The organism is Myxococcales bacterium, from assembly GCA_016712525.1.
GTDB lineage: Bacteria > Myxococcota_A > Polyangia > Polyangiales > Polyangiaceae > JAAFHV01.
In genome coordinates, this window is sequence record JADJQX010000006.1 from 56,798 (window position 1) to 979,543 (window position 922,746).

General features: G+C 69.5%; 768 protein-coding genes, 4 tRNA genes, 1 other RNA gene and 8 pseudogenes (1 of these 781 running past the window's edge). 470 read left to right on the forward strand and 311 right to left on the reverse strand.

Annotation, left to right across the window (positions count from 1 at the left end; genetic code table 11):
* Together ssrA and IPK71_12215 are read right to left on the reverse strand one after the other, a co-directional pair.
* Positions 1-13: a transfer-messenger RNA gene (ssrA, locus tag IPK71_12210) on the reverse strand; it reaches 346 nt to the left of the window's first position.
* A gap of 77 nt (positions 14-90) precedes the next feature.
* The gene (locus tag IPK71_12215) at positions 91-546 is read right to left on the reverse strand and encodes a hypothetical protein (protein MBK8214497.1); all 456 of its coding nucleotides are present in this window, start codon (positions 544-546) and stop codon (positions 91-93) included.
* A 96-nt stretch (positions 547-642) separates the two neighbouring features.
* On the opposite strand from IPK71_12215, the gene IPK71_12220 reads away from it, so the two are divergent.
* Entirely contained in the window at positions 643-1,176 is a 534-nt protein-coding gene (locus IPK71_12220; protein MBK8214498.1) for a DUF1697 domain-containing protein, read from the forward strand.
* 505 nt (positions 1,177-1,681) lie between these two features.
* Here IPK71_12220 and IPK71_12225 read toward each other — a convergent pair.
* The 4 genes from IPK71_12225 to IPK71_12240 all read right to left on the reverse strand — a co-directional run bounded on the left by IPK71_12225 (position 1,682) and on the right by IPK71_12240 (position 5,441).
* A complete protein-coding gene (locus IPK71_12225) occupies positions 1,682-2,293 on the reverse strand; it encodes a hypothetical protein (GenBank protein MBK8214499.1) in 612 nt (203 codons plus the stop codon).
* A complete protein-coding gene (locus IPK71_12230; protein ID MBK8214500.1) occupies positions 2,290-3,246 on the reverse strand; it encodes a hypothetical protein in 957 nt (318 codons plus the stop codon). The genes IPK71_12225 and IPK71_12230 overlap by 4 nt, the downstream gene beginning before the upstream one ends.
* Positions 3,247-3,278: 32 nt before the next feature.
* On the reverse strand, positions 3,279-3,953 hold the full coding sequence (locus tag IPK71_12235) for a hypothetical protein (GenBank protein MBK8214501.1): 675 nt from the start codon (positions 3,951-3,953) through the stop codon (positions 3,279-3,281).
* A gap of 90 nt (positions 3,954-4,043) precedes the next feature.
* Positions 4,044-5,441, reverse strand: a complete 1,398-nt coding sequence (locus IPK71_12240; GenBank protein MBK8214502.1) for a hypothetical protein — start codon at positions 5,439-5,441, stop codon at positions 4,044-4,046.
* Between the two features lie 160 nt (positions 5,442-5,601).
* Between IPK71_12240 and IPK71_12245 the strand changes: the two genes are divergently transcribed.
* Complete coding sequence (locus IPK71_12245; protein MBK8214503.1) at positions 5,602-7,035, forward strand: DUF1565 domain-containing protein; 1,434 nt, start codon at positions 5,602-5,604, stop codon at positions 7,033-7,035.
* A 159-nt stretch (positions 7,036-7,194) separates the two neighbouring features.
* Here IPK71_12245 and IPK71_12250 read toward each other — a convergent pair whose 3' ends face one another.
* Positions 7,195-8,307 (reverse strand): DUF4272 domain-containing protein, encoded by a 1,113-nt coding sequence (locus tag IPK71_12250; GenBank protein ID MBK8214504.1) that lies wholly within the window; start codon positions 8,305-8,307, stop codon positions 7,195-7,197.
* 136 nt (positions 8,308-8,443) lie between these two features.
* Between IPK71_12250 and IPK71_12255 the strand changes: the two genes are divergently transcribed.
* From IPK71_12255 to IPK71_12290, 8 genes are all read left to right on the forward strand, one after another.
* The gene (locus IPK71_12255; GenBank protein MBK8214505.1) at positions 8,444-8,731 is read left to right on the forward strand and encodes a rhodanese-like domain-containing protein; all 288 of its coding nucleotides are present in this window, start codon (positions 8,444-8,446) and stop codon (positions 8,729-8,731) included.
* Positions 8,732-8,805: 74 nt separating this feature from the next.
* A complete protein-coding gene (locus IPK71_12260) occupies positions 8,806-10,185 on the forward strand; it encodes a hypothetical protein (GenBank protein ID MBK8214506.1) in 1,380 nt (459 codons plus the stop codon).
* Positions 10,186-10,290: 105 nt separating this feature from the next.
* Positions 10,291-11,358 (forward strand): hypothetical protein, encoded by a 1,068-nt coding sequence (locus tag IPK71_12265; protein MBK8214507.1) that lies wholly within the window; start codon positions 10,291-10,293, stop codon positions 11,356-11,358.
* Between the two features lie 133 nt (positions 11,359-11,491).
* A complete protein-coding gene (locus IPK71_12270) occupies positions 11,492-12,901 on the forward strand; it encodes a protein kinase (GenBank protein ID MBK8214508.1) in 1,410 nt (469 codons plus the stop codon).
* A gap of 408 nt (positions 12,902-13,309) precedes the next feature.
* Complete coding sequence (locus IPK71_12275) at positions 13,310-13,963, forward strand: heme-binding protein (protein MBK8214509.1); 654 nt, start codon at positions 13,310-13,312, stop codon at positions 13,961-13,963.
* Positions 13,964-14,451: 488 nt separating this feature from the next.
* A complete protein-coding gene (locus tag IPK71_12280; GenBank protein ID MBK8214510.1) occupies positions 14,452-15,504 on the forward strand; it encodes a PEGA domain-containing protein in 1,053 nt (350 codons plus the stop codon).
* A gap of 10 nt (positions 15,505-15,514) precedes the next feature.
* Positions 15,515-17,668, forward strand: coding sequence for a hypothetical protein (locus tag IPK71_12285; GenBank protein ID MBK8214511.1), 2,154 nt, complete (start codon positions 15,515-15,517; stop codon positions 17,666-17,668).
* Between the two features lie 17 nt (positions 17,669-17,685).
* The gene (locus IPK71_12290; GenBank protein ID MBK8214512.1) at positions 17,686-19,836 is read left to right on the forward strand and encodes a hypothetical protein; all 2,151 of its coding nucleotides are present in this window, start codon (positions 17,686-17,688) and stop codon (positions 19,834-19,836) included.
* On the opposite strand, the gene IPK71_12295 is transcribed toward IPK71_12290, so the two are convergent.
* Complete coding sequence (locus IPK71_12295) at positions 19,837-21,492, reverse strand: FAD-dependent oxidoreductase (protein ID MBK8214513.1); 1,656 nt, start codon at positions 21,490-21,492, stop codon at positions 19,837-19,839. It abuts the gene before it with no gap.
* A 122-nt stretch (positions 21,493-21,614) separates the two neighbouring features.
* Between IPK71_12295 and IPK71_12300 the strand changes: the two genes are divergently transcribed.
* Entirely contained in the window at positions 21,615-22,781 is a 1,167-nt protein-coding gene (locus IPK71_12300) for a hybrid sensor histidine kinase/response regulator (GenBank protein MBK8214514.1), read from the forward strand.
* An 18-nt stretch (positions 22,782-22,799) separates the two neighbouring features.
* Positions 22,800-24,773, forward strand: a complete 1,974-nt coding sequence (locus IPK71_12305; GenBank protein MBK8214515.1) for a PAS domain S-box protein — start codon at positions 22,800-22,802, stop codon at positions 24,771-24,773.
* A 43-nt stretch (positions 24,774-24,816) separates the two neighbouring features.
* Here the strand turns inward: IPK71_12305 and IPK71_12310 are convergent, their stop codons facing one another.
* Positions 24,817-25,305, reverse strand: coding sequence for a hemerythrin domain-containing protein (locus IPK71_12310; GenBank protein MBK8214516.1), 489 nt, complete (start codon positions 25,303-25,305; stop codon positions 24,817-24,819).
* A gap of 137 nt (positions 25,306-25,442) precedes the next feature.
* A complete protein-coding gene (locus IPK71_12315; protein MBK8214517.1) occupies positions 25,443-25,868 on the reverse strand; it encodes a universal stress protein in 426 nt (141 codons plus the stop codon).
* A gap of 228 nt (positions 25,869-26,096) precedes the next feature.
* On the opposite strand from IPK71_12315, the gene IPK71_12320 reads away from it, so the two are divergent.
* The 10 genes and pseudogenes from IPK71_12320 (at position 26,097) to IPK71_12365 (ending at position 37,623) form a co-directional block, all read left to right on the forward strand.
* Complete coding sequence (locus tag IPK71_12320; GenBank protein ID MBK8214518.1) at positions 26,097-27,473, forward strand: sigma-54-dependent Fis family transcriptional regulator; 1,377 nt, start codon at positions 26,097-26,099, stop codon at positions 27,471-27,473.
* An 80-nt stretch (positions 27,474-27,553) separates the two neighbouring features.
* On the forward strand, positions 27,554-28,957 hold the full coding sequence (locus tag IPK71_12325) for an MBL fold metallo-hydrolase (GenBank protein MBK8214519.1): 1,404 nt from the start codon (positions 27,554-27,556) through the stop codon (positions 28,955-28,957).
* A 221-nt stretch (positions 28,958-29,178) separates the two neighbouring features.
* Positions 29,179-29,550, forward strand: a complete 372-nt coding sequence (locus IPK71_12330) for a CBS domain-containing protein (protein MBK8214520.1) — start codon at positions 29,179-29,181, stop codon at positions 29,548-29,550.
* A 102-nt stretch (positions 29,551-29,652) separates the two neighbouring features.
* Positions 29,653-32,088 carry a heavy metal translocating P-type ATPase metal-binding domain-containing protein gene (locus tag IPK71_12335; GenBank protein MBK8214521.1) on the forward strand — a complete coding sequence of 812 codons (2,436 nt, stop codon included), beginning with the start codon at positions 29,653-29,655 and terminating at the stop codon, positions 32,086-32,088.
* Positions 32,076-32,207: pseudogene (locus tag IPK71_12340) on the forward strand (cytochrome oxidase). The gene IPK71_12335 and the pseudogene IPK71_12340 overlap by 13 nt, the downstream one beginning before the upstream one ends.
* Before the next feature lie 65 nt (positions 32,208-32,272).
* Entirely contained in the window at positions 32,273-34,627 is a 2,355-nt protein-coding gene (gene ccoN, locus IPK71_12345; GenBank protein MBK8214522.1) for a cytochrome-c oxidase, cbb3-type subunit I, read from the forward strand.
* A gap of 3 nt (positions 34,628-34,630) precedes the next feature.
* Positions 34,631-34,804, forward strand: a complete 174-nt coding sequence (locus IPK71_12350; GenBank protein ID MBK8214523.1) for a hypothetical protein — start codon at positions 34,631-34,633, stop codon at positions 34,802-34,804.
* On the forward strand, positions 34,794-35,381 hold the full coding sequence (locus IPK71_12355) for a c-type cytochrome (protein ID MBK8214524.1): 588 nt from the start codon (positions 34,794-34,796) through the stop codon (positions 35,379-35,381). Before IPK71_12350 ends, IPK71_12355 begins: the two co-directional genes overlap by 11 nt.
* Positions 35,378-36,892 carry a cytochrome c oxidase accessory protein CcoG gene (ccoG, locus tag IPK71_12360; protein MBK8214525.1) on the forward strand — a complete coding sequence of 505 codons (1,515 nt, stop codon included), beginning with the start codon at positions 35,378-35,380 and terminating at the stop codon, positions 36,890-36,892. Before IPK71_12355 ends, ccoG begins: the two co-directional genes overlap by 4 nt.
* The gene (locus IPK71_12365; protein MBK8214526.1) at positions 36,889-37,623 is read left to right on the forward strand and encodes a sulfite exporter TauE/SafE family protein; all 735 of its coding nucleotides are present in this window, start codon (positions 36,889-36,891) and stop codon (positions 37,621-37,623) included. The genes ccoG and IPK71_12365 overlap by 4 nt, the downstream gene beginning before the upstream one ends.
* Before the next feature lie 77 nt (positions 37,624-37,700).
* Here the strand turns inward: IPK71_12365 and IPK71_12370 are convergent, their stop codons facing one another.
* From IPK71_12370 to purE, 3 genes are all read right to left on the reverse strand, one after another.
* A complete protein-coding gene (locus IPK71_12370) occupies positions 37,701-38,318 on the reverse strand; it encodes a hypothetical protein (GenBank protein MBK8214527.1) in 618 nt (205 codons plus the stop codon).
* Positions 38,319-38,464: 146 nt separating this feature from the next.
* On the reverse strand, positions 38,465-39,547 hold the full coding sequence (locus IPK71_12375) for a 5-(carboxyamino)imidazole ribonucleotide synthase (protein ID MBK8214528.1): 1,083 nt from the start codon (positions 39,545-39,547) through the stop codon (positions 38,465-38,467).
* Between the two features lie 38 nt (positions 39,548-39,585).
* A complete protein-coding gene (gene purE / locus IPK71_12380; protein ID MBK8214529.1) occupies positions 39,586-40,083 on the reverse strand; it encodes a 5-(carboxyamino)imidazole ribonucleotide mutase in 498 nt (165 codons plus the stop codon).
* Between the two features lie 464 nt (positions 40,084-40,547).
* Between purE and IPK71_12385 the strand changes: the two genes are divergently transcribed.
* From IPK71_12385 to IPK71_12405, 5 genes are all read left to right on the forward strand, one after another.
* Positions 40,548-41,177: a hypothetical protein gene (locus tag IPK71_12385; protein MBK8214530.1), complete on the forward strand. Its 630-nt coding sequence runs from the start codon at positions 40,548-40,550 to the stop codon at positions 41,175-41,177.
* Between the two features lie 83 nt (positions 41,178-41,260).
* Entirely contained in the window at positions 41,261-42,457 is a 1,197-nt protein-coding gene (gene kbl / locus IPK71_12390; protein ID MBK8214531.1) for a glycine C-acetyltransferase, read from the forward strand.
* A gap of 95 nt (positions 42,458-42,552) precedes the next feature.
* Positions 42,553-44,205, forward strand: coding sequence for an alpha-glucosidase C-terminal domain-containing protein (locus tag IPK71_12395; protein MBK8214532.1), 1,653 nt, complete (start codon positions 42,553-42,555; stop codon positions 44,203-44,205).
* 80 nt (positions 44,206-44,285) lie between these two features.
* Positions 44,286-45,485 carry an acetylornithine/succinylornithine family transaminase gene (locus tag IPK71_12400; protein MBK8214533.1) on the forward strand — a complete coding sequence of 400 codons (1,200 nt, stop codon included), beginning with the start codon at positions 44,286-44,288 and terminating at the stop codon, positions 45,483-45,485.
* Positions 45,486-45,715: 230 nt separating this feature from the next.
* Positions 45,716-48,121 carry an HAD-IC family P-type ATPase gene (locus IPK71_12405; protein ID MBK8214534.1) on the forward strand — a complete coding sequence of 802 codons (2,406 nt, stop codon included), beginning with the start codon at positions 45,716-45,718 and terminating at the stop codon, positions 48,119-48,121.
* Here IPK71_12405 and IPK71_12410 read toward each other — a convergent pair.
* Positions 48,099-48,317, reverse strand: coding sequence for a heavy-metal-associated domain-containing protein (locus tag IPK71_12410; GenBank protein MBK8214535.1), 219 nt, complete (start codon positions 48,315-48,317; stop codon positions 48,099-48,101). The genes IPK71_12405 and IPK71_12410 overlap by 23 nt on opposite strands.
* A 268-nt stretch (positions 48,318-48,585) precedes the next feature.
* Here IPK71_12410 and IPK71_12415 point away from each other — a divergent pair, with 268 nt between their 5' ends.
* Positions 48,586-51,435, forward strand: a complete 2,850-nt coding sequence (locus IPK71_12415; GenBank protein MBK8214536.1) for a protein kinase — start codon at positions 48,586-48,588, stop codon at positions 51,433-51,435.
* A complete protein-coding gene (locus IPK71_12420) occupies positions 51,432-55,052 on the forward strand; it encodes a hypothetical protein (protein MBK8214537.1) in 3,621 nt (1,206 codons plus the stop codon). The genes IPK71_12415 and IPK71_12420 overlap by 4 nt, the downstream gene beginning before the upstream one ends.
* 36 nt (positions 55,053-55,088) lie before the next feature.
* Here IPK71_12420 and IPK71_12425 read toward each other — a convergent pair whose 3' ends face one another.
* Positions 55,089-56,258 (reverse strand): serine/threonine protein kinase, encoded by a 1,170-nt coding sequence (locus tag IPK71_12425; protein ID MBK8214538.1) that lies wholly within the window; start codon positions 56,256-56,258, stop codon positions 55,089-55,091.
* Positions 56,259-56,366: 108 nt separating this feature from the next.
* Here IPK71_12425 and IPK71_12430 point away from each other — a divergent pair, with 108 nt between their 5' ends.
* Together IPK71_12430 and IPK71_12435 are read left to right on the forward strand one after the other, a co-directional pair.
* Complete coding sequence (locus IPK71_12430) at positions 56,367-57,470, forward strand: hypothetical protein (GenBank protein ID MBK8214539.1); 1,104 nt, start codon at positions 56,367-56,369, stop codon at positions 57,468-57,470.
* Between the two features lie 84 nt (positions 57,471-57,554).
* A complete protein-coding gene (locus tag IPK71_12435; GenBank protein MBK8214540.1) occupies positions 57,555-58,472 on the forward strand; it encodes an RluA family pseudouridine synthase in 918 nt (305 codons plus the stop codon).
* A gap of 16 nt (positions 58,473-58,488) precedes the next feature.
* On the opposite strand, the gene IPK71_12440 is transcribed toward IPK71_12435, so the two are convergent.
* Entirely contained in the window at positions 58,489-59,682 is a 1,194-nt protein-coding gene (locus IPK71_12440) for an FIST C-terminal domain-containing protein (protein MBK8214541.1), read from the reverse strand.
* Positions 59,683-59,894: 212 nt separating this feature from the next.
* On the opposite strand from IPK71_12440, the gene IPK71_12445 reads away from it, so the two are divergent.
* The gene (locus IPK71_12445) at positions 59,895-62,474 is read left to right on the forward strand and encodes a hypothetical protein (GenBank protein MBK8214542.1); all 2,580 of its coding nucleotides are present in this window, start codon (positions 59,895-59,897) and stop codon (positions 62,472-62,474) included.
* A gap of 665 nt (positions 62,475-63,139) precedes the next feature.
* The gene (locus IPK71_12450) at positions 63,140-64,000 is read left to right on the forward strand and encodes a hypothetical protein (GenBank protein ID MBK8214543.1); all 861 of its coding nucleotides are present in this window, start codon (positions 63,140-63,142) and stop codon (positions 63,998-64,000) included.
* Positions 64,001-64,155: 155 nt separating this feature from the next.
* Here the strand turns inward: IPK71_12450 and IPK71_12455 are convergent, their stop codons facing one another.
* From IPK71_12455 to IPK71_12475, 5 genes are all read right to left on the reverse strand, one after another.
* The gene (locus IPK71_12455) at positions 64,156-65,694 is read right to left on the reverse strand and encodes a hypothetical protein (protein ID MBK8214544.1); all 1,539 of its coding nucleotides are present in this window, start codon (positions 65,692-65,694) and stop codon (positions 64,156-64,158) included.
* 175 nt (positions 65,695-65,869) lie between these two features.
* Complete coding sequence (locus tag IPK71_12460) at positions 65,870-66,469, reverse strand: rhodanese-like domain-containing protein (protein MBK8214545.1); 600 nt, start codon at positions 66,467-66,469, stop codon at positions 65,870-65,872.
* The gene (locus tag IPK71_12465; protein MBK8214546.1) at positions 66,469-68,055 is read right to left on the reverse strand and encodes a sulfurtransferase TusA family protein; all 1,587 of its coding nucleotides are present in this window, start codon (positions 68,053-68,055) and stop codon (positions 66,469-66,471) included. Before IPK71_12465 ends, IPK71_12460 begins: the two co-directional genes overlap by 1 nt.
* An 8-nt stretch (positions 68,056-68,063) precedes the next feature.
* Positions 68,064-69,650, reverse strand: coding sequence for a serine/threonine protein kinase (locus IPK71_12470; protein ID MBK8214547.1), 1,587 nt, complete (start codon positions 69,648-69,650; stop codon positions 68,064-68,066).
* Positions 69,651-70,189: 539 nt separating this feature from the next.
* Positions 70,190-71,275, reverse strand: coding sequence for a DUF882 domain-containing protein (locus tag IPK71_12475; protein MBK8214548.1), 1,086 nt, complete (start codon positions 71,273-71,275; stop codon positions 70,190-70,192).
* Between the two features lie 306 nt (positions 71,276-71,581).
* Here IPK71_12475 and pilM point away from each other — a divergent pair, with 306 nt between their 5' ends.
* The 33 genes from pilM to IPK71_12640 all read left to right on the forward strand — a co-directional run bounded on the left by pilM (position 71,582) and on the right by IPK71_12640 (position 108,708).
* Positions 71,582-72,637, forward strand: a complete 1,056-nt coding sequence (gene pilM / locus IPK71_12480; protein ID MBK8214549.1) for a type IV pilus assembly protein PilM — start codon at positions 71,582-71,584, stop codon at positions 72,635-72,637.
* A complete protein-coding gene (locus IPK71_12485; protein MBK8214550.1) occupies positions 72,634-73,329 on the forward strand; it encodes a PilN domain-containing protein in 696 nt (231 codons plus the stop codon). Before pilM ends, IPK71_12485 begins: the two co-directional genes overlap by 4 nt.
* A 1-nt stretch (position 73,330) precedes the next feature.
* Positions 73,331-74,023 (forward strand): type 4a pilus biogenesis protein PilO, encoded by a 693-nt coding sequence (pilO, locus tag IPK71_12490; GenBank protein ID MBK8214551.1) that lies wholly within the window; start codon positions 73,331-73,333, stop codon positions 74,021-74,023.
* Complete coding sequence (locus IPK71_12495) at positions 74,020-74,637, forward strand: pilus assembly protein PilP (protein ID MBK8214552.1); 618 nt, start codon at positions 74,020-74,022, stop codon at positions 74,635-74,637. Before pilO ends, IPK71_12495 begins: the two co-directional genes overlap by 4 nt.
* A 347-nt stretch (positions 74,638-74,984) precedes the next feature.
* Positions 74,985-77,318, forward strand: coding sequence for a type IV pilus secretin PilQ (gene pilQ, locus IPK71_12500; protein MBK8214553.1), 2,334 nt, complete (start codon positions 74,985-74,987; stop codon positions 77,316-77,318).
* Between the two features lie 108 nt (positions 77,319-77,426).
* Positions 77,427-80,051, forward strand: coding sequence for a M1 family metallopeptidase (locus IPK71_12505; GenBank protein MBK8214554.1), 2,625 nt, complete (start codon positions 77,427-77,429; stop codon positions 80,049-80,051).
* Between the two features lie 48 nt (positions 80,052-80,099).
* On the forward strand, positions 80,100-80,795 hold the full coding sequence (locus tag IPK71_12510; GenBank protein MBK8214555.1) for a TetR/AcrR family transcriptional regulator: 696 nt from the start codon (positions 80,100-80,102) through the stop codon (positions 80,793-80,795).
* A gap of 80 nt (positions 80,796-80,875) precedes the next feature.
* Positions 80,876-81,811, forward strand: coding sequence for a metallophosphoesterase (locus IPK71_12515; GenBank protein MBK8214556.1), 936 nt, complete (start codon positions 80,876-80,878; stop codon positions 81,809-81,811).
* Positions 81,812-81,847: 36 nt separating this feature from the next.
* Positions 81,848-82,639, forward strand: coding sequence for an enoyl-CoA hydratase/isomerase family protein (locus tag IPK71_12520; GenBank protein MBK8214557.1), 792 nt, complete (start codon positions 81,848-81,850; stop codon positions 82,637-82,639).
* A 118-nt stretch (positions 82,640-82,757) separates the two neighbouring features.
* Positions 82,758-83,465: a hypothetical protein gene (locus tag IPK71_12525; protein MBK8214558.1), complete on the forward strand. Its 708-nt coding sequence runs from the start codon at positions 82,758-82,760 to the stop codon at positions 83,463-83,465.
* A gap of 345 nt (positions 83,466-83,810) precedes the next feature.
* Positions 83,811-83,981, forward strand: coding sequence for a hypothetical protein (locus IPK71_12530; protein MBK8214559.1), 171 nt, complete (start codon positions 83,811-83,813; stop codon positions 83,979-83,981).
* Between the two features lie 50 nt (positions 83,982-84,031).
* Positions 84,032-84,187, forward strand: a complete 156-nt coding sequence (locus IPK71_12535) for a Flp family type IVb pilin (protein MBK8214560.1) — start codon at positions 84,032-84,034, stop codon at positions 84,185-84,187.
* 86 nt (positions 84,188-84,273) lie between these two features.
* Positions 84,274-84,414, forward strand: coding sequence for a Flp family type IVb pilin (locus IPK71_12540; GenBank protein MBK8214561.1), 141 nt, complete (start codon positions 84,274-84,276; stop codon positions 84,412-84,414).
* A 49-nt stretch (positions 84,415-84,463) separates the two neighbouring features.
* Positions 84,464-85,009: a prepilin peptidase gene (locus IPK71_12545; protein MBK8214562.1), complete on the forward strand. Its 546-nt coding sequence runs from the start codon at positions 84,464-84,466 to the stop codon at positions 85,007-85,009.
* On the forward strand, positions 85,006-85,518 hold the full coding sequence (locus IPK71_12550; GenBank protein MBK8214563.1) for a hypothetical protein: 513 nt from the start codon (positions 85,006-85,008) through the stop codon (positions 85,516-85,518). Before IPK71_12545 ends, IPK71_12550 begins: the two co-directional genes overlap by 4 nt.
* The gene (locus tag IPK71_12555) at positions 85,518-86,957 is read left to right on the forward strand and encodes a hypothetical protein (protein ID MBK8214564.1); all 1,440 of its coding nucleotides are present in this window, start codon (positions 85,518-85,520) and stop codon (positions 86,955-86,957) included. The genes IPK71_12550 and IPK71_12555 overlap by 1 nt, the downstream gene beginning before the upstream one ends.
* Before the next feature lie 11 nt (positions 86,958-86,968).
* Positions 86,969-87,472, forward strand: coding sequence for a hypothetical protein (locus IPK71_12560; GenBank protein ID MBK8214565.1), 504 nt, complete (start codon positions 86,969-86,971; stop codon positions 87,470-87,472).
* Positions 87,473-87,503: 31 nt separating this feature from the next.
* Positions 87,504-88,505 (forward strand): hypothetical protein, encoded by a 1,002-nt coding sequence (locus tag IPK71_12565; protein MBK8214566.1) that lies wholly within the window; start codon positions 87,504-87,506, stop codon positions 88,503-88,505.
* Positions 88,502-88,846, forward strand: a complete 345-nt coding sequence (locus IPK71_12570) for a hypothetical protein (GenBank protein MBK8214567.1) — start codon at positions 88,502-88,504, stop codon at positions 88,844-88,846. Before IPK71_12565 ends, IPK71_12570 begins: the two co-directional genes overlap by 4 nt.
* Before the next feature lie 53 nt (positions 88,847-88,899).
* The gene (locus IPK71_12575) at positions 88,900-90,369 is read left to right on the forward strand and encodes a protein kinase (protein ID MBK8214568.1); all 1,470 of its coding nucleotides are present in this window, start codon (positions 88,900-88,902) and stop codon (positions 90,367-90,369) included.
* A 51-nt stretch (positions 90,370-90,420) separates the two neighbouring features.
* Complete coding sequence (locus IPK71_12580; protein ID MBK8214569.1) at positions 90,421-93,339, forward strand: PEGA domain-containing protein; 2,919 nt, start codon at positions 90,421-90,423, stop codon at positions 93,337-93,339.
* A gap of 176 nt (positions 93,340-93,515) precedes the next feature.
* Entirely contained in the window at positions 93,516-94,319 is an 804-nt protein-coding gene (gene cpaB / locus IPK71_12585; protein MBK8214570.1) for a Flp pilus assembly protein CpaB, read from the forward strand.
* Positions 94,316-95,650, forward strand: a complete 1,335-nt coding sequence (locus IPK71_12590) for a hypothetical protein (protein ID MBK8214571.1) — start codon at positions 94,316-94,318, stop codon at positions 95,648-95,650. Before cpaB ends, IPK71_12590 begins: the two co-directional genes overlap by 4 nt.
* A 17-nt stretch (positions 95,651-95,667) precedes the next feature.
* A complete protein-coding gene (tadA, locus tag IPK71_12595) occupies positions 95,668-97,467 on the forward strand; it encodes a Flp pilus assembly complex ATPase component TadA (GenBank protein ID MBK8214572.1) in 1,800 nt (599 codons plus the stop codon).
* Between the two features lie 26 nt (positions 97,468-97,493).
* The gene (locus tag IPK71_12600) at positions 97,494-98,345 is read left to right on the forward strand and encodes a type II secretion system F family protein (GenBank protein ID MBK8214573.1); all 852 of its coding nucleotides are present in this window, start codon (positions 97,494-97,496) and stop codon (positions 98,343-98,345) included.
* Between the two features lie 3 nt (positions 98,346-98,348).
* Positions 98,349-99,275: a type II secretion system F family protein gene (locus IPK71_12605; protein MBK8214574.1), complete on the forward strand. Its 927-nt coding sequence runs from the start codon at positions 98,349-98,351 to the stop codon at positions 99,273-99,275.
* A 55-nt stretch (positions 99,276-99,330) separates the two neighbouring features.
* Positions 99,331-100,203 carry a hypothetical protein gene (locus IPK71_12610; GenBank protein MBK8214575.1) on the forward strand — a complete coding sequence of 291 codons (873 nt, stop codon included), beginning with the start codon at positions 99,331-99,333 and terminating at the stop codon, positions 100,201-100,203.
* Complete coding sequence (gene tadA / locus IPK71_12615; protein MBK8214576.1) at positions 100,143-101,969, forward strand: Flp pilus assembly complex ATPase component TadA; 1,827 nt, start codon at positions 100,143-100,145, stop codon at positions 101,967-101,969. Before IPK71_12610 ends, tadA (IPK71_12615) begins: the two co-directional genes overlap by 61 nt.
* 6 nt (positions 101,970-101,975) lie before the next feature.
* A complete protein-coding gene (locus tag IPK71_12620) occupies positions 101,976-103,541 on the forward strand; it encodes a hypothetical protein (protein ID MBK8214577.1) in 1,566 nt (521 codons plus the stop codon).
* A 1,313-nt stretch (positions 103,542-104,854) separates the two neighbouring features.
* The gene (locus tag IPK71_12625) at positions 104,855-105,268 is read left to right on the forward strand and encodes a hypothetical protein (GenBank protein ID MBK8214578.1); all 414 of its coding nucleotides are present in this window, start codon (positions 104,855-104,857) and stop codon (positions 105,266-105,268) included.
* Between the two features lie 80 nt (positions 105,269-105,348).
* Positions 105,349-106,608, forward strand: a complete 1,260-nt coding sequence (locus IPK71_12630; protein MBK8214579.1) for a DUF1549 domain-containing protein — start codon at positions 105,349-105,351, stop codon at positions 106,606-106,608.
* A gap of 17 nt (positions 106,609-106,625) precedes the next feature.
* The gene (locus IPK71_12635) at positions 106,626-107,312 is read left to right on the forward strand and encodes a hypothetical protein (protein MBK8214580.1); all 687 of its coding nucleotides are present in this window, start codon (positions 106,626-106,628) and stop codon (positions 107,310-107,312) included.
* Positions 107,313-107,325: 13 nt separating this feature from the next.
* Positions 107,326-108,708 (forward strand): hypothetical protein, encoded by a 1,383-nt coding sequence (locus tag IPK71_12640; GenBank protein MBK8214581.1) that lies wholly within the window; start codon positions 107,326-107,328, stop codon positions 108,706-108,708.
* Between the two features lie 128 nt (positions 108,709-108,836).
* Here IPK71_12640 and IPK71_12645 read toward each other — a convergent pair whose 3' ends face one another.
* Both IPK71_12645 and IPK71_12650 read right to left on the reverse strand, forming a co-directional pair.
* Complete coding sequence (locus IPK71_12645; GenBank protein ID MBK8214582.1) at positions 108,837-109,655, reverse strand: hypothetical protein; 819 nt, start codon at positions 109,653-109,655, stop codon at positions 108,837-108,839.
* A 120-nt stretch (positions 109,656-109,775) separates the two neighbouring features.
* Positions 109,776-111,293, reverse strand: coding sequence for an MATE family efflux transporter (locus IPK71_12650; protein ID MBK8214583.1), 1,518 nt, complete (start codon positions 111,291-111,293; stop codon positions 109,776-109,778).
* A gap of 223 nt (positions 111,294-111,516) precedes the next feature.
* On the opposite strand from IPK71_12650, the gene IPK71_12655 reads away from it, so the two are divergent.
* The 6 genes from IPK71_12655 (at position 111,517) to IPK71_12680 (ending at position 118,787) form a co-directional block, all read left to right on the forward strand.
* Positions 111,517-112,251, forward strand: a complete 735-nt coding sequence (locus tag IPK71_12655) for a phosphatase PAP2 family protein (GenBank protein MBK8214584.1) — start codon at positions 111,517-111,519, stop codon at positions 112,249-112,251.
* Positions 112,252-112,834: 583 nt separating this feature from the next.
* A complete protein-coding gene (aepX, locus tag IPK71_12660) occupies positions 112,835-114,463 on the forward strand; it encodes a phosphoenolpyruvate mutase (protein MBK8214585.1) in 1,629 nt (542 codons plus the stop codon).
* 91 nt (positions 114,464-114,554) lie between these two features.
* On the forward strand, positions 114,555-115,703 hold the full coding sequence (gene aepY / locus IPK71_12665) for a phosphonopyruvate decarboxylase (protein ID MBK8214586.1): 1,149 nt from the start codon (positions 114,555-114,557) through the stop codon (positions 115,701-115,703).
* Positions 115,704-115,720: 17 nt separating this feature from the next.
* Entirely contained in the window at positions 115,721-116,806 is a 1,086-nt protein-coding gene (locus IPK71_12670) for an aminotransferase class V-fold PLP-dependent enzyme (GenBank protein ID MBK8214587.1), read from the forward strand.
* Between the two features lie 101 nt (positions 116,807-116,907).
* Positions 116,908-117,954 (forward strand): CDP-alcohol phosphatidyltransferase family protein, encoded by a 1,047-nt coding sequence (locus IPK71_12675; GenBank protein MBK8214588.1) that lies wholly within the window; start codon positions 116,908-116,910, stop codon positions 117,952-117,954.
* A 17-nt stretch (positions 117,955-117,971) separates the two neighbouring features.
* Complete coding sequence (locus tag IPK71_12680; GenBank protein MBK8214589.1) at positions 117,972-118,787, forward strand: NTP transferase domain-containing protein; 816 nt, start codon at positions 117,972-117,974, stop codon at positions 118,785-118,787.
* A gap of 16 nt (positions 118,788-118,803) precedes the next feature.
* Here IPK71_12680 and IPK71_12685 read toward each other — a convergent pair whose 3' ends face one another.
* Positions 118,804-119,697: a hypothetical protein gene (locus IPK71_12685; protein ID MBK8214590.1), complete on the reverse strand. Its 894-nt coding sequence runs from the start codon at positions 119,695-119,697 to the stop codon at positions 118,804-118,806.
* A 156-nt stretch (positions 119,698-119,853) separates the two neighbouring features.
* Between IPK71_12685 and IPK71_12690 the strand changes: the two genes are divergently transcribed.
* Genes IPK71_12690 through IPK71_12700 form a run of 3 tightly spaced genes read left to right on the forward strand, consistent with a single transcriptional unit; the run spans position 119,854 to position 123,463 of the window.
* Positions 119,854-120,834 (forward strand): hypothetical protein, encoded by a 981-nt coding sequence (locus IPK71_12690; protein ID MBK8214591.1) that lies wholly within the window; start codon positions 119,854-119,856, stop codon positions 120,832-120,834.
* Positions 120,831-122,483: a serine/threonine protein kinase gene (locus IPK71_12695; protein ID MBK8214592.1), complete on the forward strand. Its 1,653-nt coding sequence runs from the start codon at positions 120,831-120,833 to the stop codon at positions 122,481-122,483. The genes IPK71_12690 and IPK71_12695 overlap by 4 nt, the downstream gene beginning before the upstream one ends.
* On the forward strand, positions 122,480-123,463 hold the full coding sequence (locus tag IPK71_12700; GenBank protein ID MBK8214593.1) for a tetratricopeptide repeat protein: 984 nt from the start codon (positions 122,480-122,482) through the stop codon (positions 123,461-123,463). Before IPK71_12695 ends, IPK71_12700 begins: the two co-directional genes overlap by 4 nt.
* A gap of 68 nt (positions 123,464-123,531) precedes the next feature.
* Here IPK71_12700 and IPK71_12705 read toward each other — a convergent pair whose 3' ends face one another.
* Complete coding sequence (locus IPK71_12705) at positions 123,532-124,491, reverse strand: SPFH domain-containing protein (GenBank protein MBK8214594.1); 960 nt, start codon at positions 124,489-124,491, stop codon at positions 123,532-123,534.
* A gap of 118 nt (positions 124,492-124,609) precedes the next feature.
* Positions 124,610-126,706: a hypothetical protein gene (locus IPK71_12710; GenBank protein ID MBK8214595.1), complete on the reverse strand. Its 2,097-nt coding sequence runs from the start codon at positions 126,704-126,706 to the stop codon at positions 124,610-124,612.
* Between the two features lie 173 nt (positions 126,707-126,879).
* Here IPK71_12710 and IPK71_12715 point away from each other — a divergent pair, with 173 nt between their 5' ends.
* Positions 126,880-127,347, forward strand: coding sequence for a hypothetical protein (locus IPK71_12715; GenBank protein ID MBK8214596.1), 468 nt, complete (start codon positions 126,880-126,882; stop codon positions 127,345-127,347).
* 15 nt (positions 127,348-127,362) lie between these two features.
* On the opposite strand, the gene IPK71_12720 is transcribed toward IPK71_12715, so the two are convergent.
* The 7 genes from IPK71_12720 to IPK71_12750 all read right to left on the reverse strand — a co-directional run bounded on the left by IPK71_12720 (position 127,363) and on the right by IPK71_12750 (position 135,956).
* Positions 127,363-127,436 (reverse strand) — tRNA-Arg (locus IPK71_12720).
* Between the two features lie 45 nt (positions 127,437-127,481).
* A complete protein-coding gene (locus IPK71_12725) occupies positions 127,482-127,979 on the reverse strand; it encodes an NUDIX domain-containing protein (GenBank protein MBK8214597.1) in 498 nt (165 codons plus the stop codon).
* Between the two features lie 9 nt (positions 127,980-127,988).
* Entirely contained in the window at positions 127,989-129,464 is a 1,476-nt protein-coding gene (locus tag IPK71_12730) for an arylamine N-acetyltransferase (protein MBK8214598.1), read from the reverse strand.
* Positions 129,465-129,532: 68 nt separating this feature from the next.
* A complete protein-coding gene (locus IPK71_12735) occupies positions 129,533-130,402 on the reverse strand; it encodes a hypothetical protein (protein MBK8214599.1) in 870 nt (289 codons plus the stop codon).
* A 96-nt stretch (positions 130,403-130,498) separates the two neighbouring features.
* On the reverse strand, positions 130,499-131,830 hold the full coding sequence (locus IPK71_12740) for a hypothetical protein (GenBank protein MBK8214600.1): 1,332 nt from the start codon (positions 131,828-131,830) through the stop codon (positions 130,499-130,501).
* A gap of 10 nt (positions 131,831-131,840) precedes the next feature.
* A complete protein-coding gene (locus IPK71_12745; protein MBK8214601.1) occupies positions 131,841-133,949 on the reverse strand; it encodes a hypothetical protein in 2,109 nt (702 codons plus the stop codon).
* Positions 133,950-134,159: 210 nt separating this feature from the next.
* Complete coding sequence (locus tag IPK71_12750) at positions 134,160-135,956, reverse strand: hypothetical protein (protein ID MBK8214602.1); 1,797 nt, start codon at positions 135,954-135,956, stop codon at positions 134,160-134,162.
* 519 nt (positions 135,957-136,475) lie between these two features.
* Between IPK71_12750 and IPK71_12755 the strand changes: the two genes are divergently transcribed.
* The 3 genes from IPK71_12755 to IPK71_12765 all read left to right on the forward strand — a co-directional run bounded on the left by IPK71_12755 (position 136,476) and on the right by IPK71_12765 (position 140,815).
* A complete protein-coding gene (locus IPK71_12755; GenBank protein MBK8214603.1) occupies positions 136,476-137,462 on the forward strand; it encodes a hypothetical protein in 987 nt (328 codons plus the stop codon).
* Positions 137,459-139,027 carry a hypothetical protein gene (locus IPK71_12760; GenBank protein MBK8214604.1) on the forward strand — a complete coding sequence of 523 codons (1,569 nt, stop codon included), beginning with the start codon at positions 137,459-137,461 and terminating at the stop codon, positions 139,025-139,027. Before IPK71_12755 ends, IPK71_12760 begins: the two co-directional genes overlap by 4 nt.
* Before the next feature lie 99 nt (positions 139,028-139,126).
* The gene (locus IPK71_12765) at positions 139,127-140,815 is read left to right on the forward strand and encodes a serine/threonine protein phosphatase (GenBank protein ID MBK8214605.1); all 1,689 of its coding nucleotides are present in this window, start codon (positions 139,127-139,129) and stop codon (positions 140,813-140,815) included.
* Between the two features lie 179 nt (positions 140,816-140,994).
* Here the strand turns inward: IPK71_12765 and IPK71_12770 are convergent, their stop codons facing one another.
* The 12 genes from IPK71_12770 to IPK71_12825 all read right to left on the reverse strand — a co-directional run bounded on the left by IPK71_12770 (position 140,995) and on the right by IPK71_12825 (position 161,455).
* Positions 140,995-142,065 carry a hypothetical protein gene (locus tag IPK71_12770; protein ID MBK8214606.1) on the reverse strand — a complete coding sequence of 357 codons (1,071 nt, stop codon included), beginning with the start codon at positions 142,063-142,065 and terminating at the stop codon, positions 140,995-140,997.
* A gap of 389 nt (positions 142,066-142,454) precedes the next feature.
* On the reverse strand, positions 142,455-143,672 hold the full coding sequence (locus tag IPK71_12775; GenBank protein MBK8214607.1) for an MFS transporter: 1,218 nt from the start codon (positions 143,670-143,672) through the stop codon (positions 142,455-142,457).
* Positions 143,669-145,273 carry a M15 family metallopeptidase gene (locus tag IPK71_12780; protein ID MBK8214608.1) on the reverse strand — a complete coding sequence of 535 codons (1,605 nt, stop codon included), beginning with the start codon at positions 145,271-145,273 and terminating at the stop codon, positions 143,669-143,671. Before IPK71_12780 ends, IPK71_12775 begins: the two co-directional genes overlap by 4 nt.
* Before the next feature lie 220 nt (positions 145,274-145,493).
* Complete coding sequence (locus tag IPK71_12785; GenBank protein MBK8214609.1) at positions 145,494-148,721, reverse strand: right-handed parallel beta-helix repeat-containing protein; 3,228 nt, start codon at positions 148,719-148,721, stop codon at positions 145,494-145,496.
* A 56-nt stretch (positions 148,722-148,777) separates the two neighbouring features.
* A complete protein-coding gene (locus IPK71_12790) occupies positions 148,778-150,091 on the reverse strand; it encodes a hypothetical protein (GenBank protein MBK8214610.1) in 1,314 nt (437 codons plus the stop codon).
* Positions 150,092-150,532: 441 nt separating this feature from the next.
* The gene (locus tag IPK71_12795; GenBank protein ID MBK8214611.1) at positions 150,533-150,895 is read right to left on the reverse strand and encodes a DUF559 domain-containing protein; all 363 of its coding nucleotides are present in this window, start codon (positions 150,893-150,895) and stop codon (positions 150,533-150,535) included.
* 356 nt (positions 150,896-151,251) lie between these two features.
* Complete coding sequence (locus tag IPK71_12800; GenBank protein ID MBK8214612.1) at positions 151,252-152,223, reverse strand: M15 family metallopeptidase; 972 nt, start codon at positions 152,221-152,223, stop codon at positions 151,252-151,254.
* A 361-nt stretch (positions 152,224-152,584) separates the two neighbouring features.
* Positions 152,585-155,743 carry a hypothetical protein gene (locus tag IPK71_12805; protein ID MBK8214613.1) on the reverse strand — a complete coding sequence of 1,053 codons (3,159 nt, stop codon included), beginning with the start codon at positions 155,741-155,743 and terminating at the stop codon, positions 152,585-152,587.
* Positions 155,744-155,765: 22 nt separating this feature from the next.
* The gene (locus tag IPK71_12810; GenBank protein MBK8214614.1) at positions 155,766-157,256 is read right to left on the reverse strand and encodes a hypothetical protein; all 1,491 of its coding nucleotides are present in this window, start codon (positions 157,254-157,256) and stop codon (positions 155,766-155,768) included.
* A gap of 292 nt (positions 157,257-157,548) precedes the next feature.
* Positions 157,549-157,911, reverse strand: a complete 363-nt coding sequence (locus IPK71_12815; GenBank protein MBK8214615.1) for a DUF559 domain-containing protein — start codon at positions 157,909-157,911, stop codon at positions 157,549-157,551.
* A 357-nt stretch (positions 157,912-158,268) separates the two neighbouring features.
* The gene (locus IPK71_12820; GenBank protein MBK8214616.1) at positions 158,269-159,219 is read right to left on the reverse strand and encodes a M15 family metallopeptidase; all 951 of its coding nucleotides are present in this window, start codon (positions 159,217-159,219) and stop codon (positions 158,269-158,271) included.
* Positions 159,220-159,532: 313 nt separating this feature from the next.
* A complete protein-coding gene (locus tag IPK71_12825; GenBank protein MBK8214617.1) occupies positions 159,533-161,455 on the reverse strand; it encodes a hypothetical protein in 1,923 nt (640 codons plus the stop codon).
* 359 nt (positions 161,456-161,814) lie between these two features.
* Between IPK71_12825 and IPK71_12830 the strand changes: the two are divergent.
* Both IPK71_12830 and IPK71_12835 read left to right on the forward strand, forming a co-directional pair.
* A pseudogene (locus tag IPK71_12830) lies at positions 161,815-163,356 on the forward strand (IS21 family transposase).
* Positions 163,357-163,374: 18 nt separating this feature from the next.
* Positions 163,375-164,124 (forward strand): ATP-binding protein, encoded by a 750-nt coding sequence (locus tag IPK71_12835; GenBank protein ID MBK8214618.1) that lies wholly within the window; start codon positions 163,375-163,377, stop codon positions 164,122-164,124.
* A gap of 2 nt (positions 164,125-164,126) precedes the next feature.
* On the opposite strand, the gene IPK71_12840 is transcribed toward IPK71_12835, so the two are convergent.
* The 3 genes from IPK71_12840 to IPK71_12850 form a co-directional block, all read right to left on the reverse strand.
* Positions 164,127-165,305, reverse strand: coding sequence for a hypothetical protein (locus IPK71_12840; GenBank protein MBK8214619.1), 1,179 nt, complete (start codon positions 165,303-165,305; stop codon positions 164,127-164,129).
* 46 nt (positions 165,306-165,351) lie between these two features.
* Complete coding sequence (locus IPK71_12845) at positions 165,352-166,542, reverse strand: hypothetical protein (protein ID MBK8214620.1); 1,191 nt, start codon at positions 166,540-166,542, stop codon at positions 165,352-165,354.
* Between the two features lie 615 nt (positions 166,543-167,157).
* On the reverse strand, positions 167,158-167,454 hold the full coding sequence (locus tag IPK71_12850) for a DUF559 domain-containing protein (protein ID MBK8214621.1): 297 nt from the start codon (positions 167,452-167,454) through the stop codon (positions 167,158-167,160).
* Between the two features lie 1,553 nt (positions 167,455-169,007).
* Between IPK71_12850 and IPK71_12855 the strand changes: the two genes are divergently transcribed.
* The 3 genes from IPK71_12855 to IPK71_12865 all read left to right on the forward strand — a co-directional run bounded on the left by IPK71_12855 (position 169,008) and on the right by IPK71_12865 (position 173,784).
* Complete coding sequence (locus IPK71_12855; protein MBK8214622.1) at positions 169,008-171,053, forward strand: hypothetical protein; 2,046 nt, start codon at positions 169,008-169,010, stop codon at positions 171,051-171,053.
* A gap of 99 nt (positions 171,054-171,152) precedes the next feature.
* Positions 171,153-172,703, forward strand: coding sequence for a hypothetical protein (locus tag IPK71_12860; protein MBK8214623.1), 1,551 nt, complete (start codon positions 171,153-171,155; stop codon positions 172,701-172,703).
* Between the two features lie 115 nt (positions 172,704-172,818).
* Positions 172,819-173,784 carry a hypothetical protein gene (locus IPK71_12865; GenBank protein ID MBK8214624.1) on the forward strand — a complete coding sequence of 322 codons (966 nt, stop codon included), beginning with the start codon at positions 172,819-172,821 and terminating at the stop codon, positions 173,782-173,784.
* Positions 173,785-174,066: 282 nt separating this feature from the next.
* On the opposite strand, the gene IPK71_12870 is transcribed toward IPK71_12865, so the two are convergent.
* Positions 174,067-174,450 (reverse strand): DUF814 domain-containing protein, encoded by a 384-nt coding sequence (locus IPK71_12870; protein ID MBK8214625.1) that lies wholly within the window; start codon positions 174,448-174,450, stop codon positions 174,067-174,069.
* Between the two features lie 147 nt (positions 174,451-174,597).
* Here IPK71_12870 and IPK71_12875 point away from each other — a divergent pair, with 147 nt between their 5' ends.
* The 6 genes from IPK71_12875 (at position 174,598) to IPK71_12900 (ending at position 183,102) form a co-directional block, all read left to right on the forward strand.
* Positions 174,598-175,773, forward strand: a complete 1,176-nt coding sequence (locus tag IPK71_12875; protein ID MBK8214626.1) for a hypothetical protein — start codon at positions 174,598-174,600, stop codon at positions 175,771-175,773.
* A 76-nt stretch (positions 175,774-175,849) separates the two neighbouring features.
* Positions 175,850-176,332 carry a DUF3565 domain-containing protein gene (locus IPK71_12880; protein MBK8214627.1) on the forward strand — a complete coding sequence of 161 codons (483 nt, stop codon included), beginning with the start codon at positions 175,850-175,852 and terminating at the stop codon, positions 176,330-176,332.
* A 31-nt stretch (positions 176,333-176,363) separates the two neighbouring features.
* Positions 176,364-177,113, forward strand: a complete 750-nt coding sequence (locus IPK71_12885) for a glutathione S-transferase family protein (protein ID MBK8214628.1) — start codon at positions 176,364-176,366, stop codon at positions 177,111-177,113.
* Positions 177,114-177,556: 443 nt separating this feature from the next.
* Positions 177,557-180,061, forward strand: coding sequence for a PBP1A family penicillin-binding protein (locus IPK71_12890; GenBank protein MBK8214629.1), 2,505 nt, complete (start codon positions 177,557-177,559; stop codon positions 180,059-180,061).
* A 197-nt stretch (positions 180,062-180,258) separates the two neighbouring features.
* On the forward strand, positions 180,259-181,608 hold the full coding sequence (locus IPK71_12895) for a hypothetical protein (protein MBK8214630.1): 1,350 nt from the start codon (positions 180,259-180,261) through the stop codon (positions 181,606-181,608).
* A gap of 456 nt (positions 181,609-182,064) precedes the next feature.
* Entirely contained in the window at positions 182,065-183,102 is a 1,038-nt protein-coding gene (locus tag IPK71_12900; GenBank protein ID MBK8214631.1) for a hypothetical protein, read from the forward strand.
* Between the two features lie 23 nt (positions 183,103-183,125).
* Here IPK71_12900 and IPK71_12905 read toward each other — a convergent pair whose 3' ends face one another.
* On the reverse strand, positions 183,126-186,920 hold the full coding sequence (locus IPK71_12905; protein MBK8214632.1) for a DEAD/DEAH box helicase: 3,795 nt from the start codon (positions 186,918-186,920) through the stop codon (positions 183,126-183,128).
* Positions 186,921-186,995: 75 nt separating this feature from the next.
* Here IPK71_12905 and IPK71_12910 point away from each other — a divergent pair, with 75 nt between their 5' ends.
* Positions 186,996-188,333: a hypothetical protein gene (locus tag IPK71_12910; GenBank protein ID MBK8214633.1), complete on the forward strand. Its 1,338-nt coding sequence runs from the start codon at positions 186,996-186,998 to the stop codon at positions 188,331-188,333.
* Positions 188,330-188,815 carry an AgmX/PglI C-terminal domain-containing protein gene (locus IPK71_12915; GenBank protein ID MBK8214634.1) on the forward strand — a complete coding sequence of 162 codons (486 nt, stop codon included), beginning with the start codon at positions 188,330-188,332 and terminating at the stop codon, positions 188,813-188,815. The genes IPK71_12910 and IPK71_12915 overlap by 4 nt, the downstream gene beginning before the upstream one ends.
* 20 nt (positions 188,816-188,835) lie before the next feature.
* Here the strand turns inward: IPK71_12915 and IPK71_12920 are convergent, their stop codons facing one another.
* Entirely contained in the window at positions 188,836-189,849 is a 1,014-nt protein-coding gene (locus IPK71_12920) for a hypothetical protein (GenBank protein ID MBK8214635.1), read from the reverse strand.
* Between the two features lie 189 nt (positions 189,850-190,038).
* Between IPK71_12920 and IPK71_12925 the strand changes: the two genes are divergently transcribed.
* A complete protein-coding gene (locus IPK71_12925) occupies positions 190,039-190,677 on the forward strand; it encodes a hypothetical protein (GenBank protein ID MBK8214636.1) in 639 nt (212 codons plus the stop codon).
* 52 nt (positions 190,678-190,729) lie between these two features.
* Here the strand turns inward: IPK71_12925 and IPK71_12930 are convergent, their stop codons facing one another.
* Genes IPK71_12930 through IPK71_12940 form a run of 3 tightly spaced genes read right to left on the reverse strand, consistent with a single transcriptional unit; the run spans position 190,730 to position 193,438 of the window.
* Positions 190,730-191,854 carry a hypothetical protein gene (locus tag IPK71_12930; GenBank protein ID MBK8214637.1) on the reverse strand — a complete coding sequence of 375 codons (1,125 nt, stop codon included), beginning with the start codon at positions 191,852-191,854 and terminating at the stop codon, positions 190,730-190,732.
* Positions 191,851-192,327 carry a hypothetical protein gene (locus tag IPK71_12935; GenBank protein MBK8214638.1) on the reverse strand — a complete coding sequence of 159 codons (477 nt, stop codon included), beginning with the start codon at positions 192,325-192,327 and terminating at the stop codon, positions 191,851-191,853. Before IPK71_12935 ends, IPK71_12930 begins: the two co-directional genes overlap by 4 nt.
* A gap of 43 nt (positions 192,328-192,370) precedes the next feature.
* Positions 192,371-193,438 (reverse strand): GNAT family N-acetyltransferase, encoded by a 1,068-nt coding sequence (locus IPK71_12940; protein MBK8214639.1) that lies wholly within the window; start codon positions 193,436-193,438, stop codon positions 192,371-192,373.
* Between the two features lie 56 nt (positions 193,439-193,494).
* Here IPK71_12940 and IPK71_12945 point away from each other — a divergent pair, with 56 nt between their 5' ends.
* Entirely contained in the window at positions 193,495-195,009 is a 1,515-nt protein-coding gene (locus IPK71_12945; protein ID MBK8214640.1) for a PLP-dependent aminotransferase family protein, read from the forward strand.
* Positions 195,010-195,019: 10 nt separating this feature from the next.
* On the opposite strand, the gene IPK71_12950 is transcribed toward IPK71_12945, so the two are convergent.
* Positions 195,020-195,256: a hypothetical protein gene (locus IPK71_12950; GenBank protein ID MBK8214641.1), complete on the reverse strand. Its 237-nt coding sequence runs from the start codon at positions 195,254-195,256 to the stop codon at positions 195,020-195,022.
* 62 nt (positions 195,257-195,318) lie between these two features.
* Between IPK71_12950 and IPK71_12955 the strand changes: the two genes are divergently transcribed.
* A complete protein-coding gene (locus IPK71_12955; GenBank protein ID MBK8214642.1) occupies positions 195,319-196,749 on the forward strand; it encodes a hypothetical protein in 1,431 nt (476 codons plus the stop codon).
* A gap of 6 nt (positions 196,750-196,755) precedes the next feature.
* Here IPK71_12955 and IPK71_12960 read toward each other — a convergent pair whose 3' ends face one another.
* Complete coding sequence (locus IPK71_12960) at positions 196,756-198,351, reverse strand: hypothetical protein (protein ID MBK8214643.1); 1,596 nt, start codon at positions 198,349-198,351, stop codon at positions 196,756-196,758.
* A 134-nt stretch (positions 198,352-198,485) separates the two neighbouring features.
* Between IPK71_12960 and IPK71_12965 the strand changes: the two genes are divergently transcribed.
* The gene (locus IPK71_12965) at positions 198,486-200,144 is read left to right on the forward strand and encodes an MBOAT family protein (GenBank protein MBK8214644.1); all 1,659 of its coding nucleotides are present in this window, start codon (positions 198,486-198,488) and stop codon (positions 200,142-200,144) included.
* Between the two features lie 81 nt (positions 200,145-200,225).
* The gene (locus IPK71_12970) at positions 200,226-200,795 is read left to right on the forward strand and encodes a hypothetical protein (GenBank protein MBK8214645.1); all 570 of its coding nucleotides are present in this window, start codon (positions 200,226-200,228) and stop codon (positions 200,793-200,795) included.
* Between the two features lie 43 nt (positions 200,796-200,838).
* Here the strand turns inward: IPK71_12970 and IPK71_12975 are convergent, their stop codons facing one another.
* Positions 200,839-202,326 (reverse strand): RtcB family protein, encoded by a 1,488-nt coding sequence (locus tag IPK71_12975; protein MBK8214646.1) that lies wholly within the window; start codon positions 202,324-202,326, stop codon positions 200,839-200,841.
* A gap of 10 nt (positions 202,327-202,336) precedes the next feature.
* Positions 202,337-203,104 carry a hypothetical protein gene (locus IPK71_12980; GenBank protein MBK8214647.1) on the reverse strand — a complete coding sequence of 256 codons (768 nt, stop codon included), beginning with the start codon at positions 203,102-203,104 and terminating at the stop codon, positions 202,337-202,339.
* 137 nt (positions 203,105-203,241) lie between these two features.
* Here IPK71_12980 and IPK71_12985 point away from each other — a divergent pair, with 137 nt between their 5' ends.
* Together IPK71_12985 and IPK71_12990 are read left to right on the forward strand one after the other, a co-directional pair.
* The gene (locus IPK71_12985) at positions 203,242-204,477 is read left to right on the forward strand and encodes an aspartate kinase (protein MBK8214648.1); all 1,236 of its coding nucleotides are present in this window, start codon (positions 203,242-203,244) and stop codon (positions 204,475-204,477) included.
* A gap of 79 nt (positions 204,478-204,556) precedes the next feature.
* Positions 204,557-205,285 carry a hypothetical protein gene (locus tag IPK71_12990; GenBank protein ID MBK8214649.1) on the forward strand — a complete coding sequence of 243 codons (729 nt, stop codon included), beginning with the start codon at positions 204,557-204,559 and terminating at the stop codon, positions 205,283-205,285.
* Between the two features lie 15 nt (positions 205,286-205,300).
* Here the strand turns inward: IPK71_12990 and IPK71_12995 are convergent, their stop codons facing one another.
* The 7 genes and pseudogenes from IPK71_12995 to IPK71_13025 form a co-directional block, all read right to left on the reverse strand.
* Positions 205,301-205,873, reverse strand: a complete 573-nt coding sequence (locus tag IPK71_12995) for an outer membrane beta-barrel protein (protein MBK8214650.1) — start codon at positions 205,871-205,873, stop codon at positions 205,301-205,303.
* Positions 205,874-205,979: 106 nt separating this feature from the next.
* A complete protein-coding gene (locus IPK71_13000) occupies positions 205,980-207,965 on the reverse strand; it encodes a thioredoxin domain-containing protein (GenBank protein MBK8214651.1) in 1,986 nt (661 codons plus the stop codon).
* An 89-nt stretch (positions 207,966-208,054) separates the two neighbouring features.
* Positions 208,055-210,008: pseudogene (locus tag IPK71_13005) on the reverse strand (thioredoxin domain-containing protein).
* Between the two features lie 303 nt (positions 210,009-210,311).
* A complete protein-coding gene (locus IPK71_13010) occupies positions 210,312-210,836 on the reverse strand; it encodes a hypothetical protein (GenBank protein ID MBK8214652.1) in 525 nt (174 codons plus the stop codon).
* A 116-nt stretch (positions 210,837-210,952) separates the two neighbouring features.
* Positions 210,953-211,885 carry a fibronectin type III domain-containing protein gene (locus IPK71_13015; protein ID MBK8214653.1) on the reverse strand — a complete coding sequence of 311 codons (933 nt, stop codon included), beginning with the start codon at positions 211,883-211,885 and terminating at the stop codon, positions 210,953-210,955.
* Between the two features lie 26 nt (positions 211,886-211,911).
* On the reverse strand, positions 211,912-212,187 hold the full coding sequence (locus IPK71_13020; GenBank protein MBK8214654.1) for a hypothetical protein: 276 nt from the start codon (positions 212,185-212,187) through the stop codon (positions 211,912-211,914).
* On the reverse strand, positions 212,184-212,744 hold the full coding sequence (locus IPK71_13025) for a phosphatase PAP2 family protein (GenBank protein MBK8214655.1): 561 nt from the start codon (positions 212,742-212,744) through the stop codon (positions 212,184-212,186). The genes IPK71_13020 and IPK71_13025 overlap by 4 nt, the downstream gene beginning before the upstream one ends.
* A 68-nt stretch (positions 212,745-212,812) precedes the next feature.
* On the opposite strand from IPK71_13025, the gene IPK71_13030 reads away from it, so the two are divergent.
* The 9 genes from IPK71_13030 to IPK71_13070 all read left to right on the forward strand — a co-directional run bounded on the left by IPK71_13030 (position 212,813) and on the right by IPK71_13070 (position 219,985).
* Positions 212,813-213,949, forward strand: a complete 1,137-nt coding sequence (locus tag IPK71_13030) for a prephenate dehydrogenase/arogenate dehydrogenase family protein (protein ID MBK8214656.1) — start codon at positions 212,813-212,815, stop codon at positions 213,947-213,949.
* A gap of 147 nt (positions 213,950-214,096) precedes the next feature.
* On the forward strand, positions 214,097-214,438 hold the full coding sequence (locus IPK71_13035) for a flagellar biosynthetic protein FliO (GenBank protein MBK8214657.1): 342 nt from the start codon (positions 214,097-214,099) through the stop codon (positions 214,436-214,438).
* On the forward strand, positions 214,435-215,193 hold the full coding sequence (locus IPK71_13040; protein ID MBK8214658.1) for an EscR/YscR/HrcR family type III secretion system export apparatus protein: 759 nt from the start codon (positions 214,435-214,437) through the stop codon (positions 215,191-215,193). Before IPK71_13035 ends, IPK71_13040 begins: the two co-directional genes overlap by 4 nt.
* Before the next feature lie 49 nt (positions 215,194-215,242).
* Positions 215,243-215,779, forward strand: coding sequence for a hypothetical protein (locus IPK71_13045; GenBank protein ID MBK8214659.1), 537 nt, complete (start codon positions 215,243-215,245; stop codon positions 215,777-215,779).
* 52 nt (positions 215,780-215,831) lie between these two features.
* Positions 215,832-215,904, forward strand: a tRNA-Ala gene (locus IPK71_13050).
* A gap of 100 nt (positions 215,905-216,004) precedes the next feature.
* On the forward strand, positions 216,005-216,397 hold the full coding sequence (locus tag IPK71_13055) for an MAPEG family protein (protein ID MBK8214660.1): 393 nt from the start codon (positions 216,005-216,007) through the stop codon (positions 216,395-216,397).
* Between the two features lie 143 nt (positions 216,398-216,540).
* Entirely contained in the window at positions 216,541-216,852 is a 312-nt protein-coding gene (locus tag IPK71_13060) for a TerB family tellurite resistance protein (GenBank protein ID MBK8214661.1), read from the forward strand.
* A 60-nt stretch (positions 216,853-216,912) separates the two neighbouring features.
* Positions 216,913-218,700, forward strand: coding sequence for an alkaline phosphatase family protein (locus tag IPK71_13065; GenBank protein MBK8214662.1), 1,788 nt, complete (start codon positions 216,913-216,915; stop codon positions 218,698-218,700).
* A 130-nt stretch (positions 218,701-218,830) separates the two neighbouring features.
* On the forward strand, positions 218,831-219,985 hold the full coding sequence (locus tag IPK71_13070) for a serine/threonine protein kinase (protein ID MBK8214663.1): 1,155 nt from the start codon (positions 218,831-218,833) through the stop codon (positions 219,983-219,985).
* Positions 219,986-220,009: 24 nt separating this feature from the next.
* On the opposite strand, the gene IPK71_13075 is transcribed toward IPK71_13070, so the two are convergent.
* The 4 genes from IPK71_13075 to IPK71_13090 all read right to left on the reverse strand — a co-directional run bounded on the left by IPK71_13075 (position 220,010) and on the right by IPK71_13090 (position 223,612).
* On the reverse strand, positions 220,010-220,264 hold the full coding sequence (locus IPK71_13075; protein ID MBK8214664.1) for a hypothetical protein: 255 nt from the start codon (positions 220,262-220,264) through the stop codon (positions 220,010-220,012).
* Positions 220,265-220,441: 177 nt separating this feature from the next.
* Positions 220,442-222,061 (reverse strand): hypothetical protein, encoded by a 1,620-nt coding sequence (locus tag IPK71_13080; protein MBK8214665.1) that lies wholly within the window; start codon positions 222,059-222,061, stop codon positions 220,442-220,444.
* Entirely contained in the window at positions 222,055-222,426 is a 372-nt protein-coding gene (locus IPK71_13085; protein ID MBK8214666.1) for a hypothetical protein, read from the reverse strand. The genes IPK71_13080 and IPK71_13085 overlap by 7 nt, the downstream gene beginning before the upstream one ends.
* Positions 222,427-222,451: 25 nt before the next feature.
* Positions 222,452-223,612: a serine/threonine protein kinase gene (locus IPK71_13090; GenBank protein ID MBK8214667.1), complete on the reverse strand. Its 1,161-nt coding sequence runs from the start codon at positions 223,610-223,612 to the stop codon at positions 222,452-222,454.
* Between the two features lie 85 nt (positions 223,613-223,697).
* Between IPK71_13090 and IPK71_13095 the strand changes: the two genes are divergently transcribed.
* Positions 223,698-224,363 (forward strand): polyphenol oxidase family protein, encoded by a 666-nt coding sequence (locus IPK71_13095; GenBank protein MBK8214668.1) that lies wholly within the window; start codon positions 223,698-223,700, stop codon positions 224,361-224,363.
* A 7-nt stretch (positions 224,364-224,370) separates the two neighbouring features.
* Here the strand turns inward: IPK71_13095 and IPK71_13100 are convergent, their stop codons facing one another.
* From IPK71_13100 to IPK71_13120, 5 genes are all read right to left on the reverse strand, one after another.
* Positions 224,371-225,042, reverse strand: coding sequence for a DNA mismatch repair protein MutH (locus IPK71_13100; protein ID MBK8214669.1), 672 nt, complete (start codon positions 225,040-225,042; stop codon positions 224,371-224,373).
* Positions 225,039-225,953, reverse strand: coding sequence for a hypothetical protein (locus tag IPK71_13105; GenBank protein ID MBK8214670.1), 915 nt, complete (start codon positions 225,951-225,953; stop codon positions 225,039-225,041). The genes IPK71_13100 and IPK71_13105 overlap by 4 nt, the downstream gene beginning before the upstream one ends.
* Before the next feature lie 14 nt (positions 225,954-225,967).
* Entirely contained in the window at positions 225,968-226,417 is a 450-nt protein-coding gene (locus IPK71_13110; protein ID MBK8214671.1) for a hotdog fold thioesterase, read from the reverse strand.
* Positions 226,410-226,547 (reverse strand): hypothetical protein, encoded by a 138-nt coding sequence (locus IPK71_13115; protein MBK8214672.1) that lies wholly within the window; start codon positions 226,545-226,547, stop codon positions 226,410-226,412. The genes IPK71_13110 and IPK71_13115 overlap by 8 nt, the downstream gene beginning before the upstream one ends.
* A gap of 1,578 nt (positions 226,548-228,125) precedes the next feature.
* Positions 228,126-229,721, reverse strand: a complete 1,596-nt coding sequence (locus tag IPK71_13120; protein ID MBK8214673.1) for a methyltransferase domain-containing protein — start codon at positions 229,719-229,721, stop codon at positions 228,126-228,128.
* A 104-nt stretch (positions 229,722-229,825) separates the two neighbouring features.
* Between IPK71_13120 and IPK71_13125 the strand changes: the two genes are divergently transcribed.
* The gene (locus tag IPK71_13125; protein ID MBK8214674.1) at positions 229,826-230,527 is read left to right on the forward strand and encodes a molybdopterin-dependent oxidoreductase; all 702 of its coding nucleotides are present in this window, start codon (positions 229,826-229,828) and stop codon (positions 230,525-230,527) included.
* Complete coding sequence (locus tag IPK71_13130; GenBank protein MBK8214675.1) at positions 230,520-231,194, forward strand: PepSY-associated TM helix domain-containing protein; 675 nt, start codon at positions 230,520-230,522, stop codon at positions 231,192-231,194. Before IPK71_13125 ends, IPK71_13130 begins: the two co-directional genes overlap by 8 nt.
* Before the next feature lie 93 nt (positions 231,195-231,287).
* On the opposite strand, the gene IPK71_13135 is transcribed toward IPK71_13130, so the two are convergent.
* Entirely contained in the window at positions 231,288-232,673 is a 1,386-nt protein-coding gene (locus IPK71_13135) for a hypothetical protein (protein MBK8214676.1), read from the reverse strand.
* A 133-nt stretch (positions 232,674-232,806) separates the two neighbouring features.
* Between IPK71_13135 and IPK71_13140 the strand changes: the two genes are divergently transcribed.
* The 3 genes from IPK71_13140 to IPK71_13150 all read left to right on the forward strand — a co-directional run bounded on the left by IPK71_13140 (position 232,807) and on the right by IPK71_13150 (position 234,799).
* Positions 232,807-233,643, forward strand: a complete 837-nt coding sequence (locus IPK71_13140) for an NAD(P)-dependent oxidoreductase (protein ID MBK8214677.1) — start codon at positions 232,807-232,809, stop codon at positions 233,641-233,643.
* Positions 233,644-233,871: 228 nt separating this feature from the next.
* Complete coding sequence (locus IPK71_13145; GenBank protein ID MBK8214678.1) at positions 233,872-234,045, forward strand: hypothetical protein; 174 nt, start codon at positions 233,872-233,874, stop codon at positions 234,043-234,045.
* A 19-nt stretch (positions 234,046-234,064) separates the two neighbouring features.
* Positions 234,065-234,799 carry a lamin tail domain-containing protein gene (locus IPK71_13150; protein ID MBK8214679.1) on the forward strand — a complete coding sequence of 245 codons (735 nt, stop codon included), beginning with the start codon at positions 234,065-234,067 and terminating at the stop codon, positions 234,797-234,799.
* Positions 234,800-235,117: 318 nt separating this feature from the next.
* On the opposite strand, the gene IPK71_13155 is transcribed toward IPK71_13150, so the two are convergent.
* The 4 genes from IPK71_13155 to IPK71_13170 form a co-directional block, all read right to left on the reverse strand.
* Positions 235,118-235,435 (reverse strand): BolA family transcriptional regulator, encoded by a 318-nt coding sequence (locus IPK71_13155; protein MBK8214680.1) that lies wholly within the window; start codon positions 235,433-235,435, stop codon positions 235,118-235,120.
* Positions 235,436-235,521: 86 nt separating this feature from the next.
* A complete protein-coding gene (locus IPK71_13160) occupies positions 235,522-236,709 on the reverse strand; it encodes a sigma-70 family RNA polymerase sigma factor (protein ID MBK8214681.1) in 1,188 nt (395 codons plus the stop codon).
* 409 nt (positions 236,710-237,118) lie between these two features.
* Entirely contained in the window at positions 237,119-237,823 is a 705-nt protein-coding gene (locus IPK71_13165) for a leucyl/phenylalanyl-tRNA--protein transferase (protein ID MBK8214682.1), read from the reverse strand.
* 316 nt (positions 237,824-238,139) lie between these two features.
* Positions 238,140-240,254 carry a hypothetical protein gene (locus tag IPK71_13170; protein MBK8214683.1) on the reverse strand — a complete coding sequence of 705 codons (2,115 nt, stop codon included), beginning with the start codon at positions 240,252-240,254 and terminating at the stop codon, positions 238,140-238,142.
* A gap of 118 nt (positions 240,255-240,372) precedes the next feature.
* Between IPK71_13170 and IPK71_13175 the strand changes: the two genes are divergently transcribed.
* On the forward strand, positions 240,373-241,176 hold the full coding sequence (locus tag IPK71_13175; protein ID MBK8214684.1) for an acyltransferase family protein: 804 nt from the start codon (positions 240,373-240,375) through the stop codon (positions 241,174-241,176).
* Positions 241,173-242,111 (forward strand): SDR family oxidoreductase, encoded by a 939-nt coding sequence (locus IPK71_13180; protein MBK8214685.1) that lies wholly within the window; start codon positions 241,173-241,175, stop codon positions 242,109-242,111. The genes IPK71_13175 and IPK71_13180 overlap by 4 nt, the downstream gene beginning before the upstream one ends.
* Before the next feature lie 109 nt (positions 242,112-242,220).
* Here IPK71_13180 and IPK71_13185 read toward each other — a convergent pair whose 3' ends face one another.
* From IPK71_13185 to IPK71_13195, 3 genes are all read right to left on the reverse strand, one after another.
* Positions 242,221-243,288, reverse strand: a complete 1,068-nt coding sequence (locus IPK71_13185; GenBank protein MBK8214686.1) for a hypothetical protein — start codon at positions 243,286-243,288, stop codon at positions 242,221-242,223.
* A 243-nt stretch (positions 243,289-243,531) separates the two neighbouring features.
* Positions 243,532-244,563, reverse strand: coding sequence for a hypothetical protein (locus IPK71_13190; protein ID MBK8214687.1), 1,032 nt, complete (start codon positions 244,561-244,563; stop codon positions 243,532-243,534).
* Positions 244,560-245,528: a hypothetical protein gene (locus IPK71_13195; GenBank protein MBK8214688.1), complete on the reverse strand. Its 969-nt coding sequence runs from the start codon at positions 245,526-245,528 to the stop codon at positions 244,560-244,562. The genes IPK71_13190 and IPK71_13195 overlap by 4 nt, the downstream gene beginning before the upstream one ends.
* 171 nt (positions 245,529-245,699) lie before the next feature.
* Here IPK71_13195 and IPK71_13200 point away from each other — a divergent pair, with 171 nt between their 5' ends.
* Together IPK71_13200 and IPK71_13205 are read left to right on the forward strand one after the other, a co-directional pair.
* Positions 245,700-247,037 (forward strand): VWA domain-containing protein, encoded by a 1,338-nt coding sequence (locus tag IPK71_13200; protein ID MBK8214689.1) that lies wholly within the window; start codon positions 245,700-245,702, stop codon positions 247,035-247,037.
* A gap of 73 nt (positions 247,038-247,110) precedes the next feature.
* Positions 247,111-247,560, forward strand: a complete 450-nt coding sequence (locus tag IPK71_13205; protein ID MBK8214690.1) for a hypothetical protein — start codon at positions 247,111-247,113, stop codon at positions 247,558-247,560.
* A gap of 62 nt (positions 247,561-247,622) precedes the next feature.
* Here IPK71_13205 and IPK71_13210 read toward each other — a convergent pair whose 3' ends face one another.
* From IPK71_13210 to IPK71_13220, 3 genes are all read right to left on the reverse strand, one after another.
* Complete coding sequence (locus IPK71_13210) at positions 247,623-249,746, reverse strand: M4 family metallopeptidase (GenBank protein ID MBK8214691.1); 2,124 nt, start codon at positions 249,744-249,746, stop codon at positions 247,623-247,625.
* Positions 249,747-249,920: 174 nt separating this feature from the next.
* Positions 249,921-250,949, reverse strand: a complete 1,029-nt coding sequence (locus IPK71_13215) for an NADP-dependent oxidoreductase (GenBank protein MBK8214692.1) — start codon at positions 250,947-250,949, stop codon at positions 249,921-249,923.
* Between the two features lie 62 nt (positions 250,950-251,011).
* Positions 251,012-251,506, reverse strand: a complete 495-nt coding sequence (locus IPK71_13220; protein ID MBK8214693.1) for a hypothetical protein — start codon at positions 251,504-251,506, stop codon at positions 251,012-251,014.
* A gap of 183 nt (positions 251,507-251,689) precedes the next feature.
* Between IPK71_13220 and IPK71_13225 the strand changes: the two genes are divergently transcribed.
* The gene (locus IPK71_13225; GenBank protein MBK8214694.1) at positions 251,690-252,409 is read left to right on the forward strand and encodes a TSUP family transporter; all 720 of its coding nucleotides are present in this window, start codon (positions 251,690-251,692) and stop codon (positions 252,407-252,409) included.
* 100 nt (positions 252,410-252,509) lie between these two features.
* Positions 252,510-253,541, forward strand: a complete 1,032-nt coding sequence (locus tag IPK71_13230; GenBank protein MBK8214695.1) for a serine/threonine protein kinase — start codon at positions 252,510-252,512, stop codon at positions 253,539-253,541.
* Between the two features lie 9 nt (positions 253,542-253,550).
* Here the strand turns inward: IPK71_13230 and IPK71_13235 are convergent, their stop codons facing one another.
* Both IPK71_13235 and IPK71_13240 read right to left on the reverse strand, forming a co-directional pair.
* Positions 253,551-254,093 carry a peroxiredoxin gene (locus IPK71_13235; protein MBK8214696.1) on the reverse strand — a complete coding sequence of 181 codons (543 nt, stop codon included), beginning with the start codon at positions 254,091-254,093 and terminating at the stop codon, positions 253,551-253,553.
* 89 nt (positions 254,094-254,182) lie between these two features.
* Positions 254,183-254,635, reverse strand: a complete 453-nt coding sequence (locus tag IPK71_13240; GenBank protein MBK8214697.1) for a hypothetical protein — start codon at positions 254,633-254,635, stop codon at positions 254,183-254,185.
* 95 nt (positions 254,636-254,730) lie between these two features.
* On the opposite strand from IPK71_13240, the gene IPK71_13245 reads away from it, so the two are divergent.
* Positions 254,731-256,563, forward strand: coding sequence for a sulfatase-like hydrolase/transferase (locus IPK71_13245; protein MBK8214698.1), 1,833 nt, complete (start codon positions 254,731-254,733; stop codon positions 256,561-256,563).
* A gap of 77 nt (positions 256,564-256,640) precedes the next feature.
* Here IPK71_13245 and IPK71_13250 read toward each other — a convergent pair whose 3' ends face one another.
* The gene (locus IPK71_13250; protein MBK8214699.1) at positions 256,641-257,603 is read right to left on the reverse strand and encodes a hypothetical protein; all 963 of its coding nucleotides are present in this window, start codon (positions 257,601-257,603) and stop codon (positions 256,641-256,643) included.
* A gap of 182 nt (positions 257,604-257,785) precedes the next feature.
* Here IPK71_13250 and IPK71_13255 point away from each other — a divergent pair, with 182 nt between their 5' ends.
* The 3 genes from IPK71_13255 to IPK71_13265 all read left to right on the forward strand — a co-directional run bounded on the left by IPK71_13255 (position 257,786) and on the right by IPK71_13265 (position 261,437).
* Positions 257,786-258,853 carry a hypothetical protein gene (locus IPK71_13255; GenBank protein MBK8214700.1) on the forward strand — a complete coding sequence of 356 codons (1,068 nt, stop codon included), beginning with the start codon at positions 257,786-257,788 and terminating at the stop codon, positions 258,851-258,853.
* Complete coding sequence (locus IPK71_13260) at positions 258,853-259,659, forward strand: hypothetical protein (protein ID MBK8214701.1); 807 nt, start codon at positions 258,853-258,855, stop codon at positions 259,657-259,659. The genes IPK71_13255 and IPK71_13260 overlap by 1 nt, the downstream gene beginning before the upstream one ends.
* A 131-nt stretch (positions 259,660-259,790) precedes the next feature.
* Positions 259,791-261,437, forward strand: a complete 1,647-nt coding sequence (locus IPK71_13265) for a serine/threonine protein kinase (GenBank protein MBK8214702.1) — start codon at positions 259,791-259,793, stop codon at positions 261,435-261,437.
* 84 nt (positions 261,438-261,521) lie between these two features.
* Here IPK71_13265 and IPK71_13270 read toward each other — a convergent pair whose 3' ends face one another.
* Positions 261,522-262,043, reverse strand: coding sequence for a DUF962 domain-containing protein (locus IPK71_13270; GenBank protein ID MBK8214703.1), 522 nt, complete (start codon positions 262,041-262,043; stop codon positions 261,522-261,524).
* A gap of 132 nt (positions 262,044-262,175) precedes the next feature.
* Here IPK71_13270 and IPK71_13275 point away from each other — a divergent pair, with 132 nt between their 5' ends.
* The 3 genes from IPK71_13275 to IPK71_13285 are packed head-to-tail and all read left to right on the forward strand — an operon-like array spanning position 262,176 to position 265,556.
* Entirely contained in the window at positions 262,176-262,751 is a 576-nt protein-coding gene (locus IPK71_13275; protein MBK8214704.1) for a DUF4920 domain-containing protein, read from the forward strand.
* Positions 262,752-262,789: 38 nt separating this feature from the next.
* Positions 262,790-263,380 carry a hypothetical protein gene (locus IPK71_13280; GenBank protein MBK8214705.1) on the forward strand — a complete coding sequence of 197 codons (591 nt, stop codon included), beginning with the start codon at positions 262,790-262,792 and terminating at the stop codon, positions 263,378-263,380.
* Positions 263,381-263,417: 37 nt separating this feature from the next.
* Positions 263,418-265,556, forward strand: a complete 2,139-nt coding sequence (locus IPK71_13285; GenBank protein MBK8214706.1) for a hypothetical protein — start codon at positions 263,418-263,420, stop codon at positions 265,554-265,556.
* A gap of 33 nt (positions 265,557-265,589) precedes the next feature.
* Here the strand turns inward: IPK71_13285 and IPK71_13290 are convergent, their stop codons facing one another.
* From IPK71_13290 to IPK71_13300, 3 genes are all read right to left on the reverse strand, one after another.
* Positions 265,590-266,654, reverse strand: coding sequence for a type IV pilus twitching motility protein PilT (locus IPK71_13290; protein MBK8214707.1), 1,065 nt, complete (start codon positions 266,652-266,654; stop codon positions 265,590-265,592).
* 4 nt (positions 266,655-266,658) lie between these two features.
* Positions 266,659-267,798, reverse strand: coding sequence for a PilT/PilU family type 4a pilus ATPase (locus tag IPK71_13295; protein ID MBK8214708.1), 1,140 nt, complete (start codon positions 267,796-267,798; stop codon positions 266,659-266,661).
* Between the two features lie 1,048 nt (positions 267,799-268,846).
* Positions 268,847-271,012 carry a sulfatase-like hydrolase/transferase gene (locus tag IPK71_13300; GenBank protein ID MBK8214709.1) on the reverse strand — a complete coding sequence of 722 codons (2,166 nt, stop codon included), beginning with the start codon at positions 271,010-271,012 and terminating at the stop codon, positions 268,847-268,849.
* A 252-nt stretch (positions 271,013-271,264) separates the two neighbouring features.
* Here IPK71_13300 and IPK71_13305 point away from each other — a divergent pair, with 252 nt between their 5' ends.
* Positions 271,265-274,420, forward strand: a complete 3,156-nt coding sequence (locus IPK71_13305; protein MBK8214710.1) for a hypothetical protein — start codon at positions 271,265-271,267, stop codon at positions 274,418-274,420.
* 3 nt (positions 274,421-274,423) lie between these two features.
* Here IPK71_13305 and IPK71_13310 read toward each other — a convergent pair whose 3' ends face one another.
* The gene (locus tag IPK71_13310) at positions 274,424-276,496 is read right to left on the reverse strand and encodes a hypothetical protein (protein MBK8214711.1); all 2,073 of its coding nucleotides are present in this window, start codon (positions 276,494-276,496) and stop codon (positions 274,424-274,426) included.
* A 135-nt stretch (positions 276,497-276,631) separates the two neighbouring features.
* Positions 276,632-277,561 (reverse strand): ArsA family ATPase, encoded by a 930-nt coding sequence (locus IPK71_13315; GenBank protein ID MBK8214712.1) that lies wholly within the window; start codon positions 277,559-277,561, stop codon positions 276,632-276,634.
* A 76-nt stretch (positions 277,562-277,637) separates the two neighbouring features.
* Here IPK71_13315 and IPK71_13320 point away from each other — a divergent pair, with 76 nt between their 5' ends.
* Complete coding sequence (locus tag IPK71_13320) at positions 277,638-279,272, forward strand: ribonuclease J (protein MBK8214713.1); 1,635 nt, start codon at positions 277,638-277,640, stop codon at positions 279,270-279,272.
* A gap of 26 nt (positions 279,273-279,298) precedes the next feature.
* On the opposite strand, the gene IPK71_13325 is transcribed toward IPK71_13320, so the two are convergent.
* Together IPK71_13325 and IPK71_13330 are read right to left on the reverse strand one after the other, a co-directional pair.
* Complete coding sequence (locus tag IPK71_13325; GenBank protein MBK8214714.1) at positions 279,299-279,934, reverse strand: hypothetical protein; 636 nt, start codon at positions 279,932-279,934, stop codon at positions 279,299-279,301.
* Between the two features lie 108 nt (positions 279,935-280,042).
* Positions 280,043-280,615 (reverse strand): peptidylprolyl isomerase, encoded by a 573-nt coding sequence (locus tag IPK71_13330; GenBank protein ID MBK8214715.1) that lies wholly within the window; start codon positions 280,613-280,615, stop codon positions 280,043-280,045.
* Positions 280,616-280,724: 109 nt separating this feature from the next.
* Between IPK71_13330 and IPK71_13335 the strand changes: the two genes are divergently transcribed.
* The 5 genes from IPK71_13335 to IPK71_13355 all read left to right on the forward strand — a co-directional run bounded on the left by IPK71_13335 (position 280,725) and on the right by IPK71_13355 (position 290,052).
* Positions 280,725-281,339 (forward strand): hypothetical protein, encoded by a 615-nt coding sequence (locus tag IPK71_13335; GenBank protein MBK8214716.1) that lies wholly within the window; start codon positions 280,725-280,727, stop codon positions 281,337-281,339.
* 133 nt (positions 281,340-281,472) lie between these two features.
* Positions 281,473-283,200, forward strand: a complete 1,728-nt coding sequence (locus IPK71_13340) for a PEGA domain-containing protein (protein MBK8214717.1) — start codon at positions 281,473-281,475, stop codon at positions 283,198-283,200.
* A gap of 11 nt (positions 283,201-283,211) precedes the next feature.
* Positions 283,212-285,797 (forward strand): hypothetical protein, encoded by a 2,586-nt coding sequence (locus IPK71_13345; GenBank protein MBK8214718.1) that lies wholly within the window; start codon positions 283,212-283,214, stop codon positions 285,795-285,797.
* Positions 285,794-288,388 carry a hypothetical protein gene (locus IPK71_13350; protein ID MBK8214719.1) on the forward strand — a complete coding sequence of 865 codons (2,595 nt, stop codon included), beginning with the start codon at positions 285,794-285,796 and terminating at the stop codon, positions 288,386-288,388. Before IPK71_13345 ends, IPK71_13350 begins: the two co-directional genes overlap by 4 nt.
* Complete coding sequence (locus IPK71_13355) at positions 288,385-290,052, forward strand: serine/threonine protein kinase (GenBank protein MBK8214720.1); 1,668 nt, start codon at positions 288,385-288,387, stop codon at positions 290,050-290,052. The genes IPK71_13350 and IPK71_13355 overlap by 4 nt, the downstream gene beginning before the upstream one ends.
* Before the next feature lie 51 nt (positions 290,053-290,103).
* Here IPK71_13355 and IPK71_13360 read toward each other — a convergent pair whose 3' ends face one another.
* The 8 genes from IPK71_13360 to IPK71_13395 form a co-directional block, all read right to left on the reverse strand.
* A complete protein-coding gene (locus tag IPK71_13360) occupies positions 290,104-290,523 on the reverse strand; it encodes a hypothetical protein (GenBank protein MBK8214721.1) in 420 nt (139 codons plus the stop codon).
* Between the two features lie 340 nt (positions 290,524-290,863).
* On the reverse strand, positions 290,864-291,862 hold the full coding sequence (locus IPK71_13365; GenBank protein MBK8214722.1) for a radical SAM protein: 999 nt from the start codon (positions 291,860-291,862) through the stop codon (positions 290,864-290,866).
* A gap of 1 nt (position 291,863) precedes the next feature.
* Complete coding sequence (moaD, locus tag IPK71_13370) at positions 291,864-292,106, reverse strand: molybdopterin converting factor subunit 1 (protein ID MBK8214723.1); 243 nt, start codon at positions 292,104-292,106, stop codon at positions 291,864-291,866.
* A 64-nt stretch (positions 292,107-292,170) separates the two neighbouring features.
* Positions 292,171-292,542 (reverse strand): hypothetical protein, encoded by a 372-nt coding sequence (locus IPK71_13375; GenBank protein ID MBK8214724.1) that lies wholly within the window; start codon positions 292,540-292,542, stop codon positions 292,171-292,173.
* A complete protein-coding gene (locus IPK71_13380) occupies positions 292,539-292,862 on the reverse strand; it encodes a hypothetical protein (protein MBK8214725.1) in 324 nt (107 codons plus the stop codon). The genes IPK71_13375 and IPK71_13380 overlap by 4 nt, the downstream gene beginning before the upstream one ends.
* A 237-nt stretch (positions 292,863-293,099) precedes the next feature.
* Positions 293,100-294,047: a hypothetical protein gene (locus tag IPK71_13385; GenBank protein MBK8214726.1), complete on the reverse strand. Its 948-nt coding sequence runs from the start codon at positions 294,045-294,047 to the stop codon at positions 293,100-293,102.
* Positions 294,044-296,425: a molybdopterin-dependent oxidoreductase gene (locus IPK71_13390; GenBank protein ID MBK8214727.1), complete on the reverse strand. Its 2,382-nt coding sequence runs from the start codon at positions 296,423-296,425 to the stop codon at positions 294,044-294,046. The genes IPK71_13385 and IPK71_13390 overlap by 4 nt, the downstream gene beginning before the upstream one ends.
* 29 nt (positions 296,426-296,454) lie before the next feature.
* Positions 296,455-296,703, reverse strand: coding sequence for a hypothetical protein (locus tag IPK71_13395; GenBank protein ID MBK8214728.1), 249 nt, complete (start codon positions 296,701-296,703; stop codon positions 296,455-296,457).
* 356 nt (positions 296,704-297,059) lie between these two features.
* Between IPK71_13395 and IPK71_13400 the strand changes: the two genes are divergently transcribed.
* The 9 genes from IPK71_13400 to IPK71_13440 all read left to right on the forward strand — a co-directional run bounded on the left by IPK71_13400 (position 297,060) and on the right by IPK71_13440 (position 304,963).
* Positions 297,060-297,653: a hypothetical protein gene (locus tag IPK71_13400; GenBank protein ID MBK8214729.1), complete on the forward strand. Its 594-nt coding sequence runs from the start codon at positions 297,060-297,062 to the stop codon at positions 297,651-297,653.
* Positions 297,646-298,545 (forward strand): 4Fe-4S dicluster domain-containing protein, encoded by a 900-nt coding sequence (locus IPK71_13405; protein MBK8214730.1) that lies wholly within the window; start codon positions 297,646-297,648, stop codon positions 298,543-298,545. The genes IPK71_13400 and IPK71_13405 overlap by 8 nt, the downstream gene beginning before the upstream one ends.
* A 9-nt stretch (positions 298,546-298,554) precedes the next feature.
* Complete coding sequence (gene nrfD / locus IPK71_13410) at positions 298,555-299,898, forward strand: polysulfide reductase NrfD (protein MBK8214731.1); 1,344 nt, start codon at positions 298,555-298,557, stop codon at positions 299,896-299,898.
* A complete protein-coding gene (locus IPK71_13415) occupies positions 299,895-300,998 on the forward strand; it encodes a hypothetical protein (GenBank protein MBK8214732.1) in 1,104 nt (367 codons plus the stop codon). The genes nrfD and IPK71_13415 overlap by 4 nt, the downstream gene beginning before the upstream one ends.
* A gap of 128 nt (positions 300,999-301,126) precedes the next feature.
* On the forward strand, positions 301,127-302,341 hold the full coding sequence (locus IPK71_13420; GenBank protein MBK8214733.1) for an NnrS family protein: 1,215 nt from the start codon (positions 301,127-301,129) through the stop codon (positions 302,339-302,341).
* Positions 302,342-302,343: 2 nt separating this feature from the next.
* A complete protein-coding gene (locus IPK71_13425) occupies positions 302,344-302,850 on the forward strand; it encodes a DUF4149 domain-containing protein (GenBank protein MBK8214734.1) in 507 nt (168 codons plus the stop codon).
* Positions 302,844-303,161 (forward strand): metal-sulfur cluster assembly factor, encoded by a 318-nt coding sequence (locus IPK71_13430; protein MBK8214735.1) that lies wholly within the window; start codon positions 302,844-302,846, stop codon positions 303,159-303,161. Before IPK71_13425 ends, IPK71_13430 begins: the two co-directional genes overlap by 7 nt.
* The gene (locus IPK71_13435; GenBank protein ID MBK8214736.1) at positions 303,149-304,240 is read left to right on the forward strand and encodes a hypothetical protein; all 1,092 of its coding nucleotides are present in this window, start codon (positions 303,149-303,151) and stop codon (positions 304,238-304,240) included. The genes IPK71_13430 and IPK71_13435 overlap by 13 nt, the downstream gene beginning before the upstream one ends.
* Positions 304,241-304,321: 81 nt before the next feature.
* On the forward strand, positions 304,322-304,963 hold the full coding sequence (locus IPK71_13440; GenBank protein ID MBK8214737.1) for a Crp/Fnr family transcriptional regulator: 642 nt from the start codon (positions 304,322-304,324) through the stop codon (positions 304,961-304,963).
* Positions 304,964-305,104: 141 nt separating this feature from the next.
* Here IPK71_13440 and IPK71_13445 read toward each other — a convergent pair whose 3' ends face one another.
* From IPK71_13445 to IPK71_13460, 4 genes are all read right to left on the reverse strand, one after another.
* Positions 305,105-305,926 carry a hypothetical protein gene (locus tag IPK71_13445; protein MBK8214738.1) on the reverse strand — a complete coding sequence of 274 codons (822 nt, stop codon included), beginning with the start codon at positions 305,924-305,926 and terminating at the stop codon, positions 305,105-305,107.
* A gap of 72 nt (positions 305,927-305,998) precedes the next feature.
* Positions 305,999-307,108 (reverse strand): TIGR04053 family radical SAM/SPASM domain-containing protein, encoded by a 1,110-nt coding sequence (locus tag IPK71_13450; protein MBK8214739.1) that lies wholly within the window; start codon positions 307,106-307,108, stop codon positions 305,999-306,001.
* Positions 307,105-308,541, reverse strand: a complete 1,437-nt coding sequence (locus tag IPK71_13455) for a sigma-54-dependent Fis family transcriptional regulator (GenBank protein MBK8214740.1) — start codon at positions 308,539-308,541, stop codon at positions 307,105-307,107. Before IPK71_13455 ends, IPK71_13450 begins: the two co-directional genes overlap by 4 nt.
* Positions 308,538-309,806 (reverse strand): hypothetical protein, encoded by a 1,269-nt coding sequence (locus IPK71_13460; GenBank protein MBK8214741.1) that lies wholly within the window; start codon positions 309,804-309,806, stop codon positions 308,538-308,540. Before IPK71_13460 ends, IPK71_13455 begins: the two co-directional genes overlap by 4 nt.
* Positions 309,807-310,200: 394 nt before the next feature.
* Between IPK71_13460 and nosZ the strand changes: the two genes are divergently transcribed.
* From nosZ to IPK71_13520, 12 genes are all read left to right on the forward strand, one after another.
* A complete protein-coding gene (gene nosZ, locus IPK71_13465; protein MBK8214742.1) occupies positions 310,201-312,183 on the forward strand; it encodes a Sec-dependent nitrous-oxide reductase in 1,983 nt (660 codons plus the stop codon).
* Positions 312,184-312,191: 8 nt separating this feature from the next.
* Entirely contained in the window at positions 312,192-312,962 is a 771-nt protein-coding gene (locus IPK71_13470; GenBank protein ID MBK8214743.1) for a hypothetical protein, read from the forward strand.
* The gene (gene nosD / locus IPK71_13475) at positions 312,959-314,278 is read left to right on the forward strand and encodes a nitrous oxide reductase family maturation protein NosD (GenBank protein MBK8214744.1); all 1,320 of its coding nucleotides are present in this window, start codon (positions 312,959-312,961) and stop codon (positions 314,276-314,278) included. Before IPK71_13470 ends, nosD begins: the two co-directional genes overlap by 4 nt.
* Entirely contained in the window at positions 314,275-315,186 is a 912-nt protein-coding gene (locus tag IPK71_13480) for an ABC transporter ATP-binding protein (protein MBK8214745.1), read from the forward strand. Before nosD ends, IPK71_13480 begins: the two co-directional genes overlap by 4 nt.
* Positions 315,183-315,596, forward strand: coding sequence for a hypothetical protein (locus IPK71_13485; protein ID MBK8214746.1), 414 nt, complete (start codon positions 315,183-315,185; stop codon positions 315,594-315,596). The genes IPK71_13480 and IPK71_13485 overlap by 4 nt, the downstream gene beginning before the upstream one ends.
* On the forward strand, positions 315,593-316,429 hold the full coding sequence (locus IPK71_13490; protein MBK8214747.1) for an ABC transporter permease: 837 nt from the start codon (positions 315,593-315,595) through the stop codon (positions 316,427-316,429). Before IPK71_13485 ends, IPK71_13490 begins: the two co-directional genes overlap by 4 nt.
* A gap of 48 nt (positions 316,430-316,477) precedes the next feature.
* Positions 316,478-316,897, forward strand: coding sequence for a c-type cytochrome (locus IPK71_13495; protein MBK8214748.1), 420 nt, complete (start codon positions 316,478-316,480; stop codon positions 316,895-316,897).
* Positions 316,898-317,206: 309 nt separating this feature from the next.
* Positions 317,207-317,623, forward strand: a complete 417-nt coding sequence (locus IPK71_13500) for a hypothetical protein (GenBank protein ID MBK8214749.1) — start codon at positions 317,207-317,209, stop codon at positions 317,621-317,623.
* 96 nt (positions 317,624-317,719) lie between these two features.
* Positions 317,720-319,351 carry a B12-binding domain-containing radical SAM protein gene (locus IPK71_13505; protein ID MBK8214750.1) on the forward strand — a complete coding sequence of 544 codons (1,632 nt, stop codon included), beginning with the start codon at positions 317,720-317,722 and terminating at the stop codon, positions 319,349-319,351.
* Positions 319,352-319,388: 37 nt separating this feature from the next.
* On the forward strand, positions 319,389-319,757 hold the full coding sequence (locus IPK71_13510) for a type II toxin-antitoxin system PemK/MazF family toxin (GenBank protein MBK8214751.1): 369 nt from the start codon (positions 319,389-319,391) through the stop codon (positions 319,755-319,757).
* Positions 319,758-319,830: 73 nt separating this feature from the next.
* The gene (locus tag IPK71_13515) at positions 319,831-322,956 is read left to right on the forward strand and encodes a hypothetical protein (protein ID MBK8214752.1); all 3,126 of its coding nucleotides are present in this window, start codon (positions 319,831-319,833) and stop codon (positions 322,954-322,956) included.
* A complete protein-coding gene (locus tag IPK71_13520) occupies positions 322,953-323,852 on the forward strand; it encodes a mechanosensitive ion channel family protein (protein ID MBK8214753.1) in 900 nt (299 codons plus the stop codon). Before IPK71_13515 ends, IPK71_13520 begins: the two co-directional genes overlap by 4 nt.
* 199 nt (positions 323,853-324,051) lie before the next feature.
* Here IPK71_13520 and IPK71_13525 read toward each other — a convergent pair whose 3' ends face one another.
* A complete protein-coding gene (locus IPK71_13525) occupies positions 324,052-325,152 on the reverse strand; it encodes a hypothetical protein (protein ID MBK8214754.1) in 1,101 nt (366 codons plus the stop codon).
* A 152-nt stretch (positions 325,153-325,304) separates the two neighbouring features.
* A complete protein-coding gene (locus IPK71_13530; GenBank protein MBK8214755.1) occupies positions 325,305-325,463 on the reverse strand; it encodes a hypothetical protein in 159 nt (52 codons plus the stop codon).
* Positions 325,464-325,535: 72 nt separating this feature from the next.
* Here IPK71_13530 and IPK71_13535 point away from each other — a divergent pair, with 72 nt between their 5' ends.
* The 3 genes from IPK71_13535 to IPK71_13545 all read left to right on the forward strand — a co-directional run bounded on the left by IPK71_13535 (position 325,536) and on the right by IPK71_13545 (position 329,765).
* On the forward strand, positions 325,536-326,954 hold the full coding sequence (locus tag IPK71_13535) for a HAMP domain-containing histidine kinase (GenBank protein ID MBK8214756.1): 1,419 nt from the start codon (positions 325,536-325,538) through the stop codon (positions 326,952-326,954).
* Between the two features lie 32 nt (positions 326,955-326,986).
* Positions 326,987-328,303 carry a sigma-54-dependent Fis family transcriptional regulator gene (locus tag IPK71_13540; protein ID MBK8214757.1) on the forward strand — a complete coding sequence of 439 codons (1,317 nt, stop codon included), beginning with the start codon at positions 326,987-326,989 and terminating at the stop codon, positions 328,301-328,303.
* A gap of 211 nt (positions 328,304-328,514) precedes the next feature.
* Positions 328,515-329,765 (forward strand): sodium:proton antiporter, encoded by a 1,251-nt coding sequence (locus IPK71_13545; protein MBK8214758.1) that lies wholly within the window; start codon positions 328,515-328,517, stop codon positions 329,763-329,765.
* Positions 329,766-329,815: 50 nt separating this feature from the next.
* Here the strand turns inward: IPK71_13545 and IPK71_13550 are convergent, their stop codons facing one another.
* Positions 329,816-330,961 carry a sulfatase gene (locus tag IPK71_13550; protein MBK8214759.1) on the reverse strand — a complete coding sequence of 382 codons (1,146 nt, stop codon included), beginning with the start codon at positions 330,959-330,961 and terminating at the stop codon, positions 329,816-329,818.
* A 303-nt stretch (positions 330,962-331,264) separates the two neighbouring features.
* A complete protein-coding gene (locus IPK71_13555; protein MBK8214760.1) occupies positions 331,265-332,635 on the reverse strand; it encodes an NAD-binding protein in 1,371 nt (456 codons plus the stop codon).
* 47 nt (positions 332,636-332,682) lie between these two features.
* Here IPK71_13555 and IPK71_13560 point away from each other — a divergent pair, with 47 nt between their 5' ends.
* The 5 genes from IPK71_13560 to IPK71_13580 all read left to right on the forward strand — a co-directional run bounded on the left by IPK71_13560 (position 332,683) and on the right by IPK71_13580 (position 339,456).
* Positions 332,683-334,884, forward strand: coding sequence for a trehalose-6-phosphate synthase (locus tag IPK71_13560; protein ID MBK8214761.1), 2,202 nt, complete (start codon positions 332,683-332,685; stop codon positions 334,882-334,884).
* Complete coding sequence (otsB, locus tag IPK71_13565) at positions 334,881-335,645, forward strand: trehalose-phosphatase (GenBank protein ID MBK8214762.1); 765 nt, start codon at positions 334,881-334,883, stop codon at positions 335,643-335,645. The genes IPK71_13560 and otsB overlap by 4 nt, the downstream gene beginning before the upstream one ends.
* A gap of 4 nt (positions 335,646-335,649) precedes the next feature.
* Complete coding sequence (locus IPK71_13570) at positions 335,650-337,554, forward strand: glycoside hydrolase family 15 protein (GenBank protein ID MBK8214763.1); 1,905 nt, start codon at positions 335,650-335,652, stop codon at positions 337,552-337,554.
* Positions 337,555-337,564: 10 nt separating this feature from the next.
* Positions 337,565-337,795 carry a hypothetical protein gene (locus IPK71_13575; protein MBK8214764.1) on the forward strand — a complete coding sequence of 77 codons (231 nt, stop codon included), beginning with the start codon at positions 337,565-337,567 and terminating at the stop codon, positions 337,793-337,795.
* A gap of 1,187 nt (positions 337,796-338,982) precedes the next feature.
* A complete protein-coding gene (locus tag IPK71_13580) occupies positions 338,983-339,456 on the forward strand; it encodes a hypothetical protein (protein ID MBK8214765.1) in 474 nt (157 codons plus the stop codon).
* 9 nt (positions 339,457-339,465) lie between these two features.
* Here the strand turns inward: IPK71_13580 and IPK71_13585 are convergent, their stop codons facing one another.
* Both IPK71_13585 and IPK71_13590 read right to left on the reverse strand, forming a co-directional pair.
* Positions 339,466-340,713, reverse strand: coding sequence for a serine/threonine protein kinase (locus IPK71_13585; GenBank protein ID MBK8214766.1), 1,248 nt, complete (start codon positions 340,711-340,713; stop codon positions 339,466-339,468).
* A gap of 364 nt (positions 340,714-341,077) precedes the next feature.
* Positions 341,078-341,719 (reverse strand): hypothetical protein, encoded by a 642-nt coding sequence (locus IPK71_13590; protein ID MBK8214767.1) that lies wholly within the window; start codon positions 341,717-341,719, stop codon positions 341,078-341,080.
* Positions 341,720-341,882: 163 nt separating this feature from the next.
* Between IPK71_13590 and IPK71_13595 the strand changes: the two are divergent.
* Together IPK71_13595 and IPK71_13600 are read left to right on the forward strand one after the other, a co-directional pair.
* Positions 341,883-343,426, forward strand: a pseudogene (locus IPK71_13595) (IS21 family transposase).
* Between the two features lie 18 nt (positions 343,427-343,444).
* On the forward strand, positions 343,445-344,194 hold the full coding sequence (locus IPK71_13600) for an ATP-binding protein (protein ID MBK8214768.1): 750 nt from the start codon (positions 343,445-343,447) through the stop codon (positions 344,192-344,194).
* Between the two features lie 2 nt (positions 344,195-344,196).
* Here the strand turns inward: IPK71_13600 and IPK71_13605 are convergent, their stop codons facing one another.
* On the reverse strand, positions 344,197-344,646 hold the full coding sequence (locus IPK71_13605) for a LysR family transcriptional regulator (protein ID MBK8214769.1): 450 nt from the start codon (positions 344,644-344,646) through the stop codon (positions 344,197-344,199).
* Positions 344,647-344,922: 276 nt separating this feature from the next.
* Between IPK71_13605 and IPK71_13610 the strand changes: the two genes are divergently transcribed.
* The 3 genes from IPK71_13610 (at position 344,923) to IPK71_13620 (ending at position 347,546) form a co-directional block, all read left to right on the forward strand.
* Entirely contained in the window at positions 344,923-345,870 is a 948-nt protein-coding gene (locus IPK71_13610; protein ID MBK8214770.1) for a universal stress protein, read from the forward strand.
* 184 nt (positions 345,871-346,054) lie between these two features.
* Complete coding sequence (locus IPK71_13615) at positions 346,055-346,900, forward strand: universal stress protein (protein ID MBK8214771.1); 846 nt, start codon at positions 346,055-346,057, stop codon at positions 346,898-346,900.
* Between the two features lie 85 nt (positions 346,901-346,985).
* Entirely contained in the window at positions 346,986-347,546 is a 561-nt protein-coding gene (locus IPK71_13620; GenBank protein ID MBK8214772.1) for an OmpA family protein, read from the forward strand.
* A 171-nt stretch (positions 347,547-347,717) separates the two neighbouring features.
* Here the strand turns inward: IPK71_13620 and IPK71_13625 are convergent, their stop codons facing one another.
* Positions 347,718-349,493 carry a chloride channel protein gene (locus IPK71_13625; GenBank protein ID MBK8214773.1) on the reverse strand — a complete coding sequence of 592 codons (1,776 nt, stop codon included), beginning with the start codon at positions 349,491-349,493 and terminating at the stop codon, positions 347,718-347,720.
* A 325-nt stretch (positions 349,494-349,818) separates the two neighbouring features.
* On the opposite strand from IPK71_13625, the gene IPK71_13630 reads away from it, so the two are divergent.
* From IPK71_13630 to IPK71_13665, 8 genes are all read left to right on the forward strand, one after another.
* Positions 349,819-350,514, forward strand: coding sequence for a response regulator transcription factor (locus tag IPK71_13630; protein ID MBK8214774.1), 696 nt, complete (start codon positions 349,819-349,821; stop codon positions 350,512-350,514).
* The gene (locus tag IPK71_13635) at positions 350,511-353,201 is read left to right on the forward strand and encodes an HAD-IC family P-type ATPase (protein ID MBK8214775.1); all 2,691 of its coding nucleotides are present in this window, start codon (positions 350,511-350,513) and stop codon (positions 353,199-353,201) included. The genes IPK71_13630 and IPK71_13635 overlap by 4 nt, the downstream gene beginning before the upstream one ends.
* 406 nt (positions 353,202-353,607) lie before the next feature.
* A complete protein-coding gene (locus IPK71_13640; protein MBK8214776.1) occupies positions 353,608-354,237 on the forward strand; it encodes a hypothetical protein in 630 nt (209 codons plus the stop codon).
* A gap of 369 nt (positions 354,238-354,606) precedes the next feature.
* Positions 354,607-356,535, forward strand: coding sequence for a PQQ-dependent sugar dehydrogenase (locus IPK71_13645; protein MBK8214777.1), 1,929 nt, complete (start codon positions 354,607-354,609; stop codon positions 356,533-356,535).
* A gap of 187 nt (positions 356,536-356,722) precedes the next feature.
* The gene (locus tag IPK71_13650; GenBank protein ID MBK8214778.1) at positions 356,723-358,687 is read left to right on the forward strand and encodes a hypothetical protein; all 1,965 of its coding nucleotides are present in this window, start codon (positions 356,723-356,725) and stop codon (positions 358,685-358,687) included.
* A 48-nt stretch (positions 358,688-358,735) separates the two neighbouring features.
* Positions 358,736-359,521: a hypothetical protein gene (locus IPK71_13655; protein ID MBK8214779.1), complete on the forward strand. Its 786-nt coding sequence runs from the start codon at positions 358,736-358,738 to the stop codon at positions 359,519-359,521.
* A gap of 341 nt (positions 359,522-359,862) precedes the next feature.
* Positions 359,863-360,780 carry a hypothetical protein gene (locus IPK71_13660; GenBank protein ID MBK8214780.1) on the forward strand — a complete coding sequence of 306 codons (918 nt, stop codon included), beginning with the start codon at positions 359,863-359,865 and terminating at the stop codon, positions 360,778-360,780.
* 305 nt (positions 360,781-361,085) lie between these two features.
* A complete protein-coding gene (locus tag IPK71_13665; GenBank protein ID MBK8214781.1) occupies positions 361,086-362,315 on the forward strand; it encodes a hypothetical protein in 1,230 nt (409 codons plus the stop codon).
* A gap of 51 nt (positions 362,316-362,366) precedes the next feature.
* Here the strand turns inward: IPK71_13665 and IPK71_13670 are convergent, their stop codons facing one another.
* A complete protein-coding gene (locus tag IPK71_13670) occupies positions 362,367-363,377 on the reverse strand; it encodes a hypothetical protein (GenBank protein MBK8214782.1) in 1,011 nt (336 codons plus the stop codon).
* Positions 363,378-363,653: 276 nt separating this feature from the next.
* Here IPK71_13670 and IPK71_13675 point away from each other — a divergent pair, with 276 nt between their 5' ends.
* The 6 genes from IPK71_13675 to IPK71_13700 all read left to right on the forward strand — a co-directional run bounded on the left by IPK71_13675 (position 363,654) and on the right by IPK71_13700 (position 370,364).
* A complete protein-coding gene (locus tag IPK71_13675; protein ID MBK8214783.1) occupies positions 363,654-364,649 on the forward strand; it encodes a hypothetical protein in 996 nt (331 codons plus the stop codon).
* 111 nt (positions 364,650-364,760) lie between these two features.
* On the forward strand, positions 364,761-365,912 hold the full coding sequence (locus IPK71_13680) for a hypothetical protein (protein ID MBK8214784.1): 1,152 nt from the start codon (positions 364,761-364,763) through the stop codon (positions 365,910-365,912).
* Between the two features lie 120 nt (positions 365,913-366,032).
* Positions 366,033-367,112, forward strand: a complete 1,080-nt coding sequence (locus tag IPK71_13685; GenBank protein ID MBK8214785.1) for a hypothetical protein — start codon at positions 366,033-366,035, stop codon at positions 367,110-367,112.
* A gap of 202 nt (positions 367,113-367,314) precedes the next feature.
* On the forward strand, positions 367,315-367,884 hold the full coding sequence (locus IPK71_13690) for a hypothetical protein (GenBank protein MBK8214786.1): 570 nt from the start codon (positions 367,315-367,317) through the stop codon (positions 367,882-367,884).
* A gap of 67 nt (positions 367,885-367,951) precedes the next feature.
* A complete protein-coding gene (locus tag IPK71_13695) occupies positions 367,952-369,250 on the forward strand; it encodes a hypothetical protein (protein ID MBK8214787.1) in 1,299 nt (432 codons plus the stop codon).
* 7 nt (positions 369,251-369,257) lie between these two features.
* On the forward strand, positions 369,258-370,364 hold the full coding sequence (locus IPK71_13700; protein ID MBK8214788.1) for a hypothetical protein: 1,107 nt from the start codon (positions 369,258-369,260) through the stop codon (positions 370,362-370,364).
* A 35-nt stretch (positions 370,365-370,399) separates the two neighbouring features.
* On the opposite strand, the gene IPK71_13705 is transcribed toward IPK71_13700, so the two are convergent.
* Positions 370,400-371,446: a hypothetical protein gene (locus IPK71_13705; protein ID MBK8214789.1), complete on the reverse strand. Its 1,047-nt coding sequence runs from the start codon at positions 371,444-371,446 to the stop codon at positions 370,400-370,402.
* Positions 371,447-371,532: 86 nt separating this feature from the next.
* Between IPK71_13705 and IPK71_13710 the strand changes: the two genes are divergently transcribed.
* Complete coding sequence (locus tag IPK71_13710) at positions 371,533-372,852, forward strand: protein kinase (GenBank protein MBK8214790.1); 1,320 nt, start codon at positions 371,533-371,535, stop codon at positions 372,850-372,852.
* 59 nt (positions 372,853-372,911) lie between these two features.
* Entirely contained in the window at positions 372,912-373,883 is a 972-nt protein-coding gene (locus IPK71_13715) for a hypothetical protein (protein MBK8214791.1), read from the forward strand.
* Between the two features lie 25 nt (positions 373,884-373,908).
* Here the strand turns inward: IPK71_13715 and IPK71_13720 are convergent, their stop codons facing one another.
* Complete coding sequence (locus IPK71_13720) at positions 373,909-375,117, reverse strand: hypothetical protein (protein MBK8214792.1); 1,209 nt, start codon at positions 375,115-375,117, stop codon at positions 373,909-373,911.
* A 68-nt stretch (positions 375,118-375,185) separates the two neighbouring features.
* On the opposite strand from IPK71_13720, the gene IPK71_13725 reads away from it, so the two are divergent.
* Entirely contained in the window at positions 375,186-376,661 is a 1,476-nt protein-coding gene (locus tag IPK71_13725; protein MBK8214793.1) for a sigma-54-dependent Fis family transcriptional regulator, read from the forward strand.
* Positions 376,662-376,667: 6 nt separating this feature from the next.
* Here IPK71_13725 and IPK71_13730 read toward each other — a convergent pair whose 3' ends face one another.
* From IPK71_13730 to IPK71_13745, 4 genes are all read right to left on the reverse strand, one after another.
* Complete coding sequence (locus IPK71_13730; protein ID MBK8214794.1) at positions 376,668-377,240, reverse strand: hypothetical protein; 573 nt, start codon at positions 377,238-377,240, stop codon at positions 376,668-376,670.
* Between the two features lie 193 nt (positions 377,241-377,433).
* Positions 377,434-378,450: a hypothetical protein gene (locus IPK71_13735; GenBank protein ID MBK8214795.1), complete on the reverse strand. Its 1,017-nt coding sequence runs from the start codon at positions 378,448-378,450 to the stop codon at positions 377,434-377,436.
* A gap of 65 nt (positions 378,451-378,515) precedes the next feature.
* Complete coding sequence (locus IPK71_13740; protein ID MBK8214796.1) at positions 378,516-379,277, reverse strand: hypothetical protein; 762 nt, start codon at positions 379,275-379,277, stop codon at positions 378,516-378,518.
* Between the two features lies 1 nt (position 379,278).
* Complete coding sequence (locus IPK71_13745) at positions 379,279-379,920, reverse strand: glycoside hydrolase family 104 protein (GenBank protein MBK8214797.1); 642 nt, start codon at positions 379,918-379,920, stop codon at positions 379,279-379,281.
* A 141-nt stretch (positions 379,921-380,061) separates the two neighbouring features.
* Here IPK71_13745 and IPK71_13750 point away from each other — a divergent pair, with 141 nt between their 5' ends.
* Positions 380,062-380,415 carry a hypothetical protein gene (locus IPK71_13750; GenBank protein ID MBK8214798.1) on the forward strand — a complete coding sequence of 118 codons (354 nt, stop codon included), beginning with the start codon at positions 380,062-380,064 and terminating at the stop codon, positions 380,413-380,415.
* Positions 380,416-380,594: 179 nt separating this feature from the next.
* On the opposite strand, the gene IPK71_13755 is transcribed toward IPK71_13750, so the two are convergent.
* Complete coding sequence (locus tag IPK71_13755) at positions 380,595-381,581, reverse strand: hypothetical protein (protein MBK8214799.1); 987 nt, start codon at positions 381,579-381,581, stop codon at positions 380,595-380,597.
* Positions 381,582-381,864: 283 nt separating this feature from the next.
* Positions 381,865-382,692 (reverse strand): hypothetical protein, encoded by an 828-nt coding sequence (locus IPK71_13760; protein MBK8214800.1) that lies wholly within the window; start codon positions 382,690-382,692, stop codon positions 381,865-381,867.
* A 221-nt stretch (positions 382,693-382,913) separates the two neighbouring features.
* On the opposite strand from IPK71_13760, the gene IPK71_13765 reads away from it, so the two are divergent.
* Positions 382,914-383,057, forward strand: a complete 144-nt coding sequence (locus IPK71_13765) for a hypothetical protein (protein ID MBK8214801.1) — start codon at positions 382,914-382,916, stop codon at positions 383,055-383,057.
* Between the two features lie 51 nt (positions 383,058-383,108).
* Here IPK71_13765 and IPK71_13770 read toward each other — a convergent pair whose 3' ends face one another.
* Positions 383,109-384,260, reverse strand: coding sequence for a hypothetical protein (locus tag IPK71_13770; GenBank protein ID MBK8214802.1), 1,152 nt, complete (start codon positions 384,258-384,260; stop codon positions 383,109-383,111).
* Positions 384,261-384,388: 128 nt separating this feature from the next.
* Positions 384,389-385,516 (reverse strand): hypothetical protein, encoded by a 1,128-nt coding sequence (locus tag IPK71_13775; GenBank protein ID MBK8214803.1) that lies wholly within the window; start codon positions 385,514-385,516, stop codon positions 384,389-384,391.
* A gap of 378 nt (positions 385,517-385,894) precedes the next feature.
* Between IPK71_13775 and IPK71_13780 the strand changes: the two genes are divergently transcribed.
* Entirely contained in the window at positions 385,895-386,965 is a 1,071-nt protein-coding gene (locus tag IPK71_13780; GenBank protein ID MBK8214804.1) for a polysaccharide deacetylase family protein, read from the forward strand.
* A gap of 218 nt (positions 386,966-387,183) precedes the next feature.
* Here IPK71_13780 and IPK71_13785 read toward each other — a convergent pair whose 3' ends face one another.
* From IPK71_13785 to IPK71_13795, 3 genes are all read right to left on the reverse strand, one after another.
* A complete protein-coding gene (locus IPK71_13785) occupies positions 387,184-387,924 on the reverse strand; it encodes a hypothetical protein (GenBank protein ID MBK8214805.1) in 741 nt (246 codons plus the stop codon).
* Between the two features lie 96 nt (positions 387,925-388,020).
* Positions 388,021-388,818 (reverse strand): hypothetical protein, encoded by a 798-nt coding sequence (locus tag IPK71_13790; GenBank protein ID MBK8214806.1) that lies wholly within the window; start codon positions 388,816-388,818, stop codon positions 388,021-388,023.
* Positions 388,815-389,381: an RNA polymerase sigma factor gene (locus tag IPK71_13795; GenBank protein MBK8214807.1), complete on the reverse strand. Its 567-nt coding sequence runs from the start codon at positions 389,379-389,381 to the stop codon at positions 388,815-388,817. The genes IPK71_13790 and IPK71_13795 overlap by 4 nt, the downstream gene beginning before the upstream one ends.
* A gap of 459 nt (positions 389,382-389,840) precedes the next feature.
* Here IPK71_13795 and IPK71_13800 point away from each other — a divergent pair, with 459 nt between their 5' ends.
* Positions 389,841-390,581 carry a hypothetical protein gene (locus tag IPK71_13800; GenBank protein MBK8214808.1) on the forward strand — a complete coding sequence of 247 codons (741 nt, stop codon included), beginning with the start codon at positions 389,841-389,843 and terminating at the stop codon, positions 390,579-390,581.
* Positions 390,582-390,606: 25 nt separating this feature from the next.
* Here the strand turns inward: IPK71_13800 and IPK71_13805 are convergent, their stop codons facing one another.
* Together IPK71_13805 and IPK71_13810 are read right to left on the reverse strand one after the other, a co-directional pair.
* Complete coding sequence (locus IPK71_13805) at positions 390,607-392,301, reverse strand: hypothetical protein (protein MBK8214809.1); 1,695 nt, start codon at positions 392,299-392,301, stop codon at positions 390,607-390,609.
* Positions 392,302-392,445: 144 nt separating this feature from the next.
* The gene (locus IPK71_13810; protein ID MBK8214810.1) at positions 392,446-392,847 is read right to left on the reverse strand and encodes a hypothetical protein; all 402 of its coding nucleotides are present in this window, start codon (positions 392,845-392,847) and stop codon (positions 392,446-392,448) included.
* Positions 392,848-393,049: 202 nt separating this feature from the next.
* On the opposite strand from IPK71_13810, the gene IPK71_13815 reads away from it, so the two are divergent.
* Positions 393,050-395,050 carry a protein kinase gene (locus IPK71_13815; protein MBK8214811.1) on the forward strand — a complete coding sequence of 667 codons (2,001 nt, stop codon included), beginning with the start codon at positions 393,050-393,052 and terminating at the stop codon, positions 395,048-395,050.
* Between the two features lie 56 nt (positions 395,051-395,106).
* On the opposite strand, the gene IPK71_13820 is transcribed toward IPK71_13815, so the two are convergent.
* Positions 395,107-395,616: a hypothetical protein gene (locus IPK71_13820; protein ID MBK8214812.1), complete on the reverse strand. Its 510-nt coding sequence runs from the start codon at positions 395,614-395,616 to the stop codon at positions 395,107-395,109.
* 300 nt (positions 395,617-395,916) lie between these two features.
* Here IPK71_13820 and IPK71_13825 point away from each other — a divergent pair, with 300 nt between their 5' ends.
* The 4 genes from IPK71_13825 to IPK71_13840 all read left to right on the forward strand — a co-directional run bounded on the left by IPK71_13825 (position 395,917) and on the right by IPK71_13840 (position 397,772).
* Positions 395,917-396,318, forward strand: a complete 402-nt coding sequence (locus tag IPK71_13825; protein MBK8214813.1) for a hypothetical protein — start codon at positions 395,917-395,919, stop codon at positions 396,316-396,318.
* Positions 396,319-396,391: 73 nt separating this feature from the next.
* Positions 396,392-396,757, forward strand: coding sequence for a polymer-forming cytoskeletal protein (locus IPK71_13830; protein ID MBK8214814.1), 366 nt, complete (start codon positions 396,392-396,394; stop codon positions 396,755-396,757).
* A 34-nt stretch (positions 396,758-396,791) separates the two neighbouring features.
* Entirely contained in the window at positions 396,792-397,106 is a 315-nt protein-coding gene (locus IPK71_13835) for a polymer-forming cytoskeletal protein (protein MBK8214815.1), read from the forward strand.
* An 84-nt stretch (positions 397,107-397,190) separates the two neighbouring features.
* Complete coding sequence (locus tag IPK71_13840) at positions 397,191-397,772, forward strand: polymer-forming cytoskeletal protein (protein ID MBK8214816.1); 582 nt, start codon at positions 397,191-397,193, stop codon at positions 397,770-397,772.
* A 650-nt stretch (positions 397,773-398,422) separates the two neighbouring features.
* Here IPK71_13840 and IPK71_13845 read toward each other — a convergent pair.
* The 5 genes from IPK71_13845 to IPK71_13865 all read right to left on the reverse strand — a co-directional run bounded on the left by IPK71_13845 (position 398,423) and on the right by IPK71_13865 (position 406,330).
* Positions 398,423-398,737: a hypothetical protein gene (locus IPK71_13845; GenBank protein MBK8214817.1), complete on the reverse strand. Its 315-nt coding sequence runs from the start codon at positions 398,735-398,737 to the stop codon at positions 398,423-398,425.
* Between the two features lie 2,875 nt (positions 398,738-401,612).
* On the reverse strand, positions 401,613-403,007 hold the full coding sequence (locus IPK71_13850) for a hypothetical protein (protein ID MBK8214818.1): 1,395 nt from the start codon (positions 403,005-403,007) through the stop codon (positions 401,613-401,615).
* A gap of 278 nt (positions 403,008-403,285) precedes the next feature.
* Positions 403,286-404,302: a response regulator transcription factor gene (locus IPK71_13855; GenBank protein MBK8214819.1), complete on the reverse strand. Its 1,017-nt coding sequence runs from the start codon at positions 404,300-404,302 to the stop codon at positions 403,286-403,288.
* A gap of 4 nt (positions 404,303-404,306) precedes the next feature.
* On the reverse strand, positions 404,307-405,302 hold the full coding sequence (locus tag IPK71_13860; GenBank protein ID MBK8214820.1) for a helix-turn-helix transcriptional regulator: 996 nt from the start codon (positions 405,300-405,302) through the stop codon (positions 404,307-404,309).
* Entirely contained in the window at positions 405,302-406,330 is a 1,029-nt protein-coding gene (locus tag IPK71_13865) for a hypothetical protein (GenBank protein MBK8214821.1), read from the reverse strand. Before IPK71_13865 ends, IPK71_13860 begins: the two co-directional genes overlap by 1 nt.
* 180 nt (positions 406,331-406,510) lie before the next feature.
* Here IPK71_13865 and IPK71_13870 point away from each other — a divergent pair, with 180 nt between their 5' ends.
* The gene (locus IPK71_13870; GenBank protein ID MBK8214822.1) at positions 406,511-406,783 is read left to right on the forward strand and encodes a helix-turn-helix transcriptional regulator; all 273 of its coding nucleotides are present in this window, start codon (positions 406,511-406,513) and stop codon (positions 406,781-406,783) included.
* A 51-nt stretch (positions 406,784-406,834) separates the two neighbouring features.
* Here the strand turns inward: IPK71_13870 and IPK71_13875 are convergent, their stop codons facing one another.
* Positions 406,835-407,974: a hypothetical protein gene (locus tag IPK71_13875; protein MBK8214823.1), complete on the reverse strand. Its 1,140-nt coding sequence runs from the start codon at positions 407,972-407,974 to the stop codon at positions 406,835-406,837.
* Between the two features lie 140 nt (positions 407,975-408,114).
* On the opposite strand from IPK71_13875, the gene IPK71_13880 reads away from it, so the two are divergent.
* Complete coding sequence (locus IPK71_13880) at positions 408,115-408,522, forward strand: hypothetical protein (protein MBK8214824.1); 408 nt, start codon at positions 408,115-408,117, stop codon at positions 408,520-408,522.
* A 7-nt stretch (positions 408,523-408,529) separates the two neighbouring features.
* Here IPK71_13880 and IPK71_13885 read toward each other — a convergent pair whose 3' ends face one another.
* Positions 408,530-410,428, reverse strand: coding sequence for a hypothetical protein (locus tag IPK71_13885; protein ID MBK8214825.1), 1,899 nt, complete (start codon positions 410,426-410,428; stop codon positions 408,530-408,532).
* 112 nt (positions 410,429-410,540) lie between these two features.
* Here IPK71_13885 and IPK71_13890 point away from each other — a divergent pair, with 112 nt between their 5' ends.
* From IPK71_13890 to IPK71_13905, 4 genes are all read left to right on the forward strand, one after another.
* On the forward strand, positions 410,541-411,176 hold the full coding sequence (locus IPK71_13890) for a sigma-70 family RNA polymerase sigma factor (protein ID MBK8214826.1): 636 nt from the start codon (positions 410,541-410,543) through the stop codon (positions 411,174-411,176).
* Positions 411,169-412,665 carry a serine/threonine protein kinase gene (locus tag IPK71_13895; protein MBK8214827.1) on the forward strand — a complete coding sequence of 499 codons (1,497 nt, stop codon included), beginning with the start codon at positions 411,169-411,171 and terminating at the stop codon, positions 412,663-412,665. The genes IPK71_13890 and IPK71_13895 overlap by 8 nt, the downstream gene beginning before the upstream one ends.
* 47 nt (positions 412,666-412,712) lie before the next feature.
* The gene (locus tag IPK71_13900; protein MBK8214828.1) at positions 412,713-413,723 is read left to right on the forward strand and encodes a tetratricopeptide repeat protein; all 1,011 of its coding nucleotides are present in this window, start codon (positions 412,713-412,715) and stop codon (positions 413,721-413,723) included.
* 377 nt (positions 413,724-414,100) lie between these two features.
* Entirely contained in the window at positions 414,101-415,018 is a 918-nt protein-coding gene (locus IPK71_13905; protein MBK8214829.1) for a transposase, read from the forward strand.
* A 74-nt stretch (positions 415,019-415,092) separates the two neighbouring features.
* Here the strand turns inward: IPK71_13905 and IPK71_13910 are convergent, their stop codons facing one another.
* Positions 415,093-416,049 carry a hypothetical protein gene (locus tag IPK71_13910; GenBank protein MBK8214830.1) on the reverse strand — a complete coding sequence of 319 codons (957 nt, stop codon included), beginning with the start codon at positions 416,047-416,049 and terminating at the stop codon, positions 415,093-415,095.
* Positions 416,050-416,135: 86 nt separating this feature from the next.
* Between IPK71_13910 and IPK71_13915 the strand changes: the two genes are divergently transcribed.
* Positions 416,136-416,543 carry a hypothetical protein gene (locus IPK71_13915; GenBank protein ID MBK8214831.1) on the forward strand — a complete coding sequence of 136 codons (408 nt, stop codon included), beginning with the start codon at positions 416,136-416,138 and terminating at the stop codon, positions 416,541-416,543.
* A 13-nt stretch (positions 416,544-416,556) separates the two neighbouring features.
* Here IPK71_13915 and IPK71_13920 read toward each other — a convergent pair whose 3' ends face one another.
* Complete coding sequence (locus tag IPK71_13920) at positions 416,557-416,955, reverse strand: hypothetical protein (GenBank protein ID MBK8214832.1); 399 nt, start codon at positions 416,953-416,955, stop codon at positions 416,557-416,559.
* A gap of 381 nt (positions 416,956-417,336) precedes the next feature.
* Positions 417,337-418,827 (reverse strand): hypothetical protein, encoded by a 1,491-nt coding sequence (locus IPK71_13925; protein MBK8214833.1) that lies wholly within the window; start codon positions 418,825-418,827, stop codon positions 417,337-417,339.
* 55 nt (positions 418,828-418,882) lie between these two features.
* Here IPK71_13925 and IPK71_13930 point away from each other — a divergent pair, with 55 nt between their 5' ends.
* The gene (locus tag IPK71_13930) at positions 418,883-420,106 is read left to right on the forward strand and encodes a hypothetical protein (protein MBK8214834.1); all 1,224 of its coding nucleotides are present in this window, start codon (positions 418,883-418,885) and stop codon (positions 420,104-420,106) included.
* A complete protein-coding gene (locus tag IPK71_13935) occupies positions 420,103-422,007 on the forward strand; it encodes a glycosyltransferase family 39 protein (GenBank protein ID MBK8214835.1) in 1,905 nt (634 codons plus the stop codon). The genes IPK71_13930 and IPK71_13935 overlap by 4 nt, the downstream gene beginning before the upstream one ends.
* A gap of 7 nt (positions 422,008-422,014) precedes the next feature.
* Here the strand turns inward: IPK71_13935 and IPK71_13940 are convergent, their stop codons facing one another.
* Together IPK71_13940 and IPK71_13945 are read right to left on the reverse strand one after the other, a co-directional pair.
* Entirely contained in the window at positions 422,015-422,233 is a 219-nt protein-coding gene (locus IPK71_13940) for a CDGSH iron-sulfur domain-containing protein (GenBank protein ID MBK8214836.1), read from the reverse strand.
* 53 nt (positions 422,234-422,286) lie between these two features.
* Positions 422,287-422,988, reverse strand: coding sequence for an RNA methyltransferase (locus IPK71_13945; GenBank protein ID MBK8214837.1), 702 nt, complete (start codon positions 422,986-422,988; stop codon positions 422,287-422,289).
* Positions 422,989-423,046: 58 nt separating this feature from the next.
* Here IPK71_13945 and IPK71_13950 point away from each other — a divergent pair, with 58 nt between their 5' ends.
* From IPK71_13950 to IPK71_13970, 5 genes are all read left to right on the forward strand, one after another.
* Positions 423,047-427,609: a translocation/assembly module TamB domain-containing protein gene (locus IPK71_13950; protein ID MBK8214838.1), complete on the forward strand. Its 4,563-nt coding sequence runs from the start codon at positions 423,047-423,049 to the stop codon at positions 427,607-427,609.
* 69 nt (positions 427,610-427,678) lie between these two features.
* Entirely contained in the window at positions 427,679-431,083 is a 3,405-nt protein-coding gene (locus IPK71_13955; protein MBK8214839.1) for a BamA/TamA family outer membrane protein, read from the forward strand.
* A 56-nt stretch (positions 431,084-431,139) separates the two neighbouring features.
* The gene (locus IPK71_13960; GenBank protein ID MBK8214840.1) at positions 431,140-431,958 is read left to right on the forward strand and encodes a BtpA/SgcQ family protein; all 819 of its coding nucleotides are present in this window, start codon (positions 431,140-431,142) and stop codon (positions 431,956-431,958) included.
* Positions 431,955-432,851, forward strand: coding sequence for a carbohydrate kinase family protein (locus IPK71_13965; GenBank protein MBK8214841.1), 897 nt, complete (start codon positions 431,955-431,957; stop codon positions 432,849-432,851). The genes IPK71_13960 and IPK71_13965 overlap by 4 nt, the downstream gene beginning before the upstream one ends.
* A 33-nt stretch (positions 432,852-432,884) precedes the next feature.
* Entirely contained in the window at positions 432,885-435,236 is a 2,352-nt protein-coding gene (locus tag IPK71_13970) for a serine hydrolase (GenBank protein ID MBK8214842.1), read from the forward strand.
* A gap of 60 nt (positions 435,237-435,296) precedes the next feature.
* Here the strand turns inward: IPK71_13970 and argG are convergent, their stop codons facing one another.
* The gene (gene argG, locus IPK71_13975; GenBank protein MBK8214843.1) at positions 435,297-436,619 is read right to left on the reverse strand and encodes an argininosuccinate synthase; all 1,323 of its coding nucleotides are present in this window, start codon (positions 436,617-436,619) and stop codon (positions 435,297-435,299) included.
* Positions 436,620-436,801: 182 nt separating this feature from the next.
* Here argG and IPK71_13980 point away from each other — a divergent pair, with 182 nt between their 5' ends.
* Positions 436,802-437,821: an alpha/beta hydrolase gene (locus IPK71_13980; GenBank protein ID MBK8214844.1), complete on the forward strand. Its 1,020-nt coding sequence runs from the start codon at positions 436,802-436,804 to the stop codon at positions 437,819-437,821.
* A 60-nt stretch (positions 437,822-437,881) separates the two neighbouring features.
* Here the strand turns inward: IPK71_13980 and IPK71_13985 are convergent, their stop codons facing one another.
* Entirely contained in the window at positions 437,882-440,752 is a 2,871-nt protein-coding gene (locus IPK71_13985) for a DNA translocase FtsK (GenBank protein ID MBK8214845.1), read from the reverse strand.
* 267 nt (positions 440,753-441,019) lie between these two features.
* Between IPK71_13985 and IPK71_13990 the strand changes: the two genes are divergently transcribed.
* The 6 genes from IPK71_13990 to rdgB all read left to right on the forward strand — a co-directional run bounded on the left by IPK71_13990 (position 441,020) and on the right by rdgB (position 448,015).
* Positions 441,020-442,663 (forward strand): hypothetical protein, encoded by a 1,644-nt coding sequence (locus IPK71_13990; protein ID MBK8214846.1) that lies wholly within the window; start codon positions 441,020-441,022, stop codon positions 442,661-442,663.
* Between the two features lie 310 nt (positions 442,664-442,973).
* On the forward strand, positions 442,974-443,792 hold the full coding sequence (locus IPK71_13995; protein MBK8214847.1) for an FHA domain-containing protein: 819 nt from the start codon (positions 442,974-442,976) through the stop codon (positions 443,790-443,792).
* A gap of 14 nt (positions 443,793-443,806) precedes the next feature.
* Positions 443,807-444,985, forward strand: a complete 1,179-nt coding sequence (locus tag IPK71_14000) for a (Fe-S)-binding protein (protein MBK8214848.1) — start codon at positions 443,807-443,809, stop codon at positions 444,983-444,985.
* Entirely contained in the window at positions 444,982-446,523 is a 1,542-nt protein-coding gene (locus IPK71_14005; protein ID MBK8214849.1) for a HAMP domain-containing protein, read from the forward strand. Before IPK71_14000 ends, IPK71_14005 begins: the two co-directional genes overlap by 4 nt.
* A gap of 77 nt (positions 446,524-446,600) precedes the next feature.
* Entirely contained in the window at positions 446,601-447,368 is a 768-nt protein-coding gene (rph, locus tag IPK71_14010; GenBank protein ID MBK8214850.1) for a ribonuclease PH, read from the forward strand.
* A gap of 8 nt (positions 447,369-447,376) precedes the next feature.
* Positions 447,377-448,015, forward strand: a complete 639-nt coding sequence (gene rdgB / locus IPK71_14015) for an RdgB/HAM1 family non-canonical purine NTP pyrophosphatase (protein MBK8214851.1) — start codon at positions 447,377-447,379, stop codon at positions 448,013-448,015.
* Positions 448,016-448,096: 81 nt separating this feature from the next.
* Here the strand turns inward: rdgB and IPK71_14020 are convergent, their stop codons facing one another.
* The 5 genes from IPK71_14020 to IPK71_14040 all read right to left on the reverse strand — a co-directional run bounded on the left by IPK71_14020 (position 448,097) and on the right by IPK71_14040 (position 454,877).
* Positions 448,097-448,678, reverse strand: coding sequence for a superoxide dismutase (locus IPK71_14020; protein ID MBK8214852.1), 582 nt, complete (start codon positions 448,676-448,678; stop codon positions 448,097-448,099).
* 234 nt (positions 448,679-448,912) lie between these two features.
* The gene (locus IPK71_14025) at positions 448,913-449,422 is read right to left on the reverse strand and encodes an ureidoglycolate lyase (GenBank protein ID MBK8214853.1); all 510 of its coding nucleotides are present in this window, start codon (positions 449,420-449,422) and stop codon (positions 448,913-448,915) included.
* Positions 449,423-449,531: 109 nt separating this feature from the next.
* Positions 449,532-449,618 (reverse strand) — tRNA-Ser (locus IPK71_14030).
* A 67-nt stretch (positions 449,619-449,685) separates the two neighbouring features.
* Entirely contained in the window at positions 449,686-451,995 is a 2,310-nt protein-coding gene (locus tag IPK71_14035) for a sulfatase-like hydrolase/transferase (protein MBK8214854.1), read from the reverse strand.
* A 38-nt stretch (positions 451,996-452,033) separates the two neighbouring features.
* The gene (locus IPK71_14040; protein MBK8214855.1) at positions 452,034-454,877 is read right to left on the reverse strand and encodes a response regulator; all 2,844 of its coding nucleotides are present in this window, start codon (positions 454,875-454,877) and stop codon (positions 452,034-452,036) included.
* Between the two features lie 110 nt (positions 454,878-454,987).
* Here IPK71_14040 and IPK71_14045 point away from each other — a divergent pair, with 110 nt between their 5' ends.
* From IPK71_14045 to IPK71_14060, 4 genes are all read left to right on the forward strand, one after another.
* Positions 454,988-456,205, forward strand: a complete 1,218-nt coding sequence (locus IPK71_14045) for a GNAT family N-acetyltransferase (GenBank protein MBK8214856.1) — start codon at positions 454,988-454,990, stop codon at positions 456,203-456,205.
* A 46-nt stretch (positions 456,206-456,251) separates the two neighbouring features.
* Positions 456,252-457,028: a hypothetical protein gene (locus IPK71_14050; protein ID MBK8214857.1), complete on the forward strand. Its 777-nt coding sequence runs from the start codon at positions 456,252-456,254 to the stop codon at positions 457,026-457,028.
* A gap of 62 nt (positions 457,029-457,090) precedes the next feature.
* Positions 457,091-457,873: a hypothetical protein gene (locus tag IPK71_14055; protein MBK8214858.1), complete on the forward strand. Its 783-nt coding sequence runs from the start codon at positions 457,091-457,093 to the stop codon at positions 457,871-457,873.
* A complete protein-coding gene (locus IPK71_14060) occupies positions 457,870-459,000 on the forward strand; it encodes a hypothetical protein (protein MBK8214859.1) in 1,131 nt (376 codons plus the stop codon). The genes IPK71_14055 and IPK71_14060 overlap by 4 nt, the downstream gene beginning before the upstream one ends.
* Before the next feature lie 43 nt (positions 459,001-459,043).
* Here IPK71_14060 and IPK71_14065 read toward each other — a convergent pair whose 3' ends face one another.
* Complete coding sequence (locus IPK71_14065; protein ID MBK8214860.1) at positions 459,044-460,207, reverse strand: VWA domain-containing protein; 1,164 nt, start codon at positions 460,205-460,207, stop codon at positions 459,044-459,046.
* Between the two features lie 198 nt (positions 460,208-460,405).
* Between IPK71_14065 and IPK71_14070 the strand changes: the two genes are divergently transcribed.
* A complete protein-coding gene (locus IPK71_14070) occupies positions 460,406-463,432 on the forward strand; it encodes a carboxypeptidase regulatory-like domain-containing protein (protein ID MBK8214861.1) in 3,027 nt (1,008 codons plus the stop codon).
* A gap of 85 nt (positions 463,433-463,517) precedes the next feature.
* Here IPK71_14070 and IPK71_14075 read toward each other — a convergent pair.
* Positions 463,518-463,591, reverse strand: a tRNA-Gln gene (locus IPK71_14075).
* A 109-nt stretch (positions 463,592-463,700) separates the two neighbouring features.
* Between IPK71_14075 and IPK71_14080 the strand changes: the two genes are divergently transcribed.
* The 6 genes from IPK71_14080 (at position 463,701) to IPK71_14105 (ending at position 471,334) form a co-directional block, all read left to right on the forward strand.
* On the forward strand, positions 463,701-464,369 hold the full coding sequence (locus IPK71_14080) for a hypothetical protein (protein ID MBK8214862.1): 669 nt from the start codon (positions 463,701-463,703) through the stop codon (positions 464,367-464,369).
* 76 nt (positions 464,370-464,445) lie between these two features.
* A complete protein-coding gene (aceK, locus tag IPK71_14085; protein MBK8214863.1) occupies positions 464,446-466,197 on the forward strand; it encodes a bifunctional isocitrate dehydrogenase kinase/phosphatase in 1,752 nt (583 codons plus the stop codon).
* A complete protein-coding gene (locus tag IPK71_14090; protein MBK8214864.1) occupies positions 466,194-467,045 on the forward strand; it encodes a cytochrome c in 852 nt (283 codons plus the stop codon). Before aceK ends, IPK71_14090 begins: the two co-directional genes overlap by 4 nt.
* Positions 467,042-468,043 (forward strand): hypothetical protein, encoded by a 1,002-nt coding sequence (locus IPK71_14095; GenBank protein ID MBK8214865.1) that lies wholly within the window; start codon positions 467,042-467,044, stop codon positions 468,041-468,043. The genes IPK71_14090 and IPK71_14095 overlap by 4 nt, the downstream gene beginning before the upstream one ends.
* 13 nt (positions 468,044-468,056) lie before the next feature.
* On the forward strand, positions 468,057-470,084 hold the full coding sequence (locus IPK71_14100) for a hypothetical protein (protein MBK8214866.1): 2,028 nt from the start codon (positions 468,057-468,059) through the stop codon (positions 470,082-470,084).
* A 62-nt stretch (positions 470,085-470,146) separates the two neighbouring features.
* The gene (locus IPK71_14105) at positions 470,147-471,334 is read left to right on the forward strand and encodes a hypothetical protein (protein MBK8214867.1); all 1,188 of its coding nucleotides are present in this window, start codon (positions 470,147-470,149) and stop codon (positions 471,332-471,334) included.
* A gap of 82 nt (positions 471,335-471,416) precedes the next feature.
* Here IPK71_14105 and IPK71_14110 read toward each other — a convergent pair whose 3' ends face one another.
* On the reverse strand, positions 471,417-472,193 hold the full coding sequence (locus tag IPK71_14110; protein MBK8214868.1) for a hypothetical protein: 777 nt from the start codon (positions 472,191-472,193) through the stop codon (positions 471,417-471,419).
* 569 nt (positions 472,194-472,762) lie between these two features.
* Here IPK71_14110 and IPK71_14115 point away from each other — a divergent pair.
* Positions 472,763-473,599, forward strand: coding sequence for a hypothetical protein (locus IPK71_14115; protein ID MBK8214869.1), 837 nt, complete (start codon positions 472,763-472,765; stop codon positions 473,597-473,599).
* A gap of 139 nt (positions 473,600-473,738) precedes the next feature.
* The gene (locus tag IPK71_14120; GenBank protein MBK8214870.1) at positions 473,739-474,527 is read left to right on the forward strand and encodes a hypothetical protein; all 789 of its coding nucleotides are present in this window, start codon (positions 473,739-473,741) and stop codon (positions 474,525-474,527) included.
* Between the two features lie 8 nt (positions 474,528-474,535).
* On the opposite strand, the gene IPK71_14125 is transcribed toward IPK71_14120, so the two are convergent.
* The gene (locus tag IPK71_14125; GenBank protein ID MBK8214871.1) at positions 474,536-476,083 is read right to left on the reverse strand and encodes an FAD-dependent oxidoreductase; all 1,548 of its coding nucleotides are present in this window, start codon (positions 476,081-476,083) and stop codon (positions 474,536-474,538) included.
* Positions 476,084-476,306: 223 nt separating this feature from the next.
* Between IPK71_14125 and IPK71_14130 the strand changes: the two genes are divergently transcribed.
* The gene (locus IPK71_14130; GenBank protein MBK8214872.1) at positions 476,307-476,570 is read left to right on the forward strand and encodes a hypothetical protein; all 264 of its coding nucleotides are present in this window, start codon (positions 476,307-476,309) and stop codon (positions 476,568-476,570) included.
* A 44-nt stretch (positions 476,571-476,614) separates the two neighbouring features.
* Here IPK71_14130 and IPK71_14135 read toward each other — a convergent pair whose 3' ends face one another.
* Positions 476,615-477,250, reverse strand: coding sequence for a hypothetical protein (locus IPK71_14135; protein MBK8214873.1), 636 nt, complete (start codon positions 477,248-477,250; stop codon positions 476,615-476,617).
* A 76-nt stretch (positions 477,251-477,326) separates the two neighbouring features.
* Here IPK71_14135 and IPK71_14140 point away from each other — a divergent pair, with 76 nt between their 5' ends.
* From IPK71_14140 to IPK71_14150, 3 genes are all read left to right on the forward strand, one after another.
* Complete coding sequence (locus tag IPK71_14140) at positions 477,327-479,429, forward strand: thioredoxin domain-containing protein (protein ID MBK8214874.1); 2,103 nt, start codon at positions 477,327-477,329, stop codon at positions 479,427-479,429.
* Between the two features lie 459 nt (positions 479,430-479,888).
* Complete coding sequence (locus IPK71_14145) at positions 479,889-480,947, forward strand: FHA domain-containing protein (GenBank protein ID MBK8214875.1); 1,059 nt, start codon at positions 479,889-479,891, stop codon at positions 480,945-480,947.
* A gap of 4 nt (positions 480,948-480,951) precedes the next feature.
* Positions 480,952-481,362, forward strand: a complete 411-nt coding sequence (locus IPK71_14150; GenBank protein ID MBK8214876.1) for a (deoxy)nucleoside triphosphate pyrophosphohydrolase — start codon at positions 480,952-480,954, stop codon at positions 481,360-481,362.
* Positions 481,363-481,368: 6 nt separating this feature from the next.
* Here IPK71_14150 and IPK71_14155 read toward each other — a convergent pair whose 3' ends face one another.
* Positions 481,369-483,678, reverse strand: a complete 2,310-nt coding sequence (locus tag IPK71_14155) for a WD40 repeat domain-containing protein (protein MBK8214877.1) — start codon at positions 483,676-483,678, stop codon at positions 481,369-481,371.
* Positions 483,679-483,905: 227 nt separating this feature from the next.
* Between IPK71_14155 and IPK71_14160 the strand changes: the two genes are divergently transcribed.
* From IPK71_14160 to IPK71_14185, 6 genes are all read left to right on the forward strand, one after another.
* On the forward strand, positions 483,906-484,667 hold the full coding sequence (locus IPK71_14160; protein ID MBK8214878.1) for a hypothetical protein: 762 nt from the start codon (positions 483,906-483,908) through the stop codon (positions 484,665-484,667).
* Positions 484,668-484,773: 106 nt separating this feature from the next.
* Positions 484,774-485,091 carry a hypothetical protein gene (locus tag IPK71_14165; GenBank protein ID MBK8214879.1) on the forward strand — a complete coding sequence of 106 codons (318 nt, stop codon included), beginning with the start codon at positions 484,774-484,776 and terminating at the stop codon, positions 485,089-485,091.
* A gap of 240 nt (positions 485,092-485,331) precedes the next feature.
* Positions 485,332-486,789: a hypothetical protein gene (locus IPK71_14170; GenBank protein ID MBK8214880.1), complete on the forward strand. Its 1,458-nt coding sequence runs from the start codon at positions 485,332-485,334 to the stop codon at positions 486,787-486,789.
* Complete coding sequence (locus IPK71_14175) at positions 486,722-487,144, forward strand: hypothetical protein (GenBank protein MBK8214881.1); 423 nt, start codon at positions 486,722-486,724, stop codon at positions 487,142-487,144. Before IPK71_14170 ends, IPK71_14175 begins: the two co-directional genes overlap by 68 nt.
* A 77-nt stretch (positions 487,145-487,221) precedes the next feature.
* Complete coding sequence (locus IPK71_14180; GenBank protein ID MBK8214882.1) at positions 487,222-488,481, forward strand: hypothetical protein; 1,260 nt, start codon at positions 487,222-487,224, stop codon at positions 488,479-488,481.
* A gap of 284 nt (positions 488,482-488,765) precedes the next feature.
* On the forward strand, positions 488,766-489,086 hold the full coding sequence (locus IPK71_14185) for a hypothetical protein (GenBank protein MBK8214883.1): 321 nt from the start codon (positions 488,766-488,768) through the stop codon (positions 489,084-489,086).
* An 18-nt stretch (positions 489,087-489,104) separates the two neighbouring features.
* Here IPK71_14185 and IPK71_14190 read toward each other — a convergent pair whose 3' ends face one another.
* Both IPK71_14190 and IPK71_14195 read right to left on the reverse strand, forming a co-directional pair.
* Positions 489,105-489,896, reverse strand: coding sequence for a hypothetical protein (locus tag IPK71_14190; GenBank protein MBK8214884.1), 792 nt, complete (start codon positions 489,894-489,896; stop codon positions 489,105-489,107).
* A gap of 68 nt (positions 489,897-489,964) precedes the next feature.
* Positions 489,965-490,840, reverse strand: coding sequence for a hypothetical protein (locus IPK71_14195; GenBank protein MBK8214885.1), 876 nt, complete (start codon positions 490,838-490,840; stop codon positions 489,965-489,967).
* A gap of 386 nt (positions 490,841-491,226) precedes the next feature.
* Here IPK71_14195 and IPK71_14200 point away from each other — a divergent pair, with 386 nt between their 5' ends.
* The 9 genes and pseudogenes from IPK71_14200 to IPK71_14240 all read left to right on the forward strand — a co-directional run bounded on the left by IPK71_14200 (position 491,227) and on the right by IPK71_14240 (position 500,038).
* Positions 491,227-491,529, forward strand: coding sequence for a hypothetical protein (locus IPK71_14200; GenBank protein ID MBK8214886.1), 303 nt, complete (start codon positions 491,227-491,229; stop codon positions 491,527-491,529).
* Positions 491,526-492,536, forward strand: coding sequence for a hypothetical protein (locus IPK71_14205; GenBank protein ID MBK8214887.1), 1,011 nt, complete (start codon positions 491,526-491,528; stop codon positions 492,534-492,536). The genes IPK71_14200 and IPK71_14205 overlap by 4 nt, the downstream gene beginning before the upstream one ends.
* Entirely contained in the window at positions 492,533-493,228 is a 696-nt protein-coding gene (locus IPK71_14210; GenBank protein MBK8214888.1) for a hypothetical protein, read from the forward strand. Before IPK71_14205 ends, IPK71_14210 begins: the two co-directional genes overlap by 4 nt.
* Positions 493,229-493,308: 80 nt before the next feature.
* Positions 493,309-493,641, forward strand: coding sequence for a hypothetical protein (locus tag IPK71_14215; protein ID MBK8214889.1), 333 nt, complete (start codon positions 493,309-493,311; stop codon positions 493,639-493,641).
* 129 nt (positions 493,642-493,770) lie between these two features.
* Entirely contained in the window at positions 493,771-495,786 is a 2,016-nt protein-coding gene (locus tag IPK71_14220; protein MBK8214890.1) for an SUMF1/EgtB/PvdO family nonheme iron enzyme, read from the forward strand.
* A gap of 265 nt (positions 495,787-496,051) precedes the next feature.
* A complete protein-coding gene (locus IPK71_14225; GenBank protein ID MBK8214891.1) occupies positions 496,052-496,999 on the forward strand; it encodes a hypothetical protein in 948 nt (315 codons plus the stop codon).
* 54 nt (positions 497,000-497,053) lie between these two features.
* Positions 497,054-497,655, forward strand: a pseudogene (locus tag IPK71_14230) (tRNA-(ms[2]io[6]A)-hydroxylase).
* On the forward strand, positions 497,652-499,217 hold the full coding sequence (locus IPK71_14235) for a hypothetical protein (protein ID MBK8214892.1): 1,566 nt from the start codon (positions 497,652-497,654) through the stop codon (positions 499,215-499,217). The pseudogene IPK71_14230 and the gene IPK71_14235 overlap by 4 nt, the downstream one beginning before the upstream one ends.
* On the forward strand, positions 499,214-500,038 hold the full coding sequence (locus tag IPK71_14240) for a hypothetical protein (GenBank protein ID MBK8214893.1): 825 nt from the start codon (positions 499,214-499,216) through the stop codon (positions 500,036-500,038). The genes IPK71_14235 and IPK71_14240 overlap by 4 nt, the downstream gene beginning before the upstream one ends.
* Positions 500,039-500,136: 98 nt before the next feature.
* On the opposite strand, the gene IPK71_14245 is transcribed toward IPK71_14240, so the two are convergent.
* Entirely contained in the window at positions 500,137-501,027 is an 891-nt protein-coding gene (locus tag IPK71_14245; GenBank protein MBK8214894.1) for a tetratricopeptide repeat protein, read from the reverse strand.
* 142 nt (positions 501,028-501,169) lie between these two features.
* On the opposite strand from IPK71_14245, the gene IPK71_14250 reads away from it, so the two are divergent.
* The 7 genes from IPK71_14250 to IPK71_14280 all read left to right on the forward strand — a co-directional run bounded on the left by IPK71_14250 (position 501,170) and on the right by IPK71_14280 (position 511,931).
* Entirely contained in the window at positions 501,170-501,715 is a 546-nt protein-coding gene (locus tag IPK71_14250) for a DUF3575 domain-containing protein (GenBank protein ID MBK8214895.1), read from the forward strand.
* A gap of 59 nt (positions 501,716-501,774) precedes the next feature.
* Positions 501,775-504,480: an ATP-binding protein gene (locus IPK71_14255; GenBank protein ID MBK8214896.1), complete on the forward strand. Its 2,706-nt coding sequence runs from the start codon at positions 501,775-501,777 to the stop codon at positions 504,478-504,480.
* On the forward strand, positions 504,477-504,758 hold the full coding sequence (locus IPK71_14260; GenBank protein ID MBK8214897.1) for an ATP-binding domain-containing protein: 282 nt from the start codon (positions 504,477-504,479) through the stop codon (positions 504,756-504,758). The genes IPK71_14255 and IPK71_14260 overlap by 4 nt, the downstream gene beginning before the upstream one ends.
* A 195-nt stretch (positions 504,759-504,953) precedes the next feature.
* On the forward strand, positions 504,954-507,296 hold the full coding sequence (locus IPK71_14265) for a glycosyltransferase family 4 protein (GenBank protein ID MBK8214898.1): 2,343 nt from the start codon (positions 504,954-504,956) through the stop codon (positions 507,294-507,296).
* 225 nt (positions 507,297-507,521) lie between these two features.
* A complete protein-coding gene (locus IPK71_14270; GenBank protein ID MBK8214899.1) occupies positions 507,522-508,478 on the forward strand; it encodes a glycosidase in 957 nt (318 codons plus the stop codon).
* 196 nt (positions 508,479-508,674) lie between these two features.
* Positions 508,675-510,933 carry a carboxy terminal-processing peptidase gene (locus tag IPK71_14275; GenBank protein ID MBK8214900.1) on the forward strand — a complete coding sequence of 753 codons (2,259 nt, stop codon included), beginning with the start codon at positions 508,675-508,677 and terminating at the stop codon, positions 510,931-510,933.
* 38 nt (positions 510,934-510,971) lie between these two features.
* Positions 510,972-511,931 (forward strand): CPBP family intramembrane metalloprotease, encoded by a 960-nt coding sequence (locus IPK71_14280; protein MBK8214901.1) that lies wholly within the window; start codon positions 510,972-510,974, stop codon positions 511,929-511,931.
* A gap of 72 nt (positions 511,932-512,003) precedes the next feature.
* On the opposite strand, the gene IPK71_14285 is transcribed toward IPK71_14280, so the two are convergent.
* Entirely contained in the window at positions 512,004-512,699 is a 696-nt protein-coding gene (locus IPK71_14285) for a YebC/PmpR family DNA-binding transcriptional regulator (GenBank protein MBK8214902.1), read from the reverse strand.
* A gap of 86 nt (positions 512,700-512,785) precedes the next feature.
* Between IPK71_14285 and IPK71_14290 the strand changes: the two genes are divergently transcribed.
* From IPK71_14290 to IPK71_14305, 4 genes are all read left to right on the forward strand, one after another.
* Entirely contained in the window at positions 512,786-513,166 is a 381-nt protein-coding gene (locus IPK71_14290; GenBank protein ID MBK8214903.1) for a hypothetical protein, read from the forward strand.
* A gap of 839 nt (positions 513,167-514,005) precedes the next feature.
* Positions 514,006-514,818: a hypothetical protein gene (locus tag IPK71_14295; protein ID MBK8214904.1), complete on the forward strand. Its 813-nt coding sequence runs from the start codon at positions 514,006-514,008 to the stop codon at positions 514,816-514,818.
* Entirely contained in the window at positions 514,730-516,274 is a 1,545-nt protein-coding gene (locus IPK71_14300; protein MBK8214905.1) for an Rne/Rng family ribonuclease, read from the forward strand. The genes IPK71_14295 and IPK71_14300 overlap by 89 nt, the downstream gene beginning before the upstream one ends.
* A gap of 9 nt (positions 516,275-516,283) precedes the next feature.
* Entirely contained in the window at positions 516,284-516,619 is a 336-nt protein-coding gene (locus tag IPK71_14305; GenBank protein MBK8214906.1) for a PilZ domain-containing protein, read from the forward strand.
* A gap of 48 nt (positions 516,620-516,667) precedes the next feature.
* Here the strand turns inward: IPK71_14305 and IPK71_14310 are convergent, their stop codons facing one another.
* The gene (locus tag IPK71_14310; protein MBK8214907.1) at positions 516,668-517,519 is read right to left on the reverse strand and encodes a hypothetical protein; all 852 of its coding nucleotides are present in this window, start codon (positions 517,517-517,519) and stop codon (positions 516,668-516,670) included.
* Positions 517,520-517,627: 108 nt separating this feature from the next.
* Here IPK71_14310 and IPK71_14315 point away from each other — a divergent pair, with 108 nt between their 5' ends.
* Positions 517,628-519,214: a hypothetical protein gene (locus IPK71_14315; protein MBK8214908.1), complete on the forward strand. Its 1,587-nt coding sequence runs from the start codon at positions 517,628-517,630 to the stop codon at positions 519,212-519,214.
* Positions 519,215-519,287: 73 nt separating this feature from the next.
* Here IPK71_14315 and IPK71_14320 read toward each other — a convergent pair whose 3' ends face one another.
* Positions 519,288-520,193 carry a hypothetical protein gene (locus IPK71_14320; GenBank protein MBK8214909.1) on the reverse strand — a complete coding sequence of 302 codons (906 nt, stop codon included), beginning with the start codon at positions 520,191-520,193 and terminating at the stop codon, positions 519,288-519,290.
* Between the two features lie 83 nt (positions 520,194-520,276).
* Positions 520,277-520,594: a cytochrome c gene (locus IPK71_14325; GenBank protein MBK8214910.1), complete on the reverse strand. Its 318-nt coding sequence runs from the start codon at positions 520,592-520,594 to the stop codon at positions 520,277-520,279.
* Between the two features lie 324 nt (positions 520,595-520,918).
* Here IPK71_14325 and IPK71_14330 point away from each other — a divergent pair, with 324 nt between their 5' ends.
* A complete protein-coding gene (locus tag IPK71_14330) occupies positions 520,919-522,091 on the forward strand; it encodes a radical SAM protein (GenBank protein ID MBK8214911.1) in 1,173 nt (390 codons plus the stop codon).
* A gap of 43 nt (positions 522,092-522,134) precedes the next feature.
* Positions 522,135-522,986: a CDP-alcohol phosphatidyltransferase family protein gene (locus IPK71_14335; protein ID MBK8214912.1), complete on the forward strand. Its 852-nt coding sequence runs from the start codon at positions 522,135-522,137 to the stop codon at positions 522,984-522,986.
* 3 nt (positions 522,987-522,989) lie between these two features.
* On the opposite strand, the gene IPK71_14340 is transcribed toward IPK71_14335, so the two are convergent.
* Together IPK71_14340 and IPK71_14345 are read right to left on the reverse strand one after the other, a co-directional pair.
* Complete coding sequence (locus IPK71_14340; GenBank protein ID MBK8214913.1) at positions 522,990-523,550, reverse strand: hypothetical protein; 561 nt, start codon at positions 523,548-523,550, stop codon at positions 522,990-522,992.
* Positions 523,550-524,392 carry an MBL fold metallo-hydrolase gene (locus IPK71_14345; GenBank protein MBK8214914.1) on the reverse strand — a complete coding sequence of 281 codons (843 nt, stop codon included), beginning with the start codon at positions 524,390-524,392 and terminating at the stop codon, positions 523,550-523,552. The genes IPK71_14340 and IPK71_14345 overlap by 1 nt, the downstream gene beginning before the upstream one ends.
* Positions 524,393-524,593: 201 nt before the next feature.
* Here IPK71_14345 and IPK71_14350 point away from each other — a divergent pair, with 201 nt between their 5' ends.
* Complete coding sequence (locus IPK71_14350; GenBank protein ID MBK8214915.1) at positions 524,594-525,106, forward strand: YdcF family protein; 513 nt, start codon at positions 524,594-524,596, stop codon at positions 525,104-525,106.
* Positions 525,103-527,328, forward strand: a complete 2,226-nt coding sequence (locus tag IPK71_14355) for a peptidylprolyl isomerase (GenBank protein MBK8214916.1) — start codon at positions 525,103-525,105, stop codon at positions 527,326-527,328. The genes IPK71_14350 and IPK71_14355 overlap by 4 nt, the downstream gene beginning before the upstream one ends.
* Positions 527,329-527,343: 15 nt before the next feature.
* On the opposite strand, the gene IPK71_14360 is transcribed toward IPK71_14355, so the two are convergent.
* Positions 527,344-528,153: an amidohydrolase gene (locus IPK71_14360; GenBank protein MBK8214917.1), complete on the reverse strand. Its 810-nt coding sequence runs from the start codon at positions 528,151-528,153 to the stop codon at positions 527,344-527,346.
* 95 nt (positions 528,154-528,248) lie between these two features.
* On the opposite strand from IPK71_14360, the gene IPK71_14365 reads away from it, so the two are divergent.
* Both IPK71_14365 and IPK71_14370 read left to right on the forward strand, forming a co-directional pair.
* Positions 528,249-529,019, forward strand: a complete 771-nt coding sequence (locus IPK71_14365; protein ID MBK8214918.1) for a type III pantothenate kinase — start codon at positions 528,249-528,251, stop codon at positions 529,017-529,019.
* Position 529,020: 1 nt separating this feature from the next.
* A complete protein-coding gene (locus IPK71_14370; GenBank protein ID MBK8214919.1) occupies positions 529,021-530,025 on the forward strand; it encodes an iron ABC transporter permease in 1,005 nt (334 codons plus the stop codon).
* A gap of 24 nt (positions 530,026-530,049) precedes the next feature.
* Here the strand turns inward: IPK71_14370 and IPK71_14375 are convergent, their stop codons facing one another.
* The 4 genes from IPK71_14375 to IPK71_14390 form a co-directional block, all read right to left on the reverse strand.
* Complete coding sequence (locus tag IPK71_14375; protein ID MBK8214920.1) at positions 530,050-530,931, reverse strand: hypothetical protein; 882 nt, start codon at positions 530,929-530,931, stop codon at positions 530,050-530,052.
* Between the two features lie 115 nt (positions 530,932-531,046).
* Positions 531,047-532,618 carry a protein kinase gene (locus IPK71_14380; protein ID MBK8214921.1) on the reverse strand — a complete coding sequence of 524 codons (1,572 nt, stop codon included), beginning with the start codon at positions 532,616-532,618 and terminating at the stop codon, positions 531,047-531,049.
* A 148-nt stretch (positions 532,619-532,766) separates the two neighbouring features.
* Positions 532,767-533,885, reverse strand: coding sequence for a hypothetical protein (locus IPK71_14385; GenBank protein ID MBK8214922.1), 1,119 nt, complete (start codon positions 533,883-533,885; stop codon positions 532,767-532,769).
* Between the two features lie 85 nt (positions 533,886-533,970).
* The gene (locus IPK71_14390) at positions 533,971-534,279 is read right to left on the reverse strand and encodes a hypothetical protein (GenBank protein ID MBK8214923.1); all 309 of its coding nucleotides are present in this window, start codon (positions 534,277-534,279) and stop codon (positions 533,971-533,973) included.
* Between the two features lie 46 nt (positions 534,280-534,325).
* Here IPK71_14390 and IPK71_14395 point away from each other — a divergent pair, with 46 nt between their 5' ends.
* Positions 534,326-535,666, forward strand: coding sequence for a hypothetical protein (locus IPK71_14395; GenBank protein ID MBK8214924.1), 1,341 nt, complete (start codon positions 534,326-534,328; stop codon positions 535,664-535,666).
* An 18-nt stretch (positions 535,667-535,684) separates the two neighbouring features.
* Here IPK71_14395 and IPK71_14400 read toward each other — a convergent pair whose 3' ends face one another.
* Positions 535,685-537,685 carry a TonB-dependent receptor gene (locus IPK71_14400; protein ID MBK8214925.1) on the reverse strand — a complete coding sequence of 667 codons (2,001 nt, stop codon included), beginning with the start codon at positions 537,683-537,685 and terminating at the stop codon, positions 535,685-535,687.
* 103 nt (positions 537,686-537,788) lie between these two features.
* Between IPK71_14400 and IPK71_14405 the strand changes: the two genes are divergently transcribed.
* A complete protein-coding gene (locus IPK71_14405; protein MBK8214926.1) occupies positions 537,789-538,847 on the forward strand; it encodes a site-2 protease family protein in 1,059 nt (352 codons plus the stop codon).
* 8 nt (positions 538,848-538,855) lie between these two features.
* Here IPK71_14405 and IPK71_14410 read toward each other — a convergent pair whose 3' ends face one another.
* The 3 genes from IPK71_14410 to proC form a co-directional block, all read right to left on the reverse strand.
* Positions 538,856-541,585, reverse strand: a complete 2,730-nt coding sequence (locus IPK71_14410; protein ID MBK8214927.1) for an ERAP1-like C-terminal domain-containing protein — start codon at positions 541,583-541,585, stop codon at positions 538,856-538,858.
* An 81-nt stretch (positions 541,586-541,666) separates the two neighbouring features.
* Entirely contained in the window at positions 541,667-541,909 is a 243-nt protein-coding gene (locus IPK71_14415) for a hypothetical protein (protein ID MBK8214928.1), read from the reverse strand.
* 75 nt (positions 541,910-541,984) lie between these two features.
* Positions 541,985-542,830, reverse strand: coding sequence for a pyrroline-5-carboxylate reductase (gene proC / locus IPK71_14420; protein ID MBK8214929.1), 846 nt, complete (start codon positions 542,828-542,830; stop codon positions 541,985-541,987).
* Between the two features lie 224 nt (positions 542,831-543,054).
* On the opposite strand from proC, the gene IPK71_14425 reads away from it, so the two are divergent.
* The gene (locus IPK71_14425; GenBank protein ID MBK8214930.1) at positions 543,055-543,426 is read left to right on the forward strand and encodes a hypothetical protein; all 372 of its coding nucleotides are present in this window, start codon (positions 543,055-543,057) and stop codon (positions 543,424-543,426) included.
* 21 nt (positions 543,427-543,447) lie between these two features.
* Here IPK71_14425 and IPK71_14430 read toward each other — a convergent pair whose 3' ends face one another.
* On the reverse strand, positions 543,448-544,566 hold the full coding sequence (locus IPK71_14430) for a hypothetical protein (protein ID MBK8214931.1): 1,119 nt from the start codon (positions 544,564-544,566) through the stop codon (positions 543,448-543,450).
* Positions 544,567-544,668: 102 nt separating this feature from the next.
* On the opposite strand from IPK71_14430, the gene IPK71_14435 reads away from it, so the two are divergent.
* Positions 544,669-545,178 carry a hypothetical protein gene (locus IPK71_14435; GenBank protein ID MBK8214932.1) on the forward strand — a complete coding sequence of 170 codons (510 nt, stop codon included), beginning with the start codon at positions 544,669-544,671 and terminating at the stop codon, positions 545,176-545,178.
* 20 nt (positions 545,179-545,198) lie between these two features.
* Here IPK71_14435 and IPK71_14440 read toward each other — a convergent pair whose 3' ends face one another.
* The 4 genes from IPK71_14440 to IPK71_14455 form a co-directional block, all read right to left on the reverse strand.
* Positions 545,199-546,050, reverse strand: a complete 852-nt coding sequence (locus IPK71_14440) for a DUF4412 domain-containing protein (GenBank protein MBK8214933.1) — start codon at positions 546,048-546,050, stop codon at positions 545,199-545,201.
* A 2-nt stretch (positions 546,051-546,052) separates the two neighbouring features.
* On the reverse strand, positions 546,053-547,744 hold the full coding sequence (locus IPK71_14445) for a glutamine--tRNA ligase/YqeY domain fusion protein (GenBank protein ID MBK8214934.1): 1,692 nt from the start codon (positions 547,742-547,744) through the stop codon (positions 546,053-546,055).
* A gap of 55 nt (positions 547,745-547,799) precedes the next feature.
* Complete coding sequence (locus IPK71_14450; GenBank protein ID MBK8214935.1) at positions 547,800-548,675, reverse strand: Uma2 family endonuclease; 876 nt, start codon at positions 548,673-548,675, stop codon at positions 547,800-547,802.
* A 72-nt stretch (positions 548,676-548,747) separates the two neighbouring features.
* On the reverse strand, positions 548,748-549,575 hold the full coding sequence (locus IPK71_14455) for a kinase/pyrophosphorylase (protein MBK8214936.1): 828 nt from the start codon (positions 549,573-549,575) through the stop codon (positions 548,748-548,750).
* Positions 549,576-549,801: 226 nt separating this feature from the next.
* Between IPK71_14455 and IPK71_14460 the strand changes: the two genes are divergently transcribed.
* Together IPK71_14460 and IPK71_14465 are read left to right on the forward strand one after the other, a co-directional pair.
* Positions 549,802-550,038, forward strand: coding sequence for a CPXCG motif-containing cysteine-rich protein (locus tag IPK71_14460; GenBank protein MBK8214937.1), 237 nt, complete (start codon positions 549,802-549,804; stop codon positions 550,036-550,038).
* A 212-nt stretch (positions 550,039-550,250) separates the two neighbouring features.
* Positions 550,251-551,942 (forward strand): hypothetical protein, encoded by a 1,692-nt coding sequence (locus IPK71_14465; GenBank protein MBK8214938.1) that lies wholly within the window; start codon positions 550,251-550,253, stop codon positions 551,940-551,942.
* A 139-nt stretch (positions 551,943-552,081) separates the two neighbouring features.
* On the opposite strand, the gene IPK71_14470 is transcribed toward IPK71_14465, so the two are convergent.
* Entirely contained in the window at positions 552,082-552,735 is a 654-nt protein-coding gene (locus IPK71_14470) for a hypothetical protein (protein MBK8214939.1), read from the reverse strand.
* A gap of 172 nt (positions 552,736-552,907) precedes the next feature.
* Between IPK71_14470 and IPK71_14475 the strand changes: the two genes are divergently transcribed.
* Positions 552,908-555,856, forward strand: a complete 2,949-nt coding sequence (locus tag IPK71_14475; GenBank protein ID MBK8214940.1) for a DUF11 domain-containing protein — start codon at positions 552,908-552,910, stop codon at positions 555,854-555,856.
* On the forward strand, positions 555,853-557,343 hold the full coding sequence (locus tag IPK71_14480; GenBank protein ID MBK8214941.1) for an FHA domain-containing protein: 1,491 nt from the start codon (positions 555,853-555,855) through the stop codon (positions 557,341-557,343). Before IPK71_14475 ends, IPK71_14480 begins: the two co-directional genes overlap by 4 nt.
* 27 nt (positions 557,344-557,370) lie before the next feature.
* On the opposite strand, the gene IPK71_14485 is transcribed toward IPK71_14480, so the two are convergent.
* Positions 557,371-558,561 carry a hypothetical protein gene (locus IPK71_14485; GenBank protein ID MBK8214942.1) on the reverse strand — a complete coding sequence of 397 codons (1,191 nt, stop codon included), beginning with the start codon at positions 558,559-558,561 and terminating at the stop codon, positions 557,371-557,373.
* A gap of 138 nt (positions 558,562-558,699) precedes the next feature.
* Between IPK71_14485 and rsmD the strand changes: the two genes are divergently transcribed.
* From rsmD to IPK71_14510, 5 genes are all read left to right on the forward strand, one after another.
* On the forward strand, positions 558,700-559,275 hold the full coding sequence (gene rsmD / locus IPK71_14490) for a 16S rRNA (guanine(966)-N(2))-methyltransferase RsmD (protein MBK8214943.1): 576 nt from the start codon (positions 558,700-558,702) through the stop codon (positions 559,273-559,275).
* An 81-nt stretch (positions 559,276-559,356) separates the two neighbouring features.
* A complete protein-coding gene (locus IPK71_14495; GenBank protein MBK8214944.1) occupies positions 559,357-559,947 on the forward strand; it encodes an AgmX/PglI C-terminal domain-containing protein in 591 nt (196 codons plus the stop codon).
* Between the two features lie 44 nt (positions 559,948-559,991).
* Entirely contained in the window at positions 559,992-560,234 is a 243-nt protein-coding gene (locus IPK71_14500) for a hypothetical protein (GenBank protein ID MBK8214945.1), read from the forward strand.
* Complete coding sequence (gene truA / locus IPK71_14505; GenBank protein MBK8214946.1) at positions 560,227-561,018, forward strand: tRNA pseudouridine(38-40) synthase TruA; 792 nt, start codon at positions 560,227-560,229, stop codon at positions 561,016-561,018. The genes IPK71_14500 and truA overlap by 8 nt, the downstream gene beginning before the upstream one ends.
* A 10-nt stretch (positions 561,019-561,028) precedes the next feature.
* Positions 561,029-562,075 carry a GNAT family N-acetyltransferase gene (locus tag IPK71_14510; protein ID MBK8214947.1) on the forward strand — a complete coding sequence of 349 codons (1,047 nt, stop codon included), beginning with the start codon at positions 561,029-561,031 and terminating at the stop codon, positions 562,073-562,075.
* 12 nt (positions 562,076-562,087) lie between these two features.
* On the opposite strand, the gene IPK71_14515 is transcribed toward IPK71_14510, so the two are convergent.
* On the reverse strand, positions 562,088-562,945 hold the full coding sequence (locus IPK71_14515) for an SDR family NAD(P)-dependent oxidoreductase (protein MBK8214948.1): 858 nt from the start codon (positions 562,943-562,945) through the stop codon (positions 562,088-562,090).
* Positions 562,946-563,088: 143 nt separating this feature from the next.
* Here IPK71_14515 and IPK71_14520 point away from each other — a divergent pair, with 143 nt between their 5' ends.
* From IPK71_14520 to IPK71_14535, 4 genes are all read left to right on the forward strand, one after another.
* Entirely contained in the window at positions 563,089-564,171 is a 1,083-nt protein-coding gene (locus IPK71_14520; protein ID MBK8214949.1) for a pyridoxal-phosphate dependent enzyme, read from the forward strand.
* 55 nt (positions 564,172-564,226) lie between these two features.
* On the forward strand, positions 564,227-565,603 hold the full coding sequence (locus IPK71_14525; GenBank protein ID MBK8214950.1) for a trypsin-like peptidase domain-containing protein: 1,377 nt from the start codon (positions 564,227-564,229) through the stop codon (positions 565,601-565,603).
* A 51-nt stretch (positions 565,604-565,654) separates the two neighbouring features.
* Positions 565,655-566,632: an NAD-dependent epimerase/dehydratase family protein gene (locus tag IPK71_14530; GenBank protein ID MBK8214951.1), complete on the forward strand. Its 978-nt coding sequence runs from the start codon at positions 565,655-565,657 to the stop codon at positions 566,630-566,632.
* Between the two features lie 129 nt (positions 566,633-566,761).
* Positions 566,762-567,685 carry a tetratricopeptide repeat protein gene (locus tag IPK71_14535; protein ID MBK8214952.1) on the forward strand — a complete coding sequence of 308 codons (924 nt, stop codon included), beginning with the start codon at positions 566,762-566,764 and terminating at the stop codon, positions 567,683-567,685.
* A gap of 25 nt (positions 567,686-567,710) precedes the next feature.
* On the opposite strand, the gene IPK71_14540 is transcribed toward IPK71_14535, so the two are convergent.
* Positions 567,711-568,724 (reverse strand): D-alanyl-D-alanine carboxypeptidase family protein, encoded by a 1,014-nt coding sequence (locus IPK71_14540; GenBank protein ID MBK8214953.1) that lies wholly within the window; start codon positions 568,722-568,724, stop codon positions 567,711-567,713.
* A 62-nt stretch (positions 568,725-568,786) separates the two neighbouring features.
* The gene (locus IPK71_14545; GenBank protein MBK8214954.1) at positions 568,787-570,175 is read right to left on the reverse strand and encodes a rhodanese-like domain-containing protein; all 1,389 of its coding nucleotides are present in this window, start codon (positions 570,173-570,175) and stop codon (positions 568,787-568,789) included.
* Between IPK71_14545 and IPK71_14550 the strand changes: the two genes are divergently transcribed.
* The 6 genes from IPK71_14550 (at position 570,159) to IPK71_14575 (ending at position 578,799) form a co-directional block, all read left to right on the forward strand.
* On the forward strand, positions 570,159-570,782 hold the full coding sequence (locus tag IPK71_14550) for a hypothetical protein (protein MBK8214955.1): 624 nt from the start codon (positions 570,159-570,161) through the stop codon (positions 570,780-570,782). The two genes, IPK71_14545 and IPK71_14550, sit on opposite strands and share 17 nt — an antisense overlap.
* Positions 570,783-570,840: 58 nt before the next feature.
* Positions 570,841-571,479 carry a hypothetical protein gene (locus tag IPK71_14555; GenBank protein MBK8214956.1) on the forward strand — a complete coding sequence of 213 codons (639 nt, stop codon included), beginning with the start codon at positions 570,841-570,843 and terminating at the stop codon, positions 571,477-571,479.
* Between the two features lie 154 nt (positions 571,480-571,633).
* Positions 571,634-574,672 carry a preprotein translocase subunit SecA gene (secA, locus tag IPK71_14560; protein MBK8214957.1) on the forward strand — a complete coding sequence of 1,013 codons (3,039 nt, stop codon included), beginning with the start codon at positions 571,634-571,636 and terminating at the stop codon, positions 574,670-574,672.
* A gap of 139 nt (positions 574,673-574,811) precedes the next feature.
* On the forward strand, positions 574,812-576,038 hold the full coding sequence (locus tag IPK71_14565; GenBank protein MBK8214958.1) for a patatin-like phospholipase family protein: 1,227 nt from the start codon (positions 574,812-574,814) through the stop codon (positions 576,036-576,038).
* A gap of 399 nt (positions 576,039-576,437) precedes the next feature.
* Positions 576,438-577,436, forward strand: a complete 999-nt coding sequence (locus tag IPK71_14570; protein MBK8214959.1) for a hypothetical protein — start codon at positions 576,438-576,440, stop codon at positions 577,434-577,436.
* 73 nt (positions 577,437-577,509) lie between these two features.
* Positions 577,510-578,799, forward strand: a complete 1,290-nt coding sequence (locus IPK71_14575) for an AI-2E family transporter (protein ID MBK8214960.1) — start codon at positions 577,510-577,512, stop codon at positions 578,797-578,799.
* A gap of 55 nt (positions 578,800-578,854) precedes the next feature.
* Here the strand turns inward: IPK71_14575 and IPK71_14580 are convergent, their stop codons facing one another.
* The 4 genes from IPK71_14580 to IPK71_14595 are packed head-to-tail and all read right to left on the reverse strand — an operon-like array spanning position 578,855 to position 582,855.
* Positions 578,855-579,934, reverse strand: a complete 1,080-nt coding sequence (locus tag IPK71_14580) for a hypothetical protein (protein ID MBK8214961.1) — start codon at positions 579,932-579,934, stop codon at positions 578,855-578,857.
* The gene (locus IPK71_14585) at positions 579,931-581,055 is read right to left on the reverse strand and encodes a hypothetical protein (GenBank protein ID MBK8214962.1); all 1,125 of its coding nucleotides are present in this window, start codon (positions 581,053-581,055) and stop codon (positions 579,931-579,933) included. The genes IPK71_14580 and IPK71_14585 overlap by 4 nt, the downstream gene beginning before the upstream one ends.
* Positions 581,056-581,082: 27 nt before the next feature.
* Positions 581,083-581,502, reverse strand: coding sequence for a hypothetical protein (locus IPK71_14590; protein MBK8214963.1), 420 nt, complete (start codon positions 581,500-581,502; stop codon positions 581,083-581,085).
* A 15-nt stretch (positions 581,503-581,517) separates the two neighbouring features.
* The gene (locus tag IPK71_14595) at positions 581,518-582,855 is read right to left on the reverse strand and encodes a hypothetical protein (GenBank protein ID MBK8214964.1); all 1,338 of its coding nucleotides are present in this window, start codon (positions 582,853-582,855) and stop codon (positions 581,518-581,520) included.
* Positions 582,856-582,936: 81 nt separating this feature from the next.
* Between IPK71_14595 and tesB the strand changes: the two genes are divergently transcribed.
* From tesB to IPK71_14615, 4 genes are all read left to right on the forward strand, one after another.
* Complete coding sequence (gene tesB / locus IPK71_14600) at positions 582,937-583,797, forward strand: acyl-CoA thioesterase II (GenBank protein ID MBK8214965.1); 861 nt, start codon at positions 582,937-582,939, stop codon at positions 583,795-583,797.
* Positions 583,798-583,878: 81 nt separating this feature from the next.
* A complete protein-coding gene (locus IPK71_14605) occupies positions 583,879-584,397 on the forward strand; it encodes a hypothetical protein (protein MBK8214966.1) in 519 nt (172 codons plus the stop codon).
* 81 nt (positions 584,398-584,478) lie between these two features.
* Positions 584,479-587,340, forward strand: coding sequence for an aminomethyl-transferring glycine dehydrogenase (gene gcvP / locus IPK71_14610; protein ID MBK8214967.1), 2,862 nt, complete (start codon positions 584,479-584,481; stop codon positions 587,338-587,340).
* A gap of 10 nt (positions 587,341-587,350) precedes the next feature.
* Positions 587,351-587,782 (forward strand): PQQ-binding-like beta-propeller repeat protein, encoded by a 432-nt coding sequence (locus IPK71_14615; protein ID MBK8214968.1) that lies wholly within the window; start codon positions 587,351-587,353, stop codon positions 587,780-587,782.
* 206 nt (positions 587,783-587,988) lie between these two features.
* Here the strand turns inward: IPK71_14615 and IPK71_14620 are convergent, their stop codons facing one another.
* On the reverse strand, positions 587,989-589,875 hold the full coding sequence (locus tag IPK71_14620) for a hypothetical protein (protein ID MBK8214969.1): 1,887 nt from the start codon (positions 589,873-589,875) through the stop codon (positions 587,989-587,991).
* A 222-nt stretch (positions 589,876-590,097) separates the two neighbouring features.
* Between IPK71_14620 and IPK71_14625 the strand changes: the two genes are divergently transcribed.
* The 5 genes from IPK71_14625 to IPK71_14645 all read left to right on the forward strand — a co-directional run bounded on the left by IPK71_14625 (position 590,098) and on the right by IPK71_14645 (position 593,866).
* On the forward strand, positions 590,098-590,685 hold the full coding sequence (locus IPK71_14625; GenBank protein MBK8214970.1) for an AhpC/TSA family protein: 588 nt from the start codon (positions 590,098-590,100) through the stop codon (positions 590,683-590,685).
* Between the two features lie 50 nt (positions 590,686-590,735).
* The gene (locus IPK71_14630; protein MBK8214971.1) at positions 590,736-592,292 is read left to right on the forward strand and encodes a hypothetical protein; all 1,557 of its coding nucleotides are present in this window, start codon (positions 590,736-590,738) and stop codon (positions 592,290-592,292) included.
* A 2-nt stretch (positions 592,293-592,294) separates the two neighbouring features.
* Positions 592,295-592,831 (forward strand): AHH domain-containing protein, encoded by a 537-nt coding sequence (locus tag IPK71_14635; protein MBK8214972.1) that lies wholly within the window; start codon positions 592,295-592,297, stop codon positions 592,829-592,831.
* The gene (locus IPK71_14640; GenBank protein MBK8214973.1) at positions 592,779-593,114 is read left to right on the forward strand and encodes a hypothetical protein; all 336 of its coding nucleotides are present in this window, start codon (positions 592,779-592,781) and stop codon (positions 593,112-593,114) included. The genes IPK71_14635 and IPK71_14640 overlap by 53 nt, the downstream gene beginning before the upstream one ends.
* Positions 593,115-593,326: 212 nt before the next feature.
* A complete protein-coding gene (locus IPK71_14645) occupies positions 593,327-593,866 on the forward strand; it encodes a hypothetical protein (GenBank protein ID MBK8214974.1) in 540 nt (179 codons plus the stop codon).
* Positions 593,867-593,970: 104 nt separating this feature from the next.
* Here IPK71_14645 and IPK71_14650 read toward each other — a convergent pair whose 3' ends face one another.
* The 4 genes from IPK71_14650 to IPK71_14665 all read right to left on the reverse strand — a co-directional run bounded on the left by IPK71_14650 (position 593,971) and on the right by IPK71_14665 (position 598,141).
* Positions 593,971-594,600, reverse strand: coding sequence for a hypothetical protein (locus IPK71_14650; protein ID MBK8214975.1), 630 nt, complete (start codon positions 594,598-594,600; stop codon positions 593,971-593,973).
* Complete coding sequence (locus tag IPK71_14655; GenBank protein MBK8214976.1) at positions 594,597-595,289, reverse strand: hypothetical protein; 693 nt, start codon at positions 595,287-595,289, stop codon at positions 594,597-594,599. Before IPK71_14655 ends, IPK71_14650 begins: the two co-directional genes overlap by 4 nt.
* A 38-nt stretch (positions 595,290-595,327) precedes the next feature.
* Positions 595,328-597,487 carry a DUF3570 domain-containing protein gene (locus IPK71_14660; protein ID MBK8214977.1) on the reverse strand — a complete coding sequence of 720 codons (2,160 nt, stop codon included), beginning with the start codon at positions 597,485-597,487 and terminating at the stop codon, positions 595,328-595,330.
* A gap of 417 nt (positions 597,488-597,904) precedes the next feature.
* Positions 597,905-598,141, reverse strand: a complete 237-nt coding sequence (locus IPK71_14665; GenBank protein ID MBK8214978.1) for a DUF4266 domain-containing protein — start codon at positions 598,139-598,141, stop codon at positions 597,905-597,907.
* A gap of 175 nt (positions 598,142-598,316) precedes the next feature.
* Between IPK71_14665 and IPK71_14670 the strand changes: the two genes are divergently transcribed.
* Both IPK71_14670 and IPK71_14675 read left to right on the forward strand, forming a co-directional pair.
* A complete protein-coding gene (locus IPK71_14670; GenBank protein MBK8214979.1) occupies positions 598,317-598,889 on the forward strand; it encodes a hypothetical protein in 573 nt (190 codons plus the stop codon).
* Positions 598,890-598,952: 63 nt separating this feature from the next.
* A complete protein-coding gene (locus tag IPK71_14675) occupies positions 598,953-599,756 on the forward strand; it encodes a hypothetical protein (protein MBK8214980.1) in 804 nt (267 codons plus the stop codon).
* A 156-nt stretch (positions 599,757-599,912) separates the two neighbouring features.
* On the opposite strand, the gene IPK71_14680 is transcribed toward IPK71_14675, so the two are convergent.
* From IPK71_14680 to IPK71_14695, 4 genes are all read right to left on the reverse strand, one after another.
* The gene (locus IPK71_14680) at positions 599,913-600,359 is read right to left on the reverse strand and encodes a hypothetical protein (GenBank protein ID MBK8214981.1); all 447 of its coding nucleotides are present in this window, start codon (positions 600,357-600,359) and stop codon (positions 599,913-599,915) included.
* 13 nt (positions 600,360-600,372) lie between these two features.
* A complete protein-coding gene (locus IPK71_14685) occupies positions 600,373-600,972 on the reverse strand; it encodes a hypothetical protein (GenBank protein ID MBK8214982.1) in 600 nt (199 codons plus the stop codon).
* An 84-nt stretch (positions 600,973-601,056) separates the two neighbouring features.
* Complete coding sequence (locus IPK71_14690) at positions 601,057-602,040, reverse strand: NAD(P)H-quinone oxidoreductase (GenBank protein ID MBK8214983.1); 984 nt, start codon at positions 602,038-602,040, stop codon at positions 601,057-601,059.
* Positions 602,041-602,106: 66 nt separating this feature from the next.
* Positions 602,107-602,649 carry a hypothetical protein gene (locus IPK71_14695; protein MBK8214984.1) on the reverse strand — a complete coding sequence of 181 codons (543 nt, stop codon included), beginning with the start codon at positions 602,647-602,649 and terminating at the stop codon, positions 602,107-602,109.
* A 114-nt stretch (positions 602,650-602,763) separates the two neighbouring features.
* Between IPK71_14695 and IPK71_14700 the strand changes: the two genes are divergently transcribed.
* Genes IPK71_14700 through IPK71_14710 form a run of 3 tightly spaced genes read left to right on the forward strand, consistent with a single transcriptional unit; the run spans position 602,764 to position 605,640 of the window.
* A complete protein-coding gene (locus tag IPK71_14700) occupies positions 602,764-603,234 on the forward strand; it encodes a tRNA (cytidine(34)-2'-O)-methyltransferase (protein MBK8214985.1) in 471 nt (156 codons plus the stop codon).
* A gap of 57 nt (positions 603,235-603,291) precedes the next feature.
* Positions 603,292-604,644: a hypothetical protein gene (locus IPK71_14705; protein MBK8214986.1), complete on the forward strand. Its 1,353-nt coding sequence runs from the start codon at positions 603,292-603,294 to the stop codon at positions 604,642-604,644.
* A gap of 51 nt (positions 604,645-604,695) precedes the next feature.
* Positions 604,696-605,640 (forward strand): bestrophin family protein, encoded by a 945-nt coding sequence (locus tag IPK71_14710; GenBank protein MBK8214987.1) that lies wholly within the window; start codon positions 604,696-604,698, stop codon positions 605,638-605,640.
* A gap of 14 nt (positions 605,641-605,654) precedes the next feature.
* On the opposite strand, the gene IPK71_14715 is transcribed toward IPK71_14710, so the two are convergent.
* The 4 genes from IPK71_14715 to IPK71_14730 all read right to left on the reverse strand — a co-directional run bounded on the left by IPK71_14715 (position 605,655) and on the right by IPK71_14730 (position 610,976).
* Complete coding sequence (locus IPK71_14715; GenBank protein MBK8214988.1) at positions 605,655-606,161, reverse strand: hypothetical protein; 507 nt, start codon at positions 606,159-606,161, stop codon at positions 605,655-605,657.
* Positions 606,162-606,252: 91 nt separating this feature from the next.
* Positions 606,253-607,698: a hypothetical protein gene (locus tag IPK71_14720; GenBank protein ID MBK8214989.1), complete on the reverse strand. Its 1,446-nt coding sequence runs from the start codon at positions 607,696-607,698 to the stop codon at positions 606,253-606,255.
* A 313-nt stretch (positions 607,699-608,011) separates the two neighbouring features.
* Positions 608,012-609,175, reverse strand: coding sequence for an acyl-CoA dehydrogenase family protein (locus IPK71_14725; protein MBK8214990.1), 1,164 nt, complete (start codon positions 609,173-609,175; stop codon positions 608,012-608,014).
* Between the two features lie 88 nt (positions 609,176-609,263).
* The gene (locus IPK71_14730; protein ID MBK8214991.1) at positions 609,264-610,976 is read right to left on the reverse strand and encodes a serine/threonine protein kinase; all 1,713 of its coding nucleotides are present in this window, start codon (positions 610,974-610,976) and stop codon (positions 609,264-609,266) included.
* Positions 610,977-611,090: 114 nt separating this feature from the next.
* Between IPK71_14730 and IPK71_14735 the strand changes: the two genes are divergently transcribed.
* From IPK71_14735 to IPK71_14770, 8 genes are all read left to right on the forward strand, one after another.
* Complete coding sequence (locus IPK71_14735; GenBank protein ID MBK8214992.1) at positions 611,091-612,956, forward strand: hypothetical protein; 1,866 nt, start codon at positions 611,091-611,093, stop codon at positions 612,954-612,956.
* Between the two features lie 100 nt (positions 612,957-613,056).
* Positions 613,057-613,803, forward strand: coding sequence for a TetR/AcrR family transcriptional regulator (locus tag IPK71_14740; protein ID MBK8214993.1), 747 nt, complete (start codon positions 613,057-613,059; stop codon positions 613,801-613,803).
* A 19-nt stretch (positions 613,804-613,822) separates the two neighbouring features.
* Complete coding sequence (locus IPK71_14745) at positions 613,823-614,080, forward strand: hypothetical protein (protein MBK8214994.1); 258 nt, start codon at positions 613,823-613,825, stop codon at positions 614,078-614,080.
* A 200-nt stretch (positions 614,081-614,280) separates the two neighbouring features.
* Positions 614,281-615,390 carry an alanine dehydrogenase gene (gene ald, locus IPK71_14750; protein MBK8214995.1) on the forward strand — a complete coding sequence of 370 codons (1,110 nt, stop codon included), beginning with the start codon at positions 614,281-614,283 and terminating at the stop codon, positions 615,388-615,390.
* Positions 615,391-615,449: 59 nt separating this feature from the next.
* Positions 615,450-616,124 (forward strand): HAD family hydrolase, encoded by a 675-nt coding sequence (locus IPK71_14755; protein MBK8214996.1) that lies wholly within the window; start codon positions 615,450-615,452, stop codon positions 616,122-616,124.
* Positions 616,125-616,187: 63 nt separating this feature from the next.
* Positions 616,188-617,261 carry an isocitrate/isopropylmalate dehydrogenase family protein gene (locus IPK71_14760; GenBank protein ID MBK8214997.1) on the forward strand — a complete coding sequence of 358 codons (1,074 nt, stop codon included), beginning with the start codon at positions 616,188-616,190 and terminating at the stop codon, positions 617,259-617,261.
* A 304-nt stretch (positions 617,262-617,565) separates the two neighbouring features.
* Positions 617,566-618,084: a hypothetical protein gene (locus IPK71_14765; protein MBK8214998.1), complete on the forward strand. Its 519-nt coding sequence runs from the start codon at positions 617,566-617,568 to the stop codon at positions 618,082-618,084.
* A gap of 95 nt (positions 618,085-618,179) precedes the next feature.
* On the forward strand, positions 618,180-619,034 hold the full coding sequence (locus IPK71_14770; GenBank protein MBK8214999.1) for a S1 family peptidase: 855 nt from the start codon (positions 618,180-618,182) through the stop codon (positions 619,032-619,034).
* Between the two features lie 16 nt (positions 619,035-619,050).
* Here the strand turns inward: IPK71_14770 and IPK71_14775 are convergent, their stop codons facing one another.
* Positions 619,051-619,950, reverse strand: coding sequence for a hypothetical protein (locus IPK71_14775; GenBank protein ID MBK8215000.1), 900 nt, complete (start codon positions 619,948-619,950; stop codon positions 619,051-619,053).
* Positions 619,951-620,083: 133 nt separating this feature from the next.
* Here IPK71_14775 and IPK71_14780 point away from each other — a divergent pair, with 133 nt between their 5' ends.
* Positions 620,084-621,022: an alpha/beta hydrolase gene (locus tag IPK71_14780; protein MBK8215001.1), complete on the forward strand. Its 939-nt coding sequence runs from the start codon at positions 620,084-620,086 to the stop codon at positions 621,020-621,022.
* Positions 621,023-621,028: 6 nt separating this feature from the next.
* Here IPK71_14780 and IPK71_14785 read toward each other — a convergent pair whose 3' ends face one another.
* Positions 621,029-621,412 carry a hypothetical protein gene (locus tag IPK71_14785; protein ID MBK8215002.1) on the reverse strand — a complete coding sequence of 128 codons (384 nt, stop codon included), beginning with the start codon at positions 621,410-621,412 and terminating at the stop codon, positions 621,029-621,031.
* A 25-nt stretch (positions 621,413-621,437) separates the two neighbouring features.
* Here IPK71_14785 and IPK71_14790 point away from each other — a divergent pair, with 25 nt between their 5' ends.
* The 5 genes from IPK71_14790 (at position 621,438) to IPK71_14810 (ending at position 629,373) form a co-directional block, all read left to right on the forward strand.
* Complete coding sequence (locus IPK71_14790) at positions 621,438-623,168, forward strand: hypothetical protein (protein MBK8215003.1); 1,731 nt, start codon at positions 621,438-621,440, stop codon at positions 623,166-623,168.
* A 63-nt stretch (positions 623,169-623,231) separates the two neighbouring features.
* Positions 623,232-624,305 (forward strand): phenylalanine--tRNA ligase subunit alpha, encoded by a 1,074-nt coding sequence (gene pheS, locus IPK71_14795; GenBank protein ID MBK8215004.1) that lies wholly within the window; start codon positions 623,232-623,234, stop codon positions 624,303-624,305.
* A gap of 24 nt (positions 624,306-624,329) precedes the next feature.
* The gene (locus IPK71_14800; protein ID MBK8215005.1) at positions 624,330-626,753 is read left to right on the forward strand and encodes a phenylalanine--tRNA ligase subunit beta; all 2,424 of its coding nucleotides are present in this window, start codon (positions 624,330-624,332) and stop codon (positions 626,751-626,753) included.
* 100 nt (positions 626,754-626,853) lie between these two features.
* On the forward strand, positions 626,854-628,008 hold the full coding sequence (locus IPK71_14805; protein ID MBK8215006.1) for a hypothetical protein: 1,155 nt from the start codon (positions 626,854-626,856) through the stop codon (positions 628,006-628,008).
* A 78-nt stretch (positions 628,009-628,086) separates the two neighbouring features.
* Positions 628,087-629,373, forward strand: coding sequence for a serine/threonine protein kinase (locus tag IPK71_14810; protein ID MBK8215007.1), 1,287 nt, complete (start codon positions 628,087-628,089; stop codon positions 629,371-629,373).
* Between the two features lie 34 nt (positions 629,374-629,407).
* On the opposite strand, the gene IPK71_14815 is transcribed toward IPK71_14810, so the two are convergent.
* A complete protein-coding gene (locus IPK71_14815) occupies positions 629,408-630,346 on the reverse strand; it encodes a peptidase (GenBank protein MBK8215008.1) in 939 nt (312 codons plus the stop codon).
* A 227-nt stretch (positions 630,347-630,573) separates the two neighbouring features.
* Between IPK71_14815 and IPK71_14820 the strand changes: the two genes are divergently transcribed.
* On the forward strand, positions 630,574-631,116 hold the full coding sequence (locus IPK71_14820; protein ID MBK8215009.1) for a DUF1232 domain-containing protein: 543 nt from the start codon (positions 630,574-630,576) through the stop codon (positions 631,114-631,116).
* A 208-nt stretch (positions 631,117-631,324) separates the two neighbouring features.
* On the opposite strand, the gene IPK71_14825 is transcribed toward IPK71_14820, so the two are convergent.
* The 3 genes from IPK71_14825 to IPK71_14835 all read right to left on the reverse strand — a co-directional run bounded on the left by IPK71_14825 (position 631,325) and on the right by IPK71_14835 (position 635,721).
* The gene (locus tag IPK71_14825; GenBank protein MBK8215010.1) at positions 631,325-632,737 is read right to left on the reverse strand and encodes a hypothetical protein; all 1,413 of its coding nucleotides are present in this window, start codon (positions 632,735-632,737) and stop codon (positions 631,325-631,327) included.
* 319 nt (positions 632,738-633,056) lie between these two features.
* The gene (locus IPK71_14830) at positions 633,057-634,772 is read right to left on the reverse strand and encodes a protein kinase (protein MBK8215011.1); all 1,716 of its coding nucleotides are present in this window, start codon (positions 634,770-634,772) and stop codon (positions 633,057-633,059) included.
* A gap of 238 nt (positions 634,773-635,010) precedes the next feature.
* Complete coding sequence (locus IPK71_14835; GenBank protein ID MBK8215012.1) at positions 635,011-635,721, reverse strand: hypothetical protein; 711 nt, start codon at positions 635,719-635,721, stop codon at positions 635,011-635,013.
* Positions 635,722-635,889: 168 nt separating this feature from the next.
* Between IPK71_14835 and IPK71_14840 the strand changes: the two genes are divergently transcribed.
* The 5 genes from IPK71_14840 to IPK71_14860 all read left to right on the forward strand — a co-directional run bounded on the left by IPK71_14840 (position 635,890) and on the right by IPK71_14860 (position 640,757).
* Complete coding sequence (locus tag IPK71_14840; GenBank protein MBK8215013.1) at positions 635,890-636,852, forward strand: hypothetical protein; 963 nt, start codon at positions 635,890-635,892, stop codon at positions 636,850-636,852.
* 88 nt (positions 636,853-636,940) lie between these two features.
* Positions 636,941-637,180: a twin-arginine translocase TatA/TatE family subunit gene (gene tatA / locus IPK71_14845; protein ID MBK8215014.1), complete on the forward strand. Its 240-nt coding sequence runs from the start codon at positions 636,941-636,943 to the stop codon at positions 637,178-637,180.
* 109 nt (positions 637,181-637,289) lie between these two features.
* Positions 637,290-638,489 carry a pyridoxal phosphate-dependent aminotransferase gene (locus IPK71_14850; protein ID MBK8215015.1) on the forward strand — a complete coding sequence of 400 codons (1,200 nt, stop codon included), beginning with the start codon at positions 637,290-637,292 and terminating at the stop codon, positions 638,487-638,489.
* 300 nt (positions 638,490-638,789) lie between these two features.
* Positions 638,790-640,010: a hypothetical protein gene (locus tag IPK71_14855; protein ID MBK8215016.1), complete on the forward strand. Its 1,221-nt coding sequence runs from the start codon at positions 638,790-638,792 to the stop codon at positions 640,008-640,010.
* 315 nt (positions 640,011-640,325) lie between these two features.
* Positions 640,326-640,757 (forward strand): hypothetical protein, encoded by a 432-nt coding sequence (locus IPK71_14860; protein MBK8215017.1) that lies wholly within the window; start codon positions 640,326-640,328, stop codon positions 640,755-640,757.
* A gap of 141 nt (positions 640,758-640,898) precedes the next feature.
* Here IPK71_14860 and IPK71_14865 read toward each other — a convergent pair whose 3' ends face one another.
* On the reverse strand, positions 640,899-641,816 hold the full coding sequence (locus IPK71_14865) for a DUF4388 domain-containing protein (GenBank protein ID MBK8215018.1): 918 nt from the start codon (positions 641,814-641,816) through the stop codon (positions 640,899-640,901).
* A gap of 220 nt (positions 641,817-642,036) precedes the next feature.
* Here IPK71_14865 and IPK71_14870 point away from each other — a divergent pair, with 220 nt between their 5' ends.
* Complete coding sequence (locus tag IPK71_14870; GenBank protein MBK8215019.1) at positions 642,037-643,086, forward strand: L-erythro-3,5-diaminohexanoate dehydrogenase; 1,050 nt, start codon at positions 642,037-642,039, stop codon at positions 643,084-643,086.
* Between the two features lie 34 nt (positions 643,087-643,120).
* On the opposite strand, the gene IPK71_14875 is transcribed toward IPK71_14870, so the two are convergent.
* Entirely contained in the window at positions 643,121-643,342 is a 222-nt protein-coding gene (locus IPK71_14875) for a hypothetical protein (protein MBK8215020.1), read from the reverse strand.
* An 89-nt stretch (positions 643,343-643,431) separates the two neighbouring features.
* On the opposite strand from IPK71_14875, the gene IPK71_14880 reads away from it, so the two are divergent.
* A complete protein-coding gene (locus tag IPK71_14880; GenBank protein MBK8215021.1) occupies positions 643,432-645,099 on the forward strand; it encodes a formate--tetrahydrofolate ligase in 1,668 nt (555 codons plus the stop codon).
* Positions 645,100-645,130: 31 nt separating this feature from the next.
* Here IPK71_14880 and IPK71_14885 read toward each other — a convergent pair whose 3' ends face one another.
* The 4 genes from IPK71_14885 to IPK71_14900 form a co-directional block, all read right to left on the reverse strand.
* Positions 645,131-646,066, reverse strand: a complete 936-nt coding sequence (locus tag IPK71_14885) for a DMT family transporter (GenBank protein ID MBK8215022.1) — start codon at positions 646,064-646,066, stop codon at positions 645,131-645,133.
* A gap of 8 nt (positions 646,067-646,074) precedes the next feature.
* Positions 646,075-648,189: a GAF domain-containing protein gene (locus tag IPK71_14890; GenBank protein MBK8215023.1), complete on the reverse strand. Its 2,115-nt coding sequence runs from the start codon at positions 648,187-648,189 to the stop codon at positions 646,075-646,077.
* 127 nt (positions 648,190-648,316) lie between these two features.
* Positions 648,317-648,604 carry a hypothetical protein gene (locus tag IPK71_14895; protein ID MBK8215024.1) on the reverse strand — a complete coding sequence of 96 codons (288 nt, stop codon included), beginning with the start codon at positions 648,602-648,604 and terminating at the stop codon, positions 648,317-648,319.
* A gap of 1 nt (position 648,605) precedes the next feature.
* Positions 648,606-652,109, reverse strand: a complete 3,504-nt coding sequence (locus IPK71_14900) for a sigma 54-interacting transcriptional regulator (GenBank protein MBK8215025.1) — start codon at positions 652,107-652,109, stop codon at positions 648,606-648,608.
* Between the two features lie 555 nt (positions 652,110-652,664).
* Between IPK71_14900 and IPK71_14905 the strand changes: the two genes are divergently transcribed.
* Both IPK71_14905 and IPK71_14910 read left to right on the forward strand, forming a co-directional pair.
* Positions 652,665-653,681 (forward strand): hypothetical protein, encoded by a 1,017-nt coding sequence (locus IPK71_14905; GenBank protein MBK8215026.1) that lies wholly within the window; start codon positions 652,665-652,667, stop codon positions 653,679-653,681.
* Positions 653,682-653,774: 93 nt separating this feature from the next.
* Positions 653,775-655,607 (forward strand): sulfatase, encoded by a 1,833-nt coding sequence (locus tag IPK71_14910; GenBank protein MBK8215027.1) that lies wholly within the window; start codon positions 653,775-653,777, stop codon positions 655,605-655,607.
* Between the two features lie 55 nt (positions 655,608-655,662).
* Here the strand turns inward: IPK71_14910 and IPK71_14915 are convergent, their stop codons facing one another.
* From IPK71_14915 to IPK71_14925, 3 genes are all read right to left on the reverse strand, one after another.
* On the reverse strand, positions 655,663-656,508 hold the full coding sequence (locus IPK71_14915) for a DUF2520 domain-containing protein (protein MBK8215028.1): 846 nt from the start codon (positions 656,506-656,508) through the stop codon (positions 655,663-655,665).
* A gap of 99 nt (positions 656,509-656,607) precedes the next feature.
* A complete protein-coding gene (locus IPK71_14920) occupies positions 656,608-657,171 on the reverse strand; it encodes a nicotinate-nicotinamide nucleotide adenylyltransferase (GenBank protein ID MBK8215029.1) in 564 nt (187 codons plus the stop codon).
* A 3-nt stretch (positions 657,172-657,174) separates the two neighbouring features.
* Positions 657,175-657,786 (reverse strand): hypothetical protein, encoded by a 612-nt coding sequence (locus tag IPK71_14925; GenBank protein MBK8215030.1) that lies wholly within the window; start codon positions 657,784-657,786, stop codon positions 657,175-657,177.
* 152 nt (positions 657,787-657,938) lie between these two features.
* Between IPK71_14925 and IPK71_14930 the strand changes: the two genes are divergently transcribed.
* The gene (locus tag IPK71_14930; GenBank protein MBK8215031.1) at positions 657,939-659,213 is read left to right on the forward strand and encodes a (2Fe-2S)-binding protein; all 1,275 of its coding nucleotides are present in this window, start codon (positions 657,939-657,941) and stop codon (positions 659,211-659,213) included.
* Positions 659,214-659,239: 26 nt separating this feature from the next.
* Here IPK71_14930 and IPK71_14935 read toward each other — a convergent pair whose 3' ends face one another.
* Genes IPK71_14935 through IPK71_14945 form a run of 3 tightly spaced genes read right to left on the reverse strand, consistent with a single transcriptional unit; the run spans position 659,240 to position 661,492 of the window.
* Positions 659,240-659,851, reverse strand: coding sequence for a 50S ribosomal protein L11 methyltransferase (locus IPK71_14935; protein MBK8215032.1), 612 nt, complete (start codon positions 659,849-659,851; stop codon positions 659,240-659,242).
* Between the two features lie 23 nt (positions 659,852-659,874).
* Complete coding sequence (locus IPK71_14940) at positions 659,875-660,576, reverse strand: heme exporter protein CcmB (GenBank protein MBK8215033.1); 702 nt, start codon at positions 660,574-660,576, stop codon at positions 659,875-659,877.
* Between the two features lie 58 nt (positions 660,577-660,634).
* Positions 660,635-661,492: a hypothetical protein gene (locus IPK71_14945; GenBank protein MBK8215034.1), complete on the reverse strand. Its 858-nt coding sequence runs from the start codon at positions 661,490-661,492 to the stop codon at positions 660,635-660,637.
* A gap of 301 nt (positions 661,493-661,793) precedes the next feature.
* Here IPK71_14945 and IPK71_14950 point away from each other — a divergent pair, with 301 nt between their 5' ends.
* On the forward strand, positions 661,794-662,768 hold the full coding sequence (locus IPK71_14950; GenBank protein ID MBK8215035.1) for a hypothetical protein: 975 nt from the start codon (positions 661,794-661,796) through the stop codon (positions 662,766-662,768).
* Positions 662,769-662,852: 84 nt separating this feature from the next.
* Here the strand turns inward: IPK71_14950 and IPK71_14955 are convergent, their stop codons facing one another.
* Together IPK71_14955 and IPK71_14960 are read right to left on the reverse strand one after the other, a co-directional pair.
* Entirely contained in the window at positions 662,853-663,356 is a 504-nt protein-coding gene (locus tag IPK71_14955; GenBank protein MBK8215036.1) for a DUF2505 family protein, read from the reverse strand.
* Between the two features lie 82 nt (positions 663,357-663,438).
* Positions 663,439-663,831 carry a hypothetical protein gene (locus tag IPK71_14960; protein MBK8215037.1) on the reverse strand — a complete coding sequence of 131 codons (393 nt, stop codon included), beginning with the start codon at positions 663,829-663,831 and terminating at the stop codon, positions 663,439-663,441.
* Positions 663,832-664,019: 188 nt separating this feature from the next.
* Between IPK71_14960 and IPK71_14965 the strand changes: the two genes are divergently transcribed.
* The 8 genes from IPK71_14965 to IPK71_15000 all read left to right on the forward strand — a co-directional run bounded on the left by IPK71_14965 (position 664,020) and on the right by IPK71_15000 (position 671,490).
* The gene (locus IPK71_14965) at positions 664,020-664,874 is read left to right on the forward strand and encodes a DUF4349 domain-containing protein (protein ID MBK8215038.1); all 855 of its coding nucleotides are present in this window, start codon (positions 664,020-664,022) and stop codon (positions 664,872-664,874) included.
* Complete coding sequence (locus IPK71_14970; GenBank protein ID MBK8215039.1) at positions 664,871-665,392, forward strand: serine/threonine protein kinase; 522 nt, start codon at positions 664,871-664,873, stop codon at positions 665,390-665,392. The genes IPK71_14965 and IPK71_14970 overlap by 4 nt, the downstream gene beginning before the upstream one ends.
* A 106-nt stretch (positions 665,393-665,498) precedes the next feature.
* Positions 665,499-666,440, forward strand: coding sequence for an ADP-ribosylglycohydrolase family protein (locus IPK71_14975; GenBank protein MBK8215040.1), 942 nt, complete (start codon positions 665,499-665,501; stop codon positions 666,438-666,440).
* A gap of 57 nt (positions 666,441-666,497) precedes the next feature.
* Positions 666,498-667,937, forward strand: a complete 1,440-nt coding sequence (locus IPK71_14980) for a glutamate--tRNA ligase (GenBank protein ID MBK8215041.1) — start codon at positions 666,498-666,500, stop codon at positions 667,935-667,937.
* 130 nt (positions 667,938-668,067) lie between these two features.
* On the forward strand, positions 668,068-668,901 hold the full coding sequence (locus tag IPK71_14985; protein ID MBK8215042.1) for a CPBP family intramembrane metalloprotease: 834 nt from the start codon (positions 668,068-668,070) through the stop codon (positions 668,899-668,901).
* A gap of 114 nt (positions 668,902-669,015) precedes the next feature.
* A complete protein-coding gene (locus IPK71_14990) occupies positions 669,016-669,501 on the forward strand; it encodes a hypothetical protein (GenBank protein MBK8215043.1) in 486 nt (161 codons plus the stop codon).
* 38 nt (positions 669,502-669,539) lie between these two features.
* Positions 669,540-670,196: a lytic transglycosylase domain-containing protein gene (locus tag IPK71_14995; protein MBK8215044.1), complete on the forward strand. Its 657-nt coding sequence runs from the start codon at positions 669,540-669,542 to the stop codon at positions 670,194-670,196.
* Positions 670,197-670,344: 148 nt separating this feature from the next.
* Complete coding sequence (locus IPK71_15000; GenBank protein MBK8215045.1) at positions 670,345-671,490, forward strand: YncE family protein; 1,146 nt, start codon at positions 670,345-670,347, stop codon at positions 671,488-671,490.
* A 9-nt stretch (positions 671,491-671,499) separates the two neighbouring features.
* On the opposite strand, the gene IPK71_15005 is transcribed toward IPK71_15000, so the two are convergent.
* A complete protein-coding gene (locus IPK71_15005; protein ID MBK8215046.1) occupies positions 671,500-672,717 on the reverse strand; it encodes an ATP-grasp domain-containing protein in 1,218 nt (405 codons plus the stop codon).
* A 330-nt stretch (positions 672,718-673,047) separates the two neighbouring features.
* On the opposite strand from IPK71_15005, the gene speA reads away from it, so the two are divergent.
* The 4 genes from speA (at position 673,048) to IPK71_15025 (ending at position 678,640) form a co-directional block, all read left to right on the forward strand.
* Positions 673,048-675,021, forward strand: a complete 1,974-nt coding sequence (gene speA, locus IPK71_15010) for a biosynthetic arginine decarboxylase (protein MBK8215047.1) — start codon at positions 673,048-673,050, stop codon at positions 675,019-675,021.
* Between the two features lie 170 nt (positions 675,022-675,191).
* Entirely contained in the window at positions 675,192-676,685 is a 1,494-nt protein-coding gene (locus IPK71_15015) for a DUF2252 family protein (GenBank protein ID MBK8215048.1), read from the forward strand.
* Positions 676,682-677,968 carry a hypothetical protein gene (locus IPK71_15020; GenBank protein MBK8215049.1) on the forward strand — a complete coding sequence of 429 codons (1,287 nt, stop codon included), beginning with the start codon at positions 676,682-676,684 and terminating at the stop codon, positions 677,966-677,968. The genes IPK71_15015 and IPK71_15020 overlap by 4 nt, the downstream gene beginning before the upstream one ends.
* A gap of 12 nt (positions 677,969-677,980) precedes the next feature.
* Positions 677,981-678,640, forward strand: a complete 660-nt coding sequence (locus IPK71_15025) for a lamin tail domain-containing protein (GenBank protein MBK8215050.1) — start codon at positions 677,981-677,983, stop codon at positions 678,638-678,640.
* A 127-nt stretch (positions 678,641-678,767) separates the two neighbouring features.
* Here IPK71_15025 and IPK71_15030 read toward each other — a convergent pair whose 3' ends face one another.
* From IPK71_15030 to IPK71_15055, 6 genes and pseudogenes are all read right to left on the reverse strand, one after another.
* On the reverse strand, positions 678,768-679,454 hold the full coding sequence (locus IPK71_15030) for a hypothetical protein (GenBank protein MBK8215051.1): 687 nt from the start codon (positions 679,452-679,454) through the stop codon (positions 678,768-678,770).
* Between the two features lie 117 nt (positions 679,455-679,571).
* Entirely contained in the window at positions 679,572-680,108 is a 537-nt protein-coding gene (locus tag IPK71_15035; protein MBK8215052.1) for a hypothetical protein, read from the reverse strand.
* Positions 680,105-681,250, reverse strand: coding sequence for a radical SAM protein (locus tag IPK71_15040; GenBank protein ID MBK8215053.1), 1,146 nt, complete (start codon positions 681,248-681,250; stop codon positions 680,105-680,107). Before IPK71_15040 ends, IPK71_15035 begins: the two co-directional genes overlap by 4 nt.
* Positions 681,251-681,310: 60 nt before the next feature.
* Positions 681,311-683,754 (reverse strand): annotated as a pseudogene (locus IPK71_15045) (DEAD/DEAH box helicase).
* Positions 683,755-683,799: 45 nt separating this feature from the next.
* Positions 683,800-684,900: a hypothetical protein gene (locus tag IPK71_15050; GenBank protein ID MBK8215054.1), complete on the reverse strand. Its 1,101-nt coding sequence runs from the start codon at positions 684,898-684,900 to the stop codon at positions 683,800-683,802.
* 3 nt (positions 684,901-684,903) lie between these two features.
* Positions 684,904-686,886, reverse strand: a complete 1,983-nt coding sequence (locus IPK71_15055; GenBank protein MBK8215055.1) for a VWA domain-containing protein — start codon at positions 686,884-686,886, stop codon at positions 684,904-684,906.
* A gap of 156 nt (positions 686,887-687,042) precedes the next feature.
* Between IPK71_15055 and IPK71_15060 the strand changes: the two genes are divergently transcribed.
* Positions 687,043-687,933: a histone deacetylase gene (locus IPK71_15060; protein MBK8215056.1), complete on the forward strand. Its 891-nt coding sequence runs from the start codon at positions 687,043-687,045 to the stop codon at positions 687,931-687,933.
* 78 nt (positions 687,934-688,011) lie between these two features.
* Positions 688,012-689,937 carry an NAD(+) synthase gene (nadE, locus tag IPK71_15065; GenBank protein MBK8215057.1) on the forward strand — a complete coding sequence of 642 codons (1,926 nt, stop codon included), beginning with the start codon at positions 688,012-688,014 and terminating at the stop codon, positions 689,935-689,937.
* Between the two features lie 22 nt (positions 689,938-689,959).
* Here nadE and IPK71_15070 read toward each other — a convergent pair whose 3' ends face one another.
* Both IPK71_15070 and IPK71_15075 read right to left on the reverse strand, forming a co-directional pair.
* A complete protein-coding gene (locus tag IPK71_15070; GenBank protein ID MBK8215058.1) occupies positions 689,960-690,463 on the reverse strand; it encodes a GNAT family N-acetyltransferase in 504 nt (167 codons plus the stop codon).
* A 13-nt stretch (positions 690,464-690,476) separates the two neighbouring features.
* Complete coding sequence (locus IPK71_15075; protein ID MBK8215059.1) at positions 690,477-691,595, reverse strand: helix-turn-helix transcriptional regulator; 1,119 nt, start codon at positions 691,593-691,595, stop codon at positions 690,477-690,479.
* A gap of 215 nt (positions 691,596-691,810) precedes the next feature.
* Here IPK71_15075 and IPK71_15080 point away from each other — a divergent pair, with 215 nt between their 5' ends.
* Positions 691,811-693,067, forward strand: a complete 1,257-nt coding sequence (locus IPK71_15080) for a 2-isopropylmalate synthase (protein ID MBK8215060.1) — start codon at positions 691,811-691,813, stop codon at positions 693,065-693,067.
* A gap of 36 nt (positions 693,068-693,103) precedes the next feature.
* Here the strand turns inward: IPK71_15080 and IPK71_15085 are convergent, their stop codons facing one another.
* Entirely contained in the window at positions 693,104-693,967 is an 864-nt protein-coding gene (locus IPK71_15085; GenBank protein ID MBK8215061.1) for a galactose mutarotase, read from the reverse strand.
* A gap of 126 nt (positions 693,968-694,093) precedes the next feature.
* Between IPK71_15085 and IPK71_15090 the strand changes: the two genes are divergently transcribed.
* The gene (locus IPK71_15090) at positions 694,094-694,363 is read left to right on the forward strand and encodes a hypothetical protein (GenBank protein MBK8215062.1); all 270 of its coding nucleotides are present in this window, start codon (positions 694,094-694,096) and stop codon (positions 694,361-694,363) included.
* 49 nt (positions 694,364-694,412) lie between these two features.
* Here the strand turns inward: IPK71_15090 and IPK71_15095 are convergent, their stop codons facing one another.
* Complete coding sequence (locus IPK71_15095; GenBank protein ID MBK8215063.1) at positions 694,413-695,393, reverse strand: serine/threonine protein kinase; 981 nt, start codon at positions 695,391-695,393, stop codon at positions 694,413-694,415.
* A 98-nt stretch (positions 695,394-695,491) separates the two neighbouring features.
* Between IPK71_15095 and IPK71_15100 the strand changes: the two genes are divergently transcribed.
* Positions 695,492-695,932 carry a hypothetical protein gene (locus IPK71_15100; protein ID MBK8215064.1) on the forward strand — a complete coding sequence of 147 codons (441 nt, stop codon included), beginning with the start codon at positions 695,492-695,494 and terminating at the stop codon, positions 695,930-695,932.
* A 17-nt stretch (positions 695,933-695,949) separates the two neighbouring features.
* Here IPK71_15100 and IPK71_15105 read toward each other — a convergent pair whose 3' ends face one another.
* The 3 genes from IPK71_15105 to IPK71_15115 form a co-directional block, all read right to left on the reverse strand.
* The gene (locus IPK71_15105; protein MBK8215065.1) at positions 695,950-696,951 is read right to left on the reverse strand and encodes a hypothetical protein; all 1,002 of its coding nucleotides are present in this window, start codon (positions 696,949-696,951) and stop codon (positions 695,950-695,952) included.
* A 102-nt stretch (positions 696,952-697,053) separates the two neighbouring features.
* Positions 697,054-697,494 (reverse strand): hypothetical protein, encoded by a 441-nt coding sequence (locus tag IPK71_15110; GenBank protein MBK8215066.1) that lies wholly within the window; start codon positions 697,492-697,494, stop codon positions 697,054-697,056.
* Positions 697,495-697,578: 84 nt separating this feature from the next.
* Positions 697,579-698,781 carry an aminotransferase class I/II-fold pyridoxal phosphate-dependent enzyme gene (locus IPK71_15115; protein MBK8215067.1) on the reverse strand — a complete coding sequence of 401 codons (1,203 nt, stop codon included), beginning with the start codon at positions 698,779-698,781 and terminating at the stop codon, positions 697,579-697,581.
* An 86-nt stretch (positions 698,782-698,867) separates the two neighbouring features.
* Here IPK71_15115 and IPK71_15120 point away from each other — a divergent pair, with 86 nt between their 5' ends.
* From IPK71_15120 to IPK71_15130, 3 genes are all read left to right on the forward strand, one after another.
* On the forward strand, positions 698,868-700,427 hold the full coding sequence (locus tag IPK71_15120; protein MBK8215068.1) for a hypothetical protein: 1,560 nt from the start codon (positions 698,868-698,870) through the stop codon (positions 700,425-700,427).
* 167 nt (positions 700,428-700,594) lie between these two features.
* Entirely contained in the window at positions 700,595-701,797 is a 1,203-nt protein-coding gene (locus tag IPK71_15125; protein MBK8215069.1) for a hypothetical protein, read from the forward strand.
* Positions 701,794-702,567, forward strand: a complete 774-nt coding sequence (locus IPK71_15130; protein ID MBK8215070.1) for a hypothetical protein — start codon at positions 701,794-701,796, stop codon at positions 702,565-702,567. Before IPK71_15125 ends, IPK71_15130 begins: the two co-directional genes overlap by 4 nt.
* A gap of 49 nt (positions 702,568-702,616) precedes the next feature.
* Here IPK71_15130 and IPK71_15135 read toward each other — a convergent pair whose 3' ends face one another.
* The 3 genes from IPK71_15135 to IPK71_15145 all read right to left on the reverse strand — a co-directional run bounded on the left by IPK71_15135 (position 702,617) and on the right by IPK71_15145 (position 706,160).
* Positions 702,617-703,090: a hypothetical protein gene (locus tag IPK71_15135; GenBank protein MBK8215071.1), complete on the reverse strand. Its 474-nt coding sequence runs from the start codon at positions 703,088-703,090 to the stop codon at positions 702,617-702,619.
* Positions 703,091-703,094: 4 nt separating this feature from the next.
* Positions 703,095-705,632 carry a hypothetical protein gene (locus IPK71_15140; protein MBK8215072.1) on the reverse strand — a complete coding sequence of 846 codons (2,538 nt, stop codon included), beginning with the start codon at positions 705,630-705,632 and terminating at the stop codon, positions 703,095-703,097.
* A 231-nt stretch (positions 705,633-705,863) separates the two neighbouring features.
* Positions 705,864-706,160, reverse strand: coding sequence for a hypothetical protein (locus IPK71_15145; GenBank protein MBK8215073.1), 297 nt, complete (start codon positions 706,158-706,160; stop codon positions 705,864-705,866).
* Between IPK71_15145 and IPK71_15150 the strand changes: the two genes are divergently transcribed.
* The 4 genes from IPK71_15150 (at position 706,159) to IPK71_15165 (ending at position 709,653) form a co-directional block, all read left to right on the forward strand.
* The gene (locus IPK71_15150; GenBank protein ID MBK8215074.1) at positions 706,159-706,443 is read left to right on the forward strand and encodes a hypothetical protein; all 285 of its coding nucleotides are present in this window, start codon (positions 706,159-706,161) and stop codon (positions 706,441-706,443) included. The genes IPK71_15145 and IPK71_15150 overlap by 2 nt on opposite strands.
* A complete protein-coding gene (locus tag IPK71_15155; protein ID MBK8215075.1) occupies positions 706,440-707,813 on the forward strand; it encodes a PQQ-binding-like beta-propeller repeat protein in 1,374 nt (457 codons plus the stop codon). Before IPK71_15150 ends, IPK71_15155 begins: the two co-directional genes overlap by 4 nt.
* 87 nt (positions 707,814-707,900) lie before the next feature.
* Positions 707,901-708,698: a hypothetical protein gene (locus IPK71_15160; GenBank protein MBK8215076.1), complete on the forward strand. Its 798-nt coding sequence runs from the start codon at positions 707,901-707,903 to the stop codon at positions 708,696-708,698.
* 91 nt (positions 708,699-708,789) lie between these two features.
* On the forward strand, positions 708,790-709,653 hold the full coding sequence (locus IPK71_15165; GenBank protein ID MBK8215077.1) for a hypothetical protein: 864 nt from the start codon (positions 708,790-708,792) through the stop codon (positions 709,651-709,653).
* A 29-nt stretch (positions 709,654-709,682) separates the two neighbouring features.
* On the opposite strand, the gene IPK71_15170 is transcribed toward IPK71_15165, so the two are convergent.
* The gene (locus IPK71_15170) at positions 709,683-710,936 is read right to left on the reverse strand and encodes a GAF domain-containing sensor histidine kinase (protein MBK8215078.1); all 1,254 of its coding nucleotides are present in this window, start codon (positions 710,934-710,936) and stop codon (positions 709,683-709,685) included.
* A gap of 119 nt (positions 710,937-711,055) precedes the next feature.
* Complete coding sequence (locus tag IPK71_15175; protein ID MBK8215079.1) at positions 711,056-713,380, reverse strand: UvrD-helicase domain-containing protein; 2,325 nt, start codon at positions 713,378-713,380, stop codon at positions 711,056-711,058.
* 172 nt (positions 713,381-713,552) lie between these two features.
* Between IPK71_15175 and IPK71_15180 the strand changes: the two genes are divergently transcribed.
* The 7 genes from IPK71_15180 (at position 713,553) to IPK71_15210 (ending at position 722,196) form a co-directional block, all read left to right on the forward strand.
* On the forward strand, positions 713,553-714,125 hold the full coding sequence (locus IPK71_15180) for a nucleotide exchange factor GrpE (GenBank protein MBK8215080.1): 573 nt from the start codon (positions 713,553-713,555) through the stop codon (positions 714,123-714,125).
* Positions 714,126-714,165: 40 nt separating this feature from the next.
* Positions 714,166-715,992, forward strand: coding sequence for a molecular chaperone DnaK (gene dnaK, locus IPK71_15185; protein ID MBK8215081.1), 1,827 nt, complete (start codon positions 714,166-714,168; stop codon positions 715,990-715,992).
* Positions 715,993-716,040: 48 nt separating this feature from the next.
* The gene (locus IPK71_15190; protein MBK8215082.1) at positions 716,041-717,948 is read left to right on the forward strand and encodes a potassium transporter Kup; all 1,908 of its coding nucleotides are present in this window, start codon (positions 716,041-716,043) and stop codon (positions 717,946-717,948) included.
* Between the two features lie 109 nt (positions 717,949-718,057).
* The gene (locus tag IPK71_15195) at positions 718,058-719,737 is read left to right on the forward strand and encodes a HAMP domain-containing protein (protein ID MBK8215083.1); all 1,680 of its coding nucleotides are present in this window, start codon (positions 718,058-718,060) and stop codon (positions 719,735-719,737) included.
* Between the two features lie 94 nt (positions 719,738-719,831).
* Positions 719,832-720,542: a queuosine precursor transporter gene (locus IPK71_15200; GenBank protein ID MBK8215084.1), complete on the forward strand. Its 711-nt coding sequence runs from the start codon at positions 719,832-719,834 to the stop codon at positions 720,540-720,542.
* A 144-nt stretch (positions 720,543-720,686) separates the two neighbouring features.
* Entirely contained in the window at positions 720,687-721,172 is a 486-nt protein-coding gene (locus IPK71_15205) for a hypothetical protein (protein MBK8215085.1), read from the forward strand.
* Between the two features lie 49 nt (positions 721,173-721,221).
* Positions 721,222-722,196 (forward strand): peptidyl-prolyl cis-trans isomerase, encoded by a 975-nt coding sequence (locus tag IPK71_15210; GenBank protein MBK8215086.1) that lies wholly within the window; start codon positions 721,222-721,224, stop codon positions 722,194-722,196.
* A gap of 22 nt (positions 722,197-722,218) precedes the next feature.
* Here the strand turns inward: IPK71_15210 and rnc are convergent, their stop codons facing one another.
* Together rnc and IPK71_15220 are read right to left on the reverse strand one after the other, a co-directional pair.
* Positions 722,219-722,983, reverse strand: a complete 765-nt coding sequence (gene rnc / locus IPK71_15215; GenBank protein MBK8215087.1) for a ribonuclease III — start codon at positions 722,981-722,983, stop codon at positions 722,219-722,221.
* A complete protein-coding gene (locus tag IPK71_15220; GenBank protein MBK8215088.1) occupies positions 722,980-723,279 on the reverse strand; it encodes a 4a-hydroxytetrahydrobiopterin dehydratase in 300 nt (99 codons plus the stop codon). Before IPK71_15220 ends, rnc begins: the two co-directional genes overlap by 4 nt.
* Before the next feature lie 211 nt (positions 723,280-723,490).
* On the opposite strand from IPK71_15220, the gene IPK71_15225 reads away from it, so the two are divergent.
* The 4 genes from IPK71_15225 to IPK71_15240 all read left to right on the forward strand — a co-directional run bounded on the left by IPK71_15225 (position 723,491) and on the right by IPK71_15240 (position 726,884).
* Positions 723,491-724,225: a hypothetical protein gene (locus IPK71_15225; protein MBK8215089.1), complete on the forward strand. Its 735-nt coding sequence runs from the start codon at positions 723,491-723,493 to the stop codon at positions 724,223-724,225.
* Positions 724,222-725,139, forward strand: a complete 918-nt coding sequence (locus tag IPK71_15230) for a hypothetical protein (protein MBK8215090.1) — start codon at positions 724,222-724,224, stop codon at positions 725,137-725,139. Before IPK71_15225 ends, IPK71_15230 begins: the two co-directional genes overlap by 4 nt.
* A gap of 184 nt (positions 725,140-725,323) precedes the next feature.
* Positions 725,324-725,917 (forward strand): hypothetical protein, encoded by a 594-nt coding sequence (locus IPK71_15235; protein MBK8215091.1) that lies wholly within the window; start codon positions 725,324-725,326, stop codon positions 725,915-725,917.
* Positions 725,918-725,963: 46 nt separating this feature from the next.
* Entirely contained in the window at positions 725,964-726,884 is a 921-nt protein-coding gene (locus IPK71_15240; GenBank protein ID MBK8215092.1) for a hypothetical protein, read from the forward strand.
* Between the two features lie 13 nt (positions 726,885-726,897).
* Here the strand turns inward: IPK71_15240 and IPK71_15245 are convergent, their stop codons facing one another.
* A complete protein-coding gene (locus IPK71_15245; GenBank protein MBK8215093.1) occupies positions 726,898-727,554 on the reverse strand; it encodes a YkgJ family cysteine cluster protein in 657 nt (218 codons plus the stop codon).
* A gap of 46 nt (positions 727,555-727,600) precedes the next feature.
* Here IPK71_15245 and IPK71_15250 point away from each other — a divergent pair, with 46 nt between their 5' ends.
* Positions 727,601-728,974 carry an MFS transporter gene (locus IPK71_15250; GenBank protein MBK8215094.1) on the forward strand — a complete coding sequence of 458 codons (1,374 nt, stop codon included), beginning with the start codon at positions 727,601-727,603 and terminating at the stop codon, positions 728,972-728,974.
* Between the two features lie 67 nt (positions 728,975-729,041).
* On the opposite strand, the gene IPK71_15255 is transcribed toward IPK71_15250, so the two are convergent.
* On the reverse strand, positions 729,042-730,337 hold the full coding sequence (locus IPK71_15255) for a homogentisate 1,2-dioxygenase (GenBank protein MBK8215095.1): 1,296 nt from the start codon (positions 730,335-730,337) through the stop codon (positions 729,042-729,044).
* Positions 730,338-730,549: 212 nt separating this feature from the next.
* Between IPK71_15255 and IPK71_15260 the strand changes: the two genes are divergently transcribed.
* Positions 730,550-731,362: a hypothetical protein gene (locus IPK71_15260; protein ID MBK8215096.1), complete on the forward strand. Its 813-nt coding sequence runs from the start codon at positions 730,550-730,552 to the stop codon at positions 731,360-731,362.
* A 3-nt stretch (positions 731,363-731,365) separates the two neighbouring features.
* The gene (locus IPK71_15265) at positions 731,366-732,166 is read left to right on the forward strand and encodes a zf-TFIIB domain-containing protein (GenBank protein ID MBK8215097.1); all 801 of its coding nucleotides are present in this window, start codon (positions 731,366-731,368) and stop codon (positions 732,164-732,166) included.
* On the opposite strand, the gene IPK71_15270 is transcribed toward IPK71_15265, so the two are convergent.
* On the reverse strand, positions 732,167-733,084 hold the full coding sequence (locus tag IPK71_15270) for a hypothetical protein (protein MBK8215098.1): 918 nt from the start codon (positions 733,082-733,084) through the stop codon (positions 732,167-732,169).
* A gap of 85 nt (positions 733,085-733,169) precedes the next feature.
* Positions 733,170-734,183, reverse strand: coding sequence for a PD40 domain-containing protein (locus tag IPK71_15275; GenBank protein ID MBK8215099.1), 1,014 nt, complete (start codon positions 734,181-734,183; stop codon positions 733,170-733,172).
* A 159-nt stretch (positions 734,184-734,342) separates the two neighbouring features.
* Here IPK71_15275 and IPK71_15280 point away from each other — a divergent pair, with 159 nt between their 5' ends.
* From IPK71_15280 to atpG, 6 genes are all read left to right on the forward strand, one after another.
* Positions 734,343-736,637 carry a protein kinase gene (locus IPK71_15280; GenBank protein MBK8215100.1) on the forward strand — a complete coding sequence of 765 codons (2,295 nt, stop codon included), beginning with the start codon at positions 734,343-734,345 and terminating at the stop codon, positions 736,635-736,637.
* A gap of 306 nt (positions 736,638-736,943) precedes the next feature.
* Positions 736,944-737,459 (forward strand): H(+)-transporting ATPase, encoded by a 516-nt coding sequence (locus IPK71_15285; protein MBK8215101.1) that lies wholly within the window; start codon positions 736,944-736,946, stop codon positions 737,457-737,459.
* A complete protein-coding gene (locus IPK71_15290; protein MBK8215102.1) occupies positions 737,456-738,205 on the forward strand; it encodes a hypothetical protein in 750 nt (249 codons plus the stop codon). The genes IPK71_15285 and IPK71_15290 overlap by 4 nt, the downstream gene beginning before the upstream one ends.
* Entirely contained in the window at positions 738,202-738,750 is a 549-nt protein-coding gene (gene atpH / locus IPK71_15295; GenBank protein MBK8215103.1) for an ATP synthase F1 subunit delta, read from the forward strand. Before IPK71_15290 ends, atpH begins: the two co-directional genes overlap by 4 nt.
* A 99-nt stretch (positions 738,751-738,849) precedes the next feature.
* A complete protein-coding gene (locus IPK71_15300) occupies positions 738,850-740,499 on the forward strand; it encodes a F0F1 ATP synthase subunit alpha (protein ID MBK8215104.1) in 1,650 nt (549 codons plus the stop codon).
* Positions 740,500-740,502: 3 nt separating this feature from the next.
* Positions 740,503-741,432: an ATP synthase F1 subunit gamma gene (gene atpG, locus IPK71_15305; protein ID MBK8215105.1), complete on the forward strand. Its 930-nt coding sequence runs from the start codon at positions 740,503-740,505 to the stop codon at positions 741,430-741,432.
* A 98-nt stretch (positions 741,433-741,530) separates the two neighbouring features.
* Here atpG and IPK71_15310 read toward each other — a convergent pair whose 3' ends face one another.
* On the reverse strand, positions 741,531-741,977 hold the full coding sequence (locus IPK71_15310) for a hypothetical protein (GenBank protein MBK8215106.1): 447 nt from the start codon (positions 741,975-741,977) through the stop codon (positions 741,531-741,533).
* 91 nt (positions 741,978-742,068) lie between these two features.
* On the opposite strand from IPK71_15310, the gene IPK71_15315 reads away from it, so the two are divergent.
* Positions 742,069-743,877 carry a UbiD family decarboxylase gene (locus IPK71_15315; GenBank protein ID MBK8215107.1) on the forward strand — a complete coding sequence of 603 codons (1,809 nt, stop codon included), beginning with the start codon at positions 742,069-742,071 and terminating at the stop codon, positions 743,875-743,877.
* 33 nt (positions 743,878-743,910) lie between these two features.
* Here the strand turns inward: IPK71_15315 and IPK71_15320 are convergent, their stop codons facing one another.
* Positions 743,911-744,336 (reverse strand): hypothetical protein, encoded by a 426-nt coding sequence (locus IPK71_15320; GenBank protein ID MBK8215108.1) that lies wholly within the window; start codon positions 744,334-744,336, stop codon positions 743,911-743,913.
* Between the two features lie 50 nt (positions 744,337-744,386).
* Positions 744,387-746,126: an NADH-quinone oxidoreductase subunit H gene (locus IPK71_15325; GenBank protein ID MBK8215109.1), complete on the reverse strand. Its 1,740-nt coding sequence runs from the start codon at positions 746,124-746,126 to the stop codon at positions 744,387-744,389.
* Positions 746,127-746,246: 120 nt separating this feature from the next.
* Here IPK71_15325 and IPK71_15330 point away from each other — a divergent pair, with 120 nt between their 5' ends.
* Positions 746,247-747,266 carry a hypothetical protein gene (locus IPK71_15330; protein MBK8215110.1) on the forward strand — a complete coding sequence of 340 codons (1,020 nt, stop codon included), beginning with the start codon at positions 746,247-746,249 and terminating at the stop codon, positions 747,264-747,266.
* Here IPK71_15330 and IPK71_15335 read toward each other — a convergent pair.
* Positions 747,196-748,458, reverse strand: a complete 1,263-nt coding sequence (locus IPK71_15335) for a D-alanyl-D-alanine carboxypeptidase family protein (protein ID MBK8215111.1) — start codon at positions 748,456-748,458, stop codon at positions 747,196-747,198. The genes IPK71_15330 and IPK71_15335 overlap by 71 nt on opposite strands.
* Before the next feature lie 167 nt (positions 748,459-748,625).
* Between IPK71_15335 and IPK71_15340 the strand changes: the two genes are divergently transcribed.
* Together IPK71_15340 and IPK71_15345 are read left to right on the forward strand one after the other, a co-directional pair.
* Positions 748,626-749,705 carry a mannose-1-phosphate guanylyltransferase gene (locus tag IPK71_15340; GenBank protein MBK8215112.1) on the forward strand — a complete coding sequence of 360 codons (1,080 nt, stop codon included), beginning with the start codon at positions 748,626-748,628 and terminating at the stop codon, positions 749,703-749,705.
* 101 nt (positions 749,706-749,806) lie between these two features.
* On the forward strand, positions 749,807-750,079 hold the full coding sequence (locus IPK71_15345) for a hypothetical protein (GenBank protein ID MBK8215113.1): 273 nt from the start codon (positions 749,807-749,809) through the stop codon (positions 750,077-750,079).
* A 73-nt stretch (positions 750,080-750,152) separates the two neighbouring features.
* Here IPK71_15345 and uvrB read toward each other — a convergent pair whose 3' ends face one another.
* Both uvrB and IPK71_15355 read right to left on the reverse strand, forming a co-directional pair.
* Positions 750,153-752,306, reverse strand: a complete 2,154-nt coding sequence (gene uvrB / locus IPK71_15350; protein ID MBK8215114.1) for an excinuclease ABC subunit UvrB — start codon at positions 752,304-752,306, stop codon at positions 750,153-750,155.
* A 53-nt stretch (positions 752,307-752,359) separates the two neighbouring features.
* Positions 752,360-754,024 (reverse strand): hypothetical protein, encoded by a 1,665-nt coding sequence (locus tag IPK71_15355; GenBank protein ID MBK8215115.1) that lies wholly within the window; start codon positions 754,022-754,024, stop codon positions 752,360-752,362.
* Between the two features lie 125 nt (positions 754,025-754,149).
* Here IPK71_15355 and IPK71_15360 point away from each other — a divergent pair, with 125 nt between their 5' ends.
* Positions 754,150-755,055, forward strand: coding sequence for an NAD(P)-dependent oxidoreductase (locus IPK71_15360; GenBank protein MBK8215116.1), 906 nt, complete (start codon positions 754,150-754,152; stop codon positions 755,053-755,055).
* A 21-nt stretch (positions 755,056-755,076) separates the two neighbouring features.
* Here the strand turns inward: IPK71_15360 and IPK71_15365 are convergent, their stop codons facing one another.
* Entirely contained in the window at positions 755,077-756,378 is a 1,302-nt protein-coding gene (locus IPK71_15365; GenBank protein MBK8215117.1) for a bifunctional ornithine acetyltransferase/N-acetylglutamate synthase, read from the reverse strand.
* Positions 756,379-756,513: 135 nt separating this feature from the next.
* On the opposite strand from IPK71_15365, the gene IPK71_15370 reads away from it, so the two are divergent.
* Positions 756,514-756,972: a hypothetical protein gene (locus IPK71_15370; GenBank protein MBK8215118.1), complete on the forward strand. Its 459-nt coding sequence runs from the start codon at positions 756,514-756,516 to the stop codon at positions 756,970-756,972.
* Between the two features lie 54 nt (positions 756,973-757,026).
* On the opposite strand, the gene IPK71_15375 is transcribed toward IPK71_15370, so the two are convergent.
* The gene (locus IPK71_15375; protein ID MBK8215119.1) at positions 757,027-757,839 is read right to left on the reverse strand and encodes a sigma-54-dependent Fis family transcriptional regulator; all 813 of its coding nucleotides are present in this window, start codon (positions 757,837-757,839) and stop codon (positions 757,027-757,029) included.
* A gap of 203 nt (positions 757,840-758,042) precedes the next feature.
* On the opposite strand from IPK71_15375, the gene lepB reads away from it, so the two are divergent.
* Positions 758,043-758,642: a signal peptidase I gene (gene lepB / locus IPK71_15380; protein MBK8215120.1), complete on the forward strand. Its 600-nt coding sequence runs from the start codon at positions 758,043-758,045 to the stop codon at positions 758,640-758,642.
* 21 nt (positions 758,643-758,663) lie between these two features.
* On the opposite strand, the gene IPK71_15385 is transcribed toward lepB, so the two are convergent.
* The 5 genes from IPK71_15385 to IPK71_15405 are packed head-to-tail and all read right to left on the reverse strand — an operon-like array spanning position 758,664 to position 763,859.
* Positions 758,664-759,812 (reverse strand): formimidoylglutamate deiminase, encoded by a 1,149-nt coding sequence (locus IPK71_15385; protein ID MBK8215121.1) that lies wholly within the window; start codon positions 759,810-759,812, stop codon positions 758,664-758,666.
* A 31-nt stretch (positions 759,813-759,843) separates the two neighbouring features.
* A complete protein-coding gene (locus IPK71_15390) occupies positions 759,844-761,802 on the reverse strand; it encodes a VWA domain-containing protein (GenBank protein MBK8215122.1) in 1,959 nt (652 codons plus the stop codon).
* A 49-nt stretch (positions 761,803-761,851) separates the two neighbouring features.
* Positions 761,852-762,325 (reverse strand): hypothetical protein, encoded by a 474-nt coding sequence (locus tag IPK71_15395; GenBank protein ID MBK8215123.1) that lies wholly within the window; start codon positions 762,323-762,325, stop codon positions 761,852-761,854.
* Positions 762,326-762,361: 36 nt separating this feature from the next.
* The gene (locus tag IPK71_15400) at positions 762,362-763,393 is read right to left on the reverse strand and encodes a US12 family protein (protein ID MBK8215124.1); all 1,032 of its coding nucleotides are present in this window, start codon (positions 763,391-763,393) and stop codon (positions 762,362-762,364) included.
* 43 nt (positions 763,394-763,436) lie between these two features.
* Positions 763,437-763,859, reverse strand: coding sequence for a transcriptional repressor (locus tag IPK71_15405; protein ID MBK8215125.1), 423 nt, complete (start codon positions 763,857-763,859; stop codon positions 763,437-763,439).
* A 195-nt stretch (positions 763,860-764,054) separates the two neighbouring features.
* Here IPK71_15405 and IPK71_15410 point away from each other — a divergent pair, with 195 nt between their 5' ends.
* The 15 genes from IPK71_15410 to IPK71_15480 all read left to right on the forward strand — a co-directional run bounded on the left by IPK71_15410 (position 764,055) and on the right by IPK71_15480 (position 782,774).
* Positions 764,055-764,858, forward strand: a complete 804-nt coding sequence (locus tag IPK71_15410; GenBank protein MBK8215126.1) for a phosphatase PAP2 family protein — start codon at positions 764,055-764,057, stop codon at positions 764,856-764,858.
* Between the two features lie 256 nt (positions 764,859-765,114).
* Entirely contained in the window at positions 765,115-766,722 is a 1,608-nt protein-coding gene (locus IPK71_15415; protein MBK8215127.1) for a serine/threonine protein kinase, read from the forward strand.
* A gap of 104 nt (positions 766,723-766,826) precedes the next feature.
* Complete coding sequence (locus IPK71_15420) at positions 766,827-768,674, forward strand: 3-deoxy-7-phosphoheptulonate synthase (protein MBK8215128.1); 1,848 nt, start codon at positions 766,827-766,829, stop codon at positions 768,672-768,674.
* A 26-nt stretch (positions 768,675-768,700) separates the two neighbouring features.
* The gene (locus IPK71_15425; protein MBK8215129.1) at positions 768,701-769,459 is read left to right on the forward strand and encodes an SDR family oxidoreductase; all 759 of its coding nucleotides are present in this window, start codon (positions 768,701-768,703) and stop codon (positions 769,457-769,459) included.
* Positions 769,456-769,962, forward strand: a complete 507-nt coding sequence (locus IPK71_15430) for an acyl-CoA thioesterase (protein MBK8215130.1) — start codon at positions 769,456-769,458, stop codon at positions 769,960-769,962. The genes IPK71_15425 and IPK71_15430 overlap by 4 nt, the downstream gene beginning before the upstream one ends.
* 254 nt (positions 769,963-770,216) lie before the next feature.
* Positions 770,217-771,074: a PEGA domain-containing protein gene (locus tag IPK71_15435; GenBank protein ID MBK8215131.1), complete on the forward strand. Its 858-nt coding sequence runs from the start codon at positions 770,217-770,219 to the stop codon at positions 771,072-771,074.
* Between the two features lie 28 nt (positions 771,075-771,102).
* Positions 771,103-772,338 carry a hypothetical protein gene (locus IPK71_15440; protein ID MBK8215132.1) on the forward strand — a complete coding sequence of 412 codons (1,236 nt, stop codon included), beginning with the start codon at positions 771,103-771,105 and terminating at the stop codon, positions 772,336-772,338.
* 77 nt (positions 772,339-772,415) lie between these two features.
* Positions 772,416-773,894, forward strand: a complete 1,479-nt coding sequence (locus IPK71_15445) for a hypothetical protein (GenBank protein MBK8215133.1) — start codon at positions 772,416-772,418, stop codon at positions 773,892-773,894.
* Positions 773,895-773,902: 8 nt separating this feature from the next.
* Positions 773,903-775,609 carry a hypothetical protein gene (locus tag IPK71_15450; GenBank protein MBK8215134.1) on the forward strand — a complete coding sequence of 569 codons (1,707 nt, stop codon included), beginning with the start codon at positions 773,903-773,905 and terminating at the stop codon, positions 775,607-775,609.
* Positions 775,606-776,397: a class I SAM-dependent methyltransferase gene (locus IPK71_15455; protein MBK8215135.1), complete on the forward strand. Its 792-nt coding sequence runs from the start codon at positions 775,606-775,608 to the stop codon at positions 776,395-776,397. Before IPK71_15450 ends, IPK71_15455 begins: the two co-directional genes overlap by 4 nt.
* Positions 776,398-776,493: 96 nt before the next feature.
* Entirely contained in the window at positions 776,494-777,660 is a 1,167-nt protein-coding gene (locus IPK71_15460) for a glycoside hydrolase family 1 protein (GenBank protein MBK8215136.1), read from the forward strand.
* A gap of 81 nt (positions 777,661-777,741) precedes the next feature.
* Entirely contained in the window at positions 777,742-778,710 is a 969-nt protein-coding gene (locus IPK71_15465; GenBank protein MBK8215137.1) for a hypothetical protein, read from the forward strand.
* A 14-nt stretch (positions 778,711-778,724) separates the two neighbouring features.
* Positions 778,725-780,305: a 4-alpha-glucanotransferase gene (gene malQ, locus IPK71_15470; protein MBK8215138.1), complete on the forward strand. Its 1,581-nt coding sequence runs from the start codon at positions 778,725-778,727 to the stop codon at positions 780,303-780,305.
* A 43-nt stretch (positions 780,306-780,348) separates the two neighbouring features.
* Positions 780,349-781,638 carry a TCR/Tet family MFS transporter gene (locus tag IPK71_15475; protein ID MBK8215139.1) on the forward strand — a complete coding sequence of 430 codons (1,290 nt, stop codon included), beginning with the start codon at positions 780,349-780,351 and terminating at the stop codon, positions 781,636-781,638.
* A 611-nt stretch (positions 781,639-782,249) separates the two neighbouring features.
* On the forward strand, positions 782,250-782,774 hold the full coding sequence (locus tag IPK71_15480; GenBank protein ID MBK8215140.1) for a glycosyltransferase family 1 protein: 525 nt from the start codon (positions 782,250-782,252) through the stop codon (positions 782,772-782,774).
* A 31-nt stretch (positions 782,775-782,805) separates the two neighbouring features.
* Here the strand turns inward: IPK71_15480 and IPK71_15485 are convergent, their stop codons facing one another.
* On the reverse strand, positions 782,806-783,306 hold the full coding sequence (locus tag IPK71_15485; protein ID MBK8215141.1) for a GrpB family protein: 501 nt from the start codon (positions 783,304-783,306) through the stop codon (positions 782,806-782,808).
* A 116-nt stretch (positions 783,307-783,422) separates the two neighbouring features.
* Between IPK71_15485 and IPK71_15490 the strand changes: the two genes are divergently transcribed.
* Positions 783,423-784,652 (forward strand): MFS transporter, encoded by a 1,230-nt coding sequence (locus IPK71_15490; protein MBK8215142.1) that lies wholly within the window; start codon positions 783,423-783,425, stop codon positions 784,650-784,652.
* 140 nt (positions 784,653-784,792) lie between these two features.
* On the opposite strand, the gene IPK71_15495 is transcribed toward IPK71_15490, so the two are convergent.
* The 3 genes from IPK71_15495 to IPK71_15505 all read right to left on the reverse strand — a co-directional run bounded on the left by IPK71_15495 (position 784,793) and on the right by IPK71_15505 (position 789,096).
* Positions 784,793-785,641: a GrpB family protein gene (locus tag IPK71_15495; protein MBK8215143.1), complete on the reverse strand. Its 849-nt coding sequence runs from the start codon at positions 785,639-785,641 to the stop codon at positions 784,793-784,795.
* Between the two features lie 93 nt (positions 785,642-785,734).
* Positions 785,735-787,711: a glycoside hydrolase family 3 C-terminal domain-containing protein gene (locus IPK71_15500; GenBank protein ID MBK8215144.1), complete on the reverse strand. Its 1,977-nt coding sequence runs from the start codon at positions 787,709-787,711 to the stop codon at positions 785,735-785,737.
* On the reverse strand, positions 787,708-789,096 hold the full coding sequence (locus tag IPK71_15505) for an isochorismate synthase (protein ID MBK8215145.1): 1,389 nt from the start codon (positions 789,094-789,096) through the stop codon (positions 787,708-787,710). The genes IPK71_15500 and IPK71_15505 overlap by 4 nt, the downstream gene beginning before the upstream one ends.
* A gap of 102 nt (positions 789,097-789,198) precedes the next feature.
* Here IPK71_15505 and IPK71_15510 point away from each other — a divergent pair, with 102 nt between their 5' ends.
* Positions 789,199-789,426, forward strand: a complete 228-nt coding sequence (locus IPK71_15510; protein ID MBK8215146.1) for a hypothetical protein — start codon at positions 789,199-789,201, stop codon at positions 789,424-789,426.
* Between the two features lie 37 nt (positions 789,427-789,463).
* Here the strand turns inward: IPK71_15510 and IPK71_15515 are convergent, their stop codons facing one another.
* Positions 789,464-790,900, reverse strand: coding sequence for an AMP-binding protein (locus IPK71_15515; GenBank protein ID MBK8215147.1), 1,437 nt, complete (start codon positions 790,898-790,900; stop codon positions 789,464-789,466).
* Here IPK71_15515 and IPK71_15520 point away from each other — a divergent pair.
* Positions 790,899-792,257, forward strand: a complete 1,359-nt coding sequence (locus IPK71_15520; protein MBK8215148.1) for an FAD-dependent oxidoreductase — start codon at positions 790,899-790,901, stop codon at positions 792,255-792,257. The two genes, IPK71_15515 and IPK71_15520, sit on opposite strands and share 2 nt — an antisense overlap.
* A 7-nt stretch (positions 792,258-792,264) precedes the next feature.
* Positions 792,265-793,377 carry an o-succinylbenzoate synthase gene (gene menC / locus IPK71_15525; GenBank protein MBK8215149.1) on the forward strand — a complete coding sequence of 371 codons (1,113 nt, stop codon included), beginning with the start codon at positions 792,265-792,267 and terminating at the stop codon, positions 793,375-793,377.
* Here menC and menD read toward each other — a convergent pair.
* The 5 genes from menD to IPK71_15550 all read right to left on the reverse strand — a co-directional run bounded on the left by menD (position 793,364) and on the right by IPK71_15550 (position 799,812).
* Positions 793,364-795,115: a 2-succinyl-5-enolpyruvyl-6-hydroxy-3-cyclohexene-1-carboxylic-acid synthase gene (gene menD / locus IPK71_15530; GenBank protein ID MBK8215150.1), complete on the reverse strand. Its 1,752-nt coding sequence runs from the start codon at positions 795,113-795,115 to the stop codon at positions 793,364-793,366. The two genes, menC and menD, sit on opposite strands and share 14 nt — an antisense overlap.
* Before the next feature lie 53 nt (positions 795,116-795,168).
* On the reverse strand, positions 795,169-796,083 hold the full coding sequence (locus IPK71_15535; GenBank protein ID MBK8215151.1) for a 1,4-dihydroxy-2-naphthoyl-CoA synthase: 915 nt from the start codon (positions 796,081-796,083) through the stop codon (positions 795,169-795,171).
* Between the two features lie 115 nt (positions 796,084-796,198).
* Positions 796,199-797,332, reverse strand: a complete 1,134-nt coding sequence (locus IPK71_15540) for a serine/threonine-protein phosphatase (GenBank protein ID MBK8215152.1) — start codon at positions 797,330-797,332, stop codon at positions 796,199-796,201.
* Positions 797,333-797,341: 9 nt separating this feature from the next.
* Positions 797,342-798,028: a hypothetical protein gene (locus IPK71_15545; GenBank protein ID MBK8215153.1), complete on the reverse strand. Its 687-nt coding sequence runs from the start codon at positions 798,026-798,028 to the stop codon at positions 797,342-797,344.
* Positions 798,025-799,812, reverse strand: a complete 1,788-nt coding sequence (locus IPK71_15550; protein ID MBK8215154.1) for a serine/threonine protein kinase — start codon at positions 799,810-799,812, stop codon at positions 798,025-798,027. The genes IPK71_15545 and IPK71_15550 overlap by 4 nt, the downstream gene beginning before the upstream one ends.
* Before the next feature lie 273 nt (positions 799,813-800,085).
* On the opposite strand from IPK71_15550, the gene IPK71_15555 reads away from it, so the two are divergent.
* The 4 genes from IPK71_15555 to IPK71_15570 all read left to right on the forward strand — a co-directional run bounded on the left by IPK71_15555 (position 800,086) and on the right by IPK71_15570 (position 804,579).
* A complete protein-coding gene (locus IPK71_15555; GenBank protein ID MBK8215155.1) occupies positions 800,086-800,592 on the forward strand; it encodes a hypothetical protein in 507 nt (168 codons plus the stop codon).
* Between the two features lie 57 nt (positions 800,593-800,649).
* On the forward strand, positions 800,650-801,660 hold the full coding sequence (locus IPK71_15560) for a hypothetical protein (protein MBK8215156.1): 1,011 nt from the start codon (positions 800,650-800,652) through the stop codon (positions 801,658-801,660).
* 10 nt (positions 801,661-801,670) lie between these two features.
* Entirely contained in the window at positions 801,671-802,375 is a 705-nt protein-coding gene (locus tag IPK71_15565) for a thioredoxin (GenBank protein MBK8215157.1), read from the forward strand.
* 236 nt (positions 802,376-802,611) lie between these two features.
* The gene (locus IPK71_15570; protein MBK8215158.1) at positions 802,612-804,579 is read left to right on the forward strand and encodes a hypothetical protein; all 1,968 of its coding nucleotides are present in this window, start codon (positions 802,612-802,614) and stop codon (positions 804,577-804,579) included.
* 12 nt (positions 804,580-804,591) lie between these two features.
* Here IPK71_15570 and IPK71_15575 read toward each other — a convergent pair whose 3' ends face one another.
* Both IPK71_15575 and IPK71_15580 read right to left on the reverse strand, forming a co-directional pair.
* Entirely contained in the window at positions 804,592-805,620 is a 1,029-nt protein-coding gene (locus IPK71_15575) for an ABC transporter permease (GenBank protein MBK8215159.1), read from the reverse strand.
* On the reverse strand, positions 805,617-807,164 hold the full coding sequence (locus IPK71_15580) for an ABC transporter permease (protein ID MBK8215160.1): 1,548 nt from the start codon (positions 807,162-807,164) through the stop codon (positions 805,617-805,619). The genes IPK71_15575 and IPK71_15580 overlap by 4 nt, the downstream gene beginning before the upstream one ends.
* Before the next feature lie 96 nt (positions 807,165-807,260).
* Here IPK71_15580 and IPK71_15585 point away from each other — a divergent pair, with 96 nt between their 5' ends.
* Both IPK71_15585 and IPK71_15590 read left to right on the forward strand, forming a co-directional pair.
* The gene (locus IPK71_15585; GenBank protein ID MBK8215161.1) at positions 807,261-809,018 is read left to right on the forward strand and encodes a phospho-sugar mutase; all 1,758 of its coding nucleotides are present in this window, start codon (positions 807,261-807,263) and stop codon (positions 809,016-809,018) included.
* Positions 809,019-809,520: 502 nt separating this feature from the next.
* Positions 809,521-810,306, forward strand: coding sequence for a class I SAM-dependent methyltransferase (locus tag IPK71_15590; protein ID MBK8215162.1), 786 nt, complete (start codon positions 809,521-809,523; stop codon positions 810,304-810,306).
* A gap of 101 nt (positions 810,307-810,407) precedes the next feature.
* Here the strand turns inward: IPK71_15590 and IPK71_15595 are convergent, their stop codons facing one another.
* Positions 810,408-811,334 carry a hypothetical protein gene (locus tag IPK71_15595; GenBank protein ID MBK8215163.1) on the reverse strand — a complete coding sequence of 309 codons (927 nt, stop codon included), beginning with the start codon at positions 811,332-811,334 and terminating at the stop codon, positions 810,408-810,410.
* A 157-nt stretch (positions 811,335-811,491) separates the two neighbouring features.
* On the opposite strand from IPK71_15595, the gene IPK71_15600 reads away from it, so the two are divergent.
* Both IPK71_15600 and IPK71_15605 read left to right on the forward strand, forming a co-directional pair.
* Entirely contained in the window at positions 811,492-812,289 is a 798-nt protein-coding gene (locus tag IPK71_15600; GenBank protein MBK8215164.1) for a UDP-3-O-acyl-N-acetylglucosamine deacetylase, read from the forward strand.
* Positions 812,290-812,366: 77 nt separating this feature from the next.
* Positions 812,367-813,560 (forward strand): MFS transporter, encoded by a 1,194-nt coding sequence (locus tag IPK71_15605; GenBank protein MBK8215165.1) that lies wholly within the window; start codon positions 812,367-812,369, stop codon positions 813,558-813,560.
* Positions 813,561-813,622: 62 nt separating this feature from the next.
* Here IPK71_15605 and IPK71_15610 read toward each other — a convergent pair whose 3' ends face one another.
* From IPK71_15610 to IPK71_15620, 3 genes are all read right to left on the reverse strand, one after another.
* Positions 813,623-815,287, reverse strand: coding sequence for a CTP synthase (locus IPK71_15610; protein ID MBK8215166.1), 1,665 nt, complete (start codon positions 815,285-815,287; stop codon positions 813,623-813,625).
* A gap of 256 nt (positions 815,288-815,543) precedes the next feature.
* A complete protein-coding gene (locus IPK71_15615) occupies positions 815,544-816,080 on the reverse strand; it encodes a hypothetical protein (protein ID MBK8215167.1) in 537 nt (178 codons plus the stop codon).
* A gap of 83 nt (positions 816,081-816,163) precedes the next feature.
* Positions 816,164-816,721, reverse strand: coding sequence for a hypothetical protein (locus tag IPK71_15620; GenBank protein ID MBK8215168.1), 558 nt, complete (start codon positions 816,719-816,721; stop codon positions 816,164-816,166).
* A gap of 172 nt (positions 816,722-816,893) precedes the next feature.
* Between IPK71_15620 and IPK71_15625 the strand changes: the two genes are divergently transcribed.
* The 4 genes from IPK71_15625 to IPK71_15640 all read left to right on the forward strand — a co-directional run bounded on the left by IPK71_15625 (position 816,894) and on the right by IPK71_15640 (position 821,820).
* Complete coding sequence (locus IPK71_15625) at positions 816,894-817,718, forward strand: hypothetical protein (protein MBK8215169.1); 825 nt, start codon at positions 816,894-816,896, stop codon at positions 817,716-817,718.
* Positions 817,709-818,206 (forward strand): hypothetical protein, encoded by a 498-nt coding sequence (locus tag IPK71_15630; GenBank protein ID MBK8215170.1) that lies wholly within the window; start codon positions 817,709-817,711, stop codon positions 818,204-818,206. The genes IPK71_15625 and IPK71_15630 overlap by 10 nt, the downstream gene beginning before the upstream one ends.
* Before the next feature lie 7 nt (positions 818,207-818,213).
* Positions 818,214-820,592 carry a serine/threonine protein kinase gene (locus tag IPK71_15635; protein ID MBK8215171.1) on the forward strand — a complete coding sequence of 793 codons (2,379 nt, stop codon included), beginning with the start codon at positions 818,214-818,216 and terminating at the stop codon, positions 820,590-820,592.
* Between the two features lie 61 nt (positions 820,593-820,653).
* Positions 820,654-821,820 carry a VOC family protein gene (locus IPK71_15640; GenBank protein ID MBK8215172.1) on the forward strand — a complete coding sequence of 389 codons (1,167 nt, stop codon included), beginning with the start codon at positions 820,654-820,656 and terminating at the stop codon, positions 821,818-821,820.
* 9 nt (positions 821,821-821,829) lie between these two features.
* Here the strand turns inward: IPK71_15640 and IPK71_15645 are convergent, their stop codons facing one another.
* Positions 821,830-823,296 carry an ABC transporter substrate-binding protein gene (locus IPK71_15645; GenBank protein MBK8215173.1) on the reverse strand — a complete coding sequence of 489 codons (1,467 nt, stop codon included), beginning with the start codon at positions 823,294-823,296 and terminating at the stop codon, positions 821,830-821,832.
* 48 nt (positions 823,297-823,344) lie between these two features.
* On the opposite strand from IPK71_15645, the gene dacB reads away from it, so the two are divergent.
* Complete coding sequence (gene dacB / locus IPK71_15650) at positions 823,345-824,832, forward strand: D-alanyl-D-alanine carboxypeptidase/D-alanyl-D-alanine-endopeptidase (protein ID MBK8215174.1); 1,488 nt, start codon at positions 823,345-823,347, stop codon at positions 824,830-824,832.
* A 112-nt stretch (positions 824,833-824,944) separates the two neighbouring features.
* Here the strand turns inward: dacB and IPK71_15655 are convergent, their stop codons facing one another.
* Positions 824,945-826,411, reverse strand: a complete 1,467-nt coding sequence (locus IPK71_15655; GenBank protein MBK8215175.1) for a sigma-70 family RNA polymerase sigma factor — start codon at positions 826,409-826,411, stop codon at positions 824,945-824,947.
* Positions 826,412-827,029: 618 nt separating this feature from the next.
* On the opposite strand from IPK71_15655, the gene IPK71_15660 reads away from it, so the two are divergent.
* Positions 827,030-828,649 carry an ATP-binding cassette domain-containing protein gene (locus tag IPK71_15660; protein ID MBK8215176.1) on the forward strand — a complete coding sequence of 540 codons (1,620 nt, stop codon included), beginning with the start codon at positions 827,030-827,032 and terminating at the stop codon, positions 828,647-828,649.
* On the opposite strand, the gene IPK71_15665 is transcribed toward IPK71_15660, so the two are convergent.
* From IPK71_15665 to IPK71_15685, 5 genes are all read right to left on the reverse strand, one after another.
* Complete coding sequence (locus tag IPK71_15665) at positions 828,639-829,007, reverse strand: hypothetical protein (protein MBK8215177.1); 369 nt, start codon at positions 829,005-829,007, stop codon at positions 828,639-828,641. The two genes, IPK71_15660 and IPK71_15665, sit on opposite strands and share 11 nt — an antisense overlap.
* Positions 829,008-829,090: 83 nt before the next feature.
* Complete coding sequence (locus tag IPK71_15670) at positions 829,091-830,623, reverse strand: DUF362 domain-containing protein (protein MBK8215178.1); 1,533 nt, start codon at positions 830,621-830,623, stop codon at positions 829,091-829,093.
* A gap of 56 nt (positions 830,624-830,679) precedes the next feature.
* Positions 830,680-831,477 carry an alpha/beta fold hydrolase gene (locus IPK71_15675; GenBank protein MBK8215179.1) on the reverse strand — a complete coding sequence of 266 codons (798 nt, stop codon included), beginning with the start codon at positions 831,475-831,477 and terminating at the stop codon, positions 830,680-830,682.
* 23 nt (positions 831,478-831,500) lie between these two features.
* On the reverse strand, positions 831,501-831,884 hold the full coding sequence (locus IPK71_15680) for a hypothetical protein (protein ID MBK8215180.1): 384 nt from the start codon (positions 831,882-831,884) through the stop codon (positions 831,501-831,503).
* Entirely contained in the window at positions 831,881-832,438 is a 558-nt protein-coding gene (locus tag IPK71_15685; GenBank protein MBK8215181.1) for a TrmH family RNA methyltransferase, read from the reverse strand. The genes IPK71_15680 and IPK71_15685 overlap by 4 nt, the downstream gene beginning before the upstream one ends.
* A 70-nt stretch (positions 832,439-832,508) precedes the next feature.
* Here IPK71_15685 and IPK71_15690 point away from each other — a divergent pair, with 70 nt between their 5' ends.
* The 5 genes from IPK71_15690 to IPK71_15710 all read left to right on the forward strand — a co-directional run bounded on the left by IPK71_15690 (position 832,509) and on the right by IPK71_15710 (position 837,174).
* Positions 832,509-833,717: a hypothetical protein gene (locus tag IPK71_15690; GenBank protein MBK8215182.1), complete on the forward strand. Its 1,209-nt coding sequence runs from the start codon at positions 832,509-832,511 to the stop codon at positions 833,715-833,717.
* 90 nt (positions 833,718-833,807) lie between these two features.
* Positions 833,808-834,656, forward strand: coding sequence for an undecaprenyl-diphosphate phosphatase (locus IPK71_15695; protein MBK8215183.1), 849 nt, complete (start codon positions 833,808-833,810; stop codon positions 834,654-834,656).
* 99 nt (positions 834,657-834,755) lie between these two features.
* The gene (locus tag IPK71_15700) at positions 834,756-835,544 is read left to right on the forward strand and encodes a hypothetical protein (GenBank protein ID MBK8215184.1); all 789 of its coding nucleotides are present in this window, start codon (positions 834,756-834,758) and stop codon (positions 835,542-835,544) included.
* Positions 835,541-836,497 (forward strand): hypothetical protein, encoded by a 957-nt coding sequence (locus tag IPK71_15705; protein ID MBK8215185.1) that lies wholly within the window; start codon positions 835,541-835,543, stop codon positions 836,495-836,497. Before IPK71_15700 ends, IPK71_15705 begins: the two co-directional genes overlap by 4 nt.
* Positions 836,494-837,174 (forward strand): hypothetical protein, encoded by a 681-nt coding sequence (locus IPK71_15710; protein ID MBK8215186.1) that lies wholly within the window; start codon positions 836,494-836,496, stop codon positions 837,172-837,174. Before IPK71_15705 ends, IPK71_15710 begins: the two co-directional genes overlap by 4 nt.
* A gap of 35 nt (positions 837,175-837,209) precedes the next feature.
* On the opposite strand, the gene IPK71_15715 is transcribed toward IPK71_15710, so the two are convergent.
* From IPK71_15715 to dctP, 4 genes are all read right to left on the reverse strand, one after another.
* A complete protein-coding gene (locus IPK71_15715) occupies positions 837,210-837,542 on the reverse strand; it encodes a hypothetical protein (GenBank protein MBK8215187.1) in 333 nt (110 codons plus the stop codon).
* 91 nt (positions 837,543-837,633) lie between these two features.
* On the reverse strand, positions 837,634-838,029 hold the full coding sequence (locus IPK71_15720; protein MBK8215188.1) for a YbgC/FadM family acyl-CoA thioesterase: 396 nt from the start codon (positions 838,027-838,029) through the stop codon (positions 837,634-837,636).
* 68 nt (positions 838,030-838,097) lie between these two features.
* A complete protein-coding gene (locus IPK71_15725; protein ID MBK8215189.1) occupies positions 838,098-839,012 on the reverse strand; it encodes a hypothetical protein in 915 nt (304 codons plus the stop codon).
* A gap of 3 nt (positions 839,013-839,015) precedes the next feature.
* Positions 839,016-840,050, reverse strand: a complete 1,035-nt coding sequence (gene dctP / locus IPK71_15730) for a TRAP transporter substrate-binding protein DctP (protein MBK8215190.1) — start codon at positions 840,048-840,050, stop codon at positions 839,016-839,018.
* Positions 840,051-840,178: 128 nt separating this feature from the next.
* On the opposite strand from dctP, the gene IPK71_15735 reads away from it, so the two are divergent.
* Positions 840,179-841,825, forward strand: a complete 1,647-nt coding sequence (locus IPK71_15735; GenBank protein MBK8215191.1) for a hypothetical protein — start codon at positions 840,179-840,181, stop codon at positions 841,823-841,825.
* A gap of 85 nt (positions 841,826-841,910) precedes the next feature.
* On the opposite strand, the gene IPK71_15740 is transcribed toward IPK71_15735, so the two are convergent.
* The 4 genes from IPK71_15740 to IPK71_15755 form a co-directional block, all read right to left on the reverse strand.
* Positions 841,911-842,216, reverse strand: coding sequence for a hypothetical protein (locus IPK71_15740; protein ID MBK8215192.1), 306 nt, complete (start codon positions 842,214-842,216; stop codon positions 841,911-841,913).
* 23 nt (positions 842,217-842,239) lie between these two features.
* A complete protein-coding gene (locus IPK71_15745) occupies positions 842,240-843,157 on the reverse strand; it encodes a hypothetical protein (protein ID MBK8215193.1) in 918 nt (305 codons plus the stop codon).
* Positions 843,158-843,160: 3 nt separating this feature from the next.
* Positions 843,161-844,552 carry a hypothetical protein gene (locus IPK71_15750; GenBank protein ID MBK8215194.1) on the reverse strand — a complete coding sequence of 464 codons (1,392 nt, stop codon included), beginning with the start codon at positions 844,550-844,552 and terminating at the stop codon, positions 843,161-843,163.
* A 73-nt stretch (positions 844,553-844,625) separates the two neighbouring features.
* Positions 844,626-845,735, reverse strand: a complete 1,110-nt coding sequence (locus tag IPK71_15755) for a hypothetical protein (protein MBK8215195.1) — start codon at positions 845,733-845,735, stop codon at positions 844,626-844,628.
* A gap of 348 nt (positions 845,736-846,083) precedes the next feature.
* On the opposite strand from IPK71_15755, the gene IPK71_15760 reads away from it, so the two are divergent.
* Together IPK71_15760 and IPK71_15765 are read left to right on the forward strand one after the other, a co-directional pair.
* Positions 846,084-846,944 (forward strand): hypothetical protein, encoded by an 861-nt coding sequence (locus IPK71_15760; GenBank protein ID MBK8215196.1) that lies wholly within the window; start codon positions 846,084-846,086, stop codon positions 846,942-846,944.
* Between the two features lie 50 nt (positions 846,945-846,994).
* Positions 846,995-847,942 (forward strand): hypothetical protein, encoded by a 948-nt coding sequence (locus tag IPK71_15765; protein MBK8215197.1) that lies wholly within the window; start codon positions 846,995-846,997, stop codon positions 847,940-847,942.
* A gap of 94 nt (positions 847,943-848,036) precedes the next feature.
* Here IPK71_15765 and IPK71_15770 read toward each other — a convergent pair whose 3' ends face one another.
* Together IPK71_15770 and IPK71_15775 are read right to left on the reverse strand one after the other, a co-directional pair.
* Positions 848,037-849,887 carry a c-type cytochrome gene (locus IPK71_15770; GenBank protein MBK8215198.1) on the reverse strand — a complete coding sequence of 617 codons (1,851 nt, stop codon included), beginning with the start codon at positions 849,885-849,887 and terminating at the stop codon, positions 848,037-848,039.
* Positions 849,888-850,070: 183 nt separating this feature from the next.
* Complete coding sequence (locus IPK71_15775) at positions 850,071-852,155, reverse strand: elongation factor G (GenBank protein MBK8215199.1); 2,085 nt, start codon at positions 852,153-852,155, stop codon at positions 850,071-850,073.
* Between the two features lie 233 nt (positions 852,156-852,388).
* Between IPK71_15775 and IPK71_15780 the strand changes: the two genes are divergently transcribed.
* The 12 genes and pseudogenes from IPK71_15780 (at position 852,389) to IPK71_15835 (ending at position 862,017) form a co-directional block, all read left to right on the forward strand.
* Positions 852,389-853,120: a hypothetical protein gene (locus tag IPK71_15780; protein ID MBK8215200.1), complete on the forward strand. Its 732-nt coding sequence runs from the start codon at positions 852,389-852,391 to the stop codon at positions 853,118-853,120.
* Between the two features lie 161 nt (positions 853,121-853,281).
* Entirely contained in the window at positions 853,282-853,773 is a 492-nt protein-coding gene (locus tag IPK71_15785) for a hypothetical protein (GenBank protein ID MBK8215201.1), read from the forward strand.
* Between the two features lie 110 nt (positions 853,774-853,883).
* Positions 853,884-854,531 carry a hypothetical protein gene (locus tag IPK71_15790; GenBank protein ID MBK8215202.1) on the forward strand — a complete coding sequence of 216 codons (648 nt, stop codon included), beginning with the start codon at positions 853,884-853,886 and terminating at the stop codon, positions 854,529-854,531.
* A gap of 340 nt (positions 854,532-854,871) precedes the next feature.
* Entirely contained in the window at positions 854,872-857,016 is a 2,145-nt protein-coding gene (gene fusA, locus IPK71_15795) for an elongation factor G (GenBank protein MBK8215203.1), read from the forward strand.
* A 56-nt stretch (positions 857,017-857,072) separates the two neighbouring features.
* Positions 857,073-858,261 (forward strand): annotated as a pseudogene (gene tuf, locus IPK71_15800) (elongation factor Tu).
* A 3-nt stretch (positions 858,262-858,264) separates the two neighbouring features.
* Positions 858,265-858,579, forward strand: a complete 315-nt coding sequence (gene rpsJ, locus IPK71_15805) for a 30S ribosomal protein S10 (GenBank protein MBK8215204.1) — start codon at positions 858,265-858,267, stop codon at positions 858,577-858,579.
* A 14-nt stretch (positions 858,580-858,593) separates the two neighbouring features.
* On the forward strand, positions 858,594-859,241 hold the full coding sequence (gene rplD, locus IPK71_15810; protein ID MBK8215205.1) for a 50S ribosomal protein L4: 648 nt from the start codon (positions 858,594-858,596) through the stop codon (positions 859,239-859,241).
* Positions 859,238-859,534 carry a 50S ribosomal protein L23 gene (gene rplW / locus IPK71_15815; GenBank protein MBK8215206.1) on the forward strand — a complete coding sequence of 99 codons (297 nt, stop codon included), beginning with the start codon at positions 859,238-859,240 and terminating at the stop codon, positions 859,532-859,534. Before rplD ends, rplW begins: the two co-directional genes overlap by 4 nt.
* A gap of 4 nt (positions 859,535-859,538) precedes the next feature.
* Positions 859,539-860,372: a 50S ribosomal protein L2 gene (rplB, locus tag IPK71_15820; GenBank protein MBK8215207.1), complete on the forward strand. Its 834-nt coding sequence runs from the start codon at positions 859,539-859,541 to the stop codon at positions 860,370-860,372.
* A 3-nt stretch (positions 860,373-860,375) separates the two neighbouring features.
* A complete protein-coding gene (rpsS, locus tag IPK71_15825) occupies positions 860,376-860,660 on the forward strand; it encodes a 30S ribosomal protein S19 (GenBank protein MBK8215208.1) in 285 nt (94 codons plus the stop codon).
* Between the two features lie 125 nt (positions 860,661-860,785).
* Positions 860,786-861,205, forward strand: coding sequence for a hypothetical protein (locus tag IPK71_15830; GenBank protein ID MBK8215209.1), 420 nt, complete (start codon positions 860,786-860,788; stop codon positions 861,203-861,205).
* A gap of 113 nt (positions 861,206-861,318) precedes the next feature.
* Positions 861,319-862,017: a hypothetical protein gene (locus tag IPK71_15835; protein ID MBK8215210.1), complete on the forward strand. Its 699-nt coding sequence runs from the start codon at positions 861,319-861,321 to the stop codon at positions 862,015-862,017.
* Positions 862,018-862,044: 27 nt separating this feature from the next.
* Here the strand turns inward: IPK71_15835 and IPK71_15840 are convergent, their stop codons facing one another.
* A complete protein-coding gene (locus IPK71_15840) occupies positions 862,045-862,329 on the reverse strand; it encodes a DUF1294 domain-containing protein (protein ID MBK8215211.1) in 285 nt (94 codons plus the stop codon).
* A gap of 381 nt (positions 862,330-862,710) precedes the next feature.
* Between IPK71_15840 and IPK71_15845 the strand changes: the two genes are divergently transcribed.
* Together IPK71_15845 and IPK71_15850 are read left to right on the forward strand one after the other, a co-directional pair.
* The gene (locus IPK71_15845) at positions 862,711-863,115 is read left to right on the forward strand and encodes a hypothetical protein (GenBank protein ID MBK8215212.1); all 405 of its coding nucleotides are present in this window, start codon (positions 862,711-862,713) and stop codon (positions 863,113-863,115) included.
* A 57-nt stretch (positions 863,116-863,172) separates the two neighbouring features.
* On the forward strand, positions 863,173-864,111 hold the full coding sequence (locus IPK71_15850) for a hypothetical protein (GenBank protein MBK8215213.1): 939 nt from the start codon (positions 863,173-863,175) through the stop codon (positions 864,109-864,111).
* Between the two features lie 180 nt (positions 864,112-864,291).
* Here the strand turns inward: IPK71_15850 and IPK71_15855 are convergent.
* Positions 864,292-864,954, reverse strand: a pseudogene (locus IPK71_15855) (spermidine synthase).
* A gap of 156 nt (positions 864,955-865,110) precedes the next feature.
* On the opposite strand from IPK71_15855, the gene IPK71_15860 reads away from it, so the two are divergent.
* The 14 genes from IPK71_15860 to IPK71_15925 all read left to right on the forward strand — a co-directional run bounded on the left by IPK71_15860 (position 865,111) and on the right by IPK71_15925 (position 886,526).
* Positions 865,111-865,548: a hypothetical protein gene (locus IPK71_15860; protein ID MBK8215214.1), complete on the forward strand. Its 438-nt coding sequence runs from the start codon at positions 865,111-865,113 to the stop codon at positions 865,546-865,548.
* A gap of 438 nt (positions 865,549-865,986) precedes the next feature.
* Complete coding sequence (locus IPK71_15865) at positions 865,987-866,565, forward strand: RNA polymerase sigma factor (protein ID MBK8215215.1); 579 nt, start codon at positions 865,987-865,989, stop codon at positions 866,563-866,565.
* A complete protein-coding gene (locus IPK71_15870; GenBank protein ID MBK8215216.1) occupies positions 866,555-867,151 on the forward strand; it encodes a hypothetical protein in 597 nt (198 codons plus the stop codon). The genes IPK71_15865 and IPK71_15870 overlap by 11 nt, the downstream gene beginning before the upstream one ends.
* Positions 867,152-867,695: 544 nt before the next feature.
* Positions 867,696-867,902: a hypothetical protein gene (locus IPK71_15875; protein ID MBK8215217.1), complete on the forward strand. Its 207-nt coding sequence runs from the start codon at positions 867,696-867,698 to the stop codon at positions 867,900-867,902.
* Positions 867,899-871,162 carry a DEAD/DEAH box helicase gene (locus IPK71_15880; GenBank protein MBK8215218.1) on the forward strand — a complete coding sequence of 1,088 codons (3,264 nt, stop codon included), beginning with the start codon at positions 867,899-867,901 and terminating at the stop codon, positions 871,160-871,162. The genes IPK71_15875 and IPK71_15880 overlap by 4 nt, the downstream gene beginning before the upstream one ends.
* 3 nt (positions 871,163-871,165) lie before the next feature.
* On the forward strand, positions 871,166-875,155 hold the full coding sequence (locus IPK71_15885) for an N-6 DNA methylase (protein ID MBK8215219.1): 3,990 nt from the start codon (positions 871,166-871,168) through the stop codon (positions 875,153-875,155).
* A complete protein-coding gene (locus tag IPK71_15890; GenBank protein ID MBK8215220.1) occupies positions 875,156-876,187 on the forward strand; it encodes an AAA family ATPase in 1,032 nt (343 codons plus the stop codon).
* Between the two features lie 17 nt (positions 876,188-876,204).
* Positions 876,205-877,035, forward strand: coding sequence for a hypothetical protein (locus IPK71_15895; GenBank protein ID MBK8215221.1), 831 nt, complete (start codon positions 876,205-876,207; stop codon positions 877,033-877,035).
* Positions 877,032-878,618: an AAA family ATPase gene (locus IPK71_15900; protein ID MBK8215222.1), complete on the forward strand. Its 1,587-nt coding sequence runs from the start codon at positions 877,032-877,034 to the stop codon at positions 878,616-878,618. Before IPK71_15895 ends, IPK71_15900 begins: the two co-directional genes overlap by 4 nt.
* Positions 878,615-879,508: a hypothetical protein gene (locus IPK71_15905; protein ID MBK8215223.1), complete on the forward strand. Its 894-nt coding sequence runs from the start codon at positions 878,615-878,617 to the stop codon at positions 879,506-879,508. The genes IPK71_15900 and IPK71_15905 overlap by 4 nt, the downstream gene beginning before the upstream one ends.
* A 49-nt stretch (positions 879,509-879,557) precedes the next feature.
* Positions 879,558-882,959, forward strand: coding sequence for a helicase (locus IPK71_15910; GenBank protein MBK8215224.1), 3,402 nt, complete (start codon positions 879,558-879,560; stop codon positions 882,957-882,959).
* Positions 882,956-884,791, forward strand: coding sequence for a DUF1998 domain-containing protein (locus IPK71_15915; protein ID MBK8215225.1), 1,836 nt, complete (start codon positions 882,956-882,958; stop codon positions 884,789-884,791). Before IPK71_15910 ends, IPK71_15915 begins: the two co-directional genes overlap by 4 nt.
* A gap of 14 nt (positions 884,792-884,805) precedes the next feature.
* The gene (locus IPK71_15920; protein ID MBK8215226.1) at positions 884,806-885,606 is read left to right on the forward strand and encodes a phospholipase; all 801 of its coding nucleotides are present in this window, start codon (positions 884,806-884,808) and stop codon (positions 885,604-885,606) included.
* A gap of 212 nt (positions 885,607-885,818) precedes the next feature.
* On the forward strand, positions 885,819-886,526 hold the full coding sequence (locus IPK71_15925) for a hypothetical protein (protein MBK8215227.1): 708 nt from the start codon (positions 885,819-885,821) through the stop codon (positions 886,524-886,526).
* 64 nt (positions 886,527-886,590) lie between these two features.
* Here IPK71_15925 and IPK71_15930 read toward each other — a convergent pair whose 3' ends face one another.
* The 3 genes from IPK71_15930 to IPK71_15940 all read right to left on the reverse strand — a co-directional run bounded on the left by IPK71_15930 (position 886,591) and on the right by IPK71_15940 (position 887,633).
* Positions 886,591-886,821 carry a hypothetical protein gene (locus IPK71_15930; GenBank protein ID MBK8215228.1) on the reverse strand — a complete coding sequence of 77 codons (231 nt, stop codon included), beginning with the start codon at positions 886,819-886,821 and terminating at the stop codon, positions 886,591-886,593.
* An 81-nt stretch (positions 886,822-886,902) separates the two neighbouring features.
* Positions 886,903-887,040, reverse strand: coding sequence for a hypothetical protein (locus IPK71_15935; protein MBK8215229.1), 138 nt, complete (start codon positions 887,038-887,040; stop codon positions 886,903-886,905).
* A gap of 155 nt (positions 887,041-887,195) precedes the next feature.
* Positions 887,196-887,633 carry a hypothetical protein gene (locus tag IPK71_15940; GenBank protein MBK8215230.1) on the reverse strand — a complete coding sequence of 146 codons (438 nt, stop codon included), beginning with the start codon at positions 887,631-887,633 and terminating at the stop codon, positions 887,196-887,198.
* 416 nt (positions 887,634-888,049) lie between these two features.
* Here IPK71_15940 and IPK71_15945 point away from each other — a divergent pair, with 416 nt between their 5' ends.
* Positions 888,050-889,522: a hypothetical protein gene (locus IPK71_15945; protein ID MBK8215231.1), complete on the forward strand. Its 1,473-nt coding sequence runs from the start codon at positions 888,050-888,052 to the stop codon at positions 889,520-889,522.
* A 52-nt stretch (positions 889,523-889,574) separates the two neighbouring features.
* Here IPK71_15945 and IPK71_15950 read toward each other — a convergent pair whose 3' ends face one another.
* Positions 889,575-890,111 (reverse strand): hypothetical protein, encoded by a 537-nt coding sequence (locus tag IPK71_15950; GenBank protein MBK8215232.1) that lies wholly within the window; start codon positions 890,109-890,111, stop codon positions 889,575-889,577.
* Positions 890,112-890,592: 481 nt separating this feature from the next.
* Between IPK71_15950 and IPK71_15955 the strand changes: the two genes are divergently transcribed.
* On the forward strand, positions 890,593-892,950 hold the full coding sequence (locus tag IPK71_15955; GenBank protein ID MBK8215233.1) for a hypothetical protein: 2,358 nt from the start codon (positions 890,593-890,595) through the stop codon (positions 892,948-892,950).
* 307 nt (positions 892,951-893,257) lie between these two features.
* On the opposite strand, the gene IPK71_15960 is transcribed toward IPK71_15955, so the two are convergent.
* Positions 893,258-893,707: a hypothetical protein gene (locus tag IPK71_15960; GenBank protein ID MBK8215234.1), complete on the reverse strand. Its 450-nt coding sequence runs from the start codon at positions 893,705-893,707 to the stop codon at positions 893,258-893,260.
* A gap of 300 nt (positions 893,708-894,007) precedes the next feature.
* Between IPK71_15960 and IPK71_15965 the strand changes: the two genes are divergently transcribed.
* Positions 894,008-894,661, forward strand: a complete 654-nt coding sequence (locus IPK71_15965; protein MBK8215235.1) for a hypothetical protein — start codon at positions 894,008-894,010, stop codon at positions 894,659-894,661.
* Between the two features lie 226 nt (positions 894,662-894,887).
* On the forward strand, positions 894,888-895,607 hold the full coding sequence (locus IPK71_15970; protein MBK8215236.1) for a hypothetical protein: 720 nt from the start codon (positions 894,888-894,890) through the stop codon (positions 895,605-895,607).
* A gap of 164 nt (positions 895,608-895,771) precedes the next feature.
* Here the strand turns inward: IPK71_15970 and IPK71_15975 are convergent, their stop codons facing one another.
* From IPK71_15975 to IPK71_15990, 4 genes are all read right to left on the reverse strand, one after another.
* Positions 895,772-896,383 carry a hypothetical protein gene (locus IPK71_15975; GenBank protein MBK8215237.1) on the reverse strand — a complete coding sequence of 204 codons (612 nt, stop codon included), beginning with the start codon at positions 896,381-896,383 and terminating at the stop codon, positions 895,772-895,774.
* Positions 896,384-896,643: 260 nt separating this feature from the next.
* Positions 896,644-897,840 carry a PH domain-containing protein gene (locus tag IPK71_15980; protein ID MBK8215238.1) on the reverse strand — a complete coding sequence of 399 codons (1,197 nt, stop codon included), beginning with the start codon at positions 897,838-897,840 and terminating at the stop codon, positions 896,644-896,646.
* 28 nt (positions 897,841-897,868) lie between these two features.
* Positions 897,869-898,624 carry a hypothetical protein gene (locus IPK71_15985; protein MBK8215239.1) on the reverse strand — a complete coding sequence of 252 codons (756 nt, stop codon included), beginning with the start codon at positions 898,622-898,624 and terminating at the stop codon, positions 897,869-897,871.
* A 77-nt stretch (positions 898,625-898,701) separates the two neighbouring features.
* Positions 898,702-898,893, reverse strand: a complete 192-nt coding sequence (locus IPK71_15990) for a hypothetical protein (GenBank protein ID MBK8215240.1) — start codon at positions 898,891-898,893, stop codon at positions 898,702-898,704.
* 127 nt (positions 898,894-899,020) lie between these two features.
* Here IPK71_15990 and IPK71_15995 point away from each other — a divergent pair, with 127 nt between their 5' ends.
* From IPK71_15995 to IPK71_16020, 6 genes are all read left to right on the forward strand, one after another.
* Positions 899,021-900,457 carry a hypothetical protein gene (locus tag IPK71_15995; protein ID MBK8215241.1) on the forward strand — a complete coding sequence of 479 codons (1,437 nt, stop codon included), beginning with the start codon at positions 899,021-899,023 and terminating at the stop codon, positions 900,455-900,457.
* 119 nt (positions 900,458-900,576) lie between these two features.
* A complete protein-coding gene (locus IPK71_16000) occupies positions 900,577-901,782 on the forward strand; it encodes an efflux RND transporter periplasmic adaptor subunit (protein ID MBK8215242.1) in 1,206 nt (401 codons plus the stop codon).
* Position 901,783: 1 nt separating this feature from the next.
* Positions 901,784-903,004, forward strand: coding sequence for an ABC transporter permease (locus IPK71_16005; protein ID MBK8215243.1), 1,221 nt, complete (start codon positions 901,784-901,786; stop codon positions 903,002-903,004).
* Complete coding sequence (locus IPK71_16010) at positions 902,997-903,692, forward strand: ABC transporter ATP-binding protein (protein MBK8215244.1); 696 nt, start codon at positions 902,997-902,999, stop codon at positions 903,690-903,692. Before IPK71_16005 ends, IPK71_16010 begins: the two co-directional genes overlap by 8 nt.
* A 43-nt stretch (positions 903,693-903,735) precedes the next feature.
* The gene (locus tag IPK71_16015; GenBank protein MBK8215245.1) at positions 903,736-904,164 is read left to right on the forward strand and encodes a nuclear transport factor 2 family protein; all 429 of its coding nucleotides are present in this window, start codon (positions 903,736-903,738) and stop codon (positions 904,162-904,164) included.
* Between the two features lie 18 nt (positions 904,165-904,182).
* Entirely contained in the window at positions 904,183-904,605 is a 423-nt protein-coding gene (locus IPK71_16020) for a hypothetical protein (GenBank protein ID MBK8215246.1), read from the forward strand.
* A gap of 19 nt (positions 904,606-904,624) precedes the next feature.
* Here the strand turns inward: IPK71_16020 and IPK71_16025 are convergent, their stop codons facing one another.
* Positions 904,625-905,338 (reverse strand): DUF4230 domain-containing protein, encoded by a 714-nt coding sequence (locus tag IPK71_16025; protein ID MBK8215247.1) that lies wholly within the window; start codon positions 905,336-905,338, stop codon positions 904,625-904,627.
* A gap of 111 nt (positions 905,339-905,449) precedes the next feature.
* On the opposite strand from IPK71_16025, the gene IPK71_16030 reads away from it, so the two are divergent.
* Positions 905,450-906,322, forward strand: a complete 873-nt coding sequence (locus IPK71_16030; protein ID MBK8215248.1) for a 1-acyl-sn-glycerol-3-phosphate acyltransferase — start codon at positions 905,450-905,452, stop codon at positions 906,320-906,322.
* Positions 906,323-906,532: 210 nt separating this feature from the next.
* On the opposite strand, the gene IPK71_16035 is transcribed toward IPK71_16030, so the two are convergent.
* Positions 906,533-907,432: a hypothetical protein gene (locus IPK71_16035; protein ID MBK8215249.1), complete on the reverse strand. Its 900-nt coding sequence runs from the start codon at positions 907,430-907,432 to the stop codon at positions 906,533-906,535.
* A 319-nt stretch (positions 907,433-907,751) separates the two neighbouring features.
* Here IPK71_16035 and IPK71_16040 point away from each other — a divergent pair, with 319 nt between their 5' ends.
* The 3 genes from IPK71_16040 to IPK71_16050 are packed head-to-tail and all read left to right on the forward strand — an operon-like array spanning position 907,752 to position 910,455.
* On the forward strand, positions 907,752-908,984 hold the full coding sequence (locus IPK71_16040) for an NAD(P)/FAD-dependent oxidoreductase (protein MBK8215250.1): 1,233 nt from the start codon (positions 907,752-907,754) through the stop codon (positions 908,982-908,984).
* Complete coding sequence (locus IPK71_16045) at positions 908,981-909,946, forward strand: TusE/DsrC/DsvC family sulfur relay protein (protein MBK8215251.1); 966 nt, start codon at positions 908,981-908,983, stop codon at positions 909,944-909,946. Before IPK71_16040 ends, IPK71_16045 begins: the two co-directional genes overlap by 4 nt.
* Before the next feature lie 32 nt (positions 909,947-909,978).
* Positions 909,979-910,455 carry a DsrE/DsrF/DrsH-like family protein gene (locus IPK71_16050; protein MBK8215252.1) on the forward strand — a complete coding sequence of 159 codons (477 nt, stop codon included), beginning with the start codon at positions 909,979-909,981 and terminating at the stop codon, positions 910,453-910,455.
* 25 nt (positions 910,456-910,480) lie between these two features.
* Here IPK71_16050 and bla read toward each other — a convergent pair whose 3' ends face one another.
* The gene (gene bla / locus IPK71_16055) at positions 910,481-911,260 is read right to left on the reverse strand and encodes a subclass B1 metallo-beta-lactamase (protein ID MBK8215253.1); all 780 of its coding nucleotides are present in this window, start codon (positions 911,258-911,260) and stop codon (positions 910,481-910,483) included.
* A 230-nt stretch (positions 911,261-911,490) separates the two neighbouring features.
* On the opposite strand from bla, the gene IPK71_16060 reads away from it, so the two are divergent.
* Positions 911,491-912,087, forward strand: a complete 597-nt coding sequence (locus tag IPK71_16060; protein ID MBK8215254.1) for a hypothetical protein — start codon at positions 911,491-911,493, stop codon at positions 912,085-912,087.
* Positions 912,088-912,095: 8 nt separating this feature from the next.
* On the forward strand, positions 912,096-912,641 hold the full coding sequence (locus tag IPK71_16065; GenBank protein ID MBK8215255.1) for a hypothetical protein: 546 nt from the start codon (positions 912,096-912,098) through the stop codon (positions 912,639-912,641).
* 66 nt (positions 912,642-912,707) lie between these two features.
* On the opposite strand, the gene IPK71_16070 is transcribed toward IPK71_16065, so the two are convergent.
* From IPK71_16070 to IPK71_16080, 3 genes are read right to left on the reverse strand one after another with little or no spacing between them, the layout of a single operon-like run.
* On the reverse strand, positions 912,708-914,111 hold the full coding sequence (locus IPK71_16070) for a sigma-54-dependent Fis family transcriptional regulator (GenBank protein ID MBK8215256.1): 1,404 nt from the start codon (positions 914,109-914,111) through the stop codon (positions 912,708-912,710).
* Entirely contained in the window at positions 914,105-915,034 is a 930-nt protein-coding gene (locus IPK71_16075; GenBank protein MBK8215257.1) for a hypothetical protein, read from the reverse strand. The genes IPK71_16070 and IPK71_16075 overlap by 7 nt, the downstream gene beginning before the upstream one ends.
* Positions 915,021-916,298: a serine/threonine protein kinase gene (locus IPK71_16080; GenBank protein MBK8215258.1), complete on the reverse strand. Its 1,278-nt coding sequence runs from the start codon at positions 916,296-916,298 to the stop codon at positions 915,021-915,023. The genes IPK71_16075 and IPK71_16080 overlap by 14 nt, the downstream gene beginning before the upstream one ends.
* 78 nt (positions 916,299-916,376) lie before the next feature.
* Between IPK71_16080 and IPK71_16085 the strand changes: the two genes are divergently transcribed.
* From IPK71_16085 to IPK71_16110, 6 genes are all read left to right on the forward strand, one after another.
* Positions 916,377-917,366, forward strand: coding sequence for a hypothetical protein (locus IPK71_16085; protein ID MBK8215259.1), 990 nt, complete (start codon positions 916,377-916,379; stop codon positions 917,364-917,366).
* Between the two features lie 158 nt (positions 917,367-917,524).
* Positions 917,525-919,246, forward strand: coding sequence for a patatin-like phospholipase family protein (locus IPK71_16090; GenBank protein MBK8215260.1), 1,722 nt, complete (start codon positions 917,525-917,527; stop codon positions 919,244-919,246).
* A gap of 138 nt (positions 919,247-919,384) precedes the next feature.
* Positions 919,385-920,584 (forward strand): urate hydroxylase PuuD, encoded by a 1,200-nt coding sequence (locus IPK71_16095; GenBank protein MBK8215261.1) that lies wholly within the window; start codon positions 919,385-919,387, stop codon positions 920,582-920,584.
* Between the two features lie 193 nt (positions 920,585-920,777).
* Positions 920,778-921,677, forward strand: coding sequence for an MBL fold metallo-hydrolase (locus tag IPK71_16100; GenBank protein ID MBK8215262.1), 900 nt, complete (start codon positions 920,778-920,780; stop codon positions 921,675-921,677).
* Positions 921,674-922,219 carry a DUF3365 domain-containing protein gene (locus IPK71_16105; protein MBK8215263.1) on the forward strand — a complete coding sequence of 182 codons (546 nt, stop codon included), beginning with the start codon at positions 921,674-921,676 and terminating at the stop codon, positions 922,217-922,219. The genes IPK71_16100 and IPK71_16105 overlap by 4 nt, the downstream gene beginning before the upstream one ends.
* 55 nt (positions 922,220-922,274) lie before the next feature.
* Positions 922,275-922,508 (forward strand): hypothetical protein, encoded by a 234-nt coding sequence (locus tag IPK71_16110; GenBank protein ID MBK8215264.1) that lies wholly within the window; start codon positions 922,275-922,277, stop codon positions 922,506-922,508.
* Positions 922,509-922,746: the final 238 nt, after the last annotated feature.

A 922,746-nucleotide genomic window follows, 5' to 3' on the forward strand; every position in this document is an offset into this window, starting at 1 on the left:
ACCGATCGCCCCCGAAGGTGGGGTCGTGGTGGAGAGACCGTACGTCGACGCGAGCCCGGGCGCAAGGGCCCGCAACGCCGCTCGAGCCGGCTACGGGGCGCAGTCCTCCAGGGAGTCGTTCCCGTCCAAGCCGAGCCGGGTGCACGTCCTGCCGCGCGCGGTGTACGTCCGGTAGGAGGACGAGATGCTCCCGTCCGCGTAGGCGACGTCGATCTCCACGTGGTGCTCACCGGGGGCGACGACGAACCCGTGCTCGACCTCCTTCCCGTGCGCGAGCGCGTCGAGCACGCCGGGCTTGGGGTCGACCGCGACGGTCTCGCCGTCCACGCGGATGCAGTAGTCGACCACGCGGTTCGAGGTGTGGATGCGCAGCAGCGATTCCGAGCGCGGGTTCTCGCTGGCCCGCCTCGAGGCGCGGCACAAATGCGTGAAGCTCTGCACCGGGCGCGTGGCCGCGTACGTGGGCACGGAGTAGGTGCCCGAGCCGCAGCCAGCCAGAGAAGCGAGAGACGCGAGGGCAACGAGGAGGACGACGGGGAAGCGCATCGTGGTCCTTCGACGACCCTCCCGCAGGCGAATTCACGGGTCTGCGAAGAAAGGTCATATCTTACGGGTGGGCGTCTTTCGTGGCATCCTCCGGGCATGCCCACGGCCATCGTGCTCCTCCGCGCCGTCAACGTCGGCGGCACCGCGAAGCTCCCCATGGCCACGCTCAAGGCCACGCTCGAGGGGCTCGGATGCACCGACGTTCGCACCCTGCTCGCGAGCGGCAACGCCGTCGTCACCACGAAGAAGAAGGGCCCCGCGCTCGAGAAGGCGCTCGAAGAAGCGCTCGCCACGTCGCACGGCCTCGCGACCGACGTCATGGTCCGGACCCCCGAGGCGTGGGCCGAAGCGCTCGCGAAGAACCCGATGCCCGCCGAGGCCGAGGCCGATCCGTCGCACTTCGTCGTGGTGGCCTTCAAATCCGCGCCGAGCGCGTCCGACGTGGCGGCGTTCGAGGCTGCCAAGGCGAAGGGCGGGTGGGGCGAGCCCGTGCACGTCGTCGGCGCGCAGGCGTACGTGCACTTCCCAAAGGGTCAGGCCCGGACGAAGCTCTCGCTCGCGAAGCTCGGTCTCGGCACCGCGCGCAACTGGAGCACCTGCCAGAAGCTCTTGGCCATGGCCGCGGGGTGAGGGGTGGGGAGGGCGCGGCTCGGTCACGCGCCCGCGCCGGCGGGGTGGATGCGGCGTGTCGGGCCACGTGCGAACGCGACTTTTCGGGTTCCGATCGCGATCACATCGGGTGCAAAGGGGACGCAACGCGGCGACGTCGCGTTTGCATCAGGTGCGGACGCGATTTGCAGCGTTCGGATCGCGAACACATCAGATGAAAACGCGATTTGCAGCGTTCGGATCGCGTTTGCATCCGGTGCGAAGGGGACGAAACCTCGCTCCGTCGCGTTCGCATCCGGTGCGGAGGGGACGAAGCGCCGCGAGGTCGCGATCGCATCGGGTGCGGAGGGGACGAAGCGCCGCGAGGTCGTGGTTGCCTCACGTGCGGGGGCGAGGAGGGGGCTCGAGGCCGCGAACCCGGGAAAGATCCGACCGACGTTGGCGCCAAGTGTCCGAAAAGATTCAAAAGTGACCCTCGGCACACCGCAGGCCAGAGTCACGCCATCCCAGCCACTCCCAACCCCCCTCACCGGCTCCACGCCCACGCCGAGTACCCCTTCAACCAGAACCCCACATGGAGCTGCGTCCCCAGGTCGAGCTCGTGGGTGAACCGCAGGAACATCGGCCCGAGCCCGAACGTGACCTGCGGCCCGTGCGTCTTGTCGAGCGGGTTCCACACCCAGCCCGCGGCGAGCGAGAACAGATCGCGCCGCAGCTCGGCCTCGGCATACAGCGGCCCGATCGTGCGCCCGAGCGGCCTCGCCGCGGTGAACCCGAGGTTCGCGCCGAAGCCCGACTCCATCGTCGGCCAGAAGAATGCGTCGGGGCGCGCGTGCCTCGTCGTCCCCTTGGCGATGCTCACCTCGGCGCCGGCGACGTACGACACCTTCGCCGGATCTCCCGGGCCCCCCGCGCCTCCCACGCCCGCGAACCCTCCGTAGCTCGCGACGATCATGTGGCCTCCCGGATCCTCGGGAGGCTCGGCCGCGTGAGGGGCCGCGCCGGGGTACGAGCGCGTGCCGGGAGGCGGGTCGGCCGGGCGCTCGCGGATGTTCGCGATGCCCGGCGCGTTCGTGTCGAGGTGCGTGATACCACACCCCACGAGCGCCACACTCGCCACGACGAGCGCGCGTCTCATAGGGAAATTCCCGCGTCGTTCTCGTCGCTCGTGCTCTCGGGTGGCACGGCGAGCGGCATCGGCGGGGCCGAAGAGCGCGGCGGCGCCACACCCGGAGGCCCCGAGCGATCGTTCGTCCACACGTGCTCGAGCCGCAGGTGGAGCTCCGAGGGCACGCCTCCCGTGACGAGCGAGAGGCGCAGCGTGCCCTCGCGTTGGTTCTCGTTCCAGAGCTTCTCGTTGTCGAAGAGGAAGGGCAAATAGGCCTTCCCGCCCGGGTGCACGGGCTCACGTGGCAGCTCGGCGGGGGCGTAGGTGCGCCCCGCGATCTCGAGCTCGGCGCGGACGATTTGCACGTCGCACGTCGACTGCGCGTCGGCTCCGACGAAGAACCCCGCGCCCTCTTTGCCCGACTTCGCCACCCACACGTCCACGCGCGCGCACCCGATCGCGCGCCCCTCGCCCTTGCCCTCTTTGACCTGCCACGCCGTGAACGGGCGCGGCGCGGGCGACGTGGCGAGCGAGGCCAACGCCGCAAAAACGAGCCCTATGCGCTCGAACGCCGATGCACGCCCGCGGCTCGTTGCCGCACCCGCGCCGACCTTCGCGACGCGCGTGACATACATCCACGCCGCCACGAGCGCGGGCAACGCGAAGAGATCCGACGGATCGCACACGGTGGGTGTGCCGTGCGCCGTGAGCCACGCGCACGCCGCGGGGCTCGTCTTGATCGCCGCAAACACGAGGCCCACCGCGCACGCCGCGCCCGCCGCGACACGAGACAGCGCGCGTCCCCTCACCCCGAGCTCCGACGCGAGCCCCGCCACGAGCACAGGTACGACGAAGAGCCCCGCGACGTCACTCAGCTTCCCCGTGAGCACGGAGGGCAGCGTCGCGCTCCCTTTGAGCACGTGATCGTTCAGGGCCAGCGTGACCGTGGCGACGAGCGGGAGCGGACGCGAGACGAGGCGCATGCGCTCTCGAGGCTACACGGTGACGGCGCTTTTCAGGGCTTTCCTCGTGCCTTGATTCGCCCGTTGATGGTGCACAAATCGCCGCTCGTCGACGACTGCAGCACGACGTCTTTCAAGACGATGTCGAGCTCGGCCGACGCCGTGTCGTAGCGGTTTACGGTGACGAGACCCCCCACCGGATCGTTCGAGTAGAGCTTGGTCGCCGTCGAGTAGGTGCACGGCCCCGCGGTCACGTTGCAGGTGTTCTGAAAGAGCTGCCCCTTCGCGAAGACCGCGAGCACGTCCCCGTCGGCTTGGCGCTGGTTGGTCGAGAGCGCGATCGTGCCGTTCAGCGTTTTTCGGGCGAGCGAGAGGTACTCGCCGGTGGCCGTCGTGCGCACGCCCATGCTGGTCATGATCTGAGGCGGCCCCTGGAAAATCGCCGTCGTCCAGGTGACGTCGCACACGCCGCTCATGACCACCTCGATCTGAATCGGAGGCCCCGCGTCCTCTTCGGTCGCCGCGTCCTTCGGCGTCGCCGTGTCGGCTCCCGCGTCGACGCCACCCTCGGGCGAAATCGCCGCATCGACCTCCGCGTCAGGCGCGCCCGCGTCGTCGGAGGTGCCCGCGTCCTCCCCCGCTTTCAGCACCGTGCACGCGCCGAGCAGCGCGAGCGCGGCGGCCCCGAAGCCAAAAGAGAGGTGCCTCGTGTGTGAAGAAAAAGCCATGGTTCTCAAGAGGATAGCAGCCCTCGAAGGAACGTTCGGTACCGTCGACAGGGTCGTACGTGGCGGCGCGCCCCGATCTTCCTCGGCGCCTCAGTTCTCGGGCACGGGGAGGTCGACCTCGTTCGGGTCGAGCAGGCTCCCGAGGTTGTTCACGAGGGTGTCGCGTGCCTTGAGCTGCCCTGTCTCTCCGGTGAAATTCCATTCGAGAAACTTCACGATCGACGAGTGCTCCAGCACGACGTGCGACACGTGCCCCTTCTTCGCGAAGCGCCCGATGGCGAAGATCGGCACCCGGGTGCCCAGCTCCTCTCCGTCGATGGGGCTCTTCGCGGGCGGAGGCGCCACGTGATCGAAGTACCCGCCGCCCTCGTCCCACGTGAGCAAGATGAGCGTGCTCTTCGCGAAGGGGGACGCCAAAATCTTCGATGCGGCCGCGTCGATCCACGACACACCGACCGAGATGCTCGTGCCGTAGCCGGGGTGCTCGGTGTGGTAGCCGATGGGTTTGATGTAGCTCACCTCGGCCAAGTCGCCGGCGGCGAGGTCTTGCTCGAACCTCGACCAGTCCATGAGGAACGACGGGTTGTCGGTGAACTGCTGGTAGTAGTTGAAGGGGATGTCCGAAGGGTCGTACGCGCACGGGTAGCTCGCGAAGACCGGGTTCGCCCCGCGGCAATCCGGCGGGTGGGGAGGGCACGTGCTCGCCGCGCGCATCACGTCGTAGCCCTCGGCGTAGTAGCGCACCCGCTCCCCGTGGTTGATGAGCACGTCGGCGACCGTCGACTCGGACACGTTGCGCATCTTCGGCGTGAGCGGGTTCGAGCACCCTTGGCCGATGGCGTTGGGGATGAACTCGTTGTCCGTGAAGACCTTCTTGGCGACGGCGAAGTACATGTCGTTCGCCGAGGTCTGGCCCACGATCGACTGGAAATACCGGTCTCCCACGGCGTACTTCGTGGCGTAGTCATGGTACGGGGCGACGACGGCGCTCGGCGCGATGGCGAAGTTCTTCGCGTTCGAGCACGAAGCCCCGGTGACGAAGCGGTCCATCTTTCCGCCGTTCATCTCGGCGCGCTCGCACGGCTGCGAGTGATCCGGATCGTAGTCGGCGTTCGCTTGGTCGGTGAGCTCGCGCGGGCTCGCACCGGAGGGCTCCGTGGCCGGCGCGGCCTCGCAGCACGCGGGGCCCTTGGTGCAGGTCGGGTTCGAGCCGGGCGCCGCCGTGCACCACCGCCCGAGGTACGTGTCGAACGTGTGGTTCTCCTGCATGAGGATCACGACGTGCTCGATGCGGCCTTTGGGAGCCGGCTTCGCGCCCCCTTCTCCTCCCGGGCCTCCGTCGAGGCCGAGGCGCGTCGGATCGTCGGCGTCTCCGGGCAACCCCGAGGGGTCGTCGGTCGTGCCACCGCCACCGTCCGAGCCGCACCCCGAGAGCGCACACGACGCGAGGACGAGTGCCGTGGCCGAGAGCCGAAGTGCCGAGCGCATCTCCGCAGCGTAGCGAAAGCCGGCGCTCGGGGAAGGGCGCGTCGCCGTCTCTGACGGAACGGAAAGAAGGACGTTCGCCGACATGTGCGCAAAAAAACGACGGGCCGCGAGCGTGCCGAGGCGGAGGACAACGCCGCGCGCGTCCCGTACGTTGGGAGAGATGGCGGTGTGGCGCGACCGAACGATCCTCGCGGCGGCTTCGATCGCGGTGCTCTTGCTCGCGGCGTGTGGCTCGGAGGATCGCTGCGCCAGCGGGGCCTGCGAGGCCGACCTCGACGTGTACGTCGCACCCGACGGAGACGACACGGCGCCCGGCACACGCGAGCGCCCCGTCCGCACCGTGCGCACCGCGCTCCGCCTCGCCGCGCACGCCACGCGCCCCGACGTCCGCCTCGCGCAAGGCGTCTACACCGAGACCGAGCCGCTCGTGCTGCCCGACGGTCTGCGGCTCAGGGGTGGGTATGTGCCCGGAACGTTTGAAGAAAGTGAAGCGCTCTCCGAGCTCCGTGGCGCGTCTCTCGCGGTCGTCGTGCGCGATCCGAAGACCTCGGGCAGCCTGCGCGGTCTGCGCATCGTCGCGGCCGACGCGGCCGTCCCCGGTGAGGCCTCCATCGCGCTCTGGACGCGAGGCGCGCGCGGCTTTCGTCTCGATCACGTCGAGCTCCGCGCGGGTCGTGGGGCCGACGGTGCGGACGCCATCGTGACCGGCAGCGCTCCGTCGCGCGATGGGGCACCCGGCCAAGACGGCCGAGGCGGCGCGATCGACGGCGAAAACGGCGCGGGCCGAGGCGGCGACGGTGGCCAGAACCCGACCTGCCCCGAGGCGCGTGGGGGCGCAGGCGGCAGCGGAGGTCAGCGCTACACGGCGTTCTCGGGTGTCGACGGACGCGCGTCCGCGGCGGGCGCGGCGGGCGGCAAGGGCGCCCCCGAGAGCGGGTGCACGGGGCGCGCGGGGGAGAGCGCCGCCACGGTCCCGAAGCTCGGGGAGGCTGGAAAACAAGGCGCCCAAGGCCTCGAGGTGGGCTCGTGGGACGGCGCGAACGCGCGCTACGTCGCGGCCCGTGGCGGTGACGGAACCGCCGGAACGAGCGGCGCAGGTGGCGGAGGCGGCGGAGGCGGCGCGGGCCAAACAGGTGCACTCTGCACGGACGGCGCGGGCAACGGCGGCGGCGGTGGTGGCGCGGGCGGATGTGGCGGCGCGGGAGGCCTCGGAGGCGGCGGAGGCGGCGCGTCGATCGCGTGGCTCGTCGACGACGGCGCGCCCCTCGCGTTCGACGTGCGCTTCGTCACGGCGGGCGGCGGTCGGGGTGGCGCGGGCACGTCGGGCACCCCGGGTGGCAAGGGCGGCGCGGGCGGAAAAGGCGCGGCCGTCGGGCTCTCCGAGATCGGGCGCGGCGGCGACGGTCACGCGGGCGCCGAGGGCGGAAACGGCGGGAACGGCGCGGGTGGGAGCGGCGGACCGAGCCTCGCTCTATGGGTCCTCGCGGGCAACGCCGAGATCGCGAGCGCCACCTACGAGCTTGGTCCCGGAGGCGCCGCGGGCCAAGGTCCGCTCGCGGGAGCCCCAGGAAAACGAGCCGAGCGCTATCCCTAAATCAGCAGTCATGATCTTCGATCAAGACCGCTGATTTAGGCTGACTTGTCATCGGAGGACGCTGTCCTCCGCCCCACGGGCAAAGCCCGCTGGGGCCCCACCTCCTGGTTTTGGGTCCCGGCCCAAAACGGCCGACGTTCTGCTCTTCTCTCCGCGGTGTCAGGTCGGCGTGCTCACCTCGTCCCACTCGGCCTCCTCGAACCGCGTGAGCCACGAGAGCGCGTAGTGACGCTCGAGCACCACGCCGGGCTCGACCCCCTCGATCTCCATGTCGGGGTGCAAACGCGCCTCGGTCGTGAGCCAGTGCAGACGGTACGCGTGGTCGAGCGCGCCCAAGATCTCGGGGACCGGCCGCAGGCGCGCCTCGGCGAGGAGCCTCTTGGCGTCGAGCTTCAGCATGGTCTCGGCGAGGGCCGACACGTCGACGATGGCCGAGGGGAAGGGGAGCGCGGGTTCGCCGTTCACGCGGAGCGCCCACACGAGCACCGCGAGCGCCTCGTACCGCCACACCTGGTTCGCGATCTCTTGAGGCGAGGGCTCGCCTCCCATGAGCTCGCGCTCCTTCGGCGAGAGCGCCTCGAACGCGAGGGGGAGCCGCTTCTTCAGGTCGGCGACGGACACGGGCTCCTTGGCAGCGAGCGACTCGGCCCGCACCGCGCACGCGAAGAGCGCGAACGCCCTCGCGACGACCTCGGCCGGGTCGCGCAGCGCGACCTCGAGCTCCGAGACCACCGGCGGTAGCACCGCGGGCACGTGAAGCCCACGTTCGGCGAGCTCGGCCTCGGTGATCGCCTTTCTGTGCCGCGCGTCCTCGGGGTGCGGCACGACGGCGCCCGGCTCCGGATCGCCCGTCTCCGGCGACACGAGCACTTTTCCGTCCGGAGCGCGTACGGCGGTGTCGGTCGAGAAGACGAGCCCGTTCACTTCGAGGGCCCAGGCCTCGAAGCCCGGCATGTGCGCCTTCTCGACCTCGATCGCGAACTGGTGGCGCACGCGCTCGAGGTGCCGCAGCACGTGGTACCGCGTCGACGTCATCGGCCGCTCGCCGTTCGCCATCACGAAGCCCATGAAGCCCTGGAGATGGTGAAAGAGCTCCCGGTCGGTGACGTCGCGGTAGCTCCGGAGCACGTGGGGAAAGGCAGGGCGCTTGGGCGTGCGCACGGTCGCGTAGACGTTGAGCAGCATCGTGGGCGAGAGCTTCTCACGCCCCGTCGAGCGCGCCTCGGCCTTTCCGTGCGCACGAATTGCGCTTCGTAACGTTCTGATCTTCATGCGATTTTCGTCGCTCGTGCGAAATCGACCTCGGGGCACGAACCCTCGCGCGGGTAGGGTGGCTCTCTCGGGCATGGATCTCTCGAACGTCGTCACCGTCGTGCTCGTCGCCCTGCTCGTGTGGCAGGTGAGCCGCATGTTCTTGGGCAAGGTCTCGCCGCAGAAGGCGAAGGAGCTCGTGGCGGAGGGCGCGCGGCTCGTCGACGTGCGCACGCCCGGCGAGCACAAGCAGGGGCACATCGAGGGCTCGATCAACATCCCGGTCCAAGACCTGGGCTCGCGCCTCGGCGAGGTCGGTGACAAGGCCAAGCCCGTGGTCGTGTACTGCGCGAGCGGCGCGCGATCGGCTTCGGCGGCAGGGGCGCTCAAACGCGCGGGGTACACCGTGTACGATCTCGGCTCGATCGCACGCTGGCCGGGCTGACGCACTTTCTCCGCAGGGTGCCTTGCGTGGCGACCCGCGAGGCCCGAAGGTTCTGGGCACGAAGGAGCCGCCCCATGCCTCTCGTCTCGCCTCCCGCGCGCCGCCTGCTCTCGCGTGTCCTCGAGGACCCTCGCCTCCCGCAACGTATCGCGAGCCTCCCTGCGCGCGAGCTCGGTCGCCTCGTCGACAAGGTCGGCCTCGAAGATGCCGGCGAGCTGCTCGCCTTCGCCACGGTGGCCCAGCTCCGCGACCTGTTCGACGAGGATCTCTGGGCGCCGTCGGACCCGGGCGACGACGCGACCTTCGACTCCAAGCGCTTCCGCGTGTGGCTCGAGGTCATGCTCGAAGCGGGAGACGCCACGCTCGCCGCGAAGCTCGTCTCCCTCCCCGAAGACCTGGTGACGCTCGCGTTCCATTCGTCGGTGCACGTCGTCCCGCTCGAGGCGCTGCGTGAGGCCGTCGAGGACGACGACGACGATCGCCTGGAAAAAACGCTCGCCAACGCGCTCTCGGAGGAGATCGGCGACTTCGTGATCGTGGCCCGCGACCCCGACGGATGGGACGCCGTGCTCGCGGCGCTGCTCGCGCTCGATCGTGATCACGCGAGCTACCTCGCGGGGCTCCTCGAGCGGTGCGCGGCCGCGACGCTCTCCCTCGCCGAGGACGACGACCTCTCCGAAGTGCTCTCGAGCGCCGAGACGCTCATGGCCGACGCCGCGGCCGATCGGGCCGATCGCCGCGCGAAAAAGGGCCACCTCGCGCCGTCCGACGCCCGCGCGTTCCTCGCGCTCGCCCGCGAAGGGCACGACGTGGGCGCGCGCGACGCCATCACCAAGGCCTATTTCCGAGAGCTCGATCGGGCCGCCCTGTCGACGGCGCACGGCACGTCCTCCGAGCGTGTGGCGCGGGCCCTCCCCGCGAGCCCCGCGCTCGAGGCTCTCCTCGCCGAGCCCCGAGACACGTCCCCTGCCGCGTCGCTCGGTCCCGCTTCGGGGCACACGCGTTCGCTCCTCGAGCGAGCCCTCGCGAAGCTCTCTCCGGAGGTGCTCGAGGCACGCGCCGACGAGCTCGCGTACCTCGCCAACGTCACGGCCGAGGGCGTCGTGGTGCTCGGTCGAAGGCTGAGGCCCGCCGAGGCCGTGCGCGCCGCCATGGCTACGGTGAGCCTCGGTCTCGAGGTGTCGCTGCACGAGCACGGCAAGAAGAGCTCGGACGAGCTCGCCGCCCATCGCCTCGAGACGCACACGGCCGACGCCCTCTTCCGAAAAGGCCTCGCGCACCTCGTCACGGTCGCCCAGCGCGCGGCCGACAAAGCCAAGAACGCCCCCGCGCTCGATCTGCGCGCGGCGACCGCGCCCTTCCCGTACCGCGTCGCGGAGGACGAAGAGACCGTGTCGTTCGTCGATGGGCTCTCGGCGCTCGAGGCCCTCGAGGCGCGCCTCGCCGGAGCCTGACCTCGCGCACCATCAGGCTCGTAGGTGCTCAAATCTCCTACCCTTTCGACGTCCGTGGACCACCCTGCGCGAGACGCGGGCGCGCGCGTGTGCTTCGCTTTCGTCATGCTTGCCACAGTCTTTCGTCGCGCACGTTGGGTCCCCGTGGTGCTCGGTGTCTCGGGCGCGGTGGGGCTCGCGGTCGCGTGCGGCGGTGACGATCCCGCCGTAGGTCCCGACTCCGATGGCGGCCTCGAGGGTGGGCAGATCGTGACGCTCCCGGACGGCGCCGTGGTCGTCGTCCCACCGGGAGGAGACGGGGGCGCCGACTCGGACACGCCCTTCGACCCAGGGCCCGACGCGGGAGGCACGGGCTGCGGAGGCACGGCCGCCGATCCTTCCGGCGCCGCGATGGTCGAAGGCTACATGGACGCCCTCCCGAACCCGCCACCGGCAGGCGCGACGCGCACCGAGGCCGTCGACGCCATCTTGCGCACGTGCGAGGTCTTCGGCCCCGATCCGGCCAAAAACGCGGGGTGGAAGAAGGAGTACTGCTACGCCCACCTCGCGGCCTCGATCTCGAAAGAGTCGGCCTACAACCCCACCGTCAAGGTGAACGACGCCTACGCGACCCGCGCCATCGGCGCCCAGCGCGCCAACGACCCGGTCGTGGGGCTCCTCCAGATTCGTTTTTCGTCGACGGTCCACGAGGTCGTCGCGCTCGGGAACCTCGAGCGCCTCGCGTGCGTCGGCTGCCCCATCCCGGCGAGCGTCTCGTCGCGCGCGTCGGAGCCCGGGAACAGCGCCTTTTGGGCGGTCACGGGCCCCACGCAGAACATGTCCCTCATGACCAACGTGGCCTGCAACGTCGCGATGGGCGCGTGGTTTTACTACGTGGCCTCGATGGGCAACGGCAAGCCGAGCGCGGTCACCTACCCCGACGCCTACTGCGCCGGGAGCGGCACGGGCGGCAACGTCATCACCGGGCTGCTCTCGCACCTCAAGGGCTTCGAAGGGGGTCGCGGCTTCATCGCGAACCAGGCCGGCCTCAACGCGCTCCAGGGCTCCGATCCGGGCGGCTACCAGTACGTGACCCAGATCAAGACCATGTTCGACGGCATGGTCGGCCCCATCGCCGGCGCCCACCCGTTCTTCGCGAGGCTCTCGCCGGACACCGCCGCGCACTGCAAGTAGCCGTTTTCTAAGTGTAAATCGCCGGGGTCCCGATCTCGCCCCGAGGGGCACGCCGCGCCTCCCTTCGTGCGCCGCATGGGCTACCATGGAGCGCGAGGGGTCCGCCGGGCCCCAGGTCCGCCGAATGTCCTCCATGGTCACGCAAGAAGGCGCCACGGTCGCCGGAAAGTACGTCGTCGAGCGGGTGCTCGGCGAGGGAGGCATGGGCGTCGTGGTCAAGGCCACGCAGACCCAGCTCGGGCGCACGGTCGCCATCAAGTTCTTGAAGCCCGAGGCCATCGAGAAGCCCGCGGTCGTCGAGCGCTTCGACCGCGAGGCCCGCGCCCTCGGGCGCCTCGCGAGCGATCACGTCACGCACGTCATCGACGTCGACAAGCTCGACGACGGCTCGCCCTTCATCGTCATGGAATACCTCGACGGGGAGGACCTCGCGACCGTGGTGGAGCGCGAGGGGCCGCTGCCCGTCCCGGTCGCCGTCGGGTACGTGCTCGAGGCGTGCGAGGCCATCGCCGCGGCGCACGCGATGCGCATCGTGCACCGCGATCTCAAGCCGTCGAACCTGTTCCTCGCGCGCCGCCCCGGCCAGAAGCCCATCGTGAAGGTGCTCGACTTCGGCATCTCCAAGGTCATGGACGAGGACGTCTCGCTCACGAAGACGTCCTCGGGGCTCGGCTCGGCGCTCTACATGGCCCCCGAGCAGATGCGCAACGCCAAGGGGTGCGACGAGCGCGCCGATCTCTGGGCGCTCGGCATCATTCTCTACGAGCTCCTCACCGGCGTGCCCCCGTACGACGGCGAGTCGGTGCACGAGGTCGTGGCGAACGTGCTCGAGCAGAACCGGGTGAAGCTCTCCGACCGCCTCCCGTCCGTCCCGCCCGAGCTCGACGCCCTGGTCGAAGAGTGCCTCGTGCTCGACCCGAAGAAGCGCATCGCCTCGGTCGCCCACGTGGCCGAGCGCATCGCGCCGTTCGGTCCGCCCGGGAGCGCCGAGTCGGTGGACCGTGTGCGCGCGCTCCTCGGGGTCCTCCCGTCCGCCCCGCACGTCTCGCCCGGTCCGGCCACGCAGCGCTCGTCGCAGCGGGACGTCGACGCGATCGCCACCGCCAAGACCGAAGAGCACCTCGGTGTGCCCATGTCGGCCGCCCGTCCGCTGTCGGGCAACGGTCGGCTCGCGCTCGCGGGAGCCCTTGTTTTCCTGGGGATCGCGGGTGTCGCGGTCGCCCTCGGGCTGCGCCGCCCCGTGGCGGTCGCGGGTTCTCCCGAGCTCACGTCGGCGACGTCGGTCGTGGCCACCGCTCCCCCGTCCGTCACGAGCGCGCAGGCCTCGGCCGTACCCACGCCCTCTGCCGCCGCGCCCTCCGCGTCGATCGAGAGCCCGCCGGTGGTCGCGAGCGCGCCGCCCAAGAAGATCGACAAACCCGCGCAGGTCGCCGTGGCCGCCTCCACGTCGCCCCAACCCGGCTCGGCGCCCCCGCCCACGTCGCGCCCCACCGCGCCGGCCACGGGTGGGATCGTCCCGATCTCGACCATGGGCATCAAGTAAGCGAGAGACCCCGCGCGCCCGCGCGAAGCATCGCACGAGCATGACCTCGGTCCAGGTCCGTGCCCGCTCTCGCTCGCGCCCTCTTTCTCTCTCGTGCCGGCTCTCGCCCCCGTGCCCGTGCCCGTGCCCGTGCCCGTGCCCGCACCCGTTCTCGTGCCCGCTCTCTCTCGCCCCCGTGCCCGTGCCCGCACCCGTTCTCGTGCCGGCTCTCGCCCCCGTGCCCGTGCCCGTGCCCGTGCCCGTGCCCGCACCCTCTCTCTCGTGCCGTGCCCGTGCCCGTGCCCGTGCCCGTGCCCACTCCCACTCCCACTCCCACTCCCACTCCCACCCTCTGCCTCGTCACGCCTGTCACACGAAGTGACGAGTATGCCTTGCCCCCCGCGATGTCCGTGCCCACCTTGAGGTCCCATGGCTCCCCGTAGGTCGCCGCTCTTGCTCGGTTTTGTCGCTGCTCTCTCCGCCCTCGCCACCGCGTGCGCCGGCGTGACCCGCGTGGCCGAGCCTCCCTACGCCGTCGAGTTTCGCGAGGGCCCCCTCGAGGTGCGCACGTACGGGCCGCGCGTGGTCGCCGAGACCGAGGTCGCCGGATCGTTCGGAGAGGCAGGCAACGAGGGCTTCCGTCGCCTCGCGGGCTACATCTTCGGCAAGAACAAGCGAAAATCCGAGATCGCCATGACGGCGCCGGTCGCGCAGGCCTCCTCGAGCGAGCCGAAGAAGATCGCCATGACGGCGCCGGTCGCGCAGCGAGGGACCCCGGCCGCGTGGACGGTGGCCTTCACCATGCCCGAAGGCGAGACCTTGGCGACGTTGCCCGTGCCCGACGACCCTCGTGTCGTGCTCCGCGAGCTGCCCCCATCCCGTGTCGCCGTGGTGCGTTTCTCGGGCCGCTGGACCGACGAGAACATGGGCTCGCACGAGGAGCTCCTCCGCGGCTGGGTCGAGCGAAACCGCCTCCCGGTCACCGGCAAGGCCGAGGTAAACCGCTACGATCCGCCCTTTTTGCCCTGGTTTGCGCGCCGAAACGAGATCTGGCTCCCGCTCGCCATCGAGCCGCGCGGCTAGCCGCCCGTAGACCCTCGAGAGCGAGGCATGGTCCGTCGCCTCGTGTGCCGTCCGAGCGAAAGGCTCGCGTGATCGCGCGCCGGGCCGACGCGAGGTCTGCGCGGCGATCGGGGCAGGTTGGCGCGTGTCGTCCGATTGGGGACATCGACGGACCCTCCTCGGCCACGTAGCGTGAAAGGTCGGCGAGCTCTTCGCCGGAGAGGAGATCCCCGAACGCGCATGACACGGCCTCGTGCGACCCCCTGCGACGTGGCGGGACCGTCCCGGCAAGGAGCGGCTTGGCATGGCTATCCAGGCCCGCTCGAGGGAACTATGCTCGGCGCGCCATGGCGAGGGGATCGGAGCGAGGTCGAGGCCCAGGGTGGCCGCGTCTCCGGCCCATGCCCCGTCGTCCCGGCTCTTTGCCCTCAGACCTCGGAGCTTCGCATGACCTCGCCGTGCCCCCCGCCGTTCCCCGCCCTCCGCGTGCTCGCTCGAGGTGGCGCGCGATGAGGGCCGCTTCTCCGCGCTTCGTCGCTCTCGTGGGGCTGCTCGTGCTCGGCACGTGGGGCGGTCACGCCGAGGCCCAAGGGCGAAAGGCTCCTCCCACGAAGAAGGGCGCACCTCCCGCCGCGGCCCCAGCCACGCTCCCCGCGCCCCCGGGCCCTCCCGTTTCGGCCATCCCGCCCCTCTCGGAGACCCTCAACGACGGCGCGCGCCGCGAGTACGAGGCCGCGAAGGCCCTCTACGCGATGAACGACTCGAAGGGTGCATTCTACAAGTTCCAAGCCGCCTACGAGCTCTTCGCCGACCCGCGCCTCTTGTGGAACATGGCCACCTGCGCCAAGAACCTCCACCAGTACGCCGACGCCCTCTTGCTCGTGCGCAAGTACCAGAAGCTCGGCGGTGGCCTCTTGACCGACGAGGACCGCGCCGAGGCCGCTGCCGTCGAGCGCGCCCTGTCCGCCCTCACGACGACGTTCGTCTTCCGTGGGCTCGTGCCCGGCGCCGAGGTCTCCCTCGACGACAAGCCCGTCGACCGCCCGCAAGAGCCCGTGGTCGCCGATCTCGGACCGCACCGGATCGCCGTGAAAAAGCCGGGGTTTCATCCCTTTCATGTCACCGTGACCGGGCGCCCCATGGCGGAGATCCCCATCGACGTGCAGCTCGCCCCGGAGCTCCATCAGGGCACCATCGTCGTCAACGCGCGCGCCGGAGACGCCATCTTCGTCGATGGAAAGAGCGTCGGGCTCGGCACCTACCGCGGCACGGTCTCGTCCGGTGGTCACCAGGTGCGTGTCACCGCCAAGGGCATGCAGCCCTTCCAACAAGAGATCATCCTCCGGGACGACGAGACGCGCACCGTCCCCGTCACGCTCGAGGCCGAGAAGTCGGGCGTCCCCGCGTGGATGTGGGTCGCAGGCAGTGTGCTCGTGGCCGCGAGCGCCGCGACGATCACGGCCGTCATCATCGGCGGCAGCGGCGGCACCGAGGTCGTCGACAAGTCGCGCGGGGTTCCCCCGGGGTCGATCCAGCCGGGCGTCGTCGTCACGAGCTTTTAGGAGGTAGTCGATGAAGGCACGTCGCATCGTCTCGTTCGCCGCGCTCGCGATGGCCCTCACGACAGGGGCGCTCGCGGTCTCGCAGGCCGCGTGTCGTACGGCCGCCGTCGAAGAGGCACCCTCCGCCCTCTTCCTCGGAGTCTCGACCGACCTCGTGGTCGACGACGACTTCGACTCCATTGGCCTCTTCGTGTCGGTGCGCGGCGAAGTGAAGCTCGCGCGGGTCGAAGAGGTCCGTCCGAACGGCACCGTGGGGCTCCCGGGCACGCTCTCGATCACGCAGCCGGCCGATCCGTCGACGCCGGTGCACATCCGCGTCGCGGGCTACAAAAAAGGGCAGGTCATCGCGATCCGTGACGCGATCAGCACCGTCCCGACCGGGCGCATCAGCCTGCTCCGGCTGCCGATCCAGTGGCTCTCGTCGGGCGCGCGTGTCTCCGGGACGCAGCGCAGCGACACGGGCGTCACCCCCACGAAAACGGGTGTCGAGCTCAAGGCCGAGCCCCTCGGGGCGGCCGCCAATTTTCCCGAGTTCGCGCGCTACTTCGAGAACCTCGTCGTGCCATGCGCGGCGGGGGAGACGCTGGTGAACGGCGCGTGCGTCTCCGTCGAGGTGCCCCAGGAGCAGCTCGTCGTCTCGACGGGCAACGAGCACGTGGCGCAGATCTTCGGCGGTGCCGTCGGGGTCGACGACAAAGGCCAGCCGCAAGGAGGCGCGTGTTTCCCGGTCGAAGACTGCTTCGGGGGCTCGCAGGAGATCGCCCTCGCCGACCTCGGGCCCGACTGCACCGTGCCCAAGGCCGCGGTCGACGTCGGCCAGGTCAACTTCGGTGTTCGCAGGAAGACCAAGGGCGACACCAAGTTCGTCGTCCCGCTCGATTACGCGGCCGATCCGAGCCGCGCGTCGTCCGTCGGGTGGTACGAGCGTGACGGGCGCTACCATCTGCCCAAGGCCATTTGCAGCGCCGACGCGGGCCGCCGAGGCGACATCGCCGGGGTCGTGGTCACGACGACGTGCAAGGCCAAACACATGGCCGTGCCCACATGTGGGGCGTGGTCGGTGGTCACCGAGAAGCAGCCCATGCCGCCCTCGGTCGGCCCGTACTTCTCGAGCGGCGACGCCGGCACGGACGCCCCTTCGGTCCTCGCCCGGTGGGCCGAGACCAAATTCTCGGCGGTGGCGATCGAGCGCCCGTCGGCCATCGCTGTCGGCTCGAAGCACCTCTGGGTCGTGGGCGACAAGGGAAAGGGTCTCGGTGTGCCCCTCGCGCCGACCGACACCACCGTCGACGTGTCGTATCCCCCCGGAGTGGGCATCGACGCGGGGACATTTCCGACCACGAGTCGGTCGTCGGTCGCGGCGCGAGGCGACACCGTGGTCGTCGCCTATCCCGCAGAAGGCGCGAACGCGTCCGCTCCCATCGTGAGATTCGCCACTTTCACTCTCGGAGACGCGAACCTCAGCTTCTTCGCGAGCGCGCCCACGCCTCGCGCGACGGTCCTCTTCGGGTCGGACGACATACCCTTCATATTCTACTACGACACGAGCTCGGCGACCCTCCAGTACAAACGAATCGTCGGTGCCACCCCCGAGAGCGCCTATCTGAGCTCGATGGGGAGCGGGTCCACGCAGCCCCATTTCGGGGCAGCGCTCGACGCGACTGGCCGAATGTACTTTACGGCGGGGCTCAATCTCTACCGCTCGGTGGCGTTCAGCCCTGGGCAGCTATCCACCGAAGCCACGTTTCTGGCCCCCGCGGGCCACAACCAAGACAACATGGCGCTCCCGCTCGGCGTCCTTCTTCAGGGCACGAACGTGTACTGGGAGAAGGAGGCAGACGATGGGACGTCGTCGATCTTGCGGGCGGACGTGACCCGACCCTCGAGCGTCGAGGTTTGGATCTCGGGCATTCCGCGCGTCTCGCAGCGGATCGACAACGTCGTGCCCGCCCTCGTGACCAACGGCTCCCACCTCATCTTCTCGAGCGGGTCCGTCATCTACGCGAAACGGTTCACGGATGGGCGAGGGGCTCTCGCGTCGGCGACGCCCGTCTCTCGTGGCCTCGAGGGCTCGGGCACGTTCGCCCTCGCCTATGCAGGAAACGAGCTCTTCGCCGCGTCGGCCGACGGCCAACTCTACCGCGGTCCGCTGGTGCTCCCATGATGCCAAAAGGAGGAACGATGTCCCTGTTTCGTACCAAGAAGGCCATCGTCGGCGCCGGTCTCTTCGTCTGCGCGGGGGTCGTCTCGGGCCTCGTCGCGTGCCGTGGCACCACCGCTACCGCCGAGCCGTCGGCGCTCTTTCTGGGTGTATCGTCCGACTTGGTCGTCGACGACGACTTCGACTCGGTGGGCCTGTTCGTCTCGGTGCGCGGCGAGGTGAAGCTCGCGCGGGTCGAAGAGGTGAAGCCCACGGGCTCGGTGGCCCTCCCGGGCACGCTATCGATCACGCAGCCCTCCGACGCGGCGACGCCGGTGCACATCCGCGTCGCGGGCTACAAAAAAGGGCAGGTCATCGCGGTGCGTGACGCCGTCACCACCGTGCCGACGGGGCGCATCAGCCTCTTGAGGTTGCCGGTCCAGTGGCTCTCGTCGGGCTCCAAGATCTCCGGCAAGCAGCGGAGCGACACCGGCGCGACGCCCGCGGGCGCCGGGGTGACCCTCAAGGCCGACCCGATCGGCGCTGCGTCGAACTTCCCTGAATTTGCCCCCTATTTCGAGGGCCTCGTCGTGCCCTGCGCCGCCGGAGAGACCTTGGTCGACGGCACGTGCGCGCCCATCGACGTCTCGGGCCTCCTCATCCCCTCGACGAACAACGAGCACGCCGCGCAGCTCTTCGGCGGCGCGGTCGGGATCGACGACAAGGGCGCGCCCCAAGGCGGCTCGTGTTTCCCCGTCGAGGAGTGTTTCACGGAGTCGGAGGAGGTCTCCCTCGAGAGCCTGGGCGCCGACTGCGCATTGCCCATTTCGTCCGTGCCCACGTCGCAAATCAATTTTGCCATTCAGCGGAAGACGAGGGGGGAGATGAAGTTCGTCGTCCCGCTCGACTACGTCGAGACGCCGGGCAAACACACGAGCGGCGGTTTCTACGAGAAAGAAGGCAAATACCACCTCCCCAAGGCCATCTGCGAACGCGCCCTCGGCCGCCGCGACGACATCGCCGCGCTGCGCGTCTCGACGACGTGCAAATCGAAGACCGCCGCCACGCCCACGTGCGGCCCTTGGTCGGCGGTGAACACGAAACAACAGGCCGCGCCTTCGGCCGGCAAGTACTTCACGGCAGACGCCGGGACGGACGCAGGCGACGCCGGGGACGCGGGACGACCGCTCTGGCGTGCAGACGTATTCACCACGGTTACGGACATTCAGGGCCTCTCGGGCTTGGCCGTCTCCGACTCGCGCGTGTGGGTGGCCGGGGGCCGCAAGTCCATGGGCCTGCGGATCGGTGACCCTGCCGATCGTGTCTTCCTTCCTCAATTGCTCGGAGACGCGGCTGCGATGAGCAATTACCCAACGGGCGTCGTGGCAGGAGGTGATGTAGCGGCCGTCATGTTCCCGTTCGGCTCGGGCAACGTCGAGCTCGTTCGTCAACACGCCGCTCAGGTATGGCGCACCGAGCCCTCGGCCGACAGCGTCGCTGCAGCTGCCACGACGAAAGACGACGTGGTCATCGCGTTCACGTCTGGCACGATGGGAACCTTCATCAAGGTGTACTCTGGTGAACAGCTCGATGGCGATCTACGTGGCTTGAGAGATGGCTCGGACCAAAGCCTCCCGTCGCCACCCGTCGCGCTCTCGTTCCTTCCGGGCGCTCGTGATGGGTACTTGACGGCAGGGGTAGGCATCTATTCGGTGAGCGCCCCCGAGTTCATCGGTGGTGTCACTAGCGGCACGGTCCGGACTGCGCTCTTCGGCGGACTCCCAAGTAGCATCTCGAGTGACGTGACCGGTGCCCTGGGCGTGCTGGCTACGTCGGATACCGTCATCTGGGAGGTGAAGCGGTCCATCGCTGGCGGCGGCGAAGCGTACGCCCTGGTCCGCACGTCTCGTTCCGGATCCCTTCAGTCCACGGTTTGGGTGTCCGGGCTCAAGGCTAACGGGTTCGATGTGCATGATGTACCCCCCATCGTCGGTGACGGTACCTACGTCTTCTTTACCGACGGCAAGGCCATCTACGCACGCAGCACGAGCGATACCTCGAGTGTCGACCTTGGCGCCCTGGCCCCCCTTCATGTGGTGCAAAGTGGCAGCGTTCGCGGGCTCGCGTACCGAGGGGGCCGTCTCTACGCGCTCACGAGTGGAGGACAGATTCTCGCCGGGCCCGTGCAGTAGCTACGACGCGGCCTCTTCGGACGCCGCGTCCTCGCTGCCCGCGTTCGGCCCGTGCGTGGCGAAGTACTCCGTGTATTTTGCATCGGCCTCTTCGCCGAACAAGATGCGACAAGCCTCTTTGAGGCCCTCGGCCGCCAGGAGATCCTCGTGTTTCACGACGAGGGACATCTTGGAGCGGCGGCGCAAGAAGTCCTCGAGCTTGTGGATCATCTCGCGCCGCGCGGCGTGCTCGATCTCGCACCGGAGGTACTCGGAGCTCTCGATGAGCAGCTCGGCCATCTTCGGGTCGCGCCGGATCTCCTCCAGCATGGGGAACGCCGCGGCCGCGTACCTGCGCCAGAGGCGCGACGAGAGCTTCTCGCTCGAGGTCTTGGGCGTGAGGCCGTCGAGGTCCATGAGCTTCGCCTGGTGGAAAAACTCTTCGCGGACCTCTTCGCTCGGCTCGCCGTACCACACGCGATCGGGGTAGGGCACGGGCACCCCGAGGCTCGCGCAGACGTGCGCGATCTCCTCGCCCACGTTGAGGCAATCGGTGAGCTTGCCGCCGTAAATCGAGATGTGCTTCTTCGCCGTGTCCACGTCGATCGCGTGTTTGCGCGAGAGCTGGAGCCAGTCCTTCGTGTCGCCGCCTTTGTTCTCGACCACGAGCGGGCGCACGCCGCAGCGCTCGGCGATCACGTCGGCCTCGGTGAGGGGCTTGTCGAGCACGAGGCGTTTGTTGATGTTCGAGAGCACGAACGCGCGATCTTCGGCCGTCACGTGGCTCTCGGGCGAGGGCATGCGGGTGTCGGTCGTGCCGATGCAGGTGCGCGGCCCCATGGGGATCACGAAGAAGAGGCGCCCGTCGTCCGCGAAGAACGTGAGCACCCGGCGGTGCTTCGTGAGCTTCGGCACGATCAGGTGAATCCCCTTGGAGAACACGTGTTTATGGGCCGTCGTGATGCCGCTCTTTTCGTTCTCGGCGTCGACGAAGGGCCCACACGCGTTCAGCAAGATGCGTGAGCGCACCGTGTGCGTCTCGCCCGTGGCGTGGTCGACGACACGGGTCTCCCAGGTGTCACCCACGCGCGTGGACCCGAGCGACTCGGCGTAGTTCACCGCCGCGCACCCGTGGTCGATCGCGTACCTCACGAAGTTCCACACGAAGCGCGCGTCGTTGTCGTGGAGGTACGCGTCCGAGTACTCGAAGCCGCCGTCGACGCCGTCGAGCCGCACGATGGGCTCCTCGGCCGCCATGTCGCGCGTCGAGAGGAGGCGCGGCGTCTTCGTGAAGAACCGCCCGAGGAGCCAATAGAGCCAGGTGCCGAGCACGAGCTTCCACAGGCCGTGGCGGAACCCCTTCGTGTGGGCCGTGAAGAAGCGGATCTCCTGCACCGTGGACGGGTAGGCGCGGAGGAGCTGGTTGCGCGACCCGCACAGCTTCGTCACGAGACCCATCTCGAAGGTCTCCATGTACTTGATGCCGCCCCACGCCAGGTTCGACGACTGCTGGCTCGTGAAGCCCGCGAAATCGCCCCGATCGACGAGGGCCACCTTGAGCCCTCGCGCGGAGAGGCAGGCCGCCGCTACGGCGCCGTTGATGCCGCCGCCGGTCACGAGCACGTCGAACGTCCCGCGGCCGAGGCGCTCGACGCTGCTCTTTCGTAGGGAAGACATGGACTTTTCGGGGAGATAGCGGCCCACACGCCCGGTGCCAAGGGGCATCGACGTTTCCGCCACTCGGATACACGCTTGCCTTTCCGTCGCGTCGCGGCTTTGGTACCCCTCGGGGGGATTTCATGGGACCTGAAGCAACCAAATCGGCGCTGGCGCCCGCGCAGGTGTGCGTGCTCGTCGTCGACGACAACGAGGCGAACCGCGCGCTCGCCCAGCAAACGCTGGAGGACGAGGGCTACACCGTGCGCCTCGCGAACGACGGCGCCTCGGGCCTCGCCGCGTTCGCCGACGGTCCACCTCCCGATTGTGTGCTGCTCGACGTACGCATGCCCGGCCTCGACGGTTTCACCGTGTGCGAGCGGCTGCGGCGCCTCCCCGAGGGGGCCGAGGTGCCCATCATTTTCCTCACGGCGCTCCGCGACGTCGACACGTTCGACCGCGCGCTCGCCTCCGGCGGGGACGACTTCCTCACGAAGCCCGTGCGCCCGACCGAGCTCGTCGTGCGCGTGCAGACCGCCCTCGAGCTCCGCCGCACGCGGTCCGAGCTCCGCGAGCACTACGAGCTCTTGCGGGGCCAGCGCGATCGCCTCATGCGCGTTCAGCTCATGAAAGAGCGCCTCATGGCGTTCGTCGTGCACGACCTCAAGAACCCGGTCAACGCGATGGACCTCCACGCGCAGCTCGTCTTGCGGGACAAAACGCTCTCCGCCGAGAGCCGCCATTCGGTCTCGCAGATCCGCAGCGAGGCCCGGAACCTGAACCGCCTCATTTTGAACCTGCTCGACATCGCCAAGGCCGACGAGGGCAAGCTCGAGGCGAAGCGCGCCCCGGTCGATCTCGCGGCGCTCGTCACCGACGTGCTGTCCGAGCTCGAGCCCGTGGCCGCCACCAAAGGCGTGTCCCTGGTCTCCGACCTGTCGGTCCGCGCGCTCGAGGGAGACGCGGATCTCTTGCGCCGAACGCTCGCGAACCTCGTCGAGAACGGCGTGCGCCACACCCCCAAGGGCGGCTCCATCACCGTGACCTCGAACGAGGCCGACGGACTCGTGTGTGTGCGTGTGCGCGACACCGGCCCCGGCGTGCCCCAAGCCATGTGGGACAAGGTGTTCGACCCCTTCGTCCAGCTCGAAAACGACCCCCAAACGGGCCGTACTTCGCGTGGGGGCAGGGGGCTCGGGCTCGCGTTCTGCCGGCTCGCGGTCGAGGCGCACGGCGGCACCATCGCCGTCGAAGATGGCGCACCAGGTGCCGTTTTTCGTTTGTGCCTCCCGGCGCATTTGCCAAGGTAAGGGCGCCCGAGCCTCCGCATGTCCACGCACGACCGCACGACCGACGACTTTCGCGGTCCCGTCTCTTCGGCGGGCGATCGCTACCGCCAGATCCTCGACACCGCGCCCGACGCCATGGTGGTCGTCGACCACACCGGTACGATCTCGTTCGCGAACCTGCAGACCGAGACGATCTTCGGGTACCGCCGCGAAGAGCTCGTCGGAAAGCCCCTCGAGGTGCTCATCCCCGAGCGCTTCCGCGCCACGCATGGTGGCCACATGGCGCGGTACTACGCGCAGCCGAGCACGCGCCACATGGGCTCGGGGCTCGCGCTCTTCGGTCGCAGGGCCGACGGCACCGAGATGGACATCGAGGTGTCGCTCGCGCCCGTCCACACCTCGGGAGGCATGCTCGTGTGCGCGGCCATCCGCGACATCTCGGAGCGCAAACGCATCGAGGCGATGGTCAAGCTCGGCGCCGAGCGGCTCGCGAGCGCCGTCGAGAGCATCAAAGATCCGTTCGCCCTCTTCGACGCGGGCGATCACCTCGTGCAGTGCAACAGCGCCTACCGCACGCTCCTCGGCTCGCGCCTCGGCTCGCTCGTGGGGCGGCCCTACCGCGAAATCCTCGACGCCTGGCTCGACGACCTCGCCTTCCCCGACGAAGCCACGCGCGCGGCATTCCACGTCGATCGCCTCGCGCGGCGTTCGGAGCCGACGTCCACGTTCGACGTGCGCACCAAGGACGGCCACGCCTTCCGCGTGAGCGACCGCCGCACCGCGGAGGGCGGTGTGGTCACGACGGTGTGGGACCTCACCGAGGTCGAGCACCGCGCCGAAGAGCTCAAGACCGCGAGGTTGGCGGCCGAGGCGGGGAGCGCTGCAAAATCGGACTTTTTGTCGTCGATGAGCCACGAGCTCCGGACGCCGCTCAACGCCATCTTGGGCTTCGCGCAGCTCCTCCGGAGGGACAAACGCGAGCCGCTCTCTCCCCGTCACCGCGAGCGCGTCGACCACATTTTGAAAGGTGGGGAGCACCTCCTCCGCCTCATCGACGACATCCTCGATCTGTCGCGCATCGAGGCCGGGGGTGTGTCGATCTCACCCGAGCCCGTGGACGTCGCCGACGTGCTCTCCGAGGTCGCCACGACCCTCGAGCCGGCGGCCTCGCGCGCGCAGGTCGCGATCGAGGTCTCCCCGATCGATCCGAGCCTGCCGCACGTGGCGACCGATCGCACCCGCTTCGTGCAGATCCTCATGAATTTCGGCTCGAACGCGGTGAAGTACAACCGCGAGGGCGGCAAGGTCACCTTCTCGGTGCGCGGCGAGGGCACGAAGGTGCGGGTCGTCGTCGCTGACACGGGCATGGGCATCCCGGACGACAAACAGGACAAGCTCTTTCAGCCCTTCCAGCGCGCCGGACAAGAGACGGGGCCGATCGAGGGAACGGGCATCGGGCTCGCGATCACGAAGCGCCTGGCCGAGCTGCTCGAGGGGGCGGTGGGTTTCCGCAGCGTGGCGGGCGAGGGCTCCGAGTTCTGGGTCGAGATGCCCGTCCACGCGAAGAGCGCGGTCCCGTCCTCCGTGCCTCACGCGCTCGACCCCCTTCGCGGCGGCGGCGAGGTGCGCGGCAGCGTGCTCTACGTCGAGGACAACCCGGCGAACGTCGTCTTCATGCAAGACCTGCTCGGCGGCTTCGAGGGCATCGAGCTCATGATCGCGCCCACGGCCGAGATGGGTGTGCAGCTCGCGCGCGCTCGAAGGCCCGACGTCATCTTGATGGACATCAACCTCCCGGGGATGAGCGGCCTCGACGCCCTCAAGATCCTGAAGGAGTGGCCCGAGACGAAGGACATCCCGGTGATCGCGCTCACCGCCGCGGCCTCGGAGCGTGACCGTCAACGCGGCGAGCGTGCCGGCTTCTACCGCTACCTCACGAAGCCCGTGCGCGTCGACGAGCTCGAACGCGCGCTCGAGGCCGTCCTCGTCGACGACCTACCGCGCTCGAGCTGACCCTCCCGGGGTGAGCAGTGCGCAAAAAGCCGATAAGAATCGGCTACTTGGTGTGCTTGTGTGCCTTCCGCCGCTCGAGCCTCTCGCGCACGGCGTGAGCCATCGCCTCGAAGATGCCTTCGTGCTCCTCGTACGGGATGGTGTCCTCGGCGATGCGGTAGAGCATCTCGTCCTCGTGGCTCGCGTGGGCGCGGAGGTCGTCGATGAACGAGCGCGCCGTCTCGGTGCGGATCGTGTGGAGGTCGACCGCAGCGCCGAGCTCGACGAGCCTCGTGCGAATGTGGCGGTGCTCGGACATGATGGCGCGCGCCTCACGCTCGTTCGTGCGCATGAGCGCAGGCACGAGGTACCGGTCTTCGGTCTCGAGGTGGCCCATGACTCGCGCGTCGAGCTCGCCCCAGGCTTCGCTGATGCCCTCGCGGTCGTCGCGCTCGCAGGCCTCGAGGATGCGCGCCATGAGCGCCTCGAGGTCGTGATGGTCGTCGAGGAGGCGGGAGCGGAGAGAGCTTTCGGGCTGCGAGACGGCGTGCATCGGAAAACACCCAGCAACCCGCGTGCCGCAAGGCCGATCGGCACGTTCGCGTGTGTGCGCCGCGCTCCCACGGTCGAAACGGCCCGCGCGAGCCCGCTCGCGGCGCAATCTTTGCACCGAAGCGCCTCGATTGCGCCTCAGGGGCGGGACGGGCGGAGCACGACGACCGAGCGTGTGCAGTGGCGGACGACCTTCTCGGCCGTGGTGCCGAAGAGCTTCTCGAGCCCCACGGTGCCGTGCGAGCCGACGAGCACGAACGACGCGTCGATGTCCTCGGCGGCCTGGCAGATCACGCGCCACGCCTCGCCCACGCCCGCGCGCACCGAGTCGAGGTTCTGCTTGGGAAAGTGGCTCGCGAGCTCGGTGAGGCTCCTCCGCGCCTCTTCGGCGGCCTCGTGCGTCTTCGGGTCGCTCTCCGCGTCGGGGAGGGTGAGGCCGTGGTCGGGCACGATGACCTGCAGGAGCACGGCCTTCGCGTTCATTCGCTCGGCAAAATGGCGGGCTTCGGAGAACACGAACGTCTCTCGCTCGGAGTGGTCGAGGCAGACGAGAATGCGCTTCATGAGCGCCCTTTTACCAAGAGCTGCGCGCGTGTCGTGCAGAGGATCGCCCGCGCCCCGACGAAAGGCCTGCGCCAGGTGGCCCCACTCTTGCTCAGGGCGGGCGCACGGTGCGACCGAAGGTGGGCGTACCTGCCAATCTTTCGTTGCAATGAATGTCCGAGGCGCGGAATCTGCAGATGCCGCGCCGTCACGTGGGGGCGGTGTCGGATGATCCCAGGAGCAAGCCAGATGAGCCGTGCCAAGAAGGAAAAAGCCTACGTCCTCCTCGTCGACGACGACGTGACGGCGCGCGAGGCCCTCGCCAAGTTCCTCGAGCAGAACGGCTATGTCGTCGATCAAGCCGACGATGGCGTCGCGGCGCTGGAGCGCCTCGTCGAGCGACCGGCCGACGTGGTGGTGACCGATCTCATGATGCCGCGCATGGACGGCATGGCCCTGCTCACGTCGATTCGTGAGCAATATCCCCATCTTCCTGTCGTCATGGCGACCTCGTCCGAGGAACTCGGGACGGCCATCACCGCGATGCGAGCCGGCGCCGAGGACTACCTCACGAAACCCGTCGACCTCGACGCCCTCGAGGTCGCCGTGGAGCGCGCGCTCGAGCGCCGCGAGGTCCGCGTCGAGGCCGAGAACCTCCGTCGTCAGATCCGCGAGCGCGACTCGGAGGGGCTCCGTGGCCTCATCGGGACGAGCCCGGCGATGCAGAAGGTCTATCGCGTCGCGCGGCAGGTGGCTCCTTCTCGCGCCACGGTGCTCATCACCGGCGAGAGCGGCACCGGCAAGGGCGAGCTCGCCCGCGCGATCCACGCGCTCTCCCCCCGCGCCGACAAGCCCTTCGTCGCGCTCCACTGCGCCGCGCTCGCCGAGTCGCTCCTCGAGAGCGAGCTCTTCGGTCACGAGAAGGGCGCGTTCACGGGCGCCGAGCGCCGCCGCGCGGGCCGCTTCGAGCAGGCCAACGGGGGCACGCTCTTCCTCGACGAAATCGGGGAAATTTCCCTTCAGACGCAGGTGAAGCTCCTCCGCGTGCTCCAGGAGCGTACGTTCGAGCGCGTCGGCGGAAACGAGCAGGTCACCGTCGACGTGCGCCTCGTCGCGGCCACGAACCGCGACCTCACCGCCGCCGTGCGGGACGGCAAATTCCGGGAGGACCTCTTCTACCGCCTCAACGTCGTGCACGTCGAGATGCCGCCGCTCCGCCTCCGTGGTGGTGACGTGCTCGTGCTCGCCGACCACTTCCTCCGCAAGTACGCGCTCGAGAACCACCGCCGCATCGATGGTCTCTCCGAAGGGGCGCGCGAGAAGCTCCTGCAGTCGCGCTGGCCGGGCAACGTCCGCGCCCTCGAGAACGCGATCGAGCGCGCCGTCGTCTTGGCCGCGGGGCCGATCATCGAGGCCGACGATCTCCCGATCGAGAGCACCCTCGACGGCCTCGGGCCGCTCCGTATCCCCGGCTCCACCATGGCCGAGATCGAGCGCTACGCCATCGTGAAGACGCTCGAGGCCGCCGGGGGCTCCACGTCGAAGGCCGCCGAGCTCCTCGACATCAGCGTGCGCACCATCCAGTACCGGCTCCACGAGTACGGGCTCACCAAACCCAAGTCCTGACGGCGGGCGGCGGCGCGACACGATCGCCGTCGCTCGAGGGGGGCGGCCATCCATCTCAGCGAAAGAAGAAGCGCCCATTCATGGAGATCATCAGCGTCGGTGCGGCCGGTACCGTCACCGGATCGAAGCACCTCGTCCGGACGTCCAGCGGGACGGTGCTCCTCGACTGCGGCCTCTTCCAGGGGAGGCGCCGCGAGTCGATCGAAGAGAACCGAACGTTGGGCTTCTCGGCGCGTGACATCGACGCCGTCGTGCTCTCCCACGCGCACATCGATCACTCGGGGGCGCTTCCGATCCTGGTGAAACAAGGCTTTCGTGGGAGCGTGTATTCTACACCTGCGACCCACGATCTCGCCACGGCCATGCTGAAGGACGCGGCCAACATCCAAGAGCAGGACGCGCGGTACGTGAACAAGGTCATCGACCGCGACGGCATCGACATGCTCCCGGTCGAGCCCCTCTACGACGAGGCCGACGTCGACAGGACGCTCACCCACTTCGTGCCGGTGTCGTACCGTGTGCGAAAGACGATCGCGCCTGGCTTCTCGATCGTCTTCTACGACGCGGGTCACGTGCTCGGGAGCGCGGTCACGTGCCTCGACGTCGACGACGACGGCGAGAAGAAGCGCGTCGTCTTCACGGGCGATCTCGGCCGGCGCGGCACGCCCATCCTGCGCGACCCGGAGGTCGTGTCGGGCGCGAACCTGCTCATCATGGAGAGCACCTACGGCGACAGGGTGCACCCGCCCTACGCCGGCCTCGAGAACGACCTCGCCGATGTGATCACACGGGTCGTGGCTCGCGGCGGCAAGATCGTCATCCCGACGTTCGCGCTCGAGCGCGCCCAGGAGGTCGTGTACGCGCTGAAGCGCCTGCGAAAAGCGAAGCGCGTCCCGCTCGTGCCCGTCTACGTCGACTCGCCCCTCACGGTGAAGGTGACCGAGGTCTTCCAGCGCCACCCCGACTGCTTCGACGAAGAGGCACGCGAGCACCTCACGGGCGACGACTCCCCGTTCGACTTCGACGGCCTCCGCTACGTCTCCGAGAAGGTCGACTCGCAGGCGATCGACGTGGCCGACGGCCCGGCGATCATCCTCTCGGCGAGCGGGATGTGCGAGGCGGGGCGCGTGCTCCACCACCTGCGCGCCACGGTCGAGGACCCGAAGAACGCCGTCATCATCGTCGGCTTCCAGGCGCAACACACGCTCGGGCGTCGCATCGTCGAGCGCCGCCCCCGCATTCGTATCTTCGGGGTCGAGCGGGACCTCCGCGCCGAGGTCGTGGTCTTGAACGGCTTCTCGGCGCACGCCGACCGCGACGACCTGCTCGCCTACGCCGAGGCCACCCGCGAGCGCGGCAAGCTGCGCGAGGTCGTGCTCGTGCACGGCGAGGACAAGTCCCTCGCGGCCCTCCGCGAGTCGCTCCTCGAGCGGAGCTTCCCCACGGTGCACATCGCGCGCCCCCGCGAGACACACCGTTTCTGAGGCGGCGGGGCACGTCGAGCGACGGCCCTCCTCGCGCGTTTCGTGCGCGTCGCGCGAAGCTCGTGCGTGTCACTCGAGGTGAAAATCCGCCTCTTCGTGCTGTCAAGTGGCTTGGCAACGGGGTTGCATCCGTGGCCCGCATGAGCGAGTCCCCGACCAAAGATGCCTCCCAGCGGTCCGTCGCGTTGCCCTCGGCGCGCGCGGTCACAGTTCGTCACTGGATGACCCCCACCCCGCACTCGGTGGGCAAGGACCAGCCGCTCGCCACGGCCCAAAAGCTGATGCACGACAACAAGTGCCGGCACCTCCCGGTGCTCGAGCACGGCAAGCTCGTGGGCATCGTGTCGGAGCGCGACATCCTCTACGTGCAGGCGATCCCGGGCGTCGACATCCACAAGACCACGGTGGAGGACGCGATGACCCAGAGCGTCTACTGCGTGCCGCCGGAGCAGCGTCTCCGCGCCGTGGTGCAGGACATGGCCGAGAACCGCTACGGGTGCGCGGTCATCGTCGAGGGCGCCAAGGTCGTCGGCGTCTTCACCACCACCGACGCGCTCGACGTGCTCGCACAGCACCTCGGCAAAGACTACTGACGCACGGCCTTCGGCGCGACGCACCGATTGCGCTCTCGAGGTCGCGTTCGGGCGGAAATCGCGCCAAAGCCGAGCGGCACGAGGATTGTAAGGCGGTGCGTCATGCAGCTCCGGGCCCCCTTGAACGACGCGGTTTTCTCGGCGAAGTCCGCGGTCGAAACGTTGCCCGCGAAACGTCCTGAAGCGTGCAAGCACTGCGGCACTCCGCTCGACGCAAGCGATGCGGGCCCCTTCTGCTGCACCGGCTGCGAGACGGTCTACGGCATTCTCACCTCGGAGCACCTCGAGGCCTACTACGACCTCCGTGGAGAGCGCGGGCAGCCGGCCCGTGACGCCGGCGCCCAGCGCGGCGCGCCCTTGTGGCTCGAGCCGATCGAGAAGTCCCTCGCCGAGGCGCAAACCGCCCAGCGCATCGAGCTCGATATCCAAGGGCTTCACTGCACGGCCTGCGTGTGGCTCATTCAGAACCTCGCGAAGCGGCACGACGGCGCGATGTCCATGGTGGTCGACCCGTCGGTCGGGAGGCTCCACCTCGTCGCCGAAAAGAAGCTCGATTTGCCCGCCCTCGTGGCCGACGTCGAACGCTTCGGCTACCGCCTCGGCCCTCCTCTGAAGGACACGGAGCGCAAGTCGAACGAGATCGTGTTCCGCATGGGCATCACCATCGCCCTCGCGATGAACGCGATGATCTTCGCGATCGCTTCGTACGCGGGGCTCAGCGAGGGCCCCACGTTCGTGCTCTTCGAGCGCATCACGTTCGGCATCTCCACGCTGAGCGTCATCGTGGGCGGGCCCGTGTTCTTCCGGTCCGCCTTTCGAGCGCTCCGCGCCGGCGTGCTGCACATGGACCTGCCGATCGCGCTCGGCATCGTGCTCGCGTATGGCGGTTCTCTCGTCTCGTTCCTCCGAGGCCACAGCCGTGGCGTCTTCGTCGACACGCTCGACGTCTTCATCGCGCTCATGCTCGTGGGCCGGTTCCTCCAAGAGCGCGCGCTCGAACGAAACCGCCTCGCCCTGCTCGCGAGCGACGGCGTCGAGGGCCTCCGCACCCGCCGCGTCGAAGGCGATAAGGTCACGACCATCCGCGCGACCGAGCTCCGCCGAGGTGACGTCGTGCACGTGGCCCCCGGCGAGGTGCTCCCCGTCGACGCGAAGCTCGAAGGCGAAGGCGAGGCGAGCTTCTCCCTCGACTGGGTGAACGGCGAGAGCGAGCCCCACGCCTACGCGGTCGGCGCCACGATCCCGGCGGGCGCGTTCTCGGCCTCGGACGTGCCGCAAACGCTCGTTTCCATTCAAGATTTCGCCGACTCTCCGCTGGTCGATCTGCTGCGCACCCCGGAGAAGCGCCACGGCGAGGAGGCCCAGAGCCTCCCGTTCTGGGACAAGCTCACGAGGTACTACGTGGCGGCCGTGCTCGTCGCGGCGGCGGTCGGCTTCGTCGGCTGGTACTTCGCCACGCGCGATCTCGCGCGGGCGCTCGAGGTCACCACCGCGGTGCTCATCGTCACGTGCCCCTGCGCGTTCGGGATCGCCACGCCGCTCGCGTACGACCTCGTGCAGAGCGGTCTCCGGCGCGCCGGGCTCTTCGTGCGCTCGGCGGGCTTCCTCGATCGCGCCGCGCTCGTGCGGACCGTCGTCTTCGACAAGACGGGCACGCTCACGACGGGCGCGCTGACCGTGCGCTCGCGCGACCTCGCACCGGGCTGCGACGCGGACAAGTTGGCACTTCTTGCGTCACTCGCCGGCCAGAGCACGCACCCGAAGTCCATGGCCGTGCACGACGCGCTGGTCGCCGAGGGCGTCACGCCGCGGGCGCTCTCGGGTGTCCGTGAAGAGGTCGGGCGGGGCGTGGTGGTCATCGAGGGCGGCGTGGAGTACCGCCTCGGCGCGCCCGCGTGGGCTCTCTCTCTCGGCGATTCTTCGGCTCCCGGCGCGGCCGACGTGGTGTTCGCGGCGAACGGCGAGAGGCTCGCGTCCTTCGTTACCGAAGAGGCCCTGCGCAAAGACGCGAAGGCCGAAGTCGACGCGCTCGGCCGCGACGGCATGTCCGTGTACCTCCTCTCGGGCGACGATCCTGCACGCGTGGCGCAAACCGCGCGTCTCGCGGGAATTCCCGAAGAAAAGGCCGTGGGAGGCCGCACCGCCGAAGGAAAAGCGGAGTGGGTCGACGCACACGACCGCAAAGACCTGCTCATGGTGGGTGACGGCATCAACGACGCGCTCGTCGTAGCGCGCGCTTTTTGCGGCGGCACGCCGGCGGTCGATCGCCCGTTCATGGCCGCCCGCAGCGATTTTTACTTCACCACGCCGGGGCTCGCGCCCATTCGGCTCGCCCTCCGTTCGGCGCGCGAGCTCGATCGGGTTCGGCGCAGAAATCTCGCGATCGCGTTGGCCTACAACCTGCTTTCTGTCTCGCTCGCGTATGCCGGTTTGCTGTCGCCCCTCGCGTGCGCGGTGCTCATGCCCCTGAGCTCCCTCACCGCCATCCTGTCGACCACCCTCTCCCTCTCACCGAAGGCCGCCCTGTGGAAGTCCTAGGTCTCCAAGTCTTCGTGAGCCTCACGCTGGTGCTCGGCTCCCTCATCCTCTTCGCCAAATCGTGGAAGGCGCGTGACTTCGATCACGCCGACCGGCTCGCGCTCTTCCCGCTCGACGACGGCGAACCTCAAGCTCCCGCCCGCAAATCCGCCGAGGTCTCCCCCTCCTCGCACGAAGGAAAGTCATGAACGCCGAAGCCATAACCAACGACGACGCGCCGCCCGACGGCGACGCGTCCGCGCCCAAGAAGGTGCGAATCACCTACAACGACGGGATCACGCGACAGTTCGTGTTCGCGTCCGTCCTGTGGGGCGTGGTCGGAATGCTCGTCGGGGTGCTCGCCGCCCTCCAGATGGCCTTCCGTCCCGCGAACATCGACCCGCACCTCGCGTTCGGTCGAATTCGCCCGCTCCACACGAACGCCGTCATCTTCGCGTTCGTCGGCAACATGGTGTTCGCGGGCGTCTACTACTCGTCGCAGCGCCTCCTCAAGGCGCGCTTGCCGAGCGACCTCCTCGCGAAGGTGCACTTCTGGGGCTGGCAGCTCATCATCGTCGCCGCCGCGATCACGCTGCCTCTCGGCTACACACAAGGCAAAGAGTACGCGGAGCTCGAGTGGCCTATCGACCTCTCGATCGCCGTCATCTGGGTGGTCTTCGCCATCAACTTCTTCTGGTTGCTCGCGAAGCGCACCGAGAAGCACCTCTACGTCGCGATCTGGTTCTACATCGCCACGATCGTCACGGTCGCGGTGCTCCACATCGTGAACTCGCTCTCGATCCCGGTCTTCGGTCTCAAGAGCTACTCGATCTACGGCGGCGCCAAAGACGCCCTCGTGCAGTGGTGGTACGGGCACAACGCGGTCGCCTTCTTCCTGACGACGCCCGTGCTCGGCATCATGTACTACTTCCTGCCGAAAGCGGCGGGGCGGCCGGTCTACTCGTACCGGCTCAGCATCATCCACTTCTGGGCCCTCATCTTCGTCTACATCTGGGCCGGCCCGCACCACCTCCTCAACACCGCGCTCCCCGAGTGGGCGCAGACCCTCGGCATGATCTTTTCGCTCATGCTCTGGGCCCCGAGCTGGGGCGGCATGCTCAACGGCCTCCTCACCCTCCGCGGCGCGTGGAACAAGCTCCGCGAAGATCCGACGCTCAAGTTCCTCGCGGCGGGCGTCACTTTCTACGGTATGGCCACCTTCGAGGGGCCGCTCCTCTCGATCAAGGCCGTCTCGGGCCTCGGCCACTACACCGACTGGATCGTCGGTCACGTGCACGCGGGCGCGCTCGGCTGGAACGGCTTCATGGCCGCCGGCATGTTCTACTTCCTCGTCCCGCGCCTCTTCGGCACCAAGCTCTGGTCGACGCGCGCCGCGAACCTCCACTTCTACATGGGGACGTTCGGCATCCTCCTCTACGTCTTCTCGATGTGGACGAGCGGCATCACGCAGGGCCTCATGTGGCGCGCCACCACCGCGGACGGCGCCCTCAAGTACCCGAACTTCGTCGAGACGCTCGAGGCCATTCGCCTCATGTACTGGATGCGCCTCGCGGGCGGCACTGCCTACTTCGTCGGCATGATCATCATGGGCGTCAACCTCGTGAAGACGGCGCTCTCCGGCAAAGCGGTCGACGGTGAGGCCGACGTGCTCGTCGTGACCGAGACGAAGCCCGAGACGCCCTGGATCAAGATCGTCTTCGGCAAGCCCATCCTCCTCGTCCTCGTGGTCGGCGGCCTCTCGGCCTGGTTCGGCCTCGCGAACGGGTACGCTGGTGTGTTCTTCATCGTCACCGCGCTCGCGGTGGCCATTCTCGGCACCCTCGCGCTCACCTCGTCGAAGGACCACGACTCGGCCTGGCACCGCATCCTCGAAGGCCGCGCGGTCATCTTCACCGTGCTCACCGTCATCGCGGTGCTCGTCGGTGGCATCGCCGAGCTCGTCCCCGCGCTCCTGGCCTCTCCCGACGCGAAGGCGGCCGCGGCCTCGAAGCCGTACCGCGCCCTCGAGCTCGAGGGCCGCGACATCTACCTGAAAGAGGGTTGCTACAACTGCCACTCGCAGATGATTCGCCCCTTCAAGTGGGAAGAGCAGCGCTACGGCCAGCCCTCGACGATGGCCGACTCGCAGTACGACCACCCCTTCCAGTGGGGCTCGAAGCGCACGGGGCCCGACCTCGCCCGTGAAGGCCAGAAGTACCCGAACCTCTGGCACGTCAAGCACCTCATGGACCCGCTCACGGTCTCGCCGGGCTCGAACATGCCGGTGTACGCCCACCTCGCGAACGAGAAGGTCGACTTCGAGAAGACCCAGGCCAAGCTCTCGGCGATGAAGGCGATCGGTGTGCCCTACACCGACAGCCAGCTCGCCCACGCGAGCGACGACGCCAAGGCCCAAGCCGCGCAGATCGCTGCCGATCTCAAGGAGAGCGGTCAAGAGGTGGCGGCCGACTCGGAGATGGTGGCGCTCGTGTCCTACCTCCAACGCCTCGGAAAGCAGCCGGAGCCCGAGAAGCGCGACGGCATCTCGCAGAAGGAGTGAGCCATGCACAAAGAGCTGCTCTCTCAGACCCCCTTGCTCGCGCTGCCCCTCCTCGCGCTGTTCCTCTTCATCTTCGTCTTCGCGGCGGAGACGGTGAGGGCGATGCGAAGGACGACCGCCGAGGTCGATCACGACGCCTCGTTGCCCCTCTTGGAGGACGAATCCCATGACGGCTGACAAACACTCCTCCGATCACGGGGAGAACAAGAACGAACCCCCGGTCCACATCTACGACGACGATCTCGTCGAAGAGGACAACAAGCTCCCCCTTTGGTGGCTCTATACCCTCTACGGCACGGTGGCCTTCGCCATCTTCTATTGGTACGGAGAGCACAAAATCGGGGCTTGGAAATCTCAAGAAGAGTCCCATCAAGAGGAGATGGCGGTCATTCGCCTCGAAGAGGCCAAGAAGGGTAACGTCTCGGCCGACACCATCATCGCCCTCTCGAAGACGCCCTCGTCGATCGAGAAAGGCAAAGAGGTCTTCGTGGCGACGTGCGCTGCCTGCCACCGCGCCGACGGCGGCGGCAACATCGGCCCCAACCTCACCGACGCCTATTGGATCAACGGGGGAACGGGCGACAAAATCTATCAAACGGTCCGCAAGGGCGTGCCCGCCAAGGGGATGCCCGAGTGGGGGCCCCAGCTCGGCGACGAGAAGGTGCTCGCGGTCTCGGCGTACGTACTCACGCTGAAAGACACCAACGTGCCCGGTGGCAAAGCGCCACAAGGTCAGATAACGGCAGGCCCATGAGCAACGCACCCGAGAGTCGCCCCGCCCAGAAGGCAGATCCCGTTCCCGTCGGGGCGGGCGGCTCCGGGGGGGAAGGCCCAGAACGCGGCGCCTCTGCCACCGCCAAAGAGCGTCGTCGTCTCGCCATCGTGCACGACGACGGCCGGGGGCAGGGGGCCGTCCGAACGGACGGCAAGAAGCCGAAGATCATCCCGTCCGACGTCCACGGGCGCTACGACATCGCGCGAAAGCTCGCGTTCGTCGTGCTCGTGGTCCTCTGGGCGGTCCTTCCCTGGGTCAAGATCGGTGGGAACCCGGCCGTCTTCGTCGACGTCGAGACCCGGAGGTTTTTCCTCTTCGGGGCGACGTTCAACGCCCAAGACGGCTGGCTCCTCTTCTTCCCGCTGAGCGGCTTCGGCTTCACGCTCGTCGTGCTCACGGCCGTGCTCGGTCGTGTGTGGTGTGGGTGGGCGTGCCCTCAGACCGTGTTCATCGAGGGGGTTTACCGCCGCATCGAACGCCTTATCGAGGGCTCCGCCGAGGAGCGACGCAAGCGCGACGCGGGGCCGTCCACCTTCGGGCGCTCGGCGCGTCACATCGCGAAACACGCGGCGTTCATTGCCGTGTCGTCTCTCCTCGCGCACGTGGTGCTCGCCTACTTCGTGTCGATCCCCAAGGCCTTCGCCATGGTGCGTGGCGCCCCCTCGGCGCACCCCGAGGCCTTCGCGTGGATCTTCGCCCTGACCGGGATCCTGTATTTCAATTTTGGCTGGTTTCGTGAGCAGTTCTGCGTCGTGATGTGCCCCTACGGGCGCCTTCAGTCGGTGCTCGTCGACGAGGACTCGCTCGTCGTGGGGTACGACGCGAAGCGCGGCGAGCCTCGCGGAAAGAAAGGCAAAGCCGAGGGCGACTGCGTCGACTGCGGTCGGTGCGTGGCCGTGTGCCCGACAGGGATCGACATCCGGGATGGCCTCAAGCTCGACTGCATCGCCTGCACGGCCTGCATCGACGCCTGCGACGACATCATGGACAAGGTGGGCCGCCCCCGCGGGCTCGTCCGCTACGACTCGACGAACGGCCTCGAGGGGAAGAAGCGGCGCTTCTTCCGCCCGCGCCTCGCGCTCTACGGTGTGCTCGGCCTGATCGGCGCCGTCGTCGCGACCTTCGCGTTCCGCTCCCGCACCGACTTCGAGGCCAACGTGCTCCGCCTCCGCGGCGCGCCGTACACCTTCGAGGGCGAGAACGTGCGCAACGCGTTCGACGTGCACCTCGTGAACAAGCGCAGCACGACGACCACGTTCCGGCTCGAGGTCCAGGCCGGTGCGCTCCCCAATGGCAAGGTGCCCGTGATCAAGACCACCGTGTCGACCCCGACGGTCACGCTCGGCTCGCTCGAAGACCGCCACGTGCCCATCTTCGTCGAGCTCCCGCGGGCGGACTACGCGGGAGATTTCCCGGTGATGGTCGTCGTGTCACCCGAAGGTGAAAAAGAGAAGCCCTTCAAGGCCACCTTCCTCGGAGCCAAGAAGTGAACCTCGCGGTCGTAGGGTCGGCGCTCTTGATGGGCCTCCTCGGCAGCACCCACTGCGCCGTCATGTGCGGTGGCGTGGTGTCGGTGCTCTCGGGAGGTCTCGTGCAAATCGGCACGAAGAAGAGCGCGTCGGGCCCTGCGATCCAAGTGGCCATGAGCATCGGCCGCGTCACCATGTATGCGCTGTTCGGCGCCGTGCTCGGCGGCCTTGGCTCGATGCTCGACAGGTTCGAGGCCCTCCGCGCGGCCCAGGTCGCGCTTCGGCTCGGCGCCGGGCTCCTCATGGTGCTCGTCGGGCTCTACATGTCGGGCGCGTTCACGAAGCTCCGCGCCATCGAGAAGGTCGGCCTCCCGGTGTGGCGTCGCGTCGAGCCCCTCGCGAAGCGCCTCCTGCCCGTGCGCACCGTTCCCTCGGCGTTCGCGCTCGGGCTCACGTGGGGCTTCATGCCTTGCGGGCTCGTGTACGGCGCGCTCGGCCTCGCCGTGGCCACGGGCAAGACCTCGGACGGCGCGGCGACGATGCTGGCCTTCGGCTTGGGTACACTGCCGATGATGCTCGCCGTGGGCGCGTTCAGCCGACTCGTCGCCAAGCTCGCGACGGCGCCTTGGGTGCGCCGTGCGGCGGGGCTCGCGATCGTGTTCTTCGGCGCGGTGAACGTGGCGACCGCGACGGCGCAAGCGGGTGTCGCGGACGTGCCAGGCGCGTCGACCTGCTGCGCGACGAAGAACTGACCACGACCCTCCTTGGTCGATGGGGCTTCGCGCTCACCTCCCAGCTGGTGGCGCTGAACCTCGAACGTCGGTCGGCGTCAGCGACCCGCCATCTCCCACACCACCAGCGCGGCGAACGCTGCGACGACGAGGACCACGAGCGCGAGCAGCACGGTGCCGACGGTGAGCGTCTTCCGAGGCTCGCGGACCGGAAGAAACCCCTCGGGCGAAGGTGAGCTCACGAAGATACCGTGCGCCGTCTCGACGACCATGTGGGGAGGCTCGAGGCGCGCGAGCGCGGCGGCGTGGGCGTCGGGCGAGAGGGTAGGGACCATGTCGAACGAGGGAACCGCGGGGAAATCCTCGACCTCGGCCACGGTCGGCGCCGACGGTTCTGGTACGGACGGGGGCCTGCGGCTCGCGGGCGCGACGATCGGCTCGACCTCGGCGATGCGGCGCTCGGAGCGGTCCTCGCGCACGAGCATGGCGGCTGGCGGGGTCGACGGGGTGCGTTGAGCGGGAGGCCGGTCCGAGGCGCGTGCGACCCGCTCGTGCACCCCCGAGATGGGCGGGGGAGGCCACGAGCTCGGACGCGAGGGCTTGTCGTACGGGCTCTCTTCCGTGGGGGCGTCCGTGACCGAGTACCGGCCGAGCGACAGGTTGTGCGCGCGGACGACGGGCTTGCGTTCGGGCTTTTTGTCGGCGGGCGATGACATGGTGCGTTAGTGTAGGTGGGTCTATCACACGGTTGCCGAAACGCACGCCCGAGCGCACAGATTCTTGGGAGATCTTGGGGTTCCTCAGGTGGAAGGGAGGACCACCGAGGTCCTCAGTGCGGTGGATTCGACGCGGTGCGGCTCGGTTACCGGTGAAGGGGCAGGCGGTCCACGAGCTCGGGGCACACGCGCCGGGCGACCTCGGTGAGCTTCTCGTCGAGCGCAGCCTCGGTCGTGGCGCGCACCGTGACGTGGCCCACCTTGCGACCCGGTGAGGCCGACTTGCCGTACGCGTGCACGTGCACGTCGGGCATGGCGAGCAAGGGGCCCATGTCGGGCACGTGGCCGAGCAGGTTCACCATCGCCACAGGCGCGAGCTGCGACGTGTCCCCGAGGGGCAGGCCCAGGATCGCGCGCACCTGGTTCTCGAACTGCGAGGTGCGCGACCCTTCGATCGTGTGGTGCCCGCTGTTGTGCGTGCGCGGGGCCATCTCGTTGGCGACGAGCCGCTCTCCCACCACGAACATCTCGACGGCCAACACCCCGACGTAGTCGAGCCCCTCGAGCACGCGCTTCACGTGCGATTCGGCCAGCTCCTGCAGCTTCGGCGTGACGGGCGCGGCTACCGGCCGCGAGAAGCGCAAGACGCCCTGGTGGTGCACGTTCACGTTGAGCGGGTAGTACCGCACCTCGCCCGTGACGCTGCGCGCGGCCACGAGCGACACCTCGGCGTCGAATGGCACCGCGGCCTCGAGCACGAGCGGCACCTTGCCGAGCGCTTCCCACGCGGGGCGCACGTCGCTCTCGGCGCGGAGCACGCGCTGCCCACGCCCGTCGTACCCGAAGACACGAGTCTTCAAGAAGCACGGAAAACCAAGCTCCCGTGTCGCCCTCTCGAGGTCTTCGTACGAGCCGACCTCGCGAAAATCGGCCACCTCGATGCCGAGGTCGCGGAACGCGCGCTTCTCGTTCAGGCGGTCGCGCGCCGTCGCGAGCGCGTGAGGGCTCGGGTGCACCGGCACGAGCGCGGCGAGGAAGCGTGACGCGTCGGGCGGCACGTTCTCGAACTCGATCGTCACCACGTCCGAGCGCCGGGCGAGCTCGACGAGGCAGGCTTCGTCGTCATACCCGCCCACGATGCGGCTCGCCACGTCGCCCGCGCACGAGGTCGACGACGGATCGAGCACCACGAACCGGCACCCGAGCTTCGCGCCCGCGACCGCGAGCATGCGCCCGAGCTGCCCGCCGCCGATGACCCCCACCGTCGTCACGGCGTGCTCCTCGGATCCGGATCCGACAACACGGCGTCGCGCTGCGCCTCTCGGTAGGCGTCGAGCTTCTTCGCGAGCGCCTCGTCCGTCGTCGCCAAGATCTGCGCGGCCAAGAGCCCCGCGTTCTTCGCGCCGGCGTGGCCGATGGCGAGCGTGCCGACCGGGATTCCGCCGGGCATTTGCACGATCGAGAGCAGCGAGTCGAGGCCCGAGAGCGCCTTCGACTGCACGGGCACGCCGAGCACGGGGAGCGTGGTCTTCGCGGCGATCATCCCGGGGAGATGCGCCGCGCCGCCCGCGCCCGCGACGATCACACGGATGCCCCGCGCCCGCGCCCCCTCGGCGAACGTGAAGAGCAGGTCGGGCGTGCGGTGCGCCGAGACGACCTTCACCTCGTGCGGCACGCCGAGCTCTTCGAGCACCGTGACGGCGTGGGCCATCGTCTCCCAGTCGGACTTGGACCCCATCACGACGGCGACGAGCGGGCTCGACATGGCGCGAGAGGCAATAGCGGGGAAGCTCACCGCGTCATGTGACGATTCGGAAACGGGCGCGAGGCGAAGCGGAGTGCGCGTGCGCAGTGAGCCGCGGAAAGAGCCGCGTTTTTCGTCGTGACGGGGCTCCCTGGAGCCCTCGGGGGCATCGGAAGTACGGAGGGGGGGGAGCGAGGAAGGCTGCCGTGAGCCCTTCGGGCATCGAAAACGGAGCGGGAGGGAGGCTGCCGTGAGCCCCTCGGGCATCGGCATCGAAAACGGAGCGAGGGAGGCTGCCGGGAGCCCCTCGGGCATCGAAAACGGAGCGAGAGAGGCTGCCGGGAGCCCCTTGGGCGTCGAAAACGGAGCGAGAGAGGCTGCCGGGAGCCCCTCGGGCGGGAGCCCCTCGGGCATCGAAAACCGAGCCGACGAATTCGGTGACCATGGTCCGGGACGAGCTTCGCGATCGCGACTAGAACCAAGCCGTGTCGCCTCTCCGTGCGTTCGTCGTGGTCACTTTCGCCAGCGTGCTCTCCGCGGTTTCTCGGCCCGCGCGCGCCGAGGAGCGCACCTTCGGCGTCGCGGTCCACGTGGCCGAGCCCGAGGGAACGCCCGTGCGCGACGACGCGTGGATCGACGCGCAGCTCGCCGAGGCCGAGCGCCTCTTCGGCCCTTTGGGCGTGCACTTTCGGTGGGTCGTGCGGACGATCGGAAAGCCCGGAAAAGGCAGGGTCGACGTCGAGACGCGCGAAGACCGTGACGCCTTCGCCGACGGCATCGAGCCGCGCCTCGTGAACGTGTTCGTCGTGCGCTCGCTCATGGATGTCGACGAGCCAGGGCGTGTGCGTCGAGGCGTCACGTGGACGCAGCGCAAGGACCGCCGGAGGTACATCGTGCTCTCGTCGATCGCGATGCCGTCGGTGCTCGCCCACGAGCTCGGTCACTTCTTCGGCAATGGGCACACCACGGTGGTCGACAACCTCATGAGCTACGAGCGCGGCGGCGGCGTGGTGTTCCTCTCCGCGGAGCAAAAGAGCCGCATCGCCGAGGTCGCCACGCGGTTCGCGACCACGGGGTTCTTGGACGTCCTCGGTCCTCCTCGCGCCTTCCATTGACGCGACGGGCCGGTGCGTCATCGCGCGGCGTGGCCTTCGGCAGGGCTTGAGGCGAAGCGCCGCGGGCGTCTATGGTCCGCGCCATGTTCGACGCCGCGAAGTCCGTCTACGAAAAGACCCTCTCCGAGATCCGCGAGGCGGGCCTCTACAAAAACGAGCGCATCATCACGAGCCCGCAGTCGGCGAGCATTCGCGTCGGCGAAGGCGCGCCGCAGGAGGTGCTGAACTTCTGCGCGAACAACTACCTCGGGCTCTCGTCCCACCCCGAGGTCATCCGCGCGGCGCACGCGGCCATCGACTCGCACGGGTTCGGCATGAGCTCGGTGCGCTTCATCTGCGGCACCCAAGACCTCCACAAGCGCCTCGAAGAGAAGATCTCGGCCTTCTTCGGCACCGAGGACACCATCCTCTACTCGTCGTGCTTCGACGCGAACGGCGGCCTCTTCGAGACCGTGCTCGGCGAGGAGGACGCCATCATCTCCGACGCGCTCAACCACGCCTCCATCATCGACGGCATCCGCCTCTGCAAGGCCGAGCGCCACAGGTACCCGAACGGCGATCTCGCCGCCCTCGAAGAGGCCCTCAAGAAAACCCAGGGCAAGCGCCTCCGCATGATCGCGACCGACGGCGTCTTCTCGATGGACGGCTACCTCGCCCAGCTCGATAAGATCTGCGATTTGGCCGAGAAATACGGCGCCATGGTCATGGTGGACGACTCGCACGCGAGCGGCTTCATCGGCAAGACCGGCCGCGGCACGCCCGAGCACTTCGGCGTCGCGCACCGCATCGACGTGATGACCTCCACGCTCGGCAAGGCCCTCGGCGGCGCGGCCGGCGGCTTCACCACGGGCAAGAAGGAGATCATCGCGATGCTCCGGCAGCGCTCGCGCCCGTACCTCTTCTCGAACTCGATCCCGCCGGCGATCGTGGGCGCGTCCATCGCCGTGCTCGACCTCCTCGGCCGCACGACCGAGCTCCGCGACAAGGTCATGGCGAACGCCCTCCGCTTCCGCGAGGGCATGACGAAGGCCGGCTTCACCATCAAAGAGGGCATCCACCCGATCGTGCCCGTGATGCTCGGCGACGCGCGCCTCTCGCAGGATCTCTCGGCCGCGCTCCTCGAAGAGGGCATCTACGTGATCGGCTTCTACTACCCGGTCGTCCCCAAGGGCGAGGCGCGCATCCGTGTGCAGCTCTCGGCGGACCACTCCTTCGAGCAGGTCGATCGCGCCATCGCCGCGTTCACCAAGGCCGGCAAGAAGCTCGGGATCGTCTCCTGAATTTGTAGTATTTTCAGTGGTTTACGAATGGCGTGCCTTCCTCGGGGGGCGCGCCATTTCCGTCTCCGAGGGCCGATTCGTGCCACGATGCTGGCATGCGACGAAGGCTCCTCCCGCTTGCCGCTCTCGCCTCGCTCGGGCTCGCGTGCTCCTCGGTCGACGATTCCCCAGCGCCTCGTCCCGTCGCGCCCACGTCGCCGAGCGCGGAGCAAGAGGCCTCGGCCGCGAAGCTCCTCGAGGGGCCCGACTGGTACCGCCACGCGGTCTTCTACGAGGTGTACGTGCGCTCGTTCCAAGACTCGAACGGCGACGGCATCGGCGATCTGCCTGGGCTCACGTCGCGGCTCGACGATCTGAAGCGCCTCGGCGTCGACGCTCTATGGCTCATGCCCATCTTCAAGAGCCCCTTCAAGGACTCGGGCTACGACGTCTCCGACTACGACGCCGTGTCGCCCGAGTACGGCACGAACCAAGACCTCGAGAAGCTGCTCTCCGAGGCGCACGCGCGCAAGATGCGCGTCTTCTTGGACCTCGTCTTCAACCACACGTCGTCCGAGCACCCGTGGTTCCAAGAGTCGCGCGCGAGCAAGACGTCGCCCAAGTCCGACTACTACGTGTGGAGCGACACGCCGTCGGCCGAAGGCAACGCGTGTGGCCCGTTCAACTCCACCTTCGGCACCGTTCCGTGGACGCTCGAGCCCCAGCGAAATCAGTACTACTTTCATAGGTTTTACCCCGGTCAGCCCGACCTCAACTTCGATAACCCGAAGGTCGTCGACGAGACCCTGGGCGTCGCGAAGCGCTGGCTCGAGAAGGGCGTCGACGGGTTTCGCTGCGACGTGATCGGCCTCCTCTTCGAGACGCCCGTGCCGAAGGACTGCGGCGCGCTCCAGCCGAAGACGGCCGAGTACGTGAAGAAGCTCCGCGGCGTGCTCGACGGCTTCCCCGAGCGCGCGATGGTCGCCGAGTCGGTGCTCTTCGACACGCCGAAGCCCTACTTCGGGAACGGCAAAGACGCGTTCCAAATGGCCTTCCTCTTCGACTACGGCTACCTCTGGCCGCTCGCCTTCCAGAGCGAGAGCCGCTCGGGCATCGACAAGGCCTTCACCGTCGCCGAGACGTTCCCGGAGGGGGCGCAGAGCGCGCTCGTCATCGGCTCGCACGACGTGGGCCGCGCGTACGCCGTCGCCCAGGGGAAAGAGTGGAAGCAGCGGCGCGCCGCGGAGATCCAGATGTTCGCGCGCGGCACGCCCTACATTTACTACGGCGAGGAGCTCGGCCTCCGTCACGGCACCGAGCGCGTGGTCGACGCGCGCGACGTGGCCCGCACGCCGATGCCCTGGACCCGCGCGCCCGGGCACGGCTTCACGACGGCACAAAAGCCCTGGATCGCGTTCGGTGAGGCCGCGGCCGACACGAGCCTCGAGGCCGAGAAGGACGATCCGGCCTCGATGTTCACGCACTACAAACAGATGCTCGCGCTCCGCCGTGGGCGCGCGGTGTTCGGCACCGGCGCCATGCGCCTCGTCGACGTGGGCAACCCGAGCGTCTTCGCGTTCACCCGCAGCGACGCGAACGAGGCCTACGTCGTGGTCGAGAACCTCACCGAGAGCGAGCAATCTGTTTCGGCCGAGGTCGAGGGCACGGCGTCCGAATGGAAGCTCGGCGAGGGAACGGCGCGGCGCGAGGGCGGAAAGCTCGTCGTCACGCTGCCCCCGACCGCCTCGTACGTCGGCAAGATCCGCTGACGGATCCACCTCGGCCTGCGGTTTGTCGAAACTGGATCTCGACGTCGGGCCGATTTGGTCCGAAATAAGGAACCAGAACCATGCCCACGAACGCCGAGCTCCTCGACCTCGCCAAGACGTATCTCTACGGAAATTACCGCCCCGCGCCCTTCGTGCTCACGCGCGGAAAGGGCTGCGAGGTGTGGGACGTCGAAGGCAAGCGTTACCTCGACATGGCCGCGGGCGTCGCCGTCTGCGCGGTCGGCCACGCGCACCCCAAGTACGTCGCGCGTATCGCGGAGCAGGTCGCGCGCCTCGGGCACGTGTCGAACTGGTTTTACAACGACGAGAACATCTTCCTCGCGAAGGAGCTCGCCGAGAAGTCGGGCCTCGCGCGCTCGCTCTTCTGCAACTCGGGGGCCGAGGCCAACGAGGCGCTCCTCAAGCTCGCGCGCCGGCACGCGTTCAATCGGGGCGACTCGGCCCGCACGAAGCTGCTCGCCTTCGACAACGCGTTCCACGGGCGCACCATGGGCGCGCTGAGCCTCACGGGGACGCCCAAGTACCGAGAAGGATTCGGAGAAGTGCCCGGGATCGTGCACGTCCCGTACGGGGACCTCGACGCGGTGAAGCGTGTGCTCGACGCCTCGTTCGCCGGCGTCGTGGTGGAGCCGGTGCAAGGCGAGGGCGGCGTGCTCCCGGCACCCGCGGCCTTCCTCGAGGGCTTGCGTGAGGCATGCGACGCCGTGGGCGCGCTCCTCCTGGTGGACGAGGTGCAGACCGGCGTCGGTCGTACGGGGACGTGGTTCGGCTTCCAGCAGACGGCCGTGAAGCCCGACGCGATCGCGCTCGCGAAGGGCCTCGGCGGAGGATTCCCCATCGGCGCGATCGTGACGAGCGAGGCCCTCGGCGGAGCGCTCCCTCCGGGCACGCACGGCTCTACGTACGGTGGAAACCCGCTCGCGTGCGCGGCCGCGCGAGCCGTGATCGCCATCCTCGAAGAAGAGAACCTCGTCGAAGGCGCGCGCGAGAAGGGCGACCACCTCGCGGGCGAGCTCCGGGCCCTCGTCGCCGAGCTTCCGAACGTGTGCGAGCTCGAGCGCGGTCAGGGCCTCATTCGCGGGCTCATGCTGCGTCCGGGGTACGTCGCGCGTGACGTGGTGGCCAAAGCCGCGCTCTCGGGGCTCTTGCTCACGGGCGCCGGGGAGCGTGTGCTCCGTTTCGTGCCGCCGCTCGTCGTGACGAAATCGGAGCTCTCGGAGGCCGTGAAGATGCTCCGCGGCGTGCTGACCTCGCTCTGATCCCCGGGGCCCGCGCGCTCGGCGCCGAAGGGTGGGGGCTCGGGCCCGCTTGCGCTTCGCGCCGAGGCGCGGCAAAACGCGCGTCGCTCATGTCGTTCCCCGCGCAGTCTCCCCCGACGGTGGAGTGTCTCGGCTGTGGCAAGCCGACAGACCCGTTGCGCGCGGGGCACGTCGCCATCCTCGACGGGCGATTCCGCTACTTTTGCGGCCTCTCGTGCAAAGCGGCGTATATGTCGACGTCGCCGGAGGGGCAGGGCTCCCTGGATCGTACCGCCGATCCCCCGCGGGTCTCCGGTGTCGAGCGCACGGCGGCTCCGCCTCGTGTCCTTCGCAAGACGGAAGAGCCCCCCGCCGCGCTCGGTGCGCCCTCGACGCTCGAGGCACCGGCCGCGGCTCCCTCGAGCCGCGAGGTCTCGGCCGACTCGGGACCTCGCGCCCGGGTCGCGTCCGAGCCCGACGGGACCGCTGCGCGTGACATCGACGAGCCCGACGAGGACGACTCCCCGGAGACGGGCGCGCGCCCGACGATGCGCAGCTCTCCGGCAGCGGCCGAGGTCGCGCCCGTTCGGGTGTTGCCGGCCGCCGTCCCGAGAGAAGCCGTCGGAGAGGCCGAGCCCGCTTCCATCACCTACATGTCGGAGGGAGACGAGCCTCCGGCGTCGGATCCCGCGATGGTGGAGACCGAGCCCGTCTCGCTACCGGCTCCGCTCACGCTGCGGTCGACCTCGGCGCCCGCGTCGGTGGCTCCCGTCTCTCGCGCGGAGCCTTCTGGTGGTGGGGTTCTCGTTCCGCTGCTCACCATCGCGCTCGGTGTGGCCACGTTCGTCGCGCCGCTCGCCGGGTTTTCGAGCCTCTACCTGCGCCTCGGGCTCTCTTTCCTCGGCGCGCTCGCCTTCGCCGTGTGGGCACGCACCAAGCCGCGCACGTTCGCGGGGGGCGAGAGCCTCGTGTCGGTCGTCGCGCCGCTCGGCCTCGTCGCCGTCGGTGCCTTCGCCGTGATGCGTGGGTCGTCGCAAGCGGGGGTCGTCGTGAGCACGGCCGGTGCGGCGCTCGCCTTCGAGGTGCTCGCCCACTTGCTCGTCGTTCGTGCCGAGTCCGACGTCCGCGCCTTCGCCGACGATCTCGCCGCGCTCCTCGATGGCGACGCTCGTAGGCGAAGCGGAGGCGGAGCCCCGCCCTCGGTGGTCCCTGCGAAACTGCTTCGTTTGGGGGACGTCGTCGTCGTCCGTGAGGGCGAGACGCTCGTCGTCGACGGTGTGGTCGAACGTGGCACGGCCGTGGTGCTGCCCTGGGTGAACGCCACGACGGAGGCTACGCGTCGCGCCGGCGACGCCGTCATCGCGGGGCTCCGCGTCGTATCGGGCGAGCTCGAGGTGTTGGCGACGGCCGTCGGTCGCGAGCGCCTCGCCGCGCGTCCGTTCGTCGGAAAAGAATCGTCGGGGCTCTTCGGTCTCTTGCGCACATGGACCCCTCGCTCCCTCCCGCTCGTGTGTGTCCTCGTCGGCGCAGCCGAGCTCGCGAGCAACGCGTCGTCGATCGTGGTCGTGGCGGCGTCGCTCGCGGCGGGCTCGGCGCTCTCGATCGTCGGCGCGCTCGCGACGCTCTCGCAGTCGATCGCGCGAGCGCATCATGACGCGCTCGCGAGCGGGATCGTCTTTCGCGATCCGCGCGCGCTCGAGGTCGCCGGAATGACCGACGTCGCGGTGCTCTGCTCGCGAGGCACCGTGCTCATGGGGGAACCCGAGGTCATCGCGACTCGTTCGGTCGTGCCGGCGTATCCGCAGGGGCGGATCCTCGCGCTCGCTTCGGCCTCCGAGGCTTCGTTCGGCACCCCTGCGGCCAAGGCGTTGGCCGGCGCCGCGATGGCCGAGGGGGCGCGCCAGGAGCCGCTTCGGAGCGTCCTCCGGCACGAGGGGCTCGGGGTCACGTCGCTCCTCGCGAGCGGGGAGCCGCTGGTCGTCGGCAGCCGCGCCCTCCTGCTCAAAGAACGAATCAGCGTGGCGGCGGCCGAAGATCGCGTGCGCGAGCTCGAGGGGCAGGGGGCGAGCGTGATGCTCGTCGCGGTCGGCGGCAAGCTCGTCGGGTTCGTCGGGCTCCAAGATGCGCTCCGTCCCGGCGCGCGTGCGGCGATTCAGCGGCTCCTCGAGGCTCGTGTGGAGCCGGTGCTCGTGAGCGGTGAGACCCGCGAGACCTGCGAGACGCTCGCGCGCGCGCTCGACATCGAGCACGTGCGCCCCGAGGTGCTCCCGCATGATCGCGCCGACGAAGTGCGCTCCCTCGGGGAAGGCGGGCACGTCGTGGCGGTCCTCGGCCGGGCCACCACCGACGAGGGCGCGCTCGCGGCGGCGGACGTCTCGATCGCGCTCGGCTCTGTTGGCCAAGTAGGCGACTTTTCAGTAGTTTTGGCCTCTGACGACGTCCGCGCGGCCGCGCATAGCTTGGCGTTGGCGAGGGCCCTTCGCGAGCGCGCGCGGCTCGGGGTGGTGGCGGCGTTCGCGCCGACCGTCGTCGCGGTGCTCGGCCTCGGGTTCGGGGTGATGCCCTTCGTGCTCGCGCCGGTGGCGGGGTTCCTCTCGGCGGCGCTCGGGCTCCTCGTGGTTCGCCCGCTCGGCGCTACCGAGGACCCGCGACCGTAGCGGCGAACCCCGCGCGCTCCACCGCCGCGATGGCCGGCTCTACGGCGCCGTCCCAGGCTGAACCGAATCGCAGTACCGCGTGACCGAGGCTCACGTCGAACGACTCGGCGTGGGGCACGCGACCGAGCACGTTCTTCACCGCCTGGACGCATCCGCCGCACGTCATTCCTTGAATATCCAGCTCGACGACCGTCATCACTTGCCTCCGGCTCGACACTAGCGCGGCCTACGTCCGCCGACGAGCCGAACCCGTAGCACCTCATGCCCTGGTGGGGGGGCCTGTGGAAAAGTCGCTCGGAGGGGGCCGGTCCCGCTCGGACCGACCCTCGGGCCCGTTTCCGCTCGAAAGCTAAAAACTTCGCTTGGGTACGGGATGGAAGGGTCGCTATCCTGAGTCCATTCTGGTCCTCCTCGTCGGCGCTCGTGCCGTCCACGGAGGCTTCCTTCATCCGGTGGTGCAGAACGTGGCGGACAAATCCCAGACGGACGCGGCAAACCCGGCAGCCCGGGTCGGCCAAGTCATCAAGGGAAAGTGGACGATCGAGGCCTTGCTGGGCGTCGGTGGTATGGCGGCCGTGTATTCCGCCGTGCACCGCAACAGCACGCGCGCCGCCCTCAAGATCCTCCACGCCGACTTCGCGCGTGAGAAGACCGTCGTCGAGCGCTTCCTCCGCGAGGCCTACGTCTCGAACAAGGTCGGTCACCCGGCCACGGTGCAAGTCCAAGACGACGACGTCACCGAGAACGGCGAGCCGTACCTCGTCATGGAGCTGCTCGAGGGCGAGACCGTCCGCGACGCGTGGAAGAAGTGCGGCCGCACGATGCCCGTGGTCCGCGTCCTCCAGATCGCCGAGCGCGTGCTCGACTGCCTCGTCGCGTGCCACGCGATCAACGTCATCCACCGCGATCTCAAGCCCGCGAACATCTTCATCACCGACATCGGTGACATCAAAGTGCTCGACTTCGGCGTCGCCCAGATGCGCGACGCGACGAGCGAGCGCACCGCGACCGGCACCGCCCTCGGCACGCCCGCGTACATGTCGCCCGAGCAGGCCATGGGCCTCGTCGACCAGCTCGACGGCCGCGCCGACCTCTTCTCCGTCGGCGCGATGATCCACGCGCTCGTCACCGGCCACCGCATCAACAACGGGCGAACCGAGCAAGAAGCGCTCGTCATGGCCGCCACGAAGCCCGTGCCCTCCGTCGCGCGCCTCGCGCCGAACCTCCCCCTCGAGGTCATCGCCCTGACGGACAAGTCGCTCCAGTGGGATCGGCGTAACCGCTTCGCCGACGCCGGCGAGATGCAAGCCGCGGTGCTCGAGGCGCTCGCGAAACAGGGCGGTGAGCCGCTCACGTACGGAGGCGCGGCCGCGCGCCGTGGCAAGGGGCCCGCAGGTCCCGCGCAACCGCAGCCGGTTCCGCAAGCCCCGCAGCCCGTACCGGCGAACGAGCCTTCGCACGGCGGCACGAGTGGATCGTCGCCGCAAGCCAACGCTCCGCTCGCCTCCGGCTCTCACGTCGCCGCCCGAGGCGATGGTAGCGGCGCCAAGCCCGCACCTGCCAAGCCCGCGCCCGCGCCGGCCGTCGCCGCGCCCGAGGTCGCCGAGAACGATCCGCGTGTCCAGGGCGTCAAAGATCTCTTCCGGCACTTCGACCGCGTTCTACCGAGCGTACGTCAGTTCGGATGGCAGCACCCCGCGACCGACCGGGCGCTCCGCACCGCGCACGACGCCTTCCGGGATTCGCTCATGCGCGAGCCCGAGCTCATGAAGTTCACGGTGCGCCCGTACTCGTTCGTCGTGTTCGGGCACAACGTGTGGGAGCCTCAGGCCCCGTACGACTCGATCCCGTACAACCTCTTCGCCTGCGGCATCCGCGAAATGCGCATCGGCGCCACCATCACGCTCGAAGAGCTCCGCGAGTGCCTCACGCTCATGAGCCTCGATCCGGGCCGCGATCTCCCCCCCGAGGACGACATCGCCGCCGCGTTCTGGGAGAAGAACCTTCCGAGCGTGAGCTACGAGTGCGCCGAAGCGTTCGCCGAGGGCGACGCCGGGGAGCGCGAGGCCTTCTTCGAAGAGGCCGATCAGCTCGAGCAGCAAGCCGAGAACGCCACGCGGCAGAACGTCAGCCGCATCGAGACGCGCACCATGGCGATCTCGACCGACAAAAACGCGCTCGTCGCGCCTCGGACCCAGAGCGTGCTCGCGCTCGACGAGGTCGTGAAAGGTGCGATGTTGAGCCAGTTCGAGATGAGCCGCGACCAGTGGGCCGACAGGTTCGTCGACTGCTTGGTCGATGGCTTCCTCGACGCCGCCGCCAACCGCGACGCGCCCCTCGTGCTCGCTTCGCTGCGCAAGTCGGGGCAAGACTTGGTGGTCGCGGGGCGCGTGGACGTGCTCGTGCAGCTCTACAACACGGTGGTCGAGCGGGTGGGGCACCGTGTGTCGAACGCCGAGAACCAGCGCAAGCTCGCGATGGTGCTCACGAGCGCGATGTTCGGAGGCGAGACCTTCGACCTCGTGATCCGGAAGCTGCGCGACGATCCCTCTCGGGTCGACGTGTTCCTCCCCATCATCGCGCTCCTCCCGCCGTCGGAGATCCCGGTCGTGCAGGCGGCGCTGCGCGAGCCCTCCCCTCCGCAGGTGAGGTCGCTCCTCGTGGGGTACCTCGAGCGTCACCTCGCGGGGCGCGAGGGCGAGATCGCTCAAGTGGCCCTCGGCGCCGACTCCGAGGTCGCCGCGGCGATCGTCGGCCTGCTCGGGCGCGCGGGCACCCCGGCCGCTCGCCAGGCGCTCGGGAGCCTCGCCCAGACGGACGACGTGAACGTGCGGGTCGAGGCGCGGATCCTGATGATGGGGTCGCCCGATCAAGCGGTGGGCGAGGTGTCGCGCATGCTGGACAACCCGTCGGCGCTGGTTCGCATGGCGGCGCTCCGAGCGATGATTCGCTACGGCCTCCGCGGCGCGTGGGTGGCCGTGCAGAGGGTCGTCCAGTCGAAGCCCTTCTTCGATCTCGGGAGCGACGAGCGCAAGGAGCTCCTGCGGGCGCTGTTCATCCTCGGCGCCGATCGTGGTGAGCCCATGCTGATCGAGCTCGTCAAGAAGGGTGGAGTGCTCGCGTCCGAGTCGCGTGAGTCGACCCGCGCCATCGCGTGCGAGGTCCTCGGAGACTTCTCGCGCTCGAGGCTCGCGATCGCCGCCCTCAACGAGGTCTTCGCCTCTCGCTGGGGCACGGCCGAAGAGACACGTCAGGCCGCGACCGCCGCGCTCGCCAAGATCGCGGCGCGCGTCGAAGGAGGTTCACCGTCATGACGATGCGGCTCGACATCGTCACGAACGATGCGGGAGAGCTCGTCCGCCGCGAGCACGCACGCGACCAAGGCGCCGCCGCGCTCATGGCCGTGTACAAGCTCGCGAAGCTCGCTCAGGTCCACAACCTGACGAACCAAGCGTTCCTCCAGCAGCTCGATCAGACCGTCGCCATCGTGGCCGACTACTGCATCCGCTCGGGCGCGAACCTCAACATCCTCTTCGCGCACAAGGCCGCGTTCATCACGGGGCAGCTCCTCAAGGGCTCCCGTGGCGTGTACCAGCTCGCCTCCGAGCTCGGCGAGATCTTCGAGTGGCTCGGCGGCTCCGAGCTCATCATGCTGCGCGACATCTCTCGCGAGGAGATGCTCGCCTTCGCCGAAGAGATCTCGCGGTGCATGCGCACCGAGCGCGGCTCGTTCCGGTCTCCGACACCCAAGATTCGCCTCCGTAAGGTCGCCGACGCGGCCCGTCTACGCGGCATCGAGGTCGAGCAGCTCGATCAAGAGCAGCGCATTCGCCGCACGTACGCCTCGGCCGTCGTGGTCATGCGCAGGTTCTACGAGGACCTCCAGGAGAGCCACTACATGCTCCCGCGGCGCATCAAGCGCGTCGCGCAGAGCCTCGTGGACCTCTCCGAAGGCAGCACGGCCGCGTACCTCGGCGTGACCGAGGCGCGCAACGCGAACCACGACGAGGCGGGCCGCGCCGTCAACTCTGCCATCCTCGCCGTCGCCGTCGCCCGCGAGGTCACCCAGGACCGCGTGGTGCTCGCGCAGGTCGCCATGGCGGCCATGATGCACGACGTGGCCCGCCCCAGGGCGTTCGCGCTCGCGAAGTCCTCGGCCGGCGAGTTCGCCCCGATGATGACCACGCTCTCCGAAGACCAAGAGGACCGCCTCGCCGCAGGGACGGCCGCGGTGCTCACGGCGCTCGGGCGCGTGAACGAGCCTTCGATCACGCGCACCGTGGTGGCTTACGAGGCGCAGTGGATGCGGCGCCAGCAGTGGATCGGCGCCGTGTACCGCGGGAAGCGTCCGCCCACGATCCACGCGCGCATCATGCGCATCGCGCGCCGCTACAACGACCTCCTCACGCCCGAGCCAGGTCTACCTCCACCCACCACGGACTACGCTGTCGCCCAGCTCGACGAAGACCTGCCCGATCCGTCCGACAAGACGGTCCTGCGCATGCTCGTCTCGGCGCTCGGTCTCGTGCCCCTCGGTACCGTGGTGCAGCTCTCCACCGGTGAGATCTGCGAGGTCACGCGTGGAGCCACGGGCCCGCTCGACAAGCCCAAGGTGAAGGTCGTCATGGACGCCCGCGGTGGCGTCGTCGCGAACGGCCCCGAGATCGACCTCGGCAAGCCGAACCCCCGCGAGCCGCCCCGGCAGATCAACCGGGTGATGAGCATCGACGGCTGGAAAAAGGGCCTCGAAGGCTTCCGCCGCGAAGATGGCAACGCGGGTGGTGGCTCCGACTACCCCCCCGCCGACTCGGCTCCGCCGCCGCCTGCGCCCGCACCGAAGCCTGCGCCCGCGCCCGCGTGGGTGCCACCCGTGCAGGCCGCGAAGCCTCCGCAAGAGACCTGGGATCCGATCCAAGAGTCTCCGCGGGGCCCGCGCGCGCCCATCGAGCTCGGGCTCGATCCGGCGAGCTCTCCTCCGGCGTCTCAGGCCCAACCCGACTACTCCGCGTGGGGCGACTCTCCGGCCGGTGACCGCAGCAGCTCGAGCGGCGTCAGCACCAGCGGCGTGAGCGCGTCCGGCATTTCGATGGGCACGAGCCCTTCCCGCGTGGGCATGTCGCTCGGCTCTTCGCAGGAAGGTCGTGTCGCGCAGCCCCCCGGCGCGAGCCGGCCTCCGTCCCATCCCGGGCGAAGGTCACCAGCTGCCACGGCCGCACCGATGGGGCGCATTCGTCCTGACGGCGTCGCGCCGACGGCCGAAGGTGTCCTCTCGGCGACGCCGCTCGTGCACGTCCTCGTGTACATGCTCGACCACTCCCTCACGGGGACGGTGATCTTCGCCGAGGGCGAGTTCGAGCACGCCGCCTACTTCATCAGCGGCGTCCCGGCCAAGGTGCGCCTCGCGTACGGCGGCGTGAAGCTCGGTGAGGCTCTGGCCCGTCTCGGTCAGCTCGATCCGAACGAGCTCGATGCGATCTCGGCGGAGGCGAAACAGCAGGGGCTCCTGTTCGGTCAGTACCTGACCGAGCATCGTGGCGTGAGCCAGCAGGTCATCGGGCTCGGGCTCGAGCTCCAACTCCTCGAGAACCTCGCCGCGCTCACGAACCTCCAGCCCGAGACGACGTACTCGTACTTCTACAACGTGAACTCGCTCGAGGGGTGGGGGGCGGGAGACCTGTCTCTCCAGGGCCCGCTCAACTCGATCCTCACGTCGACGCGCCAGTGGCGAGATCGCTCGCGCATTCGCGCCACCCTCACGCGCATCGCGAAGCACCCCCTCGTCTTCTTCGACGAGTGCGATTTCGAGTCGCTCGTGCTCACGCCCGAAGAAGAGGCCGTCATGGCCGTCTTGCGAACCGAGAGCGTCACGTACGGGGATCTCGTCGATCGCGGTGTCGTCGACGAAGAGGTCGTGAACTCGCTCGTGTACACCTTCGCGGTGACACGTCAGTTCGCCTTCAAAGGCCAGAAAAAAGGCCCGATGGCGGCTCGGGGCTCGCGCAAGGAGATGGCGCGGCCTTCCGTGTCTCCGCCCACGCAGATCGTCACCTCGCCTCGCGCGCCTCGTGTCGCGGTGCCGGTCCTCGAACCGCCCCCGGCGTCACAGTCGCGTCCCCAACACTCGGTGCCGCAGCCGTCGGTGCAGCAGCCTCCGGCGAGCCTCGGGAGCACGGGGCAAAACGCGGCGATGAAGCGTCCCGCGATTCGGCCCATCCGGCCCGCGGGTGCCCCGTCGGCCCCGCAGATCCGACCGATCGCACCCGCGGCGCAGACGCCCTCCCGTCAGGCCCCGTCGGCGCGTATGCCGGTGGCCACGGCGCAGCCGAGCCCCAAACCGCCGCCCACGCAGCCGGAGCCGCACCCGACCGAAGACGACGACGAGAAGACGGCGATCGCGACCGCGCGGCCCAACTTCGCGGCCATGCGGCCCAACGTGCCTCGTCCCGCGGCGAAGCCAGTCCAGCAGAGCGCGACGGCTTTCGCTGCCCGGCCGACACAATCCGGCCCGGTGGACCTCGACGAGGTCGAGATCGAAGAGGGAGGCATGGCCGACGCCGAGCGCGCGCTCGAAGCCATGACCGACTTCCGCCTGGCCGATGCGGCGCTTCAGCGCGGCGATCTGCCCACCGCCGAGACGCTCGCCGAGAAGGCCGTCGAGGGGGATCCCTCGCAGGCGGAGTATCGCGCGCTGCTCTTGTGGATTCGATCCCAGGGGCGCCCGAACGAGGTAGCCGACATGCTCGGTGAGCTCGATCTCGTCCTCGCCGACGATCCCGCGTGCGAGCGCGCGCACTTCTACCGAGGCAAGTTGCTGAAGGCGCTCGGCCGGCACGTCGACGCGCTCGCCGCGTTCGAGGACGTGCTCACACTGAACCCCCAGCACCGCGAGGCCTCGACCGAGGTCCGTGTCCTGCGCGCCCGGCGCCCCTGAGCTGTCGTGCGCAAAATCTAGTGTAGTTGCGGGTGTTTAGTGTGCCCCGGGTTGGGGCATACCCATCGTGCGGTACCCTCGAACGAGGGCGTCGCGCGCGGCCTGCATCTTGGCCGTGCCGCTCTTCGATGCGGTCGCCTTCGCGAGGTCGGACAGATCCTTCTGCGCTTGCCAGGTTGGGGAGGGCGCGATGCCGAACGCTGCCCGAAACGCCTCGCCCATCTCGTGTGCGGTCCGAAATCGTGCGTTCGGATCCTTCGCGAGCGCTCGCGCGAAAAGCGCCTCGAGCACGGGGGGCGCTTGCGGCAGATAGCGGCGAACGGGGGGATGCGCGGTCTCGACTTGATCGCGGCGCACCTCGTACTCGCTGCGATCGGCGGTCGGGAAGGGCAGCCTCCCGGTCAGCGTCTCGTAGAGGACGATGCCGGCCGAGTAGAGGTCGCTTCGGCCGTCGAGCGGTTGCCCGAGCACCTGCTCCGGTGACATGTACGCGCCCGTCCCGGGGGCGTTCTTCGCCTCTTCGGCGGTCGGCGGCGCTACGCGCGCGATGCCGTAGTCGGTCAGCTTCACGATGCCGTCGTTCCGGATGAGCACGTTCGAGGGCTTCACGTCGCGGTGCACGATGTCGAGGGCGTGGGTCGCGGAGAGGGCGCCCAAGAGCTGCTCGACGTAGTGCCAGGCGCGACGAAAAGGCACTCCGGGGAGCCCCGCCGGGCCGGCGAGCTTGGCGCGAGCGACGTGGCGGGCGATGACGTCCTCGAGCGTCCCGCCGTCGACGTACTCGAGCGCGAGCGTGAGGGTAGAGCCCACGCTCGACGGCCCCGCGCTCGACTCGGCAGGCACCCACTCGAAGAGCTCGTAGAACCCGACCACGTTCGGGTGGGAGAGGCGCCGGAGGGCGTCGGCCTCGCGCAAGAAGAACGTGGTGAACTGGTTGTGCAGGCTCCCGTGATGCTTGAGCTGCTTCAGCGCGACGAGGTGCGGGGCCTTTCCAGCGTGGGGACCTCCGGGCGCGTAAAAGAGCCATGCCTTCCACACGACGCCCATGGCGCCGGCGCCGAGGCGACTCTCGACGACGTACGTCCCGAAGCCTCTGTCGATGCGCGTGCCCGGGCCTACGAGCGGGGCCTTTCGGCGCGACGGCTGGAGCGACCGGCACGACGGGCACACCACCGTTCCGGGGGCGATCGGGGTTTGGCAGCGCACACAGGGAGTCAAGCTCGTCCGAGTGTATCCGGGCTCTCGGCGTCGCGCGGCATTCTTGGTGCTCGCTCGGAGGTGGCCGAACGGCCTCGGGGCGGTAACGTAGGAGGGATGCGCGGAGCCCCCGAGCCAGGCGACGACCCCTTGCTCGACGACGAGGAGGACGAGGCGACACCGTCCTCGGGCCCGGTCGCGCGCCTGCGAGACGTTGCCTCGCGCGTCTCCGATCCTTCCGGGAAGCCCCCTCCGGACTTTCGCTACGTCGCGCTCGAGCCGGCGAAGGGCGCGCGCCTCTCGCGAGCCCTCGTGCTCGGCGGCGCCGCGGTGGCCGGGCTCGGGCTCGTGGTCGCTCACGGGGGGAGCGGCATGGTGCTGTCGTTCGTGGGCGCGTGCATGTCGTCCATGGGGCTCGTGCTCGGGGCGCGTCGTCGCGACGACGGCCCGGCGCTCGCGCTCGTCCCTTGGGGGCTCATCGTCGAGTCCGAGAGCGAGCCCCGCGCGCTCTTTTGGTCTTCGGTTCGCGCGGTGCGTGTCACGACGGCGCACGGCCGCGACGGGGGGAACACGACCACCGTCGCGACGTACGTCACGGTGGAGACCTCCACCGAGACGTTCTCGGGGCGCACTCCGGGCGAGGCCAACCTGGAGCGCCTCGAGGCTCACCTCGCTTCGTATGCCGAAGAACAAGCCGCCCCGCTCGCGCTCGATCTGGCGGGGACCCGGCCGTGCGAGATCACGGACGCCGACGGCGGGGAGCGCGTGGTCCGGTCGGCGCGCTCGTGGCTGGGGTCGGCCGAAGCGCACGTCGAGCTCGGGCTCGAGTCGGGCACCTACCGCGCCACGAGCGTCCGCGCCGCGAGCCCCCTCGCCGACGCGCGCCTTCGCGCCGTGTTACGCGCTCCCGTCGAGAGTGGGCACGCCGACCCTCGCGCCTTCGCGGCCGTCGTGGCGGCCGAGCTCGGCGCGTTCGACGTCGTCCCCGAGCTGCTCGCCCTCGTCCAGTCACCTCACCCGCTCGTCGCCGCCTTCGCCAAACAAGCGGCCCGGAGGCTCGGCGCGCCCACCTCTCGGGTCGGCTCGCTCGACGAGGTCGCGCCGTTCCTGCGCGCCGACGACCTCCGCGTGCTGCGCGACTGGGGCGGCGACACCGCGCACGAGGCGGCTGCGGGAGATCAGCCCGAAGCGCTCGAAAGAATTGAGCTTTCCCCTGGATGAAGCCCGCTCGGTTCCGCCCGCGGCCCCACCGAACGAGGCACCCGGCCGCCTCGACGTTCGTTGTGCTACACCCACGGCGTGTCCATCCATGAAGTAAAGGTACCTGACGAGCTCGACGGAGCCCGCCTCGACAAGGCCCTCGCCGCGCTCGTTCCCGGTGCTTCGCGCGCCCGCGTGAAGGCGGCCATCGCCGAGGGAGGCGTCCGGGTCAACGGGCGCCGTATGCCCAAGGGTGGGGTCGTCGGCGCCGGCGATACGCTCACCGTCGAGCTCGGCGACTTTTCGGCTCCCGAGTCTCCTCCGGTCCCCGAGGACGCTCCCCTCGACGTGCGCTACGCCTCACCCGCGATGCTCGTGGTCGACAAACCTGCGGGCCAGCCCTCGGCGCCCCTCCGCCACGGCGAGACGGGCACGCTCGTCAACGCGCTCGTCTTCCACTACCCCGAGACGCTCGGCGTCGGTTACGGCGTGCGCGAGCCGGGCCTGCTCCACCGCCTCGACAACGACACGTCGGGGCTCCTGCTCGTCGCGCGCACCGCGGCGGCGTTCGACGAGCTCCGCGACGCGTTGAAAGGCGGCGCGATCGTCAAAGAGTACCTGCTCATCTGCCGTGAAGAGGGCCTCCCCGACGAGGGCACCATCGCGTTCCCGCTCACGAATCACCCCAAAGACCAGCGCCGCGTCTACGCGTGCGTGCACCCACGGGACGTGATCCGTTACACCCCTCGTGAGGCCTCGACCGACTACGTCGTGCTCTCTCGGAAAGACGGGCTCGCTCTCGTGCGCGTCGTCGTGTCCCGCGCGCTGCGGCACCAGATCCGAGCCCACTTCGCCGCCATCGGCCATCCCCTCGTGGGAGATGCTCTCTACGGCGGAGATCCCATCCCCGGGCTCGCGCGGCACGCCCTCCACGCGTCGCGCATCGCCCTCGAGACGGGCACCCCGGGCCTCTCGTTCGACGTGACGAGCGACCTCCCTCCCGAGCTCGCCGCGCTCGTCTGAGCGTGGCGCGCGCCCGTCACTCGGGGAACGCGACCACCACGGCCGACGAGTTGTAGAACCCGTTGGCGTCGCGGTGGCCGAGCGCGATCTCGCCGTTCACCGCGGTCCCTCCGAAGGGGACCCCGAGCGTCTCGGCGAGCCCGCGGGGCTCTTTCGCGTACGACTCACCAAGCACCAACGTACGGCCCGTGCAGACGAGGCCCATGGCCCCCGAGGCGCGCCCATCGACGCCGTGGAGGGCGTTTTTGGCTGCCAGCCTCGAGGCGGCGAGCATGCTCTCTTCGGTCGCCGTGACGAGCTGCACGTCGGCGCCCTCGGGCACGCTCCCGAAGAGATCGACCGAGCCGTCGTCGTGGATGTGCCTCGAACCGCGCACGATAGGCTCGCTCCTGCCGTGCCCCTCGGTGCCCAAGATCGCGAGCTCGTAGCGGGACGCGAGGTAGAGGGCCACGTTCGACTCGGGCAGCTTGGCCCCATGCGCTCGGGCCTCTTCCAGCCACACGTCGATCGCGGGTCGATCGTCGAGGGTGACGAGGCGCGCGCCGTCGGCTCGGGTCACCTTGTGGGGCCGTCCGATCGGGCTCCACCCGTGTCGCGCCGAGATGCCCACGGCGCGCTCGGTGAAGAGCCCCGCGATCACTACCGCGGTCTCGCTCGTGTCGCACCCGTCCGACCACACGAGGCCCCCCGAGGTCTCGTCGTCGTGCGAGAGAAGCCCGCCCGCGAGCTGGGCCCGCGCGGATGCGCCCTTCTTGAGCGCGGCCACGAGGGAGTCTCCGACGATATGCCGGCTCGTGGCGAACGCGAGGCAACAGAGCTCCCCGCGCCCTCTCGGGGTCTCCTGGTCCGAGCGCGCCTGGAGGTCACGAGCCGCGGCGACCACCTCGAGCAGCTCGACGTTCGTGGGGACGACGGCGCGTGTGGTCACCTCGACGTCGTCGCCGCCGAGGAGCGACACGGAGATCCCGACCTTCGCGAAGGCTCCCGGGCCGAAGACGCACGACGCCCCCGTGCCCCCCACGAAGGCCGCCCCGGGGAGGTGGGCGCGGAGGAGGTGGCTCATGCGCGAGAGCCCCTCGTACCGCTGGCTCGCGAAGACGACGGCGAGCTTCGGCGGAACCACGAGCGACGCGCGCGCCTCGTCGAGCGCGCGGCCCAAGGCCGTCTCGAGCGCCGTATCCGTCGCGGTTGCCGTCGCGAATCGAGTCATCCCCCACCTTCAAGAAGACCGCACCCACGGACGCTCCGCAAGAGGTTCCCCTCGCGAACCGCCCTCGGACCCATCTAGGCAGAAATCCTCAATGGTTCAAGGAAGTTCTGCCTGGAGGAGGGGACCCTCGCCGTGGCCGACCGCGTGCGCCCCGTGACCGCGCCCACGCAGAGCTTGACGGAGGCGCACACCGTGCCGCAATAGGGCGACCGGTGACCCTCCCCGAACACGAACCGCCTCCGGGCCTCGCGCGAAAGCGAGCCGCGCTCGCGACCTTCGCCGGGCTCGGCCTGGTCGCGGCGTTCTTTCGGCCCGGCCCTTCGGAGCCCACGTCGGCTGGGGTCGCCGAGATGCTCGGGCGAGCTGCCGGAAAGGTCGTCGATCCGCGCGAGTTCCGCTGGGAGCCCAGCCGTGGAGCGTTGGTCGACGCGTTCTTCGGCCGGCGTGTGCTGTTTCTAGGTGCGTCGGTCGCTGGTGCTCCGCGAGACGTGCTCCGCGCGCGTGTCCGCGTGACCCTGGAGGGCCGCCCGCTCGACGTCCGCGACGTGCGAAACCTCACTTCGACCGACCTCGGCGACGACCACGCGCTCGTCGTGCGTGGGGATCGGGCCGCCTACGCCACGTACGCCTTCGGTCACGAGCAGAGCGTCACGTACCTGGATCTCTCGGGGGAGGGCGCGAAGAACATCACGGTCAAGCTGCACGATCGGGCCATGGCGGCCGTCACGAACGCCCAGCAGACGGGCTCGCTCGAGGGCATCGGCCGGGTCGACGTGACCCTCGAGCAGCCCGCGCGCGCGGTGGGCCTCGCGCTCGACGACACGGGGCTCGCCGTGTCCCTCGCGGACGACGCCGGGACACGCTCGTTCCACGTGCTCGCCGCCACGGGAGAGCTTGATCACGAGGTCGAGGCCGTGCACGCGCAGGCCTCTCAACACCTCCCGAAGCGGCTCGTCTTCTGGGCGGTCGACACGGTGCGCGCCGTGCCCGAGATCGGGCCCGCGCCGATCGCGTGGCTCGAGGAGCGCGCGTTCTTCTTGCGCGATCAGGGACGGAAGCTCTCGTACAAGGTGGGCGGCGAGGGGGGCGAGCTCGCTCAAATCGCTCCCGAGCCTCCGAAGCTCCTCTCGGCCGAGAGCGCGGGCGAAGGCGCCGCCGATTTTCCTCCGCCGAACATCCCGTCCATCTGGAAGAACCCTCAAGAGGGCGAGGGCGTCTGGGTCACGCCGACGCAGCCGTGGCTCAAGCGGTTCCCGTCGTTCGGGCAGGCCGGCGAGCCCGCGCCCACCATGTTCTACCGCACGTTCGTGCGGCCCGACGAAGAGCGCGCGTACGCCAAGGTGCTGCTCGTCGCCATGGACATGCGCCAGCTCGATCTGGGCATGGAGGGCGGCATGGAAGATCCGAAGCCCGCCGTCGGGCCGCCGGGAGCGGGCCGAATCCCACGTGACCCGGAGATCTTCACCAAGGTCGCCGTGTCGTTCAACGGCGGCTTCAAGACCGAGCATGGCAGCTACGGCATGATGGTGAGGAAGCGCGTGCTCCTTCCCCCGCAGCCCGGCGCCGCGTCCGTCGTTCTCCTCAAGGACGGTCGCGTCGGCATGGGCTCGTGGGGCAACACCACCAAAGTCTCGGGCCTCGTCGACATCGCCGACGGCGACATCCTCTCGTTCCGCCAGAACCTCGACCCGCTCCTCGACGGCGACAAGGTGAACCCGAGCGGGCGCTCCCTCTGGGGCTTCACGTTGCCCGGCACGAGCATGCAGACCGAGCGCTCGGGCATCTGCGTCACGCCCGCCGGTCACTTGTATTATGCATGGGGCGATGACGTCTCGGCGACGACGCTCGGGAAGGCCATGAAGATGGCCGGGTGCACGTACGGCATGCACCTCGACATGAACCCGCACCACACGGGGCTCGTGTTCACGAACATCACCGAGATCAAGGGCAAGCAGTACAAGACCGAGCTCCTCTCGAACCAGATGGAGATCTCGCCCGACAGGTTCATCGACTTCTCCCCGAAGGACTTCTTCTACCTGACGGTGCACGACCCGACGCCGCCGAAGCTCGCGGCCGACGTCACGGCCAAGGCTTGGGCCCCCGACCTGGGCGTTCAGCCCGCGCCCGCGTGGTCGCCGGGCCTGTGGTCGACGTCCACGTCGTCGGGCGTCGAGGTGCTCTACGCGTCGTCGGGCCGCGCGCTCTACCACGTGCGCGCCGGCAAGAACGAGGTCGGGGCCGGCGCGACCGAGCTCTCCGAAGACGACAAAAAGCGGGTCGTGTTCGCCCTCACGCTCGGCAACTCGTCCGAGAAGCACCCGCTCGGCCTCGCGACGGACGGCAAGGTCGTGCGCGCCCCGTCCGCGTCGGCCGAGCACGCGGTCGTCGTGATCTCGCCTTCGGGCGGCGTGACCCTCGTTCCCGCGTCCGAGGCCAAACCCGGCGAGAAGGACGACGCCGTGGAGCTCCCGCTGCTCGTCGCGGAGGGCAAGGCGCTCGCGAAGAGCGCACGGGCGGGGCTCGGTGTGGCGCCGGACGGCTCGCTCGTGGTGGCCCGGAGCGCGGCCGCGTCACGTGCCGTCGCGGATGCCCTCGTCGCAGCGGGATGCAAGGTCGCGGTCGCGCTCGATCGAGGCGCGGGTGACCCGGTCTTCCTCCATCGCACGGGTACACCTACACCGCCCCACGTCACGTACGAGGCGACGACGCTCTACGCGATGGCCAAGCCGCTCGTGCCGAAGGGGTTCCGGTTTCAGCCCGTGAGCCCCGTGCCGCCCCCGACGAAGAAGTGACATCGGGCAACGCGCGTCGCGTAACTGCTTGATCCTTGGTCGGGAGATCCGACCGAGGTCGGGAGATCCGACCGACGTTGGCGGCAATGCCATGATATTCCTCACTTGTTGTCCTAAGTGCGCGATATCTCGTAAACGCACCCGGTAGACACTTCGAGCGCCACCTAAAGCCGCCAACATCACGGACACCTTGGCGATGATGTCGGAATGTTGGCCCCTAGGTGAGTTCTAGGTTGACCAGGTGGGATACTAAGCTACATAAGCGGCGCACCCAGGGAGGACTTTCCAAAATGCGTACCTCGATCTTCGCGCTCGCCACCGTTTTCTCCGTCTCGATGCTCGCTGCCTGTGCGGCCGATACCACCGTGTCCGACGATGGCATCGAAGAGGAGGTCACCGGCGAGACCGAGGACGCCCTCTCCGTCAACGGCAACTACGGCTTCTACGTCGTGACCCGTCGCGACTTCCGTCGCTGTGTCTCGCCCCTCTGCGGCGGCGTCTACGTGAAGCGCGCGAACCAAGCCCTCACGACCTGCGCCGACGGCACCCGCCAGGCCGAGTGCTACGTCGGTAGCTACGACTTCCGCGCGACCGGCCTCGACGACAACGAGCAGGCCGACTTCCGCGGTCTCTTCGAGGCGAGCCACGCGGTCGTCCGCGGCACGATGGTGTCGACCCGCTTCAACGGCCAGCGCATCGGCAAGCTCCGCGTCGCGGAGGCCTGGAAGGGCGCGGCCGAGGCCGACGTCACCGGCACGTTCTACCGCGCGGCCGACAACGGCATCCGCTGCATCAAGGCGCCCTGCCCCAGCACCACGGCCTACACGCTCAACTCGCGCGACCAGCAGAACGTCATCCGCGTCGGTATCGACTCGGTCGGCGCATCGCGCGACGAGGTGGCCGCGGCCCGCGCTGCTCTCGCGACCCGCGAAGGCATCCTCGTCGGTGGCGGCGTCGCCATCCCCAAGTGCCTCCCCTCGTCGATCAACTGCGGTCCCTTCCTCACCGCCGAAGACTTCTACCTCCGCGTGAAGCACCAGGCTGGCCCCGCCGCGTGCGGTGGCATCGCGGGCCTCGGCTGCAAGGCCGGCGAGTACTGCTCGTTCGCTCCCGGTGCGATGTGCGGCGCCGCCGACCAGATGGGCACCTGCGCGAAGCGCCCTGACATCTGCACCAAGGAGTACCGCCCGGTCTGTGGCTGCGACGACAAGACCTACGGCAACGCCTGCATGGCCGCGGCCGCTGGCGTCTCGGTCGCGAAGGACGGCGAGTGTGTCACGGGTCCCACGCCCGGCGCGTGCGGCGTTCGTGGCGGCGTCCAGTGCAAGGCCGACGAGTTCTGCTCGTTCCCGGCCGACGCCCAGTGCGGCGCCGCCGATCGCCCCGGCTCCTGCGCGAAGCGCCCCGAGGCGTGCATCCAGGTCTACCAGCCCGTCTGCGGCTGCGACGGCCGCACCTACGGCAACGCGTGCTCGGCCGCGAGCGCGGGCGTCTCGGTCGCCAGCAACGGCGAATGCGCGAAGTGAAGCGAGTCTAGTCGCGCGAGCGACGAACACGAGGCGGGCGTGGTGACCGAGAGGACGCCGCGCCCGTCGCGCATTTGCGTACCTTCCACCTATGCCTTTCGGGGGGGGCGCCTCGCCGTGGGCCGACGTCGAGAGAGTCGAAAGGAGACGATGTGCTACTTGCGAGCGGCGTCTCTGGCAGCGCGTACTTTGCCGAGAAGTTGCACGTATTTCCCCGCATGAACGCTGTCCGGGACGATCGCGAGGCCGTGCTCGAGCTCGGCTACCGCCTCTCCGAGGCGCCCTGCGGCGAAGTGGGCCTCGGCGAGGATGACGTGTCCGCCGAAGTAACCAGGATCGAGCGCTACGGCTCTCTTCGCCGTCGCGAGCGCCGCGTCGAGCGCGTTCCCCTCCGTCTGCGACCTGGCGACGAGGAGGAGCTGATCGGCCGTGCGCGCATGACTCTCGAGCCGCGCGAGCGCGTCGCGCTGTCGGCTCGCCGCGGCCTCCGGCATCGACTTCCCTTGCCACTCCCGCGCGATGGCCAGCACCTCACCGAAGAGGGCCCTGGGATCGTCGGGGGTCCGCACGAGCACGTCGTGGAAGAGGGCGCGCGCCTCCGTAGCGTTGGATCGTAGCGCCATGCACGCAGCGCGGTAGGCGACCTCCGGCGAGTCGAGATCGTGCGAGCGAGCGGCCTCTAGCGCCGCCTTCGCGAGCTCCTTCCCGTCCTTCTCTCCCCACAAGAGGCGCGCCCACATCAGATCGATCTCGTAGTCCGCGAGCGGGCGAGTCTTCTCGATCGGCGCGATCTCGATTTTTGGTGCATCATACACAAATCGATCCCAGCTCCACCCCGAGGTGTAGCGTGCGAACTGGCCCTCGAGACCCTCGAGGGGGATCTCTCCGACGCTCTTCGCCCAGCTCTCCACGAACGACTTGCCGTCGCCGAGCGAGGTCCGGAGGAGGCGGAACCGCGCGCGCAGCGCGTCGTCTCCATTGCTCAGCATGTGAACGAACGCGAAGGCCGCGTGGTAGTAGAGCGCCACGACCTCGTCTCGCCGATAGGGAACGGCGACGTCGTTCGCGTAGAAGGTCGATTGATCCGCGTCGAGCAAAGCGCGCACGTTCGGGGCGACCCCCGGCGGCACGTACGCTCCCGGCACGACCTCGCCGAGGGTCAGCTTGCCGTTCTCGACCTTCAGCGTGGAGTAGTACTGCGCGAGCCCTTCGTTGAGCCACATGGGGACCGCGCCGTACGTGTACGCGACGAAGCGGTGCGTGAGCTCGTGGAGGAACGTCGCCCTCACCGCAGGCGGATAACCCGACCCGGCCAAGACCAGCGTCGGCGTGTGCTCGATGTCTCCCCCGAGCCGCTCCGCGGAGAAGCCCGAGTACTTGGGCCAGTACTCCGACATCTCCCGTTGGTCGTGGAGGAGCACGATCCCTAGCCTCTCGGCGCCGCCCGCACCGCGGGGGAACGCGGCGGCGGTGAGCTCCGAATACCCTCTCTCGAGCTCGGTCACCGCGCTCGCGACCTGCGTGGCCTCGACGTCGGTGCGCACCACGAAGTGCTTGGTCGTCACTTCGTACCAAGGGTGCCCGCCGTGGGCCGGGCAGCCTGGCTGCGCGACGTTCTTCACGCACCCCGTCGCCATGACGAGCGCGACGAGGCTGGCGGTGGAGGTGGAGAGCCTCGAGCGTGGGCCGAGCATTCGTCCCCACTAAGCGCGAAGCGGATTTTTCGCAATATGATGCTTGAAGCCCGGATCGGACGGTGCGCGGATCGTGTCGCCATCCGGGCGCGGCCCGCCTGCACCGCTCCGTGCGTCCGTGTCTCCGTGCGGCCCCCCGGTGCGCTCCGCCGCGCCGAGTCCGGACGGGAGCCCGTCAACGCATCGGGAAGAGGCGCAGTACGAAGGCCCCGATGCGCTCGCTGTCGCCCCCGAGCGCCCGTAGCGTAGCCGCGGCTCGGTCGACGAGCGTGCGCCGCGTGGTGAGCGGCGTGCGCGCGGTGACCTCTCCGGGACGAACCCCGGTGGCCGCGTGGATGCGCTCGTACGCGGCCATCGGGTCGAGGTCGTCGCGGTCGAGCGCGAGCTCCACGAGCTCGGCCAAGAACGCCGAGCGGAGCTCTTGCGCCAAGTCGTGGACGGGCGGGCCGTGCGGCTCCGGGTAACACATGGGGAACCCGGTCGCGCCCCACGCGAGGAGGCCGCCCTCGAGGTGCATCGTGGTGCCGAGGAGCGGCTCGAGGGCCCGAATCGCGTCTCCGCTGCGTCGTCCGCTGACGCACGAGAGCACGACGGGCCCCTCGCTCGAGAGGAGGGACAGCTTGCCGGCGAACGCGCGGAGGTCGTCGCCGAGGTAGAGCGAGATGGAGCCGGGGATGAACCCGAGCTCCGAGACACGCTCGTCGAGGGGGCGAATATCGACGAGCACGAGCGATCGATCGCGCTCGAGGTCGATCGGAGAGAGCCCGACCAGCATCAGAACACGAGGCTCATCTTGCTCGTCTTCGCGGCGTCGACGAACGTGGCGACGCCCGCGAACTCGAGGTTCTTGTACGGGTGGAGATCGCGCTTGGTGATGCCCATGACGCCCATACTCATCGTGCACGCCACGAAGCGCACCCCGAGGTCCTCGGCCGACGCGAGCAGCGAGGGGAGCTCGGAGACGTTCTGCTTTCGCATGATCCCTCCCAGGATCGCGGAGCCCATGCCGCCGAAGTTGAGCTGGCCGAGCGCCATCTTGCGCGGCCCACGCGGCATGAGCTTCTTGAAGACCCACTGGAAGAACGAGACCTTGCCGTGCTCGGCGTCGCGGTTCGGGCGATCCCCTCGGAGGGTGTTGAGCCCCCAAAAGGTGAAGAAAATCATGACCTTCATGCCGGCGGCCGCGGCCCCGTTCGCGACGATCAGCGCCGCGAGCAAGACCTCGAGATCGTTGTGGAGCACGAGGAGCGTGCACTCGGGCCCGTCGGTGCGTACGGCGAGGCCAGTGCTCGTGCCCGTGAGCCGAGCGACGAGCCGCGAGGGCGCGCCGACCGTGAGCTCGACGATCTCGTGCCCGCGCGCCGAGAAGGTCTTCAGCACGGCTTGAGCCGTCGGTCCGTCGGGCAAGACGAGCTCGGCGAGTAGGCCGGACCCGAGGGTGGCGACGCGCTCGGCCTCGGCGAGCGCCATGGCACCGCTCATCGCGGTGAAGTCGAAGCGCGCCGAAGGGCCCTCGGTCGAACGTGGGGCGGCCACCGGCACCATGGCGACTTGTGCGGGAGGGGGCGTCGGCGTGAGCGCTGCGGCCCCGATGCGCTTCGCCGTGCGCAGACGTACGCGCAGGACCGGCCCCTCTTGCGAGCGCAGGAGCTCCGTCGCGCCCGACGACCGGCAGTACGACTCGACGTCGGCCGGGAAGGCGGGATCGTCGGCCATGATCTCGACCTCGGCGCCGGGGTTCCCGCGGGCGAACCGCGCGAGGGCGAGCACGGGCTCGGGGCACTGTTTTCCGCGGCAATCGAGGGTCGTGATGGCCCCCGGGGGCGCGCTCGGCACCTTCCCGACGGTCGACGCCGGCGCCCTCGACGAGCCCGCGGGGATCTCGAGCCTGGCGCGAAACGTCGCCCCTTCGCGGACGAGCGAGACGAGGCTCGCGCCTGCGCTCCTGCACCACGCCTCCACGTCGGCGCCGAACGCCTCGTCGTCGGCGAGCACCTCGACGGGGCCGGGGGTGGTGCGGGCGTGCCGCGCGATGGTCAGCACCGGTTCGGGGCATTGTTTGCCGCGGCAGTCGAGCACGGTGGACTGCGCGATGGCCCCGGGCGTCGCAGGAGACGTGGGCGTCGCGTCGTGCTTCTTGAGAACCTGGATCACGGCGCGATGCGCGCCCGAGACGTCGTCGAGCGCGACGAGCGTCGCCCCGGAGCTTCGGCACCACGAGCGCACGTCGGCGGGGAAGGCGTCGTCGTCGGCGAGCACCTCGAACGTCCCCCCGACGTTCGAGAGCTGGCGGGCGGCGCGGGCAGTACGGAGCACGGGCTCGGGGCACTTTTGGCCCCGGCAGTCGATGGTCTGGGTCATGATGTCTCTCAGGGGGAGAAGGGGGTTCGAGGGGTCCTCACGCCGCTGCCGGACGAAGGCGCCCGGTCGCGCGTCGCGCGCACGAAGGCAGCCTCGATGTCGGTGACGAACGTGAGGGGCGAGGCGAGATCGCCCGAGCCGTGAAGCACGCGGAGGGTGTGGCAGAGCGTCTCGACCTCGCGTACGCCGACGTCGCGCGCGAGCGACTCGATGGCGTGGCACGGCGTCGTGATGTCGCTCCCGTCGGAGAGGGCGCCCTCGAGCTCGAGGAGCAAGTTGGGCATCGCGCCGACCCAGCGGTTCCACTCTTCGGAGCGCCGTGGCGGCGCGCTCCTCGGGACCGACGTCGGCGCGTCCATCGTCGCGCGTGTCTCGAGGTGGCTCGCGAACGCGGGCGGCGCCATCGTGCGGCGATCCCGGAGTTGCTCCCCGAGGTCGTTCAGGCGGTACGCGCCCCCAGGCAAACGGATGCGCGCCTCGAAGGGAATGTCGTCCCAAGCGACGACGCCCGTGCCCGTGGCGACCACGAACGCCGGCGTGTCGGGGCACACCTGCGCGAGGTGATGAAAGGTGGTCGCGGCGCTCGGGGTCTTGATGTGCGCGCCGATCAAGAACGCTCCGAACGAGCCGTCCTGGCGCGAGGCGAGGCGAGGATCCGCCGTCGAGAGGACGCGCACGCCGAAGGGCGAAAACGCTGATTTCAGCGGCCCCACGAGAGAGCCGTCGTCGTCGATGACGAGCACGCGCCGCTTCACCGACTGCGCCCCCGGGACGAGCAGGAGCTCGAGCTCTTCCCGCACCTCCTCGAGCGTCGGCCGGAACGATGGCACCGGATCGAGCAGGTTTCGGAGCAGCCTGTCGAGCGCGGGCGAGATGTCCGGGCAGACGTCCTTCGGGTCGGGCGCTTGCTCGAGGTTCTGCACCGCATGAAAGAGGCGCTCGGGCTCCCGGATCTCCTCGAGCAGCTCGCGCCCCGTCGCCGCCCACCAGAGGAGCGCCCCGAAGCTGAAGACGTCCGAAGCCGACGTCGCGTTGCCCGAGAACTGCTCGGGCGCGGCGTACCCTGGTGTGCCGGCCACGAACTCGCCGGAGGCCCGCTCGGTGAGGCGCGCGATGCCGAAGTCGACGAGCTTCACGACGAGCTTCCCGTCGTGGTCCATCGTGAGCATCACGTTGTTCGGCGTGACGTCCCGGTGGACGATCTTGTGCCCGTGTACGAGCTCGAGCACCGTCGCGAGCTGGACGAAGGCATCGACGAGCTCTCGTGTCGGCATCGGCCGGCCCTGGAGGCGCACGAGGCGGCTCCGGAGCGTCTCCCCGTCGATGTATTCCATCGCGATGGCGGGGAGGTGGTCGCTCGTCTCGCCGAACGTGTACACGGTGCACAGCCCGGGGTGACGGATGCGTGTGGCGGCGCGGACCTCGGCCGCGAACCGCTGCTTCAAGTAGGGCCCCGCGGTGCCGCTCTCGGCATGGGCGATTTTCACCACGGCGAGGCGCTCGGTGCCGAGCTGCTCGGCGAGGTAGGCCGCCCCGAACGCACCCTCACCGAGGACGCGGACCAGGCGAAAGCTCTCGAGCTCGATGTTTCCGATGCGGGACGATGCGTTCTTCTTTCGTGGCTCCGGGTTCGGTGTTGACGGTTGCGCTCGAGGTCCCCCAGACCCTCGACTTCGGAGGTGGGTTCGGCGCGGCTGTCTCTCACGCCTCTATCAAGGGGTCGGGGCCGATGTAGGCACAAGAGCAAAAAAGCTTGAATTCTTGAGCGTTTAAGTTACCCCCTCGAAACAATTTTGAAACCTGCCAAGGCGGCAACGAAACGGGTTGAAACGGTCGGTCGGGTTACCAGTTTGGGGGCCCGCGCACGGTGCTCGACCCACCCTCGCGCACATCCCTCGGGCGACGAAATGGCCGGCCCGTCACCGCTCGGCGCCCGACGTGAAGTGGCAACGTTGCACACGATGCACGCGTGTCCCGCCTCGCGCTCGCTCTTGCTCGCATCCGTGTCCGGAGGACGTGCGCGACCGGATCGGCGTCACACTTCGAGGCGCGAGGGACGAAGCCGAAGTCACGGGCTGCCACGAGGCACGTGAGCCCGCTCACGGCCCCGAATCCGAGTCGCGCGCCGGGGGCCTCAGGGCTTCGTCGCGGGGGCGCCGGGCGAGGGCTGAGGCATCTCGACCTTGGGGGCGTCGGTCTTGGGAGCGTCGGCCTTCGGAGCATCGGCGCCGGGGGCTGCGGGCGCTTCGGTCGGGGCCGCCGGCGCAGGGCCGTTCAGCGTGGGGTGCTCGGCGTGCACGTCGCTCGTGCCTTCGTCGGCGTCGACGTTGGGCGCGTGGTAGCGCGGGGGCTCGCCGGGCTTCGAGTAGTCGATCCAGAAGGCCGACTGTGGGCGCACGTCGAGGTGCACGAAGACGCTGTTCGGGTAGTAGCCCACGCCCACGTCGTGGAGCGTTCGGCAGAAATCACGCAGCACGGTGTTCGGCACACCCTGCACGCGGAAGTCCATCGCGCGGCCGTGGTTGTGGTTCGAGTGCGGCGTGTACTGCTTCGGGCTGAAGGGGCGGAAGCCGCTGATGATCTCGATCTTTCGGCCGCCGAAGTGGTTCGACACGATGCCGAGCAGCGCGACGAGGCGTGCGTCGGGAGAGAGCGTCGCCCCCGAGGTCGAGTGCATGATCTTCTTGAACTGCTCGAGCGCGGCGCCCGGGACCTTGCCGCGCGCGCTCACGTTGACCGTGGCCTCCTCGCCCGTGCCGAACCGAACGAGGTGGACCACGTTCGGGTGCTTGGGCTTCGCGGCGTAGCCGTCTTTTCCTTTGCCGACGGGGGGCGGGGGAGGCGCGCTCGTGGTGGCGGGGCCGTGCACCGAGCCGGCGGGCGCCGTCGTCTTTCCTTGGGGGGCGGCCTTCGCTTGGCCCTCGCTCTTCGGAGGCGCGGCCTTGTCTCCGGCCTTGGGGGCGACGCCGGGGATGGTGAGCGTCTCGCCGATGCGGAGGCGCTTGGGGTTCGCCTTGGGGTTCGCGTCGGTAATCGACTTCGCGCTCACGTGGTAGCGGGCGGCGATGGTCGCGATGGTGTGACCCTTTCCGACCACGTGGGACACGTCGGCCTGGGCGACGCTCGGGCCAGCGAAGCCCGCGAGGAACGCGAGGACGCCCGCGAAGGCGATGGGCGCGGAGGACGAGAGGCTGTCGCGAACGGACCTTGGAGACCCCATGGGCCGCCTCTTAGCGCATCCGCCAGCGAAGGCTACCCCGGACGACGGCATGACGGTCCCGAAAGGTCGTCGCGAAGGAGCGTGCAGATTTCGCGTTTCTCTCGGACGAAAACGGCCGTGGGCCGCGCGGGTCGGGCTGAAGGGCCGTTCAGCGGTCGCCATCGGGTGCGACCAAGCACCCCGCTTTTTTGACGCCCTTCGCCGCGGATGAAACAATTCGTAGGTCCGCTGGGCCCTTGGCCTCTTGGCGGGCGACAGGCCCCGGTTCGAGGGCCGCCATCCGGGATCGAAGAAGGAATCGAGAACATGGGCGAGGGCAAGAACCTGGTCGGCGTCGACATCGGGGCAAGCTCCATCAAGGTCGTCCAGCTCAAGGAGTCCCGGAAGAAGTTCCAGGTCGTCCGGTACGGGTACGCGCCGCTCCCTCCGCAGACCATCGTCGATGGCCACGTGATGAGCGCCGGCGTGGTCGTCGACGCGCTGCTCAAGATCTTCCAAGAGCAGAAGATCACTCAGAAAGACGTCGCCATCGGCGTGTACGGTCAGTCCGTCATCGTGCGAAAGATCACCGTGCCGATGATGACCCCGGCCGAGCTCGAGGAGCAGATCGGGTGGGAGGCCGAGCAGCACATCCCGTTCGACATCAAGGTCATGTCGATCGACTACGAGGTGCTGCGAAAGCGACCCGAAGCGGGGCAGATGGACCTCCTCCTCGTGGCCGCCAAGAAGGACGAGATCAACGACTACGCCGGCATTTTGCGCGAGGCGAACCTCAAGCCCATCGTGGTGGACATCAACGCCTTCACCATCCAGAACATCTTCGAGGCGCAGTACGGCCTGCCCGAGACGGGCACCATCGCGCTCCTCAACGTGGGCGCGGCGGTGTCGTCGCTGAACATCATCTCCGGCGGGGTGTCTGCGTTCACACGAGAAATTGCGAACGCGGGCAACTCGATCACCGAAGAGATCCAGAAGCAGTGCAACGTACCCTTCGAGCAGGCCGAGGCGTACAAGTGCGGCGGCGGGCCGGGGCAGATCGTGCCGCAAGAGGTGCACGAGGTGATTCAATCGGCGTGCGACGGGCTCGCGGGCGAGATCCAGCGGTCGCTCGACTTCTACCTGGCGACGAGCGGCGAGTCGGAGATCTCGCAGATCCACGTATCGGGGGGCACGGCGTACCTCGCCCCTCTCTGCAAGGCGATCGAGAAACGCGCCCGCGTTCCGGTCACAGTGTTCGACCCGATGAGCCAGCTCACGGTCGACCCCAAGTTCGTGAACGAAGCGGAGATGCGCCATCGCTCGGCCCAAATGGTCGTCGCGCTCGGCCTCGCCCTTCGCTGCGACAAGGAGCGTAGGGCATGATTCGCATCAACCTCCTGCCCAACAAAAAGCAGGCTCGAAAGAACGACTTTTTCAGCTTCTCCTTCGGCGGGGGAGGCACGAGCTCGGCCTCGTCCTCCGAGGGCGGCAGCCAGGCCTGGCTCGGCGTGGTGCTCGGTGTGGTGCTCGTCGAGGTGCTGATTCTCCTCTTCGTCTACAAGACCAAGAGCGATCAGCTCACCAAGGCGAAGAACAAGAACCTCGAGCACACGACCACGATCAGCACGATCCAGGGGAACATCTCGCAGCACGAGAAGATCAAGGCCGAGCTCAAAGAGCTCCGCGAGCGCGAGGAGGCGATCCAGAAGCTCCAAGCGGCGCGCACGGGCCCGACGGCGACCATGCTGGAGCTGTCGAAGATCCTGAGCTCCGGGCGCGGCCCCACCGTCGACCGCGACAAGCTCGAGCAGCTCCGCCGCGACAACCCCACGGCCGTGCCGAACCCGAACTGGGACACGCGCCGCCTCTGGCTCACCACCTACGCCGAGAAGGACCGCGTGGTGAAGGTCGGCGGGCTCGCGCGGGACGGAGAGGACGTGTCCGAGTTTTTGCGTCGGCTCTCGCTGTCCGACTACTTCTACGAGGTGCGGCTCTTGCCCGCCCAAAAAGACATCGACGCTACGACGAAGCTCGAGCTCGTGAAGTTCGAGTTCAGCGCGAAGGTGAGGTACTGACATGGCCACGCTCCCAGGCACCACTCCCGGCGCAGCGGGCGGGCTCTCGAAGCTCTCTCTCCCCGTCAAAATCGCGGTCGGATTCCTGCTCGTCGTGCTGGTCGGCGCGGGGTACTACCTCGTGCTCCACACCGACGTGACGGCCAAGATCGAACAAGAGGTCCGCCGCACGAAAGATCTGGAGACCCAGATCGCCACCTTGCGGCAGGCCGAGGCGAGCTACATCCAGGACCGCGAGGAGCTCGCCATGCGCCAGCAGAAGCAGCGCGAGCTCAACAAAATCCTCCCCGCCGACACCGAGGCCGCGGCGTTCCTCTCGGCGATCCAGCAGGTCTCCAACATCAGCGGCATCAACCTCAAGGCGTGGCAGCCTCGCGAAGAGGTCCCCTCGACGTTCTACGCGAAGGTGCCGATGCAGCTCGAGCTGACGGGCAAGTTCCATCAGATCGGCAAGTTCATGTTCGAGATCGGCAAGCAGGACCGCATCATCAACCTGGAGAACGTCGAGCTCTCGGACCCGAAGGTCGAGGGCGAGGATGTGGTGCTCAAGGCGCGGTGCCTCGCGACCACCTTCCACCTGCTGAAGAACAAGCCCGTCCAGCCGGGCCAGCCCGGTCAACCGGCTCAGCCCGGACAAGCGCCGGCGCCTCCTGGCCAGCCCTTCAACCCGAACGTATCCGGGGCGCCCAAATGAGCTCAAACGCAAAACTCACCGTCGCCCTGGCGGCGCTCCTCGCGGGGCTGTCGCTCGTGGCCTGCTCCGACAACAAACCCGCTCCGCAGCAACAATTCTTCGGCGGTTCGCAGGCCGCCGCAGGCGACGGTGGCGTCGGCGCGGGCGACGGAGGGCTCCCTCCGAGCGAGGTCGTCAAGGTGCAGTACACCGAGAGCGACTTCGTCGAGTCCGAGGGGAACCGCGATCCGTTCCGGTCCTACGCGAGCCTGTTCGACGAGTCGAAGCAGCAGAAGAGGGCCACGAACCAGCGCGCCGTGCTGCTCTCGCAGTACGGGATCGACGAGCTCAAGCTCGCCGCGATCGTGATGGCCGGAGACTATCCGCGCGCCATGGTCATCGACCCGGCGGGCAAGGGCTGGGTCCTGAAGCGAGGAGACTTCCTCGGCCGCTCGGAGACCGTGCACGTGGGCGGCGCGACCGGCACCGACTACCAGCTCAATTGGCGAGTCGATCGCGTGCGCGACGGGGACGTCGTGCTCGTCCGCGAGGACCCGGCGCAGCCGAACGTGCCGCCGTCGACGCGCGTGCTCGCGATGCGGCCCGAGGGCGAGTCCAAGAACCCGCTCGACTGAACACTTGTAACTATCCGTAAGGATTGGATGAATCGCCTCGGGTACGCCACCCGGGGCGGTTTCGTTTTTGGTCGTCTTCGGGGGGGGCACCACGCCGAGCTCGGGGAGCGCGGCTTGGGCAAGAAGGCGGGGCCGGGGCCTGTTCGTGCACACGAAAGCCTTGGCCGAGCGCGGGTTCGCGAAAAATCGTCCGCCACAAATTGGTCCCTCGACGATGGCTCGTTTTACCGTCCTCCCTGCGTAGCCTCACTCGGAGGCTTCGATGCGGGTCGCACGGGTCGTGCGTGCCTCGCGAGTCTGCGCGGAGCTATTCCGCGTCGAGGGAGTCCCTGATGCATCGGTGGAAAATGCGAACGTCCCGAGCCTTCGGCGCCGGGGTCCTTGGAGCCGTCGTCGCGGCCACGCTGCTCTCGCACGGAACGGCCTATGCCGCCGGCTCGGAGGCACCGAACCACGTACGCGAGGTCGCGCTCTCGGGCATCACGTCGACGTCCGGAGCCGGCACCGAGATCGTCGTGCACGGCACCGAGGCGCCCGTCTTCGCGGTGCGCGTCGAGGGTGGCGGCAAGAAGCTCGTCGTCGATCTCTCGAACGCCGACGTCGCCGGTGCCAAGCCCGCGATGACCGACTCGGTCGGCGTCGTGGGCGGCGTGCTCACCCAGGCGTTCCGCACGGAGGCCGGGCAGCTCACGCGCGTTACGGTGAACCTCGTGAAGACCGCGGCCTACCGCGTCTACGCCGACGGCAACGACCTGAAGATCCAGCTCGCGCCCGCGTCGGCCACGGCCCCGGCGGCCCCGTCGCTCTTCGGTGGCCGCGCCGAGGTCGAGGCCGCCCGCGGTCCCGAGCTCTCGGACGTGCGCTTCGAGCGCAAACGAGCCGGAAAGAGCCTCGCCGATCGCATCGTCATTCAGGCGAGCGAGCTGCCCGCGTACCAGCTCTCCATGGGCGACGCCGGAAAGCTCCGGCTCACGATGAAGAACGTCCGGGTTCCCGAGAAGCTCGCGCGCGCGCTCGACGTGGCAGGCTACGGCGGCCACGTGCGAAAGGTCGCCACGTCGTTCGACGCGCGCACCGGCACTGCCGTGATCGAGATCGAGCGCACGGGCGACGACCAGGGCGTGCTCTCCGTCGAGGGCAAGCAGATCGTCTGGTCGTTCGACGCAGGCGAGGCCACGCCCGAGAAGGCCGTGCAGGCCAAGAAGCCGGGGCCCCGCGACACCTCGAAGACGGTGGTCGTGGCGCGCGAGAAGGACCTCGCGGGCGACAGCCCCAAGGTCGAGACGAGCATCCGCGGCGGGCAGGACGGCCTCGACGTCGAGGTGTCGGGCGGCGGAGAGGCCGGCTTCACGTCGACCATGAACGCGCAGGTCGGGAGGTACTCCGGGCGCCGCATCGACCTCGACCTCAAGGACGCCGACATCCACAACATCTTGCGTCTGCTCGCGGACGTAGGCCGCGTGAACATCGTCACGGCCGACGACGTGCAAGGCAACGTCACGATCCGTATGCGCAACGTCCCGTGGGACCAGGCGCTCGACGTGGTGCTCCAGGCCAAGGGCCTCGGCATGGTCCGCTCGGGAAATCTGATCCGCGTCGCGCCGCTCGCCACGCTGCAGAAAGAGCGCGAGCTCCGCCTCGCCGCCGCGCGCCAGGAGTACGAGCTTACGCCGCTCGAAACGCGATTGATTCCGGTGAGTTACGCTCGTGCGGACGAGCTCCAGGCTCGCGCCCGCGATCTCCTCTCGCCGCGCGGCACCATCGCCGTCGACGAGCGCACGAACGTGCTCATCGCGCGAGACATCTCGGGCAGCCTCGACAACATCGAGCAGCTCGTCCGGGCCCTCGACACGCAGACCCCGCAGGTCCTCATCGAGGCGCGCATCGTCGAGGCCACGAGCCGCTACCAGCGCGACATCGGTATCCAGTGGGGCGGCGACGCGACCTTCTCGGAGGCCACCGGCAACCCGACGGGCATCGCGTTCCCGTCGAACGTCGGCCTCGCCGGCGGTAACTACGACGGTCAGAGCCCGACCCAAGGTCTGTCTCCCACGACGGCCCAGGTCGCGAACCCGAACTACGTCGTGAACCTCCCGGCGGCGGTCGGTACCGGGTCCGGTGGTGCGCTCGGCCTCTCGCTCGGCTCGATCAACAACAACTTCAACCTCGGTGTCCGCCTCTCGGCGGCCGAGGCGAGCGGTCTCCTCCGCATCGTGTCGAGCCCGCGCATCCTGACGCTCGACAACCGCGAGGCCCGCATCAGCCAGGGCACGCTCATCCCGTTCTCGCAGCTCTCGGCCCAGGGCGTCCAGACCACGTTCCAAGAGGCGAAGCTCCAGCTCCTCGTGCGCCCGCACGTGACCGCCGACGGGAGCGTCTCGATGCACGTCAAGATCAACCGAGACGAGCCCGACTTCAACCAGACCTCGGCGCGTGGCGATCCGACGATCCTGAAGCGCGAAGCCGAGACGGATCTCCTCGTCATGGACGGTCACACCGCGGTTATCGGTGGAATCTTCACGAGGAACACGGGACGAAACCTCGACCAGGTGCCGTTCTTCGGGGACATTCCCATCCTGGGCGTCCTCTTCCAGCGCCGTCGCGCGAGCGACACGCGCAACGAGCTCGTGATCTTCCTCACGCCGCGCATCGTGAACCGAGCCGAGGCGCTCGGTCGCTGAGCCTGCCCCGGGGCTTGGCCCCGCTCCCCGTAACCCGCGTCCCCGCGCTCGCCTTCTCGGTGGGGCGGGGACGTTTCGCATCCGAGCCCACATCATGCCGAGGAACCCGTGACGGTCGAGCACCGCCTTCACGCACGCTGCCGCTGCCACTCTTCGCGCGAGGCCCACGAGGCCCACGCGGTCGGGGCGGCGGGGCGACCGTTCGCCTTCGCGTCGAGCCCGCGAAACTTCGAGCGCGACAGGCCTTTCCTTGTCGAGCACCTCGCCCTCGACGTCGCCCTCGATCTCGAGAAGAAGCGGGTCTCGGCGACGGCTACGCTCAAGGTGCGCCGCGTGAGCCCCACGGCCACGGCGATCGTGCTCGACGCGGTCGGGTTCACGATCGAGCGGGTCGAGGTGTCGGGAAAGTTTGCAGATTACACGTACGACGACCGTGAGCTGCGGGTCGAGCTTGGCGCCGTCGAGGACGCCTCGGTGCGGGTCGTGTACACCTGCGCTCCGCGCCGCGGCCTCTACTTCATCGAGCCCGACGAGCACCGACCGCACCTGCCTCGCCAGGTGTGGACCCAGTGCCAAGAGGAGGATGCTCGCCATTTCGTCCCCTGCCACGACAAGCCTCACGTGAAAATGACCACGGAGCTCTCGGTGGTGGTGCCGAACGGGTGGGAGGTGCTCTCGAACGGCCGCCTCGTCTCGCGCGAGCCGCACAAAGGCGGGACCCGCTTCCATTGGAAGATGGACGAGCCGCACCCGAGCTACTTGCTCACCCTCGTGGCCGGTGAGCTCGCGGTGCTCGAGGCCGACGTCGACGGCGTCCCGCTCACGTACTACGTGCCACGCGGGCGGGAGGCCGACGCGCTGCGAACGTTCGCCAATACGCCCGAAATGATTCGATTTTTCGGGAAGCGTTTCGGCGTCACGTACCCGTGGAACAAGTACGCCCAGGTGGTCGTCTCGGACTTCTTCTTCGGGGGCATGGAGAACACCACGGCGACCACGCTCTACGAGCACGTGCTCCTCGACGAGCGGGCGGCGATCGACGTCACGAGCGACGACCTCGTCGCGCACGAGCTCGCCCATCAGTGGTTCGGCGACTACGTGACGTGCCGGGACTGGTCGGAGGCGTGGCTCAACGAGGGGTTCGCCACGTTCTGCGAGCACCTCTTCCGTGAGCACCTCGAGGGCCGCGACGCCTACGAGTACGGCCTCCGCACCGACCTCCAGAGCTACCTCGCCGAGTCTCGCGGTCGGTACAGGCGCCCGGTCGTCTGTCAAGACTACGACGCGCCCCTCGACCTCTTCGATCGTCACCTCTACGAGAAGGGTGGCCTCTGCCTGCACGCCCTCCGTCGCACCCTCGGGGACGACGCGTTCTTCGCGGGCGTGTCGCACTACCTGAGGTCCCACGCGAAGGGGCTCGTCGAGACGCGCGACCTCCAGCGCGCGCTCGAGCGTGTCTCCGGCAAGAGCCTCGGCCGCACGTTCGAGGAGCTCGTGCACCGCGCAGGGCACCCCGAGGTCGAGGTCTCGATCGCCTGGGACGACGGGGTGCTCACGCTCGTCACGCGACAGACCCAGAGCCACGCCGACGGCGTACCTCAGGTGTTCCACGTGCCCCTCGTGATCGACGTCGGCCACGGCGACTGGACCGAGCGCTTCGAGCTCGCCATCGACCAAAAAAACCAAACGTTTTCGGTGCCTTGCGCGAAGCGGCCTCGGTTCGTCGTGGTCGACCCCGACATGCGGGTCGTGGGCGACGTGGTCGCGCGGGCGCCGAACGATCTCTTGCGGAACCAGCTCGCCGAGGCCCCGACCGCGCGTGGCCGGTGGCTCGCCGCGGTGGCGCTCGGGAGGTCGTCGGACGTGCCCGCCATCGAGGCGCTCGCGTCGCGCCTCGCGGACGACGCCGAGTTCTGGGGCGTTCGCGCCGAGTGCGCGTCGGCGCTGGGGCACATTCGTCGCGACGCGGCCTTCGAGGCGCTCTCGGCGAACGTGGCGACGGCCCACGCCAAGGTGCGCCGGGCCGTGGTCGACGCGCTCGGTGCTTTCCGTACCGCGCGCTCGGCCGAGCTGCTCGCCTCGTGTGCTCGGAGGGACGCAAGCTACTTGGTGGAGGCGGAGGCGGCCCGCGCGCTCGGCCGCACGAGGCAACCGTCGGCGCTCGACGATCTCGTCGAGCTGCTCGATCGACCGTCATGGGCCGAGGTCGTCCGCGCGGGGGCGATCGATGGGCTCGCCGCCCTCCGCGACGCGCGAGCCGTGCCCCATCTTCGCGCGAAGACGCGGTACGGGCAGCCCCCACGGGCACGCCGAGCCGCCGCGCTCGCGTTGCCGAAGCTCACCGAGGCGCGTGACGACCGCGAGCTGCTGGAGGAGCTCCTCGACGATCGGGACCCGATGCTGCGGCTCGACGTCGCCCGCGCGCTCCTCGACCTCGGAGACACACGTGCGCGCGGAGCCCTCCGCGCCCGTGAGTCCATCGAGGACGACGTGCGCGTGAGGCGCCGCATCCGCGAGGTGCTCCGCGATCTCGGGGCCGACAAGAAGGCCTCCCACGCCGAGATCGACGGCGAGCTCGAGAAGCTCCAGAAGCTCACGGCCGACCTCGAGGCGAGGCTTCAACGTCTCGAAGCGAAGGCCCACCCTTCCCGCGGCGTCGCCGTCGAGCCCAAGCCCAAGCCCAACAAGCCCGCTCGGGCCGCCGCGGCACGCGGTCGTGGCAAGAAGGCCTGAGCCGTCCTTGACGCGCGTGGCTCGGGCAGGGAAGGTGGTCTCGGGCGAATGACGGCTCCGCCGAAGACCACGAAATCCACCGTGCCCGAGGCGCGTTCGGGGCGCGAGGCACGTCGCGAGGAGAGGGTCCGCGCGATGCTCGATCGCGCCATGACCCTCACGCGCGAGGGGGGCATCGAGGGCCTCACGCTCCAGAAGCTCTCGGCCTCTCTCGGGTTCGTGACCACCTCGGTCTACCGGTATTTTCCCTCGAAAGACGCCCTCGTCGCGGCCCTCCAACGCGAAGCGATCGCCCGTATCGGGGTGCGCATGGCCGGAGCCCTCCCCCCGATCGCCGCGCGGTTCGCCCGGGGGGGCGTCGCGCCTCCGCTCGCGGCGCTGCTCGCCGCCGCCGAGGTCTACCTCGAGCTCCCCCAGACGGAACCGGACGCGTTCGCGCTCGTCGCGACCCTGCTCGGAGATCCGCGGGAGCACCTCTCGGACGACGAGGCCGCGAAGACCGCCCCGGTGCTCGCGAGCCTGCTCTCGTCGATCGCCACCGGGTTCGACGAGGCCGCCGCGGCGAAGCTGCTCGAACCGGGCTCGTCGGTCGAGCGAACGCTCGCGTATTGGGGCGCCATCCACGGCGCGCTCTGCCTCGAGAAGGTCCGGCGCGGATCTCCGCTCGTGCCGCCGGCCCGTGTCGTCGGGATGACGTCGGCGCGCGCGCTCCTCCGCGGGTTCGGCGCGACCTCGCTCGGGTGAGCTCGCGTGAGGCGCGGCGCTTCCGTACTTCCCAAGGCCCCGAGGGCGCGCTACGTCTTGCCCGGGGAGCCTCGGAACACATGAAACGCTTGGTTTTGCTCACGATCCTCGCGCTCTCGGCGTGCGACAAAAAGGCCCCCGAGCCCCCGCACGAGGTGCCCATGCCGACGACCAACGTCGCGCCGAAGGCGGCACCGAAGCTCACGGTCCACCCTGCGGTCGACAGGCTCGTCGCCATCGGCGACCTCCACGGCGACCTCGCGGCCACCCGCCGCGCGCTCAAGCTCGCCGGCGCGATCGACGACAAAGACGAATGGAAGGGCGGCTCGCTCGTGGTCGTCCAGACCGGCGACCAGATCGACCGCGGGGACGACGACCGCGCCATCCTCGACCTCTTCGACGCCCTCGCCGAGAAGGCCAAGAAAGCCGGAGGAGAGGTCCTCGCGCTCTCGGGCAATCACGAAATTATGAACAGTATGGCGGACTTCCGCTACGTGACGCCCGGCGGTTTCCAGGCCTTCCACGACTCCGACGCGACCCCACCCTCCGAGAAGGGGCGCACCACCGCGTTCGCCCCCGGTGGCCCCTACGCGAAGAAGCTCGCCACGCGACCGGTGGTCGCGGCGGTCGGAGACACCGTGTTCGTGCACGGCGGGGTGCTGCCGAAGCACGTCGCCTACGGCCTCGACCGCATGAACACCGAGATCGGCGAGTTTTTCTTGGGCAAGATCAGCGCTCCGCCCAAGGTCGTGGTCTCCGAGGATGGCCCGGTGTGGACGCGCATGTACTCGGCCGCGGCCGGTCACGAAGAATGCGAGGTGCTCGCGGCCACGCTGAAGTCCCTCGGTGCTGCGCGCATGGTCGTCGGCCACACGGTGCAGCGAGGGGGCATTTCGCCCGCGTGCGACGACAAGGTCTACCGAATCGACACGGGCATGTCGCGGTTCTACCAGGGGCCGGTCGAGGTCCTCGCTATCGAGAAGGGCGTCCCGCGGATCTTGAAAGAGTCGAAGTAGTCCTCGCGCGGGCGCTTCGGGTATACCGTCGGCCCCATGGCAGACGAGGCATTCCCGGTCGAGGTCGAGCAACGCGGCACGGTGTCGGTCTTCACGATCGCGCGGCCAGAGCGCATGAACAGCCTGTCACGCGCCACGTTGCGCGCGCTCGGAAAGCTGACGCGCGAGGCGATCGCGAACCCTTCGGTGCGCGCGATCGTGGTCACCGGCTCGGGCGACAAGGCCTTCTGCGCGGGAGCGGATCTCAAAGAGCGTCAGGGTATGTCCGAGAACGACGTGCGCGCGCAGGTCGAGCTTTACCGCAGCGAGCTCGGCGTGCTCGATACGTCGCCGAAGCCCGTCGTCGCGGCGATCAACGGCGTCGCGTTCGGAGGTGGGCTCGAGCTCGCGCTCATGTGCGATCTGCGGGTGTGTGCGTCGCACGCCCAGCTCGCCCTGCCGGAGACCACCCTCGGCATCATCCCTGGAGCGGGTGGTACGCAGCGTCTCCCCCGCGTGGTCGGCGAGGCGCGCGCCAAAGAGATGATCCTCCTCGGGCGGCGCCTCGGTCCGGCCGAGGCCCTCGCGTGGGGCCTCGTCAACCGCATCACCCCCGAAGGTGTCTCCGTGGTCGACGACGCCATCGCCTTCATCCACCCCGTGGCCGAAGGGGCGCCCGTGGCCCAGGCGGCGGCCCTCGAGGCCATCGACCGCTCCTTCGACGTGAGCCTCGCCCTCGGCCTCGAGCTCGAGAAGGTGAGCTACGACAAGGTGCTCGTGAGCGAAGATCGCCGCGAGGCGCTGGCCGCGTTCGCCGAGAAACGGAAGCCGCGGTTCAGCGGTCGCTGAGCCGACCACCCCGCGTTCGGTGTGCTTCGCGGCGCGGTGGATCCTCATGGACCTGAGCCAGTTCTTGTCCATGCGCCCCGGCTTGACGGACCTCGCAGGACCAGCAACCCTTAGCTCTATGAAGGCGAGATCCGTCCGCGCTGTCTCCTCCCACGTCGCGCTCGTCGGCGCGGTGTCGCTCGTCGGCTTGCTCGGCGCGGGCTGCGGAAAACAGCTCGACGCGCCGCCGCCGCCGCCCTTCAAGCTCTCCATCAAGGTCGACTCCGACCCGAACCACCCCCTCGCGGGCGCGAAGGTCCTCCACCAGGATCACGAGGTCGGCGTCACCCAAGCGGACGGCCGTGCCCTCGTCACCCTGAAGGGAAACGAAGGCGATACGGCGCAAATCACCGTGCGTTGCCCCGAGACGAACCAGCAGCCCCCGCCGTTCACGGTGGCCCTTCGGCGCCTCGCCGACAACAAGGTCCCCGAGTACGCGATCCAGTGCGCGCCGCTGCTTCGGCGGGTGGTCGTGGGCGTCCGAGCCGACAACGGCGCGAACCTCCCCGTCATGTTCCTCGGCAGCGTGGTCGCCCGCACCGACGCCTCCGGCGCGGCCCATTTTGCGCTCGACGTGAAGCCCGGCGAGCAGTTCGAGGTCTCCCTCAAGACCGACGATCAGCCGAAGCTCCTGCCGAAAAACCCCATCCGCACGTTCGTCATGCCCCCGAGGGACGAGGTCGTGGTCTTCAACCAAGCCTTCGCGTTCGAGAAGAAGAAGGCCGTCTACCACGGCCCCGCGAAGCCCACCGGGCCGCGCCCCGTCGTCGGGCTGAACAAGCTCTAAACCGCCGAAAAAACCTGCGATTCGCGAGAGATGGCCGCCCCCAGGGGTGGCCATCGTCGTTTCCACCGACCACGGATCCGTTCCAGCCTCACCGGATTGTTCCATTCCCACCGGATCAACAAAAGACCATGGGTGAATCCATTCGGATCCTGCGTGAGTGTCGTACACAGGGTTACAAAGGTGCTGCGGACGGCGAAAATCATCAATGATTTCGTGTGGAAGCCGCTGCTCGCGCTCGCCGAGCCTCGCGAATGGGCTTGGCACGAGTGTTGGATATAGAGAATTCGTGCGGGCGACGCCGCCCCGCTCCTCAAGCTGATACGCTCCTCCGAGGAGACCCCCACCATGAAGAGCCCCCGCCGAACGACCCGAAGCCGAGCTGCCGTACTCGTCGAGTACGCCCTCCTCCTCACGTTCGTCGTGGTGCCGACCATGGCAGGGGTAGCCCTCGGCGGTCAGCGGATGCTCACCAGCTACCAGCGTTCTCGCGCACTGATTCTGTCTCCGATGCCGTAGCATCGGAGGCGAAACGAACGAAACCCAAACCCAACCGCTCGGAGTTCACCATGAAAAAGACCACCCTTCGTTCCAAGTCCCGCGGCGCTTCGCTCGTCGAGTATGCTCTCCTCCTCGTCGGCATCCTCCTCCTCGCGGCCGCCGCGGTGAAGGCGCTCGGTCCCAAGGTCTCGACGGCCGCGTCGAACGCCGGCGGCCAGCTCTGATAGGAACGTGCCCGCCTCGTACGAACGAGGCGGGCGTTTTCGCCCCCTGTCGACGTGATGGAGAGTGCACGATGAAGAAGGCAAACATGAGCCGTGGCAAGCGCGGCGCCTCGTTGGTCGAATATGCCCTCCTCCTGGTCGGCATTCTCCTGCTCGCGGCCGCGGCCGTGAAGGCGCTCGGCCCGAAGGTGGGCCAGGCCGCCACGAACGCCGGCGGACAGCTCTGAGCCTGGCTCGCACGCCGGCTCCGTCACTCCTCGAAACTACCGCTCACGAATGTTCCCCTTTCTCGTCGCTGCCGTCGTCCTCACCGGAGTTGCTGCGGCGTTCGATCTCAAGAAAGGGGAAATCCCGAACTGGCTGACCCTTCCGGTGCTCCTCCTCTCGCCGATCGCCCACGCGGCGACCACCTCGGTGAAAGGGCTCGGAGCCGAAGAGGCAGGCTGGGAGGTCGGGTTCTCGATCGCGGGTGCGGTCATTACGGCGTCCGTACCCCTGTTCCTTTATCGGCAGAACGCCATTGGCGGCGGCGACGTGAAGTTGCTCGCCGCCCTCGGTGCTCTATGCCAGCCGTCTCTCGGCCTCGAGGTCGAGCTCTACGGCTTCTTGAGCGCGGTCATCGTGGCTCCGGCCATACTCGCCTACGAGGGGAAGCTCCTCCGGACGCTCAAGAACACGGGGACCTTGGCGCTCAACGCCATCATGCCGAAGGCCAAGCGGAAAGAGGTCGAATCCGAGGCCATGTCCTGGTTCCGCCTCGGCCCCTGCATCTTCCTAGGGGCCCTCGTCACCATCGCATTCCACTGGGGAAGCAAGCCATGAAGACGAACGACATCCGAGATTCACACCGCACCTTGGTCCGAGACCAACGTGGAGCGGTGCTGGCCGAGTTCGTCATCGCGGTGGTCCCACTCATGATGACGTTCTTCGGCTTTTTGCAGGTCACGAAGCTCTTCACGGCCGGCCTCGGTGTTCGCCACGCCGCCGTCATCGCCGTGCGCGCCGCGTCCGTGTACGCCGCCGGGAAGGACAACAACCCCGGAGAGAGCGGGGACGGGAAGAGCCAGGCGGAGCAAGCCGCGCGAGGTGCGCTCGCCGTGTGGCTCTCGGACGGTTCGATCTCGAACGTCAACGTCACGCTCGACGACCGGTCGAGCCGCTCCGACCCCTACGGTCCGGTGCAGGTCCAGGTGACCGCGACGTACAACTGCCGCGTCCCCATGATGGGGCGTGTCATCTGCAGCGGTGGTCGAAAGACGATTTCGACCCAAACCATGGTCGGGTTTTCGGCGCAGATGCCTCACCAGGGCGCCAAATACGAGGTGGAGTGATGTCGCACGCTGCCACGGCCGAACGGCCCCAGAACCTGCTCGACGATCAGCGCGGCGCAATCATGATCATGGGCCTCTTCATGGCCACGATGATCATCGGCGCCATGTGGTACATGAAGGGTATCGGCGACGCGATCGTGTTCCGCGACCGCATGCAGGAGAGCGCCGACCACGTCGTGTTCAGCGCTGCCGCGGTCCACGCGCGCGGGATGAACCTCATCTCGATCATCAACATCGTCATGTACGTGTTGACGATCATCCACGTGGTCCTCGCCGTCCTGAAGTACGCGGCGTACGTGTGCGCCGCGCTCATCGTCACCGCAGAGGTCTGCCTACCGATCGCTCAAGGCCTGGAGAAGGCCGAGAAGATCTACGACAACACGGTCATCAAGGTCGGCCTCCCTGCCCTGAGCGGCGTTGGCACGGTCGTCGCGGTCGGCTATCCCTGGTACGGGTCGTACGCGGGCTACAACGTCGGCTCGACCTACAAGACCATGGGAGTCGCGGTCGGGGCATCGAATATTCCGGGCCTATCGTTCTCCCTGCCTCTTGGTCAATCGCTCTTCCCCGGAAAGAAGTCTCCTGTCGGAGGCAATACCAACCAAGCCGGGAACATCTTCTCGAAGAGCGGCTCGGGCGCGACGAAGGGTAACGGGGCAGAGTTCTCCGTCGACATGAAGCTCGGCCTCCCTGTGACGCTGGCCGAGAACAGCGAGCTCTGCGACCGCGCCATCGGTGTCGTCGCCGACTTCGCCGGCCCGCTGTCGTTCCTCATCGAGTGGATCGGCGGCGCCGCCGACGACTGCGACGGCTTCCCCTGGGAGACGAAGGCCGTCGGCTGGAAGAAGATGTACGGGCAAGCGAAGAACGGCAATATGTGGCTCCAGGTGTGGAGCTTCGCCTTCCCCGAGCAGTACGACGAGAACTTCGCGGAGAGTAAGGTCGCCTTGGCGATTGGCGGCACCAAAGGCCCCGTCCGAGCGGCAGCCCTCAAGGGCAGCCAAGTCTCGCCCCCCACGTACTTCGCCCAGTCCGAGTTCTACTACGATTGTGAGAAGAAGTGGGACGACGACTCCTGCAACGGCGAGGAGACCGAGGCCACGTTCGGGATGCGATGGCGCGCCCGCCTGCGGCCGGTCACCACCCCGGACATCATGGGGGCGCTCCTTGGTGCCCTTGGGGATGGGTTGCTCGGCGGTCTCATCGACTTCGCGGGTGACGCCGCGGCCGAGCGTATCAAGCAGTCGAAGGTGTTCCGCGACGCGACGGCGTCTCTGACGAGAGCCGCGAGGGGGCTGGGATCGTCCCTTGGTGGCCCAGCGAACGGTGCTCTCGGTGATGCTCTCGACACGGGCGTTGGCGCCATCGGAGACCTCCTGAAAGACGCGATCGGTGGCGGAGCAGGAGCTGGAACGGCCATCCCAAGTGTGTTGCACTGAAGGAGCGGACCATGAAGATTCTACGCAACCGAACGCGCGCCGCGGCGATGGTCGAAGCCGCGGTGGTCATCCCGGTGATGGTCTCGTTCCTCGCGGTCATCGGCCTGATGAAGAACGGCTACGACCGCAAGATCACGCAGAACCAGCAGACTCGCTCGCAGGTGCTCGACTACGCTTCGCACAACTGCAAAAGCCAGACGATCCAGTACTCGGGTACGTCGTCCTCGAGCGGCGCGGGGCTCAACACCGGAGCGACCTCGGCGGGCGAGTCGACGGCGGATGGCGCGCAGGGCTCGGTCGGTAGCCCGAAGTCGTCGGGCATCATGGCCAAGGCCGAGGTGAAGTCGCAGGATGGCTCCGTCGGCAGCACTCGGGCCGGCATCAAGGGCCGCGGCCTCTCGCTGCGCGTACGCGGCGAAACCTCGGCCGCGCTCTGCAACGAGGAGCCGGAGGATGGCTCCCTCTCGGGGGCGTTCAGCTACGCCAAGAACAAGCTTGGTTCCCTCTTCCCCTGAGAGTTAGCTCGGTACTCGGAGAATCGCCATCATGATGATCCATCTCCTCCTGGCCCAAGCGTGGCGCACCACTCTCGCGAAGGATCCTCTTCGGTCGAAGAAGTTCCTCGGTCCGGTGCGCGTGGCTGGCTGGCTCGCGGTCGTCGGCGGCATCGTGGGCCTCGGCATCGCGCGCTCCGCCCACGCGGACATGCAGTCGAGCAGCCTCGCGTTCGGCAAGGAGATCGGCTCCCTCGTCGACCAGAGCGGCTCCGAGAAAGAGAACCTCGAGCTCAAACTGAACGGTCAGTCGGTCTTCGTGCACCAAGGCTACGAAGCGCGAACCGTGCACGAGGTCGTCGCCGAGTACGACAAGTTCTGCCACGAAAACCCCTCCTCCCTCGGCGAGATGTGGGGCAAAGGTCCGTACGTCCACGCGAAGACGGGCAGGGAGGCCCATCTCCCGGCGGGCCTCGAGGCCGGCGTCATCAAGGAAGAGGGGGCCAAAGAGGGCATGATCATTTGCCTCGCGAAGGGCGCCAACAGCGCACCGACCCTCGCGGAGGCCGTCAAGCGCTTCGACAAGTCCCAAGATCTCGGCGACTTCGGCAAGCTCCGCTACATGTACGTGAAGGCCAGCGGGAAGACCGATTCGCGCGTGAAGGTCCTCACGGTGTGGACGGAGGACAGCTTCAAGATCAAGGACCTCGCCCTCGAGGGAGACGCGGAAGCGATCGGCTCCGAGGGGCAGGTCCCGCGTCCGCCTGACGCGCGCCGCGTCCTCAACGTCGAGGTCGTGGGCACGCCCTATCAGGTGCGTGTCTACGAGGTGAAGCAGGACAAGGCCAAGGTCGCTGGCTACTACGACGACTGGGCCAAGAAGAACAGCTTCCGCGCCCTCGCTCCGGAGGGCGACTCGTCGCAGCAGCTCCGCGGCTACTTCCGCGATGCCTCGCAGGTCATGCTGGGGGTCTTCACGAACCCCGACGGGAAGACGTACGCCTCGGTGGCCGAGGTCTACCCCGAGCGCCACGGAGTGGAGACGAAGCCGTGACCTTGAAGCGCCTCGTCGTATCGCTCGCGGCCCTCGGCGCGATCGTCGTTGCGGCCGCGCCCGACGTCATCGAGAGCAACGCGGAGGCTCAGGTCTACGGTCAGGACGAGGCCTGCGCCGAGCGCTGTCGCTACGGCATGAAGTACTGCTTCACGGAGTGCCAAAAGCCCCTGAAGGAGTGTGTGGCGAAGTGCGACATCGATCCGAAGCACAAGTCGCCCAAGCAGTTCACTCGTAAGGAGCGGGAGTGCGTGAAGGGTTGCACGACGAAGACGGTCCCGTGCTCGAAGGGGTGCGACGTCCAGCAGCACGCCTGCTTCAAGAAGTGCCAGCCGCACTGACCTCGCGGCCGAACGTTGATGATCGTCGGCGCGCGGCCTAGTATCGTGAAGAGATGACCGCCTCCGCGGGCAAATACCGCCTCTTGGGCGAGCTCGGACGTGGTGGCATGGCCACCGTGTACCTCGCTGCGGTCGACGGACCCAGCCGGTTCACGAAGCTCGTCGTGGTGAAGCAGCTCCACACGGAGCTCGCCGCCGAGCTCGAGTTCCGCGAGATGTTCCTCGACGAAGCGCGCCTCGCCGCGCGCCTCTCGCACCCGAACATCGTGCAGACCTACGAGGTCATCGAGGGCGCCGGTAAGTTCCTCCTGGTGATGGAGTACCTCGAGGGCCAGCCGCTCTCGAACGTGCGCTCCCGCCTCGCGCGTCGTCGGCTGCTCACCATCCCCGACCAGGTCCGCATCATGTGCGACGTGCTCGAGGGCCTGCACGCGGCCCACGAGGCGACCGACTGGGACGGCACGCCGCTCGCGGTCGTGCACCGCGACGTGAGCCCGCACAACGTGTTCGTCACCTACGACGGGCTCGTGAAGGTCGTCGACTTCGGCGTGGCCAAGGCGAGTACCTCCTCCCAGCGCACGCAAACAGGCGTCATCAAAGGGAAAATCTCCTACATGGCGCCCGAGCAGGCCTTCGGCAAGAAGGTCGATCGCCGGGCCGACGTGTTCGCCGTCGGCATCATGCTGTGGGAGGCGATCGCCGAGCGGCGCATGTGGAAGGACGTCCCCGATCCGGGGATCATGCACTACCTCGCGAGCGACCAAGTCCCGAAGCTCTCGGAGCACGCCAAAGACGTGCACCCGCTGCTCCTCGCCGCGTGCGACAAGGCGCTCGCCACCGATCCCGAGCAGCGCTTCGCGTCGGCCGCCGAGTTTCGTGCGGCGCTCGATGGGTATTTGGCCACCTTGCCCCAGAAGCCCGACGCGAGGGCGTTCGGCGCTACGGTGGCCGAGGCCTTCGCGGAAGAGCGCGCGAAGATCCGAGGCGTCATCGAGCGTCAGCTCACGCAGGGGCCCATGCTCGCGACGGGAGAGATCTCGTCGATGGGCCTGCCGCAGCTCCCGACTCCAGAGCTGTCGGGCGCGAGCGGCGTGACGGCGGCGGCGTCTCCGCAGGCCCTCACCCCGGTCCCGATGAACACGGGCACCGGGCTGTCGATGAGCTCCGCCGTGGCCCCGGCGCCCGAGGCGGCGCGCTCGCGCAACTGGCCGCTCGTGCTCGCGATCGTCGCGCTCGCCGCGGGAGTGGTCACGCTCGCCGTGGTGATCTTGACGCGTCTTCCTGCGCCGAAAGAGGGCACGAGCGCCGGTGGCGGGCCGACCGCCGCGCCGCTCCCGAGCGTCCCGGTCGTCCCGTCGAGCTCGGCCGAGGGGCCCAAACAAGAGCCGGCCGGGTCGGCCTCGGTCGCGCCGAGCGCGCACGCGAGCACCAAGGGGCCGAAGTGGGCGCCTCCTCCGAAGCCCTCGGCGACGGCCACGGCCGTGCCCACCCCGAAGCCGCCCGACATCCACCTGAACCGCTGACAGCGCGGCTTTTTTCCGCGAAAAGTCGCGCTTTTGCGTAAGGTAGGGGCGATGCGATCCGCCCCCCGAAAGCTCGGCCTCGCGCTCGTCGCTCTCGCGCTCGTGTCGTCCCTCGCGCGCCCCTCCGCCGCCGACGACGTCGCCGACGAGGCCGACCTCCAGTTTCGCCTCGCCGCGCGCAAGTACGAGACCGCCGACTACCAGGGAGCGCTCGAGCACTTCCTCGCGTCGAACCGGCTCGTCCCCAACAAGAACGTCGTCTTCAACATCGCGCGCACGTACGAGCAGCTGAAGCAGCCCGCCGACGCGTACCGCTACTACCAACGCGCGCTCGAGGGCGAGACCGACGCGGGCGCTCAGAAGCGCATCCAAGAGGCGCTCGCGCGCATTCGCCCGCTCGTGTCGGTGGTGCGCGTCGTGTCGAGCCCGCCGGGCGCCACCGTGTACCTCGATCGGAAAGACCTCGGCGCGCGCGGCCAGACGCCGCTCGTCTTGGCCGTCCCTGCGGGAAAATACACGTTCCTCGGCGAGCTCGCGGGGCACGAGTCGGGCAAGGCCGAGGCCGTCGAGCTGCGCCAAGGGAGCGAGACCGAGGTGCGCATCCCGCTCGTCCCGATCTACGGGACGCTCGTGCTCGGCGGCGAGGCGGGCGCCGAGGTACGCGACGGCGTCGACGCGACGAGTGTACTCTGCACTATTCCGTGCAGCGTGAAGGTGCCGGTCGGAAAGCACGTGCTCCGGATCACGAAGGCCGGGTTCGAGCCGTCCGACACCGTGGTCGACGTGGCCGCCAACAGCACGGTGCAGGTGCGCCCTCGGCTCGACGCCGTCTACGGCACGCTGCTCGTCGCGTCCGACGTGCGCGACGCCCTCGTCACGGTCGACGGGAAGGCAGAAGGTTACACGCCCGCCGTGCTCACGCTCCCCGTGGGCGAGCACGAGGTGAAGGTCACCAAGTTCGGATACGAGCCTCATAACCGTAAGGTTTTGCTCAAGAAAGGCGCGCAGACCCAGGTCGAGGCCGAGCTCGTCCAGGCCAACGAGGTCGCCGCGGCGTCACGCTCGCTCGAGTCGGCCGAGAGCGCGCCCGCGTCGGTCACCATCATCAGCGGCGCCGAGCTCCGCGCCATGGGGTACCCCACCATCGCCGAGGCGGTCCGCGGCATCCGCGGTATGTACGTGTCCGACGACGGCTCCTACGAGACGGTCGGTGTGCGCGGGTTCTCGCGCCCGGGCGACTACGGGAACCGCGTGCTCGTCACGATCGATGGGCAGCCCACGAACGACAACTACGCCGGGAGCTCGCTCGTCGGCTTCGACGGCCGCGTCGACTTGGACGACGTGGAGCGCATCGAGATCGTGCGAGGCCCGGGCTCGGTCGTGTACGGCACGGGTGCGTTCTTCGGCGTCATCAACTTGGTCACGCGGAGCCGCCAAGTCCGCACCCACGCGGAGCTCGCGGGGGGCACGGCGCTGAACGGTGCCGGACGCGCGCGCGCTACGGCGGTGCTCCGGCTCGCGGAGGACGCGGGCGTCTGGACGAGCGTGGCGCTCGCTCGCGGGGCCGGTAGAGACTACTTTTTCCCCGAGTACCGGGCCGACGCGACCTCGCCCAACCCCCAGCTCGACGCGTCCGGGCAGCCTTCGACGGGCGTCGTGCGCGACTCGGACGGCTTCAGCGCGGGCACGTTGAGCGGTCGCGCGTGGTGGCGCTCTCTCACGGTGCAGACGTTCTACACCACGCGCGCGAAGGCGTTCCCGACGGGCGGCTTCGAGTCGACGCCGGGAGATCCGCGCAGCAAGCTCCGCGATACTCGCGGGTTCGTCGAGCTCCGGTTCGAGCCCAAGCTCGGGCAGTCCGTCGAGAGCCTCACGCGCGTGCACGGCAACGTCTACCGCTTCTACGGCACCTACGGCGCCGAGCCCCCCTCGGGCCTGTCCACCGAGTACTTCATCGGGCGGTGGCTCGGCGGCGAGCAGCGTTTCGTCATCAAGCCCACCGACTCGCTCAAGCTCACGGTGGGTGCCGAGGTCATCGGTCACCTCCACGCCCGCCAGACGTCGGCCGACGAAACGGCGGTGTACACGGATCGCAACGACCCCTTCGCCAACGTTGCCGGCTACCTCGTGGGCGACGTGCTCCCCGCGAAGGGCGTGAAGATCTCGGCCGGAGCGCGCTTCGACTACTACTCGAACGTGAAGCTCGACGCCGTCGGCGCCACGAACCCGCGCCTCGCGCTCCTCTTCGACACCTGGAAGGGCGGGAAAATCAAGGTCCTCGGCGGCAAGGCGTTTCGATCGCCGAGCATCTACGAGCTGCACTCTTCCGGCAACGACAGGCTCCCGGCCGCCGAGCTCAAGCCGGAGCAGGTCGTGTCGGGCGAGCTCGAGGTGTCCCACAGGTTCACGCCGACCGTGGTCGGTATCGTTGCAGGATACACGAACTACGTCTCGAACCTCATCGAGCTCAAGTCGGTGGGCGTCGATCAGATCCGCTACGAGAACAGCTCCGCGCCGGTGCTCGTCGTCGGCGGCGAGGCCGAGGTCCGGCGTGACTTTTTGCAGGGGTTCATGGCCGGCGCCACCGTCTCCGTGCAGAAGGCCCAGTACCTCGACGCGCCCGAGCTCCGGAAGGTGCCGAACTCTCCCTACGTGCTCGGCTCGCTGAAGGGTGCGGCTCCCATCGTCGGAAAGTCCCTCATGGCGATGGCCCGTGTCTCGGTCGAGGGGCCACGCTTCGACACGTTCACGGGCACGACCGACGTCGAGCCCCAGCTCCAGTCGCGCTTCGGCGTGGTGGGCGATCTCGTGTTCTCGGGCGAGATCGACAAGCTCTCCGCGCGCTACACCGTCGGCGTCTACAACGTGGCCGACTCGCGCTACGAGGCCGCGCCGAGCCGAGAGTACCGCCAGCGCTTCTTCCTCATGAACGGGCGTACCTTCTTGGCGAACGTGGCCGTGAGCTTCTGAGCGCGCCCGCCTTTTCGGCACGGGTTCCAAGCGCGCTGGAAAGATCGCTCCTCACGGTAATCATGGGGCGCTGAACCGGCGTACATCGCCGCGAGGGGACGTGCACACGGCGAGGACGTGACCGTTCCTTCGTCCTTCCTGGGCCGCGCGATTCTCGCTACCTTAGCGAGACCCCCATGAATCGCCGCGCCTTCGCCATCGCTCTCGTCGTCGGCATCCTTGGCATCTTCTTGCTGTTCCTCTACCAGCGGCGCTTCGAGGTCGAGGCCTCGGGTGGTGAGCGCATCCGTGTGCTCACGGTCATCAAGCAGGTCGATCGAGGCAAGCCGCTCACCGACGACAACATCGCCACACGCGAGATCCCGATCGCGTACATCGAAGAGCGCTCGGTCAAAGAGGCCGAAAAGTCGAAGATCCTGAACCTGCGCGTCGGCACCACGGTGAAGGCCGGGCAGACGCTCATGTGGACCGACCTCGCCAGCGCGAACGAAGATCGCAAAGAGCTGAGCGTGCTCGTGCAGCCTGGCTACCGTGCGGTCAGCATCCGCACCGCCAAGGAAGACTCGAGCATCGCGCTCATCCGCCCGGGCGACTACGTCGACGTCATCGGCGTCCTCGGGGCCGGCAGCAGCATGTCCGAGGCGAAGGCGTCGGTCGTGCTCCTCCAGCGCATCCTCGTGCTCGCGACCGGGCTCGATACCTCGGTCGAGGCGAGCGAAGGGCGCGACAAGACCGCCGACCGCGAGAACCTCCTCACGCTGTCGCTCACGCTCCCCGAGGCGCAGATCCTCGCGCTCGCGGCCGAGCGTGGGCGCCTCGCGGTGGCCGTGCGTAACCCCGAGGACAACAAGACCACGGCGGGCCTCGTCGACATCAACATGGATGCCATCCTGAAGCCCGAGCAGCGGGCGACCATTCCCGGAGTGCGCACGCCGAAGGGCCCGACGGTCATCGGTGGTGGCGGAGGACAAAACCAGTGAAGCTTCTCTCGAAGCGCGGGCTCTCTCGCGCACAAGGTATCCTCGCTCTCGTGCTCGCGGCCTCCGCCGCGGCGGGCGTCGTCGTCGTCCCCAGGTCCTCGTACGCGCAGAGTGTGAAGCGCGAGGACATCGCCCTCGCGATCGGCGAGACCAAGACCATCTCCGCGGTCGGCATCGACCAGTACACCGAGGGCCAGTCGGGCATCGTGAGCACCCAGCTCACCGACGACAAAACCCAGTTCGTCATCCGCGCGGTCAAGCCCGGCAACACGACGCTGCTCCTCATCCGAAAGGACAAGTCGCAGGTCACCTACGACATCTCCGTCGCTCAGCGCCCGCCTGCGGTCGTCGAGAAGGAGCTCCAGCAGCTCCTCGAGGGCATCCCCGGCATTCGTGTCCGCCGCGTCGGTGGCCGCGTCTTCATCGAGGGTGGCGTCACGAGCGAAGCCGACGCGAAGCGCATCACCCAGATCGCCTCGCTCTACCAGGGCCAGGTCGAGTCGGTCGTGACGGTGGGGCAGGGCGCCGCCGACCGTAAGCTCTTGATGCGACTCGACTTTTACTTCGTCCAGTACGAGAAGACCTGGAACTACACGGTCGGCATCGGGTGGCCCGCGTCGATCGGTGGGCAGAGCGGGCAGGGTGGCGAGATCATCCAAAGCCGCATCGACTTCGACTTCATCTCGAAGACCGCGACGCGCGCCGAGGCGAGCATCGTGAACCAGCCCATGCCGAGGCTCGACATCGGGTCGCGCTACGGCTGGCTCCGCGTGCTCAAGCAGTCCACGGTCATCACGTCGAACGGCTCCGAGGCCACGTTCCAGAGCGGCGGCGAGCAGAACTTCCAGCAGGTCACGGCCAACGCCATCGGCCTCGTGAAGGTGCAGTTCGGCACGAACGTCACCGTGCTCCCGCGCTACGACGTGAACAGCAAGGACGTCGAAATCAAGCTCAACGCCGACGTGGCCGACCTCACACCCGCCGCGTCGGGCACGGTGCCGGGTCGCGCCACCACGAAGCTCGAGACGCTCGTCACCCTCAAGCTCGGTCAGGCGCTGGTGCTCTCCGGCATCAAGACCCAGACGCGCCGCCGCGACAGCGTGGGCCTCCCCGGGCTCGCGCAAATCCCCATCGTCGGAGCCCTCTTCGGCAGCCAACGCTGGGACAACTCCGAGACCGAAGGCGCCGTCTTCATCATCCCGAGCGTCGTCGACTCGGTGCCCAAGAGCTCGCTCGAGATCATCAACAACGCCCTCAACAGCTTCAAGGACTACGCAGGCGACATCGACAACGTCGAGGCATTCCCGAAGGTGCCGCCCTCGGCCAAGTAGGCCGGTGCAAGGAGCTCATGACCGCGGTACGGGTGCTCATTCAGTCCGAGTCCCAGGGGCAGCGCCAAGAGACGATGCCCGTGAATGGGCCGATCTCCATCGGGCGACACGCACAATGTGTGCTTCGTCTCGATAGCGATCTCGTCTCGCGCCAGCACGCGGTCGTGCAAATCGGTCCTCAGTCGATCCTCGTCGAGGACGTGTCGACGAACGGCACCCTCGCGGGGGGCGTGCTCTTGCGGCGCGAGGCGATCGAGGTGCCGTTCGGTACACCGGTCGTCCTCGGGGACTTCACCGTCGCGTTCTTCCCGCTCGAGGCCGCGCCCCCTCCGCCCCCTCCGCTCCCGAGCGGGAGCCGCAGCCGCGCTCCGGGTCCGCCCGGTCCTCCCGGTCCGCCGCCTCCTCCCATGGCGCCCCCGATGCGCGCCGGAGGTGGGCTCGCGCCGCCCATCCCGCCGCCGATGCCTCCGGGGGCACACGGTGGTCAGCCCGCGAACCCCGCGCTCCAAGCGCAGCTCATGCCCTCGCGCCCGAAGGACGAGGCGCGTAAAAAAGAGGTCGAGCTCCGCCGCGACATCCACAAGGCGCTGCTCGAGCACCTCGACCTCGCGACGATCGACGCGAAGAAGCTCGACGATCCGTCGATGCGCCCGAAGGTCCTCTCGGCGCTCCGCACCATCGTCGGCAACATGGCGATGCGCATCCCCCCCGAGGTCGATCGGGACGCGCTCATCGGCGAGCTCTCGGACGAGGCGCTCGGTCTCGGCCCGCTCGAGCGGTTCTTATCCGACCCGAAGGTCAGCGAGATCATGGTCGTCGATCCGAACACCATCTACATCGAAGATGGCGGAAAGCTCCGGCTCTCCGAGGCTCGGTTCACGGACGACGAGCGTGTGCGCGCGGTCATCGAGCGCATCGTCACGCCCCTCGGCCGCCGCATCGACGAGTCTTCTCCGCTCGTCGACGCGCGCCTCAAGGACGGCTCCCGCGTGAACGCGGTCATCAAGCCGATCGCGCTCCGTGGCGCGTGCATCACGATCCGAAAATTCTCGAAGGTGCCGCTCACCCTCGAGAAGCTCACGGGCTACGGCTCGATCACCCAGCAGATGGGGCGCTTCCTGACCCGCTGCGTGGTCGCCAAAAAGAACATCGTCATCTCTGGCGGTACGGGCTCCGGAAAGACGACCCTGCTCAACGTGCTCTCGGCCTCGATTCCCGAGGAAGATCGCATCGTTACCATCGAAGACGCCGCCGAGCTCCAGCTCCAGCAGCCGCACGTCGTGTCGCTCGAGACGCGCCCCCCGAACCTCGAGGGCCGAGGCGAGTACACGATCCGCGACCTCGTGAAGAACGCGCTCCGTATGCGCCCCGACCGCATCGTCGTCGGCGAGTGCCGTGGCGGCGAGGCGCTCGACATGCTCCAGGCCATGAACACCGGCCACGACGGCTCGATGACCACGACGCACGCGAACTCACCGCGCGAGGCCATCGCGCGCCTCGAGACGCTGGTGCTCATGTCGGGCCTCGATCTCCCGGTGCGCGCCATCCGCGAGCAGATCGCGGGCAGCGTGAACATCATCGTCCAGCAGAGCCGCCTCTCGGACGGCTCGCGTAAGGTCACGGCGATCTCGGAGGTCGTGGGCATCGAACGGGACACGTCCGAAATCGAGCTCCGGCCCATCTTCCAGTTCGTGCGCACGGGCACGGGCCCCGGTGGCAAGGTCATCGGCGAGTTCCGCGCCACCGGCTATTTGCCTTCGTTCCTCGATGTTTTCATCGTCATGGGGCTCGTGAAGCCTGGGGAGCCATTCGTATGATGAGCGGAAAATTGGGCGTGGCTCCGATGACGGAGATGCTCAAGTGGGCGAGCGCCGGGGTGACCGGTCTCGGTCTGTTCGTCGCCACGTGGGCCGCGGCGGCCGACCAATCGGGGCCCGCGTACCGCTACTGGGCGCGGTACAACTCGCTCCTCGAGCAGAAGCTCCGGCCGATGTTCATCTTCATCCCGGGGCAGAACATCACCCTGGGGCAGCTCGCGGCCGCGTTCTTCTTGGTCACGGCCAACGTGCTCTTCTCGATCCCCATGTGGTACGCGGGGCTCGTCCTCATCGCCGTCGTGCCGCTCGTGTACATCGAGAATTTGAGGCGCAAACGCGTCGAGGCGATCGAGGAGCAGCTCGACAACTTCATGCTCGCGCTCGCGAACGCGCTGAAGACCACGCCCAGCATCGGCGCGGCGCTCAACAACGTCGCCTCGGTCATCACCGATCCGATGCGCCAAGAGCTCGACCTCGCCCTCAAAGAAATGAAGGTCGGCTCCACGCTCGATCAGGCGCTCTTGCACATGGCGTCGCGCGTCGGTAGCCGGCAGCTCGACTCGGCGCTGTCGTCGGTGCTCATCGGTCGTCAGGTCGGCGGCAACTTGCCGCGCGTGCTCGAGTCGACGGCGAACACCCTGCGCGAGATGCGGCGCCTCGAGGGCGTGGTCCGCACGAAGACGGCCGAGGGCAAGATGCAGCTCTGGGTCATCGCGCTCATGCCCTTCGGTCTGCTCGTGGGCTTGAACCAGCTCTGGCCGGGCTACTTCGATCCGCTCACGAAGACCCTCATCGGGTACATCATCAGCACTCTGTGCGTCATCGCCTGGGCGGCCGCCATCGTGCTCGCTCGCAAGGTTCTCGCGGTGGACATCTAAGCCATGCAGCCCACGACCCAAGCCGCCCTCAGCACTCAGCTCCTCGTGCTCCGCTACACGTGGATCGTCGCGCTCGCCGGCGCGATCGTCACGCTCGTGTACACGCTCCTCAGCGCGCCGACGCGCCAGGTGAGCCGGTACGGTCTCCGAGGCTTGAAGCGCCAGCGCGCCCTCGCCAACAACGACCTGTGGGCCACCGTCGAGCCGCTCGTCCGCTGGCTCGGCGTGCGTGTCTCGGGTATCCCGACCGAAGAGCAGCGCGCCGAGCTCGACAAGCAGATCGGCCTCGCCGGCGACTTCATGGGCATCACCGCGGACGAGTACATCGCGCTGTCCATTCTCTCCGCGGTCGGGGGGGGCATCGTCGGGCTCTTCGGCGGGTTCGTGCTCGACCTCGGAAACATTGCTGTTATCGCGGGGTTGGTCCTCGGTGGGTCACTTCCCTACATGCAGATCAGCGGTGAGGCGCAGGAGCGGCTCAAGTCCGTGAGCCGCGGTCTCCCGTACGTCATCGACCTCATGGCGCTCTCGATGGGCGCTGGCCTCGACTTCCCTGGCGCGGTTCGTCAGGTCGTCGAGAAGTCGAGCAACCCGAACGATCCCATCGTCGAAGAGTTCACCCTGGTTCTGCAGACGCTCAGCCTCGGTCGAACCCGCAAAGACTGCCTCCTCGAGTTCGCCACGCGTTGCCCGTGCGAGGCCGTCATCGAGTTCGTCAACTCGCTCGTCCAGGCCGAAGAGCGCGGCAACCCGGTCGCGGAGGTGCTCACCATCCAGGCCGGCGTGTCGCGCCAGCGCCGCAGCGTGCGCGCCGAAGAGTCGGCCGCGAAGGCAGGCGTGGCCATGGTCGGCCCCCTCATGTTGGTGTTCTTCTGCGTGATGGGCCTTATCATGGGGCCGGCGATGATGAACCTCCAGAACGGTCTCTGATGCCGCCCGAGAGAGAGACCGACGTGCGCTACGCCAAGCGATCCCGGAGCAACCGATGCGCGTCCTAAGGTTCCAGATCCGCCTGCCCCACGGGGCCATCGAGCAGGTGAACATCGAGTCGGAGCGCGTGCTCATCGGCAGCGGCGGCCACTGCGAAATCCGCCTCCCGCTCGATCAAGCTGCCGTCGAGCACGTGCTCATCGAGCTCGGCCCCGCGGGCGTGTTCGCGCGCGCGCTGAACTTCCAGCCGTCGCCCACGATCAACAACGTCCCGTTCATGCAGGCGCCTCTCCCCCAAGAGGCGATCCTCGGCGTCAACCAGACGCAAATCGCCGTCGCGGTGGCCGACTCGGCCGGCCTGGGTGGGCAGGCGCAGCAGAAGAAGAAGGGGAGCAACCCGCTCGCGCTCATCGGGCTCGCCCTCATTCTCCCGGCGGCCGGCTATCTCTTCCTGATGCCCGACGAGGGCGGCGGTCCGAACCTCGGCAAAAAAGAGGCTCCGCCGCTGTGGGCGGGGCCCGTCACCACGTGCCCCGTCGGTGGGCCCCAGGCCCTCGCCCGCGCGCGCGAGCGCATGGGGATCGCCGACGCCAAACGCGAGCGCCGCCCCTTCCATGTGGTCGATGGTGTGCAGGCCGTGCCGCTCTTCGAGGAGGCGGCCGCGTGCTACCGTGCCGGGGCCGATGGTGCTTCGGCTGCCGTCGCCGACGAAGCCGCGCGTCTCATGCGCATCGACTTGAACGAAGACTACCGCACGCAGCAGGTCCGTCTCGAGCACGCGCTCGGTGTCGAAGACTGGACCCTCGCGCAGCGCCAGGTCAGGATCCTCCAGCAATTCACCCTCGGAAAGACCGGCGACTACGTGACATGGCTCTCGAACCTCGACAGGAAGATCAAGCTCAAGATCGGCGAGACGAAGAAGCCCTGAGCGCCGCTCGAGCCGTCGCCGCGCCGTCGCGTCGCGAAGAGCTCGGGCTCGCGCCGTCTCGGTTCTCGTCGAGCGTCGCTTCGCTCGTGTGCTCGCTCGTGCTCGTCGCGTGCGGCGGTGGATCCCAGCAAATTCGGCCCGAGACCATCCAGTCCGACGTGGCCACGTACAACCGCGAGCACACCGCCGACAAGCTCGTCTCGCGCGGTAAAGGCTTCGCCGCCGTGGGCGACTACCTTCGCGCCGAAGAGTACCTCGCCGACGCGATGGCCCAAGGGGCCGACCCGAAGAAGGTCATGCCGCTCTTGCTCGAGGTCTGCATCAAAGAGGGGCGCTACCGCCTCGCCGCGCAATACGCGAAAGACTACCTCGTCTCTCATCCGAACGACGTCCCCGTGCGGCTCGTGCTCGCGTCGCTCTATTCGGCCACGGGCGACACCAAGCTCGCGAGGAACGAGTTCGAGAGGGTGCTCGAGGCCCGCCCGAGCGACGCGCAGGCGCACTACGCGTTCGCGGTGCTCCTCCGCGACGCCGAACAAGATCCCGTCGCCGCGGACTTTCACTTCCGCGAGTACCTGAGGCTCGCTCCCCAAGGGCTCGCACGCCGAAGAAGCGCGCTCGTCCATGCTGCACCGAGTGAGCGAGGCCCCATGATCCCGAAGGAAATTTTCGAAGAGTCGCTGCTCCAGTTCTTCGCGCCCATTCGCCCTCTGCTCGACGATCCGGGCGTGAGCGACATCATGATCAACGGGCCGAACCAGGTCTATTACGAGAAGAAGGGCACGCTCCACCTCGCGGACTCCAAGTTCGAGAGCGTCGAGCACCTCACCGCCGCGCTCCGAAACGCGGCGCAGTACGTCGGCAAGCACATCGACGAAGAGCGCCCGATCCTCGAGGGCCGCCTGCCCGACGGCTCACGCATCGAGGCGGTCCTGCCGCCCGCCGCCCCCGACGGCCCGTGTGTCTCGATCCGCCGGTTTTTCAAGGAAACGCTCACGGTTCAGAAGCTCATCGGCTTCGGCGCCATGACGGAAGAAGTGGCGCAGTCGCTCTCGGCCTTCGTCGCCTCGAAGCTCAACATCCTCATCGCCGGAGGTACGGGCTCGGGCAAGACGTCGATGTTGAACGCGCTCTCCTCGTTCATCCCCGACGGCGAGCGCGTCGTCATCATCGAAGACTCGCGCGAGCTCCAGCTCCAACGCGAGCACGTCTGCCAGCTCGAGGCGCGCCCACCGGACCCGAAGGGCCGCGGCGAGGTCAAGATCCGCGACCTCTTCAAGGCCACGCTGCGCCTCCGCCCCGACCGCATCGTCGTCGGCGAGATCCGCGGTGGCGAAGCGCTCGATCTCATCCAAGCGATGACCTCGGGTCACGGCGGTTGTCTCTCGACGCTCCACGCCACCTACCCGCGCGACACGATCTCGCGCCTCGAGACGATGGCCATGATGAGCGACCTCGGAATGCCCCTCCAGGCCCTCCGCATCCAGCTCGCGTCCGCCGTGAACATGATCTGCCAGGTGTCACGCCTGCAGGACGGGAGCCGCAAGATCACGCACATCAGCGAGGTCTTGGGGTATGATATCAATACGAACAGCTATCAAATGCAGGACATTTTCGTGAGGGAGTACACGGGGTTCGATCCGTCCGGTAAGATCGAGAGTCACATCGGTCCGACCGGCATCATGCCCCGCTGCATCGAGCAGCTCCACGAGCACGGCATGGACCTGCCTGCCTCCGTCTACGAAGCGGCCCAGCGCCGGCGCTGACCTTTCATGGGTACCCACGTCATCGAGATCATCGGCGGGATCGGGGAGCCGGCGTTCGTGCCGCTCACCCTGGGGAAGGAGTCCCCGACGCTGAGCATCGGCCGCCGTGGGCAGTGGAAGGTCGAGGGCGCGGGCATCTTGGACGTGCACGCGTACGCCTACTTCGACGGGCAGAGCCTCTTTCTCCAGAGCGCCGACGGCAACAACGCCGCGTGCGTCGATGGCTTCCCCGTCGGCACCTCGTGGACCGAGGTTCGGCCCCCGTGCATGATCGAGCTCGGCGGCGCGCGCCTCGAGTACCGCGAGGAAGACTCGGCGGACGACGCCACCCAGGCCATCGCCAACCCCGCGCAGATGGCGCCCCGTCCCCCAGCTCCGCTCCCCGCGGCCGGTCGCGCCCCGGACCGCCCAGGGCCCTCCGGCGCTCCCCCACCTCCACCTACACCGACGAAACCGCCGCCCGCCCCGGTCGGGAGCGCTCCGGGGGCCGTGTCCATGTCGACGTCGCGCCCGTTTCAGCCAGGGGCGTTCTCGAACCGCCCGGCCGAAGAGGACGCGGGCGAGTCGACCCGCGTCGCCCCGCTCGACGTCTCCACGTCTCGAGCGGGTCCGCGGCCGGCCGCGGGGTTTGCGGGCATTCAGCAGCCGATGGCCCCGGCGTTCCCTCAAGGCCCGATGATGGCTCCCCAGCCACCCGGGATGCAGCCCGGGATGGGCATGCAGCCCGGGATGATGCCACCGGGGATGCAGCCCGGGATGGGCATGCAGCCCGGGATGCAGCCTGGGATGGGCATGCAACCCGGGATGGGCATGCAGCCTGGAATGCAGCAGCCCGGCATGCAGCCGGGAATGGGCAGCGGGCCGTATCCGATGCAGCCCGGGTTCGGGTCGCAGGCGGGCAACCCGTTCGGCGATCCGTCGTTCGGGGGGCAGCCGCAGCCCATGGGGCCAGGGGGGCAACCGCCCGGTCAGCCCGGGGCTCCCCAGCAAGAAGACGCCCTCAAGAAGCTCGCGGCAGACTTCCAAGCCGCCCCGCCGCTCCGCAAGGCGATCTACGTCATCTTCCCGCTCGCCATGATCGCGGCAGCCGTGATGCTCCTCAGCGACGACCCTCCCGCGCCGCAGCCGGCCAAGAAGCCCGACGCAGGGGTCGAGGCCGGGGTCCAGGCGCTCCCGGAAGCCGGGGTCGACCCGATGCTCGGCCAGACGCAGATCCCCATCCCGGCGACGGTGCCCACGCCGGTGCCGACTCCCGTTCCTACGCCTGCAGCTCCAAGCGGAAGCACACCGACCCCGACACCTGCCCCTTCCGCGGCGGACGCGGGCGCAAAAGGGGCTCACGTCGCCACCCTCGAGCGCAGGGCCATCGACGAGGTGTTCCGAGGCGACATCGCGAAGGCCGCCGAGACCTACGAGCAGCTCGCGCGAGAGCAACCGCAGAACCCCTCCTATGCCTACGCGGCCAAGATCCTCCGGGAGCGCTTGGCCGCGGCGGGAGGGGCGCCTCCGCCTCCAACGGCCCCGGCGCCCACCGCTCCAGCTCCAACGGCTCCCCCGGGGGCGCCCCGGTGAGCTCTGTCCGGCCCTCCTCGAGCCAGCCTCGATGGGCCGGTGCTAGGCCGTGGCTCGCTCGTGGGGCATGCCCCCGCACCGTCGGGGGCCACGGTCCCTCGTGGCGATCGGGGCGTCCATGGACAACCCAAGGCGACCAAGGGGGTGAGGGCCTCTCCCCCGCACGAACGAGGGCCACCTCCCCCGTGGGGCAGGGGCTCCCCAGCCCGATTTGGTCTGTCCTACACCGTCGGCATATGTCGCACTTCGTGGGGCAAGCTGCGGGGATCACGGCTCTTTTCGATGATCGGGTGGCTTGCCGCTCCCCTAGGGGATGCGCCCCTCCCCATGGAGGGGGCGGCCCCTCGTGGGTTTCGAGAGATCCACGTTCGGTGGGGGCTCCGAGGCGCGCGGGTTGCGCGTCCGTGCGGTCGGCCGTGCGCCAAGTTCGCGAACCCAGGCGAAATTTGGTCCCCTACATGTCGCATATGTCGCAATAACGTTCGTCTTTTCGTGGCGTTACGGCTTGGCCTTTGGCGTGCATCCCACCCCCCGACGAGGTCCCTCATGAAGCGGTTTTCTTCGCGCTTGGCGTTTGCGGTGACGGCTCTTTTCGTGGCGGCGGGCGTCGGGGCCTGCGATGACTCCGACCCGACCCTGCAGAAAGCTCCCACGGGCGGTGGTGGCCCTGGTGGCGGCGCCGCAGACGCGGGCCCGGGCGGCACGCTCGAGCAAAAACAGGCCTACGCGGAGAAGCTTTACCGGGAAATCGAGCCCCAGCTCAAAGAGGCCTGCGGCAAGCAGTGCCACGAGCTCGGCGTGTTCGTGCCCGAGCCGCCCAAGTTCCTCGCGGGCCCCGACTCGTACGTATCTATCCGAAAACACCCGGGAATCGTCGTAAAGGACGCCTTCCAGAGCGGCCTCGTCACGAAGGGCGCGCACGCCGGCCCGGCCATCGGATACACGGCGGGGCTCGAGCAAAAGGCCATGACGTGGCTCGAGGCCGAGGCGCTCGCCCTTTCGGCCGCGAAGCTCCCGGGGACCGACCCTTTCACCGTGAAGGCAGGCCCGAACGAGGTCGACATTTCGAAGGCCTCGCAGGGCCTCACCGGCGTGAAGCTCAAGTTCGACGCGAGCGTGATCGGCGGGGTTTTGTCCCTGAAAAACCTGAAGCTCGTGGCCCCCGCGGGCACCGACGTGCACGTGAGCGCCCCGCGTTTCGTGCGCATCAAGCCCGTCGTCGACCCGAAGGCCCCGAGATCGCGGACGCGAGCTTCTCGAACGTCGATCAGACCCTCCAGGGCGGCACCGAGGCCGATCTCGGACCGGGCTCCGTGTTCCTCTCGGGTGAGGGCTGGACCCCGTTCGACATCAACGCCGACAAGCTCCGCTTCGACGCGAACAAGCTCGAGAAGGGCACCTATCAGCCCCCTCCGGCTATCAAGAAGTGTAAAGATATCAACGCGTTCGCGACGACCATCCTGCCCGCGTTGCGCGGCCAGGGCGTCGGCGCGGGCTCGACCTGCAACAACTGCCACGGCGCTGGGCTCGCCGGGCTCTCGCTCAACGGCAACGACAACCAGGCGATTTGCGACTCGGTGCTGTCGAAGCTGAACGAGGCCAACATCCCCCAGAGCATCCTCGTCTTGAAGGCGGCCGCTCAGGGAACGCAGCACAACGGCGGCAAGGTCACGAACGGCCAGGGGTTCACCGACCTCTTCAATAACAACAAGGCCATCTTCTTCTGAGCGACCGTCGAGAGGCCCGGAGGTTGGCCCGGCGATTGCTTAAGGAAAGTCACAGGGATTCGCAGGAGAAAGGGAGACACATGCGCACGCTCCGAAACACAGCCTGGTCGCTCGCCGCAATGGGGCTCGTCGCTGGGCTCGCGGCCTGCTCGAGTGAGGGAGATCCGAACTCGCTCGGCAACCCGCAGAACGTTCTGAACCCTGGGGACCCGTTCGTCCCCGGCCCCGGAGGAGTGCCTGGTGGCGGCTCCGGTGGCGGAGAGGAAGGTCCTCCCGTTCAGCTCGAGCAGCGCAAACGTGACTACGGTGAGTCTCTCCGTGCCGCGTCCCTCAAGCTCGTGGGCGAGCTCCCGACCCTCGCCGAGATCAACTCGATCGCGAACGCCCCCAACGAGGCCGAGCAGAAGAAGGTCTACGAAGCGCACGTCGACCGTCTCGTCGCCGACCCGCGTTTCGCCGCCAAGATGGTCGACTTCTGGCGCGACACCCTCCGCACCGCTCAGGTCGGTCAGGTGCAGCAGAACCAGCCGAACCGTGACTTCGCGGCGAACTTCGCGGCGCTCGTGACGGTGCAGGGTCGCCCCTACACCGACCTCTTCACGGCGACGACGGGCACGTGTCCTACCTTCGACCCTGCGACCAACGCCCTCACGGCGGCCGACTGTGCGGCGAACAACGGCGCGCCCAACGTCGGTATCCTCACCGACCGCGGCATCCAGGCGCAGTACTTCTCGCCGATGGCCTTCCGCCGCACCCGCTTCGTCCAAGAGACGTTCGTCTGTGCGAAGTACCCGACCGAGTTCACCGACAAGCCCACCTCGATGGGCCTCACGGTGTACACGAGCCCCTGGCCCTTCGACAGCATCACCGGCGGCACGGGCGCGAACATCCGCGTGAACTTCAAGGACACGTCGGCGGTCAACTGCGCGAACTGCCACACGACGATGAACCACATCGCCCCGCTCTTCGCGAACTTCGACGCGAACGGCGCGTACAACGCCACGCAGATTCAGGTGCAGGTGCCGATCGCCGGCAACCCGCGCGCGAACCTCGTCGACTGGCTCCCCGACGGGCAGCAGCAGCTCGGCTGGCGCTTCGGCCAGAACGTGACCGACATCGCCGGCCTCGGCCAGGCGATGGCCAAGGACCAGGACGTCGCGGCCTGCGCCGTGACCCGCGCCTGGAACTACGCCTTCTCTCGCGGCGACGTCGTCGGTGACCTTGCCACGGTGCCCGCTCAGGTCACCAAGGCCGAGGTCGACGCCTTCAAGGCCGGCAACATGAACTTCAAAACGACGCTCGCTCGCATCTTCAAGAGCGACGACTACACGATGTGGTGAAGGAAGGAGTGAAGACCATGAAACACGTTTTGCTCACCTTCGCCGCCGTGTCGGCCATGGGGCTCCTGGCCTGCGGTCAGGGAACCTCCGACGAGCTCCTCCCCGGGGGCGGCACCTACTCGAACAACCCCAACTACACCGCGGGTGGCTCCGAAGAGAGCACCTTCAACCACACGAACGACCCGGGCGGCGTGGCCGATGGTCCGCTCCCGGATCCGGGCCAGCGCGCCCTCGAGACGGCAGCGGCGGGCGGTGCGGTGGCCTCGGCCCGTATGCACTCGTGCGGCAAGCTCTCGCTCCGCGGCATGCGCAGCCTCATGGCGACGCGCGGCACGTCGACGCAGACCCAAGGCCTCGTGACCAACGCTGCGAACGCGGCGGCGCTCGGCGGCCCGAACTACACCGGTCGTATCCCGGAGGCGCCCTTCGCGTCGACGTCGGCCCTCTCGAAGGCCTTCGACATCTACGTCTCGGCGTCGACCGACATCACGAACGCCAACTGGAACCCGACCGCCTGCCCGGGCGTGAAGCTCGTCGACGGTGGCAAGTTCACCAAAGACGGTGTCTCGTGCCTGATCGGAAAACCGGCCCGTCCCGAGCACATGGCGCTCGCCGACGACCTCGTGGCGCAAGCCGCGACTCCCGCCGAAGGTCAACGAATTGCCGTGTCGGCGCTGCTTGCGGCGGCCCACACCTGCGAGTGAAGGAGAAATCGTCATGATCGATGAGCGTCTCAAGAATCTCCGCGGTGCGAGCCGGCGTGACTTCATCAAGTGGTCGACGGTCATGGCCGCCGCCCTTGGCCTCGAGCGGTCGAAGATGTTCGACGTGTTGAACGACACCGCGGGCTCGGCGATGGCCGACTCGGCGGCGATTCGTCCCACCGCGTTCACCATCTTCCAGCACGAAGGAAACGGCGGTCTCGCCAACTTCCAGCTGCTCTTCCCCCAGACGCGTGTCGCGACGGGCAACAACCCCGCGTACCCGTTCCACGCGATGGGCAAGGCCATCAAGGTCGAGGGCACGAACAAGGACATGTACGTCGCGCCCGAGATGGCGAACGCCATCAAGTCCGCGAAGTACCCGTTCACCGCCTTCATGTGCGGCCGAAACGAGACCCACACGGGCAACCCGACCTCGACGAACAACCTCGGTGGCGCAGGCAGCTTGCTCGCGAACACCGCGGCCATTCAGCAGAAGGTCCCCACGCTGCTCCCGTTCATCGCGGTCGGCAACATCACCTTCGGCACGGCCGATGGCGCGCCCGCCCCGGCCCTCGTCGCCAACGCCGGCGGCATGGTCGATCTCTTCAACAGCAACGCCTCCAAGACGCTGCTCAACACCCCCAAGAACGCCGGCCTCGCCGAGGCCTACTACAAGGCCTTCTTGAACCTGAACGCGGCCTCGAACCGCGCGACCATGGTCCGCGGGAACGAAATCGGCCGCGTGTCGATGAACCTCCTCGGCAAGAACCTCGCGGCGCAGCTCCAGCCGACCACGGCCGACCGCGCCCTCTTCGGTCTCAACAACGCCGGTGTGCCCGCCGCGGCGATGAACGTCGGCAACGCCATCATCACGGCGATCAAGGCGTTCGGTCTCGGCCTCAGCGCCGGCGTGGCCATCTCGGGCTTCCGCAACGACCCGCACGGCATGTTCGCCAACGGCGACGCGCAGGCGCAGGGCGTGGCGAAGGCGATGGGCGACGTGCTCGACGGCATGTTCAAGATGGCGAAGGCCACTCCGGACCCGGCGTCGACCACGAAGACCATCCTCGACAGCCTCGTGTGGGCCGTCTTCGGTGACACGCCGAAGTCGTACACCGCGCGCGGCGGTTGGCCCGACGGCTCGGCGATGGGCTCCAACATGCTGATCGCCTACGGCGCTGGCTTCTTGAAGACCGGCTGGTTCGGCGGCCTCGGCGCTCAGGACAACCAGGTCGACGGCTTCGACCCGGCTACCGGAAACGCGGCCCCGTACGACCAGAACGCCACGGGCCTCGCGGCTTCGGCCGCCGTGGCCTACGCGGTCGCGAAGGGCGACGCGCGCGCGGTGAACGCTCGTGTCGACATGGCGGGCCTCACGAACCTCGTCGTCATCTGACGTAAGAGGTAAGTCGAGCGACGGGCGGTCCCTGAAGAGGCCGCCCGTCTGCTTTTTGTGCGCTCGCGCTCCGAGGCCGAATCGTCGTCCTCGTACCGACCCAGGGCGCTCTCGGCCGCCGCTCGCGGTCAGCGCAGCGGCACGTCGAGCGTGGTTTGCGGGAGGTAGGAGCCCTGGCCCGCGCCACACCCCGAGCCGAAGATCCGCGCCGAGACCTGGAGCGTCACCGTCGCTCGATCGCGGGAGGGCGCGAGCTGGAAGGTCAAGGAGGTCGACGAGAAGTCCACGCGGTAGTTGAGCCCCCACCGGTTGTAGAGAGCTTCGAGCTCGCGGCTCTCGGCGAAGGTCGCGAGGCCCGAGGGGGCGACCAGGGCGCAGGCCGACGTGCTCGCCCCCACGAGGCAAACGCGCTCCGAACCGGCGGCGGTTGCGAGCGTCACCGTGACGGGCGCGCTCGCCGACGCGGCTGTCTCGGCGAAGCAGCAGCTGCCACCTGCGTTGAAGCCGAGCGGGGTGGACGTGCTCGAACCTGCGGGGCACGTCTTCGCGGGGGAGTTGGGGGGGCTCGCTTGCCCCACGTAGGCGAACCGCCGAAAGGCGATGGGGACCGGGAGCTCCCCCATGGCGATGATGGTCCCCGCGTCTGCCCAGGCGTCGGGGGAGGCGTCGAGGGCGCCATCGAGACCGGCGTCACCTCCGCCCGTCGAAGAGTCTACGCCGGCGTCCTGGCGCGGGTCGGGCGCCGATCCGTCGGGGGGTGGGGCCGTCGGGCTCGCCGCGTCGGTCGAGGGGGAAGGGTAGGCGGCGTCGATCCGAGCGAGCGGCTCGAACGGTTCGTCGACGGTCGGGTCCGGCGCCGCAGGGGCGCAGGCGGTGGGCATGGCGAGGAGCGTGAGCTGGAGGGCGAGACCGCCGAGGGCGGCGCCGCGCAGGGAGAGGTTATTCACACGCTTGTTACGCAAACGCCCGGGCGGGGTCGCGCCGTCTCTACGAAAATTCCATGCGCGTCCGTAGCCGCGATGGCTCCTGGGACGGCTCTCCACGTGACGCGAACGCCGATCCGGCGTTCAGGGGCGAGCTTCGCCGACGGCCTCGTCGTGGGCTTCGGGCGCGGGTGGTTCGTGTTTGTCCGTCTCGGCTTCGGGGGGCGCGTCGTGCGCACGGCCCTCGGCGACCCAGTGCCCTCGCAGGTACACGGCGCCGTACGCCAGCGCGCCCGCGAACGCGGTGGCCGCGACACACTGGAAGAGGCCGAGCAGGCTCACCTTCAGGACGAGCACCGCGACGAGGCACACGGGGAACTGGAACGCGAGCAGCACGCCCACGTCGACGCGGAAGGCCGTTTTTGCGGCCTTCGCGGCGGTGATCGCGTTGCCCAGCACGACGCCGATGCCGAGGCCGACGTAGCTCTTTCCGACGATGCGGAGGTAGTCGAGGCCGATCGCGACGGGCGCGTCTTCTTTGCCGAAGAAGCGCAGCACGTGCTCGCCGTAGTACCCGAGCAGCACGAAGAACGCGACGTTCATGAGGGCGTCGTACGCGGCCGCCACGAGGCCCGCGCGTTTGGCCCGCGCGTCTTGGTGCGCGCCGAGGTTCTGCCCGACGAACGTCTGCGCGGCGCCGCCCCAGCCCATCGCCACGAAGAGCGCCACCGAGTCGACCCGGAAGACGAGCCCCATCGCGGTGGTCGCCGTCTGATCGGCCTCGGTCGAGTAGAACCGGGCGACGAGCGAATTGACGAGCAACATCGCGGTGATGCGCAGGACGAACTGCGCGCTCGTCGGCCACGCGAGGCGCATGAGCTCGCGGATCTCTTTGCGGTCGGGCCTTCGCGCCTCGGGCTTGGGGACGACGTCGAACCTTCGCGTGAGCACGAAGAAGCTCGGCACGAGGACGAGCGCCCGCGCGATGACCGTGGCCCACGCCGCGCCCGGCATCCCCATGGCCGGCACGCCGAACGTGCGCGCGATGCCCCCCGCGAAGCCGAGCGCGCCCTCGGGGGGCGTCGGGCCGAAGAGGCACAGCACGGCGAACACGACGTTCAGCACATTTCCGAGGACGAGCAGCGCGACGGGCGTCTTCGAGGATCCGAGCGCCCGTTGGATGCTCGTGACCTGGAGCAGCATGAACATGGTGCCGCTGCCCGCGAGGATGACCCGCAGGTACTTGGTGGCCACGTCCGCGGCGGCGCCCTTCAGGCCGATGACACCCGACACGATGGGGCCCGCGAAGAGGCCGAGCACGCCGAAGAGCGCCGACAAAAAGCCCACGACGATGAAGGACTGCCAGGCGGTGCGTTTGACGGCCTCGACGTCCCCTTTGCCGCGGTGGTTCGCGACGATCGTGGCGGCGGCCGTGGACACTCCGTAGCTGAAGATGGTGCCGACGGCCGCGAGCTGGTCGCACACACCGAGCGCGCCGATCGCCGGGCCGACCTCGGCCTTCGGGAGCTGCGCGATGAGGTACGCGTCGACCAGGTTGAAGGTGGTCTGGAGGATCGCGCCGATCGCGAGCGGGATCCCGAAACGGAACACCTCCCACGCCAGCGGCCCCTCGAGGATGCGCTTCTGCGCGCGGTCGACCATCGTCTCGCCACGTAGCACTTTCCTGGCCCGCGCGCGCCCTCGGAGTGGGGACCTCCGTTCGACACCCCCTGCGAACGTGGGTTGACGGTTTAGTGGTTGAACCAGTACACAGGTTGGGTGACATTCGGACCCTCGGCCGACCCGCAACCCCAAGAAACCCGCGATTCTGCGGGGGTACCGGGTGTGGAGCGCCCGGGGCATAGCCGCTGCAAAGGCAGGAATCGTGAGCCCCGAGCCCCACTCCTCCACGTTCCCGGCCCCCTCCACCGTCGTGCTCGCGGGTGCGCGCTCTGCGTCGTCCCCCGAGCTCCCGGGCGCCCCGCCGAAGCTCCGGGAGTCGCTCTTGGTGACCGTGATCTCGGTGGCCGCGATGGTGGGCCTCTACTCGGGCCTCGACGCGCGCAACACGCGCCTGCTCGCGGCGGGGGAGACGCTCTTCACGCCGCTCACCCCGCTCGACGCGGCCATCCCGCTCTTCGTGCCGTTCGTGTGGATCTACTACACGTATTTCCCCCTCACGCTGTCGCTCCACGTGGTGACGCACACGCGGCGCGAGTGGCTCTACGAGGCGCTCTCGGGCTACCTGTTGCTGGCGGTCACGGGCTTCTGCTTCTTCGCGCTCGTGCCCTCGCAGATGCCTCAGCCGAGCCTCGCCGCGTGCGCCTCGGCCGACTGCCGCGCGCTCGATCTCATGTACCGCTCGGACGACGGCTTCCACGCGTTCCCGAGCATGCACGTGGCCTACAGCGTGTATGTTGCACTGTTTTTCCGCGATCATGCGCCGAAGAAGGCGTGGCTCCCCACCCTGCTCGCGCTCGCGATCGCCGCGTCGACGCTGCTCTGCAAGCGGCACTTCGTGGTCGACGTGCCGGTGGGCGCGCTGCTCGCGTTCGCGGCGCGGCCGATCGCTCGGCGCGTGCGAGGGGCGACGGCGCGCGTCTTCCGGTTCGCGGCCTGAGGTCTCCGGCACACGCGCCCGGGCAGACTAGCAGCCCGTTGATTTTCTCCCGTCGGCCGCTCCCCCGTCGGGGACTTCCAAGGGTCGTCGCCGCCGCATCCCGACCGCCTTCGTTGCGATCCTCCGGTGCGTCCCCCGTCGGGGACTTCCAAGGGTCGTGCTCACCTACAAAAGTAGGTTCCGCGCGCTCCTCGGATCGCGCCTCGGCGGGTCGGGCGCGGACGTCGAACGGCCTCGGTCCGAAAGATCAACAGGCCGCTAGGCGCACCGAATACCGACGGATCTCGGGGCCTTGGGCCGGCGCGAACGTTCACGTCGTGTGCCGCGAAGGCGGTTGCGCGCCAAAACCCCTGAAATTCCGCGGAATATCGCCCCGGGGCCGCCGTTCTTTTGGCCGGGAGCGGGCACGTCGCTCGCGCGTGTTCCCCCGATGAATTGGTGCTATTCCGCTGCCCGGGTCCCGCCCGAAGCGCGCTCGAAAGGCGCGCGCGTCGAGCGCTCCCGGGTTCTATGCCGCGAAGCCATCGTCTGCGCGGCGATCGTTCCCCTCCCGTCCCGAGAGACCCTCTGCCACGAGGCCATCATGTCGCAGCCGAAGCCCAAGAAGACCACGCAACTCAAGCACCTCGTCACGAGGCCCGAGCTCTCGTTCCTCATGGAGGCGCACAACGGCCTCTCGGCGAAGATCGCCGAAGAGGCGGGCTTCGAGGGCATCTGGGGTAGCGGCCTCTCGATCTCGGCGGCGCTCGGCTGCCGTGACAACAACGAGGCGAGCTGGACGCAGGTGCTCGAGGTCGTCGAGTTCATGGCCGACGCCACGACGATCCCGATCTTGCTCGACGGCGACACCGGCTACGGCAACTTCAACTCGATGCGCAGGCTCGTGAAGAAGCTCGAGCAGCGCGGCGTCGCGGGCGTCTGTATCGAGGACAAAATCTTCCCGAAGACGAACAGCTTCATCCGCGGGAGCGCGCAGCCCCTCGCCGAGATCGACGAGTTCGCCGGCAAGATCAAGGCGGGCAAAGAGGCCCAGACCGACTCTGACTTCGTCATCGTCGCGCGCGTCGAGGCGTTCATCGCGGGCTGGGGCCTCGAAGAGGCGCTGAAGCGCGGCGAGGCGTACCGCAAGGCCGGCGCCGACGCGATCCTCATCCACTCGGCGCTCCGCTCCCCCGAGGAGATCCTCGCCTTCAAGAAGGAGTGGGGCGACAGGCTCCCCGTCGTGATCGTGCCGACGAAGTACTACTCGACGCCGACCGACGTGTTCCGCGACGCGGGCTTCTCCACGGTGATCTGGGCGAACCACGCGATGCGCTCGGCCATCACGGCCATGCAGAAGACCGTCAAGCAGATTTACCAAGACCAGAGCCTCCTCAACGTGGAGAGCGAGGTCGTCACGGTGGCCGAGGTCTTCCGCCTCCAGGGCGAGGCCGAGCTCGAGCAGGCCGAGAAGCTCTACCTGCCGAAGCACGGCAAATCGACGCGCGCGATCGTGCTCGCGGCGTCGCGCGGGCAGGAGCTCGGCGACCTCACGAAGGACAAGCCCAAGGCCATGCTCGACGTGAAGGGCCAGCCCATCCTCTCGCACATCGCGGCGACGTACCGCGAGGTGGGCGTGAAGGACATCACCGTCGTCCGCGGCTACAAAAAAGAGGCGTTCAACGTCACGAGCCTCTCGTACGTCGACAACGACGCCTACGAGTCGACGCAAGAGGTCGTGTCGCTCGCGCGCGCGAAGGACGCGCTCTCGGGGCAGACCGTGATCTCCTACGGGGACGTGCTCTTCAAGAAGTACATCGTCCAGGAGCTCACCGAGACGACCGACGACTTCGTCATCTGCGTCGACGCGGCCTGGCAGACGAGCCGCAACAAGGGCCGCTCGGCGGACTTCGTCACCTGCTCGCAGCCGAGCTCGAAGCGCGCCTTCTACGAGAAGGTCACCCTCAAGGACTTCGTCACCGACGGCGAACGCGCCGACGTGACCGGCGAGTGGATGGGCTTCCTCAAGGTGAGCGACGCGGGCGCCAAGGTGCTCAAGGCGACCCTCGAGAAGCTCGAGAAGGACGACAAGGCCCGCTTCGACACGATGAAGATCCCCGATCTCCTCCGCCAGCTCACGAAGGATGGCCACGAGGTGCGTGTACTCTACACGACCGGCCACTGGCTCGACGTGGACGCCGTCGAGGACGTGGTGCTCGGCGCGAGCTTCTGAGGCTCTCCACGGGGCGCGGTGTGGCATGGCCCCCGCGCCCCGGCTCGATTTTTGGCGTCGCGCGACGCCGTTACTCTCACGACGAGGACGCATGATCACTGCCGAGAGCTTCATTCAGGCCGCGAAGGGCCACGGGTTTTCCCTCTATACGGGCGTGCCTTGCTCGTACCTGAAGCCGTTCATCAACTACGTGATCGACGCCGAGGACCTCGAGTACGTCGGCGCGACGAACGAGGGCGACGCGGTGGCGATCGCCTCGGGGGCGGAGCTCGGCGGCAAGCGCGCCGTGGTCATGTTCCAGAACTCGGGCTTCGGCAACACGGTGAACCCGCTCACCTCGCTGAACATGATCTTCGACATCCCGTGCCTCGTGATCACCACGCTGCGCGGCGAGCCCGGCGGCCCGAAGGACGAGCCGCAGCACGCGCTCATGGGCCAAATCACGACGGGGCTCTTCGACCTGATGCGCATCCCGTGGGAGTACTTCCCCACCGAGGAGAGCGAGGTCGCCCCGGTGCTCGAGCGCGCGACGAAGCACATGAACGAGAAGAAGCAGCCGTACGGCCTCGTCATGAAGAAAGACAGCGTCGCGCCGCACAAGCTCAAGACGAAGGCCGAGCCTCGTGACGTGCACGCGGCGCAGCTCGCGGCGTCGTTCACGTGGCCCAAGGAGCGCCCCTCGCGCACCGAGGTGCTCACGGCCGTGCAGAAGTCGCTCCGCCCCGGGGACGTGGTCGTCGCGACGACGGGCCACACGGGCCGCGAGCTCTACGCCCTCGAGGACAAACCGAACCAGCTCTACATGGTGGGCAGCATGGGCTGCGCCGGCAGCTTCGGGCTCGGCCTCGCGCTCGCGCAGCCGAACCGACGCGTGATCGTGCTCGACGGCGACGGGGCCGCGCTCATGCGCCTCGGCGCGCTCGCGACGATCGGCTTCGAGCGCCCGAAGAACCTGCTCCACATCCTGCTCGACAACGAGCTCCACGAGTCGACGGGTGGGCAGTCCACGGTGTCGCACTCGGTCGACTCGGCGCTCGTCGCGGCTGCCTCGGGCTACCCGAAGGTGCTGCGCGTCCCCACGACGGACGGCGTCGCTTCGCTCGTCGCCGGCGAGACCAGCGAGCTTACGTTCGCGCACGTGAAGACGCGGCCCGGCTCGCCCGAGGACCTCCCTCGCCCCACCGTCACGCCGGTGCAGGTGAAGGATCGCATGATCGCGTGGATGAAGGAGAACCCGTGATGAGCGGCGAGGCCCCGATGAAGCTCCTGAACCCCGGGCCGGTGACGCTCACGGCCCGCGTGAGGGCCGCGCTCGCGCGCCCCGACATGTGCCACCGCGAAGGAGAGTTCGCGGATATGTGCTCGAAAATACTGAGCAAAATTGGCTCGGTGTACCCTGCATCCAAAGCCGGGTACACGCCGGTGCTGCTCACGTCGTCGGGTACGGGGGCGGTCGAGGCGATGCTCTCGGTCGTACCGCGCAAAGAGCACGCGAAGGGCATGCGAACCCTCGTCGTCGCGAACGGCGTGTACGGCGAGCGCGCGGCGGCCATGCTCGCGGCGCAGGGCAAGGAGCACGACGTCGTCTCGTCGCCGTGGACGCGCCCGATGGACGTCACCAAGGTCGACGAGCTGCTCTCGAAGGGCGAGTACGCTCACGTCTTCGCCGTGCACCACGAGACCACGACGGGGCGCCTCAACGACCTGCCGGCGCTCGGCGCGATCTGCAAGAAACACGGCGTGAAGCTCCTGCTCGACGCGGTGTCGAGCTTCGCCGGAGAGGACATCCGCTTCGATGAATGGAACCTCGAGGCGTGCGCGGGCACGGCCAACAAGTGCATCCACGGCGTGCCCGGGATCGCGTTCGTGCTCGTGGCCAACGAGGTCTTCACGTCCCGCGAGACGGGCGCGACGAGCGTCTACCTCGACCTCTTCCGGTACCGCAAAGAGCAGGCGAAGGGCTTCTCTCCCTTCACCCAGTCGGTGCACGTGCTCTTCGCCCTCGACGAGGCCCTCGACGAGCTCGCCGAGCAAGGCGGCTGGGAGAAGCGCCACCAGAAGTACGCAGCGCTGACGAAGCAGGTGCGCGAAGGCCTCTTCGCACTTGGCATCCAGCCCTTCCTCGAGGACGCCGACTCGACCGGGGCGACGCTCTCGAGCTACCGACTGCCGAAGGGGCTCACCTACGAGAAGCTCCACGATCACCTGAAAAACAAGGGGTTCGTGATCTACGCGGGCCAAGGGCCGTTCTCGGGCGAGATGTTCCGCATCGCCGTCATGGGCGACGTGGACGCGGGCGACATGACGCGCTTGCTCGGGGAGATCCGCGCGACCCTGGCGTGAGCTTTGCTGGTGTGAGGGGGGCACGCCGGCGCGGCACGTCGCGGAGCTGGTCGCGCCCGGGGGGCGTGCTAATCCGTGCGCTCTTGACGGTCAGGTCGCCGATGTCCCTCGAAACGCTCGACACGCATTCCCCCTCGAAACCGGTCGTCGCCGTCGCTCAGGTGGCCACGCCGGGCGACGTCGTCGAGCCTCGTTCGCTCTCGGCCGTCGAAGAGCACGGCCCGCTCCCCGCCGAGGACGTCGACACGATCCTCTACGAGATGACGGACCCGCTGAACCGATACTACCGGTACCCGGTGGCCAAGGGGATGTTGCCGCTCTTCATGCGGCTCCCGTTCACGCCGAACCAGATCACGGCGTTCCACGCCTGCCTCGGGCTCACCGCGGGCGTTCTGATCGCGCGGGGCACGCCGAGGGATCTCGTCGTGGCGTTCTTCCTCGCCGAGGCCCGCATGATCTTCGACTGCCTCGACGGCGTCGTCGCGCGCGCGAAGAAGCTCGGCTCGCCCATGGGCCGCACGATCGACGAGATGGGCGACATGGTCGGCTACGTGGGCATGCAGATCGGCACGCTCGTGCACATCCACCGCCACTACCCCGACGAGAGCCTCGTCTTCATGCTCGCCGCCGGCATGCTCGTGCCGGGCTGGATGGCGATGACGTACGACTACTACAAGCGCACCTTCACGAGCTTCCTCAAGGGCACGAACGACGGCCCCGCGGAGGAGCTCGTGCGGCGGAGCGCCAAGCGCGCGCGAGAGGGCGGGGGAGGGATCGTCGTCCGCTTCGCGCTCATGTTCGAGTGGCTCCAGGCCACGCTGCTCACGCCGTTCGCGCTGCCCCAGCTCGTCGAGCGCATCCGCAAAGAGACGGCCGTGCCTGGCGCAGGGGTGACCGATCCCGAGCTCGAGGCCGCCGCGCGCGGGGTGCGTAGGCGCGCGAAATCGCCCGGGTTCCGCAGGCTCTTGCGCTTCACCTCGATCGTCACGGGCGACAACGCCATCACCTTCTTCAATTTCGGCCTGCTCACGTTCTCTCTCGCCAAGGTCGAGAAGACGATGATCGTGGCCGGCTTCGTGACCTTCGTCGTGGTCGCGCTCACGTGCGCGGCCTGGGTGAAGAAGGGCACGAGCGACGACGCGGCGTGAGCCGCACGGAGCCTCGCATGATCGACAAAGCCGTCATTTTGGCCGCAGGTCTCGGCAACCGCATCTCGGCCGTCGCGAAGGACGTACCGAAGCCCCTCCTGCCGCTCTCGGGCGAGCCCGGCTCGCACCCCACCTTCCTCGACTGGCACTTCCGCGCCCTCGAGCGCGCGGGCTGCAAAGAGGCCTACTTCGTGGGCAACGCGAAGACGTACGGCACGAAGCTGCCCGAGTCGAAGACCATGAAGAGCGCGTGGATCCTGAACCCGACCGAGGACGTGTCCACGTCGGGCTCGGGCCACTCGGCGTGGTTCGCGTGGAAGAGCGAGCACGGCATCCTCGACGGAAAATCGCGCGTCGTGCTCATGGACGCCGACATCCTCTACGACCCCTCGATCTACGAGGCGCTCGCGGCAGGACCGAGCACGGGGCCGTCGAAGACGCTCGTGTGCACCGAGTTCCGCGACACGCAGGAAGAGGTGCTCGTGTTCGCCGATCCGAAGGCCCCGAGCGTGCCCGTGATGCACGGCAAGGGCCTCTTGCGCACGCCCATGACCGAGAAGCTCCAGTGCGTCGGCGAGGCGACGGGCATCTTGCTGTGGGAGCCCGGCGATCACGAGGCGCTCGCCCAGGTGACCGACTGGGTCGTCCGCTACTCGACCGCGAAGGCGCGGAGCGAGCACGAGGACATCACGCAGCGCATGATGATGGCCGGACGCATGCAGATCGCAGGTTTCGCCCGGCACGTGCCCTTCATGGAGTGCGACACGCCGGACGAGTACCACGTGCTCACGACCGAGATGTTCCCGCGGCTGCGGGGCACGCTCGGCTTCTGACCGCGCGCGTAGGAGCTCAGGTCCCCTTCGGTCCTCGGCCCGCGAGACCTCGCTTCTTTCCGCGTCCGCGTGTGCCCTGCACGATGAGCGTGGGATCGCGGGGCACGGGCTTCGTGCGGTCGAGCGACGCCTTGATGCGCTCGGCCTCTTCGCCGTGGCGCTCCTTGAGCTTCTTGGCGATCCCGAGGGCGATCTGTCGAAGCGCAGGATCGCGCACACTTCCCCACGCCTCGATCTCGGCCGTCACGAGGGCGGGGTAGCGGCGGGCCACGCGGGGCGGCGAGAGGAGCAGGGCGTCCATGAGGGCCTTGTGGCCTGGATACCTGGACGCCGAACGCGGCGCATCTTTGACGAGCTGGAACGCCTGACGGAGCCGCTCGACGACGAGCTCTCCGTCCGTGGTGGCGTCGAGGAGCTCGGGGCGCCCGAGCGCGAGGGTGGCGGCCGCGGCGTGGAAGTAGCCGTCCATGAAGGGAAAAATGTCGGTCACCAGGGCGTCGCCGGCGACCTCGCCGATCTTCGCGAGGGCGACGGGGACGGCGTCCCGCACCCGGAAGCGGAGGTCGTCGCACGCGGCATGGAGGAGGTTCAGGCAGAACGCTCGGCTCGCCGCGTCACGCCCACGCAGGCCGAGCACGTGCACGGCGCACACGGGCACGGCCTCGAAGGCCGACCCGCCCGGGGCGAAATCCGCGTCGAGCACGATCATCGCGTGGAGCAGTTTGTCGGCCTTTTTGCCGAGCGGCGTGACCTCCACGGCGAAGGCGTCGAGCATGCCTTGGTTGACGCGTTGCCCCGGGAGGCCCGAGAGGCGGGCGAGAAGCTTGTAGAGTGCATCGGTGTTCCCCGAGAGCGCGGCCTCGAGGGCCTCGGGGAACGTACGTTCACGGAATCCTTCGCGAGTTTTCATGCGAGGACCTTCCTGTACCTCAGGGGACCCTGAGATGCCTGACGAAACTGGACGTTGCGGGTTGGCGGCACGCCATCCACACGGTTATGCTTGATAAGCACCTGTGGGGGACACGGCGCAGTTCCGTCGACCACCCCTTCATGCGGAAGACAGAACATGGTTCGACCTCGTACGACGAGCATCGCCTTTCTCGCAACCGGACTCATCGCGCTCACGAGCGCGGCGTGCTCCGTCCTCTTTTCGACGAGCAAGGAGCAGTGCGCGACCGACGACGACTGCAAGAACCGGGGGGCCGGCTTCGAGGGATCGAAGTGCTCCCTCGATAACGTGTGCGTGGGAGGCTCGGTGGTCGTCCCCGGGGAAGACGCCTCGAAACCCGACGCCCCGGCCGGTGACGGCGCGGTCGACCCGTTCGCGTGCGCGAGCGAGCCCCTCGCGAGCCCCGATCCCAGCCGCAAGATCGACGTGGGGATCAAGTACACGGACTTCACCAACGGGCAGCCGGCCGTCGGGCTCGCGGTCCGCTTGTGCGCCCAGACCGATCCTCTCTGCGCGAGCCCTCGCACCACGCTCGAGGGGGCCGGCCCCGCCGACGCCGGGGTCGCCGACGCAGGCGCGGGGCTCGTCGCCACGCGGGCCGACGGCACGGTGACCTCCAAGGTGGAGTACGGCTTCGAGGGCTTCTTCGAGGTGAAATCGCCCATTTTCGCGCCGACGTACCGCTACACGTCGCCGCCCCTCAAGGGCAGCTTCGTGTTCGAGCAGATCTTGCTCCGCCCGGCCGAGATCAACTTCCTCGCCGACCAGGCCCTCGGCAAGACGAACGCCTACGAGTCGGTCGGTCACGGCCTCGTGTTCCTCTTCGCGCGCGATTGCGAACAAAAGCCGCTCGCGGGCGTATCGTTCACGACGAGCGCCCAAGACCCCATCATGGAGCGGTTCTTCATCATCAATACTTCGCCCTCCAAGACCGACACCCAAACCGACGGGCTCGGGCGCGGAGGTTTCGTGAACGTGCCCCCGGGGCTCCACACCTTCACGATGGAGCAGGTCGCCACCAAACGTCGGCTCGGCGCCGTACGAATTCTCGTCCGCGCCGGAGCCGCCACCACCGTCGCCATCCTACCGAGCCCATGAGCCGCCCCAACCGCACAGCCACGGCCGACGAGCTCGTCGTCGTTCAAGCCCTCGAAGCCGGCGACCTCCATTTCGAGGCTGCGCTCGGCAAATACCGCCTGCTCGGCACGCTCGGGCACGGAGGCATGGCCGACGTCTACCTCGCCGTCGCCGACGGACCCGAGGGGTTCCGCAAGCTGTGCGTGCTGAAGACTCTCCGCGACTCGATGGCGCAGGACGAGGACTTTCGCGCCATGTTCCTCGACGAGGCGCGGCTCGCGGCGCGCCTCAACCACCCCAACGTGGTGCAGACGTTCGAGGTGGACGACAGCGAAGGTCGCCTCTTGCTCGCCATGGAGTACGTCGAGGGGCAGCCCGTCACGCGCGTTCGGAGGCGCCTCTCGCCCGAGGATTTCCCGCTCACGGCCCATATTCGTGTTTTGTGCGACGTGCTCGACGCGCTCGACTACGCCCACCACCTGACCGACTTCGACGGCTCGGTGCTCGGCATCGTCCACCGCGACGTGACCCCGCACAACATCCTCGTCGGCTACGACGGGCGCGTGAAGCTCGTCGACTTCGGCATCGCCAAGAGCTCGGCGGCCGTGCAGATGACACAAGCCGGGGTCCTCAAGGGCAAGGTCGGTTACATGGCGCCGGAGCAGGCGAGCCTCCAAGAGATCGACGGGCGCGCCGACGTGTTCTCGGTCGGGGTCATCTTGTGGGAGGCGATCGCGGGAAAACGCCTCGCCGAGGGGCTCTCCGCGCGCGATGCGCTCCTCCGTCGCGTCGAAGGGAAGGACCCGAAGATCGCCGAGGTCGTGCCCGAGGTGGATCCGGAGCTCGCCGCGATCTGCGATCGCGCGATGGCCCACAAGCCGGCGGCGCGGTACGCGGGCGCCTCCGAGCTCCAAGCCGATCTCGAGCAGTGGCTGCGCAAGCACGGTGAGCTCCCGCGAAAAAAGTGGGCAAAATCCCTCAAAGATGCGTTCGCGCCGGAGCGCCAACAGCTCCGATCGGTCGTCGAGCAGCGCCTCACCGATCCGCGCTTCAGCGGCATTCGGAACGCGCTGCTCGCGTCGACGGGGGCGGGGCGTGCGGCCGACTCGGGAGGGACCCCGGCGCTCACGTCGTCGGGGGACGGACCGACCGTCGCCGCGCTGCGTTCGTCAGGGTCGATCTCGGGCGTTCATCCTTCGTTGGTCGGCGCTGGGGCGCCGGCGGTGCCCGAGGCGTCACGCTCGTACCCTGTCGCTGAAGGTGCGCAGAAGCCAAAACCTCCCTACCTCGGTTTTGCCCTGGGGGGGCTCGCCGTCGTGTCGGTGATCGCGGGCGTCGCGTTCTTCGCGATGAGCTCGCGCGCCCAGAAGCCCGATGTCCCGCCGCCGGTGCCGTCGTCGACCGTGGTCGCTTCGCCGAGCACACCCGCGAGCGCCTCGGCGGCGCCCACCGAGCCGACGCAGGTCGCGGCCCCCACGAGCGCGAGCCCTTCGGCCACCCACGCGCCGGGCAAGCCAGGGTTCCACTATCCCATCCCCAACGTGAAGCCCGTGGTGGGCGCGGCGACCGGCGCGACGCCACCGACCACTCCCGCCACCACCACGCCGACGGCCACCCCACCGAAGCCGACGGCCCGCCCGCTCGACGACAAGGACCCCTACGCCCCATGAGACCTTCGATCGCACGTGTGGCCCTCGTTTCGCTCGTCGCCGTCACCGCGGCGACCACGCTCGTCGCGAGCACCGAGCGCGTCGCGAGCGCGCAGGGCGTCGACGAGGGGCGCCAGCGTTTCACGCGCGGCATGGAGCTCTACAAGGAGGGCAACTTCCACGCGGCGCTCGCCGAGTTCCGCGCGGCGTACGCGGCCGCTCCGTCGTACCGCCTCCTCTACAACCTCGGTCAGACGCTCTACCAACTGCAAGACTACGCGGGCGCCGTGCGCGCCTTCGAGCAGTACCTCTCGGAGGGCGGCGATCGCGTCGAGGCCGAGCGCAAAAAAGAGGTCGATGGCGAGCTCGTGAAGCTTCGTCAGCGGGTGGCGACGCTCAACTTCGTCGTCAACGTGCCCGAGGCCGAGGTCACCGTCGACGACGAGCCCCGCGGCGCCTCGTCGAAGCCGGTCCTCGTGAGCGCGGGTCGGCGCAAGCTCTCCGTCACGGCCTCGGGCTACCAGACCGAGACGCGCGTCATCGACGTGGCCGGCTCGCAGAAGGTCGAGGTCAAAATCGAGCTGAAGCCCATCGGAGGCGTCTCGCGGGATCCGGGCTCGGGTCAGCCCGTGAAGCCCGAGAGCCACCCGAAGAGCCGCACGCCGTTCTACATCGGCTTGGGCATCACGGGCGCGCTCGCTGGCGGCACGGCCGTGTTCGCGATCGTCGCCTCGGGGAAACACTCCGACTTCGAGAAGGCCATCGAGACTCCAGGCAGCACCAAGACCGTCATCGACGACGCGCGCAGCTCGACGCGCACCATGTCGCTCGTGGCCGACATCTTCGCCGGCGCCACGCTCTTGTCGGCGGGCCTCACCGTCATGGCGTTCGTGCTCACCTCGGGCGAAGAGGCGCCGACCACCGGCAAGCTCGTGCTCCCGAAGGTCACCGCCAAGCCGGTCTTCGGCCCGGGCTCGCTCGGGGTCGTCGGCACGTTCTGAAGGTAAAACGAGTCGTGGCGTAAGTCTTCGCCACGACTCGCTTTTTTGTGTGCCCGTGCCGACGGCCGTCAGAGTCGCTGCGTGCGCGGGCCGCCCGCGGGCGTGCTGGCCGCGAGCTGGAGCGCGCTCATCTGCTGCATCGTGCGCTCCATGCCCTGGGGCGAGCCGTCGAGGAAGATCACGTTGCCGCGACCGTTCTCGGCCACGTGCTTGAGCGACTCGGTCCACATCTGGAAGAGGATGAGCGACGGGTCCATGCCCGCGGCTTCCATCTCCTTCACGGCGACGCTCATGCCCCGGCCGGCCTCTTCGCGGAAGAGCGCGATGCCCTCGCCGCGGAGCTTCTGCGCGACGCGGTCGGCCTCGGCCGAGATGCGGATCGCGTTGCCCTCGGCCTCGGCCTGGCGCGTCTTCGTGACGAGCAGGGCGCGGCCCTCGTTCTCGGCGGCCGAGAGCAGGTTCTGCGAAGCGACGACGCGCGCCATCGACTCCATGACGGGGCCGTCGAACACGATGTCGTTCATCTGAAGATCGGCGAGGTGGTAGCCCCACGACTCGAGGCTCGTGTCGAGGTGCTCCTTCACCGAGCTCACGATCTCGCCGCGCAGCGCGAGGATCTCGGTCTGGCGCTTGGTGGCCACGAAGCTGCGCACCGCGCCCTCGACGGTGCGCACCATGGTCTGGTGGAACGCGCTCTCGTCGATGAACTTGAAGGCGACGTTGACGATGGTGCTCTCGCGCTGGTCGAGCACCGAGTAGAGCAGCATCGCCTTGAAGTAGACGTTGGCCTGGTCCTGGGTGATGGCCTGGAACGTGAGCTCCATGGAGCGGTTCTGCACCGAGATGGTGGTCTTCACCTTCTCGACGAACGGCACGACGAAGTTGAGGCCCGGGTAGAGGAGCCTTCGGTACTTGCCGAACATGGTGACCACGCAGATGGTGCCCTGCTCGACCGAGCGGAGGCTCTTGATGAAGAGCCCCAGCGTGAGCACGAACGACGCGACGAGGAGCGGGACGACGACTTCCATGCGCCTGACCGTAGGCACGCGAAAATCGCCGCGCCACGAAACCGGACGTGCCGATTGTCCGATTTCGCGGCCGATTTCGTCGAATATTCCCGGCGAACGTGCGTCCCCGGGCGCTCGGTCAGGGCGCTTCGGGGCGGAGGCGCACGGTGGCGAACGGGGTGTAGCTCGAGCTCGAGTTGCTCCAGGGCTGGGCCTGCACCACGATGCGCTCGCAGACGCCGAGCGTGATGCCGGCGCCGTTCGCTTTGGTGAGCCCAGGGCACCAGTTCGAGCCGCCGGCCTCGGGGCTCTCGTAGCCGTTCATGCCGCTCGCGCCTTCGCTCACGAAGCCCGTGCAGGCGCGGCGGTCGGCGTCGGCCGTCGGCACCGTGGTGCGGCGGTAGAACGCGAGGTAGCCGTCGTCTTGGCGGCCCGCGGCGGCGTCGCTCGTGCAGACGGCCCACGCCGAGAGCACCACGGGCACGCCCGCGGTGTTCTGGACGACCCACGAGCGCACCGGTTGGGTGGTGGTGGTGAGCGTCGTGGGGCAGGTGCCGGCCGACGAGTAGCGGTTGTACGCTGGCGCGGCGCCGAAGGTCGTCGAGAGGGTGGTCGTGTTGTTGATCGCGCCGAGGGTCACGTCGACGCCGGTGCTGTTGCAGCCGACGGCGAGGTTGAACGCGCCGCTCGTGCCGCCGCCCGGGTTCGGGTTCGCGACCGTGATCGAGACGTTGCCGGGGTTCACGAAGTACGTCGACGGGACGATGGCGGTGAGCGTGGTGCCGGAGACGAAGGTGGTCGTGATGGGAGTGGCGTTCGCGCGCACCGAAGAGAGCGGCACGAAGCCCGAGCCGGTGACCGTGATCGTCGTGTTGCCGGCGCCCGCGACCACGCTCGTCGGGTTGATGCCCGTGACGCTCGGGGCCGGGTTCTGCACGGTGAACGACTGCGTTCCGGTGAGGCCTCCGCCGGGCGCCGGCGTGCTCACACGGACGGCGATGACCCCGCCGTTCGCGAGCTGGGCGGCCGTGAGGGTCGCGCGGACCTCGGTCGGGCTGACGTAGGTGGTGGTGGCCGCGACCCCGTCGAACGTGACCTGCGAGGCGGGGTAGAAGCCGGTGCCGGTGAGCACGACCTGGGTGGGGCCCGAGCCCGCGTTCGCGGCCGACGGCGCGATAGAGGCGAGCGTCGGCGCGGCATATTGCACGCGGAACGACACGGGGTTGCTCGTGCCGCCGCCGGGGGGCGGGTTGCGCGCCGTGATGGGAAGATCGCCCACGGTCGTGAGCGAGGCCGCGGGGATCGTGGCGTTCATGCGCGTCGAGTCGACGTACGACGCCGTGATGGCGACGCCGTTGAAGAGCACCTGCGTCGTGGGCAAGAAGCCCGTGCCGACGAGCTGCACGGAGGTGGCCCCCGAGCCCACGATCGCGCTCGCCGGCGTGACCGTGGAGAGCTGGACGGCGGGCGTCGAGACCGTGAACGAGAGGGCCGTCGTGGTGCCGCCGCCCGGGGTGGGGTTCACGACGAACACGTTGAACGTGCCTGCGGTCGCGAGCTGCGCCGCCGGAATGGTGGCCTCGACCGACGTCGGGCTCTTCACGGTGGTGACGAGGTCGGTGCCCGCGAAGACGATCTTGGTGCCCGTGACGAAGCCCGTGCCCGTGACGGTGAGCAACGTGGCGGGCGCGCCGACGACCGCACCGAGCGGCGAGAGGCTCGTGGCCGTGGGAGCGGGGTTCTCGACCGCGAACGTGAGCGGCGCCGAGCTTCCTCCGCCGGGGGCCGGTGTGTTGACGACGACGGCGAGGTTCTTGACGGCCGAGAGCATGGCCGCGGGGATGGTCGCCTGGAGCTGCGTCGCGCTCGCGTACGTGGTGGCAATGGCGGTGCCGTCGACCTCGACCACCGAGGTCGTCTCGAAGTCCGCGCCGGTGATCGTGACCGTGACGGGTGCGGTCGAGATGGGCGATTTCGCCGGGGCGAGCGCGGTGAGCTTTGGCGCGGGCGCGCCGGTCGCGGAGTCTCCGGCTTGGCCGTCTTTCTTGGACGCGTCGGTCTTGGTGCCGCCGTCTTCTTCGGGGAGGACCGGAGTCGCTCCGTCGATCTCGGGCTCGGGGAGGGTGCCGCCGTCGTCGTCGACCGCGACGTTGCCCGTGGCGCAGGCCGCGCCCACGATGGGGAGGCCCATGCAGAAGAGAAGGATCGCCGAGACGCTACGAACGTGAGAGCTCATCACCGCACCTACTATTTCCAGTCGAATTCGAGCGCACCATGGCATGAGTCGCGGGGCGAGGCCAGCGCGTGGGGTACGAATTGGGCCCTGGAAAACGCCGATCCTGAACGGGTGCGCGTCCTCTCCGCTCGTGCGACTTTCGCGGCCGCGATCGCAGGATCATGCCTGTGAGCATGGACGATCCGACCCGAGACGCCGACCCGCCTCCCGACCCGACCTCGTCGCGCCTCGCCGAGCTCGCCGACACGCTCGTGCTCGGCGCGCTCCTCGCGAGGGTCGGGCCCTACGAGCTCCTCTTTCACCACGCGCAGGGCGAGTTCCACCACGACGTCGCCGTGCGCTGCCACGGTCGGGCGCTCGGCCTTCCGGGGGACGTGCTGGTCGTCGCGACCAACTGCAACGGCGGCGTGAAGGAGGTGCTCTCCTTCGACGAGCCCCCGACCCCTTCTGCCCTGTGGCGCTGGCGGTGCCCGGAAGTGGTTGAATTCAAAGGCAAAATGCCCCGTCTGCTCGGGCGGGCCACGACCACCCACTGGTTCCCGCCGTGCGAGCTCTTGCGCCCCGACGCGCGCAGCGAGCTCCGGGAAGAGGCACGCGAGCGGCAGCCCGGCGGAGGGTTCCGCTTGAAGGGTGGGTGCTGACCCTCGCGACGTGGGCACGCCCGGCAGGAATCGAACCTGCGACCAACGGCTTAGAAGGCCGTCGCTCTATCCAACTGAGCTACGGGCGCAATTCGCCCATGGCATACCAGAACCTCGCCGGCCGTGCACTCCCCTCAGACGTCGGTCCGGCCTCGCCCTCTAAGCCAATCGCGTACGGCGTGTCCGGTTCCGAACGGCCAGGGACGGAGCTTCGCCTCCGAGACGAGCTTCACCCCCTCGAGCTCGTCGGCCACCGTGATCTCTCCGGCGGCGCGCACGTGGTAGGTGACGAGCAGCTCGTTCTTCATCTCGAAGGTGTGCACGCCCACGAGCCCGACGACCTCTCCCACGAGGCCGAGCTCTTCTTTCACCTCACGCAGCACGCCGACCTCGGGGGCCTCTTGGGCCTCGAGGTAGCCCGTGACGAGGCCGAACATGCCCTCGGGCCAACCTTTTCCACGCGCGAGCACGATGCCGTCGGGGTGCTCGACGATCGCGGCCACGACCGGCACGGGGTTGCCGTAGTGGACGTAGCCGCAGGTCGACGCGGTGCATGTGAGGCGCTCGCGCCCTTCGGCGTCCGTCTTGGTCGTGAGGGGGGCGCCGCAGCGCAGGCAAAATGAGGCTTTCAAGGGGCTCCGTCAGAGGCGGGTCACGTCGATGTGGCCCACGTAGTGGTAGGTTCCGTACTGCACTTTCGAGGCGAAGAGCTCGACGCGATGTGCTCCCTTCGCCTCGACGGGACACGTGCCCGTGACGCGCGTGCCGTTCCTCGTGACGGCGCAGTGCACCTTCGCGTCGGAGACGATCATGTAGAGCCCGCGCGGGTTCTCGAGCTCCACGGTGAACGGGCCCGTCGTGCTCACCTGCGAGCGGTCGGGCTCCCGGAGCTCGAGGCCGTCCGCGTAGAGCTCGGCCGACGTCATGGGCCTCCGGAAGAACTCGCCGCGGTCGATGGGTTTGTCGGCGAGCTGCCAGGCGGTCTCGTCGGGGAAGTGGTCCACGCGAAAGACCTCGGGAGGCGTCGCGAAGTAGACCACCTTGGTGCGCTTCACGAACGTCGCGCCCTCGAGGTAACCGGCGTCCCACGTGGTGTCGACGAGGTACCACGCGCCCTCGATCTTGACGGCGTTCCACGCGTGCGACTCGCCGTCGGGGCGCATGTCGGCGCCGCGCACCGTGCCCACGACGTACTTGGCCTCGAGGCCCGACGCCTTGGCGATGGCCGCGAAGAGCTTCGCGTAGCCTGCGCACACACCGACGCGTCTCTTGAGCACGCTCACGGCGTCTTGAGGCGGGTAGAGGCCCGCGCGGTACGAGGGCCCGTCGTAGGCGATGCGATCGGCGACGTAGTCGTGTACGGCGCGGGCGCGACCGAGCTGCGTGGGCGCGTGCGCGGCGATGTAGGCGCCGATCGTCTCGGGGCTCGCTTCGGCCTCTTGGGGCATCGTCGTGACCACGGGAGAGAGCTTGTCGTCCGAGTCCGGCCAGGTGGGCTTGGGTCGCGCGACGGGCTCGGGCGGCGTGGCGCTCGTCGACGGGAGCGGCGTGGCAGACGGAGCGGCTGAGGGGGTGGGCGTCGGGGTCGGCGCGGCCGAGGGCGCCACGGTGGGCACGGGCTCGGGGGCCTCGTCGCTCGTGTCGAACGGGCGGTCGCGTGTGAGCAGGTAGAGCCACTCGAGGCCTCGCGCGGCGCCATGCGCGACGCTCCGCCCTCGGTCCGCGAACGCGCCGCTGCGTCCGTCGAAGAGGAAATCTCCGCGTGTGGAGAGCGCGGTGAACGCCGTCTTCGGGAAGGCGACGAGCAGGACCGCGAGGAAGGCGAGGCTCACGGCGAGCGTGCGCAGCACCAGGCGATCACGCGTCTCGAGCCAGCGCTTCTTGTCGCCATGCAACGTCGACGCGACTTCCCAGACCACCGGCACGACCGGGAACACGACGAAGCCCGCGAGGAGCGACGGCCACACCCCGCGGTGACCGTACGCCGCGAGCGACGCTGCGAGCCACGTGCCGAGCAGCGGAACGGTGAGGACGACGAGCCACGCGAGGGTCGATGCCACGACGGCCGCCGCCGAGGTGCGCTTCGGAGCCGCTCGGGGCGCCTGAGATGCGGCCATTGGCCTTCACCTTAGCAAGACGCGGGGTGGAAGCCGAAAGGTGCGAAAAGTGTAGAAGCTGCGATGGCTTACGGCCGACCGACGAAGCTGAAATCGTCGAGCTCGACGTGGAAACCGCTCCCGCCTTGGGTGCCGCCCGGGAAGAAGATGCGCCCGACGGGGAGGTGGTCGTAGACGCGCTCTCCCGCACCGTCGAGTGTCACGGCCTCGACGCCGTCGACCAGCGCGCGCGCGACGGGGACACCGGGCCGAGGGGTCGAGGCGTCGCTCATGAATCGGATCTCGTAGTCTCGCCCCAGCTCGAGCGAGACCGTCGAGTCGTTCGAGCGCGTCTGCGTGCCTTCGAACTGGGACATGACGAAGAGGGCGAAGCGGGTCGCCGAGCGCTTCTTGAGGCCCACGCGGATCGTGTGGGCGGGCCCGGTGCCGCCGTCGGGGCCGCCCGTGTCGAGCCGGAAGCTGAGGAGGTTCAAGGTCTCGTTGGTCCCGCCGTCGCTCTGGTCGAAGCCTGCGATTCGCAGCTTGAAGGTCGACTCGGAGCGCAGCACGTTCGCTCGGAACCCGCGCACGCAGGAGGCTTGCGAGCCCGTGCCGATCTCGGTGTCGGACGAGAGGAAGCGCGAGCGACCCCCGTCCGGACCCTGGATGGAGAGGGCTCCGCGCGTGACGTTGGTCTCTTCCCACGGAGGAACGAGCGCGCCGTCGGGTCGCTCGAAATCGTCCGAGAACGTGTAGGTCGGCGCGCCGTCCGTGCCCGAGTCGCCCTCGGGGGTGGTTCCGGAGTCTTCGGGGCTCGCCTCGGGGACGATCGTCGTGGGGAGGCTCGTCGGGACCGCGGCGTCTTCGCCCGAGGGGGCGCTGCCCGAGAACGCGCTCGCGCACGCTACCGCCGAGGCGGAGCCCAGTGCCGAGAGGAGCCACACGCGCGCGCGCCGCATTGCCGTTCGAGCATACCCGAACGAAGCTCTACTGCACGCGCTCCCGTTCGCCGCGGCGTGAAATTCGCGGAACGACTAAGTCTTTTGCCTAGCAGCCTACGGCGTGAGCGCGCACGTCGTGGCGTCACCGGCGGCGTAGAAGGGCTCGCTCTCGACGGGCTTGAAGCCGAAGAGGGGCTTCGTGAGGACGGGCGTACCGAGGCCGGGGATCTGGATGCGACCTTGCGCTTCGGCGCGGAGCCCGTGCTTCTCGTAGAGGACGAAGCCGCCGCTCGGGTTGCTCGTCACGCACGCCTCGGCGGTGACGCCCGAGAACGGGCCGAGCTTCGCCTCGATGCCGATCGAGTCGAACGCGAGCAGGCTCACCACGCCTTGTATCGCGCACTCTCCCGAGAGCCCGGCCTTGCCCCGCACGCCCACGAAGCGCTGCGAGGCCTCGAGCGTGGGCGTCTTCGAGGTGGAGCGGAGGTCGAGCCCACCTCGGTAATCGAAGGCCGCGGCGGCGTGCCCTCGGAGCTCGACGTGCGTGGTGACCGTGACCTCCCCCTTGAGGGTCACGCGGCAGCCGATCTCCGGGCGGAGGCGCACCGTGAGGGGAATGGGTCCGCCCACGGGGATAGGCACGCTCGGGCCCTGCCAGGTCGTGTCGAGCGAGCCGCCCGCCTGCGACTGCGCGGACGTGGCGCGCACGCCGTACTCGACGTCGGCGGCGAAGCTCGGATCGAGGTCGAGCGAGAGGTTCGCGCGCTGCACGCCGAGCGGTACGCCGAACGCACGGCGGAGCTGGATCTTGCCGTCGACCTTGGCGCCGAGGGCCATCTTCGTGTTGGAGAAGGTCACGACGGGCGCGAAGGCGACGTCTTTCGCGAGGCTCTCGAGCTTGGTGTCGGCTTTGGTCTCGCCGCTCCCGACCGACGCGCCGGTCGGCCCCTTGGTCGTGACGCCGGCGGTGTTCTCCGGCGCATCGTCGAAGATCGAGCGCACGGGCGACGCCGACGAGAACACGAGATCGCCCTGGTCGATGAGCTCGTTCAACGTGGCGCGCTTCGTTCGGATCTCGACCTTGTCGCCCGCGGGCGTGATCGACACGATCTTTCGCAAGTAGCCCGACGGGTTCTTCGAGAGGCGGAGATCGGCCGTTCGCGCGTCGCGGTTGCCGGCGATCACCATGCCCACGGAGAGCCCATCGAGCACCGCGCGCGTGGCCCCGTTCGACGGGACCACGAGCGACTCGTCGAGCACCTCGACCTCGTCCGAGAAGACCTGGGGCATCTTCTTGGCGCTCCCGCCCGATCGCAGCGCGACCGGCTTTTCGGCGGCGAAGTCCTCGTCGGTGCCCTCTTCGGGCTCCGCTTCAGCCGAGCACGCAGCGACGGCCGAGACGGTGGCGACGAGGGCTAGGGCGATCGACAGTGAACGACGGTTCATTCGGCTCTTTTCAGTCGGGGATGCGGGGGCTCTGCTTCGGGTCCTTCGCGACGTCCGGGCCGACCGACTCGAGCAGGCACTCGGTCGGGTCGGGCGTGACGAGCGAGTACACGAAGCCCTTCGGCACGAACTTCGCGGGGAGCGCGGCGCCGTTCAGGTTGAGATCGAAGCTCTCCGCGTCCCACGCTTGGTAGACGGCGTCGTTCGCCTTGGCCGAGGCGGCGAGCTTGTCGAAGAACGCGCCCGAGGCGTCGGGGGCGGTCTCGCCGAGCATGTTGGTGAGGATGCGCTTGCGGGCGGCCGAGACGACGGCCTTGTCGAGCACGGCGACGTTGAGCTCGCCCTCGTAAAGGACGCCGCGGTTGTTCTTGTTGGCCGAGCCCACGCTCATGAAGCGGTCGTCGACGATGAGCATCTTCGAGTGCACGTCCATCGCGGCGAACTCGCCCTTGGTCTCGTCGATGCCGAAGCTCGGGCCGGTGTCGAACGCGCGGAGCTGGAGCAGCAGGAAGCGGTTCGGGAAGCCTTTGCGGAACTGGTCGGCGCTCTTGTACGTCCAGAAGCAGCCCGGGTCGGTGTACTCGTTGATGGGCTTCGTCACGACGATGAGCTTGAGCGAGGGGATCTCGTTCATCCGCGCCGCGATCGCGTCGTTGAGGATCGGCATGCGGAAGTACTGGTCTTCGATGAAGATGTAGTCCTTCGCTTGGCGGATGGCGTTGTGCCACGACTCGAGGATGCCGTGCTCGGCGAGGGGCTCGGGCATGGTCGCCGTGATCTGCGCCATGACGCCGTTCGGGTCGGCCACCTGCGTGCGCTCGACGACGAAGTCGCTCGCGTTCTGCGAGTACTCGACGCGATCCTTGAGGGCGCGCTCCCAGCGCTTGTGGAAGAGATCGGTCACGTCGGCCGCGGCGGGGCCGTCGACGCGCATGATGTAGTCCTTGCGGGGGCCGGTGTCGGGCTTCTTGTTCTTGGCGGCGACCGCGTTGCGATCGGCCTCGGTGGCGTCGAAGAGCATACGGCGCGAGTCGAACACCTTGTGCTCGTTCGTGTCCCAGTCGACGCGGCGGAGGTTCATGCCGCCGACGAAGGCCGTCTGATCGACGACCATGAACTTCTGGTGCCACGAGGCGTGGGGGAGATCGACCTTCACGGGCCACTGGGTGAGGTCGACGTCGGTCTTGGGGGCGTCGGACGCGACCTTGGCCTCGAAGGAGAACTGCGCGTCTTTTTGCGTGGGATCCTGGGCCTTCACGCGGTCGACGAACGACACGGGACCGACCGCGAAGGCGAACTTGCCGCTCGTGGCGTTGGCTTGGCCGAGGTACTCGAAGTTGTCGCCGCCCTTCTCGCCGTGCACCTTGAGCTCCGAGTCGACGTTGAGGCCGGCGACGAAGCTGTCTTGAGCGAGGAACTGGTTCACGAGCACGCGCTTCGTGGCGGGGCTCGCCTCGAAGAGGCCGATGACGGTGTTGGCGCGGCGCTGCTCGGGGGTGAGCTTGGCGTGGGTCGCGGCGGGGCGAACGAGCTCGAAGCGGCTCTCCCACCACCACGTCGAGGCGAGGATCTGCTTCTTCGCCTTGACGATCTCGGAGTGCACGTTGGCCCACGCCTCTTCGCCGTCCATGAGCATCGTCACGCGGTTGCCACGGCGTGCGGGGCGCGCCTCGGAGGAGAACCAGAGGTGACGGATGCCGATCCACACTTCGTGGTCGGTCTTGCCGGCGACCTTCTTGATCGCGACGCCCGCGCGACCCTCTTTGGGGCTCGTCGCGGTGAGCGCGCCGTTCGGGGCGAGCACGAGGTCGATCTGGGCCTCTTCGAAGTCTTCGGCGGAGGCCGTGATGCGCACCGGCGCCGTCGACGTGACCGAGAGCTTGATCTTGTCGCCGTCGGTCGTGATCGCGATGGGACGGCCGGCCTGCGACGCTTGGACCTTGAGCTCGCGCTCGGGGATGGGCTGGGCCCACACGTCCCGCACGCGGAGGATGACGGCGGACGTGGCCGTCTGCGCCTGCTCGGACGGGTCGTCGGACCCATCGCCTTCTGCGGAGCACGCGGCCAAGAGCGAGATCCCGACGAAACCGAGGGCGAGAGCGAAGCGACGGTGGGGCATGGTTTGGTCCTCAAGCATACGGGGTGCCATGTTCGATCCTCCAGGAAACCTCGAGGAACTTGCCGGATCGGAGGCCACCACGACACCTACATGGTCCCACAGCGGGGGTAGGGTGATCCACGGCCCCGGGGCGCGGGTGTCCGAAATGGTTCGAGGCCCGCACGAACGAACGCGCGAGCCTCGAGAGGGGACCCTTCGGTCCGGGTCAGGTCAGTTGCACTGGTTGGCCTTGGCGGACTCGGTCAGCGCGTCCTCGGTGACGGCGCGCTGCTCGCAGCGCTCGTCCTCGGTCCACTCCTTCCAGTCGGCCGCCTTGCCGATCGACGCGGCGTGCTGCTTCCAGAGGTCGTAGCCGGCCTTGCCACCGGCGCCGTTCTTGAAGACCGTGAGCTTGCAGATGCGCTGCACGTCCGCACGCGCCTGCTCTTTCTGGGCGTAGTCGAGCACGATGCTCGCCATGGCGGCGTTCGTCGAGTTCCAGCAGCAGGTCTTCGACTTGGGGTAGTCGAGCTCGGCGAACACGTAGTCTTCGAGCTTGCGGAACTCGCTGTCGACCGCCGCCTTGTTCTTGCCGAAGTTCTCCTGCATCACGCGGTAGAGGCTCTTGAAGGCCTCTTCGCGGGCCGTACGGCCGGAGCAGGTGGCGGGCGTCGCGCGGAGACGCGAGCGCGAGTTCTCGATGAGGCGGAGGGCGCCGTCACGCTGCTCCTCGGGGGAGCCGGGCGAGAGCAGGCGGTCGAACTCGGCCGGGCGCGCCGCGATCGCGGCGATGTCGTCGTCGTTGATCCAGTCGCCGCGCGAGGCCACCGGGACGATGTTCTGCCAGCGGCCGTTCTGGACGACCGGGGTGCGGAAGCGGCGGAGGCCACCACCGAGCTTCGCGTAGGGGGTGCCGTCCGAGCCGTTGCCCGGGCCGCCGAACGCGGGGTTCGTGAACCAGTGGATCGAGTCCTCCGGCATGTCGACGATGGCCTGGCGGCGGGGCATGCTGCCCGAGGCCGTCGTGATGCGCATCTTGTCGGGGCCCGAGTTCTCGACCGCGACCACGGGGACGGTGTGGCCGATGCCCTGGCGCTGGAAGCGCTCGATCATCGCGTCGCCCGACTTCGCGGCCTTGGGCTTCACGTGGAACATGTTCTGGCCGTCGGCGAGGTTCACGCTGCCGAAGTAGCCGTCGAGGATTCGGAGGAAGTAGCCGACGCGCTTGTTGAGGAGCACGTCGTCGTACCAGGCGCCGGCGCCGGCGTCGGCCGGGTCGTTGATCCACGGCACGCGGTCGTCGGTGCCGATGTGGCGGCCGCGGAGGTTCGCGTCCTTGGGCCACGAGCTCTGGAAGCTCGCGAGGGGCGCGTCGCCCGCCTTCCAGCCCGAGGGGGTCATGTCCTTGTAGAGGGTGCGGAACGTCGGGAAGCCGCCGACCGGGGTGCCCTCTTTGGTGACGAAGCCGAAGTGACCGGCGTACATCGAGCGGTTCCCGCGCGAGTCCCAGCCCGTCATGTAGAAGGGCAGGCCGTACCACGACGAGAAGAGGACGCGCATGACCATGGCCGTGTCGGCGCACTCGAACACGCCGGCCTTGGTCACCTTGCCGAAGGGCGTCGGGAACTCCCACGTCTTGGAGTTGCCGCCCCATCCGCCGACCTCGGCGGGGATGATTTTGAAGCTCTTGTACCAGGCCTGGTACTTCTCTTCCCAGGTGAGGCCCGAGTTCGCCGGCCACGAGATGCCCGCGCGCTTCGCGTCGGCCGTGTCCTTGTCGGCCCACTGGTTGCGGATGTCCCACACGGCGGCCGAGTTGCTCGCGAAGGCGACGTTCGTCGGTCCGCCGGCGGCCTCGCTGACGGCCTCGAGGCTCTCACCGAGCTCTTGGTCCGCGAGCTTGTGATCGTCGCCCGAGCCGGCCTCTTCGCCTTCGCCGTCGCCGACCTCGGCGCTACACCCGGGGAGCGCGGCGAGCGTGAACGGAGCGCAGAGGAGAAGAATGGGCAAGAGACGCTTGAGCGACATGAGGGCCTCGTAGGGTGAAGGGACGACCGTGGGTCGGCCTGGCAAGCAAAAAACGGCCAGACGCCCGACTTCTTAGCATCGCTCCATTCGGGGGCGATGGGGAACACTTCGATCGCACCGGAGGATCGATTCGATCCGGGTTCCGGAGCTTCTGTCCCCCTTCAGCAAGCCTCAGGCCAAAGGTGTGCGCTTGTCTTACACGGTGGTTTTCGTGGGCCACCTGGGGCGCCTGGATCGGCGAGGCTGGAGCAGCGCTTGTCCATGCGAGCGCTCGTGCGTGCCCGCGCCCTCACGGTGGCCGAGGAAATACGGCGCGCGACGTGCCAGGGCGACGTGCCTTGGAGGCATGCTTTTTCGCGGGGGCGAGGATACGTCCGTTCCTTGACCGCGGGCGTGTTTCGGGTCAGGTAGGCGGCGCTCGGCGAAGGTCCCCATGGGGTGGGCTCATCGGTCGGCCTCTTCGGCGGGCACGTGGGTCGAGCCCGGCCATTTCCCCCGGGCGAACGAGGCGTTTTTCGGATGAAAGCCCTGACGAGTTTGGTCTTGGTTGCGACGTGCGCCCTCGCAGGCTGCGCGACGGAGCCCTCGAAGAGCGACCTGGGTCGCGCCCGCGCCGCGTTGTCCGAGTCGGGCGCGCGGGTCGTCCCGTTCGGCGAGAGCGGCATGTCCCTCGGGTACATGCCGGCGGTGCCCGAGCGTGCGGCGCTCGGCGCTCCGTCGTTCGCGCGCACGGCCTCGGGCGAGACCCTCGTGCTCGACGCGCTGAAGTCGCGCGTCGTGAAGGTCGCGGCCGACGGCACGCTCTCCGAGGTCGCCAAGGTCGATCGTGACGCGGTCGATCTCGCGGTGGCCGACGACGGCGCGTTCGCCGTGAAGCGGGGCGGGGCCCCCAAGGTCGTGGTGTACGGCCCCGATGGGGCGCGCCAGGGCGAGCTGTCGTTCGCGATCCTGCAAGACGTCGAGCGCATCGCGCTGCTCCCGTCGCGCCGCGTGGTCGCCATCTCCGCGCACCAGGAGCGCTACGTGCTCGGGAGCCCCACGTTCCCCTCGCGTGACGCCGAGGTGCTCCACTCGAAGGAGGAGGGCGTCGTGTCCCGGAAGGACGGCGCGGGCGTGTCGCTCGTGCGTGAGGCCGACGGGTCGCTCGTGCTCGTGTCGACCGCGAAGGGCGCGGGCGACGAGCGCGCGCACGAGGTGTCTCGCGTGACGTTCGGCAAGGGCGACGCGGCCCGCATCGTGGGCGGCGCGGGCGACGTCGTGTGCATGCGTGTCGAGCACGCCGGTGCGGCTCGCACTGGGGAAATCACGGTCGATCGTGAGGCCGTGTGCGCCGACGCGACGACCGGCGCCGTGACCTTCCGCGCGCCCCTCGGGGAGCCGGGCCTCTACGTGCCGCGGCGCGAGCTCTCGTTCGAGCGCGGCGCGCTCACGTTCGTCCGCCCCGAGACCACCAAGTCCGGCGCGGGCCTCTCGATCACGACGTTCGCCGTCACGGAGAAGAAATGAAGCGCGCCATAGGAGCCCTCGCGGCCGCCCTCGTTTTCGCGAACGCCGCCTCGGCGAGCGCCCTCACGCGCGACGAGATCATGTCCCGCGCGAAGGGGTTCACCTACCACCCGTGGCGGAGCGCCGCCGCGAACCAGCGTGGCACGTGCGCCTCGGAGAACGCGAGCTACGCGTCGCTCTCGAAGCCCGGCGACTACGTCGGCCTCCCCTACGACTGGGGTGGGTACATGTCGCTCTTCACGTTCGACCAGGGCATCGCGCGCGGCCTCGGCGCGGGCTCGCAGTCGACCGACGGCATCCTCCAGTGCACCGTCGGCCTCGACTGCTCCGGCTTCGTGAGCCAAGCGTGGGGCGTGGGCCACTTCACCACGTCGAGCCTCGATCAGACGTCGGGCGCGATCGCGGCCTCGGCCCTCCTCCCCGGCGACGTCTACAACAAGGCCGGCTACCACGTGGCGATGTACAGCCACAAGCTCGCGAACGGCGAGCCCGTGCTCTACGAGGCGCTCGGCAACAACGTGCACATCAACCAGTACGGCGGCCTGTCGCACGTGGCCGGGTACACGCCGCGCCGCGCGAACAACGTCACCGGCACGACCGCGACCGAGCCCGTCGGCACGGTGAACAACCCCATCGCGATCACGAGCTTCCCCTTCACGGACTCGCGTGACACGCGCCAGTCGATGAGCGACATGCTCGACGGCTGCTCCCTCGACGCGACCAAGCAGCAGCGTGGCCCCGAGTACATCTACAAGGTCACCTTCACGCAGCCCGGCACGCTCACCGTGTCGGTCTCGGACGACGCCGCGAGCGACATCGACGTGCAGCTCCTCGGCGCCCTCGACACCAACGCGTGCCTCGCGCGGAACGACTCGACCTTCACGCAGCAGGTCGGCTGCGGCACGTACTACGTCGTCGCCGACACGTTCGGCGCGGACGCGACCAAGGCCGGGCCGTACACGCTGTCGGTGAGCTTCACCCCGAGCGGCCAGGCGTGCTCGGCCGTCCCCGGGCCCGCGCCGTACGCGCCCAAGGGCAAGCTGGGCGACGCGTGCCGCTTCCCCGGGAACGCGAACCTGCCGTACTGCAACCCGAATTTGGGTGGAGATACGTGCATTTACACCCAGACTGACTCGTTCTGCTCGAAGCCCTGCGCCGTGGCGAACGACTGCGCCGACCTCCCCGGTGGCGCGGGCTGCTGCGAGGACCTCGGCCAAGGCGAGAAGTACTGCCTCAAGGCCTCGCTCTGCGGGAGCGGCGCCCCGAAGCCCGGCAAGGACGACGCGGGCCCGGTCGGTGACGCTCCTCCGCAAGGCGAGCCTGGCACCCCCGAGCCCGGCACGCCCGGCGCTCCCGGCACGCCCGGGGCTCCTGGCGACGGCACGACGCCGCCGGCCGCCAACGGCGAGACCGTGACGACCACGACGTCGGGCTGCCAAGCGATGCCCGGGGCGGTCTCCTCGTCGGACGCCGCGCTCGCCCTCGGCCTGCTCGGCCCGGTGGTGATCCTCGTGCGTCGTCGCCGCCGCGCGCAGCGCTCGCTCCCCCCGCTCGCGCTGGGCTGATCCCGCCGGCCGAAGCGCCCGCGCCGAAAACTACAGCAAATTCAGGCTCGAACGGCCCTCTTCCCACGCCGGGAAGGGGGCCGTATCGTTCTCGGCATCATGTTGAAATTCAGTGACGATCCCGACATCGCCGAACAAGAGATGAACGCGATCATCTTCTACCTGGTCACGTTCGGGTACATCGACGGGGACTTCGACGCGAAAGAGAAGACGTTCGTTCGGCAGTACATCGAGCGCCTCATCGACGGCCGCGCGCAGCACGCCATGCCCGACGCGCCCGCCGAGGTCCGCAAAGAGATCGTCACGAAGTACACGCGCCACTTCCACGAGGTGTTCGAGGGCATCGACGCCAACGTGAAGGAGCTCTTCACCGAGTCGGTCTCGACGGACGAGGACCCGACGGCCTTCGTGCACGGGCGCCTCAAGTCGAAGTGCTTCGAGATCTTCAAGTCGTTCGATCGCGGGAGCCAAGATCAGCTCATGGCGTCGATCGACGAGCTCCTCATGGCCGACGGTGAGGCCCACCCGGCCGAGGTCGCGTTCCGCGCCGAGCTCGCGCAGCTCCTCGAGGCCGATCTGGACATCGAGCTCGTCCACGAAGACGAGCCCGTGCCGAGCCACAGGACGAGCGTCACGCCCGTCGTCGACATCCCGCGCTCCGAGGCGAACCACGTGTTCTTCGAGCCGATGGAGCAGCACTTCTCGAAGGATCGGGAGCGCATCCTCTCGCAGGTCGAGAAGGACCGGAGCCTCATCGACCGCGCGCTCGACGTGCTCGCGCGGCAGCGCAAAGAGGGCGCGGGCAAGCTCGCTGGCAAACAGCGGGTCGACGAGCTCGAGGGCGCCTTCACGGACGGCCACGTGGTGGTGCGGAGGCCGCGCAAAGACCAAAAACACGAGCTCATCGTGCTCGGCGATCTGCACGGTTGTTACAGCGTACTCAAGGCCGCGCTCATGCAGTCGCGCTTCTTCGAGAAGGTCGACGCGTACCGCTCCAACCCGAAGGAGAACCCGTACCCGATCTTGGTGCTCCTCGGCGACTACATCGATCGCGGGCTCTTCAGCCTGAACGGCGTCTTGCGCCTCGTGCTGCAGCTCTTCGTGACCGCGCCCGACCACGTGGTGGTGCTGCGCGGAAACCATGAGTATTACATCGAGCACAAGGGCAACATGTACGGCGGGGTGAAGCCGGCGGAGGCGATCAACTCGCTGAAGCCCCACCTCGACATCGACGTGTTCCGCCACTACCGCACGCTCTTCGAGGCGCTGCCGAACGTGTTTTTGTTCGACCGCATCTTCTTCGTGCACGGCGGCATCGCCAAAGATCGCCTGCTCAAGGAGCGCTACAAAGACCTCTCCAGCTTGAACGACGAGGACATCCGCTTCCAGATGATGTGGAGCGACCCTTCGGCGGCCGACGTCATCCCCGCCGACCTCCAAGACAAGGCCTCGCGGTTCATGTTCGGGCGCATGCAGTTCAAGGCGTTCATGCAGAAGGTGGGCACGACCACCATGATCCGCGGCCACGAGAAGGTGAACGCGGGCTACCACGTCCAATACGACGACGACCGCGCGCGCCTCGTGACGCTCTTCTCGTCCGGTGGCATCGACAACGCCGATCTGCCCGCCGAGAGCACGTACCGCTCGGTCACGCCGATGGCGCTCACGATCACGCACGACGGCTCCGAGTCGCGGATTACGCCCTGGGCGCCGCACTACGGCTCGTACAACGACCCCGAGCGCAACGCGTTCTTCAAGATGCCGCCCGAGATCGAGCACCGCGCGTAGAAGAAGAGAGAAGAGAGAAGTGGTGCCCCCACCCGCGGGTGCTCGGCCTAACGGCCTGCGCGCCCGCGACCTCCCCCAAACCGCGAGCTCCGCTCGCGGAGGGGGAGGCAGAGAAGGCTGAAACACGAAAGCCCCGCGGGCTGGGCTCGCGGGGCTCGTGGCATGTGGGTCACAGTCAGTCACTCGTCGTCGTCGACGAGGTCGTCCGGGATGCGGTCGTCGTCGTCGGTCGGGCCTTCCAGCGGAGCGGGCTTGGCGGGTGACGGGAGGGCGTCCGGCTTGGGGCCTCTCTCCTTCGCGGCGCGGCGCCGCTCGCGGTGGTGGGCGCTCGCCGCGGACTTCAGGATGCTCGGGTGGTCGGCGAACGTGTAGCGCAGGACGAGCCGGAGCTTCTTCGCGCGAGCGCGCACGAGGGCGACGATCGCGTTTCGGCGCGCACCGATCGTGCTGGTCGCGGTGCGAGGGGCGGCGCTGCGGCTCACGAGGAGCCCCGCGATGGAGGACGCCTCGTCGATGAGGGCCATGTCGAACCCCGGAAGCGCCCGAAGCTCCGTCGCGAGGGTGCGGCACATGCCGGCGTACGCGGCGAGCCCGCTCGCGAGCTTGGCGATCGTCTTCGGCGTGCCCTGGTGTTGGCGCCGGAGAGCCGCGACGGCCACGTCTTTCTGGTCTTCGATCCCGTCCTCGACGACGACCTCGAGCGCCATACGGAGCCGACGAAACACCACGACGCCGCGCTGGACGGTGCCATCTTGCGTGGGGACGCGCCCTTGGCTCGCGAGGATCTCGGCCTCCGCGCCGAGCTTGCAGAGCAGGAGGATCTGGGCCGCGATGTCGCCCCCGAGGCGCGCCGCGTGTGGAGCGAGGCTCTCTTTGACGATGCCCCGCGGCACCGCGTGCCACTCGGCCAAACACGCGAGCGCGCTCGCTTCGTGGAGGAAGCTGTCGAGCGGCATGCTGAGCTCGATCTCCGGCCCGGAGTAGCCCGCGATCTCCTCCTCGAGGGCGTCGCTCATGCGGGCGTCGAAGCGCGCCGAGATGCGCGCCACGAGGTCGACCTGACGGCGGTCCTCGCCGGCGGGCGCGACGAGGACGGTGGCAGGCAGCTTGGCCCCCACGATCGCCTCCGACGCCGCGGGCGCGTTCTTGGCGGAGGCGAGCCGCGACGCGGACGAGGGCGCCTTGGGTTTCTTGGATGGAGAGGAAGGAGACGAAGGGGACGACGAAGCCGAAACCGAACGACGAGCCATGATTCACCTGCTGTTCGTCGAAGCGCGACATGCGCCCGACACCACGACGTCGGCAGGCCCCCCTCGGCCGTTGCGCGGATTCTTGCGGGCTGGGTCGATTGTTGAAATGTCTCGTGATTTCGGCCGGTTATATCGCGTCCAGAAGGGCCCGACGGCGTCAGGTGAGCTCCCGACAGCGTCAGGTGGGCTCCCGACAGCGTCAGGTGAGGTCCTGACAGCGTCAGGTGAGGTCCTGACAGCGTCAGGTGAGCTCCCGACGTCGTCAGGTGAGCTCCCGACGTCGTCAGGTGAGCTCCCGACGTCGTCAGGTGAGCTCCCGACGTCGTCAGGTGAGCTCCCGACGTCGTCAGGTGGGGCCTGCTGGGCGTCCGGCCGGCGTTCCGACGTGCTCACCCCTCTTCGCGGCGGTGCTCGGCCTCGTGCGCGCGGAACACCGCGAAGAGCCCGAGGTCGTAGGCGATCTTCACGGTCGCGGCGAGCACCACGGGGACGGCGAAGCTCTGGGCGGCGAGGAGCGCGCCGGTCATCACCGGGCCGAGCGCGTTGCCTGCGCTCTTCGCGAGGGACGTGACGACCGAGGCTTGCGTGCGCTCTTCTTCGGGCACGGCGCGCATGACGAAGGCCATGCGGGCGGGCACGTCCATCTGGGCGAGGCAGTAGCGCAGGCACACGAGCGCGAGGGCCACGGTGCCCGTGGGCGCGAAGGCGAGCGCGAGCAAGAAGAGGTTCGCCGGGATGTGCGTCGCGACCATGGTCGCGAGGAGCCCGATGCGCTTCGCGAGCCGCGCGGCGACGAGGGCCGAGGCCGCCGACAGCAGGTTCACGACGAAGAACAGCGTGCCGAGCGTGGACGTGCCGAACCCGAAGCGGAGGTGGAGCCAGAGGGCGAGCGCGCTCTGGAGCACGAGCCCGCTGCCGAACGAGTCGAGCGCGAAGAGCACCGACAGGACGCCCACGATCTTGCGCGATTTCTCGAGCGGACGGCGAGGGGGCGGGGACTTCGCCTCGATGCCGCGCGAGAGGCCGAGGAGCGGCAGCGAGCCCACGAGCACGAGCGCCGACGCGCCGACGAACACGGCGCTCGGGCCGAAACGGGCGGCGAGGGTGCCTCCGAGCTTGGAGCCGAGCGCCACGGACGCCGAGCCCATGAAGCTGTACCATGCATACAAACGTGGGCGTTCGCTCGCGGCCCGCGCGCTCGCGAGCGCGGCCTGTTCGACGGCCGTCGCGGGCCCCGCCTCTCCGCCCGAGGGGCTCAAGATGCCGACGGTGGCCGTCACGAAGAGGACCCAAGGGGCGCGCGCGAGGCCGAACACCACGAGGCCCGCGGCCATGAACAGGGCGCTCGCGACGAGCAGGCGCTTTCTCCCGAGGCGCTCGCCGAAGAGGCCCACGAGGAGCGTGAGCGCGGCGTCTCCCACGAGGGTGAGCGACACGAGCAGGCCTATTTTAGCCTCGCCGAAGCCGCGCGCGGCCAAGTGGAACGCGAGCGCGACGGACGTGGCCCCGAACGCGACGAGGCGCGCCGCACGGGAGACGAAGAGCGCGGTTACGTCGTCGTGCGATGTGCCCGAGGGGCTCGCGTCGGTCGTGTCGCCCTCGCTCACGGCTTCGGAGCCACGCGGACGACGGGGCCTTCGACGCGGCCGCCCTTGAGCACGGCGACCTCGAGCTCGCCCTCGAGCTTCGGGAGCGGCGCGAGGAACGCCTTTTTGCCGCTCGGCGCGGGGAGGAGCAGGTTCGCGCGGTTGTAGGTGCGCCCGACCTGCGGCTCGCCGAGGCCGAACGTGTACGGGAACGCGGGGCCCGAGCCCACGACACGAACGCCCACACGCACGGCGCCTGCGAGGGCCGGGTACGCGCGGGGCTTCGTCTGCGGGAGCGGGACGAACGCGCTCGTCGTGATCGACGTGTCGGCGAAGCCAGGGCCGGGGAGGCCCACGAGGGGAGGCTGCGTGAGCGTGTGCTCGGGCACGTCGAGCTCGACGGAGAGCACGGCGCCGGACCAGCCCTTCGCCTCGGGGGGCGCGACGAGCTTCGCCGCGGTGATCGTGGGCGCGCTCGCGCTCGTCTTCGGGAGGCCCGAGGTGTCGAGGGCGATGGCGCGTGTTCCGCACGCGTTGGCCTCGTCGAGGCTCGCGCACGCGCCGCAGTTGCAGCCGTCGCACACGGAGACGTCGGTGTCGCCGCGGAGGCCGCGCTTTTGGCGGATCCACTGCTCGAGGGAGATGGCGTCGGGGTCGTGCGGGTCCTTCGCGGACTCGGCGGCGTGGAGCTCGCGCGCGGCGTCTTTTCCGATGTAGCGCACGTGCCAGTGCTCGTAGCGGTAGCCGGTCTTCGGGTTGATGGGCACCTCATGATCGCCCCGGGGGATGCAGGTCTCCTTCTCGTGGAGGTCGTCGGGGTGGATGGGATAGGGGAAGACGAAGCCGTGCTCCCAGGCGTGCTCGACGAGCCACTTTCCGCCCTTGGTGCAGCCGAAGCCCTGGCGGAAGACGGTCTCGCCCGAGGCCTTCCACTCGGCGGTGAAGAGGTCGATGGTGGTGCCGAGCTGGTGTTGGCTATGGCCCGGGAGGGCGGACTGCTCTGCGGCGGAGCAGAAGTCGCTGCGCTTCACCCAACCTTGGAAGGTGACACACTGGGCGAGGTAGCTGCGGTAGACGGACTCGATGTGGCCGGGGACGCCGGCGCGCGCCATGGCGGCGAGGAGCTCCTTCATGGCGCTCGCCGCATCTTTGCGGAGGCACTGGTACTTTTCGCAGTCGGCGGGGGAGCGGGGCTGGAACTTGACGATGTCGACCATGTCGGTCGGTGCGTAGTCGGGTGCGAGTGCGCCTTGGGGGGAGCGGTTGACGAGTGCGAGGAGATCGTCGCCGTCGACGAAGGAGGCCTTGAGGTCGCGCGGGGCGAGGAAGTTCTTCTGGGCGCCCTTGGCGAGGACGGCGCAGGCGATGCGGGCGCTCTCTTTCATGGCGCCGTAGGGGTCCTTCGGGAGGGCGGTCTGGGGCTCGCCGCTGGCGTCGTCCGGGGTCGTCGCGTCGGCCGAGGCGCTCGCGTCCATGGCGAGGGCGGCGTCGCGGGGAGAGGCGTCGACGGCGGCGTCGGCCGCGGGCTCTTGAGGGGCCTGGGGTGTGCTCTTGGCGCACGCGCCGAGCGCGACGAGCGCGGTCGTCAGGGCGAAGGGCAGGGCGCGCAGCGAGGACCTCATGGGGCCTCTCTCATAGGCGAAACGGCGGGAGATGAGAGGGGGTTCGTGGGGGCGCGGCCGAAGCGCGTGCCGAAAAGGGGGAGAGCAAGGTGCCGCCAACGCGCGGGTGCTCGGGCTTGCCGATGGTCGCGAGGGAGAGAAGGTGCCGCCAACGCGCCGGTGCTCGAGCTTGGCGGTGGTCGCGAGGGAGAGAAGGTGCCCCCCCTCGCAGGTGCTCGGCCTACGGCCTGCGCGCCTGCGGTCCCCCCCAAATCGCGAGCTCCGCTCGCTCAGGGGGACGCAGAGAGACGCGCGAAGGAGCGCTACATGACGCGGACGCAGGCGGCACCGTCACTGAGGAGGTGGTAGGCGCTGCCGGCGGGGACGACGATTCCGGGATCTCCCGCGCTGGCCTTGATGGTGGCGTCGTCGGCGGTGGCGTTCCAGACGACGCGAAGCCAGCCTTCGGCAGGACCGGGGGGGTAGGGTGAGGTCGAAAGCGGCGCCGGGGGGCGCCGTCGAGCTTGAGCCGCTCGAACTGAGCCTCGTTCTCGGTGAGGGTGGCAGACCCCGCGACGGTGTAGACGCCCAGGAGCTCGGACTGGGAGAGAATGGGCTCGATGACGGAGGGGCCTTGGGGGCCGACGCACTCCCAGGTGACGTCGTTGTCGACGATGGTTCCGCCACGAGTGGTCGGCCAAGGAGTAGGCTCGGCAGCGCCGGCGGTTCCGCGAGAGAGGGCGCGGTAAACGTACCCGTTCGGGACGGTAGGCTCGACGGACTCGCCCGGAGAATACTGCCTGCCGGTGACCCACGGCGTGTTGGGCCCAAAGAGGCCCATGGACCAACCGCCGGACTCGACGGCGCGCCAGGCGGCCGGGAAACGCGTCGTGTTGGAGCGATTGACAATGAGGTCTCCGGCGCTGAACCAGCCGACGAAGCCCGTATCCGTGCCCGTGCCCCCGAGCCAGTCCGTGCTGCCGACAGCGTGATCGGCAGATGCACCGGTGAGCCGGTTCCACCCTTGTGTTTGCGTGCCGAACCAGACGCCGTCGTCGAAGGTGACATGCCCCGGCCGCGGCAGGCTGTAGCGGCTCGCGAAGTGCATGCCGATAAAGTAGCCACTTCCGCCCCAGCGAAGATCCCACTGGCCGGTCTCCGGGTTCCAGACGCACTGATAGCCTGCGTCGGTACCCTCAACCAACGGGAACTGCTGGTGTGACCAGGCGAATGCGGCTTTGGCGTCGACCTTGGACCCGGCCTGGAACGAGGTGATCCGACCACCTTCGGAGGAGCCGAACCACACGTTGTCGGCGGAGTAGTATCCCGGGGTGAAGACGGCAGCGAGACCGGTGGTGCCGAGGTTGACGAAGCCGGGACCGAGGTTGTACGCGTCGTGCGTCGGCGGGATGGGAAACGGCCCGTTCCAGGTGGTGCCGTCGTCGATGGACCATCGGTATTCGGCGGAGGCGCCAGCGGCTTCGCCCCAGGCGTTCTTGCCATCGGGGTAGCCGGCCGTGGTGACCTCGATGCGAACGGCGGCGTAGGGCTCGATGAGGTACCCGCGAAGGCGCAGGGTGGGCGGGTTCGTCCCTTGGGCGGTCAGTGCTGGGCCGGTCGTCGATACGAAGGTGACGGGCTGGGCCTGATGGGCGTAGCCTCCGTAGTAGGAGGACCGCGGGGTCTCGCCAGCCTCACCGAACCCACCGAGTACCGTGAGATTGTTGGCCTCGAAGGCATTCGGAGGTTGATCGCCTTCGTGGTAGCAGCCGACGAAAGTCGAGGCCCCGGGCAGACCCGGGGCCACGCAAAAACCACCTTTGAGGTTTTCGGCGGTGTGGCAAGAGATGTAGGTACAGCCGAGAGCTGAGGCCTCGTAGATCCCGTAGCCCTTGTTGCCCTGGGCGTCAAAGCCGATGGCCAGGCCGACGTTCGAATTGAAACCGACGGTGTGGAGCCCGTCGCCGCCGTTCTCGGTCGCCCGCGACCACTGGATCTGCCAGTTCGAAGCGGATCCGCCGGCGGTCGTGTCGATGCGAATTCCGTGGGAAGAAAAGCCAGCGAACGTGCACCTGTTGATGAAGGTGGCCGTAAACATCTCGAGGCCGCACGCCCCGGGGACGGAATGGCCGACGGCCTGGCACATCAAGTCCTCGATGGCGCAGCCGTCGGCGATAAAGTCGTCCGGTAGGCCCATGCTCCCATGCCAGGTCCGAATGGCCGTGACCCCTTCGTCCGCGAGGAGCACGCTTCGGGGAGCGTAATCACCGTAGCGATGCGAGCCAGCGCCGCGGAGGAGCACCCCACGCCCGATCTCGAGGGTGGAGCCGATGCGGTAGTACCCCGGGGGGACGTGGACCACCGCGCCGAGCGCATACCCCGGAAGGTTGGGGACGGCGTCGATGCAGGCTTGGATAGCCGGCGCGGAGTCTGTCATTCCGCCGACGATCGCGTCGTACGGGACGGCGCCGAAATTGACGACGTTGAAGCTCGGGAACGAGGCGGGGCCGACCGATACGGCACGCCGCGTGGACCAGGTGTAGCTCGAGCCGGCCACGTAGACGCCCGCTGGAAACGCGGCAGTGATGCCGGTGGCGGGAAAGGTGAAGATGCTGCCGACGGGGAGGGTGAGGGGAGCCGCCGGAGGAGCGGGAAAGTACGAAGTGCCGCCATCGAGTGAATAGCGAAACAGGGAGCTATTGCCTGCGTCGATGGCGACGACGAAGTCGTAGTCGCGAGCGGGCTCGCCGGAGATCGTGACGACGGGGAGCATCGCACCGCTCGGAGTGACCGCAGAACGAAAACCGGTTCCGCCGAAGAGCGTCTGGTTGGGGTGCGCGAGGATGCGACCCTCGATGGTGACGGAGGCGCCGTTCGGCTCGAGCGTAGCGCCTTCGTCGAAGAAGACCTGTACGTTGGCCGGGATCGTGAGCGTCGAGGCCGGAGAGGTGACGTAGGTGCCAGGTGGAAAGTGGAGAATGCCGCCGGACGATGCAGCCGCAGCGGTAGCGGCAGCCGAAATCGCTGTTTCGTCGGAGCCAGCGCCGGTGACGCCGTAGCTCCTGACGTTGAACATGAGGCGCGCCGAGGTGTCGCGGGAGGCGCGCGGCTGGATCGCGAGGTTCCCGCCCTCGTCGCAGGTGCCGACGACGTATTCGCTGCCGTCGGGGCGCTCGACGCGGATGAGGCGACATTGGTCGGCCGCCGTTCCGGCGTTCACGTCGGTCGCGACGACGTAAGAGGTGCCGGCACCGCCTGCGCCGAGACTCGTGACCGCCTGTTTCGCAACCTCTCCGGCCACGAGAACACTTGCGGTGCCCGCCCCGCCATTCACGGCCTCAGTCACGCCGAACACGGTTTTCGAGGTCGCTAGGTTCAGCCTGGTAGCCCGTGCAACCTCGGCCCGATTCGCCCCAGTGTCCCAGCCAACCACGCACACCGCATCACCCGCGACGATCACGCCGACCATCGTACAAGTCGTTGCCATAGAGTCGTCCCCCTCTTCCTGTAAGCATCCTGTGTGGACTAGAGCCGCAGTCGAACCACTCCGATGGCGGTGTCGGAAACGGCATTCAAGTCGTAGATCCAAGTCCCTGTAGCCAAAATCGAGCAGCCCACAATGGCTCCGGCGCTAACCCCGGTTTGTGCATTTGCAGGAGGCGGAAGGAATGTGGTGCCCGCCGAGCCGAACGTCGGATCTCCGATTCCGTTCGGTAGGTAGCGCGCGAAGCTGGCGCCGTACGTGTCGCTTTGACCGCCCACGCCGCTCAATCCGAGCGCCAGGATTCGCCCGTCGTCTTGGCCAAGAATCTGTACGCTGCGATCCACGCGACCTGAGAAGTCCGTCCTGACTACACCGCCATCGCCAAAGCCAAGGTCCAATGCTCCCGAAGGGCCGAGTCGCAGTACTGCAAAGTCGTCAGGTTCGGGTCCGCCGGACCAGCCTCCAACGAGAACGTGCCCGGTTGCGTCGCGGGCCACGCTGTTTGCTCGCTGCGTGCCGCTTCCGAACGCGGAAATGTACTTCCCGGCCACACCAAATGACGGATCTGCCGTGCCGTCGTCCTTTAGGCGGGTCGCAAACATGTCGTACCGCCCGGTGAGTGCCGCGGTCTCCTTCGTGCTGCCAGCGAGGACGATGGTTCCACCCGGCCCTAACGCTAGCGCTCCCGTGCGGTCGTCGGTTCCACGAACATCTACCGTTACGCGGCCCGAGCTTCCGAACGTGGGGTCTGGGGTGCCGTCGCTTGCGTAGCGGACTAGCTCGAAGTTGGCGCTCCCCACCGTGTCGTCCTCGCTGTGGCCGGCGACAATGATCTTCCCGCCGGGCATGACTGTGAGCGAGTTGGCGTATGCCTGGCGACCCGGGTAGGTTGTTGTGACGATGCCGTCAGTGCCGAATGTCGTGTCTAGTGCCCCGTTTGGCATGTACCGCAGCACGACGAACCGAAACGAACCACCAGTCGGCCGCGAGAACCCCGCGGCGACAATCCGGCCGTCCGGTTGCAGTGCTACCGCATGTAACTCCAGGTTAACGTCGCCGACTTTCGTCTCGACGAGACCGCTCGTTCCGAAGCCTGGATCAGGAGCTCCGCTCGTTAGCAGGCGCACGAGCGCAAACGTGCCGCCTGAGCCTCCGGTGTAACCTGCGACGATGATCCTGCCATCAGGTTGCGCTGCAATGGCGTGAGCGCCGGATGTTGGGTACTTCAACCACACGACTCCGCCGTCCCCGAACGTCGGATCGAGCGTACCGGCCGGTCCGGTGCAGTTGGTGCTCGTGTCGGAGGCATCGTTCGCGTCGAGTCCACCATCGCCGGGGGCGTCCGGTGTCGTCATGCTATCTGTTGCCGCGTCGGAAGGGACGGACGCCTCAGCGTTGGGCGGTACGCACCCCGGGCCCTCGCACGCCGGTGGCTCGTCACTGCCGCAAGCGAAGACGACGGCTGCGCACAGCGCCGCGGCACCGACCGCGCACAAAGCGCCCCGCCCGACCCTTCTCTCGTTCCACATCCTCATCGACGCACCCTTCTTTCGTGGACGGCACGCCCACGTCTCTTGGGGTACGTCAGGACGGCGACGTTGTCGCGCGCCGGACGAGAATAAGTCGTTCGTACCCCCCCCCGAGTCATCGTGGACTAGGTTTAGCTTCGAATGGCGTAGCGTCAAGCCGTCAACGGGGCAGCTCGACGAATCGGGCGGACGCTCAGGCAGCGGTCCCTTCGTGGACCCTGGGCCCGGCCTTTCCGTGGGGCGCGCGAAGCGCGCCCCCTTCTGCTCTCACCGGAGCGCCGTGCGAATGCGCACGAGAACCGCGTGGAGCTCGCGCTCCACGTGCCACGCCTTCACCCGAACGACGCGCACGCCGTAGCTCGCGAGGTATGCGTCCCGCTGGCGGTCCTGCCGCTCGCGGCCGATGTGCGCGGAGCCGTCGACCTCGACCGCGAGCCTCGGCTCCGGCGCAAAGAAGTCGACGATGACAGTGCCGAGGACGACCTGGCGCCGGAACTTGACGCCGAGCCGGCGCCCGCGCAGTGCCTCCCAAAGGATGCGCTCCGACGGCGTGGGGTTGCGCCCGGAGTACTGGGCGCACGGGGTGAGAAAGGTGCGATCGTGGTGCAGGGACGGAAAGAGAAAACGCATAGGGCCTCCGTGCCGGCGAGGGCGCCGGCTTCGTGCCCCACCGGCGCAGACGCCGTGACAGCGGCAATTTCGTCTCGCACCTGACCCCGATGCCGCTGGCGCGGCGTGTGCGCCACGGCACGACGCCGGCGCCCTCGTCGGCACGGAGGGAGTGAGTCTCGAGCCTGTCGATCGCGCAGCTCGCGGCGATCGCAAGGGTACCTTGACTCGTGGGAGATCGAGGGGTCCGAGCCGCGCCGCGTTTCTGCGCCTCCCCCTCCTCGCTCGCAGGCTTCGCGCGAGCGAGTGTCGCGAGGAGCCGTGGGAAAGCGAAGCCGAGAACGAGGTTTGGGGGAGGCCGACCGGCGAGGAAAAGCTCACACCGAGAAACGCGCCGAACGAGAGAACCCGCGAAGACCTCGAATCGCAATTGGGCTTTTGCTCGTCGGGCGGGTGGGGGCAACGCTGCTAACGCTGCTCTCTCCCTCATGATCGCCCCGCGGGATGCACGTCTCCTTCTCGTGGAGGTCGTCGGGGTGGATGGGATAGGGGAAGACGAAGCCGTGCTCCCAGGCGTGCTCGACGAGCCACTTTCCGCCTTTGGTGCAGCCGAAGCCCTGACGGAAGACGGTCTCTCCGGAGGCCTTCCACTCGGCGGTGAAGAGGTCGATGGTGGTGCCGAGCTGGTGTTGGCTATGGCCCGGGAGGGCGGACTGCTCGGCGGCAGAGCAGAAGTCGCTGCGCTTCACCCACCCTTGGAAGGTGACACACTGGGCGAGATAACTCCGATAGACGGACTCGATGTGTCCGGGGACGCCCGCGCGCGCCATGGCGGCGAGGAGGTCCTTCATGGCCATGGCGGCCTCTTTGCGGAGGCACTGGTACTTCTCGCAGTCGGCGGGGGAGCGGGGCTGGAACTTGACGACGTCGACCATGTCGGTCGGGGCGTAGTCGGGAGCGAGGGCGCCTTGGGGGGAGCGGTTGACGAGGGCGAGGAGGTCGTCGCCGTCGACGAAGGAGGCCTTGAGGTCGCGCGGTGCGAGGAAGTTCTTCTGGGCGCCCTTGGCGAGGACGGCGCACGCGATGCGGGCGCTCTCTTTCATGGCGCCGTACGGGTCCTTCGGGGGCGCGTCCGTGGCCTCGGCGCTCGCGTCGGCCGAGGCGTCGCCCGTGGGGAGGGCCGCGTCGTTGGCAGAGAGCGCGGAGAGTGCGGCGTCGCGGGGAGGGGCGTCGAGGGCGGCGTCGGCGGGGGGCTCTTGAGGGGCCTGCGGCGCGCTCTTTCCGCACGCGGCGAGCGCGACGAGCGCGGTCGTCAGGGCGAAGGGCAGGGCGCGCAAAGAGGGCCTCATGGGGCTCTCTCATAGGCGAAACGGGGGGAAATGAGAGGGGGTTCGTGGGGGCCGGGCAGGAGCGCGTGCAGAAAAGGGGGGAGAGCGCGCGAGGTGCCCCCCTCGCAGGTGCTCGGCGATGACGTGCACGCGAGAGGGAGAGAAGGTGCCCCCCCTCGCAGGTGCTCGGCCTTCGCCGGCGTGCGCGAAGAGAGAGAAGGTGCCCCCCCTCGCAGGTGCTCGGCGATGACGAGAGAGAGAGGGAGAGAAGGTGCCCCCCCTCGCAGGTGCTCGGCCTACGGCCTGCGCGCCTGCGGTCCCCCCCAAATCGCGAGCTTCGCTCGCTCAGGGGGGGACGCAGAGAGCGCGGCGCGAAGGAGCGCTACATGACGCGGACGCAGGCGGCTCCGTCGCTGAGGAGGTGGTAGGCGCTTCCGGCGGGGACGACGATTCCCGGATCTCCAGCGCTGGCCTTGATGGTGGCGTCGTCGGCCGTGGCGTTCCAGACGACGCGAAGCCAGCCATCGGCGGGGCCCGGGGGTAGGGTGAGGTCGAAAGCGGCGCCCGGGGCGCCGTCGAGCTTGAGGCGTTCGAACTGGGCTTCGTTCTCGGTGAGGGTGGCCGATCCCGCGACGGTGTAGACGCCCAGGAGCTCGGACTGGGTGAGAATGGGCTCGATGACGGAGGGGCCTTGAGGGCCGACGCACTCCCAGGTGACGTCGTTGTCGACGATGGTTCCGCCACGGGTGGTCGGCCAGGGAGTAGGCTCGGCACCGCCGGCGGTTCCGCGAGAGAGGGCGCGGTAAACGTACCCGTTCGGGACGGTAGGCTCGACGGACTCACCCGGAGAATACTGCCTGCCGGTGACCCATGGGGTGTTGGGGCCGAAGAGGCCCATGGACCAACCGCCCGACTCGACGGCGCGCCACGCGGCAGGGAAACGCGTCGTGTTGGAGCGGTTGACGATGAGGTCGCCGGCGCTGAACCAGCCGACGAAGCCGGTGTCGGAGCCGGTGCCGCCGAGCCAGTCGGTCGTGCCGACGTCGTGATCGGCCGAGGCGCCGGTGAGCCGGTTCCAGCCCTGAGCTTGGGTCCCGAACCAAACTCCGTCGTCGAAGGTGACGTGGCCGGGCCGCGGGAGGCTGTAACGACTGGCGAAGTGCATGCCAATGAAGTAGCCGCTCCCGCCCCAACGAAAGTCCCACTGTCCGGTCTCTGGGTTCCAGACGCATTGATAGCCTGCATCGGTACCTTCGACGAGAGGGAACTGCTGATGCGACCAGGCGAATGCGGCTTTGGCGTCGACCTTGGAGCCGGCCTGGAACGAGGTGATTTGACCACCGTCGGAGGAGCCGAACCACACGTTGTCGGCGGAGTAGTACCCCGGGGTAAAAACGGCAGCGAGACCGGTGGTGCCGAGGGTAACGATGGCGGGACCGGCGCCGTACGGATCATGGGTGGGCGGGATGGGAAAGGGCCCGTTCCAGGTGGTGCCGTCATCGATGGACCATCGGTACTCGGCGGAGGCGCCAGCGGCTTCGCCCCAGGCGTTCTTGCCGTCCGGGTAGCCGGCCGTGGTGACCTCGATGCGAACGGCGGCGTAGGGCTCGATGAGGTACCCGCGAAGGCGTAGCGTAGGTGGGTTCGTCCCTTGGGCTGTCAGTGCGGGCCCGGTCGTCGAGACGAAGGTGACGGGCTGTGCCTGGTGAGCGTAACCTCCGTAGTAGGAAGACCGCGGGGTCTCGCCAGCCTCACCGAATCCTCCGAGCACCGTGAGGTTGTTGGCCTCGAAGGCATTCGGAGGCTGATTGCCTTCGTGGTAGCACCCGAGGAAGCTCGATGCTCCGGGGGAGCCTGGAGCCACGCAATAGCCACCTTTGAGGTTCTCGGCGGTGTGGCAGGAGATGTAGGTGCAGCCGAGAAACGAGGCCTCATAGACCCCGTAACCCTTATTGCTCTGGGCGTCAAAGCCGATGGCCAAGCCGTTGTTCGAATCGTTGCCGACGGTATGGAGTCCGTCGCCGCCGTTCTCGGTCGCTCGCGACCACTGGACCTGCCAGTTCGAAGCGGATCCGCCGACGATCGTGTCGATGTAGATTCCGTGGGAAGAAAAACCAGCGAAGGTGCACCTGCTGACGAAGGTGGTCGTGTGCATCTGAAGGCCGTAGGCGCCCGCCACGGAGTGGCCGACGGCCTGGCACATGATATCCTCGATGGCGCAGCCGTCGGCGCGAAAGTCGTCCGGTAGACCCATGCCGCCATGCCAGGTCCGAATGGCCGTGACACCTTCGTCCGCCAGCAGCACGGTACGGGGAGCGTAGTCGCCGTACCGATGCGACCCAGCGCCGCGGAGGAGCACCCCGCGCCCGATCTCGATCGTGGACCCGATACGGTAGTAGCCCGGAGGGATGTGGACCACTGCGCCGAGGCCATATCCAGGGAGGTTCGGGACGGCGTCGATGCAGGCTTGAATAGCCGGCGCCGAGTCCGTCATTCCGCCGACGATCGCGTCGTAGGGCACGGCGCCGAAATTGATGACGTTGAAGCTCGGGAATGAGGCAGGGCCAACCGACACGGCGCGCCGAGTGGACCAGGTGTAGCTCGAGCCGGCGACGTAGATACCCGCTGGGAACGCGGCCGTGATACCGGTGGCGGGAAAGGCGAAGATGCTGCCGACCGGGAGCGTGAGCGCAGCCGCGGGTGGAGCGGGGAAGTACGATGTGCCGCCGTCGAGCGAATAGCGAAACAGGGAGCTATTGACTGCGTCGATGGCGACGACGAAATCGTAGTCGCGCGCGGGCTCGCCGGAAATCGTCACGACGGGTAGTCCGGCACCGCTCGGCGTGACCGCGGAACGAAAACCGGTTCCGCCGAAGAGCGTCTGGTTGGGATGCGCGAGGATGCGACCCTCGAGGGTGACGGAGGCTCCGTTCGGCTCCAGCGTGGCGCCCTCGTCGAAGAAGACCTGCACGTTCGCTGGGACGGTGAGGGTGGAACCGGGCGAGGTGACGTAGGTGCCGGAGGGGAAGTGGAGAATACCTCCGGTGGACGCGGCGGCGGCCGATGCCGCAGCCGAAATGGCCGTTTCGTCGGAGCCGGCGCCGGTGACACCATAGCTCCTCACATTGAACATGAGCCGCGCCGAGGTGTCGCGGGAGGCGCGGGGCTGGATCGCGAGGTTCCCGCCCTCGTCGCAGGTGCCCACGACGTACTCGCTGCCGTCCGGACGCTCGACGCGAATGAGCCGGCATTGGTCGGCAGCCGTTCCGGCGTTTACGTCGGTCGCGACGACGTAGGAGGTGCCCGCGCCGAGAGAGGTGATTGCATTCCTTGCTGCGTCGCCTGCCACGAGAACCTGGATCGGATCGTTGTTCGCGGCGTCGTCCTCCGCGACGCCGTAGACCGTCTTCGAGGTGAGCAGTACCGCACGCGTGGCCCGCGCCACTTTCGGCTTGTCGGTGCCGCCATCCCAGCCGACGACGCACAAGGCGTCTCCCTTCAGTACCCCCGTTGCGTCGTTCACAATGCAGCCGACCGCCATGCTCCACCTCTTTCGCTACTCTTCACCGCCGAAAGCGTGCAATCCCAATTGTTGAAAGCCCAAGAGCGTCGGAGCTCCAGCCCCCTACGACGACGACCCCGCACGGAGCGAGCGCCGCACCGGCAATCGCAGTCCCGCTGAACCCGGCGGGAAGCGAAGTCAACGTACGTCCCATCGTTCCGAATGTCGGATCAAGGCCACCACCAGAGAGATGGCGTGAGAGCGCCATGCGTGGCTCAAGGGTCGGAGAGGCCGGGAGGCTGCTACCCGCAAGGAGATATCTGTCCCCCGGTTCGATCAGGAGCGCATTTCCGAAGTCGTCCCGGCCTTGGAAGTCGGACGTGGCGACACCGCCGTCTCCAAACGTCGGGTCGAACGCGCCGGCCTCCGTGAGGCGAATCGCGATGAAATCGCGGGGGGCCGTTGTGCCGTAGAACCCACCGAGCAACGGGCGTCCAGCGGTGTCGACCACGACCGTCTGCGCGGTCTGCGAACCGGGGCCTCCGAAATTGGTCAGAAAGAAGCCCGCGTTGCCGAAGGTTGCGTCCAGCGCGCCGTCGGCGCTGAGACGCACGGCCACCATGTCTGTGCGACTCGCTGCGGGATCCCGGCTGATTCCGGCGGCGAGGATCTTCCCTCCCGGCACTAGTGCCACACTTCTCGCCTCGTCGGGCGTGCCCCGCACATCGACCATGGCGCGCCCGCCGCTTCCGAACGTCGTGTCCAGTGAGCCATCGGCGTTGTATCGAGCGAACGCCATGTCAGCGACGGTGAGGTCATCGGTGAGCGTCTGGCCGGCGACCAGAATGCGCCCATCGGCCATGAGCGCCATCGCCATCGCCTGGTCGGTCCGCGTTGCAAAGTCGGTCAACACGACGCCCCCGTTGCCGAATGTCGAGTCGAGCACCCCATCGGACGAATAGCGGAGGACCGCGAAGTCGAAGTTCTGCCCGACGAAGCGGGTGTAGCCCGCGATGAGGATCTTCCCATCCGGCTGCAACGCGATGGCTCTCAGAACATGGCTCGTATTTCCCACCTTCGTCTCGACGAGGCCCGCGGTTCCGAACGCGGGATCGAGACTGCCGTTCGACAACAGGCGAACAACCGCGAAGCCATCCCCGTTGTTCGTCTTCGTTCCGCCCACTACGATCTTGCCGTCACCTTGGATAGCTACCGCGCGCGCACTTGCGGTTTCGTTCCCGTAGGAGAGCACGACCATCCCCCCGTCCCCGAAGGTAGGGTCGAGGGTCCCGGCGGGCCCGGTGCAGGCGGAGCCGGTGTCGGACGCGTCTCCCGCGTCGGGGGCGGCGTCGGCGTCGGGGGTGTTGGTGTCGGGGCCGTCGGGGCCGGCTTCTGTAGGCGAGCTCGCGTCCGGGGTAGCGACGTCGGCGCAGGCCGCGCCGTCGCAGGCGGGCGGGGGTTCGGTGTTGCTGCCGCAGGCGAAAGCCGCGAGCGTGAGGGCGAGCGAGGCCCCGGCGCCGTACAGGGCCGCTCTTCGTTTCGGCAGCATCATCGCCCCACCCTTCCTTCCACGCTTCTCTCGTTCCACATCCTCATCGACGCACCCTTCCTTGATGGGCGCATCGCCCACTCCTCATGGGGTACGTCAGGACGGCGACGTTGTCGCGCGGCGGACGAGAATAAGTCGTGTGGACCCCCCCCGAGTCATCGTCGGCTAGGTTTAGCTTCGAATGGCGTGGCGTCAAGCCGCGGGCGGTGCAGCTCGACGAATCGGGCGGCGACTCAGGCAGCGGTCTCGGCGGAGGCCGTGGGGCCAGGGCGCGCGAAGCGCGCCCCTCTCGTGCTCACCCGAGCGCCGCGCGGATGCGCACGAGCACCGCGGGGAGCTCCCGCTCCACGTGCCACGCCTTCACGCGAAGGACGCGCACGCCGTAGCTCTCGAGGTACCCATCCCGCTCGCGGTCGCGCCGCTCGCGGCCGACGTGGGAGGCCCCGTCGACCTCGACCGCGAGCCGCGGTTCCGGCGCAAAGAAGTCGACGATGACCGTGCCGAGGACGACCTGGCGCCGGAATTTGACGCCGAGCCGGCGCCCGCGCAGTGCCTCCCAGAGGATGCGCTCCGACGCCGTGGGGTTGCGCCTGGAGTACTGGGCGCAGGGGGCGAGAAACGTGCGTTCGTGACGGAAAGACGGAAAGAGAAAACGCATAGGGCCTCCGTGCCGGCGAGGGCGCCGGCTTCGTGCCCCACCGGCGCAGACGCCGTGACAGCGGCAAACTTCGCCCCGCGCCTGACTCCGATGCCGCTGGCGCGGCGTGTGCGCCACGGCACGACGCCGGCGCCCTCGCTGGCACGGAGGAAGTGAGTCGCGAGCCTCTCGATCACGCGGCTCGCGACGATCGCAAGGGTGCCTTCACTCGTTGGAGATCGAGGGGCCCGAGCCGTGCCGCGGTTCTGCGCCTCCCCCTCCTCGCTCGCAGGCTTCGCGCAAGCGGGTGTCGCGACGAGCCGTGGGAAAGCGAAGCCGAGAACGAGGTTTGGGGGAGGCCGACCGGCGAGGAAAAGCTCACACCGAGAAACGCGACGAACGAGAGAACCCGCGAAGACCTCGAATCGCCATGGGGCTTTTGCTCGCCGGGCGGGTGGGGGCAACGCTGCTCTCTCCCTCGTGATCGCCCCGCGGGATGCACGTCTCCTTCTCGTGGAGGTCGTCGGGGTGGATGGGATAGGGGAAGACGAAGCCGTGCTCCCAGGCGTGCTCGACGAGCCACTTTCCGCCCTTGGTGCAGCCGAAGCCCTGACGGAAGACGGTCTCTCCGGAGGCCTTCCACTCGGCGGTGAAGAGGTCGATGGTGGTGCCGAGCTGGTGTTGGCTATGGCCCGGGAGGGCGGACTGCTCGGCGGCGGAGCAGAAGTCGCTGCGCTTCACCCACCCTTGGAAGGTGACACACTGGGCGAGATAACTCCGATAGACGGACTCGATGTGGCCTGGGACGCCCGCGCGCGCCATGGCGGCGAGGAGCTCCTTCATGGCCATGGCCGCCTCTTTGCGGAGGCACTGGTACTTTTCGCAGTCGGCGGGGGAGCGGGGCTGGAACTTGACGACGTCGACCATGTCGGTCGGGGCGTAGTCGGGAGCGAGTGCGCCTTGGGGGGAGCGGTTGACGAGGGCGAGGAGGTCGTCGCCGTCGACGAAGGAGGCCTTGAGGTCGCGCGGGGCGAGGAAGTTCTTCTGTGCGCCCTTGGCGAGGACGGCGCAGGCGATGCGTGCGCTCTCTTTCATGGCGCCGTAGGGGTCCTTCGGGGGCGCGTCCGTGGCCTCGGCGCTCGCGTCGGCCGAGGCGTCGCCCGTGGGGAGGGCCGCGTCGTTGGCGGAGAGCGCGGAGAGCGCGGCGTCGCGGGGAGGGGCGTCGAGGGCGGCGTCGGCGGGGGGCTCTTGAGGGGCCTGCGGCGCGCTCTTTCCGCACGCGGCGAGCGCGACGAGCGCGGTCGTCAGGGCGAAGGGCAGGGCGCGCAAAGAGGGCCTCGCGAGGGCCTCTCATAGGCGAAACGGGGGAGATGAGAGGGGTTCGTGGGGCGGGGCCGAAGCGCGTGCGGAAAAGGGGGAGAGCAAGGTGCCGCCAACGCGCGGGTGCTCGGGCTTGCCGATGGTCGCGAGGAGAGAAGGTGCCGCCAACGCGCCGGTGCTCGAGCTTGGCGGTGGTCGCGAGGGAGAGAAGGTGCCCCCCCTCGCAGGTGCTCGGCCTACGGCCTGCGCGCCTGCGGTCCCCCCCAAATCGCGAGCTCCGCTCGCTCAGGGGGGGACGCAGAGAGAGACGCGCGAAGGAGCGCTACATGACGCGGACGCAGGCGGCACCGTCACTGAGGAGGTGGTAGGCGCTGCCGGCGGGGACGACGATTCCGGGATCTCCCGCGCTGGCCTTGATGGTGGCGTCGTCGGCGGTGGCGTTCCAGACGACGCGAAGCCAGCCTTCGGCAGGACCGGGGGGTAGGGTGAGGTCGAAAGCGGCGCCGGGGGCGCCGTCGAGCTTGAGCCGCTCGAACTGAGCCTCGTTCTCGGTGAGGGTGGCAGACCCCGCGACGGTGTAGACGCCCAGGAGCTCGGACTGGGAGAGAATGGGCTCGATGACGGAGGGGCCTTGGGGGCCGACGCACTCCCAGGTGACGTCGTTGTCGACGATGGTTCCGCCACGAGTGGTCGGCCAAGGAGTAGGCTCGGCAGCGCCGGCGGTTCCGCGAGAGAGGGCGCGGTAAACGTACCCGTTCGGGACGGTAGGCTCGACGGACTCACCCGGAGAATACTGCCTGCCGGTGACCCATGGGGTGTTGGGGCCGAAGAGGCCCATGGACCAACCGCCCGACTCGACGGCGCGCCACGCGGCAGGGAAACGCGTCGTGTTGGAGCGGTTGACAATGAGGTCTCCGGCGCTGAACCAGCCGACGAAGCCGGTGTCGGAGCCGGTGCCGCCGAGCCAGTCCGTCGTGCCGACGTCGTGATCGGCCGAGGCGCCGGTGAGCCGGTTCCAGCCCTGAGCTTGGGTCCCGAACCAAACTCCGTCGTCGAAGGTGACGTGGCCGGGCCGCGGGAGGCTGTAACGACTGGCGAAGTGCATGCCAATGAAGTAGCCGCTCCCGCCCCAACGAAAGTCCCACTGTCCGGTCTCCGGGTTCCAGACGCATTGATAGCCTGCATCGGTACCTTCGACGAGAGGGAACTGCTGATGCGACCAGGCGAATGCGGCTTTGGCGTCGACCTTGGAGCCGGCCTGGAACGAGGTGATTTGGCCGCCATCGGAGGAGCCGAACCAGACGTTGTCGGCGGAATAGTACCCCGGGGTGAAGACGGCAGCGAGGCCGGTCGTGCCAAGGGTGACGATGGCGGGGCCAGCGCCGTACGGATCATGGGTGGGCGGGATGAGAAAGGGCCCGTTCCACGTCGTGCCGTCGTCGATGGACCACCGGTATTCTGCGGAGGCGCCAGCGGCTTCGCCCCAGGCGTTCTTGCCATCCGGGTAGCCGGCTGTGGTGATCTCGATGCGAACGGCGGCGTAGGGCTCGATGAGGTACCCGCGAAGGCGTAGCGTAGGTGGGTTCGTCCCTTGGGCTGTCAGTGCGGGCCCGGTCGTCGAGACGAAGGTGACGGGCTGTGCCTGGTGAGCGTAACCTCCGTAGTAGGAAGACCGCGGGGTCTCGCCAGCCTCACCGAATCCTCCGAGCACCGTGAGGTTGTTGGCCTCGAAGGCATTCGGAGGCTGATTGCCTTCGTGGTAGCACCCGAGGAAGCTCGATGCTCCGGGGGAGCCTGGAGCCACGCAATAGCCACCTTTGAGGTTCTCGGCGGTGTGGCAGGAGATGTAGGTGCAGCCGAGAAACGAGGCCTCATAGACCCCGTAACCCTTATTGCTCTGGGCGTCAAAGCCGATGGCCAAGCCGTTATTCGAATCGTTGCCGACGGTATGGAGTCCGTCGCCGCCGTTCTCGGTCGCTCGCGACCACTGGACCTGCCAGTTCGAAGCGGATCCGCCGACGATCGTGTCGATGTAGATTCCGTGGGAAGAAAAACCAGCGAAGGTGCACCTGCTGACGAAGGTGGTCGTGTGCATCTGAAGGCCGTAGGCGCCCGCCACGGAGTGGCCGACGGCCTGGCACATGATATCCTCGATGGCGCAGCCGTCGGCGCGAAAGTCGTCCGGTAGACCCATGCCGCCATGCCAGGTCCGAATGGCCGTGACACCTTCGTCCGCCAGCAGCACGGTACGGGAGCGTAGTCGCCGTACCGATGCGACCCAGCGCCGCGGAGGAGCACCCCGCGCCCGATCTCGATCGTGGACCCGATACGGTAGTAGCCCGGAGGGATGTGGACCACTGCGCCGAGGCCATATCCAGGGAGGTTCGGGACGGCGTCGATGCAGGCTTGAATAGCCGGCGCCGAGTCCGTCATTCCGCCGACGATCGCGTCGTAGTGCGTATTTCGGACCATCGCGATCGGACAAAACGGCGCATCGCGATCACCCAAAACGGGGGATGCCGATCACCCAAAACGGGCATCGCGATCGCGGCATGAGGTGACGGTCTCCTGGGGGCTCCAGCCCATGGCGTCTACGACGGCGGCATGGCGACCGAGAGACTTCCGATGCACCGTCTACGAGAGATTTTAAGGCAAAGCTGGCCCTCGGCCTCAGCCACCGGGAGGTCGCGCGCTCGGTCGGCGTGAGCCCGAGCACCGTGGCGGCGGTCTTCGCCGACGCGAGGTCGCACGGGCTGACGGCGGCGAGCGTGGAAGCGCTCTCCGACGCGGAGCTCGAGACGTACCTCTATCCCCCAGCTCCACCGTCGTGCATGCGTCCTGAGCCCGACTGCGCGGCGTTGCACGTCGAGCTGCGGCGACCGGGGGTGACGCTCGCGCTCCTGCACATGGAGTACCTGGCGGCCCAGCCGGACGGGCTACGGTACACCGCGTTCTGCGATCGCTACCGGGCGTGGCAGAAGCGACGCTCACCCGTGATGCGGCAGACGCACGTCGCGGGCGACAAGATGTTCGTCGACTACGCCGGGATGCGTCCGCGATTCGTGGAGCCCGAGACGGGAGAGGTCGTCGAGGTCGAGCTGTTCGTCGCCGTTCTCGGGGCGAGCAACTACACGTACGCCGAGGCGACGCGGACGCAGCAGGTGCCCGACTTCGTCGCGAGCGTTGCGCGGGCGCTCACGTTCTTCGGCGGTGTGCCGCGCGCGATCGTGCCCGATCAACTCAAGAGCGCCGTGGTGAAGGCGTGCCGCTACGACCCTGGCGTGCAACGCACCACCGCCGAGCTCGCGCGCCACTACGGCACCACGATTTGCCGGCGCGGCCGAAGTCGCCGCGCGACAAGGCGAAGGTGGAGGTCGGCGTCCAGGTTGCCGAGCGGTGGTTGCTCGCGCGCATCCGGGACGAGGTTCTCGAGCCTTGGCGAGCTCAACGCGCGCCTGCGTGAGCTCGTTTCGGACCTCAACACGCGGACGATGAAGACGTACAAGGCGAGCCGCCGCGAGCTCTTCGAGCGCCTCGACAAGCCTGCCCTCGGGCCGCTCCCCAGCAGGGAGTTCGAGACGCAGACGTGGAAGAAGGTTGGCCTCAACGTCGACTACCACGTCGCGTTCGACGGCCACTTTTACTCGGTCCCGCACGGCCTGCGTCATGACGACGTCGAGCTCTGGCTTCGGGCGACGCCAAGCGCGATCGAAGTCTTCCACGGGCGCGAGCGCGTTGCCGCGCACGTGCGGAGCTACAGCCGCGGAGGCTTCACGACCACGACCGAGCACATGCCGAGCAGCCACCGTGCTCAGGCCGAGTGGACCCCCTCGCGCATCCTCGACTGGGCCGAGCAGATCGGCCCCTCACACACGCAGCCTCTGCGAAGCCATCCTCGGAGGGCGTCATCACCCGGAGCTGGGCTACCGCTCGTGCCTCGGACTGTTTCGGCTCGCGAAAAAGTGCGGGAACGAGCGACTCGACGCGGCCTGCCGTCGAGCGCTCTACGTGGGCGCGCGCAGCTACCGCTCCGTGCTGACGATCCTGAAACACAACCTCGACACGCAGCCGCTGCCCCAGCCCGAAGCCCCCGCCGCGACCGGTCCAGTCCACGAAAACGTCCGCGGCGCCGACTACTACCACTGAGAGAAACAAGGAGAAGACATGCTGAGAGAACCGACTCTAGAGAAACTTCACGCCATGCGGTTGGGCGTGCTCGCCTCCGCCTGGCTCGAGCAGGACAAGTCTCCCGACACCCTCGCGATGGCCTTCGACGATCGCTTCGCACTCCTCGTCGAAGCCGAGATGCTCGCTCGCGAAAATGCTCGGCTCGCGAAAAATCTCCGCGACGCGAAGCTCCGGATCACCGACGCGTGCATCGAGGGAATCTCCTTCGCCCGTGAGCGTCAGCTCGACAAGCCCATGGTGCGCCGGCTCGCGACATGTCGTTGGGTCACCGAGCACCAGACGGTGATCGTCACGGGAGCCACCGGGACGGGCAAGAGCTACCTCGCATGCGCCCTCGCCCATGAAGCGTGCCGCAAAGGCTTCCGCGTCGTCTATCGACGCGTGGCGCGGCTCTTCGACGAGCTCCGCATCGCGCGCGCGGACGGCAGCTACCACCGCGTCCTGTCTCGGATCGCGAAGGCGGACGTCCTCGTGCTCGACGACTTCGCGCTCGCTCCCCTTACCGAGGAGGCGCGCCGAGATCTGCTCGAGATCCTCGAAGACCGCTACGGCCTTCGCGCGACCGTCTTCACGAGCCAGATCGGACCCGACCGATGGCACGCGTACCTGGCCGACCCCACCGTCGCGGACGCCATCTGCGATCGTGTGCTCCACGGCGCTCACAAGATCGCGCTCACCGGGCCCTCGCGGCGCAAGACGCAGGAAGAATCGAAGTCAGAAACTTGAGCTCAGCAAGGCGGGCCGCTTACCCTGCTCGCGAGCCTGGAACCGATCATCCAGAGCCTCAGGGAGACGTCGCTTCGCTCCGATCGCGATGACCCGATTTCCGTGATCGCGATGCGCCGAAACGGCCGATCGCGATGGGCGAAATGCGCATCGTAGGGCACGGCGCCGAAATTGATGACGTTGAAGCTCGGGAATGAGGCAGGGCCAACCGACACGGCGCGCCGAGTGGACCAGGTGTAGCTCGAGCCGGCGACGTAGATACCCGCTGGGAACGCGGCCGTGATACCGGTGGCGGGAAAGGCGAAGATGCTGCCGACCGGGAGCGTGAGCGCAGCCGCGGGTGGAGCGGGGAAGTACGATGTGCCGCCGTCGAGCGAATAGCGAAACAGGGAGCTATTGCCTGCGTCGATGGCGACGACGAAATCGTAGTCGCGCGCGGGCTCGCCGGAAATCGTCACGACGGGTAGTCCGGCACCGCTCGGCGTGACCGCGGAACGAAAACCGGTTCCGCCGAAGAGCGTCTGGTTGGGGTGCGCGAGGATGCGACCCTCGAGGGTGACGGAGGCCCCGTTCGGCTCCAGCGTGGCGCCCTCGTCGAAGAAGACCTGCACGTTCGCTGGGACGGTGAGGGTGGAACCGGGCGAGGTGACGTAGGTGCCGGAGGGGAAGTGGAGAATAGCTCCGGTGGACGCGGCGGCGGCCGATGCCGCAGCCGAAATGGCCGTTTCGTCGGAGCCGGCGCCGGTGACACCGTAGCTCCTCACATTGAACATGAGCCGCGCCGAGGTGTCGCGGGAGGCGCGGGGCTGGATCGCGAGGTTCCCGCCCTCGTCGCATGTGCCCACGACGTACTCGCTGCCGTCCGGACGCTCGACGCGAATGAGCCGGCATTGGTCCGCTGCTGTCGCGGCGTTCACGTCGGTCGCGACGACGAAAGATGTGCCCGCGCCAGCCCCGACGTCGAGGCCGGTGAGTGGGCCATCCGCGACTTCGCCTGCGACGAGGACGGAAACGTCAGTGCCAGTAACCGTCTTGGCGACTCCAAAGACCGTTTTTGATGTCGCGAGATTGGATCGCGATGCGCGCGCCACTTCGGGTCGGCCGAGTAGTCCGTCCCATCCCGTAACGCATACAGCATCGCCCGTGGCGATTGAGCCCACGACGGAGCATAGTGTTGCCATTCGCCTTTCCTCCCCGACTTGTTGTCTGAATGTTCGTCGTGGCGACCTATCGCCACATGCGAAGTACTCCAATGGCACTTTTTGACAGTGGAGAGCCTAGGTCGTACTCCCAGGTGCCAGCCACGAGCGTGGTGCATCGCGTTAGGGATACGGCCGTCGCGGACAGCCTGGAGTTCGCAGGGGGGGGCACGAAAGTGCGGCCTGCGCTGCCGAACGTAGGGTCCAGAGCGCCGTTGGGAAGCAACCGAGCGACGCTGGCCCCGTAGGTGTCGGGTTGACTGCCGTTTCCGCTGTTTCCAACGGCGAGGATTCTGCCGTCTGCCTGAAGCACTAGCTTGAGGCTCGCGTCGCCACGGCCCCCGAAGTCGACCGTCGCGAGGCCGGACGTGCCGAAGGATGGGTCAAGTGTACCTGCGGCGCTGAGGCGAATGAGCGCAAAGTCCGCGTTCGTCCACCCGGTCAAGATCGCAGCTCCAGATGGCGTGAGGACTACGTCGTTGGCAAGTTGGCTTCCAGCTCCGAACGCAGATATGAACTTCCCTGCGTTGCCGAAGCTCGTGTCGAGTGAGCCGTCGTCCTTCAGGCGGGCCGCAGCGAAGTCGAAGCGGCCTGAGAGCGCGGAGGTCTCTTTCGAGCGGCCAGCGATGGTGATTGCGCCCGCCGGCCCGAGGGCGATGGCGCCGCCCTCGTCACTGGTCCCACGCATATCGAGGGTGACACGACCGGAGACGCCGAACGTTGCGTCGGCCGTGCCGTCGCTGTTGAGTCTTAGTACTTCGAAGTCCGATGTTCCGGCGGGAGTCTGGGCGTCTTCGCTAGTGCCCCCAACGATGATCCTCCCGTCAGTCCGGACCGTTAGCGCGTTTGCGAAGGCTTCACGCCCGGGGTACTCGGCGATCACAACCCCTGCGACGCCGAACGAGGGGTCGAGCTCGCCTCCCGCCAGATGGCGAGCGACCGTGATTCGACCAGCGGTGCCGGTGGTTCGGGAGCTTCCTGCAACGAGAACCTTCCCGTCCGGCTGCAGTGCGATGGCCTTCGTTGCCGTACCGAATCTCCCGGTAAAGCTCTCGACGACTCCGGATGCGCCGAACGCTGCATCGGGAGTGCCGTCTGGGAGTAACCGGACGAGGATCGCGCTCCGTCCTCCGTTCTCGGCGCCGGCTACGAGTACCTTCCCATCGTCGAGCGCCAAGACGGCGTCAGCACTGGGCGCAGGGAGCTTGAGCCATATCATACCCGCGTCGCCGAAGCTTGTGTCTAGCGTGCCCGCTTGCGCTACGCATGGCGAGCTACCGTCGTCGGCGTCCGGGCTTCGCGCGTCGAATGCGTCGCTGAGCCCGCCATCGGGGGGCTGGGAGCTCCCGTCTGGTGCATCAGGGGGCGTGGCCGTGTCGACGCTGACGTCGAGGCACCCCGGGCCCTCGCACGCCGGTGGCTCGTCACTGCCGCAAGCGAAGACGACGGCTCCGCACAGCGCTGCGGCACCGACCGCACACAAAGCGCGCCGCCCGACCCTTCTCTCGTTCCACATCCTCATCGACGCACCCTTCCTTGATGGGCGCATCGCCCACTCCTCATGGGGTACGTCAGGACGGCGACGTTGTCGCGCGGCGGACGAGAATAAGTCGTGTGGACCCCCCGAGTCATCGTCGGCTAGGGTTTAGCTTCGAATGGCGTGGCGTCAAGCCGCGGGCGGTGCAGCTCGACGAATCGGGCGGCGACTCAGGCAGCGGTCTCGGCGGAGGCCGTGGGGCCAGGGCGCGCGAAGCGCGCCCCTCTCGTGCTCACCCGAGCGCCGCGCGGATGCGCACGAGCACCGCGGGGAGCTCCCGCTCCACGTGCCACGCCTTCACGCGAAGGACGCGCACGCCGTAGCTCTCGAGGTACCCATCCCGCTCGCGGTCGCGCCGCTCGCGGCCGACGTGGAGGCCCCGTCGACCTCGACCGCGAGCCGCGGTTCCGGCGCAAAGAAGTCGACGATGACCGTGCCGAGGACGACCTGGCGCCGGAATTTGACGCCGAGCCGGCGCCCGCGCAGTGCCTCCCCAGAGGATGCGCTCCGACGCCGTGGGGTTGCGCCTGGAGTACTGGGCGCAGGGGCGAGAAACGTGCGTTCGTGACGGAAAGACGGAAAGAGAAAACGCATAGGGCCTCCGTGCCGGCGAGGGCGCCGGCTTCGTGCCCCACCGGCGCAGACGCCGTGACAGCGGCAAACTTCGCCCCGCGCCTGACTCCGATGCCGCTGGCGCGGCGTGTGCGCCACGGCACGACGCCGGCGCCCTCGCTGGCACGGAGGAAGTGAGTCGCGAGCCTCTCGATCACGCGGCTCGCGACGATCGCAAGGGTGCCTTCACTCGTTGGAGATCGAGGGGCCCGAGCCGTGCCGCGGTTCTGCGCCTCCCCCTCCTCGCTCGCAGGCTTCGCGCAAGCGAGTGTCGCGACGAGCCGTGGGAAAGCGAAGCCGAGAACGAGGTTTGGGGGAGGCCGACCGGCGAGGAAAAGCTCACACCGAGAAACGCGCCGAACGAGAGAACCCGCGAAGACCTCGAATCGCAATTGGGCTTTTGCTCGTCGGGCGGGTGGGGGCAACGCTGCTAACGCTGCTCTCTCCTCATGATCGCCCCGCGGGATGCACGTCTCCTTCTCGTGGAGGTCGTCGGGGTGGATGGGATAGGGGAAGACGAAGCCGTGCTCCCAGGCGTGCTCGACGAGCCACTTTCCGCCCTTGGTGCAGCCGAAGCCCTGGCGGAACACGGTCTCACCCGAGGCCTTCCACTCGGCGGTGAAGAGGTCGATGGTGGTGCCGAGCTGGTGTTGGCTATGCCCCGGGAGGGCGGACTGCTCGGCGGCGGAGCAGAAGTCGCTGCGCTTCACCCACCCTTGGAAGGTGACACACTGGGCGAGGTAGCTGCGGTAGACGGATTCGATGTGGCCGGGGACGCCGGCGCGCGCCATGGCGGCGAGGAGCTCCTTCATGGCGCTCGCCGCATCTTTGCGGAGGCACTGGTACTTTTCGCAGTCGGCGGGGGAGCGGGGCTGGAACTTGACGACGTCGACCATGTCGGTCGGGGCGTAGTCGGGAGCGAGGGCGCCTTGGGGGGAGCGGTTGACGAGGGCGAGGAGGTCGTCGCCGTCGACGAAGGAGGCCTTGAGGTCGCGCGGGGCGAGGAAGTTCTTCTGGGCGCCCTTGGCGAGGACGGCGCACGCGATGCGGGCGCTCTCTTTCATGGCGCCGTACGGATCCTTCGGGAGGGCGGTCTGAGGCTCGACGCTGGCGTCGTCCGGGGTCGTCGCGTCGGCCGAGGCGCTCGCGTCCACGGCGAGGGCGGCGTCGCGGGGCGAGGCGTCGAGGGCGGCGTCGGCCGCGGGCTCTTGAGGGGCCTGGGGTGTGCTCTTGGCGCACGCGCCGAGCGCGACGAGCGCGGTCGTCAGGGCGAAGGGCAGGGCGCGCAGCGAGGGCCTCATGGGGCCTCTCTCATAGGCGAAACGGCGGGAGATGAGAGGGGGTTCGTGGGGGCGGGGCCGAAGCGCGTGCCGAAAAGGGGGAGAGCGCGAAGCGGGCCTCCGCGCGCGGGTGCTCGGGCTTGCACGGTGCCCCACGGCTCGAAGGTCCGCGCGCGAGCTGGTTTTGCGCTCCTCGACGATTCTTCGCAACGGATCTCCGTGGGCGGCCGACGTACCCGGCGAAAGGCAGGCCCCATGAAGACGAAGCTCTCCCCCATCGTAGGACTCGCAGGTCTCGTTCTCCTCTCAGCCGCGTGCGGCGGCGAGGGGGATCCCGCCCCCCTCCCGCTCGGGAAGGGCGACCTCTCGCAGTCCCTTGCCGCCAAGACCGGCGCGACCATCCTGACCCTCCGTGACGAGAAGGGAAACGCTTATGGGTACGTCGCGACCGACGGCGGGCATCCGGTCGCCCCCTCGCACGCCGCGGAGTCCGACATGCGCGCCTTCCTCGCAACGTTCGGCGACGAGCTACCGCTTGGAGCTGCCGCTCGCACCGCTCCCGGCCTCGGTGACATGGGCGGGGCCGGAGGCGCGGCGATCCGTCTGCGCAAGGTGGTGCCCGGCACGGAGGTCCCCCTCCTCGACGAGAGCCTGTCCCTCGGCCTCCGCGAAGATGGCAGCTTTGCCTTCCTCGCCACCGGCACGTCCGAGCTCGGCGCCCTCGACCTGACCGCGACGATCGACGAGAAGGCGGCTATGCAGGCAGCCCTTGCCCGTGCCGGGCAGAACGCGATCGTCCCTGGCGCGCCCGAGCTCGGGGTCACCACGCGCGCCGCCCCCGCGAGGCTCGTCTACCGCCTCGACGTCGCCGACGACGAAGGCTCGCTGCGCGTCGACGTCGATGCCAAGTCGGGGACCATCGTCGCCGAAGGCCGCACCGACGTGCACGCCCTCGCTTACGCGGCCGAGAGCTACCTCAGCGGAATCAACGACCGCTCCGTCCCTCGGAAGACCCTGGACTGCTCCGTGAAGAACGGGAAGCTCGTGCGCGACACACGGGGCGGGCGGGTCGAGGTATTCGACGAGCGCTCTCGCGCCGCCATCACGGCCACGAGCTTCCCGGGCGATACGTGGGTGGCCGACACGAACATTCCGAGCGACGCACTCCCGAATTTTGCACCGGGCATCGCGATCAATGCTCAGTACCATGTAGGGAACGCGGCCACCTTCTTCGCCAACTCGCTCGTAGGGACGTTCGGGGGCCGGGACGGCCGCATCCCCGTCTACGTGCACAACCGCCTGGACTCGGCCTTCGGCGAGTACGTTCCAGCGCTGAACGCCATCGCCGTGACCGACGGCATCGTCGAGGGCGACGGTCGCGAGAAGCGCGAGGCCAAGTACCTGCGCTACCCTGCGGCCATGGCGTACGACATGATGGCCCACGAGTACGCACATGGCCTTCTCCACAACCGCGGTTTGTCCGCCCCGAGCACGGCGACGGCGTTTCGCAGCGAAGCCGCCTACGTCGAAGCGAAGGCCATCCACGAGGGATTGGCCGACGTCTTCGCCATGGCGGCCGAGGGCGCGGGCGGCCAGATATCTTGGAACGCCGCCGTACTGTCCTTCGGCGAAGGAGCGCTCCCACGGTCGTCGGCTCCCTATCGGAATCACCTTCACCCGAAAGCGGCTTTGGCCGACCAGATGACGACGGGCCACGCCACGGAACCCTTTCCTCCCCCCCCTGCCACCTTGGTGCGTCCCGATCAGATCCTCAATCGCCGTGGATACTTCCGGTCCGGGCTCGTCTCGCACGCGTTCGCGCTCATGGCCTATGGAGGAGCCAACGAGACATCCTTCGTCGGCGTCGAGGCGCCACTCGGCATGAGCCCCGCATTCTATGCCTTTGCGCTCGGTTCGATGTTCCTCGGCAAGGACGCCACTATCCTCGATCTCGCGCACGCGACGGTCGGTGCGCTTGCCGTCCCCTCGCATCGCACGAACGCGGCGTGCGCCTGGGTCGCCGTGGGCGTGCTCTCGCCTGGCGACGCCATGTCGCGGTATGGGGCGACGTGCCGAAACTTCAGCGGAAGCACCTGCGCCGGAATGGCGGACGGGACCTACTGCAACGCCAAGACCACCACGGCGTCCTATGTTTGCAGGAATGGGCAGGTCGCGGGTGGCAACACCTGCAGGACGGGCCTCCACTGCCAGCGGAGGGGCGGCTCGTTCGCGTCACCTGCGCTACTCGACGTCTCCGGAAATGCTCGATGCGGCGCCGAAACGGACCCGTTCGGCCCGTGAATCGCTCGGGCCCGGAAACCAGCCGGGCCCCGAGCTGTCCTCCTGTGACCTCCTCCGCCCTCCGCCCTCCGCCCTCCGCCCTCCGCCCCCGAGAGCCCCATGCCCCGCCTCCTCCCTTCGTGTTTTGCCCTGGCCGCGGCGCTCCTTCTCCTCGCCCTACCGAGCGTGGCGTGGGCCGCGGGGCTCTCCGCCGACCCGAGCCTGCCGACGTCGGCCATCGAGCAGGTCGTCGTGCACACCCAGGGGGACGAGGCCATCGTCATCGTGTGGCCCAAACGCGCCGGGAAGGTCTACGTGCTCCCGAAGCCCGAAGGCACCACCCCCTGCGGGGTCTCGGTCGTCCCGAGCGCGGGGATGACACGGCTCGATCGCGAGACGGCGCCCGCCCTCGTCACGGCGCGTGTCGCGAGCTCGAAGCCACGCTGCACGACGTTCCTCGACCCTGAGCTCATGGCGGCGCCGCCCCTCCCGATCGAGCGCCCGCTCACCTCGAGCCAAGAGGAGCTGCTTCGCTCCATGACACACTGGCCCGAGGGCATCGAGGGCGGGAGCTCTCCCCGGGTGCCGTGCGCGGAGCCCGAACCCTCGTCGATCCGCGTCGTCGGCGCCACGGACGCGACCCTCGCCGACACGGTGAAGGCCCTCGGGGGAACGCTCCCCGCCGCGTTCTCCGCGAAAAAGGGAAGCTCCTATTGGGTCTTTCCGAACCTCGGCAACGCGCTCCTTCGTTATCGCACCGTCGGCGCGTTCACGATGCCCCTCGTCCCCGAGAGCCGCGGGGGCTCGCACGAGACCTTGGTCATCACCCTCATGGGACCGACGGGAATGCTCCCGAAAGAGGTCGCGCAGCTCCCCATGGGGGGAATCTTCGCTCCCCCGCCCAGGCTCTCGTCCGCCGAGGCCGAGGCCACGTTTGCCGAAGCTCGGTATGCGGCGGGGGCGAACGCGGTCGTCACGAACGTCGTCGGAATGAATGGCGAGCACCTGTCGTTCGACGTGTGTGGTGTCATCGGGCACCCGGGTGGCAGCTCCGCCGACGCCCGCACCGCCGTTCGCGCGCGGGTTCGTTCCCTCGACGCGCTCACCTTCGCGGAGCGTGTGGCCGTGCCCCTCTCGCCCGGCGGGATGCTCACGGCGACAGGGGCCGACGGACGCCTCGTCCCACCGAGCCCCTCGACGTGCCTTCTCCGCACGCGCGCCACGCCTCCGGGCGCGGCCGTCGTGCTCGGCACGGGGGCGGTCCGGGCCAAGCTCGACCCCGTGTGGCTCCCTGTGGCGCCGCCTCCCGCCGCGCCCCCTGCCGCCCCCCGTGTCGGGGCAGAAGGTCGACGTCGGGCTGTCGCGCGCGAGCCTCGCCAAGATCACCATGGTCACCGCCGGCGACGACACGTGGGTCGGCTCCGAGGCGCCGGGCGCGCCCTTCGGCCCGACCACGGTGCGCGTCGTGGCGTTGCCCGACGGGGCGACGGATATCCACCTCGGGGCCTCGGCCGAAGTGGCTTATCGGGGCACCGCTCCCCGCGGGTTCCGAGTCGAGCAACCTCCGCTCTGCGACACGACGTGGTCGTGCGACACCCCGCGTGGTCCGAGCGAAGCCCCGGACCCTTATTCCCGGCCGCCACTGACCGCGGCGCCCTTGCCGAGCCGTAGCCCGACCTGGGTCGGGACGCTGCGCCGCGAAGCGCCGTCGCGCTGCGAGCAGCCTTGGCTCAGGGCGCCAACGTCGGAGCTTCGCGTCGTTGGGCGTGACGCCGTGGTCGCGACCGTGCGCGAGCTCGCCCAGCCGCGCGCCACCGAGGACGTGCCGGGCCTCGCCCCGCCCAAGACCTCCGCCTCGCGGTATGCCGTGGTGCGAGGTCCCGAGGCGCTCGTCTTTCGTGTACGCGGGCCCTTCACGTGGCCCGGCGCTCCCCACGCCGAGGAGGGCGCCCAAGAGACCGTGATGATCGTGGCGACGCCCTCGCTCGCGCCCCAAACCACCACGCTTTTTCCCCGTGGGCTCCTCCGCGCGGAGCCGCCGAGGCTCTATTTGGCAATCACCAAGGACGCCACACACATGGCGGGCCTGCTCGCCGACCAGCTCGCCGCCGAAGGCAAACCGGTGCACCTCGAGCGCGCGGCCACGCTCGACACGAAGGACCGCACCGAGCCGAACGCCTCGGTCGTCGAGGGGCTCGGGCTCCTATCGTTGCCTATCCCGAATAGGCCATCGAGCTTCCGTATCCATCGATACCGCTTCCGGGGAGTGCCCGATATCGGGCTCTCCCGCACCCGCGCCGAGGAGCTCCCGCGCCCGCGCGAAATCGCGACGGCCTTCGTGTCGGTCGAGCCCCATGAAGGCGAGCCCGGCGATCCCAGATGCCCAGGGAAGTACGGCGCATGTTACCGGCCCGCCCGCTCCGAAGGAGAATGGCGCGTCGCGTTCGACGAATCGCGCCCGAGCCCTGGCGCTTCGGGCGTGCGGCTCGTCGAGGCGCCCTTCGGCCTCGTGACGGGGGTGGCACGCGACCCCTCGCCGCTCGGCGGCACGGCAGCCTCGCCCTCTGCGGACACCCCCTCCTCGACACGACCGCCCGCGCTCTCCGCCCCCACTCCAACGCCGCCCGGTCCGCGCGGCTGCGGATGCGACACGTCCCAGGCGACGCGCTCGCACACCGAATGGCTCACGGGTGCCGTCGTCGTCACGGTGCTCCTCGCGCGGCGCCGCGGGAAGCGACGCCCTTCGCCCTGACCGGCTTCGCGAGGTTCTCGTGGTGAGCCGGGGAGGTGCGGCCGCCCCACGGTCTCTCGACCTCCCCCTCCTCGCTCGCAGGCTTCGCGCAAGCGAGTGTGCGTGACGGCGCGGGGGAGAGCGAAGCCGAGAACGAGGTTTGGGGGAGGTCGACCGGCGAGGAAAAGCTCACATCGAGAAACGCGACGACCGAGGGAACCCGCGAAGAACACGAAGCGCAACGAGGCTTTTGCTCGTCGGGCGGGTGGGGGCACCCCTGTCTCGTTCTCGTTCTTCTCTCGCTCAGTCGCTGCCCGCGGGCGCCTTCGGGGCGACGCGGAGGGACTTCCACGAGGTGAGCTCGACGAGGCCTGCGGGGGCGCCGCGAGGCTTCTTCACGTGGGAGGCGAGGCAATAGTCGACCTCGACCTTCGCGGCGCCGCGGGCCTTGGAGTAGTGGGCCGTATAGGCGGCGACGGTCTCGAGCACGTCGCGCGGGATGGGCTTTTTGTCGGGGTTGCGGATGACGACGTGGCTGCCGGGGGTGCCGCCGCCGACGTGGAGCCAGGTGTCGTGGGGCTCGGCGACGTGGAAGGTGAGCGCGTCGTTCTCGTCGCTGCCGCGCCCGATGAAGACCTCGAACTCGCCCACGACGACCGTGCGGTAGGGTTTCCCTTTGCTCGCCATGGCGGCACCGTCTACCACCTTTGCGCCCCGAACGAGCCTCTCGATGGGGCTCCTCCGGACCAGCGCGCCATGATGGCGAAACCGTCCCCGTGTGCCGTTGCGGCAGGGTGGGGAAGGTCTTCACGACACGTGCCGTACGCGTCGGCCATGAAGACGTTCTCGGTGCTCCACGGGCTCTCGCTCACCGCCATGGCGATGCTGCTCGCCGCATGCGGGTCGCCGAGCTCGCGCGTAGTCCCGGAGGAGGGGCCGGCCACCTCACCGCCAGAGAGCGCAGACGCGACGCCGGGGGCGCCGGTCGACGGGGGCCCGGATCGGCCTCCCTCGGACGGGGGAGTCGGGAGCGCCGGAGGGGGAACGGCGGACTCCGGCCCGACTGCACCACCCTCGTCGAACGCGGTCGTCGATATCGCGATCGGCCCCTCGCACGGCTGCGCCCTCTACCGGAACGGGGACGTTGCCTGTTGGGGCGACAACACGATGATAGGCTCTTCGGCCTCTGGACAGACGCCCACTCCCGTTCGCGTGAGCACGATTCCACCCGGGTTTCTGGCAAGTGCCCTGCGGGCAGGGGCGACGGGGACGTGTGCGCTCGGGGCGACGGGCGCCGTTTGCTGGGGGCCCCTCCCTTCGCCGGAGCTGGCCTCCCTCGCGGCGAAGGACGTTTCGTTCTCCTTCGGTCATGCGTGCGCCGTCATGTCGACGAACACCGTTCGGTGTTGGGGGATCAACTCGTTCGGGCAGCTCGGCGACGGAACTACCGAGCCTCGGCCCGCCGTCGACGTGCCGGGAATCGCACCAGGCGCAGACTCCGTCTCCGTTGCCCAATCGGCGAGCTGTGCGGCCGCGATCGACGGCCGTGTGCTGTGCTGGGGCCAAGGGTACGGACCGACGCCGAGAGACGAGGGAATTCGTGGCGCGATACGGGTGGCGCGTGGGCGTGGCCACGTCTGTGCGCTCACCGGGGCGGGGGCCGTCGCGTGTGCGGGGGCGAATGCGTTCGGGCAGTCGGGAAGCCTCGATTCGCCTCCGAACCCGACGCGAACGGTGCTGACCGGAGTCGCGCAGATCGTGGCGGGCCTCGATCATACCTGTGCGCTGATGGCCGCGGGCGACGTGAAGTGTTGGGGTGACAATTCGTATGGCCAGGTTTCGACCAACGTCACCAAGACGTCGACTCCGACGGACGTCACGGGGTTGTCGGGAGTGACGCGGCTCTCCGCGACGTATTCCCGGACGTGCGCCCTCTCGGGATCGAACCGTGTGACCTGCTGGGGAGACTCGAGCCCCGCCGGTCGCCCCTGGGAGATCGTCGGTCTCTGATCTGACGTCGGCCGCGGTGATGCATGGTGATCGCTACGGTCTTCCCCATGAGGCCGCGAGGGTGCACCATCGTGCCATGGCCGACTCGCCTCCGCTCTCGCCCATCGCGGGCTTCCACACCGACTCGGAAGGCTATTTCGTGGCCGATTTGGCCTGCGGGCACACGCACCACGTGAGGCACAGGCCGCCGCTCGAGAGCCGCCCGTGGGTGCTCACGGAGGAGGGGCGCGCGTCCAAGATCGGGGCCGAGCTGCCGTGCCCGCCGTGCCTCATGCCGAAGCTGCCCGCGGGGCTCGAGGAGTACAAACGCACCTCCGAGTTTACGGACACGACGGTGCCGGAGGGCCTCACGAAGACGCACACGCTCAAGGAGGGCACGTGGGGCGAGCTCGTGGTGCTCGAGGGGCACGTGCGTTACGTGCTCGAGGATCGTGGTGGGGCCGTGGTGGTCCTGCGGCCCGAGCTGTGGGGCGTCATCGCGCCGACGGCGCCGCACCACGTGGAGCCTGCGCCGGGAGCGCGCTTCTTCGTGCGCTTCTTGCGGCAAAAGGGCGTGTAGCGCGCGGTTCGGGTGCGCTACCGTGGCGTGCATGAAGCTCCACGGATTCGCCATGTCTCCCAACACGAAGCGCGCGATGCTCGGCCTCGAAGAGGCGGGGCTCGTCTACGAGCACGTGCCCGTCGACCTCATGAGCGGCGAGCACAAGGGCGAGGCCTACCGCGGCCTGAACCCGACGGCCCGCGTGCCGACCCTGGTCGATGGCGACTTCCACCTGTGGGAGTCGAACGCCATCTTGGAGTACGCGGCGGCGCTCGCGCCCGGCAAGCGGCTCGGCGGGGAGAATCCGCGCGAGAAGGCCGAGATCGCGCGTTGGATGTTCATGGGGGCGGCGCACCTCTCGCCCAATGTGGCGCGCATCTTCGCGCACACGATCCGGCTGCCCGAGGACCAGCGGAACCCGAAGATCGTGGAAGATGCACGCACCGAGGTGGACCGCTGCCTCGTCGCGCTCGACATGCGCCTGCAGAAGCACGAGTGCCTCGTGGGGGATCGCGTGACGATCGCCGACCTCTCGATCCTGCCTGCGCTCGCGAACGCGGGATGCTGCGCATCGACCTCACGGGGTTCTCGGGCGTGGTCGCGTGGATGGAGCGGCTCATGGCGCGCCCCTCGTGGAAGAAGGCGAACGGGTAGTCACTCCTCCGCGGGGGGCTCCTCGGGGGCGCTCGCGTCGAAGGTGCGTGGGCTCTCGCCCGTGAGCTCCTCCCACGTGAGGGGCTCGTCGGGGGAGGCGAGTGCGCCGCGTTTTTGCCGGACCGGGTTCGAGGTGTCGGGCTGACGCTCTCCGGACGCGCCGCACCCTCGGGTGATGCGCGGCGTGCTCGACGAGGTGCAGGCGCACAGGCCGAGCCACACGAGGAGCGTGAGCGTGCGGCCTGCCGTGTGTGTGAACCTCCGTCCGCGTGCGGGGCCGAGCGCTCGTGGAAGATGAAACGAGATCATGGGGTTACGCGCTCCTCCGCGGGCCGCCGCGTGCGGCCTCGACGTCTCGAAGAGCGACACGAGTGCCAAAGCGGGCGCCCGCGCAGATTCGAGCGAGCGCCATGCCTCACGGTCTGCGCGTTTGCGCAGTGCCGACCCCCACCAATTCGGCCCTTTGCGCGGCGCGTAGTAAGACCGGGAGGGCCCATGGGATCCTCGTTTCCGCCGCCGAAATCGAACCGTCCCCCGCCGAATACGCGGAGCGGGACGCGGTCGCGTGGCTCGGGCGTTCCAGACGACGTGAACGAGGCACGGGCAGAGGGGCTCGCCGAGCGTGGGGCTCCGAAGGGTGAGAAGGCGAAGGCCGACAAGGCGCCGAAGAAGCGCACGTTCGGGCAGGTCGTCTGGCGTGTCACGAAGGCCGTGGCGCTCGCTGCCGTGCTGCTCGCCGTCGCGGGGGTCGTCGCGATCGTGCTCGTCATCCAGCACTACGAGAAGGACCTGCCGAGCGTCATCGACGTGAAGTCGAACTACCGGCCCCCGCAGACGACGCGCGTGCTCGCGAAAGATGGCACCCTGCTCGCCGAGCTCTTCACCGAGCGGCGCACGGTCATCCCCTTCAAAGACGTGCCCGTGCACACGCGCCTCGCGGTGCTCGCCGCCGAGGACGCCGGGTTTTACCAACACAAGGGCGTCAACTGGTTCGGCATCGCGCGCGCCGTCGTCGTCAACTTGCGCTCGGGGCGTGTGCGGCAGGGCGGCTCGACGATCACGCAGCAGGTCTGCAAGAACGTGCTGCTCGACGCGGAGCACTCGTACCGCCGCAAGGTGCGCGAGGCCATCTTGGCCGGTCGGCTCGAGGAGCAGCTCACGAAGGACGAGATCTTCGAGATCTACCTGAACCACATCTACTTCGGGCACGGCCGCTTCGGCATCGAGGAGGCCGCGCGCGGCGCGTTCGGCAAGGCGGCGCGTGAGCTCACCATCGGCGAGAGCGCGCTCCTCGCGGGCACGATCGCCGGGCCCGAGTCGTTCTCTCCGAGGCGCGATCTGAAGCGCGCGCTCCAGCGGAAGAAGTTCGTGCTCGACCAGATGCGCGAGAAACACTTCTTGGACGACGCGCAGTACGAAGCGGCCCTCGCCGAGCCGGTGCGCCTCGTGCCCCTCGTGGAGCCGCAGAGCGAGCTCGCCCCCGAGGCCGTCGCCATCGCGCGCCGCATGCTCCTCGAGCTCGAGCCCGATCGCGCCGGGCGCGGCGGGTTCACCATCACGACCACGATCGACCCGAAAATGCAGGCCGCGGCGCGCAAGGCCGTGCGCGAGAACCTGCTCGCGTACGACAAACGCCACGGGCTCACCGGGGGCCTGCGCGCCCCCAAGGCCGAGGAGCCGCCGAAGAAGGGCAAGAAGCCCGCGCCCAAGGGCAAAGAGCCGCAGGCCTTCGAGGGCACGCCGAGCTTCGAGTCGCACAAGGTGTACGTCGGCGTCGTCACGGGGGCCGACGACACGGCCGGCACGGTCGACGTGCGCGTGGGCACGGCCTCGGGCTATTTCAAGATCGCGGAGCTCGAGCGCTACAACCCCGAGCGAAAGCCCGCGAGCGACTTCGCCCCGGTCGGCGCGAGGGTGCGCGTGAGCCTGCTCGCGCCCGTGCCCTCTCCCGAGGACGAGAAGGTGCACAAGGGCAAGGTGCCGCTCCGCGTGGAGCTCGGGCCCGAGTCGGCGTTCGTCGCCGTGGACGTGCGCACCCGCGACGTGCTCGCGCTCGTCGGGAGCTACGAAGGCCAGGCAGGGACGCTCGATCGTGCGACGCAGGCCCGCAGGCAGCCAGGCTCCACCTTCAAGCCCATCGTGTACTCGTACGCGCTCTCGTCGCGCAGGTTTACTCCGGCCACGCTCGTCGACGTGAACCCGGCGCCTTTCGGACCGTACAAGCCCACGAACTACGAGGGCTACACCGGCAAAGACCCGCTCCGCCTGCGCGAGGCGCTCGCCAACTCGGTGAACGTGGTCGCCGTGCGAGTGCTCGAGGACGTGGGCCCCGCGAACGTGGTCGATTGGGCGCGCGCGATGGGCATAAGGTCCACGTTGAAGCCCGATCTGTCGCTCGCGCTCGGCAGCTACGAGGTGGAGCCGATGGAGCTCGTCGGGGCGTACGCCACGTTCGCCGCGGGCGGCGTGTACGACGAGCCGCGCGTGGTGACCAAGATCGTGGGGCCCGACGGCAAAGAGATCGATCTCAAGCCCCCTCCGCCCTCGCGGCGCGTGCTCGACGCGGAGGTCGCGTACCTCACGACGAGCCTCATGACGAGCGTCGTCGATCACGGCACGGCGCAGCGCGCGAAGGTGCTCGGGCGCCCGGTGGCCGGCAAGACGGGCACCAGCAACGACGCCAAAGACACGTGGTTCGCCGGGTTCTCGACGGACGTCGCGGCGGTCGTGTGGGTCGGCTTCGACGACTCCAAGTCGCTCGGGCCGCAAGAGGCCGGCGGCGTCACGGCGCTCCCCGCGTGGATCTCCTTCATGAAGGCCGCGCACGAGGGCAAGGCGAAGAGCGATTTTCCGCGGCCCGCGGGCATCGTCGAGGCCAAGATCGACACGCACTCGGGCAAGCTCGCCTACCCGGGCGACGAGGACGTGATGACCGAGGTGTTCCTCCAGGGCACCGAGCCCACCGAGGTCTCCGAGCCCTACGCGGGCGACGGCGGCGCCGAAGGTGGGAGGCCGCTCGAGGCCGACGCCGGTGCGCCTACGCCCACGTCCGAGCCCGACGCGGCCCTCCCCGCGCTCCCGAAGCCGGAGTGACCCTCGGGCGCGGTCTACGCGCGTCAGCACATCTGTGACGGCAAACGCACGTGGATCGAGCGCTTCGACGCGAACGGGAACTGTGAGCGCGAGGGGAAGGGCCTCCCCTCGGACGACCCGCTGGCCGCCACGAAGTAGCGGTACGTCGGGACGAAGTCGCTCCTCGTCGTCGGCCTTGCGCTATGGTGCGTAGCGTCATGTCCTCGGCCCGACGCGCTCTCTTCTCCGTGTGGTTCGGGCTCGCGGCCGTGTCGCCCCTGGGAACGGCGCGCGCCGACGAGCCGCCTGCGCGCGCGCAGCTCTCGGCGCTCTCGCTGCTCGCCGAAGGGGCAGCTCAAGGGCTCCCGTCGGTGCCTCGTGGTGCGCTCGTCGTCGCGGCGCCCATGAAGAGCGGCGAGCCGCTCTCCCGGGGGGACGAGCTCGCGGCGCGCGTGGCGCAGGTGCTCGCAGGTCGGCTCGGTGTTCGTGCGCACGACAAACCCGCGGCGCTCGGCGTGGCGCGTGGCCTCGCGGGGCGCGCGGCGTCGCTCGTGTTCGTGCAGCCCGAGCTCGAACGCGGCGAGGTGCGCGTCGTCGTCGACGTGTATCCGGTGGTCGACAACAGCTGGGAACGATTGAAAAATCCGGCGCCGGCGCCCAAGGCCCACGCCTTCGCCAAGGCCCCGGTCGACGCCGAGGTGCGCGCGTTCCTTCCGACCGTCCCGCTCGAACAAGCGAAGGTCACCAAGGCGAAACACGCCGAGGGCGAGGTGCTCGCGGTCGCGTGCGGCGACGTGGACGGCGATGGGTCGCTCGAGGTCGCGCTCGTCTCGAGCGCGCGTGTCGCGGTGGGCAGGCTCGCGCCGCCGGACGCGAAGGGGCTCGTCTCGTTTCGTGTCGAGCGAAGCGTCGCGCTCCGGGAGCTCTTGCCGCGCGTGGCCGTCCCGTTGCGCGAGCCGCTCGCGGGCGCGTGGGTCTCGGGTGGGCTCTCGCACGGCGGGCTCCTCGTGGGAACGTCCGATCGCGGCGGCGCCTCGCTCGGCCCCGATCTGACCGTGCGCCACGTGCTCGCCGGGCTGCCCGTGCCGGGTGGGCTCTCGTGCGCGACCGTGTCGGCAGAGGCCGGCGCCTTCGATGGGCTACGGCCGTGCAGCGCGGCCCATGGGCCCAAAGAGCCCTTGGCCACGCCGCTCCCCAAGGTGTTCGACGCGATCTCGGAGCTCGCGTACGTGGACGCGACCGGTCGTGGTCACGCCGCCCGCGCCGTGCGTGAGCCCTCGGCGAAGCTCCGTGTCACGGTGGACGGCGCCGAGGCGCTCGTGACGGAAGGTGCAGGCGCGCAGGTGTTGCTCGCGGATCTCGATCTCGACGGCACCCCCGAGCTCGTCACCACGGCGAACGAGGGAGACGATCGCCTCGTCGTGACGAGCCTCGGCGCGAAGCCCACGCCGCGCCTCCGTCTCGACGCCAAAGAGGGCGTGCGCGCGCTCGGCACGTGCCCCCCCGAAGCCCAAGGCCGCCCCGTGCTCGTCGCCGCCGTGGGCCAAGAGGTGTGGCTCGTGCGGTGAGGGCTCGCGGGGCCCGCTAGGCGCGAGGACGTCTTGCGCCGACCCCGCACATCCGCGTCGACGAGATCCCGCGGTCGGAAAGCCACCGCGTATCCATCGACGACGAGGAGCTCAACCCCGGCGAGGGCGAGCTCCTCCAACAGATCTTTGAAGTCGGGGGGCAGGTCCGTCGTCGCCCATCATCGCACGCATCTCGTCGACGAGCTCCGTGACCGCCCGGAGGCGCTCGGCCGGAGTGGCCGCAAGCCAGAAGGGCGCGGAGGTCCCGGTGCGCTGCGCGGACATCCAGAAGGCCCCAGCCAGGAGCTCGGAGCTCGCGCGCGCGGCCACCGGGATCCGGCCGGTCGGGCCCCGTTTGGATTCTTTTTTCGTCAGGAGGTTCACACCGGCGTCGTCGCGCGCCTCTCTCCGTGCGAGCCCGCGTCGTGGCGGAGCCACCTTCCAAGGAGAGCGTACATGCGTCAGGTCATGAAGAGGATGATGGGGCTCGGTGCCGTGGCGGTCGTCGCGATGCTGGCCGACGGCGGAGTAGCCTCCGCGCAGAGCGCCATCTCCGAGCACGGCTATGCATGGTTCGACGGCACCGGGGCCTCCCCGCTCTACCAGTTCAGCTCACGGCAGCCGACCTCGACCACGTCCATCCGCGCGGCACGTACGGCTGTCGGTCGATACGACGTCTTCTTCTCCGGGATGACCCTCTCCGGTGGAAATATCCAGGTGACGCCCTACGGCGCGAACAACCAGAGCTGCAATGTCGTGAGCTGGGCCAAGGAACCATCCGGCGTTCGCGCGTACGTCGCCTGTTTCGCGGCCGCCGGTGCACCGGCCGACTCGCCGTTCGCCATCCAGTACGTCAACATCGGTGAGCCGGATCGAACCGGGCAGGTGGCCTACGCGTGGTCGTCGAACGTGGTCTCGGGCGACAGGACCCCTTTCAACGGGACGTACCTCCGGGCGGGCGCGGGGGCTTGGGTTCAGCGCCTCGACCGTGGGTACTACCTCGCGAATCTCCCTTTCCGGAGCAGCACGATGGGGACGGGGTTCGGGCACATCGCCATCACGACGTACGGCGCGTCCCCCGTGCGCTGTGCCGCTGCACCGCCGCCTTCCATCGCGACCGATGTCGTCTACGTGAAGTGTGTCAACGCCTCGGGCGCGCCGACGGATGGGATGTTCAGCCTCGCACGCTCGCGCAACACGACCACCTTCCCGACTGCGGTGGGTGGCTACGCGAGCTTCGAGGGAGGGCGCTTGACCGAGTCGTGGAGCTCGTCGAACCGCGGCGTGACGTACGCCAACGTGAACGGACAACATCGGCTGACGTTCGCCGGCCTCGGCGGCCCGGGAGGCACGGCGGAGGTCAGCGCGATGCAGGCGGGGCCGAACTGCCAAGTCGTGAGCTGGACCCAGTCCGGGGCCGACGCGGTGGTGAACGTCGCGTGCGCCGGCCCGTTCAAGGTCGAATTCGGGCGCATGGATCCGCTCGGGCGCTGAAGCGCGAGCGGCCCGACGGGCTGCTACCCCCCGAAGCGCACCAGGGCGAGCAGCTCTTCGGGCTCGAGGACGCGCGGGGACGATTTGCCCTCGAGCACTGCGGCGGCCAAATCGCGTTTCTTTCCGTGGAGATCCAAGATGGCCTCCTCGAGCGTGCCGCGGCTGACGAGGCGCACCACGGTGACGGGCAACGTCTGCCCCATGCGGTGCGCGCGGGAGGTCGCTTGCTCCTCGGCGGCGGGGTTCCACCACGGATCGAGGTGGATGACGTAGCTCGCGGCCGTGAGGTTCAAGCCCGTGCCGCCCGCCATGAGCGAAACGCACAGCACGTCGAGCTCGCCTCGTTGGAACGACGCGACGAGCTCGGCGCGGCGGAGGGTGGGCGTCTCGCCCGAGAGCAGATCGACGCGGAGGCCGGCTTTGGCGAGCAGCTCGCACGCGTGCTCGAGGAGCGTACGAAACTGGCTGAACACGAGCGTCTTGTGGCCACCCTCGGCGATGGCCGACGCGAGCGACACGAGCTCACGGAGCTTGGTCGACGGGCCGGCGAACGAGGGGTCCACGAGGGACGCGTCGCACGCGATCTGACGGAGGCGCGTGAGGGCCGCGAGCATGGCGACGCGGGTCTGCGCGGCGGTCTCGTCCTTCGAGCGGTTCCCGAGGGAGAGCTCCGTGGCGCGGCGTAGTGCGGCGTACCTCTTGGCTTCGTCGTCGGACAGCTCGACGAAGCGCGTGGTCTCGGAGCGCTCGGGGAGCTCCTCGAGCACGGCTTTGCGCGTGCGCCGCAGGAGAAACGGCGCGAGCAGCGCGGAGAGCACGGTGAGGCGCTCTTCGCCCACTCCTGCCTCGATGGGCCTGCGGAAGCGCTCGCGGAACGACGCCTCGGGGCCCAAGAGGCCAGGGAACACTTGGTCGACGAGGGCGTGGAGCTCGCCCAAGTGGTTCTCGAGCGGAGTGCCCGTGAGCGCGATGGTGAACCTGCGCTTCGTGCCGCGCGCGGCGAACGAGCGCTGCGCGAGGGCGTTCTTCAGGAACTGCGCCTCGTCGAGCACCACCGTGGCGAAGTCGATGGGCTCGAGGTCCTTGGCGACGCGCGCCAGGAGCCCGTACGACACGACGAGCACGTCTCCCTCTCCGAGACGCGAGAGATCGGCCTCGCGATCGGCGGCGAGGAACACGACACGCAGGCTCGGCACGAAGCGTCCGAGCTCGGCGACCCAGTTCGACGTGACCGACGCGGGGGCGACCACGAGCTGCGGTCCGAGCTTCTTCCGCGCGAGCATCACGGCGGCCGTCTGCACGGTCTTCCCGAGGCCCATGTCGTCGGCCAGGATGCAGCCCGGGGCCCACTCGGCGAGGTCGAGCATCCAGCGCGCGCCGTCGATTTGATACGGGCGGAGCTCTCCGGACTCGATCTTGGGGCGCACCTTGCGCTTCTTTTTTCGGGCCTCCGCGAGGGCGCGCGCGTGCGCGACGACGTCGAACCCGAGCGATCGCGTGAAGAGATCTTCGGCGTCGGCGAGGGTCGTCGAGAAGGCCTCGTGCACCTGGCTCGTGTCGCCCGGGGCCTCTTGGGCGAGCTCGGTCGCGGTGGCCACGGCGAGCAGCTTGTCGCGGATGGCGCGCGGGATCTCGAGGTAGCTGCCGTCTCCCATGGGGACGTACTGCTTCGCGAGGCGCACGGCCTCGAGCACCTCGCCGAGCGAGAGACGTTTGTCGCCGAGGCGCACGTCTCCCGAGACGGCGAGCCACTTGCCCGCGCGCTCGACGCGGAGCGTTCGATCGGTCTCGACGAAGGGCACCGACGACGGCCGCGTGCCGACGCGTGTCTCGATGCGCAGCGCGGGCCCTTGGGCCTCGAGGAAGGTGCAGAGCGCAAACGTGCCCTCGAGATCCTCGGTGCGGCCGCGTGTGCCGGCCGTGAGGTCCCACTCGACCACCTCGGGGAAGGTGTCGCGGGCAGCCTCCAACATCGCGATCTCTTTGTCGAATTCGCGCTCGGTGAAGACCCTGCGCCCCTCGTGCGAGAAGGTGAAGAGCTCGGGGCCACGCGCCGGCGCGACGAGCGGAGCCGAGGGGTGCACGCTCACGCAGAGCTCGAGGGCTGCCGTGCCCTCGGGGCGCCACTCGACGCGGAGGCCGGGGATCATCGCGGCCTCGAGCTCGACGCCGAGGGCCTCCCGGGGGACGGCGAACGAGCCCTTCGCGAGGTGCGGGGCGATCTTGGCGGTGACCTTGGGGAGCGCCTCGGCGGGGAACGCGAGGGCGTCACCGAGCTCGACGGCCGCGCGCACCCACGGCCGCGCCTCGGGGGCCACCGCGCCCGACACGACGAGGCCCGGCTCGAGCTTGGCCACGAACGGCGCGGTCTGCGGATCCCGCGAGGCCAGATCGTCCCGCTCGAGGGTCACGTCGCCGACGCGGAACACGGGGCGGATTTCGCCGTTTTCGTCGGGCGCGAGCACGACGACCAGATCGTCGGCCACGATGGTCATGGGCGCGAGCGTCTCTTGGCCTTTGGGCTCTCCGTCGACGAGGCGCGGGAAGATGGAGAGCGCACGGAGCACCTCGTGACCGGCCGGGGTGCGCGCGTCGACGACCGCGTGTTTTCCGTCGACCGCGAGGCCCGCGAGGAGGCGCGCGAGCCTTCGCGTCGTCTCGTCCGCAGTAGGGACGACGTGGGGGAGCTCGTCGAGCGCAACTCTGCGCCACGTGAGCTTCTTCGTCTTCGTGGTGAGCGTCCTCAGGTACGGCCGCACGGAGAGGTGCGCAGGGCCGACCTGCGACATCGCGAGGTGGAGCGCGCCTTCGCCGGTGTCCTCGGGGGCGACGCCCGGATCGATGTTCTCGAGGATGCGCTCCCACGCGGGGCGCGCAAGATCCCTCGCGAGGGGAAGGAGCGCGCCATCGCCCGCGAGCATCGCGAGGAGGAGCGCGCGCAGGGCGAACACCTCCCACAAATCGGCGTCCCCGTGGAACGTGGAGCGGGTCCCGACCTCGGGCGGTGTCGCGTCGTCGAGCGGGATCTGGAACGCGAGCCTGCGCGGCGAGAGAATGTACGGGCTCGCCTTCTCGCGGATCGAGAGCGTGCGCGTCGGGACCTCGAACTGGACGATGAACCCGGGGTGGCGCGCGTCGAGCGGGCCCGGCAAGGACTCGAGCAACGTGGCGCGCCGCGCGAGGCCTACGTACGACCGCGCGAGGTGATCGTAGAGCGGGAAGAGCGGGTCTTCGCGGCTCGGGAAGGCTGGGGGCTCCCACGCACGGAGCGCGTCGATGTCGCCGAGGATGTCGTCGTCGAACGCGAGCATCGCCGCGTCGAGCACGATCGCGATGCTGCGCGCGCCACCCTCGGCGAAGTGATCGCGAAGGAAGCGCCACGCGTCGCGCGGCTGGGGGACTGGCTTTCGTACGTAGAGCGAGATGCGCGTCGCGACGGCGCGGAGCGGCGCCACGGGGAAACGCTCGGCGAGCTTCGGGGTCTTGCTCGCCGGCCGTTTTCCGGCCGTGGGCTCGGTGCCCGCGCCGAGCGCGAAGAGGACCGCCGCGACGTGTTTGCACGGGCCCTGATCGTGCGCGGGGCACGTGCACGACGAGAGCAGCGCCCCGCGAGAGCGCATGAGCACGACGTCGTACGTGCTGCTCCCACGAACCTCGGCGCGAATGGACTCCGAGCTCACGGTGCACCGCGAGACCCGCCCGCCCCGGGCATAGTCGAGCCCCCGCGTGCGTACGAGCCCCGGAATACGCGCGAGGAGACCCTGCATGGGGGCGGCCAGCGCGGCGCGATGCTCCGGGGGTACGGCGTAGGTTGCCACGGTCTTCGGCCCTTAGCACGCCGGCGCCCCGCGCGGTGCGGAGCGCTCGTGAAAGTCTGCTAGCGTCGTCGAGTGATGGTCGAAAAGCGCCCTTCGCGTCGCGCGCTGCTCGCGGGTCTCGGTGCCGTCCTCGCCGCCTCTGCGCTTCCGGGGGCCGTGGAGGCGCGTGGCCGTGGGGTGTACGGCGGGCGGCTCGCCTTCCGTGTGCCTTGGTCGCTCACGCGGCTCGACCCTCACGACGTGACGAGCTTTACCGCGGCGCTCTTCGCCCCCGCGTGCTTCGATACGCTCTTCGCGAGGGACGAGGCCGGCGCCATCGTCCCGAGCCTCGCCGAGCACGAGCCCGAGGTCTCCGGAGCCGACGTCGTGGTCACGCTCCGCGAGGGGCTCAAGTCTGCGCGGTCTCGTCCCGTCGGTGCGAAAGAGGCGGCAGCGTCCCTCTCTCGTGCACGAGCCGCGGGCCTCGGAGGGTTTTGGGCCGACGTGGCCCCGCCGCGCGTCGAGGGAAATCGGCTCCGCTTTTCTTCCAAAGATCCCGCGAAGATAGCCAAGGCCCTCGCGTCTCCGCTCGCCGCCATCGTGCCGTTCGGTTTCAGTGCCGACGCCCCCGACGGCACGGGCCCTTTCCGTGCGACGTTCCGCGGAGGGCAGCTCGTGCTCGCGCGGAACCCACTCGCGGCGCGTGGCCCGGCGTACCTCGACGAGATCGTCGTGTCGCGCGCGGACGACCTCAAGGCCTCGCTGCGCGCCTTCGAGACGGCCGCCGACGATCTCGGGTGGCTCGGGATGGGTCTCTACGAGCCGCGCCCGGGCGCCAAGCCGTTCGATGCGGGGGCGCTCGGCTACGTGGGCTTCTTCGTGGGGAGAGACGCGGGGAGCTGGGACGCCCCGGGCATCGCGCAGCGGGTCTGTGACTCGATCCCGCCCGCGCGGCTCGCGGGGTTCTCGCTCGGCGCGCCGTGGACCGTCGATTCGAGCGACGGCTGGGGTGGTCCGAGCGGGCCCCTCCTCGTCCGCGACGACTCTCCGTACCTCGTCGAGCTCGCGCGCGCCGTGGCCGGCGTCCTCTCGCGGCCGGATCACGAGCTCACGGTGAAGCCCGTCCCCGCCGAGGAGCTCGCGCAGAAACGTGCATCTCGCATGTTCTGCGTCGCGCTCGACGTGGTCCGGCCCGTCGCGGCAGGGGCCCTCGGCGCCATGCTCGGCCTCGTCCAGGCCGCCGACGCGGGGCGCGCGCGTGAGCTCGGGCTCCACCCTCCGAAGCTCGGCGAGGTGCCCGTGCGCTCCCTCACGCGTACGCTTCGTGTCGGTGTCCTCGGGGAGCTGCGCGCCCAAGGTGGCCGCGTGCCCGACGTTATCCTGCCGAACGGCGCGCTCGAGTGGGGCGCGGTTCGGCGCGCGAAGCGGCCATGACGAGCGTGGTCGACGCTGCCCGCGCGGTGCGTGTGGCCACGGTCGTTCGTCTCGCCTTTGTCGCTCTGGTCGTCGCGTCGCTCGTCGGCTGCGCACCGAGGGCACCCGCGTCGGTAGGCCCGTCCCGCACGAACGAGGGCGGCGCGACCCCACGCAAGCACGGACGGATCGAGCCTGTCGTGATCCAGCGCGTCGCGCGCGCTTCCTTCGGGAGCTTCACCCGCTGCTACGAGGCGGGCCTCGCTCGGGACCCCAAGCTCCAGGGGCGCGTCTCCACCAAGTTCGTCATCGAGCTCGACGGCTCCGTGAGCCAAGCGGCGGTCGGGGCCGCCACGACGTTGCCCGACAAGGCCGTCGTGTCCTGCGTGGTCGAGGTGTTCGGCAGGTTGCGATTTCCACGGCCCGAAGGCGGCATCGTCGATGTCGTCTATCCCTTGTCGTTCTCTCCCGAGGTGGACGAAGGCGAGCCCATGTTCCCCTGAGGTGGCGCGCCCCTCCGCGCTCACTCGACGAGCTCGAGTCCCGTGAGGAAGTAGCGCCCCGTCTTCGTTCCCTTGATGTCCGACAGCAAGACTCCCGTCCTCACCCGGCCGTTCGCGGGGAGCTGCGTCCCGCTGATCCGCGCGTGAGGCGCGTCGGCCGAGCCCGGGTCGAGCACGAGGGGCTCGCCGTCCTGGAAACCCACGATGGTGACCCAGTGATCGCCGCGCTGATCGTCGTCGTTCTCGTAGTCGACGGAGCCCAGCATGGGCTCTCCGCGCTGGTCGTCGCAGAAGTGCTTGCGCACGAAGGCGACCATCTCCGGGTTGTGCTTGTTCCCCGCGGCCGTCCCGCTCTTGCGGACGTATTTGCCGCCGCCCGTGAGCGTCTCGAGCGCGCGCGCGGAGGGGTGGGTCTTGACGTCACGCCAGCCGTTCATGGCGTCGAGCTTGTCGCGGAGGGTCGGGGGCGTGAAGCCTTGCCCGTAGTAGCCGAGCGCCGTGGTCCACGCCGTGAGGTGGCAGGCCGTCCGGCCGAACGTCATGTACCCGGGGTGAACGCGGTCGTCGGCCCAGCTCCCCGTGTACTGCTTGTAGTTCGTGTACTCGACGTCCGGCGCGCACCGCATCCCCGTCGCGGTGCGGGTGACGACGGCGGGCTTGCCCTTCGCGCCACCGGAGGCCGCGGGCGAGGCGGGCGCCGTGGAGGTCGTTGTGCGGAACGCGTTCGCGTCGTCGCACCGGACGAAGCCGCGCTTGCCGCGATACTCCACCTGACAGAAGGTGCCAGTCGCGCCGAACGTCCCCTGGACGGCGACCACGGTGACGCGCGTGGGTGGCTGGAGGTAGTTTAGGTTCGCGAGGACCGGCGTCGCGCTCAGGGACGGTCCGGTCCGGAAGCCGAGGGGCTTCACGAGCTCGAGCTCGGCGGGGAGCTTCGTCGGGGCGGCGACCTGGGCGGTCGCGCTCGTCGAGGCGGCGAGGGCGGTGAGCGTTGCGGCGGCGAGGGTGAGGGCGAAGAGGCGGCGGTGCGGCATGCCCACCCCCGAGCAACCGGAGTGCCACCCTGGTTGCTCAGAAACCTCGAGAAATCACGGACTAAGGCGCGGGCGCGCCCGGGGCGCGGGCGGGCGAGGCGCGCGGCTCCGCCGATTGGCCGATGGTCCGTCCCGTCGCGACGAACCAGAACCAGGGAGCGCACGCCGCGCCCCTTCGAGGAGCCCTTCATGACCCGTCGCACAGTCGCCGCCCTCGTCCTCCCGTTCCTCGTCTTGCTCGGTGCGTGCAGCGCCGCCGTCGAGGAGGAGCCCACCACTTCGGGGAGCAGCGAGGACGATCTCACGAAGGAGCCGTCCCTCACGTTTGGCACGTGGAAGAGCGTCACTTGCGAGCCCGTCGACGCCGACACCTTCCAACTTCGCACCTACCGGATCGCCGCGAACGGCGTCTTCGCCGATTGGAAGCGCTACGCGTCGCCCACGTGCGCGGCCGGCACGGAGCTCATGACCGTTCGGATGGGAGGGAGCTCCACCGTGGACCGCCTGTCGCGGGTGGTCGAGCACGCGGCCGAGATCCGGGTATTCATCGACGAGAAGGCCATCGTCCCGCTCTCGTCGGCCGGCCTCGAGCGGCTCGCCAAGGCGTGCCCGTCGGCGGAATGGACCCTCGGAGAGGAGCGCGACGTCACGACCGCGGGCTGCGGTGCGATCGTCCCTGCGCGGGCCGCGTGCCCCGTCGAATACGACCTCATGCGCCTCCGCGGCGGGCGGCTCTACTTCGGGGATCGCTCCGCGCCGCTCTGCACCGAGGCGACTCGCCCGAAGAAGCTAAGCGTGTGGGGGATCGGCTTCGCGCACCCGCTCTGACGCCTCGTGCCCGTGCACGTACGAATTCGCGGTCGTAGCCCCGCCTGCGCCTTCACACCTCGTTCGGCACGTCGCCGCCCTTCGTGAAGCTCGCGACGAACGCGACGAGGGGCCAGAAGGGGAAAAATAGGGGGATCGTCCGCGTGAGCATGGCGGCCGCGGCGAGGCCCGTGGCGCGCGAGCCGTCGCGGCGGACGATGACGAGCGTGTGCCGGCTCGCGAGCCCGTCGACAGCCCACGGGCTCACCGCGTAGCGCCCGAGCCAGTCGGTCGCGCGGACGAGCGTGGCCACCGCGCGGCCGAGGCCGCTCGCAGGATCGAACCGCACGGATCGCGCTTGGGTGTCGCCTTTCGCGAACGCGACGAGCAGCGCCGCGGCCAGCACCGAGAAGGCCGGAGCGTGCCCGATCGCGAGCAGGCACAGCCGCAGCACGACCGCTGCCGAGAGGGCCGGGATGCGCGTCCGCCCTCCCAGCGCGAGCCCTGCGACCGCGAGGGCCGCCACGATCATCCCCTTGGCCACGAAGCCCACGACGGGTCGCTCCGCGAGGGACGTGAGCGCGCCCGGGGACAGAACGAACGTGCCCCCCGCCGCGGCTGCTCGGAGGAGATGCTCGCGCAGCACGGCTCCGGCGCGTGCGTCGGAGTCACGGAGCCACGCGAGCGCAAACGCCGCGTGGAGAGTCACGGAGAGGACCCGCAGCAAGAAGACGCCGTACGCGAAGCCGACCGCGGGTGGGGGAGGGGGCGCGTCGTCCGCGGCCACGAGCGACGTGCGCGGCTCGCACGGCGTGAGAGCGAGGAGCCCCGCCGTCACGGCCAAGAGGTACCGCGCGTCGTCGAGGCCTACGGCGTCGGCGAGCAAGACGTGGATCGCGAGGGCGCTCGAGAGGGCGAGGGCGATGCGTGCGCGTGCCCCCACCACGACGAGCAGCGCGAGCACGAGCCGCGCCGCCACGAGCGCCGTGTAGACCGCCTTCGACGGCACGAGGCGGTCCGAGAGGAGCGGGAGGTGGAACGCGTCTCCGAAGTAGCCCACCGTGGCGAGCTCGCGCGCACGCACCGCAGCGTCCAGGGCGAGGCCGAGCCCCACGACGACGCGGAGCGGAGCGAGGAACGTGCCGTCCACCGTGGCGTCGAGCGCGCCCCGGAGGCGTGAGAGCCAGCGCGGCGTCATCGCGGACCTCGCACGGCGCGGGTCGTCGTGCGGATGCGCACGGCGTCCTCGAGCTTGCCGTTCTTGCGCAGGGTGAGCACCAGCATGAGCTGCGACGTCTCGTCGTCGGCTTGGGCGTGCTCCCACACGTCGTCGAGGGCGGCGCGGAGCTCGGCCTCGTGGCGCGCAGAGCCGTGAGGCAGCTCGACGAACCGGCCGCTCGGGGCGAGGCGAGGCTCGAGGACGCGCTCGCGCCAAGAGAAGTGCCTCAGCGTGCCCAGGGGATCGAGCGCGTTCCACTCGCCCGCGGGCACGAGGACGAGGTCGGGCCCGACCTGCCTGTAGAGCTCCGCCCGCGCGACGCTGGTCTCTCGAAATGGCGCAAGATCTCCGATCCCTTTGGACCACCTCCCCGGCGCGACGGCGAGCGCGCCTTGCCCCGCGACCACGAGGGCCACGAACGCGAAACGCGCTTTTCGCGAGCCGTCCAGCACGAGGCGACGCTACCAAACCGGCGCCACGCGGGCGGCGCCTTTCTCACGTCGAGGCGATCGCGCGCCGCCGGGCCATCTCGATGACCGGGTATTTTCGGAGCGGGGCCTCGCGCACGTCCGCGAAGCCGAGCTTCGCGTAGAGACCTGCGGCGTCCCGTGTGCCTAGGCGCACGACCTGCGCGTCGCGCACGGCGGGGTGCCCGAGCAGGAGCTTCACCAGGGCCATCGCGAGCCCGCGGCCCCGCGCCTCGGGCGCGACGATCACGTCGAAGATCCACGCGACACGCCCATCGCTCGTGGCCCGCGCGGCGGCGACGAGGCGCCCATCGCTCCCCGCGTCGCCGACCCTGACGCGGGAGCTCCGGAAGGCGCCGAGCACCGTCTCGCGCGCCACCCCTTCGAGCCAGTACGCCCCCTCGAGGAGCACTGCGGCCTCCTCGATGCGCGCCTCGTCGAGGTCGGCGAAGAGCGGCGTGCCGTCCTCGGCGAGGAGCGCTGGGGGCCGTGTGTCGTCGGGGCTCGCGCCGAGGATGGCCTCGATCGCGGCGTAGTCTCCCGGCTCTCCGCGGCCGAGGAGCCCCGCGTAGAGCCGCGCGCGCTCTGCCGGCGTGCGGTTCTGACCGAGCTTCTTCTTCCCCTGGATCACGTCGGGCACGAGGCGCACCACGTCGATGCCGGCGAGGGCCTTCGTGTAGAGCGGCGACTCGGCCGTGATCGGCACGTAGCCCCCCTCGGGCTGGAGCTTCTTCATGAGCGCAAGGAGCGCGCGAGCCTTCTCGTCGGGCTCGACGACCCGGTCGAGTCGTCCGTGGAGCTGCACGGAGCGGTAGAGCGTGGTGGCCGGGCATGCCCGCTCGGGGTCGAGGAAATGGCTCGGGATCCGGGCCACGTCCTCCACGGCCGAGAGCACGGCGAGCGCCCCGTAGGCCTCGGTCTTCTCCCCGACGGGTGCGCCATGGAAGTAGAAGGCCCGCCCCACCCGCACCACGTGGAGCGCGCGGAGCACGGGCTGTCCACCCTCCCCGAGCGAGGCGAGGTGCATGGTCTCCGCGCGGTCGGTGAGGGCGAGGGCCTCGTCCTCGGGCATGTCGAAGAAGGTGGCTTTGCGCATGGCTTCACCATGGCGCGGCGATGGTCTACGAATAAGGTCCAATCTGGAGAAAACCAATGGACCAGTCCAGGCGCCGCCCCGGAACCCCGACGCTCTCCCTCGTCCCCGCCGAGTCCCCCCGCGAGACGCTCGTCGCGCGCGTGCGCCGCAGCATCGTCTCGGAGGTGCGTCGCGGTCGTCTCCGGCCCGGCCAGGCGCTCCCCGGCAGTCGCCCGCTCGCAGCCGCCCTCGGTGTGCACAGGAACACGGTGCTCGCAGCGCTCCGGGAGCTCGAGAGCGAGGGCTGGGTCTCGGCGTCGCCGGCCAAGGGCACGTTCGTGTCCGAGGCGCTCCCGGAGCGGAGGCCGCGCGCCGAGGTGCCCGACGCAGCGCCGGATCGCCCGGGGTTCGACGTGCCCGAGGATTCCTGGGTCCCCTCGAGGCCGGCGCGCGCCCTCTCGTTCTACGGCGGCATCCCCGACGTGCGCCTCGTCGATACGGCCCTGCTCGCGCGTGCGCTGCGGCGCGCCCTCCGTGATCCGTCGACGCTCCGATACGGCTCGCCGCTCGGCGATCTCCGGCTTCGCCGCGCGCTCTCTCGGCTCCTCTCCGACACACGTGGTGTCCCTCGCGCGGAGGACGAGATCCTCGTCACGTCCGGAAGTCAGATGGCCATCGATCTCGTGGGGCGCGCGCTCGTCCCGCGTGGGGCGGTCGTGGCGGTCGAGGCCCTCGGGTACCGGCCGGCCTGGGACGCGCTGCGCCGCGCGGGTGTCGAGCTCGTTCCGGTGCCCGTCGATGGGGAGGGCCTCGACGTCTCCGCGCTCGAGCGGATCGCGAGGAAGAAGACCCTCGCCGGGGTGCTCCTCACGCCGCACCACCAGTGCCCGACGACGGTCACCCTCTCGGCGCCGCGGAGGGTCGCGTTGCTCGAGCTCGCGAGGCGCTCACGCTGGATCGTCCTCGAGGACGACTACGACCACGAGTTCCACTACGAAGGGAGGCCCATCTTGCCCCTGGCGAGCGCCGATCCGGGCGGCAACGTGGTGTACGTCGGCACCCTCTCGAAGGTGCTCTCCCCTGGTCTTCGCGTGGGCTACGTGGCCGCCCCGCGCTCGGTGGTGGCCAGGCTCGCGGCGCTCCGGGCGTCGACGGATCGCGAGGGCAACCACGTCGTCGAGCGCGCCGTGGCGGAGCTCCTCGAGGACGGCGAGGCCGAGCGCCACGTGCGCCGCGCACGAAAGGTGTATCATGCACGACGTGACGCGCTCGTCGGTCTCTTGGCGACCACGTTCGGGGAGTCTCTCTCGTTCCGCGTGCCGGGTGGGGGCACGAGCATCCACGCCACCGTCGGAGGAGACGTGGACGTCGAGGCCGTGGTCGACCGCGCCTACGAGCTCGGGCTCTCGCTCCAGTCGCCGCGCACCTTCGCGTTCGACGGTCGAACCAAGCCATTTCTGAGGCTCGGGTTCGCCCAACACGACGAGGCCGAGCTCGCGAAGGCGGTCGCGATCCTGGCTCGCGTGCTGCCCCGCGCGAAGCCGAGACGCCCTCGTGCTGGTCCATCCCCCGACCGCGCTGCGGCACCCTGAGCGACCGCCCTCACTCCCCGAACGGGTCGCCCTCGAGGTAGGGATCGGTGTAGGTCGAGGTCGTCTCGCCGAAGCGCGGGAGCCGCGGAGGCTTCGGAAATACGAACGAAGGGCTCACGAGCCAGCTCGTCTCGGGGCCGGGCCGCCCGGTCTCGCCGTCGACCTCGGGGCCGAAGGAGTCCGCGTACGTAGGCTCGTCGTAGGTGCGCTCGGCCATGAGGTCCCTAAGGTGCAGCTTTCGTTCCATGCCCCGGCACGGCAGGAAGAAAACTTGGGCGCGGTCGGTTGGCGTGACAGGATGAACCCGTCGTGAGGTCGCTCGTCTCAGGTCTCGTCTCGGTGGTCGCGCTCTCCTCCCTGCTCGGCGGGGCGGGGTGCAACGACGCCGTGGCGAAGGCCAAAGAGCCCAGCGCCAAGGCCCCGGGCGACGAAGGCATCGCCTTCTCGAGCGCCACGCGCCCCAAGCCTCCGCCGGTCGACATCGTCACCAAGGCGCCGACGCCCAAGGTCGAGAACGTGGGCGCGCTCGACGGCGCCGACGCCCTCCGCCCCTTCTACGAGGCGCTCGCCAAGCTCGAAGAGGGCCGAGCCCAAGACGACGTGCGCATCGTCCAATTCGGCGACTCGCACACCGCCGCCGACCTCGAGACCGCGGCCATTCGCCACGGGCTCGTCGCGCGCTTCGGCGACGGCGGCCGCGGCTTCGTCCAGCTCGGAAAACCCTGGAAATCCTACGTCCAAGAGGGCGTGCGCACCGGGATGGTCGATTTTTCGGCCGCGCGCACCACCAAAAAAGAGCGCCTCTACCCCGGCAGCGAAGGCCACCTCGGCCTCGGCGGAGGCGCCGTCGCGAGCAGCAAACGCGGGGCGCGGGCGTGGGCCGATCTGTCGGGCCGCGCGTCGGCGTTCGAGCTCTCCTATCTCCAGCAGCCCGTGGGTGGCTCGTTCGAGCTCTTCGTCGATGGCACCCGCGTCGCGCGTGTGTCTACGAAAGGGCCCACGTTCGAGTCGGCCTTCCGCGCGTTCGAGGCCCCCGAGGGGCCGCATCACGTCGAGGTGCGCGCCGTCGGAGACGGAGACGTCCGCATCTTCGGCGTCACGGCCGACGCGAAGCCCTTCGGTGTCACCCTCGACGCGCTCGGCATCAACGGGGCGCGCGCGACTACGCTGCTCTCGTGGAACGAGGGCCACGCGGCCGAGCAGCTCCGGCACCGTGCGCCCACGCTCGTGGTGCTCGCGTACGGCACGAACGAGTCCGGCGACGACGCCACCCGCGAGGCCTACGAGCGCCACGTGGTCGACGCCCTGGGCCGCGTGATGCGCGCCGCGCCCACGGCTGCGTGCCTGCTCATGGGCCCCCCCGATCGCGCCACGTCGGACGGGAACAAAGAGGTCTGGTCGACCCTCCCGAAGATCGTCGAGATCGTCGAGTCGCAGCGGCGCATCGCGAAGGCCGCGCGCTGCGCGTTCTACGATCAGCTCGCGGCGATGGGCGGAGAGGGAAGCATCGCCAACTGGGCCCTCGAAGAGCCCCCGCGCGCCCAGAAGGACCGCGTGCACCTCTCGAAGGACGGGTACGCCCAGCTCGGCGCCACGTTCGTCGCCGATTTGCTCCGTGGTTACGCGAACTTCCGAGCTTCGAAGGGCCTCACCGCGTCGCCCGCGATGACGAAGCCCGTGCCCGCCGTCGTGCCCACGCACGAGCCCGAGGGCGACCCTCACGCGCCCGACCCGCACTGACCTCGATCACGGCGCGCGCGAGACGTACGCCTCGAAGCCCGTGACGAGCGCCTTCTCGAAGAGCTCGCCTATCACCTCGGCGCCCGCGGGCGTCGGGTGGGTGAGGTCCCACGAGGCGAGCTGCGGCTTCGCCTTCACCCATTTGGCCATCGAGCCCTCGCCGCCCATGGCCTCGTACGTGTTCCAGAAGGCGCACCCGTTCGCGAGCGCGACCTTCTTCTGCGACGCGACGATCTTCGGGATGATCTTCTTCGTGCGGAGCTCGCCGGCCTCGCGCTCGGCGCGATCGAGCGGCGCGACGAGCATGACCGACGCGCCCTCGGCCGCGGCCTTGACCTTCTCGAGCACGTGCGTGAGCGTCTTCTCGTAGGATTTCTCGCCGAAGACGGGGGCCTCGCTCTCGTTCGTGCCGAACTGGAGGATGACGAGCGCGGGCTTGCGCAGGGCCATTTGGTCCTTCCAGTGGGTGTCGTCGACCGGCTCCCACAAGAGCGACTGCGCGCCGTTCGCGCCGAGCGCGTCGTACACCACGCCGGGCACGTCCCGCTCGAGCGCCACGCCGAAGAGCCTCACGTCCCCTCCGCCCGCCGACCGGAGCTGCATCTTGCGCGCGCCGTCCTCGACCGAGAACGAGAACACCTTCGAGGCCTTCTGCTCGGCCTTCGTCGACACGCGCTCGACCTTGTCGCCGCTCTTCACCTCGAAGTCGCCGCCCTGCGGTTGCGCGAGGTAGTACACGTCGAAGCGCGACACCTTGGTGCCATAGTCGCCCTTCTCCATCGCGCCGAAGGTGGCCGTGGCGCCGGGCGCGCCGTGGAACGTGACGCCGCCGAGGCCGTACATCTTGTCGTTCGTGAAGGGCCCGGTGATGCGGTTCGCGTTCCAGCCCTCGCCGGCGTAGTGCACGACGTCGTTGTGGAAGTACCACTCCCACGGGTTCGCCACGAGGATGAACCCGTGCCCCGCGTCCCCGTAGCGGCCCTGGAGCTTTCGCCGCAGGGTTCCCGAGATGTAGTCGCTCGTGATGACCGAGTCGCCGTAGTGGAGGATGCGCGTGACCGCGCCGGGCTCCTTCTTTTGGGTCGCGGCGAGGTGCTTGTAAAATGCATCGAGCGCGTGGCCCGTCGGATCCTCGATGGCCTTGGAGCCCGCGGTCTTCGCGAGGACCTCCGGGTCGAGCGCCACCTTGTCCCCCTTCGACTGGGGGAGCGCGTTCGTCACGGAGCCCTGGTTTCCGGCGGCCTTCAGGGCCGTCTCTCCCGATTCGCCCGAAGGCGCGGGCCGCTCGGTTTTGTCGCCGTCGCCGCTCGCGAGCACCACTTCGGTCTCGTGTTTGGCTTCCCAAGGGAGGCGCCCGATGCGCGCCTTCTCGAGGCCGGGCACGAGGTGCGGCACCGCGAGCAGCGCGAGCATGGTCGCGATCGCGACGTGGGTCTTCTGCTTGAAAAAGGGGGCCTCCGGGGCCGCGGTCGTCGAGGCGGTCGTGGCCGTGGGCTCGGCCTCCGGCGCGCTCGTGGGCACCTCCGAGGGCACAGGCTCGTCCACGCCGCCCCCGTCCGCAGGGCGGGCCTCGGGAGCGTTCGTGGTGGGTTCGTCCGCCATGGCCCTCTCCTTATCGCCTGTGGGTGGGCCCCGTCCACGACGCGCGCGTTCCGCTGCGCACTTGTCCATGCCTCTCGCACGGGGTTGCAAGCCTTCCCCGCCTCGGGATAGTCGTCGGCGCTCGGTCTTCCGCGATGCTCTTCAACAGCGCCCTCTACGGAGTCTTCCTCCTCGCGACCTACGCGGTCTTCTGGGCGCTCACGCCTGCTCGTGGGGGCGAGCCCGTCTCCCCGCAGAAGATCGCGCAGCGGAGGCTCCTGCGGGCGCTCTTCCTCGTCGGCGCGAGCTACGTCTTCTATTTTTACGGCACGTACGACGCGGCCCTCGAGCAGAACGTCCCGCTCGGCCCGCTTGGCTGGAGCGTGCTCTGCCTCGGCATCATCTTCGTCGGCAGCACGCTCGACTTCGTCATCGGAAAGAAGCTCGGCGAGACGGAGGACCCGAAGAAGCGGAAGGCCCTCTTGCTCGCGTCGGTCACGTACTACCTCGGCGTGCTCGCGCTCTTCAAATACTGGAATTTCGGCGCCGACACGCTCGTCGACCTCGCGAAGCTCGCGGGCGTCACGATCTCTCCCGTGCACCTCCGGCTCGCCCTGCCGTTCGGCATCTCGTTCTTCACGTTCGAGACGATGAGCTACACCATCGACGTCTACCGGAAGGAGATCCCGCCGGCGAAGCGGTACCTCGACTACCTCCTCTTCGTCGCGTTCTTCCCGCACCTCGTCGCAGGCCCCATCGTGCGCCCGCACACGATGCTCCCCCAGTTCGAGCGGGAGCCCGTCGCGAGCGACGACACGAAATCCCGCGGCATGTTCCTCATCGCCACGGGCCTCGCGAAGAAGATCGTCATCGGAGACACGCTCGCCGTGAACCTCGTGGGCCGCGTGTTCGACAACCCCGAGCGCTACTCGTCGCTCGAGGGCCTCGTGGCCGTGTACGCGTACGCCATCCAGATCTACTGCGATTTCTCGGGCTACACGGACGTCGCCATCGGCAGCGCGCTCCTCTTCGGGTACGAGCTGCCGAAGAATTTCGATGCACCCTACACGTCCCAGGATCTCCAGGAGTTCTGGCGGCGCTGGCACATCTCGCTCTCCACGTGGCTCCGTGACTACCTTTACGTACCCCTCGGCGGAAACCGCCAGAGCACCTGGAAGACGTACCGGAACCTCATGCTGACCATGCTGCTCGGCGGCCTCTGGCACGGCGCGAGCTGGAACTTCGTCATCTGGGGCGCGCTCCACGGCGGTGCCCTCGCGGTGAACCGCGCGTGGCAGAGGGCGCGCGAGGCGTCGCAGAAAAAGGCCGAGAAGGCCACCGCGTACCGCACGGCCGCCGAGCCTGATGCCCGCCACGAGAAGGTCCTCCGCGCGAAGGAGAAGGCCCCGTCGAAGGACGAGCCCATCACGCTCCGCACGGTGCTCTCGGTCCTCGCGACGTTCCACTTCGTGTGTGTCGCGTGGATCTTCTTCCGCGCGCAGACGTTCGCGCAGGCGAAGCTGCTCCTCCTCCGCACCATCGGCGTGCGCGAGGTCATGGACCCCGTGACCGCCGAGCTCAAGACGGTCCTCTCGTTCACGGTCACCTCGCCGAACCTGTCGGCCAAGGTGCTCTTCGTGCTCGCACTCGGGTTCGTCACGCACTTCGTGCCGAAGAGGGTCTTCGAGGGCGCGTACGACGTGTTTCGTAGGCTCCCGGCCGTGGCGCAGGGCGTCGTGCTCGCGCTCGTGGCCTACGGTCTCCACATGGCCTCGGGCGCCAAGAGCGAGCCCTTCGTCTACGGGCAGTTCTGACGCGGTTCGTGTACCATGCACTCCACGGGAGCGCTCGTGCGCCCGTCTTCGCCTCGCCGGTACCGTCTCGCAGGAGATCTTATGAACACAAGGCTCGTTCTGGGTGCGTCTCTCTCGTTTTCGCTCGTGGGCGCGGTCCTCGTCGCGTGCTCGTCGATGCCCACGCTCGAAGACTACTGCGGCAAGCTGAAGGCCCGCTACGACGCGTGCCCGAACACCGGCACCACCAACGCGGATCCGGCGCCGCTCCCCGACGGAGGCGTGGCCCCGAGGCCCGCGCGGCCCGCGTTCAACGACGCCGCGTGCACGAAGAGCCACTCGTGCCTCACGGCGCTCTTCGACACGGCGATGGTCAACAAATTCCTCGACTGCGCCTCGAACACCGACTGCTCGGTGAACGTCTCGCGGTGCGACGACGACGCGATCGCCGCGGGACCGAACGCGACCGACGCCGACACCTGCGCCAAGAAGTATGCAGAATGCAAGGCGGGCCCCAAGGGCTTCGACGACGACATCTGCGTGAGCATCCGCGGGCTCAACTCGGACGCGCTGTCGAAGGTCATGCCCTGCCTCGACAAGCCGTGTGACCAGATCGACGACTGCGTCGAGGCCACCGTGAACACCATCGCGCCCGGCTGCGACATCGACTGATCGCCTTCGAAGGAGCCCGAGAGGCGTGTGCCTCTCGGATTCGTCATCGCCTCTTCCCTCGCCGTTCGGCGTCGCGCGCTCGATCGCGGTCTTTTTTCGTCTTCTCGTGGGTGCGGTAGGCCTCTTTCTTTCGAGCCTCTTCGTTGCCCTTGAGCGACGCGAGCGGGTAGAGCGTCTCTTCGATGCGCGCGAGCCCCGCGCCCACGACGGCCGCCACCACGTCGGCGCTCGGCTTGTAACAAGCCGCGGACTCGTCGAGCGGCACCTCGAGGTCCGTGTTCACCACGATGCCCTCGCGCGCGTACTGCTCGTTCACCTTTTCTTGGGAAAGTACACGCTTCGCCTCACCGCGCGAGAGCCTGCGACCTGCCCCGTGGTTCACCGAGTAGCCGCTCTTCACGGCGCCGGCTTCGGGCCGAAGGATGTAGCTCGTGTCGCGGTTCGAGCCCGGGATGAGCACGGGGTGCCCCTCGTGCTCCCACGGCGTGCCCACGAGCGCCGGGTGCCCGGCCGGAAACGCGCGCGTCGCCCCTTTGCGGTGCGTCCACACGGGGCCCACCTCGGGGTGGTCCTCCGCTTGCACCAAGTTGTGGCTGATCTCGTAGACCAGCTCGAGGTCCTCCTTGAAGACCTTCCGGAAGGCCTCGGCCACGAGCGAGAAGATGGCGAGGCGGTTCACGATGGCGAAGTTCGCGCCCGCGGCCACGGCGTCGAGGTACTCCTCGAAGTGGCGCGAGTCGGGCCGGAAGTAGCCGAGATCGATGTCCCGCACCTCGGGGTTCTCCTCGCGCGCGAGCTCGAAATAGTTCGTCGCGAGGCCGTGCCCGAAGCCTCGGCTCCCGGTGTGCACCTGCACGAAGAGGTGCCCCGAGGGCTCTCCGCGTTGGAGCTCGATGAAGTGGTTCCCTCCGCCCAAGGTCCCGAGCTGATCGAGGCCGCGCTCCGGCGAGCCCTTGCCTCCCCAAGGCACGTCCCACGTGTCGCGCACGGGCACGCGCTGCCGCTCGGCGCGCGTATGGGAGACGTCGGGCCGGTGTTTGTCGACGTAGTGCTCGGCGCCTCCGCGCACGATCTCTTGGAGCTCGCGCTTCGAGAGGCGCCCTCCCACGCTCGCGCCCCCGGCGCCGAGCGCGACGCGTTTCTCCACCTCGCGGTTGAAGGCGAGCCTTTTGTCCCACGTGGCGGCCTCGGCGGGCACGCGGCTCTTCGCGCTCATCATGCCGCAGCCGATGTCGAAGCCTACCGGTCCCATGGCGACCGAGCCCTCGTCGCGCGAGGTCAAGATCACCGAGCCCACCGGCACGCCGTAGCCGTAGTGCACGTCGGGGGTGATGCACACGAGCTTCGTGCCCGGGAAGCGCGTCGCGTTCACGATCTGGCGGTAGAGCGTGGGCTCCGCCTCGGTCAGGAGGCCCTGGGTGAGGAAGAGGCGCACCGGCACGTCGCCCGTGTCGCGTGTGGCGAGCTCGAAGTAGCCGCCGGTCTCGCGCGCGAGCCTCTTCCAGTCGTCTTGGTCGAGCAGATCGGTCACGCGCGTGCGCTCACTTTCCGGCGTCTGCGCCCTTCGGGGGGGCCTTGGCCTGCGGGTCGACGAGGGTCGACAGCACCTTGTCGGCGAGGCCGAGCTGCCAGCTCTCGGGGTGCCAGTTCGAGGGAGAGATCCTCGACTTGAGCTCCTCGCCCGCGGTCTCGATGCGGGCCACGAGCGAGCGCTTCGGCCCGAGGTCGACGACCACGACGCTCGCGTTGAAGCCGTGCACGATCGCGCGTTGCATGTACGCTGCATGGTTCGCGACCACGAGCTTCTTCGCGAGCCCGGTCGCCTCCACGAAGCTCTCGACCTTCCCGTCGGGGAACATCGTCGGCATCTTCTCGGCCTTCGCGGCGTCGACCGCGCCGAGCGGCTTCACCGAGATGCGAATACGGAACTGGTAGGGCGGCGGCGCGTTGCCGGCGTCGTCGGGGATCGACTCGACCGAGATCGGAGACGTGAGCAGCGTCGACGTCTTGTCCTCGTCCATGAGGAACACGTCGCTCGGGTATTTGTAGGTGATCTTGGTCCCGGGGAGCGTGCCCGTCGACCACTCGGCGACCTTGCCGTAGGGCTCTCCGGCGTCGGGGGTGTCGTCGGGCACGAAGCCCTTCGGCGGCATCACGAAGCCTTGAGGTCCCTGCGAGCCGAGCGCGGGCGGCTCGATCGACGCGTCGGTCTTCGGCGTACCTTGAGCGGGCGGAGGGTCTTTCTTGCCGCAGCCTGCGCCGAGGGCGAGGGCCGCGGTGACGAGGGCATACGGGAGGAGGCGTCGCATGGCCGGCCTAGCGTAGCGCGACTACGCGGTCCCCGTACCGGTAGGTATGGAGGTGTAGGGAGAGGGCGCCCGAAAGGGAAATGGCGGGTCGGCGCGTGTTGACGCGCTGCACCCTATCTTCTAGGAAGGCGCTCCTCGTGGCCCTCATCGTCCAGAAATTCGGCGGAACGTCGGTCGGCTCGATCGACCGCATCAAGAACGTCGCTCGGCGCTGCCTCAAGGCGCAGGCCGATGGCAACCAGGTCGTCGTCATCGTGTCCGCCATGAGCGGCGAGACGAATCGGCTCCTCGGCCTCGCGCACGAGGTCACCAAGGTGCCGAGCGCCCGCGAGATGGACGCGATCGCCGCCACGGGCGAGCAGGTCGCGGCCGGTCTCACGGCGCTCGCGATCGAGGCCGAAGGTGGCAAGGCGCGCTCGCTCCTCGGGCACCAGGTCCGCGTCCTCACGGACGGCGCCTTCACGAAGGCCCGCATCCGCGCGATCGATCACTCCAAGATCCAGTCGACCCTCGAAGCCGGCGAGATCGCCGTGGTCGCCGGGTTCCAGGGCGTCGACGAGGACGGCAACATCACGACGCTCGGCCGCGGGGGCTCCGACACGTCCGCCGTGGCCATCGCCGCGGCCATCCAGGCCGACGCGTGCGAGATCTTCACCGACGTCGACGGGGTCTACACGACCGACCCGAACGTGTGCCCCTCGGCCCGCAAGATCGAGCGCATCTCGTACGAAGAGATGTTGGAGCTCGCGTCGCTCGGGGCCAAAGTCCTCCAGATTCGCAGCGTGGAGATCGCCATGAAGTACCAGGTTCCCGTTCACGTGAGGTCCTCCTTCAGCGACGTGCCCGGCACGTGGGTCACCGGCGAGGACAAGTCCCTCGAAGAGGTGGTGGTCGCCGGCGTCGCCTACGACAAGAACGACGCTCGCGTGCACCTCGTCGGCGTGCTCGACAAACCCGGCGTCGTCGCCGAGGTGTTCTCCGCGATCGCCGAGAAGAACATCTCGGTCGACATGATCATCCAGAACGCCACGAGCAACACCGAGGGCCGCGCCGACGTGACCTTCACCGTGTCGAAGACCGACCTCGTGCGCGCGAAGCCCTTCATCGAAGAGGTCGCCGCCAAGGTGGGCGCGAGCGCCGTGAAGTACGACGACGACATCGTGAAGGTGAGCATCGTCGGCCTCGGCATGCGCTCGCACGCCGGCGTCGCCGCCAAGATGTTCAAGCTCCTCGCGAACGAGGGCATCAACATCCAGGCCATCTCGACGAGCGAGATCAAGGTCTCGTGCATCGTGCACCAAAAGTACACCGAGCTCGCGGTGCGCACCCTCCACGACGGCTTCGGCCTCGCGCAGCCCGCCGCCGCGCCCTGACACGCCAAAACCTGTAGCGTTTTCAAGTGCTTGTGCGAGCCATGAGGGCTCGTTCGTGGGCGCGGCTATCCTTCTCGGGATGCGGCGCCTCCTCGTGCTCGGTCTCGTCGTCGCGTGCGGTCCTTCCGGGCGGCTCGATGTGCCCGTGCTCACGATCCCACCACCGTCGAGCGCTGCGACCGTCGTCTCCGTGACGACGCCCGAGGCGCCGAGCGCCGAGCCGGTACCTCGTTCGCCCGCGCTCCCGACGTGCGCGTCTCATCCGCGTGATCCAAGGGTGCAGCCCGTCCCCCGGGCGACGGCGCTCGTGGCCGCCGAGCACGCCGCGCTCACGCGCCTCTACGACGCCACCCGAGACGGCTCGCCCGACAAAGCCCTCGTCGCGCTTCGTCTCGCGGACGTGGAGATCGAGCTCTCGCGCGCCGAGCCGTCGCGGGAGTCTCTCGCGGGGGACGCGGCGGTCCACTACGAGGTCGCGCGTCGCGAAGGCAAAGGTGCCCCGTACGAAGCCTCGACGTACAGGCTCGCCCTCGACGCCGAGTGCCGCGGCGACACGGCGACCGCCCGGAAGCTCGCCTTCGAGATCGTGTCGCGCGCGCCGAGCTCCGTGTGGGTGCCGCACGCATACCTGCTCTTCGGGGAGCTCTTTTTCGCGGAGGGCGCGAAGGATCCGACGAAGCTCGAGCTCGCTCGGATGGCCTACCTCGAGGCCGCGAAGCGTCGAGGTGACGCGGGCATCACGGCCCTCGTGACCGAGCGGCTGCGCGCGCTCCCCACGAAGCCCGAGCCCGAGCCCGACGACCCTTGATGGCCGAGGGCCCCGTCAGTAGCCCCAGACGTACTCGGCGCGAATCTGAGCGAGCGTGTACGACGGGTACGTCGAGAGCTCGGTCGCCAAGAACCCCTGGCGCACCGCGAGGCCTACGGCGAAGTGGCGCCCGATTTGGTAGTCGAGCCCGGCCGCGAGCGCGACGCCCACGGCGACCTTGCTCGACTCGAGCGTGCCGCCCGAGAGCACGAACGTCTGCCCGAGCACGCCGAAGTACGGCACCCAACGGAGCACGTCGAGCACGTAGCCCACGCCGACGCCCACGTGATCGACGCGCGCCGGGTAGGTGCGTGGCGTCTCGGGCGTGTCGAGCTGCTGATCCGCCGCGACCACGTGCGAGCCACCCTCGACCATGAAGTTGAACTGATCGGTGAGGCCGTACGCGTAGTGCAGCGAGAGGCCCGCGCCCACGCTCGCGGTCGACTTGTCGGCGACGTTGAGCACCGCGAGCGCCGGAGAGAGCCCGAGGTGGTGCTGCTTCTCGAACGCGTGGGCCGTGCTCGGCGCGAGCGCACCCACGGCGAGCGCCGCGAGCACGAGGACTTTGGAGGCGAACCCTCGAGACATCACGCTCCCTCGCTTAGCACGACGCCCGCGCTCCGCTCACGGAACCCGAAGGCCCGGCCGGCGTCGCGACGGGTCGCCGTGTGTAAGTGTTCGAATTTAATGGCGTTTACTTCTTCGCGAGCTCGGCGTCGATCACGCGCCGGAACTTGCGGAAGGCCTGGGCGCCCGAGATGAACGTGCCGTTCACGACGAAGCCCGGGGTGCCCGAGATGCCGGCCGCCTGCGCCGTGGCCTGGTCGGCCTTGATGCTCGCGAGGTGCACGTGGCCGTCGAGCGCGCGCCCGAACTTGCCCATGTCGAGGCCCATGCTCTTCGCGTACCCCTCGAGCGCGGGGCGCTTCAGGCCATCGGGGCGCCCGTGCCCGTCGAAGATGAGCCCGTGCATCTTGAAGAACCCGGCCGAGCCCTTCTGCGCGCCGGCCTCGAGGGCGGCCTCGGCGGCGAGCTCCGCGTCTTGGTGGAACGAGAGCGGGAGGTTCCGCCACTCGATGCGCACGTCCTTGGGGTACGCCTTGAGGAGCTCGTCCATCGTGGGCTCGGCGCGCTTGCAGAACGGGCACTGGAAGTCCGAAAACTGCACGATGGTGACCTTGGCGGTCTTCGGGCCGCGCGAGTAGGCCTTCGGATCGAGCGCCACGGCCTTGTGCTCGACGGGCTTCGTCTTCAGCACCGCGGTCTTCTGGAGCTCCGTGTACACGGCCTCGGGGGAGATGCCGGTGGCCACGAGGGCCTCGGCCTTCTTGAGCTCGACGTCGATGAGCTCCCGGAATTTGTCGAGCGGTTGCGCGCCCATGAGCCTCCGGCCGTTCACGAAGAAGTGCGGCGTCCCCGCGGCGTCGACGTCGTCACCGGCGTCCTCGTCGGCGAACACGGCCTTCTTGTGCGTGCCCTGCGCGAGCGCGCGCTTCATCTTCGCTTCGTCGAGGCCCGCGGCCTTGGCCGCCGCGAGGAGGTCCGGGTCCTCGAGCTTGGGCTGGGCGTCGAAGAGCCGGTCGTGCATGTCCCAGAAGCCCGCGTCGCCCTTCTGCGCGCGAGCCTCACGCGCGGCGAGGGCCGCGGGGAGCGCGCGCTTGTGGAACGGCAGGGGCATGTCCTTCCACACGATGCGGAGCTTGTCGCCGTAGATCGTGCGGAGCTGCTGGAGCGTGCCCTCGATGCGCTTGCAGAACGGGCACTCGAAGTCCGAAAACTCCACGAGCGTGACGAGGGCCGTCTTGGGCCCGCGCGCCGGCGAGCCGTCCACGGGGACTTTGTAGGTCGCCGTGTCCACGGGCTCGTCGTCGTCGTCGTCGCGCGGGGCCTTGAAGGAGGCCTTGGAGGCCGCGACGTACACGCGGTCACGCGCGGTCCCTGCCGCGACGAGCGCCTTGGCCTTCGCGAGCTCCTCGGTCACGACGGCCTTGAACTTCTCGAGCGGCTGCGCGCCTCCGAGCGAGACGCCGTTGATGTAGAAGGCGGGCGTCCCGCTCACGCCGATCTTGCGACCGAGCTCGATGTCGCGCTCGACGCGAGGCGCCCAGCGCCGGTCGCGGAGCCCGTCTTCGATCACGCGGCCGTCGGCGCCCACGGCCTCGGCGAGCCTGCGCGGCGAGTCGTCGTTGAAGCCGCCTTGGGCCTGCATGCGGGACTGGGCCTCGAACACGGCGCGCTGGTACCGGAAGAACGCCTGCGGGCCCATGAGCTCGTTCACGCCGGCCCCGGCCTCGGCGAGCGCGCGCGCGTGCGCGTGGAAATCGAGCGGGTAGTTTTTCCAGACGATGCGCACCTCGTCGTGCCCGAACGACTCACGCAGCGCCTCGAGCGTGTTCGCCGCGCGTGAGCAGAAGGGGCACTCGAGGTCCGAGAACTCGACGATCGTCACGAGGGCCGTACGCTCGCCCTCTTGGGCGTCGTTCGCGAAGACGGGCACGGGCGAGTCGGCGTCGTCGGTCATCGCGACGCGCGGCGGCTCTCCCCGCGACGGATCCACGGCGAGCCCCGGGCCCTCTTTTTTGGGCTCGAGCGTGACCGCGGTGTTCCCCTTGGGGCCGCCGAAGCAGGCCGTGAGGAGCATCAAGAGGAAGACCAGGAGGCGGCGTTTCGCGATCGGCATGCTTCTACAAAAAGGCGAACGCCCTCGCGGGGTTACCGGAGGGCGTCCTGGGGTCGCGGCGCGGCTATCCGCCCCGCGTGTCGCTCACGTCACTTGGCCTCGGCGAGGGCGCGATCGATGAGCTTCTTGAACTTCGGGTACGGCTGCGCGCCGCTCACGAAGTACCCGTTGATCACGAACGCGGGGGTGCCGTTGATGCCGGCCTCGGTGCCGGCCTTGTCGTCGGCGTCGACCTTGGCTTTGTGCGTGCGGTTGTCGAGGGCGGCCTTGAACTTGGCCATGTCGAGCCCGAGCTCTTCGGCGTACTTCTCGAGCGCCTCGCGCTTCAGGCCGTCCTTCTCGCCTTGGTTCTTGAAGAGCTTGTCGTGCATCTTCCAGAAGGCGTCGTTGCCCTTCTGCTTGAGCGCCTCTTCGGCCGCCTCGCTGGCGAGCGGCGCGTCGGGAGTGCATCGGGAGGGGCTTGTGGCGCCAGACGAACTTCACCTTGTCGCCGTAGTTCTTCATGATCTCCGCGACCTGCGGCTCGACGCGCGAGCAGAAGGGGCACTGGAAGTCCGAGAACTCCTGGATGACGACCTTCGCGTCGGCCTTGCCCTTGAAGGCGGTGCCGGCGGGAGGAGCCGCGACGTTCTTCTTCTCCGGCTCGGGCGCGCCCTTACCGTCCTTGATGAGCGTGTCGTAGAGATCCTTGGCCGCGACGCCCTTCTTGAGCATGTCGTCGGTCTTCTTGATCTCCTCGTCGATGATCTTCTCGAACTTGTCCGCCGGCTGCGCGCCCACGAGGCGGCGGCCGTTGATGAACATGTGCGGGGTGCCGCTCGCCTGGACGTCGTCGGCGAGCTCGGTGTCGGCGTCGATCTCTTTCTTGTACTTGTGGGTCTTGATCGCGTCCTTCACCTTGTCGACGTTGAGCTTCAGGTCGGCGGCGACCTTCTCGAGGTCGGCGTCCTCGAGCTTGGGCTGCGACTCGAAGAGCTTGCCGTGCGCCTCCCAGAAGCCGGCGTCACCCTTTTGGGCGCGGGCCTCGAGCGAGAGCTGCGCGGCGGGCTCGGCGCGCGGGTGGAACGGGAGCGGCTCGTGCTTCCACACGACGCGGACCTTGTCGCCGTACTTCTCGCGGACCTGCTTGATGGTCGGCTCGACGCGCTTGCAGTAGGGGCACTGGAAGTCCGAGAAGATCGCGATGGTGACCTGCGCGTCCTTCTTGCCGAGGATGGGCGAGGTGCCGACGGGGACCTTGAAGACCGTCGTCGTGTCCTCTTTCTCTTCCTCTTCCTCCTTCGGGGGAGGCGCGTTCTTCTTGTTCTCCTTCGACATCTCGACGTAGACGCGGTCCTTGGCCGTGCCCGCGGCGATCTTCGCCTGGGCCTTGCCGAGCTCCTTGTCGATCGTCTCCTTGAACTTGTCGAACGGCTGCGCGCCCGAGAGGAGCACGCCGTTGATGAAGAACGCCGGGGTGCCGTTCACGCCGGCCTTCTTGGCGACCTCGTGATCCTCGTCGACCTTCTTCGCCCACTTGTGCGAAGCGATGCCCGCCTTGAACTGCGCCACGTCGACGCCCGCGTCCTTGGCCCACTTCTCGTAGCTGTCGGGCGAGAGCGACTGCTGGTTCTTGAACGCCGTGTCGTGGAACTTCCAGAACGCGTCGTTGCCCTTCAGCGCGAACACGCCCATGGCCGCCTCGGCCGCGGGCTTCGCCTTCTCGTGGAACGAGAGGGGCTCGTTCTTCCAGATGAGGCGCACCTTGTCGGGGCCGTAGGTGGTCTTCACCTGGTCGAGCGTGGGCTCCACGCGCGAGCAGAAGGGGCACTGGAAGTCCGAGAAGATGACGACCGTGACGGGAGCCTCGCGCTTGCCCCACATGGGGTCCTTGCTCGAGACCGGCACGGGCGACTCTTCGTCGCTCCAGGTGGCGCCACCTTGGGCGTTGTCCGCCGTGATCGCGCCGCCCTGCTTGAGGCGGTAGTTGTCGTATCCCCACATCACGCCGGCGCCGGCCATGAAGCAGAGGATGAAGCCGATGATGGCCGCGCCGGTGTTCATACCGCCGCCGCCGGACTCGAACGGGTGCGCTTGCGGCGCAGCCTTCGCGTCCTTCTTTTCTTCCTTAGCCATATTCTTGATTTCCTTTGGATAATTGACGAGAGACGGGGCGCCCTCGGGGGCCGCGTGGTGCGCGGATCTCGAGGTGCGCCGAAGTGGGAGAGCGCGCTCGGCGCTCCTGTGCGCGGGGACCGAGCCGTGTCGGTCGCGGGCCGCGTGAGCGAGGTTCGATGCCCATCGGCGAAGGCCACGACGTCACGCGAGGGCGTGGCAGTGGACTTCGGGCTTAGGCGCGAGCTCGGCTCAGGCCGCGCGAGGGGGGCGCTCGACGGACGTGTGCACGCCCGCGCTGCCCGAGCGGACCTCGGCAGCGATGGGGACGAACAACGCCGAGGGCGGCGCGGGCGCGACTCGCGGAGGTGCCGGCATGCACGCCTCGGTGACCGAAGCCACGGACTCGATCGCGCCGCGTGGGACGAGCTTCGCGATGTCGAGCGCGGGGCCGTCGTCGTCTTCACCCGCGGCGAGCGCGAGCTCTTCGTCGTGGAGCGCGGGGGCGTTGGCGAACGTGGTCGCGCAGCGCATGTCGCAGAGGGGGGCTCGCGTCTCGGCGGCCACGTGGGTGGGCTCTTCGCCGCGTGGGCTCATGGGCGCCACGGCTGCGCTCGACACGAGCCGCACCACCGAAGCCTCGGCAGCGAACGCCGGCGCCGCGACGAGCCACGACGCGAGGGCGGCACACACGCCGAGCACGCGCATCAGCGCGAGGCGGAGCGCGCGGTGCCGCGCGATGCCCGTGCCCAGGCCGATGTCGAGGCGAGCCCTCACGCCGCACACTGTGCATCTCGGAGCCGGTCTCTGGCAAGCCGGGCGGCGACGAAACCTCGGGAGCGGGCCCGGAACATGCCGGCGCGGAAGGAGAAATCAGCTTACGTATCGGGCCCTTACGGGTCCACGGGCCCGTACTGACAGGTCTCGAACGGGGGTCGGCAGAGGCGGAGATCGGGGAGGGCGAGGCCCGAGCCTTCGGGGGCGTCGGGGCTGGGCTCACCGCAATAGGCGACCGTGTCGACCACGGAGTAGCGGCCCTCGGCGAAGCGAAGCGTGAGGATCTGCGCACCGACGTACTCGCCCGCGCCGGCGATGGCGTGCAGCAAGGGGAAGCCTTCGGTCGGGTAGCCGGGCACCTCGGTGACGTCGGCCTGGAGCTCGAAGGCCCCGAGCTCGCGGGTGCATCCCTTGTAGGTGGCGACGAGTCGGCGGCGGCACGCGTCGTTCGCGCTCGGCACGTTGACGAGCTGCTTCGTGGCGTCGAGCACCTCGATGCCGGGGTTGCATCCGCCCGTGGTCGGCGGAGGGCTCGTGATCGGGGTGATGCACGGAGGCGGCGGCACCTGGGTGCGCTTCGGGGCATCCTTCGGGGTGGTGACGACCACGGTCTCGGAGGGGCTCCCCCCGCCGCGGGTGTCGAAGGCGCGGACGCGGAGCTCGAGCCTGTCGTCGGGGCGCAGCCCGTGGATGGCGAACGTTCGATCGCCGGGGTTCGCGAGCCCGGCCCGAACGCCGCGGTCGCCGTGGACGGTGAGCACCTCGAAGCCGTTCACGGGCGCGCTCCCCGGAGGCCAGGCCCACGTGATCGCCACCGCGTACGGGCTCACGGCGCGGGCCACGACCCCGCTCGGCGCAGGAAGCGGTGGGCCGCTCGCGGCCGCCTCCGCGTCGGCGTCGGACGGGCCGGCATCCTGCACGACGAGGCTCGCGTCCGTCTTCGGCGGCTCGACGACGACGCTGGTCGTCTTGGCCTCCGGCCCGCGGCAAGCCACCCAGAGCCCGAGCCCGATCACGGCGACCCCGGCGGTCTTATGTGTAGAATGCATGCGTGCGCCTCGGCGAGGGCGTCGCGTCAGCCGCCCGTGGTCGCGTCGCGAGCGTCGGCGCCGGCGTCTTGGGGAGGCGCGACGGTGGCGTCGCGTCGAGGGGGCTCACCGCCGGCCTCGGGGGTGGGGAGGGGAGGGCTCGAGGCGTCCTCGAGCACCTCGATGACGTCGCCGGCGGCGTCGCTGGGGCTCCCCGGATCGATGTAGTCGTGGCACGCGGAGAGCGCGTTCGACGCCGCCATGGAAAGAGCCGCGACGGCTGCGAGCACGGCCCAGATACGGCCCCTCCATGCGCGTTTCATGGGCTCACCGTATCAGAGGTCTTGTCCGGGTGGGGCGCTTCGCGTGACCTCTTTCGTGCCGACACCTTCGCGGCCACGAGACCTACGGTCGCGCCCAGGAGCGCGCCTGCGGTGACGTCGAGCGGAAAATGCACACCGAGAACGACACGGGACAACGCGACGAGCGCCGCGGCCGTCGCCAAGAGCGCCGTGCGGAAGGGTCGCCTTCGGTCGGCGAAAAACGCCGCGAAACAGGCGCTCCCCGCGGCGTGACCGCTCGGGCACGACGGATCGTGGGGCGGCGGTAGGCCGAGCGCGCGGACGCCCTCGACGGCGAGGTAGGGGCGCGATCGACCGAGCCCGTGTTTGGCCGCGAAGACGAGCAGGGCGGTCAACGCGATCGCGGCGAGCAGGTGGAGCACGGTCTCGCGCGAGCGCCGCGAGAGCGCGAACGGCACGATGCCGACGAGGCCGTACCCTCCGCCGACGATCGACATGCCCACCATGAGGTAGAGCCAAGGAGGCGTCGGATCCGCACGATAGACGAGAAAAAGCAGGCTTTCGTCGATGTCGTGCATGCGCGTGTCCGCCTTCGGCTAAGGGATTCTGCCCCGAGGCGGTCCCCTTCGCCCGAGAAAACGCACCCATGCCGAACGCTGCACCCGCCCCGCCCTCGCTCGCCCCGCTCCGCGCCGAGCTCGACGCCGCCGACGACGAGCTGCTCCGCGTGCTCGCGCGCCGCGCCGAGGTCGTCTCTCGCATCGCGGAGGCGAAGGCCCTCGCCGGGCTGCCCGTGCTCGACCGCGCTCGTGAAGAGGCTCACCTCGCCGCACGATGCGCGCGTGGAGCCGAGCTCGGGCTCGACGCGGGGCTCGTGCGCGACGTGGTCTCGCGGGTGGTGCGTGCGTCGCGAGAGGCGCAGCGCGAGTCACGGGCCGAGGTACCGAACGGCTTCTCGGTGGGCATCGTCGGTGGCACGTCGGGCATGGGCGCCTTCCTCGCTCGCGAGCTCCGTGCCGCGGGGCTCGAGGTCGAGGTGACCGGCCTCGACGCGGGGGCGCCCTCGGCCGACGTGGCGTCGCGTCACGATCTCGTAGTGCTGGCGGTGCCCATCGAGGTCACCGCCGACGTGGCCCGGCGTGTGGGCCCGCACGTGCGCGCCGGGGGCTGCCTCGCGGACGTCACGTCGGTGAAGCGCGCGCCGCTCGACGCCATGCTCGCGGCCACGCCCGCGTCGGTCGAGGTGGTGGGCACGCACCCGCTCTTCGGACCAAGTGTATCTTGCATGGATCGGCTGACGGTGGCGGTCTGCGAGGGGCGTGGGTCGGTTTGGATGCGGCGCCTCACGTCCCTCTTCGAAAGCCTCGGCGCCGAGGTCGTGCAGGTCGACGCCGAAGACCACGACGCGCGCATGGCCCTCTCGCAGGCCGCGATCCACGCGAAATCGCTCGCGCTCGGGCACGTGCTCGCGGCGTATCCCGGCGGAGCTCCGGCGCTCTGCACCACGGCTACACCCCAGCTCCGCGCGGAGGTGGCGCTCGTGGCTCGCTTGGCCGCCGCGCCCCCCGCGTTGCTCGTGGGCCTGCTCTTCGAGAACCCGCATGCGCGCTCCGCCGTCGCCCGCCTCGTCGAAGAGCTCGCCCGGCTCTCGGACGCCCTCGCCTCCGGAGATCGGGCGTTCGTTGCGAGCCGGGTCGAGGCGCTCGCGGTGGCGCTCGGCCCGACCCTCGAAGGCGCTCGGGCGAGCTCCGAGGTGCTCCTCGAGGCCGCCGCCCGGAGCTGACGTCGGGAGGCGCGCTCCCCGGCGTGGAGTTCGCGCTTGCCCGCACCCGAGGGCTCTGTTAGCCGCTCCGTCGGGAGGAGCTTCCGGGCCGCCGCTTCGGGAAATCACATGGGAACGTACGGCTCGTACCTCGTGGAAACGGTGGCCATGCTTGGCGTCGTCACGGCGATCGCGTTCGCCACGATGCTCCTCGCGAAGCGCCTCGGCGTAGGCCGCGCCCACGGCCCCATCGAGCTCGTCGGCCAGCTCCCGGTCGACGCACGCCGCGCGTTTTACCTGGTGAAGGTCGGCTCGAAGGTGTTCTTCGTCGGTGTGGGTGAAGGTGCGTTCTCGAAGCTCGGGGAGCTCACGGCGGACGAGCTCCCGGCCACGCCCCCGAAGGGCCCCGCCTTCGCCGAGCTCTTCTCGAAGGCCCTGTCCCGGCGCGCAGGCGCATCGGAGCCCGCGTCCTCGCCCGCGTCCGAGCCGCCGCGCGAGGAGCCCTCGTGACCTCGCGCGTTGCGCGCTTCGGGGCCGCCACCGCCATCGCGGCCGGGCTCATGTCCTTCGCCGCCCTGGCCTCGGCTGCGCCCGTCGCTCACGCCGCGCCGGCCGAGTCGGGCCGAGGGCTCTCGCTGGTCCTGTCGCTCGCGGTGGTGTCGCTCGTTCCGTTCTTGTTCCTGAGCCTCACCGCGTTCGTCAAAATCTCCACGGTGCTCCAAATCACGAAGAGCGCCATCGGCTCGCAGTCGGTCCCGTCGAGCACCGTGGTCCTCGCGCTCTCGGGGGCCCTCACCCTGCTCGCCATGGGCCCCACCGCCGAGACGATCCTCGCCCGCGCGGCCCCCGTGCTCGCCGAGAAGGGCGACAGCCCCGACGTCGTGGTGAAGGTCGTCGAGGCCTCCAAAGAGCCCCTCCGCGCGTTCTTGAAGGCCAACACGAGCGACAAAGAGCTCGCTCGCTTCGTCGAGGTCGCGCGCGCGTCGAGGCCCGAGGCGACCCGCGCCGAGGTCAAGCCCGACGACTTCCCCGTGCTCGCGCCCGCCTTCGTGGTCACCGAGCTTACCGAGGCCTTCGCCATCGGCTTCCTCATCTTCCTCCCGTTCCTGGTGATCGATTTGGTGGTCGCGAACGTGCTCGCCTCACTAAGCCTCCAGACAATGAGCGTTTCTCAAGTTAGCCTGCCCTTGAAGCTGCTCCTCTTCGTCAGCGTCGACGGGTGGGGCCTCTTGGCTCAGGCACTCGTCCTCGGTTACCGCCACTGACGCTCGCGCCCGCCCCTCGCCACTCGTGTCGCCCCGGAGAGTACTCATCGTGGATTCCTTCGATCACGTGGCATCCCTCGGCAAGCTCTCGCTCGACGACGCGTCGTCGGCCCTCGCGAGCCGCGCGTCGTTCATCGCCCTATTTTCTCGCCTCTCCGAGGTGGTGAACGAGAAGGACCGCGTCGATCGCATCTTGCTCATCCTGTCGCTCCTCGCCGAAGAAGACGCGACCTGGCTCGCCCGCGGCCTCACGATCTCGTTCCAAGAGGCGGGCGACGGGGTCACGCTCATGAGCGTCGTCACTCCCAACGCCCCCGATGGCGAGGGCGCTCCCACGTTCTTCCTCTCGCTCCCGGTCGAAGAGTTCGGCAGCACCATCATGAAGAACCCCGACGCGATCGGCGGCCTCAAGGCGCGCTTCGACGCGGGCGACGTGTTCCTCGACCTCCCGCCCCGCCCCGAGAAAGACGGAGGCCCGCCTCCTCCCCACACCACGCGCCGCATGACGTCGGTCGTCGTCCCCCCGATGGCCCGCCCCACCCCTGTCCCCCCGCGTGGCAACGGCGGCAAAGGTGGGGCCTCGTGATTTTCGTTGACATGGTGCGCCCGCTGCGTAGAGTGCGCGCCCACACCACGTCGGGGCAGTAGCTCAGCTGGGAGAGCGCCGCGTTCGCAATGCGGAGGTCAGGGGTTCGATCCCCCTCTGCTCCACTCCGACGAAACCCTCGAGCCGAAAGGCCCGGGGGTTTTCTTTTTCCATCGCGCGCCGCGGGGCTTCTCGTCGGCGCGCATCGGGGCCACCATCGCCCAGGTGAACGTCCCGCTCGCCTGCCTCCCCATCGCGTTCGTGCTGGTCTACCTGCCGAAGCTGCCGCTCTCGGCGGCCATGGCCAAGCAGCCCGAGGGCTACGACAACAAATCCCCACGCGACCAGCAGGCCAAGCTCACGGGCCCGGGGAGGCGCGCGCACGCCGCGCATCTCAACGGCTTCGAGTCGTTCGCGCCGTTCGCCGTGGGGGTGCTCGCCGCCGAGATCACCCACGCGCGCCCCCAGGTCGCGGCGACACTCGCCGTCGCTCACGTGGTGGCGAGGGCGCTCTATCCGCTCCTCTACATCGCCGACAAGGACAAGCTCCGGTCCCTCGTGTGGTTCGTGGGCTTCTTGGCCACGCTCGGCCTCCTGGCCTTGCCGCTCGCGCCGTAGAGTCGGCGCTCGCGATCTCCCGAGCAAGATCACGGACATGTACCCTGTGTAAGGTCGTGTGTGTCCCCGGGCGGGCCCCCTTTTTTTCGTGGCTCGTGTGCGCTCCCTTCTCGGCCGCCCGCACGTCGACTACCGTCTCGTCCATGGACGCGAAGCTCGCGACGTGCCTGCTCTACACCAAGGTCCTCACGGCCGACGGCATGATGACCGAGAACGAGCGCGCGTTCCTCGAGCAAGCCATGAAGCACCACGGCCTCACCGCCGAGGACCGTCAAAAGGTGCTCGACCTCGAAGGCTGGGATCGCGCCGAGAGCGCGCTCAAGTCGCTCGATCGCGAGTCGAAGGAGCGCATCGTGGCCGACCTCCTCGACGCCGCGTCCGCCGACGGGCGCCTCTCTCCGCTCGAGGTGGCCACGGTCAAGGCGATCGCGCGCGATCTCGGCGTAGAGACCTGACCGGCTCGTTCGAGGCGAGTCGTCACGGACAGAGGCCCGAAGCCTTGGTATGTCCGGCGTGTGAGCTCTCCTCGCCGCCTCGCCCTGCCCACGCTGGCCACCCTCCTCGGCCTCGCCGGCCTCGTCGCGCTCGCCGCTTCGTGCGAGCCCAAGGGGCCCGAGCCGGTGGCCCCGGGAAAACGCGTCCCGCCGCTTCGGGCCATCGGCGCCGAGGTCGGGCGCGCGTCACCTCCGGCCGACGCAGGGAGCGACGCCGCGCCTCTGCCGAAGGGCAAGGTCACGGTCGGCATCGTGGTCGATCAGCTCGCCGCGTGGGTGGCCGAAGAGCGGCTGCCAAAGCTCCCCAAGACGGGCGGCTTCGCGAGGCTCGCGCGCGAGGGAATGTATGTAGAGCGCATGGAATACGCGCACGCGGTGACCGACACGGCGCCCGGGCACGCCGCGCTCTACACGGGCCGCCCGCCGCGCGAGACGGGCATCTTCGGGAACGAGGTCTTCGAGGGCGACAAACGCGTCTCGATCCTGCGTGACACGGCCTCGCGTGTCGTCTCCTCGAAGGGGCCGCTCGAGCGCCCGGGCTCGTCCCCGAAAGCGCTCACGAGCCCGACATTGAGCGAGGCATGGCTCGCCGCGAACCCCACGGGGAAGCTCCTCTCCGTGTCGTGGAAGGATCGCGGCGCCATCTTGCCCGCGGGCCACGTCCGCGAGCGCGCCACGGTCGTATGGTTCGACATGGCCGAGGACGCGTGGGTCACGTCGACGGCGTTCGCCGACGTGCTGCCCTCGTTCGTCACCGCCGAGACCGAGGCCCATCCCGCGTCGTCGTTCCGCGCGAAACCCTGGCTCCCGCTCGATGCGACATGGGTCGCGGCGCACGCCAGGGTCGCCGACGACGGCCCCGGCGAAGGAGACCTCGAGGGCCTCGGCAAGGTCTTCCCGCACACGGCGACCTCGGCGAAGGCCATGCGGGCCACCCCGTTCGCCGACGAGCTCGTCGTGTCCCTCGCGAACGCCGGAATCGCAGCTCTCACGGCCGACGGATCGCCCCTTTTCCTCGAGCTCTCGCTCTCCGGCAACGACTACGTCGGGCACGTGTTCGGGCCCGATTCGCACGAAGCCTGGGACGAGCTCCTTCGCCTCGACGGGCTGCTCGCCGCGTTCTTCCGTGGCCTCGACGCGCGGTTCGGTGAAGCCGGTTGGTCGGCGGTGCTCTCGGCCGATCACGGCACCATGCACACCCCCGAGGTGCTCGCCTCCCGGGCGAAAACATGCAAAATGCAAGGATGGGACGAGCGCCCCTGCACGGGCACGCGAATCCTCCCCGACGACCTCGGGAAGAAGCTCGCCAAGGTCGAGCCTTCGGTCGTAGGGATCTGCGATCCGTGGGTCTTCTTTCGGCCCGAGGTCCGCGCGGACGCCACGAAGCGCAAAGCGGCCGAGAAGAAGGTGATCGAGGCGCTGAAGAAGGAGCCCGGCGTCCTCGCGGCGTACGGAGCGACCGCGCTCGCCGAACGCTGCGCCGAGGCCCGACCCTCGGACCTTCTCGGGCGGGTGTGCGCGTCGTACGTCCCTGCGGGGGGCGACGTGTACGTCGTGACGAAGCCCGGAGGGTTCTTCGATCCGCTCGTGGTCGTCGGCGCGGGGGTGAGCCACGGGAGCCCGTACGCCTACGATCGCACCGTGCCGCTCTTCGTGCGCGCGCCGGCCCTCGTGAAGGGGGGGCGCACGTCGTCATCGCCGCTGCCGTTCACCGCGTTCCGGGAGGCCCTCGAGATGGCGAGCGGCCTCGGTGGGGCGCCTCCCTGGTCGGCGTCGGCGTCAGCGTCGGGGTCGGCGTCGGTGCGCTGATCGCCTTTGGTGCGTGGTTAAGTGTATGAAACTAAAATAGAATTCGTGGCCCTCGGCGACCGCGCCGCGCCGCTCGTCGCGACGGAATCCTCGCCAAACGTCGCGCTGCGTCGCTATGATCCCGGACCGCATGAGCCTGTCGAAGCCCCCGCCCCCCGAAGAGTCGTTCGAGGGCCAGGTCGTCGGGGGAAAGTACCTCGTCGGGAACCTCGTCGGCTGCGGTGGCATGGGCACGGTGTGGTCCGGCCGTCACATGACGCTCGGCACCCTCGTCGCCATCAAGTTCATTCGGCCCCAGTTCGCCGAGCGGTTCGACGCGCGCCGGAGGTTCGAGATCGAGGCGCGTGCCGCCGCGAGCGTGAAGAGCGTGCACGCGGTGCAGGTCTACGACTTCGGCACGACCGAGCGCGGTCTCCCGTACATCGTCATGGAGTTCCTCGAGGGCGAGTCCCTCGCCGAGACGGTGCAGCGAGTCGGTCCCATCGCCGCGCACGAGGTCGCGAAGATCATCGCGCAGGCCTCGAAGGCCCTGTCGAAGGCCCACAAGGCCGGGATCGTTCACCGCGATCTCAAGCCCGACAACGTCTTCTTGGCCACCAACGTCGAGAACTCGGAGAGCGATCTTCCCTACACCGTGAAGCTCGTCGACTTCGGCATCGCCAAGATCGTCGACGCGCCCGAGGGGCAGTCGGGGCTCTCCGGACCGACGCAGGCCGGCTCGGTCATCGGCACGCCGAACTTCATGAGCCCCGAGCAGCTCACGGTGGGTGGCGCGCCCGACCCGCTGACCGACATCTGGTCCCTCGGCGCGACGGTGTTCTCGGCGATGATCGGCCGCATCCCCTTCGAGGGAGAGGTCCTCGGCGACATCGTCCTCAAGGTGTGCACGGCGCCCATGCCGGTGCCTTCCTCGCTGCGCGCGGGCTTGCCTCCCGGGTTCGACGCATGGTTCGCGCGCGCCTGCAACCGCGACCGCACCGGCCGATTCCAGACGGTCGAAGAGCTCGCGGAGAGCCTGCTCCGGGTGTGCGGGGCCGACCCGTCGGGCGTCGAGACCGCGACGATGTCCGAGGACAGGGTGCAGTACCAGCTCAAGGCAAAACACACGGCCGAGGAGCTCGAGGCCCTCGCCCGGCAGCCTCACGACGGCATGTCGGCGAAGAGCGCGCTCCTCGCCGGCATCATCGTGGGCGTCGCGCTCATGGTGGGTGTGCTCGGCTTCCTCGCGTGGAAGACCTCCGACGGTCCGCCCGCACCCGCGCCGGCCCTGGCCCCGAGCAAATAGTCGGGGCTCGAGCCTTGGTCGCCGTTAGGCGGCTTTGCGTAGGAGCTGGCTGCGGGTCTGGTCGAAGCTCGGCGGGGCGAGGCCTCTCGCCTTGCGCAGCATGAACAGCGCGTGATGCACGTCGGCGTGGTCGGGGTATTGATCGCAACCGTCGAGGAGATTTCTGTCCTGAGCGAGCTCGAGGGCGGCTCGGAGCTCGTCGCCTTCGGCGTAGTCGAGGTACGCGAGGGCCTCTTCGAGGGTGACGGTGGAAAGTGTACCGACGCGGCGTTCGTGCATTACCCCTCCGTGGGCCCTCGCCCTCCCGGCGAACGAGCCATCTACCTCACAAGTAACCGAGTTTTGCGCCGTGGCCAGCTCACGACCTCAATTGAGTGCGTGTGTGTAGGATGCAAGTCCGCCTTGGACGTGCCTCGGAGAACGTCGCCGGCGCGTCGGGCTAAGCGATTTGCCGTGTCACGGTCGTGTGCCCTCACGAAGGGCGATCCAGCGGACGAGCGCGCTCCCGGCGTGTTGCTCGTAGTCGATGCGGAGGTGGTGGTCGGTCGAGCTGCCGGGGAGGCGCCCGACCGCGGAGCTCGGCGCCGCGAAGAGGTGCTCCATGTCACGCCCGAGGCGGTTTCGGAGCACGTGCTCGAGCGCGCGACGGAGCTCGTCCTCGAGCAGCGGCACGTCGGGGTGGGAGGGGGTCGTGCGGGCGAAGGCGTCGAGGAGCGCCCCTGCGGCCTCGGCGCGGCTCGAAGCGGCCGTGAACCGAGGAGGGACGAGGGGCCCGACGCCGAAGCCTCCTGCGGCGTCGAAGGGGGTCTCGCCTTCGCCGTATTGGATGGCGCGCGTGTACACGTGCCACTCCCGGCAAAACGCGAGGGCCGACCGGTCGCTCGTGAGATCGACGAGCTCGGCCGCGGCTTGGCACGTCCAGTGTTCTTCGCCGTAGAAATACCGGCTCCCGAAGAAGCGCCAGCTCTCGCCGAGGTGCGCGGCGCCTCGTTTGGCGGCGTCGAGCGCCGAAGGATCCCCGGTCACGCGGAACGCACGCGCGAGCGCGAACGACGCCTCTCCCGAGTAGTAGAGCACCTGACGATCGATCGGCGTCCGCGCGACCCGGTCGTAGTAGTGCATGAACTCGCCGTCGGGCCGCTGCTGCGAGCGAAGGAACCGCACGAGCGAGGCGATCGCGGGGCGGTATCCCGTGTCGAGGCCCGCGCGATCGACCTCCGTGAACGCGAGCAGCGCGAGGGCCGAGGAGCCGAGGTCGGCCAGGTCGGCCTCGGCGATGCATCGCTCGTCGCCGCACGGCACGAGCAGCGCGTCACGGAGGAGGCCCGCCGCGCGACGGCACGCGGCCGCCAGGGTCCCGTCGTTCGTGAGCCTCGCGGCTTGGGCGAGGAAGAACGTGGCCCCCGAGTGGCGCGGCCAGTTGTACGAGCCGTCCGCGCGCCCGGTGGTCGCGTCGACCTGGTAGGCATAATACCCGTTCGCGTCGACCCCACGGGCGAGGTGCAGCGCGAGCTCGTGCACGGCCTCCTTGGCCGCCGCGACCGTCAGCGGAGCGGGCGCCGGTCTCGCGCGGGTGGGCGCTACGACCCTACGAAACCCGACCCGTCGGAGCTCGGCGCGCCGCGCCACCGTGCCCGCGTCGACCCCGAGCCGTTCGGCGAGGAGTGTGTAAACTGCATTGAAGTCGGTCCCGAAGCCGAGGCCGGTCCCGGGATCGGCGAACGCGCGCTCGTACGCTTGTTTCGCGAGGAGATCGTCGACGGTCACGAGGGCGGTGTGCCCGTCGACGCGCCCGAGGACGCCGTCGAGCCCTGGCCTCACCGAGAACGCGATGACGCGGGGATCGTTCACGAGCGGGGAGAGCCCGACGACCTCTTCGTGCACGACCTCCGTGTCGGTCGGAGGTGGGAGCGGGACGTCGTGGACCTCGCGCGCGAGGAGCTTTCCGCCTCGCCACGTGCTCACGGCGACGTGGGGATCTCCGCTCGCGGGTGGGTGCAGCCTCGCTCGGTCGTACACCAGCGCACACAGGGCGGCGAGCAGGACGACATAGATGCAGAGTACACGCGCTACCATGCGCGCCGTCGCGCGAGGGCCCTCACGCACAGCGCCGGCGCGACGACGAGGTACGGCACGGCGAGGGCGGCCACCAGGGCGAGGATCGCGGCTCCGCCTCTACCGATAGGCCCGTAGAGGCCTGCCACGTGGCTCGCCGTGAGCGCGAGCACGGCCGTGAGCGCGAGGCCCACCGCGAGGGTCACCCACGAGACGGCCTTGGCCACGCGGACCGCCCAACGAGCCCCGAACAAGAGCCCCGCCCCCGACACACCGAGGCCGAGCACGAGCACCACCGCGGCCCCGTCGATGCTCGCGACGCGCGCCGGCAGCTGCGAGACGCCGAACGCCACCACCGCCGCCGTGACGAGGTGGGCCAGGGCCACCCCGCGAAGGCACGCGCGATCCGGCTCATTTCGCGCTGAAAAACCACATGGCGCCGAGCGCGATGAGCACGCCGACGACGAGGAACGTGGCCGCGACACCGACGAGCATGCCGACCGGGAGCGCGGCCTTCGGCGCGGGTGCGGCGTCGCGCGGCATGGCGGACGACGGGCCGCCGCTCGACATCGCGGCCGACGCCGGTCCACCGAGCGAGTCCGGCGTGGCCTGTCCTGCGCTGTTCGGCTCGGCGGACGGCGTGGAGACCGGCAGCGGCATCGACGGCGCGACCGGGGCCGGGAGCTCGGTCTTTCCGGCGAGCACCGCCTCGAGGGCGTTCGCGAAATCGAGGGCCGACTGGAACCGCTCTCCCGGGTCCTTGGCGAGCGCCTTGTCGAAGACCTTCTGGAGCAGCGGGGGAAAGTGCTTCTCCGGGGTGCGCTCGGCCAACGTGAGCGGCTTCTGCATCACCTGGGCCTGGATGAAATCCATGTTGGTCTTGCCGTCGAACGGGAGCTTCCCGGTGAGCGCCTCGTAGAGGATCACGGCGAGCGAGTAGATGTCGCTCGCGGGCGTGAGCTTCTTGCCCTGCGCTTGCTCGGGGCTCATGAACTCCGGCGTGCCGAAGACCATGCCCTCCTGCGTGAGGGCGATCGAGCCCGGGCGCATCTCGCGCTCGGTGACCTTGGCGAGGCCGTAGTCGAGCACCTTCGCGAAGTCGCGCATGCCGGCGGCCTGGCACAGGAAGATGTTCTCGGGCTTCAGATCACGGTGCAAAATGCCGGCTCGGTGGGCCTCTTCGAGCGCGGGGCACACCTGCGAGAAGATCGCCACGGCGCGCTCGAGCGGCATGGGCCCCTCGGTGCGCACCGTCTGGTTCATGTTCTTCCCCTCGAGCAGCTCCATCACGATGTAGAGCGAGCCGTCGTCGAGCTCGCCGTACAGGAACACCTTCGCCGTGTTGGGGTGCGCGAGGTGGCTCATGGCCCTCGCCTCGCGGCGAAAACGCGACGCCAAGTCTTTGCGCGACGTGAGCTTCGGGTGAAGGATCTTTACGGCGACCATGCGGTTCATGGCCGGCTGAAGCGCCTTGTAGACGGACCCCATCCCGCCCTTCCCGATCCGCTGGAGGATCTGGAACTGGCCGTCGAGGATGTCCCTCCCGATGAAAGGGTCCTGGGAAGACATGATGCCGTGATACCACGACGGCATGCCGGCTACACCAGCGACTTCGGGTCTGGCCTTTCGGTCGGAAATCCTCACGAATGCCGGGTATTTGCACGGTTTTTCGTCGGCCCTGGGCGGCGCGGACTACGCCCTCGGGCTGCCTGAGACCGACCTTCGCCTGGCGCTCGAAGCGCTCGGCCGTGAGGTGGGGTTCGACCCGTCGAAGCTCTACCAAGTCAAACAGGTGCATGGCGTCGAGGTGCACCTCGCCGAGGGGGACCCTCGCGAGCTCGTGGGCCTGCCCGGGGACGCCGTCGTGGCGCGCACGCCGGGGCACGTCGCGGGGGTGCGCGTGGCCGACTGCGTCCCCGTGCTCGTCGGCTCCGGCCGGAACGTCGCCGCGATTCACGCCGGATGGCGCGGGGTCGACGCGGGCATCGTCGGCGTCGCGCTCGCGGAGCTCTCGGGGGCCGACCGGGTCGCCGCGATCGGGCCTTGCATCGGCGCGTGCTGTTTCGAGGTGTCGGTGGAGGTGGCCGAGCGGCTCGTCGCGTCGGTGGGCCACTCCGACGTCGTCGTGTCGCGGTACGGCGAAGGCAAAGCCAAGGTCGACCTTCGCAGGGCCGTCCGGCACCAACTCCGCGCGGCGGGCGTCCAAGACTCGCGCATCGACGACGTCGGCGGTTGCACGCGTTGTGGAGGCGCCGCGTACCACTCGTACCGGCGCGACGGCGATCGCAGCGGTCGCATGCTCGCCGTGATCGTCGCGATCTGACGGGCCTTCAGGGGAGCGCGGCGGGATCGACGAGGAGCGCTTCGACGAAGCGCGCGCGAAGGTAAAATCCCTTCTTTACCGTGCGGATCTCGTCCCCGTCGGGGGTGGTCGCGCGGACGGTCTTCTCGCCGTTCCGCGCCTTCGGGCGCACCTGGAGGTACCTGCCCCAGTGCGCCGTGACCTCTTCGATGCGGCCCGCGCCGAACGCCCCCATGATCTCGTCGAAGTCGGCCCCGAGCGCGGCGTCCTGCGCCGGCGTGGGCGAGAAGAGCACGGGGAGCCCGACCCGCCGCTTCGTCCAGTCCGGGGCCTCGGCCAAGATCGGGACGAAGAGCACACGCGCGAGCTTCCTTCGTGCCCACGAGGTCTCCCAGCGGGCGTTCTCCGCGTCGAGCAGGTCGAGGACACACACGTAGGTCGACTCGATCGCGCGCCCGCTCGCGCGCATCGGCACGGTCTTCAGCTCGACGCCGAGGTGGGCGAAGTCGGGCTCGCTCCGAGATCCGGCCGTCGCGCCGAGCGCTCGCTCGAGCAGCGCGCCCCACGAGCCCTTGGTGCGCACGGGCGACGCGTCGATGCGGGTGCCTACGGCACGGGCGATCGCTCCGAGGTCGTGGCCCGCGAGGGCACGTGCGCGCCGGAGGAGCTCGGGCTCGGTGCGCGGAGGGGCCGGGATCAGGGTGGACATGCTGCGTCGAAATCGTGAATAAATCCCTGTGTTTCCAGTTCGCTCCAGCGCCGCGCGAGCAGCGCCTCGGCCTCCGGCGCGCGCGCGAGCAGGGCCCGCGTGAAGGGCTCGTCGCCCGGGAGCGCCCGCCCGACGAGAGCCCGGGTCGCGTGGGCGGCGGCGAGGGCGTAGAGCGTCGACGCACGCCTCCTGCCGCGCGCGTCGGCCGTGAGGGCTCGCTCGAACGCCGCGTGCACCTCGCTCTGGTCGCGCAGATCGGTGGCGACCTGAAACAGAGCGGCCGCGACGGTCGCGCGCCCTCCGTCGTTCGCCGAGAGCGTGCCCGTGCGCGTATCCTCGAGGGCCAGGGGCAAGAGGGGATCTCCCTCGTAGCGCGGATCCTCGTGCACGACCTCGAGGCGAATCGCCCGGGGCGGTGGCGCACGGAGGGCCCGCGCGAGCGCCGCCGAGAGCTCGGGGAACGACTCGGGCAAAAAGGCGCGCAACCTGCGCGCCGCGAGGTCGACGTGGCCGGTCGCGAGCGGCCAGATCTGCGAGAAAAACCAGGGAAAGACGCCCGCGAAGGCGCCATCCAGGCCCGACGGCGCGAGCGCCCGCTTCGCGCAATCGAGGTCGCCGCACTCACCGAGCGCGCGTGTCGTGCGGCGCGCGAGGTCGTCCGTGCCCGTCGTCTCGAGCACGGTGGCATAGGTCCGTCTCGCCTCGCGAGCGGCCTCGGGCGCGCGAAGCTCGGGGGTGGTCCCGAGCCGGACGAGCCACACGTGCGCTTCCACGAAGGCGCTCGTCTGCACGGTCGTGGGGCCGTCGGTCGTGCGCGTGACCGCAGGCGCTATGCGGGGCGGGAGGCGTACGGGCTCGTCGCGTGCGCATCCGAGCGCGAGGCCACACAGGAGCGAAGCCAAGGCCCCTTGGCCTCTCACGGCGTCTTCGGCTCGTCGCGCTTCAGGACGACGTTGTAGACCCCTTTGCCCGTCGCCACGGCGGTCGCGGGCTCGTCGGGGTGGAAGACGCGCATGTCGCTCACGCCCACGCGATTTCCCTGGCGCACGACGGTGGCCTCGCACGCGAGCGTCGTGAGGCGTGCAGGGCGCAGGTAGTCGACCCGAAGATCGATCGTCGAGACGCGACCTCGTGTGTCGCCGATGCCCGTCCACACGGCCATTCCCCCGGCGGTATCGGCGAGCGTCGACAGCACTCCCCCGTGGAGGGCGGGGCGCATCGGATCCCCGACGAGCTCCTCTCGAAACGGGATGACGATGCGAACGAACCCCTCCCGCACCTCTTCGCACTTCATCCCGAGAAAGCGGTTGAACGGGATGAGCTGCTCCATGACGTGGATCAGCGCATCGAAGGCAGGTTTATGCATTTTGCACGTACTGCGACTCGATCCAGCGGGATTGCCCGTCTTGGAAGACCACGAGCACGTGCTGCCCTTGCACTTGTTGCACCTGGCCGGGGTAGCGCGACCCGTTTCCCCACATCACGGACACGTTCATTCCGGCGACGAACGCGCCGAACGCGGCCGCCGCGGGCCCGGGTGCGGCCTGGACGGGCTGGGCGTACGGGTTCGCGTAAGGAGCGTGGAGGCCCGCGAGCGGGTCGTAGGGGCTCGCGGCTTGTCCGTATGCCGGGGCCGCCTGCTGGCCATACGCCTGAGCGGGCTGAGCGTACGGATTGGCGGTTTGGGCCTGAGCAGGCTGAGCGTAGGGGTTCGCTTGGGCGGGCTGAGCGTAGGGGTTCTCGGCCGCGGGCTGAGCGTAGGGATTGGCGGTTTGGGCCTGGGCGGGCTGAGCGTAGGGGTTGGCGGTTTGGGCCTGGGCGGGCTGAGCGTAGGGATTGGCGGTTTGGGCCTGGGCGGGCTGAGCGTAGGGATTGGCGGCTTGGGCCTGGGGGCGAGCGAGGGATTGGCGGCTTGGGCCGGGCGGGCACAGTGGCAGCTTGGCCCTGAGGGGGCTGGCCGTAGGGATTGGCAGTTTGAGCCTGAGGGGGCTGGCCGTAGGGATTGGCGGCTTGAGCCTGAGGGGGCTGGCCGTAGGGATTGGCGGCTTGAGCCTGAGGGGGCTGACCGTAGGGATTGGCGGTTTGAGCCTGAGGGGGCTCCGCGTAAGGGCTCGCCTGAGCGGGGGTCGCCTGAGCGGGCTGGGAGTAGGGATTGGCGGTCTGGGCTTGAGCGGGCTGTGCGTAAGGCATGCCGGGGGTCGCTGGCTGCGGGGGCTGACCGTAGGGGCTCGCCGGTTGCGCCGCGGCGGGCGGAATCGGTGCGGATCCAGCCTGGGGGCCCGCGGGCTGGCCCTGACTTGGCGCGGGCAGTCCCGCGCTCGCCGAGGCCGGGCGGGCCGAGAAGGCCGCGGCCTGTTCCGCGCTGGCCGGGCCGCCCGTGAGCGGAGGGGAGGGGCCGTCCCCAGGGCCCGCGCTCGCCGGCGTCGCGCTGGCGGCCGCCGCGCCCGGAGCTTCCCCGCGGAAGCTCGGCGGTGGAGGTACGGGGATGTAGGGATCGGGTGTGGTGCCGGTCATGGCGAAGCCCGCCGACGCGGGCTCGGGCGATGGCGCCGCCCCGAGGCCGGGCGACGTGACGGCGGGCGCCTGCGGGGCGAGCTCCTTCGGATCGGTCGTCGTCGCGAGCGGAGATGCGGCCGGAGAGGCCCCCGGCTTCGGGGGAGGCGCCCCGAACTGCGCGAGCAAGTTGGGCATGGCCGAGAGAGGCACCGTCGCGTTGATGGGCTTCTTCGGGGCGGGCTTCGCTTCGGCGGGGGCCGACGGCTCGGACGGCGGGCTCACGAGCGGCAACGAGGTGTTGTCGGGCATCGCGGTGCGCGCGAGGGGATCGACGTCACCGCCGGGCCGGCTCGGAGCTTCGGGGGCATCGCCCACGGGAGAGCCACACGCGGAACAGAACTTCTTCGAGCCGATGAGCTCGGCGTTGCACTTCGGGCACGTCGTCATGGGATGTCGAATGCTCGCACGCGCGCCGCGCGGTGCCAACGCCGGAGCCGCGGGGCGCCGGGGGGGCCCGCCGCCGGGGGGGGGGGCCCCGCCACACTCACCCCCAAAGCGCTCGAGGCAGCCGCTCGCGCTCAGCGCGCCCTGTCGGAGCTCCTTCGGACCTCGATTCTCCCTGTAAATCCGCCGAGATCCACGTCGAGCGAGCGCTCGAGGGCGAGCCCCGCTGCCTCGGCGACCTCGTCGAGCGCCCGGCTCGGAGAGACCCAGACGAGGCGCCCCCCGGGGGCGAGCGCGCGTCCGATCTTCTCAATCACCTGGCTCAAGAGAGGGGCATGCTCGCCGCGGATGCGCCGACCGAGCGGCGGGTTCGTGAGCACGGTCGTGAGACCCGGAGGCACTGGCGCCTCGAGGGCATCGGCGCAGACGAGTGAGATCGCGCGATCGACCTGTGCATGATGCATGTTGGTGCGCGCGGCCTCGAGGGCGCGCGGGTCGAGGTCGGTACCGAGCATCGACGCGTACGGCCCGAGGAGCGCGCGCTCGACGAGCTCGGTGCCCGACCCGCAGAACGGGTCCCACACGACGTCCCCCGGGGCGGGACACGACAGCCTGGCGAGCGCCGCCGCGATGGTCGGGTGGGACGCGGCGGGGACGTCGGCCTCTCGGTAGGCGAAGCGGTGCGCGAGCACGTCGCGAGGCTCGATGGCGAGCTCGATGCGCTCTCCGCGCTCGGCGACCCGCACCGTGAACGCGCTCGCGCGAGGGTCGTTGAGCCACGGCCCCGGGTTTTCGGCGACGGCCCGCGCGACGTCGAAGATGGCCGCTCTCCCGTAGCCTCGAGGGAGCTCGAGTCGAAACCTCGCGCGGTCTGCGCCCTGGGAGAAGGCGCTGGCGACGGCGCGGCTCTCCGGGGCGTCGAGCAGCTCCGCCACGCGTGCGGGCAGGGGGACGCCCGCGCGCCTCGGGGCGTCGACGACGAACGCGAGCGCCGTCGTGACGCGGGCCGCCGCGAGCTCCGTGAGGTCCCCCGAGGCGACCACCGTGACGTGTCCCTTCGCGGTCGCCACGACCGACGCGCCGCGGGCCGCGAGCTCCTCGGCGAGCACGCTCTCGAGGCCGTCGCGGCAGGTGCACCGGACCGTCGCGCGGTCGAAGCGTGCCGTACCGGCCGACGTGGTCTCGCGCGCCGTGGGGCGGCTCACCGTTCGCTCGAGCACGAGGCGGGCCTTGTCGAGGACGCGCTTCGTCTCGGCGTCGGTCGTGCGCAGCGCAGCGAGAGCCTCGAGTGTCCGCCCTGTGCCCACCTTGGCCGCGGCCTGCGCGAAGGCGCGAACGTCCTCCTCGCGGGTGGCCGACGCCAGGGCCTCGAGCAGCGGCCCTTCGCTCCCCTCGGGCCACACCTTCGCGAGCGAGGTCGCGGCCCACCGTCGCTCTTTGCCGGTGGCGTTCGTCAGGCGAAGGAGGAGGTAGGCGCGGGCCTCTTCGCTGCGCGACGCGCCCAACGTGCGGGCGACACGAAAGGCCTCACGCTCCCCCGGGGGAGCTCGCCTCGCGGCTTCCACGAGCGCGCGTGCGCCTGCCTCACCCGCCCGGACGAACGCGCCCTCGGCTCGATCGGCGAGGGCCTCGTCGGGCCCGGCCAACAACTCGTAAAGTCCCGAAAAGTCACGCTTTCCTGGCGTGAAGCCCGGGTCGTCGATGCGCTCCGCGAGGGGCCTGTCCAGCATGGGCGCCGTTCTCTATCACTCCTCCCGTAACCTACGAGGGTGTTCGCACGTAGTGTGTCCGGAGGAAGGCGCATCCGGTCACGGAGCGCGACATCGAACCCACCATGAACGAGCTCAAACCAAGCATGGGGCGCCGCGTCTTCTTGGGGGCGCTCACGGCCGGCACCGTCGTCTCGGTGCTCGGCGGCGCCCACTACGTGCTCGCGAGCGAGGAGGACGAGCGGCGCGCCCGAGAGACACGCCGCCCCGACGGGCGCCCGAGGTTGCCCCCGGGGCAGTATCTCCTTCGTCAGCTCAAGCCGATGGGAGGCACCGAGGGGGATCCGAGCCCCGGCGCGTTCCGCCTCCGGGTCCACGGTGACGTCGAAGCGCCGTTCACGATCGATTTCGCCGAGCTCCTCCGGATGCCTCAGATCGATCAGACGTGCGACGTGCACTGCGTGACCAAGTGGTCGGCCCTCGACGTGCGCTGGACGGGCGTGCGTGTCGCCGATCTCGTCGCTCGCGCGAAGCCCAAGGCCACGGCGCGCTATCTCGTGTTCGAGGCGGCCGCGGGCTACACCGCGAACCTCCCGCTCCGCGACGCGCTCCAGCCCAACGTGCTCGTGGCCCACAAGCTCCACGGCGCGAGCATCCCGCGGCCGCACGGCCCCCCGGTGCGCGCGCTCGTCCCCGACCTCTACTTTTGGAAGAGCGCGAAGTGGCTCCAGGGCATCAAGATCGTCTCACGGGACGAGCCCGGCTACTGGGAGACGCGCGGGTACCACAACCACGCCGACCCCTGGAAAGAAGAGCGGTATGGCTGACGCCCCGACCGAGGCTCCGGCAGCCCCCGAAGCCGACGCGCGCCCCGACACGCTCGCGAAGAAGCGCCCCGGCACCCGCTCTTCGTTCGCCTTGAGGCCCTGGGTTCGGGCAGCGCACCGCGATCTCGGCTACCTCGCCGTCGGGCTCACCCTCGTCTACGCGACGAGCGGCCTCGCGGTGAACCACCTCACCGACTGGAAGGACGGAGACGCAAACTTCTCGAGCTACTCGGTCGACGTCGACACGGGCCCGCTTCCTGCGAAGACGGGCGACGCCACCAAAGACGACGAGGCCCTCGCGGCCGCCGTCGCGAAGCGCCTCGGCATCACCGTCGCGCCTCGGGAGGTCTATCGGGTCGACCCGACCAAGGTCGACGTCACCTTCGAGCGGCGCACGCTCCACATCGACGAGGCTCGCCAAGTCGTCACCGACGAAGGCCAAAAACCTAGGTTTTTCCTGCGGATAGCCAACTGGCTCCACCTGAACCGCGGCAAAAAGCAGTGGACCTACTTCGCGGACGCGTACGCCGCGGGGCTGCTCGTGCTCGCGATTTCGGGCCTCTTCATGATCCCGGGCAAGAAGGGGCTCCTCGGGCGCGGCGCGGTGCTCGTGGCCGTCGGGATCGCCGTCCCCGTGCTCTACGTCGTGCTCTCGGGCGGCCCCTGACACGATCACGAAAGGGCCAGCCCCTGGTGGAGCCGGCCCTCGCGCGGAGCCCCTCGATGGTTGCAGAGTACAGCCAGCGTTCAGGCTGCTAGCTCACCACGGGAACCACTCGCGGGGGATCTTCTGCCAGGCGGTGGGGCGGCGCGGATCGCCCTCGGGGAGCACGAGCGAGCCGACGAACTCGGCGTGCTCGTAGACGCTGCCGATCGAGCGCGAGATGCTGTCGAGGTCCGTGTCGCTCACGACGCCGTTGCTCGTGGCCTTGTAGAACTGCACCGTGACGCGCACCGGGAACCGCGTGTCGCGTTCGAGCTTGAGGCCGCGCGCTTCGTCGAATTTCCCGAGGTTCGGGCCATGTCCGAGCACAGCCTGCTCGACGTCGCTCCTCCTCCGCCCGGCGCCCTCGTCCTCTTGCATGGGGGCGGCCGCGGCGGGTGCGCCCTTCGCCGCCCCACCGAGTTGCCCGAACCCACCGCCTCCCGGGCCCCAGCCCCCGCGGTTGGGCCGCGGAGCCTGAACGAGCGGCACCTGAACGAGGAAGAGCACGTCGGCGCCCTTCGCGAGGGCCGATTTGTCGTCTTCGGTCTTCGGGCCACCTTGGGCGGCGATGCGGCCTTCGACGTCTGATTTTCGCTCGCCGGTGAACGCGGCGCGCTGCCCGCCGTTGTTGAAGTAGAGCTCCTGGCCCCAGCCGACCGCCGTGGCCTCTTCGCCCCGGTTCTCGACGACCTGGATGCTCGTCCCCTGGCGCGTCACCAAGATCGAGAGCACCGCGGGCGAGCCCGGGAACGACTGGTAGTTGAAGAGCACCGGGTTGAACTCCACCTTGCCGGTCTTCGGGATGGGGAGGAACACGGCCTGCGCGCTCACGAGGAAGTGCGAGTCGCGCGCGGCGAGCAGGTTGCCCGAGCCGAGCAGGTTCGAAGGCGCGGTCATGAACTTGCGAACGTCGCGGAGCACGTCCGAGAGCGGCACCGACGAGAGCGCGCTCCCCTCACGCTGGTTGCCCACGCGAACGAAGAACTTGTCGGCGGGGACGTCTCCCGTGCGGTCGGAGAAGTTCGGGAAGCGCATCACCGGCATGACCGCCCCGGTGAAGCCGCGCTCGTCGCGCATGCGCACCTGGAGCGAGAGATCGGAGATGTTCGGGCCGACCGAGGAGCCCACCGAGCGCCCCGTGTCCTCCCACGCGACGTTCACGACCGAGAGCCCGCGCCGCGAGACCCGCTGCGTGAGCTCGGAGTCGTTCGGCATGCCGACGACCTTGTTCACCGTGGCGCGGAGCTCTTCTTGGGCCGTGCGGTCGCGGATGCCCCACTCGCCCGGCTCGGGCTTCGGTCCGTCGTTCGTGGCGAGCGGCATCGCGCTGCCAGGTGCTCCCGTGGTGGGCGGCGCCTGGACCACGATGATTTTCTCGCGGGTGCACGCGGCGAAGAGGGTGACCGAGAGCAGAGCCGCGAGGCCAAGTGTCCTGAACATTTGAGAAATCCTAGGGTTGGGCGCCCTCCGCCGTGCGTAGCCGGGGGAGCGGGAGTGTGCAGGATACGACGCACGACGATCGCGTTGGATCTCCCGTTGACCGCGCGAAACGCAGGGTGTCTCTTTCTAGCCCATGTCCACGACCCTCCAAGGCAAGACCCTCTTCATCACCGGCGCGAGCCGTGGCATCGGCAAAGCCATCGGCCTCCGCGCGGCGCGCGACGGCGCCAACGTCGTCATCGCGGCCAAGACGGCCGAGCCCCACCCGAAGCTCCCCGGCACGATCTACACGGCCGCCGAAGAGATCGAGAAGGCGGGCGGGAAAGCGCTCCCGTGCCTCGTCGACGTGCGAGACGAGGACCAGGTGAAGGCCGCCGTGAAGAAGGCGGTCGACACGTTCGGTGGCATCGACGTCCTCGTGAACAACGCGAGCGCCATCAGCCTCACGGGCACGCTCGAGACGCCCATGAAGCGCTTCGATCTCATGCACCAGATCAACACGCGCGGCACGTTCCTCTGCTCGCAGGCGTGCATCCCGTACCTCGAGAAGGCCGAGAACCCGCACATCTTGAACCTCGCGCCGCCGCTGAAGAGCATCACCGAGGCCAAGTGGTTCGGGCCTCACGTGGCCTACACCATGGCGAAGTTCGGCATGACCTTGTGCGTGCTCGGCATGGCCGAGGAGCTTCGCTCCAAGAAGATCGCGGTGAACGCCCTCTGGCCGCGCACCGTGATCGCCACGGCCGCCGTGCAGAACCTGGTCGGCGGCGACGACGTCATGAAGGGGAGCCGGGCGCCCGAGATCATGGCCGACGCGGCGTACGTGGTGCTCACCCGCAAGAGCACGGACGCGGGCAACACCGGTCAGTACTTCATCGACGACGAGGTGCTCGCCTCGGCCGGCGTGACGAACCTCGACGGGTACCAGAGCGTGCCCGGGACGGACCTCATCCCCGACTTCTTCGTCTGACGGCAAGGAGCCGCCCTTCTTAGGAGCGCGAGCCGTGCCTTCGAGGCAAGGTGAGCCGCGGTACGGCCCCACCCCTCGAGCCGACCGTGACACGGGTGCGACATGCGCGCATCAAAAAAAAGCCTTGACGGAAATACACCTTGAAGGTGCCCGGTTCTGCGCCAAGACTCCGGGCGAAACTCGTCAGGATTTTGCCGAAGAACGCTCCGATTGGAGACATTGTCGACCATGCACACCGACCAAGAGCCCACCACAAGCTTCGATACGCGCGATCGCCGCATCGCCCAAGACTCGCGCTCGGGCGAAGTCGACCGTCGAGGCCTCGAGCTCGCTCTCGTCGACGCCCTGTCCGACATCCTCCGCGACGAGGCCGCTCGCGCGAACCAAGCCTCGCGGCACTGATCGGTCGAAGGGATCCGTGATGCGTCGCTTCGGTACGGTGGGGGCTTTCGTGGTCGGCGGCCTCGTGGCGGCCGGCTGTGCCGTGGGCGTCATCGGAGATCCAGGGAGCGAGAGCGACGGAAGCGTGACCGAGGCCGACGGTGGCCCGGCCGACGCCCCCACGACGACGCGGCCCGACTCCGGTGGCCCGAAAGACGCCATCGCCGACAGCCCGAGCCCGGCCGACGTGGTCGTGCCGCCGGTCGACTCGGGCGGAGACGCAGGCGGATGCACCGGGGCGCTCGTCATCAACGAGGTCCAGACCGAAGGCACGGACGCGAACCACGAGTTCGTCGAGATCTACAACCCGACGCCGTGCGACGTGTCCCTCGAGGGGTATGCCCTCAAGTACAGCTCGGGCGGCAGCTCCACGCCGAGCACGTTTTTTACGGGCCTCGTGAGCCACAAGGTGCTCGCTCGCGGGTATTTCGTCGTGGCCTCGTCGACGTTTCCGGGCCCCAAGACCGCGACCTACACGGGCGGCACGATGGCGGCCGACAACGGTCAGGTCGGGCTGTTCGACAAGCTCGGCGCGCGGGTCGACGCGGTCGGCTACGGGACGCTCACGGGCGCGAAGCCTCTGACCGAGGGGAACGCGGCTCCGACGCCGGGCGCCGTGGGCAAGTCGATCCAGCGCATCCCGAACGGGAGCGACACGAACAACAATCAGGTCGACTTCCGGTCGGCCAACGCGACGCCGAACGCCTCGAACTGAGCCGGGCGCCCTGAGCCGAAGGGGCGGTGGGTGGGCGTGGGGTGGTGGGCGTGGGGTGGTGGGCGTGGGGGTAGTGGCCGCGGGGCGACCATGCTCTTTCGGCATGCCGTTGCGCGTTATGTGAGTCTTCTCATAGAGATGGCGCGAACGTCGGTCGTTCTTTTTGACCGCTCGACGGGCCATGCATGACTCTATGCGCTGTTTCGTGTCTTTTCGGCATGCCGTGTTGCATCAAGTGATTGATCTCATAGAGATAGCGCGAACGTCGGTCGGTTCTTTCGGGCCGTCTGTCGGATCGGCCGGTCGCCCCTCCCGACCTCAGCCCTGGCCCTTGTTGGCACCGGCGCACGGGGGCGACACGAGCGCCTCGGGCAGCGCCGCCCACTCCGCCGGCGTGCGCGACGTGATGGCCACCGCGTGGAGCCCCTTCGCAAGCTCAGCCTTGAGCGCCCCGTAGACGGCCTGGTGCCGTGCGATGGCGTTCTTGCCGGCGAAGGCCTCGGACACGATCACCACCTTGAAGTGCGACTCGGCGCCCGGCTTCACGGCGTGCGCGTGGCTCTCGTCGATCACCTCGAGGTGCGTGGGCGCGAGCGCCCCTTCGAGCGCGGAGGCGATGCGTTCTTTGCGGCTCATGAAGCCTCCATAGCGTGAAACCCGACAAAAACAGAACGGGCCGCCAACCTCGCGAGGTCGACGGCCCTTCCGTTGCGTCCCAGCCGTCAGCCCTCGAGGTAGGTGCGCAGGCGGCGGTGCTCCGAGGGGAGGCGCAGCTTGCGGAGGGCCTTGGTCTCGATCTGGCGGATGCGCTCGCGGGTGAGCGCGAAGCTCTCGCCCACCTCTTCGAGGGTGTGATCACGCGGCTCGTCGATGCCGAACCGGAGCCGCAGGATCTTCTCCTCGCGGGGGGTGAGCGTCTTCAGAAGCTGGCGAGTTTGCTCGTGAAAACGCATCTTGGCGTAGGCATCGTCGGGGGAGTGCGAGCCGTCGTCGGGGATGAACTCTCCGACGCTCGCCTCGCCCTCGGCGCCGACCGGCGTCTCGAGGCTGATGGGCTCACGCGCGATGCGCAGCACGGCGCGGACCTTGTCGACCGGGAGGCCCGTGCTCTCGGAGAGCTCCTCGGGCGTGGCCTCGCGGCCGTATTCCTGGAGCAACGAGCGGCTCGTCCGCGTGAGCTTCTGCAGGTTCTCGAACATGTGGACCGGCACGCGAATCGTGCGGCCCTGGTCGGCGATGGCCCGCGAGATCGACTGGCGCACCCACCAGGTGGCGTACGTCGAGAACTTGTAGCCGCGCTTGTACTCGAACTTGTCGACGGCGCGCATGAGGCCAATGTTGCCCTCCTGCACGAGGTCGAGGAGCTGGAGCCCACGGCTCGTGTGCTTCTTGGCGAGCGACACGACGAGGCGAAGGTTCGCCTCGACGAGCTGCGCCTTGGCGTTCTCTGCCTTGCGCCGACCGGCCTCGATGTCCGAGAGGGTGCGCTTCAGGCGCTTTTTGGCCGTAGCGGCGCCCGTGGCCTGCACCTGCTGGCGCAGCTTGCGGGCGATGCGAGAGACGACGGTCTGGTCGAGGCGAATGCCCTCGAGAGCCCCGACGACCTTCGCGCGCACTTTTTGCGTGTCGGTCACGCGCTCGCCGCGGACGTAGAGCTCGAGGAACGCCTTCTCGAGGAGACGCGCGGTGCGTTTGACGGCCGCGTCGTCGAAGGCCTCCTCTTCCTCGACGTTTCGGAGCACGTCGCGGAGCTTGAGCTTGCCCTTCTCGAGAGATTGGCCCACCTGCGCGAGCTCACGGGCGGCCGCTTCGGAGTCGACGATGGCCTCGACGATGGAGCGCTCGCCCTCTTCGATTTGCATGGCGAGCTCGACCTCGCCCTCGCGGGTGAGGAGCGGGACCTTGGCCATGCGACGGAAATAGAGATCGACCGCCTCTGCGCCTTCGGCCGGGGAGGGCGGGGCGGAGATGGTGGCGACGGCCAGGGGAGATTTCGTTTGCTTTTTCAAGGCGTTACTCCACGCACGGCGGGCGGGGGCACGATCCGAGCCCGATTGGAACGGAGGGACAAGGGAGACCCGATGTCGTGCGCTTCTCTTGGGGCAATTCGTCGAAGTGGCCAGTGGTCGTGCTGGCTCGAGGACCATAACCACGTTTCGGAAACGCGCTCGATCTGCCAATCCTTCCCGAAAAGTGCGCGACGAGCGGGTTCGTGGGTGGTTTTCCTGGAAACGATCACCCTGGGTCGTCGCTCGTGGCGGGCCGAGTGTGACGCTCGGGGTACGCACGACCGACACGGGAGGTTTCGTCAGGTTCCCGTCAGGGGAGGCGCGCTTCGACCCGGAGGGCCGCGTCGAGCCGGTCTAAATACGTAGGTCGAGGCACTTCGATGCACCCGAGCGACGCGAGGTGGCGATTTTGCACCTGCACGTCGAAGAGCACGAACCCCCCGGCCCGGAGCCGCTCGACCAGGCTCGCGAAGGCGATCTTGGAGCAGTCGGTCTCTTTGTGGAACATCGACTCGCCCGCGAACGCCCCGCCGATCGCGATGCCGTAGATGCCGCCGACCTGCCGCCGCGGGGTCGTGCTCGTGTCCCACACCTCGACGCTGTGGGCCCAGCCGAGGGCGTGGAGCTCGAGGTAGCCGGCGAGCAGGGCCGGGGTGATCCAGGTCCCCGTCTCGGCGCGGGTCTCTCCGCACGCGCGAATGGTGCCCTCGAAGTCCTCGTCGACCGTGACGGTGTAGGGGTGGTGCCGCAGCGTGCGGCGAAGGCTGCGCGACCAGTGGGGCTCGGCCTCGATCGGGAAGATGGCCCGCGGGTTCGGCGAGAACCACAGCACCATCGGGTCGCCCGTGGGCGAGGTGTGCGGCCAGGGAAACACCCCCCGCCGGTAGGCCTCGAGCACCGTGTAAGGCCGAAAATCCTCGCCGATCGCGACGACCTCACGGCGGCCGAGGCGCCTCGGATCGGGGAACGCGATGGCCGTCTTGGGCGGCTCGATGGGCGGGAACGGGACGGGCACGAGCCCCCGGAGGGTACCTTCTGGGCGCGCGCATGGCGAGCCGAGAGGGGACCGGGTCGTCACCCGCGCATCGCCCCATCCGCCGGCTCCTCGGCTATTGGCCGACGAACGAAGCGAGGCACGCGGACCGACGGTCCGACCCCCACTCGGCCCCCGGAGCCGAAGCTCCGGTGGTCCGTAAGGAAGCACCCCGGCTCTCTTCGGGGCACCTCGTCGTACGGCGGTCGCGGGCGCTTCTTCCTCCCCCGGAGAAAAAAAACGGGCCCCTCGGAAGAGGGACCCGCCTTCGTCGCACAAGTGCTCGATTCGTATGTGGTTATCGCCGAATCCCGTACACGAAGCTCGGTTTCGGCTCGCGGAGGACACGCTCGGCGATCGTGGTGTGGAGCGGGCTCTTCGGGGCCTTGGGGGCGCCCGCGTGGGTGAGGACGAGCTTCTCGCCGCGGGCCTTGTCGCCGCGGCCCTTGATGCCCGCCACGTCCTTCATGAGCTCCTCGATGGCCTTGGGCATCTTGCCGAGGTCGATCGAGAAGCAGCCCATGTCCTTGCCGTTGGCGGCCTTCTTCTGCGGGTCGAACGAGATGGCCTTCTTGGCCATGAGCTCGCCGAGCTGGATCGCCGCGAGCTGGCTGTAGTTCTTCGGGTGGCCGTCGTCCGAGTACATGCCGCGCGAGATGTGGCCGAAGGCCCAGAAGACGTCGCGGATGTGGGCGCGATCGGCCTCGGCGCGGGTGATTTTGCCCTTCGTCACGAGCCAATCGGTGAAGTAGAGGGCCGCGGTCTGGGCCTTGAGCTCCTCGAGCGTGGACGCGAGCGGGCCGCCGAACTGGTCGCGGTCGATCTTGCCTCCGACCTTGTACTGGTGCGCCGGGCCGAGGTTGTGCGCCGCCTCGTGGAGCACGGTGCTCATGAGCTGCGGCTCGGGATCGGTCGTGTAGAGGTTCATCACGTCCGGGCAGAAGAGAGACTCGGCCGTGGAGCGCTGCGCGGCGAGGCTGTCCGGGTCGGTGTAGAAGTTCGTCATCGCGACGGTGCGGCCTCGGCCCTCGTTGGCGACCGGGCCGAAGTTCGGGAGCGACTGGCCGATCGTGGCGCCGAAGGGGTTTCGCGCGTCGCCCGCGTTGAGGACGATGTCGACGAAGTCCGGGAGCTTGAACGAGACCTCGCGCGCCTTGTACGGCTTGCCGGCGAGGGCGGCGAGGGCGCGCTCCATGTCGCCCTTCATCGGATCGAGCTTGTCCTGCCAGGCGATCGACTTCGTGTTGATGAAGCCGAAGCTCGTGTGGAAGAGCGCCTTCGTGCTGCACGGCTCGGCGTAGACCTCGTCGGCCGAGATGCGGAGGTAGTACTTCGAGTTCTTCACGCCCATCTTGGCCCAGGCCTCGTCGGCCGAGAACCACGAGCCGTCGTCGAAGGCCTTGGCCTGCGCCTCGAGGTAGGTGCGGAGGCTCTCTTCGCCGTCTCCGAGGGCCTTCGCGGCGGCGCGGAGCTCGCGCGCGGCGATCGCGAGGTCGGCCTTGTAGTGCACGTGGTACGGCTCGGCGCGGAGCTTGTCGCCGTCCTTCACGACGACGGTGTACGGGTCGACGAGGGCCTTGTCCTTCTTGGCGAGCTCCTCGCAGAACTTGGGCTTCGACAGCTCGCTCTCCGGGTAGAGGCCGGAGACCTTCGTGGGGGCGCCTGCGACGATCGGGATGGCCGAGCAGGCCGGATCGTTCTGCGTCGCCGGGGCCTCGCACTTCGGGCCTTGGTTGCGGAAGAAGAGCGCGGCGCTCGCGGTGTCGCCCTGCGGGACCTTCGCGCGGAGCCCGTACGTGCCCATCTGCGTCTGGTAGAGGCGCTCCATGACCTCCACCGCGGCGAGCAGGTGATCCAAAAACTCGAGCTCTCCCGCGGGTTTACCGCGAAAGTCGGAGAGCACGAGCGTGGCGCGGCCTTGCGCGAGCTCCTTCACGACCGAGGCACGTCGCGCGGCCTCCGTCGGGTCCTTGGGGGCGGGGCCGAGGTCGCCGCCGTGGCGCGCCACGATCTTCGTCTGCGCGTCGTAGAAGGCCTGGGTGAACGACGTCGGGTTCGTGGGGCCGTTCGACTGCCCCTCGACGACGTACGTGTCGCGGGAGACGCCCTTCGGCGCGTTCCAGGTCACCGCGAGCTCCGCCGGGTCGATCGCGCCGTTCCCGTCCGTGTCGGCGATCCAATAGAGGGGGAGATCGAGCTCCACGGCGAGGCGGTTCCAGTCCTTTCGCGGGACCGCGCTCGTGCTCGGGCGCGGGGGAGGCGGGGGCGTGGAGGCGCTCGGCGTCGGCGCGGCGCTCGGCGTGGGCGGAGGTAGCGTGGGCGGGGCCTTGGGCGGATCTTCGCAGGCGGTCGTTGCGGCGGAGAGGGCGAGAACGAACGAAAGGCCGAGACCCGTGCGTCGGAGGAGCGTCATGCGCGGACTCTCGCGGGCCTTTTCCCCGAGGTCAATCGTCTCAGGACATTTTCGGGAGACGGTGGGCGGCCGATTCCGTAACCTCGGAGGCTCGGGCCCGGTTGGAGGTGCCCCCCGCATGTTCGACGGTGAAATTCGCGATCGCGTGGATCGACTCGAGCTGCCCTGGAATGAGTTCGGGGTCGACCCGTACGGCATCTCGAAGGACCACCTCGCCGTGTTCTTCGGTCTGCTCGAGCCGCTCTACCGGCACTATTTCTCGGTCGAGGCGCGGGGGCTCGCGAACGTGCCGAAGCGGGGGCGTTGCATGCTGATCGGGAACCACTCGGGTGGCATCGCGATCGACGGCGCGATGGTCATCGCCTCGATGTTCCTCGAGATGAACCCGCCGCGCCTCGCGCAGGGCATGGTCGAGAAGTTCTTGAACACGCTGCCGCTCGCCTCGCAGTGGTCGAACCGCACGGGACAATTTACCGGGCTCCCCGAGCACGCCGTGCGCCTGCTCGAGGACGAGCGCCTGCTCATGGTGTTCCCCGAGGGCGCGCGTGGCACGGCGAAGCTCTACAAAGAGCGCTACAGCCTCGTCGCGTTCGGCACGGGGTTCATGCGGCTCGCGCTGCGCACGAAGACCCCGATCGTGCCGCTCGCGTTCCTCGGAGGTGGAGACGCCGTGCCGACGATCGCGAACTCCGAGTGGCTCGGGAAGCTCGTGGGCGCGCCGTACGTGCCCATCACGCCGTACGGCGTGGCGCTTCCGCTCCCGGTGAAGCTCGAGGTGGTGTACGGCGAGCCCATGTTCTTCGAGGGCACGGGCTCCGAGGACGACGTCGTCATCGCCGGATACGTGGAGCGGGTGAAGGCCGAGATCGCGCGCATGCTCGAAGAGGGCCGCGTCCGTCGGCGCGCAGGAGGTGGGGCATGAAGGTCCTCGTTCCAGGCGTCACGAGCGCCGTAGGTCGCCGCCTCGCGCGCGAGCTGCTCATGCGCGGGCATGACGTCATCGGCATCGATCGAAGGCCCTTCGGAGCGGCCATGGACGGCCTCGAGGTCCACCAGGTCGACATCCGCAAGCGCGGCGCCGAGGACGTGTTCCGCCGCGTGCGCCCCGACGTGGTCGTCCACATGGCGACGGTCACGCACCTGCTTCGCCAGAGCGAGGATCGCTACCGCATCAACTTGCAGGGTACACGCGCCGTGTTCGAGCACACGCGCGCGTACGGCAACGGGCACGTCATCTTCGTGGGGCGCCACACGTTCTACGGCGCCGCGCCCGACTCGCCGCTCTACCACGGCGAGGACGAGCCCCCGATGGCGCTCGCGTACTTCCCCGAGCTCGCCGACCTCGTGGCCGCGGATCTCTACGCGGGCACCATGCTCTGGCGCCACCCTGAGCTCACCACCACCGTGCTGCGCTTCTGTTACACGCTGGGCGAGTCGGGGCACGGCACGCTCGCGACGTTCCTCCGCGGAGGCGGCGACCGTGTGCCCATGGTGCTCGGGTACGATCCGCTCTTTCAGTTCATGCACGAGGACGACGTCGTGAAGTCGCTCCTCGCGACGATCGAGAAGAAGCCTCGCGGGGTGTTCAACGTCGCCGGACCGCAGCCCGTGCCGCTCTCGGTCGTCGTCCGCGAGACGGGCCGCAAGCCGACCCCGATCCCCGAGGTGCTCTTCGCGGGTGTGCTCGGCCGCTTCGGGTTGCCCCGCCTCCCGCGTGGCGCGCTCGGCCACATCAAGTACCCCGTGGTCATCGACGACAAAGCCTTCCGCCTCGCCACGGGCTACTCCCACGACGTGACCGAGGGCGACGCCATGCGCGAGTTCCGTAGGGCGTTCCCGCCCATGACGCGCGGCTAAACGAACACGAAAAGTCCAAAAGATTCAGGGCCTTGGCGAACAGCTGGGGCCTTCGAAACGACGACGCCACCCGTCGGGTGGCGCCATGGGCTCGTGCCCGTGCTGCCGCTCAGAGGCTCGGCTGGAGCTGAGCTTCGCGGAGGGTCTTCTCGGCCGCGATCTCCTCGGCCGTCTTGCCTTTGCCCGGCTTGGCGGCGGGCGCGGGCTTCGGAGGGGCGGGCTTGGCGACGGGCGCGGGTTTCGGCGCGGGCATGGCCACGGCGACCTGGCCCGAGTGCGCGTGCGACGCGCCGGCCTTCGGCGTGTGGGGCTTGCCGCCCTTCGTCGACGCGACCGGAGGCTCCGGGGCGTGCGTGGGGACCACGACGGGGCTCGCAGGGCCGACGACACCGACGAGCGACGGAGCGGGGCCGACGACGGCCGCGGGGGTGGTCGTCGCGACGACGGGAGCCTGAGCGATGGCGGCCGGCGTGACCGGAGCCTGGACCTGGGGCGCCGGCGCGTGGGGCTGCGCGGCGGCCGCGGCCACCTGGGGCTCGGCCGCGGGGGCTTGGGCCTGCGGAGCCTGGCCTCGGGTGGACATGCCGTACATGCCGCCGAGGAAGGCACCCATGACGACGAGCGTCGCGGCCCAGACCAGCCCGGACGGGCCGCGGCGCGCGTTCGTGACGCTGACCGACGCGATGGCGGCGTGCTGCGAGGTCGGATCGGCGATCGCCGCGAGGCTGCTCGGCGGCGGAGGCACGCTGCCCGGGTACTGAGCGGGATATTGCGAAGACGCCTGCGCGTTGCCCCACGGGACCGGCGGGGGCGGAGCGTGCGCCGCCATGTGCATCGGGACGTACGAGCTCGCCGCAACGGGGACGAATCCACTGTGCGGAGCCGCGTAGGCCTGCGGGGGTTGCGCGTACGCCTGCGGCTGCGCGTAGGCCTGGGGGGACTGCGCATACGCCTGCGGAGGCTGCGAGTAGGGGCGAGCCTGCGGGGGCACCGACGCCGGCGCCGGCGGCGGCGACGAGCGGAATGGCGCGGCTTGAGGGCGGTCGCTGCGGCGCGCGCGCGGTCGCGAGAGAGCTCCACGATCGACCGCGGCGTACCGGCCCGGGCCGGACACCACTTCGATCTCGTTGGTGCCGAGATCGATTTCGCCTTCGGGGTGTCGTGGGAGCTTCAGCAAGGGGTCACCTCGTGCAGGCTCCGGGGCAAGACGCCACGGGCCTCCCAGGATGGACGCAAAGGACGGGCCACCCCATGGGCCCCTGGGCGGGCTCGAATTTACCTGATTTCTTAGGTTCGAAACCCGGGTCGCCGGAGGGATCCCCCGGTGGTGGGGGTCGAACGATCCAGGTCGTCTGCCGCACCGCGCCAGGCGCTGCGCGAGCAGGGAGAGTCGGTGCGCAGGTCTTGCGTGGGGTCTCCGTCAGCGGCCCGCGGTCTCGATGGCGTAGGTCACGCGCGACGGGGTCTCCCCGAGCCCGACCCCGAGCCCGCCGAGGAAGGTCGCCTGGGGGTTCTCGAGCACGAGGAAGAACTGGCCCGGTCGTGAGGGCAACGGGACCTGGGTGTCGCCGCGGAGCTCGCCTTGCGCGTACGGGGTCACGAAGCCTGGCGCGAGCGGCTGAGCGGCCTCGTACGCGCGGCGCCATGCGTCTCCCGAGGGGCGATCGACGAGCGTGTACGTGACGGGGGCGCCCTCGACGCGGGCCCTTAGGAACACGGGATTTCCCGAGCCATCGAGCTCGAACGGGCCGACGTACTCGCGCGCTCGTGGTTGGATCTCCGTGACGTCGGCGACGACGGAGCTGCGCCCGGGGGTCGTCGCCACGAGCCGACGAGGTCGCTCGGGCGGTTCCATGTGGCCGATGGTGAAGTCGTCGCCCGTCTCGGTGTGGACCACGGTGAAACCCTTGCCGAGCTCGCCCGACACGAGCCCTTGCGCGAGGCCGACGGCGACCGTGCCCACGGGTGTTTGCGAGGCGAGGCTCACGACCGGGTTCTCGACCCCGAGGATCCGCAGCTCGGGCGGAGCGACCAGGCGTGAGAAGGTTCCCCACACGTAGGTCGCGTCCTCTTCCATGCGAAAATCGGGGCGGTACTCGACCGTCACGGAGCACGAAAACCCGACGCGTCGCGCGACGGGCAGCGTCGCGTATCCCGTGCCCGACACACGCACCATGAGCGTCTGACGACCCTCGTCGACTTGGGCGTCGCACTGCTCGGGGAAGAACCGGCCGACCGACGCGGGGCCGAACGACGGCAGCTTGAGCGGCACGCCGCGCTTCGTGAGCTCGGGGCACACCTTCGGCGCTCCGAAGCTCGAAAAGAGCCAAAATCGCAGCTCTGGGCTCGCGTTGACCGCGCCTCGTACACAAGGGCATCCCGCCGCCGAGAACGACAGCGCGAGGCCGAGGACGACCACGAGCGGACCGCGCCCGTGTGGCGCACGCGTCATCGTGGCGGTGCCGTGGGCGCGCACGTGGAGACGCCGGCGCCCACGATGCGGAAGCCGCCGACCTTGGGGACCACCACCTGGATGTTTCCGTCGGAGCTTCGGAGCCTCGTGACCTTGGATTCTTGGAGAGACTCGGCCGTGTAGAACCAGAAGTCGCCGCCCCAGAACGAGAAGGCCCACGCGTCGCCCGTGCGTACGCCCGTGAGGGACTTGGCCTCGCTCGTGGCGCCGCTCGCGACGTCGACGCGCGCGAGGGTGGCCGGGTCGGTCGTGTAGAAGCCGTAGAGCTTCGCGTCTCCCGTGCCGGTGAGCTCGGCGCCGCGGCCGCGCAGATCTCCCGAGTAATCGCCCACGAACGTGAGCTTCATCGACGTGAGATCGATCTTGCCGAGGCCGGCGCGACCCCCCGAGAGGATGTCCTGCAGGCCCGCGACGTAGAGCGTCTCGGCCGTGGAGCCCGGCGTGTTCGCGGCGAAGGCCATGCCGAACTTCGTGAAGCCGTCTTGCCCCGCGGCGAAGGGCGTCGACGCGCACGTGGCGTCTCTCGTCGAGACCTTGAAGAGCGTGCCGTCGGAGTAGTTGACCCACGCGTTCCCGGACCTGTCGACGGCCATCGAGTTGGGCGAGGCGAGGGCCGCGGCGCGGCAGTCGAGGCGGCCTATCTTGGTGAAGGTGAGCGTGTCGGGCTTGAAGGAGTAGAGGTCGTTCTCGGCCGAGACGACGTAGACGAGCTTGGCGGCTTCGGAGCAGCCATCGGGCGAGGTCGTGGGGCCCGAGTCGCCCGAGGGGAAGAGCGGCCCGCCGTCTTGGGTGGAGTTGTCGCCCGGGCCTGCCTCGGGCACCGTGGGGAACGGAGACGTGTCGCGCGGCGTGCTCCCGCACGCGAGGCCCATCGCGGCGCCGGTGAAGAGCGCGAGCGGCATCAGGTATTTCGAGCGCGAAGGCGAGGGGGAGGTGCGTCGCATGGGTCCGTGGAGTATTCACGGAAGGAGGGCGGTCGTCACGGGTTCGTGCCTCGAAACTCGCGTGCCCGAGGGGGCTTCGTCACGCGATGGTTGCCGGCGCGCCAAGATTCGCGCACGATCGAACGCGTAGCGTGTGGCGCCCGGCGCAGAGCCGGCACGAGGTAACTTCCCATGATCTCTCGCGTTTCGAGACCTTTTCGGGCGATGCTCGCGGCCACGACGATCTCCGCGGCCATCGTGGCGATCGTGCACTGCGGGAGCTCCGAGCCCGACTCCGAGTTCCCCGACGGCGGCGGCGACCCGTGCGAGTCGGACCTCAAGGGGCAGTGTGGCGCGGCGTGCGTGAACGACGAGGCGTGCGCCCCCGGGCTCCACTGCGCCGCCGGCGCGTGCACCGCGGCGTGCACCCGCACGAACCGCGGGAAGTGCCCCGAGGGGATCGCGTGCAGTCCGCGCGGGCGCTGCGGGACCGACCCGTTCGACCCGGGCCTCATCGACGGCGGCGTGGACGCGCAGCCCGACGCCGTATGCGCCTCGGTCGACGTCGAGGTCACCAAGGTCGTCCCCACGGTAGTTTTGCTCATCGACCAGTCGAGCAGCATGGAGTTCGATTTCAACGGGGGAAATCGCATGCCTCCGGCCTTCCCGAACTCGCGCTGGGTCAAGCTCCGCGAGGCCCTCATGGATCCCGACGGGGGCGTCGTGAAGAAGTACGAGGGCGACATCGAGCTCGGGCTCGCGCTCTACTCGGCGAACAACGGCAACGAGAAGCCTCCTGCCGTGCCGACGTGCCCCATCATGAAGACGGTGCCCTTCGCGAAGTCGAACTACGCCGCGATCGACGCGGTGTACGGCGCCGAGCTCCCCATCGACGACACCCCCACGGGAGACGCCGTGCGCGCGGCCGCGGGCATCGACGACGCCGGCGTGCCGCTCGAGGGCGGGCTCGCCGCGCTCCAGACGGGGCGCCCGAAGGTGCTCGTGCTCGCGACCGACGGAGAGCCGGGGCGGTGTGGCACGTTCCAATCGCTCGAGGACGTGGGCTCCCCCGAGTCACGCAAGGCCGTGGTCGACGCGGTGAAGGCGGCGTACCGCGCCGGCATCAAGACGTTCGTGATCACGGTGGGCTCGGCCGTGGCGGAGGCCCATCAGCAAGAGGTCGCGAACGCCGGCTTCGGTTACTTCGACGGTGGCGCCGACGCGGCTCCGGGCACCAACGCGCCGCTCGTTCGTACGACGAGCCAAGCGCAGCTCGCGGCCGCGTTCGACTCGATCATCTTCGGTGTGCGCTCGTGCACCTTTGCGCTCGCGGGCTCCGTCAGGGGCGGTACGGAGAGGCTCGGCGACGTGAAGCTCAATGGAAACCCGCTCGGTCTGAACGACCCGAACGGCTGGAAGCTGAACAGCCCCACCGAGATCGAGATCGTCGGCAGCGCGTGCGACACCATCAAGTCGAGCGAGGCGAAGCTCACGGTACGCTTCCCGTGCGACGCCATCATCCCGCGGTGATCGTGGTCGAGAGAAAAACGAGCTGTGCCGCGGGTCATGTGCCCGTATGCTCGGCTCACGGAGGAGGAACTCGATGAAACGAGCGTGGATTCCCGTCTTGGCGGCGCTTTCCCTTTTTGCTTCGGGCTGCAAGAAGCAGGTCCCGAACGACATCATTCAGAAATCGATCACCCACGTGCTCCGTCAGGACGCGAACATCGCGACGGCGATGTGCGGCGTTCAGGCGAAGGGCATCACGGGGCCGTCCGTCACGGTGAAGACGCGCGGGAACAACAGCACGGGCGTCGCCCACGTGAAGGGCTCGTCGCTCTTCGCCCAGGGAGGCATCAAGACCTGCGAGGGCGATCTCGAGTTCGCGTACTCGTACACGGCGCGCACGACCGGCCCGAGCCGCAACCGTCGCACCGTGACCACGTGGTACTTGAACCACCTCAAGCTGGTGGCGGTGCAGACCCCGGGCGTCACCCTCAAGGGGCCGGTCGACGAGGACGTGAACGACGACGATGACGACGACGGCAAGTAGTCGTAACTGTTGAAAAAAAGCGCGCCGCCTCGCCGAGACGAGGGGCGCGCTTTTTCATGCCCTCACTTGCACTGGATCGTCGTGCCGGGGCCGTTCGGGCCGATGCACTTCTGAGGCGAGGGGCACTGCTGGCCCGAGACGAGCGAGCCGCCCTTGCAGACGATGGCGCTGAAGTCGCGGAGCTGGCTGCAGTACACACCGTCGGCGCGCCCCACGCACGAGTCTCGGAAGTCGGCGTCGGGGGACGCGTCGCCCGCGCCCGCGTCGCACGTGCCGGCCTCGCAGCCGACCTCGCACGTGACGTTGTAGTTGCGCTTGACGTAGTCGGCCTTGATGACGCCCACGGCGACCCAGGCGCACGCCGCCGGTTCGACCATGACGCCGACCTTCTTGGCCGCGGCGATCTGCCAGCGCGCGTGGGCATAAAACTGCGTGTTGGAGCGGTCGTTGTAGCGCTGCGCGAACCACGCCAAGCGCTTGCCGAGGTCCCAGCCGCCGATGTTGACCTTCACGCGCGACGTGTCGTGCTGGCCGCCCTCGACCATGAGCGCGAACGCGTTGTTGGGGATGCCGGAGTTGATGTGGACGCCACCCTGGTCGTTGTCGTTGTTCCAGCCCGTCGAGCCGACGCCTTTCATGAACTGAGCGTCGACGTGGTCGGGCTGGTCGTGTTTCTGCGGGTGGGCCATGTCACGGAGCGGCTCGCCATCGATCGACGACTCTTCGCCGAGGAGGAGGTTCCGCTGCGCGTTCGCGTGGAGCTCGTGCTCGACGATGCAGGCGAACACGTCCGAGGCCGACTCGTTCAGCGCCCCCGACTCGCCGCCGTAGACGAGCTTCGACGTGTAATCGGTGACGCCGTGGGTGAGCTCGTGCGCGACGACGTCGAGGTTGGTGAGCGGGACGTATTTGCCGCCCGACTGGAGGTTGCCGTCGCCGAAGCGGAGCTCGGAGCCGTTCCAGAACGCGTTGACGGCGCCCGCGCTGTTGTCGTGGACGAAGATGCGGAGGTTCGAGCCCTTGTTGTCGTACGAGCGCCAGCGGAACGACCTTCGGTAGAAGAGGTCGACCTGGTTCATGTGCACGTACGCGTCGACCGCGGCGCCGTTCCCGTCTTGGTTCGTGGGGAGCACGTCCCACGCGTCGGGGTTCGACGTGGTGATGATCGAGCCGGTGAGCTGGGAAGAGACCTCGACGACCGACGCCTGGTTCGTGCGCGGGAGCTTCATCATGTAGCCGCCGCCTGCCCCCGCGTCGCCCACGCCCGCGTCGCCGCCCACGCCCGCGTCGCCCACGCCCGCGTCGCCGCCCACGCCCGCGTCGCCGCCTACGCCCGCGTCGCCCGCGACGGAGCCCGTAGCACGTTCGACCTCGAACGATTTGGTGTCACCCTCGTTGAACGGCGCGTACCCGCGCACGCCACGGCCCGACGCGCGCTCGGTGTGGATGCGGCTGTCTTGGAGCACGATCGCGCCGGTCTGCGCGTCGACGAGCACGTCGGCGACGACGGGCTTCTTTCCGGTCGAGCCCTCGACGCGGACCCGGTACACGAGGCGAGGCGCCTTCCCGAAGGCCGCGTCGATGCCGAGGATCACGTCTTTGGTGGAGCCGCCCGGGAGGTTCGCGAGGGCATCCTTTCGCGCCACGTCGGCGGTGCGCGCCGGCACCTTGGAGAGCTGCGCGAGGTTCGGGGCGAAGCGCCCGTTCACGAACGCGATGGCGCCCGACTTCGTGAAGTGCACGGTGAGCCCTTCGCCGAAAACGGGAAGGCTCCCGGACACTTGCTCGAAGCGGACGTGCGTGAGGCCGTCCTCGTCGACGTCGGTCTCGACGGCGTGGAGCTCGGCGCGGATCTGCGACGTGCCGAACGAGGCCTGGTAGCGCTCGAGGAACGCGAGCGCGGCGGCCTCGGGGGTCGTGCCGGGAGTGAGGACCGGCGCGGGATCGTCCTTCGGCTCGAGCATGTCGGGCGTGCCGAGCTGCGGGTCGACGTCCACGATCCACGGCTTGCCCGTGTCGGCCTCGAGCTTGGCGGCGAGCGCCGCACCCGGATCGCCACCCGTGCCGCCGAGCGGAGCGGGCGTGGGATCGTCGGAGCAGCCTGCGACCACGAGGCCCGCGAACGCGAGCCCGGACACGAACGCGAGGAGCCACTGCCGTTTGCCGATGCGAAGCACACTTGCCATGTCGGTACCCTCGAAGGAGCCCACGGGAGAGCGCGGGGCTCGTGGCGAGAGACGGGCAGCGAGAGCGGAAGATTCAACAAAATCACATGGATACGCGATGCATCGGTGGTGGGAGGGTGATCCACCAGATCGCCTGGGGACGCATGCCGATTCGTCAGGTTCGGGGGTGCCGTATCACGCGACCTTCACGACGGCTTTGCCGAAGTTCTCCCCTCGCAGCACGCCGACGAGACCGGCCGGCGCGTTCTCGAGGCCCAGGATCACGTGCTCGCGCGTCTTCAGTTTTCCCTCGCGCACCAGCGGGGCTACGTGCGCCAGGAACTCGGGCATGCGGCCGGCGTAGTCCTGCGAGATGATGAAGCCCCGGACCGTGAGGCGCTTCCTCAAGATGTGGCCCATGAGGAGCGGGGTGCGATCGGGGCCGTCGGGGAGGCGCTCGGCGTTGTAGGCCGAGACGAGCCCGCACACGGGCACACGCGCCGCCGGGTTCAAGAGGGGCAGCACGGCCTCGAAGAGGGCGCCGCCGACGTTCTCGAAGTACACGTCGACTCCGCGGGGGCATGCGGCGCCGAGGTGCTCGGCGAGACCGGGCGCCCTGTGATCGAGGCAGGCGTCGAAGCCGAGCTCGTCGCGCGCGTAGGCGCATTTTTCGGGGCCCCCGGCGACGCCCACGACGCGGCAGCCGTGGACCTTCGCGAGCTGACCCACGACCGAGCCCACCGCGCCCGTGGCCGCGCCCACGACCACCGTCTCGCCCTCGCGCGGGCGGCCGATGTCGAAGAGGCCCATGTACGCCGTGAAGCCGGGCATGCCCAGGGCTCCCAAGGCGAGCGAGGGGCGCTCGAGGCCGGGATCGACGAGCGCGGCGGCCGGGCCGGGGACGACCGCGAAGTCTTGCCATCCCGACGCGGACACGACGCGCGCACCCACGGGCAGCCCCGCGTAACGCGAGATCTCGACGACGCCGACGGTGCCGCCCACCATGACCTCTCCGAGGCCGACGGGCGGAGCGTAGGACGGGGCGTCGCTCATGCGGCCGCGCATGTACGGGTCGAGCGAGAGCCACTCCGTGCGGACGAGCACGTGGCCCTCGGGGACCTCGGGGATCGGGGCCTCCTCGAGGCGAAACGCGCTCGTGTCAGGCTCGCCCTTGGGGCGCGCGGCGAGGACGATTCGGCGGTTTTTGTCGTGGGATTGAGCCATCGCGCGCACGATACTTCGCGCGGGACGCGGCGCGCACCCACGAACGTCGCGCCGTCGGACGGTCAGACCATCTCGAAGTAGCGCGAGTGGATGGCCACGGTGACGAGCACGGCGACCTCGGGCGGCACGTCGTCGGCCGACTCGACCGAGAACCGGTCGCGCACCTTGGTGAGGCCCTCCCGCTTCTTCACCTCGACGGCCACGGCGCCCTTTTCGTCTTGGCATTTGAAGTCGTACTCGAGGGCGAGCACGCCGGCGTCGGCCGTGTAGGTGCGCCCGTCGACCGTGAGCGCGAGCGTCTTCTTCAGGGCGATCGACGGGAAGGTGATCGACGCGAGCTCTTTTTTCTCGGGGTCGAGCACGTGGAACGCCGTTTTGTTGAGGTTGCCTTCCAGCGTGGCGAGCACCTTGTCGGACGCGTCGGCCAAGACGAACTTCGGGGTGAGGCTCGTGGCCTCGCCGCGCGCGATCATGGTGATCTCGTCCTTCCCGCCGGCGCGGACGTCGTAGGTGGTGGCGAACGCCGCGAGCCGCTGAACGACCTCGAATTGGGCCATGACGCTGTTCCTTTCGGCAGGGAAGCCCCCGCGCTTTCGGCGAGCGTACGCGAAGGCTCGGCGCGATTCGCGCGGAAAAAGGGGGCCTCTCCGGGCGACGTACAAAAAGCCGAGGGCCGCGGCGCTCGCGTGCGTCGGGCGAATCTGCGCGACGAATCGCGCTCGTGACCCCAAGGTAGCGCCATGAGCCCCGGAGCGCTCGCCATCGTCCCCCTCGGCGTCGCCGCCGGCGTGCTCACCACGCTCGCCGGGCAAGGTGGAGGGCTCGTGCTCTTGCTCGCGCTCGCCCCGATCGTCGGCCCGCACGCGGCCCTCGGTCTCACCACACCGGCGCTCTTCCTCGGGAACGCCCACCGCGCGTACCTTTGCCGCGCCGCCGTCGATCGAAGGCTCGCGGGGCTCGTGGTGCTCGGCGCGCTGCCCGGCGCGTACCTCGGCGGCAGGTTGGCCTCGTCGGCGTCGCCGCTCTTTTTGCGGCTCGCGCTCGTCGCGGTGACGTCGCTCGCGCTCGCGAAGGCCGTGGGCTGGCTCAGGTTCTCGGTCCCTAGGGTCGCGTACGCCCCGGCGGGCGCGGTCATCGGCGCGCTCGCGGGCACCTCGGGTGGGGCGGGGCTCTTGCTCGGGCCGCTCGTGTACGCCTCGGGGCTCCGCGGTCAGGCGTTCGTCGGCACGGTCGCCGTCACGGCCGTGGCGCTCCACGCGGGGAGGCTCGTTGCCTATGGTGCGCACGGGTTGCTTACCGTTTCGTCGCTCCCTCTCGCGGCGCTCCTCGCGCTCGGAATTTTCGTGGGGAACGCCCTGGCCGATCGGCTCCGCCCGCGGCTCGGCGCACATCTCACCACCCGCATCGAGCTCTGGACCCTGATCGTGTGCGCGGTGCTCTCGGTGGTAGGCCTCGTGTGAGGGGCGCTCGGACGCGACAAGTGCCTCGAATGCTTGACCGTTTCGCGCGAAGGGCGTCATGCTACGGAGAGCGTCTTCTCGGGCGCGTGCTCCCCCACCCATGAACGTACCCGGAGACCTTCGTAGCCTCGCCGAAGCGAGGATCGGCCGCACGTTCGCCGGCAAGTGGACGGTCGATCGGCTCGTCGACATGGGCGGGATGGCGGCCGTGTACGCGGCCACGCACAGGAACGGGAAGCGCGTGGCGCTGAAGGTGCTGCACGCCCACCTCGCGGCCGACGAGGACCTCCGGAACCGCTTCCTCCGCGAGGGCTACGTCGCGAACCAGGTCGAGCACCCCGGCGCCGTCCAGATCCTCGACGACCACGCCGAGCCGTCGACGAACGAAGTGCTGCTGGTGATGGAGCTGCTCGAAGGGCAGTCGGTCGAGGCGTGGCTCCAGCGCGCGGGCGGTCGCCTCCCCATGACCGACGCGCTCGCGGTCGCCTACCAAGTGCTCGACGTACTCGACGCGTTCCACAAGCGTGGCGTCGTGCACCGCGACATCAAGCCGGGGAACCTCTTCGTCACGCCTCAAGGCGTCGTGAAGGTCCTCGATTTTGGCCTCGCGCGGCTCAAGGACGGGAGCGGCACGGGGAAGGCCACGGGGGCCGGGACCGTGCTCGGCACCGCGTCCTACATTCCGCCCGAGCAAGCCCAGGGCAAGCCCGATCAGATCGACGCTCGCAGCGACGTGTTCGCGGTGGGCGCGGTGCTCTACCAGCTCCTCTCGGGGCAGGTCGTGCACGAGGGGCGGAGCTCGCTCGACCGGCTCTTTTCGGCCATGCGCACGCCGCCGCGCCCCATCATGCACGTGTCGTCCCGGGTGCCTCGGCCGGTGGCCGTGGTGGTCGACAAGGCGCTCGCGTTCGACTGGAACGCCCGCTACGCCACCGCGAAGGACATGCGCGACGCCCTGAAGGCGGCGTACATCGAGGTGTTCCGCATGAACGTGGCGCGTCCCGTCCCGTTCGACGCCGTGGTCGACACGGGCGACGAGCTCAACGAGTCGTTCGCGGAGCCGAGCGCGGTGGTCGAGGTGAGCTTCGGCCCGCCCACGACGCAGCCCGCGCCTCGGAGCGGCGAGGGCTGACGCTCGGGCCTACTCGGCTGCGGCGGCGAGGACCTCGTCGGCGTGGATCGCCGGGTCGACGTCCGGGAAGACCTTCTTGATTTTGTTGTCGCGGCCGACGACGAACGTCACGCGAGATGGCATGCCGAGGGTCGAGCCGACGCCGTACGCTTTGACGACGGTGCCGGCCTCGTCGGCCGTGAGGTAGAAGGGCAAATCGTGCTTGGCGAGGAAGGCGTCGTGGCTCTCTTGCGAGTCCCTCGAGACGCCGAACACGACCACGTTGGCCTTCTCGAAGCGGGCGTAGGCGTCGCGGAAGGCGCAGGCCTCTTTGGTGCAGCCCGGGGTGCCGTCCTTCGGGTAAAAGTAAACCACCTTGACCTTGTCGTCCGCGGCCGAGAGGCGAAGGGTTTTTCCGCCCCGCGCGCGCCCTTCGAGGTCGGGGGCCTTCGCGCCGACAGGGAGCAGGCCTTCGCCGCCGTCCGGGCGCTTCACCTCGCCACAGGCGAACGTGGAGAGGGTGAGGGCCGTCGCGAGCGCGATGCCGAGGGGAGAGGGGGAGGTCGTTCTCATGGCACGCGTACGTTCGGCCTCGCCGCGTGGATCGTCAAGCGGGCGAGCGCGCCCATGTCACGGCCGAGCTCGGGTCGTGGTCGAGCTCGTCAGAAACGAACGACGAGGCCGTGGGGCGCGGGGGTGAGCCAGGTCGCGCGCGGGCTCGTGCGAGGCTCGGGGAGGCCGAGGGCCGGGTGCTCCGGAGAGACGCCGCGCACGAGGAGGTCGATGCCGTACGCGAGCCCGAGGCCCGTGACGGTGCCAATGACGTCCCAGGCGAAGTCCTTCCACGACGGGGTGCCCATGCCCGCGAGATCGGCGAGCTCTTTGGCCGTGCCGAGCCCGAGCGAGACGCCTGCGCCGAGGAGGAGCGGCGGGTAGCGGGCGTCGAAGAACGAGGCGGAGACGGCGTACGTGCCCGAGGCGATCACGGCGGAGAAGCCGAAATGAAGCGCCTTGTCGCGGCCCCAGAAGTCGTCCGTGTCGGCGCGCGCTCCGGTCGGCGCGAGGAGCACCGTCGCGAGGCACGCCGAGGCTGCGAGGTGGCGGAGACGGCTCACGGGCCCCAATTTAGGCCACCAGGAGCGCGGAGCGCGCGGGATCTGCCGGAACCGGGGCGATTTCCCGGGAGGCTGCGCGCGTGTAGCGTGCGCCGGTGACGACCCGGTGGACGACGTCGAAGGTGAGCTTGGCGCTCGAGCCCGTGCGGACGGCGCTCGCGTGGATCTCGGGCGCCGTGTTCGTCCTCGGGTTTGCGGTGCTCGACGTGCTGCTTCGAAGCGACGCGTACCGAGCCCATCCCGCGCTCGCCCTCGACGCGCTCTCGAGCGTGGTCGTGTGGGGGCTCTTGCTCGCCCTCGTGCGCGGTCGCGCGGCGCGCGCCGGGCTCTTCGTGGTGCACGCGTTCGGGTTCGTGCTCGTGCTCGCGTGCGCGCGTTACTACCGGGTGCCGCTCGACGCGCAGATGGCCGAGACCGCGCGCCATGCGTGGGGGGACGTGCGGACGATCGTGGTGCGCACCCTGCCGACGTTCTCGGTGACGGTGCTCGCCCTCGCGGGCCTCACGACTTGGGCGCTCGGCGATCGTGGGAGGCGCACGCCGACGCACTTGCCGCTCGCGGCGATTTGGCTCGGCCTCGTGGGAAGCCCCCCGGGCGCCGCGAGCCCCGACGCGCGCCTCCTCGCGGCGACCCGGGTGCTCGTGAGGCCGAAGGCCGAAGCCACGAAGCGCGTGGGCGGGGCGAGCCTCGTGTCGCTCCCGAGCCGGCGCCCGCGCGTGCCCAACGTGCTCGTGGTGCTCGGCGAGAGCTTGCGCGCCGACGACGCGTGCGGGGCCGAGGTGGGGGGAGGTGCGTGTCGGGCCTATCGAGAGACGAACGCCGTGCTGCCCGGGCGGATCTCGTTCACGCGCGCGCGGGCCGTGTCGAGCTACACGGCCGTGTCGCTCTCGGCCTTGCTCACCGGCCGCACGCAGGACGGGCCGCGGGACGCGCTCCTCGCCGCGCCGAACCTCTTCGACGTGGCGCGCGCGGTTCGTCACGGCGACGAGCGCCCCACGGTGGTGTACGCGTCGTCGCAGCTCGAGAGCGTCTTCGAGCAGAAGGATCCTCGCGGCCAGGTCGACGTGTTCGTCACGGCCGAGACGCTGCTCGGCCGCACCCTCGACGACATCGACGAGGTGCTCTCGGAGGACCTCGACGGCAAGCTCGCCGCGCACCTCGATCGGCTCGTGCCCACGCTGCCCGAGCCGTTCTTCTTGTTCGTTCATCTCGTCGGCACCCACGCGCCCTACTTCGAGGATCCGGGGGTGCGCCCGTTCGCTCCTTCGTCGCACGTGGTCTCGTTCGGGAACCTGCCCGAGCTCCGGAACGCCTACAAAAATGCGATCGCCGCGCAAGACACGAGGCTCGCGCGCGTGCTCCGCTCGTTCGTCGCGAGGTCGAAGGGCTCGCCCTACGTGGTGCTCTTCACGTCCGACCACGCCGAGGCGTTCGGGGAGCGAGGCGCCATCCACCACGGGCAGAACCTCCACGACGAGCAGATCCACGTGCCCTTCTTCGTGGCCGCGGAGAACGGCGCGCTCACGGACGACGAGCGGGCGAGGCTCGTCGCGCGGGTCGAGCGGAGCGTCACGCACCTCGACGTCCTCCCGACGATCGTCGACGTGTACGGAGTGGATGGCGCGCTCGGCTTCGCCGAGCACGGCGCGCGGCTCTCGGGACGGAGCCTCGTCCGCCCCGAGCTCCCCGAGCTCGCGCCGACCGCGATCACGAACTGCACCGGCATGTTCCCGTGCCCGGTGAACACCTGGGGCATGCTCGGCGAGCGCCACAAGGTCGTGATGCAGGCATGGGACGGCGAGTGGCGGTGCGAGTCTCTCGTGCCCCAGGAGCACGAGGAGATCCCCTGGGGCGAGGGCTGCACGCGCCTCCTCGAGGCCTCGCGAAGGGTCTTCCCCAAGAAGCCGAACGGCGCCGAAAATCGCTGAAGATACGAGCTTTTACAAATGAGAAACGGCCCAAGCGAGGTGCGCCTGGGCCGTCTTGCGTGTGGGCGCCGCAGCGCTCACTTCGGGAGCGGCGGGATGTTCTTGCAGGCGACGGTGAAGGTGTCGAGGGCGTCCTTCACGGCGGTGTCGAAGCTCTCCTGGCAGATGGTGCGCCAGATGACGTTGTTCTTGCCGGTGGCCGGGTCGGCCGCGCCGTCGACGAGCTGGTGGAGCTTGGGAGCTTCGTAGCCCGTGTGGGACGTGCTGCCCGAGCCGGTCGTGCAGGAGCCGCTCTTCTGCCCCGAGATCACGGCGCCGGCCCAGCGGCCACGCACCTTCTTGATCTGGTCGAGCTTCTGGATGGCCTGTTGGGGCGTGTTGGAGCTCGAGTCCTCTTCGTCGGTCAGGACGAAGAACGCGAGGAGGGCGTCGTCGCGGAGGAAGGTCTTGTTCTGGTCGGCGGCGCGGTCGGTGAGGGACATGACGAGGCCGTCGATGGGCTTCTCGGTGGCGCTGCCTGCGGTGCCGAGGCCGGCGCGGCAGCCGAACGCATTGGCCACGTTCGCGTCGGAGCGCTCGAGCCACGCGCGTGTGCCGCCCGGATCGCACGAGGTCGCAGGGACGGTGACGAAGCCGCCACGGCCGCCGCGTGTGAAGTCGCTGCGGGAGGTGTCGGTGCTGGTGACGGCGAGGCGGTAGTCGAGGTTGTCCCCGCCCTTGGTTTTGTAGGCGTTCAGCGTGTCGACCATGCGGGGGAAGTTCGCCTTGAGCTTGGCCTGCGCGCCCGCCATGGAGCCCGAGTCGTCGACGACGAACACGACGTCCATCTTGCGGCACTCGTCTTCTTCTTTGGCCGCGTCGGGGAGGTTCGCGTCGAACTGGAAGCCGCCGCCGCCGCCGTCTTGGTTGCCGCCACCACCACCACCACCGCCACCGTCGGCGGAGTCATCGGTGAAGACCGTGCGGTCGGTCGTGGAGGAGCAGGCGGCGGCGATGGCCGCGACGCCGAGGACCAAAGGAAGGAGGGCGAGGCGCTTCATGGGGGAATGGCGTAGCCTGCCATAGGCCACGCGGCAACCTTTCTTCGTCGCATTTTTCCGCGAGAATCGGCGATTTTTGGGGACGTCGGCGCCGAGGGAAGGATCGGCTCGATCCTCCGTAGAACCTCGCCCCGTTCGCGGGCCCTGGATTCCATGGGTGGCTTCCGGATACCCTCGCCGCGATGGTCCCTCTCACGAAGCCGCGCCTCCTGCGGTCGCTCCTCGCCTCTGCCGGGCTCTTCGTCGTCCTCGCGGGGTCGAGCTTGGCTCACGCCGCCGACGCGATCAGCGACGAGGCCCGCACCCACTTCAAGGCGGGCGTCTCGCTGCTCCAAGACCCGGAGGGCGAGCGCGTCGAAGAAGCCTACCGCGAGTTCAAGGCTGCGTACGCGATCAGTAAATCTCCGAAAATACTCGGAAACATGGGCTTCTGCGCCATGCGCCTCGAGCGCGACGGCGAGGCGATCGAGGCGTACTCGCAGTACCTCCGCGAGGTCCCCGACATCGACGCCGACGAGCGCGCACAGATCACACGTGACGTCTCCACGCTGTCGGTCGGCGTGGTGCGTGTGACGATCAAGGTGACCGCACCGGCGGGCTCGAAGGTCATCGTGAGCGACGTGCGCACGCCGGTGAAGGGCGAGAAGATCACGAACGCGTACCCGTTCGAGATCGCGCCGGGGCAGACGAGCGTGAGCGTGTCGCTCGGGGTGCGCTCCGGCCATCACGTCATGACCGTGCGCTCCCCGGGCTTCGTCGACGAGACGTGGGAGCTCGACGCCCTCGCCGGCTCGAAGGAGTCGCGCGAGGTCACGCTCAAAGCCCCGCCGAAGGACGCGCCACCCCCCCCGGTCGTCACTCGCCCCGAGGCGCCTCCTGCCGAGCCCTCTCGCTCGATCGCACCCTGGGTCGTGGCCGGCGTCGGCGGCGCCATGATGGCCGTGGGCGCGGTGACCGGCGTCGTCGCCCTCGGCAAAGAGAGCGACATCGCGAACGCCTGCCCGAACGACGTTTGCCCCGCCGCGTTCGACCTCGCCGGCGCGCGCTCGAGCGCCAAGACCTTCATCGGCGTGACCGACGTGCTCCTCATCGGCGGGGGCGTGGTCCTCGCCGGCGGCATCACGTGGGCGCTCCTCTCGTCTCCTAGCAGCGCGCCCAAGGCGGGAGCGCTCCCTCGCAAACGTACGCCCGAGCTCGCCGGAGCTTGTGGCCCGACCGGGTGCTCGGGCACCCTCAAGGTGACCTTCTGATGCGCCCCACAGGCTCGCTCGCGCGGCTCGCGACTCTCGCCCTCGGCCTCTCGCTCTCGGGGTGTTTCCTCGCGACCGACGTCGACCGGTTCACCGAGGCGAAGCCCAACACGTCGCGCTTCTACGACCTCGATTTCACGATCCGTGGCGCCGACTCGCACGTGAACGAGATGTTCGAGCTCCGCGTGCTCGACGAGCGAAAGTCGATCCTCACCGTGATGCGCGCAGCTCCGCTCGGGGGCGCCCAAGCGAGCTTCAAGCTGCCGTCGTCGCTCCCGAAGGACCAGAAGCTCCGGCTCATTTTCTGGGCCGATCACAACGCCTCGGGCAAATTCGATCTGACCCCCGAGCCCTTCGACCATAGCTGGTTCGTGGACGTCGACCCGTTCAGGCCGCAGGACCCGTCCGACAACGTGGTCAAGATCGTTTACGACCACAACTCGCAGTTCACCCCGGTCGAGGGGAACGAGGTCGGCAACCCCGTCGAGATGTCGTTCACCGGGCTCGGCGGGCTCACCGGCAAGCGTGTCCAGGCGCGCGTGTCGGACGCGAACTCGAAGCAGCTCGTCGCGCAGTACCGCATCACGCGTGTCGACAAACCCGAGCTCAAGGTCACGATGCCCAAGGTGATCGATCCGGGCGCCGGGACGCGCTACCTCGTCGACGTGGTGCTGGACGACGGCCAGGGCGGCGGGCTCGAGGGCTACCGGTTCGAGCGCACGAGCGACGCGACCGGGCTCAAAGTCGCGTTCGACCCTGCCCGCGACGCGCCCTCGAAGACCACGGAGAACCTGCTCCCGCTCTGAACGGCGGTGCAGCGGTGCGGCGCGAGCGGGATTTTGCCGCCGGGCCTTGCGTCGGCCCCAAAAAAGCGAAAAGCTTAAGGTTCGCCTTCGTGGCGGTCGGCTAGAGTATTTGCCCTGGAGGCAACGGCCCCGTGAGCTTCGAACCCGGACAGGTCATCGACGGCAAATACCGCATCACCCGCGTGCTCGGCGCGGGGGGAATGGGCGCGGTGTACGAGGGTGAGAACGTGCGCATCGGGCGCAAGGTCGCCATCAAGGTGCTGCACGCCGAGGCGGCTCACGCCCCCGACCTGCGCCGGAGGTTCGAGCGCGAGGCCCGCGTCGCGGCCAAGATTGGCTCGCACAACATCTGCGACGTGATCGACCTCGGCGATCTGCCCGACGGCCACGCCTACCTCGTCATGGAGTACCTCGAAGGCGAGACCCTCGAGGACATCTTGAACCGCGAGGTCCGGGTGCGCGCGCACTTCATCGCGCCCCTCGCGATGCAGCTCCTCGACGGCCTCTCGGCCATGCACGGCGCGAACATCATCCACCGCGACATGAAGCCCGCGAACGTGTTCGTGACGACGAACGGCGTCGTGAAAATCTTGGATTTTGGCATCTCCAAGTTCCAGGTGCAGGCCGACGCGATGACCCAGAACACGCAGACCGGCGCGCTCATGGGCACGCCGCTCTACATGTCGCCCGAGCAGTCGCGCGGCGCGCGTGACGTCGACGGTCGCTCGGACATTTACTGCGTCGGCGTGATCCTCTACCGCGCGCTCTCGGGAGGCCACTGCTTCGAGGCCGACAACCTCCCGCAGCTCCTCTTCAAGACGGCCCTCGAGGAGCCGATCCCGCTGCGCCCGCACCTGCTCGATCAGGCCGACGAGCCCTTCGTCGCGATCGTCGAGCGGGCCATGGCCAAGCAGCCGGCCGACAGGTACGCGACCGCGCGCGAGATGCGCGACGCCATCGAGACCTGGGTGCGCGAGTGCCACCCCGAGGTGCCGCTCCCCGTGGCGCCTGCGCGTGTCGAAGACCTGCTCGAGGTGTCCGGGGCGCGCCCCAAGGCGAGCTTGCGTACGGGCTCGAGCCCCTCGCTGTCGGGCTCGGGCTCGGTGCCCGCGGTCTCCGGCGCGGTGCCTTCCGTCTCCGGTGCGGTGCCTGCCGTCTCCGGCGCGGTGTCGGCGGCGTCGGCCTCGGTGAAGGACCTCGCGGCGAAGACCGAGGTCTCCGGCCCGTCTCCCGCGCTCTCTCCGGCTGCGGCGTCGCTCGCCCTCGCTCCCGGCGCCGTGCCCGAGGGGCCCGTGCAAGATACAGCCAACGGGTGGGAGTCCACGCCCCTCGGCGGCGCGGGGGATCCGGCGCTCGCCCGCACCTCGGCGGCACCTCCGGCGATGGGCGGAAAGAGCAGCTCGAAGGGGCTCTACATCGGGCTCGCCGCGGCGGCGCTCGTCGCCATCGGGGCAGGCTTTGCCCTCAAAGGGCCACCGGCGGCCAGCGCGAACAACGCCCCGCCGCCTCCTCCCTCGGCGGTCGTCCCGGCCCCGTCCGCGCCCACGCCGAGCGCCACGGTGGCCGAAGCCCCGAAGCCCGCGCCCGAACCGTCGGCCACGGTCGCGGCTCCGGCCGAGGTGGCTCCCTCCCCCTCGGCGACCGCGAAGGTCGCGGTGACCACGAAGGGCGGGCCGTCCAAAGCGGCCGCGAGCGCGACCGCCACGCCTGCCACTCCGCCACCCGCCGAGGCGGCGACGGGTCAGAAGCCCGGCCGAAAGATCCGAACCGAGCTCTGAGCCCCGGCTCGGTCGGGTCGAAACGAAGAGGGCGCCCCATCGACCGTGGGAGCGCCCTCATCTGTTCGAATTTACGAGGTTTTTTTACGCCTGAGCGACGACGCCGTTGGTACCGTGCGGGTGGGCCGCGCTCGGGGAGGCCTCGGCCTTCTTGGGTTTGCCGAACACCTGCTGGAGGTCCCACACCGGGCCGGCGATGAACGAGAGAGGGTCGTCCTTGAAGGCGGGGGCGTTCTTCTCGAAGACGCTGTGGCCGACGATGTTGAGCGTCCACCCGAAGGCGAAGCTGCCCGCGCTCACCATCCACACGGGGCGGAGGGGCTTCGCGGCGAGGAGGCCCACGGCGCCGCCCACGATGAGCGGGATGCCCGCCATGTGCAGCCAACGGTTCACCTTGTGGCGGTGCGTGGCCTCGTAGAACTCGGTCGCCTCTTGCCAGCGCTCGGCGAGGCCGCCGTTGAAATCGGGGTGCTTCTGGCGCCAGCCCTCTTCGAGCGCGAAGAGGCCCTTGGCGAACATGCCGAGGCCCGCGACCTTGCGGCCCGAGAGCAGCGCCACCATCCCCGAAACGGCCCACGCGTAGCCCGACTTCTCTTCTTTGGCCATGGTCTTCTCCCTGGGTTCGCACTCGCGCCCGCACGCGCGATGGCCTCCCTTTTAGCTCATCTCGAACGGTGTGCACGTCCCATCGGCGCCCCGGAGGCGAGCGATCGGCGGGCCGTGTGGTAACGTCTCCGTATGCCGAGCTTCGCTGCGCGCCGCGCCATCGCCGCCGTCGCACTCTCCGCCCTCGTCGCTCTCTCGTCGGCCTGCCGCTCCGAGCCCCCGGCCGAGCCCGTCCACGCCGATCCGGCACCCCCGGTCGCGGTCGCGTCGGCCGCCCCGAAGGCCCCCGCCGAGCCCACCTCGCAGAAGCTCTCGCTCGGCGCGCCGATCGCTCCGGGTCTCGGAAAAAACGCGTCGCTCACCGACGTGGCCAAGGCGCCCGAGTCGTTCGCGGGCACCAAGATCGTGACCGAGGGCAAGGTCACCGCCGTGTGCCAGCACAAAGGGTGCTGGATGGAGCTCAAGGACGACAAGGGCGAAGCCCACGTGAAGATGGCGGGGCACGCGTTCTTCGTGCCTCGCACGGCGTCGGGCAAACGCGCGCGTGTGCTCGGTCGCCTCGCCGGTGTGCCCGAAGGGGCGTCGTGCGGAGAGGGCCACGAGGGCCACGGCGGCGGCGGGGGCTGCAAGGCCGAGGCCGAGAAGCAGCTCGGGCGCCCCCTCGCGAAGCTCGAGCTCGTCGCCGACGGCGTCGAGATCCTCGATTGATGCAGTTTGCACCTTCTTCCTTCCAAGCGAGCCCCTCGATGACCCTCTCTCGTCCCGTTCGATTCGGCCTCCTCGTCCTCGTGTGCTCGGCGTTGGCCATTCCGGCTTGCAGCTCGAGCGAGACCGCTCCGCCCGAGGGCGACGCGGGCACCTCCACGCCGACCGACGCGCGCGCCGCGACCGACACCGGCACGGCTCCCCCCGCTTCGTCCGAGCCGCCGAAGGACGCGGCGGTCCCGCCCCCGGGGCCGACCGAGTTTCCCGCGTTCGAGGGCGCGTTCGTGTTCTTCGCGAACGGCGGCCCGTTCTTCGGCGTCAAAGAGGTCGCCAAGGACGTGGACACCGACTCGTCGAAGGTCGCCGGGAACGTGTACTCCGGCTTCTTCAACGACAGCGGCGCCCGTTTCGTGATCACGCTCCCCGCCCGGACGCCGGGCACGCTCGACCTCTCGGCGACGGCCAAGGTCGAGGTGTCGCTCGCGCGCGGCGCGGATCGCACGACGGGTGAGCTCGCGAACGGCAAGGTCGAGGTCGTCGAAGCGACCGACAAGAAGCTCAAGGTGCGTTTCTATGGCGATACCTCCGGCGTGAAGGTGCACGGTGCCGTGGACGCGATGCTCGTCCCGTAGCGGCGATCCGCGGCCTCGGCTCGCGCGTTCCTCGGCGATGGGGCGCGTTGCGAGCGTGGTCGTGGGTGCCTTCGGGCTCGCGAGCCTGCTCGCGGGCTCGGCGTCGGGGTGCGCCGTGAGCGAGGTCCGGCCCGAGGAGCGCTCGTGCGCGGTCACGGTGTGGCACAAGCCCGCGAGCCGCGCGGCGCGTGTCGAAATCATCGGTGATTTCAACGGCTTCCAACGTCCCGGGGTCGAGCTCGATCGTGCGTCGGACGAGTGGCGCGCGCTCACGTTGGAGCTGCCTCCGGGCGAGCAGCGGTACCTCATCGTCGAAGATGGTGTGGCCCTCACGGACCGCAACGTGGCGACCACCGCGTTCGAGGGGGGCCGCGAGGTCACGCTCGTCGAGGTGCCGAGCTGCGGTGTGCCTGCGTTCCGCGTCGACGGAGTGAAGGTCGACAGCCGAGGCTCGGGGGCCATCGAGGCGACGTTCCTCGCGGCGAAGGGCGGCGCCGAGCTCGACCCGGCGACGGCCGAGGCGGTGACCCGGGACGGGCGCGTCGTGCGCGGTGAAGTGGCGAACGCGACGTCCGGGCGCATCCGGTTTCCACTCGAAGGGCTTCCTCGTGGCAAGACGGTGCTCACGCTGCGCGCGCGGTCCCGCGACGGCGCCGAGGCCGAGCCCGCGCTCGCCACGGCGTGGGTCGAGGGGCGCCCGTTCGACGCACGCGACACGGTGCTCTACCAGGTGGTGGTCGACAGGTTCCGGGGGGACGCGGGCCCGCTCGCACCCCCGGCGACGCCCTCGGATCGCGCCGGGGGCACCCTCCGTGGCGTGACGCGCGCGATCGAGGACGGGACCATCGCCGGGCTCGGCGCGAACGCGATCTGGATATCTCCCGTCTACACGAACCCCGAGGGGAAATTCTCGGGCAACGATGGCCGCTCGTACTCGAGCTACCATCAGTATTGGCCCACCGATCCCCGGGGCGTCGACGCGCGCATCGGGGGCGAAGCGGCCCTCGACGAGCTCGTGCGTACGGCCCACGCGCGCGGCATACGCGTCTTGTTCGACGTCGTGCCGAACCACGTGCACGAGACGCACCCGTACGCGAAGGTGCCCGGCTTCACGCAAGGGTCGGCCTCGTGTGTGTGCGGCCAGCGTGACTGCGACTGGGCCACCAAGATCGACACGTGCTGGTTCGCGCCCTACCTGCCCGACCTCGACTGGGCGAACCCCGAGCTCGCGCGCACGGCCACACGCGACACCGTGTACTGGCTCGACAGGTTCGACGCGGACGGCTTCCGCATCGACGCCGTGCCCATGACCCCGCGCGCGGCTACACGAAGGATCGCCGCGGCTACACGTCGCAAGTACGCCCACCCCGGGAACCCGATGCTCGTCATCGGCGAGAACTTCACGGGGCCAGGGGCCTACAACTTGCTGCGGCGCGACCTCGGCCCCTTCGGGCTCGACGGCACGTTCCACTTTCCGCTCATGTGGACGCTCCGCGAGAGCATCGCCGAAGAGCGCACGGGGCTCTCGGCCATCGACGCCTCGATGATCGAGAGCGAGAAGGCGTGGGGAGGCTCGGGCGCCGTCATGGGGGTCATGATCGGGAACCACGACGTCTCGCGGTTCTCTTCGGTGTCGGCGGGCACGGCGGGTGGCGACACGTGGGAGCCTGCGAAGGATGCCTATACGAAGCCCGTCTTCGACAAACAGCGGCTCGGTCTCGCGGCGGTGATGACGCTCCCGGGGATGCCGGTCGTCTACTACGGCGACGAGGTCGCGCTGCCGGGGAAGAGCGATCCGGACTGCCGGCGCGTGATGCCGCGAGAGGAGACGCTCTCGGCCGAACAGCGGGAGCTGCGCTCGTTCGTCGCGAAGCTCGGAAAGGTCCGCGGGTGCTCGCGCGCCCTGCGCCGCGGGACGTACACGTCGAAGTACGCCGACGCCGAGCGCCTCGTCTTCACGCGGGAGCTCGAGGGCGGAAAGCGCGCCGTCGTGATCCTCGCGCGCAAGCCCTTGGGTCCCCTCGATCTCACGCTCGTGAACGTGCCCGCGGGGACCTACCGCGACCTCGTCGACGCCGGCAGCGTGACCTTCGGGCCCGAGGTGAAGACGATGGACCTCGCGCCGTACTCGGTGCGCATCCTCACGAACGACGACGACGACTGCCCACCCCCGTGAGCCCGCGCATCCCAGTCGAGATGCTTCTGTAACCTATCGATACTTATCGAGAATTTTGGCGAACGAGTCTTTGTCGTTCGCCTTCTCGAGGGCGACCTCGGGGGTGATGATCTTCTTCGCGAGCAGGCGCTCGAGGCACATCTCGATGGTCTGCATGCCTTGCGATTGGCCCGACTGCATGACGCTCGGGAGCTGCGTGGTCTTGGCCTCGCGGATCATGGAGGCGACGGCCGGCGAGCCTACGAGGATCTCGTGCGCGGCGACGCGGCCCTTTCCGTCGGCCGTGCGGAGGAGCTGCTGGCCCACGATGCCGGCCATGCTCTCGGCGAGCATGCCACGGATCTGAGGCTGCTCTTCGGACGGGAACGCGTTGACGATGCGCTCGATCGTGGCGGGCGCGCTGTTCGTGTGCACCGTCGCGAAGATGAGGATGCCGAAGCTCGCGAGCTGGAGGGCGAGCTTCATCGTCTCGTTCGTGCGGAGCTCGCCCACGAGCACCACGTCGGGGTTCTCTCGGCCTGCGCTGCGCATGGCGGCCGTGAAGCTCGACGCGTGGATGCCGACCTCGCGGTGCGTGACGTGCGCCTTCTGAGGATCGTGCACGAACTCGACCGGGTCCTCGATGGTGAGGATGTGGCAGGCCCGCGTGCGGTTGATGTGGTCGATCATCGCGGCGAGCGTGGTCGACTTGCCCGAGCCCGTGGGGCCGGTGACGAGCACGAGGCCGCTCTGGCGCTCGGCGAGCTTGCGGAGCACCTCGGGCGCGCCGAGGTCGTCGAGCGTCTGGATGCGCTGCGGGATGATGCGGAAGACGGCCGCGAGGCCCGAGCGCTTCGTGAAGTAGTTGGCGCGAAATCGAGCCTTTTTCTCGTACTGGTAGGCGAAGTCGAGGTCGAGCTCCTCGCGGATGCGCTTCTCCTGCATGGGCGTCGTGATGCCGAAGAGGAGCGCCTCCATCTCGGCGCGGGTCACCTCGTCGGAGCGGGCGGGCACGAGCTCGCCTCGCACCCGGAGCATGGGCGGGTACCCGATGCCGAGGTGGAGATCGCTCGCGCCCTTGGCGAGCAGCTCGTCGAAGAGCAAATCGATCGACGGCATGGCCTTACCCCTTTCTCCCGAAGAGGCTCTCGAGCAGGCCCTCGGGCTTCTTCTCGGCGGGTTTGTCGCCGCGGTTCGCGACGAGCGCCTCGAGCTCGCCGGGCGCCTCGGCCACGGCCTTCGCGTCGTCCATGGTGACCTTCTTCTCGCGGACGAGCGCCGCGAGAGATTCGTCGAGCCGCACGATGCCGAGGCCCTTGCCACGCTGTTGGAGGCTCGGGATCTGGAACGTGCGGTTGTCCCGGATGAGGGCCGAGAGCGAGGTCGACCCGGGCAAGAGCTCGATGGCCGCGTGGAGCCTCTTTTTGTCGGGCGAGGGCACGAGCCTCTGGCCGACCACGAGGCGCAGCGCTCCTGCGAGGGTCATGCGGATCTGCGCTTGATCGCCCGGCGGGAACAGATCGATGAGGCGCTCGATGGCCTTGGCGGCGTTGGGCGTGTTCATGGTGCCGAGCACGAGGTGGCCGGTCTCGCCGGCCGAGACCGCCATGCGCACCGTCTCGACGTCGCGGAGCTCGCCCACGACGATGACGTCGGGATCTTCGCGGAGCGAGCCCTTGAGTGCCGTGAGGAACGACTTGGTGGTCACCCCGACCTCGCGCTGGCTCATCATGGCCTTCTTGCGCGGGTGCACGTGCTCGACCGGATCTTCGACCGTGATGATGTGGTGCGAGCGCTCGCTGTTCAGCCGGTCGACGATCGCGGCGAGCGTCGTCGTCTTGCCGTGGCCGGTGGGCCCGGTCACCACGATGAGCCCTTGGTGGTGGTGCGTGGCTTGGGCGACGCCCTCGGGGAGGCCGAGCGCGGCGAGGGTCGGCACCTCGCGCGGGATCACGCGGAGGGCTATTTTGAAGCCTGTTCGTTGGCTCGCGACGTTGACCCGGAAGCGCGCGCCTTCGGGGCCTTCGAGCGCGAAGTCGGCGGAGCCGTCGGTCTCGAGGGTGCCGCGGAGCCGCGCGGGCACGATGGAGATCATCATCTTCTCCACGAGGGTCTCGGGGAGCGCCTCGCCACGTGGGCAAAGCTCGAAGGCCACGCGGAAGAGCGGCGGTCGCCCGGCGACGAGGTGCAGGTCGGACGCGTTGGCCTCGACCGCGGCGCGGAGGAGCGTGTCGAGCTCGGGCGGGCGAGGGATGCCCGACATGCTCGTGAGGGTGGCCTCGCCGGGAACCGACGTGTAGGGCCTCGTCGGCGCCTCTTTGGCCGCCTCGCGGAGGAACGAAGGCTCCTTGGTCGGCTCTTTGCCGATGAAGGAGGGCTCCTTGGTCGGCTCCTTGCCGATGAAGGAGGGTTCCTTGGTCGGCTCTTTGCCGATGAAGGAGGGTTCCTTGGTCGGCTCTTTGCCGATGAAGGAGGGTTCCTTGGTCGGCTCTTTGCCGATGAAGGAGGGTTCCTTGGTCGGCTCTTTGCCGATGAAGGAGGGCTCTTTCCGAGGCTCTTCGCGTGAGCTCGGTGTGGCGGCCGAGCGGGGCATGGCCGGCTCGTGCGTCGCGCCGACCTTGGGGGCCGCCGGCGGAGGCAGGCGCACGTCGATGTTCGAGGCGTCGACCTTGGGCGGAGGAGGCCCGTCGGACTCGAAGCGAGGGTCGCGTCGGGCGGGGCGAGCCTCTTCGCGGTGCTCGATCTTCGCTCCCGCGACGACCTTCCCGAACATGCGTGGCTCGGAGCCCGGCTCTTTCGGGACGGTCTTCGGCGGGGCCGCTTGAGGCGCGCGCTCGCGTGGCGGGCTCTCGGGCGGGCGTGCGTCACGGACGCTCGAGGTCGGGGTGGCCTCGGGTTTCTTGTCCTTTCGCAGGAGCGAGAGGCGCACCTCGAGCTTTCCGGCCGACTTTTTGGCCGAGATCGAGAGCGTCCCTACGGGCTCGGCGCGCGCCGTCCACGACGCGGCGCGCGCGTCGAGGTCGCTCGTGTACTTCCCACCCCCGAGCGCGAACAACGCCGAGACGAGCCCATCCTCGGTGAGGCTCTCGTGCCCGAACGGTATCGCGTCGTCGCCCACCACCGCCATCGGACGCTCTCCGCTCGTCAGCACGAGCTCGGTCACGTTCGGTTGCGACAGATGGGCGAGGTACGCCGAGATCTTCATCGCGTCCCTCTCCTCCAACGATGAAGCGTACGAGGCTTTCCTCCGAATGGGGGAACGAACGTGCTTCCGAATTCGAGCGAATGCCCGAACTGTTCTAGTTCATGACTTAGGGAGCTCGCCCGGCGCCGGTGGGGGCGCGGGGGCATTGCGCCGCGTATCCGCGCAGAAACTGGCCGAGGAACGCGAGCATCGAGGCGGCCTCGGGCGGAGGTCGGGTGAGGTCGTCTCGTGTGCGCAAGGTGTCGAACGTCGTCGCGGAGGCGCGGACCTCACCCGAGGGGGAGACGTCGAAGACGTGGGCGTGGGCGTCGACACCGAACGCGCGGCCGTCGGAAGACAAGGGAGAGGCGAAGTCGGGGCTCGTGGCCTGACCACCGAGCGTGTGGAAGCGCGCCTTCTGGGGGAGCTCGCGGAGACCCCGAGCCTCGGAGAGCAGCGCGAGCACGAGCGTCGGGAGATCGGTGTTCGAGATCGGCGTCGTTCGGGCGAGCTCTCCGAGCCTACGGAGGGCCTCGTCGACCGCGCCGGGGTCGTGGGCACGGGCTCGCAGGGCCTTCGGGACCCAGAAGACGATCGGGATCCGGGTGATCCCGTACGCGGTCTCGCTCCCCGTCCACGGCACCCATTGGTGCGTCGTGTGATCGGCCGCGAACACGACGATCGTGCGGGACGCGTCGCTCGAGCGCTCGAGCGTGTCGACGAAGCGCGCGAGGGCGCCATCGGCGTAGCGGAGGGTGCGGAGGCGCGCGCAGTTCTCGCCGTGGAGACCGAGCCGCGCGCACACCTCGTCGACGGCGCGGCGATCGGCCTCGCCGAGATCGGCCGGCTCCGTGTACGGCGTGTGATGCGAGAGGGTGAGCGTGAACGTGTAGTGTGCACGTGTGTCCCCGCGCGCGGCGGCGTACGCGGCCTCGTAGACGGGCGTGTCGCTCACACCTCCCCAGACGCCGCGCGGCGCGGTCTTGGGGAAATCGTCGCGCTCGTGGGCCTTCATGCCGTGGAAGGCGAGGAAGGTCCCCATGTCGTCGAACGCGAGCTCGTGGCCGTAGACGATGCGGGTGTCGAAGCCCGCGTCGTGGAGCACGTCGGGGAGGCAACGAAAAGGCACGTTCCCGAGGTCGCGTCCGAAGGCGAGGTTGTAGGGGAGGGCGCCGACACCGCACGTGGCCGCCGCGAGGGCGTGGGCCGTACGCATGCCGCTCTGGTGCGCGAGGCGGAACGCGACGGCTTCCGGGGCGCCGCCGTACGCTCGGTTCATGAACGGCGCGATCTCGGGGGGCGCCATGGGCTCCAGGGCGGTGATGTCGTCTCCCCGGAAGCTCTCGAGCGAGACCTGGTGCACGATCGGGAGCTCGTCGCGCCCGGCGAAGAGCGCGCGTGAGAGGGCGCGAGCTTCGCGTACGAGGGGCACGGTGTCGTCGTCGAGCGAGCGGGCGAGCGGGTGGTGCTCGCAGTCGGCGTGGGCCTCGGCGGCGAGCAAGGCCTCGGGCGCCGTGCGTGGGAAGCCGAAGTGCGCCGCGCCCTTCGCGACGTCGCCTCCGGGGGGGCTCGCGGCGGCGACGAGCCTGCGAATGTCTCCCGGGGCGGGCGAGACCCGTGACGCCACCGAGAGCCCACCGAAGAAGGCCGCGGCAGGCGAGGTGAGCGCACCTCCGTTGTGGAGCGACACGCAGAACGCGGTGGCCTCGTGCGAGACGAAGCCGAGCGCTCCCGTGGTGAGGCCGAGCGCTCCGAGCGCGCCCGCCATGAAGCGACCTCGTCCCCGCGCCAGGACCGCTGTCGCGGGGGTGCGCGCCTGATGCAGCACGAGGGCGGCGAGCGCGAGCGCGGCGAGGTTCGGCACGAAGAAGCGGCCGAGCACGATCTCGGGCAGCTCGGCGAAGAAGAGCTCCGGCGCCGCGAGGCCGTCGCGTACGTCGAGCGGGCCCGGGAAGACCCCGCGTTGGGTGCGAAAGAGGGCGGCCGAGTCGTGCGCGAGCGAGAGCGTGACGAGCCCCGCGCCGAGGAGCGCCGCCGCGGCTCGCGAGCGCCACGTGGGCCCCAAAGGCCTCGATGCGGGGCCCGCGAACGCGAAGAAGAGGAGCCCGACCGCGACGATCGGCCCCACCACCGCCAGGTCCGAGACGAGGCCTCCTGCGAAGAAGAGCGCGAAGGTGCGTGGGGACCTCCCTTGGGTCGAGGCGATCACCCAGCGCGCAGGCATGACCGCGATCGCCGCGAGCAGAAACCCCCGCGCGACGAGGCCCATCGTGGGCGCGCGAGGACGGGCCACCGCAGAGGAGGGCGGCTCGCTCGTCGTGGGGTGCGGTCGAGGTGTCACGCGGCGTGGGTGAATACGCGCGACCGCGGGGCCTCCGCAAGCCACGCTTCCTGCGCGTTTTCGCGCTCGAGCTCGGCAACGTAACGCGACGCGTTGTGGAGCCGCGCCCGATTTCGGTCCAAAGGTTCCTCGTGGATCGCTTCGACCTGGGCTAGAACCTGCTGCGTCACTCTATCCTGAGTTGACAAGCTCGCGCCCGCGTTCATGCTCAAGCCCGCCCCGAACCCCACGAGCCCTCTCATGCTGCACGCCTCTCTTCGTCGCGCCATCGCCCTCTCGCTCACCCTCGGTGCCGGCTACGTGGCCTCCACGGGGCTCGCCGGTTGCGGTGACGAGGTCGCCAACAACAAAGACTTCGGGTCGCCCCCCGACGCGGCGATCTTCAACCCGAACCCGAACACCGGCGGCGACGGGTACGGCTCGGGCGGCAACAACGGCGGGCCGCCCGTGTGCCCCGACGATTTCAAGGCGTGCCCCCACACGTTCACGTACCCGGCCGGCAACGAGACGTCCGTCGAGGTGCGTGGCGACTTCGGCGGCCCCGACACGTGGCAGGCCGGCGTGCCGATGGTCAAGAACGGCGCCAAGTGGGAGGCGAACGTCAAGGTCCCGTTCGGCAAGCCCGTCCAGTTCAAGTTCTTCGTCAACGGCGCCGAGTGGAAACACGACCCCGCGCAGCCGTTCGTCACCGACGCGAACCAGAACACGAACAACACGTTCGCCGGAAAGACGTGCGAGCCCTTCTCGTGCGAAGAGCCCGGCGCCGTGGCCCCTGGTGTGTTCGACTGGCGCGACTCGGTCATTTACTTCACGTTCGTCGACCGCTTCTTCGACGGCAACGCGGCGAACAACTGCAACGTCGCGGGCGTGAGCGGGCCTATCGCCAACTACCAAGGCGGCGACTGGGCCGGCATCAAGCAGAAGATCGAAGCGGGCTACTTCACCGACCTCGGCGTGAACACGCTCTGGCTCACGGTGCCGCTCAACAACACGAACAAATTCGGCCGCGGCGTGGGCGGTGATACGCGCAACTACTCGGGGTTCCACGGGTACTGGCCCCAGATCGACGACCCGACGAACCCGGGTAACCTCTCGCCCGAGACGTGTTTCGGCACGATGCAGGAGCTCAAGGATCTCGTCGCCGCGGCGCACGCCAAGGGCATCAAGATCCTCTACGACTACGCGATGGTGCACGTGCACTCGGACAGCGGCATCTTCCAGCAGCGTCCGCAGTGGTTCTGGCCGAACGACAACGGGCGCGGCGGCAACTGCCTCTGCGGGCAGGGCTGCTCGTGGGACACGCTCCCCGATCGCGAGCGCTGCTGGTTCACCGACTACCTCCCGCACTGGAACTACACGAACGCCGAGGCGCGAAACTACTCGGTCACGAACGCCGTGGAGTGGGCGAAACAGACGGGGATCGACGGCTTCCGCGCCGACGCCATCAAACACGTCGACATCTCGTGGCTCACGCAGCTGAGGGCCCAGATAAAGACCGAGATCACCTCGAAGCAGACGCCGCCCCAGCGCTTCTACATGGTGGGGGAGACGTACGACTTCGGCAATCGCGACGTGCTGAAGCAGTACATCGACCCGAACACCAAGCTCGATGGGCAGTTCGACTTCCCGCTCCGAAAGAACATCCTCGAGGCGGTGGTCATGCGCCGTTACCAGGGCATGAGCGACCTCGCTGCGTTCATGAACGGGAACGACTACTACTACGGCGGAAACGCCATCATGAGCACCTTCATCGGCAACCATGACTTGCCGCGCATCATCCACCTCGCGGCCAATAACCGCCTCTGGGGGGACGATCAGGGCGCCGACGGCAAGGACCGCGCGTGGCAGAACCAGCCCACGATCCCGCAGGAGCGCGAGGCGTTCGAGCGCATCGCGAACGCGTTCGCCGTGATCTTCACGAACCGCGGCGCGCCGCTCCTCTACTACGGAGACGAGATCGGCCTCCCCGGCGCGGGTGACCCCGACAACCGCCGCTTCATGCAGTGGACGGGCCTCGACGCGAACCAGACGTGGCTCCGGGATCGCACGAAGAAGCTGCTCGACATCCGCGCGAAGCACCCGGCCACGCGCCGCGGCGTGCGCTCGACGATCTCGGCCGACGCCGACACGTGGGTCTACTCGCGTACGACGGCGGGCGACACGGTCTACGTCGCCATCAACCGCTCCGACGCGGACAAGACCGTGAGCGGCCTCCCGGGCGGTGCGCTCGACGAGCTCGTCACGGGCACTACGGCGAACGGGCCGACGGTCACGATTCCCGCCGCGCCAGACGCGCATCTTCTTCAAGAAGTAACACGCCCCCACCCGAACGGGCCGGCCCGCCTCGTCACGAGGGCGCGCCGGCCCTTCGTGTTTCGTGGGGAGTGCGTGGCCGAATCGGATCGATCCATGGCACGTCAGGGCCTTTTCGGTCACGTCGCGGCGGGCCATGGTGAGGGTATGCCTTCACGCCGCGCTCTCGTGCTCCTCGTGCTCCTCGTCTCGCTCGTGTTCGTCGGGTGCTCGCCGCGGCCGTCGTCGCCGACCCGGGCGCGCGCGGCGGTTACGGAGATCACCTCGATCCCCTGGGGCTTCTCGACCCAGAGCTACTTCCTCGAGGGCCCGACGGGGCTCGTCGCCATCGACACCCAGTTCTTGCCGAGCGAGGCCGAGCGCATGATCGCGATCGCCGAGGCACGCACCCACAAGAAGGTCGAGCTCGCGATCGTGCTCCACGCGAACCCCGACAAATTCAACGGGACGGCCACGTTCCAACGGCACGGCGCGCGGGTCGTCACGTCGGCGGCGGTCGCGCGGCTCATCCCCGAGGTGCACGAGAAGCGGCTCCGTGCCTTCTACGACAGGTACGCCCCGGACTACCCGAAGGAGGCGCCGAGGCCCGAGATCTTGCCCGAGGGCACGAAGGAGCTTCGGGCCGCGGGGCTCACGTTGAAGCTCCACGAGATGGGTGCAGGATGCAGCGAAGCGCACCTTGTCGTGGAGTGGGAGGGGCACGCCTTCGTCGGGGATCTCGTGGCGAACCGCGCGCACGCGTGGCTCGAGATCGGCGAGACGCCGGAGTGGCACGCGCGCCTCGACGAGATCGCGTCCCTGCGGCCGCGGTACGTGCACCCGGGCCGCGGCACGACGGGCGGCCCCGAGCTCCTCGCGAAGCAGCACGACTACCTGCGCGCCGTCGAGCGAGCCGTCGCCTCGGAAGGGCCGAAGCTCCCCCGCGACGACGCTGCCGTGGACCGGGCCAAGGCCACGATCGTGGCGGCGTATCCCGATTATGCGTATCCCGTATTCTTGGATATCGGGCTCCCCGCCGAGTGGGAGCGAATGGCAAGGACGAGGTGAGCGTCAGAAGACGCCGACGAGCTGGAGCCTCGGGCCGTGGAAGAGATCGAACGCGCCGAAGTCGACCTTTTTGCCCACTTGGTAGGTGGTGCCGTCGACGGTCTCGGTGGCGCGGATCTCGCTGAGCACGGTCTGGTAGATGCCTTCGCCGTGGTACTGCGCCTCCACGAGCACGCGGAACCGAGAGCGCGGCGTGGTGAGCCTGATGCGCGCGCCGAGGCCGAGCGAGCCGTTCAGCACGAGGGCCGTAGGCTTCTCGACGTTCCCGTTGGCGAAGGTGTACGCGAGGGGGCCGGCGCCGCCGTAGATGCCCACGTCGCCGAAGAGGGAGACGCGCCGCGCCTCGCCCTGGCCGAAGCGGAACGTGCCGCCGCCCATGTAGCTCTCGGTGGTGATCTTCTGCGCGAGGCTCTCGCGATCGAAGCGGAAGTTTTGGCCCTCGGAGCCCGGGGGGTTCACGTCGCGGAGCTCGTAGACGATGCGCGGCATTCGGTAATTCATGTACCGAAAGCCCACGATCACCTCCTCGATCCAATAACGGCCGATGGTCTCGGGGGGGAGGAGGAACGCGACGTCGTAGGCGATGTCGAGCTGGGTGTACGCGAGCTGGAGCCGTGCCTTGCCCACTTGGCCGCGGTCGGCGCCCGTGACCGGGTCGACGGCGACCTCGGTGACCTCGCCGCTCGTGAACGTCGCGTTCTTGTAGCGTGTTCGCACGCCCAAGAGGCCCGCGCCGATGTCGACCACTTCGCTCGCGAAGCCCGAGAGGCCGAGGCGCTCGCCCAAAGAGCCGGAGGTCTGGATGTCGCCGCCGGCGCCGAAGAGGCGGTCCGTGGTGAAGGCGCCGCCGAGGGTCGCCGCGTTCTTCACGTGGATCCAGTCGTAGGCGAGCTGGACGCGCCCGCCCACCATGGCGACGGGGCTCACGTCGTAGGCGAGCCTGCGGGTGCGACCCGTGTAATCTCCACTGATTCCGCCGGCGCCGAGCTGGTTGTAGAAGACGATCTCGCCGTCGAGCTTGGCGTGGCCGCGGAACGAGTCCCACTTGATGCTGGCGACCTGATCGACGAGGCTCTCGCGGTAGAGAAAGCCCGGTGTTTTGCCTTGGGAGACGCGCAGAGAGGCGCCGAGGGCCTCGTTCGCGCGCTCGAGCCAGGCCTCGTCGCCCGTGCCGCGGAGCTCGACGAACGCCATGCGCGCCGGGATCTCCTCGAGCCCGAGCTCACGCGCCTCGCCGCCGCGGTTCGTCGAGAAGAGGTCGCGCTGGGCGCTCTCGACGGCCTGGGCCGACTGCTTGACCACGACCGACACGATGGCGAGCGACTCGAGCGTCGAACGCAGAGCGACCGAGAGCACGGCGAGGCCGTCGCGGGCGATGCGGTCGCGAACGGGGTCCGAGAGGTCGGCGCGGGCGAGCCCCTCGAACACGGCCCCGAGCGCTCCCGCGGCGGTGGCGCGTGCGGCCTCGGCGCGGGCGAGCTCGGCGCGCGCGGAGACGAGCTCCGGGGGCTCGGCCGGCACCTCGGGCGGCATGCGCACCTTGCGCGCACGAAGATCGGCGAGGGTGCGTGCGAGGTTCGTGCGGCGCTCGGCCACCGCCGCGAGAGAAGCCTCGTACGCCACGAACGCTGCGGAGATGTCCGCCTTCTCGGGCAAGAGGGAGGCGAGCGCGTCGAGCACGGAGGGGTGCGTCGGCTCGAATTTGCGCGGGTTTTTCGCGCCGACACGGACCTTGTCGAGGTGGAGGCGGTAGAGCGTAGCGACCGGGATCTCGTGCTCGCCGTCGACGTAGGTGGGGCTCGCCTGCGCTTCACGGCGCGCGCGCTCGGCGACCTCTCCCGCCATGCCGATCGACTCGATCCATGCGTCGCCCGGGGCGTAGGGCGTCTTCGTGAGGAGCTCGACCCACGAGGCGCGGAGCTTCTCGATGTCGGCCGCGCGGTCGCGCACCACGTCCGCGACGGGCGGCTCGTTGGCGAACGCCTTGTCCGCGCGCACGTTGAACGTGCTCGGAAAACAGCCCACCGAGAGGCTCGCGGCGGCGACCGCCAGCGCGGCGAGGGCGCGTGCTCTCACGGGGGGCGCGCTCTTTTCGTGCACGGGGGGCGTCACACCGACTCTTTTGAGGGAACGGAGCGTCGGCGTCAAACGCGGAGGCCTCGAACGGGGCCCGGTATGCCTCGGCGGCAAACCTCGGAGGGGCGAGGCGTGCTACCCCACGCGGCGTGCGAGGCGTGCGATGGCCTCGGGCCTCGCGGCGTCCTCGAAGAGCTGCGGGAGGAACGAGGGGCTCACAGGGAGCTCGGCCGAGAGCCGCGCGAGGCACTCGGCCTGGACACGCTCACGCGCCGACCGCATGGCGCCGATCTGGATGGCGGCCTCGTCCGGCGTGGTGGGGGTGGCGCCGGGGCCCATGCCGGTGCCCTCGAGCGCGGCGCGCTCTTCGCGGGAGAAGAGGGGAGGCAGCACGCAGTTGACGACCACCTTGCCGATGGGGAGCTTGAGCTCGCTCTGGATGGCCGCCGCGAGCTCGATCGTCTCTTGGGTGGGCATGGCCTCGGGGAGCGTCACGAGCACGACGGCGCAGGTCTTTGCGTCTTGGAAGAGCACCCAGGCCTTCTCGGCGTCGCGGCGGAGGATGCCGGGCGGCGCGACGTCGAGGATGACCTTGGGCACGCGGAGCATGTCGAGGCCGTGGCCGGTGGCCGGCGCGTCGAGGATGACGACGTCGTATTTGGGGCTCCCGTCGTCGCGCTTCTCGGTGGTGTGCCACCAGGCTTTGCCGAGCATGGCCCACTCGTGCATGCCGGGCACGGCGGCGAAGAACGAACGAACGTATTTGTTGTCGAAGAGGAGCGCGTAGAGCGCCTTGGAGTTCAGGGTCATCATCCCGTACTCCTCCATGGCGGTCTCGGGCGTCATGTTGACGGCCCACACGTTGGGCGCCACGTTCATGGGCTCGGACCCGATGAGGTCGGATCCGAACATGGCGGATAGGCGCTCCTTGGCGTTGCACATGGCCACGAGCACGCGCTTGCCCTTGTGGGCGATCGCGAGGGCCTCGGCCGCGCACACGGTCGTCTTCCCGACGCCGCCTTTTCCGGTCACGATGAGAAATCGCCGTGTTTCGAGGCCCGACATGCGCTAGGTCCTTCGTACCAACTTCTTCGCGCGAAAAACAGGCATTTTCCGCGCACTTTTCCCGAAGGTAGCCCTTTTGAGCCCATCGTCCGACGTTCGCATCGTGCCCTTGGGGGGGCTCGGCGAGGTGGGCATGAACTGTCTCGCGTTCGTTCACGCGGGGCGCGCCATCGTGGTCGACTGCGGCGTGACGTTCGACGAGGCCGAGCTCGGCGTCGACGTGGTGCATGCCGACTTCGCCTTCTTGGACGAGATGCCTTTGGCCGGCGTCGTCGTCACGCATGGGCACGAGGACCACATCGGGGCCATCCCGTACCTCTTGAAGCGCTTCGACGTGCCCGTGTACGGGCCGCCGTACGCGCTCGCGCTCGTTCGCGAGAAGCTCAAGGAGCACGAGGTGCTCGGCCACGCGCGCCTCGTCGAGGTGGGGACACGCGAGCCCTACCGCGTGGGTCCGTTCGAGATCGAGCACTTCCGGGTCACGCACTCGATCGCCGACGCGACGGCCATCGCCATTCGTACGGCGCGCGGCACCATCGTCCACACGGGGGATTTCAAGTTCGACGACGACCCGCCGGACGGCGAGCACTTCGACGAAGAGGGGCTCCGCGCGGTGGGCGACGCGGGCGTCGAGCTCCTCCTGAGCGACTCGACCAACGCCGAGACGGAGGGCTCGTCGGGGAGCGAGAGCATCGTCGGTGCCGCGCTCGAGAGGCTCGTCGCCGAGACGGAGGGGGCCGTGGTCGTGGGGCTCTTCGCCTCGAACGCGCACAGGCTCCGGCTCCTCGGAGAGATCGCGCGGCGCACCCACCGGCGCATCGTGCTGCTCGGTCGCAGCATGCGCACGCACACACGCGTCGCGCGCGACGCCGGGTACCTCGACTGGGGCCCCGAGGCGACGTTCCCCGTGGAGCGCCTGCGGGAGCTTCCGCGCCGCTCGGTGCTCGCGCTCGCGACCGGCACGCAGGGCGAGGAGATGGCCGCGCTCGGGAAGCTCTCACGCGACGAAGTGCCCGGATTCGCTCTGGAATCGGGGGATGCCGTCGTGTTCTCGAGCCGCGTCATCCCGGGCCACGAGCCCGAGGTGTACGCCTTGAAGAGCGCGCTGCTCCGTCGGGGCATCACGCTGCACACGCACAGGACCGCGCGTGATCTCCACGTGAGCGGGCACGCCTACCGCGACGAGCAGCGCCGCATGATCGAGCTCGTCCGGCCGCGCGCGTTCATTCCCTTGCATGGTACACGCGTCCAGCTCGACCGGCACCGCGCGCTCGCGGTCGCGGCCGGGGTCGGTCACACGGAGCTGCTCGAGAACGGCGAGACGGCGTGGCTCGGCGAGGGCGGGCTCCGGCGCGGCGAGAGCGTGCGCGCGGGGCGGGTGCGGGTCTATGCGCACGCCGAGGTGACCTCGGCCACGGTGGCGGATCGCAAGGCGCTCGCGTCGTCGGGCGTCGTCGCGGTCACGGTGCTGGTCGACGAGCGCGGGGCCCTCGCGCGGCCTCCCGCGGTCGTGGCGCGTGGGGTCGTCGATCCGGGCCACCCGGGTTTCCTGCGGGACGTGGGGCGCGAGATCGAGGTGGCGCTCGCGGCGCTCGGCCCTCCGCACACGGACGAGCGCATCGCGGAGACGGTCCGCCTCGCTGCCCGCCGCGTCGCCGCCAAGGTCATGGGGCGAAGGCCCGTGGTGCTCGCGACCGTCCTGCGGGTGTGAGGGGAAGGGGAGAGGGCCAGAATCCTTCACCCCACCCGATGCCCGTCCCCTCCCGAGAGCAAGAAGGCCGCGACGATCGCGAGCACCAAGAGCCCGACCGCGACGACGACCGCGATGCGCGCGCCCCCGCCGGTCTTGGGCGCGGCGCCGACGTGGCTCGCGAGGGCGGCGATGGGCGGGGGGGCCTCGTCTCCCTTGTCGGCCAGGAAGACGCTGGCGGCGCGCGTGAGGCACGCGTCGAGTGACGCGTCGGGGGACTCGTCCATGCGAATGCGCATCGACGACTCACCCTCGACACGCCACTCGGCCATGATGACCCGGAGGGGCTCTCCCGGCTCGGAGATGCCCTTCTCGAAGACGTAGGAGCGGAGGCGCGTCGTGCCCTGTTTGCGCGCGAGCACGGCGAAATACGGCTCTCCGGGGCCCGCGGGCTCGGGGAAGTAGACCGCGAGCATCTCGACCCCGTCGCGCACGTGCACGGCCTTGCCCTGGACCACGCCCTCGACCCCGACGCCGCGCACCGGCACGCCGAGCACACTGCCGATCATCGCGAAGAAGGTGGACCAGTCGGGCCCGGAGAGCATGCGGAAGAGCGTCTCGGGCTCTTTTGCGGCCTTCGAGGGGAGGAGCTTGTGGGCGATGAGGTAGTAGGGCGTCGACACCCGCGTGAGCGTACGAGCGCGCGCCTCGTGACGGAAGCCCTCGCACGAAAAGGAACGAGCGCCGAGCCCCCGGAGGAGCGCGGCGCTCGCCTTCACGCGCGGATCGAGTCAGGCCGTGGGGACGGTCTCGCTGCGGAAGATCTCGACCTTCTGGAGGACGACGTCTTTCATGGGGCGGTCGCGGGGGCCCGTCGGCGTGTTGGTGATCTTGGGGATGATGTCGTTGCCGAGGAACACCTGGCCGAACACCGAGTGCCGATTGTCGAGGTGCGGAGTGGCCACTTCGCAGATGAAGAACTGCGAGCCGTTCGTGTTGGGGCCCGAGTTCGCCATCGAGAGGATGCCGGAGCCCGTGTGGCGGAGCTCGGGGTGGAACTCGTCCGCGAAGCGGTAGCCGGGGTTGCCGGTGCCTTGGCCGATGGGGCAGCCGCCCTGGATCATGAACTTGGGGATCACGCGGTGGAAGATGAGACCGTCGTAGTAGGGGCGCTTCGTGGGCTTGCCGGTCTTCGGGTCTTGGAACTCTTGCGTGCCCATGGCGAGGCCGACGAAGTTCTTCACCGTGTTGGGCGCGCGGTGCTCCTCGAGGCGCGCGACCATGGTGCCCATCGACGTGACGAAGCGGGCGTAGAGCTGGCCTTGGCCGGGGACTTCGATGGGCGGAAACGCTGCAGCTACCATGGGTCTCTCCTCTGTCTTTCGCGGGCCTCTCGGGACCCGCGCCGGGGAGGCTACACGATGCTCCCGCCGCCGCGGCGCCTTTTGCGTACGCCTGCGCTACGCTCGGAGGATGGTCACCCGAGGCGACGACCCGACGCACCCCGTGGGCCCGTACCGAGGCTCGACGCTCGACGTCACGATCGCTCCCGATCGCCGCGCCCACGTCGCCGCGGTGCTCTTGGGCGTGGGCTTCGGGATGGGGGTGCTCTTTCACGTCGGGCTCGTCGCGCGGCGTGAGGCCAAGGCGCTCGAGGCCGCGGCGCTCGTGAGCTCGGCGGCGCCCTCGGGCGTGGTCTCGGCGACGCTCTCGGGCCCCGGGGGCACCGTGGCGATCCCTGGGAAAACAGGCATGGTCGTGCACGTCTGGCTCCAGGGGTGTGCAGACTGCATGCCCGCCTTCGAGGCCCACAAGAGGCTCGCGGACGCCGGTGAGCTCGCCTTCGCGCTGCCGGTGGTGAACGTGTCGTACGGCGAGGCATCTCCGGCGTGGGCCAAGGGCTACCACCTCGACACGTCCCTCGTGAGCGACCGAGGGCCCGCGCTCGTGCAGCCGCTCGGCATCTCGTCGTTCACGACGCTCGTCGTGAACCGGCGAGGCAAGGTCGTGCTGCGCGATCGCGCCGACAGCCCGGGCTACGCCGAGCGCGTCCGCACTGCCGCCCGCGTCGTGGCGCTCGAAGAGTAACGGTCGCCCGAACGACCACCCGCGAACCGACCGACGCGGCGGAACGTTGGCGCTCCGAAGGATCTGTTCGCGCCGGAGAATTCTTGTGCTGCGTTGCCGTGGGGACAAGCGCTAGGGTGGAGCGAATCGGCCTATGCGTACGCGTTTCGTCCTCGGCACACTCCTCTCTCTGGTGCTCACCCAGGCCGCTCCTCGGGCCGCGTTCGCCGCCGATGCTCCGGCGGAGGATCCTCGCCGCGCCGAGGCGAGGGCGCACTTCGAGCGCGGGGTGGATCACGTCGACAGGTCCGAGTGGGACGCGGCGCTCGTCGAGTTCCTCGCGTCGCGCGCGGCGCTCTCCACGTCGAAGAACACGTACAACGCGGCCGTGTGCCTGCGGAAGACGGGGCGCTTCGACGAGGCCCTCGAGATGTACGAGGCCTTGCTCCGCGATTTTCCCGACCTCGAGACCAAAGAGCGGCAGGTCGCCGAGCGTGAGCTCTCGCAGCTCAAGGCCTCGGTCGCGACGATCTCGATCGAAGGGGGAGTTGCGCGAGCGAAGGTCGTGGTCGACGGGCGCGAGCGTGGCACGCTACCCCTCGCGGCGCCGCTGCGCGTCGGCGCGGGCACACACACGATCCGCGTGTCGGCCGACGGGTACATGCCGTTCGAGGCCCGCGTGGACGTGGCCGGCATGCAGGCCGTCACGGTCAAACCCCAGATGTCGGCCCTCACCGCGGGCGGTCGCCTCAACGTGGCCGAGCAGACCGGCAAGGCCCTCGACGTCGTGGTCGACGGGGCGACCGTGGGGAAGACCCCGTGGGACGGCGTGCTCGCGCCCGGGGAGCACACGGTGTACCTGCGCGGCGAGGGGAATGTCGGCACCGTGCCCGTGCGCCCGAACGTGGAGCTCGGGCAGGTGGCGTCGCTCAACCTGCTCGCCGAGGAGCTGCCGGCGCAGATCCGCATCGTGCCCACGCCGGCCTCGGCGGCCGTGTTCCTCGACGGCGTCGAGCTCGGTCGCGGCGGATGGGAGGGGCGCATTCGGCCCGGAAAACATAGGGTCCGGGCCTCGGCCGAGGGGTTCTTGCCGAACGAGATCGCGATCTCGGTGGAGCGCGGAAAACCGGCCGTGGCGGCCGTGAAGCTCTCTCCCGATCCGAAGGCCTTGGGGCTCCCGAACGCAGGCGTCGCGCTCGAGCTCGACGCGGCGCTCCCCATCGGCCTCGTCGCGGGCGGTGGCGCGGACCTCTCCGACGCGTGCACCGGAGCGTGCTCGCAGGGCGTGCCCTTCGGCTTTCATGGCGTGCTCCACGGCGCATACCAGACGTCGAGCGGGTTCGGCGCGGGCATCGACGCGGGGTACCTCTTCGCCGTCTCGTCCATCTCGGACCGCGAGGCCGTGCTCACGCCGCGAGGCCGTGCCGGAAACCGCGGCACCGTCGACGACACGCTGCGCCTCTCGGGCATCACCCTCGGCGGCTCGGCGCAGTACCACGGGCGCGGTGGGTGGCCTCTGCTCCTCCGCGTGGGCGCGGGCATCTGGCTCGGCCAAGTGACCGACGCGCGCTCGGGCTCCTTCACGAACCTCGCGGGCGAGCCCTACACGGTCGACGCGAAGACGAGCTCGTCGGCCACGTACTTCTACGTGGCCCCGGAGGCGCGCATCGCCAAGTCGATCGCGAAGAACCTCGAGGTGACGTTCGGCATGGAGGTGCTGGTGATGGCGGCGCTGAAGAAGGCCACGTGGAGCGACGGCACGACGATCTCGACCTCGAACGTGGGGCGAGGCGACGGGCTCGCGACGTTCGGTGAGCAGCAGACCTTGGGCTCGTTCCTCCTCTTCCTCGCGCCGAGCGTCGGCGTGCGGTACGACTTCTGATGCGCCCCGCGATGCTCCTCCCTCGGTGTTTGCCGGTCGTGGCCCTCGTCGGCCTCGTGGGGTGCGCGTCCCCGAAGGACGGCGCTCCTCCGCCCCCCGAGGCCCGGAGGGCCGCCCTCACGGCGCTCGGAGTGGGCGGGCAAGTGTCCGAATCCAATGCGGTCTTGCCCGCCCTCGCCTCGGGGGCGGTCGCCATCGGAGACGCGGCGAGCGGCGTCGCCGTGCGTGTCACGCTGCGCGGCGCGAGCGACACGCGCGGCTCCGACGTAGGCGGTGTGCGTCTTCACCGGGCCGCGTACCGTGGCGCTGACCTCGCGCGCGTGACGACGACCGACGGCATGGAAGACTTCGTCTTCTTCGACGCCCGGCCGGCCGACGAGGTGCTCGTGTACGACGTCGACGTCTCGAAGGCCGCAGGGCTCCGGCTCGTCGGGGATGTGCTCGAGGTGCTCGACACGAAGGGCGCTCCTCGGCTTCGGGTCGTGCCGCCGTACGTCGTCGACGCGAAGGGGGCGCACCACGCGGCGGCGCTCTCCGTCGAGGGCTGCAAGGTCGACACCCACGCCTCGGATCCTCGCGATCGCGCCGTGCTTGCGCCCGGGGCATCCACGTGCGGGTTGCGTGTCACCTGGAAGCTCGACGACGCGGGGTACCCTGCCGTCGTCGATCCGAGCTGGCAAGGCACGGGCTCTCCGATCGTGGGGCGCTACGATCACGCGTCGATCGCGCTCACCGGGGGGCGTGTGCTCATCGTCGGCGGGACACGTCGCGACAGCGCCGGAATGGGGAACGGACCGCTCCCGCAGTGCGAGATCTACGATCCCGCGACCCGCACGTGGGCGGCGAGCAACGATCTCGGAAACGCGCGCCAGAACCCCGCCCTCGCGCAGTACCCGAGCGGAAAGGTGCTCGCCGTCGGCGGCGGGTGGAGCCGCGTGCAGGTCTTCGTTCCGGGCCAGATGCCGGACACGCCGATGGACGGCGTGACGTCGGCGGACTTCCTCACGGCGACCATCTTGGGGAACGGCAAGGCGCTCGTGCTCGGCGGGTTCGTCTTCGGGACGCCCTCCGCGTCGGCGCTGCTCGTGGACGAGGCGAACCCCGGCTCGCCCACGAACGCCGGGCCCACGGGCGTGATGGGCGCGGCGCGCGGCAAACACACGGCGACTTTGCTCGTGTCGGGCAAGGTGCTCGTCGCGGGAGGGGAAGGCCCTGGCGGAAAGCTCGCGTCGGCGGAGATCTACGATCCCGCGACGAACACGTTCGCGCCGACCGCGGGGCCGATGATGGCGGCGCGCTCGGCCCACGCGGCCGTGCGCCTCACGGACGGGCGCGTGCTGCTCGCCGGTGGTGGCACCACGGTGGCGGAGCTCTACGATCCCGCGACGAACCAGTTCTCTGTCGCCGGGAGCCTCGCCCAGCCGCGCGAACGTGTGCGCGCCGTGAGGCTCGCGTCGGGGCGTGTGATGGTCGCGGGTGGTGAGGTGGCCGGGGTCCCCGTGGGGGACGTCGAGATCTTCGATCCGGACACGCGCACCTTCGCCCAAGACACGCCGCTCACCTTCATTCGAACCTGGTTCGGCCTCTCGCCCCTCCCGAACGGCGACGTGCTCGCCGACGGCGGGAGAGACAAACGCAGCTTCGGCATCCGCAACTCCGAGATCTGGTCGCCCACCGAGAAGGGCATCGAGTGCCGCGCGGGGAACGACTGCCGCTCGGGTTACTGCCAACAGGGCACCTGCTGCGCCGCCGAGTGCAAGGGCCCGTGCAAGACGTGCTCTCCGGGGACGGGCGCGTGTGTCCCCGTGATCTCTGCCGACGATCCGGACGACTGCACCGGCGCCCTCACGTGCGACGCGGCCGGCGCATGCAAGAAGAAGAACGGCAACGCGTGCACGTCCGCTGGAGACTGCGCGAGCGGCTTCTGCATCGACGGGTTCTGCTGCGAGCGCGCGTGCGGTGGGCAGTGCGAGGCGTGCGACGTGGGTGGGCGCGAGGGCCGATGTGTCCCCGTCGCGGGTGAGCCACACGCCCAGAGACCGCGCTGCGCCAAGGGGGACACGACGTGTGGGGGGACGTGCGACGGCATCACCACGGTGTGCTCGTACCCGAGCGCCGTCACCGTGTGCGGTCGCTCGTGCGGCGAGAAGCTCGAGACCGTCTCGACGTGCGACGGCAAGGGCGCGTGTCTGCGCGGCTCGCCCCAGAGCTGCGCGGGCAACTTCGTGTGCGCGAGCGCGACGGCGTGCAAGACCGAGTGCGCCTCGGACGCGGACTGCCTCGACGGGTACCGCTGCGAGGGCAAGGTGTGCAACCCCGTCGCGCTCTGCAAGGGCACCCTCGTAACGAAGGGGCGCGAGGTCGTGGACTGCGCGCCGTACACCTGCGAACAAGGTGGCCTCTGCCGCACGTCGTGCGCTTCGGTGGCCGATTGTGCAGAGCCCAACGTGTGCTCGGCCGACGGACGCTGCGTGCTCCCTCCGCAGGCGCCCTTGGAGGGTTGCGCGACGGGGGCGGGCTCGGGTGGTGGTGAAGGTGGGCTCGTGGCGCTCGCCGCGGCCTTGGGGATGACGCTCGTGAGGAGGCGCAAGCGATGAGGGCTCCCAAGCTCGCAGGTCTCGTGGGGGCGTTCGCGGCGGCGCTCTCCTTCGTCGGAGGGTGCGCGACCGAGCACGACGAGGCGCCTCCGCCTGGCGCGGCCGAGGGCGCGCGGGCCGAGACATGGCTCAGCACGACGAGGGCGCGGTTCCCGGGCGTCGTCGGTGGAGGAAGCTCCGCGGCCACGTCCCTGCGTGTCGCGCTCCCCCGGGTCGCGTCCGGGGTGATGGAGCTCGAGGACACACGCTCGGGGGTCGCCGTGGGGGTGGCGATGCCGGGGCTCGCTGCGTCGTCTCGGTCGGACGTCGACGGTGTCGCCGTCTATGCAGGCGCGGGCTACGCGGTGCGGCCCCTCTCGCACGGGGTGGAGGACTTCCTTGCGCTCCCCTCGCCGCCGCGCGGCGAAGAGGTCGTGTACTCGCTCGACGTGCGTCGCGCTGCGGGGCTCCGCGCGGTAGGCGGTGGGCTCGAGGTCCTCGACGCGGGTGGTGCGCCTCGCCTCCGCATGGATCCGCCGTACGTCGTAGGGGCGCGGGGCGAGCGTGTCGCGGCGAGGTTCGAGGTCCGCGGGTGCGCGGTGGACACGAGCCCAACGCCGCCCTGGGGGAGGCCCGTCGTTCGGCCCGGAGCCGACGTGTGTACGATGCACGTGCACTGGGAGGGCGTGTCGTACCCGGCCCTGCTCGATCCGAGGTGGTTGGGATCGGCTTCGCAGGTCTCCCGCATCGGGCACGTCGCCTTGAGGCTCGCCTCCGGCCGCGTGGTCTTTGGCTACGGGGAGTCCTGCGACTCGCAGGCCTGCCGCTCGGTGCCCGGCGTCCACCTGTACGATCCCGTGACCGACTCCATCGCGAACATGGGCGGTGCCGACGAGCGCGGCGCGGGGCGCTCGGGGGTCGAGCTCCCGAACGGCAAGGTGCTCACGGTGGGGGGCACCCCCGAGCTCTTCGATCCGTCGAACGGCCAGTACACGACGACCGGGCCCATGGGTACGCCCCACAGTGGCGCCCAGCTGATCCGGCTCGCGAGCGGCAAGATCCTCGTCGTGGGCGGTGGAGTCGCGGCGTCCTCGCTGTACGACGCGGCGACGAACACGTTCGCCCCGGGGCCGGCCATGACGACCGCGCGCACCGGGCACACCGCGACGCCCCTCGGGAACGGCAAGGTGCTGGTCACGGGCGGCAACACGGCGAGCGCGGAGCTCTACGACCCCGCGACGGGCGCCACCGGGGCGTTCACCGCGACCGGGAGCATGACGACCGCGCGCACGGGGCACGTGGCCGTTCTCCTGCCGAACGGGAAGGTGCTCGTCGTCGGAGGAGCCACCGCGAGCGCGGAGCTCTACGACCCGGCCACGGGGCAGTTCTCGGCGACGGGATCCATGATCGAGCCGCGACCGGGCCTCGACGCGACTCTCATGCCGTCGGGGTACGTGTATGTTACAGGCGGGTTCGCGGCCGGAATCGGCACGGCGCTCGTCGAGAAGTACGACATCGCGACGGGGCGCTTCGCTACGGCGCCGGCGCTCGACTTCGGCCGCGCGAACCACAAGGCCGTGCTCGTGAACGGCGGTGTGCTCGTCGTGAGCGGCGGGCACGGACGCGAGGACCGCCGAGGCAACGGGGTCGACGCGATCGAGCGGCTCGGCGTGAACGCGCCCGGCGCCGCGTGCGTGGGCAACGACGACTGCAGCTCCGGTCTGTGCGACCTCGGGATTTGCTGCCAGGGGCCGTGCACCGGTGCGTGCCGCGCGTGCGTCGCGGGGACGGGCGCGTGCGAGCCCGTGCGCTCGGCGGACGACGCGGACACGTGTGCGCGCGCGTCGACGTGCGACGCCTCGGGCGCCTGCAAGAAGAAGGACGGCCAAACGTGCGGCGCCGGCGGGGAGTGCGCGAGCGGTCACTGCGTCGACGGCGTGTGCTGCAACTCGGCGTGCTCGGGGGCGTGCGAGGCCTGCGACGGCGCGGTGAAGGGGCGTTGCGACGTGGTCGCCGGGAGACCGCGCGGGAATCGACCCTGCGCGAGCGACGGCTCGTCGTGCGGTGGTGCGTGCGACGGCGTTCGCCGCGACGTGTGCCGGTTCCCGTCGCCCCAGGTCGGCTGCGGGACGGCGTGCAAAGACGGAGTACGCACTCCCTCGGCGTGTGACGGGGCCGGGGCGTGCAAGGTGCTCGCTGCCGAGGCGTGCCCCGGCAACTACGCGTGCGCCGACGCGGCCACGTGCAAGACGACGTGCGCCGTCGACGGGGACTGCCGGTCGCTCTTCGCCTGCAAGGCTGGAAAATGCGAGCCTTCGGCCAAATGCGACGGCGCGCACGCGATCGTCGCGCCCGACGGGAAGACCGCGACCGAGTGCCTCCCGTACCGCTGCGAGGAGGGCACGAACCAGTGCCGCACGGCCTGCCGTGACGTGGCCGACTGCGCCGCGCCGTTCGTGTGCAGCGGGGACGGCCAGTGCATCGCGCCGCCCGCGCCCCCGGGCGGCTGCACGACCTCGCCCGGCGGCCCGGAAGGCGCTACCTTGGTCTTTGCCACCGCGGTGGTGGCATCGTCCATTCGGAGGCGACGTCGCGTCGCGCACAAGGCATGACACGGCCCGGTTTTGCGGTCTCGAGCGACGGGGGGGCCTCGCCGAACGCCCAAATCATCGACGACAAGTACCGTATCGTCCGCGTGCTCGGCGAAGGCGGCATGGGCGCCGTGTACGAGGCCGTGCACCTCGTCACGGGCCGTCGTGTCGCGCTCAAGGTGATCGTGTCGGAGCTCCTCGCCCGCGAGGAGGGCATCGTCACGCGCTTCCAGCGTGAGGCCCGCGCGAGCGGCGCCATCGACTCGCAGTACGTGGTGCAGGTGCTCGACAGCGGCATCGACGCGGCCACGAAGAACCCGTACCTCGTGATGGAGTACCTCTCCGGGGAGGACCTCGGGCAGCTCATTCACAGGCTCGGCGTGCTCCCTCCGGACTTGGCCCTCCGAATCACGGCGCAGGCCTGCCTCGGCCTCCAGCGCGCCCACGACGCGGGCATCATCCACCGCGACATCAAGTCGGCGAACACGTACCTCGCGCGGCGCGACAACGGCGAAATCATCGTAAAGCTTCTGGATTTCGGCATCGCCAAGGTGCGCGCGGACCCGTTCGCCGAAGGCGGGGACCACAAGCTCACGCGGACGGGCTCGATGATCGGCTCGCCGCTCTACATGTCGCCCGAGCAGGCGCGGGGCTCGAAGGCGCTCGACGCGCGCGCCGACATCTGGTCGCTCGGGGTGGCGCTCTACGAGGCGCTCGCGGGGACGACGCCGAACCATCACTGCGACACCATCGGCAACCTCATCGTCTCTCTCTGCTCGGACGACGCCGAGCCTTTGCAGAACCGCGCGCCTTGGGTCTCGTCCGAGATCGCCGCGGTGGTGCACAAGGCGCTCGCTCGCGCGCCCGATCACCGCTTCACGACGGCCACCGAGATGTACGACGCGATCGTCGCGCTCACGGGCCGGGACATCACCATCCGCGAGGACATGCTCGTGGCCTTGTCGGACGCGGAGAAGGCGAGCGTCGCGCCGCGTGCGGGCACCTCGACCGACTCGCAGGGGCCCCGTATCGTGCTGAAGTCGGGGGCGCCCGTGTCCGACATGGCGCAGACGGCGCTGGCCGTGGCGGCGACCACGGGGCCCGGCCTCGGGGACTCCAGCGTCACGCCGCCGCCGAAGAAGAAGGCCGCGTTCGTGCTCCCGGCGATCGCGGCGGTCGCCGTCGTGGGCATCGTGGCGGGAGGCATGGCCCTCAAGGGAAAGGCCGACGCGAAGGTCACCGCGGCTCCCGAGGCCCCGAAGGCGGCGCCGTCCGAGGTCGCTCCGGCGCCGCCGCCGTCGGTCGTCGAGAAGGTGACCGAGAAGGTCGTGGTGCTCGTGAAGAGCACGCTCACGGTGACACCTCCGGGAGCCGAGGTGCTCGTCGACGGGGAGCTCGTGGCCTCGAAGGGCGGGGTCGTCGAGCTCAAAGGGCCCGTCGGGAGCCATCGCAAGGTCGACGTGAAGGCCGAGGGCAAGACGGTGAGCGCCGACGTGGTCCTCTCCGAAGCGGGCGCGGTGCCGTCGAAGGTCGACGTGCCCGTGGCGGCTCCGGTGCGTGCCGCCGCCGGCAAGCCGAGCACCCCCGCCGCGGGCAACGTGGCCAACGCCCCCGCCGCCCCGAAGCCAGCCGCTCCCGCCCCGGCCCCCGGGGGAGGCGAGCCCACGATCAACCGCAATTTCTGACCGGGAGAGCCGCTGTTCCGGCGCCGGAACGAGGCCGTGACCCGAACGATTTCATGAGGTTGAACGACGGTGGCTCCGTGAGCCGTGCCCGTCCGCGGGGCTTCGCCGCTGGAGGGTCGGCCCCCTCGGTCCCTCTCGGAAAATCGTCTGGAGAGGTCGACGGATTCGATCGCGAGCCGACAACCCCGCCGGTATGAACCGATTCCTTCGCGCCTCTCTGGCGCTCGCTTCCTCGTTCCCACCGCCGTCGTAGACGACCCTCACCGTGTAGTCGCCGGGGGGGAGCGTGAGCTCGAAGGGCTGTCCCGGCTCGGCGCGCCCGGCGTCGGCGCGATCGACGAGGACGCGGGCCCCCTCGACCACGTGCACCGTGATGCCGGCGGAGCGCTTGGGCTCGGCCTTGGCGGGCGCTTCGGTCTTCGCGGGAGGGGCCGGCTCGTCGGCGTGGGCCGTCCCCGCCGAGGTGGCCAAGGCCGCGAAAGTAAGAAGGAATGCGGCGGTTCGGGGGGGCCGCGGGAGGATAGAGGAGAGGCTCATCGAGACTCCCATTGTCTCGATCGGCTCGTGTCCGTCGACCCCGATGTCGTTTTTCTTCGGGGAGCCTCGGGGAGCTCCGACAGGCTTGCCGTCTTGTCACCGGCGACGGGGCGGAGCGGGCGTGTCGAGGGGCTCGGCCGCCCGGTCGCACCGACGCCGCGACCGTACACGGGGCCTGCGCGAACGGTCCCCGCCGCGTGAGGTGGGCCGCTCCAAGGGAGACTCCCTCGCCGCGCCCCCTTTGGTCACCCGGTCCACCCGCGCGGCGACGAGGCTATCCGCCGATGCTCCGGATCGACACATCCCGCGCCGAGGGCTCCGTGCACCCGCGGAACGTCACCCCGTCGGGCTTGGCGGTCCAAGCTTCGGCGAGGCGTGCGCGTACCCCGGCGAGGTCGCCTCGTGCTGCCTCGGCGCCTGCCGCGACTCCGTCGTTCGTCGCGAGGCACGGGCGGAGGGTGCCGTCGGCTGCGACGCGCAGACGGTCGCACCCGTCGCAGTAGGTGTCCGTCGTACCCGTGATGAAACCGATGCGGCGCGGGCCATGCTCGGGGCGCGCGCGCACGTACCTCGCGGGCCCGCGGTCGACGTCCTTCGCTCCGTGGTCGGCCTCGAGCAGGCCCGAGAGCCTCGCGCGTTGCTCCGCATAGGGAACGAGCTTGTGGGGTATCCGCGCTCCCTCTCCGACTCCCATGATCTCGAGGAACCTCGGCGTCATTCCCCGGTCCCACGCGAAGCGCGCGAGCGCCTCGAGCTCGTCCTCGTTCTCTCCGCGCACCACGACGACGTTGAGCTTCGTCTCGGCGAACGGGAGCGCGGCCATGGCCTCGATGCCGGCGAGGACCGTCGAGAGGCGCCCTCCGCGCGTGAGGCGGGCGAACCGCTCGGGATCGAGCGTGTCGAGCGAGACGTTGACGCGCATGAGCCCCGCCGCGTGGAGGGGCGCGGCGAGCTTGGCGAGGCGTGTGCCGTTCGTGGTGAGGGCGACGTCGTCGAACCCGACCTCGTGGAGTGCCCGCACCGCGTCGACGACGATGGGGGAGAGCAGCGGTTCACCGCCCGTGAGGCGGACGCGCCGAACACCACCCGCGTAGAGCCCCTGGAGGAGCGCGGTGAACGCGGCGAGGTCAAGCGTCTCTTCGGAGTAGCCATCGCGCTTGTTCGGGCGGCAGTAAACGCACGCGAGATCGCAGCGGTCGGTGAGCGAGAGCCGGACGGAGCGAGGCTCGGCGCGCCGGTTCGGGGGCGCGTCGAAGACAGGAAGCGCGCGCACCTCAGCCACCCGAGACCGGCGGGACGAGCGCGATCACGTCGCCCTCGTGGAGGCGCTCGTCGAGCCTCGCGAATCGTTCGTTCTTCGCGATGCGAACCGCCGACATCCGCCCGCGCAGCTCGGCGTAGGTGCGCTCGAGCACGTCGACGAGATCCGCGACCGTAGGCGCCTCACCCGAGAGGTCGAGCGTCGCCTCGGGCGCCCCGGCGAGGTCTCTCGTGACCGCGAAGAACAGGACGGACACCTTCACGGGCGCCTCCGAGAGCTCACGTTCTCGCGTGCGCGTGCGCCGTCGGTCGTCTCGGATCTCAGCACGATGCGCTCGGGTTGGGGAAGGTGTCGACGTCCTCTTCGCCCGGGCGGGACGTGAGGCAGTTCCAGTCTTTCTCGACGAGGATGGTCAGGAAGGTGCCGTCTCCGAGGTCCTTCCTGCCGTCGAAGCCGACCGCGTCCGAGCTCGCCCACGTGGAGATCACGTCGAGAGGCGCCACCACGCGCACGTGGGCCCCGTCGAGGTGAGCCTCCACCGTGGGGACCTCTCCCGGTCCGATGCCGTAGACGAGCGCCGTGCCGGGGCCGAAAGGCACGCGCTCCTCGACGCGCTCGCCGGCGGCGAGCCGCGCCACCTCGGTTCGGGTGAGACGCAGGCGGATCGAGCGCCCTCGTGTACGGAGCTTCATGGAGAGTCCTTTCCCATCGCGGTGGTGACGTCCGTTCGTACGAGCCGGAACCCGTGCGGCATGGCGAGGAGGGTGTCCCAATAGAGGCGCCCGTCGAAGCGGTAGCGAAGCTGCACGGCCATCGCGCCTCCGGACAAGAGCTCCGCGACGGCGTCGTCGAGCCCGCGCCGCGCTTCGGGGTCGACGTAGCCCTCGCGCCGCTTCACCCGGACCTCGAGCTCTTCGCCGAGGGCCGCCACGTCGGTCGCGAGGTCTCGAAGTCGCGCGGGATCGAGGTCGGCGATCTGGAGGGGCGCCAGCTCGACATCGGAGGTCGTCATCACGCTCTCCTCGGTTCTTCCGGCGGAACGGGATCCGCGAACGGCGGCACGGTGGCGACCTCGGGGAGGCCCGGGCGTAGCGCGAACGTGGGGATGTCGCGGGTGACTTCGCCCCGAGGCACGCGCGCCGCGTAGAAATCGACGAGGGAGAATGTCCGAGGGGGACGGAGCGGCTCGTCCGCCTCACGATTTTTCGAACGAAAGACGTCGAAGAGAGCGCTGCGGCCTAGGCGTCGATCACGGCTCATGGGTGGGATTCTCCGGGGGGCGCGTGGACGTGGGAGCGAGCCGTGGGGCCCGCTGATCGAGGGTCGCGGAGGGGACGTGGCACTGCTGGCAGCTCTCTCGGTAGGGGTGGGTCGAGCGCATGCCGAGCGCACCGGCGACGCCGTGGCAGCTCGTGCAGCGCGAGCGCATCCACGTCGTGTGAGGAATGACGGGGGGGGCGCCGGGCCAAGCGCGAGAGCCACCGGGGGCGGGCGCCGCCCCAGTGAACGTGCTCGATGTGAGCGGAGGTGGGGGTTCGTGCGGCGGACCTCCCGCGGCGACGTGGCATTGCGTGCAGGAGTCGTGGCGCTCGTGGCTCATCGCCGGCGCGCGCTTACCGGCCACGACGGCTCCCTTCTCGTGGCAGACGAGGCACTCGTAGGTCGAGCGCCCCTCGATGGCGTGCGGGATCGTCGGCGGCGCGCCGTCGTAGGCGCGAATCGCGGACCGATTGGCGAGAACGCGCGCGCGGTCCTCTTCGGACTGCGGAGGAACTTCGTCGCGCGGAGTGGGGAGTGCGACTCCCAGGCGTTCGAAAGCGCCCTCGTAGAGCTTGGCGTTGGGACCTCGCCGCTCGGCGCGAAGTTGCTTGTACCCGGGCGCCGGCGCCGTGGCGACCGTCTCGGGCGGCTCGTAGCGCTTGGTCTCGTCTCGCTCTTGAGCGATACCCGTGAAGAACCCGACGAAGGCGACGGCGACGCCCATGACCCCGAGGACGTGGACCGACCTCCGGGAGGCGAGCAGCGGCGCGCTGGGCGGCGGGAGCGTCGAACGCGACGGAGGAGGCCGCGCCGGATCGCCGTCGTCGCCCTGGAGGAGGCTCGGACGCGACGCGGGGCGCGGCTCCTTCGGGGGTGGCGGCGTCAACGGTCTGAGTAGCGGCCTCGGGGAGAGGTCGTCCTCGTCGTCCGGGCTCATGGCGTGGGCCTCGCGACGCGCTTGCGCACGCGGGCCGCACACTTCTTGTAGTCCGGCTGCTTCGAGAACGGATCGTGCGCCTCGAGCGTGAGCTCGTTGACGAGGAGGCGCTCGTCGAAGAAGGGGACGAAGAGCGAACCCTCGGGCGGTGAGCCACGGCCGTCGATCCAGGCCGGGAGGTCGAGTCGGCCCCGTCGTGTCTCGAGGGTGACGACCTCGCCGTCATGGATCCCGAGGCGCTGGGCGTCGGCGCGATGGAGCTCGACGTAGGCCTCGGGCATCGCGCGCTGGAGCTGCGGAATTCGCATGGTGAGAGTGCCCGTGTGCCAGTGCTCGATGACCCGGCCCGTGCACAGCCAAAACGGGTAGTCGCCGTCGGGACCCTCGGGTGGCGGCTCGTACGCGTGGAACCAGATCTGCGCGCGATCGTCCTTGGTGAACGATTGATAGAATTGAACGCCTTTGCCCTTCTGGACGTACGGATCCTCCCCCTCGGAGAATCGGAATTTCGTCTCTTGCCACGTCCCGTCGGGCTGCTTCACGACGGGCCACCGGAGCCCGCGCGCCTTGACGTACTCGGAGTAAGGCGCGAGATCCTTGCGGTGGTGCGTCGAGAAGTGGCGGTACTCGTCGAAGAGCGCCTCGTCCACGTTGGTCTCGAAGAAGCGCCGGTGGTCCCACACCGGGACCTCCTTGCCGTCCTTGGTGAAGCGAAAGAGGAACTGACCGTCCTTGTCCTTCATGCCGGCGAAACCGAGCTCGAAGAGCCTCCTCGCTACGGCGATGATCTGCCAGACGTCGGCGCGGGCCTCTCCCGGCGGGTCGACCATCTTGAACCATTGCTGGGTACGGCGCTCGGAGTTGCCGAACATGCCGTTCTTCTCGACCCAGAGCGCCGAGGGAAGCACGAGGTCGGCGGCGCGCGTGGTCGCCGTCGGGTACACGTCGGACGCGATGAGGAACTTACCCTCGATCTTGCGGCTCGGCTCGAAGAGGGCGTGGACGTTCGGGAGCGACTGCCCCGGGTTCGTGGTCTGCACCCACACGGTGTCGATGTCGCCGCCCTTGTCCTTCGGGGTCGAGAAGCGTCGGAACATCTCGACCGTGTGGTACCCGATCTTGTCGGAGACCCTCCCGGGGGGCACGTTCCAGACGTGCTCGGCTTCCTTGCGGTCGTCGGCGTTCGCGACGGCGAGGCCGCCCGGCAGGAGGTGACACAGCGTGCCGACCTCGCGCACAGTTCCGCAGGCCGAGGGCTGCCCCGTGAGGCTCGTGGGGGCATCTCCCGGTTTCCCGAAGTGCCCGCTCAAGAGGTGGATGCCGTGGACGAGCGCGTTGATGGCCGTCCCTTTGGTGTGTTGGTTGAAGCCCATGCACCACAGGCTCGTGATGCGAATGTCACGGCGCCCGAAGAGATCGGCGAGCGCGCGGATCTCCTTCGCGGGGACCCCCGAGATCTGCTCGACCTTCTCGGGGGTATACTCCGCCATACGCGCCTTGTACTCCTCGAACGTAATGGCCTTTCCGTAGAGGGTCTTCTTCTCGTCCTCCCCGCGGAAGCCGCAGTGCTTCTCGACGAAGTCCTTGTCGAACGTTCCGTTCGTCAGGAGGAGGTGGGCGATTCCGTTGGCGATCGCGAGATCCGTGTGCGGCTTGAAGGTGAGCGACTTATCGGCGAACTGGCTGGTCCTCGTTCGGCGCGTGCCCATCTCGATCAGGGTGACCTTTTCGCCTCGTGTTCGCCGGTCGATGAACCGCGAGAAGAGGACCGGGTGCATCTCGGCGGGGTTGTTTCCCCACGTGATGAGCACGTCGCAGCGATCGAGGTCGTCGTAGCAGCCGGCGGGCTCGTCGACCCCGTACGTCGCCATGAACCCGGTGACGGCGGACGACATGCAGAGCCGCGCGTTGGCCTCGATCTGATTCGTGCCGAGGCCGCCCTTGACGAGCTTCAGGGCCGCGTATCCCTCGGGGATGGTCCACTGGCCACTGCCGTAGAAGGCGAAGCCCGCGGGGTTCTGCGCGATGCGCTTCGCCACGATGTCGAGCGCCTGCTCCCAGGAGATCGGCTCGAGCTTCCCGTTCTTCCGTAGGAGCGGCTTCGTCAGTCGGTCACTCCCGTAGAGCGCGAGGCCGACGTGATAGCCCTTGACACACAGGAGACCTTTGTTGACCTCGGCCTTGCGGTCGCCCGCGATGGCGACGACGCGGCCGTTCCTCGTGCCGACCTGGACATGGCACCCTGTACCGCAGAAGCGACACGGTGCCTTGTCCCAGCGGACCCCGTCCGGGGTGGGCGCCTTCTCTTCGGCGGCGACGGCGAGGCGCCGTTTGGCGGGGCGAGCCAGCTCGTCGGCGGCTGCGATCGCTGCGACCATCGCGGCGCTGCGTAGGAACTCTCGGCGATTCATGCGTTCTCCTCGTCTTCGGCGAAGTCGATGCGCACCACGTCCACGCCGAGCACGCCCGGCGTCGCGAGCAGCGCTTCGACGGCGTGCACGCCCTCCTCGGTGGTCTGCGTGTCGAGCACGACGGGCAGGTGCGAACCACGTGCTTCCCCGATGTCGACTCGGGGATCTCCGACGAGCGTGGCGATGGCGGATTCCCGGAGCGACGTCCGTTCGTCGAGCGTGACGACGAGAGATGCGATGGGCATACGCGGTGCGGCAAAGCAACACACGCGCCACGCGGTGTTCGTCGGCGCCAGCCCTCGTGGGCGTGCGCAAACGGTGCGCCTCTCGCGACGAGATCAACGCGACGGAACACGAAGAATCGCGGCTCGAGCCGGGGCTCGTCCCTTCGAGCCGCATGAAACATCGAAAGATTCGTCGCATGCCGTTCGGGCACGCTGCCGGCGAGCGGGAGGCTTCACCGCGGGCTCGGGCGCCTCTCGTTCGGCGATCCGTTCGCTTCGATGGTGGTCTCGCGGAACGACGTGCGCACGCGCCGGCGTGACGCGGCACATCACTTGCGTTGGCGTCGCGCATCTTGAACCCACGCCACCATCGAGCCGTGAGGCTCACCGCATGCGCCGCCTTCTTGGTCGCGGGGTGTGCGAAGCCGTTCCAGCACGGCGAGGACGTCGACGCCGGATCCCCCTCGTTCTCGACCGAGATCCACGCCTCGCCGAAGCTCACCTCCATCGAGAGCGCGGAGACCGACGGGCTCGGGCGCCCCGTGCGGGTCGCGTGCGTGACCTGTCACGGGGTCCGCGACGCCGGGGCTGGATTTCCGGAGAACGCGGCCGTCCTCAAGGACTTTCACGCCGGGCTCTCCGTGGCCCACGGGGCGCTTTCGTGCAAGGCGTGTCACGTCGATCGGCACGGCGGGCCCCCCATGCTGCGCCTCGCGACCGGCGAGGAGCTCGCGACCAGCGACGCTATCCGCCTCTGCGCGCAGTGCCATGGCCCGAAGTACCAAGACTACCTCCACGGGAGCCATGGTGGGATGAATGGCTATTGGGATCTCGGCAGAGGCCCGAGGCTCAGAAACCACTGCGTCGATTGCCACGATCCGCACGTCCCCAAGTACCAACCGTCGCGGCCGGTGCTCCCGCCGAAGGACCGGTTCGTCACACCTGCGCCCGTCGGGAGTCACCATGGATAAGGCGAAGCGTCGTACGTTGAAGGTGCTCGGAAGCACGCTGGGGGCAGCAGCCTTCGCGTACGCGATCGAGCCGCTCCGGGCCTGGGCCAGCGACATGTCGCTCGGGGAGCTCCTCCAGAAACACTACCGTGAGCTTACGCCGGACGAGATGCGCGCCGTGCTCGCGCGCCTCGAGGCGGACGCCGAGGCCAAGTACGGTCGCGAAGTGACGATCGAGGATATTCGCCCTACGCCGGGGGTCGAGCTCGGCTACGCGCTCAACCTCAGTGTGTGCATCGGCTGCCGCAAGTGCGCGGAGGCGTGCCACGTCGAGAACAACCACGATCGTACGACGAACAACTCGTACATTCGGGTGCTCGAGATGGAGCAGGGGAGCTTCGACCTCGAGAAGGGCACGACCACCTACGATCACGCCGTACCCTCTCCGGGGAAGTACTATCTTCCGGTCCAGTGCCAGCAGTGCGACAACGCTCCTTGCGTGAAGGTGTGCCCAGTGCAAGCCACCTGGAAGGAGTCCGACGGCATCGTCGTCGTCGACTACAACTGGTGCATCGGCTGTAGGTACTGCGAGGCCGCGTGCCCGTACCACGCTCGGCGTTTCAACTGGTCGAAACCCGAGATCCCCGCCGAAGAGATCAACCCGAACCAGTCTTACCTATCCAATCGAGTGCGCCCGCAGGGGGTCGTCGAGAAATGCACGTTCTGCCTCCACCGCACGCGTAAGGGGCTCCTGCCGGCGTGCCTCGAGGCCTGCCCGACGGGAGCTCGCGTGTTCGGGAATCTCCTCGACCCGAACAGCGAAATACGATGGGTTCTCGCCCACAAACGCGTCTACGTGCTCAAGGAAGAGCTCGGGACGCGCCCGCGTTTTTTCTACTACTTCGACAACTGATCGAGGCCCATGAGCGCGTCTTCCCTGCCTCCTCCCAGCGCTCCCGGCGAGCGCCCCGACTCCGTGCTGTCGTACCCGAAGTTCCTGTGGAGCATGTGGCGGCTCGCCTTCACGGGGAGCTTCGCCTACTACGCGGGCATGACCGCGCTGACGGCGGTCGCCTTGGTCGGCCTCAACGCGTGGGCGCACCAGCTCGCGGACGGCATGGTGCGGACGCACATGACCGACCACGTCTCGTGGGGGCTCTACATCGCGAACTTCACGTTCACAGTGGGGTTGGCGGCGGGGGCCGTGATGATGGTGATCCCGGCCTACCTCTACGACGACGAGGAGATGCACGACGTGGTGATCGTGGGCGAGCTCTTGGCCGTGGCCGCCATCGTCGTCTGCGTGGGGTTCATCGCCGTAGACATGGGCCGACCCGACCGGATGTGGCACGTGATCCCGGGAATCGGACGCCTCAATTGGCCCGTATCCATGCTGAGCTGGGACGTCGTCGTCCTCAACGGGTACTTGCTCCTGAACCTTCACATATGTGGGTACCTCGTCTACATGAAGTACCTTCGCAGGCGACCGAACAAGCGATTCTATCTGCCCTTCGTGTTCCTCTCGATCGGCTGGGCGATCTCGATCCATAGCGTGACGGCGTTCCTCTATGCGGGGCTCGGTGGCCGCCCCTTCTGGAACTCGGCGCTCCTCGCACCGCGCTTCATCGTGTCGGCGTTCATCACGGGGCCCGCGTTCGTCATCCTGCTCTTGCACGTGATTCGGCGGTTCGCGCCGGCCTTCCGTGTCGCCGACGGCCCGATCGAGCTCTTGGCGCGGGTCTTGAGGATCACGATCCTCGTGAACCTCTTCATGTTCGGCTCGGAGGCCTTCACCGAGCTCTACTCGGGTGGCGCGCACCACGTATCGGCGCGGTACCTCTTCCTCGGATTGCACGGGAAGCACGCCCTCGTTCCGTGGATTTGGACCGGGGTGGCCCTGAACCTGACCTCGGCGATCCTCGTCCATCTGCCCCAGAGTCGCACGAATCGAACGGTGCTCATGGCCGCGTGCGTGGCGGCCTTCGGGGGCGTGTGGATCGAGAAGGGGATGGGCCTCATCATCCCGGGGTTCGTCCCTAGCACGCTCCACGAGGTCGTCGAGTACACCCCGAGCCTCACGGAGTGGAAGATCTCGGCGGGCATCTTCGCCGCGGGGCTGATGGTCCTCGTCGTGCTGCTGAAGATGGCTCTGCCCGTCTTCACCGGGCGAATCTCGGTCGCGCGCTCGTCGATGACCAGCCTGCCTCCCGCCGCGCCGTCGTCGGCGTCGCTGCTCCCCCCTTCGTCACGAGGTGACGTGTCATGATCCCACGCCCATGGTTCGCGGTCGGCCTCGTCGGGAGTCTCGTGCTCGCGGCTCCCTCGGTTGCGCTCGCCCAAGACGGTCCGTCGGCCGCCACGGCTCCTTCCGCCCCGGAGAACGTTCCTACCGAAGCCGGGCTGGGCCCGGCAGTTGCTCCATCGGCCGCGAGTGGCTCGCCGCAGCCCGCGCCCGCTGCGGGGGGTGGCGCGCCTTCGGAGGCTCCTCCTGCGCCCAAGAGCTCCGTGCCCCCGCCGTACTCCGTTCCTTGGCAGCTCCGCCCGATCGTCGCGCCGACGGTGGTTCGTGTCGAGTCGTCCCTCGCGTTCTACGAGGACGTGAACGCAGGCCGCGGCGCCACGTCTGCGACGCTCCTCACGGCGGCGTACCGTATCCCGGGGACCGGTCCCGCGACCGCAGGGCTCGCGCCGGTCGTACGGCTCGCGTTCGTCGCGGACGACCCTGCTCCGGGCAACGGTGCACGTGGCGGCGCGGCGTTCGTCAACCCGCTGCTCGGGCTGACCTACGCGGCGAAGCTCGCGCGAGGGTTCCGCATCAATGGCTTCTTCGGAGTGACCCTCCCCGTCGGTGGTGGTGGTGGTGACGCTCCGTCGCCCGGCCCGGCGAACGCGCGCGCGAAGGGGCTCTCCGCGCGCGCGCAGCTCGACAATGCCCTCTTCGCCGTGAACGATCTCACGCTCATTCCAGGTATCGCTGTCGCGTACGTGGCGAGTGGCCTGACAGTGCAGCTCGAGGCGACGCTGCTCCACCTCATGCGCGTGCGGGGGAGCGCGGTCCAGGCAGAGGCGAGCAAGACGAACCTCACGCTCGGCGCCCACGTCGGCTACTTTGTCACGTCGTACCTGTCGCTCGGAGGCGAGCTCCGCTACCAGCGGTGGTTGAACGCCCCCTTCGCCGTCGAGCGCGACACGACCGAGCGCACACGAGACAACCTCACGGTCGCCGTCGGGCCACGCTTTCATATCCCACTCGGGACCGTCAAGCTGCGCCCGGGGGTCTCCTACCAGCGTGGCCTCGACAAACCCCTCGCGGCGGCGACACCGAACTACCACGTCGTTCAGCTCGACCTCCCGATCTTCTTCTGACGGGAACCAGTGCAGGAAGTGCGTCGGACGGCGCACGGCCTGCGGCGAATCGGGTCTCGAAAATGAGAGCCTCGCGCGCTTCGAGGCGGCATTTGCGCGTGGCATGTCACGTGCGTTCATGACGCCGCATGTCACGCTCGCCGCTGCCGATGCACGATGCGCCGCCCGTCTCTCCGATGGTGCACCCGGTTCTTCTGGCCAAGGGGTTCCGCCCGTTCTTCTTGGTCGGGGCGCTCTTCGTCGGGATCGCGTTGCCCGTGTGGTCGCTCGTGCTCTCGGGGCGAATGGGGGCGCCCACGTACCTGGATGCCGTGACGTGGCATGCCCACGAGATGGTCTTCGGGTTCGGCGCGGCGATCCTCGCAGGCTTCCTGTTGACGGCGGTCGGCAACTGGACCCAATCCGAGACGGCGGTGGGCGGGCCGCTGCTCGGCCTCGTCGCGGCCTGGGGCCTCGGGCGTTTCGCGATGATGGCGTCCGAGCTCCTTCCGCCGGCGGTCGTGGCTGGGCTCGACGCGCTCTTCTTGCCGCTCCTCACGATCACGCTGGCGAGGCCGATCGTGCGCGCTCGCAATACGCGGAACTACCCCGTGATCGTGGCGCTTCTTGCGCTCACGACGGCCAACGTCCTCGTGCACCTCGACGCGTTGGGCGTCGTCGCGGCGCTCCGACGCCGAGCGATGCTCGTGTCCGTTGACGTCATCGTCTTCTTCCTGGTGCTCGTCACGGGGCGTGTGGTCGCGATGTTCACCAAGAACGCGACGCGCGCGGCCTCGTGCCGGAACGACCCTCGCCTCGAGAGCGCGGCCTCGATCGCCGCGGCCGCGGTCCTCGTGGTCGACGCGCTCGTCGTAGGGCCGAGCCTTCCCCGCGCGGTCGTCCTCGCGGTGGCCGCGATCCTCGTCGCCGCGAGGGCCTTTCACTGGGGGGCGCGGGCGTCTCTCGGCGAGCCGATGCTCTGGATCCTGCACGTGGGTCACGGGTTTCTGCCCCTCGGGCTCGCGCTGCGCGCCCTGGCCGAGGTCTCCTCGAGGGTGCCGCAGTCGCTCGGGATGCACGCGATCACGGCCGGCGCGATCGGGTCGCTCTGCCTTGGCATGATGGCGCGTGTCTCGCTCGGCCACACGGGTCGCGCCATCACGGCGCCTCGGGGGATCCCCCTCGCGTTCGTCGCCGTCGTCGTCGCGGCGCTCGTGCGTATGTCGGCTGCCGTGTTCCCCGTCGGGGCGTCACTCGCGCTGCTCGTCGGCAGCGCCCTCACGTTGGCGGTCGCCTTCGTCGTCTTCGCCGTGACCTACGCGCGGATCCTCGTCGGCCCTCGGGCAGACGGAAAGGCCGGCTGAGCGTGCACGCCCTCTACATCCTGTCCGTGTGGCTCCACATTCTTGCAGCGACGCTTTGGATCGGTGGAATGGGCTTCCTCGTCCTCGTAGTCGTGCCGTGGCTCCGCGGGGGAGGGCGCTCGGTGGCCGGGCTCCTGCTCCGTGAGACGGGGCCTCGTTTTCGCACCGTAGGGTGGGTCTGTTTCGGCGTCTTGGTCGTGACCGGGACCTTCAACCTCTGGGTGCGTGGCGTCCGTTTCGGGAGTTTCGGTGATCCCGCGTGGCTGGGTTCGCCCTTCGGAAAGGCGGTCGTCGCGAAGCTCCTCGTGTTCGTGGTCGTGCTCCTCGTGAGCGCCCATCACGACTTCGTCGTCGGGCCGCGCGCGAGCCTCGCCATCGAAGCCGACCCCTCGTCACCCGAGACGGCACAGCTCCGCGCCAAGGCGCAACGCGCGGGACGGCTCAACGCGCTTCTGGCGCTCCTGCTCGTCGGGCTCGCCGTCACGCTCGTTCGGGGGAGCCCATGGTGAACGACCCCGACGACGTCTTCGCTCGAGCCAAAGCCGCCCTCCGAGAGGTGACCGATCCTGAGCTCGGGATCAATATCGTCGACCTCGGGCTCGTCATGGCCATGTCGCTGCACGGTAGTCGCCTCACGGTCGACCTCACGATGACGACGGCCGCGTGCCCGATCGCGGAGGTCGTCGTGGAGGAGGCGCGGCGGAGCCTGCTCTCGGTGCCCGGGCTCGCGTCCGTGGACGTGCGCCTCGTGTGGGAGCCGGTGTGGACCCCGGAGAGGATGTCGGACGCGGCGAAGGCGGTGCTCGGGTGGCGGACGTAGCTCGTCACGTCGTCTTGGGGCGGCGCGCGCTCGTTGGCGCCCTGGGGGTGTTCGCCGTGGTCGCGGTGCTCGCCGGGCTCGCGCGTGTCGGGGTCGTGACCCGTGTCGGAGGAGCGACGGCGGGCTCGCATGGCCCCCTGTTCGTCGTCGGCGTTTTCGGGAGCCTCATCGCCCTCGAACGGGCGGTGGCGCTCGCGTCGCCTTGGGGATATGCCGCCCCAGCGCTCGGGCTCGTCTTCGTCGCGGCGCTCTTGGGCGCGGTCCCCCTCGCCCCGTACGTCGGCGTGGCGGCGTGTGTCGGTCAAGTGGCGCTCAACGTGGCCGTCCTGCGCCGCCAGGCGGCGGTGTTCACCTGGCTCATGACCGGAGCATCCGTCGCGCTCGCCGTCGGGGCCGCGGCGTGGGCGGTGACGCGCAGCCTCGATACCGCCATCCCGTCGTGGCTCGTGTACTTCGTCGCCACTATCGCCGCCGAACGGCTCGAGCTCTCGCGTCTCGCGCCTCCGAGCCCGCGCGCCAACACCGCGCTCGTGGTGCTCGTCGGGCTGGCGATCCTGGCGTCGTCGTCGTCGTGGCTCGAACGAGGGGAGTCGTCGCGCGTGACGGGGGCGTGCCTGTCGCTCGTCGGCGCGTGGCAGCTTCGCTACGACGTCGCGCGCCGGACCCTCTTCCTCCCCGGGCTACCGCGGTACGCGGCGGTGGGCATCCTCTCGGGTGCGGCGTGGCTCCTCGTGGGGGGCGCTCTCCTCGGCGCTTCGGGGCTCCCCGCAGGAGGGGGCGCGAGGGACGCCGTCCTCCACACCCTGTTCGTGGGGCACGTGCTCTCGATGGTGCTCGCGCATGCACCGATCGTGCTCCCCGCCGTGGCGAAGGTGACGTTTCGGTACCGGCCGGCGCTCTTCGGGCCGCTCGCGCTTCTGCATGCGACGCTCGTCCTTCGGGTGGTCGGTGATCTGGCGGGTGTCGCGGCGCTCCGCACGTGGGGAACGATTGGCAACGTGACGGCCCTCGGCGCGTTCGTCGTGACCGTGCTGGTCTCTTCGGTGACGCGGCCTCGTTCGCGCGCTCGGCAGGTGTGACGGGCCGTGAGAGGCGTACGCTCGCGAAGGTGAGACATCCGCGCGCGGCGCGCTGGCTCGTGGCGTGCTCTCGCTGCGGGAATGGGACTCTCGGAAAGGCCTCCGCTCCGTTGCCAGTCGTGCGAGCTCGGAGACGTGTCGCCGGACGCGTGCCCGTTCGTCGAGCACAGGTACTCGGCGGGGACGGTTCTTCTGCACGCGGGCGAGGTGCCTGCGATGGTCCACTACGTGCGCCGCGGTCTCGTGGGCTTGACGACGGAGTGGGGGAGTCGTGAAGTGGCCTGCGCCGTGCGCGGGCCCGGCACGTTCGTAGGGTTGGAGGTCGTCGGCGCACGCCTGCCCGAGCACAGAGCCATCGCGCTCACCGACGTGGTCGTGTGCCGCATCACCGGAGATCGCTTCGGCGAATGGCTGGGGCCGACGTCGTGCCCGCTCGGGGTGGTCGCACGTGCCGCGGTCCGTGAGGCCGCGTTTCGAGGCTCCGAGCGCCACGCGCTCGAGGGGAGCGCACTCCAACGAGTCGCTCGCTTCCTCCTCGGGGCCCGCGCTGCCGAGTCCGGCGCCGAGGCTCACGTCGCGAACCGCGTGGTCGCCGCGGTGCTGCGCATGCGACCGGAGACCTTCTCTCGCGTCGTGACAGGGCTCCGTAAGAGTGGAGTGCTGGGCCGCGGGCCCGAGCTCACGGTCCTCGACGAAGCAGCGCTCCGTTGCCTCGGCCAGTGAGCCCGGGCGTGCACCCCTGAGGTCGTCGACACGTCGCGCGAAGTTGGCAATCACGAATCGCGGGGTGCCGGCTCGACCCAAGGGCGTGACCGCGCGGCGCGAGGTGCGCACGACGCCCGACCGGCCGCCGAAACTCGGTGGTCAGCGCGCGGCGAGGATCCGCTCGTGCACGACGCAGCGGATGGCAGCGACATCCGCCGTGCCGGTCGGGTGGACGGCGACGGCGCGCGGGGTGCATCGAAGCGCCCGAGGGACGGCCCGTCCGATCATGGGACCGACGAGGAAGCAGGAGTCCCTATCGCAGTGCTCTCCGAGTCGGACCGGGGGGCCTATCGGCGTCGCCTCGTCGCCTAGCTCGCAGGCGCGGAGCGACTCCCACGCGACAGCGTCGCCTCGCCGGAACCAAGTCGGGTGTTTGTCGCCCGAGCACGCCGGGGAGAGACGTGCTGGGTCCGAGCACGGGCCGTCCTCGGTCCACTCGGGAACCTCGGCGAGGAAGGTCCCGTCGTGGGTCGTGTCGCTCGCGAGCAGCGTCGCCATGCCCCGGCTCGTCCGCGCGCGGTGGCGCTCGTCGCGGGTCGGGAGGCGCCCACCGAACGCGTAGCCGCAGACCCGATGGGCGACCTCCCGCTCGACGACGGCGACGGCGCGTGGGGTCGCGCGGAGCCGAGGGGCGAAGACGAGCGGGGTGGCGATTGGGCATCTCACGGTCGCGTGGTCACCCGGCGAACAGACGAGGGGCGTCGTGGCGATCCAGAGGTCCGCGGTCGCGCAGAGGCGCACGAAGAGCGTGCCATCGCGCTCGCGCGTCTCGTCCGAGCAACCCGACGCCAGCGCGGTCCGCACCTCCGCGGTGCCGAGATCGCGCGTCGGATCTTCGTGAGGGCTCGTCCGAGAGCACGCGAGGGCGAGCGTGGCGACGAGGCTCGCACTCGTGAACCGATGCCGAAGGTGGGGATCCATACGCGAAGCGTGGGCCGTCGCGTCGAGTGCCGCCTTGATCGACGTCAACTCCGACTCGCCCCTACATGGCGATCACGCCGGTCGGGCATCTCGAGGGATGTAGGCGCACCCCGGGTCTTCGGCCCAGGCGTTCCCGGTAGTCGCCAGCGCGCGCGCACGTGAGCCACCGCAAACCCGCCGAAACGGGCAAGCTCCGCACTTGCCCTCGAGGCGGTCGACGTCTCGCAGGCGTCGGAACAGCGGCGAGTCTCGGTAGATCGCGGCGAGGTCGTCCTCGCGGACGTTGCCGGCGCTCACGGGGAAGAATCCGCTCGGCATCACGTCTCCCGTGTGGGAGACGAAGAGGAATCCGGAGCCGTCGTTGATGCCTCGCGGTCCACGGACCGTCCCGTCGTGTACGTCGCGGAGGAGCCCGACGGGCGACCCCGAGTGATGACGCTCGAGCAGCACGCGCCGAAAGTGGGGCGCGGCCGTGGTCTTCACTTGAAACGGGTAGCCTGCTGCGATCCGCGCGAGCTCCTCGAGGGCCTGCTCGACCTCGTCGGCCGTGAGCATCAGCGACTCGTTGGCGCGCCCCGTCGGGACAACGAGGAAGAGCACGAACATCGCGACCCCCACGTCACGCGCGAGGTCCGCCATCGCGGCCACGTGGCCCACGGAGACGCGCGAGAGCGTGAAGTTCATCTGCGTCTCGAGGCCGAGCTCGCGCGCCTCGCGCAAGATGCGCATCGACTGGGCGAAGCTGCCGAGCACGCCGCGGAAGGTGTCGTGCGTGCGCCCGTCGGGACCGTCTACGGAGACGGCGACGCGGGCGAGGCCTGCCGCGGCGAGCGCGCTCAAGAGCTCCCGTCGCATGAGCGGCGTGCCCGACGGCGTGAGCGCCATCGTGAGGCCCAGTCCGCTCCCGTAGGCGACGAGCTCGACCAGGTCGTCGCGGAGGGCCGGATCCCCTCCCGTGAGGATGCACAGGGGTGTCCCCATCGCGTGAATCTGCGAGAGCAATCGCTTGGCTTCGTCCGTGGTGAGCTCGTCGGTGGCGCGCGTGGTGGTCGCACACGCGCGGCAGTGGGCGCACACGAGGTCGCACGCCTGGGTCGTTTCCCAGATGGCGAGCAGCGGATGGTCGTCGAAATCGAGAGGGGCGCGGCCGCGAGCCAGCGCGCCGGTGCGGGGGGATGTCATGACGGGTCGTCCTTCGTCGATCGTGCGTCTTCGTCGTCCGCGCGGAAGCCCTTGAGCCCGAGCTTCTGGAGGTACCTGTAGAGCGTCGCCGGCGAGAGCCCGAGGAGCCGAGCGGCGTCGTCACGGCTGCCGTTCGTTCGCTCGAGGACACGCCTCACGTGCTCTCGTTGGAAGGTGGCCGTGGCGCGTTCGAGGTTCGGATCGAGCAGCGGCTCGGGCGCCCCGGAGGACCCTCCGTCCTGGCTCGCGGGGGGCGGCATTCCGGAAACCACGGGCGGGAGGTGAGCGGCCGTGATCGCGTCGCCGTCGCAGACGATCGTCGCACGCTCGATGGCGTTCGAGAGCTCGCGCACGTTCCCGGGCCACGCGTAGCGCTCGAGGCACGCGATGGCGTCCTCGGTGAACGCGACGACGGGGCGTTGGTACGTCCGCGCGTGGCGCTCGAGCAGCTCCCGGGCGAGGGTCGCGATGTCGCTTTTGCGCTGGCGAAGCGGAGGGATGTCGACGGTTACGACGTTGAGACGGTAGAAGAGGTCTTCGCGGAACGTCCCTTGTCGGACGCCGGCGGCGAGGTCACGGTGGGTCGCGGCTACGACGCGGACGTCGACCCGGCGCGGGTGATCCGCCCCGAGGGGGAGGATCTCCTTCGTCTCGACGGCTCTGAGGAGCTTCGTCTGCGCGAGCGCGCTCAGCTCGCCGACGTCGTCGATGAGCAGCGTGCCGCCCGAGGCCGCGCGGAAGAGCCCGTCGCACGCGGCGTCCGCGCCGAAGTGCGCCCCACGCTCGTAGCCGAAGAGCTGCGCCTCGACGAGCGCCTCCGGAATGGCGCCGACGCTGAACGCGACGAAGGGCCCGCTGCCTCGTGTCGAGCGCTCGTGGAGCGCCCTCGCGACGAGGTCCTTCCCCGTCCCGCTCTCGCCCGTCACGAGCACGTTCGCCTGCGTCGGCGCGACGCGATCGACGAGGTCCGCGACGCGGGCCATGTGCTGTCCCCCGCGCCGGAGCGCGGCGATGGCGTCGCTGTCCCCGCGGACGATCGCGCGGAGGCGCACGTTCTCGCGCTCGACTTGGCGGTTTCGCGCGACCCTCTCGACCTTCGCGCGGAGATCGGCGAGCGCGAGTGGCTTGAGGACGTAGTCGTGAGCGCCTCGGCGGAGGGCGTCGATGGCCGACTCGATCGACGCGTACGCGGTCATGACGAGGGTGAACGTCTCGGGAGAGCCCTTCCGGATCTCGTCGAGCACCTCGAGGCCGTCTCCGTCGGGGAGCCGGAGGTCGAGCAAGATGACGTCGAACGAGCGGTAGGCGAGCTCGGCGAGCGCCTCTTTGCAGGTACCGACCGCGGTGACCGCGTGGCCGTCGCGCGAGAGGCCGCGCGCCACGTTGTTCGCGACCGTCGGATCGTCCTCGACGACGAGGATACTCTCGCTCACAGCGGCGCCGCCGGGAGAAAGAGGGAGACTCGCGTGCCCTCGGCCTTGTGGCTCGTGAGGGTGAGCGTGCCGCCCACCGCGGCGATCACGCGGTTGGCGACGAAGAGCCCGAGGCCCGAGCCTGCTCCCGCTTTCTTCGTCGTGAAGAGGGGAGACGTCGCGTGTGCGAGCACGTCCGCGCTCATCCCAGTGCCCGTGTCCTCGACGACCAGCGTGAGCCCACGGCCCCCGTCGACGGCGCGCGCGCGCACCGCGATCGTCCCTCCCCCGGGCATCGCGTCCGCGGCGTTCAGGAAGAGGTTCACGAGGACGAGCACGAGGTGGTCCTCGACCATCCGGACCGGGGGCAGATCCTCGGGGACGTCGAGCTGCATGGTCACACGTCGAAGCCTCGGATCGTGACGAACGAGCCGGGACGAGTCGGCGACCGCGAACGCGATCGACACGTCCGTCGCCTCGTCTCCACGCCGCCTCGCGAAGCCGACCATCTCTCCGAGCATCCCGCTCATCCTTCGGACGTGCGCACGGACGACGTCGAACGAGCTGCGCACGGCCGGCACGGCCACCTCCTCGACGAGGAGCTCGAGCTCGGTCGCGATCGCCGTGAGCGGGCTCGCGAGATCGTGGGCGATGCCGGCGGCGAGCAGCCCGAGGCTCGCCATCTTCTCCTTCTGGCAGAGTTGCGCGAAGAGATCCCGCTCCTCGGTGACGTCTCGTCCGACCTCGACCGAGAGGCCCGTCCGGCCTTCGAAGGAAGGGAGGGGGAGGCGCTCCACCTCCCAGAGGCGGCCGTACGCGTCGGCATGCGTGACGACGACCCCGCGCTCGGTGCACGGGCGCTCGGCCACTCGGTTGGTCTTCACGATGGCCCCCGTGGGGTCGACCACGACGACCCGCTCGCGGAGGGCGTCGAGCAGGCCCTCGGTAAAGCGACGCGCCTCGACCAGCTCTGCCGTGCGGGCTGCGACGCGCTCCTCGAGCTCTGCCGCGCGCCGGTCGAGCTCACGGTCCGTGTCGATCCAGGCGCGACGGATCTGCACGAACGTCCACGACCCGACCAGGATGGCCGCGCAAACGCCACGAAGGATGTGCAGATCGTGCATGTCGCCGACCGACAGCCGGTGGACCGAGCGCTCGGCGAGCTCCCACACCCCGAAGTAGACCACGAGGATCCCGAGCCCGAAGCTCGCCGTGCGGGCCCACGCGGCGCGTGTGGTGTCGCTCTCGTGGGACGCCCCGATGGGGCGCGTGACCATGGTCGGCATGCACTCCGTGGGAGCACGTGGCGTGCCGGTCACCCGCAAGCACAAAAAGCCGTAGGATTTCGGATGCGTGCGCAGCTTGCGGCAAGCGCGCACGGATTGCGACCTCGGGCACTCTCACATTTGTGAGTCCTCCCGCGGGCCGCCGACCCTCGAGGGCGGCGAGAACGTGTCGCGCCTTCGAGGGCACCGTCGCGTCCGCGGGGCGAACCGGAACGGGAGCGGTGAGGGAAGGAGGCGTCGGCGAATCGGGGCACACGTTGTCCGCGTGGGACGACCGAGCGAGATGGACTCGCAGCTCTGACAGTCGCCTTTCTTTCGCAGGCGGCCCGCCCGTTGCACTGGGCGGATCCCGCGCTTGGGGGGGCGCGCACCATCACGGAAGGAAGAACGAGTCATGCGTGCACACACGATCGTCACCGCGACGCTCCTCGCTACGGGAATCACCGCGGCCATCGTCGTCGGATGCGAGAACAAGGCGGTGCAGCAGCAGCAGCAGGCGTCCGGCAACCTCGGAGCGTCGACCTCCGTAGCCGACCTGATGAAATCGCGTGGGCTCTCCGAGGCCGACGTCGAGGCGGCGCTGAAGACGTACGTCCCGACGGGGAAGATGGATGAGTACTACATCTTTGCCTCGGGAGGGCAGTCGGGAAACGTGGACGTCATCGGCGTGCCGTCGATGCGAATGCTCAAGGTGATCGGTGTCTTCACGCCGGAGTCGTGGCAGGGCTGGGGGTTCGGCGGCGACAGCGACAAGATCCTCGAGGGTGGAAACCAGGGGGCGCACAAGATCCGCTGGGCCGACATGCACCACCCCAACCTGTCGGAGACGAAAGGCGAATACGACGGCCAGTACCTCTTCGTGAACGACAAGGCGAACGCTCGCGTCGCGGTGGTGGACCTCGCCGACTTTGCCACCAAACAGATCGTGCCGAACCCGCTCGCGGCGAGCGATCACGGCGGCGCGTTCGTTACCCCGGACACCGACTACGTCATCGAAACGAGCCAATATCCGTCTCCGCTCGGTCGCGAGTACGCTCCGATCACGGAGTACAAGGAGAAGTACCGCGGCGTGGCCATCTTCTGGAAGTTCGATCGCCAGAAGGGGCGGATCGACCCCTCGAAGAGCTGGGCGCTCGAGCTCCCTCCCTACACTCAGGATCTGGCGGACGCGGGTAAGCTCGACTCGGACGGCTGGGCCTTCATCAACTCGTTCAATACCGAGATGGCGGTCGGCGGCACGCTCGACGGCAAGCCGCCCGTCGAGTCGGGCGCGAGCCAGAACGACATGGACTATCTCCATGTCATCAACTGGAAAAAGGCCGAGGCGCTCGTCAACGCGGGCAAGACCAAGACCATCGCGGGGATGCGTGTTCTCACCATGGACGTCGCCGGTCCGGAAGGGGTCCTGACCTTGGTCGGCGAGCCCAAGAGCCCGCACGGCTGCGACGTGACCCCCGACGGCAAGCAGGTGATCGTCGGCGGCAAGCTCGACACGCACACGACCATCTACGATATCGCCAAAATGAAGGCGCTCATCGAGCAGAAGAAGTTCGACGGGAAAGACGCGTATGGTCTCCCCATTCTGCCCTTCAAGGAGTCCATCGCGGGGCAGGTCGAGATCGGGCTTGGGCCCTTGCACACCGTATTCGACGACAAGGGCAACGCGTACACGTCGGTGTTCATCGAGAGCGTGGTCGCCAAGTGGTCCTACAAGGACTACAAGAAGCCCGTCGAGAAGCTGAAGGTCCACTACAACATCGGGCACATTCTCTCGGCCGAAGGTGACACCGTGAGCCCCGACGGCAAGTACGTCGTGGCCATGAACAAGATGTCGATGGACCGGTTCCTCCCCGTGGGCCCCCTCTATCCACAGAACTTCCAGCTGATCGACGTCGACGGCGAGAAGATGCGTTACCTGGCCGACATGCCGCTCCCGAACGCAGAGCCGCACTACTCCCAGATGATCAAGGCCGACAAAATCAAGGCCGTGAAGGCGTACAAGCCCGGAACCAACGCCCTAGGAGAGATTGACCCTGCCAAGGTGGAGGGCGGAAAGGAGCGAATCGTTCGCAACGGGAACAAGGTCGAGGTCTTCATGACCGCGATTCGTAGCCACTTTACCCCCGATCGGATCGAGGTCGAGGAGGGCGACGAGGTCACCATTCACATCTCGAGCCTCGAGACGGCGGAGGACCAGACGCACGGCTTCACGATCGACATGTACAACGTGAACGTTAGCCTCGAGCCAGGCAAACACGAGAACATCTCGTTCAAGGCGGATATGCCGGGCTCGTATCCGATGTACTGCACCGAGTTCTGCTCGGCGCTCCACCTCGAGATGATGGGCTACTTCTTGGTCAAGCCCAAGAAGAAGTGAGCCGAGCCATGGAATCGAATCGTACCTCGTCGGGGGGGCTCGACGAGCCCGGTCGTGTCGTCCACGGGGGGGATGGGCACGTGCACCTCCGCGTGGTCGACCGCAGCCCTCCCGAGGGGGCAGCGCGCCGGCCGTGGGACTGGGCGAGGTGGCTCGTGGTCGCGCTCGGCGGCATGTCGGTCGCGTCCTTCGTCGGATCGTTCCTTCTGCCGTGGTGGCGGTTCTGGCTCTACGCGCCCCAGTACCCGAAGGGGCTGATGCTCGTCATTTCCCTTACGGGCATGGGGGGCGACGTCCACGAGATCGACCTCTTGAACCACTACATCGGTATGAAACACTTGGCCGACGCCGCCCCGAACGAGCGGATGCTCGCGGGGTACGGCGTCGCCGCCATCGGCGTCCTGACGCTCGCCGGCATGGCGCTCGCCGGGAAGAAGCTCAACAAATGGGTCGCCATACCTGCGGTGGCTTTCCCGGTCGTCTTCCTCTCCGACAGCTTCTACTGGCTCTACTCGTTCGGGCACGATCTCGACCCGAAGGCCCCGCTGCGCATCGGTGCGTTCACGCCCGAGCTCTTCGGCAATGGGCAGATTGGCCAGTTCGCGACGTTCGCCCAACCCGCTGCCGGGTTCTGGGTGGCGCTCGCTGGGGTGGCCCTGGCCGTCGCGGCCAACGTCGTCCGCTCGCGGGTGTGTACCCACTGCGCTCACGCGTCCGAGTGCTCCCTCGTGTGCCCCCGGGCTATGGTGTTGCCGGACAAGGCGCGGAGCGCGTCGTGACGTCACGCCGCGTGCTGGTCGTCGCGGGGCTCGTCGCCGCCCTCGGCGTCGGGTCGAGGGCGTCGGGTGGGCTCCCGGTCGAAGGCGCACCGGCCGTGGGGCCCTCGGCGTCGGGTCGCCCGGCCGAAGGCGCGCGTGCGTCGTCCTTCGCGGAGCTCCGCGAGCTCGTGGAGCGGCCGGACGGGCCCTCCCACGTCACGTTGGCGCCTGGGACGTTTCGAGGTGACCTCACCATCGTCCGCCCGCTCCGCATCTCGGGCAGTGCGGGCTCCATCCTCGAGGGCACCGGGCTCGGCACCGTCGTCACGATCAAGGCGAGCGACGTCGCGCTGGAGGACCTCGTGGTGCGCCACTCGGGGAGGCGGCATACGACGGAGGACGCCGGCATCAAGGCGACGGGCGACCGCATCTCCCTCTCCCGCGTTCGTGTCGAGGACGCGCTCTTCGGTGTCTCCCTCCTGGAGTGCCACGGGTGTCTCGTCGAAGGGGTGCACGTCCGCGGAGATGGGGAGGACAGCGAGCTGCGGGGTGACGGGATCAAGCTCTGGGAGTCGAACGACTCGATCGTGCGAGGGTGCCTCGTCGAGGGCGCCCGGGATCTCGTCGTCTGGTACACGAAGCGCGCGACGCTCGAGCGGAACGTCGTTCGCCATAGCCGTTATGGTGCTCACTTCATGTACGCCCACGACGCGCGTGTCGTGGGGAATCGATTCGAGCACGACGTGGTCGGGGTCTTCGTGATGTACAGCCTCCGGCTCCGCGTCGAGCGCAACGTGCTCGCGGGTGCGCGTGGGGCCGCGGGCGTCGGGCTCGGCCTGAAAGACAGCGACGCCGTCGACGTCGTCGGGAACTGGCTGGTGGGCAATACGACCGGCACCTACCTCGACAATACCCCGCGCACGCCGGAAGATCCGGTCACCTTCGAGGGCAACGTGCTCGCCGTGAACGACGTCGCCGCGCGATTCCACGGCGCAGGAGCGGGCGTGACCATGCGGGGAAACGAGCTCAAGAACAACGCCGTGGTCGTCGAGGTCGACGGCGGCGGCCACGCCCTGGCCGTTCGGGCCACGGGCAATCACTTCTCGGACTACGAGGGGTACGATCTCGATGGCGACGGTGTGGGCGACGTCCCCTACGAGGTGAAGGCGCTCTCGAGCGACCTCACCGAGAAGCACCCGGCTCTCAAGATGTTCCACGGGACCGCGGCGCTCGGAGTGGTCGACGCCGTCGCGCGGGCCGTACCCGTCTTCGCCAATCATCTTCTGTTCGTGGACCGATCCCCAAGGATCGCGCCGCTCGCGCTGGAGACGCCATGATCACCATCGCGCAAGTGAGAAAATCGTTCGACGCCGTGACGGCGCTCGACGGGGTGTCCCTCGGTATCGAGAAGGGGGAGCGTGTCGCCTTCGTCGGGGCCAACGGGTCGGGGAAGACGACGCTTCTGCGGGCCATGCTCGGCCTCGTCCAGGTCGAAGGCAAGATCACCATCGCGGGCAGTGACGTCGCCCGTGAGCCCGAGATCGCGATGCGCAGCGTGGCCTACATTCCGCAGATCGCTCCGCCGATCGACGCCCCCGTGTCCGAGGTCGTGAAGGCGTGTGCCGCCCTGCGTGGCCGGCCCATCGAGGCCATTCGCGAGCGCGCCGAGCGCCTCGGTTTGTCCATGGGCATCGTCGCCGGCAAACGGTTCCGCGACCTGTCGGGGGGGATGAAGCAAAAGCTCCTCGCGGCGATGGCGCTCGCGGCCGAGACGCCGATCCTCGTGTGCGACGAGCCGACGGCGAACCTCGACGGGGCCGCTCGCGCAGCCTTCTTCGAGCAACTCGAGGAGCGGCCGGCGACGGGGATCGTGGTGCTGTGCTCTCACCGTATCGAGGAGGTTCGGCAGATCGTCGGCCGGGTCGTCGAGCTCGCTGAAGGCAAGATCGTACGCGACGCGTCGTTGACGGAGCTCTTGCGTGACCTCCGGGCCTTTCGCGTCGAGGTCGCGGTTCGAGATGGCGGCGACGAGCTCGTCGCGAAGCTCCTCGCGCTCGGGTTCTCGGGTGCTGGGTCGCGTCGGTACGCCGCGCATGTCTCGCAAGGAGAGAAGGTGGGCCTCGTGACCCGCCTCTTGAAGGAGCACGAGGACTCGCTCGCGGATCTCTCGGTCGTGCCCGTCGACGACTTCTCCGTCGCCGCGGGTGCGATGCGCCCGCGCCCGCGGCTCGAGGTCGTGGCATGAAGCGCCGAACGTTCCTGGGAATGGTGACCTCGCTCGTCGTCACGGCGGCGTGCGATCGCGGCGCGGACGAGCCCGTCGACCCCGTTTGGGGTAAACAACCGTGTGCGCACTGCGCCATGCTCGTCGGGGATCGGGCTCACGCCGCACAGGCCTCGTCCGGTGGCGATCGTTTCTACTTCGACGACGTCGGCTGCCTCGTGTTGTGGCTCGAGGAACGCGGCTCCGGCGGAGCCCCTCGGCACGTATGGGTCAGAGACTCGGAGGCGCCGCGCTGGCTCGAGGCGCGCCATGCTCGGTACGCGGCCGGCGCCAAGACCCCGATGGACTTCGGCTTCGAGGCGACGTCGACCGGCGGAGCGGGGTGGGACGACGTGCGTGTGGCCGTGATCGCCAAGGGGAAGGTGCGATGAGCTCGCTCACGGTCATGGTGCGTCTCGAGCTCGCCGACGCGCTCCGCTCGCGATGGGCGCTCTTCACGGCGGGGGTCTATGCCCTGGTGTTCGGCATGTTCGTGTGGCTTGGCCTTCGCGAGAGCAGCGTGCTCGGGTTCACCGGGCTCTCGCGGGTGGTGCTCAACATGGCGAACGCCGTGGTCCTCGCGGTGCCCCTCGTGGCTCTGGTCGCGACCTGTCAGACCGTCGTGCGGGCGCGCCAGAGCGGGTTCTTCGAGCTCATGATGTCGCAGCCGCTCCGCCGCTCCGACTGGTTCTACGGCGCAGTCGTCTCGCGGTTCGTGGTCGTCGCCGGTCCGCTCGTCCTCCTGCTCGTGGGCGCGCTCGTGGTGGGGGCGATCGCGTCGCCACGGGACACCGCGCTCGTATCGGTCGTGCTGCGCAGCCTCGCCGTGACCGCGGCGCTCTCATGGGCGTTCATCGGGCTCGGGTTTCTCGTCTCGACGCGCGCGCGTACCCCCGAGCGCGCCACGGTCGCCGCGCTGCTCGTGTGGCTCATGGCGAGCGCGCTCCACGACTTTGCGCTCATCGGGCTACTCCTGCGCGTGAGGCTCTCGCCCCAGGTGGTCTTCGCGCTCGCCGCAGCGAACCCCGTCGAAGCGGCGCGCATCGCGATCCTCGGGGCCATCGATCCGGAGCTCTCCGTGCTCGGGCCCGTGGGCTTCTGGCTGGCGCATTCGCTCGGACCGACGCTCTCCGTGGTCGTCGGGGTCGCCTGGCCGCTCTGCCTAGGGACCGCCGCGCTCGTGCGGGCGGAGCGCACCTTGTCGCGGTCCGATCTCGTGGGCTGACCCGCGCGGCCGGTCCGTCATTTCCATGCATCGAAGGAGTCACGTGTCATGAAGAGCCTCGTCGTCCTAAGCCTCCTCGCCGCCCTCGCCGGTTGCAGCAAATCCGAACCCGCTCAGGGGACGGCCGCCACGAACGGCCCCTCCACCGCGACGCCCTCGGGGCCGAGCGGAGGAGGCAAGATCGACATGGCCGCGGCGAAGACCATCTACGATTCGCGCTGCGGCGCGTGCCACGGGCTCACCGGCAAGGGTGACGGTGCCGGAGCCGCAGCCCTTAACCCGAAGCCGCGGAACTACACCGACAAAGCATGGCAGTCGTCCGTCACGGACGAGCAAATCCGAAAGACCATCGTCTACGGCGGGGCCGCCGTCGGGAAGAGCCCGGTGATGCCGGGCAGCCCCGACCTCGACTCGAAGCCCGAGGTCGTCGACGGGCTCGTCGCCATCGTGCGCGGGTTCGGAAAGTAGAGTCGATCGAACCTGCGCCGGGATGCGTCGGCCCGCTGGGCGCGCCCGCGCAGGGCTCTCCTGCCATGATGGCCAACGCGTCGAAAAGAACGAAGAATATGGCGTGGGGCGGGCGGATGGCGAGGGGGCGGTGAGCTCGCCGAGAGCCCGTTCGTCGCGAGTAGGGTCCGTCCGTCGGCCTCGACGTCCCTTTCTTCGCTGCGCCGATGAATCACGCGGGGTGGGCCTCGTCCGTCCGCGACCATGCCGCGCGTCCATGCCATCTTCGCACTGTGGGCTTGCGCCCTGGCTTGTTTCCCGAGCACGCGTATGGGGGAAGCCGCCGTGACGGCCTCGCGTGAGGGGCCGTGCCTCGGCGTCGCGGACGACGAGATCGACCGGCTCGGGGAGCTCTCGGTCGCGAGCATCGGGGTGTGGGACGTCGAGCGGCAAGGGGAGCTCTGGAGCACGACGTCGAAGGACCCCCCCGGGAGAGCGCTCCTCTTCGACAAGGGGACGTGCGTGCCCTACGGGACCGCGCCCCTCGGCTTCTCGCAAGCGCCGTCGCCAGCCCCGCGGCTCGAGCCAGGGCACGTGTACGAGCTCACGGTGAGCGCGTCGCCGACGACCCAGAAGCGCGACGGCACGCAGGGATACACGCAGCGGTTCTGTCTCTCCGGACGAGACGGCAAGACGCTCGTGCTCCTCGCTCCGAACGTCGCGAGGTGCGGCCCTCTGCCGCGCTGACTCTTCGTGGGCTGGGGCAGGCCGGTGGCGGGCGGATCGTGACCGCTCGCCTCTGCCGCGCGGGCGAGGGCCTCGGTCGTGATGCAAGCTCGTCGCATGATTCGCATCGCCCCCGACGAGCCCTTTCGTACCCCGGTTGCGCAGCCGCGCCTGCCCCGCGCCATGCGCGAGCCCCCGGCGCTCGATCCGCGGCCTTCGCGAGCGGTGGCCCGGTCGCACGCGCTCCTCGTGAACCCGTTCTACGCGAAGGACCCGAACGCGAGCTTCGGCAAACATGCGCTCACGCCGACGCTCGCGCTCACCAGCATCGCCGCCGCGACGCCCTCCGGATGGAGCGTGGAGATCTTCGACGAGAACCTCTTGCTCGGCGCGCCGCCGTGCGATCCGTGCCCCGAGGTGGTCGGCATCTCCGTGCACCTCACGTTCGCCGAGCGCGCGTTCGAGCTCGCGCGGTACTACCGCGCCCGGGGGGCCAAGGTGGTGCTCGGTGGGCTCCACGTGCTCTCGTGCCCGGAGGACTGCGCGCCTCACGCGGACGCGCTCGCGCTCGGAGAAGGGGTCGCCCTCTGGCCTCGCATTCTGGAGGACGCGGCGCGGGGCGAGCTTCGCCCGAGGTACGAGGCGGCGTTCGACGGGGACTATGCGCGTGAGCCCGCCCCCCGTCGTGATCTCTTGCCTCGCGAGTCGTTCCTCACGACGACGTCGCTCAACGCGACGCGCGGGTGCCACAACCGCTGTGGGTTCTGTTACCTCGCGACCGACGGGCTCAAGATGCCGTACCGCCTCCGCGAGCCCGCGCAGATCGCGAAAGAGATCGAGGCCGACGGGCAGCCCTATGCCGTCTTCACGGACAACAACCTCGGCTCGAACCGCGCTTACCTCCGGGAGCTGTGCCGGGTGCTCGCGCCCCTCGGCATCATCTGGAGCGCCGCCGTCACGATCGACGTCACCGACGACCCGAGCCTCGTTCGCGCCATGGCCCTCTCGGGCTGCACGGGGGTCTTCGTGGGGTTCGAGTCCCTCACGGACGAGAACCTCTCCGACGCGCGCAAGAAGACCCCGCGCGCCGAAGACTACCTCAGGCGCGTCCGGCTCCTGCACGAGCATGGCATCCAGGTGAACGGGAGCTTCGTCGTAGGGTTCGAGCACGACACGAAGGCGTGTTTCGCCGAGCTCGCCGAGTGGGTGATCGCGGCGCGGCTCGAGTCGGCCACGTTCCACATCTTGACTCCGTACCCGAGCACCCCGCTCTTCCGAAAGCTCGAGGCCGAGGGGCGTATCCTCCACCGCGAGTACTCGAAGTACGACACCGCGCACGCCGTGTTTCGGCCGAAGCACATGACCCCCGAGGAGCTCGAGCACGGGTACGCGTGGCTCTACCAGCGGGTGTTCATGCCGGACGCGATCTGGGCGCGAAGGCCGACCGATCCGCGCGCCGTGCCCGCGTACCTCGCGATGAGCCTCCTCTACAAAAAGAGCAACCCGCTCTGGCACGCGCTGATCGCGACGGGCCAGGTGCGGAGGGTGTGGTCGCCGATGGTGTCTCTCACGAGGCGGAGGCACGCGCGGTTTCGGGAGGAGCTCCGCGGGAAGGACTCGAGCGATCCGTTCGCCCCGCGCGACGAGCTCCCGCTCCCGGGGTACGTGGTGCCAGGTCCGCGACCTGGGCTCGCGTCTCCCGAGCGGCCCACGAGGCGCGCGTTGGCCGTCCTCCCCGCCGGGGTGTGACACTTGCGCTGGGCCTGCGGGCGGGCGAGAACGTGGCATGGACGGCGTGCGTGACGTTCGACGCGGCGACATCTACTGGGTGGTGGATCCTTCGGGGGGGAGCGTGCCGCCGATCGCGCACCCGCACGTCGTCGTCCAAGACGACGTCCTCAACGCGTCTCGCCTGTCGACGGTGGTCGTGGTGGCGTTGACGACGAACCTCCGCCGCGCCACGGAGCCCGGGAACGTGCGGCTCGACGAGGGCGAGGGGGGCTTGCCGAAGCCGAGCGTCGTCGTCGTGTCGCAGATCGTCTCGGTGGACAAAGCGAGCCTCGGCGAGAGGATCGGCGCGCTCTCGACGGAGCGGGTCGACGCCGTGCTCGATGGGCTCGCGCTGCAGCAACGGTCGTTCGGGCGGTCTCCGTGACGCGGGTGCCGTGACGCCGTGAGCGCGTGATTCTCGGTGGTCCTCTCCACGCGGAGGTGGGAGTATCGCCCGCATGTCGCCGAGGTGGCGTTCTCTCTTCCTTGCCGCTGTTTTCGGGCTCTTGCCCATGGGGCTCGCGACCTTCGCGGAGGCCGAGGGGGGGCGTTTGGCGGACGCGGGCGGTGACGCCATCTCCGACACCGGCACGTCCGAGGCGGGAGAGGCGGGTGCCGAGCCTACGGCGGACATACGCGCCATGCGCGTCACAGCCGAGGGCGTGCGCGCGCTCCAGCGGGGTGACCTCGCGCTTTCGATTGAGCCGGACTCGCTGTTCGGGCTCGACCTCGCGGACGAGCCGAAGGTCCGCGTGGAGCGCGCGCGCCTCGAGCTGCTCGTGCGCGTCGTAACGGTCGACGCTGCTCCGCCTCCGCGCACCGGGAAGACCTCGAAGGAGCCGTCCGATGCCTCGAGCGATGCCTCGCAGCCCGAGGCCCCGCCCGAAGGGCTGCTCGAGGCGCACCTCGAGCTCGATCGCGCACGCCTCGGGTTCCTCTCGCTCCCTCAGGCGGAGCGAGCGCGGCTCGTGGAGGCGCACCGCGAACGCCAGCGCGCGGCCGTACCCAAGGAGACCGAGGCCGAGCGCAAAGCGCGTGAGGCGGAAGAAGAACGTCAGCGGGTGCTCTCTCGCGCGCGGCAAGCTGCCACGGAAGCGGAGCGCGCCATCTCGGAGGAGCTCGCGCGGCTCCTCGACGTGTCACGTGAGCAGGTCGTGGTGGCGGAAAGGCTCGCCGGGGAGCGCGCGCGGGCGAGCGCACTCCGCGAAGGGCGCCTCAAGGCGCAGCGGCGGGCGCGAGAGGCACGAGAGCTCGGCCCAAAGGCTGCGGGTGAAGTGGCCGATGCTGCCTACGACGAGCTCCGGGACGTTCTTCGGGAGACGCGGGACGCGCTCGAGGCCGGGCTCCGGGCCGATGGAGCCCGCGTCGCGCCGAGGGCGGGAAAGGACACGCTCGAACCGCTCGGGCTCGAGTCGAACGAGGTTCGGGTGCTTCGGGCCAAGGTCGAGGCCGAGTCGGAGCGGCTCGAGGGGATCGCGATCGCCCAGCATGACGAGGAGCTCGCGCAGCTCCTCGACGACACGCAGACGCTCAACAAGGAGCGCCTGCTCCTCATCCCGTACCTCACTTCCGGCAAGCGGGAGAGCGTGACGGGCCTCTCCCTCGAGGGGAAAGGGCAAGCCGCGGCCGAGGTTCGCCAGCTCGGGCTCTTGCTCGCTTACCATAGGTACGTCGCGGTGAGATGGGTCCGCGGTTCTCGGGACACGGGGCTCGACGGCACGCTCGCGGCGAACGCGCTGTTCGTGCTCGTCCAGCTCGCGCTCTTGGGTGCGGTGCTCGCTTTCTGGAGAAAGCGGGCCGAGAAGGTCGTCGATTTCGCCATCGCGAGGCTCCGTGAGAGCGAGCGCGCCGAGAAACGGCAAAGCCCGAGCAACCTCTTGCTCTTCGTTTCGTTCTTGCGGCGCGTGCGCTCGCCCCTCGAATGGTTCGTGTTCGTGGTCGTGCTCGACGCGCTCCTGCCGGTCACCGTGGCTACTCTCATCGAGGTCGACGTGCTCGTGGTCGCGCTCACGTGGACGTTCGCAGGCCGCGTCGTGGTCGAGGCGCTCGACGCCCTCGCCGCGTACGGGACGCTCGCGCGGGTGAAGACCAAGGAAGAGGTCGAGTCTCGAGGTCTCCGCCATAGGTCGCTCGCGTTGCTCGCGCGCGTCGTGGTGGTCTTCGGTGTCGCGCTCGTCTTGTGCGGCAGGCTCGTCGGGCGTGGGGCGATCTTCGAGTGGCTGTTCTCCGCGTCCTGGGTCGTCGCAGGGGGGGTGGCGCTCGTGCTCGTCCGCTGGTGGCGTGAGCCGGTCTTCGAGCGGCTGCGCGGGCTCCGCAAGCCGAACGCGTTCGAGCGTTGGGCCCTCGGACACGACCGAGGATGGGCGAGCTTCATCGCCGCGGCGAGCGCGGCCTCGTACCTGCTGGTCGGTGGTGGTCTTCGCTCCGTGCGCGGGTGGGTAGGCCGATTCGACGTGACCCGCCGTGCCCTCGCGTACCTGTTTCGACGAAAGCTCGATCGGTTGGGGCAGGATACCCAAGCGCGAGAGCTGTCCCCGCTGGAGCCCGATCTCGTTGATGCGCTCGGTCCTCATCGTGCCGCCATGGTGGACGCTTCCCCGCCTTCGAGCGCCGAGGCATTCAGCCGGGTGCGGGGGCGTATCACGCGCTCCGAGCCGGGGATCGTAGCCATCGTGGGCGAGCGCGGCATGGGGAAATCTACGGCCCTCTCGGCGCTCGGAGAGGGAGTAGACGGGATCGTGTCGCTCGAGGTGTTGGGGGCGAGCCTCGACGACCTGACCCGGAGGCTCGGCGAGCATGCGGGGAAGACGACGGGGAAGCTGCCGGACGTGGTCCGCGCGCTCGGCGCCTCGGGGACGCGAGCCGTCTTTCTCGACGACGCCCAGCGGCTCGTCGTGCCGGCGATGGGGGGCCTCGCGGCGTTCGACGCGCTGCTCGCGGCGGTGGGGGCCCACGGCGGGGGCATCGTGTGGGTGCTCGCCATCGACGATGTCGTCTGGCGGTTCCTCGTGCAGGCACGGTCGGCGCGGCCGGTGTTCGACGACATCTGGATCCTCGAACCGTTCGGGGAGGAGGCCATCGGCGGCTTGCTCCGCGAGCGAACCGCAGCGGTCGGCCTCTCTCCGAGCTACGAGCTCCTCCTCGACGTCGCCTTGCCCGAGAAGGACGAGGTGGAGCGTCGCGAGGCGCTCGTCGCGCGTGCCGCGAGCTACGACAGGCTCGTGTGGGACCATGCCGGAGGGAATCCGGGCGTCGCGCTCCACCTGTGGAGCCGCTCTCTCCGACGCGACGAGGGTGGCGCGTGCTTGGTGACACCGTTCGTCTCCCCGGAGCCGAAGGATCTCGAGCGCCTGCCGGATGCCGTGCTGTTCGTGCTCCGTGCCGTGCTCCAGCTCGATCCCGCGCGGCCGGAGGCGATCGCCGAGGCGACGAACCTCCGCGCCTTCGAGGTGAACGACGCGCTCCGATATGCGGAGGGGCGCGGCTACGTGGAGGCGGTACCCGGCGGGTACCGAGTCACGTGGGAATACTATCGCGTCGTGGTCCTCTTTCTCCAACGTCGCCATCTCTTGGTGTCCACATGAGAGCCAAACCCTCGCTTCCGCTCGTCGTTCTCGTCGTGCTGCTCCTGCCCGCGTCGGCCATGGCAGAGGACGCTCCCGACCTCACCAAGCTCGCGGGGTTCGTGAGGTGGACAGGCATCCTCATGTCCGTCCCCGTCATGGTCGCTGGCGCCGTGGGCCTGCGCATCGTCGAGTCGATCGCTACTCGGCTCGGACGCAGGTTCACGAACCGGCGCCCCCTCGTACAGAAGTGGGAGTCGATCCTTCGGTTCGCCGTCTACATCGTAACGGGGAGCGTGTGTGTATGGCTGTCGTTCCGCATCGACACGACGACGCTCACGGTCATCGGGGGCACGCTGGCCGTAGCGGTGGGTTTCGCCCTCCGGGACCTCATCGCGTCGTTCATCGCCGGCATCACCATCATGTTCGACCGGCCCTTCCAAGTGGGGGATCGTGTCGAGTTCGCGGGGCAATACGGTGATATCGTGCAGATCGGGCTGCGCAGCGTGCGGATGAACACCCTCGATCACAACATCATCACGATCCCGAACAGCCGCGTACTCACGGACGTGACGGCGAGCGGCAACTGGGGGGCGCTCGAGATGCAGACGCCGTTCGACTTCTACGTCGGCCTCGATCAAGACATCGAGCTCGCACAGGAGATCGTGCGCGAGGCGTGCCTCACGAGCCCGTACGTCTTCTTGGCGAAGGAGGTGCCGGTGCTGTGCAAGCAGGTCATCTTGGGGGACTACTGCGCCATGCTGCTAAAGGCGCGCCCGTACGTCTTCGACTGCAAATACGAGAAGGCGTTCGAGACGGACGTGCACCTCCGCGTGAGGAAGGCCTTCAAGAAGCACGGGATTTTGCCGCCTGCCGTGCTCCACAGGCGCCAGGACGACCCACGCGCTCAAGTGTGAGGCTTGCCGCCGTCGCGGGGCGCCCTAGCAGCCCGGTGATTTTCTCCCGTCGGCCGCTCGCCGCCGCATCCCGACCGCCTTCGTTGCGATCCTGCGTGCGTTCTCACCTACAAAAGTAGGCTCCGCGCGCTCCTCGGATCGCGCCTCGGCGGGTCGGGCGCGGACGTCGAACGGCCTCGGTCCGAGAATCAACAGGCTGCTAGCGGCGCTCCGCCGTGAAGGTGAAGCGGCGCGTGGTCTTTCGCGGGCGCGTGGCTTGCCAGAAGCGGTCCGGGGTGTACTGCGTCGCCGTGCATGCCTGGGAGACCACGAAGGCGCCCGTCGCCGACCGCGCCTCAAACAAGGTCGAGCCCTCGAAGCACGCGGGGGCCATCGAGCGGCTACGTGAGGCCGTCCGCGCCGTGAGCTCGAGCGGGTCCGGGTCGCAGACGAGCGACAGCTCGCCGCCGTCCGGCCGGAAGGTCGCGGTGCCGGGGGCCCAGCGGGCCTCTTGTTCCCTCGGGACGAAGTTGGGGGCGATGTAGAGGCGATCGTTCTCCCAGTAGACGTAGGCCTTCGCCGGGATGCGCTCCGAGCGCTTCGGGAAGAGATCGCGACGTGTGCACGCGTAGGCGCTACCCGAGATGCCCCCGTGCTCGTTGGAGAGGCCGTCGCTCTCGACGAGCAGCGAGCCCTCGACGAGCCTCCCCTTGCCGCGCTCGGGGAGCCAGAAGAGCGGCTCGTACGTGCACGTGCACGCGTGCGCGACGGCGTCGCAGGTCGCGCTGGCCACGTCCTCGAGCCCTCGCGGCCGGCACCCTCGGTCGATCTGGCCTTCGCAGTCGGCCGTGCTGGAGCAGTACCCTCGCGGGGCGCGCGCGAACGTGCGCCAGTCGGCCGTCGCGAAGAGGAGCAGGAGCGCCTCGCCTTCTCGACGGTACTCGAAGCGGCGCGCGCGGCTGCCCGTGGGCCCGAGCAACGTGAGGTAGCGCTTCTGTCCCGACCTCGTGAGCTTCACCTTCCCTTCGAGCACCTGCCGCGTGCATTCTCCACACTCCCCGGCGGTCTCGAAGCGGTAGGCGCCGTCGCGGCGGAGCATGAGCGTGTCGGGCACGAACCCGTCTTGTCGGGTGAGGAAGGCGTGGACATGCTCGTACGTCGCGGCCATGGCCTCGAGGTCCTGCGCCGCGGTCGGCGCGGCCAGCTCGTCCTCTGACTCGGAGGCCGCGTCGTCCTCGGGCTCGCCGACACACGCCCCGGAGGCGCAGGCGAGCAGGAGCGACACGAAGGTGAGCACGCGGAGCGAGCGAGAGGTCGTCATGCCTCGAGGTACGGCGTGCTCGGCGCTCGCCTCCCCTGAGGATGCCTAAGGAACGGGGCCGGCCCGGCGCGCAGTGAGAGCGCGCCGCTTCGTCGATCCTGCCGGAGGCATCGATCGGGCGGAGCGGGCGCGGCCCAACGTTCCTCGATCGACTACTTTGGCTGCTCGGCTGCCGGACCGGCGTCGGGCGCGTCCGGAGCGGCCGTGGGAACCGCGTCGGGCGTGATGGGCTCCGGCGTCGCGGGACCACAATTGAGGGCGGCGAGGCCGATAGCCGCGACGAGGGTGACGAGGACGAGCTTGACGTTCATGGGATCGAATCTCCTGGTGAAATGCCGGCGTGACCGGGCGGCGCGCCTCGTGCATACCGTGTGCCAACCTCCATGCGCGTGACCCTCAAGTTGCTCTTATGGTTTCTCGTCTGCGTGGTGCTCGGGCTCGGCCTGAACGCGGTGCTCGCGGTTCGCGCCGAGCTGTCGCGCTACGAGGCGACCCTGTCCGAGCGCCACGAGGTCATGGGCAAGGTTCTCCGCGCGGCCTTCGTGGAGGTCGTGCGACGTGATGGTGTGCCCCGGGCCGTCTCCGTCCTCGAGTCATCGGATCAAGGCGTTCGACAGGTCAACCTGCGCTGGGTGCACCTCACGAAGGACGCCCCCGGCGCCTACCGGCCTGCGGTCGCCGTGGAGCGCCTCGGCGCCCTTCGTGCCGACGACGATGCGCACATCCATGATGGCGGCCATTTGCGCTCGTACGTGCTGGTCCAGTTGGAGGGGCTGCCCGACTCGGCGATCGAGCTGTCGGAGGAGCTCGACGCCGAGAACGTGGTCCGTCGGACTGTCGCGCACGAAGCGCGTGCCGTCGTGCTCATCGCCCTCGGAATCGCCGTGGTCGCGTTCCTCGCCGGGGCGGTCGTCGTGGCGCGCCCCATGCAAGCGCTCGTCGAGCATGCTCGTCGCATCGGCGGTGGAGACCTGTCGGCGGCCGTCGTCGCCGCGTCGAACGACGAGATCGCCGACCTGGGGACCGAGATGAACGCCATGTGCTCCGAGCTGCGCTCTGCTCGTGCGGCGACGATGAAGGCGCTCGACGAGCTTCGGCACGCCGACCGCCTCACCACGGTCGGGAAGCTCGCGTCGGGCCTGGCGCACGAGCTCGGGACCCCGCTCAACGTGGTCGCCTTGCGCGCGAAGTCCATCGCGCGCGCGCCCTCGGCGGATACGCAGGTGCGAGATGCGGCGACGGCCATCGCCGAGCAGGCGACGAGGATGACGGAGCTCGTGAGGAGGCTGCTCGACTTTGCCCGGCGCAAGCCGCCCAAGGCGGGGAAGGTCGACCTCGGCGCGGTGGTCGTACGAACGCTGCGGCTGCTCGAGCCGCTCGCGTCGAAGACCAGCGTGACGATGAAGGCGGAGGTCGACGTCTGCCCGGCCGTGACGGGTGACGCCGGCCAGCTCGAGCAGGTCGTGACGAACCTCGTGATGAACGCCATTCAAGCGATGCCGGAGGGGGGCGTCGTGCGGGTCAAATCATCGCGCGCGGACGGTCCCGTACCGGGCGGGGATCCCGACGCGAAGGGGCACGCCGTACTCGTTGTCGAGGACACGGGGCCCGGCATCGCCCCCGAAGTCCTGCCGCACGTCTTCGAGCCGTTCTTCACCACGAAGGAGATCGGTGCCGGGACCGGGCTCGGTCTCTCGGTGTGCTACGGGATCGTCGTCGACCATCGCGGCGCGATCGAGGCCCGCTCCCCCGACGGGAGCGGAGCAAGGCTCGTCGTTCGCCTTCCGGAGGCCCTCTCGTGACCCGAATTCTGCTCGTCGACGATGACAAGGCCATGTGCGAGGCGCTCGCCGCGGAGCTCGAGGTGCACGGGATCGAGGCCGTGTACCGGACCGAGCCGCGGTCGGCCCTCGAACTCGTCCTCGCGGACGATTTCGACGCGGTCGTCACCGACCTCAACATGCCGGGCTTGAACGGGGTGGAGCTCTGCCAGCGCATCGCGGAGAACCGGCGTGACGTCCCCGTCGTCGTCGTGACCGCGTTCGGCTCGCTCGACACCGCGATCGCGACGATCCGTGCGGGGGCGTTCGACTTCCTCCCGAAGCCGTTCGACGTGGAGGACGTCGTCGTCGCCGTAGAGCGCGCCGTTCGGGACAAGTCCCTCCGAAAGGAGGTGCAGCGCCTGAGAGGGGCTCTCGCGGAGCCGTCACCTCCGAAGGGGCTGCTCGGGTCGAGCCCGGCGATGCAGGGCGTTCTCGATCTCGTCGAGCGCGTCGCCGGCTCGGACGTGAGCGTGCTCGTCACGGGGGAGAGCGGGAGCGGAAAAGAGGTCGTGGCGCGCGAGATCCACGCGCGGAGCGCCATCGCTCCGGGCCCCTTTGTCGCAGTCAACTGCGCGGCCATCCCCGAGGCCCTGCTCGAGAGCGAGCTCTTCGGGCACGCGCGAGGCGCGTTCACCGATGCCCGAAGCCAAAGGCGAGGCCTGTTCGTCGAAGCCGATGGCGGCACTCTGCTGCTCGACGAGATCGGAGAGATGCCCCTCACCATGCAGGCGAAGCTCCTGCGCGCGCTCGAGGAGCGGGCCGTACGCCCGGTTGGGAGCAACAGCCCGGTGCCGTTTACCGCCCGCCTCATCGCCGCCACCAACAAAAACCTCGAAGCGGCCGTCCAGGAGCGCGCGTTCCGCGAGGACCTCTACTACCGCATTCACGTCGTCCACATCGAGGTGCCACCGCTCCGTGTCCGGGGCCCGGACGTGCTCGAGCTCGCGCAGGCGTTCCTGAAGAGGGCCGCCACGCGGCAAAACAAGGACGTCCGTGGCCTCTCGAGCGCCGTGGCCGAGAGGTTGCTCGGCTACGCGTGGCCGGGGAACGTGCGGGAGCTCGTGAACTGCATCGAGCGAGCTGTCGCGCTCGCGCGTTTCTCGGAGCTCAGCGTCGACGATCTGCCCGAGCGTGTCCGTGCATACCCCACGAGCCCTCTCGTGCTCGCGGCGGACGCCGACGATCTCGTCCCCTTGGAGGAGCTCGAGCGACGCTACGTCGTGAGGGTGCTCGAGGCGGTCGGAGGCAACAAGTCGAGCGCCGCCAAGATCCTCGGCCTCGACCGGACGACGCTCTACCGCATGATGGCGCGGTTCGGCCTCCGATGAGTGTGGCAGGTCACCACGGTGCACACCATGTGTGGCGGAACGCTACACCCCACAGGGGCGATCGCTCGACATGGAGGCTCCCCACGTTGGAACGGACGTTGCAGCTTTCCCCGACGCTTCTCTGTTGATGTCCCCTCCACCGGTGGCCACATGACGATTCGTCACGTGGCCACCGGACTTTTGTCTGAACCGTGGTCCCCTCCCTCCGGACATGTCTCCCTTTCAGGTCTTCGCCGTCGTCCTCACCCTCTCCGCCGCGTTCGCGTACGTGAACCAGCGCTCGGTGCGCCTCCCGCCGGGGATCGGCATCATGGCGATGTCACTCGTCGTATCGACGGTGATGATCCTCGTCGACAAGGCCGGGATCGTCGCGCTGCGCCCGGCGCTGGCGGACTTCGTCGCGAGGGCAGAGCTCGGGCACACGCTCCTCCACGGAATGCTCGGCGCGCTCCTCTTCGCGGGCGCTCTCCATGTCGACCTCGGTGAGCTGCGCCGTGAGCGCGCGACCGTGCTCGGGCTCTCGTTCGTCGGCACGCTCCTCTCGACCGCGCTGGTCGGGTTCGGCTTCTTCGCCGTCTCGCGCGTCGTCGGCGTGGGCGTCACGATCGGGTACGCTTTGCTCTTCGGCGCGCTCGTCTCACCGACGGACCCGGTTGCGGTCCTCGGGATCCTGAAGGCAGCGAAGGTGCCGAAGCGCCTCGAGACGCAGATCGCCGGGGAGTCTCTCCTGAACGACGGTGTCGGGGTCGTCGTCTTCGGCGCGCTCGTAGGGGTCGTCGTCGAGGGCAGGGTGGCGCACGCGGGCGACGTCGCCGTCGCGTTCGTGCGGGAGGCCATCGGCGGGGCCGCATTCGGAGCGTTCGGCGGCTACGTGACGTACCGGCTCCTTCGGAGCATCGACCACTACCAGACCGAGCTCCTCCTCACCCTCGCGCTCGTCTTCGGCGGGTATGCGCTCGCGGAACGACTTCACGTGTCGGCGCCGCTCGCGTCCGTGGTCTCGGGCCTCATCATCGGGAATGCTGGGCGCGAGCATGGGATGAGCGACGTGACGCGCGATCACCTCGACAAGTTCTGGGCGCTCGTCGACGACGTCCTCAACGCCGTCCTCTTCGTCCTCGTTGGCTTGGAGCTCACCGCGCTTCCACTCGCCGCTCCCACCCTCGGGCTCGGTGCGTTGGCGGTGATTGTCGTCCTCCTCGCGCGCTTCGTGAGCGTGGCCGTGCCCCTCACGGCGATGCGGCGTGTGGTCCAGCCGGTCCGAGGGACGATCCCGGTCCTTACGTGGGGAGGGGTGCGTGGCGGGATCTCCATCGCCCTCGCGCTCTCTCTGCCGCCGTCCGACACTCGTGACGTCGTCCTCACGGTGACCTACGTGGTGGTCGTGTTCTCGGTCCTCGTCCAGGGGCTCACGCTGGGGGCCGTCGCGAAGCGCTTCGTCCGCGGGGCGGAGCCCGCGTGAGGCCACGAATCCCCGCGTTCGCCGACTCGTGCGCGAGAATGGACGGGCTGCTATCGCCAGCCCTTGGCGCAGCCGCGCCCACACCGAAGCGGGGGGGAGGGCTCGATCCGAGCGCGGACCTCGGCCAGTCTCGACGCCATGCGCGCGTGGTCGGGGCCGCTTCGGAGGGGGTGGAGCTCCTTGGGATCGTTCTCGAGATCGTAGACGAGCGTCCTCCCTGATTCGCCGACGTAGGTCGCCTTCCAACGCCCGTCGATGAGGGACTTTCGCTCGAAGGAGAGATCGTTGGCGGGCATGTCGACGATGACGTCGCGCGGCTCGAGCTCGGCGCCGAGCACCTCGGGTACGAGGGACTTTCCGCGGTAGTCGTCGCGCGGAGGGAGACCGAGGAGGTCGAGGATCGTCGGCCCGAGGTCGATGAGGCTCCGCGGCGTAGAGATCCGCCTCGGGGGAGTCCCTGGGATGCAAACGATCAAAGGCACCCGCACGAGCGCCTCCCAGACCTCGTAGCCGTGATAGGCCTGCCCGTGGTCGCCGATGCCCTCGCCGTGGTCCGCCGTCACGACGATCGCAGTGCGTCGCCCTCGAGGCGACTCGGCAACGTGGTCGAGGAGCTTCCCGACGTACTTGTCCGTGAGGAAGACCTCCGCGTCGTAGAGATCGCGCGGCGCTCCCCCGAAATGGGGCACGTCTTCGTCTCTCGACGGCGCGAGCCAGAGCGCGTGAGGATCGACGAAGTGGTACCACGCGAGGCGCCGCGTGGCCGAAGGTGTCGAGGTGGCGTCGAGCTGGCTTCGCGCGAGCCCGAAGAGCACCTTCGACGTCTTGTTCGGATCGACGTTGGGGGCGGGCAAGAGCCCCGGGACGAGCTCGAACCGTGAGAAGCCGTGGGAGAGGCCGGAGCGGCGGAGGTAGTCATGCGCGTGCGCCGACACCGTCTCGACGCCCGAGGCGCGCGCGATGGCGGCTACGGAGCCTTCGTGGGGTGGGTAGACCGCCGAGAAATAGCCGTCTCGTTTGAGCTCGCTCGCGTATTTCCCCTGCAAGATCGAGCCGAGGCTCGGCGCCGTGTGCGAGGCCGTCGCGTACGCTCTCTCGTAGGTCACGCAGCGCGACGCGAGCTCCGTGAGACGCGGCGCGATGTCGCGCGGATACCCGGTCCACGGTAGGTCGGCTCGAAGCGAGTCGATCGTCACGAGGAGGACGTCGAGCGGCTCGATCTCTCCCGCGGCCGGAGCGGCCGAGTCGGCCTCCGTCGCGGGGGGGTGGGGCGTGGGCGCCAGGCGGGACGGGAGACGACACGAGGGCGCGTCCGAGGGGCCGCGCGGGTGTTACCCCTCCCATCGGGGAGTCGACGTCGCGGCATCCCGTGTAGACAGCTACGAATGGAGCGAGCGCCGCGACGCAGGCTGAGCGTCGACGTCCGCCGTGTGCTCGTGACCACGAGCCCGTCATGCCGTCCTCTCTGCAGACGGCGTGCCAGAGCGCGCCGAGCGGCGTCAGCCTTGGTCGAGGAGCACGTCCCGCGACGCCAAGAGCACGAGGGCCTCTCCCTTGGCGAAGGTGTGGGCCTTGGGGTTCAGGGTGACCGTACCATCCGCCGAGCGGACGCCCACGAGGAGCGCTTCGTGCTCCTGCTTGAGGGTGACGAGGAGCGCGTCGAACGTCTTGCCGATCCACCGCGTAGGCACTTCTACGGTCGTGAACTTGTTGCCGTACTCGAGCGTCATGATTTCCTCGAAGAGGCCCATGACGCCCTTGGTGAGCGCAGCCTGAGCCAGCAGGAATGCGCTGTGCTCTCCGCTCACGACGACGTCGTTCACATTTCCCATCCGCAGGTGCGCTACGTGGTCCCGCGTGTGGACCTCGGCGCAGGTGTAGACCGCAGGGTTGAGGCGCTCGATCGTGAGCGCTGCCAGGACCGTGCGAGCGTCGGCGTCGCGTTCGGACCGACCTCGGCTCGTGTCCGAGAGGAGGATGCACTTGGCCGCCCGGCGAACCCCTGCGCGCTCGAGGCTCGCGACCTCGGTGAAATCGGCGTGGAGGAACTGCACGTGCCGCCGTAGGCCCGGATCTTGAAAGGAAGGTTCGCCGTCCGCGTCCGTGACCACGACAATTACGTCGGCCACGGTCTTGGCGGACTGAACCTCGCGCACGAGCAGCTCTGCCTTCCGATTCCACCCACAGATGATCAAATGACCTTCGAGATCTTCCCAGTCCACCATCGGGCCTCCGGTGCGAATAGCGTCCGTCACCACGGCGCCCACGGTGCCGGCGACCGTCGCGAACACGGCGAGCCCCGTCGCGATGACGAGGCCGATAGCGGCGCGACCTCCCCAGGTCACGGGGGGCATCGGGATGGGCTCGCCGGCGACCATCGAGAAGAGCGCGGCGGTGAACGAGAGCGAAGGTGTCCCGAGGCTCGGGTTCTCGTGCCGCTCGAATACGTAGATCGCCACGCTTCCGACGAAGAGCGCGAGCGTCGCCACGAGACCTACACGAAGCAGAGCTCGTGTGCCCGGGCGCAGGTGCTTCGCGCTGGGCTCGGCGAGCGGCAGGAGCCGCAGGAGCCGCGCGAATCGAAGCAGCAGGAGAGGGCTTCCGGGGGCCGCGGCGAGTGTAGGGAGGAGCGCGAGCTCGGGGAGGCTCCGCAGAGCACCTCGTCGCCTCCCGCGTGGGTCCGTCCAAGCCCTCACGAGGCCCTCGACGACCGTCACCCCGGTGAGCGCGAGCCCGGCGACGTGCACCCACGACGGGCTCGCGTCTCCGAGCTCGAGGAGCGTGGACGTCGCGGAGGCCGCGACCAGGGTAGCTCCCGCGGTACGCCCCGCCCTCGACTCGAGCCAGCGACGAGCTTGACGAGGCGACACACGCCGACCCTAGTTCAAACTGCGCTCGGAGCCAACGCGGAGACTCGATGCGCCGAATGATTCCGTGGCTCCTCGGGCTGGTGCTCGCGCTCGCCGCTGCCAGCGCCGCCGTCTACTTCGCGCTGGCGCGGACGACCGACGCGTGGTTCGAGCGAGATCTCGTCCTTCGCTCGGACCTCGCGGTCGCGTCGGCGAGCCGGTCGCTCCTCGCCCACTGGGGCCAAAAGCAGCCGTCGGAGCTCGCCTCGGTGCTCAACGACATCACCCGCGACCCTCGCATTCTCGGGGCCGTAGCGTGCTCGGCCGAGGGGCACGTCCTCTCGGCGAGCCCGGATCTGGCTGACGTCCCACCCTGCCCCGAGCGGGCTGCGTCGCGCGAACCGGCGGTCGTCGAGACGGCCCAAGGACGGGTCCGCGTCAGCGCGACACCCTTGCGCGACGCGGCGGGCGCCACGGTCGGTCACGTGGTCCTCGTGCACGATCTGGCGTTCATCGGGCGGCGCCAAGCGACGACCCGGAACATCGTGCTCGGTGCGTTCTTCGGCCTGTCGGTGGTGGCTTCGGCCCTCACCCTGCTCTTCGCGCGGCTCGCGTGGCGAGAGTGGACGCGGGGGCTGCGGGACGCGCTCGCGGGCCGTGGGGAAGATGCCTTCCGACCACTCCTCAGGGACGTGCGCGCCCTCGCCGAGACGCTAGCAGAGGAGCACGCGAGCGACGCCCGGGTGGGCCGGTGGGACGCCGAACGCCTGAAGGCGACGCTCCGGCAGCACCTCCACGGAGAGCGTATCGTCGTGGTCGCGAACCGCGAGCCGTACATCCACGAGCATCGCGGCGGTGAGGTCAAGGTCCTTCATCCCGCGAGTGGTCTCGTCACGGCGCTCGAGCCGGTCATGCGAGCCTGCTCGGGGGTGTGGGTCGCGCACGGGAGCGGCAGCGCCGATCGAGAGACCGTCGATGCGAACGACCACGTCCGAGTGCCCCCCGGGGAGGAGTCCTACGCGATACGTCGCGTCTGGCTAACCGAGGAGGACGAAGCGGGGTACTATTACGGGTTCTCGAACGAGGGGCTCTGGCCGCTCTGCCACGTCGCCCACACACGCCCGAAGTTCCGCGAGTCGGACTGGGAGCGCTACAAAGAGGTGAACCGGAAGTTCGCTGACGCCGTGTGCCAGGAGGTCGACACCGACGACCCGGTCGTGCTCGTCCAAGACTACCACTTTGCGCTCGCTCCTCGAATGATCCGCGAGCGCATCCCCCGCGCCACCATCCTCACCTTCTGGCACATCCCTTGGCCGAACGCGGAGCGTATGGGGATCTGCCCGTGGCGCGACGAGCTGGTCGCCGGCCTGCTCGGGTCGAGCATCGTGGGGTTTCATACCCAACAACACTGCAATCACTTCTTCGACGCCGTCGACACGTTCCTCGAGAGCCGGATCGATCGTGAGCACGACGCGGTGGTGCATCGTGGACACCGTAGCCTCGTGCGGAACTACCCGATTTCGATCGAGTGGCCGGTGAGGTGGCTGGCTGGGATCGCGGACGCGGCCACGTGTCGTCGCGAGATCCTCGAAGAGGTCGGCCTCTCTCCGTCGGCGACGCTCGGGGTGGGGGTCGACAGGCTCGACTACACGAAGGGCATCGAGGAGCGCATCCTCGCGGTCGACGCGCTGCTCGAGCGGCACCCGGAGCATCGCGGTCGCTTCGTCTTCGTCCAGCTCGCGGCGCCGAGCCGCTCCAAGATCGAGAAATACCAGCAGCTCGCCGAGCGGGTCGAGGCCCTCGTCTCCCACGTGAACGACCGCTGGGGTACCTCGACGTACAAGCCCGTCGTGCTTCGCCGAGCACACCACGAGCCGCGTGAGGTCATGCGGTACTTTCGCGCCGCGGATCTCTGCTACGTGTCGAGCCTGCACGATGGGATGAACCTCGTCGCGAAGGAGTTCGTGGCCGCTCGGGAGGACGAGGCGGGGGTGCTGGTGCTGAGCCAGTTCACCGGCGCCGCGCGGGACCTCACCGAGGCTCTGATCGTGAATCCCTACGACATCGCGAAGGCAGGTGACGCCCTGCACGCCGCCCTCAACATGCCCGTCGCCGAGCAGCGGGAGCGTATGCGATCGATGCGGCGGATGGTCTCGGAGCTCAATGTGTACCGGTGGGCGGGGCGCATGCTCGTGGACGCCGCGGAGGTTCGGCGACGGGAACGGTTCGCCGCGAAGTGGTCGTCTTCGCTCGTGCCGGGGGAAGCATGATCGACATCCTCGGTCGGCGGGCCTCGGCCGTCCTCCGGCGGCTCGCGCTCGAGGGTACCTGGGTCGCGCTTGACTTCGACGGGACCCTCGCCCCCATCGTGCGTGACCGCGCGCGCGCGGCCATGTCCTCGCGTACGTGCGATACGCTGCGCCGCCTCGCGGAGCGCTACCCCACGGTGATCGTGTCGGGACGCGCGCGCGCGGACGTGGCGAACCGCCTCGCTGGAGCGCCCGTGAGGCTCGTGTTCGGGAACCATGGCGCCGAAGGCGGCCTGAAGGACGCTCCCACCCGAGCCCGCCTTCGGCGTGAGATCCGCGCGGCGAAGAACGTCCTGGTCTCCGCGCTCGAGGGCGTCGAGGGCGTCGAGATCGAGGACAAGCGGTACTCCCTCTCCGTCCACGATAGGAAGGCCGAAGACCCCGAGGCGGCTCGTGCGGCCATCGCGACGGCGGTCGCGGCGCTCGGGCCGTCGGTACGCGTGGAGCCTGGCAAGCGCGTCACGAACGTCGTTCACGTGGACGCACCCGACAAGGGGACGGTCGTGCGCGCGCTTCACGAGTCACGGGGAGCCACGCAAATCGTCTTCGTGGGGGACGACGTGACCGACGAGTCCGTGTTTCGCATCCGCGCGCCGTGGCTCGTGTCCGTGCGCGTCGGGCGCTCGGTGCGGTCGGACGCGCCGTATTTCGTACCCACACGCGCTCACGTCGACCTCCTCTGCGAGGCGCTCGTGGATGCTCGTACCCCACTCGGGAGATAAGCCTATGGATCTCGTCAGTCTCTCGGCGCGTCTCTCGCGCCCCTTCGTCCTCGGGCGGTCGCGTGTCCCGGAGCTGCCGCTCGACGCCCGCGGCCTCATCGGGGACGGCGTGGCCGCGGCGCTCGTGGCGGTCGACGGCGCGATCGACTGGCTCTGCGTGCCACGCTTCGACGGCCCGAGCGTGTTCGCGAGGGTGCTCGACGCCGAGCGGGGCGGCAGCATGGCGATCCGCCCGTGCGCCCAGGCGTTCGAGAGCCTCCAGGCCTACGATCCCGACACCAACGTCCTCGAGACGCTCATGACGACCCCGCGGGGCGAGCGTGTGCGCCTCATCGACTTCATGCCGTTCTCGGACGACCCGCGTGCCGCGCTCGGGGAGCTGCACCGGAGGATCGACTGCCCGAGCGGCGAGATCGAGCTCGAGATCGTCTTCGACCCCCGCTTCGACTACGGCCGAGAGATCCCGATCGTTCACGCGGCGGAGCACGGGCTCCTCGCGCGAGGGAGCGGGGGTGTGCCCCTGACGCTGTCGGTCTCGAGGCGCCTCGAGTTCGTGGCCTTGCCGGGAGGTGGTATGCGCGCCACCACCACGCTGCGCGAGGGTGAGATCCTATGGGTCGTGCTCGCGTGGGGGCGTGACGAGGTCGAGCCGACGGCCGCGCACCGACCCTTCGAGCAGCTCCGGCTCACCCGTCGTACGTGGCGCGAGTGGGCATCTAGGCTCGCCTACGACGGCCCGTGGAGGCACCACGTCTTGCGTGCCGCGCTGGTGATGAAGCTACTCGTCTATGCGCCGACCGGCGCGGTGATCGCGGCGCCCACAGCGTCGTTTCCCGAGTGGCCAGGGGGCAAGCGTAACTGGGACTATCGCTACACATGGGCGCGCGATGCGGCGATGACCGTGCGGGCGACCAACCTCCTTGGGTATCACGCGGAGGCGCGCGCCTTCTTTCACTTCGTGCGCGACGCCGTGAGCCTCGAGAGGGGGCTCGAGCTCATGTACAGCGTCGATGGCGGCCCGGTGCCTGCGGAGCTCGAGCTCGGGCACCTGTGCGGCGCCCTCGGCGCACGCCCCGTTCGTATCGGGAACGGGGCGAAGGACCAGACGCAGCTCGACACCTACGGGGCCGTCGTCGACGCCGCGCACCTCTACGCGAAGTTCGGGGGCACGCTCACCCTGGACGCCTTCCGCAAGATCGAGGGAATCCTTGGCGCCTCCCTCGCGAGGTGGTCCGAGCCCGATCATGGGATATGGGAGCCGCGCGACGGGGGACGCCACAACGTTCACTCGAAGGTCATGAACTGGGTAGCGATGGATCGCGGCGAAAAGCTCGCCCTCGCGTTCGGGGAGCACGTGCTCGCACAACGGCTCGCGCACGAGGCGGAGCAGGTGCGTGCCGACGTGTGCGCGCGCGGTATGGACCCGACCGGGACGCACTTCGTGCGGGCGTACGGGGAGCCGGTCGCCGACGCCGCGCTCTTGCTCCTTCCCATTCACGGCTTCCTTCCGGACGACGATCCGAGGCTCGCGCGCACGGTGGACTGGGTCCGGACTGAGCTCGGTACCGGGCCCTTCGTGCATCGGTACGCGGTCGACGATGGCGTTGGCGGCCAGGAGGGAGCCTTCACGCTATGTGGGTTTTGGCTCGCCGAGGCGCTCGCCATCCAAGGCCGGGTCGAAGAAGCGATGCATGTCTTCGCCGCCCACGCGGAGGCGTCGAACCACCTTGGTCTGCTCTCCGAGGAGATCGACCCTACGACACGGGCCCAGCTCGGAAATTTTCCCCAGGCGTTCAGCCATCTTGGACTCGTCAACGCGGCCTGGCGCATCGACCTCGCCATGCGCCTTCGTGACGAGGGGGCTCCCTTCGGTCCGCGGCTCGTGGGACCGATGCTCCGCCGCCCGTAACGTGGTAGCGATGAACGACATCTTCGCCGCGTTCCCGACTCGCCTCGTCGTACGACGCACCAACGTGGTGCCGTTCGGTTCCCGTTGTCTCCCGCCGTCGGCGCTCGCGGTCTACGGTGTCGCGGAGGACGGGACACGGCTCGACCTCGTCGTCGCGCGATCAGGGCTCGGTGAAACGGAGGTCGTGCTCGCCATCGGCTTGCTCGTCGCGCGGGGGCTCATCCGTCTCGAAGGTCCGTGAACGCGAGTGGGGCCATGGGCTGCCTCGTCGACGGGAAGGACGTGAGGCGAGGAGGTGAGGGCGCGCGTACGAAAGTCGAAGGCAGTGCTGACACGCCCGCACGATCATGACATCGAATGCCCTTGAGCGCGTGAGGACCCGTGGCCCGCCGAGCCCTCGTCGAAAAAAAGAACGCGCGGCGAGGAGGAGAGGGGCTCGGTTTTCCCTGACTCGCGCGCGCGCAACTCGAAGGTAGCGCCGACATCCCGGCTCGGCCACAATTCACTTCGGTCTGAACTACGATTCTCTGTGATTCGAGCGTCGAAAAACGCAACACCTTGGGGGGGGCTGTTGCGAATCGCCACGACTCGGCAGGCGAGCTCAGCTCCCCGCCGCTCCGAGCTCCTTGGGTTCGGTGGAACCTTCGGGGGCTCCCGTTCGACGAAGCCCGGATCGTTCGCCTCGAGGCGTCGGTGGAGTACGGCAGGGGGAGGATCCCGTGAACGCGGAACGCCTTGCGCACTCGAATGTGGACGTCCGTCTCGAAGGGCTTCTCGTACTTGCAGTCGAAGACGTACGGGCGCGCCTTCAGATGCATCGCGCCGTAGTCACCGAGTATGACCTGCTTCACGAGCACCGGGACGGCGCGCTCAAGGAACACGTAGGGGCTAGTCAGGCACGCCTCCCTTACCAGCTCGCACGCGAGCTCGACGTCCTGGTCGAGCCCGATGTAGAAGTCCATTGCGTCGAAAGAGGTAGGCCATGATGCGCCGAGACAGCTCGAAGCGCGCGATCCATGCGCGGAGCGAGCGGTAGGTCCCCGTGGCGAGCAGATAGGCTCCTCCGCTCGCAGCCGCGAGGAAGCTCGCTCACCCCTTCTTGTTGCGCAGCAGCCGGCGTTCGAAGGTGCTCGGCTTTCTGAGCCGCTCGACTCGGGCGAACACGACAGCGCGCCACCAACCGCCAGGAGAGGCGAGAGCGGGCACGGAGGCACATCCGCGGCCACGGGGATCGCGCTGTTGGTCGCCACCTCGATCCGGACCGGGGCACGACCGCAACTTGGGATAGTGTCCAAGCCTAGAGCGCGCAGTGAAATCCGGACGTGCACGAGACGAACGTCGGGACGCTGGCAAGAGCGCGCTGTCCGCCGACACACGGGCTCGGTCGAAAGCGCTGTGCCGATTCGGAAGGAGTAGTAGGCTCGTCGAATGGCAACCCGTGCACAACAGAAGAAGGCCCAAGACCAGAAGGACGCGAATCCGCCCAAGCCCAAAGCGCCGCGTCGGCCACGTCGCGACGACCCTGTCGACACCTCGAAGCCCGGAGTGAGCGCGACCGATCGCAAGGCTGGGGCCGGACGAACGGCCGGGCGCAACGCGTCGAAGCGCGCGGAGGCCAAGGGGGGGGCCGCGCTCGAAGATTCCGCGAGCGGAAAGCCGTCTCGGAAGTCGACCAGGAAGGCGACCGGCAGGGTCAAGAAGGCGACCAGCCTGCAGAGGAGGCAGACCCGCAAGGTGAGCTCCTCGAAGGCGAAGGCTGCGCGAGCTGCAGCGAAGAAGCCCGCAGCGAAGAAGCCCGCAGCGAAGAAGCCCGCAGCGAAGAAGCCCGCAGCGAAGAAGCCCGCAGCGAAGAAGCCCGCAGCCAAGAAGAAGGGCGCGTCGGCGGCCAGGAAAAAGAAGTAGCGTCGTCCCTCAGCGTTGGAAGATCCGTCCGAGGAAGCTCCCCGCGAAGGCCGCCGCCAACACCGCTGGCACGAGGATGATCATCGGACGGAGCGGGATTCCGAACGGGGCGCTTTCCGTGGCGTGTTGGTCTCGCGGCGGGGCCTTGGGCGAAAGCAGCCGGGTCGGCGAATGTTCCTCTTCGACCTCACCGGAAGCGAAGGCTGCGGGCGTCGCGTCGCTCGCTTCGAGCTCGGCGGCTCGATCGAGCACGCTCGAGACGACGGAGTGCTCGAAGGCAAGCCGGTCGGCGGCGCACTCCCGTACACGCGCGCCGACTTGTGCGGGAGACGCGGCCTCCTTCCCGAGCGCGTCCTCCATCGCTTCGGCCGTCGGGAACCGCGCGTCAGGCTCCCGCGCGAGCGCCCGCATCGCCACGCCGCCGAGGCGTTCGACCTCGGCCCTCGAGCGGTGCAGCCTCATGCGCTCACCCGCTTCGTCGCCTTGGTCGAAGACCTCGAGCGGATGCCGAATATGCGCCATCAGCACGTTTCTGTACGTGTCGAGGTCGGTCTCGCCGGCGAAGAGCCTCTGGCCCGTCAGGATCTCCCAAAGGACCACTCCCATCGCGAAGACGTCGGAGCGCCGCGTGACGGGCTCCCCGCTGAGCTGCTCGGGGGACGCGTACGCGAGCTTCCCCTTGAACTCGCCGTCCCGCGTGTTGTCGAGGCTCCCCGCCGCCCTGGCGACGCCGAAGTCGATGATGCGCGGGATCCCCGCGACGCCGACGAGGATGTTCTGGGGAGAGACGTCACGGTGAACGATCCCGAGCGGCTCGCCCTCGAACGTCGTCGCCTCGTGGGCCGCGTGGAGGCCACGTAGTGCACCTCGAAGCACGGCGACGAGGATGTCCGCAGGGAGGAGGCGACCTTGCTCTCTCTCGTGTGTCGCGAGCGAGGATAGCGCGGCGCCCCTCACGTACTCCATGACGACGAAGACCTCTCCGCCGGAAGCGATGACGTCCAGCGTGGGGACCACGTTGACGTGGCGGACCAGCGCCGCGACGCGCGCTTCGTCCACCATCATCGCGACACGGCGGGCGTCTTGCGCGAGCGTGGCGTGAAGCCGCTTGATGGCGACGACTCGCGAGAACCCGAGCGCACCTCGAAGCAGCCCCAGGTGTACGGCCGCCATGCCTCCCGCCGCGATGCGGTCGAACAGGAAATAGTGCTCCGCCCGCGGGAGCTTCAGTGGGCGGTCCTTTCTCCAGGTCGACATGGATCGGCAAGGCTATCGCTCGCCTCCCCGGTTGTCACGGCCCGGCGTCGTCCGTTTCCACCTCGGTGGGAGCTTCGTCGGCGTCGAGGGCGGTGATTTGCGCCGCGGGGATGTGCCGCGCGACCCGGCCCTCTACCCTGCGGTCCACTACGTGCGCACGGTCCCTTCGCGCACCGGAGTCGCTCGAAGAACTGATTCCCCTTCATCGAGAAAGAGGCCGTAGAGCACGGCCATGGGCACGAGGCGCAAGGCGCCGGTCGCGAAGAGCGAGGCGCCGACGGCGAGGTGAATGAGGAGCGGGGAGGGGCGGTTCTCGATACTCCGGTGACCTGCTCGATGCCCTCGCGCCGCTCCAACTGCGCGCTCATCGTCGCCTCTTCGGAGAATGCGGCGCGGGGCGGGCGGCGACCTTCTTGCCTGGCGTATGCGCGAGCCCCTCGCGCGCTTGCTCGACGATCCGCGTGACGGCGCGGTGGCGCGTCCGTCGCTCCGAGGAGAGAACGTAGTAGCGCTCCACGAGGCCATCGAGGTGCCCGACGAACTCCATCGCGTGCGCGTCCTCGACCTCGGCTCGGAGCGCCGCCCGGACGGGAAGGAGCCCCATCCCCGCGGCGCCGGCCACCCTCATCATTCCGGCGTCGTCGAACTCACCGACGATGCCCACGCGAAGGCCCTTGTCGGCGAGCCAGCGATCGATCTGCCTCCGCAGCGATTGGCCTTGTGCCGGTAACAGGAACGGCGCGCTCGCGAGCGTGTCGGGGAAGGATCGTCGGTGCACCCGAGCCAGAGCCGGGGCGGCATAGAGCAGGATCGTCGACTCGCCGAGCAAATGCGAAAATACCCGCCGCGCGGCGCCTTCGGGCGCGGGCTCGTCCGATAGCACGGCGTGAAGCCGACCTTGGCCGAGCTCGGCCACGAGCACGTCGAGCGCGCCTTGCCGCGCGAGGAGATGGGAGCGCGCCTCGAGCCCTGGCGCGAGGAGGCGGAGCGCGAGTGACTTCGGCAAGCCCGGGACGACACTGCGTATTTCGGACCATCGCGATCGGACAAAACGGCGCATCGCGATCACCCAAAACGGGGGATGCCGATCACCCAAAACGGGCATCGCGATCGCGGCATGAGGTGACGGTCTCCTGGGGGCTCCAGCCCATGGCGTCTACGACGGCGGCATGGCGACCGAGAGACTTCCGATGCACCGTCTACGAGAGATTTTAAGGCAAAAGCTGGCCCTCGGCCTCAGCCACCGGGAGGTCGCGCGCTCGGTCGGCGTGAGCCCGAGCACCGTGGCGGCGGTCTTCGCCGACGCGAGGTCGCACGGGCTGACGGCGGCGAGCGTGGAAGCGCTCTCCGACGCGGAGCTCGAGACGTACCTCTATCCCCAGCTCCACCGTCGTGCATGCGTCCTGAGCCCGACTGCGCGGCGTTGCACGTCGAGCTGCGGCGACCGGGGGTGACGCTCGCGCTCCTGCACATGGAGTACCTGGCGGCCCAGCCGGACGGGCTACGGTACACCGCGTTCTGCGATCGCTACCGGGCGTGGCAGAAGCGACGCTCACCCGTGATGCGGCAGACGCACGTCGCGGGCGACAAGATGTTCGTCGACTACGCCGGGATGCGTCCGCGATTCGTGGAGCCCGAGACGGGAGAGGTCGTCGAGGTCGAGCTGTTCGTCGCCGTTCTCGGGGCGAGCAACTTCACGTACGCCGAGGCGACGCGGACGCAGCAGGTGCCCGACTTCGTCGCGAGCGTTGCGCGGGCGCTCACGTTCTTCGGCGGTGTGCCGCGCGCGATCGTGCCCGATCAACTCAAGAGCGCCGTGGTGAAGGCGTGCCGCTACGACCCTGGCGTGCAACGCACCACCGCCGAGCTCGCGCGCCACTACGGCACCACGATTTTGCCGGCGCGGCCGAAGTCGCCGCGCGACAAGGCGAAGGTGGAGGTCGGCGTCCAGGTTGCCGAGCGGTGGTTGCTCGCGCGCATCCGGGACGAGAGGTTCTCGAGCCTTGGCGAGCTCAACGCGCGCTTGCGTGAGCTCGTTTCGGACCTCAACACGCGGACGATGAAGACGTACAAGGCGAGCCGCCGCGAGCTCTTCGAGCGCCTCGACAAGCCTGCCCTCGGGCCGCTCCCCAGCAGGGAGTTCGAGACGCAGACGTGGAAGAAGGTTGGCCTCAACGTCGACTACCACGTCGCGTTCGACGGCCACTTTTACTCGGTCCCGCACGGCCTGCGTCATGACGACGTCGAGCTCTGGCTTCGGGCGACGCCAAGCGCGATCGAAGTCTTCCACGGGCGCGAGCGCGTTGCCGCGCACGTGCGGAGCTACAGCCGCGGAGGCTTCACGACCACGACCGAGCACATGCCGAGCAGCCACCGTGCTCAGGCCGAGTGGACCCCCTCGCGCATCCTCGACTGGGCCGAGCAGATCGGCCCTCACACACGCAGCCTCTGCGAAGCCATCCTCGGAGGGCGTCATCACCCGGAGCTGGGCTACCGCTCGTGCCTCGGACTGTTTCGGCTCGCGAAAAAGTGCGGGAACGAGCGACTCGACGCGGCCTGCCGTCGAGCGCTCTACGTGGGCGCGCGCAGCTACCGCTCCGTGCTGACGATCCTGAAACACAACCTCGACACGCAGCCGCTGCCCCAGCCCGAAGCCCCCGCCGCGACCGGTCCAGTCCACGAAAACGTCCGCGGCGCCGACTACTACCACTGAGAGAAACAAGGAGAAGACATGCTGAGAGAACCGACTCTAGAGAAACTTCACGCCATGCGGTTGGGCGTGCTCGCCTCCGCCTGGCTCGAGCAGGACAAGTCTCCCGACACCCTCGCGATGGCCTTCGACGATCGCTTCGCACTCCTCGTCGAAGCCGAGATGCTCGCTCGCGAAAATGCTCGGCTCGCGAAAAAATCTCCGCGACGCGAAGCTCCGGATCACCGACGCGTGCATCGAGGAATCTCCTTCGCCCGTGAGCGTCAGCTCGACAAGCCCATGGTGCGCCGGCTCGCGACATGTCGTTGGGTCACCGAGCACCAGACGGTGATCGTCACGGGAGCCACCGGGACGGGCAAGAGCTACCTCGCATGCGCCCTCGCCCATGAAGCGTGCCGCAAAGGCTTCCGCGTCGTCTATCGACGCGTGGCGCGGCTCTTCGACGAGCTCCGCATCGCGCGCGCGGACGGCAGCTACCACCGCGTCCTGTCTCGGATCGCGAAGGCGGACGTCCTCGTGCTCGACGACTTCGCGCTCGCTCCCCTTACCGAGGAGGCGCGCCGAGATCTGCTCGAGATCCTCGAAGACCGCTACGGCCTTCGCGCGACCGTCTTCACGAGCCAGATCGGACCCGACCGATGGCACGCGTACCTGGCCGACCCCACCGTCGCGGACGCCATCTGCGATCGTGTGCTCCACGGCGCTCACAAGATCGCGCTCACCGGGCCCTCGCGGCGCAAGACGCAGGAAGAATCGAAGTCAGAAACTTGAGCTCAGCAAGGCGGGCCGCTTACCCTGCTCGCGAGCCTGGAACCGATCATCCAGAGCCTCAGGGAGACGTCGCTTCGCTCCGATCGCGATGACCCGATTTCCGTGATCGCGATGCGCCGAAACGGCCGATCGCGATGGGCGAAATGCGCAACGACACCGACGCGTAGCGCAGCCCCGTGCTCCGAGGTCTGGCCACGGGTGAGGTCGAGGACCTCGCGCCCGAGGCGGAAGATGTCGTCGGCGTACGACGCGACCTGCTCGCCGAGCGGAGTGAGGACTAGCCTCCTCCCTCGTCGTTCGAAGAGCGCGGCCACGAGCTCGGCTTCGAGCGCCTTGAGCTGCGCCGAGAGCGTGGAGTGGCTGAGGCGCATGTCGGCGGCTGCCTTGGCGAGCCCTCCTGCGCGAGCGATGCGCCAGAAGTAGTAGAGGTGGTGGAAATTCAGCCAGTCCATCGAGGACAGCCTAGCAGTCCCCCGACTACCCACACGTGAGCGTTCTTGCGGGCTCGAGTGTCCGCCGGACCAGGAGGCGATCGTGGGTCGATCTCCTATGTCGGTTGTAGCGACATGTCATGACGGAGTTTCGTCATGGACGACATGAGGTGCCGGACGTACCTTGATCGAAGACACGGCGAACGCTCTAGCGCTTCGCCCGTTCGGAGCGGAGACAGCCTTGACCACCTGGGGCGCCTCGACGGCTCGTTACCCGCAGGTGCAAAGGAAAAAAAGATGACCCTGCACGCCCTTCCTACCGTGCGTGGTGCGACCGTGCACGACGCTTCCATCCAACCCCGCACCCCGCGCCTCGTCGAGGCGCAGCGCACGTTGCTCGCGTTCCGTGGGGACGAACTACCGTCCGCGGCGTTGAGGCGCGCCGTGCAGACGTCCGCAGCGCTCGGTCACGAGCTCCACGTCTTGCGCGTACTCCCGAGCCTCGTGAGGCACAACGTGCTCTTCCCCCAGCGGAACGTGAGCGACGCTTTCCAGGCCCTCGAGCTGTCCGAGAAGGCGGTCCGTTCGACCCGCTCGTGGTTGCTCGACGCCCTAGGAGACGACGGCACCGCGGAGCGCCTCGTCGTTCGAACCGGAGGTTTCGAGGAGGCCACGATCGCGTACGCTCGTGAGATCCGAGCAAGCCTCGTGGTCGTGCCGGCAGGGGGCCGCCGCGTGGGCCGGTCGGCGTCGACGATCGCCTGCGCCATCGGCAAACCGGTGCTCGTCCCGAAGGCCCGCGGCAAGGAAGACACCATCGTCGCTGCCACGAGCCTCGCCGAAGAGGGGTACCCGGTGCTCCGTCGGGCGGCCCGCCTCGGACGCTCCCTCGGTGGGCGGATGGTGGCGGTGCACAACGTCGTGCCCTTTGTCTCCATCGCGGACATCGCTTCGCCCTTCTCTCAAATGGGCGACACCATCGCATCGGTGCTTGAGCTTCGGACGAGGCGGCTTCGCGGAGCGGCTCGTCGGATGGCCGCGACCTCGAGCTCTGTCATCACGGTAGGCCTCGACTCGTGCCGAGCCATCCTCGACGAGGCCCGCACGAGGGACGCCGACATCGTGGTCGTCGGCGCACGGCCTCGCTCCTGGGTCGACCGCGTGCTCTCGAGCGACCTCGCCGCCGACGTGGTGGACAAGGCGCGGCGCACGGTCGTCGTGGAGCCCCTCGACGCAGCCGAATGAAGTCGCGGCAGATACCTGCCTCTCGACCCCACGAGACAACGCGAAAGAACTACGTCCGCCCGTGAGGCGGACAGAAAGGAAAACGGAAAATGAAGATGGACGTCGCTACTACCTGGGGGAGGGGCCAATGATAGCTGTCAGCACACGCCCCGTTGCCACGGAGCCGACTCCGAACCCTTTGCCCGTGCCCACCAGGAAGCCCGTAGTGCTCGTCGCCGTGTCGATGGACCGAGCGTCGCGCGTCGCGCTCCAGCGCGCGCACGAGCTCGCCACCATCCTCCGCGGCGAGCTGCGCGTAGTTCACGTGGCGTCGCATCGCGCGGCCGCGGCCGACGCTCGCCCCTTCCGGGTATCGGAGCGCACGAAGAGCCACAAGGCGGCGATCCAGGACTGGGCAGCCTTCGAGACTGGCATCGTGCTCTCCGAGCGGAGGATCCACCTACGCTACGGTCGCGTCCCCGCCAAAGTGAACGCCGTGGCTCGCGCGGTGGACGCCGACCTCGTCGTCGTCGGCGGGCGTGCTTCGCACTCGTCTCCGGCGCCGGGGAAGAAGGTCGAGGAGCTCATCCAGCGGGCGACCCGTCCCGTGATGTTGGCGAGCCCGACACGCGACGGCGATGTCTTGGCGGCGACCGACCTCGAGGACGAAACCATCCCTGTCGTTCGCGCGGCGGCGGACTTCGCTCGTCGTGTCGGTCGAACGGTATCTCTCGTGCACAACGTTCCGTTCGGTACCGCCAACCTACCGCTCGCGTTGCCGCGCGAGCTCACCCGGCAGCTCACTCTTGGGCCGCTCTCCAAGCTCGAGCGCATCGTTCGGAGCGCGTCGGTCGTCGAGGACGCTACGGTCACGTCTCGCGAGTCGACGGCCGCAGCGGTGCTCGAGCTCGCTCGGGCACGCGAGTCGGATGTCTTGGTGTTGGGCGCGAAATCGAGGCTCGGGCGGACGTTGCGCGAGGTCGCTGACGGGGCGGCTCGCTCGGTTCTCGTCGTGCCCGAGGCGTTCTCTGCTCGGCGCAGGCCGTCGTAGGCCACCCCGCCGTCGGCCCGTCACGCCTTCGGACCCACGCGCACGAGCGCGCGCTCCCGCTCGGTACCAAAACGAAAGGAAAACCATGGTCTCCCGTACGATTCGCAGCTCTCTCCTCCTCGCCGCGGCCGCTCTCGCTGCGCCTGCGCTTTCGGCCTGCCACGAAAAGCCCGCCCTTCCGCCCCTCTCTCCGGACCCGATCGTCACACTGGCTCCGGAGTCCCAAGGGGCGCGGTCGCCCCGTCCATCCGGGGATTCGATCATGCTCTCGGACGACCTGCTCGCGAAGTGCGGCATCGTCATCTCCGCCGACGGCCCTCACTTCGACTACGACTCGGCCGCGTTGCGTCCACGCGGACAGCGGGTGCTCGATGGTCTCGCGTCTTGCCTGCGCGGTGGACCGCTCGCACGGGCCGCTCTCTCTCTCGTCGGCCACGCCGATCCTCGCGGCACGGAGGAGTACAACGACGCCCTCGCGCGCGCCCGCGCCACGGCTGTCGCCGAGTACCTCCACGAACGGGGGGTGGCAGATGCGCGGCTCGATGTTCGGTCGCGCGGCGAGAGTGATGCCGTGGGGACGGACGAAGCTTCGTGGGCTCACGACCGCCGGGTGGACATCTCCCTCGCCTCGCGCACCGGTGGGTGAGGACGGGACTCTACTTCGCGGCTCGCCGCTGGCGCAGTGCCCGTGTCGGGGGGCCCGAGGGGTGGCCCGCCCTCCGTGCCGACGGACAGCCTATGTCGTCAGCGTAGAGGCCAATCGTCACTCGCTTCGGCCGCTCGAAGTTTCATAACGAAAACGAAGAAGTGAGTGCGCTCAGTGAATGTCGCCGTGGGCCGCGAGCGCCCGAAGGACGTCCTCGGGGCGTAGCACGCCGGTGAGCCGCTCGTCGGCGTCGACGATCAACGCGACCCCGACACCGCTCCGTACGAGCCCTGAGGCGCCCGCTGCGAGCACTTCGTCGTCGCGGAGGACTGGCGCCCCTTGCACGAGCGCGTCGACGCGGAGCCCTGCCGAACCGGACGACGCCGCCCGGAGGACGCTCGCGCGGACGATGCCGAGGCACGTGCCGTTCGGGCGGACGACGGGAAAACAGAGCGCCGGAGAGCTCGCCACGAGGGACAGCGCCTCGGTGACGGACGCGTGGGCCGGGACGACGACCGCCTCGCTCGCGGCCTCGCCCACGCGGAGGACGCCGGTGACGATCGTGGGCTCACGCGGTCCGGGCTCGGCCTCGGGGAGGGTGACTCCGTCTTGGGCGAGGAGTGCCTCGTAGATCGACTTCGGACGCGCCTTGCGCGCCAGCACGTACGAAGCGGTGTTCGCGACCATCAAGGGCAAGACGAGGCCGTAGTCGCCAGTCATCTCGAAGATGATGAGCACCGAGGTGATCGGGGCGCGCACGACTCCGGCGAAGACCGCGCCCATGCCCACCAGCGCAAAGGCGCCGAGCGAGGCCTCGTCGTGCCCGAACGCCACCATGTCGGCATACCCGAGCACACCACCCAGCATCGCTCCGACGAAAAGCGAGGGCGCGAAGATACCCCCCGCGCCTCCGCTGGAGTACGAGAGCACGGTGGCGGACATCTTGACGAAGCAGAGCACCGCGAGCGCTGCGAGCGAGAGCTTTCCCGCGAGCGCGAGGCCGAGGGTCTCGTACCCTCCGCCCGTCACCCCTCTCTCTCCGAGACCACGGAGCACCCCGACCGCGAGCAGGCCGGTCGCGAGACCTCCGAGGCCCGGGTGAGCCCACGGAGGGACACGGCGGAACCGACGAAACGCGGCGCGCACGCCGAGGAGGGCGTCCGTGAAGAGGACCGAGACGAGCGCGGCCGCCACCCCGAGGAGCGCATAGAAGAGGAGCGACGAGGGATGATCGAGGCCATAGGGCTTCTTCACCTCGATCACGGGGTGGGTGCCGAGCACGCTCCGCTCGATGACGGCCGCGAGCGCGGCGGCGACGACGACCCCGGACAGCACGGCTTGATCGAGCTTGCCGACGATTTCTTCGATCGTGAAAGTCACTGCGGCGATGGGCGCGTTGAAGGCCGCCGCGATGCCCGCCGCGACCCCGACGGGCATGAGGCGCTTGGCTCCGAGTGGAGACAGGCGCGCCGCCCGCGCGAGCGCGCTGCTCGCTCCGGCGCAGATCTGAACGGTGGGGCCCTCGCGCCCGAGGGAAGCTCCCGAGCCGATCTGCGCGGCGCCCAGGAAGAACTTCCCTACGGCGTCGCGGAGGCGGACGCGGCCTCCCGGCTCGGCGAACGCCTGCTTCACCTGCGGGATGCCCGAGCCGCGCGCGCCGGGCACGAGCCACGTCAGGCACGCCCCGACCACGAGCCCGCCTACGGTGGGGAGGGCCACGACGAGCACGTCGGAGAGGAGGCCCGGTGCGGCGTAGGCGCGCTCGATGAGCAGGTGCTCGGCCAGGTGAATGGCGAGGTGGAATGCCACGGCGACGACGCCGCACACGACGCCGACGAGGAGCGTGAGCGCGAAGAGGCGCTGCGCCTCGCTGGGGAGCGCGCGGAGGAGGGCGCGGCGCACTTTGTCGGAGAGGCGCGACGCTCGGGCCGTACGCTCCTCGACCATCAACCTCACCGAAGGCGGGGGCGTCGGTATCCTCGACGTGGACGGCGGCGCGAGCCGAGGCTCACTCGGGGGCGGGGATGGAGGAGCGGTCAAAGTACGAGGCGGACGGTACTCCGACACCTCATGGGCGTCGAGGCGCCCCGCCGGGCGCGACGTTCTTTTCGAGGCGCGCTCGTCGTCGAGGGATCGGCGAGTGTCCTCGCGCTCCGTGTCGAGAAACGCCTCACCGTTGCACTTCGCCACGGTCGCGTCCCACCGCGGACGGGCTTCGCGGTCGAACGACCCCTCGCCCACGACGTGGCTTGGGGTTTGCTAACGCGGGCGCGTGAAGGTCCTGCTCGTCGACTCCGACGGCGCCCGAGCCAGCGCTCTCGCGGGGTATCTCTCCGCCCATGACGGGCACGCGGCCCGATGGACGACGCGGCCTGCGGAGCTCCTGGAGCCAGGGGAGCTGGACGAGGACGTGATCGTCCTCCGTGACGAGCTCGTCGACGCCGTGGGCCGCGCGGTCGCCTCGCGGCTTCGCAGCTCGGGCTACAGGGGCGGCGTGATCCTTCTCGCGGAGGCGCTCTCGAACGAAGACCTCGCTGCTGCGCTCCGAGGAGACGTCGACGACGTCGTCCGCGGGGCCGTCTCGCACGTCGAGATCGCGGCCCGGGTGTGGGCCGTCGGTCGAAGGTGCTCGAGCGTGGAGGTAGTGCGCTACGACGGCTTCGAGGTCGACGTGCGCTCCAAGAGCGTGACCTACGCCGGGCGGGAGCTCGGACCCTTGACGCCGCGTGAGATCGAGCTCTTCGCGGCGCTCGCGCGTCGGCGAGGTCAGCCCCTCCCCGCGCGCGAGCTCGGGGCGCTCTTGTGGGAGCAAGACGAGGCACGCAGCGACCGCGCGCGCGTTCGAGAGGTCAACGTGGCGATCCATCGCCTCCGATGCCGCCTCGGGGACGACGAGGATCTCCTCGAGACCGTGCGCGGCTTCGGGTACCGTTTACGAGCGCGACGCGCGGGGAGGCCAGACCGATGAAGTGTCTCGACGACGCGCACGCCAAGGCCTCCCGTGAGGCCCTCGCTGCGCTCGGCTCGAGCGAGGCCGGACTCTCCGCCGTCGAGGCCGCGACCCGCCTCACCGCGCTCGGCCCAAATAGTCTCCCTCCGCCTCCCAGCCGCTCGCTGGCGAGCATCTTCGCCGCCCAGTTCGGGAGCCCGCTCATCGCGCTGCTCGTGGTCGCCGCCGTCGTGGCCTTCGCGCTGCGCTACACGGCGGATGCTGCGTTCATCGTCACGGTCCTCCTCGTGAACGCGCTCATCGGGACCGTCCAAGAGCGTGGCGCCGCGAAGAGCGCCGACGCGCTCCGTGCGCTCGTACCCGCGCGGTCGAGCGTGGTGCGCGCGGGGGAGGAGATCGACGTCGACGCGGCCACCCTCGTGCTCGGAGATCTCGTCCTCCTCGAGTCGGGCGCGAAGGTGCCTGCCGACCTGCGCCTCCTTTCGACCTCGGGGCTCGCCATCGACGAGTCTCTGCTCACGGGCGAGTCCGAGCCGGCCGAGAAGGACGCGGAGCGTGTGGCCACGGCCGACGCCGCGCTGGGGGATCGCGTCGGCGTCGCGCACTCGGGCTCCATGGTGGTGCGCGGCCGTGGGCTCGGCGTCGTCGTGGCGACGGGCCTCGACACGCAGGTCGGGAAGATCGCGTCGTCCATGGCGACGAGCCGCGAGCCGAAGCCGCCCCTGCTCCAACGCCTCGACAGGTTCGCGCGAAAGGTCGCCGTGGCCGTCGTGCTCTCGGTGACGCTCGTCGGGCTGGTCGGAGCGTGGCGTGGGATGCCGCTCGCCGAGGTCTTCCTCGTGTGCGTGGCGCTCGCGGTCTCGGCCATCCCGGAGGGCTTGCCCGTCGCGCTCACCGTCGCGCTCTCGATCGCGACCCGCAGGATGAGCAAGCGGAACGTGATCGTGCGCAAGCTCGTGGCCGTCGAGGCGCTCGGATCGTGCACCTTCATCGCGTCCGACAAGACCGGCACCCTCACGAAGAACGAGCTCACGGTCGCCAAGGTGGCCGTCCCGGGGGCCGAGCCGCTCGCCGTCGAGACCACGGCAGACCATGAGGGGCACGTCGTGTATCCCGCCGACATCGCCGGGCTCGAGCCGCAGGTCCGAGCCCTCGTCGAGACGGCGGTGCTCGCGAGCGAGGGCTCCCTCGTACGGAAGGGCGACACCTGGGCGGCCCACGGCGACGCCGTCGACGTCGCGCTGCTCTCGCTCTCCCACAAGGTCGACGTGCGTCGCGCGGGGCTCGAGGCCACCCACCCGCGGAGAGGCACGATCCCGTTCGAGGCGGAGACGCGCTTCGCGGCGTCGATGCACGAGGCGCACGGCGCCGTCCTCGCGCACGTGAAGGGCGCATTCGAGCGCCTCCTCCGGATGTGCGCGACGATGCAGACCCGCGAGGGTGAGGTGCCTCTCGACGCCGTGGCGATCGAGCGTGTCGCCGCGGCGCTCGCGGAGGACGGGTTCCGCGTCCTTGGGGTCGCGCGTGGGCCCGTGTCCTCTGAGGGCCCGTGGGGGCCGAGCGAGCTCACCGGGCTCACGTTCCTCGGCCTCGTCGCGCTGGTGGACCCGCTCCGACCCGAGGCGAAGCCCGCCGTCGCGGCGTGCCGGAAGGCAGGGGTCGAGGTGGCGATGGTGACCGGAGACCATCCGGTGACGGCCTTCGCGATCGCTCGCCAGCTCGGCATGGCGAGCTCGATGGAGCAGGTCGTCACGGGGAAGGGGCTCGCGGACGCCGAGCGGAGCGGGCAGGCCACGTTCGACGCTTTGGTCGCGCGATCGCGGGTCTTCGCGCGGGTCGAGCCGCGGCAGAAGCTCCTGGTCGTCGAGGCGCTCACGCGGGCAGGGCACTTCGTGGCCGTCACCGGGGACGGCGCGAACGACGCGCCCGCGCTGCGCGCCGCCCACGTCGGGGTCGCCATGGCGAAGCGTGGGACGGACGTCGCGCGAGAGGCCTCCTCCCTCGTCGTCACGGACGACGACTTCGCCTCGATCGTGGCCGGGATCGAGGAGGGGCGCGTGGCGTACGCCAACGTCCGGAAGGTGGTCTTCCTCCTCGTCTCCACCGGCGCCACGGAGGTGGTGACGTTCCTCGTCTCCGTCGGCCTCGGCCTCCCACCGCCGCTCCTCCCGGCGCAGCTCTTGTGGCTGAACCTCGTGACGAACGGCATCCAGGACGTCGCGCTGGCCTTCGAGCCTGCCGAGGGGGGGGAGCTCGCGAGGCCGCCGCGCCCCCCGAAGGAGCCCATCTTCGAGCGACGGATGATCGCGCGCGTGCTCATCACGGCCGTCGTGGGCGGGCTCTCGGCGACGTGGCTGTTCCGGGACGCCCTCGCCTCGGGGCTCCCCGTCGACGAAGCGCGGAGCGTGCTCCTGCTCGGGCTCGTGCTGTTCGAGAACGCTCAGGTCGGGGCCGCCCGAACCGAAGAGCGGAGCCTCTTCGCGCTCGATCCGCGGCGGAACCCGCTCCTCCTCGGGGGCGCGATCGTGGCGTTCGTGCTCCACCTGGGCGCGGCGTTCATCCCGGGGCTCTCGAGCGTGCTGCGGCTCTCGTTCGTCTCCGCGGACCATTGGCTCAAGCTCCTGCTGCTCGCGCTGCTCTCCCCGCTCGCGCTCGAGGTGTACGGGGCAGTCGAGCGGGCTCGGAGAAGGAACGCCGCTCGGTGATGGGTACGGTGCGGCTCCCGAGGTCCCAAGCGATGGGTCACGGGGGCACGCTCCTAGGCCAGCCACGCAGTGTGGATGAATGCCTCACTGTGGCGCTTCGCCACACTCGGGCCTCACCCCGAAATGCCGACGCCGAGCTCAGAGGTTGACGGCAGGTCGTCGTCAGCTTCATTCCCAGCTCAGGCTCGCGGCAACCGCTCGCGCTCAGCAGCGAGATCGAGGGCAACGGCGGGCGCACGAGGCCTTGGCGTGCGCCCGAAGCTCGCGACGCACACTCCCGGCCAACGCATCGAAGAGCCTGGCGCGACACGTGCTACCACCGCGGAGTTTGATCTGCGGAGCGAATGCCGGTCGCGGCGCTTCGTCGATAGCGCACGGGCCTCGGACGGCCCAGGAGGAGAACGCGATGAACGAGACGTCACGGAGAGGGTTCTTGGGTGGGCTCGCGGGGCTCGGAGTGCTCGGGATCTCCGGGCGTGCCTCCGCGGAGGACGCGCTGACGGACGAGGACCGCGCGGCGTTCGGGGCGGCCCCGCTCGTGGCCCCGCCCAACCATCCGCTCAACTCGCGCATCCCGGCGGGTGCGCAGAGCCCCGGGCTCGGTGTGAAGTTCGAGAGAAACCCGCCGCCGATGGGCGGGTACAAGCTCGCCTTCTCGGGCCAGATCTTCGTGCCGAGCTTCACGTACTTCTACGCGACACGTGCGAAGGGTGCGAACGGGCGCGACTACGCGCGGCTCGAGACGCGCACGTACCCAGGTGGCTTCGTCGCGATCTCTCGCACCGAGATCATCTCTTCGGGGGCATCCGCCGTCGTGCTCGATCGCATCTCGCTGCCGGGAGTGCCGTCGTCGTTGAAGATCTCCTTCTTTTTCAACCGCGCGAGCGCGCCTCGTTCGCTGCTCGTCAGCTTCCTACAATACCAGGCTCGCTACGATTACCCGAGCATCGTCGACATGAGGCCCAGCGACCTGAAGACCACGGGCACGCGTGAGGTCGGGCTCGGCGGCTCGTTCTTGTACCGCGCCTCGGCGTGAGGCGGTAAGCGCGCGACCGCAGAGGTCGGGGGGGGCCACGTCAGGATCGTCGAAACGCCCCGAGGCGTCCTCCCGAGGGGACGCGGCGAAGGTCGTCGAGCTGAGGACTTGACAGTGAGGTGAGGTACGGCAGACAAATTTCGTCGATCCGTGTGATCGATTCTTCGCCGTCCCCCTCACGTAGCTTTGCCCATGCCCCTTTCTTCACGACGCGCGTGGGGGCGCGCGTCCGCCGCTCTCCTACTCTTACCACTCGTCCACTGCGCCACCCCCGAGGATGACGCGGGATCTCCGGCGTCCGCCTTCGTTCGGGAGCCACGCTCGCCTTGCCGACCCCCGCGCGCGCCCGCCAAGGTGCGCCTCACGCCGATGTTCGGGGGGCGCGCCTTCGCCCAGCCCACGCGGCTCGCGCGCCCGCTCGAGGGTGCGCCGTTCTTCGTGCTGGAGAAGGGGGGGCGGGTGCTCCGGGTGCGCGACGACGGCGACACGGAGGAGTGGGCCGATCTCGCGTCGCTCGCGCGCGAGGTGGACGAAGAGGGCGGGCTGCTCGGGCTCGCCATCTCCCCGGACTACGCGAAGACCGGCGAGATCTTCGTCTCGTACACGACCGCCGCGCGCGAGGCCCCCGAGGGCGTGAAGTTCCGCTTCGTCGTGAGCCGCTTGCGGGACGTCGGCGGCGGTGAGCTGCCCAACGTGGTGGTCGAGCCCGTGCTCACGATCGACAGGACCGACGCCTGGCACCACGGTGGCGCGCTCGCGTTCGGCCCGGACCGCGCGCTCTACGTCTCGACGGGAGATGGCGCGTTCGGGGATCCCCGCCGCGGAGCTCCGAACCCGAACACGCTCTTCGGGAAGATCCTCCGCATCGACGTGCTCGGAGGGGAGCGCCCGTACGGCCTTTACGCGGACAACCCGTTCGTGCTCTCGGGCAGGGCCGAGGTCTACGCGACGGGCTTCCGCAACCCGTGGACCATGTCGTTCGGCCCGACGGGCAGGCTCTGGGTCGCGGACGTCGGTCACTTTCGTTGGGAGGAGATCGACGCCGTCGAGCGGGGCAAGCACTACGGCTGGCCCGACCGCGAGGGCACCCACTGTGCCTTCGCCGCGACGTGCCCGGACGACGGGACCCACCCCGTGGTCGAGTACTCGCACGTCGAAGGCCAGGCCGTCGTGGGCGGGTACGAGTACCGCGGGAAGAACGTCCCGAGGTTCGACGGGAAGTACGTCTATGGCGACTTCGTCAGCGGGCGAATCTGGACGATCCCCACGGGGGGCGTGACGCGACCGAGCGTCGGCGAGGACGTGGTCGACACCGGCATGTTCCTCGCGGGCTTCGCGGAGGACGTCGACGGCGAGCTCTCGGTCATCGACTACGCGACCGGCAAGATCTTCAGGCTCGACCCGGGCGACGACACGCCCGAAGAGGCCGCGACGCTCGCGAGCCTCGGCTGCCTCCGCGACGGGGAGATGGACCCGCGCCTCGTCCCGTACGGCGTGGTCGCGCCGCTCTACTCGGACGGCCTCGCGAAGCGCCGGTGGATCTCGGTCCCGGACGGCGAGAAGCTCTCCCTCCACGGGGACGGCACGTTCGACTTCCCACCGGGCACGATGCTCCTGAAGGAGTTCTCGGACGGGCCTCACAAGGTCGAGACGCGCATGATGGTGAACGACGCCGCGCGTGGGTGGCTCGGCTACTCGTTCGCCTGGAACGCCGACGGCACGGACGCCTCTCTCCTCCCGGACGGCGCTTCCGCGCCCCTCGCCGCCGGCCGCGTGTGGGACTTCCCCGCGCGCTCGGCGTGCGCCACCTGCCACAACCCGACGGCCGGGCGCGTGCTCGGGTTCCAGGCCTCCCAGCTCGAGCCTCACCGCGACGGCGCGGGCACACCCATCCTCGAGGCGTGGGCGAAGGGCGGGCTCGTCCACGCGGTCCCCGAAGCGCCGGCGTGGCCGAAGCTCGTGAACCCGTACGACGAGCGCGCCGACCTCGACACGCGCGCGCGCTCGTACATCCAAGGCAACTGCGCGCACTGCCACAGGACGCGCGGCTTCGACTTCCGAGCCTCGGCCTCACTCGAGGAGATGGGCCTCCTCTGCCGCACGGCGTACGCGACGCACTTCCCGGATGCGCCAGAGCTCGTGATCCCGGGTAAGCCCGAGTCGTCGGTGCTGGTCCGCCGGGTCGCCGACACGGGAGACATCCGCATGCCCCCGCTGGGGCGACGCGTGGTCGACGACGCGGCCGTCCGGCTCTTCGAGCGGTGGATCGGCGCGATGCCGCCGTGCCCTTCCGAGTAGCGGGGGCGCACCGTCGATCGCGTTGCGACTGTCGCGCCCCCTCTCTCGTGGTGGCACCCGACGAACCCCGCTGCGGGCGCGACCTGTGGCGAAACGCCACACGTGATCCATACGCGATGGGCGCCCTTTCGCGCCTCGCGCGGGCTTCGCCGTAGTTTATGGTCGGGTGCACGATGAGGAGCCATCCATGACCGTGTCTTCTGCGTCCACGTTGCGCGAACGCCTGCGGTACCGAGTCGACAACTTCCTGGCGGGGGGGAGCGGCGCTCTCTTCGTGTCGCTCGTGATCTCGTTCCTCGTCGCGATAGGCGGCCTCGTGCTCCTCCGCGGCCTCCTCGGGCTCGTCGTGTCGGACGACACGGCCGTCCGCCGGCACGCGTGGATCACGTTCTTGCAGCTCACGGACCCTGGCAACATGAGCCAAGACAACGAGACCGCGGCGACCTACAAGATCGCCGCGATCGCGTCTGGCTTCACGGGGGTCATCATCTTCTCGTCGCTCATCGCGTTCATCAACACCGCGCTGAACGACGCGATCGCGCACCTCAAGAAGGGGCACAGCCGCGTCATCGAGGGAGGGCACACGCTCGTGCTCGGCTGGGGATCGCGCGTCATCGAGATCTTGAACGAGCTCGCGATCGCGAACGAGAGCGAGTCGGACGCCGTCGTCGTCGTGCTGTCTCCCGCCGAGAAAGAGGCGATGGACGAGCACCTCCGCACGCAGTTCACCAATCGGCGCACTACCCGTGTCGTGACGCGGAGCGGGTCCACGGCCTCGCTCGCGAGCCTGCGGCACGTGAACGCCCCGTCGGCGCGGTCGGCGATCGTGCTGGCGACGTGCGACGCCGCGGCCTCCGAGGACGAGAAGCTCGCGAGCGACGCGCACGTCGTGAAGACCGTGCTCGCCCTCGCCTCGTCCGTGCCACACGACCATGAGGTGAGCATCGTCGCCGAGGTGTTCGACGGGAAAAACCGCCAGCTCGTCGAGGACGTCGCCCCCGGGCGCGTCGTGGTCGTGGACGCCGAGGAGATGCTCGCGAAGATCATGGTGCAGACGTCCCGAACGAGCGGCCTCGCGGTCGTCTACTCGGAGCTGCTCTCGTTCGACGGCTGCGAGATCTACTTCCACAAGTCCGACTGGGGAGGAGTCTCCTTCGGAGAGCTCCAGTTCCGCTTCAAGGACGGCGTGCCCATCGGCGTGCGCCACGCCGACGGCCGCCTGACGATGCGCCCCCCTCCGGAGACTCCGCTCATGCCCGACGACGAGATCGTGATCGTGGCCCAAGACGACTCGTCGATCGACATGGCGAAGGCGCCCGTCGTGGTCCCGCAGGAGGGGGTCCCCACGCAGCGCCGCGTCGAGCGCAGGCAAGAGCGCATGCTCGTCGTCGGCTGGAGCCCCAAGGCGCCGACCGTCGTGCGGGAGTACGCGGAGTACGTGCTCGAGGGCTCCCGGGTCGACGTGCTCCTTCATGGCGACGTCACGACCGCCCGCACCGAGGTCGACGCGGCCCGTGCCGAGCTCTCCGAGGCTCGGATCTCGGTCGACGTGCTCGACGTGAACCCGCTCGACCGTGACGCGCTCGCGTCGGTGCGCCCGTTCTCGTACGACACGGTCCTCGTGCTACGCCGTGACCCCTCGAGCGAGCACGGCGCGGAGCGCATCGACTCCGAGAGCCTCATGGTGCTCTTGCACCTCCGGCGCCTACGCCGCGACCACGCCGCCGGGGCACCCGTCCGGACGAAGATCATCACCGAGGTCCTCGACTCCGAGAACCAGGACCTCATCGCGCGGGCCGGCGTGGACGACTTCATCATCTCCGAGCGGCTCGTCTCCATGGTGTTCGCGCAGCTCTCCCAGGAGCCGCGCATGAAGGCCGTCTACGACGATCTCTTCCGTGAGGAGGGCTCCGAGATCTACGTGAAGCCGGCCTCGCTCTACTTCGATGTCTTGCCCGCGGAGGTCCGCTACGCGGATCTCATGCGCCTCGCGCAGAAACGGAACGGCGAGGTGTGCATCGGCTTCAAGCTCGGCCTCCACGAGGCGAACCCATCGAAGAACTTCGGCGTGAGCCTCGTCCCCCCGAAGGACGAGCTCGTGACCATCGGCCCCGGAGACGCCCTCGTCGTCGTCGCGGAGGACGATCGCTGACTCGCGCGGGCGTCGCACGTCCGCGCCGAACGTCGGCGTCGCACTCCCATGGCGTATCGAGCTCCTGCTCCGAGGCCTCCCGAACCGCCCGCGCCCGCGCCTGCGCCCCCGCGGCCGTTCTACGTGACCCGGTACACGTGGCCCGAGGTCGCGCTCTCGTGCGCCGTCGTGACTGGGCTCGCGGTCCTCGTCGCATCGTTCTCGTACGGCACCTCGACGGTGCGCTGCGTGCGGTCCGCGCCGGGGGCCGAGCCGACGTGCGAGGCCTTCGATCGCAGCCTGGTCCCCACCGACGCCCCGGTCCACTTCACGCTCCGGCGGGGCGACGTTCGGTACGTGTCGTACCCCAGCGACGACGGCGACGACGTCCGGCTCGTCGTTCCCCATGGGCAGCTCCATCGAGGTGTGAACACGGCCTTCGCGCGGCGAGCCGAAGGAGAAGCCAACGCCTTCGTAAACGACGGTCAGGCGCTCTCGTGGGAGGCCTCGCGCACGTCGACGGCGGGGGCGTGGGTGTCCGCGCTGGTGTCCGCCGGCTTCGCGGCGTTGATGATCGGCCTCGGCCGTAGGACGCGGATCGAGGTCGACCGTGCGGCGGGCGTCCTTCGGATCTTCGCGCCTCGGCTCGGGCCGAGCGTGCCCGAGGAGATCGCGCTCTCCTCGTTCGACAAGGCCGAGACCGACAGCATCGACGACTCGGCGTTCCATTCGCTCGTCCTCGTGCGGGGAGACGCGCGAACGATCGTCGCGCAGGGGCGCGAGCGCATGGTGAGGGCCGCGGCGGCCGAGGTGAACCGCCGCACGGCGAAGCGGCGAGGTCGAAAGGTGCAGTAGGCCACGCGGGGCTCGCCTCAGTCGAGATGGCGCCTCCGAGGCCGTCCCCGGGACATAGAGAGACCTCCTACTCTCGTGGCGTCGTAGCTCCCGGGACAGCCCCCCGAGCTTCCGGGACAGCCCCCCGCGTTCCCGGGACAGCCCCTAGGGCTCCCGGGACAGCCCCCCGCGTTCCCGGGACAGCCCCTAGGGCTCCCGGGACACTTGCTGCAAGTGTATGAAAGGAATGGTCTTTCTGCCAAGTTCTCCAGGGTCGAAAGAAAGATGGCAACGCCAAGCCCATGGGCGCCGACGTCCCCTTGCCAGCGAGCGGACGCTGGCCACTGCCCGCGAGAACGACCATGAAGACGACCCCAACGAAGCCAAAGGCGCGTCCCGTCAGGCCGAAGAAGAACGAGATCCCGACGAGCCTCGACACGGGCGGGGAGCTGCCCCCGGCCGAGGCCGTGGACGTCACACGATTGCGCGAGCGCATCACGTCCGAGCTCGTGTCGCGTGTCGACGCCGAGGCCGAAGAGGCTCGCGTCACCTTGACGCCGGCCGACCTCGGTGTGCCCCTCGCGCTCTACCTCTCGGAGGCCTTCGGGGTGGCCGTGACCTTGGCGAAGTACTGGCGTTCGCCGAACCCCGCGCGCTGGCCGAGCCTCTCGGCGTTCTCTCGGAGGTTGCCCGAAGCGACGATCGCCGAGATCCTCCACCTCATCGATCGGGTTCAGTCTTCGCGGGACGCGGCGCGCGCGCTCGTGGTGCGGGCCGACGCGTCCGTGGTCGAACGTGCCTCGTTCGTGTACCGCGAGCTCCGCGCCGCCGCTCGGTTCGACGCCGACCTCGAAGACGACGATGGCGTCCGCGCCGAGAAGGAGCACAGGCTCACCCTCCTCGAGCGGTCGCACGAAGCCGACCCGCGCGCGCACGCGATGCTCGCCGACGCGATCGCCGCGTTCGCCCTCTACGCGCGAGACTACGCGGACGCGTTCGCCGCGATCCCCGGGCTCGAGCCGGCGACCGTAGACGAAGCGGTGCGCCTCGCGGACGCCCTCCGCGTTCGCCACGTCCGTCACGACGCCTCCAGCAAGATCGCGGCGCAGACCCGCGACGCGTACATCTCGCTCCTTCTCCGGCGCGTCTCGACGGCCCGCAAGGTATTTCGCTACGCGTACAGGGCGCATCCCTCGATCGTGCGCGAGGTCACGAGCGGCTACGAGCGCACGCGCCGGCGAAGGGCACGCAGCGCCGCGGCCGCTCGCGCGGAGGCGTGACGTCCGCGCGTCGTGGTCGTACCGCGCAGCAGGCGCTGGGATCGAGGCCGGGCGCGGCGCCGAGCCTCCCCGCGCTCGAGCGTGTCCCTCGGTGACCTCTCGCGCGACGTGCCTGAGCGCGTGGGCCGTTCGGTAGGTTTGGCCGCCGCGGTCGAGCGTCAGGCCGGTCGAGCCCAGATCGGAGAGCGACGCAACCAGGGAGGCCCGCGTTGGCAGCGGCGGGGGGAGGGGCGGGCACCTCCTCGCGTATGCCTCCGCGCGGGAGGTCGTTCGCCGGAGGGCGCCGCCTTATCCTCGAGGCGACCATGAACGAACCGAGCTCCATGCAGCACGTCGACTCCTTCCTCGAAGCTCACCCGATGGTGACCGAGCGCCCCTTCACCGAAGGTGAGCTCGCGAAGCTCGCCGGCGAGGTCCCGGAGCAGGTCGTCGCGCTCCTCTCCCGCGTGGGGAGGACGACGAGGGCGTTTCTCACGACGCAGCTCCCGGGGGAGAGCCCCCACCTCCTCGAGGCCTGGGGCATCGACCCCGCGAAGGCGCACCTCTTCATGACGAGCTCGCTCGGGCTCCTCGTGTTCGCGACGCGCGACGCGATCTTCGCGCTCGATCCGCACACAGGGAGCGTCACGGAGGCGGAGCCGTACATCGCCTTTACGTTGCTCTTCATGGACGTGTTCACCTGGTACCCGGAGCTCGAGGGTCGAGGCCTCGAGAAAGAGCCGCTCGGGGTGGGGGAGATGTGGGGCATCTTTCCGCCGCTCAAGCTCGGCGGAACGTTCGGAAACGCCTACGGCGCGAAGCCCACCGTGACGTTCCGCAAGGTGCCACGCGACGAGCACGCGCCGTACCTGGCCTCTCTCTTCTCCAACAAACCGAAGGGGCTGCCGAAGGGGCTCAAGCTGCCGGCGTCACGCGCGCCCAAGCCCGTGCCCAAGCCGGTACTCGCCGCTACGGCCTCGGCGGAGGCCACGTTCGTTTTTTCGGACGCGGGCCTCCACTATGCCGTCGTGTCGGCCCTCTTCGCGCTCGACGCGATCTCGCTCGAGGAGCTCCACGCCGCGCTCCGTGCGCATGCCGAGGTCGGCGAAGGGAACGACGAGCACGAGCACATCGCGAGGGCCGTCAAGGCGCTCAAGAAGCTCCGTATCCGCGAGAGCCAGCTCGCGAAGGTCACGGTCCTCGGACGCGACCTCTCGTTCGAGGCGACGTTCGAGCAGCTCGTCGGCGTCGAGACGGGGGGAGAGGACGACTACATGGCCGTCACGTCGCTGCGCGAGATCGAGCGCCTCTCGGAGCTCGCGCGCCTCGACCTGGAGAGCGTCACGTTCGACTCGAAGAAGGCCCCGGACCTCGCGCCGCTCGCGTCGCTCCCCGCCCTCCGCGAGCTCGTGCTCGGTCGGAACGTCCCGAAGAAGCTCGACGCGCTTGCCAAGCTGACGAGCCTCGAGAAGCTGACGCTCCCCGAGGCGGTCACGCTCCCCCCGAAGCTCGCGAAGGCGCTCGCGGAGCGCGGGGTCGTCGTCGCGCGGACCTGAAGACCCGTACGCCCCGCGCGCGTGCCGGTGACGTCGCCCCCCCGCCAGCGCTCAGCGGCACTTCGTGGTCTGGACGAGGACGCGGAAGGGCGCGCTGCGCAGGTTGTCGGGCGCCGTCACGACCGACGAGCTCGCGCGGATCGACTCGACGTTCGACGCGGCGGGCACGATCGGGAGCGGGGCGCCGAAGCCCGTCCTCCCGACGATGAACCACACCTTCGCGGGAGGGACGACGCCCTGGTCGCTGCCCACGGGGAGCGTCACCTGGGGCCACGAGGAGCGGGTCGTCGGCACGTCGACGAGGGTCCAACCCGCGGGCGCCGGGCCTCCCTGCACGGTCTTCGCGAGCTCGGCGGCGGGCGGAGGCACGGGATCCGGGGCCTGGCAGCGGCGCATCGACCGCTCGACGAACACCTGCTGGTTCGAGATGACCACGTCGCGGCCGGCGTCGACCATCGCGACGGTGACGTGCTCGCTGCCGAGGCGCTCGATCACGAAGGCGCCGCCGGCGACGGGTTGCCCCTTCTCGTTGACGATGTAGCCCTTCGCTCCAGGGAAGACTCCATCCGTGTAGGATGCACCGACGGCGATCTGGGTCTTCCCGTTCTTGACTTGGATGTCCGTGATGCTGGCTTGCACGTAGCCGCTCGGGGGCCGCACCTCTCCCTCGAAGAGCGGGGGCTCCGAGTCGTACCCCGTGTCGACGAAGACGTACTTGCCGACGATTTGAGCGGCCGGAAGCCCGAAGACGACCTTGGCCGTCGCGCCGCTCACCTGTCGGATCTCGGTCTGCGAGCCTCGCCCAGGGGCGCGGAAGCCGTTGCAGGTCGCGAGGTAGACGGCGTCGCCGGCCTTCGGCTTCAGGCGCCCGGTCACCTCGGCCCCGAAGCGCAGGGTCGCGTTGCCCGTGCCGTCGGCGCTCTCGACCTGCGCGCGCACGTAGCCTCGCGGCGCGGCGGGAGAGCACGCGCCCCCCGTTTGGGCGTTGGCGGACGGCGCCACGGTGGCGGCGAGCACGGTGACGGCGGCGAGCGAGACGAGGAGCGAAGAAGCGATGCGCATGAGAGAGTCCTTTCGCGGTGCGAAGGCCCATCGCAACGTCGGTGCCAAGCCACCCGCTCGAAAAAGGCCGGGAAACTCGGGGTATCGTCACGCCCACCATGGGGCGCGCGCCGGGCGCGCCCGAGAGGACCAAAACGGTCTCGGGGGACGACTCGCGCGGCGCGTGGCGTGTAACCCCGCGATTCGACTTGCGCGCGTCCCTCACTTGGCCGGCGCTAGCAAAATACGCGGGATCGCGCCTCGCCTTTCGGCAGAGCTCGGCTATAGGACGGCGTGATGTCGAGGGGGTTGTTCGTCGCCGCGCTGTTCGTTCTCGGGGGGTGTCAGCTCCTCCTCGGGATCGAGTCGCGCGAAGTCTTCGAGGGGGACGCCGGGGCGCCGGAAGCGGGCCCTTCGCCCGATTCTGCCGTGCTTCCCGACGGCGCGCCGGTCACGCCCGACGGGGGAGACGGTGGAGATGCGGGCCTCCCGGGGGACGCAGGCGCTTTCCCGAACGTGGTCGAGCAAGGGGACGTCGTCGCGTTCACACCGGACTCGCTCGAGTACGAGCCGAACGGGCAAATCACCGCCTGGCGCGACGTGGTGTCGGGGGCTCGAAAGGCGACGAACACCTCGTCGACGAAAGGGGCTCCCCCCTTCGTCGCGTCGGTCGGCGGTCGTTCGTGCGCGGAGTTCTCGGCAGGATCCCTCCTCACGCTCGTCGACGATGGGTTTCTCTACCCGAGCGCCGGCGAGCTCACGGTGTTGGCGGTCGTGAAACCGAGCGCGGTCCTGGACAAGGGAAGCTTCGGTCGTGTCGCGCTTGCTCGGACGATCTCGACCGACGATGCCTCCGCAGAGGGGTGGCACTATTCGTACCGTGGCTACGCGTTGTTCTCCGAGTATCGCCTCATCGACCGGACGTCGTTGGTCAGCGAGCGGAAGTACGCGGCACGCCTCGAAGCGACCGTGGCCACCGGCACGGGGTTCGAGCTCGCGGAGCCTTCGGCGAGACCGGAGAATGCTGCAGAGGAGCTCGAGGCCGTCGCGCTCCAAGTGAGCGCCGAGAAGCTCTACCTCCACGTCGGCGCGCAGACCTACGGGCCACGGCTCGGCGCCAGTGCGGCGCAACCTCCCAAGGCCGACCTCCTCTTCGGCAAGGTGGACTCCGACACGGACTTCGAGGCCACCGGCTTCAAGGGGAAGCTCTGCGTCGTCATCGTCCACCACGGGGCCGAGACGCCGGAGCACGTGCGCGCGCGCCTCGCGACCTTGCGCGCCGCCTTTCGTTGAGCGCGCCCCGGGCGCGCCCCCGTCGTGACGGCGTACGGTCGCCGTAAATGCCCGTAAAAGCTTAGGTTCGTGCGTGCCTCGTCTTGGCCCTCGGGTTGCTGAAGGGAGGGCATGAAGCGCACCCGTATCGTGTCCGTCGGACTCGTCCTCTCCGCCCTCGTCGCCGTCGCCGCGCCCTCCCCGTGCGACGCGCAGCCCACCACGCTCACCCTCCCGGCGGACGTGACCGTGGCCAAACCGCTCCCGCTCGTGAGCTCCTTCGGCGTGCCCACGATGCTCGCTCCGGGGGCGCGTGTGCGCCTCCTGTCGGCGAAGGGCCCGCTCTTCGCGAAGGGCACGGCGTGCTCGGCCGAATCGGGCGGGCGTACGGGGATCGTGAAGTGCGACGACGCGACCTTCTTCACCGTCCCGCAGCCCGCGCCGTCGGCTCCTTCGGGCGCGCCGGCAGGTGGGGGCTCGGGGGCCTCGATCGCGGGGGCGAAGTGCGGCGGCACCGCGCGGGTGGATGCCGTGAAGGGGCTCAAGTTCTGCACGGACGTCGACTCGTGCCGAACCTTCTGCCAGTGCGCCTGCACGTTCGACAAGAGCGGTTGGAAGCCCGAGGGGGAGACCGACCAGTCGACGAAGTGCGGACCCGTGAACATGTCGGGGCCGGGGATCCTGCCGCCGAGCTCCCCCGAGCTCAAGCCCATGCCGGCGTTCTCGGCGATCAAGGTCGGCCCGGACACACGCGCGACCCAAGGGGTGATCGACGGGCTCACGAAGCTCGACGCAATCGCCGCCGCTGCGCCTTGGAAGGGGAAATACACGGTCTTCGTGAAGTCGTGTTACCGCCCCGTCGAGCCCGAGATGCGCGAGGACTGCGAGTACATCTTGAAGGCCGCGCACTCGATCAAGACGTACACCGAGACGCCCCCGGTGACCGACAAGCAGAGGAAGAACCTCGCCTGGGCGCAGAAGGCCCAGGACGTGCGGAACCTCGGCCGCGCGTGGCCCGGCGCGAACCCGCACAGCGCGGGGGTCGGGTGCGACATCCAGATGCTCGACACGCGCGGGAAAGCCCTCTTCGAGTGGAAGGTGACCCCGGAGCAGGCGACCCCCAAGGTGCAGGAGGCATCACGCGCCCTCGACCAGGCCGTCACCCAAGCCGGCGGCAAGCGCCTCACCTACGAGACGTGGCACTACGAGTGGGGCGGCATGTCCCCGAGCCGCTGCACTTACCCCGCCTGCGACGCGTTCTGGCCGCCGAAGGGCTCGCCCTGACCGCTCGTGCCGTCGCGCACGATGGCTTCGTCTCGATGACGTTCACGGCGCGCAGGGCCGCTCCACGAGGGGCCACGGCCGCTTGAAGGCCGTGCTCGGGCCGTGGTACTCGCTGAGACGATGGGAGGAAGTGTCTTCGAGCCGAAGGCCGTGCGAAAGCTCGCGGGCTCGGGAGAGATCGCGTGGCACGCGGGGATCGCTCCGGGGGGGCGGCCTTGCCTCCTCGTGCGCGGCCCCTCGGCCTTCCTCGCGCGTGTCGCCGAGGCGCATCTTCGCGCGTCTTCCCCTGCGAGCCCGGCGCCCTGGGCACACGACCTCGACGCCGACGTGCCGTGGGTCGCGTTCGACGTCGACCCGGTGGGCACGTTCGAGGACGTCGCGGCCCGTTGGGCGAAGCGCAGCGTCCCCTACGCCGAGGCCATCGTCGTCACGCACACGCTCGGCGTCCTCCTGCGGGCGGCGCACCCGAACGGCATCTGCCTCGGCGCGCTCGCTCCTTCGCAGGTGGTCGTCGATCGCTCGGGCGCGCTCAAGATCCTCGGCCTCGGCTTCGACGAGACCGCGTGGAGCGAGCGGGCTTTTCGCGCCCCGACGGTCGCCATGGGCCACGCTCCGACACCGACGTCCGACGTGCATACGGCGCTCCTCTTCTTGCGTGCTCACATCCCGTGGGTCGCCGACGTGCCCCCCGCGCTCTCCCGCATCCTCTCGGGGGCGCCCGGGCCCGTCGAGCGCGCGTTCGCCCGGGCCCTCTTTGCGATCCTGACGCAGACGGGGAAGGTCGACGGGGTGTCGGCGTTGCGCCACGTCGAGCGCTTTTGGTCGTTCGTGGGCGCGGCGCCGGATCCCCACGCGATGGGTCGGCGACTGCGCGAAACGTTCGGTGAGGGCGTCCCTCGTGTCGACGTCGACCGCGAGTTGTCGTGGCTCTCCGTCGACGGCGGGCCCCGGCACGATCTGCTCCGGAGGGAGCCTGTCCGCCGGGTGCTGCGCGCCCTCGTGGCCGCAGGGGGAGAGCCCGTCCCCGTCGATCGTCTCGTCGCCGCCGTGTGGCCTGGGGAGGCCCTCGTCGGCTCGTCGGGCGCGGATCGTCTCTACGTGGCCATCTCCACGCTTCGGAAGCTCGACCTGCGAACCGCGATCGCTCGCGAGCCTTCGGGGTACGCCCTCCGCGCCGAGGTCGTCGTTCGCGAGCCGTGACGGGAGCCGAAGCTCGCCGCTCGGTGTCTCCGCGCGAGAGGCATGGGACGGCAAGGGCGCGCTCGGGGCGCGCCCCACGCGAGAGCGCGCACGATGCGGGCAAGTGCCCGAAATGACGTCGACCTTCGGTGGCACGAGGCGTGCTGAAGGGAGGGCACGCGGCGAGTGAAGCCCGCGTGAAACCCTTACGGAGGATAGGACGATGATGAAGAAGCTCGTGAAGGTCGGTGCGGTCGCGTTGGTGGGGCTCGGGGTCGCGATCGTGGCCGGCGAGGCGTCGGCGCGCGAGCTCTCGGGGTGGAAGATCGAGGGCTCGGGCGCGAGCGCTCAGGTCGACACCAAGTACAAGCTCTACAACCTCGATCAGGGGACCCGCGTCGTCTTCGACGATCGCGTGGGCGCGAACTGGGGTTGGAACGCGGGCACTGCGCCCAACGTCGAGTTCAAGCGCAAGGGAGGCTCGGGCCCGCTGAAGTGCGGCGAGACCTTCGCCCTCATGGTGAGCGGACGGGCGATGATCTACGCGAAGCAGGACTGGGGCATCAACCTCAGCGATCGCACGAAGCTCGACAAGGACGAGTACTACCAGTGGAAGTTCTCGTGCGCGGCGGGGCAGCCCGTCCCCCTGAACGGCTCGGTGACCCTCGTCAACAACGTCGAGAAGGACTCGCTCGTCGGCTGCAAACGCACGGCGGGGGTCAACCTCTGCTGGGCCGACGACATCACGTCCGTCCGCGGGAAGAACTACCGAACGGCCGACGCGAAGCGCTGAAGGTCGCGTGAGGTGAGGAGGCAGGAGCCCGCCCGCTGGGGTGGGCTTCGGTTTCTCGGAGGAGGTCGTGATGCGAAGGCTCGGCATCGTCATCGGTTTGGGAGGCGCGCTCGTCGCGTACGGGATCGCCCACGCGGCGCCGCGGACGCGGATCACGATCCCTCAGGGGAAGGCGGGGGAGATGGTCGTGCTCGACGGCGGGGAGCGGGTCTCGAAGGCGCAGCTCCAGAAAGAGCTCAACGACCTCCAAGAGGCGCTCGAGAGCGACGGCGTGTCGCTCGTGAAGGCGGACCACCGCCCGCAGCGCGGGAAGCTCTACCTCGACGCTTCGACCGCGGGGGACGCGGCGCGCGACAAGGCGGCCTTCGCGCGCAAGGTGACGAACCTGAAGGCGCTCGAGGCCTCGGGGTTCCGTGGCCTGCTCGTGAAGAAGGGCGCGCGGGGAGCGCGGGTCACCACCGAGGGAGCTCTCCTCCCGGCGCAGCCCGGAACGCTCTCGCCCATCGAAGCGCCGAGAGGGCCCGCGCCCGACGACGACCCCCTCCAGGTCGACTACGAAGAGACGATGGGGACGAAGAAGCGCGCCGCGGTCTACGTGACGGCCGGCATGCGCGACACGGGCGATCCACGCTCGGTGGGGTGCGCCGCGAGCCTCGAGGGCGGGATCTACCTCTTCGATCAGAAGCGCCCTCTCGCGAAGGTCGCGGCCTCGGGCAAGGTGAGCGACGGGCGCCCGTCGGGGACGGTCGAGATCTACCTCGCCGGCAAGGCCGTCGACGGGTACCCGAAATCGGGGGCGAGCCAGGGGCGTCTCTCGAAGGCCATGAGCCCGCCGAGCGCGGGGCTCTCGTACGGGTGGGGGCCGCTCTCGATCGGCGTCGAGGGCTCCGTGGCCGGCGAGCTCCAAGTGGACACGTCGAACACGCCCGAGGGGCCGAGCGCCGCGCCGACCGGGCCGAAAGCGGCGGCGATGGCGGCGAACGGCCTCGGAGGGAAGCCCCACGCCGGTCGCTGCGCCCTCTCGGTGACGCCACGGGTCCGCGCGACGGGCGCCGTCACGGCCAAGGTGAGCGCCGTCGCGTACCGCGCGAAAGTGAAAGGCACGATCGTCTTCCTCGACCTCGAGCTGCCGATGAGCAGCAGGGTCGCCGCGTTCCCCCCGAACCTCGTCGAGGATTTCGACGCGAAGCTCCGCGCCGAGCTCTTGTCGGGCGAGGTCACGCTCCAGATCGACACGCGAATTCCCCAGAGCCTCACGGACGGTCTCGACTGGGACAAGGTCTACTCGAAGACCCTCTTCGACTGGGACGGGCTCACGGCCAACCAAACGCTCGCGTCGTTCCGCGGCAAGACCACGAAGCTTTGAGGATCCCATGGCGCTCGTCACCTCTCGCACCACGTTCTCTGCCGCGGCTCTCTTGTCTGCGCTCGCCCTAGGGCTCGTCACGACCGAGCGCCCCGAAGCTTCTGCGACCCCCACGTCCGTCGTCGCGCCGGCCCCGTCCCCGCGCGCGGTGGACGCGCTCCCGTCGAGGCTCCCGGAGTGGGCCTCGGGGCTCCCGTCCGACGAGGGCCTGACGGACGCCGCGCGCGATCGGATCCACCACGAGGCGCTCGTGCTCGCGCGGACGCTCCCCGAGGGCTCCACGCTGCGAGCGGAGCTGTTCCACGTCGTGACCGACGAGCCTCGGTGCGGGCGCGCGCACGCGGCGGTCGCCTCGGCGGTGCTCGCGGAGTCTTCTCCCTCCGAGGTGCGGCACGCGCTCGAGTCGATGCGCACCTCGTGCGACGAGGTGGTCGTGGAGGCTTCGGGGTTCGCGCGCGAGGTCGACATGGACCTCGTCATGGCCCTCGAGCGGCTCGCCCACGCGCCCGGCCCGAGCGCCGTTCGCCGTTCGGCGTGGCTCGCCTACGGATCGTCGGGGCTCACGGCGCGACGCGCGGGCCAGTCCGCCGTCGCCGCGCGGGTGGAGGAGGCCGTGCTCGCTTCGCTTCGTGGGGCGCGCGGTGAAGCGCGTGATCTCGCGGTGCGCGCGGCCGGGAACGCGGGATGCGCGAGCTGTGTCCCCGAGCTCTCCCGTGATCTCGCCTCGCGCGACGCGGCCGTACGGAGAGCGGCCGTCGCGGCCTTCCGGTTCGTCGAAGGGCCCGCTCCCGTCGCGTCCATGTGCGCTGTGGTCGCGAAGGACGGCGACGACGGCGCGCGCGACCTGGCGGCCTGGGCGCTCGCGTGGGGCACGTCCGCACCTGCCGAACGTGTCGCGTGCCTCGAGCGGGCGGCGCGTCACGATGCGAGCCATCGTGTGCGCGTCCAAGCGACCTCGTCGCTCGCGGGGCTCTCGGACGACGTGGTGGCGGCGAAGGACGCGCTCGAGTCCCTCGCGGACGACGAAGGCCTCGCGGTGGCACCTTTCGCGCGTCGGGCGCTCGAGGTCCACGACGATGGCCGACCGCGACCCCTCGCGGTCCGAGCTCCGTGAGCTGCGGGGCTCGCCCGGTCGGCTCGATCGGCTCGCTACTGGCAGCTCCGGAGGGTCTCCGGAGGGCATGGCGTGCCTGCCTCGGGGCGGATGCCGACGGGGCCGAGGGACGTCTTCCCGGCCACGAACGCGACGTTCACGCTGATCGCGTCGCAGAGCGCTCCCCGGTCTGCGCTCTCGACGCTCGTGATGTCGGTGGCGTTGCACACGACGCCGCGGACCAGGTCGAACGTGGCGGAGCTCGTGCAGATGGGGGCCCCAGAGTTGAGCGGGTCGGGGAAACCGAGCACCCCTCGGAGGACGTTGTCGGTCGGCCAACGGCCGGCGAGCACACCCACGGCGCGCTCTTTCGTGATCTCGGCGACGATGTGGCCCTTCGTCAGCGCGGCGCGGAGGGGCGGCTGCCCAGGGCCCCCGCCGACGGTGAGCGTGAAGTCGAACGCGGCCACGAGGACACCTCCGGCGACGTATCCCGAGAGCGTGCGGGAGCGAGCGTGCCAGGGTGGGGCGTCCTCGACGCTGTCTCGGTCGAGCGTCCACGTCCCTCCGTCGCGGGCGAGCGCGCCATAGAGAGAGACGACGACGTACGGGTCGTCCGGTTCGCCGTTGTACTCCTCGACCCGGAGGACGCTGCCCGACGTGCCCTCGCTCAGCGCCTTGTTCAAGTTGTCCTCGCGCAGGACCGTGCCGTCCAGGATGCGGAGGATGCCGGAGGCGGCGTTGTCGCCTCCGGCGTCGTCGTCGCAGGCCTCTCCCCCGGCGTCGGCCGGGCGTCGGCACGAGCCCTCGTCCGGGCAGGTGCATCGCCCGTCGAGGTTCATGCTCCGGTACACACCGCCGTCGAGGCCGAAGTGGACCTCCTCGAGCGCCCAGGCGAGGTCGAGCCCGCCGTCGTTGCTGGCGTCGGGACGGGGTGGCACGTTGAGCGGCGGGCAACGGGGGCCGGCGTCTGGCGGGCTCGTCGAGGTGTCGCCGCCGCCGTCCTCCGTGCGCGCGACGTCACGGTCCTCGATGCCGACGATGAGCTGGCAGGCGGCCACGAGGACACAGGCGACGCCGCCGACGAGGGCACTCTTTCGCATGACGAGGAGGGGGCAGGATCGTGTGACCCGCGCCGAAATGGCGTATACCTCACACGAGGGGACGTATCCACCCGTCCTTCGAGGACATGCTGGAGATCGACGAGACGAAGCTCGAGCCCGGAGGGCGTGTCGGCGCCCACTTTCGCCTCGAGCAGGTGCTCGGCGAGGGCGGGATGGGCGTCGTGTGGGACGCGGTCGACGAGCGCACGGGGGAGCGCCGCGCCCTCAAGTTCCTGCGCGCCGACAAAGAGTCCGACGGCAGCAACGAGGCGCGGCTCCTCCGCGAGGCGCACGCGTCGGCCACCGTCGCACACCCGAACGTCGCCCGGGTCTTCGAGGTCCTCGAGCTGCCCGAGGGCACTCCCTTCCTCGTCATGGAGCGCCTCGAGGGAGAGACGCTCCGCGCCAGGCTCACGCGGGTCGGGACCCTCGAGCCCGCGGAGGTGGTCCGGATCGTCGTCTCCATCGCCGAGGCGCTCCGGGCGGCCCACGCACGCGGCATCGTGCACCGTGACCTCAAGCCGGACAACGTCTTCGTCCTGCGGGACGGCGCCGTGAAGGTCATCGATTTCGGCATCGCGAAGGACCTCCGCGCGAAGGACGAGACGGGGCTCACCGCGACCGGGGCGATGCTCGGGACGCTGCACTACATGGCTCCGGAGCAGGTCTTCGGCGACGTGGACGTCGACGAGCGCGCGGACGTGTGGGCGCTCGGTGTCGTCGCCTACGAGTGCGTGGCCGGAAAGCGCCCCACGGACGCGGCGGGCTCCGGCCAGGTGCTGAAGGCCATCATGACGCGCACGTTCCCTCCGCTCGTGGAGGTCGCGCCCGCGTGCCCTGCCCACGTCTCGGAGCTCGTGGGGCGCATGCTGTCGCGCGAGCGTGACTCGCGTCCGTCGCTCGACGAGGTGCTCGACGTCCTCGCGGGGCGCGCTCCTACGGCCGCGCGCGAGGTCTCTACGGTCTCGGGCGAGCTCGTCGCTCCTCGTCGCCCGCGGTCCCGTGTGTCCCTCGCCGTCCTGGCGTCGGTCGCCTTCGTGGGCATCGGGGGAGGTCTCGCGTGGCTCCGTGCCGCCGAGTCTCCGAACGCCGGTGCGAGCGCGGAGCCCCCACCTTCCGCGTCGGCCGTGACTGTCCCGGGGCCGCTCGTGTCGACGGTCGCGGCTGCCCCGTCGGGCGCGGAGCCGACCGCGTCCTCCGTAGCGCTCCAAGGCTCGTCCCTCGTCGCTGCGCCTTCGCCACGCCCTTCGTCCGTCATCAAGGCGCGGCCCTCCGTGTCGGCTTCGGTCGGCACGTCGGCTGCGTCCAAGCCGGCCACGTCGTCGACCGTCGAGGCCGCCCCGACGAAGCCCCCACCGCCGCCGTCGGCCTCGGCGCTGCCCCTCGCCACCTCGCGGAAGACATGAGTCATCGCTCCCCACTCCTCCCTTTCGGCGCCCCCGCGAGTGGGGTACACGCCCACGGCATGCTCCGTCGCCGCGCACGCGCGCTCTCGGCCATCCTCGTGGTCTCCGTGGCGGCGGTCGGTCTGCCGCGATCGGCCTTCGCCGATGGCCCGCCGGGGGACGCACAGTCGGCGGCGGGCTTCGCCGAGGCGCTCTTCGACGGCGCGCTCCGCCTGATGCAGGAAGGGAAGTTCGCCGAGGCCTGCCCCAAGCTGGCCGAGAGCCACAGGCTCGATCCCGCGAGCGGCACCGTCTATAACCTCGCGATTTGCCTCGAAAAAGAGGGGAAGGTGGCGTCGGCCATCATCGCCTTCGAGGAGTCGTCGGCGCGCTCCGCGAAGGATGGCAACAAAGAGCGCGAGGCCCTCGCCGTGGCGGCGCTCGCGAGGCTCCGGCCGCTCGTCGCCAAGGTGGTCGTGCGGGTAGGGCCGAAGGTCGCGGGCCTCGAAGGGGTCGACGTCCGCTTCGACGGCGCGAGCGTCCGCAAACAGGCGTGGGGCATCGAGGTCCCGATGGACCCGGGCGCGCACGTGCTCACCGTCTCCGCGCCGGGCAAACGCGAGCTGCGGCAAGACGTGACCGTGACCGAGCCCGGGAAGGTCGTGGCCGTCGAGGTGAGCTCCCTCGAGGACGCCCCCGTGGCGCCCAGGCTCGCCGTCTCTCCTACGCCCGAAGCGCCGACCGATGGCACCCGGAAGGGGATCGGCATGGTGCTCGTCGGGGTCGGCGGGGTGCTCCTCGTCGGGGGCGGCGTGAGCGGGATCCTCGCCGTCGATCGCCACGCCGAGAGCGACCGCCTCTGCGGCGATCCTCCGCGCTGCACGGGCGAGGGCGCCGACGCCGAGAAGGCCGCGAACGCCTTCGCTTGGGGCGCGAACCTCGGGCTCGGGCTCGGCGTCGTCGCGGCGGCCGTGGGCACCTACCTCTGGGTCACCGCGAAGACCCCTCCGCGCACGGCGCTCTCGGCGCACGGGCTCCGCGTCACGTTCTGACGCCAGCGAGCGCCCTGGAAATCTCCTACTTCGCCACGCGGAGGATGGGGCCGCCGTACGCGGGGATGTACACGTAGCGGTCGTCCACGGCGATCTGCCCCATCGAGGGGAGCCCCGCCGCGAGGACGAGGTCGCGGTGCGTGGTGAGGTCGTGGCGAAGAATACGCGACTCGGCCGTGGGGCCGCCGTCCTCGTCGCCTCGCATGTCTGCGACGTAGAGGCGGGCCCCGTCGTCCGTCGCCGCGTGGGCGACGTGGTCCACGAAGAACCGGTGAAGGAGGGCGGGGCCTCCGTCCCCGGGGACGTCGCGGAGGCCCTCCTTCGTGAGCCAACGCACCCCGCCGGGGGTCGACGTGACCCAGGGAGAGCCGATGCCGCGCGAGCGATCGAGCTCGACACGATCGAGCTTCAGGTTCATCGGCTGGGCCACGAGGGTCGCGACATTGCCGAGCGAAAAGACGACCCTGTCGCGCTCGACGGTGAATGAGCCGGCGCCCCCTCCGGCGTCGCCCGAGCCCACGTAGCTCACGATCTCGAGGCGAGTGCCGTCGATCTCGACCCTCCCCATGGACGCGGTCGTCGAGAAGTACACCGTCGTCCCGACGAGCTTCATTTGCACGATCGACGGCCGATCGGGGCTGCCCTGCACGGCGAGCGGCAGCCTCAGAACCTCGCGTACGACCGTCGCGTTCGCCACGTCGAGCAACCGGATCCGCTGGAACCCCGCGACCTCGTCCTCGACGAGCCACGTCCGTGGGCCCGCGTTCGCCATGCTGAAGTAGGGCCCGACCTGGGTGAGCGTGCGCTCTTCTCCCGTCGTGAGGCGCCGCGCGACGAGCGCAGAGGAGACCGTGTCGTCGTCCTCGGCGCGGTAGAAGAGCTCCCCGTCGTCCACGTAGACCGCTCCGCCATGCTTCCCGGGGACGACGGTCCCCACCTCGCACGAGCCGGCGCTGCACTCCGTGTCGAGGCAGTCGCGGTCGCACTCGCCGCAATTCTTCCGATCGCGTCGGACGTCGACGCAGCGAGTGCCACACGCGGTGAGCCCGAGGCCGCAGCCCTCGGGCCCCGGGGGGTCGAGGGGAGCGTCGGGGGCGCTCGCCTCTTCGGGGCTCCGAGCGGCGTCCTCGCCGACGTCCTCCGTGACGCTGCGGTCGCCGATGCCGAGGATGGCCTGGCACGCGGCGAGGCCCGAGAGCGCGGAGAAAAAGCAGATTCTTACGCTCGTCTTCATGCGGCTCCGCGCTTCTCTCGGAATAAGATGACACATCCTCTCCGCTTTCGGAGAGACTCCGAGCGCCCATGTCCTCCGAAGGTGACACCCTCGACACACGCGACGAAGACGAAGGCCGCGGGACCGAGGTCGAGCTCCGCCCCGCCCTGATCGTCCTGCACGCCGCCGAAGCTCGCCTCGTCGGCGCGGCGCTGCTCTTCGCGAGGAGGGGCGAGGCCAAGGTCCTCGGGCGTGGCGAGCGGGACCCGGACGATCGCCACCCTCGCGCGCTCCCGGTCTTCCAGCGCCCCGGCAAGAACGAGCCCGCGGGCGCCTTCGCCGACCCGTACCTCTCGCGCGAGCAGCTCGTCGTCACGGCGACGTCGTCCGGCGTGCGCGTCGAAAACGTCGGAAAGCGCGATCTGCTCGACGCCCGTGGGAACGTCGTCTCCGCCGTCGAGCTCTCCCCGGGGGACGTGTGCGAGGTGCGAGGCCGGCTCCTCCTCCTCGCGACGACGCGCGCCGCCGTGATGCCCGCGGCCCGCAGCTTCGGGCGCCCGCAGCACGCGTTCGGCGAGCCCGACCCTCACGGGCTCGTGGGCGAGAGCCCCGTCGCGTGGAAGCTCCGGGACTCGGCGGCGTTCGTCGCGGCGCGGAGCGCCCACCTGCTCCTCCTCGGGGAGAGCGGGACGGGCAAGGAGGTCGTCGCCCAGACGGTGCACGACCTCTCGGGCAAGAAGGGCAAGAAGATGGTCTCGCGCAACGCGGCCACACTGCCCGCCGGCATCATCGACGCCGAGCTCTTCGGGCACGTCGCGAACTACCCCAACGCTGGCATGCCCGAGCGCCCGGGGCTCATCGGCGAGGCCGACGGGTCCACCCTCTTCCTCGACGAGATCGGCGAGATCTCCCACGAGCTGTCGACGCGCCTCCTCCGCGTGCTCGACGAGCGCGGCGAGTACCAGAGGCTCGGCGACGCGCGTGTGCGCACATCGAGCTTCCGCCTCGTCGGCGCCACGAACCGCCCCGTCGCGGCGCTCAAGGCCGACGTCGCCGCCCGCTTCCGCTTGCGTCTCTCGGTGCCTCCGCTCGAGGAGCGCAAGGAGGACGTCCCGCTCATCGCACGCGCGCTCCTCCGCCGCGCCGCCGCCAAAGACGCCGAGATCGGCGAGCGGTTCCTCGAGGGTTGGAACGGGCGCACCGGCGAGCCGCGCCTCTCGATCGAGCTCGTGCGGGCCCTCGTCACGCACGGCTACACCACCCACGTCCGCGAGCTCGACCTCTTGCTCTGGACGAGCCTCGCCGCGAGCACCGGGGACACGGCGGATCTCGGGCCGGAGGTCCTCGCGGAGCTCGGCGGGGAGGGCAGTGAAGGGAGTGAAGCGGGCGAGGGCAGCGACGCGGGTGATCGCGTCGACGTCCGCAAGCTCACGGCGGAGGACGTCCGCGCCGCGCTCGATCGCGTGGGGGGCGTGCACGAGAAGGCCTGGCGCGAGCTCGGGCTCGCGAACCGGCACGTCCTGAAGCGCCTCGTGAAGAAGCTCGGTCTGCGCGAGGACGGCTGACATGGCTCACTCCGTCGCGATGCCCATGAGCTGCTTGTCGTCCCAGCAGTAGGCCTCGGCGCCGTGGCGCTTGCAGCCGACCCACGCGTCTCCGCGGCGTAGGTTCACGAGCGCTATGGGGCGCCCGAGGGGGATCGGGCTGCCCTTCGTGCACCCCTCGAAGGCCCACTCGTCGGCGTCGACCGCGCTCGTCGGGAGGACCTCGGAGGTCTTCGGGTCGAGCATGAGCGCCATGCCGCCGACCTTCACCGTCACGCGGTCGCCGCACAGGGGCGCGCCCCCCTTCTTGGAGACGAGCTCGACGTCGTCCCCGGTCGTCGCTGGCTCGACCCTCGGGTCTTTGCCGCGCCGAAGGTGCACGAGCTTCTTCCCGTACACGTCGAAGAGGCGGTACCCGTGGCCCGCGGTGACCTTCGTCGCGCCGGGTCGAGAGAGGACCCACCCCGAGGCGCCGCGGTCGGCCCGCGCCGACCCGGGGATCGCGCCCAGCACGAGCGCCGCAGCCGCCCCGAGCGCTGTGATGCGCCCCCATGTCCGGAGGGGGGTGCGCGTAGGGCGATACGAGACGATGCGTGCCATCCCTTCGCCCAGTGCAACCCGGGTGCCATCGGAGGATCGCGAGCCGCGCGGTGCTCGGGTGCGCGCCGAGTCGCGCTCGAGCCGTTTTCTCCGCGCGGACGAGGGGTCGAGGGTGGCGAGAGAGCGGGGCGCGACCGGGGCGCGCCCGGGTCCAGGGGCGTACGTGTCCTCTTCGTCCTGACCTCGCCGACCTTCAGGGCGACAGGATCGCTTCGCCGGGCGTGCGGGAACGTTCGAGCTCGTGGAGCTCGGACACCGCGCCGACGCCGCCGAGAGCCATCCCCGGATCGGCGAAGCTGCTCGCGGCCTTCAGGCTCACGTGGAAGTGATGGTGGTGGAAGAGGTACCAGCCGCGGCCCTGGTCCGTGGTCTCGAACGTGATTCCCGACTTGGCGCGGCTGCACGCTTGGGTCGACAGGGTCCCCTCCGCGCAGATCTTCGCGAGCTCGGCCTGCACGAGCGGGCCCACCTGGCCGTCTACGCCGATGATCCGCACGCGGGCGCTCTCGTAGAACGCGCCGAGCGCGAGCGCCGTCTTGTGGACGTCGAGATTGTCCGGTGCGCCGACACAATGGTAGGCGTCGCGCCCACCCTCGAGGTACGGGCACACGGGGCGGAGGTTGTTGTTCGTGCCTCGCGCCTGGTAGTACGCGATGTCCATGTCGTTGCCGTTCGTGTGGGTGCCTTGGGGGTGCCCCGGGCTCCCGACGGACGTCCCCGGGATGGCGCCATTCGCCTCGCTCATGTCCCCCAGGCCGAGCGGCGCGCCGTTGCCCGTCCCGGGCTTGGCCTTGCACGCGACGAACGCGGTGACCCACTTCACGAGCATCACCAGGTCCTTCCGAGCGAAGCTCCGATACTGGTTTTGCGTGGTCTCGCCGTTGAGTGGGTAGTTGTCGTATCCCGGTCCCTTGACGGGCTCGAAGGGCACGATTTTTCCGCACTCGGCCGCGCCGTCCGTGCAGTCGCGAGGGGGGAGCGCGCAGCCCCCGCCGTCGCTCCCGGGGCCCCCGTCGCGGGACGGCTCGCCGGGCTCGGGGGTGCTCGCGGCGGGTGAGGGCGTCGTGCTCGTGGCGCCGGACGGGGCGCTCGGCCCCGGCGTGCCGCTCGGGGCTTCGTCTCCCTCGGGCGCGGCCGAGCCGGAGGTGGAGCTGCACGCGCCGAGCGCGAGCACGAGGGTCGAGAGGGCGGCGATGGAACGGTGTCTCACGGTGTACCTCGAGGCTTGATGACCGCGGCGACCGCGGTCGGGACGATATGCGGGGGGCGGGCGTTCTACCCGCGGGAGATTCGGTCACGGGCCGTCGCGGCGATCTCTCGGGCCTCGCGACGGATGGCGTCCTCGAACGCGTCGTCGCCGGTCGGCGCGGGGACCCTGGCCTCGAACCGCTCGATGGCCGCAGCGCCCCGAGGGTCCGCGAGCTCGCCCAGGCTCGCGACGATGCGCGACTCGACGTGAAGCGGGAGGTCCGCCGCGTCGAGGGCTTCGACGAGAGCCTTCGCGGAGCTCGGGTGGCGCACCTTCCCGAGCTCTTCGGCCAGGATGGAGACGTTGCCGAGCGCGTCGGGGCTGTCGCGCCTCCTCTCGGCCGCGAGCCACGACGCGAGTCGCTCGCCGATGCGGGCCCGGTCGGCGTCGGATGCGCGTTCGGAGAGCCGAGAGAGCGCGCGGATGGCCTTCGCCGCCACGTATCCGTCGCTCGTGAGATCGGTCGCCGCGATGCGGGTCACGGCCGTCGGCACGTCCTCCCGGAGCGCGACGGCGATGGTTTCGAGCCCTCGCTCGCGTAGGTCGGGGGCCGCATCGTCGTTCGCGACGCTCGAGAGGTCGGGCTCGTCTCCCGACGGTGGGAGGGCTTCTGCCTTCTTCGTGTCGCCGCGCGCCAGCGTGCTGGTGTCGCCCTCGGACGCGGGCGCGGTGAGAGCCTTCAGGGGAGGAGGCCGCGAGGGCGCGAACCGCGCCCCTGCGATGGCGAAGCCGAGCGCCGCGACGAAGACGAGGCCCGCGCCCGCAGCGATGCGCACCTTCGAGGTCACGTCAGCATCCGGCGCGTTGGCAGTAGGCCGAGTACATTTGCGACATGCTCTTGCTCGGCTGCCCGTAGCGCCCGGGTGGGAGCGACGCCCACTCGTACGAGACGCGGTTCATCAGGTTCGCGAACTCGGTCGCGCTCATCGGGCGAGACGTCGGTACGCTCCCGCCACGCCGCGAGACGAGCTTCATCGCGCCGCGCTCTTGGTTCCCCGGGTTGAACGTCGAGTAGCCGAGGCCCTTCCACGTCTTGTAGAGAAACTGGTAGCGCCCGGCCGCGGTCGAGCAGAGGCGCCCGGCGCAGATCGTCTGGTTCGGATGGCTCGTGCAGCTCGAGAAGCGGCGGTGCGTGAACATGATGTCGTAGCCGTCGTTCCCGCGGCCTTCGGTGCCCTCCGCGTAGGCGATCGCGTCGAGGAGCTTGGCGTGGAGGGTCGGGACGGCGCCCGCGGCGCGGCTCGCAGCGCAGCTCGCTGCGTTGACCTCTTGGGAGCTCTCGTCGACGTTGTCGGCGACCTCGTCGGTCTCCTCGTCCACCTCCGCGCTGCACCCCGTCGCGAACGCTCCGAGCACGAGCACGGTCGCCGCGGCGATACCCCACTTCTTGTCCAAGTTCATGGTGATCTCCTCCGCGGACCGCTTTTGCATTCGATGTGCCATGAGGCGCGACCTACGGTGAGCTGGCGAATACGGCGCGATCCGATTTGGCACCGAGGACGAAGGGGGTCCCCGTTCGGACACGTTCGGTCGCCGACCGCGTTCTCGGGGCCAGGCGCCTCGTCGCACGGCGTGGCCTTCGAGACCTTTGGCCTGCATACGGTCGACGACACCGATCTTCACTTTCACGTCCGCTTCGAGGGGGACGTGCTCGCTGTGCGCACGGACAAGGGCGTCGTCGTCACGACCGTCCGAGTCAAGGGCGAGGAGAAGGCCTTACCGCGGACCGTCACGTATGCTCTCGAGTCCCTCACGTGGATCGACGGAGCTAGCCCGCCGAGGCTCGTGGCGAGGGTTCGCGAACATCGGATCACGGAGACTTACGTGGCCCCCGAGGGCACCGCGCCGGGACGGACCGAGACGGCCTCCAACACCTCTACGACCGTGGTGACCTGCTCGTTCGGCGCGTCCGTTCGCTGCCAGTAGGCGATCTTTGGGCAGTGCGCATCGACGCCGACGCCCACCGCAGCTGGCTCGGGCGGCCTCCTGGCGCCCGCGGCCGCTCGTCGAAGGCCGGGCTGCGCTGACGAAGGCTCGCTCCGAAGTCCTCGGCCGCACGCGGGCCGCGCCCCATCGCAAGAGCGCTCCGCGAACGCAGCCCGCGCTCACCGCGTCGGCGGGGGGAACGACTTGCAGGCCTCGCCGAACTTGTCGAGCGCGTCCTTCAGGGCGAGCGAGAGATCGCCGTCGCAGATGCTGCTGAAGACGGCGTTCTTCCCCGCGGTCGAGACGAATGTCCCGAGGCGCTTCGCCTCGGCGGCCGCGCCGAACGACGACTGGCACTGCGTCTTGCCGGCGATGACGGCGGTGGCCCAGCGCGCGCGATCGCCCTTCAGGCCGTCGAGGAAGGTGACGTAGCTCTCGGGCCTCTCGGCCCCCGGCCCCTCGCAGAGATCGCCGAAGCCCTCGCTGAGCTGGTTCGCCTTGAAGGAGCAGTCGTCCTCGTCGGTCAGGAAGACGACGGCGAGGAGCGCGTCGTCACGCAAGAAGCCGGCGTTCGTGCCGTCCTTCATGCGATCGTCGAGGCCGAGCCGCATCGCCTCGAGCGGCATCTCCTCGCTCGGCCCGCTCGTGCCCACCTTGGCGCGGCACGGGAAGAAGTTGCCGGCCTCGCCGCGCTCGAGCCACCGCTTGGGCCCGCCGCAGTTGTTGCGGAACTTGCCGTCGTCGCCCTTCTCGGGTGGCGTCGGGATGCCGAGCACGACGAGGCTGTAGCTCTTGCCGGTGGTCGTCACGGCGACGCGGTAGTCGAGCGGCTTGCCGGTGCCCGACGTGGTCGCGTCGAGCACGGAGACGAACTTGGGGAAGTTCGTCGCGAGGTTCGCCTGCTCTTCCCCCATGCTGCCCGAGTCGTCGATGACGAACACGATGTCCATCTTCTCGCAGCCCTTCCCGGACGGCGGCGCGCCCGTGTCCGCGCCTGGATCGAAGGTGCCCGTGGGCCCGCCGTCTCCGGTCGGAGCGGCGCCGTTCGGGTTCGTCGTGTCGTCGTAGACGGTGCGCTGAGACGACGAGCCACACGCGGCGAGCGCGACGGCGCCGAGCGTGACGACGAGGCAAGGGACGAGGCGGGGCAGGGCGAACGAGCTCATGCCTCTTCGGATACCACGACGACCGCCTCGAGTGCTCCTTTGCGTAGGCGCGCGTGGAGGGGCGTCACGCCGAGGACGGAAGGTGTCTCCCTACGTGAGCCCGCCAGGACTCACGCCGTCCTAGGGCCCACGTTTGCCTCGGCCCCGACAGGGGCGACGCGCGTGATGACCGCCTCGCCCTCGTGGCTCCTCGGATACCTGAAGCGCGAAGAGACTCGATCGACGGGCTGCCGGTATCGGCCCATGCGTTCGCGCACGGCCCTCGAGGCACCGAGCCGAGCGCTCAGCGACGGGCCGTGCAGCGCATGACGTCGACGTAGCGGACCGGGGTGATACGCGGCCGTGTGACGTCGTGGGCTCGCAGCCAGGCCGCTCGGAACGTCGCCATCTTCGCGGGGTCCACGTTCTGGGTATTCGGAACGTAGAAGTGGGTAAAGAAGGTCGTCGCCGTGTCGTTGCTCGCGGCGCTCTCGAGCGTGCTCGGGAGATTCGCGTTCACGGGGAGCACCGGGCTGTCATAGCCGTTCACGCCGACCGTGTTCCACCCATTGGAGTGGATGCCTCGCTGGTAGAGCAGGCCCGCGCGCCTCACGCCATCGAGGTACGCGGAGCTCGCTCCGCACGGCGACGAGAACACCTGGGGGCTCACGCCGAAGCTCCGGAGCTCCGCCACGTTCGTGAGCACGTCCTGGGTGCGGTTCGGACCTCGGCAGTTGTGGTCGGTGCCGTGCGGCTCGACGGCGACGCCGCGACGCCGCAGCGCGATCACGAGCTCGCGGACGGACATCGAGCGGACGGGACGGCCTTGAGCGTCTCGGATCTGGAACTTCTTGCCGCCGTCACGGCCGTCGACGAAGACGGTGATCGGCGAGACGTTGCCGAGCCCCGCGAACCTTCGGTCGTTTTTGAAATCGATCGCCATGCGGTCGATCTCCGCGAGCACATCGAGCGCCTCGTCCGCGTGGTCCACGGTGAAGGCGAGCTTTCCGCCGGGTGCGTTGCAGGCGACGAGGGCGTCCTCGGAGGTGTCGGCCGGCACCTCGTCCGCGTCGTCAGCGGTCTCGGCCGCGCAGCCCGGAAGTGCGAGCGAGGCCGCGAGCGCAGAAGCCATGAGGATGAACGGAGCAAGAGACGCGAGCGAGGAGTGGGCGGGGTGGGCGGCATTCATACCTTTGCCCACTCGCAAGCGGCGTTCCAAGAGACGAGCGAGGCTTTGCCGCGCGTGCAGGCCCATCGGAGGACGTTGGGCGTCCTCGGTCGAGTCGCGCGACGTCCTCCGCATGCTCCGACGGCAGACGTCGAAGAACACGAACGACGTACGCACGAGGGTTCATGAACCTGGTCGAGAACACGCTCTTCCGTGAGCTCGGTCAGCGCAAGACGATGCCGTTCATGATCGAGGTGACCGGCCGTTCGCTGACGCAGGCGGACCTGCCCCCGGGCGTCTTCGTTGCTCCGCCGAGGCCGTGGCGGTAATGCGATGGGGCGGCGAGCGGGCGTTGCGCGATTGGGGACGAGCCTCTCGTCTCAAGGGCACTTCGCGTAGTCGCCTGCGTCGGCGCACCCCGAGGGGGGCGGAGAGGGCGGCGCTTCGGCCCCGAGGCGCGCAGCCACGCCCGAGGCCTCGAACACGAACGACATGGAGTCGCACGTGGGCACGACCTGCGACACGATCTGCGTCGGGAGGTCCAACGCTGCGCACACCTTCGTCTTCACGAACGCGAGGTTCGGCGCGTCGAGACAGACCGGCGGCAGCTCGGGGCGGGGGCGCCGCTCCCCGAAGACGCGGAGCACGTCACGCGCCGAAATTCGGCCGGCGATCCGGGCGCTCTGGATCTTTCGAGGGGAACCGGCCACGAGGCGACCCACGAGCAGCACGTCGTACATGGATATCGTGACCGGCCCAGGAGTGAGCACGAGGACGTCGAACTGCGCGACCAGGACGCCACCGCGGACCCACGCCCTGTTGGTGCGCACCTTGGGCACCCCACCGACGACGATCGATTCGGTGCTGCGCGACCATACGTCGCAGCCTCCGTAGCCGGGGAGCACCTTGCCGCCGTCGGCGAGCCCCGCGTCGACGACGGTGCCCGTTGGACAGGGCACTTGGGGCTCGGTGCCCGGTGAATCGTAGACGGCCACCTCGACCGCGTCGTCGTCGGGGGCGCCCGAATATTGGGTGATCTGGACGAGCGTCGCCGCGCGGCCTTCGCGGACCGAGTCGTCGTACCCGATGTCGAGTGGCTTCCCGCCGAGCAAGAGCGACTCGGCGAGCGCGGCTGCCGCGTTGTCCCGGCCCCCTTCGCCGTCGCACGCGGTCGCCGTTCCTTGAGGTGGCAAGCACGAGGGGGCGGAGAGCGCGCCCGCGTCGGGGGCGCAGGTGCATCGACCATCGAGATCGAAGCCTTCGGCGCGGCTCGTCGAGAGCTTGAACGTGTCGAACGCGAACACGAGCTCGTCTCCTCCCGGCGCCGAGCGCTCCGTGGGTCGCGCCGGAGGTGCGACGAGCTCACATCCCAGCGGGGTGGTGGCGTCGGGCGTCGGGCCCGCGTCGGGCGTCGGGCCCGCGTCGGGCGATGGGCCCGCGTCGCCGATCGCGAGCGTGTCGGCGTCGAAGAGGTACGCGCACCCGGCCCCCGCGAGCAGCGCCGAGACCAGCAATGTGGCGGGGAGCCGCATCGCCTCAGAATACCAGCGCTGCACCGGGACGCGTAGTCTTCACCGTGGGTCGCAGGAGATACGACACGACGGTGAGCCCTCCGGCGACGATGGCGACCCCGATCGCCACCGTTGGTGGGTCCGCGGCCTCAGCGTCCGCGGAGGATCGTCCGAAAGCGCTCGACGACCTGAGCCGACTCGTTGCCCGTCCGTTGCGACACGCTGGCCGTTCGCCCCATGTAGGAGAAAAAGTGCAGGTTCTCCGCATCTCCGCCCGTTCCTACGACGGCCGTCGAGATGGGCGACGTGAACTGGAAGCGGTTCCCGGGAGGGAGCAGCACGAGCTCGCTCGGGGTCTCGTGGCACTCGACGCAGCCCATCGTGTTCGGCGTGTGGAAGCGCGGGTTCTCGACGCGGAGCGCCGCGTCCCTGCGCGAGTCGTCGAACGCGGGGAGCTTCATGAAGTTGTCCGCGTGGGAGCTCGCGGGGGTCACGGTGCTCCCGTCGAGGAGCTGGGTCGTGCTCCCGACCGTCGTGATGGTCGCGGCCGTGGGGAGCCCACGATCGACGTCGAATTGCCCGAAGGTCCACTTCTTCGGCCTCCCCGCGCCGCGACCGAAGAAGGTCACCTTCACGAGATTCTGCGCCCCAGCGAGCTCCTTCACCCTCGCGGTGACGACGCGCGCGAACGCGCCTTGCATTCCCTCGCGTGCCGCGACGGGGTGTACGCCGAGGCTCGAGGGGGCGCGGCCTCCCGACGCCTTGCGCGCGCGCACGATCGTGTCGAGCAGCGAGAGGACCTCGGTTCGGGTGAGGCGGTAAAAGGCGTGCACGGCCCCGTCGACCATTCCGCCCGTGCCCGAGGGCTGGAAGACGAGCCTCACCTCCGCGAGACACGCCGGGACGACATCCGTCCCGAGCCGTCCCGAACAAGGGTCGAGTCGGAGGCCGACGAGATTCGCGCCCGCGTAGTACAACCGGCCGGAGGTGAGCCCCGCGGTCGAGAAGTCCAGGCGCGAAGGCAGGGCGTCTACCACCGACTCCGGGAGGAATGCTCCGCCTCGTCCCACCGTGCTCGCCGTGAGGTGCCCCGCGCTCGAGCCGGTCGGCGCGGGGAAAAGCACGGACACGTCACTCGTGGTGAGGCTCGCGGCGTCCTTCGCGCGGAGCTCGTCTTCGGTCTCGGTCGCGTCGGTGTCTTCGGTCTCGGCCGCACAACCGACCGCTGAAGCAGCGAAGAGGAGGGCGAGAAGGGCTCGGGTAGCGATCGTCGACATGAGGTGCTCTCCACGATGTGCGCGCTCCGAATCGGAGCGCGTCGTACGCCACCGTGCATGTCGTATGCCGTGGGATGAATGGCTCCCGGACGCCGCTCTCCGTGCGGATACGACTCCAGGTGGTCCCTCCGGGTCCGGGCGAGGACAGCACGAGTCCTCGTTCGCCGCCTAATGGCGCGAGCCGCAGCCATCGCTCCTCATGGGTGTGCTCGCCGGCGTCGACGGCGGTTCGACCACGAGTGGCTGTGACGACAGCGCCGACCGCCCTACGCCGTCCTCCGATGGACCGCCCATGTCCTTGTGGGTCGCCGGAGGGAAGGGGCGTGGGGAGAAGCTCCCGACGCTGCCGTGGAACACCGATTGCTTAGGCGGCGCGAGATGCGCTCGACCTTCCTCGCCCCTGCTTTCGTCCCCGCTCTCGTCCCTCTCCTCGTCGCCCTGGTTGGATGTGCCGCCGACACCGACTCCGGCGCGCCCGTCGACGACGACACCATGCCCGTCGCCGACACTGTCGAGGCCGAGCTCTCGATCCCTCTTTGGCCCTCCGCGAAGGCAGGCGCGCTCTCCATCTCGATCGACGACAACATGCCCGACGATCACGCGTTCTGGCAGGCGCTCGGGGCTCGCACGGGCGCGCGTTTCACGTGGTTCGTCATCACGGATCGCGTAGGGAGGACCGGAGGCGGAACCTGGGCCGGCTTTCGCGCCCTCGCGCAGGCAGGTCACGAGATAGGGTCGCACTCCGCGCTGCTCCACGACATGCGATCACCCTCCGGGAATACGCCCTGCTACGGCGCGACCCTCACGGGTCAGCGGGTGGTCGCGGACTACGCAGCTTCGCGCGAGGCGATTCGACTCGGGGTGGGGCGGGCGCCGACGGCTCTCGCCTACCCGTGTGGGACTCCCCACGTCGGCGAAGCGCGCTCGGCCGGGTTCGCGTTCGCGAGAAACGTGAACGGCGCGGGCATCGTGACGCCGCAGCGGTCCGCGCTCGATCTCCCCTCGATGACGGAGGGCCAGGTGTCCGTCGACGCGATCGTGCAAAAGCACACGTGGGGGCTTACGCACTTTCACTACGCGCGCGACACGCAGCGCGCGAAGGCCGCCCAGCTCCTCGCGGAGGCCGCTCAGAAGAACGTCTGGGTCGCGCCGGTCTCGACGGTCGGCAAGTACGTTGCGGAGCGCCAGGCTGCCCGGGCGCGCATCCTCGAGGCCGTCCCTACTCGGGTCGTCTTCGAGGTACGAGACGGGCTCCGCGACGACCTTTACGACGCGCCGATCGACGTCGAGGTCGCGGTTAGGGCGCCGTGGCGTGGGGCCAGCGCGAGCCAGGGTGGCGTCCCTGTTCCCGTGGTGGTCGAGCGCACCTCCGCGGGAGCGCGCGTCGTCGTCCGCGTCGTGCCCGACCGCGGACCGGTGGTGGTGTCGGTGGCACAATCCGGCTGTTGATTCAGCCTTCTCCCGCGCGCCTGCGAGGTGAACGACCAGCCCGAGCGCGGGAAAGGCGCCCAGGGCGAGCGCACGGAAGAGTTGTTTCGATGCGTTCATACGCGGAATCTCCAATGGTAGGTAGTCTATCGTCGTAGCCACTCCGCGCTGCGAGCTCGCGGAGAAGCTCGGGGACGGAGTCGAGAGGCTCCGTCCCCGCATCGTCCCAAAACCAGGCCTCAAGGCGCGCCGCAGAACACCTCGGCGACGCGCATGAACGTCTCCGCCGGCGTCGCGCGCTCGCAGCCCTGAATCCACCTTCCGGACGTCATCGCGCAGTTCGCCATGCGATTGCCGGCGCACGCGTCGTACTCGGCGTGCACGCGGCAGGCCGCCTTGTCGCCGTCCGACGTGCATGCCGAGCACTTGGTCTCGATGCAGGTCTGGAGCATCGCGTTCGGCCACGCGCACCCTGGCCACCCGCCGACGAGCGCCGCGCATCCCTGCGTGTTGATCGTCTGGGCGCCCGGCGTGTCGTTCCCGAACAAGAAGACCCCCATGGGGACCGTGCTCTGCTCCGGGCCAGGCCCCGGGCCGAAGATGCACTTCCCGCAAGACGCCTCGGCTTGGCGCAGGGCGAGGCAGGCCGCACTCTTTCGATTCCCGAGGCACGCGTCGCGGAACGCCTCCCGCTGGGCGAGGCTGCACACGTTCTGATGGAGGCTGGGGCTTTGGAATTGATGGCCGGAGAACGGCATGGCGTCGTCGTAGCAGGCCGGGCGCGGCGGAGGCGTGCTCGCGTCGGGGAGGGTCGCGGCGGCGTCGGGGGCGCGGCCGCCGTCTCCGAGGGGCGCGGCGCCGTCCCCCTGAGAGAGGAGAGAGTCGCTCCCTTCGGTCGGATGGGTCTGTACACTGCACGCGAGACCGATCGCAGCGAACGAGCACGAGACGAGGATCGTGCGGATGCCGAAGATGTTCATGGGGAGTCCTTTGGAAATGGGGTGTCTTCGAGAATGGGGTGCCGCAGCGGAGGGGGGGCCGCTTCGGAAAGCCAAGTGTGTGTGGCGCGCTCCCGGTTACGGTCGCGCGACGTTTGGGAGTAGTGTGCGGACCACGTCGGCGTCCGCGCCGCGCGGGTGTGCCGAGAGGAACCGCGCCGCGTGCGCTTCGGCCTCGGCCCTGCGCCCTGCGCTCACGAGCGCTCGCACGCGGAGGTAGTCTCTCTCTCGGGTGCGGGAGCTCTCCGGAAAGTTCGCGGCATGAGCATAAAGGCGAATCAGCGCTCCCGTAGGGTCCCCTTGAGAGAGCGCGGCGCGAGCCTCGGAGAGGACCTCGTGCTCATCGAGCTTCACGTCGTCGGTCGTCGTAGGGAGGGACGAAGCTGCGCCCGCGTCCATCGTCGCGATCTGGGCATCGCTCGGGGTCGCGCTCGGTGTCGGCTGTAGTGCCGCCGGTGTCGGGCTCGCCGGTGTCGAGAGCTCGATGGAGCGCTTGGGCTTCGATCGCTCGCGCGCCGGAGCGTTCGAGGGGGCGCCCTCGTAGACCCGTGTCCTCGTGGGCGTCATGGCGGAGGCCGTCTTCGTTCGGGGAGCGCCCTCGTTCGCTCGCGAGCCGATCGTGGCCGCTACTCGTGGGATGGCCGCCACGGTACCGCCAGCGAGCAGGAGCGACACGAAGAGCGGCGCCATCCACGCCTTCGTGAATCCGTGTGCGAACGCTCCCTTCAACCAAGAGAGCGTCGACGCCGATCCGAGGGCCCCGGCGACGACCGTCGTCCCCAATGCCGCGCGCAGCGCCGCGTCTTTGACCTCACGGCGTGGCGACTCGCCGCGACCGGCGCGAAGGAGCGCCCTCTCCACCTCTTGGGCGTTCATAGGCCACCTCCGCCGAGGCTCATTTTGCCCCGTACGACCGCCGACCAGTGCTCCCGCGCGCGTCGCAGCCTCGAAGCGACGGTGCCGGAGGGAATCTCGAGAGCCTCGGCGATCTCGGCCATGGTGAGGTCCTCCAGCTCGTGGAGCACGAAGACCGCGCGCAGGTCAGGATCGAGCTCGCCAAGGCTCGCGTCGAGCACGGCTCGAGCACGCGCTTCGTCGAGCAGAGCGTCCGCGCCGGCGTCGCGCGAGATGGGCTCGGGCGGGACGTCCGATACGCGGGCGAAGCCCCTTCGTGTCTCGCGCACCTTCCGGATCGCCGTCGAGAGAAAGTAGGCGGCCTCCTTGCCGGGCTCGATACGGACGAGGTTCGTCGCGGTGATGGCGAAGGACTCCTGGGCCAAATCGTCGGCGAGGTGCGCGGGTGCCCCCATGCGCCGCACGAAGCGCCAGACCCGATCGAAGTGAGTCGCGAGCCGCTCGAGGCGGGCGCGGCGCTCGGCGCTGGAGGACGCCTCCTCGGCGAGGCCAACGGCGTTCGGGTGTGGAATCGACAGGTGCATGTCCCGCTCACTCCATGATTCTCGGCGCCGATTTGATCACGAGACCTAGCGATTTCGCGGAGTCGCGTCGCAGCCCGAACGTGGACGATTCCCGTCCTCCGATCGCGGCGCGATATGATCCCGTCGCGCCATGCCCTGGCGACGAAGCACCGATCGTGCCCCGTCGCAGGGACGTCGTGGCTCGTCTCGTCGGCGGCCCTCCGCCGAGCGCGAGCCCGTCGAAGTCTGGGACGTGGATCGCTGAGAGAGGGCGGGGTGCGTCGGAGCCTCGTCCGTCGAGCCCTCCAACGGTTCGCGGGCGATGGGCCGGTGTGCCGGTGTGTTGGCGAGGGAGTGAACGGAGGAAAGTGAGGTGAGGACCGATCGCGTCTCGCCTGGGCGCGCGCGAGGCCGCGCACGAGCCTCCTTGGGCCACATCGGAAGCCCTACGTCTCGTGTTGGGTCGTGTAGGCTTGGGTCGTGGACCGTGCGTCGCACTCGAAGGAGCTCCTCGACTCGCCGAAGGTTCCCTGCTTCGACGAGGCTCTTCCGCGCCGTGCCGTAGACGCCGGCGCGAGGTCTTGGCCGTCCCCGCCGTCGATCGTGCCGTGGGGCCTCGTCGTGGCCGCATCGCTCCTCGTCTCGGGCTGCATCGGCCTCCCCTTCGGCCTCCCACCCACGCAGGTCACGGTCGCGGGCGGGCCTTCGAAGGCCGCGGGCGAGGAGAGCTCGCCCACCCTCCAGGTGCGAGCCGCCGTGCACCCGCTCCAGTTCGCCCCCCAGTGGACGTCCCGCAGCGTCGACTTCGGTGCAGGGTACATGTTCGACTCGTCCCGCTCGTATACGCTCCACGGGGGCTACGCCGAAGGAGGCGCGGTGCTCTTCCGTCGCCAGGGCGACACGACGTTCTTCCGCCTGAGCGCGCGTGGGCAGGTGCGGCTCATCAAGGAGCCCACGCTCCCGCTCATGGGGAGAGGCGCTGCGGCGCTCCTCGTGCTCGAGGCCGGAGCCTTCCAAGATGGCCCGTTCAGCACCGTCGACCACCGGGGAGGCGCCATCGGGTACGCGTACGGTGAGTCGTCGATCGGGCTCTCGTCGGAGCTCTCCTACACCTCGGTCGACAGGCTCGAGGCGTGGGCGCTCACGTTCGGTGTGGTCGTCCGTATGCCGACGCTCCTCGGCTTTGCGTACGTGTGGGCGTGGGAGGCCCTTCGGAAGTAACGACTTCCCTCTGGGGCCGGAGCGACTACTTGGGAATCGAGCCGAGCTCGAAGACGTCCCACGCGGGGATGTGGTTGTTGCCGGCCGGATCCTGCGCCGTCACGTACACGGCCGGGTACTCGGCCGAGATCGTCTCGGTCGAGCCCGACACCTGCGTCACGATGGCCGAGATGTAGAGCTGAGGGCGCGTCCCGGTGGCCTCGCGCCGCGTGGACGAGAACACCATCCAATAGTATCGCTTGTCCCCCGCGACTCCCACTTTCGGGGCCCATCGAGGCCAGGAGTTCGTGAGCCCCGGGCTCTTCTTGCCGGAGCACGCGGGAGGGTCGTTCGCCCGGAGTCGAACCGCCGTGCCGCCCGTTCCCGGAACGACGGCCACCTCGGCCGAGGGCTGGTTGTACGAGCTCACTGGCGCCGAAGTGCGGTTGAAGGCGAGGAGCGTGTCGGCCGGCGAGTACGTGGGGTAGAACTCGCGCAGCGCCGGATCGCTCGCGCCGGGCAGGGGAGTGGCCGCGCCGCCTTGGCGGTTCGCATAGGGGACCGTGTAGATGTCGATCGTCGGGTCGGCGGGGGTCACGTCGGCGATGACGCCCTCTCCTCCGGCCGCCGACGACGTGTAGGCGATGGCGGTGCCGTCGTGGCGAAACGCAGGGGACGAGACGTTGCGGGGGTCGCCGGTCCGGGTGAAGCGGCCCCAGCCGTTCGCGTCGGCCGCGTGGAGGTCGGTCCACACGAGCTCGTTCGTGGCCCCGATGCGGAACACCGTGACGGCGACGGCGTCCGTCGGGGAGTAGTGGGCCGCCGAGAGCTGCGGGGCGTATTGGTTCGGGCGCGCGAGGAGCGCCATCGCGGCGGCGGACACGTCTCCCATGTCCGGCGGGGTGGGGCTCGCGACCTTGCGCACGTCGATCGCGCGCGCGCCACCTATGACGTCGCGCGTGTAGAAGATGAGCTTTCCGTCGATGGACGACGTGTGGCACGAGATGCACTCGGTCTGCGCGCCCGCCGACGTGCCCGCGGACTGCGGCGTGAGCACGGTCTTCGAGGCGGTGTCGCCGATGGTGAACCCCTTGAACGACGTGCCCGGGCTCGAGCTCCAATAAACGACCGAGCCGGGGGCGTCGACCGGGGCCACGTGCACGACGGTGCGCGACGCGGGGCTCGGCGCGCCGACGAGCTTTCCGTCTTTGAGCTCGGCCGTGCGCACCGAGACGATCATGTCTTTTCCGGCCGAATGGAACGCCGCTCCCGACCACACCGTGGCGGGGAGCGAGAAGCTGCGTCCCGGGACGTAGGCCAGATAGGGGTTTACTTGGTTATCGACCGTAATGCGGACTTCGGTCACGGTCTGGGGAGCCGGCGCGGCCCACTCGACGAAGAGCGGCGTCCAGTTCTTCGGGATCATCGCGTCGTCGGCGGGCTCGGTGATGCACGGGGCCGCCCCTGCGCCCGCCTCACCTACGGACGGCGCTCCGAACTGCTTGTCGATGTCCCCGGGGAGCGACGGATCGATGGAAGGCGCCGCCGGGAAATCGGTGAAGCTCGACCCTGCCTCGGGGAAGACGGGCGGCGTGCCTCCCTCGGTCGTCGCGGTGGGCGGAGGCGTGGCGTCGCCCGTCGGAAACGTGCCCGGATCGGGGGGCTCGTTGCTCCCGCAGTGCAGCGCGAGGGCCGCGGCGAGGACGATGGCTACGGCGGGGACGTGGGCTCGGACGCGCATGGGAGGCATCCTGCCTCACGCGGCGATCGGGCGCAACGCAAGGAATCCTGATGTTTCGCGGCGGACCTAAGGAGAACGGACGGTTCCTGACGCGCAACCGGGACGCGTCTCGCGCGCGACGAAGCCGACGAGGCGCAGCGTCGATCAGAGCGCGAGGCTCGCCGAGAGGACCACGCCGACGGTGAGGGGGGCGTCGGGGAGCATGGCGTCGCGGTGCGGGTCGAGCGCGAGGTCGAGCGCGAGGTCGAGGGCGCCGCGTGCGCTCCACACGAGCTCGGGCATGTCGAGCACGATGCGCTCGCGGGTCGGCATCACCGGCGTCGCGCGCTCCTTGGGATCGTCCTGGGCCTCGTGGAGGTTCGTGGGGGCACCGACTCCGATCTCGGTCGCGACGTGCTCGTCGGGCTCGTCGAACGACGGCAGGCCCGAGCTCGGGTCGACGGGGAACCCGTGTGCCGTCGGCGTCGGTGTCCGCTCGTCGATGAGCTGTGGAGCCTTCGGGCGCCCGTGGAGAGCGCCCGCGGAGCGCTGGTCCGGATGAGGCATGCCCCTCGTGCCTCGCAATCGGCGTGCCGTCGCGACACGGGCGCGACGGGGCCAAAACGGGCCAACGAGCTGCCGAATGGGCACGATTTCACGATCCACCGCGAGGCCGCGCTCCCTCGTGTGACGCGTCGCTCCCTCACTCGGCCTGGGATGGCGCGCGAAGCGCTGGCCAGGGGGCGTGCGAAAACGGCATACTTGGCCCATGGGCAACGGGGGAGGGGGCGGGCCTCGGGGGCGTGATCGGATCGCCGAGCTCCCGCAGCTCTACACGACCGGGAGCGAAGAGCGCGCGAGCGCGGAGCTCCCGAGCTCGGGTCGGCAGCCCGTGCATGATGCACCTACCACCGCCGTCGACGCGCGCTACACCGTCGGCGAGATGATCGGCGAGGGGGGTATGGGCAAGGTCTACGCCTCTCACGACGGCGTCGTCGGCCGAGATATCGCCATCAAGTACCTGGCGAAACACGCCAGTTGGGCGAAAGACAGGTTCTTCCGCGAGGCGCGTGTGCAAGGGCAGCTCGAGCACCCCTCGGTCGTGCCGGTCTACGACCTCGGCGTCTCCGAGCAGGGCGACGCGTTCTTCACGATGAAGCGCATCGTCGGCAAGACGCTCGACGAGATCCTCGACGGCATTCGCGCCGGAGACGCGGAGGTGAGGGCCAAGTTCACGCGGCGACGTATGCTCTCGGCGCTCGCGCAGGTGAGCCTCGCGCTCGCGTTCGCGCACTCCCGGGGCGTCGTCCATAGGGACATCAAGCCCGGCAACATCATGTTCGGCGACTACGGCGAGGTCTACCTGCTCGACTGGGGGATCTCCAAGGTCGAGGCGCGCCGTGCCAGCGAAGGGGAGACCGCGCCGACGCCGAGCATCCGGGACACCCCCGCCATCGAAGAGACCATGCAGGGCGCCGTGCTCGGCTCGCCCGGCTACATGGCGCCCGAGCAAGCTCGCGGCCTCGCGAACGCCGCCGATCCGCGCACCGACATCTACTCTCTCGGGCTCGTGCTCTACGAGGTGCTCACCTTGCGCCGCGCGCACGACGGTGACTCGCGCAACGAGCTGTTCCAGTCGACGCTCGCGATGGACGGCGCCTCGCCCGCCGCGCTCGTGTCGGACGTGCCGAAGGGGCTCGACGCGCTCTGCCGCTGGGCGACGCGGCTCGACCCGGAGGAGCGCCTCAGCGACGCCCGAAGGTTCCACGACGTCATCGAGGGGCACCTCGACGAAGAACGTGAGATCGAGCAACGCTCGACCTTGGCCGACAAACACGCCGACGCCGCGGCCGCAATTCGGAAACGGATCGCCAAGGCTGCCCCCGAGAAGGCCGAGCGCCTGCGCGCCGACGCCATGCGTGAGCTCGGCGCCGCCCTCGTGCTCTCGCCCATGCACGAGGCCGCTCAGGCCGCGCTCTTCGAGATGCTCGTCGAAGATCCCGACACCATCCCCCGGTCGGCCGAGCGGGAGCTCGAGAAACGAAGACGAGAGACGGTCCGGGTCGTCTTCGGGCGCATGAAAATGGCCTATCTGCCGTGGTTCGGGATCGTGCCGATGGCCTACGCGATGGGGGTCCGTCACCCCGTCTACCTGCTGGTGGTCACGGCGACCGCGGGCGCGCTCGTGGGCCTGCTCGCGAAGCTCTCCAGCGAGCCGCGCCCCAAGATCGAACATGCCTATCTGGCGTATGGGCTGAACTTCGTGCTCGTCGCGATGCTCGGGGGCTTCTTCGGCCCGTTGATGGTGGTGCCCCAGTCGGCCTTGGCCGTCGCCATCAACGCCGTGTTCACCCTGCGCCTCGGGTCTCGGGGGCGCCTCGTCGTCTCGGCGGCGGCGCTGGCGACCGTGCTTGTCCCGCTCGCGCTGGGGCTCATGGGGCTCGTGCCTTCGGCGTATGCGGTGACCGGAGGGGAGCTCGTCGTGAGGTCGGGTGCCGTGACGTTCACTCCGGTGCTCACGTCGGTCTTGCTCGTGGTGATGAGCCTCGTCCCCCTCCAGAGCCCGACTCGGGTCCTCGGCAGCGCGCTCGAGGCCGTGGGGGACGCGGAGCGAAAGAGCGTGGCGCGCGCCCATCGCCTGCGCAGCTATTTGCCACTCCTCGACGAAGCGCGCGAGAGCACCACGAGCCGCAAGAGCCGAGTGACCGTCCCCCCTCGCGCGAGCCGGGTCTCGAAGGCCGTCGAGACGAAGCGAGGCGACGACGACTGAGAGCGTGAGGGTGGGTCACTCGGGCACGGGAGGCCGCATCTCGAACGCGATGCCCCTCAGTTCCGCGCCTTGTCGAGCTCCTCGCGAATGCTCGCGGGGACGTTCTCGGAGAGGGCCTGATCGAGCTGGCGGTAACGCTTGTCGAGCGCCTCGCCGCGCACCGTGAACGACATGAGGCGTCTCCCGGTCGGATCGTCGATGGCTACCGCGACGTCTGCGTAGTCGGTCCCCGCCAAGACCCCGGTGAGCACGTTGGCGATCGTGCTGCCGCGATGGAGCTCGACGATCTTCGCGTGGACGGTCAGACCCCCTTTCTCGAGCACGTAGCCTCCGCGCCTGAGCTCCTTCGTGAGCCCCGCCTCGAGCGCCGCGGCCTCACCGCGCTCGTTGTTCGACGACGTGTCGACCACCAGCATGACCTTGTTCGACGCGGGGAGGGGTCGCGCGACGGTCACGTCCATCACGGTCACCGGTGTGGTGCTGCACGCGGCTGTCGTCGACGCCGTGGCGAGCCCGATGGCGGAGAGAAGGAAGACGCGGGCGAAGGATCGGGAGATGACGCTCATGCCGAACGACTCAGCAACGCACATGCCACGCGCTCGTGGCGCGAGGTGTCCGCGCGTGCTTGCGCGGCTCTGCGCGGCCTCGTGCGTGGGCCTCGGCTGCCATGTTGGCCGACCGGCAACGCCGAAAACCATCGAAGATACGAGACCGTAGCAGGGGGTTCACGGGGCCTCTTTCGTGGGCGGTTCACGACATGCCGTTTTGGCGGGTGTGCGCGTGCCGTCTTGGATCGACGGCGCGTGTGCCGTGGTCGCGTTCCGGCCTTGCTTGGTGGTCGTGACGAGGCGTGCCATGGTCATGGCGTGCGATCCGTCCGCGCTCGGTTCGTCTCGTTCTTCGTGGTGATCGGGCTCGTCTCGCTCGCGAGCTGCCGTCCGAGCGCGAGCATGGTCGCGTCGACCGAGACGAGCCACTTCGCGACGCCACCCGTGGTGGTTCGGCGTGGCGGCGCGCTCTCGCTCGCGTTCACGCAGGGGAGCTACCCGTTCTACTTCCTCGTCGCGTGCGCCCCGCTCTCGGGGCGGCTCGTGTGCTCGGTGCGTGGGTCGGCGAGCTCGGGCAACCTCACGGGATCGCGTGTCGAGCGGCCGATCGACGCGCCCGGGGCCCTCGAGGCGCTCGAGCGTGGTGGCGCGGCCTTTTGGGAGCCCGACGGGCGAATGACGCCGCTCCGTGTGGTCGTCGGGGGCCCGCCTCCCGGCTGACGCGCCCACACCCTGGCGGGGGGGCGCGGATGGCCAGTGACACCCGGGGCCAGCTGTACTAGTAGCGGGTGCGATGGCGAAAGGCAGCTCGGAGACTGTGCTCGGCCGGAGCGTCCGCATTCGCGGTCGCATCTCGGGCGACGGGGACTTGGTGGTGCAAGGCACGCTCGAGGGGGACGTGGTCCTCCGCGGCAGCTTCACGCTCGACGAGGGCGCCGAGGCGCAGTCGACCATCACCGCGAACGACGTCACCGTGGCCGGAGCGCTCGAGGGCGGCATCCAGGCCGAGGGCGACGTCACCGTCACGGCGACGGGCAAATTCCGCGGCGACGTGCGCGCCGCCCAGGTCACGATCGAAGACGGCGCGGCGTTCGCCGGCCGCCTCGACGCCGACTTCGACCTCCCCCCCGAGCTCAACGAGAGCCCGAAGCGTCGCTGAGCGCGACTTCGAGACACGAGAGGACCATCGAGCAATGGCAAGCACGGTCATCGGCGCAGGCATCACGATCGAGGGCGAGGTCACGAGCGACGACGACGTCGTCGTGCAGGGAACCTTGCGCGGAAAGCTCCACGCCAAAGAAGGCGTCACGGTCGACGCTGGCGCCATCGTCGAAGCCGACGTGTCGGCGGGCCCCATTCGCGTGTCCGGCCAGGTCACCGGCAACCTCACCTCCAACGACCGGGTCGATCTCGCCAACGGCGCGCGCGTCGTCGGGAACGTGAAGGCCGCCCGCATCACCATCGCCGACGGAGCCCAGTTCAAGGGCAACGTCGACATGGACGTGTGACCAACGCGCGGAAACGCTGCGAAACCGTTAGATTTTTCGCGGTGGGCCCGTAACGCCGGCTCGCCGCACCGAACGAGAAACGACATGGCCAACGAAACCACCATCGCCGCCGGAACGGTCGTCCGGGGCTCCATCGAAGGCACCGGCAACCTCGTCGTGGCGGGCCACGTCGAGGGCGACGTTCAGCTCTCCGGCGAGGTCACCGTCGAGTCGACCGGGCTCGTGGGAGCCAACGTGCGCGCGGCGCGCATCGTGGTGCGTGGCGCCGTCCGTGGCGACCTCTCGGCCGACGAGGCCGTGGTGCTCGAAGAGGGCGCCCGCGTGGTGGGTGACGTTCGCGCGGCGCGCATCGCCGTCGGGCGCGGAGCCCTCGTTCGCGGCTACGTCGAGACCAAGAGCGAGGCCGGCAAGGCCCCCGTCGCCCGCGCGGCCGAGCGCGCCGTGGCCCGCCCCGCCCCCGCCCCGGCCCGCGTCGAACGTCCGGCTCCTCCTCCGCCTCCCGCGCGCGTCGAGCGTCCCGCGCCGCCGCCCCCCAAGAAGGTCGAGGCCCCCGCGCCCGTCTCTCCGCGCCCGAGCATGCTCGTCGGCCTGAAGCGCGAGCCGCCGCCCCCGGTGGTGCCTGCCCTCAAGAAGGGCGCGAAGGCCGTGAAGAAGAAGTCGATCTGAGCGAGAGCGGCCGGGAGCCGATCCCCGTTCGGAGCCCGTCGGTCTTGGTGCGCAAGGGACCTCCGTCGGTTCGCGCCCCGGTGGCCCCCGTCGTCATCCCCGCCCCTCGCGTTCGCACCCCGGCGGCTCCGGTCGCCACGCCCACGCTGCCCGTCTGCATCCCCGAACCGTCGGTTGCGATGGGCTAGGGCCTCGGTACGAACGGGTGCACCTCGGTACGGGCACCGCCCCGGCCGGTACGCTTGCCTCGGGGCCTCCGTTCGGATGCCCGGCTCGCCCGTTTGTTCGCCCCCAGGTCTCGTACGGACCCGATCGCGTCCCGTGAGGGCGCAGGCGCCTCCCGTACGGACCCAACGCCCCCGTACGGACGGGATGGGGCCTCCGTACGGACGGGGTGGAGCCTTCGTACGAATGGGGTGGAGCCTCCGTACGAAGGGGGAGGGGCCTCCGTACGGACGGGGAGGGGCCTCCGTACGGATGGGGAGGGGCCTCCGTACGGATGGGGAGGGACGGACGTTTTGTTCGCCAAATCAACGGGTTGGCCGTGTCGCCGTGGTGCGCGGCCCGAGCGTGGGCGCCGTGGCCGAAGCACGAGGCGCGTGCGCGCCGTGACGGGGCCCCTGGTTCGCCGCGGGGCCTCGCGTCTCCCCTCATCCCCCACGGAGGGTGCGGGCCCTCTCGAAGAGCTTCGCGGCGCGGCCCGTGTCGCCGCGGGCCTCTTCGATCCGACCGAGCTCGTCGAGCAACGCCGCCGCGTTCGTCGCCTTCGGGCCGAGCAGGTCGACGAGCGCTTCGGCGGTGAAGCGGTCGGTGTCCTTTCGACGGAGCGAGAACGCGTGCGACCACGCCTCGTCCACGGCGCGTTCGGCCTCCTCGAGGCGCCCCTCGGAGCGGAGCCCCGCCGCCTTCGCGACGGCCTCCGCGATCTGACGGATCATGCGTTCGAGGTAGTCGCGCGATTGCATGGGAAAGCAGCCTGTTTGCTTGGGGACCGAGGTCCGGTGTCGTCCGCGCCCGACTTGCCGAGCGCGATCCGAGCTGCCGGCGGAGCCTACTTCTGTACTTCTGTAGGTGAGCAGGCACCCCAGGCTCGCAACGAAGGCGGCGGGATGCGGTGGCGACGGGCCGAAGGGAGTAACTCGACGGGCTGCGAAAGATAGTCACGCCCGCGCGGGTCGGCAAGGCGACGCGCGACATGTTACCGAATTTCGATCGTGAGCGGGACCGGCTCGACCGTGCGGAGGTTCGCTCCCACGATGGCTCTCGGCGCTACGATCCGTGAACAAACCTCACCTGCCTTCCCACTCGGGTTCTGCTCCCGAACATAGTAGTCGCCTGATGGAGCGGGAAGGACCTCGACCTCGGTGACTCGAGTGTAGCTAAGTCGCCACGGGTCGGCGGCGTCCGCAGCCGGACGCGCCAGGACCTTCTTCGGTAGCGGAGCGCAGCTAGAAGTCGAATAGAACGCCACCAAGACCGTGCTCGGACTGCAGGACGCATCCCTCCAAACGAACCTTGTCGCCTCTGACAGTGGAACGCAGAGTGCGTAGTCTCGGAACGTCTCGATACGGCAATCCATGCCTTGGGCTTCGTCCCAATAGCGCTCAACGCCGAGCTCGTGCCCAGCTTCGTCGACTGCGAGGACGGGATGCAGTCGCCCGGTGGATGCCCCCACCACCCTTCGAAACGTCGCCGCGCGGAACGAAGCGCGCGCAGTCATCAGCTGTTCGCCAGTTCGTTCGTTCCGGCGCACGCAGCTCATTCGATCGCGTTCGCCATACGTCTCTGCTCCGGAAAGGAGCATGGTGCCGTCGTGCGAGAAGATTGTCTGAGTACACTGGTCGACCGAAGCCGCAACATTGGCCGCTCTCGTGGCCGGAGGGGCATCGGCGCATTCCGGTCGTGTCGATACACCCACAACCCTTTCACACGACGTGTCGAGGGCAGGCGAGGGGGCTACAACACGGCATTCGTCGCTGTCGTCATCCCACGTGCGCCCACCAAGCTTGCAGCTCGTCTGCGCCAAGGTGTCGTAGACGCCACGTGCTGCGCTCGTGATTCGAAGCCCGTCCTCGGAGACGACCTTCCAGGGCCGAAGGCGTCCGGCGCCCGATGCTGGCGAAAGGTGAAGCCGTGGAACCGGAATCTGTGCGGAGTATCCAGGTAGACCCTCAGATGAACCGCCGGGAACAAGTTCGCATCGCCCGTCTGGTGCGTGTCGATAAATCGACGGAAAACCGGGGCCGATCCTACTCGTGTAGTAGCTAACGCGATAGTCGCACCCCGACGGGACAATAAATGCCCCCCATCCTCGCGCGGCGGGTACCGAGCACCTCGTGTCGGCAAAGGATGGTAGTACATTTTGTTGCGTGTCTAGACAGTAGGGGCCACCGGCTTCGCCCGCGAGCGCCCCTTGAAGGTGGCACGGTCGACGTCGTTTGATGTCCCATAGTGCCGTCGTCCACGGGAAGCTCGCCCCATCGGCGGTGTGCAACAAGATCCGCTTGAGGCGTGTCCCGCTCCGATCTCCGTCCGCGCTATCCTCGAGAGCAACGATGGGACTCTCCTCACTGTTCTGTATCGCGCGGCCGCACGCGGATGTTAGGAAGATCCAGGGGAGAGCCCCCAATAGTGTAAGATTACCGGTTCGCATTTCTATTCCTCGACAACGAGCAGCCTCATGAGTAGGGCCGGCGCTTGGGAGGAAAAGTCCCGGCTGCATCCGCCGTCACTGGAGGAGCTTGGTAGGCAGTAGGCAAGCTGGCCCGCCTCGGCCTTGATTGTCCTCGGATCCGGCATCAGAGAGCATTCGTTTCCCCATATGCCAGCGTGGGCGAGTCTTGTGTCGTCGTCCGCGACGAACCATGTGGTTCGACGGTCGGTGGTTTCTGTGGATATGCGGACCGTCGCTGATGGGTACGGGCCGCGAAGTTCAATCCTTCGGGGAGAAGGGTCGGTAGTCTGTGTATGGGGAAAGGGTATTGGGATGGTCGGCGCATATATGGTCTGAGCTTCACACGGCTCGCCTCGCGGCGCCATCACGATGACCCGGCTATCGGCGGGAGGATGATGGAACGGTGACGGTGGGCATGTTGATGCGTCCTCCCAGTCGTCGACGCTAACAGGTAATCCGTCGCCGCTACGCTGCGGTGTGCGTTGCCCGGAGTATCGGCACGCGCCACCGGCGAGGGTACACTGCTCCCCGGTAAGCGTGTCGAAGGCGATAGGGGCTCCGCCAAGAACACGAAGGCCATCGCTCGACTCGGCAATGATTGGCCGCAGACGCCCCGAGCCTTCTCCCAGTCGAAATGTGAACGTGGGGCGTTCTCCGGTGGGGAGGCGAACGTAGGTCTGTCCCTCGACGACCTCGCAGTGGCCGCCAACCTTGGCATACCGATAGGGTACGTCGAACACTTCGGCTGACGGTGAAGTCTCGAAATAGGTTGAGGTGCACGTTCTTGCGAGTCGCGCCACTCGAGCCGAAGTGGCGATGCCGACCTTTGTGCACTCTCGGTCGATGTAGCGTGCGTCCTCGACAGGCTCTTCTTCTCCGATGCACACCTCGCGGGTTGAGTTCAGTGAACATGTCTTTTGTGTGGCTGCGTCCCAGAATATGCCGGGAGCGAGCATCCGTGAACCACCCGCTCCGACGAGCCACATTCTCTTAAAGCGGGTCCCGTTCTGTTCGTGGACGTCGGAGTTCTCAGTGTCGCTTCCTTGGCATGCGCACGGGAAAGAGCAGAAGAACGCGAGAAACATGCCGACGGCAACCGACGCTCGATGGTGCATGGTAGCTCCGAGGGGAGCCCCTCCGTGACGAGGGGCTCCCTTCGACATGGGTCAGGGCTTCGACGTGTCTTGCAGGAGGGCCGGGGTGATCGGCGCGCCGTCGAGGGCCTTCATGAAGGCGACGAGGTCGGCGACGTCCGTGCCCGCGACGGTGAACGGCTTCATGAGCGGGTCCTTGGTGATGCCCGCGTCGCCCGGATCTCCGCCGCCCGCGGCGTAGAAGGTGACCACCTCTTCGAGCGTGGTCATGTGGCCCGTGTGCATGTACGGGCCCGACTTGGCGATGTTGCGGAGCGTCGGCGTACGGAACTGGCCGCGCTGCGACGGATCCTGCGCGAGCCCGGTGAGCTTGCCCGTGTTGGTGTTGTCGCTGTAGGCGCTGTTCGTGTTGTAGCGGCTGCCCAGCACCCCGGGCACGTCCTGGAAGCGCCCGAGGTCGGCCGCCGCGGCGTTCGGCCCTGCCTGAGGCACGGCGAGGGCGTGGAACTTGCCGTCGCTGAAGGTGGGGCCCGAGTGGCAGGTCACGCAGGCGCCTTTGCCCACGAAGATCTTGGCGCCACGTTTGGCCTCGGCCGAAAGCGCGGCCTTGTCGCCCGCGATGTACTTGTCGAACGCCGAATTGCCGCTGACGAGCTTGCGCTGGTAGGCGGCGATGGCCTTGCCATAGTTGACCACGATGCGGCGGACGATGTCCTGATCGGCGGCCGTCATCGTGCTGAACGTCGCGTCCCCGTCACGCCCGACGGCGGGGAACCGTCCGCTCGTGGAGGCGGGGTCGAGGTCCGGGTCGAGCTTCACCGGGAAGATGGCGTCGTACTCGGTCCTGTACTTCACGTACATCATGTGGGCGATCTCGAGGAACGAGCTCGCCATGTTGCGCGGGTTCTCGGCCACCGTGGGCGCGAGCGACCACTGCGAGTCGAAGCGGCCGCCCCAGTTCGTCCAGGGCTGGTACGCCGAGTTGACGATCGCGAGCGCGTTGCGCGTGCCTCGGTCGATGCCGATCGACAGGTTCGCCGGCTTCGAGCGGTTGTCTTCCATGGCGAGGCCGCCGTGGCAGCTCGCGCACGAGACCTTGCCGCGCTCTCCCACGGCCCCGAGGCCGCCGTTCGTGCCGTCGCTCCCGATCACGATGGGGCCCGAGTAGCTCTTCTCGAAGAAGAGCATCTGGCCGAGCTCGGCGGCCTTCGCGTTGTCGGCGTACGCGTTGGTCGGGTCGGGGGGCAGGGCCGGCAAGGGCGAGAGCGCCGAGAGGGCAGCGAGCTCGGCGGCCGTGAAATCCGGAGGCGGCGCGGCGTCGGCCGCGTCGGGCGCGACGCTCGTGTCGGGCACGTTCGCGTCGGGGACCGGCGTGACGGACGTGTCGGCGCCCGCGTCGGGCGTGCCACCGACAGGGTCGTCGGAGCAGGCGGCGGCCGCGGCGACCGCGAGGAGGACACTGGACATTCCCAAAGACCAACGAAGCTTCATGCAGTACCGTCTTTCCCCTCGAGTGGCAAATAGCGGAGCGTGGCAGGGTGCGGAGCGCCCGGGCCATGTGAGCGAAACGCTCCCCAAGCGCACGGTTTCCGAAATGGCCATGGCGCGCCATAGTCAGTTTCTTGAGGCTCGACCGCGCCGTGGTCCGTGCGCCGCCCACGCACGCCTCATCGCGGTCCTACGGCACGATTTGCCGCGCGTCTGCCGGTGGTCGATCGAGTTACCGGCGCGCCGCGCCGTCGTCGTCATTTTCTTGGTCGAGTCGCCTCGTGGGCGTCGAGGGTCGCCTTGAGCAGGCCGAGGTCGCTCGTCTCCGTGAGCCCGAGCTTCGCCAGGGCCGCGTGCAGGTGGGCTGCGACCGTCCCCGTGGCGATGCCGAGCTCGTACGCGACGGATTTGTCCGCGTGCCCCACGGCGACGAGCGCGACGACCTGCCTCTCTCGCGGGGTGAGCACGCGCGGACCTCGGGCCTCGGGGGAGTTCCGTTTGGCGACGAAGAGGCGCTTCCCGTCGGTGTCGAACCGGTCGACCACGGAGTACTCGCCCGAGAAGAGGCACTGCCAAAGGTCGAGGGCTTCGTCCTCGCCCGTGTGGTGAAGGCGCGCCTTGTCGACGTCGCGCGCGGCGTGGCGCAGGCGGTCGAAGTCGTCACGCGTCCCGAGCGTCGAGTGAAGGACGCGACCGGAGGTGTCGAGGATCGCGTCGGCCGAGGCGATCGGGCTTGGCCCGGACGCTCTCTGCATGCGGAGCCCCGACGAGAGGTGAGCTGCCACCTTGGCCCATCGCGCGCGTCGCGCCGGGCGAGTCCTCACGGTGTAGGGCAACGGGTGGACGAAGGCCACGCCCCGGTGGGTCGCGTCCATCGCGATCAGGTTCAGGGAGTCGGAGTCGCCCGTCCGCTCGCGGAACGACCCTCGTACGCGCTCGAGCTCCTCGAAGACCTGGCCCATGAGCTCTCGGGTGCCCGAGAGGTACGAGCCGCGAGAGTACACGTGCGAGATCGCGGCGGCTTGTTCCGTTGAAATCCCCTGTCCGCCGTGTTGCTCGCGTGTGTACACGAGGAGGTCCTCGCTGGCCCCTCCCACACGGGTCCACGCGCTGGTCGTCGGCATTCCGTCAGGTTGCCAGTCGACGAAATAGGCGACGCCGCCCGCGGGGGCCTCGAGCGCGTCGGCGACGGCCTCGGCGACGGAGGTGAGCCACGCGTCGGGCGAGGCCGCGGTGCGGTAGGCCGCGTCGATCACGCGGAGGGTGGGGCGCATCGCCTCAGGGCTCCCCGAGCGCGGCGCGGAGGAGCCCAAGGTCGGTAGTGGACGAGAGGCCGAGCTTCTTCAGCCCCGCGTGGAGGTGTCCGGCTACGGTGCCCTCGGCGATGCCGAGCTCGTACGCGGCGGACTTGTCGGAGTGCCCGACCGAGACGAGGGCGAGGACCTGCCGCTCACGCTCCGAGAGGGCACGCGGGCCGCGCGCGACGGGCGCGTTCTTCTTCGCGATGAAGAGGCGTTTTCCGTCCGTGTCGAAGCGATCGACGACCGAGTATTCCCCGGAGAAGAGGCACTTCCAGAGGTCGAGGGCCTCGTCTTCCGGGGTGGACCGGAGTCGCGCCCGGTCGACGTCGCGCGCCGCTCGCCGCAAGGCTTCGAGTGAAGCTTCGGTGCCGCGCGAGGCGTCGAGCACGTGGCCGTCGGTCGACAGGATGGCGTCGGCACCTTCGAGATGTGCGTGGTCCGACGCTCCACGATGCATGCGCAATCCAGCCGTGATGTGCGCCGCGACGCGTGACCAAAGGACCCGAGTACGCGCGTGAGTGTGCACGCGGTCGCGTGTCGGGTGGAGGAAGTTCACTCCGTCGTGAGTGGCGTCCATACAGAGGAGGTTGAGGGAGTCGAAATGTCCTGTTCGTTCGCTCGCCTTTCCGTGGAAGCTCTCGAATTCCGTCGTCAGGTCTCCCATGAGCTCGCGAGTCCCGCTCAGGACCGAGCCGCGCGCGTAGACCCGGCACGCTTCGGTCGCGAGCTCCTCTGGGACAGGGATCTCGTGCTGCTCTTTGGCGAAGAGCAGGTCGGCCTCTTTCGCGCCGGCGATGCGTGTCCATTCATGAGTCTCCGGCAGCCCTCGTGGCCGCCATCGCACGAAGTAGGCGATTCCCCCGGCTTCGGCGTCGAGGGCCCAAGCGACGGTCTCACCGACCTCCTTGAGCCACGCCTCGTCGGAGGGAGCGGGCGCGTAGGCTGCCGCGATGACCCGCAGCGGCTTGCTCATCACGATCCTGGCTCCTCAGGGGTCGCCGCGCCGAGGGCGTGGCGAACGGCCGCGAGGTCTCCCGAGCGCTTCACCCCGAGCTTGCGTAGCGCCGTGTGGATGGCGGCGGCCACGGTCCCCTCTCCGATGCCGAGCTCGTAGGCGATCCACTTGTCGGAGTGCCCGAGCGCGAGCAAGCTCACGACCTGGCGCTCGCGCGTGGAGAGGGCCCGCACGGCCCGCGCGGCAGGCGCGTTCTTTCGCGCGACGAAGTAACGTTTTCCGTCGGTGTCGAAGGTGTCGACGACGGAGTACTCGCCCGCGACGAGGCACTCCCACATCCCGAGCGCGGCGTCGACGTCGCGTCGGCCTTCGCGTGTGCGCGCCCGATCGGCCCGGATCGCGGCCTCGCGGAGGCGCCCGGCCGACGCTGCGGCCTCGTCTCCCTTGGCGTGACAGACGCGGCCGTGCGCGTCGAGCAGCGCGTCGGCGCTCCCGAGGTCCCCCGAGGTGGCGATCCGCTGGAGCCTCAACCCGGCCGAGACATGCGACGCGATGCGCTCCCACGTCCGCCGCCTCCGGTCCGTCGTGCGCACCGTCGTGGGGCTCGGCAGCGCCAACGCGACGCCTCGGCCCTCGGCGTCGAAGCACTGCACGGCGAGGCAGTCGGTCGCGCCCGTTCGCTCGTGGCCTTGGGGGTTCACCGCGTCGAAGACAGGGCCCATGAGCTCCCTCGCGCCCGCGACGACCCTCCCGTGCCCATACGCGGCTCCGTACACGAGGGCGCCGAGCGGGGGTGGGAGGTCACGCCCGTGAAGCGTCCTCACGTACTCGACCACGCGGGGCTCGCAGCTCCCCACGGAGACGAAGGTCGAACAGCGCGGCTTCGCGTCGACGCCCGGGAGGAAATCGATGAACCACGCCGCGGCGCCGAGCTCGCCGTCGAGGTTCTCGGCGATGGCCTGTGCCACCCGCCCGAGCCACGCCTCTTCGTTCGGAGCCCTCGCGTACGCCGCCTCGACGACACTCAGAGAATCGGCCCGTCCCACGCACAAACGATACCTTATGTGGGCGCGCCAGGCATGCACCGCGTATCGTCAGTTCCTTGGGGCGAAGCAGGCTTGGCTTGCCTCGAGCGTATCTTTCGAACGAAGAATGCCTCGAGGCATCCTTCGTTCGAAGGGTGGCCGAGGGCGCTGCGTGCAGTAGGCTCGCAGGGGGAGGGTGACATGGGCGTGAGGCGCTTCGAGCTCGAGGGAGACGAGTACTTGGTCATCTCGGTGCCGAACGAGGCCGAGCCCGACCCTCGCCTGACCCCGGCGGAGCGCGACATCGTGCGCGACGTCGTGCGGGGGCTCTCCAACGAGGCGATCGGGGAGGCTCGTGCTGTCTCGAAGCACACGGTCGCGGCCCACCTCCGCTCGATCTACAAGAAGCTCGGGGTCGGCTCGCGTCGCGAGCTCGCGGCCGCGGTCGCCAAGGGAAGGGCGCTCACCTCGTAGGGGCTAGCTCTCTCGGAGTTCCGACCCAAGGCGCGCGGCAGCCGCTCGCGCTCAGGGTTTGGTCGTGCCCTTGGCGTTGCTCCGGAAGACCACGTTCGCGCCTTGTTTCACCGCCTGCCCGTGGGCGACGAGGCCGTAGCCGCCCGAGCCCTCGAGCAGGCACTCGGCGATCGTGAGGTCGGCACCGCCCGAGTCACCCGAGAGCACGACGTTGCCCGCGTCGTCGCTCTTGTCGGCGCCGCCACCGGCGATCTCGCAGTGCTCGAGCACGTTGCCTTTCTCGACGAGGGCGAGCCCGGCGTGCCGCGCGCTGCCGGAGGTGACCGGGCGGAAGCGGATCTTCTCGGTCGGCGTGCCACGCGCGACGAGCGCACCGTGGACGACGAGACCTGCGCCGTCCTCGAAGAGCACCGTGACCCCGGGCGAAAACGTCTGTTTGCCCACGAGCTGCACGGCGCGCCCGGCCGCGATGCGGTAGGGCACGTCGAGCTTCGCCCACGTCTGGTCGCCGCGCGGAGGGTCGTTCGTGAGCTCGACGCGGACCGACGCGCCCGCGCCGCCCTTGAAGGAGTTCTTCGCGAGCTTGCCGATGGCATCGGGGCTCACGAGCGCCGGGGTGTCTCCCTTGGATGCAAAGGAGGATCGCTCGACGGCCCGCAGCTTCCCGCCGTCGGTCACGGCGAGCGCGTGCGTGTCCGCGGCTTCGACGGTGGTGTCACGAACCGTCAGCGCGCCTTCGCCGGTCGCGAGGATGGCGCCCTTCCAGTCGACCCGCGCCGTCCCCGCGTCCTTGATGCGAACGAAGGTGAGCTCGTTCTGCGGAGCCGCCGTGAAGACGTGCACGCCGTGCCAGCGCGCGCCGCCTTCGCCGGTCATGGTGATGGGCGCCGCGGCCGTGCCTTTTGCTGCGAGCGAGCCTCCCTGCTCCACGACGAAGCCGGCGTTCGCTTGGAACACGAGCGCGGTACCGGAGCCGATCGTGAGGCTGGTATGCACCGGCACCATGCACGTGACCACGTAGTCGACCGCGCGCCCCTCTTCGTGCGAGAGCGCCGCGGGGATGGGCGCGTCGCAGCCGAGCTTCACGGGCTCGCCCTTCTTCGTCAGAGGTGCCCCCTGGAGCTTCTTGCAGCCGGAGAGGAGCGTGAGGACCGCGAGCGCGAGGGGCGCGAGAGGGAGCCGCGTGAGCATGAGCGCAAGGGTAGAGGCTCCGCGCGCGTGGAGTGTGAGCGTCGGCGTGTCGATTTTCGAAGTGCCCGAAATGACGGCAGAATCGTGAACGATGGGGCTTTCGTTTCCCGGCCGCACGTGCCGCGTCGTATGACACTGGAATGCACTCGACGCTCCGTACCGCCGCCATCGTGTCGCTGCTCGTGTCGGCGGGCTGCGCGAGGACGACCACCGCGACCGACGACGACCGGACGCGCGCTCACGCGCGCTGCGCGAAGGACCCAGAGTACCAGGCCGACGAGAGCGCGAAGGCCGAGAAGGCGTTCGCGGCTCACTGCGCGAAGAACGCGTGCGCCGGCAAGGAGTGGATCGCTGCGCTCTGCATCTATCGGAAGCCGAGCGGCGGGAGCCCCCTCGCCGAGATCGAGTCCACCATCGCCCGGGGGGACACGGAGAGCGAGGAGGCCGCGTGCCACACGGTGCGCGCGTCGGGCGCGGTGGCGAGCTTTTTCCCGCTCGACGTCTACTGCAAGGGTGGAAAGCGCTGCATGGCCTGCGGGACGAAGTAGCCGGGGCTCACCTTCGGCGGCGTCGCGCGGCGCTCGCGGCGACCGCTGCGGCGAGCACGAGCGGCGCGATTCGGCTCTCCCGCTCGGGGAACGACGAGGAGCACGCGTAGAAGCCGCGCGCCTCTTCGTCTCCCGCAGCGTCTCCCGGCGCGGCATCGGGGCGTGGGGCGGGCGTCGCGTCGAGAGGCTCCGACGAGGCATCCGACGAAGCGTCCGGGCCAGCGTCTCTCGGTCCCGCGTCGGGAGGATCGTCGGCGAAGAGGTAAGCGCTCGCGCTGTCGATGCTCTTGCCGCCTCCGACCACGAGGACCTGGTCGTTGGGGAGCAGGGCGTGGGCCCCGAAGTAGGTACGGTGGAGCGTGCCCACCTCGCGCGACGTACCCGTGCTTGGATCGAAGAGCTCGGCGGACGTGGCGCTGCCGAGTTGGTAGCCGAGGACGGCGCTGCCGGTCACGAGCACCTTCCCGCTCGGGAGCGACGTCGCCGAGTGGAGCCAGCGAGGTGTCGTGAGGCGCCCGCTGACGACGAAGCGGGTCGTCCCTGCGTCGAGCGCGAGCACGTCCGACGCGATTGACTCCCCTTGGGGGGCGAGCGCGCCGCCCACGAGGAGCACCTGTCCGTTTGCACCTGTCACCGCCACGTGACCGAAGCGGGGTGCCGGTAGCGGTGGGCCGTCGGACCACGTCTCGCTCGTCGGGTCGTAGATGGTGCTCGTGGCATAGAGCGACTGCGCCGACTCGAACACTCGCGCCCCCCCTCCCGTGACGAGCACCCTGCCATCGGACAGGAGGCTCGCTCCGTGTGCTGCTCGTGGCTCGGGGAGCGCTCGGGACATCCTGCATCCGAGCAGATCGGCCGTGCAGCGATCGACGTCGGTCACCGAGGCCCCGGCGGCGTCGTAGCGGAGCCCTCCCACCACGATCACCTCTCCAGTCCGGAGGCGCGTGACGGTGGGGCCGCTTCGCCCGATGGCTAGCGTCGTTCCGGCGCTCCAACGACCTGTCGTAGGATCGTACCTCTCGGTCGACGCGAGCACCGTGGGAGGGCCGAGCCCTAGCTCGCCACCGATGACCGCGACACTCCCTCCGACGAGATCGACGGCGGTCGCCGAGCGGCGGGGGATGCTCATGGGCTCGGTCGCCGCGAACGTCCCGCTCGCGGGGTCGTAGAGCTCGGCGCTCGCGGTGTCGCGGCGGGCCACGTCATCGTAGCCGCCGGCGACGAGGACGTGCCCGTTCGGGAGCCTCGTCGCCGTGTGTTGGGCGCGTGGCACAGCGAGGCTCCCCGTCCGTCCCCACAGAGGATCGAGCACCGCAGGGTAGGCGTCGTCCGAGAGGTCGAGCCCCAGCACGACGTCGCACGCGGCAGCGCCGGGCGCGACGAGCGGCTTCCCCCACGGGGGCCGGGGATCACGGCTCACCGCGCAGCCCTCGACGTCGACGCGTACGGTGTGCACCTCCCCGCGCCGGTCACGAGCCCACGGAGGGCTCATGCGCACGCGCGGTGTGCCCCTGGCGTCGAGGAGCTCGAGGGTCCCTGCGACGAGACGAAGACCCGCGACGCCTGCCGTCGAGAAGGTGAGGCGCAGCGCACGATCCCGCGGAGCGCGCGGCAGGCGAACCCAATCTTCCACGGTGTCGCCACGCGCTTCACGCTCGAGATCGAAGCCCTCCCCGAGCGCGTTCGGGTACACGAGCCGCTCGCCCACTTGCCTCGCGCTCGCCCCGAGCGCGCCTGTCCACGCGACGCGGACACGCATGGCGCCCGGGCGATTTCCCTCGATCTCGAGCGGAGCGTTGGCGCGCGCGGGGAGCGTCGGCCCCGGCCCGAAGGCGGCCTTCGCGGGCCCGGTCGTGCCGGCTTCGTCGCACGCGGCGGCGCCAAACGCGCCGAAAACCATAGCCACGACGGACACTTGCGCCATGGCTCGGGCGCTCTCTCGGGCGTGGGAGGGGCGGGGATCGGGCAAGAGTAGGCTCCGTTGCGGGGGCTCCTCACTATGTTACCCTCGATGGGGCATGCGAGAGGTCGCGAACGCCCACGAGGGAGTGGAGGGCGGGGCGCTCGACGCCGAGCTGCGGAGGCTCTGCGAGGCGGGCAAGCCCACCGATGCGGCTACGCTCGCGATCCGCAGGCTCGGGCCCGAGCTCCTGCGGTTCCTCACGCACGCCCTGCGCGACGAGACCCGCGCGGGCGACGCGTTCTCGCTGTTCGCCGAGGACGTGTGGCGCGGCCTCCCCGGGTTCCGGTGGGAGAGCTCGTTCCGAACCTGGGCGTACCTCTTGGCGCGGAGGGCGGCGGCGCGCCAAGCCCGCGGCGAGAAGGCCCGGGGCGTGAACGTGCCCCTCTCGGAGGCGGGGCCGCTCTCGCAGCTCGTGGCCGAGGTGCGCACGCACACCCAGAGCGTGATGCGGAACGAACGAAGGAGCGCCCTCGACCAGCTCCGCGACGAGCTCGACGTCGACGAGCGGATGCTCCTCGCCCTTCGGATCGAGCGTGAGCTCCCGTGGCCGGAGATCGCGCACGTGCTCGCCGAGGGGGAGGACGTCACCCTGGCCGCCGCCCGCCTCCGAAAGCGATTTCAGCTCCTCAAAGACCGCTTGAAGAAGCGTGGCCGCGAGCTCGGGCTCGTCCCTTCGGGCAGCGATGGCTGACTCGACCGAGAATACCCCCGACCTGGCCGTCTCCCTCGGGCGCTCGGGCTCGCTCGGCTCGTCGCCTTCCGACGTCTTCTTGCGCGAGCTTGCCGACACGGGCGGGGTGACGGGCGAAGCGCTCGTGCCGGGCGCCGTCCTCGACAGGTTCGTAGTACGACGCATGCTCGGGCGCGGCGGTATGGGCGTCGTGTACGAGGCCCGCGACGAGCGCCTCGGCCGCGACGTGGCCATCAAGCTGCTCGACGCGCGCCACGTCGATCGCCCCGAGCGTCGCAAGCGCTTCGCGAGGGAGGCGCGTGCCGCCGCCGCGGTCACGCACCCGAACGTCGCGCGGGTGCTCGAGGTGGGCGACGGCGACGCGGGCACCTACCTCGTGTTCGAGCTCGTCCCGGGGCCTACGCTCCGCGCCTTGCTCGCCGAAGGTCCGCTCCCGGTCGCGCGATGCGCGGAGATCGGCGCGGCGCTCGCGGGTGCGCTCGCGGCGGCGCACGAGGCGGGCGTCGTGCATCGGGATCTCAAGCCCGAGAACGTGATCGTCGAGGGCGGGGTGACCCCGAAAATCTTGGATTTTGGCCTCGCCAAGGTGAGCGTCCCCGAGGGCTCCGGCTCGGGCTCCGACGTGGTCACCGTCGAGGGCCACGTGCTCGGCAGCCCCGGGTACATGTCGCCCGAGCAGGCCCTCGGCAAGCCTTGTGGCCCGGCGAGTGACGTGTTTTCCCTCGGCGTCGTGCTCTTCGAGCTCGCGACGGGCAAGCGCCCCTTCTCGGGCACGACGGCCATGGAGGCCATCGTCTCGACCACCCGCGACGCCGCTCCCGACGCCTGCGCGCTTCGGCCCGAGGTGCCGCGCGCCTTCGCCGCTCTCGTCGCGTCGTGCCTCGCCAAAGAGCCCGCCGCGCGCCCCTCCGCCCGAGAGCTCGAGGCGCGCCTCTCCGCTCCGCTCGCGCGTGGTGCAGCCGAGGGCGAAGCGGAGCCTGCCGTCGCACGCGGCCCGACCGACGAGACGGACGGCGCCGAGACGAGCTTCCGCGTGGTCTCGCGCGAGACACCCTTCGAGGCGGCCGTGGCGACGGGAGCGCCGTCTCGCCCGGCCAAAGGGCCGCTCGTGGCTGCTTCGTTGCTCGCCATTGGGCTCGCGGCCGGTCTCTTCGTCTTCGCGAGTTCGGGGCCCTCGCCTGCGCACGAGCCCCCGCGCCCTTCTCCCGTCGCGGCCGCGCCGAATCCACCCGCTCCCAAGGACACCGCCGCGCCGAAGGTGGAGTCAGGCCCGAGCCCAGCACCCTCGAGCTCGCCTTCGAGCGCGCCCGCGATGGCGCCTTCGCAGGCGTCTCCCGTGAAGGCCACGAACGTGCATGCTGCACCTATCGCACGCCCGACGGGCAGCGCTCTCGCCTCGGCCCCTCCGCTGGCGCCCGTCCCCGCGCCCTCGGCAAAGCCCGCGCCCACCGCGACGCTCGCCGCGCCCTCGTTCTCCGAGCGTAAATGAGCGTCGTGCGTCGTTCGGCCCGAGTCGCATCCCGTGGGGTCGCAGGCGTGGCGCTCGTGTCCCTCGGCCTCGCGCGGGTCGCGCACGCCCAAGAGGCCCCCACGCCCGAGGCCCAAGCCATGGCCGCCGCGCTCTTCGATCAGGGCCGCGCGCTCATGGAGGAAGAGAAGTACGCCGAGGCCTGCCCGCGCCTCGCCGAGAGCCAGCGCCTCGACCCGGGGGGAGGCACGCTCCTGAACCTCGCCGAGTGTCGGAGACGCGAAGGCAAGACGGCGACGGCCCACGCGCTCTTCGCCGAGGCCCTCGCGGTGGCGCGGCGCGATCGTCGCGACGATCGCATCGAGGTCTGCAAGGCGGCGCTCGCCGAGCTCGCCCCCAAGCTCGCCAACGTGCGCCTCGTCGTTCCCGCGCGCGCCCGTGTGCCGGGGCTGGTCGTGCGGCTCGCCGGTGTGGCCGTGCCCGAGGTCGCGTTCGGCGCACCCCTGGCCGTCGATCCGGGCGACGTGCCGCTCGAGGTCTCGGCCCCGAAGTACGTCACGCAGGCGTTCGTCGCGCGTGTCACCGAAGCCGCCCACGTCGACGTCGACGTCCCCGTCCTCGCCCCTCGGCCCCCCGAACGCCTAGCGCCGCCCGCGCCGCCTCCCGCCCCGAGAGCCTCCGACGCCGAGCCCGTTCGGCCCTTTGCGCTCACCGCCATGGCACGTCTCGATGTCGACGGCGCGTTCCGAGGCGCGGTCGCGTACTTGGGTATCGGTGTGCGTCTCGCCGACGTGGCGGAGGTCTCGGTGGGGCCCCTCCTCGGCGCCACGAGCGGGTTCGAGCCAGGGCTCCGCGCGCTCCTCCCCACGGGCCGCGTGCGCCCCTACGCGACGCTCGGCGTCCCCGTGTTCGTGCGTGACGTACCACGTGCGGGCCTCCGCGCCGGCGCGGGGGTCGAGGTCGGTCTCGTGCCCCACCTGTCCCTCGCGGCCCAAGCGTCGTTCGTGGGCTTTCCGGAACCGGGAGCCTCGGAGGCCAAGGCGTTCGTGCCCGCGGTGGCGGCAGTCGGGGTGTTCTAGGAGAAGGGGGAGAGGGAGAACCCGACCCGCGGGACCCGACCGCGGGACCCGCGGGACCCGACCGCGGGACCCGCGGGACCCGACCCGACCGGCGGGATTCGACCCGGCGGGATCCGACCGACAGTGACGCCAAGTGCCTGGAAATAGGTAGCGGGCCGACCGACAGTGACGCTAAGTCCGGCGCGGGACCCGACCGACAGTGACGCCAAGTGCCTGGAAATAGGTAGCGGGCCGACCGACAGTGACGCTAAGTCCCGGAAAGTACGTGGGAGGTGGCCTGGGCCAGGCCAGAAAGTGGCCGGGCCAGATGCCCGTCTGAGATTCATTAATGATTTCATGGGGGTATCGTTGGCCCAGTGTGTGAATTAGGGCCGGCGATGTCCAACCCTCGTCGCATCGTCGCCGGCACCACGTACCTCGTCACCCGCCGGACGACTCGCCGTCACTTTCTCCTCAACCCGGATAGGAAGCGCGTCCTCTTCGCCGTCTACTGGTACGCCACTGCGCTCTTGGCCGCCGAGTTCGGCATCGAGATCCACGCGGTGCAGATCCTCTCGAACCATATGCACGAGGTGCTGACGGACACACGGGGGCAGCTGCCGACGTTCCTACAGCAAAGAAACCGACTGATGGCGAACGCCATCAAGGAGCTCCTCGCGTGGCCCGGAGAGGTGTTCTCGCGGGAAGGCGCGAGCGTGGTGGCGCTCTACGGAGACGACGCCGTGGTGCAGAAGATCGGGTACACGCTCGCGAACGCGGTGGAGGCGGGGCTCGTCGCGCGCCCCGAAGACTGGCCCGGCGTCACGCTCGCGGCGACCGACATCGGCACGCGCACCATCCGCGTCTCGCGGCCGAAGGTGTACTTCGACGCGGAGAACAAGCGGTGGCCCGAGGCGGCGGAGATCTCCATCACGGTGCCGCCGTCGCTCGAGGCGCACGCGGGGCACGAAGGTGCGCGCGCACGCATCGTCGCGGCTGTCGAGAGCGCGGTCGAGAAGGCGCGTGTCACGGCGCGGAGGGCAGGGAAGGTCGTGCGATCGGCCGAGTGGATTTTCGCGGTGCCGCACACGACGCGCGCGACGTCGTACGAGAAGGCAGGGGAGCGGAACCCGTCGTTCGCGGCGGGCGGGAACGTGGAGCTGGCGACGATGGCCGCGAGGGTTCGGGCTGCGTTTCTGGGAGCCTACCGGGAAGCGCTTCGGGCGTTCCACAGCGGCGTCCGGGATGTCTTCTTCCCCAACGGGACGTGGCGGTGGGCTAGAGACCTCGGCGTCAACGTAGTTTCAACCACTTAGCGCCACTGTCGGTCGGATCTCCCGCTGCCAACGTGCGCGGGCCCAGCCCTGAATCGTCGGGCGAAAAACCGCGTTCACGTCCCCCCGACCGCGCGCGCGCCGCCCGAAGGCAGCGTAAATCGCCACTCGTCCTCGAAGGGCCCCACGTAGCCCTCGGTGTCCGAGCCTCCCTCGTCCTCGACTTGGTGTTTGACGACGAGGTGCTCCGCGTCCACCACGATACGGAACTTGTCTCCGCCGCCGGCCCACCAGAACGACTCGGCGAAGAGCACGCCCTTCTCTTTCGAGGGGGCGACCGCGGCGGCGTCGACGGGGCGATCGCTCGTCTCTTCGAGGAGCTTGTGCTCGGTCGTCTTCTTCGACGCATCCGCGATCACGAGCACGAGCGTGTGCAGCTTGAAGTCTTCCGGTGCGCCCTGCGGCGCCGGCGCGACTCGCCACTTCAGCGAGACCGAGAGAGGCCCCGGGCGCTTCGAGAAATCGACCTCGTTCACCTTGTGCTTCGGGTCGTCGAAGCCGTCGGCCGAAGTGCGCATCTCCTCGCGGGAGATCTTCCACCCCGAGGGGAGCTTCGTGAGGACGAGCTGCTTTTTACCGTGATCGGCATAACCGCCTTGGCGAAAGCGCTGCACGAAGTCGACGACCACGTCGCCCCCTTTCACCGTGAACGTGGGCTTGTCGGCGACGACCGTCGGCTTGGCCTTGACCATGCGCTCTCGGTCCTTCTTCCAGGTCGCGAAGGTGTAGGTGGTCTCTCCACCTTTCGCGAGCCGCTTGATCCCGCGAAAGTGCACCTCGTCGTAGAGCGCCAGGTACCGCTCCAGGTCGCCCGAGGTCTGCGCTTGGGTCCACGCCTCGAGGAGGGCCTTGGCGGCCACGGTGGGGTCCTCGGCCGCGGCGCTCGCGCTCGCGCTCGGGAGGGGCGCGGTGGCCGCGGAGGCGCTCTCCGCGGGGGCTTTCTCCGTGGAGGACGATTTGCACGAAGGGACGACCGCGAGGAGAAACACCGCGAGGAGAGGAGATCGGCGCATCCTCCCATGGCTACCACGGCCCGTGCTCGGTGGGGCCCCGGAGGGCACGCTCGCTCGTAGCAGCCCCGCGCGCTAACCTCGGAATCATGACGGAAGAGGGGCGAAAGAAGCTCGCGGGGCTCGCGGCCAAGGTGCGAGAGACCACGGCGAGCACGGGCGTGCCCACCATGGAGGAGCGTGGCCTCGCGCTCGTCGAGGAGCTCGTCGCCATGCTCAGCGGGCCCGAGGGCATGCCGGGGCTGCGGCTTCATCGGGAGTCTCCGGCGAAGTTTCGTCTCGAGAGGCCGCCGCGCAACGCGGACATCTGGGTCGAGTGGCAGCGGCCCATCGCGGCGCTCGTGGTCGTCCACCAAAAGTTCGGCGGGCCGAAGGCCACGGTGCGCTACGTGTGGGATGCGCACCTCGGGTACTTCCGCTCGATGGAAGAGAACCGCGAAGTCTACGACGACCTCACGCGCATCCTCACCGACGTGCTCTATCCCGAGGCGCGATAGAGAATCCGTCCCGCTACCGCGCGGCGGTGCGAAGCGTCCACGCGACGGCGAGCTCGAGGGTCTCGTCGTCGGGGAGGGCGCGGGGATGGTCGACGCCGAGGAGCGTGCCGAGGGACACGTCGCCCTCGTCGTCCGATAGGGACAGATCAGGGAGCTGCGAGAGCCGCACGGTCGAGGTCGGTCCGTCGTCGAAGTCGGGCTCGAGCGTCTCGGTCGACGGAGCTTCGCGCGGTATCGAGGGCCTTAGCGCACCCATGCCGAGCAGGGTCTCGTCGTACGGCGCCTCCCCGCTCGAGAGATCCGGAAGCGGCCGGGCCGGGGTCGGGCTCGCTTGGGAGGGCGCGTGGCGTCGGGTCGAGGCGCCCGTCGCGCCTGGGAACGGCCGCGAGCCGCTCGGTTCGTCGTGATGCATTCGGGGACCTGCCTCACCCCCCGAGGATGAGCGCGCGCCGCATATCGACGGCGCACGGGTTGGGATGCAGGCACCGTGCCGCGCGTTCCGCGGTCTCCGAGGGGCGCCGACCGTGGCGGAAGTCCTCGAGGTTCTTCGGGGTTTTGGGGGCGCTTGCCGTTGTGACAGGGGCTGCCGTGCGGGCACGATCCGAGGGAGACCGGCCTCACGTGAGGCGGTCACGCCGCGACGCCGAAATCAAAGAGTTACGAGGACTTGGCGCGAACGTCGGTGGGTCCTGCGTCGCAGTTACGAGGACTTGGCGCGAACGTCGGTCGGTTTTCCAGGCGCGAACGTCGGTCGGTTTTCCACAGCCGCACAGGGCCGACAGGCCCACGCCACTCAATCCCGCTCGTACACCGACCAGTGGTCACCCCGGAACTTCAAATGAAACTGCCCCCGCTCCGGCCGGTACCCCGACCCGCGCACGAGCACGTAGTCGTAAAACGGAAAGAGCTCCCCCTGGACCGACTCCGGGATCCACTCCCACCGCGGCATCGGCGGCCTGCCAGGCGGCGGCATGAACCCGTCCTTGTACGAGAAGGGCCAGTGCTTGAAGTGCGCGTACGAGAACTGCACGAACCCCCCGCCCTTCGCCTGGTAGTACGAGACGTAGTGCAAAAACGGGCTGTTGTTCGTGATGAGCGACCCACGATCGAAGATGAGCCCCGCGACCCTCTTGCCGGGCTCCATCGTGGCGAGCGCCTCGTCGATCTCGCCCACCTCTCTCTGCTCGTAGCGAATGAACTTGGTCGCCGTGTTGAGCGTCGAGTGGATGCAAATGCTCACGAGCCCCACGGTCACGAGCGCGCCCCGCGCACCCCGAGGCATCCTGAGGAGCGGGATCGCGGCCATCATGCCCGGCACCGCGAAGCGCTTCGCCACGAGCCACACGTCGCCGAGCTGGTCACCCAAGAAGAAGTAGAAGAACCCGCACGCGAGCGGCAGCACCACGTACGCGCGGCTCGGCTTCCGTGAGGGATCGGGGTCGCCCTGCGAGAGCGCGAAGCCGAGCACCGCCACGAGCGCGAGCAAGAGCGCCACTCCCTCGTCCGAGTTGTCGCGGAACACGTTGAAGGTCCACCCCGGGATCTCGCCGAACGTCGACGCGAAATCGGGGTTCTTCAAGAAGAGCGTGGAGAGCCCCCCGGCCGACGATTTTCCCGCGCTCGCGAAGAGCGTCCACCACGCGGCGCCGACCACCGAGGGCACCACCGGCAGCGCCGCGCGGAGCCACGCCCGCGGCCTCGACCACGGAAAGAGCGCCGCGTACCCGATGCCGAAGAGCGCGAACGGGAAGACGTGCGTGTAAAAGAGCACGAACGACAAGAGCCCGAGCAGCGCGCCCGTGGCGATGCGCGGTCGCTCGATGTCGCGGAGGCCCACCGCGAGCCCCCAGAACATGAACGGAATGCCCAGGAGGTAGGGCAAGAAGCCCAGCGTGAACATCGAGTTCACGAGCATGGGCACCACGAAGAGGCAGAGCCTCTCGTCCTTCCCGAGGGCCTTCAAGAGGGCGCGCAGCGCGAGGGGCGTGCCTCCCAAGTAGATGCACGAAATCGCCGCGTGTGCGTACGGGACGCCGATGAGGTACGCGAGCGCCGACCCGAGCACGTACGTGAACACGTACTGCGTGCCGCCCAGGTTCGTCTTGTAGAAGTCGGCGAGGTGCAGGCTCGGATCGCCGAAGTCGTGGATGACCCGCAGCGTCGCCAAGTGAAACGGCGCGTCTTGGAGCGGCGGGTGTTTCACGATCCACGCCGGCACCGTCGCCAGCACGGCGAGCGCGAGGTACGGGATCGTCTGGGGCCGGATCCGGAAGGGGAGACGCATGCGCGGCGCGTAACCTACACGAATCCCGCGCGGATCCGTGTAAGCTTCGCCCACTTTGAAGGACGAAGCGACAGGCCGCGACGCCCGAGAGGCCTCGCCCCCCGAGCCCGAAGCGAGCGGCGCCGAAGCCCCCCCCTCTCCCGAGCCCGAGAAACCCGAGCCCGAGGCCGAGCCACGCGCCGAAGCCGACATCCCCGGGAAAGTAGGCTCCGCCGAGTCCGTCGACGCGAGCGTGTCTCGCGAGCCCGAGAGCACCCCCGACGACGCTCCGGCTCCCTCCGAGGGCGACGACGCTGCGGCGCGCGAAGCGCCGAGTGAAAAAGGCGAACCGGTCGCCTCGCCCTCGCCCTCGCCGACGACACGGCCCGCGTGGCAACGCTGGGCCTTCGCGGTGGTGCCCGCCGTCGCGCTCCTCGAGCTCGTCGCCCATGTCCGCCAGACGACCGACGTCGTCCCCGAGAGCGACTGGGTCGCCGCGCGCGAGGTCGTCAAAAAGACCATCAAATCCGAAGATTTGCTCCTCTTCGCCCCCAAGTGGGAGGACCCGATCGGCCGCGCCATCTTCGGCGACGAGCTCGCCTCCCTCGAGCGCACCGCGCGCCCCGACGAGAGCCGCTTCCCGCGCGCCATCGAGGTCTCGGCGCGAGGCAAACACCGCCCCGAGCTCGCCGGCTGGAAGCTCACGAACGAAGAGCGGGTGGGCAAGCTCGTCGTGGGCACGTACGAGAACCCCGCGCCGGTGAAGCTCCTCGACGACCTCCGCCTCTTCGTATCCCCCGAGAAAATGGCCGTGTTCCGCGTCGACGGGGCCAAAGAGTCCCCGTGCTCGTTCGTCCGTGGTCGACCGCAAGCCGGAGGGCTCGGCGCAGGTCCGGCGGTGCCGGGCGATCGTTTCCAGTGCGAGGGGGGCAGCTTCGTCGGCGCGAGCATCATCCACGCGCTCGATCACGATCCGAAGGCGTGCCTCTTCGCGCCTCCGTTCGGGCCGAACGTGGTGCTCCGCGTGAAGTTCAAGAACGTCCGGTTCGGCCGCGCGCTCCACGGCCACCACGGCCTCCAAAACGAGGCCGAACGCGACAAAACGGGCGCGCCCGTGTCCATCACGTTCCGCACCGAGCGAGGCCTCTTGGGCCGCGCCGAGCACAAGGACGGCATGGGGTGGACGGGCTTCGAGCTCGACACCCAAGAGCTCTCGGGCCGCACGACCGACCTCGTCGCCGACATCACTGCGGGCAACGCGAACCGCCGCCACTACTGCTTCGAGGCCGACACCCGATGAAAGACGACCCCGTGGCCACGAACGACCGCACGAGCTCGCCCGAGGCCGAAGCCGAAGCCGAAGCGCGCACGAGCGCGAAAGACGGCGCGAAAGACGGCGCGAAGCGCGGCAAAGACAGCGCGAAGGAGAGCGCGAAAGACGGCGCGAAGGAGACCTCCCGCCCCCGTCGCCCCGGCGATCTCGAGGGCAAAGATCACGCGATCGGGCTCGGCATCGCGGCGGTCTACGTCGGGTGGCTCTTGGCCACGGCGCGCACCCTCGGCTTTTGCCGCGACGAGGGCTTCTATTTCAACGCGTCGAGCCGCTACGCCCAGTGGTTCCGCGTCCTCTTCGAGCGCCCCGGCGACGCCCTGAAGCGCCCCTTCATCGACTCGCTCTGGTCCGCGAACCACGAGCACCCGTCGCTCATGAAGAGCCTCTTCGGGCTCTCGTACATGTACCTCCACGAGAAGTGGAAGCTCGTCGCCGACGCGAGCACGGCCTTCCGCTTGCCCGCGATGCTCATGATGGGCCTCGCGATCTACGTGACGTACCTCTTCGGCGCGCAGGCCTACTCGCGTCGCGCGGGGGCCATCGGCGCGGCGCTCCTCGGCCTCATGCCGAACGTCTTCTACCACGCGCACATCGCCTGCTTCGACGTGCCCATCATGGCCATGTGGACGGCCTGCATCTACGTGTACTGGCGCTCCGCGAAGGACGGCGGCCTCGGCTGGGCGATCTTCGCGGGCATCATGTACGGCCTCACCCTCGAGACGAAGCACAACGCCTGGATGTTGCCCGGCGTCTTCTTGCCGCACGCCTTCGTCATGGCGCGCGACGAGGTCTCGAAGGACCTCAAGGCCGGCAAAATCGCCTTCCCCGCGTCGCTCGTCGCCATGGCCACGCTCGGGCCTCTGGTGTTCGTCGCGCTGTGGCCGTGGATGTGGAACGACACCCTGCCGCGCTGGCAGGAGTACTTCGCGTTCCATATGAACCACGAGTACTACAACATGGAATTTCTCGGCAAAAACTACTTCGGGCCGCCTTCGCCCAAGGGGTACATGCCGCTCATGATCCTCGCCACCGTGCCCACGGTCACGCTGCTCCTCTCGGGCATCGGTGTCGTCGAGCGCGGCCTCGCCGACCTCCGCCGCTTCGTCGGTGTCGCGGCCGAATCGCTAGGAAAAAAGGCGCCCGCGTTCGCTTCGCCCCGCGCCTCGTCCGTGCCCGTGCACGACGACAAAGCCGAGACGACGGTGCTCTTCCTGCTCTCGGCCGCCGTCCCGCTCGCCGTGTTCTTGCTGCCGCGCACGCCCGTCTTCGGCGGCACCAAACACTGGATTACGGCCTACCCGTTCCTCATGATCTTCGCGGGGCGAGGCTTCGATCTCGTCTGCAAGAAGGCCGAAGAGGCGCTCTCCGGCAAGCTCGACACGATGAAGCGAAATGCGCTGCCGTGGGCCCTCGCCGCAGCGTGCCTCGTCGGCCCCATCGTCTACACGCAGCACTCGCATCCCTTCGGGCTCACGTCGTACGTGCCGGTCGTCGGGGGAGCGCCGGGCGCGGCCGATCTGGGCCTCAATCGGCAGTTCTGGGGCTTCACGACCCAGAGCCTCGACCCGTGGCTCCGCGCGCACGCGCCCGAGGGCTCGTCGCTCTATTTGCACGACACCGCGTGGGACGCATGGATTCGCCTCGTCGACGAGAAGCGCATCCGCCCCGACATCCGCGGCGTCGGCTCCCCCGGCGAGGCCGACTTCGCCATCGTCCACCACGAGCTTCACATGGCCGAGGTCGACTACAACATCTGGAGCGAGTACGGCCACGTGGCACCCGCCTACGTGCTCACCCACGACGGCGTCCCCGTCATCAGCCTCCACGCCCGCAGGCTCCCGCCCGACGCCCACCCGCTCGCCCCCTGAGCTGCGCTCACTCGTCGGCGGTCGGGTGGCAGGTGCCGTCGAACCCGCGCGCGTTGTGGGCGCCGTCGCAGAACGGCTTTCGTTGGCTCGCGCCGCACCGGCACAAGTACACCGGGAAGCGCTTCGGCACGATCTCGCGCCCCGTCTTTTGGTCGACGAGCTTGCACGGCTCGCGCACGCAGATGGGCCCGTTTTCGAAGAACTTGATGACGCTCGGATCGGCCATCGCCGAACTATGGCAAACCCCGCCGAAAGAGGCGAAAACGCGGCGCGCCCCCGTCACACGGGGTCGCCGAAGAGCTCGCGGGCGCGGTCGACCGAGAAGTAGAGCCCACGCGCGTAAAGCCTCCGCACCTCGTCGGGCGGAAGATCCCCGGGCCTCCCTCGGATGGCGAACGCGAGCAAGATCGCCGCCGTGACGCTCACGTTCAAGCTCTCGACGAAGCCCCGCATCGGCACGCGGACCCTGTGCGTGCACGCCGCCGACAGCTCCTCGGCGATGCCCTCGCGCTCGCTCCCGAGCACCACCGCCACGCGCGGGATGTCGGTCAGCGCGTCCGGCTCGAGCTCCCCCTCGGGGTGGGTGCCTACGAGGGTGTAACCATCGGATTTCAAACGAGAAACGGTATCCGAGACGGTGGGGTGACGGACGATGTCGACCCACTTCTCGGAGCCCCGGGCCACGCTCGTGGCGGCCAAGAACGGGCGATCGCGCTCGATGACGTGGAGGTACTGCACCCCGAACGCCTCGCACGAGCGGAGCACGGCCGCGCCGTTGTGCGGATCGTAGGGCGAGTCGAACACGACGGCCACGCTCGCGAGCCGGGCGTTCAGCACCGACAGGATGCGGTCCCGCCGCTCTTGGCGCACGAAGGGCTCGAGGGTCTCGATGACCTTCACCGGGTCGTGGCGCTCGACGCGGCGCACGAGCTCCGGGACGAGCTCGTCGGCGTTCCGCACCCCTTCGCTCTTTCGCCGCATCGAGGTGCGCGGAACCTAGCCCAAAAGCCTCGGCTATTTGTGGGAAAAAGGGCCGAGCTTGGCTACGTTTCGGGGGGCGGCCCGCCGCCCGTCCATGCGCCCCTCGTTCGCCTCGATTTTGCCGCCTCGGCGGAAGAAGCGGTCCATTCCGTGGGGCAGGGCGATCGCGCGGTTTTTCTGCGTGATCCTGGCGCTCGTAGGGGTGGTGCCCGTGGGGCTCGCGGCGCTCGCCAAGTCCGCGTACGTGCGCGGGCTCATCTCCCGCGAGACGGCGAAGCTCGCGAAGAGCCAAGGCATCGTCGCCCGGTACGACGTGGGCATCTCGTTCGTGCCGCTCGCGATCGAGCTCACGAACGTGCGCGTCGAGTCGAGCGACGGCAAGGGCCCGTTCCTCGAGGCGAAGCGCGCCGTCGCGAAGCCGCGGCTCTTCGCCCTCATGGCCGGCAAGCTCGACATCGACCAGATCGAGGTCGAGTCTCCGAAGGCGCGCGTCGTGCTCCGGGACGGGAAGCTCGCGAACCTCGCCGTCGAGATCCCCGAGTCGAAAGAGAAGAAGCCCTTCCGCGCGCCCTTCAACGTCATCAGCGTGAGCGACGCCGACGTGGACCTCGTGGTCGACGACGTGCTCCACCTCACCCTGCAGGAGGTCGACGCCGACGTGGCCGCCGAAGAGCCCGACGCGGTGTCGGCCTCCGAGCTCGAGATCGCCGTCCGCGCCGCCGTGATCAAGTCGCGCTGGCGCCGCGGCGTCGACCCGAAGAAGCCCGAGGAGATCGACGCCGAGGACGACATGCTCTGCGACCTCGACGCCCGGGTGCGCATCGAGAACGACAAAATCCTGGTGCGCCGCTTCTCGACCCAGGGCGGCGCCGATCTCGATCCCGAGGGCGACACGTTCACGGGCTGCAACCTCCCGAACGACGACAAACGAAAGGTCGAGGTCGCGATCCACCAGACGACGATCCTCCTCCCCGAGCCCGGCAAGACGTTCCCCCGCGTCGATGGCCGCGTGCTCGTGCGGGCCCCCATCGCCCTCGCCTCCCGCGCCCCCGGCGCGCCCGACACCGACGGCTGGGTGAGGCTCGAGGGCGAGCTCAAGTTCTCCTCGGCCGACGAGCTCCCCGACTTCGACGGAACCATCCTCGCCGAGGGCGTGCGCATCGACCACTTCACGATCGCCCAGCAAATCAAGGGTGATCTCGTGCTCCACAAAGACCCGGACCCGAAGCGCTCCGGGTCGCAGGTGGTCGAGAGCAAGAAGATGCTCGTCAAGATCGCCGGCGGCGAGGTCGCCTTGACGAACGTGAAGGTGCGCCCCCTCGAGCCCGCCAGCGCCGACGCCCTCTCGGCCTCGGTCGACGTACGCAACGTCGACTTCGTGCGCCTCATGGCGGAGCTCGGCGTGTCGCAGCACGCCCACGTAAGGTGGGACATCCTCGAGGCGAACGTGCCCCACTTCGGCGGCTCCTTCGCGCCGCTCAAGCTCGACGGCGATTTCGTCGCGCGCACCGGGGTGTTCGAGGCCTTCGACTCGGCGGTCGACAACCCGAAGCGCGTCCGCGCCGTCGGGCTCAAAGAAGCCCAGATCAAGAGCCACCTCGCCGTGCGCCCCGACGGGGTGAGCTTCGTGAGCCCGCGCCTCGTCACGCCGAGCAGCGTGGTCGACGGCAACCTCGTCTTCATCGGCTACGCCGGCGGGCTCCGGGTGGACGTGCCCAACGCGCGCGTCGACCTCGAAGAGATCTCCCCCATCGGCAACATCGTCATGAAGGGCTTCGCCGAGGTGAAGGTCGACGTCTTCGGCTCCCAGGGAGATCCGAAGATCGACGGCGACGTGAAGAAGATCACGGGCTTCGAGCTCGCCGATCTCAAGCTCGGGGACATCGAAGGCGGCCACGTCGAGCTGCGCGGCATGGCGCTCGACCTCACCGACGTCCGCGGCTCGAAGGGCAAGAGCCACTTCCTCATGCCCACCGGCAGGCTCGACTTCGGCGGCCCGGCGTCCATGCGGATGGACGCCACGATCACGACCGAGGACATGCGCCTCAAAGAGCCCGACCGCACCCGCGACAAACCCACCGACCACGGGCTCCTCTCGATCTTCAACCTCGCCCAAGACCCACGCTTCGCCCCGATCGACGGAAAGATCGCGGCCACCACGCAGGTCCACGTCGCCCTCGGCGGGCCCGAGGACCAGTGCGGCGGCGGCTTCATCTCGGTCGTCGCCAAGGCGAACGTGAGGGACGTGCTCCTCTTCGGCGAGAAGTTCGAGGACGGTCACGCCGACTTCGAATACCGCTGGTACGACCCGAAGGCCGGCATCGACGGGGCCGAGCTCTTCGTGCGCGCCATGACGCTCCACAAGGTGCACCGCGAGGGCAAGGGGCCCGTGGGCTCCGCCATCGGCTCGATGCAGCTCCTCCGCGGCGGCGAGCTCCGAGGGAGCCTCACCCTCGACGGCCTCCCGCTCTCTCGAGTCGACGGTCTGTCCGCCGTGCTGCCCGGGGTCGACGGCGCCGCCTCGGTCGTGGCGCGCCTCGGCGGGAGGACGAACGCCATCTCCGTCACGGCCGACGCCGAGATCACCCCCATTCGTTTTCGTGGAAAGAAGCTCGGGCAGTCGCACGTGCACTTCGAGATGGTCCCTGCCCAGCCCAAGCCGACCGAGGTGCGCGGCCACACCAAGTGCGGCGCCCCGATCGGGCCCCCGTTCGACCCGCAGGCCTACCTCGCCGACACCTCGTCCGCGGGCGATTTCGTCTTCGACGGGGAGCTCTTCGATCACCAGATCAAGCTCGATAACCTCACGATCTCACGAGAGAAATCGCAGAACTTTTCCGGCAAGGTGCTCTTCCGCAAGGTCGACCTCGGCCTCGTGCTCGGGATGGCGTCGTACTCCCCGAAGGCGAGCGACGAGACCGACGTGCTCGACCCGCTCGAGACGACCGGCGGCGAGCTCTCGGCCGACATGACGATCGACAAGCTTCGGTTCGAGGATCTCGCGAACGCGCGCGTCACCTTCGCGCCGAAGTCGCTCTCCTTCTTCCGGGACAAGCAGCGGATCGTGTGGCAGCCGGCGCCGGTCCAGATCGTCTACGCCGACGACGCCATCTCCCTGCCGCCGCTCGGCTTCGAGCTGGCCTCGGGCAACGGGCTCAAGGGCGCGTTCATGCTCACGGGCGATCTGTCGCGTGTCTCGAGCAAAGATCCGAAGCTCGATCTGCGCGCCGAGCTCCTCCCGGTCGACCTGGGCATCTTCACCGGGGTCGTCCCGAAGCTCACGCGCGCCTCGGGCAAGCTCTCGGGCGCGGTGCGGGTGACGGGCCGCGCCCTCCAACCCGACGTCGAGGGCGAGGTGAAGGTGCGCGGCGGCGAGCTCGCCATCCAAGGGCTCCCCAGCGTCATCTCGGACGTGAACGTCGACATCGTCGCCGACGACGAAGAGATCCGCGTGACACGCGCGAAGGCCGGCTTCGCGGGGGGCGAGGTCGAGGTGACCGGGCGCGCTCCGCTGCGCGGAAATTTGCTGGGATCCATGGAAGCGCGGGTCGTCTCGCGCGGGCTCCAGCTGAAGCCTGCGGATGGCATCTCGGCCACGATCGGCACCGACGCCCGCATCACGTACAACGCGCTCGCCGCCGGGACGGGAAGCGCCAAGCTCCCCCACGTCTCCGGTGAGATCCTGGTGGCGTCGCTCGAGTACACGCGCCCCATGGAGATCGACGTCAACGACGCGCTCCGCGGCGGTGCCCAGCGCACCGAGGTCAAAGGCTACGACCCGACGCTCGACTCGGTGGTCTTCGGCCCCGACTTGGTCATTCGCGCCAAGGCGCCCCTTCGCATCCGCAACAACCTCATCGAGACGCAGCTCTCGCTCGGCCCCCAGGGGCTCGCGGTCACCGGCACGAACCAACGCTTCGGGCTCCGCGGGGAGATGCGCGCGCTCCCGGGCGGGCGTGTGCACCTCCTCGCGAACGACTTCGACGTCCAACAGGCCGTCATCAAATTCGACGACGCCTCGAAGATCGTGCCCTACATCGACATCGTCGCCACCACCGACTACCGCCGCTTCTCGAGCGGCAGCGCCCTGAACGCCCAGAGCGTCACGGGCCGCAACGGCGCGTCGTGGCGTATCAACCTGCACGTGTACGGCGCCTACGGAGGCGACGAGCCCCTCCGCCTCGACATGACGGCCGACCCGGCGCTCTCCCGCGAGGACATCTTCTTGCTGCTCACCGTCGGCCTCACTCGAACCGAGTTCGATCAGGCGCGCCTCGGCGATCTCGGCACCGCGGTCGGCGGGGCCTTCGCGAACGCGACCGGCGCGGATCGCGCGGTAAAACAAGCCGTGAACGTCATCGACGACTTCCGCTTCGGTAGCGCGTACTCCCCCCGCACGGGGCGCACCGAGCCGCAGATCACGGTCGGGCGGCGCCTCTCCGACGACGTCCGCGCGTCGGTCACGAAGAGCTTCACCGACGACCAGCTCCGAGGCAACGTCGAGTGGCGCCTGTCGAGGACCACGAGCGTGCAGGCGAACGCGGACAACGTGAACAACTCGGCCTCGGGCTCGTTCCCCAACATCGGCTTGGACTTCCGCTTCCGGCTCCAATTCGAGTGACACGCCGAGAGCCGGCGCGGGCCGCTGCTTTCGCCCAATTTTCCCACGGTTTCCGCTAACCTCCGGCCGATGGGTCTCGGCCGGCGAAGGGTGCTCCCGAAAGGGCCCGGGGGGCGTAACGCCCCGGCGGGTGCCTTCGTCGCGCTCGCCGCGCTCGTGCTGGGGGTGATCCTCTTCGTCGGTCGCCCACGGCCACTCTTCGCCGACGCGTCGAAGCGCTTGGTCCCCATCCCATCGGCCGTCCCCGTCTCGCCGCCGCCGCTCGCGCCCACGCTCGAGGGCGCCGATGCCTCCCTCCGCGCGCTCGACGGGCGCTTGGTCGACGTGGTCGAGTCGGTGGTCGACGACGCGCTCTGGCCCGACATCGTCGCCCCGTCGCTCGGTCCTCCGCCCAAAGACGAGCGGCTCTCTCCCGTGGTGGCGCGCAAGTACCTCGACGAGGCGCTCTCGACGGGGCGCTTCGCGGACGGCGTGGTCCAGGCCTCCCCGAGCGAGAAGGGCGGCGTGCGGCTCATGGTCCGCCTCTCGCCCCGCAAGATCGTCGAGTCGGTGGCCGTCGAGCTCCACGGCGCGCCGTTCACGTTCGAGGAGGTCGCGCGCGAGGCCGATTTGGCCGAAGGCGGAGAGCTCGTCGCGAGGGACGTGCCGCGCCTCAAGGCCAAGGTCAAGGTGTTGCTCGCGCGTCGCGGCTACCCCGCGGCCAACGTCGCGCTGCGTACGTCGCCGGGGCTCGATCGCTCCCACGTGTCCGTCACGCTCGACGTCGAGCCGGGCAACCCGCGCCTCGTCGACCACAAGGTGTTCTTCTTCACGCGCGGCAAGGCCGAAGACTTCGAGAAGTACACGAGCGACTACGCGGTGAGGCTCAAGGAGCGCGCCGACGAGGGGGCCATCGCCGCGGCGAACGCCCAGCTCGAGACGCGCCTCCGGGCCGCGGGCTTCCACAGGGCGCAGGTGTCGAGCGACCTCGTCTCGGTCGACGACAAAGTCGTGCTCCGCGTGCGGATGGACACGGGCCCGCGGTTCGAGGCTCGCTTCGAGGGGAACGAGCACTACGACGCGTCGGCGCTCTCGGGCGCCCTCGCGCTCGACACCGACCCCGACCTCTCGGTGGGCCACCTCGTGCAGAAGGTCGGCGAGTTCTACCGAAAGCGGGGGTATCTCGACGTCGAGGTGGTGCCGGAGACCCGGGGCCAGCTCTCGGACCCGCTCGTCTTCTTGGTGTTCAAGATCGTCGAGCACGAGCGGGTCTCCGTGGTCTCTCGCGAGTACCCCTGCCTCGCCGTGGAGGATCTCAAGAACGCCGAGGACGCGCCCAAGACGGCCAAGGGGCTCGGCGAAGAGATCGACAGCTACCTCGACGAAGAGCTCCCGGGGCAGGACTTCTTCCGTTCACCGAGGCCGCAAGGTCTCGACGGGCTCCTCTCCCCGAACCGCCACGGCACGCGCGTCACGCCGACGGACCTCGCCCCGCGCACCACGTATTTCCCCGACTCGTACGAGCGGGCCATGAAACACGTGCAGGAGCTCTACCGGTCGGAAGGGTTCCTGTCGGCGGAGGTGGGCCCGCTCCACGTGATGCGGCCGTTCTGCAAGAAGGGCTCGAAGCCCGGCGCGTGCGAGCCCGTGCCGTTCGACGACACTCCGCCCGTCTGCAACGTCGACTCTCAAGGTCTCCCGCTCCCGCTCCCGCCCCAAGATCCGCGCCTCTCGTGCGTGCCGGACCCGGCGCGTGGCCTCGAGTGCGCGCCGTACGTCGTCCTTCGCATGCCCATCCGGCTCGGCCCGCAGAGCCGCATGTACGACGTATCGTTCACGGGCATCAAGGCCTTCACGACGCGCGAGCTCGCACGCGCCGCGGAGCTCGACATGAAGGGCCCCGTGAGCTCCGCCCGGCTCGACGAGGCCCGCCGCCGCATCGTGGACCTCTACCACCGCAAAGGGTACGCCTTCGCCGAGGCGAGCTTCGCCCTCGACCTCTCGCAGGACAGGTCGCGCGCGCACGTGCGCTACCGCGTGAACGAGCAAGAGCAGGTCATCGTCTCGGGGATCAAGATCCGCGGGAACGTGCACACGGTCACGCGCACGATCGAAAATCGCGTGGCCCTCGAGGTGGGCAAGCCCTACGGCTCGGACGAGGTCCGCAAGACCCAAGAGCGCATCGCGACGCTCAACGTCTTCTCGAGCGTCGTCGTGTCCCTCGAGGATCCGAACGTCCCCCAAAAGAACAAGAACGTGGTCATCACCGTGGTCGAGCGCCCGCGCCACTCGCTCGAGTTCGCGCCGGGCGCCTCGACGGGCGAGGGCGCGCGTTTTGCGGTCGAATACGGGCACAAGAACCTCTTCGGCCGCGCCATCGGAATGACGGCGCTCGTGCAGCTCTCGTACCTCCCGACGGCCTTCATCCTCGACTCGACCGCTCGCGCCAACTACGAAAACCTCCCGCTCGAGGCCCGCATCGGCAGCCGCGCTACCTTGGGCTTCCAGTTCCCGGAGATCGGCCTCGGCCCGCTCGTCGCCTTCGGGATCGACGGGGTCGGCACCCACGATCTCCGCCGCGACTACTACATCACCAAGATCGCAGGCACTCCGAGCATCACGGTTCGCCCCCACCGCGAGGTCACGCTCACCTTCGGTCAGAGCTTCGAGTTCAACAACCTCCGAGTGCTCGCCGCGTCGAACTTGCGGGCATACCTCGCCACGCTGAAGGGAGACGAGCTCTTCGCGCAGGCCCGCGTCTTGAACCTTCCGAACGGAGAGACGTTCGTCGCCGCGCAGCGCTTCGCGTTCGCGTGGGACCGGCGCGACAACGCGCTCGACGCCTCGAAGGGTACCCTGCTCTCGTCGTCGCTCGAGCACGTCGACGCCTTCCCCCTCGGCGTGGACGCCGCCAGCCAGGCGGGCCAGGAGAGCCACTTTCTCAAGTTCTTCAATCGATTCAACTTTTACGTCAAGCTCCCCTTCAAGGCGAGGTTCGCCTCGTCGTCGAACCTCGGCACCACGGTGCAGCTCACCGCCACCTCGTCCACCTACACGGACCGCCTGTTCTTCCTCGGCGGGCAGGACATGCGCGGGTGGTACGTGCAGTCCTTCATTCCGCAAGACGACCTCGACAAGCTCGCGGAATCGGCAGACGCGGGGTGTGCCCCGGACGACAAACGGGACGAGTGTTATACCCTCGCGAAAGCGCCGGTCCGTGGCGGAGACCTGTCCGTCGTGCAGCGGTTCGAGGTGCGAATCCCCGTCGCGGGGATCGTCGAGACGGTGCTCTTCGGGGACTTCGGCAACCTCTGGCGCGAGATCGGGTATCCGTTTCGAAAGGGCGAGTTTCCCATCCGGGTCGACGTCGGCACGGGGTTGCGCCTGAAGACACCGGTCGCGCCCATCGCGGTCGACTTCGGTCTCAACCTCACGCGCCGGTCCGCCTTCGAACCCGACGTCGGAGCGTTCAGCTTCTCGCTCGGCCTCTACTGACGTCGCCTGGGTCTCGTCGGCTTTACCCTCGGGAGGCGAAGAAGTAGCGTGAGCCCGTGAGCCGCGCCCTCTCCGATTTCGAGTCGCTCTTCGGTCACAAGCGCGCCCTCGTGGGCATGATCCACGCGGGGGCCATGCCGGGCACGGTGCACGCGCGGGAGCCGATAGGCGCCATCGTCGAGCGAGCCGTCGCCGAGGCGCGAATCTACCGTGACGCGGGCTACACGGCGCTCCTCGTCGAGAACATGCACGATCGCCCCTACATGAAGGGCGAGGTCGGGCCCGAGGTCGTCGCCGGAATGACCGCCGTGGTGCGTGAGGTGCGGCGCGCGGTCGACCTCCCCCTCGGTGTCCAGGTGCTCGCGGCGGCGAACCGCGAAGCCCTCGCCGTGGCGCTGGCGGCCGGGGCCGAGTTCGTGCGCGTCGAGGCGTTCGCGTTCGCGCACGTGGCCGACGAGGGGCTCCTCGAGGCGTGCGCCGGCCCGCTCCTCCGCTACCGTCGATCGATCGGCGCCGAGCACGTCCGGGTGTACGCCGACATCAAGAAGAAGCACTCGTCGCACGCCATCACGGCCGACGTCTCCCTCGCCGAGACGGCCCACGCGGCGGAGTTCTTCTCGGCCGACGGGGTCATCGTCACGGGGACGGCCACGGGCGCGCCTGCGCTCCCGGGCGATGTCGACGAGGTCGCCGAGGCCTGCGCGCTCCCGGTCTTCGTGGGCTCCGGGATCACCCCGGACAATCTCGTGCAGTATGCACGTGCTCGAGGGTACATCGTCGGTTCGTACGTGAAAGAGGGCGGCGCGTGGCAAAATCCGCTCGATCCGGCGCGAGTCGCCGCGCTCGCGCGGGCCTTCGAGGAGCTCCCTCGGTGAGCGCGCCGGAGCTCGTCCTCGTCGGGAACCTCCTCGTCGACGACCTCGTCTACGACGACGGGACGACCCGCATGGGGCAACCCGGGGGCGCGCTCCTCCACGCCGCGATCGCGGCGACGGCCTTCGGAGCGCAGGTGGGCTGCGTGAGCATCGTCGGCTCGGACTACCCGGCGCATGCGCTCGCGACGCTCGAGGCTCGCGGCGTGTCGCTCGAGGGGGTCTCGCGCCTCGAAGGGCCGGGTGTGCGCGTGTGGCTCCTCTACGAAGCGGGGGCACGGCGCATGATCCCGTGGCTCGGGCGCCCCACGCACGCCGACGTGTCGCCTCTCCCGGAGAGCTATCCGAAGGCCTACGAGGGCGCGAAGGGGGTGCACGTGGCGCCCATGCCGTGGGCGCGCCAAGCGGCCTTCGTCGCGGCCGTGGGGCGGGGAGGGCAGCAGGTCTCCCTCGACCCGTGCGAGCCCCTCGACGACGCCGGGCTCGATCGTGTCCGCTCGGCCCTCGCGCACGTGGACGTGCTCTTCGTGAGCGACGACGAGGTCGCGTTCGTCGATCCGGCCGGGGCGCTCCCTTCGCTCGCTGCGGGGCGAACGAAGTGCGTCCTGCATCGTCGAGGCCGCGAGGGGGGCGTCGTCTACCAGTCCGATGGTACACGAACGACGTGGAGCGCCTTCCCCACGCGCGAGTTGGATCCTACGGGCGCGGGTGACGTGTTCGCGGCGGCCTTCATGGCGGCGTGGGTGGAGGGCGCGTCGCTAAGGGACGCCGTCGCGCGGGGCGCCGCGGCGGCGAGCGTCGCGGTCGAAGGGCTCGGGGCCGCCGCGCTGCTCGGGGTAGGGGAGGGAGAGCTCGTTCGCCGCGCTGCCGAGGTCGTCGTGAGCGCGGCGCGCTGAAGCCCTCGGGGGCGCGTGGTAGCGTCTCGCGCGATGCCTCGCGCCTCGTCGTCCCGAGCCTTGCCCGTCGTGCCTTTTCTGCTCGCGCTCGCGCCCTCGCTGTTCGGCGGCGTAGGTTGCGCTCCGCCGACGAGCCCGCCGGCCTCTCCGGTTCGCGCGCCCTCGCCCGAACGCGCCGAGCGGGCGATCGTCGCGCTCCTCGACGGGTGGCACGACGCCGCGGCCCGCGCCGACGAAAACGCCTATTTTTCAGCCCTCGCGAGCGACGCCGTGTTCATGGGCACGGACGCCACCGAGCGATGGTCCAAGGACGCGTTTCGGGCCTACGCTCACCCCCACTTCGCGAAGGGGAAGGCCTGGGCGTTCCGCGCCGTCCGTCGCACGGTTCGCCTCTCGTCCTCGGGTGAGGTCGCGTGGTTCGACGAGGACCTCGACACGCCGAACCTCGGCCCGGCCAGGGGCTCCGGCGTCGTCGTTTTCCGCGACGGTGCCTATAAGATTGCACACTACAACCTCTCGGTCCCGATCCCGAACGCCCGCTTTTCCTCGGTCAAACGCCTCCTCTCGGGGGACCCGCTCGCCCCACCCGCGCGGTCGACCGAGCCGTACTCGCCGGCCTCGTTCACCTCGCCCGCGCGTGCCCAGAAGGTGTCGGCGATCCTCCCCAAGGTGTCGGCCCTCGTCGGCGCGGCGCACGCCTCGCGCCACCTCCCGAGCCTCGCGGTCGCCCTCGTCGTCGACGGCAAGGTGGTCCTCACGTCCGTCCACGGCTTCGCCGACGTGGCGACGAAGCGGCGCGCCCACGCCGACACGGTCTATCGCATCGGCTCGATCACCAAGACCTTCACGGCCGAGGCGCTGCTCGCCCTCCGCGACGAGGGGAAGCTCTCCCTCGACGACCGGCTCGACGCCCACCTCCCCGAGGCGAGAGGCCTTCGGCACGCTCCGGGAGACGCGCGCGCCGTCACGCTCCGCGAGCTCCTCTCGCACGTGTCGGGCCTGCCTCGCCTCGGCGGCTTCGACTACACGCGCCCCGACCGCGACGTGACCGAGGCCGAGGTGCTCGCGTCGCTCGGCACCACGGTCGCCGAAGCCCCCGACACGGCGTACCTCTACTCGAACTTCGGCATGGGCCTCGTGGGCCTCGTCGTGGGGCGCGCCGCGAAGGCGCCCTACCGTGACGTCGTCAGAGACAAGCTCCTCGTCCCCCTCGGCATGTCGTCGACCGCGTTCGACGAGAAGGCCTTCGCGCCCGAGCTCGTCGCGAGCGGGTACGCGTCGCGCTTCTCGAACGAGCCCGCGCCGAGGTGGCGCCTCGGGGCCTCGGAGGGCGCGGGCGGGATCTATGCATCCCTCACGGATATGGCGAAGTGGGTCGCCTTCCAGCTCGACGCGTGGCCGCCGCGGGATGGTGGCGCCGAGGGCCCGCTCGCGCGCGCGTCTCGCCGTGAGGCGCACGTGCCGCGCTTCTTCACGGGGCTCACGGCCGACGCCAAGGGCAGCCCCAAAGGCACGCTCGACGCGTCGGCCACCGGGGTCGGCCTCGCGTGGCACACCCGCACGACGTGCGCGTACGAGCGGCTCGTCGAGCACGGCGGCGCCATCGATGGATTCAGCTCGCAGGTCGTCTTCGCGCCCGACCGAGGCTTCGGTCTCGTCGTGCTCACGAACGCGCTCGACGGGGGAGCCGCGGCGATCGGAGACGAGGTCCTCGAGCTCCTCGCGAGCGAACCCGCCCTCGCCCCTCGGCAGCCCGTCGCGAACGCCGAGCTTTCCGCTCTCGTCGGCCGATTCGTAGGGAAAATGCCCTCGTTCGACGAGGAGTCCTACGTCTCTCTCTTCGCCGAGTCGTTCCGAAACGCGGTGCCCCTCGCCAAGATGCAGGAGGTCGGCCTCGCGATGACGAAGGCGCACGGGGCGTGCACGGTCGGGCCCGCGACCGAGGTGCGGGGCGCCGCGTCGGCCACCTTCCGGCTCTCGTGCGCGCGCGGGTCGATCCTCGCCCACGCGAGCCTCCAGAGCGGAAAGCTCGCGGGCCTCGTCGTCGAGTCGACCGGGTTGCCCGCTACTCCCGCGACGACCACGGCCGCGCGCGACGCGCTCTCGTTCCTCTCTCGTTGGGATCACCCGAGGTACGCCAAGGTGTTCGCGGGTACGGCGAAGGAGGACGTGCTCGAGAAGGCCTTCGCGCGTCAACGCGAAACCGTCGGCGTCTGCAAGCTCGCGGGCCCGGGCGAGGGAGACGGCGCGCGCCGCGCGACCTTCGCGCTCACGTGCGACAAGGCACGCGGAAAACCCTGGGAAATGTCCGTCGGTCTCGACGACGCGGGGAAGGTCCGCGAGGTCTTCTTCCGGCCCAAAGAGCGCGCGGGGCGCTGTTTCTGAAGCGCGGCTCGAGCCTCGCGCGTGTCGACGGCGCGAGGCCCTTTGCCGGCGGTCCCTTGCTCAGCCCAAGAGGTCTTCGACCCGCAGCCCGAGCCGCGCGACCTCGGTCTTCGCCCGGGCGAGCAGCACGTCGCGTGCATCTTGCACGGAAATGCCCTGCACCTCGAGGGCGCCGATGCGATCCTCGGGCGAGAACGCGCTCTTCGTCTTCTCCATGGAGAGCTTGTCGGGCTCGTAGGCCGCGTTCGGGACCTTCGTCTCCACGATGGTGTAGTCGTCGCCGCGGCGGAGCTCGAAGGTGACCTCACCCGTGATGCTCGGCGCGATCCACGTCGTGAGCGACGTCTTCAGCATCTCGGCTTCGGGATCGAACCAGCGACCTTCGTAGAGGAGCCGACCGAGCTTGCGGCCGAGCGTCGTGTAGAGGTCCGTCGTGTTCTCGGAGCACACGGCCGACAGGATGCGCTCGTAGGCCGCGTGCAGCAGCGCCATGCCCGGCGCCTCGTAGATGCCGCGGCTCTTCGCGTCGATGACGCGGTTCTCGATCTGGTCGCTCATGCCGAGCCCGTGCCGACCGCCGACCCGGTTCGCCTCGAGGAAGAGCTCCGTGAGGCTCGAAAATCGCTTGCCCGAGAGCGACACCGGCACGCCGCGCTCGAAGCTCACCGTGACCTCTTCGGCCTCGATGACCACGTCCTTCTTCCAGAAGGCGACGCCCATGATCGGCTCGACGATGCGCATGCCGCGGTCGAGGCGCTCGAGATCCTTCGCCTCGTGGGTCGCGCCGAGCACGTTCGCGTCGGTGCTGTAGGCCTTCTCGGTGCCCATTTTGTAGGGCAAACCGATCTTCGTGAGGTACTCGCTCATCTCGGTGCGGCCGCCGAACGCGTTCACGAACGCGCTGTCGAGCCACGGCTTGTAGATGGTGAGGTTCGGCGAGAGCAGCGCCCCGTAGCGGAAGAAGCGCTGGATGTCGTTGCCCTTGTGGGTGCTGCCGTCGCTGAAGACGTCGACCCCGTCCTCCTTCATGGCGCGCACGATGGCCGTCGTCGTCACGACGCGGCCGAGCGGCGTCGTGTTGAAGTACTTCCGCCCGCCCGTCGCCAGGTGAAACGCGCCGCACTGGAGGGCCACGATCCCCTCGGCCACCATCGCGTCCTTGCAGTCGAGGAGGCGCGCGGACTTGGCGCCGTGAACGAGCGCGCTCGGAGGGATGTCCTCCGGGGTCTTCTCGTCGGGCTGGGCGAGGTCGGCCGTGTAGGCGTGCACCTCGAGCCCCTCGCGAGAGAGCCACGCCACCGCCGTGCGGGTGTCGAGGCCGCCGGAGTAGGCGATGCCGATGCGGGTACCTTGGGGAGGAAGCTTCTTGTGGATGCGGCTCACGCGGCCGGGTTAGCACGCCGCGACGGGCCGAATCACGCAAAACGGGAGACGTCCCCTCCCGCTCCGGGCGCGAGGTGCGAGAATGTGAGCAGCTCCGCGCCCCGTCTCGAATGCGTGCAGAGCGCACGTCGTGGCGGTCCGCCTCTGGGCGTCGCGCTGCCGCCGCGCTACACCTCGGAGTGATGCAAAGGCTCGTCACGCGCACCCGCAGGGCCCTCGGCTCGGCGCTCATGCAGGGCTTTTTCCACGGCGCCTCGCGCGTCGGAGCGCTCCACCCGCTGGCCCGCCCCGAGCGCCACGGCGTCACCGTGCACAGGGACGTGCGCTACCACGGAGAGCACGGCGAAGAGCACCTCCTCGACGTCTACGTCCCCGACGGCGCGACCTCGGCGCCCATGGTCTTCTACATCCACGGCGGAGCGTTCCGCATCCTCTCGAAGGACACCCACTGGATCATGGCGCTCGCGTTCGCGCGCCGCGGCTACGTGGTCTTCAACGTGAACTACCGCCTCGCGCCGGCGCACAGGTTCCCCGCGGCCATCGCCGACGTGTGCCACGCCTACGCGTTCGCCCTCGAGAGCGCCGCGCGTTTCGGCGCCGATCCTTCGCGCGTCGTCGTCGCCGGGGAGTCGGCCGGCGCGAACCTCGCCACGAGCCTCACCCTCGCGACCACCTTCGAGCGACCCGAGCCCTTCGCCAAGCTCGCGTTCGACACGGGCACGGTCCCGCGCGCCGTCGTGCCCGCGTGCGGCATCTTCCAGGTGACCGACACGGCCCGCTTCGCTCGGCGAAAACAGGGCTTCTCACGCTTCGTCGCCGAGCGCCTCCGCGAGGTCGAGACGGGCTACCTCGGGCCGTCCCCGACGATGGCGTCGCTCGATCTCGCCGACCCGCTCTGCTTCTTCGAGAGGGGCCCCGAGCCCGCTCGGCCCGTGCCGCCGTTCTTCCTCCCCGTCGGCACGAAAGACCCCTTGCTCGACGACACCCGAAGGCTCGCCCGCGCCCTCCGCGCCATGGGCGTCTCGGCCGAAGAAGAATATTACCCGGGTGAAATTCACGCCTTCCACGCGTTCGTCATGCGCGCGGCGGCACGAAAGTGCTGGGGCGACACCTTCGCGTTCCTCGCGCGCCACGGCATCGGGCCCGAGCGCGCCCACGAACCTGTCCGCCGCACCCCCGACCACCACGGCCACGTGGGCTGAGATCCACCCGCCACGGGAGACGTGCGTCATGCACACGTCTCCCATGTCGCGGGCGCCTCGTCAGATCGAATCGAACAAGACCTCGCGGTCCTTCGAGCCGTTCGCCGGGCCCACGAGCCCACGCTTCTCCATCATCTCGACGATGCGCGCGGCGCGGTTGTAGCCGAGCCCGAGCTTGCGCTGGAGCCACGAGGTCGAGCACCGCTTCGTGTCGGCGACGAGGCGCACGGCCTGGTCGTACATCGGGTCTTGCTCGGCGTCCTCTTCGGCCTCGGCCGCCGCCTCTTCGTCGCGCGGCTTCAGGATGTTCTCGTCGTAGACGGGCTCGCCCTGGAGGCGCAAAAAGTCCATGATTTTCTGGACTTCCTCTTCGCTCAAGAACGGGCACTGCACGCGGCGCGTGTCGTTCGTGCCGTTCAGCTTCACGAGCATGTCGCCCTTGCCGAGGAGGTGCTCGGCGCCCTGCTCGTCCAAGATGGTGCGGCTGTCGATCTTCTGGGCCACGCGGAAGGCGATGCGCGTGGGGAAGTTCGCCTTGATCATGCCGGTGATGACGTCCACGCTCGGGCGCTGCGTCGCCAAGATGACGTGCATGCCGGCGGCGCGGGCCTTCTGCGCGAGGCGCGCGATCGAGGCCTCCACCTCTTTGCCCTGCTGCATCATGAGGTCGGCGAACTCGTCGACCACGATGACGAGGTGGGGGAGCTTCTCGGGCAAGGGCTGCGTGCCCTCCTCGCCCTCCTCGGGGGCGACGGCGTCGGAGAAGCCGTTGAAGTCCTTCGCGATGACCTGCTTCGGCAAGGGGTTTCGCGCCTCGCCCCGCTCGACGCGCTTCACCCACGCGTTGTAGGTCCCGATGTTCTTCGTGCCCGCGTCGGCGAAGAGCTGGTACCGGCGCTCCATCTCGTCGACGGCCCACTTGAGCGCCGTCGCCGCCTGCTTCATGTCGGTGACGACCGGCAAGAGCATGTGGGGGATGCGATCGAACGGCGCGAGCTCGACGACCTTCGGGTCGATGAGGAGGAGGCGCATCTCCTCGGGGGTGCGGCGGTAGAGCAGCGACGTGAGCATCACGTTCAGCCCGACGCTCTTTCCGGCGCCCGTCGCGCCCGCGACGATGACGTGGGGCATGCTGGCGAGGTCGGCGTAGACGGGCGTGCCGACGATGTCGCGCCCGAGCACCACGGGGAGCGGCGAGTCGAGCGTCTGGAAGCGGCGATCCTCGACGAGGTCGCGGAGGTTCACCGGGAGGCGCTTTTCGTTCGGGAGCTCGAACCCGATGCGGTTCTTCCCGGGGATCGGCGCGACGATGCGCACCTTCTTGGCGAGGGCGAGCGCGAGATCGTCGGCCAGCGACGCGACGCGCGACACCTTGGTGCCGGCCACGGGCGACACCTCGAACGTCGTCACGACGGGCCCCGGCAGGATCTCCTCGACCTTGCCGGAGACCTTGTAGTCTGCAAGTGTCTTGACGAGCGTCTCGGCGTTCTTGTGGAGCAGCGCCTCGTCGAGCACGAGGCTCGGGTCGACCGTGGCCGCCTCGAGCATGTCGGTCGGCGGCAAGCGGAACCCGGCTCCGAGCGCGGGCACGAGCCTGTCGAGCTTCTCGAGCTTCGTGGGCTTCTCTTTGGCGAGCGCGGCCGACGTGTCGACGATCGTGATGGCCTCGGCGTTCGTGACCGGGGCCTTCGCCGCCGGCCTCTTCTCGGGGGTCGCCAGGGCGAGCGCGGGCTCGCTCTCGGGCGCATCGTCCGCGCTCGCGTCGTCCGCGGTCGCGTCGTCTTCGAGGTCGTCGGTCTCGGGCTCGGAGGCCGCCCCCGCGAAGAGCTCGGAGCTCGTGTCGATGACGAACTTCGGGCCCTCGTCGAGGTCGTCGGGAAGGTCGAGCGGGCTCTCTTCGCGGGGCTCCGCCTTTTTCCCTCGGCGCGCGCGCGGCGCCTGGGCGCCCTCGGCCTTGAGGCCCGGGGCAGGGGCTTTTTCGGTCGCGGGGGGTGGCTCGTCGACCGCGGCGTCGGCCTCGGCGTCGTCGCCCTTCGCCGGGGTGGCGTCCTTGGCGCGGGGCGCGCGAGCGCGCGATCGTTTGGACTTGACGGGCGGAGGGAGCACCGACTCTTCCGGGGGCACGAACGTCTCGTCGTCGTCGTCGAGGCTCGCGGCCACGAAGGCCTCTTCGCCGCGCGAGAGCTTGATCTTCGGGGTGGCGGCGGCGCGCTCCTTCTCGTCCGCGGCGCGCTCGAGGGCACGCGCGGCGGCCCACGCCTCGGCGACCGAGCGCGCGCCCGTGGTCGTTCGCGTGAAGAGCGCCTTGAAGAACGCGGCGATCGTGTGGACGAGCGCGATGAACGAGAAGGTCGCCCGGGCGATCAAGATGAGGCCCACGAGCGAGAAGCCGACGAGGAACGAGCCCACGGTCGAGAAGAGCGAGCGCGCGACCTCGCCGAAGAGCTCGCCCACGAGGCCCGCGGAAGGGTGCTTGCCGAACGCGACGGCCGTGGGCCACCCCACCTGGACGAGGGCCGCGCCGAGCACGAGCAGCAGCATGTCGCCGCCGAGCCGCGCCGGCGTGAGGTTGTTCTCTTTGCCTCGCACGAACGGGATGCCCAGCAAGAAGAGCTCGAGCGGGATCGACCACGACGCGAGCCCGACGAGCTGCACGAGGCAGCGCGCGCAGGCCTCGCCGACGGGGCCCACCCAGTTCTCGCCGACGATCGGATCGTGCGGCACGGCGTTCGGGGACGGCGCGAGGCTCGGCTCACCCGCGTACGAGGCGAGGGCCAGCGCGAGGAAGATGGCCGACGTCCACATGACGAGGGCGGCGATCTCCCGATGACGAGCGAGGGCCCCCGCGCCGGCGCCCAAGACCTTGGGCACGCGGTTGTTCGAGGGGAGCGCCGAGTCGGGGCGTCGCTGGGCGAGAAGGGGGAAGGCCATGCTCCTTTTATCCTACATCGGAGACTATGTGGGTAGGAGCCCCGAGGCCAAGTTCGTCGTGCGGGTCGCTGCTAGGTTCGCCGTGGCCCCGCGAAAACGTGGGCGCGCGCCCTCGGCACCGAAGTTTGTTGGGAGAGCCCCGCGGCTTGGGTAACATGGGACCCCTTGCGGGACGTGACGGGAGCCTTGGCCCGGCGCGCTCGTGCCGTCTCGGGGAGGGCCTGCCTACGCAGGTTGCCCCCGAGCCCGGACTTCGGACGAGGAGAGATGGCCGTCGAAACCAATCGAAAGTTCTCGAGCCGCACGACCCGGTCGATGTGGCCTGCCCGCGTCGCCCTTCTCGTCAGCCTGCTGGGCACGGTCGGTGCGTCGTCCGTCCTCGGTGGATGTGCCGTGAGCGAGACCGACGTGAAGCGCTGGGAAGGCACCGAGCGCGGCCCCGTGAAGCTCGTCGCCGTCCTCACCCACGACAAGTACAAGCCCGAGCTCCGCATCGAAGCCGCCCTCGCCCTCGTGCGCATGAAGCCCCGCGGCGGCAAGAAGGTCGGCTTCACGATGCTCCTCGACAAATACAAAGACGAGGAAGGCGTCCAACGCGAGGGCGCGCTCAAGCAGCTCGACGAAGAGTCGCGCAAGATGATCGTGAACGGCATGGCGCCGACCCTCGTGAAGGAGATGGAGGCCGCTCCTCCGCCTCGCACGGCCGAGGGTCGCCTCCCCGAGGACAAGTCGATCCCCTACAAGGACGCGGCCTTCGCGATGCTCTCGAACGAGCCTACGCTCGTCGGCGACGAGAACACCCGCAAGGAGCTCTCGGCCGCGCTCATCAAGTGGGTGCAGGCGGGCTTCGAGGATCGCCTCGAGAACAGCTCGCAGCAGTACAGCGTCGAGCAGATGATGCGCTTCCTCGGGCCCACGAGCGTGAAGGCGCTCCCGGGCATCATCAACGAGAGCGCGAACCGCCTCGACCGCATGGCCGGCCTCATCAGCGAGCTCGGCGACGCCGAGACGAAGCAGAAGGCCTCCGAAGCCCTCGTCGTGCTCGCCAAGAAGCTCCTCACCCCCGACTGGGCCACCGCCCAGACGAAGGTCGTGAAGGAGTTCAACGAGAAGAACAACGTCAAGGCGAACGACTCGCAGGTGGCCCAGCAGGTCGAGAAAATGCTCGATCGCCGCCTCACCGAAGAGATCTTCGTCGCCATGAAGAAGGTCGGAGGTCGCCCGGCCATCGAGTTTCTCATCGGCTTCGCCGGAGACGCGAAGAACAAAGAAGACCGCCGCAAGCTCGCCCTCGCCGCCCTCGAGGGGCGCATGGACAAGAGCAACGCGAAGGACCTCGAGCACGTCTTCGCGATCGTCAAGGAAGAGACCACGCCCGACTCGGTGCGCGACGTGGCCTTCCAGCGCCTCGGCGAGTTCCCCAAGGAGCTCATCGTGTCGAAGCTCTACACGGTCTTCGACGCCAAAAAGTGGAAGGTGCGCTGGGTCGCGGCGAGCATGATCCTGAAGACCATGAACGCCAAGCAGATCGGCGATTTCATGGACAAGATGCCCAAGAACGACAAGGTCAAGATGGGCATGACCGAGCCGCTCTCCTACGGCCAGATCATCGCCAAGATGGAGGGGGATGGCCGCGCGGCGCTCGCCCCGTACCTCCAGTCGAAGGTCATCGGTCCGAAGGTGGTGGCGCTCGGGTCCTTCTACGAGGGCAAGAAGGCCGACATCCACCTCGTGCAACCGTACGAGAACGACACGGCCCTCCTCCCGAACGGCAAGTGCGAAAAGGAAGACGAGTGCGACTGGAAGGTCGACGTGCCCAAGCCCGGCAACCCGAAAGAGACCGAGCCGAAGGAGCTGAAGACCGTGGGCGACCTCGTCAAGTACGCCATCATTCCGTCGATGGAAAAGTGACGACTTTCCACACGTTGCGGTCAACGTCGGTCGCCGCTTCGGGGGCCGGAGCGCGCGCCCGGGGGTGGGCGGAGCGGGGGAGTGTGCCTCGCGCTCCATGCAAAGTAGCTCTTGCCCGCGCGGGCCATTTTGCGGAAAACTTCTCCATGGTTGGCCCACGAGGGCAAACTGCTCGCTCACCCGCCTCGGCGGGTGGGGCGCCGCCGGGCGAGGCTCGGGGCATCGGGCGTCGCGGTCGCCGCACCCTGTCACTTTTCCAACGCTCGCCCGCGCGAAGCGAATCACCAAGAAGGCACGTCAAGGGGTCTCGATGAGCTCGGATCCGAACAAAAAAAGCCCGCGAACGTTCCAGTGCCGCGACGTCTTGTGGGACACGTTCGAGCAGATGGCGCGGGAGCTCGAGTGCAGCGTCGACTACCTGATCAACGAGTCGATGAAGCAGTACTCGAGGCAGCGGAACTATGGCGAGCGTGCGCCGATGCGCGAGCCGCCGAGCCGCGACCCGGGGTACGCGAGCGCACCGCCCCCGCCGCCCATGCCGGCGCGTGGCACCATTCCGCCCACGCCCGCCGGGCGCCTTCCCCCGCCGCCCATGCCTCGTGGTGGTGGCGCGGGCATGCCTCCTCCTCCTCCTCGCCACCCGACGCTCAACCCGAGCCGGCAGCCCCCTCCTCTCGGCGGTGGGGCGGGTGGCGGATTGCCGATGCCTCCTCCCCCGCGTGGGCAGCAGCCTCCTGCGTACCCGCGGAACCCGCCCCCTCCGGTCGAGCGCGAGCGCCCGCCGCCTCCCCGCGAGACCCGTGATCCGGGGCCGCCTCCAGGGCGAAGCAACGGGTTCGGCCCGCAGGGGGCATCGCTCAGCGTCATGTACCAGGGCGAGAAGTGGGCCGTGAACAAGGACCGCTTCGTCATCGGCCGTGGCCGTCAGTCGAGCGACCTCACGCTGAAAGACCCGAACGTGTCGCGTCAGCACGCGATGGTCGAGTACCAGAACGGCGTCTACTTCATCGTCGACATGGGCTCGACGAACGGCGTCGAGTACAACGGGCAGCGCATCGCGCGAAAGCAGATCGCCGAGGGCGACGTCTTCCGCATCTGCGACCACGACCTGCGCTTCACCTTCCGCTGAGGCGGGGTGTCTCCATGAGCGAACGAAGGCCGGACGAGCGTGGCTTCACCCGGCTTCCGATGCTCGCGGAGTCGAAGGTCGCCCTCGAGACGTGCACCTACTGCCCGAAGCTCTGTCGGACGGTGTGCCCGGTGTCGAACGCGGAGCCGCGCGAGGCGCTGACGCCGTGGGGCAAGATGTCCTCCGCGTACCACCTCGCGCGCGGCGATCTGGCCACGGTCGAGGGCACGCCCACGACCGATCTCGAGACCGAGCGCGGCTTCGCGAAAGTGGCGTACGCGTGCACGGGGTGCGGGGCATGCAAAAACGCATGCGATCATCGTAACCCCGTGTACGATACACTCTTTCGCGCGCGTTCTGCCGCGACCCGCGCGGGGCTCGCACCCGAGAGCGCGAAGCGCGTGCTCGCGGCGTTCGACCAGAAGGCGAGCGAGGCCGAGCTCGCGGCGCGGCGCATCGATCCGGGCGCCGAGCGGCGGCCCGTCGCGCTGGTGGTAGGATGTGGGTACATGCGTCACGCCGAGCCCGAGGCGCGTGAGGCGCTCGCGGTCGCGCGGAAGCTCACGGGGCGAGACGTGAGGCTCGTCGGGGGCTGCTGCGGGCTGCCGCTGCTCCACGCGGGGGACGGCGAGCGGTTCGACTCGCACCTCACGGCGTTCGTGAAGGAGCTCTCGTGGTTCGACGAGGTGCTCGTGCTCGACGCGGGGTGCGCTCGGGTGCTGCGGGACGAGGCGCCGCGGCGAGGCGCGGGCGACCCACGAGCGGAGCTCGTGGTAGAGCGCGCGGCGAAGGAGCTCGCGGGGCTCGCGCCGCTCGGCGAAGACGAGCGGGGCGAGCGTGTGACGTACCACGATCCGTGTGCGCTCTCGCGGGGTCTCGGGGTGACCGAGGCGCCGCGGGCGGTGCTCACGAGGCTGCTCGGGCGCGCGCCCGAGGAGCTCGTGAGGAACCGCGAGGACAGCGTGTGCTCGGGGGCGGGCGGGCTCTTGCCCGTCACGCACCCGGAGATCGCCGAAGAGGTCGCGCGGGCTCGCGTGAGCGAGCACGCGGCGGCCTCGGGGGGCACGTGGGTGACGGCGTGCTCGTCGAGCCTGCGGGCGTTCCGAAGGAGCGCCCCGCAGGCGAAGGTCGAAGACGTGGTGACGTGGATCGCGCGGGGGCTCGGGGTTTCCGAGGCGAAAGACCGCGGATGAGCGCGGCCCTCGGGCCGCGCGAGGGCCGCGGGGTGGCGCGTCGGGTGCTCGTGGCCTTCTTGGCCACGGCGCTCGCCTTCGTGGTGACGCTCGCCTTCGCCCTCGCCACGCAACGCCGCGCTGCCGAGGGCAACGAAGAGATCGCGAAGGGGTTCGTCCCGGTGGCGCTCCGCCTCGCCAAGCTCCGCGCCACCCAGGCGACCCTCGCCACGCTCCTCGATCGCACGCCCGACGATCGCGATCCGTCGGCCACGCGCCTGCTCGTCGAGCCGCTCGCGAGCGTTCGTCAAGCTACCTTGACGGATGCGAAGGCAGCGATCGAGACCGACCTCGTGGCCGTCGGCAGCGACGAGACCCGCGCGCTCGCCGAGTCGCTCTCGGCCGACCTCGACGCCGTCGCCACCACCCTCGCGGGGGACAAGTTGGCGATCGACGCGCTGTTCGCGGCCATGGAGCGCGGCGATCGCGACGGCGTGAACGACGCCGTCGTCCGCGTGGGGGCCATCGAGCACGACGCCGACAAGAAGATCGGCGCCCTCGCGAACCGCGTCGCCGCCTCGATGGAGGCGGTCTCCGCCGAGGCCAAGAAGCGCGAACGCCGCTCGATCGTCCTCGTCGTCTTCATGCTCGCCTTCACGCTCGCCGTCGGGCTCGGCATGAGCGTGCACGTGAGCCGCATCCTCCGCCCCCTCGGCGCCGTCACGGCCCGGGCCCGCGCCGTCGCGCAGGGAGATCTGCGGCCCGTACCCGTCGGCCCCGCCGAAGACGAGATCGGCGAGCTCGCGGTCGCCTTCGAGAAGATGGTCGAGGCCGTCGGGGCGGCGCAGAGCCGCGCGGTCGCCAACGAGCGGCTCGCCGCCATCGGCAAGATGGCCGCCCACGTCACGCACGAGATCCGAAACCCGCTGAGCTCGATCACCCTCAACATCGAGCTGCTCGAAGAAGAGCTCGCGGGCAAAGACGTCGGGCCCGAGAGCCGCGAGCTGCTCGCCTCGATCGACCGCGAGGTCGAGCGGCTCGCGAACCTCTCCGAAGATTACCTGCGTCTTGCACGTATTCCGTCGCCGCGCCTCGACGCCGAGGACCTGGCCGAGCTCCTGCGGGACGTCGCGCGGTTCTCGAAGAAGGAGCTCGAGCGCGCGTCGACCGAGCTCTGTCTCGACGTCCCCGACGGGCTCCCGTCCGTGATGTTCGACGAAGCTCAGATCCGCCAGGCCATCCTGAACCTCGTTCGAAACGCGCGCGAGGCCATGCCTCGCGGTGGACGGGTCGATCTGTGCGTGTCCGCCGAGGGCATGAACGTCGTCGTCTCGGTGAGCGACCGGGGCGGAGGCATCCCCCCCGAGATCCGCGACCGCGTGTTCGATCCGTTCTTCTCCACGAAGGGCGAGGGCACGGGGCTCGGCCTCGCCATCACGCGCCGGATCGTCGAGGCCCACGGCGGCACGCTCACCTGCGACGCGCGCGAAGGGGGCGGCACGACGTTCCGCCTCACGCTCCCCCTCGCGTCCTCGAAGAGCCAGTTCTCGCCCGCCTGAGCGTGCCCAGCCGGGCCTGCCGCGTGGGCGCGTCGATCCGATGGTCGCCACGGCGGTAAGGTGGTTAACTCCGCACCATGTCGACCCGCCCGAGCTCCCGTCCGAACGAAGCCCTCCGCCCCGTCACGATGCAGATCGGCTTCCACTCCTACGCCGAGGGCTCCGTGCTCTATCGTTGCGGAAGGACAGTGGTTTTGTGCACGGCATCGGTCGAGGACCGCGTGCCGCCCTTCCTCGAAGGCAAGGGCAAAGGGTGGGTCACGGCCGAGTACCAGATGCACCCCCGCGCGAACCCGCAGCGCCGCGAGTCACGCGACGGGCGCGGCAAGGCCCCGAGCGGTCGCACCCAAGAGATCCAGCGCCTCGTCGGGCGTGCTCTCCGCGCCGCCGTCGACCTCGACACGCTCGGTGAGCGCACGATCGCGATCGACTGCGACGTGCTCGAGGCCGACGGAGGTACCCGCACGGCCTCGATCACGGGCGCGTACGTGGCGCTCGCCGTCGCGCTCGACAAGCTCCGACGCGACGGTCGCCTCCATCAGAAGGTGCTCCACCCGCCCGTGGCGGCCACGAGCGTCGGGTGGCTTCGCGGCGAGCTCCTCCTCGACCTCGAGTACGTCGAAGACTCCAAGGCCGACGTCGACCTGAACGTGGTCGCCACGGCCGCAGGCGCGATCGTCGAGATCCAGGGCACGGCCGAGGGCACCCCCATCCCCCGCGTCGAGCTCGATCGCATGGTCGACCTCGCGCTCCGCGGCGTCGAAGAGCTCACGCGCCTCCAGACGAGCGCGCTCGCGCTCCACGGGACGAACCTCGCCGACCTCCTGAAAGAGAGCGCGTCGTGAGCCGCAACATGCTTGTGGTGGCCACGCAGAACGCCGGTAAGCTCGCCGAGCTGCGCGCCCTCCTCGCCGAGCTGCCGGTCGACGTGGTCTCGGTCGACGAGGTCCTCACCCGCAAAATCACGGTGATCGAGGACGGCGACACCTTCGCCGAGAACGCCACCAAGAAGGCCGTGGCCATCGCCCGCGCCACGATGATGCTCACTCTCGCGGACGACTCGGGGCTCGAGGTCGATGCGCTCGGCGGCGCTCCCGGGGTTCGCTCGGCGCGCTTCGCCCACGCCCGTGCGACCGACGGAGAGAACAACGCGGCCCTCATCTCGGCGCTCTCGGGGCTCTCGGCCGACGGCGTGCTCTTCCCGGCGCGATTTCGCTGCGTGCTCGCGCTCGTCGATCCCCTCCTCTCGTTCGAGCCGCACCTCGTCGAGGGGGTCTGCGAGGGGCGAATCCTCGTCACGCCGCGTGGCTCGCGTGGCTTCGGCTACGACCCGCTCTTCTTGGTCGACGGCACCGAGAAGACGATGGCCGAGCTCGACGACGCCGAGAAGAACGCGGTGTCGCACCGTGGCAAGGCGTTCGGCGCGCTCCGGCTCGCCCTCGAGAAGGCCCTCATCGTCCGCGACGAGGCCGCGCGCACCATCGCCGGCTGAGAGCCCTTCGCGGCGCCCGAACAAAAGGAACGAGGCCCGCGCTTCGTAACGAAGGCGGGCCCCACGTGTCCCCGGGCGACTTCAGCCCTTGAAGTTCTCGGCCGCGAAGTCCCAGTTCACGAGGTGGTTCAGGAACGTCTCGACGTACTTGGGCCGGAGGTTCCGGTAGTCGATGTAGTAGGCGTGCTCCCACACGTCGCACGTGAGGATCGCCTTTTGCCCGTGTTTCATGGGGAGATCGGCGTTGCCGGTCTTCGTGACCTTGAGCTTGCCGTTCTCGAGCACGAGCCACGCCCAGCCCGAGCCGAACTGCGTGGTCGCGGCGGCCGTGAACTCTTCTTTGAACTTCGCGAACGAGCCGAAATCGCGGTCGATGGCGGCCTTGAGGTCGCCCGTGGGCTCGCCGCCGCCGTTCGGCTTCATGCTCTTCCAGTAGAACGTGTGGTTCCAGATCTGGGCCGCGTTGTTGAAGACACCACCGTCGGACGCCATGATCACGTCCTCGAGGCTCTTGTCGGCCTCGGGCTTGCCTTCGAGCAGCTTGTTGAGGTTCACGACGTACGCGTTGTGGTGCTTGCCGTGGTGGAACTCGAGCGTCTCGGCGGTGAGGTGGGGCGCGAGCGCGTCTTTGGCGTAGGGGAGCTCGGGAAGCGTGAAGGCCATGGGGGTCTCCTTGGGGCGTGTCGCTCGCTCGTGCGAGCGGCCGAACGTTCCGGCGCGGTCGTGCGCGGTGACGCGGCCTCGAAACGGTACGCACCTCGGCGCGGGAAGGGAAGGGCGGGCCGAGCTATCGATCCGTGGGAAATTGCGGGCTTTCCCGTACGTTGGAACCTTTCCAACGCATTGGAGCGTTCGCCAAGCCTTCGGAGCGGAGGTCTCGCGGGTCGAACGAGCCCTTCAGAGCTCGACGGTGACCACGTGCTCCGCGGGGAGCACGTAAGGGATGCAGTCCTCGGCCGTGCCGTCCTCGAAGACGAAACACGAGAAGTCGGTCTCGACGTCGAACACGATCATCGGCTGGTGCCAGATGCCGGGCCCGTAACACACGCCCTGGCGCCCGTTCGCCACGAACACCTCGAGGGTGTCGAGGTCGGGGGCGTCTTTCCCGTGGGCGACGGCCACCATGTAGCGGGTGGCGTTCAGCGGCACGAAGAGCTGCCCGGAGTGGGGGTGCTTCTCCACCTCGACCACCGGGAATTTCCCGGGAACGCTCGGCTGGCAACGGAACGCGGCGACGTTGAGCTTCGCGTTCGGTCGCAGGTTCTCGATCTCGAGCACGGCGTCGTGCCTTCGGGCCGTGCCCATGTTGACCGAGCGGCCAGGGCCGATCTCGGGCGTGATCTCGAGCACGTGGCCGAAGGGAGCGAAGGCCTCCCGCGTGAGGGGACGGGCAACGAAGGTGCGCACGCGGCGAGGATACGCAGGATGCCCTCGAGCTCCAAGGCTCGCGCGCGCGAACCGATACGAACCCGTCAACGAAAAAGCGCCGGTGGGTGAGCACCAGCGCTTCCTTCGGCGGAGAGAAGGGGATTCGAACCCCTGGTACGGTTGCCCGTACACATGATTTCCAATCATGCACCTTCGACCACTCGGTCACCTCTCCAGGCAGAGGCTCTCCTAGCACATTTTCCAAAAATCGAGCGAAAAACGCCCAGCTTTCGCCCGAGCACTTAACGCCCCCAGGCCTTGAGCGCGGCGGCGCCCGGGGGATCGAGCCGGGCCTCTTCGCGCGTTGGCGTCCGGCGTTTGCCGTCGGTCGGGGCCACGCCGTCGAAGAGGCGACGGTGCAAGGTCTCGGTGGCGAGGGGGTGGGTGGTCCGGACGTCGGTCGTGCAGGCCGGCTCGAGCACGAGATCGCAGAGGCGGCTCGCCTTCTCTCCCGCGCCCGACAGCACGAGCTCGCCGAAGCGCACCGAGAAACGCTCGGCGGTCAGGGCGATCCGGGGCTCGGTCGCCACGCGGTCCTTCGAGTCGGTCAAGGAGAGGAGGCTCGGCGCCCGGAAGGCGGCAGGCGCGGCGAGCCCGAACGCGTCGAGCACGGTCGACGCCACGTGCATGTTCTCGGTCGGCGCCTCGACGATCCCGGGCGCGAACGGCACGGCCCGGTGGGGCCTTACGACGAGCAACGTCGCGAGCGCGGCCTCGTCGAGCGTGTCCAGCTCGGCGAACGGCACATGGGCCGATTCGTCGGGGGTCACGTCACCGGCGACGAGGAGCGTCGTGTCCTCGTCTCGCCCGGCGAGGCGCAGCGCCGAGAGGAGCTTGCCGAGCGCGGCGTCGTGGGCCTCGACCGCGAGCGTGTGGAGGGCCGCGGCGCGCTCGCGATCTTGGTCCGTGTAGCGGATCGCGGGCGGGACCCTCCGCGCCTTCGCGAGCAGCTCGCCCGCGTGCCTCGGATCGAGGCCGCCCGTGTAGTCCTTCGGCGGGAGGTCCTTCAGCTGGTCGGCGGTCGCGTCCCACGGGGGGTGACCCCCGCGCGCGTGGATCACGACGAAGAAGCGGTCCTTCTTGTGCGCTTCGACGCACCCGATCGGCTCGTCGAAGACCGGGGGGGCGGCGGTCTCCTCGGTGGGCCCGTGCGCGCGGAACGTCTCCCACCCACGGTCGAACCCGTACACCTCGGAAGTGGTCGGATTTGCTGTGAAAAAACCCGTGGTGATGCCCGCCTCGCGCAGCGCCTCCGAGACGAGGGTCGGCCCCTTCGGCAGCCTCGCGTCCCCGTCGAGGAGCCCGTGATCGCGCGGGCCCACCCCCGTGAGCATCGAGGCGAGCGCCGCGCTCGCGAGCGTGCTCGAGCCCCGGTTCTGAGGGAAGGCGATGCCGCGCTCGAGGAGCTTCGCGAGCTCCGGGGTGCGCCGAGGACCGCCGAACGCGCTGAGAGACTTGGGCGCCGTGGTGCCGAGCACGACCAACACGACGCCGCGCGCCGGCGCGAACGGCTTCTTCGCGGCGGGGGGCTTCGAGCGTACGACCTTCGCCTCGCCGAAGAGCACCCGTGTGCCCTTCTGCGCCCGGGTCACGCGCAGCTCCACGGCGGCCGTCGTGTCGAGCTCCCCGAGCGGCACGGAGAATGGCCTCCAAGCCTTGGCCTCGGCGGCTCCGAGCGTGAGGTGAGCGAGCGTCACGGGCTCCTTTCGGTCCCGGAGCACGCGGACCTCGACGTCGGCGTCTCCGCCGCCCGTGAGGCCGAGGCTCGTCGTCAAGATGGCGTCGCTCGGGAGCTCTCCGGCGCACCTCGCGAACGCGTCTCCACGGAGCGAGATCGCGCGCTCGGACTTTCCCCCGATGGCGGTGCTGACGAGGGCGTCACGGCGCGTCGGCGCGGCGTACGGAGCGTCGCCGTCGTTCGGACCGATGCGGACCCAGTCGACCTCCCCGAGCGTGTCCGGAGTGCTCTTTCCGCCACCGACGAACCGCAGCTCGAGCTTGTGTGCCCCGGCCTCGAGCGGCGTCGTGCTCTTGACCTCGGAGATCTTGGCCTCGTTCTTCGTGAGCGAGAGCTGCCCCATCGGCTTTCCGTCAAGGAGCACGGCGAGCGCCTTGGCCGCGCCGCCACGGGTGCGCGCGGCGATCGTGATGCCGGCTTCGCCGACCATGGGTTCGGTGGTGACGAACGAGAGCGCGACCTGGCGAGTCTTGAAGTGGACGAACGTGCTCCCGTCGCGTTCGAACGCGACCACGTCGGGAGCGCCCAGACGATCGCCGTAGCGGGAGCGCATGGTGCGGTCGCCGAGGTCGAGGAGCGTGCCGCGATGGCCGAAGGAGCAGTCGTCGAAGCCGCGGATCCAGTCCAGCAGGACCTCGGGGCTCTCCGGGGCCTTCGGGCCATCGGCGCGGGCCGAGTCCACGGTGGTGGCACCCCCGTCCGCGGGCGTGGTCGATCCTCCGGAGCACGCGCCCGAGCAAGCCCCGAGCCCCGTGGCGAGGGCCGCGAGGGCGAGCGACAAGGCCGCGAAGCGGTGTCTCGAGATCGGACGCACGCGCGCTCCATAGCAAACGCGGGCGCCCGACGACACGTTCAGAGCGAGAGCACGACGGCCTTGCCCTCGCGCACGTCGACCGTCACGGTCCGCGCGCCGACCTTGAGGTCGTGGCGGCCCGCAGGGAGGTTCGTGACGAGGTGGGCGGTCTTGTCGCGTGTCACGCCGTCGATGCCGATGTCCTCGGGCTGCGCGAGGGTGAGGTCGAGCGCACCTTGGCCCGCGGGGACCGCCACGTCGCGGTAGGTCGGGGCGGCGGGCTCGGGGAGGGTAGGCGTTTGTGCGATGGGAGCCGCGGCGGCCGCCTTCGGGGCCGGGTGCGACTCGGTGCGGAACGCGACGAAGGTGACCGTGACGACCCCGAAGAGGAGGGCGAGGAGCTGCACCATCCCGCCCTTCTTCTTCGCCTTCTTCGGCGTGGGCTCGCAGTCGTCGATGAACGGCGCGGGGGTGCGCTCGGGCTCGGGGATCGGGATCGAGATCGAAGGCTCGGGGGCCTCGGCCGCGTAGGTCGTATCGACGATGGTCGCGTCGCCGGCGGAGAGGCTCGAAGGCTCGTTCGAAGGCTCGTCGGAAGAGACCTCGATCGGGATGGACGGCTCGGGCAGGTCGCGCCTCGGGGCGACGTTGCCCATCGCGGTGGAGGGGCTCGGCTCGGGGCTCGCGGGGAGCCCACGCTTCGCGGCCTCGCGCTCGAGGGCGAGATCGAACGCGGCGCTGTCGCCGAGCGCGGCGAGGGATGCGACGTAGGGGGGAGGCGTCCGCGACGGCTCCTTTTTGTCGACCCCGAGGATCGTGTCGATCCGGGGGGCGAGCAGCTCGCGGCCCGAGGCGCCGAGGACGGCGGAGACGGCGCCGCGCGCGGCGAGGTCGGCCATGAGGTCGTCGAGCCACGCCGCGTCGACGATGCCGCCGAGCACGAGGTCCTTCGGGGTCGCGCCGTGCGCGAGGCGATCTACGATGCGACGAGCCTCGGGCGGCATGACCCGCACCGCGTCGGCCACGACGTCCTCGGCGAGCTCGATTTGCTCGACCGCCATCGCGCGGGTCCCGGTCGTCAGGTAGAGCGCGGCGCGCGCCTTGGCGATCGGCAGAACGAGCTGCTGGCTCAGGCTCCCGGCGAGGTCGGCGATCACGTCGTTCGACGCATCTTGCACCACGAAGCGGCCCACGCCGATGCCGAGCATCGAGGCGAGCACGCGCTCCCCGCGCATCACGTTTCCTTGCGCGTCGGTGCGGATCGCGGTGACCGGCGCGCCGTCGCGGATCTCGACCTCGTAGAGGAAGCTCGCGTCGCGCACCGAGACTCGCGCTTCGGGGCGCGTCGCGCACACGATCTCGAGGAGGGAACGAACGCTGAGGTCGTCGAGCCGGCCACGCACCTCGCCGTCGGCCTTGAGACGGGTCTCGATGCGCGCGCGCGACCGGAGGACCTCGCGGACGCGCCCCACGATGGCGCGCGCGTCGGTCTCTTTGCGGAGGTATCCGGCGGCGCCCACGCCGAGCTCGCGGACGCGCTGGAGGAGATCTTCCTTCCAGCTGAGGAGCATGAAGGGCGTGTCGCGGAGGGCCACGTCGCGGCGGAGGGCGCGGCAGAACGCGAAGCCGTCGAGGCCCGGCATGAGCAAGTCGCTGATGACGAGATCCGGCGTGGTTTTGTAGGCCATTTCGAGGGCCTTCTCGCCGTTGACGGCCTCGGTCACCACGCACCCGGCCGACTTCAGGAGGTCGGCGATGAACCAGGTGACCCCCGGATCGTCGTCGGCCACGAGGATGCGGCGCCCGGTGAGGCGCACTTCGCTGCCGTCTCCGCGCTTGCGCGGGCTCCGGTCGTAGCGGGGGGCGTCGAGGTGGAGCGGCGGCGCGAACGCGATGGCCCCTTCGGGCGCCGGGTGCGAGAAGCGCACGTGCCCGTCGGTGCGTGCGGTCACGATCTCACGTACACGTGCGATGGCTCCCCACACCGCCCCCATCACCTCGGTGCCTTCTCCGAGCGACACCTTGGTCGTGCGGCCGTCGATGTCGACGGCGTCCACGAGGGCGCGTTTCACTTCTTCGGCGAGCTTTCGCCCGAGCTCTTCGACCGTGGGCTCTCCGAGGGAGAGGCGCTCGGTGCGGTTCTCGGACGTGAGCACGGCGCCCTCGCAGGCGCGCCGCAGCTCCTCTCGAGCGAGCGGCTTCGAGAGCGTGCGAGATACACCCATCGCGACGAAGCGCGCGGCGTCGGTGCCGTCTTGGAACGAGCCGACGACCACCATGGGGACGGGCTCCGTGAGCGGGTCGTCCATGAGCGCCTCGACGAGCTCCGGCATGTCGTCCGAGTCGGCGTCGAGGAGGATGAGGTCGGGCGCCACGACGCGGGCGAGGTCGATGGCCGACTGCGCGTCCTCCGTGTGGTGGCACGAGAAGTACGTGCGCGCCGAGTCGACGTCGTTCGAGAGCGCGTCCGCCACGACCTTCGGGCCGACCACGAGCGCGGTGTGGGTGGCGAGCTTCTCCGCCACGAAGCTCCCGCCCTTCGGCCGCCGCTGGCTCTCGCCCCAGGCGAGCGAGGGGAGGTCGAACAAAAGCTCGTTGATGCTCGCGATCGTGGCCCTCCCCACGGCCTCCGTCGGGGCGCGATCGAGGAGACGAATGCCCTCGGCGACGGCCGTCGACAGCTCCTCGAGGCGGAACGTCCGGGCGCGTCCGAGGACCGCGTCGAGTCGGGCGCGGAGGTCGTCCCGGAGCGCCGTGCTCTTCGGATCGGCCGCGAGCGCCCCCAAGACGGCCCGCGCTTCGGCGCCGATCTTGCCGAGCGAGGCCACGAATTCGGCCCCGGCGCCGCCGAGTCGGAGGTTTTTGTCGGTGCCCGTGAGTTCGTCGCGAGGGGTGCTCTGCATGGCCATTCGGGGGCTAGCAGGGTGCGATCGGAACGGCCCAATTTCTGGCGAACCGATCGCGCCCACGTTGCGGCCGGGGCCGCCTTTTGAAAGACTCGACGTCCTCGAAAATGCAGCCCATTTCGTTCCGCCGCGCCCACCCGGATGACGTCGACCGGCTCGTCGAGATCCACTTCGCGGCGTACCCCGACGACCGCGGCTTCGAGGCCCGTCGCCGCAACTTCATGGGCAAGCCCTTCGGCCCCTTCGCCGATCTCCACGTCGCCGTGCGGGACGAGGGCCTCCCGTCCGAGGATCTCGTGGGACACGCGTTCGGGTTCGGGCTCGTGGTGGGCGTCGGAGGGCGACAGGTCCCCATGACGGGGATCGCCACGGTCGGCGTGGCGCCCGAGGCGCGAGGGCAAGGCGTGGGGCGCGCGCTCGTCGCGCACGTGATCTCCGAGGGCGAGCGCGCGGGCGCGGTGGGCTCGTTCCTGTTTCCGTTTCGTCAGGCCTTCTACGCGCGGCTCGGGTACACGAGCGCGCCACCCGTTCATCATGTCCCGGTCGCCCTCGCGGCGCTCCGCGCGCTTGGCGGAGCAGGGAGGCGCGTCCGGCGCGCCAAGGGGGAAGACAGGCCGCTGCTCGAGGCGCTCTACCGCACGTACGCCCACGTCGGCACGGGCCTCGTCGCGCGCACCGAGCGCCTGTGGACATCCATCCTGGCCGACGAACGGCTCGTCGTCGTGGTGCTCGACGACGGCGAAAAATTGAGTGGATACGCGATGTTTCGCTTCGAGCAGGCCGAGCCTCACGCGGCCCAACGCGTGCGTGTTACGGAAGTCGTGGGAGAGACCACGGCCTGTCGTCTCGCCGTGCTCGGTTGGCTCGGTACCCTCTCCGATCAGGCCACGGAGGCCGACCTCGAGATGGCCTTCGACGACCCGCTCCTCGACGCCCTCCTCGACCACGATCCGAACCGCCTCCGGCCCGGCACGGCCCGCATCGAGCACGCGTTGGGCACGCTCGGCGCGGGGCCCATGCTCCGGCTCGCGTCGGTGCCGCGTGCGCTCGCGGCGCGCGGGTACACGGAAGAGGGGCGGCTCGAGCTCGACGTCGACGGAGAGCGCTTCGGCCTCCTCGCGCGCGGTGGGGTGGGCGAGGTCGTCGCGCCCAGCGCCGGAGAGGTCGTCACGCTCACCACCGCGACGTTGACCCGGGTCGCGTACGGCGGTGCGTCGCTCTTCCGAGCGTGGCTCGCGGGCTCCGTGCTAGCGAGCCGTGGGGCCGCGCGCGAGGCCGACCGCGTGCTCTCCGTCCCTGCGTTTTTCACGCTCGACCGGTTCTGAGACATCCGCTTGGGGGCGGCCAGGTCCTCGCGTAAGCTCCGGCGCCGTGGCCTCTACCGACACCGACACGGACGACGACGGCTCCTCCCTCCTCCACTTCGGCACGACCGTGGGCGTGGCCTTCGTCGTGGCGGTCGTCGGCACGGCCCCCGCCGCGCTCCGGGTCGCGAAGGGGATCCCGTCCGCCGGTCTCTTCTCGGTGTGGGCCGTCCTCGGCGCGGCGGCGCTCGTCCCGTCGGTCTTCCTCGTGGCCATCTTTCGCGGCGCGCGTCGAGGGGGGCGGAGCTTCCTCGACGGCCGCGCCAAGACGCACGGCATTCGGCTCTTCACGCTCGGCGCGCTCGCCCTCCCGGTGGTCGTCACCTTCGGCGCCGTGCTCCGCGCGAAGACCCACCATCACGCGCTCGCGGGGGTGACGTTCGCCGTCGGCATCACGGTGGCGCTGCTCGCGATCTTCGCGTTCGCCACGCGTGTCTCCCTCCTCGTCGAGGCGCGTGGAGAGCGGGCCGCCCGGTGGGGCTTCAGCGTCGCGTTCGCCTTGTTTTTGCTGGCGATCGTGTGGGTCGGGCTCAAGGCCTCCGGGGCAGGGGGCCCGGCGATGGGCGCCTTCCTCGACACCCTCGCGCTCCTGCTCGCGGCGGGCTTCGGGTCGCGCCGCTCGTTCGCCGATCTTCGCCCGGTGGCCGTCGTCGGGCCGCCTCTCGCCGCCGCCATGCTCGCCCTCGGCGTCACCACGGGGCGCGAGCTCGCCGAGCCGATGGCCCAGGTGCGCGGGGAGGTGGCTCTCTACGCGCCCGTGGTCGATCGTTTCGCCGGCCGTTGACGTCTCGAGGTGCGACATTAGATTCGCGCCGTAGCCCGAGCCCAACGCCCGAGCCGCCCCCCATGCCTCAACGCGCTCGAACGTTCTCTCGTGGCCCTGGCCTTTTGGCGACCTCGTCGGCGATCGTGGGTCTCGCCCTCGCGCTGTGTGCGGGCTGCGGTGGGGCCTCGTCGGCGCCCGCGCCCTCCACGGCCGAGGTTGCCGGGCCGCCCCGTGGGTATGCCGTCTTGGCCCACCCCGAAGCTCGAGACGCGGCCTGGCCACTTGCTCAGGGGGCCTACCGCTCCGCGCGCCTCCGCCCCCACCTCGACGAGACCCGCGCCCGGGTGCTCGCCGGCTCCCCGCCCGACCGTTCCCGCAAAGACCTCCGCGACCTCGCCGACACCCGCGACGCCATCGCCGACGACGGCGCCCCCTCGCGCACGCTCCTCCGTAACTTGACCCAGGAGCTTTCCCTCGAAGGGGTGATCGTCGTCACGGTCGAGGCCAAGCCCGCCGAGCCCGGGGTCGAAGCTCCCGCGCCCGCCGCCAAGGCTCGCCTCTTCGAGAGGTCGACCGGCCAATTCTCGCCGATCACGATCGACGGGAACGGCGCCGCGTGGGAGGGAGCCGTGGCGTCGCTCGAGCGGCTCGTGCCTCGTGCCGCGCCCGAGCCCGCGAGAGGGACCGGCGCGAGCCCCGAGCAAAAGGTGGCCGAGGGGGGAGGGGGCAGCCGCGCCTTCTACGAATCTCCTTGGTTCTGGGGCGCGGCGGGGGCGGCTGCGTTGCTCGGGGGTGCGTTTTTTCTCGCCACACGGGACAGCTCGTCCGATTCGATCCACGTTCAAATGCAGGTGCCCCGATGACCCGTGCGCTCCTCGCGTCGTTTCGTCGTGCTTCGTCGTCCTTGGCGGTCGTCGTGGCCATGGTCGTCGCGCTCCTTTGGCCGTCCCCCGCGCGGGCGCAAGAGCCGGTCGTGTCGGCCCCCCAAGATGCGCCGTTCTTGCTCGCCCCTCACCAGAACGTGGTGCCCAAGGTGCCTCCGACGTTCGAGGTGCGCACCGAAGGGACGTGGCTCACCATCGCCTACCCGCGCGAGTACCACGATCGCGTCGAGGGCCTCCTCCAAGACCTCCGAGACACCCGCACGCGGGTCGCGAACGCGCTCGGCCGGCCCGAGATCGAGCGCATCGAGGTGCGCATCGCGCGTGACCCGGAGGAGATGGCGCGTGTGGCTCCCGAGGGGGCGCCGCCGTTCTCGTACGCGAGCGGTATGGCCTACGGTCCCCTCCGGCTCATCACGGTGTCGCTGGTCGCGCCCCAAGGCGCTCAGCCCGTGCACCTCGAAGAGACCCTCCGCCACGAGCTCGTGCACGCCGCGATCTACGAAGGCTTCGGCCAGGGCACCGTGCCTCGCTGGTTCAACGAGGGGCTCGCCATCGGCCTCTCGGGAGAGCTCGCGCTCGAGCGCGTCGAGACCCTCCGCGGGGCGAGCTTGTCGGGCACGCTCTTCCCCTTCTCGGAGATCGACCGGCGCTTCTTCGGGAGCCCACACGACGTGCAGCTCGCCTACGCCCAATCTGCCGATTTCGTTAGGTTTTTGAGCAAGAAGGAGGACCACCAGCGCTTCGTGCGCATGCTCGATCGCGTGGCCTCCGGGCAGCCCTTCGATAGCGCCATGACCGACGCGTACGGCGCCGACCTCCGCAAGCTCGAGTTCCAGTGGAAGTCCGATCTCGCGCAGCGCATGCCGATCTGGTCGATCGTCGGCTCGTTCGTGTCGTTCGCGATGGTGGGGCTCTTCGGGATCGCGTGGTGGAAGCGCCGCAAGAAGTCGAAGGAGACCCTCGCGCGCTGGGAGCAAGAAGAGGCCGAGATGGACGAGGTCCTTCGCCGCATCGAAGCCGCGACCCAAGAGCACGACGCCGTCCGTGTGCCGCCGCAGAAGCTCCCCAAGGTCGAGCACGGCGGCGCCTGGCACACGTTGCACTGAGAGCGCGTCGCGCGGCTCTATGCGGGGCCGCGTCCGTCAGGCCTCAGCGCGCTTCGATCGTGGGGCAGCCCAGGATGATGCGCACGCCGAGCACGTCCCCTCGGAGGACCTTGTCGCACGTGTCGCCGAGCAGGGTGACGGTCTTGCCGTCGACCTTCCAGCCGTTCGTGGGATCCTTGGGGACGACCTTCTCGTCCAGGTAGACGTTGAGCTTGTTCACGTCCGGCGGTGCCTCGCGGAGGTCGTACGTGCACGTGGCGACGATCTTGGCGGCGACCTTGCGGAGCGCGGCGACGAGGTCGGCTTTGTCGGCTTTGTCGACGCGGTAGTACGCCGGAGCCCCTTGCTGCGCGGTGCCGCCCGCTTGGGCCATGCGGTCGAGCAGGTTCGAGTACGTCTGGCTGCCGGGCACGCCGATCACGAACGTGGGGACGTTGGCCGATTTGAGCCGTGAAATCGCGGAGATCGTGGCGTCGCCGTCGAGGCAGAGCCCGGCCTGATCCACGCAGCACGAGGGCCCGTTCGGGCGGCAGCCGTCGACCCCTTCGATGTTGAGGATGCAGCTCTCGGCTCCGCACGTGGCGCCCGAGCAGTTGGGGCCTCCGTCGGTCGCGAGGATGACGTACGTCTTGCCAGGGTTTTGCCCGAGAGGCGTGACGAGCGCGTCGAGGGTGGGCGCCGTGGGCGTGCCCCCGTAGGCCTGCAGCGCGCGCGTCGTCTCGACGAGGAACTTGTTCGTGGGGCCGAAGGTGCCGCTCGGAGAGTCGCCGTTGCGGATGGACATGATCTCGACCCCGCGGTCGCACGTGCCGGCCTTGCCGGGGAAGACCGTGGCGCCGAACTTGGCGCGGGGCCCGACCGACGACACGATCTCGCTCACCGCGGCGCGCACGGTGTTCCACTTGTCGGAGTCGGTCATGCTCCCGGAGCGGTCGAGCACGAAGTAGAACGTCGGAGGATCGACGAGCAGCGGCGTGTCGATGCAGTCGCACACGCCGCCGTCGGGCCCTACGCCGCAGCCCGGGGGCGCGAGCGAGCCGGAGTCGAACCCGAAGGAGCCCGCCGCGTCCTCCGCCGCGCCCCCTCCGTACGCCGTGATCTTTCCTCCCGTGCCCACCGGCACGTAGTCGGACCCGCAGCCCGAGACGGACATGCCCGCCGTGAAGAGAGCGACGAGGCCGAAGCGGAGGGCATTCTTGGCGCGCACGACCTGAGGCTAGCATCCGCGGCTTGGCGAAGCCCGGATTCCCTGGGAATATGGCCGCGCCCCGCGCCTTTCTCCACGGGCGCCCCGGGCATGCCGCGGCGAAGGGAACATGCCTCTTCGGCATAGGCCTCCGACCGCCCGATAGCCCTCAACCCCGCGAAATCTCCGGTCCTTTCAGGGATCGATGAAGCCCTGTCGATGCCCTCCGCCGCGAACCCGCCGCCCGACGAGGCGAAGATGCCCCCCCGGGCGCGCGCGAAGCTCGACGTCTTTCGCACATGGGCGGTCCTCGTCGCACATACGCTCGCGCTGCTGGTGCTCGGCACGATCCCGGGCTCGATGCTCCATCCCCTCGAGGTGGAGCTCTCGGCGCCGAGCTTGCCGGCCGACGTCTCTGAGCGGCCCGCCTCGCTCGAGGTGCTGCTCTACCGCCGAGGCGTGGAGGTCGCGCCGGACGCGGGTGCGGGGAAGGGCGACGAGGTCGCGAAGGGAGAGCCGGTCGCCGAGGCGCGTGTGCGAGCGTTCACCATCCTCGAGGGGCGCGCGTACACCGCCGCGGACGTGCGCACGAGAGACGGTCACGCCGAGCTCACGCGGCTTCCCGTAGGCGAGCACTGGATCGTGGCGGAGGCCGAAGGGCTCGCGCGCGCGTCGCGGATGGTGATGCTCGTGCCTGGCGCGAGGTCCCTCGAGCTCGTGCTCGGGCCGGCTCACGCGCTCGACGTCGTGGTGGTCGACGAGGCGGGCGCGCCCGTACCGGGGGCCGACGTCGAGGTGCAGGGACAAGACCCGTTTCCGCTCGGCGCACGGTCCGACGCGGAGGGCCGCGCCCACGTGACGCGCCTCTCCGAGGGGCCGTACACGGTGGTCGTCTCGGCCATGGGGTTCGACACCGTCGAGACGCGCAAGCCGAGCGGCACCACCGAGGTGCGCGTGGTCGTGAAGAAGCTCTCGGCGCTCGTCGTCACGGTGGTCGGGCCCGACGGCGCGAAGGTCCCGAAGGCGCGCGTCGAGATCACGTCGGCCGTGCTCTGGCCATCGCGGCGCGCCGACACGGACGACGCGGGCTCCGTGCGCATCTCCGGGCTCGCCGAGGGCACGTACGCGCTCCGAGCCACGCAGGGGGCGCTCGCGTCCCCCACCGAGCTCGCGGTCACCCTCGCGCGTGGCGAGACGAAAGAGCTCACGCTGCACCTCTCGGCCGGCATGTGGGTCACCGTGCGCGTCGTCGAGGTCGACGGCGAGTCCCGCACGCCGCTCGCCGGCTCGAGGGTGGTGCTCGCCGAGTCGGGCCTGTCGGCGTTCCCGGTCGAGGGCATCACGGGGAAAGACGGCACCGTGGCGCTCGGGCCGATCCCTCGCGGAGGCGCGAGCGTGATGGCCAGCCACGACGGCTACGTGTCGGCCACCGTGGCGGTGTCGGAGGGGCCGGTCGACGTGGGGCTCGTCCGTGCGGGCACGCTCGTCGGTCGTGTGGTCGACGGGCGCGGGTACGCGGTCGACGGCGCGCGCATCGAGGTCGTAGGCACGGATCTCTCGGGCATGCCCGTGGCGGACGACCCGCGCCGCGCGGCGTTCCGCGGCCGATCGTTCGACGCCGCGCTCTCGGGCCCGAGGCCGCTCGTCCCTCGAGGGGAGCTCGGGGTGATGCCGGGCCCGCTCCCCGACACCCCGCACGGGGGCGGAGGCGCGAGTCCGTCGACGCGGGGGACGGCGCTCGGCGGAGAAGGGTGGCTCTCGGAGCGCGACGGGAGGTTCCGCCTCTCGCCGGTCACCCCAGGTCGAGTGCGCGTGGTGGTGAGGCACCCGCAGTTCGTCGAGGCGCAGAGCGAGCTCGTGGAGCTTTCGCCCGGCGGAACGGCCGAGGTCCAGGTGACGATGCGCGGCGGCGGCACGCTCGAGGGGCGCGTGGTCGATTCGCACGACCGCGCCGTCGAGGGGGCCGAGGTCGTCGCGATGGCCATGCGGGGCACGCTCGAGCGGATGACACGCACCGACCGCGCGGGGGCGTTCGCGTTCGCTTCGGTGCCCGAGGACGTCGTGCTCGTGGTGGAGCGGCCGCGTGGCGAACGAGGCAGCGCGGCGCGCGTCGAGGCGCGTGTCCCCGAAGGTGGGCGCGCCCAGGTGCGCATCGTTCTCCCCGACGCACGCGACGACCTTCCCGTGCGCGTCGTGGACAGCCGCGGCGACGGCATCGACGGCGCGCAGATCACCGTGGGCTCTCTCGATCCGTCGCAGCCCTTTCGTGCCACCGTGTTCACGGACAAACGCGGCGAAGCCACCCTCGCGGGCGCACGCGGTGTGCCGCTCCACGTCGAGGTCCGCGCCCCGCACGTGGCGACACGAACGCTCGTAACCGACGAAAACTACAAAGAGATTCGTGTCGAGCTCGCGCCGGCCGAGGCCGTCGAAGGGGAGGTCCGCACCCCTCGCCGCGACGGGATCGACGGCGCGGCGGTCACGCTCTACTGCGACGACGGCGCGCACCGCACACGCACCGACAAGGACGGAAACTTCGTCCTGCGCGACGCTCCCGCGGGCGCGTGCCGGCTCCAGGTCCGGGCCAAGGGATACGCGCCGCGCGTCGTCGAGGTGGCCGTGCTCGGGAGCCGCGGGAGGCGCGCGACCACGGTGCCTCGGGTGACGCTCGAGGAGGAGGCCGTGGTCGAGGGGCTCGTCGTCGATCCGAAGGGGCAGCCCGTGCCGCTCGCGCGGGTCGCGAAGGACGCGGTGCCCGTCGTGCTCGTCTCGGGCACGCTCCCTCCCGGTGTCGCCGAGACCGACGCTCGCGGCAAGTTTCGCTTGGGCGAGCTGCCTTCGGGCCTCGTGACGCTCGAGGCGTTCGCGCCGGGCCGCGGGCAGGCGCTCACGCAGCTCCGTCTTTACTCGGGCCGCACCTCCAAAGACGTGAAGCTCACCCTCGGCGAGAAGGCGCGTGGGGAGCCCGAAGCGAAGGGCTCGGGAGGGGTCGCGGTCACGCTCGGGGAGCGCGCGGGGCCGCCGGCCGAGGTGGGCATCGTGACGGTGGTCGAGGGCAGCTCGGCCGAGCGCGCGGGCCTCGCCCCAGGCGACGTGATCGTCGAGGTGTCGGGCGTGCCGGTGCACACGATCGCCGAGGCACGCGGGAGGCTCACCGGCCCCCTCGCCGACGACGTGGTGCTGAAGGTGCGCCGCGGCGAGGCCCCGCTCACGGTGCGGGTCTCGCGCGAAGAGGTGCGAAGGTGACGACGTCGCGAACGTCGGCCCGAGCTCGCCGAACCGACGCTTCTAGCCGGACGTGAGCCGCGCGTGGCACGAAACGGGGAGGGACTGGTTCCAGCGCATGGATTCGAACCATGATAAGCGGAATCAAAATCCGCTGTCCTGCCATTAGACGACGCCGGAGTAGGTGGCTTTCCTCGGTTTCGTAGCCTCGATTTCGTCAAATGGCAACCGGTCTCGGGTGGGTTCGTGCTTGCGGCGCGGGGGGCCGTTCGGCCATGCTGCGCCGCCCGTGTGGCAGGCCCTCTACGACAGCCCGTGGCATCACCCGGCGGTCGCATGGCTCGCGGTCGTGGTCGGTGCCGTGGCGCTCGCGTCGCGGCAGCGGTTCCTCGTGGGCTACCTCGTGCTCTTCGGGCTCGAGATCGCGGCCGACGCGCTCGCTTCGTCGCCGTTCGTCTCCCTCCCGGGCGCGTGGGGCACGGCCGTGGCCGTCGCGTTCGTGGTGCTCGGAGATCTCCGTGTGCTCCTCTGGGTCGAGCGCGCGTGGGGGGAGGGAAAGCCGCTCCGCGCCGCAGCGGTCGCGCGGGCCGTGGGGCTCTCGCTCGTGGTGCCGATCGCGTCGACGGTGGTCAGGCTCCTCTCCTCGCGCGTCGCGGGCGTGATGCGCCTCCAGTTCCTCGCCTACGAAGCCCTCTTCGTGGCCCTCGCCCTCGTGCTCCGCCTCGTCGTTCACCGCGCGAAGGCCCCGACGATCGCCCCCGAGTGGCGCCGCTCGGCAGGCGCGGTGCTCGCCTTCGTGACCGTCCAGTACACGCTCTGGGCCACCGCCGACGTGCTCATCCTGTCGGGGGTGGGGGCCGGCTTCGGGCTCAGGCTCGTCCCGAACATTATGTATTACGCACTCTTCTTGCCGTTCGTGTTCGTGACGGCGCCGCCCTCGGACAAGGCCGCGCCCTGACCAAGGTCCGCCGGCGCCCGAGCCGCCGAGGCGCAATCCGCTCGAGTCCTGCCCGCCTCTGGTATCGTCCGCCACGATGGATCTGTCGCGCGCCCCGCTCTTCGCCGCCACGCTGCTCGAGGGTTTCGATCGCCACTATCGCCTCTTCCGGGAGCTCTCGTGCGGGGCCAAGGAGCGCTTCACCAAGGGCAACTGGGAGGCGGCGCGCGAGGCCGTGCGCACCCGCATCGACATGTACGACGAGCGCGTCCGCGAGACCGTGCAGAAGCTCCGCGACACGTTCCCCGACGAGTGCGAAAACGAGGCTTTTTACCGCGCGGTGAAGCCCGCTTACATCGGCCTCCTCTACGAGCACAAACAGCCCGAGTGCGCCGAGACCTTCTACAACTCGGTGGCGACGCGGCTGCTCCACCGCACCTACCACCAGAACGACTGCATCTTCTCGAGGCCCGCGATCTCGACCGAGCACATCGAGGGCGAAGAGCCCACCTACCACTGCTACTACCCCCGCAGCGTCGAGCTCGAGGGCACCCTCCGCAAGATGCTGGTCGACACGGGCCTCGGCGCCCTCGGAGGCCGCTTCGAGGACCTCGAGCGCGACACGGGCTATCTCATGCGCGCGATCGCCGAGCACTTCCCGCGCGGGTGGGACAGCGACAAGGGCTTCCAGCTCCAGGTGCTGCGCTCGCTCTTCTTCCGCGGGCTCTCGGCGTACCTCGTGGGGCGCTCGATCCTCGGGGGCACCGTGGTGCCGTTCGTGATCCCGCTCCGGAGGGGCCCCCTCGGCGATCTCTACGTGGACACCATCTTGCTCGACACGAAGGCCGTGGGCCGGCTCTTCAGCCTCGCGCGCGACTACTTCATGGTCGACATGGAGGTGCCCTCGGCCTACGTGGCCTTCCTCGAGACGGTCGTCCCGAGCCGCTCGCGGTCCGAGCTCTACACGCTGGTCGGCCTGCAAAAACAGGGCAAGACGCTCCACTTCCGAGACCTCGTGTGGCACCTCCGCCACTCGACCGACAAGTTCGAGATCGCCCCGGGCGTGCGCGGCATGGTGATGCTCGTGTTCTCGCTGCCGAGCTTCCCGTACGTGTTCAAGGTCATCCGCGACTGGTTCGAGCCCCCGAAGGACGCGGACCGTAAGCTCGTCGAGGAGCGGTACAAGCTCGTGAAGCACCACGATCGCGCGGGTCGCATGGCCGACTCGCTCGAGTACGTGGACGTGTCGTTCCCGAAGGACCGCTTCCGCGAGGATCTCCTCGACGAGATGCGCCGCATCGCGCCCCAGTCGGTCGAAATCGGCGAGGACCGTGTGCTCGTGCGTCACCTCTACGTCGAGCGCAAGCTCGTGCCGCTCGACATGGCCGTGGCCGACGCCGACGACACGAAGCTCGCGCAGGTGCTCGGCGAGTACGGCGACTGCATCAAGGACCTCGCCGCGGCCAACATCTTCCCGGGCGACCTCATGCTGAAGAACTTCGGCGTGACGCGGTTCGGGCGGGTGCTCTTCTACGACTACGACGAGATCGCCTACGTCACGTCGTGCCGCTTCCGGTCGATGCCGAAGCCCCGCGACGACGACGACGAGATGCGCGCCGAGCCCTGGTTCAACGTGGGCCCGGACGACGTGTTCCCCGAGCAGTTTCCCACGTTTCTCTTGCCCCCGGGCAAGCCCCGTCAGGTCTTCTGCGAGAAGCACCCCGAGCTCGCCACGGCATCGTATTGGCTCGAGATGAAGTCGGCGATCGAGGCGGGCCGTGTCGAAGAGCGCTCTCCGTACCCCGACGCGTTGCGGTTCGCCGTGCGCTACGGGCGAGGCCCGAGGTGAGGCGTGGGCCGTGGCTCGCCTCGGCGCTGACGGCGGCCCTCTTCGTGCTCTCGTGCAAACACGGCGCTCCCGTGCCCGAGGGCGCGACGCTCGAGCTCGTCGACGACGGGAAGCCTGCGCGTACGATCGACCTCGCCGCGCTCACGAAGGCCATCCCCGCCGAGACGTTCACGGCCTACGATCCGTACTACGGCAAGCCGAAGACGTTTCGCGCCCTCCCGTTCTCGAAGGTGCTCGAGGTCGGCTTCGGCGGCAAACCTTCGCTCGGCGGCCGCGAGGTTTTGCTCAAGGCGCGGGACGGCTACACGGTGCCCATGCGCCCCTCGCTCGCCGAAGAGCCGGGCGCGTACGTCGCCTTCGAGGACGTGGACGTGCCGGCGTGGGAGCCCATCGGCCCGCAGCGCGCGAACCCGGGGCCCTTCTATTTCGTGTGGAAGGGCGAGCATCAACAAGACCTCGAAGGTCACCCGCGGCCGTGGCAGCTCGCGCGCATCGAGATCGTGCGCTTCGAGGCGCGGTTCCCGCACACGCTCCCGAAGGGAGAGGCCGAGGGCAGCCTCGCGTCGAGGGGCTTCGTGTTGTTCCGCGAGCGCTGCGTGAAGTGCCACGCCATGAACCGCGAGGGAGGGCGCGTGGGGCCCGAGCTCAACGTGCCGAAGAACGTGCTCGAGTACCGCACGGAGGCCGAGGTGCGGGCGTACATCAAGAACCCGCTCTCGCTCCGCTACGGCAACATGCCGCCTCACCCCGATCTCACCGAGGCCGATCTCGACGCGCTCGTAGGCTATCTTTCGGCCATGAGGTCGCAGAAACACGACGCCGACGCGCGCCCCGACGGGGGCCCGTGAGCGACCCCGTCGGCGTGTCGCCCGAGGCGCAGAGCCTCGCGGACGTCGCGCGGAGGGTGGACGAGGCCTTCGCCGTCATGATCTCGGTGGCGGAGAGCGCGCCGCCGGTGACGGCCTCCGAGGCCGCGTGCGACGCGTTCGTCGTGACGGGGGTCGGAGGCAGCTTCGGTCCCGCGAAGCACCTCGTCGCGCTCCTCGAGGAGAGCGGGAGGCGCGCGCGGTACCTGCCGCTTTCGGCGTTCGCCCAAGGGGCGCCGGCGACACGCGGGGACGAGGCCCTCTGCGTCGTGTCTCAGGGCCTCTCGCCGAACGCGCGCCTCGCGCTCGGGCACGCCGACGCCTTCCGTGAGGCGTACCTCGTGACGGCGACTTCGGAAGAGGATCCAAGGGTTTCGGCGTTCGTCGGGGCGGGGGGGCGTGTGCTCCGGCACCCACCGACGGAAGAGCGTGGCACGTTGCTGCGCGTCGTGGGGCCGGCGGCGGCGCTCGCGGCCGTGGGCGCGTTCGTGGGCGAGCGCCTCGAAGCGTCGGAGCGGAGCGCCCTCGAGGCTGCGCGGCGTGCCGCTCGCGCGAAGGCTCGTGCTCTCACGGCGAAGGAGCTCGCGCGCCCGTGTGTGCTCGTGACGAGCGGAGAGCGACGCGCCGTCGCGGAGGGCCTCGGGCTCAAGTGGGTCGAGGGCCTCGGTCGCCCGATGCCGCCCACGTGGGACGTGCTCGAGCTGTCGCACGGGCCGTTTCACGCCTTCTATGGCGAGGAGATGCTGCTCGTCGGGCTCGGCCCTCCGTCCCCGCTCGACGACGCGCTCGAGCAGATGCTGGTCCCCGAGCGACACACCTTCGTGCGTCTCGGAAGCGACCTCTCGCGCCACGCGTCGCGGCTCGCCGCAGAGCTCGCGGCGAACGAGCTCGTGCTCGCGTCGCTCCGCGCGTCGCCGAGAGATCTGACGGCGTGGCCCTCGATGGGGAAAGACGATCCCTTGTACGGGCTCGGGCGGTAGGGAGGGGCGGGCCGTGGGCGAGTACCTCGAGGCGCGCGGGCGGCGGGTGGACGTCGTGTTCGGTCTCCTTCGACCGGGGGCGCTCGCGCTGGTCGCCGTGGACCTCTTCATGGAGGCGGTCACGCTGCCCGCGGACGACGTGGGCGTCGTGCGGTGCCGGCTCGCGGGGCGACCGGCGGCGCTCGTGGACGTCGACGGAGGCCATTTCCTCGACGTCGCGGGCCTCGCGCGAGTCTGGCCCAAGCTCGTCGCGGAGCTCTTCGAGCGCGCCGGTCAAGAGGACGCAAGGGCGCTGCTCGCGAGCCCCACGCTCGTGCGTCCGCTCGAAGCGTTGAAGGAGATCCTCGTCGAGAACGAGGTCCACGCCGACGCGCTCTACGACCTCGGGCGAGGGCCGCTCGGTCCGCGTCTCGCTTCCGTCGCGCGCGCCGAGGTCCCGCCGTCGCTGGAGGTCTCGGCTGCACGTGCGCGCGAAGGCGCGTTTTCGTTCGAGTTTCCCCGCGGAAAACTCACGCTCACCTACACCCATGACGCCTTCGTGAGAGGCGCGTCGTCGACCGTGAGCGCGCTCGAGCACCTCGACGCGATCGACGTCGCGGTGACGTGGAACGCGCGCACCGTCGTGCTGCCGCGCGCCGAGGAGACGCCGTGGCACGACGACGAGGTGGCCGAGCTCGCCGTGCTCGGGTCCATGGCGATTTCCGAGCACCCCGAGAAGGTCGTCGATCTCTTCGGGGCCGTGCTCCCGGAGGTGGGTCATGGGATCGCGCCGAGCCTCGCCCTCGGGAGCGTGCTCAACCTGTGGGGCGTCGCGCTCCGCAAGACGGGGGCGCTCGAGGCCGCCGTGCGCACGCTCGAGGCCGCACACACGATCGCGACGCGTGACGCTTCGGCCCTCGAGCCGAACGGTCAGCCGCTCGACGCCGACACGCGACGCGGGCTCGAGCAGCAGGTCGTGTACAACCTCGGCTACGCCAAGCTCCAGACGACGATGAAGGCGCGGACGTCGGTCGGGCCGAGTGGCGCTCACGAGGTGGTGCTCGCCGACTACGACGTGCGCGAGGAGCACCGCCCGGTGTGGGTCGCGTGCTCGACGCTGTTCGAACGTGCGCTCGCTCTCGACCCGGAGGACGCCACGGCCGCGGCCCAGGTGCGGCACGTCAAGGTGTTGCTCGCGGCGCTCGACGGCGGCGCTCCGCCTGCACCAGGACCCGTGGCGCCCGCGACGCCCCCGCGCGATCGCGCCGCGAAGGGGAAGTCCCCCGCTGCGGTCTCACCCCCGCGCGAGGACGAGCGGTTCTCCGCGATGTTCAAGCCGATGGGCATCGCCGCGCTCGTCATCGTCATCGTCCTCGTCGCGAGCCTCCGCGAGTCGCGTCAGCCCCCTCCGCCTCCACCTCCCTCCCCCAAGGTCGACGCCGGGCCGAGCGCGCGTGAGCTCTCGGAGACGGTGCGGAGGGCCGCGGTCCTTCGCCTCGACGCGAGAGCCGGTCTCGACGCCGGGACGACCCCGTGCACGATCGCGGTCGCTTCGCCGCAGCCGGTCCCGCGGGGAACGGTGACCGCCCCGAGGATCGGCCGCGCGATCGGCACGACCGGAGAGCTCCTGGGCACCGAGCACTTCGACGCGACCGTCCGTCAGTACGCCGCCCTCTACGCTCCGGCCCTCGACGTGATTCCCGCCGTTCCCTCGGGTGTCGGCCCCGTGAAGGGAGAAGCCGGACCGCGCTCGTGGGGCTCGCCGTACCCGTACGCCGTGACGCTCGTCGTGACGGCGTGGACGGATCCGGTCGTGACGGGGGCCAACGCGACGCTCTCGATCGTGCCAGGTCGGCTCGAAGGCCGCCTCTTCGTGTGGAGCTACGCCTCGTCGCGCTTCGTGTGCGCGGGCGACGTGAGCACGTCGAACACGACGCCGCTCGTCGTCGTGCGCGGGCGAGACCTCACGGATCCCGAGGACGATCCGCTGAACCGGGCGCGGCTCGATCTGGTGGCCGAGGCCTACAGGAAGGGGACCTCGGGGCTGCGCGAGCTCGAGTGAGAGGGGGCTTCGAGAGCCGGCGGCGGCGGAAGCGAGAGCGCGCGCGGGGCGTTCTTCGAACGATGCCGTATGGACTCACGCGGAGGCTCGCCCTCGTCGTCGTCTTGGGGATGCTCTTCGCGTGCGGGTGCCAGAGCGCGCGGGAGGAGCCCTCTCCGTCGCCCTCGCGCGCGCCCACCCCTCCGTCTCCGACGGGCGAAGACGCGAGCACGGCGGACGCAGGGGCGTCGGGCAAGCTCGTTCCCGACGAGGCCATAGGTCCGCTCGTCGCCCGTCTCTCGGAGCCCCCCGGGGACTTCCCGAGCGAGAACTACGTCACGAACGAGACCTCGCTCCTCCACGTCGCGAAGGCCTTGCGCGACCCTAGGCTCCGCGGCAGGGCCTACGTCGGTGTGGGGCCCGAGCAGAGCTACACGTACCTCGCGCTGCTCGATCCACGTGTCGCGTACCTCGTGGACATTCGCCGCGGGAACCTGCTCGAGCACCTCGTCTTTCGTGGGTGCTTCGAAGAAGGCGCGACGCGTGTCGGGTTTTTGCGTGCCCTCCTCGCCCGCGAGCCTCGGGCCGACGCCGCGAAGGGCACCGGTTTTTCGCCTGTCGAAGCGGCGTTCCGTGGTCTCCCCTCCGACCCGTCGCTCGAAGCTCACGGCGTCGCGCGCACACGGGCGCTCCTCGAGCGTCTTTCCATCACGCGTGCGCCGTCCGACGACCGCGACATCGTCCGCATCCATCGTGCGTTCGCGCGGCACGGGCTCGCCATCGCGTACTCGATGGTGGGCAGCGAGCGATGGTACCCGACCCTCGCGCAGAACCTCTCGGTCACCGAAGGCGACGTGGGGACGTTCCTCGCGTCCGAGGAGGCCTACACGAAGGTTCGCCGCATGGTGCTCGAGAACCGCGTCGTGCCCGTGGTCGGTGATCTCGGCGGCACGCACGCCCTCCGCGCCGTGGGAGAGGACATGCGCGCACGCGGGCTCACCCTCGGCGTCTTCTACGCCTCGAACGTCGAGCAGTACCTCTTCGAGCCGAAGAAACACGGCACGTTCGCGAAGAGCGTCGCGGCCATGCCTCACGACGACGCGAGCCGGCTCGTCCGCGTGTGGTTCGACGCAGGCCGGCGTCACCCGGAGCAGCGCGAGGGGCATCGCACGACCCAGCTCGCGGCCCCCGTGGACGCGTTCGTGGCGCGCGCGGAGCATCGCCCCTTTCGTTCGTACTGGGAGGTCGTGACCGCGGCGGCGACGGACTGAGCCATGCGAAAAAACAAGAGACCCACGCGGGGGGACGCGTGGGCCTCGGGGTGTGGCGCGGGGCAGAGCGGGCGCGCTTCGATCACGCGGCGCGCGACGGGGGCGCCTCGTCGATCCTGTCGCTCGCGGTGGGCTCGGGTGCGATGGCCTTCGGTCGCTGCCGGGCCATGCGCTTGTGGGCGAGCGGGGCGAGCAGCACGCGGTCGAGCGAGGCGCCCTCGAGCAGCGCGTAGGCCTCGACGAGGCGGGCGTACTCGCGCAGGGCGTCGATGGCGTCGTTGTAGATCGCAGCGTTGTCGCTCGAGGACTTCACCACGGGGGCCTCGACGGAGGCCTCACGCGCCGTGACGAACGCGCCGTATGCGGCCTTGGCGGCCTTCATGTGGGGGTTGCAGCCGAGCGTACGGAGGGCCTTTTCGACCTTCGGGTGACGGGCGCGCTGGAGCACGCGGCCGCAGGCGACGTCGAGCTCGCTGGCGCCCGAGGTGAGGAAGCCCGTGCCCTCGGGGAAGAGCGCCGCGAGCACCGCGCGGGCGGAGTCACCGAGCGAATGTCCCTCGGGGAGCTGGGCGTGGACCTTGAGGAGGTCGTGGACGGCGGCGAAGGACTTTCGCAGGGAGACCAGCGGCAGAAAGAGCCCCTCTCGGGCGGGCGCCTCGCTGCCGCCGACGACAAGTGGGTCGTCCTCCTTGGGGATCGAGCGACTCGTCGCGTCGAGGGCTTCGTGGGTGCGCTTCACGCGGACGAGGGCGGCGGCCAAGGTGCGGTGGAGCTTCTTGCCTTGGGCGATGCGGAGGAGGTCGCGGCCGGCCACGAGGGCGTCGTTCACGGTGAAGGAGTGGATGGCGTAGGTGCTCATGCTGTCTCTCTTTCGGAGTGCGCGGGATGGCGGCGGGATTGCCGCGTATCTCGCTCACGCCGGGAAGGACCGCGCCCGACCGCGTTCGTTCCGAAACACGTTGTCACCCGATCGGCGTACACGGGACCTCGCAGGCCGTCTGGCGGCTCCCGTGCCAGCGAGAATGGGCGAATTTGTCGAGGTTTTTGCCATGCCTACCTCGGCGCCAGGTGCCGCACCTTGGTGGGTGAGGTGCGGTGGAAAAAGGAGATTCGGGGGACGAAGGTCGCCACGAGGCGCACGCGCGGACCGGGAGGAGACCCCAAAAATGCCGGCCTTTCCCATCGATGGGATGGGCGAGGGGGGTATTTCGGTACCACCCGCTCCCATGGTGGGGATGGGCGAGGGGGGTATTTCGGTACCCCCCGCTCCCATGGTGGGGATGGGCGGAGGGTGATTCGAATGAGGTCGCTCCCGCGGTGGGGATGGGCGAGGGCGGACTCCGATAGGACTTCGCACGGTCGCGTCGACGGGAGCTTCGCTGGTCTCGTCGGCCGAGTCGGAGGCCGACGACAGCGCGAGCCGTTCACATGCCGCGGCGCCTTCGCGGCGAGAACCCGAGCAAATCGCTCCCACCTCGGCTAAGACCGGCCGCCGTGATTACTCAGGCCGATCTCAAGCGGTACCGCGCGCTCCAGCAGAAGAAGTTCCGTGGCGAGAGCCGCCGCTACCTCGTGCAAGGGCGCAAGGTCGTCGCCGAGCTGCTCGAGTCGACCACGCGCGTCGAGGTGCTGCTCGCGAGCGAGCCCGCGGCCGAGCACATCAAGCCGCTGGCGACCGCGAAGCGTGTGCCCGTGCAGATCCTCGCGTCGCACGAGCTCGACAAGATCGGCACGTTCGAGAAGGGCAACGAGCTCATCGCGATCGCCGTGGCGCCCGACCCGCTCCCGTTCCGTGCCCCCGCGGGGGACGAGCTCATGCTCGCGCTCGACGGTGTCCGCGATCCGCGAAACCTCGGCAGCCTCGTGCGCATCGCGGACTGGTTCGGCGCGGGCCGTCTGCTCATGAGCCACGACTGCATGGAGCTCCACAACCCGAAGGTCGTGCAGTCCACGATGGGCTCCCTCTTCCGCGTCGAGACCCGCTACGCGAACCTCGCGCAGGAGCTCGCGGCCTGCCACGCCGCCGGCGCCAGCATCTACATCGCGGACATGGGCGGGAAGTCCATCTTCGAGACCGAGATCAAGCGGCCTGCCGTGATCGTGCTCGGCAGCGAGTCGCACGGGCACTCGAACGCCACCGCGTCGATCGGCGCGGAGGTGGTGGCGATCCCTCGCTTCGGGAAGGCCGAGTCGCTGAACGTGGCGATGGCCGCCTCGGCGCTCCTGACCGAGGCGTCGCGGCAGCTCGTGCACGCGCGCCCGTGAGCCGGCGAGCGTGACCACGACGAGGCTCCGCGCGAGGCCCGTGCCTGCAAGGCGCGCGTCGTCTCGTTCGGCGTACGCAATGCTTGCGTAGAGGCGCTCTCCTGCGGCGCGCGCGCCAGGAACGTGCACAATGAGCCTCATGAGAGTGGAGCTCCTCGCCGTGGTCGGTCTCCTCTTCGGCTGCTCGTCGGCCACGTCGCCCGACGCGGTCTCCGACGGTGGCGGCGCGACGGCGCCCGAGTCCGGTGTCGACGCCTCGGCGCCGGAGCCTCCGCCTGCGCCTCACCCGACGAGCGACGCGCTGCGCGCCTGCGCGATGAAGGCCGGTGACGTTCGCACGATCGCCGAGGCCATCACGCGGTTCAACGCGCTCGTGCCGACCACCGACGCGGCGTGTTTCCTCGCGACGCTGCCGCGCCCGCTCTCGGTGGTCGCCACGACCGGCCTGACGAGCGCGCAGCCCGCCGGCGGAAAAGACAGCCCGCGCATGTTCTTTCTCTCGCCGACCCTCGTCATCAGCGCGGTGCCTGCGGGGGAGGGGAGCAAGGCGGTCGAGTTCGGCGAGTGGGTCACGCCGACCCGCACGATCAAGGGAGAGATCGCCCTGCCCGTGCAAACGCCGCTCGCGCCCGGGGCCGCGTTCGAGCGGATTTTGTTCGGAAAGGACGCCGATCGGACGGCGTGCGCGACCTGCCACCGCTACGAAGAGCGCTCGCCCACGGTCCCCGGCGCGTTCGTCTCGGCGGCCTACAAACCCGAGCCCGGGACCTTCGTCACCGTCGCCGAGCTCCGACGCTTCCACGACGCGTGCATCGCGTCGTCCGACAAGAGCCCGCGCTGCGAGATGTTCCACGCCGTGTTCGACTTCGGCGAGGTCCGTCAGGGCGCGTTCGCGAGCGAGGTCGAGACCTTCTTCATCCAGCGCTGAGGCGCGCTTCAGGCCGGGTAGAGGGCGAAGATGCGCTCGGCCACGCGCTCGCCGTCGATCGCCGCGGACACGATGCCCCCGGCGTACCCCGCGCCCTCGCCGCAGGGGAAGAGGCCGCGCACGCCGGGGTGCTCGAGCGTCTCCGGATCGCGAGGGACCCTCACGGGCGACGACGTGCGCGACTCGACCCCGACGACGACCGCGTCGTTGGTGTAGTACCCACGCATCTTGGCCCCGAAGGTTCGGAGGCCCGCGCGCAGGCGATCGCCGATCTCCTTGGGCAAGAGCTCGTCGAGCCGCGCGGCCGTGATGCCCGGCGGGTAGCTGCACACGGGCAGGCTCGACGACGCGCGCCCCTCGCAGAAGTCGACGAGGCGCTGCGCGGGGGCCACCTGGGTGCGCCCACCGGCCTCCCACGCCGCGCGCTCGATCGCGGCTTGGTAGGCGACACCGGAGAGGGGGCCACCGTCGCCCTTCGGGCCGCGCACCTCGACGACGACGCCGGAGTTGGCGAAGGGGTTGTTGCGCTTGCTGGGGCTCCACCCGTTCGTCACGATCTCGCCCGGGCTCGTCGCACACGGGGCGATGATCCCGCCCGGGCACATGCAGAACGAGTAGACCCCGAGCCCGTCGACCTGCTCGACCGCGGAGTAGCTCGCGGGAGGCAACAGCGGATCACGCACCTTCGCGTGGTACCGGATCTGGTCGATGACGCTCTGCGGGTGCTCCACGCGCACGCCGAGGGCAAAATCCTTGCGCTCGATGGCGATCCCCTGGCGCGCGAGCATCTCGAAGATGTCACGTGCCGAGTGGCCGGTCGCGAGCACGACCCGGTCCGCGTCGACCTTGGTCCCGTCGCGGAGGACGACCCCGCGCACGGCCCCGTCGACGATGCGGAGCTCCGTGACCCGCGCCTCGAAGCGCACCTCGCCGCCCGCGCGCTCGATGCCCTCGCGGATCGCGACGATGATGCCGGGGAGCTTGTTGGTGCCGATGTGCGGGTGCGCGTCGACGAGGATGTCGGGGCTCGCGCCGTAGGCGACCAGCGTCGCGAGGATGCGGCCCACGTCGCCGCGTTTGCCGCTGCGTGTGTAGAGCTTTCCGTCGCTGTAGGTGCCCGCGCCCCCTTCGCCGAAGCAGTAGTTGCTGTCCGGATCGACGATCCCACGCTGCGTGATCGCCGCGAGGTCGCGCCGCCTCGCGCGCACGTCGCGCCCTCGCTCGAGCACGATGGGGCGGAGGCCGAGCTCGATCGCGCGCAGCGCAGCGAAGAGGCCTCCGGGCCCAGCACCGACGATGACCACGACGGGCTTCTTCCGGACGTCGGGGAGCTCGGGGGGCGTAGTGACCGCGGGCTCGAACGGCGCGTCGGTCGAGATCTCGACCCGGAGCTGCACACGAGGCTCGCGCGCGCGCCCGTCGATCGAGCGCTTCACGATCCGCGTGTCGCGGACCTCGCCTTTCGGGATCTTGGCGGCGCGGATCGCGGCCTCGCGGACGCGTGTCTCCGAGGCGGCCTCGCGCGGCGAGAGCACGATGTCGACCGATCGGATCACGAGCTCCTCGTTCTGCGACGCCACGAACCCATGGGACCGGGTTCTAAATCAGGGGCCACGATTCGGCCATCCTCTTCGTCCCCGAGGCGCGCCTCGTCCGCGAGCCGCCTTCGGCCTGTCGGTGCGCGCGGTCCCTCGAGCTCCTGCGCGCCGTGCTTCGGCCCGACGAAGAAATTCGCGCTTCGTGCTTCGAGAACGGCGCCCGGACCGATAGAACGGCGCCATGAGCTTCGGTCGAAACCCCCATGTCGCGAAGGCCCAAGCGGCCGAACAGAAGGCCCAAGACGCGACCGACGACAACGCCAGGGCGCGCGCGTACCGCGAGGCCGCGCACCTTTGGGACCGCGCTGCGGAGCGGGAAAAACCAGGCAAACAACGGACGCTCTACGAACAGAACGCGGAGCGGGACAGGGAGCTCGCGGATGGCGGCGCTCCCGAGCCGGACGACGACGGCCAAAGCCCGCCCGACCCGAAGCTCCTGAACTGATACGGCCCCTCGAACACCCTTAGCAGCCCGGAGATTTTCTCCCCTCAGCGTGTCTTCGCGGACCTCACGGCCGCGAGGACCGCGAGGACGACCTCTTTCGGGAGCGTGTCGATCAAGGCGAGCAGGTCGACGGGCCCGTCGGCCGTGGGGAAGAGCTCGTCCACCAGGATGGCGAAGCGCTCGTACTTGGAGAGGAGCTGATCGAGGCGATCGCGGAGCCGGTCAGCCTCTTCGCCCTTGGCGTCTCCGAGCATCGCCAGCGAGCGTCGCGAGAGCGCGCACTTGTCGGCCACGACGCTGCGGAGGCGCGAGAGGTACGCGCCGATGACCACGTCGGGGTATTTTCCCTTCAACGCGAACGAGTCGTGGCGCGCGCCGGCCTCGCGTCGCCGCTCGACGATGCCGGCCGCCTCGAGGGCGCGCAGGTTCCCGAAGATGTTGCTCTTGGCCCGACCGAGGAGCTCGGCGAGCTCATCCATGCTCATGGCCGACTCGGCCAGGTAGAGCGCCGCCACGATTTGCCCACCGAGCCGCGTGATGCCCGGGAAGCTCGCGGCGATGTCGCGCCCTACGCCCTCGAGGAGCTCGGTGCGCGCGGCGAGGACGCGTGGGTCTTGGGTGGTCTTGCCTTCGGTCGGCTTGGCCGGCTCGTCGGCCCGTGGTGTCGGCTCACGCCCCATGGGGAATTCTCCAAGCTTAGCGCGGGCTTCGCCAAACCCTCGCGAAAAAGTGTGCGAACCTGCGCGCATGAACGACATGGCACACGCGGCCCCGCCGCCCGGCGATGGGCGCCCGAAGAACAGGCTCGCGCAGGCGGCCTCGCCCTACCTGCGGCAGCACGCGCACAACCCCGTCGACTGGCACCCCTGGGGAGACGAGGCCCTCGCGCTGGCTCGCAGGGACGACCGCCCGATCTTGCTCAGCGTCGGCTACTCGGCCTGCCACTGGTGCCACGTCATGGAGCGCGAGAGCTTCGACGACCCGAAGATCGCCGCGGCCATGAACGCCTCGTTCGTGTGCATCAAGGTCGACCGCGAGGAGATGCCGGACCTCGATCACGTCTACCAGCTCGCCGTGCAGCTCCTCGGCCGCTCGGGCGGTTGGCCGCTCACCGTGTTCCTCACGCCCGACCTCCGCCCGTTCTTCGGCGGCACGTACTTTCCGCCGAACGATCGCCACGGCCTCCCCGGCTTCGCCAAGGTGCTCTCCGCCGTGGCGGGCGCGTGGGCCGACAAACGCGCCGACGTGCTCGAACAGGCGAGCGATCTCGCGGCCGCCATCAGCCGCATCACGCGCAGCGTGGGAGACGCGTCGAGCCCCGGCCCGGACCTGCTCGCGCGCGCCTGCCAGAAGCTCGCCGTGCGCTTCGACGCGGAGAACGGCGGCTTCGGTCAGAGGCCCAAGTTCCCGAACACGATGCCCCTCGAGCTCATGCTCCGGCACGGTCTCGCGTCTGGAGACGTGTCCTGGGAGATGCGTGTGTCGGCGGCCCTCTCGGCCATGCAGGACGGTGGCATCTACGATCACCTCGGGGGCGGCTTTCACCGCTACTCGACCGACGAGGCGTGGCGCGTGCCGCACTTCGAGAAGATGCTCTACGACAACGCGCTGCTCCTCCGCCTCTACACCGACGCGGCCCGCGCCCTCGAGAACGGCGGGTACGAGGCTACGGCGCGCGGCATCGTCGCGTGGGCGCGTGCGCGCATGACACACCCCGAGGGTGGGCTCTTCGCCTCGGAGGACGCGGACTCGGAGGGGGAGGAGGGCACGTTCTACGTCTTCTCTCCGGCCGACGTGCGCGCGGCGATCCCCGACGAAGCGCGCGCCGACCTCGTGCTCGCTCACTACGGCGTCGACGAGGCCGGCAACTTCGAGAAGTCGGGCAAGACGGTGCTCTCGATCCAGAAGTCGGTCGCGCGCCTCTCGATCGAGCGCGGCGTGCCCCCGAGCGAGGTGTCGGCGTCCCTCGATCGGGCCCGCGAGGAGCTCCGAGACTTCCGAGAGAAGCGCCCGAGGCCCTTCCGTGACGAGAAGGTGCTCACGTCGTGGAACGCGCTGTTCGTGTCGGCCCTCGCCGAGGCGGGCGGTGCCTTCGACGATCCTTCGTTCGTCGCCGACGCCGAGGCCGCGTTCGGCTACCTCGAACGAACGTTGGTTCGAGACACGGCAGAAGGTCTCGCGGTGCACCGCCACGCGTTCGAGGGCGCGCCCGCAGGCCTCGGGTTCTTGGACGACTACGCCTTCCTCGCGAACGCCGCGCTCGACCTCTACGAGGTCACGGGCACGTCGCGCTACGCCGCGCTCGCGCGCCGCCTCGGAGAGGCCATCCGCGCTCGATTCGTGGACGGCGAGGTGGGCCTCGTGCTCACCGAGGCCGGTCGCGACGACCTGCTCGTGCGCCCGAAAGAGACCCACGATGGCTCCGTGCCGAGCGGCGCGTCGATGGCGTGCCGCGCGCTCCTCCGGTTGGGGGCGCTCGGGTTCACGGAGCTCTCTGCCGTGGCGGAGCGCGAGCTGTCCCAGCTCACGGGGCGCGCGCTGGAGAACCCGTTCGGCTTCGGGCAGGCCCTCTGCGAGCTCGACCGCGTCGTGCGTGGGTCGGTCGACGTGGTGCTCGTGGGCCCGCGCGAGGACGCGCGTACGAGGGCGCTCGCTCGGGAGGTGTTCCGGGTCTACGTGCCGAACCGCACCGTCGCGTGGGTCGACCCGAGCGACTCGGGATCGGTCGAGGTATGTCCCGCGTTGGCCGAGGGCAAGGCGCCGGGCGAGGTGCCCGTGGCGTACGTGTGCCGGGGCCGCGCGTGCTCGGCGCCGGTCGCGACCCCCGAGGCGCTCGGGGCCCTGCTCGTGGGCACGTGAGCCTGTGGAGAAACGACCGTCGGCACGAGGCGTCCTGGGGAGAATCGACCGGGAGAATCGACCGACAGTGACGCCAACTGGTCGAAATGAATCGGTTCTGTGGCCGGGAGGGTGGGCCGGGCCCTCCCGCGCCTCTTGTGGAGAACCGGCGCGCCCCTGTGGAAAACCGACCGGAAAACCGACCGGAAAAGCGACCGACGGTCGCGCCAAGTCCGCGAAATGACGTGCGGGGCCGCCCCCGAGCCGCCCCCTCCCACACCCGCCCCGGCCCCCGAGCGCGCCCCCCTTCGCGCCCACCCGGCCGACGAAAACTCCCTTCCCTTGACCCCTTTTCGCAAGGTCTGATACCCGTTGGGCTCCCGGGAAGGTTTGCATTTGGGGCCCCCCGGTCCTGCCGTGCGTGGGACGCCCTCACGCACCTATTCGCAGCGAAGCGCCGTTTTCCCACGAGGAACGCCCGTGATCACGTGCCCGAAGTGCTTCAAGGAAAACCAGGACCACTACAAGTTCTGCCTCGGCTGCGGAGCCGAGCTGCCTAGGGACGTGGCCCCCAAGCCGTTCACCGGCAACACCCCGCCTCATGGCATCCAGGCCGCCCAGCCTGCCGCCCCGGCGTTCACCCCCCAACGCGAGCCCTCGCAGCCGGCCTTCAGCGCGTCGCCCCAGCCGGCCTTCCAGGTCGCGCCGGCGCAGCCCGCGTTCAGCCCGCCGCCGCAGGCAGCGCAACCCGCGCCCGCGCCTGCACCCGCAGCGGGTCCCACGCCGTGCCCGCAGTGCGGCCACCCGAACGGGCCCAACAACCTCTTCTGCGGCTCCTGCGGGTTCCGCCTCGGCGGCGCGAAGTCGAACGTGGCCGCCCCCGCCGTTGCCGCTGCGCCCGTGCACGGTCAGGTCGTGCTGACGGCCCTCCGCGCCGACGGGTCCGAAGCGGGCTCGTACACGCTCCCCGACGCCGCTCACCTCTACGTCGGCCGCGAGACGGGCCACATCTTCGCGTCGGACAGCTACCTCTCGCCGCGGCACGCGAGCTTCACCCGCAGCGGTGGCACCCTCACGGTCAAAGACGAGGGCTCGCTCAACGGTGTCTACCGCAAGCTCACGCGCGACGTGCCCGTCGAGCTCCGCCCGAACGACGTCTTCCGCATCGGCCAGGAGATCATTCGCTTCGAGCCCATCCAGCACGCGCCCCCCTCGCCCGATGGCGTCGAGCGGCTCGGCTCGCCCTCGAAGGGGTACGTCGGCCGCATCGCGCTCATCATCGGCCGCGAGACCACCGGCAACGCGTTCCCGGTGCCCGAGTCGGGCATGCACCTCGGTCGCGAGCGCGGCGACGTGCTCTTCCCCGAGGACGGCTACGTGTCGGGCCTCCACTGTCGCCTCGCGTGGGACAAGGGCAAGCTCTTCTTGACCGACCTCGGCAGCTCGAACGGCACCTTCATGCGTCTCCGCGAAGAGACCGAGGTGCGGACCGGCGACGTGCTCCTCATGGGGCAGCAGCTCTTCCGGTTGAGCCTCTAGCGCCATGTCGGCCGGGGGCGCATCGCCGCATCGCACGATCCGTGTCGTGGCCGCCGTCGTCGAGAAGGACGGCTTCTACCTCATCACGCAGCGTCGTGCGTCGGCCGTGCTCCCGCTCATGTGGGAGTTCCCCGGCGGCAAGGTCGAGGCCGGCGAGACCGACGGCGCGGCCCTGAAGCGCGAGGTCATGCACAGGCTCGGCGCCGAGATCGAGTGCGGCAAGCTCATCTCGTTCGTCAGCCACCCGTACGAGCACTACTCGGTCGATCTCTTCCTTTACGAGTGCCACCTCACGAAGGACACCCTCGAGCCCCGCGCGGTCAACGCGTTCAAGTGGGTGCTCTCGAGCGACTTCGATCAGTACCCGTTCACCCCGGCCGACGAGGCCTCGATGAACAAGCTCCTCGGCGTCTGACCCGGCTCACTCGTCGACGACGAGCACGACGCTCTCTGCCGTGCCGCCGAGGAGCTGCGCCTTGCCCACGAAGGCCCCCAACCACGTCTTGCCGTCGTAGTGCGAGAGCCCACTCGGGGTGAGCGCGAAGACGTCGTTCGCTGCCCGTCCCCACAGCGCCATGACTGCCCCGGGCTCTCCGACGTGCGTCCAGGCGGTCCCGCGGCTGTCCGTTCGAAACACGCCGTCTTGCGTGCCGAAGAAGGTCTCGCCCGAGGAGGTCGCCCACACGGACGGGGTGTCCTCGAGGCCACCGGGCGGGGCCGCGCGCTCGGCCCACGCGCCGCTCGGGCTCCGGAAGAGGACGCGCGTCTTCACGTTGTCGAACGCGAAGCCCCACGTCCCGGCGCTCCCGGCGGACCACAACGACTCGGGCACGAGCCCCTTGAGCGTGGGCTCCGGCGTCCATTTCCCGAGGCGGTAACGGAGCGCGCGCTCCGAGCCCCCGCGCGCCCCGGCGTCCCCGTCGGCCATGCCCGTGACCACGAGATCGCCACCGACGCCCGCGAGCGCGTAGGTCGTCGAGAGGGGTACGTCGACCTCCGTGAGCCTCGCGCCGTCGAAGTGCGCGAGCGAGTCCCGATCGAGGACGTACATGTCGGTCGCGCTGCGCCCCCACATCTTGGCGGGCACGGGGCTGTGACGTACGGCGATGACGTCCCAGGTGCCGCGCGTGTCGCGCCGATGGACGAAGCTCCGCTTCCCCGTAGCTTCCATCGTCGCGACGAAGATCGTCTCGTCCGGCGCGACCCACAGCGTGCCCGGCGACTCTCCTCCTTGGGCTCCGCCCGCTGCGGGGATGGGCTCCGTCGTCGCTGCGAGCAGCGCTGCGCCTGGCGTCCCTCGCAGCGTCACGAGCTTCGGGGCGTGCGCGTTGGCGACGAGGGACGGATCCGAGCTGCACGCCTCGGTGAGCCCTACGTTGGCCAAGAGCCGCTCGGCGCGACCGAGGACGTCCATGGGCTCCGTGGAGCCTTCGGGGAACGAGACCTTCGCGAGCGCGGCCTTGGCCCTCGCGCAGTCTCCCGCGACGAACGCCGTGGTGGCTTCGTGCGCGTCGACCGCGAACGGCCTCGTCCCGCAGTAGGCCTCGAGCGAGCGGAGCCGTTGCTCGGCGCACGCGCGGTTGCACTTTGCCGTGTACGCCGGGGTCTTGGTGAAGTCGTAGGGAGGAGGGCTGTACGTCGACCCCCGGCTGCCTGCGAGCACGAGCCTCATGGCGAGCAAGACGAGCGAGATCCCGGCGCTTATCCCGATGCGTGCGCCGTTCGAGGAGCCTCCTTTCGGCGCATCCAGGAGGGCCTTCATCCGGTTCAGCTCCTCGGCCTCTTTCTCCGAGAGGATCTCCTTCTTGCCGCGCACCGAGAGGCGAAAGCTGCGCGCCTCTCGGCCGGCGTGCGGTTCGGTGCGCTGCGTGCTCGAGGTGACGACGTCGACCTTGACGGCATCTCCCGCGTCGAACGCGAGCCCGAGCACGTCTCCCGGGCCGAACGCGAGCCCGCGCACCGCACGCTCCGGGGAGAGCACCTCGGCCTCCAGAGTGAGGCTCGGCCACGCCAACACGAGCACGCGGAGGTCCGACATCTGCACGGCGATTCTCGCGCCCGTATCGTCCAGCGCGAGGCCTACGACCTTGGACGACACGGCGTCGATGCGCCGGTCCCGCGCGTCCTTCACGGCCCAGAGCCCCGTCTCTCCGCCCACGAGCCACGTGCCGCTCGGGTGCTGCGTGAGGCACGTGACGCCCGCATGGACGATCGCCCGCGCCGTCTCCTTCGGTGGCTTCGAGCCTTCGAGCGCGAGAAATCGCAGCCTCCCGTCCTCTTCGGCGTACACGAGCGTGGCGCCGTCGTTCGAGAACGCCATCGCCGAGACACGCGCCTCGATCTCGAAGCTCTCCCCGCGCCGCCACAGGTGAATCGTGTCTTTCGTCGCGAGCGCGAACCCGCAGGCGCCCGCAGCCGACGCGAACGGCGCGCCGAGCGGAGCGACCTTCGCGACGACCTGACCGAGCATCGGATCGACGGTGTGGACCCCACCGGCCTCGTCGACGACGACGAGAGTGCACCCGGCCGACGACCTTCGCCACGGGCTCCCCCCTCCAGAACCGCCCGGCAGCGCGTCGGAGTCCACGAAGTGGAGCGCAACGATGCCCTCCGAGAGCGCGAGCCGCCACTTGGGGGCCTCGGTCTGCGCGTCGTTGGCGAGCAGCTCTTTTCCGTCGAACGTGACGAGGGCGAGCGCATCCGGACCGTAGGCGAGCTTCGACAGTGACATGGTACCCCTCACGGGATTCTACGCCTCTCCCGCGCCGGCCTTCCTCATGTTTGCCCTGCGAAAGCGCGCCTCGTGGAGTACGCCGCCGTGAAACGTGCGTGATGGGAAGTGCTCGTAACCGTGTAGGTATTCGGCGCAGGTTGGGCGCCTTGACCGGAGGTCCGTCGTGCGCGACGCTCCTCCCTCCGGGAAGGTTCACCCCCCGAATCGCGTAAGGTCCTCCAACGATGAACAGTCCGTACGGCTACGGCCCTCAAGCTTCGAACCCCTACGCTGCGCCCCAAGCGATGCCCGGCTTCGGCCCTCCCGGATACGCGCCCGGCCCCATGGCCATCTCGTACCGCGCGCACGGAGGTGGGCTGAAGTGGGCGTACCTCGGTACGCTCCTCGGTGGCTTCGTGATCGCAGGTATCGGCGGCGGCGTGATGGCGGCTGGCGAAGACGACGTGGGCGCGGTGCTGCTGATCTTGGGCCTCTCGACGGCGTTCGCGCTGCGCCTCGTGTTCGCCCTCATGTGGATGTACTCCGCGTGGTCGGCCATCCCGTTCGACTACCGCGTCACGGGCAGCGGCAAGCGCGTGAGCCCCGGTGAGGCCGTGGGCTTCATGTTCATCCCGATCTTCAACCTCTACTGGATGTTCGTCGCCTCGGGCGGCCTCTGCGACGCGCTCGATCACATGCTCCGCTCGTCGGGCACGTCGCGCACCAGCCCCAAGGGCCTCGCGCTCGCCGCGTGCATCATGCAGTTCATCCCCTACGTGAACTTCCTCTTCGCGCCCTTCATGTGGGCCTTCTACATGTTCTCGTTCGACTCGGCGGCGAAGGCCCTCGAGACCGCCGCGGCCTCGGGCGGCGCGGGAGCTCCCGTAGGCTTCGGCGGTGCGGGTGCGTTCGCTCCTCCGGCCGGTGGGTTCGGCGCGCCGGTGGCCGGCTATGGGCCTCCCCCGGGTGGCTACGGCCCTCCTCCCGGTGGCTACGGGATGCGCTGAGATCGGCAGTCTCCCCTCGCTCTCCTCGTCGCCCGCGGTGCTCGTGCCCGCGGGCGACGCCGTTTCGAAGGGAGCCGGCCGTTCCGTGGGGCGGTATCGTAGCGGCATGACGAACCACGCCCTCCTCGCCCGCATCGAGAAGCTCGAGAAGAGCCAGCAGCGCTGGCGCATCGCCACCGTGGCCGCGATCGCGCTCGGCGCGTGCGGTGGGATCACGAGCCACTACGAGAAATGCTTCTCTCAGAGCTTCATGGTGGAGCGCGGCTCGAACGGCGGGGACGTGCTCGCGAAGCTCGCCGAGTCGCCCTCGGGAGGCCGGCTCGAGATCCTCGACGGGCAAGGGAAGACACGCGTCGTCATCGACTCCGAGGGAGTGCGCACCCTCGACGCCACGGGCAAGGAGCGCTGGGCCTCGCCGAAGTGACAGGCGCCGGAGCCGACGAACGGGCATCGCCGAAGAGAGAGGCGAGGTCGGACGACGGCCCCCGTGGAAAACCCACCGACGGTCGCGCCAACCCCATGAAAAGACACGGATCTCGTGGGCGCACCTCCTGCGCGCGCCGGCACTTCCTTCGCCCGTGTGACGCACAAAGTGACACGTTGCCCGGGCTTTCTCGTGCGGCACGTCGGTTGCTGACGCTCGACGCGACGGAGGTCCGTATCCATGCGACACGTAAGCTTTTTTGCGGTTCTTGCTCTTGGCTCTGGTCTGTTCGTGGCGTGCAGCGGCGGCACGACGTCTCCCGAGGCCGACGCCGGTGTCGACGCAGGCGTGGACGCGTCTCCCCCGGTCGAACCCTGCGCCGACGCGCCCAAGCTCCGCGCTGGGACCGACTGCGAGACTCCGTTCCCCGAGCGCATCGAGGGCGCCACGACCCTCGCTCGCGGCTGCTACCGCGTGAAGAAGACACCCGTGCTCGCTGCCGGCGCTGCGCTCACGGTCTCTCCCGGGACGACCCTGCTCTTCGCGAAGGGCACCGGCCTCGACGTCTCCGAGAACCGAAAGCTCGTCGCCAAGGGCACGCGTGAGGCACCGATCTGCCTCACCGGAGAGAAGGCCGAGCGCGGCGCGTGGGACGGCCTCACCCTCGGGCGCACCGAAGCGGGGCCCGACGTCCTCGAGCATGTCACGGTCGAGTACGCGGGAGACACCACCTCCGACCGCGACGCCGCGGGCATCAAGGTCGCCTCCGACAGCCGCGCCGTGAACCTGTCGATGACCCGCACGACCGTGCGCGAGAGCCAAGGCGCGGGCCTCTATCTCGTCGGCAGCGCGGTCCTCGAGACCTTCTCGGAGAACACCTTCACGAAGAACGCCCTCGCCGCGAACGTCGACGCGAACGTCGTCGGGTACCTCGACTCCGCCTCGCGTTTCACCGGCAACGACGTCGACGAGGTGCGCGTGCGCCCCGTCCACACCACGAAGAACCTCGCCTGGCACGCGATCGGCGTGCCGTTCCACGTGGTCGGCAACCTCAACGTCGACGGCGCGTGGTCGCTCGAGGCGCCGAGCACGATCGTCGTCGCCGCCGACTCGTGGATCTCCGTCAATGGCGACGCGGGCGCGCTCACGGCCATCGGCACCGCCGACAAGCCCATCGTCTTCACCGGCGAGACCAAGACGCGCGGCGCGTGGGACTCTCTCCGCTTCGACAACTCGAAGAACGTCAAGAACCGCCTCGAGCACGTGACCGTCGAATACGGTGGCTCGACCGCGCACGACAAGAGCGGCGCATGCCTCCGCGCCACCGCGGACAGCCACGGCGTCACGCTCGGCCTCACGACCGTCACGACCCGCGAGTGCCAGGGCTTCGGGATGTTCCTCGCCGGGAGCACCGGAGCTCGTCGCCTTCGCCAAGAACACGTTCACGAAGAACGGTCTCGGCCCCGCGAGCGTCGGCTCGCAAGCCGTGCACCAGCTCGACGTGACCTCCACGTACACCGGCAACGACGTCGATCGCCTCCACGTGCGCGACGACCGCGTCGGGAAGGCCGTCACCTGGAACGACCTCGGTGTGCCGTACGAGCTCGCACAGAGCCTCCACGTCGACCTCGTGTGGACGCTCGCGCCCGGCGTCACCCTGCTCCTCGCGAAGGACACGTGGATCTCCGTCGACGGTGACGCGTCCGGTCTCCACGCCGTCGGCACGGCGCAGAAGCCCATCACCTTCTCGGGCCTCGAGAAGACGCCCGGCTACTGGCACGCGCTCCGTTTCGGTGGCTCGCTGAACCCCGCGAACGCCATCGAGAACGCCGTCGTCGAGTACGGCGGCTCCACGGGCGGTGGCGGCGAAGAGGGCATGATCACGGCCTCGTCCGACAGCCACGGCGTGAAGCTCTCCGTGAAGAGCGCGACGGTGCGCCACAGCGCCCAGTACGGGATCTGGCTCGGCAAGTTCGCGCAGTTCAACGCCGACATCGACTCGGCCAACACGTTCACCGCCAACACGAAGGGTGACGTCTACAAGCAACCCTGACGACGCGCGGGCGCGGGAGGAGGCGAGGGGAGGCACGACGAGGCGACTCCGCGCGCGTCATGCCGTACCCTCGGGGGATGGGCCCTGGCGCCGAGCCGCTCGTCGTCGACAACGGTGGGATCGTGGTCCCGAAGCGCTTCTTTCTGGCGCTCGGGGCCACGCTCTACGGCGCCGTCGTGCCCATCGTGGTCGTCGCGCTCATGACCCGGGCGTACCCGCTCCTCGCGGGCGTCGTGCACGCGCTGCTCTTCGGCTCGATGTCCCTCGCGTACGGGGCGCGCTCCACGAAGGGGGCGCTCGTCCGCGAGGGGAGGCTCGAGATCTCGAGCGAGGGCATCTCGTTTCGTGGTGAGCTCATCGCCTCGCGGGGCGAGCTCCGTCAAGGATTTACCGTCCCGACCGAAGAGGGGCTCCTCCTCCGCTTCGACCGGTCCTTCGCCGTCAACCCGCTGTTCGTTCGGGTGCCTGATCGAGCGACGGCCGACGCGGCGCTCGCGACGCTCGGCTTCGACGCGAAACACACGGCCGCGCGCATGCGGATCGCGAGCGCGCTCCTGTCGATGCCGGTGTCGCAACAGACCGCGACGATCCTAGGGCCGCTCTTGCTCCTCGTGCCGATCGCGCTCTTGCTCCTTGCGGGCCTCGGGCCGGGCGCATGGCCGCTCGCCGTGGCCGCGTTCGCCGCGTTCATTCTCTACACGTTCGTCATCGCGTTCGCGCCGACCACGGTCCTCGTCGGGACCGACGGGTTCGAGCACACCTGGCTCGGCACACGGGCCTTCGTGCCGTTCGCCAACGTCACGGCGGTCGAGACCTACAAGGAGTGGGCGGGGAGCAAAATGCAGCGCGGCGTTCGGGTCACCCTCGACGGAGCCCCACCGTTGAAGCTCCCGACCGGCCAGAGTGACGTGGGCGACGTCGAGGCGGCGAGCCTCGCCGCCCGTCTCACCGAAGCCCGTCGCGCGTACGTCGAGGGAGGGCAAGGCGGGCAGGTCGCCTCCCTTCGCCGTGGAGACCAAGATCTGCGCACGTGGATCGCAGCGCTCCGTCGCCTTGGGGACGGCGCGGTCGACCACAGAACCTCGGCGGTGCCGCTCGAGGCCCTCCTTCGAACCGTCGAGGATAGCTCTGCGGCGGTCGAGTCGCGGCTCGGAGCTGCCGTCGCGGCAACGTCGGGGGGCGACCCCGATGCGGTCCAGCGCGTGCGTGTCGCTGCGGCCGCGACGGCCTCTCCGCGCCTCCGCGTGGCGCTCGAGGCGGTCGCCGTTCTCGACTCATCCGAGCCCGAAGCCGAGGCCGCGCTCCGTCAGGCTCTCGAGCGCGAAGCGCTGCCGTGAACCCCATGAAATCGATGGGTTGGCGCGAACGTCGGTGCCCCTGGGCCGCCCGAAGGTCGCCGCGCTCTGCCCGGCTCGGGGCTCGATTGGCGCACGTCACGTCCGCGGTGGCATGCCGAAGTGAACACTCCCGCGACCACTCAGGTGGACACCGTACTGACCATCGAGCGCCCCGTAACGATGGAATTAATTAAGCATTTCGTCGAACTTCGGCGGGCATGCTCCGTGAAGGGGCGTAAGGTATGGGCATGCGCGCTGGGTCTGCGAGGGGGGAGGAATGGGAGATGGGGGAAGACGACTCCTTCGAGCCGCCGTGGCTTGCCGAGGTGCTGCCGCGTGGGCCGATGGACTCGGGCGTCAAGCTCGCCGGTCGTCCTAGCGAGCCTGCTCCGGCGCTCGCGAGCCAGCCGCCTCCCCCGGAGACGCTCGACGCCTTCGTGGCCGTCCCTCCGCCCCCATCCGACCTCCCCACCGACGAAGCGCCACACTCGGTGCATCGCCGCTACGATTCGGAGTCTCCCCCGTCGGGCGCGCCCCGCAGCGGCAAGTTCGTCGTGGTCGAAGAGATCACGGTCCGCAAGAGCGACGCTCGCCTCGAGGAGTGAGCTCGGAGTGGCTCGCGCTCAGATATCGACGCGCACGAACCCACGCTTCGTGAGCTCGTCGCCGTACCCGGGCAGGTGAGCGCGGCCCATCACGACCACGGCAGGCTGCGTGCCGGGGCTCGCGGCCAGCATACGCACCGTACCCTCGGCCATGAGCACGTCGCGGACGTTGACGATCGCGATCGCCGGGTGCACGAGCCACGCCCACGAGCGTGAACGCAGGAGCCACGCCGGCACGAGCAGGAGCATGTGCGCTTGGAACGCCATGACCAGCAGCGTGAGCAAAGAGACTCCGAGCGCGCCCGCCTCGCCCGCGGAAGGCAAAATGCCCTCGACGATGCTGTACGCGAGGTGCGCGAACGAGACGAGGAAGAAGAGCGAGAGGTAGACGGACGCGACGTGCAGCGGCACCGGCATCACCTCGGCCGCTTCGAGCTCGACCGTCTTGCCGTACCGCAGGGCGCGCGCTTCGTAGATCGTGCTCCCTTCGACGGTGCCGATGGCGACGAAACGAAGGAGCGCGCGAGGGGCGTTGATGAGCGCGCCGAGCAGCCGGCCCCACACGACGCGGGACACTTGGAACGTCTCCACGCCGCGCAGCTCGAAGGCCGACACGAGCTCGCGACCCAACACGGCCGCCTCGTGCATCTTCAAGTGGGCCTCGCCCACGACCAACACGAGGCGCGCCGGAGCGCCGCCCTTCTCGGGGGACGCATAGGCCTGGCACGCGTAGCTCATGGGCATCGCCTTCGCCCGTTCGAGCGCGGCAAGGGCACTCGGGGAGAGCGTGGCGAGGAGCGGGTGGGCCATGCGAAAGAGTATGGCAGACGTGGCATCGATCGCCGAGCCCGCCGTGATCCGCCCGGGCCGCGGCCCTTTCAGCGCTCCGGCGACGACGCGGCCATGCGTGACTCGGTGGCCTCCCCGCTCTCGTCGAGCAAGAAGACCTCCTCGCTGAAGTCGGCGACGCGGTAGCCCTGGCCGAACGACGACACGCGCACGAGCGCCTTTCCTTCGGGGGTCGCGTCGACGCGAAACCCGCGCACCTTCCCAGCCTCGACGTCCCCCACGAAGGCGCGCCGCTGGCGTTCCCGGATCGTGGCGAGCGTGGTGGCGATCGAGCCCGTCACGAGCCCGAGCACCGCCGCGATCCGCATGAACACGTGCCCGGCGTACTCGATGGCGACGCGCCGGCTCTCCCACTCGCTCGGCTCCGCCGAGTACCCTCGATCCTGGAAGAAGGTCAGCATGAGCGCGCCATAGGCCAGGGCCATACACACCGCTCCCACGATGCGCTCCCCACGTTCTTCTCCGGCGAGCCCCTTCTTCGCGAGCGACTGCGCCCACGCCATGGGCAACCCGAACGCGAGCAACGTCAAGACGAGCGCCGGTCCCCAAAAAAAGACGCCGATCGTCGAGCCCAATGCCAGCCCCGCGAAGAACGTCCCGAGGAAAGGGCCGTGCTCCGACTGCGAGAGGAGCGCGCCCGCGGCGAGCCCTCCGTTCAAGGCGGCGAGGGGGACCGACGCGAGCCAACCCCAACGGACCTTGGACTTTCCGATGGTGGCCGGGATGCGCAGCACGAACGCCCACACGAGCCCCACGAGGAGCGTCGGTACACCGGTCACGAGCCCCGAGAACTCGTGGGACATCGCGCCGAAGATCGCGGCGGTGATGGCCGACAGCGACAGGGCGACCGCGGCGACGTTCAACCGGCGCAACACCTTCGGAGCGGCGAACGAGGTCGGGATCATCACCCTCCACGATAGCCGCCAGGCTCGCGCCCGACGAACCCCGTCCCCGTGATCGGTCGAGGCAGCACGACGAATGGCGCACCGCGCGCCCGAGCGGCCGAGGGGCGACGTCTCGCGCAGGCACATCACCGCGAACGAGCGTGCGCAGTCGGCCTTCCCCATGTGACTAAATATTCGAGAGTGTTGGGTTAGTCGCTCTTCCTAGGCGTCCTGGCTCGCGTGGTGCGAGCCCCCGGAAAAGGCGCGAGAACGTTGACAGCCCCGGGCGCGATGGACGAACGTCCGGCCGTCCGGGGCGGGAATCGTCCGTTCCTCGACGCTTGGATGAATCAACGCGGGGCCTCCCCGTCTGATGCACGCTTCGATTCCCGATGACTCTCCTTCGCATGACAGCCATCGCTCTCGTAGGGCTCGCGCCGCTCGTCGGCTGCGTCAACATCCCGGACAACGTGCGCGCCGAGTTCCGCGCGCCCGACCCTCAAGAGCGCTCCAACTTCCGTCCGGGCCCGCACGGCCGCGCGCCGGGACGTGACGCCGAGGGGCTCGTGATCGCGCCCCCCTCGAGCGACGCGGGCGCCCTCGGAGACGCAGCACGAACTCCCGCGGCGATCGATGCGGGCAGCGTCGCTCCTCCTCCGGACGACGCGGGCTCGCGCGCGACCAGCTCGGATGCCGGGGGTGCCGCATGAGCCGGTTCGCCCGTGTCGTCGCCCTCGGGCTCGCGCTTTCCGCCGTGCCTTCGGTGGGCTGCTTCAAATCGGGGCCGGTGGGCCGCGTGAACATCCTCGAGGGGCGCACGAAAGACACACGCGGCACCTACCTCGGGCTCCCGCTCAAGTCGGGGCAGGTCGTGCTCACCGAGTCCCCCGACACGACGAGCTTCGCGTTCTCGCTCATCCCCGAGAAGTTCTTCCCGTTCACGCACGTCGCCATCCTCTCGATGGAAGACGGAGAGCCGTGGGTCTACGACGTGACGGGCGGGGTCGCCACGATCCCCACGCACTCCCGCATGCTCGACAACGTCTCCGGGACGCTCTTCCGAAGGCCGCTCATGGAGTACGCGAGCGGCAACATGCACACCGAGATCTACGAGCCGCCCCCGGGGACGGACAGAGCTCGCATGATCGCGTACGTCCAGAAGCTCTACGCGGGCGGCAAGGTGGCCTTCGACAACCGCTTCGATCACCGAGATCACTCGGCGCTCTACTGCAGCGAGCTCGTCGCGTTGGCGATCGAAGCGGGCGGTGGCGAGGCCCCGCGGCCCGTCAAAAATAGCCTGCATCCGTCGGTCCAGGGTGCGCTCAAGTTCCTCGGCGTGCCCGAGGACGAGTCGCTCCCGGTCGGTCTCTTCGCACCTCAAGATCGCTTCGTCGCGGCGCTCGGGCCGTTTCAGTCGCGCACGCAGGCGTGGGCCTACTTCGCGGCGAAGCGGGAGATCTACCGTCGCTTCGGCGCCGATCAGCGGCTCGGGTTCGTGCTCTCGCTCTCGGGCCAGGGCGAGCTCGGAGTCCGCCCCGAGATCGTCGCGTACGCCGACGAGGCCAGCCACCTGTTCGACGCCGATCCCAACCCTCCGAAGCCGGGCGACCCGCGCATCGCCGAGGCCACCGTGGCCCTCGCGAACCGGAAGTTCGGGCCGTTCGACGGAGGCACGACGGTCGCCACGCAGTCGTCGCCCGCTACGAGAGCTCCGTGACGAGAGGCACTCGCGCCGTCGTCGTCTCCGTCGCATCGGCTGCCGCGGTTCTTGCGTGGGGGCGCGGGGCGAGCGCGCAGCTCTTCGTCCCGGGCGCTCCTGGAGGGAGCTTGGCGCTGCCGGGCGCGCAGGTGCTCCCGCCCGCCCGCACCGAGACGCAGGCCGACGCCCTCGGTGAAGGCTCGGCCCGCCTCTTCGACATGCGTACCATCGTTCCCGCCATCGAAGCCGGCGGCGGCCCGCTCTGGTACAGGCCCATGGGGCAGGGCCTAAGGCCTGGAATGTTCGAGGTTTTCGTCGGCCAGAACATCACCGCGCCGCAGGGGCACCTCTACCTCGCCGGCACGGAGCGAATGGTGTTTCGCGCCCTCGACTCCACCACGTTCGCGTGGACGATGCTGCAGACGGGGCTCTCGACCGGGGTGAAGTCGGGCCCGCTCGAGCTCGAGGGCCACGTCGGGCTCAACCTCTTTGGTCTCAGTGCGTCGAAGGCCGAGTGGAGCCTCGACGTCGTGAGCCCCCGCGTAGGCGCCCACGCGGCCCTTCACTTTGGTCGTTTTCGTCTGGAGGTGGGGCTCCACACCGAATACCTTCTGCGCCTCATGGGCGACGACTTTGCCATCCGCGGGGTCGACTTCGCTCTGAGGTTCGATCTCGAAAACGGAGCGGCCAAGCGAAAGGCCCCTCGCTGAACGGCGGCGGCGGCGCTCCACATCGTTCCTCACTCGACTCGGCACATCAACATCGTACGGAGAATCAGATAATGAAGAAGATGGCTCTTTTCGTTGGGTTCGCGGCTCTCTCGTCGGCGGTCGGCTGCGGTGGCGTCGGCTACCCCATCGGCTCGTCGTACAACGGCACCACGACGCCGCACTCGATGTCGCAGGCTCAGGTGGGCGCGGTCGCCCCCGGCCAGGCGAAGCCCGGTGGCAAGACCGGTGAGGCTTGTGCGTCGGGCGTCCTCGGCATCGCCGCCTGGGGCGACGCGAGCACCTCGGCTGCCAAGAAGGCCGCCGGCGTGACGGACGTGCACTCGGTCGAGTTCCACGGCGTCAGCTACCTCGGCATCTACACCCAGGGCTGCACGGTCGTCACCGGTCAGTGATCCTCGGGACGGGAGAGCGGCTCTTCGGAGCTTCTCTCCCGTTTTCTATTTTGTGAATCGTTTCGGGAAAGAAGGCCTGCTCCCGAACATCGTGGGGAACGTCGCCGCGAACACGCGTATCCTGCCTCCGTGAGCGCGCTATCCGAGCTCATGCCGGGGACGGTCTTCGCCGGGAGCTATCGCATCGTGCGAAAGCTCGCCGAGGGCGGCATGGGTGCGGTCTACGTGGCCGATCAGCTCACGACGGGGCGCCAGCGCGCGCTCAAGCTGATGCACCCCGTGTACGTCGGGAGCCCCGAGCTCCGCGAGCGCTTCTCCCTCGAGGCTCGCGTCGGAGCGCTCGTCGAGAGCGAGCACGTGGTCGAGGTGATCGGCGCGGGCGTCGACGACGACGTCCCCTGGATCGCCATGGAGCTCTTGTCGGGCCGAGACCTCGCCGCCGAGCTCCGGACGTGCGGGCGGCTCTCCGAGGCCGACTGTGGACGGGTGCTCGGGCAGGTCGGCCATGCGCTGTCTGCGGCGCATCGTGCGGGCATCGTGCACCGCGATCTGAAGCCCGAGAACGTGTTCCTCGCCGAGACGAAGAGGGTGCACGAGTCCACCACGGTGAAGCTCCTCGACTTCGGCATCGCCAAGGTCGTCGAGGCCGCGCTCTCCGCCAACACGGGGGCCGTGGGCACTCCGCTCTGGATGGCCCCCGAGCAGTCGGAGCGCGACGCCCCGATCACGCCGAGCGTCGATGTGTGGGCGCTCGGACTGCTCGCGTTCACCATGCTCACGGGCAAGCCCTTTTGGCTCGCGGCGACCTCGCCCGAGGGGAGCCTCGCGACGATCCTCCGCGAGGTCGTGATCGCCCCCATCCCGTCCGCCTCCGTCCGCGCGCGTGAGCTCGGCGCCGGCGACGTGCTCCCCGTGGGGTTCGACGCGTGGTTTTCGCGCTGCGTGTGCCGCGATCCTGCGGGGCGATTCGCGCACGCGGGTCTCGCGATCGCGCAGCTCCCCGAGGCGCTCGCGCACAGGCCGTCGTTGCCGGTGCCGCTCCGCATTTCGTCGCCGGGCAGCGCACCTTCGGCCCCCGCAGCGGCCAGCGCGACCGACGTGGCGCTCGCGCGTACGACGGACGCCTCGAGCGGCGACGTGGCGGCCGCGCGCACTCCAGGACCGAGCCCCCCATCGCCGAACGAGCCCCCCCGGAGCTCCGAAGGCGACGACGACGCACCGGCGGCCCTCCCGATCGACGGAGGCGCTCCATCGAAGCTCGTCGTCGGTGGCCTGGTCGCGCTCGTCGTGTTCGTCGCGTTCGGAGCGATGCTCGCGCGTCGCTCGGGCGCGGGGGCCTCCACCGTCGACTCCGGTGCCGGGACCGCCACGTCGTCGTCGTTGCCGTTTTGTCCGCACGACATGGCTCGAATCAAGGCAGAGACGTTCACGATGGGGTCCGAGGAAAATGGCCCCCCGAGGCTCGTTCGGGCGTCCCCGTCGTGCATCGACCTCACCGAGGTCACGGCGCAGCAGTACGCGGCGTGTGTCGCCAAGAAGCTCTGTCCACCTCCCGTGGTGGAGGCCGTGCTCCCGGGTGCTCCGGTCGCGGCGAACAAAGCATGGTCGGCGTACTGCACCTACGGCAAGGCGGGCCGTGGGGATCACCCCATGACGTGCGTGTCCTTCGACGAAGCGGCGGCCTACTGTCGGTCCGTCGGAAAGCGCCTCCCACGCGAAGACGAGTGGGAGCACGCCGCTCGAGGTGCCGACGGACGGCGCTATCCGTGGGGCAACGAGCCGCCTCCTCCCGGGGCGGTCAACGCGTGCGACGAGGGCTGCCTCAAGCTCGCACGTGAAGCTTCGGCCGACGTGCTCGGAGCGCGTCTCGTGGGCGACGACGGCGCCGAGGCGACCGCGCCTGCGGGCGCGTTCCTTCGAGGAATATCGCCGTTCGGTGTGTTCGACATGGCCGGAAACGCGGCCGAGTGGGTCGACGCCACCTCCTGCCCGTACGACAAGCCGACGTGCGCGGCGACCACCAAGGTCGTGCGAGGCGGCTCGTGGACCGACGACCGCGCGAGCGGGCTCACGACGAGCGCGCGCGGAAAGGCGAGCCCCGAGACGCGCATGCCCGACATCGGATTCCGCTGCGCGAAGGACTGACGGCGCGCGCTGCGGTACGAGCGCACCGAAGTCGCGATATGGCGACGTGCGATGTGCGTCGATGTCGCATCTCTCGTCCGCTTCGCCACGATCTTGCTCGCTCCTCCGCTGCTCGGCCTCGAGCCTTCGGGAAGGTGACCCGCGAAGCGCTCGCCCCGGCGCTCGGCTTTCGAGGCCCGGAGAGGGCACGGGTGTGGCGGAGATCCGGCACGTTCGCGCCATGTTCGAGAGGAAGGTCTCGCGGTTCGTGGCGTAGGATGGACGTGTGAAGCTCGCTCGCGCCTCGATCGTGGTCCCGTCGGCTCTCGTCCTCTTTCGGCTCGTCGCGGCGTGCACCGAGGTGAAGGAGCAGCCGACCGACGGTGGCACGATCACCCTCGAGGACGGGGCCGTGGTCCCGGTGGACGACGCTGGAAACCCCATCCTCGACGGCGGGGGCGGAGGCTCCGATGGCGCGTCGACCATCACGGATTTCGGCTCCGTGTCGGTGTCCTACTACGACCTCGGCGTAGCGAAGTCGTTTCAGTCGTTCGCCCAGTTCTCGAAGGCGACGGGGCCCGTGCCAGGGCTTCCTTCGTGTCAGTCCGAGGTGGCGGGAGACTGCACGTCGTATGTCTGCGGACCCGCGCCTGCGCAAGATGCAGGGCCACCCGTCGACGCGGGCAAGCTCGCCGAGAACGCTGGCGTCATCACGATCTCGGGGGCGAAGATCCCCGCGGGCACCACGCTCACGCCGGGCGCTACGGGCGCGTACGCGCCGCTCACGCGCACCGACCTCGACGCTTGGGTGGGAGGCGAGACGATCAAGGTGTCGGCCGCGGGTGGGTCCGTGCCCGCGTTCACGGGGGATCTCGTCGCGCCGAGCCCGGCCTCGTCGCTCACCGCACCCGTGCTCGCTGCGGCCCCGGCGAAGACGGAGATCGATCGCGCGAAGCCTCTCGCGGTCACGTGGTCCGGGGCGACGGCGGGCACGATCGGGTTCACGTTGGCGGCGACCTCCGGAGGGGGCTCGGTGACCGTCCAGTGCCGGTTCGATGCATCGAAGGGGGCGGGGAGTGTCCCGGCTTCGCTGCTCGCGAAGCTCCCGGCGTCGGACGGGTCGCTTGGCACGTCGATCACGAGCAACACGCTCGTGAAGGCGGGCTCGTACAACGTGAGCCTCGTAGCGACGAGCTTCGTCAAGAGCGGCGCGGGGCAGGTGACCTTCAAGTAGGCGAACGCGCTCGGAAAAAGCCTTTTCGTACCGATTGTGCTAGGCCCTTCGGCCATGCTGTGCCTCACCACGCCTACGGACCCGGGCTGGGCCATCGCGGCCGCGCGAGACTTCGAGGGCGTGCTCGTCGACCACGCTCACTGCGAGATGAAGGCGGCGACGTTCGCGCTGTCCCTCGTGGCGCGGCACCCCACGAACCTGTCGCTCGTGCGCGCGCTCACGGCGCTCGCGCGCGAAGAGCTCGATCACTTCGATCGCGTCGTGGATTTCCTCGAGGCGCGAGGCGTCCCGCTCGGACACCCCCGGTCGACGTCTACGCAGCCGACCTCCGCGCGGCGTGCAAAGAGCTGCCGCGAGACGGGACTCCGCTCCTCGTCGATCGCCTGCTCGCCGCGGCGCTGATCGAGGCGCGGTCGTGTGAGCGGTTCAAGCTCCTCGGCGAGGTCGTCGCCGGGGATGCGGTCCTGCGAGACTTCTACGAGGAGCTCTTCGCGTGCGAAGCGCGGCACTTCCGCACGTACCGCGATCTCGCGCTCGAGGCGTCCTTTGGGGACGCGGCAGGTGTGGAGCGGCGCCTTCGAATGCTCGCGGTGGCCGAGGGCAAGATCGTGGCGAGGCTCGCCGCGAGCCCCGAGCGGAGCACGGTGCACGGATGACCGTCGAGCTCGTGGAGGATCTCGCGACCCTCGCGAGCACGCTCGAGCGCGCCGACCGCGCCCTCGGGCGAGGTCGCCGCGCCCTTCGCTCGCTCGATCCCGCGACCCTCGCCGGCGAGGTCGCGTGCCCGCTCGACGCGTTCCGGCCCGTCACGCAGAAGCGCACCTACGACGCACTCCTCGCGAGATCCACCTCACGCGCCGACGAGCCCCTCCGGGCCTCGTGCGCGCGCTGGGTCGCGGAGCTCCTCCGTGCCCGCGTCGGTTGGGACCTCGAGGTTGACGAGGCACGCGCCGAGCGCGGCGAGCCCGCGTCGCACCCACACGCACGCACGTCTCCCACGTCACCCCCGCCCGAGGAGGCCTCTCTCCGAGAGGCCCTCCTCGGGCTGCTCGAGAGCGACGCGAGCCCCGTTTCGCGCACCCACGTCACCCGTCTCGCGCGCCTCGGCCCGCGCCTCGGCGCGGCCCGAGACGCGCGCCGCGAGCGCCTCGACGAAGCGACGCGGCGCCTCGGGCGTGCGTCGCGCTTCGACCACGCCCTCGTCCGTCGTGACGAGCTCGCGGCGCCCCCGCCCGAGGCGGAGGGCACCGCGAGCCCGGGGCTCGTCCTCGCGCCCTCGTCCGACCTCATCGCCGCGCTCGCCCGCGAGATGACCCCGACGACCCCCAAGGCCGCGCCCGACGACGTGCTCCCCGAGGTGCAGTGCGACGCCCTCGTGGGCTCGGCCGCGCGCTTCCTGCGCGCGACCGAGCCGCTCGCGGTCTCCCTCCTGCGTCGAGCCCATCGCGCGCGCGAAGCGCGCGACGGGCTCGACCCGTGGGACACGTTTCGCCTCGCGGCGGCCCGCGAGGTGCGCGGGGCCGACTGGCCCGCGCGCCTCGGGGCCGACTGGGTGGCGGCGCGGTTTTCCGCGATGGCCGGGGCCGCCCACGGGCGCGTTTCGGCGGAGCCGCCGAAACGCGTCGTGGGCGCCGCGAGCTTCTTGGGGGCCGCGGTCGCGTACGGCGAGGCGCTCGCGCGCCACGAGAGCCTGCGCTATGCGCCGTTCCCGGTCGCGGTCGACCCGCAGCCCGTGGCCGCGCGGCGCACGGGGCTCGTGTGCGCGCTCGCCATGGCGAGCGCGCCGTTCTTGGCTCGCGAGCTCGGAGCGTCACGAGCGGCGTCGGTCGACGCCGCACGTTCGCTCGGGGTGGCCGTGCTCTTCGCGGCGCGCGCCGAGGCCACCTGCCTGCTCGTCACCCACGAGGGGGTGAGCGACGCCGTGCGCGAGCTCGACGCACGAGCGGGGGGAGCCTTCGCCGCGGTCGGGTTCGCCGTGCCTCGCCCCCGCGACGACGCCCCGTCGCGCTGGCTCGCGCTCCTCACCGCTCCCGCGATGCACGACGCGCTCGTTCACGCCCACGACGACGACTACTACCGAAACCCCCGCACGAACCGCTGGTTGGTCGCGCGGCTCTCGCGCCCGGCCGTCGAGAGCACGTGGCTCGACGGGCCGCCGCCCCAGCCCGACGCGCTCGCCTTGGCGCTCGTGTCCCGTTTCGAGGAGGCCCTCGGATGACGTCCAAGATCTCCTCCGTGCTCGTCGTCGTCGCCGCGGCCTTCGCGCTAGGCCTCGTCTCTCCGGGCGCCTTGCGCGCCGCCCCGCGCCCCGTGGGCCCGCTGCCGCTCTTGCCGAGCATCACGCGCGTTTCGGTGAAAATCGAGAAGGCAGGCCTCGTGGTCACGCACGTGGTCGCCTTGCCTCGCGGCGAGTGGCAAAACAAAGACCTCGATCTCTTCGCGTCCTACGGCGGGCCGGGCGCTCCGCTCGCACTCGACGCTCGCCTTCATCGTGTCCCCGACGGAGCCCTCGAGGCCCCACCGGACGACGCCGGCACCGCGGTGACGTACGACAAAGCGCCGCGCTGCCCCGAGAGCGCCCATCCCCTCATCGGCAAGACACGCATGGCGGGGGTGGTCCTCCACGTGAAGGAGCCGGATCTGCGAGCGTCCCTCGCCGACGGCCTCGCCGAGCTTCGTGTGCGGGCGCTCTACCCGCTCCCCGCCGAAGACGAGTCGCACGGATACGAAGCGCGTGTGCGGCTCGGTGTTTCGAACGGCGTCCCTCTCACGTTGGGGCGTGTCCAGATCGTCGCGCCCGAGGCCGAGCTCCGCGTCGTGAAGGTCGAAGCGCGCCTCTGCGGACCCGACGCCGAGAGCCGTCCGCTCAGCCTGTCGACGTCCCCGAAGCCGATCGCCCCGGCGAGCCCGGGGGTCGCGCGTATCCTCCCAGCGCTCTCGGTGCGGCACACGACCGACGACCTCTGCGTTCGTTTCTGGACCGACCCTCCCGCCGCGCCGAGTGGCGCGAAGCCTGCCGCGCCCACGGCTCCTCGATGACGTGACGGAACGTGCGTCCGCACCGCACATGTCGTGCGGACGCATACGTGAGCGCGCTCCTCGATCACTTCGCTCTCCGGTCGTCGCGTCTCGCTCCGTCAGCCTCGCGCGAGGTCGAGCACCTCTTGCTCGATCGCGATCCGTTCTCCGCTGCCTTCGCGGTAGAGATCGATGGCGTCGAGCAGCGCCGCGCGGGCCGCGGCCTTCTCCCCGAGCGCTGCGAGCGCGCGCCCCAGGTGGTGATGTGCGAGGGCGCGCCGCCCACCCGCGGGCGCCTTCGTCCCTCGATAGACCTCGCACGCGGTCTCCAAGAAGTCCCTCGCGGTCGACGGCTCTCCCTGGCGGAGCGCCGCGAGCCCGACGAGCGCCATCGCGTCGGCGACCTCGACTCGCCGTGCGCGCCCGAGCGACAGGAAGACCTCGAGGGCGCGATCGCCGACCTCACGCGCCGATGCCACTTGACCTTCGTCGAGCACCACGAACCCCATCTCGGTGAGCGCGGTCGCTCCGAACGCGCGCGCCTCGGGATCCTCCCCGGCGCGCGTCACGACCGCGGAGAACGCGCGCACCGCCCCGACGGCGTCGCCCTGCGAGCGCCGAAAGAGCCCGTGCTGGAGGAGCGCGTGCGCGAGCGGTGCGCCCGCGATCCCCGCGCTCTCGAGCACCTCGATCGCCGCACGGAAGCGCGCGTCCGCGGCGTTCGGCATGCTCGCGGCCGCCGCGATCTCTCCGCCGAGCTCGAGCGCCTCGGCGTAGCGTGCGTCCTTGGGGCCGAGGCCCTTGCGAGCCCGCGAGATGGCTTCGTCCACCGTCATCACGGCTTCGTCCCGGTCTCCGTGGGCCATCTGAGCTCGCGCGTCGTCGATGAGCGCCAACGCGAGCGAGGCGTCGTCACCGCCCGAGCGCGCCTCCGCCAGCCGCTTCGTGGCCAGCGCGAGGGCAGCGTCCGTGTCGCCCCTCTCGAGGAGCGCCTTCAGTTCGTCGTTCATGGCCGCATTTTTGCGCCTCGTTCGGCCCACCGCAACGGTGAAGACGCTCGTCCCGTCGTCGCTCCGGGCTCGGGGGAAACCTGGCATCGGGGGCGCCGAACTGCTCATGGACGCTGCGGCGCGAAACGTGAGATGAGACGGGATGCGCCGAGCCGTCGCCGTAGCCCTTCTCGCCCTCCTCGTGTCCGCACCCACGCGCGCCCGCGCCGCGGAGGCCGAAGCGACGCGCCCCTCGGCGAGCGTGCCGAAGAACGTCGTGCTCGCCGACCTCGGGCTCCACGTCATCGCGCTCGGCTACCAGCGTACCCTCTCCGACCACGTGGCGCTGTCGGTGTCGGGCGGCCTCTACGACCCTTGGACGGTCACCGACAAGGTCGGAGACATCCGCGGCGCCATGCTCCGCGTGAGGCCCTACTTCTTCTTTACGGATCATGCCCCGCGGGGCGTGTGGATCTCGCCCTTCGCCCAAGGCGCCGTGGTGAGGGGCACGTCGCAGGGCGAGGCTCGCACCGGAGGAGCCTTCGCCCTGGGCGCCGCGGCGGGGTACGCGTTTTTGTTCGGCGATGTCGTGCACCTCTCGCTCGGCGTCGGAGGTCAGCTCCACTACGCCCGCGTGGGCACCGACGCGCCCCCGTCGTTCTATACGGCCGGCATTCACGTCGACGGAACGGTCGGCTTCGCCTTCTGACGGTCGCCTGCCGGTAGCTCGGGCTCGCGTGACGCGAGTCGAGTATGGTGCGCGGCCCCTTGAGCTCCTCTCGTGCCTTCGATCCGCTGCGCTACGGCCTTCGCGCCCTCGACGAGATGGCGCGCGAGCAGGCGAGCGTCGCTCCGCCGCCGCGGATCATGGGCGAGGTGTTCGCTCCCCACCCGATCCTCCGATCCTCCGCGCCGGATGGCGCCGCGCTGTCGCTGCGTCTCTTCTCCGACTCGGCCGACGACGCCACCGACTTCGTGCTCGGCGCCGCGTCGCAGCTCCGCCTCGAGCCCATTCCCGCGCGTGCCGCGCCGCTCTTCGAGGCGCACGCCACGTACCAGTCCGTCGAGTCCGACGAGTCGCTGACGTTCGGTTTTCCGCTGGTCACCTACGTGCAGCAGGGCGCGAGCCGCGCCGCACCGCTCTTCTCCGTCGGCGGAGGTCGGGCGGTTTGGACCGTCGGAGATACCGCCTGGCGCCTCCCCCGCGCCGCCCGTGACGGTGTCCCCATGACGCTGCCCACCGCGCTCGTGCTCGAGCTCGACGAGGAGGCTTCGTACGGCATCCATGGTGGAGTCTGGCACTACCTCTTCGGCCTCGACGGCGGGACACTCGCCTCGGTCGCGCGTGCCTCGCGGTACGGCCTCGGCGCCCTCGTTCGTGCCGCGACGCGCGCCCTCGAGCTCGGCGGGGAGGGGGAGAGCACGTCCGAGGAGGAGCTCGAAGCCCCTCCGGAGGACACGTCCGACGTGACCGCCAAAGACCTCGACGCGCTCACGCTCGCGGCGAGCCGGAGGGCACCACCGAGCCGCGGGCTCCGGGCGTTTCCCCACGGCATCGCGATGCTGCCTCCCCGCGGCGATCCCACGAGCAGCCTCCGCACGGACCTCCGCGCCCTCCTCGACGACGTCGCGCCCGCGCGAGGTCCGCTCGCCGTGTACCTCGGCGCGCCCGCCGCGCCACCCCACGATGCACCGGTGTGGTCGTGTGGACGCATCTCGCCCACATCTTCGCAGCTCGCCGCGGCGCGCGCCTTCGAGGGGAGCTCGGATCTCGTCTCCGTGTGCGGGCCCCCGGGCTGCGGGAAGACCGCGTTGCTCCACGTGGTTGCCGCGCAGACGGTGGTCGCGTGTGCCCTGTCCGGCCAGTGGGACAAGGCCCCGCGCCGCTCCGCGCCCTGGCCCCTCGTCGTGACGAGCACGAACAACGCGGCGGTCGATCACGCCCTCGCCCCCTTCGTCGGCTCTCCGGAGATCCCGCTCGCTCTCCGGCTCGGCAATCGGCGGTCCCTCGCCGAGGTCACCGCGAACGCGCTCGCCACGGCCGGCGCGGCCTTGTCCTCGCCTGGCGTCATGTCGCTCGAGCGCGCGCGCGCGGCGTTCGAGGACCTCGCAAAGCCCGTTCGGGCGGCGGAGCGGGCTCGTGTCGCCGCGGCTGCCGCGGAGCGTGAGCGCCTGTCGCGTCGAGGGGAGCTCGAGCGCCGCGCCGCCGCGCTTCGAACGCTCGTGGCTCGCGCCGAAGCCTCCCCCGTCCCTCTGTCGGAGCTCGACGTGTCGCTGGTCGCCGCGGCACGAAGCGCGCTCGCGGAGCACGCCGAGGCCGCCGATGCGCTCGTTCGCCTCCACCTCGAGGGCGCGCGGGCCTCCGTCGAGCGCGCGTGCGAAAAATGGGCACGCGCCAACGAGCTACGCTCCCCGCGGTTCGCGCCCGTGCTCTCGGCCCTCGGCCTCGCGCTGCCCTGTGGTCCGCTCGACGCGAGCCGCGCTCGTGAGAGCGCCGAGTCCCAAAGTGCCGGGCTCCGGGCCGTGGTCGGGCGCCTCGACGACCTGGCGAACGCGCTCGCTCTCCCCTCGTCGCGCCTCGAGCTCCTGGAGATCGAGGAAGAGCTCCGGCGTGCGCCCACCACCGCGTTGCACGCGCCCGCGCCGTCTTCGGACCTCTACGAAGCCGCGCTCCTCGTGAGAGACGCGTGGGCCCGCGAGCACCGCCAGGAGCTCTCGAAGCGGCTCACGACGGCCCTCGGAGCCGTGGGGGACGGGCGCGGGGCTCGCGCGAAGCCGCTCCCTCAAGCGCTCCTCGAGCTCGCGCCGCTCTTCCCGATCGCGGGATGCACGCTCTTGTCGATGCGCACGAGCTTCCCGCTCGACAAGGAGGTCGTCGATCGGCTCGTCGTCGACGAGGCCGCGCAATGTGCGCCCGTGTACGCCGTCCCGGCGCTCGCGCGCGCGAGGAGGGCCATGTTCACCGGGGACACGGCCCAGCTCCCGCCCGTGTACACGCTCGACCCTCGCGTCGACGAGCGCCTCGCCAAGGGGCTCGACGCCGCGAAAATCCAAGGGTTTCGCATGAGCGCCGAGGCGGTCACGTCGGCCCAAGCCGTGGCCGAGCCGCGCGCGCGCGCCCACGTCACGCTCGTCGAGCACTTTCGCTCGCAGCGCCCGATCGTGGAGCTCGCGTCGCGGTGGAGTGGATACTCCCTCGACGTCCGCACCGAGCCGCGTTCGCTCTCCGACGTCTCGTCGCGCCTCGTCGCTCCGGTCGTGACGATCGGCGTGCCGGGGCGAGGGGAGCGAGCTCCGGAGGGCGTCGTGAACGAAGCCGAGGTCGCCGTCGCCGTCGGCCTCGTCGACGCGCTGCTCCGCGACGGGATCCTCCCGTCCGACCTCGCCGTGCTCACCCCGTTCGTCGGGCAGTGCGCGCGCATCGAGCGTGAGCTCTTCGCGCGAGGTCTCGTCCAGAGGGGGGAGTGCTGGTGAGCACCGTGCACCGCCTGCAGGGTGGCGAGCGTCGCGTCGTCGTGTTCTCGGTGGCGGCGACGGCGAGGCGTCATCTCCGTTGGCTCGCCGAACGTCCGCACCTCCTTCACGTCGCCACGAGCCGCGCCCGCGACCACCTCGTCGTCCTGGTCGACCCCGACGCGGCGCTCTCCGAGCCCGCCCTCGCCCCCTTCGCCGAGCACGTGTCACGCGACGATCGCGCTGGACGCGCGTCTTTCGGCGTCGAAGCGGAGGTACGTGGCGCTCGTGGGGGATGACCTCACCGCGCCTCGTGCACCCCACGCGGCGCTCCTCGCGCGCCGATTGCACGGTACAGGGCCCTCGAGAGCGCATTCGACGAATTGGGGGCGAGCCGTTGCTTTTCTCGTTTGCGAAGCCCATAGTGCCATTCCTGGTTCGGTCGTCGTACGTCGCGTTTCGCGCCGTGGGCGGGTGCGCTCGGCGGGAGGCGCATGAACCATTTGCTCGATTCGTCCTCGATCGAACCGCTGCGTCGGATCGCGATGCTCGGGACACATTTGCCCCGCCTCTGCGGTATCGCGACGTTCTCGCATCACCTCTCTAGCGCGATCGCGGAGGAGCGCCCGGACGTCGACTGCTTCGTGGTCGCCATGAACGATCCGGGGCGCGTGCACGCCTATCCCGAGAGGGTGCGATTCGAGATCGCCGAGACCGACGTAGGCTCGTACCGTCGCGCCGCCGACTACCTGAACGTCAACCCGACCGACGTCCTCTCGATTCAGCACGAATATGGCATTTTCGGAGGGAAGGCCGGCTCGCACCTCCTCGCGCTCATGCGCGAGCTCCGCATGCCCGCCGTCACGACGCTCCACACGATTTTGAGCGAGCCCGGGCCCGTGCACAAGGCCGTCATGGACGAGGTGCTCTCGCTCTCGGCGAGGGTCGTCGTCATGAGCGAGCGTGGTCGCGCGCTCCTCGAGGAGGTGCACGGCGTCCCTCACGAGAAGATCGATCTCGTGCCGCACGGGATACCGGTCGTACCCGAGGCGTCGCGCAGCAAAGATAGGCTCGGCGTCGAGGGAAAGCAGGTGGTCCTCACCTTCGGGCTCTTGTCTCCCGACAAAGGCATCGAGAACGTCATCGAGGCGCTCCCGCACATCGTGGAGCGCTTCCCGGATATCGTCTACGTCGTGCTCGGGGCCACCCATCCGCACGTCAAGGCGAGGCACGGCGAGACGTACCGGCTCATGCTCGAGAGCCGCGCGAAGCAGCTCGGGGTCGACGGGAACATGATCTTCCACGACAGGTTCGTGAGCGAAGCCGAGCTCGCCGAGTTCCTGTCCGCGGCCGACATCTACGTGACTCCCTACCTGAAACCCGAGCAGATCACCTCGGGGACTCTGGCCTACGCCGTGGGCTCGGGCCGCGCCGTCATCTCGACGCCGTACCATTACGCGCAAGAGCTCTTGGCGCACGATCGCGGCGTGCTCGTGCCGTGGCGTGATCCCGCGGCCATCGCCCGCGCGGTCGTCGAGCTGCTCTCCGACGACGTCGAACGAGAGCGAATGCGAGAGCGCGCCGCGAAGTATGGGCGCCACATGCAGTGGCCTGCCGTCGCGCGGTCGTACGTGCGGACCTTCGAGCGCGCGCGCGTCGAGCACGCAGGGCGCCTCCGCGCATCGTTCCAAGCGAAGACGCTGCGTCGTCGCCCGGCCGAGCTGCCATCTCCCGACTTGTCCCACCTCCGCGCCATGACGGACGACACCGGGCTCATCCAACACGCCGCCTACAACGTACCCCGCTACGAAGACGGATACTGTGTCGACGACAACGCGCGGGCGATGCTCCTCGTCGCTCACCTCGAAGAGGCCGGCACCGAAGACGAGCGGCTCGTTCGGTCGCTCGGCGATCGTTATCTCGCCTTCGTACGTTATGCCTTCGACGGGACGAACGGCCGCTTCCGTAATTTCATGACCTTCGATCGCCGCTGGGTCGACGAGGTCGGCTCCGACGACAGCCACGCCCGCACGGTATGGGCGCTAGGCACGGTCGTCGGGCGCTCCCCCGAGGGGGCGCGAAGGAGGCTCGCGGGCGACTTGTTTCACGCGTCTCTCCCCGCCGTGACCCCGATGACGAGCCCGAGGGCATGGGCCTATACGCTCTTGGGTATCGACGAGTACTTAAAGGCATTTCAGGGAGAGACGAGCGTCGAGGCCCTCCGGGACGCGCTCGCCGATCGCCTCCTCGCCATGTACCTCTCGGTCGCGACCGAAGAGTGGCCATGGTTCGAATCTTCGGCGACGTACTGCAACGCACGGCTCTCCCAGGCGCTCCTCGTCTCGGGCGCCCGCGTCGGTCGGCCCGACATGACGGCCGCAGGGCTCCGCTCGCTCGCGTGGCTCGCTCGTGTCCAACGCTCGGATCAGGGGCACTTCTCCCCCATCGGCACGAATGGCTTCTTCCGCTCGGGGGGGGCGATGGCCCTCTTCGACCAACAGCCCGTCGAGGCTTGTACGATGGTGTCGGCGTGCCTCGACGCGCGTCGTGTCACGGGGGACGAGCTCTGGGGGCGTCACGCATCACGCGCCATGGGTTGGTTCTTCGGTGAGAACCGGCTCCACACCTCGCTCTTCGACCCGAGCACCGGCGGCTGTCGCGACGGCCTCCACGCCGACCGCCCCAACGAGAACCAAGGGGCGGAGTCGACGCTCTCGTTCTTGCTCGCGCTCGCCGAGATGCGCGCGGCCGATCGCGTCGAGCTCGCTCGTGGAAGGTCGGCCCCGCCGCCCCCGCATGGTGCGGCGATCGCGGATGGGCAATGGTCGACTCCTTGAGCCTCGCGCTCGGCGCGTCTCGCGAGGGGTCGAGCCCCAGCCGGCGGTCCCCCTCTCCGTCCGCGATCGCCGAGGTCTCCTGAGCTCTCCCTCGGAGGACCCGATCCTCCGCGCCCGAGGCGAAGCCCGATGCTGCCCCACCTCCTGGTTCGGGCCCCGACCAAAGGACGGCCGCGCCGCCGTTCGAGAATCCCGTTCGCCCATCGAGAGAAGGTAACCCGTCGAATGTCCGTGACTCGCCGCTACGAAACGCTCCTCCATCGCCACCGTCGCAACCCCATCCTCACGGCGGACGACTGGCCATATCCGGTGCACACCGTCTTCAACCCGGGGGCGACGCGCCTCGCCGACGGGACTACCCTCTTGCTCTGCCGCGTCGAGGACCGACGTGGGCATTCGCACCTCTGCGCCGCGCGCTCGGCCAATGGCATCGATGGGTGGGTCATCGATCGCGAGCCCACGCTCATGGCCGACCCGGATCACTACCCGGAGGAGCTGTGGGGAATCGAGGATCCGCGAATCACGTTCGTCCCCGAGCTCGGGAAGTACGCGGTGACCTACACCGCGTTCGGCAAGAGCGGCCCCGGCCTCGCGCTCGCGCTCACCGAGGATTTTCGGACGTTCGAGCGCTTCGGTCTCGTCATGCCGCCCGACGACAAAGACGGCGCGCTCCTCCCCCATCGTATCGACGGCAGCTTCGCCTTGGTGCACCGGCCGATGCACGACACGGGCGCGCACGTCTGGATCTCGTTCTCCCCCGACCTCCGCAACTGGGGCAAGCACACGCTGATGCTCACCGCCCGCAAGGGCGCCTGGTGGGACGCGAACAAGGTCGGCCTCTCTCCGCCGCTCATCGAGACCCCGCGGGGCTGGCTCATGCTCTACCACGGCGTGCGCCACACGTGCTCGGGGGCGCTCTACCGGCTCGGGCTCGCCCTCTTCGCCCACGACGCGCCGTCCGTGCTGCTCGCGCGAGGCGACTCTTGGATCTTCGGCCCGGAGGCACCCTACGAGCGAGAGGGCGACGTCGGCATGGTCGCCTTCCCGTGCGGGTACACCCTCGGCGCCGACGGAGACAGCATCAACCTCTACTACGGCGCCGCCGACAGCACGGTCGCGCTCGCCACGGGGAGCGTCAGCGAGCTGCTCTCGTGGCTCGATCGCAACGGCTCCTCCCCCTGATGCCCCCGCGCCGGAGCCTCATCCGAGGTGGCTGCGGGCGGGGAGGGTGGCTTCGGGGAGGCGGACAACCGGCGCCTCGTCGCTTTTCTTCCCGTCCCCTCGGCGGAAAAGAACCGGCTCGGTCGCGCTCTCTTTTTTGCGCCTACCCACGGCCCCGCGTTCCACTTTTGCGCGCGTTCCGCGTTAGGATCGGCACGTGCGAAGAAAAGCCCTCCCTCTCGTCCTCGTCTCGATCCTCGTCGCCGCGTGCGGCTCCGCGAAATCCGGGACGCCACCCAAGGGCTCCTCCACCTCGTCGCCGCCCACGGCCTCGGCGTCGACCCTCGTCGTCGACAACGAGCTCCCCGAGGTTCCTGCCGATCCGCGCGAGCCCATCTTGGCCGACGCGGCGCTCGCGCTCCTCGGTAAGCAGCACGTCCTCCGAAAGCCCATCGACGACGCGCTCTCGCGCGACGCCTTCCAGAAGCTCGTCGAGGAGCTCGACGGCGGCAAGGTGCTCTTCCTCGAGGGCCACGTGCAGAAGCTCTCGCGCTTCGAGAACGACATCGACAACGAGCTCCGCGAGGGCAACCTCGTGGTCGCGCGAAAGGGGGCGGCCCTCGTCGCCGAGCGTCGCGCGATGGTCGCCAAGCTCGTCAAGACCCTCCTCGAGAAGCCGCTCGACTTCACCACGTCCGACTCGTTCGAGACGGACCCGAAAAAGCGTGTATTCTGCAAGACGGAGGCCGAGCTCGAGGCGCGATGGCGTTCCCTCCTGAAGCTGCAAGTGCTCGAGAGGAATCAACAATTCGAGGACATCCTCGAGTCTCGCGCGAAGCCGAAGGACGAGAGCAAAAAGCCGAAGGACCCGGACGAGGCCAAACGCGAGGCGATCGCGGAGCGCGCGCTCGGCGAGATCCCCGCCACGTTCGAGGGGCGCGAGGCCAAGATTCGTAAGGAGCTCGCGACCCGCTACGAGACGCAGTTCACGCGCCTCAAGGTGACCGAGAAGCTCGAGCCCGCCGAGAACCTCTTGAACGCCGTGAACGCCGTGTTCGACCCGCACACGACGTACATGCCGCCCGCCCAAGAGGCGAACTTCGACATCGCGATCACCGGCAAGCTCGAGGGGATCGGCGCGACGCTCCGCGAGCAGGACCACTACATCGTGGTGCACGATCTCGTCCCGGGCGGCGCGAGCTGGCAGCAGGGCAAGCTCGAGATTGGGGACCTCATCTTGGCGGTCGCTCAAGAGGGCAAAGATCCCGTCGACGCGACCGATCTCCCGATCGACAAGGTCGTCTCGATGATCCGCGGGCCCAAGGGCACCATCGTGGTGCTCACGGTCAAGAAGGCCGACGGACGGATCGAGACCATCTCCATCACCCGCGACGTCATCCGCATCGAAGCGACCTACGCGCGGGGCGCCGTCGTACGCTCCGGAAAGAACGGCGAGCCGGTCGGATACGTGTATCTTCCAGGCTTCTACGGAGACGTCGGAGGGCGCGGCAAACCTGGCGAGCGCAACGCGACGGACGACGTCCGCGCGATCCTCTCGGCCCTCCAGAAGAAGAAGGTCACGCAGCTCGTCCTCGACCTGCGCGGCAACGGCGGCGGGCTCCTCACGCACGCGCGGGACATCAGCGGGCTCTTCATTCCGCAGGGCCCCGTCGTCCAGACGCGGGACTCGGACGGCAAGATCGAGGTCCTCGCCGACACGGATCCGTCGGTCTCGTTCTCGGGCAACGTGGTCGTGCTCGTGGATCGGTTCAGCGCCTCGGCGGCCGAGATCCTCGCGGGCGCCCTGCAAGACTACGAACGCGCGGTCGTCGTCGGGACGAGCGCCACGCACGGCAAGGGCACGGTGCAGGCCGTGCTCGATCTCGATCGTATGCAGGCCAAGGGCAAAGAGCCGCTCGGGCTCTACAAGCTCACGGTGCAGGAGTATTTCCGCGTGAGCGGCGGCTCCACCCAGCTGAAGGGGGTCGTGCCCGACGTGCTCCTCCCCGATCCGACCTCGTTCGTCGACTCGGGCGAGCGCACGCTCTACCACGCCATCCCGTGGACCTCGATCAAGAGCGCCCCCTACACGAAGCTCCCCCACACGTGGAAGGCGCCCGAGCTCGCGAGCGCCAGCGAGGCCCGCACCAAAGCGAGCCCCGAGCTCGCCGCCGTCGCCGAGTTCGCTCGTATCCTCGGCGCACGCAAAGACAAGACCCTCGAGCCCCTCGAGCGCAAGGCCTGGCAAGACGCCAAGAAGGCCGCCAAGGCCGAGCTCGAGAAGGTCGATCCGAAGCGCAAGGATCGGAAGGTCGTGCTCGAGGTCGAGGCCCTCGCGGCGAGCCCCGCGGCCGGACCCGCGCCGACCGACGAGAAGATCCGCGCGCGCCTCGATCGCTGGAAGGACGAGCTCGCACGCGACGTGTGGGTCGACGAGTGCACGAGGATCCTTGCCGATATGGCAAAGGCGAAATAGCCTGAAATTTCGAGGGTGACTCGGGCTACTTGGGGGCCATGACCTCCGACGATCGTGTGTCGCGCGCTCGGCGCGGCCTAGGCCTCTATTTCGCCGTGGTCGTACCGTTGAGCGCGGTCATCGAGTGGAAAATCGCGACCTCGGGGGGCACGATCTCCGATCACCCGGGGCTCGTGCTCGCGCTCATGTGGACCCCGGCGTTGGCCATGTTCGTCGCACGCGTCGCGCTCCGCGAAGGGGCGCGAGACGTGTCGTTCCGTCTCCGGGCTCCCAAGGGGCACGAGGGCCCGAAGGCGCCGCTCGCTCGTCCCCTGCTCGTCGCCTGGCTCTCGCCGGTGCTCGTGGGAGCGCTCGCGTACGGTGCGGCGTGGGCCTCCGGGATCGAGCCCTTCTCCCCCAAGGCCATGGCGACCTTCGGCCTCTCGCACACCCCGGCGGGCCTTCGCTTCGTCGTGTCCCTCGTCTTGAACCTCACGCTCGGCACGGTGCTCTCGGCGATCACGGCGGCCGGGGAGGAGCTCGGCTGGCGAGGGTACATGCTCACGCGCCTCGTCGACGCCAAGGTGCCGTACCCCGTCCTCGTGAGCACGTTCGTCTGGGGGCTATGGCATGCGCCGCTCATCGCTGCAGGCGTGTACGCCGCCGGGCCTCGTCCCGCGCTGTCCGTCGGGTGTTTCTTCGCTTCGATCGTCGGTGGCGGAGCTTTGGCGGCCTACAGCCGTCTCGCGTCGGGGAGCGTGTGGCCCGCCGTGCTCTTTCACGCGGCGTGGAACGCGGTCATTCAAGGCACCTTCGACGGCTTCACGGCCGGAGGCGACTCGGCTCACACGAGCAACGTGCTCACGGGCGAGTCGGGTGTGCTCGTCGCGATCGTCAGCGTGCTCGTCGCGGTCGCGCTCGTTCGAGGCCGGCACGTGATGTTTCGATCGCCGAGCGACCCCATGGGCCAGCCGAGGCCGCTCTTCGCGCGCACCCTCTCGGACGACGCCGGCCCCTGACCTGCACGCGCGAGGCACGTCGAGCCTCCGCGGCGATCCCGCAGAGCCGCGCTCGTCCGCGCGTCGTAGGCTTCAGGCGAGGCCGACGAAGATGTTCTGCACGTCGTCGTCCTCGTCCATCGCGCCGAGGAACGCCTCGACCTCGCCGCGCTCGGCCTCTCCGAGCGAAACAGGGTTCTTGGCCTTCCACACGAGCCCGACCTTCTCGACCGACCAGCCCCTCTCCGTGAGCGCCTTCGAGACCGTGTCTGCGTCGGAGGGCTGCGTGTAGAAGCTCGTCGCTCCGTCCTCGCCGGGCTCGAGATCGTCGGCGCCGCACTCGAGCGCGGCCTCGTCGGGATCGGCGCCGGCGGGGCCCTTGGCCTCGACGAGCCCGAGGCGGGCGAAGTCCCACGAGACGGCGCCCGAGGCCGCGAGCTGCCCTTTCTTGAAGAGCTGCCGGACGTTCGCGGAGGTTCGGTTCCGGTTGTCCGTGAGGCACTCCACGATGATCGGCACCTGGTGCGGCGCGAAACCCTCGTAGGTCACGGTCTCGTAGTTGACGGGCCCGTCGAGCAGCCCGGCGCCCTTCTTCACGGCGCGCTCGATGGTGTCGCGAGGCATCGACTGCTTGCGGGCGGCCTCCATCGCCATGCGCAGCGTCGCGTTCATCGCCGGATCGGCGCCGTTCTTGGCCGCGACGGCGATCTCCTTCGCCAGCTTGGTGAAGATTTTACCCTTCGCGGCGGCCGCGGCCTCGCGATGCTTCTGCTTCCATTGTGCGCCCACGACTGCCCCTCTAGCAAAGTCCCCCGGCCGCGTCGCCGAGATCCGTGGGCTCGCCTCCACGTCGAAAAGGGGTATGCTCGCGTACCGTGAGCCTGCTCCTGTGCGCCGCCTGCGACCGCCACTTCCGCCCGTCGAGCGGGGCGTGCCCCTTTTGCGGGGCCACGTTCGTGGTCGTCGAAGAGCGGACCGCGGTCGACAGCGCGTCGCGTGCGGCGCTCGTCTTCGGCGGCCTGGCGCTCACCTCCCTCATGGGGTGCGTCACCAAGGGGGACGTGTACGGCGCGCCGCCTCCACCTCCGAGGGACGCCGGCCCCACCACCGAGAGCATCGTCGCTCCGTACGGAGCCGCTCCCCCTCCCGAGCTCGACGCGGGCGCCCCCTTCGCCATCATCTACGGCGCGCCGCCTACCGCCGCCGAGGCCACCGACGCGGCCACGCCGAAGAAGGTCGTTCCGCCGAAACGCTGACCCATGGGAAGGAGTGGGTCGGGCGTCCATCGATCGTGAGACCTCGTCTCGTCCTCGTGACTCTGGCTGCGGCCGTCGGGTGTGGGGCACGGTCCGAGCGGCCGCGGCCCGTACCGCTCGACACGTGGTTCGCGCAGAACCTCGCCGCGGTCGACGCCGGACAGGACCCAAACGAGGTGAAAGGGCGACCGACGTTGGCGCCAAGTACCCGAAATGTCACGGATCACGATCGAGACGCGGCCTGCCGGCGGGGAGACGCCGCGGCGTGCCTCGCGCGGAGCGGCCCGGTCTACGTCGACCCGAGGGTTCCACTCACGCGGAGCTGCCGCGGCCCCGCGGCGACCCGACAGGGGCAGCTCGACGACCAACTCCTTCGTAGTTCCGGGCCCTTGGACGGAGGCGTCGGCGACGCACGGTAGTGCTGGCCAGGGGCCGACGGTTCCACTATCGTCTTTTGTAGGTTCTGCGCTCGCGGCGTAGCTTCGGCCAGAAACCAAAGTCTTTTCGCCACTTTTGGCATTTGCCGCGGTGGCACTGTCTGCGGTCCCGGGGGGTTCCCGGGGTCTTTCACGTCATCCACGGGCGTCGCGCGTCCTCGGCCCATGCCGGGGCCCGAGCTCGGGACCTCTCGAACGAATGGGTCAGCTCACCGTCCTCCACACCTCGCCGCGGCCCATGCCGGCGGCGCGCCCACCTCGCCGAACGGCGAGCTCGGGCGACGTGTCCGCGCAAGAAGACAGCGCGCGCGAAGGAATGCAGGCTCTCGGCGCTCACCCGATTCCCCCGACGAAGTCTCGCCGCTCAGCCGCGGCGCTCGTATCGAACCGAGCGTCCCTCCCATGGCCAAGAATATCCTCGTCGTAAGCTGCGACGTCCGCGAGACGCGGGCGGCCCTCATCGAAGACGGCATCATCGCAGAGCTCCACATCGAACGAAAAGGCTCCGCCGCCAGCACGGTCGGCAACGTGTACCTCGGCAAGGTCACGCGCGTGCTCCCCGGTCTCCAAGCCGCCTTCATCGACATCGGCCAGGAGCGCGCGTCGTTCCTCCACGTCGAAGACCTCATCCGCCCGGACGACTTCGACGCCTATCTCGCTGGCGGTCGAAAACACGCCCGCGAAGAGACGCGCGTCTCCGAGGACGAGGCCGACGAGCCCGAGGCCGCCGAGGCCCCCGCGGAGCTCGAGCGCGCGCCCGTCACGGCGGTGTCTCCCGAAGCTCCCCCGCGCGCCGACGAGTCCGCACCCGATCTCGGGGACGTGGGCCGTCCCGCCGTTCTCCCGGCGCTCGCCTCGCAGCTCGAGCTCCCCTCGGCTCCCGACCTGGGCGACGAGTCGGCTCCCCTCATCGTCGAGGCTTCGGCCCCCGGCGTCGCGGGCGAGTCTTCGCGAGAGCTCCTCCCCGAATCGCCCGACAGCGACGCGGTGCTCACCGAGCCGCGTGGTGAGGGCTCTGCGCACGCGATCCCCGAGGCCGAAGAGTCGGGCGTCGACGTCCACGCTCGCGCCACGCTCGTCACACCCGAGGCCGACGTCGCCGTGGGCAAGGGCGCGCCTTCCCCGAGTGACGACGACGACGACGAGCGACGACGACGACGACGACGCCACGGACGCCGAAAAGAGCGACGACGGCGACGACGACTTCGCCGGTGACCTGCCCGGGTTCACCGTGAGTGATCCCGGCGAGCCCGTCCCTCGCGCGCCCACTCCGGCGCGAGCCGCCGACCGTGACCGTGGGCGCCGTCGCCGTGGGCGCGCGCGTGGCCGCACGAACGAGCGTGGGGGCGGTGAGCGCAGCGGCGGCGATCGCGGCGGCGATCGTGGCAAGTCGCGCGGCGGTCGCGGTGGCGATCGTGGCGAGCGCATCGACAAAAACGCGCCTGGCCGCATCTCGAAGACCACGCCCATCCGCGAGGTCGTGCGCGAAGGCCAAGAGATCATCGTTCAGGTCACCAAAGACCCGATCGGCACGAAGGGCGCGCGCTGCTCGAGCCACATCTCGCTCCCTGGCCGCTACGTCGTCTACCTGCCCACGGTCGAGCACATCGGCATCTCGAAGCGCATCGGCTCCGAGAAAGAGCGCGCGCGCCTCCGCGAGGCCATCGAGGGCATGAAGCCCCCGAGCGGCGGCCTCATCGTGCGCACGGTGGCCGAGGGCCTCACGAAGAAGCAGCTCAAACAAGACGTGGGCTACCTCGTCCGCCTCTGGGGTGAGATCGCCAAGAAGAAGGAGACCGCGGGCAAGGCCCCGAACCTCCTCATGAGCGAGCTCGATCTCGTGCTCAAGGTCGCCCGGGACCTCTTCACCGACGAGGTGGAGCAGGTGGTCGTCGACGATCGTTACCAGTACGAGCGCCTCTGCCGCTTCGTCGAGATGTTCGCCCCCGACCGCGTCAAAGACGTCCTCTACTACGACGAAGAGGAGCCCATCTTCGACGCGTACGGCATCTCGGACGAGATCGGCCGCGCCCTCTCCCGCAAGGTGCCGCTGCCCTCGGGTGGCTACCTCATCATCGATCAGGCCGAGGCGCTCACCGCGATCGACGTCAACACCGGTCGCTTCGTGGGCAAGGGCTCGAAGGACATGGAGGAGACGATCCTCAAGACGAACCTCGAGGCCGTCAACGAGATCGCCTACCAGCTCCGCTTCCGCAACATCGGTGGCCTCATCATCCTCGACTTGATCGACATGGAGAAGTCGCAGAACCGCGAGAAGGTGCGCCGCACCCTCGAGGATCTCCTCCAGAAGGACAAGGCCAAGACCACGCTCAACCGCATCTCGGAGCTTGGCCTCATCGAGATGACCCGCAAGCGTACGCGCGAGTCCCTCGGGCGCCTCTTGCACGAGCCGTGTTTCTACTGCGACGGCACCGGTCAGCTCCAAAGCAAAGAGACGATCGCCTACGAGATCATCCGCGAAGTCCGCCGTAAGCACCGGGATCTCCCCGGGTATTCGGTGGTGGTCAACGCCCATCCTGCCGTGGCCGACGTGCTCAACGGCTCCGAAAAAGAGGCCGTGGCCGAGGCCGAGAACCGCTTCATGCGCAAGATATTGGTCGTGCCCCGCAAGGAGTACCACCTCGAGCAATTCGATATCGCCGGCAAGTGAGGTGCCTTCGTGACCGAGAAGAACGCCCCTGAGGCCCGTGACGACGACAAGCGCGAGAACGAGCGCGTCACCATCAACAAGGAGTTCGAGTCGTTCGACTCGTTCATCCAAGAGTACGTGACGAACATCTCGCGCACCGGCGTCTTCATTCGCGCCCAGAAGCCCCTGCCCATCGGCACGAAGGTGAACCTCCACTTCACCGTCATCATGGACGACATCGAGACGATCCAAGGCGAGGGCGAGGTCGTCCGCCTCGAGAAGGACGGCATGGGCGTCGTCTTCCGCGAGCTCTCCGGCTACTCGAAGAACCTCATCGACAAGCTCCTCACGCGCGGCATCAAGTAGCGGCGCGGGGCTCGACAGGCAAAACGCCCTGGGACCGGTCTGCGTGGGCTAGGGAGTGGTGACGATCGGCCCTTCGAGGTGGGCCGTTACGTGGAGCTCCCCCGCGAGCTCGTGGCTGAAGTCGCACATCACGTCGGAGGCTACGACCTTCGCCGCCTCGTCCTTCAGGACGACGTTCGTGCGCGTGCACGAGCCTTCGTAGTACGTCGTGCACGAAGGACAGAAGCTGCCGTAGACCGCCGCGTAGGGCACGTCGGTGTCGAGGCCGAAGGAGGCATCTCCGCAGCGGGTGGCGACCGAGTGTCCCCGCCCCGTCAGGCTGTATTCGCCGGTCGTCTCGTAGGTGCAAAAGTAGTTGCCGCCCTCCGCGAGCGTCGGAGCGAGCGCGTTCGCCTTGGGCATGACGACGTACCCTTCGACCCTGCGCGTCGGCGGATGGACCATCGAGCTCGCTTGGAGCACACGTGCGAGAGGCAGGTCGCAGCGCACCCGTGCGGCGAGCCCTCCGCGGTCGCGCACGGCGAGCTTGTCGAGCCGGACGGCGCACGGGCCGCGGTACTCCGCGCCGTGTCGGGAGAAATTCGCGGTCCCTATCTGGACCGCTCCGCTCTTCGGCCGTGAAATCTCGAGATCGATCTCCGCGCAGACGAGGCGTAGCGATGGCCCGTCCAGCGAGACCCCGAGGCTTGCCACGTTCGCCGTGCCGAGGGAGCGGTCCCCGTCGATCGTCATGGCGCAGCCCGGTGTCTCTGGCGCGGGCGGGATGGGCCCCTCTTCGTTGGCGTCGGGGGAATCGCGCCGCGCCCCCGCGTCCGAAGGACCCGCGTCGCCCGCGCTCGCAGAGGGCCCGCCCGTGCATCCCGACGCGATCCACACGAGGGTGACGAGAGCGAAACGCACGCCCTAGTGTCGCATCGCGCGATGATTTTTGCCATGAAATGAGACAAAATGATCGTAGAATATCGATTGTGGTTAACCCCGCACCGTAGCTTGACTTGAGGTGGAACGATGAAGCGTTTTTCGTGCGTTGCGGCCGCCGTGGGGCCGCTCCTCGTTTTCGTGGGCTGCACGTCCGATGCGGCGGCGCCGCCCATCCCTCCGAGGCCGGTCCTCTCCGCACCCCGCCTCGCTGCGCAGGGGGCGTTCGCTGCGCGCCTCTTCTCCGAGGAGGTCTACCTCTTCGGTCGGGCCAAGGACCTCACCGCGCAGTACCCCCGGCCGTACCCCGAGCCGTTGGGGACGGGCAACTGGCCATTCCTCGTACGCGCCGACGTAGCTTGGCTCGCGAGCGTCGCGGCCGTGATGGATGTCGCGCGGGCGAACGTCGCTTCGGGGAGCCTCGTCTCGGAGCGTGAAGCGCGTGTGCTCGGGGCACTCGCGTACCGGGCTTGGGCAGAGACGAGAGCGCTCCTCGACGCAGCGGAGCTTCGAGCTGCGCCGGTCCTCGCGAAGCTCCGCGTCGCAACACCCCAGGAGCTCGAGGTCATTCGGGGGGCGCTCGAGGATCCGTCCTTCTCGCTCGAGTCTCATCTCGCTGCGGGCCTGGCGCGGCGAATGACCGAGATCCGCCGGATCGAGACGGCCCTCCAGTCGGCGGCCGAAGCTCGTCGCGAAGGGGTGTCGGCCATCCCACGCGCGGCCTCCGTCGAAGCGGCGTTGGCCGCGGCAGGCGCCATCGGGCGGATCCTCGCCGAGTCGCAAGTCTTCGGCGCCCCATCTCCAATAAGCTCGCCCTACCACCAAGCCTCCACGGTCGAGGGGCTCGTCGGCCTCGGCTCCACGGGGACGGCCGTCCGCTTCGAGGTCACCACCCACGACGAAGCGACCACGGACGTCGTCGCGCCCCGCTACGTGGCGCTCTTCGCGTCGCACGAGTCGATCGAGGTGGTGCTCCCGCCGGGCGGAGGACCCACCTTGGTCGAGGCGCGGGCGACCCTCGAGGCGAGCGACCCCACGGCGTCGGCCCTCTCTGCCGCGAACGACGCGCTCGTGCGCGCCGCGTTCGCCGCGCTCCGCGAGCCCCTGGGATCGGTGGACGTGGGCGGAGGGAGCTCGAGGGTGCGCCTGCCCGCGCATCTCCTTCAGGTCTCCGGCCGCGATCTGCGAGGCGTGAACGTCCTCGACGCCATGGACTTCGGCGCGGTCGACATCGTGCTCGCGTCCGACTGCTTCGACGCCCACATCACGAGCTACACGAGGCTGCCGGGGAGGCTCCCCTTCGACACGAGCGTCGATCGATGCAAAGACGCACGCTGCGGTCCTGCCGTGGACGTCCTCTTGCCGCGCGTTCGCGATCGCGCCGCGTGCGATGCGTGTTTGGTGGGCGCCTGCGGCCTCTTGTGCTCGGCCACAGGGACGTCGGTCCCGCGGTCCGCGGCCCTGTGTGCGAGGTGCCGACCGTGCGACGAGCAGGTGTCGTGCCTTCGGGAGCCGGAGCCCCCGTCGTCCGATGGCTTCTATTGCGGCAAGGCGCAGGTCGGTTGCTCGGTCCCGCTCTTCGCGTGCCAGAAGACCTGCGAGCGCGAGACCTCGGCTTCGGAGCCGGTCGCTCGATGTGTGCAGTCTGCATGCGCCGAGGCCTGCGCGCAGGAGTGAGCCGGCCCGCCGATCTCTCGCGTGAACGTACCTCCGCTCGGACTGCGGCGTCCTCTGGCGTGAGGTACCGGCCTCACCTCGGCGTGACGATGGTGCCCTCGATCTGCGCGCTCACGCTCGACTCGCCCCCGAGGGGGTACGAAACGCGCGGGCACACGACGTCCGCGAAGTATTGGCCCGAGCGGCGAGCCGTTCCATCGCGGGAGCTCTCGCGCGTCGCCGTCGTACAGACGCCGAGCAGCTCGGTCGAGCACGTCGGGCAGAAGGTGCCTCGTACGGTGACGGAGGTCGGCGCTGCGCTCGTGTCGGTGGGGATGGCCACCGAGGTGACGTTCGAGCTCGAAGAGCATCCGAGGTTCGAGCCGGTCCCGGAGCCCTCGAGCGTGAGGGCCCCCGCGATCGCGAAGTGGCACGTCGGCGAGGGGACGTCGATGCGTGCGGGGAAGTCCGGTTTCGCGGGGAGGTCTATCGTCCCCGCGATGACGTGCGCCTCCTGGGTCGCGCGCGGTAGGCCGTCGCTCACGACCTCGCACCGAAAGGTCGCGCGGAGGCCGCCGCGATCGCGGATCGCGAGGCGCTCGAACGTCACCGGGCAGCTCGGCTCCCGTGAATGGAAGCCCCGACCCCGCTCGTCCTCGTAGCGGGCCGTCCCCGACGTGCGACCCGGTCCGTCGCTCGCGGCGACCTCGACCGCGAACGTCGAGCATGCGACCGAGAGCGTGGGGGCAGAAGAATCCGAGAACCCGAGGAGCGCCGACGCGCCTCGGGACGGGACGTCCTTCCCGTCGACGGTGAGCGAGCACGTCCCCAAGGGAGGGGGCGCGGGCTCCTGGATCGGGGGGCCGGAGGGGGCCGACGCGGAAGGTGGCGACGGCTCCGCGCGATCGACCCAGACCGAACCGGGGGCCTCCGTGACCCCGCAGGCGGAGACGCCGAAGAAGACGATCCACGTCGCCGCGCGAACGAGAGGATTCCCCATGACCCTAGCTTGGCGCCGACGGCGCGCTCCCGTCGAAGAAAACGACCCCTCGGCGTCGATTCCGAAAACGCCCGCAACCTCGTCTACTTGAGCGTGAGCACGTAGGCCCACACGTTGGCGATTTGCTGGTCCGAGAGCGAGCTGAAGGCGGGCATGCCCCCGCCGCCCGCGAGGATCTGGGCGTAGGCCTCGGCGTTGCTTTCGCCCGTGATGTTCTTGGCGGTCGTGCCGCTCTTGGCGTCGGCGCCGTGGCAGCTCGCGCACTGGGACGTGTAGGTCGCCTTGCCGGCGGCTGCGTCTCCCGTGAGCTTGGCGATCGTGTCGGCGCGCGGATCGGACGACGAACAGGCCACGACGGCGGCGGCGAGAACGGGAGCGGAGACGAGCCAGAAGGTGCGCATGAGGACCTCGAGAAGTACGGAGTGACGTCTCGGATAGCCAGGCTCGCGCCCGACGGCAAGGCACAAGTGGCCCGCTGCCCCTGCGTGTGTCGTGGCTCGTGTCCGTCTGGTTCACGAGCGTGAGCGCCCCGCGCATCTGTGCAGACGCGGCCTCTCTCGAGCTTTGGGTCCCACGTTCCCCCACATCGGCAAGTGCGGCGCCTTGCAGAGCTCGCCGGAGCGCGCGTACGCTCGCGACGTGCCCGCGCTTCGTCGAGAGGGGCGTCGCGAGGGTGTGGAGGGAACCGCATGAGCACGAGCCCGACGGGAGCACGACGTCTCCCCATGTTGCGTCCTGAGAACGCGCCGAAGGCCCCCGAGATGGCGTCGTTCGCGCCGTTCGGTCCGCGCCCTGCGTCGGCCGACATCACCTCGCGCCTCGTGGCGCTGAAGGCCCGCATCTTCTGCGAAGGGCTCCGCATCGACGACGACCTTTGGCGCGAGCTCTCGCACGAGCACCACTACCGGCACAAACGCGCCGGGCTCTCGCAGGGGCGCTTTTTTCGCCTCGTCGACGGAGATGCCTCGACCGCGGTCAACGCGCCGGTGCACGAGCCGTTTGTGAAGAAGAGCTCCCTCGAGCTGCGTCGCGGCGAAGGCGGCACCTACCGCATCCACGACGCCGACGGAGAGCTCTGCGAGGCCGTGCCGTTCGCGTGGCCCAAATGGTACGAGCGCACCTGCGACGACGGCACCCCGATGAGCCTCGTCGTCTCCGCGCACTGCGACACGAGCCTCTACTCGGCGCTCTACCAAGGTGGCTGCGACTACTGGCAGGGCGACATGATGTGCCAGTTCTGCGCGATGAAGGTCGATCAGAAATCGAAGTGGCGCGACGTCTCCATCATCGCCGAGGTCTGCAAGGTCGCCCTCGAAGAGAACGCCGACGCCGAGATCACCTTGGGCGGCGGCACGCGCCTCTTCCCCGACAAATCGGCCAAACACAAGGCCGAGGGCATCGCGAAGCTCAAGGCCATGGTCGACATCCCCGTGTGCGTCGAGATGGCCGCGCCCGACACCGACGACTGGCTCGATCGCCTGAAAGACGCGGGCCTCGCCTCGATCCTGATGAACCTCGAGCTCTGGGACGAGGACGTGCGCCGCCGCGTCATGCCGGGCAAGGCCGCGATCACGCGCCAGCGCTACCTCGACGCGCTCGGGTACGCCGCGAAGATCCTCGGCCCCGACCAAGTGAGCAGCCAGATCATCATCGGCCTCGAGCCCGTCGAGGCCACGCTCGCGGCCGTGCGCGCCGTGGCCGACGTGGGCGCCATCCCGCTCCCTGTCGTGTTCCGTCCCCTCCCGGGCACCTCCCTCGCCGACGTGCCCACGCCACCTCTCTCCGAGGTGCTCGCGGTCTTCGACGAGACGTTGGCCCAGATGAAACGCCGCACCCTCGACGGCGCGAAGACCCGCTCCGGCTGCGCCTTGTGCGGCGCGTGCTCGGCGCATCGGTAGGTTCGCAATTGTCCGTATTCGTTCGTCTTTTTGCTGAGGAAACATGACGGCCGAGGTGCGCTACGAAGACACGCTGAAGCCGCAGGCGGTCGAGACGCCGCTCGATCTCCTCTTCTTTCGGCCCGCGGCGTTCGCGCTCGTGAAGGCGCTCTTGCCCACGAGCGTCACGCCGAACCAGGTCACGGTCGCGAGCATCGTCACGGGGCTCGCGGGTGCGGCGCTCTCCGCGAGCGAGCGGCGCGACGCGCGTGTCTTGGGGGCCTTCCTCGGCCTCGCGTACGGCGTCCTCGACTGCGCCGACGGTCAGCTCGCGCGGGCGCGTGGAACCTCGTCGCGCACCGGGCGCATCCTCGACGGCGCGAGCGACTACGTCACAGGCGTGGCGACGGGCGTCGCGATCTCACGCGCCCTCTCGCGCAAGCTCGGCCCTCGCGGGGCGTGGCTCGGCGTCGCGGGGATGGCCTCGATCGTCGCGCAGGGCACGCTCTTCGATCACGCCAAGAACCGTTACCTCTCGCGTGTGCGCCACGCCTACCGCGAGGGCGACGACCTCGAGGAGACGTTGGCCGAGCTCGAACGAACGAAGGCCGAAGGGGGCCCCCTCGTCGACGTCGCGCTCCTCGAGGTGTACGCGGTCTTCTTGAAGGTGCAGGCGGCCCTCGCCTCACCGTCGCGCGACGACGCCCAGAAGGGCCCCCTCGACGCCGCCGCGCACGAGCGCTTCGCCGAGGTCGCGCGCGCTTGGGCGTACCTCGGCCCGTCCACGCACGTCGCCCTCCTCTTCGCCGCCACGGTGCTCGATCGGGTCGAGCTCTACGTCTGGGTGCGCCTCACGCTCGGCAACGCCGCGGCCCTCTGGCTCCGTCGTGAGCTGCAGAAGGTCGATGCGCGTTGACCGTCAGGCCGGCCAACCGCCGGCGAGCACACGCTCGAACGTCCCATTTTTCCCGATGGCGCCGAGCGCGAGCGCGCCCTCGATGCCCTTCGTGAAGACGTCGTCTCGGGTCGGGTCGAAGGTGGTCGGAGGGAGGTGACCTTCCCACATGGCGATCGTGAGATGCGGCACGAACGCGTCGCGGTTCCCGGTCGTCACCTCGGCGTCCCGGAAGCCCGGCAACGTGAGCGACGCACGCTCGGCCGCGCGGAGGGCCTCGGTGTTCGGCACGAGGAGCCAAGCCATCGTCGCCGGTGGGGCCGGCTCGGCGTTGTACGGGGTGTCGTAGCGAAGGAGCCCGAGGGACACCACGTCGAACCGAAGGCGCGGAGGGAGCTTGGCCTTCGCGGCCTCGAACAAGAGGGCAGGGGAGGCGTCGGTCTCGACGTGGAGCAGCGTGAGGTGCGGCAGCGCGTTCTCTCCCACGACCATCCGTGCCTCGCGGCCCACGACGAGATCGTGCGCGAACGAGACCATGGCGTCGCTCGCCGCGGCGGCGGGGAGGTACACGAGCCCGAGGCGCATCAGAGCTCGATCGTGAGGCCTTCGTACGCCGCGCGGGTCGCCGGGAAGAGCTCCTTCGCGCGGCGCTCTTTTTCCCGCACCTGCGCGTCGGTCTGCATCGGGTCGTGATGGAACAAGAGGAGCTCCTTCACGCCCGCGGCGTTGGCGAGGTCGGCCGCGGCGGCGAAGGTGCTGTGCCCCCAGCCGACCTTCGGCCCGCCGCGCCCGGCGGTGCCCGCGTACTCTTCGGGGGTGTACTGCGCGTCGTAGATGAGCACGTCGGCGCCCTTGGAGAGCCGGAGCAGCTTCGGATCGACGATGGCGTAGTGCTCGGTGTCGGTCGCGAAGACCACGCTCGACTCTTTGTGGTCGATGCGGAACGCCCACACGCCGTTCGGGTGGTTGCCGCGCGCGGTCGTCACCGTGGCGACCTCACCGTCTCCCGAGTCGATCTGGACCGACTGGCCCTCGTAGAGATCGTGGAAGGTCATCGCCGCGCCCATCTCGGTCAGGTGGACGGGGAAGCTCGGGTGGTCCATCTGCCCGGCGAGCGTCTCCTCGAGCGTCCGCGAGACGTTGTTCCCGCCGTAGAGGTCGATCTTGTTCCCGGGGACGAACGCCGGATCGAAGAACGGAAACCCCTGGATGTGGTCCCAGTGCACGTGGCTGAAGAAGATGTGCGCCGCGATCGGCATCTCGCGCACGAGCTTCTTGCCGAGGAGGCGAAGCCCCGTGCCACCCTCGAAGATGAGCAGGGCGTCGCCGGCACGAACCTCGAGGCAGCTCGTGTTCCCGCCGAACTCGACGGTGTCCGGGCCAGGGGCCGGAATGCTGCCTCGTACTCCCCAAAAGGTGACCTTCATGCTCGTCTTCACCTCGTCGGGCCCTCGGATGATGCCCTGCCCCTTTGGGTTCTACGGCCAGGAGGATTCCGGCGTCAATGGACCTCTCGGCGGCGCAAGGTCGGGGTCGCCCGGTTTCGTCACACCCGCTCGAAAGCCTGGCCGGATGGGTCGCTCCACCCTTGGGCGGAGCCGAAGTCCCGGGTATGGTCACGGCCTCGCATGGGTGACCCGGAACGGATGACGACCGTCGTCGTGCTCGGCTGCAAAGTCGGCCCGACGGGGCACCTCTCGGGTGCGGCGGCGCGGCGCGTCGCGAAGGCCGTCGAGGTCGTTCGTGGGCTCTCGGGCGCCGTGCGTGTCGTCTGTTCGGGGGGCAGGGCGTGGGACGGTTTCGTCGAGGCCGATGCCTTCGCCGCCGCCCTCGTACGGCTCGGTGTGCCCGAGAGGCACATCGTGCGGGAGCGATGCTCCATGACCACGATCGACAACGCGCGGTACGTCGCCGCTCTGACCTGTCGGCGTGGAGCGGCCGGTGAGTCCCGCGGGACCGTCGTGCTCGTGACGTGCGCTTGGCACATGCCGCGCGCGCGTGCGCACTTCGCCGCGGCCGGGCTCACCGTCGTCGAGGCTCCGGCGCAGGCCCCGTTGCCCGACCGTTTCCCTGGCCTCGTCGCGTGGGTGCGCACCGCCCGCGAGCTCACGGCGACCCTGCTCGACGAGGTCGCGCGGTGAGAGAGACGCCCGCCCTTCCTTCGTGGCGCGCCCGTGTTCCCGTGGCGCTCGGTCTGCTGCTCGTCGCGGCCGCGTGCCACAAGGCCCAGCCCTCCACAGACGCGGGCTCGGAGGGAGGCGCGCCCACGTCGTCGGCCTCGAGCACCGTCGAGCCATCGGTCATCGCCCGCGCCGAGGACACCCGCCGTTCGGCCGACGTGCCCGCCTCTTCGCGTACGAGCCGAAACGTGGTCGAGCGTCGTCGTGCGGCGCGCGCGTTGGCCCGCATCGGTGACGGAGCGGCGGCGACCGCGCTGCTGGCGCTCCTCGTGGACGACGACGCCGAGGTCGTCACCTGGGCGGCGTACGGCCTCGGCTTCGCATGCAAGGGGCGCGAAGAACCTCACGTGAAGGCGCTCGTCGCGCGCGCGGCGAGCCGACCCTCGGCGACCCCCGCGAGCGACGCACGAGGGCCATTTTCCCCGGCGCTGGCGCTGGCGCGTGCTGTAGGAAAATGTGCGACGCCGCTCGCCGAGGACGTGCTCTCCGGCTGGCTCAAGGGGGACGACGAGCTCTCCGTCGCGGCGGCGTTCGGGCTCGGAGATCTCGCCGTGAAGCGCAAGAGCCTGCGCCCCGAGACCGTGACCGCGCTCGCCCAAGCCGCGTCGCGCCCGGGCATGTCGGCCGTGTTCCACCCGCTCGCGCGTGTCGTGCCCGATCTCTCGAACGCGCCGACGGTGCTGTCGGCCGCCCGCGCCGAGCTCTCGCGCCCTTCGGACCATCGGATCCTCGCGATCAAGTCGCTCGGGAAGCTCGGAAAAGACGCGGCCTCCGACCTCTCGGGCGTCGTCGTGGCCGACAAAGGATACACCGGTGCGGAGCGGGCCGAGGCCGCGCGGGCGCTGGGTCTCCTCGGAGATGTGGGGCGCGCGGCCGCCGCCGAGGCGCTCGTGAAGATGGTGCCCGACCGCGACCCGCTCTTTCTCGAGTCCCTCGTCGGGCCCATGTTCGGCGTCGTGTCGACCTTGATCGACGCCCTCGGCGACGACCCACCGAAGCGCGCCGAGGCCGTGCTCATGCTCGCTGCGAGGCTCGCTCCTCCGCCCGGAACGGCACAACCTCCCGGGCTCGCGGCGCGCCTCGAGGACGTCCGATGCGCCGCCGCGCTCGCGCTCGCGAAGGGCGCGTTCGACACCGAGCTTCTCACCCAGTGTGCGCCCGAGGGCTCCTTCGCGTTCGAACGGGCGCGCCTCCGAGCCCTCGCGCGGAGGCCGCTCACCGGGCCACGAAAGACCGCTTTTTTGGCCCTCGCGGCCTCGAAGCACGTTCGCATCCGCGAGCTCGCCGTCGAGTCGCTCGCGGCTCACCCCGAGCTCGGCGACGCGGCCCACCAGGTCGTCGCCGAGGCCCTCGCCTCCGACAAGGGCGGCCTCGTGGCGACCGCGGCCGACGCCGCGTCGTCGCACCCGGAGCGCCTCCTCGTGCTCTCGGCCAAAGAGAAGCGCGCGGCGCTGGATCCGCGTGCGCCTCCGCCCACGGCGAACCCGGAGAAGGAGCTCGCGCCGGCGATCGGCAAGGCCCTCGAGGCCGCGCTCGCCCGGTCGTGGCCTCCCGACAGGTTCGAGACGCGCCTCTCCCTCCTCGACGCGGCGGTCGCGCTCGGCCTCCCTTCGGCCAAGGCCCTCGCCCAGAAGGCGTGCACCGACGAGAACGTCACGGTGCGCGAGCGCGCGCAGAGAGCCCTCAAGACACTCGGGCAAACCGCCACGTGCGAAGCCGGCGAAAAGACGAGCCCTGCCTCCGAGGTCGGCTCGTCGCCCGAGGCCGTCGTCGTGCGGCTCACGCTGCCCACGGCCACGCTCTCTCTGAGGCTCGAGCCCGAGCTCTCCCCCGTCACGGTCGCGCGGGTCACGGCCCTCGCGCGCGCCGGCTTCTACAAGGGCATCGTCGTTCATCGGGTCGTGCCCGGGTTCGTCCTCCAGCTCGGTGATCCGGACGGCGACGGGTACGGCGGCTCGGGTAAACCTCTCCGCTGCGAGACGTCCCCCGTGCCGTTCGCCGCGGGAGACGTAGGCATGGCCCTCGCGGGGCGCGACACGGGCTCGAGCCAGGTCTTCGTCACGCTCTCTCGCACGCCCCACCTCGACGGCGAGTACACGAGGCTCGGGCGCGCCGAAGGCGACTTCGACAAGATCAAAGAAGGCGACGTCGTCACCGACGTGGTCGTCGACGCGCCGAAGTAGCCGCGCGCGCTCCCGTCAGAGGCCGAAGACCCGCTTCGCGTTGCCCTCCAAGAAGAGCCCGCGGGCCTCGTCGTCGAGGCCGAGCGCGTCGAGGTGCTCGAGGGCTTTACCCGGCAGAATCATTGGGAAATTCGAGCCGAAGAGCACCTTCTTCCGCCCTCGCTCGCGCATGAACGCGACGAGCGTCTCGGGGTAGCGTTTGGCCGTGTACGCCGACGTGTCGATGTAGACGTTCGGGTACTTGCGGGCGAGCGCGATCATCTCTTCGGTCCACGGGTAGCCGATGTGGCCAGCCACGATGACGAGCTCGGGAAAGTCGAGCGCGACGTCGTCGATGTACGGGATGGGCCGCCCCGTCTCCGACGTCCGCAGCGGCCCCGTGTGCCCCACCTGCGTGCAGAAGGGCACACCGAGCTCCACGCACTCGGCGTAGAGCGGGTAGTACCGCCGGTCGTTCGGCGGGAGCCCGAAGAGCCAAGGCAGGAGCCGTAGCCCCTTCATGCCGAGCTCCTTCACCGCGCGCCGAAGCTCGCGCACCGCGGTCATGGGCTCCATCACGTTCACGCTCGCGAGGCCGTGGAAGCGGGTGGGGTGCGCGCGCACGAGGGCCGCCACCTCGTCGTTCGAGATCCACGCGCCGTTCGGGCCGTACCACGCGGAGAGGAGGCCCACGCCGACGGAGGCCGCGTCCATCGCGCCCAGCGTCAGCTCGATGGGGATCTCTCCCTCCGGGATGGTCTGGCCCGTCCAGCGGAGCAGCGAGGCGAAGATGTCGTTGCGCAAGAAGCTCGGCGTCGGGTGCTGCATCCACACGTCGATGGTCATGATCGTGTCGCCTCCTTGGGTTGCGCGATGGTGCACCCTTTTTCGGCGACGATGCGCGCTCTTTCGCGTCTCGGCCGCGCTAAGCTCGCGCCCGCATGCTGCTCACCATCGACGTCGGGAACACCAACATCGTCTACGGCCTCTTCGAAGGAGAGCGGCTCGTCCACCAGTTTCGGGTCGAGTCGAGCCGCGGTCGCACCTCGGACGAGTACGCGGTCGTCTTGCGGCAGCTCCTCGCCATGGCCGAGGTGCCGTCCGAGGCCGTGTCCGGCGCCATCGTCGCGAGCGTGGTGCCGACCCTCACCGAGCCGATGGTCGCCCTCGTCCGCCGCGCCTTCGGCAAGGAAGCACTGGTCGTAGGTCCTGGAATTCGTTCGGGAATGCCGATCCTCTACGAGAACCCGAAGGAGGTCGGGGCCGACCGCATCGTCAACGCCGTGGCCGCGTTCGAGCGCGTGCGTGGCGCGTGCATCATCGTCGACTTCGGCACGGCCACTACCTTCGACTGCGTCTCGCCGAAGGGGGAGTACCTCGGTGGGGTCATCGCGCCGGGCGTGAACATCAGCGCCGACGCCCTGTTCGCTCGCGCGGCCAAGCTCCCTCGTGTCGAGATCGCGAAGCCCCCGAAGGTGGTCGGTCGGAACACCGTGCACTCGATGCAATCGGGCATCGTGTACGGCTACGTCGGCCTGGTCGACGGCCTCATCGACAGGCTCGTCGCCGAGCTCGGCTACCCGTGCCAGGTGATCGCGACCGGGGGCATCGCGAAGGTCATCGGGCCGCTGTCCTCCCGCATCGCCGAGGTCGACGACGAGCTCACCCTCGTGGGCTTGCGGCTCCTCTACGAGCGCAACGTGGAGGGCTGACGTGGCGACCGTGGCGCGCGCGCGCGTGCCCGCTCGCTTCGCGGTGACGGCGTCCGTCGTCGCGTTCGTCGTCGCGCTCGTGCTCGGCGTCGTCGTCGGAGCCGAGCCGGTCTCGCTCGGGCGCGCGCTCGCGGAGGACGGCTTCGACCGCGCGGTGGTGCTGGTTCGTCTTCCTCGCGTCGTGCTCGGGGCGGTGGCGGGCGCGGGGCTCAGCACGGTCGGCGTCGCGCTCCAGGCTTCGCTACGAAACCCGCTCGCGGAGCCCTACGTGCTCGGCGTGTCGGGGGGCTCGGCGCTCGGCGCGACGGTCGCGATCGTGCTCGGGCTCTCGCAGCTCTCGTGGCTCGGGGCATCGCTCCTTCCCCTCGCGGCGCTCGCGGGTGGGCTGCTCGCCGTGATGGTCGTCCAGGCGCTCTCTCGAGGCCGTGGGCACGAGGGCAAAGCCACCGTGCTCCTCGTCGGTGTGGTCGTGAACGCCTTCGCCTCCGCGCTCATCACCCTCCTCAAGACCACGGTCTCCGCCGAGAAATCCCAGGCTCTCCTCTTCTGGCTCGTCGGGTTCCTCGACGCGACCTCGCGCCCGGAGGCCATCGTGTTCGTCACCGTGTACACGGTCGCGGGCTGTCTCGTGCTCTTCCGCGACGCCCCCTCGCTCAACCTGCTCGCCCTCGGGGACGAGACCGCCGAGAGCCTCGGGGTCGACACACGAGCGCTCTCGCGGCGCGCCCTCTTCGCGTCGTCGCTCGTGGTCGGTGCGGTCGTGAGCGTCACGGGGCTCATCGGGTTCGTGGGCCTCGTCGTGCCCCACGCGCTGCGCCGTGCGATCGGTCCCGACGTGAAAGTCCTCGTACCTACTGCCTTTTTTGGCGGAGCGGCGTTCCTTGTCCTCTGCGACATGGCCGCGCGGATCGCGTTCCGCGCGCTCGGCACCACGCCTCCGGTCGGCGCCATCACCGCGCTCGTCGGAGGTCCGCTGCTCGTCTGGCTCTTGCGTCGCCGCCGCTGAGGTCGCGCGCGCTCGAGGCGGACGTCAGAAGGCGCTCGAGAACGAGAGGCCCGCGTACCCTGGGCCGAAGCCGGGCAGCACGCGCGCCGTCTTCTTCGGGGCGGGCGAGTCGAGGAAGAACCACACGAGCCCGCCGACGATGAACGCCGAGCCGCCGACCGCGAGGGCCGTGCCCACGTTGCGCAGGTTGACGGCGCTCTGCGCCGCGTCGGACGTTTGAGCGACGTCCACGCCAGGACCGGGGCTGCAGACCTTGGTGCTCTCGTCGCAGTTCGACGGAAAGTCGCCCTTGCCCTTGAAGTGGAGCCCGATGCCGACGGCGGTGGCGGCGACACCGACCCCGAGCACGACGAACGGAAGGGGCGATCGCCCCGGAGCCGCGTCGGCGTTCGGAGACTCGGGAGTGGGTTCGCCCGGCTTCGACTCGCCTTGAGGTTTGGGGACGGCGAACTTCAGGTTCACCGGGCGGGCCTTCTCGCCCTCCTTCACCAGAATGCGCTCTTCGACGGGCGCGTGGGCGCCGTCATCCGCGCGGACGACGTGGGTGCCCGGGTCGATCGGGAACGACTTGCCGTCGAGGTGCTCGGTCACGACCCGCCCGTCGACGGACACGCGGACGTCGAAGAGGTCGTGGCCCTGCGCGTCCTTCACGCCGATGCTCACGGTGGGGATGACCTTCGCGACCTCGTCGTTCCAGGTGGAGCAGTCTTGGCGAACGATGGGCGGGCAGACCTCCCTCGCGCACACCAAGAACTTCTCCTTCGCCTCGACCAACTTACCGGCCGCACGGCTCTGCTGTCCCTCGACCGACGCGGCGAGGCACGCTTCTTTTTCGCCCGCGTAAGCTGCGGACGTTCCGCCGAAGGCGGAAAGCAAGATGAGGCTGACGACCAGAGGACCACGCATCGGGCTCACCCGAAGGATCGCCCCCAAAGGCCCCTGCGCGGAAGAACAATTTCGAGGCCGGCTCGGTTTTGTGCCGACAGGGCTCGTTTCGGCGACCCGAACGGCCCAACCGCGCTCAGATGCAGCCGGGTTTGTAGTGCCGGATACCGTTCACGTCCGTCGTGTAGGGCGGATTGCACGTGTTCGCCGGCCTGGGCACGAAAGGCGGCGGCTTCTTCGGAGGCGTGGAAGCCGTCGAGGCTCCGGTGTGAGGTGGTGTGGGTGCGCTCGCCGACGGCTCCGGAGAGACTCCAACCCCCACGACGACCGCGGAGGGCGTGCTCGCGGTCGGCGGTGCGGAGGGGCTCGTCGAGGGGCCGGACCCCAGTGGCGCGCTCGCGGTCGGCTCGGCTCCCACGGTGGGGGGGGGCTTCGAGTAACGGAACGCCACCCCTCCCCCGATCACGAGGAGAGCCAGGACCGCGATGCCGAGGACGAACACCCAGCTGTTCGCGTTCGGCCGCGCGGCGGGGATCGACGACGTCCCGGTGACGACCGAGAGGCTCGAAGGCTGCGTGACCGGGGGGGTGATGTCGGGGTTCGAGGGGCTGACGATGCGGGTGGGGTTCTCGGCGTTGGCCACCACCGCGACGGCCGTCGGCATGCGCCCCGAGGGCCTCGCCTCGAGCGGGATGTCGGTCGCGCCGCTCTCGATCTCGGCGACGCGCACGGCACGCTGCTCGAGCACCGCGTGGGCGTGGACCTCGACCCACTCGCCCACGTCGGAGCTCGTCGCCGGAGGGACGGCACGTTCGAGCTCGACGGCCATCTCCTTGGCGGTCGCGAACCGTTCTTCGGGCGTCGCCGCGAGCGCGCGGAACAGGATGCGCTCGAGCCGAGGGAGCGCGGCGACCTCGTCTCCCGTGAGCCTCGCGCCTTTCTCCGCGAGCACGGAGGAAGGCGACTGGACGTCGCCGTGGAGGACCTTGGCGACGATCACTCCCTCGTTGTCGCCCGAGAAGAGCCGCTGCCCGGTGACGAGCTCCCAGAGGACGACGCCCGCGGCGTAGATGTCGGTGCCGCGCGTGACGGGCATGCCGCGGAGCTGCTCCGGAGGCATGTACGCGAGCTTGCCTTTGATTTGGCCCTCGCGCGTGGTCTGCGATCGCCCCGCGGCCTTGGCGACGCCGAAGTCGAGGATTTTGGCGACCCCGTCGGTGCCGACGAGCACGTTCTGAGGCGACACGTCGCGGTGCACGATGCCGAGCGCCATGCCCCGCTCGTCTTTGGCTTCGTGCGCGGCGTGGAGCCCGTGGAGCACCCCGGCCATGATCGCCGAGGCGATGCGGAAGGGCATGCGCGTGCCCCTGTCGGCGAAGGTCCGCGCGAGGCGCGCGAGGGACTCTCCCGCGACGTAATCCATGACGAGGAAGAGCTCGCCGTCGGTCGCGACGACGTCGAGCGTGGGCACGACGTTCGGGTGGCGGATACGCGCGGCGAGGCGGGCCTCGTCGAGGAACATCGACACGAACTCGGGATCTTGGGCGAACTGCGCGTGCAGGCGCTTGATCGCGACGGTGCGGGAAAACCCTACGGGTCCGAGCAGCCGCCCGAAATGCACCGTGGCCATGCCACCCGCCGCGAGCGGGCCATAGAGGGCATAGCGTCCGATGACTCGGACGTTGCCATCTGGCTGGGAGGGTCCCACCCCTCGAGAATAGCGGACAATCGCGCCGAAAGGCGCAAATGTGGCGTCCACTGAACGCAGGTCCATGAGCTTCCATGGAAAAAAACCGCGCCCCTCTCGGAGCGCGGCCCTTCGTTCGTGCCCGCCTTTCGGTCGGCGGGGCCTCCGGTCACTGCGGGAGCGAGGCTTGCTGCTGCGCGAGCATCTGCTTGATGGCCTGCGCGCGCTCGATGGCGAACTGCTTCACCTCGCGGTTCGACGAGGTCGCGAGCTTGTTCAAGAGGCCCGTGATCTTGCCGAGGTCGCGCTGCTGGAAGAGCGCCTCGAAGTAGTTGTGCGCGAGGCGGACGTCCTGCGCCATCATCGGCTCGTGAGGCTGGAGGAGCTTCACCACCTCGTCGAGCTGGTTCGCTTGCCCGTAGAGCGCCGAGAGGCAGAGGAGCGCGATCGGATCTTGCGGCGAGCGCTGCACGCCCTTCTTCGCGAAGCCGATCGCCTTGTCGCGGGTGGCCTCTTCGCCCGAGTAAAACCCTTGGAGCGCCACGTACGGGGCCGCGCTCTTCGCGTTGACCGGCGCGTCCGACAGCTCTTCGAGGGCCGCGACCGCCTTGTCCTCGGACTCGTTGTCTTTGATGCAGTTGAAGAGGTACGCCCAGGCGTCGACCGCGAGCGGCTGGATCTGGATGGCCCGCTCGGCCGCCTCGCGCTCCTTGGTGTAGTCCTTCTGAGCCTTGTAGAGCTTCGCGAGGTGGAGCTGCGGGTAGGGGTTGTCCTTCATGAGGTTCTGCGCGCCCTTGAGGGTGCGCTCGGCCTTCTCGAACTTCTCCTGCGCGAGCTGCGCGACGCCGAGGCCGAGCCAGTCGTCCCCGTTGTCCATGCTCTTCGCGACGACCTTGGCGAGCACGCCCTCGGCCTTGGCGTGGAACCCGTATTTCATGAGCTCTTGCGCGTAGATACGGCCGCGCATGAGGTCCTCGCCGTCCTCGGTCCAGTGCTTCTCGAGGCCCGAGAGGAGGTCGTCGCGGCCGATCGCGATGGGGCGACCCTGCTCGTCTTGGACCTGCACGGCGGGGCCGTTGAACCCGAGGAGCTTCCACACCTCGTCCATCTCGAGCTTCACGGGGCCTTCGACCACGGTCTTCTCGTTCGGCTGCCCGTTCGGCGCGAGCGGGATGAGCACGAGGGCGTTCGACGGCACGCCGTTCGGGAAGGCCGAGATCGGCGCGAGGATGGCCGCGCCGCCGGTGAGGGTGAGTCCGCCTTGGTCTCCGGGATTCTGCTGGGTCATGGGGCACGGGACGCTAGCCCTTCTTTTCCCGGGGGGGAAGGGTCAGGGCCCGGAAAAACGTGCCACCCGATGTGGGGTCCGGCTCCTACTCGGGCACTTTGGTCGAGCCGGCCCACACGGACACGTCGGTGACCCACGCGAACAGGTTCGTCGCCGGCAAAAACTGCTTCTCCAGCATCTCGAACAGCGTGACGAGGCCGGCCTCGGTGGTCACGACGTGGAGCTCGACGTTCGCCCCGTGCCACGGATCGGGCCTCACCCCGTGCCGCCCTTTGCCGTGGGTGGGCACGCCGCTCACGCCGAGCCCGAGCGCGGAGATCGCCTGGGTGAGCGACTCCTCGGCCGATTCGGGGGCGACGACGGTGACGAGCTTGCGCGGCACGAGAGGCATCATGGGGAAACCCTTACGTTCTCGCGGAATTTCTGGCAAGGCGCTCCGAGTGACTTCCCTCCAGGCGGTCCGTCGGCGCACCATGGGGCGAATGGTGGGGAAAAAGAAGAGCCCGTTCGTCGCGAAGCTCGCGCGGCTCGCGAAGGCGATCGCGAAGGCGAAGCCCAAGAAGCTCCATGCGCTCCTCTTCGAGGCCTTCGAGGTCTTCGCGATGGCGGGCGACGTCGGGCGGGCCGAGGTCGTGCTCGGGTGGATGTATGGTGCACGTTTGCCGGCGCCGACCGACGTCGCGACGGCCCTCTCGACCCAGGCGATGGACGGGTTCTGCCTCGCGGCGGGCCTCGGCGACAGGACCGGGGGCGAGCCTCGTACCTCGTTCGCGCGCGGGAAGGCACCTTCGGGGGCGCTCGCGGAGCGCGTCGCGGCGGGCGAGGTGGAGGTGTGTGGCCGGATCCTGCGCGACGCCTACGCGAGGCCTCCCGCGACGGACGCATGGGCCGAGCTGCCCGAGGGCGATCCGTGGCGCACCAACGACCGTTGGCGCCGCATCCAAGCGCTCGCGAGAGAAGGGCGGAGGCGCGAGGCGCTGGACCGCCTGGTGCCCCTCGTCGACACGTGGGACCCGGAGGCTCGCGGCGCTGGGTACGGCGACGAGCTCGTGCTCGCGCTGGACCTCGCGCTCGAGCTCGGAGAGGCAGCGCGCATCCCCGCGTGGATCGCGCGGCAGGGTGAGCGGTTCGGCGACGAGGCGTTCCTGGTTCAGACCGCGCTCGGGTTACCGAGGGTCGCGCGGTTCATCGCCGAGGGAGGTCTTCGCGACGTCGTGCGTCTCGACGAGGCCGAGCGCGAGGCGGCGCTCCGCGCGATCGACGAGGCCCTCGACGCCGCGACGAGCGCCGCGCCGAAGCCCGCGCCCAAGGTCCAGAAGCGGCGCGTGTTGGCCGAGTACTCGCAGGTCCACCTCGGGCCCGAAACGCTCACGGGCGAGGAGAGGGCGCTCGTGCATTTCCAGCGCCCCGACGATCACGCGCTCGGGATGTCGCTCTTTCCGACCATGGTCGGCATCGGGACTCCGTCCGACACGGACTACGTCGACGCCGAGGTGACACTCTCCGACGGCGACGTCGTCGCGCTCGAAGGCGTGGTCCGCGCGGTGGCTTTTCCGCTCGTCGTGCGAGGCCCGCTCCTCCTCTCGAGCGTGTCGGGCGGCGAGGACGAGGTGCTCGAGATTCCCCCGGGGACGTACGACGTCGCCGCGCGCTTCGTGCCGAAGAAGGCCCCGAAGGCCTCGGCGAGCGCGGGGCTGCGTGTGTTCGGGCTCCTCCTCACGTTCCACCCCGCGGGCGCGCTCGGGGCCCCACGCGTGCTCGTGCGCGAGGTGGACGCGTGACGGGCGAACGATGCGCGGTCACCGCGGCGAGGTGAGCCTCATCGACGCGAGGAACGCGCGCCCGGGGAGCGGGTACTCGTAGAGGTCGCCGATGGGCTCGCGCACCGGCCCGAAGAGCCCCGTGTAGCTCGCCGCGCGTACGTCGAAGAGGTTCGACACATCGAGCGCGAAGGTGACGACGTGGGGGCCGTAGGGCAACGTCACCCGAGCTCCGACGCTCTGGAGCGCGCGCGGCGGGACGGTCACGGCACCCGAGAGATCGGCCCGCAAATCGGCCACCACGTCGAGCCCGTAGCGAAATCGCGCGGGCCCCAGCGTGACCCCCACGTCGACGACCAGGTCGTGCCCCGGGCGACCCGGGAGGGGCGCGGGCGCGCACGGTCCGGTCGAGGGGCGCGTGACGTCGCAGGCCGTGTCGTTGGCCGTTGCCAAGTACGTGTAGGATACACGTGAGTCGAGCGGCCCCGCCTTCCCGTCGACGAGCGCCTCGAGGCCGGCGATCCGCGCCTCTCCTATGTTGGTGGCGCGCGCGCGCCCGTACGCGCCCTGCGGCACGAGCACGATGAGATCGTCGGCCCACGTGGAGAACCCGGTGAGCTCGGCGTACCCGCGCAGCGCGCCTCGGGCTCCTCCGACCTTCGCGCCGGCGTCGAGCGTCGTGGCGGCCTCGGGGCGGAGATCGGGGGAGCCGAGCACCATGCCGCGGTTGCCGTACCTCTCGACGAAACCTGGGGCCCTCGCGAGGTGCCCGACGTGGCTCGCGAGCACCACGGGACCAAAGGTGGCCTCGGCGCCCACGTGCCCCGTGGCGCGCGCCGCGTCCTCGCTGCGTGTGAGCGCGTCGTTCGAGGTGTCGTGCCACACGTCCACGCGCCCGCTCGCGGCGAGCGTGACGCGCTCGTGCGGTCGAAGGTCGAGATCGGTGCCCACGCCGGTCTGGGCGCGTGTGGCCCCCGCGGGGGACGTCGCGCCCTCCCACGTGCCGGGCGCGAACCGCTCTCCCTGGGCATCGAGGCGAAGGTCGACGCGCGCGCGTGGGTGCGGGCGTGCGCGGAGCCCGAGCGAGCCGCCAGCCGCCGCCACGGTGTCGTCGGTGAAGCTCGGCGTGAGCGTTCGAATGGCCTCGTCGGGGCGCGCGCGGAGCGAGAGGGCGTCGCGCCTCCCCCAGAGCCGCGCGTACGCGGTGCTCTCGGCGAGCAAAGGCAGGGCGACCTCGATCGAGCCTACGGCGCGGCCGCTCGAGAGCGTCTCCGTGGTCGTGGGGGCCTTCGTGGTCCCCGGGTTCCCTTGGCGCCTCGCTTGGAGCAGTACGAGGGCCGTGATCCTGCCCGGGCGCGCGTGGGCCGTCCTCACGGGGAGCGACCACGAGACGAGCCCGTTTGCAGCAGAAACAGAAGCGTTTTCGCGGATTTGTGTGCGTTCCGTGCCTGCCGCGGCGGCCAACGGATCGACGTAGGAGAAGTCGCCGTCGCTCCGGTTCGCCGAGATGGCCGTGGTCACGTGCGGGGCGAGCTCGCCCTCCCCGAGGGATCGCGAGTCGGCTGCGCGGAGGCGCATGGCCCCGAACGACCCCACGGCCGACCACACCTCGGTGCGGGCGGGCCCTCCCACCCTCGGCGCCGCGATGGCGAGCGTGCCCCCGAGCGAGCCTTGCCCCAGCGTCGCCGGCGCGAAGCTCCGGTACGCGCGCGCCTCGATGCCCGGCCAAAGCGGCAGCGTCGCCAGATCGAGGCTCGGATCTGCGCCCCCCGTGAGGGGAACCCCCGCGAGCGAGATGGCCACCTGCGACGACGACGAGCCGCGGATCGAGATCGTCGCGAACGCGTCGTCTCCCCCGAGCCTGCGGACGTGCACCCCCGGGAGCGGAGAGACGAGGCTCGCGGCGTCGGTGATCTCGCGTGGGGCGCGGCGCTCGTCGGCCTTGGCGACGAAGCCTCCCGCCTCGCCACCTCGCACGGACACCTCTTCGGGCTCGGCCGCACGAGCCACGCCACGCAAGCCGCCGAAGTAGAGGGTCAAGCCCACCAAAAGGCAAGCGGTTGGGCAGGAAATCGCCCTTCTTCGGGGGGGCGGGGTCGAGTCCCTTCGCGCAGCTTTCTCCGATTGGTTACACTTCGGGGACATGCGCATCGGCTCGTACGTCCTGACGATACTCGGGCTTGCCCTCCTCATGATCGTCCACGAGGCCGGACACTACTTCGTCGCGCGCTACTTCGGCATGCGGGTCGAGAAATTCTCGATCGGGTTCGGTCCCACCATTTGGAAGCACAAGCCGAAGGACAGCCCGACCACCTTCCAGGTCGGCATCATCCCCTTCCTCGCCTACGTGAAGATCGCGGGGATGAACCCCTACGAGGAGATCGCGGAGGACGACAAGGGCAGCTACGCCAACGCGTCGCTCAAGGCGCGCATCGCCACCATCTGCGCAGGGTCGATCGCCAACTACCTCTTCGCGTCCGTCTTCTTCTTCTTCGGCTTCCTCATCGGTGGGCAGCGCATCGTCGACGAGACGAGCATGCGGGTCAGCGTCCACCCCGACGGTCCCGCGGCCAAGGTGGGCGTCGTCGCCGGGGATCGTATGGTGTCGGTGAACGGCGAGAAGGTCTCCGACTGGAAGGACCTGACGCGCCTCATCGGCCCACACGCCGGCCAAGAGATCGACCTCGAAATCGAGCGAAACGGCCAGATCCTCCACCTGAAGCCCACCCCCCAGAAGGACCCGACCGCCCCCGACGACCCGAAGGCCGTCGGCAAGATCCTGATCGGGCCCGAGAGCTACGTGCTCCCCGTGTCCGTCGGTGAGGCCGTCGTGCTCAGCGTCAAGTCGCCGCCGAAGGTGGTCATCGGCTTCGTCCAGGGCATGGCCCGCATGCTCACCTTCAAAGAGAAGCCGCAGGTCAGCAGCGTCGTGGGCATCGTCAAAGACATGAGCGCCACGGTGCGCGAGAGCATCGACGAGGCGCTGCGCCAGTTCGGTGGGCTCTCGGCCTACATCGGCGCGTTCAACCTCTTGCCGTTCCCCGCGCTCGACGGCGGCCGAATGCTCTTTCTCCTCTACGAGGGCGTCGCGCGCCGCAAGGCCGACGCGAAGACCGAGGCGAAGGTGCACGTCGTCGGCCTCGTGATGTTCTTCATGCTGTTCCTCTTCGCCACCTACAGCGACATCTTCTTGAAGAAGTAGGCGGGGCGTCACCGCGCCGCGCGCAAGAACGTGGCGACGCGGGGCAGGGCGCGTGCCTTCGTCGCACCGCACTGCCTCATGCCCTCGAGGGCCTGCGTGAGCTGCCTCGGTCCGCCCACGAAGCGCTTCGACCGCTCCGCGAAGAAGCTCTCGATAAGATTCGCTTTTTCGGTGTCGCAGAGGGCCGCGCCCACCTGGGGGAACCCCGCGCCGTAGTCCCGCGGGAGCCGAGCGACGATCGCGTCGAAGCTCTCGGTGAGGAACGTGTACGCGCGCGCCGTGGTCTCGGGCAGGCGCAGCGACGCGAAGAGGATCCGCACCGACTCTCGGGCGTCGAGGTCCTTCGAGAGCACGAGACCGAGCGCGCGCGCGTGGAGCGTGGGCTCCCGGAAGGACCCGAGGGCCCAGATGAGCCGCTCGCGATCGACGCGGTCGCTCGCACGTTTCGCTTCGGCGAGGTACGCGTCGAAGAGCGCCGCGTCGCCGTACGCCGCCGCCACCCCGAGCACTACGCCGAGGACCTCCGGCTCGACGGCGCCACGATCGGCGAGCCACGCCTTCGCGAGGTTCGTGCACTCTGCACGTAGTGCCGTGTCGCCGCCCTGGTCGGCCACGAGATCGAGCACGGACGCCCTCGCCCACTTGGCCTCTTCGCCCTCGCCCGCGAGCGCCTTCGTGCCATTCTTCTTGGCGAGCTCGCCGAAGAGCTTTCGAACCCACGCGGTGTACGCGGGGAGCTCCGCGCGGGCGACGAGCCCGCCGTCCCGCAGGCCGCTCACGATTTGCACCGCGAGGTCCCTCACGTGGACGTTCTCGTCGCGGGCGAGGGTGGGGACGAGCTCGAGCACGGCGCTCATCTCCAGCGCGCCGGCGCGCACCGCCGCGCCCACGTCGTTCGTGGTGACGATCTTCTCGGCGGGGGTGAGCTTCGAGAAGCCTCCGAGCAGGGCCTTGAGGTCCTTCGGCGCGGGCGCCGTGCGGAAGTAGCCCGAGCCGCCGTCGTTCGGGAGCACCCACCTAGGGCACGTGGGCAGCGCGATCTCGCCCTCTCCCCCTCCGAAGAGCGTGCAGGATGCAGACTCCTTCTTGCCGTCGTTCGCCCGCGCGCACACCGGGATTTGCCACGGATCCGTCGCGGTCTTGGGGGCGTCGGCGCCGAGCGGCACGTAGCGCGACTGCCGCAGCGAGAGCCTCGCGCCCTTTGCGTCGCAGCGGACCTCGGTCGCGAGGACGGGCACGCCGGGCCGCGTGAGGAACGTCTGGAACGGGGTCGCCACGTCTTTTCCGGCCTCGGCGGACACCGCGCCGAGGAAGTCGGCCGCCTTTGCCGTGCGGTGGGCGTGCTCGCGCATGTAGCGGCGCACGCCCCGCTGGAAGACGTCGGGTCCGACCCATCGTTCGAACATCGCGATGGTCGCCGCGCCCTTTTGGTACGTGATCCCGTCGAAGGCGTTCTTGATGTCGTCGTTCGACGTGATGGGCTGCCGGATCGCGCGCGCGGTCACGAGGGAGTCGGCGCGCATGGCCCCGTTCGCCGACGCTGCGCGTTGGGTGGGAATGTCCCACTCCGGGCGGAATTTCTCGATGATCTTGGGCGTCATCCAGGTCGCGAACGCCTCGTTCAACCAGAGGTCGTCCCACGTCTCGGTCGTGACGAGATCGCCGAACCACTGGTGCGAGAGCTCGTGGGCGTTCACGCTCGCGAAGGCGCGGCGAAAGCCGGTCGACTCTTGGCCCGGCTTCGCCAAAATGAGGGACTGGCGGTACGTCACGAGGCCCGGGTTCTCCATGGCCCCCCCGAAGAGCGGCACCGCGATGAGATCGAGCTTCTCGTAGGGGTAGCCCTCGCCGAAGTAGTCCTCGAGGAGCGAGAGCACGGGGCCCGTACTCTCCTTCGCGAAGGTGGCCCACGCCTCTTTCCCTCGAGGCACCACGATGCGCGTCGGGGTCTTCTTTTTCCCGACCGGGCCCACATCGACGAAGCCGAAGGGCCCGACGGCGAACGCCACGAGGTAGCTCGGCAGGGGCTTCGTCTCGGCGAACCGAACGGCGAAGAAGCCATCCTTCTCCTCGGTCTCCGAGAGGATGGGGGTGTTCGAGACGGCCTTGTCTCCCTTCTTCACGCGGAGCGTGAGCTGCCACGGCGACTTGAAGGCGGGCTCGTCGAAGCAGGGGAAGACGCGCCGCGCGGCGAGCGGCTCGAAGTGGGTGAACACGTAGGGCGCCCCGCTCTCGACCTGCCGAGAGGCGCCGTCGACCTCGGTCTCCGAGAGCATGCCTTTGTAGAGTACACGCAACGTGGCAGCGCCCACGGGGATGGGCTCCTGGCTCACGAGGCCGACCCTGCCCGGGCCGCCGTCGACGATCGTGAGAGGGGTGCCCGTCGCGGAGGCGCCGGAGCCCGCGAGCTCGGCGCGCGCCAGGGTGAGATCTTCCCGGTTCAGCCAGACGACGTTCGTGGCCTCGCGGACGTCGAGCTCGATCGTCATCTCGCCGTCGAACGTGTCGCGCGCCGGATCGATCGTCAGGGTCGCGAGGTTCTTCTTGGGCCAGATCGCGCGCGGCAAGAAGATCCCCGGGGGAGCCTTCGCCTCGACGCCCTTCGTGACGGAAGGGGATCGCGGTCGCGCGGGGGTCGGCGGTGGGATGTTGGCCGACGGAGGCTCGCAAGCCCCGAGGCACGACGCGACGACCGAGACGAAGAGCACGGGCGAGAGGGCGAGGGGCGCACGAGGCATCCCTCGCTCATAGCGCGTGCGGTCGCCCCCGTGGAGCGGGAACCGCGCGAGGCCGAAATGGCCGGATTTTCCGGCCCGACGCTACGAGAGCAGGCCCTCGGGGACCTCGGTCACCACGTGGATCTTCGCGAGCTCGAGGCAGCGTGCGACGAGCTCGTCGAGGCGCTCGTCACCGCTCACGGGGAGCTCGTACGCGCGACCGTCGCGGGTCCACACGTCGAGGTGGGTCTCGCCGTCCTTACGGCGGCCGCACGCGACCAAACCGTAGCGCTCGAGCATCTCCGCGGCGTCGCCAGCCAAAACGAGGGCGTCGGTCTTCGTCATGGGCATGGGGGTAAGTCGGCTGGCGCGAGATGTCAAAGGGGGCCGCGGGCGATTCGCGCGTCTCGGGCGCGACCTTCAACGCTCTCGCGACACGCCCATCTTCGCGGCCATCTGATCGCCGAGCTCGATGGAGCGCTTCGTGGCGGCCTCCACGGCGTCGATGAGCGTCTTGCGGAGGGCCCCCGACTCGAGGGTGTGGAGCCCCGCGATGGCCGTTCCTCCCGGGCTCGTCACCATGTCCTTGAGGCGGCCCGGGTGCTCGCCCGTCTCGAGGAGGAGCTTGGCCGAGCCGTACACCGTCTGCGCCGCGAGGAGGAGCGCCGTGTCGCGGTGGAGCCCGACCTTCACCCCTCCGTCGGCCAGGGCCTCGATGATGAGCATCACGTAGGCGGGGCCGCTGCCCGAGAGGCCCGTCACCGCGTCCAGCAAGGACTCGTCGAGCACGACCACGCGGCCCGTGGCCTCGAAGAGCGCGCGCGCCGTGGCCACGTCGGCCGAGGTCGCGTGCGAGCCCGCGGCGATCGCGGTGGCTCCGGCGAGGGCCGTGGCGGGGGTGTTCGGCATGGTCCGCACGACCCGGGTCGCGGCGGGGAGGCGGGCCTCCATGGCCGCGATCGGGACGCCGGCCGCCACCGAAATCACGAGTTGATCCGGGCGTATATCGGACGAGAGCGCACCGAGGACTTTGTCGACGACCTGGGGCTTGACCGAGAGGACGACGACGTCGACGTCCTTCACGAGGGCGTGGTTGTCCGTCGTCGTGACGACGCCGTGGGTCTTCGCGAAGTGCGCGAGGCGCTCCTCCTTCACGTCGCTCACGACGATCTGGTCGGGGCTCTTCACCTTGGCGCCGATGAGGCCCCTCACGAGGGCCTCGGCCATGTTTCCGCCGCCCACGAACCCGACTTTTCCAGCGCTCATGACGGCGCGGTATAGCAGAAAGGCAAGACCGCGAGCCGCTGCTGCACCTTCGAGGAGATCGTGAGGGCGTTTCGTCCGGCCTCGATTCGCCGGCTCGTGGGCGCGGCGGCGTGACGAGATGGCAAGCTCGAGCGCATTTCGGCGCCGGTCGTGATCGGTTCCCGTTCGCCCGTGCACGAGGGAGACGAGAGAGAGCACGAGGAGCCCTCTCCGAGGAGCCGACGATGATTCGACGTGATAAGGCCGTGGGTCTGCTGGTGTCGGGGGCCGTGTTTTTGTTCTCGGCCCACTGTGGCGACTCCGGGGTGAAGAACGTGGCCACCGGCGCCACCTGCCCGACGACCTCGACGCTCACGTACGAGAATTTCGGCCGGCAGTTCATGGACACGTACTGTGTCTCGTGCCACGCCGGAAAAGAGCGCCCCGACCTCTCGACGCTCGCGAACGTGCAGCGCGAGGCCAAAGAGATCGCGGCGACCGCGGCGGGCGGCCCGCTCGGCGAGAACACCAACATGCCGGGCCCGGGTGAGGACCCGGAGCCCACCAGCGAGGAGCGCAAAAAGCTCGGCGAGTGGATCGCGTGTGGGGCGAAGTAGGCGCCCAGCGTCTGCGCGGGATCACGCCATCGGGAACGCGGCCGGCGCGAGCACGTCGGAGAGCCACGCCTCGATCGCGTGGCGCGCGCGACCCCCGTCGTCGCCGAGGTCCTGGGCGACCTTGTCGTGCCGTGCGCGGAGGAGCGCGCGGCGCGATTGCGTCGGGTCCTCCCAGAGCGCCGCGGCCCAGATGACGCCGAGCGCGAGCTGCTTCTCGTCGGACGGGAGCTGCGTGTACCTGCGGCCGAGCGTCGCGGGCACCTTGTGGGCGATGGGGCCCGTCGCCTCGTCGCGGTAGCGCCTCGGGAGGAGGAGCTCGGCGGTCTTCAGCGCCAGGATCTGAGCGCTCTGGGCGACGCGATCGGACAGGACGTATCGGAGGCCGTCGGTCGCCGCGAGGCCCACGAGGCGGCGCGCGTCGACACGCGCGATCGCGTCGTTTCGTAGCGCCTCGACCACCTCGACCTTGAGCGCGAGCTTGCCGGCGAGCGTGCGGACCACGGTCTCTTCGCGCGGGTCGATCTCGTCGAGCGCGGCCGCGAGCCACGCGCCGCGCACGAGGCCCTCGGCGATGTCCTTCTCGAGCTCGCCGTAGAGCTCGATCTGCGCCACCGGCACGACGCCCTCGGTGTAGATGGGGTTCGTCTCGCCCTCGGGGAGGCCGAGCGAGCCCAGGAACGCGGCGATCGTGCGCGCCTCTTCGGGGTCGGTCGTGCCGTCGGCGGCCATGACGGCGCGGAGGGCGCGCGCGGCGAGGGTGCCCACGCGCTTCACGCGCATCACGTCCTTCTCGCTCGGCTTCGACGAGAAGAGGGCGCGGAGGCCGCGAGCGCCCGCCTCGAGCGTCACACCTTCGCGCAGGATGTCGGCCATCGGGAGCGAGACGGGCGGGCAGACCGGCGCCATCGCGCGCGTGAGCGAGACGAGCCACGGGTCGAACTCGGTGGTCATCGTCTGGATGCGGTGCCCGGCGAGCACGGCCGAGTACGCCTCGCCCCGTCGCTTCGCGAGGAGCTCGAGCGACTGCGGACCACCACCGGCCGCGAGCGCGAAGATCGCGTCCTCCGCGAGCACGCTCACGAGCCTCGAGAGGCCCATCGTTTTTTCGTCCACCGCGGGGGCGTAGGCGTCCATCGTCATGGCCCGAGGCTACCGGCTTCCCGGGTCGCCGGGAAGTTGGCCCGGCGCCTTCGGCTCGGATAACGCACGAGGATGCCGTCCCGGAAACACGTGGTCGCCTCGATGAGCCTCTTTTTCACCGCGGTCGCGATCGCGGCGTGCAGCGGCGCCAGCATCGGGACGGGCGACGGCAGCGGCACGGGGGGCCAGGGCGCGGCCGACGGCGGCGGCGCCGACTCGGGGATCCGTGGGCTCGGCTGCGGCACCGAGGTCGAGACCCGCACCGTGCTCTGTACCGGCGTCAGCGTGTGCCCGGGCCTCGTGGTCGACCAAGACGTCTACCCGGGCTGCGGCTTCCGCGTGAACGGGAGCACGTTCGACATCCAGTGCGCGTGCGCCAAAGACCTCTGCCCCCTCGGCACGCCTCGCACCTGCACCGACGCCAAGAAACTCCTCGACCAGCAAAATCGCCTGCTCGTGTGCGCCCAGGCCAACGAGGGACGGTGCATCTCCACGTCGTCCTCGACGAAGCCCACGCCTTCGAGCACGAACAACCGCGGCTGCGACCCGCAGTGCATGGTCGAGTGCGCGCGCACGGGCGCGAGCAACTGCTCGTTCGTCTGCGGCTGCTGACGCGACGGGCCTCTTCGCCGCTACTTCTTGGCCTTCGGTTTGGCGACCGGCGGCATCGATACGGGGGGGCGATCGGCCGAGCCCGCCGGGCCCATGAGAGCGCCCATGCCACCCTTGAGGAAGGTCATCACGTCGATCTGCTGGTAGCCTTCGGGGACCTGGAAGTCCCCGTCAGGAATGGACTTTTTCTCGATCTTGGTGACCTCGATGCGGCCCGACTCGGCGCCCTTCTCGAAGGCGACCACGCGGAGCGGGAAGTGTTTTCCGTCGAGGAGCTCGGCGGTGAGCGCGAGGTCGTCCGGGAGGGCCTTGGTCGGCACCTTGAGCCAGCTCGCGCTCTCCTCGGCCATGCACACGAGGGCGCGGTCGTTCCCTTCGGTGACCTCCCACTCGTCGCACGCGATGCCCGCCACGGTGTCCTTCTTGCCGGTGCGCTTCACGGCGGCCTTCGAGGGGGCCATGCCGGGTGCGCCCGCGTGAGGCACGGCCTTCTTGAGCTCGTCTCCGGCAGCGTCGAAGTCGACCGTGTAGGCCATCTTGGACGTCTCCATGGCGAAGAAGCCCTTCTTGTCGCTCGCGCGGAATACGGCCCACGCTCGCGCGCCGAGCTTCTCGTCTTTGGCGAGCACAGCTTTCGGCACCTCGATGCGGAGCGAGTCCTTCTTGAGGGTGCAGTCGAAGTCGACGGGGCCGCTCTCGGCCTTCTTCCCCGCGACGTGGACGCTGATGGTGCCCTCGAACGAGCCGCCGAGCGGCGACGCCACCTTGGCCTCGCCCACCGGATCGGTCGCGGCGTCCTTCTTGGAGCAGCCGAAGAGGCCCGAGGAGATCGTGCAGATCGAGAGCACCCCGACGAGCTGGATGGTTCGCATGACTACGCTCCCTTTTCCTTGGCCCACGAGTCCTTGAGGCCGATCGTACGGTTCCACACCGGCGCCCCGTCCTTGGAGTCGCGGTCTTTGCAGAAGTACCCGACGCGCTCGAGCTGCACCGTGGTGCCGACGGCCGCGTCGCGGAGGGCGGGCTCGAGCATCGCCGAGGGCACGACCTCGAGCGACCTCGGGTTCACGAAGTCGAGGAAGGACTTCTCCTTGTCGGCGAGCGGGTTCTCGACCGTGTAGAGCCGATCGTAGAGCCGGGCCTCCGTGGGGACGGCGTGCGCGCGCGACACCCAGTGGATCGTGCCCTTCACCTTGCGGCCGTCGGGGGCGTTGCCGCCCTTCGAGCCCGGGTCCCACTCGCAGAGCACCTCTTCGACCTCGCCCGCGCCGTTCTTCTTCACGCCCACGCACTTCACGAGGCACGCGTAGCGGAGGCGCACCTCCTGGCCGGGCGCGAGCCGGAAGAACTTCTTCGGAGGGTTCTCCATGAAGTCCTCCTGGTCGATGTAGATCTCACGCGTCAGCGGGAGCGCGCGCGTCGGGCCCTCGGGCTGGTCGGGGAGGTAAGGCGCGTCGAGGGTCAAGGTCTCGCCCTCGGGGAAGTTCACGATCGTGACCTTGAGCGGCCGCAGGACGCCCATGTACCGCGGGCTCTTCGGGAGGAGCGCGTCGCGGATCGCGTTCTCGAGGAGGAGCACGTCCACCGTGGACTCGGACGTCGACACACCGACGCGCTCGGCGAGGGCGCGGAGCGACTCGGGGGGCACGCCGCGGCGGCGGAGCGCGGCGAGCGTGGGCATGCGCGGGTCGTCCCACCCCGTCACGATCTGCTTCTCGACGAGCTCGCGGAGCCTTCGCTTCGACATCACCGTGTACGTGAGGGCGAGCTTCGCGAACTCGATCTGCTTGGGCCTCTCGGCGGGCGCGCCGACCTTGTCCAAGAACCACTCGTAGAGCGGCCTGTGGTTGATGAACTCGAGCGAGCACACCGAGTGCGTGATGTTCTCGATGTAGTCGCTCTGGCCGTGCGCCCAGTCGTAGAGCGGATAGATGCACCATGCATCTTTCGTGCGGTGGTGGTGCACGCGGCGGATGCGGTACATGACCGGGTCGCGCATCTTCACGTCGGGCGAGGTCATGTCGCCCTTGGCGCGGAGGACGTGGGCGCCGTCGGGGAAGTCACCTGCGCGCATCTTCGCGAAAAGCTCCAGGTTTTCGGCGACGCTGCGGCTCCGGAACGGGCTCTCGACGCCGGGCTTGTAGAAGTCGCCTCGGCCTTCGCGGATCTGCTCGAGCGTCTGGCTGTCGACGTACGCGTCGCCGTTCTCGATCATCTTCACGGCGAACGCGTAGAGCTGCTCGAAGTAGTCCGAAGCGAATTTGACCTCGCCGGCCCACGAGAAGCCGAGCCACTTCACGTCCTCCTTGATGGCCTCGACGTACTCGACGTCCTCGGCCTCGGGGTTCGTGTCGTCGAACCGGAGGTTGCACGTGCCGCCGAACGCCTCGGCGAGGCCGAAATTCAGGCAGATCGACTTGGCGTGGCCGATGTGGAGGTACCCGTTCGGCTCGGGCGGGAAGCGGGTCGCGACCCGGGCCTTGCCGGCCTCGACGTCCGCGCGGACGAGCTCCTCCACGAAATTGCCGGGGTTGTCGCTCTCGGGCGTTTTGGGCTCGGTTGCCATGACCCAGGGACCATAGCGCGGCTTCGGGCGGATTCGGAGCGGATCCGCGGGGCGGTCAGGTGTCGTCGGGGTCGACCCCGAGCTCGCGCAGCCGCTTGGCGAGCCGCTCGGCGCGGGCCTCGGCTTCTTCGCGTGCGCGGTCGGCTTCTTCGCGAGCGCGGTCGGCTTCTTCGCGAGCGCGGTCGGCCTCTTCGCGTGCACGGTCGGCTTCTTCGCGAGCGCGGTCGGCTTCTTCGCGTGCGCGGTCCGTGGTCTCCACGCGCGTCGTGAGATCGTCCATCATGCCCTCGAGCCGGACGATGAGCTCGGAGGCCTCCGGCAGCGCGGCCGAGCCGTGGAAGAAGCGCACGCGCCCCGCTTCGAGCGAGAGATCGAGGCCGAGCACCTTGGAGGTCCAGCGACCGCCCTGCGGGACGATGGGGGTGTAGGTCGAATCGCCGGGGGCGAGCCGGTAGCCGATGAGCCGCGAGGTGCGCGCGTCCAACACGAAGTACTCGGGGATGCCGAGCCGCGCGAAGAGCACGACGTTGCGTTCGAGGTCCTTTTTCGGGTCGCCGTGGAGAGTGATCTCGAGGGCCAGATCCACGCCGCGCTTCTCTTGGGAGACGGCCCAACGCTCGCGCGGATGCGGATCGACGTCGAGCACGGCGATGAGGTCGGGGGCGAAGACCCGCTCGCCGGGGTAGTACACCGGCAGCTCGGACCCGAGGTAGACGCCTCGGCCGATGCGGCGGAAGTACTCGCCGAGGGCCTCGCGTGCCTTGATTTTGGGGAGAAAATGCCTGTCTCCCTCCGGAGGGTGGGCGCGCGGGATCTCGGAGGGGAGGGACGCTATGACCTTCGCGCGCTCGGCCTCGGTCATGGCCTCCCACACGTCCGCGGGCGGCGCCCTCGGGTCATCGGCGTCGACCTTGAATCCCTTGGTGGTCATCTCCCACGGGAGCATAGCGCGACCCCGGGCACCCGTGCCACGCCGGGGGTCCGCCGAGGCTCAGGTCGCGGGTCAGGTCGTGGCGCGCGGGCGGTTCGGGTCGTTGAGGGCCTCGAGGATGATGACGGCCGTCTCCTCGATGGCGCGCCCCGTGACGTCGACCACGGGCCATTGCGGGTGCTTCGCGAAGATTTTGTGGGCGTAGTCGAGCTCCTCTTTGACCTGCTCTTTGAGGCCGTAGCTCGCGTCCACGCTCATGCCGAGCTGCTTCAGGCGCGCCTTGCGGATCTCGACGAGGGGCTCGAGGCCGATCGTGAGCCCCACGATGCGCTCCTGGTTGCCCTCTTCGAGCTCGGGCGGCGGCTCGACGCCGAGCACGAGCGGCAAGTTTGCGACCTTGAGGCCCTTCTGCGCGAGCAGCGTCGAGAGCGGCGTCTTCGAGGTGCGGCTCACGCCCACGAGCACGAGGTCGGCCTTCTTGAAATTGCGCGGCTCTTTGCCGTCGTCGCTCTTGACGGTGAACTCGACGGCCTCGATGCGGCGGAAGTACTCGTCCGAGAGCGGGAGCATGCCGCGAGGCGTGTTGATGGGCTGGCGATCGAGGTAGACCTGGAGCTTGCCGATGAGCGACCCGATGAGGTCGAGCGCCTCGACGCGCAGCTCGTAGCTCTGCGCGTGGATGAACTCGCGGAGCTCGGGGCTGACCACCGTGAACACCACGAGCGCGCCCTCTTGGGCCGCCCGCTCTAGGATCGGTCGCGCCGCCTCTTGGGTGCGGATGCGCGTGTGGATCCGGATCTGCGCGCCCGAGTGGGGGAACTGCAGCATGGCCGCGCGGACGACCTTCTCTGCCGTCTCGCCCGTCGAATCCGAAAGAACGTCGATGCGCTTGGTATCCAAAGGGGACCTCTTCGGCGGCGTAGGGTACCAAAACTCGGCGCCCCCGTGTCTCCGACCTGCGTTGCCGGTGCAATGGTCCGAATTTGTTGAGGTATTCGGCCGAGTTCGTTTTGGCTTGAAGCGGGGCGTACGGAGGCCGACGCTTTTCTCCGAGGGCGTCGATCGCCTCCCTTTCGTGCTCCCCTTTTTCGCTTCACCGGGCCTACGAACCTTTCAGGAGGCGACCATGGAAAAGAAGCCGAAGAGCCGGAACCCTGCGAAGTTCGCCGCGCTCTGGCCGAGCACCCTACCGGCCTCGTGCCCGTTCTGCGGAGAGACCACCGAGGTCACGCTCGACGTGTCCGGTGGAAGGCGCCAAACGTACGTCGAGGACTGCGTCGTGTGTTGCCGGCCCTCGATCGTGCACGTCGAGGCGAACGAGGAGGGCGAGCCGTCCCTCTGGCTCGAGAAGGACGACGGCTGAACACGCGCTCCGCGATCCGGCTCGGAGGTGGTGCGGGCCGCGCTCGTCCTTGGCCCGATCCCTTCGATTTCTCGGGCCGGACCAGGCCGACCTCCGGCGTCATGGACGCGGCCTTGCCCAGGGATGGATGAACGGGCCCCCAGTCACGGGGCATTCTTCGGACAATCCGCGGCTTTCCTTTGCGCACGCTTCGTGCATCAATGGACCGTACGATGAGCCGTAACTCCACGAGCCCACGAGGTATCGAGCCCAAGCGGCCGACGCTTCGTCCTCGTCCGGCCTCGTCGCTCCCGCCCGTCCCCTCGCCGCCGCGGCGCACCCTCCCTCCGGGCGAAGTCCCGCCCACGCTGCGCCGCGCCACGTTGCCGCCGATGCCCGTCGTGCCGCAGCTCGCCGCGCGCCCCCTCGACGACGACGACCTGTCTCTCACCGAGGTGCGTCCGTCGGACGACGACGCGAGCGTCCCCGGCGTGACCGAGGTCAAGTCCGTGCTGCGGTTCAACCGCCGCGGGCGCATCCCGGCCGCCGACCTGTTCGAGGCGCAGACGAACCGCCTCGAACGGAACGAGCTCTTCGCGCGAGCGGGCTTGTCGCCGAGCGAGGAGATCGAGACGTCCCCCACGCTCACGCGGCCCGAGCCGCTCCCGCAGGCGCGCTCGACGATTCAGGTCTCGCCGGCTGCCCTCGAGCAAGTGAGGCGCCTCTCGGCCACGCTCGAGCGTGATCGGGTGCCGGTGCTCGAGCTCGTAGACTCTGTCGATTACCGCGCGGACGAGCTCGGGGACGATGACCTCGTCGACGACGAAGAGCCCGAGACGGTGTCCGAGCTCGACATGCCTCCGGCGCGCGCGCACGAGGTCTCGCACCCCGAGCTCCAGGCCTTCCGAGGCAACGAGGATTGGGGCCTGCTCGCGGCCCACGAGATCCCTGCGCCCCTCGAGACCGGCGAGACGGCGTTCCTCGGGCCCGCGCGTACGCTCGTCCGCTTCGACGACGAGGACGAGCCCGTGCCCCCGGTCGACGTGGCCTTCGAGGACGACGGCTCGCCCGTCGCCGACCTTCGCCCCGAGTCGCTCGAGGTGCGGGCCGTCCACGCACCTCTCTCGCCTCGTGCCGCGTACGAGGCGGCGCTTCCCCACGCCGGGGTCGCGGTGGTCACGGCGAGCGGGTTCGCGCCGGTGAGCCCGCACACCAAGCTGAAGGCGGCCGGTCCGTCCTTCCCGCCCGCCGCCGTGGGCGCACCGATGGGCCAGGCGCCCTACGCGATGCCCCACTCCTACCACCCGTCGCCCGCCTACGCTGCCCCGGGGTACCCCGCGGCCGCGTCGTACCCACCGGGGGCCGCGTACGCTCAAGCGCCTCTCCACGCGCAGGCCGCGCCCTACGCCGAGTCCGGCTCGGTGGGCATCTCCGCCGACGTGCGCTCCGAGAAGAAAGCGGGGGGCGTCTCGGGCGTCCTCCTCTTCGCGGCCGTCCTCGTGGCGGCCGTGCTCGCGGGCTACTACGTGCTCGGGCCGCGTACGGCTCCCACCGCCGCGGTCGCGCCGCCTCCGGTCGTGAGCGCGCCGGCCGTCGTCGCGCCGCCTCCGGTCGTGAATGCGCCGGTCGCCCCGGTGGTGACGGCCGTCGCGCCTGCTGTCCCTGCGGTCTCGGTGGCTCCCGCGGCCGCTGTCCCTGCTGCGTCGGTGGCGCCCGCTGCGCCCGCCGCGCCAGCCCCCAAGGCCGCAAAAGGTGGCTCGCGTCCGAGCGCACCGAAGGCCGCGCCCAAAGCCGCGCCGAAAGCTGCCAAGCCGGCGGACGACGAAGGGCCGAAGTCGTTGCCAGGGCCCGCGCCCGCTCCCGCGCCCGAGCCAGCGGCTCCTGCGGTCTCGGGGCTCGGTGACCTTCTGAACGGCGCTCTCTGATCCGAGCGCGCGGCATTTGGGGAAGCGCCGCGCCCGCCTCGGTCGTTAGCGTGTCTCGCCTCGACCATCGGACGCTCGTCGAGAAGCATCACCGGCGATGCCGCGAAGCACCGCCGGCGGTGCTATCGGACGGAACCGGTTACGCGCCGGCGAGGCGCTGCACGATGGGCGCACCCCAGGCGATGCCGAGCACCACCGAAGCGAGGCTCGTCGCCACCGACAGGCCGCCGAGCACCTTGGCCCTGCCGCTAGCCGCACGACCCAACGTGAGGCCGAAGACCCCCGCGAGCAGCACCATGCCGAGGCCGGCGCCCACGCCGTAGAGCGCCATCGTGAAGAGGCCCAGCGCCGGCGACGGTTGGGCCGCGCCGATCGCCGCGACCAGCGCGCCGCTCCCCGCGAGCCCGTGGGTGAGCCCTACGACGAACGGGAGCGCCCCCGTCGATCGGTCTGCACCCACGTGCGGGTGCGCGTGGGGGAGGCCGTGACGCCGGAGCCCCCGCGCGCCGAGGACGACCAGCATGAGGGCTACGAGCAGCTCGAAGGCATCCGAGAGGCGCTCGGGCATGGATGCCCGGGCCGCGAACAGGGCCGCGCCCACGAGCACGAGCACGAGGGCATGCCCGGCGCCCCACGCCGCGGCGTACCGCGTGACCACCTTCGGCCCGAGGCTGCCTTCGCCCTCGCGGTTCGAGGTGACCAGCGCCGACACCGCCGCGAGGTGATCGGGCTCGAGCGCGTGCCGCATGCCGGCCGCGAGCCCGAGAGCACACCCGGTGGCCGTGATCCACATGCGCTCCGTGTAGCACGTTTCGAGCGAACCGTGCCACCGTCTTTCCCCGGGACGGAGGAGCTGGGGAACGCACGATCCGCCCGAAAAAAAGGCCGAGGTTGTCGTGGCCGACCCCGCCGCTCGTTGCTATAGCGCGCGCGGCGCGAACCCGCGCACGTCAGGAGCTCGGTTCATGAGGAAATCGCTCGGGGTCGCGGTCGCGGCCCTCACGCTCGGGGCGCTCGCCCCGTCGGCCGCAGAGGCAGCCCCGAAGCTCCGCAGGCAGTGGAACCTCCACGGCGACTTCGTGCTCGTCGGCAACACGCTCGGGCAAGAGTGCCGCACCGGGTCTCAGGCCGCTCCGGCGCCCGTCGTCGGCACCGTCGGCGCGTGTGGCCTCAACACGGCCGACTCGGCGTACGACGTCTTCTGGCGCAGCGAGGACCCGGCGAACGGCCAGGCCACCGCGAGCTCCTCCGTCACCCTCGCCAACGCCCGGAGCTCGGCGGTGCTTGGCACGGGTGCGCGACGGAACGTCGAGGTCCCCGCGGGCGCCCGCATCGTGCACGCGCAGCTCTACTGGGCCGCCACGCTCCTCGCGGCTCCGGCGAAGCGCACGGTGGTGCTCGACCGCCCCGGCGGCTTCCAAGCGACGGTGAACGCCGACGAGTCGCTCACGGTGCCGGCCGGCGGAAACGTGTATTATCAAAATACCGCCGACGTGACGGCCCTCGTGCGCGCGCAGGGACCGGGGACGTATCGGGTGTCGGGGTTCGACTCGCAACCCGTGGTCGACCAGACGATCAACGACGCCTTCGCCGGGTGGACGCTCGTCGTCGTGTACGACAGCCCTTCGGAGCCGGTCCGTAACGTCACCCTCTTCGACGGCCTCACGTTCGTCGATCTGGGCGCGAGCGCCACGGTCAACCTCGCGGGTTTCCTCGTGCCCACCATGGGGTTCGATGCCAAGCTCGGCGTGCTCGCGTACGAAGGCGACGACGGCGGCACGGGCGACTCGCTCGCCTTCAAGTCGAAGAGCGCCGCGGCGCCCACGCTCCTCGGGGACGCCCTGAACCCCTCCTCGAACCTGTTCAACGGCACCCGCTCGGTGTTCGGCTTGCCCGTGAGCGTCCCGGGCGATTTGCCCCGTCAGACCGGCGGCGCGCGCAGCATGAGCGGGTTCGACATGGACGTGCTCGACATCACGCCCCTCGTGCGAGCAGGGGACGATTCGGCCACGATCACCGCGAGCTCGACGAGCGACAAGTACGCGATCGGCGCGCTCGTCACCAGCATCTCCACCCTCGCACCGGACCTCTCGTCCACCACGAAGACCGTGCGCCCGATCGTGAGCCGACCGGGGGACGCCGTCTTCGTCGGCGACACGGTCGAGTTCGAGCTCACCGTGCGGAACACCGGGAACGACGACGCCCTCGACGTCACCCTGACCGACGTCCTCCCCATCGGGTTCACCTACGTCGCGGGCTCGACGTCCGTCGTGAACGGCCCGCTCTCCGGTACGAAGACGGACGCCCGTGACTCCGATGGTGTCGACTTCGACACGGCCTCGCGCACGCTCGTCGTGCGGCTCGGCGCGGGCGCCGACGGCACCAAGGGCGGCTCGCTCGCCATCGGCGAGTCGCAGACGGTCCGCTTCCGCGCCACCGTCGCGGCGGGGCAGGGCGGGCAGGTCCTCACGAACCAAGCCAAGGTCGCGGGCCGCGGCCTCCATGGCTCGCCGCGCGACGAGTGGGCGAGCGACTCGGGCGACGGAGGTCTCCCCGAAGCTACGGCCGTGCCCGTCGACACGTGCGCGCTCGACGCCGAGTGCCCGGGGACACGCTGCTCACGCACGCGCCCCTACGCCTGCGAGGTCTGCAACGGGGACTTCGCGTCGGGCGCCTCTCAGCCCTGCATCGACGCCACGCGGCCCGCGTGCAACACCCAAGGTGCGGCCCGTGGCGCGTGCAGCGAGTGCACGGCCGTCAACGTCTCGCGCTGCACCACGGCCGCGTCGCCCACGTGCAACACGGTCTCGGGCTCGTGCGCCCCTTGCCTCGCCGACTACGGCGCCGCGTCGAGCCGCGCCTGCCCCAAGGTCACGGCGCCGGTCTGCCTCGTCGCCGGCGCGAAGGCCGGGCAGTGCGTCGAGTGCGCCACGTCCCAAGAGTGCACGGGCGCGCGCCCGGTATGCACCACGTCGAACGTCTGCGAAGGGTGTACGAGCGACTTCGGCTCGGCGGGTCCCAAGGCCTGCCCCGCGTCCACGCTCCCGTTCTGCGGGGCCACCGGCGCGTGCGGGAAGTGCTCATCGAACGCCGATTGTGTGGGCCGCGCCGGCCCCATCTGCAACTTGACCACGGGCTCGTGCGGCGCCGTGTGCACGGTCGACGCCGACTGCCGCACGACCGAGTTTTGCGCCGCGGGCTCGTGCACGCCCAAGGCGAAGAACGGCGACCCTCTCTCTCCGGTCGCGCCCATTTCGGGGGAGTGCTCCCCGCAGAACGGGGCGCGGGCGTGCCTCTCCGCCTCGTGTTTCGAGCCCGACGATCGCTGCGGTCTCCCGAACGCCGAGCCGTGCGGCCCGCCCACGAACGACGCCGTGTGCCGCAGCGGAGTCTGCTTCCAGCGCGACGCGAAATGCGGCTTGCCCAAGGGCGAGGCGTGCACGCTCGCGTCCGTGTGTCGCTCGGGCATCTGCGCACCTTCGGGCACGTGCGGCGAGTGCCGTGTCGACACGGATTGCGGCGGGCCAGCGAGCGGCCGCGTCTGCGACGAGCGGACGGGCACGTGCGGAGACGGTTGCCGAGGCCAAGGGGGCAACGGATGTGCGCCTCCCAAGGTGTGCACCTCGCGTGACAGCGAGCGCGGAGCCTGTGTCGACCCCGTTCGTGACGCCGGCGCCGACGCGGCCGACCCGCCTCGCGTCGAAGATGCGGGCCCGAGCGCCCCGGACGCCGCCGCCGATTCTGGAGCGCAACCTCCCGAAGTTGCACAAGATTCGGGTGATGTGAGTGGATGTGCGTGCGACATGTCCCACACGAGGGACGTCCCACGCGGTAGCCTGGGGCTCGCGCTCGGTGCGGGGCTCGCGGCGTTCTTGTCACGCCGCCGCCGCGAACGAGACACCTCGACTCGATGACGATCTCGCCGCCGCCCACTCCAGAGAGGCCCGTGTCGGAGCGCCCGCCGTTCCGACACTCGGTCGTCGTGCTGCACGCCCCCACCGAAGCGAGCCTCGGCGCGCGAATCGTGGTCGATCGTGCCATCGAGGTGGGGCGCGGTCTCCCGGGGCTCCCCGACGACGCAGCCTCCGATCGGCTGCTCTCCCGCCGTCACGCGCGGCTCTCGGCCGACAAGGGGCTCTTCGAGGTCGAGGATCTCGGCAGCACCAACGGCGTCCTCGTCAACGGTGAGCGGGTCGCGCGGGCCGTGCTCGCGGCGGGCGACGTGCTCGAGATCGGCGAGTTCGCGTTCATCGTCGACCCTGCAGTGCCGCGTCGCACGAGGCCGTCGCATACGCGCATCGTCGGGACCTCCGAGGCGATCACGTCGCACGTCGACGCGCTCGAGGCCGTCGCGAAGCTCGACAAGCCCGTCATCGTGCATGGGCCCGCCGGCGCCGGGAAGAGCCTCGCGGCCGAAGAGCTCCACCTGCTCTCCCGGCGAAAAGGCGCTCTCGTCGTCGCTCCGTGCGATCGGCCGGGGGAGATCTCCCGGGTGCTCGCCGAGCTCCTTCGCGACGACGGCTCGCTCGCCGAGTGCTTCGGAGGCACCCTCGTGGTCGACTCCATCGACCGCGCCTCCCGAGACGATGTCCGCAAGATCCCGAGCGTGCTCGGGCTGTCGCGCGAACGAGGGATTCGGGTCGTCGTCTGCTCGCGCCAGTCTCCGATGGACCTCGCGTCCGACCTCGACGACTACGCACAAATCCTTCAGGGCGTCGTCCCCATCGAAGTCCCACCGCTCGAGGCGCGCCGCGAGGACATCCCGCTCCTCGTGCGCCACTTCCTGGCTCCGCTCGGCGCGAGCGCCCCCGACCTCACGCGTGACTTCGTCGCCAAGCTCGTCCGGGGCAGCTCCACGGAGCTCGACGACGTGCCCATGGACCAACAGGTCTTGGCGCGTGCCATGGGAAAGACGGCCTATCCCGACAACGTGCGCGGGCTCTTCGCCCAGCTCGACGCGTGTCTCGGGTACGTCGCCATCGGCGGGGACATGACCGAAATGGTCGTCGCCGATCCCGACGACGACGACGAGGACGAGACGCCGAAGGTCGCCATGCGCCCGGCGAAGATCGCCCGCGACGGCACCTACGTGCAGGTCGAGCGCGAGCGAGTGCACCTGCGTGGGCGCCGTGCGCTGAGGTCGATGGTCGCGCTCCTCGTCGACGCCGCGCTCGCGACGCCGTGGGAGGCCGTCCCCGTGGCCGACCTGTTCGGCTGCGGCTGGCCGGGCGAGGCGGCCGATCCGCTGGCCTCGGCGGCTCGCGTGTACCTCGCCATGTCGACCCTGCGGCGCGTCGGCCTCGAAGGACACGTCGAGCGCACCCAGCGTGGTTATCGCCTCGTGCGCTCGGCCGACCTCGACATCGTCGATCCCAAGCTCGGCCCTCGCGAGCCCGAGTAGGCTCGCGCCGCCTTCGACCCGATCAGCTCAGAAGGAGCCGCTCAGCGACAGCCCGTTCGTGGTGCCGAAGATCGGCTGCACCCCGAGGTTCGAGCGGGACGCCGTGGTGGGCTCGGTCGCGGGCTTCGTGAAGAGGAGGTACGCGCCGATGCCGCCCGCGACGAGCGCGCCCGCCCCGAAGCCGATCGCGAGCGCGCTCGACGTGACGGCGGAGCGGTCCTTGTCGCAGTACGAGAGGCCGGTCGGGGGCGTGAGCGTGCCGCCCGCGACGTTGCGCTGGAGGTTCGCGTCCGAGCACGGGTCACCGCCGCGGTAGTCGTTGTTGGAGGTGGCCTTCCCACGCGCGGCCTCGAGCTCGGCCTTCAAATCGGACTCTTCGCCCTTCAGGCCGATCCACTTCGCGCCGAAGACGACGCTCGTGACGGCGAGCGCGCCGCCCACGACGAGGAGGCCACCGCCCACCACCGTCCGGGTAGGGAAAGGTGTGGACTTTGCGGGCGGCTCGCCAGGAGCCGCCACGTCGACGTCGATGACGACCTCGGCTCCGTTTTGGATGTCGACCTGCTTGGCGCGACGGCCCGACCCCGGGACCACGATCTCGATCGTGTGGTGCCCGCTCGGGAGCTCGATCGACGCTTTGCCCTTCTCGAGGGGGACCTTGCGCCCGCCGTCGACGATCACCTCGCCGCCGCCCGTGCCGGCGGTGACGACGAGCCGGCCCGCGCTCGTGCCCGTGAGCTCCTCGAAGAGCCTCTGGGCGAGCCCTTGGAGCTTCGCGTCGTTGTGGTCCTTCAGCATGTCCGAATAGGTCTCGCGGATGACGAAGTCGGGCTTTCCGCGGCGGAAGAGGTGAAGCTCCACGTTCACCTGCCCGCCGCCGCCGGCCTTGCTCATCACGCCCCACACGTACCTGTCGCTCTTCAGCGTGTCGGCGATGCGCTGCTGGCAGCTCGTGTCGGGTTTGGCGGAGCACTTGAGGGACGTCGTGAGCGAGCCGAGCGAAGGGCTCTTGTCGAGCAGCACCCACCCCGGCGCCTTTCGCGCGCGGACCTTCAGGGCCTCGGCGAGCGCGTCGGCTTGGTCTTGCACCTCGTCCGAGTCGATGCCGAGCACGGCGATGGTGCCCGGCGTGGGAGCGGGCCCGTCGGCGTGGGCCGCGAGGGGGGCGAGGGTCAAGCCGAGCACGACGGGAAGCGCGAAGAGGTGGCGAGCTTTCATAGACCTTCGGCGAGGTTACCGTGCCGGCCTTCGTGCCGTCGAGCCAATGTGCCGTCGCCCTCCGCGCGCGCTACGAAAGCGCCGCGCCGAGGCCCGTTCGTTGTCGGGAAGCGCCGCACATGGTGTACCGTGCGCGGCATGCGCATCACCGGCGGAGAGCTGAGATCGCGGAGGCTCGTGGCCCCGCGGTCGCAGGCCACCCGACCCACGCAGGATCGGGTGCGCGAGGCGCTCTTCTCCATCCTCGTGTCGCGCGGCACCTTCGACGACGGCCCCGCGGCGGTGCTCGATCTGTACGCGGGCACGGGGGCCCTCGCCTTCGAGGCGCTCTCTCGAGGAGCGGGGCGCGCCGTGCTGGTGGAGAAATCGCGCGAGGCCCTGTCGGCGATTCGCGAGAACGTGAGCGAGCTCGGGCTCTCCTCGCGGGTCACGGTCCTCTCGGCCCCTTGCGACAAGGCCCTCGCCGACCCGCGCCTCGCGGGCCCGTTCGACCTCGTCTTCCTCGATCCTCCCTACGCCGACCTCGCTGCCGCTGCCGCCGTCGTCGCGCGCTTGCCGTCTCGGCTCGCGCCCGGGGCCCGGGTGGTCCTCGAGCACGCGTCGGCCGATCCGTGCCCCACGATCGAGGGATTTTCTTTAGAAGATACGAGGGTTTATGGCGACACCGCGCTGTCGCTCCTCCTCCCCAGCGACGTGGGCCTTTCGCAAACTTGAAGGATGACGCGCCGAGCCCTGTATACTTGGGCGGTTTCGAGGCCCGTGGAAACCGCGCATCCCGATCGAGGACCCTAGGACATGAGCTCTCCGTCTACGCCCCCCGCTGCGGGCGTTCCCTCCGGTAACGGCAAGTACTACGCCATCGCAGTCGTGCTCCTCCTCCTCATCGGTGGTGTGATCTTCTGGCAGAAGTCGAAGAGCGATCCCACGCCGCCGCCGCCTCCTCCTCCGTCGGCCACCGCGTCGTACGCGCCGCCGCCGCGCAAGGTCGAGGACGACATCCCGCTCCCGCCCCCCGTCGAGGACGCGGGCCCCGAGACGGGCCCGAAGGTCGTGCAGAGCGGGCCTCAGACGTACGGCTGCGAGGTCAAGAAGTGCGCCGGCTCGCCCGCGGGCGACATGGAGTCGATGCTCGCGTTCCGCGCGAAGGCGGCCCACAAGTGCTACGACCAGGCGCTCGCGACCGACAGCACGCTCTCGGGCGGCGTCACGATCGCCCTCCGCATCGGCACGAACGGCGCGGCCTGTTCGGCCGGCGTCGCCTCGAACTCCACGGGCAACCAGGCGGTCGCTCAGTGCATCGCGAACGCCATGCGCAACGGCGCGTACCCCGCCCCGAGGGGCGGCTGCGTCGACGTGAACGTCCCGATTTCGCTCAGGAACAAGTGATGCGGGGCGCGCCGGCGCGTGGCTCTCGTTCCCTCGCGGGAGGCGTGAGGCTCGTCGCGTCGTGCGCGCTCCTCCTCGCCGTCGCGGCGGCCTGCGGAGAGACCCGCCGGCCTCTCGGCGACGAGTGCCTCCGCGACGACGATTGCCTCTCGAGCGCGTGCTCGGGGCGCGTGTGTGTCGCGCAGCCGCCTCTCTCGAGCGAGGATCTCGGCCCGCCCGATCGAGGGGCCAAGCTCCCCGACGCGACGACCAACCTGCCGCAAGACGCAGGGACCTTCGGTGGATGAGCCGGTCTTCGGTGTCCTCCTCGACGTCGCGTACCGAGGCACCACCTTCTCGGGCTTCGCGATCCAGAAGGAGGCTCGGACCGTCGAGGGGGAGCTCCGCGGCGCCATCCTCGCGATCGATCCGCGCGCCTCGACCACACGAGGGGTGAGCCGCACCGACGCCGGCGTTCACGCCGAAGACCAGAAGGTCGCGTTCGACGCGCGCCTCCCGGTGCCCCCGCGGGGCTGGGTGCTCGCCCTCAACAAGCACCTCCCCGACACCCTCGCCGTGCGGGCGGCGCGTTCTGTAAGTCCTGGATATAACCCACGATTTTCGAGCTTGTGGAAGCGCTACCGGTACCGCCTCCTGCTCGACAAGGTGCGCGATCCCGCGTTCGCCGACAGGTCGTGGCGCGTGGGATGGGACGTGTCGCTCGAGGCCATGCGCGCCGAGTGCGAGGCCGTGCTCGGGACCCACGACTTCGCCGCGTTCCGGAGCGCGGGCGACGAGCGCGAGGTGACCGTCCGCGACGTGAAGCGGCTCGAGATCGAGGTCGACCCGCGCGACCCTCGGCAGGTGGCGATCGCCATCGAGGGGAGCGCGTTCCTCTACAACATGGTCCGTATCGTGGTCGGCACGCTGGTCGATGTCGGGCGAGGGCACCTCGCGCCGGGGGCCTTCGCGCGCGCCCTCGCGTCGCTCGATCGCCGGGACCTCGGGCAGACGGCGCCCCCCGAGGGGCTCTGCCTCGAGCACGTCGAGCTCGCGCTACCCGAGGGGGCCTCGGCGCCCTGGCCGGGCTGAGGCTCGGACGGTGAGCCCCCGCGTCCACGTGCGAGCCCCGCGCCCGACCGACGGGCGCCGCCTCGCGGGGCTGTGGAAGGTCCTCTGGGACGTCCACGAGTCGTGGGGGAGCTACCCCGGCTCGACCGACCCCCGCGTCTACGACGACCTCGCCCAGCGCCTGTCCGACGAGGCCCGCGCGCGCGGGAGCTCTCCGCTCCATGGTCGTCACGTGCACCTCGTGGCCGCCGTCGGCGATTCGCCCGGCGAAGACTCGATCGCCGTAGGCCAGGTCGAGGGCTGGATCGATCGGCACGGCGAGAGCCCCAAGACGAAATGGACGTGCGAGGTGCGATCGCTCGTGGTCGCCGAGGACGCGCGGCACCTCGGGGCGGCCCGTGCCCTGCTCGACGAGCTCGCGAACGTCGCGCGGCACGCCCTGCATGGCGCCCCGGCGGTGCTCGCGGCCGAGGTGCTCGACGCGAACCCGGCGATGGCGTTCTACCGCAAGCTCGGCTTCGTCATGCCGGTGCACTCGGTGCGGGTCGCGACGTCGTCGGCGCGCGCGCAGGCTCCGGCTCCCGGGTTCGTCGGGCGCGTGGCCGTGCCCGAAGATGCCTTGCCCCTCGCGTTCCTCGACGCGAACCTCGCCGAGCGGCGGCGCCTCGTGGGCGACTCCCGCTTCGACGGCCCTCGGGCGCTCGACGCGGCGTTGGTCGACGCGATCGCGCTCCACCTCGGCAACGCCACGCGGCGTGCGCCGACCGATCCGGCCGAGGTGGTCGTGGTCGATCGCAGGAACGTGCCGCGCGCCTCGGCGACCCTCGTCTTCGCGACGCTCGAGCCTCCCTTCGTGCCCGGGGTGCGCGCCGTGCTCTCGCGCCCCTCGTTCGACGCGACCACCTCGCCGTACCTGCTCTTCCCGGCGCTCGTCCAGCTCGCGGGCAGGCTCGCGTGCCTCGCCGGCGCCGAGCACCTCGAGATCGTGGATCTGCCCGGGCTCGAGACCGACACGACCCGCGCCGCGCTCGCGACGGGGGCCGTGCCATGGTCGCGTGTGGCCCTCCGTAACGTCTGAAAACTACAGGGGTTACGCGTTCTCGAGGTGCTTCTTGACGAGCTCCCGCGACCACGCGTCGAGCTCGTCCCTCGCGCGCGGATCGAGCGCGACCTGGCTGGGCGTGCGCTCACGCTCGGCGTCGTAATAACGGCCCGACTCGCTCGCGAGCGAGGGATCCGTGGCGCATCGGAGCTGGGTCCTCGCGCCCTCTTCGTTCGTGACCATGAAGAGCTTGATGAGCCCGCGGAACGGCCAAGGCACCTTGCGCCATACGTCGGACGCGACGACGCCGGGGTGGAGCGAGTAGGTCGTCACCTTCGTGCCTCGCAGCGCCTCGGCGAGCGCCTTCGCGTGCAGCACGTTCATGAGCTTCGACTGGGCGTAGTACGCGAACGAGCCCGCGGCCGACGAGGCTGGGCGGCGGATCATGCCGACGTCGAGGGCCTTCTGCCGGAAGTGGGCGCGGCTCGCCACGTTGACGACGCGCGCCTCGGGGGCCTCGCGGAGGCGAGGCAAGAGCAGCTCGGTGAGCAGGAACGGGCCCACGTGGTTCGTCCCGATGGTGATCTCGTGGCCGTCTTTGGTCGTGCCGGTCGACCCGGCGAGGCCCGCGTTGTTCACGAGCACGTCGATGGGCGCGCCCGAGTCGAGGTAGGCCTTGGCGCACCGCTCGACCGCGTCGAGGCTCCCGAGGTCGAGGCTCACGAAGTCGAGCTTCGCGCCCGGCACCGCGGCCTCGATTTCGGCCATCACGGGCCGTGTTTTGTCCTCCGAGCGGCACGCGAGCACGACATGGCCGCCGCGGCGCGCGAGCTCGAAGGCGGTGGCCTTCCCGATGCCGGTGTTGGCGCCCGTGACGAAGAAGGTCTTCCCGGAGAGGCTCTGCATGGGGCGGCACTCTATCCACCGGGCCCGGCGAGGGAAGGGGAGAGGCGAAGAGGTGGCTCGTAAAGATCCGTGAGCGACTCCGTTGGACGGGTGGGCGCTCGCTCGCTCGGGCAAGCCTCGTAGCCCTTTGGTAGCCTCGAGGGGTGCTGCCGAACGCCACGCGGACCCCGCTCCTCTTCGACGCGTACCCGAGCCTCGCGCGGGCCCTCCCGTTCGTGCCTCTGTGCGACGTCCCCACGCCGGTCGAACCGTGCTCGGCGATCGCCGGCTACCTCGGCCGCCGCGAGGGCGTGGCCATGAAGCGCGACGATCGCATCTCGAGCCTCTACGGAGGCAACAAGGTGCGTCGGTACGAGCTCGTCTTGGGGGATGCGCTCGCGCGTGGGGCACGCCGTCTCGTCACGGTCGGCGGCATCGCGTCGACGCAGGTCATGGCGACGGTGCTCTTCGGCCGAGAGCTCGGCCTCGGCGTGCGTGCCGTGCTCTTCGACCAGCCCCTCACGACGTTCGCGCGCATGCAGGTCGCGGGTTACGCGAAGGGCGGCGCCGAGCTCGTGTACGGCGGAGGGTACGCCGAGACGGCCTACCGTGCGGTGCGGGCGATGGCCAAAAGTTCCGGAAATTACTTCATTTTTCCGGGGGCGTCGGGCCCGCTCGCGAACGTCGGGTACGTGGACGCGATGCTCGAGCTCGGGCGTCAGGTCGAGCGCGGCGAGGCCGAGCGGCCCGACGTGATCGTGCTCCCCACGGGCAGCTCGGGCACCCTCGCGGCGCTCGCGCTCGGCTGCGCGATGCTCGGCTGGGAGACCGAGGTCGTCGGTGTGCGCATCACCTCGCGCTTCGTCGCGAACCACGTCACGATCGATCGCCTCGTGCGCGCCACGTCGAGGTTCCTCCGTGCGCGCGCGCCTCGCTTCCCCGACTGCGCGCGCCGCGTCTCGTACTCGCTCTACCACGGCGCGATCGGCGAGGGGTACGGCTACCCGACGCCCGAGGCCGTCGAAGGCGCCGAGCAGCTCGAGGTGCTCACGGGCACGCGCGGCGAGGTCACCTACAGCGGCAAGGCCCTCGCCGGGCTACGCGCGCTCGTGGCCCACCCGAAGTACGCCAAAAAGTCGTTTTTGCTCTGGAACACGCTCTCCGCCACGCTCCCCGAGCACCACGGCGGCCGGGCGCTCGTGCCCAAGTCCCTCGCGTGGGTGTGGACCCGGCCCACCGTGGCCTAGCGGCCGGAATTTCCCCGAATTTGGAGTTTTTTGCGGCGCCGCGTACACCTTCGGCATGCGGTCTCGCACACCCTTCGTCGCCCTCTCGCTCGTGCTCTCCCTCAGCCTCGCCGGGGCGCTCGTGCCACACGTGTCGCACGCGCAGCCTCGAGAGACCCCGCAGACGCCCGCCGAGGCGCGGAAGCTCTCCGACGCGTTCGTCCAGGTCGCCGACAAGGTGAGCCCGAGCGTCGTGCAGATCGACGTGACCGCGAAGGACGAGCCCGATCCCGTGCTCAAGCTCTTCGGCCGCGGGAGCGACAGCCCCATCGCGCGCGGCACCGGCTCGGGCGTCGTCTTCACGACGGACGGCGCCATCTTGACGAACAACCACGTCATCGAGAACGCGCTCTCGCTCAACGTACGCTTCAAGGACGGCCGCCTCTTGCCGGCGAAGCTCGTCGGTCGCGATCCGGCCACGGATCTCGCGGTGATCAAGGTCGAGGGCACGCACCCCGCCGCGCGCTTCGCCGACTCGGACGCGAGCCGCGTGGGCGAGTGGGTGGTCGCGATCGGCTCTCCGTTCGGGCTCGGGTACTCGGTCACCACGGGCGTGCTGAGCGCCAAGGGGCGCGGCGGGCTCGGAATGAACGCCATCGAGGACTACCTCCAGACCGACGCGAGCATCAACCCAGGCAACTCGGGCGGGCCGCTCTGCGATCTCGAGGGCCGCGTCGTGGGCATCAACACGATGATCATCGGCAAGGGCAGCGGCATCGGGTTCGCCGTACCCGCTAACCTCGCGCGCCGTGTGGCCGAGCAGCTCCTCAAGAAGGGCAAGGTCGAGCGGGCCTGGATCGGTGTCGGCATCCAAGATCTCACCCCCGAGCTCTCGCAGGCCATGAAGCTCGATCCGCGCGCCGGCGTGCTCGTGAGCTCGATCACCCCGAACGGCCCCGCGCAGAAGGCGAACTTGAAGCCCGGTGACGTGATCGCGAGCGTGGCCGGGAAGTCCGTGCACGACGGGCGCGAGCTCGTCCGAGAGGTCATCGCGAACGACGTGGGCAAGCAGGTGCCCATCGAGGTGATCCGCGACGGCAAGCGTTACACGAGCCAGGTCATGCTGACCCCGCGACCCGAGGCAGCGGTGCCCCCTCTGCCGATGTCGCAGCCGATGCCGCAGCAGGGCGGGCTCGGCCTCACCGTGAGGGATCTCACCCCCGAGCAGGCGCAGTCGATAGGTCTCCCGGCGAAGTCCATCGCGGGCGTCGCGAACGTCGTCCCCGGGTCGGCCGCCGACAGAGCGGGCCTCCGGGTGGGCGACGTGCTGCTCGAGGTCGACGGGACGAACGACCCCACGGCCGTCCAGGTCCAGGACGCCGCGCGCGACGGGCAGATCCTGGTGCGCCTCCGCCGCAAGGACGTGGCCTTCTACGCCGTGGTCAAACGGTAAATGTGATTGACGAACTGCGTGGCCGGCCGAAAAACGGCTAGAAGGCCGGGCATGAAGGTCCTGGTCACCGGAGCGAGTGGGTTTCTCGGGAGTCACGTCGCGGAGCGCCTCAAGAAGCGCGGCGACGACGTGCGTGTGCTCGTGCGCAAGTCGTCGAACAAGAAGTTCCTCGACACGCTCGGCGTCGAGTACGCCTACGGCGCCATCGAGGACGCCGCGGCCGTCGAGGAGGCCGTGAAGGGCGTCGAGGCCATCGTGCACTCGGCGGGCATCGTGAAGGCCCGCACCGAGGACGAGTTCTTCGCCACGAACGTGCAGGGTACACGCAACATCCTCGAGGCCGCGCGGAAAGAGGCGCCTGGCCTCCGCCGCTTCGTGCACGTCTCGAGCCTCGAGGCGAGCGGCCCCTCCGCCGACGGTCGCCCCGTGCCAGCGTCGCAGGAGGCGCCCTGCACCGCGTACGGGCGCTCGAAGCTGCTCGCCGAGAAGGCCTGCCTCGACTTCAAGGACGGGCTGCCCGTGACCATCTTGCGCCCCACGGCGATCTACGGCCCACGGGACGTCGAGATCCTCGAGGCCTTCCGCTCGGTGAAGCGCCGCGTGCTCCCGATCACCGGGGACGGAAGTGTAAAGTACACGTTCATCTACGGGCCCGACTGCGCCGAGGCCTGCATCAAGGCCATCTCGGCCGACGTGCCGAGCGGCTCCACGTACTTCGTGGCCGACGGCGACGTATGGACGCAGAAGGACATGATGCAGACCATGGAGCACGCGTTCGGCACGCGCGCGCTCTTCCGCCAGGGCATCCCGTTCGGCGTCGTCAAGGCGGCGGCCTTCTTCGTCGAGGCGTACGGCAAGGCCGCGAACAAGCCGGTGATGCTCACCCGCGAGAAGGCCGCGATGCTCGAGAAGCACTTCGTGTGCGACCCCGCCGAGACCAAGAAGGCGCTCGGGTGGGAGCCCGAGGTGAGGTTCGAGGAGGGCTCCAAGCTCACCGCGCGCTGGTACGAGGCCGAGGGCTGGCTCTGAAGCCACGGTCACGACCTTCGAGCAAGACCGGCGATTCGGCGTGACGAGTCGGCGGGAGGGAAGGACCGGCGCCCACGAAGCGTACGCGTGCTCGGGCCGGCGGGTGATACCCTTCGGCCCGGAGGCTCCGTGCAGAACCGCTACCTCGTCACGTCGTCGGGCTCGAACGTTGGCTCTCGGGTGCTCCCCTCGCTGCTCACGTTCGGCGGGCTCTTGGGGCCCATCGTCGCATTTGCCGGCGTGGCCGCGTTCGCCGTAGAGCTCGTGAACAGGGCGCACCAGGACGAGGTCGTGGCGGCGGGGGGGATCTTCGCGTTCGTCGGGTTCATCACCGCGCTCGGGCTCGTGTGGTTCTGGATCTTCCGCTCGGCCGACAGGCTCCGTGAGTCCGAGCGGCTCGCGCTGGCGGGCGACATGCGCGCGAAGGAGCTCGCGCACTACGCGCTCGTCCGCGTCTTCCGCGGAGACTACCGCTCGCGTGCATTCTACAACCTAGGCCTCCTCGCCGAGCGCCACGGGGACTTCGCCGAGGCCCTCGATCTCTTCACGCGCGCGCGTGGGGCGCTGCCCATGTTCGCCGCGACGCGCGCCGCGAAGCGCATGTCGCTCATGTGCCAGGGGCACGCCGCGTTTACTGCCGCGGCCGTGGGAGACGTCGCGCGCGCGGGAGCCGCGCTCGGCGAGGCGCACAAGGCCATCCCCACGCTCTACACCTCGGGTGTGTTCGACGCGTTCTTCGACGACTCCCACATGGGCCTCGGGGCCGCCTCGATGAACCGCACCCTCGACGAGGTCGAGCAACGGCGCGATCCCCGCGCGATGGTGGCCTTCGCCGGTGCGCTGCTCGCCTACAAGAATGGGCACTTTCGTCAGTGTGTCGACGCGGCCTCGGCCGAAGAAGGCATGCTCCGCGCGAACCTCATGCCCCACGAGGGCGAGCTGCTCGAGTGGCTCAAGGTCGTCGCGCTCGCGAAGCTCTCGGGCGGCGAGTACCGCGCATCGACCACGGCGCCGCTCTCTCCCTGGGCCGAGAAGGCGCGCGGCGCGGCGTGAGGGCGTGTGACGTAAGGTCGCGAAACTAAGTGCGATTTCGGCGACGCCGGGCCACGACGAGGCCGAGCCCGAGGCCGATCGCCCACGGCGCGAGCCCCGAGCCGTCCCTCGCGGCCGAGCAGCCCGACGCCTCGGCGGGGAGGGGCGCGAGGGGCTCGCCGGTCTGGCCCTCGGGGATCGCGTCGGGCTCGGGGGCGTCGGGCTCGGGCGCGGGGTTGTTCGGGAGATCCGGCGGGTCGATCGGGGCGCCGCCGTCGACCTTGGGGCCTGCGTCGGTCGCGCCTCCGTCGGGGCAAGAAGGGCCGAGGCGAAAGCCTCCGATGGGCGACTTGGCGAGGCGGCTCTCGGTGCTCGGGCCGTATTGGCCGTCTTCGGCGATCGTGTCGGTCGGGTTGTTGCGGTTCCAGAGGCGCTGAAAGGCGCGCACCGAGAGGCCGGTGAGGCTCACGCCGCCCGCGGTGAAGTCGTAGTGGACCGGGTCGCTCGCGCCGAGCCAGCGCCACCCGTTGCCTTGGAAGCCCGCGCGCCAGCCGGCGTTGTCGTTCACGTCGACCGCCACGCCCGACTCGTGGTTGCTGCGCCCCGGCGAGGCCGCGAGCGAGATGCCGCACCGCCCGGTCTGGTACCAGCGGTAGAGGAGGTACTGCTGCGGGAGCGTTCGGAGCGCCGAGTTGACGACGAGCCTCACCGTGCGGGTCTTCGCCACGGCCCGGAGGGAGGTGGCCGCGGGGGCCTGGAGGAAGGGAAAAACAGCGCTCCCGAGCGTCGTGTTGGGGATGTCGTCGATGCGCGCCATGGTGCCCGGCCGCAGGCACTGGATCTCCCCCACGAGCTGCGTGCCGAGGCCCTTCACCGAGGCCGTGGTGCAGCTGTCCGTGACGGCCTTCGAGACGGGATCTCCGTCGACGAGGGCGCTCGAGACCTCCCCCGTGGGCTCGTCGTCGTGGATGGAACTACTGGGCTCGGAGTCGCAGCCCGCGGCGGCGAAGGTGAGGCCGAGGGCAGCGAGGACGAGGGGCAGGGCGAGCGCGCGGGCCATGATCCCGAGAGCCTTTCACCATCGAGGCCGACGCGCAACGGCGCGCGCCCGACCGGCATGCATCACGGAACGATCCCCGCGGCCTCCACGTGGTAGCCGCCGCCCGCGTCGAACACGAGGTCGTAGATGGGGAGGCCTTCGCCGAGGGCGTGGAGCGTGCGGGAGAGCTGCCGGGACGCGAGCTCGTCGACGATGCCCTCGAGCCTCCGGATCGCGTCGGTTGGCACGAGCCCGAGCGAGCCCAAGAGCTGCATCGTGAGCCCCCGCATGGTGCGCGCGACCTCGGGGTGGGCGACGAACATCTGCGTCCCCCCGAAGAGCGGAGAGACGAGCGGCACCTCGGCGAACATGCTGGCGTCCTCGGGCGTGCGGACGCGCAGCACGGCCCCCTCGGCGTGGCCGCCCGGGAGCGCTTGGTACACGGTCTCGGTCGAGCCCTCCCACCTCGTGCGGAAAAAGGCGCGGAGGAGGCTCCGGACGAGGGCGGCGCGCGTGCCGTACTCGTCCGCGTGGAGCATCGAGAGCTTCAGGTGGCCGCACCCGAGGTGGTCCGGCGCGGCCATGATCTCGAGCAGATCGTCGACGGCCTCGGGCGGTGGGCTCGTGAAGAAGGCCCGCCAGTCGAGCGTCTCGGACACGTTCTCCACGTGCTTCGCGAGGCGGGGGTGGGCACGGAGAGCGGCGATCGTGCGGTTGCCGGCCGCGATGTCGGTGTGGAGACCACACGAGCCGAACGCGTCGAGGCGCGCGCGGAGGAGCGCGTAGAGGGTCTCGTCGTCGAGCTCGGTGCCGCGGAGCTTCTCGAGCGCCGAGAGCACGAGCAGGAGCTCGCCCCCGTCCCCGCCGGGGGTGCCGAGGAGGGCGCCGTGGTCACGCCCGTCGACGCACGAGAGGTGGCCGTGGGTGAGGAGCGACGCGAGCTTCTGTTTGTGAATGGCGCGCGGATCTCCGAGGTGCTCCCGGATGTCCTCGAGGGAGAGGGTGCGCTTGTGCGCCTCGAAGCCGGGCTCGATGCGCGCGAGCTTCCCGAGGCGGAGGGGCAGCGCGCGTGTCGTCGCGTACCCTTGCCCGCGCCACGCCGCGACGCCGCCGATCATCGACGCGACGAGGCGCATGCCCTTCGCTTCGAGGGCCTTGGCGAGCTCGGGTCCGCGCTCCCCGCTCCGGTCGACCACCACCACGGGATCGTCGGCGTGGAGCTCTTTCGCGACCGACGCGATGTCCTCCGGGAGCACCGAGAACGAGCCTGGCACACGGCCGAGCGGCCCCGAGAGCTCAGCGCGCGCGCGCACGTCGACGAAGTGGAGGAGCCTCGCGTGCCTCGCCGCGAACGACGCGGGCACGTACGGCTCGCGGTGCTCTCCGCGCACGAGCGCCTCGACCCAGGCGATTCGAAAGCTCCGGAGCGCCTGCGGGACTTTGCCGATCTCGGGAATGAGCGAGGTGTCCATGCCGGGGAGCATACATGGGGCCGCGACGCGCAAACGCGAGCAGATCTCCGCCCAGCGTCGGCGTATCCTCGGGTGCGCCATGTACGTCGGGAAGAGCCACACGGCCACGATCACCTCGCGTGGGGTCCGCACCTTCGTGTGCCCGAGCTGCTCCCACGAGGCCCTGGCCATCGTCGTCGGGGTCGGTCAGGGCGCAGGCCAGAGCCCCTTTTTCCTCGACGAAGAGGGCGCGAAGGAGCGCGCGAGCCGCGAGGGCGCGAAGAACGCCGAGGAGAACGCCGCGTTCACGCTCTCCCTGGCGCGGTGCCCGAAGTGCTTCTGGCGCGACGAGCGCAAGCTCACCGCCGAGAAGGCCAAGGCCATCGCGGGGTCGTTGGCCTGCCTCGTGATCTTTCCTCTGTTCGGGCTCTTGCTCGACGCGAGCCACTCCGGTCGGTCGAGCGTGGGCCTCTTCATCTTCGCTCCGCTCGGCGCGCTCACGGCCTACTTCGTCTTCGTGGCCCAGCGGTGGAAGTGGGAGACGGTGGAGAACCGTGTGCATTTCTTGAGCGACGAGGAGCTCGACGCGCTCGGCGCGCTCACGGGCGACGCGAAACCTCGGTCGTAGGGGAAGTTCCGGGCGCCGAGGCGCGTACCTTCGAGTCCCCTCTCGAAGAAGGACGACGATGCCCTCGAGTCTCCCTGCTCTCCCCCTCCCCAAGCTCTCTCTCGACGGAAAACAGCGCGCCGTGCTCGTCGCGGGCCGCACGTTCGAGGTGTCCGGCTTGCCGTACGCCAAGGCGTCGAAGCTCGTGAGGACCTGCGCAGAGCTGTCGGAAAAACACGGCCTCCCGCTCGGGGTCGTGTGGGCCGAGGCGCCCGAGAAGGGTGAAGAGATCTACGGCGACTGCGTCGCGGGGATCGTGCTCTTCCACGCCGTCCACAAGGCGAACAAAAAGACCGGTGAGGCGACCGACTACGCCATCGAGGCCGACCTGCTCTCGCTCAAGTCCGAGGCGGACGTGCCCGAAGACTTCTGGGCGGCGCTCACGGCCGCGGGGGTCGGCGTGAAGCGCACGTCGGAGGACGACGACGACGACGAGAGCGATCCCGAGGAGGCGAAGCTCTTCGGCCCGACGAAGGACGGGACACGCGACGGGGTCTTCCTCGCGCCGTCGGGGTACGCGGTGGCGACCCTCGTGATCGGCGACGCGGAGCTCACGTGCTCCTCGGACGACACGGTCCCGCACGCGCGCATCACCCCCGAGGTCCGTGCCCTCGCGGCGAAGGCGAAGAAGGTCGCCGTCCGCCCCGACTACGCCTGACCTGAACAGAAGATACGCGGGGGCCGCGGGCTCCGAGCAACCTTCGTACCGTCCCGCGTTGCGCTCGGGGCCCAGCCTGACTACCTTGCAGGCCCCAGGGCTCCCGGAGCCCGGGCAGGGCCGCGATTTCGGCCGAAAGGGTAGTCTATCCGACATGTTCGCTTGGGCCATGAAGAAGCTTCTGGGCACGTCGCACGAGCGCGAGATCAAGAAGATCCGCCCCCTCGTCGACCAGATCAACGCGCTCGAGCCCAAGCTTACGAAGCTCTCCGACGCCGACCTCAAGGGCAAGACCGCCGAGTTCAAGCAGAAGCTCGAGAACGGGGCCACCCTCGACGACATCCTCGTCGAGGCCTTCGCCGTGTGCCGCGAGGGCGGAAAGCGCATCCTCAAGATGCGCCACTACGACGTGCAGCTCATCGGCGGCATGGTGCTCCACAAGGGCAACATCGCCGAGATGCGCACCGGCGAAGGCAAGACGCTCGTCGCCACCCTGCCCTGTTACCTGAACGCGCTCGAGGGCAAGGGCGTGCACGTCGTCACGGTGAACGACTACCTCGCCAAGCGCGACGCCGAGTGGATGGCCCGCCTCTACGGGTTTTTGGGCCTGTCGACGGGCATCGTCATCCCCTCGCAGGGCGACTGGGAGAAGCGCCACGCCTACCGGTGCGACATCACCTACGGCCAAAATAACGAGTTTGGCTTCGACTACCTGCGCGACAACATGAAGTTCTCGGCGCTCGAGTACGCGCAGCGCGAGCTCAACTACGCCATCGTCGACGAGGTCGACTCGATCCTCATCGACGAGGCCCGCACGCCGCTCATCATCAGCGGCCAGGCCGAGGCATCGAGCGACAAGTACAAGAGCATCAGCGAGGTCATCCCGCGCCTCAAGAAGGACGAGCACTACATCGTCGACGAGAAGGGCCACTCGGTCGGCCTCACCGACGAGGGCGTCGACGCCGCCCAGAAGCTCATGGGGATCAAGAACCTCTACGATCCCGTGAACCTCGAGTCGCTCCACATCTTGAACCAGTGCCTCAGGGCCCACGCGCTCTACAAGCGCGACGTGAACTACCTCGTGACCGACGACCAGAAGGTCCTCATCATCGACGAGTTCACGGGCCGCGTGCTCGCGGGCCGAAGGTGGTCCGACGGGCTCCACCAGGCCGTCGAGGCCAAAGAGAACGTGCGCATCCAAGAAGAGACGCGCACCATGGCCACGATCACGTTCCAGAACCTCTTCCGCCTCTACAAGAAGATCGGCGGCATGACGGGCACGGCCGACACCGAGGCCGAAGAGTTCCACAAGACGTACAAGCTCAACGTCGTCATCATCCCGACGAACAAGCCCATCCTCCGCAAGGACGAGGAAGACCTCATCTACAAGACGGAGCGCGAGAAGTTCACGGCCGTCACCGCCGAGATCCTCGAGTACCACGAGCGCGGTCAGCCGGTGCTCGTCGGCACGACCAGCGTCGAGAAGAGCGGCGCCATCTCGAAGATCCTGAAGAAGCAGGGCGTGCCGCACGCGGTCTTGAACGCGAAGCAGCACGAAAAAGAGGCGTTCGTCGTCGCGCAGGCGGGGCGCAAGGGCGCCATCACCGTGTCGACCAACATGGCCGGCCGCGGCACCGACATCATCCTCGGCGGCAACCCCGAGATGCTCGCGAAGCTCGAGTTCAAGGAGCAGGGCCGCGAGCCCGAGGCCGAGCCCGAAGAGTTCCAGGCGCTGCTCGAGAAGCTCGAGGCCAAGTGCAAGGCCGAGGGCGAAGAGGTGCGCAAGGCCGGTGGCCTCCACATCGTCGGCACCGAGCGCCACGAGTCGCGCCGCATCGACAACCAGCTCCGCGGCCGCGCGGGGCGCCAGGGCGATCCCGGTTCGTCGCGCTTCTACCTCTCCCTCGAAGACGACCTCATGCGCATCTTCGGCGGAGACCGCGTGAAGGCGCTCATGGAGCGCATGGGCATGCCGGACGACGAGCCCATCGAGCACCCGATGGTGTCGAAGAGCATCCTCGACGCGCAGGCGAAGGTCGAGGGGCGCAACTTCGACATCCGCAAGCACCTCCTCGAATACGACGACGTCATGAGCGAGCAGCGAAAGACGGTCTACACGATCCGTCAGCAGCTCCTCCTCGGCACGTACAAGCCCGAGGTCCTCGACGACGAGGGCAAGCCCACCGGAAAAGCCCGTAAGATCGAGACGTTGCCGCGCATCACGGAGGAGATCGCGCCCGCGGTCGACGCGATGTTCTTGTCGCACCAGGCCGTGCCCGAGGGCGACGAGAAGCCGGCCCAGAAGGCCGACAAGGTGAAGGCGCTCCGCGACTTCGAGGCGCTCCGCAACGACGTGTACCAGGCCTTCGGCTACCGCTTCGACGCGAAGGAGACCGAAGAGAAGGACGCGAAGAAGCTCTACGAGCGCCTCTCGAAGGAGCTCCCGCAGAGCCTCACCGAGCAGCGCGAGCGCCTGCTCGACCTCGTCGACGGCATCGTGAGCGCGATGGTCGAAGAGCACTGCCCGGCGAACAAGGCCGCCCCCGAGGACTGGGACTGGAAGGGCATGCGCACGGGCTTCCTCGAGCACTTCGGCACGAAGCCGAAGGACTTCGACCACCTCGGCGACCGCGCGGACGTGGCCCATGCACTCTACACGCAAGCCGCGGCCATCTTGGACGAGCGCGAGAAGGACATGGGCGTGGAGCTCCTCCTCCGCGTCTTCCGTCACTTCTACCTCGAGGAGATCGACCGCCAGTGGGTCGAGCACCTCACGAACATGGAGCACCTCCGCGACGGCATCGGCCTGCGTGGCTACGGCCAGCGCGACCCGAAGCAAGAGTACAAAAAAGAGGGCTACAACATCTTCGTCAACATGATGGCCACGACGAGCAGCAACGTCGCGACCAAGCTGTTCAAGGTCAAGGTCCAGAAGGAGACCGAGATCGAGCGCCTCGAGCGCGAGGACATGGAACGCCACCAGCGCGCGCAGGCCTCGCTCCAGCTCGCACACGGCGGCGAGCTCTACGGCCCCGACGACGAGGCCCCGCCGCCCCCGCCGCGGAGAGCCGCGCAGGTGCAGATGCCCCCCAAGCGCGAGGCCCCGAAGATCGACAAGAACGACCCGTGCCCCTGCGGGAGCGGCGAGTCGTTCAAGAAGTGCCACGGCGCCATCCTCGAAGACGACGCCTGAAGCGAGCCTCCACGACCACCACGAGCCCTGCGCCCACCCCGGGCCGCGGGGCTCGCGGCATTTGGGGTAGAATATTTCGTAATTTCGAGTGGTTACGGTGCCCGCCCGCGCCCCGGGCCAAATGCCGGTACCATGAGCCATGGCCCCCAAACGGAGACTCGGGCTCGTCCTCGCGGGTGGAGCGGCGCGTGGGGCGTACGAGGTGGGGGTCGTCGAGCACGTGATGACCGACGTCGCCAAGGCGATCGGTCGCGAGATCCGCTTCGACATCGTGTGTGGCACGAGCGTCGGCGCGCTCAACGCGTGCGCGCTCGCGGCGTTCGCCCACGAGGGCCGTGAGGCGGTCCGCCACCTCGTGCACACGTGGGAGACGCTCGACATCGGCGAGCTCGTGCGTAGCGATCTGCGCGGGCTCCTCGGGTGGGGCTCGAAGCTCTTCGGGGGCACGACCGGCTCCGAGGTGGCGGTTCGCGAGCGCGGCATCCTCGACGCCGCGGGCCTCGAGGCGCTCGTGCGTCGCGCGATCCCGTTCCCCAAGATCGGCGAGAACCTCGCCGCGGGGCACCTCGAGGCGCTCACCGTGTCGACGACGCACGTCGCGAGCGGCAAGACCGTGGTGTACGTGCAGCGGCACGGCCTCACCCTGCCGAAGTGGAGCATGGACCCGACGATCGTGCCTCGCGCCGCCGTGATCGACGAGCGCCACGCCCTCGCGTCGGCGGCCATTCCCATCTTGTTCCGTGCGGTGCGGATCGACGGCGAGGTGCACTGCGACGGTGGCCTCCGTCAGAACGTCCCGCTCTCGCCCGCGCGGCGGCTCGGCGCCGACAGCGTGCTCGTCGTGAACCCGCGGCACGTCGACGACGCAGGCCTCGAGGGCAGCCCCGAGACCGAAGAGGAGCTCCCGGGCCCGTTCTTCCTCCTCGGAAAGACGCTGAACGCGCTCCTCCTCGATCGCATCGACACCGACCTCGCGCGGCTCGAGAGCATCAATCGCATCCTCGACGCGGGCCGCGCGGCCTACGGGCCCGACTTTGCCCAAACCCTCAATCGTGCACTCGGATATGCCGACGGGCAAGGAATGAAGAAGCTCGACGCGCTCCTTCTTCGCTCGAGCGTCGATATCGGCGCGATGGCGGCCGACTTCGTCCATAGCCCGGCGTTCTCGCGTGTACGCGGCGTGACGGGCAGGCTCCTCCGCCACGTGGCGGGGCGGGGGCACGCCAAAAACGAGGACGATTTGCTGAGCTACTTGCTCTTCGACGGAGAGTTCGCGGGGCGCCTCATCGAGGTGGGCCGGGCCGACGCGCGGGCGCGGCACGAGGAGCTCTGCGCCTTCTTCGACGCGTATTACCGCGCGAGCTGAGCCGAGCCTCCTCGACCCTCGGGGGAGCTTCGTCGCACCGCCGCGGGGGAGCTTCGTCGCGCGCGCCGCGGAAATCGACAATCAACAAGGCACGCTCGACGAACCCGGGACTTTCCGTATCGGCAACAAAGTCGATGTGAGCCAAGGTTGGGCCATTGGGTTCAAGTGCTCGATATCGCGGGGGTTGTTAGCCGTTCGTCTCGCCGAGTGGTCACGACAGAGACCAGGCGCGGCCGGCGCCGCTCGCGCGGGGAGGCTCGAGAGAGGCCTTGTGCAACTCCGAAAAAAAGAGGGAAGCTTGTCTGTTGGTGCGCGACACGACTCGGCACCCATCACGAGACCGGCAGCGTTTTGTAGGCCGCGTGGCGCAGCGGGGGGGATCACGAGGAGGTGACGACGATGCGTGATCCACTGGTTTTCCTGCTCGACGCGGCCATACGCGAATGCCCCGACGTCGACTCGTGGACGAGCGGGGTGCTCGAGGCGAGCCGCGGGTCGATCGACGCGGGGCTCGGCGTCGCCGCGAGGCTCGTCCGGCGCTCACCCCGCGATCTCGAGGTCGTCTGGGCGAGGGGAACGACCTCGACGCTCGCGAAGCTCGTGAACGAGTGGCTCGACGCCGCTCGAGGGCTCGGCGCCTACTCGCACATGCTCGACGCCCACCGCCGCGCCTGCACGCTGATCGGGGGGGCCGAGGTCGGCGAGCGGTACCCGGAGCTCACGAAGCTCATGGCGAAGGGGGGCGCGGCCGACCTCCTCGGGGTCTTCGTCGCCGACGGCGAGGCCGACGCGCTCCAGCTCTTCGCGGCCATGCCCACGCGTGTCGCCCTCACGCGGCGGCAGGTGGCCAACGTGAAGCGCTTGGGGGTGCACCTGACCGCGGGCTTTCGCGCGATCGGCAAGGAGGTGGCGGCCGTCTTCTCGGTCACGGGAGACGTGCTCCACGCGGACGAGCGCGCCAAAGAGGCCCGCACCCTCGCCGTGCTGCGGGAGCACGTGACGCGGATCGATCGTGCCCGTGCGCGGGCCCTCCGCGGCAAAGAGGCGTTCTCCGATCTGCTCGAGGTCTGGCAAGGGCTCGTCGACGGAGAGCTCACGCTGCTCGACCGCACCGACACGGACGGTAAGCGCCTCGTCGTGGCGAAACGAAACGCACCGAAGGTGGCGGCGCCGCTCCCGCTCGACGCGCGAGAGAAGCAGGTGGTGATGCTGGCGGGTCAAGGGTACAGCACGGTGAACATCGCTTACGTGTTGGGCATGTCTCCCGCGCTCGTGACGTCCCTCGTCGACGGCGCGCTCCCCAAGCTCGGGCTCGGGGTCCGCGCGGGGCTCGCGTCGCTCGTCGAAGAGTGGCTCGCCCCGCCACCGAAGGCACGGGCGGGCCGACCCAAGAAGTGACGGGTCCCGCGCCGACGTGAGCGCGCAGGATCGTGCTTCTCGTGTCACCGCTCGGCCATGTACGCTCGTTCCCATGTCGTCCGAGCCCGATCGCCTGAAGGCGCTCTTTCGCGAGAAGACCCTCGCGCGTGTGGTCGCCATCGCGGCGTTCTTGGGGCTCTTGTGGGTGTTTCGTCACCTCTGGGCCACCCTGCTCTTCTTCGTCGCGTTCGAGCGCAGCATCCGCTGGATCGAGGGGTTCGTCTTCGCGCGGACGGGGTGGGCGCGGAAGCGCATCGTGCTCGGCGTCGTCGCGAGCTACCTGCTCGTGTTCGCGACGTTCGTCGCCGTCTCGGTGATGACCGGCTTCGAGAAGTGGCGATACATGCAAGATGCATCGGCAGACTTCCTCGACGATCTCAAGACTCACCCCTTGTGGGTGAAGTACCACCATCACCTGGGCGACGTGGAAGCCCTGATGGGCCACGCTAAAGCCTACGCAGGGCAGGCGATCTCGGTGGCGACGGCGGTGGGGCGCTTCTTCGTCCAAGCGACGATCGGCTTCGTGCTCGGGGTGGTCTATCGCCTCGAGGCCCACGAGCTCGACCTCTTCGAGGACAAAATCGAGCAAAAATCCCTGATCGGGCGCGTGCTCCGATGGACCGAGCACACGGCCGACGCCGTGAGCGTCACGATGCAGCTCCAGGTCGTCGTGGCGGCGTTCAACACGGTCACGACGCTCCCCGTGCTCCTCTTCTTGGGAATCCCGCACGTGCCCTCGCTCATGGCGCTCGTGTTCGTGTCGGCGCTCGTCCCGGTGATTGGCAATCTCGTCGCGGGGACGGTGCTCTGCCTCATGGCCTATCAGGCCAAGGGATTCTTGGGTGTCGGCATCTTCGTGGTCGTCACGTTCCTGCTCCACAAGGTGGAGTCGTATTACTTGAGCCCGCGCCTCACGGCCCGGCACGTGCGCGTGCCGGGGTTCGTGCTCATCGTGAGCCTCATCGCGTTCGAGCACGTCTTCGGCTTCGCTGGCGTGTTCATGTCGTTCCCCGCGCTCTTCATCGCGTCGCGCATCCGGGCCGAGTTCCTCGAAGAGGACGGGGTGCTGCCTCCCGAGACGGTCACTCCCGGCAAGTCGCTCGCGCCGAACATCTCGGTGACGGTGGGGCCGTCGGAGCCGGGGGAGCCGCCCGCCAGGGCCTCGTCGCCGCCCACGGTGAAGCCGAGCGGAAACATGGCAGCGGCCGTCGCCCCGGAGACACCCGCCCCCGTGGCCGAGCGGCCGAGCGCGCCGGACGCGCCTCCGATCACGAAGCCGAGCGGCACCCTCGAGGCCGCCGATCCCTCGGGTGGTGACACGGGCGAGGGCCCGACCGTGTAGCCTGCGGCGCGTCCGTGGATCATCGCCGACGCCCGCATGGTCAGCGCCCGCGCGGTCAGTCGGTGATGCTCTTGCCGAGCGTCGAGATCACGTCGGCGTGGTCGTCGGTCCACGGGCGCGGGGCCTTCGTGGTCTGTTTCCAGCCTGCGTAGGTCGTCTCGAGCTTGTGTGCGAGGGCCTCGGTCTTTGCCCCGAAGACCCACACGCTCGCCCGTTTGCCGTCGGCGGCCTCGCGCTGTGTGAGCTCCAGATCGACACGTACCCGAGGCACGAGGCCCGCCGCCGCCATCGCCGCCGTGGTGACGGGCACGAGGTTCGCGAACTGATTGGAGGCGTGGACGAGCACGCCGACCTCCGAGAGGCGCGCGTAGAGCCCCATCGCCTCTTGGGTGAGGAGGTGGACCGGGATCATGTCGGAGCTGAACGCGTCGACGACGAGGAGCTCCGTGAGGCTCGCGCCGGGGGAGGCCCGCTCGAGGCGCGAGAGCTCGAGCCGGGCGTCGCCGACGACGAAGGCGGCGCGGCCCTTCATGGCGGCGAGGGTGCCGAAGAACCTCGGGTCGCGCGCGAGCTTCACGTCGAGCGGGTCGAGCTCGAAGAAGGTGTAGTCGTCCTCGGGCGCGGAGTAGCCGCCGAGCGCCCCGATGCCGAGCCCGACGACGAACACCCGCTTCCCGGCCCGGCCCCCGTGCGGCTCGAGCGACGCGAGCAGCCCGAAGACGTCGCCTGCGGGCCCCGTGCGGTAGTAGTACGCGAGCGGCTTGTCGGGGTGGGCTCGCTCTTCGATCCCGTGGGAGGTCGTGCCGCTCACGATGGCGCGGAAGGTCTTCTCCGGGTTCTCTTTGACCCGGAGCACGCCGAAGAACGTGCGATCACGAAAGAGCAAATCCTCCTCGAGGAGGAGCGCTCCGGCGAGCAGCGCCCCAGCGACGACGAGCGGCTTCTTCGCCCCACGAAGAGGGTACGACGCGAACATCGCCGGGCCGAAGGTGAGCGCCGCGAGGGGCCCGGCCGCGAGCCCCAAGGGCCCCCGCCCGAGCTTGCCGAGCGCGACCACGCCGGCGGCCGCGAGGGGCACGAGGGCGAGCTCGAGGGGTCGCGCGGGCGACTCGTACTCGGTCACCACGGCGATCACGAGGGCGATGCCGAGCGGGTACTCCCAGAGGTCGGGGAAGGCGAGCGGCGCGACGATGGAGCAGAAGGCCCCCCGAGCGCGCCGCCGGTGCTCATCACGACGTAGAACCGCGTGAGGTGCGCGGCGTTCGGGCGCGTGCTCGCGAGGAGCCCGTGGCACGTGGTGGTCGCGACGAAGAGGAACGCCGCGTGCGGCACGAGCAGGGCGAACGACGCGCTCTTCGCGTAGAGCGCGATCACCACGAAGACGGCGAGGAAGCCCGTCGCCCGGCGAAAAAAGGGGAGCGTGCGCTCTCCGTAGCGCCCGAAGGCGACCATGAACGAGACGAGGTAGAGCGCGAGCGGCGCCACCCAGAAGAGCGGGATGGCCGCCACGTCAGTCGTCACGTGCAGCGTCATGGCCGAGAGCAAGAGCGACGGCACGAAGGAAAGCGCGAACCACCCTGCCTGCACCCTCCACGAAGGCTCGGGCGGTGCGGCCGAGGCACCGGGGTCGGCGCTCGGGTCCTCTCCGGCGCGTGGGCCGCCGAGGCGGTAGGCCAAGACGGCGGCTCCGGCGATGCTCGCGGCCGCCACGGCGAGCGCCACGTGGAGCGCCAGCCCTTGCGCCGTGAGGCCGAGCCACGGGTCGATCACGAAGGGGTAGGCGAGGAGCGCGAGCAGGCTCCCCCCGTTGCTCGCCACGTAGAGGGAGTACGGGTTCGGACGGAGCCCGGTTCGCGCGAGCAGGAGCTGCACGAGCGGCGACGTAGCGGCCAAGAAGAGCGCCGGGCCGAGCACCGAGCCCGCGAGCGCCAGGAAGAGCCCCAAGACCGGCGATCGCCCCTCCGCGACCCGCGCGTCGAGCAGCGCCCCGTGCCGAAACCCGAGCGCCACGAGCGCCGCGAGCGCGGTGTGGACGATCGTGAGCGCGCGCGGCGAGAGGCGGCTCGGCGCGACGTGCGCGTACGCGTACCCGAGCAGCACGGCGACCTGAAAAAACACGGCCGTCGTCACCCACACGTGCGGCGCCCCGCCGTACCGCGGCAAGAGCGCCCGGGCCGCGAAGGGCTGCATCACGAAGAGCACGAACGCCGACGTGAACGTCGCCGCGACGAAGAGCCCGTTCGCGAACCGCCTCATGCCCGCATCGTGCATGAAGTCACGAGCTCAATCGAGGGGGTCTTCTTCCGTCGCCGTCGGCTCACGGATGCGATCCTCCCCCACGTCCTCGTCCCACTCGTCGCCGTAGCCGTCGTAGTGGATGCGGGTTTTCCCGTCTGCCGTCGTCGCGAGAACGGTCGCGGGGTAGTAGCGGCCGTGCCACTCGACCTCGATTTTGCTGCCGGCGGGGCGCCCGAGCGCCGAGGCGCGGAGGACCTCGGTCGGGGTAGGGCGCGGCGTGGCCTTTTCGCTCGGAGGGGGCGCGGTGAGCGAGGCCGTGGGCGCGACGAGCGACGGAATATGGACGAGGTCGGACGAGGGCCGCCCCGCGCACGCCCAAAGCGCCGAGGTCGCTGCGGAAAAAAGGAGCAGCGCCCACGCCGGGGGCGGTCGACGAGTCGTGGTCAGGGGCGCGCTCTCTCTCATCCCCGAGGGGCTCGTTCAGCGGCGCTTGCGCCACACGCTCCCGTTGGCGCCCGCCGTGGTCCCGCGGACGAGCCAGTACACGTACGTCGCGTCGGCGAGCACGCTCACAGGGTTGATGAGCGAGTCGGCGAGCTTCTGTGGGCCCCCGGTGCAGGGCTTCGCGCAGCGCATCACCGTGCCCACCGGCGTCGAGTTCGTCTCGACGAGCTGCGCTCCCACGGTGGTCCAGTAGACGGAGTCGTCGGTGGCGGCGATGTCGCTCACGTAGGCCTGGTTCGTGGCGACCACGTTGCCGGAGCCCGCGCAGCCCGACGTGTCGCACCCGATGATGGACGCGGTCGCCGCCGCGGCGCCGCCCGTGGCCACGAAGGCCGTGTCCCCCGCGATGGAGAGGTGCTTCACCGGCGGCGGCAAGAGGCGCGTCGGGGCGGCGGTGCACCCCGAGACCGGGCATACGAAGAGGCCGCCCGTGGGGTTCGCCAGGCTCGCGTTGTCGTCGAGGAAGACGAACCTTTGGCCGGTGATCGCGGCGGCCTGGAGCTGGTCGCCGATCCGGTACTTTCCGCTCTCGTAGGTCTGCGTCTTCGCGGCGATGTCGGTGCGGTAGAGGCCGTCGAGCCCCTGGTGGGTGAAGATCTGGCCGCCGCCGCCCATCACCCACGCCGCGCGGCGATCGCCGTTCGCCGGAGCGAGGAACGTGGCCCCCGTGAGCTTGCAGCCGCCGACGTCGCACGCGGCGATGCGGCAGTCGCTGTTGGAGCCGGAGGGGCACTGCGAGAAGTAGAAATTCGAGCCCTCGACGTAGATCTGCCGCGGCGACTGGAGGCCCGTGGGGAAGTTCGTGGCCGAGCCCATCACGTCGACGAGGACGATCTTCGAGGCGTTGCAGTCGTCGGCGCGGCAGCCTCGGATGATGTCTCCCTCGTACCAGACGAGGCGGGGACCCGCGAGCGCGAGGCCCATGGGCTTCTGGAGGCCGTCGGCGAGCTTCTCGGCCTGGCATTCTCCGGCTTGGCAGAGCGCCGCGCCGCCGCACGCGCGTTTGCATTTTCCGCAGTGGGCCGCGCTCGTGCGGGTGTCGGTCTCGCACACGGTCTTCGGATCGTCGTCGCACTCGGCGAAGCCCGCGGGGCACGCGGTGGCGCCGTCTCCGCCCGCGTCGTTCGGGGGAGGCGTCGAGCCGTCGGGGGGCGCCGTGGTGGTGCTCGTGCCGGTGCCCGTCGGGCTCGTCCCGGAGTCGCTCGACGACGTGTTGACCGGGGTGTCGCTGATGCACGCCGGGACGAGGCCCGCGGCCGCTCCGAGCACGAGGAGGGAGAGCGTGACGGCGGAGCGAGCGCGGACGAAGACCATGAGACCGAACGTAGCACGAGCTTTTCGCCCGGCATCTCCTCGGGTTGCGGACCTTGACGCACCGGGCTATGGGCTGTCCGCATGGGTCTGGTCCTCGACGAGCTCGTGACGCTCCTCTCCCTCGAGCGCATCGAAGAAAACCTCTTTCGCGGCCAGTCGCAGGACCTCGGCTGGGGCACCGTGTTCGGTGGTCAGGTGCTTGGCCAGGCCCTCTCGGCGGCCACGCAGACCGTCGGCGATGGGCGCCTCGTGCACTCCCTGAATGCCTATTTTCTCCGCCCGGGGGACGTGTCCCGCCCCATCGTTTACGATGTCGATCGCATCCGGGACGGCAAGTCGTTCGCCACGCGGCGGGTGGTCGCGATCCAGAACGGCGAGGCCATCTTGAACATGGCCGCCTCGTTCCAAGTGGCCGAAGAGGGCTTCGAGCACCACGCCCCCATGCCCGCAGCGCCGAAGCCCGAGGAGTGCCCCCTCGATCGCGACCGGTACAAGCCCTACCTCGAGGCGCTCCCCAAGCTCCTCGCCGAGCGCATCCTCGCCGAGCACCCGTTCGAGATCCGCCTCGCCGGCCCCACGAACGACCCGTTTCGCCCGGAAAAAAAGCCCCCCGAGCGCCTCGCGTGGATCAAGGCCACGGGCGCGCTCCCGGCCGATCCGAAGCTCCACCCCTGCCTCTTCGCGTACGCGTCGGACCACGCGTTCGTCACGACAGCGCTCCTCCCGCACGGGGTCTCGTGGCTCACGCCCGGCATGCAGGTCGCGAGCCTCGACCACGTCATGTGGTTCCATCGCCCCTTCCGCGCCGACGAGTGGCTCCTCCACGTGATGGACAGCCCGTCGGCCTCGGGGGCGCGGGGGCTCGTGCGCGGCCGCGTGTACACCGAACGGGGGGAGCTCGTGGCCTCGACGGCCCAAGAGGGGCTCGTCCGTAAGCGCTGAGCGCGGCGCCCCGAATTCGACGGAAAATTCGGCCACGCTCGGCCTTCAACGCCGGCCGATTCGGCGCTATGGTCCCGCCCCATGAAGCTCGCGCGATTCTACGGGGTAGGTGCCGTCCTCTTCGCCGTCTCCACGGCCGTGCTGTCTGGCTGCGCCGGCCAAGAGGGCCCGAAGCACGCTCAGATCAAGGCAGGCGAGATGCCCGAGGGCGAGTCGTTCACCGGGGTCTACTTCCACCCGGTCTACGGCTACCTGCACATGGTCGAGGACGGCTCGAACATCTTCGGCAAGTGGAAGCGCGCCGACCAGAGCCGCTGGGGCGAGCTCCAGGGCACGAAGACGGGCAACCTCGTCCGCTTCACCTGGAAAGAGCACACGATCGGCCTCGTCGGCGCGGGTGCCGAGAGCAAGGGCAAGGGCTACTTCCTCTACAAGACCGGCAAAGACGTGGCCGAGCTCGACGGCCAGTTCGGCCTCGGCGACGACGAGACCGGCGCCGATTGGCACAACGTCAAGCAGCAGCGCATGGCGCCCGACCTCAAGTCGATCCCGGGCGACACCGACGCCACGTCGACGCCCACGGGCGAGACCTGGAACTGACGCGCGCGCTTCCCTAAGACTCGAGTCTCGTTCCGTGCCGTGTGTGGGCCCGCGACGTCCGCGGACCCGAGGAGCCTCCCCATGTCCGTTCGTCTGAGCCATCCCGACGTCTTCGAGAACCGCCACCTCGGGCCGAGCGCCCAAGACCAAAAGAAAATGTTCGAGGTGCTCGGCGTGCCCTCGCTCTCGGCCCTCACGGCGCAGATCGTCCCTGCGGCCATCCGGGCGGACAAGACCCTCGGCGTCGTCGAGGCCGCCTCCGAGCGCGCGATGCTCGACGAGCTCGCGGCCATCGGCAGCCAGAACGTGGTGGCGAAGAGCTACCTCGGCATGGGCTACTCGGACACGATCACGCCGCCGGTGATCCTCCGGAACATCGTGCAGAACCCGGGCTGGTACACGCAGTACACGCCGTACCAGGCCGAGATCTCGCAGGGCCGCCTCGAGGCCCTCTTGAACTTCCAGACGCTGGTGATCGACCTCACCGGCCTCGAGATCGCCAACGCCTCGCTGCTCGACGAGGGCACCGCGGCCGCCGAGGCGATGAACCTCGCCCACGGCTTCAAGGCGACCGACACGAAGCAGACCTTCTTCGTCTCGAGCGAGTGCCACCCGCAGACGATCGACGTCGTGAAGACGCGCGCCGAGCCCCTCGGGATCAAGGTTGTCGTCGGCGATCACCGCACCGTGGACCTCGCGGCCATCGGCGCGTTCGGCGCGCTCGTGCAGTACCCCGGCACGCACGGCGAGGTCTTCGACTACGCCGACTTCGCCAAGAAGGTGCACGCGGCCGAGGCCCTCTTCGTCGTCGCGGCCGACATGCTCTCGCTCACGCTCCTCGTCCCCCCGGGTGAATTCGGGGCCGACGTGTGCGTCGGAAACTCGCAGCGCTTCGGCGTGCCGCTCGGGTACGGCGGGCCCCACGCGGCCTTCTTCGCGACGAAGAACGAGTTCGTCCGTAAGCTCCCGGGCCGCATCATCGGCGTCTCGCAAGACGCCCACGGCAAGCCCGCGCTCCGCATGGCCCTCCAGACGCGCGAGCAGCACATCCGCCGCGAGAAGGCCACGAGCAACATCTGCACGGCGCAGGCGCTCCTCGCGGTCGTCGCGAGCATGTACGCCGTCTACCACGGGCCCGAGGGCCTCACCGCGATCGCCGAGAAAGTACACGGATCGGCGTGTGTGCTCGCGCTCGGCCTGAAGAAGGCCGGAATCGCGGTCGACACGGGCGCCTTCTTCGACACCATCGTCGCGCGCCCCGGCGAGGCCAAGGTCGACGCGATCGTCGCGAAGGCCGCCGAGAAGAACGTGAACTTCCGCCGCGTCGGGAAGGACGGCCTCGGCGTCTCGTTCGACGAGACGACCACCCCCGCGGACATCGCCACGGTGCTCGAGCTCTTCGGCGCCAAGGGCGACGTCGCGGCCCTCGCCGCCGAGGCCGACTCGACGCTCGGCAAGGCCCACCGCCGCACGAGCGCGTTCATGACGCACCCCGTGTTCCACGCGTACCGCAGCGAGACCGAGATGCTCCGCTACGTGCGCAAGCTCGAGGGCCGCGATCTCTCGCTCGCGCACTCGATGATCCCGCTCGGCTCGTGCACGATGAAGCTGAACGCCACGGCCGAGATGATGCCCATCACCGACCCGTGCTGGAACGCGCTCCACCCGTTCGCCCCGCTCGAGCAGGCCAAGGGCTACGCGCGCATCTTCTCGGACCTCGAGAAGTGGCTCTCCGAGGTGACGGGCTTCGCGGGCGTCTCTCTCCAGCCGAACGCGGGCTCGCAGGGCGAGTACGCGGGCCTCATGGCCATCCGGCAGTACCACATGAGCCGCGGCGAGGGGCACCGCAAGGTCTGCCTCATCCCGTCGTCGGCCCACGGCACGAACCCGGCCTCGGCCGTCATGGCGGGCCTCGAGGTCGTCGTGACCGCGTGCGACGACCAGGGCAACGTCGACCTCGCCGATCTCGAGGCGAAGGCCAAGCAGCACGCGACGAACCTCTCGTGCCTCATGGTCACCTACCCGTCGACGCACGGCGTGTTCGAGGAGCGCATCAAGGAGATCTGCGCCCTCGTGCACGCGCACGGCGGCCAGGTCTACATGGACGGCGCCAACATGAACGCGCAGGTCGGCCTCACGAGCCCCGGCCTCATCGGCGCGGACGTGTGCCACCTGAACCTCCACAAGACGTTCTGCATCCCGCACGGCGGCGGCGGCCCGGGCATGGGCCCCATCGGCGTGGCGAAGCACCTCGTGCCGTTCCTCCCGCGGCGCCCCGTGTTCGACGCCGAGGCCCCCCACACGGTGGGCCCGGTCTCGGCCGCGCCCTACGGCTCGGCGAGCATCCTGCTCATCTCGTGGGCGTACATCCGCATGATGGGAGGCTCGGGCCTCACCAAGGCGACCGAGGTGGCCATGCTCAACGCGAACTACATCGCCGAGCGCCTCTCGTCGCACTACCCGCTCGTCTACAAGGGCAAGAACGGGCGCATCGCGCACGAGTGCATCCTCGACATGCGCGGCTTCAAGAAGACCGCGGGCATCGAGGTCGAGGACATCGCCAAGCGCCTCATGGACTACGGCTTCCACGCCCCGACCATGTCGTTCCCCATCCCGGGCACGCTCATGATCGAGCCGACCGAGAGCGAGTCGCTCGCCGAGCTCGATCGCTTCTGCGAGGCCATGATCGGCATCCGCGAAGAGATCCGCGCCATCGAGGACGGCCGCCTCCCGAAGGACGACAACCCCCTCAAGAACGCCCCGCACACGATCGAGTCGATCTCGGTCGCCGACTGGAAGCACCCGTACTCGCGCGAGCTCGCGGCGTTCCCCACGCCGTGGACGCGCGACCGCAAGTTCTTCCCGCACGTGGGCCGGCTGAACAACGCGCTCGGCGATCGCAAGCTCGTCTGCTCGTGCCCGCCCATCGAAGCGTACACCTGAGGATCGGCCGATGAACGAGGGCGCGTACCGAGCTTCTTCCGTTCGGGTCGCGCCCGTCGTCTATTTGAAGGGTCAGCGGGCCATCGCGCTCGACCGCGAGCGCGGCGAGGAGCTCTGGGTCTACGACGCCGGCGCCCAGGTGACGCGCATCCTCATCGCGCACGCGTCGGTCTACCTGGCCGACGCCGAGGGCTCCGTGCACTGCCTCGATCCGGTCGACGGCTCGCGACGAGGCCGCATCCAGACGGGCGGGGGCCTCGTCTCGGTGTTGCTCGACGAGGGCGATCGCATCTTGGTGGCGGCCGAGGGAGGGGTGTTCGCGCTCACCCCCACGGGCGACCTCTTGTGGGCGTACGACAGCCGCGCCTACGCGCCCTCGCCCCTCGCCGAGGTCGGCCTCGCGTGCACCTTGGGGTTCACGCAGCAGCCCGATCGCAAGTGACCTCGCGCCGCGAATCTTCGCCAATCGTCAACGTTGACGATGGCGTTCGTCCACGTTGACGAACCGAATCGAGCCAAAAACAAGGTACTTCGTGAGAGCGTCGTTCGCCAATCGTCAACGTTGACGATTGCGTTCGTCAACGTTGACGAATCTGGTCATGCCCCCGGGAGCGAGCTCTCGCGTGTATGCGAGCATCGCGCGGCGGCTCAGTCGCGACCGGCGTCGAAGGGGCCCGCGTCGAACGGGCCTGCGTCGGGCAAGGGGCCTGCGTCGGGCAAGGGGCCCGCGTCGCCGCCGCCGCCGCCCGGGGGCGGACCGGGGTTCTTCGAGTACGTCTCGGCGCTCTTGCGCAAGGTCTCCCAGTCGTACGGGAGCGGCTTCTGCACGGGGCCCTTCACGTACTTGTGGGCCCGCGCCTCGCGCCACAGGTTGTAGAGCCGGTAGCACGACGTGTGGTGTTTGCTCTCGATGCTGCCGATGGTCACCGTGATGGGCGTCTTCTTGTCGTCCTTCACGAAGCCCGCGTCGAGGTACGACTTGCACGTCGCCGCGTCGATGTCCCCCGACTGGGCGATCTGCGCGAGCACCTCTTCGCGGGTGAGCCCGGCGTCGGCGTAGTAGCTCTCGATGGCCTCGAGGAAGCCGACCCAGCCCGCGAGCACGTCGGTCGGATCGAGGCCCACGCGCACGGACAGCTCCATCGCGAGGTCGTCGGCTTCTTGTTCGGTCGTGTAGAGGCCGATGCGGTTCTGCCGCAGCTTCTCGAGGAGCTTCTTCTCGGACGCGTCCTTCTTCTGCGCCTCGGCTTGGAGCGCGGCGATCACGTCTCCCACGGTCTTGCCCGGGGCGATGGCCGGAGGCACGGCCTGCCCGAGGCCTACGGCGAGCTTGAGCTCCTCGGTCGTGATCTCGTTCGGTCCCGCGTTCGCCTCGACGATGCGCCACTTCGACGCGCAGGCGAAGAGGGCGTTCTCGTACGTGACGTAGGCGCTCTGCTGCGCCGGGGTGGCGATCTCTCCGGGGCGCAGCGTGGGGAGCCCCGCGCGCGCGAGCCCCGCGGCCTCGGCGCACACGAACGCGGGGTCGGAGCGCAAGGCGACGATCGGCCCGAGGCCGTCGAGCAGGAACGGGCGCACGCGCGCCGACACCTTGGTCTGCCAGGTCTCGCCGCCGATCGGCCGCGCGCCCGAGAGCACGTCGCGGTAGAGCGCCTCGAGCTCCGCGGCGTTCTGCGCGGGCACGGGCCTGCGCGCGACGGTGGCGCCCTGGTCGTACCAGAAGCCGTATTTGTGCGCGTAGATCGGGCTGCCGTGCGCCCGGTAGTAGTGGGCGAGCTCGTGGGCCACGACGACGATCGCCGAGCGCTCGTCACGGAAGTGGGAGAGCAGATCGGTCGCGAAGCGGATGTGCGGCGTGGTCGCGAAGATCGTCGTGTCCTCGCCCTTGGACTCGGCCCCGGGGCAGCCGGCTTTCGCGTGGAAGCTCGTGTCGTACGAGAGCTCGCACGCGGGTTTTCCCGTGTTGAACAGCGACGCGAGCTCCTTCGGGGACCACCCCTTGGTCTTCAGGCAGGGCACGTCTCCGGCCTGCACCGAGCTCGTGTCGACGTGGGCCGTCACGCCCGGGGCCGTCTCGCCCGAGGCGAGGTTGAAGGGCACCCCGGTGCACGCCGGGAGCGACGTGACCCACGCGTTGAAGGTGTTGTTCGACTTGAGCACCTTCACGACCGGCTTCGGCGCGACGAGCTTCTGCCCGGTCTTGCGCTCGAGATCGGCGCGCACGACGGCGTCGATGCGGTCGGTCCACGCCTGGAGCCACAGGGTGATCGGATCCCCGTCGGGCACACCGGCGAGCGACTCTTCGCCGAAGGCCCCGCGCACGCGCTCCGCGTCCTCGTAGGTGCCGTCGACCCAGAGGTACTTGGAGTTCTTCTGGATGTGCTGGCCGACCGTGTGGTTCTGGTAGCTCTCGTCGGCCCCGCCGTCGTCGGGGCTCTCGGCGCTGCATGCGCCCATGCCGACCGTTCCGAGCGTGATCGCGGCGAGCCCGAAGGCGACGTTCCGCACTCCAGCGAAGCGAGAGAAGAAGGCCATGAGAGCGAGCGTACCGCTCCTCCGGACGGCGGGCGAAGGCAACGAGGGTTTTGCCGAATGGGCAATCTTCGCCCTGTTCGACGCGCCTCGTCGTCGACGGTCCGCAGCGCGCCGCTCACCAGGCCTTCATGGCCTCGCTTTCTCTCGCGGCCGCGATACCGAATGGGGCGCGCGGCGTACTCCGCGTCGAGGCCGGCGCGCGACGCCTGCCGGGAGCCATTCATGCCCAAGCTCTCTGTCGGAGATTCCTTCCCCACGCAGTCCCTCGTCACCCTCGGCGGCGAGCGCATCACCGTCCCCTCCTCGTCGCACGACTTCGTGCACCTCGAGCTCCGGCGCTTCGCAGGCTGCCCCGTGTGCAATCTGCACGTACGTGAGGTCGCGCGTCGGCACGACGAGCTCACCGCGGCCGGCGTGCTCGAGGTCGCCGTGTTCCACTCCGAGGCCGAGACGATGCGCCCCTTCCACGGCGATTTGCCGTTCGCCGTCGTCGCCGATCCCGAGAAGCATCTCTACCGGGCGCTCGGCGTGGAGTCGTCGCTCGCGTCGGTCATGGATCCGCGCGCGTGGGGTGGCCTCGTGCGGGGCATGTTCGCGTCGCACCCGCAGAGCGCCATGAAGGGCGAGGGGGGCCACATGGGGCTCCCGGCCGACTTCGTCGTCGCCCGCGACGGGACGGTGGTCGGCCTCAAGTACGGCGCGCACGCCGACGATCAGCTCTCGGTCGACGAGGTCCTCGCGATCGTCGCCGAGGCTCGGAAGACCACGAGGGCCTCGTCCCTCGAAGCCCACGCCTCGCCGCCGGCCTGACCCACGAGGGACGCCCACTCCGGCCGAAATGAGCTAGCCTCGTTCGGCCGATGCCCGTCTCCCCCACGTTCGCGAAAGACCCTGCCATCGTCGGGCCGCTCGGTGGTCTCGCGCTCTCGGGCGTGCGCGCCGCGTCGCCTATGATGGTGGTGCGCGCCCTCCGCTGGTACCGCGATCTCGCGAAGCTCGGCATCCACCTGCCGCTCTTCATGGTGCACGACCTCGGGCTCCTCTACGCCTCCCCCAAGGAGCAGCTCGAGATCGGCCCACGCCCGGGCACCGAGGCCGTGCTCGCCAAGGTGCCGAAGGGCGCCGACCTCGTGCAGACCTACCGCGGTGTGCTCTCCGAGATCGCCGAGAGCGAGGCCTCGGCCCGCGCCGCGACGATGCGCCTCTCGGACGACCTCGTCGTGGTGGTGCTCGCGCGTGTGCTCGGCTCGCTCGTGCAGCGCGCGCGGGTCCGCCCGCCGTATCCGGCCAGCATCCCGCTCGATCCCGAGATGGTGCGCGACCTCGACGGTCAGCTCCCGCAGCTCTTCGCGGCGCTCTCGCGCAACTTCGAGATGGCCATGCTCGAGAGCCTCGCGCGCGCGCGCCTCCACGTGCTCACCCTGGCCGACGCCCTCGACCTCGACACGCTGCGCCTGCTCGGCATGCTCGGCCCCGAGTCGACGGCCGCGGGAGCGCTCGCGCACGTCGATTTGCTCGCCGCGATGAGCACGCCCGCCGCGAACGATATCGTGAACTTCAGCCTCGAGCTCCTCCCGAGCGTGCTCGAGACCCACCGCACCCACGCTACGGGCACCCACGCGGTGCACGGGTACGCCGGCATCGGGCAAAAGGGCTCGCTCGACTCGCTCGTGCTCACCGAGCTCGCGTGGGACGAGACCGAGTTCGCGCGCCGCCTCATCGAGAACGAGCTCCTCTTCTACACGCGCGAGCAAGCCCCCGACGAGGCCCGGCGGCTCCACTACCTCCTCATCGACGCCTCGGCCTCCATGCGCGGCGATCGCCAGGTGTTCGCGCGAGGGCTCGCGATCGCGCTCGGCAAGAAGCTCCAGCTCGCCGGCGAAGAGGTGTGGCTGCGCTTCTTCGATTCGCGCCTCTACGACGTGCAGCGCGCGCGCCCGGGCCAGCTCCCGGCCGCGTACATGCTCGGCTTCAAGGGCGAGCGCGGTCGAAACCCGTCACGTGTGTTCGCGCAGCTCGCGACCGAGATCGCCCTCCTCCGCGCGCGCGACCAGCGTGATCCGGTCGTGCACCTCATCACCCACGCCGCGCTCCACGTGCCGCGCCCTCTCGTCACCGAGATCCGCCGCCAAGCGCACCTCTTCGGCGTCTTCATCCTTCCTTCGGGCGGCGAGCTCGACCTCGAGTACCTCGACCTCCTCGAGGGGTACGCCGTGGTCGACAACGCCACGCTCACCCAGAAGAACGCGCGCGCCGCGGCTGCCACGAAGATCGTGAGCGAGGCCGCAGAGCTCAGCGAAAAGATGCCCGCGTCGACCGCGTCGGCCGAGGCCCTGCGCGGCGCGGCGATGCAAGAGGATGCCGTGCCGCCCTCGCTCCGCACGGGGCGCATGTCGTCCCCCCCGTCCCGGCGTTGAGGGTGGGCGGTACGCCAACGCACTCCTCGCACCTGCCGACGTCCCGCGGCTTCGAGCGCCTGCTCCAGAGCTTCGGGATCGGGATCAACGACGCTGCGAACGGCGTGTTCCTGCCGGCGACCCGGGCTGCGCCGAACGAGGCAGGCGCGGCGGTGCACTCGACCGTGCACACGAACGCCTACTACCAGACCGTCAACCAGATGCTCGGAGCAGCCACGACCCGAGCTGAAGCCGAAGCAGCACTTGGTGCGATCCGAAGCGCACTTCTCTCTGCCTATGAGCAAGGTGATCTACGAGCCGCTGGTCGCGGAGGGTTACGAGTGGGTGAACGCGGTCCAGGACGAGGACTACGAGGTCTTCCTACAACTCGACGGGCAGCTCCGGGCCTCGACGTGGAAGCCGATCGCGGTCCGTCGTGTCAGAGCAGACGAACGCCAGGCCTTCAAGCCCTCCGACTTCCCTTGGCTTGGGTCAGATGCCCTCGTCATGCGGCGAGCCGCGGTGGACGCGCTGGGCGACATCCTCGACGCGAACGGTGAAGTGCTCCCACTGTCGACCGGCGACGGGGTCGAGCTGTTCGTCCTGAACGTGCGCATCGTCGACGCCTTGGACGAGGCTAACTCGTCGCTGATGAAGTTCCCTGGGACCGACCGGATGATGCGCATCAAGAAGATCGCGTTCGTCACGTCCAAGGTCGAGGGCATCGACCTGTTCCGCTTGCCTCATCGCGCGAGCCCCACCTACGTCAGCGAGCGCTTCGTCGAGCGGGTCAAGGTCGCCGGCCTCCGCGGCCTGGTCTTCGACAAGGTCTGGTCGGGATGACTCGCACCTCACCCCGCCCCCTTGCCCCCATCCCTACCCGTCTGCTCGGTCACCTGCAGAGGGATGGCTACTCCGCAGATGCTCGAGAACTATTTGCTCGCGCCTTGGCCGTTCTCGAGGCGAACAGCGGCTGTTTGAGCGGACTCTTCCCGGTTCTTCGTTTTGGCGCGGCGATCGGTGGTAAGTTTTCGCCCCACGACGGAGGGATTGATATGGCACGATCATTTGTAGTCGGAGCGGTACTTGTCGGTTGGTTTTGCGCATGTGCATCCGCTTCTCCCCCGAGCGGCGACGCGACCGACGCGGGCACCGATGCTGCCAAGCCGCTCGCGGGCTACGAGAACTGCAAGACGGACGACTCGGGCTGCCCCTTCGCCCTGTGCGATTGCCCCTCGGCGTCCAAGCTCCCGCTCACGTCGCGCCGGCGGACGGACGGCACGTGCAACCTGGACTTCGCCGACGTGTGCAAGCTGCTTTGCCCGGACCCGTCCAAGAACTTCGGTCCACCGAGGTGCTACCCGAAGGACGATAGCGGGCTCTTCGCCACGGACGGAGGGCCTGCCAAACCGACCGATGCGGCAGCCAAGACCTGCACGCCGGGGCTCTTCACGGGGTGTGATGCCGCTGCGTGCGACTGCAAGAACGGCGAACGCATCATCGGTCCTTCGCAGTGCAAGGACGACGGTACGTGTCCTTCGCTCGCGGAGGAATGCCCCAAGCTGTGCGCCCCTCGGGGTGGTTGGCAGATGTGATCGTGTCGAGGGCGAGCCGGACGACGGCCACACTAGCGAGGTGCCGCTACGTTCCCCGCCCGCTCCGACGTAACACCCCGCGATGAGAACCCAGCCCTAGGCCGTCAGCGGACTTCGAGGGCGAGCTTGCACTGCTTGGCCGACTCGGCGTCGAGGGTGCCGCCGATGGGCGCGCGGAGCCACGCCGCGATGCACTTGTAGGCCGAGCCGTTCCGCGCGATGACGTTGCCGCCCTTGTGACGCTCGTTGCCGAGGGGCTTGCTGAGCACCACGAGCACGTCGGGGTTGTCCCCGCCGCGGGCCATCACGCGCATCATCTCTTCGGGTTGGACCGTGATGAACGACTGGAAATTGTAGCGGATCTCGTCTTCGGTCGTCTCGGTGATGCCCGACTTGAGGCCCGCCTCGGGGTTGAAGACGCGGAGGCCCTGGAAGCTGTAGACGCGGTAGGCGCGCCCGGGCTGCCCGTGGCAGTCGAACGTGCCGCACTGCCTCTCGAGGATCGGGTTCACCGAGTTTCGGTAGATGGCGTAGTCGGGCTCGAGCGAGGCGCCGTCGGGGTAGGCGAAGATCGTCTTTCGCTCCGAGTCGGGCACCGACGCGCACGAGGCCACGGCCGCCGCCGCGAGGCACGACGTGGTGACGGCGAAGGCGACCTTGAGCGCACGCGGACCGAGCCACGTGCGCTTGCCTCGGGGGCTCTCGGAGCCTTGGGGGAGAGTCTCGGTCGTCATAGCGGGGTCTCGGGGCAGGGAATCAGGACCTCGGGCTCGTTCGGGGGGCAAATCTCGTTCGGGTCGAACGGGATGGCCTTGTTCGCCTCTTCTTCGGTCTCGTAGAGGCGCACGACCCCGGGGGTGTCGAACGACGCGATCTGCGGCCGGTTCTGCGCGTCGGGGAGGGCAGGCCTATGGCAGCCCGCGCACGCGCCCTCGCGGCCGATGTGGCTCGACATGGCGCGGGTCTTCCCGACCGGATCCCCGGGGAGCGGGCGCTGCACGCTCACGAGCAGCGGGAACGCCGGGCCCGCTTTGCCCTGGAACTGGCCCGCGGGGGTGAAGTCCTCGTCGAAGAAAAAGAAGTTCCCTTTGCAGTTCGTGGTCTTGCACACCGTGTTGCCGGTGGCGTCCCTCACGCGGACCCACGTGTTCTTGGAGCCGCGCCGACCGAACGGATCGACGAACACGGTGCCGGCCACGGCGAACTTCTTGTCGGAAGCGGGGCCCGAGTCGGAGTGGCAGAGATTGCAGGGCTGACCTTGCCGATGGTACGGCCCGCGCGGGATGTTCGGGTCCTCGTCGCCGAGGGCCTTGATGGCGCCGTTCGCGACGGGATCGAGCGAGCACCCGCCGAAGAGCGCGGTCAAGAGGACGGCGGCGCCGAGGATGGCGGTGGAGCGTTCGGGGCGTGGGGTAGGGCGCATGACCATTCCGATGCTGAACCAGGGAGAAAATAGCTCGCTCAGAACTCCGCGTCGAACGCGACCGTTCCATAAACGCCCGTTCGGGCCGTGAGGAAGAGCGCCTTGAAGTAGCGCGAGTAGAGAAGATCGCCGACGAAGCTCAGCCCGTAGCGGACGTCGCCTTCGAGCGAGCCGAGCGCGATGCGCACGCCGCCGCCGAGCGTGGCCGAGACCATGGGCGAGAGCTCGCGGTCGCTCGAGCGGTACGTGAAGAGCGTGGTCAGATCGCTGCCGGCCGCGAGGGCGCCGTAGGCGAGCTGATAGAAGTTCGCCGCCGTCTGGGCGTGGATGCGCACGTGCGGCCAGAGGCGCAGGCGGCGCGTGAGGTCGACCATGTAACGGATGTCCGTGGTCGTCGCCTTCTGCAGCCACGTGTCGAAGTAGAGGCGCTCTTCGAGGCGCAAGGTCGAGTTGCCGATGCGCTTGTTGAGGCGGAAACCGAAGGCGTAGCGGTCGCGCTCGGTCGGGAGCTGCTCGAGCGGGCGGAGCGGCGTGCGGTACTTGTTCACGAGGTCGATCGTGGCGCCATTGGGGACGAACGGCTGCACCGCGATCGGGTCGAAGGTGGGGATGTAGCGGTAGGGCTTCGACTGGTCGCCGCGCTCGAACTGGAGCGTGCCGCCGACGAGGAGCACGGCCGTGGGCGAGAGCACGAACGTGACGCCGAGCTCGACCTCGTGCGTGGTGAAGAGGCGCGAGTTGCCGGGATCGCCCGACTCGGACGGAGGACCGCGGTAGATGCGGTCGCTCGTGAACGAGTACCCGATGCGGGGCGTGATGAGCTTGTCGTTGAGGTCGGCCGTGACGGCGCCGCCGCCCGTGACCGAGAGGTAGTCGGGCTCGGACGAGACGTTGCCCGACACCTGCACGCCGTAGAGACCGGGTTTGTACCCGCCGCCGAGGCCGCCGGCGTACCTTCGCTCGCGGAAGGGCGGCGAGGCCGTCGACACGATGTCGGGCGAGGCCGCGCTCACGGCGTCGATGAGGAAGTTGCCGCCGATGTTCCAGCCCGACGTCGGCGAGACGACCGACGCGTTGATGCCCGGCGACACGACGTAGACCGAGTTCGTGTCGGCGTACCCGCTGAAGTCGAGGCCCAGGCGAATCACCGTGTTCTTGGTGTTCTGCGGGAGGCACTTCTGCACCTCCTCCTGGGTCTTTGCCTGCAGCATGCACTTGATCTGCGACGGGCTCACGGCGCCGCCCTGCGGCTTCAACGTGATGGCGACCGTGACGAGCTCGCGCTCCTTCACGTCGATCTCTTGCTCGAACGTGGCGGGGAGGCCGTTCACGAGGCCTTCGGCCACGACCTGGTGTTTGCCAGGGTTGACGCTGAACTTCTTGGTGAGCGCGTCGGTCGGGACGGGGCGCTCGTCGAACTTGACGACGAGGTCGGCGACGCCCGCCGGAGGTTGGAACGTGACGTGCGGGATGCGCTCGAGCAGATCCTTCACGCGCTGACGGGCGACCTTCATCACGCCGGCGTCGCGCTTCTGGAGGCCGACCTCGAGGGCCTTCTGGGCGTTCTTCGTGGCCTCGACGAGCTTGCCCGAGCGGTTCTCGCACGAGGCCAAGTGGAGGCGCGTGCGCGGCTGCTCGTCGAGCTTGAGAGACTCTTGGTCCTTCTGGATGCAGAGCTCGAGGTTGCCGGCCTGGTCGGCCTTGAGGCCCTCGAGGGCGAGCTTGAACGCCTCTTTGCTCGTCCACCCTTCGGGGACTTTGCTGTCGTCGATGGCGGGGCCGGGGTCGTCTCCTCCCGCGGCGGCCGGGGCGGCGGCCTTGGCGACCTCGTCCCACTGCGACTTGATGTTCGGTGTCACGCCCGTGGACGGGAGCTTCGCGTTCGGGTCCGCTTTGAGGGCCGCCGAGAACTGGCTCTTGGCTTCGTCGCCCTGACCGAGCTGGGACGCGACCTGCCCGAGCGACACGTGAACCTGCGCCTTGACGGGCCCCGTGCACCCCTTGCGGATGCAGAGCGCGAGGGCGTCGGACAGCTTCTTTTTGGCTGGACCGAGGCTACCCGGGTAGTCCTCGTTCATGGTGTCTTGAACGATCTTCTGGACGGCCGCGTCTTCTCCGGCGGCGGCGGGGACCGCCACGAGCAAGAGGCTTACGGCCGCCGCGAAGGGCAGGAGCTTGAGCAGGGCTCGTGACGTCACGGAAGTACGGTACACGATGGGCGCCTCGTGGTGCCTAGCGAAAAACCTCGAGTTTCCTCGAGTGCTCCGGGTTTCGGGGGTGTCGTGGGCCACGAAGGGAGGGGAAGGCTCGGATGGCCGCCCCGAGCTGCGCGTGCACGGTCCCACTCGGGTTAGCAAAGCACGTTCCCGTGCCCCTCGGTCAAGCGAACTTCTGGAAAACACGCACATTCATGCGAAGGAGGGGTGGGGGCTCATCCGAAAAGTCGGGGGCATCACGCCCCCATGGATCGAGCATGCACCATCAGCGGCGATGTGCGCACGAACGCGCCCGCGCTCACGCGACCGATCGGGCGTGCACGAACGTGACAAGGTTGGAGCGCGCGAGGGCGCGCAGCGGGTCGACGGTCTCGGAGCGCGAGGTCAACCGCGCGGAGGTCAGTTGCAGCCGCAGCCGCCGCCACCGCCGCCGAGGCCGCCCGACGCGCCCTCGGACACGCCGCGCACGTGGGCGTCGACGCCGATGGCCATGTCGTCGGTGACCATGGTGGGGTGCGCGAGCGTGCCGCGCTCGTAGGGAGCCACCTTCACGCAGCCGACGGTCGACGACAGGGCGACGAGAGCCCCGAGGGCGAGCACGACGTTTCCGATGCGACGAGCGAGGGTGTTCTGCATGGCCGACTCCTGCTCTCCACGATACTGCCCTTTTCTCGCTTTTCCAGACCAAAAAGCACGACGCGACGGATCGACCACGACCGGTCGCGCTCGATCCACCGTGCGGGCTTCGCCTCGGGAAAAATAGGGGAGACGAGGGTTGCGCGCGCGCGGCCCCCGAGCCCAGAATGGGGGCATGCGTCGGCTCTCTTGGGCAGCTCTCTTCGTGGTCTCCACCGTCGGTGCCGTGCTCGCGGCGTGCGGCGAGACCGACTACACCGCCGGCGTCTACGACAAGCGCTACGGCCAGCCCGACTCGCTCCGCGGCGCTTCGCCGCCCGAGCCGTACAACACCAATAACCCCACCGGCGACGCGGGCGGAGGCGGCACGAGCGGGCTCTGCAACGGCAAGGGCCCCATCGACGGCGGCCCGTGCAGCGTGCAGTTCAAGACCCAGCTCATGCCGCTCTTCGTGGAGAAGTGCTCGAGCCCGAGCTGCCACGGCGCACCCGCGGGCGCAAAGCCCCAGATCGACCGCGAAAACGCGGACAAAACCTACCAGAACTTCATCAGCCAGAAGCCCATCACCGGCAAGCCCTACGTCGACCCGTGCACGACCGACAAGACGGCCTCGTCGATCACGTGCAACCTCGCGGGCACCAACGCGTGCGGCAACGCGATGCCGCTCGGCGCGGCGGGCTCCCTCGGTACGCAGCCCATCTACACGCTGACCGACACGTGGCTCGCCTGCGGCGCGCCGAACAACTGAGGCGCGTGGTGGCGGCCGTTCGCCGGCCGTGACGAACCATCGCCCATTTGGTAGCGAGAGCGCATGGACGCTCTGCTTGCCCGTCTCGAGCGGCGCTTCGGCCGGTTCGCCATCCCGAACGTCACGATGTACATCGTCGGCGGCATGGCGATCACGTTCGCCCTGTCGATGCTGAGGCCCGAGATCCTGTCGGTCATGGAGCTCGACCTCGCGGCGGTGAGGCAGGGGCAGGTGTGGCGGCTCGTGAGCTACCTCTTCATCCCCCGCACGACGAGCCTCATCTTCGTGTTCTTCCAGCTCTCGTTCACGTGGTTCCTCGGCCGGTCGCTCGAGGCCGAGTGGGGGCCGCTCAAGATGAACCTTTACTTCCTCGTGGGCATGATCGGCACCACGATCGCGGCCGCCGCCACGGGCGAGCCCGTCGGCAACCAGTACCTCACGACCACGCTCTTCTTGGCCTTCGCGACCCTCTTCCCCGACTACCAAATCACGCTCTATTTGATCATCCCGATCCGCGTGAAGTGGCTCGCGCTGCTCTCGGCGGGCGTGCTCGTCGTGTCGGCGGTGCTCGGCTCCTGGGCGACGCGGGCCGGGGTGCTCGCGGCTACGAGCAACTACTTCCTCTTCTTCGGCGGCCACCTCCGCGACGCCATCCGCGACCGCGCGCGGCAGCGTGGCCAAGCGAGCCGCCTCGCCGACATGAAGGCGGGCCGCGCCGTCGTGTCGACCACCCCGGACAAGGGCGTCGTCCGCGCCTGCTCGGTGTGCCAGGCCCGCGAGGACGAGGGCGCCGACATTCGGGTGTGCTCGTGCGCAAAGTGTGGAATCCCCACGCTTTTTTGCCTCTCGCACGCGCGCGACCACTGACGCACCGACGGGCGACGGAACGTTCGTGCTCGACCCGAGAGCGCGTCGGTCACGCGAGGTCGAACGAGCCAGGAGGCCGAGGGTTTCGGCGATCTCCCGTCGTGTGATCCCTTCGCCGGCCTCGTGGAGGGGAGATGGGGCCACGCAAGGCGATCGCTACCGCTCGCGCCCTCGGCTCCGGAGCTCCTGGTGCGCGAGCCGACCGCGGTCGAGGAGGGCCACGGCCATGCGGTGTCGTTCGTTCGGCGCGACGGAGTCCGAGCAGAAGTCGCGCACGATCGCTCCGAACCACGTCGCGAACCGTTCGGAGAGGGCCTCGCTCCACAGGTGAGCCGCGACGGCGTGCAGCCTGAAACGAGAGGTCGACGAGGGCGCCCGTGAGCGCCAGAGCGACGCGAGTACGATGGCGTCAGGGGGCGGAGCGACGAAGAAATGGAGGTCGCTCGCGAAGCTCCCACAAGCGTCGCCCGGGAGGCTCCCTGTCGACTCCCCGAATTGGGCGCGCGTCTCGAGTGGCAGATCTCGTAGCCACTCCTTCACCGTTCGCGGAGTGGTCGGATACACCTGGCCCGACGGAAGGCGGCGGATCGTCACGCGTGCCATGGGGCTCCCCCCATCACCAGCCTTCGTCGTCGCTCGAGACCTGGGGCAGGGGCGGCGGTGAGAGGGACTCGACGAGCTCGGCCATCTCGCCGATGTCGAGCGCCGGAGGCATGAGGCTCGTGTTGTGCTTCATCGCCGACGGGATCGGCGGAGGGCCCTTCGGCGCGGGCACGCCAGACGCCTTGCGCAGGGCCTGCGCGAGCTCGCTCACCAACGCTTGGCCTTGCGGTGACATCCCAGGCTCCCCACGCCCCAGCCTCTCGAGCGCGAGGGCCGCGTTGGCGACGAGCTCTTTGAGCTCTCCGAGGCTCTTCCCGAGCGAGTCGATTTGCACCACGCGATCGTCGATGGCGGGCATCGCGCGCGTGGGGTGCGCGCTCGGCGTCCGCCTCGGAGGCGTCGGCGCCGCGGGCGCGGGGACGGCCGGCATGCGCGTCGTCTGCGGCGCGATGGGCGCTCGCGGCCCGGGCCTCGGCGGTGCAGGAGGCGTGACCTTCGGCGTGGGCACCCCAGGAATGGGCGGCGGCACGACGGCGCGCGCGCCCGAGCCCGGAGGTGACGTCTTCCTTTTGGGCTCGGGGGCGCTCCCTGGCCGTTCGGTCTTCTTGGTCATCCCATCCCCTCGTCGATGAACGCTTTATCGTCGCACACCGGGCGCGCCTGTCCATCCGAACCGTACTGCCGGTCGGCGCTCGCTTCACCCGCCGCCGGGGTGGCAGCGCAGCACGACCTTGCCGAAGCCCTCGTTCTGGGCCACGAGCGCGAGCGCCTCGTTCGCCTCGTCGAGCGAAAATTCTTTGTGGATGACTGGAGTTAGCCTGCGGCTCGCGAAGAGCGGGGCGAGGTGTCGGGCGAGCACCCTCGCTGCCCCGAGCTTCTCTTCGAGCGGGCGCGAGCGCATCACGGTGCCGCGGATCGAGAGGCGCTTTCGCAAGATGGCGCCGAGGTCGAGCTCGCCGTGCGCGCCCGCGAGCAACCCCACGAGCACGAGCCGTCCCTTCGGCGCCATGCACGCGAGCGACTCGTTCACGTACGGGCCGCCCACGAGGTCGAGCACCACGTCGACCCCGCGCCCTCCCGTCGCGGCGAGCACGGCCTCGGCGAAGCGCGCGTTCTCGACGGCGATGCCGTGCTCGAGGCCCATGGCGCGCGCGTCTTCGAGCTTGGCCTGGGTGCGCGCCGTGCCGATGGCCGTGGCCCCGACCGCGCGCGCGATCTGGAGGGCCGCCGTGCCGACGCCGCTCCCCACCGCGTGCACGAGCAAGGTCTCCCCTGCCGCGAGCCCGGCCTGCGACACCATCGCGTCGTAGGCGGTGAGGTAGGCCTCGGGCAGGGCCGCGGCCTCGACGAGCTCGACGCCCTCGGGGACGGGAACACACGTCTCGGCGTGCACCACGAGCGACTCGGCGTACGCGCCGCCGCCCACGAGGCCGAAGACCCGGTCGCCCACGGCCACGCCGAAGACCTTCGGCCCCACGGCGTCGACGACGCCCGCATACTCGAGCCCGGGCACGTCCTGCACCGCGTCCTTCGGCGCGGGATACATGCCGCGAATCTGGATGAGGTCGGCGCGGTTCACCGCCGACGCGTGCACACGCACACGCACCTCACCGACGCCCGGCTCGGGCTCGGGGCGATCTTCGACGACGAGGGACCCTTCACGAATGACGGCGGCGCGCATGCGCCGAAAGGTACACGAAGCGGGACCTCGCGGAAGCGCGTCGCGCCGCCTTAGGCCCGTCGCGCGCTACCTCGGCTCTTGCGGCGGGAACACGTGGTCGAAGCCGTGGGGCGCGTCGTCGTGGCAGCCCCAACAGCGCTCGGTCGTCCCGTCGAACACGAGGGCGCCGCTCTTGCCCACGATGACGTAGCGAAAGTCGCCGTGCTCGGGATCGAAGCCCTTCGCGCGCTTCTCGAGCACCATGGTCGGGCCCTTCTCGCCGCTCCCACGCTCCGTGTGATCCATCACGATTTTCGCCCCGACGGCGGCCTCGGCGACCTTGCCCTCGAGGGCCGCGCGCCCCGCGTCGTTGGCCGAGAGCGTGTACTCCCAGCGGCCCGCCGTGTGCCCGAGCGACGCCCACTTCCCAGGGATCGGCGTGACCCCCGCGCGGAGGTCCGCGGGGGGCGCGTTGGACGGCTTCGGGGCCTCTTTCGGCTTCACGATGGCCCGCGGTTTGTCCGACGTCCCCACCGGCTCGCGCGGCGGCGCAGGGCAGCCCACGAGCACGGAGACGAGCGCCACGGCGAGCGCCGCGGAGGGCCAGGGAGAGAGCGGGCCGTGTGCCATCGGCGCGGAACGTAGCAGCCCGGAGCCCGCTTTTGGTAGCGTGCGCGCGTGCCTCGCACCACGAACGACACGGCCCGCCTCCGCGCCCACCCCCTCGAACGGCCCTTTCACGTCGTGCTCGTCGAGCCCGAGATCCCGCCCAACACGGGCAGCATCGCGCGTCTCTGCGCGGCGACGAAGAGCCCTCTCCACCTCGTGGGCAAGCTCGGGTTCCGCATCGACGAGCACGCCGTGCGCCGCGCGGGGGTCGACTATTGGCACCTCGTCGACGTCGTGCACCACGCCGACTTCGACGCCTTCCTCGGCGCGTTCACGGCCGCTTCGCCCGAGGGCAAGCTGCACCTCTTCACCACCACGGCCACCTCGTCGTTCACCGCGCCGCGCTTCTCCCCGGGGGACGCGCTCGTGTTCGGCAAAGAGAGCGTGGGCCTCCCCGACGAGCTCGTCGCCCGCTTCGCCGATCGCGCCGTGGGCATCCCCACGATCGGCGCCGTGCGCTCCTTGAACCTCGCGAACGCCGCGGGCATCGCGCTCTTCGAGGCGCTCCGCCAAGCCGGCACCTTCGACGCGACCTTCCTGGGCTGAAGTTGCCGGCGCGGCTCCGAGGTTGCCCTACGTGTCGTACTCCGCCACCATGGCGGCATGAGGGGTCGCTTTTTTTCCTTTGCCCGAGCCACGGCTCCCTTCGTGGCGCTCGCGATCGTGTGCGGCGGTGCCGCGTGCACGAGCTTCGGTACAGAGACTACGCCAGAGGTGGACAGCGGGATCTCGGACCCGGCAGACGCCTCGGTCACGCCTCCGCCTCCGAGCGAAGCCGGTCCCCCACCGTCGACCTTCCGCAACGATCCGTCCCTCGGCGCCGAGGCCTTCGTCGCCGTCACCACGGGGACCTCGGTCTGCAAATACAACCCGGGAGCGGCGCCCTACTGCACCGGCCCCACGCAAGCCTCGCACACCTGCGCGCTCCGCAACGACGGCGAGGTGCTCTGCTGGGGCGCGAGCAAGTCGGGGCGGCTCGGCGCCGTCCCTCAGGGAGACTCGATCGACTCGGCGTGGCGACCGAGCCCCACGCCCGCGAAGGTCCCCGGCCTGCCCGCGCCGGCCACCGCGATCGCCGCCGGGGCGGACCACACGTGCGCGCTCTTGAGCACGAAGGCCGTCTACTGTTGGGGGTACAACTGGAACGGTCAGCTCGGTCATGGCGACGGGATCGAAGGGCAGCCCAACGCGGGGACCGGGCAGCCTCCGGGCCGCCTCCCGCTCAAGAACACGGGGACCGTCAAGGATCTGGTCGCCGGGCAGGGGCACACGTGCGTGCGCTTCGAGTCGGGCGAGGTCGAGTGCACGTGCAAGGCGAACGACCAAGAGACCGACGCCTTCAAGGCTCGCAGCTTCCAGAAGATTTCCCTCGGCTGGAAGACGTCGTGCGGCGTCGACATCGCCGGGGGCCTCTGGTGCTCGGGGGACTCCGCCTCCAATCAGATCACGAACCCACCGAACGCCCCCGCCACCATGGTGCTCGGCTCCATCGACGACGTGACCGTCGGGTATGGGCACATCTGCGCGACCCCGCGCGGCTCCGGGCGGCCGCAGTGCTGGGGCAATTGCGCGGGCTTCGGGGAGACGACCGGGGCGCAGCCCTGCTCGAGGGTCCCCGGGAACCGCGTCGCGCTCCCTAGCGTCGGCAACGGCAGCACGGTCCCCTCGGTGGTCGAGGCCGGGGGCGCGCACACGTGCTGGATCGAGGCCTCGAACGTCTACTGCTTCGGCGCGAGCACGAGCGGCGAGACCGGCGCGCCTCCAGGGCTGAAAGGCGCACCCGGCGATCCCATCCTCAGGAACGCGCGCACCGTCTCGGCCTCGGCCTCGCACACGTGCGCCGTGACCTCCACGGGTGACGTGTTCTGCTGGGGAAACAACGACTTCGGTCAGCTCGGCAATTCGGACAAGAGCGTCGACGTCGCGACGAAGGTCGTCTTCCCTCCTGGCGGCTGACCTGTCGGCCCTCGTCGCCTGGGGCATAACCAGGTACGAAGAAGAGACACGATGATCGTCTACGAGAGCACCCACTGGCTCGGCATGGTCGTGCGCGTGCACGGCAGCGTCGTGAAGCGCATCTGGCCGAGGTTCGTGGTGACCACGGCCATCGCCGCGGCGCTCACGTGGCTCCAGCGTGATCCGCGCTTTCATATGTCGCTCACGGTGCCGCCGTTCGTCATCACGGGGCTCCCGCTCGGCATCATCTTGGGCTTTCGGAACTCGTCGTCGTACGACCGCTACTGGGACGGGCGAAAGCTCTGGGGCGCGCTCACGAACCAGTGCCGCTCGCTCGTGCGCCAGCTCCACACCCTCTTCGACGCACCCGAAGGCGCGAGCCCCGAAGAGCTCGAGGCCCTCGCGGCCCTGCGCAAAGAGATGACGTACAGGCTCGTCGGCTTCGTGCTCGCGCTCCGCCTCCACCTCCGCCGCGAGAAGGACCCGGCGCTCCTCGCCCCCTACCTCCCGCCCGAAGAGCTCGCGGCCCTCGCCGAAGAGTCCTCACCGCCGGCGGCGCTCCTCCACCGGCTCGGCCTCGACCTCCGCCACGCCGCGCGTTCGGGCCTCGTCGACAAGCTCCACGTGCCCGCCATCGACGCGACGCTCTCGGCCCTGACGGACGTGGTCGGCGGCTGCGAGCGCATCAAGAACACACCGACGCCGATCAGCTACATCATCTTCATCCACCGGGCCGTCGCCGTGTACGCGGTGCTGCTCCCGTTCGGCCTCGTCGACACGGTGCACGCCTTCACGCCGGTGGTCGTCTTCTTCATCTCGTATGCCTTCTTCAGCCTGGACGCGATCGGCGACGAGCTCGACGATCCGTTCCGCCGCTCCGACAACGCCCTCCCGCTCGACACCCTCTCGCGCAACATCGAGATCTTCGCCCGGAGGCGCCTCGGCGAAAAAGACGTGCCCGAGCCCCTCGCGCCCGTGAATGGGGTGTTGCGGTAGCGGAGCCCGCGGTCTCAGCCGAGGCGCGCCGATGGGAAGTAGGGTGCCAGGCTCGCCATCGTCGCACGCGCGCGCTCGAGCGCGGCCTCCGCCTCCCCTCGGGAGGTGTTCCTGACGAGCACGAGCTCCCCGTCGACCCCCGCGCGGAACACGAAGCGGAGCCAGACGGTGTGCCCGGACTTCCGACCCAACGAGGTCTCGACGCGGATCTCTTGCACCGTGCCGTGCGGCTGCGACATCGCCGCGAGGAACGGGTCCGGGCGGAACGCCTTCGAGAGGATCCAGGCTCCGAGCCCCGCCACCGCGAGCCCGCCGAGGATGGGCAGGATCTCCTCTCCTCGCGGAAGGAGCGCGCGGCCGTGGGACGCGGCATACCCGAACACGTAGATGGCGAGGCCGAGGCCAATCGTCGCGACCACGACACCCGACACGATCGTGACGCGCTGATCGGCCCGGAACGAGTCTCGGGCGATCGCCTGGATGGGCGGCGGGAGCGCAGCGTAGGGATCACCCTGGGCCATGGGGCGTCGGCTACCACCGCGTGGAGTGGGTCGCAAGGCGACAAGGGCCGTCGGCTCGTCCCCGGGGGGCTCGTGAACGGCGGTGGCCCAATCAATCGGGGCGGAGGACCAAGCCTCGCAGCACGTGGGTCGCGGCCTCTTTGACGACGTAGAGCACCAAGACAGGCTGCTGCGCCTCGGCGGAGCCGGCGCCGGGTTTGCGCTCGAGCGGGAAGAAGGCGGCCGAGATCGTGTTCCCTGGGAGAGGGAGGAAGGAGGGATCGTTCGAGACCTCGGGGTTCTCGGGGCGGCCCGGCGGCACGATTTCGGCCTTGGCTCCGTAGCCGACGACACGCGCGGCCTTGTCGCAGGTCTCGAGGACCACGACCCTCGACGCGGCCTCGCCCGTCGAGAACGAGCCGAGCACACGACGCTCGCGCACCTTGCACGCGTCCCCCCGGCCGTTCGCCTCGAGGATGCCGTCGAGGGAGAGGGGGGTCTTCTTCGGATTCTCACCGGTGATGTCGATCGCCGCGATCGCGGGAGAGCCGGTCGATACCCAGATGGTCCCCGTGGCCCACGCAGCCCCGGTGATCGCCTTCGGGAACCCCACGGTCCACCGCACCGCCCCGACGAGCGCGGCGGAATGGACGAAGCTCCCACGGACGAAGGTCGTCGCGTCGAGGAAGAAGCGCGGAGCGCCGTTCGGAGCGCCGACCCCCGGGACATCGGCGAAGAGGCGCTCGCCGCTCGAGATGCGCACTCCGTATACCGTCGCGCCCCCGTCGCCGCTCGTCTCCGACTCCGTCCACGCGACGACCGCCCGCCCATCGTGCACCGCGTGGCACGCCGTGACGCGTCTCGAGCCAGCGTCGGCGCCAAGGTTGACGACGGGTGGAGCGTCCGCTTCGCCGCAGTGCTCGACGGTCTCGCTCGACCCGACGTCCCGCGCGTTGAGGACCACCTTCGCGCGAAGCGTGCCCTCAAGGGTCTTGAGCTCACGCGGGACGACGCTCTCGATGGTCCGCGTGACGTCGGTCGGCGCCTCCTTCGCGAAGCGCGTGGACTCGGGCCGATAGTCGATTTCCAGCGGCTCGCTGCGAGGTCCGCTCGCTCCTCCGAGGACGACGCCGGTCACCCGTGGCACGCCGCGGTCGCTGGCGTAGCCGACCAGGTATCCGCCCGCTCGCGGTCCCGCGTCGGAGACCTCGCAGCTCCCCCCGTCGCACGGAATTTCGGACTTCGTCATCACGACGGCCGGTGTGACCCGCGGGTCCACGCCGCGCGCCACCTCGAACGACGCGACGAGCGCGCTCTCGAACGGGAGCGGATCACGCGCGGCATCGGGAGTGGGGCGCTCGACGACCGGGCTCGCGTCCTCGGGGCTCGCGGCCGTCGCGGCGTCCTCGGGGCTCGTGGCGTCGGGCGCCGCGCTCGGAACGGCTCCCGCGGAGGGGGTCGGCGTCGAGTCCTGCCTCGACAACGCAACGAGGGCACCTACGGCGGCGAGAGCCACGGCACAACCGATCATGAGCTTGGTTCGATTCGCAGTCGTCATCACGAGCCTCGGGAGAGAGAAAGGCGCCACCTTAGTCCGAGTCGCGCGCCTTACGCTCGGCGCACCGGATCGCTTCCTCGGTGGCTTGCCGTTTGGTCATTCCGAAGCGGCGCGAAGTCCCATCGGGTGTCCCGCAGAGGGCTCGAAGGACCCGGCGGGGGCCCGTTTGTCCGTCTCCGCCTCGCCCCTCAGGTCGAGCTCGGAAGACTCGCGGAAGGGGCGTGTTCGCTGCGCGTTTCCACCGAGGTAAGCCCCAAAACCAAAACGACGCGACCTCCTGGCCGCGTCGTTCGCTATCCCGCTTCTCCCGCCCTCACCCGAAGGCGTTGATGCCCGTGACGTGCTGGCCGAGCACCAAGGAGTGCACGTCGTGGGTGCCCTCGTAGGTGTAGACCGTCTCCAAATTGCAGAGGTGGCGCATGATCGGGTATTCGAGCGTAATCCCGTTTCCGCCGAGGATGTCGCGGCAGGCGCGGGCCGTCTCGAGCGCGGTGCGCACGTTGTGGCGTTTGATCATGCTGACGTGCTGCGGGATCATCTTCTTTTCGGCCTTGAGGCGCGAGACCTCGAGCACCATGAGCTGCCCGGCCGAGATCTGCGTGAGCATCTCGGCGAACTTGGCCTGCACGAGCTGGTGGCTCGCGATGGGCTTGCCGCCGAACTGCACGCGGTTCTTCGCGTAGTCGAGCGCGCAGTCGAAGCACGCCTCGGCCGCGCCGAGCACGCCCCACGCGATGCCGAAGCGCGCCGACGTGAGCGTCGAGAGCGGGCCCTTCATGCCGCGCACGCCCGGGAGCATGGCGCTCTTGGGGATGCGCACGTCCTCGAGAATGAGCTCGCTCGTGACGCTCGCGCGGAGGCTCATCTTCTTGTGGATGAGGCGGGCCTCGAAGCCCTTCGTGTCCGTCGGGACGACGAACCCGCGCACCTCGCCCTGGGTGTTGCCCATCTTCGCCCACACGATGGCCACCTGCGCGAGGTTGCCGTTCGTGATCCAGCGCTTCGTGCCGTTCAGCACGTAGCTGTCGCCGTCGTCGACGGCCGTCGTGATCATGCCTGCCGGGTTCGAGCCCCAGTCGGGCTCGGTGAGGCCGAAGCAGCCGATGATCTTCCCCTTGGCCATCTCGGGCAGGTACTTCTGCTTCTGCTCCTCGGAGCCCCACGTGTGAATGGGGTACATGGCGAGGCTGCCCTGCACGCTCGCGAAGCTACGAATGCCCGAGTCGCCGCGCTCGAGCTCGGCCATCGCGACGCCGTAGCCCGTGTCCGAGAGGCCCGCGCAGCCGTATCCTTGCAGGTTGCACCCAAGCAGCCCGAGGTCCGCGATCTCCGGAATGAGCTCGACGGGGAAGGTGCCCTTCTCGAAGTGCTCGCCGATCGTCGGCAAGACGCGCGCGTCGACGAACTTGCGGACGCTCGTCTTGATGGCCTTTTCTTCGTCGGTGAGGTGGCGCGAGATATCGAAAAAGTCGGGCATGGGGGGGCTTCTACCACGCCGAACGCCGGCGAAAAGCCCCGGGGCGCGCGTCTTAGCTCAAGAGAGCCGAGACGCCGTGCGTCGTATCTCAGCGCTGGATGCGCACGGTCGGGCTCGCGCCCAAGAACTCGGCGCGGAGCGTCACCTGCTCGCCGGCCTTCGTCACGATGCGCTCGCCGCGCGATTCGCCGGTGGGATCGAACGAGAAGCGCACGTCGTGGGGGCCCGGGTCGAGCGCCACGCGGGTCGGTGTTTTTCCGCGGCCGATGCCGTCGACCGTGACACGCGTGCCGATGTCCCCGAGGAGCACGAGCTGGGACTTTTGCACCGACGGCGCGGGCGCAGGGCTCGCGCTCGTGGGAGGTGCGGCCGAGGGGCGCGGCGGTGGGGCGACGCTGCTCGCCGAGGGCGCGGGGGGCGCCGAGACCGAGGGCGCGGGTGAGGCGGAGGGCGAGGCGACCTCGACGTTCACCGGGCTCGCGTCGACCGGGGCGAGCGCGAGGGCCCCTGCGTCGGCGCGTGCGGGCACCTCGGCCGGAGACACGAGCCCGCGGCCCACGAGCACGAGCGCCACGGCGGCGATCGACGCGCCCATGACCCACGGTGCGAGGTTCTTCGGCTTCTTCTCGTCGCGCGTGGGCTCTTGCGGGCGCGCCGGGGTCTCGATGGGGCGCGTGGCGATGGTCTCGGTGCGCTCGGGAGACTCTTCGATCGGGCGCGCGACCTTCGGCGGGCGCTCGCTCTCGAGCTTGCGGGTGCTCGGGCCGGTGTCGCCCCCGGTCACGGGCTTCGGATCGTTGCCGGTGCGCGCGGCGAACGTGCGTGTGAGCGGCGCCCCGTCTCCGTCGCCCTCGCCATCGAGGCGGCGCGTTCCGGGGAACGACGACTCGGGGATGGCCGACTCGGGCTCTTGGGCCTCGCGCAGCTTGCGCACACGCTCGCCGAGCTTCCTCGCCACGTCCTCGGTCTCACGGCCCTTCAAGAACGCACGAAGCGCGCGGCCGAGCTCGTCGGCTTCTTGTTGGCGCTCGCGTGGGTCGAGGCGCATCGCCTTGGCGAACGCGTCGTCGAGGGGAGCGAGATCGGGGTGCGCGTCGCTCGGCTTCGGGTGCGGCGCGGCCATGGCCTTCTCGCACTCCTCCAGCGTGGCCCGGCGGAACGGCGCGCGCCCCGCCCACGCCTCCATGAGCAGCACGGCGAGGGCGAACACGTCGGTCGGAGGGCCGAGCTCGCGCCCCTCCATCTGCTCGGGGGGCATGTGCCCCGGCGAGCCGAACACCTCGTGCCCGGCGACCCGCGCGGGCGCCGCGATGCCGAAGTCGATGAGCTTGATCTGCCCCTCTTCGTCGATCATCACGTTGCGCGGCGTGATGTCGCGGTGCACGACCTTCATGCGCCGGTGGGCGTAGTCGAGCGCGCGGCACACCTCGGCCCCCACGTACGCGCCCTCTTCGGGCGTGAGCCCCACGCGCTTGCCCGCGGCCTCGCGATCGGCCGAGAGCAACTCGGCGACGCTCACGCCCGATACGAGCTCCATCGCCAAGAAGTAGACGCCCGTCTCGACGCCGAGCTCGTACACCGGCACGATGTTCGGGTGCGAGAGGGCGACGGTGGTCTTCGCCTCGTCGACGAACCTCCGCACGAACTCGCCGTCGTGCGAGAGCTCGTCGCGGATCTGCTTCACGACGAGCTTCTTCTCGAACCCGCCCGCGCCCTTCAACGTGGCGAGCATCACGCGCGCCATGCCGCCGCGAGACAGCTCGCGTTCGAGCACGTATTTGCCGAAGGGCCTCGGGAACATCCGCGGGTCTCTCGCCGCCCGAAGGGGCCGCCTCCCGAAATGTACCTTCATTTCGCCCCTGTCCGCACGGCGATTCGGCCCGAGGCCCCCACGTTCTGGTAGGCTTCACCCCCGATGGCGCCGAGGCTCCCCATCACCCGACGCGCGCTCGCCCTCGCCGGGGCCGGCGTTCTCGTGGCCCTCTCGGCCTGTCAGCGCGAGCCCGTCGTGATCGATCGGCCCGTGCGCCTCAACACCCTCGGCGCGTGCCCGGTCGCGGCCGACAAGGCCTACGCGCTCCTCTACTCCCACGGCGACTTCGAGCCCCAGACCTCGCACGTCGAGAGCCTCTACCTGAGGGACGCCGGGCGCCTCCTCACGGGCTTCCGGACGGACGTTCGCGCCGTCGTCGCCGACGTGTCCCAACCCGGGCAAAGTAGCGGTTTCCTTGGGGTTTCACGCGTGCCCGGGGCCGGCCCGATCGACCTCCTGCTCCTCCCTCGCGGCGAGGCGTGCGCGGTGTCGGCGCCCATCGAGCGCCGGAGCGGGGGCACGCTCGCCGCCATCGACGACGCCCACGTGCTCTACGCCGGGGGCATCACCGACGGCGGCCAGGTGCCCCGAACCTACCTCGCCGATCTCGCCAAGGGCACCGTCACGGCCCTCCCGTTCGGCCTCGGCGCGCGGCGCATCGCGCCTACGATCACCTCGTTCGACCGGGGCTCGCGTGGTCTCGATCGCGGCGCCCTCGTGGCGGGCGGCACCGACCCTGTGGGCAACGTGCCGCTCCGCTCGGCGGAGGTGTACGTGCCCGGCGCCGACGGAGCCCCCGGCGACTTCGAGCGCGAGAAGATCGAGCTCAACGACGCCCGCGCCGAGCACGCGGCCGTCACGCTCACGTCGGGGGCCACGCTCCTCGTGGGCGGTCGTGGCCCTCAAGGCCTCCTCACGACGCTCGAGGTCATCGAGCCCACGGGGCGCTCGCGCATCGAGGGCCTCGGCCGGCTCGAGGTGCCCCGCAAGAACCCCACCGCGATCCGCCTCGCGAGCGGCGAAATCCTGGTCGCGGGCGGTGAGGACGCGAACGGCGCGCCCGTGGCCGCCCTCGAGTGGCTCGCGCCCGACGCCTCCCGCGCGACGAAGCGCCGCCGCGATCTCGTCGCGAGCAAGCGCCGCATGTTCGTCCCCCTGTCGACGGGCGGGGCCCTCGCGGTCATCGCCCCCGACGCGCCCGACGCCACCTTCAAGAGCGTGTGGGTCATCAGCGCCGACGGCACGCTCGAGGCCGGAATCCCCGTCCAAGACATGGACTTCGTGCGCCTCTTCCCCGGGGCCGACGGCGCGCCCCTCTTCTTCACGGGGCGCAGGTGGCTCCGCTGGCAGCCGTGGTTCGGGGCGTTCCAGCAGCTCCTCGACGCGCCCACGCCGACCGTGGGAGAGGGCGGTCCCGCGGCGGCGGCGTCCATCACGGCGCCCGATCCGGGGCTCGCCGTGTGGGTCGACGAGCGCCCCGAGGGGGCCGTGCTCCGCGCGTTCCGTCACGGCGTCCGGGGTGATTTCGGCACCGTCCCGCGCCCGCTCCTCGTCAAAGACGAGACGTTCCTCGCCCCCGACAGGCTCCCCTCGCGCGACGCCTACCGCTTCGAGCTCGATCGCGGCCTCCTGCTCGGCCCCGGCGCGAGCGCCTTCTTGCCCGACGTGTCCTTCTCCAGGGTCGTCGTCGAGCTCCGTGTCACCGCCGCCGCGCCGCTCGTCGTCCTTCGGGACGAGACCGGGGCCGAGCTCGAGGTGGGCGGCGCGTTTTGCGCCGGCGCCGCGGCCGCGAGGTCGAGCCTCGTCGTCACGCGCGAAGGGGCCAAGGTCACGTACGCGATCGACGGCGACGCGGCCAAAGAGTGCGCGCGTGGCGTGAGCGAAAATGCTCGTATTTCCGTTGGTTTACGCGGCGCATCGGGCGCGGGGACCTCGGGCGCCCGGAACCTCTTCGTCCGCCGCGAGTGAGCCTCCCGCGTGCCTCCTTTGGCCCGCGTCGTCCACGGCGTGGGCCACGCGCTTCGGAAGAGGGCGCCCCTTCGTGGAGGTTCCGCGTTACCTTTCGGGCATGGCCCACCCCCGCTCCCACACGAGCGCCGCGGACCGCCCCGACGTGGGCAGCGGGGGAGACGTGCGGCCGCAGGTCCCGGGCGCGCGGCGCGAGCGCAACGCCGTCGAGACGAAGAAGCGCATCCTCGAGGCGGCCGGCGCCGAGTTCGCCGCCAAAGGGTACGACGGCGCCCGGCTCGGCAACATCGCGCGCCAGGCGGGTATCCAGCAGGCGCTCATCCACCACTACTTCGAGGACAAGGCGCACCTCTTCGAGGCCGTGCTCGCGCTCGGGCTCGAGTCGATGACCAAGGGGGTCTGGGATCTGCTCGAGCAGCTCGGGTTCCGCGGCAAGACCGAGCGGCGCGAGCACGTCACCCGGGACGACATCCGCATCCTCGCCGAGGCCTTCATCGGCGTGCTCTTCCGCTTCTACTCGCACAACGGCGTGTTCCTGGCCATGGTCGGGCACGAGTCGCGCACGAACCGCGAGCAGGCGCACCGCGTGCTCGTCGACAACGTGAGGCCGCTCTTCGAGGCGATCGTGGGGCGCATCCGCGAGATGAGCGAGAACGGCAACGTCCGCCGTGACGTCGACGCCCCGAACCTCGTCCTCTCGTGCATCGCCATGGCGAGCTTCGCCTTCGAGCAGAAGGGCTTCGTCACGGCCCTGTGGCCCGCGGCCGACCTCGAGAGCGAGAGCTTCATCACCACCCGCAAGGCGGCCATCGTGAACATGGTGCTCGACCACATTTTGGTCGGCTGAGAACCCTCCCGGGGGCGGCATGGCTCTCACGTCCATGGAAGCTCCACCCAAGGTCCCGAATCGGCAAGACCCCGAAGCGAAGGCTCCGGGCATCGATCCCGAGGGCCCGACGCTCATGGTGTCGGGCGTGGGCATCGGGCTCTTCGGGGTGGTCTCGGCCGCGATCGGCGGCGCGGTGTGCCCGATCTGCGTCGTCGCCGCCCCGCTCCTGCTCGGCGTCGGCGCGGTGAGGACCGTCCAGGCGTCCCGAAAGAGGGCCAAGGCCCAAAAGGTCTGACGACGGCGTGCGCCAAGCTTTGGCGCAGCGCGTCCGGCCGTCGACGTCGTGACGATTTGGCGCAACGCATCGCAAAATTTGGCGTTTTCGGCCTGGGCGCCGACGCGCGGGCGACTATGCTGCGCGCCGTTCGTTCGCCCACAGGCCCGCGCCCGCGGTGGTCGCGTCTCCGGGCGAACGTCGAGCCAGAGGAGCGTCCCGTGATCATCGGAGTCCCCAAAGAAATCAAGACCCGCGAGTACCGAGTTGGCATGACCCCCGCCGGCGTGCGGAGCCTGACCCAGCGCGGTCACAAGGTGCTGGTCGAGACGAACGCGGGCATCGGCTCGGGCCTCAAGGACGAGGAGTACGTCGCGCAGGGCGCGCAGATCGTCGCGACGGCCAAAGAGGCCTGGAGCGCCGACATGGTCGTCAAGGTCAAGGAGCCCCTCCCGGCCGAGTACGGCTTCTTCCGCGAGAACCTGATCCTCTACACGTATCTCCACCTCGCGCCCGAGCCCGAGCTCACCCGCGAGCTCGCGGCGAAGAAGGTCTCGGCCGTCGCCTACGAGACGATCGAGCTCGCCGACGGCTCCCTCCCGCTCCTCAAGCCCATGAGCGAGGTCGCGGGCCGCATGGCGGTGCAGGTCGGCGCCTCGTGTCTCCAGAAAGAGCACGGCGGCAAGGGCGTGCTCCTCGGTGGCGTGCCCGGCACGCGCCGCGGCCGCGTCGTCATCCTCGGCGGCGGCGTGGTCGGCAAGAACGCCGCCACCATCGCCGTCGGCATGGGCGCGCAGGTCACCGTGCTCGACGTCCGCGCCGAGACGATGAGCTACCTCGAGGACGTCTTCGGCGGCGCCATCGAGACGCTCTACTCGAACCCGACCAACATCGAGGCGTGCGTGGCTCGCGCGGACCTCGTCATCGGCGCCGTGCTCGTCACCGGCGCCCGCGCGCCCAAGCTCGTCACCAAAGAGCTCATCGAGCGCATGGAGCCGGGCAGCGTCGTCGTCGACGTCGCGGTCGACCAGGGCGGCTGCATCGAGACGTGCCGCCCCACCACGCACGACAACCCCACCTACGAGATCGGCGGCGTCGTTCACTACTGCGTCGCGAACATGCCGGGCGCCGTCGCGCAGACGAGCACCTGGGCCCTCACGAACACCACGGCGGCCTACGCGATCAAGATCGCCGACATGGGCCTCGTCGCGGCCGCCAAGGCCGACAAGGCGCTCCTCAAGGGCATCAACGTCTACGCCGGCCACGTCACCTGCGAGCCCGTCGCCCAGGCGCACAAGCTCCCGTACAAGCCCATCGAGAGCCTTCTCTGAGCATCGCCCCGTCACTCGTCTCCGGCGTCGAGCTGCTCTGCCTCGACGCCGGAAACACTGTGATTTTCCTCGATCACGCGCGCCTCGCCCGCGAGGTGCGCGCGCTCGGGCACACGATCCCGGAGGCCGCGCTCGTCACGGCCGAGGGCCACGCGAAGCGCCTCTCCGAGTCGGGTGGCCTCGTCGACGTCCCGTTCGTGGGCCGTGAGCGCCCTGGCGCGGCGAGCTGGGGTCGCACCATCGCGACGACGCTCGCGCACGCGGGTTTGCCCGAATCCGAGCTGTCTCGCGTGGTCGGCGCGCTCTGGGAGTCGCACCTCGATCTCAACCTGTGGTCCGCCGTTCCCGCGGGGCTCGTCGAGGCGCTCGCGGCGTTTCGTAGCGCGGGCGGCAAGGTCGCCATCGTGTCGAACTCCGAGGGCATGCTCGATTCGCTCTTCACGCGCCTCGGCCTCCGCGCCTCGTTCGACGTCGTGGCCGACTCGGGTGTGCTGGGCGTCGAGAAGCCCGATCCGCGCATCTTCGAGCACGTGCTCCACGCGTGCGGCGCGAGCCCCGAGCGCGCGCTCCACCTCGGCGACATCTTCGCGACGGACGTGCTCGGCGCCCGCGCCGCCGGGATCCGCCACGCCCTCATCGATCCCCACGGTCACTACGAGGGCCGCCACCTCGAGGTCCCGCGCGTACCCGACGTCGCCCGCACGTGCCACGCCATCCTCGCCGCGCGAGCCTGAGAAGCGCCGAAGACCTCGCCTTTTTCCTCCTCGTCACGCCGCCCCCCGCGTAAGAAAGGCCCCATGAAGAAGAAGCTCGTCGCGCTCATCCCCGGAGACGGCATCGGCCCCGAGGTCATCGCCCAGGCCCGCCGCGTGCTCGAAATCTACCGCGACGAGCGCGGCATCCCGCTCGACCTGTGGGACCTCGATCTCGGCGCCGATCGCTACCTCCGCGACGGCACCACGTTCCCGAAAGACATCGCCGAGCGCATCAAGAACGAGGCCTCGGCCGTCCTCCTCGGCGCCCTCGGCGATCCGCGCGTGCCGAACCTCGAGCACGCCCGCGACATCCTCTTCGGCCTGCGCTTCGGCCTCGATCTCTACGCGAACGTGCGCCCCATGAAGGCCCTCGACGATCGCCTCGTCCCGCTGAAGGGGCGCACCGCGAAGGACGTCGACGTCACCGTCTTCCGCGAGAACACCGAGGGCATCTACGTCGGCATGGGCGGCCAGTTCAAGCGCGGCACCCCCGACGAGGTCGCCATCAACGAGGACGTGAACACCCGCAAGGGCGTCGAGCGCCTCATCCGCGCCGGCTTCGAGTACGCCAAGAAGAACGGCAAGAAGACCGTGCACATGGCCGACAAGTCGAACGCCATGAAACACGCCCACGAGCTCTGGTACCGCTGCTTCTTCGAGGTCGCGAAGGAGTACCCCGGCATCGAGGCGAAGCACGTCTACGTCGACGCCCTCTGCCTCTACCTGGTCCAGGACCCGAGCCCGTTCGAGGTGGTCGTCACCTGCAACCTCTTCGGCGACATCGTCACCGACCTCGGCGCCGCGCTCCAAGGTGGCCTCGGCATGGCCGCGAGCGCCAACGTGCACGCCGCCGATCCGTCGCGCGTCGCCATGTTCGAGCCCGTGCACGGCTCCGCCCCGCCCCTCGCCGGGAAGGACCTCGCGAACCCGCTCGCGAGCATGCTCACCGTCGGCATGATGCTCACCCACCTCGGCTACCCCGAGGAAGAGGCCCGCCTCGAGGGCATCGTGAAGAAGGCCATCGCGGAGCGAAAGTGCACCCGCGACGTGGGCGGCGAGCTCGGCACGAAGGCCGTCGGCGATTTCGTCGTCGCCGAGCTCCGCGCCTCGTTCTGAGCGAGATACCGTACGGGCGAGCAGGTGCGATGAACTCGCACCAAACTCGAGAATCGTCCCAAGGTCCGCGGAGGGACGCGGGTTTTGCACTCGATCCCCCGCGTCCGGGAGGCTTTTTCGCCCCCTCGAAAATAAATCGTAGCTCCCCGGGAACTTCTCCCCGGCGCCGCTGTCTGGGCCAAAACCTCGGGCTTCGTGCGCGGGGGTGGTGCTCGGCGGTGCTTTCTGGGAAACTTTTGTGGCTGGGCGATTGAAGCGGAACGGGGAGCCTGTCGTCGGACATGGCTCACGAGGAGGCGACTCGATGGGTCACAGGTTCTGGAACGGGGTAGTTCTCTCGGCGCTCGGCATCCTCTGGCTCGCGTCCAGCACGCAGCGTGAGAAGCCGGTCCTCGGCCTCCACGGCGCCGAGGTGTCCGCCCTCGAGACCGACCTCGCCAGCGCCCCCAACGACCCGGCCAAGATCCAGGCGCTCGGCCAGAAATACATCGAAGCCAAGACGCCCGGCCTCGCCGTCCGCCTCGTCGAGTCGCAGCCCACCGCCGTCCGAACCGAGCCCACCGTCGAGCACATCTACGCGCGCGCCCTCCTCGAGCAGGGCCGCTCCGCCGATGCCCTCGCCGCCGAACAGCGTGTCCTCGACCGCTGCGCGTCCGGCGAGGCCACGTGCTCCTCGTTCCTCGTGGCCTCGGCCACGCGCCGCGCCGACATCCTCCGCGAGCTCGGGAAGCTCGGGGTGGAAGACGCGCAGGCTTATCCGGAGAAGAGCCAGCTCGCGTACCACAACGCCACCCGCCAGGTGGGCCTCGTGGTCTCGCGCTAAAGCTCGTCTCGCGGAGAGCGCCCACGCGACGGTGCGCGGGCGTAGGCTCGGTCCCTCTCTCTCGTGCCCCACGCGGGCCGACCCTCGAGGACGGCGTGCACGAACGATGGCCTTTGGCCACCCCCGAACCTGCGGGCGAGCTTGCTCGCGTGCTCGCGCTCGTCGTCGCGGCCGGTCTCGCCGCTGCCACGTCGGGTTGCGCTCACCCCAAACCTCCCGAGGTCCGCCCCGCGGCCGAAAATCGGGCCACGGTACGCACCGCGCCTCCCTTCGCGCTCGCGAACTACGAGGACGCCGTCGTGCGCATCGTGCTCCCGAACATGACGTGCACCGGCACGGCCGTCGACGAGGACCTCATCTTGACGGCCCACCACTGCGTCGTGAAGCGCGGCCCTCGTGGCGAGTTCCTCGACGCCGACGTCGACGCGAGCACGGTGCGGGTCGAGCTCGGTGGCGACTACTTCGCGTGGGGCGACATCAAGGCGAAGGCCATCGTGTCCCCCCCGTGCGGCGCCAAGGGCGGCGCGGGGGACGTGGCCGTGCTGGTGCTCGAACGAAAGCTCGTCGGGCTCCGCACGTTGCCTCCGCGCCTCGACGCGCCTCCCCGCATCGGCGAAGAGGTCGATCCCGTCGGCTTCGGGCGGTGCGCCACCTCGGGCGACGCGATCCACCGAAAGACCCGCGAGGGCGGCGCGATCCGCTCCACCACCGGCGAGACGTTCTTCATGGAAGCGTCCGTATGTCCTGGGGATTCTGGCGGTCCCGTGATGACCCGCGGGAGCCACCAGGTGGTCGGCGTGGTGAGCCTCAGCGCCATGGACGGCGACGAACGCACCAAAGCGCCGTCGATCATGGCTCGCATCGACGCCTACCGGAACGTGCTCGCGCAAGCCCGCCAGATCGCCGACGGGGCCTCGCGCGCCGAGCTCCCCCCGCTCTCCTGCGAGTGAGCCTTCGGCCCGCTCTTCACGGAGTAGGCGGGGCAGGAAGATCGACGACCCTCGACGCGCGCCACCAGCGGCCTTCGGGCGTGCGCTCCCAGGTCTCGCGCACGTTGGGCTCGCCATCGAGGGCGCCCACGTCGGCGGGCCAACCCGTGGTCACGTGGAGCGTGCCGTCGGCGTCGACGGTGAGCGTGTCGAGGCGGCCCTCGCCCGGGAACGCGATCGGGGTGAGCCCCGACGGGCCGATGTGCGCCAAAAAGACGCCGTTTTGGCCGTGAAGAATGGAGATCGGGCACCCGGGAAAGTCGGGGCCGAAGGTGCCGTTTTTCACCGTGGCGGCGCCCACGTAGACGTCCTTCTCGCCCCGCACGACGAGGTGGCTCGGGAAGAACGCGTACGCCGTGCTCGCGGGGATCTCGAAGACCTCCGCGTCGCGGCCAGGCGAGGCGTGCGCCACGGCGTACCCGTACCGCGTGCCCTGCGTGAAGCCCTCGAAGTAGTACACGTCCCCGCGCGACGAGGTGGCGTACGTCGGCGCGCGTAGGTAGTCGCCCGTCGCGAACGTGAAGTCGTAGCCCCGCCTCGTCAGGGCCGAAAAGTCCGGGAGCGCGAGGCCATGCGAGTCGCCATCGAAGGCGAGCGCGAAGGGATCCCGACGCTCGGCCTCCGGATCGTGGGCGGCCACGAGGGCGGTGCCGTCGAGGTAGGCGAGGCGCGCGTCTTCGCCCCCGGTGCTGACCGAGCCGAGCTCTCGTGCGTCCGGGGCGGCGGCCTCGGCGCTCACCGTGACGACCTCGTGGGGAGCCGCCGCGATCGGCACGTCGATCACCTCGGCCGCGCACGAGACGAGCAGCGCGGTGACGGGGAGGGCGACCGGAACGAGGAGGGCACCGAGAGCACGACGGGCGGTTCGAGCGAGCATGCCACGACCCTCTTCACGGCGCGTGCCCGCGTGGCTCGGCTCGAAAAACAAGCAGATTCGCGGGTTTTTGGCCGCGTGCGGGGCGCGAGTCGTGTCCGGGCTCCCACGGGGCGTGTGGTAGGCTCGACGCACCATGAGCGCCTTCTCCGCCTTCGTGAACGGTACGTCGACCCAAGCGGAGTTCCTCTCGTCGCTCCGCGCGAAGCGGGCGAGGGGAGTCGACGGGACCGGCATCGCCTACGAGGTGGTGGGCACGGGGGAGCGCGCGGTCATGCTCGCGAACGGCCTCGGTGGGCGGCTCTACGCGTGGGCGCCCGTGATCGAGGCGCTCCACCGCGAGTACCGCTTCGTCACGTGGGATTACCGCGGCCTCTTCGATTCGGACTCCCCCGAGTCGAAGCGGCGCCTCGCGGTGGTGCATCACGTCGAGGACGCGCGCTCGATCCTCGACGCCGAGGGCATCGATCGCGCCGTCTTCATGGGCTGGAGCATGGGGGTGCAGGTCTCGCTCGACACGGCCGCGAGCTACCCGGAGCGGGTCGCGGGGCTCGTGCTCTTGAACGGCACCTACGGTCACGTGCTCTCCACCGGGTTCCAGCCGCTCTTCGCCGTCCCGTGGTTGCCGAAGCGCCTGCACGCGCTGCTCGACTTCCTCCAAGACCACCCCGAGCTCGCCGAGAGGCTCGCCCACGCGGCGAGGCTCGCGCAGTGGCCGACGGCGGCGCTCATGTCGATCACGGCGGGCCGCAACGCGTTCCGCATGAAGCCGCTGCTCGCCCGTTACTTCGACGACGTGCTCGGAAAGAGCTTCGTGAATTTCCTTCGGCTCTTCCAAGAGCTCGACGCCCACTCGGTCTACCACTTGCTCCGCGAGATCGAGCAGCCCGCGCTGGTCGTGAGCGGCATGCTCGACGCGCTCACCCCGGCGTACCAATCGAAGGAGATCGCGCGCCGCATGCCGAACGCGGAGTACCTGCGCCTCGCGCGATCGAGCCACTTTTCCCTGATGGAACGCCCCGACGTGCTCGTGCCGCGCATTCGTCGGTTCTTGAGCGAGCGCGTCGTCTACTGACGACGCTCAGTTGAGGACGCGCTTCTGGGGAGCGCTCGTCGTCTGCGCTCCGGCGCGTTTGCCGAAGATCTCGTCCCAGCCATCGCGGTAGTCGTTGGTCGCGACCTTGGGCGGGCCCTTGCCCCGTGCGCCATGGCTCGGAGCGCTCGCCGCGCGCCCGGACGAGGGCGGGGCGTACGAGACCTCGACGTCGCAGACCCCGGGTGCGCCCTCGCGGGGCGTCAGCTTCACGACCTCGCCGTGGATGGGGGCGCCGTCTTTCATGGGGCGCACCTCGCCGGCCTCGATGCGGTCCTCGCGGGCGCGGAGCACGTGCACCCCCTCCCCGTCGCCCGTGGGCGGGCCGAGCAAAACCACGTCGGTCTTGGGCTTTTCGGGGGCGTCCGACATGCCGGTGAGTATATCGTACGGGCCCATGAATTCCACGACGCGAGGCGTTTTCGGGCGGGGCACGGTTCTGTTTGGGCTCGCCGGGCTCGTGGCCTGTGGGGGCGAGGTGCCGCCGCCGGTCACACCTCCGCCCGCGCGTACGGTCGAGGTCGCTCCTCCGCCGAAGCCCGAGGCTCCTCCGCCTCCCGCGAAAGAAGACCCGTTCGCGATCACGGGCACGCTCCGGCCGGAGCCGCGCCCGCCGGTGGTCGGTCGCGACGTGTCGTCCGCGCTCGAGCCCGCCAAAGGGCCGAACGTCGCCTGGAAAAAGGCCATCCCCGCGCCTCCTGCGGTGTGCAAGGCGTACACGGAGAAGCCCAAGAAGAAGCCTGCGATCGCGTGCGATACGTTCCTCGCGAGCGCCCCGGGCAAGAACGACGGCGCCGGCACGTTGCTCGCCGAGGCGCTCGCCGAGCCGAATCCCGAAAAGCGCGACGCGCGCCTGCGTGAGCTCGTGGCCTGCAAAGGGATCCCCGAGGCCGAGCTCGTCGCGCTGCGGGGCACGCTCGCGCCTCCGGAGTGCGCCGACACGATCGTGGCGCCGTTCGCCGAGAGCTCGGCCAAGCTCGGCGCCCTCGACAAACGCCTCGCGCACACGATCGTCGGCCTCTGGCTCGCAGGGAACCTCGCGCGCGCCGTGCCCGCGATCCCGCGGATGAGCCCGCCCTTCACGAAAGAGGCGGTGGCCAAGTTCACGCAGGGCCCGATCAAGACCTGGTTCTCCACGCAGGCGACCGCGGTCGACGAGCTCTCGAAGCTCGGCGCGTCGCTCGAGGGGCAGGGGCGGGCCATCGTCGCCATCGAGGCGGGCCTCGCCGACATGCGGTTCGTCGAGCGCGCGCGGGAGGTGCCCATCCCCGACGCCTGGAAGAAGGACCCGGAGATCGCGCAGATCTACCAGCAAGCCCTCGATCAGGCGATGGAGCCGCGAAAGGTCCGCGGACGGGACGCCGCGCTCACGGGCCTCCACGACTTCGCGTCGCTCGGAATCATGCAAGATGCACGTGTCGCGCGAGCCCGGCAGCTCCTCTCGAAGCTCTATGGCGGCTCGCGCATCGACGGGCTCGACGGCCTCCTCTTGCCGCCGAAGCCCGAGGCGAAGGGGCCGGCCTCGCTCGAGCACACCCTGCTCCGGAGGCTCCCGTTCTCGTTCGGAGAGCGCCTCGTCAAGGAGCCCGCGCACGACGCCGCCTACCTCGACGCCGTGCTCGACCAGGGCTTGCCGCCGGCGTTTCGCGGAACGAACGGGGTCGACGTCGCGCATTTCGAGCGGCTCGCGCGGGCGCGGCTCGAGCTCGGAAAGCTGTATTTCCGCACCCTGGAGGCCGATCAGGTGCTCGCGCTCGCCAAGGGCAACGAAGGCAAGCTCACGTCCGACGATGCCCGCTTCTACGTGGCGCTCGCGCTCGCTTTGCGGCACGGGCCCGAGGGCGCCGCGGCCATGATGAAGGCCCCGTCTCCTGCCGCGCTGGCGCTTCGTCACACGGATGCCCTCGACGAGCTCGCGAAGGGCTCGGGGCCGAACGCGGGCCTCGCGGCGTTCGACGCGGCCTGGCTGCGCATGCTCTCTCCCGCCGAGGGCGCCGGCGCCGACTACTTCACCGACGTCGCCCGGCGCTTCCGAGAGGCCGAGGCAAAGCTCGTCTCGCCGGCCGACAAACAAAAGGCCCGCGAGCGCGCGGCCCTCGCCGAAGAGACCGCCAAGGCCGCCAAATAGGCCTCGGCGCGCCCGCACTTGTGCCGTGAAAAACGCGGCCCGTTGCGGTAAGACCGGGCCACCATGAACGCCCCCGACAAAGCCGAGGCCGCGAAGGACGAGATCGAGCGCGCGCTCGACGCCTTTCAGTCCACGTTCGCCGAGGCGTTCGCGAACGCCAAGTCCGAGCAGACCCTCCGCGACGAGAACGCGAAGGTGCTCGGCAAGAAGGGCACGCTCACGGCCATCCTCGGCAAGATGGGTGCCCTCTCCCCGGACGCGCGCAAGAGCATCGGCGCCCGCGTGAACGCCATCAAAGCCGAGGTCGAAGCGGCCTTCGCGGCGCGCCTCGGGCAAATCGCCGCCGAGAAGCGCGAGGCCGAGCTCACCGCGCGCCCGTTCGATCTCACGCTCCCTGGGCGTCCCCCTGCGTCCCTCGGCCACGTGCACCCCATCTCCAAGGTCCGCGAGGACGTGATCGCCATCTTCCGTGGTCTCGGCTTCGCCGTGTTCGACGGCCCCGACGTCGACCACGAGGAGAACAACTTCACGAAGCTCGGCTTCCCGCCGGATCACCCGGCGACCGACATGCAAGACAGCTTCTGGACGAAGTCGCGCCACGTCTTGCGCACGCACACGAGCAACATCCAGGTCCGCGCGATGACCACCGTCGCGCCGCCCATGGCCTTCATCGCGCCCGGCACGGTCTACCGCCGGGACGACGACGCCACGCACTCGCCCATGTTCCACCAGCTCGAGGCGTTCCTCATCGACGAGAACGTGAGCCTCGCGAACCTGAAAGGCATCTTGGCCGAGTTCGCCGAGCGCATGTACGGCCCCGGTACGCCGGTGCGCCTCCGCCCGAGCTACTTCCCGTTCGTCGAGCCCGGGGCCGAGGTCGACATCGGGTGTGTATTCTGCAAAGAACCCGACGGCACGCGCAAGGGCTGCTCGCTCTGCAAGCACACCGGCTGGATCGAGATCTTGGGCTGCGGGATGATCCACCCCGTGGTGTTCGAGCACTGCGGCATCGACGCGAAGAAGTGGACGGGCTTCGCCCTCGGCATGGGCCTCGATCGCGTCGCGATGCTCCGGTACGGCATCCCGAACATCAAGCTGCTCTTCGAGAACGATCCGCGGTTTCTTTCGCAATTCTAAGAGCTTAGGAGAGAGGGTAGCCCCATGAAAGCAAGTCTGAGCTGGCTCCGCGAGCTCCTCCCCGAGCTCGGTCGCCTCTCGCCCGACGAGGTCGCCAAGAAGCTCACCCAAGGTGGGCTCGAGGTCGAAGGTGTGCACGTGTACGGCGCCGGCACCGAGGGGTGCGTCGTCGCCACGGTCGTGTCGATGCGCCCGCACCCGACGAAGAGCGGTCTCCGCCTCGTGACGGTCGAGGTCGCAGGTGGCACGCAGCAAGAAATCGTGTGCGGCGCGCCCAACGTGCCCGAGCCCGGGTTCCAAGTGGTGCTCGCGCTGCTCGGCGCGCACCTCCCCGCGAAGGGCATGACGATCGCGCGCCGCGAGATCGCCGGCGTCGTGAGCGAGGGCATGCTCTGCTCCGAGACCGAGCTCGGTCTGTCCGAAGAGGGCGAGGGCATCCTCGTGCTCCCGAAGGGCTTCGCGGCCCCGGGCACGAAGCTCCCCCAGGCGATCCCCCAGACGAACGACACCATCTACGAGATCGGGCTCACGCCGAACCGCCCCGACGGCCTCGGCCACGTGGGCCTCGCGCGCGATCTCGCGGCGGTGCTCGGGCTCGCGTTCCGGGCGCCCGTGCGGCCCGCGTTCGGCGATCCTGGAGTCGCGCTCGACGTGCCCATCACGATCGAGGCCGAGGACCGCTGCCCCGAGTTCTCGTCGGCGCGCGCCACGGGCATCGTCGTCGGTCCTTCGCCGCTCGCGTGGCGCTACCGGCTGCTCGCGCTCGGGGTGCGCCCCATCTCCACCCTGGTCGACGTGACGAACCTCGTGCTCCTCGGCTACGGCCAGCCGATGCACGCGTTCGACCTGGCGAAGGTGCGCGGCCGCAAGATCGTGGTCCGCACCGCGAAAGACGCCGAGCCCTTCACCACGCTCGACGGCGTCGCGCGCAAGCTCTCGTCCGACGACCTCGTCGTGTGCGACGGCGAGGGCCCCGTGGCGCTCGCGGGCGTCATGGGCGGCGAAAATAGCGAAATTTCGGCCTCGACGACCGAGGTGCTCTTCGAGTGTGCCTACTTCGACGCCCGGGGCATCCGCCGCTCGTCGCGTCGCCACGGCCTCCACACCGAGGCGAGCCACAGGTTCGAGCGCGGCACCGATCCGTGCGCCCTCCGCGACGCGCTCGCCTACGCCGTCGAGCTCACGCGCGAGGTCTCCGCGGGCGCCCGCTTCTCGGCCCCCGTCTACGTCGTCGGCGCGAAGGCCAACGCCACGCCTCGCGAGGTCGCGCGCGCCACCGCCGAAGTGCATGCATCCTTCATGAATCGGATCCTGGGCGTCGAGGTGCCCGTCGACGAGGCCTCGGCCATCCTCGAGCGGCTCGGGTGCGCGGTGTCCCCGGCGGGCCCGGGTGTGCTCCGCGTGTCGGCCCCCACGCACCGGCCCGACCTCACCCGCGAGATCGACTTCGTCGAAGAGGTCATTCGTGTGCGCGGCATCGACGGCGTGCCTGCCGTGTTGCCCGCCGTTCGTGGCTCGCGTGAGGTCGGCGGTCGCGAGGACCTCGAGCGTCGTGTGCGCGCGGCGTGCGCGAGGAGCGGGCTCTCCGAGGCCATCACGTTCCGGTTCACGTCCGAGAAGGCCCTCGAGGCCGTGCGCGCTCCCAAGGCCACCGTCGTGCTCGAGAACCCCATCAACGACCACCAGACGGTCATGCGCACGAGCCTGCTCCCGGGGCTCCTCGAGGTGGTCTCCGAGTCGCGCCGTCGTGGGGTTCGTTCGGCCGCGCTCTTCGCTGTGGGCCCCGTGTTCCTCGAAGGTGCGCCCCTCCCCGACGAGCGCCCCGAGCTCACGATCGTGCTCGCGGGAGACCGCCCGGCCTACCTCCAGAAGCCCGAGGCCTACGACGTGTGGGACGCCAAGGGCGTCGCCTTCGCCGTGCTCACCGAGCTCTTCGGCCGAGCGCCCGAGGTCGTCACGTACCCGGCCGAGAGCCGCCCCGAGGGCCTCCACCCGCGCGCCGCCGGTAAGCTCCTCGTGGGCGACGTGGTGGTCGGCTCGTTCGGTCTCCTCCACCCCGACGTGACCGACGCGTTCGATCTCCCCGAGGCCGTTCCCGTCGTCACGATCGACCTCCGCGCGGCCGCCGGGCTCGGCGTGGCGCCGAAGTATAAGGCCATCCCGCGCTTCCCCGCGTCGCCCCGCGACCTCGCCGTGGTCGTCTCGGACGACGTCCCCGCGGGGCACGTGCTCGAGGCGATCGCGTCGTCGGCCGGCGCCCTCGCCGCCGAGGTGACCCTCTTCGACCGCTTCGTCGGCGCAAATATCCCCAAAGATCACGCGAGCTTGGCGTTCCGGGTCGTCTACCGCTCCGACGAGCGCACCTTGACCGACACCGAGGTCGAGAAGACCCACGCCCGCGTCGTCTCCGAGATCGGGGAACGTTTCGGGGCCAAGCTGCGTACGTAGAACCATGAGGGGAGCGCGCGTGGAGCGTGCTCTCCTTCGGGGGTCGCTCCTCGGGGAGAACTTCCTCCCCTTCGGCGCGTCTCACGCACCCCGAGGCATCATGACGACGGCTCGCATCACGGCTCGCGCTCCCCGAAGCTACGCCCTCGCGGCCCTCGCCGGGGCCGCTCTGTCCGTCACCGCGTGCGGTGGGTCGAAGGAGCTCACCGTCTCCGCGGAGGGGCACGTCGTGCAGAAGGGGGCGACCGACGTCCTCGAGATCGTCGTGACCACGGCGCCCGGGGCGAACGTACGCGTCCACGACTCGGGGTACACGCAGTCGTTCTCGGCGACGGCCGATTTCCAGGGCCGCGCCACGGTCGTGGTGAACCTCCCGGACCCCGCCGTCGTGAAGCCCACGCCGCCGCCCCCTCCCCCGAAGTACGGAAACAGCTCCTACTCGGCGCCACCGGTCTCGCCGCCTCCCAAGAGCGTGCTGCTCGGCCCCGAGATCAAGCTCAACGTGAACGTCGATTCGTACGAGCGCCGCAAGCTGTTCAAGCCGAAGTACCGCTCGGCCACGACCACGGTCACGGTGACGCGGCCCGCCGCCGTTCGCTACGATCCGACCACCCGGCAGATCGCGTGCGTCGCCAAGGCGTGCACGGGGACCTTCTCGCTCTACCAAGAGGCGAGGCTCGATTTCTCGGACATCGAGCCCCTCGTGAAGGTCGACCTCGCGGGCTCGAAGGCGCGCACGGTCACGAGGCAGCTCTCGGTCTCGCACGATCTCGCGACCTACCTCGAGCAGGTGCCTCTGCAAGACATGTGGAAGCCCTACCCGATGGGCAACGTCGACCTGCCCCTCGAGCTCGCCTTCCAAGACGGCACCACCGTGAAGACCTCGGTGAACGTGCCCGCGAACCAGCTCAAACCCGGCCTCGTCGCGTTCCTTCGCAAGGCCCAAGGGGCAGGCGTCCTCTTCCCCGGAGAAGAACGATACCCGGGCAAGGCCGCGTCGCTCGTGTACGTGCCGAGCCAGCTCCTCTTCGGGAAGGCCGAAAAAGCCCGCGAAATCGACCTCGTCGCCTTCGTCGAGGACAAGGACCACCCCGGATGCGGGTCCGACGCCAGCATGGATGGTGAGGTGACGGTGGTCGAGCGTCGCACCGGAAAGGTGCTCGGCCAGAAGCGCCTCTCGGCCCCGAGCTGCAAAGACGACTACGACGACACGGCGGCGCAGACCTTCGCGAAGTCGTTCCTGAAGCCCGGCTGAGCGTGCGCGGATGCCTCGAAATCAGGGCCACGAACGTTTCATGTTTCCGTTCGTCGTCGCGCGGCTAACATCGCGACCGTGACCGCGGCGTTTCCAGGGGATGGCGAGCTCGTCGGCGCGATTGTCTCGCAGAAGCTGAGGCTCGTCCGGTTCATCGGCTCGGGCGGGATGGGCATCGTCTACGAGGCGCAGCCGCTCGCGGGTGGGTCGCCCGTGGCCGTCAAGATGCTCCGCGCCGAGTACCTGGACGACGTCGAGGTGCTCACGCGCTTCGTCGACGAGGGCCATCTCTGCCAGCGGCTCCAGCACCCCAACATCGCGCGGGTGTTCGAGGTCGGCCACGCCGAGGACACGACGCCCTACCTCGTCATGGAGCTGTGCGACGGGATTCCACTTGCATCCTACACGGAAAACGGCGGCCGCGTTCCGCTCGTGCAAGCGGCCACCATCGTCCAGGGCATCTTGCAGGGGCTCTCGGCAGCTCACGCGCAGGGCGTCGTGCACCGCGATCTCAAGCCCGAGAACGTGATCCTGGCGCGCGAGCCGAACGGCAAATACACGCCGAAGATCCTCGATTTCGGCATCGCCAAGGTCATGGACCAGGCGGGCGGCATGGGCAAAAAGACGGCCACCGGCGTCTTGCTCGGCACCCCGGCGTACATGAGCCCCGAGCAGATCCGCTCCGCGAAGGACTGCGACGCGCGGAGCGATTTGTGGAGCGTCGGCGTGATGCTCTACGAGATGCTCACGGGTCGCTCGGCCTTCCCCGCGCCCACCGCGTTCGCGAGGCTCGGCGCGGTCCTCAACACGACGCCCCCGCCGGTCGAGTCGATCGATCCCCAGCTCGCGCGGGTCTCGGCGTTCATGCAGCGCGCGATGGCCAAGGATCGGAACCTCCGCTTCCAGTCGGCGCAAGAGATGGGGCGTGTGCTCGCCGAGGCGATGGGCGAGGGCGAGGGCCGCCAAGAGGCGCTGAGCCGCCTCCCCGACATGCCGGCCTTCATGTCGCAGCAGGCGCCCCCCGTGGTGCCGTCGATCGTGATGTCGCGGGCGCACTCTCCGAAGGCGACCACCGCCGACAGCTTCCAGCTCGGCCCCGATGGCCGCGTGCTCGGGCCCTCGGGCACGCTCGCGAGCAGCCCTCCGTCGCCGCGCGTCTCCGAGCCTCCGTCGCCGCCCGTCGTGCAGGTGGTGGCCGCGCAAGGGGGCACGCTCCCGTCGAACGATCTGCCGGTGCTCGAGCCGGTGGCGAGCGGCGTGGCCTCGGTGCGTGGGGGCGTGCCCGTGTGGGTCGTCGTGCTCGTCGGCCTCGCGGGCGTCGCCGTAGGGCTCGGGCTCGGGTTCGTGCTCTTCGGCCGCGGCTGAACCAGCGGTCATGATCTTCGATCAAGACGTCGATTTAGCTTCGGCGCGCGTCCCACGAGGAACCGAGCGCGGCGAGTAGGCCTGGCGCTACGTCCCGCAGATCGCGCGCGTGCGCGACGAGCTCGTCGGACGTAGGTCCCTTCGCGACGAGCGGCACCTTCGCGTAGGTGTGGCCGCCCGTGCTCAAATCCTCGAGATTTCCGTGGTCGCTCGTCACGACGACGAGCTCGTCGCTCGCGGCCTCGGCGAAGAGCGCGTCGAGGAACGCCTCCACCCGCGCGATCTCGTGCCGCGCGAACGCCATGTCCTGGGAGTGGCCGGCCTTGTCCGTGAGGAAAATCTCGAAGTACGAGAGGTCGAGCTCGCGCGCGCCACGAAGCACCGCGTGGGCCGCCTCGGCCGGGGTGCGAAGCGGCGCTGGGTAACCGAACCCTCGCACGATGTCGCCCGTGAGATCGAACGTGGCCGCCGCGCCCCGCGCGACGTCGCGCCCCGTACGCAACGTGCCACCCGAGCCCGCCCCGCAGATGGTGCTCGCCGACACCGGGAACGCGCGGGTCCGAGGCTCTTCGCCTCGCACGATGCGCGTCGCGCGGGCGGCGCGGGCCTCGTCGAACCCGTTCAGGAACCCCGCCGCGAGGCCCTTCGCACGTGCACGCGCGAACACGTTGTTCTCGGCGAGAAAGGCCGCGAGCGCCGCGGTCGGGAACGCCGGGTAGTGGCCTCCCTCGCGGCCGATCGCGTCCTCTCCCGAGAAGAGCGTGGCTTGGCCCGTCGCGCTCTGAGGCAATCCCGGGTATCCGAGCGTCGCGTCGATGGCCCCGAAGGCGAGGTCGGCTCGAGGCTCGCGCACACCGTCGAGCGGCGCGAGCGTGCGGCCGGGCGCGCCGTCGAACGGGTTGTGCGCGCCGGGGCTCCCCATGCCGATGCCGTCGACGAAGACGAGGAGGGCATGGGCCACGGCGCGAGGCATCCCTCGACCCTACCAGACCCCACGCTCCCTGCTCGGCGCGCTTCGGCGCGTCGCGTCGACGTCCGCTCACGCGCACCGCGTACGTAGACTCAATGATTTCATGGGGTTAGAAGACGCTCCGCGTGGTCGCATTCCGGCGCGGCAATCCTTCCGTTTCGGCCCACGCCCATGTAGGCTCCGAGGTCCACACGCCCGACCGTGGGCGCCCTTTTTTCCCCGGGTATGCCATGACCGAAGAGTCCAACACGCTCTCCAAGTACCTCGAAATCTTCCCCTCGTGGCTCAAGTCCCTCGGAGAGGATGCCGCCGAGCTCGGCGAGGTAGTGAAGGGCTCGGCCCCCGAAGGTGCACGCCGTCAGGCGGTCGCCGGTCTGAATTACATCTTCAAGTCGCTCGACCTCATCCCCGATGGCATCGACGATCTCGGATTCTGCGACGACGCGTTCGTGCTTCGTGTCGCCGCCGATCTCGCCTGCACCGAGTTCCCCGAGGCCAAGGCCGGCGTGCTCGGTCGCCTCGCCGACGACGCGGTCCACGTCCGCGATTTCCTCGGTGACGACTACGTGCGCCTCGAGTCGTACGTGAAGAACCTCCGCAAGGGCGCGGCTCGAGGCCGCACGGTCGACGACATCGTCGGCGACGAGAGCGCCCGCACGGCCTTCCTCCACGAGGTCTCGGCGTGGTCGCGCGACTACCAGGTGCCGAGCTTCTCGCGCGACGTGAAGACGCTCATCAAGCTCAAGGCCTTCCTCAGCGCCAAGCTCGCCTGATCGGGGTGACCTCGAAGCGGCCCGAGAGTCTCGCGGCTCTCGGGCCTTCTTGCGTCTAAATCGACGGGCGCGATCCTCGAACAGACGAACATGGATCGTCGTTTTGGGCCGGGACCCAAAACCAGGAGGTTTTGCCCCGGCGGGCTTTGCGCGCAGCAGCCGCGGCGGAGGACAGCGTCGGTCTTGATCGAAGCTCATGACCGCTGACTTAGTCGAGCGGCTTGTACCCGAGGCGGAGCTTGCCGTTCGTCAGCGCCTTGATGCGCGCCGTCGCGCCATCGAAGAAGCGCTCGCGGTAGTCGGTCTCGGCGCGCGCCCCGACCTGCGCTTTGGTCGACGATTTGTTGAGTGAGAACGTGGGTTTGGTGGGGATGCGCCACGTGAGTGGCCCCTGGCAGACGACCTCGCTCCGGCCGAGATCGACCACGTAGAGCGTGCCGTCGTACGTGCCCCCGGTGAGCCCGAAGTCGCCCTTCGTGCCGTTGTCCGTCACCTGCGGCAGGCTGCGCTCGGTGTGTTTGTAGACGACGAGGAACGGCGCCCCGCGAGAGATCTTCGCCGCGAGCTCGGAGCGCGATTTCGACGCGCCCTTCTGCGCGAGGTAGACGCGTATGTCCGAGTCGCTGAGGAACGAGAACCCGGGGTCGGCTTTTCCGTCGAGCACGTCGTAGTCGACTGCGCGGACGAGCGGCGCGCCGGCGGACCCGGGCTCGGGAGCGGCGGCGGCGAGGGTGGCGTCGGTGCACGTCTTCGCGCTCGTCTCGGCGCGCTCCACGGCCCTCTTGGCCCCGGCGAGGCGCTTCTCGGTGCCGTTCACGCGGGCGGCCTCGAGCAGCGTCGCGTAGGTGCTCCGCGCCACCTCTTCTTCTTGTTCGTCGTTCGCCTTGGGGGCCTCGTCGAGGCAGTCGTCGGTCGACTTGTCGACGTGCACGACGAACCACCGCGCGCCCTTCGCGAGGCACACCCGGAAGGGCCCCTCGGTCTTCCCGTTGGAGACGTACGACACGCCGTCGAGCCGCGCCGTGGCCCCCGTCACGACGGGCTCGCCGGTGCAGACCATCTTGGCCGACACGTACATCGTGCCCGACTTGAGCATGTGGATCTCGGTCGTGTCGCAGGCCGTCTTGGCGTCGAGCGTGGCCTTCTTGCGGTTCTGGGCGCTCTTCGCGTCGAGCGCCGCGATGCGCTTCTCCTTGTCCTTCTCGTCGAAGTGAGCGCCGACGAACGCGGTGACCGTGAGCGCCGAGCCGAGCACCGCGAGCACCATCGCGACGATGGCCCGCGCGGGCGCCGGGATCCCGTTCTTCTTGGCCACGGAGAGGCTACGGAAGGCGAAGAACGCGCCGAGCCACCCCGCGGGCGCGCAGCACGTGACGAGCGCGGGCAGCGTGGTGAAGAGCGCGTAGCTCGCGAACTTGTTCACCTCGGCCGCGGCGAGCGCCTGGTTGACCGACGCCTGGGCTGCGGCCTGGTGCTGCGCGTACGCCTGTTGCTGGCGCGCCATCTGCTCGGCCCGCTCCGCGTCGGCCCGGCCCTTCGGCGTGACCGCGTTGCAGTAGGCGCACTTCGGCGCCATGGGTTCGAGCGGGGCGGAGCAGTTCGGGCACGCGGGCGGGTTCACGCCCTCATCGTACGCGGCCGGCACGCCGTTCGTTCCTCGAAAGGCACACGGCGCGTCACACCCTCACGGGCGCGAATCACGCGCGGCGTTCGCGCTCCCCTCCACGAGGACCCTCACGGGCGCACGACGAGGTCGCGAGGCGCCGAGATCGGGCCCCGCACCTCCCCTCGATCGCGCGCCTCGTGGACCTCCCGCCATTCCATTCCAGGCGCCTGGAATTTTTTTCCAGGCGCCTGGAATGGCGGAGAGGCCTAAATTTCTCGGGCGCCGCAAAGTGGCACCGAGTGCCGCGTTCGAAAACGTCGCGGTCAGGTCGCGGTCAGGTCGCGGGGCGGCCGTCGGACGGCTTGCTCCCGCCTTGGGGGGCGCCGTGCATGTTCGCGAGCAGATCTTGGAGCAGATCACGCGCCTCGGCCTTGCCCTTGAGGTGCGTGAGCAAGAGCTGCGACGCGTCGCTGAAGGCCTTCTCGAAGCCGAGCCCTTCGCGCGTGCGCGCGGCCACCTTCTCGCGGCCCGAGGCGAGATCCTCTTCGAGGGCCTCGGCGTAGCGCGAGAGCTGCGAGCGGAGCTCTTCGATTTGGCGGCGCAGGTCGCGCACTTGGCCGTCCTTTGCGGCGGCCTTTCGTTCGCGCTCGCCCAAGGCCTCGCGCCTCGCGTCGACGAGGGCTTGAGCCGCGCCCGCGCGCTCGAACACGACGCGCCACTGGGCGCTCGGAGGGGTCTGCGCGATTTGGTCGGCCTGCTGGCGCGCCGCTACGGCGCCACGCTCGGCGGTCGCGAGGGCCTCACGGAGGCGGTTCGCTTCGCCCTGTTCGTTCGCGAGCTCGCGCAGCACACGCGACTCTTCGTGGGCGAGCTCCTCGACCTTTCGACCGATCTCGGCGCGGAGCGCGCGGCCGCGACGCTCGAGCGACTCGAGCTTGCGTGTGTGGCTCGCGACCTCGCCCTCGAGCCTCGTGGCCCTCGAGGCGAGATCCCACACCTGGGCCATGGCCTGAGAGACGTCGGGCGGGGCGTTCCCGCCGGGGTACGCGCGGCTCACCATGCGCGAGAAGAGGCCCGCGCGGTTCGCCCACTCGATCACGCCGGCCGACTGCGGGGGCGGCGGGGGAGGGGGAGGCGCGTTCTCTCCGAGCTGCCCCACCTCCCACGGCACCGACGGGAGCGCGCGCTGGAGCGCCTTCAGCTCCTCGTGGAGGTGGTGGGCATCTTGGAAGCGCTTGCGCCGCTCCTTCTCGAGGAGCTTGAGCACGATGGCCTCGGCGGCCGGCAAAATGTCGGGCTTGATGGCCGTGGGCTTCGGCGGAGGGGACGAGCGCTGCATCTCGAGGAGCGTCTCGCGATCGCCGGAGCGGAACGGGAGCTGGCCCGTGAGCATCTCGAAGAAGAGCACGCCGAGCGCGTAGAGGTCGCTCGGGGGCCCGGCCTCTTCGCCGCGCGCCTGCTCGGGGGACATGTACTCGGGCGTGCCGAACACGGCGCCCTTCGGCGCGAGCCGCGGGTCCATCGCGAGGTGCGCGAGGCCGAAGTCGAGGATCTTCACGAAGTCCTTCCGGCCTCCGCGCGTCGTCATCAAGATGTTGTCGCTCTTCAGGTCGCGGTGGATGACGCCGAGGTCGTGCGCACGCGCGAGCGCCGCGCACATCTGCTCGAGGATGTCGACGCCGCGCGAGAGCGTCATGGGGCCCTTCGCGAGCTCGCTCGAGAGCGACGTGCCGACGAGGTACTCCATGACGAGATAGAGCTCGCCCTCTTCGGTCTCGCCGATGTCGTGGATGTCGATGATGTGCGCGTGATCGACGCGGTTCGCGGCCCGCGCCTCGCGAAGCATCCATGCGCGGAGGTGGGTCTCGCCGCGGAGGTCGGGGCGAATCAGCTTGAGGGCGACCACGCGGTCGATGAGGACGTGGCGAGCGCGATAGACGACGCCCATTCCGCCTTCACCCGCCCGAGCCTCCAAACGGTAGCGACCGGCGACCACACGTCCGAGCATGGGGTCTGCGGGCTTGGCAGGGCGCTGTTGCGTCGTGTTCACGCGGTATCCTCCGAAGACGTTGAGCGCACGCGCGATCTGACGAATCTTGCGCGCGGCAGGGACGAGTCCTCACCTCAGATCACCGGAAACGGAAGAAATGTTCAAGGGAGAGTGGGGTCTCTCGCGCGTCGCGAGGCGATTGCGGACGCCCGGGCCGCGGCGGGTGGGGCCCGACAAGACAAAACGAAACGAGGCCACGGGACGTACCCGCGGCCTCGCTGCACGACCGAGCGAAAGCTCAGAACGCGACGTTCACGACCGGCAGACGCAGCTCGGTGACCTGAGCCATGCCGAGCTGCCGGCGCTCCTGCATCGAGAACGCGTTGTGCGCCTCGGGCACCGGAACACCGAGCCGGAAGGCGCTCGGAGAGAGCGAGATGAGCGACGTGGCAGGCGCAGGACGAGCCGCCTGCGGCGCGGGGGTGGCCGGGGTCGGCGTCGTGCCTCCGGCGGGAGGTGCGGCAGCCGGAGCGGGCGTGGCAGGCGCCTCGACGGGGCTTCCGCCGGCCTTGCCCGGGTCGGCCGGGGGCGAGGTCGTCGGGGCCTTGTCCTCTTTGGCGTCGGGGTTGCCTTGGTACGAGATCGCGTTCAGCGTGACGACGAGCGCCGGCACGATGAGCGCGACACCGCCGGCGAGCATCACCACGGGCACGCCGCCCTGGGTCTCCGACACCGACTGCTCGATGCCGAACCCGGCGAACCCGCCCGCGACCGCGCCGAGGCCCGCGCCCACGCCGTACGCGAGCGGAGAACGAACGCCGATGATCGCCTCGGTGAAGACGACGAGCTCGGAGCCGAGCAGCGCACCACCGATGATTCCTTTGGCGGCCGGCGAGACCTCCTCGGCCTTGGCCTCGGGCGCGTACGCCATCGTGGCGCCGAAAAAGACCGCTGCCATGCTCAGCGCAGCCACACCCCTGGTCTTCTTGTCGAAAGCTCGGTTGGTCATTGCCTCGGTTCCTTTGCGACCTCTACGGCCGGGTACGGTACCATGGGGTGCGCGAGGCCGTCAGTAAGTTCGAATGGCCAGCCCGCTCGCCCGTCCGCCCGCCACTCCCGTGGCCGCCCCGCCCCCGCGCACGCCGCCGCAGACATGACTCGGCTCGACAAAGAATCTTTGAGTTTCGCGCTGTTATGCTGGGGGGGCCTCTTCCTCGCGGCGGCCCTCGGGGCGCTCGTCCGGGTGCTCCCGTGGATGCTCGAGCCGACCTTGCCGGCCTCGGTCGTGTGGCCGTTCGCGCGGAGCCTGCTCCTTCTGGCGGCCGAGGTGTCGCTCGTCGTGGCGTGGCCGCTCGGCTGGGCCCTCCACGCGACGAGGTTGGTCGCGCGCGGCGAGGCGCGGGTCTTTGCGACGTTGGGGGAGGCACCGTCGCGGACCGCCTTCGCTCGTCGGACGGTCGCCGCCACGCTCGTCCTCGCCCTCGGCGCGCTGTCGGTGCTCGGAGGGCGTGACGCTTCGGCTCCGGGGCTCGTCGTCCAAGATCTGCTGGAGCAGGGGAGGTCCGCCTGCGCCGCCGAGCCCACGCGCGCCTCGCACACGGTCCCGCTCGTGAAGGCCGTGTGGACGTGCGTGCCGGGGTACCCTCCGCGCCTCGTGGGCAAGCCGCCCGTGATGGCGTCGGGCCTGACGTTCTCCGCGTCGGCGGCGCGCGTGAGCCCCGATCTCACGCGCTTCGAGCTCGACGACGCGCGCATCCTCACGCCCCCCGTGCACGAGGGCGCGGCCATCGTGGCGCACGTCCGCACGCTCGTTCTCCGGGGAATTCCTCCCTTCGCGGTGAGCTCGACCACCCCCCCGTGGGTCCGCGCGCTCGTCCTCGCCCTCGCCACGGCGCTCGCCGCGCACCTCGCGTTCGTCCGTGTGCTCTCGGAAGGGGAGCTGCCCCGTGGGGTCGTGCGCGCCGTCGTGCTCGGTGTCGTGGGGCCTCTCGCTGCACTTTTCCTCTACCGCCGGATCGAGACGGCGTCGCTGGGGGTCGCGTGGCTCGCCGTGGTGCCCGTGGTCGCAGGTGGGCTCACGCTTCTCGTGGGGGAGGTGCTCTCACGCTTGCCGCGGGGTGCACACACTGGTACGAAATGAGGGGAAGCGAGGCGGTCGCGCCGCGCGTGTCGTGTTCGGGCCGTGCATCGCCGCGTGGCCCCCAAGGAAGAGAGAGCGAGTCACCACCATGGGCAGCATCGGCGCACCGGAGCTTTTGGTCATCGCGCTTCTCGCGCTCCTTCTCTTCGGCGCCGGCCGCATCGCCGACATCGGCAAGGGGCTCGGCCAAGGCATCAAGAACTTCAAGCAAGGCTTGAAGGAAGCCAACGACGACGACGACAAGGACGAGAAGGCCGAAAAATCGGAGAAATCCGAGAAGAAAGAGGCCAAGTCCAAGCCGAAGGACGAGTCCCCCAAAGAGGCGTGAGCCGGGGGATCGTCGACGCGTAACGCAGGGCGTAGTGCACCTGTTCGGTGCCGTCGCTTTCTGGTAGGTTCCGGGCGCGCCGACCTCGGGTCGCGCGAAAGGGATCGTCATGCCGCTCGCCTTCGCCCAACGTCTGTCTGCCGTCTCTCCCAGCGTCACGCTCGCGATGAACGCCCGCGCGGCGGACCTCCGCGCGAAGGGCGCCGACGTGTTCGCGTTCGGCGTGGGCGAGCCCGACTTCGACCCCCCGGCGCACGTGCTGGCCGCCGCGAAGGCCGCGATCGACGCGGGCGCCTCCAAGTATACCGCCGTCACCGGGATCGCTCCGCTCAAGAAGGCCATCTGCGACGCCTCCGCGCGCTCGCGTGGCTTCTCGCCGAAGCCCGAGCAGGTCACCGTCACGGTCGGGGCCAAACACGCGCTCTTCAACCTCGCGATCGCGCTCTTCGAGCCGGGCGACGAGGTCATCATCCCGAAGCCCTTCTGGGTGAGCTACCCCGAGCAGGTCCGCATGATGGGCGCGGAGCCCGTCCTCGTCGACACCGACGAAGCGAACGGCTGGCGGCTCACGCCCGAGGCCCTCGAGAAGGCCATCACCCCGCGCACCAAGGCGGTCATCCTCTGCACGCCGTCGAACCCCTCCGGCGCCGCGTACCCCGAGGCGTCGATGCGCGCTCTGCTCGAGGTGCTCCGCAAGCACCCCGTGTGGCTCATCGTCGACGAGATCTACGCCGAGCTCGTCTACGACGGGTTCGAGCACGTGTCGGCCGCCAAGATCGCCCCCGATCTCCTCGACCGCATCGTCGTGGTCGACGGCGTCTCGAAGACGTACGCCATGACGGGCTGGCGCATCGGCTGGTCGATCGCGCCCGCGCCCCTCGCGAAGGTGCTCGACACGGTGCAAGGCCAGAGCACCACCAACGCCACCGCCGTCGCGCAGCACGCGGCGCTCGCCGCGCTCACCGGCCCCCAAGACGCGATCGTCGACATCCGCGCCCGCTTCGAGAAGCGTCGCCGCGCCATGGTCGAAGGCCTGTCCAGGATCCCTGGCATTCGCTGCCGCATGCCGGAAGGCGCATTCTATGCGTTCGCCGACTGCCGTGGCCTCCTCGGCAAGAAGCACGGCGACAAGGTGCTCTCGAGCGACGAGGATTTGGCCTTTTTCTTCCTCGAAGAGGCCCACTGCGCCACCGTGCCGGGAGGCGCGTTCGGGGCTCCGGGCTACGTGCGATTCAGCTACGCCCTCTCCGAGGAGCGCATCGCGAAGGGGCTCGAGGCGCTCGCCGCGGCCATCGCGAAGCTCCAATGAAGGAAGCTTTTCCGCGTGCTTACGTACGCGGCCTATGACCCTCACGCCAGAGGGGAAATGTAGGCAAAGAAGAGTACTTTTGCCCCGCGCGATTCTTCGTGTAACCTCCCTCGCGATGCGCATTTTCCCGAGGTCATCGGGCAGGTGTGCCGAAGAGGACGCACCGGCCGAGAAACAAAATGCCTCTCTGGCGCGCCCGGGTTGAACCAATCGCGCGATTCATCGTCCATCCGGAGCTTGGGGTTAGCGGGAGTGAACCCTCGGCGCCTAGACTCACGTAATTCTCAAGGAGAGCTTGTCATGAAGAAGTCCGTTCGCTTTAGCGCCCCGATCGCCCTCGCCGCCGCCCTCGCCATCCCCGTCTTCGCTCAAGGCTGCAGCGCCGCCGAAGAGCTTTGCTGCACCGATCCGACCAAGGTCGAGATCCAGGGCCAGGCTGGCGCTCAGTTCTCCGTCGCCGTCGGCGCCGCTGCCGACCTCGCGGCCGTCGCCCAGGGCTCGCTCGACGACGTCGTCAGCGCCTGCCGCAACCTCGCGCAGGACCTCGACGCCCCGTCCGACAAGCTCGCCGAGGCGAACAACGCCCAGGGCTCGGCCGCTGCCAAGGCCTGGTGTGACCTCGCGGTCGCGCAGATCAACGCGCAGGTGAAGGCCAAGGGCGCCCTCAAGGTCGAGTTCGCGGCCCCGCAGTGCCAGGCCTCGGTCTCGGCGAAGGCCAACTGCCAGGCCAAGTGCGACGTCAGCGGCAAGTGCGACATCAAGGCCAACCCGCCGAAGTGTACGGGCGGCAAGCTCGAGGTCTCGTGCAAGGGCTCGTGCAAGGCCGAAGGCTCCGCCTCGGTCGCGTGCGAGGGCTCCTGCCAGGCCGAGTGCTCCGGCTCCTGCGCCGCTCAGGGCGGCGTGAAGTGCGAAGGCAAGTGCGAAGGCACCTGCGAGGCCGAGGCCGGCGCGCAGGGCTCGGGCATCCAGGCCGACGGCACCTGCAAGGGCACCTGCAAGGGCACCTGCGAGGTCACCGCCCCCGGCGTGAAGTGCGAAGGCACCTGCAAGGGCCAGTGCAAGGGCGAGTGCAAGGCCTCGGCGAACGTCGCGGTCAAGTGCGACGGCAAGTGCGACGGCGACTTCGAGCCCCTCAAGTGCGAGGGTGGCAAGCTCGAGGGCGGCTGCCAGGTCGACGCGAAGTGTGACGCCAACTGCGACGCGTCCGTGAGCGCGAAGGCCGAGTGCACCCCGCCGGCCCTCAAGATCACGGCCGCGGCCGGCATCGAGGCGAAGTACCTCGCTTCGCTCGAGGCGAACCTCCCGCAGCTCATCGTCGTCTTCAAGGCGCGTGGCACGGCGTTCGTCGGCCTCATCACCCAGGTCAGCGGCTCGCTCGCCGGCTCGGTCTCGGGCGACATCGGCGTGAAGGGCCTCGCCTGCCTCAACACGGTCGGCGCGCAGGTCGCGGCGGCCGTCGGCCAGATGGAAGGCGCTGTCTCGGGCTCGGCTTCGGTCGTCGCCTCGGTCGGCGGCTCCTGATCGGATAGACCTCCCCCGAGGTCTCCACACCTCGAGCGCGGCGTCCTCTTCGGAGGCGCCGCGTTCGGCTTTTTGTGGCCCTCGATTGAGGTCCGGGGGACGCAGCAAGGTCGCCCGCGTGTCACGCGGACGCGGCTACGCGCCGGTGCGCAGGCCCTTCCTCGTCGTGGTCGTAAGTGTCCGTGATTGCGTCACTAATCGTCGAAGTTGTGCCGCGGCGTCATGCCCGCGCACGTCGCGCTCGAACCTGCCCCGAGAGTTGCACTAGGCCTTCGTCGTCGCGCGCTACCGCGCACCTTCCGGAGCTATCGAAACATGAAGAAGGCACGTTCGTTCGTCGTTACCCTCGCTGCCGTCGTCCTCGCCGCCACGGCCTCTGTCGCGTGCGGAGGCCCGCTCACCTACCAGGTCCAAGGCTCGCAAGTGGCGACCGGCGCCGACGCCAAGGTCGTGGCCGACGTGGACGAGGCCAAGCACCAGACGAAGCTCACCGTCGAAGCCGAGAACCTCGCGCCGCCGGAGCGCATCTCCGACTCGGCGAAGGTCTTCGTGCTCTGGCAGCGCAAGAACGCCGACGCGCCCTGGTCGCGCATCGGTACGCTCGAGTACGACGCCGACAAACGCAAAGGGAAATTCGAGGGCACCGTCCCCGAGTCGTCGTTCGACTTCGAGGTGTCGGCCGAGGCCGAGCCGAACGTCGCGTCGCCGTCGGGCAAGGTCGTGTTCGACAAACGCGTCGCCAAGTGAGCCGGGGCTGACGTCTCGTCGCGCGCGGGGCCCATTTGCCGGGCTCCGCGTCGCGTTTCGAAGCGCCGTCGCGCGACGGCCGACGAGCCCCGGTGGGGCCTCGGGCAGCTACGTGCACGATGCACGCGTTACCGAGGCGAGCTACTCGGGGCGGACGTACTTGCGCTTGATGAGCGAGAGCACGATCTGCACGGTCTCGAGGTCGGTCGAGGTGCTCTTGTTGAGCACCGACTCGAGGTGGCCGTGGTTGTGCACGAGCTGAATGACGTCGAGCTCGGTGGGCTTCAGCTCGGAGAGCTTCGCCGCGAGCGGCACGGGCATCACGAGGCGCGTGTTGAGGTCGGGGAGCTGATCACGAAGCTCGTTGAACTCGTCGATCTGCCTGAGGCCCTCCATGAGGACCTCCTGCACCGACATGTCCATCTCGTTCGGGAAGGTGCGCTCGTCCGGGGGATCGAGCTCGAAGGTGCCCTTCACCCACGTGAGCATCCGGAAGATGCTCTTCATGGGGGGCACGTCGGTCAGATCGTTGATGAGGGCGTAGTAGAGCGTGCCCTTGCGCATGAAGATGCGGCCCACGTCGTCGTCGGTCTGGACGACGAGCACGCCGGTCTTCTTGGAGGTCGAAAAGAGCTGGAGCAAGTCGGGGAGGGGGACCTCCTCGATGCTGCCGGACATCGTCTTGCCTTGCGAGCGGCTGCGCTGGGCGGCCACGGCCTCGAGGGCAGGGGGCTGGGGCGCGTCGTTCTCGCGCATGCCGTCGCCCGCGATGACCTTGAGGATGCTCGTGCCGATGAGCACACGATCGCCCTCTTTCAGGCGCGCGCGCTTGATCTTCTCGCCGTTGACGAAGGTGCCGTTCGTGGACCCGAGATCTTCGATCCAGATCTGGTCCTCGGCCATGGCGATGCGCGCGTGTTTGCGGCTCACCATGTCTTCGACGAGCACCATGTCGAGATCGGACGAGCGACCGACGATGATCTGCTTGTCCGCGACCAGCGGAAACTCGCCACCCTGATATTTCCCGCTGATGAAGCGGAGCACGTACGACTTTCCCATACGCTGCGCTGCCGGTTTTAGGGCGGGATCCTGCATGTGAGGCGGTTCGACGGCAAAGGCTCACGGCAGAAGCGCCGCGAAATCCCTCGAGTACTTACTCCGAACTGGGGCCGAGAACCAAGAAAGAGAGTAACGAGGTCGCTCGAAAATGGTCAAGTCACGGTAAGTAGGGGGCATGGGAACTTCGTCGAGCCAGCCCTCCATCCCGCTTCCCAGGCCGATCTCCCCCGGCGGTGACCCGTTCGGCACCCACCGGTCCCTCGAGCCGGCCGGGGGCTTGCCGCAGCCCGCCAAGCGCGTCGACAGCGATTTTTCTCGGCTCTTCGAGGGGGAAATGCTCCTCGCCGTGGAGACGCTGAACATCGACGCAGCGAGCTTTCGCCAGATGGAGGAGGCCGCGAAGGCCAAAGGGGACGGGTCCGACCAGGCCGTCGCCGCGCTCGTCCGGGCGACCGTGGAGAGCCGGGGCAAGCAGCACAACCCGGTCACGGGCTCCGGAGGCATGCTGCTCGGCCGGGTGCTCCAGGTGGCTCCCGGGCACCCCGACGCGGGCGTCGTTCGTGAGGGCGACCGCGTGGCGACCCTGGTCTCCCTCTCGCTCACACCGCTCCGCCTCGACGGGACGGGCGCCATGCGCCGCGCGAGCGCCCAGCTCGACGTGACCGGCGAGGCCGTGCTCTTCGCGAGCGGCGCCTACGCTCGCCTGCCGAACGACATGTCGGAGAGGCTCGCGCTCGCCGTGCTCGACGTGGCGGGAGCGGCACCTCAGGTCGCGCGTTTGGTCACGCCGGGCAAGACCGTGCTCGTGCTCGGCGCGGGCGGAAAGAGCGGCATCCTCTGCGCCGCCGAAGCGAAGCGTCGCGGTGCGGCCCGGGTCATCGGCATCGAGGCCTACGCGCCCTTCGCGGACGACCTCCGCGCGCTCGGCGTGTGCGACGTGGTCGTCACCGCCGACGCGAGGGATCCCGTCGCCGTGCGGCGCGCCGTGCTCGAAGCCAATGGAGGCGCCGAGGTCGACGTGGCCTTCTCCTGCGTGAACGTCGACGACGCCGAGATGGGCGCCATTCTCTCGACGAAAGATCGCGGAATCGTTTACTTTTTTGCCATGTCGACGAGCTTCACGAAATGCGCGCTCGGGGCCGAAGGGGTCGGCAAGGACGTGGACCTCTTCGTGGGGAACGGGTACGCGGCCGGGCACGCCGACCACACGCTCGCGATGATGCGCGACCTCCCGAACGTGCGCGCGCTCTTCGAGAAGCGCTACGGCTGACCGCGTCGGTCGGAGAGGTCGGACGACCCCATGTTCATTCGCGGCGTGGCGGAGAGCCTCGACCGAGGGCGACCGCCCGTCGGACCGCGAGGAGCGAGAGCAGGCCGAACGCGGCGGCCATCAGAGCCGAGCCCACCATCGCGCGTGGGAGCTCGCCGGCCGCGAGCTTGCGTAGCGTAAAGGCGCAGCACCCGAGGGACAGGGCGCCGAAGAACGCCGAGTACCGTGCATAGCGCCGGCTGCCGAAAAAGCGCATCCTTGCGGGCTTTACCAAATGAAGGCTGGAGGGTCGACCTCGGCGCTCTCCGTTGACGGCGGTGCGGGCGCCACGCTAGCCACTCGGTCATGTCCCTTCGCCCCATCCTCGAGGTTGCTCACGAGCTCGGTCTCTCCCCGGACGAAGTCCTCCCCTATGGCCGCGGGAAGGCGAAGATCGAGCTCTCCGCCCTCGCGAAGCCCGCGCGGGGCAAGGGGCGGCTCGTGCTGGTCAGCGCCATCAACCCGACGCCCGCCGGCGAAGGCAAGACGACCACCTCGATCGCGCTCGCCATGGGCATGCGCAAGCTCGGAAAGAACGCCGTGCTCGCGCTGCGGGAGCCCTCGCTCGGGCCCGTGTTCGGCGTGAAGGGCGGCGGCACCGGCGGCGGCAAGGCGTCGCTCGTCCCCGCCGAGGACATCAACCTGCACTTCACGGGCGACATCCACGCCATCACCACGGCCCACAACCTGCTCTCGGCGCTCGTCGACAACGCCATCTACTTCCGCAAGAAGATGCCGAGCGGCGGCACGATCGACTCGCGCACCGTCACCTGGGGCCGGGCGCTCGACATGAACGACCGCTTCCTTCGAAACGTCGTGGTCGGGCTCGGCGGGAAGAGCCACGGAACGCCGCGCGAGGATCGTTTCGACATCACGGCGGCCAGCGAAATCATGGCGATCATGGCCCTCGCCAAGGACCACGACGACCTCGAGGCTCGCCTCGGCCGCATCCTCGTCGCACAGGACACCGAGGGCGCCGCCGTGACGGCGAAGGACGTCGACGCGGCTGCGGCCATGACCGCCGTGCTGAGAGACGCGCTCTCTCCGAACCTCGTGCAGACGGCCGAGGGCGGCCCGGCCATCGTGCACTGTGGCCCGTTCGCGAACATCGCGCACGGCTGCAACAGCGTGCTCGCGACGCGGCTCGCGATGAGCCTCGGCGACTACGCGATCACCGAGGCGGGCTTCGGGTTCGATCTCGGCGGCGAGAAGTTCCTCGACGTGAAGTGCCGCGAGGCCGGCATTTTCCCGCGCGCCATCGTGCTCGTCGTCACCCTGAGGGCCCTCAAGATGCATGGCGGCGCCGAGGTCAAAGTGGCCTCCGAGCCCGACGCCGACAAGCTCGCGAAGGGCATCTCGCACCTCGAGAAGCACCTCGAGAACGCGCGGTACTTCGGCCTCACGCCGATCGTCGCCGTCAACGCGTTCCCGAACGACACGGACGCCGAGCTCGCGCAGGTCGAAGAGGCCGCGCGCAAGCTGGGGGCGAGGTTCGCGCGGTCGACGGGCTTCGCTCGAGGTGGCGACGGGGCCCTCGAGCTCGCCAAGGTCGTGTGCGAGGTGGTCGACGCGACCGACGCCGCGCCGCCTCCCGCGAAGTATGTGTATGACGCAACCGATTCGGCCGAGGAGAAGATCCGGAAGATCGCCCGCACCGTCTACGGCGCGAAGGACGTGGCCTTCGCCCCCGCGGCGGAGAAGAGCCTCGAGCGCGCGCGCAAGCTCGGCTACGGCGCCCTGCCGATCTGCATGGCGAAGACCCAGCTCTCCCTGAGCGACGATCCGAAGGTCCCGGGGAGGCCCGAGGGCTTCGTGGTGAACGTGCGCGACGTCCGCATCTCCGCCGGCGCCGGGTTCTTGGTGCCGCTGACGGGCGAGATGATGACCATGCCGGGGCTACCCAAGGAGCCCGCCGCCAAGGGCGTCAAGCTCCAGAAAGATGGCTCGATCCGAGGGCTCATGCAGAACGACTGACACGGGCTCGACGGACGGGCCCAAGGGCCGCTCACCCGCTCGGGGGGGCGGCCTGGCTCGCCTGGGGACGCCGGCGTTTGTCCCACGCGTCGAGCACGACGAGCGCGCCGACGATCGACGCTCCTGCATAAAACCTCGGGCCGAGGCGCTCCTCGGACGGGAACACGAGCGCGGCGAGGGCGAGCGAGTACACGGGCTCGAGGGCGATCGACAGCGCGACCGTGTACGGCGAAAGCGTGCGTAATACACGGAGTGACCAGAGCCACGGCAGCGCCGTGCAGAAGAGCGCGAGGAACACGAGCCTCGTCGCGTCGTGGGCCGTGAGCGCCCACGGGGGAACGAACGGGCCCTTCACGAGGAACGTCGCGCCCGTGACGACGAGCGCCGCCGAGAGCTCGACGAAGGTGACCTTCTCGGCGGGCATCATCTTCGAGAGCCGCCCGTTCCACGTGCCGAACGCCGCGGAGAAGAAGGCCGACACGAGGCCGAGCGCGATGGCCGAGCGCGGGCTCCCGAGCTCGACCCCGAGGAGCACGGCCACCCCGAAGACCACGAGCACGCCCATGACGAGCTCACGCGGGCGCACGCGGCGCCGGAACACGAGGGGCTCGAGCAGCGCCGTGAAGAACGTCGTCGTCGAGAGGCTCGTCACGGCGACCGCGATCCCACCGAGCTTGATCGTGCCGTAGAACGCCATCCAGTGGATGGCGACGAGCGCGCCGGTCGCGACGAGCTCGAACAGCGTGCGCCTCGGCACCGCGAGGGGGATCCGCTTCTTCCGGAGCAGCACGAGCATGACGCAGGCGACGATGAGCACCCGGTAGAAGACGAGCACACGGGCCCCGACCTGGATGCTCTTGCCGAGCAGCGCGGTCATGCCCCAGAGGAGGACCGTGGCCTGGAGGCGGACGTGTGCGGCGAGCGGAGTGAGGCGCGAGCCTTCGTGTGCGGCGTCGGTCGATGCCACTCGGGTCGTCACTCGGCGGCAGGCCGCGACGCTTCGCCGGGCGGCACGGTGAGCACCGCCTCGGGCGCCGAAGGGAGAATCACGATGAACTTGGTGCCCGAGCCGACCTGCGATTTGACGTCGATCGTGCCGCCCGCGCTCTGCACGATGCTCTGGCTTATCGCGAGGCCGAGGCCCGTGCCCTTCTGTTTGGTCGTGAAGAACGGCACGAACAGGTCTTTCAGGATCTTCTCGGCGATGCCGGGGCCCGTGTCGCGCACGGTGACCTCGACGAAGTCGGGTCCACCTTCGGAGCGTGGGCTCGGCTCCTGGGCGCGGGTCTCGTCCCAGCCGCGGGGCTTGCGTCGGCGGGCGGTCGTGATCGTGAGCTTGCCGTGCCCGTCCATCGCCTGGATGGCGTTCTGCACCAGGTTGATGAGCACCTGCCGGAGCTGCTCCGCGTCGATGCGGGCGCGAGGCACGTCGTCGTCGAGTTCGAGGGCGATCTCGAGCGAGGGTTTGTCGCGCGGCGTGAGGATCTGCATCGTGCGACGGATCGCCGCGTTCACGTCGAGGGGGACGGGGTTTCCGACGCCGGGCCGCGCGTAGTCGAGCACGCTCCCGACCACGCGGTTGAGGCGGTTCGCCTCCTCGAGGATGATGCCGACGAACTCGTTCATCATCTCGGAATCACTCGAGTTTTTCGGGATGAGCTCCTCGAGGACTTGGGCGGCTCCCTTGATGGCACCGAGCGGGTTCTTGACCTCGTGGGCGAGGCCGGCCGCCATGGAGCCGAGGGCCGCGAGGCGGTCGCGGTCTTTGAGCTTGGCGTACGTGCGGGTGTTCGAGAGGGCCACGCCGATCTGACCGGCCACCGTCTCGAGCAGCGCGATCTCTTCGGGGGTGAACGCGTCGCGCACGCGGGCGTCGTCGACACACAGGAGGCCGACGAGCTCGCTCCCGTCGCGCACGGCGAGCACGACGCTCGCGCGCAGGTCCCCGAACGTGTCGGCGGCCGCGCGCAGCGGCGCAAGGGCCTCTTTGGTGCGCTCGAGGCGCTCCAGATCGTCGAGGGCGATCGAGGTGTCGAGCTCACCGAGCAGAGGAGAGATCGAGAGCTCTTCGATGCGCTCCGGAGGGCTCGCGCCGGCGGCGCCCACGAGCTTGAAGGCCGTGCCGTCCTCGTCGCGGAGGTAGAGCGCGGAGCCCGTGATTCGGCGCGAACGTTCGAGGCCGCTCATGACCGTCTCGACCATCTCGCTCACCTCGAGGGAGTGCGCGAGGCGCTTGCGGAGCTCGGTCACGTTCGTCTCGAGGTCGTACCGCTCGCGAAAGACGAACTGGTGGATGCGCTTCTCGACCTCGGCCTGCAGCGGCTCGAAGAGGACGAGCACGCAGATCGCGGCGAGCACGCCGTTCAGGTACATCGAGCCGAAGCGACCCATGTACTTCATGAAAAAGTAGAGGAGGCCCGCGATGGCGAACGCGAGGGCCGTCGACACGAGCAAGCGCCCGGAGAGCTCGTACACGTCCGCGAGGCGCTTCGTGCGGAGGGACTCGGACAGTACGAAGAGGAACACGACCGACAGCACCGCGCCGAGCGGCGGCACGTTCAGGCCCAGGATCGACAAGAGGTCGGCGAGCTGAAACCCCATGGCGAGCCCGCCGACCCCCGCGAGGAACCTCACCCGATCACGGACGGCCTTCGACGAGCTGCGCCGGCCTCGTTTCCACAGCGACCACAGCGCAGCCGCCAAGAAGCCGAACACGTAGAGGTACACCGCTCCACGCGTGAGCGACGAGTGCGCGTAAGGCGACACGCAGAGCGCGAGCATCGGCACGCCGACGGCCAGCGCCGCACGTGGCAGGGTGGGTTTCTCGTCGTCGCCGGGGGGGACGATGGCTTGGAAGAGGTGCACCGCGAACTGGGGCAGGAGCACCGTGAGCACGACGGTGACGCGAAACCAGTTCTTGTCCTTCGAGAGGTCGGCGATCGACTGGCTCACGTACCAGAACGCGATCTCGGTCGTGAAGCCCGCGAAGAGCCAGTGGACCGAGCGCCGCCCGCGCAAGAGCATGGAGAGCGCGATGGCGGCCGCGATGACTCCGCAGAAGAGCGTGGTTCGTGCGCGAAGGTCGTCCACCCGAGTGCCTCAGGGATACCGTTTTGCCCGCGAGAGCGCCACCCGAGGGCGCGTCTTCGAAAGACCACACGCGACGAAGGGCCGAGGAGGGATCGGTCCCGCGTCGCGTGGGGCTATAAAGTAAAAACTACTTTTTTCCGTCGCCCGGCGAGGGAGGCGTAGCGGGATCGTGCCAGGGCTGCGGCGGGGGCCGCTCGTCGATGCGAAGGTTCTGTTGGGTCGAGCCCACGTCGCCCATGCCGGCGCGCATGCGAGCGTCCCCACCGAGGCTCGTGGTGCCTTCGGTCTCACCGCCCGTCGCCGACTCTTCCGACGTGTCGCCCACGCCCGAGCCTTCGGGGGCCTGCGTCTCTGCGACGCACCCTCCCAGCCAGACCCCGAGCAAACCGACGAAAATCAGACCGAAACGACGCATTTTACAGTCCCTCCGTGGACGTGGCCGCGAGGCCATACTGCTTGACGAGCTGCGAGAGGCGCGGGCGCTTCATGCCGAGGAGCGCGGCGGCCTTGGTGATGTTGCCTTTGGTCTCCGAGAGAGCGCGTGCGATGCAATCGCGCTCGATCTGGCGCTTGATGTCGAAGAGCGACACCTGCCCCTGGCGCACCTGTTCGTAGGCGATCGCCGTGGCGTTGGCCTCTCCCGTGGGGAGCGGGGCGTCGTCTTCGTCGTCGGTGTGCGTGATCTGGGGCACTGACTCGAGGCTCGGGGGCGCCGGCGGCATCACGCTCGATCGGAGCGAGAGTGGGGCGGGGACGGCCTGGGCCACGGCGCGGAGGTCCTCGACGTTGTCGACGAGCTCGGCGGCGTCGATGAGCTCGCCTTCGGTGAAGAGCGACGCCGCGCGGAGTGCGTTCTCGAGCTCGCGGATGTTGCCCGGCCACCTGTGCGCCCGAAGGAGCTCGAGGGCGGCATCGGTGAGGCGCTTCGGCGTCTCGGAGCGCTCTTGCGCGATGCGGGCGAGCAGCGAGTCGGCGATCTTGCCGATGTCACCGGGGCGCTGGCGGAGCGCGGGGACCTCGAGCTGGATGCCGCGCAAGCGGTAGTAGAGATCCTCGCGGAACTCGCCGCGCTCGACCATCGCGCGGAGGTCGCGGTGCGTGGCACACACGATGCGCACGTTCGCGCGCACGGGCGTGGTTCCGCCGACACGCTCGAAGGTCTTCTCTTGGAGCACGCGGAGCAGGGCGACCTGGGTGCGTGGCGAGATGTCTCCGATTTCGTCGAGGAAGAGCGTGCCGCCCTCGGCCATCTCGAAGCGTCCGCGACGACGCGAGCCGGCGCCGGTGAACGCGCCCTTCTCGTGCCCGAAGAGCTCGGACAAGAGCAGCGTCTCGACGAGCGCCGCGCAGTTCACCGAGACGAGAGGACCTTGGGCCCTGTCGCTCGCCCGGTGGAGCGCCTCGGCGACGAGCTCTTTGCCGGTGCCGCTCTCGCCGCGCACGAGCACGGTGGCGCTCGATCGGGCGACCTTCTTGATCGACGCGACGAGCGCGCGAATCTGCGGATCGTCTCCGACGATCTCGCGCTGGGACTCGGGGGCCTTCTCGCGAGGGGAGCGCTCGGTGCGAGGCGAGGGCTCGACGTCGACCTCGGAGGGGGCCTCGGTGAGCGCCGTCTGAAGGCGCGTGAGCGCGATGCCTTCGGCCTTCGCGAGGAAGGCGCCGCGCACGTCGATGCGGAGCCCGTCGGCCACACGAGCGCGAATCTGGGCGGCCTGCTCGCAGAACCCACGTGCGGCGGTCACGTCCCCCGCGTCGCGATGGGTCAGCGCCATCAAGTGCAGGATTTCACAAAGGATTTCTTCGTCGCCAGCCTCGCGAGCGTGGCGGAGGGCGGCTCGGGCGAGCTCGAGGTCGGCTGCCCCGGCGGCGCGTGCGGCGAGCGCTCCGAGGAGGCCGTGCTCGGCCTTGGCGCGCCCGGTCGTCCCGGGGGCCGAGGGCTCGGCCAGGTGCGCGCGGCACGCGGCGACGTCGCCCTCGTCGAGGGAGATGCGCGCGGCGACGCGGTAGGCCTCGCCCACGAGCTCTTTGTCGGCCGCGGCGGTCGCGTCGGCGATGGCGGCCTCGACCTCGCGTCGCGCGCCGACCGAGTCGGCCTTGGCGAGGGAGATACGCGCGGCGACGATGGCGAACTGCGCCGCGTCGGCGGGGCTCATGGGTGCGCGCCGGCCGAAGGCGACCGTGTGGGCGGCGTGGTCGAACAAACCGAGGCGCAAGCGGAGCTCCGCGAGGCTCGCGACGGTGTGGCGGATCGTGGCGGGCGAGCCGAGGGCGCGCCGGCGTGCGAAGGTGCGCTCGAGGCAGTCGAGGGCGGTGCCGTAGTCGTGGCGGGTCCACGCGACGACCGCGAGGTTCGTCAGGGTGTAGGCGCAGGCGAACTGGTCCTCGGCGCGCTCGGCGTCGGCCAAGATGGCCCGCAACATGAGCTCGGCCTCGTCGAGCAGCCCCTTCGAAAGGATGGCGATCGCCCGGTTCATGCGCGCTCGCAGCGCCTCACGTGCGAGGCCCGCCGCGTTGGCCGCCATGGCGTCGCCCGCGAAGTGCGCGTCGGCCTCGTCCCATTTGCCTTCGGCGAGGCGGATCTTTCCGAGCAAGTTGCTCGCGCGGAGCGCGACCTTCGCGTCGCCCGAGCGGGCGAGCTCGGCCTCGGCGCGGGTCGTGTCGAACATGCCCTTCGCGAACGCGAGCTCGGCGAGCTCCACCGCGATGGCCGGCCGGAGCTCGGGGGAGGTGGCTTCGCGGGAGCGCGCAGTCTCGAGGGCCACCTTGGCGCCCGTGAGATCTCCGAGGCCCATGAGCGCGCGCCCGAGCACGAGGTACACCGAGGCAGACGTGATCCCCGCGCGTGCGCACGCTTCCGCCCACGTCCGGGCCTCGTCGAACGCGTCGGCGTCGAGGGCACGCGACGCGGCGCGGAGCAAGAGGGCCGGGTCGCCTGCGACGAGCTTCGCCCAGCGCCGCCGAACCTCTTGTTTTGCCGCAGGATCCGCGAGCATCGAGAGCGCCTCGGCGTGCACGGCGTCGGCGCGCGCGGGATCGATCGCGACGAGCAGCTCGGCCGCGTGGCCGACCGCCCAACCGTCTCTCGGGAAGTGGGCGAGGAGCGCCGAAGCGACCTTCGCGCCGTCACCTTCGGGCGCCTCGGGTCGCGCCAGCGCGATCGCGCCGTCACGGCGTACGAGCGCGCCGTCGGCCACGAGCGAAGTGACCGCCGCCGCGAGGGGGCCGTCCGTGTCGACGAGCGAGGGCAGGAGCGCCTCCGGGAAGGGCCTCCCGACGAGGGCGAGCGCGCCGAGCACGCGAGCCTCGTCCGCCGTGCGATCGACCGACCGCTCCGGGGTAGCGATGCGCGCCGCGGAGCGCGCGAGGTCGTCGACCGAGGCCTCGCCGCGCGCGCGGACGCCGTGCTCGAGGGCGACGGAGAGAAAACGATGCCGCTCGGGCTCGTCGAAGGTGGCGCGCACCTCGAACGGCTCCGCACCCGGCAGCGAGGCCTCTCCTCCCGCGACGAGCACGATGAGCGCGCTGCGCGGGGTCGAGAGCAGCTCGGTCGCCACGGCGCGATCCCAGGTGCCCTCGTCGGGGAGGGGGGCGAGGAGCACGTGGCGCGAGCGGGCCGCGGCCGCGACGAGCTCTTCGGCGAGGGTTTGGGCGTCGAACGCCTTCTTGGCGCCGAGCTCGGACGCGGCGAGGTGGAACGCGGGGGCGCCCACTCCACCTGCGCACACGCACGCGCGCGCGCCAGCCTGCTCGACACGGCGAGCCAGGTGCTCGAGCACCGCGCGCACGCTCGAGGCTGGAGCACGGACGACCAGCACGCCAGGCGCGAGGCTCGCCACGCGGTCGTCGAGCTCGACGAACCCCCGTGCCGTGTGCCCCGCGAGGGACACCGGTGCTGCGCTCACTGCCGACAAAGCCACTTGCGCCACCTTAGCCCACCCTCTCCGGTCGGCAACCCGCCGCGGCCGAGCTCGTGTGCGTGAACGTCGCCATGCCCTCCGCCCAGCACAGCCCGTGCCACTCGGGAGGGGCACGATTCTTCGTGGAATGCCGGGCGAAGCGCGCCGCCGTGCAAATCCTCACGCCCCGGCGCGTCCGCACGACGCACGGATCGGAGCGTGTGTTCAGGTGTGGGAGAGCCGGTCGAACGCTCGGGTGCCCTCCTCGCGGGGGGCCGCGGGCCAGGCCGTGGTGCTCGGGTCGACCGACCTCCTCGTCACGACGCCCGCGCGTTCTTTTCCTCCCCATCAGCGGAGCTACCACTCCGGCGCGCCGTTGATGATAGATGTAGACTGCATGTGTGCGTCGGTGCGACGCCCGCGCCCTCTCGCGGTCCGTGGGAAGGCGCCCGTGTCGCACGGTGGCCCGCGATCGCGAGGGTGATAAGCGCCGTGGCCACCCCGGAGCCGATCCTTCTCGATGTGACACGCGATTCGATCTGTTCGCCGAGCGAGCGCACCCGCTACCGTGGATCCATGAAGAAGCTCGCCCGCGCGCTCGTTGCAGTCGGCTCCGTGGTCTCGGCCCTCGTTGCTTGCGCCTCGGATCCGGCGGGCTCCGCGGGGGACGCGGCGGCCCTGCCCGATGCGAGCACACCGGATGCGACGCTGCCCGAGGAGGTGCCCGACACGGCCGTGCCCGAGGAGGTGCCCGACACGGCCGTGCCCGAGGAGGTGCCCGACGCGACCGTGCCCGACGCGGCCGTACCCGACGCCGCCGTCGACGCGACCCGGCCCGATGGTGCACCGGACGCGACGACGGATGCCTCGCTCGTCGATGCCGCGGACGGTGCGGCTGGGTGTGGCGCTACCGCCGCGAGGCTCTGCGCGCTGGGAGAGCGCTGCGGCGCGAACGCGGATTGCGCCGCGCCGAACGTCTGTACGTTGGGGGTGTGCGCGCCGCTTTGTCCACCCGGCACGTTCATCACCGGGGCTACCTGTCCCCCGTGCCCTCGTGGCCGCTACAGCGACGTCGCAGGGAGCTCGTCGTGCACGGCCTGCCCCGACAACTCGTCGACCGCGGCCGCCGGGTCGACGTCCGCCGCCGCGTGCGTCCCGTGCGCGATGGGGCAGGTCTCGAGCTCGGCCACGAACTACCAATGCACGTCCTTCGACGGCCGCGTCACCTCGGGCTCGGCCGCAGGCCCGGTCGTTCACGCGACCAACGGGGGATGGACCGGCACGGCGAGCTTGTCGGGTGGCTACTACGTCGTGACGGGGCGCAAGACCGGGGCCACCCTCAGCATCAGCTGGTCCTCGGCGGGCGCGATCGTGCAGGGGAGCCAGGTGGCAGGGCTCGTTAGGGTCAACTCGACCACCGGGGTGTACACGTGGAGCGAGGCCACGGGCTCGCGCCCGACGGTGCTCATCAACTCGTGGGATCCCGTCACCCGCGCGGTTCGACTCACGGCGTCCGGCGCGCTCATGCGCACGAACGGCGCGCCCCTGCCGAACGCGAGCTTCTCCGCGACCTTCTCGGGCATTCTCCCCTGACGTGCACGACATCCGCGCGTGCGCGGTCGGGGTCGGGGTCGGGTGGGCGGCGGTCGTCCGTCCGCGAAGGCCGACTTCGTGTAGCTTCGACGTATGGGGCGTTGGAGCTCGTTGGGGCTGCTTCTCGTGGCGGTCGTCTTCTCCTGCAATGGCAACGGCGGCGCGGACAAGGTCGGCGGTGGCAAGGGGGGAAAAGGTGGGAAGACCGAGGCGCCCGGGGAGCCGAGCGCCATCGCCGCTGCTGCTCCGAGCGGCAGCGGCTCGGTCGCCGTGACCGGCAAGGGGCGGCCCGACGGCAAGGCTCGCCCGAACATCCTCTTCGTGTTGGCCGACGATCAGCGCGCCGACACGCTCGCGTGCATGCCGAAGCTCGGCAAGCTGCTCGCGCGCGGAACGACGTTCAAGAACAACTTCGCCTCGACCCCGCTCTGCTGCCCGGGACGATCGTCCATCTTGACCGGCAAATACGCCCACAACCACGGGGTGCTCTCGAACGGAGACATCGAAGACGAGGACGGCAGCAAATCGCCGGGGGCCATCGACTTCCGGAAGAATGGCAACGAAGCGAAGACGTTCGCCGGATGGCTCCAGCAGAAGGGGTATCGAACCGGGTACTTCGGCAAGTACTTGAATGCCTACGACAAGATCCTCGAGACCGAGCCCATGCACATCCCGCCCCACTGGGACGAGTGGCGGGCCTTCTCGCATGCCGAGTACTTCGACTTCGATCTCATGGAGCGAGGCCTCGGCGAGACCAAAGCGACGCGCCGCTGCTACCTCTCGAACGAGGCCGAGGAGGACCGCGATCGTAAGGGAAATCACAAGGGTACGGGCTCCGCGGCCGAGAAGAGCGACAGCGAGGAGAACGCCAAAGGAAAGAAAAAGGGCAAGAAGAAGGAGCGCAAGTGCAAAGGGGTCGCCGACGAGGTCGTCCGGAATGGCAAGGAGAACTACTCCACCGACGTCCTCCGCGATCAGGTGATCGGGTTCATTCGTAAGGTGACCCAGGAGGGGAAACCCTGGATTGCCCACTTCGCGCCGAAGGCCCCACATGGCCCGTTCTTGTCTCCGGCGCGGTACCAGCCCGATCCCGAGGAGGCGAGCTTCTCGAAAGAGGCCCTCGACCGACTATCGAGCTGCGCGCTCTTCGACTGGAAGGGGCGCCCCCCGAGCTATCTCGAGGCCGACATGACCGACAAGCCGCAGTGGATCCAGGAGTCCAAGTCGAAGCGTACCGCCGAGGACCGCCTCGACCGCGTGCGGCACATGCAGCTCGCCAGCGTGCTCGCGACCGAGGATGCGGTCGAGGAGATCCTCAAGGTGCTCGGGGAGCTCGGCGTCGCCGACGAGACGGTCATCGTCTACACGGGCGACAACGGCTTCGCCTGGGGCGAGCACTGGCACACCCACAAGAACTGCGCTTACGAGGAGTGCATCCGCGTGCCGCTCGTCGTCGTGGATCCGCGCGCGGCGGGCGGGCCACGCACGGTCGACGACTTCACGATGAACGTGGACCTCGCGCCGACGTTCGCCGCGTGGGCCGGCGCGAGCGTGCCCGAAAAGGTCGACGGTTTGAGCTTCGCGGGGCTCGTGGACGGGAGCGCCAAAGGGCCGTGGCCGCGCACGGAGGTCCTCTCGGAGTGCTGGGGCCCGGGCACGGCCGGCCGCCCCGACACCCACGCCGCGGTGCGGACCAAGAAGTGGAAATACATCGAGCACTACGCCGACGACGCGCGCACCAAGCTCCGCGTGCACGACGGCAGCCCCGAGCGCGAGCTCTACGATCTCGAGAAGGATCCGTTCGAGGTCGACAACCTCCTCCGGCTCTCCCCCGCGAACCTCGCTCGGACCGGCCACACGAAGGACTTCGTCGACACGACCACCGCCGACCTCGCCGCCAAGCTGAGGGCGCTCGAGGCGAAATAGCCAGCGAGCGTGGGTCCCCGAAGCGGACCTCGACACCACGGGTCGGGGCGTGGGCTCAGCCTCGGGAGAACTCGTCGAGCGCCTGCTCGACCTCGTCGAAGGACGCAGCGGGGGCGTCGCCGATGGCGCGCGCGAGGGGGAGCTGCGCGCGACCGCTCTCGACGTAGAAAGGCAGGAGGGCGGGGAGGCGATCCCGCAACAAAAGACCCTGACGACGCAGGGTGGCCGCGTCGCCTCGGCGGATCGGCCCCGTCAGCGCCTCGGGGAAGCCGAGCGCCTCGACGTTCTCGGCCACGCTGCGGAGGAGCGGGCCGAGCATCTTCGGGGCGACCTCGCGCGGCACCCCGGCGACACCGAGCAGCTCCGCGCCGAGCGCCGCGAGCGCGGCCGCGCCGTTCGCCACGAGCCCCGCCGCCGCATGGTAAAGAACCTTGTTCATTTCGGGGAGGGTCCGAGCGCTCATTCCGAGCAGGCGCCCGAGCTCGCGCGCGCGCACCATGGCGCTCTCGTCGCCGTGCACGTGGAGCTGCCCGCGGTCGAGCGATGGCTGGTGATCGAGCGACGCGAACGCGATCATCGGGTGCATCTGCGCGATGCCCGCGCAGACGGGGCGGAGCGGCGCGAGCACGTCGGCCTCTTGGGAGCCCGCGACGTGGACGCACACGGCGCGCTTCGGGACCTTGCCCGAGGCCGCGAGGGCCGCGGCGAGGGGCCCGAGGTCCTTGTCGCGGACCGCCAGCACCACGATGTCCGCGTCGATGCGGGCAGGGAGCCCGTCGCGAGCCGCGCGTAGCGTCACCTTGGCGCCCCGCTCGCGGAGCGCCTTCGCCAGCCCTCGGCCCACCTTCCCCGAGCCCTGGACGTGAACACGGAGCTTGGACTTGCGTGTCGTCGTGCGCATGAGAAAGGCCCTTAGTTTACGGCGCGCCGTTCGCGAACAGGAATCGCACGTCGTCGCACGCGCGAGGCCCCCCGCGCCCCGGGGCACGGGGGCCACCATCTACTTGTAGAGTGCATGCGACTCGGCGTACTCGAGCACCGCGTGTGGCACCAGCGCTTCGAGCCGCACGTCGCGGGGGCCCGCGCCGCGCGCCTCGAGCAGCTCGCGGATCGTCGTGCTCGACACCTCCGGGAGCACCGGCGGAGGCGCGTCGGGGTGCACGACCCCGGAGCGACCGAGCACGAGCGGCGGCGCGAGCGCGACGACGTCGCTCCAGCGGTGCCACTTGTGGGTCTCGAGCAGGATGTCGGCGCCGACGAGCAGGCGAAACGTGTCGTGGGGACGTGCTCGTGCGAGGTGCTCGAGGAGGCGCAGCGTGCGGCTCTCGCCCCCGAGCTCTTCTTCGGCACGCGAGATCTCGACGCCCGGGAGATCTCCCATGGCGAGCTCGCACATGGCGAGGCGCCTTTCGTAGGGCGCGAGGGCCTTCGCGAACGCGTGGCGGTACGTGGGAACGACCAGCACCCGGTCGACGCCTCCGGTCTTTCTGGCCAGCACGCAGGCGAGCACGTGGGCCACGTGGGGCGGGTTGAAGCTGCCCCCGAAGACGGCCACGCTCGCCAAATCTCAGCCCTCTTGGACGCGCATCTTCGCCGCGCGCTGCACCGTGAGCACGTGACGGGCGGTGAGCTTGCCGGCGCCGTCGAAGAGAGAGACCTCGATGTCGTCTTTTTCGTCGTCGATCACCGCGAGGCCGCTGCCGCTCGCGCCCACGAGCCCCGGTGAGATGAACCACCGCGAGCCGATCGGCTTCACGAGCGGCGCGTCCGTCTTGCCGAAGACGATGATGTTCGCGCCGGCGATGTCCTCTTCGTCGAGCGAAGCCTTGTCGTTCACGAGCACGGCGACACGATCGCCGATCATCTCGACGGTGCGCGCGCGGTCGGGCAAGGTCTCGAGGGCCTTCAGCCGGAGGCGCGCGCGCTCGATGGCGACGAACCGGTCGATCTCTTGCGGCGACCCTTTGAGCGCGACGGCGCACGAGCGTGTCCACGCCGCCGCGTCGCTCGGATCGTCTCCCACGAGCTTTCGCGCCCAAGCGGCGACCGCGCGATCGAGCGCGCCGTCCACACCGAGGTACACGGCCCGATGAACCTTGGCACCGTTCAATAGGAACTCCGCCGCGCGACCGAGCGCAGCGACGTCTCCGTCGGCAGGTCCAAGGAGCCCCATTCTCATGCGTATTCGGTCAGTCTTTCGTTCCTTGCCCTGGAAGTAAAGCACGTCGCGTGCCTTCGCCTCCAAGTCGTCGGGTTTCCCGAGGATTCGACGAGGTGCCGACGTGGGACATTTCCGGCGGAGGTCGGACGAATCGGCGATAGGATCACGGCGTGCCCGCGCGACGTCTGAACGGCCCTGCCCGCCCGGTGACCGTGACCCTCGACGGGCGTGAGCTCGTGGCCGAGGAGGGCGAGCCGCTCGCGGCGTCCCTCGTCGCGGCCGGTGCGCTCTCGCTCGCGCGGAGCCCCAAGTTCCACAGGCCGCGCGGGCCGTCGTGTTTCCGATCCGCGTGCGATGGTTGCCTCGCTCGTGTCGACGACGCCCCCAACGTCATGACGTGCCGGGTACGTGCGCGCGCTGGCATGCACGTCACCACGCAGAACTCCCTCGGCTCACGCAAGGTCGACCTCCTCCGCGTCACCGACTGGTTCTTCCCCGAGGGCATGAACCACCACGAGCTCTTCGCGGGAGTGCCCGGCGTGCAGACGGTCATGCAAGCCTTCGCGCGCCGCGTGGCGGGCCTCGGGAGGCTGCCCGGTGGCGAGTCCGGCACACTCCCCGCCGCCTCGCGGCGCCACGAGGACGTGTGCGTCGTCGGGTCCGGGCCCTCTGGAATGGCGACGGCCCTCGCGTTCCTGCGTCGTGGTCGAAAGGTCCGCCTGATCGACGACGGCATCGAGATCGGGGGAGTCGCCGTCGCGTTCGGGCGTGATCGTGGTCCGTTCGGGCCGCTGCTCGCAGAGGTGAACGAGGCGGTCCGCGCAGGTGATCTGACCGTCTCCCTCGAGACCTGCGCGGGCGCGTTTTTCGGCGCCGATCTGCTGGTGGTCGGTGAGCGCGCCGAGGTCGTGACGGCCGACACGTTCGTGCTCGCGGTCGGCGCCCACGACGGCACCTGGGCGTTCGAGGGCAACGACGTGCCCGGCGTGGTGTCGGCGCGTGCCGCGGCGACCATGCTCGCCTCGGGCGTGCTCGTGGGAGACACGATCGTGCTCGCGCGGCCGTTCGGAGGCACCGACCTCGGCGCGTCGTTCGCGGCGCGCGCTCGGGCCGCTGGGGCCGAAGTGCTCGAGCTCGACGAACTCCCCTCCGAGGCCATCGCTTCCGTGGGCTCGTCGGAGGTGTCCGAGGTGGCCGTCATGCGCGACGGGGAGCGAGTCCTCTTCGACGCCGACGCGCTCGTGACCGACTTCCCACCGTGCCCGAGCCACGAGCTCGCCGTGCAGGCGGGCGCCAAGGTGCGCCACGAAGCGCGGGGATACGTGGTGCTGGCCGACGCCGACGGGCGCATCGCCCCGGGGGTCCTCGGTGTCGGCGAGATGGTCGGCACGGAGCTGACGCTCGAGGCCGTGCGCGCCGAGGCCGAACGCGTCGCGGAGTCCTGAGCGCGAGCGCGCCGCGCGGGTGAGGCTCAGCCCGATCGGGTGCCCGTCTCTCGGATCGGTCTGTAGGTGAGTGTGCGCCAGACGTCACGCTCGAACACGTCGAGGCGGTGACGCGGCAAGCTCGGTCCGTAGCGCGCCACGATGGCGGGCACGTCGGTCGAGACGAGGCCGGAGAGGATGAGCAGCCCGTGCGGCGCGAGGCGCGCGACGATCGCGGGGGCGAGCGCGAGGAGCACGTCTCGGAGGATGTTCGCCACGACCACGTCGAACACGCCGTCGGGCCACGACGACGCGAAGGACACCGCGCTCGCGACCCCGTTGTCGTGGGCGGCGCGCGCCGCGACCTCGTTGGCCTGCTCGTCGATCTCGACGCCGTACGCGGTGCCCCCGAGCTTGGCTGCCGCGATGGACAAGATCCCCGTGCCGCTCCCCACGTCGAGCATGCGAAACGGCCCCTTCGGGCAGAACGCGGCGAGGGCCTGGAGGCACGTCCTCGTCGTCTCGTGGGTGCCGTCGCCGAAGGCGTGGCTCGGCCTCATGACGAGCGTGCACAGGGGGCCCCCGTCGCCTCTGTGCGGGGCGCGGACGATACGGAAGCGCGGCGGAACCAGGATCTCCTCGGGTGGGCGACGTTCCATGGCGAGCTGCGGTCGGCGCCCCGTCAGTCGTCCACCAGGGCGCCGAACACGGCGAGCCCACCCGCCACGGCGACCACGTCGAAGACCGCGAGCAGCAAGAGGTAGTCGCGGAGCTCGTCGAACGTGCCTCCGCCGAAGACGAGCGCCGTGCCCGCGACGCTCGAGAGGAGCACGGGCGAAAGGAGCGGGAAGAGCACGGACGCGAGCACGAGATCCCGCGCCGAGGTGCGCACCGTCATGACCCCGAACAGAGTCCCCGTGGCCGACACCCCGAGAGTACCGAGCAGCAAGATCGGCGTGATCTTCGACAGATACTGAAGGAGCTCGACGTGAAACAGCAGGGCCACGACCGGCACGACGAGCGCCTCGACCGCGAGCAGCAAGAAGAACACGCCGAGCCCTTTGCCCACGAAGATCGCCGGCCTCGACACGGGCGAGACCAGGAGCCCCGTGAGCGCGCTCTCTTCCCGCTCCCGCTGCCAGGTCCGCCCCAGCGCGAGCACGCTGGCGAAGGCGATGGGGAGCCAAATCGCCCCGGGCGCGATGCGCACCTGCGTCTTCGGCCCAGTGCTGAAGGCGATGCTCGCCATGACCGTGACGAGGATCGCGAAGAACCCTCCGGTCGTCACGATCTCGCGGGTGCGGAGCTCGATCGCCAAGTCTTTTCGCAGGATGGCGAGTGCGCTCGCGAAGAAGCCTGGGATCTCACGCTTCGGAAGGACCACGGGGGCCCGTGTGTACCATGCACACGAGCCCCCGGCGAGGTCGCTTCGTACTCGGGCCTCAGAGCGCCTCGGACGGCTCCTCGGCGTTGGCGCGCGCGCGGATGGTGCGGGCGAGGGTCTTTCGTTGGGCCTCGGAGAGCACGGGGAGGACCTTGTCGGCCACGGTGAAGGCGGCGTCTTCCTTGGCCTTCGCGCGGGCCGCGAGCGGACCTTCGGGGCCGACCGCCTTCGGGTCGAACGCCGGTTTTTTGAAGGCCTCGAGGAACGCCTTGCCGCGCCGGCCGTGTCCCTCGTGCGCCCCGCGCCCGTGCTCGCGTGCGTCCTCGAACGCGGCTCGAAACGCCTCTTTCACGGTGTCCCGTTGTTCGGACGTGAGGTCGAGCTCTTTGGCGAGCGTGAGGAGCGGGTGCCTCTCGCGGTGCGCCTCCATCTTGGCCTTCCCTCGCGCCTCGAGGGCGTCCGCGAACGCTACCCGCTGCCCGTCGTCGAGCAGGCCGTGCAACGTCGCGAGGGCGGCCTCGTCGGCGGGGCGGCCCGCGTCCACCTTGGCGAGCGCGGCGTCGAGCTTCTGACGGAGCGCGGCCTTGTCGATGGATCCGCGCTCGATCTGGTCGGCGATGTCGAGCATGACGGCGCGAAGCTCGGTTCGGAGCGGCGCGTGGCGGGCCTCGGCTTCTTGCGCGAGCTTCTCGATCTCGGCGCGTTGGTCGGGCCTCAGATCGACGTCCCCGAGGGCGTCTCCGGCGAGCTTTACGAAGCCGTGCGTGCCCTTGCCGACGGGCGCGCGGCTCGTGGCCTGGGCCGTCTGGGCCGTGGGGGCGGCGCTGCCGCTGCATCCGGTCACGGCGAGCGAGAGGGGGAGCGCGCACGAGACCATGAGCGACGTGGAGAGGGCGAAACGGGAGAAGAGCTTCATCGAACGAGACCTCCGGTACCGACACCCTGCGCTCGAGGCGGCTCCGCCGCACGCGGCCGAGGGGTAAAGTCGGGTAAAGCGCCCGGGCCGCGAGCGATCCTCCGATCGCCACGACCGTGGGCCGTTGCCCCGTGTTCACAGGTGGGCCTCGCGGTGACGGTGTGTGTGCGGCATTTCTCGACGAAATTGGCGCCATGGCTCCGGCACGATGGCTGCATAATGCGGACGTCACGGCGTGGCTCGAGGGAGGGCTCCGCCGGAAACGCCGCGCGGCTCGGCCCGCGGCCCTCGGAGGTCTTTCATGTCGATGTCGGCAGCTCGTCGTGCGGTGGGTCTCGGTCTCGTAGTCGCTTCGTTGGCGCTCCCAGGGCTGGCTTCTGCGGCCGATCCCGCCAAGGCCGGGCCCGACCAGCTCACCCTCCAGGACGGAACCGTCGTCACGGGCACGTTCTCCGAGTTCATCCCGAACAACCGCGTGACGGTGCTCGTGAACGGCGAGAGCAAGACGTACCAGTGGAGCTTCATGCGCAAGGCCACCCACGACGGGAAGGTCGTCGCGGAGAACCAGCCGGCGGCGGCGCTCCCGCCCCCCGTGGTCGTCGTGCAGCCGCAACCGCAGCAGCAGGTCGTCGTGGTGCAGGGGCAGACCGGCGCGCAGGCGGCTCCGCAGGCCGCGCTCGAAGAGTCGGTGCTCGTGCACATGGAAGGCGACAGCGATGCGGTCCTCGAGATGCAGGACCGCAAGGAGACGAACGCGTTCTCCCCGGTCTGCAACTCGCCCTGCAACAAGGTGCTTCCGCTCGACCGCATGTACCGCATCACGGGCGACGGGATGAAGGACTCGCGCCCGTTCAAGCTCTCCGGCTCGGCCGGTCAGGCCGTGAGCCTGGACGTGAACCCCGGGCGGAGGGGCGCGTTCGCGGGCGGTATCGTGATGACCGTGCTCGGTCCGCTCACGCTGCTCACGGGCTCGCTCGTGTACCTCGTGGGCGCCGCGCAGAGCAGCCTCGTCTACTCGTCGTCGTCGGGCTTCAGCACATCCGGGGACGGCAGCGGCCTCAAGGTCACCGGCGGTATCCTCATGATCGCGGGCGCGGCCCTCACGGCCGTGGGCATCCCGCTCATCGTGTCGAACGCACGCACCAAGGTCACGCAAGACGTGTCGAGCCCCGTCCGCAAAGACGGGTTCCTCCGCACGCCGACCTTCCGCAACGCGGCGAACGACGTCCCCATGCCGGCCACCAGCGAATTCACGGTCTTCGCGCGCTCGTTCTGAGGCGCCGCGCACGTCTGTGCAAAATACACGTGAGGCCCGCGCCGGCGAGTGACCGGGCGGGCCTCCGTCGTCTTCGGGTGTGGCTCAGAGCGCCTTGACGAACGCACCGGTGAACGGCGCGGCCGAAGCGTACGAGGCCTTGAGGTCGCCCATGACCTTGTCCTCGACGAGGCCGCCGACCATCATGATCTTCACGTCCACGCGGATGCGCGCGTAGCGTTTGATCTTCTTCTCGCCGATGCTCTCGCACCAGATCTCGCCCTCGGTCTTGGTCTTGTCGGCCATGGTGCTGGGCGTGATGGTGAAGGTGTAGCGGCCCGTCTTTTTGTCGTACGTGCCGACCTCGGTGTAGCTGAAGCTGTCGCCGATGAGCTTCTTCACGGGCCCGGGCAGGTTGCCGACGGGCGGATCGAGGTGCACGCGGCGGGTGGTCTTGTCGCCGTCGGTCTTGGTCTCGAGGAGCTTCCAGCCGGGGAACTTGAGCTGCTCGAGGTAGAGCCTGCGGTTGTACTCCGGATCGAAGTGGCACTTCGTCCAGTAGGTCTCCTCGGTGCACTCGAACTCGTCGACGATGGTGGTCTCGGCCATGGCTCCTCCATACTCGAAAAAGGCGACGGGCGGCCACCCGAAGGCGACCGCCCGCTCGACCCGCGGCGAACCGCAGGGTGACTTACTTCTTCGCCGGCTTGGCGGCGGGCTTCTCGGCCTTCTTCGCGGCGGGCTTGGCCGGAGCGGCCTTGGCGCGCTTGGCGGCGGCCTTGTAGTGGTCGTAGAGGCGGGGGACGGGCCACGCCTCGAGGCGCGCCTTGAAGCCGGCGTCCTTCGTGCGCTTCTCGGTCTCGAGGATCGCGGTCACGAGCTTCTCGCGCGTGCCGAACTTCTCTTTGACCTCGGTGAAGACGGCGTGGAGGCGGAGGAGCTTCGCGTTCGAGACGTGGGCGAGGCCCTTGTCGGCGTTGGTGCGGCCGAGCCAGAGGCTCTCACCGGTGAGCTTCTCGAGGGCGGCCACGAGCTTCTCTTTGTCGCCGAACTTCTCTTTGACGGTCGCGAGGGGGCTTTTCATGGGATCTCCGGGGTGCGCAAGGTAACTTGCGCGGCAAATGAGGGCCTGTCCTCTAGCCCAGCAGGGTGTGGGTCGCAAGGCCGAAGAGTCGTGTAAGGTCGGCCGCGGTGCGCGCGTTTTCGGGCTCGAGGCGCGCACGGGACGCCTCGTCTTTCGCTTTTTCTCGTAGTCCCGTCGAAAGGAAGACCATGCGCACGCACACATGGATGGCCGTCTTGGGGGCGCTCGTCGCGTTCCAGAGCGGCTGCGGAATGGCCGCCGCCGAGGCGAGGCCGACCCGATCGGCGCCCGCCGCGCGACCTCGGGGGGACGTCGCACTCGCCGGGTCGATGCCCGCACCCGCAGAAGAGTCCGACCAGCGCGTGGCCGGCAACGCCGAGGCTCCCCAAGGTGCCCCGGTACCTCCGCCGCCCCCACCTCCGCCGCCCTCCCCCGAGACGAAGGCCCCCGGCGCCGACAAGAAGGCCGAAGTGGCGGCCGCCCCCGGCGCGCGTGACGCGTCGATGATCGTCTACACGGCCACGCTCACGATGGCCGTCTACCAGGTGCAGCCGAACCTCACGGCCGTCGAGCGCATCGCCAAAGAGAAGGGCGGCTTCTTGGCCATCCGAGGCGACAACCGCATCACGGTTCGGGTGCCGCGCGAGCGCTTCGAGGACGCCCTCGGCGCCATCGAGAAGGTCGGCGACGTGCTCCACCGCGACGTCACCGCCGAGGACGTGACCGACCAGTACACGGACCTCGAGATCCGCATCAAAAACGCGCGAGCCATGCAGACGCGCTTGAAGCAGCTCCTCGAGAAGGCCGCGGTGAAAGAGGCCCTCGACATCGAGAAGGAGCTCGCCCGCGTGACCGAGGAGCTCGAGCTCATGGAGGGGAAGCTCAAGCTCCTGAAAGACAAGATCGCCTACTCGACGATCACCGTGGTGTTCGAGGGGCGCGGCGCCGCGCTCTCGGGGGCGCAGAAGGTCCGCCTCCCGTTCCCGTGGCTGGGTCAGCTCGGGCTCGTGAACCTGCTGCGACTCGAGGAGGAGAAGCCATGAGAGCCTTGCACTTCGTATGGATCTTGGCGCTCGCCCTCTCGGCGGCCGCGTGTGGCAGGCCCTTCAAGGTGGCGACGGCCCCGGGGTTCGTCGAGCTCGAGGGGCAGGGGAACGAGGGGTACGCCTATCGAGCCACGAGCCCCGAGGGCGTGGTCGTCGCGGTGCGTGTCATGGAAGACGAGGACCGCGCCGACGTGGGGTTCTGGACCAAGTCGATCGTCCTCCAGATGCGCGACGTCTCGGGCTACGCGCTCGTGCGTACGGTCGACGTGACCTCACGGGACGGTACGCCCGGCAAGCGCCTCGAGCTCGCCCACGACGAGGACGGAAAGCCCTACATTTACTGGGTCACCGTCTACACGGCGCAGGGCAAGCTCTTCATCGTGGAGGCCGGCGCGCCGAAGGATCTCTTCGAGCGGAGCCAGGCCTCGGTCGAGTGGACGATGAAGAGCGTCAAGGTGAAGTGCGACACGATCGTCTCGCCCGTGCTCGCGTCCCGCACCTGCAACCGCTGGTGAAATCATGGGAGGTGGGGCGGCGAGCGCTACGTCGTCCCACCGAGCCTGTCCCGCCGACCCTGTATAAAGTCTCGACAACCTTTTCTTGGGTGCTAGAGGTTTCATCATGAGCCTCACACACGCGGAACGGGTCGAAGGCGGTCTCTTGGGGCTCCTCGTGGGCGACGCCCTCGGTGTCCCGTACGAGTTTCATCGGCCGGAGAATCTGCCGCCCCGCGAGGCGCTCGAGATGGTGCCTCCACAGGGCTTTCCTCGCGCCCACCGCGGCGTGCCGGCCGGCACCTGGTCCGACGACGGGGCCCTCGCGCTCGCGCTCCTCGACTCGCTCCTCACGTGCGGCGCGCTCGACCTCGACGATTTCGCGCGGCGTATGCTCGCCTGGTTCGAGGAGGGCGCGTACACCGCGGACGGGCGCGTGTTCGACGTCGGCGTGCAGACGTCGCGGGCCTTCCGCGCCATCTTGGGTGGCGCGAGCCCCGAGGTCTCGGGCCCCTCCGCCGAGCGCGAGAACGGCAACGGGTCGCTCATGCGCGTGCTGCCCCTCGCGCTCTTCCACGACGGGCCCCTCGAGGAGCTCGTCACGTTGGCCGAGCGTCAGAGCCTGCCCACGCACGGTCATTGGCGCTCTCGTGTGTCGTGCGCGTTCTACTGCGTCTGGGCGAGGCACGAGCTCTCGGGCCACACGGACGGCTTCGCGCGTGCGGCCGCCGACCTTCGCCGCATGTACGCCGACTCGGCGGAGCGCCTCGAGGTGCTCGAATTTCACCTCCGTCCGGAGGACGAGAGCCCCGGGGGAGGGAGCGGGTACGTGATCGACACCCTCCGATCCTCGCGTGACGTCCTCCGCGAGCCGTCGTTCGAGGCCGTGGTCAAGGCGGCCGTGGCGCTCGGGCACGACACGGACACCACCGCGTGCGTGGCCGGGGGGATCGCGGGCATCCGTCACGGCGTGCAAGGCATACCGGCACGGTTTCGTGAGGCCCTCGCGGGCGAGCGCGTCTATAGGCCCCTCCTCGACCGCCTGCTCGCCCGGGTACGCGCGACCTAGGCCTCGGTTTCGTCCGAACGTTTACCGGCGTGCGGCGCTCTGTTAGGGATGCGCCCGATGGGAAAGCCCCGCGTCCGTTTCGCTCCGTCTCCAACCGGCTACCTCCACATCGGAGGCGTGCGCACCGCGCTCTTCAACTGGCTCTGGGCCCGTAAGACGGGCGGCGCGTTCGTCCTGCGCATCGAGGACACGGATCAGGAGCGCTCCACGCCCGCGAGCCGCCAGGTCATCCTCGACTCGCTCCGCTGGCTCGGGATCGACTGGGACGAGGGGCCCGAGGTGGGCGGCGCGCACGGCCCGTACACCCAAATGGAGAGGCTTGCACTCTACAAGGAGTACGCGGAGCGGCTCATCGCCGAGGGCAAGGCCTTCCGGTGCTACAAAACCCGTGAAGAGCTCGAGGCCGCGCGAAACGCCCTCAAAGAGAAGGACCCGAAGGCCGAGTTCCGCTACCCGCGCGAGTGGCGCGATCAGCCCGAGCGGCCCGGCGAGAAGTACGTCGTGCGGTTGAAGGTCCCCTCGGAGGGCAGCGTCACGTACGTCGACAAGGTCTTCGGCGAGGTCACGACCCCGAACTCCGCCCAGCAAGATTTCGTGCTGCTCCGGTCGGACGGGGTGCCCCTCTACAACTTCGGCGCCGTGGTCGACGACGTCACCATGGGCATCACGCTCGTGGCGCGCGGGCGCGATCACATGGTGAACACGCCCCCGCAGATCCTGCTCTACGAGGCGCTCGGCAAGGCCCCGCCCGAGTTCGCGCACCTCCCGATGATGCTGAACCAGAAGGGCGCGAAGCTCTCGAAGCGCGACGGCGCGGTGGGCGTCTTCGAGTACCGCGACAAGGGCTACACGCCCGACGCGGTGCTGAACTACCTCGTGCGCTTCGGCTGGTCGCACGGCGATCAAGAGGTGTTCTCCAAGGCGCAGCTCGTCGAGGCGTTCGACTGGGAGCACTGCGGGCGCCCCGACGGAAAGTTCGACGACAAGAAGTTCCTCGCGATCTCGCACGAGCACCTGAAGAGCCCCGCGCTCACGTCCGACGAGGCCTACGTCGACGGGGTCCGCCCGTTCCTCGTCGCTCGGGGGCTCGTCCCGGACGCCGCGGTCGTCGCGAAGGCCCTCGGCATGATCCGCGAGCGCGCGCGCACGTTCCTCGAGGCCGCCGAGGCCATGGACTACTTCTTCCGCGAGGCGCCCGTGATGGACGAGAAGGCCTCGACGAAGCTGCTCGTCAAAGAGGCCGAGCCCGTGCTTCGAGGGCTCGCGAGCGCGATCGAGGCCGTCTCGCCTTTCGACAAGGTGGCCATCGAGGCGGCGATGCAGGCCTTCCTCACGGAGAAGGGCCTCGAGATCAAGAACGTCGCCCAGCCGGCGCGGGTCGCCCTCACGGGTCGCTCGGCGAGCCCGGGGCTCTACGAGGTGATGGAGCTGCTCGGCAAGAAGGCCTCCGTGGCGCGCCTCGTGGCCGGGGCCGACATCTGCAAGAGCCGCGCGTGACCCCGAGCCCGGGAGAGCGCCGCGCGTGTTGACCTTCCTCGAGCCCATCGTCGCGAAGCCCGGGAATCCGTTCTCGGCCTTCCTCGAGTCGGCCAAGCCGTTCTTGCCGATCCCCATCTTGAGCGCGCTCATGCCGCTCATGTGGCTCTTCTTCCGGGACACGTGGCGCGAGCTCGACGAGGACGCCCACAGGCACCGCGGGGAGCTGCTCGCCCGCGGAAAAACCGACTATCGCCCGTTCGTGGCGCTCGTCATGTGCGCGCTCATCCTGACGATGCAGGAGTACTACGGGGGCCGCTCGGCGTACCTCCTCTACGCGCGCCCCGTCCTCGAGAAGTACGACGCGGCCCACGCCGGCGCCCTCTCGTTCCACAAGTACGACGACCTCTACGGGTACACGTGGTGGGCCGTCACGCGCATCACGGGGTACGTGCTCGTCCCGTTCCCGGTGTGGAAGGCCCTCTACCCGAAGGACTCGCTCCTCGACTTCGGCCTCCGCACGAAGGGCTTCTTCTCGCACGCGTGGATCTACGTGCTCTTCTTGGCGGTGGTGCTGCCCGCGATGCTCGTCGTCGCGAACCAGCCTGATTTCGGCGCGTACTACCCGTTTTACAAGGGGTCCTCGCGGAGCTGGTACGACTTCCTCGTCTGGGAAAGTATGTACTTTGCACAGTTCTTCGCGCTCGAGATGTTCTTTCGCGGGTTCTGGCTCGGCGCGCTCCGGAGGAGCCTCGGCTCGGGCGCCATCTTCGCGATGGCCGTGCCCTACTGCATGATCCACTACGGCAAGCCCTACCTCGAGGCGGTGGGCGCGGTGGTCGCGGGCATCGCGCTCGGTTCGCTCTCGATGCGCACGAAGAGCATCTACCAAGGGTTCCTCGTGCACATCACGGTGGCGGCCCTCATGGACTGGCTCTCGCTCGCGCACCGGCACGCGCTGCCCACGCAGCTCATCGCGCCTTGATGCTGTAAGTGCCCGAAGGGATTGATGAATGTTCGGCCGGAGCGCGCGCCGTCGAGGCGTGGCGTTGCCAGGAATGTTCGAGCTTCGGCGCGTGTGGAGTAAAGAGGAGCCGCTTTGGACTACCGAGTGCTCGTCGTCGCCGTCGCGTTCGTCCTCATCCTCGTGTGGAGGATGCGCCCAGCTTTGTCCGAGGAGGAGGCCGAGCCGGCCGTGCGTGGCCTCGAGGCCGCGAAGGACGACGCTGCCCGCATCACGATCCTGATCGAGGCCGGGGAGGGGTACGCGCGCGCGCTCGGTGGTGGGCGTAAGGCGGCCGCGTGCTTCTCGCGCGCGCTCCGGCTCTCGCCCACGTCGCTCGAGGTCGCGAAGCGCGCCTCGGAGGCCCTCGCCCGTAGCCCACGCGAGCTCGAGGCCCTCGCGTGGCGGAGGCTCGGCGCCGAGCCGCTCGGCCCGGAGCACCGCGCCGTCGCCTACCACCTGCTCGGGGAGCTCGTGCGCATCTACGAGAAGAAGGCGCGGACACGGCCCAAGGCGCGCGCCATCGAGCACCTGCTCGCGGCCCTCCCGAAGGCGCCGACCGAGCCCGCGGAGCCGGCGTGAAGTTGCGCAAGGGCGCCGATTCCGGCACGCTTTCGTTCATGCACCGGCTGCGCGCGCTACGCACGGCGTTCTTCGTCTCGGCATGCCTCGTCGTGCCGGCCGTCGCCTCGGCCGACATCTACCAGTTCACCGACGCGAACGGCGTCGTCCACTTCACGACCCGGCCCGACCCGAAGGCGAAGCTCTATCTGAAGAGCACGGCCAACAACGCCACGTCGCCGCGCCCGGGCGTGACCCCGTTCGCCCCCCAAGACAAGGACCTCTCGCGCTACACGCGCTTCGACGAGTGGATCCGGCAGGCGGCGACGCTCTACCAAATCCCCGAGCCGCTCGTTCGCGCGGTCATCAAGGTCGAGAGCGACTACGACCCGCGCGCGGTGAGCTACGCCGGCGCGCGTGGGCTCATGCAGCTCATGCCCGACACGGCCGATCGCCTGCAGGTCCGCGACATCAACGACCCGCGCGAGAACATCTTCGGAGGCGTGCGGTACCTGCGCATCCTCGCGAACACGTTCAACGGCGATCTCTCGCTCACCGTGGCCGCCTACAACGCGGGCGAAGAGGCCGTGATGCGCCACCAGGGGATCCCGCCCTACCAGCAGACGCGCGAGTACGTGGTGAAGGTCACCAAGTACTACCGGCGTTACCGCGCCACGCCCGACGCGGTCGAAGCGAGCATCGGCCCGCTCGACTGAGCCTGCGCGCGCGGGGCGATCGCGAGCCGCTCGAGGTGGTGCGCGCGCGTGCGTCCGTGCGCGTGCGCGACGATGCGCGCGTCGTCGCCCGAGGAAACGTGCCGGGAATTTTGGCCCATGTAGGTGCGATACTTACACTCGGGTCGTGATGAAAACGAGCCGTCTCGCCGCGTTCGCCCTCGTCCTCGCACCGCTCGCCCACGCGGGCTCGGCCCTCGCCAAGCCGCCGCCCGTGGAGCTCTTGCACAAAGCCGAGGCGGGCTCGATGCCCAAAGGGGCGGCGCTGTCGCCCGACGGCAGCACCGTGTACGTGACGAACTTCGGCCAGAAGGACAAGAACAACGTCACGATCCTCGACGCGCAGACCCTCAAGAACAAGGGGCGCATCGACCTGCCCGGCAACGTGGTCGAGAGCGTGCTCTCGGCCGACGGGAAGACGCTCTACGTCTCGAACTTCGGGCGGAGCTCGGTCGCCTTCGTCGACGTCGCCTCGAAGCGCATCACGCACGAGGTGAAGACCGACACGCACCCGAAGATCCTCGTGCTCTCGCCCGACGGCAAAAACCTCTTCGTCGCGAACTGGGCGAGCCACTCGGTGACGCAGATCGACACGGGCTCGGCGACGGTGGTCCGCACGCTGCAGACCGGGCAGCAGCCCCGCGGCATGGCCATGAGCCGCGCGGGCGTGCTCTACGTGGCGAACTTCAACGGTGCGAGCATCGACGTGTTCAAAGGGCACGATCTCTCGCAGCGCACGCGCGTGAAGGCGTGCACGATCCCGCGCCACCTCGCGCTCTCGCCCGACGAGAAGACCCTCTACGTCTCGTGTTACATGGCGAGCCAGGTCCACGCGTACGACGTGGCCACGATGGACGTGACCCACAAGGTCGGCGTGGGGAGCGCGCCGAAGAGCCTCGAAGTGTCGCGCGACGGGCGCTACGTGTACACGGCCGACTATGGCGTCGAGACGAACAGCGTCTCGGTGGTCGACACGCGCGACTACTCGGCGCGGACGTTCACGATCCCCGGGATGCAGCGCGGGAGCGGCGTGGCCGTGGCCCCCGACGGGCGGCACGCCTACGTCACCGGGTGGCTCGACGGGCACGTGTACATGGTGGGCCTCAAGCCCGAGCCCCACGCGCCCGTGGTGGCCAAGGTCGAGTCGAAGAAGGACGAGGAGACGCCGAAGGCAGAAGCTCCGAAGGCGCCATCGGCCGAGGAGAAGCCCGTGCAGAAGGTCGCTCACGTGGTGCGCGAGGCGAGAGCTCCGCGGAAGCCCGCGCCGCGCAAGTAGTCGCGCGTATCAGCGCGCGTAGAGCCGGACGCCCGAGGCCGCGGCCCTGCACATGCGCAGGGTCTCGTCGAAGTCGGGGTGGCGGACGACGAGCTGACCGTCGGCGACTTGGCTCTGCGTCCAGTCGCGGCGAGGCTCGCCGGGCCGGAGGAGCTTCTCTTCGACGACGCAGGGCCCGCACGCGCGCAGCCACTCGGCGAGGCCCTCGATCTTGTGGATCGTGCCGTGGCCGTGGGCTCGCTTGTAGACTACACCCACCGAGTACTTCTTGGGCGTGCGCGCCTCGAAGTGGCCCCAGCACACGACCCTCGCCCACTCGCGGTAGAGGTCGATGTCGCAGGAGTAGTTCATGAGGTCGACGAGACCGGCGCCGCCGGGGCGACACGCGACCTCGCCGAAGACGGCCTCGCCGCGCGGGGTGGAGAACCACTCCATGTGCGAAAATCCGGAGTCCATGCCGAGGGCGGTGAGCACCGCGCGGCCGAGCTCGATGCCCGGCGTGACGCGCGGGTGGGAGAGGTCGCGGTGCGTGATCGCCGCGGGGCTTATCCACTCGTGATTTCGCGCGTCGAGCGGCTTCGGCACGTACGAGATGACGTTCTCGAAGACGGGCTTCCCCGCGAGCGTCACGGTGTCGTAGGTGAGCTCGTCGCCCTCGACGAACTCCTCGCAGATGGCCTCGACGAGGTGGCCGATGCGCGGCAGCACGGCCTCGACGTCCGCGCGGGAGTCGAGCCGGTAGGTGTCGGCCGAGCCCGCGCCCGCGATGGGCTTCACGATCATGGGGAAGCCGATCTCCTCGACGGCGGCCCAGACGTCACGGGCGGTGCGCGCGCGCCGCGACTTGGGGACCCGCAGGCCCGCCGCGCGCACACGCTCCTTCATCAGCTCCTTGTCGCGGAAGCCTCGGGCCGTGTCGACTGACATGCCCGGCACGCCCCACCGTTCGCGGAGGCGTGCGGCGAGCATCACCAAGGGCTCCCAGTTCGTCAGCACGCGGTCGATCGTCTTGCCTCGGAGCCACCCCGAGACGCGCTCCATGACGTCGCCCTCGTCGAGGATGCGCGGCACCTGCAGGTACGCCGAGAGGTCGCGCCGCACGGTCGAGGGGAGCGCGTCTTTGTGGGTGTCCCCCACGCCGAGCACCTCCACGCCGACCTCGGCGAGACCGCGTGTAAAATGCACCATTTCGGCGGGGTAGCTCGGAGACAAGAAGACGACGCGCACCTGCCCTGGGTAGCATGCGCGCGTCGGCCAGGCGAAGCCCTTCGCCCGAGGGAACGAGGGGCTCGCGAGGTCGTGTCCCGGGTGCGCCGGCGGCACGGCGCGTGATCGGGCCGTCGAGGTCCTTCGGCGCGGGCCGGACGCGCTCCGCCTGGCCCCCAAAGCCGAGCTCCTTCTTCGGCACGATCGGGGCGCCTGGCCCCCGTGTGGGGGCCGCACGCACCCGCGCCGCTCCGAGGTGCGGAATTCCCGCACGCTTTCGTTGAACCCCGAGGGCGTTTTCGGGTAACGAAGGCGCGCCCAGGACGTGCCCAGGGCCAGAGTGGAGGTCTCGTGGAACCAACGAAGGCGACCGCACCGTCCGAGAGTGCAGGACATACGGCCGAGCAGGCCCCCGAAGGCGCGTGGACGACCGAGGACGCGAACGACCTCTACCTCATCGACAGGTGGGGCTCGGGGTACTTCGACATCGGCGCCGACGGCCACATGCGCGTCGCTCCGCTGAAGGAGCGCGGCAGCAAGATCTCCATCTACGACGTGGTCCAGGCCGCGATCAAAGAGGAAAACCTCCGGACGCCGATGCTCATCCGGTTCCAGGACATCCTGCACCACCGGGTGAAGACCTTGAACGACGCGTTCAACGCGGCCGTCCAGGAGGAGCGTTACCGCGGGACGTACCGCGGCGTGTTCCCCATCAAGGTGAACCAGCTCCGCGAAGTGGTCATGGAGATCATGGACGCGGGCCTCAAGTACCACTACGGCATCGAGGTCGGCTCGAAGCCCGAGATGTTCGCGGCGCTGTCCGTGCACACGGACAACGAGTCGCTCATCGTCTGCAACGGCTACAAAGACGACGCCTACATCCGCACGGCGCTCCTCGGGCGAAAGCTCGGCAAGAAGGTCATCCTCATCGCCGAGAAGCTCTCCGAGGTGCGCGCCATCTGCCGCCTCGCGAAGGACCTCAACGTCGAGCCGATGATCGGCCTCCGCGTGCGCCTCATGACCCGCGGCGCGGGCAAGTGGGCCGAGTCGGGCGGCGAGAGCGCCAAGTTCGGCCTCTCCACCATGGAGATCCTCCAGGCCGCCGACATCATGAAAGAGGCCGGGATGTCGAGCGCGTTCAAGCTCGTACATTTCCACATCGGGTCTCAGGTCCCCGACATCCTCATCATCAAGCGCGCCGTGCGCGAGGCGGCCCGTCACTACGCGAAGCTGCGCCGCGCGGGCTACCCGATCGAGTACCTGGACGTCGGTGGTGGCCTCGCGATCGACTACGACGGCTCGCGCAGCACGTTCCACTCGTCCATGAACTACACGGTGGAGGAGTACGCGCGCGACGTGGTGCACGCCATCGCCGACGTGTGCGACGAGGAGCGCGTGCCGCACCCGCACATCGTGAGCGAGTCGGGGCGCGCCGTGGTCGCGCACCACAGCGTGCTCGTCGTCGAGGCGTTCGGCGCCATCGAGAAGACGGTGGAGCACAAATACGAGCTCGGCGTCGACGACCACAAGCTCGTGAAATCACTCGTGGATACGCTCCAGAACCTCTCGACGCAGAACCTCGGCGAGAGCTGGCACGACTGCATCTCGGTGAAGGAGCAGGCGCAGACCTCGTTCGAGCTCGGCATCCTCGATCTGCCGGTGAAGGCGCGCGTCGAGGAGCTCTTCTGGGAGGTGGCCGAGCGCATCCACATCATGTCGACGTCCCTCGAGGAGACCGAGGTCCCGGACGGCTTCGACGATCTGAAGAACCAGCTCGCGGACCAGTACATCTGCAACTTCTCGGTGTTCCAGTCGCTCCTCGATCACTGGGCCCTCGGCGCGATGTTCCCCATCGTGCCCATCCACAGGCTCGACGAGCGCCCCGTGCAGGCCGCGACCCTGGTCGACATCACGTGCGACTCGGACGGCAAGGTGTCGAAGTTCATCGACCTGAACGACACGCGCGACACCCTCGCGCTCCATCAGGTCACCGAGGGGCAGCCCTACTACCTCGGCATCTTCCTCACCGGCGCCTACCAAGACATCATGGGCGATCTCCACAACCTCTTCGGGCGCGTGAACGAGGTCCACGTGTTCCTCGATGACGACGAGGAGGCCGGCTACTACATCGAGGAGACCATCGAGGGGAACACGGTCGCCGACGTCCTCCAGATGACCCAGTACGACGCGCGAGATCTCGCGCAGAAGCTGAAGGCCCAGGTCGACGCGGCGATCAAACAAGACCGCCTGAAGCCGACCGAGGGCATGCGCCTGCTCGCCGACTACGAGCGCGGGCTCAAGGACCAGACGTACCTCGCGTTCTGATCCCACGGCTTGCGCAAGCTCGCGCCCGAGGCTCGCGTGCCCCGCGACCTCGGGCTGCGTCATTTTGGTGACGGACGTGCGGCGGTGTGTGTGCGAGCCGCAACGATACGGAAACACCGAGGTTTTCGCGTTGCCGCTCGGCCTTACGGGAGATAACCCGCGCCCGTCGCATGGTTCGTCCCGCCTTCGCCGGCCTCGTGGTCGTGTGTGCCGCCGCGCTTTCGGTGGCCTGCGACGTGTCGTCACGTGACCCGCGCGAGGACGAGATCGTGGCGACGCTCGCCCGCGCCGACGAGAGTCTCATCCGGACGCGACCGCGGCTCGCCGAAGGGAAGCTCGCGCGCATGGCGGGGTCCCCGTACGACTTCTTTCGTGGGTCGGTGCCGCTCTACGCCCACGACTCGCGCGCGGGCACGCGGGCCTTTTCTTCTCGGTTCGGGGTGACCGTGCCGCTCGTGCCGAGCCTCGGGGACCCTCACCCGGAGAACTTCGGCGTGCTCCGCGCCTCCGACGGCTCGCTCGGCTTCGAGCCCAACGACTTCGACGCGGCCGATCGTGGCCCGTACTTGTGGGACGTACGCAGGCTCTCGGCGGGGCTCGCCCTCGCCGCGATGGTCGCGAACCCGGACGATCCGAGCGCCCGGGCCGCGACTACGGCGGCTCGTAGGGAGGTCGCGCTCGCGGGGGTGCTCGCGTACCGCGAGGGCGTCACGGCGCGGGCGCGTGGCGAGGAGCTCGGGCGCTACGTCGACTTCTCTTCGCCGATCCTCGCCGATCTCGCGAGCCGCGCCGACCGCGACGCAGGACGAAGCCGTGAGCTCGTCGATCTCACGACCCTCGAAGGGGGCGCGCGCAAGCTGCGTCGGGGCGGTGTCGACCCCGAAGATCCGCAGAGCGTGCACGGCGAGCTGCCCAAGGTGGCGCTCGAGGCGCTCCCCGACTGCCTCGAGCGCGCGCGCCGCACCCTCGTCGCGCCCCCGCCCCCCGAGTTTTTTGGGGTGCTCGACGCCGTGCGGGAGTACGGCTCGGGTGTCGCGAGCTTCGCGCGCGTGCGTGCGCTGGTGCTCGTGCGCGGCCCATCGGACGATCCGAACGACGACGTGATCGTCGAGGTGAAGGAGCTCGTCGACTCGGGGCTCGCGGGCCAGTACCCGCCGTACGTCTACGCCGACAGCGTGGGTCGGCGCATCGTCGAGACCTCGCGCCTCGCGTGGGCGAGGCCCGACGCCGAGCCCTTGTGGGGCACGTCCACGTGGCTCGGGCTCACCGTGCAGATGCGCCGCGAGACCGAAGGTCAGAAGGGGGTGCGTGTCGAGCGAATGATCGGCGCGCGCGGCACCAAAGACGCCCTCGTCGCGCTCGCGAGGGCGACCGGTACGGTGCTCGCACGCGTCCACACCCAAGGCCCGGAAGGTGTCGCGAACGCGCGCGCGCTCTACCGCGCCATGTCCGCCGACCTCGACGGATTCGTGAACGAGCTCGCGGACTTCGGAGACGCCTACGCGGCCTCGACCTTGGCCGATCACGCCCACTTCGTTCGTGGGCTCCGCACCCACGGCATGCGCCTCGGCGTCCCCTTCGATCCCATCGACGCGCCCTCTCCCGATCTCGCTGCGCTCTTCGGGAACCCGCCTGCTCCTCCTCCTCTGCCCGAGCTCCCATGACCCTCCGAGCCACCGTCGCCGCACCGTTCGTCCTCGCCGTCGCGCTCGCGTCGAGCCTCGCTCGAGCCCAGGAGCCTGCCCCGACCCCGCCGACGAGCCCCAGCCCGGCCGCCGCCGCGCCCGAGGTCCCCGCGCCACCACCGGCTGCCGCTCCGCCTCCGCAGGTGTCCACCGTGTCGCCCGCGGCCGAGGGGGGACGGGCCGAGGCTCGGGGCGTCACGGTCGCCGAGGGGCCGCGCCTCCCGGCCGTGCTCTTCGCGCACGTCGAGGTCCCCGTCGGCCACGCCGCGCCCCCCACCGAATCCGCGACGCGTGGAGAAGGTCCGCTCCGGGTCGGCCTCGAGGTGTTCGGCCAGTACGCCCTACGAAACACGACCGGGACCGACGGCAACACGACGTTCTTCCACGCGTTCGACCTCCCCCGTGCGCACGCCGCCATCGAAGCCGAGCACGCCGGGGCGAAAGGCCGCGTGGTGCTCGAGGCCACGCGCTCGGCGGCGGAGGGCTCCCTCATCGGGGTCACCGGCGACAGCCTCGTCCTCCGGGTGCGAGAGGCGTACGCCGCGTACAAGGCGTTCGGCATGCTCGACGTGTCGGCCGGCGTGGTGCCGACGCTCACCGTCCCGAACCTCGACGGGACCTGGATGATGCGGCCCGTGGCTCCCTCGGTCCTCGAGGCGAGCGGGCTGCTCTCCCCGGCCGATCTGGGCGGGCGGGCGCGCCTCGAAATTCCTAAAGGATACGGATGGTTGGCCGTGGCCGCGTACAACGGTGAGGGCTACACGAGCCGCGAGCTCAATCGCGGGAAGAACATCGAAGGCGCCCTCGAGGTGCATCCGTTGCCCGGCACGGCGCTCGCGCCTCTCGGCGTGTTCGCCTCGTTCACCGGAGGCTCGACCGGCACCGTGCGCGCTCGCGCGAACCGCCTCGTCGGCGGGCTCGTGTGGCAGGGATCGCGGGTCCGTGCGGGGGCCATCGTCGCCCACGCGTGGGGCCTCAGGGATCTCGGGACGGCCCGCGCCCTCGTGCTCTCGGCGTTCGTTCGGGTGGAGCCCGTCGATCGGCTCTACCTCGCCGCGCGCTTCGATCACGTCGCGCGCGATCTCGAAGGGGCGCCGTCGAGCTCGGTCAGCACCGTGCTCGGGTCCGTCGGCTATCGGATCGCCTCTCCGCTCGAGGCCTTCGTGGCCGTCTCTCGGAACGTGCCCACGCGCCGCGCCGAGGACGAGCTCCCAGGCTCGGACTTCTGGGATTTGCGTGTCGTGAGCCGCGTCGTCTTCTGAAAGGAACACCCCATGCGTCGTCTCTTGTTGCTCTCGTCCGTCGTGCTCGCCGTCGCCGTCTACGCGTGCTCCGAGGCTACCGATGGCACGGTCCCCCCGGGGTCGGCCGAGGCCGGATCTCCGACCGGGACGCCCACCGGAAGCCCCACGGGCACCCCCACCGGGCAGCCCGGGGCGGACTCCGGGCCCACGTTCGACGCGGGCTCGAACGTCACGGCGTCGAACCTGCTCATCAACGAGGTCTCGGGTGGCGACGAGTGGATCGAGCTCGTGAACTCGGGCACGACGGCCCAAGACCTTGCAGGCTACAAGGTCGCCGATCGCGACAAGGACACGGGCGAGCCCAAGCTCGCAGAGGCGGTGACGTTTCCGGCGAACACCGTGCTCTCTCCTCGCTCGTACGCGATCGTCCGCGGGGGAGGCAGCGGCGACGCGGGGAAGCCGTGCCCGGACGGAGGCCAGAGCTACTGCTTCAACGCCGAGTTCGGCATCTCGAACAAAAACGGCGAGACGCTGTTCCTCATCGCTCCCGATGGCGGCACGGCGGGCAAGGTCGTCTATCCGCCGGACGCGTCGACGGGCGACCTCGCGTACGCGCGGATCCCGAGCGGTGATCCCGCAGGCGAGTTCAAGACCGTGAAGGCCACGCCGGGCGCCGCGAACGTGCCCTGACGGTCGGCACGGCGGTGGCGAGCGTGATTTTCGCCTATTTCGGCTTCGGGGCGGGCTCCGGTCGGGGCTCGGCCCGAACGCGTTTACGACGCGTCCGATCCCAGCGGCGCGCTTCGTTCGACGCCGCTCACGCGGAGGTGGGCGGCGCGAAGGGCAGGGGGAACGTGCTCGCCGAACTCCCCGTGCGCACGAGGACGAGCGCCTCGGACGTGCGCTCGTTCACGAGGACCACGGCGGATCTTCGCGCGTCTCCCGAGAGCGCAGGCAAGAGCGTGACGGTGACGTGCTCGGGCTCGATCAGCCCGTCGCGCTCGGAGTCGATGTCGAGGCTCATCTCGAGCGGCGGACGCACGTCGACGCCGAGCCACTCGAGCGCGGTGTCGAGCCCTCGCACGAGCGCCTCGATGTCGTGGAATCGGGAGGTCGTGCGGAGCGCGGTCGCGAGCGTCGTGTGCTCGAGCACAAGGGTCGTGACGCACCTGCCCGAGAGCTCGTGTACCGAGACGCGCCGCACGTCGCCCTCGTCGTGGAGGAGCGGGGCCACCTCGTTCGCGACGTGCTCGAACGGAGAGAAGAAGAACGTCGGGATGTCGACGAGGTCGCGCGCGCTCCCGCTCGTGTTGCCGAGCGCCCATCGGGGCTCGTCGTCGTTCCAGGGCGCCATCGGCTCAGGCTCGTGGGCGCGCTCCACGAACGCGTGCACGGACGGCAACATTCGGGCGATGTCTCGCCGCGTGCCCGCGAGGTGCGGAGGATCCCCTTCGGGGTGTAGCTCGCTCGTGCGGGCGTGAAGTGCCGTGTCGTCGACCATCATGGCGGGGGCCCGCGAATTGCGCCGCCGAGATAGCCGTAGGACCCGCGGAAAACAAGGTGATCCGTTCTGTAGGGAGAGGTGCGACCCGCGGAGGGCGTTGGCAGTGGTCTCTCGCGCTCACGGATCCCGGCGCCGCCTACGACCGACCGCGATCGCGACCGCCGCGGCCGAGAGGACGCCGTAACGCGAGGCGCTCTCGTTCGAGGTCGCCGAGCTCCCGCAGCAGCCGCGCGGGCGAGGCTCGATGGGCGGGGGAACACCGCCGAGAGGCGCGACGCAGCTCGTCCGCTCGAGCACCGCGGTCGCGCCCGGCGTCACCGAGACGCGGGTCTCGAACGAGCTGCCGTCCGTGCGGGTGAACGAGAGCACGTGCACCCCGACGGGCAACACGAAGGTGCCGACGCGGAGCAGCTCGTCGTGTTCGACCCCATCGATTCTGAGGCTTCGGTAGGCCTCGGCCCCGTCGATCCGGACCGTGCCCGCGTCCTTGGTGTCGCCCGCGTCGCTCGCGTCACCCGCGTCGGTCGTGCGGGGAGGTGCGCCGCCGTCGTTCGGCGCGGCCTTCGCGGAGGGAGGCGCGGAGAGGGCGAGCGCGGCGAGGAGGGCCGGGAGCGCGCTCCCTCGCGGTGCGGGCTCACGTCTGCGGGCGGTCACGAGGGCACCCGAGGGAGCCGGCGCTTCGGCTCGATTCGAACCTCGGGCTCACCGCGCATCCACCGTGAGAACCGCGGATCGCCGCCGCGGAAGAGCACCTCGCCGACCTCGTCGGACAGACGCGCCACGACCCGCTCGTGCCAGCACTGCGTCGGCCCGGGCAGGTCGGGCGCGGAGGTCTCGGCGATGTTCGCGCACGCGCACGTCGAGCCACAGCGGGGCCGCTCAGCGCACGTGCCGCACTCCTTGGCGCGCGTTCCACGAGGGAGCCTGCGCGAGGGCACGATGCCGTCGTCGAGGTGACCTACGACCCGAGATGCCTCTTTGGGCCCGTCCTCGCCTACGAGCTTGTCGCACGGGTAGAGCCTGCCCGAGGGAGCGACCGCGACGTTCCACCGGCCGACCGAGCAACCCTGGCTCACATCGAGGTCGCCGTTCACGGCGGCGGCGATCTTGTCCTCGAAGAGGGGCATGCGAGGTCCGCCTCGTGTGTAGCGCGCGACGTGATCGCACGCGAGCCCACGGAGCTCCGCCTCCCATGCCTCGAGATCGGCGTCCCCGAAGGGCGCCTCGTAGGCCACCGCGACGTGGATCGTGCGCGGGCCGAGCGACGCGAGGAAGGCCACGTCGCGCCGGAGCGAGCGCACGTTGCCGGGCGACACGACGCGCACCACGTCGTCGAAGAGGCCCACCTTGGTGAGAGCCTCGACCCCTCGTAACACTGCGTCGTGGCTCGACTTTTTGCCGGTGCCGGCGCGCGGGCGGGTGGCGTCGTGAGAGGCCCTCTCCCCGTCGATCGAGACGGTCGTGCGGACGCCGAGCGCAGCGAGCCTCTCCGCGCGCTCCCCGTCGACGAGCGTCGCGTTGGTCGTCACCTGGAGGCGCGTGCTCACCCCCGTGAGGCGCCGCGCCTTCTCGGCGGTCGACGTCAACGTGTCCCACGCGAGGAGCGGCTCACCCCCGAAGAACCCGACGTCGAGGCGACCCGCCGTGTGGTCCACCGCGTGCTCGGCGGCCAGGGCGAGCGCGCGCTCGGCCGTAGCTTGCGGCATCGCGCGGGCGTGATGCTCTCCCATGCAGCAGTACGTGCAAGCGAGGTTGCACGCGTGCGTGAGCGTGAGCGACAGGTGAAACGGCCTCACGACGACTAGCGTAGCAGCACGCCCCTACGGCGTGTCACCCGGACGAGCGACAGGGCAAGGTCACGGCTCGTCGACGAGCGCGGCCAGCATCGCTCCCAACAAAAACAGCGCCGTCGACTTGCGCGGGCCCTGGTCGCTCGGGCCCACGCACGCGGGGCACCCGAGCTCGCACGGGCAGCCCGCGATGAGGCGCTCGGCGCGGAAGAGCAGCGTCTTCCGGTTCTGGTGGATACGCTCCGAGAGCCCCGTGCCACCGGGCACGTGCTCGTACAGGAACAGCGTCGGATCGTAACCCGGCCGCGGCCCGCCCCGCGACGTCTGAGGGAGCTCGTCGGTGTCGTCGTCACTCGGGGCGTCGCCGAGCGTCGTGCCGAGGTCTCGTGGGTCGCACATGAGGGCGAGCGTCGCGACGAGCTCGAGCGCCACACCCACGCCGCGGAGGCCGTCGATCGCCTGCGCCTTGCCGCCGAGCACCTCGTCGCACACGCGCTCGGGCACCGAGAGCCAGAAGGCCGTCGTGTGCATCTGGAGCTCGGGGAGGTGGACCTCGCCGTAGCCCGTGTTCTCGTGCGTGTGGAACTTGATCTTTTTGTATCCTACAACTTTTTCGACCACGCTCACCTCGCCGTGGCCGGCGCGAAAGCCCGACTCGGGGAGCGCGGCGTCGAGAGGGCCGTGGTCCGACTTTTCGAGCACGGTGACCTGCACGTAGGTCATCGCGTCGGTGTAGTAGTCGGGCTCGACCTTTCGCACGTAGGCCTTGTGGTTCTCGTAGTCGAACCGCTCGACCTGCCAACACTCGGCGTCGTGCTGGTAGATCGCCTGCTCGTGCACCATGGTGTGCGCGCCGCGGAAGTCGATCTCGGCGAGGACGGCGCCGTTCGGGCTGCCCTGGTCGATGATGACCACGTTGTCCCACGAGACCGAGCGGAGCGAGACGTGGTTCGCGGGGTAGGCGTCGGTCGCCCAGTGGAACGCGCCCTTCGCCTCGTGCAGCACCTTGTGGCGCACGAGGTAGCCGAGGGCGTCGCGGGTGCTCTCGACGTCGAGTGGGCCGAAGGCCTCGTTCGATTTGAAGGGGAGCTCGAACGCCGCGCACTTCAGGTGCTGCACGAGGATCTCGACGTTCTCCGGGTCGATCCGAGCCTCTTCGATGGGCGCGCCGAAGAGGTAGTCGGGCTCGCGCGCGAGGTACTGGTCGAGCGGCGCGCTCGAGGTGACGAGCACACACACGCTCTCGGCTCGGCGCCTGCCGGCACGGCCGAACCGCTGCCACACCGCCGAGATGCTGCCCGGGTAGCCCGCGCAGACCACGGCGTCGAGGTCGCCGATGTCGATCCCGAGCTCGAGCGCGTTCGTCGCGACGACGCACAAAATCTCCCCCTCTCGGAGCTTCTGCTCGATCTCGCGCCGCTTCTCGGGGAGGTACCCTCCGCGGTAGCCCATGATCGCCCCGGGCGGGATCTCGCCTTGGACACGCTCGCGCAGGTAGCGGAGCATGACCTCGACGTTGTTGCGCGACTGGCCGAACACGATGGTGGGCACACGCGCCCGGACGAGGTCGGTCGTGAGCTTGACGGCTTGTTTGACGTAGCTCGCGCGGATGCCGAGCTCCGAGTTCACGACCGGCGGATTGTAGACGAAAAAGCGCCTCTTCCCGCGGGGCGCTCCGCTCTCCGTGATCGCGTGCACGTCCGCTTCGTCGAGGCCGAAGAGCCGCGCGGCGTGCTCGCGCGGGTTGCCGATGGTGGCCGTGGCGCCGATGAGCTTCGGTGTCTTTCCGTGAAATTTGGCCACCCGGAGGAGCCTGCGGAGCACGTTCGCCACGTGCGAGCCGAAGACCCCCTTGTACGTGTGCATCTCGTCGACGACCACGTACTCGAGGTTTTGGAAGGTTCGCGCCCACGACGTGTGGTGCGGCAAGATGCCCGCGTGGAGCATGTCCGGGTTCGTGAGCACGATGCCCGACCGCTCACGCGCGACACGCCTCGCGTCGCCGGGGGTGTCGCCGTCGTAGACGATCGCCGGCACGGTGAGCCCGGCGTCTTTGGCGAGCTCGCGGAGGCCCGCCTCCTGGTCGCGGGAGAGGGCCTTCGTCGGGTAGAGGTAGATGGCCCGCGCGCCCTCCTTCTTGGCCATCGTGTCGAGCACGGGCAGATGGAAACAGAAGCTCTTTCCGCTCGCCGTGGGGGTGGCCACCACGAGGGCCCGATCCGTGGATTCTGCACGCATTCGCGCGAACGCCTCGGCCTGGTGGTCGTAGAGCTCGGTGATGCCGCGCTTCTCGAGGGCCCGGCGGAGCCTGGGTGGAGCGTCTCGGGGACGTTGGCCGTCCTCCCGTCTTCCTCGGCGCGGGCCTGGTCGGCCGTGAGACACGGTTTGACCGTTCGGCTCGCGAGCCACCGCTCGAGGACGACGTCGATGCCTTGGTCGACGGACCAAGGGGTCTTGGGGCGGGAAATTTCAGGTCGATCGGGCACGACTGAACAAGAGAGCAGCTTCATGGTCCGGCCGCAAGGGGCGCGGGCCGAGGCGTGTGGACCAGGCCGTCACGCCCGCTTCTGCGGCCGTTTCGCTACGAGCTCGTCGGCTTCGGCGAGCGCGGCCTCGCGAATGGCGAGCTCGTCGTCGATCTCGCCGAGGGCTTCCTTGATGGCGTCGTCCACGCGAACGCCCTTCTCCTCGCGGGCGGCGAGGGCCACGACCCCGAGCGCGCTCTCGACTCGCCCGAGGCCGAGCACGGCCTTCTCGTGGTCGGCTCGGACCTCGAGCGCCGACGAGAGCTCGCGTTCGGCCCACGCGCGCACGTCGTCGGCGGCGCCTTGGTTCACGAGCCTCCGGGCCTTCTCCTCGAGCGCGACCACGTCGAGCTTCGCGAGGCGCGCGGCGGTCGTCTTTCGGACCGCGTCGAGCTTCTCGGCGTGGTGCACGAGCTCGTCGATCTTGGCGCGCACCGTCGCGTGGGCGCGATCCCCGCGGGTCTCTCCGAGCGCTTTCTTCGCGGCGCGACGCACGGCCGCCATGGGCGACGTGCGCGCGGCCGAGACCCACGCGACGATGCCCGAGAGCAAAAGGAGGAGGCCGAAGAACGAGGCGACGAGGCCTCCCGTGCGGCTCGCGGGCGGCCCGACCGGTGGTGCGAGCGGTACGTCCGCCGTGATGGCTCCCTGGAGCGTGGCGCGGAGCTCGGCTTCGGTGAGGAGCCTCTCTTGGGCGGCCTCGCGCACGAGGGGCACGAGGCACGGAGCTGCGACGCCGAGCGCTGCGCACGCCGAACCGGACGTACCCGTGACCACAAGGTGCGCTTCGTGAGTGGCGGGGTCGTAGCTCGCGACACGAAAGCCGCTCGTCTCGGGCTCGAACAGGCCCCCTCGGCGCGTCGTCGTGCCTGCTGGCGTCGTGTCGATGCGAGAGAGCGCGTCGTACACGGTGCCGTCGAACGTCGTGCGCACCGAGCCGCGCAGGACGATCTCCTCGCCGGGCTTGAGATCCGGCATCGACACGGGCTGGAGCTGCCCGAGCGCCACGGCGCGCGCGGGAGGAGCTTCGGGCTTCTGGCTCGCGACGCCGAGGCCCATCGCCACCACGAGCGCGCCGAGCACGGTGAGCGCAAGAGGTCCTTTTCGGCTTCGCTCCGACGGAGACGGCATGGCCTACTTGAGATACCCGTACGACGAGCCGCGGAGAAGCACCGCGAGCGGCAGGGCGTCCTTCACTTGGCCGGGGCCGCCGACCGCGCGAGACAGGCGCGCGAGGCGGAGGGCGTCCTCCCCGAGGCGAGCCTCGTTCAGCGTCACGGCGGCGCGCTTCAAGAGCTCGGCGCGCTCCTGCAGGAGCCGCATCGCCGCGAGGCGGTTCTGCCCGTCGACGAGGCGCTCGGCCGCGACGATCGAGTCGCCCGCGAGGAACGCTTGGGCCGTGGCGACGACGCTCGGCTCGGCCGACCGTGCGCTCTCCGCGTCGTCCTTCGCGTACTCGAGCTTCACGGAGATCTCGTCGGTCACGTTCTTCTTCCGGATCCGATCCTTGTACTTTACCTCCACCGTCGCGAACGGGCGCTCGCCCGTCCCCGGGGGCACCTCGACCTGCATGAGGATCGCGTGCCGGTCGTCCTTCGCGAAGGCGGGCATGAAGAAGCGCATCCCGCCCACGGCGTCTTCTTGGCGGTCGCGTTTGATGCCCTTCTTCTCGGCGTTTTTGTCCATCGCGACCTCTTGGGCGCGCACCTGCGCGGCCTCGGTCTGATCGAGCGCGCGCGAGCCGTACACGCGCACGGGGGCGATGTCGGGCCGGAGGCGCACCCTCACCTCGACGCCGAGCGCGGCCGGCACGAGCCGCGAGTCCATCTCCTTGGCGAGCGCGCCGGCGATCTGCGTCGAGTCGGCCAGGTAGTAGTAGCCGCCCGCCCCGCGATCGGCGATCGAGCTCATGAGGGGCGCGTCGAAGTCGGCGCCGAGGCCGAACGAGCTCGTCTGGATGCCGTCTTGGAAGGCGCGCGCCGACCGCTCCGCGAGCGACTTCGGGTTCGTGTCTCCGCCGTTCGCGTGCCCGTCCGAGAGCAGCATCACGATCTTCACGGCATCCTGGGAAATTCCTGGCTTGTGCGCCTCGGCGTAGCCGAGATCGAGGCCCGACGAGATGTTCGTGCCCCCGTTTGCCTGCACCTCGGCGATGGTCGAGAGGATTTGCTTCCGGCGTGCGCCGACGGGGCCGTCGGGGACGCGCACCTCCGCCGAGCTCGAGAAGGTCACGAGGGAGAAATCGTCGGACGGGTCGAGGCGCTCGACGAGGCTCGCGGCGGCCTTCCTCGCGTTGTCGATCGCGGCGCCGCTCATCGAGCCGGACACGTCGAGGACGAGGTGGACGGAGAGCGGGACGCGCTTCGTCTCGACGGCGCTCGAGCGAATGGCGATACGGAAGTTCAGGAGCCCGCCGGCGGGGGCGACCTTGGAGCGCTCGAGGTCGGTTCGGAACGAGAGAGCCTGCTCTTTCGGGGCGTCCATCTGCGGTGCGTACCGCGAGCCGAAGTCACCGACGAGGTCCTTGTACTCTGCAGGGATGTCGCCCTTCTGGACCGACGCGTCGAAGGCCGCGAGCGCGGCGCCGCCGGGGCGGTAGGTCGTGGCGTAGCGGGCGTTCGGATCGAGCTTCGGTTGGGGCGCCCTCGCGGGAGCGTCGACCGGCGCCACCTCCTGGAGGGATCTGGCGGCCTGGGCCCCTCCGAGGGGGATCGTGACGGGGGCCGTCGCGCCTCGCATCTTGGACTCGGCGCTCGCAGGCTTCAGGGCGCGCGGAGCCGGCGCCGGGGACCCGTGCCCGATGCCGTACCCCGGGGCTGCGCCTCCTCCTCCCGTCGCGCCTTGAGGCCCGAAGAGCCCGTCGTTCGCCTGCGCCGCCGGCGCTCCGGGGGCGGCCGTCGCCGTGATGGGACCTGCCTTCGCCGGGTCGGCCGCGACGGGGCTCTCTTCGGCGGCCTTGTCCTTCTTGGCCCCGAGATCGCCCTCTTCTCCCTTCGCGCGGGTCGTCGGCGCTTCGGTGGTGCTGGCGGCCTCCGGCGCGTCCCCTTTGGCGCAGCCCTGCCCCCAGATCGACACGACCAACATCACGGGGACGGGAAAAAACCGGCGAAACGTCATCGATGGCCTCTCGGTGGGGCGCTCGGGCTCTTGCGCGGCGCGGTGGAAAGAGTCGACGCACCACGGGCGAAAAAGTTCCATGGCCGCTGACAAGTCGGCGGTGCTCGGCAAGGATAGCGGCGAAGTGGCCCCGGGTGGGCCGGCATCGGATGGCCCGTGAAGCTCGTATTTACCGAGAATATGCACGCGCTGATGCTCCCGAGGGGGCACAAGTTTCCCATCGGGAAGTACGATCGGATCTACGCCGCGCTCGACCACGCCCTCCCAGGCGCCCTTCTCCTCGGGGCTCCGGCGAGCGTCGCCGATCTCGAGCTCGTGCACGACCGGACCTACGTCGCGGCGGTGCGCGACGGCACGCTCGACACACCGCGTGTCCGGCGCCTCGGTTTTCCATGGTCGGAGTCCCTCGTCGTCCGCGCGACACGCAGCGTCGGAGGCACCCTCGCGGCGCTCGAGTGGGCCATGTCGCTCGGGGCGGCCGGTCACATCGCGGGAGGCACGCACCACGCCTTTCCCGACCGCGGGGAGGGCTTCTGCGTCTTCAACGATCTCGCGGTGGCCGTGCGGGTGGCGCAGCGGGATCACGGCCTCCGCCGCGTCGCGATCGTGGACCTCGACGTGCACCAGGGCAACGGTACGGCGGCCATTTTCTCTGGAGATCCGAGCGTCTTCACCCTGTCGCTCCACGGGGCCAAGAACTACCCGTTCCAGAAGGAGCAGAGCTCCCTCGACGTCGGCCTCCCCGACGGCTGCGACGACACGACGTACCTCCGGGCCCTCGACGAGGCGCTCGAGCAGGTCGCCGCGTTCCGGCCGGAGCTGGTGCTCTACCAGTCGGGCGTCGACGGCCTCGAAGGCGACAGGCTCGGTCGGATGTCCCTCTCCCTCGACGGGCTCGCCCGGCGGGACGCCCGGGTGTACGCGCTCGCGAAGCGGCTCGGTGTCCCCATCGTGGCCACCCTCGGTGGCGGGTACGGGCGCGACATCGATCGCACGATCCGCGCGCACGTCGCCGTGTTTCGAGCGCTCGCCGAAGCGTTCCGCTGACTTCGCCGAAATCGTCGGTGAAATAGCCCTGGAACGTGCGACCATCGGCCCCTATCGATCGTCGGGAGGAGCGTACGCATGAGGCTCGTTCGAGTGGGCATCGCCAACGTGAATACGACCGTAGGTGCGGTCACGAGCAACTGCGATCGGGCGATCGCTTTGTCGAAGCAGGCCGCGGACGACGGCGTGACGGTGCTCGTGTACCCCGAGCAACTCTTCGCGGGCTATGCCCCGGAGGATCTCGTCCAGTGGAGGGCGTTCGTGTCCGCCCAGTGGCACGAGCTCACGCGCTTCGCCGAGGCGACGAAGGGCCACGGCGTGGTGTCGGCCGTGGGCCTCACGGTGGCGCGTGGCGCGCACGTCTACAACTGCGCGGCCCTCGTGCACGCGGGGGAGGTCTACGGCATCGTCCCGAAGGAGAAGCTCCCCACGTACAACGTCTTCTACGAGCAACGAACGCTCGCGAACGGTGTGCCCGGCATGCTCGACGAGGTCTCCGGGGTGCCCTTCGGCGATCTCGTGTTCGACCTCGACTTCGGCACGGTCGCCCTCGAGGTGTGCGAGGACATCTGGTCCCCCGACGGCCCTATGCGTCGCCGTTCGTACGCGGGCGCGGAGCTCGTCTTGAACCTCTCGGCGTCGCCCTTCCGCCTCGGGGTGGTCGACACGCGCCGTGAGATGATCGCCACCCGCGCGGGCGACAACCAGGTGACCGTCGTGTACGCGAACCTGGTCGGTGCGAACGACGGGCTCGTCTTCGACGGGGGCGGCTACGTGGCACAGAACGGTCGGCTTCTGCTCGACGTGCCTCGATTTCGCGAAGGAATCTCGGCGGTTACGGTCGATCTCGATCGCACCGCGCGCCTCCGCACGGAGAACACCACCTGGCGCCACGACCAGATGGCGTTCGCCGCGGCCGAGGTCGGCGTCGCGCACGTCGAGGTCGAAGCGGAGACCACACGGCGCGAGTCGCTCCGCTACCCGGCCCCCAAGAACCAGAGCTTCTTCCTCCCCGCGTTCGCGCCGCCCGGCGAGGTGCGCGGGCCCCGGGAGCGTTTCTTCGAGGACATCCTCGACGCGCTCGCGCTCGGCATCGGCGACTACTTCGAGAAGACCGGGGCCTTCAAGACGATCGGGGTCGCCCTCTCGGGAGGCCGTGACTCTCTCCTCTGCCTCTGGCTCGCGCGCCGCTACATCGACACGCGCTACGCGAACGAATCGAAGGAGGTCCGCGACACGAAGGCGCGCGAGACTCTCCGTGCGTTCTTCATGCCGTCGCGCCACTCCTCGGACGAGACTCGCAAGGCCGCGCACGCCGCCGCGACCGAGCTCGGTGTGCCCTTCGCGGTCGTGCCCATCGACGACGCCGTGGCGCCCGAGCTCCAGGCCGTCGAGACCATGCTGCAGGCGGGCGAGGCCATCTCTCCGATGACGCGGCAGAACGTCCAGGCGCGCCTCCGCGGGGAGCGCATGTGGAACTGGTCGAACAGCGCGGCCGGGCTCTTCCTCCAGACGAGCAACATGAGCGAAAAGTCGGTCGGGTACACGACGATCGGCGGCGACATGGAAGGCGCGCTGAGCGTGATCGCGAACGTCCCGAAGACCGTGGTGAACGCGATCCTCGACTACCTCCTCGAGACGACCGGCTCCGAAGGGATCCGCCTCACCCTCGAGAAACCGGCCTCGGCCGAGCTCGCCGACAACCAAGAGGACGAGCGCGATCTCATGCCGTTCCCCGTGCTCGACGCGTGCTTCGCGCTCTACGCGGGCGAGAAGATGGCCCCGAGCGAGGTGTGCGAGGCGCTCGTCTCGATGTTCCCCGAGCACGATCGCGCGACCCTCGACGCGTGGACCACCAAGTTCGCGAGGCTCTTCACGCAGAGCATCTACAAGTGGGTCCAGACGCCTCTGTGTCTCCACATCGGCAACCTCGACCTCGACCGCGAGCGGGCCCTGCAGCTCCCCGTCGTGCAGAAGGGCGAGTGGCAGCGCCCTCGTCCGTAGCGCCGAGCGACGGAGCTTTTCGTCAAACGACCGGGGGCGCGAGCTTCGCCATGCGCACCATGTCGTAGTAGACGCCGCCCACGGCGTACTCGTCCCGGAGGACGCCTTCGAAGTCGAATCCGAGGCGGAGATACATCGCCTGCGCGTGGCGGTTGTCTTTGCGGACGATGAGCCAGACCTTGCGGAGGCCGAGCTCTCCGAACGCCATCTCGAGGGCCTTGGCGACGGCCGACGTGCCGTACCCGCGGCCCTGGAGGTTCTTTCGTATCACCACGAAAAGACGAGCGTTTTTGGCGGGCCAGTAGATCTGATTGAGGCTCACCTGGCCGACGTACACCTCGTCGTCGAACACCGAGTACGCGCGGTCGTTGGGCGAAGCGACGAGGCGCTCGATGTACGCCTGCTCCTCGGCCTCCGAGATCTCGGTCTGCCGCGTGGCGAAGTACTGCATGACCTCGCGGTCGTTCACCCACGTCATGACGTGGGAGACGTGGTCGGTGGAGAGGGGCTCGAGGTGGAGGGGCATGGTGGTGTGCCGTTCAGTCGAGGGTGTCGTCGCCGTGGGCGAGGGCGGAGTCCGGGGGAGGGGAGAGCACGCTCTGGGCGCCGCCCGACGAGCGCGGCTCGGGGGAGACGAGCTTTCGTACGAGGTCGGCGCGGTTCGAGACTCCGAGCTTGGCGTAGAGGCGCCGCACGTAGGTTCGCACCGTGTTTTCGGAGAGACCGGCGATCGCCGCGACGTTCACGCCGCTGTAGCCTGCGACGAGGAGCCGCGCGATTTCGCGCTCGCGCCTCGAGAGCCCTTCGAGGGGAGCCGCGGCGGCCTTCTCCAGCGCGTCGACGCGGAGCACCGCGCAGCGCGCGCCACCGAACACGGGATCTCCCTCGAGCTTGGCCACGTGGGCGACCGAGCCGAACGGGAGGGCCGGTGGTGTCGGGAGGGCCTCGCCCCGCGCGCGCGCCTCGAGAGACTGCTCGGCCGCGTCGACGATCGCCTTCCGATTCGGGGAAATTTCTGCGTCCCAGTCGACTCCGCGCTCGCGGTTCGCGGCCCAGAGCACAGTGCCTTTGTCACGGTCGACGACGACGAGCGTGCTCGCCCCGCGTTGGAGCGCGCGGAGCGCCGACGCCTCGCGCGAGAGATCGTCGTACGCGAGCTGCGAGCGGCTCTGAGTCACCACGAAAGGCGAGAGCGCCTCGAGGGCCGCGACGTCGTCGGACGAGAACTCGGGGTCGCCCTCGCGCCGCTCGAGCCCCGCGACCCCGAAGAGCACCCCGCCTTCGTGGAGGAACACGAAGAGCGCCTTCGTGAAGCCGTCTCCGGCGTGCGACGCGAAGTAGTCGAGCGTCACGCGGTCGGCCTCGGGGTAGAGCTCCGAGGAGAGGTACGCGCGGCGCCCGGAGACGACCAGGCTCTTCGCGTCGAACCCGAACGCGGCGGAGAGCAGGGTGTCCTTTCCGGTCACGGCGCGGGTCGCCCCGTCGACCACACGCGAGCCCTCGCGGTAGGCGAGCTGCTCGTTCGTGCCGAAGCAGAAGAACGCTCCCGGCGCCGGCACCACGGTGCGCATCGCGTCCATGACGCGCCGTTTGAAGCTCTGCCTCGTGCCGGGTTGGACGACGAGGAGCTTGGCGGCATCGAGGGGCGACTCGGTCATGACCCGAGATGCTACGGTCCCCTCGGGGTTTCTCGAAAAACTTTCGAGAACGCTCGCGCCGTCGCGACGCACGTGCGGCCCGACGTTCGCACCTGAGAGGGCCTAAGGCTCCGGTGCGCCGGCCATGACGCTGCGTGGCGAAGCTCGAGCTCCGAGGCACAATTTAGGCGGCGTGGGAGCGCGGACGATGGTCCGTTCGTGGCATACTCCCGCCCATGACCCACGACGACGCGCGCGCGTCCGAGCTCATCTTCGACTGGAACGAGGTCAACCGAAAGGGCCGCATCGTCCCGCAGAACGCGACGTTCTTCGACGAGACCTTGCGGGACGGCCTCCAGAACCCCTCGGTGAAGGACCCGGGCATCGAGCACAAGCTCGAGATCTTGCACCTCATCGACGAGCTCGGCATCCACGTGGCCGACATCGGTCTGCCGGGCAGCTCGAAGCGCGCCTACGACGACGTCACGCGCCTCTGCAAGGAGGTCGTCGACTGCAAAATGAAGGTCAAGATCGCGTGCGCCGGTCGCACGGTGGTCTCCGACATCACGCCCATGATCGACATCTCGCAGAAGGTCGGCATCCCGATCGAGGTGTACGCGTTCATCGGCTCGAGCCCCATTCGTCAGTACGCCGAGCAGTGGGATCTCGACCTCCTCGTGAAGCGGAGCTCCGAGGCCGTCGACGTGGCCGTCAAAAATGGTCTCGACGTGGCCTACGTCACCGAGGACACGACGCGCTCGCGCCCCGAGGTGCTCACGACGCTCTTCCGCGCGGCCATCGACCACGGCGCCAAGCGCCTCTGCCTCTCCGACACGGTGGGGCACGCCACCCCGGACGGCGTGCGCAACCTGGTCCAGTTCACGAAGAGCGTGGTCGCTGGCACGGGCGCCGAGGTCGGCATCGACTGGCACGGCCACAACGATCGCGGGTTCGCCCTCGAGAACGCGATCTGGGCGCTCGAGTTCGGCGCCGATCGTGTGCACGCGACCGGGCTCGGCATCGGCGAGCGCGTGGGCAACGCCCAAATGGAGCTCTTCTTGTTGAACATGAAGCTCCTCGGGCAGCTCGACCAAGACCTCACGAAGCTCCTCGCGTACTGCGAGGCCGTGGCGCGGGCGGTGGGGTGGCAGGTGCCCATCAACTACCCTCTCGTGGGGCGCGACGCCTTCCGCACGGCCACCGGCGTGCACGCCGCGGCGATCATCAAGGCCATGGCGAAGGGCGACGACTGGCTCGCCGATCGCATCTACTCGGGCGTCCCGGCGGGCATGTTCGGCCGCAAGCAGGAGATCTGCATCGGCTTCATGAGCGGCGCCTCCAACGTGAACTTCTACTTGAAGGAGCGCGGCATCCCGACGAGCGAGGCCCTCGTCGCCGAGATCCTCCAGGCGGCGAAGGAGCGCGACCAGATCCTCACCGACAGCGAGGTCATGGTCATCGTCGACAAGCACGTCGCGCGCGCGTCGGCCTGATCGCCCGCCCGACGACGCGCGCCGGTGGGATCGGGCTCAGGCCGTACGTTCGATTTCCATAAAGAGATCGAGGCGTTGGCCGGGCTCGAGTCGGAGGAGCGACTCCCCCGTGCCGAGGGCATTGCCGGCGCACGTCCATGGCTCGACGCACACGAAGTCCTTTCCCGCGAGAGTCCACACGACCCAGCGCCACATGGCGGGTGATGCGCGGAGGGCGAGGGCGTACGACGGGGTCGTGAGCGAGAACGGCCGATCCCCGTGGTCGTCGAGGTGGACGTCGAGCTCGTCGCGGGTGAGATCGAGCGCCACGGGTCCCGTCGTCTTCGTGACGTTGTCGAACCCGCGTGTGGCCTCCGTGCCGAGCACGACGCGCCCCTTGTCGGCGTCGGGCACGAGAAAATACGGGTGAAAACCGGCCCCGAACGGCATCGGTGGCCCCGAGGTCCCCGTGTGGGTGAAGCTCATGTCGACTCGCATCGCGCGCCCCGTGAGCGTGTACGTGTACTCTGCACGAAAGTCCCAAGGGTACTGGGCTCGGGTCGCGTCACTCGATGCGAGCGTGAGCGTAGCGGAGGGGTGTGGTGTGGCGGACGTGCGTTCGACCGCCCAAGGGAGCGTGCGCGCGAACCCGTGTTGTTTCATCGTGTAGCGCGCGCCGCGCGCCTCGTACGCGTCGCCTTCGAGCTTCCCCGGCTGTGGGAAGAGCACGGGGTTGCCCCCTCGCACGTTCTTCGTCGGATCGAGCAAGGTCGCGCGATCGAGGTAGAAGATCTCTGCGCCGCCGAGGCGAAGCCTCGTCGCGATGCCTCCGCGCTCGGGCGCCAGCACGAGGGTGCTCTCGTTTCCCAGGGAGAGCGCGAGCGACTCGAGCTCTCCCTCGTGACGTGTGACGTCGGCCATACGAACGAAGGTACCCGAGGACATGGTCACGCGCAGAAAATGGGATCTGCGTCGTCCTCCGTCGCCGTGAGCGTCGACCCGATTCGTGATGCGCGCCGCGCCCCAGTTCCCTGTAGTCTCGGGCGTATGGTGAGCGTCATCTCGTGCCCGTCGTGTGGTGCGCCCGTGCCCCACGGCGTCGCGGCCTGTCCCTATTGCCGGGTCGCGTTGTCGTGGCCCGGCGCGCCTCCTCCCGCGAAGCTCGAGATCCCCGCCGTGCCCGAGGGGGTGGTCGAGCACCTCCGTGGGGGCAACAAAATCCTCGCCATCAAGATCTATCACGAGGCTACGAAATGCGGCCTCGCGGAGGCGAAGCGCTTCGTCGACGACCTCGAGCGCAAGCTCGGCATCGCGTAGGTAACGCGCGGCGCCCGACGAGCCCGGCGGCGCGAGGATCGACGGCCCGTCAGCCGCGGAGCAGCTCGTGCCACGTCAAGGGGAGCACGGCGCGCGGCGCCACCTGCGCGCGCGTCGCCGGAGAGAGAGACACGAGGTCGGACACGTGCAACTTCGCCTCCGCGACGTCGGCCCCAACCGCCATCTCGAGACCGAGGGCCATCTCGCCCACGTCGGGCCAGCGCGCGTCGGGCGAGCGCAGGAGCGCCGCGTGGAGCGCCCGGGCCAGGGCCGGCGGGACCCACGGCGCGTTGTCTTGCACGTGCGGCACGTCGCGAGCCGAGTCGACCACGTAGTGGAAGAACGACCCTGCACGTTCGAACGCCGGGCGCCCCGCGAGGGCGTGGTAGAGCACCATCGCGAGCCCCCAGAGATCGGCGCGCGCGTCGGCATGCTTGGCGCTCGTCGACTGCTCGGGCGCCATGTAGGCGGGCGAGCCCATGCCCGTGCCGGACGCCGTGAGGGTGCCCGATAGCTCGCCGAGCTTCGCGAGGCCGAAGTCGGAGACGCGGACCGTGACGAGGCCCTCGGGGGAGCGCTCGAGGAAGAGGTTCGAGGGCTTCACGTCGCGGTGGACGATCCCGCCCTGATGCAGCAGCGAGAGGCCACGGCACGCCTGGAGCACGACACGAACCGCGGCGCCCGGCTCGAGCACGGTCTCCCGCTGGAGGATGGTCTCGAGGTCCTCACCGACGAGCAGCGGCATCACGAGGTACGGGGAGCCCGTCGCCCCGTCGACGCCGTGGTCGAGGATCGGCATGAGGTTCGGGTGAGAGATCGAGCGACAGACCGAGATTTCGCGCTCGAAGCGTGCCCGGCGCTCGGCCTCCTCGGACGCCTTCGACGCGCCGATGGCCTTCAGCGCCACGCGCGTTCCGTCGGGCCCCTCGGCCGCAAAGACCACGCCCATGCCGCCCTCACCGAGGTGCGACAAAAGCGTGTACTTTCCATCGACGACGGAGAGGGGCTGGAGGAGTGGACGAGCTGGCACGACGATGTCCCCGGAGGCTCTCGAACGGACGGTAGCACGAAGGCGCGGAGTCGGGCCTCGGACTCGCCGCACGCCCGGCGACGTGCGATGATTGGGGGATGTCGGACCTACGTTGCCCCACCTGCGGCGGGACGCTCACCCCCATGGACATGGCCAAGCCGAGCTGCACGTACTGCGGCACGGTGCTTCCGCATCACGCGCGGGCCGCGCAGCAGGTCGCGGTGGTCAACCAGATGATGGCGGATCGCAACGGGAACGGCATCCCCGACGCCTTCGAGGGGCTCATCGCCAACGCTCCGCACGGTCAAGTGCACCTCATCGGTACGAGCGTCCAGGTCGGCCCGGGCGCACCCCCGCCTGTCACGCCTTTCGGCGGCGGAAACCCGATGGGAGCCGTGCATCTCCAGCAGGTCGCCGTGGCCCAGTCGGTCGCGCGCACGTCCAGCCTCGTGACGGTCATCGTCGTCGTCTCGATGGTGTTCATGATGGTCATCGGCGGCGTCGTGGCCGGCATCGTGGCGTTCACGGCCGCGCGATAGCGCGCGTCTCGCTTCGCTCAGCTTCGGTCGGGGCGGCGGCCGGGGACGAGCGTAGGCGTGCTCGTCCGTTCGCTCGGGGCAGGCATGCGCACGCCGAGGGGAGCCGCGCCGCCGGTCGGCTCGAGGCCGATCGGGCTCGTCTGCGATACGGGGCCACCGAGCGCGCCGAGGGAGGCGAGCATCGTCTTCGACGCGGAGGCGCTCGCCGTGCGCGCGAGCAGCAGCAAGGGGCCGTCCCGCCACACGAACGTGCCATCGCCGTTCGTACCGAAGAGCGCCGTGGCCTCGTGGTACGGCCCGATACGCTGCCCGAGAAGCACGAGCGAGCTCGCGAGCTCCGAGAGAACGGCGAGGTCGGACGCGGAATGACCACATTCTCCGACACTCGCCACCAACCACCGTTCGCCGCCGAGCTCGGCGTTGAATGCCATCCCCGACGCGCTCTCCCCGCACGCGCGCTCGAGCACGGCGGTGGCCCGCGCGACCGCCTCGGGCGAGAACCTCCGCGCGGCGGCGAGCAGGAGATCACAGGCGGAAAACCGAAACTTCGGATCGTAGCTCCGCTTTCGGGGTGCGAACGTCAGGTCTCCGGCGAGGTGCGCGAAGCCGAGCAGGGCCTCCCACGTGTGCTCGCGGAGGGCTGCACGAAACGCGTCTGCCGTGAGGTGCCCGCGCTCGACCAACACCTCGCCGAGAGGCGCGCCCGTCTGCTGGCAGTGCCGGAAGGTGGCCTCGAGCTCGCTGCGACCGAGCGAGCCTCGTCGGAGGAGGCGCTCGGTGAGCGTGCGCCCCGAACCGACCTCGGCCGCCCAACAGATCTCTCCGGCTTCGACGTAGATGGTGCCGATGCGAGCGGAGGCTCCGCATACGTCCACCTCGCCCGTTTGCCCACCCGCGATGCTCTCGACGTGCTCGAGGAGCCGAGCCACGAGAGACGAGCCATTTCGCGCCACACCGACGCTCGGCGGAGGCGCTTCGTCGACCTCGACGCGATCGTCCGGCTCCCCAGGATGTGTCATGGCTCGCCCCTCACGGTCGCCTCCCCCACGAGGGCGAAACTCTCCCTCGCGCCTCTCATGATGGGCGTGTTCTCCCGACCTCGCAAGTGCCGCGCGGCGCAGCTACGTGGTGGAGCCGCGCTCGAAGGGATCACGCGTGGTGGCTTCGAGCGCGGCGGCCGCTGCCCGCGCGTGGCCGAGGGCGACGTCGGCCTCGACGCTCGCGCGGCAGACGAACACGACGGCGCGCTTTCGCCTTGTTTTCAAGCGGATGACGAGGTGCACGTGCTCTCGTGCCGTGACGACGATCTCCTCGGTGGGCGACGGCGCGCGCTCGTGTCGGCCCCGGTCGAAGACGGACTCGGCCGCCGCGAGCGCGGCGCTCCGCAGGAGCTCGGTGGTCGATGCAGCGACCAGTGCGGCCCCTCCGTGCGCGATGGGATCCGACGCTCGCAACCCCAACAAGGCTCCCGTCGTCGCGTCGACGTAGCTCACCGCGACACACTCGGGGACCTCCGCTTCGGCGGCCGCTAGTGCTTGGTCGAGCTCCACGTTCCCCCCCATGCTTCCCTTGATGGCTTCGAGCGTACCTTCGCTCGTGCAGACGACACAAGCGAAGGTACCTCGGGCGCTCGACGTGATGCCGCGTCAGTCGGCCAAGGCTGCGACGAGAGTGTCGATGTCCTTCTCGGCCACGCCACACAACGCGACGCGCAGCGTGCCCTTCCCGGGAACGACGAAGACCCCTTTTTCGCGCATACGAGCGGCGCGCGCCTCGGCGTCGTCGGCGAACACGGTGACGAAGAAACCCCCGTCGTAGCGCGGATAGCGGAGCTTGCCTTTGGCCTTGGCGTTGAACGCGGCCACGCGGGCCCGCAGGTTCTCTTTGAGCGCGTTTCGCTCGGCATCGCACGCGGCCTTCAGCGCCGGATCGGTGAGGAGCTTGGTGACGGCGTAGAGCCCGCCGCGGTTGCAGTTCGACCACGTGCCGCGGCACGAGTAGGTGAGCGCCGCCTCGACACGCGCGCGCTCGACGGGATCGGGCTCGCAGGCCACGAGCGCGCCGACGCGGAGGCCGTAGTGCGTGAACGATTTCGACGCGCTCCACGCGAAGAGGAGCCCACATTTCCCGAGCAGCGGCGCGAGGAACCGCATGAACGCGCGGGGCTCGCCGTCGGCGAAGGTGAAGTACGCCATGTCGCTGAGGAGCGTCACGGGAGCCTTCTCGGCGTGGCGCGCGAGCACCGCCGCGACCTTCTCCCACTCCTCCATGCTCATCGAGTACCCGGTCGGGTTGTGGCATGGGTCGTTCAAGAAAATCAGCGCGCGCCCTTGTTTTGCGAGCTGCGCGCCGAGGGCGGCGTCGAGCGCGGTGACGTCGAGGCCTCCGCCGTCGTCGAACATGCGGAACGTCTCGATGCCGCGGTCACCCTCGTCGGCGAGGGTCTGGTACGGGCCCCAGTAGTACGAGGTCGTGAGGAGCTTCTGCCCGGGCTCGAGGAAGTTGGCGATCGCGTGGCGGAGCGCGCCCGTGCCACCTGGCGTCGCGACGCCGCACGCGGCGGCCGCGAGCTCGGGCGTGAGCGAGAAGAGATCGTCGATCACCGCGCGCACGAACTCGGGCGTGCCGGCGATCGGGGCGTAGGCGGCCCACTCGGCGTCGGGCACCTCGTGGATGGCGCGTGCGGTCGAGGGCAGGATCGCGAGCCGACCCGCGTCGTCGAGCAGGGCGCCGACGGTCGCGTTGACGATGGCCTCCCCCTTCGACTTTCGAGCAGTGGCCTCGCGGTTCAGCGCGAAGATGGGGTCGTCGGAGGGGCGAGCGGTTCGAGCGGGGACGAGGCGCGACATGGGGTCCTTCTATAGGAAATTTCTCGCGCGGATGCTGCCCTTCCGTGCTGTCACGAGGGCGCTTCTGAGGTACTTTGAATGGCGCTATGCGTCGATCTCCGTTCCTCCTGGCGCTCCTCGGGGCCCTCGTGTCCTCCGCATGCGGTCCGACCGTCTTCAAGGGCCCCACGGGGCCCGAAACGGGCGCGCAGGGGCCGAAGGGCCCGACTGCGGCGGTGGTCAACGCGGTCGAGATGCCCTTCGCGGTGCACACACGCAGCCGCAACGGCATCACGCGGCTTCACGCACAGCTCGGCCAGGGCGATTTCGTCTCGTCCGGGGTGATGGTCGCGAGCACCTCGGACCTCACCAAGCCGCTCGCGAAGATCGAGGACGCGAGCGAGATCCTGGCCGTGGGCGGCACGCCGGACGACTTCTATACCTTCTCGGCGACGACGATCGGCAACTCGGTGCGCCGGGTGAAAGGGGGCACGGTGGGCCCCTCGAACCGCGCGAGTGGGGCAGAGACCTACGTGTCGGTGGCGGTCTCCGAACAAGGCGCGTACGTGCTCGTCGGGAACAAGTCGGCGCCACAGCCGTACGCCAAGGCTCGGCTCGACATCGTCGCCACCGAGGCGAAACCCTCGGGCCTGTCTCTCGCGCCGCAATACTGTTGGGACACGGTCGGCGCGCGGAGCGGCGAGGTCATCGTCGCGGGGCGTGCGTGCCGTGAAGCCGACGGTCGCGTCGTGGTGCAACGGTTCTCGGGCGGCGCGAAGACCGGCACGCTCGACACGCTCCCGTTCACTCTCCCCAAGGACGCCAAGGTCAAGGCGGTGCACCTCCATACGCAGAAGACCGGGGTCTTCGTGACCGCGACCATCTCGGCGGCCGGAGGTGAGCGCCCGTACGCCGCGAAGTGGGACGGGAAGTCCTGGACGGCGATCGACATACCGGAGCAGTTCGCGGAGATCCTCTCGTTCTCGGAGGGGATCGACGGCGCTCTCTTCGTCGTCGAGACCCAGCTCGCGGCCCGCACGGCGCAGGTCTGGAGGCGTGAGCCCAAAGGGGCATGGCGGCCCGTGCCCCTGCCGAAGCTCCGCGAAGAGTCGCACTACGTGTACTCGAAGATCGCCGGAAAATACGTCCTCCAGAAGCCTCCGCAGTTCGTCCCGCTCACCGTGTCGGCGCGATCGGTCGACGAGGTCTGGGTCGCGGCCTCGATCGAGGACGGCGACGATCTCCTCCACTCGCTCTTGCACAAGAGCGCCGCGCCGACGTTCGTCGAGTGGCCCGACATCCCACGGCCCGCGCCCCCGCCGCTCGCCGAGTGCCACGCGAGCTACTTCCTCGCGCTCGGGCCCGTCCCCCCGCAGCACGGGAGCTACCAAGAGGTGCGGCGTCTCCTCGCGGGTCATCACGAGGTCGAAGGGCTCACGTTGCTCGAGACGGTGCAGGGGGGGAGGCACGTCTACGGGGTGCACCACACGAGCCGCGAGTCGGTGCAGCGCGTGCAGGAGCTCTTGGCGAAGGGGAACATCAAAGGCGAGCTCCGGTGCGAGACGCCCGCGGCCACGCGCCTCGTCGGGTTCAAGCTCTCCACGGGCGAGCTCGGGATCGAAGAGGGCCCCGAGACGCCGGCCCAGCCCGACTCCCACGAAGACTGAGGGGCGTCCGCGCGCAAGCGAAACCGACCTGAAGCGGGTCGTTTTGCCATTCTGTCATGGCCCGGGCGCGCGCTGTCGGTCCCGTGCCACGTTGGCGTGCGTGGGGTTCGGAGCCGCCGATTCTACGAGGGTTTTCGGGTGGCACGGGCTATGCTGAAGGCCGCCCGATGCCTCGATTTCGCACCCTTCCTGCGTGCCTCGCGCTGCTCGGCGTCCTCCTCGCCGCGGGCGCCGCTCAGGCACAGTCCGTCACGATCAGCAACAAGCAGTCTCTCCTCCGCCTCACCCCGGACGGAAAGACCGTGACCAAACGCCAGATCAACCCCGAGGCCATCAACTACGCCGACTGCCTGGCGAACCAGGTGCTCGAGATCAACTACGTGACGTCGGGCGGCGACGCGAACAAGACGCTCGAGGTCTGGGCCGGGCAGCAGGACTGCAAGCCCATCGCAGCGCGCACGGGGACGACCCAGCAGTGCTGGCGCCCGTTCGGCAACCTCACGATCGCGCAGACCGGCACGATTCGCATCCCCGTCCGCAACATCATCAAGAGGAGCACGGGCACGAACGTGATCGACGCGACGGGCGATCCTTCCGTGTGCTCCGGGATCGCGCTGTCGACCTTCAGCCTTTATTTCATGTGGTTCCAGGGCACCGGGACGGACCCGATCGGTACCACCGATCAGGTCGACATCCAGGTGAAGACGCAGGGCCCCGCCGCGCTCACGGGCCTCCAGGTGCTCCCCGGCAACACGCGCCTCATCGTCACGTTCGACGCCGTCGGCGAGGCCGGGGTCACCGACCAGCGTGGTGTACGCGTCTACTGCGACGACCGCCCGACGTCCTCGACGACGACCACCCGAGAGGTCGAGGTCTGCCCCGACGCCAGCGCCTCGCTCGACGCCGGAGAGGACGCCGAGCCGGTCGACGCCGCCTGCACCAAGCGCACCGAGACCGTATCCACGGGGAGCGCGCAGTGCAGCTCGTCGGTGCTCGTCCCGTCGCAGTCCGACGGCGGGGCCCCGGTCCTCCCGGACGCGAAGTACCTCTGCGCCGAGCTCGGGGGGAACACCGGCAGTCGCGTGGTCGTCGAGACCGCGTTCGATTCCAAGCTCCGGAACGACACGAAGTACGCGGTCTCGGTGGCCGCCGTCGACTCGTTCGACAACGTGGGGACGTTGTCGACTCCTCAGTGCGCGACGCCCGGGCAGACCACGGACTTTTGGGACATTTACCGGAGCTCCGGGGGCCAAGCCGGGGGATGCTCGGCCGAGGGCTCGTCCGAGGGGAGCCTCGCCGCCGCGGTGCCCTTCGTGGCCGCGCTCGGGGCCATGATGCGTCGTCGTTCGAAGAAGAAGGTGGTGTCGTGATGAGGCCGTCGCGCCTTTGTTTCGTGCTTGCCGGTGTCCTGGCCGCGGCCCCGTGCGTGCTCGTAAGTCCCGAAGCTTGCGCCGAGTCGTCCCTCACGCGGCACTCGAAATACGAGAGCCCGCAGCGGTTCGCCGCCGAGGTTCGGTTCTCCCCGTACGTCCCGCAGATCGACAGCGAGCCGGGCCTCACGGGGAAGCCCTACGAGTCGACGTTCGGCACGATGCCTCGCCTCATGTTCGCGGGGGAGCTCGACTGGCAAGCCTTTCGTATCCCGCACCTCGGCTCGATCGGACCTGGCCTCGGGTTCGGCTACACGAACATGAGCGACACGGCCCGCCTGCTCCGGGACAACAGCCCCTCGGGGGACGAGACCTCCCTCGACATCTGGCAGTCCTACGCGGTCGCCGTGCTTCGTGCCGACGTGCTCTGGCGCGACTTCGGCGTGCCGATCGTCCCCTACGGAAAGGCCGGCCTCGGTCTCGGGCTCTGGCGCGCGGCGAACACGGGCGGTACGGCCGAGTACCAAACCGGCGCGGGGCCCGTCTCCGGGAAGGGGTACTCGTTCGGGACCCACTTCGCGCTCGGCGCGGCGCTCGCGCTGAACTTCATCGACCGCGGCGCCGCCGTGAACCTCGACCAGTCGGTGGGGATCAACAACACGTACTTCTACGCCGAGTACTACTTCAGCACGCTCAACGGGATCGCCCAGTCGAACGCGCTGCGGGTCGGGGCGAACACGTGGGCCATGGGCCTCGCGTTCGAGTTTTGATGTTTCGTAAAACTCAATAGTTACGGTGCTTTGATGGCGCCTTTGCGGCTCACGAGCGCCCCTGGGGAAAGAGGGCGTTCAGGAGCAAGAGCGCCACGCTCGCGACGTAGGTGCTGAGCCCCAGGATCACGAACGTGAGCGCGCGGCCGTAGGCCAAGGTCTTCCTATCGCGGTTCTCGAGGGCGTAGAGCACGGCGTCGCGGGGCGGGCAGGGGGCAATCTGCGTGGTCCAGCGCACCACCAAGATCCCGCCGATGCAGAGCGCCGCGCCGACGAGCACGAGGACGAGGCCCGCGACGATGAGCACCGCCGCGGCCACGCTCGTCTTGGCGATGTTGGCGCCGCTGAAGCCCGTCACCGTGATGGTGATGCCGGTGAGCGAGAGGAGCGTCTGCGCGCGGGCCGCGAGGCTCTGGAGCTGCCCGTCGACGAGCGCGAGCACGCGGGTCGCGTCTCCCTCGTAGAGAGCGAGCAGGTGCTCCGTCTCTTCTTCGCGTGTCCGCGCGGGCCGGGCGACTCCCATGGGCTCACATCCCCGCGAGGATCTCGAGCAGCGGAGGCACGGTGACGAGGAGCTCCTGCGCGAGCTTGCGGTCTCCGAACATCACGAGCGCGCCGCCCGACCCCGCGCGGGCCGATGCCGGCGCCATACCCGCTCCGAGGACCTGCTCCGGGAAGAGGAACTCGCCCGCGCGAACGGTGCCGACGACGCGCTCCCCATCGACCAGATCGAGCTGCCCCACGCCGACGACGACGATGCCCGGTACCTGCGCGCCGCGCTCGACGAGCGTCTCTCCTTCGAGGAGCGAACGAACGGCGAGGCGCGAGGTGACGAGCTCGCGCAGCATGGAGTCGATGCGCGTGCCGAGCGGACCCTGGGTGACGCCGGCGAGCGCCTGGAGTGCGTCGCCAGCGGCGCGTAGGTCGTCCTCGACCCAAGGGCAGCTCCCGAACGCTTCCCCGACGGCGGCGTCGTCCCACACGGCGACGGTGCCTCCGGAGGCCGAGCCGACGAGCCGGATGGCCACGCGTGCGTCCGGGGTGCCCTGCGCGCGCAGCACGTTGCCCTTGGAAATCCGACCGATCGTGACGTCGACTTTCGCCGGCGCGATGTCGACGTCGCCGTCGAGCACGCACGCGAGCGCGAAGCTCTCGATCACCTCGGAGGGCACGAGCCTGCGCACCGTGGCCTTCGCCGCGAAGGTCTCGCGCGCGTCGTCGGGGAGGTCTCCGAAGGCCTCGATCGACGCGATGTCGGGGGGGCCTTCGGCGCTCGTCGCCGTGGAGGTTTCGGGGGAGGTCTCGAGCTTCGGCGGAGCCTCGGAATCGGAGAGGAGCGACGCGGCGACGTGCTCGGGGACCGCCGCGACCTCGCGTGTGGACACGTCGGTCGGGGCGACCGGGGCCTCGACGGGGGCGCGAGGGAGGTCTTCGGTGTCGGCGGTGGCCGTGGGGCGTTCTTCCGTGAACGACGCGCGCGCCGGGGGCTCGGGGGACGCCTCGAGGACCGCGGTGCTCGGGTCGACGGCGGGCACCTCGGCCGTGCGATCGGCGCGACCTTCGGACGAGGACGTGGGCTCGGGCGCGTCGGGCTCGGGTTTCGCGGATACCGTGGCGAGCGGTTCGGCCTCGGGCGTGGCGTGGGGACGCGGGGCCTGGCTCTCGGAGAGGGCTGGGCGAGCTGCGGGAGCCGCTGGCGTAGCAGGTGTGCGAGCGGACGGAGCCGATGCCCTAGGAGCAACACGCGCTACGCCACTGCCTTCGGGGCGGGGAGGGCCCTCTAGGCGCCTGGCGCCGTCACCAGGGGAGGTGCGCCTGGCGCCGTCACCAGGGGAGGTGCGCCTGGCGCCGTCACCAGGGGAGGGGCGCGGCGGGCCGGGGCGGGCCGGGGCGGGCCGAGGGGGAGTTGGTGCGACCTCGACCGGGGTCGGCTCCGTTCGCGGCTCGAGCTCGGGGGCCGTCGGCGGTGGCTCGGGAAGCGCGGGCTCTCCGCGCTCGTCGTCCTCGCCGCGGGGAGCCTCGGCCGAGAGCGGTGGCTCGAGGCGCCGCGCTTGGGTGTCCTCGTCCTCGAGCTGCGTGTCGATGCGCGCGCGGGGAGAGTGGCGCGGGTTCGGTCGGAGCTTCGTGCGCTCGTCCTCGTGCTCGTCGGGGTCGTCGGGGGCGAGGGAGGGGAGCGCTGCGGTCTTGTTCGTGGCGTCGGGAGCCAGGGGAGCTGGGCGACCGGTCTCCGTACGCTCGTCGTCGTCGGGGGGAGGGGGAGCGCTGCTCGAGCTACGTTCCTTCGCGGCCTGCGCCATCTCGGCGAGGTGGTTCATGTCGACGATGGGCGTCGGCATGGGAGGGCGCACGTCGGGCAGGGGGACCGGAGGCAGGCTCCCGGGGACGCGAGGCGAGGGCCGCGGCGGCACGGACCTTCGTGCGGCGGGGCGCTCCGACGTGCGCTCCGTGGAGGGTTTGCCCGCGAGGGTCTCTTCGTCCTCGCCCGCGGGGTCGTGTCCTCCGAGTTGGGAGAGGAACTGCGGCGGCACGGGGAATTTCCGCGACGACGGCGCTTGGGATGGCGGATGCGAGGACGGAGGGGACGATGCTCGCGACGTCGGGGAGGGAGGCTTGGCCGGCGACGGCGCCGGGGACGCCGCGGCTCGCGGAGGCAGGTTCGCCCGAGGCAACGCCGGCGCGCGTGGGATCGCGGGCATCACCGGTTTGGGCGCGCCAGGGGGAGCCGACGGAGGCGCCGAGGGCGGTAGAGATTGCACGTCGGCCGAGTCGAGAGAGACGGGCGCGAGGGAGACTCGAACGTCGACGTCGTCGATGGAGACGTCGATAGGGGGGAGGCTGGGCTTGGCTGCGCTCGCCTGCTCGAGGGCCTCGCTCAGCTCCGCCGCGGCGCGGCCGAGCTCGATGGCGCGGTCGTCGTCGTTCTCGTCGGCGGCGGCGCGCGCGGCGCGACGAAGCCACACGAGCGCGTCGGCGCGCTCGTTCCTGCGCCATTGCGTCTCGGCGGTCTGGAGCGCCCAAGAGACGTCTTCGGCGTCCGTGTCGCGTGCAGGCGGAATCCCGGCCATCGGTCCGTCGGCAACGCTATCCGAGAACGGCGAGCTTGGGAGAAAAGTCGTGCCGTGCGCCGGTGAGGGGTCGCGGGTGGTCACCCGAGCTGCCATGCATAAGTGCCTGGTATTGCTTGGGTTTCATACTGCCTGCGAAAGAGGCACGCTCGGCGGAGATGGCGCGGTGTTGGCACGGAGAATGCCGGCGACGCGCTGCGTGAATGCTGCTTGAATTCGATAGAATTTGGCCTAAGACGGAGCATCGCCCGATGCTGTCGGGTACGTCTTCGGTTCGCTGCCCTCCTCGCTTATGCGACCTCCCACGAGACCCTCCTCGAAAGGTTCGAGTTTGACGCGCGAGTCCTCAAGCAAGGCCGAGTTTCGTGTCACGGTGACCGGTGTTGCCGGTCGCTCCACCGAGGTAGGGTCCGAGCCGCCGCCTTCGTCCTCGAGGACGAAGGTCACGCGGATCACACGATCCGATGCCGTCGACGTCGACGAGGTTCCGTGCTCGTCGAACATGACGATGGAGGCGTGGGCTGCCATGAACGCCGAGCTCGGGCACTCGCCCGAGGAGTGCATTCGTACGCGGATGATCGGCGAGCTCTCACGCATGATGCGTGACCCCGAGATGCCCGAGGACACCCGCACGGCTGGGCTCACGTTGATCGGGTGGCTCGCGCGGCGCATGCCGGGCGAAGCCGCGCATGCGCTGGGCGCGCCCCGCGAAGGGGTGACGAGGGCGAACCGGTCGACGAGCGACGTCGGGCCGCGCGGCAAGGCCGTCGCGGTCACGAGCGTCGCGGAGCGCCGAACCGGGAAGCGGTGAGGGCCGCGCGGGTCGTCCCGCTCGTGCCCCTCGCTGCGCTCACGGCGCTCCTCGTCGCGCTCGTCGGCTCGCGCGCGCTCCGCGCGCCGAGCCGCCGCGCGCCCGCGTGCCCCGAGGCCCCCGCCGCCCTCGTGTCGGCCACGTCGCCGGCCGAGCCGGCGACGCGGCCGCCGGGGCTCCCGCGCCTCACGGGCCCCACGCCGCCGCCCGCGGCCGCGCCGCCGGCCCCGGCCGACGTCGCGGCCGCGCGCGTCGCCCACGCGGGCACCACGGGGCACGTGCCCCACGGGGGCCCACGTCGCACGCACCGCGCGTGGGCCCAAGGCCCACGCACGGGGCGCGCGCACGTGGCCTTCGCGGTGCCCGTGGGGGGCGCGGCGGCGACCGAGGTCGCCGTCGCGCCCGACGGGGCGCGGCTCTACGTGGCCACGCTCGCGGGCGAGCTCGTCGCGCTCTCGCGCGACGGGCTCGAGCGCTTCCGTGTGCCCCTCGGGAAGGACAAAAAGGGGCACCCGGCGCGGAGCTACGTGGCGCCGGCCGTGGGGCCCGACGGCACGGTGTACGTCGGGAGCGACGCGGGGAAGCTCCTCGCCGTGACGCCCGAGGGGCGGGTGAAGATGTCCGTCGACCTCGGCGACGAGGTCGACGTCGCGCCGCTCGTGCTTCCCGGCGGCGACGTCGTCGTCGCCGCCGGGAAGGCCGTGGTGCGCGTCGACCCGCGGGGGAACGTCGTGCAAAAATTCGAGGCGAAGAAAAAGGTGTATACTGCACCCGCCCTCGTCGGCCGCGATCCGTCGAAGCTCGACGCCCACGATCTCGTGGTGGTCGGCTCGCAAGACGACCACGTCTACGGCCTCGTCGTGGGCACGTTCGAGGTCGCGTTCCGCACGACCCTCGGCGCCGACGTCGACGGCTCGCCCGCCGTCTTCGACGACGGCACCTTCGCCGTCGGCACCGACGCGGGCGAGGTCGTCCGCCTCGGCACGGACGGGCGCGTGCTCGGCCGCACGAGCGTCGGTGGGTTCGTGCGTGGGCCGCTCTCGATCGCGCGTAACGGAGACGTGCTCGTCGGCACGTACGGCCCCGCGCCCAAGGTCGTGCGCGTCCGCGGAGACGCGATCGTCGGCGCCTTCCCCATTCAGGGAACGGGTGCACGCGAGCACGGAATCCACGGTGGCCCCCTCGAGGACGCGGCCGGCACGCTCTACTTCGGCACCCAGGACGATCACGTCTACGGCGTCTCGACCGAGGGCGAAATCGTCTTCGATTTCGCGACCAAAGGCGACGTCGACGCCCCCCTCACCCTGCTCGATGACGGCACCCTGATCGTCCCCTCCGAAGACGGCACCGTCTACGCGATCGCGCCCTGATCCCTTGGGACGCGCCTGACAATTTCGTCGTCTCTGCTATTCGATTCTTCGATGGGACTTCTTCTTTGCGCCGTATGCGATCGTCACGTGCGTCCCGACTCCCAGCAGTGCCCTTTCTGCGGCGCTTGTGTGTTCGCACCGGTACCTGCCGCCACGCGCGCACACCGGGCCGCGATCGTGCTCGGCGTCGCCTCCGCCGTGCTCGCGGTCGAGTCGTGCTCGGTGGTCGCCGTCTATGGCGCCTCCGGTGGGGAATGGTTCGACGCTTCGCGCCCCGCGCCTCGTGACGCGGCGACTGCCCCTCGTCCCCCCGCCTCGTGCGAGCAGCCCGCCGCGCTCCTCGATCTGACGGCTCCGCCGCACTTCGCGGGCGTGTGCTCCGACGAGACGCTGGTCGCGATCTCCGATGCGTGTTTCGAGCGCAAGCCGAGCTGCAACGACGTGCTCGCGGCCAACGGTGCCTGCGCCGCGTGTGCTCTCGGACCCTACGATCGAAGCGGTGGGTCCGCGTCGCAGCTCGGCGCCATCGCCTACGACGAGAGCGGGGAGGTTTCCACCTACGCATGTGCCGCGCTCGTCATCGGGAGGCACGACTGCGCCATTCCCGCCCAGCGCGCCGTCACGTGCGTGACCACGGCGTGCGCGTCTTGCGAGCCCTCGCAGCTCCCCTCGTGCGAGGCCGATGCCCGGGCCGGCTCCTGCGCGCCGGAGATCGCGGCAGCGAGCTCGTGCCTCGATCTCATCGTCGCGCGTCGGGGCGAGTGGCTCGCGCGGTGCACCGGCCCCACGTTTCGTGACGGCTTCCTCGCGGTCGCCCACGAGCTGTGCGGCGCGCCTGCGAGCGACGGTGGGCTCGACGCGCCCGGCGATGCTCCCACCGACTGACGACGCTCGCATCCAACCACGATGGGCGAGCTTTCCGGTCTTCGGAAGGTGGGTCACCGGCGTCCTGCCGAGAGCCTGCTACGGTTCTCCTATGGCTCTCTTCCTTTGTGCAGCGTGCGACCGTCACCTCCGCGAGGACGCCGTCGCCTGTCCTTTTTGCAGTGCAACCACGCGAGCGGAGGTTCCTCCGGAGACGCGCACGAGCCGCGCGGCGATCGCGCTCGGCGTCGCGTCCGTCCTGCTCGCCGTCGAGTCCGTCGCGTGCTCGGCGGTCTACGGCGCTCCCATCGAGCGGAGCGATCCTCCCGCGCGCCCCAGCACGGATGCCTCGTCCCCCGACGGCGCCTTCGTTCCCCCGGCGCCCACGGGCCCTGCCTGCTACGACCCCGGCGGAATCGAGCCTATCGTGGGCGTGCCCCCGGCGCTCGCGCAGGGAGTCTGTACGCCGAGCGCCCTCGCGGCCCTCGCCGACGCCTGTCTCGACGGGGGGCCGAGCTGCCAAACGGCGATCGCGGCCGATCGTCCGTGCGCGGAGTGCGCGCTCGGGCCCTACGCCGGCCGTTCGGGCCCGTCTGCGCCTCTTGGGGCCATCGTGCCTGCGGGAGGTGACACCGTGGCGGCGGCGACGACCACGTGCGCTGCGCTCGTCATCGGCCGCCCCGACTGCGCCGTGTCCGCCCAGCGCGCCGTCACGTGTATCACCACCGCGTGCGCGTCGTGCTCGGCATCGGATCTCGCGACGTGCGACCCGAGGGCCGAGGCCGCCGCATGCAGCTCGGCCTTCACGGTGGCGCGCTCGTGCCTCGACACCATCGAAGCGCGCCGCGGAGAGTGGCTCGGTCGATGCACGGGTCGCACCACGCGCGACGCGTTCCTCGCCGTCGCCCGAGAGCTCTGCGCTTCGCCGGTGGCCGACGCGGGCGCCGACGCCTCGGCCGACGCCTCGCGGGACTGATTGTCGTAAACGCCCGAATGGATTGTTGATTACGACGAAGGTTCGGCCGCGTCGTCGTTCGAGGCGATCGGGAACGTCAAACGAAAGCGCGCCCCCGGTCGTTCCCCTTCGCGTGCTCCGGTCAGCGCGAGGGTGCCGCCGTTCGCCTCGGCGATCGTGCGGACTACGGCGAGGCCGAGCCCCGAGCCCTTCTCTTTCGTCGTGAAGAAGGGCTCGAAGACCCGCTCTCGAAGCTCGGAGGGCACGCCGGGCCCGTCGTCGGCCACCTCGATGGCGACACGACCGATCTCGCCCCTCACGGCGACCCGCACCTCGCCGCCGGGAGACGCCTCGAACGCGTTCCGTACGAGGTTCGTCAGCACCTGTTCGAGCTGCCCGCGATCGAGGAGGCACACGAGGCCTCCTTGTCCCGTATCGACGTGCAGCTTACCCCCCGCGGCGATCGCGTCGAGCAGCGGTCGCATGCTCGCGACGACACCTGCCACGTCGACGGGCGAGCGACGCACCGAGCCCTGGCGCGCGAACACGAGCAGTTGCCGCAAGAGGCGCTGCTCCTGGGCCATCGCGTCGTCGAGCAGGGCTACGGCGCCTCGCCCGACCTCTCCGAGCGGCTCTCGTGCGAGCACGGCCACCTGCAGCGTAGCGAGCTGCACGATGTTGGCGAGATCGTGGGCGACGCCGGCTGCGAGCCGCCCAAGGGCCGCCATGCGCTCTTGGGCGGCGAGCCGGTGCTCGGCGGCGGCTCTCGCGCGCTCGGCCTCGGTGCGTGCGGCCTGCTCGAACGCCACCGAGAGGAGGTCGGCCATGCTTCCGGCGAAGTCGACGTCGCGTGTCGTCCACGCCCGAGGGCCGCCTCCGCAGTGCTCCTGGCAGAGCATCCCGACGATCTTTCCGGACTGGAACACCGGGGCGTCCAGCATCGAATGGATGCCGTTCGGCTCGAGGTAGGCGTGGCAGAAGGCCTCGGTCGTCGGATCGCGCCGCGCGTCCTCGGTCGCGATGACTCGTCGCGTGCGCCCCGCCTCGGCGTACCGCGGGTAGTCGGCCATACGCAGGGCCACGTCGCAGGGGACATGCCCCTGACCTCGGACGTGCAAGTGAACGCAGCGGAGCACATCGTCGTCGTCGAGCATCCACAAGCTCGATCGTTCGACGTCGAGCGTCTCGCTCGCGATGCGCGTGACCTTCGCCACCGCCTCGTCGAGCTCTGCCTCCGAGGACACCCCCGCCCGCGCGATCGTGAGCCGAGCCTTCTCGAACGCGCTCATCCGCTCGTCGGTCATGCGCCCATGATGCACTTGCGCAACGGGACCGCATCCTCAAAATGACGTATCTCCGGTCGCCGTTCAGTCGGTCGCTCGTAGTGTCATCCGATTGCCGAATGGTCCTGAGGCCTTGGACCTCAGCCGGGCTCGAGGAACCGCGTGAGGACCTTCATCTCGCCCCACCCCGGGAAAAAGGCGAGGACGGCCGGCTCTGCCAGCTCCAAGAGCTCGACGACCTGACCCACTCCGAACTTTTTGTGGCGCACCCGAGCCCCTCGCCGGAGGGCCCCGCCGCGCGGCTCGTCGTAGCGCTCGTGGGCGTCGTCGTGATCGACGTAGCGCTCTCCGGGCGCGCGCGGGGGGCTCTGCGCCGCGGCCCTCGCCGCTTGAGGATGACGGAAACCGCCGCCCATCGTGGCGCGTGGCGTGGCGTCGACGTAGCGCGAGGCCTCCGTCGCCTTCGCGGCCGAGGTCGCACTCGCGAGGACGACGTCTCGTGGGACGTCGCGGAGGAAGCGGCTCGGGGCGCCCGTTCGGGTCGTGCCGAACACCTGGCGCATCTTCGCGTACGTCATGACGAGCGTCTCTTTGGCGCGTGTCACGGCCACGTAGGCGAGCCGCCGCTCCTCGTCGAGCTCCTCGTCCCCGCGGAGGTCCATGCCTTTGTAGGGGAACATGTCCTCTTCCATGCCGGTCAGAGCGACCACGTCGAACTCGAGGCCCTTGGCGCTGTGCACGGTCATGAGCGTCACCTTGCCGGCGGGCTCGGCGCCGTCGAGGTCGGAGTCGAGCGAGACCCGCTCGAGGAAGCCCTCGACCGTCGCCTTCTCGCCCCGCGCCTCGCACTCGGCCGCGTAGTCGTCGAGCGAGCCCTCGAGCTCGGCGAGGTTCTCGAGGCGCGAGTCGGCCTCGGGGCTGTCGTCCGCCTCGAGCGCCGTTCGGTACCCCGTCTTGGCGAGCACGTCACGGAGCACGTCGGCCGGGGATCGCGTCTTGGCGAGCTCGGCGAGAGCGGAGAGCAGCTCGCGCACCTGGCCGAGCCGCTTGCGCGCCGCGGCGCCCAGGTCCGGCGCCTCGTCGAGGTGCCCCATGGCCTCGAAGACCGACGTGCCCCGCTGGGTGGCGAGGTCGGTCACGCGCTCCATCGTGGTCTTCCCGATGCCGCGCGCAGGGACGTTCACGATCCTCAAGAGGTCGACGTCGCTCCTCGGGTTCGTGAGCACGCGGAGGTACGAGAGCGCGTCCTTGATCTCGGCCCGCTCGAAGAACTTCATGCCCCCTACCACTTGGTAAGGGACGTTCGCCGCCCGCATCTGCTCCTCGAGCACACGCGACTGCGCGTGGACCCGGTAAAATACGGCGATTTCCTTCGGGTCGACGCCCGCCCCGATCGCGTCCCGGACGAGCCTCACGACGTACGCGGCCTCGTCCCTCTCGCTCGCCGTCTCGATCACGTGGACCTTGGAGCCCGCGTCGTTCTCGGTGAAGAGCTGCTTCGGCTCGCGCGTCGACGAGGGGGCGATGACGCCGAGGGCGGCCCGCACGATGTTGGCGGTCGAGCGGTAGTTCTGCTCGAGCTTCACCACCTCGGCGTCGGGGTAGTCGTGCCGGAAGCCGCGGATGTTGCGGACGTCGGCGCCGCGCCAACGGTAGATGGACTGATCGTCGTCGCCGACCACGCAGAGGTTTCGGGTCCGCTCGGCGAGGGCGCGGAGGAGGCGGTACTGCGTGCCGTTCGTGTCCTGGAACTCGTCCACGAGCACGTGGGAGAATCGGCGACGGAGCGCGTCGCGTGCCTCGCGGACGGCGGGCTCGGCCCCGTCCTTGGCCTCGAGGATGCGGACCACGCGGAAGATGAGGTCCTCGAAGTCGACGGCGTTCGCCGCGCGGAGGCGTGCTTCGTAGGCCACGTAGGCCTTCTGGGCGGCCTCGTCGAGGTAGGAGTCGATGCTCATCTCGTCCGGGCCGCGCCCCTCTTGTTTCTCCTTGTGGACGCGGGCGAGCATGGCCCTCGGGGGGTAGCGCTTCTCGTCGAGCTCGAGGTCCCGGAGCACGCGTGTCATGACCGAGCGTTGGTCCTGCGCGTCGTAGATGACGAAGCTCGACGTGAGCCCCGCACCTTCGGGGTACCTGCGCAGGATCTTGGCGCACGTCGCGTGGAACGTGCCGACCCAGAGCTCACGCGCGGCCGGGCCCAGCATGCCCTCGAGCCTGTGCCGCATCTCGCCCGCGGCCTTGTTGGTGAACGTGACGGCCAGAATGCGAAACGGCGGCACGTCGTGGCGGGCGACGAGGTTCGCGATTCGGTACGTGATGACGCGTGTTTTTCCGCTCCCCGCGCCCGCGAACACGAGCAGGGGGCCCATCGTGTGGGCCACCGCCTGCGCCTGAGGGGCGTTCAGGCCGTCGGCGAAGGGGTCTTCGGCCGGCCCTTCGGCCTCGAAATCGTCGTCGGAGAACACCCCCGGGGTTCTACCAAAGGGCTGCCGGCCCCGCGGCAAACATTGTCGGCGTCCGACCCGCCCAAGGCCCGCGCGACCCGGTGCCCACCCTCGACGCCCGGAGCCTCGCCTCGCCCTCTGTTTTTACCCCTTCCCTCGGGCGGACCGTCTTATAGTTGTCGTACTTTCCGCCATGACCGACACGAACACCGAAACCAAAGCCGAAGCCTCCGAGAACCAAGAGCCCGTGAAGGCGGAGGTCGTCCAAGAGGCCGCGCCCGAGGCCAGCGGCGACCCTGCTCCTGCGGTCGATCCGCTGGAGGTCGCGAAGGCCGAGGCCGCGAAGCTCAAAGAGCAGCTCATGCGCACCGCGGCCGACTTCGACAACTTCCGCAAGCGCTCGAGGCGCGAGGTGGAAGACGCTCGAAAGGCCGGAAAAGAAGACCTTCTGAAGGAATTCTTGCCCGTGTTCGACAACCTCGATCGCGGGATGCAGAGCGCCCAAAAAGCGACCGACGTCGCCGCCGTGGCCGAAGGGCTCTCGATGGTGCTCCGGCAGTTCGTCGACACGCTCGGTCGCCAAGGCATCACCAAGGTGCCCACGGTCGGCAACCCCTTCGACCCGTCCGTCCACGAGGCCATCCAGCAGGTCGAGAGCGACGAGCCGCCGGGCGACGTCATCGCCGAGGTCCAGTCGGGCTACGTCCAAGGCGGGCGCCTCGTCCGCGCCGCCCTCGTGGTGGTCGCCAAGCCGCGGTCGTCGTAGTCGCCGAGAGGCACTTCCGCTTTTTCAAGGGCTCGAAAATATGAGCAAAATCATCGGCATCGACTTGGGGACGACGAACTCGTGCGTGGCGGTCGTGGAGACGAGCCCCGCCGGCAAGGTGGACGTGAAGGTCATCCCGAACGCCGAAGGGGCACGGACGACGCCGTCGATCGTCGCGTTCACGGCGAGCGGGGAGCGCCTCGTCGGTCAGCCGGCCAAGCGCCAAGCCGTGACGAACGCGACGAACACGGTCTACGCCGCGAAGCGCCTCATCGGTCGCAAGAAGAAGTCGGACGAGGTCGTGCGCCACGCCGAGCGCTCGCCCTTCAAGATCATCGAGTCCCCGAACGGCGACGCGTGGATCGAGGTCGGCGGCAAGCAGATGGCTCCGCCCGAGGTGAGCGCGATGGTGCTCACGCGCATGAAGGAGATCGCCGAGACCTACCTCGGCGAGACGGTCACGGACGCGGTGATCACCGTCCCCGCGTACTTCGACGACGCCCAACGCCAAGCCACGAAAGACGCCGGCACGATCGCGGGCCTCAACGTGCGGCGAATCATCAACGAGCCCACGGCCGCCGCCATCGCCTACGGTCTCGAGAAGAAGCAGGCCGAGCGCATCGCGGTCTACGACTTGGGCGGAGGGACGTTCGATATCTCGATCCTCGAGATCTCGGACGGCGTCTTCAGCGTGAAGGCTACGAACGGCGACACGTACCTCGGCGGCGAAGACTTCGACCTCCGCATCGTCGACTCGATCGCCGAGTCGTTCTTGACGGAGAACAAGGTCGATCTCCGCAAGGACAAGATGGCCCTCCAGCGCCTGAAAGAGGCCGCCGAGAAGGCCAAACACGAGCTGTCGTCCTCGATCGAGACCGAGATAAACCTCCCGTTCATCGCCGTCGGGGCGAACGGCGCTCCGCTCCACGTGGTCCGCACCATGAAGCGGAGCGACCTCGAGATGCTGACGGGCGACCTCATCGAACGCAGCCTCGAGCCCTGCAAGAAAGCCCTCGAGGACGCCAAGCTCCGCCCGAGCGACATCCAGACCGTGGTGCTCGTCGGTGGCATGACGCGCATGCCCGCGGTCTACAAGGCCGTCAAAGAATTCTTCGGCGCGGAGCCATCGAAGAGCGTGAACCCGGACGAGGTCGTCGCGGCCGGCGCGGCCCTCCAAGGCGCTGCCCTCGACAACGACGCGAACGTCGAGGTCCTCCTCCTCGACGTGACGCCGCTCTCGATGGGCGTCGAGACGGGCGGTGGCGTGTTCACGCCGCTCATCCCCCGCAACACCACGATCCCCACCGAGCGCAGCGAGGTCTTCACCACGAGCCTCGACAACCAGCCCTTCGTGCCGATCCACGTGCTCCAGGGCGAGCGCCGCATGGCCGCCGACAACCGCAGCCTCGCCCGCTTCGAGCTGACGGGCATCCCTCCCGCACCGCGCGGCGTCCCGAAGATTCAGGTGACGTTCCGCATCGACGCGAACGGCGTCGTCTCGATCGACGCGAAGGACCTCGGCACGGGGCGCTCGCAGCAGGTCAAGGTGACCCCCACGAGCGGCCTCGACAAGAACGAGATCGACCGCATCATCAAAGAGGGCGAGCGCTACGAAGCGACCGACGCCGTTCGGCGCGAGCTCGCCGAGCTCCGGAACGCGGCCGAAACGCTCCTCTACACGACGGACGCTGCCCTCGAGGGGTACGTCGACCTGGTCGACGCCGACACGCTCGAAGACACACGCGAGTCGGCGAAGCGTCTCCGCACGCTCGTCGACAGCCAGGGTGACATCCAGTCGCTCCGTTCCGCTTACCAAGACCTCGAAGCGCGCACGTTTCAGCTCGCCGAGAAGCTCTACGGCAGCTGAGCCTATCCTCTCGAGGCGCCCTTGCTGCTATGAGGGGCGCCATCATCCATGGCATCGCACGGTCATCAGCCTCAGGGCGGCAAGGATCTCGCCAAGGTCGCCCTCGCGGCGCTCGGCGTGGTCTACGGCGACATCGGCACGTCGCCGCTCTACACGATGCAGGAGTGCTTCGCGCATGACGTGAAGCCGACCGAGGCCAACGTGCTCGGGGTGCTCTCGCTCATCTATTACGCCCTGCTCCTCGTGGTGGTGGTGAAATATCTCACCTTCATCATGCGAGCCGATAACAAGGGCGAGGGCGGCATCCTCGCGCTGCTCTCGCTCGTGAACACGAAGAAGGCCATGGGGGTGCTCACCCTGCTCGGGCTCTTCGGCGCGGCGCTCCTCTACGGCGATGGCGTGATCACACCGGCCATCTCGGTCCTCTCGGCGATCGAGGGGCTCGACGACGAGTCGCATCGGCTGAAACCGTTCATCATCCCGCTCACGGCCATCGTGCTCGTCGTGCTGTTCGTCGTGCAGCGCCGCGGGACCGCGGGCATCGGCGCGGTGTTCGGCCCCACGATGATGATCTGGTTCACCATGATCGCGGTCATGGGCGTGCCATGGATCCTGCGCCACCCCGACGTGCTCCGCGCGCTCGATCCGCGCCACGCCGTCGCGTTCTTCGCGGCGAACAAGTTCCACGGGTTCGCGGTCCTCGGCTCGGTCGTGCTCTGCATCACCGGGGGCGAGGCGCTCTACGCCGACATGGGACATTTCGGCCGCAAGCCGATCGTCCTCGCGTGGTACGTGATGGTGCTCCCGGCCTTGCTCTTCAACTACACGGGCCAGGCGGCGCTCCTCCTCGAGCGCGGGACCATCGAGGAAGGACACAGCGTCTTCTATCGGCTGATCGTCGACGAGGCGAGCCCCTTCCACAAGCTCGCCGGGGACGCCGCGCGCTACCCGGTCGTCGCGATCGCCACGGTCGCCACGGTGGTCGCGTCGCAGGCGCTCATCTCGGGCGCGTACTCGCTCACGCGCCAGGCCGTGCAGCTCGGCTTCTCTCCGCGCGTCACCATCGTGCACACGTCGGGCGAGGCCGAGGGCCAGATCTACATCCCCGAGGTGAACTGGGCGCTCATGGTGGCGTGCCTCGGCCTCGTGTTCGCGTTCAAGCAGTCGACGGCCCTCGCCGCGGCCTACGGCATCGCCGTCACCGGCACCATGGGCATCACGTCGATCCTCTTCTTCGTGGTGGTGCGCCAACAGGGAATGGCCACGTGGAAAGCCGGCCTCCTGCTCGCGCTCTTCCTCTCGGTCGACCTCGCCTTCTTCGGCGCGAATCTCCTCAAGTTCGTCGATGGTGGCTGGTTCCCGATCGTGTGCGCGGCGCTCGTCTTCACGCTCATGACCACGTGGAAACGAGGCCGGATGGCGCTCGCCCAGTCCATGGCCGACGCCACCCTCCCGATCGACCTCTTTTTGGCCGATCTCGAGGTGCAAAAGCCTCACCGTGTGCACGGCACGGCGGTGTTCATGACCTCGAACCCGGACGGCGCGCCGCCCGTGCTCCTGCACCACTTCAAGCACAACAAGGTGCTCCACGAGCGCATCCTGTTCCTCGCGGTCACCACGACCGACGTGCCCGAGGTGCCCGAGGCCGAGCGCTTCGAGGTGGGCGAGATCGGCCAGGGCTTCTTCCGCGTGAAGCTCAAGTACGGCTTCATGCAGACGCCGAACGTGCCTCAGGCCCTGCGCCAAGCCAAGGAGCGCGCGGGCCTCGACATGGACCTCGACGACGTGAGCTTCTTCCTCGGACGCGAGACCCTGCTCGTCACCGGCAAGTCGAAGATGGCGCGCTGGCGGAAGAAGATCTTCTCGCTCATGTCGAAGAACGCCCGGCCCGCCACGGCCTTCTTCGGCATCCCGCCGAACCGCGTGCTCGAAATGGGGACCCAGATCGAGCTTTGACACTCGTGGCGTAAGTGCTCGATATGTAAGTGTATTTGCTCGGTGTTGCTGGGCGCGGTGAGTGCGACGGAAGCCCGATCCTGCGCTGGGCGTTGTAGTCTCCAAGGCCTTGCGTCTCGCTCCTCGATTGCTCGTCGCGTTCGGATTCTTGGCCACGCTCGGCACGGCGGGGCTCGGAGTGCTCGTCCGCGAGGACCGCGTGACCGCCGAGACGAAGCGCTTCTCGGACGAGGTCGCGCGCGCGTGCGAGTCGACCCGGGTCGAGATCGTCCACCAAGCGGAGCGCGACAAGAAGCTCGTCGGGGGCGCGTGCCAGGCGGGGGAGCTCGTCGACCGCGCGCTCGTCTCGCTCGAGGCGGGTGACTTCTCCGAGCGGAGGCTGGGGTTCGCGCAGCTCGTGCCGCAAGAGCGCGTCGCGTTCGATCTCGACGAGCTCCTCTTCGCGGTCGAAGGGGGCGACATCGTGGGCGCCGAGCCCAAGTCGCTCCTCGCCAAGAAGAGGCGAGAGGTCGAGGCCGAGATCGGCAAGGGCCCCGCGAGCTACGCGTTCCGCACGGCCGGAGGGCTCGCGATCGTGTCGCGGTGCGCGAAGGCGAGCCACGGGCACACCGCAGGGCTCATGGGCGTGAGGCACGTCGCGCCGCTGCTCGCGCAACGAGGCAGCGCGCTCGGGGTCACGGTCGAAGAGGGCACGCGCGAGGCTCGCCCGGACGAGGTCACGGCGTCGTGCACCGTCTCCGATGGGCACGGAGCCGCCGTGGCCCTCACGGTCGCGAAACCCAAGGCCGAGCTGTCATCGGCCCTCCTCCGTATCGACGAGCGCATCCTGCTCGCGGCCGCCGTCACGATGGGCGTCGCGCTCCTCTTCGCCGTGCTGCTCGCGCGGAGCCTCGGCCGCCCGCTCGCCGAGCTCGCCCGCGAGGCACGGCTCGTCTCGTCCGACGCCGCGAAGCCCCTCGCCGGGCGTGTCAAAGGCTCCGACGAGGTGCGCGAGCTGGTCGTGGCCTTCGACACCATGATCGAAGATCTCGCCGTGACACGTCGCAGGCTCGCCGCGACGTCGCGTGTCGCGGCGTGGCGGGAGGTCGCGCGGCGGGTGGCCCACGAGGTGAAAAACCCGCTCGCGCCCATTCGCGCTGCCGTCGAGACGCTGCGTCGCCTGCGCGCGCGCGACGATCCGGCGTTCGACGAGTACTTCGACGAGGCCACCCGCACGGTGCTCGCCGAGGTGCACCGCATCTCCACGATCGTGACCGAGTTCACGCGTTTTGCGCGCCTCCCGCAGCCTCGCCCCGAGGACGTCGACCCCGCCGACATCGCGCGCCACGTCGTCACCGCCCACGAGCCGCTCGCCGAGGAGACGAAGCTCGTGCTCGACATCGCCGGGCCGACGGTGCACGTCTCGGCGGATCGGGATCAGATCGTCCAGGTGCTCACGAACCTCGTGCAAAACGCGCTCGACGCCGTGCGAGGGCTCGCCGGAGCTCGCGTCGTGCTTCGGGTCGAGAGCGACGCCCACGGGCGCGCACGCTTCACGGTGACCGACTCGGGGCCCGGAATCTCGCGCGACATCGCCGCGCGTCTCTTCGAGCCGTACGCCACCACCAAGGCGCACGGCACGGGGCTCGGCCTCGCGATCGCCCAGCGCATCGCGATCGAGCACGACGGCGAGCTCTCCTATCTCGGTCCCGGGGACGACGGCAGAGGTGCCATGTTCCGCCTCGTGCTCCCGCCCGAGGGCCCGAAGCCCATGAGCGAAGCGCCCCCGAGCCCTCCTCCGTCGGTGTAAGGTGGGGCATGGCCCAGGCGAGGACGCGCCATCGATGACGACCCCCGCGAGCACGACCGAAGAAGCCTCTCTCGCTCGCCCGCCGTTCGAGCGCATGACGGCCTCCGAGAAGCTCTTCGTCTACCTGTGCACGCTCTTCGTCGCGTGCCTCCTCTTGGGCGACATCATCGGCGGGAAGACCCTGCACACGCCCCTCGGGCCCATCTCGGTCGGCATCGTCCCGTTCCCGGTCACCTTCCTCCTGACCGACATCGTCAACGACTTCTACGGGCGTAAGGGGGCGCGCTTCTTGACGATCCTCGGCTTCGTCATGGCCACCTTCGCGTACGTCGTGCTCCAGATCGGTACGTACGCGCCCATCGACGAGTCGACGTATTTCACGCAGGCCGAGTTCGCGAAGATCTTCGGCGGCAGCGCGCAGCTCTTCCTGGCGTCGATCGTCGCCTACCTCATCGGTCAGTTCCTCGACATTTACGTCTTTCAATTCTGGAAGCGACTCACCCAGAGCCGCCACCTTTGGCTCCGTGCCACCGGCTCGACGCTCCTCAGCCAGATCGTGGACACGGTCGTGATCAACTGCATCTTCTGGGGGTGGACGGCCGCCGCCGATCCCGAGGGGTTCCTCGGAAAAATGCCCGCTGCGGAGCGCTGGGCGTGGATCGGGAAGAAGATCGGGCGCGAGTACGGCATCAAGGTCGTCGTGGCGATCGCGTTGACCCCCGTGGTCTACGCGCTCCATGCGGCGATCGTGAGAGGTCTCAAAATCGAGCCCGAGAAGCTCTCGAAAGACGGGACTGTCTCGTAGTCGAGCGTCGGTAGGCGCAGGCGGAGCACGGGCCAACATCGTGATTTGAGCTGCGGACTTACGTGGGAGGATGGTCCCATTTCCACGGTTTGTTCGGCCCGACTCGGCGATTGACTTTCGTGAAAGGATTCGTAGGGTTGGCGTATGGCACGCGCCGCCGCTCCGAAGCCCGCGAACAAACGCGGGAGCCCCGAAGCCGTCGAGAAGCGGCGCGTGGCGCGGCACTTCAACGACGTGCTCGGAGGTGGCTCGTCGGCGGCCCGTCGCGATGGCCGCACCGAGAAGCGGCGTCAGCGGCTCATGAAAGAGCTCGAAGACGGCCTCGCGCGGGGCAAACGCGAGCTCAAGCCGATCGACGTGCTCCTCCGCGTGCAAGAGCTGCTCGAGCTCGGAGAGCCTCTCTCGCAGCTTCGCAAGGTCGTGAGGGTCCGCCCGGTCCCGCCGGACACGTCCCTCGACGAGCTGTGCGACGTGGTGACGCGCCTCCATGACGCCTACGGTTTCCGCCCCGAGGCGTACCGCTTCGTGGGCATCGGCGACGAGGTGCTCGCGAGGGCGGGCATCGTGGGGCGGGCCAAGGGCGAAGGGGCCCCGGGGCCCACGAAGAAGGTCACGCGCGCCCGTCCTTGACCTCGCTCGGGCAGATGGGTAGCTACGGGGCGTGCTCGCGACCCCTCGCATGCGTCCGTCTCTCGTCGGTCTCGTCGGCGTCGTCGCGCTCGCGATGCTCGGGCTCTCCCCGAGGCCTGCGGGTGCCACGGCCGCCGAAGACGCGGAGCGTGCGCGCCGCGCGGTCGTGGTCGCCAAGATCGGCGAGACGCCAATCACGGTGGGCGAGCTCGAGTCCCGTCTCGCGGCGGTGCCCCGCTTTCAGCTCCGCGATTTCGGCGCGACCCCCGAGGAGATTCGCCGCGGTTTTCTCGAGCGGATCGTGATCCCCGAGGTGCTCCTCGCCGAGGGCGCCAAGGCGTCTCGTGTGGCGGACAAGGCCCCGTGGGTCGGTCAGATCGCGCGCGCCAAGAGCGGGGCTGCCCTCCGCGCCGTTCGCGCGCAAGTGCCCCTCGGGGAGTCCATCACCGACGCCGACGTCCGGGCGTACTACGACAAGAACCTGTCCTTTTACGACTCGCCCGAGCGCATCCACGTCTTCCGCATCCTCGTCGCGACGCAGGCCGAGGCCGATGCCCTCATAGCCACCCTCAAGAAGGACCTGACCCTGAAGGCCTTCACGGACCTCTCCCGCGACAAAAACCTCGACAAAGCCACCGCCATGCGAGGCGGAAACCTCGGCTTCCTGGGCCCCGACGGAGCCTCGAACGAAGCGGGCCTCAAGGCCGATCCGGCGCTGGTCGTGGCGGCCAAGACCGTGCGGGACGGCGAGCTCGTGCCGAAGCCCGTCGCGGAGGGCGCGAGCTTCGCCGTCGTGTGGAGGCGCGGGACGGTGGCCGCCACCAAGAAGACCCTCGAGGAGGCGTCCGCGCAAATTCGCGACACGCTCGTGCGGCGGAAGCTCGAAGAGGCGACGCGCTCTCACATCGACGAGCTCAAGGCGAAACACGTCTCGCAGCGCGACGACGGCCCCCTCTCGGTCTTCAACGTCCCTGTCGACGACGGCCCCCTCGTACCCAAGTCCGACGCGGCCGCGAAGCGCTGATTTTCGGCGTCCGTCGAGGACGTCAGCCCTCTTGGGGCTCGCGGTTCCGGAGCGCGGCGAAGGCGGCGGCGCGCTCGGCGAGGCGCTTCGATCGCCCTTCGCCTTCGCCGAGCACCTGGTCACGCACGACGACCTCGACCACGAACGTCGGCTCGTGCTCGGGGCCTCGTGTCTCTCGCACACGGTACGCGGGGCTCGGCTGCCCTTCGGCCTGCACGACCTCTTGGAGGAGGCTCTTGGGATCACGCGTGTCGAGCGCCTCTCCGCGCGCCATGCGCGTCGCCACGATCTCGCGCACGAGCGCGCGCGCGCCCGGCAGGCCCACGGCGTCGTAGACGCAGGCGACGAGGGCCTCGACCGCGTCGGCGAGCACGTTGGTCTCTTGCCGCTCGGTGCCCGAGTGCGCGCCCTTCCCGAGGGCGATCGCGTCGCCGAGGCCGACCTCGCGGGCCCACGTCGCGAGCGCCTCGGCGTTGACGAGCGCGGCGCGCATGCGGGTGAGCGCGCCTTCGTCGGCCGTGGGGTTCTCGAGCGCGAGGATCTCGCTCACGCAGAGGCCGAGCACCGAGTCTCCCAAGAACTCGAGCCGCTGGTTGTCGGCCATGCCCGGGACCTCGTTGGCGAAGCTCGGGTGCGTGAGGGCCTCTTCGAACCTGGGGAACGTGGCGGACCCGGTGAGGCCGCCGAGGCGCACGAGGAGCTCGGCGCGGGCCTCGTCGAGGCGCTCGCGGGCCTTGCGGCTCGCCCCCTTCACGGGGACCGGGGGTCTCGAGGGCCGCGTCGTCACGGCGCGCCCCCGTAGGCGAGCTCGGCCGCCCGCGCGCCGTCGAGGTCGAGCACGGTGAGCCCTCGCGGCTCATGCGTGGCGAAGTCGACCCGGACCTTGCCCCACGAGAGCGCGAGGTCGGGGTGGTGATCGTCCCTCTCGGCCCGCAAAGCCACCCGGACGACGAACGCAAGGGCCGCCGCATAGCTTGAAAAAATGAATGTTTTCGATATTTTATGACCGTCGCTGCTCCACCCGGGGTGGTCCGCCAAGAACAGGTCGACGGCCTCTTTCGGGAGCACGGGGGGGCGCGGCATCCCGCTGACTTTGCCCTCTCGTCTCACCTTGCACAAGCCACGACACGCGGTGGGCACGCGCCGCGCGTGCTCTCGGTCCGGATCGGTCTCGAGTGAATCGATGGCCATTCACGCCCGTCGCACTCGGGCCGCGTCCTCGTGGCGCTTCTTCCATTCGAGGCTGCTCGTCTCGCTCCTTCGCTTCCTTGCTCTTCTCGGTGCTCCTCGCGGCATGAAAGTCGTCCCGCTCGCCCTCGCAGGTCTCTCCGTGCTCGTGCTCTCGTCGCACGCGCGTGCCCAAGCGCCGACCGGGCCGCCACCGCCGCGTACCCCGCAGCACGAGGCCGAGGTGCGGCGCGAGCTCGACGCCGCGTCGGTCCAGAAGCAGGCGGGGCCCGTGTACGCCGAAGAGAGCAGCGCGCTCGATCGACGCCGCTACGACGCTTGGATCGCGCGTGGGCAGGCTGCCCAACCGTCGCCGTTCCGCCTCGTCTCAAGGCCCATCGGGGTCGATCTCCTCGGCGAGGTGCGGATGACGGCGTCGAGCGGCATCGCCATCGGCTCGCGCTTGGGGGGCTACGTCTCGGTGCTCGAGTGGCTCGGCGTCGAGGGGCGAGTGACGCTCGCGTCCGAGGCGTTTCGTCGAGGTCACGACGTCACGGGGGGCGTGTACCTCGGAGCCCGCGCGTCGACACCGCTCTCGAAGGGGGCGCTCGTTCTCGCCGGCCTCGGGCTCGCGGTCGAGCGCACGTTCACGGGGGATGGTGGAGCCCCGTCGGCCGTCTTCGTCCCCGCGCTCACGCTCGGAGTGCGCCGCTGCGTCGTGGCCTTGCCGAGCGACGCTGGTTGTGTGGCGTTCGCGATCGACCTCGCCGGAGTGCTTCGTCTGCCGACGGACGGAGACTCCGAGCTTCGGCGAGCGCGCGCCGGGTTCTCGTTCGCGATCGGCCCGGCGGTGCTGTTTTGAGGGCCGCGTGGGCTCGCGCGTTCCTCGTGTGGGGAGCGCTCGTCGCGGTGGCCACCACCTCGGGGAGTGCGTCGGCCGACGTGCCCGGGTGTGTGCCCGGCACTCCGTTTTGTGCGCAGTGGGGCCCTGCGGGCCCGCAAGTGATCGTGCGGCCTCCGCCCGTCCAAGGAGGAATGCAAGGCGGAGGAGGCGCGGGCGCACACGGACAGGCCCAAGCCCAAGCCCAGGCGCGCGCCGCCCTCGAGGCCCAGTGGCGCGCCGAGTGGGACGCCTACCTCGCGTGGAGGGCGAACATCGCGGTTCAGGTCGACGTCTCGGTGCGCGCGCGCCTCCAAGCCCAGGCGAGGGCCGCCCTCTCGCGCACCCCGGACCCGTACGCGATGCGGCCCCTCTACGTGCCCCCTCCGACGTACCCCGACGTCACGTTCCCGCGCCTCTCGCTCGGGCTCCTCGGGCTCTGTTTCGGCCACTTCCTGGGCGACACCGCCGCCGTGTACGCCGGGTACTGCCCGTCCGTGCGGTACCGCGTGGGCGCGCTCGCGATCGCGCTCGACCCCGCCATGCTCGCGGTCGAAGAGGCTCGCGTGCCCTATGGGGCGTTCGCCCTCCGCCCCGGCGTGACCTACGCGCTCGTCCGCGGGCGCAACGAGACGTGGGGGAGCGAGCTCTACGTGAGCGCCGGCCTCGACGTGTACGTCCCCACGGGCCCGCGTCGGCCGAGCGCCGCCTTCTTCGGCGCCCACGGCGGGCTCGGCGTGCAGGCCACGGACGGCACCTGGGTCTTCGGCGCCGAGTGGCGGCTCACGAGCCGGGTCGCCTTCGAGCCCGCCCTCCTGGGGGACGGGACCGCCACGAACGTGTCCGCGTTCCGCCTCGGCAGCGAGGCACGGTTCTTCGTGGGGTTCGAGTTTTGAAAACTAAGTAATTTCATGATTTTGCGTGGGATCCTTGGGTGCGTGCGACCTCGACCGCGTGGCCTCGGGAAGGCCCTCGAAAAGCCGGGAACTCTTCCTTCGCGCCCCTGTCCATTCGGTCACGGAGGACACGATGGCCTATGCTGCGCGGGTGGCTCTTCTGGCGTGCCCGTTTTGCCGTGAAATGTTCGAAGAGGGAGAGTCGAAGACCTGCCCGGTGTGCGGCATGGCGCTCACCCCCTTCGAGAAGCTCCCTCCCTCGCACGACGCCCACGCCGAAGACGGCTTCGTGCCGGCCATGCCCGAGACCGAGCTCTTGCCCGTGACGTACCTCGGGCGCGGAAAGGGCCCGCTCGTCGCCGTGGCGCTGCTCGGTCTCCCGCTCTTCTTTTTGCCCTGGATTCACCTCCGGATCCCGTACGCCGAGGAGCTCTCGGCCTTCGACTTGTCCCGGCATCGCCTCGGGTGGCTGTGGGCCGTGGCCGTGGCGTGGACCGTGCTCGTGCCCACCGTCCTCAGCCGCCGGAGCATCGTGCAGATGCGGGGCGCGCGGGTCGCGGCGGCGTTTCTGGCCGCGATTCCCGCCGTGAGCGCGGCGATCCTCCTGCTCCGCCCGCCTCACGGTCAGCTCTTCACGGTGCAGTTCTCGTACGGGTGGCCCCTCTACGGGACGCTCGCCCTCTCGCTCGTGGGGCTCGGCCTCGCCCTCCGCCTCGGTGGCCCGGTCGACGACATCCGGGTCACCCGCGGCAGCTCCAAGGGGCAGACGCTCCATTGACGACGGGGTAGCGCCGCACCCGTCATGGAGGCATCCTTGACGGGCGGTGGCCGCGACCAAGAGAAAACCGAAAACCACCGGCGAGCTTCGGCTCGTCGCGTCCCACGGCGCGCTCCTCGCTCCGCCGAACGCACCGCCGCGCGCGGCTCCATCTCCTCCCGACGGCGCGCCCTCGAGCGCGGGTGAGCCCGAGCGGCCCGACGCGCTCGACGTGACCGAGGTCCCCGCCGCCGTGCTGTGCGCGCGGTGCGGCTTCCCCGACTGCACCGGGACCTGCGAGGTGAACGACGCCTCGGGGGTGTTCGTGCTCGTGCCGTGGGAACGCGGAAACGCCTCGTTTTCCCGTCTCTTCGCGACCTCACGCGCCGCCACGGTCGACGCCGAGGCGTTCTTCGAGAGGCTCGGGGACGGCCCCATCGGGCCCGCGCTCTCGTTCGCGATCGCCGCGGAGCTCGTGTCGGTCGTCGCCCTCGCGCTCGTCGTGTGCGCGCCCATCGTCGCGTGTTTTCCGTACGAGCTCCGCGAAGTGCTCGGCGACCCGGGGGCCCGTCGTCAGCTCTTCGTCGCGGCGCTCTCCATCTTGCCGGCGTTCGCGCTCGTGCTCGTCGCGGCGCACGTCTTCCACGGCCTCTCGATCGACCTCGGGGCTTCGCGGCAAGGGGCGCGCGCGCATCGGTCGCGGGCGCTCCGTTTCGGCCTCTACGCCTGCGGGTGGGACCTCGTTCTCGGGCCGGTGGGCGCGTTCGTCCTCGCCGTCACGGGTGGGCCGAAGGCCGTCGTCGGCGCGTTCTCTCGCGCGTCGGGGCTGCCGAGCCGTGCGACCCACGCCCTCCTCGCGAGCACCTACCGCCTCGAGGGCGACCCGGCTCGCCGCGCCCTCCGGGTGTCGTACGCGGGCGCGGCCATCTCCACGGTGCTCTCGGCGGCCTTCGTCGTGATCGCGGTCGTGAAGCTCGTCCTCGCGTGAGGCGAGCCCCCTCTCAGTCGCCCCAGGGCCACACCTCGGGCGCGAGCCCGTCGTACGTCTCGAGCTCGTACTCGCGCGCGGCGATGCAGCACTCGCTCGCCACCGGGAACACGGAGCACGCGCCCGGGCGAATCGTGTAGATCGCACATTTGTTGTCGCGCTTCAGGTGATGGCACCGGCCGTTCTCCTTCAGCGTGAGGATGACCTTCCCGTCTTTGCGCTTCGACCACGGCTTCTTCAGCAGGTCCTCGCGGCCGGCCTCGCGGAAGCGCGCCTTGTCCTCGTCGTCGAGCACGACCTCGTTGTCGCGGCAGCACGCGCCGCAGGCGAGGCAGTCGAAGCTCACCTTGCGGGTCGCCTCGGGGTGGATCGAGTCGCGCTCGGCGCGGCGGCGCACGATGTGGAGCGCGTCGTCGGGGACCTTGACCGTCGCAAGGCCAGGAAACTTCCCGTCTTTTCGGACGGTCCAGCGGTCGAGCCCGAGGTCGAAGATCGACCAGATCCCGAGGTCGGTCCAGTCGTCGTTCTGCTTCGGCGCGGGCACGACGAGGCGCGCGCGGTTCGGCGACTCCCAGTACACGGCGTGCCCTCCGAGCTTCACGAACGCGGCGGCCTCCTTCCAGTACTTGGCCTTGAAGCTGCGGACCACGCTGCGGACGACTCGTGCCATGCGCCCCTCCTACTCGAAGTAGCACGCGCCGGGGAAGGGCCCGCGCGTGGGCGATTTTCCTTGCGGCGCGCTCGCCCCTCGCGTTTGGCTCACGGCCCCCGTGTCGAACGCTCCGCGAGAACCCGAGGCCAAGGTCCCGTTTCCCCGCGTCTTCTGGGTCGCCATCGGCCTCGAGGTCATCGAGCGCATGGCCTTCTACGGGGTCTACATCAACCTGAGCGTGTACCTCGGGCAGACGGTGGGCCTCTCGGACAAGGAGATCGGCGGCCTGCTCGGCGTCTTCGCGCTCACGCGCTCGTGGGTCCCCGTCGTCACCGGGGCGCTCTCGGACAAGCTCGGGTTCCGTCGCTCGCTCGTGCTCTCGTTCGCCCTCTACGCGCTCGCGTACCTCGCCCTCTTCGGCGTGGCCTCGTTCCGAGAGCAAGGGGCGCTCGTGCGTGTGCTCGCGTGGGGCGCCGTCCTCTCGATCGCGGTGGCCGGCGCGTTCTTGAAGCCGGTCATCCCGGGCACCGTGCGCAGGTACGCCCCACCCGAGCGCCGCACCCAGGGCTTCTCGATCTTCTACGCGTCGGTGAACGCGGGCAGCGTCGTCGGCAAGGTGCTCACCAAGATCGTGCGTGTGCTCCTCACGCTCCGCGCGAGCATCGTCAACTCCGTGATCGCCTCGCTCGTCGGCCTCGGGATCGCGCTCGCCGCGTACTTCGAGCCGAGCGCCGAACCGCTGCCTTCGAGTGGCGAAAAATCGAACGAAAACGGAGATTTGGAGCGGCGAGACGCGGGCTTCGCGGCGAGCCTCGCCGAGGTCTTCACCGAGCCTCGGCTCATCGGATTCCTCGTCGTCGTGAGCGGGTACTACCTGCTCATCGAGCAGTTTTACCAGACGTTCCCCGTCTACATCGTGCGCATGTTCGGCGAGAAGGCGCCGCGCGAGGAGATCTCGCTCATCAACCCGTTCTCGATCGCGCTCCTTCAGGTCGTGGTCGCGCGCTTCACCAAGAAGCTCCGCCCCCTCCCGGCCATGGCCTTCGGCATCTTCGTGGGCGCCGTGTCGATGGCGCTCATGGGGCTCGTGCCCACGCTGTGGGGCGCGTGCGGGAGCTTCTTCGTCTTCGCGATCGCCGAGATGATCTACTCCCCGCGGTACTACGAGTACGTCTCGTCGTTCGCGCCGAAGGGGCGCGAGGGGCTCTACATGGGGCTCGCGCTCGTGCCGTCGGGCCTCGGAGGGCTCGTCGGTGGTGTGCTCTCCGGGCGGCTCATCGCGGCGTATTTGCCGAAGGGGGGCGGGGTCCTACGGCCCGGGACCGTGTGGGGCACGTACGCGGCCATCGGCGTCGTCTGCGCGCTCTTGCTCTGGGGCTTCGCCGCGCTCTTCCCGCCGAAGGTCGAGGCCACCGAGGCCACCGAGGAAAAGCCGTGACGTCCCGCCCGAGACCTGCGCGTGAGCGGGCCCGAAGTGACTGGAAAGACAGCGAAATTCGGCGATGTCAGGTCGGGAGCTGCGCCTTCGCGAAGCCGCTCCAGCACGCGTCGTAGTCGCCCTGCAGGGCCGAGGTCTCCATCGCGAAGCGCGTGGGCGCGATGACCGCGCGGGTCTCGAACATGAAGGCCAACGTGCGCTCGATTTTGTGGGGCGCGAGCGGCACCGACACAGCGCGCTCGTAGGTGGCGACGTCGGGGCCGTGGGCGCTCATCGCGTTGTGCAGCGAGCCTCCGCCGGGGACGAACCCGCCGCCTTCTTTGGCGTCGTACACGCCGTGCACGAGGCCCATGTACTCGCTCATGACGTTGCGGTGGAACCACGGCGGGCGGAACGTGTCCTCGCCGACCATCCAGCGCGGCGGGAAGATCACGAAGTCGCAGTTGGCCGTGCCGGGGACCTCACTCGGCGACGTGAGCACGGTAAAAATAGAGGGATCCGGGTGATCGAAGCTCACCGTGCCGATCGTGTTGAAGCGCGCGAGATCGTATTTGTAGGGTGCAAGTGTCCCGTGCCAGGCGACCACGTCGAGCGGCGAGTGGCCCATGGTCGCTTCCCAGAGGTGCCCCTGGAACTTCTGCACGACGCGCGTGGGCACGTCGCGGTCCTCGAAGGCCGCGACGGGCGTGAGGAAGTCGCGTGCGTTCGCGAGGCCGTTCGAGCCGATGGGCCCGAGCTCGGGCAGGCGGAACGGCGCGCCGTAGTTCTCGCACACGTAGCCTCGCGCCTCGCCGGCGGAGAGCTCCACCCGGAAGCGCACGCCGCGCGGGACGACCACGATCTCGCCGGGCGCGACGTCGAGCACACCGAGCTCGGTCGCGACGCGGAGGCCTCCTTGCTGTGGAACGATCAAGAGCTCGCCGTCGGCGTCGTAGAAGACCTTGTCGACCATCGACGTGTTGGCCACGTAGAGATGGATGCCCACGCCCGTCCCGTGGGCGGGCGCGCCGTTGCCGCCGATCGTGACGAGCCCGTCGACGAAATCGGTGCCCGGCGGAGGCGAGGGGAGCGGGTCCCACCGGAGGCGGTTCGGGGAGGGCGGCACCTCGGTGAACGGCCCGGTGCGGAGGAGCCCCGTGCCCTCACGCTTCACGAAGGGCGTGTGCCCCGCGCTCGGGCGCAGCCTGTAGAGCCAGCTCCTGCGGTTCTCGGCGCGCGGCGCGGTGAAGGCCGACCCGGAGAGCTGCTCGGCGTAGAGGCCGAAGGGCACCTTCTGCGGCGAGTTGCGGCCCTCGGGCAGCGCGCCCTCGACGGCGCTCGTCACGTGCGCGTTCCCGAAACCCGGCATGTAGCGGAGGTCCATGGCGCGCGACTCTACCAGAGCCCCGCGGGGCTGTGCGGGCCCACGGGGTAGGCCGAAAAGTCGATAGGTTACGGATGTTTGTGGAACGAGGTGGGACTCGGTCGGGCCGAGGGCCGTGGGCGTCGCGGGGCTCGGCGTGCGCCTTCGGAGACGCGACTTGTCCGACCATTCTGCGGGCCTCGAGAGGAAACATCCCGTATCCTATGGGGCCCTTGCCGAAGCTCACCGACTTCTCCTACGCCGCGCACGCCGGGAGCAACACGTTCCTCCTCGACGACGACGGGGTGTGCCGCCGCATCCTGACGCGCGGGAAGAACCGCGCCGCGACGAACCCGTCGACGCAGCGGTGCCTCGGCGCGCAGTACGTGGCGAGCCTCGATTTCTCGAGCGAGAGCGGCCTCGTGGAGCGCCCCAAGGAGGGGTGCCCGCTCCTCTTCGCGCGGGTCGACGAGCGGGGGCGTGTGTCCCTCGTGCGCACTGCGCCGCTCGAGCGCTTCGAGGAGATCAAACAGCCCGAGCGCGAGCCCGAGACCGACGAGCACCCGCGCTTCGGCGCCCCCGATCCCGACATGCTCCCGCCGCGCACCTTGCGCGCCGAGGCCGACGCGCCCCCCACGCGCCGCGAGCCCACGGTCGACTCCCGCAGGCTCGCGCAGGCCATGCCGAACCTGCCCGCCGTGGTGCGCTCCACGATGAAGGTCGACATCGACTACCTCGACCCTTCGGACCGCACGCAGCAGCGGCCCGCGCTCGACCCGCGCAAGCTCCCGCCCCTCGTCGACGACGACGGCGACGACAACGACGCGACCATGGTCGGCGATCGGCGCATGCTCGAGGACCTCCCCATGCCCGACGACGACGCGACCGTGGTGCACGAGCGCCCGGCGCAGTTCCGAAAGCGCGGCATGCTCCCGAAGGACCGGCCCTCCGAGTCCCTCGTGCCCGCGCACCCTCACGCCCGCGCGGCCGAGAGCCAACGCGCGCTGCCGAAGCCCCCACCCTCGGGGCGACGACCGGGGCGCTAGGCCGTGATCGTCGAGGCCCGCTCGTTCTGCTTTTTCTGCGGCAAAGCCGGCCGCGCCGACGCCCCGTGCCCGTCGTGCATGATCGCGATGCCCGCGGTGTTCTGCGGCGGCTGTGGCGCGCGCTCGTCGCCGCTCGCCCCGTCCTGCGGCACGTGCCACGCGCCGCTCGCCGAGCCCCGGTTCGCCGAGCTCCCGTGCCCCGCGTGCACCGCCGCGCGCCGCCCGAGCGGTCCCATGGTCCCCGTGGCGTGCGGGGCCGTGTCGCTCCATGGCTGCGTCACGTGCCGCGGCGTGTTCGTGTCGGCGCGTGCATGGTGCACGCTCTTGTCGCACCCCGAGCTCGAGCCCAAGCTCCCCGGTGAGGCGCCTCCGGGGGCGGGCGCGGTGCTCGAGATGGTCGCGTGCCCCCTCTGCAAGAAGCGCCTCGAGCGAGGCCGGTTCGCGGGCCGTTCGTCCGTCGTGGTCGACATGTGCGAGCGGCACGGCGTGTGGCTCGACGCGGGGGAGCTCTCGGGGGTGCTCGGGTTCGTCCGCCAAGAGCGCGCGGCCCGCCCCGACGTCGACGCGGCCCACGCGAGCCTCGATGCCGCGAGGCGCGCAGGCGACGTGTACGTGCGCGGAGCGGCCCAGGAGCTCACGCGCCGCGAAGAGCGCAAGCCCTCGGGCTTCCCGTGGGCGCTCGCCCTGGTCGCGGCGCTCGGCTTCTCGGCCCTAAGTTATGGCACCTACCAGAAGTTCTTCGCCCACCACGGCGAGACGGTAAAGGGCGCCGCCGAAGGCGCCCAAAAGGTCCTCGGGAAGTAGCTACTTGGGGCGCTTCGCGACGTAGATCCCGCCGCCCTCGGTTCGCCTGATCGTGACGTAGAGCGAGCAGTCGTCGCGCGTCACGTGCGTCGGGCTAGCGTACACCAGTCCGCCATCTCCACCTTGAGGCAAGGTCAAGGTAGCGATCTCTTGCGAGCCTGCAAACTTGTCGGAGAGCGTGGCTCGTGTCGCTCGGCGCACCGTGTAGTTGCGCGTGAAGTAGAGGGTAAGTCCGTCGTAGGAGATGACGAAGGTCCCTGGGTTGAAGTCCGTTACGGGGATCCCCCCGCTCACCACGTTCCCTAGGCGGTCTCCTTGAAGGAGGGCCCAGGGACCCTCCGGGGTAGACCCTAGCCAGTAGTACCTCGAGCCATCCGCGGAAATAAGGGGATTGCTGCCAAGGAAAGCGCTCCCGTTCACGAGTGTGAGCTGGGTGGGGGCTCCGAAGCCGGAGTCGATGGTCGAGCGGGACACCGCGTCACTATACGGGGGGCTGGTTGCCAAGACGGAGCTCCGCAGGATGATGAGCCCGTCGCTCGAGAGCGAGTGCGCGAGCCACTGCCCGGCTGCGCCTGGCGCTGGGGGAAGTTGGAGCGGCGCTGCGCCCGTGAAGGGCGCGTCGGGGCCCGACCTGCGAACTTGGATGACGTCGTTACCCCGGCCGAAGATCGCCACCGTCTGGGCCGCGTTCATGGTGAAGCCGTACTCGCCCAGGTTCGAACGCAGCTCCTCGACCAGCACGGGGGGGCCAAAGTCCTTGTTCGGATCGCAGGCCGCGGTGGACGGTGCATCGGCGCCGGCGTCCGTGACGCTCGCCTCTCCGCCCCCAGCATCGACGACGGGCGCGGCGACGGGGTCGTCCCCCATGCATGCCATGAGACCCACGAGCGGCAACACGACCCGAAACGACGGCTTCATGCGCGCACTCTGTGAGCAAAGCGCTGCCCGGTCAAGCCCGCGGCGGGGCTCTCATCGTCTCGGGTGCCGCGGGGTCATGCCGAGGTCACTGCGGGCGTTGGGCCATCCACAAATCGGTGCCGCCCGAGCCGCCGGGGCGTGTGCTCTTTAGGATCATCACGCAGCCGTCGCCCGTGAGGAAGAGCGGCGCGTCCTTCGCGTTCGACGACAGCGCGTCCACGCGCACGCCCGCGCCGAACGAGGCGGCCTTCGAGGCGCGTGTCGCGCGGAGCACGTCGTCGCTCATGCCGTTCGAGTAGTAGAGCGTGAGCTCGTCGGCCGAGAGCACCGGGTTGTACACGTCGGCCGGGGTGACCTCGCGGCCCGTCCCGAAGATCGCCGGGGTGGCCCCGCGCGCGGCCTGGTGCAGCTTGAACGTCTGGAAGTCGAGCCAGTAGAGCGTCTGCCCGTCGGCCGAGAGGTGCGGCGAGAGCGCGTCCGACAGGGCCGTCCCCCCTACGGTGACCGCGCCTTGATTCGCGAAGGGCGCCCCCGCCGCGCCTCGCGTGGCCACGAACACGCCGATCCCGCCGGCCGTCTGCCTGTGGAAGTAGAGGACGAGCCCGTCGGGCGAGACCGTGGGCGAGTACTCCGAGCCCGGCGGCGTGTTCACCACGGCGAGGTTCGTCTCGGTCGGCGCCGCGAACGCGTCGGTCACGCGGGCGCGCGTGGTCTGGAGAAGGCTCGTGTTGGGCGCGCCCGTGTTCTCGCGGTGCATGAACGCGGTGAGCTCGTCGCGGGTCATGCTGAACGACGCTTCGTCGAACGCCGAGCTCACGGTGGCCATGAACGTGGGCGCGTCGAACGTCTTCGCGGGGTCGCACCTCCTGTCCGTGCCCGTGTCGACGGCGCCGTCCCTCGGGGCGCTCGTGTCGGCGCCCGCGTCGGGAACGGGGGTGCTCGTGTCGGGCACGTTCGTCGGCGCGTCGGTCGGCGCCGTGCTCGCGTCGGCCGGGGTCGCGCCCGCATCTTGGGAGCCGACGGGGTCGTCCCCCACGCAGGCGGCGGCGGCGGTGGCGAGCACGAGGGCGAGGGCAGGGGCGAAGATCCAAGCGCGCATGCCCTCAAGGTCGCTCGAAAGCGCGGGCTCCGCAAGCCGCAGCGCGACACCGGGTCGGGGGGAGCGCCTCGCCGCGGGCGCCCACACGCGTGCTTTTCTGGTAATCCTTCGGGCGCCCCCTGCGGCTCCCACCGAGAGGGCACTTAGGAGACCTTGGCAATGCGCCCCGGAGAAGGCCGAACGGCCGCGAAGAAACCAGGCACCCTCATCTGCGGCAAGTGGAAGGTCGACCGCGTCATCAAGGTGACCGACCAGCTCGCCACGTACGAGGCCCGTGATCCGAAGGGCGCCAAGGTCCATCTCAAGGTCATCCACCCCTACAAAGCCGACGACGCCCCGCTCGTCGCGCGGTTGAAGCGCGAGGCCTACGTCGCGAACCGCATCAAGCACCCGAGCATGGTGCGCGTCCTCGGGGACGGCATGACCGACGAGGGCTCGCTCGCGATCGCCCTCGAGCTCGTCGACGGCGAGACCCTCGAAGAGCTCCGCATGAAGCGCGGCGGCATGCTCCCTCCCGACGAGGTCATCAAGTACGGCTCGGCCCTGTGCGACGCGCTCCAGGCCGCGCACGACGAGCAGATCGTCCACCGCGACGTGCGCCCCGAGAGCTTCATGGTGACGAAGCAGGGCGAGCTGCGCGTGCCCGAGTTCGCCGCGGCGCGCGTGCTCGGCGAGACGGTCGAGGCCAAGGAGCGCACGGCGGCGGGCGCCACGCTCGGCTCGCCGGCCTTCATGTCGCCCGAGCAGGCCCGCGGTCAGCGCGATCGCGTCGACGCGAGGTCCGACGTGTTCGGCCTCGGGGCCACGCTCTACACGCTCGTCTCCGGCAAGACGGTGCACGCGGCCGACAACCCGCTCGCTGGGCTCCTCTCGGCCTCGCGTGACCGCGCGAAGCCGGTGCGCACCGTCATGCGTACGGCCATCCCCGATCACCTCGCCGACGCCATCGACAAGGCCCTCAAGTTCGAGCCCACCGACAGGTTCCCGAGCATGCGCGCCTTCAAGCGGGCGCTCACCCCCAAAGAAGAGGCGAGGCCCGCGGCGCCGATCGCGCGCACCGAGGCGTCTCCGGTGCGCCCCTCGCAGAAGCCCCCGCCTCCGCTCCTCGGCCGCCCTCCGACGGCGCAGCCCTTCGCGCCGAGCCCGCCTGCCGTACCCGCGGCGCCACAGGCCCACGCGCATCCCGCGCAGCCAGGTCCGATGGCGCGCCCGTCGGGCATGATGGCCGCGCCCACGCAGGCCTCTCCCGCCGTGGCGCCGCAGGGGCACGCGCATCCCGCGCAGCCAGGTCCGATGGCGCGCCCGTCGGGCATGATGGCCGCGCCCTTCGCCCCGACCCAAGCGTCCCCGGCCATGGCGCCGCAGGGGCACGCCGGTCCGACGCGCCCCTCGCCCTCGATGCCGCCACCGGCCGTGCAGCCTCCGCAGGCCGCGCCCGAGGCCCCCGCGCGGCAGAAGCCTCAACGTCCGGACATCGCGCTCGTTCGGCAAGAGGTCGACGAGGAGTCCACGGCCGTGATGGACCAACCTCCGCCGGGCATGTCGGCTTCAGGATCCACCCCTCCGCCTGCTCCCCAAGGGTATGGTGGCCACGGGCACGCCCAAGGGTACGCAGGTCACGGGTCGATGCCGCCGCCCGCCATGGGCATGGGGCAACCTTCGCCGGGCATGGGCGCTCAGGGAATGGGCATGGGGCAACCTTCGGGCTCCGTGCCGCCTCCCGCGCACCCCGGCGCGGGCCAGGGAATGGGCATGGCCCAACCTCCGTACGGCGCGCCGGCCGCGGCGATGCCCTCGGGCTACGCCGGTCAAGGGCCCGGATCGCCCGGTCACGCTCCGGGGCCGTTCGGTCAAGGTCCCGGATCGCCCGGTTACGCTCCGGGGCCGTTCGGTCAAGGGGCCGGATCGCCCGGTTACGCTCCGGGGTACGCCGCTCCAGGCTATGGCGGCTCCGCGCAGGGCATGGGCCCGTCCGGTCCACCCGGTGGCGCGCCCGGCGCGTACGCGGGGCAAGGGTTGGGCGGACCGGGGCCGGCGACGAGCGGACCGGGCCCGCAGTGGGGCGGAGCGGGCGGGAGCGGGCCGTACCCCGGCCAAGGCATGGGCGGAGCGGGCGGGAGCGGGCCGTACCCCGGCCAAGGCATGGGTGGACCGGGCCAAGGTATGAGCGGAGCGGGCGGGAGCGGGCCGTACCCGGGGCAGCCCTACGGGGCTCCGGGCATGGGGAGCGGCTTCCCTGGGCCGATGCCGAACGCGCAGGGCGGGCCGCAGGGCTTCCCTGGGCCGATGCCGAACGCGCAGGGCGGGCCGCAGGGTTTCTCTGGCCCGATGGGCGTGATGCCGGGGCAGGCGCCGGCGTCGAACCGGACGTTCGCGTACGTGGCGGTCGGCATGGGGGGCACGCTGATCGTGCTCGCGCTCGTGTACGCGTTCTTCTTCATGAAGCCAGGTTGAACCCGCCGTAAGGATCGGTCGTGGGATGGGGCCCGTCGGGCGCGCCGATCGGCCTTTCGTGCGCGGATCCGGGCATGTCGGTGGGGGCCCTCGAGGGCGCGGCACTCGCGAGAATTTTGCGCGGAAAAACAAGGCCACGCCCCGCGTCAACGAGCCATGGACACTTGCGCGCGAGGGTGGTACTCCGCGCGCCGAATCCTTCGCTCGGCCCGTCGGTCGCGACGCAATTGCAGCCTGCGTCTCGGCCGGCGGACCGGGTCTTCCCCGCGCACGGAATGCCCGTTGTCGCGGCCCTCTCGAGGCCCCATGTCGCTCTTTGCGGTGAGCACGAAAGACCTCCTCTCGAACGCCCTCGTCACGGCCGGATCTGGCGCGTCCGAAGGCGGCGTGAACGTCGACGCCGACGGCACCATCGTCGTCCATATCGTCCTCTTCTTGATCCTGATGGCGGCGTTGAAGCCGCTGCTCTTCGATCCGCTCCTCAAGCTCTTCGAAGAGCGCGAGAAGCGCACCATCGGCGCCCGCGAGAAGGCCGCCGAGGAAGACAAGAAGACGTCGAAGGCCTCGGGCGAGTACGCCGACCAGATGACGAAGGCGCGCGCCGAGGGCAACGCGGAGCGCGAGAAGCTCCGCTCCGAGGGCCTCAAGAAAGAGGCCGACATCCTCGCGCGGGTGCGCGCCGAGGCCCAAAAGACGCTGGAAGAGGGGCGCGCGCGGGTGTCCGAAGAGGGCAAGGCGGCGCGCCAGGCGCTCGAAATCGAAGCCGCGAACCTCGGGAAAGACCTGGCTTCGCGCGTGCTCGGACGTGAGGTGCGAGGATGATTCGGAAAAGCTTCAAGACGGCGTTCGTGGCGCTCGCGTGCTCGCTGGGGCTCACCCTCGGCGCGACCGAGGCGTTCGCGCAGCACGCTCCGGAGGGCGCGGTCCCTCACGGTGCGGAGGCCGCGAAGGGCGGAGAAGGTCACGGCGGAGGCCACGAAGGTGGCCACGGCGAAGGTCACGGCGGCGGTCACGGTCACGGCCCGAAGCCGATGAACATGACCGACTTCTCCAACAAAGAGACGCCCCCGTACGTGGCGCTCCTCGTCAACTTCGGCCTGCTCGCGTTCGCGTACTACTCGCTCGGCAAGAAGCCCGTCGCCGAGGCGCTGAAGCAGCGCAAAGAAGACATCGGCAAGGAGATCATCGAGGCGCAGAAGCTCCTCGACGACGCCCTGGCCCGCGGCAAGGACGCCCGGAAGAAGCTCAAGAACGTCGACGGCGACAAGAAGGAAGCCGTGGAGACGCTCGTGGAGACGGGCGAGGGCGAGCGCGACAAGATCGTGCGCGAGGCCGAAGAGAAGGCCGCGCGTGTGGGACGTGACGCAAGCTTCCTCGTCGAGCAAGAGGCGAAGCAGCTCCGCCTCGACATCACCAAAGAGACCGTGGAGCTCGCCGTGGCGAAGGCCGAGGCCCTCCTCAAGGCCACGGTGACCCAGGCCGACCACGATCGCCTCGCCGAGGAGTTCTTGGCCGAGCTCGCGACCAAATCCGAGAAGCCTGCCGTGAAGGCGGGAGGTGCGGCATGAGCATGATCCCTTCGGCCGTCGCGCTCCGCTACGCGAAGGCGCTCTTCGCCTTGGGCGAGGAGTCGGGCCAGCTCGACGCGATCGTCGCCGAGCTCGGTCGCGCCGCGAGCACCTACGAGTCCTCGGCGGAGCTCCGCCAGGCCCTCGAGAACCCGCTCGTCCCGCACCCGGCGAAGCGCAGCATCGTGACCGAGGTCGCGCAGCGGCTCTCGCTCGGCGCGTCGTCCAAGAACACGCTGCTGCTCCTCTCGGACCGGCGCAGGCTCCGCGCGCTCCCGGCGATCGTCCGTGAGCTCCGCGTCCTCTCGGACAAGAAGCGCGGCGTCGTGCGGGCCGTGGTGACCACCGCGAAGCCGCTCAGCGCGGCGTACCAAGAGCGCCTCAAGGTGCAGCTCGAGAAGATGACCGGCAAGAAGGTCGAGCTCGACGTCTCCGAAGATGCCTCGCTGCTCGCCGGTGTGGTCGCCCGCATCGGTGACCGTGTCTACGACGGCTCGCTCCGCTCGCGCCTCGCCGAGATGCGCACGCAGCTCCTCCCGAACTGATTCACCGCCGGCCCGCGCGCCGGCCCATGTTTTCGCGCCGAGGACCGGCGCACAGGCTTCGCGGCGAACGCCGCCCAGAACGAAATCCCGAGGAAATCCATGCAGCTCCGCGCCGAAGAAATCTCGCAGATCATCAAGAAGCAGATTCAGAGCTACGAGAAGGCCACCCTGACCACCGAGACGGGCACGATCCTCTCGGTCGGCGACGGTATCGCGCGCATCTACGGCCTCGAAGGCGCGATGGCGGGCGAGCTCGTCGAGTTCCCCGGCGGCCTCGTGGGCCTCGTGCTCAACCTCGAAGCCGACAACGTCGGCGCGGCGCTCTTCGGCGACACGACGGCCATCAAAGAAGGCGACGTCGTGAAGCGCACCGGGCGCATCATGGACGTGCCCGTGGGCGAGGCCCTCATCGGCCGCGTCGTCAACTCGCTCGGCCTCCCGATCGACGGCAAGGGCCCGATCGAGTCGCCGCACAAGCGACGCGTCGAGATCAAGGCGCCGGGCATCCTCGCCCGCCAGCCGGTCAAGGAGCCGCTCCAGACGGGCATCAAGGCCATCGACGCCATGGTCCCCATCGGCCGTGGCCAGCGCGAGCTCATCATCGGCGACCGCCAGACCGGCAAGACCGCCGTCGCGCTCGACGCGATCATCAACCAGAAGGGGCAGGGCGTTTACTGCTTCTACATCGCCATCGGCCAGAAGCAGTCCACGGTCGCGGCCGTCGTCGACAAGCTCACGCAGAACGGCGCCATGGAATACACGACGATCATCGTCGCCTCCGCGTCCGAGTCGGCTCCGCTCCAGTTCATCGCGCCGTACACCGGCGTCACCATGGCGGAGTACTTCCGCGACACCGGCCGCCACGCCCTCTGCATCTACGACGACCTCTCGAAGCAGGCCGTCGCGTACCGCCAGCTCTCGCTGCTCCTCCGCCGCCCGCCGGGCCGCGAGGCGTACCCGGGCGACGTCTTCTATATCCACTCGCGCCTCCTCGAGCGCGCCGCGAAGATGGCCGACCGCACCGCCGTGCTCCCGAAGGGCACCAAGTGGGAGGATCGCCCCGCGGACGCGAAGGTGTTCGTCGGCGAGCAGGGCCACGAGCCCGCCAAAGAGGAACTCAAGGCCAAGGGCGACGGCTTCGAGATCGTGAAAGATCCGAGCTCGGGCGGCTCGCTCACGGCGCTCCCGATCATCGAGACGCAGGCCGGTGACGTCTCGGCGTACATCCCGACGAACGTCATCTCGATCACGGACGGCCAGATCTTCCTCGAGTCGGACCTCTTCTACTCGGGCGTCCGCCCGGCCATCAACGTCGGTATCTCGGTCAGCCGCGTCGGCGGCTCGGCCCAGATCGGCGCCATGAAGAAGGTCGCCGGTACGCTCAAGCTCGACCTCGCGCAATACCGCGAAAAGGCTGCGTTTTCTCAGTTCGCGTCGGACCTCGACAAGGTCACCCGCGACATGCTCGAGCGCGGCGTCCGCCTCGTCGAGATCCTGAAGCAGGGCCAGTACGTCCCGCTCCCGGTCGAGAAGCAGATCGTCATCGTCTACGCGGGCACGAAGGGCTACCTCGACGAGCTCCCCGTGGCGAAGCTCCGCGAGTACGAGGAGCAGCTCTACGCCTTCATCGAGTCGAAGCACGCCGACATCTTCGAGACCATCCGCACGAAGAAGAAGCTCGACGACGTCGAGGACAAGCTCAAGAAGGCCCTCACCGAGTTCGGCAAGGCCTTCGGCAAAGGGAACTGACGGATGCCGTCGCTCAAGTCGATTCGTAAGCGGATCGGGAGCGTCAAGTCGACGCAGAAGATCACGCGCGCCATGAAGATGGTCGCGGGTGCTCGCCTGAACCGCGCGCAGCAGCGCATCACCGCCCTCCGGCCCTACGCCCAAAAGACGCAGGAGATCCTCGAGGGCGTGACGGCGGCGCTCGATTCCGGTCAAGAGGAGGGGCAGCAGGCCGACTCCGAGGCGATCGAGGTCGAGAAGCCGGTCCACAAGCTCCTCGCGCGCCGCCCGATCAAGAAGGCGCTCTTCGTCGTGCTCTCGAGCGATCGTGGCCTCTGCGGCGGCTACAACGCCAACGTGGTCAAGCTCGTCATGCGCGAGTGGGACGCGCGCAAGGCCGAGGGCGTCGAGGTCACGTTCGCGACGGCGGGCAAGAAGGCTCGCGAGGCGATCGTGCGCAAGCGCGGCACCATCGCGAAGGACTTCCCCAAGATCTACGACGGCCTCGACCTCGAGAAGGCCAAGCTCGTCGCCGACTACGCGACGGACGCCTTCTTGAAGGGCGACGTCGACGCGGTCTATGTGCTCTACACCGAGTTCAAGAGCGCCATGACCCAGCGCCCGTCGGTGCAGCAGCTCCTGCCCCTCGCGACGCCCGCGAAGAAGGCCGAGGACAAAGAGGGCGGCGCCGCGCTCACCAAGTACGACTACGAGCCCAACGAGAAGGCCCTGCTCTCGCGCCTCGTCCCCATGTACGTCGAGATCTCGCTCTACCGCGCGCTCCTCGACAGCCAGGCGAGCGAGCTCGGCGCGCGTATGACCGCGATGGACGCGGCGACGCGCAACGCGAAGGAGATGATCGGCCGCTTGACGCTCGTGTACAACCGCGCTCGTCAGGCCGCGATCACCAAGGAGCTCATGGAGATCATCGGCGGCGCCGAGGCGCTCAAGTAGCTCTTCGAACACGCCTGCGTGCGCACGAGAGGCTCACGTCCCGAGGGACGGCGAGCCTCTCGGCGTTTGGGCGCAAGGTGCCGAAACTATGAACGAATCTACGGAACGTCGAGCCCCGTGCGGGCGTCGGCGTCGCTCGTGAGCCCGCTCCGGCTCACGGCCCCGCAGAGGATCTCGTAACGACCTTCTTTGCCCGTCGCGGTCACGGCGATGACGAGCTGCCCTTGGGAGCGCCCGTCGTCCGGGACGGGGATCGTCGCTTCGCCGGCGAGGGAGGCGGGCTTGTCTCTCACGGTGGAGGTCGAGGGGACCGCGCCTTCGGGGAAGACGGTGCAGAGCACGTCCTTCACTGGGTCGTCCGACGCGCCGGCCGCGTAGTTCAAGGAGCCCTCGACGAGGAACGTGTCGTTCGTGCGGCTGACACGCGTGACGCGCACCGAGCCTATCGTCGGCCGGCCGGAGCCGCAGCCTTGGACCGAGAGCGCGGCCGTGGTGACGGCGAGCGCGACAGAGACGCGGGCGGTGAACGCGGCGAAGGTCCCCATGCGGCGATCGTCCTCAAGATGGGCGCGCTTGTCCAGCGCGGCCGTGCACTTGCCCCTGCCTTCGGCGAGGAATGGCCCTATGGTCCGGCACATGGGTTACGAGAGCCTCAAGGCGTGCGTCGACGATCTCGAGAAGCAGAAGCTCTTGGTGCGGCTCGACGAGCGTGTGGACCCGTTCCTCGAGATGGCCGAGATCCAAAGGCGAATCTTCGCGCGGGAGGGCCCGGCGCTCTACTTCGCGAACGTCGCGGGGACGCGCTTTCCTTGTGTGTCGAACCTGTTCGGCACGAAGGCTCGTGCAGAGTACATCTTTCGGGACACCCTCTCGCACGTGCGCGCGCTCGTGGCAGCGAAGGTCGATCCGGCGAGCCTCGCGTTCTCGCCGCTCCTCGCGACGAAGCTGCCGTTCGCGGTGATGCACCTCCTGCCGAAGACCGTGAAAGACGGGCCCGTCACGGCCGAGCGCATCTCGGTGAGCGCCCTGCCGAAGATCGTGAGCTGGCCCGGGGACGGGGGCCCGTTCGTCACGCTCCCGCAGGTCTACTCCGAGGATCCCGAAAGCCCGGGGCTCCGCCACTCGAACGTCGGGATGTACCGCGTGCAGCTCTCGGGCAACCGCTACGTGACCGACGCGGAGGTCGGGCTCCACTATCAGATCCATCGCGGCATCGGCGTGCATCACCAGCGGGCGATCGCGCGCGGTGAGCCCTTGCGCGTGCGCATCCACGTGGGCGGACCGCCGGCCTTCACCCTCGCCGCGGTGATGCCGCTGCCCGAGGGCCTGCCCGAGCTGTCGTTCGCCGGAGCCCTCAACGGTCGCGCGGCGCGCATGATCGCGGGCGCGCCCCACACCCACGCCGACGCCGACTTCTGCATCTCCGGTGAGCTCGTCGGCCGCGAGACGAAGCCCGAGGGGCCCTTCGGTGATCACCTTGGTTACTATGCGAAAACACACGACTTTCCTGTGCTCAAGGTCACGAGCGTGACGTGCCGCAAGGGGGCCATTTGGCCCTTCACCGTGGTGGGCCGGCCGCCCCAGGAAGACACGGTCTTCGGCGAGCTCATCCACGAGCTCACGGCGTCGCTCGTGCCCGACGTTTTGCCCGGGGTGCGTGAGGTGCACGCGGTGGACGAGGCCGGGGTGCACCCGCTCCTCCTCGCCGTAGGGTCCGAGAGGTACACGCCGTACGCGAACGACGACGCGCCCCAGGAGCTCCTCACCCAGTCGAACGCGATCTTGGGGCAGGGGCAGATGTCGCTCGCGAAGTACCTCTTCATCGCCGACGCGGGGGACGCGCCGCCCGGTCTCCGAGACGTGCGCGCGTTCTTCCGCCACGTGCTCGAGCGCTTCCTGCCCGAGCGGGATCTCCACTTCCACGTGCGCACCACGATCGACACCCTCGACTACTCGGGCACGGGGCTGAACCGTGGGTCGAAGCTCGTCGTGTGCGCGCGCGGAAAAAAGCGCCGCGAGCTCGGCGTGTCGGTGCCGGAGGGGCTGCCCTCGGCGTTCCGCGAGGCGAAGATCGTCGACCGGGGGATCCTCGCCCTCTCGGGCCCCGCGTTCGTGTCTCACGAAGAAGCCGCGGCGCTCGTGGAGGAGCTCCCTCGCGAGGGGCTCGCGGGCCTCCCGCTCGTGGTCTTGTGCGACGACGCGTCGTTCGTCGCGAGCTCGTTTTCGACCTTCTTGTGGGTGACCTTCACGCGCTCGAACCCCGCCGTCGACGTGCACGGGACCTCGCCGTTCGTGAAGCACAAGGCCTGGGGTTGCCGCGGCTCGGTCGTCATCGACGCGCGGTCGAAGCCGCACCACGCGCCGCCGCTCGTCGAGAACCCCGACGTGAGCGCGCGTGTGGATCGCCTCTTCGCGCGCGGAGGGCCGCTGGCGAAGTGGGGCTAGTGGCTCTTTAAGTGCCCGAAACTACGGGTGTATTTACTGGCAGACCGAGGCGCACACCTCGGTCACGCAGCCCTCGAGGGCGGCCGAGCGCACCTTGCACGCGGCGCGCGTCGAGTAGCAGAGCTCGATGCAGCCGCAGTCGGTCTGGCTGCAGGAGGCGACGCAGCGCTCGAGGGCGTCGTCGCAATCGGGGGAGTCTTTTCGGAGGGCGAGCTGCTGGGCGCACTTGCCGACGTACGGGGCCGTGACGGTGCAGTTGCACGTCGCCAGCGGCGCGGTGGTGAGGCACTCGAGGCAGGTGACCGTCTTCGTTCGGGTCCACGCGAGCCTCGCGTCGCAGGCGCGGCGGAGGTCGTTCGACCCGTTGGTGACGAACACGGTGTCGTCCCCTCCGCAGGCACCGAGCGTCGAGACCACGGAGAGAGCAGCGAGGACGAACGAGAAGGAAGCGCGACCCATGACCTAGCTTTTGCCCCGAATCGGGCCGCTTTTCAAGGTGGGGCTCGGGCTCACAAGAACGGGTCGAGGTGGGTCGTGGGGCTCTCCGAGGCGAACTTGACCCGCGCCAGCACCCGCGCGAAGAACACGGCCGAGGCCAAGACGAGCACGCCACCGATCGCTCCCTCCACGTCGTACCGCACGTGCCATCGTGTCCAGACGAGCCCGGCGACGAACGCGACGAGCGCCGCCGGGACGACCTTCAGCCCGCGCCGGAGGCCGTCGTCGACCTTGGACGTCGGGAGGGAGAAGCGCACGAGCAGCGACAGGCCCACGAGCGCCCACGTCTTGGCGAGCAGGAGGGTGCCGGCCGCGGCCTTGGCGAAGAAGGTGAGCTTGTCGACCGTGCCGGGGAGCCGGTAGCCCCCGAGGAAGAGCACCGCGAGCACCGCCGACGAGAACACGAGGCCGACGCGGTAGGCGGTGTCTGCCGAGGTGCCGTGGCGCCGTCCAAAGGGGCGCGTGCCGAGGTACCCCTGGGCGAAGATGCACGCGAGCACGAGCACGAGCGCGAACGGCGAGCGGAAGGCGTTCCATTCCCACGGCGCCGGGCCTTGCCCCCGCACGACGTCGATCCCGCGGAGCGAGCCCGTGGTGCCGACCGCCGACACGAGCGCGAGCACGAGCGGGAGAGAGAGGACGATGGCCGTCGCGAGGGCCCTCGCGCGTGGGAAAAATCCCTCTTCTTGGCCCATCGCGATCGCGATCGAGGAGGCGACGAAGGCGACGAACAGGAGGAGGAGGTCGAGATCCTCCGCGACCAAGGTGCCCGCGCCGGGGAGCACCATCACCGTCGCGGAGGCGACCGTGAGCACGGCCGGGGGGAGCCACGCGAGCTCGCGGGTCGGCTTTTGACCGACGAGACCCTTGGCGCTCGCGCGCACGAGCCCCGCGACGTCCCGCCTTCGGATCGTGCGGAGCCGCGCGGCCATGGCGAGCTCGGCGCGCGCGAGCCGGCCCTCGAACGGGGCCACGAAGGCGACGACGACGACGCACACGAAGCCGATGAGCGCGAAGACCCACGAGAAGTCTCTCGGCAACCCCGACGCGAGCCCCACGAGGGAGACCGTGCGGGTCTCTTCGCGCGCGCCGCCGTGCCGGAACCCGAGCTCCGCCTCGCGCCCGCCCGCGGGGCGAATGTCCGAGAAGCGCGAGAGCCGAACACCATCGAACGACGTGAGCACGTCGCCCGTGACGAGCCCGAGCTCCTCTCCCCGCGACGCCGGCGCGACGGAGTCGACCACGAGGCCCGTGCTCGTCGCGTGGGCCTTCACCCCGAGGAACCCGAGCACGCGCTCGCCCTCGGCCTCGAAGGCGCGATCGTCGTCCACGCTTCGGGCGCCCGGGAACGCGTCGAGCACGACGCCCTGGAGCGTGGCCGCGATGGGCGGGGCCGACGTGCTCTGCGACGGGAACACCACCTCGAGCTCGCCTCGGAACGTCGTGTGCTCGGCGTGCGCGCCCGTGCCGGTGAAGGTCTCGAGGAGGCCCTCGGCGACGGGGACCTCGATGCGGTCGTGGCCTAGCACCGCGCCCTGCGTGTCGATGCGCGTGCGCTCGGGCGCGCGCCCCGGGCGGAAGAGCGTGCCCCGAAACGAGAGTTTGGCCGTGCGGCCCTGAGGGAAGCCTGCGCCGTGCACCTCGACCCTGTCGTGGGCCTCGAGCTCGTTCGGGGTGACGTCGTGCACCTCGACGAGCCGGAGCGGGAGCTCGCGCTGGCAGCCCGTCACGAGGGCGGCGACGAAAAGCAAAAACGATAGGAGTTTCGCTAGGTTCGCAGACGGTGCTCTCACGGGATCTCCCACCCTATCCGCGCTGGGCCGAGTGGCAAAATTCCCGGCGTGTCCGGCGCGATTGGGTACGCTCAAGGAATGGTCCGCTTCTCTGCCCGCGCGATGACCCTGGTTCGGGGCGGAGCGCTCGCCCTCCTCGGCGCGGGCCTGTCCGTGTCGTGCAGCGGAGCCTTCGGGATCGCCCCCGAGGTCGACGGTGGCCCCTCCGGCATGAGCGACGCCGGGCCCGGCGAGGCCGCGGCGGACGTCGTGACGCTCGTGGAGGGAGACGCGGCCGACGGCTCGACGCCTCCGTGCGACCTCGACGGGCCGTTCGTCTCCATCGAGCACGTACCGGACCTCTCGTCCTCGGGCGGAGAAGTAGGGCTCGGTCTCACGCCCGACGGCCTGGCCGCTTTCGTGATCCGCGACAGCGTGACCGACGCTGGCTACGGGCGGCACCTCTTCGTCGCGCGTCGTGCCTCCACCGCCGACCCGTTCGGCGCGGTCTCCGAGGTGCCCGGCTTCGCGAGGCCCGGGGTCATCGCCGACAACCCCAAGGTGTCGGCCGACGGCAACTGGCTCGCGCTCGAGGTCGGCTCGTCGAACCTCGACATCGCGTTCGTCCCGCTCGTGCCGGGCAAAGATCCCGACGCCCAGCTCGTACGGCCGATCGAGGGCATGAGCACGCCTGGCGGAGAGTTCGACTCGTTCCTCCTGCCCGACATGAGCGCTCTCTATTTCGTCTCGGGGGGCGCTTCGGACCGAGCGATCTTTCGCGCGACCTTGGACGTGACCCGCAGAGCAACCGACGTCACTCGGCTCTCGTCGCTCTCGTCGACCGGAACCGAGTACGATCCCGTCGCGACCCCGGACGACCTCACCCTGTACTTTACACGCGAAGTGATGGGCCGCGGGGCCGAGATCATGGTCTCGAAGCGCGCGTCGAAGAGCGTCGAGCACACGGCGGCCGTGCCGGTGACCGAGCTCCTCTCCGTGGGCGACGACGTGCCCGTCGAGATCGCCGACCGCGGCTGTACGTTGTACTTTACATCGAACGACCGCAAGCCCTCGAAGGGCGGGAACGACCTCTACGTCGCGAGGAAGGCGAAGCGCTGACGCGTGACGGGAGCGCGAGGCTCAGCGGCACGTGTCGTCGTTGCCCGCGCCGTTGCCTTGGCAGCCCTTCGCGCACATCTCGCGGATGGGGCTCGTCCCGTCGCACTTGGCGCGGAAGGTGCCGTCGGGCGAGCACGTCCACACCTGGCCTCCGTTCCACCGCGAGGCCGCGCAGTCCCACGCGAACGCGGGTGGAGGGGGGTGGGCCCGCGTCGGCGGACGGAGGCTTCGGGGTGCCGATCGCGACCTTCGGGAACACGCGACAGATCGCGTCGAGGTCGTGCGCGACGCAGCTCCCCTGGCCGGGGCAGTAGTCGAGGCACTGGCCGACCGGGCGGTAGAACCTCTGCCCCGCGTCGTTGCAGGTCGACGCGGGCGTGCCGTCGGGAGAGCTCTTCGTGCGGAGGAGGTCGGTGGGGGCGGCCGGGTCGGGGACGTGGCCGGTCGTGAACGCGAGCGCGCGGGCGCCCCTCGAGTGGCACGCGAAGAAGTCGAACGTGCTCACGCTGCTCCGGAGCCGCTCGGGGAGGGTCGCTTCGGTCCGCGTGCGCGCGATGGCCTTCGCGACGTCGACGCCTACCCAGCGGAGATGCCAGGGCTCGGGCCGGTATCCGGCGCCGTTGCATTTCGGGTAGCTCACCGTGAAGCCGTGCTCGTGCGCGTGCTCGAGCAGCCACCGCTCCGTCGTTCCCACCGTGGTGCACGAGAACGCGTCGGGGGTGCCCACGCCCTGGAGGTCGACGGTGGTGCCGAGCTGATGCTCGGAGTGGCCGGGGTAGGCGCTCACGCACTCGTCCTTCCACCTTCCGTAGGCGGCGACCTGGGTGTCGAAGTCTCGGTAGGCCGAGAGCACAGACACGTTGGCTCCGCTCGCGTTCGCGGCGGCCACGAGCGCGGCGAGGGGGCCTTGCGCGACGTCGCGGAGCTGGAACGCCGTGCCCCCGCGACGGCCGAGCGCGTCGATGCCGACGAGGCCCGGCGGGACGTAGCGGCAGTCGCCCTTGGGGCCCACGATCGCGTGGTGTTTGTCGACCCACTGGAGCTCGTTCGCGAGCGCCGCTTCGGTCACGCGCAGGTCCGAGTCCACGAGGTTGTCGTCGAGCGTGCCCGGGCCCTCGTCGGCCACGGCCGAACACGCGATGGCGACGGGGGCGACCACGAGGAGCGCGACGACCGAGCGCAGGTACGACATCGTGCGCCGCTGTATGCATGCGTCATGCCGTTCCGGCAGACCGTCGGTCGCCGGGTTTTTCGGAGCCTCTCGGGCGCTCGCCTGCACCACCGAAGATCCATCGGCGAGCGCCGGGGATCCACGAAGCTCCCCGATCCGACGCGATCCCGTGATGGTAACGTCGGCTCATGGCGGACTACGCGGTCATCATGGCGGGCGGCTCGGGGACTAGGTTTTGGCCGGCATCACGGGAGGCGCGGCCGAAGCAGCTCCTCGCGCTCGGGGGGGCGACCGGAGAGTCGCTGCTCGCCGCCACGGTGAAGCGCCTTCACCCGCTCGTCCCGAAGGAGCGCGTTTTCGTGGTGACCGCGGCGCGGCTCGCCGAGGCCACGTACGCGGCCCTCCCCGAGGTGCCGCGCGAGAACATTTTGTGCGAGCCGAAGGCCCGCAATACGGCGCCGTGCATCGCCTGGGCGACGAGCGTGCTGCTCGCGAAGGACCCGGACGCCACCATCGCGGTGCTGCCGAGCGATCATCACGTCGAGGACGAGGCCGCGTTTCGGGACGTGCTCGCCCAGGCCCTCGCGGCCGCGAAGACGGGCGTGTGCACCACCGTCGGCATCGTGCCCACGCGCGCCGAGACCGGCTTCGGTTACATCGAGGTGGGCGACGATCGTGGGGGCGGCGCGAAGCGTGTGCGAGGCTTCGTCGAGAAGCCCGATCGCGCGCGCGCCGAGGGCTACGTCGCGGGCGGAAAGCACCTCTGGAACGCGGGCATGTTCTTCTACCGCGCCGACGTCATGCAGAGGCTCCTCGAAGAGCACCTGCCGGCGATGGCCGAGGGCGCGAAGGCCATGGTGCGACGCGTGAACGCGGGCGACGCGGGCGCGGTCGCCGAGATTTTCCCCACCCTCGAGAGTATCTCGATCGACAACGGCGTCATGGAGAAGGCCAAGGAGCTCGCGGTCGTGCCGGGGAGCTTCGGCTGGAGCGACGTGGGCTCGTGGCAGAGCGCGTGGGAGCTCGCTGCCAAGGACGGGAGCGGCAACGCGCTCCCCGAGGGCGCCTTCGTGAAAGATGCAGAGCGCAACTATTTCACGAGCCTCGTCGCGGGAGGGAAGGCCAAACACGTCGCGTTCGTCGGCGTGTCGGATCTCGTGGTCGTCGAGACCGACGACGCCGTGCTGGTGATGCCGCGCGAGCGGGCCCAGGACGTGAAGCTCGTGGTGGAGGCGCTCAAAAAGGCTGGAAAAACCGAGCTCTTGTGAGCCCGGGAGCGCTCACTGATGTCGTGTTGCAAGAGCGTTCGAGATACAACGAAAACGCGAGCTTGCGGTCGACGCGCCGGTGGGGAAATAAGGCCGGCGCCATGGCAAAAAACGGAAAGAAGAGCGCCCTCCAGCAGGCCGCGTCCAAGAAGCTCGCCGGGATCGGCCCCAAGGCCCCGAGCCCCGAGCATGTCGCTCACATGATGCTCCACGCCGAAGAGCGCGGAGAGGTCACCCGCGTCGGCCTCGAGGACGGCTCCTGGGGCTGGGCGGTGCCGGGGAAAGACGGCACCACGCAGGTGCTGAAGCCCACCCCCGAGATGCTCGAGGCGCTCGCCCGCTGGGAAGCCGGCGCGGCCCACCCGCAACACTGACGTTCGACGCCCCGCCTCCGCGCGCCGGTGCCCTCGTGGTCCGGCGCGCGTCGTTCGTTCGGCCCCTTGCTTCTCAGGGCTTCCACTTCGCCGTGGCGCGCTTGGTCGCGGCCGGCGAGCGTTTCTTCGGCTTCGGTGCTTCGGTGAGCCCGCTCTTCTTTCGCGCCGCGGGCTTCTTTCCGTAGGGCTCGTACGCCCCCTCGCGTGAGGCCTCGGTGATCTCGGACCCGAGCTCGGCCTCGAGCTTCTTGAGCTCGTCGCGGAGGCGCGCTGCCTTCTCGAAGTCGAGGGACTCGGCCGCGGCGAACATGTCGGCGCGGAGGGCGCGCAAGAGCTCGGTCGGGTCTTGGGCGGTGTCGTCGCCCTTCTTGCCCTTTTTGCCGTCGCCTCGCACCTTGGGCACGTCGAGGTAGTCGATCGTGCCGGCCGCGGGGTTGAGGTTCATGATCGCGCGCACGACGGTTTGCGGCGTGATGCCGTGTTTCTCGTTGTAGGCGAGCTGGATGGCGCGGCGGCGGTTCGTCTCCTCGATGGCCTGCTTCATCGCCTTGGTGACGTTGTCGCCGTACATGAAGACGCGCCCGTTCGCGTTACGGGCCGCGCGGCCGATCGTCTGAATGAGAGAGCGCGGGCTGCGCAAGAAGCCCTCTTTGTCGGCGTCGAAGATGGCGACGAGCGACACCTCGGGCAGGTCGAGGCCCTCGCGGAGGAGGTTGATGCCCACGAGCACGTCGAACTCACCGAGGCGCAAATCCCTAAGGATATCCATGCGTTCGAGGGTGTCGACGTCCGAGTGGAGGTAGCGGATCCGCACCCCGAGCTCGCGGTAGTAGTCGGTGAGATCCTCGGCCATGCGCTTCGTGAGGGTCGTGCAGAGTACACGTTCTCCTCGCTCGACGCGGAGGCGGATCTCCCCCAAAAGGTCGTCGACCTGGCCCGCGACGGGGCGCACCTCGATGATCGGATCCAGGAGGCCCGTCGGGCGAATGAGCTGCTCGACGAAGACGCCCTCGCTCTTCTCGAGCTCGTAGTCGCCGGGCGTGGCCGACACGTAGATCGCCTGCTTCACATGGGCCTCCCACTCGTCGAACTTGAGCGGGCGGTTGTCGAGGGCGCTCGGGAGGCGGAAGCCGTACTCGACGAGGGTCTCTTTGCGTGCGCGGTCGCCGCGGTACATGGCGCCGATCTGCGGCACCGTCTGGTGCGACTCGTCGATCACCATGAGGAAGTCGTCGGGGAAGTAGTCGATGAGGGTGGGCGGAGGCTCCCCGGCCTTTCGGTTCGAGAGGTGGCGCGAGTAGTTCTCGATGCCGTTGCAGAACCCCATCTGCTCCATCATCTCGATGTCGTACTGGGTGCGCTGCTCGAGCCGCTGCTTCTCGACGAATTTCCCCTCTTTGTCGAAGTGATCGAGCCGCTCGCGGAGCTCTTCGCGGATCTGGGCGACGGCCTTGCGGAGCTGATCTTGGGGCGTCACGTAGTGCGAGCCCGGGAAGATCGCGTACCTCGGGAGCGAGCCTTTCACCTTGCCTCGGAGCGGGTCGACCTCCTTGATGGCCTCGATCGTGTCGCCGAAGAACTCGATGCGGATCGCCGTGTCTTGTTCGTACGCGGGGAAGACCTCGACCACGTCCCCTCGGACGCGGAACGTGCCGCGGTGAAAGTCGACGTCGTTTCGTTCGTACTGGATGTCGACCAGCATGCGGAGGAGCGTGTCGCGGCGGAACTCTTCGTCGACCTTCAAGTCGATGAGGAGGCCGTGGTAGCTCTCGGCCGAGCCGATGCCGTAGATGCAGCTCACCGAGGCGACGATGATCACGTCCCTCCGGGAGAGGAGCGAGTGCGTCGCCGCGTGACGCATGCGATCGATGGCGTCGTTGATGATAGCGTCCTTGTCGATGTACGTGTCGCTCGCGGGGACGTACGCCTCGGGCTGGTAGTAGTCGTAGTACGAGACGAAATACTGGACGGCGTTCTCGGGGAAGAGCTCGCGCATCTCGCCGTAGAGCTGCGCGGCGAGGGTCTTGTTGGGCGCGAGGATGAGCGTGGGGCGCTGCGCGTGCTGGATCAGGTTGGCGACGGTGAACGTCTTTCCCGAGCCCGTGATCCCGAGCAAAACCTGGTGTTTTTCCCCGCGTTCGAGGCCCGCGACGAGCTGCGCGAGCGCGGCAGGCTGGTCGCCTCGGGGCTCGAAGGACGAGACGAGCTTGAAGGGGCGGTCCGACATGGAGCCCCGAATGTTCGGTCCGAACCCGGGTTATGGCAAGCCGGACCGGCGCCTTAGTTCGCGCGGACCTTGGCGACGCGTTGAACGGTGAACCGGGCCACCTGGCCCGGGCGGTCGACCGTGTAGAGGCACTCGGCGTCGACGGCGATGGCGCGCGCGGCGCCGCCCGGCATCTCGCAGATGTCGGAAGGATTCGTGCGCGAAATCGCGTAAAGGCGCGTGCCGACGCCCGCGGTGAGGGCATACACGTGCGTCGCGTCGGACGTGGCCTGCGAGACTCCGGAGAGGACCTCACGGGTCGTGCCGAGGATGCCGCTCGTGACGTACTGGAGCGAGCTCCCCTCCAGCACGAAGCTCGCCGACGGTCTCGCGTCGTTCGAGTCGACGAGCGCCGTGATGGTCCCCTTCGGGTCGAGCGCGTTGCTCTCGACGTCGCTGCCTCCGCCGGGCACGCGATGGACCCGAACCAAGTCCGTACCGTCGACGATCGCGACGTGAGGCACGGCGCCCCGGGACACGAACGGCAAGGGCTGGGTCGCCGCCTTGTTCGTCAACGCGGTGGGGAGGACCTCGACCTCCAAGTTCGACTGGATGACGAAGGGGAAAAGCCCCTGCGCGCTCGACACGACGCCCCCTCCGATGATCCCGTTGCTGTTCCAGGCGGATACCGTGTACCCGGCGGCCGCGGGCCCGGAGAACGGCATGACGACCCAGTCGGAGCCGGTCCATCGCATGAAGCCGTCGAATCCTCCCTTTTCGAAGATGGCGACAGGGCTCACCGCCCCGTTCCCTCCCACCGGGATCAGACCGACCGAGGTCGCTTGCCCCTTCTGCTCGCTCCCCGTGAGCGCGGTCACTTGGGGGATCGTGGCGGAGAAGCTCACGGTCTCGACCGCGGCCGGACCGAGCGTCGGCTTCACCCACACGACCACGCCGCCCTGCGCGACGATGCGGGTCGGGTTCTCTCCTGAACCGTTGGCCGCCCCTCCGCACGTGCTCTGGGCGAGGGCGCACGGACGAATGGTGCCCGAATCGACCGGCACGGTCGCGTCGACCGAGGCGTCGGCGGGAGCTCCGGCCTCGACGAGCGCGACTCCCCCCTCGACGTCGCCTGCGCCGGTCCCGCTCCCGCCGGACTGGTGCGACGAATTCTCTTGGAGTGTCGTGCACATGCGCGTCTCGGGGTTGCACGTCGTGCCCTCCGCGCAGAGCACGCCGGCGCACGCTTTGGAGAGGAGGATCCGTTGCGCTACCTCTTGGCCTTCGACGAAGCGCACACGACGACGCGCGACCACGCAGTGCGCCCCGCCGAGGAGAGGCTTGCCGTCCGCGCCGACCTTCGGTCGGAAGCTCGCGTCGAGGCCACACGCTTCGGCCGTCCCCTCTTTCTCCGAGCCGACGACGGCGACGAGATCGTAGGCCCCCGCGTAGTCGGGGTTCGGGGTGACGGCCAGATCGCCGACCGTGGCATCCCCCGTGGCTTCGGCCGGGATGCACGTCTCGGCGTGCTCGGGGCGCGGGAGCTTTCCGTCGAACACGAGGGGCTCACCGACGCGTGCGATCGCGAAGAAGACCGGCTGCGTGAGGCTGCCACTCGGCTGGCAGCCGAAGTTCGTCACGTACGTCGCGCGGACGGACGTCGACTTTTTGCAGGAGATGGCCGCGAGGAGCGCCGGGACCGTGAGCAGCCCGGCGAGGAGGAGCATCTTCGAACGCACGACCCTAGGGTAGCCTTTCTCGTACGAACGGGCAGGTCGTTTCGGAGGTCTTCCCGCGCGTTCTCCCGGCACACGATCGACTTTTTTCCACCCATCGGGGCGCGGACGCGCAAGACTCGGCGGCGATGCCCAACGTGCCTCTTCCTACGGTCGCCGTGCTCGGCCTAGGGGCGCTCGGCGGCGCGATCGTGAAGCGCCTTCGGAGCCTCGATTTCCCTGTCTGCGTGTGGAACCGCTCCTCGGCGCGTGCCGAACGCCTCCGTGGGCTCGGGGTGGTCGTCGCGCCCACCGCGAAGGAGGCCGTGCTCGACGCGAAGATCGTCGTCACATGCGTGGCCGACGCCGAGGCGTTGCGCGCCATCGTGACGGGGCCGGACGGGTGCGTGAAGGGGCTCGGCGGCGTGCAGCGTCAGGTCGTGTGCGACATGTCGACGGTGGGCCGGGCGTGCGCGCGCGAGATCGCGGCGGCCGTGAAGGCACGAGGCGCGAAGTACCTCGATTGCCCGGTGAGCGGCACGGTCGGGCCGGCTCTCCGCGGAGAGCTCGTGGCGCTCGTCGGTGGTGCGGAGCCGGCGATTCGCCGCGCCGAGCCCGTGCTCCAGGCCCTCGCCAAGAAGGTCATCCACTGCGGGGGCGTGGGGCAGGGGCAGGCGATGAAGATCGTGTTGAACGGGCTCGGCGCCCACCACCTCGTGGCGTTCACGAGCATGCTCGTGCTCGGAGAGCGCGCGGGGCTCTCGCGCGAGCACGTGGTGGAGGCGTTCACGTCGGGCGCGTTCTCAACGCCGAGCTACCAGGGCAAACGCGCGAAGGTGCTCGCGCGCGACTACTCTCCGGACTTCGCCCTGTCGCTCGCCTTGAAGGACTCGGCCCTCGCCGTCGAGCTCCAGTACGAGCTCGGGATGAAGCTGCCCGTGCACCGGGCCATCGTTCGCGACCTGGAGGACGCCGTGCGCGCCGGCCTTGGCGACGAGGATCTCTTCGGCCTCGAGCGCCTCTACGCGGGCCGCCCCAAACCGCCCGCCGACTGAATCGCAAGCGATTCCGGATGTTTAGCTGCGGTAGTCGGCGTTCTCGCTGATGTACTCGTGCGACCGATCGGAGCCGAGCACGACGGACCGCCCCGTGCCGCGGCCGAGGTCGATCGTGATCTCGACGGCGCGCTCGTGGGGCGGGAAACGTACGGGCGGGGCGAACGTGAGGCCATCTTCGGGGGCCACGCTCGCGTAGAGCTCGGCGCTCCGCATGTGCTCGACCAAGAAGGTCTCCGTCTCGGGGTCGAGGCGGAAGACACCGTTCGCGAAGATCGTGCGACCCGCCATGGAGAGCGTGCAGTCCGAGAGATCGAGCCCCGGGGCGTGCGCGCCCACGTACTTGCCCACGGCCATCACGAGCCGGCCCACGTTGGGGTCGTTGCCGCAGATGGCGCACTGGAGGAGCGGTGAGCCCACGACGGCCTTGCCGATGCCGCGGGCGAGCTCGTTCGAAGGGGCGCCCGTGACCTCGACCCGGATCACGTGGTGCACCCCCTCGCCGTTGCGCACGACGTCCTCCGTGAGGGCACGGCACACCTCGGTGAGCGCCTCGCGAAACGCGTGCAGATCGCACGGAACGCGGCGGCTCGAGACGAGCGCGACCGTGTCGGACGTGCTCGTGTCGGTGTCGATCGACATGGCGTTGAACGTGGGCTCGACGGCGTCGACCAGGGCCTTTCGGAGCTCGTCTCGGGGGACGTCGCAGTCGGTGAGGAGGTAGACGAGCATCGTCGCGAGGTTCGGCTCGATCATCCCCGCGCCCTTGGCGATGCCGACGATGCTGCCCTGGCCCACGCTCGCGCGCCGGATTTTCGGGTAGAGGTCGGTCGTGACGATCGAGGTCGCGGCGGGCAGGATCGACTCGGCCTGGAGCGCGGCGACGGCCGCGGGGAGCGCGGCGATGATCGCGTCCTTCGGGAGGCGCCAACCGATGACCCCGGTGGACGACGGGAGGATCGAAGAGGCGGGCACGCCGAGCTCGGCCGCGAGCGCCTCGCACACCGCGAGGGACGCCTCGACGCCGCCGGGGGCGCACACGTTGGACACTTTGTTGTTCACCACGATGGCCGAGAGCGTGGGTGAGCCGAGGCGCTCGCGCCCGATCGTGACGGGCGCACCCGGGAACGCGTTCTTCGTGAACACGGCGGCGAAGGCGTCGGTCGGCTCGTCCATGGCGATCACCGTGAGGGCCATGGTCCCTGGTTTCTCGACCTCGACGGGGACGAACGAGAGCCGAGTCGTTCCGACGCGGAACCCCGACGGGAGAGCCGACTGAGAGACGAGCCACGCGCGGTGGGATTCGAGGGTCTTGTGTTCCATGAGGTCTCGGAGAGTGCGTCGATGCGCGGACCACGGCCGCGGTGTTCCTGTACTCTACTCGACGGGCCTTGGCTTCACTCGGCCTCGCGCGCTCGCCCCGAGCTCCCGCGTCCCGCGACGAAAACGAGGAAGATCATGCCGCTCGCACCGTGTGCCCACTGCTCTCGTCATGTCCGCGCCGAAGACGAGACGTGCCCTTTTTGCCGCGCGAGCCTCGAGCCGCGGGCGATCGAACGTCCAAGGGGCCCGACCCCGAGCCTGTCGCGCGCGATGCTCGTGTTCGGCGCCAGCGTCGCCCTCGCGGCGGGGAGTGAAGCGTGCGGGGAGCCGCATACCGTCGTCTCGCTCTACGGCGCGCCGCCCACGATCGAGGACGCTGCACCTCCGACAGCTCCCGACATGTCGGCTGCTGCGCCTCCCGCGCCGGCGTCGGCGTCCGCGCCTCCGCCTGCGCCGATCGAGCCCGCGCCCACGGCTGCGCCAAAGCCTTCCGCCTCGGCGGAGCCTCCCAAAGGGGCGATGGCGTCGGCGTACGGAGCTCCTCCGCCGCCGAACGGGACCCCGAAGCCGAAGCCCAAACCGAAGATGCCCTGAGTACGAGTGCCCTGGGTAGGAAAGAGGCCGACGACGGGGGTCGGCCTCTGACCGTCAGCCCTTGCGTGGGCGGGGGATCCCGAAGCGCTCCATGCGCCGGATGATCGTGCGCCTCGAGACCCCGAGGATCTCCGCCGCGCGGCTTTGGTTCCACGCGGCCTCGCCGAGGGCCGAGATCAGCTTGGTTCGCTCGGACTCGCTCGGCGGGCCGTCGTCGTCGTCGAGCAGGACGTGCTCGGCCGTGACCTCGCCGCTCGGGGCCCGGCGGATGGCGCCCTCGACGACGTCGCGGAGCTCGCGGGTGTTGCCCGGCCACGAGTGCGCGCGCAGGCGCTCGATCGCCTCTCCCGAGAGCGTATGGGTCGCCGAGGCGAAGTGACGGGCGAGGGCCTCCACGTCGTCCGGACGCTCGCGGAGCGGGGGCAGGGTGATCGCCATCGCGAACGCGGGTGGGACGAGCGCGGAGCGAGACCGCTCGTGGGACGCGCTCGTCGCGAGCACCCGCGCGTCGACTCGTCGGGTGACGCGAGAGCCCGCGCGCGCCACGAGCTCTCCCGTTCGGAGGAAGCGGAGAAACCGCTGGTCCACACCGGCCGGGAGGTCGTCGATGTCCTCGACGATCACCGTGCCACCATCGGCGCGCGCGAGGATGCCTTCCCCGTCACGGATGGAGTCGGTACCGAAGAGCGCGTCCTCGTGGGGGAGCTCGCGCGCCGACAACTTGATGAGCGGGCGGCCGGCGCGGGTCGAGCGCGCGTGGATCTCGCCGACGTACGACGACTTCCCTACGCCGGGCTCGCCGCGGACGAGGATGGGCACGTCGGCTCGGCCGAGCGCGTCGAGCAGCGACTCCAAGCTCGATGTCACACGGTGAACGGTCGCGCGACCCGCCGATGTCGGGGGCCGAGCGTGAAGCGGAACCATCGGGGCCTCCCCGTACGCGGGCATTCGCAAAAGGTATACCCCCCGATCGTGGCCCAAGCGGCACCTTGTCGCCAAGGTTTGCCGAATGGAAATCACTTTTCTCCAAACGAGGGGAACGAACGCCGCACGGTCGAGGTTGAGGTCGTATGACCTATTCGGTTCCGAAGATTTCGTTCTCTCGAAATGGTCGCGACGTCGTCCGGCGAGGTGTCGCGTTTGCGGCATTTCTGGGCGCGCTCGTGACGGTACGCGCCTCGTTTGCCGATCACTATCACGTGCCTTCGGGGTCGATGGAACCCGCGGTCGAGGTCTCCGATCACGTGGTGGTCGCGAAGGCGGCGTACGGCCTGCGCGTGCCGTTCACGAGCCACTACGTGACCGGCGCCCCCGCGCCGCGTCGGGGGGACGTCGTGGTGCTCTCGTCGCCGGAGGACGGCGCCGTGTTGCTGAAGCGCGTGGTCGCCGTGGGCGGAGACCTCGTGGCCGTGAGGGGAGGTCGCGTAGAGCTCTCCGCGGGTTCGAGCGCAGGGGAGTCGGCGCGCGAAGGGCGAGACTTCGTCGCGAACGTCGACCTCGGGCCCGGCCCCGACTTGCCGACGACGCGCGTGCCGGAGGGCTTCGTCCTCGTGCTCGGGGACAATCGAGGGAACAGCCGCGACGGTCGAACCTTCGGCTTCGTGTCGGCCGACGCGCTGCTCGGCCGGGCGGTGCTCGTCGTCGGCCGTAGCGGGGCGCGCAAGCTGTAGCTGTACGTAACTATTCGCGATTCAGGTCGAAGGTGCGAAGCCCGTGACGAGCCCGGGGTGACCTCCGAAGACGATGCCGTCGAGCAGCACGTCGTCGTCGACGAGGGCCAGGGTCGGGTGCGACGGGTCGATGACGATGCGTGAGCCGGGGCCGTCGAAGCCCGACGCCAGCGCGCCGTTCCAGGCCGCCTCGTACCAGAGCTGCTCGGCGGGGGTCTTCCCCTCCGGGACGAACGTCACGCGTGCGCGCGTGCGGAGCCGCTCGTGTGTCTCGAGGGAGCGGAGGTCGTCGAACGGGTCGGTCACGACGTGGCTGTCGATCCCGGTGCAGAGGCGCACGCCGGCGTCGCGCATGGCGCCGAGGTTCGGCAGGCCGTCTCCCAGGTCGCGCTCCGTGGTGGCGCACACACACGCGAACGCCCGAGCCTCGCCGAGGAGCCTCGCCTCGTGCGGCTCGAGCTGGGTCGCGTGCACGGCGACGAAGCGGCTCGACAAGACGCCGAGGTCGGCGAGCAGCTCGGCGGGGCGCTTGCCGGTCTCGGCGACGCACTCTTCGACCTCGCGGGCCTGCTCCGAGACGTGCATGTGGAGGGGGAGGCCGTGGAGCTCCGCGTAGCGCGCGAGCGGCACGAGGAGGTCGGGAGGCACGGCGCGCACCGAGTGCGGAGCGAGGCCCACACGAACCCGAGGGTTATGCTTGTAGAGTGCACGTAGTCGCTCCACGTCCGAGAGGACCTGGTCGACGTCGGTGTCGCAGAACCTACGCTGACCCGGCTCGGGGGGGCGCCCGGGGCCGCCGCGGAAATACGCCGTCCGCAGCAGGGAAATGCGGAGGCCTGCCGCGAGGGCCGCGTCGACGACGCGCTCGGCGAGCTCCGTGCGGTTCGCGTAGGGTGTGCCATCGGGTGCATGATGCACGTAGTGGAACTCCCCGACCGTGTCGACGCCGGCCCGGGCGAGCTCGTCGAACGCGACCTTGGAGACCGCGTAGATCGTGTCCGGGTCGAGCGCCGAGGCGGCGCGGTACATTTGGCCGCGCCACGTCCAGAAGTCGTCCGAGGTGCTCGCGTGGCGGCGTTGCGCCTTTCCGCGCATGCCCCGTTGGAACGCGTGCGAGTGCGCCGTGGTGAGGGCAGGGAGGAGGAGGCCTTGCGGGCTACGTTCGAGCACGGGCGAGCCCTAGCAGCCCGGCAGGCGTGCTTCAACGTGGATGCGCCGCGCCCTCGGGCTTGTGGAGGGCTCGGACGGCGAGCTCGAGGGCGCCGAGGGCGAGGAGCACGAGCGCGAGCGCCCACGCGATCTCGACCTGCGTGCGCACGGACGCGCCCTTTTTCCCGTTCGCGGTCGTCTCGGTCGCGCGTGGAGAGGTGTCGAGCTCGCTCGCCGGGAAGGACGCGATCCGGACCTCGTCGCGCGCGCCCTTCACGGTGTAGCGGCCGACCAGCGGGGGAAAGACGCGGGTCCCGTCGGGGCCCTTCGAGAGCGGGAGGGGCTTTTCGTCGGGGCCGAGCACGGCGCGAACGTCCGTCGTGGGGACGAGCCACGCGGCCCCGACCTCCTTGCGGCGCGGCGTCGCGTGCCTCCGAGCGGCGTCGGCGAAGTCGTCCAAGAGGGCCAGAAATCCCGGGCGAAGCACGAGATCGGAGCCGTCGACCGAGAAGGGGAGGGTGACGATGCGAGCCTCTCCCGGGCCGACGTCTCGGCGAGCGACGAGCGGTGCCCCGTCGGTGAACGTGAGCAGTCGTTCGAAGGTCGATACGTCGGCTTCGGCGAGGCGTGTGCGTTTGTCCGCGAAGAGCTCCGTGAGGCTCTTCACGGGCTCCGCGAACGCTGCGTGTGCGGTCTTCGGGTCGGCGCCCGGCGACGTGTTCTTCTCCCACGTCGGCGGCCGCGTGAGCACGGGCTCGAGGGTGGCGCCGAGCGGGGCCTCGGCCGCGCGCGGACCCAAGGCGACCATGAGCACCCCGCCGCCGGCCAAGAACTGAGCGATGGCGCGGCGCTGCTCGGGCGTGAAGCCGGGAGGGTCGTCGAGCACGATCCCGGCGAACGACGAGAGCTCTTCGGCGTGATCAGGGAGCTGGGGCAAAGGACGGATCGCGAGGTCCGTGTGGAGCGCGGAGAAGGCTTGTTCGACGACCGGCGCCCCTCCCGTCACGGTGGTCTCCGTCGTCGGATCGACGACCACGGCGATCGCGCTCGGGCCCGACTCGGTCAGCACCGGGGCCGCGTCGTTCGAGGGGACGGCGTCGGGCGTGGCGAGGCGAGCGACGAGCCCGTCGGGGGCGTTATCTGGGATTTTTACGACGATTTCGGCGTTCTGAGAGGCCACCCCGGGCGAGCTCGCGACAGCCTTCCCCGCGCTCGTCACCTCGATGGCGCGCCCGGCGAACCCCTCTCCCGGGCTGCACGCGACGCGCACGCGCACCGTGGTCGCGGTGCGGTCGGCGGTGAGCACGGCGCAGTCGGGGGTCTTCGCGGCGAGCTCGGGCATCGGCACCACGAGGGGCACACCGAGGCCTCGGCCGAGCGGCGCACCGCCCGCGTTTCCGTCGGCCAAATCGCTCAGCAAGACGACCTTCTTGTCGACGTGCGGCAGGTCCTTCAGGAGCCCCTCCGCCAACGTGAGCGCGCCCTCGAGATCGGTGGCGCGATCGCTCGGGGTGGCGTCCGCGAGGGCGGCCTTGGCCGCGCCGAGATCGGTCGTCGGGGCGAGCCACACCCGAGGAGGCGCCCCGGCGAGCACGATGGCGACCGCGTCGCCCTCACGAGCGCTCGAGAGGAGCTGCGTCGCGCCCGCGATGGCGCCCTCGAACCGTGCGCGCGGGCCGGCGCCGAGAGGTGCGCGCATGCTGGCCGAGTCGTCGAGCACGATCGTGAGCGCGACCGACGCCCCCCCTTCGCGGTCGAGCGTGAGCCTCGAACAACGGACGAGCGGGGAGGCCCCGAGCAGCGCCAAGACCACGACCGTGGCGGCGCGGATCGCGAGCAGGCCTCGGTCCTCGATTTTTGAACGTTTTCGAGCCTTTGGAGGCATCGAAGGGACGAGCCTCGCCGCGGCGAACGGGCGCACGTCGGCGGCCTTTCGGCGGAGACGGTGCGCGAGGATCGGCGCCACCACGAGGAGCGCGATTCCGAGCGCGAGCGCGGTGACGAAGCTCACCAGGCTCGCCTACCACGAACCCGACGAATCCCCCAGCGAGGCTCGGGGGTCATTTGCAGCGGCCCGAGACACAAAGGCCGGAGCAGCACTCGTCCGGGATTCGGCACAGTGCAAAAGGCCCTCCGCACGGCCCGGGGTCGGGCTTGCCGACACCCCCGAGACATACCCCGTTCGCGCACCCCCCCGAGCAGCACTCGGGGCCGGCACCGCACCCCGCGCCCGGGAGCTTGCACTGCCCGCCGTCCGTGCGAGGAGGGGGTGGGCTCGACGAGGGCGTCTGGCCTTGGCAGACGTCGCCTTGGCACACGCCGCTGCAGCAGTGGCTCCCTTGCGTGCAGCCGGCGAGGGCATCCTGGCAGGGTGGGGGATCGAGCTTCGCGTCTTGGCAGAAGCCTCCGCCTTGCCAGCGGCAGCTCCCGCTGCAGCAGTCGCCGTCGGACCGGCACGCGTAGCCGTTCTGGGTCTTCGTGCAGGGGCCCTCGTCGGTGCTCTGCGACGAGCACCCGAGGACCACGGCGGTCACGACCGCGGAAGAAAAGAGCGCTCCTCTTCGCATGGCTCAGCGCCGGGACATGAAGATGCGCAGCAAGAACACGAAGAGGTTCCGGAGCTGCACGATGAGGCCGAGCGCGTCTCCCACGGCGTCGTCCATGCGGCTGTTGCGGAAGATGTGGCTCGTCTGGAAGAGCAAGAACCCGATCGAGAGGAGCGCGCCGACGCTGGCCACCGCGAGCGAGAACGGCTCGCTGCCGAGGAAGATGGCCAAGATCGCCGCCGAGAAGACGACCCAGAAGCCCATGGCCAGGGTGGCCTTCAGGTAGGAGAAGTCCTTCTTGGTGACGAAGACGTAGCCGGTGAGCGCCGCGAAGATGCCGCCGACCATCACGAAGGTGTCGCGTACGGGGTTCGCGGTGAGGGTCTCTCCGCGGCTCGCGAGGAGCTGCGCGACGAACGCCATGGGCGCGAGCTCGAGCCCCATGAGCGCCGAAACCCCGAAGAGCGCGATCACGTTGAGGACGCGCACGCGGCTCACCCAGCTCGCGACGAGCGTGGCGACGAAGAGGAGACCGAACGCGAGGAAGTGGAAATGGAGCAGGAAAGCGGCGGCGATCGGCACCTCGACCGAGCTACCGTCGTCGAGCGGGACCATCTCGGTCGGGCTCAGGTAGATGACGGCGGAGCCCGCGCCGATCGCCAGCGCGGCCGACGCGGCGAGCAGCCCGTAGACCTTGCGGAGGTACGCGACGCGCGCGGAGCCCAACGCCGGCGCCGCGCCGCCCGACGCCTGCGCGTGGAGCTGGTTCGCCGCGTTGTCGATCGAGCCTCCTGCGTGCGCGTGGGCCATTGCGGGCTGGGGGCCGCCGTAGGTCGCGAAGGCAGGCTGCGGACCGCCATACCCCGCCGGAGCCGGACCGCCGTAGCTCGGGGTCGGCCCCCCGTACGACGGGACGGCGCGAACATGGAGGCCCCCACCCGGGAGCGGGGAGACCTGGAGGGTCATGCCCTGGGACGCGGCTTGACGCCGCAAGTCTTCCACGGCGTGTGCGTCGCTGCTCGGGTGCCCTGTGCGGATCGCTCTCTCCCAGCTCATGCCGGAGAGGCTATCGCCTCGTTGGGCCGAGCGGAAGCCCGCCTCAGGGGGACCGGCGAGGCCGACCGGCTTTGGCCTGGCACTCGGGGCACACCCCGTACATCTCGTGTTTGTGGCTCTTCAGGATGTAGCCGTATTTATTGGCGATTTCCTCCTGGAGGGCCTCGATGCGCTCTTCCTCGAACTCGAGGATTTTGTCGCACTCGACGCAGATGAGGTGGTCGTGGTGGGACTCTTCGTCGGCGAGCTCGTAGCGGGTGAGGCCGTCCCCGAAGCGGCGCTCCAGGGCCACGCCGCACTCGGCGAGGAGCTTCAGGGTGCGGTAGACCGTGGCGTAGCCGACCTTCGGGTCCCGCGCGCGCACCTGGGCGAGCAGCTCTTCGATGCTGACGTGGTTCGGGGCGCCGAAGAAGGTCTCGACGATGAGGCGACGCTGATCGGTCGACCTCAGGCCCTTCTTCACCATGTGCTGGTGGAGGAGCGCGCGAAAGTGCTCTAGATTCGGCGGAGCATGGTGGTGCGGCTTCGGTTTCATGACAAAGGCCTCTCCACGTGCTCGACCTTTCGCACACGCTGCCCAGACGTTCCGTCTGCGTCAAGCTGCAAAGCGCTCCGCCCCGGATTTGGGACCGACGGCCGCGCGGCTGCCCGTGCACTGGGGATGGGGCTCGTCCTTCTCGGGGCGATCGGCAGCTCGACCGTGGCGCGCGCCGAGGAGCCGCGTCGCCTCGGGTACGATCTCCGCGTCGACATTCCGGTCACGGCGGTCGCCGCGGGCACCGCGATCGGGCTCTCGTTCGCGTCGGGCTCGCTCGCCGCGTCGTGCCGATGGTGCGCGTCGAACGGGCTCGACGACGCCGTCCGTGACGCCCTACGCCGAAACGATCCGTCGGCAGCGAGGGCCACGAGCGACATCCTCGCGGTGAGCTCGCCCTTCGTCGGGATCGGGCTCTTGTCGCTCGCGTCGCACGACGAAGGAGCGCTCGAGCACGCGCCCCTCGACGCCCTGCTCGTCGGCGAGGCCACCGCCATCGCCATGATGCTGAACGGCATCTCGAAGGTGACCTTCGCGCGTGAGCGGCCCTTCGTGCACGCGCTACCCGAAGGAGAGAAGGGCGCGACGCCGAGCCCATCGGACAACAACGTCTCGTTCTTCTCGGGCCACGCCGCCTTCACGTTCGCCATCGCGACGTCGGCCGGGACGATCGCCCAAATGCGGGGCTACCGCATGGCTCCGGCCATCTGGGGGGTGGGCCTGCCGCTCGCGCTCGCGACGAGCTACCTCCGCATCGCCGGCGACAAGCACTACTTCACGGACGTGCTGGGGGGCATGGTCGTGGGCTCGGCCGTCGGCGTGCTCGTGCCGCTCCTCTTCCACGGGCCCGTGTCGGAGCGCGTCGTCGTGGGCGGGGTCCCCGTCCAGGGGGGCCAGATGATCACGGTCTCCTTGCCGTCTCCCTTCTGAAAAGGGCCGAGCGCGCCTCGCGAATGAGGGAGAACGGGCCTCGCGCGAGCGAGCCATTCTTGGACCGCACCGAGACCTTGCATCCGAGCAGCGCAAGGTTGGGCCACTGGTCATCCCAGTGACCGGTGCGAGCCAAGATTGTCCCTCTCGGCAAGAGGGGGATGTGTACCCGTGTGGTCTTGCTGCGATTTTCGTAGCTTTCGTGCCGCCTCCTCGCGAAATCGCGTACCTTGAACCGAGGCGTGGAGGTCACTCGTTGAGCAACTCAGGCAAGTACCGACTCATCGCGGAGCTGGGCCAAGGGGGGATGGCCAACGTATTTCTAGCGGTCACACAAGGGGCGTCCGGCCTCGACTTCAGCAAGCTCGTCGTGCTCAAAAAGCTGCGCGAGCATCTGGCGACCGACCCCGACTTCGTCTCCATGTTCATGGACGAGGCCCGCCTCGCGGCGCGCCTGAACCACCCGAACGTCGTCCAGACGTACGAGGTCGACCGAAGCGACGACGAGCTCTACCTGGCGATGGAGTACCTCGACGGGCAGCCGCTTCATCGCGTGCTCCACCGCGCCCGCGACAAGTTCACGCTGCCGATGCACCTCCTCGTCTTGACCGACGTGCTCGCGGGGATTCACCACGCCCACGAGCTGCTCGACTACGACGGGAGCCCGCTCAACGTCGTGCATCGCGATGTCACGCCGCACAACATTTTCGTGACGTACGACGGGCAGGTGAAGGTCGTCGACTTCGGGATCGCGAAGGCCGAAGGCCGGGGGTCGGAGACCAAACACGGCGTCATCAAGGGCAAGGTCGCCTACATGTCGCCCGAGCAGGCGCGGGGCGAGGTCGTGGATCGCCGCGCGGACGTGTTCGCCGTCGGGGTGATGCTCTACGAGGCGTGTGTCGGCGAGCGCATGTGGAAGGGCCTGACCGACTCGGAGATCGTTCGGTCGATCTACCGCAGCAAACACCCCGTCTCCCCTCGGGCCAAGAACCCGGCCGTGGCCCCCGAGCTCGACGCGATCGTTCAGAAGGCACTCGCAGGCCTCCCCGACGCGCGCTACGCGTCCGCGGCGGCGCTCCAGGCCGACCTCGAGGCGTACATCGACGACCACCTCCAGCGACCGAGCCATCGTCAGCTCGGGAAGTTCGTGAGCGAGCTCTTCGAGGACCGCCGCGCGCTCAGTCGTCAAGTCATCGAATCCCAGTTGGCCGACCTCAAGGCGGCGAAGAGCGGCACCAAGGTGGTCGCCATCCCCGACGAGAACCTCCCGACGACGATCCCGGTGCCGTCGACGTCGTCCGCTGCTGCGTCGTCCACCGCGCCCGTCGTCGCTTCGTCCACCGCGCCGTCCGACGCGCGGGCGTCGACTCCGAAGGGGCCGGCCCCGGTCGAGTTCGAGATCTCCGGGGCGGATCTCCTCGGGAAGAAGTCTGCGCCCGAGGAGCCTCGGAGCGGCGCCCCGACAAGGCCTCGGAGCTCGCGCGCGGTGGGGTATGCGGCCGTCGCGGCGGGAGCTCTCGCCGTCATCGGCGCCGCGGCCTTCGCGGCGACGCGCGAGGCTCCGAAGGCTGCCGCGCCGCCCGAGTTGCCCTCTTCGGCGCCGTCGATCACGGCCTCTCCGCCTGCCGAGGTGACCGTGACCATTCGAGCCACGCCGAACGAGACACAGTTCACCATCGACGACGGGCCCGTGCTCGAGAACCCCTACTCGGCAAAGCTGCCCAAGGATGGGAAGGACCACAAGGTGAAGGCCCTCGCCCGGGGCTACGAGACGAAGAGCCAAGTTGCACGTTTCGACGGGGACGTGTCGATCCGGTTCGCCCTCGGGCGGGTCGAGGACGCGGGGAAAAAAGGGGGCCACTGAGGCTGTGGGTCGTTTTTCCGGCGCGTCGCCCGACGCGCGCCGAGCTCGCGGGGCCCCACCGGGGGGAGGGCCCATCCAAACCGACGTGAAGGGGCCGAAGTACCATGGTGAATCCCCGAAAACCCGTCCGATTGCCGAGCCTCAACGATGACGAGGGGCAATTCGAGACGACCTCCGCGCAGACGAGCGTGGGGCTCCTGTCGGAGGCGCCGACCTCCGAGGCAGGCCGTGCCTTTTTGGTGCTCGTCTCGGGTTTCGGCGAGGCGGGGACGAACCACTTCATCTCGGAGGCCGGGCTCGTCATCGGCCGCGCGAGCTCGTGCGATATCGCGCTCGACGACGGTGGCGCTTCACGCAGGCACGCTCGCATCATGCCGCTCGACGGCGGGGAGTTCCAGCTCGAGGACATCGGGAGCTCGAACGGCACCTACCTGAACGGCCGAAAGATCGACGGGCCCTACAGGCTCCTCCACGACGACCGCATTCGGATCGGCGGCACGGTGTTCCGCTTCGATGACGGGCGCGGGGTGGCCCACTCGTCGGAGGTCGCGTCGGCACCCTTGTCGCGCCGCACCACGGCGTGGACCCTCGACTCATGGACCCGAAAGTACGCGGCTCAGCAGCCCCGCTACGAAGACGCGGCCGAAGTGGCGAAGGTCGTCGCGCGCCTGAAGCGCCTGCCCCCGCTCGTGACGTCGTGGGAGGTCGAGAAGCTGAAGGCGCAGCTCGCCGAGGCCCAGCGCGGCGAGCGTTTCGTCCTTCAAGGGGGCGACTGCGCCGAGACGTTCGACGAGTGCGAGCCGGGCTCGATCACGAACAAGCTGAAGATCCTGCTTCAGATGTCGCTCGTGCTCATGCACGCGGCACGCAAGCCCATCGTCCGTATCGGCCGCTTCGCAGGCCAGTACGCGAAACCGAGGTCGAAGCCGACCGAGGTGCGTGGAGGAGTGGAGCTGCCGAGCTACCTCGGCGACCTCGTGAACCGGCCCGAGTTCACCCCCGAAGCGCGGAGGCACGACCCGCAGCTATTGCTTGCAGGATACAATCATGCGTCTCTGACGCTCAACTTCGTTCGCGCGTTGTGCGCCGGGGGCTTCTCGACGCTGCGGCGCCCCGAGTACTTCGATTTCGCGATGTTCGAGCGGGCCGCGCTCCCGAACGATCTCCGTGAGGACTACTCGCGCATGGCGAAGCGTGTGGCCGAGGGCCTCAGCTTCGCCCGGGTCCTCGGGCAAGGCTCGAACGACGACATGTCGAACGTCGAGTTTTTCGCGAGCCACGAGGGGTTGAACCTCATCTACGAGTCGTCGCAGACCCGCAAAGTGCCGAGAAAAGAGGGCCACTACTGCCTTACTACCCACCTGCCGTGGATCGGCGAGCGCACGCGGGACCTGGCCGGCGCGCACGTCGAGTTCTTTCGCGGCATCGCGAACCCGGTGGGCATCAAGATTGGACCGAAGGCCGACCCCGGGGAGGTCGTCGAGCTGGTCGAGGCGCTGAACCCGTCGGACGAACCCGGGAAAATCGTGCTTATCGTGCGGATGGGCGCGGGGGTCGTGGCCCAGAAGCTCCCGGCGATCATCGAGGCCATTCGTCGCGCACGCCGGACCGTGCTGTGGATGAGCGACCCCATGCACGGGAACGGCTTCGTCACGCGCACCGGCATCAAGACGAGGAACTTCGACGATATCTTGAAGGAGCTCGACGAGTCGCTCGACGTGCACGACGCGTACGGCTCGGTCTTCGGCGGCGTTCACTTCGAGCTCACGGGGGACGACGTGACCGAGTGCGTGGGCGCCGGCACCCTCGAGACCGACCTCGACCTTCGGTACCTGACCACGTGCGATCCGAGGCTGAACTATCGGCAGGCGATCCAAATGGCCTTTTCGATCGCCGAGCGCATCGGCTCGTCGTCCGTGCGGCGCTCTTCCACGATCCCCCCGGCGCTGTGAGCGTCGCTGCCCCAAACGAGGAAACGATGTCCAATCGGTTCGAGGACAAGATCGCGCTCGTGATCGGTGGTCGCGGGGGGATGGGAGTCGCCATCTGTTCGATGCTCGCGGCGGAAGGGGCGCGCGTCTTCTGCGCGGACCTGCCGCCGGCGTCGGGTCAGCCGGGCATCGAGCATCTCGACGTCGACGTTACCTCCGCCGAGAGCGTGGAGGCGACATTCGGCAAGGTCGTGGATCGTGCGGGTGTCCCCGATGTGGTCGTCTTCGTCGCTGGGGCCTTCGAGGCGCGAAGCTTTCTGGAGACGGACGACGCTCTCTACAACAAGCTCTACGCAGTGAACGCCATAGGAGGGGCTCGGGTGGTGCGGGAGGCTGCGAAGACCATGCGGGCTGCCGCGCGCCGCGGTTCGATCGTCGTCGTGGCCTCCCAGAGCGCCATGGTCGTGCGCCTCGCCCAGGCGGCCTATGGCTCGTCGAAGGCGGCGCTCTCCTACGTCACGAAGGCTGCCGGGCTCGAGCTTGCGCCGTTTGGGATCCGCTGCAACCTCGTCATGCCGGGCGTCACCGAGACACCCATGGCAAGGGCCGTTTGGGAGCGCGGCATCGGGTCGGCGGAGGGGCACATCGCGGGGGATCTTGGCCGCTTTCGGCCGCCGATTCCCCTCGGTCGTGTGGCGCAGCCCGAGGACGTCGCCGAGGCCGTTCTCTTCCTGGCCTCCGATGCGTCGCGGCACGTGACCATGACCGAGATCGTCGTCGACGGCGGAGCGTCGCTGCGGGCATGAGCGCCGACAGCCCGGGCCGCGCGGCGAACCTCGAGAATTGGCAAACGACGTTCGCCGCCGCGTTCGTCTACCCGACGCGAGTGCGGTTCCAGGATGTCGACGCCGCGAAGGTCGTCTTCTTCCCTCGGGTTCTCGAGTACTTCCACGACGCCTACGTCGCGTTCTTGGACGAGAGGCGCCTGGGGCTCCCGGAATTGCTCGCGAAAGGGGAGTGGGGGCTGCCCATCCGGCATGCCGAGGCCGACTACATGGCGCCTCTCCGCTTCGGCGACGCGATCGAGGTCGCCATCGTGGCGAAGGCGATCGAAGAGCACGGGTTCTCTTTGTGCTACCGGGTCGTTCGCATGGACGCAGGAGGCCCCGTCGTCGCTGCGCTCGGGGAGACCCGCCACGTCGCGATCTCCGTCGGCGACGGAAGGCCCCGACGCAGACCGCTGCCGCCCGAGGTCGCAGCCGCCCTGGCCGTCGTGCCCGAACGTCCCGCTTCCGTCTCCGTTGGCTAGGGTGTGCACCAACCTTGGCTCATCCGAGCAAACGGGCTGAAAACGCTTGTGGGAGAAGCTGCGACCAACCTTGGCCTACTTCGAGCGACTCTCTTGACCACGGAATGCGAGCCTGCTGTACTCTCGACATGACCGTCCAAAGATGCAAATGGGCAATCGCGCTGTCGGTAGTCGTACTGGCTTATGGGCCAGCCGCACACGCTGACGCTCCGGCTGCGTCGGGTGGTGCCTCCTGGCAAGAGAACGCCGACAAGATGGCCGAGGCTCGCCGCCGATACGACCTCGGTCTCAAGCTCTACGAAGACGGGAACTACGAGGCGTCCCGAATCGAGTTCGAGCGCGCCATGTCCCTCGCGCCGAGCTACCGCATCCTCTTCAACATCGGGCAGGCTTACAAGCAGCTCAACAACTACGTCGCGGCGGTCTCGGCGTTCGAGCGGTATCTCCAAGAGGGGGGCGCCGAGGTGCCCGAGGACCGCAAGACGCAGGTCAAGAATGACATCGCCGAGCTCCAGAAGCGTATCGGCCGCATCCGGATCTCGACCTCCCCCGGGGCCGAGATCACGATCGACGGTGTGGTCGTCGGCAAGGCGCCGCTCGCCGGGCCGATCCCCATCAACCCGGGCCTCAGGCGCTTCGGCGCGCAGCTCTCCGGGTTTCTGCCCGCCACGAAGACCATTACGGTCGGTAGCTCCGACAACCCCGAGCTCAACCTGACCCTCGAGCCGCTCCCCAAGGGCACCGTCGTCGAGCGGCGGTCGAACCCTTGGATCACTCCCACCATCGTCGGTTGGAGCGTGACGGGCGTGGCGGCGATCACGACGGGCATCTTGGGTGGCCTCTCCTTGGGCGCGCGCTCGGATCAGAACGACCTGCTCGCGAGGAGCGGGGTCAGCGCCGAAGACCTTACGGCCGCGCGCGACAAGACCCAGACCCTTTCCGCTGTGACCGACGTCGTGCTCGTGACCACCGCCGTCGCCGCGGGGGCGTCTCTCTTCTTCACGTACAAGCTCGTCACGACGGGCAAGCCGGAGAGCGAGTCGGGGAAGACCGGGGCCTCGCTCACGTTGGTCCCGGGCCCGGCCTCGTTCGCCGCGCTCGGGACGTTCTGATTCGGTGGATGGACAAGGAGGTAACGTGATGTCGAGCCGCTGGAAGATTGCCTTCTTCGCGCCCCTCGTGGCGCTAGGAGCGATCGTTTCTGCGTGCTCGAGCGATCCGGCGCCTCCTGCGGCCGACGTCTGCCTCTCCGAGACCAAGATCGACCGGTTCAAGGAGCTTGTCATCGTCGACGAGGCCGTGGTCGCCGACCCGCGGGGGCGAAACGCCACGAACGGACCCTGGTCATTTCGTCACACGATTGAGCAGGTCGCGCCGGCTCAAGGAGACCTGTCGGCGTTCACGCTCGGTTGGCTCGGAGAGTGGATCAACGTCAAGGAAATGAACGGCTTCCCGGCCGATCGCCCCAACGAAGGCCGGGCCGATTCGATGAACGAGCGCGTCGTTTGCCCATGGCTCAAACGAACGCCGGGCAACGAGTGTGACGCCACCTGCGGGACATGCAAAACCCGGAAGATCGACCTGTCGCTCGCCCCGTTCCGGCTCATCGCGATCGCGAACCGCATGGACGAACGCACGGGGAATCCAATCGTTCCTCGGGGTGAGGGGCGTCTCATGTTCGCGCTTACGGACGGCCCGGCGGACGACCCGGCGTCCCACACCATGCCCATGACCGTCATCTTCGAGTACTTCCTATCGGAAGAGCGCAGCCTGAAGGAGTGGGCCACCGTTTGGCATTCGCTCGGCAAACACGCTGCCTTCGACGAGCCGTACAAGGCAGAGCTGGAGATGGTGACCCGCGCCTTCACCGATCGTGGTGCTCGAAAAGACGCTCCGAACCAGAGTGCCCTCTACCATGTTCGAACGAACGAAAACGCGCTCAACTGGATTTGGCAGTTGCGCGAGTTCGGGCTGACGCCCACTGGGGAGCTGAGGCAGCAGCTGGTTCGAAATACTCCGGCCGAGTCCCTGAACGGGACCCCCGCGCTGGTCCGTTGGGTACAGGCGAATGCGGAGGCGATCCGCTCCGGCCGCTACGAGATCCCCGCGACACTGCTCGGCCCGGTCGCGGACCAGCTGCTATACACGTGGCGCCTGCCGGGGGTCGACGAGCCTACGCGCGCGGCTTTCGCCTCGGGCACGTGCAACGGATGCCACTCGTCCGAGAAGGCCCGTATCGACCTTGTATTCCACGTGAGCCCATTTCGGCAAGGCGCCGAAAAGCTCTCACCCTTCTTGAACGACCCCAACGGTCGGCCCGATGAGCTCACGAAGCGCTCGGAGCTCATGGCCCGCGCACTGTGTGGGCTCGACTAGCCCCATCGACGAACGTGCGACCTCCCCCCGAATGCGGAGGCGGTCCTCGCCCAACTCAAGGAAACGTAGGGAAGAGAATGTCCAAAAAGAAACTCGTCTACGCCGTCGGTTTGGTCGGGGTGGGAAGCAGCGTCTTCGTGTTGGCGAGCTGCCTCTCGGACCCGCGAGAATCCGAGGCGGTGAGCGTCATCTCGGCCTGCGACATGGGCGCCCTGTCGACCGACCCCGCGAATCCTCAGAGCAGCATGCGCGCGTACCTCGACGCCTCGAAGCAGCTCCTCGCGGTCGCGACGGAGGTCGAGAAGGAGCTGACGGCGGCCTGCAACGCGCTCGACACGGAGCTCGGCCTCGCGACCGGGCAGGACGTGACCTCGGCGTGCCAGGCGATCGGCGCGCGCGTCGCCTCGGTCAACAAGGGCTCTCCTCTTCCGCCTCCGGGCGCGCCCATGTGGGCCGAGCTCCGCGCGGACGCGATATGCCAGCCCACGCCCCGCGCCTACGACGACTGTGTGTCGTCCTGCGTATCCGGCTGCGACGTCAGCAAGTGCGAAGGGCCCGTTGCGGGCTCCTGTGAGGGGACGTGCAAGGGCACCTGCGTGACCACGGCCGACGATGCCCCGTGCACGGGCCGGTGTGTCGGCTCCTTCGCGATCAACGGTCCGCCGGCGACGTGCGATGGACAGTGCACGGGCGTGTGCACCGCCGCGGCTTGGAGCGGGCAGTGCGAAGGGGCCTGCGGGGGCTTCTTCATCGGAAAGTGCGGCGGAACGTGCACGGGCCAGTGCAACGGGGCGCCGATCAACGTCGCCCCGGCCTCGGACGCTGGCACCGACGCCGCGGTCTCGGACGCTGGAGACGGCGGGGCGCCGGAAGGTGGCCCGCCGCCCGGAGCCGGTGGCCCTCCGAACAACGCGGATGGCAACTGCAAGGGCGTCTGCGCTGGGGTGTGCAGCAGTCAGGCCGACGGCACGTGCCAGGGAGCTCCCTGCCTCGCGTTCAAGGCTGGCGGTCCGCCCGACCTTGCGCCGTTCAAGGGTGGCAACTGCTCTGCAGGCGCCGGCCTCTGCGCCGGCCTCTGCGAGTCGGCCGGCGGCACTGGTACGACGACGTCGTGCCGTGGCACGTGCGCCTCCGCGACTCCGCAATGTAAGGGGTTGTGTGTCGGCGCATGCGAGGGGAAGACCGCGAACGGAGCGTGCACGGGCACGCTGAAGTGCGGCCAATCGCGAGAGTGCGAGGTCGCGTGCAAGGCCAAGTCGGAGCTCGCGCTGAAGTGCGCACCGTCGAAGACGGTAGAGGCCTACGGCGTGACCGACCCGGCGCTCGCCGCCGCGTTCAAGAAGCACGGAGCGCAGCTCGGCGCGGCCACCGCCCGCGTCAACGCCCTGCGAACCGCCTACGGCTACATCGGCAAGCGTGCCTACGGCGACTTCGTCGCGATCGGCCTCTCGGGGGACCTCGTGCGAGCGTGCGCGGCCGAGGGCACGAAAATCAACGACGAAGCGAACGAGAAGATCCGGAAGATTCTCGCAGCTGACCCGCGGCTCAAGAACTGAGGAAAATCATGCCGAAGAACACCATGGGAATGCACAGAATCCTCGCCGTCGCCGCGGCCGCCATCATCCCGCTCGCCGTCGCGTGCTCCGTGACCACCAACACGACGGCGGTACAGTGCACTTCGGAGGCGGAGTGCCTCTCGAAGGGCCCCGAGTTCGCCGGAACGACCTGCGACGCGAAGACGCGCACGTGCGTGCCGGCCCCCACCGATCAGGGGCTCTGCAAGACGAACCAGGAGTGTATCGACGCAGCCGGAGGCGCCCCGGCGATATGCCGCAAGCGCGACCGCAAATGTGCGCCGCTGGTAACGCCGGAGTGCCCCACGGTGCTCGCTCAGCCCGGTGAGATCGCCAACGACAACGCGATCGTCATCGGAGCGATCTCGCCTGCGGGCGCCGACGCCCTCGGCGACATCTTCGAGCTCTCGATGTCTCAGGCCCAGCTCGACTTCGCCAAGCAGTCACGAGGTCTGGCTCCCGCCCCTGGAACGACCGACTCGAGGCCGCTCGTCATCCTGTCGTGCCGCGAGTTCAACGCCGGGGGCTTCCCGGCGCTCATCACGGCGGCAAGACACCTGGCTGACGTGGGTGTCCCCATCGTGGTGGGCCCCGCCGACCCGGCCAACGCCGCGGCCGTCGCTACTCAGGTTTTCGTACCCGCCAATATTCTCACGATCCTCCCAACGGGCATCGTTTCGTCCCTCGGTGGTATTCCGCGCCCCGATACCCCTCTCGTCTGGTCGATCTCGCCGACCGAGAAGCAGGCCGCGATCACGTCCGGGGCGCTGGTCACCAAGGAGCTCGAGCCGAAGCTGAGAGCCGAGGGCATCACGGGTCCGATCCGCGTCGCCATGGTCGTCGAGGACAACCTCAACGGGCAGTCGGCGGCGGACCTGATGGAGCGTCAGCTCAACTTCAACGGAAAGTCAGCCGCTCAGAACTCCTCGGACGGGAACTACCTCCGCGTGAACATCGGGGACCTTATCGACCCGATCGGTAACCCCGCGCCCGAGGCGAAGATCTCGGCGGCCCTCGGCGCCGTGTTCGGGTTCAAGCCGCACATCATCTTTCATTCGTACGCGCCGCTGGCGATCGCTCGCACGTTCTTCCCCCTCGCTCTCGGGTGGCCCGGCGGTGTTCCCCTGCCGTACCATATCGACACGATCGGGACGCTTGGCGCGTTCGAGCCGCTGTTCAGCATTTTGAACCTCGTCCAGCCGCTGCAAAAGCGCGTGTTCTCCTACCAGAATCACGTGCTCCCCGCGGATGACGCTCGCGCACAACAGTGGATCATCAAGATTCGGAGCACGTTCCCCCAGCTCCGCACGAGCCCGCAGGTCGAGGGCTCGATCGTGTGGTCGTGGTACGACGCGGTGTATGCCGCGGCCTACGGGATCGTCGCGAACGGGAACAAGCCGCTCTCGGGGGACAGCATCGCGCGCCTCATCCCGAGCCTGGTCCAGCCTGGCACGCAGGTGAACACGGGGACGGACGACATCTCCAAGGCCTTCTCGCAGCTCGGCAGCGGGGCGGGAATTCAGCTCCAGGGCCTGTCCGGCAACATGGACATGGATCCGCGTACGGGATTCACCACATACGACGTAGAAATGAGCTGCCCCCGGGTCAAGGATGGTAAGGTCATCGCCTTCGGGCCGTCTGGCTTCTACACCGAGAAGGGTACGCCGGTCGGAAACGTCGAGGCCTGCGGCAAATGACGGGCCAGACGGGCCAAGAGGTAGCCTCGAATCGCGACTGGTCGAAGTTCGGCTTCGACCAGTTCACCTGCACGTCGGGGGCGCGCTTGGCCCACTTCGCGGGGTCGGCTCGCGGAAAGTCGGTGCTCGACGTCGGCGCGGGGACGGGGTCGGTCGCGATCGCGGCGGCCCGCCTCGGCGCTGATGTGACCGGCATAGAGCTCGTTCAGGCGCTCATCGATCGCGGCGTGGCGAACGCGAGCCTCGCCGAGGTCGACGTGCGATGGCAACAAGGGAACGCCCAGACGTTACCCTTCCCGGACGCCCATTTCGATATCTGCACGTCCCAGTTCGCGCACGTCTTCATGCCCGACCCCGCGCTCGCGGCACGCGAGATGTTGAGGGTCACGAAGCCAGGCGGTACGGTCGCCCTCTCGGTCTATCTTTGGAAGTCGTGCGTAAGCGAAATAAGTGACGTGATCTCGAGGTACGTTGGGTACGCGCCCGGCAAAGAGCCTCGCCCCTGGGACTGGGGCAAGCCCGACTACGTGATGAGCACGCTTGGCGAAGAGGCTGGCGAGTACTCGTTCGACACCTATACGATCCGCGCTCCCTACATGAGCCCACAGCATCATCGCGACCACCTCGAGGCGAGCTGCGCCGACGCAACCGCGCTCCGAGGTCGGCTCGACCCCGCCGCGCTCGCCGCTTTCCGCCGCGAGGTGGACTCGGTGATCGCGCGATACTACGAGCCTCAGGAGAGCAGTCTCAGGCTCGAAGTCTTGCTGACGAAGATCGTGAAACGCTGACGCCGAACGAAGGTGTGGGCTCGCCGCGGGTTTGCCGCGGGCAGCCGAGGGGAAGCAATGTCAGAAGTCGAATCGGAGAGCCTCGATGGCTTTCCCATGGGTTTCGTCGTCGGTCTCGCGTCGTCGGGCCATCAAGTCGAAGGGGACAACCGCGACTCCGACTGGTGGGAGTTCGAGACACTCCCCGACTCGGGCTGCGTCGAGCCTTCCGGGAGGGCCGTCGAACACTTTTTGAGATACCGCGACGATATCCGGCTATTTCGCGATCTCGGAATGACGGCGTATCGGTTCTCGGTCGAGTGGAGCCGCGTCGAGCCCAAGGAGGGACAGTTCGACCCCGCTGCCATCCGGCACTACGTCGACGTGGTGCGGGCATGCCGGGAGAGCGGCATCTTCCCGATGGTGACGTTGAGCCACTTCAGCATGCCGGCATGGATCTGGCGTGAAGGCGGCTGGACCTCCTCTCGCGCACCCGAGGCCTTTCGCCGCTTCGTGGAGCACGTCGTCCCCCAACTCGGGACCGAGGTCGGTGCCTACTGCACCTTGAACGAGCCCAATTTGCCGATGTGCGCCTTCTACGACCGAAAGGGTGAACGCTTTCACAAGGTGAACGGCCTGGAAATGCCCTTCCCCATGTGCCACGCCCAAGAATCTCGAGATGTCCAGCTCGAGGCCCACCGCCTCGCCGTACGTGCCGTACGCGCCGCCTCGTCCGCCCCGGTGGGGATGACGCTGAACATGAGCGAGTACGTCGCCGTCGACGGCGGGGAATCGAAGGTGGAAGAGATTCGCCGTGAGTGCGAGGACGTATTCCTCGAGGCGTGCCGCGAGGACGACTTCGTCGGCGTGCAGAACTACGGACGTCGTCTCGTCGGGCCCGAAGGCTTCCGAAAGTGGGAAGGGGAGGTCGACTTCTTGGGATGCGACTACGCCCCGCAGGCCCTCGACGCATGTCTGCGTCACGCGGCATCGGTCTCGGGCAAGGCGTGCTACGTGACCGAACACGGGAGCTGCTTTCCTGGCGACGATCGGCGTCGCCGGATGGTCGACGACGCGATGCGTTCGATCGCCCGATGCCTTCGCGACGGGGTCGACGTCCGCGGGTACTTTCACTGGTGCGCCTTCGACGCCTTCGAGTGGCGCATCGGATACAAGCTCGACTTCGGCGCCATCGCCGTCGATAGAGAGACTCAGGTACGGTCGCCCAAGCCGAGCGCCCGTCGGATAGGAGTCATCGCGCGATACCTCGCCGGGCGATCCTGATCCGGGAATGAAAACCGACCTGGCCCGAGCCGACGTCGAGCACGACTTCCGAAGCTCGGAGAGACTAGAGGGGATGTGCACATGAGTGACTACGTCGAGGTCGTCTTCTGCATCGACGACGCGTACGCACTGCCAGCCTCGGTGACCATGCGCTCGATCCTTGCGACGACGCGCCGGGCGGTCCGTTTTCACGTGGTGGACGGCGGGATCACCCCGTCTAGCGTAGAGAAGCTCGTGGCGTCGGGTGGCCCGAACGTTCGTATCCTCGCGCCACGAACCGCGTCGAAGGACCTGAACGAGAGCCACCTGTCGTCCTACTGGAGCGGCGTGATACTGCGGCGCCTCGAGCTACACGAGCTCTTGCCGGACATCGATAGGGTGCTCTCTCTCGATGCCGACCTCCTCGTTCGAGACGATATCGGTCTATTGTGGGATCAGGGGATCCGCTCCGACTGTCCGATGCGAATGGCCCTCGCGACGCTCGCGCCCTTTGGGTACAGCGGCCTCTACGAACGCGGCTTCGGAAGACGCACCGCGTACTTCAACTGCGGGGTCATGGACCTGAACCTGAAGGTCCTGCGCCGCCGAATGCGAGAGGCGGCCGAGATACTGCACAAGTTTCCCGACTTTCTCTTCCCCGAAATGGACGCGTTCAACGTCGCCTTTCAGAACGAGATCGATAGGATCGAAGCAAGGTGGCACGTCCAGCTTCATTCGTACTATCGCATGTTCGGTCCCGGGGCGTCGCCGGCGGAGCTCGGCGGTCTGATCGAGGAAGACGAGGCGCGCGCCGCATCGGAGAATCCCGCCCTCGTGCACTTTCTCGAGCGCTGGAAGCCGTGGCACGCGGACTCGCAGTCGCACCACGGTGAGCTCGCCAAAGAGTGGGCCGACCACGCCCGCGCGACGGTGTGGCGTGACACTTTGCCGGCGTTCGGTGCTGCGACGATGCGGTCTCGACTCAAGAAGGAGCTCCGTGACGTGCTCCGCCCGGTCGAGAGCGTGGTCGATGGACGGAGCCTCGTCGAAGAGGTTTTTTCGGCGCGATGACAGGCGAGGTGCGTATGTTCGAGGAGCGCGTGTCGGGGATCTTGCTGCACCCGTCGTCGTTGCCGGGGCCGCACGGGTCGGGTGACTTGGGCCCGTCTGCGTATCACTTCGTGGACTGGCTGCTCGTGGCCGGCCAAAAGCTCTGGCAATGGCTACCCACCGTGCACTCCGGGGAGCTCCAAGCCCAATACTCGCCCTACATGGCGCTTACGGCCTTCGGAGGTAGTCCGCTCCTCGTCGCGTTGGAGCCGCTCGTCGACCGTGGCTGGCTTCGATCGACGGGTGAGCCTGGATTTGGGGCCGGCCGCATCGCGTTTCCCGTCGTCGATGCGTGGCGGACGGCCAGGCTCCGTGAGGCATGGTCGGGATTCGAAGCGGGTGCCACCGGCGAGGACCGAAGCGCGTTCTTGGCATGGACGAAGGAAAACGCGAGCTGGCTCGACGACTATGCGCTGTTCATGTCGTGCCAGGGCGCGCATGCTGGCAAACCGTGGTGGGAGTGGCCACAAGGGCTCGCGTCCCGAGGCGCCGAGGCCCTCGGTCGTGCGAGGGCCGAATACTCCGAGGAGATGCGTTTTTGGCGGTTCGTCCAGTGGTGCTTCGACTGGCAGTGCCTCGCCCTGAAGACCTACGCGGAGGAGCGCGGGATCGAGATCGTCGGGGATCTCCCGCTCTTCGTCGCCAGGAACAGCGTCGACCTATGGGTGGCGCCGGAGCTCTTCGTGCTCGACGACGCCGGCCGTCCCACGTGGGAGGCGGGAGTCCCCCCCGACCCGATCGCCCCGGACGGGCAGAAGTGGGGGCTGCCTCTCTATCGATGGGACAAGATGGCCGAAGATGGCTTCGGTTGGTGGATTCGGCGCGTACGGCGCACACTCCGCTACTGTAACCGATTCCGGATCGATCACTTTCGGGGGCTGGCGGCATACTGGGAAATTCCTGCGGATGCTCGTATGGCGTCGGAGGGGCGGTGGGCGCGCGGACCCGGGAGGGCGTTCGTAGACGCGATCACGGCCGCGGTCGACGGGGCGCCCATCATTGCCGAGGACCTCGCGTTCATCGTCACGGAGGACGTGCACGCCCTGCGTCGCCAGTACGGAATTCCTGGGATGAAGGTGCTGCTCTACGCATTCGGCGGAGACGCGCGGAACGAGTATCTCCCCCACAACTTCGCACCCGACTGTGTGGCTTACACTGGCACACATGACAATGACACGGCGCGGGGGGCGTGGGACTCGGCGTCGTGGCGGGACCGCCGGTTCATGGCAGCCTACCTGGGGACGGACGGCAGCGACGTGCATTGGTGCATGATTCGATCGCTCGCCGCGTCGGTTGCGAGAACGGTGATCTTTCCCTTTCAAGACGTGCTGGGGCTCGGCAGCGAGCACCGCATGAACGTCGCCGGCACGGTGAGCGGCGCCAATTGGAGCTGGCGTTTCGAGTGGAGCATGGTCGGACCCGACCCAGCGCGAATGCTGGCCGAGATTACCTCGAGTAGCGGACGATGCGCCTTCGAGAAGCTCGGCGTCGGCTCCCCATTTGCGCCTCCAGGGCCGCCTGCGGTCGACGACCCGTGGAAAGCCTATCCGTTTTGACCGCGCACGTGTGCACCGTTCTCCACGGTGAAGGGTGACGCACATGTCCAAGGAACCGAAAAAGGCCACCCTAGGGTTCGTGTTCGTCACCCTCTTCCTCGACGTGCTCGGGATGGGGATCGTCCTCCCGATCGCCCCGAAGTTGATGGCGTCATTTGGCGTCGCCGTCGAGGGATCGAGTCGACTGTATGGGGCGTTCGTGGCCGTTTACGCCCTGATGCTCTTCGCCTTTTCGCCAGGTCTAGGCGCCCTCTCGGACCGAGTCGGTCGTCGTCCGGTGATACTCTTTTCGCTGGTGGGCTCGGCTGTTGACTACCTCCTGATGGCGCTCGCGCCGACGCTGTGGTTGCTTTTCCTTGGTCGCGCGCTCTCGGGTCTGACAGGGGCGAGTGCTCCAGCCGTGGGCGCCTACATCGCCGACGTGACCCCACCCGAGAAGCGGGCCCAGAGCTTCGGCACCATGGGCATGATGTTCGGAATCGGGTTCGTCGTCGGTCCCATGATCGGCGGGCTCCTCGGCGACCTCGGGGAGCGGACCGGGATCGGTATGCGGCTACCGTTCTTCGTCGCAGCCGCGGTCACGGCCGGCAACGCGGTCTTCGGGGCATTCGTATTGCCGGAGTCACTCTCCCCCGAGAACCGGAAGGCGTTCGTGTGGTCCAGCGCCAACCCATTCGCGGCGTTGCCTGCCCTACGGCGCTACCCCGCCGTGTTCGAGTTGGTGGCGGCGCTCTGCGTCCGCCAACTTGGCGAGTACGGCTATCACGCGACGTGGGTCCTGTACACGACCCACAAGTTCGGCTGGACGATGAGGGACAACGGAATCTCACTGGCCGTCGCTGGCCTGGTGATCGCTTTCGTTCAAGGCTTTGCGCTTCGAAAGCTGATGCCTCGTTGGGGAGAGCAGAAGGCTGTCGTGGTCGGGTACGGGCTCTCGTTTCTCGCGTACGTGCTCTTCGGTGTCGCAACCTCGGGATGGATGCTCTATGCCATTCTTGTGGCCACCGGTCTCTCGGAGCTCGCAGGCCCTGCCACGGCGGGCCTTGTTAGCCGCCACGTCCCCGCGAACGAGCAAGGGGCGGTCCAAGGAGCGATCACGAGCGTCGGCAGCTTGACCGCCGTCATCGCGCCGGCGATCGCCACGTCGGTGTTCGCGTTCTTCGTCTCTCCTCGCGCACCCCTTCAGTTTCCGGGGGCTCCGTTCTTCGTAGGGAGTGTATTCGTAGCGATCGCCTTCGCCCTCGTTCAACGCTCATTTCGCAAGCACCCAATCCCCCCGGCTGGCGCCGCGGCGGTGGAAGGGCCCGCCGCGGCCGAGGTCGGTCCGTCATGAACGTCCTCTTCACCACCCAGCCGGGCATGGGGCATCTCCGCCCCCTCGCGACACTCGCGCGCGGGCTCATGGCGCGCGGACACGACGTCCGCGTCGCCTGTGCTCCCGGACTCTCTCCTTTGGTGGAGTCCCTTGGGCTTCTACCGATTCCGGCGGGCTACGACTTTACGATGGCCGAGGCGTCCCGCGCCTTTCCTGACATGCCAGAGGCCGGACCTGCGCGCATGCCGTGGATGATCCCGTTCTTCTATCGCAGGACGGCCGTGCGCACGGCAAAGGACCTAGTCGCCCTACGAGGCACGTTCCGTCCTGACTTGGTAGTCCGAGACTACCTCGAGCTCGGAGGGGCGCTGTTCGGCGAGCTCAGTGGGATACCCCACGTCGCCGCTGGCCCCATCTGGTTCCGCGGTGAGCCCGCCGTCAGTGAGAGCCTTCGAGGGGCGTGCGAAGACCTCGGCATCGGCTCCACGCGCGCCGAGGACGTTCCCTTTCGTTACGGAGCCTTCGCCGCTCAGCCGCCATGGTGGAACGCTCCGAACGAGCTCGTGCCTCCGAACGTGACATACGTGCGCCCCGAGGCTCCACCCGCCACGGGGCCGGCCCCCGGCTGGTTGAAAGAGATCGCCCATGAGGCCACGGTCGTTCACGTAACGCTGGGAACTACGGAGGCCAACCGCACCCCCGGCCTCTACCGCACCATCCTCGACGCGCTCCGTGATGAGCCCGTCGAGGTCGTCGTGTCCGTCGGACGGCCCTATGTTGCAGACGAGCTCGGGCCTGTCGCGTCGAACGTCCACGTCCACGAGCTCGTGGAACATGGGCATCTGCTTCCTCGATGCTCCGTGGTCGTGAGCAACGGGGGCTATGGGACGGTGATGGCGAGCCTCGCGTGCGGCGTTCCAGGTGTCGTCGTGCCCATCCAGGCCGACCAACCGCGGAATGCTGCCCGCGCGTCGGACCTTGGCTTTGCCGTGTCCGTGCCGAGACCCGAGTGGTCCGTCGACGCCATTCGGTCGGCGGTTCGGGCGGTGCTCGGTGGTGGGAGCTATCGTGCGGCCGCGATTCGAGCAAAGGCTGACATTGAGCAGCTTCCCTCGATAGAGGAGATTATCCCGAAGGTCGAGGCGCTCGTATGAGACTCGGGGCAGCCGGGATCGGGGGCGTTCCCTAATAGCCCCGTCGAACCCAATCTAGAGCTCGCGCCTCGAGCGCATCGACGAACGCCCGCTTGCCGAGGGCGTAGTCCTTCGCAACCCCGCTGGCCGCCGCGGCGATAGCCTCCTTCGTGTCGGCGTAGAGCCGCGCTTCGTCCGGGTGTGCGCGTAAGTAGTCCCTCACGGCGAGCTTCGTGAGGACGCTCGGATGTGCGCGGGGTAGGAGCTGGAGGTGTACTTCGTGCGCGCCTTTGGCGAGGAACGTTATGTCCGGGTCATCGACGTTGCGCTCGTAGATGTAGCCCGCGTCCCGGAGCGCATCTCTGTCGAAGGGCTCGAGCCGCCTGGTAAGCTCGACGACGATGTCTACGATCGGTTTCGCGGATAGACCAGGAACGGACGTGCTCCCGAAGTGCTCGACGGCGTGGATGGCGTCGCCGAGACTACGCCTCAACTGATCGGCCTCGAGGTGGAAACGTTCCGCCCAGCCGGGATCATAGGGGAGCACGCGCACCTCGAGCCTTGGCCATTGGTCTCCGGGGTTGTCGAAGGGGCTCTGTCGCGCCATGTTTGCCTCGCTGTGATGTGGATGGGCTGTACCAGGTCGGGGTGTCGTGTATATTCTAGTCGATGGGCGACGACCTCGCTAAGCTCGAACCGAGTGAGAGGGGGGGGCGGCCCTCCGGTCGTACGGCTTTCGGGTTCCTTCTGCTGGTCGTCTTCCTCGACGTCCTATCGCTCGGGGTCACGCTGCCCGTACTGCCCCGCTTGGTGGTCGTCCTCGGGGGTAAGGGCGACAGCGCCAGCGTATACGGTGTGTTCGTCGCATCTTGGCAGGTTGCGCACTTGCTTGCGGCACCGATGTTGGGCGCACTCTCGGACAGGTACGGGCGGCGGCCGCTGTTGCTGATTTCCTGTCTCGGGCTCGGGCTCGACTACGGCCTCATGGCGGTGGCCTCGTCTCTCGGCACACTGATGATCGGTCGCCTGATCTCAGGGGTCACCGCGTCCACCTTCTCGATCGCTGCAGCCTACGTCGCCGACACCACGGACGGACCGGATCGCCCACAGCGCTACGCGTGGCTCGGGGCGACGTTCAGCACCGGGTTCATCGTCGGGCCGGTCGTCGGAGGGATCTTGGGGCGGATCGATTTGCGTCTTCCGTTCTGGGTCGCTGGCGCCGTCACCGTGCTCACTGCCGCGGGGGGGATCTTCCTGTTACCAGAATCGCTCCCGGCCACCAAGCGGACCTCGTTGACCCTGGGTAGACTCAATCCTATCGCGGCGCTCGGCGTTCTGAGCCGTACGGTTCGGCTTCGGTGGCTCGCCGCCGTGGGGCTGACGTACTTTGCTTCTCAGTACGTCTTCCAGAGCGCATATGCCTTGTACGTTGGTGCTCGCTATGGTTGGCGTGAGCTCGAGATCGGGATGGCGCTCGCAGGTACGAGCCTTACGGGGGCCGTAGCGCAGACTCTGCTCGCGAAGCCCATTTCGAGGCGCTTCGGCGAGGGGAGCGTCCTTTCCCTTGCACTCGTCCTCGCAGCGGGGAGTTTGGTGTTCGTCGGGTGGGCGCCGTTCGGCTGGCTCTCGCTCTGCATCGCCCCCGTCGCCGCGGTTTCGGGGTTGGCTCGCTCGATGCTTCAGAGTAGTGCTAGTCGTGAGGTGGGGCCCTCGGAACAAGGGCGATTGCACGGCGCCCTCGTGTGCTTGGGTGGCCTCGCTGGGGTCGTGTTTCCGACGATTTTCACGTCGAGCCTGTCGTGGGGGGGAACCCATGGTGTTCCGGGCTTGCCGTTTTATGTCGCCGCAGTCTGCGCTTCGCTTGCTGCCGTAGTTTCGATGCTCGCGCCGGCTCGCTGAGCCTCAGGCGCGCGGTAGGTGCCCCAGGCGCGCGGTGTGCCCTCGTTGGCGGGGTCGAGGGGGCGGACCGAAGGCATTCCTCCCTCGGCGTCTTCGGGACGCCGCCCGCGACCTTCTCGCTCTGGGCGCGTGGGCGCCCTTCAACGCTCCCGCCATTCGTCCTTCGGCTCGAAGCCCGTCCGCTTCGCCCACTCGGCGGCGCGTTCCTTTTGTCCGAGAAGGAACGCGTGCTTCGCTTCCACGTAGCCTCGGTAGTTCTCGGCACCGTCATGCGAAGCGGACGCGGCCGCGAGCTTCGCCGCAGCGTAGGCGGCGGCTTCCTGCGGTTCGGCGCGTAGGAACGCCGCATGGGTGAGCATGGACTCGAGTCGAGCGAGCCCCCGCGGTCCGACGAGATGAAGGCTGAACCCTGCCCCGCGGTTCTCTCGTTCTACGGTAGTCTCCGGAAGCCAAATCGCCCACGTGTCGCCCCCGGTGGGGGCGTGAGGCGCCGGGCCGACGACGAAGTATTCGAGGCGCTCCAGTGCCAATCGTAGGTCGTCGGTCGGTCGGTCTTCGGCGAGTACGATTGCGATGTCATGGATGGGTTTGGCTAGAGGGATCTTCGGCACGGATGTCGAGCCGAAATGGATGACTTTTGAGCGAATTCCCTGCATGGCGTTGAGCACGCCACCGATGCGGTCGCTCTCCCGAGCGACCTCCTCCAGCCAACTTGGCGACCACGGCTCGAGGTCGAGCGCAGGGTGAGGGAGGCGATTCAGCCGAATCATGGCGGAGATGAGCTCGCGTCGCGTCCAGGCGACGTAGGCTGCCGCGCCCAGCGCCGCGAAGGCCGCGAGGGGGTTCGTGATGACCAGCGCCGCTGCGGTCGAAGCCCCAACGATGCGCAGTGAGCGCTCCCGCTCCGTCGTGAATGGTACGCGAAATCCCTCGTGTACGGCCTTTGCGATGCCGTGCCAAGTCCTCGTGAGCTTGTAGCGATGCGACATGTGCGCTCCTCGCGAGCGTGGCTACCCGGGGCTGCGCTCGCATGTTGGGAACCAAGGACAGGTTGTACACCATGGTCGTCGAAGTCTGATTCGTCATCGGGGCTCGAGTGCGAGCCCGAACCCGAAGCGGAAGAGCGGGTCCGCCAGGTCGAACGGCACGTCTTCGCGTTGCGCGTCGACCGAGGTCGAGGTGCGTGGAAGGTGGAACGGCAGGCGCCCCTTCGGAGGGACGCGGCCGGTGACTACGTCAATCAAGGGGCCGTCGTTCGAGCCGAAGTGCGCGAGGATCGCCACGGGCGGGCGGATCTCGACGAGCTCGGTCAGAATCCCCGGGCGCTCCATGTGAACGAGCACGACGACACGCCTCCCGGTGGTAGCCAGTTTGGCCACGTTGGATAGTTCTGACTCGTTGTCGGCGCCAATGTAGGATAGCGCTCCTTCGCGAGTCACGCGAAAGAACGAAGTCCCGTCCTTTCGTGTGACGTAGGGTGTGTCGATTTTGACGACGACGGCGTCGCAATTCGCGAGGTCGCTAGGGACGTACCCCCGCTCGATGAGCTCGGCCGGGTCGAGGCCGGGGGCGTGCAGCTTGAAGTTTCGGCCGAGCGGGAGGATTCGGTTCGGGTTCGCGAGCACGACCACCGACTCCGCTTGGGCTCGAAGGCCCTCCGCGACGAAGTCCGGGCGCCCCACCTCTCGCGCGGCCACCGCTTCGTCCACGAACGGGCTCTCGAACACGCCGAGGTCGAACATGATGCGCAGGACACGCCGGGCCGATTCATCGATACGGGACTCGGGCAGCTTTCCCGACCGCACCAACGCTACGATGCCGCTCGTTTCGTTGTCGTCTCCGAGTTGGTCGCACCCCGCTTCGAAGATCCGCTGCCGGAGCGCTTCACGCGGCGTCTCTTCGAGCCCCCACGGCATGTAGTGGAGCCAATCCGTCACGACGAGCCCCGTGAAGCCCAGCCCCTTGCGAAGGTGGTCCGTCACGATGACGCGGGAGAAGCCCATGCCCACGGTATCGAAGCCCTCGGCGATGCCGTACCCGGGCATGATGCCGGCCGTCCCTGCGGCGATGGCGCGCGTGAAGGGCTTCTCGTGGAGCGAGAGCTGGCCCCCAGGGTACGTTTGCCACTTTCCGTAGTGGTTGTGGGAGTCGTACCCACCTTTCATGGGGCCGTTGCCTGGGAAGTGCTTCGTGACCGTGGCGACGCTCGCGGGACCAAGCTTCGCGCCCTGGAAGCCGCGCACGTAGGCCTCGACCATGGTCCCGACGAGCTCGGGGTCCTCTCCGAAGGTGTGCTCGATGCGGTTCCAGCGAGGCTCGGTCGCGATGTCGGCGCTCGGGGAGAGCGCGACGTGGAGCCCGAGGGCCCGGTACTCGTGCGCGGCGATCCGCCCGAAGCGCTCGACGAGGTGCGGGTCACGTAGGGCCGCGAGGCCGATAGGGTAGGGCCATCGCGAGATGTGCGCGGGGACGGGGTCCTTGGGGTGCCATGCGGCCTTCGTGTGGCGTGGATCGCTGCTCAGGATCGCAGGGATCCCGAGCCTCGTACGCTCTGCCGCGGCTTGGATTTCGTTCGAGTACCGTGCGGTCGTCTCGGGCGGCTCCTGACGCGCGGGGAGCAGCAGCCAACGAACGTGCCGCTCTCGGACGAGGCGATCCGGGGGCAGGTCGTCGAGGGGCGGGATCGTCTTCAGATAGGGCACCTCCGGGACTCGCGGCTTGCTCCCCGAAGGCGACGGAAGAATCTCTCCGCGTGGCCCCGAAAACCCGCGGACCATCGGGTGGAGCAGGAGCCCGGCCTTCTCGTCGAGGGACATACGTCCGATCAAGTCGGTCACGCGCTCCTCGGTCGGACGGCGCCAGTCCTCGTACGGGGTGAGGGACCCGCTCCGATCGAGATCGCGGAACGTCAATCCGTCCACGACGATCCGCTTCACGTCCCTCGACGTGATACGGGGTTGGGCCGGCGCGGCGACGTGCACAACCGTGACGGGCTCGTGCCGGCACCCGGTGGTGACGAGGGCCGCACCCGCGAGCGCGACGACGAGCGCGCGCCTCATGGGCGCATGCCGAGCGCGCCCGGCAAAAAGGTGCTCCTCAACGTGGCTGTCTCGACGGAGAGCGCCGTGAGCATGGGCATGAGCTTCAGCGACGTCTCCGTGTATTCGTCGATCGGGCTCGAGTCGGGTACGATGCCGGCACCCGAATAGAGGTAGGCGTTGGGGTAGGCGAGCACGCCGCACCGCAGCGCCACGGCGAAGTGCGCCGAGCCGCTCGGCGTGAACCACCCGATGGGCGAGGCGTACCAGCCTCGGGCAGTCGACTCGTGTGCGGCGAGCCACTCGGCGGCGTTCGCCTTCGGGAGGCCACCGACCGCCGGGGTGGGGTGGAGCGCCGCGAGGAACGAGGGCCACCCGACACCCGACCGAGCGACGGCCTCGATGGGCGTGTTGAGGTGCAGGATATTGCGAACCTTCTTGATCCCCGGGCTGCTCGCGTGGTCGACCTCATCGCAGAGGGGGCGCAGACACTCGTCGATCTGATCGACGACGAGCTTGTGCTCGTGCATGTCCTTCGGGCTCGCCATGAGGCGATTGCTCTGAGCTTCTAGGCGAGGGGCGTCGGTGCCTGCCGAGCGGAGCGTCCCGGCGAGCGCCTCCGTGTGGAGCTTTCCGCGCTCGAGCCTGAAAAGCGTCTCCGGCGTGGCCCCGAGGAACGTGGCGTCTCCCCGCCGGAAGGCGAAGCGCAGCGAGGTGGACATCTCGTGCCTGAGCCGTCGAAGCACGGAGAGGTCGGTCGTGGCGCGCCCGATTTCGACGAGCGTGCGTCGATGAGCCACGAGCTTGTGAAACGCCCCGGAGACGAGCGTTCGGCGGATGGTCTCGATGTACGGGATCCAAGCGTCGATGGGCGTCATGTGAACCGCTGCGGCGGGCACGACCTCGGCCTCCGTCTGGGCGGATTCGGCCTCGAGGAGGTGCGCCCATACGCCAGCGATCTCGCGAGCCGCCGCGCTCGCCGCTTCGTCGTGCGCGATCGCGGCGTGGAGGAACGCTCGCTCTGCGGAGCGGGCATAGAGAAACCGCGGGAGTCGAAAGTCGGCGTCTCCGAACGCCTCCCACGGCTCGTCATTCGCGGCGCCGGGCAGGAACGCTGCCCCGCCGAAGTAGCGGACGTCGAGGTCGTCCGGGACCGCGTCGCCGAACCGAAGGAGTGGAGGTAGGCGTGTGTGAGCGTCTGCGAGGGCGTCGAAGCGCCCCGCACCGGTCGCGCTCACGCGATGGGCCTGGCCGAAGCCAGCGAACCCTCGCTCCAGCGCTGGGTCGTTCCAGATCACGCCATTGGCCAAGAACGCGCCCTCGAGCACGTGCTCGAGCGAGACGAGCGGTGCCTCGAAAGAGACGATGCGGATGGTCCCCGGCCCCCCAGAATCGGAGGAAGCCAAGATTGTCTCGCTTCGGTTCATGACCGCTCGTACCGAGGGCGTATCCGTGGATGACAACATCGATCTGAAAGAGTAAAGTTACCGTTGGGAGAAGTATACAAAATGTCGTCTTCGCCTCCTCCTCACGACGACGCCCTCGACGCCCTCGTGGCTCGGCTCGGAGAGCTCCCGGGGGTACCGCGGGTCCTCGAGCTCCGAGCCGCAGCGCGAAAGGCGCGCCATTTGGCCCGGCTCGGAATCCTCTCGGCCATCGAAGAAACGAGCCTCGCCGTCGACCTCGACCTCGCCACCATGCGCATCGCACGAGAGCTCGACGAGGGTCTTCCCTGAGGCGGAAGCCGGAGCCCCTGACCGGACTCGCGCCCGCTTAGGAGAGGCGCTCCAATCTTGGGACGATCTCTGACAGCCTTGGGCGCACGAGCTTCCCGAGGGTGTTCGTCGGGAGAGCTTCGACGACGGCTCCCAAGCGGGGCCTCTTGTGGGGGGCCGTACGTTCTTTGAGGCGCGCCACGATCGAGGCGAGGTCGGGCCCTCCTGGTTCGATCACGACGGCGAGGGCCACGATTTGCCCCCAGGTCTCGTCGGGTACTCCGAACACCGCGGCCTCCCTCACGCCATGGATCTCCTCGACGAGGAGCTCGACCTCGCGTGGGTAGACGTTCTCGCCGCCCGTGACGACGAGGTCCGTGCGCCGCGCGTGGATGGCGAGTCGCCCTTCGCCGTCGATCTCGCCGAGATCTCCGGTCGCATAGAAGCCGTCGACGTCGAGCTGCAGCGGGCCTTGGTCGACGTACCCGGAGAACAGCGTGGCGCTGCGCACGGTGATCTGCTCGTCGACGATGCGCACCTCCGTCCCCGGGATCGGCGTGCCGACGTGTCGACCCGTGTCCGACGTTCCCCCGAGGGTCACGTGCGAGCACGCCTCCGTGAGCCCGTACGTGACGACCAGTGGCCAGCCGAGGGCGCGCCCCTTCTCGACGAGCGCCGGCGAGGCCGCCGCGCCGCCGAGGAGCGCGATCCTCAGCGCTCGGTTCGGTGACGCGTTCGCCTCGACGAACCTCGCGAGCATGGTCGGCACGAGGGACGCGATCGTCGCGCCGCTCGTTTCCATGAGGTCGAGCGCGCTCCTCGGTTCGAAGGCCCGCCTCCCGAAGTGAATCACGGACTTCTTGGCGAGCAGGCACCGCACGAGCACCCCGAGGCCTCCGACGTGAGCGAGCGGCATGCACAAGAACCATCGATCGTCTGGCTGCCAGCCGAGGACCTGCGCGCTCGCGCGAGCTGACGCCAGGAACGCGCGTCGTGACAGCAAGGCACCCTTCGGGCGCCCCGTCGTCCCCGACGTGAAGACGATGGTCGCCGGCGATTCGGGATCCGGCGCGGGCGCTCTCTCGGGGCCGCCCGAGTCGTAGCTCGTGTCGTCTGCCGCGCGGGCGATCTCGTCGGCGTCGAGCACGAGGTCGGGCCGCGCGACCGAAGAGAGCACGTCGACCTCCGCGCGTGTCAGCTTCGGATGCAGCGGCACCGCGGTGAGCCCCATGCCGAACAACGCGAGGAACAGGACGTGTACGTCGGGGTCGGGGTGCGCCACATAGGCGACGCGCGCAGGCTCGTGAGACGGAGCGTCAGGCAGACGCGAGGTGATGAACGCCCTCAGGCGTCGAGCCCGGGCGGCGGCCTCGCCGAAGCTCATGAGCCCGCCGGCCGTGACGATGCAGGGCGAGGCCAGGTCGTCGTAGGTGGAGTCGAAGTACCATGCGTTCGTGCTCAAGGTGTACCCGAAGACCATGGTAACGTGACTCATGGCCTCGTATACCGACGTTCGCGATCGCGCCAACCTTGGCTTCGTCGTCGAGGAGCCCAAGACGACGCCTGTCCTGGGATCGTTCGATCTCGTGGTGCTGGGCGGCGGCCCCTCCGGGGTGTCTGCGGCGTTGGCCGGGGCCGAACGTGGCCTGAAGGTCGCTCTGGTCGAGCGTTATGGCTTCCTCGGGGGCATGGCCACGGCCGCCTCGGTGAGCAACTTCTGTGGTCTGTATGCCAATGTCGGAGGCGACGTCCGCCAGGTCGTCCACGGCTTCGCGGATCGGGTCCTCGAAGGCCTGCGGCGTCGCGATGCGCTCGCCACCCCTCACTCGGTCCTCGGGAAGACGCTCGCGGTGGCGTACGACGCCGCCGTCTACCGTTGCCTCCTCGACGAGTTGCTGGTGAAGGCCAAGGTCGAGCTTCACCTGCACGCGCTGGCGGTCGGCTGCGCGGTGCGGGACGGGGGCTTGTCGGGCCTCTTCATCGAGACCAAGTCGGGGCGCGGGTTCCTCGCGGGGAAGACGTTCGTGGACGCCTCGGGCGACGCCGACCTCGCGACGTGGGCGGGGGTGCGCACCGAGAACGGCATCGACTCCGGCTATCTCGCGTATCCCACACTGATGTTCCGCGTAGGCAACGTCGACGGTCCGCGCGCGAAGGCCGAAGGCAAGCCGAAAATTCGGGAGAAGATGGCGGCCTATGCCGCGCGGACCGGCGTTCGGTTCCCTCGTGTCGCGGCGTACGTCAACCCGCAACCGCACGACTCGGAGTGGCGCGTCAACGCGACCCAAATCTCCTTCGATGGTGGCCCACTCGATGCCACACGCCACGCCCATCTCCGCTACGCCGAGGTGGAAGGGCGCCGCCAGGTCCTCGAGCTCTTCGACTTCCTCCGCTCGGATCTCCCGGGCTTCGAGAAGGCGTATCTTCTCGATATCGCACCGCAAATTGGTGTTCGTGAGACGCGCCGCATCGTCGGCGCGTACGTGCTCACCGGGGAGGACGTCCTGCGCTGTAGGCGCTTCACCGACAGCATCGGTGTGAACGGGTGGCCGGTCGAGCGGCACGTGCGCGGAGACGTCGACTGGCAGTGGCTCGACGAGGCCGGCTACCACCAGATTCCATTTCGAGCGATGGTTCCGGATGGGGTGACGAACCTCCTCGTCGCCGGCCGCTGTGCGTCGACGACGCAGGATGGTCAGGCCTCCCTCCGGGTCTCGGGTCCTTGTTACCAAATGGGGGAGGCCGCCGGGGTCGCGTCCGCCCTCTCCCTCGAGAGCGGGTGCCCTGTCGGCTCGGTCGACGTGGGGAGCCTTCAGTCTGCCCTTGTCGACCGAGGTGCCAATCTTGGATGATGGCACGATGACCTTCAAAGTCGACGAGGTTCGCCTCTCCATCGTACGCATGCGTCTCGTCGTTCCGTTTCGGGCGAGCACGCACGGCGCCGACGAGCTCCTCCACATCCTCGTGCGCCTCCGCTCCGGAGACGTCGTGGGGTGGGGCGAGGTCTCGACCACTAACGACCCCTACTACCTCGGCGAGACGACCGATCTGGCTTGGGGAATGCTGTCGGACTTCCTCGTCCCCAAGGTGCTCGGAAAGACGTTCTCGACCGTCGAGGAGTTTCGCCGGCTCTACTCCGTCGTGAAGGGGAACACGTTCGCGAAGGCCGGTCTCGAGGCTGCGGCGTGGGACGTCGTGACTCAGGCCAAGGGCGTCTCGCTCGCCAGCGCGCTCGGCGGTACGCGGACGGAGATAACCTCCGGTGTGGCGCTCGGCATGGAAGAGGAGGCCCGCCTCTACGAGCTCATCGACGACTACGTGGCGCAAGGGTACCGCCGCGTGAAGCTCAAGATCGCCCCTGGAAAGGACGTGAAGGTCATCGAGGGGGTGCGGAGGCGCTTCCCCGATCTGCCCATCATGGCCGACGCGAACTCGGCGTACACCCTGGCCGACGTCGACGCTCTGCGCGCTCTCGACGAGTTCGGTCTCACCATGATCGAGCAGCCCCTCGCATACGACGACTTCGTCGATCACGCGAAGCTCCAGAGCCTCATCGCGACCCCCGTCTGCCTCGACGAGAGCATTCGGTCCCTGAACGACGCCAAGACCGCGCTCGCGCTCGGCTCCTGCAAGATCGTGAACATCAAGGTCGCTCGTGTCGGGGGGCTGCTCGAGGCCAAGGCCATCCACGACCTTTTCCACGCGGCCGACGTGCCCGTGTGGTGCGGGGGCATGCACGACTACGGGGTAGGGCGCGCTGCCAACATCGCGATCTCGTCTCTCCCTGGGTTCAGCATTCCGGGCGACATCTCGGGGTTCGACAAGTACTTCACCGAGGATCTCGTCGAGCCCGAGATTCGCGCGGACCGCGGCGCGATCGCCGTGCCCGATCGCCCGGGGATCGGCTACCGCCCCGTCGAGGAGCGCGTCGCCGCGAGGACCGTTCGTTCGCGCACGTTCACCCCGGAGTGAGCTTCGCCGCGTCGATAGCCTGCCAAAGGCGGCGACTCTGGGCGATCGCGCCGCTCGGCTCGAGCACGACCTCGACGAGCTCGAGGCCGGAAGGTGGGGCGGAGAGGGCGTCGCGGAGTGCGTCGCGGCTCGTGACTCGGACGTGCCTCGCTCCGGCGGACGCCGCGACCCCGGAGAAATCGGTGGAGTGAGGGGTGAGCGTGAGGTCGAGCACGTCGCGCTCGAGGCCCTTCACCCCGACGATCGGGAGCTGCTCGAAGATCCGGCCGCCGCCGTTGTTCAGCAAGACGATCCGAAGGTCCGCGACGAGCGAGCGTGCCTGCACGAAGGTCCCGACGTCGTGCAGGAGGGTCACGTCGCCGCAGAGCAGGGTCGTTCGGCCGCCGAGCGACTTCGACACACCGGCTGCGAGGGCGACGTTCCCGTCGATGCCGCTCGCTCCCCGCTGCGACACGACCCGGAGCGCGGGGCCTCCCACGTCGGTGTACGTGTCGAGGGCGCGAACCGCCAAGCTGTTGCCGACGACGAGCGTGTCGTTCGCGCCCATGCTCTCGACGAGCACGCGCACGGCTGCCCCTTCGGCGAAGGGCTCTCTCTCGACCTCGGACCTCATCACGCGGGAGACCTGCGCGTCGATCGCACCGAAGGAGGACGGGCGCGGCTCTCCGAGGCCCTCGCCGAGGAGGCGACAGGTCTCGCCGATGTCCCCGAAGAGGACGTCGTTGGCGAGGCCCGAAGGATCGCAGAAGTCGTCCTCCGACAGGACAACGAGCGAAGGCGTGACTCCCAGGGTCTCGAGCTTCGGGAGGACTTCGAAGGTAGGAGGGAGTCCTACTTGGATGACGAGGTCGGGGAGCTCGGCCCGAGAGAGCGCCCGGAGGACCAAGTCGAGGTGTGCGACGCGGATCGCGCCGGACGGCAGCTCGCCGTAGCGGAGCTGGCTCGTCGCCTCGGTATAGACGGGGAAGCTCGTTGCCCGAGAGAGACCGAAGATGGCGTCGCGCTCGAGGGCTCGCGCCGGGAGGCTCGGACCGCACACGATGATTCCGCGCTCGGCGCCCCGGATTCGCTGTCGAGCGCGCGCGACGGCGGCTTCGTTCGGCGTTCTCCTCGAGCGCCCGGGGACAGGGATGGGCCGAGCGAGGATCGCGTCGACCTCGGCGACGAGCGCGAGCTCCTCGGTGCCCTCGGGGCCCTTCGGCTCGAGCGGTTTTCGCGCGCGGAAGTTCAGGTGCACGGGGCCGGGTCGGGGATCGTGCGCCGTCATTACGGCCTGCATGGCCAACCGTCGCGCCCCGAGGAGCCACGAGCGCGTGCCGTCGGGAGCGGGGAGGTCGTAGGACGCGCGCGTGTACTCTCCGAAGACCTTGACCTGATCGATGGTCTGCGGAGCGTGCCCACTCTGGAGCTCGTGCGGTCGGTCCGCCGACAGCACCAGCATGGGCACCCCCGTGAGGCAGGCCTCGACCATGGCGGGGAGGTAGTGCACGAGCGCCGTCCCCGAAGTGCAAACGAGCACGCTGGCCCTCCCCGTCACGCGCGCCTGGCCCAGCGCGAAGAACGCCGCGCTCCGCTCGTCGATGACGCTATGGCAACGGAGGCGAGGCTCGCGCACGGCCGCGACCACGAGCGGCGTCGACCGCGAGCCGGGGCTCACGACCACGTCCTCCACCCCCGCGTCTGCGAGCGTCGCGAGGAGGAGGCGCGAGGCCTCGGTGAGAGCATTCTTGGCGATCATGGACCCTCGTGCGGACAGGGAGCGAGCTTCGCGCGGACTCGTGCGTTCTTCGGTCAGTAGCGCCAGGGGAACTTCGCGAAGTCCGGCTTTCGCTTCTCGACGAACGCTCGCCTGCCTTCGTCGGCCTCTTCGGTTCCGTAGGCGAGCCTGCACGCCTCGCCCATGAAGAGCTGCGTCCCGACCATGCCGTCGTCGGGCAAATTGAACCCGTATTTGAGCATCTTCATCGCCGTCGGCGATTTCGAGTTGATCGCCTTCGCCCACCCGAGGGCGAAGCTCTCGAGCTCCGCGTGGGGGACCACGGCGTTGACCATGCCCATGTCGAACGCCTCTTGGGCGCTGTAGTCGAGGCCGATGAAGAAGATCTCCCTCCCTCGTTTCTGACCGACCTGATGGGCGAGGAGGCCCGAGCCGTACGCCGAATCGAAGCTGGCGACGTCGGGGTCGGTCTGCTTGAAGATCGCGTGCTCTTTGCTCGCGATCGTGAGGTCGCACACGACGTGCAAGCTGTGGCCACCACCCACCGCCCACCCGGGGACGACGGCGATCACCACCTTCGGCATGAAGCGAATCAGCCGCTGCACCTCGAGGATGTGCAAGCGCCCCGCGGCGCCTACGTCGACCGGCTTGCCGTCCGCGCCCTCGTATTGGTAGCCGTGTTTTCCGCGGATGCGCTGGTCTCCGCCCGAGCAGAAGGCCCAGCCGCCGTCCTTCGGCGAGGGGCCGTTCCCGGTGACGAGCACGCAGCCGACGTCGGTCGTCTTTCGCGCGTGCTCGAGCGTCTCGTAGAGCTCGTCGACGGTCTTCGGGCGGAATGCGTTGCGGACCTCGGGCCTATTGAAGGCGATGCGCACCGTGCCATGCTCGACGGACCTGTGGTACGTGATGTCGGTGAACGACTCGAACCCGGGGACTTGAGTCCATCGTGAGGGGTCGAAGGTGGTCGAGACCGGGCTCTTGTGTTCCATGGCGCGCTCTTTCGTGGTTGGGCGCGCAGCGGTGCGCGCGCGTCGTCGCGTGGCGTCGTTCGAGGGGACGTCGTCAGGGGCCTAGGTGTAAGCGTTCGGCGTAAACGGGTGAGGCTCAGGCGGAGGCGGAGGCGCTCGAGGGGGCGCCGACCTGCGCTCTTGGCCCCTCGTTTACGCCGATGAGCACGACGGTCGTATTGTCTTTTCCGCCCGCGGCGTTGGCGCGAGTGATGAGCTCGCTGATGGTTCGATCGAGGTCTTTGGCGTTCTCGGTGACGATGCCCTCGATGACCGTGTCGTCGACCATCTTCGTGAGGCCGTCCGAGCAAAGCAAGTAGATGTCCCCGGGGAGAGGCTTATCGACCAAGATGTCGACCTTGACCTGAGGGGCGATGCCGACCGCGCGGCGAATATGGGCGGCCATCGGGCCCTCCACTCCACGCGCGGCGAGGGTATGGTCCACGGTGAGCAGTCGGAGGTTTCCCCTCCGCCACCTGTAGCACCGGCTGTCTCCGACGTGGGCGATGAAGACCCGCTGCTTTCGCTCGGAGAAACGGGCCCCGATCACCGTCGTCCCCATGCCGTGGAGCTCCGAGTTACGGTTCGCCTCCCCGAAGACCACGGCGTTCGCGGATTCGATGGCCGAGGAGAGCTCGAGGGCTTTCTTGGGCACGTCCCGGCGCGCCACGTCGAAGTGGAAGTCAGCGCGATCGAACGACTTTTGGATGGTCTCGACGGCGAGCTTGCTCGCGATGTCGCCCCCTCCGTAGCCGCCCATCCCGTCGGCGACGACGAAGAGCGAGTGTTGGCGGCTTATGAGGAGGCTATCCTCGTTTTTTCGGCGCTTGAGACCACAGTCGGTTTGGCCGGAGGCCGACACCAAAATCAAATCGACAGGACCGGTCGGCTCGTCGGCGTCGGCGTTCTCTTCGTATACGACGACGGCTCGTGACTCGCTCGCCACCTTCTCCTCTTCGCCGTCGGCGGACGAGAGCGTCGGGAGAGGTCGCTTGGGGGTCGCTCCGACCTTGGTGACGTCCTCGTCGTCTTCTTCGACCGTGGAGGGGACGTCCGGCGCTTTGGGGACCGCTTTCTTCGGGGCGGCCTCGGCCTTGGCCGACTTGGCGCGCGCCGCCTCGGCTTTCATGGCCTCGTTCTCTCGCCGCGTCTTGGACACCTCTCGCGCCATGAGCACGACGGCGACGAGCAGCACGATCCCGGCGATGACGATGATGGGCGTGATGGGCACGTGGTTCTCTTAGCGTTGCCAGGGGTCTGTGGTGTCGAGCGGGGGCTTCTTGCGTGACGACGGCTCGCCGCTCGGGGCGACGACCGTGGCCAGCGACGGTGCGCCGTGAGGCCGTGCGGGCGTTGCGCCCTTGTGAGCGGAGGGCGAGGGGACCTTTGGTTCGGCGTCGAGCGCGATGTCGACGGCGAGCGAGGGGCTGTCGAAAGCGACCGAGATCTCCTTCGGCGTGTGCCCAGGGGCCTCGGCGCGGACCGTGTGTTGACGCCCGTCGCGCGGATATGGCGCGCGGGCCGGGTTGTCGGCGAGTGGCGCGTCGTCGACATAGAGGACAGCGTCCGCCGGCGTGGCACGAACGAACAGCGCGGTCACGTCGATCGGGAGGGCGCTCGGCGAGACAGAGGCTGCGGGAGCCGTGGTGGCCGCCGCGGGTCGGCTCGAGGGCGAGGTCATTTTGCCAATCAAGAATCCCGAGACGACCACGGTGACGGCGACGACGAACCCGAGGATCGCGCTCCCCCAGGTCGGCCTAGCCGCCCTTGCCCCCGCCGTATCGGCGCGTTTCGGCCCCGCGGCGGACGAAGCGGCTCGCCCCCCGGGAGAGGGTCGGGTGACCGCCAAGGGCCGTGGCGCGAGCTTCGGCGAAGGCAACGTCGTGCCTCGCTTCGAGCGCAGCGTTGGCGTCCACGGACGGCTCATTTCTTCGGAGGAGCCCAGGGATCACCGGTGTCGAGGCCCGGCTTTTTGGTCGGGGTGGTTGCCGGCGTGGTGGCCGGTGTAGGCGGAGGCGGAGGCGCGGCCGTCGCGACTTGAGCCCCCGAAGCGGCGGGCGCGGTCGCGTGCGGTGGGTACCAGACGGGGGCGGGCTTCTTTCCGGGGGCCTCTCGCTCGAGGCTCACGTCGAGGCTCAGCTTTCCGCTGTCGAGCACGACCCACTCGTTGTGCGGGTTGTACCCTGCGGCCTCGACGCGCAGCCTGTGCTTCGCGCCGTCTCTCTTGAAGGTCCCCGACGCCGGGCTGCTCCCGAGGAGCGCGTCGTCGAAGTATACCTTCGCCTCGGCCGGCTTCACGGTGATGGTGATCGCGCTCATGGCGTCCCCCGCGGGGGCTGCCGAAGGTGGCGGTGCGGCGGTCGGTGGTGGCTCCGTCGAAACCGTGGGACCGGCCTTTCGGTTTCCCAAGATCGCCGCGGCCGCGATCGCGACGACGGCCGCCGCGGCGATCGCCCCGTAAAGCGCCATTTTGCTCTTCGGCGCTGCGGGGGGAGCCACGGATGAGACGCTCTGCGGAGCGGCGATGGAGTCCGTCCCGGTCGGGATGTTGATCTCGAACGACGCCGACGCGTTCGTCGGTGTGCCGCCGCCGATCGCGAGCTGCGGGAGCGACGTGGCGCGCTTGGACGACGCGCCCTTTCCCTCTTTTCCGAGCTGGGCCTCGATGATGCCTCGAATTCGGGTCCGATCCTCGGAGAAGAGGTCGCTCACGTACTTCCCGAGCTCACGCGTCGAAGCGCGCAGGGACGGGTGGGCCGCGACGTAGTCCTCGATTGCTGTCTGAAATTCGACGCACGTGGCGTATCGGCCGTCGGGCGTGGCCGCGAGGGCCTTCATGCAGATCGCCTCGAGCGCAGGGTCGACGTCGGGTTTGACGCTGCTCACCGTGGGGATCTGGCCCGTCGCGAGGCGCTGGAAGATCTCCGCGTCGGAGAGGCCCCTCCACATCTTTTTGTTGGTGATGGCCTGCCACATCATGACGCCCACCGCGAAGATATCGGCGCGCCGGTCGACCGACTTTCCCCCGAACTGCTCGGCGGGCATGTAGGCGCATTTGCCCTTCATCACGCCGGTGCGGGTGTCTCCCGACGAGTCGGCCGCTTTGGCGATACCGAAGTCGAGCACCTTCACCGCGCCGTCGTACGTCACCATGATGTTGTGCGGGGACACGTCACGGTGCACGACGTTGAGCGGGCTCCCGTCGAAGTCCTTCAGCTCGTGCGCGAAATCGAGCCCCTGGAGGCAGTGCATGAGCACGAGCAGGTGGAACTTGAGCGGAAACGCCTCCTCGATGCCGATGCCCGATGGATCCGAAGGAGGCGGACCGTCGCCGCCTTTCAGGACTTGGGAGTTCTTCAGGACGCGGCGCAGGACCGACTCGAGGGACTGCCCGTCGAGGTACTCCATGCTGATGTAGTGGTACTCGCCGTCGAATCCGACCTCGTTCGTGTGGACCACGTTCGGGTGGTCGATCCGGGCCGAGAGCCGTGCCTCTTCCATGAACATGCGGAGGAATTCGGGCTCCTCCGCGAGCGCGGGCCGGAGGCGCTTCACGACGATGAGCTTGTTGAAGCCCGCAGGCCCTTGGACCGCGGCGAGGTACGCCGTCGCCATGCCTCCGCGCCCGAGCTCGGCGAGCATGGTGTGGCGCGGACCGGCCGGAGCGGCGGACGGGAGTTGGCGCGACGGGGGAAAGGCGGGGTCGTTCACGTTGGAGTCTCCGTCGGGGCGAGAAAGACCCAGCACACAGGGGCCGGGTTCGTTCGCGGGGCCGCTTTGGGCATCCACGGTCGCCATTTCAAGATATCTCGGCGTCGAAGGCGCGTGCAAGCCGTCGCACGTGCGAGCGAGCCAATTTTGGCGCGCTCCTTCTCGCGCACATCGGCGTGCATGTGGGGTGCATTCGCCGCGGGCGCCTCCGAGGGACGTGATCGAGACGGAGCGAGGTTGACCCGCTTCGTCTCCGCACGGTACGGTGAAGACGTGTCCAGCGACACGCCGACGGATAGGCCGGTTCCCTCGCTCGAAGGCGAAAACGCTGGCGATCGTGCGGGCGCGGCCACCATGGTCCAGGCTCCGACCGGTGGGACGCTCGCGAGCCTCAAGAGCGATCCTCCACAGGACGGCTCAACCTTGGCTCTCGGCGCCGACGACATCTTTACGGAGTCGCGGGCGCACACGGAGGTCGTCCCTCGCGACCTGCTCCCGCCCATGGGCCCTGCTCGGGACCACGATCGTGCCGAGACGGCCATTCTCGTCACGACGGGCCCCACGCGCCCCTCCCTCGAGGGTCCTGCGCTCGACGCCCCGGTCGTCCCTTCCTCGCAGGGTGGGTTCCTGCCTCCCTCCGAAGCCCCGCCGCGCCCGGAGGCCACGACCGACGTCGAAGCTCCCTCCGTGCTCGCGGGAAACCTACCGTTCCTCGTGGTGGCGTTGGTGCTCTTCGCCATCGCCGCGGCCATCGTCGTGAGCGCGCTCGGCCGGGGGTGAGCTCTGGCGGCGCGTGTCGTCGAGCCTGCCCGGCGCGTGTACGCTGCGCTCGTATCCATGGTGCCGCCCCGCGTCGCTCGCTCGTCCGAGCTCCGGCTCCGCTTCGTCGCGAGCGTCGGATGGGTGGGCCTCGTCCTCGCCGCGTGCCTCGAGCGTCCTCTACCCCACGTCCCCGAGGCGGGGGGGAGCCGCGCCGTCGCGTCCGAGAACGCGAGGTGCGTGTCGTGTCATGCGGAGGAGGGGCGCGAGTGGGCTTCGTCGAACCACGCGCTCTCGTTTCGGCACGAGACGTTCCAAGCGGCCCTCGCCATCGAGCCGCTCCCTTTTTGTGTCTCGTGCCACGCGCCCCTCTCTCGCCCCACGGCACCGTCTCGTGAGGCCGAGCACGTCGGTGTCGGGTGCGTGTCGTGCCACACGTTCACCGCGGGCAAAGCCGATCGGGTCTCCGAGGCGAAGTGCGTCGCGTGCCACGAGTTCCCGTTTCCAGGCTCGTCGCGCCTCCTCCAACGCACCGCCACGGAGCGCGCCTCGGCGAACATCCGTGCATCCTGCATCGAGTGCCACATGCGCCCCGTATTCGGCGGCGCGCGCAGGCACACCGACCATCGCGTCTTCGCGTCGCGCGACGCGGAGCTCGTGCGGTCCGCGGCCTCCATCGAGGCCCGTCGGGACGGCGAGTGGCTCGTCGTCGTGTTCCGGCGCGCCGCCGCGGGGCATGCGTTCCCGACCGGCGACGTCTTTCGACGCTTGAAGGTCGTGGTCGTGGCCGACGGCGCGAGGCGCGTCGTCGTGCTGGGTCGCCACGTGACGAGGGACGGTGAGACCGACACGCGCCCATTCGCGGACGGGAGCGGCGAGACCGTCGCGCGAGCCTTCGTGGGCTCCGCCGAGCGCGTGACGTACGAGGTCCTCTACGAGCGCGTGGTGCACCCCGTCGATCCCTCCGGCATCGAGGCCGTGGTCGACGGGAAGGTCGAGCTCGCGCGGGGTGAGCTCCCTCCCTTCGGGCCGCGTTCGAGCACGCTACGAAAGGAAGAACGGCGAGACAACCGCCCGCCGTTCGACTAACAATCGCCCCATGATTCTCGGTGGATTCGGTGGTGGTGGGTTCGGTGGGAAATCGGGGGCTCCGGCGAAGGCGAGCTCGCTCACGTCGATCGGCGAACGCGACTTCGAGGCCGAGGTCTTCCGTTCGACCGAGCCCGTCCTCATCTACTTCTCGTCCCAGAGGGCGGGGCAGGCCGGGCAGCGCACGGACGCCGAGGTGGAGGGGGTCGCGCAAGAGCTCGAGGGCAAGCTCAAGGTCGTCAAGGTCGACATCGAGAACGCGCCGACGCTCGTGCGTCAGCTCCGCATCCAGCAGGTGCCGATGTTCATGGTGTTCGCCGGAGGGCGCATCGTCGACGGGCAAGCCGGCGCCCTCACGAAGAAGGCCCTCCGCACCATGGTGGAGCCCCACCTCCCGCGGCAGGCGGGCGCGCTCAAGGCCGTCGAGGTCGCCGAGCTCGCGAAGCGCGGGATGATCTCCGTGGTCGACACACGCGACGCGGGCGCCTTCAAGCGCGCACACATTCCTGGCGCCACGAACCTCCCGGTCGAAGAGATCGAGACCCGCCTCGCCGAGCTCTTCATGCTCGCCGGTCAGCCCGTGCTCTATTGCCGGGCGGGCGACAAGACGAAGGAGCTGTCGGCGCGCCTCGTCGAGCAGGGCACCGAGGTCGGGTACATCGAGGGCGGCTTCTTGGCGTGGGAGGCCGAGGGCTTCCCCATCGAGCGAGGCTAGCAGCCTGTTGATTTTCGGACCGAGGCCGTTCTGCGGCCGCGCCCGACCGCCGAGGCGCGATCCGAGGAGCGCCCGGAGCCTACTTTTGTAGGTGAGGACGCACCGCAGGATCGCAGCGAAGGCGGTCGGGATGCGGCGGCGAGCGGCCGATGGGAGAAAATCAACGGGCTGCTAGGCTTGCGCGTCCGGCTCGTCGTGATGAGGCGAGCCGGCGCGAAACGTGGTCTCATCGACGCATGATCCGCGAAACGGCACCGGGTGGTGGCGGCTATGGTCCGCCGCCGGGAGGGGGCGGTGGGTACGGCCCGCCAGGGGGCGGTGGGTACGGTCCTCCGCCAGGGGGTGGAGGGTATGGCCCGCCGCCGGGAGGTGGAGGAGGGTATGGCCCGCCGCCGGGAGGTGGAGGCAACGGTCCGCCCGGGGGTGGAGGGTATGGCGCGCCGCCGGGAGGTGGAGGCTACGGAGCTCCGCCGGGAGGTGGGGGTGGTGCGTACGGTCCGCCTCCGGGCGGTGTGCCCGCGCTGCCACAGCCGCCCGCGCCGGCCGGAAAAAAGAAGAGCTCTCTCGGGCTCCTCCTCGGGGTCGGCGGCGGTGTGCTCCTCGTCGGGATAGCCGTCGTAGGGTTTCTTGTGTTCGGCGGGAAAAAGAAGCGAGTTCTTCTCCCGGTCGACGCCAAGCTGATGCCCGGTGGAACGACGGAGGTCGCCACGCAGCTCATCGAGGCCACGCGCGAGACCGACGAGCGCGTCAAGAACGCCTATTTGGCGGCCGAGCTGGGCGCCGAGATGTGCAAGCCCGGCGCGCCGCACTACGCGAGCTTCCTCGAGCGCCTAGGCACCCGCACGCCCAAAGACGCCCGCGAGTTCTTCTTCGACAAAAAGGCCATCGAGCAGGCGAGGGAGGTGCTCTCGTGCGGAGGTCTCCTCGGCGGCTCGCTCGCGTCGCCGTACCAGACCATGCTCGCCTTCGAGGACGGCGACGGCAAGAAGCGGCGCGTGGGCATCGCCCAGGAGAAGCTCACGGGCCTCCCCGATTCGCTCGGGTTCGCGAAGCAGAAGTTCGGCGCGTCGCAGGGGTACTGCCGCACTCAGGACGCTCAAGGCAACACGACCGACTGCAAGGCCGACTCCCACGCGATGTTCATCGCCGAACCGAACTGGTTCATGGGCACCCGCGACTCGCTCGACGCCATGGCCGACGCCATGAAGAAGCCGAAGGAGGAGCTGACGGCTAGTGTGGCCTCGCTCCGCGACGCCGCCGGAGAGCTCGATGGGTTGCCGGTCGTGAGGCTCCAGGCGCAGCCGAAGTCGTCGAAGGAGTTCTTCATGATGCCCTGCACCTTCGGGGCGTTGAGCTCGTCGGCGCCCATGAAAGACTTCAACGACGGCTGCTTCCCGAAGGGGGTCGACAAAGCCATCGAGGCGATCGACGCGAAGCTCAAGGCCGCGGGCTACGAGTTCGACGGTGACTACGTGAAGGCCGGCGCCATCCACGGATCCATCGTGCTCGTGCTCCGAAACGCCGACTCGGCCAAAGAGGCCGAGAAGGACGTGAAGGAGATCGTGACCGACTGGAAGAGCCACGTCGAGGACAACGAGACCAAGCTCATTCGAGCGTCCCGCGAGTACCCGTACGACGCGCGCACGAAGCGCTTCGCGGCCATCGCCGACAACTACTTCGCGGCTCTCAAGGCCATGAAATACCAGCGAAATGGCCGCACGATCCGGCTCTCGTTCGCGAGCCAAATCTCCCCCGAGGACAAGGCCGGCCTCGAGGAGGCCGAGAAGTCGACCGCCGACAAACGCCGCGCCGTCGCCGAGATCGTCGAGGCCCTCCGAGACAAGAAGGCGATCCCTCAGAAGGCGCTCGCGAAGCTCGTCGGGGAGAGCTGGGCGAAGTACCTCGCGTCGCCTCCCCCCGAGGGTACGGCGGCGCGCGTGCCTCTCACGCCGGAGCAATGCGCGGACGCCGTCAAGAAGACGACGCCCATGAAGATCACCGACTTTACGACCTCCGAGGCGAAGACGTTCTTCATCCAGCTACGGTACGCGTCCTGCGCGAAGAACCCTCCCCAGGTGCTCGGGTGGCAGCGCGACTGCATCGCCCGCGCCGTGAAGGCCGCGGACCTCCAGGTGTGCGCCGCCATGAAGCCCACGAACGAGCCCGCCGACTCGGAGTACGGCGATCGCGCGCTCAAGAAATAGGCGACGCGGCGCTCACTTGCCCTTCGCGGCGGCCCTCGGGTCGAGGGCGTCGCGGAGGGCCTCTCCCACGAGGTTCGACGCGAGCAGCGTCACGAGCAGGAAAATACCGGGAAACACGAGGAGCCAATAGGCGTCCGGGCGGGCGCGCACGTCGCTCATGACCTGGCCCCACGAGGCGTACCGCCCACGATCTCCGACGTGCAAGAACTCGAGCTGCGCCTCGAGCAGCACGACGGTGCCGAGGCCGAACGTGGCCGAGACGATGGCCTGCCCGCGCGCGTTCGGCACGACGTGGCGAAAGAGCACGCGCATCGGAGAGGCGCCGAGGGCCCGCGCGGCCATCACGTAGTCTCGGGAGCTTACGTCGAGCACCTCGGTGCGGACGAGCCTCGCGACCTCGGCGAAGCGCGCCGCCACGATCGTGGCGAAGAGCGTCGTGAGCGACGGGTTGGGGAGCGCCGCCTGCACGCACAGCACGAGGATGAAGCTCGGCATGGCGCTCATGGTGTCGGTGAGCCTCTGCACGGCGAAGTCGAACGTGCCCCCGAGGTACCCGGCGACGGCGCCCAGCAGCGTGCCCAGCGTCACGTAGCCGACCACCGTGAGCAGCGCGAACCCGAGCTGCGTCCGCACGCCGTGCACCGTCTGAGCGAACACGTCTCGGCCCGAGTCGTCCGTGCCGAAGGGGTGCTCCCGCGAAGGCCGCGCGACCTTGTCGGGGCTGGTCCGTGTGGGCCCGAAGCGTACGGCCGGGAAGAGTGTAAATCCTTGATGCTGCTTCTCTATTTGCTGGTTATCGAGCCCCGTGAGCGAGCCCGGGTGCGTGATCGCGGGGAGCACGTAGACCGTGCCGTCGATGGTGCACAGGAGCGGGAGATCGGCGGCGAGGAGGTCGGCGAAGATCGACACGAGCGCGAGCATCGCGAGCACCAGCACCCCCGCGCGCGCGCGCCGCCGCTCCGTGAGGCGACGGAACGCGTAGCTCACCGTGCCTGGGGTCGCTCTCTTGGAGACGGCCGTCGTCGTGCCTTTCCGGGTCACGAGAGCCTCCCGCCGAGCTGACGCTCGCGCACCCGCGGGTCGAGCGCCCCGAGGGCTACGTCGCTGCCGATGAGCATGGCCGTGGTCACGCTGGCCGAGAGCAGCACGGTCGCGACGATCCACGCCGTGTCGTGGGCCTCGATCGCGCGCAGCGTCTCCCACCCCATCCCGCGGATCCCGAAGACCTCCTCGATGACGAACGCGCCGCCGAGCAGCGTCGGAAACTGGAACCCCGCCAGCGTGACCGTGGGGAGCACGGCGTTCCTCAGCGCGTGCACCACGGTCACTCGGAACGCGCTCACGCCCTTCGCGCGGGCCGTGCGCACGTAGTCGGCCTGAACGACCTCGAGGAGGCTCACGCGTTGGTGCCGCGACAGCGTGGCCGTAGCCGTGAGGGCGAGGGCGAGCACCGGTACGGCGACGCCGGCGTAGCTCCGCACACGCGCCATGGAGAAGAGGAGCTGCGCCACCCAGAAGGTCGGCAGAGAGTACACCGCGAAGAGCACGACGGTGACGACCCGGTTCACGCCTCTCCCGCGCCGCCACGCGGTGAACGCCCCGAGCGGCACGGCCACCGAGAACGCGAGCAGCATGGCGAGGGCGGTCATCACGAAGGTGACCGGCGCCCGGGCCCCGAGCTTCTTCGCGATGGGCTCGTTGTCGCGGCTCGAGAGCCCGAGCTTGCCGAGCGCCGCGCCCGTCATCCACTTCGCGTAGCGCGTGTCGCCGATGCTCGCGGTCATGCGCACCGTGCCCTCGCGCACGACGAAGTCCGACTCGTGGATGAACCACCACGACAGCCAGTCGCTCACGGCGCGCTCGACGTCGGCCTCGGACGCGTCCGGGGGGAGCGCCGAGGAGCGCTGCGTCGCGTGCGCGAGGAGCTTCGTGATGCGAGAGAGGGCCTCTTTGTCGCGTGTGCGCTGGGCCGCGTCGAGGAGCTCGGGCACGGCGAACGTGTCGACGATCTCGAGCTCGCGCTCCCGAGCCGAGGTGCCTTTCTGGACGTACCGGTCGACCATGCGCTTCACCGCCGGGCCGGTGAAGTCGGTCGAGCGAACGTCCCAGAAGCGCTTCCAGAAGAGGAAGGCCGTGTCGGGTCCGTCGTTCTCGGGGACGTCGAGGCCCATGCGTCGCGCGAGCGGAAGGAGCGCGACGGCCACGCGTCTACGCGCCTCGGGCGCGAGCCTCTCGAGCTCCGGGAGGGCATGGGGCAGCGCGGCCCCTCCGAGGCGTACGAGCATCGCTCCGGCCACGCGGGCCTCCTCGTCGTCGTTCGCGACGTGCGTGATGCAATCGTCCACGCGCGAGCGCACGTCCTCGGGCCTCACGTTGACCACCTTCGGCAGGTCCAAAAAGAGCTGACGCCGCCGCTCGTCGAGCTCGAAATAAGCCTCGGGCCGCGCGAGCAGGGCGAGGTGCTCCTCCGGTTTGAGCCGCGACGCCGGGTCGGGCAGGAGGGTCGTGATCAAGAACACGACGAAGCTCACCCCGAACAAGGTCGGGACCGCCCAGAGGGCGCGGCGCAGCGTGTACCGGAGCATCGTGGGGGTACTATCTCAAAAAGGCCTCGAAACGCGAAGAACGGCGTCTCCCGAACCGTGCCTCGGCCCCGAGGTCCGTGGTAGCCTCGGCCTCGCATGAACGACATCGAAGCGCTTGTGGCGAAGGCTCGTGAGTGGATGGCGAACGACCCTGACGCGGCGACCCGCGCCGAGCTCGAGGCGATCCTCGCGTCGCCGGATCTCGCGTCGACCGATCTCGCGGATCGTTTCGCGCAGACCCTCGAGTTCGGCACGGCGGGCCTCCGCGGCGTGCTCGGGGCCGGCCCGAACCGCATGAACCGCGCGGTCGTCCGCGTCGCCACGCACGGCCTCGCCGAGGCGCTGCTCGAACACGTCGACGCGCCGAAAACCCGTGGAGTCGTCATAGGTTACGACGGTCGTGTCCTCAGCCGGGAGCTCGCCGCCGACACGGCCTCGGTCCTCGCCGCGCGGGGGATCCGCGCCTACCTCTTCCCCGACCTCGGGCCAACGCCCCTCACCGCGTACGCGCTCACGGCGCTCGGCTGCGCGGCCGGCGTCGTGGTGACGGCGAGCCACAACCCGCCGGAGTACAACGGGTACAAGGCCTACTGGGAGAACGGCGCTCAGATCGTCCCCCCGGTCGACGTGCACATCGCGTCGGCCATCGCCGAGGCCCCGCCCGCGAAAGACGTCCCCTTCCTCCCGCTCGACGAGGCCCGCGCGAAGGGGCTCGTGGTCGACGTGCCCGCGACGATCGTGGAGCAGTACCTCGCCGCGGCCGCGTCCCTCGTGCCCTCTCGCGGGCAGCGCCGCGACCTTCGAATCGTGTACACCCCGATGCACGGCGTCGGCGGCGCGTCCGTGACGGCGCTGCTCGCGCGGCAAGGTTTCACGAACGTGCACGTCGTGAAGGAGCAGGCCGAGCCCGATGGGAAATTCCCCACCGTCGCCTTCCCGAACCCCGAAGAGAAGGGCGCCATGGACCTCGCGTTCGCCCTGGCGCGCGAGGTGGGCGCCGAGCTCGTGCTCGCCAACGATCCCGACGCCGATCGCCTCGCCGTGGCGGTGCCCGACGCCTCGTCGCCCACCGGATACTTGCAGCTTACAGGTAATCAGGTCGGTGTGCTGCTCGGACACCACGTCCTTTCGAACGACTCGGAGCCGAGCACGGCCGCGCTGCTCGCGTCCCTCGTCTCGTCGCCCATGCTCGGGGTCGTGGCGCGCGCGCTCGGCGCCCACTACGAAGAGACGTTGACCGGCTTCAAGTGGATCGCGAACCGCGCCATGCAGCTCGAGGCCGACGGGAAGACGCGGTTCCTCTTCGGCTACGAAGAGGCCCTCGGTTACACGGTGGGTCGCCTCGTCCGCGACAAAGACGGGGTGAGCGCCGCGCTCGCGTTCGCGGAGCTCGCGAGTGAGCTCGCCGCGGTGGGCTCGAGCGTTCGCGACCGGCTCGAGGTGCTCTACCGAAAGTACGGCCTCTTCGTGAGCACGCAGGTCAACATGACCCGCAAGGGGCAGGCGGGCGCTCAAGAGATCGCGGCCATGATGAACGGCCTCCGCGCCGCGCCCCCTTCGTCCATCGGCGGGCGCAAGGTCGTCGCGTACTCCGACCTCGAGGCCCAAGAGCGCACGGTCGACGGGAAACGCGAGAAGCTCGCGCTCCCCCCGAGCAACGTGCTCGTCTTCGAGCTCGAGGGTGGCAGCCGGGTCATCGCGCGCCCGAGCGGAACCGAGCCCAAGGTGAAATTTTACGTCGACGTGTGCGAGCCCATGACGGCCACCGAGCCCATGTCCGCCGCGAAGGTGCGCGCCGAGGGGACCATGAAGGTCCTCGCCGACGCGTTCGTGGCGCTCGCCGTGCCTTCCTGAGGTCGCACCCGGGCTGGATCGCCGTTTCCCCCTCCGCGCCGTCCTTTCCGGCGCGGAATGTGACCGGTCCGTGGCGATCTTTGTGGGGACAGGGCCCGTGGTTCGGCTACCTTTCGACGCTGACCCGAAGAAGGGCAGCATCTTCAGCGGACAGGGCCGACGCGCACGTAGCGAGAATCGGGAACGTTCGGAACTTGCGAGGGATCCCTCGCACCTTCATTTGATGTCCTGATTCCTACGCGACTGCGAGGCCACGATTGAACATTCTCACGTCTCTTGACCGCACCTCCGACTACTCCAAGCGCCAGCTCGAGGTCATCCTCGGGGCTTGGGTCCTCTCCGGGCTCGTCGATCGCAAGGCCGCGATCTCCACGCAGAACGGCGACGTCTCCGAGGACGACTACGACAAACGCTCCATCTACTCGCTCTTCTACGCGCTCTACCGGTCGATGGGCGACGTCCCGAGCGACAAGGGCACGCGCTACGAGCTGACGTTCAACACTTGGGGCTACACCTGGCCCGAGTCGTGGGGCCCTGCCCGAACGATCCGAACGACCCGCAGCTCTACGGCCGCAACGCGTACACCGGGCTCTACCAGTTCCCCGAGGTCAAAGAGTACGTGGCCGCGCGCGATGGCCGCGTGCACATCGTCGAGCTCGGCTGTGGCACGGGCGCGGGCGCCCACCACGTGTGCAAGAACGTCCTCCCGAAGGCGACGTACGAGGCCGTGGACATGCAGGCCGCCGCCATCGAGACGTGCCGCCGCAAACACGTCCCCGAGCTCGGCGGTCGCCTCCGCGCCACCTGCGCCGACGCCACCGACCTCTCGATCCGCTCGGGCACGGCCGACTTCGTCGCCGTCAACGAGACGCACGTCACCGAGCAGACCGGCATGGTCACGGTCGAGGACGAGCGCTTCTTCTCGACGGCCTACCGCCTGCTCAAGCCGGGCGGGTACCTCGTGTGGGGCAACGCGATCCCCGAGTCGACCTGGGAGCCGTGCTTCGGCACGCTCGCCGCACTCGGCATGAAGAAGCTCCACGTCCGCGACGTCACGAGAGAGGCCATTTTGGCCCGTGATCTCGATAAGGGCCGCGTCGACGCGTATGTTGCATACTGCATCGAACAGTTCTCCGGCTTCAAGATCCCGGTGCTCGGCGAGAAGCGCCGCCTCGAGGCCGAGCTCGCCATGAAGAACTTCTACCGAAACCCTGGCACGAACCTCTACGACCGCATGGTCGACGGGACCGACACCTACAAGGTGGTCTTGTTCCAAAAGCCCGCCTGACGGGCCTACGGGGGTGGACGGGAGCGCCGCCGAGCTCGGTGAAAGGCGCTCCTACGAGACGAGGGTGAGTCGTTCGGCTCCCCCTCGTTTCCTTTTTTCGCTCAGCTCTTCTTTTTCTCTTCGCGGAGCGCGAGCCCGGCGGCCGCCGCGGCGATCAGGGCGAACAGGAGCCCGAGCTTCCCGGAGCGCCCGAGCTTGGGCTTCGCCGGGGACTCGGGGGCGGCCTCGGACTTTCCGAGCCCCGAGTGTTTTTGCGCGGTGACGAAGAGCTTCCGATCGATGAGCTTCGGTGGCGTGGCGGAGAGGGTGCCGGCATCGGACACGCTCGCGTCCGGGGCCTCGGCGTCCGCGGCTCCCGCGTCGGACGCGCTAGCGTCGACGAGACCCTGCATCCAGCCTTGGGCTTCGGCGCGCTTCGGCTGCGGCCGCGCCGGCGGCATATACGTGTGCTCTTCTTTCTGGCCGTCCGTGTAGGTGTAGACGAGCTTCACGTTCTGGATCCGCGCCGGGAGCCCGCCGAAGGTGACCGTCTCGGCGACCTCCGCGAGCGGCGAGGCCTCTTTCACGAGGGCCCGCGCCGGCATGGCGTAGCCGGTCGCGTGCACGTGGGTGTCCTTCTGGAAGAACGCGGTACGATCCTCGGCCTTGATCTTCGAGAGCTCCTCGAGCTTCCACTCGCTGCGCACGAAGGCGGGCACCTTCTCGCCGGGGGTCTTCTTGAAGGCCTCGACGTCGAGCACGTAGATGCGGGTCTTGTCGTCGCAGAACTTGTACGGCTCGCGGGGGCTCTCGGGCGAGACGACGTCGTAGTTCTGGAGGTACTCGAGGTGGGGGTTGAGCTTCGGATCGAGGCCCATGCAGTCGGTCGGGAAAGCGACGACGTGCCCGTCGATGGGCTTCGAGAACGTGACGGCCACCTTGAGCGGGCGCCGCCCCTCGGGGAGGACGTCGGCCGAGGCCACCTGAGCGAAGAACAAGGAGGCGGTGAGGCTCGAGGCGAGCACCGAGGCGTTCACGAGGCGTTTCATCGGCGCGCACTCTCGCAGAGCTTTCGCCAGGTTTCCACGGCGAAACGCGCCTCTTCGGCCTTCGGGGGGCCGGGCCCGAAGCCCCCTCCGCCCCGCGCCCCGCTTCGGGAGAGCGTCGAAAATGGCGCCTTCGGGCGCGCTGATCTAGGGTCGCGTCGTGGTCATCCTCGAAGGCTTCGGGCTTCACGGCGGCAAGCCGGCCACGGTCACGCTCCGCGCGGCCCCCGGGCCGACCCATTTCGTCCACGAAGGTCGGGCTCACGCGCTGTCGTCGTTCGTCCCGTCGGGGGAGCGTCGCTCGACCGAGCTCGTCTCTCCGGCGCTCTCGGTGCGCACGGTGGAGCACCTCTTCGCGGCGCTCGCCGGCCTGTCTCTCTACGAGGGCGTCGCGGTCGAGGTCGTGGGCGACGAGCTCCCGCTGCTCGACGGTGGGGCCCGCGCCTTCGCCGAGGCCCTCCTGTCTCTCGGGGTCGCCCCGAGCTCACCGCGCCTCCGCGTCGCTCGTGATGCGACCCTCGAGCACGGGCGCACGCGCATGTGCTTCGAGGTCGCCGACGAGACGCACGTGGCGGTCGTCATCGATTTCGGCGATCCGAGGCTCGCCCCGACCGCGGAGTGGCGCGGAGACCCGGACGACTTCATCTCGCGCATCGCCCCGGCGCGCACCTTCGGGTTCGGCCACGAGGTGCTCGAGCTCGCCGACCGTGGCCTCGCCTCGCACGTGCCCCCCGAGAGCGTCGTCCTCGTCACCGACGAGACCATCCTCTCGGCCGGAAGGCCCCCCGAGAGCGACGAGGCCGCGCGTCATAAGCTCTTGGATCTCCTCGGAGATTCGTTCTTCTGGGGCGGGCCCCCGGTGGGTCGCTCGAGGTGCGAGATCCCGGGGCACGCGAGCACCCACGCGCTCTTCGCGCGCGCCATCGAGGCGGGCATCCTCGTGCGCACCCGCGCGTGACGGCCGTTCCCGGTTGACCCGCCCGAGGCCCAGGTGGTGAGGTGCCGCGGGTGGACGACAAGGCCAAGCGAAACGTGATGCTCACGGTGATGGTGGCCGCGCTCGGCTACTTCGTCGACATCTACGATCTCATCCTCTTCAGCATCGTGCGCGTGCCGAGCCTCAAGACGTTCGGCCTCTCGGGCGAGGCCCTCACGGACGTCGGCGTTCGCCTCATCAACTGGCAGATGGGCGGCATGCTCATCGGGGGCATCCTGTGGGGCATCCTGGGCGACAAGCGCGGCCGCCTCACGGTGCTCTTCGGCTCGATCCTCACCTACTCGCTCGCCAACATCGCCAACGGCTTCGCGCAGACGGTGCTCCAGTACGAGATCATGCGCTTCGTCGCGGGCATCGGTCTCGCCGGCGAGCTCGGCGCGGGCATCACCCTCGTGGCCGAGGTCATGCCCAAAGAGAAGCGCGGGATCGGCACGACGGTCGTAGCGGGCGTCGGCATCCTCGGCGCGGTCGTCGCCGCCCTCGTGGGCGACGCGTTCTCGTGGCGCATCGCGTATTTCGTGGGCGGTGGGCTCGGCTTGGGCCTCCTCCTCGTTCGCGTCGGGGTCACCGAGAGCGGCATGTTCCGCGTGGCCAAGGCCTCGGGCGTGCGGCACGGCGACTTCTTCGCGTTCTTCCGCAACGGGAAGCGCCTCCGCCGTTACCTCGCCGTCATCACGGTCGGCGTACCCGTCTGGTACGCGGTGGGCATCCTCGTCACGTTCTCGCCCGAGATCGCGAAGGGCATGGGCCTCACCGAGCTGCCGAAGCCCTCGACGGCCGTCATGCTCATGTACATCGGCCTCGCCATCGGCGATTTCGGGAGCGGCTTCTTGAGCCACCTCTTGAAGAGCCGAAAGCGCGTGCTCGCGGGGTTCCTCGGCCTCTCGTCGCTCGCGACCGTCGCGTATTTCACCGTCGGCCGCACGTCGCTCGTCGCGTTCTACGCGGTCGTCGTCGTGCTCGGTGTCGCCTCCGGCTACTGGGCGGTCTTCGTCACCGTGGCGTCCGAGCAGTTCGGCACCAACATCCGCGCGACGGCCACCACCACGGCGCCGAACTTCGTGCGCGGCGCGGTCGTGATCGTCACGTCGAGCTTCCAGGCGCTCAAGGGGCCGCTCGGCGTCGTCGGGAGCGCGGCCCTCGTGGGCGTGGTCGTCCTCGTGCTCGGCTTCGTGTCGCTCCTCGGGCTCGAAGAGACGCACGGCAAAGACCTGGACTTCGTCGAAGAATAGTCGAATGAAAACGGGGGCTTGCCCGCTTGGGCAGCCCCCGCATGATCGAGCCTCGTGGGGCTTCAGTTTACCGTCGGTAGCCGCGCTTCGCTCGGTCGCAGCTCGCCACGCGCGCGCGCCTCTTTGCGCTGGAGCGCGGCCTTCACGAACCGCGCGAAGAGCGGGTGCGCCTGCGCGGGGCGGCTCTTGAACTCGGGGTGGAACTGGCACCCGAGGAAGTGCGGGTGATCTTTGAGCTCCACGATCTCGACGAGCTTCTGATCGGGCGACGTGCCCGACAAGACGAGACCCGCCCCCGTGAGATGATCGCGGTACTCGTTCGCGAACTCGTAGCGGTGGCGATGGCGCTCGCTGATCTCGGTCGTGCCGTAGGACTGGGCCGCGAGCGAGCCGGGCGTGAGCACGCACGGGAACGCGCCGAGCCGCATGGTGGCGCCCTTGTCGCGTTTGTCGCGCTGCTCGGGCATGAGGTCGACCACGGCGGTGGGGCATTGCGGGTCGAACTCGCTCGAGCTCGCGTTCGCGAGGCCCGCCACGTTGCGCGCGAACTCGATCACCGCGAGCTGCATACCGAGGCAAATGCCGAAGAACGGGATCTTGTTCTCCCGCGCGTAGCGGATCGCCTGGATTTTGCCCTCGACGCCGCGATCCCCGAAGCCGCCGGGGACGAGCACCGCGTCGAGGTGGTCGAGGCGGCCGGTGGTGCCGTCGCGCTCGATGTCCTCCGAGTCGATGTACTCGAGCTCGAGCTTGCAGTCGTTCTCCATGCCGGCGTGGACGAGGGCCTCGTGGAGCGACTTGTAGGCGTCGCGGAGGTGCACGTACTTGCCCACGACGCCCACGCGCACCTGCCCGCGGGTCGGCCGCGTGAAGCGCTCGACGATGCGGCGCCACGCGCTCACGTCGGGCTGGCGCGTCCAGATGTTGAGGCGCTCGACCACGAGCTCGTCGAGGCCCTCGGCGTGCAGCGCCAAGGGGAGCTCGTAGATGCAAGATACATCGACCCCGGAGATGACGGCCTCGACCGGCACGTTCGTGAACATGGCGATCTTCTCGCGCGTGCTCCGGGTCATGCCCGTCTTGGTGCGGCACAAGAGGATGTCGGGCTGGATGCCGATCTCGCGCATCTCCTTCACGGAGTGCTGCGTCGGCTTCGTCTTGATCTCGCCCGCCGTCTCGATGAAGGGGAGGAGCGTCACGTGCAGCGAGAGCGCGTTCTGCGGGCCGGCCTCGAGCTTGAGCTGGCGGATCGCCTCGAGGAACGGGAGCGACTCGATGTCGCCGACGGTGCCGCCGATCTCGACGATAGCCACGTCGACGTGATCGGTGGCCTCGCGCACGCGGGCTTTGATCTCGTCGGTGATGTGCGGGATGACCTGCACCGTTCCGCCGAGGTACTCGCCGCGGCGCTCCTTCTGGATGACCGCCTCGTAGATGCGCCCGGTGGTGAAGTTGTTGGTCTTCTTCATGCGAGCGGTGGTGAACCGCTCGTAGTGACCGAGGTCGAGGTCGGTCTCGGCGCCGTCGTCGGTGACGAAGACCTCGCCGTGTTGGTACGGGCTCATCGTGCCCGGGTCGACGTTGATGTACGGGTCGAGCTTGACGTGCGTCACCCGGAGGCCGCGCGCTTCGAGCAGCGCGCCCACCGAGGCCGAGGCCAGGCCCTTGCCGATCGACGACACCACCCCCCCGGTGACGAACACGTATTTCGTGGGCTTTCGGCTCATCGGGGCGCGTTCCATGACACTCCTCGCCGAAAGCTGCGACCCGAAAGAGGCCCACTTCCGACGTCCTTCGGGAGGGCCGGATACCACACCGCGTGACGCGATGCGAGACTCGCCGTCGTCGATCGCGAAGCACGCCCGGATCGTTTCACGGCGGAGCCTCGGCGTGCACCTCGCCGCGCGCGCGCGAGCCTACAAAAAGCGACGAGGCAGCCCCGAAGGGAGCCACCTCGTCGACACGACCTCGCCGTGAAACACTCTAGAACGCGTAACCCGCGCCGAGGTTGAAGGTGAACGGCACGAGGGTGCCGCCCGTGAACGGGATGAACCCGATCTCGAAGGGGCGCGCCACGGCGAAGAAGCCCTTGCCGGGCCCCTCGACGAGCGGGAAGAACCTGCCCTCGACGCCGAAGCCGAAGTGCGCGCGCAGGTCGATGTCGCCGTAGGCCGGGCCGCCGTAGCCGTAGGGCGCGATCGTGAGCTCCATCTCCTTGATGGGGATCGCGATGTCGTACCCCATGCGGAGCACGGTCGCGGCCGCGAAGCCCGTCCGGAAGAAGAACTTCTGCGCGCCGCCGATCACGAAGCCCTCGTGGGAGCCGTTGATGTGGTACCCGCCCGAAAACTCCATCGGGAAGGCGGTGCCGCCGAAGGTGTTCAAGAACGCGGTGAAGCCGAGGACGTTGCCCTGGACGTAGCCCGCGCCGCGGCTCGATTGGGCGCTCGCGCTCGACGAGACGAGGAGCGTCGCGCCCGCGACGAGACCGGCAGCGAAAAGACGTGAGAGAGCTTTCATGCCCCGAGGCTACATGCAGAGTGCAACCCGGGGGAAGCCAAAAGGCCGCCTTCTAACCTAAAAAGAACGGCAAAATCAGCTGCTTAGAATGCATATCCTGCGCCGACGCCGAACCCGTAGAGCACCGGCGTCGTTCCGCCCGAGCCCGGCAAGATCGTGATCTCGAAGGGCCGCGCCATGGCGAAGAACCCGTTGCCCTCGATGGGGAAGAACTTGCCCTCGACGCCGAACGACATCGCGGCGCGCGCTCCCTGATTGTTGAATCCGTAGAAGACGCCGGCCGCTCCGTACGGTGCGATGGTGATCTCCATGCGCCCGCCCCGGATCGGGATGGCGATGTCTCCTCCGAGCCGGAGCTGGGACATGCCGCCGTCGAACCCGCCGCCGAAGAGGAAGACCTGGCGGAAGCCGATCACGAAGCCGTCGTGGCGGCCGTTGATGTGGCCGCCGAAGTCGAAGTCGAACCGGTACGGTGTGGTGCCACGGTAGCCCGAGTTGAGGGGGGCGCCGAAGCCGAGCACCGTGCCGCCGACGTAGAGCGGGTCGCGGGTCGAGGTCGCGGCGTGGGCCTCGGTCGGGAGAAAAGCCGTGCAAAAACCAGCCAGTGCGACGGTGAGCCCGAGCTTCGCCAAGGTCTTCATGCGCTGCAGCATCGCAAACTCGAGCGGGGAGGGGAAGGTGGTCACCCGACCGGCCGACGATCCGCGCCGTCACTGGTGCAGGGGATCCACCCACCCGGTACCACCTGGATCCATAACGAATTCATGAAGTTAGCGCTTGCGTGTGGGCGCGTTCGCGGCCCACGATGAACGCATGACGGAAGCCTTGCCACGACGCCACGGTGCACGCGCGAGCCGAGCGCTCGCACTCACCGCCGTGCTCGCCGGTCTCGCGCTCGCGAGCTGCGCTGCGCCGGCCCAAAACGATGACGACCTCGTCGACGAAGTATCGGCCGATCTCACGCAGCAAGAGCTCGCGTGCGAAGGGTACGACACGGCGGCGGCCCGCAGGATGGCGCAAGCGGGAGGGCGCCGCGAGGGGATGCGGTCGCAGAAGCGCTGCTACCGCTACGTGAAGCAGCACCTCGAGTCGGCGGGCTACTCCGTGCCCGGAGACGTGGCCTCGGGAGGCCGCTACGCCGGGAGCGCGTACCAGTTCACGACGTGGGCGCGCCAGAACCCCGCCGCGCTCCGTCGCCTCGGCTTCAAAGAGGTGAAGCTCAAGCTCGGCGAGGCGCCGCCTCAGGGCGCCATCATCGTGTGGGGCCGAGGCGAGTGCGGCTACAGCAAGTCGCACGGCCACATCGAGGTCGTGAGCACGGCCGACGGGAGCCGCGCGTGCAGCGACTTCTGCGGCCGCGTGAAGACGTCGCGCCGGTGCGGCATCCCCGACGTGTTCATCCCGGTCCGCGCCGACGGGCAGCCTGCGCCCGAGTGCAACACGCCGCCTCCGCAGGGCGAGTCGTGCGTAGGCCTCGCCGACGGGTGGTACTGCAGCGCGCGGTCGGACTACTCCGCGTACGAGTGCAAAAACCAGCAGGTTGCCCTGGGCTACCAGTGCGCGACCGGTAAGAAGTGTGTCTACTCCGGGCAGAGTCGCCAGGCGACGATGCAGAACGGGCTCCCCCAATGCCGCTGATCACCACCTTGAAGCAGCGCCGCTTCGTCGTCGTCCCTCTCGCGCTCGTGTCGGCGGGCGCCCTCGTGTTCGCCTGCTCGTCCGGCGGAGACATCGCCCCCGTGCCGACCGGTGGCGGCCAAGGCTCGTCCTTGCCTCCGAACGAAGAAGAGGTCGTCACGCCGATCTCGCCGCAAGAGCAGGCGCCCTACAACGCCGACGAGGTGTGCGCCTCCCAGTGCTTCGCCGACTTCGGCGGTGGCGCAGCGCTCCTCCAGGCGCTCGACGACTGCAACGTCGAGAAGTGTTACGCCGACGAGGACGACGACAACACCGCCGAGGCCTCGTGCGCCGCGATCGGCTCGGGAGCGTCCCAGATCACGTACGGGCTCGCCGAGCGCGACCGCTGCCTCTCGCGCTCGTGCTGCGCCGAGGCCACGGCCTGCTCGAAGAACGCGTCGTGCTCCTCGCTCGCGAGCTGCATCGAGCGGTGCCAAGTCAAGCTATAGTCGACGTGTGACCCACGACCCGAGAGAGGGCTCGTCGCCCGATCTCGGGGGCGAGCACGAAGGCCCGAGCTCGCTGCCGGCCTCGTCCGACCCGATGGTCGTCGCGGGGCGCTTCGAGCTCGGCGCGCCGCTCGGGGTGGGCCGGCGCTCGTCCGTGATGCGCGCGCGCGATCGTCGGACCGGCTTTCCCGTCGCGGTGAAGCTCGTCTCTTCTGGGGACGGGCGCGCCGTCGACGTCGCTCGTGTCGCGGCCGAGGCCGAGGCCCTAGGGAGAATGGCCTCGCGCCACGTGGTGACCGCGCACGAGCACGGCGAGGACCCCGTGCTCGGGGCGTACCTCGTGCTCGACGTGGTCGAGGGCGTACCCCTCGGACCGAACGTGCTCGGGAGGCCTTTTTTGCCGCACGAGGTGCTCCGTGTGGCGCGAGGTCTGCTCGCGGGCCTCGCCGCGTCGCACGCCGCCGGCATCGTGCACCACGACGTGCGGCCCGAGAACGTGCTCGTCTCGGGCGAGCGGCTCGAAGGGGCCGTGTTGGTCGATTTCGACGCGTCGAGCGCGGTGCGCACCCGGGGCGAGCCCTTGCGTGGCGTCGCGCCGTACGTGGCGCCGGAGCGCCTCGCAGGAGCCCAGGGCGACTCGCGCAGCGACGTGTTCTCGGCGGGCGTGCTCCTCTTCGGGCTGCTCGGGTACCCCGGCACGCCCGAGGAGGGGCCGTTCGCCGTACCGCTCTCCGCGGTGCCGAAGCCGCTCTCGACCGTGCTCGAGCGTATGGTCGCGCGTGACCCGGCGGCGCGCTTCGCCACGGCCACGGACGCCCTCGCCGTCGTGCTCGATCTCGACACGGCGCCCATCGAGGACGGCGTCGATCCGCGGGCGCTTCCTCACGTCGCGGTGGCGGGCTCGGAGGGCCCCTCGCGGGCGAGCGGAGCTCCGGTCGAAGGCTCGGTAAACATTGGGCTTTTTCGCCTTTCGGGGGATCCGCTCGTCGCCCTCCGCGAGTGCCTCTCGCAGCTCGACGTGGTGCTCCTCGGGGCCCTCGCGCGGCGCCCGTCGGAGGTGGGGCGCGTGGCGAAGCTCGTGCGCGCCAGCCTCGAGCTCTCGTTCGGCGAGGCGGCGTCGTGGGCCGAAGGCTCGGAGCTTTCTCGCGCGTTCGCCGCGGCGCTCCTCGGGGCACGGGCGCGGCGCTCGTTCACGATCGTGCGAGAGCTCGACCCGGAGGCGCTCGACGTCGAGACCCACGCGCTGCTCGCGACGCTCGTCGGGGTGCTCGCGACCCCGTCGTCGAGCCTGTCCGCGCTCTCGGTCGTGCGTCGCGCCTCGGCGAGGCTGCGCGCCGAGCCCGGGACGGTCCGTGCCTCGCGCGCGACGCTGCTCGTCGCCGAGGCCGCCCTCTCGGTCATGGCCGAGTCTCGACCCGCGCGGTCGGCGATGGGCGAAATCGAGGTCCTCTCGGCGCAGAGCGAGGGGCACGCCGTCCCGCCGCTCGATGCGCTCGCGAGGGCGCTTTGGCTGGGCCAAGTGGCGTCCAACGAAGATCCCGTGGTCGCGCGCGAGGCGCTCGAGAGGGCGGCGAAGGTGGCGCTCTCCGCGAAGAGCGCGCTGCTCGAGGCGCGCGTGCTCTCGGAGCTCGGGAGGCTCCTCGTGCAAGACGGCGCGACCCGAGAGCTCGGGACCGGCTGGCTCGTCCGCGTCGAAGAGCTCGCGGCGCACGGTGATGCGCCGACGTTCGTCCACGCGAGCCACCACGACCGCGGAGGTGCGTGCCTGCTCCGTGGGCGCTACGAGGACGCGGCTCGTCACTACGCCAAGGCGAAGGACGTGCTCTCCGACGAAGGGGAGACCGACGGCACGATGCTCTCGGTGGCGAGCCTCGTCCTCACCGAGCTCTCGTGCGGAAGGCTCCCCGAGGCGCTCGAGACCGCCAAAGACCTCGTCGAGCCGAGGCTCGCGACGTGTGACGCGCGCACCGCAGCCTTCGCGTTCTTCGCGCGCTCGCAGGTGGCCCTCGCGTCCGGAGACAGGAGCCGCGCCCACCGCGACGTAGAGCGCGCACGAGACTACGCCGCGAGGGTCGCGCGTGGTGCGAGGGACGCCGTCGGCCTCGTGGAGATCGCGGCCGCCCTCTTGCGCGTGCTCGAGCCCGAGCCGCCTTCGGGTCCGTCCCTGTCGGGCACGCTGGGCGCCCATCGCGGCGGCGCCGTGCGCTTTTTGCCCATTCTCCGCGCGATCGTCGCGAGGGTCCCGGATGCCTTCGTCCGCGTCCCTCTGCTCGACGCGATCGACGGCGCTCTCCGCGATTTCGGGGGCGCGGAGACGACCGAGCGCGCCACGTTGCCCCCGCCGGAGGCGACCACCGACGGCCCGCCCCCTCGCCCCTCGGGATGACGCCGCGCGGCACCGTGTCGGCTGTCGCGCATTCCGTGCGCCTGTGGCAGAGTCCCGCGCCATGGAAGCCACCGGAAAAAAGAGCCGCCTCGGCATCGTCGGCTACGACTCGTTCCACTTCGTCGTCGAGAACATGGAGCGCTCGCGCAAGTTCTACGCCGACAGGCTCGACTTCAAAGAGGTCGCGCGCGCCGGCGACGAGCTCGCCTCGCGTGGCGGGCAGGCGTCGACGGTGTACGGCGCGGGCGACGTGCGGGTGTGTGTCTCGTCGCCGCTCACGCAGGCCTCGAAGGCCGCGCGCTACCTGAAGCGGCACCCGGCCGGCGTCATGAGCCTCTCGTTCCGCGTCGAGGATCTCGACGCGACGATGGCCTTCCTCGAAGAGCGCGGCGGCACCTTCCTCGCCGATCCCCTCGAGGACAAGGACGAGAAGGGCGGCACGTACCGCTCGGTCGAGATCGCGACGCCCCTCGGTGACGTCGCCTTCCGTTTCGTCGAGCGTAAGGGCTACGCGCGCTTCGCTCCGGGGTTCGCCGACGTGGGCCCGGGCAACGCGAGCCAGCCCGAAAATGCCTATGGTATCCGCAACATCGACCACGTCACGTCGAACGGGCTCACCATGCAGCCGATCATTGCATGGTACAAGGACGTGCTCGGCTTCGAGCCCTTCTGGGACGTGAGCTTCCACACGAAGGACGTGGCCAAGGAGCGCGCGTCGGGCTCGGGGCTCAAGTCGATCGTCATGTGGGACCCGGGCAGCGGCGTGAAGTTCGCCACGAACGAGCCGCTCCGCCCCTTCTTCCGCGACTCGCAGATCGCGAAGTTCGTCGACGACAACGCGGGCAACGGCGTGCAGCACATCGCGTTCGCGGTGACGAACATCCTCTGGTCGGTCGAGGAGCTGAAGGCCCGCGGCGTCGAGTTCATGCCGACCCACCCGGCGTACTACCAAGACCTCCCGGCGCGCCTCGCGAACCTCGGGATCACCAACGTGGCCGCCGAGCTGCGTGAGCTCGAGCGCCTCCAGATCCTCGTCGACGGCGCGCACGACAAGTACATGCTCCAGATCTTCATGCGCGAGGCCGCCGCCATGTACGACGAGAGCCGCGCCGGCCCGTTCTTCTACGAGATCATCCAGCGCGCGGGCGACGAAGGGTTCGGCTACGGGAACTTCCGCGCCCTCTTCGAGAGCATCGAACGGGCTCAAAAAGCCGCGCAAAACGGCTAATTCGCCCCATCACGGGAGGCTTTGGAGCCCGCCGAGCCTCCCGTCGCGCGCGGGCACGTAGCCGCTCGCGCGCGAGGAGAGCACCACCACGTGATCCTCGTGCACCACGGGCAAGAGGTACGCGCGGTCGTGCACGAGCCGCTCGAGGCGCGCGTACACGGCCGCTCGCGCCGACGTGTCCAGCACGGAGTCGCCCTCGTCGAGCAACGCGTCGAGCTCGGCGTCGCGGACGCGCCCGCGGTTCGAGCCCACGGGAGGGACGTTCGAGCCGTGCAAGAAGGTGCGGAGGACGTTGGGCTCGATCACCTCGGGGAGCTGCAAGAGCGCGAGCTCGAAGTCGCCTTTGCCGAGGCGCGCGAGCAGCGTGCCGAGCTCGACCGACACCACCTCGACGGTCACGCCGATCTCGGCGAGCTCTTCGGCCATGACCCGCGCGAGCAGCTTGCGTGCGCGATCCGTCGAGACGAGCAGCGTGAGCGTCGGGTGCTCTGCCGAGGCCTCGCGGAGGAGCGCGCGGGCGGCCTCGACGTTCCGTGGCTCGCTCGGAAAATCGCGGGGCGCGGCCCAATGCCCGGGTGGGAGCACGGCGTCCGCGGGGCGTGCATGACCGGCGAAGAGCGCACGCGCGAAGAGCTCTCGATCGAGCCCGAGGGAGATCGCGCGCCTCACCTTCGGGTCGGCGAGCGCGCCTCGATCGCAGCGCGGCAGGAGGTAGGTGACGCTCGCACCCGGGCGTGTCACGACCCGGAGGCCGGTCCCCGCGCGTGTGTCCTCGAACGAAGGGAGGAGCGTGGGAGAGAAGGCGTTCTGCACGACGTCGGCCCGGCCCGCGTGGAGGCGCAGCGCACGTGCGTTCTCGTCACGTACGGCCCGTAGCACGACGCCGTGGGACCCCGGCCTCGAGGGCTCGAGCGCGACGAACCCCTCTCCGAGGCGCGCGACCTTGTACGGGCCGAGCCCGTCGAGGGTGCCGTCGGGGGCAGGGGGACTCGCGGCCTCGTCGGCGCGGAGCACGGGCAGCTCGAGGTCGGTGAGGAGCGTCGCGTGTGGCCGCGACAGCGTGAAGGTCACGTCGAGCGGACCGTCGGCCTCGACGCGCTCGATCGTCTCGAGGACCTTGGCGTGGCGCGAGGCGACCGCGGGCGCCTTGAAGGCCGATATCGTGGCGACGACGTCCCCCGCGGCGAGCGGCTTGCCACCGTGAAATCGTGCGTCGTTTCGGAGCTTTACGTGAAGCTTGAGCGGGCCCTCGAACGTGTACGAGGCCGCGAGGACCGGCACGGGCGCGAGGGTCTCCGGGTGGATCCCGAAGAGCCCCGCGTGGAGGAGGCGCGTCGCGCGGAGGCCTACCGCGTCGGTCGCGTACCGCGGATCGAGCGTCTCCGGGGGGCTCGTCACGAGCACCTCGAGGGGCCTCTCGCCGCGCTCGGGTGCGGTCGTGCAGGCGGCGCTCGCGAGCGTGAGCCCGAGCCCCACGAGCGCTCGGGCTTTCCACCCGGCCCGAGTGAGGCTAGACCCTCGGCCATGCGACGTGGAGTTCTCGCGGGCCTCGTCTTCGCCGTGGTCCTGACCGCTCGGCACGCCTCGTCCCAAGGGGGCGCGGGCGACGAGCCATCCGCCAAGGGGGGCGGCGGGCAGGGAAGCGTGCCCGAGCTCGTGGCGGCCGTGCGCGCCCTCGCGAAGGACAAGTCCTTCCGCGACGCCCAGGTCGGCATCGAGATCATGGAGATCGACTCCGGCGCGGTGTGGGCTTCGCACGGAGAGCACACGGCGTTGAACCCGGCGTCGAACGCCAAGGTCTTCACCGCCGCCGCCTCGCTCGCGCTCCTCCACGGCTCCTTTCGTTACCAGACCACGCTGAGCGGTGCACTGAAAGGCACCACGGTCGACGGGCCGCTCGTGCTGCGCTCGAACGGCGACCCGTCGCTCCAGACCGAAGACCTCTACGGCCTCGTGCGCGATCTCGTGGCGCGCGGCGTGAAGAAGATCGAGGGCGACATCGTGGTCGACCAGCGCTTCTTCGACGGCGAGACCACGCCGCCCGCGTTCGAGCAGCAGCCGAACGAGTGGGCCTATTTCCGCGCGCCCGTGAGCGCCGTCGCCATCAACGAGAACACCGTCACGCTCCACGTACGCCCCACTCAAGACGGGCAGAACGCTCACGTGTCGTTCGATCCGCCCGGGTTCGTCGACATCGACGGGGCCGTCAAGACGAAGGGCTCCGGCGCCGACACCGTGGGGCTCGCGCTCGCGCCGAACGGAAAGAGGCTCACCGCCAAGCTCTCGGGGGCCGTGGCCGAGGACGCGAAGCTCGTCCACTACGTTCGTCGCGTCGAGGATCCGACGCTGCTCGCGGGGTACGCGCTGAAGTCCGTGCTCGAGGATCGTGGCATCAAGGTCACGGGCGACGTGAAGCCGGGGCAGGGCGGCGGCAAGGCCACCGTGCTCGCCCGTCACGAGTCGGCGCCCCTCTCGTCGCTGCTCTATTCGCTCGGAAAACAGAGCGATAACTTCTACGCCGAGATGATCTTCAAGTCTCTCGGGGGCGAGCGCAAGGGGCGCCCCGCGAAGAGCGCCGACGCCGCCGAGGTGGTCACCAAATGGCTCGCGGCCGGCAATATGCTCGAGCCCGGCACGGTCATCAAGAACGGCTCGGGGCTCTTCGACGCGAACCGCGTCACGGCCCACGGCGTCACCCTCGTGCTCCGTGACGCATGGAACGATCCGTCGCGCCGCGCCGAGATGGTCGCCGAGCTCGCCATCGGCGGCGTCGACGGCACACTCCACAAGCGCTTCCGAAACCGCGCGAAGCACATGGCCATCCGCGCGAAGACGGGCACCCTCGACGACACCATCGCGCTCTCGGGCTACGTGCTCGCCCCGCCCGGCAAGAGCCCCGTCGCGTTCTCCATCTTGTTCAACAAGGTCTCGGGCAAGGGTGGCGCCGCGAGGTCGGCGGCCGACGAGCTCGTCGAGAAGGTGCACGACAAGCTCTGGTCCCACGGCGGCTAAGTCGCCGAATCAAAAGGGGAAACAGGCTTCGCTGTGTCGGCCGCGGTGGCGTTCGCGCGCCTCCCTGGGCCCGGGTTGGGGCCGTCGGGGGCGCGCGCGCCGCTCGAGTGGCTCAGTCCCTCATGTGCTTGCGGAGCTTGCCCAAGGCTTGCTCCTGGAGCTGACGGATGCGCTCGCGCGACAGGTTGTACTTGTCGCCGATCTCTTTCAGCGTGAGCTCGTCCTCGTCGTCGAGGCCGAAGCGCCAGCGGATGATGCGCGACTCGATCGGCGTCAGCGTCGACAAGAGGCGCCGCACCTCTTCGCCCCACTTCTGGGACACGAGGCTCTCGTAGGGCGAGACCATGTTCTCGTCCTGGAGGAAGTCGATGAACTTGCGGCCGTCCTCGTCGCCGACCGGGCGATCGAGCGAGAAGGGCGTCTCCGCCCACGAGCCCTTCACCTTGTCGAGCTTCTCCTTGGGGATGCCCGTCTCGTGCTCGAGCTCGGCGAGCGTAGGCTCACGGCCCATGCGCGCGACCACGGCCTGCGTGGCGCGGGCGACGCGGTTGTGCGTGTCGAGCATGTGCACGGGGATACGGACCGCGCGGCCCTTGTCGGCCAAGGCGCGGCTGATGGCGTGCCGGATCCACCACGACGCGTACGTCGAGAACCGGTAGCCACGCGTGTGATCGAAGCGCTCGACCGCCTTCATGAGGCCGATGTTGCCCTCTTGAATGAGGTCGATGAGCGGCAGTCGACCGCGGTTGTAGCGGCGCGCGATCGACACGACGAGGCGCAGGTTCGCCTTCACGAACTTGTTCTTCACGGACTTCGAGCGGAGGCTCGCCGTCGTGATGCTCGAGAGGAACTTCTTGTACTGGGGCGTAGCCGGGAGCTTCGCCGTGAGCGACACCTGCGAGTCGGGCACGACGGCCACGCCCTCTTCTTCGCGGTCCTCTTCTTTGTCGACGGGCGCCGTGCCGAGCTTTCGCACCGTCTCTTCGGCGTGCTGGATCCAGAGGCGATCGCTGTCGGCGAGGCGGATGGCGCGCGCGAGGGCCGTGGCCGTCTTGGCCCACTTCTTCTCGCCCTCTTTGGTGAGCTTGCCCGCTTTATCGAATGTTTTCCGGAGCTTGCGGAGCTCTTCGAGCTGCGGGAGATCGAGCGCGTCGTCCCCCGTGGGGAGGTCGGCCTCGAGGGAGTCGAGGGCGAAGCCCGCCGCCGGGAGGTACGCGAGGATCGCGACCCAATGATCGACCTCGGCCTGCTCCACCTCGATGGCGGTCTCGAGCTCCTCGTCGGGGCCCATGACGTTGTGCGTGGCCATCTCGCGGAAGTAGCGGGCGAGCATGGAGTCGCCGCTGCCCTCGTCGGAGGCCTTCTCCTTCGGCGGCGGGGCGAGGCTGTCGGCGTCGATGTCGAGCTCGATGCCCGCGGGCTCGGCCTCGACCTCGGCCTCGAACTCGTCCTCGAGCACGGCCTCTTCGACCGGTGCCCCCGCGTCGTCGTCGGCCACCTCTTCTTCTTCGACCGCCGGAGCGAGCGCGTCACGAGGGGGCGCGGCGTGGGCGGCTGCGGTGCTCTTGCTCTTGCTCATGGGGGAGTCCTTGCGTGGGCGGGCGGAGGAAGAGGGAAGGAAGGCGGGCGTGCGAGGCGGAGGCGAGTGCGAGGCAGAAGAGCGAGGCGAAGAGGCGAAGCGAGACCGGTGCTCGCGCGTGGGCACATCGACCGAGGTGCAGGCGGTCGTGGCGCCGTTCGAGGTGGCGCCGTCGAGGCCCTTATTTCTCCGGGGATGCCGTCGAAATGTGCAACCTACACTTTGACAACGAGGCGGTTCGGGTTCAGAGCTAAGCGCGTCCCCCATTTGGGGACTTCCAAGCGTATCGAGGGGAAGCAGCGGCGGTCTTCGGGGGCACGAGAGGCTCGGGCTCCGAAGAGCATACGTGGCCTCGCGCCCGCCGTACCGCACTCGTTTGAGAGCGGCGCGAAGGTTCGGGGCTCTTGCTGCCCATGCAATCCTCGTTCCTCGAAGCGACGTGTGGGCGCGGGTGCGAAAGGCCTTGGGTCGACGCACCGCCCCGTTGCATGGAAGCACGGAGTGATGGCGGCCCGACCCACCCTCTACGCGCGGCTCGCCGCCTCGGCCTCGGCCCGGCCAGGCACCGGGGCGCTCTTCCTTTTTTGCACGGCTACGCACGGAGTTGCGCATGGGGCGATGGCGCTCGCCGCAGGCGCGCTCGTGCGGCATTTGGCGGGCTCTTCCGCCGACGTGAGCGTGGCCGGGCTCGGACCCGCGGGGGGAGCGACGATCGCGCTCGGGGGCCTCGTCGCCGCGTTCGTGAAGCTCGTCTCTGCCGTGGGCGCGGCCCGGGCGCGGGCCCAGCTCGTCGGTGCGGCCTCCGAGCACCTCCGCGAAGAGGTGCTGGAAGCACGGCTGGCCGGCGAGGTGAGCCAACCGGGGCACGACGATCATGGACCTGCACCGAAGTTGGCAACCGAGCGCGCCGCGCGGGACCTCGCCGCGTTGACCACACATGTGCGTGAAGTGGAGCTCGCGCTGGACGCGGGGGTGCTCCGAGCCGCGCGCGCCCTCTTCGAGCTCGTCCCGGTCGCCGTCGCGCTCGTGCTCGTGGATCCGTGGCTCGCGGCGGGCGCGCTGCTCGTGCTCGCGCCGTTCGGTGCGGCGCTGTCGAGGCTTCGACGCGGCCTCGGGGCGCGGCAAGCGCGTGTCCTCGTCGAGACCGAGTCCCTGCTCGCCGCGGCGGACGACGCGGTGACCCACGCCGATCTCTTCCGTGTCTACGGGGCCGAGGACAGGGCGCGCGCGACCGTGCGGTCGGCGGGGGCACGTGTCGCCGAGCTCGGGACCTGGGTCGCCGTTCGTGGGGCGCTGCTCTCCTCCGGGAACGAGGTCTTGGGGGCGCTCGCGCTGCTCGCCGTGGTGGCGGGGCAGGGGGCGCTCCCGGCCGCGAACCGAGCCCATGTGGTCCCGTTTTCTATCGTGTTTTTCTTGGCTTACAAGCCCATGAGGGACCTGTCCGACGCGAGGCTCGCGTGGTCGAAGGGGGAGGCCGCGCTCGGGGCCATCGCACGCGCCGTGGGGGGCGTCCTGGGGGCTCGCGGCACCGCCTCCGGGGGAGCTCCCCCTCCATCTCTCGCCGCCGCGCCCCTCGACGGGCTCGTCTGCCGGGGCCTGGTTCTCGCGCACGTCGGAGGGGCGCCGATCGATCTCACGCTCGCGCCGGGCGAGATCGTGGGGATCGTGGCGCCGACCGGTCACGGCAAGACGAGCCTGCTCCGCGTGCTGCTGGGGCTCTCTCTCCCCGAGCGAGGCGAGGTGACATACGGAGCGCGGGCGCTCTCGGCCGAGCTCGGGCCTCGTGAGCGACCGTTCGCGTGGGTACCCCAAGACGCCGCGCTCGTCGCGGGGACCGTGCTCGACAACGTGGTCCTCGGAGGTCGCGTCGACGAGGCCGCCGCACGTTCCGCGCTCGACTCGGTGTCGGGGGGCCGCCTCGGCGCCCGCGCGGACGGGGATCCTTCGGCGCTCTCGGGGGGCGAACGTCAGTGGGTCGCGCTCGCGCGTGCGCTCGTGTCGGGTCGGCCGATTCTCCTGCTCGACGAGCCCACGAGCGGCCTCGACGCGGAGAGCCAAACGCGAGTGCTCGAGGCCATTTCCAGCCTCCGCGGCACACGCACCGTCGTGCTCGTGACCCACAGGCGCGAGGCGCTGTCCGTGTGCGACCGGGTCTACGATCTCGAAGCGCGCGCGTTCGTCGAGCGAGGCCCTTTGGCAGGGGATGCACCCGTGCGCCAAACGCGCGCTATTTCTTGAGGCGGGCCTTCAGCGCGGCGAGCTCCGCGTCGACCTCACGCTCGACCCGCGCGGCCTTCTCGGCGCGCTCCTCGGCCTCGCGTTTGTCGCGCGCGGCGCGCTCTTCGTTGGCGCGCGCGGCGGCCTTGAGCTTGTCGTGGGCGGCTCGTTCGCGGTCCTCGTCGGTCGCCTCGGGCTCGCTCTCCGGTCCGGGGCCGAAGAGGCCCTCTTCGAGCTTCTTTCCGAGGCCTTTGGCCTGTTCGACGCTCTTCTTCGCGAACGCCTTGGCCGCGGCCTTGCTCTGCTCGACGGCCGCCTCTTGGGCGCGCTCGGCGAGCTTGTCGGATACCTTTTTTTTCCAGTCGTCGAAGATGCTCATGGCGCGAAACCGGTACGGCCCTCTCTCTTCGAGCGTAACGCCGCGCGCGAGCTTCGCTCGAAAATTCCCGCAGGGCTCCTCGGCTATTCTTCGGCGCTCCCGGCGTCTCGGTCGGCCTCGAGCTTCGGCGCCGCCTCCCCTCGCGGCGAGCTCCCCGGGATCTGGTACGGCTCGCCGCGGAGGCGCTTCATCGACGTGACCGCGCGCCACGTGAGGTACGCGCGGTTGAACGACACGACCTGCGAAGGCTCGAAATAGGGGTTTTGGATGCCGCCGAGCTCCGAGAGCAAGAGGACGAGCTCGGCCACGCTCACCGGGCAGCCCTCGAGGCGGATCCACGGGCGCGTCTTGGCCTCGAGCAGCTTCGCGCCCATCTTGGCCATCTTCACGTACATGTCCTGGTGCTCGACGGTGTGCGGGTCGATCGTGTCGCGGCCCTTGTACTTGTTCGACACCTGCACGAGCTCCCCGCCGATCATGCCCTCCCACTGGACGCAGTCGCCCACGAATACGACCTTCTCGCCGTAGCCCACGTCGAGCGGGCCCTTGTAGTGGCCGAACACGATGTGGATCTTCGGGAGCTTCTGGTCGCACTCCTTGTCGTAGAGCCGCAGGATCTCGATCACCTCTTCCATGACGCCGGGGCAGCCTCCCCAGCAGTAGGCGTCGTGGTCGTGCCCGTGCTCGGGCGGCGGGCCCGCGTAGGCCGAGATGCGCGTGCCCTCGAAGTACTTCTCGACGCGCACGAGGCCCACCTGAAAGCCTTGGGCGCGGGCCTTCGCCTCGTCGAGCGTGACGTCACCCGAGAGGGAAATTTTCGAGAGATCCGTGGTGCCGAAGCCGCGGTCCTCGGCGAGCGCGATGTGCTCGACCGAGCGCGGATCGAGGCCGATGATGGCGCACCCGACCGCGTCGATCGCGACCTGGTTGTTCCCCACGATGACGAGGTTCATGTCCCGAGGGATCGGGGTGAGCATGCGGCCCTCGCCCGCGATGATGCAGTCGATCACGACGAGCTGGGGCTGCACCACGTACTGGAGGTCGGCCACCTTGCGGTTGAGGGCGTGGTCGTGGTCGATGAGCCTATGCCGGTCGTCTTGGATGCCGATGTAGTTCTTCATCGAGAACGTGACGGTCGTCCACGGGTGGCTCTTGAACTTGGGGCAGTTCACGAAGAAATCGGCGCGCGCGACGGGCTCGGGCGTGAAGATCGCGTCGCGGAGGCGGCCCTCGTGCGTGAGCGGGATCTCGACCTGAGGCACCTCCTCGAAGAAGTAGTGCTTCGCGCCCACACGCTCGAGCATCGGCATGTACCCGGCCTCGTCGAACACGAACCTCGTGGGCACCGTGATGCCGCACCGCTCGCCCACCGCGAGCTCGGTGATGCCCTGGTCCTCGTCCTTGAGGGCGAGCAGCACACCCTCGACGAGCTCTTTGCGGGTGTGCGCGTGCTCGAAGAGCGGGCCCGCGGCGACCACGTTCGGCTTCAGCAGCGTGCGGCCCTTGGGCGACAGGCCGAGCTCGCGGATAGCGTCGCGCACGATCGCTCGGATCTTCTGCGGGTCGTAGCTGTCGCAGTGCCGGAGGATGACTTTGGCGTCGCGCGTGGGGTGCATCCGAGGATTGTCGAGAATCCTCGGGCGTCGCGCAACGCGCGTGTGCGGTCCCACGTTCAGGGAGCTTCGGCGAAGCGCGTGATCGTCTCGAGGACCGTGCGGTTCGCCGCCTCGTCGAGCCCCGAGAGCACGCTCGTGTGGGTGCCCCCCCGAACCGGGACGAGGCGCGCCGCCGGCAGGGCCGAGGCCACACGCTCGCCCATCGCGAAGGGCACGAGCTCGTCGTTCGTGCCGTGAATGACGAGTGTTTTCAAGGAGATGTGAGGGGCTTTGGAGAGCGTGTCGAAGCGCTCTTCCATGAGGAGCCCGACCGGCAAGATGGGCGCGAGCCGCTCTCCCATGGCCGTCATCGAGGTAAACGGCGAGACGAGCACGAGCCGCGCCCCGAGGCCCCTGTACGCGACCTCGGCCGCGACGGCCGAGCCGAGCGAGTACCCCACGAGGACGATCGGCGAGACGTTCCGTGCGGCCAGGGTGCGCACGAGGGCGATAGCGTCGCTCGTGATGCCGGCCTCGCTCGGGGCGAGCGACGACCTTCGGCCGTACCCGCGGTACTCCATGGCCACGAAGCCGAGGCCCTCCGAGGTGAGCGCCTCGCCGAGCGGCACGAGATCGTCCACCACCTCGCCGTTGCCATGGAACATGACCAACGTCGGCCGGCCCGGGCGCGCCGTGCGTTCGAGCGCGAGCACCTCGGCTCCGTCTCCCTGCAGCTCGAGCGTCCGGAAATCATGCTCGAGGGCCGCAGGTGCGGGCCGCACCGGGGCAGGGTAGAGGAGCTTTTTGTAGCCGAGGCGCGCGGCGACGCAGAGGCCCACGTAGGCGAGCGCGAGGGCCCCGAGCACGCGGCTCACGCCCCGAGCCACGCGCGCGCGCGTCACTTCGTGATGGCCTTGCCGCACGAGGAGGGAAGGCTCGCCGCGAGCGCGCGCCCGTCGATCGGGTTGAGATCGTCGACGCACTGGGCGCCGCCTGCCTCGGCCTCGCATTTGGCGTAGTCGACGCCGGCTTGCTCGGGGCCCTCGCACGTGTCGGTGAACCACTGCCGGCACGCCTCTTCGCTCTTCGTGGAGGTGGCGCCGGTGCCGGGCTGGAGGAAGCGGCACTGGGACCCGCCGTTGCACGCGCAGGCCTTGGCGCAGATGGCCTCTCCCATCTTCTCGCACTCGGACGGGCCACCGCACGCGCCGAGCACCCCGAGGGCGACGAGGGCGAGGCAGGCGAGGGCGAGGGTAGGGCGAAGGAGCGATGCGACGTTCATAGGGAAAAACCGGGCGGGGAGCCCTTCTTGGGCACGACCACGGTGCCGGGAGCGTAGCGCCTCCTCCCCCATTCGGCGAGCACCATGCCCGCCGTGATGGCGACGGGGAACGAGTGGTTGATGCCGTACATCGGCACGCCCACGATGGCGTCGGCGCGGTCGAGCGCCTCGTCGGGCACACCGAACCGCTCCGACCCGAACAGGAATACGACCCCCTCGGGGAACGGCGCCGCATCGTAGAGAGAGCGCGTCGCTCGGTCTTTTTCGATCGCGTAGACCGGCCGACCCTCGACGGCCTCGAAGAGGCCCGCCACGTCGGGCACGCGGACGATGGTCTCGTACTTCTCCATACCCATGGAGGCCTTCTCGTAGTGGGGGGCATCTCCCACCATGAAGATCTCCCGGACGAGGAAGCTATGGGCCACGCGCACGATGGCCCCCGCCGCGAACGCGTTCCCAAGGCTCATGAGGGCCACGGACACGCCATTTCGAAGCGGAGCGAGCACCTCGCGCAGCTCGTCGGGGCCTTCGTCGATGGGAACGGGCAGGGCCATGAGGGCTCTCTACCAGAGGGGAGGGGCTCGGTATTTCTCCATCTCTTCGAAGATGAAGTACCTTTCCGGCATGCGCTTCGTCCGCCGCCGCGCCGCCCTTTGGATGGTCTCGCTCGCCGTGCTCACCGCCGTAGGCTGCGGTCTCAGCTTCGGTGTCGACGAGCTCACCACGAGCGACGCAGGCCCCGACACGTCTCCGCCCGATCGGCCCGACGGAACGCTCCCGGACGGCGCGCTCCCGGACGGCGCGCTCCCGGACGGCGCTCCGATCGACGACGAGCTCATCGACGACGACGCGAGCTTCCCTCCCTCGAACATCGACGCCGCGACCGGCTCGTTCGTCCTGGACGCGGGCACGAGCCTCGGCGCGGCCACCGAGATGGTCGCGTCTCAGGGGGGCACCCTCACGGTGACGGCGGGCGATGGCGGCACCGTCGACATTCCACCCAAGGACGTCATCCTCGACCCGACCTGCTCGTGCCTCGTGGTCTCCGTCAAGGATTGGACGATCCCCACCGGCACGACCGTGACGATCACGCAGGATATCCCGGTCATCTTCGTCGCGAGCGGTGAGGTGAAGATCGACGGGACCCTCATCGCGAAGGTCACGACGGGGACGCAGACGAAGAACGACGGTTTCGCCGCGCTCGGCGTGGGCTCCGGCGGCGGAGGTGGCGGGAGCGCGACCCCTGGCGCCATGGGAGGACCGGGCGCCACGGCGGCCAACCCTCGGACCGACGGCGGAGATCCATACGTGCCCGGGCCTCGGCCGTGGCTCGGCGGAAAAGGTGGAGATTCGTTCGGCATCGACACTCCGCCCCTCACGTGCGGACGGGGTGGCATGGGAGGGGGCGGGCTCCAGATCTACGCACGCGTGCTCCGTGTCGGCGCTTCGGGGCGCATCACCTCGTCGGGCTTCGGAGCCGAGCGCGGATGCACGGGGCCCTACGGCGGCGGGGGTGGTGGCGCCGGTGGAAGCGTCTTCGTCGAGGGAAGGCTCGTACGCATCGCCGGGCAAGTGCTCGCGTCGGGCGGTGGCGGCGCCGGCGCGGGGTCGACGATGCCCGGGGCGAACGGCGGTGTCGACGGTGGTGCGGGGAGCGCTCCTGCGGCCGGAGCAGGAGCCGGAGGGAACGGCGGAGACGACGCGCCTCCAGGCGACGGCGGCGCGGGCAGCCGGGGTGGAGGAGGCGGGGGTGCTGCGGGCGGTGTCTTCCTCCGCGGGCTCAACGTCAAGACGGACGCGGGGACCTTCGTGCCCTCTGCCAAAGCTCCGTAACCCTTGCGTTTTCGAGGAAGGGGCGTGCCGTTCGATCGCGCCCACCGTCGCCCGCTCGGCGCGCGCGAAGCGTGGTAGCTCTGGAGGTTCATGAACGCCGCCAAAGCCGTCATCTTGGGCATCGTCGAGGGCCTGACCGAGTACCTGCCGGTCTCGTCGACGGGGCACCTCATCTTGGTCCCCCACTTGGCCGAGGCCCTCGCGCGGCACATGCCGATGTTCGAGGCCTTCGCGAAGGCCGGGGAGGCCGAAGAGTCGTTCGACGTGGTCATCCAGTTCGGCGCGATCCTCGCCGTGCTCGTGCACTACCGCACGCTCCTCCGCGAGCGCCTCTCGGGCCTCTTCCGCAAAGAAGCCGCGAGCCTGCAGCTCCTCCAGGCGCTCGTGCTCGGGTTCATCCCTACGGCCGTGCTCGGCCTGCTCCTCCGCAAGAAGATCAAAGCGCTCCTCTTCGGGCCGATGCCCGTGGCCGCCGCGCTCATCGTGGGCGGCATCGTCATGATCGTGGTCGAGCGCATGCGCAAAGCCAAGAAGACCGAGGGCCTCGTGGGCCTCGAGCACGTCACGCCGAAGCGCGCGTTCCTCATCGGTCTCGGGCAGTGCGTATCCATGTGGCCGGGCTCGTCGCGATCGATGTGCACCATCCTCGCCGGTCAGGCCACGGGGCTCTCGACGGCCACGTCGGCCGAGTTCTCGTTCCTTCTCGGGCTCCCCACGCTCGGCGCCGCGTGTGTCTACGAGGCCCTCAAGTCGCGGCACGCGCTGGCGACGGGCATCGGCCTGCCGAGCTTCGTGCTGGGCCTCGTCGTGAGCTTCTTCGTGGCGTGGGCCGTCATCGCCGGTTTCATCAAGTACCTGCAGAAAAACGGGCTCGAGCCGTTCGGGTACTACCGAATCCTGCTCGGGATCGTGGTCGTCCTGGTGATGCGCGGCGCCTGAGGGCGCGCCGACTATCCCCCAGCGACGGCTTCGGGCTAACCTAGGGCCTCCCACGAGCCTGCACGACATCTTCGACTTTCCCTGAGATCGGCGCTCTTCATGCGTTTCGCGCTCCCCACCCGGGCGGCCATCGGCCTCGCCTTCCACCTCACGCAGCGTCGGCTGCTCGTGCGGGTCGCGTGGGGCATGGGGGCGCTCACGGCGCTCGTGGGCATGGGCGGGGCGGGCATGCTGTCGCGTGGTGGGGAGCACCCGCCGCTCGTGCCGTGGCTCCTCCTCGTGCAGAACGCGCTCGCGTACGGGATCGCCGTGCTCGTGGCGTTCGGCGGGGCGACGCAGGCGTTTCGGCGCGATCGGGACGACGGTGTTCGCGCGCTCCTCCGCGTGAGGGGGCAGGGGACGCGTGAGTACGTGATCGCGCGGTTCGTCGCGCTGCTCCTCGCCGTGATGATCCCTACCGTCGGGGGAATGATGCTCACAGGCGGCGTGGCGCTCGCCGTCGCGCCCAAGGTCCGCGCGCTGCCCGAGGTCGCACGCGCCGTCGCCGTGGGTGTAGGCTTCTGTGCGTCGTTCTCGTTCCTGGTCACCCTCGTGGCGCTCGCGGCGCTCGGTGCGCGGGGCCGGGCCGGGGGCTATCTCGTGCTCTTGGCGCTCTTCGTCGTCCCCGATTTTCTCTCCCCGTGGACGGCCTCGCTCGTGCCGCCCGCGTGGTCGACGCTCGTGTCCTTGCCGGGCATCGTGGGCTCGGCGCGCGACGCGCTCTGGCCGGGCACGTTCGACGGGCCGCTCCTCGTTCGGTCGCTCGCGGCGCTCGGGCTCGCGTCGATGGCGCTCGCGGTGCTCGTGCGCGCCGAGCTCGGGCGGCTCGACTTGGAGAAGGCGCCATGATCTCTCTCGAGGGCGTCAAGGCGAAGCTCTTGCCGAGCACGGAGGCGCGGAGGGCCGGGATCACGACGAGCGCGCTCTCGCTCCATCTCGGCCCCGGGTGCCACGCCATCACGGGCGCGTCGGGAGACGTCGCCACGCCGTACCTCGTCCTCGCCCTCGCGGCCGGTGTGCTCTCTCCGCGCGCGGGCAAGGTCACCGTGTTGGGGCGCCCCGCGGGGAGCTCCGGCGTCGTGGCCGACGTGGCCTTCGTCCCGCGCCACGTCGTGCTCCCCGACGGCCTCTCCGTCGCGGGCCTCGCGGGCCTCGACGCGCGCATTCGTGGTCGTGTGCCCGTGGCGGCCGCCGATCGCCTCCGCCCGCTCGGGCTCGAAGGCCTCGTCTCGCGTCGCGTCGCAGCGCTCTCTCCTTCGGAGCGGAGGTCCTTGGGCCTCGCGCTCGCGTTGACGTCGGGAGCCAAGGTGCTCCTCCTCGAAGAGCCCTTCCTCGACGTGCTCCCTCAGGTGGCGGTGGCGGTCTCTGCCGAGGTCCGCGCGTTCGCCTCCGTCCCCGGGAAGGTCGTCGTCGTGGCCACCGCGTCTCGGCGGGACGCGGCCTCGCTCGGCGCGACGGCCTACGTGCTCGCGAACGAACGGCTCGTGCCCGCACCGACCTCGACCGACGCACGCGGCGCGGTCCTTCGCGTGGTGCTCGCCGACCCGATGCGCCTCGCGGCGGTGCTCGCCACGGAGGGCTCGGCCGTGTCCGTCACGGCGAGCGAGGGCGCCGTCGAGATCGTCACGAACGATCTCCGCGCCGCCGCCGACACGGTCGCTCGTGCCGCCGCCGCCGAGCCCCTCGGGGTCGTGTCGATGAACGTGGTGGTGCCCTCTGCGTCGATACCCACCGAGAGCTTCGGTACGGCGCTCCAGCGCGGGTCCATGCGTCCGCCCCCGCCCGCCCCGGAGGCGCCATGAGCTTCTTCGCGCTGCTCTCGCACCCCCTCGGTCGCGTCGCGCGTGCCCGAGCCGCGGCGCTCCCTGTGCTGGCGTGGGCCGTCTTCGCGGTGTTCGTCGCGGCGGTCGCTCGCACGCACACGACGCCCGTGTTCGATGCCCTCACGAAGGGCCTCGGCGCGGTCTCCTTGCCGCTGGTCGCGTTCGCGCTCTTCGGGCTCGTCTGCCCCGAGGGCACGATCGCCGGCGCCGCGAGGCCGCTCCTCTTCGTCGGCGCTCCTCACGCGCGCGCTCGCGTGGCCGTGCTCCTCGGCCTCGTCGGCACGACCGCCCTCGTGGGGGCGGCGCTCGGCGCGGCGGTGGTGCTCGTCGCCCATGGTCCGGCGGACCCTCCGCTCGGTCGTGACGTGGCCGTGAGCGCCGGGGTCTCTGCGCTCGGGGGCGCCGCGTACGCCGTGTACTACGCGCTCGGCGCGGCGCTCTTCGGGGCCTCGGGCCGAGGCACGTTCCTCGTGCTCGATCTGGTGCTCGGCGGCCTCGGCGCGGGCGCGATCCTCACCCCCCGCGGCCACGTCCGCGCGCTCTTTGGGGGAGCCCACGTGGTCGACCTCTCGGCGCGCGGGAGCTCGATCGTGCTCGCGCTCATGCTGGTCGTCTTCGGGGCCTTGGCGCTCGCGCGGAGCTCCACGCGGGAGTGAGCCGCGCGGAGCGTGTGGCCCGCTTTCGTGAAGAGTTACGGCTGCTTGCGGGACGCGAGCACGAACGCCAGCACGCTCTCGCCCTGCTTCTCGTCGAGCTTCGCCTTCTCGCGCATCTCGGCCACGATGCCCGGCCACTTCGCCTCGGGGATGGCGTCGACGTCGGGGTGATTGTGGCAACCGTTGCACTTCTCGGAGAAGAGCTTGCGCCCCTCGGCGAGCTTCTCGGGGGTCGTGCCCTTCCACTTGGTGGCGGCGGCCTCGGCCGCGGGCCCTTCGACCGGGGGAGGAACGACGCCCGTCTTCGGGAAGCCGCAGGCGGCGAGCGTCAGGAGCGAAACCGTGGCGACCGTGAGTCGAGTGCGCATGCCGGGCACCATGCTCCGAACGGCATGGCTTGGGAAGACCTCTCGGGTCGTGTGCCACGCGCCACGGGGCCGCCGAGCGGATCGCACCCTCCTACGCTCGCCCGTCACCGAGGCGCGCGAGCACGTTCTCGGGGATCGGCACCGGGGCTTTGTCGGGGCCGAGGATGACCATCTCGACGACCCCGGCGACGAGCAACGTCTCCCCACGGTAGACGTCCTGCTTGAAGGAGAGGCGGTACTCGCTCACGAGAGAAGGCGTCGTGCGCACGTCGAGGGTGTCGCCGAAGACGGCGCCCTGCTTGAACGACAGCTCGCACCGGTACACGACGAACCCGAGGCCGGCCTCGCCGAGCTTCACGAGCTCGCCCACGCCGAGCAAATGCTCGCGCGCGCGCTCGAAGTACTTGAGGTAGTTCGCGTGGTACACGAGCCCCGAGTGGTCCGTGTCCTCGTAGTAGATTTGCACCTTGTGGGACGCTGTGAGCACGGCGCGAGCCTATACCAGGCTTGCTTGGCCCGAGGTGAGCGCATCGGCGCGCCGCACCCCGCTCTTCCTCACGGGGCGCACGCCGACGCGTGGACCGAGGGGCGCTTGCCTTCGCTCGCGGTGAGGAGCTCGCGCCCGCTCGCCGAGTACGTGACGGCCTCGCCCTGAGGCTCACGCCCCGCGGGGATCAAGGTCGGCGGCGAGGCGAACATCGTCTCGAGCCCGCCCGTGAAGCGGTACTCGAACATGGCCGTGTACGTGCGAAGGGTGACCCTCTTCTCGCACGGGTGGAACGCGCCCCCCGTGACGAGGCCCCCTGCCTCGGCGGGCAACGTGAGCGTCGCGATGCGCGTGAGCACGGCCTCGGTCGCGCTCTTCGCGCGGTCCTTGTCGAGCAGGTAAACGCCACCCGTGCCGGTGGGGCTCTTCTCGACGATCACGAGATCGCCCTCGGGTGAGACGAGCAGCGCCTCGGCGTTGTGGGGCCCGTCGGGGTAGGTGAGCTTCGTGGTCACGGCGCGCACCGAGCCCCCAGGGCCCGAGGGCTCGGGTGTGCGGTAAATAGCGATGTTCGCTCGCTTTTTGTCGTTGTCGCCGATGTCGGCGAGGTAGAGGCAGGTCCCCTCGGGGCAGGGCCCGACGCCCACGTCCTCGATGTCGTTCGCGTCGACGCCCTCGAGCGTGTAGGTCGCGAGGAGCGCGCCCGTGCGATCGATCGCGAAGAACCGCGCACCGTCGCCCGAGTCGTTGTGGGTATAGAAGACCCCGTCTCTCGTGCGGCTCGCGGCGAGCCCCGAGAGCTCGGTGATCGCGTCGGTCTCGACACGCCCGACGGCCTCGGGATCCGTGTAGGATGCACACGCCCCGCACGACGTGGGGGCGCCGGCGTCGGGGAGGCCCTTGGGAGGCGGCTCGCTCGCCGAGGTGCACGCGACGAGCGCGAGGCACGTCACCCCGAGGGCTCGCACGATCGCGCGCGGCACGCGTTACGCTCCGGCCAGGGCGACGGCGTCGACCACGTCGGGGTGGGCCACGAGCTTCTTCATGCGCGCCTTGAGCTTCTCGCACACGTCCGCCCACTCGGCGCGCGCCTCGTCCGTGAGCGTGACGACCTTCTTTTCGGCGCGTAGGCGGGCGTAGGCCGCGTCGTCGGCGGCGCGCACGCGCTGGGTGAGCAGCGATCCCGTGGCCTCGGCCGTGCGTCGCACGATCGCGCGCGCCTCGGGGGCGAGCGAGTCGAACCTGCCCGAGCTCACCACGATGCCGCCGATGCCGTACGCGACGGGGCTCGGCGTGACGTACTCCAGGAGATCGGCCCACTTCAGCTCGGTCACGGCGAGGGACGACGCGAACACGACGTTGACGTGGGCCGGACGCGCGCCCCCGTCGGGAGAAGGCCCGGTCGCCGAGCGAGGGAGGAGCGCCCCCAACACCTCGGTCGTCGCGAGGGTCGGTGGCCGCGTGGTGGCGCCCTCGAGGTAGGCTCGCCCGACGAGATCCCCCGAGCGCACGAAGGCCTGCATCTTCCCGAGATCCCGCGGCGAGATCACCTCGGCCTCGCGCGAGAAGAGCCGCATCGCGCCCGTGTCGCCCTCGGCGAGCAGGCGCACCCCGGCCTTGTCGAACCCCTCGGCGGCGCGCGCGCGGATCGCGTTTCGTGCGCGATCGAGGCGCGAGTACCCCGAGACGAGCCCGGGCAGCTCGAGCGCCGCTACGTCGGGCGAGAAGGCCGAGAGCCCGGTGCCCGTGAGGGCCGCGCCGTCGAGCGCGCGGTCACGCACCTTGGCGACGAGCTCGGGCTCGTCCCCTTGAGAGCCGGCAAAATACAGGGAGATCTTGAGCTGACCGCCCGTCTCTTGGGCCACCGAGGCGGCCCACGCCGCGAGGGTCTTGCCCCACACCGAGTCGCGAGGCGCGAGGGTGCCGAGGCGGAGCTCGTCGGCGGCGCGCGCCGACCGCGGGAAGGCGGCGAGCCCGAGGGCCCCCGCGACGAGACCAAGCGAAGCGCGGCGAGAGATCACACGCGAAACGGTACGGAATCGCGCCCGGCCGAGCAAGCGGCCTTCCGTCACGGCATGGGTCGCACGCCGTTCGATTCAGCGCGATGGAAGAATTTTAGGGAATGTCGTCATCCGTGCGACGATGGTGCATGCCCATCGTTCGCCGCGCCTCCTCCGCACCGGTCCTCGCCGCGCTCGTCGCGCTGCTCGTCACGCCCGCCTTGGGGTGCTCCAAAAAGAAGAACGACGCGGGCGGCGCGGAGGCGGGCGCCGCGGCCATCGTGCACGCGCCGTCGCCGAAGGAGCGTCCCGCGGATCGTGTCGCGCCCGTCGCGCTCGTCGCGCCCGTTCCGCTCGCCGACGGCCCGCCTCTCCTCACCCACACGCCCAAGGATCCGCGCGGCCCGAAGGAGTACGTCGATCGCGCCGCGCTGCGGAGCCTCCTCTACTTCAAGAAGTACGCGCGCCTCTCCGCGTTCTTCGAGGAGATCCAGGCCCGGTTCGAGAAGGACGCGGCCGACGAGCACCTCGTGATGGAGGCGCTCGACGCCTTCGCCTCGGCCGACGATGCGCTTCGGGCGGAGCTCGACGGGTGGGTCGAGAGCGGCGACACGTCGTTCGCTCCGTACCTCGCGCGCGCGGCGCACCACACCGAGGTCGGGTGGACCTCCCGCGGCGCCCTCGTCGCGTCGAAGACGTCGGCCGAGTCCTTCGAGAAGCTCGGAGACGGGCTCACGCTCGCAGGGAAAGACGCCGACAAGGCCCTCGCCATCCACCCGAAGCTCGAGGCCGCCCGCGTGCTGCTCATGCGGAACGAGAAGGGGCGGAAGAAGGACACCCCGCCGCGCGCGAAGGCGCTCCTCGCCGAGTCGGAGCGCGCGTGCCCCTCGTGCTTCGCGCTGCGCTTCGCCTACGGGTATGGCCGCATGCCGCGGTGGGGAGGGAGCTTCGAGGAGCTCGACGCCTTCGCGAAGACGCTCCCGGTGGAGAAGCGCCCCGAGCTCGCGACGATCGCCGGGCTCTCGGACTACGAGCGGTACCTCCAGGCCACCGGAAAGAAGGATCTCGACGCGGCGCTCGCCTCGCTCTCCGCGGCCTCGGCCCACTACGACGCGCCGCTCTTCGCCCGCGATCGCGCCGAGGTCCTCGAGCGAAAGGGGGACTCCGCGGGGGCGCTCGCCGCGATCGACCACGCGCTCGACCTGCGCCCGGGGTATCCGGAGTACCTCGCCACGCGGGCGGGCATCCTCACGTCGTCGAAGCGCTGGGTCGACGCGGGGCGAGATCTGCTCGCGGCCGTGCGCGTCTCGCGGACGAACGCCGAGGCCCGCCGCATCCTCGCGTGGGTGGTGGAGTGGCTCGTGTGGGAGGGCTGGGAGAAGAAGCTCGCCGGAGAGCAGGACGCCGCGCTGGACCGCCTCGAGCTCGCCCTCGAGCTCGCCCCGACCGACAAGGCCGCGCGCCAGACCCACACGTCCATCGTGCTGGGAGAGCCCGATCCGTCGAAGCGGATCCCCGCGCTCGAGGCCGCCGTCCGCGACAAACCGAACGATTTTCGCGCGCACCAGGCCCTCGACTACGCGCTCGCGCGGCAGGGAAAATACCCGGCCGTGATCACGATGTGGAACGGCTACTTGGGCCGCAACCCGAAGGACGGCCGCGCCTACCTCGAGCGCGGCGGCGCGTACCAACAGCTCGGCGACGCCGCGGCCTCCCACGCCGACGCGAAGCGCGCGTGCGACCTCGGGTTCGCCGAAGGCTGCGTCGAGGCCTCCCGCGGGAGCGTACCGCGCTGAGCGCGAGCGCCTTGGGAAGAAAGAGGGCGACGGTTCGTCGTCGGCCTCGAGCGCGAGCGACGCTGGTTCCTCGGATCGCGCGGGTTCAGACCCGATTCCAGGCGTGCCGCGCGTAGAGGAGCGCGAGGGCGAGCACGACGAGCCATGCGATTCCCCACGCGGGGGCCAGGCTTGCGACGCCACAGCCGCTCGCCTTCGCGACGACCGGTGCGAGCACGACGAGGACCGGAATGGAAGCGAGCCCTTTTCGGTGCTTCTCGCGGTCCCTCTTCTGGATCTCGGCGACACGCTCGCGGAGGAGCCGCTCCTCGACCTCGGCTTGGGCACGGAGGACGTCGAGCCGGTCGTCGTCTCGGCGCTCGCCCGGAGATCGAAACGGATTTTCGCTCATGAAGGGCCTCCTCCCTGGCTCGCCTACGGCGCTTTGCAGGTCGCGACGACCTCGGGGGCGAGGGCGCGCGCCGCTCTCCGCTTGGCGAACACGTTGGCGAGGCGCTCGTCGAGGCCCGGATCGCTCGCGCCGAGCACCTCGTTCAAGAGGCGCTCGTAGAGCAGCGTGTCGCCCGTCGGGCACGCGACGCGGAGCGCGTACTCGAGCTGCACGACGAGGGCCTTGCGCTGCGTCTTCTCGAGGAGCACCTCGTAGGCGCGGCGCGCCTCGTCGGCGCCGTCTTTGGCCTCGGCCTGCGCGCCCGCGAGCCACGTCGAGGCGCCGAAATGCGCATAGCCCGGGGCGAGCCGGTTCGAGCGCTCGAGCAACACGAGCCCGACGAACGGCTCGAACACACGCGCCGTCGGATCGCCCTTCGCGAGGCGGGATCGCGCGAGCCAGGCGCGGCCCACGAAGTACGCGAGCTCGCCGTCCGCGCGGCTCGTGAGGCGCTGCTCGCAGTGGGCCGAGAGGCCTTCGCGCGTGCGTCGCGCCTCGTCGAGGTTGCCTCCGCGCTTCGCGAGCGCCGAGAGCCCGAACCCCACGGCCCGCTCGAGGGCGTGCCGCTCACGGAGCTCGTAGCCTACCTTCGCGCGGTCGTTGCCCTCGCGCGCGGCGGCCTCGCGTGCGTCGGCGAGGAAGAGCGTTCCGTACATCGTCCACCCGCGCACGAGCGCGAAGAGGACGTCGTCGTCGTGAGGGGCCATGCGGTAGAGCCCCTCGAGCTCGGCGAGCTGCGAGAGCGTGCCGGCGAGCGCGACCTCCGTGTCTCCCAAGGTCTCGAGGGCCTCGGCGCTCGCGCGTGCTTCGGCGATGCGCGCGTCGACCACGGCCCCGCGCAGGCACCCGGGGAGGGCCAGGGCAGCGACGAGAAACGCGGCGGTGAGGGGCGCTCTTCTCATGGGTCAGCGGGTGGCGGCGAGCACGAGGCAGGCGGCTCGCGCGCGGAGGGTGGGATCGTCGTCGGCGAGCAAAGGAGCCGCGCGTGCGACCCGACCGAGCGCCGCGAGCCCGGCCGCGGCCCGCAAGCGGAGCCCGAGCTCGCGTCGGCGCGACTGCTCTTCGAGCCAGAGCTGCACGGGCAGGTAACGGAAGCCCGCGAGGATGCCGCGCGCGCGGGGAGCGTGGGTCACGTCGTCCTTCTGGCCGGCCACGCGGACGAGCTCCACACGCGCCCGCTCGGCGTCGGCCGGCACACGCAGGAGCTTGCCGAGCGCCGGGAGGGCCACGTCGCGGTCGGGGTCGCGCGAGGCCTTGCGGAGCTCCTCGAGCCCTTCGCCCTCGGGCCGCACGAGCACCACGGCGAAGGCGCGCTCGAGCGAGGAGCCGTCGCGGAGGGCCGAGAGGGCGACGCGCGCGGCGTTGTCACGGAGGAACGTGTCCTCCGTGGTGTCGCGCGACGTGGGCATGCGCAAGATGGCGCTGGCGACGGTGAGGCGGTCGCTCCCTTCTCCGAGGCGCGCGCGGAGGGCGTCACGGCCGCCGAGCTCGTAGAAGGGCGAGGTGGCGAGGCCCGAGGCGACGTCGTCCCGGAGGGCAGATTTTCCGGTCGTCCATGCGTCGCGCAGGCGGTCGAGCGCGGTGCGTGCGAGGCGGAGGGAGCGGCGCTCGTCCTCGTCGGCCGAGTCGACGAGCCCGGAGAAGACGTCTTTTTTGCGGCGGGCCACGGCGTCGACGGCGGCGCGCAGGGCGAGGTGGCGCACCCCGTCGTCCGGATCGAGGCGGGCGGCCTCGAAGAGCGCGTCGAGCTCGCCGAGGGTGGCCCCGTCGCCGGCCGCGAGGGAGGCCATTTGGCGCGCGACGACCTCCCTCATGAGGAGGGCTTGGATGCGGGCCTCGGCGTCGTCGGCGGCGGTGAGGCCACGCTGGGCGATCGCGCGGTACGCGGGGCTCGGATCGTCGCGGTAGCGGCGGGTGTCGCTCGGCTCGAAGAGCCCCTCTTCGACGCGCACGCGGGCGATTTCGGCGCCGAGGCCGTCGTGTTTGTTTTCGCGTTTCTCGAGGGCCGAGTCGAGGTCTTTGGCGCACGCTCGGAGCTCGCGGACCTTGGCGTCGTCGCGCCCGTCGACGAGGCCCGACACGTCGCGCTCGAGCAGGGCCTTCGCGATGTCACGCGCCTCGCCGTTGGTGAGCGCGCCTACGCGGTGCTGGCGATCGATCTCGGCCCGGAGCGCGGGGATGTCACCGCGCTCGGCGTGGCGCACGGCCGACGACGCGCAGCCGGTACCGAGAGCGGCGACAACGAGCGCCACCGGGATGCCGAGCCAGCGCGAGAGCCTCGAGGGCGGAGTGTACACGGGGAGCAGCTTACCAGGTGTCGCACCCCTTGGGAGGATCACACAAGGTGCCGCTTCTGTTCGGGTTTTTGACTCACTGAAACGTGATGGCCACGTTCAGGCTCAGGGGCACCACGTACCGTGACTCGCTCGGGATGACGGTCGTGGTCGCCTTCATCTTCGAGTCGTAGCGGGTCGCGGTGATCTCGTCCGACTTCAACGCGAAGAACGGCGCGTCGGCGCGCAGGCTCAGGGCCGCGCCCACGTGCCCGGTGCGCAAGAAGGCCGCGCCCGCCTCGGCCGAGGCCGTGAACCCCGAGCCGTCGAGGTCGGTGTCGTAGTCGCCCCTCGGGGCGCGGCTCACGTGAAAGTACCCGACGCCCACGCCGAGGCCCACGAACGGCGCCACGTCGCCGTCCGTCAAAAAGTAACGCCCGCCCACCCCGACCGAAGCCGAGACGAGCTTCCCGTCGGTGCTGCCGATGCCCCCGGCGCGCGCTTGGCCGGCGAGGGCCCACCGCTCGCGGCGAAACTGGAGGCCGAGGTACATGCCACCGGCCGCCGAGAACGTGGTCCCCGCGGGCGTCGCGCCCGATATGCCGAGCTCCACCCCCGGCTGGATCGGCTTGCTGACGACGGGCTTCGTGCTCTGCGCGAGCACGTTGTCGACCGTCTCGCTGTCTTGCACGGTGGCCTTGTGCACCATCGCCTCCGCGAGGCGCGGCGCCACGACCGGCATCTCCTCGAGGCTCGCCGCGAAGGCCCGGCGCTCCTCGTGGGTCGTGCCCTCCGTCATCACGACGAGGATCTTTCCCCCGAGCCGCCCGAAGCGCACCTCGTAGGGCGAGCCCTGGGCCCCGCGCTGCGCGAGCTCGGTGCACACGATGTCGAGGCTCGTGCGGACGTCGGGCGCCTCGAACCCGGTCGTGTCCCCGAGGGTGCAGACGACCCGGCCCGAGCGCAACGTGAGCGCCGGAGCGGGAGACGGAGCGGGGGCCGTAGCGGGAGACGGAGCCTCGGTCTGTGCGCCTTGCGCCTGCCCAGGCACGGGCGTCGCCTCGTCGGCTCGCGCGGCCCGCTCGGAGGCGCCCACGAACGCGAGCGCCACGACCGAGACGACGGCCACACGCGACAGACGCCGAAGGGCCGAGAAGAGGGGAGACGAAGCGTTCGAGGCGACCGGACCGTGGGGCTGGCAGAGCATGCCTGCCCTTTCGCAAGGCATGCGCCACGGCGGTCCCAGGACCGAAACCCCAGTTTTCTCGGCAAATCGAGCCTTTTCCGGCGTGCCCACCGGCTCCGCTGGGTCGGAAGGTTCACAGGTTGAACCACTTTGGGTCCACAGGGGCCGAGTCGCGGTCGTCCTGGGGCGCCGCAGCGGCTGCGGGCGGGCGCACCGGGTGCGTCGGGCTCATGGGAGAAGGCCGATTTCGCGGGCCAGCGCGTTCGCATGCGGTTTGCAAGTCACTCGATGTGTCGCATGCTTGAGGTGCGGCGCCGGTCGGCCCGCGGGTCGGGGTCCTTTCTTTCCGTCGGTTTCGGAGGTGGTGCCATGCGTCGTGTCGTGGTCGTCGTTCTGGTCGCGGGGCTCGGGGCAGGGGTGGGCTTCGTCGGGTGCGGGGAGACCGCCACCATCGACGATCCGGTCGACGCCCAGGCCGACGCCTTGGCCGACACCGGCGCGGACACGGGCGATCCGTGCTCCGGCAAGGCGCTCCCCGAGTGCCCGGCGAAGTGCACGACCTTCCCGATGACGGGCGCGTGCACGTCGGGCGATGCGTGCGCCATGAACGAGATCGGCGACGCGTGCGCGTGCGTGGGCGGCGCGTGGCAGTGCACCGTGCACCCGCCCCTCGGCCAAGGGTGCAACCTCGTCTGCCGAGGGTTCGCCCCTCCGAAGGACGCGGGCGCGGATGGCCCCTCGGCCGACGCGAGCGACGGCGCCGCCGTGTGCGACGCGACCATGAAGGGCGCGTGCGGCGCGAACGCGTATTGCCTCTCGAAGGACTGCAAAACGGGCGTGTGCGTGCCCCTGCCCACCGAGACCAAGAACACCTTCGATCCCGTGTGCGGGTGCGACGACGTCAACTACTGGAACGACGACGTCGCCGGCGCGCGAGGCATGAGCGTGAAGGCGAAGGGCGAGTGCGCCAAACCCGTGACGTGCGGCGGACCGGGGCCCACGCGCGCCTGCCCCGCGGGCCTCGGGCTCTCGTGCGACATGATGGCCGGGAACGCCGTGCAGTGCGCGGCGCAGAGCGTGCCCGGGGTCTGCTGGGCGCTGCCGAAGACGTGCCCGACGATCGTCATCGGGCCGGACACCCGCGGCTGCGGCCAAGTGCGCTGCGCGTCCCGGTGCGATCTCGTGCGCGCCGAGGCCACGTACTACCGCGACGTCACCTGCCCCCAGTGAGCGGGGTTCGGGTTCCTCCTTCGCGTGAGGCGTGGTAGCGAGGTCGGGCCGTGAGCCGCCCCGTCGTCGTCGTCGCGAACCGCAACGCGCTCCACCTGCGGGCGCCCGGGCCCATGCTCGAGGCGCTCCGCGGCGCGCGCTCGCACGGGGCGATCTTGCGGGAGACCTGGTCGCTCGACGCGCTCGCCGAGGTGGCCGATTTCGCCGCGTCCCGTGACGCGCGGGCGGTGGTGCTCGCGGGAGGAGATGGCACGCTGATGGCGGGCCTCACCGAGCTGCGGCGTGCGTTCGCGGGTCGCGAGATGCCGTCGTTGGCCATCGTCCCGGGCGGCACGGTGTGCACCGTCGGGCGGAATTTCGGCGTTCGCGGGCGCCTGCCCTACACGAACCGCGTGCTCTCGGCGGTCCTCCGTGGCACGAGCGGGCGCGCCGTCGTTCGCCCCCTCGTGGTGCGTGAGCACGAGGGCAAGACGCGCGCGGGGTTCATCTTCGGCCTCGGGCTCGTCTCGAGCTTCTTCGACGCTTATTACGACGGTCGCCCGCGGGAGGCGCTCGGCCTCGGTCACGCGGCGCGCATCGTGTCGCGTGTCTTCGCGGGCTCGTTCGTGGGAGGCGAGCTCGCCCGCCGCGTGCTCAGCCCTCAGCCGGCGCGGATCGCGGTCGATGGCGCCGAGGTCCCGCACGACGGGTACAGCCTGTTCGTGGCGAGCGTGGTGCGCGACCTTGGGCTCCACATGCACCTCACGTATCGCGCAGGCGAGCGGCTCGATCGGTTCCACGCCGTCGGGAGCGCGCTCGGCCCTTCCGCGCTCGGCCCGCAGATGCCCCGTGTGCTCGCGGGGCGGGCGCTCATGGGGCCCGGCGTCGACGCGCTCGCGAGCACCGTGTCCGTCGACTTCACCGGCGAGCGGCGCGGGTACGTGCTCGACGGCGAGCTCTTCGAGGCGACCCGCGTCGAGGTCTCCCTCGGCGACGAAGTCGCCATTTGCAGGCCTTAGGGCCTCGCGCGAGCCGAGCGCGGCCCTCGACGCCGCGATGTCACGAAAGGTGCGCCCTCGTTTCGCGAGCGCGCGTGGGCCTGCGCGACCGCGGTTACAGCGTCTCGAGGTAGGAGGCGAGGTCGGCGCGCTCGTCCGCCGTGAGGTGGCTCGTCTCGTGGGCCCCGACGCCGCACCGAAGCTCCTTGAGCGACGTAGCGCACCCCGTGTGGAAGTACGGCGGGTGCGTGGACACACCCACGAGCGAGGGCACCTGGAACATGCCGCCCACCCCCTGGAAAAAACCGGGTTTCGACAGGCGTGGCCCCGTGTGGCAGGTCGCGCAGGCCACGTCGGCGCGCTCGAAGAGCGCTTTGCCTCGCGCGGAGGCCTCGGTCGGGGCGGCCGTCCTCGGGCCGGGGATCGCGAACATCCACGCCTCGAGGGCGTCCTTCGCCTCTTGGTCGAGCTTCGGCCCGCTCATGCGGCCGGTCATCACGCGGTCGGCCAACACGGACACCGTGGGGACGTCACCGCGCCAGTGGAAGGGCGCCGTGTCCTTGAGGGTGCCTCGGAGGGAAGTCGTACGCACCGGGCCGCTCGCGTCGAGGGTCCAGATGAGGCCGTCGTCTCCGCCCTCGGCGTGGCACGACGCGCACGCGATGCCCGACCGCGTGCCCGCGTGGAAGATGGCGTGCCCCGTGTCCTCGCGGGAGATCGACGAGAGCGGGATGACGACGCGTTCGGGGAGGAGCTCGAGCTGCGCGGGCTCGCGCGACTGGACCACCATGGCGCCCGGGCCGCGAAACGCGACGGCCGTGGCTTGCCCCTCGATGGTGAAGCCGCGCGCGCCCGGGAGGCACGTCATCGAGGGCCCCTCGGTTCGATCGAAGACGTACACCTGGGGCAGTGACTTCGTGTGGCCATTTCCCGCGGCGACGATCGCGATGGACGTCTCTTCCACGGCGACGTCGACCGGGAACGCCGCCAAATTCGGCCCTCGCTGTGTGAGGAGCTGTCGTGCGGGTTGGCCGGGTCGCACCTCCCCCGAGTGCGAGAGCCGGCTCAACGCGGGCTGAACGATGGACCCTCCCATGATGCGGTCGTCGCATCCGGTGTCGCTCGGGGCGGGGGGAGCGCTCCCGCCGTACGGCGTCGAGCCCGAGCGCGAGGCGGCGAGCCGCGCGATCTCGTGGACCACGAACGGATCCTGCCCCTTCGGATCGACGACCATGCGCATCGCCTGCATCGTGTTCGCGCCGCTCGGGACGGCGGTCTGCACGACCTCGAACTTCGGCCCGAGCTCCACGATCTCGACCTGCCTCAGCCGGCTCACGAGGACCTTCCCCGCCGCGATCACGACGTCGCGCAGGCCTCCCGAAAGCTTCGCCACCGTCTCGGGGAGGGCGGCCGCCGAGGGATCGGTCGCGAAGCGCACGACCTCGCCGCCCTCGCACACCACGAGGCCATGGGTGCCGTCGGGAAGCATCGTGAGCCCTCGCGGCGCGGGGCAGACCTCCCACCTCTTGCGCACGACCCCGCCCTCGTCGAGGGTCGCGATGGCCCCAGCGCCGCGCAGCACGACGTGCACGAGACCTCGGGGATCTTGGATCACGCGGCCGGGCTCGTCGCCCGGAGCGAGGTGCACGGTCGTCACTTCCTTGCGAGCCGCGTCGACGACGTAGACGGCGTCCCGATCGGGATCGGCCGCGACGATGTGCCCATTGCGGAGCACGGCGAGCGTGCCACCGGAGATCGGCGGGGGAGGGAGCTCGGCGCGGACGGTCGGGCCGAAGTCCGGGTGCGGGATGCCGGCCGTCGCCGACCCCGATGGGCTCCCCGAAGGTGCGCGCCCCGTGGGCGGCATCAGCGGCACGAGCACGACCGTCTCGGGGCCGTCCGAGCACGCGGCGATGGCGCACGGGGCGGTGAGGGCGGCGAGGACGATGGCGCTGCGACGGTTCATGGGCACCCCTTCAGCATCGCGCATGCCACGCGCCCGTCGAGGGGAAATCGCGGCCCTCTTCGCGCGCGCCGCGGCGCACGGTGCGCCACGTTGCACACCCCGTGGGGGCTTTGCACACCCCGAAAACACGAAGCCCCCGCGACGGATCGCGAGGGCCTCGTTCGAGCCGAAGGTAAAGAAGGGTTACTTCTTCGCCTTCTCCTGCTCGGCCTTGTACTTCTTGATGAGCTCCTCGCCGATACCCGACGGGACCGCCGCGTACTTCGAGAACTCCATCGTGAACTCGGCCTTGCCCTGCGTCGCGGAGCGGAGCGTCGTCGAGAAGCCGAACATCTCGGAGAGCGGCACCTCGGCGTCGACGTGCGCGAAGCCGTCGCTCTCGGTTGTGCTCAGGATGAGGCCGCGGCGCTGCATGAGGAGGCCTGTCATGCCGCCCTGGAACTCGACCGGGCCCTCGACCGACACCTTCATGATCGGCTCGAGGATCTGCGGGCCGGCCTTGGGGTACGTCTCGCGCCAGGCGCCGCGGGCGGCCTCCTGGAAGGCGATGTCGCTCGAGTCGACCGCGTGCGAGCCGCCGTCGTTCAAGGTGATCGCGACGTTGACGACCGGGGCGCCGATGAGGAGGCCCTTGGCGAGCATCGAGCGGAAGCCCTTGTCGACCGCGGGGATGAACTCGCGGGGGACGATGCCGCCGACGATCTCGTCGTTGAAGACGTAGTTCGCCTCGGGCCACGGCTCCATGAAGCCGCCGATCTTACCGAACTGGCCGGAGCCGCCGGTCTGCTTCTTGTGCGTGTACGCGTAGTCGACGCGGCGGGTGATGGTCTCGCGGTAGGCGACGCGGGGCGGGCTCGTCGTGACCTCGGCCGCGTACTCGCGCTTCATGCGCTCGATGTAGACGTCGAGATGGAGCTCGCCCATGCCGGCGATGATCGTCTCGCCCGACTCGGGGTCGGCGCTGACGCGGAAGGTCGGGTCCTCTTTCGTGAAGCGACGGAGGGCCTTCGACATGTTCGTCTGGGCCTTGTTGTCCTTCGGCGTCACGGTGAGCGAGATGACCGCGTCGGGGACGAACATGCTCGTCATCGCGACGTTCATGCGGCCGTCGCAGAAGGTGTCGCCCGAGTTGCAGTCGATGCCGAACATGGCGACGATGTCACCCGGGTCCGACGACTCGATGTCCTCTTGCTCGTCCGAGTGCATACGGACGAGGCGGCCGACCTTGTGCTTCTTGCCGGTGCGGGTGTTGATGATCTCGGCGCCCTTGGCGAGCACGCCCTGGTAGACGCGGACGTACGAGAGCTGGCCGAAGCGGCCGTCCTCGAGCTTGAACGCGAGGGCGACGAGGGGGTCCTTGTCGCTCGACGAGAGCACGACGCGCTCCTCGTTCTTGTCGAGGTCGACGGCCGCGTTCTCGACCTCGCTCGGGTTCGGGAGGTAGGCGTTGACGCCGTCGAGGAGGAGCTGGACGGCCTTGTTCTTGTAGGCCGAGCCCATCATGACCGGGGCGATCTTGAGGGCGATCGTGGCGTTACGAACGGCCTTGTGAATGAGCTCCTCGGTGACCTTCTCCTCGAGCATCGCCTCGGCGAGCGCGTCGTCGTGGAGCGAGAGCTCGTCGAGCATGATGTCGCGGTACTTCTGCGCCTCGGCGGCCATGTCCTCGGGGACCTCGCTCTCGCGGATGTCCTCGCCGTTGTCGCCGTAGAAGCGGTACGCCTTCATCTTGATGAGGTCGACCACGCCCTCGAACTTGTCCTCGAGCCCGATGGGGAGCTGGAGGAGGACCGAGTTGAGGCTAAGCTTCTCTTTGAGCTGGTCCTTGACGCGGATCGGGTTCGCGCCGGCGCGATCGAGCTTGTTGACGAACGCGATGCGGGGGACGTTGTAGCGGCGCATCTGGCGGTCGACCGTGAGCGACTGCGACTGCACACCGGCGACGCCGCAGAGCACGAGGATCGCGCCGTCGAGCACGCGGAGGGCGCGTTCGACTTCGATGGTGAAGTCGACGTGGCCGGGCGTGTCGATGATGTTGATGTGGTTGCCCTTCCAGTAGCAGTGCGTGGCCGCCGACTGGATCGTGATGCCGCGCTCGCGCTCGAGATCCATCGAGTCCATCTTCGCGCCGACGCCGTCCTTACCTTTGACGTCGTGGATCGCGTGGATGCGCTTCGTGTAGAAGAGGATGCGTTCGGTCAGCGTGGTCTTGCCCGAGTCGATGTGGGCGCTGATCCCGATGTTTCGGATCTTGGCGAGGTCGCTCATGGGCGCGTGCCTCTAGGCGGCCTTCGCCCGACTTTCCAGTGAATTCGGGGAGTGCCCACGAAAACGGGCCCGGAAGCCGTCTTCGTGCGCCGACGAACGGTCGTCGGGGGCCCGTCTGTGAACCCATGGTCACTGAATGGTTCAACCAGTGAACGTCTCGATGGGTCGCCCCGACGAATTCTCGGGGCGAACGGCGGTCCCCGCGTGGCACGAAGGGTGCTGAAGGTGTGGGCATGAAGCCCTTCGTCTTCGCCGCCGCCCTCGTCCCCTCGGTGCTCGTCGCGATCGTCTCGGCCTCCGTCGCCCACGCCGACGACCTGCCCGCGTTGCCCGAGCCCGCCGTCACCGCGGCGCCCACCGTCACCGCCGCGCCCTCGGTGACGCTCGTCCCGGCCGCCCCCGCGGCGACCACGCCTCCTCCCGCCGCCGCGCAGCCCGTCGCCGCACCCTCGACGCCCACGCTCGTCGCGCGGAGGCGCGCGGAGACCGAGGGAGAGGAAGCCCCGCGCGAGTGGTACGGCTACCAGACCCTCGTCGTCGACCTCGCGGGGATCGGCATGACCGCCGGGGCCGCGGGGGGCGGGTACCCGCTCGCGATCGCCGGGCTCGCGACGTACGTGGTCGGTGGTCCCATCGTGCACGCGGCGCACGGGCACGGTGCGAAGGTCGCGATCGACCTCGGAATCCGCCTCGGCGCGCCCACCGTGGGGGGGCTGACGGGCATATTGCTCGGGTGCGCGGGGGGCTGCAGTGGCGATCTCGGAGGGCTCGCAGGGGCGATAGGCGGCGCCTTCGGCGCGGGGCTCGGCGTGGTGACCGCGATCGTCATCGACTCGGCGGTGCTCGCGCGTGAGCCCGCCGAGCAGGGCAAGGAGTCGGCGAAGTGGGACGGAAAGCCCATCGTGCGCCCCGAGGTCACGTCGCTTCCTGGTGGCGGCGCGGTGGGTGTGGGGGGGGCGTTTTGAGAGCGTGGGCCTGCGTCGCGGCAGCCCTCGCTTGTGGAGCCCAGCTCGCTGTGACGAGCCCCGCCCGAGCCGACGAGCGCGCCGAGCCGTCCGCTTGGTCCCCCCATGCCGTCGCGCCCTCCGAGGACGGGCACGAACCCGAGAAGGCAGGTACCCGGCCTATGGGGCCCGCGTACGGCTGGATGCTGGGCATCCCTGACGGGGCGTCGCTCGCCCTCGGCGCCGTGTCGTTCGGCGTCGCGGTCGGGGCGAAGAGCTCGGACGCCTGGCTGCCTCTCGCGGGGGCGGCGGTCGGAACGTACGCGCTGGGCGCGCCGATCGTGCACATGGCCCACGGGTATCCGCTTCGGGGGCTCGCCGATCTCGGGATCCGTGTCGGCGCGCCGCTCGTGCTCGGGGCGGCGGGGACCGGGCTCATCTGCGCCTCGAACAGCGGCGCTTGCAGCGGTCTGGGCCTCGCGTGGGCGAGCGTCTTCGGGTTCGCGATCGGCGGCGGCGTCGGGGCGATCTCGGCGATGCTCGTCGACCACCTCGTCATCCCGTCGGACAGCAGCGCCCGGTGGACGGCACGCTGGGACGGAAAGCCCATCGTGCGCCCCGAGGTCTCGGCGCTCCCTGGGGGCGGCACGGTGGGCGTGGGCGGCGCGTTCTGAGGGCCGCGCGGCACTTTTGCCCTTGTCGAGGCCGCTCCGAGCGCCGTCGCGAAGGGCGGGGAGCGCATCCGAGGGTCGACACGTGTCGGGGACGGCGCCATACTCGAGCCGTGCGAAGAGGGGGGATTTTCGTGGTGCTCGTGGGCTGCGCGGCAGCCTGCACGTCGTTCGGGGCCGACGGCACGTCGCCCTCCGACGCGTCGGTCGCGGTCGACGCCGCGGTGCCCGATGCCGAGCCCGGGGTCCTCGACGCCGCGCCCGAGCCCTCCGACGCGGCGACCGACGCGAAGCGCATCGATCCCCCGAGGGACAGCGGGCGTGACGCACCCCCCCGCCTCGACGTCGCCTTCCTGACCAGCCTCGTGCCCGACCCGGGAGGGCGAGACGCCGCCGATCGCGTCTGCGCCCAAGAGGCCCTGGATGCCACGCTCGCGGGTACGTTCATCGCCTACTACGGGGTCGCGCCCGTCCTGATGGGGGGGATTGGGCAGCCGCCCGAGGTGCGGGTGCTCCCGACCGGCACATGGAGGTGGGCCTCGACCGCCGAGGTCGCCTTGCGCGGCGCGAGCCCCACCATGCTCGAGGGCACCGCGCGAGGGCCAGATGGAAGCCTCGTGAGCGTGAGCAGCGCCATCGAGGTCTGGGTCGCCTGGTCTGCGATGGGGTTCAAACCAACCTCGTACGCGACGCTCCCGAACCTCTTCCGCAACGGGGAGGGAGCAGGTGCACGCCGCCTCCTCTGTTTCGAGCGGCTCTGACGGGCCGCCGAAGGCTCCCATTGTCCCTTGACTCTTCCCACCACCCTGGTATCTAAGCGCCCCCGCTCCCTCGTTGGAGCCTCACGACCTCAACCAAGGCGCACCAAGCACCGCAAAAGACGAATGGTCCTCCTGACATAAGGATCGGGTTACCCCCAGGGCGAGCACGCCAAAGGCTCTCGCCACCGCAACTGGAAGCGGTACCCCGACACCCTCTCCGGGCCCCCCGAGCACCTGACGCTCGGGCCTCTCTCGAAAACGCGAGGAGGTCGGCCGGAGAGGGTTTCGTGCGTCTTGGACCTCGAAACCGCAGTCTCCCTTCCTCCTCCTGGAGCTCCCCGTGGCCCGCGAATACTCGCTCGAACGCACCCGCAACATCGGCATCATGGCCCACATCGACGCGGGCAAGACGACGACGACCGAGCGCGTGCTCTATTACACGGGTGTAAACTACAAGATCGGCGAGGTCCACGAGGGCGCCGCGACCATGGACTACATGGTCCAGGAGCAGGAGCGCGGGATCACGATCACCTCGGCCGCGACGAACTGCTTCTGGGCGCCGGTCGAAGGCCCGCACCAGGGCGTGCGGCACCGCATCAACATCATCGACACCCCCGGCCACGTCGACTTCACCATCGAGGTCGAGCGCTCCCTCCGCGTGCTCGACGGCGCCGTGGCGGTGCTCGACGGTGGCAACGGCGTCGAGCCCCAGACCGAGACGGTCTGGCGCCAGGCCGACAAGTTCCGCGTCCCGCGCATCGTGTTCGTCAACAAGATGGACAAGCTCGGCGCCGACTTCGAGATGAACGTGCAGACGATCCGCGATCGTCTCGGCGTCGTCCCCGTGCCCATCCAGTACCCGGTCGGCGAAGAAGACCAGCACCGCGGCGTGGTCGACCTCATCCGCATGCAGGCGTGCATCTTCGACGAAGAGTCGCGCGGGCAGAAGTACACGTGGATGGCGATCGGCGAGGCCGCCAAGCTCGTGAAGGGGCTCGAGCCCTCGACCCTCGAGGCGAAGGCGAAAGCCTTCCGCGAGCAGATGATCGAGGCCTGCGCCGACATCGACGACGCGATCATGGCCAAATTCCTCGACGGCAAAGCCGACGAGGTCACCGAGCAAGAGATCGTCGAGGCGCTCCGCAAGGGCTGCACGACGTTCAAGTTCTTCCCGGTGCTCTGCGGCTCGGCGTTCAAGAACAAGGGCGTCCAGCTCCTCCTCGACGCGGTCACCAACTACCTCCCGTCTCCGCTCGACATCCCCCCCGTCAAGGGCGTGAACCCCGACAACGAGAAGGAAGAGGAGCGCGCGGCGGACGACAAGGCGCCCTTCGCGGGCTACGCCTTCAAGATCATCAACGACCCGCACGGGAACCTCACGTTCTTCCGCGTGTACTCGGGCACCCTCACCTCGGGCACGATGGTGATGAACTCGACCCGCGGCAAGCGCGAGCGCATCGGCCGCATCCTCCGCATGCACGCGAACAAGCGCGAGGAGCTCACCGAGGCCGACGCCGGCAACATCTACGCGGCGGTGGGCCTCAAGGACACCCGCACCGGCGACACCCTCTGCGACGAGAAGAAGCCCATCATCCTCGAGAAGATGATCTTCCCGGAGCCGGTCATCAGCATCGCCATCGAGCCGAAGACGAAGGCCGACGTCGAGAAGCTCTCCACGGGCCTCCAGAAGCTCGCGGCCGAGGACCCGTCGTTCCGCATGCACACCGACGAAGAGTCGGGGCAGACGATCATCTCGGGCATGGGCGAGCTCCACCTCGACATCATCTGCGACCGCCTCCGCCGCGAGTTCAAGGTCGAGTCGAACATCGGCAAGCCCGAGGTCGCCTACCGCGAGGCCATCTCGAAGAAGGTGCCCTGCGAGTACAAGTACGCGAAGCAGTCCGGTGGCCGCGGCCAGTACGGTCACGTGCTCATGGAGATCGAGCCCGGCGAGCCGGGCTCGGGCTACGTGTTCGAGAACGCGGTCGTCGGCGGATCGATCCCGAAAGAGTTCATCCCCGCCATCGAGAAGGGCGTCAAGGACGCGATGGGCCGCGGCGTGCTCGCGGGCTACCCCATCATCGACATGAAGTGCCGCCTCTACGACGGCAGCTACCACGACGTCGACTCGAGCGCCCAGGCGTTCGAGGTGGCGGCCTCCCTCTGCTTCCAGGACGGCGCCAAGCGCGCTGGCCTCCACCTCCTCGAGCCCGTGATGAAGAACGAGGTCGTCGTCCCGGAGGAGTTCATGGGCACCGTCATCGGTGACATCAACTCCCGCCGCGGCAAGGTCCTCGGCATGGGCCAGCGAGGAAATGCACAGGTCATCGACAGCGAGGTTCCCCTCGCGCAAATGTTCGGCTACGTGACGGACCTCCGGTCGATGACCCAGGGCCGCGCCACGTCGTCGATGCACTTCGCGCACTACTCCCCCGTGCCGAACCAGGTGCAGGAAGAGATCGTCGCCAAGGTGCAGGGCAAGTGAATGGGGCGCTCGTAAGCGCCCGCAAGAGTTAAGAAAACGGAGAATCGAGAGAAGTCATGGCGAAAGAGAAATTCAACCGCAGCAAGCCCCACGTGAACGTCGGCACCATCGGTCACATCGACCACGGCAAGACGACGCTCACGGCCTCGCTCGTGAAGGTTCAGTCGAAGAAGAACCTCGCGAAGGTCATTTCGTACGCGGACATCGCGAAGGGCGGCACCGTCCGCGACGCGACGAAGACCGTGACGATCGCGGCTTCGCACGTGGAGTACGAGTCGGAGAAGCGCCACTACGCGCACGTCGACTGCCCCGGCCACGCCGACTACATCAAGAACATGATCACGGGCGCGGCGCAGATGGACGGCGCGATCCTGGTCGTGTCGGCGCTCGACTCGGTCATGCCGCAGACGCGCGAGCACGTGCTCCTCGCTCGCCAGGTCGGTCTCCGTCACATCGTGGTCGCGCTCAACAAGTGCGACGCGGTGGAGGACGCGGAGATGCTCGACCTCGTCGAGATGGAAGTCCGCGAGCTTCTCTCGAAGTACAAGTTCGACGGCGACAACGCGAAGATCGTCCGCGTGGCGGCCTTCCCGGCCCTCCAGGGCGAGCCCAAGTGGGAGGAGTCGATCGGCAACCTCATCGCGGCGCTCGACAGCGAGATCCCCGAGCCCGAGCGCGACGTCGACAAGCCCTTCCTCATGGCGATCGAGGACGTGTTCTCGATCAAGGGCCGCGGCACCGTGGTCACCGGCCGCATCGAGCGCGGCGTCGTGAAGACGGGCGAGGACGTCGAGATCATCGGCTTCCGCGACACCCGCAAGACCACGGTCACGGGCGTCGAGATGTTCCGCAAGATCCTCGACGAGGGCCGCGCGGGCGAGAACGTCGGCGTCCTCCTCCGCGGCATCGAGCGCACGGACGTCGAGCGCGGGCAGATCCTCTGCAAGCCGGGCTCGGTCACGCCGCACAAGAAGTTCATGGGCGAGGTCTACGTCCTCAAGAAGGAAGAGGGCGGCCGTCACACGCCGTTCTTCACGAACTACCGCCCGCAGTTCTACATGCGCACGACGGACGTGACCGGTACGTGCCACCTCCCCGAGGGCACGAAGATGGTCATGCCGGGCGACAACGTCACGATGACGATCTCTCATCACCCCCGTCGGCCTCGAGGAGCAGATGCGCTTCGCGATCCGCGAGGGTGGCCGCACCGTCGGCGCGGGCATCGTCACCAAGGTCCTGGAGTAAGCCATGTCCGCCACCACCATCCGTATCCGCCTCCGGGCGTTCGACCACCAGCTCCTCGACAAGTCGGCCACCGACATCGTCGAGACCGCCAAGCGCACCGGCGCCCGCGTCGCGGGTCCGATCCCGCTCCCCACCCACATCTCGCGCTACACGGTCCTCCGCGGACCGCACGTCGACAAGAAGTCGCGTGAGCAGTTCGAGATCCGTACCCACAAGCGCCTGCTGGACATCCTCGACCCCACGCAGCAGACGCTCGACGCCCTCATGAAGCTCGATTTGTCCGCCGGGGTGGACGTCGAGATCAAGACGCCTCGCTGAGGGGAGCCGAAGTCATGGCAAAGATCGACGTTTACAATCTCAAGCGCGAAAAAGTCGGCGAGCTCACCCTCGCGGACGAAGTCTTCGCGGCCGAAGTCAAAGAGCACCTCTTCTACGAGGTCGTGAAGGCGCAGCTCGCCTCGCGTCGTCAGGGCACCGCCGGCTCGAAGAACCGCTCCGCGGTCTCGGGCTCGACGAAGAAGATGCTCAAGCAGAAGGGCACCGGCGGCGCTCGCCACGGTTCCAAGCGCGCCCCGATCTACGTCGGCGGCGGTCAGGCGCACGGGCCCCGCCCGCGTGACTGGTCGTACCGTCCCCCGGCGAAGGTCCGCGCCTCGGCGCTCCGCTCGGCCCTCTCGAAGTTCCACAAGGAAGGCCGCCTCGTCGTCGTCGACGCGTTCGAGCTCGCCGAGGTCAAGACCAAGGGTCTCCTCGCCACGCTCGCGACGCTCAAGACCGACAAGAAGGCCCTCGTCGTCGACGCGAGCACGAACGAGAAGCTCAAGCTCTCGATCCGCAACGCGGCCGATCACTCGTTCCTTCCCCCGGAAGGCGTCAACGTCTACGACCTCCTCCGCCACGACACGCTCGTCCTCTCGAAGAGCGCGGCGCAGGCCCTCGAGGCTCGTCTCTCCCCGAAGAAAGCCGGTGGTGCACAATGAGCCACGAGCACATTCTCCTCCGTCCGATCGCGCTCACCGAGAAGGCCTCGATGCTCCGTAACCAGGGCAACCAGGTCGTGTTCGAGGTCGCGCGCAACGCCAACAAGGTGCAGATCCGCGAAGCGGTGCAGGCGCTCTTCAACGTGAAGGTCGAGAGCGTCAACACCCAGAACTACCGCGGCAAGGATCGCCGCATGGGTCGCGGGTACGCCAAGCTGCAGAACTGGAAGAAGGCCATCGTGACGCTCAAGGCGGGCGACTCGATCGACTTCTTCGCCGAGGCCTCGGAGTAAAGCGATGGGTATCAAAGCGTTCAAGCCGACGTCGCCTGCACGTCGCTACTACTCGGTCTCCGACTTCAAGGAGATCACGCCGGGCAAAAAGCCCGAGAAGAAGCTCCTCGAGCACCAGACCTCGAGCGGCGGCCGCAACGCTCACGGGCGCATCACCTCGCGCTTCCGTGGCGGTGGGCACAAGCAGCGCTACCGCATCCTCGACTGGAAGCGCGAGAAGATCGGCGTCCCGGCGAAGGTCGCGAGCATCGAGTACGATCCCAACCGTACCGCCCGCATCGCGCTCCTCCACTACGCCGACGGCGAGAAGACCTACATCCTCGCCCCCGACGGCCTCAACGTGGGCGACACGATCGTGTCGAGCCGCACGGCCGACATCAAGCCGGGCAACTCGATGCCCGTCCGCCACATCCCGCTCGGCACGACGATCCACAACATCGAGCTCCGCAAGGGCAAAGGTGCGCAGATCGTCCGCTCGGCCGGCGCGGCCTCGGTCCTCATGGCCAAAGACGGCGACTACGCGCAGGTGCGTCTCCCCTCGGGCGAGATCCGCAAGGTGCACCTCGACTGCCGCGCCACCATCGGCCAGGTGTCGAACCTCGACCACGCGAACGTCAGCATCGGCAAGGCCGGTCGCTCGCGTTGGCTCGGTCGCCGGCCGCACAACCGCGGCGTCACGATGAACCCGGTCGACCACCCGATGGGCGGCGGCGAGGGTCGCAGCTCCGGCGGGCGCCACCCGTGCTCGCCCTGGGGCCAGCTCTCCAAGGGTCTCAAGACCCGCAACAACAAGCGCACGGACGGCATGATCGTCAAGCGCCGTGGTCAGAAGGGTTAACCCATGCCTCGTTCAATCAAGAAGGGCGCCTTCGTCGACGGCCACTTGGCCGAGAAGGTCGCCGCCGCCTCCGCCACCCAGTCCAAGAAGGTCATCAAGACCTGGTCGCGCCGCAGCACCATCACCCCCGACGCCATCGGCCTCACGTTCGCGGTCCACAACGGCCGCAAGTTCGTGCCGGTGTTCGTCACGGAGAACATGGTCGGGCACAAGCTCGGCGAGTTCGCGCCGACCCGCACCTTCCACGGCCACTCGGGCGACAAGAAGGCCAAGGTCAAGGGCAAGTGAGCCCCTGATCGCCACACGCCGGGCGCCCCTCGAGGGTGCCCGCGTGTGACCCGAAGAGCCCACGGAGCGCGAAGCTTCGTGGGCTTTTTCGTGGGTCGGGGGACGAGCGTGGAAGGGAGCTCGGCGTGCGAGGATCTTCGGCGTGGTTCGTGGGTTCGGGGGCGCTCGTCGCGTTCGTCATCTCGTGCGGTCCCACGAAAGAGGTGAAGGGCCCGAGGCCTTTCGAGCGGTGTGAGGAGCCGAGCTCGAACGGCGTCCCGAGCAAGAACGACGAAACCATGGTTCTGCTTCGTCCAGCGCTCCGGGCCTGCTTTCAAGAGGCGCTCCGCGAAGACCCGCAGACGCAGGGCTGCATCGTGCTGAGCCTCACGGTCCGTGACGGCGAGGTGCGCGAGAGCTTCGTGGAGAAGGTCCACGGGCTCGACGCGTCGCTCACGGAGTGTGTGCGGAAGGTCGTCGCCGGAGCCACCTTCGATCCCGCGGGTGGCCGCCTCGTGGTGCCGGTCACGTTCCTTCAGCAGCGTCCGAGTGCGCCGAGCCCGTAGCCGAGCCGCGTCGACTTGCCGGGAGGCCATGACCTCCCCGATCACCCGGATCTCCCATGTCCCTCCGCCACGAAGGGGCGCGCGGTCGCGGGGCGCGCTAGGCTAGGGGCTCGATGGTCCTCGTTCGTAGCCTCGTCCCCGTGGCGCTCTTGGGCTTCGGCTTCGCCCTCGCCACGGGCGCGTGCAGCGGCTCGTTCGCGGGCATGGGCGAGGGAGACGGGGGAGGCGCGGCGTGCACCCCGCGCGCGTGCGCCGACGACGCGTGCGGCACGATCGACGACGGATGTGGTCGCGCCCTCGACTGCGGCGGCTGCCAGGGCACCACTCAGTGCGTGGACAACCAGTGCAAGTGCACCCCGCGTTCGTGTGCCTCGGCCGGTGCTACGTGCGGTCAGCTCACCGACGGGTGCACCGGCAACGTGCTCTTCTGCGGCACGTGCGAGGGCGACGGGGGCGCGCCCATGGACGCGGGCTCCGACGCGGGGGACGGCGGCCTCGGCGCGGCGCGCCTCTACTGCGGCGCCGACAACCGCTGCGCGCCGGTGCCCTGCACCCCTAAGACGAAGGACGAGCTCTGCAAGGTCGTCGACAAGAACGTGCGCCCGTGCGGCATGATCGCCGACGGTTGCGGCGGCGTGGTCGACTGCGCCGCGACGAACTGCACCGGCACGGGCCAGACGTGCGGCGGCGGTGGCGTCGAGGGGCGCTGCGGCTGCAAACCGAAGACGACCGGGACGGCCTGCACCCTCGGCACGTGCGGCAACGTTGCGAACGGCTGCGGCGGCACCGTCTACTGCGGCTCGTGCAGGTAGCGCGGCGCGTTCGACGAGCCGCGCGAGCTACCGCGCGAGCCTCGTGAGCGCGTAGCCCACGGCCGCCGCGTGGACGAGCGCGCAGCCGATCATGGGCACGAAGAAGCTCGCCTTGCGCGTCTTGTGGCGGAAGACCCGCATGCCCAACGCGCCGCCCACGACGCCGAAGGCGAGCGACAAGAGAAGTAGCGTCCGCTCGGGGACGCGCCTCGCGCCCTCCTTCGCGCGTGCCTTGTCGAGACCGAACGCGGCGAACGTCACGAGCCCCATCACGGCGTAGAGCGCGAGGCCCGCGGCGACGGGGAGCGGCATCGTCGGGAGGGAGGGCACCGCGCCTTCGGACCACGAACGGCCCCCGCGCGCAACCCCGACGGAGCGCCTTCGAGGGAGGGCTCGGACCCGAATCTTCGCCAATCGTCAACGTTGACGATTCTGGCCGCGCCGTCGACGCGCGAAATGTTCGAGAAAAATAGGCACTTGCGGAGAGGCTCCTTCGCCAATCGTCAACGTTGACGATGGCGTTCGTCAACGTTGACGATTCTCGTCGCGGTCGCTCCGAGGCGGTGCTCTGCCTCCCTATCGCTCGGAGGGAGCTCCCCTCGACGACCTCACGGTCCGATTGTGCGACGGGCCTCGCCTCGCGGCCGAGGCGTACTACGATGCGCCTCGAGGTCGCTTCTCGCCGGAGGGTTCATGGTTCTCGCGAAGATCGTCGTGGCATCGTTCGTCCTCGGGGCCCTCGTCGTGGCCTGCGGCGGCAAGGTCGAAGGCAGCGAAGGCGATGGCCCGTCGTCGTCCGCCTCGCCCGCGCCCGGGGTCGTCGCTCCGAACGCCTGCCAGAAGGCCTGCCCGAACGATCCCGAGCCACCGGCCGATGCGGTCGCGCAGTGCAAGAGCGGCGAGGACCCTTCGGGCGCCGGGTGCAAGAACGAGTACGTGGCGGTCCTCAACTGTTTCGCCGGAAAGGTCGTCTGCAAAGACGGGAAGACCGACCCGGAGGCCTCGGCGCAGGCGCTCTTCGTCGCCTGCGGGAGCGCCATCTTCGCCTACCAAGGCTGCGCATCGAAGGGCTTCGACGCAGGGCGCCTCGGGCCCTGAACCCCGGCGCGGGATGCCGTTGCGTCGGCGGTCCGGCGCGGTGCTACATTCGAAAGGATGCGCGCGCTCCTCGCAGGTTCGTGGGTGCTGGTCATGGTGGGGTGTGGGCTGAGCTTGTCCATCGACGAGACCGCCCCGGCTCCCGTGCCCTCGACGAGCGTCACGCCCAAGCCTCCGCCCACGCCGACGCCCACGTCTCCTCCGGGTGGGGACGCCGCGGTCGATGCCGAGCCGAGCGGAGACGGCGGAGGGCCCGACGCCGAGCTCGTCGACGGGTCGGACGGCGCGGTCGTCGTGCCCCCGGATCCGGCCAAGGTGAGCGTGTCGTACGCTGCTGGAAAGAACCGGGTCGTCTATGCCTTCGACGTCACGACCGCCACGTTCACCGCCCAGACTTCGACGGGGTGCCCGGTCGCCGAAGAGACGGCCGTCATGGCCGACGGCACCGTCTACGTGACCTCGCAGGACAGCCGCGAGCTCTTCACCTGGGCGGCCGGTGCCGGCTGCACACGCATCGCCAACAACCTGAGCCTCCCCTTCGCGCTGGGTACGGCCGATCTCGGCGGCGTCGAGGAGCTCGTCGGGTACCGTAGTGGCGACTACGTCAAGGTGAGCCGCGCGACCGGCGCCGTCACGACGATCACGGCGGGCGCCCTCGGCTCTCTGCGCCCCAGCGGGGACGTCACGCGCATCGGGACGAAGGGGTACCTCGCCGCGCAGAGCGGCACCGGCGGCGGCGCGTTCGCGTGCCCGGCCGGAGGCGACTGCGTCGTGTCGGTGAACCTTACCGACGGCCGGCCGGTCGCGCTCCTCAAGCACTTCGTCGGGCTCGGCATCTTCGGCATCGCGCACAGCGGCGGCATGCTGCTCCTCTACGCGAACGGCCAGGTGTTCCCGCTCGATCCGACCACGCTCGTGCTCGGTGCGTCGCTCGCGGCTGCCCCGACCGGCGCCGACTTCTCGGGAGCGGGAGCGCCCGCGTTCCCGACACGCTGAGCATCGTCAGGCTCAGCGGGGGCGCGGCTTCGACGGCTTCGGCCCACGGCGCGTCGAGGGTTGGGGGCGCGAGGTCGCGCGCTTGGGCGCTTCGGGTTTTCGTCCCGCGCGTGCGTCGCGGGGGTCGCGTTCGCCCGCCGCCGCGTCGCGCTCCCTCGAAGCGAGCTCGGGGGTGGCGTGCGCGACGTACACGTGGTGCGTGCGCGCACCGCGGCCTTCGCGTTCGAGGGTGAATCGAAACCCGGCGCCCCGCAGCGCGCGCTCGAACCCCATCGACGGGCCCTCGCACCACACGGCCAACGTGCCCGTGGGGGTGAGCGCGTCGCGTGCCCTCCGCACGGCGTAGACGCCGTAGAGCGGGTCGTTCGGGCCGACCTGGTGCTGAGGGCCTTGGTACATGTCGAGCACGATCGCGTCGAAGCGGTGCATGCGAGGGTTCTTGGCGACGTGCGCGACGAGCTTGGACACGTCGGCCACCTCGAGCTTCACGCGCGGATCGCGTGTGGCGTTCTGCGTGAGCTCGCCCAAGGGCCCGCCGCACCACTCGACCACGGCGGGGTTCAGCTCGGCCACGGTGACGATCGCGTCCTCTCGGAGGACGTCGAGCGCGGCGCGAAGCGTGTACCCCATGCCGAGCCCGCTCACGAGCACGCGCGCCCCGCTCTTCTCACGGAGGGGCTCGCACGCGAGCTTGGCGAGCGCGTCCTCCGAGCGGTGCGCGGCGCTGCTCATGAGGATGCGCCCGTCGATCGTGATGAGAAAATCCTTCTCCCCTCGGCGACGGAGCTCGAGGCTCCCGTCTCTCGTCACCACGGTCGCGAGCGTCTCCCAGGGTCGGGTCATGGGGCGGTCTTTAGGCGAAGGGCGCCCTCCGTCGAGCGACTTTCGGAGCGCCCGCACCAAAAAAAACCGAGCGCGCCGCGTCGCACGCTGCCGAAGCGCCCCACCTTGTCCGACGCTCCCGCGGCCGATACCCTGCGTCCAACAGGGGAATCATCGATGGAATCGTCACCCGTGGTCCGCATCCTGATCGGCGTCGTCTCCGTCCTGTTCCTCGTGGGCTACATCGCGTGGAGGTTCATGCGGGCCGGGCAGGTGGTCGAGGCGCAGGCCGCGTTCGGGAACGACATGTCGTCGTACTTCGCCGCGATGATGCAGGACCCGCGTTGGCTTCGTCTCCAGCAGATGGTGCAGGCGCGCTACCCCCTCGCTCCTCCCGGCACGAACCCCCAAGCGTACGTGGTCCAGCACGTCGCGCTCGTCGACGACCAGGCCCAGATGTACGCGCAGCGCTCGCACGGCGCCACGCGCGTCGTCGCGCTCCTCGTGCGCGCGCAGCCGAGCTCGCAGATCTACGTGTCGATGGACCTCGCGAACGGCAGCGTGCGCGAGGATCCGGCGCCCTACGGTTGGACCTACCTGGGCCCGCCGAGGTAGCGCCTCCCCTAGCAGCCCGTTGATTTTCTCCCATCCCCCGTCGGGGACTTCCAAGGGTCGTCGGCCGCTCGCCGCCGCATCCCGACCGCCTTCGTTGCGATCCTGCGGTGCGTTCTCACCTACAAAAGTAGGCTCCGGGCGCTCCTCGGATCGCGCCTCGGCGGGTCGGGCGCGGACGTCGAACGGCCTCGGTCCCCCGTCGGGGACTTCCAAGGGTCGTCCGAAAATCAACAGGCTGCTAGGCACGAGCGTCGAGCGGGAGATGTGGCCTCACCGCGAGGCCTCGGGTCCTACTTGTCATCGCTACGCACCTGCGAGGCTGGCGTGCGGCGCCGTCGCGGCCGAACGCCCGCGGTGTCTCCCACGGGCTCCACGCGGCCGGACGATTCCTTGTAAGGTTTCGGGCGGCGGCCGGACTATCCCTGTGTGAGCATCGACATGGCACTCGAGGGCGGAGCGGGAGAGGGACGGCAGGAGCGGCTCTCTCGGCTGCTGATGGAGCACGGTAGGCCGCTCGAACGCATCGCGGCGAGCTACGCGCGAACCCTCGCGGATCGGGAGGACCTCCTCCAGGATTTCGCCCTCGCGCTGTGGACGGCGCTCCCGTCGTTCCGCGCCGAGTGCAGCGAGCGGACGTTCGTCCTCCGCGTCGCCCACAACCGCGCGCTCGGCTTCCTTGCGAAGCGCGGCCCGAAGACCGCGGACGTGGAGGACCACCTCGACGACGTCGTCGCGACCTCGGGGAAGAACCCGGCGATCGCCTACGAGCGAGGGGAGCGTGGGAGCCGGCTCTTCGCCGCGGCGCGTGCGCTGCCCCTCGGGCATAGGCAGGTCGTGACCTTGCTGCTCGAGGGGCTCTCGCACCGCGAGATCGCCGAGGTGCTGGGCACGACCGAGAACAACGTCGCCGTGCGGGCGAACCGCGCGCGCGCCGCGATGCGTGCCCTGCTCGAGGACGATGGAGAACGAAAAGGAAAAGGAACAGGAAGTGGAAAGGAGCCGAGCGATGAGCGGTGACCAAGAGCTCGAGGCGTGGCGTGCAGAGTGGCAGTCCCTTGGCGGTCGCGAAGGCCTCGCGCAGGAGCTCGCCGGGCGGGTCGGGAGAGATGGGCAACGCATCCGGCGCGGGGTCGCGCTCGAGATCGCAGGGGGCGCCTTCGCGACGGCGCTCAGCGTGTGGCTCGTGGTCCGCGCGCGTGGGGAGCTCGTGGTGTCGGTCGTGTGCGCCGGGATCCTGCTCTTCGTCGGGGTGTGGGTGACGCGCATCGTGACGCTCCGGCAAGGGACGTTCGACACGATGGGCAGCGGTCTCGACGCGTTCGTCGCGCTCACGCGCCGCCGCGCCGAGGACGACGTGCGCTGGGGCCGCTTCGCGATGCGCGCGATGCAGGTGCTCGCGGCGCTCCTCGTGCCGTGGGGCGTGTGGGCCTTCGTGGCGCGCTACGCCCTCTACCGCGCCGAGCCCTGGCGCGCCGTCGTCGGCTTCGGTACGGCGGCGGTCATCCTCGGCGTGTCCCTCGTGTGGCAGCGGCACAAGCTCCGCAAGGTCGAGGCCGAGCGCGAACGCTTCGAGGCCCTCGTGGCCGACACGACGATCGTGTGAGCGCGTCTCGCCTCCCGGGTCGTGGTGCCTCGTGCGCACCTCCTGGGAGGCGAATCTTCGCCAATCGTCATCGATGACGATTGCGTTCGTCAACGTTGACGAACCGAATCGTCGAGAAAAATAGGCCTCTCCGAGAAGCCTCACTTCCCAATCGTCAACGTTGACGATGGCGTTCGTCAACGTTGACGAATCTCGTGGAGCGCCGCCGAGGGGGCCGGTTTCGTTGGACGAGGCTGTCGAGGACTGTCTCCTCGCGCGAGCCTGATCCTGCAAAGCGACCGGGTCGACACCAGCCTCGCCCGCACCGACCCGCTGCCAAACAGTCAAGACTCGGTCGGAGGCTCGAGCCAAGGCCTGGGGATTCTTCGCGCCTCTCGAGCGGAAGGCTCGTATTCGGAATGCCCATCGCCCGTGCGGCAACGCGAGGCGAAGGCCGGTCATGCCTTCGGTTATTCCGGCCTCTTCGGGACTTGTTCGCAGGGTGCGTGTGCGGCATCCTGCTTGCGTGCGCCGGAACCTACCACGATCGAGCCACGTTGAAACCATGAGCGCGGCCGGCCGGCTCTCGGTCGAGCGCACAGCAGAGGCCGGCGGTCGCTTGGTGGACGGCCGCGCGCGTCTCTTCCTCAAGGATGGATTCCACCGCTCGGCTTTGGAATCCCACCTCGCCAAGGTCAACGACGTTACGGCGTGGAGCTGGCCACGGGCGGCCGCGGGGCGTGCCGAGCTGGCCCCGGAGGTCGGCCAATGACGAACCAGTTCCTCCCGTCGGCGCCCGCGCCGGGCGAGATCGTTCGCGTTCGCCAGCGCCAGTACCTCGTCGAGGACGTGCAGCCGCCGCCGGAGCCCGGCGAGGCGACTCTCGTGTCGATGTCGTGCCTCGACGACGACGCGCAGGGCGAGGCACTCGAGGTGCTCTGGGAGCACGAGATCGACACCGAGGTCGTCCGCGCTTCGTGGGACCGGCTCGGGCGTCGCAACTTCGATGCGCCGTCGCGGTTCGCGGCGTACCTCCACGCTCTTCGCTGGAACTGCGTGACGGCGACCAACCCGAGGCTCTTTCAGTCGCCCTGGCGTGCGGGCATCGAGGTCATGTCGTACCAGCTCGAGCCGCTCCGCAAGGCCCTCCGGCTGCCCCGCGTGAACCTCTTCATCGCGGACGACGTGGGACTCGGCAAGACCATCGAGGCCGGGCTCGTGCTCCGCGAGATGGTCATGCGCCAGCGCGTGCGTCGCGCGGTCGTCGTGGCTCCGCCTTCGGTCGTGATCCAGTGGAAGGAAGAGCTCGAGCAGCGGTTCGGGCTCACCTTCGTCATCTACGACCGCGACTACGTCGCCCGCTGCCGCCGCGAGCGCGGCTACGCGGTGAACCCGTGGACCACCCACTCGCGCTTCATCCTTTCGCACGCGCTCCTGCGCGACGAGGAGTACGCGGCGCCACTGCGAGACCTGCTCAGCATCGACGAGAACGGCAAGCCGCGCGACGGCGCTGATCCGGGCTCGCTCCTCATTCTCGACGAGGCCCATCATGCGGCGCCCGCGAGCAGCTCCAAGTACGCGATCGACTCGCAGTTCACGCGCGCCGTTCGCGATCTGGCCGAGCGCTTCGAGCACCGCCTCTTCCTCTCTGCGACGCCGCACAACGGCCTCTCCAACTCCTTCTCGGCGCTCCTCGAGATCCTCGATCCCCAGCGCTTCGTACGCGGCACTCCCGTCGAGCCGAAGCTCCGCGACGAGGTGATGGTCCGCCGCCTAAAGATGGACCTTCGCGAGATCTCTGGTGGGTTCCCGAAGCGCATTCCGGTTCCGGTGCCGTTGGATGGGTTGCCGCCGGACGCGCCCGAGCTCGAGCTGGCGAAGCTGCTCGACGAGTACTGGGAGGCGCGCGAGGAGCGGCTCGAGGGGCTGCCCCCGAAGCAGCGCGCCGCGCAGGGCCTAGTCCTAGTCAACCTGCAGAAGCGCCTGTTCTCGTCGATCGAGGCCTTCCATCGGACCCTAAAGGCGCACCGTCGCGCCCTCGAGAGGGCCGCGGCGGAGTCACACGCGCCACCGACCGCCGCCAACCTCGAGCTGCTGCTCACGCAGCCCGACGCCGAGGACGAGCGCTCCGAGCTCGCGGAGGACGAGGTCGAGACTGAAGAGGAGCATGCTGTCGAAGCAGCGACCGCCGCGGGCGGCGGGAAGCCGTCCGCGCGCGAGGTCGATCTCGTCAGCCGCATGGAGCAGCTGGCCGAGCGCTCGCGTCGCCTGCCCGATGCCCGGGTGCGCTGGCTCGTCGACTGGGTGCGTCGAGAGATGTGCCCGAAGCTTCCGGCGCTCGGCGTGCCCTCAGCCTCTGCCCCGGCCGAGTGGCTGCCTCGGCGCGTAGTCATCTTCACCGAGTACGCAGACACCAAGCGCTACCTCGAGCAGCAGCTCAAGGCGGCCATTGGCACCACGGACCAGGGCGACGATCGACTCGCGACCTTCCACGGCGGCATGACCGACGAGCTACGCGAGCAGGTGAAGCGTGCCTTCAACACCGACCCGACGAAGCACCCGCTACGAATCCTCGTCGCGACCGATGCGGCCCGCGAGGGCGTGAACCTGCAGAACCACTGCGCGGACCTGGTTCACATGGATCTGCCGTGGAACCCCTCCCGCCTCGAGCAGCGCAACGGTCGCATCGATCGCAAGCTCCAGCGCGCCGCCGAGGTTCGCTGCCACTACTTCGTCTACGCACAGCGCGAAGCCGACCGGGTCCTCGAGGTGCTCGCCGAGCGCACCAAGGTCATCCACGAGGAGCTGGGGAGCATGCCCCCCGTGCTCGAAGAGCGAATGACGCGCCGGCTGGCGAAGGGCATCGGTCCGCGGGGACGGAAGGAGCTCGCCGAAGCGCTCCGCAAGGACACTGCAGAACCGCAGAACCAGGCCGCCCCCGAGGAGCTCGAGGGGGCGCGCGAGCGCAAGGCGGCTCTGCAGAAGCAGCTCGACGAGCTGCGTAACATCCTCGACCAGTCGCGTCGTTCGCTCGACCTGAACGAAGGGCAGCTCCACGGCGTGCTGTGCGAGTCGCTGGGCATGCTCGGCGCTGACCTTCTGAAGCCCGCGACGGGCCGCACCGATCAGGCCTTCGAGGTCCCGGCACTCGATCGCCGCGCGGGTGCCGACCCTACCTGGGCCGACACGCTCGACACGCTGCGGAGCCCTCGTCCGCGAGGGATGAAGGTCTGGGAGTGGCGCCGCACCGCGCCGATTCGCCCGGTCGTCTTCAAGGACCCCGGACACATCGACGAAGACGTCGTCCATCTGCATCTCGAGCATCGTCTGGTGCAGCGCCTCCTCGGGCGCTTCCTCGCTCAGGGCTTCGTCCTCGACGATCTCGCTCGCGCGTGCGTCGGGCAGACTGACGACGCGGTTCCGCGCGTGCTGCTGCTGGGCAGGCTCTCGCTCTATGGCGACCGTGCGGCGCGCCTCCATGACGAGGTGGTATCCGTGGCTGCACGCTGGACGGATCCGACGGCTCGCAAGGGCGGGCTCAAGCCCTACGCCGAAGACGCGCAGGAGAAGTCCTGGGACTTGCTGCTGGCATCGATCTCCAAGGGCAGTGACCCAGCAGCCGCGCCCGAGGTTCAGAAGAACATCTTGCGCTCGGCATCGTTAGACGTGACAGAGCTGCTCCCGCATCTTCACGCGCGTTGCGAGCTGGTGGCCGGAAAAGCGATCGCCAAGCTCAACGAGCGCGGGCAGCGAGAGGCCCGCGAGATGGTAGAGATCCTCGCGGGGCAGAAGGCGCGCATCGAGCGCGAGCTGGCGAAGGTCGAAGGTCCGCAGCAAGCCTTCGAGTTCAAAGGTTTCAACGACGAGGAGCAACGGCAGCTGCGCGACAACGCGAAGTTCTGGCGGCGCCGTATCGAGGCCATCCCGCGCGAGACGGAGCTCGAGCCAAAGCGCATCCTGCAGAGCTACGCGGTACGGGCGACGCGCATCGAGCCCGTGGGGATCGCCTACCTCTGGCCGGTGACGGGGTGAACCATGGCGACTGACCACGAGCTTCGAGTGCATCGCGACTGGATCGGGCTGCTCCAGCCCGTTGGTCTCGTCGTGTCGCCGCCGGCGCTGCTGGCCGCGCAGGCTTTCCCGGACAAGAACATCCTGAAGGAGCAGCAGACGCTGCTCGCGCTCATCACGCCGCCCGCTCCGAAGGACGGCGAGAAGAAGTCGGAGGAGCGCCCGCCGCTCCCGCTCAGCTTCGAGGCTCTCGCGACGCAGGTGCTCGGCTGGAAGCCGAACAAGCTTGCGGGCAGTCCGAGCGGCCCCGCGCTGCCCGAGTCGATCGAGCTGGTGCTGCCGGAGTTCGGCGAGACGCTCCGCCCCACCTTGGCAGTCCCCGCCGTCAAGGAAGACGACGCGGAGTGGATGATCCTCGTCCAGGAGCTGGTCGACGGCACCTCGTTCGATGAGCCGCCTGCCGAGGAGACGAAGAAGTGGCACGCGAGCCCGCAGATCCGGCTCGAGCGGCTGCTCCGCGAGACCGGCGTGCCGATCGGCATCCTCGCGAACGGGCGGTTCATCCGGCTCGTTTACGCGCCTCGCGGCGAGTCGTCGGGGCACGTCACCTGGCCCGTGCATCGCCTGGTCACCGCGCTCGACCGCGACATGCTCTCGGCGCTCTGCATGCTGCTCGGCTCCGCGCGGCTGTTCGCGCTGCCGCGTGACCAGCGGCTGCCGCACCTCCTCAAGGAGAGCCGCAAGTACCAGAACGTCGTCTCGACGAAGCTCGCGGGGCAGGTGCTCGAGGCCCTGAACGAGCTCTTGCGCGGGTTCCAGTCGGCGAACGAGGCAGCCAAGGGCGGCCTGCTCGACGCGACCGTGCGCGAGGATCCGGACCACCTCTACGGCGGCCTGCTCGCGGTGCTGCTCCGGCTCGTGTTCATCCTCTACGCCGAGGAGCGGGGCCTCCTGTCTTCGTCCGCGGCCTACGTGCGGAACTACTCGCTGGTCGGCCTCTTCGACAAGCTCCGCATCGACGCCGGCCGCTTCCCCGACACGATGGACCAGCGCTACGGCGCCTGGTCGCGCCTGCTCGTGCTCTTCCGCATGGTGCACGACGGCGCTAGGCGCGGTGACCTGCGCCTGCCACCGCGCTACGGGCACCTCTTCGATCCCGACGGCTGGGCCTTTCTCGAGGGCCGACCCCTTCGCATCAACCGCGTGATCGGCGCCCCGGTGGAAGTGCCCAAGGTGCCCGATGGCGTGGTGCTGCGCGTGCTCGAGAAGCTGCTGCTGCTCGACAGCGACCGGCTCTCGTACCGGGCGCTCGACGTGGAGCAGATCGGCTCGGTCTACGAGAACATGATGGGCTTCCGCCTCGAGCGCGCGTTTGAGACCTCCATCGGTGTTGGCAAGCAGCACGTGGTCATCGGGCTCGAGACGCTGCTCGCGAAGAAGAGCGCGGAGCGCGAGAAGCTCCTCAAGGAGACGGCGAGCGTCGAGCTGACGGGCAAGGCCTCCGAGGCGCTGAAGGATGCCGGCACCGTCGAAGATCTCGTCGCCGCGCTGAGCCGGCGTATCTCGCCGCTCACGCCGCGCACGGTGCCGACTGGCGGGCTGTACCTGCAGCCCACCGACGAGCGACGGCGCTCTGGCTCGCACTACACGCCGCGCGAGCTCACCGAGCCGATCGTGCGCACGACGCTGCGGCCGATTCTCGAGGACCTCGGCCCGAACCCGAAGCCCGAGCAGCTCCTCGCGCTCAAGGTCTGCGACCCTGCGATGGGCTCGGGCGCGTTCCTGGTGGAGAGCTGCCGCCAGCTCGCTGAGCAACTGGTGAAGGCCTACGACGTTCACGGACGCCCGACCGACATCCCACCCGACGAGGACGTGCTCCTCTACGCGCAGCGCCAGGTCGCTCAGCACTGCCTCTACGGCGTCGACAAGAACCCGTTCGCGGTCGACCTCGGCAAGCTCTCGCTTTGGCTCGCGACGCTGGCGCGCGACCACGCTTTCACGTTTCTCGACCACTCAATCCGCCACGGCGACTCGCTGGTCGGGCTGACGCGCGAGCAGATCGCGAGCTTCCACTGGGCGCCGGAGAAGCAAATTCCGGTGATCCGCACGTTCGTGGACAAGGCGATCGCCGAGGCGATGGCGCTGCGAGCGAAGATCCCCGACCTCGCCAACTCGGATGACGTACGCGAGAAGCGGCAGCTCCTACGGGACGCGGACGACGCGCTCGCGAAGGTGCGGATGGTGGGCGATGCGGTAGTGGCGAGTTTCTTCTCAGAGGACAAGCCGAAGGGACGGGAAGAAGCGAGACAGCGGTGGGAAACGAAGGCACAGGCCTGGCTATCGGGACGCGACTCGTCCGGCGATGTTGCCGGCTTCGTCGCTGATTTGCGCGCGGGCGAGAAGCCGGTGCCGTGTTTTCACTGGGAGGTCGAGTTTCCCGAGGTGTTTTCGTCGCCGCGCTGCGGATTCCACGGCGTTGTTGGCAACCCTCCGTTCCTCGGTGGTACGCGGATCAGTTCGCATCTCGGCAAGACGTACCTCGACGCTATTGGCTCGCTGTTCCCCGGATGCGGCAACCGGGCCGACTTGGTCGCTTACTTCTTCCGCCGGGGGTTCTCTTTGATTCGGGCGGGCGGGTGTTTGGGACTGCTGGCGACCAACACGATCGCACAGGGCGATACACGCGCAGGGGGACTTCGAGTTCTGCGTCATCACGGGGCTTGGCTCTACGATGTCAGGAAACGAGTCCGGTGGCCGGGCACCGCGGCCGTGGTCGTCAGCGTCATCCACGTGGCGAAGGAACGCCAAATCCCCTCGCCCGTTCTGGATGGAAATGCAGTCCCCCTCATCACGGCCTTCCTCTTCGATCGAGGGTCTGATGACGACCCTGCACCCCTGAGGTCGAATCATGGTCGGGCTTTTTCCGGCATTGATCTGAAGGGCCTCGGATTCACCTTCCAGGATGGCAACGACAAGGCTCACCCGCTATCTGCTGCGCGTACGCTGTTGAGCGTTCATCCCGAATTGGCGGAGCGCATCGTGCCGTTCGTCGGCGGGGAAGAGCTGAACGAGGAATTGAACCCCGGGAGCGAACGACTGGTCGCGTGCCTTTCGGACCTCGAAGAAGAAGATCTCCAAACGGTAGCTGCGCTCGCCAACCTCATCGTGCCCAAAGTCGCATCCCAGCGATCAACGATGAGCGGCGACGTGCGCGACTGGCCCGCATGGAAGTTCTGGAGACCTCGCCCGGAGTTCTTGAGAATTCGGGGGATGTTCCCCCGCTATCTCGCTCGACCGTCGATCAGCAAGCATCACGCGCTGCGGTTCCTTTCGGGGCGAACGCTCCCATCGCACAATGTAACTGTGCTCATGTATGAAGAGTGGGCAGCGTTCGCTGTTCTACAGTCCCGTGTGCACGAAGTCTTTGCATCGTCGCTCTCGTCTTCACTTGAGGACCGGCAGGGATATCGGCCATCCGACTGTTTCGAGACTTTTTCGTTCCCCGAGGACTGGGCGATCATACCGGAGCTCGAGAGCGCTGGTTCGAAGTACGAGGAGTGCCGAAGCCAAGCAATGACAGAGCGTCGCGAAGGTCTGACTGACACATATAATCGCTTCCACGACCCGGACGAATCTGCTCCTACAATCCTCAAGCTTCGGGAGCTGCATGCCGCAATGGACCGGGCCGTCCTCGATGCCTACGGCTGGACCGATATCCAGCCGATCTGCGAGTTCCTCCTCGACTACGAGGAAGAGGACGACGAGGCGGAGTCCTCCGCCGGTCGCCGCAAGAAGAAGCCGTGGCGCTACCGTTGGCCTGATGATGTCCGCGACGAAGTGCTCGCCCGTCTCCTCGAGCTGAACGCCCAGCGCGCGAAGCAAGAAGCCAACAGACCGCCGGCAGTCGCTCAAGCAGCGGAGGCAGCTGACGGCAAGAAGTCTCGTAGTCGCGGGAAGGGCAAGAAGCCGACGCCGGTGGGTCAGGGCGGTTTGTTTGGCGGGGAGAGCGAATAGATGACGACCGTTCTGCAGAAGCTCTCGCTCAATGCGTATCGCGGCGTCACCGGCCTCGTGCTCGAGAACCTCACGCCTGTGAGCCTCGTGGTTGGTGCGAACAACTCGGGCAAGAGCTCGATCCTCGAGGCGGCCGGGCTGCTGCTGCGCCCACCCGATCCCGGGCAGTGGGTCAGCGCTGTTCGCCGACGGGACGCCGATCTCGCGCTGGTGGATGGCATCTGGTCGATGTTCCCTGGTGCTGAGGCGGTCCATCCCGAGGACGGCCCCCAGCAGTCGTCGGCCATCGAGCTCAGCGCCACGCTGGGTGACCGGGAGCGCACCGTGTCCGCCACGGCACAGGCCTCGGAGCTTCCTGGCGCTGCAGAGGGAGCTGAGCTTGCAGTTCGCGTCGACGTCAGCGTCAACGGCGAACCGGCGATTGAGCTCCGCTTCCCCGGCATCAAGCCGGTGGTTCACCAGGTCCCCGTCTACCGTGTGTTCACGGTGACACCGTCCTCGCACTACTCGACGAGCGTGTTCGTCGAGCAGCTTAGCCAAGTGGTAGATGCCGGTCGCAAGCAACTCGCCGTGCAGCTCATGGGGCTGTTCGACGCCGAGGTCGAGGACCTCGACGTGATCAAGTCGCACGGACGCGAAGCGGTTCGCGTGACACACGCGAGTCGTGGCGTCGTCGACCTCTCGTCGTTCGGCGACGGCGTTCGTAGGGCGGCTGCTTTGGCCCTGACGCTCACGCGGGCCTCGCAGGGGGTGCTCCTCATCGACGAGATCGAATCCGGTATCCACCACCGCGTGCTTCGTCCCGTGATCGGCAAGCTGCTGGAAGCGGCGGCTGCCGCCCAGGTTCAGATTCTGGCGACGACGCACAGCCTCGAGGCCGTGGACGCCATCATCGGCTCCATCGAGGACCGCGGCACGCCGGACGCGCTCAGCGCCTTCTGGGTGCAGCGGCAGGACGGCAAGCACGAGGTCCGCCGCTACGACTTCGCGAAGCTCTGCACGCTGCGCGAAGGGGGGCTCGACATCCGATGAGCGCCTTCTTCTACATCGTGACCGAGGGCGTGCACGACGTCGCGTTCCTCGGCCGGCTCTTGTCGGTGGCCCACGGGGCGAGCCGCATCAAGAAGCTCGAGGACCTGGACGACGCGCTGCGCGGCTGGCTCGGCGGCTTCAAGTGGCCCAACAGGAGCGGCGCCCACTACGACATCTCCCGCCTCGCCGTTCCCGCGCCCGCGTTCTACCGGCTGGCCACGAACGAGGTGGTGGCGCTCCGAAATGCCCAGGGGCTCACCGAGATCGGCAAGACGCTCGAGATCGACCTCGAGGCGTTTAGCCGCGCGCAGAACGGACCCGAGGCGATCGGCGTCGTGCTCGACAGCGACGATGAGCCGGCGGAGCAGCGCTTCGCGAAGCTGAAGACCGCGCTCGAAGCTGTGAAGCTTCCGGCGCCGCCCTCGCTCTGCGCGGTGAGTAGCGGCAGCCCCAGGGTGGGCGTCTTCGCGCTCCCCGAGCCCGGGGCCGCGGGCACGCTCGAAGACGTGCTGCTCGCGCTCGGCGACGCCGCCTACCCGGAGCTGGCGGCGGCCGCGCGGGGCTACGCGGACCAGTGGAGGCAGAAGGCAGACGCCGAGCCCGCCACGCTCGACTGGAAAGAGCTGAGGAAGCCTGCCGGCGCTAAGAAGGCGATGATTGGCGCGATGACCGCGGTCCTCAAGCCCGGCAAGTCGACGCAGGTGTCGCTCGAGGACAACCGCTGGGTGAGCGAGCACACGAAGGCGCTTGCGTGCCTGCAGCCGAGCCTCGCCTTTTTGAGCGCGCTGTTCGGCGTGCCGACTATGGGCTCTGAGTACCGCGAAGCACCTTCGGGGGCGAATATATGAGCAATGCAAAATTGCTGGCTGTCACGGTCGAGCGCTTCAAGTCGTTCGAGGCGCGCACCCGGGTTGAACTCGCGCCGCTCACAATCATCTTGGGGCGCAACAACTCGGGCAAGAGCTCGCTGATCCAAAGCCTGCTTCTCCTGAAGCAGACCTTGCGCGACGCGCGATCTGACGTGATGTTCAAGCACGAGGGGGACGTCGAGGCATTCAACCTCCGCGAGCTGACGTTCGGCTGGCCGGCGCAGGCGGATTCCGTGCCCGGCCCCTCAATCGTCGTCGAGTGGGAGTGCGATGTTGCCGTGCGCGCGACATTTGAACAGCCTCGGCCGCCAGATCTAGCCAACCTAGCGAAGCTGTCCGGGGTCCCGTGGCTCGCCAGCCCGCCGGAGCGACGCACGCTCCGCACGACGATGTCCATCGATACCCTCGAGGTCCGCGGCACTACGAAAGTGGGATCGATTCGACTCGAATCGATCGAGGCAGAACGTACGACGACTCTGGCGATCACAGTTGGCGAGAGTGGTTCGTCATGCACCTGGAACGGCCAGAGTGCCTCCAAGATCGATGTTGAGTTCGACCACTTTATTCCGTACCTGCGCGTCGACCGTGGCGAGCTGGGGCCGCGCGATAAGCAGCGCGCCTGGCACAACGCCCACCTCGTTCTATTCGCCCAACCCCTAGAGGATCTGAAGAAGCTCCTGTCGGACATGCAGTACCTGGGCTCCAGCCGCGAGCCTCCGCCAAGTCTGTACAGGGTTAAGGCGGCGCCAAATGAGCTTGGCGTGAGCGGGGAACTTGCGGCCAATCTCCTCCATCGACGCGAGCGCGAGATTGTCCATTTTCTCCCGTTGCTCGACATCTCGGCCGGAGCGTTGAACGTTTCGCGAACGGTCCGCGCTCGCCCGCTTGTTGACGCTGTCAACGACCTTATGAAGGCGCTGTCCGTGCGCGCGAATGTGCGTGTTCAGGAAGTTCAGGAGGTTGGATTCCGGGTGCTGTTCGGCGAAGCGAGCCTCGTGCACGTTGGACGAGGTCTCGGTTATCTCCTCCCACTCGTGGCGATCGGCCTGTTCGCAGACCCGATGCGATTCACTGGAGCCGCTGAGGACCTTCCGTTGAACGAGTATGCCAAGTGCTGCGGCGCCTTCACTCAGGTCGCGCTCGAAGAACCAGAGGCGCACCTCCATCCGAAGGTTGCCAGTCGGCTAGCGCACTGGCTGGTCAGCCTGGCAATGTCGAACCGACGCATGATGGTTGAGACGCACAGTGACCACCTCGTGCGGCGGCTGCGCGGCCTCGCGGCGCGCGCAGGCAAAGGATCCGATCTGGAGCGGTGGTTGCTCGAGAACGTCGTGGTCCTCAGCGTCGAGCAGGACGCGCAGGGTCGCTCGACCGTGACGTCGAGTCGTCTCACCGCTGAAGGTGGCGTGGGGGAGGTGTGGCCCGCCGACTTCATGGATGAGGCGACTGACGAAGAGAGTGCCATCTACTATGCGAAGCTCGACAAGACGAAAGACGACGCCACCACCGGGAACGTGAACTGGAACGACAGCGACGAGCCCGAGAGGGACGAAACGCCATGATCGGCCTCCTCGACCCTGCGCTGTTCCTCGCCCGCGCCGAAGCCGAGGTGGTGAGCGACCTCGAGGTCGTTCTGCGCGCATGTCGCGAGCACAACGTCGAGCTAACGCCGCTCCGCGAGTATTGGCCCGCGCTCTGGAACGAACTCGGGAGCACGCTCGAGAGGCAACTTTCGCCGCAGGCGAAGCGGACGCTACAAGCGGTACGCAGCGCCGCCCCGCCGTCCGACGCGCACATCGCCTCGCTGTCGGCAAACGCGGGCGTCGCATGGCGTCGAGGATTCACCGTGCTGTTTGGCGGCCCCCACCTCCAGCCGCCGTGGACCGACAGAATGGCCCTCGCCGTGATTCGAGCTGCTTCGAACGGCCAGCAGGCGGTCATGTTCTGCCGCCGAGTGAACGGGCGCAACCTCGTCATTCACGCCGCTGGGAACTCCACGCTGCACGAGAACACGCGCTGGGTCCTCCACGTTCAGCCGAGCGGTGTCGGCCCGCGACAGGTGCTGTGCGTTCATCACCCACGCAACCTTCGTGAACGTTGGACGTCGCGTTTCGACTGGCGCCTGCCGACCACGTCTGACGGAGCGCGTTATCCCTTCTGCGTGCCGAACCAATGGTGGAAGGGCTCGACGACCGCGTTCCGCACCGTCTCTTCGAAGCCAGCCTGGATCGATGCGCACGGCAACGGATGGGCGCGCCCGAACATCAACGGCGGGGCTGGGTACCACTGGGACGTCTTCATTCAGGACACAGCGGCGCAACAGGCGATCGGTGTGAACCAGATCAACGTTGTCGAGTTTGGCGCTCCGTCGCCGGAAGGCCGACCCGGGCACCTGCACCATGTGCCGTCGGCGAAGCAGGCGGCCGTGATGGATGCGGGGTGGTCATGCTGAGGGCCTGCCGGACCATGGATCTTATTCAACCGAAAGAGGGATCGCAGCTATGACGACCTCCGCAGAGATCCGGCAGAGGCTCATCGAGACCCTCCAGCTCGACTTGGTTGGGCCCGGCCCTGGCCACGCGCTCGAGGCGGAGCGCCTGTGGGAGAGCGAGCCTCCGTCTCGCTGGTACCTCACGGGCTTCCTCGTTCCCACCCAGGCCCCCGAGTCGCAGCGGCACGACCCCGAATCCGAGGAGGTCCTCGACGCGGTCGTGGGCTCCGACGAAGGCACGGGTGACGACGACGTGGAGCCCGACAAGGCCCCTGCGCGCAAGGTCTTCCTGCCATCGTCGCTCGGCATCAGCGTGCTCGTGCCGAAGGGGGTGAAGACGCTCTCGGCCGAGGTGTTATGGGGGGACTACACGAAGGTCTCGACGGAGGATCCCGAGCACCCCGACCGCAAAGCGTGGCAGCGCACGCAGCGCAGGCACACCGTAGACGTCTCGCTTCCGCCGAAAGGGCTCGGTCGCACCGAGCTGCCCGATAGCCGCGGCGTGTGCCTCTACGCTGCCGCGCGCGATGTCAGCAACCTCGGCCCCAAAGGAAACGAGCTGCCCGCGGGCACGCGGGCTGTCTCGGTCTTCGTCGTGAACGAGCGCGACCCCGAGGGCGAAGAGCGCGTCGACGAGGGGCACCTCTTCCAGGCCCAGCTGATCCTGAAGCTGAAGGAAGGCTTCGTCGCGCGACCCAACCTTCGCGGTCTGGTCGATGACGACGCTGACGAGCGCATCGCCGATGTTCAGTACCGCGACGCCTTCGAGTTTTCCGTGGGCCACGGCGTCTCGACCGACGTGATCGTCGAAGGTGACGCGTGCTACGAGGTTCGCAGCACGTGGATTCCGGTCGCGGCCGTCGAGAAGGTCGACCCCACCAGCATCGCCGGCGTGGAGCTCTCGATGGAGAAGCTCGCGGCCGTGAAGACGGCCGCGGAGGCAAAGGCCGCGCTCGGCGCGTTCAGCACGGAGTACGGCGCCTGGATCGCCAAGCAGCGCGCGGCTGCGCCGACCCAGCCGCGGCGCGCCGAGGTCGCGAAGGACCTCCTCGATCGCTGCGAGCTGGCGCGGCAGCGCATCGCCCAGGGGCTCGTCGAGCTCGAGGACCCGCTCGTGCTCGAGGCCTTCCAGATCGCCAACCGCACGATGGCGTCGGCGGCGCGGCAGCGAACAGCGCAGCTCAAGGGATGGCGACCCGACCAGGTAAGTGCTCCGACGTGGCGCCCGTTCCAGCTCGCCTTCGTGCTCATGAACCTTCGCGGCATCGCGAAGCCCACCGACCCGGAGCGTGAGGTCCTCGACCTCCTGTTCTTCCCCACGGGCGGCGGCAAGACGGAGGCCTACCTCGGCCTCGCCGCGTTCTCGCTCGCGCTCCGCAGGCTGCGCGATCCGAGCGTGACCTCGTCGGGCGTCAGCGTCCTGATGCGCTACACGCTGCGCCTGCTGACGCTGGACCAGCTCGGCCGCGCGGCCACGCTCATCTGCGCCCTTGAGCTCGAGCGCCAGAAGGACGTCGAGAAGCTCGGCAAGTGGCCCTTCGAGATCGGCCTCTGGGTCGGTCGCAAGGCGACCCCGAACCGCATGGGCAAGAAGGGCGACAACGACCGCACGTCGGCGCGCGCGCGGACGATCGCGTTCCAGAACGACAGCAAGTACAAACCCGCGCCGATCCCCATCGAGAACTGCCCGTGGTGTGGCACCAAGTTCGAGGCCACCTCGTTCCGCCTCACTCCCACGACGGATCAGCCGACCGATCTGCGCATCACTTGCGCGAACGAGGACTGCGCGTTCACCCGCGACAACCCGCTCCCGATCGTCGCGGTGGACGAGCCGCTCTACCGACGCCTGCCGTGCTTCATCATCGCCACGGTCGACAAGCTCGCGTCGCTGCCGTGGCTCTCGACCCCGGGCAAGCTCTTCGGAAAGGTCGAGCGGTACGACGGCGGCGGCTTCTATGGGGCGGGCGACGGTGCGGGCGGCAGCAAGCTGCCGCGGCCGTTCTTGCCGCCGGACCTCATCATCCAGGACGAGCTGCACCTCATCAGCGGCCCCCTCGGCACGATGGTCGGCCTCTACGAGACCGCCGTCGAGACCCTCTGTCGCCGTGAGGTCGCTGGCAAGACCGTGCTCCCGAAGATCGTGGCATCCACCGCGACCGTGCGGCGCGCGGAGGCCCAGGTGCGCGCGCTCTTCAACCGCTCGCAGGTGGACGTGTTCCCGCCACCGGGGCCCGATCGGCGCGATTCATTCTTCGCGCACACCGTAAGCGCCACCGAGAAGCACCCTCGACTCTACGTCGGCGTGGCAGCCCAGGGGCGCAGCTTGAAGGTCGTGCTGCTGCGCACCTACCTCGCGATGCTATCGGCCGGGAAGAAGCAGTACGACGCCGCCGGTGGCGCCGCCAACGCAACGAACCCTGCCGACCCGTACATGACACTTCTCGGGTACTTCAACGCCCTGCGCGAGCTAGGTGGAAGCCGCCGCATCGTCGAGGACGAGGTGAGAAGCCGGCTCCAGGGCTACTTCCGCCATCGAAGGGTGGCAGAGGCCGATTGCCCGTTCGTGGATCGCACGATCCAGTTCGACGCGATCGAGCTCACGTCGCGCGAGCCGACCAACCGCGTCGCACAGGCGAAGCGTCGCCTCGCGCTCCCGTTTGCGGAGGACGGCCGGGTCGACGTCGCGCTCGCGACGAATATGATCTCCGTCGGTCTCGACATCACGCGCCTTGGCCTGATGGTGGTGCTCGGTCAGCCGAAGACCTCGTCCGAGTACATCCAGGCCACGAGCCGCGTCGGCCGCGACGAGGAGCGCCCAGGTCTGGTCATCACCCTGCTCAACGTGCACAAGGCCCGCGACCGCTCGCACTACGAGCGGTTCGAGGCCTACCACGAGACCTTCTATCGGGCCGTCGAGGCGACGAGCGTGACGCCGTTCGCCCCACGCGCTGTCGACCGCGGGCTCGCCGCCGTAGTGGTCTCTCTGGCCCGCCACGGCGAAGCGGCGCTCACCCCTGCGGCCCGCGCGGTGGACCTAGCGATGCATCGTGCTCGCCTCGGGTGGCTCAAGACCACGGTGCGGGCGCGAGCCGAGAACCACACGAAGGATCTCGATCCCGCGGAGCGACAGGAGCTGGGCGGGAAGATGGATGCGCGCGTCGACGACTTGCTCGACGCTTGGGAGCAAATCGCCGCGGAGAAGGCCGCGGTCCAGGCGGGCCTCCAGTACGGGCCCTTCGAGGCAAAGCCTCGGCCACCGCTGCTTCACGACCCGCTCGACGCGGACCTGAAGAAGGAGCCGCCACACTCCAACCTCCGCAAGTTCAAGGCGCAGTGGTCACTACGCGACGTAGAGGCAGAGGTGCCCGTCATCGTGCGACGCCTCGACGGCGGCACCCCGGAGGCGACGTGAGCATCGTCAAGATCCGTCAGAGCCAGATCGTCTCCACGTATGGGCCGGGCGCGCTCGTCGATCTCCCGGACTACGCGGTGCTCGTCGCGGGCCTCGAGCACTGGTCGGGCGATGCGCAGCTCGTCCCTGAGCCCCGACTGCTGGCGAACCTCCGCCGCCGGCTCGGCCTGCCCTTCCTCGAGCTGCGCTCGCCGCCGGTACCGGAACGCGAGGACGAGCTCGGTATCGGCGTGGTCGCCTGGCAGTTCCCCGAGTGGTTCGTCGCGCAGTTCGAGGTGAGCAGCAAGGAGTACGGTCGGTCTCGACCGCTCGTGCACCGCAAGGCGCTCGTGAAGGGGCGTTACGTCGGCGACGACCCGGCCGGCAAGCGGAAGCGCAAAGACTGGCCCGTCGTGCCCGTTCGCTTCGTGCAGGCCTGCCCCAACGGTCACGTGAGCGACATCGACTGGCCGCGGCTCGTCCATGGCATCGGCGTTGCGTGCGGCGGGCAGCTCTGGCTCGACGAGCGCGGTACGACTGGCGACCTCGCTGAGCTGTTTGTTCGATGTGATGGGTGCACAAGCGAGCCGATGTCGCTCGTGCGCCTGCAGGCCACCTCCGAGGAGCGCTCGGTGCTCGGCGAGTGCCGCGGCGATCGCCCGTGGCTCGGGCCGATCGCGAGGGAGACCTGCGTTGGCCCTAACGACAAGCCCCACCGCAACAAGCTTCTCATCCGCCACGCGAGCAACGCGTACTTCCCGGTGGTCGAACGCGCGATCTCGATCCCAGACCACGACGAGCGCCTGCGAAAGGCCGTCGATTCGGTATGGGACGACTTCCTCTCGGTCGCCGAGAGCGCGGCGGACATCAAGCGCGAGCGCAAGAAGCAGCGCGTGCAGCTCGCACTCGAAGGGCTGACGGATGCCGAGGTCTGGACCGAGTGCGAGCGTCGTCAAGGTGGAGCTACGGAGACCCAAAAGGGCCTGAAGGACGTGGAGCTCGACACGTTCCTCTCCGTTCCCGACGAGCTCGGAGACGACAAGCCCGAGGGCGACTTCTACGCGCGACGCCTGCCGCTCGATGTCAAGCGCAGGGGCGCCATCGGGTCAGTCGAGCGCGTGGTGCTCGCCCATCGACTCCGCGAAGTTGTCAGCGAGATCGGCTTCACGCGCTTCGAGTCCCCAGCGCTTCCCGTGGACTCGGAGGTTGACCTCGGCGTGCGCCTTGCCGCGCTCGCCCTCGAGACCCGCTGGCTGCCGGCCGTCGAGAATCGCGGCGAGGGTGTTTTCCTCGCGCTCGATGCCGCGCAGGTAAAGGCGTGGACGAATCGCCCCGCGGTGAAGCAGCGAGCGCTGGAGTTCCATGCCGGGGTGCAGAGCACGTCGAAGAGCCCGATCCCTCTCGAGCGCGTCGAGGAGATCTACATGCCGTACATCATGCTGCACTCGCTCTCGCACCTGCTGCTCACGGCCATCGCCCTCGAATGCGGGTACGCGGCGGCAAGCATCCGCGAGCGAATCTACGTGCGCGACGGCGCCTATGGTTTGCTGCTCTACACTGGCACGCCCGACGCGGAGGGGACGCTCGGCGGCCTTGTGCAGGTTGGCCGGAGAATCGCGCGCCATCTCGACGCCGCGCTCGAGCTCGGACGTCTTTGCAGCAACGACCCGGTCTGCGCGCAGCACAAGCCGAACCAACTTCACGAAGGGCGCACCATGCACGGGGCCGCCTGCCACGGATGCCTGCTGATCGCAGAGCCCTCGTGCGAGCGGCGCAACGAACTGCTCGATCGTTCGCTGGTCGTTCCGACGGTCGACCTCGCGGACGCCGCGTTCTTCGCGGGGGGCCAGTGATTGAATCGCTCCCGATGCTGTCTGCGACGGCGCTCGGGGCGCTCGCTGGTGCCGTGGAGCGCGGCGCCCTCGTGGCTCCGTTTGGAGCCATGCAGGTCGGGCGTCATGTCGCGAAGGGCGAGCAGGCCGACGCGCTGAGCCTGATTGCGGCGCTGCACGCTGCCGGCCTCGAGGCTGGCGGGCTCGTCGCTGCGCTCCGCCTGGCGGAGGCGGCGCGGAGGACGGCCGAGGTGAAGCCGCAGCCATCGCTCGTCTGGTCCGATCTCGACATCGCGGGCTCGCGCGATACGGCCGTCGTCTGCAACGAGCTCTTTCGCGGGGCGCGTGAGTCGGTGCTCGTCTCGACCTTCAACCTCGGCCACAAGGCGAAGGAGGGCGAGGCCAAGGGGAACCCGGTGCTGCTCCCCCTCGCGAAGCGCATGGCCGAAGTCAGCTCGTTGACGGTGCGGATGTTCGTGAACCTCCGTCGGCTCGAGTACATGGCGCAAGCCTCCGAGCGCGATGTCGAGGGCGCCTTCGTCGGATGGTTTCGCAGGGAGATCTGGCCCTGGGAGCCAGTGCCCGAGGTCTACTACGACCCGCGCTCGCTCCAGGCGGTGGGTGAGGAGAGCGCGTGCCTCCATGCCAAGTGCGTCGTCGTGGACGACGCGCGCGCGTTTGTCACCTCCGCCAACCTGACTGAGGCCGCCCAGGGCCGAAACATCGAGGCCGGCGTGCTGCTCGAGGACGCGGTCTTTTCGCGGGCGCTGCGGACGCAGTTCGAGAGCTTGATCGACCGGGGGTACGTGCGAAGGCTGAGTCTCGACGTCGGGTGAGTTCGCGCACCCCCGTACATCCTTCCGCACCCCGAATCTTCCCCAATCGTCAACGTTGACGATTGCGTTCGTCAACGTTGACGAAGCAAATCCTTGGGAAAAATAGGCCTCTCCGCGAGGCCTCATTTCCCAATCGTCAACGTTGACGATTGCGTTCGTCAACGTTGACGAATCTCTGGAAGGCTCCGCGGGGGCCGTCGTACGCTTCGCGCATGACGACCAAGAAGGGGGGGCGTCCGCTCCCGAAGGCGCTCGCGGTGCGAGCCAAACAGGCGGCCGATCTCAAGGTGGCGAAGGCCCTCGCGGCCGCCAAGAAAGACATCGCGCTCATCGCGCAGAGGCGGGCGCAGATCGTCGAGTCGTTCTATGACATCGGCGAGGCGCTCGTTCGGCTCAAGAACAAAGACGTGATCGCGGCGCTCGGGCGGCGGTCGTTCGCCGAGGTGTGCGAGAAGGACGTGGGCATGAGCACGGCGCAGGCCGACCGCCTCGTCGACATCGTGACGCGCATGACCCGCGAGGAGGCGATGAGCGTCGGCTCGAGCAAGGCGGCGGCGCTCGTGGGGCTCGCGAACGCCACCCCCGAGGACGACAGCCCGGGGGATCTCTTGCGGCGCCGGAAGGCCCTGGTGCTTCCGAGCGGAAAGAAGATCGTGCCCAAGGCCGCGAGCGCACGCGCCCTCGCCGAGGCGAGCGCCGAGATCCGCGCCGCGGGCCCCGCGAAGGGCAAACGTGGGAGCCGCGTCGGAGAGGCCGAGCGCGACGTGGCCGAGGCGCTCACGAAGGCGCTCACGAAGCACGGCGTCAAGGTCGTCGCTTCCGCGGGCAGGCCCGGGAAGCCCTCGACGCTGCGCATCGAAGGGGTGACCCTCGAGAGCCTCGCCGCGCTCGCCGCGGCGTGCGCGAAGGCCGCGAAGTAAGCGAAGGGGTAGGGGTGTCCGCGGCGCGAGGCGCGCGCTCAGGCGCAATGCCGCGCCCCTTCGATCATCGGCTGGGTACCCAGCGGACCTGCATCGAGGCGCGGGGCACGCGGGGAATGGCTTGTCCCGCGAAGGCGAAAGCCGCAAACGAGAGCTTGGCTGCCAAGATCATCCCGTCGAGGCCGAACGTCCCGGGCTCCGCTGGCTCGTCGCCGAGTCGCGCGCGGACGAGCGTCATCCGTGCCCGCCGTGCCTCTGCGCGAAGGAGACGTTGCTGCTCGTCGTCATCGCTCATCCCCTCGATGATACCACGCCCGCGGTCATCGATCGGCGCAGCTCACGAGCCCCGTCCCAGGTGGCTGCCGTTCCCTACGCCCTAGGTCGAGGTCGCCGCGACGTTCGGGCTGTCGGCGAGCTTCGTCATCGAGGCGGGGTGAAGGCCGATCGCGAGCGGGACGAGCAGCGCGAGGATGAGCACCAGGGCGAGCACCGCCACGTGGTCGTCGAGGCTCATTCGGGCAGGCTCGCACGGCACCTGCCGGACGGTGCGTCGTACGCGCATCCGACACACGGCGGCACCGCGGCCGTCTTGGGCCGGGGCGCAACACTTGGAGGTGGGGCCCAGCGGGCTCTGCCCGTGGGGCGGAGAGGTGGGGCCTTTAGGCTCGGTCAGTTGCGGGGCTTCTTGAAGTTGCCGTTGTCGTCGAACGCGTTCTCGTAGTGCTCGGTCCGGCACTCGGCGAGGCTCGGGCCCTTGTGACGACGGAGCACGGCCCGCACCTCGTTGGCCGCCTGATCGTCGTCGAACGGAAGCGCGTTCGCGGGGAGCTCGATCACGATGTGACGGTCGTCGACGGTGAGCACCTTGTACTCGTGGCTCGTCAGGCGGGCCCGGAGCTCCGGGGCCAGGCTCCCGAGCGACGGGGCGTCGGGGGAGGTCCGGTTGGCGTCGACGCAGTACTCGAGCCGGCGCGGACCGCTCGCCGCGGCGGAGTGGGTCGTCGTCGGTGCCGGTGGTGAGGGCCTCACGGACTCGAGCAGGCCGCAGTGGACGCAGGCGACGGCGGCGACCATGCCGAGGACGAGGGTCGAGGTGTGTGCGCGCATGAGGATCTCCTGGGGTCGAGCGAGGCGCCATCCAGGGAGAATCCCAGGGCCACACTGCTCGAGTCCCCACGGAGCACCGGTCGTGCCACGCCGAGGACGCTCGCGGGCCGGCGAAACATGGCGAATCGCCGCAGTTTCACCCGATCATCGGGGTCGCGGGGCACCACCTCAGGAACGACCCGTACCTCGCCGGGGGGCCCGGGGGACGAAGCGAACGTGAACGTGTCGATGACGACCTGCGCCGGGTCGCGTGCGGCCCGCGTCGTCCGTGTGCCCCGTGCCTCTGCGCGAAGCAGACGTGCTCGTCGTCAACGCCGATCGGCGCAGGTCACGGGCCCCGTCCCAGGTGGCTGCCGCTCCCTACGCTCTACCCGTCGAGCGAGCGCGCAGGTAGCCTCGGGTCGGTCGGAGATCCCATGAAGTCTACACATATCGCGCTCGCCATGCTCCTCCTCGGCTCGACCTTCGCCTGTGGAGCGAGCGCACCCGCCGTCGCCCCCGAGCGCGCCTCGGGGCAGAGCGGCCTCATGGGCGGGACGTTCGCGGGGCAGAACGCGTGCAACCCCAAGAACCACGAGCGCCCCTTCGTCATCGAGTGGGACGGCACGGACATGTCGCTCCTCGAGTCGGTCGCGGCGTACGACGTCGTCTTCGCGTCCTACAAGGGTTGCGAGCTCAAGATCGTCGACGGCTGCCGCGACGACTCGGTCAAGGCGCGCTTCGGCGCCTATCGCCCCGTCGAGTGGACGAGCGGCTCGGTCGAGCGGATCGAGGTCCGGAACGAAGGCGAGCTCTTCGCGAAGCTCCCACTCGGCGCCGCGTCTCTCGGGGGCCGTGTGCGCGCCGGCGAGTCGTTCCTCATGGAGTACTTCGTCGCGGGTACTCGCACGTCGACGCGGCAGTCCATGGGCCGCAAAGAGCTCGCCGCCGTTCCCGCGTGCAAAGAGGCGACCCACTACGTGTACGCCTACAACCTCGGGGCCTTCGCGCTCGGGAGCCAGAGGTCGATCAAGGGCGACGTCGGGGCACGGGGGCCGGGCGGCGCGGCCGGCGCAGCGTCGAGCTCCGAGAGGTCGGCCGAGAAGCGGGGCGGAAACCTCTCGGTGTGCCGCGGCGATTCGGCGACCGAGGTCTCCGGCTGCAAGACGCCCATTCGCCTCACCCTCCGCCCGATCGACGACGGGCAGGGCGACCTCGTCGCGGGGCCCGAGGCCGCGCCTCCCGACGCGAGCCTCGCCGGGAAGATCCAAGCCGAACGGAGCGCCGCGACGAACGCCGAGGGGCACCTTCGCGCCGCCGAGGAGAAGGCCCTCGCGCACGACGACACCGGCGCGCTCGCCGAGTACGACGCGTACGACAAGCTCGAGCCCGACGCGGCGAAACACTCGACGAACCCGGCCTCGAAGTTGTCCCAGCCACGCGCGGTCGCCCTCATGAAGGTGGGGAAGTGCGAGGCGGGGCGCGAGCTTTACCGCAAGAGCCTCGAGAAGATGGGCTTCCCTCCCGCGTCGGTCGACACGGTCACGTCCGACACCGTCGCCCGCTCGTGCACCGGGCTAAAGGGCATCACGCCTCGCGAAGAGCTCGTCCGCGCGATGAAGGTCCTCCACGACGGACACTACCTCGGAGGGGTCGACCCGAAGGCCTGCCAGGCCGCGTTCGCGACGGCCAAGCGGCTCGAGTCTCAAGTGAAGTGGCAGGCGGACTCGGATGTGGACGTGATGCTCCTACCGGAGCGCCTCGCCGACTACCCCGCAGGGTGCCTCGCCCGCGCGGGAGACTGCAAGGCCGCGTTCGCCGCGTTCAAAGAGCGTGACTCGCGCCACCGGGCCGACGCAGCGCTCCGCCCCGACTTCGATCGGAAGTACACGACGTGCGCCGGGAAATGACCTCGGACGCGCCCGGCGTCGATACCCGAGTCACGGCTCGGCGCCGCTTCGTTCAGCGCCCGGGGATGCCGTAGAGCTCGTTCAGCCGGGCCGCGAGGGCTCGGGCGTCCTCGACGGAGTACACGCGGGCGATGCTCGGCCGAGCGCTCGCGCCTTCGTACTTGAGCTCGTCGTCGCACCGTTCGCGGAGGGCTCCGCTCCGGTCCGCGGGGAACGCCTTGCACACGTCCAGGATGTCGTCGGTGAGAGGGTAGGGCTGCACGCTCGGCGCGATTCCCTTTTCGGCGTCCCCCTCGGTTGCTGCAAAACGCAGCTTCTCGTGGAGGAAGGTCGACACTTGGACGGCCTCGGCGGGGGTCAATGCGTTGACACGAGCGAGGGTCTCCGACGTGGCCTGCGAGCACAGTTGGGCGTTTCGCAACGTCGGCGCGAGCGGACCGTTCGCGACGCACTCGGCGACCACACGCGGGTCCCCGTCGGGCCGGGGGAGCATCGCGCGCGCGCCGTTCGGGTCCGCGACGATGATCCAATACTCGCGCGCGAGCGTCACGTTCGGGTTGTTCTCGTAGGTATAGCCATCGGTCAGCACGAAGTCCGTCGCGTGCGGATGACGGGCCTCCTGGGCACAACCGCCAAGTACGGCCGCGAGGAGAACCGAAGCGAAGAGGGCGCTAGCAGCCCGTTGATTTACTCCCATCGGCCGCTCGCCGCCGCATCCCGACCGCCTTCGTTGCGATCCTGCGGTGCGTCCTCACCTACAAAAGTAGGCTCCGGGCGCTCCTCGGATCGCGCCTCGGCGGGTCGGGCGCGGACGTCGAGCGGCCTCGGTCCGAAAATCAACAGGCTGCTAGCGCGAAGCTTCATGGCCCGCACCCGAGCACGATCGGTGCCAGTCCAAAAAGCTCCGACTGCGCGAAGGTGCGCCCTGATCCGAACGGACGAAGCGCCGTGCCAAGGTGTGCCGGTTCCGCGGGTGCGCAGCGGGCCGTTCCTTGGTGCGCCTCGCGACGTCTCGGGATTTTCGTGCGTCGCGCGAGCCGGGAAATCTGCTCTCCTCGAGGCCGACGACGATGAGCAAGCCCGAAGACAAAAGCGCCCACGAGCCCGACGACAAAGACGCCTCGGCCTTCGCCGAGCAGATGCGCGCCGCGCGCGAGGCCCATGAAGAGAACCCGAGCGAGCCGTGGTCGCCGGATCTCGGGGCGCCGCCACGCCCGGCCGACGTGCCTGCGTCGGCGACGTGGGACGACGAGACCCAACGGTGGAGCCGAGGTCCCGTCGGACCCGACGGCAAACCGCGTGGCGCGTGGACGTCCTGGGCGATGAACGGCGCGCTCCTCACCGAGAAGACCTACGATGACGACGGCGCCCAGCTCACCTCGGTGTCGTACCGCCCGGGCGGCGAGGTCGCCGCGCGCTACACGCGGCAGCCCGACGGCAACGCCCTTCACGAGTGCTTCTACGAAGGCGGGGCGCCGTGGTGCACCACCCTCTACCTCGGCGACGCGTCCTCCGGGATGGTGCCCGAGGAGCAGGTCGTGAAGGAGACCCTGCGCGATCGCGAGGGCCGCGTGCTCCACGAGATCTCGTACGAGCGGGACGACGCCGGGATCGTCGTTCATCGCCATCGCGGCCCCGAGGGCGTGCTCCTCTTCGAGAACGCGCGCGCGAACGGCGGCCGGACGCTCACGTTCTACGTTGAGGGGAAGAAGGCGCTCACCGTCACCACGGCAGACGGGCGCGACGACGCGCGCGCGGTGCTCCACCTCACGGGCGGCTCGGAGGTGACCATCGACGGCAAGGGGATCGACGAGCGCACGCGGCGCGTCGACGTCGAAGGGACACTCGGCGGACGCCTCTTCGAGGTGACCATCCGCAGCCTCCCGAGGCCCGCGGCGGTCGCGGCCTTCGTGGCGAAGAACGCGTGGGCCGCGAAGGTGGACACACGCGCGCCCTTCGGGGAGGCGTCGGCCGCGAGCTTCCTCACCGGCCTCACCTCGCCGATCTCCTGGGTCGTCGACGTCTCGATCCTGGGGCTCGGCAACGTGCTCGACGAGAAGAAGGCGCCGAAGGTCCTCCCCACCCTCGAGGCCCTCGCGAAGGAAGGCGCGAAGGCGGCGGTCGCACGCGCGGCCGGTCATCTCGGCATGGTGCTCGACCTCGACGAGAAGACGCTCGCGACGATCGAGCGCCTGGTCGGTGCGTCCGGCGCGGAGGGCGAGGCAGGCGAGGGCGACGAGGACGACGACGAGAACGACGAGGACGAAGACTCCGACCTCACGCTCGGCACCGTCACCTTGCCGAGCGGCAAGCTCGCCATCGTCGACATGGGCGCGCTCGGGCAGTGGAGCCACGACGCGCCCCACCACGCCGACCTCTCCGGGAGCTCGTGGGCAGGGGTCGCGGGCAAAGAGCGTGACGACTACATGGACCTCGTGCTCACGGGCCGAGACGCGAAGAAGGCCTTCGCGCGCTTCGTCACGGAGCACGGGGCGGAGTACCTCTTCGACGTCGAGCAGCCGACCGCCGAAGAAGCACGCACGCTCTTCGCGGCGCTCGCGTCGGCCGAGGGGCTCTCCGCCGCGCTCGAGGTCTCCCCGCAGCGGATCGGCCACGGCGCGCGCATCCGCATGCTCGAGGAGGCCGCGCTGCCGTTCGGAGAGCTCGGCTTCGCACACGTGAACGTCGTCTGCGTCTTCGGCCTCCCGAAGGACCGCGAGATGAAGGTGGTGGGGAAACACGACGACGACGGCCGGTGGGAGCACGTTTCGCTCGTGTGCAAGGAGACCCCTCCGGCGTCGAAGGAGCGCATCGGCTCCGCGAGCGTCGAGGAGGCGCGGCTGCTCTTCGCCGACGCCGAGGCGCTCTCCGCGTGGGACCACGAGCGCAGCGTGGACGGGCTCCGTGACTTCGTCTTCTGGGGCGGCAACGAAGACGCGATCGCGGCGCGCCTGGGAGCGGGGCTCGCGTACGAGGGCGAGGAGTACTACGGCTGGGTGGACCTCCCGCCGGGCGTGCTCCCTCCGCACTTCGTCGGCATCGTCGTCGGCGCGATGGAGCAGCGGACGCTGAGCGTCGAGATGCGCATGCACTCGAGCCACTACGCCATCCTCCGAGGCGCGTGGACGTCCCCGAACGAGGCAGGCACGGCGACGATCGGCGGCGCGAAGATGTGCGGCTTCTTCTCCTCGGTCGGCGACGGTGTCTTCCCCGTCGAGCTCGAGCGCGACGAGGCCGGCGAAGTGTGTCGCGTCACCGTCCGCATCGCCGGCGCGGAGGACGAGGACGAGGACGACGAGGACGAGGACGAGGACGAGGACGACGAGGACGACGAAGACGACGAAGACGAGGACGAGGACGAGGACGACGAAGACGACGAGGACGACGAAGACGACGAGGACGACGAGGACGAGGACGACGAGGACTAGGGTGTGTCCCTGAACGCCGGCTCTCCCTCTCGCCCGTGCCCGTGCCCGTGCCCGTGCCCGTGCCCGGCGGACGCAACGAGGTGGTCGAGAGCCAGCATCGACCCTCGACCGCGGCTCGTCGTGAAGCTGCCGCCGAACCCAGCGCCTGATGGATCACGCCGCAGACCACGGCACCTTCCGCTCCGACCCGCTCCGACCCGGTCGGGCACGGGCACGGGCACGGGCACGGGCACGGGAAGACCGACCCCGAAACGAACGTGCCCAAGCTCGCGGTTCTACGAACGCCCCGGATCGTCGCGACGGATCTTCAGCGCGGAGCGAGGGCCTTGGCGCTCGCGAGGACCTGCTCGCCGTCCTTGTCGTTCGACGTCGCGATCAGGACGAGCGTGCCCGTCGGTTGAGACGTGACCACGATCTCGGGCATCGTCGGGGACACCTCGAGCACACCCGTTCGGCCGGGCGCCTTCCGATCGACCCGAGCGGCCTGGCAGCGGAGCGCACTTTCGAGGCGCTTCGCGTCGAGCTGGGCGCCGAGCAGGATCTTGGCGCCGCGGGTGTGGTGCTCCACGTGGTCCGAGCTGAGCTCGTAGTGGGGCTCGACGCTCACGACTCCGCGTGTCAGCGCGTCTGCGCCCTCGGTCGAGCAATTCGCCACGAACGCCGCATCGGGCCGGTGCGGGTCTCCGAGGCACGAGGTGACGGCGAGGAGCAGCGGCAGCGCCGCCGTAGCGAGGGGTGAGAGGGGACGGGAGATCATGACGTTCCCGTCAGCAACGACCGTGCCCCGCGCATCGGCCCGAGCTCCGGCGCTCGCACGCGCGTTCTGCCGCTCGGCGCGGTGCGCTCCGTTCGATCTGCCGCGGCGGGCCGCGCAAGGTGTGCGCAGGGGAGGCAACGTTTTCGTCTCGACGGCGTCGACGTGGCTCGAGACCGAGCTCTCGGCGATCTCGGGGCGGACGTGGAACACGACCGCGCGGCGCGCTCGGCACCAGGAACGACGACGATCGCGTGACCAAGGTCGACGAGGCGCTGCCTCGAGACCTGATACGGTGACCGGATGAAGCTCTCCCGAGTCCTTCCCATCGCCCTCACGGCGATCCTGCTCGCGTGCAACACCCCCGCGCCCTCCCAGCACGACGCGGCGCCGGCGCCGACCGCGAGCGCCGCCGCGAGCACGGCGACCGCGACGCCGAGCGCTCCGTCCGAGCCGCCACCGAAGACGGGGAAGACGGTCGACACTCCGGCCGGCACGGCCGCCGAGGTGGGCACCGAGGTGAAGCTCGCCGGGAAGACGCTCTATCCGCCGGCCGACTGCCCCGCGGGCGGAAAGGACGGCTGCGCGAAGGTCAAAGCGCTCCGTGACTCCAACGAGGGCGTGAAGATCCTTCGCCACTTCGACGGGCCCGGAGGCGCGCGGAGCATCTTGCTGCTCCAGGTCATGCCCGCAGGGAACGCTTGCAACGGTGGGTCGCTCTTCTTCGTGCGCCTCGCGGGCAACGCGCCCCCGCAGTTCTCGGACGTGTTCGACCACTGCGGGGGCCCGGACCCCATGGTCGGCGCGATGGCCGACAAGATCGTCGTGAGCGTGCCGGCGCACCCACCGAACCGTGGCACGGGCACCATCGCGGCCAAGAGCATGGAGTACGACATCGCCACCGGCGTGCTCGCCGCGGCGGGCGACAAGGGCGGCAAGAAGAAGGGCGCTCACTGAGCTCCGACCGCCTCCGAGGAGGGCGCTCTCGCGACGCGCGGGATCCCGAATCTTCCCCAATCGTCAACGTTGACGATGGCGTTCGTCAACGTTGACGAACCAAATCACCGAGAAAAATAGGCCTCTCCGAGAGGCCTCATTTCCCAATCGTCAACGTTGACGATTGCGTTCGTCAACGTTGACGAATCTGTGGAAGGCCCCGCGGGGGCCGTCGTACGCTTCGCGCATGACGACCAAGAAGGGGGGGCGTCCGCTCCCGAAGGCGCTCGCGGTGCGAGCCAAACAGGCGGCCGATCTCAAGGTGGCGAAGGCCCTCGCGGCCGCCAAGAAAGACATCGCGCTCATCGCGCGGAGGCGGGCGCAGATCGTCGAGTCGTTCTACGACATCGGCGAGGCGCTCGTGCGGCTCAAGAACAAGGACGTGATCGCGGCGCTCGGGCGGCGGTCGTTCGCCGAGGTGTGCGAGAAGGACGGGGGCATGAGCACGGCGCAAGCCGACCGCCTCGTCGACATCGTGACGCGCATGACCCGCGAGGAGGCGATGAGCGTCGGCTCGAGCAAAGCGGCGGCGCTCGTGGGGCTCGCGAACGCCACCCCCGAGGACGACAGCCCCGGCGACCTCTTGCGGCGCCGGAAGGCCCTGGTGCTTCCGAGCGGAAAGAAGATCGTGCCCAAGGCCGCGAGCGCGCGCGCCCTCGCCGAAGCGAGCGCCGAGATCCGCGCCGCGCGCCCTTCGAAGGGCAAGCGCGGGAGCCGCGTGGGAGAGGCCGAGCGCGAGGTGGCCGCGGCGCTCACGAAGGCGCTCACGAAACACGGCGTCAAGGTCGTCGCGGCCGCGGGCAGGCCCGGGAAGCCCTCGACGCTGCGCATCGAAGGCGTGACCCTCGAGAGCCTCGCCGCGCTCGCCACGGCTTGCGCGAAGGCCGCGAAGTCGGCGAAGGGGTAGCGCCGCGCGAGCTTCGTTCGTGCGCGCACGTCGACGCCTCGAGAGCCGATCTCCGCCCGTCGAGGACGTCGGCCTGACGCCACGGCTTCGTCTCGTCAGCAGCGCCTGTCATGGGCACGGTGCGCCCAACACCTTGGCTCCGCGCTGGCTGGCGAGGTGCCTCGCTACCGTTCCGCACTCGCCTCCTCGTCCGCGTTCGCCTCCGCCTCTGGCTCGAGCTCGGGCGATGAGGTCGGCTCGTCGTGGCGGCCCGAGGTGCCCGCCGAGAGGCGCACCCGCCGGACCTCGCGTGTCGACTGCACGAGGTCGTCGATCTCGGCGTCGGAGAGGCCCTCCTGTCGCACGACGTGGGCGACGACGCGACGGAAGGTGCGGCGGACCTCGGCGCGCGCGTCCACTTCCATGACGTTGGCGCGCCCGAGCCGTGTGCGGGCCCAGACCGCCGCGCAGACGGCCAGGAGGCAGAGGCTCGCGAGGACCGCCGCTCCGATGGCGCTCTCGAGCACGATGGCGACCACCGCGCCGACCGCCGACACCACGACCGCCGTGAAGACCCAGACGACCACGCGCCGCGCGCGCCGCGCTTCGGCCATGGCCGCGTCGTGTCCCTCGCTGACGGCTCGGACCTCCCCGCCCGGGTCCGCCGTGAGCGATCGGACGAGGCGAGGCGGGAGACGGAAGCCCCCGCAGCCCGGGCATGCCCAGCGGAACGCCTCGCTGCGCACCGCGCGGATGCGCACGCCGCAGTGGGGGCACTCGTGCGCAGACCCCCACACGTGCCCGCAAGCGGAGCACTCGCCGCGATCGTCCGTCGCGGGAACCCCACACCGCGCGCACGTCCTCGCGCTGCGATAGTGGGCCACGCCGAGATCATCCCTCTGTCGTTTGGGCATGTCAACGCGGGCCGGGAGCGCGCGGGACCTCGGAGCGCGGGGCCATCCACGGTCGCGCGTCGCGCGTCGGGCGGCGTGCGGCGTGCGCGGCGAAGGGGGAGCTCTCCAGGATCGAGAGGAAGCGCTCGGGTCCTCGTCCCCGCTCAGAGGCGCGTCCCGGGGACGTCCGTCTCGGCTTCGGCATGCTCTCCTTCCGCGGCCTCCTCGAGGGCGCGTTGGGTCGCCTCGTCGGCGCTGGCTTCGGCCGCGACGCGCACACGGGCACGCGCCGCAGGGTCGACTCGAACGGCCCTTCGTGCGGCCTGCTCGCGCGCGCCGAGGGGGGCGGCGGGGTTCTCGACGACGCGGAGGAGCGCGTCCGCCGTGGGCTCTGCGCGCCGGTAGGGCCCGTCGCCCTCGGCGAGGGTCGTGAGGTCGGCCGCGGCGCCGTTCGCGAGCGCTCGGTACCGCGCGAGGGCCACCTCGATCGCCCGAACGAGCTCGGCCCGCTGCGGATCGAACACGGCCTCGGAGCGCAGCGGCAGGAAGACCGAGCCACGCTCGAGCAAGAGCTCGATGGCCTTTCGTGCCGGCGCGTCGCTCACGCCACGTACCTCGGAGAACGGATAAAACCGCCTCCGCGCGAGCCTCCGTACGGTGATCCCGTCGGCCCCGACCGTGACCGACGCCGCGCTCGCGAAAGCGCTCGCGACGATGGGTGCCAGCATGAGCGCGAAGTTCGTGATGCCAGGGCCGACCGCGTCGAAGGCGAAGGCGGCGCCTGCGACGGCCACGAGCCCGACGAGGATTTGCTCGCGCCACGGCAAGACGAGCCGGCGCTGTCCTCCTCGGAACGTGCGCCGTCGGTCGTCGTCGGCGAGGCTCAAGGTCGAGAGCGCCGCGCGCGCCGACGCGAGATCCGGGAACGTGAGCTCGGCGAGCACGCCGCCGTCGCTCCGAACGAGCGCGAGCGTCGCCCCCGTCACCTCGGGATCCTCGACGGCGCCCCGTGACTTCGTCGTGATCGAGAAGTCGACCCCGTCGATCCCCTCGACGGGTACCGACGCTTGCGTGGCGAGCTCTTGGAATCGCACGACGAGCCGGCCTTCGTCGCGCCGCACGAAGGCGAGGTCCCCGCTCCGTCGTGACCCGAGCCACGTGAGGAGGATCGGAACGAGGCCGAGGGCGCCGAGCAGGGGCGAGAGGTCCGCGAGCCGCACGACGGCACACGCGAGCACGGCGGCGACGCCAAGGAGCGCGAACGCCCGCTGGGTCTTTGGGCTCGGCACCGAGACATCGGCGCGGATCTCCGGCGAGCGCGGCTCGTGAGCCGACTCGCCCCTCGTACGGGCCGTGGGCACGAGGAGGAACGTAGCAGGGTCCTTCGGGCTACCGCACCTCGACGGGCACGAGCTTCGTGCCGCCGAGCGAGCCGAGGCGCAGCTCGATGGCGTACTTCCCGCGGGGGAGCGGGCCCTTGCCGGTCGCGGGCGTCTCTTGCGTGGCGGCGGCCTCGAGCACGAGGACGGCCTTGCCGCCGGGGGGCAGCGCGACGAGGGCCTCCTCGCGGTAGCTCCCGTCCCACCCGTGGATCGCCGGGAGCAGACTGCCATCGGTGTTCACGAAGCGCGCCGCGAGCCTGCGATCTTCCACGCGGTACCGCCGCGCGCGAGGGCCGTCGTTCTCGAGCGTCACCGTCACGCGGGCCACGCCACCCGGAGCGACCGTGGGGCTCTCGGGGGTGAGCGTGAGCCGCGGAGGAGGGCCGGCCTCGTCGGCGTGGGGTGCTCCGCAGCTCGTCCCCGCGCGGACCATGACGTGCCCATCGGCGGCGACCTTCGTGTCTTGCTCCGCGCACGCGCAGGCCGTGAGCGTGGCGTCCAGGCGGAGCGCCGCGCCCTCGCACCCCTTGGGGACGTCAATCACGCGAGGGACCGGGATCGGCTGGGGCTTCGGCGGGGGGAACGTCGCCCCGAGACGAACGGACGGCGCGCTCTCGACGGTCGGGGCGGAAGACGCCGAGCTCTCGGCCCGTGGGGTGCTGCGCGGCGTGGTCGCCTCGGGCGCCCCGGAGCACGCGAGACCGAGTGTGCTCAAGGCGAGCGACAGGAGCGGGGCGGAGCTCGTGGTGGAACGTCGTCGCATGGCGTGCGTTCTACCTCACGGGGGCGGAGATCCTTGGGCTCGTCGGCGTCTTCGTGCCGGGTTGGAAAGTGACGCTCTCACCGCACGAAGGCCGTCGGGATCGCCCGCTCGGTCGGCGCCTCGGGCGCACGATCCTTCTGCGCTCCCTCGTCGACGGCGCGCATGGCCCGCGCTCGCCGCGCGTTCGCCACGAACGACGTGAGCTGACCGAGGCCCATGACGCTCACGAAGGACGACGCCGACACCACACATCCCCAACAGATGCTCATGAGGCTCCTTACGACGCGCGCGGCCCACGGTTACTCCGCTCCTCCAACGTAGCGTAGCGGGGCATCTCGTGGATCACTTGCCGTTTGGGCTTCCCCGCGCGGGAGGTGGCGTTCGATACTCGAGGCGATGGCCTCTCGTCGCCTCGGTCCATGCGCCGCGCTGGTGTCCCTCGTGATCCTCGCGGGTCTCTCCCCACGTGCGGCGCGCGCGGGCGGGAGCCCCACCGTGTACGACAACCAGAACCTCCACCTCATGGGGAGCCGCGCGGCCGGCATGGGGGGCGCGTACACCGCGCTCGCGTGCGACGAGGTCGCCCTCCACTACAACCCCGCGAGCCTCGCGTGCGCCCGGCACTCGCACCTCGAGCTCGTGGCCAACGCCTATATGGTGCAGAGCCTGTCGATCCCCGGCGCCTACGGGCAAGGACAAGACATCGGCGCCACCACGTACCACTCGATCCCGAGCGCCGTCGGTGCGGTGTACATCCTCTCGGAAGGCGAAGAGGACACCGGGCGCTACCGCCAGGCGTTCGGCTTCCTCATCACGGTCCCCGCGTCGATCGCGCTCAAGGCCGACCCGACGAGCCCGTCGACGCGGAACTTCCTGTCGGCCACCGTGCGTGACGACGTGCTCGCCGGCGACCTCGGGTACGGCATCCAGGTGCTCCCGAAGCTCTCCCTCGGGGCCTCGCTCGGAGGCGCCATTCGCATCTTGAACCAGTCGACGAGCGTGCTCGTCACGAACCCCATCGCCCAAAACGCCACCGAGTTCGTCTCGCTCGACGAGGACGCCGAGGCCCTCGCGCTCGGCCTCCGCGCGAAGCTCGGCGCGCGTTACACGCCGACCCGCGCGCTCTCGGTCGGGCTCTCGGTCGCTACCCCCTCGCTCGACGTGTACGGCTCGTACAAATCGAGCACCAACGTGGCGTACGCGGGCTTCGGCGAGAACGGCGCGCCCGTGCTCGACGCGGCGCCCGTGCGCTACACGGGGAAGAGCGCGGCGAGCTTCCCCATGAAGGTCTCCGCGGGCGTCGCCTACTCGGGGGAGCGCCTCACCGTCTCGGGCGACGTGTCCCTGTCTCTCCCGCGGGAGGTGCGTCAGGCGTACGACCTCGTGCCCGTGAGGGTCGAAGGCGTCGAGCCCACGGCCTCGGAGAACACGGTGCTCTCGCGCGTCCTCACGCCGAACGTGGGGCTCGGCGCGGAGGTGCGGGTGACCCGCGGCGTGGCGGTCGCCATGGGCGCGTTCACGGATTTCTCCACCGTGAAGGCGACCACGTCCGAAGAGGACCGCATCCACATGTTCGGCCTCACGGGCGCGCTCAGTCTCACGGGCAGTCAGACACGTGGCACGTTCGGGCTCTCGTTCTCGTATGGCGAGGCGAGCACGATCGTGCGCAAGGGCGAGTTCTCGCTCGCGACGATCTCGAACCCGGCCACGGGCACGTCGACCTTGTCACGCTGGAACCTCGTCGGGGTCATCGGGTCGAGCTACGCCTTCTTGCCCGACGACGTGGCGGCCAAGGCCATGGAAGAAAAGCAGGGCAAACCCAAGCCCCCTTGAGCCTGCCGCCGGCGCAAACGGTGCGCGCGAAGAGGCGGAGCTCGTGTCCGGCACACCGTGGGGGCGTCGGCGAGGTTGCCCTCTCGCCGGGTTTTCCGTAAGCGTGGGGCACCATGCCCATGGCTCCGAAGAAGGCCGCGGCGATCGTGCTCGTGCTCGCCCTCGCAGGTGGGGGCGCCTACGCGGCGGCTTCGCGCGGCGTGCGCGTGACGACCGTGGTCGCCGAGAAGAAGGACCTCGAGCATCGTATCGTCGCGAGTTGTCGGGTGCTCGCGCCCTCCCGCGTGACCGTGTCGGCCACGGCGTCGGGGCTCGTGGTCTCGGTCGGCGCCGAGCTCGGACAGCACGTCGACACGGGCAAGCTGCTCGTCCAGATCGACGACAAAGAGGCCCGCGCACAGCTCGCGCAGGCAGCCGCCGCGGTGGAGCAGGCACGCGCGCGGGTGTCCCAGCTCAGGAGCGTGGGCGCCGTGGTGGCGAACCAGTCGCTCACGCAAGCCCAGACGAACCTCGACAAGGCCCAGGCCGACTACGACCGCACGCAGAAGCTCGCGGCCCAGGGCGCGGTCGCTGCCGTCGAGCTCGACACGGTCAAGCGTGCGCTCGAGCTCGCGAAGGCCCAGAAGGCCGCCGCCGAGGCCCAGAGCCTCGGTTCCTCTCCCACGGGCGCCGACACGCGCGTGACGAGCTCGGCCCTCCTCCAGGCCGAGGCGCAGCGGGCAGGCGCCGAGGTGCGGCTCTCTCAGCTCCGCATCCTCGCGACGAGCCCGGGCACGGTGCTCACGCGGGCCGTGGAGCCGGGGGACGTGGTGCAGCCCGGGCGCGCGCTCTTCACCATCGCCGCCGACGGCGACGAGCAGCTCACGTTCCAAGCCGACGAGCGGAACCTCGCGGCCATCGCGCTCGGTCAAAAGGCCTTGGCGTCGGCCGACGCGTTCCCGAACGAGTCGTTCGAGGCCGAGACCTCGTACATCGCGCCGTCGATCGATCCGCAGCGTGGCACCGTCGAGGTGCGGCTGCGCGTGCCCAAGCCCCCGAAGTACCTCTTGCCCGACATGACCGTGTCGATCGATCTCCTCGTCGCCTCCAAGAAGGACGTGCTCGTCGTGCCGACCGAGGCCGTGCGCGGTGCGGCCACGCCCACGCCGTGGGTGCTCGCCGTCGAGGGGGGCAAGGCCCACCGGCGTGACGTGAAGCTCGGGATCACCGGCGAGGGCACGACCGAGATCGTGTCGGGCCTCGAGCCGGGGACGGAGCTCGTCGTCCCCGACGGCCGCGTGGTGCCCGAGGGAAAACGCGTCACCGCGACCCGCAAGGAGCCCTGAGATGCCCTTCGAGTGGTTCGTGGCCATGCGGTACCTCCGCGAGGGGCGCACCCAGACCTTGCTCGTGCTCTCGGCCGTGTCGGTGGGCGTGAGCGTGGTCGTGTTCCTGTCGGCGCTCATCTCGAGCCTGCAGACGAGCCTCATCGACAAGACCCTGGGCTCGCAGCCTCACATCACCGTGCGCGTGCCCGACGAGGCCCCACGCCCGCTCGCGCGGGGCGACGAGGCGAAAAAGCTCGCGCGCTCGGTGCAGAAGGCGCCGCAGCGCCTCCGTTCGATCGATCAATGGCCCCGCCGCATGCGGGAGCTCGAGGGCGTGCCGGGCGTCGTCGCCGTGTCGCCCACGGTCGTGGGAGCGGCCTTCGCCGAGCGGGGCAGCGCGAAGAAGCCGGTCGTGGTCCGAGGCATCGAGCCCGAGCGCTACCTCGGCATCCTCGACGTGAAGAAGAAGCTCGTCCAAGGCCGGTACGACGTGGCAGGCAGCCAGGTCGTCATCGGGGCCGTGCTCGCGAAGGACCTCGGCGTCACCGTCGGCGAGAAGATCCGCGTGGTCACGGCGGAGGGCATCGACGACACGCTCACCATCTCGGGGCTCTTCGAGATCGGCAACAAGGGCGCCGACGGCGCGTGGATCCTCACCTCGCTCCGCCAGGCTCAGTCGCTCTACGCGCTGCCCGGCGGCGCGACGGCGCTCGAGGTGAAGGTCTCCGACGTGTTCGAAGCCGAGCGTGTGGCCGGCGACGTGCGCGCCACGATGCCCCTCCTCGCCGAGAGCTGGATGGTGCTCTCGGCCGAGCTCTTGTCGGGTCTCTCGGCGCAGAGCAGCTCGAAGAGCATGATCCAGTTCTTCGTGGTGGTCGCCGTGGCGCTCGGCATCGCGAGCGTGCTCATCGTGTCGGTCGTCCAGAAATCGCGCGAGATCGGCATCTTGCGGGCCGTGGGCACGCCGGCGCGCCGGGTGCTCTACGTGTTCCTCATCCAAGGCGGCGTGCTCGGCCTCGTGGGCTCGTTCATCGGCTCGGCCATGGGCGCGGGTTTTTCGCTCTTCTTCGGCACGCTCGCGCTCGACGAGAAGGGGCAGCCGCGTTTCCCGATCGTGCTCACGTGGGACCTCTTCGCCGGGGCCACCCTGCTCGCGACGACCGTGGGCCTCCTCTCGGCGTTCCTCCCGGCCCGTCGTGCGTCACGCATGGACCCGGCCACGGCGATCCGCAATGGCTGACACCGAGGCGAAGAAGGCGCTCCTCGTCGAGGGGGCCATCAAAGATTTCGGCGAAGGGCCCGCGCGCTCGCGGGTGCTGCGTGGCGTCGACATGCACGTGCTCGCCGGGGAGCTCGTGGCGCTCGTCGGGCCGAGCGGCTCGGGGAAGAGCACGCTGCTCAACATCGCGGGCCTCCTCGATCGCCCCACGGAGGGCAAGGTCGTCATCGACGGGACCGACACGACCACGCTCGACGAGGCTGGCCTCACGGCGTTCCGTGGGCAGAAGCTCGGGTTCATCTTCCAGTTTCATCACCTCTTGCCGGCCTTCACCGCGCTCGAGAACGTGCTGCTCCCGGGGTGGGGGCGTGGAGGCGCGCCGAGCCCCGAGGCGCGAGAGCGGGCCCTCACGTTGCTCCGCGACGTGGGCCTCGGCGAGCGCGCGAGCTACCGCGCGACGCAGCTCTCGGGGGGCCAGGCGCAGCGCGTGGCCGTGGCGCGGGCGCTCTTGCACGAGCCTGCCCTCGTCCTCGCCGACGAGCCCACCGGCAACCTCGACACCGAGTCGTCGACCGAGGTGCTCGCGCTCATGCGGCGGTATAACCGCGAGCTTCGCACGGCGTTCCTCGTCGTCACGCACGACCCGCGCATCGCCGACGCGTGCGACCGAATCGTCCGGATCGTCGACGGGCGCATCGTCCCCCCGTGACGGCACGAAGAACCGCGCTACGCTGACCGGCATCGGGTCATCCATGGAACCTTCCCGTCTCCCCGAGTCCGTCCGTGACATGCTCTCTGCGCTCGATCTTCGCGCGCCCGAGCCCTTCTACGCCGAGGTCGCGCGCCTCTACGCCGACGACATGGTCTTCCGCGATCCGATGCAAACCTGCCGCGGAAAAGAGCGCTTTTTGGCCATGAACCGGAAGCTCGTGAAGATGTCGCGCGCGCTCCGGTTCGACGTGTCCGAGGTCACCGGCGACGCGTCGCTCTTCTACCTTCACTGGGTCATGACCATGCGCCCCGTGCTCGGGCCCGAGGTGCGCGTCGAGGGCGTGTCGCGGCTCCGCGGGCGCGACGGCCTCGTGGTCGAGCACGTCGACTACTGGGACCTCGGGGAGCTCTTGGCGTCGCCCGTCGGTGGCCAGGCGCTCCTCCATACGCTCTTTCGCCCCTTCGTCTGATTCCAACCAGGAGCCCTCATGCGAACCGTCGTCGCCGCCGCCCCCGCCCTCGTCGCCCTCGCGCTCGCGCTCTCTCCGTCCGATGCGCGCGCCGACGTGCCCCCGCCCAACTCCTCGGGGTGCACCACGAAGAAGGCCGGCGATGGCTGCACGCGTGACGACGGTGCGCAGGGCACGTGCGCCACGTCGACGTGCTCGCGCATCAACTACGACTGCGACGGCGGCAAGACGCCCTGCGGCCAGGTGAGCTACGACTGCCTCACGTGCGGCGCGGGGGGCGCCTCGGGAGATGGCGGCGCGGCCGACGGGGGCTCCGGAGGGAGCACGTCGAGCTCGAGCTGCGCGGCCTCTCCGCGCGGGGCGGCTCCCGGTGTCTTCGCGGTCTCGCTCGCGGTCCTCGCGGCGCTGGTGCTCGCGCGTCGCTCTTCGAAGGAGAGCTGATCACGAGGGGGGGGCGTCGTCAGGGCCCGCGCTCGGCCGTGGCGACGTCGCGGAAGGTGACGGTCACCTCGGTGGCGCCGAAGGCTTTCGCGAGCCTGCGGAGCTCGGCCTCGGCCTGGGTGCGCGCGAGCTCTCGCGCCTTCGGATCGGCGGCGGCCTCGGCGAACGCCGCGAGCGCACGCTTTCGGGCGATCCCCTCGAGCTCGAGGTTCTTCTCGGCGAGGAGGCCCGTCCGGCGCGCGTGCACGTGGGATCCGATCTCGTCGAGCCGGGTCGAGAAGACCTCGGGCTCGGGCAAGAGCAGGCTCGCCGTCTTGGTCTGCGCGTCGAAGGTGAGGTCGCCCGGGCGCACCTTCCCGAGGTCGACGCCGAGCACGGCCTCGCCCTTCGCCACGTAGAGCAGCGTGTCCTCGGCTTCGACGAGACCGAAGAGGTGCTTCTGCGTGTCGGTCACGTCGACCACCTTCTCGAGGCGCATGGCGGCGGTCTCGAGCTTGCCCAGGGCGGCGAGCTTCTCGATCACCGTGTCCGACGGGGCGACCAAAACCTTGTGCTCGGTCGGTGCGTCGGCCGCGGTCTTGGACGGGGCGAGCGTGTGGGCGCCCATCGCGAAGATCGCCACGAACGCCGAAGGCCACGCGAACCTCCCGAGGCTCTTGGCGAGCTCGACGGAGGCGCGGGGCGGGCTCGGGGGAGGGCTCGCGACGGGCTTGGGCTCGGGGGCGGTGCTCATCGGGGAAGAAACCGGCTCCGCCTACGCCCCATTCCCGAGCACGAATGGACTTTTGGGCGCTCGACGCTCGAGCACGTGCGAACGGAGCTACGCTCCCGTAGGCTTCGTACGATGGACGATTCTCGCCACGAGCCCGGCCCCGGCAAGGTTCACCCGAAGCTCCGGGCGTTCGTCACCGAGGTGCTCGGCCGAGCCGCGAAGCTTGCGCACAGGCCCACGCTCGAGGGCATCGAGAACCTGCCCGACGGGCCCTTCTTGCTCGTGGCGAACCACGGGGCAGGGATCGCCATCTCGGAGCTTGCGTGCTTCTCGGCGCTCTACCTGGAGAAGGTCGGGCACGAGCGGCCGCTCGCCGGCTTCGCGCACCCGATCGCCTTCATGTTCCCGGGCTTTCGCGACCTCATGAAGAACCTCGGCGCCGTCCCTTCGACGTACGAGAGCGGCTACGAGACGCTCGCCTCGGGCGTCCCCATGCTCGTCTTCCCTGGGGGTGACCACGAGACGCTGCGGCCCGTGTGGGAGCACGATCTCGTCGATTTCGGCGGGAGAAAAGGCTTCTTGCGGATGGCCCGAAAGGCGAACGTGCCGATCGTGCCGATGGGCATTCGGGGGAGCCACCTCACGGTGCCCATTCTGCTTCGGTCGCGGCACGTGCTGCCGAAGCTGCTCGTCTTGCCGAGGCTCGTGGGCTTGAAACGCTTCGCGCTCACGGCGCTCGGGGTCGCGGGCGCCGTGGCGATCGTCACGCGGCCGTGGCGGCCGTGGGTGAAGGGCGTCGCCACGTGGGCGTGGCTCACGTCACCGTTCGTATTTTTGCCCGTCGTGCCGGCGACCGTTCGTTTTCGCATCGGCGAGCCCATCTCGCCCGCGGAGCTCTTCGGGGAGGATCGTGAGGCCGAAGAGGCCACGGACGGGGTGCTCGAGCGCGCGCTTGCCCGGGTGCAGGGCGCGGTCCAAGGGCTCGTGACGGCTCTTGGGGAGTGAGGGGGAGAGGGCGAGAGCGGGGGAGAGGGGGAGCGGGAGCGGGAGAGAGCGGGAGAGCGGGCACGGGCACGGGCACGGGCACGGGGAGAGCGGGAGAGCGGGAGAGGGGGGAGAGCGGGCACGGGCACGGGGGAGAGCGGGAGAGGGCGAGAGCGGGCACGGGCACGGGCACGGGCACGGGGGAGAGGGCGAGAGCGGGCGCGACCGGGACTAGCGGAGGGCGAGGACCCGCTTCGGTGCCTCGGGGAGGAGGCCGAACGGGTCGCTCGGGCTCGGGGCGAGGGCGGTCTTCTTGAAGGGGGAGAGGTCCTTGCCGAGGCCGACCATGGCGCTCCCCGACTCTTTGACCACGAGGATGCTCGAGAGGAGCCCCTTCTTGACGAGGCCGAGGTGCGTCGCGAACTTCGGGTTCGTGAGCGCGCTCGGGGCGCCGGCGACGAGCTTCTCGCCAGCCTGAACGAGGTGCGTCGTCTTGCTCACCATCTCGGGCACGATCGTCGCGAGCAGCACGGACAGGTCGCCGAGCTTCGTGAGCTCGGTCTTGGCCGTGGCGTTCGCGCCGCTCGCGCGATCGAGGGCGACCTTGAGGTTCGCGCCGGCGTCGATCTTCTCGCTGAGCGCGCGGCTCGAGAACTGCCGAATGTGCGACGTGGTCTGCGTCGCCTCCCAGGTGAGGGCGTGGAGCTCTTGGGCGGTCTTGAAGAAGTCGTCGTACGAGTCGATGCCGAGCTTCACGTACTCGAAGTCTTCTTTTTCGCCCTTCTCGTTCTTCGCCACGAGGAGGAAGTTCGTGTCCTTGTCGCCCTCGAATTTGTCGAAGCCGGGGCCGAGGTCCTTCAAGGCGACGTGGCCGGGGGGAGGCACGTCGGTGAGCTCCTTCGCCATTTTCGCGGTCACGTCGGCGAGCTCGGCGCCGGCCTTCGCGAGCTCTCCGGGGAGCTGGTCGAGCGTGCCCTCCCAGTCGTGCTCCTTGTGCTCCACCTTGCCGTCCGCGTGGACGATGGTCGACTCGGTGTGCAGCTTGACCGGGATCATGTTGCAGCCCGTGGCCGAGGTGGCGGCGAGGGCGGCGAGGGCGAGCAAAGGGGCGATGGCGAAGGTTCGTCGCATGGGGTACCTCGAGTGAGCCCTCCATCGTACGGCGACCCGACGGGCGCTCTCCCCAGAGAAATGTGTGTAACGACCGTTACGTGTACGCGTGGGCTGCGCGAGCTCCCACACGAGGACGCAAAACGAGCGAGTGAGAGCCAGGTCGAGGCCTCGAGGGTTCGACGAAAATCGCCAAGGCCACGAACGTGTCAGCGGAGGGCGGCGCACGTCGTGCGCGCGTGCGCCCAGCTTGCGTGAGCTCGGCGCGGGGCCGCGACAATCGCCGCGATTTCACCTTGGATCGGCGCGTGCAAAAGGCCGGGCCGAGGAGAAGCTCTCGATGAAACGGATCGTGATCCTTGGCGGTGGAACGGGCGGGACGATGATGGCGCAGAAGCTCGTGCGCGCCCTCCCGGAGGACGCGTGGAAGATCACCGTGATCGACCGCGACGACCTCCACGTGTACCAGCCCGGTTTGCTCTTCGTGCCCTTCGGGGCGTACCGCGAGAGCGAGATCGTGAAGCCGCGCTCGCGCCTCTTCGACCCGCGCGTCGAGGTGGTGCTGGGGGAGATCGATCGCATCGCGCCGACCGAGAACGTGGTGCACGTCAAAGGCGGACGAAAGCTCCCGTACGACGTGCTCGTGGTCGCGACCGGCTCGCGCATCGTGCCCGAGGCCACCGAGGGGCTCACCGGCGAAGGCTGGAAAAAGACCGCGCACGAGTTCTACACGCTCGAGGGGGCGCTCGCCCTGCGCGACGCGCTCGCGTCGTTTCGCGGCGGCAGGTTCGTCGTGAACGTGATGGACATGCCCATCAAGTGCCCCGTCGCGCCGCTCGAGCTCGCGTTCCTCGCCGAGGCGTATTTCACCCAGCGTGGCATGCGCGACAAGGTCGAGATGGTGTACGCGACCCCGCTCGAGGGGGCCTTCACGAAGCCGAAGGCCTCGGCGGCGCTCTCGGGCATGATGGGCGAGCGCGGCATCACCGTCACGGGAGACTTCTCGGTCGCGTCGGTCGACGGAGCGCGGAAGGTGCTGAAGGCCTACGACGGCCGCGAAGAGCCCTACGACCTGCTCGTGACCGTGCCGGTACACGCCGGCTCCGAGGCCATCGCGACCTCGCAAATGGGGGACGCTGCGGGCTTCTTCCCGACGCACAAACACACCCTCCAGAGCCTCCACTTCCCGAACGTGTTCGCGATCGGCGACGCGACGGATCTGCCCTCGTCGAAGGCCGGGGCCGTGGCCCACTTCCAGTCGGAGGTGCTCTTCGAGAACGTGCTGCGCTTCGTCGCGGGGAAAGAGCTCCTCGCCGGGTTCGACGGTCACGCCAACTGCTTCATCGAGACCGGCCACGGCAAGGCCATGCTCATCGACTTCAACTACGAGACCGAGCCCTTGCCCGGCAGGTTCCCTCTCCCCGGCGTGGGCCCCTTCACGCTGCTCGAGGAGAGCGCGGTGAACCACTGGGGCAAGCTCGCCTTCAAGTGGCTCTATTGGAACGTGCTCCTCGAAGGCAAGGAGCTCCCCCTCGATCACCGCATGCTCATGGCCGGCAAATGGAGCGAATGATGGACGTCGCGACTCAAGAGAAGCTCTCCCACATCGAGGCCAAGCTCGACGTGCTCACGTCACACATGGCCTATCTCGTCGAACGCCAGAAGAAGACCGAAGAGCTCTTCGCCGAGGCGACTCCCATCTTGCGCGAGGTGATGAACGTCGCCACCCACAAGCTCGACGATCTCGACAAACGCGGCTATTTCCTCTTCGGGAGCGAGCTCCTCTCGGTCGGCGAGCGCATCGTCGAGGGGTTCACTCCCGATGACGTGAGGCAGCTCGGAGACGCCGTGGTGTCGATCTTGGAGACGGTGCGCGCGATGACGCAACCCGAGGTGCTCCAGATCGCGGGCGAGGCCTCGGCCGCGTTCCAATCGGTCGACAAGGTCGAGCCGATGGGGATCTTGGGCATGGTCCGCGCCACGCGGGACGACGAGGTCCAGCGCGGCATGGCCGTGATGATGGATCTCATGCGCCACGTCGGAAAAGCCGCCGAGGTCATGGCGAGCAAGAAGAAGCCGAGCGCGGCCGAGTCGAAGCGCCAGAAGCTCGACGCCATCACGGGAGCCCGAAAAAAGAAGGCCCTCGGCGTCGAGAGGCCCGCGCCTCGCCCGCAGTCTCCGGCGAGCGCGCCACGGGCTCGGGCGCACACGGTCGCAGCGACGCCTCCACCCACGACGCGCCTCGGAGGTGTCGAGTTCACGCCCGATGGTCACCTCGCCGACGCCTCCGCGTGGACACCCGAGCTCGCGAACGACCTCGCCGCCGCGCTCGGCGTGGCCCTCGGCGAAGAGCACCTCAAGGTCATCGCGTTCGCCCGGGACGACTTCGAGAAGACCGGGGTGTCCCCGAACATTCGGCGCATCACGCTCGGGCTCGGCGTCTCCACGAAAGACCTCTACGCCCTCTTCCCCAAGGCGCCCGGCCGCACGATCGCCAAGATCGCCGGGATCCCCAAGCCTGCCGGCTGCCTCTGATCCACGAAACCTCGTTGCCACGCGAGAACCCCATGAGCCCCATCGCCCAAGCTACGCGCAAAGTCGCCATCATCGCCTCGCACGGAGGCCTCGACGAGGCCTATCCGTCCCTCATCCTCGCCAACGCCGCGCGCCAGGCCGGAATCGAGTGCTTCGTGGTCTTCACGTTCTGGGGCCTCGACATCATCACCGAGAGCAAGGTCGATCACCTGCACGTGAACCTGGCCGGGAACGCGGCCTCGGGCATGCCGACCATCGTCGCGGGGCTCCCGGGCATGGAGAGCCTGGCCGCGAAGATGATGAAAAAGCAGATGGAGGAGCTCGATCTGCCGACCGTGCGCGACATGCTCGGCATCCTCGACGAGGCGGGCGCCGAGCTCTACGCCTGCGAGCTCGCCATGAAGATGTTCAAGCGCGAGAAGGGCGATCTCATCCCGCAGGTGAAGGACGTGATCACCGCCGGTGATTTCTACGACCTCGCCGACGGCGCGCAGATCATCTTCACCTGAATCCGCGTCCGCCGAGGGCTCTCGCTCAATGGAGGGCCTTCGCGACGAGCGCTCGTGTGTGCGCGAGGAGCTCGGGGCCGCCCGGGTCGCCGTGGCCCGGCACCACCACGGTGGCCGTGCCGTACCTCGCCGCGACCGCGTCGAGCGCCGCGGGCCAGGTCGTGAGCGACGCGTCCGCGACGTTGCCGAGGGTCTTCGCGTCCGAAGCTTTGATCATGCACCCTCCGAAGAGCAGCCCTTCGCCGGGGAGGCTCACGACGACGTTGTCGGGCGCGTGGGCGGGGCCGGGGTCGAGCACCTCGGCCTCGACCCCGGCGAGCACGAGGCGCTGGGGAGACACGATCGGCTCGGGGCGAAACCCAGGGTGCACGAGGAGCGTGGTCGTCCTCTCGGTGGCGTAGAGGGTGACGCCCGCCGCGAAGAGCGTGGCGAGCCCACCCGTGCGATCGTCGTGCGAGTGGGTGAAGACGGCCTTCTTCACGGGGCACCCGCGGGCCTTCGCGAGCTCGAGGAGCCGCGCCGTCGGCTGCTCTCCCCACGCCGAGTCGACGAGCGCGCCCTCTCCGCGTGTGCACACGAGGAGCCCATTCGACGGGAAGCGGCCCACGTTGGGCAGCACGCGGTACGAGGTGTGGACGAGCACCCGCGGCGTGAGCTGGCGCAGGTCCACGCGGGCCGCGAGATCGTCCTCGGGCGCCGCGGTGGGGCTCGTGGGCTCGCGGCCTACGCCGATCTCGCACGCCGAGGCGAGCCCCGCGAGGAGCGCGGCGAGGGCGAGTGGGCCGAGGGCGCGAGCGTCGAACATGGCCGCATCGTACGCCGATCCCGGCCGTTCGATTCCAAGTAGGGAGATGTGCGTACGCGCTCGCGCGGACGTGCGCGCACCGTGCGCGCACCTCGGCCGAGCCGGTCACACACGCCGAAATCCCGGGAAATCCAGGCCCGTTCGAGGTGCTCGGGCTGGGCACGTCGGCTGCACTACCCGGAGCACGGGCCGCATCTCGCGAGCCCGGCTCGTCCTAGGGAGGTCTTCGCATGAATCGTCTGGCCACGTCTGCGCTCACCGTCGTCGCGTTCTCGTTCGTCGCCGCCGTGGGCGGTGAGGCTCACGCCCAGTCGGCCTGCAACTCGGGCTCGAAGGTGCTCACGGCGATTTGGGCGCAGTGGGGCGAGCGCATCAAGGCGAAGCAGTGCAAGTCGTCCGAGGAGTGCCTCGCCAACACGCAGAAGAAAGAGGAGCTCTTCCGCGAGATGCTCACGTTCTGGAACCAGCAGGCGCAGGGCTCGTGGGCGACGATCGGGCCGCGCCCGCTGCTCGTCGCCGGCGCCAAGAACGACGGCAAGGTCATCGCGGGAGGCTCGCGCCTCTTCGTCTCGCAGACGCCCCTCGAGGGAGACACCTGGGAGGTCGTCGTCACCAAAGAAGGCAACGGGGCGGCCGAGGTGACGGTCTCATCGAGCGACGGCGCGGGGTGCACACAAGGGCCGAGCGTGTCGTTCGCGAAGGGGGACAAGAACGGCACCAAGAAGAAGCTCACCCTCACCGGCGCGAACGGACGGATCGGCGTGGTGAAGGTCGACGCGAAGGGCACCGACGCGTTCGACTACGAGTTCACCTTCGTGAAGAAGTGAGGTCCACGATGAAGAGCAAAACTCTCGCGGTCGGGGTCGCCTCGCTCCTCTTGGGCACGGTCGTCACCGGCGCGCGTGCCGAGGGCGCGGGCGACATGAAGTACGGGACCCGCGTCGTGGCGCAGGGCTTCGAGTCTTCGTCGGGGTACAGCGCCTACATGTGCGAAGGCAGCGGCGTCTGGGCGAAGAAGGCCAAGTACTACACGAAGACGGGGGACTACCGCTCGGACGTCGACGTCTTCTACTCGGAGGCGGGCAACTCCGAGCGCGTCTACACGATCCGGCCGAATGGCGACGTCGTGAAGCACGGCTCGACCTACGTCGTCGCGAAGCTCGGGTACGTCGGCGGGGCCGCGAGCGTGACGGTGACCGTCTCGGATCCGTCGGGGATCAAGCGCGGCTCGGTGACGTGGACCCCGGTGTCGGGTGGCTTCTACAACGCCCAGGGCGCGTCGATGGGGACGTACGGGCGCGCGGCCGATGGCGACATGCGTATGCTCGCGTTCACCTTCTTCTACCTCGCCAAGGAACACGGCTGCCTCTCTTCGCGCTGAGGCCTCCTACCTCGCGGAGGAGCACGGGTGCCTCTCTTCTCGTCGAGCGGCGGCGGCGAGGTGGCGCTATTTCGTGGAGATTTTCCACTTCTTCATGAGCCTGTGGAGGACGAAGCGGTTCTTGAGGCCGAGGTCCTTGTAGGCCCTGTCTTGGACGCCGCCGTGGCGCTCGAGGGCCGCACGGACCTCCTCCTCCGTGAGCGTCTCGGAGGGGCGCCGTGGGCCTTCGTCCTCGGCGCGGGCCATCTCTTCGAGGACCTCGGGGTGGAGCTCGGCGGTGTCGCCTTGGGCGCGGCCGAGGGCGAGCCAGAGCAACGTCTCGAGCTCGCGGACGTTCGTGCGGTACGTGTGAGCGACGAGCGCGCGCACGAGCGGGAACGAGAGCCTTGGCTCGCCTCGATCGTCGAGGAAGCGTGCGCCGATGTCCGGGTCGGCCTCGCTCACGCGCCGAAGGATGTGCCTCGCGAGCAGGGGGACGTCCTCGCGGCGCTCGTCGAGCCCGGGCACCGTGAGGCGTAGGCGGAACCGCGCCGCGACGTCGTGTTTGAGGGCCGCGACCGGGCGGTTCGTCGCCGCGACGAGGCGCATGTCCGTTCGCCGCACGCGCGCCTCGCCGAGCCGTTGGTACTCGCCGCGCTCGTCGAGCACGCGGAGCAATCGCGCCTGGATCTCGTCGGGGAGCTCACCGAGCTCGTCGAGGAAGAGGGTCGTGCCGTCGGCCTCGCCCACGAGGCCCTTGCGCTCGGGCGTGCCAGGGTTCGGATAACCGCCGAGGTTCCCGAAGAGCTCCGCGTCGGCGATCCCCTCGGGGATGGTGACCGCGCTCCGCGAGACCATCGGCTTCTTTCCGCGCTTCGACAGGGCGTGGATGGCCTGCGCCACGATCTCCTTGCCGGCTCCGCTCGGGCCGAGGACGAGCACGTGGGCCGCGCGGGCTGCCACGAAGGCGACGTGCTCCCGGAGCTCCCAGGCGAGCGGGCTCTCTCCGACGATCCCGAGCCCGTCGGCTTCTCCGAAGCCAAAATCGGCCGCGAAGGCCTCGCGGAGGCGCGGGAGAACGGGGGGCCTCTCGACGCAGAGGAACGCGACCTGACCTTCGATCTCGCACGTCTCGCCCGGCGTGAGGGTGAGCGTGTCCACGGCCTTCCCGCGCGCGTCGAGGAGCCTTCGACGCCCGAGGTTCTTCACGAGCACGCCCTCGCGGTGGCGCACGACCTCGCACTGGCGACGCGAGATCGCAGGAGAGTCGAGCGGCGGGCGAGCTTCGTTTTGCCCTGGGCGCTGGCGCACGAGCGGGGCGAGCTCGTCCTCGTCGGGCTCGCGCCCGAGGATCTTCGGAGTCTCGGGCGCGAAGAGCAGGTCTCCCACGCGGCCAGGGTCGTACGCGTGCACGATCACGAGCGCGAGCCTCGGCCCGGCGGAGCTCTCCTTCGCGGACGGCGAGGGCTCGTCGATGGTCTCGTTCACCATGTGTACACGACCCCGGGGGCCCGCGCGGTTCGGCTCGGACCGGGCCTCGCGAAGTGAAGGATGGCTGCCGCGACGAGCGCCGCCGCCCCCACGCCGACGCCGATGGTGGACGTCCACGCGAGCCCGATCGCGCGATCCATCGCCGCGGCGCCCTCGGGCGTGCAGGTCGAGCGGGTGGGACAGCCCGCGTCGCTCTCGGCCTTCTGGCCGAAGGCGAGGCCGCCCACGACGCCGCCCACGACGACGAACGCAGCGCCCCCTGCGACGAGGAGGATCTCGGGGGCGCGCGACGGGGCCGCCGGAGCCGAGGCGGGCGGGGTGGATCGTGGAGCGGGCTCGACCTGCGCGGGCTCGGGAACGAGCCGCGGGAGCACGAGCGCTCGGATTTCACCCGGCGCTCCGGCCTCGAACGCGCGCTCGATCGGCAGGTAGCCCGAGGCTCGCGCGGCGACCACGTGGCTGCCCGCGTCGACCGGCAGGGGGAGGCCGAGGGCCGCCGGGCCAATACGTGTATCATCCAAGTAAATCGTGGCCTCGGCGGGGCCCTCGGACGTGATCTTCACGAAGGTCATCTTGGGGCGCAGCTCGGCGAGCTTCGCCCGCGCGAGGCCCTCCCGATCGCGGCGGCCGTCCTTCACGGCGACCGAGGCGGCCTCGTTGAAGGTGGCGTAGGCCGACGCGTAGCGCCCGAGCCGCTCCCAGCACGCGCCGAGGTCGAGCAGCGTGCCCCCGCCCGGATCGATGCGCTGGCTCTCCGCGAGCTTCGGGCAAGCCTCGGCGAAGTCGCCACGCTCCATGAGCGCGACCCCTTCCTCGAAGAGCACCTGCGCCACGGCGGCCGCGCTCGGCTGAGCGTGGGCCGTTCGGGCGAGCGTTCCGAGCGCGACGAGGGCCCCGAGGGCGAGACCCCTACTTCCGATCATGGGTCGGGATGATGCCAGAGTCGTGCCCGGCCGTGGGCGCCACGTTGGGGGACGGAGGCTCGACCGTCGAGACCGAGGGGCGCGGGGCAGGGCGCGGGGCCGCGGGCGCGAGCGACGCGGAGGGCTTGGGCGTCGCCGGGGCTGGAGGAGGGCTCGCGTCGGGCTCGTCTCGGAGGGCCGACGCGGGCGCGAGCGTGACCGCCGGAGGCAGGGCCTCCTCGATCGCGATGGGCGGCGCCTCGGCGCGTCTCGGGAGCGTGAGGCGCACGGCACCGGCGCCCGCGAGCACGAGCACGAGGCCGAGCGACACGCGCCCCACGCGCCCTACATGCCCGCGTCGCTCCGCAGACGGCGAAACCTTCGTTCGAGGCTCCGACGGAGCCGGGAGGTCGTGGTGCGCGTCGTCGTCGCGGAGCGCGCGCGCGATCTCGGCTGGGGTGGGGCGCTCACCGGGGGCGCGCGTGAGCATGCGATCGACGAGCGCCGCGAGCGGGCGGGGGACGTCGGGCGCGGCCTCGGACAGAGGTGGCAGCGGTCCGCTCGTGATCGCCTTCAGCGTGAGGCCCACGGTCGGCGCGGCGGTCGGTGGCGCGCCGGTGAGCGCCTCGTACAGCATGACACCGAGCGCCCACACGTCCGCGCGCCCGTCGACGTCGAGCTCTCCGAACACGACCTCGGGCGCCATGTAGAGAGGCGTGCCGACGAGGTCCCCCGTGTCGGTCATGCGCGGGCCCGACGTGAGCGTCGCGATCTTCGCGATGCCGAAATCGAGGACCTTCACCTCCTCGTCGCCGTCGGCTCCCCGCGCGAGGAAGACGTTGTCGGGCTTGAGGTCGCGGTGCACGACGCCCGCCTCGTGCGCCGCCACGAGCGCCTCGGCGACCGGCGCGAAGATCGCGCGGGCCTCGTCGAGCGCGAGCGGCCCGCGCGCGAGCCGCGCCGTGAGGGTCTCCCCCTCGAGCAGATCCATGACGAGGAACGGCGCGCCGCTCGGGAGCTCGAGCACGTCGAGCACGGTGGCCACGGCGGGGTGCCGAACCGCGCACGCGGCCTTCGCCTCGCGAACGAGGCGGCCGTGGCTCTTGGGGTCGGAAGTCTTCGATTCTCTTAGGAATTTTAGCGCAAAGGCCTTGCCCGTGACCGTGTGCGTCGCCGCCCACACGACGCCCATCCCGCCCTCCCCCACGACGCGGTCGAGCACGTAGCGGTCGGCGACCACCGTGCCTCGAGACAGCTCGTCGGCGAGGACTTCCATGAGGGCCATCGACGCCGAAGGGTAGCAAATTCGCGCGGCCCGAGCCCGGGTGGGCGAACGGCGTCACGGCTTTGCTATATGTGCCTCGTGCGTGTCTCGCTCCGGCTCGTCGTTGCGTCCGCGGTCGTCGTCGCGGCAGGGTGCCACCTGCTCGTGGGGACGGAGGAGCGCACGGTGGGGGTCGCGACCGAGCCCGACGGCGCCCCGAGCGACGCGCCCGCCACGCCCGACGCGCCGGTCGACGCGGGCCAAGATGCCCCCGAGGCGAGCCTCGACGCGGGCGCGTGCGATCCGACGAAGCCCTTCGATTCGCCCGTCCCCGTTTTGGGGGTGAACAGCGTCGGCGGCGAGTTCGGCGTGACGCTCTCGGCTGACGAGCTCGAGATCTTCGTCACGTCCACGGGGGCCTCCGGTGGGGTCGCGTCGGTCCATCGGGCCACGCGCGCGCGCGTCGGCGAGCGGTTCGAGGGGCTCGAGCCGGTCACGCTCGCGGGGGTGCCCTCCGCGCACTGGGGCGTCACGCTGAGCGCGGACGGCAAGGAGCTCCTCGTGTCGGCCGGCCCGCGTCCGCGGCGTGTCTACCGCGCGTTTCGCCCGAGCGTGATCGAGCCGTTCGGCCCGGGCGAGCTCCTCCCGTTCGAGGGCGCGGCGGCCGGGGTCGCGTTCGACACACCCTCTCTCGGGGGCGAGGGGATCCTCTACCTCTCGCGCGAGCAAGGCCCGCAGTTCGACATGTTCTTCGCCTTCCGGAACGACGCGGGCGGCTTCTCGGCGCCCCGAAACCTCGTGGCCTTCAACACGCCCGGCACGAGCGAGGACTGGCCCGTCGAGTCGCACGACGGCAAGGTGCTCTTTTTCGCGAGCGGCGGGCTCTCGGCCACCGAAATCCTCGAGGCCCGGCGCGAATCGCGTGGCGAGCCCTACCCGGTCGGGCGCACACTGGCCTTCCCGCAGTCGGCGCTCAAGCACCCCGGCTTCGTCTCGCGTGACGGTTGCCGCTTGTACCTCGTGATGGAGAACGCACCCGGCGGGAGCGGCGGCTCGGACGTGTTCGTGGCGACCCGCGGCCGCCCCTGACCCACGTAGATTTTTCGCGAAGTGCGCGGGCAAAAACCGCGTAAGCTAGAGAGTCTCGCGCGCGTGTGGGGGCGTGTACGAGAAAGGCGGTCCCCGGCGATGCGTTCGTGCGAAACCCCGAGCTTCCCCCAAGGCGCCGCCTCATCGCGGAGGGCGTCGTGAGCGTCGTACGGGCGCCCGCCGCAAAACGTGTGCTTTACATTGGCCCGTCGGCCGAGCAGGGGCGCGCCTTCTGCGCCTCGGTCGGCGCCGCCGAGGGCGTGACGCGGGTCTCTCCCGACGGCAAGACGCTCGCGTGGTCCGACATCGTGTGCACGTTCCTCGTCGAGGAGCGCGCCGTGGGCCTCGTCGACGAGCTCGCGAAGAGCTACGTGAACCTGCTCGTGCTCGACCTCCGCGGCGACACGGCCTCCGAGCGCGAGAACGCGACCCGCGCGATGGCCGTGCTCGACGAGCTCGACGCCCCGGAGGACGTCGAGGTGCGGTACGGGTTCCACCGCATCCTCGCCCTCGTGTCGGGGACGAGCGCCTTCTCGGATCGCATCGTGCTCGAGCTCGGCGCGCGGGGCGTGGGGCGCGTGATCCGCCACGCGGCCTACGAGACGTCGACCACCGTCGATCCCTCGTTCGGCGCCCGCTTCGTCGACGAGGCGACGGTCGCGCTCAACGATCGCAAGCTCGGCAAGCGCGCCCTCTGCGCGGCCGGCGGCGGCATCACGGGCATCTTCTTCGAGCTCGGCGTCATGAAATGCCTCGACGATGCCCTCGATCAGGGAGGCGTGAACGGCTTCGAGATGTTCTTCGGCATCAGCGCCGGGGCCGTCGTCACCGGGCCCATCGCCGTCGGTTACTCGGTCGACGAGTACATGGCCGCCGTGGCCGGGGTCCCCGGGGGGCGAGTCCCCGCGCTCGATCTGCGCCTCTTTCGCCTCGGGCACGTCGACGTCCCCGGTTTCGTGCGGCGCTTCGGCATGGCCGCGCGTGCGGCGTTCGGGAGCGTCGCGCGGCCGCTGCTCGGGAAGGGGCGGGAGCTGTCACGCGAGCAGGTGCTCTTCGGGTACCTCGACCTCGTCGCGCCGCCCTTCCGCGCCGACAAGTTCGAGGAGCTCTTGCGAGGCATCCTCGACGCCCCCGGGGGCACGAACGACTTCCGCAAGCTCGCGCGCCCGCTCTTCGTCGGCGCGACCGATCAAGACGCGCGCCGCCACGTGCTCTTCGGCGACGAGGAGCACGCCGATATCCCCATCAGCCAGGCCATCCAAGCCTCGCTCAGCATCAACCCGGCGTTCTCGGCCACGTCGATCCGTGGCCGCTACTACGAGGACGGCGCGATCACGCGCACCACGAACTTCGCCGAGGCCATCCGCCGCGGCGCGACGCTCATCTTCGTGGTCGACCCGTTCCTGCCCTACGTCGCGCGCACCCCGGGCTACAACGACCGCCGCGGCATCCTCTACAACATCGACCAGGACGTGCGCACGATCTCCTACACGCGCTACGAGAGCTCGCGGAACCACGTCCTCCGCAAGCACCCCGAGGTGAAGAGCTACACGTTCGTGCCCGCGAACCGTCAGCGCCGCCTCATCTCGCAGAACCCGATGGATCATCGGCCGTACCTCGAGATTTGGCGGGGCGCGTACCTGTCGACGTACAACCGGCTCGTCCACCTGCGCCCGCGCCTCGAGGGCGATCTCCGCGCCCACGGGGTCGGCCTCGACTTGTCCCGCGCTGAGGCGGTGGCCGAGCGCCTCAAGGCCTCGCGCGAGCTCTCCCTCTCGGACTTCTTTCCGGACGGCAAGATCGCCATTCGCACCCCGCCGCTCGGCGGTCACGGTCAACGGCGTACGGTCGAGCCGCCCCGGGTCGCGGTCCAGCTCTGACGTTCGACGTAGCCGCGTCGCGTCGTCTCGAGGCCGAGCTTCGTCTCCCGCGGATCACGGCGGAAAACGGGGCTCGACCGTCGCGCGTGCCCCCGACCTTCGGCCAAGGTTTGGTAGAGTCGTCGCCTGGAGGAGCACGTGAACGCACACCTTAGGGAAATCCTCGATCTGGTCGTCCGCTGGGTCCACATCATCGCGGGCATCATGTGGATCGGCAACTCGCTCCTCTTCAACTGGCTCGATCGCAACCTCGAGAAGGCGCCGGGCAAAGGGAAGCTCTCGGAGGGCGAGATCTGGCTGCTCCACTCGGGTGCGTTCTATCAAGTCGAGAAGAAGCTCCTCGCGCCCGGCGAGATGCCGAAGACGCTCCACTGGTTCAAGTGGCAGAACTTCACCACGTGGGCGAGCGGCATCGCGCTGCTCGTCGTCGTCTATTACATGGGCGGCGCGGCGCTCCTCCCCGATCCGCAGATCGCGAACCTGCACCCGCACATGCTGATGACGATCGGCATCGGGAGCATCGTCGGGGGGTGGGTCGTCTACGATCTGTTGTGGAAGATCGTAGGCAAAAAGAGCCCGATGGCGGCCACGGTGCTCTCGATCGCGGCGCTCTTCGGTCTCGCGTTCGGCCTCACCCACGCCATGAGCGGGCGCGCGGCGTTCCTGCACGTGGGCGTGGTGATGGGCACGTGCATGACCGGCAACGTGTGGATGACCATCGTGCCCTCGCAGCGCGAGCTCGTGAACGCCACCGAGCAAGGCCGCGAGCAGGACAAGGCGCTCAGCCTGAAGGCGAAGCAGCGCAGCATCCACAACAACTACATGACGTTCCCGCTCCTCTTCATCATGGTCTCGAACCATTTCCCGGCCGTGACCGGGGCGAAGGCGAGCTGGGCGGCCCTCTTCGTGGTGATGACCACGGGCGCGCTCGTGCGCCACTTCATGAACGTGCGCTTCACGTTCAAGCCGTGGTTCCCCATCACGGCGGGCGTCGTGCTCTCGGGGCTCGTGGGCACGTACGTGCTCACCGCGCGGTGGGACGAGCCCAAGGCCACGGCCGACGCGTCGGGCCCCAAGGTGGCCTTCGCCGAAGCGCGCTCCGTGATCGAGACGCGCTGCACCTCGTGCCACTCGCAGAACCCGACCGACGACCTCTTCAAGGCCCCTCCGAGCGGCGTCATGCTCGACACCCCCGAGCGCATGAAGCTCCTCGCCCCGCGCATCCGCGAACGCGCGTACGTGCTGAAGACCATGCCCCTCATGAACAAGACCCAGATCACCGACGCCGAGCGCGACATCTTGGGCCGTTGGGTCGCCCAGGGCGCCAATATCGACTGATGGCGATCGTTTAACTGTACGAAAATACTCGTGTTTATGTCGCGCTCCGGAAAAGCTCTCGGGGCGCGAACCCTTTTGTGTGCGCGCGGCTCTCACGCAAAGAGGCTCGGGGACACCGCCCCGATAGCGCGTGACGCGGCGCCACGCCGAGGTCGCGCCTCCCCAAAAAGATCCCAGCACCGGAGCACTCCCCATGGCCCAGATCGAGACGTTCTACGACCCCGCGACCTACACCCTCACGTACCTCGTGTACGACCCGAGCTCGAAAGACGCCGTGGTCATCGATCCGGTGCTCGACTACGACCCGCTCTCGTCGTCGACGAGCTCCGAGTCGGCCGACAAGCTCGCCGCGTTCGTGAAGGACAAGGGGCTGAAGCTCCAGTGGGTGCTCGAGACGCACGCCCACGCCGACCACCTCTCCGCTTCGGCCTGGCTGAAGACGCATTTTCCCGGCGCCAAGGTGGCGATCGGGGAGCGCATCCGCGAGGTACAGGAGACGTTCAAGCCCGTCTTCGACTTGCCCGAGTCCTTCAAGACGGACGGCAGCCAGTTCGACAAGCTCCTCGCCGACGGTGAGGTCTTGAAGGTCGGCGCGCTCTCCATCGAGACCATCGCGACGCCGGGCCACACGCCGGCGTGTGTGACCTTCAAGGTCGACGACGCGCTCTTCACCGGGGACGCGCTCTTCATGGAAGACTACGGCACCGGGCGCTGCGACTTCCCGAAGGGGTCGTCCGATGCGCTCTACACGTCGGTCCACGACAAGCTCTATGCCTACCCCGACGCGACGCGCGTCTTCGTGGGACATGACTACCAACCGAACGGGCGCGACGTGAAATGGGAGACCACCATCGGCGCCTCCAAGGAGCGGAACATCCAGCTCCGTCAGTCGACGAGCCGGGAGGACTTCGTGAAGGCGCGAAACGCCCGCGACGCCACGCTGAAGGCCCCGCGCCTCCTCTTCCAGAGCGTTCAAGTGAACATCGACGCGGGGCAGCTCCCCGAGGCGTCGAAGTCGGGAATTCGCCACCTGCGCATGCCCGTGAACCTCAAGAAGCCCACCGGGCGCGACGGCACCCCCAAAGGGCCGTGAGGGCGCTCGTCGTCACGGTGCTCCTCGGGGCTTCTCTCGTCGGGTGTCGAGCTCCGAAGAAAGAAGCCCCCGAGGCGAGCGCGGCCCGCGCCAAGGCCGTGCTCTCACCCTTCCAGACCGAGCTCAAAGGTGCCCTCGAGAGCGCCATGGCGTCCGGAGGACCCGAGCCGGCCGTCGAGGCGTGCTCGTCGATCGCGCCTGCCCTGGCCGCGAAGGCCTCGGCCGGGGGCGTGACGGTGGGCCGCACGTCGCCGAAGCTCCGCAATCCCAAGAACGCGGCGCCTCCGTGGGTCGTGCCGGCCATGACCGAGCTCGCCGCGGCGAAGAAGGAAGGTGACTATCGGGTCGTCCCGCTCGCCGATGGCAAAGTGGGATACGCGGAGACGATCCTCGTCAAGCCGAAGTGCCTTCTTTGCCATGGAGCCGACGTCGCGCCGGGAGTCGCCGCGAAGCTCGCGGCCAAGTACCCGAGCGACGCGGCTCGGGGCTACTCGGAGGGAGACTTTCGTGGGGTGTCGTGGGTCGAGCTCCCGCCACCGTGAAATCAGCCGAAACGGTCACGACACCGAAGATGCCTTCGGAGAACGAGGAACGGACATGAGCGCCGAAGCGCCGAGCGCGCCGAAGAGAGCACGAAACCCCTGGGCCCGCGCGGCGGCCGCCGTCGTCGCCGGGGCGACGATAGGGTTCCTCTACTACCGCTTCGTGGGGTGTCGCACGGGCACGTGTTTGATCTCGTCCAACCCGTACGTGTCGACGCTGTACGGGGCTTTCGTGGGCTTCTTGCTGGGCAAACCGAAGGCCGCGCTGCCACCGGCCAAGCCCGGCTGAGCGTGGTGTCTCGAGGCGTCGCACGGAGCGTGCCCCACGGAGGCGCGTGACACGACGCAGCGCGAAATCCATCGGAATCCGAGATCGCTCGGTTGCGATGGACCGCCGACCCGCGATAGAAGCGGCGCCCATGTCGTTTCGTCACGTGATCCTGGATTTCGACGGTACGTGCACCCGCGTGGAGGACGTCCACGAGGCCTACGTGGCCGAGTGCATTCGTATCTTCGAGGCCGAGGTC

Bases quoted from the DNA above. Each gene is read 5' to 3' on its own strand.
- IPK71_14605 (MBK8214966.1), top strand. From the start codon at position 583,879: ATGAAGCTCGCGCGATTCTACGGGGTAGGTGCCGTCCTCTTCGCCGTC.
- IPK71_13495 (MBK8214748.1), top strand. From the start codon at position 316,478: ATGAAGAGCCTCGTCGTCCTAAGCCTCCTCGCCGCCCTCGCCGGTTGC.
- IPK71_14880 (MBK8215021.1), top strand. From the start codon at position 643,432: ATGTCCCTTCGCCCCATCCTCGAGGTTGCTCACGAGCTCGGTCTCTCC.
- IPK71_14515 (MBK8214948.1), bottom strand. From the start codon at position 562,945: ATGCAGAGCCTCTCCGGGAAGACCTTCTTCGTCACGGGCGCCAACACC.
- IPK71_14140 (MBK8214874.1), top strand. From the start codon at position 477,327: ATGGCACACGCGGCCCCGCCGCCCGGCGATGGGCGCCCGAAGAACAGG.
- IPK71_14390 (MBK8214923.1), bottom strand. From the start codon at position 534,279: ATGATGCCTCTCGTGCCGCGCAAGCTCGTCACCGTCGTCGCCCCCGAA.
- IPK71_12430 (MBK8214539.1), top strand. From the start codon at position 56,367: ATGCGCGGAGCCCCCGAGCCAGGCGACGACCCCTTGCTCGACGACGAG.
- IPK71_13670 (MBK8214782.1), bottom strand. From the start codon at position 363,377: ATGCGCATCGCTTCTTCGCTCCTCGTCTCGCTCGCCGCCGTCACCGTG.
- IPK71_14350 (MBK8214915.1), top strand. From the start codon at position 524,594: ATGGGTGACCCGGAACGGATGACGACCGTCGTCGTGCTCGGCTGCAAA.
- IPK71_13605 (MBK8214769.1), bottom strand. From the start codon at position 344,646: ATGGACTGGCTGAATTTCCACCACCTCTACTACTTCTGGCGCATCGCT.
- IPK71_15695 (MBK8215183.1), top strand. From the start codon at position 833,808: ATGAACGCCGCCAAAGCCGTCATCTTGGGCATCGTCGAGGGCCTGACC.
- IPK71_14340 (MBK8214913.1), bottom strand. From the start codon at position 523,550: ATGCGCCTCGGGCTCGTGTACCTCCCCGCCGCCGCGGCGAGCGACGCC.
- IPK71_13880 (MBK8214824.1), top strand. From the start codon at position 408,115: ATGCACTCGACGCTCCGTACCGCCGCCATCGTGTCGCTGCTCGTGTCG.
- IPK71_16005 (MBK8215243.1), top strand. From the start codon at position 901,784: ATGCCCTTCGAGTGGTTCGTGGCCATGCGGTACCTCCGCGAGGGGCGC.
- IPK71_12580 (MBK8214569.1), top strand. From the start codon at position 90,421: ATGCGATCCGCCCCCCGAAAGCTCGGCCTCGCGCTCGTCGCTCTCGCG.
- IPK71_15050 (MBK8215054.1), bottom strand. From the start codon at position 684,900: ATGCCGTCTCCGTCGGAGCGAAGCCGAAAAGGACCTCTTGCGCTCACC.
- IPK71_12530 (MBK8214559.1), top strand. From the start codon at position 83,811: ATGAAGAGCCCCCGCCGAACGACCCGAAGCCGAGCTGCCGTACTCGTC.
- IPK71_14205 (MBK8214887.1), top strand. From the start codon at position 491,526: ATGAGCCGGTTCGCCCGTGTCGTCGCCCTCGGGCTCGCGCTTTCCGCC.
- IPK71_13535 (MBK8214756.1), top strand. From the start codon at position 325,536: ATGCGCGTGACCCTCAAGTTGCTCTTATGGTTTCTCGTCTGCGTGGTG.
- IPK71_12930 (MBK8214637.1), bottom strand. From the start codon at position 191,854: ATGACGCCGCGCTGGCTCTCACGCCTCCGGGGCGCGCTCGACGCCACG.
- IPK71_14280 (MBK8214901.1), top strand. From the start codon at position 510,972: ATGACCTCCGACGATCGTGTGTCGCGCGCTCGGCGCGGCCTAGGCCTC.
- IPK71_12295 (MBK8214513.1), bottom strand. From the start codon at position 21,492: ATGTCTTCCCTACGAAAGAGCAGCGTCGAGCGCCTCGGCCGCGGGACG.
- IPK71_14975 (MBK8215040.1), top strand. From the start codon at position 665,499: ATGAGCCTCACACACGCGGAACGGGTCGAAGGCGGTCTCTTGGGGCTC.
- IPK71_13775 (MBK8214803.1), bottom strand. From the start codon at position 385,516: ATGTCGACGATCGCTACCCGAGCCCTTCTCGCCCTCCTCTTCGCTGCT.
- IPK71_16030 (MBK8215248.1), top strand. From the start codon at position 905,450: ATGGACGATTCTCGCCACGAGCCCGGCCCCGGCAAGGTTCACCCGAAG.
- IPK71_12765 (MBK8214605.1), top strand. From the start codon at position 139,127: ATGTTGAAATTCAGTGACGATCCCGACATCGCCGAACAAGAGATGAAC.
- rdgB (MBK8214851.1), top strand. From the start codon at position 447,377: ATGCTTGTGGTGGCCACGCAGAACGCCGGTAAGCTCGCCGAGCTGCGC.
- IPK71_12745 (MBK8214601.1), bottom strand. From the start codon at position 133,949: ATGCCCCACCGTCGCTTCGCTCTCGCCCTCGGTTTCGTCGGGATCTCG.
- IPK71_15235 (MBK8215091.1), top strand. From the start codon at position 725,324: ATGTTCGAAGAGGGAGAGTCGAAGACCTGCCCGGTGTGCGGCATGGCG.
- IPK71_14115 (MBK8214869.1), top strand. From the start codon at position 472,763: ATGCCGCGGCGCCTTCGCGGCGAGAACCCGAGCAAATCGCTCCCACCT.
- nadE (MBK8215057.1), top strand. From the start codon at position 688,012: ATGAGGCTCGTTCGAGTGGGCATCGCCAACGTGAATACGACCGTAGGT.
- IPK71_16050 (MBK8215252.1), top strand. From the start codon at position 909,979: ATGAGCCCCATCGCCCAAGCTACGCGCAAAGTCGCCATCATCGCCTCG.
- IPK71_15630 (MBK8215170.1), top strand. From the start codon at position 817,709: ATGCCGCTGATCACCACCTTGAAGCAGCGCCGCTTCGTCGTCGTCCCT.
- IPK71_15545 (MBK8215153.1), bottom strand. From the start codon at position 798,028: ATGAGCCGTCCGTGGACGCCAACGCTGCGCTCGAAGCGAGGCACGACG.
- IPK71_13955 (MBK8214839.1), top strand. From the start codon at position 427,679: ATGGGTCTCGGCCGGCGAAGGGTGCTCCCGAAAGGGCCCGGGGGGCGT.
- IPK71_16015 (MBK8215245.1), top strand. From the start codon at position 903,736: ATGGAACCTTCCCGTCTCCCCGAGTCCGTCCGTGACATGCTCTCTGCG.
- IPK71_12230 (MBK8214500.1), bottom strand. From the start codon at position 3,246: ATGCGCCTCGTCTCGCGTCCGCTCCCGCTCGTCGCCACGGTCACGCTG.
- IPK71_15150 (MBK8215074.1), top strand. From the start codon at position 706,159: ATGAACGCCGAGCTCGGGCACTCGCCCGAGGAGTGCATTCGTACGCGG.
- rph (MBK8214850.1), top strand. From the start codon at position 446,601: ATGTCGACCCGCCCGAGCTCCCGTCCGAACGAAGCCCTCCGCCCCGTC.
- IPK71_14425 (MBK8214930.1), top strand. From the start codon at position 543,055: ATGATTCGACGTGATAAGGCCGTGGGTCTGCTGGTGTCGGGGGCCGTG.
- IPK71_14950 (MBK8215035.1), top strand. From the start codon at position 661,794: ATGTCGATGTCGGCAGCTCGTCGTGCGGTGGGTCTCGGTCTCGTAGTC.
- IPK71_12235 (MBK8214501.1), bottom strand. From the start codon at position 3,953: ATGGCTTTTTCTTCACACACGAGGCACCTCTCTTTTGGCTTCGGGGCC.
- IPK71_15020 (MBK8215049.1), top strand. From the start codon at position 676,682: ATGACCCTCCGAGCCACCGTCGCCGCACCGTTCGTCCTCGCCGTCGCG.
- IPK71_15190 (MBK8215082.1), top strand. From the start codon at position 716,041: ATGGCATCGCACGGTCATCAGCCTCAGGGCGGCAAGGATCTCGCCAAG.
- IPK71_12995 (MBK8214650.1), bottom strand. From the start codon at position 205,873: ATGTCTCGAGGGTTCGCCTCCAAAGTCCTCGTGCTCGCGGCGCTCGCC.
- rpsJ (MBK8215204.1), top strand. From the start codon at position 858,265: ATGTCCGCCACCACCATCCGTATCCGCCTCCGGGCGTTCGACCACCAG.
- IPK71_12350 (MBK8214523.1), top strand. From the start codon at position 34,631: ATGCACAAAGAGCTGCTCTCTCAGACCCCCTTGCTCGCGCTGCCCCTC.
- IPK71_12970 (MBK8214645.1), top strand. From the start codon at position 200,226: ATGAACACAAGGCTCGTTCTGGGTGCGTCTCTCTCGTTTTCGCTCGTG.
- IPK71_15880 (MBK8215218.1), top strand. From the start codon at position 867,899: ATGACGAACCAGTTCCTCCCGTCGGCGCCCGCGCCGGGCGAGATCGTT.
- IPK71_12760 (MBK8214604.1), top strand. From the start codon at position 137,459: ATGAAGCGCGCCATAGGAGCCCTCGCGGCCGCCCTCGTTTTCGCGAAC.
- tatA (MBK8215014.1), top strand. From the start codon at position 636,941: ATGGGCAGCATCGGCGCACCGGAGCTTTTGGTCATCGCGCTTCTCGCG.
- IPK71_14760 (MBK8214997.1), top strand. From the start codon at position 616,188: ATGAAGAAGAAGCTCGTCGCGCTCATCCCCGGAGACGGCATCGGCCCC.
- IPK71_13460 (MBK8214741.1), bottom strand. From the start codon at position 309,806: ATGCCGACCATGGTCACGCGCCCCATCGGGGCGTCCCACGAGAGCGAC.
- IPK71_12455 (MBK8214544.1), bottom strand. From the start codon at position 65,694: ATGCTCGGCCCACGCTCGAGGCTCTCCACCTCCACCGCCAGCCTCGTC.
- IPK71_14475 (MBK8214940.1), top strand. From the start codon at position 552,908: ATGAGGAAATCGCTCGGGGTCGCGGTCGCGGCCCTCACGCTCGGGGCG.
- IPK71_14575 (MBK8214960.1), top strand. From the start codon at position 577,510: ATGTCGTCCGAGCCCGATCGCCTGAAGGCGCTCTTTCGCGAGAAGACC.
- IPK71_12700 (MBK8214593.1), top strand. From the start codon at position 122,480: ATGAGACCTTCGATCGCACGTGTGGCCCTCGTTTCGCTCGTCGCCGTC.
- IPK71_12840 (MBK8214619.1), bottom strand. From the start codon at position 165,305: ATGGCAACACTATGCTCCGTCGTGGGCTCAATCGCCACGGGCGATGCT.
- IPK71_13790 (MBK8214806.1), bottom strand. From the start codon at position 388,818: ATGAACGCCCAAGAGGTGGAGAGGGCGCTCCTTCGCGCCGGTCGCGGC.
- IPK71_14485 (MBK8214942.1), bottom strand. From the start codon at position 558,561: ATGAAAGCTCGCCACCTCTTCGCGCTTCCCGTCGTGCTCGGCTTGACC.
- IPK71_14865 (MBK8215018.1), bottom strand. From the start codon at position 641,816: ATGGGAAAGTCGTACGTGCTCCGCTTCATCAGCGGGAAATATCAGGGT.
- IPK71_13305 (MBK8214710.1), top strand. From the start codon at position 271,265: ATGCTCAAGCCCGCCCCGAACCCCACGAGCCCTCTCATGCTGCACGCC.
- IPK71_12735 (MBK8214599.1), bottom strand. From the start codon at position 130,402: ATGCGGCGCGCGCGCGTGTGGCTCCTCTCGGCACTGGGCTCCGCCTCG.
- IPK71_12855 (MBK8214622.1), top strand. From the start codon at position 169,008: ATGAAGACGAAGCTCTCCCCCATCGTAGGACTCGCAGGTCTCGTTCTC.
- IPK71_15925 (MBK8215227.1), top strand. From the start codon at position 885,819: ATGACGACCAAGAAGGGGGGGCGTCCGCTCCCGAAGGCGCTCGCGGTG.
- IPK71_14375 (MBK8214920.1), bottom strand. From the start codon at position 530,931: ATGCGTGGTCCTCTGGTCGTCAGCCTCATCTTGCTTTCCGCCTTCGGC.
- IPK71_14970 (MBK8215039.1), top strand. From the start codon at position 664,871: ATGAGAGCCTTGCACTTCGTATGGATCTTGGCGCTCGCCCTCTCGGCG.
- IPK71_13215 (MBK8214692.1), bottom strand. From the start codon at position 250,949: ATGGCTCAATCCCACGACAAAAACCGCCGAATCGTCCTCGCCGCGCGC.
- IPK71_13515 (MBK8214752.1), top strand. From the start codon at position 319,831: ATGTCGCCGAGGTGGCGTTCTCTCTTCCTTGCCGCTGTTTTCGGGCTC.
- IPK71_13755 (MBK8214799.1), bottom strand. From the start codon at position 381,581: ATGAGCTCGTTCGCCCTGCCCCGCCTCGTCCCTTGCCTCGTCGTCACG.
- IPK71_13195 (MBK8214688.1), bottom strand. From the start codon at position 245,528: ATGCGACGCACCTCCCCCTCGCCTTCGCGCTCGAAATACCTGATGCCG.
- secA (MBK8214957.1), top strand. From the start codon at position 571,634: ATGTTCGCTTGGGCCATGAAGAAGCTTCTGGGCACGTCGCACGAGCGC.
- IPK71_14705 (MBK8214986.1), top strand. From the start codon at position 603,292: ATGAGGGGTCGCTTTTTTTCCTTTGCCCGAGCCACGGCTCCCTTCGTG.
- IPK71_14110 (MBK8214868.1), bottom strand. From the start codon at position 472,193: ATGAGCACCTACGCCATCCACTCCTTCACCGTGAACGACGCCCTCGTG.
- IPK71_16075 (MBK8215257.1), bottom strand. From the start codon at position 915,034: ATGATCGGAAGTAGGGGTCTCGCCCTCGGGGCCCTCGTCGCGCTCGGA.
- IPK71_13115 (MBK8214672.1), bottom strand. From the start codon at position 226,547: ATGAACGTGTCCGTGATGTGGGGAAACGGGTCGCGCTACCCCGGCCAG.
- IPK71_15115 (MBK8215067.1), bottom strand. From the start codon at position 698,781: ATGTCGCGCCTCGTCCCCGCTCGAACCGCTCGCCCCTCCGACGACCCC.
- IPK71_12460 (MBK8214545.1), bottom strand. From the start codon at position 66,469: ATGCTGGTCGGGCTCTCTCCGATCGACCTCGAGCGCGATCGATCGCTC.
- IPK71_12485 (MBK8214550.1), top strand. From the start codon at position 72,634: ATGATTCGCATCAACCTCCTGCCCAACAAAAAGCAGGCTCGAAAGAAC.
- IPK71_13440 (MBK8214737.1), top strand. From the start codon at position 304,322: ATGGGACTCTCGGAAAGGCCTCCGCTCCGTTGCCAGTCGTGCGAGCTC.
- IPK71_13620 (MBK8214772.1), top strand. From the start codon at position 346,986: ATGGTCTCCCGTACGATTCGCAGCTCTCTCCTCCTCGCCGCGGCCGCT.
- IPK71_15780 (MBK8215200.1), top strand. From the start codon at position 852,389: ATGAAGCCCTTCGTCTTCGCCGCCGCCCTCGTCCCCTCGGTGCTCGTC.
- IPK71_14480 (MBK8214941.1), top strand. From the start codon at position 555,853: ATGACGATCTCGCCGCCGCCCACTCCAGAGAGGCCCGTGTCGGAGCGC.
- IPK71_13910 (MBK8214830.1), bottom strand. From the start codon at position 416,049: ATGCGCCGATCTCCTCTCCTCGCGGTGTTTCTCCTCGCGGTCGTCCCT.
- IPK71_15965 (MBK8215235.1), top strand. From the start codon at position 894,008: ATGAAGCTCTCCCGAGTCCTTCCCATCGCCCTCACGGCGATCCTGCTC.
- IPK71_13745 (MBK8214797.1), bottom strand. From the start codon at position 379,920: ATGCAAAAGCGGTCCGCGGAGGAGATCACCATGAACTTGGACAAGAAG.
- IPK71_15245 (MBK8215093.1), bottom strand. From the start codon at position 727,554: ATGGCACGAGTCGTCCGCAGCGTGGTCCGCAGCTTCAAGGCCAAGTAC.
- IPK71_13255 (MBK8214700.1), top strand. From the start codon at position 257,786: ATGGTCCCTCTCACGAAGCCGCGCCTCCTGCGGTCGCTCCTCGCCTCT.
- IPK71_14690 (MBK8214983.1), bottom strand. From the start codon at position 602,040: ATGCGCGCCGCCGTCATTCGTGAAGGGTCCCTCGTCGTCGAAGATCGC.
- IPK71_15845 (MBK8215212.1), top strand. From the start codon at position 862,711: ATGGTTCTCGCGAAGATCGTCGTGGCATCGTTCGTCCTCGGGGCCCTC.
- IPK71_15770 (MBK8215198.1), bottom strand. From the start codon at position 849,887: ATGAACCGTCGCAGCGCCATCGTCCTCGCCGCCCTCACCGCCCCGTGC.
- IPK71_15785 (MBK8215201.1), top strand. From the start codon at position 853,282: ATGGGGCCCGCGTACGGCTGGATGCTGGGCATCCCTGACGGGGCGTCG.
- IPK71_13480 (MBK8214745.1), top strand. From the start codon at position 314,275: ATGATCACCATCGCGCAAGTGAGAAAATCGTTCGACGCCGTGACGGCG.
- IPK71_15920 (MBK8215226.1), top strand. From the start codon at position 884,806: ATGCTGTCTGCGACGGCGCTCGGGGCGCTCGCTGGTGCCGTGGAGCGC.
- IPK71_13520 (MBK8214753.1), top strand. From the start codon at position 322,953: ATGAGAGCCAAACCCTCGCTTCCGCTCGTCGTTCTCGTCGTGCTGCTC.
- IPK71_15605 (MBK8215165.1), top strand. From the start codon at position 812,367: ATGCTCACGGTGATGGTGGCCGCGCTCGGCTACTTCGTCGACATCTAC.
- IPK71_12565 (MBK8214566.1), top strand. From the start codon at position 87,504: ATGATGATCCATCTCCTCCTGGCCCAAGCGTGGCGCACCACTCTCGCG.
- IPK71_15330 (MBK8215110.1), top strand. From the start codon at position 746,247: ATGGTCCGCTTCTCTGCCCGCGCGATGACCCTGGTTCGGGGCGGAGCG.
- IPK71_14590 (MBK8214963.1), bottom strand. From the start codon at position 581,502: ATGAGAGAGAGCGCGCCCCTGACCACGACTCGTCGACCGCCCCCGGCG.
- IPK71_13845 (MBK8214817.1), bottom strand. From the start codon at position 398,737: ATGCAATCGCGCGACTACCTCGAACGCATGATCCGTCAGATCGCGGAG.
- menC (MBK8215149.1), top strand. From the start codon at position 792,265: ATGACCTTCAAAGTCGACGAGGTTCGCCTCTCCATCGTACGCATGCGT.
- IPK71_12810 (MBK8214614.1), bottom strand. From the start codon at position 157,256: ATGATGCTGCCGAAACGAAGAGCGGCCCTGTACGGCGCCGGGGCCTCG.
- IPK71_15110 (MBK8215066.1), bottom strand. From the start codon at position 697,494: ATGGGGGGGAACGTGGAGCTCGACCAAGCACTAGCGGCCGCCGAAGCG.
- kbl (MBK8214531.1), top strand. From the start codon at position 41,261: ATGTTCGACGCCGCGAAGTCCGTCTACGAAAAGACCCTCTCCGAGATC.
- IPK71_14805 (MBK8215006.1), top strand. From the start codon at position 626,854: ATGACGACGGCTCGCATCACGGCTCGCGCTCCCCGAAGCTACGCCCTC.
- IPK71_13235 (MBK8214696.1), bottom strand. From the start codon at position 254,093: ATGAGAACGACCTCCCCCTCTCCCCTCGGCATCGCGCTCGCGACGGCC.
- atpH (MBK8215103.1), top strand. From the start codon at position 738,202: ATGAGCATGATCCCTTCGGCCGTCGCGCTCCGCTACGCGAAGGCGCTC.
- IPK71_15910 (MBK8215224.1), top strand. From the start codon at position 879,558: ATGACGACCTCCGCAGAGATCCGGCAGAGGCTCATCGAGACCCTCCAG.
- IPK71_13190 (MBK8214687.1), bottom strand. From the start codon at position 244,563: ATGACGCGTGCGCCACACGGGCGCGGTCCGCTCGTGGTCGTCCTCGGC.
- IPK71_12315 (MBK8214517.1), bottom strand. From the start codon at position 25,868: ATGAAGCGCATTCTCGTCTGCCTCGACCACTCCGAGCGAGAGACGTTC.
- IPK71_15100 (MBK8215064.1), top strand. From the start codon at position 695,492: ATGTCGGACCTACGTTGCCCCACCTGCGGCGGGACGCTCACCCCCATG.
- IPK71_15170 (MBK8215078.1), bottom strand. From the start codon at position 710,936: ATGACCGACGAGCGGATGAGCGCGTTCGAGAAGGCTCGGCTCACGATC.
- IPK71_12575 (MBK8214568.1), top strand. From the start codon at position 88,900: ATGACCGCCTCCGCGGGCAAATACCGCCTCTTGGGCGAGCTCGGACGT.
- IPK71_14650 (MBK8214975.1), bottom strand. From the start codon at position 594,600: ATGACGACCGAGACTCTCCCCCAAGGCTCCGAGAGCCCCCGAGGCAAG.
- IPK71_14045 (MBK8214856.1), top strand. From the start codon at position 454,988: ATGCAGCCCATTTCGTTCCGCCGCGCCCACCCGGATGACGTCGACCGG.
- IPK71_12950 (MBK8214641.1), bottom strand. From the start codon at position 195,256: ATGGAACGAAAGCTGCACCTTAGGGACCTCATGGCCGAGCGCACCTAC.
- IPK71_13815 (MBK8214811.1), top strand. From the start codon at position 393,050: ATGGGCAACGGGGGAGGGGGCGGGCCTCGGGGGCGTGATCGGATCGCC.
- IPK71_15905 (MBK8215223.1), top strand. From the start codon at position 878,615: ATGATCGGCCTCCTCGACCCTGCGCTGTTCCTCGCCCGCGCCGAAGCC.
- IPK71_13905 (MBK8214829.1), top strand. From the start codon at position 414,101: ATGTCCAACCCTCGTCGCATCGTCGCCGGCACCACGTACCTCGTCACC.
- IPK71_13710 (MBK8214790.1), top strand. From the start codon at position 371,533: ATGCTGGAGATCGACGAGACGAAGCTCGAGCCCGGAGGGCGTGTCGGC.
- nrfD (MBK8214731.1), top strand. From the start codon at position 298,555: ATGAGCGCGTCTTCCCTGCCTCCTCCCAGCGCTCCCGGCGAGCGCCCC.
- IPK71_13835 (MBK8214815.1), top strand. From the start codon at position 396,792: ATGGCAAGCACGGTCATCGGCGCAGGCATCACGATCGAGGGCGAGGTC.
- IPK71_12275 (MBK8214509.1), top strand. From the start codon at position 13,310: ATGGCTCCCCGTAGGTCGCCGCTCTTGCTCGGTTTTGTCGCTGCTCTC.
- IPK71_15995 (MBK8215241.1), top strand. From the start codon at position 899,021: ATGGCCTCTCGTCGCCTCGGTCCATGCGCCGCGCTGGTGTCCCTCGTG.
- IPK71_16080 (MBK8215258.1), bottom strand. From the start codon at position 916,298: ATGGCCCTCATGGAAGTCCTCGCCGACGAGCTGTCTCGAGGCACGGTG.
- IPK71_14440 (MBK8214933.1), bottom strand. From the start codon at position 546,050: ATGCGAACCATCCAGCTCGTCGGGGTGCTCTCGATCTGCACGATCTCC.
- IPK71_12245 (MBK8214503.1), top strand. From the start codon at position 5,602: ATGGCGGTGTGGCGCGACCGAACGATCCTCGCGGCGGCTTCGATCGCG.
- IPK71_13130 (MBK8214675.1), top strand. From the start codon at position 230,520: ATGGCTGACGCCCCGACCGAGGCTCCGGCAGCCCCCGAAGCCGACGCG.
- IPK71_13585 (MBK8214766.1), bottom strand. From the start codon at position 340,713: ATGTCGACCTGGAGAAAGGACCGCCCACTGAAGCTCCCGCGGGCGGAG.
- IPK71_15120 (MBK8215068.1), top strand. From the start codon at position 698,868: ATGCGTCGATCTCCGTTCCTCCTGGCGCTCCTCGGGGCCCTCGTGTCC.
- IPK71_14585 (MBK8214962.1), bottom strand. From the start codon at position 581,055: ATGAGGCGGTTCGCGAACGGGCTCTTCGTCGCGGCGACGTTCACGTCG.
- IPK71_13890 (MBK8214826.1), top strand. From the start codon at position 410,541: ATGCGAGAGGTCGCGAACGCCCACGAGGGAGTGGAGGGCGGGGCGCTC.
- IPK71_12730 (MBK8214598.1), bottom strand. From the start codon at position 129,464: ATGGCCGCATCTCAGGCGCCCCGAGCGGCTCCGAAGCGCACCTCGGCG.
- IPK71_14130 (MBK8214872.1), top strand. From the start codon at position 476,307: ATGAGCTTCGGTCGAAACCCCCATGTCGCGAAGGCCCAAGCGGCCGAA.
- IPK71_14995 (MBK8215044.1), top strand. From the start codon at position 669,540: ATGCACCGGCTGCGCGCGCTACGCACGGCGTTCTTCGTCTCGGCATGC.
- IPK71_12325 (MBK8214519.1), top strand. From the start codon at position 27,554: ATGGAGATCATCAGCGTCGGTGCGGCCGGTACCGTCACCGGATCGAAG.
- IPK71_12370 (MBK8214527.1), bottom strand. From the start codon at position 38,318: ATGTCATCGCCCGCCGACAAAAAGCCCGAACGCAAGCCCGTCGTCCGC.
- IPK71_14670 (MBK8214979.1), top strand. From the start codon at position 598,317: ATGCGTCGGCTCTCTTGGGCAGCTCTCTTCGTGGTCTCCACCGTCGGT.
- IPK71_13015 (MBK8214653.1), bottom strand. From the start codon at position 211,885: ATGCATTCTACACATAAGACCGCCGGGGTCGCCGTGATCGGGCTCGGG.
- IPK71_12330 (MBK8214520.1), top strand. From the start codon at position 29,179: ATGACCCCCACCCCGCACTCGGTGGGCAAGGACCAGCCGCTCGCCACG.
- IPK71_13725 (MBK8214793.1), top strand. From the start codon at position 375,186: ATGTCCTCCGAAGGTGACACCCTCGACACACGCGACGAAGACGAAGGC.
- IPK71_15310 (MBK8215106.1), bottom strand. From the start codon at position 741,977: ATGGGGACCTTCGCCGCGTTCACCGCCCGCGTCTCTGTCGCGCTCGCC.
- IPK71_13125 (MBK8214674.1), top strand. From the start codon at position 229,826: ATGAACGAGCTCAAACCAAGCATGGGGCGCCGCGTCTTCTTGGGGGCG.
- rplD (MBK8215205.1), top strand. From the start codon at position 858,594: ATGGCAAAGATCGACGTTTACAATCTCAAGCGCGAAAAAGTCGGCGAG.
- rpsS (MBK8215208.1), top strand. From the start codon at position 860,376: ATGCCTCGTTCAATCAAGAAGGGCGCCTTCGTCGACGGCCACTTGGCC.
- IPK71_15205 (MBK8215085.1), top strand. From the start codon at position 720,687: ATGGCACGCGCCGCCGCTCCGAAGCCCGCGAACAAACGCGGGAGCCCC.
- IPK71_15670 (MBK8215178.1), bottom strand. From the start codon at position 830,623: ATGCACCCCACGCGCGACGCCAAAGTCATCCTCCGGCACTGCGACAGC.
- IPK71_13340 (MBK8214717.1), top strand. From the start codon at position 281,473: ATGCGTACGCGTTTCGTCCTCGGCACACTCCTCTCTCTGGTGCTCACC.
- IPK71_12215 (MBK8214497.1), bottom strand. From the start codon at position 546: ATGCGCTTCCCCGTCGTCCTCCTCGTTGCCCTCGCGTCTCTCGCTTCT.
- IPK71_16110 (MBK8215264.1), top strand. From the start codon at position 922,275: ATGAGCGCCGAAGCGCCGAGCGCGCCGAAGAGAGCACGAAACCCCTGG.
- IPK71_12305 (MBK8214515.1), top strand. From the start codon at position 22,800: ATGTCCACGCACGACCGCACGACCGACGACTTTCGCGGTCCCGTCTCT.
- IPK71_13840 (MBK8214816.1), top strand. From the start codon at position 397,191: ATGGCCAACGAAACCACCATCGCCGCCGGAACGGTCGTCCGGGGCTCC.
- IPK71_14775 (MBK8215000.1), bottom strand. From the start codon at position 619,950: ATGCTCGCTCGAACCGCCCGTCGTGCTCTCGGTGCCCTCCTCGTTCCG.
- IPK71_15225 (MBK8215089.1), top strand. From the start codon at position 723,491: ATGAAAGTCGTCCCGCTCGCCCTCGCAGGTCTCTCCGTGCTCGTGCTC.
- IPK71_15070 (MBK8215058.1), bottom strand. From the start codon at position 690,463: ATGCCCCTCCACCTCGAGCCCCTCTCCACCGACCACGTCTCCCACGTC.
- pilO (MBK8214551.1), top strand. From the start codon at position 73,331: ATGGCCACGCTCCCAGGCACCACTCCCGGCGCAGCGGGCGGGCTCTCG.
- IPK71_15655 (MBK8215175.1), bottom strand. From the start codon at position 826,411: ATGAGCAAGAGCAAGAGCACCGCAGCCGCCCACGCCGCGCCCCCTCGT.
- IPK71_14540 (MBK8214953.1), bottom strand. From the start codon at position 568,724: ATGGCCCGCGCGCTCGCCCTGCCCCTCGTCCTCGCTGCCCTCGGCCTC.
- IPK71_13685 (MBK8214785.1), top strand. From the start codon at position 366,033: ATGGGAGGAAGTGTCTTCGAGCCGAAGGCCGTGCGAAAGCTCGCGGGC.
- IPK71_13275 (MBK8214704.1), top strand. From the start codon at position 262,176: ATGCCGAGCTTCGCTGCGCGCCGCGCCATCGCCGCCGTCGCACTCTCC.
- IPK71_16040 (MBK8215250.1), top strand. From the start codon at position 907,752: ATGAAACGGATCGTGATCCTTGGCGGTGGAACGGGCGGGACGATGATG.
- IPK71_13110 (MBK8214671.1), bottom strand. From the start codon at position 226,417: ATGCATAAACCTGCCTTCGATGCGCTGATCCACGTCATGGAGCAGCTC.
- rplB (MBK8215207.1), top strand. From the start codon at position 859,539: ATGGGTATCAAAGCGTTCAAGCCGACGTCGCCTGCACGTCGCTACTAC.
- IPK71_13645 (MBK8214777.1), top strand. From the start codon at position 354,607: ATGTTCGGGGGGCGCGCCTTCGCCCAGCCCACGCGGCTCGCGCGCCCG.
- IPK71_15080 (MBK8215060.1), top strand. From the start codon at position 691,811: ATGACCCACGACGACGCGCGCGCGTCCGAGCTCATCTTCGACTGGAAC.
- IPK71_15510 (MBK8215146.1), top strand. From the start codon at position 789,199: ATGTCGTCTTCGCCTCCTCCTCACGACGACGCCCTCGACGCCCTCGTG.
- IPK71_12550 (MBK8214563.1), top strand. From the start codon at position 85,006: ATGAAGACGAACGACATCCGAGATTCACACCGCACCTTGGTCCGAGAC.
- IPK71_12780 (MBK8214608.1), bottom strand. From the start codon at position 145,273: ATGAGGTCCTCGCTGCGCGCCCTGCCCTTCGCCCTGACGACCGCGCTC.
- IPK71_13945 (MBK8214837.1), bottom strand. From the start codon at position 422,988: ATGCGGCGAAAGAGCGAAGGGGTGCGGAACGCCGACGAGCTCGTCCCG.
- IPK71_13160 (MBK8214681.1), bottom strand. From the start codon at position 236,709: ATGGCCAAGGTCCCGCTCCTCACCCGCGAGGGCGAGGTCGAGCTCGCC.
- IPK71_12410 (MBK8214535.1), bottom strand. From the start codon at position 48,317: ATGACGGTCGTCGAGCTGGATATTCAAGGAATGACGTGCGGCGGATGC.
- IPK71_15435 (MBK8215131.1), top strand. From the start codon at position 770,217: ATGGCCGAGGCTCGCCGCCGATACGACCTCGGTCTCAAGCTCTACGAA.
- IPK71_12535 (MBK8214560.1), top strand. From the start codon at position 84,032: ATGAAAAAGACCACCCTTCGTTCCAAGTCCCGCGGCGCTTCGCTCGTC.
- IPK71_13780 (MBK8214804.1), top strand. From the start codon at position 385,895: ATGCGCTCGACCTTCCTCGCCCCTGCTTTCGTCCCCGCTCTCGTCCCT.
- IPK71_15300 (MBK8215104.1), top strand. From the start codon at position 738,850: ATGCAGCTCCGCGCCGAAGAAATCTCGCAGATCATCAAGAAGCAGATT.
- IPK71_13525 (MBK8214754.1), bottom strand. From the start codon at position 325,152: ATGACGACCTCTCGCTCGCTCCGCGTGCTCACCTTCGTGTCGCTCCTG.
- IPK71_13560 (MBK8214761.1), top strand. From the start codon at position 332,683: ATGCGCCGAATGATTCCGTGGCTCCTCGGGCTGGTGCTCGCGCTCGCC.
- IPK71_14435 (MBK8214932.1), top strand. From the start codon at position 544,669: ATGAGCCTCTTTTTCACCGCGGTCGCGATCGCGGCGTGCAGCGGCGCC.
- IPK71_13335 (MBK8214716.1), top strand. From the start codon at position 280,725: ATGGTCACCCGAGGCGACGACCCGACGCACCCCGTGGGCCCGTACCGA.
- IPK71_14000 (MBK8214848.1), top strand. From the start codon at position 443,807: ATGAGCGAACGAAGGCCGGACGAGCGTGGCTTCACCCGGCTTCCGATG.
- IPK71_15840 (MBK8215211.1), bottom strand. From the start codon at position 862,329: ATGCCGCTCCCCGTCGCCGCGGGCCTCGCGCTCTACGCCGTGATGGGG.
- IPK71_13895 (MBK8214827.1), top strand. From the start codon at position 411,169: ATGGCTGACTCGACCGAGAATACCCCCGACCTGGCCGTCTCCCTCGGG.
- IPK71_15940 (MBK8215230.1), bottom strand. From the start codon at position 887,633: ATGCGCGCACACACCTCGACCCTCGTCCTCGGCATGGTCGCCGCCGTC.
- IPK71_13080 (MBK8214665.1), bottom strand. From the start codon at position 222,061: ATGGTAGCGCGTGTACTCTGCATCTATGTCGTCCTGCTCGCCGCCCTG.
- IPK71_16035 (MBK8215249.1), bottom strand. From the start codon at position 907,432: ATGCGACGAACCTTCGCCATCGCCCCTTTGCTCGCCCTCGCCGCCCTC.
- IPK71_14835 (MBK8215012.1), bottom strand. From the start codon at position 635,721: ATGACCAACCGAGCTTTCGACAAGAAGACCAGGGGTGTGGCTGCGCTG.
- IPK71_14235 (MBK8214892.1), top strand. From the start codon at position 497,652: ATGACCGTCGAGCTCGTGGAGGATCTCGCGACCCTCGCGAGCACGCTC.
- IPK71_12670 (MBK8214587.1), top strand. From the start codon at position 115,721: ATGAAGCTCCTGAACCCCGGGCCGGTGACGCTCACGGCCCGCGTGAGG.
- aceK (MBK8214863.1), top strand. From the start codon at position 464,446: ATGGATCTGTCGCGCGCCCCGCTCTTCGCCGCCACGCTGCTCGAGGGT.
- dacB (MBK8215174.1), top strand. From the start codon at position 823,345: ATGCGACGTGGAGTTCTCGCGGGCCTCGTCTTCGCCGTGGTCCTGACC.
- IPK71_13345 (MBK8214718.1), top strand. From the start codon at position 283,212: ATGCTCCTCCCTCGGTGTTTGCCGGTCGTGGCCCTCGTCGGCCTCGTG.
- IPK71_15870 (MBK8215216.1), top strand. From the start codon at position 866,555: ATGAGCGGTGACCAAGAGCTCGAGGCGTGGCGTGCAGAGTGGCAGTCC.
- IPK71_13990 (MBK8214846.1), top strand. From the start codon at position 441,020: ATGGCCGTCGAAACCAATCGAAAGTTCTCGAGCCGCACGACCCGGTCG.
- IPK71_13545 (MBK8214758.1), top strand. From the start codon at position 328,515: ATGTCTCCCTTTCAGGTCTTCGCCGTCGTCCTCACCCTCTCCGCCGCG.
- IPK71_14565 (MBK8214958.1), top strand. From the start codon at position 574,812: ATGGCCCCCAAACGGAGACTCGGGCTCGTCCTCGCGGGTGGAGCGGCG.
- IPK71_13720 (MBK8214792.1), bottom strand. From the start codon at position 375,117: ATGAAGACGAGCGTAAGAATCTGCTTTTTCTCCGCGCTCTCGGGCCTC.
- IPK71_13170 (MBK8214683.1), bottom strand. From the start codon at position 240,254: ATGACGCTCCTCCGACGCACGGGTCTCGGCCTTTCGTTCGTTCTCGCC.
- IPK71_13610 (MBK8214770.1), top strand. From the start codon at position 344,923: ATGACCCTGCACGCCCTTCCTACCGTGCGTGGTGCGACCGTGCACGAC.
- IPK71_15690 (MBK8215182.1), top strand. From the start codon at position 832,509: ATGCGCTTCGTCCGCCGCCGCGCCGCCCTTTGGATGGTCTCGCTCGCC.
- IPK71_13540 (MBK8214757.1), top strand. From the start codon at position 326,987: ATGTGCGAGGCGCTCGCCGCGGAGCTCGAGGTGCACGGGATCGAGGCC.
- IPK71_13200 (MBK8214689.1), top strand. From the start codon at position 245,700: ATGATCTCTCGCGTTTCGAGACCTTTTCGGGCGATGCTCGCGGCCACG.
- IPK71_15610 (MBK8215166.1), bottom strand. From the start codon at position 815,287: ATGAGCCGAAAGCCCACGAAATACGTGTTCGTCACCGGGGGGGTGGTG.
- IPK71_12835 (MBK8214618.1), top strand. From the start codon at position 163,375: ATGCTGAGAGAACCGACTCTAGAGAAACTTCACGCCATGCGGTTGGGC.
- IPK71_12320 (MBK8214518.1), top strand. From the start codon at position 26,097: ATGAGCCGTGCCAAGAAGGAAAAAGCCTACGTCCTCCTCGTCGACGAC.
- IPK71_12845 (MBK8214620.1), bottom strand. From the start codon at position 166,542: ATGATATGGCTCAAGCTCCCTGCGCCCAGTGCTGACGCCGTCTTGGCG.
- IPK71_12335 (MBK8214521.1), top strand. From the start codon at position 29,653: ATGCAGCTCCGGGCCCCCTTGAACGACGCGGTTTTCTCGGCGAAGTCC.
- IPK71_13935 (MBK8214835.1), top strand. From the start codon at position 420,103: ATGAAAGACGACCCCGTGGCCACGAACGACCGCACGAGCTCGCCCGAG.
- tesB (MBK8214965.1), top strand. From the start codon at position 582,937: ATGGGTCTGGTCCTCGACGAGCTCGTGACGCTCCTCTCCCTCGAGCGC.
- IPK71_15990 (MBK8215240.1), bottom strand. From the start codon at position 898,893: ATGAGCATCTGTTGGGGATGTGTGGTGTCGGCGTCGTCCTTCGTGAGC.
- IPK71_14730 (MBK8214991.1), bottom strand. From the start codon at position 610,976: ATGTTCCCGAGGCCCTTCGGCAAATACGTGCTCGAACGCGAGCTGTCT.
- IPK71_12755 (MBK8214603.1), top strand. From the start codon at position 136,476: ATGAAAGCCCTGACGAGTTTGGTCTTGGTTGCGACGTGCGCCCTCGCA.
- IPK71_13675 (MBK8214783.1), top strand. From the start codon at position 363,654: ATGTCGAGGGGGTTGTTCGTCGCCGCGCTGTTCGTTCTCGGGGGGTGT.
- IPK71_14160 (MBK8214878.1), top strand. From the start codon at position 483,906: ATGAACAGTCCGTACGGCTACGGCCCTCAAGCTTCGAACCCCTACGCT.
- IPK71_14185 (MBK8214883.1), top strand. From the start codon at position 488,766: ATGGGGGAAGACGACTCCTTCGAGCCGCCGTGGCTTGCCGAGGTGCTG.
- IPK71_15460 (MBK8215136.1), top strand. From the start codon at position 776,494: ATGGGTTTCGTCGTCGGTCTCGCGTCGTCGGGCCATCAAGTCGAAGGG.
- IPK71_14895 (MBK8215024.1), bottom strand. From the start codon at position 648,604: ATGCGTCGTTTCGGTCTGATTTTCGTCGGTTTGCTCGGGGTCTGGCTG.
- IPK71_14040 (MBK8214855.1), bottom strand. From the start codon at position 454,877: ATGCAGAGCACCCCTCGCGACGAACTCACGGGCACCGACAAAAACCTC.
- IPK71_13705 (MBK8214789.1), bottom strand. From the start codon at position 371,446: ATGCGAAAGAGTGCCCTCGTCGGCGGCGTCGCCTGTGTCCTCGTGGCC.
- IPK71_15180 (MBK8215080.1), top strand. From the start codon at position 713,553: ATGACCGACACGAACACCGAAACCAAAGCCGAAGCCTCCGAGAACCAA.
- IPK71_15075 (MBK8215059.1), bottom strand. From the start codon at position 691,595: ATGACCGAGTCGCCCCTCGATGCCGCCAAGCTCCTCGTCGTCCAACCC.
- IPK71_12400 (MBK8214533.1), top strand. From the start codon at position 44,286: ATGCCCACGAACGCCGAGCTCCTCGACCTCGCCAAGACGTATCTCTAC.
- IPK71_13380 (MBK8214725.1), bottom strand. From the start codon at position 292,862: ATGACGACCTCCGATGTCGAGCTGGCGCCCCTCCAGATCGCCGACCTC.
- IPK71_13850 (MBK8214818.1), bottom strand. From the start codon at position 403,007: ATGTCCAGTGTCCTCCTCGCGGTCGCCGCGGCCGCCGCCTGCTCCGAC.
- aepX (MBK8214585.1), top strand. From the start codon at position 112,835: ATGTCGCAGCCGAAGCCCAAGAAGACCACGCAACTCAAGCACCTCGTC.
- IPK71_15125 (MBK8215069.1), top strand. From the start codon at position 700,595: ATGCCTCGATTTCGCACCCTTCCTGCGTGCCTCGCGCTGCTCGGCGTC.
- IPK71_14165 (MBK8214879.1), top strand. From the start codon at position 484,774: ATGACGAACCACGCCCTCCTCGCCCGCATCGAGAAGCTCGAGAAGAGC.
- uvrB (MBK8215114.1), bottom strand. From the start codon at position 752,306: ATGTCGGACCGCCCCTTCAAGCTCGTCTCGTCCTTCGAGCCCCGAGGC.
- IPK71_15900 (MBK8215222.1), top strand. From the start codon at position 877,032: ATGAGCAATGCAAAATTGCTGGCTGTCACGGTCGAGCGCTTCAAGTCG.
- IPK71_15140 (MBK8215072.1), bottom strand. From the start codon at position 705,632: ATGGCCGGGATTCCGCCTGCACGCGACACGGACGCCGAAGACGTCTCT.
- IPK71_12620 (MBK8214577.1), top strand. From the start codon at position 101,976: ATGGGTACCCACGTCATCGAGATCATCGGCGGGATCGGGGAGCCGGCG.
- IPK71_15015 (MBK8215048.1), top strand. From the start codon at position 675,192: ATGGTTCGTCCCGCCTTCGCCGGCCTCGTGGTCGTGTGTGCCGCCGCG.
- IPK71_14910 (MBK8215027.1), top strand. From the start codon at position 653,775: ATGGGGCGTTGGAGCTCGTTGGGGCTGCTTCTCGTGGCGGTCGTCTTC.
- IPK71_14550 (MBK8214955.1), top strand. From the start codon at position 570,159: ATGAGCGAGGTGTCCATGCCGGGGAGCATACATGGGGCCGCGACGCGC.
- IPK71_13985 (MBK8214845.1), bottom strand. From the start codon at position 440,752: ATGGCCTTCCCCCTTCTCGCCCAGCGACGCCCCGACTCGGCGCTCCCC.
- IPK71_15000 (MBK8215045.1), top strand. From the start codon at position 670,345: ATGAAAACGAGCCGTCTCGCCGCGTTCGCCCTCGTCCTCGCACCGCTC.
- IPK71_12420 (MBK8214537.1), top strand. From the start codon at position 51,432: ATGACGATGCGGCTCGACATCGTCACGAACGATGCGGGAGAGCTCGTC.
- purE (MBK8214529.1), bottom strand. From the start codon at position 40,083: ATGTCGAGCCCGCTCGTCGCCGTCGTGATGGGGTCCAAGTCCGACTGG.
- IPK71_13175 (MBK8214684.1), top strand. From the start codon at position 240,373: ATGTTCGACGGTGAAATTCGCGATCGCGTGGATCGACTCGAGCTGCCC.
- tadA (MBK8214576.1), top strand. From the start codon at position 100,143: ATGGCTCTCGAACCTCGACAGGAAGATCAAGCTCAAGATCGGCGAGAC.
- IPK71_13580 (MBK8214765.1), top strand. From the start codon at position 338,983: ATGGCAACCCGTGCACAACAGAAGAAGGCCCAAGACCAGAAGGACGCG.
- IPK71_13700 (MBK8214788.1), top strand. From the start codon at position 369,258: ATGGCGCTCGTCACCTCTCGCACCACGTTCTCTGCCGCGGCTCTCTTG.
- IPK71_16020 (MBK8215246.1), top strand. From the start codon at position 904,183: ATGCGAACCGTCGTCGCCGCCGCCCCCGCCCTCGTCGCCCTCGCGCTC.
- IPK71_13290 (MBK8214707.1), bottom strand. From the start codon at position 266,654: ATGCCGTCGATCGATTTGCTCTTCGACGAGCTGCTCGCCAAGGGCGCG.
- IPK71_13940 (MBK8214836.1), bottom strand. From the start codon at position 422,233: ATGGCCGATCCGAGCGTCATCAAGTTCTTCGAAAACGGGCCCATCTGC.
- IPK71_12685 (MBK8214590.1), bottom strand. From the start codon at position 119,697: ATGAAAACTCGCGAAGGATTCCGTGAACGTACGTTCCCCGAGGCCCTC.
- IPK71_15455 (MBK8215135.1), top strand. From the start codon at position 775,606: ATGACGGGCCAGACGGGCCAAGAGGTAGCCTCGAATCGCGACTGGTCG.
- IPK71_15930 (MBK8215228.1), bottom strand. From the start codon at position 886,821: ATGAGCGATGACGACGAGCAGCAACGTCTCCTTCGCGCAGAGGCACGG.
- IPK71_14385 (MBK8214922.1), bottom strand. From the start codon at position 533,885: ATGACCCAGCAGAATCCCGGAGACCAAGGCGGACTCACCCTCACCGGC.
- IPK71_12375 (MBK8214528.1), bottom strand. From the start codon at position 39,547: ATGCTCGCGGTCGCGGGCGCGAAGCTCGGGTGCCGGTTCGTGGTGCTC.
- IPK71_12965 (MBK8214644.1), top strand. From the start codon at position 198,486: ATGCTCTTCAACAGCGCCCTCTACGGAGTCTTCCTCCTCGCGACCTAC.
- IPK71_14780 (MBK8215001.1), top strand. From the start codon at position 620,084: ATGAGCGCCTTCTCCGCCTTCGTGAACGGTACGTCGACCCAAGCGGAG.
- IPK71_14525 (MBK8214950.1), top strand. From the start codon at position 564,227: ATGCGGTCTCGCACACCCTTCGTCGCCCTCTCGCTCGTGCTCTCCCTC.
- IPK71_14960 (MBK8215037.1), bottom strand. From the start codon at position 663,831: ATGAAAAGCCCCCTCGCGACCGTCAAAGAGAAGTTCGGCGACAAAGAG.
- IPK71_14250 (MBK8214895.1), top strand. From the start codon at position 501,170: ATGCGCCGAGCCGTCGCCGTAGCCCTTCTCGCCCTCCTCGTGTCCGCA.
- IPK71_12980 (MBK8214647.1), bottom strand. From the start codon at position 203,104: ATGCGACGCCTCCTCCCGTATGCCCTCGTCACCGCGGCCCTCGCCCTC.
- IPK71_14060 (MBK8214859.1), top strand. From the start codon at position 457,870: ATGACCCGTGCGCTCCTCGCGTCGTTTCGTCGTGCTTCGTCGTCCTTG.
- IPK71_14680 (MBK8214981.1), bottom strand. From the start codon at position 600,359: ATGGCACGCGTGACGATCCGCCGCCTTCCGTCGGGCCAGGTGTATCCG.
- IPK71_12940 (MBK8214639.1), bottom strand. From the start codon at position 193,438: ATGCGCAAAGCCACCTTCTTCGACATGCCCGAGGACGAGGCCCTCGCC.
- IPK71_15280 (MBK8215100.1), top strand. From the start codon at position 734,343: ATGCGCCCCGGAGAAGGCCGAACGGCCGCGAAGAAACCAGGCACCCTC.
- IPK71_14790 (MBK8215003.1), top strand. From the start codon at position 621,438: ATGAATTCCACGACGCGAGGCGTTTTCGGGCGGGGCACGGTTCTGTTT.
- IPK71_14320 (MBK8214909.1), bottom strand. From the start codon at position 520,193: ATGGGGAATCCTCTCGTTCGCGCGGCGACGTGGATCGTCTTCTTCGGC.
- IPK71_15985 (MBK8215239.1), bottom strand. From the start codon at position 898,624: ATGCGACGACGTTCCACCACGAGCTCCGCCCCGCTCCTGTCGCTCGCC.
- atpG (MBK8215105.1), top strand. From the start codon at position 740,503: ATGCCGTCGCTCAAGTCGATTCGTAAGCGGATCGGGAGCGTCAAGTCG.
- IPK71_13600 (MBK8214768.1), top strand. From the start codon at position 343,445: ATGCTGAGAGAACCGACTCTAGAGAAACTTCACGCCATGCGGTTGGGC.
- IPK71_15595 (MBK8215163.1), bottom strand. From the start codon at position 811,334: ATGAAACGCCTCGTGAACGCCTCGGTGCTCGCCTCGAGCCTCACCGCC.
- IPK71_16045 (MBK8215251.1), top strand. From the start codon at position 908,981: ATGATGGACGTCGCGACTCAAGAGAAGCTCTCCCACATCGAGGCCAAG.
- IPK71_15270 (MBK8215098.1), bottom strand. From the start codon at position 733,084: ATGAAGCCGTCGTTTCGGGTCGTGTTGCCGCTCGTGGGTCTCATGGCA.
- IPK71_13075 (MBK8214664.1), bottom strand. From the start codon at position 220,264: ATGCACGAACGCCGCGTCGGTACACTTTCCACCGTCACCCTCGAAGAG.
- IPK71_13925 (MBK8214833.1), bottom strand. From the start codon at position 418,827: ATGCGTCTCCCCTTCCGGATCCGGCCCCAGACGATCCCGTACCTCGCG.
- IPK71_15625 (MBK8215169.1), top strand. From the start codon at position 816,894: ATGACGGAAGCCTTGCCACGACGCCACGGTGCACGCGCGAGCCGAGCG.
- IPK71_15440 (MBK8215132.1), top strand. From the start codon at position 771,103: ATGTCGAGCCGCTGGAAGATTGCCTTCTTCGCGCCCCTCGTGGCGCTA.
- IPK71_13140 (MBK8214677.1), top strand. From the start codon at position 232,807: ATGTCCACGACCCTCCAAGGCAAGACCCTCTTCATCACCGGCGCGAGC.
- IPK71_14150 (MBK8214876.1), top strand. From the start codon at position 480,952: ATGTCGGCCGGGGGCGCATCGCCGCATCGCACGATCCGTGTCGTGGCC.
- proC (MBK8214929.1), bottom strand. From the start codon at position 542,830: ATGAGCGCTGGAAAAGTCGGGTTCGTGGGCGGCGGAAACATGGCCGAG.
- IPK71_12265 (MBK8214507.1), top strand. From the start codon at position 10,291: ATGCTTGCCACAGTCTTTCGTCGCGCACGTTGGGTCCCCGTGGTGCTC.
- IPK71_12920 (MBK8214635.1), bottom strand. From the start codon at position 189,849: ATGCCGCACCGCCGCCTCTTCGCCCTCACCCTCGCCGCCGCAACGCTC.
- IPK71_15165 (MBK8215077.1), top strand. From the start codon at position 708,790: ATGGCTCTCTTCCTTTGTGCAGCGTGCGACCGTCACCTCCGCGAGGAC.
- IPK71_15430 (MBK8215130.1), top strand. From the start codon at position 769,456: ATGAGCGCCGACAGCCCGGGCCGCGCGGCGAACCTCGAGAATTGGCAA.
- IPK71_14955 (MBK8215036.1), bottom strand. From the start codon at position 663,356: ATGGCCGAGACCACCATCGTCGACGAGTTCGAGTGCACCGAGGAGACC.
- IPK71_15835 (MBK8215210.1), top strand. From the start codon at position 861,319: ATGGTCCTCGTTCGTAGCCTCGTCCCCGTGGCGCTCTTGGGCTTCGGC.
- IPK71_12750 (MBK8214602.1), bottom strand. From the start codon at position 135,956: ATGTCGCTCAAGCGTCTCTTGCCCATTCTTCTCCTCTGCGCTCCGTTC.
- IPK71_13635 (MBK8214775.1), top strand. From the start codon at position 350,511: ATGAAGTGTCTCGACGACGCGCACGCCAAGGCCTCCCGTGAGGCCCTC.
- IPK71_14190 (MBK8214884.1), bottom strand. From the start codon at position 489,896: ATGGCCCACCCGCTCCTCGCCACGCTCTCCCCGAGTGCCCTTGCCGCG.
- IPK71_13655 (MBK8214779.1), top strand. From the start codon at position 358,736: ATGGCGTATCGAGCTCCTGCTCCGAGGCCTCCCGAACCGCCCGCGCCC.
- IPK71_15860 (MBK8215214.1), top strand. From the start codon at position 865,111: ATGGAATCGTCACCCGTGGTCCGCATCCTGATCGGCGTCGTCTCCGTC.
- IPK71_15085 (MBK8215061.1), bottom strand. From the start codon at position 693,967: ATGGCCGACGTCACACGTCACGAGGGAGAGCTCGAGTCGCTCGCGCTC.
- IPK71_15370 (MBK8215118.1), top strand. From the start codon at position 756,514: ATGCCGCTCGCACCGTGTGCCCACTGCTCTCGTCATGTCCGCGCCGAA.
- IPK71_14155 (MBK8214877.1), bottom strand. From the start codon at position 483,678: ATGTCACTGTCGAAGCTCGCCTACGGTCCGGATGCGCTCGCCCTCGTC.
- IPK71_12240 (MBK8214502.1), bottom strand. From the start codon at position 5,441: ATGCGCTCGGCACTTCGGCTCTCGGCCACGGCACTCGTCCTCGCGTCG.
- IPK71_15090 (MBK8215062.1), top strand. From the start codon at position 694,094: ATGGTGAGCGTCATCTCGTGCCCGTCGTGTGGTGCGCCCGTGCCCCAC.
- IPK71_16000 (MBK8215242.1), top strand. From the start codon at position 900,577: ATGGCTCCGAAGAAGGCCGCGGCGATCGTGCTCGTGCTCGCCCTCGCA.
- IPK71_13920 (MBK8214832.1), bottom strand. From the start codon at position 416,955: ATGCATCACGACGAACCGAGCGGCTCGCGGCCGTTCCCAGGCGCGACG.
- IPK71_13315 (MBK8214712.1), bottom strand. From the start codon at position 277,561: ATGTCGGGCCTCGAAACACGGCGATTTCTCATCGTGACCGGAAAAGGC.
- IPK71_12540 (MBK8214561.1), top strand. From the start codon at position 84,274: ATGAGCCGTGGCAAGCGCGGCGCCTCGTTGGTCGAATATGCCCTCCTC.
- IPK71_14365 (MBK8214918.1), top strand. From the start codon at position 528,249: ATGCTGCTCACCATCGACGTCGGGAACACCAACATCGTCTACGGCCTC.
- IPK71_15335 (MBK8215111.1), bottom strand. From the start codon at position 748,458: ATGTCGTACCTGCGCTCGGTCGTCGCGCTCCTCGTGGTCGCCCCCGTC.
- IPK71_14135 (MBK8214873.1), bottom strand. From the start codon at position 477,250: ATGGGGCGTGAGCCGACACCACGGGCCGACGAGCCGGCCAAGCCGACC.
- IPK71_12405 (MBK8214534.1), top strand. From the start codon at position 45,716: ATGTCGACGTCGCCGGAGGGGCAGGGCTCCCTGGATCGTACCGCCGAT.
- IPK71_13855 (MBK8214819.1), bottom strand. From the start codon at position 404,302: ATGCGCCCCACCCTCCGCGTGATCGACGCGGCCTACCGCACCGCGGCC.
- IPK71_14725 (MBK8214990.1), bottom strand. From the start codon at position 609,175: ATGCCCGACTTTTTCGATATCTCGCGCCACCTCACCGACGAAGAAAAG.
- IPK71_13530 (MBK8214755.1), bottom strand. From the start codon at position 325,463: ATGAACGTCAAGCTCGTCCTCGTCACCCTCGTCGCGGCTATCGGCCTC.
- menD (MBK8215150.1), bottom strand. From the start codon at position 795,115: ATGATCGCCAAGAATGCTCTCACCGAGGCCTCGCGCCTCCTCCTCGCG.
- IPK71_14620 (MBK8214969.1), bottom strand. From the start codon at position 589,875: ATGGCCTTCTTCTCTCGCTTCGCTGGAGTGCGGAACGTCGCCTTCGGG.
- IPK71_12600 (MBK8214573.1), top strand. From the start codon at position 97,494: ATGACGGAGATGCTCAAGTGGGCGAGCGCCGGGGTGACCGGTCTCGGT.
- IPK71_12945 (MBK8214640.1), top strand. From the start codon at position 193,495: ATGGACCAGTCCAGGCGCCGCCCCGGAACCCCGACGCTCTCCCTCGTC.
- IPK71_12225 (MBK8214499.1), bottom strand. From the start codon at position 2,293: ATGAGACGCGCGCTCGTCGTGGCGAGTGTGGCGCTCGTGGGGTGTGGT.
- IPK71_14325 (MBK8214910.1), bottom strand. From the start codon at position 520,594: ATGCGCACCTTCTGGCTCGTCTCCGCTCCCGTTCTCGCCGCCGCCGTC.
- IPK71_12740 (MBK8214600.1), bottom strand. From the start codon at position 131,830: ATGAACCGTCGTTCACTGTCGATCGCCCTAGCCCTCGTCGCCACCGTC.
- IPK71_14715 (MBK8214988.1), bottom strand. From the start codon at position 606,161: ATGGCCCAGGGTGATCCCTACGCTGCGCTCCCGCCGCCCATCCAGGCG.
- IPK71_12850 (MBK8214621.1), bottom strand. From the start codon at position 167,454: ATGCGTTTTCTCTTTCCGTCTTTCCGTCACGAACGCACGTTTCTCGCC.
- IPK71_13760 (MBK8214800.1), bottom strand. From the start codon at position 382,692: ATGGCTTCTGCGCTCGCGGCCTCGCTCGCACTTCCGGGCTGCGCGGCC.
- IPK71_12640 (MBK8214581.1), top strand. From the start codon at position 107,326: ATGATCGATGAGCGTCTCAAGAATCTCCGCGGTGCGAGCCGGCGTGAC.
- IPK71_13795 (MBK8214807.1), bottom strand. From the start codon at position 389,381: ATGCACCTGTCGATTCCACACCCGAACGCCGTTGGCCTCGCCGAGGAG.
- IPK71_13660 (MBK8214780.1), top strand. From the start codon at position 359,863: ATGAAGACGACCCCAACGAAGCCAAAGGCGCGTCCCGTCAGGCCGAAG.
- IPK71_15290 (MBK8215102.1), top strand. From the start codon at position 737,456: ATGATTCGGAAAAGCTTCAAGACGGCGTTCGTGGCGCTCGCGTGCTCG.
- IPK71_14245 (MBK8214894.1), bottom strand. From the start codon at position 501,027: ATGAACGACGAACTGAAGGCGCTCCTCGAGAGGGGCGACACGGACGCT.
- IPK71_14405 (MBK8214926.1), top strand. From the start codon at position 537,789: ATGCGCATCGGCTCGTACGTCCTGACGATACTCGGGCTTGCCCTCCTC.
- IPK71_15515 (MBK8215147.1), bottom strand. From the start codon at position 790,900: ATGAGTCACGTTACCATGGTCTTCGGGTACACCTTGAGCACGAACGCA.
- IPK71_13205 (MBK8214690.1), top strand. From the start codon at position 247,111: ATGAAACGAGCGTGGATTCCCGTCTTGGCGGCGCTTTCCCTTTTTGCT.
- IPK71_12895 (MBK8214630.1), top strand. From the start codon at position 180,259: ATGTCCTCGGCCCGACGCGCTCTCTTCTCCGTGTGGTTCGGGCTCGCG.
- IPK71_13770 (MBK8214802.1), bottom strand. From the start codon at position 384,260: ATGCGGCTCCCCGCCACATTGCTGGTCTCGGCGCTGCTCGCGGGGGCC.
- IPK71_14270 (MBK8214899.1), top strand. From the start codon at position 507,522: ATGTCCGTGACTCGCCGCTACGAAACGCTCCTCCATCGCCACCGTCGC.
- IPK71_12710 (MBK8214595.1), bottom strand. From the start codon at position 126,706: ATGAGCTCTCACGTTCGTAGCGTCTCGGCGATCCTTCTCTTCTGCATG.
- IPK71_14020 (MBK8214852.1), bottom strand. From the start codon at position 448,678: ATGGCCTTCACGCTTCCCGAGCTCCCCTACGCCAAAGACGCGCTCGCG.
- IPK71_16070 (MBK8215256.1), bottom strand. From the start codon at position 914,111: ATGGTGAACGAGACCATCGACGAGCCCTCGCCGTCCGCGAAGGAGAGC.
- IPK71_15710 (MBK8215186.1), top strand. From the start codon at position 836,494: ATGAGCTTCTTCGCGCTGCTCTCGCACCCCCTCGGTCGCGTCGCGCGT.
- IPK71_13510 (MBK8214751.1), top strand. From the start codon at position 319,389: ATGGACGGCGTGCGTGACGTTCGACGCGGCGACATCTACTGGGTGGTG.
- IPK71_12495 (MBK8214552.1), top strand. From the start codon at position 74,020: ATGAGCTCAAACGCAAAACTCACCGTCGCCCTGGCGGCGCTCCTCGCG.
- IPK71_15445 (MBK8215133.1), top strand. From the start codon at position 772,416: ATGTCCAAAAAGAAACTCGTCTACGCCGTCGGTTTGGTCGGGGTGGGA.
- IPK71_15865 (MBK8215215.1), top strand. From the start codon at position 865,987: ATGGCACTCGAGGGCGGAGCGGGAGAGGGACGGCAGGAGCGGCTCTCT.
- IPK71_15320 (MBK8215108.1), bottom strand. From the start codon at position 744,336: ATGGGTCGCGCTTCCTTCTCGTTCGTCCTCGCTGCTCTCTCCGTGGTC.
- IPK71_12255 (MBK8214505.1), top strand. From the start codon at position 8,444: ATGTTCTTGGGCAAGGTCTCGCCGCAGAAGGCGAAGGAGCTCGTGGCG.
- IPK71_13375 (MBK8214724.1), bottom strand. From the start codon at position 292,542: ATGAAGCTCCGTACACGAGGGCGCTCGATCCGCCTGCGTCTCACCCGA.
- IPK71_13485 (MBK8214746.1), top strand. From the start codon at position 315,183: ATGAAGCGCCGAACGTTCCTGGGAATGGTGACCTCGCTCGTCGTCACG.
- bla (MBK8215253.1), bottom strand. From the start codon at position 911,260: ATGTTCGACGCTCGCGCCCTCGGCCCACTCGCCCTCGCCGCGCTCCTC.
- IPK71_13830 (MBK8214814.1), top strand. From the start codon at position 396,392: ATGGCGAAAGGCAGCTCGGAGACTGTGCTCGGCCGGAGCGTCCGCATT.
- IPK71_13430 (MBK8214735.1), top strand. From the start codon at position 302,844: ATGGTGAACGACCCCGACGACGTCTTCGCTCGAGCCAAAGCCGCCCTC.
- IPK71_13120 (MBK8214673.1), bottom strand. From the start codon at position 229,721: ATGCTGGACAGGCCCCTCGCGGAGCGCATCGACGACCCGGGCTTCACG.
- IPK71_13060 (MBK8214661.1), top strand. From the start codon at position 216,541: ATGGACGCGAAGCTCGCGACGTGCCTGCTCTACACCAAGGTCCTCACG.
- IPK71_12285 (MBK8214511.1), top strand. From the start codon at position 15,515: ATGAAGGCACGTCGCATCGTCTCGTTCGCCGCGCTCGCGATGGCCCTC.
- IPK71_14345 (MBK8214914.1), bottom strand. From the start codon at position 524,392: ATGAAGGTCACCTTTTGGGGAGTACGAGGCAGCATTCCGGCCCCTGGC.
- IPK71_13805 (MBK8214809.1), bottom strand. From the start codon at position 392,301: ATGCGCGTCCGAGCCCACGTCCCCGCCGTAGCCATCGTCCTCGCCGCG.
- rplW (MBK8215206.1), top strand. From the start codon at position 859,238: ATGAGCCACGAGCACATTCTCCTCCGTCCGATCGCGCTCACCGAGAAG.
- IPK71_14530 (MBK8214951.1), top strand. From the start codon at position 565,655: ATGAAGGTCCTGGTCACCGGAGCGAGTGGGTTTCTCGGGAGTCACGTC.
- IPK71_14360 (MBK8214917.1), bottom strand. From the start codon at position 528,153: ATGACCATCGACGTGTGGATGCAGCACCCGACGCCGAGCTTCTTGCGC.
- IPK71_12545 (MBK8214562.1), top strand. From the start codon at position 84,464: ATGTTCCCCTTTCTCGTCGCTGCCGTCGTCCTCACCGGAGTTGCTGCG.
- IPK71_15875 (MBK8215217.1), top strand. From the start codon at position 867,696: ATGAGCGCGGCCGGCCGGCTCTCGGTCGAGCGCACAGCAGAGGCCGGC.
- IPK71_12440 (MBK8214541.1), bottom strand. From the start codon at position 59,682: ATGACTCGATTCGCGACGGCAACCGCGACGGATACGGCGCTCGAGACG.
- IPK71_15945 (MBK8215231.1), top strand. From the start codon at position 888,050: ATGAAGTCTACACATATCGCGCTCGCCATGCTCCTCCTCGGCTCGACC.
- IPK71_13135 (MBK8214676.1), bottom strand. From the start codon at position 232,673: ATGTTCAGGACACTTGGCCTCGCGGCTCTGCTCTCGGTCACCCTCTTC.
- IPK71_15450 (MBK8215134.1), top strand. From the start codon at position 773,903: ATGCCGAAGAACACCATGGGAATGCACAGAATCCTCGCCGTCGCCGCG.
- IPK71_15360 (MBK8215116.1), top strand. From the start codon at position 754,150: ATGCCCAACGTGCCTCTTCCTACGGTCGCCGTGCTCGGCCTAGGGGCG.
- IPK71_12705 (MBK8214594.1), bottom strand. From the start codon at position 124,491: ATGGAAGTCGTCGTCCCGCTCCTCGTCGCGTCGTTCGTGCTCACGCTG.
- IPK71_13350 (MBK8214719.1), top strand. From the start codon at position 285,794: ATGAGGGCTCCCAAGCTCGCAGGTCTCGTGGGGGCGTTCGCGGCGGCG.
- IPK71_14815 (MBK8215008.1), bottom strand. From the start codon at position 630,346: ATGCCTCGCGCCGTGGCCCATGCCCTCCTCGTCTTCGTCGACGGCATC.
- IPK71_14985 (MBK8215042.1), top strand. From the start codon at position 668,068: ATGCCGCTCATGTGGCTCTTCTTCCGGGACACGTGGCGCGAGCTCGAC.
- IPK71_14295 (MBK8214904.1), top strand. From the start codon at position 514,006: ATGGCCAAGAATATCCTCGTCGTAAGCTGCGACGTCCGCGAGACGCGG.
- IPK71_12900 (MBK8214631.1), top strand. From the start codon at position 182,065: ATGCGTCAGGTCATGAAGAGGATGATGGGGCTCGGTGCCGTGGCGGTC.
- IPK71_13870 (MBK8214822.1), top strand. From the start codon at position 406,511: ATGGGCGTGAGGCGCTTCGAGCTCGAGGGAGACGAGTACTTGGTCATC.
- IPK71_14850 (MBK8215015.1), top strand. From the start codon at position 637,290: ATGCCGCTCGCCTTCGCCCAACGTCTGTCTGCCGTCTCTCCCAGCGTC.
- IPK71_12630 (MBK8214579.1), top strand. From the start codon at position 105,349: ATGCGCACGCTCCGAAACACAGCCTGGTCGCTCGCCGCAATGGGGCTC.
- IPK71_15210 (MBK8215086.1), top strand. From the start codon at position 721,222: ATGCGTCCGTCTCTCGTCGGTCTCGTCGGCGTCGTCGCGCTCGCGATG.
- IPK71_14195 (MBK8214885.1), bottom strand. From the start codon at position 490,840: ATGATCCCGACCTCGTTCGCCGCTCCGAAGGTGTTGCGCCGGTTGAAC.
- gcvP (MBK8214967.1), top strand. From the start codon at position 584,479: ATGTCCGTTCGTCTGAGCCATCCCGACGTCTTCGAGAACCGCCACCTC.
- IPK71_14645 (MBK8214974.1), top strand. From the start codon at position 593,327: ATGGCACGATCATTTGTAGTCGGAGCGGTACTTGTCGGTTGGTTTTGC.
- IPK71_15735 (MBK8215191.1), top strand. From the start codon at position 840,179: ATGCCCATCGTTCGCCGCGCCTCCTCCGCACCGGTCCTCGCCGCGCTC.
- IPK71_13220 (MBK8214693.1), bottom strand. From the start codon at position 251,506: ATGGCCCAATTCGAGGTCGTTCAGCGGCTCGCGGCGTTCGCCACCACC.
- IPK71_12515 (MBK8214556.1), top strand. From the start codon at position 80,876: ATGAAACGCTTGGTTTTGCTCACGATCCTCGCGCTCTCGGCGTGCGAC.
- IPK71_14855 (MBK8215016.1), top strand. From the start codon at position 638,790: ATGAAGAAGTCCGTTCGCTTTAGCGCCCCGATCGCCCTCGCCGCCGCC.
- IPK71_14570 (MBK8214959.1), top strand. From the start codon at position 576,438: ATGCGTGATCCACTGGTTTTCCTGCTCGACGCGGCCATACGCGAATGC.
- IPK71_13915 (MBK8214831.1), top strand. From the start codon at position 416,136: ATGACGGAAGAGGGGCGAAAGAAGCTCGCGGGGCTCGCGGCCAAGGTG.
- IPK71_13385 (MBK8214726.1), bottom strand. From the start codon at position 294,047: ATGAGCCCGGACGACGAGGACGACCTCTCCCCGAGGCCGCTACTCAGA.
- IPK71_14200 (MBK8214886.1), top strand. From the start codon at position 491,227: ATGACAGCCATCGCTCTCGTAGGGCTCGCGCCGCTCGTCGGCTGCGTC.
- rsmD (MBK8214943.1), top strand. From the start codon at position 558,700: ATGCGCATCACCGGCGGAGAGCTGAGATCGCGGAGGCTCGTGGCCCCG.
- IPK71_16060 (MBK8215254.1), top strand. From the start codon at position 911,491: ATGAATCGTCTGGCCACGTCTGCGCTCACCGTCGTCGCGTTCTCGTTC.
- IPK71_12250 (MBK8214504.1), bottom strand. From the start codon at position 8,307: ATGAAGATCAGAACGTTACGAAGCGCAATTCGTGCGCACGGAAAGGCC.
- IPK71_13970 (MBK8214842.1), top strand. From the start codon at position 432,885: ATGCCTCGCGCCTCGTCGTCCCGAGCCTTGCCCGTCGTGCCTTTTCTG.
- IPK71_14460 (MBK8214937.1), top strand. From the start codon at position 549,802: ATGGAAAAGAAGCCGAAGAGCCGGAACCCTGCGAAGTTCGCCGCGCTC.
- IPK71_13250 (MBK8214699.1), bottom strand. From the start codon at position 257,603: ATGAAGCGCCTCGCCCTCCTTCCTTTGGTCCTCGGCGTCGCGGCCATC.
- IPK71_15760 (MBK8215196.1), top strand. From the start codon at position 846,084: ATGCGTCGTGTCGTGGTCGTCGTTCTGGTCGCGGGGCTCGGGGCAGGG.
- IPK71_15475 (MBK8215139.1), top strand. From the start codon at position 780,349: ATGTCCAAGGAACCGAAAAAGGCCACCCTAGGGTTCGTGTTCGTCACC.
- aepY (MBK8214586.1), top strand. From the start codon at position 114,555: ATGATCACTGCCGAGAGCTTCATTCAGGCCGCGAAGGGCCACGGGTTT.
- IPK71_13415 (MBK8214732.1), top strand. From the start codon at position 299,895: ATGATCCCACGCCCATGGTTCGCGGTCGGCCTCGTCGGGAGTCTCGTG.
- cpaB (MBK8214570.1), top strand. From the start codon at position 93,516: ATGAATCGCCGCGCCTTCGCCATCGCTCTCGTCGTCGGCATCCTTGGC.
- IPK71_14740 (MBK8214993.1), top strand. From the start codon at position 613,057: ATGGCCCACCCCCGCTCCCACACGAGCGCCGCGGACCGCCCCGACGTG.
- IPK71_14925 (MBK8215030.1), bottom strand. From the start codon at position 657,786: ATGAGAATGGGGCTCCTTGGACCTGCCGACGGAGACGTCGCTGCGCTC.
- IPK71_13505 (MBK8214750.1), top strand. From the start codon at position 317,720: ATGATTCGCATCGCCCCCGACGAGCCCTTTCGTACCCCGGTTGCGCAG.
- IPK71_12680 (MBK8214589.1), top strand. From the start codon at position 117,972: ATGATCGACAAAGCCGTCATTTTGGCCGCAGGTCTCGGCAACCGCATC.
- IPK71_12395 (MBK8214532.1), top strand. From the start codon at position 42,553: ATGCGACGAAGGCTCCTCCCGCTTGCCGCTCTCGCCTCGCTCGGGCTC.
- IPK71_13355 (MBK8214720.1), top strand. From the start codon at position 288,385: ATGACACGGCCCGGTTTTGCGGTCTCGAGCGACGGGGGGGCCTCGCCG.
- malQ (MBK8215138.1), top strand. From the start codon at position 778,725: ATGTTCGAGGAGCGCGTGTCGGGGATCTTGCTGCACCCGTCGTCGTTG.
- IPK71_13145 (MBK8214678.1), top strand. From the start codon at position 233,872: ATGCACACCGACCAAGAGCCCACCACAAGCTTCGATACGCGCGATCGC.
- IPK71_14055 (MBK8214858.1), top strand. From the start codon at position 457,091: ATGCCTCAACGCGCTCGAACGTTCTCTCGTGGCCCTGGCCTTTTGGCG.
- IPK71_14685 (MBK8214982.1), bottom strand. From the start codon at position 600,972: ATGACCAAGAAGACCGAACGGCCAGGGAGCGCCCCCGAGCCCAAAAGG.
- IPK71_12915 (MBK8214634.1), top strand. From the start codon at position 188,330: ATGACGAGCGTGGTCGACGCTGCCCGCGCGGTGCGTGTGGCCACGGTC.
- IPK71_14720 (MBK8214989.1), bottom strand. From the start codon at position 607,698: ATGACGACTGCGAATCGAACCAAGCTCATGATCGGTTGTGCCGTGGCT.
- IPK71_13650 (MBK8214778.1), top strand. From the start codon at position 356,723: ATGACCGTGTCTTCTGCGTCCACGTTGCGCGAACGCCTGCGGTACCGA.
- IPK71_15400 (MBK8215124.1), bottom strand. From the start codon at position 763,393: ATGAGCTGGGAGAGAGCGATCCGCACAGGGCACCCGAGCAGCGACGCA.
- IPK71_15365 (MBK8215117.1), bottom strand. From the start codon at position 756,378: ATGGAACACAAGACCCTCGAATCCCACCGCGCGTGGCTCGTCTCTCAG.
- IPK71_13025 (MBK8214655.1), bottom strand. From the start codon at position 212,744: ATGCACGACATCGACGAAAGCCTGCTTTTTCTCGTCTATCGTGCGGAT.
- IPK71_12795 (MBK8214611.1), bottom strand. From the start codon at position 150,895: ATGCGTTTTCTCTTTCCGTCCCTGCACCACGATCGCACCTTTCTCACC.
- IPK71_14005 (MBK8214849.1), top strand. From the start codon at position 444,982: ATGAGCGCGGCCCTCGGGCCGCGCGAGGGCCGCGGGGTGGCGCGTCGG.
- IPK71_13570 (MBK8214763.1), top strand. From the start codon at position 335,650: ATGGATCTCGTCAGTCTCTCGGCGCGTCTCTCGCGCCCCTTCGTCCTC.
- IPK71_13785 (MBK8214805.1), bottom strand. From the start codon at position 387,924: ATGAACATCTTCGGCATCCGCACGATCCTCGTCTCGTGCTCGTTCGCT.
- IPK71_14675 (MBK8214980.1), top strand. From the start codon at position 598,953: ATGGACGCTCTGCTTGCCCGTCTCGAGCGGCGCTTCGGCCGGTTCGCC.
- IPK71_12300 (MBK8214514.1), top strand. From the start codon at position 21,615: ATGGGACCTGAAGCAACCAAATCGGCGCTGGCGCCCGCGCAGGTGTGC.
- ccoN (MBK8214522.1), top strand. From the start codon at position 32,273: ATGAACGCCGAAGCCATAACCAACGACGACGCGCCGCCCGACGGCGAC.
- IPK71_14555 (MBK8214956.1), top strand. From the start codon at position 570,841: ATGCCCTCGAGTCTCCCTGCTCTCCCCCTCCCCAAGCTCTCTCTCGAC.
- IPK71_14265 (MBK8214898.1), top strand. From the start codon at position 504,954: ATGAACCATTTGCTCGATTCGTCCTCGATCGAACCGCTGCGTCGGATC.
- IPK71_14875 (MBK8215020.1), bottom strand. From the start codon at position 643,342: ATGCGCTTTTTCGGCAGCCGGCGCTATGCACGGTACTCGGCGTTCTTC.
- IPK71_12475 (MBK8214548.1), bottom strand. From the start codon at position 71,275: ATGGGGTCTCCAAGGTCCGTTCGCGACAGCCTCTCGTCCTCCGCGCCC.
- IPK71_12270 (MBK8214508.1), top strand. From the start codon at position 11,492: ATGGTCACGCAAGAAGGCGCCACGGTCGCCGGAAAGTACGTCGTCGAG.
- IPK71_14860 (MBK8215017.1), top strand. From the start codon at position 640,326: ATGAAGAAGGCACGTTCGTTCGTCGTTACCCTCGCTGCCGTCGTCCTC.
- IPK71_14615 (MBK8214968.1), top strand. From the start codon at position 587,351: ATGAACGAGGGCGCGTACCGAGCTTCTTCCGTTCGGGTCGCGCCCGTC.
- IPK71_15700 (MBK8215184.1), top strand. From the start codon at position 834,756: ATGCGTTTCGCGCTCCCCACCCGGGCGGCCATCGGCCTCGCCTTCCAC.
- dnaK (MBK8215081.1), top strand. From the start codon at position 714,166: ATGAGCAAAATCATCGGCATCGACTTGGGGACGACGAACTCGTGCGTG.
- nosZ (MBK8214742.1), top strand. From the start codon at position 310,201: ATGCGTGCACACACGATCGTCACCGCGACGCTCCTCGCTACGGGAATC.
- IPK71_14445 (MBK8214934.1), bottom strand. From the start codon at position 547,744: ATGGCAACCGAGCCCAAAACGCCCGAGAGCGACAACCCCGGCAATTTC.
- IPK71_14070 (MBK8214861.1), top strand. From the start codon at position 460,406: ATGCCCTCCGCCGCGAACCCGCCGCCCGACGAGGCGAAGATGCCCCCC.
- IPK71_15410 (MBK8215126.1), top strand. From the start codon at position 764,055: ATGGGGCTCGTCCTTCTCGGGGCGATCGGCAGCTCGACCGTGGCGCGC.
- IPK71_13225 (MBK8214694.1), top strand. From the start codon at position 251,690: ATGAGCCCCGGAGCGCTCGCCATCGTCCCCCTCGGCGTCGCCGCCGGC.
- IPK71_14820 (MBK8215009.1), top strand. From the start codon at position 630,574: ATGACCGAAGAGTCCAACACGCTCTCCAAGTACCTCGAAATCTTCCCC.
- IPK71_14745 (MBK8214994.1), top strand. From the start codon at position 613,823: ATGGCTCTCACGTCCATGGAAGCTCCACCCAAGGTCCCGAATCGGCAA.
- IPK71_16010 (MBK8215244.1), top strand. From the start codon at position 902,997: ATGGCTGACACCGAGGCGAAGAAGGCGCTCCTCGTCGAGGGGGCCATC.
- IPK71_15535 (MBK8215151.1), bottom strand. From the start codon at position 796,083: ATGGAACACAAGAGCCCGGTCTCGACCACCTTCGACCCCTCACGATGG.
- IPK71_14800 (MBK8215005.1), top strand. From the start codon at position 624,330: ATGAAAGCAAGTCTGAGCTGGCTCCGCGAGCTCCTCCCCGAGCTCGGT.
- IPK71_15030 (MBK8215051.1), bottom strand. From the start codon at position 679,454: ATGATGGTCGACGACACGGCACTTCACGCCCGCACGAGCGAGCTACAC.
- IPK71_13330 (MBK8214715.1), bottom strand. From the start codon at position 280,615: ATGGTAGCTGCAGCGTTTCCGCCCATCGAAGTCCCCGGCCAAGGCCAG.
- IPK71_13500 (MBK8214749.1), top strand. From the start codon at position 317,207: ATGGGGGAAGCCGCCGTGACGGCCTCGCGTGAGGGGCCGTGCCTCGGC.
- IPK71_14625 (MBK8214970.1), top strand. From the start codon at position 590,098: ATGCCCAAGCTCTCTGTCGGAGATTCCTTCCCCACGCAGTCCCTCGTC.
- IPK71_15495 (MBK8215143.1), bottom strand. From the start codon at position 785,641: ATGTCGCATCGCTACAAGCTCACGAGGACTTGGCACGGCATCGCAAAG.
- IPK71_15135 (MBK8215071.1), bottom strand. From the start codon at position 703,090: ATGGGAGTCGCCCGGCCCGCGCGGACACGCGAAGAAGAGACGGAGCAC.
- IPK71_13875 (MBK8214823.1), bottom strand. From the start codon at position 407,974: ATGCTCACGCGGCTCCCTCTCGCGCCCCTCGCGCTCGCGGTCCTCACG.
- IPK71_13625 (MBK8214773.1), bottom strand. From the start codon at position 349,493: ATGGTCGAGGAGCGTACGGCCCGAGCGTCGCGCCTCTCCGACAAAGTG.
- IPK71_13020 (MBK8214654.1), bottom strand. From the start codon at position 212,187: ATGAAACGCGCATGGAGGGGCCGTATCTGGGCCGTGCTCGCAGCCGTC.
- IPK71_12650 (MBK8214583.1), bottom strand. From the start codon at position 111,293: ATGGTCGACCGCGCGCAGAAGCGCATCCTCGAGGGGCCGCTGGCGTGG.
- IPK71_13810 (MBK8214810.1), bottom strand. From the start codon at position 392,847: ATGCCTCATCCGGACCAGCGCTCCGCGGGCGCTCTCCACGGGCGCCCG.
- IPK71_13070 (MBK8214663.1), top strand. From the start codon at position 218,831: ATGAGCCTGTCGAAGCCCCCGCCCCCCGAAGAGTCGTTCGAGGGCCAG.
- IPK71_14180 (MBK8214882.1), top strand. From the start codon at position 487,222: ATGGGCCCTGGCGCCGAGCCGCTCGTCGTCGACAACGGTGGGATCGTG.
- IPK71_14410 (MBK8214927.1), bottom strand. From the start codon at position 541,585: ATGCCTCGTGCGCCCCTCGCCCTCTCGCCCGTGCTCTTCGTCTCGGTC.
- IPK71_12805 (MBK8214613.1), bottom strand. From the start codon at position 155,743: ATGGCGGTCGGCTGCATTGTGAACGACGCAACGGGGGTACTGAAGGGA.
- IPK71_13390 (MBK8214727.1), bottom strand. From the start codon at position 296,425: ATGGTCGCAGCGATCGCAGCCGCCGACGAGCTGGCTCGCCCCGCCAAA.
- IPK71_12605 (MBK8214574.1), top strand. From the start codon at position 98,349: ATGCAGCCCACGACCCAAGCCGCCCTCAGCACTCAGCTCCTCGTGCTC.
- IPK71_14105 (MBK8214867.1), top strand. From the start codon at position 470,147: ATGCCGTATGGACTCACGCGGAGGCTCGCCCTCGTCGTCGTCTTGGGG.
- IPK71_15025 (MBK8215050.1), top strand. From the start codon at position 677,981: ATGCGTCGTCTCTTGTTGCTCTCGTCCGTCGTGCTCGCCGTCGCCGTC.
- IPK71_15615 (MBK8215167.1), bottom strand. From the start codon at position 816,080: ATGAAAGCTCTCTCACGTCTTTTCGCTGCCGGTCTCGTCGCGGGCGCG.
- IPK71_12885 (MBK8214628.1), top strand. From the start codon at position 176,364: ATGAAGCTCCACGGATTCGCCATGTCTCCCAACACGAAGCGCGCGATG.
- pilM (MBK8214549.1), top strand. From the start codon at position 71,582: ATGGGCGAGGGCAAGAACCTGGTCGGCGTCGACATCGGGGCAAGCTCC.
- IPK71_13420 (MBK8214733.1), top strand. From the start codon at position 301,127: ATGTCACGCTCGCCGCTGCCGATGCACGATGCGCCGCCCGTCTCTCCG.
- IPK71_14965 (MBK8215038.1), top strand. From the start codon at position 664,020: ATGCGCACGCACACATGGATGGCCGTCTTGGGGGCGCTCGTCGCGTTC.
- IPK71_15960 (MBK8215234.1), bottom strand. From the start codon at position 893,707: ATGATCTCCCGTCCCCTCTCACCCCTCGCTACGGCGGCGCTGCCGCTG.
- IPK71_12910 (MBK8214633.1), top strand. From the start codon at position 186,996: ATGGTCGAAAAGCGCCCTTCGCGTCGCGCGCTGCTCGCGGGTCTCGGT.
- IPK71_14785 (MBK8215002.1), bottom strand. From the start codon at position 621,412: ATGTCGGACGCCCCCGAAAAGCCCAAGACCGACGTGGTTTTGCTCGGC.
- IPK71_13395 (MBK8214728.1), bottom strand. From the start codon at position 296,703: ATGCCCATCGCATCTCTCGTCGTCACGCTCGACGAACGGACGTCGCTC.
- IPK71_14465 (MBK8214938.1), top strand. From the start codon at position 550,251: ATGAGCCGTAACTCCACGAGCCCACGAGGTATCGAGCCCAAGCGGCCG.
- IPK71_14595 (MBK8214964.1), bottom strand. From the start codon at position 582,855: ATGGTCTTCGTCCGCGCTCGCTCCGCCGTCACGCTCTCCCTCCTCGTG.
- IPK71_14655 (MBK8214976.1), bottom strand. From the start codon at position 595,289: ATGCGCCCTACCCCACGCCCCGAACGCTCCACCGCCATCCTCGGCGCC.
- IPK71_12520 (MBK8214557.1), top strand. From the start codon at position 81,848: ATGGCAGACGAGGCATTCCCGGTCGAGGTCGAGCAACGCGGCACGGTG.
- IPK71_15955 (MBK8215233.1), top strand. From the start codon at position 890,593: ATGAGCAAGCCCGAAGACAAAAGCGCCCACGAGCCCGACGACAAAGAC.
- IPK71_12525 (MBK8214558.1), top strand. From the start codon at position 82,758: ATGAAGGCGAGATCCGTCCGCGCTGTCTCCTCCCACGTCGCGCTCGTC.
- IPK71_12960 (MBK8214643.1), bottom strand. From the start codon at position 198,351: ATGGCGGACGAACCCACCACGAACGCTCCCGAGGCCCGCCCTGCGGAC.
- IPK71_15055 (MBK8215055.1), bottom strand. From the start codon at position 686,886: ATGACGTTTCGCCGGTTTTTTCCCGTCCCCGTGATGTTGGTCGTGTCG.
- IPK71_13860 (MBK8214820.1), bottom strand. From the start codon at position 405,302: ATGAGCAAGCCGCTGCGGGTCATCGCGGCAGCCTACGCGCCCGCTCCC.
- IPK71_13470 (MBK8214743.1), top strand. From the start codon at position 312,192: ATGGAATCGAATCGTACCTCGTCGGGGGGGCTCGACGAGCCCGGTCGT.
- IPK71_14415 (MBK8214928.1), bottom strand. From the start codon at position 541,909: ATGACGAAGACCGACGCCCTCGTTTTGGCTGGCGACGCCGCGGAGATG.
- IPK71_13450 (MBK8214739.1), bottom strand. From the start codon at position 307,108: ATGACATCCCCCCGCACCGGCGCGCTGGCTCGCGGCCGCGCCCCTCTC.
- IPK71_14630 (MBK8214971.1), top strand. From the start codon at position 590,736: ATGCCCGTCTCCCCCACGTTCGCGAAAGACCCTGCCATCGTCGGGCCG.
- IPK71_13280 (MBK8214705.1), top strand. From the start codon at position 262,790: ATGACCCTCTCTCGTCCCGTTCGATTCGGCCTCCTCGTCCTCGTGTGC.
- IPK71_12510 (MBK8214555.1), top strand. From the start codon at position 80,100: ATGACGGCTCCGCCGAAGACCACGAAATCCACCGTGCCCGAGGCGCGT.
- IPK71_12815 (MBK8214615.1), bottom strand. From the start codon at position 157,911: ATGCGTTTTCTCTTTCCGTCTTTCCGTCACGAACGCACGTTTCTCGCC.
- IPK71_13295 (MBK8214708.1), bottom strand. From the start codon at position 267,798: ATGTCGGGCATCCCTCGCCCGCCCGAGCTCGACACGCTCCTCCGCGCC.
- IPK71_12675 (MBK8214588.1), top strand. From the start codon at position 116,908: ATGTCCCTCGAAACGCTCGACACGCATTCCCCCTCGAAACCGGTCGTC.
- IPK71_15340 (MBK8215112.1), top strand. From the start codon at position 748,626: ATGGCGGACTACGCGGTCATCATGGCGGGCGGCTCGGGGACTAGGTTT.
- IPK71_15665 (MBK8215177.1), bottom strand. From the start codon at position 829,007: ATGAGCATCTTCGACGACTGGAAAAAAAAGGTATCCGACAAGCTCGCC.
- IPK71_12450 (MBK8214543.1), top strand. From the start codon at position 63,140: ATGGTGTCGACCCGCTTCAACGGCCAGCGCATCGGCAAGCTCCGCGTC.
- IPK71_15220 (MBK8215088.1), bottom strand. From the start codon at position 723,279: ATGCCGCGCCCCCCCGTGCTCCCGAAAGAGGCCGTCGACCTGTTCTTG.
- lepB (MBK8215120.1), top strand. From the start codon at position 758,043: ATGACCTATTCGGTTCCGAAGATTTCGTTCTCTCGAAATGGTCGCGAC.
- IPK71_13180 (MBK8214685.1), top strand. From the start codon at position 241,173: ATGAAGGTCCTCGTTCCAGGCGTCACGAGCGCCGTAGGTCGCCGCCTC.
- IPK71_13270 (MBK8214703.1), bottom strand. From the start codon at position 262,043: ATGGCCAAAGAAGAGAAGTCGGGCTACGCGTGGGCCGTTTCGGGGATG.
- IPK71_14915 (MBK8215028.1), bottom strand. From the start codon at position 656,508: ATGCGCACGACGACACGCAAGTCCAAGCTCCGTGTTCACGTCCAGGGC.
- IPK71_14935 (MBK8215032.1), bottom strand. From the start codon at position 659,851: ATGGAACGTCGCCCACCCGAGGAGATCCTGGTTCCGCCGCGCTTCCGT.
- IPK71_14470 (MBK8214939.1), bottom strand. From the start codon at position 552,735: ATGTGGATCACGGCCACCGGGTGTGCTCTCGGGCTCGCGGCCGGCATG.
- IPK71_13730 (MBK8214794.1), bottom strand. From the start codon at position 377,240: ATGGCACGCATCGTCTCGTATCGCCCTACGCGCACCCCCCTCCGGACA.
- IPK71_13405 (MBK8214730.1), top strand. From the start codon at position 297,646: ATGGATAAGGCGAAGCGTCGTACGTTGAAGGTGCTCGGAAGCACGCTG.
- IPK71_15145 (MBK8215073.1), bottom strand. From the start codon at position 706,160: ATGGCAGCCCACGCCTCCATCGTCATGTTCGACGAGCACGGAACCTCG.
- IPK71_13690 (MBK8214786.1), top strand. From the start codon at position 367,315: ATGATGAAGAAGCTCGTGAAGGTCGGTGCGGTCGCGTTGGTGGGGCTC.
- IPK71_12860 (MBK8214623.1), top strand. From the start codon at position 171,153: ATGCCCCGCCTCCTCCCTTCGTGTTTTGCCCTGGCCGCGGCGCTCCTT.
- IPK71_12610 (MBK8214575.1), top strand. From the start codon at position 99,331: ATGCGCGTCCTAAGGTTCCAGATCCGCCTGCCCCACGGGGCCATCGAG.
- IPK71_15685 (MBK8215181.1), bottom strand. From the start codon at position 832,438: ATGGCCCTGCCCGTTCCCATCGACGAAGGCCCCGACGAGCTGCGCGAG.
- IPK71_12690 (MBK8214591.1), top strand. From the start codon at position 119,854: ATGGTTCGACCTCGTACGACGAGCATCGCCTTTCTCGCAACCGGACTC.
- IPK71_15890 (MBK8215220.1), top strand. From the start codon at position 875,156: ATGACGACCGTTCTGCAGAAGCTCTCGCTCAATGCGTATCGCGGCGTC.
- IPK71_12875 (MBK8214626.1), top strand. From the start codon at position 174,598: ATGAAGACGTTCTCGGTGCTCCACGGGCTCTCGCTCACCGCCATGGCG.
- IPK71_15755 (MBK8215195.1), bottom strand. From the start codon at position 845,735: ATGCTCTGCCAGCCCCACGGTCCGGTCGCCTCGAACGCTTCGTCTCCC.
- IPK71_14665 (MBK8214978.1), bottom strand. From the start codon at position 598,141: ATGCAGAACACCCTCGCTCGTCGCATCGGAAACGTCGTGCTCGCCCTC.
- IPK71_15640 (MBK8215172.1), top strand. From the start codon at position 820,654: ATGGAAGCCACCGGAAAAAAGAGCCGCCTCGGCATCGTCGGCTACGAC.
- IPK71_13490 (MBK8214747.1), top strand. From the start codon at position 315,593: ATGAGCTCGCTCACGGTCATGGTGCGTCTCGAGCTCGCCGACGCGCTC.
- IPK71_14905 (MBK8215026.1), top strand. From the start codon at position 652,665: ATGAAGAAGCTCGCCCGCGCGCTCGTTGCAGTCGGCTCCGTGGTCTCG.
- IPK71_13285 (MBK8214706.1), top strand. From the start codon at position 263,418: ATGGGGCGCGTTGCGAGCGTGGTCGTGGGTGCCTTCGGGCTCGCGAGC.
- IPK71_13210 (MBK8214691.1), bottom strand. From the start codon at position 249,746: ATGGCAAGTGTGCTTCGCATCGGCAAACGGCAGTGGCTCCTCGCGTTC.
- IPK71_16025 (MBK8215247.1), bottom strand. From the start codon at position 905,338: ATGAGCACCGCCCCCGAGCCCAAGCCCGTCGCGAGCCCTCCCCCGAGC.
- IPK71_12880 (MBK8214627.1), top strand. From the start codon at position 175,850: ATGGCCGACTCGCCTCCGCTCTCGCCCATCGCGGGCTTCCACACCGAC.
- IPK71_12770 (MBK8214606.1), bottom strand. From the start codon at position 142,065: ATGGCTCGTCGTTCGGTTTCGGCTTCGTCGTCCCCTTCGTCTCCTTCC.
- IPK71_14495 (MBK8214944.1), top strand. From the start codon at position 559,357: ATGAGCTCTCCGTCTACGCCCCCCGCTGCGGGCGTTCCCTCCGGTAAC.
- IPK71_14335 (MBK8214912.1), top strand. From the start codon at position 522,135: ATGACGGCCGAGGTGCGCTACGAAGACACGCTGAAGCCGCAGGCGGTC.
- IPK71_14945 (MBK8215034.1), bottom strand. From the start codon at position 661,492: ATGAAGCTCTTCTCCCGTTTCGCCCTCTCCACGTCGCTCATGGTCTCG.
- IPK71_12290 (MBK8214512.1), top strand. From the start codon at position 17,686: ATGTCCCTGTTTCGTACCAAGAAGGCCATCGTCGGCGCCGGTCTCTTC.
- IPK71_15565 (MBK8215157.1), top strand. From the start codon at position 801,671: ATGATTCTCGGTGGATTCGGTGGTGGTGGGTTCGGTGGGAAATCGGGG.
- IPK71_14315 (MBK8214908.1), top strand. From the start codon at position 517,628: ATGAAGCGTTTTTCGTGCGTTGCGGCCGCCGTGGGGCCGCTCCTCGTT.
- IPK71_13230 (MBK8214695.1), top strand. From the start codon at position 252,510: ATGAACGTACCCGGAGACCTTCGTAGCCTCGCCGAAGCGAGGATCGGC.
- IPK71_13715 (MBK8214791.1), top strand. From the start codon at position 372,912: ATGCTCCGTCGCCGCGCACGCGCGCTCTCGGCCATCCTCGTGGTCTCC.
- IPK71_14170 (MBK8214880.1), top strand. From the start codon at position 485,332: ATGCGACACGTAAGCTTTTTTGCGGTTCTTGCTCTTGGCTCTGGTCTG.
- IPK71_15850 (MBK8215213.1), top strand. From the start codon at position 863,173: ATGCGCGCGCTCCTCGCAGGTTCGTGGGTGCTGGTCATGGTGGGGTGT.
- IPK71_12465 (MBK8214546.1), bottom strand. From the start codon at position 68,055: ATGACCCAGACCATCGACTGCCGGGGCCAAAAGTGCCCCGAGCCCGTG.
- IPK71_15570 (MBK8215158.1), top strand. From the start codon at position 802,612: ATGATCCGCGAAACGGCACCGGGTGGTGGCGGCTATGGTCCGCCGCCG.
- IPK71_13030 (MBK8214656.1), top strand. From the start codon at position 212,813: ATGCCGAACGCTGCACCCGCCCCGCCCTCGCTCGCCCCGCTCCGCGCC.
- IPK71_15775 (MBK8215199.1), bottom strand. From the start codon at position 852,155: ATGAGCGACCTCGCCAAGATCCGAAACATCGGGATCAGCGCCCACATC.
- IPK71_15745 (MBK8215193.1), bottom strand. From the start codon at position 843,157: ATGAGAAGAGCGCCCCTCACCGCCGCGTTTCTCGTCGCTGCCCTGGCC.
- IPK71_15660 (MBK8215176.1), top strand. From the start codon at position 827,030: ATGGCGCTCGCCGCAGGCGCGCTCGTGCGGCATTTGGCGGGCTCTTCC.
- IPK71_15275 (MBK8215099.1), bottom strand. From the start codon at position 734,183: ATGCGCGCTTGGATCTTCGCCCCTGCCCTCGCCCTCGTGCTCGCCACC.
- IPK71_12990 (MBK8214649.1), top strand. From the start codon at position 204,557: ATGCGGCGCCTCCTCGTGCTCGGTCTCGTCGTCGCGTGCGGTCCTTCC.
- tadA (MBK8214572.1), top strand. From the start codon at position 95,668: ATGACCGCGGTACGGGTGCTCATTCAGTCCGAGTCCCAGGGGCAGCGC.
- IPK71_15500 (MBK8215144.1), bottom strand. From the start codon at position 787,711: ATGAGGCGCGCGCTCGTCGTCGCGCTCGCGGGTGCGGCCCTCGTCACC.
- IPK71_15200 (MBK8215084.1), top strand. From the start codon at position 719,832: ATGACGGCCTCCGAGAAGCTCTTCGTCTACCTGTGCACGCTCTTCGTC.
- IPK71_15345 (MBK8215113.1), top strand. From the start codon at position 749,807: ATGGCAAAAAACGGAAAGAAGAGCGCCCTCCAGCAGGCCGCGTCCAAG.
- IPK71_16100 (MBK8215262.1), top strand. From the start codon at position 920,778: ATGGCCCAGATCGAGACGTTCTACGACCCCGCGACCTACACCCTCACG.
- IPK71_13260 (MBK8214701.1), top strand. From the start codon at position 258,853: ATGCGCCCCACAGGCTCGCTCGCGCGGCTCGCGACTCTCGCCCTCGGC.
- IPK71_12790 (MBK8214610.1), bottom strand. From the start codon at position 150,091: ATGACGACACCGGACGCCCCCGGCGATGGTGGACTCGACGCGAACGAT.
- IPK71_15580 (MBK8215160.1), bottom strand. From the start codon at position 807,164: ATGCTCCGGTACACGCTGCGCCGCGCCCTCTGGGCGGTCCCGACCTTG.
- IPK71_16065 (MBK8215255.1), top strand. From the start codon at position 912,096: ATGAAGAGCAAAACTCTCGCGGTCGGGGTCGCCTCGCTCCTCTTGGGC.
- IPK71_15420 (MBK8215128.1), top strand. From the start codon at position 766,827: ATGGTGAATCCCCGAAAACCCGTCCGATTGCCGAGCCTCAACGATGAC.
- IPK71_14640 (MBK8214973.1), top strand. From the start codon at position 592,779: ATGCGGCGAGCCGCGGTGGACGCGCTGGGCGACATCCTCGACGCGAAC.
- IPK71_15740 (MBK8215192.1), bottom strand. From the start codon at position 842,216: ATGAGCGAAAATCCGTTTCGATCTCCGGGCGAGCGCCGAGACGACGAC.
- IPK71_13035 (MBK8214657.1), top strand. From the start codon at position 214,097: ATGCTTGGCGTCGTCACGGCGATCGCGTTCGCCACGATGCTCCTCGCG.
- IPK71_15935 (MBK8215229.1), bottom strand. From the start codon at position 887,040: ATGAGCCTCGACGACCACGTGGCGGTGCTCGCCCTGGTGCTCATCCTC.
- IPK71_13680 (MBK8214784.1), top strand. From the start codon at position 364,761: ATGAAGCGCACCCGTATCGTGTCCGTCGGACTCGTCCTCTCCGCCCTC.
- IPK71_12800 (MBK8214612.1), bottom strand. From the start codon at position 152,223: ATGAGGCCCTCTTTGCGCGCCCTGCCCTTCGCCCTGACGACCGCGCTC.
- IPK71_12695 (MBK8214592.1), top strand. From the start codon at position 120,831: ATGAGCCGCCCCAACCGCACAGCCACGGCCGACGAGCTCGTCGTCGTT.
- IPK71_14980 (MBK8215041.1), top strand. From the start codon at position 666,498: ATGGGAAAGCCCCGCGTCCGTTTCGCTCCGTCTCCAACCGGCTACCTC.
- IPK71_12260 (MBK8214506.1), top strand. From the start codon at position 8,806: ATGCCTCTCGTCTCGCCTCCCGCGCGCCGCCTGCTCTCGCGTGTCCTC.
- IPK71_15465 (MBK8215137.1), top strand. From the start codon at position 777,742: ATGAGTGACTACGTCGAGGTCGTCTTCTGCATCGACGACGCGTACGCA.
- IPK71_12555 (MBK8214564.1), top strand. From the start codon at position 85,518: ATGTCGCACGCTGCCACGGCCGAACGGCCCCAGAACCTGCTCGACGAT.
- IPK71_15315 (MBK8215107.1), top strand. From the start codon at position 742,069: ATGGGTTACGAGAGCCTCAAGGCGTGCGTCGACGATCTCGAGAAGCAG.
- IPK71_15705 (MBK8215185.1), top strand. From the start codon at position 835,541: ATGATCTCTCTCGAGGGCGTCAAGGCGAAGCTCTTGCCGAGCACGGAG.
- IPK71_15425 (MBK8215129.1), top strand. From the start codon at position 768,701: ATGTCCAATCGGTTCGAGGACAAGATCGCGCTCGTGATCGGTGGTCGC.
- IPK71_13150 (MBK8214679.1), top strand. From the start codon at position 234,065: ATGCGTCGCTTCGGTACGGTGGGGGCTTTCGTGGTCGGCGGCCTCGTG.
- IPK71_12560 (MBK8214565.1), top strand. From the start codon at position 86,969: ATGAAGATTCTACGCAACCGAACGCGCGCCGCGGCGATGGTCGAAGCC.
- IPK71_12870 (MBK8214625.1), bottom strand. From the start codon at position 174,450: ATGGCGAGCAAAGGGAAACCCTACCGCACGGTCGTCGTGGGCGAGTTC.
- IPK71_14765 (MBK8214998.1), top strand. From the start codon at position 617,566: ATGGGTCACAGGTTCTGGAACGGGGTAGTTCTCTCGGCGCTCGGCATC.
- IPK71_15405 (MBK8215125.1), bottom strand. From the start codon at position 763,859: ATGGTGAAGAAGGGCCTGAGGTCGACCGATCAGCGTCGCCTCATCGTC.
- IPK71_14545 (MBK8214954.1), bottom strand. From the start codon at position 570,175: ATGGACACCTCGCTCATTCCCGAGATCGGCAAAGTCCCGCAGGCGCTC.
- IPK71_14120 (MBK8214870.1), top strand. From the start codon at position 473,739: ATGAGAGTGGAGCTCCTCGCCGTGGTCGGTCTCCTCTTCGGCTGCTCG.
- IPK71_15715 (MBK8215187.1), bottom strand. From the start codon at position 837,542: ATGCGCACTCGACTCACGGTCGCCACGGTTTCGCTCCTGACGCTCGCC.
- IPK71_13995 (MBK8214847.1), top strand. From the start codon at position 442,974: ATGAGCTCGGATCCGAACAAAAAAAGCCCGCGAACGTTCCAGTGCCGC.
- IPK71_15105 (MBK8215065.1), bottom strand. From the start codon at position 696,951: ATGACACATCCTGGGGAGCCGGACGATCGCGTCGAGGTCGACGAAGCG.
- IPK71_13575 (MBK8214764.1), top strand. From the start codon at position 337,565: ATGAACGACATCTTCGCCGCGTTCCCGACTCGCCTCGTCGTACGACGC.
- IPK71_15520 (MBK8215148.1), top strand. From the start codon at position 790,899: ATGGCCTCGTATACCGACGTTCGCGATCGCGCCAACCTTGGCTTCGTC.
- IPK71_12635 (MBK8214580.1), top strand. From the start codon at position 106,626: ATGAAACACGTTTTGCTCACCTTCGCCGCCGTGTCGGCCATGGGGCTC.
- IPK71_14450 (MBK8214935.1), bottom strand. From the start codon at position 548,675: ATGACCACCAAGGGATTCAAGGTCGACGCCGATGACCCGAGGGCGCCG.
- IPK71_13980 (MBK8214844.1), top strand. From the start codon at position 436,802: ATGCAAAGGCTCGTCACGCGCACCCGCAGGGCCCTCGGCTCGGCGCTC.
- IPK71_13665 (MBK8214781.1), top strand. From the start codon at position 361,086: ATGAACGAACCGAGCTCCATGCAGCACGTCGACTCCTTCCTCGAAGCT.
- IPK71_15560 (MBK8215156.1), top strand. From the start codon at position 800,650: ATGGTGCCGCCCCGCGTCGCTCGCTCGTCCGAGCTCCGGCTCCGCTTC.
- IPK71_15970 (MBK8215236.1), top strand. From the start codon at position 894,888: ATGACGACCAAGAAGGGGGGGCGTCCGCTCCCGAAGGCGCTCGCGGTG.
- IPK71_13820 (MBK8214812.1), bottom strand. From the start codon at position 395,616: ATGAGCGTCATCTCCCGATCCTTCGCCCGCGTCTTCCTTCTCTCCGCC.
- IPK71_14735 (MBK8214992.1), top strand. From the start codon at position 611,091: ATGGCGCCGAGGCTCCCCATCACCCGACGCGCGCTCGCCCTCGCCGGG.
- IPK71_12355 (MBK8214524.1), top strand. From the start codon at position 34,794: ATGACGGCTGACAAACACTCCTCCGATCACGGGGAGAACAAGAACGAA.
- IPK71_13155 (MBK8214680.1), bottom strand. From the start codon at position 235,435: ATGAGCCGCAAAGAACGCATCGCCTCCGCGCTCGAAGGGGCGCTCGCG.
- ccoG (MBK8214525.1), top strand. From the start codon at position 35,378: ATGAGCAACGCACCCGAGAGTCGCCCCGCCCAGAAGGCAGATCCCGTT.
- IPK71_12785 (MBK8214609.1), bottom strand. From the start codon at position 148,721: ATGGTCGGCGTGATCGTCGCGGGTGATGCGGTGTGCGTGGTTGGCTGG.
- IPK71_15885 (MBK8215219.1), top strand. From the start codon at position 871,166: ATGGCGACTGACCACGAGCTTCGAGTGCATCGCGACTGGATCGGGCTG.
- IPK71_15285 (MBK8215101.1), top strand. From the start codon at position 736,944: ATGTCGCTCTTTGCGGTGAGCACGAAAGACCTCCTCTCGAACGCCCTC.
- IPK71_14430 (MBK8214931.1), bottom strand. From the start codon at position 544,566: ATGACGATGGACGCCTACGCCCCCGCGGTGGACGAAAAAACGATGGGC.
- otsB (MBK8214762.1), top strand. From the start codon at position 334,881: ATGATCGACATCCTCGGTCGGCGGGCCTCGGCCGTCCTCCGGCGGCTC.
- IPK71_13765 (MBK8214801.1), top strand. From the start codon at position 382,914: ATGAACCTGGTCGAGAACACGCTCTTCCGTGAGCTCGGTCAGCGCAAG.
- IPK71_14330 (MBK8214911.1), top strand. From the start codon at position 520,919: ATGTTGCGTCCTGAGAACGCGCCGAAGGCCCCCGAGATGGCGTCGTTC.
- IPK71_14710 (MBK8214987.1), top strand. From the start codon at position 604,696: ATGATCGTCTACGAGAGCACCCACTGGCTCGGCATGGTCGTGCGCGTG.
- IPK71_13640 (MBK8214776.1), top strand. From the start codon at position 353,608: ATGAACGAGACGTCACGGAGAGGGTTCTTGGGTGGGCTCGCGGGGCTC.
- pheS (MBK8215004.1), top strand. From the start codon at position 623,232: ATGAACGCCCCCGACAAAGCCGAGGCCGCGAAGGACGAGATCGAGCGC.
- IPK71_12925 (MBK8214636.1), top strand. From the start codon at position 190,039: ATGACCCGTCGCACAGTCGCCGCCCTCGTCCTCCCGTTCCTCGTCTTG.
- IPK71_14240 (MBK8214893.1), top strand. From the start codon at position 499,214: ATGACGTCCAAGATCTCCTCCGTGCTCGTCGTCGTCGCCGCGGCCTTC.
- IPK71_13000 (MBK8214651.1), bottom strand. From the start codon at position 207,965: ATGCCGATCGCGAAACGCCGCCTCCTGGTCTTCCTCTTGATGCTCCTC.
- IPK71_12715 (MBK8214596.1), top strand. From the start codon at position 126,880: ATGGACGATCCGACCCGAGACGCCGACCCGCCTCCCGACCCGACCTCG.
- IPK71_15490 (MBK8215142.1), top strand. From the start codon at position 783,423: ATGGGCGACGACCTCGCTAAGCTCGAACCGAGTGAGAGGGGGGGGCGG.
- IPK71_12280 (MBK8214510.1), top strand. From the start codon at position 14,452: ATGAGGGCCGCTTCTCCGCGCTTCGTCGCTCTCGTGGGGCTGCTCGTG.
- IPK71_15620 (MBK8215168.1), bottom strand. From the start codon at position 816,721: ATGAAGACCTTGGCGAAGCTCGGGCTCACCGTCGCACTGGCTGGTTTT.
- IPK71_12220 (MBK8214498.1), top strand. From the start codon at position 643: ATGCCCACGGCCATCGTGCTCCTCCGCGCCGTCAACGTCGGCGGCACC.
- pilQ (MBK8214553.1), top strand. From the start codon at position 74,985: ATGCGAACGTCCCGAGCCTTCGGCGCCGGGGTCCTTGGAGCCGTCGTC.
- IPK71_12310 (MBK8214516.1), bottom strand. From the start codon at position 25,305: ATGCACGCCGTCTCGCAGCCCGAAAGCTCTCTCCGCTCCCGCCTCCTC.
- IPK71_13445 (MBK8214738.1), bottom strand. From the start codon at position 305,926: ATGGATCCCCACCTTCGGCATCGGTTCACGAGTGCGAGCCTCGTCGCC.
- IPK71_15680 (MBK8215180.1), bottom strand. From the start codon at position 831,884: ATGAACGTCGCATCGCTCCTTCGCCCTACCCTCGCCCTCGCCTGCCTC.
- IPK71_15585 (MBK8215161.1), top strand. From the start codon at position 807,261: ATGAACGACATCGAAGCGCTTGTGGCGAAGGCTCGTGAGTGGATGGCG.
- IPK71_14695 (MBK8214984.1), bottom strand. From the start codon at position 602,649: ATGGCACACGGCCCGCTCTCTCCCTGGCCCTCCGCGGCGCTCGCCGTG.
- IPK71_14215 (MBK8214889.1), top strand. From the start codon at position 493,309: ATGGCTCTTTTCGTTGGGTTCGCGGCTCTCTCGTCGGCGGTCGGCTGC.
- IPK71_15255 (MBK8215095.1), bottom strand. From the start codon at position 730,337: ATGGACCTCCGCTACATGCCGGGTTTCGGGAACGCGCACGTGACGAGC.